The sequence below is a fragment of the Anaerocolumna chitinilytica genome (assembly GCF_014218355.1).
GTDB lineage: Bacteria > Bacillota > Clostridia > Lachnospirales > Lachnospiraceae > Anaerocolumna > Anaerocolumna chitinilytica.
In genome coordinates this window covers 4,426,543-5,349,288 of record NZ_AP023368.1, presented here as the reverse complement: position 1 = coordinate 5,349,288, position 922,746 = coordinate 4,426,543, and the positions used below count along the sequence as shown (strand labels likewise).

General features: G+C 38.1%; 857 protein-coding genes, 10 tRNA genes, 3 rRNA genes, 1 other RNA gene, 10 pseudogenes, 2 riboswitches and 4 other annotated features (2 of these 887 cut by a window edge). Of the genes and pseudogenes, 745 read left to right on the top strand and 136 right to left on the bottom strand.

What is annotated here, in order from left to right; all coding sequences use genetic code 11:
• Positions 1-571 carry the final stretch of a transcription-repair coupling factor gene (mfd, locus tag bsdcttw_RS23690; protein ID WP_185257219.1) on the top strand. Its footprint begins 2,969 nt before the window's first position, so only the last 571 of its 3,540 coding nucleotides appear in the window; its start codon lies beyond the left edge, outside the window; its stop codon occupies positions 569-571.
• A 113-nt stretch (positions 572-684) separates the two neighbouring features.
• The gene (locus bsdcttw_RS23685) at positions 685-1,800 is read left to right on the top strand and encodes a peptidylprolyl isomerase (protein ID WP_185257218.1); all 1,116 of its coding nucleotides are present in this window, start codon (positions 685-687) and stop codon (positions 1,798-1,800) included.
• Here bsdcttw_RS23685 and bsdcttw_RS23680 read toward each other — a convergent pair.
• Positions 1,790-2,332, bottom strand: coding sequence for a phosphatase PAP2 family protein (locus bsdcttw_RS23680; RefSeq protein ID WP_207726461.1), 543 nt, complete (start codon positions 2,330-2,332; stop codon positions 1,790-1,792). The genes bsdcttw_RS23685 and bsdcttw_RS23680 overlap by 11 nt on opposite strands.
• Before the next feature lie 118 nt (positions 2,333-2,450).
• Between bsdcttw_RS23680 and truA (bsdcttw_RS23675) the strand changes: the two genes are divergently transcribed.
• A complete protein-coding gene (gene truA / locus bsdcttw_RS23675; RefSeq protein WP_185257216.1) occupies positions 2,451-3,248 on the top strand; it encodes a tRNA pseudouridine(38-40) synthase TruA in 798 nt (265 codons plus the stop codon).
• Positions 3,249-3,337: 89 nt separating this feature from the next.
• Entirely contained in the window at positions 3,338-3,886 is a 549-nt protein-coding gene (gene spoVT / locus bsdcttw_RS23670; protein ID WP_185257215.1) for a stage V sporulation protein T, read from the top strand.
• Between the two features lie 180 nt (positions 3,887-4,066).
• Here spoVT and bsdcttw_RS23665 read toward each other — a convergent pair whose 3' ends face one another.
• Positions 4,067-4,522: a hypothetical protein gene (locus bsdcttw_RS23665; protein WP_185257214.1), complete on the bottom strand. Its 456-nt coding sequence runs from the start codon at positions 4,520-4,522 to the stop codon at positions 4,067-4,069.
• Between the two features lie 303 nt (positions 4,523-4,825).
• On the opposite strand from bsdcttw_RS23665, the gene mazG reads away from it, so the two are divergent.
• The 23 genes from mazG (at position 4,826) to bsdcttw_RS23550 (ending at position 26,078) form a co-directional block, all read left to right on the top strand.
• Positions 4,826-5,599: a nucleoside triphosphate pyrophosphohydrolase gene (gene mazG / locus bsdcttw_RS23660; RefSeq protein WP_185257213.1), complete on the top strand. Its 774-nt coding sequence runs from the start codon at positions 4,826-4,828 to the stop codon at positions 5,597-5,599.
• Positions 5,600-5,698: 99 nt separating this feature from the next.
• Positions 5,699-5,974, top strand: a complete 276-nt coding sequence (locus tag bsdcttw_RS23655) for an HU family DNA-binding protein (RefSeq protein ID WP_033164013.1) — start codon at positions 5,699-5,701, stop codon at positions 5,972-5,974.
• Positions 5,975-6,176: 202 nt separating this feature from the next.
• Complete coding sequence (locus bsdcttw_RS23650; protein WP_185259942.1) at positions 6,177-6,419, top strand: RNA-binding S4 domain-containing protein; 243 nt, start codon at positions 6,177-6,179, stop codon at positions 6,417-6,419.
• Between the two features lie 127 nt (positions 6,420-6,546).
• On the top strand, positions 6,547-6,834 hold the full coding sequence (gene yabP / locus bsdcttw_RS23645) for a sporulation protein YabP (protein ID WP_185257212.1): 288 nt from the start codon (positions 6,547-6,549) through the stop codon (positions 6,832-6,834).
• 52 nt (positions 6,835-6,886) lie between these two features.
• Positions 6,887-7,387 carry a spore cortex biosynthesis protein YabQ gene (yabQ, locus tag bsdcttw_RS23640; RefSeq protein ID WP_185257211.1) on the top strand — a complete coding sequence of 167 codons (501 nt, stop codon included), beginning with the start codon at positions 6,887-6,889 and terminating at the stop codon, positions 7,385-7,387.
• A gap of 1 nt (position 7,388) precedes the next feature.
• Positions 7,389-7,688 carry an FtsB family cell division protein gene (locus bsdcttw_RS23635; protein WP_225903740.1) on the top strand — a complete coding sequence of 100 codons (300 nt, stop codon included), beginning with the start codon at positions 7,389-7,391 and terminating at the stop codon, positions 7,686-7,688.
• 50 nt (positions 7,689-7,738) lie between these two features.
• A tRNA-Met gene (locus bsdcttw_RS23630) sits at positions 7,739-7,812 on the top strand.
• Positions 7,813-8,158: 346 nt separating this feature from the next.
• The gene (gene spoIIE, locus bsdcttw_RS23625) at positions 8,159-10,456 is read left to right on the top strand and encodes a stage II sporulation protein E (protein ID WP_185257210.1); all 2,298 of its coding nucleotides are present in this window, start codon (positions 8,159-8,161) and stop codon (positions 10,454-10,456) included.
• Positions 10,457-10,504: 48 nt separating this feature from the next.
• The gene (gene tilS / locus bsdcttw_RS23620) at positions 10,505-11,896 is read left to right on the top strand and encodes a tRNA lysidine(34) synthetase TilS (protein ID WP_185257209.1); all 1,392 of its coding nucleotides are present in this window, start codon (positions 10,505-10,507) and stop codon (positions 11,894-11,896) included.
• A complete protein-coding gene (gene hpt / locus bsdcttw_RS23615) occupies positions 11,889-12,407 on the top strand; it encodes a hypoxanthine phosphoribosyltransferase (RefSeq protein ID WP_185257208.1) in 519 nt (172 codons plus the stop codon). Before tilS ends, hpt begins: the two co-directional genes overlap by 8 nt.
• A 19-nt stretch (positions 12,408-12,426) precedes the next feature.
• Positions 12,427-14,313 carry an ATP-dependent zinc metalloprotease FtsH gene (gene ftsH, locus bsdcttw_RS23610; RefSeq protein ID WP_185257207.1) on the top strand — a complete coding sequence of 629 codons (1,887 nt, stop codon included), beginning with the start codon at positions 12,427-12,429 and terminating at the stop codon, positions 14,311-14,313.
• 420 nt (positions 14,314-14,733) lie between these two features.
• On the top strand, positions 14,734-16,806 hold the full coding sequence (locus bsdcttw_RS23605; RefSeq protein WP_185257206.1) for a glycoside hydrolase family 13 protein: 2,073 nt from the start codon (positions 14,734-14,736) through the stop codon (positions 16,804-16,806).
• Positions 16,807-16,900: 94 nt separating this feature from the next.
• Positions 16,901-16,986: transfer RNA gene (locus bsdcttw_RS23600), tRNA-Leu, on the top strand.
• Positions 16,987-17,030: 44 nt separating this feature from the next.
• Positions 17,031-17,101, top strand: a tRNA-Gly gene (locus bsdcttw_RS23595).
• 182 nt (positions 17,102-17,283) lie between these two features.
• Entirely contained in the window at positions 17,284-17,700 is a 417-nt protein-coding gene (locus bsdcttw_RS23590; RefSeq protein WP_185257205.1) for a putative ABC transporter permease, read from the top strand.
• A gap of 122 nt (positions 17,701-17,822) precedes the next feature.
• Positions 17,823-19,619 carry a B12-binding domain-containing radical SAM protein gene (locus bsdcttw_RS23585; RefSeq protein ID WP_330602330.1) on the top strand — a complete coding sequence of 599 codons (1,797 nt, stop codon included), beginning with the start codon at positions 17,823-17,825 and terminating at the stop codon, positions 19,617-19,619.
• Between the two features lies 1 nt (position 19,620).
• Positions 19,621-20,283, top strand: coding sequence for an endonuclease III (gene nth, locus bsdcttw_RS23580; RefSeq protein WP_185257203.1), 663 nt, complete (start codon positions 19,621-19,623; stop codon positions 20,281-20,283).
• Positions 20,276-21,010 (top strand): 3'-5' exonuclease, encoded by a 735-nt coding sequence (locus bsdcttw_RS23575; RefSeq protein WP_185257202.1) that lies wholly within the window; start codon positions 20,276-20,278, stop codon positions 21,008-21,010. The genes nth and bsdcttw_RS23575 overlap by 8 nt, the downstream gene beginning before the upstream one ends.
• Positions 21,011-21,240: 230 nt before the next feature.
• Positions 21,241-22,785 (top strand): VanW family protein, encoded by a 1,545-nt coding sequence (locus bsdcttw_RS23570; RefSeq protein WP_185257201.1) that lies wholly within the window; start codon positions 21,241-21,243, stop codon positions 22,783-22,785.
• Positions 22,786-22,887: 102 nt separating this feature from the next.
• A complete protein-coding gene (locus tag bsdcttw_RS23565) occupies positions 22,888-23,880 on the top strand; it encodes an AIR synthase family protein (RefSeq protein WP_185257200.1) in 993 nt (330 codons plus the stop codon).
• Between the two features lie 36 nt (positions 23,881-23,916).
• Positions 23,917-24,402: an Lrp/AsnC family transcriptional regulator gene (locus tag bsdcttw_RS23560; RefSeq protein ID WP_185257199.1), complete on the top strand. Its 486-nt coding sequence runs from the start codon at positions 23,917-23,919 to the stop codon at positions 24,400-24,402.
• On the top strand, positions 24,399-25,562 hold the full coding sequence (locus tag bsdcttw_RS23555; protein ID WP_185257198.1) for an aminotransferase class I/II-fold pyridoxal phosphate-dependent enzyme: 1,164 nt from the start codon (positions 24,399-24,401) through the stop codon (positions 25,560-25,562). Before bsdcttw_RS23560 ends, bsdcttw_RS23555 begins: the two co-directional genes overlap by 4 nt.
• An 18-nt stretch (positions 25,563-25,580) precedes the next feature.
• On the top strand, positions 25,581-26,078 hold the full coding sequence (locus bsdcttw_RS23550) for a tRNA (cytidine(34)-2'-O)-methyltransferase (protein ID WP_185257197.1): 498 nt from the start codon (positions 25,581-25,583) through the stop codon (positions 26,076-26,078).
• Between the two features lie 39 nt (positions 26,079-26,117).
• Here the strand turns inward: bsdcttw_RS23550 and bsdcttw_RS23545 are convergent, their stop codons facing one another.
• Genes bsdcttw_RS23545 through bsdcttw_RS23535 form a run of 3 tightly spaced genes read right to left on the bottom strand, consistent with a single transcriptional unit; the run spans position 26,118 to position 30,679 of the window.
• Positions 26,118-27,533, bottom strand: a complete 1,416-nt coding sequence (locus bsdcttw_RS23545) for a sensor histidine kinase (RefSeq protein ID WP_185257196.1) — start codon at positions 27,531-27,533, stop codon at positions 26,118-26,120.
• 16 nt (positions 27,534-27,549) lie between these two features.
• Complete coding sequence (locus bsdcttw_RS23540; protein WP_185257195.1) at positions 27,550-28,269, bottom strand: response regulator transcription factor; 720 nt, start codon at positions 28,267-28,269, stop codon at positions 27,550-27,552.
• Between the two features lie 13 nt (positions 28,270-28,282).
• Entirely contained in the window at positions 28,283-30,679 is a 2,397-nt protein-coding gene (locus tag bsdcttw_RS23535; protein ID WP_185257194.1) for an endonuclease MutS2, read from the bottom strand.
• 214 nt (positions 30,680-30,893) lie between these two features.
• On the opposite strand from bsdcttw_RS23535, the gene bsdcttw_RS23530 reads away from it, so the two are divergent.
• The 3 genes from bsdcttw_RS23530 (at position 30,894) to rlmD (ending at position 34,946) form a co-directional block, all read left to right on the top strand.
• Positions 30,894-32,339: a S1C family serine protease gene (locus bsdcttw_RS23530; RefSeq protein WP_185257193.1), complete on the top strand. Its 1,446-nt coding sequence runs from the start codon at positions 30,894-30,896 to the stop codon at positions 32,337-32,339.
• A gap of 226 nt (positions 32,340-32,565) precedes the next feature.
• The gene (locus bsdcttw_RS23525) at positions 32,566-33,507 is read left to right on the top strand and encodes a 3'-5' exoribonuclease YhaM family protein (protein ID WP_185257192.1); all 942 of its coding nucleotides are present in this window, start codon (positions 32,566-32,568) and stop codon (positions 33,505-33,507) included.
• Positions 33,508-33,620: 113 nt separating this feature from the next.
• Complete coding sequence (gene rlmD, locus bsdcttw_RS23520) at positions 33,621-34,946, top strand: 23S rRNA (uracil(1939)-C(5))-methyltransferase RlmD (protein ID WP_185259940.1); 1,326 nt, start codon at positions 33,621-33,623, stop codon at positions 34,944-34,946.
• A gap of 52 nt (positions 34,947-34,998) precedes the next feature.
• Here rlmD and bsdcttw_RS23515 read toward each other — a convergent pair whose 3' ends face one another.
• A complete protein-coding gene (locus tag bsdcttw_RS23515; RefSeq protein ID WP_185257191.1) occupies positions 34,999-36,222 on the bottom strand; it encodes a tyrosine-type recombinase/integrase in 1,224 nt (407 codons plus the stop codon).
• 10 nt (positions 36,223-36,232) lie between these two features.
• Positions 36,233-36,571, bottom strand: coding sequence for a helix-turn-helix domain-containing protein (locus bsdcttw_RS23510; protein WP_185257190.1), 339 nt, complete (start codon positions 36,569-36,571; stop codon positions 36,233-36,235).
• A gap of 166 nt (positions 36,572-36,737) precedes the next feature.
• On the opposite strand from bsdcttw_RS23510, the gene bsdcttw_RS23505 reads away from it, so the two are divergent.
• The 4 genes from bsdcttw_RS23505 (at position 36,738) to bsdcttw_RS23490 (ending at position 38,094) form a co-directional block, all read left to right on the top strand.
• Positions 36,738-36,944 carry a helix-turn-helix domain-containing protein gene (locus tag bsdcttw_RS23505; RefSeq protein ID WP_185257189.1) on the top strand — a complete coding sequence of 69 codons (207 nt, stop codon included), beginning with the start codon at positions 36,738-36,740 and terminating at the stop codon, positions 36,942-36,944.
• Between the two features lie 23 nt (positions 36,945-36,967).
• On the top strand, positions 36,968-37,180 hold the full coding sequence (locus bsdcttw_RS23500) for a helix-turn-helix domain-containing protein (RefSeq protein ID WP_185257188.1): 213 nt from the start codon (positions 36,968-36,970) through the stop codon (positions 37,178-37,180).
• A gap of 16 nt (positions 37,181-37,196) precedes the next feature.
• Positions 37,197-37,853 (top strand): Rha family transcriptional regulator, encoded by a 657-nt coding sequence (locus tag bsdcttw_RS23495; RefSeq protein WP_185257187.1) that lies wholly within the window; start codon positions 37,197-37,199, stop codon positions 37,851-37,853.
• Positions 37,854-37,935: 82 nt separating this feature from the next.
• A complete protein-coding gene (locus bsdcttw_RS23490; protein ID WP_185257186.1) occupies positions 37,936-38,094 on the top strand; it encodes a hypothetical protein in 159 nt (52 codons plus the stop codon).
• On the opposite strand, the gene bsdcttw_RS23485 is transcribed toward bsdcttw_RS23490, so the two are convergent.
• Positions 38,095-38,286, bottom strand: a complete 192-nt coding sequence (locus tag bsdcttw_RS23485) for a hypothetical protein (RefSeq protein ID WP_185257185.1) — start codon at positions 38,284-38,286, stop codon at positions 38,095-38,097. It lies immediately after the preceding gene.
• Between the two features lie 409 nt (positions 38,287-38,695).
• Between bsdcttw_RS23485 and bsdcttw_RS23480 the strand changes: the two genes are divergently transcribed.
• From bsdcttw_RS23480 to bsdcttw_RS23360, 25 genes are all read left to right on the top strand, one after another.
• On the top strand, positions 38,696-39,631 hold the full coding sequence (locus tag bsdcttw_RS23480) for a phage antirepressor KilAC domain-containing protein (protein WP_269140608.1): 936 nt from the start codon (positions 38,696-38,698) through the stop codon (positions 39,629-39,631).
• Positions 39,632-39,664: 33 nt separating this feature from the next.
• The gene (locus tag bsdcttw_RS23475; RefSeq protein WP_185257184.1) at positions 39,665-39,946 is read left to right on the top strand and encodes a hypothetical protein; all 282 of its coding nucleotides are present in this window, start codon (positions 39,665-39,667) and stop codon (positions 39,944-39,946) included.
• 75 nt (positions 39,947-40,021) lie between these two features.
• Positions 40,022-40,252, top strand: coding sequence for a hypothetical protein (locus bsdcttw_RS23470; protein ID WP_185257183.1), 231 nt, complete (start codon positions 40,022-40,024; stop codon positions 40,250-40,252).
• A 2-nt stretch (positions 40,253-40,254) separates the two neighbouring features.
• Complete coding sequence (locus bsdcttw_RS23465; RefSeq protein ID WP_185257182.1) at positions 40,255-40,473, top strand: hypothetical protein; 219 nt, start codon at positions 40,255-40,257, stop codon at positions 40,471-40,473.
• A gap of 238 nt (positions 40,474-40,711) precedes the next feature.
• Positions 40,712-41,206 (top strand): hypothetical protein, encoded by a 495-nt coding sequence (locus tag bsdcttw_RS23460; protein ID WP_185257181.1) that lies wholly within the window; start codon positions 40,712-40,714, stop codon positions 41,204-41,206.
• 17 nt (positions 41,207-41,223) lie between these two features.
• A complete protein-coding gene (locus tag bsdcttw_RS23455; protein ID WP_185257180.1) occupies positions 41,224-41,433 on the top strand; it encodes a hypothetical protein in 210 nt (69 codons plus the stop codon).
• The gene (locus tag bsdcttw_RS23450; protein ID WP_185257179.1) at positions 41,430-41,606 is read left to right on the top strand and encodes a hypothetical protein; all 177 of its coding nucleotides are present in this window, start codon (positions 41,430-41,432) and stop codon (positions 41,604-41,606) included. The genes bsdcttw_RS23455 and bsdcttw_RS23450 overlap by 4 nt, the downstream gene beginning before the upstream one ends.
• Entirely contained in the window at positions 41,591-42,166 is a 576-nt protein-coding gene (locus bsdcttw_RS23445; protein ID WP_185257178.1) for an HD domain-containing protein, read from the top strand. Before bsdcttw_RS23450 ends, bsdcttw_RS23445 begins: the two co-directional genes overlap by 16 nt.
• The gene (locus bsdcttw_RS23440) at positions 42,166-42,696 is read left to right on the top strand and encodes a hypothetical protein (protein WP_185257177.1); all 531 of its coding nucleotides are present in this window, start codon (positions 42,166-42,168) and stop codon (positions 42,694-42,696) included. Before bsdcttw_RS23445 ends, bsdcttw_RS23440 begins: the two co-directional genes overlap by 1 nt.
• Before the next feature lie 5 nt (positions 42,697-42,701).
• Positions 42,702-43,328, top strand: a complete 627-nt coding sequence (locus bsdcttw_RS23435) for a putative HNHc nuclease (protein WP_185257176.1) — start codon at positions 42,702-42,704, stop codon at positions 43,326-43,328.
• 143 nt (positions 43,329-43,471) lie between these two features.
• A complete protein-coding gene (locus bsdcttw_RS23430) occupies positions 43,472-43,891 on the top strand; it encodes a RusA family crossover junction endodeoxyribonuclease (RefSeq protein WP_185257175.1) in 420 nt (139 codons plus the stop codon).
• Positions 43,892-44,677, top strand: a complete 786-nt coding sequence (locus bsdcttw_RS23425; protein WP_185257174.1) for a phage replisome organizer N-terminal domain-containing protein — start codon at positions 43,892-43,894, stop codon at positions 44,675-44,677.
• Entirely contained in the window at positions 44,571-45,419 is an 849-nt protein-coding gene (locus bsdcttw_RS23420; protein ID WP_225903739.1) for a DnaA ATPase domain-containing protein, read from the top strand. Before bsdcttw_RS23425 ends, bsdcttw_RS23420 begins: the two co-directional genes overlap by 107 nt.
• A 1-nt stretch (position 45,420) precedes the next feature.
• Positions 45,421-45,741, top strand: coding sequence for a hypothetical protein (locus tag bsdcttw_RS23415; protein WP_185257173.1), 321 nt, complete (start codon positions 45,421-45,423; stop codon positions 45,739-45,741).
• Positions 45,738-46,019, top strand: a complete 282-nt coding sequence (locus bsdcttw_RS23410) for a hypothetical protein (protein ID WP_185257172.1) — start codon at positions 45,738-45,740, stop codon at positions 46,017-46,019. Before bsdcttw_RS23415 ends, bsdcttw_RS23410 begins: the two co-directional genes overlap by 4 nt.
• Positions 46,020-46,052: 33 nt before the next feature.
• Positions 46,053-46,214, top strand: a complete 162-nt coding sequence (locus bsdcttw_RS23405; protein ID WP_185257171.1) for a hypothetical protein — start codon at positions 46,053-46,055, stop codon at positions 46,212-46,214.
• A 17-nt stretch (positions 46,215-46,231) separates the two neighbouring features.
• Positions 46,232-46,732 carry a DNA N-6-adenine-methyltransferase gene (locus tag bsdcttw_RS23400; RefSeq protein WP_185257170.1) on the top strand — a complete coding sequence of 167 codons (501 nt, stop codon included), beginning with the start codon at positions 46,232-46,234 and terminating at the stop codon, positions 46,730-46,732.
• A 33-nt stretch (positions 46,733-46,765) separates the two neighbouring features.
• Positions 46,766-46,951, top strand: coding sequence for a hypothetical protein (locus bsdcttw_RS23395; protein WP_225903738.1), 186 nt, complete (start codon positions 46,766-46,768; stop codon positions 46,949-46,951).
• A gap of 17 nt (positions 46,952-46,968) precedes the next feature.
• Positions 46,969-47,310, top strand: a complete 342-nt coding sequence (locus bsdcttw_RS23390) for a hypothetical protein (protein WP_185257168.1) — start codon at positions 46,969-46,971, stop codon at positions 47,308-47,310.
• Positions 47,304-47,606: an ASCH domain-containing protein gene (locus tag bsdcttw_RS23385; RefSeq protein ID WP_185257167.1), complete on the top strand. Its 303-nt coding sequence runs from the start codon at positions 47,304-47,306 to the stop codon at positions 47,604-47,606. The genes bsdcttw_RS23390 and bsdcttw_RS23385 overlap by 7 nt, the downstream gene beginning before the upstream one ends.
• The gene (locus bsdcttw_RS23380) at positions 47,603-47,761 is read left to right on the top strand and encodes a hypothetical protein (RefSeq protein ID WP_185257166.1); all 159 of its coding nucleotides are present in this window, start codon (positions 47,603-47,605) and stop codon (positions 47,759-47,761) included. Before bsdcttw_RS23385 ends, bsdcttw_RS23380 begins: the two co-directional genes overlap by 4 nt.
• A complete protein-coding gene (locus bsdcttw_RS23375) occupies positions 47,748-48,191 on the top strand; it encodes a YopX family protein (RefSeq protein ID WP_185257165.1) in 444 nt (147 codons plus the stop codon). Before bsdcttw_RS23380 ends, bsdcttw_RS23375 begins: the two co-directional genes overlap by 14 nt.
• A complete protein-coding gene (locus bsdcttw_RS23370) occupies positions 48,188-48,367 on the top strand; it encodes a hypothetical protein (protein WP_185257164.1) in 180 nt (59 codons plus the stop codon). Before bsdcttw_RS23375 ends, bsdcttw_RS23370 begins: the two co-directional genes overlap by 4 nt.
• Positions 48,368-48,375: 8 nt before the next feature.
• On the top strand, positions 48,376-48,897 hold the full coding sequence (locus bsdcttw_RS23365; RefSeq protein ID WP_185257163.1) for a hypothetical protein: 522 nt from the start codon (positions 48,376-48,378) through the stop codon (positions 48,895-48,897).
• Between the two features lies 1 nt (position 48,898).
• Positions 48,899-49,258 carry a hypothetical protein gene (locus bsdcttw_RS23360; RefSeq protein ID WP_185257162.1) on the top strand — a complete coding sequence of 120 codons (360 nt, stop codon included), beginning with the start codon at positions 48,899-48,901 and terminating at the stop codon, positions 49,256-49,258.
• On the opposite strand, the gene bsdcttw_RS23355 is transcribed toward bsdcttw_RS23360, so the two are convergent.
• Complete coding sequence (locus bsdcttw_RS23355) at positions 49,215-49,499, bottom strand: hypothetical protein (RefSeq protein WP_185257161.1); 285 nt, start codon at positions 49,497-49,499, stop codon at positions 49,215-49,217. The genes bsdcttw_RS23360 and bsdcttw_RS23355 overlap by 44 nt on opposite strands.
• 126 nt (positions 49,500-49,625) lie before the next feature.
• On the opposite strand from bsdcttw_RS23355, the gene bsdcttw_RS23350 reads away from it, so the two are divergent.
• From bsdcttw_RS23350 to bsdcttw_RS23225, 26 genes are all read left to right on the top strand, one after another.
• Complete coding sequence (locus tag bsdcttw_RS23350; RefSeq protein ID WP_185257160.1) at positions 49,626-49,907, top strand: hypothetical protein; 282 nt, start codon at positions 49,626-49,628, stop codon at positions 49,905-49,907.
• Positions 49,908-49,947: 40 nt separating this feature from the next.
• A complete protein-coding gene (locus tag bsdcttw_RS23345) occupies positions 49,948-50,151 on the top strand; it encodes a hypothetical protein (protein ID WP_185257159.1) in 204 nt (67 codons plus the stop codon).
• Between the two features lie 219 nt (positions 50,152-50,370).
• Complete coding sequence (locus tag bsdcttw_RS23340) at positions 50,371-50,595, top strand: hypothetical protein (RefSeq protein WP_185257158.1); 225 nt, start codon at positions 50,371-50,373, stop codon at positions 50,593-50,595.
• 3 nt (positions 50,596-50,598) lie between these two features.
• Positions 50,599-51,006: a hypothetical protein gene (locus bsdcttw_RS23335; RefSeq protein WP_185257157.1), complete on the top strand. Its 408-nt coding sequence runs from the start codon at positions 50,599-50,601 to the stop codon at positions 51,004-51,006.
• 132 nt (positions 51,007-51,138) lie between these two features.
• Positions 51,139-51,828, top strand: coding sequence for an endonuclease domain-containing protein (locus bsdcttw_RS23330; protein ID WP_185257156.1), 690 nt, complete (start codon positions 51,139-51,141; stop codon positions 51,826-51,828).
• Positions 51,829-52,423: 595 nt separating this feature from the next.
• Positions 52,424-53,194: a metallophosphoesterase gene (locus tag bsdcttw_RS23325; RefSeq protein ID WP_185257155.1), complete on the top strand. Its 771-nt coding sequence runs from the start codon at positions 52,424-52,426 to the stop codon at positions 53,192-53,194.
• Between the two features lie 9 nt (positions 53,195-53,203).
• On the top strand, positions 53,204-53,533 hold the full coding sequence (locus bsdcttw_RS23320) for a hypothetical protein (RefSeq protein WP_185257154.1): 330 nt from the start codon (positions 53,204-53,206) through the stop codon (positions 53,531-53,533).
• Between the two features lie 137 nt (positions 53,534-53,670).
• Positions 53,671-55,671 carry a PBSX family phage terminase large subunit gene (locus tag bsdcttw_RS23315; protein ID WP_185257153.1) on the top strand — a complete coding sequence of 667 codons (2,001 nt, stop codon included), beginning with the start codon at positions 53,671-53,673 and terminating at the stop codon, positions 55,669-55,671.
• Between the two features lie 2 nt (positions 55,672-55,673).
• Entirely contained in the window at positions 55,674-57,038 is a 1,365-nt protein-coding gene (locus bsdcttw_RS23310) for a phage capsid protein (protein WP_185257152.1), read from the top strand.
• A 14-nt stretch (positions 57,039-57,052) separates the two neighbouring features.
• On the top strand, positions 57,053-58,210 hold the full coding sequence (locus tag bsdcttw_RS23305; protein ID WP_185257151.1) for a phage minor capsid protein: 1,158 nt from the start codon (positions 57,053-57,055) through the stop codon (positions 58,208-58,210).
• A 107-nt stretch (positions 58,211-58,317) separates the two neighbouring features.
• Positions 58,318-58,869: a phage scaffolding protein gene (locus bsdcttw_RS23300; protein ID WP_185257150.1), complete on the top strand. Its 552-nt coding sequence runs from the start codon at positions 58,318-58,320 to the stop codon at positions 58,867-58,869.
• 17 nt (positions 58,870-58,886) lie between these two features.
• The gene (locus tag bsdcttw_RS23295; RefSeq protein WP_185257149.1) at positions 58,887-59,981 is read left to right on the top strand and encodes a P22 phage major capsid protein family protein; all 1,095 of its coding nucleotides are present in this window, start codon (positions 58,887-58,889) and stop codon (positions 59,979-59,981) included.
• A gap of 19 nt (positions 59,982-60,000) precedes the next feature.
• The gene (locus bsdcttw_RS23290) at positions 60,001-60,357 is read left to right on the top strand and encodes a head-tail connector protein (protein ID WP_185257148.1); all 357 of its coding nucleotides are present in this window, start codon (positions 60,001-60,003) and stop codon (positions 60,355-60,357) included.
• Between the two features lie 2 nt (positions 60,358-60,359).
• A complete protein-coding gene (locus tag bsdcttw_RS23285; protein WP_185257147.1) occupies positions 60,360-60,752 on the top strand; it encodes a DUF6751 family protein in 393 nt (130 codons plus the stop codon).
• A 9-nt stretch (positions 60,753-60,761) separates the two neighbouring features.
• On the top strand, positions 60,762-61,208 hold the full coding sequence (locus bsdcttw_RS23280) for a minor capsid protein (protein ID WP_197979816.1): 447 nt from the start codon (positions 60,762-60,764) through the stop codon (positions 61,206-61,208).
• The gene (locus tag bsdcttw_RS23275; RefSeq protein ID WP_185257146.1) at positions 61,205-61,654 is read left to right on the top strand and encodes a hypothetical protein; all 450 of its coding nucleotides are present in this window, start codon (positions 61,205-61,207) and stop codon (positions 61,652-61,654) included. Before bsdcttw_RS23280 ends, bsdcttw_RS23275 begins: the two co-directional genes overlap by 4 nt.
• A complete protein-coding gene (locus bsdcttw_RS23270) occupies positions 61,654-62,412 on the top strand; it encodes a hypothetical protein (RefSeq protein WP_185257145.1) in 759 nt (252 codons plus the stop codon). The genes bsdcttw_RS23275 and bsdcttw_RS23270 overlap by 1 nt, the downstream gene beginning before the upstream one ends.
• A 61-nt stretch (positions 62,413-62,473) precedes the next feature.
• The gene (locus tag bsdcttw_RS23265; RefSeq protein WP_185257144.1) at positions 62,474-62,920 is read left to right on the top strand and encodes a hypothetical protein; all 447 of its coding nucleotides are present in this window, start codon (positions 62,474-62,476) and stop codon (positions 62,918-62,920) included.
• Positions 62,917-63,477 (top strand): Gp15 family bacteriophage protein, encoded by a 561-nt coding sequence (locus bsdcttw_RS23260; protein WP_185257143.1) that lies wholly within the window; start codon positions 62,917-62,919, stop codon positions 63,475-63,477. The genes bsdcttw_RS23265 and bsdcttw_RS23260 overlap by 4 nt, the downstream gene beginning before the upstream one ends.
• Positions 63,478-63,491: 14 nt before the next feature.
• Positions 63,492-66,089 (top strand): phage tail protein, encoded by a 2,598-nt coding sequence (locus bsdcttw_RS23255; RefSeq protein WP_185257142.1) that lies wholly within the window; start codon positions 63,492-63,494, stop codon positions 66,087-66,089.
• A gap of 10 nt (positions 66,090-66,099) precedes the next feature.
• Entirely contained in the window at positions 66,100-66,501 is a 402-nt protein-coding gene (locus tag bsdcttw_RS23250) for a DUF6711 family protein (RefSeq protein ID WP_185257141.1), read from the top strand.
• Positions 66,501-68,690, top strand: coding sequence for a tail fiber domain-containing protein (locus bsdcttw_RS23245; protein ID WP_185257140.1), 2,190 nt, complete (start codon positions 66,501-66,503; stop codon positions 68,688-68,690). Before bsdcttw_RS23250 ends, bsdcttw_RS23245 begins: the two co-directional genes overlap by 1 nt.
• Positions 68,680-68,865 (top strand): hypothetical protein, encoded by a 186-nt coding sequence (locus bsdcttw_RS23240; RefSeq protein WP_185257139.1) that lies wholly within the window; start codon positions 68,680-68,682, stop codon positions 68,863-68,865. Before bsdcttw_RS23245 ends, bsdcttw_RS23240 begins: the two co-directional genes overlap by 11 nt.
• Positions 68,858-72,385, top strand: a complete 3,528-nt coding sequence (locus bsdcttw_RS23235; protein ID WP_185257138.1) for an SGNH/GDSL hydrolase family protein — start codon at positions 68,858-68,860, stop codon at positions 72,383-72,385. The genes bsdcttw_RS23240 and bsdcttw_RS23235 overlap by 8 nt, the downstream gene beginning before the upstream one ends.
• A gap of 58 nt (positions 72,386-72,443) precedes the next feature.
• The gene (locus tag bsdcttw_RS23230) at positions 72,444-72,890 is read left to right on the top strand and encodes a phage holin family protein (RefSeq protein ID WP_185257137.1); all 447 of its coding nucleotides are present in this window, start codon (positions 72,444-72,446) and stop codon (positions 72,888-72,890) included.
• A 2-nt stretch (positions 72,891-72,892) separates the two neighbouring features.
• Complete coding sequence (locus bsdcttw_RS23225; protein ID WP_185257136.1) at positions 72,893-73,327, top strand: lysozyme; 435 nt, start codon at positions 72,893-72,895, stop codon at positions 73,325-73,327.
• Between the two features lie 34 nt (positions 73,328-73,361).
• Here the strand turns inward: bsdcttw_RS23225 and bsdcttw_RS23220 are convergent, their stop codons facing one another.
• Together bsdcttw_RS23220 and bsdcttw_RS23215 are read right to left on the bottom strand one after the other, a co-directional pair.
• A complete protein-coding gene (locus tag bsdcttw_RS23220; RefSeq protein WP_185257135.1) occupies positions 73,362-73,967 on the bottom strand; it encodes an Ig-like domain-containing protein in 606 nt (201 codons plus the stop codon).
• A 227-nt stretch (positions 73,968-74,194) separates the two neighbouring features.
• Complete coding sequence (locus tag bsdcttw_RS23215; RefSeq protein ID WP_185257134.1) at positions 74,195-74,488, bottom strand: helix-turn-helix domain-containing protein; 294 nt, start codon at positions 74,486-74,488, stop codon at positions 74,195-74,197.
• A gap of 335 nt (positions 74,489-74,823) precedes the next feature.
• On the opposite strand from bsdcttw_RS23215, the gene bsdcttw_RS23210 reads away from it, so the two are divergent.
• From bsdcttw_RS23210 to bsdcttw_RS23135, 15 genes are all read left to right on the top strand, one after another.
• Positions 74,824-75,018, top strand: coding sequence for a hypothetical protein (locus bsdcttw_RS23210; protein WP_185257133.1), 195 nt, complete (start codon positions 74,824-74,826; stop codon positions 75,016-75,018).
• Between the two features lie 841 nt (positions 75,019-75,859).
• Complete coding sequence (locus bsdcttw_RS23205) at positions 75,860-76,243, top strand: VOC family protein (protein ID WP_185257132.1); 384 nt, start codon at positions 75,860-75,862, stop codon at positions 76,241-76,243.
• 138 nt (positions 76,244-76,381) lie between these two features.
• Positions 76,382-76,777 carry a hypothetical protein gene (locus bsdcttw_RS23200; RefSeq protein WP_185257131.1) on the top strand — a complete coding sequence of 132 codons (396 nt, stop codon included), beginning with the start codon at positions 76,382-76,384 and terminating at the stop codon, positions 76,775-76,777.
• Between the two features lie 28 nt (positions 76,778-76,805).
• Positions 76,806-77,135, top strand: coding sequence for a DUF7677 family protein (locus bsdcttw_RS23195; protein WP_185257130.1), 330 nt, complete (start codon positions 76,806-76,808; stop codon positions 77,133-77,135).
• A gap of 191 nt (positions 77,136-77,326) precedes the next feature.
• Positions 77,327-78,007, top strand: a complete 681-nt coding sequence (locus tag bsdcttw_RS23190) for a hypothetical protein (RefSeq protein ID WP_185257129.1) — start codon at positions 77,327-77,329, stop codon at positions 78,005-78,007.
• A 349-nt stretch (positions 78,008-78,356) separates the two neighbouring features.
• Complete coding sequence (locus bsdcttw_RS23185; RefSeq protein ID WP_185257128.1) at positions 78,357-79,031, top strand: class I SAM-dependent methyltransferase; 675 nt, start codon at positions 78,357-78,359, stop codon at positions 79,029-79,031.
• Between the two features lie 147 nt (positions 79,032-79,178).
• Positions 79,179-79,784, top strand: coding sequence for an HD domain-containing protein (locus tag bsdcttw_RS23180; protein ID WP_185257127.1), 606 nt, complete (start codon positions 79,179-79,181; stop codon positions 79,782-79,784).
• Positions 79,785-80,742: 958 nt separating this feature from the next.
• Positions 80,743-81,396, top strand: a complete 654-nt coding sequence (locus bsdcttw_RS23170) for a nucleoside/nucleotide kinase family protein (protein WP_185257125.1) — start codon at positions 80,743-80,745, stop codon at positions 81,394-81,396.
• 89 nt (positions 81,397-81,485) lie between these two features.
• Positions 81,486-82,373 (top strand): helix-turn-helix domain-containing protein, encoded by an 888-nt coding sequence (locus bsdcttw_RS25615; RefSeq protein WP_185257124.1) that lies wholly within the window; start codon positions 81,486-81,488, stop codon positions 82,371-82,373.
• Positions 82,374-82,477: 104 nt separating this feature from the next.
• Positions 82,478-82,945 (top strand): hypothetical protein, encoded by a 468-nt coding sequence (locus tag bsdcttw_RS23160; RefSeq protein WP_185257123.1) that lies wholly within the window; start codon positions 82,478-82,480, stop codon positions 82,943-82,945.
• Between the two features lie 268 nt (positions 82,946-83,213).
• On the top strand, positions 83,214-83,867 hold the full coding sequence (locus bsdcttw_RS23155) for a class I SAM-dependent methyltransferase (RefSeq protein ID WP_185257122.1): 654 nt from the start codon (positions 83,214-83,216) through the stop codon (positions 83,865-83,867).
• Between the two features lie 7 nt (positions 83,868-83,874).
• On the top strand, positions 83,875-84,627 hold the full coding sequence (locus bsdcttw_RS23150; protein WP_185257121.1) for a class I SAM-dependent methyltransferase: 753 nt from the start codon (positions 83,875-83,877) through the stop codon (positions 84,625-84,627).
• Between the two features lie 10 nt (positions 84,628-84,637).
• Complete coding sequence (locus tag bsdcttw_RS23145; RefSeq protein ID WP_185257120.1) at positions 84,638-85,114, top strand: GNAT family N-acetyltransferase; 477 nt, start codon at positions 84,638-84,640, stop codon at positions 85,112-85,114.
• A gap of 278 nt (positions 85,115-85,392) precedes the next feature.
• Positions 85,393-85,998: a lactate utilization protein gene (locus bsdcttw_RS23140; protein ID WP_185257119.1), complete on the top strand. Its 606-nt coding sequence runs from the start codon at positions 85,393-85,395 to the stop codon at positions 85,996-85,998.
• 93 nt (positions 85,999-86,091) lie between these two features.
• Positions 86,092-86,865, top strand: coding sequence for a nucleotidyltransferase domain-containing protein (locus bsdcttw_RS23135; RefSeq protein WP_185257118.1), 774 nt, complete (start codon positions 86,092-86,094; stop codon positions 86,863-86,865).
• Between the two features lie 53 nt (positions 86,866-86,918).
• On the opposite strand, the gene bsdcttw_RS23130 is transcribed toward bsdcttw_RS23135, so the two are convergent.
• Together bsdcttw_RS23130 and bsdcttw_RS23125 are read right to left on the bottom strand one after the other, a co-directional pair.
• Positions 86,919-88,031 (bottom strand): GGDEF domain-containing protein, encoded by a 1,113-nt coding sequence (locus bsdcttw_RS23130; RefSeq protein ID WP_207726460.1) that lies wholly within the window; start codon positions 88,029-88,031, stop codon positions 86,919-86,921.
• Between the two features lie 242 nt (positions 88,032-88,273).
• Complete coding sequence (locus bsdcttw_RS23125; RefSeq protein WP_185257116.1) at positions 88,274-88,756, bottom strand: MarR family winged helix-turn-helix transcriptional regulator; 483 nt, start codon at positions 88,754-88,756, stop codon at positions 88,274-88,276.
• A 150-nt stretch (positions 88,757-88,906) separates the two neighbouring features.
• On the opposite strand from bsdcttw_RS23125, the gene bsdcttw_RS23120 reads away from it, so the two are divergent.
• On the top strand, positions 88,907-89,782 hold the full coding sequence (locus bsdcttw_RS23120) for an SDR family NAD(P)-dependent oxidoreductase (protein WP_185257115.1): 876 nt from the start codon (positions 88,907-88,909) through the stop codon (positions 89,780-89,782).
• Positions 89,783-89,922: 140 nt separating this feature from the next.
• Here bsdcttw_RS23120 and bsdcttw_RS23115 read toward each other — a convergent pair whose 3' ends face one another.
• The 3 genes from bsdcttw_RS23115 to bsdcttw_RS23105 form a co-directional block, all read right to left on the bottom strand.
• A complete protein-coding gene (locus tag bsdcttw_RS23115; protein ID WP_185257114.1) occupies positions 89,923-91,698 on the bottom strand; it encodes an oleate hydratase in 1,776 nt (591 codons plus the stop codon).
• A 127-nt stretch (positions 91,699-91,825) separates the two neighbouring features.
• A complete protein-coding gene (locus bsdcttw_RS23110; RefSeq protein ID WP_185257113.1) occupies positions 91,826-92,410 on the bottom strand; it encodes a TetR/AcrR family transcriptional regulator in 585 nt (194 codons plus the stop codon).
• A 95-nt stretch (positions 92,411-92,505) separates the two neighbouring features.
• Positions 92,506-93,378 (bottom strand): helix-turn-helix domain-containing protein, encoded by an 873-nt coding sequence (locus bsdcttw_RS23105; RefSeq protein WP_185257112.1) that lies wholly within the window; start codon positions 93,376-93,378, stop codon positions 92,506-92,508.
• 219 nt (positions 93,379-93,597) lie between these two features.
• On the opposite strand from bsdcttw_RS23105, the gene bsdcttw_RS23100 reads away from it, so the two are divergent.
• From bsdcttw_RS23100 to bsdcttw_RS23085, 4 genes are all read left to right on the top strand, one after another.
• A complete protein-coding gene (locus tag bsdcttw_RS23100) occupies positions 93,598-96,012 on the top strand; it encodes a WD40/YVTN/BNR-like repeat-containing protein (RefSeq protein WP_185257111.1) in 2,415 nt (804 codons plus the stop codon).
• A gap of 258 nt (positions 96,013-96,270) precedes the next feature.
• On the top strand, positions 96,271-96,969 hold the full coding sequence (locus bsdcttw_RS23095; RefSeq protein WP_185257110.1) for a response regulator transcription factor: 699 nt from the start codon (positions 96,271-96,273) through the stop codon (positions 96,967-96,969).
• Positions 96,966-98,375: a sensor histidine kinase gene (locus tag bsdcttw_RS23090; protein WP_197979815.1), complete on the top strand. Its 1,410-nt coding sequence runs from the start codon at positions 96,966-96,968 to the stop codon at positions 98,373-98,375. The genes bsdcttw_RS23095 and bsdcttw_RS23090 overlap by 4 nt, the downstream gene beginning before the upstream one ends.
• A 100-nt stretch (positions 98,376-98,475) precedes the next feature.
• Entirely contained in the window at positions 98,476-99,204 is a 729-nt protein-coding gene (locus tag bsdcttw_RS23085; protein WP_185257109.1) for a hypothetical protein, read from the top strand.
• Between the two features lie 128 nt (positions 99,205-99,332).
• Here bsdcttw_RS23085 and bsdcttw_RS23080 read toward each other — a convergent pair whose 3' ends face one another.
• A complete protein-coding gene (locus tag bsdcttw_RS23080) occupies positions 99,333-100,256 on the bottom strand; it encodes a DMT family transporter (RefSeq protein WP_185257108.1) in 924 nt (307 codons plus the stop codon).
• Between the two features lie 259 nt (positions 100,257-100,515).
• Between bsdcttw_RS23080 and bsdcttw_RS23075 the strand changes: the two genes are divergently transcribed.
• Entirely contained in the window at positions 100,516-101,025 is a 510-nt protein-coding gene (locus bsdcttw_RS23075) for a flavin reductase family protein (protein ID WP_225903737.1), read from the top strand.
• A 118-nt stretch (positions 101,026-101,143) separates the two neighbouring features.
• A complete protein-coding gene (locus bsdcttw_RS23070) occupies positions 101,144-102,178 on the top strand; it encodes a helix-turn-helix domain-containing protein (protein ID WP_185257107.1) in 1,035 nt (344 codons plus the stop codon).
• A 69-nt stretch (positions 102,179-102,247) separates the two neighbouring features.
• On the opposite strand, the gene bsdcttw_RS23065 is transcribed toward bsdcttw_RS23070, so the two are convergent.
• The 5 genes from bsdcttw_RS23065 to bsdcttw_RS23045 all read right to left on the bottom strand — a co-directional run bounded on the left by bsdcttw_RS23065 (position 102,248) and on the right by bsdcttw_RS23045 (position 105,616).
• Positions 102,248-103,321 carry an FAD-binding protein gene (locus bsdcttw_RS23065; protein WP_185257106.1) on the bottom strand — a complete coding sequence of 358 codons (1,074 nt, stop codon included), beginning with the start codon at positions 103,319-103,321 and terminating at the stop codon, positions 102,248-102,250.
• Positions 103,322-103,333: 12 nt separating this feature from the next.
• Positions 103,334-103,552: a helix-turn-helix domain-containing protein gene (locus tag bsdcttw_RS23060; RefSeq protein WP_185257105.1), complete on the bottom strand. Its 219-nt coding sequence runs from the start codon at positions 103,550-103,552 to the stop codon at positions 103,334-103,336.
• An 86-nt stretch (positions 103,553-103,638) separates the two neighbouring features.
• Positions 103,639-104,112, bottom strand: coding sequence for a DUF2975 domain-containing protein (locus tag bsdcttw_RS23055; protein ID WP_185257104.1), 474 nt, complete (start codon positions 104,110-104,112; stop codon positions 103,639-103,641).
• A gap of 681 nt (positions 104,113-104,793) precedes the next feature.
• A complete protein-coding gene (locus bsdcttw_RS23050; protein ID WP_185257103.1) occupies positions 104,794-105,006 on the bottom strand; it encodes a helix-turn-helix domain-containing protein in 213 nt (70 codons plus the stop codon).
• 10 nt (positions 105,007-105,016) lie between these two features.
• Complete coding sequence (locus tag bsdcttw_RS23045; protein WP_185257102.1) at positions 105,017-105,616, bottom strand: DUF2975 domain-containing protein; 600 nt, start codon at positions 105,614-105,616, stop codon at positions 105,017-105,019.
• Positions 105,617-105,914: 298 nt separating this feature from the next.
• On the opposite strand from bsdcttw_RS23045, the gene bsdcttw_RS23040 reads away from it, so the two are divergent.
• Positions 105,915-107,189 (top strand): MFS transporter, encoded by a 1,275-nt coding sequence (locus bsdcttw_RS23040; RefSeq protein WP_185257101.1) that lies wholly within the window; start codon positions 105,915-105,917, stop codon positions 107,187-107,189.
• Positions 107,190-107,296: 107 nt separating this feature from the next.
• On the opposite strand, the gene bsdcttw_RS23035 is transcribed toward bsdcttw_RS23040, so the two are convergent.
• The 7 genes from bsdcttw_RS23035 to bsdcttw_RS23005 form a co-directional block, all read right to left on the bottom strand.
• Positions 107,297-108,280, bottom strand: a complete 984-nt coding sequence (locus bsdcttw_RS23035) for a hypothetical protein (RefSeq protein ID WP_185257100.1) — start codon at positions 108,278-108,280, stop codon at positions 107,297-107,299.
• An 83-nt stretch (positions 108,281-108,363) separates the two neighbouring features.
• Positions 108,364-109,953 (bottom strand): MBOAT family O-acyltransferase, encoded by a 1,590-nt coding sequence (locus bsdcttw_RS23030; protein ID WP_185257099.1) that lies wholly within the window; start codon positions 109,951-109,953, stop codon positions 108,364-108,366.
• Positions 109,954-109,957: 4 nt separating this feature from the next.
• Positions 109,958-110,185 carry an acyl carrier protein gene (locus bsdcttw_RS23025; RefSeq protein ID WP_185257098.1) on the bottom strand — a complete coding sequence of 76 codons (228 nt, stop codon included), beginning with the start codon at positions 110,183-110,185 and terminating at the stop codon, positions 109,958-109,960.
• A gap of 121 nt (positions 110,186-110,306) precedes the next feature.
• Positions 110,307-111,497 (bottom strand): diaminopimelate decarboxylase family protein, encoded by a 1,191-nt coding sequence (locus tag bsdcttw_RS23020; RefSeq protein ID WP_185257097.1) that lies wholly within the window; start codon positions 111,495-111,497, stop codon positions 110,307-110,309.
• Between the two features lie 20 nt (positions 111,498-111,517).
• Complete coding sequence (locus bsdcttw_RS23015) at positions 111,518-113,041, bottom strand: amino acid adenylation domain-containing protein (protein ID WP_185257096.1); 1,524 nt, start codon at positions 113,039-113,041, stop codon at positions 111,518-111,520.
• 64 nt (positions 113,042-113,105) lie between these two features.
• Complete coding sequence (locus bsdcttw_RS23010; RefSeq protein ID WP_207726459.1) at positions 113,106-114,416, bottom strand: HAMP domain-containing sensor histidine kinase; 1,311 nt, start codon at positions 114,414-114,416, stop codon at positions 113,106-113,108.
• Positions 114,417-114,453: 37 nt separating this feature from the next.
• Entirely contained in the window at positions 114,454-115,167 is a 714-nt protein-coding gene (locus tag bsdcttw_RS23005) for a response regulator transcription factor (RefSeq protein WP_185257094.1), read from the bottom strand.
• A 547-nt stretch (positions 115,168-115,714) separates the two neighbouring features.
• Here bsdcttw_RS23005 and argS point away from each other — a divergent pair.
• The 5 genes from argS (at position 115,715) to bsdcttw_RS22980 (ending at position 122,475) form a co-directional block, all read left to right on the top strand.
• On the top strand, positions 115,715-117,466 hold the full coding sequence (gene argS / locus bsdcttw_RS23000; protein ID WP_185257093.1) for an arginine--tRNA ligase: 1,752 nt from the start codon (positions 115,715-115,717) through the stop codon (positions 117,464-117,466).
• A 118-nt stretch (positions 117,467-117,584) separates the two neighbouring features.
• Complete coding sequence (locus bsdcttw_RS22995) at positions 117,585-118,418, top strand: AraC family transcriptional regulator (protein ID WP_185257092.1); 834 nt, start codon at positions 117,585-117,587, stop codon at positions 118,416-118,418.
• A 93-nt stretch (positions 118,419-118,511) separates the two neighbouring features.
• The gene (locus bsdcttw_RS22990; RefSeq protein ID WP_185257091.1) at positions 118,512-119,711 is read left to right on the top strand and encodes a multidrug efflux MFS transporter; all 1,200 of its coding nucleotides are present in this window, start codon (positions 118,512-118,514) and stop codon (positions 119,709-119,711) included.
• Between the two features lie 16 nt (positions 119,712-119,727).
• Positions 119,728-120,372, top strand: a complete 645-nt coding sequence (locus bsdcttw_RS22985) for an MBL fold metallo-hydrolase (RefSeq protein WP_185257090.1) — start codon at positions 119,728-119,730, stop codon at positions 120,370-120,372.
• Positions 120,373-120,549: 177 nt separating this feature from the next.
• Positions 120,550-122,475, top strand: coding sequence for a sensor histidine kinase (locus bsdcttw_RS22980; RefSeq protein ID WP_225903736.1), 1,926 nt, complete (start codon positions 120,550-120,552; stop codon positions 122,473-122,475).
• A 60-nt stretch (positions 122,476-122,535) separates the two neighbouring features.
• Here the strand turns inward: bsdcttw_RS22980 and bsdcttw_RS22975 are convergent, their stop codons facing one another.
• Positions 122,536-123,558 carry a LacI family DNA-binding transcriptional regulator gene (locus bsdcttw_RS22975; protein WP_185257089.1) on the bottom strand — a complete coding sequence of 341 codons (1,023 nt, stop codon included), beginning with the start codon at positions 123,556-123,558 and terminating at the stop codon, positions 122,536-122,538.
• A gap of 432 nt (positions 123,559-123,990) precedes the next feature.
• On the opposite strand from bsdcttw_RS22975, the gene bsdcttw_RS22970 reads away from it, so the two are divergent.
• The 25 genes from bsdcttw_RS22970 (at position 123,991) to bsdcttw_RS22850 (ending at position 152,678) form a co-directional block, all read left to right on the top strand.
• Positions 123,991-124,203, top strand: coding sequence for a hypothetical protein (locus bsdcttw_RS22970; RefSeq protein WP_185257088.1), 213 nt, complete (start codon positions 123,991-123,993; stop codon positions 124,201-124,203).
• Positions 124,204-124,214: 11 nt separating this feature from the next.
• On the top strand, positions 124,215-125,537 hold the full coding sequence (locus bsdcttw_RS22965; RefSeq protein WP_185257087.1) for a DUF4832 domain-containing protein: 1,323 nt from the start codon (positions 124,215-124,217) through the stop codon (positions 125,535-125,537).
• 9 nt (positions 125,538-125,546) lie between these two features.
• Positions 125,547-126,833 (top strand): acyltransferase domain-containing protein, encoded by a 1,287-nt coding sequence (locus bsdcttw_RS22960; RefSeq protein ID WP_185257086.1) that lies wholly within the window; start codon positions 125,547-125,549, stop codon positions 126,831-126,833.
• 13 nt (positions 126,834-126,846) lie between these two features.
• Complete coding sequence (locus bsdcttw_RS22955; RefSeq protein WP_185257085.1) at positions 126,847-127,929, top strand: DUF4832 domain-containing protein; 1,083 nt, start codon at positions 126,847-126,849, stop codon at positions 127,927-127,929.
• A gap of 64 nt (positions 127,930-127,993) precedes the next feature.
• Positions 127,994-129,250 (top strand): Gfo/Idh/MocA family protein, encoded by a 1,257-nt coding sequence (locus bsdcttw_RS22950; protein WP_185257084.1) that lies wholly within the window; start codon positions 127,994-127,996, stop codon positions 129,248-129,250.
• Between the two features lie 27 nt (positions 129,251-129,277).
• Entirely contained in the window at positions 129,278-130,243 is a 966-nt protein-coding gene (locus bsdcttw_RS22945; RefSeq protein WP_185257083.1) for an ABC transporter permease, read from the top strand.
• Positions 130,243-131,136, top strand: a complete 894-nt coding sequence (locus bsdcttw_RS22940) for a carbohydrate ABC transporter permease (protein WP_185257082.1) — start codon at positions 130,243-130,245, stop codon at positions 131,134-131,136. The genes bsdcttw_RS22945 and bsdcttw_RS22940 overlap by 1 nt, the downstream gene beginning before the upstream one ends.
• Before the next feature lie 68 nt (positions 131,137-131,204).
• Entirely contained in the window at positions 131,205-132,668 is a 1,464-nt protein-coding gene (locus bsdcttw_RS22935) for an ABC transporter substrate-binding protein (protein ID WP_185257081.1), read from the top strand.
• A 256-nt stretch (positions 132,669-132,924) separates the two neighbouring features.
• Complete coding sequence (locus bsdcttw_RS22930) at positions 132,925-133,848, top strand: nucleotidyltransferase family protein (RefSeq protein WP_185259933.1); 924 nt, start codon at positions 132,925-132,927, stop codon at positions 133,846-133,848.
• Positions 133,849-133,876: 28 nt separating this feature from the next.
• On the top strand, positions 133,877-134,992 hold the full coding sequence (locus bsdcttw_RS22925) for a phosphotransferase enzyme family protein (RefSeq protein WP_185257080.1): 1,116 nt from the start codon (positions 133,877-133,879) through the stop codon (positions 134,990-134,992).
• 150 nt (positions 134,993-135,142) lie between these two features.
• The gene (gene galE / locus bsdcttw_RS22920; RefSeq protein WP_185257079.1) at positions 135,143-136,153 is read left to right on the top strand and encodes a UDP-glucose 4-epimerase GalE; all 1,011 of its coding nucleotides are present in this window, start codon (positions 135,143-135,145) and stop codon (positions 136,151-136,153) included.
• An 89-nt stretch (positions 136,154-136,242) separates the two neighbouring features.
• Positions 136,243-136,845: a carbohydrate-binding family 9-like protein gene (locus tag bsdcttw_RS22915; protein ID WP_185257078.1), complete on the top strand. Its 603-nt coding sequence runs from the start codon at positions 136,243-136,245 to the stop codon at positions 136,843-136,845.
• Positions 136,846-136,960: 115 nt separating this feature from the next.
• Positions 136,961-137,473, top strand: a complete 513-nt coding sequence (locus tag bsdcttw_RS22910) for a GNAT family N-acetyltransferase (RefSeq protein WP_185257077.1) — start codon at positions 136,961-136,963, stop codon at positions 137,471-137,473.
• A gap of 24 nt (positions 137,474-137,497) precedes the next feature.
• Positions 137,498-138,019 carry a dihydrofolate reductase family protein gene (locus bsdcttw_RS22905; RefSeq protein ID WP_185257076.1) on the top strand — a complete coding sequence of 174 codons (522 nt, stop codon included), beginning with the start codon at positions 137,498-137,500 and terminating at the stop codon, positions 138,017-138,019.
• 77 nt (positions 138,020-138,096) lie between these two features.
• Positions 138,097-138,966 (top strand): AraC family transcriptional regulator, encoded by an 870-nt coding sequence (locus bsdcttw_RS22900; RefSeq protein WP_185259932.1) that lies wholly within the window; start codon positions 138,097-138,099, stop codon positions 138,964-138,966.
• 89 nt (positions 138,967-139,055) lie between these two features.
• Positions 139,056-139,913 (top strand): 2-oxo acid dehydrogenase subunit E2, encoded by an 858-nt coding sequence (locus bsdcttw_RS22895; RefSeq protein WP_185257075.1) that lies wholly within the window; start codon positions 139,056-139,058, stop codon positions 139,911-139,913.
• Positions 139,914-140,080: 167 nt separating this feature from the next.
• Positions 140,081-141,028, top strand: a complete 948-nt coding sequence (locus bsdcttw_RS22890) for an ABC transporter ATP-binding protein (RefSeq protein ID WP_185257074.1) — start codon at positions 140,081-140,083, stop codon at positions 141,026-141,028.
• An 11-nt stretch (positions 141,029-141,039) separates the two neighbouring features.
• Complete coding sequence (locus tag bsdcttw_RS22885; protein WP_185257073.1) at positions 141,040-141,780, top strand: ABC transporter permease; 741 nt, start codon at positions 141,040-141,042, stop codon at positions 141,778-141,780.
• Positions 141,777-142,757, top strand: coding sequence for an ABC transporter permease (locus tag bsdcttw_RS22880; RefSeq protein WP_185257072.1), 981 nt, complete (start codon positions 141,777-141,779; stop codon positions 142,755-142,757). The genes bsdcttw_RS22885 and bsdcttw_RS22880 overlap by 4 nt, the downstream gene beginning before the upstream one ends.
• Positions 142,758-142,879: 122 nt before the next feature.
• Entirely contained in the window at positions 142,880-145,495 is a 2,616-nt protein-coding gene (locus bsdcttw_RS25360; RefSeq protein ID WP_330602327.1) for a helix-turn-helix transcriptional regulator, read from the top strand.
• Between the two features lie 47 nt (positions 145,496-145,542).
• Positions 145,543-147,390: a sulfatase gene (locus bsdcttw_RS22870; RefSeq protein WP_185257071.1), complete on the top strand. Its 1,848-nt coding sequence runs from the start codon at positions 145,543-145,545 to the stop codon at positions 147,388-147,390.
• Between the two features lie 343 nt (positions 147,391-147,733).
• Complete coding sequence (locus bsdcttw_RS22865) at positions 147,734-148,858, top strand: anaerobic sulfatase maturase (protein WP_185257070.1); 1,125 nt, start codon at positions 147,734-147,736, stop codon at positions 148,856-148,858.
• Positions 148,859-149,330: 472 nt separating this feature from the next.
• Positions 149,331-150,272: an ABC transporter ATP-binding protein gene (locus bsdcttw_RS22860; RefSeq protein WP_185257069.1), complete on the top strand. Its 942-nt coding sequence runs from the start codon at positions 149,331-149,333 to the stop codon at positions 150,270-150,272.
• 116 nt (positions 150,273-150,388) lie between these two features.
• Positions 150,389-151,540 (top strand): ABC transporter permease, encoded by a 1,152-nt coding sequence (locus tag bsdcttw_RS22855; RefSeq protein ID WP_185257068.1) that lies wholly within the window; start codon positions 150,389-150,391, stop codon positions 151,538-151,540.
• Complete coding sequence (locus bsdcttw_RS22850) at positions 151,515-152,678, top strand: ABC transporter permease (protein WP_185257067.1); 1,164 nt, start codon at positions 151,515-151,517, stop codon at positions 152,676-152,678. Before bsdcttw_RS22855 ends, bsdcttw_RS22850 begins: the two co-directional genes overlap by 26 nt.
• 67 nt (positions 152,679-152,745) lie before the next feature.
• Here the strand turns inward: bsdcttw_RS22850 and bsdcttw_RS22845 are convergent, their stop codons facing one another.
• On the bottom strand, positions 152,746-153,537 hold the full coding sequence (locus tag bsdcttw_RS22845; protein ID WP_185257066.1) for a helix-turn-helix transcriptional regulator: 792 nt from the start codon (positions 153,535-153,537) through the stop codon (positions 152,746-152,748).
• A 176-nt stretch (positions 153,538-153,713) separates the two neighbouring features.
• On the opposite strand from bsdcttw_RS22845, the gene bsdcttw_RS22840 reads away from it, so the two are divergent.
• Entirely contained in the window at positions 153,714-154,868 is a 1,155-nt protein-coding gene (locus bsdcttw_RS22840) for a glycoside hydrolase family 88 protein (protein WP_185257065.1), read from the top strand.
• A gap of 183 nt (positions 154,869-155,051) precedes the next feature.
• On the opposite strand, the gene bsdcttw_RS22835 is transcribed toward bsdcttw_RS22840, so the two are convergent.
• Positions 155,052-155,717, bottom strand: coding sequence for a hypothetical protein (locus bsdcttw_RS22835; RefSeq protein WP_185257064.1), 666 nt, complete (start codon positions 155,715-155,717; stop codon positions 155,052-155,054).
• A 41-nt stretch (positions 155,718-155,758) separates the two neighbouring features.
• Entirely contained in the window at positions 155,759-156,298 is a 540-nt protein-coding gene (locus tag bsdcttw_RS22830; protein WP_185257063.1) for a hypothetical protein, read from the bottom strand.
• Between the two features lie 177 nt (positions 156,299-156,475).
• Here bsdcttw_RS22830 and bsdcttw_RS22825 point away from each other — a divergent pair, with 177 nt between their 5' ends.
• Positions 156,476-156,802 (top strand): hypothetical protein, encoded by a 327-nt coding sequence (locus bsdcttw_RS22825; RefSeq protein WP_207726458.1) that lies wholly within the window; start codon positions 156,476-156,478, stop codon positions 156,800-156,802.
• 207 nt (positions 156,803-157,009) lie between these two features.
• Here bsdcttw_RS22825 and bsdcttw_RS22820 read toward each other — a convergent pair whose 3' ends face one another.
• Positions 157,010-160,036, bottom strand: coding sequence for a family 16 glycosylhydrolase (locus bsdcttw_RS22820; protein ID WP_197979813.1), 3,027 nt, complete (start codon positions 160,034-160,036; stop codon positions 157,010-157,012).
• Positions 160,037-160,367: 331 nt separating this feature from the next.
• Between bsdcttw_RS22820 and bsdcttw_RS22815 the strand changes: the two genes are divergently transcribed.
• From bsdcttw_RS22815 to bsdcttw_RS22800, 4 genes are all read left to right on the top strand, one after another.
• Positions 160,368-160,520 (top strand): hypothetical protein, encoded by a 153-nt coding sequence (locus bsdcttw_RS22815; protein ID WP_185257061.1) that lies wholly within the window; start codon positions 160,368-160,370, stop codon positions 160,518-160,520.
• 20 nt (positions 160,521-160,540) lie between these two features.
• Complete coding sequence (locus bsdcttw_RS22810; RefSeq protein ID WP_185257060.1) at positions 160,541-160,954, top strand: hypothetical protein; 414 nt, start codon at positions 160,541-160,543, stop codon at positions 160,952-160,954.
• A 20-nt stretch (positions 160,955-160,974) separates the two neighbouring features.
• A complete protein-coding gene (locus tag bsdcttw_RS22805) occupies positions 160,975-161,157 on the top strand; it encodes a hypothetical protein (protein ID WP_185257059.1) in 183 nt (60 codons plus the stop codon).
• A 547-nt stretch (positions 161,158-161,704) separates the two neighbouring features.
• Positions 161,705-162,655 carry an ROK family protein gene (locus bsdcttw_RS22800; protein WP_225903735.1) on the top strand — a complete coding sequence of 317 codons (951 nt, stop codon included), beginning with the start codon at positions 161,705-161,707 and terminating at the stop codon, positions 162,653-162,655.
• A gap of 10 nt (positions 162,656-162,665) precedes the next feature.
• On the opposite strand, the gene bsdcttw_RS22795 is transcribed toward bsdcttw_RS22800, so the two are convergent.
• Positions 162,666-163,499 carry a MurR/RpiR family transcriptional regulator gene (locus bsdcttw_RS22795; RefSeq protein ID WP_185257058.1) on the bottom strand — a complete coding sequence of 278 codons (834 nt, stop codon included), beginning with the start codon at positions 163,497-163,499 and terminating at the stop codon, positions 162,666-162,668.
• Between the two features lie 1,275 nt (positions 163,500-164,774).
• On the opposite strand from bsdcttw_RS22795, the gene bsdcttw_RS25140 reads away from it, so the two are divergent.
• A complete protein-coding gene (locus bsdcttw_RS25140; protein WP_225903734.1) occupies positions 164,775-165,173 on the top strand; it encodes an IS66 family transposase in 399 nt (132 codons plus the stop codon).
• A gap of 720 nt (positions 165,174-165,893) precedes the next feature.
• On the opposite strand, the pseudogene bsdcttw_RS22785 reads toward bsdcttw_RS25140, so the two are convergent.
• Positions 165,894-166,043, bottom strand: a pseudogene (locus bsdcttw_RS22785) (transposase); the annotation flags it as partial.
• A 663-nt stretch (positions 166,044-166,706) separates the two neighbouring features.
• Between bsdcttw_RS22785 and bsdcttw_RS22775 the strand changes: the two are divergent.
• Positions 166,707-167,120 (top strand): tyrosine-type recombinase/integrase, encoded by a 414-nt coding sequence (locus bsdcttw_RS22775; RefSeq protein ID WP_185257057.1) that lies wholly within the window; start codon positions 166,707-166,709, stop codon positions 167,118-167,120.
• Complete coding sequence (locus bsdcttw_RS22770) at positions 167,077-167,322, top strand: site-specific integrase (protein WP_185257056.1); 246 nt, start codon at positions 167,077-167,079, stop codon at positions 167,320-167,322. The genes bsdcttw_RS22775 and bsdcttw_RS22770 overlap by 44 nt, the downstream gene beginning before the upstream one ends.
• A 238-nt stretch (positions 167,323-167,560) precedes the next feature.
• Here the strand turns inward: bsdcttw_RS22770 and bsdcttw_RS22765 are convergent, their stop codons facing one another.
• A complete protein-coding gene (locus bsdcttw_RS22765) occupies positions 167,561-167,716 on the bottom strand; it encodes a hypothetical protein (RefSeq protein ID WP_185257055.1) in 156 nt (51 codons plus the stop codon).
• 56 nt (positions 167,717-167,772) lie between these two features.
• Between bsdcttw_RS22765 and bsdcttw_RS25595 the strand changes: the two genes are divergently transcribed.
• From bsdcttw_RS25595 to bsdcttw_RS22720, 9 genes are all read left to right on the top strand, one after another.
• Entirely contained in the window at positions 167,773-167,919 is a 147-nt protein-coding gene (locus bsdcttw_RS25595) for a hypothetical protein (RefSeq protein ID WP_185257054.1), read from the top strand.
• Between the two features lie 557 nt (positions 167,920-168,476).
• Positions 168,477-169,469: a phosphotransferase enzyme family protein gene (locus bsdcttw_RS22755; RefSeq protein ID WP_185257053.1), complete on the top strand. Its 993-nt coding sequence runs from the start codon at positions 168,477-168,479 to the stop codon at positions 169,467-169,469.
• A gap of 27 nt (positions 169,470-169,496) precedes the next feature.
• The gene (locus bsdcttw_RS22750) at positions 169,497-171,284 is read left to right on the top strand and encodes an NHL repeat-containing protein (protein ID WP_185257052.1); all 1,788 of its coding nucleotides are present in this window, start codon (positions 169,497-169,499) and stop codon (positions 171,282-171,284) included.
• Between the two features lie 31 nt (positions 171,285-171,315).
• A complete protein-coding gene (locus bsdcttw_RS22745; protein WP_185257051.1) occupies positions 171,316-172,575 on the top strand; it encodes a DegT/DnrJ/EryC1/StrS family aminotransferase in 1,260 nt (419 codons plus the stop codon).
• Between the two features lie 404 nt (positions 172,576-172,979).
• Positions 172,980-174,458 carry a hypothetical protein gene (locus bsdcttw_RS22740; RefSeq protein ID WP_185257050.1) on the top strand — a complete coding sequence of 493 codons (1,479 nt, stop codon included), beginning with the start codon at positions 172,980-172,982 and terminating at the stop codon, positions 174,456-174,458.
• 2 nt (positions 174,459-174,460) lie between these two features.
• Positions 174,461-175,687 (top strand): DegT/DnrJ/EryC1/StrS family aminotransferase, encoded by a 1,227-nt coding sequence (locus bsdcttw_RS22735; protein WP_185257049.1) that lies wholly within the window; start codon positions 174,461-174,463, stop codon positions 175,685-175,687.
• Between the two features lie 76 nt (positions 175,688-175,763).
• A complete protein-coding gene (locus bsdcttw_RS22730; protein WP_207726457.1) occupies positions 175,764-176,270 on the top strand; it encodes a hypothetical protein in 507 nt (168 codons plus the stop codon).
• Between the two features lie 23 nt (positions 176,271-176,293).
• Entirely contained in the window at positions 176,294-177,412 is a 1,119-nt protein-coding gene (locus bsdcttw_RS22725) for a hypothetical protein (RefSeq protein ID WP_185257047.1), read from the top strand.
• Positions 177,413-177,434: 22 nt separating this feature from the next.
• The gene (locus bsdcttw_RS22720; protein ID WP_207726456.1) at positions 177,435-178,250 is read left to right on the top strand and encodes a PHP domain-containing protein; all 816 of its coding nucleotides are present in this window, start codon (positions 177,435-177,437) and stop codon (positions 178,248-178,250) included.
• Positions 178,251-178,634: 384 nt separating this feature from the next.
• Here bsdcttw_RS22720 and bsdcttw_RS25590 read toward each other — a convergent pair whose 3' ends face one another.
• Both bsdcttw_RS25590 and bsdcttw_RS25585 read right to left on the bottom strand, forming a co-directional pair.
• A complete protein-coding gene (locus tag bsdcttw_RS25590; protein ID WP_225903884.1) occupies positions 178,635-178,793 on the bottom strand; it encodes an IS110 family transposase in 159 nt (52 codons plus the stop codon).
• Between the two features lie 336 nt (positions 178,794-179,129).
• Entirely contained in the window at positions 179,130-179,258 is a 129-nt protein-coding gene (locus bsdcttw_RS25585; protein WP_408626495.1) for a hypothetical protein, read from the bottom strand.
• A 602-nt stretch (positions 179,259-179,860) separates the two neighbouring features.
• Here bsdcttw_RS25585 and bsdcttw_RS22710 point away from each other — a divergent pair.
• Genes bsdcttw_RS22710 through bsdcttw_RS22695 form a run of 4 tightly spaced genes read left to right on the top strand, consistent with a single transcriptional unit; the run spans position 179,861 to position 185,546 of the window.
• The gene (locus tag bsdcttw_RS22710) at positions 179,861-181,672 is read left to right on the top strand and encodes an ABC transporter ATP-binding protein (RefSeq protein ID WP_185257045.1); all 1,812 of its coding nucleotides are present in this window, start codon (positions 179,861-179,863) and stop codon (positions 181,670-181,672) included.
• Positions 181,659-183,443 carry an ABC transporter ATP-binding protein gene (locus tag bsdcttw_RS22705; RefSeq protein WP_185257044.1) on the top strand — a complete coding sequence of 595 codons (1,785 nt, stop codon included), beginning with the start codon at positions 181,659-181,661 and terminating at the stop codon, positions 183,441-183,443. The genes bsdcttw_RS22710 and bsdcttw_RS22705 overlap by 14 nt, the downstream gene beginning before the upstream one ends.
• A 27-nt stretch (positions 183,444-183,470) precedes the next feature.
• A complete protein-coding gene (locus bsdcttw_RS22700; protein WP_185257043.1) occupies positions 183,471-184,490 on the top strand; it encodes a radical SAM protein in 1,020 nt (339 codons plus the stop codon).
• 24 nt (positions 184,491-184,514) lie between these two features.
• The gene (locus bsdcttw_RS22695) at positions 184,515-185,546 is read left to right on the top strand and encodes a nucleotidyltransferase family protein (protein ID WP_185257042.1); all 1,032 of its coding nucleotides are present in this window, start codon (positions 184,515-184,517) and stop codon (positions 185,544-185,546) included.
• Between the two features lie 643 nt (positions 185,547-186,189).
• On the opposite strand, the gene bsdcttw_RS22690 is transcribed toward bsdcttw_RS22695, so the two are convergent.
• Together bsdcttw_RS22690 and bsdcttw_RS22685 are read right to left on the bottom strand one after the other, a co-directional pair.
• The gene (locus bsdcttw_RS22690) at positions 186,190-186,342 is read right to left on the bottom strand and encodes a hypothetical protein (protein WP_185257041.1); all 153 of its coding nucleotides are present in this window, start codon (positions 186,340-186,342) and stop codon (positions 186,190-186,192) included.
• A 75-nt stretch (positions 186,343-186,417) separates the two neighbouring features.
• On the bottom strand, positions 186,418-186,582 hold the full coding sequence (locus bsdcttw_RS22685; RefSeq protein WP_185257040.1) for a hypothetical protein: 165 nt from the start codon (positions 186,580-186,582) through the stop codon (positions 186,418-186,420).
• Positions 186,583-186,691: 109 nt separating this feature from the next.
• On the opposite strand from bsdcttw_RS22685, the gene bsdcttw_RS24940 reads away from it, so the two are divergent.
• From bsdcttw_RS24940 to bsdcttw_RS22630, 12 genes and pseudogenes are all read left to right on the top strand, one after another.
• Complete coding sequence (locus bsdcttw_RS24940) at positions 186,692-186,835, top strand: hypothetical protein (RefSeq protein ID WP_207726455.1); 144 nt, start codon at positions 186,692-186,694, stop codon at positions 186,833-186,835.
• A 112-nt stretch (positions 186,836-186,947) separates the two neighbouring features.
• A complete protein-coding gene (locus tag bsdcttw_RS22680) occupies positions 186,948-188,048 on the top strand; it encodes a Gfo/Idh/MocA family protein (RefSeq protein WP_185257039.1) in 1,101 nt (366 codons plus the stop codon).
• Between the two features lie 51 nt (positions 188,049-188,099).
• Complete coding sequence (locus bsdcttw_RS22675) at positions 188,100-188,309, top strand: ABC-F family ATP-binding cassette domain-containing protein (protein ID WP_185257038.1); 210 nt, start codon at positions 188,100-188,102, stop codon at positions 188,307-188,309.
• Between the two features lie 141 nt (positions 188,310-188,450).
• The gene (locus tag bsdcttw_RS25270) at positions 188,451-188,768 is read left to right on the top strand and encodes an ATP-binding cassette domain-containing protein (RefSeq protein WP_185257037.1); all 318 of its coding nucleotides are present in this window, start codon (positions 188,451-188,453) and stop codon (positions 188,766-188,768) included.
• Positions 188,722-189,072, top strand: a complete 351-nt coding sequence (locus tag bsdcttw_RS25265) for an ATP-binding cassette domain-containing protein (protein WP_185257036.1) — start codon at positions 188,722-188,724, stop codon at positions 189,070-189,072. Before bsdcttw_RS25270 ends, bsdcttw_RS25265 begins: the two co-directional genes overlap by 47 nt.
• A 201-nt stretch (positions 189,073-189,273) precedes the next feature.
• Positions 189,274-190,530, top strand: coding sequence for a nucleotide sugar dehydrogenase (locus bsdcttw_RS22660; RefSeq protein ID WP_185257035.1), 1,257 nt, complete (start codon positions 189,274-189,276; stop codon positions 190,528-190,530).
• 132 nt (positions 190,531-190,662) lie between these two features.
• Complete coding sequence (locus bsdcttw_RS22655) at positions 190,663-191,787, top strand: cysteine peptidase family C39 domain-containing protein (protein WP_185257034.1); 1,125 nt, start codon at positions 190,663-190,665, stop codon at positions 191,785-191,787.
• Between the two features lie 929 nt (positions 191,788-192,716).
• Positions 192,717-192,869 carry a hypothetical protein gene (locus bsdcttw_RS22645; RefSeq protein WP_185257032.1) on the top strand — a complete coding sequence of 51 codons (153 nt, stop codon included), beginning with the start codon at positions 192,717-192,719 and terminating at the stop codon, positions 192,867-192,869.
• A 15-nt stretch (positions 192,870-192,884) separates the two neighbouring features.
• Positions 192,885-193,079 (top strand): Mu transposase domain-containing protein, encoded by a 195-nt coding sequence (locus tag bsdcttw_RS25580; RefSeq protein WP_408626494.1) that lies wholly within the window; start codon positions 192,885-192,887, stop codon positions 193,077-193,079.
• A 39-nt stretch (positions 193,080-193,118) separates the two neighbouring features.
• Positions 193,119-193,789, top strand: a pseudogene (locus bsdcttw_RS25575) (ATP-binding protein).
• 174 nt (positions 193,790-193,963) lie between these two features.
• Positions 193,964-194,209: a phosphopantetheine-binding protein gene (locus bsdcttw_RS22635; protein ID WP_185257031.1), complete on the top strand. Its 246-nt coding sequence runs from the start codon at positions 193,964-193,966 to the stop codon at positions 194,207-194,209.
• A 241-nt stretch (positions 194,210-194,450) separates the two neighbouring features.
• A complete protein-coding gene (locus bsdcttw_RS22630) occupies positions 194,451-196,058 on the top strand; it encodes an HAD-IIIC family phosphatase (RefSeq protein WP_185257030.1) in 1,608 nt (535 codons plus the stop codon).
• 362 nt (positions 196,059-196,420) lie between these two features.
• On the opposite strand, the pseudogene bsdcttw_RS22625 reads toward bsdcttw_RS22630, so the two are convergent.
• Positions 196,421-196,689: pseudogene (locus bsdcttw_RS22625) on the bottom strand (transposase domain-containing protein); the annotation flags it as partial.
• A gap of 422 nt (positions 196,690-197,111) precedes the next feature.
• On the opposite strand from bsdcttw_RS22625, the gene bsdcttw_RS22620 reads away from it, so the two are divergent.
• The 16 genes from bsdcttw_RS22620 to bsdcttw_RS22550 all read left to right on the top strand — a co-directional run bounded on the left by bsdcttw_RS22620 (position 197,112) and on the right by bsdcttw_RS22550 (position 214,969).
• Positions 197,112-198,959 carry a beta-N-acetylhexosaminidase gene (locus bsdcttw_RS22620; protein WP_185257029.1) on the top strand — a complete coding sequence of 616 codons (1,848 nt, stop codon included), beginning with the start codon at positions 197,112-197,114 and terminating at the stop codon, positions 198,957-198,959.
• A 62-nt stretch (positions 198,960-199,021) separates the two neighbouring features.
• A complete protein-coding gene (locus tag bsdcttw_RS22615) occupies positions 199,022-200,344 on the top strand; it encodes an ABC transporter substrate-binding protein (RefSeq protein WP_185257028.1) in 1,323 nt (440 codons plus the stop codon).
• An 87-nt stretch (positions 200,345-200,431) separates the two neighbouring features.
• Positions 200,432-201,316, top strand: coding sequence for a carbohydrate ABC transporter permease (locus bsdcttw_RS22610; RefSeq protein WP_185257027.1), 885 nt, complete (start codon positions 200,432-200,434; stop codon positions 201,314-201,316).
• Positions 201,306-202,133 (top strand): carbohydrate ABC transporter permease, encoded by an 828-nt coding sequence (locus tag bsdcttw_RS22605; RefSeq protein ID WP_185257026.1) that lies wholly within the window; start codon positions 201,306-201,308, stop codon positions 202,131-202,133. The genes bsdcttw_RS22610 and bsdcttw_RS22605 overlap by 11 nt, the downstream gene beginning before the upstream one ends.
• 288 nt (positions 202,134-202,421) lie before the next feature.
• Entirely contained in the window at positions 202,422-202,676 is a 255-nt protein-coding gene (locus bsdcttw_RS24910) for a hypothetical protein (RefSeq protein ID WP_197979812.1), read from the top strand.
• A gap of 59 nt (positions 202,677-202,735) precedes the next feature.
• Positions 202,736-203,641: an alpha amylase family protein gene (locus tag bsdcttw_RS22600; protein ID WP_207726454.1), complete on the top strand. Its 906-nt coding sequence runs from the start codon at positions 202,736-202,738 to the stop codon at positions 203,639-203,641.
• An 86-nt stretch (positions 203,642-203,727) separates the two neighbouring features.
• Positions 203,728-205,233, top strand: coding sequence for a DUF4127 family protein (locus tag bsdcttw_RS22595; protein WP_185257025.1), 1,506 nt, complete (start codon positions 203,728-203,730; stop codon positions 205,231-205,233).
• A gap of 20 nt (positions 205,234-205,253) precedes the next feature.
• Positions 205,254-206,240 carry a CehA/McbA family metallohydrolase gene (locus tag bsdcttw_RS22590; RefSeq protein WP_185257024.1) on the top strand — a complete coding sequence of 329 codons (987 nt, stop codon included), beginning with the start codon at positions 205,254-205,256 and terminating at the stop codon, positions 206,238-206,240.
• Positions 206,240-206,935, top strand: coding sequence for an N-acetylmannosamine-6-phosphate 2-epimerase (locus bsdcttw_RS22585; protein WP_225903882.1), 696 nt, complete (start codon positions 206,240-206,242; stop codon positions 206,933-206,935). Before bsdcttw_RS22590 ends, bsdcttw_RS22585 begins: the two co-directional genes overlap by 1 nt.
• Positions 206,936-207,109: 174 nt before the next feature.
• Positions 207,110-208,492 carry an FAD-dependent oxidoreductase gene (locus tag bsdcttw_RS22580; protein ID WP_185257022.1) on the top strand — a complete coding sequence of 461 codons (1,383 nt, stop codon included), beginning with the start codon at positions 207,110-207,112 and terminating at the stop codon, positions 208,490-208,492.
• Positions 208,493-208,544: 52 nt separating this feature from the next.
• Complete coding sequence (locus tag bsdcttw_RS22575) at positions 208,545-209,300, top strand: aminoglycoside N(3)-acetyltransferase (RefSeq protein ID WP_225903733.1); 756 nt, start codon at positions 208,545-208,547, stop codon at positions 209,298-209,300.
• A gap of 107 nt (positions 209,301-209,407) precedes the next feature.
• Positions 209,408-210,466 (top strand): Gfo/Idh/MocA family protein, encoded by a 1,059-nt coding sequence (locus tag bsdcttw_RS22570; RefSeq protein ID WP_185257021.1) that lies wholly within the window; start codon positions 209,408-209,410, stop codon positions 210,464-210,466.
• A 16-nt stretch (positions 210,467-210,482) separates the two neighbouring features.
• Positions 210,483-211,337 (top strand): sugar phosphate isomerase/epimerase family protein, encoded by an 855-nt coding sequence (locus bsdcttw_RS22565; RefSeq protein ID WP_185257020.1) that lies wholly within the window; start codon positions 210,483-210,485, stop codon positions 211,335-211,337.
• An 80-nt stretch (positions 211,338-211,417) separates the two neighbouring features.
• Positions 211,418-212,794, top strand: coding sequence for an ADP-ribosylglycohydrolase family protein (locus tag bsdcttw_RS22560; protein WP_185257019.1), 1,377 nt, complete (start codon positions 211,418-211,420; stop codon positions 212,792-212,794).
• A gap of 185 nt (positions 212,795-212,979) precedes the next feature.
• Positions 212,980-213,801, top strand: a complete 822-nt coding sequence (gene pdaA / locus bsdcttw_RS22555) for a delta-lactam-biosynthetic de-N-acetylase (protein WP_185257018.1) — start codon at positions 212,980-212,982, stop codon at positions 213,799-213,801.
• A gap of 322 nt (positions 213,802-214,123) precedes the next feature.
• A complete protein-coding gene (locus tag bsdcttw_RS22550) occupies positions 214,124-214,969 on the top strand; it encodes a TerC/Alx family metal homeostasis membrane protein (RefSeq protein ID WP_185257017.1) in 846 nt (281 codons plus the stop codon).
• Between the two features lie 302 nt (positions 214,970-215,271).
• Here bsdcttw_RS22550 and bsdcttw_RS22545 read toward each other — a convergent pair whose 3' ends face one another.
• The gene (locus tag bsdcttw_RS22545; protein ID WP_185257016.1) at positions 215,272-217,968 is read right to left on the bottom strand and encodes a cation-translocating P-type ATPase; all 2,697 of its coding nucleotides are present in this window, start codon (positions 217,966-217,968) and stop codon (positions 215,272-215,274) included.
• A gap of 385 nt (positions 217,969-218,353) precedes the next feature.
• On the opposite strand from bsdcttw_RS22545, the gene bsdcttw_RS22540 reads away from it, so the two are divergent.
• Both bsdcttw_RS22540 and bsdcttw_RS22535 read left to right on the top strand, forming a co-directional pair.
• Positions 218,354-219,046 (top strand): response regulator transcription factor, encoded by a 693-nt coding sequence (locus bsdcttw_RS22540; protein WP_185257015.1) that lies wholly within the window; start codon positions 218,354-218,356, stop codon positions 219,044-219,046.
• 1 nt (position 219,047) lies between these two features.
• Positions 219,048-220,442, top strand: a complete 1,395-nt coding sequence (locus bsdcttw_RS22535; RefSeq protein WP_185257014.1) for a sensor histidine kinase — start codon at positions 219,048-219,050, stop codon at positions 220,440-220,442.
• A gap of 36 nt (positions 220,443-220,478) precedes the next feature.
• Here bsdcttw_RS22535 and bsdcttw_RS22530 read toward each other — a convergent pair whose 3' ends face one another.
• Entirely contained in the window at positions 220,479-222,524 is a 2,046-nt protein-coding gene (locus bsdcttw_RS22530; protein ID WP_185257013.1) for an endonuclease MutS2, read from the bottom strand.
• Positions 222,525-223,033: 509 nt separating this feature from the next.
• On the opposite strand from bsdcttw_RS22530, the gene bsdcttw_RS22525 reads away from it, so the two are divergent.
• A complete protein-coding gene (locus tag bsdcttw_RS22525) occupies positions 223,034-223,348 on the top strand; it encodes a spore coat associated protein CotJA (RefSeq protein WP_225903732.1) in 315 nt (104 codons plus the stop codon).
• Positions 223,338-223,595, top strand: a complete 258-nt coding sequence (locus tag bsdcttw_RS22520; RefSeq protein ID WP_185257012.1) for a spore coat protein CotJB — start codon at positions 223,338-223,340, stop codon at positions 223,593-223,595. The genes bsdcttw_RS22525 and bsdcttw_RS22520 overlap by 11 nt, the downstream gene beginning before the upstream one ends.
• A gap of 124 nt (positions 223,596-223,719) precedes the next feature.
• Here bsdcttw_RS22520 and bsdcttw_RS22510 read toward each other — a convergent pair whose 3' ends face one another.
• Positions 223,720-225,165, bottom strand: a complete 1,446-nt coding sequence (locus bsdcttw_RS22510; RefSeq protein WP_185257010.1) for a recombinase family protein — start codon at positions 225,163-225,165, stop codon at positions 223,720-223,722.
• A gap of 305 nt (positions 225,166-225,470) precedes the next feature.
• Entirely contained in the window at positions 225,471-225,848 is a 378-nt protein-coding gene (locus bsdcttw_RS22505) for a helix-turn-helix transcriptional regulator (RefSeq protein ID WP_185257009.1), read from the bottom strand.
• 146 nt (positions 225,849-225,994) lie between these two features.
• On the opposite strand from bsdcttw_RS22505, the gene bsdcttw_RS22500 reads away from it, so the two are divergent.
• Together bsdcttw_RS22500 and bsdcttw_RS22495 are read left to right on the top strand one after the other, a co-directional pair.
• A complete protein-coding gene (locus bsdcttw_RS22500) occupies positions 225,995-226,141 on the top strand; it encodes a hypothetical protein (protein WP_185257008.1) in 147 nt (48 codons plus the stop codon).
• A 73-nt stretch (positions 226,142-226,214) separates the two neighbouring features.
• Positions 226,215-226,388, top strand: a complete 174-nt coding sequence (locus tag bsdcttw_RS22495; protein ID WP_185257007.1) for a hypothetical protein — start codon at positions 226,215-226,217, stop codon at positions 226,386-226,388.
• A 163-nt stretch (positions 226,389-226,551) separates the two neighbouring features.
• Here bsdcttw_RS22495 and bsdcttw_RS22490 read toward each other — a convergent pair whose 3' ends face one another.
• Positions 226,552-226,971 (bottom strand): hypothetical protein, encoded by a 420-nt coding sequence (locus bsdcttw_RS22490; protein ID WP_185257006.1) that lies wholly within the window; start codon positions 226,969-226,971, stop codon positions 226,552-226,554.
• A gap of 74 nt (positions 226,972-227,045) precedes the next feature.
• On the opposite strand from bsdcttw_RS22490, the gene bsdcttw_RS22485 reads away from it, so the two are divergent.
• From bsdcttw_RS22485 to bsdcttw_RS22425, 13 genes are all read left to right on the top strand, one after another.
• The gene (locus bsdcttw_RS22485) at positions 227,046-227,291 is read left to right on the top strand and encodes a hypothetical protein (RefSeq protein ID WP_185257005.1); all 246 of its coding nucleotides are present in this window, start codon (positions 227,046-227,048) and stop codon (positions 227,289-227,291) included.
• On the top strand, positions 227,288-227,539 hold the full coding sequence (locus tag bsdcttw_RS22480) for an AbrB/MazE/SpoVT family DNA-binding domain-containing protein (protein WP_185257004.1): 252 nt from the start codon (positions 227,288-227,290) through the stop codon (positions 227,537-227,539). The genes bsdcttw_RS22485 and bsdcttw_RS22480 overlap by 4 nt, the downstream gene beginning before the upstream one ends.
• The gene (locus bsdcttw_RS22475) at positions 227,500-227,727 is read left to right on the top strand and encodes a hypothetical protein (RefSeq protein ID WP_185257003.1); all 228 of its coding nucleotides are present in this window, start codon (positions 227,500-227,502) and stop codon (positions 227,725-227,727) included. Before bsdcttw_RS22480 ends, bsdcttw_RS22475 begins: the two co-directional genes overlap by 40 nt.
• 149 nt (positions 227,728-227,876) lie before the next feature.
• Positions 227,877-228,689 (top strand): rolling circle replication-associated protein, encoded by an 813-nt coding sequence (locus bsdcttw_RS22470; protein ID WP_185257002.1) that lies wholly within the window; start codon positions 227,877-227,879, stop codon positions 228,687-228,689.
• The gene (locus tag bsdcttw_RS22465; protein WP_185257001.1) at positions 228,680-229,138 is read left to right on the top strand and encodes an RNase H family protein; all 459 of its coding nucleotides are present in this window, start codon (positions 228,680-228,682) and stop codon (positions 229,136-229,138) included. Before bsdcttw_RS22470 ends, bsdcttw_RS22465 begins: the two co-directional genes overlap by 10 nt.
• On the top strand, positions 229,126-229,449 hold the full coding sequence (locus tag bsdcttw_RS22460) for a hypothetical protein (protein ID WP_185257000.1): 324 nt from the start codon (positions 229,126-229,128) through the stop codon (positions 229,447-229,449). The genes bsdcttw_RS22465 and bsdcttw_RS22460 overlap by 13 nt, the downstream gene beginning before the upstream one ends.
• Entirely contained in the window at positions 229,442-229,885 is a 444-nt protein-coding gene (locus bsdcttw_RS22455) for a Cas9 inhibitor AcrIIA9 family protein (protein ID WP_185256999.1), read from the top strand. The genes bsdcttw_RS22460 and bsdcttw_RS22455 overlap by 8 nt, the downstream gene beginning before the upstream one ends.
• Complete coding sequence (locus bsdcttw_RS22450; protein WP_185256998.1) at positions 229,882-231,885, top strand: PcfJ domain-containing protein; 2,004 nt, start codon at positions 229,882-229,884, stop codon at positions 231,883-231,885. Before bsdcttw_RS22455 ends, bsdcttw_RS22450 begins: the two co-directional genes overlap by 4 nt.
• Entirely contained in the window at positions 231,886-232,209 is a 324-nt protein-coding gene (locus bsdcttw_RS22445) for an HNH endonuclease (protein ID WP_185256997.1), read from the top strand. It begins immediately after the preceding gene.
• Positions 232,210-232,353: 144 nt separating this feature from the next.
• A complete protein-coding gene (locus bsdcttw_RS24905; RefSeq protein WP_197979810.1) occupies positions 232,354-233,727 on the top strand; it encodes a DUF3850 domain-containing protein in 1,374 nt (457 codons plus the stop codon).
• Positions 233,709-234,713 carry a nucleoid-associated protein gene (locus bsdcttw_RS22435; protein ID WP_185256996.1) on the top strand — a complete coding sequence of 335 codons (1,005 nt, stop codon included), beginning with the start codon at positions 233,709-233,711 and terminating at the stop codon, positions 234,711-234,713. The genes bsdcttw_RS24905 and bsdcttw_RS22435 overlap by 19 nt, the downstream gene beginning before the upstream one ends.
• A gap of 29 nt (positions 234,714-234,742) precedes the next feature.
• Positions 234,743-234,904, top strand: coding sequence for a hypothetical protein (locus tag bsdcttw_RS22430; RefSeq protein ID WP_185256995.1), 162 nt, complete (start codon positions 234,743-234,745; stop codon positions 234,902-234,904).
• Positions 234,897-235,250, top strand: coding sequence for a DNA-directed RNA polymerase subunit alpha C-terminal domain-containing protein (locus tag bsdcttw_RS22425; protein WP_185256994.1), 354 nt, complete (start codon positions 234,897-234,899; stop codon positions 235,248-235,250). The genes bsdcttw_RS22430 and bsdcttw_RS22425 overlap by 8 nt, the downstream gene beginning before the upstream one ends.
• On the opposite strand, the gene bsdcttw_RS22420 is transcribed toward bsdcttw_RS22425, so the two are convergent.
• Positions 235,243-235,518, bottom strand: coding sequence for a hypothetical protein (locus bsdcttw_RS22420; RefSeq protein WP_185256993.1), 276 nt, complete (start codon positions 235,516-235,518; stop codon positions 235,243-235,245). The genes bsdcttw_RS22425 and bsdcttw_RS22420 overlap by 8 nt on opposite strands.
• Positions 235,519-235,668: 150 nt before the next feature.
• On the opposite strand from bsdcttw_RS22420, the gene bsdcttw_RS22415 reads away from it, so the two are divergent.
• The 33 genes from bsdcttw_RS22415 (at position 235,669) to bsdcttw_RS22255 (ending at position 258,010) form a co-directional block, all read left to right on the top strand.
• Complete coding sequence (locus bsdcttw_RS22415; RefSeq protein ID WP_185256992.1) at positions 235,669-235,869, top strand: hypothetical protein; 201 nt, start codon at positions 235,669-235,671, stop codon at positions 235,867-235,869.
• 89 nt (positions 235,870-235,958) lie between these two features.
• Positions 235,959-236,204, top strand: coding sequence for a hypothetical protein (locus bsdcttw_RS22410; protein WP_185256991.1), 246 nt, complete (start codon positions 235,959-235,961; stop codon positions 236,202-236,204).
• A 22-nt stretch (positions 236,205-236,226) separates the two neighbouring features.
• On the top strand, positions 236,227-236,670 hold the full coding sequence (locus bsdcttw_RS22405) for a hypothetical protein (protein WP_207726453.1): 444 nt from the start codon (positions 236,227-236,229) through the stop codon (positions 236,668-236,670).
• Between the two features lie 176 nt (positions 236,671-236,846).
• Positions 236,847-237,848 (top strand): hypothetical protein, encoded by a 1,002-nt coding sequence (locus tag bsdcttw_RS22400; RefSeq protein WP_185256989.1) that lies wholly within the window; start codon positions 236,847-236,849, stop codon positions 237,846-237,848.
• A 60-nt stretch (positions 237,849-237,908) separates the two neighbouring features.
• Complete coding sequence (locus tag bsdcttw_RS22395) at positions 237,909-238,226, top strand: hypothetical protein (protein ID WP_185256988.1); 318 nt, start codon at positions 237,909-237,911, stop codon at positions 238,224-238,226.
• 97 nt (positions 238,227-238,323) lie between these two features.
• Complete coding sequence (locus bsdcttw_RS22390) at positions 238,324-238,755, top strand: hypothetical protein (RefSeq protein WP_185256987.1); 432 nt, start codon at positions 238,324-238,326, stop codon at positions 238,753-238,755.
• Positions 238,748-240,436 (top strand): terminase large subunit, encoded by a 1,689-nt coding sequence (locus bsdcttw_RS22385; protein ID WP_185256986.1) that lies wholly within the window; start codon positions 238,748-238,750, stop codon positions 240,434-240,436. Before bsdcttw_RS22390 ends, bsdcttw_RS22385 begins: the two co-directional genes overlap by 8 nt.
• Positions 240,437-240,585: 149 nt before the next feature.
• Positions 240,586-241,710 carry a phage portal protein gene (locus bsdcttw_RS22380; RefSeq protein WP_197979809.1) on the top strand — a complete coding sequence of 375 codons (1,125 nt, stop codon included), beginning with the start codon at positions 240,586-240,588 and terminating at the stop codon, positions 241,708-241,710.
• The gene (locus tag bsdcttw_RS22375; RefSeq protein WP_185256985.1) at positions 241,637-242,236 is read left to right on the top strand and encodes an HK97 family phage prohead protease; all 600 of its coding nucleotides are present in this window, start codon (positions 241,637-241,639) and stop codon (positions 242,234-242,236) included. Before bsdcttw_RS22380 ends, bsdcttw_RS22375 begins: the two co-directional genes overlap by 74 nt.
• A gap of 1 nt (position 242,237) precedes the next feature.
• Entirely contained in the window at positions 242,238-243,452 is a 1,215-nt protein-coding gene (locus tag bsdcttw_RS22370; RefSeq protein ID WP_185256984.1) for a phage major capsid protein, read from the top strand.
• A gap of 11 nt (positions 243,453-243,463) precedes the next feature.
• Positions 243,464-243,670 (top strand): hypothetical protein, encoded by a 207-nt coding sequence (locus bsdcttw_RS22365; RefSeq protein ID WP_185256983.1) that lies wholly within the window; start codon positions 243,464-243,466, stop codon positions 243,668-243,670.
• Complete coding sequence (locus bsdcttw_RS22360) at positions 243,670-243,951, top strand: head-tail connector protein (RefSeq protein ID WP_185256982.1); 282 nt, start codon at positions 243,670-243,672, stop codon at positions 243,949-243,951. Before bsdcttw_RS22365 ends, bsdcttw_RS22360 begins: the two co-directional genes overlap by 1 nt.
• 1 nt (position 243,952) lies before the next feature.
• Positions 243,953-244,309 (top strand): phage head closure protein, encoded by a 357-nt coding sequence (locus bsdcttw_RS22355; protein ID WP_185256981.1) that lies wholly within the window; start codon positions 243,953-243,955, stop codon positions 244,307-244,309.
• A complete protein-coding gene (locus tag bsdcttw_RS22350) occupies positions 244,302-244,745 on the top strand; it encodes a hypothetical protein (RefSeq protein ID WP_185256980.1) in 444 nt (147 codons plus the stop codon). The genes bsdcttw_RS22355 and bsdcttw_RS22350 overlap by 8 nt, the downstream gene beginning before the upstream one ends.
• Entirely contained in the window at positions 244,742-245,188 is a 447-nt protein-coding gene (locus tag bsdcttw_RS22345) for a phage tail terminator family protein (RefSeq protein WP_185256979.1), read from the top strand. The genes bsdcttw_RS22350 and bsdcttw_RS22345 overlap by 4 nt, the downstream gene beginning before the upstream one ends.
• 7 nt (positions 245,189-245,195) lie before the next feature.
• Complete coding sequence (locus bsdcttw_RS22340) at positions 245,196-246,269, top strand: phage tail sheath subtilisin-like domain-containing protein (protein WP_185256978.1); 1,074 nt, start codon at positions 245,196-245,198, stop codon at positions 246,267-246,269.
• 11 nt (positions 246,270-246,280) lie between these two features.
• Positions 246,281-246,709 carry a phage tail tube protein gene (locus tag bsdcttw_RS22335; RefSeq protein ID WP_185256977.1) on the top strand — a complete coding sequence of 143 codons (429 nt, stop codon included), beginning with the start codon at positions 246,281-246,283 and terminating at the stop codon, positions 246,707-246,709.
• 15 nt (positions 246,710-246,724) lie between these two features.
• Positions 246,725-247,147 (top strand): phage tail assembly chaperone, encoded by a 423-nt coding sequence (locus bsdcttw_RS22330; protein WP_185256976.1) that lies wholly within the window; start codon positions 246,725-246,727, stop codon positions 247,145-247,147.
• A gap of 165 nt (positions 247,148-247,312) precedes the next feature.
• The gene (locus bsdcttw_RS22325; protein WP_185256975.1) at positions 247,313-249,460 is read left to right on the top strand and encodes a phage tail tape measure protein; all 2,148 of its coding nucleotides are present in this window, start codon (positions 247,313-247,315) and stop codon (positions 249,458-249,460) included.
• Positions 249,460-250,092 carry a LysM peptidoglycan-binding domain-containing protein gene (locus bsdcttw_RS22320; protein WP_185256974.1) on the top strand — a complete coding sequence of 211 codons (633 nt, stop codon included), beginning with the start codon at positions 249,460-249,462 and terminating at the stop codon, positions 250,090-250,092. The genes bsdcttw_RS22325 and bsdcttw_RS22320 overlap by 1 nt, the downstream gene beginning before the upstream one ends.
• Complete coding sequence (locus bsdcttw_RS22315; RefSeq protein WP_185256973.1) at positions 250,089-251,066, top strand: XkdQ/YqbQ family protein; 978 nt, start codon at positions 250,089-250,091, stop codon at positions 251,064-251,066. Before bsdcttw_RS22320 ends, bsdcttw_RS22315 begins: the two co-directional genes overlap by 4 nt.
• The gene (locus tag bsdcttw_RS22310; protein ID WP_185256972.1) at positions 251,063-251,335 is read left to right on the top strand and encodes a hypothetical protein; all 273 of its coding nucleotides are present in this window, start codon (positions 251,063-251,065) and stop codon (positions 251,333-251,335) included. Before bsdcttw_RS22315 ends, bsdcttw_RS22310 begins: the two co-directional genes overlap by 4 nt.
• A complete protein-coding gene (locus tag bsdcttw_RS22305) occupies positions 251,332-251,721 on the top strand; it encodes a DUF2634 domain-containing protein (RefSeq protein WP_185256971.1) in 390 nt (129 codons plus the stop codon). The genes bsdcttw_RS22310 and bsdcttw_RS22305 overlap by 4 nt, the downstream gene beginning before the upstream one ends.
• Complete coding sequence (locus tag bsdcttw_RS22300; RefSeq protein WP_185256970.1) at positions 251,714-252,763, top strand: baseplate J/gp47 family protein; 1,050 nt, start codon at positions 251,714-251,716, stop codon at positions 252,761-252,763. Before bsdcttw_RS22305 ends, bsdcttw_RS22300 begins: the two co-directional genes overlap by 8 nt.
• Positions 252,760-253,551, top strand: a complete 792-nt coding sequence (locus bsdcttw_RS22295) for a putative phage tail protein (RefSeq protein WP_185256969.1) — start codon at positions 252,760-252,762, stop codon at positions 253,549-253,551. The genes bsdcttw_RS22300 and bsdcttw_RS22295 overlap by 4 nt, the downstream gene beginning before the upstream one ends.
• A 10-nt stretch (positions 253,552-253,561) precedes the next feature.
• Positions 253,562-253,810, top strand: a complete 249-nt coding sequence (locus tag bsdcttw_RS22290) for a hypothetical protein (RefSeq protein ID WP_185256968.1) — start codon at positions 253,562-253,564, stop codon at positions 253,808-253,810.
• Positions 253,811-253,828: 18 nt separating this feature from the next.
• On the top strand, positions 253,829-254,746 hold the full coding sequence (locus bsdcttw_RS22285) for an Ig-like domain-containing protein (RefSeq protein ID WP_185256967.1): 918 nt from the start codon (positions 253,829-253,831) through the stop codon (positions 254,744-254,746).
• Positions 254,747-254,756: 10 nt separating this feature from the next.
• Positions 254,757-256,268 (top strand): hypothetical protein, encoded by a 1,512-nt coding sequence (locus tag bsdcttw_RS22280; protein ID WP_185256966.1) that lies wholly within the window; start codon positions 254,757-254,759, stop codon positions 256,266-256,268.
• Between the two features lie 13 nt (positions 256,269-256,281).
• On the top strand, positions 256,282-256,530 hold the full coding sequence (locus bsdcttw_RS22275; RefSeq protein ID WP_185256965.1) for a hypothetical protein: 249 nt from the start codon (positions 256,282-256,284) through the stop codon (positions 256,528-256,530).
• Positions 256,531-256,533: 3 nt separating this feature from the next.
• Positions 256,534-256,677: a hypothetical protein gene (locus bsdcttw_RS22270; protein WP_185256964.1), complete on the top strand. Its 144-nt coding sequence runs from the start codon at positions 256,534-256,536 to the stop codon at positions 256,675-256,677.
• A 52-nt stretch (positions 256,678-256,729) separates the two neighbouring features.
• Positions 256,730-257,041, top strand: coding sequence for a hypothetical protein (locus tag bsdcttw_RS22265; RefSeq protein WP_185256963.1), 312 nt, complete (start codon positions 256,730-256,732; stop codon positions 257,039-257,041).
• A gap of 16 nt (positions 257,042-257,057) precedes the next feature.
• Positions 257,058-257,333 (top strand): phage holin family protein, encoded by a 276-nt coding sequence (locus bsdcttw_RS22260; protein ID WP_185256962.1) that lies wholly within the window; start codon positions 257,058-257,060, stop codon positions 257,331-257,333.
• A 2-nt stretch (positions 257,334-257,335) separates the two neighbouring features.
• Entirely contained in the window at positions 257,336-258,010 is a 675-nt protein-coding gene (locus bsdcttw_RS22255; protein ID WP_185256961.1) for a lysozyme, read from the top strand.
• A 14-nt stretch (positions 258,011-258,024) separates the two neighbouring features.
• On the opposite strand, the gene bsdcttw_RS22250 is transcribed toward bsdcttw_RS22255, so the two are convergent.
• Together bsdcttw_RS22250 and bsdcttw_RS22245 are read right to left on the bottom strand one after the other, a co-directional pair.
• Positions 258,025-258,216, bottom strand: coding sequence for a helix-turn-helix transcriptional regulator (locus bsdcttw_RS22250; RefSeq protein WP_185256960.1), 192 nt, complete (start codon positions 258,214-258,216; stop codon positions 258,025-258,027).
• Between the two features lie 459 nt (positions 258,217-258,675).
• Complete coding sequence (locus bsdcttw_RS22245; RefSeq protein WP_185259958.1) at positions 258,676-258,960, bottom strand: hypothetical protein; 285 nt, start codon at positions 258,958-258,960, stop codon at positions 258,676-258,678.
• A gap of 229 nt (positions 258,961-259,189) precedes the next feature.
• Between bsdcttw_RS22245 and bsdcttw_RS22240 the strand changes: the two are divergent.
• The 3 genes and pseudogenes from bsdcttw_RS22240 to bsdcttw_RS22230 form a co-directional block, all read left to right on the top strand.
• Positions 259,190-259,714 (top strand): annotated as a pseudogene (locus tag bsdcttw_RS22240) (manganese catalase family protein); the annotation flags it as partial.
• A gap of 245 nt (positions 259,715-259,959) precedes the next feature.
• Complete coding sequence (locus bsdcttw_RS22235; protein ID WP_185256959.1) at positions 259,960-260,325, top strand: zinc ribbon domain-containing protein; 366 nt, start codon at positions 259,960-259,962, stop codon at positions 260,323-260,325.
• A gap of 75 nt (positions 260,326-260,400) precedes the next feature.
• Positions 260,401-260,937 (top strand): NAD(+) diphosphatase, encoded by a 537-nt coding sequence (locus bsdcttw_RS22230; RefSeq protein ID WP_225903731.1) that lies wholly within the window; start codon positions 260,401-260,403, stop codon positions 260,935-260,937.
• 97 nt (positions 260,938-261,034) lie between these two features.
• Here bsdcttw_RS22230 and bsdcttw_RS22225 read toward each other — a convergent pair whose 3' ends face one another.
• Both bsdcttw_RS22225 and rpoD (bsdcttw_RS22220) read right to left on the bottom strand, forming a co-directional pair.
• Complete coding sequence (locus bsdcttw_RS22225; RefSeq protein ID WP_185256958.1) at positions 261,035-261,751, bottom strand: lysophospholipid acyltransferase family protein; 717 nt, start codon at positions 261,749-261,751, stop codon at positions 261,035-261,037.
• A gap of 133 nt (positions 261,752-261,884) precedes the next feature.
• Entirely contained in the window at positions 261,885-263,000 is a 1,116-nt protein-coding gene (gene rpoD / locus bsdcttw_RS22220; RefSeq protein ID WP_185256957.1) for an RNA polymerase sigma factor RpoD, read from the bottom strand.
• A 383-nt stretch (positions 263,001-263,383) separates the two neighbouring features.
• On the opposite strand from rpoD (bsdcttw_RS22220), the gene bsdcttw_RS22215 reads away from it, so the two are divergent.
• Entirely contained in the window at positions 263,384-263,728 is a 345-nt protein-coding gene (locus tag bsdcttw_RS22215; protein ID WP_185256956.1) for a phenylpyruvate tautomerase MIF-related protein, read from the top strand.
• Between the two features lie 128 nt (positions 263,729-263,856).
• Here the strand turns inward: bsdcttw_RS22215 and bsdcttw_RS22210 are convergent, their stop codons facing one another.
• Positions 263,857-264,432: an N-acetylmuramoyl-L-alanine amidase family protein gene (locus bsdcttw_RS22210; protein WP_185256955.1), complete on the bottom strand. Its 576-nt coding sequence runs from the start codon at positions 264,430-264,432 to the stop codon at positions 263,857-263,859.
• Between the two features lie 379 nt (positions 264,433-264,811).
• Here bsdcttw_RS22210 and bsdcttw_RS22205 point away from each other — a divergent pair, with 379 nt between their 5' ends.
• The 3 genes and pseudogenes from bsdcttw_RS22205 (at position 264,812) to bsdcttw_RS25430 (ending at position 266,414) form a co-directional block, all read left to right on the top strand.
• Positions 264,812-265,156, top strand: coding sequence for a DUF134 domain-containing protein (locus bsdcttw_RS22205; protein WP_207726452.1), 345 nt, complete (start codon positions 264,812-264,814; stop codon positions 265,154-265,156).
• Positions 265,149-265,994: pseudogene (locus bsdcttw_RS22200) on the top strand (P-loop NTPase); the annotation flags it as partial. The gene bsdcttw_RS22205 and the pseudogene bsdcttw_RS22200, both read left to right, overlap by 8 nt.
• Positions 265,974-266,414 (top strand): NifB/NifX family molybdenum-iron cluster-binding protein, encoded by a 441-nt coding sequence (locus bsdcttw_RS25430; protein WP_334297359.1) that lies wholly within the window; start codon positions 265,974-265,976, stop codon positions 266,412-266,414. The pseudogene bsdcttw_RS22200 and the gene bsdcttw_RS25430, both read left to right, overlap by 21 nt.
• Positions 266,415-266,444: 30 nt before the next feature.
• On the opposite strand, the gene bsdcttw_RS22195 is transcribed toward bsdcttw_RS25430, so the two are convergent.
• Positions 266,445-267,656, bottom strand: coding sequence for a DNA polymerase Y family protein (locus tag bsdcttw_RS22195; RefSeq protein ID WP_330602324.1), 1,212 nt, complete (start codon positions 267,654-267,656; stop codon positions 266,445-266,447).
• 209 nt (positions 267,657-267,865) lie between these two features.
• Here bsdcttw_RS22195 and fba point away from each other — a divergent pair, with 209 nt between their 5' ends.
• The 3 genes from fba to bsdcttw_RS22180 all read left to right on the top strand — a co-directional run bounded on the left by fba (position 267,866) and on the right by bsdcttw_RS22180 (position 272,332).
• Positions 267,866-268,729 (top strand): class II fructose-1,6-bisphosphate aldolase, encoded by an 864-nt coding sequence (fba, locus tag bsdcttw_RS22190; protein WP_185256952.1) that lies wholly within the window; start codon positions 267,866-267,868, stop codon positions 268,727-268,729.
• Positions 268,730-269,346: 617 nt separating this feature from the next.
• Entirely contained in the window at positions 269,347-270,369 is a 1,023-nt protein-coding gene (locus bsdcttw_RS22185) for a glycoside hydrolase family 130 protein (RefSeq protein WP_185256951.1), read from the top strand.
• Between the two features lie 247 nt (positions 270,370-270,616).
• Positions 270,617-272,332 (top strand): phospho-sugar mutase, encoded by a 1,716-nt coding sequence (locus bsdcttw_RS22180; protein WP_185256950.1) that lies wholly within the window; start codon positions 270,617-270,619, stop codon positions 272,330-272,332.
• 267 nt (positions 272,333-272,599) lie between these two features.
• On the opposite strand, the gene bsdcttw_RS22175 is transcribed toward bsdcttw_RS22180, so the two are convergent.
• The 4 genes from bsdcttw_RS22175 to bsdcttw_RS22160 form a co-directional block, all read right to left on the bottom strand.
• Entirely contained in the window at positions 272,600-273,586 is a 987-nt protein-coding gene (locus tag bsdcttw_RS22175; protein WP_185256949.1) for an SPFH domain-containing protein, read from the bottom strand.
• Positions 273,587-273,656: 70 nt separating this feature from the next.
• Entirely contained in the window at positions 273,657-274,571 is a 915-nt protein-coding gene (locus bsdcttw_RS22170) for a TPM domain-containing protein (protein WP_185256948.1), read from the bottom strand.
• Entirely contained in the window at positions 274,568-275,641 is a 1,074-nt protein-coding gene (locus bsdcttw_RS22165) for a TFIIB-type zinc ribbon-containing protein (RefSeq protein ID WP_185256947.1), read from the bottom strand. Before bsdcttw_RS22165 ends, bsdcttw_RS22170 begins: the two co-directional genes overlap by 4 nt.
• Before the next feature lie 208 nt (positions 275,642-275,849).
• Positions 275,850-276,524, bottom strand: coding sequence for a PspA/IM30 family protein (locus bsdcttw_RS22160; protein ID WP_185256946.1), 675 nt, complete (start codon positions 276,522-276,524; stop codon positions 275,850-275,852).
• Between the two features lie 255 nt (positions 276,525-276,779).
• On the opposite strand from bsdcttw_RS22160, the gene bsdcttw_RS22155 reads away from it, so the two are divergent.
• The 38 genes from bsdcttw_RS22155 (at position 276,780) to bsdcttw_RS21970 (ending at position 305,993) form a co-directional block, all read left to right on the top strand.
• Positions 276,780-277,907, top strand: coding sequence for an SGNH/GDSL hydrolase family protein (locus bsdcttw_RS22155; RefSeq protein ID WP_185256945.1), 1,128 nt, complete (start codon positions 276,780-276,782; stop codon positions 277,905-277,907).
• Positions 277,908-277,957: 50 nt separating this feature from the next.
• Complete coding sequence (locus tag bsdcttw_RS22150; protein WP_185256944.1) at positions 277,958-279,001, top strand: LacI family DNA-binding transcriptional regulator; 1,044 nt, start codon at positions 277,958-277,960, stop codon at positions 278,999-279,001.
• Positions 279,002-279,295: 294 nt separating this feature from the next.
• Positions 279,296-280,177 (top strand): class I SAM-dependent methyltransferase, encoded by an 882-nt coding sequence (locus tag bsdcttw_RS22145; RefSeq protein ID WP_185256943.1) that lies wholly within the window; start codon positions 279,296-279,298, stop codon positions 280,175-280,177.
• A 290-nt stretch (positions 280,178-280,467) separates the two neighbouring features.
• Entirely contained in the window at positions 280,468-281,592 is a 1,125-nt protein-coding gene (locus bsdcttw_RS22140; RefSeq protein WP_185256942.1) for a response regulator, read from the top strand.
• 186 nt (positions 281,593-281,778) lie between these two features.
• The gene (locus bsdcttw_RS22135; protein WP_207726451.1) at positions 281,779-287,247 is read left to right on the top strand and encodes a SpaA isopeptide-forming pilin-related protein; all 5,469 of its coding nucleotides are present in this window, start codon (positions 281,779-281,781) and stop codon (positions 287,245-287,247) included.
• Positions 287,248-287,548: 301 nt separating this feature from the next.
• A riboswitch (cyclic di-GMP riboswitch) is annotated at positions 287,549-287,635 on the top strand.
• A gap of 13 nt (positions 287,636-287,648) precedes the next feature.
• Positions 287,649-288,455: a transglutaminase-like domain-containing protein gene (locus tag bsdcttw_RS22130; RefSeq protein WP_225903730.1), complete on the top strand. Its 807-nt coding sequence runs from the start codon at positions 287,649-287,651 to the stop codon at positions 288,453-288,455.
• A gap of 496 nt (positions 288,456-288,951) precedes the next feature.
• The gene (gene rpsJ, locus bsdcttw_RS22125) at positions 288,952-289,269 is read left to right on the top strand and encodes a 30S ribosomal protein S10 (RefSeq protein ID WP_033168728.1); all 318 of its coding nucleotides are present in this window, start codon (positions 288,952-288,954) and stop codon (positions 289,267-289,269) included.
• 181 nt (positions 289,270-289,450) lie between these two features.
• Complete coding sequence (gene rplC, locus bsdcttw_RS22120; protein ID WP_185256940.1) at positions 289,451-290,083, top strand: 50S ribosomal protein L3; 633 nt, start codon at positions 289,451-289,453, stop codon at positions 290,081-290,083.
• Between the two features lie 27 nt (positions 290,084-290,110).
• Entirely contained in the window at positions 290,111-290,731 is a 621-nt protein-coding gene (gene rplD / locus bsdcttw_RS22115) for a 50S ribosomal protein L4 (protein WP_185256939.1), read from the top strand.
• The gene (rplW, locus tag bsdcttw_RS22110; RefSeq protein WP_185256938.1) at positions 290,731-291,030 is read left to right on the top strand and encodes a 50S ribosomal protein L23; all 300 of its coding nucleotides are present in this window, start codon (positions 290,731-290,733) and stop codon (positions 291,028-291,030) included. The genes rplD and rplW overlap by 1 nt, the downstream gene beginning before the upstream one ends.
• 75 nt (positions 291,031-291,105) lie before the next feature.
• Positions 291,106-291,948, top strand: a complete 843-nt coding sequence (rplB, locus tag bsdcttw_RS22105; RefSeq protein ID WP_185256937.1) for a 50S ribosomal protein L2 — start codon at positions 291,106-291,108, stop codon at positions 291,946-291,948.
• Positions 291,949-291,965: 17 nt separating this feature from the next.
• The gene (gene rpsS / locus bsdcttw_RS22100) at positions 291,966-292,244 is read left to right on the top strand and encodes a 30S ribosomal protein S19 (protein WP_073588588.1); all 279 of its coding nucleotides are present in this window, start codon (positions 291,966-291,968) and stop codon (positions 292,242-292,244) included.
• Between the two features lie 31 nt (positions 292,245-292,275).
• Positions 292,276-292,662: a 50S ribosomal protein L22 gene (gene rplV, locus bsdcttw_RS22095; protein WP_185256936.1), complete on the top strand. Its 387-nt coding sequence runs from the start codon at positions 292,276-292,278 to the stop codon at positions 292,660-292,662.
• Between the two features lie 11 nt (positions 292,663-292,673).
• Entirely contained in the window at positions 292,674-293,330 is a 657-nt protein-coding gene (rpsC, locus tag bsdcttw_RS22090; RefSeq protein WP_185256935.1) for a 30S ribosomal protein S3, read from the top strand.
• Complete coding sequence (gene rplP, locus bsdcttw_RS22085) at positions 293,330-293,767, top strand: 50S ribosomal protein L16 (RefSeq protein ID WP_185256934.1); 438 nt, start codon at positions 293,330-293,332, stop codon at positions 293,765-293,767. Before rpsC ends, rplP begins: the two co-directional genes overlap by 1 nt.
• Positions 293,757-293,966 (top strand): 50S ribosomal protein L29, encoded by a 210-nt coding sequence (gene rpmC / locus bsdcttw_RS22080; RefSeq protein ID WP_185256933.1) that lies wholly within the window; start codon positions 293,757-293,759, stop codon positions 293,964-293,966. Before rplP ends, rpmC begins: the two co-directional genes overlap by 11 nt.
• 19 nt (positions 293,967-293,985) lie before the next feature.
• Complete coding sequence (gene rpsQ / locus bsdcttw_RS22075) at positions 293,986-294,240, top strand: 30S ribosomal protein S17 (protein ID WP_033169004.1); 255 nt, start codon at positions 293,986-293,988, stop codon at positions 294,238-294,240.
• 24 nt (positions 294,241-294,264) lie between these two features.
• Positions 294,265-294,633, top strand: a complete 369-nt coding sequence (rplN, locus tag bsdcttw_RS22070; RefSeq protein ID WP_185256932.1) for a 50S ribosomal protein L14 — start codon at positions 294,265-294,267, stop codon at positions 294,631-294,633.
• A gap of 14 nt (positions 294,634-294,647) precedes the next feature.
• A complete protein-coding gene (gene rplX / locus bsdcttw_RS22065) occupies positions 294,648-294,965 on the top strand; it encodes a 50S ribosomal protein L24 (protein ID WP_225903729.1) in 318 nt (105 codons plus the stop codon).
• A gap of 24 nt (positions 294,966-294,989) precedes the next feature.
• Positions 294,990-295,529, top strand: coding sequence for a 50S ribosomal protein L5 (gene rplE / locus bsdcttw_RS22060; RefSeq protein ID WP_185256931.1), 540 nt, complete (start codon positions 294,990-294,992; stop codon positions 295,527-295,529).
• A 15-nt stretch (positions 295,530-295,544) separates the two neighbouring features.
• The gene (locus bsdcttw_RS22055; RefSeq protein ID WP_073278621.1) at positions 295,545-295,730 is read left to right on the top strand and encodes a type Z 30S ribosomal protein S14; all 186 of its coding nucleotides are present in this window, start codon (positions 295,545-295,547) and stop codon (positions 295,728-295,730) included.
• A 23-nt stretch (positions 295,731-295,753) separates the two neighbouring features.
• On the top strand, positions 295,754-296,155 hold the full coding sequence (rpsH, locus tag bsdcttw_RS22050; RefSeq protein WP_185256930.1) for a 30S ribosomal protein S8: 402 nt from the start codon (positions 295,754-295,756) through the stop codon (positions 296,153-296,155).
• Positions 296,156-296,413: 258 nt separating this feature from the next.
• Positions 296,414-296,956, top strand: a complete 543-nt coding sequence (rplF, locus tag bsdcttw_RS22045; RefSeq protein WP_185256929.1) for a 50S ribosomal protein L6 — start codon at positions 296,414-296,416, stop codon at positions 296,954-296,956.
• A 17-nt stretch (positions 296,957-296,973) separates the two neighbouring features.
• Positions 296,974-297,342: a 50S ribosomal protein L18 gene (gene rplR, locus bsdcttw_RS22040; RefSeq protein ID WP_185256928.1), complete on the top strand. Its 369-nt coding sequence runs from the start codon at positions 296,974-296,976 to the stop codon at positions 297,340-297,342.
• 16 nt (positions 297,343-297,358) lie between these two features.
• Entirely contained in the window at positions 297,359-297,868 is a 510-nt protein-coding gene (gene rpsE / locus bsdcttw_RS22035) for a 30S ribosomal protein S5 (protein WP_185256927.1), read from the top strand.
• A 12-nt stretch (positions 297,869-297,880) separates the two neighbouring features.
• The gene (gene rpmD, locus bsdcttw_RS22030; RefSeq protein ID WP_185256926.1) at positions 297,881-298,063 is read left to right on the top strand and encodes a 50S ribosomal protein L30; all 183 of its coding nucleotides are present in this window, start codon (positions 297,881-297,883) and stop codon (positions 298,061-298,063) included.
• A gap of 27 nt (positions 298,064-298,090) precedes the next feature.
• On the top strand, positions 298,091-298,531 hold the full coding sequence (gene rplO / locus bsdcttw_RS22025; RefSeq protein ID WP_185256925.1) for a 50S ribosomal protein L15: 441 nt from the start codon (positions 298,091-298,093) through the stop codon (positions 298,529-298,531).
• Positions 298,532-298,534: 3 nt separating this feature from the next.
• Positions 298,535-299,863 carry a preprotein translocase subunit SecY gene (gene secY / locus bsdcttw_RS22020; protein WP_185256924.1) on the top strand — a complete coding sequence of 443 codons (1,329 nt, stop codon included), beginning with the start codon at positions 298,535-298,537 and terminating at the stop codon, positions 299,861-299,863.
• Between the two features lie 72 nt (positions 299,864-299,935).
• On the top strand, positions 299,936-300,577 hold the full coding sequence (locus tag bsdcttw_RS22015; RefSeq protein ID WP_185256923.1) for an adenylate kinase: 642 nt from the start codon (positions 299,936-299,938) through the stop codon (positions 300,575-300,577).
• Between the two features lie 27 nt (positions 300,578-300,604).
• A complete protein-coding gene (map, locus tag bsdcttw_RS22010; protein WP_185256922.1) occupies positions 300,605-301,354 on the top strand; it encodes a type I methionyl aminopeptidase in 750 nt (249 codons plus the stop codon).
• A gap of 204 nt (positions 301,355-301,558) precedes the next feature.
• The gene (locus bsdcttw_RS22005) at positions 301,559-301,855 is read left to right on the top strand and encodes a KOW domain-containing RNA-binding protein (RefSeq protein ID WP_185256921.1); all 297 of its coding nucleotides are present in this window, start codon (positions 301,559-301,561) and stop codon (positions 301,853-301,855) included.
• 35 nt (positions 301,856-301,890) lie between these two features.
• Entirely contained in the window at positions 301,891-302,109 is a 219-nt protein-coding gene (gene infA, locus bsdcttw_RS22000) for a translation initiation factor IF-1 (RefSeq protein ID WP_033168705.1), read from the top strand.
• 79 nt (positions 302,110-302,188) lie between these two features.
• A complete protein-coding gene (gene rpmJ / locus bsdcttw_RS21995) occupies positions 302,189-302,302 on the top strand; it encodes a 50S ribosomal protein L36 (RefSeq protein ID WP_073285411.1) in 114 nt (37 codons plus the stop codon).
• Positions 302,303-302,896: 594 nt separating this feature from the next.
• Positions 302,897-303,265, top strand: coding sequence for a 30S ribosomal protein S13 (rpsM, locus tag bsdcttw_RS21990; RefSeq protein ID WP_185256920.1), 369 nt, complete (start codon positions 302,897-302,899; stop codon positions 303,263-303,265).
• Between the two features lie 155 nt (positions 303,266-303,420).
• Positions 303,421-303,816 carry a 30S ribosomal protein S11 gene (gene rpsK, locus bsdcttw_RS21985; protein WP_185256919.1) on the top strand — a complete coding sequence of 132 codons (396 nt, stop codon included), beginning with the start codon at positions 303,421-303,423 and terminating at the stop codon, positions 303,814-303,816.
• Positions 303,817-303,832: 16 nt separating this feature from the next.
• Complete coding sequence (gene rpsD, locus bsdcttw_RS21980) at positions 303,833-304,429, top strand: 30S ribosomal protein S4 (RefSeq protein ID WP_185256918.1); 597 nt, start codon at positions 303,833-303,835, stop codon at positions 304,427-304,429.
• A gap of 41 nt (positions 304,430-304,470) precedes the next feature.
• The gene (locus bsdcttw_RS21975; protein WP_073278637.1) at positions 304,471-305,430 is read left to right on the top strand and encodes a DNA-directed RNA polymerase subunit alpha; all 960 of its coding nucleotides are present in this window, start codon (positions 304,471-304,473) and stop codon (positions 305,428-305,430) included.
• 26 nt (positions 305,431-305,456) lie between these two features.
• On the top strand, positions 305,457-305,993 hold the full coding sequence (locus bsdcttw_RS21970) for a bL17 family ribosomal protein (protein ID WP_185256917.1): 537 nt from the start codon (positions 305,457-305,459) through the stop codon (positions 305,991-305,993).
• 58 nt (positions 305,994-306,051) lie between these two features.
• Here the strand turns inward: bsdcttw_RS21970 and lepB are convergent, their stop codons facing one another.
• Positions 306,052-306,627 (bottom strand): signal peptidase I, encoded by a 576-nt coding sequence (gene lepB / locus bsdcttw_RS21965; RefSeq protein ID WP_185256916.1) that lies wholly within the window; start codon positions 306,625-306,627, stop codon positions 306,052-306,054.
• A gap of 289 nt (positions 306,628-306,916) precedes the next feature.
• Here lepB and bsdcttw_RS21960 point away from each other — a divergent pair, with 289 nt between their 5' ends.
• From bsdcttw_RS21960 to bsdcttw_RS21880, 17 genes are all read left to right on the top strand, one after another.
• A complete protein-coding gene (locus bsdcttw_RS21960) occupies positions 306,917-307,786 on the top strand; it encodes an energy-coupling factor transporter ATPase (RefSeq protein ID WP_185256915.1) in 870 nt (289 codons plus the stop codon).
• A gap of 2 nt (positions 307,787-307,788) precedes the next feature.
• Positions 307,789-308,637 carry an energy-coupling factor transporter ATPase gene (locus tag bsdcttw_RS21955; RefSeq protein WP_185256914.1) on the top strand — a complete coding sequence of 283 codons (849 nt, stop codon included), beginning with the start codon at positions 307,789-307,791 and terminating at the stop codon, positions 308,635-308,637.
• A gap of 66 nt (positions 308,638-308,703) precedes the next feature.
• Positions 308,704-309,510 (top strand): energy-coupling factor transporter transmembrane component T family protein, encoded by an 807-nt coding sequence (locus bsdcttw_RS21950; RefSeq protein ID WP_185256913.1) that lies wholly within the window; start codon positions 308,704-308,706, stop codon positions 309,508-309,510.
• 134 nt (positions 309,511-309,644) lie between these two features.
• Positions 309,645-310,394 carry a tRNA pseudouridine(38-40) synthase TruA gene (gene truA / locus bsdcttw_RS21945; protein ID WP_185256912.1) on the top strand — a complete coding sequence of 250 codons (750 nt, stop codon included), beginning with the start codon at positions 309,645-309,647 and terminating at the stop codon, positions 310,392-310,394.
• 130 nt (positions 310,395-310,524) lie between these two features.
• Positions 310,525-310,959: a 50S ribosomal protein L13 gene (gene rplM, locus bsdcttw_RS21940; RefSeq protein WP_185256911.1), complete on the top strand. Its 435-nt coding sequence runs from the start codon at positions 310,525-310,527 to the stop codon at positions 310,957-310,959.
• A 25-nt stretch (positions 310,960-310,984) separates the two neighbouring features.
• Positions 310,985-311,377, top strand: coding sequence for a 30S ribosomal protein S9 (rpsI, locus tag bsdcttw_RS21935; protein ID WP_185256910.1), 393 nt, complete (start codon positions 310,985-310,987; stop codon positions 311,375-311,377).
• 305 nt (positions 311,378-311,682) lie between these two features.
• A complete protein-coding gene (locus tag bsdcttw_RS21930; RefSeq protein ID WP_225903728.1) occupies positions 311,683-311,976 on the top strand; it encodes a hypothetical protein in 294 nt (97 codons plus the stop codon).
• A gap of 42 nt (positions 311,977-312,018) precedes the next feature.
• On the top strand, positions 312,019-312,693 hold the full coding sequence (locus bsdcttw_RS25125) for an AAA family ATPase (RefSeq protein WP_330602451.1): 675 nt from the start codon (positions 312,019-312,021) through the stop codon (positions 312,691-312,693).
• A gap of 376 nt (positions 312,694-313,069) precedes the next feature.
• Complete coding sequence (locus bsdcttw_RS21920) at positions 313,070-313,780, top strand: hypothetical protein (protein ID WP_185256909.1); 711 nt, start codon at positions 313,070-313,072, stop codon at positions 313,778-313,780.
• Positions 313,781-313,789: 9 nt separating this feature from the next.
• The gene (locus bsdcttw_RS21915; RefSeq protein WP_185256908.1) at positions 313,790-314,077 is read left to right on the top strand and encodes a hypothetical protein; all 288 of its coding nucleotides are present in this window, start codon (positions 313,790-313,792) and stop codon (positions 314,075-314,077) included.
• Between the two features lie 161 nt (positions 314,078-314,238).
• Positions 314,239-315,288, top strand: a complete 1,050-nt coding sequence (locus tag bsdcttw_RS21910; protein WP_185256907.1) for a hypothetical protein — start codon at positions 314,239-314,241, stop codon at positions 315,286-315,288.
• A gap of 9 nt (positions 315,289-315,297) precedes the next feature.
• Positions 315,298-316,296, top strand: a complete 999-nt coding sequence (locus bsdcttw_RS21905) for a hypothetical protein (protein WP_185256906.1) — start codon at positions 315,298-315,300, stop codon at positions 316,294-316,296.
• Between the two features lie 4 nt (positions 316,297-316,300).
• Complete coding sequence (locus bsdcttw_RS21900; RefSeq protein WP_185256905.1) at positions 316,301-317,239, top strand: HD domain-containing protein; 939 nt, start codon at positions 316,301-316,303, stop codon at positions 317,237-317,239.
• 143 nt (positions 317,240-317,382) lie between these two features.
• The gene (locus bsdcttw_RS21895; protein ID WP_185256904.1) at positions 317,383-317,844 is read left to right on the top strand and encodes a phosphoribosyltransferase; all 462 of its coding nucleotides are present in this window, start codon (positions 317,383-317,385) and stop codon (positions 317,842-317,844) included.
• An 18-nt stretch (positions 317,845-317,862) separates the two neighbouring features.
• Complete coding sequence (thyX, locus tag bsdcttw_RS21890; protein ID WP_185256903.1) at positions 317,863-318,486, top strand: FAD-dependent thymidylate synthase; 624 nt, start codon at positions 317,863-317,865, stop codon at positions 318,484-318,486.
• Between the two features lie 784 nt (positions 318,487-319,270).
• A complete protein-coding gene (locus bsdcttw_RS21885) occupies positions 319,271-320,248 on the top strand; it encodes a DUF1796 family putative cysteine peptidase (RefSeq protein WP_185256902.1) in 978 nt (325 codons plus the stop codon).
• Positions 320,249-320,556: 308 nt separating this feature from the next.
• Positions 320,557-321,228: a hypothetical protein gene (locus bsdcttw_RS21880; protein WP_185256901.1), complete on the top strand. Its 672-nt coding sequence runs from the start codon at positions 320,557-320,559 to the stop codon at positions 321,226-321,228.
• Between the two features lie 288 nt (positions 321,229-321,516).
• On the opposite strand, the gene bsdcttw_RS21875 is transcribed toward bsdcttw_RS21880, so the two are convergent.
• The 3 genes from bsdcttw_RS21875 to bsdcttw_RS21865 all read right to left on the bottom strand — a co-directional run bounded on the left by bsdcttw_RS21875 (position 321,517) and on the right by bsdcttw_RS21865 (position 323,756).
• Positions 321,517-322,140: a hypothetical protein gene (locus tag bsdcttw_RS21875; RefSeq protein ID WP_185256900.1), complete on the bottom strand. Its 624-nt coding sequence runs from the start codon at positions 322,138-322,140 to the stop codon at positions 321,517-321,519.
• Positions 322,130-322,753, bottom strand: a complete 624-nt coding sequence (locus tag bsdcttw_RS21870) for an RNA polymerase sigma factor (RefSeq protein WP_225903727.1) — start codon at positions 322,751-322,753, stop codon at positions 322,130-322,132. The genes bsdcttw_RS21875 and bsdcttw_RS21870 overlap by 11 nt, the downstream gene beginning before the upstream one ends.
• A 76-nt stretch (positions 322,754-322,829) precedes the next feature.
• The gene (locus bsdcttw_RS21865; RefSeq protein ID WP_185256899.1) at positions 322,830-323,756 is read right to left on the bottom strand and encodes a DUF4367 domain-containing protein; all 927 of its coding nucleotides are present in this window, start codon (positions 323,754-323,756) and stop codon (positions 322,830-322,832) included.
• 417 nt (positions 323,757-324,173) lie between these two features.
• On the opposite strand from bsdcttw_RS21865, the gene bsdcttw_RS21860 reads away from it, so the two are divergent.
• From bsdcttw_RS21860 to bsdcttw_RS21800, 13 genes are all read left to right on the top strand, one after another.
• Positions 324,174-324,719: a hypothetical protein gene (locus bsdcttw_RS21860; protein ID WP_225903726.1), complete on the top strand. Its 546-nt coding sequence runs from the start codon at positions 324,174-324,176 to the stop codon at positions 324,717-324,719.
• Between the two features lie 397 nt (positions 324,720-325,116).
• Positions 325,117-326,139, top strand: coding sequence for a transglutaminase domain-containing protein (locus bsdcttw_RS21855; protein WP_185256898.1), 1,023 nt, complete (start codon positions 325,117-325,119; stop codon positions 326,137-326,139).
• A 366-nt stretch (positions 326,140-326,505) separates the two neighbouring features.
• On the top strand, positions 326,506-327,552 hold the full coding sequence (locus bsdcttw_RS21850) for a DUF4037 domain-containing protein (RefSeq protein WP_185256897.1): 1,047 nt from the start codon (positions 326,506-326,508) through the stop codon (positions 327,550-327,552).
• A gap of 318 nt (positions 327,553-327,870) precedes the next feature.
• Positions 327,871-328,629, top strand: a complete 759-nt coding sequence (locus bsdcttw_RS21845) for a class I SAM-dependent methyltransferase (RefSeq protein WP_185256896.1) — start codon at positions 327,871-327,873, stop codon at positions 328,627-328,629.
• Between the two features lie 185 nt (positions 328,630-328,814).
• On the top strand, positions 328,815-329,669 hold the full coding sequence (locus bsdcttw_RS21840; protein ID WP_185256895.1) for a helix-turn-helix domain-containing protein: 855 nt from the start codon (positions 328,815-328,817) through the stop codon (positions 329,667-329,669).
• 162 nt (positions 329,670-329,831) lie between these two features.
• Positions 329,832-330,758 (top strand): phosphotransferase, encoded by a 927-nt coding sequence (locus bsdcttw_RS21835; RefSeq protein ID WP_185256894.1) that lies wholly within the window; start codon positions 329,832-329,834, stop codon positions 330,756-330,758.
• 265 nt (positions 330,759-331,023) lie between these two features.
• Positions 331,024-331,950, top strand: a complete 927-nt coding sequence (locus bsdcttw_RS21830; RefSeq protein WP_185256893.1) for a helix-turn-helix transcriptional regulator — start codon at positions 331,024-331,026, stop codon at positions 331,948-331,950.
• Positions 331,943-332,818: an SPL family radical SAM protein gene (locus bsdcttw_RS21825; RefSeq protein WP_185256892.1), complete on the top strand. Its 876-nt coding sequence runs from the start codon at positions 331,943-331,945 to the stop codon at positions 332,816-332,818. The genes bsdcttw_RS21830 and bsdcttw_RS21825 overlap by 8 nt, the downstream gene beginning before the upstream one ends.
• Before the next feature lie 227 nt (positions 332,819-333,045).
• Positions 333,046-333,726: a DUF6198 family protein gene (locus tag bsdcttw_RS21820; RefSeq protein ID WP_185256891.1), complete on the top strand. Its 681-nt coding sequence runs from the start codon at positions 333,046-333,048 to the stop codon at positions 333,724-333,726.
• Between the two features lie 223 nt (positions 333,727-333,949).
• A complete protein-coding gene (locus bsdcttw_RS21815; RefSeq protein ID WP_185259919.1) occupies positions 333,950-334,369 on the top strand; it encodes an NUDIX hydrolase in 420 nt (139 codons plus the stop codon).
• Between the two features lie 101 nt (positions 334,370-334,470).
• A complete protein-coding gene (locus bsdcttw_RS21810; RefSeq protein ID WP_185256890.1) occupies positions 334,471-335,202 on the top strand; it encodes an HAD family hydrolase in 732 nt (243 codons plus the stop codon).
• A 68-nt stretch (positions 335,203-335,270) separates the two neighbouring features.
• A complete protein-coding gene (locus tag bsdcttw_RS21805) occupies positions 335,271-335,939 on the top strand; it encodes a YkgJ family cysteine cluster protein (RefSeq protein ID WP_185256889.1) in 669 nt (222 codons plus the stop codon).
• Between the two features lie 88 nt (positions 335,940-336,027).
• The gene (locus bsdcttw_RS21800) at positions 336,028-337,254 is read left to right on the top strand and encodes a UTP--glucose-1-phosphate uridylyltransferase (RefSeq protein WP_185256888.1); all 1,227 of its coding nucleotides are present in this window, start codon (positions 336,028-336,030) and stop codon (positions 337,252-337,254) included.
• Positions 337,255-337,372: 118 nt separating this feature from the next.
• On the opposite strand, the gene bsdcttw_RS21795 is transcribed toward bsdcttw_RS21800, so the two are convergent.
• Positions 337,373-338,605 carry a DUF6273 domain-containing protein gene (locus bsdcttw_RS21795; RefSeq protein ID WP_185256887.1) on the bottom strand — a complete coding sequence of 411 codons (1,233 nt, stop codon included), beginning with the start codon at positions 338,603-338,605 and terminating at the stop codon, positions 337,373-337,375.
• A gap of 283 nt (positions 338,606-338,888) precedes the next feature.
• On the opposite strand from bsdcttw_RS21795, the gene bsdcttw_RS21790 reads away from it, so the two are divergent.
• The 19 genes from bsdcttw_RS21790 to ptsP all read left to right on the top strand — a co-directional run bounded on the left by bsdcttw_RS21790 (position 338,889) and on the right by ptsP (position 360,424).
• Complete coding sequence (locus tag bsdcttw_RS21790) at positions 338,889-339,437, top strand: GNAT family N-acetyltransferase (RefSeq protein WP_185256886.1); 549 nt, start codon at positions 338,889-338,891, stop codon at positions 339,435-339,437.
• Positions 339,438-339,772: 335 nt separating this feature from the next.
• Positions 339,773-341,551 (top strand): threonine--tRNA ligase, encoded by a 1,779-nt coding sequence (thrS, locus tag bsdcttw_RS21785; protein ID WP_185256885.1) that lies wholly within the window; start codon positions 339,773-339,775, stop codon positions 341,549-341,551.
• Positions 341,548-342,117, top strand: a complete 570-nt coding sequence (locus tag bsdcttw_RS21780; RefSeq protein WP_185256884.1) for a 2'-5' RNA ligase family protein — start codon at positions 341,548-341,550, stop codon at positions 342,115-342,117. The genes thrS (bsdcttw_RS21785) and bsdcttw_RS21780 overlap by 4 nt, the downstream gene beginning before the upstream one ends.
• A gap of 255 nt (positions 342,118-342,372) precedes the next feature.
• Positions 342,373-342,639 carry a CD3324 family protein gene (locus bsdcttw_RS21775; RefSeq protein ID WP_185256883.1) on the top strand — a complete coding sequence of 89 codons (267 nt, stop codon included), beginning with the start codon at positions 342,373-342,375 and terminating at the stop codon, positions 342,637-342,639.
• 530 nt (positions 342,640-343,169) lie between these two features.
• Positions 343,170-344,693: a ribosomal protection-like ABC-F family protein gene (abc-f, locus tag bsdcttw_RS21770; RefSeq protein WP_185256882.1), complete on the top strand. Its 1,524-nt coding sequence runs from the start codon at positions 343,170-343,172 to the stop codon at positions 344,691-344,693.
• 125 nt (positions 344,694-344,818) lie between these two features.
• Complete coding sequence (locus tag bsdcttw_RS21765) at positions 344,819-345,586, top strand: tyrosine-protein phosphatase (protein WP_185256881.1); 768 nt, start codon at positions 344,819-344,821, stop codon at positions 345,584-345,586.
• A gap of 470 nt (positions 345,587-346,056) precedes the next feature.
• The gene (locus tag bsdcttw_RS21760) at positions 346,057-346,896 is read left to right on the top strand and encodes an AraC family transcriptional regulator (RefSeq protein WP_185256880.1); all 840 of its coding nucleotides are present in this window, start codon (positions 346,057-346,059) and stop codon (positions 346,894-346,896) included.
• Positions 346,897-346,976: 80 nt separating this feature from the next.
• Positions 346,977-347,255: a binding site (T-box leader), on the top strand.
• A gap of 189 nt (positions 347,256-347,444) precedes the next feature.
• Positions 347,445-349,301 carry a biosynthetic-type acetolactate synthase large subunit gene (gene ilvB, locus bsdcttw_RS21755; RefSeq protein WP_185256879.1) on the top strand — a complete coding sequence of 619 codons (1,857 nt, stop codon included), beginning with the start codon at positions 347,445-347,447 and terminating at the stop codon, positions 349,299-349,301.
• 20 nt (positions 349,302-349,321) lie between these two features.
• Positions 349,322-349,846 carry an acetolactate synthase small subunit gene (ilvN, locus tag bsdcttw_RS21750; protein ID WP_197979808.1) on the top strand — a complete coding sequence of 175 codons (525 nt, stop codon included), beginning with the start codon at positions 349,322-349,324 and terminating at the stop codon, positions 349,844-349,846.
• Positions 349,847-350,048: 202 nt separating this feature from the next.
• Complete coding sequence (locus tag bsdcttw_RS21745; protein WP_185256878.1) at positions 350,049-350,615, top strand: GNAT family N-acetyltransferase; 567 nt, start codon at positions 350,049-350,051, stop codon at positions 350,613-350,615.
• 521 nt (positions 350,616-351,136) lie between these two features.
• Positions 351,137-352,618, top strand: a complete 1,482-nt coding sequence (gene lysS / locus bsdcttw_RS21740) for a lysine--tRNA ligase (RefSeq protein ID WP_185259917.1) — start codon at positions 351,137-351,139, stop codon at positions 352,616-352,618.
• A 164-nt stretch (positions 352,619-352,782) separates the two neighbouring features.
• The gene (locus bsdcttw_RS21735) at positions 352,783-352,932 is read left to right on the top strand and encodes a hypothetical protein (RefSeq protein ID WP_185256877.1); all 150 of its coding nucleotides are present in this window, start codon (positions 352,783-352,785) and stop codon (positions 352,930-352,932) included.
• A gap of 156 nt (positions 352,933-353,088) precedes the next feature.
• On the top strand, positions 353,089-353,886 hold the full coding sequence (locus bsdcttw_RS21730; protein WP_330602323.1) for a class I SAM-dependent methyltransferase: 798 nt from the start codon (positions 353,089-353,091) through the stop codon (positions 353,884-353,886).
• Positions 353,887-353,925: 39 nt separating this feature from the next.
• On the top strand, positions 353,926-354,528 hold the full coding sequence (locus bsdcttw_RS21725) for a GNAT family N-acetyltransferase (protein ID WP_185256876.1): 603 nt from the start codon (positions 353,926-353,928) through the stop codon (positions 354,526-354,528).
• 56 nt (positions 354,529-354,584) lie between these two features.
• Positions 354,585-355,337 (top strand): DeoR/GlpR family DNA-binding transcription regulator, encoded by a 753-nt coding sequence (locus bsdcttw_RS21720; RefSeq protein ID WP_185256875.1) that lies wholly within the window; start codon positions 354,585-354,587, stop codon positions 355,335-355,337.
• 239 nt (positions 355,338-355,576) lie between these two features.
• Positions 355,577-356,476 carry a 1-phosphofructokinase gene (gene pfkB, locus bsdcttw_RS21715; protein ID WP_185256874.1) on the top strand — a complete coding sequence of 300 codons (900 nt, stop codon included), beginning with the start codon at positions 355,577-355,579 and terminating at the stop codon, positions 356,474-356,476.
• A gap of 42 nt (positions 356,477-356,518) precedes the next feature.
• A complete protein-coding gene (locus tag bsdcttw_RS21710; protein WP_185256873.1) occupies positions 356,519-358,444 on the top strand; it encodes a PTS fructose transporter subunit IIABC in 1,926 nt (641 codons plus the stop codon).
• Positions 358,445-358,478: 34 nt separating this feature from the next.
• Positions 358,479-358,736, top strand: a complete 258-nt coding sequence (locus tag bsdcttw_RS21705) for an HPr family phosphocarrier protein (protein ID WP_185256872.1) — start codon at positions 358,479-358,481, stop codon at positions 358,734-358,736.
• Positions 358,737-358,786: 50 nt separating this feature from the next.
• Positions 358,787-360,424, top strand: a complete 1,638-nt coding sequence (gene ptsP / locus bsdcttw_RS21700; protein WP_185256871.1) for a phosphoenolpyruvate--protein phosphotransferase — start codon at positions 358,787-358,789, stop codon at positions 360,422-360,424.
• Positions 360,425-360,498: 74 nt separating this feature from the next.
• On the opposite strand, the gene ymfI is transcribed toward ptsP, so the two are convergent.
• From ymfI to bsdcttw_RS21685, 3 genes are all read right to left on the bottom strand, one after another.
• Positions 360,499-361,230 (bottom strand): elongation factor P 5-aminopentanone reductase, encoded by a 732-nt coding sequence (gene ymfI / locus bsdcttw_RS21695; RefSeq protein ID WP_185256870.1) that lies wholly within the window; start codon positions 361,228-361,230, stop codon positions 360,499-360,501.
• A gap of 321 nt (positions 361,231-361,551) precedes the next feature.
• Positions 361,552-362,424 (bottom strand): IS3 family transposase, encoded by an 873-nt coding sequence (locus bsdcttw_RS21690; protein WP_230989144.1) that lies wholly within the window; start codon positions 362,422-362,424, stop codon positions 361,552-361,554.
• Positions 362,425-362,456: 32 nt separating this feature from the next.
• Entirely contained in the window at positions 362,457-363,143 is a 687-nt protein-coding gene (locus bsdcttw_RS21685; protein ID WP_185256365.1) for a helix-turn-helix domain-containing protein, read from the bottom strand.
• A 242-nt stretch (positions 363,144-363,385) separates the two neighbouring features.
• On the opposite strand from bsdcttw_RS21685, the gene bsdcttw_RS21675 reads away from it, so the two are divergent.
• Positions 363,386-364,456, top strand: coding sequence for a hypothetical protein (locus tag bsdcttw_RS21675; protein ID WP_207726450.1), 1,071 nt, complete (start codon positions 363,386-363,388; stop codon positions 364,454-364,456).
• A 15-nt stretch (positions 364,457-364,471) separates the two neighbouring features.
• Here the strand turns inward: bsdcttw_RS21675 and bsdcttw_RS21670 are convergent, their stop codons facing one another.
• Positions 364,472-364,639, bottom strand: coding sequence for a hypothetical protein (locus bsdcttw_RS21670; protein WP_185256867.1), 168 nt, complete (start codon positions 364,637-364,639; stop codon positions 364,472-364,474).
• A gap of 133 nt (positions 364,640-364,772) precedes the next feature.
• Between bsdcttw_RS21670 and bsdcttw_RS21665 the strand changes: the two genes are divergently transcribed.
• The 22 genes from bsdcttw_RS21665 (at position 364,773) to guaA (ending at position 398,866) form a co-directional block, all read left to right on the top strand.
• On the top strand, positions 364,773-365,297 hold the full coding sequence (locus bsdcttw_RS21665) for a MarR family transcriptional regulator (RefSeq protein ID WP_185256866.1): 525 nt from the start codon (positions 364,773-364,775) through the stop codon (positions 365,295-365,297).
• Between the two features lie 121 nt (positions 365,298-365,418).
• Positions 365,419-365,695: a binding site (T-box leader), on the top strand.
• Positions 365,696-365,864: 169 nt separating this feature from the next.
• Positions 365,865-367,244, top strand: coding sequence for a glycine--tRNA ligase (locus bsdcttw_RS21660; RefSeq protein WP_185256865.1), 1,380 nt, complete (start codon positions 365,865-365,867; stop codon positions 367,242-367,244).
• A gap of 175 nt (positions 367,245-367,419) precedes the next feature.
• Positions 367,420-370,563 (top strand): alpha-mannosidase, encoded by a 3,144-nt coding sequence (locus bsdcttw_RS21655; RefSeq protein WP_185256864.1) that lies wholly within the window; start codon positions 367,420-367,422, stop codon positions 370,561-370,563.
• A 201-nt stretch (positions 370,564-370,764) separates the two neighbouring features.
• A complete protein-coding gene (locus bsdcttw_RS21650) occupies positions 370,765-371,880 on the top strand; it encodes a GntR family transcriptional regulator (RefSeq protein WP_185256863.1) in 1,116 nt (371 codons plus the stop codon).
• Between the two features lie 496 nt (positions 371,881-372,376).
• Positions 372,377-373,273, top strand: a complete 897-nt coding sequence (locus bsdcttw_RS21645; RefSeq protein WP_185256862.1) for a carbohydrate ABC transporter permease — start codon at positions 372,377-372,379, stop codon at positions 373,271-373,273.
• Positions 373,274-373,288: 15 nt separating this feature from the next.
• Positions 373,289-374,137, top strand: coding sequence for a carbohydrate ABC transporter permease (locus bsdcttw_RS21640; RefSeq protein WP_185256861.1), 849 nt, complete (start codon positions 373,289-373,291; stop codon positions 374,135-374,137).
• A gap of 63 nt (positions 374,138-374,200) precedes the next feature.
• Entirely contained in the window at positions 374,201-375,526 is a 1,326-nt protein-coding gene (locus tag bsdcttw_RS21635) for an ABC transporter substrate-binding protein (RefSeq protein ID WP_185256860.1), read from the top strand.
• Between the two features lie 117 nt (positions 375,527-375,643).
• Complete coding sequence (locus tag bsdcttw_RS21630) at positions 375,644-378,121, top strand: glycoside hydrolase family 38 N-terminal domain-containing protein (RefSeq protein ID WP_185256859.1); 2,478 nt, start codon at positions 375,644-375,646, stop codon at positions 378,119-378,121.
• Between the two features lie 70 nt (positions 378,122-378,191).
• Positions 378,192-379,481 (top strand): glycoside hydrolase family 125 protein, encoded by a 1,290-nt coding sequence (locus bsdcttw_RS21625; protein WP_185256858.1) that lies wholly within the window; start codon positions 378,192-378,194, stop codon positions 379,479-379,481.
• Between the two features lie 36 nt (positions 379,482-379,517).
• On the top strand, positions 379,518-381,107 hold the full coding sequence (locus tag bsdcttw_RS21620) for an alpha-amylase family protein (protein ID WP_185256857.1): 1,590 nt from the start codon (positions 379,518-379,520) through the stop codon (positions 381,105-381,107).
• A 53-nt stretch (positions 381,108-381,160) separates the two neighbouring features.
• Positions 381,161-382,192, top strand: coding sequence for a glycoside hydrolase family protein (locus tag bsdcttw_RS21615; RefSeq protein WP_185256856.1), 1,032 nt, complete (start codon positions 381,161-381,163; stop codon positions 382,190-382,192).
• 288 nt (positions 382,193-382,480) lie between these two features.
• Positions 382,481-383,356, top strand: a complete 876-nt coding sequence (locus tag bsdcttw_RS21610) for a YitT family protein (protein ID WP_185256855.1) — start codon at positions 382,481-382,483, stop codon at positions 383,354-383,356.
• A gap of 198 nt (positions 383,357-383,554) precedes the next feature.
• Positions 383,555-384,667, top strand: coding sequence for an ABC transporter ATP-binding protein (locus bsdcttw_RS21605; RefSeq protein ID WP_185256854.1), 1,113 nt, complete (start codon positions 383,555-383,557; stop codon positions 384,665-384,667).
• A 280-nt stretch (positions 384,668-384,947) separates the two neighbouring features.
• A complete protein-coding gene (locus bsdcttw_RS21600; RefSeq protein ID WP_185256853.1) occupies positions 384,948-386,036 on the top strand; it encodes a PucR family transcriptional regulator in 1,089 nt (362 codons plus the stop codon).
• A gap of 157 nt (positions 386,037-386,193) precedes the next feature.
• On the top strand, positions 386,194-386,925 hold the full coding sequence (gene ftsE, locus bsdcttw_RS21595) for a cell division ATP-binding protein FtsE (RefSeq protein ID WP_185256852.1): 732 nt from the start codon (positions 386,194-386,196) through the stop codon (positions 386,923-386,925).
• Positions 386,915-387,829, top strand: a complete 915-nt coding sequence (gene ftsX / locus bsdcttw_RS21590; RefSeq protein WP_185256851.1) for a permease-like cell division protein FtsX — start codon at positions 386,915-386,917, stop codon at positions 387,827-387,829. The genes ftsE and ftsX overlap by 11 nt, the downstream gene beginning before the upstream one ends.
• A 43-nt stretch (positions 387,830-387,872) precedes the next feature.
• Positions 387,873-389,144, top strand: a complete 1,272-nt coding sequence (locus tag bsdcttw_RS21585) for a murein hydrolase activator EnvC family protein (RefSeq protein WP_185256850.1) — start codon at positions 387,873-387,875, stop codon at positions 389,142-389,144.
• A 19-nt stretch (positions 389,145-389,163) separates the two neighbouring features.
• Complete coding sequence (locus bsdcttw_RS21580) at positions 389,164-390,414, top strand: S41 family peptidase (protein ID WP_185256849.1); 1,251 nt, start codon at positions 389,164-389,166, stop codon at positions 390,412-390,414.
• Between the two features lie 278 nt (positions 390,415-390,692).
• Positions 390,693-392,684 carry an excinuclease ABC subunit UvrB gene (gene uvrB, locus bsdcttw_RS21575; protein WP_185256848.1) on the top strand — a complete coding sequence of 664 codons (1,992 nt, stop codon included), beginning with the start codon at positions 390,693-390,695 and terminating at the stop codon, positions 392,682-392,684.
• 608 nt (positions 392,685-393,292) lie between these two features.
• Positions 393,293-396,145 (top strand): excinuclease ABC subunit UvrA, encoded by a 2,853-nt coding sequence (gene uvrA / locus bsdcttw_RS21570; RefSeq protein WP_185256847.1) that lies wholly within the window; start codon positions 393,293-393,295, stop codon positions 396,143-396,145.
• 368 nt (positions 396,146-396,513) lie between these two features.
• Positions 396,514-397,101, top strand: coding sequence for a 5'-deoxynucleotidase (yfbR, locus tag bsdcttw_RS21565; RefSeq protein WP_185256846.1), 588 nt, complete (start codon positions 396,514-396,516; stop codon positions 397,099-397,101).
• A 229-nt stretch (positions 397,102-397,330) separates the two neighbouring features.
• Positions 397,331-398,866 (top strand): glutamine-hydrolyzing GMP synthase, encoded by a 1,536-nt coding sequence (gene guaA, locus bsdcttw_RS21560; protein WP_334297349.1) that lies wholly within the window; start codon positions 397,331-397,333, stop codon positions 398,864-398,866.
• A gap of 111 nt (positions 398,867-398,977) precedes the next feature.
• Here the strand turns inward: guaA and bsdcttw_RS21555 are convergent, their stop codons facing one another.
• Together bsdcttw_RS21555 and bsdcttw_RS25425 are read right to left on the bottom strand one after the other, a co-directional pair.
• The gene (locus bsdcttw_RS21555; protein WP_330602454.1) at positions 398,978-399,361 is read right to left on the bottom strand and encodes a hypothetical protein; all 384 of its coding nucleotides are present in this window, start codon (positions 399,359-399,361) and stop codon (positions 398,978-398,980) included.
• Positions 399,362-399,433: 72 nt separating this feature from the next.
• Positions 399,434-399,526 (bottom strand): annotated as a pseudogene (locus bsdcttw_RS25425) (helix-turn-helix transcriptional regulator); the annotation flags it as partial.
• A gap of 431 nt (positions 399,527-399,957) precedes the next feature.
• On the opposite strand from bsdcttw_RS25425, the gene bsdcttw_RS25120 reads away from it, so the two are divergent.
• From bsdcttw_RS25120 to bsdcttw_RS21535, 5 genes are all read left to right on the top strand, one after another.
• A complete protein-coding gene (locus bsdcttw_RS25120) occupies positions 399,958-400,053 on the top strand; it encodes a putative holin-like toxin (protein ID WP_225903725.1) in 96 nt (31 codons plus the stop codon).
• 363 nt (positions 400,054-400,416) lie between these two features.
• Entirely contained in the window at positions 400,417-400,875 is a 459-nt protein-coding gene (locus bsdcttw_RS21550) for a VOC family protein (protein ID WP_185256844.1), read from the top strand.
• Between the two features lie 138 nt (positions 400,876-401,013).
• Complete coding sequence (locus tag bsdcttw_RS21545) at positions 401,014-401,997, top strand: NAD(P)-dependent oxidoreductase (protein WP_185256843.1); 984 nt, start codon at positions 401,014-401,016, stop codon at positions 401,995-401,997.
• An 80-nt stretch (positions 401,998-402,077) separates the two neighbouring features.
• On the top strand, positions 402,078-403,511 hold the full coding sequence (locus bsdcttw_RS21540; protein WP_185256842.1) for a M20/M25/M40 family metallo-hydrolase: 1,434 nt from the start codon (positions 402,078-402,080) through the stop codon (positions 403,509-403,511).
• A 443-nt stretch (positions 403,512-403,954) separates the two neighbouring features.
• The gene (locus bsdcttw_RS21535; RefSeq protein ID WP_185256841.1) at positions 403,955-404,356 is read left to right on the top strand and encodes a hypothetical protein; all 402 of its coding nucleotides are present in this window, start codon (positions 403,955-403,957) and stop codon (positions 404,354-404,356) included.
• Between the two features lie 341 nt (positions 404,357-404,697).
• Here bsdcttw_RS21535 and bsdcttw_RS21530 read toward each other — a convergent pair whose 3' ends face one another.
• Entirely contained in the window at positions 404,698-405,519 is an 822-nt protein-coding gene (locus bsdcttw_RS21530) for a DeoR/GlpR family DNA-binding transcription regulator (protein WP_185256840.1), read from the bottom strand.
• Between the two features lie 556 nt (positions 405,520-406,075).
• On the opposite strand from bsdcttw_RS21530, the gene deoC reads away from it, so the two are divergent.
• The 6 genes from deoC to bsdcttw_RS21500 all read left to right on the top strand — a co-directional run bounded on the left by deoC (position 406,076) and on the right by bsdcttw_RS21500 (position 412,759).
• Positions 406,076-406,741 carry a deoxyribose-phosphate aldolase gene (gene deoC, locus bsdcttw_RS21525; RefSeq protein ID WP_185256839.1) on the top strand — a complete coding sequence of 222 codons (666 nt, stop codon included), beginning with the start codon at positions 406,076-406,078 and terminating at the stop codon, positions 406,739-406,741.
• A 177-nt stretch (positions 406,742-406,918) separates the two neighbouring features.
• A complete protein-coding gene (gene deoD, locus bsdcttw_RS21520) occupies positions 406,919-407,632 on the top strand; it encodes a purine-nucleoside phosphorylase (RefSeq protein ID WP_185256838.1) in 714 nt (237 codons plus the stop codon).
• Between the two features lie 150 nt (positions 407,633-407,782).
• Positions 407,783-408,970 (top strand): BMP family lipoprotein, encoded by a 1,188-nt coding sequence (locus bsdcttw_RS21515; RefSeq protein WP_185256837.1) that lies wholly within the window; start codon positions 407,783-407,785, stop codon positions 408,968-408,970.
• Positions 408,971-409,058: 88 nt separating this feature from the next.
• On the top strand, positions 409,059-410,585 hold the full coding sequence (locus tag bsdcttw_RS21510) for an ABC transporter ATP-binding protein (protein ID WP_185256836.1): 1,527 nt from the start codon (positions 409,059-409,061) through the stop codon (positions 410,583-410,585).
• Between the two features lie 117 nt (positions 410,586-410,702).
• Complete coding sequence (locus bsdcttw_RS21505; RefSeq protein WP_185256835.1) at positions 410,703-411,806, top strand: ABC transporter permease; 1,104 nt, start codon at positions 410,703-410,705, stop codon at positions 411,804-411,806.
• Complete coding sequence (locus tag bsdcttw_RS21500; protein WP_185256834.1) at positions 411,806-412,759, top strand: ABC transporter permease; 954 nt, start codon at positions 411,806-411,808, stop codon at positions 412,757-412,759. The genes bsdcttw_RS21505 and bsdcttw_RS21500 overlap by 1 nt, the downstream gene beginning before the upstream one ends.
• A gap of 72 nt (positions 412,760-412,831) precedes the next feature.
• Here bsdcttw_RS21500 and bsdcttw_RS21495 read toward each other — a convergent pair whose 3' ends face one another.
• The 3 genes from bsdcttw_RS21495 to bsdcttw_RS21485 all read right to left on the bottom strand — a co-directional run bounded on the left by bsdcttw_RS21495 (position 412,832) and on the right by bsdcttw_RS21485 (position 417,898).
• Positions 412,832-415,078, bottom strand: a complete 2,247-nt coding sequence (locus tag bsdcttw_RS21495) for a DNA gyrase/topoisomerase IV subunit A (RefSeq protein WP_185256833.1) — start codon at positions 415,076-415,078, stop codon at positions 412,832-412,834.
• 50 nt (positions 415,079-415,128) lie between these two features.
• Entirely contained in the window at positions 415,129-417,060 is a 1,932-nt protein-coding gene (locus tag bsdcttw_RS21490; RefSeq protein WP_185259914.1) for a DNA gyrase/topoisomerase IV subunit B, read from the bottom strand.
• A 133-nt stretch (positions 417,061-417,193) separates the two neighbouring features.
• The gene (locus bsdcttw_RS21485; RefSeq protein ID WP_185256832.1) at positions 417,194-417,898 is read right to left on the bottom strand and encodes a TrmB family transcriptional regulator; all 705 of its coding nucleotides are present in this window, start codon (positions 417,896-417,898) and stop codon (positions 417,194-417,196) included.
• A 197-nt stretch (positions 417,899-418,095) separates the two neighbouring features.
• On the opposite strand from bsdcttw_RS21485, the gene bsdcttw_RS21480 reads away from it, so the two are divergent.
• From bsdcttw_RS21480 to lspA, 37 genes are all read left to right on the top strand, one after another.
• Positions 418,096-418,776: a PHP-associated domain-containing protein gene (locus bsdcttw_RS21480; RefSeq protein ID WP_207726449.1), complete on the top strand. Its 681-nt coding sequence runs from the start codon at positions 418,096-418,098 to the stop codon at positions 418,774-418,776.
• A 141-nt stretch (positions 418,777-418,917) separates the two neighbouring features.
• Complete coding sequence (locus bsdcttw_RS21475) at positions 418,918-420,183, top strand: diaminopimelate decarboxylase (RefSeq protein ID WP_185256830.1); 1,266 nt, start codon at positions 418,918-418,920, stop codon at positions 420,181-420,183.
• A 338-nt stretch (positions 420,184-420,521) separates the two neighbouring features.
• Positions 420,522-420,800 carry a flagellar biosynthesis anti-sigma factor FlgM gene (flgM, locus tag bsdcttw_RS21470; RefSeq protein ID WP_185259913.1) on the top strand — a complete coding sequence of 93 codons (279 nt, stop codon included), beginning with the start codon at positions 420,522-420,524 and terminating at the stop codon, positions 420,798-420,800.
• Positions 420,801-420,830: 30 nt separating this feature from the next.
• Complete coding sequence (locus tag bsdcttw_RS21465; RefSeq protein ID WP_185256829.1) at positions 420,831-421,346, top strand: flagellar protein FlgN; 516 nt, start codon at positions 420,831-420,833, stop codon at positions 421,344-421,346.
• Positions 421,347-421,387: 41 nt separating this feature from the next.
• Positions 421,388-423,136, top strand: coding sequence for a flagellar hook-associated protein FlgK (flgK, locus tag bsdcttw_RS21460; protein WP_185256828.1), 1,749 nt, complete (start codon positions 421,388-421,390; stop codon positions 423,134-423,136).
• A 16-nt stretch (positions 423,137-423,152) separates the two neighbouring features.
• Positions 423,153-424,910: a flagellar hook-associated protein FlgK gene (gene flgK / locus bsdcttw_RS21455; RefSeq protein WP_185256827.1), complete on the top strand. Its 1,758-nt coding sequence runs from the start codon at positions 423,153-423,155 to the stop codon at positions 424,908-424,910.
• Between the two features lie 133 nt (positions 424,911-425,043).
• Positions 425,044-426,510, top strand: coding sequence for a flagellar hook-associated protein FlgL (flgL, locus tag bsdcttw_RS21450; RefSeq protein ID WP_207726448.1), 1,467 nt, complete (start codon positions 425,044-425,046; stop codon positions 426,508-426,510).
• A 74-nt stretch (positions 426,511-426,584) separates the two neighbouring features.
• A complete protein-coding gene (fliW, locus tag bsdcttw_RS21445) occupies positions 426,585-427,052 on the top strand; it encodes a flagellar assembly protein FliW (RefSeq protein ID WP_185256825.1) in 468 nt (155 codons plus the stop codon).
• 1 nt (position 427,053) lies between these two features.
• On the top strand, positions 427,054-427,278 hold the full coding sequence (gene csrA / locus bsdcttw_RS21440) for a carbon storage regulator CsrA (RefSeq protein ID WP_185256824.1): 225 nt from the start codon (positions 427,054-427,056) through the stop codon (positions 427,276-427,278).
• 170 nt (positions 427,279-427,448) lie between these two features.
• Positions 427,449-427,868 (top strand): flagellar protein FlaG, encoded by a 420-nt coding sequence (locus bsdcttw_RS21435; protein WP_185256823.1) that lies wholly within the window; start codon positions 427,449-427,451, stop codon positions 427,866-427,868.
• Positions 427,869-427,885: 17 nt separating this feature from the next.
• Positions 427,886-430,207, top strand: coding sequence for a flagellar filament capping protein FliD (gene fliD / locus bsdcttw_RS21430; protein ID WP_185256822.1), 2,322 nt, complete (start codon positions 427,886-427,888; stop codon positions 430,205-430,207).
• Positions 430,208-430,267: 60 nt separating this feature from the next.
• On the top strand, positions 430,268-430,642 hold the full coding sequence (gene fliS / locus bsdcttw_RS21425; protein ID WP_185256821.1) for a flagellar export chaperone FliS: 375 nt from the start codon (positions 430,268-430,270) through the stop codon (positions 430,640-430,642).
• A gap of 13 nt (positions 430,643-430,655) precedes the next feature.
• Complete coding sequence (flgN, locus tag bsdcttw_RS21420) at positions 430,656-431,144, top strand: flagellar export chaperone FlgN (RefSeq protein WP_207726447.1); 489 nt, start codon at positions 430,656-430,658, stop codon at positions 431,142-431,144.
• Positions 431,145-431,265: 121 nt separating this feature from the next.
• Entirely contained in the window at positions 431,266-432,096 is an 831-nt protein-coding gene (locus bsdcttw_RS21415; RefSeq protein WP_185256819.1) for a flagellin N-terminal helical domain-containing protein, read from the top strand.
• Positions 432,097-432,270: 174 nt separating this feature from the next.
• Positions 432,271-433,467, top strand: coding sequence for a CgeB family protein (locus bsdcttw_RS21410; protein WP_185256818.1), 1,197 nt, complete (start codon positions 432,271-432,273; stop codon positions 433,465-433,467).
• Positions 433,448-434,515 carry a glycosyltransferase family protein gene (locus bsdcttw_RS21405; protein WP_185256817.1) on the top strand — a complete coding sequence of 356 codons (1,068 nt, stop codon included), beginning with the start codon at positions 433,448-433,450 and terminating at the stop codon, positions 434,513-434,515. Before bsdcttw_RS21410 ends, bsdcttw_RS21405 begins: the two co-directional genes overlap by 20 nt.
• Before the next feature lie 37 nt (positions 434,516-434,552).
• Positions 434,553-435,905, top strand: a complete 1,353-nt coding sequence (locus bsdcttw_RS21400; protein ID WP_185256816.1) for a tetratricopeptide repeat protein — start codon at positions 434,553-434,555, stop codon at positions 435,903-435,905.
• Positions 435,906-435,943: 38 nt separating this feature from the next.
• Positions 435,944-437,104, top strand: a complete 1,161-nt coding sequence (locus tag bsdcttw_RS21395) for a radical SAM protein (protein ID WP_185256815.1) — start codon at positions 435,944-435,946, stop codon at positions 437,102-437,104.
• A gap of 79 nt (positions 437,105-437,183) precedes the next feature.
• A complete protein-coding gene (locus bsdcttw_RS21390) occupies positions 437,184-438,239 on the top strand; it encodes a glycosyltransferase (RefSeq protein WP_185256814.1) in 1,056 nt (351 codons plus the stop codon).
• A 162-nt stretch (positions 438,240-438,401) separates the two neighbouring features.
• Positions 438,402-440,960, top strand: a complete 2,559-nt coding sequence (locus bsdcttw_RS21385) for a CDP-glycerol glycerophosphotransferase family protein (RefSeq protein WP_185256813.1) — start codon at positions 438,402-438,404, stop codon at positions 440,958-440,960.
• Positions 440,957-441,616 carry an IspD/TarI family cytidylyltransferase gene (locus bsdcttw_RS21380; RefSeq protein ID WP_185256812.1) on the top strand — a complete coding sequence of 220 codons (660 nt, stop codon included), beginning with the start codon at positions 440,957-440,959 and terminating at the stop codon, positions 441,614-441,616. Before bsdcttw_RS21385 ends, bsdcttw_RS21380 begins: the two co-directional genes overlap by 4 nt.
• Positions 441,594-442,301, top strand: a complete 708-nt coding sequence (locus tag bsdcttw_RS21375; protein ID WP_185256811.1) for an HAD-IIB family hydrolase — start codon at positions 441,594-441,596, stop codon at positions 442,299-442,301. Before bsdcttw_RS21380 ends, bsdcttw_RS21375 begins: the two co-directional genes overlap by 23 nt.
• Entirely contained in the window at positions 442,298-443,014 is a 717-nt protein-coding gene (locus tag bsdcttw_RS21370) for a D-ribitol-5-phosphate cytidylyltransferase (protein WP_185256810.1), read from the top strand. Before bsdcttw_RS21375 ends, bsdcttw_RS21370 begins: the two co-directional genes overlap by 4 nt.
• A complete protein-coding gene (locus bsdcttw_RS21365) occupies positions 443,011-444,021 on the top strand; it encodes an alcohol dehydrogenase catalytic domain-containing protein (RefSeq protein WP_185256809.1) in 1,011 nt (336 codons plus the stop codon). Before bsdcttw_RS21370 ends, bsdcttw_RS21365 begins: the two co-directional genes overlap by 4 nt.
• Entirely contained in the window at positions 444,009-444,875 is an 867-nt protein-coding gene (locus bsdcttw_RS21360) for a LicD family protein (protein ID WP_185256808.1), read from the top strand. The genes bsdcttw_RS21365 and bsdcttw_RS21360 overlap by 13 nt, the downstream gene beginning before the upstream one ends.
• Position 444,876: 1 nt before the next feature.
• The gene (locus bsdcttw_RS21355; protein ID WP_185256807.1) at positions 444,877-446,214 is read left to right on the top strand and encodes a sugar phosphate nucleotidyltransferase; all 1,338 of its coding nucleotides are present in this window, start codon (positions 444,877-444,879) and stop codon (positions 446,212-446,214) included.
• Positions 446,214-447,227, top strand: coding sequence for a GDP-mannose 4,6-dehydratase (gene gmd, locus bsdcttw_RS21350; RefSeq protein WP_185256806.1), 1,014 nt, complete (start codon positions 446,214-446,216; stop codon positions 447,225-447,227). The genes bsdcttw_RS21355 and gmd overlap by 1 nt, the downstream gene beginning before the upstream one ends.
• 249 nt (positions 447,228-447,476) lie before the next feature.
• Positions 447,477-449,048, top strand: a complete 1,572-nt coding sequence (locus tag bsdcttw_RS21345) for an LbetaH domain-containing protein (RefSeq protein ID WP_185256805.1) — start codon at positions 447,477-447,479, stop codon at positions 449,046-449,048.
• Positions 449,045-450,124: an FkbM family methyltransferase gene (locus bsdcttw_RS21340; RefSeq protein WP_185256804.1), complete on the top strand. Its 1,080-nt coding sequence runs from the start codon at positions 449,045-449,047 to the stop codon at positions 450,122-450,124. Before bsdcttw_RS21345 ends, bsdcttw_RS21340 begins: the two co-directional genes overlap by 4 nt.
• A gap of 1 nt (position 450,125) precedes the next feature.
• On the top strand, positions 450,126-450,443 hold the full coding sequence (locus bsdcttw_RS21335; RefSeq protein ID WP_185256803.1) for a nucleoside-diphosphate sugar epimerase/dehydratase: 318 nt from the start codon (positions 450,126-450,128) through the stop codon (positions 450,441-450,443).
• Between the two features lie 41 nt (positions 450,444-450,484).
• The gene (locus tag bsdcttw_RS21330; protein ID WP_230989130.1) at positions 450,485-450,646 is read left to right on the top strand and encodes an SH3 domain-containing protein; all 162 of its coding nucleotides are present in this window, start codon (positions 450,485-450,487) and stop codon (positions 450,644-450,646) included.
• Between the two features lie 17 nt (positions 450,647-450,663).
• Positions 450,664-451,899, top strand: a complete 1,236-nt coding sequence (locus bsdcttw_RS21325; RefSeq protein ID WP_185256802.1) for a class I SAM-dependent methyltransferase — start codon at positions 450,664-450,666, stop codon at positions 451,897-451,899.
• Between the two features lie 63 nt (positions 451,900-451,962).
• Entirely contained in the window at positions 451,963-453,345 is a 1,383-nt protein-coding gene (locus bsdcttw_RS21320) for a radical SAM protein (protein ID WP_185256801.1), read from the top strand.
• A gap of 39 nt (positions 453,346-453,384) precedes the next feature.
• Positions 453,385-454,554 (top strand): glycosyltransferase family 4 protein, encoded by a 1,170-nt coding sequence (locus tag bsdcttw_RS21315; RefSeq protein ID WP_185256800.1) that lies wholly within the window; start codon positions 453,385-453,387, stop codon positions 454,552-454,554.
• Between the two features lie 66 nt (positions 454,555-454,620).
• Positions 454,621-455,769, top strand: a complete 1,149-nt coding sequence (locus bsdcttw_RS21310; protein ID WP_185256799.1) for a glycosyltransferase family 4 protein — start codon at positions 454,621-454,623, stop codon at positions 455,767-455,769.
• Between the two features lie 679 nt (positions 455,770-456,448).
• Positions 456,449-457,471: a glycosyltransferase family 2 protein gene (locus tag bsdcttw_RS21305; RefSeq protein WP_185256798.1), complete on the top strand. Its 1,023-nt coding sequence runs from the start codon at positions 456,449-456,451 to the stop codon at positions 457,469-457,471.
• A gap of 312 nt (positions 457,472-457,783) precedes the next feature.
• A complete protein-coding gene (lspA, locus tag bsdcttw_RS21300; protein ID WP_185256797.1) occupies positions 457,784-458,227 on the top strand; it encodes a signal peptidase II in 444 nt (147 codons plus the stop codon).
• Positions 458,228-458,702: 475 nt separating this feature from the next.
• On the opposite strand, the gene bsdcttw_RS21295 is transcribed toward lspA, so the two are convergent.
• Positions 458,703-460,313: a CTP synthase gene (locus tag bsdcttw_RS21295; protein ID WP_185256796.1), complete on the bottom strand. Its 1,611-nt coding sequence runs from the start codon at positions 460,311-460,313 to the stop codon at positions 458,703-458,705.
• Positions 460,314-461,086: 773 nt separating this feature from the next.
• Between bsdcttw_RS21295 and ftsH (bsdcttw_RS21290) the strand changes: the two genes are divergently transcribed.
• The 15 genes from ftsH (bsdcttw_RS21290) (at position 461,087) to bsdcttw_RS21220 (ending at position 481,757) form a co-directional block, all read left to right on the top strand.
• Entirely contained in the window at positions 461,087-463,111 is a 2,025-nt protein-coding gene (ftsH, locus tag bsdcttw_RS21290; RefSeq protein WP_185256795.1) for an ATP-dependent zinc metalloprotease FtsH, read from the top strand.
• 168 nt (positions 463,112-463,279) lie between these two features.
• Positions 463,280-465,166 carry an excinuclease ABC subunit UvrC gene (uvrC, locus tag bsdcttw_RS21285; protein WP_185256794.1) on the top strand — a complete coding sequence of 629 codons (1,887 nt, stop codon included), beginning with the start codon at positions 463,280-463,282 and terminating at the stop codon, positions 465,164-465,166.
• Positions 465,167-465,831: 665 nt separating this feature from the next.
• A complete protein-coding gene (gene hprK, locus bsdcttw_RS21280; RefSeq protein ID WP_185256793.1) occupies positions 465,832-466,776 on the top strand; it encodes an HPr(Ser) kinase/phosphatase in 945 nt (314 codons plus the stop codon).
• Between the two features lie 45 nt (positions 466,777-466,821).
• Positions 466,822-467,763: an ROK family glucokinase gene (locus bsdcttw_RS21275; RefSeq protein ID WP_185256792.1), complete on the top strand. Its 942-nt coding sequence runs from the start codon at positions 466,822-466,824 to the stop codon at positions 467,761-467,763.
• A gap of 137 nt (positions 467,764-467,900) precedes the next feature.
• On the top strand, positions 467,901-468,812 hold the full coding sequence (gene murB / locus bsdcttw_RS21270; RefSeq protein ID WP_185256791.1) for a UDP-N-acetylmuramate dehydrogenase: 912 nt from the start codon (positions 467,901-467,903) through the stop codon (positions 468,810-468,812).
• A gap of 23 nt (positions 468,813-468,835) precedes the next feature.
• Positions 468,836-469,702: an RNase adapter RapZ gene (gene rapZ / locus bsdcttw_RS21265; RefSeq protein WP_185256790.1), complete on the top strand. Its 867-nt coding sequence runs from the start codon at positions 468,836-468,838 to the stop codon at positions 469,700-469,702.
• A gap of 3 nt (positions 469,703-469,705) precedes the next feature.
• Positions 469,706-470,692: a DNA-binding protein WhiA gene (gene whiA / locus bsdcttw_RS21260; protein ID WP_185256789.1), complete on the top strand. Its 987-nt coding sequence runs from the start codon at positions 469,706-469,708 to the stop codon at positions 470,690-470,692.
• Positions 470,667-470,921 carry an HPr family phosphocarrier protein gene (locus bsdcttw_RS21255; RefSeq protein WP_185256788.1) on the top strand — a complete coding sequence of 85 codons (255 nt, stop codon included), beginning with the start codon at positions 470,667-470,669 and terminating at the stop codon, positions 470,919-470,921. The genes whiA and bsdcttw_RS21255 overlap by 26 nt, the downstream gene beginning before the upstream one ends.
• Positions 470,922-471,378: 457 nt before the next feature.
• The gene (locus bsdcttw_RS21250; protein ID WP_207726446.1) at positions 471,379-472,797 is read left to right on the top strand and encodes a polysaccharide deacetylase family protein; all 1,419 of its coding nucleotides are present in this window, start codon (positions 471,379-471,381) and stop codon (positions 472,795-472,797) included.
• A 250-nt stretch (positions 472,798-473,047) separates the two neighbouring features.
• Positions 473,048-476,536, top strand: a complete 3,489-nt coding sequence (locus bsdcttw_RS21245) for a DNA polymerase III subunit alpha (protein ID WP_185256786.1) — start codon at positions 473,048-473,050, stop codon at positions 476,534-476,536.
• A 36-nt stretch (positions 476,537-476,572) separates the two neighbouring features.
• Positions 476,573-477,547 (top strand): 6-phosphofructokinase, encoded by a 975-nt coding sequence (gene pfkA / locus bsdcttw_RS21240; protein WP_185256785.1) that lies wholly within the window; start codon positions 476,573-476,575, stop codon positions 477,545-477,547.
• Positions 477,548-477,668: 121 nt separating this feature from the next.
• Positions 477,669-479,423: an ABC transporter ATP-binding protein gene (locus tag bsdcttw_RS21235; protein ID WP_185256784.1), complete on the top strand. Its 1,755-nt coding sequence runs from the start codon at positions 477,669-477,671 to the stop codon at positions 479,421-479,423.
• A gap of 42 nt (positions 479,424-479,465) precedes the next feature.
• On the top strand, positions 479,466-480,251 hold the full coding sequence (locus bsdcttw_RS21230; protein WP_185256783.1) for a Cof-type HAD-IIB family hydrolase: 786 nt from the start codon (positions 479,466-479,468) through the stop codon (positions 480,249-480,251).
• 112 nt (positions 480,252-480,363) lie between these two features.
• Positions 480,364-480,879, top strand: coding sequence for a sigma-70 family RNA polymerase sigma factor (locus tag bsdcttw_RS21225; RefSeq protein WP_185256782.1), 516 nt, complete (start codon positions 480,364-480,366; stop codon positions 480,877-480,879).
• 2 nt (positions 480,880-480,881) lie between these two features.
• Complete coding sequence (locus bsdcttw_RS21220) at positions 480,882-481,757, top strand: hypothetical protein (RefSeq protein WP_185256781.1); 876 nt, start codon at positions 480,882-480,884, stop codon at positions 481,755-481,757.
• A 97-nt stretch (positions 481,758-481,854) separates the two neighbouring features.
• Here the strand turns inward: bsdcttw_RS21220 and bsdcttw_RS21215 are convergent, their stop codons facing one another.
• The gene (locus bsdcttw_RS21215) at positions 481,855-482,121 is read right to left on the bottom strand and encodes a hypothetical protein (RefSeq protein WP_185256780.1); all 267 of its coding nucleotides are present in this window, start codon (positions 482,119-482,121) and stop codon (positions 481,855-481,857) included.
• A 257-nt stretch (positions 482,122-482,378) separates the two neighbouring features.
• On the opposite strand from bsdcttw_RS21215, the gene sfsA reads away from it, so the two are divergent.
• The 7 genes from sfsA (at position 482,379) to bsdcttw_RS21180 (ending at position 490,441) form a co-directional block, all read left to right on the top strand.
• Positions 482,379-483,062, top strand: coding sequence for a DNA/RNA nuclease SfsA (sfsA, locus tag bsdcttw_RS21210; protein WP_185256779.1), 684 nt, complete (start codon positions 482,379-482,381; stop codon positions 483,060-483,062).
• Between the two features lie 67 nt (positions 483,063-483,129).
• Positions 483,130-483,522 carry a bacteriohemerythrin gene (locus tag bsdcttw_RS21205; RefSeq protein ID WP_185256778.1) on the top strand — a complete coding sequence of 131 codons (393 nt, stop codon included), beginning with the start codon at positions 483,130-483,132 and terminating at the stop codon, positions 483,520-483,522.
• A gap of 42 nt (positions 483,523-483,564) precedes the next feature.
• Positions 483,565-483,957, top strand: a complete 393-nt coding sequence (locus bsdcttw_RS21200) for a bacteriohemerythrin (RefSeq protein WP_185256777.1) — start codon at positions 483,565-483,567, stop codon at positions 483,955-483,957.
• A gap of 56 nt (positions 483,958-484,013) precedes the next feature.
• Positions 484,014-485,228: a glycosyltransferase family 4 protein gene (locus bsdcttw_RS21195; RefSeq protein WP_185256776.1), complete on the top strand. Its 1,215-nt coding sequence runs from the start codon at positions 484,014-484,016 to the stop codon at positions 485,226-485,228.
• A gap of 84 nt (positions 485,229-485,312) precedes the next feature.
• Positions 485,313-485,514, top strand: a binding site (T-box leader).
• Positions 485,515-485,629: 115 nt separating this feature from the next.
• Positions 485,630-487,591 carry a threonine--tRNA ligase gene (thrS, locus tag bsdcttw_RS21190; protein ID WP_185256775.1) on the top strand — a complete coding sequence of 654 codons (1,962 nt, stop codon included), beginning with the start codon at positions 485,630-485,632 and terminating at the stop codon, positions 487,589-487,591.
• 283 nt (positions 487,592-487,874) lie between these two features.
• Positions 487,875-488,714 (top strand): deoxyribonuclease IV, encoded by an 840-nt coding sequence (locus tag bsdcttw_RS21185; RefSeq protein WP_185256774.1) that lies wholly within the window; start codon positions 487,875-487,877, stop codon positions 488,712-488,714.
• 137 nt (positions 488,715-488,851) lie between these two features.
• On the top strand, positions 488,852-490,441 hold the full coding sequence (locus bsdcttw_RS21180) for a peptide chain release factor 3 (protein WP_185256773.1): 1,590 nt from the start codon (positions 488,852-488,854) through the stop codon (positions 490,439-490,441).
• A gap of 215 nt (positions 490,442-490,656) precedes the next feature.
• Here the strand turns inward: bsdcttw_RS21180 and bsdcttw_RS21175 are convergent, their stop codons facing one another.
• Genes bsdcttw_RS21175 through bsdcttw_RS21165 form a run of 3 tightly spaced genes read right to left on the bottom strand, consistent with a single transcriptional unit; the run spans position 490,657 to position 492,377 of the window.
• Positions 490,657-491,295, bottom strand: coding sequence for a hypothetical protein (locus bsdcttw_RS21175; RefSeq protein WP_185256772.1), 639 nt, complete (start codon positions 491,293-491,295; stop codon positions 490,657-490,659).
• Complete coding sequence (locus bsdcttw_RS21170; protein WP_185256771.1) at positions 491,292-491,795, bottom strand: flavodoxin family protein; 504 nt, start codon at positions 491,793-491,795, stop codon at positions 491,292-491,294. Before bsdcttw_RS21170 ends, bsdcttw_RS21175 begins: the two co-directional genes overlap by 4 nt.
• A gap of 15 nt (positions 491,796-491,810) precedes the next feature.
• Positions 491,811-492,377, bottom strand: coding sequence for a TetR/AcrR family transcriptional regulator (locus bsdcttw_RS21165; RefSeq protein WP_185256770.1), 567 nt, complete (start codon positions 492,375-492,377; stop codon positions 491,811-491,813).
• A 511-nt stretch (positions 492,378-492,888) separates the two neighbouring features.
• Between bsdcttw_RS21165 and infC the strand changes: the two genes are divergently transcribed.
• The 3 genes from infC (at position 492,889) to rplT (ending at position 494,135) form a co-directional block, all read left to right on the top strand.
• Complete coding sequence (gene infC / locus bsdcttw_RS21160) at positions 492,889-493,383, top strand: translation initiation factor IF-3 (RefSeq protein ID WP_185256769.1); 495 nt, start codon at positions 492,889-492,891, stop codon at positions 493,381-493,383.
• A 169-nt stretch (positions 493,384-493,552) separates the two neighbouring features.
• Complete coding sequence (gene rpmI, locus bsdcttw_RS21155) at positions 493,553-493,750, top strand: 50S ribosomal protein L35 (RefSeq protein WP_185256768.1); 198 nt, start codon at positions 493,553-493,555, stop codon at positions 493,748-493,750.
• Positions 493,751-493,778: 28 nt separating this feature from the next.
• The gene (gene rplT / locus bsdcttw_RS21150; protein ID WP_185256767.1) at positions 493,779-494,135 is read left to right on the top strand and encodes a 50S ribosomal protein L20; all 357 of its coding nucleotides are present in this window, start codon (positions 493,779-493,781) and stop codon (positions 494,133-494,135) included.
• A 153-nt stretch (positions 494,136-494,288) separates the two neighbouring features.
• Here rplT and bsdcttw_RS21145 read toward each other — a convergent pair whose 3' ends face one another.
• Positions 494,289-495,476: an Acg family FMN-binding oxidoreductase gene (locus bsdcttw_RS21145; protein WP_185256766.1), complete on the bottom strand. Its 1,188-nt coding sequence runs from the start codon at positions 495,474-495,476 to the stop codon at positions 494,289-494,291.
• A 24-nt stretch (positions 495,477-495,500) separates the two neighbouring features.
• A complete protein-coding gene (locus tag bsdcttw_RS21140) occupies positions 495,501-496,160 on the bottom strand; it encodes a TetR/AcrR family transcriptional regulator (protein WP_185256765.1) in 660 nt (219 codons plus the stop codon).
• A 165-nt stretch (positions 496,161-496,325) separates the two neighbouring features.
• Between bsdcttw_RS21140 and bsdcttw_RS21135 the strand changes: the two genes are divergently transcribed.
• From bsdcttw_RS21135 to bsdcttw_RS21030, 22 genes are all read left to right on the top strand, one after another.
• Positions 496,326-497,822: a response regulator transcription factor gene (locus bsdcttw_RS21135; RefSeq protein ID WP_185256764.1), complete on the top strand. Its 1,497-nt coding sequence runs from the start codon at positions 496,326-496,328 to the stop codon at positions 497,820-497,822.
• Positions 497,800-499,530: a sensor histidine kinase gene (locus bsdcttw_RS21130; protein WP_185256763.1), complete on the top strand. Its 1,731-nt coding sequence runs from the start codon at positions 497,800-497,802 to the stop codon at positions 499,528-499,530. The genes bsdcttw_RS21135 and bsdcttw_RS21130 overlap by 23 nt, the downstream gene beginning before the upstream one ends.
• A 323-nt stretch (positions 499,531-499,853) precedes the next feature.
• Complete coding sequence (locus bsdcttw_RS21125) at positions 499,854-500,810, top strand: ABC transporter permease (protein WP_185256762.1); 957 nt, start codon at positions 499,854-499,856, stop codon at positions 500,808-500,810.
• A gap of 13 nt (positions 500,811-500,823) precedes the next feature.
• Complete coding sequence (locus bsdcttw_RS21120) at positions 500,824-501,717, top strand: carbohydrate ABC transporter permease (RefSeq protein ID WP_225903724.1); 894 nt, start codon at positions 500,824-500,826, stop codon at positions 501,715-501,717.
• A gap of 83 nt (positions 501,718-501,800) precedes the next feature.
• A complete protein-coding gene (locus bsdcttw_RS21115; RefSeq protein ID WP_185256760.1) occupies positions 501,801-503,414 on the top strand; it encodes an extracellular solute-binding protein in 1,614 nt (537 codons plus the stop codon).
• Positions 503,415-503,569: 155 nt separating this feature from the next.
• Positions 503,570-505,615 (top strand): alpha-amylase family protein, encoded by a 2,046-nt coding sequence (locus tag bsdcttw_RS21110; RefSeq protein ID WP_207726445.1) that lies wholly within the window; start codon positions 503,570-503,572, stop codon positions 505,613-505,615.
• A 50-nt stretch (positions 505,616-505,665) separates the two neighbouring features.
• Positions 505,666-507,855 (top strand): alpha-galactosidase, encoded by a 2,190-nt coding sequence (locus bsdcttw_RS21105; protein WP_330602306.1) that lies wholly within the window; start codon positions 505,666-505,668, stop codon positions 507,853-507,855.
• Between the two features lie 290 nt (positions 507,856-508,145).
• Positions 508,146-508,230: transfer RNA gene (locus bsdcttw_RS21100), tRNA-Leu, on the top strand.
• A 135-nt stretch (positions 508,231-508,365) separates the two neighbouring features.
• Positions 508,366-509,031 carry a response regulator transcription factor gene (locus bsdcttw_RS21095; protein WP_185256758.1) on the top strand — a complete coding sequence of 222 codons (666 nt, stop codon included), beginning with the start codon at positions 508,366-508,368 and terminating at the stop codon, positions 509,029-509,031.
• A gap of 89 nt (positions 509,032-509,120) precedes the next feature.
• Positions 509,121-510,035: an ATP-binding cassette domain-containing protein gene (locus tag bsdcttw_RS21090; protein WP_185256757.1), complete on the top strand. Its 915-nt coding sequence runs from the start codon at positions 509,121-509,123 to the stop codon at positions 510,033-510,035.
• The gene (locus tag bsdcttw_RS21085) at positions 510,028-510,771 is read left to right on the top strand and encodes an ABC transporter permease subunit (protein WP_185256756.1); all 744 of its coding nucleotides are present in this window, start codon (positions 510,028-510,030) and stop codon (positions 510,769-510,771) included. The genes bsdcttw_RS21090 and bsdcttw_RS21085 overlap by 8 nt, the downstream gene beginning before the upstream one ends.
• A 15-nt stretch (positions 510,772-510,786) precedes the next feature.
• Positions 510,787-511,692, top strand: coding sequence for a sensor histidine kinase (locus tag bsdcttw_RS21080; RefSeq protein ID WP_185259910.1), 906 nt, complete (start codon positions 510,787-510,789; stop codon positions 511,690-511,692).
• A 37-nt stretch (positions 511,693-511,729) separates the two neighbouring features.
• Positions 511,730-513,034, top strand: coding sequence for a condensation domain-containing protein (locus bsdcttw_RS21075; protein ID WP_185256755.1), 1,305 nt, complete (start codon positions 511,730-511,732; stop codon positions 513,032-513,034).
• 117 nt (positions 513,035-513,151) lie between these two features.
• Positions 513,152-513,877 (top strand): CPBP family intramembrane glutamic endopeptidase, encoded by a 726-nt coding sequence (locus bsdcttw_RS21070; RefSeq protein WP_185256754.1) that lies wholly within the window; start codon positions 513,152-513,154, stop codon positions 513,875-513,877.
• 203 nt (positions 513,878-514,080) lie between these two features.
• The gene (locus bsdcttw_RS21065; RefSeq protein ID WP_185256753.1) at positions 514,081-514,296 is read left to right on the top strand and encodes a YdbC family protein; all 216 of its coding nucleotides are present in this window, start codon (positions 514,081-514,083) and stop codon (positions 514,294-514,296) included.
• A 262-nt stretch (positions 514,297-514,558) separates the two neighbouring features.
• Positions 514,559-515,233: a hypothetical protein gene (locus bsdcttw_RS21060; protein ID WP_185256752.1), complete on the top strand. Its 675-nt coding sequence runs from the start codon at positions 514,559-514,561 to the stop codon at positions 515,231-515,233.
• Positions 515,234-515,463: 230 nt separating this feature from the next.
• Positions 515,464-517,365, top strand: a complete 1,902-nt coding sequence (locus tag bsdcttw_RS21055; RefSeq protein WP_185256751.1) for an HD domain-containing protein — start codon at positions 515,464-515,466, stop codon at positions 517,363-517,365.
• Positions 517,366-517,552: 187 nt separating this feature from the next.
• Entirely contained in the window at positions 517,553-519,148 is a 1,596-nt protein-coding gene (locus bsdcttw_RS21050; protein WP_185256750.1) for a transglutaminase domain-containing protein, read from the top strand.
• 20 nt (positions 519,149-519,168) lie between these two features.
• On the top strand, positions 519,169-520,401 hold the full coding sequence (locus bsdcttw_RS21045; protein WP_185256749.1) for an Ig-like domain-containing protein: 1,233 nt from the start codon (positions 519,169-519,171) through the stop codon (positions 520,399-520,401).
• A gap of 218 nt (positions 520,402-520,619) precedes the next feature.
• On the top strand, positions 520,620-521,786 hold the full coding sequence (locus tag bsdcttw_RS21040; protein ID WP_330602305.1) for an SAM-dependent methyltransferase: 1,167 nt from the start codon (positions 520,620-520,622) through the stop codon (positions 521,784-521,786).
• Positions 521,787-522,037: 251 nt separating this feature from the next.
• Positions 522,038-522,904, top strand: coding sequence for a GNAT family N-acetyltransferase (locus bsdcttw_RS21035; protein ID WP_185256748.1), 867 nt, complete (start codon positions 522,038-522,040; stop codon positions 522,902-522,904).
• A gap of 117 nt (positions 522,905-523,021) precedes the next feature.
• Complete coding sequence (locus bsdcttw_RS21030; RefSeq protein ID WP_185256747.1) at positions 523,022-523,390, top strand: VOC family protein; 369 nt, start codon at positions 523,022-523,024, stop codon at positions 523,388-523,390.
• 34 nt (positions 523,391-523,424) lie between these two features.
• On the opposite strand, the gene bsdcttw_RS21025 is transcribed toward bsdcttw_RS21030, so the two are convergent.
• Positions 523,425-524,312, bottom strand: a complete 888-nt coding sequence (locus bsdcttw_RS21025; protein ID WP_185256746.1) for a LysR family transcriptional regulator — start codon at positions 524,310-524,312, stop codon at positions 523,425-523,427.
• 314 nt (positions 524,313-524,626) lie between these two features.
• On the opposite strand from bsdcttw_RS21025, the gene bsdcttw_RS21020 reads away from it, so the two are divergent.
• Positions 524,627-525,445 (top strand): sulfite exporter TauE/SafE family protein, encoded by an 819-nt coding sequence (locus tag bsdcttw_RS21020; protein WP_185256745.1) that lies wholly within the window; start codon positions 524,627-524,629, stop codon positions 525,443-525,445.
• A 1,155-nt stretch (positions 525,446-526,600) separates the two neighbouring features.
• Here the strand turns inward: bsdcttw_RS21020 and bsdcttw_RS21015 are convergent.
• On the bottom strand, positions 526,601-528,274 hold the full coding sequence (locus bsdcttw_RS21015) for an MFS transporter (RefSeq protein WP_185256744.1): 1,674 nt from the start codon (positions 528,272-528,274) through the stop codon (positions 526,601-526,603).
• A gap of 70 nt (positions 528,275-528,344) precedes the next feature.
• A complete protein-coding gene (locus bsdcttw_RS21010) occupies positions 528,345-528,905 on the bottom strand; it encodes a TetR/AcrR family transcriptional regulator (RefSeq protein WP_185256743.1) in 561 nt (186 codons plus the stop codon).
• Between the two features lie 268 nt (positions 528,906-529,173).
• Between bsdcttw_RS21010 and bsdcttw_RS21005 the strand changes: the two genes are divergently transcribed.
• Positions 529,174-531,282: a putative bifunctional diguanylate cyclase/phosphodiesterase gene (locus bsdcttw_RS21005; protein WP_185256742.1), complete on the top strand. Its 2,109-nt coding sequence runs from the start codon at positions 529,174-529,176 to the stop codon at positions 531,280-531,282.
• Positions 531,283-531,317: 35 nt separating this feature from the next.
• Here bsdcttw_RS21005 and bsdcttw_RS25570 read toward each other — a convergent pair whose 3' ends face one another.
• Positions 531,318-531,461 (bottom strand): hypothetical protein, encoded by a 144-nt coding sequence (locus bsdcttw_RS25570; RefSeq protein WP_225903881.1) that lies wholly within the window; start codon positions 531,459-531,461, stop codon positions 531,318-531,320.
• A 342-nt stretch (positions 531,462-531,803) separates the two neighbouring features.
• Between bsdcttw_RS25570 and bsdcttw_RS20995 the strand changes: the two genes are divergently transcribed.
• The 10 genes from bsdcttw_RS20995 to bsdcttw_RS20950 all read left to right on the top strand — a co-directional run bounded on the left by bsdcttw_RS20995 (position 531,804) and on the right by bsdcttw_RS20950 (position 541,842).
• Entirely contained in the window at positions 531,804-532,814 is a 1,011-nt protein-coding gene (locus tag bsdcttw_RS20995) for a LacI family DNA-binding transcriptional regulator (protein ID WP_185256741.1), read from the top strand.
• Positions 532,815-532,905: 91 nt separating this feature from the next.
• Positions 532,906-534,321 carry an extracellular solute-binding protein gene (locus tag bsdcttw_RS20990; protein ID WP_185256740.1) on the top strand — a complete coding sequence of 472 codons (1,416 nt, stop codon included), beginning with the start codon at positions 532,906-532,908 and terminating at the stop codon, positions 534,319-534,321.
• A gap of 116 nt (positions 534,322-534,437) precedes the next feature.
• Positions 534,438-535,334, top strand: a complete 897-nt coding sequence (locus bsdcttw_RS20985; protein WP_185256739.1) for a carbohydrate ABC transporter permease — start codon at positions 534,438-534,440, stop codon at positions 535,332-535,334.
• 2 nt (positions 535,335-535,336) lie between these two features.
• The gene (locus tag bsdcttw_RS20980; RefSeq protein WP_185256738.1) at positions 535,337-536,215 is read left to right on the top strand and encodes a carbohydrate ABC transporter permease; all 879 of its coding nucleotides are present in this window, start codon (positions 535,337-535,339) and stop codon (positions 536,213-536,215) included.
• 408 nt (positions 536,216-536,623) lie between these two features.
• A complete protein-coding gene (locus bsdcttw_RS20975; protein ID WP_185256737.1) occupies positions 536,624-536,887 on the top strand; it encodes a CD3324 family protein in 264 nt (87 codons plus the stop codon).
• 144 nt (positions 536,888-537,031) lie between these two features.
• Positions 537,032-537,922, top strand: coding sequence for a GNAT family N-acetyltransferase (locus bsdcttw_RS20970; protein WP_185256736.1), 891 nt, complete (start codon positions 537,032-537,034; stop codon positions 537,920-537,922).
• Between the two features lie 18 nt (positions 537,923-537,940).
• Positions 537,941-538,744 carry a class I SAM-dependent methyltransferase gene (locus bsdcttw_RS20965; protein WP_185256735.1) on the top strand — a complete coding sequence of 268 codons (804 nt, stop codon included), beginning with the start codon at positions 537,941-537,943 and terminating at the stop codon, positions 538,742-538,744.
• Positions 538,745-538,883: 139 nt separating this feature from the next.
• Entirely contained in the window at positions 538,884-539,888 is a 1,005-nt protein-coding gene (locus tag bsdcttw_RS20960) for an alpha/beta hydrolase family protein (protein WP_185256734.1), read from the top strand.
• Between the two features lie 170 nt (positions 539,889-540,058).
• Entirely contained in the window at positions 540,059-540,901 is an 843-nt protein-coding gene (locus tag bsdcttw_RS20955; RefSeq protein WP_185256733.1) for an AraC family transcriptional regulator, read from the top strand.
• 68 nt (positions 540,902-540,969) lie between these two features.
• The gene (locus bsdcttw_RS20950) at positions 540,970-541,842 is read left to right on the top strand and encodes an SPL family radical SAM protein (RefSeq protein ID WP_185256732.1); all 873 of its coding nucleotides are present in this window, start codon (positions 540,970-540,972) and stop codon (positions 541,840-541,842) included.
• Positions 541,843-542,092: 250 nt separating this feature from the next.
• Here the strand turns inward: bsdcttw_RS20950 and bsdcttw_RS20945 are convergent.
• Positions 542,093-542,177 (bottom strand) — tRNA-Leu (locus bsdcttw_RS20945).
• A 230-nt stretch (positions 542,178-542,407) separates the two neighbouring features.
• Here bsdcttw_RS20945 and bsdcttw_RS20940 point away from each other — a divergent pair.
• The 8 genes from bsdcttw_RS20940 to bsdcttw_RS20905 all read left to right on the top strand — a co-directional run bounded on the left by bsdcttw_RS20940 (position 542,408) and on the right by bsdcttw_RS20905 (position 552,460).
• Entirely contained in the window at positions 542,408-543,427 is a 1,020-nt protein-coding gene (locus bsdcttw_RS20940) for an SPFH domain-containing protein (protein ID WP_185256731.1), read from the top strand.
• Between the two features lie 129 nt (positions 543,428-543,556).
• The gene (locus bsdcttw_RS25420) at positions 543,557-543,715 is read left to right on the top strand and encodes an Arc family DNA-binding protein (RefSeq protein ID WP_185259907.1); all 159 of its coding nucleotides are present in this window, start codon (positions 543,557-543,559) and stop codon (positions 543,713-543,715) included.
• Between the two features lie 373 nt (positions 543,716-544,088).
• Positions 544,089-545,762 carry a glycoside hydrolase family 5 protein gene (locus bsdcttw_RS20930; protein WP_185256730.1) on the top strand — a complete coding sequence of 558 codons (1,674 nt, stop codon included), beginning with the start codon at positions 544,089-544,091 and terminating at the stop codon, positions 545,760-545,762.
• Positions 545,759-547,654 carry a cellulase family glycosylhydrolase gene (locus bsdcttw_RS20925; protein ID WP_185256729.1) on the top strand — a complete coding sequence of 632 codons (1,896 nt, stop codon included), beginning with the start codon at positions 545,759-545,761 and terminating at the stop codon, positions 547,652-547,654. The genes bsdcttw_RS20930 and bsdcttw_RS20925 overlap by 4 nt, the downstream gene beginning before the upstream one ends.
• 67 nt (positions 547,655-547,721) lie before the next feature.
• Positions 547,722-547,952, top strand: a complete 231-nt coding sequence (locus bsdcttw_RS20920; RefSeq protein ID WP_185256728.1) for a hypothetical protein — start codon at positions 547,722-547,724, stop codon at positions 547,950-547,952.
• Between the two features lie 191 nt (positions 547,953-548,143).
• Positions 548,144-549,559 (top strand): radical SAM protein, encoded by a 1,416-nt coding sequence (locus bsdcttw_RS20915; RefSeq protein WP_185256727.1) that lies wholly within the window; start codon positions 548,144-548,146, stop codon positions 549,557-549,559.
• Between the two features lie 145 nt (positions 549,560-549,704).
• Positions 549,705-551,384, top strand: coding sequence for a M3 family oligoendopeptidase (locus tag bsdcttw_RS20910; RefSeq protein ID WP_185256726.1), 1,680 nt, complete (start codon positions 549,705-549,707; stop codon positions 551,382-551,384).
• A gap of 134 nt (positions 551,385-551,518) precedes the next feature.
• Entirely contained in the window at positions 551,519-552,460 is a 942-nt protein-coding gene (locus bsdcttw_RS20905; protein ID WP_185256725.1) for a D-2-hydroxyacid dehydrogenase, read from the top strand.
• An 83-nt stretch (positions 552,461-552,543) separates the two neighbouring features.
• Here the strand turns inward: bsdcttw_RS20905 and bsdcttw_RS20900 are convergent, their stop codons facing one another.
• Positions 552,544-553,248 (bottom strand): response regulator, encoded by a 705-nt coding sequence (locus tag bsdcttw_RS20900; RefSeq protein ID WP_185256724.1) that lies wholly within the window; start codon positions 553,246-553,248, stop codon positions 552,544-552,546.
• Complete coding sequence (locus bsdcttw_RS20895; RefSeq protein WP_185256723.1) at positions 553,232-554,776, bottom strand: ATP-binding protein; 1,545 nt, start codon at positions 554,774-554,776, stop codon at positions 553,232-553,234. The genes bsdcttw_RS20900 and bsdcttw_RS20895 overlap by 17 nt, the downstream gene beginning before the upstream one ends.
• A 349-nt stretch (positions 554,777-555,125) precedes the next feature.
• On the opposite strand from bsdcttw_RS20895, the gene bsdcttw_RS20890 reads away from it, so the two are divergent.
• The 14 genes from bsdcttw_RS20890 (at position 555,126) to bsdcttw_RS20825 (ending at position 574,486) form a co-directional block, all read left to right on the top strand.
• Positions 555,126-556,178, top strand: coding sequence for an inorganic phosphate transporter (locus bsdcttw_RS20890; protein ID WP_185256722.1), 1,053 nt, complete (start codon positions 555,126-555,128; stop codon positions 556,176-556,178).
• 16 nt (positions 556,179-556,194) lie between these two features.
• Entirely contained in the window at positions 556,195-556,818 is a 624-nt protein-coding gene (locus tag bsdcttw_RS20885) for a DUF47 domain-containing protein (RefSeq protein ID WP_185256721.1), read from the top strand.
• Positions 556,819-557,033: 215 nt separating this feature from the next.
• Positions 557,034-557,972 carry an AAA family ATPase gene (locus bsdcttw_RS20880; RefSeq protein WP_185256720.1) on the top strand — a complete coding sequence of 313 codons (939 nt, stop codon included), beginning with the start codon at positions 557,034-557,036 and terminating at the stop codon, positions 557,970-557,972.
• Between the two features lie 175 nt (positions 557,973-558,147).
• Positions 558,148-559,362: a DUF58 domain-containing protein gene (locus bsdcttw_RS20875; protein ID WP_185256719.1), complete on the top strand. Its 1,215-nt coding sequence runs from the start codon at positions 558,148-558,150 to the stop codon at positions 559,360-559,362.
• A gap of 116 nt (positions 559,363-559,478) precedes the next feature.
• Positions 559,479-562,121 carry a transglutaminase-like domain-containing protein gene (locus tag bsdcttw_RS20870; protein ID WP_185256718.1) on the top strand — a complete coding sequence of 881 codons (2,643 nt, stop codon included), beginning with the start codon at positions 559,479-559,481 and terminating at the stop codon, positions 562,119-562,121.
• Between the two features lie 96 nt (positions 562,122-562,217).
• Positions 562,218-563,438, top strand: coding sequence for an AI-2E family transporter (locus bsdcttw_RS20865; protein ID WP_185256717.1), 1,221 nt, complete (start codon positions 562,218-562,220; stop codon positions 563,436-563,438).
• 228 nt (positions 563,439-563,666) lie between these two features.
• Positions 563,667-564,614: an ABC transporter ATP-binding protein gene (locus bsdcttw_RS20860; RefSeq protein WP_330602298.1), complete on the top strand. Its 948-nt coding sequence runs from the start codon at positions 563,667-563,669 to the stop codon at positions 564,612-564,614.
• A 3-nt stretch (positions 564,615-564,617) separates the two neighbouring features.
• Positions 564,618-567,092, top strand: a complete 2,475-nt coding sequence (locus bsdcttw_RS20855; RefSeq protein WP_185256716.1) for a COG1361 S-layer family protein — start codon at positions 564,618-564,620, stop codon at positions 567,090-567,092.
• A 15-nt stretch (positions 567,093-567,107) separates the two neighbouring features.
• Positions 567,108-567,407, top strand: a complete 300-nt coding sequence (locus bsdcttw_RS20850; RefSeq protein ID WP_185256715.1) for a hypothetical protein — start codon at positions 567,108-567,110, stop codon at positions 567,405-567,407.
• Complete coding sequence (locus tag bsdcttw_RS20845) at positions 567,397-568,734, top strand: ABC transporter permease (protein ID WP_185256714.1); 1,338 nt, start codon at positions 567,397-567,399, stop codon at positions 568,732-568,734. The genes bsdcttw_RS20850 and bsdcttw_RS20845 overlap by 11 nt, the downstream gene beginning before the upstream one ends.
• A gap of 763 nt (positions 568,735-569,497) precedes the next feature.
• Positions 569,498-571,030, top strand: a 16S ribosomal RNA gene (locus tag bsdcttw_RS20840).
• 49 nt (positions 571,031-571,079) lie between these two features.
• Positions 571,080-571,197: ribosomal RNA gene (gene rrf, locus bsdcttw_RS20835) — 5S ribosomal RNA — on the top strand.
• A 72-nt stretch (positions 571,198-571,269) separates the two neighbouring features.
• A tRNA-Val gene (locus tag bsdcttw_RS20830) sits at positions 571,270-571,339 on the top strand.
• A 232-nt stretch (positions 571,340-571,571) separates the two neighbouring features.
• Positions 571,572-574,486, top strand: a 23S ribosomal RNA gene (locus tag bsdcttw_RS20825).
• Together the 16S, 23S and 5S rRNA genes with 1 tRNA gene alongside form the textbook arrangement of a ribosomal RNA operon.
• Before the next feature lie 451 nt (positions 574,487-574,937).
• Here the strand turns inward: bsdcttw_RS20825 and bsdcttw_RS20820 are convergent.
• The 3 genes from bsdcttw_RS20820 to bsdcttw_RS20810 all read right to left on the bottom strand — a co-directional run bounded on the left by bsdcttw_RS20820 (position 574,938) and on the right by bsdcttw_RS20810 (position 578,375).
• Positions 574,938-576,203, bottom strand: a complete 1,266-nt coding sequence (locus bsdcttw_RS20820) for a hypothetical protein (protein WP_185256713.1) — start codon at positions 576,201-576,203, stop codon at positions 574,938-574,940.
• Between the two features lie 96 nt (positions 576,204-576,299).
• Complete coding sequence (locus tag bsdcttw_RS20815) at positions 576,300-577,421, bottom strand: DUF58 domain-containing protein (RefSeq protein WP_185256712.1); 1,122 nt, start codon at positions 577,419-577,421, stop codon at positions 576,300-576,302.
• Positions 577,422-577,424: 3 nt separating this feature from the next.
• Positions 577,425-578,375, bottom strand: coding sequence for an AAA family ATPase (locus tag bsdcttw_RS20810; RefSeq protein ID WP_185256711.1), 951 nt, complete (start codon positions 578,373-578,375; stop codon positions 577,425-577,427).
• 248 nt (positions 578,376-578,623) lie between these two features.
• Here bsdcttw_RS20810 and bsdcttw_RS20805 point away from each other — a divergent pair, with 248 nt between their 5' ends.
• Positions 578,624-579,034 (top strand): zinc ribbon domain-containing protein, encoded by a 411-nt coding sequence (locus bsdcttw_RS20805; RefSeq protein ID WP_185256710.1) that lies wholly within the window; start codon positions 578,624-578,626, stop codon positions 579,032-579,034.
• A 193-nt stretch (positions 579,035-579,227) separates the two neighbouring features.
• On the opposite strand, the gene mgrA is transcribed toward bsdcttw_RS20805, so the two are convergent.
• The gene (gene mgrA, locus bsdcttw_RS20800) at positions 579,228-580,220 is read right to left on the bottom strand and encodes an L-glyceraldehyde 3-phosphate reductase (RefSeq protein WP_330602297.1); all 993 of its coding nucleotides are present in this window, start codon (positions 580,218-580,220) and stop codon (positions 579,228-579,230) included.
• A gap of 554 nt (positions 580,221-580,774) precedes the next feature.
• Between mgrA and gltX the strand changes: the two genes are divergently transcribed.
• Together gltX and bsdcttw_RS20790 are read left to right on the top strand one after the other, a co-directional pair.
• The gene (gene gltX / locus bsdcttw_RS20795; protein ID WP_185256709.1) at positions 580,775-582,238 is read left to right on the top strand and encodes a glutamate--tRNA ligase; all 1,464 of its coding nucleotides are present in this window, start codon (positions 580,775-580,777) and stop codon (positions 582,236-582,238) included.
• A 4-nt stretch (positions 582,239-582,242) separates the two neighbouring features.
• The gene (locus tag bsdcttw_RS20790; RefSeq protein ID WP_185256708.1) at positions 582,243-584,246 is read left to right on the top strand and encodes an ATP-dependent helicase; all 2,004 of its coding nucleotides are present in this window, start codon (positions 582,243-582,245) and stop codon (positions 584,244-584,246) included.
• 162 nt (positions 584,247-584,408) lie between these two features.
• On the opposite strand, the gene bsdcttw_RS20785 is transcribed toward bsdcttw_RS20790, so the two are convergent.
• The gene (locus tag bsdcttw_RS20785; RefSeq protein WP_185256707.1) at positions 584,409-584,774 is read right to left on the bottom strand and encodes a DUF1292 domain-containing protein; all 366 of its coding nucleotides are present in this window, start codon (positions 584,772-584,774) and stop codon (positions 584,409-584,411) included.
• A 258-nt stretch (positions 584,775-585,032) separates the two neighbouring features.
• Between bsdcttw_RS20785 and bsdcttw_RS20780 the strand changes: the two genes are divergently transcribed.
• The gene (locus bsdcttw_RS20780) at positions 585,033-585,692 is read left to right on the top strand and encodes a hypothetical protein (protein WP_185256706.1); all 660 of its coding nucleotides are present in this window, start codon (positions 585,033-585,035) and stop codon (positions 585,690-585,692) included.
• Positions 585,693-585,821: 129 nt separating this feature from the next.
• Positions 585,822-588,185: an ATP-dependent DNA helicase gene (locus bsdcttw_RS20775; RefSeq protein WP_185256705.1), complete on the top strand. Its 2,364-nt coding sequence runs from the start codon at positions 585,822-585,824 to the stop codon at positions 588,183-588,185.
• On the opposite strand, the gene bsdcttw_RS20770 is transcribed toward bsdcttw_RS20775, so the two are convergent.
• Positions 588,182-589,057, bottom strand: a complete 876-nt coding sequence (locus bsdcttw_RS20770) for a VanZ family protein (RefSeq protein ID WP_185256704.1) — start codon at positions 589,055-589,057, stop codon at positions 588,182-588,184. The genes bsdcttw_RS20775 and bsdcttw_RS20770 overlap by 4 nt on opposite strands.
• Before the next feature lie 42 nt (positions 589,058-589,099).
• Positions 589,100-590,023: a diacylglycerol/lipid kinase family protein gene (locus tag bsdcttw_RS20765; protein ID WP_185256703.1), complete on the bottom strand. Its 924-nt coding sequence runs from the start codon at positions 590,021-590,023 to the stop codon at positions 589,100-589,102.
• Between the two features lie 216 nt (positions 590,024-590,239).
• Here bsdcttw_RS20765 and bsdcttw_RS20760 point away from each other — a divergent pair, with 216 nt between their 5' ends.
• The 9 genes from bsdcttw_RS20760 (at position 590,240) to ppdK (ending at position 602,117) form a co-directional block, all read left to right on the top strand.
• Positions 590,240-590,920: a LiaF transmembrane domain-containing protein gene (locus bsdcttw_RS20760; protein ID WP_185256702.1), complete on the top strand. Its 681-nt coding sequence runs from the start codon at positions 590,240-590,242 to the stop codon at positions 590,918-590,920.
• Positions 590,917-591,795, top strand: a complete 879-nt coding sequence (locus bsdcttw_RS20755; protein WP_185256701.1) for a DUF4097 family beta strand repeat-containing protein — start codon at positions 590,917-590,919, stop codon at positions 591,793-591,795. Before bsdcttw_RS20760 ends, bsdcttw_RS20755 begins: the two co-directional genes overlap by 4 nt.
• Before the next feature lie 327 nt (positions 591,796-592,122).
• Positions 592,123-595,071, top strand: a complete 2,949-nt coding sequence (locus bsdcttw_RS20750) for an insulinase family protein (protein ID WP_185256700.1) — start codon at positions 592,123-592,125, stop codon at positions 595,069-595,071.
• Between the two features lie 53 nt (positions 595,072-595,124).
• The gene (gene era / locus bsdcttw_RS20745; RefSeq protein ID WP_185256699.1) at positions 595,125-596,033 is read left to right on the top strand and encodes a GTPase Era; all 909 of its coding nucleotides are present in this window, start codon (positions 595,125-595,127) and stop codon (positions 596,031-596,033) included.
• Between the two features lie 124 nt (positions 596,034-596,157).
• Positions 596,158-596,343, top strand: coding sequence for a hypothetical protein (locus tag bsdcttw_RS20740; RefSeq protein WP_185256698.1), 186 nt, complete (start codon positions 596,158-596,160; stop codon positions 596,341-596,343).
• Positions 596,279-597,037: a DNA repair protein RecO gene (gene recO / locus bsdcttw_RS20735; protein ID WP_225903723.1), complete on the top strand. Its 759-nt coding sequence runs from the start codon at positions 596,279-596,281 to the stop codon at positions 597,035-597,037. The genes bsdcttw_RS20740 and recO overlap by 65 nt, the downstream gene beginning before the upstream one ends.
• A 174-nt stretch (positions 597,038-597,211) precedes the next feature.
• Positions 597,212-597,808 carry a hypothetical protein gene (locus tag bsdcttw_RS20730; protein ID WP_185256697.1) on the top strand — a complete coding sequence of 199 codons (597 nt, stop codon included), beginning with the start codon at positions 597,212-597,214 and terminating at the stop codon, positions 597,806-597,808.
• A gap of 135 nt (positions 597,809-597,943) precedes the next feature.
• Positions 597,944-599,332 (top strand): glycine--tRNA ligase, encoded by a 1,389-nt coding sequence (locus bsdcttw_RS20725; protein WP_185256696.1) that lies wholly within the window; start codon positions 597,944-597,946, stop codon positions 599,330-599,332.
• Positions 599,333-599,495: 163 nt separating this feature from the next.
• Positions 599,496-602,117: a pyruvate, phosphate dikinase gene (gene ppdK / locus bsdcttw_RS20720; RefSeq protein ID WP_185256695.1), complete on the top strand. Its 2,622-nt coding sequence runs from the start codon at positions 599,496-599,498 to the stop codon at positions 602,115-602,117.
• A 187-nt stretch (positions 602,118-602,304) separates the two neighbouring features.
• Here ppdK and bsdcttw_RS20715 read toward each other — a convergent pair whose 3' ends face one another.
• The gene (locus tag bsdcttw_RS20715; RefSeq protein ID WP_185255255.1) at positions 602,305-603,480 is read right to left on the bottom strand and encodes an ISL3 family transposase; all 1,176 of its coding nucleotides are present in this window, start codon (positions 603,478-603,480) and stop codon (positions 602,305-602,307) included.
• 236 nt (positions 603,481-603,716) lie between these two features.
• Here bsdcttw_RS20715 and bsdcttw_RS20710 point away from each other — a divergent pair, with 236 nt between their 5' ends.
• The 6 genes from bsdcttw_RS20710 (at position 603,717) to bsdcttw_RS20685 (ending at position 608,754) form a co-directional block, all read left to right on the top strand.
• Positions 603,717-604,589 carry a hypothetical protein gene (locus bsdcttw_RS20710; protein WP_185256694.1) on the top strand — a complete coding sequence of 291 codons (873 nt, stop codon included), beginning with the start codon at positions 603,717-603,719 and terminating at the stop codon, positions 604,587-604,589.
• Between the two features lie 97 nt (positions 604,590-604,686).
• On the top strand, positions 604,687-605,559 hold the full coding sequence (locus tag bsdcttw_RS20705) for an AraC family transcriptional regulator (RefSeq protein ID WP_185256693.1): 873 nt from the start codon (positions 604,687-604,689) through the stop codon (positions 605,557-605,559).
• 63 nt (positions 605,560-605,622) lie between these two features.
• Positions 605,623-606,057, top strand: a complete 435-nt coding sequence (locus bsdcttw_RS20700) for a hypothetical protein (protein ID WP_185256692.1) — start codon at positions 605,623-605,625, stop codon at positions 606,055-606,057.
• Positions 606,058-606,099: 42 nt separating this feature from the next.
• Complete coding sequence (locus tag bsdcttw_RS20695) at positions 606,100-606,576, top strand: GNAT family N-acetyltransferase (protein ID WP_185256691.1); 477 nt, start codon at positions 606,100-606,102, stop codon at positions 606,574-606,576.
• A gap of 347 nt (positions 606,577-606,923) precedes the next feature.
• Complete coding sequence (locus tag bsdcttw_RS20690; protein ID WP_185256690.1) at positions 606,924-607,880, top strand: linear amide C-N hydrolase; 957 nt, start codon at positions 606,924-606,926, stop codon at positions 607,878-607,880.
• Between the two features lie 175 nt (positions 607,881-608,055).
• The gene (locus tag bsdcttw_RS20685) at positions 608,056-608,754 is read left to right on the top strand and encodes a hypothetical protein (RefSeq protein WP_185256689.1); all 699 of its coding nucleotides are present in this window, start codon (positions 608,056-608,058) and stop codon (positions 608,752-608,754) included.
• Positions 608,755-608,950: 196 nt separating this feature from the next.
• On the opposite strand, the gene bsdcttw_RS20680 is transcribed toward bsdcttw_RS20685, so the two are convergent.
• Positions 608,951-609,847: an AraC family transcriptional regulator gene (locus bsdcttw_RS20680; RefSeq protein ID WP_185256688.1), complete on the bottom strand. Its 897-nt coding sequence runs from the start codon at positions 609,845-609,847 to the stop codon at positions 608,951-608,953.
• Between the two features lie 243 nt (positions 609,848-610,090).
• On the opposite strand from bsdcttw_RS20680, the gene bsdcttw_RS20675 reads away from it, so the two are divergent.
• The 4 genes from bsdcttw_RS20675 (at position 610,091) to bsdcttw_RS20660 (ending at position 615,504) form a co-directional block, all read left to right on the top strand.
• Positions 610,091-610,993 carry a glycyl-radical enzyme activating protein gene (locus tag bsdcttw_RS20675; RefSeq protein WP_225903722.1) on the top strand — a complete coding sequence of 301 codons (903 nt, stop codon included), beginning with the start codon at positions 610,091-610,093 and terminating at the stop codon, positions 610,991-610,993.
• Positions 610,994-611,013: 20 nt separating this feature from the next.
• Positions 611,014-613,194 (top strand): pyruvate formate lyase family protein, encoded by a 2,181-nt coding sequence (locus bsdcttw_RS20670; RefSeq protein WP_185256687.1) that lies wholly within the window; start codon positions 611,014-611,016, stop codon positions 613,192-613,194.
• 80 nt (positions 613,195-613,274) lie between these two features.
• On the top strand, positions 613,275-614,258 hold the full coding sequence (locus bsdcttw_RS20665) for a Gfo/Idh/MocA family protein (RefSeq protein WP_185256686.1): 984 nt from the start codon (positions 613,275-613,277) through the stop codon (positions 614,256-614,258).
• 148 nt (positions 614,259-614,406) lie between these two features.
• Positions 614,407-615,504 (top strand): Gfo/Idh/MocA family protein, encoded by a 1,098-nt coding sequence (locus bsdcttw_RS20660; RefSeq protein WP_185256685.1) that lies wholly within the window; start codon positions 614,407-614,409, stop codon positions 615,502-615,504.
• 282 nt (positions 615,505-615,786) lie between these two features.
• Here bsdcttw_RS20660 and bsdcttw_RS20655 read toward each other — a convergent pair whose 3' ends face one another.
• The gene (locus tag bsdcttw_RS20655; protein ID WP_185256684.1) at positions 615,787-616,215 is read right to left on the bottom strand and encodes a MerR family transcriptional regulator; all 429 of its coding nucleotides are present in this window, start codon (positions 616,213-616,215) and stop codon (positions 615,787-615,789) included.
• Positions 616,216-616,497: 282 nt separating this feature from the next.
• Here bsdcttw_RS20655 and bsdcttw_RS20650 point away from each other — a divergent pair, with 282 nt between their 5' ends.
• Both bsdcttw_RS20650 and bsdcttw_RS25565 read left to right on the top strand, forming a co-directional pair.
• Positions 616,498-617,427 (top strand): oxidoreductase, encoded by a 930-nt coding sequence (locus bsdcttw_RS20650; protein ID WP_185256683.1) that lies wholly within the window; start codon positions 616,498-616,500, stop codon positions 617,425-617,427.
• A gap of 166 nt (positions 617,428-617,593) precedes the next feature.
• On the top strand, positions 617,594-617,845 hold the full coding sequence (locus tag bsdcttw_RS25565; RefSeq protein WP_185259902.1) for an AraC family transcriptional regulator N-terminal domain-containing protein: 252 nt from the start codon (positions 617,594-617,596) through the stop codon (positions 617,843-617,845).
• A 223-nt stretch (positions 617,846-618,068) separates the two neighbouring features.
• On the opposite strand, the gene bsdcttw_RS20640 is transcribed toward bsdcttw_RS25565, so the two are convergent.
• Entirely contained in the window at positions 618,069-619,043 is a 975-nt protein-coding gene (locus bsdcttw_RS20640) for an SDR family NAD(P)-dependent oxidoreductase (protein ID WP_185256682.1), read from the bottom strand.
• 137 nt (positions 619,044-619,180) lie between these two features.
• Here bsdcttw_RS20640 and bsdcttw_RS20635 point away from each other — a divergent pair, with 137 nt between their 5' ends.
• The 11 genes from bsdcttw_RS20635 to bsdcttw_RS20585 all read left to right on the top strand — a co-directional run bounded on the left by bsdcttw_RS20635 (position 619,181) and on the right by bsdcttw_RS20585 (position 630,156).
• On the top strand, positions 619,181-619,762 hold the full coding sequence (locus tag bsdcttw_RS20635) for a TetR/AcrR family transcriptional regulator (protein WP_185256681.1): 582 nt from the start codon (positions 619,181-619,183) through the stop codon (positions 619,760-619,762).
• A gap of 323 nt (positions 619,763-620,085) precedes the next feature.
• A complete protein-coding gene (locus bsdcttw_RS20630; RefSeq protein WP_185256680.1) occupies positions 620,086-620,475 on the top strand; it encodes a VOC family protein in 390 nt (129 codons plus the stop codon).
• A gap of 241 nt (positions 620,476-620,716) precedes the next feature.
• Complete coding sequence (locus tag bsdcttw_RS20625) at positions 620,717-621,187, top strand: MerR family transcriptional regulator (RefSeq protein WP_185256679.1); 471 nt, start codon at positions 620,717-620,719, stop codon at positions 621,185-621,187.
• Between the two features lie 58 nt (positions 621,188-621,245).
• On the top strand, positions 621,246-622,262 hold the full coding sequence (locus tag bsdcttw_RS20620) for a S66 family peptidase (RefSeq protein ID WP_185256678.1): 1,017 nt from the start codon (positions 621,246-621,248) through the stop codon (positions 622,260-622,262).
• A gap of 238 nt (positions 622,263-622,500) precedes the next feature.
• Entirely contained in the window at positions 622,501-623,079 is a 579-nt protein-coding gene (locus bsdcttw_RS20615) for a hypothetical protein (protein WP_185256677.1), read from the top strand.
• Positions 623,080-623,153: 74 nt separating this feature from the next.
• Positions 623,154-624,491, top strand: a complete 1,338-nt coding sequence (locus bsdcttw_RS20610; protein WP_185256676.1) for an ABC transporter substrate-binding protein — start codon at positions 623,154-623,156, stop codon at positions 624,489-624,491.
• Between the two features lie 151 nt (positions 624,492-624,642).
• Positions 624,643-625,524 (top strand): carbohydrate ABC transporter permease, encoded by an 882-nt coding sequence (locus bsdcttw_RS20605; protein WP_185256675.1) that lies wholly within the window; start codon positions 624,643-624,645, stop codon positions 625,522-625,524.
• Positions 625,525-625,528: 4 nt separating this feature from the next.
• Positions 625,529-626,425: a carbohydrate ABC transporter permease gene (locus bsdcttw_RS20600; RefSeq protein ID WP_185256674.1), complete on the top strand. Its 897-nt coding sequence runs from the start codon at positions 625,529-625,531 to the stop codon at positions 626,423-626,425.
• Between the two features lie 267 nt (positions 626,426-626,692).
• Positions 626,693-628,447 (top strand): sensor histidine kinase, encoded by a 1,755-nt coding sequence (locus bsdcttw_RS20595; RefSeq protein ID WP_207726444.1) that lies wholly within the window; start codon positions 626,693-626,695, stop codon positions 628,445-628,447.
• A 68-nt stretch (positions 628,448-628,515) separates the two neighbouring features.
• Positions 628,516-629,256, top strand: coding sequence for a response regulator transcription factor (locus tag bsdcttw_RS20590; RefSeq protein ID WP_225903721.1), 741 nt, complete (start codon positions 628,516-628,518; stop codon positions 629,254-629,256).
• A 348-nt stretch (positions 629,257-629,604) separates the two neighbouring features.
• Positions 629,605-630,156, top strand: coding sequence for a DUF5104 domain-containing protein (locus bsdcttw_RS20585; RefSeq protein ID WP_185256672.1), 552 nt, complete (start codon positions 629,605-629,607; stop codon positions 630,154-630,156).
• 140 nt (positions 630,157-630,296) lie between these two features.
• Here the strand turns inward: bsdcttw_RS20585 and bsdcttw_RS20580 are convergent, their stop codons facing one another.
• Positions 630,297-631,112 (bottom strand): helix-turn-helix domain-containing protein, encoded by an 816-nt coding sequence (locus bsdcttw_RS20580; protein WP_185256671.1) that lies wholly within the window; start codon positions 631,110-631,112, stop codon positions 630,297-630,299.
• 315 nt (positions 631,113-631,427) lie between these two features.
• On the opposite strand from bsdcttw_RS20580, the gene bsdcttw_RS20575 reads away from it, so the two are divergent.
• From bsdcttw_RS20575 to bsdcttw_RS20545, 7 genes are all read left to right on the top strand, one after another.
• Entirely contained in the window at positions 631,428-633,494 is a 2,067-nt protein-coding gene (locus bsdcttw_RS20575) for a TIM-barrel domain-containing protein (RefSeq protein WP_207726443.1), read from the top strand.
• A 259-nt stretch (positions 633,495-633,753) separates the two neighbouring features.
• Positions 633,754-634,344 carry a hypothetical protein gene (locus tag bsdcttw_RS20570; protein WP_185256669.1) on the top strand — a complete coding sequence of 197 codons (591 nt, stop codon included), beginning with the start codon at positions 633,754-633,756 and terminating at the stop codon, positions 634,342-634,344.
• A 239-nt stretch (positions 634,345-634,583) separates the two neighbouring features.
• Positions 634,584-634,790 carry a helix-turn-helix transcriptional regulator gene (locus tag bsdcttw_RS20565; protein ID WP_185256668.1) on the top strand — a complete coding sequence of 69 codons (207 nt, stop codon included), beginning with the start codon at positions 634,584-634,586 and terminating at the stop codon, positions 634,788-634,790.
• The gene (locus bsdcttw_RS20560; protein ID WP_185256667.1) at positions 634,787-635,230 is read left to right on the top strand and encodes a hypothetical protein; all 444 of its coding nucleotides are present in this window, start codon (positions 634,787-634,789) and stop codon (positions 635,228-635,230) included. The genes bsdcttw_RS20565 and bsdcttw_RS20560 overlap by 4 nt, the downstream gene beginning before the upstream one ends.
• Positions 635,231-635,247: 17 nt before the next feature.
• Entirely contained in the window at positions 635,248-635,853 is a 606-nt protein-coding gene (locus bsdcttw_RS20555; RefSeq protein WP_185256666.1) for a GNAT family N-acetyltransferase, read from the top strand.
• 99 nt (positions 635,854-635,952) lie between these two features.
• A complete protein-coding gene (locus tag bsdcttw_RS20550) occupies positions 635,953-636,648 on the top strand; it encodes an MBL fold metallo-hydrolase (RefSeq protein ID WP_185256665.1) in 696 nt (231 codons plus the stop codon).
• A 42-nt stretch (positions 636,649-636,690) separates the two neighbouring features.
• Entirely contained in the window at positions 636,691-637,812 is a 1,122-nt protein-coding gene (locus bsdcttw_RS20545) for a serine hydrolase domain-containing protein (protein WP_185256664.1), read from the top strand.
• Positions 637,813-638,200: 388 nt separating this feature from the next.
• Here bsdcttw_RS20545 and bsdcttw_RS20535 read toward each other — a convergent pair whose 3' ends face one another.
• Positions 638,201-638,890 (bottom strand): class I SAM-dependent methyltransferase, encoded by a 690-nt coding sequence (locus bsdcttw_RS20535; protein ID WP_185256662.1) that lies wholly within the window; start codon positions 638,888-638,890, stop codon positions 638,201-638,203.
• Between the two features lie 122 nt (positions 638,891-639,012).
• Here bsdcttw_RS20535 and bsdcttw_RS20530 point away from each other — a divergent pair, with 122 nt between their 5' ends.
• The 16 genes from bsdcttw_RS20530 (at position 639,013) to bsdcttw_RS20455 (ending at position 652,671) form a co-directional block, all read left to right on the top strand.
• Positions 639,013-639,606 (top strand): TetR/AcrR family transcriptional regulator, encoded by a 594-nt coding sequence (locus tag bsdcttw_RS20530; RefSeq protein WP_185256661.1) that lies wholly within the window; start codon positions 639,013-639,015, stop codon positions 639,604-639,606.
• A 418-nt stretch (positions 639,607-640,024) separates the two neighbouring features.
• A complete protein-coding gene (locus tag bsdcttw_RS20525) occupies positions 640,025-640,729 on the top strand; it encodes a lantibiotic protection ABC transporter ATP-binding protein (RefSeq protein ID WP_185256660.1) in 705 nt (234 codons plus the stop codon).
• Positions 640,722-641,444, top strand: coding sequence for a lantibiotic immunity ABC transporter MutE/EpiE family permease subunit (locus bsdcttw_RS20520; protein WP_185256659.1), 723 nt, complete (start codon positions 640,722-640,724; stop codon positions 641,442-641,444). The genes bsdcttw_RS20525 and bsdcttw_RS20520 overlap by 8 nt, the downstream gene beginning before the upstream one ends.
• A gap of 44 nt (positions 641,445-641,488) precedes the next feature.
• Complete coding sequence (locus bsdcttw_RS20515) at positions 641,489-642,250, top strand: lantibiotic immunity ABC transporter MutG family permease subunit (RefSeq protein WP_185256658.1); 762 nt, start codon at positions 641,489-641,491, stop codon at positions 642,248-642,250.
• Between the two features lie 65 nt (positions 642,251-642,315).
• Complete coding sequence (locus bsdcttw_RS20510) at positions 642,316-642,975, top strand: response regulator transcription factor (RefSeq protein WP_185256657.1); 660 nt, start codon at positions 642,316-642,318, stop codon at positions 642,973-642,975.
• Between the two features lie 284 nt (positions 642,976-643,259).
• Complete coding sequence (locus bsdcttw_RS20505; protein WP_185256656.1) at positions 643,260-644,321, top strand: sensor histidine kinase; 1,062 nt, start codon at positions 643,260-643,262, stop codon at positions 644,319-644,321.
• A gap of 116 nt (positions 644,322-644,437) precedes the next feature.
• The gene (locus tag bsdcttw_RS20500; RefSeq protein ID WP_185256655.1) at positions 644,438-644,836 is read left to right on the top strand and encodes a hypothetical protein; all 399 of its coding nucleotides are present in this window, start codon (positions 644,438-644,440) and stop codon (positions 644,834-644,836) included.
• 229 nt (positions 644,837-645,065) lie between these two features.
• The gene (locus bsdcttw_RS20495) at positions 645,066-645,425 is read left to right on the top strand and encodes a hypothetical protein (RefSeq protein ID WP_185256654.1); all 360 of its coding nucleotides are present in this window, start codon (positions 645,066-645,068) and stop codon (positions 645,423-645,425) included.
• Positions 645,426-645,539: 114 nt separating this feature from the next.
• Entirely contained in the window at positions 645,540-645,725 is a 186-nt protein-coding gene (locus bsdcttw_RS20490) for an SHOCT domain-containing protein (RefSeq protein ID WP_185256653.1), read from the top strand.
• Between the two features lie 12 nt (positions 645,726-645,737).
• Entirely contained in the window at positions 645,738-645,992 is a 255-nt protein-coding gene (locus bsdcttw_RS20485) for an SHOCT domain-containing protein (RefSeq protein ID WP_185256652.1), read from the top strand.
• A 37-nt stretch (positions 645,993-646,029) separates the two neighbouring features.
• Complete coding sequence (locus bsdcttw_RS20480; protein ID WP_185256651.1) at positions 646,030-646,716, top strand: response regulator transcription factor; 687 nt, start codon at positions 646,030-646,032, stop codon at positions 646,714-646,716.
• Entirely contained in the window at positions 646,713-648,092 is a 1,380-nt protein-coding gene (locus bsdcttw_RS20475; protein ID WP_185256650.1) for a sensor histidine kinase, read from the top strand. Before bsdcttw_RS20480 ends, bsdcttw_RS20475 begins: the two co-directional genes overlap by 4 nt.
• 118 nt (positions 648,093-648,210) lie before the next feature.
• Complete coding sequence (locus bsdcttw_RS20470; protein WP_225903720.1) at positions 648,211-648,612, top strand: helix-turn-helix domain-containing protein; 402 nt, start codon at positions 648,211-648,213, stop codon at positions 648,610-648,612.
• 34 nt (positions 648,613-648,646) lie between these two features.
• Positions 648,647-649,762, top strand: a complete 1,116-nt coding sequence (locus bsdcttw_RS20465) for an RNA polymerase subunit sigma-24 (protein WP_185259899.1) — start codon at positions 648,647-648,649, stop codon at positions 649,760-649,762.
• A 466-nt stretch (positions 649,763-650,228) separates the two neighbouring features.
• Complete coding sequence (locus bsdcttw_RS20460) at positions 650,229-651,530, top strand: nitrilase-related carbon-nitrogen hydrolase (protein WP_330602286.1); 1,302 nt, start codon at positions 650,229-650,231, stop codon at positions 651,528-651,530.
• Between the two features lie 319 nt (positions 651,531-651,849).
• On the top strand, positions 651,850-652,671 hold the full coding sequence (locus tag bsdcttw_RS20455) for a CPBP family intramembrane glutamic endopeptidase (RefSeq protein WP_185256648.1): 822 nt from the start codon (positions 651,850-651,852) through the stop codon (positions 652,669-652,671).
• Positions 652,672-652,733: 62 nt separating this feature from the next.
• Here the strand turns inward: bsdcttw_RS20455 and bsdcttw_RS20450 are convergent, their stop codons facing one another.
• On the bottom strand, positions 652,734-653,525 hold the full coding sequence (locus bsdcttw_RS20450; RefSeq protein WP_185256647.1) for an AIM24 family protein: 792 nt from the start codon (positions 653,523-653,525) through the stop codon (positions 652,734-652,736).
• Between the two features lie 329 nt (positions 653,526-653,854).
• Here bsdcttw_RS20450 and bsdcttw_RS20445 point away from each other — a divergent pair, with 329 nt between their 5' ends.
• From bsdcttw_RS20445 to pcp, 33 genes are all read left to right on the top strand, one after another.
• Positions 653,855-654,382 carry a GNAT family N-acetyltransferase gene (locus bsdcttw_RS20445; RefSeq protein WP_185256646.1) on the top strand — a complete coding sequence of 176 codons (528 nt, stop codon included), beginning with the start codon at positions 653,855-653,857 and terminating at the stop codon, positions 654,380-654,382.
• Between the two features lie 200 nt (positions 654,383-654,582).
• Positions 654,583-655,443, top strand: a complete 861-nt coding sequence (locus tag bsdcttw_RS20440) for an AraC family transcriptional regulator (protein ID WP_207726442.1) — start codon at positions 654,583-654,585, stop codon at positions 655,441-655,443.
• Positions 655,444-655,478: 35 nt separating this feature from the next.
• Complete coding sequence (locus tag bsdcttw_RS20435) at positions 655,479-655,943, top strand: GyrI-like domain-containing protein (protein WP_185256644.1); 465 nt, start codon at positions 655,479-655,481, stop codon at positions 655,941-655,943.
• Positions 655,944-656,135: 192 nt separating this feature from the next.
• Entirely contained in the window at positions 656,136-656,999 is an 864-nt protein-coding gene (locus bsdcttw_RS20430) for a helix-turn-helix transcriptional regulator (RefSeq protein WP_207726441.1), read from the top strand.
• Positions 657,000-657,229: 230 nt separating this feature from the next.
• The gene (locus tag bsdcttw_RS20425; protein ID WP_185256642.1) at positions 657,230-657,805 is read left to right on the top strand and encodes a TetR/AcrR family transcriptional regulator; all 576 of its coding nucleotides are present in this window, start codon (positions 657,230-657,232) and stop codon (positions 657,803-657,805) included.
• A 4-nt stretch (positions 657,806-657,809) separates the two neighbouring features.
• Positions 657,810-658,577: a CPBP family intramembrane glutamic endopeptidase gene (locus bsdcttw_RS20420; RefSeq protein ID WP_185256641.1), complete on the top strand. Its 768-nt coding sequence runs from the start codon at positions 657,810-657,812 to the stop codon at positions 658,575-658,577.
• A gap of 325 nt (positions 658,578-658,902) precedes the next feature.
• The gene (locus bsdcttw_RS20415; protein WP_185256640.1) at positions 658,903-659,703 is read left to right on the top strand and encodes a hypothetical protein; all 801 of its coding nucleotides are present in this window, start codon (positions 658,903-658,905) and stop codon (positions 659,701-659,703) included.
• A gap of 125 nt (positions 659,704-659,828) precedes the next feature.
• Positions 659,829-660,671, top strand: a complete 843-nt coding sequence (locus bsdcttw_RS20410) for a creatininase family protein (protein WP_185256639.1) — start codon at positions 659,829-659,831, stop codon at positions 660,669-660,671.
• A 45-nt stretch (positions 660,672-660,716) separates the two neighbouring features.
• Entirely contained in the window at positions 660,717-661,523 is an 807-nt protein-coding gene (locus bsdcttw_RS20405) for a MerR family transcriptional regulator (protein ID WP_185256638.1), read from the top strand.
• A 115-nt stretch (positions 661,524-661,638) separates the two neighbouring features.
• Positions 661,639-662,532 (top strand): PQQ-binding-like beta-propeller repeat protein, encoded by an 894-nt coding sequence (locus tag bsdcttw_RS20400; RefSeq protein ID WP_185256637.1) that lies wholly within the window; start codon positions 661,639-661,641, stop codon positions 662,530-662,532.
• Between the two features lie 94 nt (positions 662,533-662,626).
• Positions 662,627-663,964: an MATE family efflux transporter gene (locus bsdcttw_RS20395; RefSeq protein ID WP_185256636.1), complete on the top strand. Its 1,338-nt coding sequence runs from the start codon at positions 662,627-662,629 to the stop codon at positions 663,962-663,964.
• A 115-nt stretch (positions 663,965-664,079) separates the two neighbouring features.
• Positions 664,080-664,730 (top strand): uracil-DNA glycosylase family protein, encoded by a 651-nt coding sequence (locus bsdcttw_RS20390; protein ID WP_225903719.1) that lies wholly within the window; start codon positions 664,080-664,082, stop codon positions 664,728-664,730.
• Between the two features lie 217 nt (positions 664,731-664,947).
• On the top strand, positions 664,948-665,892 hold the full coding sequence (locus bsdcttw_RS20385; protein ID WP_185256635.1) for a helix-turn-helix domain-containing protein: 945 nt from the start codon (positions 664,948-664,950) through the stop codon (positions 665,890-665,892).
• A gap of 242 nt (positions 665,893-666,134) precedes the next feature.
• Positions 666,135-667,286 carry a glutamyl-tRNA reductase gene (hemA, locus tag bsdcttw_RS20380; RefSeq protein ID WP_185256634.1) on the top strand — a complete coding sequence of 384 codons (1,152 nt, stop codon included), beginning with the start codon at positions 666,135-666,137 and terminating at the stop codon, positions 667,284-667,286.
• Positions 667,287-667,387: 101 nt separating this feature from the next.
• Complete coding sequence (locus bsdcttw_RS20375; RefSeq protein ID WP_185256633.1) at positions 667,388-668,020, top strand: precorrin-2 dehydrogenase/sirohydrochlorin ferrochelatase family protein; 633 nt, start codon at positions 667,388-667,390, stop codon at positions 668,018-668,020.
• Between the two features lies 1 nt (position 668,021).
• A complete protein-coding gene (gene hemC, locus bsdcttw_RS20370; protein WP_185256632.1) occupies positions 668,022-668,903 on the top strand; it encodes a hydroxymethylbilane synthase in 882 nt (293 codons plus the stop codon).
• 81 nt (positions 668,904-668,984) lie between these two features.
• Entirely contained in the window at positions 668,985-670,505 is a 1,521-nt protein-coding gene (gene cobA, locus bsdcttw_RS20365; RefSeq protein WP_185256631.1) for a uroporphyrinogen-III C-methyltransferase, read from the top strand.
• The gene (hemB, locus tag bsdcttw_RS20360) at positions 670,502-671,473 is read left to right on the top strand and encodes a porphobilinogen synthase (protein WP_185256630.1); all 972 of its coding nucleotides are present in this window, start codon (positions 670,502-670,504) and stop codon (positions 671,471-671,473) included. The genes cobA and hemB overlap by 4 nt, the downstream gene beginning before the upstream one ends.
• Positions 671,470-672,744, top strand: coding sequence for a glutamate-1-semialdehyde 2,1-aminomutase (gene hemL, locus bsdcttw_RS20355; RefSeq protein ID WP_185256629.1), 1,275 nt, complete (start codon positions 671,470-671,472; stop codon positions 672,742-672,744). Before hemB ends, hemL begins: the two co-directional genes overlap by 4 nt.
• Before the next feature lie 159 nt (positions 672,745-672,903).
• Positions 672,904-674,586 carry a bifunctional metallophosphatase/5'-nucleotidase gene (locus bsdcttw_RS20350; RefSeq protein ID WP_185256628.1) on the top strand — a complete coding sequence of 561 codons (1,683 nt, stop codon included), beginning with the start codon at positions 672,904-672,906 and terminating at the stop codon, positions 674,584-674,586.
• Positions 674,587-674,767: 181 nt separating this feature from the next.
• Positions 674,768-675,079 carry a thioredoxin gene (trxA, locus tag bsdcttw_RS20345; protein ID WP_185256627.1) on the top strand — a complete coding sequence of 104 codons (312 nt, stop codon included), beginning with the start codon at positions 674,768-674,770 and terminating at the stop codon, positions 675,077-675,079.
• Positions 675,080-675,380: 301 nt separating this feature from the next.
• Positions 675,381-675,974 (top strand): YitT family protein, encoded by a 594-nt coding sequence (locus tag bsdcttw_RS20340; RefSeq protein ID WP_185256626.1) that lies wholly within the window; start codon positions 675,381-675,383, stop codon positions 675,972-675,974.
• Positions 675,975-676,081: 107 nt separating this feature from the next.
• Positions 676,082-677,209: a GntR family transcriptional regulator gene (locus tag bsdcttw_RS20335; protein ID WP_185256625.1), complete on the top strand. Its 1,128-nt coding sequence runs from the start codon at positions 676,082-676,084 to the stop codon at positions 677,207-677,209.
• 203 nt (positions 677,210-677,412) lie between these two features.
• The gene (locus bsdcttw_RS20330; protein ID WP_185256624.1) at positions 677,413-679,263 is read left to right on the top strand and encodes a sensor histidine kinase; all 1,851 of its coding nucleotides are present in this window, start codon (positions 677,413-677,415) and stop codon (positions 679,261-679,263) included.
• Complete coding sequence (locus bsdcttw_RS20325; protein WP_185256623.1) at positions 679,224-680,843, top strand: response regulator transcription factor; 1,620 nt, start codon at positions 679,224-679,226, stop codon at positions 680,841-680,843. Before bsdcttw_RS20330 ends, bsdcttw_RS20325 begins: the two co-directional genes overlap by 40 nt.
• A 279-nt stretch (positions 680,844-681,122) precedes the next feature.
• Positions 681,123-682,004: an ABC transporter permease gene (locus tag bsdcttw_RS20320; RefSeq protein WP_185256622.1), complete on the top strand. Its 882-nt coding sequence runs from the start codon at positions 681,123-681,125 to the stop codon at positions 682,002-682,004.
• Between the two features lie 42 nt (positions 682,005-682,046).
• Entirely contained in the window at positions 682,047-682,958 is a 912-nt protein-coding gene (locus bsdcttw_RS20315; RefSeq protein ID WP_225903879.1) for a carbohydrate ABC transporter permease, read from the top strand.
• 95 nt (positions 682,959-683,053) lie between these two features.
• Positions 683,054-684,802: an extracellular solute-binding protein gene (locus tag bsdcttw_RS20310; protein ID WP_185256621.1), complete on the top strand. Its 1,749-nt coding sequence runs from the start codon at positions 683,054-683,056 to the stop codon at positions 684,800-684,802.
• A gap of 83 nt (positions 684,803-684,885) precedes the next feature.
• The gene (locus bsdcttw_RS20305; protein ID WP_185256620.1) at positions 684,886-687,207 is read left to right on the top strand and encodes a hypothetical protein; all 2,322 of its coding nucleotides are present in this window, start codon (positions 684,886-684,888) and stop codon (positions 687,205-687,207) included.
• Positions 687,208-687,255: 48 nt separating this feature from the next.
• Positions 687,256-690,201 (top strand): alpha-mannosidase, encoded by a 2,946-nt coding sequence (locus tag bsdcttw_RS20300; protein WP_185256619.1) that lies wholly within the window; start codon positions 687,256-687,258, stop codon positions 690,199-690,201.
• 289 nt (positions 690,202-690,490) lie between these two features.
• Positions 690,491-691,015, top strand: coding sequence for a GNAT family N-acetyltransferase (locus tag bsdcttw_RS20295; protein WP_185256618.1), 525 nt, complete (start codon positions 690,491-690,493; stop codon positions 691,013-691,015).
• Positions 691,016-691,052: 37 nt separating this feature from the next.
• A complete protein-coding gene (locus tag bsdcttw_RS20290; RefSeq protein ID WP_207726440.1) occupies positions 691,053-692,564 on the top strand; it encodes a glycosyl hydrolase family 8 in 1,512 nt (503 codons plus the stop codon).
• A 92-nt stretch (positions 692,565-692,656) separates the two neighbouring features.
• Positions 692,657-693,277 (top strand): pyroglutamyl-peptidase I, encoded by a 621-nt coding sequence (gene pcp, locus bsdcttw_RS20285; protein WP_185256616.1) that lies wholly within the window; start codon positions 692,657-692,659, stop codon positions 693,275-693,277.
• Here the strand turns inward: pcp and bsdcttw_RS20280 are convergent.
• Complete coding sequence (locus bsdcttw_RS20280; protein WP_185256615.1) at positions 693,265-694,140, bottom strand: LysR family transcriptional regulator; 876 nt, start codon at positions 694,138-694,140, stop codon at positions 693,265-693,267. The genes pcp and bsdcttw_RS20280 overlap by 13 nt on opposite strands.
• Before the next feature lie 197 nt (positions 694,141-694,337).
• Between bsdcttw_RS20280 and bsdcttw_RS20275 the strand changes: the two genes are divergently transcribed.
• The 16 genes from bsdcttw_RS20275 to bsdcttw_RS20200 all read left to right on the top strand — a co-directional run bounded on the left by bsdcttw_RS20275 (position 694,338) and on the right by bsdcttw_RS20200 (position 712,422).
• Positions 694,338-695,255 (top strand): AEC family transporter, encoded by a 918-nt coding sequence (locus tag bsdcttw_RS20275; RefSeq protein ID WP_185256614.1) that lies wholly within the window; start codon positions 694,338-694,340, stop codon positions 695,253-695,255.
• Between the two features lie 18 nt (positions 695,256-695,273).
• A complete protein-coding gene (locus bsdcttw_RS20270) occupies positions 695,274-695,933 on the top strand; it encodes a GDSL-type esterase/lipase family protein (RefSeq protein ID WP_185256613.1) in 660 nt (219 codons plus the stop codon).
• A 68-nt stretch (positions 695,934-696,001) separates the two neighbouring features.
• On the top strand, positions 696,002-696,799 hold the full coding sequence (locus tag bsdcttw_RS20265; protein WP_185256612.1) for a DeoR/GlpR family DNA-binding transcription regulator: 798 nt from the start codon (positions 696,002-696,004) through the stop codon (positions 696,797-696,799).
• Positions 696,800-697,024: 225 nt separating this feature from the next.
• A complete protein-coding gene (locus bsdcttw_RS20260; RefSeq protein WP_185256611.1) occupies positions 697,025-698,485 on the top strand; it encodes a CehA/McbA family metallohydrolase in 1,461 nt (486 codons plus the stop codon).
• Positions 698,463-699,173, top strand: a complete 711-nt coding sequence (locus bsdcttw_RS20255; RefSeq protein WP_225903878.1) for an HAD family hydrolase — start codon at positions 698,463-698,465, stop codon at positions 699,171-699,173. The genes bsdcttw_RS20260 and bsdcttw_RS20255 overlap by 23 nt, the downstream gene beginning before the upstream one ends.
• Before the next feature lie 214 nt (positions 699,174-699,387).
• Positions 699,388-700,551 carry an MFS transporter gene (locus bsdcttw_RS20250; protein WP_185256609.1) on the top strand — a complete coding sequence of 388 codons (1,164 nt, stop codon included), beginning with the start codon at positions 699,388-699,390 and terminating at the stop codon, positions 700,549-700,551.
• A gap of 134 nt (positions 700,552-700,685) precedes the next feature.
• Complete coding sequence (locus bsdcttw_RS20245; RefSeq protein WP_185256608.1) at positions 700,686-701,540, top strand: class II fructose-bisphosphate aldolase; 855 nt, start codon at positions 700,686-700,688, stop codon at positions 701,538-701,540.
• Between the two features lie 18 nt (positions 701,541-701,558).
• Entirely contained in the window at positions 701,559-702,518 is a 960-nt protein-coding gene (locus bsdcttw_RS20240) for a carbohydrate kinase family protein (protein WP_185256607.1), read from the top strand.
• The gene (locus tag bsdcttw_RS20235; protein ID WP_185256606.1) at positions 702,511-703,899 is read left to right on the top strand and encodes an L-fucose/L-arabinose isomerase family protein; all 1,389 of its coding nucleotides are present in this window, start codon (positions 702,511-702,513) and stop codon (positions 703,897-703,899) included. Before bsdcttw_RS20240 ends, bsdcttw_RS20235 begins: the two co-directional genes overlap by 8 nt.
• A 109-nt stretch (positions 703,900-704,008) precedes the next feature.
• Positions 704,009-704,506 carry a hypothetical protein gene (locus bsdcttw_RS20230; protein WP_185256605.1) on the top strand — a complete coding sequence of 166 codons (498 nt, stop codon included), beginning with the start codon at positions 704,009-704,011 and terminating at the stop codon, positions 704,504-704,506.
• Positions 704,507-704,606: 100 nt separating this feature from the next.
• On the top strand, positions 704,607-705,869 hold the full coding sequence (locus bsdcttw_RS20225; protein WP_185256604.1) for an ROK family transcriptional regulator: 1,263 nt from the start codon (positions 704,607-704,609) through the stop codon (positions 705,867-705,869).
• Positions 705,870-706,006: 137 nt separating this feature from the next.
• Complete coding sequence (locus tag bsdcttw_RS20220; RefSeq protein WP_185256603.1) at positions 706,007-706,957, top strand: aldo/keto reductase; 951 nt, start codon at positions 706,007-706,009, stop codon at positions 706,955-706,957.
• 388 nt (positions 706,958-707,345) lie between these two features.
• The gene (locus tag bsdcttw_RS25115; RefSeq protein ID WP_225903718.1) at positions 707,346-708,848 is read left to right on the top strand and encodes an ABC transporter permease; all 1,503 of its coding nucleotides are present in this window, start codon (positions 707,346-707,348) and stop codon (positions 708,846-708,848) included.
• A gap of 15 nt (positions 708,849-708,863) precedes the next feature.
• Complete coding sequence (locus bsdcttw_RS20210; RefSeq protein ID WP_197979807.1) at positions 708,864-709,754, top strand: carbohydrate ABC transporter permease; 891 nt, start codon at positions 708,864-708,866, stop codon at positions 709,752-709,754.
• A gap of 103 nt (positions 709,755-709,857) precedes the next feature.
• Entirely contained in the window at positions 709,858-711,468 is a 1,611-nt protein-coding gene (locus tag bsdcttw_RS20205; protein ID WP_185256601.1) for a DUF3502 domain-containing protein, read from the top strand.
• A gap of 147 nt (positions 711,469-711,615) precedes the next feature.
• Positions 711,616-712,422, top strand: coding sequence for a Nif3-like dinuclear metal center hexameric protein (locus tag bsdcttw_RS20200; protein WP_185256600.1), 807 nt, complete (start codon positions 711,616-711,618; stop codon positions 712,420-712,422).
• 163 nt (positions 712,423-712,585) lie between these two features.
• Here bsdcttw_RS20200 and bsdcttw_RS24935 read toward each other — a convergent pair whose 3' ends face one another.
• Positions 712,586-712,945, bottom strand: a complete 360-nt coding sequence (locus bsdcttw_RS24935; RefSeq protein WP_207726439.1) for a hypothetical protein — start codon at positions 712,943-712,945, stop codon at positions 712,586-712,588.
• Positions 712,946-713,210: 265 nt separating this feature from the next.
• On the opposite strand from bsdcttw_RS24935, the gene bsdcttw_RS20190 reads away from it, so the two are divergent.
• From bsdcttw_RS20190 to bsdcttw_RS20175, 4 genes are all read left to right on the top strand, one after another.
• Positions 713,211-714,215, top strand: coding sequence for a LacI family DNA-binding transcriptional regulator (locus tag bsdcttw_RS20190; RefSeq protein ID WP_185256598.1), 1,005 nt, complete (start codon positions 713,211-713,213; stop codon positions 714,213-714,215).
• A 148-nt stretch (positions 714,216-714,363) separates the two neighbouring features.
• Positions 714,364-716,691, top strand: a complete 2,328-nt coding sequence (locus bsdcttw_RS20185) for a helix-turn-helix domain-containing protein (RefSeq protein ID WP_185256597.1) — start codon at positions 714,364-714,366, stop codon at positions 716,689-716,691.
• A gap of 92 nt (positions 716,692-716,783) precedes the next feature.
• Positions 716,784-718,439 carry an extracellular solute-binding protein gene (locus tag bsdcttw_RS20180; RefSeq protein ID WP_185256596.1) on the top strand — a complete coding sequence of 552 codons (1,656 nt, stop codon included), beginning with the start codon at positions 716,784-716,786 and terminating at the stop codon, positions 718,437-718,439.
• Positions 718,440-718,453: 14 nt separating this feature from the next.
• A complete protein-coding gene (locus bsdcttw_RS20175) occupies positions 718,454-719,773 on the top strand; it encodes a glycoside hydrolase family 30 protein (protein WP_185256595.1) in 1,320 nt (439 codons plus the stop codon).
• A gap of 62 nt (positions 719,774-719,835) precedes the next feature.
• On the opposite strand, the gene bsdcttw_RS20170 is transcribed toward bsdcttw_RS20175, so the two are convergent.
• Positions 719,836-720,795 (bottom strand): helix-turn-helix transcriptional regulator, encoded by a 960-nt coding sequence (locus tag bsdcttw_RS20170; RefSeq protein WP_185256594.1) that lies wholly within the window; start codon positions 720,793-720,795, stop codon positions 719,836-719,838.
• Positions 720,796-720,934: 139 nt separating this feature from the next.
• On the opposite strand from bsdcttw_RS20170, the gene bsdcttw_RS20165 reads away from it, so the two are divergent.
• From bsdcttw_RS20165 to bsdcttw_RS20150, 4 genes are all read left to right on the top strand, one after another.
• Positions 720,935-722,896: a glycoside hydrolase family 127 protein gene (locus bsdcttw_RS20165; RefSeq protein WP_185256593.1), complete on the top strand. Its 1,962-nt coding sequence runs from the start codon at positions 720,935-720,937 to the stop codon at positions 722,894-722,896.
• A gap of 131 nt (positions 722,897-723,027) precedes the next feature.
• Positions 723,028-723,453, top strand: a complete 426-nt coding sequence (locus bsdcttw_RS20160; protein WP_185259895.1) for a MarR family transcriptional regulator — start codon at positions 723,028-723,030, stop codon at positions 723,451-723,453.
• Positions 723,454-723,541: 88 nt separating this feature from the next.
• Entirely contained in the window at positions 723,542-723,979 is a 438-nt protein-coding gene (locus bsdcttw_RS20155; protein WP_185256592.1) for a pyridoxamine 5'-phosphate oxidase family protein, read from the top strand.
• On the top strand, positions 723,979-724,734 hold the full coding sequence (locus bsdcttw_RS20150; protein WP_185256591.1) for an alpha/beta fold hydrolase: 756 nt from the start codon (positions 723,979-723,981) through the stop codon (positions 724,732-724,734). Before bsdcttw_RS20155 ends, bsdcttw_RS20150 begins: the two co-directional genes overlap by 1 nt.
• 120 nt (positions 724,735-724,854) lie before the next feature.
• On the opposite strand, the gene bsdcttw_RS20145 is transcribed toward bsdcttw_RS20150, so the two are convergent.
• The 4 genes from bsdcttw_RS20145 to bsdcttw_RS20130 all read right to left on the bottom strand — a co-directional run bounded on the left by bsdcttw_RS20145 (position 724,855) and on the right by bsdcttw_RS20130 (position 730,889).
• A complete protein-coding gene (locus bsdcttw_RS20145) occupies positions 724,855-726,024 on the bottom strand; it encodes an amidohydrolase (RefSeq protein WP_185256590.1) in 1,170 nt (389 codons plus the stop codon).
• Positions 726,025-726,122: 98 nt separating this feature from the next.
• A complete protein-coding gene (locus bsdcttw_RS20140) occupies positions 726,123-727,505 on the bottom strand; it encodes a glycoside hydrolase family 43 protein (protein ID WP_185256589.1) in 1,383 nt (460 codons plus the stop codon).
• Between the two features lie 137 nt (positions 727,506-727,642).
• Positions 727,643-729,457: a glycoside hydrolase family 2 protein gene (locus bsdcttw_RS20135; protein ID WP_185256588.1), complete on the bottom strand. Its 1,815-nt coding sequence runs from the start codon at positions 729,455-729,457 to the stop codon at positions 727,643-727,645.
• A 34-nt stretch (positions 729,458-729,491) separates the two neighbouring features.
• On the bottom strand, positions 729,492-730,889 hold the full coding sequence (locus bsdcttw_RS20130) for a glycoside hydrolase family 43 protein (RefSeq protein WP_185256587.1): 1,398 nt from the start codon (positions 730,887-730,889) through the stop codon (positions 729,492-729,494).
• Positions 730,890-731,427: 538 nt separating this feature from the next.
• Between bsdcttw_RS20130 and bsdcttw_RS20125 the strand changes: the two genes are divergently transcribed.
• The 4 genes from bsdcttw_RS20125 to bsdcttw_RS20110 all read left to right on the top strand — a co-directional run bounded on the left by bsdcttw_RS20125 (position 731,428) and on the right by bsdcttw_RS20110 (position 736,316).
• Positions 731,428-732,393, top strand: a complete 966-nt coding sequence (locus tag bsdcttw_RS20125; RefSeq protein WP_185256586.1) for an ArsR/SmtB family transcription factor — start codon at positions 731,428-731,430, stop codon at positions 732,391-732,393.
• 98 nt (positions 732,394-732,491) lie between these two features.
• The gene (locus bsdcttw_RS20120; RefSeq protein ID WP_185256585.1) at positions 732,492-734,249 is read left to right on the top strand and encodes an extracellular solute-binding protein; all 1,758 of its coding nucleotides are present in this window, start codon (positions 732,492-732,494) and stop codon (positions 734,247-734,249) included.
• Positions 734,250-734,364: 115 nt separating this feature from the next.
• A complete protein-coding gene (locus tag bsdcttw_RS20115; protein ID WP_185259894.1) occupies positions 734,365-735,312 on the top strand; it encodes an ABC transporter permease in 948 nt (315 codons plus the stop codon).
• A 65-nt stretch (positions 735,313-735,377) separates the two neighbouring features.
• Entirely contained in the window at positions 735,378-736,316 is a 939-nt protein-coding gene (locus bsdcttw_RS20110) for a carbohydrate ABC transporter permease (RefSeq protein ID WP_185256584.1), read from the top strand.
• A gap of 175 nt (positions 736,317-736,491) precedes the next feature.
• Here the strand turns inward: bsdcttw_RS20110 and bsdcttw_RS20105 are convergent, their stop codons facing one another.
• Positions 736,492-737,112: a nitroreductase family protein gene (locus bsdcttw_RS20105; protein WP_185256583.1), complete on the bottom strand. Its 621-nt coding sequence runs from the start codon at positions 737,110-737,112 to the stop codon at positions 736,492-736,494.
• 150 nt (positions 737,113-737,262) lie between these two features.
• Entirely contained in the window at positions 737,263-739,059 is a 1,797-nt protein-coding gene (locus bsdcttw_RS20100) for a methyl-accepting chemotaxis protein (RefSeq protein ID WP_185256582.1), read from the bottom strand.
• A gap of 248 nt (positions 739,060-739,307) precedes the next feature.
• On the opposite strand from bsdcttw_RS20100, the gene bsdcttw_RS20095 reads away from it, so the two are divergent.
• Together bsdcttw_RS20095 and bsdcttw_RS20090 are read left to right on the top strand one after the other, a co-directional pair.
• The gene (locus bsdcttw_RS20095) at positions 739,308-743,444 is read left to right on the top strand and encodes a DEAD/DEAH box helicase (RefSeq protein WP_185256581.1); all 4,137 of its coding nucleotides are present in this window, start codon (positions 739,308-739,310) and stop codon (positions 743,442-743,444) included.
• Between the two features lie 25 nt (positions 743,445-743,469).
• On the top strand, positions 743,470-744,009 hold the full coding sequence (locus bsdcttw_RS20090; RefSeq protein ID WP_330602274.1) for a GNAT family N-acetyltransferase: 540 nt from the start codon (positions 743,470-743,472) through the stop codon (positions 744,007-744,009).
• Here the strand turns inward: bsdcttw_RS20090 and bsdcttw_RS20085 are convergent.
• The 7 genes from bsdcttw_RS20085 to bsdcttw_RS20055 form a co-directional block, all read right to left on the bottom strand.
• Positions 744,006-745,079, bottom strand: coding sequence for an ABC transporter permease (locus bsdcttw_RS20085; RefSeq protein ID WP_185256580.1), 1,074 nt, complete (start codon positions 745,077-745,079; stop codon positions 744,006-744,008). The two genes, bsdcttw_RS20090 and bsdcttw_RS20085, sit on opposite strands and share 4 nt — an antisense overlap.
• Positions 745,066-747,111, bottom strand: a complete 2,046-nt coding sequence (locus bsdcttw_RS20080) for a biotin/lipoyl-binding protein (protein WP_185256579.1) — start codon at positions 747,109-747,111, stop codon at positions 745,066-745,068. Before bsdcttw_RS20080 ends, bsdcttw_RS20085 begins: the two co-directional genes overlap by 14 nt.
• A gap of 15 nt (positions 747,112-747,126) precedes the next feature.
• The gene (locus bsdcttw_RS20075; protein ID WP_185256578.1) at positions 747,127-747,978 is read right to left on the bottom strand and encodes a carbohydrate ABC transporter permease; all 852 of its coding nucleotides are present in this window, start codon (positions 747,976-747,978) and stop codon (positions 747,127-747,129) included.
• A 26-nt stretch (positions 747,979-748,004) separates the two neighbouring features.
• On the bottom strand, positions 748,005-748,880 hold the full coding sequence (locus tag bsdcttw_RS20070) for a carbohydrate ABC transporter permease (RefSeq protein ID WP_185256577.1): 876 nt from the start codon (positions 748,878-748,880) through the stop codon (positions 748,005-748,007).
• On the bottom strand, positions 748,880-751,096 hold the full coding sequence (locus tag bsdcttw_RS20065) for an ABC transporter substrate-binding protein (protein ID WP_185256576.1): 2,217 nt from the start codon (positions 751,094-751,096) through the stop codon (positions 748,880-748,882). Before bsdcttw_RS20065 ends, bsdcttw_RS20070 begins: the two co-directional genes overlap by 1 nt.
• A 244-nt stretch (positions 751,097-751,340) precedes the next feature.
• Entirely contained in the window at positions 751,341-752,636 is a 1,296-nt protein-coding gene (locus bsdcttw_RS20060) for a sensor histidine kinase (protein WP_207726438.1), read from the bottom strand.
• On the bottom strand, positions 752,629-753,312 hold the full coding sequence (locus bsdcttw_RS20055; RefSeq protein ID WP_185256574.1) for a response regulator transcription factor: 684 nt from the start codon (positions 753,310-753,312) through the stop codon (positions 752,629-752,631). The genes bsdcttw_RS20060 and bsdcttw_RS20055 overlap by 8 nt, the downstream gene beginning before the upstream one ends.
• Before the next feature lie 241 nt (positions 753,313-753,553).
• Here bsdcttw_RS20055 and bsdcttw_RS20050 point away from each other — a divergent pair, with 241 nt between their 5' ends.
• The 17 genes from bsdcttw_RS20050 (at position 753,554) to bsdcttw_RS19970 (ending at position 776,184) form a co-directional block, all read left to right on the top strand.
• Positions 753,554-755,281 carry a phospho-sugar mutase gene (locus bsdcttw_RS20050; RefSeq protein WP_185256573.1) on the top strand — a complete coding sequence of 576 codons (1,728 nt, stop codon included), beginning with the start codon at positions 753,554-753,556 and terminating at the stop codon, positions 755,279-755,281.
• A 114-nt stretch (positions 755,282-755,395) separates the two neighbouring features.
• Positions 755,396-755,797, top strand: coding sequence for an NUDIX hydrolase (locus bsdcttw_RS20045; protein WP_185256572.1), 402 nt, complete (start codon positions 755,396-755,398; stop codon positions 755,795-755,797).
• Positions 755,798-755,952: 155 nt separating this feature from the next.
• A riboswitch (cyclic di-GMP riboswitch) is annotated at positions 755,953-756,035 on the top strand.
• An 88-nt stretch (positions 756,036-756,123) separates the two neighbouring features.
• Positions 756,124-756,453: a hypothetical protein gene (locus bsdcttw_RS20040; RefSeq protein WP_185256571.1), complete on the top strand. Its 330-nt coding sequence runs from the start codon at positions 756,124-756,126 to the stop codon at positions 756,451-756,453.
• 26 nt (positions 756,454-756,479) lie between these two features.
• Complete coding sequence (locus bsdcttw_RS20035) at positions 756,480-757,469, top strand: 3-oxoacyl-[acyl-carrier-protein] synthase III C-terminal domain-containing protein (protein WP_185256570.1); 990 nt, start codon at positions 756,480-756,482, stop codon at positions 757,467-757,469.
• Positions 757,470-757,649: 180 nt separating this feature from the next.
• Entirely contained in the window at positions 757,650-759,308 is a 1,659-nt protein-coding gene (locus tag bsdcttw_RS20030) for an AMP-binding protein (protein WP_185256569.1), read from the top strand.
• A gap of 252 nt (positions 759,309-759,560) precedes the next feature.
• Positions 759,561-760,220: an amino acid ABC transporter permease gene (locus bsdcttw_RS20025; protein ID WP_185256568.1), complete on the top strand. Its 660-nt coding sequence runs from the start codon at positions 759,561-759,563 to the stop codon at positions 760,218-760,220.
• Positions 760,201-760,881, top strand: coding sequence for an amino acid ABC transporter permease (locus tag bsdcttw_RS20020; RefSeq protein ID WP_185256567.1), 681 nt, complete (start codon positions 760,201-760,203; stop codon positions 760,879-760,881). Before bsdcttw_RS20025 ends, bsdcttw_RS20020 begins: the two co-directional genes overlap by 20 nt.
• A 63-nt stretch (positions 760,882-760,944) precedes the next feature.
• A complete protein-coding gene (locus bsdcttw_RS20015; RefSeq protein ID WP_330602272.1) occupies positions 760,945-761,715 on the top strand; it encodes an amino acid ABC transporter ATP-binding protein in 771 nt (256 codons plus the stop codon).
• An 88-nt stretch (positions 761,716-761,803) separates the two neighbouring features.
• Positions 761,804-762,673 carry a cysteine ABC transporter substrate-binding protein gene (locus bsdcttw_RS20010; protein WP_185256566.1) on the top strand — a complete coding sequence of 290 codons (870 nt, stop codon included), beginning with the start codon at positions 761,804-761,806 and terminating at the stop codon, positions 762,671-762,673.
• A 252-nt stretch (positions 762,674-762,925) separates the two neighbouring features.
• On the top strand, positions 762,926-764,344 hold the full coding sequence (locus bsdcttw_RS20005) for a family 43 glycosylhydrolase (protein WP_185256565.1): 1,419 nt from the start codon (positions 762,926-762,928) through the stop codon (positions 764,342-764,344).
• 138 nt (positions 764,345-764,482) lie between these two features.
• Positions 764,483-765,526, top strand: coding sequence for a LacI family DNA-binding transcriptional regulator (locus bsdcttw_RS20000; RefSeq protein WP_185256564.1), 1,044 nt, complete (start codon positions 764,483-764,485; stop codon positions 765,524-765,526).
• 319 nt (positions 765,527-765,845) lie between these two features.
• On the top strand, positions 765,846-768,347 hold the full coding sequence (locus tag bsdcttw_RS19995) for an alpha-L-arabinofuranosidase C-terminal domain-containing protein (RefSeq protein ID WP_185256563.1): 2,502 nt from the start codon (positions 765,846-765,848) through the stop codon (positions 768,345-768,347).
• Entirely contained in the window at positions 768,331-769,251 is a 921-nt protein-coding gene (locus tag bsdcttw_RS19990; RefSeq protein ID WP_185256562.1) for an ABC transporter permease subunit, read from the top strand. The genes bsdcttw_RS19995 and bsdcttw_RS19990 overlap by 17 nt, the downstream gene beginning before the upstream one ends.
• Before the next feature lie 42 nt (positions 769,252-769,293).
• On the top strand, positions 769,294-770,226 hold the full coding sequence (locus tag bsdcttw_RS19985) for a carbohydrate ABC transporter permease (RefSeq protein WP_197979806.1): 933 nt from the start codon (positions 769,294-769,296) through the stop codon (positions 770,224-770,226).
• A gap of 138 nt (positions 770,227-770,364) precedes the next feature.
• Positions 770,365-772,137 carry a type 2 periplasmic-binding domain-containing protein gene (locus tag bsdcttw_RS19980; RefSeq protein WP_185256561.1) on the top strand — a complete coding sequence of 591 codons (1,773 nt, stop codon included), beginning with the start codon at positions 770,365-770,367 and terminating at the stop codon, positions 772,135-772,137.
• A gap of 95 nt (positions 772,138-772,232) precedes the next feature.
• Positions 772,233-774,269, top strand: coding sequence for a right-handed parallel beta-helix repeat-containing protein (locus bsdcttw_RS19975; protein WP_225903717.1), 2,037 nt, complete (start codon positions 772,233-772,235; stop codon positions 774,267-774,269).
• Positions 774,270-774,363: 94 nt separating this feature from the next.
• Positions 774,364-776,184 (top strand): family 43 glycosylhydrolase, encoded by a 1,821-nt coding sequence (locus bsdcttw_RS19970; RefSeq protein WP_207726437.1) that lies wholly within the window; start codon positions 774,364-774,366, stop codon positions 776,182-776,184.
• Positions 776,185-776,195: 11 nt separating this feature from the next.
• Here bsdcttw_RS19970 and bsdcttw_RS19965 read toward each other — a convergent pair whose 3' ends face one another.
• Entirely contained in the window at positions 776,196-777,089 is an 894-nt protein-coding gene (locus tag bsdcttw_RS19965; protein ID WP_185256559.1) for a cobalamin-dependent protein, read from the bottom strand.
• A 155-nt stretch (positions 777,090-777,244) separates the two neighbouring features.
• Between bsdcttw_RS19965 and bsdcttw_RS19960 the strand changes: the two genes are divergently transcribed.
• The 5 genes from bsdcttw_RS19960 (at position 777,245) to bsdcttw_RS19940 (ending at position 783,825) form a co-directional block, all read left to right on the top strand.
• A complete protein-coding gene (locus bsdcttw_RS19960) occupies positions 777,245-778,402 on the top strand; it encodes an ABC transporter permease (protein ID WP_185256558.1) in 1,158 nt (385 codons plus the stop codon).
• Entirely contained in the window at positions 778,395-779,075 is a 681-nt protein-coding gene (locus tag bsdcttw_RS19955) for an ABC transporter ATP-binding protein (RefSeq protein WP_185256557.1), read from the top strand. The genes bsdcttw_RS19960 and bsdcttw_RS19955 overlap by 8 nt, the downstream gene beginning before the upstream one ends.
• A gap of 87 nt (positions 779,076-779,162) precedes the next feature.
• On the top strand, positions 779,163-780,026 hold the full coding sequence (locus bsdcttw_RS19950) for an NAD-dependent epimerase/dehydratase family protein (protein WP_185256556.1): 864 nt from the start codon (positions 779,163-779,165) through the stop codon (positions 780,024-780,026).
• Positions 780,027-780,200: 174 nt separating this feature from the next.
• Positions 780,201-782,492, top strand: coding sequence for a ribonucleoside-diphosphate reductase subunit alpha (locus tag bsdcttw_RS19945; protein WP_185256555.1), 2,292 nt, complete (start codon positions 780,201-780,203; stop codon positions 782,490-782,492).
• 304 nt (positions 782,493-782,796) lie between these two features.
• A complete protein-coding gene (locus tag bsdcttw_RS19940) occupies positions 782,797-783,825 on the top strand; it encodes a ribonucleotide-diphosphate reductase subunit beta (RefSeq protein WP_185256554.1) in 1,029 nt (342 codons plus the stop codon).
• 6 nt (positions 783,826-783,831) lie between these two features.
• Here the strand turns inward: bsdcttw_RS19940 and bsdcttw_RS19935 are convergent, their stop codons facing one another.
• The gene (locus bsdcttw_RS19935; RefSeq protein ID WP_185256553.1) at positions 783,832-784,410 is read right to left on the bottom strand and encodes a DJ-1/PfpI family protein; all 579 of its coding nucleotides are present in this window, start codon (positions 784,408-784,410) and stop codon (positions 783,832-783,834) included.
• A gap of 391 nt (positions 784,411-784,801) precedes the next feature.
• Between bsdcttw_RS19935 and bsdcttw_RS19930 the strand changes: the two genes are divergently transcribed.
• The 3 genes from bsdcttw_RS19930 (at position 784,802) to bsdcttw_RS19915 (ending at position 788,640) form a co-directional block, all read left to right on the top strand.
• Positions 784,802-785,281 carry a low molecular weight protein-tyrosine-phosphatase gene (locus bsdcttw_RS19930; protein WP_185256552.1) on the top strand — a complete coding sequence of 160 codons (480 nt, stop codon included), beginning with the start codon at positions 784,802-784,804 and terminating at the stop codon, positions 785,279-785,281.
• 160 nt (positions 785,282-785,441) lie between these two features.
• The gene (locus bsdcttw_RS19920) at positions 785,442-786,884 is read left to right on the top strand and encodes a helix-turn-helix transcriptional regulator (RefSeq protein WP_225903716.1); all 1,443 of its coding nucleotides are present in this window, start codon (positions 785,442-785,444) and stop codon (positions 786,882-786,884) included.
• A 226-nt stretch (positions 786,885-787,110) separates the two neighbouring features.
• The gene (locus bsdcttw_RS19915; RefSeq protein WP_185256551.1) at positions 787,111-788,640 is read left to right on the top strand and encodes a L,D-transpeptidase family protein; all 1,530 of its coding nucleotides are present in this window, start codon (positions 787,111-787,113) and stop codon (positions 788,638-788,640) included.
• Between the two features lie 135 nt (positions 788,641-788,775).
• Here the strand turns inward: bsdcttw_RS19915 and bsdcttw_RS19910 are convergent, their stop codons facing one another.
• Complete coding sequence (locus bsdcttw_RS19910; RefSeq protein ID WP_185256550.1) at positions 788,776-790,131, bottom strand: APC family permease; 1,356 nt, start codon at positions 790,129-790,131, stop codon at positions 788,776-788,778.
• A gap of 355 nt (positions 790,132-790,486) precedes the next feature.
• On the opposite strand from bsdcttw_RS19910, the gene bsdcttw_RS19905 reads away from it, so the two are divergent.
• The 5 genes from bsdcttw_RS19905 (at position 790,487) to bsdcttw_RS19885 (ending at position 795,408) form a co-directional block, all read left to right on the top strand.
• Positions 790,487-791,425, top strand: coding sequence for an ABC transporter ATP-binding protein (locus tag bsdcttw_RS19905; protein WP_185256549.1), 939 nt, complete (start codon positions 790,487-790,489; stop codon positions 791,423-791,425).
• Entirely contained in the window at positions 791,412-792,758 is a 1,347-nt protein-coding gene (locus bsdcttw_RS19900) for an ABC transporter permease (protein WP_185256548.1), read from the top strand. The genes bsdcttw_RS19905 and bsdcttw_RS19900 overlap by 14 nt, the downstream gene beginning before the upstream one ends.
• Positions 792,755-794,113: an ABC transporter permease gene (locus bsdcttw_RS19895; protein WP_185256547.1), complete on the top strand. Its 1,359-nt coding sequence runs from the start codon at positions 792,755-792,757 to the stop codon at positions 794,111-794,113. The genes bsdcttw_RS19900 and bsdcttw_RS19895 overlap by 4 nt, the downstream gene beginning before the upstream one ends.
• Before the next feature lie 219 nt (positions 794,114-794,332).
• Entirely contained in the window at positions 794,333-794,650 is a 318-nt protein-coding gene (locus tag bsdcttw_RS19890) for a cyclic-di-AMP receptor (protein ID WP_185256546.1), read from the top strand.
• A gap of 134 nt (positions 794,651-794,784) precedes the next feature.
• A complete protein-coding gene (locus bsdcttw_RS19885; protein ID WP_185256545.1) occupies positions 794,785-795,408 on the top strand; it encodes an HD-GYP domain-containing protein in 624 nt (207 codons plus the stop codon).
• Between the two features lie 3 nt (positions 795,409-795,411).
• Here bsdcttw_RS19885 and bsdcttw_RS19880 read toward each other — a convergent pair whose 3' ends face one another.
• Entirely contained in the window at positions 795,412-795,876 is a 465-nt protein-coding gene (locus bsdcttw_RS19880; RefSeq protein ID WP_185256544.1) for an Lrp/AsnC family transcriptional regulator, read from the bottom strand.
• A 333-nt stretch (positions 795,877-796,209) separates the two neighbouring features.
• Between bsdcttw_RS19880 and bsdcttw_RS19875 the strand changes: the two genes are divergently transcribed.
• From bsdcttw_RS19875 to bsdcttw_RS19855, 5 genes are all read left to right on the top strand, one after another.
• A complete protein-coding gene (locus bsdcttw_RS19875; RefSeq protein WP_185256543.1) occupies positions 796,210-797,625 on the top strand; it encodes an aspartate ammonia-lyase in 1,416 nt (471 codons plus the stop codon).
• Between the two features lie 127 nt (positions 797,626-797,752).
• Positions 797,753-798,868 (top strand): M20/M25/M40 family metallo-hydrolase, encoded by a 1,116-nt coding sequence (locus bsdcttw_RS19870; RefSeq protein WP_185256542.1) that lies wholly within the window; start codon positions 797,753-797,755, stop codon positions 798,866-798,868.
• Positions 798,869-799,193: 325 nt separating this feature from the next.
• Positions 799,194-799,532 carry a PadR family transcriptional regulator gene (locus bsdcttw_RS19865; protein WP_185256541.1) on the top strand — a complete coding sequence of 113 codons (339 nt, stop codon included), beginning with the start codon at positions 799,194-799,196 and terminating at the stop codon, positions 799,530-799,532.
• A 20-nt stretch (positions 799,533-799,552) separates the two neighbouring features.
• Positions 799,553-800,359, top strand: coding sequence for a DUF1048 domain-containing protein (locus bsdcttw_RS19860; protein ID WP_185256540.1), 807 nt, complete (start codon positions 799,553-799,555; stop codon positions 800,357-800,359).
• A gap of 436 nt (positions 800,360-800,795) precedes the next feature.
• The gene (locus tag bsdcttw_RS19855) at positions 800,796-802,157 is read left to right on the top strand and encodes an MATE family efflux transporter (protein ID WP_185256539.1); all 1,362 of its coding nucleotides are present in this window, start codon (positions 800,796-800,798) and stop codon (positions 802,155-802,157) included.
• Between the two features lie 84 nt (positions 802,158-802,241).
• Here bsdcttw_RS19855 and bsdcttw_RS19850 read toward each other — a convergent pair whose 3' ends face one another.
• Complete coding sequence (locus bsdcttw_RS19850; protein WP_185256538.1) at positions 802,242-802,604, bottom strand: hypothetical protein; 363 nt, start codon at positions 802,602-802,604, stop codon at positions 802,242-802,244.
• Between the two features lie 450 nt (positions 802,605-803,054).
• Between bsdcttw_RS19850 and licT the strand changes: the two genes are divergently transcribed.
• The 8 genes from licT (at position 803,055) to acnA (ending at position 813,316) form a co-directional block, all read left to right on the top strand.
• A complete protein-coding gene (licT, locus tag bsdcttw_RS19845; RefSeq protein ID WP_185256537.1) occupies positions 803,055-803,900 on the top strand; it encodes a BglG family transcription antiterminator LicT in 846 nt (281 codons plus the stop codon).
• Between the two features lie 71 nt (positions 803,901-803,971).
• On the top strand, positions 803,972-804,466 hold the full coding sequence (locus bsdcttw_RS19840; RefSeq protein ID WP_185256536.1) for a PTS sugar transporter subunit IIA: 495 nt from the start codon (positions 803,972-803,974) through the stop codon (positions 804,464-804,466).
• 112 nt (positions 804,467-804,578) lie between these two features.
• Positions 804,579-806,006 carry an N-acetylglucosamine-specific PTS transporter subunit IIBC gene (gene nagE / locus bsdcttw_RS19835; RefSeq protein ID WP_185256535.1) on the top strand — a complete coding sequence of 476 codons (1,428 nt, stop codon included), beginning with the start codon at positions 804,579-804,581 and terminating at the stop codon, positions 806,004-806,006.
• Positions 806,007-806,778: 772 nt separating this feature from the next.
• A complete protein-coding gene (hydE, locus tag bsdcttw_RS19830; RefSeq protein ID WP_185256534.1) occupies positions 806,779-807,858 on the top strand; it encodes a [FeFe] hydrogenase H-cluster radical SAM maturase HydE in 1,080 nt (359 codons plus the stop codon).
• Positions 807,846-809,264: a [FeFe] hydrogenase H-cluster radical SAM maturase HydG gene (gene hydG / locus bsdcttw_RS19825; RefSeq protein WP_185256533.1), complete on the top strand. Its 1,419-nt coding sequence runs from the start codon at positions 807,846-807,848 to the stop codon at positions 809,262-809,264. The genes hydE and hydG overlap by 13 nt, the downstream gene beginning before the upstream one ends.
• Positions 809,265-809,709: 445 nt before the next feature.
• Positions 809,710-809,991 carry a DUF2325 domain-containing protein gene (locus bsdcttw_RS19820; protein ID WP_185256532.1) on the top strand — a complete coding sequence of 94 codons (282 nt, stop codon included), beginning with the start codon at positions 809,710-809,712 and terminating at the stop codon, positions 809,989-809,991.
• A 20-nt stretch (positions 809,992-810,011) separates the two neighbouring features.
• Positions 810,012-810,443 (top strand): flavodoxin, encoded by a 432-nt coding sequence (locus bsdcttw_RS19815; RefSeq protein WP_185256531.1) that lies wholly within the window; start codon positions 810,012-810,014, stop codon positions 810,441-810,443.
• Positions 810,444-810,583: 140 nt separating this feature from the next.
• Complete coding sequence (gene acnA, locus bsdcttw_RS19810) at positions 810,584-813,316, top strand: aconitate hydratase AcnA (RefSeq protein WP_185256530.1); 2,733 nt, start codon at positions 810,584-810,586, stop codon at positions 813,314-813,316.
• A gap of 49 nt (positions 813,317-813,365) precedes the next feature.
• Here acnA and bsdcttw_RS19805 read toward each other — a convergent pair whose 3' ends face one another.
• The gene (locus tag bsdcttw_RS19805) at positions 813,366-814,226 is read right to left on the bottom strand and encodes an AraC family transcriptional regulator (protein ID WP_185256529.1); all 861 of its coding nucleotides are present in this window, start codon (positions 814,224-814,226) and stop codon (positions 813,366-813,368) included.
• Between the two features lie 363 nt (positions 814,227-814,589).
• Between bsdcttw_RS19805 and kduI the strand changes: the two genes are divergently transcribed.
• The 12 genes from kduI to bsdcttw_RS19745 all read left to right on the top strand — a co-directional run bounded on the left by kduI (position 814,590) and on the right by bsdcttw_RS19745 (position 826,566).
• Positions 814,590-815,417 (top strand): 5-dehydro-4-deoxy-D-glucuronate isomerase, encoded by an 828-nt coding sequence (kduI, locus tag bsdcttw_RS19800; RefSeq protein WP_185256528.1) that lies wholly within the window; start codon positions 814,590-814,592, stop codon positions 815,415-815,417.
• A gap of 53 nt (positions 815,418-815,470) precedes the next feature.
• Positions 815,471-816,259 (top strand): gluconate 5-dehydrogenase, encoded by a 789-nt coding sequence (locus bsdcttw_RS19795; RefSeq protein ID WP_185256527.1) that lies wholly within the window; start codon positions 815,471-815,473, stop codon positions 816,257-816,259.
• A 108-nt stretch (positions 816,260-816,367) separates the two neighbouring features.
• Positions 816,368-817,156, top strand: a complete 789-nt coding sequence (locus tag bsdcttw_RS19790) for a carbohydrate-binding protein (RefSeq protein WP_185256526.1) — start codon at positions 816,368-816,370, stop codon at positions 817,154-817,156.
• A gap of 366 nt (positions 817,157-817,522) precedes the next feature.
• Positions 817,523-818,392 (top strand): glucose-1-phosphate thymidylyltransferase RfbA, encoded by an 870-nt coding sequence (gene rfbA / locus bsdcttw_RS19785; protein ID WP_185256525.1) that lies wholly within the window; start codon positions 817,523-817,525, stop codon positions 818,390-818,392.
• A gap of 22 nt (positions 818,393-818,414) precedes the next feature.
• Complete coding sequence (gene rfbC, locus bsdcttw_RS19780; RefSeq protein WP_185256524.1) at positions 818,415-818,969, top strand: dTDP-4-dehydrorhamnose 3,5-epimerase; 555 nt, start codon at positions 818,415-818,417, stop codon at positions 818,967-818,969.
• Positions 818,970-818,984: 15 nt separating this feature from the next.
• Positions 818,985-819,857: a dTDP-4-dehydrorhamnose reductase gene (gene rfbD / locus bsdcttw_RS19775; RefSeq protein WP_185256523.1), complete on the top strand. Its 873-nt coding sequence runs from the start codon at positions 818,985-818,987 to the stop codon at positions 819,855-819,857.
• 101 nt (positions 819,858-819,958) lie between these two features.
• Positions 819,959-821,032, top strand: coding sequence for a dTDP-glucose 4,6-dehydratase (gene rfbB / locus bsdcttw_RS19770; protein WP_185256522.1), 1,074 nt, complete (start codon positions 819,959-819,961; stop codon positions 821,030-821,032).
• A gap of 271 nt (positions 821,033-821,303) precedes the next feature.
• Complete coding sequence (locus bsdcttw_RS19765; RefSeq protein WP_185256521.1) at positions 821,304-822,068, top strand: cell wall hydrolase; 765 nt, start codon at positions 821,304-821,306, stop codon at positions 822,066-822,068.
• Between the two features lie 413 nt (positions 822,069-822,481).
• Positions 822,482-824,014: an ATP-binding cassette domain-containing protein gene (locus bsdcttw_RS19760; RefSeq protein WP_185256520.1), complete on the top strand. Its 1,533-nt coding sequence runs from the start codon at positions 822,482-822,484 to the stop codon at positions 824,012-824,014.
• Positions 824,015-824,040: 26 nt separating this feature from the next.
• A complete protein-coding gene (locus bsdcttw_RS19755) occupies positions 824,041-824,646 on the top strand; it encodes an HAD family hydrolase (protein WP_185256519.1) in 606 nt (201 codons plus the stop codon).
• A 2-nt stretch (positions 824,647-824,648) separates the two neighbouring features.
• The gene (locus bsdcttw_RS19750) at positions 824,649-825,659 is read left to right on the top strand and encodes a nucleoid-associated protein (protein ID WP_185256518.1); all 1,011 of its coding nucleotides are present in this window, start codon (positions 824,649-824,651) and stop codon (positions 825,657-825,659) included.
• A gap of 97 nt (positions 825,660-825,756) precedes the next feature.
• Positions 825,757-826,566: a hypothetical protein gene (locus bsdcttw_RS19745; RefSeq protein ID WP_185256517.1), complete on the top strand. Its 810-nt coding sequence runs from the start codon at positions 825,757-825,759 to the stop codon at positions 826,564-826,566.
• Between the two features lie 119 nt (positions 826,567-826,685).
• Here bsdcttw_RS19745 and bsdcttw_RS19740 read toward each other — a convergent pair whose 3' ends face one another.
• Together bsdcttw_RS19740 and bsdcttw_RS19735 are read right to left on the bottom strand one after the other, a co-directional pair.
• Positions 826,686-827,972, bottom strand: a complete 1,287-nt coding sequence (locus bsdcttw_RS19740) for an O-acetylhomoserine aminocarboxypropyltransferase/cysteine synthase family protein (protein ID WP_269140605.1) — start codon at positions 827,970-827,972, stop codon at positions 826,686-826,688.
• Positions 827,973-828,042: 70 nt separating this feature from the next.
• Positions 828,043-828,480, bottom strand: coding sequence for an RrF2 family transcriptional regulator (locus bsdcttw_RS19735; protein ID WP_185256516.1), 438 nt, complete (start codon positions 828,478-828,480; stop codon positions 828,043-828,045).
• A 147-nt stretch (positions 828,481-828,627) separates the two neighbouring features.
• Here bsdcttw_RS19735 and bsdcttw_RS19730 point away from each other — a divergent pair, with 147 nt between their 5' ends.
• The 16 genes and pseudogenes from bsdcttw_RS19730 to rlmB all read left to right on the top strand — a co-directional run bounded on the left by bsdcttw_RS19730 (position 828,628) and on the right by rlmB (position 845,831).
• On the top strand, positions 828,628-830,364 hold the full coding sequence (locus tag bsdcttw_RS19730; protein ID WP_185256515.1) for a sensor histidine kinase: 1,737 nt from the start codon (positions 828,628-828,630) through the stop codon (positions 830,362-830,364).
• Positions 830,342-831,937: a response regulator transcription factor gene (locus tag bsdcttw_RS19725; protein ID WP_185256514.1), complete on the top strand. Its 1,596-nt coding sequence runs from the start codon at positions 830,342-830,344 to the stop codon at positions 831,935-831,937. The genes bsdcttw_RS19730 and bsdcttw_RS19725 overlap by 23 nt, the downstream gene beginning before the upstream one ends.
• Positions 831,938-832,090: 153 nt before the next feature.
• Complete coding sequence (locus bsdcttw_RS19720) at positions 832,091-833,602, top strand: ABC transporter substrate-binding protein (RefSeq protein WP_185256513.1); 1,512 nt, start codon at positions 832,091-832,093, stop codon at positions 833,600-833,602.
• A gap of 68 nt (positions 833,603-833,670) precedes the next feature.
• The gene (locus bsdcttw_RS19715) at positions 833,671-834,609 is read left to right on the top strand and encodes an ABC transporter permease (RefSeq protein ID WP_185256512.1); all 939 of its coding nucleotides are present in this window, start codon (positions 833,671-833,673) and stop codon (positions 834,607-834,609) included.
• A gap of 12 nt (positions 834,610-834,621) precedes the next feature.
• The gene (locus tag bsdcttw_RS19710) at positions 834,622-835,500 is read left to right on the top strand and encodes a carbohydrate ABC transporter permease (protein ID WP_185256511.1); all 879 of its coding nucleotides are present in this window, start codon (positions 834,622-834,624) and stop codon (positions 835,498-835,500) included.
• Positions 835,501-835,592: 92 nt separating this feature from the next.
• Positions 835,593-836,981 carry a GH1 family beta-glucosidase gene (locus bsdcttw_RS19705; RefSeq protein ID WP_185256510.1) on the top strand — a complete coding sequence of 463 codons (1,389 nt, stop codon included), beginning with the start codon at positions 835,593-835,595 and terminating at the stop codon, positions 836,979-836,981.
• A gap of 63 nt (positions 836,982-837,044) precedes the next feature.
• Positions 837,045-837,563: a cytidine deaminase gene (locus bsdcttw_RS19700; RefSeq protein WP_225903715.1), complete on the top strand. Its 519-nt coding sequence runs from the start codon at positions 837,045-837,047 to the stop codon at positions 837,561-837,563.
• Between the two features lie 158 nt (positions 837,564-837,721).
• Entirely contained in the window at positions 837,722-839,746 is a 2,025-nt protein-coding gene (locus tag bsdcttw_RS19695; RefSeq protein ID WP_185256509.1) for a methyl-accepting chemotaxis protein, read from the top strand.
• A 69-nt stretch (positions 839,747-839,815) separates the two neighbouring features.
• A tRNA-Val gene (locus bsdcttw_RS19690) sits at positions 839,816-839,888 on the top strand.
• A 63-nt stretch (positions 839,889-839,951) separates the two neighbouring features.
• A tRNA-Met gene (locus bsdcttw_RS19685) sits at positions 839,952-840,025 on the top strand.
• Between the two features lie 98 nt (positions 840,026-840,123).
• A complete protein-coding gene (ispF, locus tag bsdcttw_RS19680) occupies positions 840,124-840,690 on the top strand; it encodes a 2-C-methyl-D-erythritol 2,4-cyclodiphosphate synthase (protein ID WP_185256508.1) in 567 nt (188 codons plus the stop codon).
• 45 nt (positions 840,691-840,735) lie between these two features.
• Positions 840,736-841,884, top strand: a complete 1,149-nt coding sequence (locus bsdcttw_RS19675) for a GNAT family N-acetyltransferase (protein ID WP_185256507.1) — start codon at positions 840,736-840,738, stop codon at positions 841,882-841,884.
• Positions 841,885-841,933: 49 nt separating this feature from the next.
• Positions 841,934-842,151 (top strand) — a binding site (T-box leader).
• 121 nt (positions 842,152-842,272) lie between these two features.
• Entirely contained in the window at positions 842,273-842,983 is a 711-nt protein-coding gene (cysE, locus tag bsdcttw_RS19670; protein WP_185256506.1) for a serine O-acetyltransferase, read from the top strand.
• Positions 842,984-843,055: 72 nt separating this feature from the next.
• Complete coding sequence (cysS, locus tag bsdcttw_RS19665; RefSeq protein WP_185256505.1) at positions 843,056-844,525, top strand: cysteine--tRNA ligase; 1,470 nt, start codon at positions 843,056-843,058, stop codon at positions 844,523-844,525.
• A pseudogene (locus bsdcttw_RS19660) lies at positions 844,510-844,935 on the top strand (Mini-ribonuclease 3); the annotation flags it as partial. The gene cysS and the pseudogene bsdcttw_RS19660, both read left to right, overlap by 16 nt.
• A gap of 155 nt (positions 844,936-845,090) precedes the next feature.
• Complete coding sequence (gene rlmB, locus bsdcttw_RS19655; protein ID WP_185256503.1) at positions 845,091-845,831, top strand: 23S rRNA (guanosine(2251)-2'-O)-methyltransferase RlmB; 741 nt, start codon at positions 845,091-845,093, stop codon at positions 845,829-845,831.
• Positions 845,832-845,891: 60 nt separating this feature from the next.
• Here the strand turns inward: rlmB and bsdcttw_RS19650 are convergent, their stop codons facing one another.
• Complete coding sequence (locus tag bsdcttw_RS19650) at positions 845,892-846,686, bottom strand: EcsC family protein (RefSeq protein ID WP_185256502.1); 795 nt, start codon at positions 846,684-846,686, stop codon at positions 845,892-845,894.
• Positions 846,687-846,997: 311 nt separating this feature from the next.
• Here bsdcttw_RS19650 and bsdcttw_RS19645 point away from each other — a divergent pair, with 311 nt between their 5' ends.
• The 3 genes from bsdcttw_RS19645 to bsdcttw_RS19635 all read left to right on the top strand — a co-directional run bounded on the left by bsdcttw_RS19645 (position 846,998) and on the right by bsdcttw_RS19635 (position 848,310).
• On the top strand, positions 846,998-847,267 hold the full coding sequence (locus tag bsdcttw_RS19645) for a CD3324 family protein (protein ID WP_185256501.1): 270 nt from the start codon (positions 846,998-847,000) through the stop codon (positions 847,265-847,267).
• 327 nt (positions 847,268-847,594) lie between these two features.
• Positions 847,595-848,227, top strand: coding sequence for an RNA polymerase sporulation sigma factor SigH (sigH, locus tag bsdcttw_RS19640; RefSeq protein WP_185256500.1), 633 nt, complete (start codon positions 847,595-847,597; stop codon positions 848,225-848,227).
• Positions 848,228-848,237: 10 nt separating this feature from the next.
• A tRNA-Thr gene (locus bsdcttw_RS19635) sits at positions 848,238-848,310 on the top strand.
• A gap of 72 nt (positions 848,311-848,382) precedes the next feature.
• Here the strand turns inward: bsdcttw_RS19635 and bsdcttw_RS19630 are convergent.
• Positions 848,383-848,853 carry an ImmA/IrrE family metallo-endopeptidase gene (locus bsdcttw_RS19630; RefSeq protein WP_185259886.1) on the bottom strand — a complete coding sequence of 157 codons (471 nt, stop codon included), beginning with the start codon at positions 848,851-848,853 and terminating at the stop codon, positions 848,383-848,385.
• A 14-nt stretch (positions 848,854-848,867) separates the two neighbouring features.
• Positions 848,868-849,182 carry a helix-turn-helix domain-containing protein gene (locus tag bsdcttw_RS19625; RefSeq protein ID WP_185256499.1) on the bottom strand — a complete coding sequence of 105 codons (315 nt, stop codon included), beginning with the start codon at positions 849,180-849,182 and terminating at the stop codon, positions 848,868-848,870.
• 376 nt (positions 849,183-849,558) lie between these two features.
• Between bsdcttw_RS19625 and bsdcttw_RS19620 the strand changes: the two genes are divergently transcribed.
• From bsdcttw_RS19620 to bsdcttw_RS19530, 19 genes are all read left to right on the top strand, one after another.
• On the top strand, positions 849,559-849,948 hold the full coding sequence (locus bsdcttw_RS19620; RefSeq protein WP_185256498.1) for a sigma-70 family RNA polymerase sigma factor: 390 nt from the start codon (positions 849,559-849,561) through the stop codon (positions 849,946-849,948).
• 138 nt (positions 849,949-850,086) lie between these two features.
• The gene (locus bsdcttw_RS19615; RefSeq protein ID WP_185256497.1) at positions 850,087-850,353 is read left to right on the top strand and encodes a head-tail connector protein; all 267 of its coding nucleotides are present in this window, start codon (positions 850,087-850,089) and stop codon (positions 850,351-850,353) included.
• Positions 850,354-850,377: 24 nt separating this feature from the next.
• Complete coding sequence (locus bsdcttw_RS19610; protein WP_185256496.1) at positions 850,378-850,971, top strand: head-tail adaptor protein; 594 nt, start codon at positions 850,378-850,380, stop codon at positions 850,969-850,971.
• 31 nt (positions 850,972-851,002) lie between these two features.
• Positions 851,003-851,452, top strand: coding sequence for a phage tail terminator family protein (locus bsdcttw_RS19605; RefSeq protein WP_185256495.1), 450 nt, complete (start codon positions 851,003-851,005; stop codon positions 851,450-851,452).
• 2 nt (positions 851,453-851,454) lie between these two features.
• On the top strand, positions 851,455-852,519 hold the full coding sequence (locus tag bsdcttw_RS19600) for a phage tail sheath subtilisin-like domain-containing protein (RefSeq protein WP_185256494.1): 1,065 nt from the start codon (positions 851,455-851,457) through the stop codon (positions 852,517-852,519).
• A 13-nt stretch (positions 852,520-852,532) separates the two neighbouring features.
• Entirely contained in the window at positions 852,533-852,958 is a 426-nt protein-coding gene (locus tag bsdcttw_RS19595; protein WP_185256493.1) for a phage tail tube protein, read from the top strand.
• Positions 852,959-852,961: 3 nt separating this feature from the next.
• Positions 852,962-853,327: a phage tail assembly chaperone gene (locus bsdcttw_RS19590; RefSeq protein WP_185256492.1), complete on the top strand. Its 366-nt coding sequence runs from the start codon at positions 852,962-852,964 to the stop codon at positions 853,325-853,327.
• A gap of 167 nt (positions 853,328-853,494) precedes the next feature.
• Complete coding sequence (locus bsdcttw_RS19585; RefSeq protein ID WP_185256491.1) at positions 853,495-855,663, top strand: tape measure protein; 2,169 nt, start codon at positions 853,495-853,497, stop codon at positions 855,661-855,663.
• A gap of 9 nt (positions 855,664-855,672) precedes the next feature.
• Entirely contained in the window at positions 855,673-856,329 is a 657-nt protein-coding gene (locus bsdcttw_RS19580; protein ID WP_185256490.1) for a LysM peptidoglycan-binding domain-containing protein, read from the top strand.
• Positions 856,330-856,391: 62 nt separating this feature from the next.
• Positions 856,392-857,477, top strand: a complete 1,086-nt coding sequence (locus bsdcttw_RS19575) for an XkdQ/YqbQ family protein (RefSeq protein WP_225903713.1) — start codon at positions 856,392-856,394, stop codon at positions 857,475-857,477.
• Positions 857,467-857,724 carry a hypothetical protein gene (locus bsdcttw_RS19570; RefSeq protein ID WP_185256489.1) on the top strand — a complete coding sequence of 86 codons (258 nt, stop codon included), beginning with the start codon at positions 857,467-857,469 and terminating at the stop codon, positions 857,722-857,724. The genes bsdcttw_RS19575 and bsdcttw_RS19570 overlap by 11 nt, the downstream gene beginning before the upstream one ends.
• Entirely contained in the window at positions 857,721-858,137 is a 417-nt protein-coding gene (locus tag bsdcttw_RS19565) for a DUF2634 domain-containing protein (RefSeq protein WP_185256488.1), read from the top strand. The genes bsdcttw_RS19570 and bsdcttw_RS19565 overlap by 4 nt, the downstream gene beginning before the upstream one ends.
• Complete coding sequence (locus tag bsdcttw_RS19560; protein WP_185256487.1) at positions 858,130-859,173, top strand: baseplate J/gp47 family protein; 1,044 nt, start codon at positions 858,130-858,132, stop codon at positions 859,171-859,173. The genes bsdcttw_RS19565 and bsdcttw_RS19560 overlap by 8 nt, the downstream gene beginning before the upstream one ends.
• Positions 859,173-859,712, top strand: a complete 540-nt coding sequence (locus bsdcttw_RS19555; protein WP_185256486.1) for a putative phage tail protein — start codon at positions 859,173-859,175, stop codon at positions 859,710-859,712. The genes bsdcttw_RS19560 and bsdcttw_RS19555 overlap by 1 nt, the downstream gene beginning before the upstream one ends.
• Positions 859,712-860,275 (top strand): hypothetical protein, encoded by a 564-nt coding sequence (locus tag bsdcttw_RS19550; protein ID WP_185256485.1) that lies wholly within the window; start codon positions 859,712-859,714, stop codon positions 860,273-860,275. Before bsdcttw_RS19555 ends, bsdcttw_RS19550 begins: the two co-directional genes overlap by 1 nt.
• Positions 860,276-860,284: 9 nt before the next feature.
• A complete protein-coding gene (locus tag bsdcttw_RS19545) occupies positions 860,285-861,208 on the top strand; it encodes a glycine-rich domain-containing protein (protein ID WP_185256484.1) in 924 nt (307 codons plus the stop codon).
• Positions 861,209-861,222: 14 nt separating this feature from the next.
• Entirely contained in the window at positions 861,223-861,522 is a 300-nt protein-coding gene (locus bsdcttw_RS19540; protein WP_185256483.1) for a hypothetical protein, read from the top strand.
• A 3-nt stretch (positions 861,523-861,525) separates the two neighbouring features.
• Positions 861,526-861,669 carry a hypothetical protein gene (locus tag bsdcttw_RS19535; RefSeq protein ID WP_185256482.1) on the top strand — a complete coding sequence of 48 codons (144 nt, stop codon included), beginning with the start codon at positions 861,526-861,528 and terminating at the stop codon, positions 861,667-861,669.
• Positions 861,670-862,132: 463 nt separating this feature from the next.
• Positions 862,133-862,783 carry a glycoside hydrolase family protein gene (locus bsdcttw_RS19530; protein ID WP_185256481.1) on the top strand — a complete coding sequence of 217 codons (651 nt, stop codon included), beginning with the start codon at positions 862,133-862,135 and terminating at the stop codon, positions 862,781-862,783.
• Between the two features lie 104 nt (positions 862,784-862,887).
• Here the strand turns inward: bsdcttw_RS19530 and bsdcttw_RS19525 are convergent, their stop codons facing one another.
• Positions 862,888-864,183, bottom strand: coding sequence for a diaminopimelate decarboxylase family protein (locus bsdcttw_RS19525; protein ID WP_185256480.1), 1,296 nt, complete (start codon positions 864,181-864,183; stop codon positions 862,888-862,890).
• 125 nt (positions 864,184-864,308) lie between these two features.
• Here bsdcttw_RS19525 and bsdcttw_RS19520 point away from each other — a divergent pair, with 125 nt between their 5' ends.
• Complete coding sequence (locus bsdcttw_RS19520) at positions 864,309-865,682, top strand: aminotransferase-like domain-containing protein (RefSeq protein ID WP_185256479.1); 1,374 nt, start codon at positions 864,309-864,311, stop codon at positions 865,680-865,682.
• Here the strand turns inward: bsdcttw_RS19520 and bsdcttw_RS19515 are convergent.
• Positions 865,679-866,302: an epoxyqueuosine reductase QueH gene (locus tag bsdcttw_RS19515; protein WP_185256478.1), complete on the bottom strand. Its 624-nt coding sequence runs from the start codon at positions 866,300-866,302 to the stop codon at positions 865,679-865,681. The two genes, bsdcttw_RS19520 and bsdcttw_RS19515, sit on opposite strands and share 4 nt — an antisense overlap.
• A 180-nt stretch (positions 866,303-866,482) precedes the next feature.
• Here bsdcttw_RS19515 and bsdcttw_RS19510 point away from each other — a divergent pair.
• The 13 genes from bsdcttw_RS19510 (at position 866,483) to bsdcttw_RS19450 (ending at position 881,448) form a co-directional block, all read left to right on the top strand.
• Positions 866,483-866,557 (top strand) — tRNA-Pro (locus bsdcttw_RS19510).
• A 108-nt stretch (positions 866,558-866,665) separates the two neighbouring features.
• Complete coding sequence (locus tag bsdcttw_RS19505; RefSeq protein WP_185256477.1) at positions 866,666-867,397, top strand: SDR family NAD(P)-dependent oxidoreductase; 732 nt, start codon at positions 866,666-866,668, stop codon at positions 867,395-867,397.
• Between the two features lie 214 nt (positions 867,398-867,611).
• On the top strand, positions 867,612-868,670 hold the full coding sequence (locus bsdcttw_RS19500) for a deoxyguanosinetriphosphate triphosphohydrolase (protein WP_185256476.1): 1,059 nt from the start codon (positions 867,612-867,614) through the stop codon (positions 868,668-868,670).
• A 116-nt stretch (positions 868,671-868,786) separates the two neighbouring features.
• Entirely contained in the window at positions 868,787-870,586 is a 1,800-nt protein-coding gene (gene dnaG / locus bsdcttw_RS19495; RefSeq protein WP_185256475.1) for a DNA primase, read from the top strand.
• Between the two features lie 111 nt (positions 870,587-870,697).
• Complete coding sequence (gene rpoD / locus bsdcttw_RS19490; protein ID WP_185256474.1) at positions 870,698-871,786, top strand: RNA polymerase sigma factor RpoD; 1,089 nt, start codon at positions 870,698-870,700, stop codon at positions 871,784-871,786.
• A 16-nt stretch (positions 871,787-871,802) separates the two neighbouring features.
• Entirely contained in the window at positions 871,803-872,504 is a 702-nt protein-coding gene (locus tag bsdcttw_RS19485; protein WP_185256473.1) for a tRNA (adenine(22)-N(1))-methyltransferase, read from the top strand.
• Between the two features lie 125 nt (positions 872,505-872,629).
• Positions 872,630-874,282, top strand: coding sequence for a nucleoside kinase (locus bsdcttw_RS19480; RefSeq protein WP_185259885.1), 1,653 nt, complete (start codon positions 872,630-872,632; stop codon positions 874,280-874,282).
• Between the two features lie 60 nt (positions 874,283-874,342).
• Positions 874,343-874,905, top strand: an RNA gene (gene rnpB / locus bsdcttw_RS19475) — RNase P RNA component class A.
• 128 nt (positions 874,906-875,033) lie between these two features.
• Positions 875,034-875,735, top strand: coding sequence for a response regulator transcription factor (locus bsdcttw_RS19470; protein ID WP_185256472.1), 702 nt, complete (start codon positions 875,034-875,036; stop codon positions 875,733-875,735).
• Positions 875,725-876,918, top strand: coding sequence for a sensor histidine kinase (locus bsdcttw_RS19465; protein WP_185256471.1), 1,194 nt, complete (start codon positions 875,725-875,727; stop codon positions 876,916-876,918). The genes bsdcttw_RS19470 and bsdcttw_RS19465 overlap by 11 nt, the downstream gene beginning before the upstream one ends.
• Positions 876,919-877,006: 88 nt before the next feature.
• Entirely contained in the window at positions 877,007-879,616 is a 2,610-nt protein-coding gene (locus tag bsdcttw_RS19460; RefSeq protein WP_207726436.1) for a hypothetical protein, read from the top strand.
• Complete coding sequence (locus bsdcttw_RS19455; RefSeq protein WP_185256469.1) at positions 879,617-880,543, top strand: ABC transporter ATP-binding protein; 927 nt, start codon at positions 879,617-879,619, stop codon at positions 880,541-880,543.
• The gene (locus bsdcttw_RS19450; RefSeq protein WP_185256468.1) at positions 880,543-881,448 is read left to right on the top strand and encodes an ABC transporter permease; all 906 of its coding nucleotides are present in this window, start codon (positions 880,543-880,545) and stop codon (positions 881,446-881,448) included. Before bsdcttw_RS19455 ends, bsdcttw_RS19450 begins: the two co-directional genes overlap by 1 nt.
• Before the next feature lie 106 nt (positions 881,449-881,554).
• Here the strand turns inward: bsdcttw_RS19450 and bsdcttw_RS19445 are convergent, their stop codons facing one another.
• Positions 881,555-882,379, bottom strand: a complete 825-nt coding sequence (locus bsdcttw_RS19445) for a hypothetical protein (protein WP_225903711.1) — start codon at positions 882,377-882,379, stop codon at positions 881,555-881,557.
• Positions 882,380-883,111: 732 nt separating this feature from the next.
• On the opposite strand from bsdcttw_RS19445, the gene bsdcttw_RS25110 reads away from it, so the two are divergent.
• The 7 genes from bsdcttw_RS25110 to bsdcttw_RS19410 all read left to right on the top strand — a co-directional run bounded on the left by bsdcttw_RS25110 (position 883,112) and on the right by bsdcttw_RS19410 (position 896,171).
• Positions 883,112-884,176, top strand: a complete 1,065-nt coding sequence (locus bsdcttw_RS25110; protein ID WP_225903710.1) for a cell wall hydrolase — start codon at positions 883,112-883,114, stop codon at positions 884,174-884,176.
• Between the two features lie 483 nt (positions 884,177-884,659).
• The gene (gene thrC, locus bsdcttw_RS19435; RefSeq protein WP_185256466.1) at positions 884,660-886,144 is read left to right on the top strand and encodes a threonine synthase; all 1,485 of its coding nucleotides are present in this window, start codon (positions 884,660-884,662) and stop codon (positions 886,142-886,144) included.
• Positions 886,145-886,736: 592 nt separating this feature from the next.
• Positions 886,737-889,094, top strand: coding sequence for an Ig-like domain-containing protein (locus bsdcttw_RS19430; protein ID WP_185256465.1), 2,358 nt, complete (start codon positions 886,737-886,739; stop codon positions 889,092-889,094).
• A gap of 167 nt (positions 889,095-889,261) precedes the next feature.
• Entirely contained in the window at positions 889,262-892,204 is a 2,943-nt protein-coding gene (locus bsdcttw_RS19425) for a bifunctional glycosyltransferase/CDP-glycerol:glycerophosphate glycerophosphotransferase (RefSeq protein ID WP_185256464.1), read from the top strand.
• On the top strand, positions 892,204-894,426 hold the full coding sequence (locus bsdcttw_RS19420; RefSeq protein WP_185256463.1) for a polysaccharide pyruvyl transferase family protein: 2,223 nt from the start codon (positions 892,204-892,206) through the stop codon (positions 894,424-894,426). The genes bsdcttw_RS19425 and bsdcttw_RS19420 overlap by 1 nt, the downstream gene beginning before the upstream one ends.
• Positions 894,427-894,573: 147 nt before the next feature.
• Positions 894,574-895,353, top strand: a complete 780-nt coding sequence (locus tag bsdcttw_RS19415; RefSeq protein WP_185256462.1) for an ABC transporter permease — start codon at positions 894,574-894,576, stop codon at positions 895,351-895,353.
• A gap of 83 nt (positions 895,354-895,436) precedes the next feature.
• On the top strand, positions 895,437-896,171 hold the full coding sequence (locus bsdcttw_RS19410; protein ID WP_185256461.1) for an ABC transporter ATP-binding protein: 735 nt from the start codon (positions 895,437-895,439) through the stop codon (positions 896,169-896,171).
• A gap of 372 nt (positions 896,172-896,543) precedes the next feature.
• On the opposite strand, the gene bsdcttw_RS19405 is transcribed toward bsdcttw_RS19410, so the two are convergent.
• On the bottom strand, positions 896,544-898,340 hold the full coding sequence (locus bsdcttw_RS19405) for an O-antigen ligase family protein (RefSeq protein WP_185256460.1): 1,797 nt from the start codon (positions 898,338-898,340) through the stop codon (positions 896,544-896,546).
• Between the two features lie 1,178 nt (positions 898,341-899,518).
• On the opposite strand from bsdcttw_RS19405, the gene bsdcttw_RS19400 reads away from it, so the two are divergent.
• The 16 genes and pseudogenes from bsdcttw_RS19400 to bsdcttw_RS19325 form a co-directional block, all read left to right on the top strand.
• Positions 899,519-899,782, top strand: coding sequence for a transposase (locus tag bsdcttw_RS19400; RefSeq protein WP_185256459.1), 264 nt, complete (start codon positions 899,519-899,521; stop codon positions 899,780-899,782).
• A 136-nt stretch (positions 899,783-899,918) separates the two neighbouring features.
• Positions 899,919-900,098: an IS3 family transposase gene (locus bsdcttw_RS25560; RefSeq protein ID WP_185259883.1), complete on the top strand. Its 180-nt coding sequence runs from the start codon at positions 899,919-899,921 to the stop codon at positions 900,096-900,098.
• Between the two features lie 135 nt (positions 900,099-900,233).
• Entirely contained in the window at positions 900,234-900,881 is a 648-nt protein-coding gene (locus bsdcttw_RS19390; RefSeq protein ID WP_185256458.1) for a sugar transferase, read from the top strand.
• A gap of 4 nt (positions 900,882-900,885) precedes the next feature.
• Positions 900,886-901,758 (top strand): NAD-dependent epimerase/dehydratase family protein, encoded by an 873-nt coding sequence (locus bsdcttw_RS19385; RefSeq protein WP_185256457.1) that lies wholly within the window; start codon positions 900,886-900,888, stop codon positions 901,756-901,758.
• 26 nt (positions 901,759-901,784) lie between these two features.
• Positions 901,785-902,933, top strand: a complete 1,149-nt coding sequence (locus bsdcttw_RS19380) for a glycosyltransferase family 4 protein (protein ID WP_185256456.1) — start codon at positions 901,785-901,787, stop codon at positions 902,931-902,933.
• Positions 902,934-903,015: 82 nt separating this feature from the next.
• Entirely contained in the window at positions 903,016-904,353 is a 1,338-nt protein-coding gene (locus bsdcttw_RS19375; protein WP_185256455.1) for a GumC family protein, read from the top strand.
• A gap of 73 nt (positions 904,354-904,426) precedes the next feature.
• Positions 904,427-905,563: a glycosyltransferase family 4 protein gene (locus tag bsdcttw_RS19370; RefSeq protein ID WP_185256454.1), complete on the top strand. Its 1,137-nt coding sequence runs from the start codon at positions 904,427-904,429 to the stop codon at positions 905,561-905,563.
• A 14-nt stretch (positions 905,564-905,577) separates the two neighbouring features.
• A complete protein-coding gene (locus bsdcttw_RS19365) occupies positions 905,578-906,498 on the top strand; it encodes a glycosyltransferase family 2 protein (protein WP_185259882.1) in 921 nt (306 codons plus the stop codon).
• Complete coding sequence (locus bsdcttw_RS19360; protein WP_185256453.1) at positions 906,495-907,607, top strand: glycosyltransferase; 1,113 nt, start codon at positions 906,495-906,497, stop codon at positions 907,605-907,607. Before bsdcttw_RS19365 ends, bsdcttw_RS19360 begins: the two co-directional genes overlap by 4 nt.
• A gap of 32 nt (positions 907,608-907,639) precedes the next feature.
• Complete coding sequence (gene wzy, locus bsdcttw_RS19355; protein WP_185256452.1) at positions 907,640-909,112, top strand: O-antigen polysaccharide polymerase Wzy; 1,473 nt, start codon at positions 907,640-907,642, stop codon at positions 909,110-909,112.
• The gene (locus bsdcttw_RS19350) at positions 909,109-909,990 is read left to right on the top strand and encodes a glycosyltransferase family 2 protein (protein WP_185256451.1); all 882 of its coding nucleotides are present in this window, start codon (positions 909,109-909,111) and stop codon (positions 909,988-909,990) included. Before wzy ends, bsdcttw_RS19350 begins: the two co-directional genes overlap by 4 nt.
• 42 nt (positions 909,991-910,032) lie before the next feature.
• Positions 910,033-911,442: a lipopolysaccharide biosynthesis protein gene (locus bsdcttw_RS19345; protein ID WP_185256450.1), complete on the top strand. Its 1,410-nt coding sequence runs from the start codon at positions 910,033-910,035 to the stop codon at positions 911,440-911,442.
• Between the two features lie 32 nt (positions 911,443-911,474).
• Positions 911,475-912,041: a CatB-related O-acetyltransferase gene (locus bsdcttw_RS25345; RefSeq protein ID WP_330602260.1), complete on the top strand. Its 567-nt coding sequence runs from the start codon at positions 911,475-911,477 to the stop codon at positions 912,039-912,041.
• A gap of 93 nt (positions 912,042-912,134) precedes the next feature.
• Positions 912,135-913,238 carry a non-hydrolyzing UDP-N-acetylglucosamine 2-epimerase gene (wecB, locus tag bsdcttw_RS19335; RefSeq protein ID WP_185256449.1) on the top strand — a complete coding sequence of 368 codons (1,104 nt, stop codon included), beginning with the start codon at positions 912,135-912,137 and terminating at the stop codon, positions 913,236-913,238.
• A gap of 207 nt (positions 913,239-913,445) precedes the next feature.
• A pseudogene (locus bsdcttw_RS19330) lies at positions 913,446-914,060 on the top strand (ISL3 family transposase); the annotation flags it as partial.
• A gap of 124 nt (positions 914,061-914,184) precedes the next feature.
• Positions 914,185-914,517, top strand: a pseudogene (locus tag bsdcttw_RS19325) (transposase); the annotation flags it as partial.
• Positions 914,518-914,815: 298 nt separating this feature from the next.
• Here the strand turns inward: bsdcttw_RS19325 and bsdcttw_RS19320 are convergent.
• Both bsdcttw_RS19320 and bsdcttw_RS19315 read right to left on the bottom strand, forming a co-directional pair.
• Positions 914,816-916,006: an IS256 family transposase gene (locus tag bsdcttw_RS19320; RefSeq protein ID WP_185259880.1), complete on the bottom strand. Its 1,191-nt coding sequence runs from the start codon at positions 916,004-916,006 to the stop codon at positions 914,816-914,818.
• A gap of 343 nt (positions 916,007-916,349) precedes the next feature.
• The gene (locus bsdcttw_RS19315) at positions 916,350-918,242 is read right to left on the bottom strand and encodes a polysaccharide biosynthesis protein (RefSeq protein WP_185259879.1); all 1,893 of its coding nucleotides are present in this window, start codon (positions 918,240-918,242) and stop codon (positions 916,350-916,352) included.
• 195 nt (positions 918,243-918,437) lie between these two features.
• Between bsdcttw_RS19315 and bsdcttw_RS25105 the strand changes: the two are divergent.
• Positions 918,438-919,017, top strand: a pseudogene (locus tag bsdcttw_RS25105) (transposase); the annotation flags it as partial.
• Between the two features lie 177 nt (positions 919,018-919,194).
• Here the strand turns inward: bsdcttw_RS25105 and bsdcttw_RS19305 are convergent.
• Positions 919,195-919,665: an NINE protein gene (locus bsdcttw_RS19305; RefSeq protein ID WP_185256447.1), complete on the bottom strand. Its 471-nt coding sequence runs from the start codon at positions 919,663-919,665 to the stop codon at positions 919,195-919,197.
• A 101-nt stretch (positions 919,666-919,766) separates the two neighbouring features.
• The gene (locus tag bsdcttw_RS19300) at positions 919,767-920,924 is read right to left on the bottom strand and encodes an SPFH domain-containing protein (protein ID WP_185256446.1); all 1,158 of its coding nucleotides are present in this window, start codon (positions 920,922-920,924) and stop codon (positions 919,767-919,769) included.
• 319 nt (positions 920,925-921,243) lie between these two features.
• Here bsdcttw_RS19300 and bsdcttw_RS19295 point away from each other — a divergent pair, with 319 nt between their 5' ends.
• Positions 921,244-921,684: a hypothetical protein gene (locus tag bsdcttw_RS19295; RefSeq protein ID WP_185256445.1), complete on the top strand. Its 441-nt coding sequence runs from the start codon at positions 921,244-921,246 to the stop codon at positions 921,682-921,684.
• Positions 921,685-922,110: 426 nt separating this feature from the next.
• Positions 922,111-922,746: the 5' portion of an ABC transporter permease gene (locus bsdcttw_RS19290; protein WP_185256444.1), read on the top strand. The gene runs 342 nt beyond the window's last position; the window shows 636 of its 978 coding nt (coding positions 1-636); it begins with the start codon at positions 922,111-922,113; its stop codon lies beyond the right edge, outside the window.

The window sequence follows — 922,746 nt, the reverse complement described above, 5'->3', positions numbered from 1 at the left end:
CGGTCACATGGAAGCAGTAGGTTATGATCTATACTGTAAGATGCTCAATGATGCCATAAAATCCATGAAAGGTGAGATTTCAGAGGAGGAGACTTTTGAAACAGCCGTAGACATGGATGTAGATGCTTATATCCCTGCTACCTATATTAAAAATGAATTTCAGAAACTGGATGTATATAAGAGAATTGCAGATATTAATACGGAAGAGGATTTCCTTGATATGCAGGAAGAGCTGGTAGACCGCTTTGGCGACATGCCTTCCAGTGTAAATAATCTTTTAAATATCGCCCACATCAGGTCCATCGCCCACAGTGTTTATGTAACTTCACTGGTTTATAAAGGGGAGGAAATCAAGTTTGTAATGTTTCCTAAGGCAAAGCTGGCAGTAGAAAGGATACCGGAACTAGTTAAGAGGAATGAACCTTTCTTCAAGCTGATACCTGAAACGAATCCATATTTTCTCTATTCCATTAAGAAACCACAGGGTAAGGGAAAGCTGGATGCATTAAGTGTATTTGAACTGATAAAGAAGATTTTAGAGGACTTGAAGCTGTTGCTTGAAACCGAATAATCGCGTATAATGAAGAGGTGCTATAAGGCCCATGATTGTTGTGGCAAAGGTCAGCTAACAGCTGCTGATAAATGAAGATACTATGTTGATGTGTTTGAAAGAATGGAGTTTTCATGAAGAAATTATTAAAAAGGTGTGGATGTTTATTAATAGCTTCCGCCCTGTTATTAAATCTTACCGGGTGTAAGGATAAAACAGAGGGACAAAAGTCAGCCGTGACGCCGACACCGTCCGTACAGGGAGCGAAAGATTACAGTGATGAGGATACGAAAGCAAATAGGGGAGACCTGGTAGTAACCATAGGAAATAATAAAGTATATTTCAATGAAGCTATGCTCTACATTCAGTTCATGAAGGCTCAATATGAATCCTACTTCGGAGATCAGATTTGGAGTTATAATCTTGGCGACAATACAACTTTTGAAGATAAAGCGAAGGAAGAGGTCTTAAATTTAATAACCCAGACAAAGATAATTCTGGACAAATCAAGTGGTTATAATGTAGCTCTTTCAGAGGAAGAAGAAGCAGCTGTTCAAGAAAAGGCAGCCAATTATTTTGACGGCATTACAGAGGAAGATAAGGAAAAGTACGGATTTACAGAAGACCTTGTCCGCAAGTTCTACAGAGAGAATGCCATTTATCAGAAGGTCTATGATGCTGTTACCATGGATGTGGATACGGATGTCTCTGATGAGGAAGCCAAACAGATTACCGTTGACCAGATACTTATAAAAACTACGGTCCAAAAGAATGGTGTGGACGAGCCGATGACAGAGGCAGAGAAAAAGACCGCTTATAACCGTGCTGCAGCGCTTCTTAAGGATGCAAAAAAGACTTTGGACTTTAAAAAGTTTGCCGAGGCAAACACAGAGGATACCGGTGTGGAATACACCTTTGGAAAAGGTGATATGGTAAAGGAATTTGAAAATGCCGCCTTTGACCTTAAAACCGGAGAGTTAAGTGCAGTTGTTGAGAGTAAATACGGCTATCATATCATTTACTGTGTCAATGACTTTGATAAAGATGCTACCCTTGAAAAGAAAGAAAAGATTATAGAAGACCGTCAGAATGAGCTCTTTAAGAAACTCTATGACCAGTGGTCGAACAATTATAAGGTAGAAGTAAAAGAGAAGGCATGGACGAAACTGATCCTTCGAAATGAAGAGTCAGATACCCAAGATGCTACCGTATCCCCTACGGTATCCAATGAACCTACAGCTACACCTTAGAAAGCAAACTCTGGTACTTTGATATTTTAACCAATAGATAAGCAAGAAGTATTCCAAGGACAATACCACCCAATACATCGGAAGGGTAATGAACGAAGAGATATATTCTTGAGAAACCGATAAGGGCAGCGACAGTATAAAAAAAGATACCGCTGCTCTTTTGTCTGTAATAAAGAATGGTTGCAGCTGTAAAGGAAGACATAGTGTGCCCTGATGGAAAAGAATAGGAAATAGGAGGGTTAATCAGGGGTTTATAGCCTGTAAACTCCATAAAAGGCCGCTCTCTTGCGATAAAAGGTTTTAGTATTCCGTCGCATAACAACGCTTCCAGAAAAAGTGCAAGGCATAGCAGGATGCCCCATCTGCGGTCCTTTCTTGTCAGAAGCAGAACGATAGCAAGAGTAAGCCAAAGTTGAGATGAATTCCCAAGTGTAGTAAAGAACACCATAAGTTTATCCAGAAATGGTGAATGCATCGTATGTGCAATAAATAGAAGAATGAAATTGTCTATATACTTAAGAGCTGATATCATACGCACCTCATATGGAACTGCCATCCTAACTATATGATAGCAGAAGTGAAATCATGCTGCAATTTCAAAATTGCTTTAGATAGTTTGCAGTTGTATGATTACCTAGAAAGCAGGATTTATGAGATTAAGAAATATAAAGTTAATATTAGCCTATGATGGAAACAGGTATGCAGGCTGGCAGAGACTAAAGGGAGAAAAAGGGAAAAGGTCGGTTCAGTCTGTGTTAGAGGAATCCCTTTCCCTGGTACTACAGGAAGATATTCGGATAACAGGCTCCGGAAGGACAGATAAAGGAGTTCATGCAATGGGGCAAGCTGCGAATTTTAAGTGTCATACAGAGCTTGCAACGCCCCAGCTTCAAGCACTGACCAATAAAGTACTGCCGGAAGATATCAGGATCTTGGATGCAAAAGAAGTCCCAATGGCTTTTCACAGCAGAAAAAGTGCAATAACAAAGACCTACGAATATCATGTCGAAATTGGGAAAATACCTTCTGTTTTTCATAGAGGGTATGTTTATGCAATTGAGAAAGAACTTGATATGAAGGCCATGAAAGAGGCAGCAGGGCTGCTTTTGGGAACACATGATTTCAGGGCCTTTTCTTCTGAAAAAAGAGAAGATTATAACACGATCAGAAGAATTGACAGTATTCTGGTTGAGCCTTTTATCTTATCAGAATACATTTGCTCAAAACAGGTAAGAATATCCGTCACAGGCAATGGATTTCTTTACAATATGGTGCGAATCATAGTCGGGACGCTGTTAGAGATAGGATTACAGGAGCGAAAGGCAGAAGATATTATCCATATTTTTGAGAGCGGAAAAAGGGAAAATGCCGGGGTAACACTTCCTCCGGAAGGGTTGTATTTAAAAGAAGTAACATTTCCTGTCGAAATCAATTTTAAGATAAAATAATCCAACAATGTATAATTTATTCCTTTTGACAAACAATAATAACCATAAGTACCACATTATGAATAGCATGCAAAATGGAGGATTAAACAATGAAAGCAACAGGAATCGTTAGAAGAATAGATGATTTGGGACGTGTTGTCGTGCCAAAGGAAATTCGCCGTACTTTAAGGATCAGAGAAGGAGATCCTCTTGAGATTTTCACAGACAGAGAAGGCGAAATTATTCTTAAAAAATATTCTCCCATCGGAGAGTTGGGCCAATTTGCCAAGCAGTATGCAGATTCCCTGGCCCAGACCACAGGGCATGTTATTGCCATATCCGATAAAGACCAGTTCGTAGCTGCATCCGGCAGTATGAAGAGAGAATTGCTTGCAAAAGCCATAACCCCTGAACTGGAGCGTGTTATTGAGGAAAGAGAAAATATATTGGCCTCAAAAGAAGATAAGAATTTTATACACATTGTTGCTGATGATGACACCGAGTATACTAGTCAGGTAATTTGGCCAATTATCAGTGAAGGGGATGCCATTGGGGCAGTAATCGTGCTTACAAAGGATCCGAAAGTAAAATTTGGAGATGTAGAAAATAAGCTTGCAAGTACCGCAGCTTACTTTTTGGGAAGGCAAATGGAACAATAATGGATGGGGCACTGCATTATACTCAGAACAACTACGGTTGTGAACAGGTAAACATGCAGGGCCCTTTTTGCTATCTTCCTACGCAATAATGATAAAACCCCTTCTCTTACAAAACTTGCGAGTTGTTAGGACTGGCCATAGAAAACTAATCATGCACGGAAGCGGTACTGGATGGTGATATTACTGCTTCTTTAGTATTTTAATGAAATCATTCGTTAGAGCCTTTCCTTTTGATTTACCCAGATAACCTATACGATATGGGATATCGTCGATTATTATCTTATCAGTTCCAGTCAGATCAATTGAATGGTCACTGGTTTTTATACTTATATAATCTCTTCCGCCTATAGTTGTATTATTTTTAGTGAAAGTACTTAATGATATATGATAGTAATATTTCTCAAACAATTTACAAAAGTCTTTGTATTCATCAGAGCTACTTGAAAAGTCATATGTGTAAATTTTCTGATGGGGCCCATTTCTGATGTCTCTTGTTCCTTCAATGTGAATTACCTGTAGTGGCATACTATTTTTATCAGAGATCAGCGGTTTTAGCGAGATTGGTCTAAGAAGGTACAATATGATTAATAGTATAATTAATAAGCTGATCCTAAAAAATAACGTTCTCTTTTTCATAAATTTACCCTCCCAGCCAATAGCTTTGTATTTTTTTCATAAGTTTTACCCTGATTCAACATTTTTTTAAAAGGCTTATGAGTTATAATATTAGAGAATTTACAGCATTCAACTGTATATGATTAAATATAAAGAAAATATAGTTATAAAAAGTATAACATATAAAAATTTATATGACTAGTAAAATAGTTGTATCGTTATTTTGTATAGAAACCGGCATTTAATTTTAATTTACAGATTTTTATGGTAAAGGTATAATAAAAATAACAATTTGACTAATACTTACAAAAAGGTGATAAAATTATGGATAAGAAGTATACCTTCGATGAATTTATGGATATTATTAGATACCTGCGCAGTGAGAACGGCTGCCCCTGGGACAGGAAGCAGACCCATGAAAGTCTGGACAAGTATATGTTGGAAGAAGCCTATGAAAGTGTTGAGGCTATTCGTAACGGTGATAAGGAAAATCTTTGTGAAGAGCTGGGAGATGTCCTTTTACAGATCGCTCTCCATGCCGTCATTGCAGAGGAGGAAAAGGAATTTACAATAGAGGATATTATCTCAGAAGAAAGTCTTAAGATGATAAGACGGCATCCCCACGTATTTAACGAAAAGGAAGACATTGATGCCGACCAGGTGGTTCAGAACTGGGATGAGATAAAAAAACAGGAAAAGGAACAAAAAAGTACAGCAGATACCCTAAATAGTATTCCGTTGGCACTGCCGGCCCTTATGAGAGCCGAAAAGGCAATTAAGAGAGCTGCAGTTGTAACAGATACGGCGAAAACAACCTCCGAAACAACAAAAACGATAGATTGGGAAAAGGAGAAGGAAGAGGAGGTTCGAGAGGCTTTTAACAGCCTTACAAACAGCCTTTTTGACATAAAAAATAAGTGGGAAGAGAAGGATGAGAGAGGATTGGAGGAGAATTTTGAAAATATGCTGTTCCAAATAGTAAATATGTCCGTATTTTTGCAGTTAAATGCAGAAAATTCCTTGACAAATGCCACTAATAAGTTTATAAATAGATTTGTAGATATCGAAGGACTTACAGAGAAAAAACCACAAGTTTAGCCGATATACCAATGCCTGAAAAAGACATTGAGGAACATGAAAATAATCCTAATGGTTATTTTACAAATATCAATTACTTTTAGAGGAGGAGTTAAATCCATGAACAAAGCTGAATTAGTTGCAGCAATTGCAGAAAAAACCGAATTATCCAAGAAAGATTCAGAGAAAGCATTAAAGGCTTTTATTGATGTAGTTACAGAAGAACTTACAAAAGGTGAGAAGGTACAGTTAGTTGGCTTCGGAACTTTTGAAGTTTCTGAAAGACCTGAAAGAACCGGAAGAAACCCTCAGACCAAAGAGGCTATAACAATTGCAGCATCTAAAGCTCCCAAGTTCAAAGCCGGAAAAGCTTTAAAAGATGTAATCAACGCATAGGAAGAGCTAACCAAAGAAGCTGTTGTTAAGAATCGTGTTCACCTTGAAGGTAATAAAATGCCAGTAAGCGGAGAAACAGATTTTTAAAAACAGCTTCTTTTTTTGACTTCTGACTTCTAAAGGTGTGGAAATATATTTGTTTTTACATGTAATTGTACCGGCAGCAAAAGCTACTGGTATCAGAAAGGATATGAAAGGTCTTATGAGATTAGATAAATTCTTAAAAGTATCAAGACTAATAAAGCGCAGAACCATTGCAAATGAAGCCTGTGATGCAGGACGTGTCTTAATTAACGGAAAAACAGCGAAGGCTTCTGCTTCTGTTAAAGAAGGCGATATCATAGAAATCGGCTTTGGCAGTAAGGCAGTAAAGGTAAAGGTGCTGGATGTACAGGAAACAGTGAGAAAAGATGATGCCAAGGAACTCTACGAATACATCGTATAGTATTATGATTATAAAAAACAATTTTCAAGTGCTGATTTCTGCAATGAAAGCTTGTATATTTTAGGCATGAAATGAATGGTTTTCTAATATACTTAAGAGAAGTAAGTATATTAGGAGGCCTTTTTTTATGGAAGAAAAGCAGGTAATTCAAAAGTCACATAAAGTTAGTTTAAATGCCAGAAGCCAGGCCATGATAACCGGCGTAAAGGATGTATTAAGCTTTGATGCAGGTGAAGTGCTCTTAGAGACAGAGCAGGGAATCTTAATGATAAGAGGGAATGAACTCCATGTGAATCGCCTTACCCTTGAAAAAGGAGAGGTGGACGTTGATGGAAAGATAGACAGTCTTACATATTCTGATTCCAACGGATACGGTAAATCCAGTGAATCTCTTATCAGCAGGTTATTTAAATAGGCAATCATTTATAAACGGGTTTGCAATATGCACGGGTGTAAGGAGAAATTGAATGAATAAGGAGATTTGGACAGAGCTGACGTTTTTTTCAAACTGTGTGCTCTGGGGGATGTATCTGCTGATATTTTATGATGTGCTCCGTATTATCAGAAGAGTCTTTCCCAGAGGAGCAATCTTGGTGGGGATAGAAGATATAATTTACTGGACAATCTCAGGTCTTCTGATATTTCGCATGATGTATCAGCAAAACAATGGCATTATCAGGGGCTTCGCCATTCTTGGCATGTTTCTTGGCATGCTGATATACCATAACTTAGTAAGTCAGCCCCTGGTCGAACTGATTTCAGGGTTCTTAAATAAGATAAAGGGAGCTATTCTCTATGTAATTCACCTGATATTAAAGCCATTTGTATTTCTGGGGCGGGGAACCGGTCACGGATTGGCTAAAGTATTCAAACTATTTAAAAAAATTTTAATAAATATACAAAAATTCTTGAAAAAGAGTAGAAAATCTAGTAAAATAAGTGCATCTGATAAGGAAAAAGGTGGTTAATTTGAAGGGGTATAGAAGGCGCAGAAGAAAAAGGCGGACAGGCCTGATTCTTACAGCATGTATGGTGTTATCCATATGCGGAATCGTTACATACAAGCAGCAGGAGCTTAACCTGGTAGAGGCAAAAGCCGATCAGAAAATCGAGCAGCTGAATACTCAGATTAAGGACGAGAATAAGAGAGCAGAAGATATTGAAGAAAAGAAGGCCTATGTTCAAACCAAGAAATACATTGAAGAAATGGCAAGGGAGAAGTTTGGACTGGTTTATAAGGATGAGATTATTTTCAAATCAGAAGAATAGCAGGCTTGACAAATAATCTGAAAGAAGCTATAATTGTCTTCGTTGCTTTTGGCGAAGTAGCTCAGTTGGCTAGAGCATGCGGTTCATACCCGCAGTGTCGGCGGTTCAAATCCGTCCTTCGCTATTGTTTTAAGACCTAAACCATTTGGTTTAGGTCTTTTTTTGTCTACGGTTAAAAGCTTGATATTAATTGAATTGAATGCTTGAAATGCTATTAGTTATATTAACTGCTTTTTGGGCAGGCTTATGCCTAATATTAATTTCCTAAATAAACTGAACTCTCTCTAATCGATTCTTTTATGCAATTGCAGAAGATTCTGTCATAAACTTTTTGAAGAAGCAGACTAAGGTTTGACAAAGATTTCAGTTGCATAACTCTATAATACAGGACTAAACGGATGAATTGGACAGGCAGAAGAGCCATGGCTGTCTGTATATATCCTGTAAGATTAAAGGGAGGAAGCAGCAGAATGAAAGAACAGAATATAAGGAGGATATTCACCGGCTTGCTTGGTGTGGTAGTAGCAAGGGCGGTGTTCATGGGGATAAATCCTTTTGCAATAGGTTATCTGGCAGTATTGTTTATGGAACCCAAAGGACGGATACTGGCAATGGTAATGGTGGCCCTTGGAGTAATAACTTCCATGGGCACAGAAGGAATGATAAAATACCTGATTGCAATTATCGTATTCTCCATCATAGTATCTATGATAGAATACCGCAGCAAAAAGATAACGATCTGGTCCATGAGCGGACTGGCAGCAGGAGTTACAATTGTACTAACCTGCTTTTACAGTACGTTGAGTGATAATTTTTTGAACAATGTAGTTATGGGTCTGGCAGAAGGGATAATCGTCTTTGTGTCGGCATTGGTATTTCATAAAGGGCTGGAGCCGGTTTTTCACACCAGAATGAAAGGGGAGGCCTTATCCAATGAAGAGATAATAGGACTTGCAACCATCGGCGGAGTTATTATCTATGGGATACCGGATATGAATGCTCTTGGCTTTTCCCTGCCGCTTACCTGTGCGATGTTTTGTGTCCTACTTATAGGCTTTCGCTATGGTGCCGGCTTTGGTGCCGTAATAGGAGCCGCCTGCGGAATTATTATGGCTCTGCGTACAGGGGAGCTGAATCAACTGGGGCTTATGTGCATGCTTGGCATCATCAGCGGAAGCTTTCGGGAAATGGGAAGAATTGTGGATTTCCTGGCGTATTCAGGAGGCTTTTTAATCTTAGGGGAACTTTATAAAAACAGCAGGTTTAACCTGGAGGGTTTTGGGGTGCTTATTTCCTGTGCTGTGCTTTTTTTTCTGCTCCCTAAAAACTTGGTATATGGAAAAAGCATGAAAGACACTGAACGGGAGGAGGATGTATATATCCATCAGAACCTGCAGAATATTGCAAGGGGAAAGCTACGGGATTTCTCTGAATCTTTTCATAACCTCTCTTCCACCTTCCATACCTTTTCCGAGCAAAAAGAAGAACTTGATAAGCTGGATAAACGTGTGCTCTTTGACCAGTTGTCGGAGAAACTTTGTAAGGACTGCGAGAATTGCAGCTATTGCTGGGAAGGACATTTTTATGAGACCTATGAAGGTGCCTACCGTATAATGGAACAGGTGAATGAGAACGGAACCATATCTTTAAATGAAATACCCGGTGAATTTGCCTCCCGGTGTATTTGTCTGAATAATTTTTTGGAAGAAGCAAAAAGAAGCATAGAATTGGCAAGAATAAATATGAGCTGGAGTAATAAACTGGCCCAAAGCAGAGCTGCCATTGCTGAGCAGCTGGGAGAAGTAGCGAATATCATTGATGATTTTTCTATGGATTTGTATAAGCCTTCCGATGACGAGGAGAAGAGCAAAAAAATAGCCACGGAATTAAGACGTAATCATATCCATGTGAAAAAAGTTGCTATCTTTGAGAAAAGGGACGGAAAAATTGAAATCTATCTTACTGCCAAGACGGATAAGGGCCGCTGCGTTACTTCCAAAGAAGCGGCAGGCATCATTGGAAAAGCTTACGGTAAGCAAATGCGGCCTTTTGACGGCTGTAAGAAGGTGATTGCAAAAGAAATGGAAACCTTTACTTTTGTGGAGGATACGGACTATACGGTATATACAGGCTTTGCCAGAATGAATAAGGAGAAGAATCCGGTATCGGGTGATAATTACTCCTTCTTAAATCCTGATACCGGTACCTTTATCATGAGCCTTGCAGATGGTATGGGAGCAGGACAGGGCGCTTATGAAGAAAGTGAGTCGGTGATTGAATTACTGGAGCAATTTATGGAGGCGGGATTTCGAAAGGAATCTGCCATTAAGCTCATTAATTCCATTATGGTGCTAAGAGACAAAGAGGAAGGTTTTTCTACCATTGACCTATCTATCCTAAACCTTTATACCGGCTACTGTGATTTTATAAAGATGGGGGCAGCGGCTACCTTTCTAAAAAAAGCAAATGAAGTGGAGGTTATTTATTCTACTTCGCTGCCGGCGGGAATCGTTCCAAAGGCAGATTATGAAATTGTAACGAGAAAGCTCTATAGCGGAGAATTCTTAGTGATGGCTACCGACGGAGTGGTGGACTGTATACCGGGTGAGAAAAAAGAGGAATTTATTGCAGAATTTCTGAACGATCTTAAGACCAATAATCCAAAGGAAATAGCGAATTCTATCTTAAATATGGCCCTGGAACAAAACGGATGGGAACCGATGGATGATATGACAGTCTTGGTGGCGGGCTTTTGGAGCAAGGCTTGATATTTCCCATTGTTCGAGGTAAAATGATAAAAAACTCTGGAGTCATAGATGATTAATAAAGTAAAACAATATATAGAGAACTACAAAATGCTTGAAAAGGGAGACCAAATTATTGTCGGTGTTTCCGGCGGAGCGGATTCGGTCTGCCTTTTTCATGTGCTTTTAGAGCTGCGCAAAGAGTATGAACTTACACTTCATGTAATCCATATTAACCATGGAATACGGGGTGAAGAAGCAAAAAGGGACGAGGAGTTCGTTCGTGAGCTTTGCAAAAAAGAAGAGGTATCTTTTCAGGTGGTGCACAAAGACATTCCCTTATTGGCAAAAGAAGGAAGGATGTCCGTTGAGGAAGCCGGAAGAAAAGCTAGATATGAGGTTTTTAATCAGTACTTTCTAGCATATAAGTGTAATAAAATTGCAATTGCACATAATAAAAATGATACGGCAGAAACGATTCTTTTTCATATGTTCCGGGGCAGCGGGTTATCCGGATTGACAGGCATCAGTCCTGTAAGGGACAGAATCATAAGACCTCTGCTGTGCCTTGAGCGGAAGGAAATCGAGAGTTATCTGTTTGAGAGGGGTATTTCCTACCTTGATGACTCCACGAATTTTACCCTGGATTATACCCGTAATAAAATACGCTTAAAAGTCCTGAAAGAAGCAGAAGGTATAAATAGTAAGGCAGTATCCCATATTGCCATGGCCGGTGAAACCTTCAGAGAGCTTCAGGAATATGTTGAAAAGTCAGTTATCAAAGCCGCCGAGAGGATTCTAGTAAAAGGAACAGAGAACGAGATATTGCTTCAAATCGAAGAGCTTAGTAAAGAGGATGTCGTGATCCAAAAAGAGATTGTCAGAAAAGCTTTTTTCATGCTCAGTGAAAGTTTAAAGGATATAGATGCGTATCATATAACCTCTGTGCTGCAGCTAATAAAGAAACAGCCAGGCAGACGGATAGATCTTCCCTACGGAATCACAGCAATGAGAGAATATAACCATATAGAGCTTAGAACCAAAGGAAAAGACCTGTCAAAGGACCTGGAACCTAGAGAACTTCTGATTCCCGGAGTCACACCTCTTTTTGAAGAGGGAAAAAGTATAAAAGCTTCGTTACTAAATTATAAAAAAAATATGATAATTCCTCAAAGCATCTGTACGAAATGGTTTGACTATGATAAAATTAAGGATACTGTGTTAATCCGCTGCCGAAAACAGGGGGATTACCTATGCATAGACAAAGGGGGCACCAAGAAATTAAAGGCCCTTTTGATAGATGAAAAGATTCCAAGACAAAAAAGAGATATCCTGCCTTTATTAGCAGATGGTTCCCATATTATGTGGGTAATCGGAAACCGCATAAGCGAAGCTTATAAGGTGGATGAGAATACCAGGAGGATACTTCAGATAACAATAACGGAGGAAGAAGAAAATGAATGAGAAAATCAATGTACTAATATCAGAGGAAGAGGTTAATAAAAAAATAAAAAGCCTTGGAGAACAGATAAGTAAGGACTATGAAGGAAAAGAACTGCATCTTATCTGCGTATTAAAGGGAGGTGTCTTTGCAACCTGTGAACTGGCAAAGCATATCAGTGTTCCTCTTTCCATCGACTTTATGTCAGTATCCAGCTATGGAGATGGTTTTGTAAGTTCTGGAAGAGTTAAGATAATCAAAGATTTGGATGATTCCATAGAGGATAAAGATGTACTTATTGTGGAAGATATCATTGATTCCGGTAATACATTAAAGTACCTTGTGGACCTTTTAAACACCAGAAAGCCGAATAGTGTTAAGATCTGCACCCTTTTGGATAAACCGGACAGAAGAACTACCGATGTAGCAGTAGATTATGTGGGCTTCCAAATACCCGATAAATTCGTGGTAGGCTATGGTCTGGATTACATGCAAAAATACCGCAATCTTCCCTATATCGGCGTAATCGAATAATAGAAAGGAGGGGTGTTGAGTGAAAAGACAACTTAAAGGATATGGGGCCTATCTCATAATCCTTGGTATTATTCTGGTCTTATCGCTTGTTCATCAAAATATAAAGAGCAACCCTAGCAGCAATTATGAGTACAGTAACTTTTTAGAGGATATTGCAAACAACAACGTTACAGAGGTCAAGATATATCAGAACCAGCAGACTCCGACAGGAAATGCGGTAGCTACCTTAAAAGACAAGAGCACAGAGAAATTTAATGTGGCAGATGTCGGTCAGCTGCAGCAGATACTGAATGATAAGATTGTGAAGGATGGGGGAAAAGACCTGTCTTATCACTTGTATAATGTCAGTAAACCCAGCTGGATTTTAACCCTTCTCCCTTATGTTCTGGGCTTTATTGTGATAATACTTTTATTCTCCTACCTGACCAACCAGGCGGCGGGAGGCAGCGGCGGCGGAAGCAAGGTTATGAACTTCGGAAAAAGCCGGGCTAAGATGACTACCGATGAGAATAAGAAAACCACCTTTAAGAATGTAGCAGGACTGGAAGAAGAAAAAGAGGAACTGCAGGAAATCGTGGATTTCTTAAAGACTCCTAAAAAGTATACCCAGGTTGGAGCAAGGATTCCTAAGGGAGTTCTCCTGGAAGGCCCTCCCGGAACCGGTAAGACACTTCTTGCCAAGGCAGTAGCCGGTGAGGCAGGCGTACCTTTCTTTAGCATATCCGGTTCAGACTTTGTTGAGATGTTTGTAGGTGTTGGTGCTTCCAGAGTAAGAGATTTGTTTGAGGATGCTAAGAAGCATTCGCCCTGTATTGTATTTATTGATGAAATTGATGCCGTAGCCAGAAGAAGAGGAACCGGTATGGGCGGCGGACATGATGAAAGAGAACAGACCTTAAACCAGTTATTAGTTGAGATGGATGGCTTTGGTGCCAATGAAGGAATTATTGTAATGGCAGCCACCAATCGTGTAGATATACTTGATCCTGCTATCTTAAGACCCGGACGTTTCGACCGTAAGGTTATGGTAGGAAGACCTGATGTTAAGGGAAGAGAAGAGATTCTGCAGGTACATTCCAAAGGAAAACCTTTGGGTGAGGATGTTGACTTAAAACAAATTGCCCAGACCACAGCAGGTTTTACCGGAGCAGACTTAGAGAATCTTCTGAATGAAGCAGCCATCAGTGCTGCCAAGGATAACCGTTCCTATATCATCCATGAAGATATTAATAAATCCTTTATCAAAGTTGGTATCGGTACGGAGAAAAAGAGCAGAGTCATTTCTGAAAAAGAAAAGAAAATCACCGCTTACCATGAAGCCGGTCACGCTATTTTATTCCATGTGCTTCCCGATGTGGGTCCTGTCTATACCGTATCCATTATTCCAACAGGAAACGGCGCTGCCGGTTATACCATGCCCTTACCGGAGAAAGATGAGATGTTTCATACAAAAGGCGGTATGAAACAGGATATTATCGTAGGTCTTGGCGGCAGAGCAGCAGAAGATTTAATTTTTGATGATATTACTACCGGAGCTTCTCAAGATATTAAAGTGGCAACCAAAACCGCCAGAGCCATGATTACCAAGTATGGTTTCTCTTCTTCGGTAGGTATGGTTAACTATGACAATGATGATGATGAAGTCTTTATCGGCAGAGATCTGGCACACACCAGAAGCTACAGCGAGAATGTTGCCAGAATTATTGATGATGAAGTAAAAGGCATGATTGATAATTGTTATTCTGAAGCAAAAAGGCTTCTTACAGAGTATATGGATGTTCTTCATAACTGCGCAAAACTCTTGATTGAAAAAGAGCGTATTAACAGGGAAGAATTTGAAGCATTATTCCTGCACAGAAGTGAAGGCCCAGAGAACAGTGAAAAATCCCCTTTATTGGAAGGATAATAGCTGCTCACAAAAAATGAAATGAAAAAAGCAGGTTTTTATATAATTTATTATGGGGAAATAAGCAAAAAGTAAATAACAAGAAAAAAACGAACAAAAAATATTTTAAATAAATTTGATGTTTGTGCACACTTTTGGAATATATGATGTTATACTAATACACGTAAACCCCAATACATTATATAGTTTTTGCTACACCCCATAAGTAACAAAATACCTTCTCCAGAAAAAGGACAGCACTCGGAAAGCTGTCCTTTTTCTTGCCCAAAAATAATATAAGTTGCTATTTTAAGCAAATTGCTATAAGATGTTTTAACAGAACATATGTGTAATTCTCGCAATTAATCAGGCAAGTAATCCATTTGATTAATTAGAATACGATGTACCAGACATATATAAAGGAAAGGTTTGACCAGAAATATGATAAATAGAAGTGCTCTCTATAGTGACGGAACGAAGGACTACAGAATCCCTGTGGAACCAAAGGAATTTGAGAGGGTAAAACTTCGCCTGCGGACAGGAAAAGAAAAAGTAACGATAAGACTTTGCATTATAACTGTTAAAGGTGAAACAGAAACAATTTCAATGGTTCAGGAGAAAAGTGATAACTATTTTAATTATTATGAAGCCAGTCTGGAATTGAAGGATGAGCCGATTCGATATTATTTTGAGGTAAATGACGAGGATAGTACCTGTTATTATAATAAGGCAGGAAGCGTTGACAGACTTCAGGATAAGTTTTATTTTAATATTACTCCCGGATTTACAACGCCGGAATGGGCCAAGGGAGCTGTATTTTATCAGATCTATGTGGACCGCTTTTATAATGGTGACACCTCCAATGATGTGGAAAACAGAGAATATTTCTATGTCGGGGATTATGTAAAGAAAGTAGAGGATTGGTATCAGTATCCATCCGCCGTTGGAATACGCGAGTTTTACGGCGGCGATCTGGCAGGAGTGATTCAAAAGCTTGATTATCTTCAGAATCTAGGAATTGAAGTGCTCTATTTGAATCCTATTTTTGTGTCCCCTTCCAACCATAAATATGATACACAGGATTATGATTATGTGGACCCTCATTTTGGCGTAATTGAGGAAGATTGTAACCATAGTATGCCTGATGGGATATATGACAATCGAGAGGCTTACCGTTATAAAAAAAGGGTGGCAAGTAAAGTAAATTTAGATAAAAGCAACGAACTCTTAAAAACCCTGACAGCCCTGGCACATGAAAGAGGCATGAAAGTAATATTAGACGGTGTGTTTAATCACTGCGGCTCCTTTCATAAATGGCTTGACAGAGAAGGAATCTATAAAGGGGAAGAGGGTTTTGATACTGGTGCTTACTGGCAGGAAGACAGTGTTTACCGGGATTATTTTAACTTCAAAGAGCAGACATGGCCGGAGAATAAGAATTATGATGGTTGGTGGGGATATGAAACCCTTCCGAAATTAAACTATGAAGGTTCTAAGAAATTATATGAGGAGATTCTAAAAATTGCAGCCAAATGGGTATCACCTCCCTTTAACTGTGACGGCTGGAGACTGGATGTGGCGGCAGATTTGGGTCTTTCCAGAGAATTCAACCATAGTTTTTGGAGAGATTTCCGAAAGACTGTAAAAGAAGCTAATCCGGAGGCGATTATCCTGGCCGAACATTATGGAGATTCCAGAGAATGGCTCTTAGGTGACCAATGGGATACTGTTATGAATTATGATGCTTTCATGGAACCCCTGACCTGGTTTTTGACAGGGATGGAAAAGCACAGCGATTCTTTCGAGGAGTCTTTGTATAACTCCGGCACAGCTTTTGAGGGATTAATGAAGAACGCTATGGCGAACTTTCAGACCTCCTCTCTTTTTACGGCAATGAATGAGCTATCCAATCATGACCACTCTAGATTCCTGACAAGAACGAATAGAATTGTTGGAAGAACCGCAACCCTAGGTCCTAAGGCAGCGGAAGCAGGTATTGATAAAGGAGTTTTCAGAGAAGCAGTAACTGTTCAGATGACCTGGCCCGGTGCGCCGACACTTTATTATGGGGATGAAGCAGGGCTATGCGGCTTTACAGACCCTGATAACCGCAGAAGCTATCCCTGGGGCAGGGAAGATGTGGATTTGATAAAGTTTCATAAGGATATTATCCAGATTCATAAATCCTATGAGGCACTTAAGACCGGTTCCCATCTTATGCTGCATTCAGGATATGGCTCTTTGTGCTATGGCAGATTTGACAGTCAGGATAAATTTATTATAGCCCTTAATAATACGGAAGAGCCAATTGATATAAGTATAGAAGCCTGGAGAATTGGTATTAAGGATACGGACACTCTTTCAAGACTGATAATAACATCCAGAGAAGGTCACTTGCTGGAGTCTGTCATGTATTATACCAATGGCGGAATCTTGCAATTGCAGCTGCCTCCTATATCCTCCGTTATTATAAAGAACTTTGTAGAGGCTCTGAACGTCGATAATAAAAGATAGCAATTATTTGAATTTTTTCAAAAGTTTGTACAAAAACCTCTTGAAATGAAGATATGACTGTGGTATAATCTAACCTTGTCAGAAAGTTTTAGATGCCGGCGTGGCGGAACTGGCAGACGCACAGGACTTAAAATCCTGCGGGCCTAATCGCCCGTACCGGTTCGATTCCGGTCGCCGGCATGACTTCAAAAAATTTGAAGATAAGCTTAGACTCCATATTATTTGCGGGTGTAGTTCAATGGTAGAACACTAGCCTTCCAAGCTAGATACGTGGGTTCGATTCCCATCACCCGCTTTTTTGATGCCCATTTTTCCCTTGAAATGGGCATTTTTGCTGTGGGAAGTGATGGAATGACATGAAATTTGGTTTTCTAAAAAAATATCAGAGTATACTAATTCTTAACTAAAAAAAATTAAAAGAATGGATAGTTGGAAACCAAAGGAAGTAGAACAACTATGTATTCTTGAAAGGATAGTATGCTCAAAATATATAATAACAGTTTAAAATATATACTTTTTTTCTTTATTGGCGGCTTTACCTATTGCGGAATTGAAACTCTTTTTCGCGGATATTCCCATATCTCCATGCTGATAGCCGGTGGTGTATGTTTTCTTCTTATTGACTATATAAATCAAAGATACAAATATGAAATTCCCTTGGCAGGGAGAATGTTTCTTTCTTCCTTAATCATCACGGCAGTGGAATTTTTAGCGGGTTTAATCGTAAATCTGTGGATGCATTTAAATGTTTGGGATTACTCGGCACTTCCCTTAAATGCCTGGGGGCAGATCTGCCCGCTCTTTAGTCTGATATGGTTTGTATTATCAGCACCTGCAATCTGGGTGGACAATTATTTGCAGAATAAAATAAGCAGTACCAAAATGACAGAATAAGACATATTTTCTTTTTATGGTACATGTGTTAGAATAAGCATAAGCCACTACTATGGTAGTGTGGGCTTATGCTTTTTTGATTCTTGGCGCTAAGGCGCAAGATAGCTAGCTAGAAAAATACGATGGCAGAATGGCGGTTGTTTGTGAAAATCTTATTGGTAGGAATTAATGCAAAATATATACACTCAAATTTAGCAATACGCAGTTTAAGAAACTATGCATCTCCCTATAAGGAGAGCATTTCCTTGGCAGAATATACGATAAATCAGTACACCAACGATATACTAACAGATATTTATAAGCAAAAACCGGACTTTATCGGGTTTTCCTGCTATATCTGGAATTTTGAGATGATTAAAAAGCTTGGCAGGGAAATGAAGAAGGTACTTCCCCATACCAGCCTATGGCTTGGAGGACCGGAGGTTTCTTACGACCCGCTGGAAGTGATGGAGGAACAGCCCTGGATAGATGGGATTATGTGCGGCGAAGGGGAGGAGACCTTTCTGGAGCTGATGTATCATTATATTGGCGGAAGAGGAGTTTTACAGGACATCAGAGGCATCTGTTATCGGAGAGAGGATGGCAGCAAAAAGCTGACATTCCCAAGAAAAGAGATGGATATGGATGCGATTCCCTTTCCCTATGAAGAGCTTGCAAGTCTTGAGAATAAGATAATCTATTATGAATCCGGCAGAGGCTGCCCATATTCCTGCAGCTATTGCCTTTCCTCAGAAAATAAAAAGGTGCGTTTTCGAGACCTTAGCAGAGTGAAAGAAGAACTTTCCTTTTTTCTTCAACATAAGGTACCTCAGGTAAAGTTTGTAGACAGGACTTTCAACTGTAATCATCACCATGCGATGGAAATCTGGAGGTTTTTAAAGGAAAATGACAATGGAGAGACTAATTTTCATTTTGAGATAGCGGGTGAATTATTAAAGGAAGAGGAACTGGCTTTATTAAATACTCTGAGAGAAGGACTGGTACAGTTAGAGATAGGAGTACAGTCAGCAAATGAAGTTACTCTGGATGCAATCAGACGTAAGATGAGCCTTGACAGAATCCGAGAAGTAGTTGATAGGATACAAAAGGGGAAGAACATTCATATTCACCTGGATTTGATTGCAGGTCTTCCTTATGAAGATTATAGCTCCTTTAAAGCCTCCTTTAATGAGGTATACTCCATGAAACCCGACCAGCTGCAGTTAGGGTTCCTTAAGGTACTGAAAGGTTCCTATCTCTACCAGGAAAAAGAGAAGTGGGGTATTGTATACCAGGAAGAACCTCCCTATGAAGTTCTATATACGGACTGGATTTCTTTTGATGAGATTCTCTTGTTAAAACAAGTAGAGAGTATGACAGAGATATATTACAACAGTGGACAGTTTGAGTACACACTTACTTACCTGATGCACTTTTTTGAGACGCCTTTTGATTTCTTTATGGAACTTGGGAACTTTTATGAACAAAAGGGATTATTCTCTCTCAATTCCTCCAGGATGGGGAGATATGAAGCTCTTCTGGAATTCTTTGAAGCTAATAGAAGGGAAAAGGCAGGAGAGGAATCGGAAAAGGACGTTGAGACATTAAAACAGCTTATGGTACATGACCTTTACTGCAGGGAGAAATTAAAGAGCAGACCTGCCTTTGCAGACCCCTGTGAACAGTATAAGAAGCTATATCAGGACTTTTACAGAGACAGAGATAAGCTTGAGAAGTATTTTGAAGGACAGATTTCAGATGCCCAGGAGATAAAGGGCAGCCTGCATATTGAGCATTATCCCGTGGACCTCTATCGCAGTGCAGAACATGGGATTACAGTATCCGAAGAGCAGTTTATATTATATGATTACAAACATCGTAATCCCCTTAACAAACAAGCCAGACAGATACAGCTGGATTGGAAAGGATGTGACTGTTAATATGGCAGCGAAAAGAATAACAAAGCAGGAGAAGGAGCGGATAACTAAGATACTTTCTCTGCTGGATGAACACTATACGACAGAATACAAGTGTTATTTGGATCATGAGACTCCCTGGCAGCTATTAATTGCCACAATTCTAAGTGCCCAATGTACGGATGCAAGGGTTAATATGGTTACAAAGGATTTGTATAAAAAGTACCGGAGTCTGGAGGATTTTGCAGCAGCGGACTTAAAGGAACTGGAGCAGGATATTCATAGCACAGGATTCTACCATAATAAGGCGAAGAATATTATAGAATGCGCAAAGACACTGGTAACAGAGTACGGGGGCATTGTTCCCAGTGATATCGATGCCCTTACAAAACTTGCGGGAGTAGGCAGAAAGACAGCCAACGTTATCAGGGGAAATGTATATCATGAACCTAGTATTGTAGTAGATACTCATGTGAAACGTATATCCGGTAAGCTTGGTTTCACAAAAGAAGAAGACCCGGTTAAAATTGAATTTGAGCTAATGAAGATACTGCCGAAAGATCATTGGATTTTATATAATCTCCAGATTATAGCACATGGCAGAAGCATCTGTACTGCCAGAAATCCAAAGTGCAGGGAATGCTTCCTGTTCAACCTTTGCAGATGGGAGGGTAAGAACGATGAGTAAAGAAGACAAGATAACCTCCTTCGTGTGTTTTGACATTGAGACAACCGGCCTTTCCCCGGAGGAGGACTACATAATTGAAATCGGTGCAGTCAAAGTAAGGGAAGGCAGAATAACGGAGTATTTCAACGAACTGATAAAACCGCCGGTGGAGCTGCCGGAAAAGATAACGCAGCTTACGGGAATTACAGAAGAGATGCTTTTAACGGCTGAGAACCAGGCTAAGGTAATACCCAGATTCCTGGAATTTGCCGGAGATGATATCTTAATGGGGCATAATATCATGTTTGACTACAGCTTTATAAAAGTGGGGGCGGAGCGCCTTGGTATACCCTTTGAAAAAAACGGTATTGATACACTTAAGATCAGCAGAGGTACCTTAAGCGAAGGAGAAAGTAAAAGCCTTTCGAATCTTTGTGCACGTTATAAGGTGGTTAATCCCAGTGCCCACAGAGCTTTTCATGATGCCAAGGCCACAGCTGTGGTCTATGCCCATCTGTGCAATGAATTCTTTGCTGATTACAGCAAGCTTTTTATGCCGGCAGCTTTAAATTATAAAGTGAAAAAAACACAGCCTATTACTTCCAAACAAAAAAATTACTTGAATGATTTGCTAAAATATCATAAGATAGAGTATATAGCTCAGATAGACGAGTTAACAAGAAGCGAAGCATCCAGGCTGATTGATAAAATTATCCTGAACAAAGGCAGAATAAACGAAGTGTTTTGAATAATACTATCATTAGAGAGTGTATGAAAGGAAGAAAACTATGAACTTTAACAGCAATAAAGTTAAGAAAACAATATCAACGATTATCGTAATTATTTTGGTGTTGGCAATGGTAGCACCTATGATTATTAATTTAGTATTTTAGTGGTATGTTTTTTTGAGATACATAAAAATCTCTAAAATATGAAGAATAAAGACCATGAAAAATTGCTAGCAGAGGAGGATAAGAGATGGTTAAAAGCAAAAATATGATAAGAATGATGTTTTTAGTTTCATTATTCCTATTATGGGCTGGCAGCTTTACAAAGGTTTTTGCTGCAGATGAGAATGAAGTAATAACGAATGGAGTTTTTATAGATTCCGTAGATATAAGCGGTATGACAAAAGAAGAGGCTGCGAAAGCAGTAGAAGATTATGTGAATACACTGAAGGGAAAAACAATAACCGTTGATATTAAAGGTGATAAAGAGCAAATCACAGCCGCAGATCTGGGTTTTTCCTATAAAGAGAACAATTATATTGAAGAAGCTTTAAAGATTGGTAAATTCGGAAATCTGATAGAGCAGTACAAGGAATTAAAGGATACCCAGGAAAATAAGCTCACATATAAGTTGGAGTTTTCCATAGATGAGGCTAAATTAAAGACATTTGCCAAGAAGAAGCTTTCCAGCCATAATGCAAAGGCAGTGAATGCAACGGTAACCAGAAAAAACGGAGAGTTTGTTTATACGGATGAAATAGTAGGGCAGAAGGTAGATACGAAGTCTACCATGACAGCGATTAAAGATGCTTTATTAAATAATTGGACAGGGGACAATATCGGTATCAGCGCTGATGTAAAGGAGCAGGATCCCAAATATACCAGAGAGATGGTTGAAAAGTGTGATACAGTACTTGGAAGCTTTCAGACAACTTATGCCACCTCCTCAGAAGACAGGGCAGCAAACCTTGCAAATGGTGCAAAACTTATTAATAATACCGTCTTATACCCGGGAGAAGTTTTCTCTGCTTATGAAAAGCTGGCACCTTTTACTACAGCAAACGGATATTATCAGGCCGGAGCCTACTCAAACGGTAAATTGGTCGATTCCATCGGAGGCGGTGCCTGCCAGGTAACTACTACACTTTACAACGCAGTATTATATTCAGAGTTGGAGGTTGTAGAACGCTCCTCCCATTCCATGACCATAAGCTATGTTGATTTATCCAGAGATGCTGCTATTGCAGGAACCTGGAAGAATTTAAGATTTAAGAATAATACGGATGCGCCGATAGTTATTGAAGCCTCCACTTATGGCAGAACCATCTATTTTAAAATCTGGGGTCATGAAACCAGGGATACAAAGAATAGAAAGATTAAGTTCGAAACGGTTATTTTAGGTCAGAAGCAGCCTGGTGCGGATGTAGTAACAAAAGACCCGAATCAGCCTACCACTTATGAATATACTACACAGTCAGCCCATATCGGATATACGGCAGCACTTTATAAAGTAGTATATGAAAATGGAAAGGAAGTAAGCCGTAAAAAAATAAATTCCAGTGTATATAATCCGTCACCCAGATATGTAACTGTCGGTACCAAAAAGGTAGAAGAACCGGATAAAAATGCCGGAGGCGATAACAAGGATAATGGAAAGACATCTTCTTCCGGAGAAGTAGAAGAAGTACCTACATGGTCCGGAGACAGCAATAACAACAGTACCACCAATGACAATACAGGAAGCGATTCCCGCGACAATAGCGATAGTACCGAGGAGGATGGTTCAGGCTTTTAATGAGTCCCAAACTTGGTGGGTTGCTGCATAACAGAAGCTTGTTATGCAACAACCCCTTTTCGCAATCAAGAGACAAAATTTATCGTCAGGAAAGAGGCTGCTATGCAGATTGGAAAAGTATCAGAACCGATATTAAAGCGTTCTGTGTTAAAACAATTAAATCATAGAAGAGATGAAGTGCTTTTAGGTCCTGGCATTGGTATAGACTGCAGTGCTGTTGGTATAGCGGAAGAAGAGGCTTTTTTACTTACCTCTAACCCTGTAACCTATTATCAGGAATTGCCTGCAATGATTGCTGTACATAGTGCTGCCAGTGACATTACGGCAGCAGGAGGTGAAATGATAGGAATCCTCCTTAACATTCTATTGCCTGAAGGTTCACCGGAAGCTTTACTGCAGAATATGATAAAAGAAACTGAAAAGCTCTGTGAACTATATCATGCTGAAATCATGGGAGGCCATAGTGAAATAACCTCCAGTGTTAATCAACCGGTAATAACTGTGACCGGAGTGGGTAAGATACGTCGCAGCAGGGTTACCGCATCCGCGGGCGTCCTGCCCGGAGATGAGATTGTAATGACAAAGTGGGCAGGTCTTTTAGGCACTGCTATCCTTGCCAAAACACATTTAAAGGAACTTACAACCAGATATAATAAAGATTTCATCGAGAATGCCGTTGAGTTCTTTCAGCTTTTGCCAACGGACAAAGAAGCACAGCTTTCTGAGAATTCAGAGGTAAAACTTATGCATAATGCATCGGGCGGAGGAATTTTTGGCTGTCTTTGGGAATTAGGTGCTCGGACTGGGTTAGGATTAACCGCAGATTTAAACAAGATTCCAATCAAACAGGAAACGATAGAAATCTGTGAGTTTTTTGATATTAATCCGTATCAGCTCCAAGGAGGCGGTTCTCTTTTACTGGTAACCGGGAAAGGAAATGAACTGGCAGAGAAATTATGCGATAATGGCATACCGGCGGCTGTTATCGGAAGATTTACACAGGATTTAAGCAGGACAGTACGGAACCAGGAGGAGAAACGATATCTGGAACCCCCGAAGAGTGATGAACTTTATAGAATTAAAGTTGTAAAATAATAAATCGGAAAAATATTGGAGAGGACGGGTAAACTCATGTTAAAAGAGAAGATATTACAAGCGATAGATAAGAATAGTAAACTTACACCACAGGATTTGGCAGCTATGTTAAATTCCACGGAGGAAGAAGTTGAAGTTGCCATAAAGGAATTGGAAGAACAGTCTATCATCTGCGGTTATCCAACCTTAATCAATTGGGACAATACAGAGAGTGAGAAAGTAACAGCTTTAATTGAGGTAAAGGTGACACCGCAGAGAGGTCAGGGTTTTGATAAAATTGCGGAAAGAATCTATAAGTTTGATGAAGTGGAATCTGTTTATCTCATGTCCGGTGGTTTCGATCTTACGGTAATCATCGAAGGAAAGAGTATGAGAGAAGTTGCTAATTTCGTATCCAGTAAATTGGCACCTATGGAAGCGGTTCTAAGTACTGCCACCCATTTTGTTCTGAAGAAATATAAGGAACATGGACTTCCCCTTGTTCATGAAACAAAGGATGAAAGGATGCTGATTACACCGTGAGAGACCCATTATCAAAGAAAGTTGTAACCATAGAGCCTTCGGGCATACGTAAGTATTTTGATATTGTCAGTGAAATGAAGGATGCTATATCCCTTGGTGTGGGAGAACCCGATTTTGATACTCCCTGGCACATCAGAGAAGAAGGAATTTATTCTCTCGAAAAGGGAAAGACCTTCTATACCTCCAATTCCGGTTTAAAAGAATTGAAAATGGAAATCTGCCGTTATTTAAGCCGTAGATTTGACCTTTATTATGATTATGAACGAGAGGCTGTCGTAACAGTAGGCGGCAGTGAAGCCATTGATATTGCTCTTAGGGCAATGTTAGATCCCGGAGATGAGGTATTAGTTCCTCAGCCTAGTTATGTATCTTATGTACCCTGTGTGGTATTAGCCGGCGGAACGCCTGTTATCATTGAGCTGCAGGAAAAAGATGAATTTAAGTTAACAAAGGAAAGCCTGATAGAGAGTATAACAGACAAGACAAAGGTATTGGTGCTGCCCTTTCCCAACAATCCAACCGGCTCCATTATGACAAGGGAGGATTTGGCGGAGATCGTACCGTTAATTATCGAAAAGGACTTACTTGTTGTATCCGATGAAATTTACTCAGAACTTACTTATGGCAGCAAGCATGTATCCATTGCCGAATTCCCCGGTATGAAGGAAAGAACCATTGTAATTAACGGTTTCTCCAAGTCTTATGCCATGACGGGCTGGAGACTTGGTTATGCGGTGGGACCTGCAGTTATTATTGAGCAGATGATAAAGATTCACCAGTTTGCCATTATGTGTGCACCGACCACCAGCCAGTATGCGGCAGTTGAGGCCCTTAAAAACGGGGATGGAGATGTGGAAGTAATGAGAGAGGCTTATGACCAGAGAAGAAATTATCTGGTAAAGACCTTTAATGAAATTGGTCTTACCTGTTTTGAACCTTATGGTGCCTTTTATGTTTTTCCCAGCATTAAAAGCCTTGGTATGACCTCCGATGAATTTGCCACAAAGCTGTTATTGGAAGAAAAGGTCGCTGTGGTTCCGGGTACAGCCTTTGGCGGCTGCGGAGAAGGGTTTCTTCGTATTTCCTATGCTTACTCCATTGACAATCTAAAGCATGCCATGGAAAGAATTGAACGGTTTGTAAAGAATCACCGCAGATAAGAAAAGAGGATTTAAAAGATGAATATTGTATTACTGGAACCGGAAATCCCTGCAAATACGGGAAATATCGGACGTACCTGTGTTGCAGCGGGAGCAAGGCTCCACTTGATAAAGCCCCTTGGCTTCTCCCTGGATGAAAAGGAGATAAAGAGGGCAGGACTGGATTACTGGAAGGACCTTGATGTGACCATATATGAGAACTATGAGGACTTTCTATCTAAAAATCCCGGAGCCAAGGTTTATATGGCGACAACAAAGGCTTTAAAAGTGTATACGGAAGCCGCCTATGAACCGGACTGCTACATTATGTTTGGTAAGGAGAGTGCCGGTATACCGGAAGAGATTCTCTTAGATAATAAGGAGAATGCTATCCGGATTCCCATGATGGGAGATATCCGCTCCTTAAACCTTGCAAATTCGGTAGCAATTGTTTTATATGAGGCATTAAGACAAAATGACTTCTCCGGTATGCGCCTTGCAGGGAAACTGCACCGCCATTCCTGGGATGAGGCATAATAAAAACAAGCTATCCTCTTTATAGGGGATAGCTTGTTTTTATAGAAACCCTCCGGTGCGGGGCAGTGTGAAGATAAACTCTGTTCCGACGCCTTGGGTACTGATTACATTAATATTCTCGTTGTGTGCAGTAATGATCTCCTTCGTTATAGATAACCCAAGACCTGTACCCTTCTTATCTTTTCCTCTGGACGCGTCGGTTTTATAGAAACGCTCCCATACCTTATTAATACTTTCTTTGGGTATGCCAATTCCATAATCCTTTACGGATACAAATACTTTATCACCCTTTTCCTGTGTGGAGATTTTAATCGTGGAACTCTGGTTGCTGAATTTGATTGCATTATCCAGGAGATTATAGAGTACCTGCTGTATCTTACCCATATCCGCATCCACCAGAGTTACCTTATTGGAGAAGATAAGATTAAGGGTTATTTTTTTGTTCTTGCAGATTCCTTCAAAAGTCTCAGCGGTCTTCTTAATGATAAGGTTAATATCAAAGGAGGTTACTTCAAGAAGGATACCCTTGTTCTCAAAACCATTTAAGGTTAGAAGACTGCCGGTTAACTTCGTAAGCCGTTCGGTTTCAAAGAGTATTATACCCAGATACTTGTCTTTCATCTCATAAGGAATTGTGCCGTCCTGTAAGGCTTCCGCATACCCCTTTATAGAAGTTAGAGGGGACCGGAAATCATGGGAGATATTAGCGACGAATTTCTTTTGATAATTGTCTAAGTTTCGGATTTCACCAGCCATAAAGGAAAGTGAAGTAGCCAGCGTACCGAATTCATCGGTGGTATTTACTGTGGTAGGGTAGGAATAATTGCCCTTTGTATACTCTAAGGCAGCTTTATTCAGCTTCTCCAACGGAAGTACGGTTATAAAATACAAGATAGAAAAGATAATGGCCTGTATGATACAAAATATCAGAAGGCACAGATTGAGAGTGTTTGTAAAGGATAAGCTGCTGTTATGTATTTTCTCCATACTATAATGGATGACTACATATCCTCTTACCTGATAATTAAATAACACCTTATAAACAATACTTACCATTGGCTCAGAGAGTACTTCCTGCAAACGGGAAGAGCTTGGAAAAGATTGAAATAAAAAATCAGAATCCAAGGAATAAATATCGATGGGGTTATTCCCAGTATCTGGAGCGGTATCAGAGATTACAATACCATTCTTATTGACGATCCAGATACGGGAATCCAGCATAATAGCCATAGCTTTTATCTTCGCAGTCAGATCCGTAAGGGATAGATTCTGATTATAAAAGTCAGCCATATAATCGTTGGAGATAGAAAGAGCCTGGGTATAAAGCTGCATCTTCTTTTCTTTCACCAGCATCTGCTCATAGTGCTTCAAACCATAGGTATTAAGCAGCAGAAACATAAATACTGCCGAAATAAGATATAAAATTACAAGTTTTACGAAAAGGGACCGCTTCATACTCTTTCTCCATCTGTTATTTCTTTACGTCAAATTTATATCCGATACCCCAAACAGTAGATAGGCTCCAGGAGGTATGGTCTTTAATCTTTTCACGCAATCTTTTTATATGCACATCCACCGTTCTGGTATCACCGATGTATTCATAGCCCCATATGTGATCAAGAAGCTGCTCTCTGGTAAAAACCTGATTAGGGTGGGAAGCTAAGAAGTAGAAGAGTTCCAGCTCCTTCGGAGGCATCTCTATGGTATTTCCATAATAAAGGACGGAGTAATTGCTTTGGTTAATAATAAGGTCGGGATAAGCCACGTAATCTCCGGTCTGCTCGGCAACCTCTGCCACAGGGGAAGTCTGTTGGGGAGCCTGGTGAAAACGTCTTAACACAGCCTTCACTCTTGCTACCAGCTCTTTTGAATCAAAGGGTTTAATAACATAATCATCAGCGCCTAATTCAAGACCCAATACCTTGTCAAAAATCTCTCCTTTTGCAGAGAGCATGATGATGGGAACGGATGAATTCTTTCTGATCTCACGGCATACTTCATAGCCGTCAATGCCAGGCAGCATCAGGTCAAGAAGAATCAGGTTAGGCTGATATTCTGCAAACTTTGTGATGGCTTCTTCTCCGTCATGGACCATAAGAGTATCGAAACACTCCTTGGTAAGATAAAGTGAGATAAGCTCTGCAATATTTACATCGTCATCTACGATAAGAATTTTTTGCTTGGCAACCATAGAAGACTCCTTTCTACTGTTTAAATTCAACTACGGTAACTCCCTGACCGCCTTCACCAAAAGCACCCTCTCTGTAAGACTTTACATATTTGGTCTTCTTAAGGTGGGAGTGTACGGCATTGCGAAGAGCACCGGTACCGCGGCCATGTATTACTGTTACCTGGGGCAGATGGGACAGGTAGGCGTCATCTAAATATTTATCTAATTCTGCCAATGCTTCATCCACTGTTTTTCCGATTAGATTAATCTCCGGGCGGATATTAAGGGTTTTGGAGAGTTTAATCTTGCCGCTGCCGGTTTTGGTGAGATTAGGACCGGTAACATCCGGTTCGTCAATTAATTCAATATCACTGATATTTACCTGAGAGCGAAGAATTCCCATCTGCACATACAAATCACCTTTGGCATTGGGAAGAGTGCTGACAGTGCCTCTTAAATCCAAGCTGATTACATGGACAGCATCACCGATTTTAAACTCACCGGGCTTCGGAGTTTTAGCAGATTTTCTTTTTCCTTTTATAGCAAGCTTACTTTCGGAGGCTGATAGTAAGTCTCTGATCTTACCGCGTTCATTCTCCATATCCTTGCCAAGACCGCCTTCCATACCCCACTTGTTAAAGTTCTTAATTGTGCGGTCGGCAACATCCTTTGCTTCCTGGAGTACCTTTCTGGCTTCTTCATTGGCTTCAGCCATTATACGGTCTTTTGCTTTTACGAGCTTTTCGTTCTGCTGCTCTAAGCGTAATTGGAGGTTTTTTGCCTGCTCTTTCAAGGAAGCGATTTCTTCCTTCTCTCTTTCGATCTCCAGACGGTTCTTTTCCAGGTCTGATATAACATCTTCAAAGCTCTTTTCCTGAACACCTATAAGGTTCTTCGCATCCTCTATGATATAATCCGGAAGACCTATCTTGGAGGAAATTGCAAAGGCATTGCTCTTGCCGGGAATTCCGATAAGAAGCTTATAAGTGGGGCGAAGTGTCTCAACATCAAATTCACAGGAGGCATTGCTTACTCCCTCCGTTGTAAGGGCATATACCTTTAGCTCGCTGTAGTGTGTAGTTGCCATGGTACGGACATTTTTTTTATGAAGGTAGTTTAAGATAGCCATTGCAAGAGCCGCACCTTCTGTCGGATCTGTTCCGGCACCTAATTCATCAAATAAAACAAGAGATTTATAATTTGCCTTCTCCAGAATAGATACGGTATTCGTCATATGGGAGGAGAAAGTACTTAAAGATTGCTCTATACTCTGTTCATCACCGATATCGGCATAAACTTCTTCAAAGACTGCAAGTTCCGAGCCGTCAAAGGCCGGGATATGAAGACCTGCCTGACCGAGGAGGGTAAAGAGGCCTACTGTCTTTAAGGATACCGTCTTACCGCCGGTATTAGGGCCGGTAATTACCAGCAGGTTAAAATCTTTTCCCAAAATAATATCGATTGGTACAACTTTCTTCGCATCTATCAATGGATGGCGGCCTTTTTTGATATTTACGATACCTCTGTCATTAAATACCGGCTCCGTTCCTTTTATCTGCTTGGAAAGGGTGGCTTTGGCAAAAATAAAATCAAGCTTTGGCAGTACTTGAATATTATTATAAAGTTTTTCACTGTGTGCACCTGCCTGCTCGCTTAGATCTGCCAATATGCGTTCGATTTCCTGTATTTCCTTGATTTCCAGTTCTCTTAAATCATTGTTTAGCTTTACAACTGCCATAGGCTCAACAAAAAGGGTGGAGCCGGAGGAAGACTGGTCATGAATCATACCGGGGAACTGGCTGCGGTATTCCTGCTTAATAGGAATACAGTATCTGCCATTGCGCATGGTAACGATATTCTCCTGAAGAATATTTTTCGAACCGGTAGAGTTCACAATGGAATTAAGCTGCTCGTGAATTTTATCATTGGTCTGCTTTAAAGACCTGCGGATGCTTTTTAATGCAGGACTGGCATCATCGGCAATCTCTTCCTCACTTATAATACAGCGTTTGATTTCGTTATTCAGCAGTGTTAAAGGTTCCAGGGAAACAAACATTTCTTCCAGGGAATCTGCCTCCGTAACAGCGGAACCTCCATCCACACCATCCTTCACGCCATAGGCCCTGATTCTTGCGGTGGCGTCCAGTACGGAGCTTAAGTGCAGTAATTCCTGAGCACTTAGGGCTGATCCTACTTCTAGTCTCTTTAAAGAGCCGCGGATATCGTGAACACCATAGAAGCCAAGGCTTCCCTTTCGTAAGATTCGGGAGAGGGCATCGGAAGTTTCCTTCTGTGTTTTTCTGATTACATCTATATCACTTACAGGTAAAAGGCTGTTACAAAGGGCTTTTCCAAGGCCTGAACCTGCAAAAGAGGATAACTTTTCTATCATTTTATAATATTCTAGGGTTTTTAGCGCTTTCTCGTTCATAGGAACCTCTTTCTTAACTCGAATTCATAAGGCTGCACAGAGATTGACTGTGCATAAAATACGCCACACTCCTCATTTTACCTTATTTCGGGTAAAAATAAAACCATAAATTTGAAAATAGAGGAGATGCTGGTGTTTGTTTACAATTCATTCATACAATGTTCATAAGTCCATGTTACAATATATTTACGGATTGTCCATAGGGAGAAAAAAATTGAGACGTTCTGATTTATTCAAAGTCAGTTATCGGATACAGCATCATAGATTGAATAACCGGAGAGAATTAAAGATGTCAGAAGATAAACCCAATAATGATTCCAATGAATATCTATTTATACAGGAACAGGTATCGTCCAGAAGAAGAAGCAGGAAGACACGTATGCTTATCTCACTTCTATGGACGATTATTTTAGCTTGTGTGTTCGCTGTAGTGGCAACATTAGTATTTTACCTAGCTAATCCTATTATTGTAAAGATTTTAGGAGAAGGGGGAGATAAGAAAACCGTAGAATTTCCTTCCATCACCCCGGGAGCAGGAGATAGTCCTGCCGTATCTCCTACGCCAACTCCATCAGCAACCCCTACGGAAGCAGCTAAGGGCGAAAATGGAAAAGATAACGGCAAGAATGGTACAAAACCTGGAATCACATATATTGAAACCCATGTGTCAGCTGATTTAAAGGACCTGAATAATATCTATTATGAAATCAGGGAAGTGGCTACAGGAGTGAACAGCTCAATTGTTGACATTACCAGTACAAGTAGTAAGGTTGACGGTTTGAATGAGAACGAGAATTATGATGTTACAAATAATACAACCGGACTTATATTAGCGAACAATTCAGTGGATTTATTAATTCTGGTAACCTATGATAAGATAAAGGATGCCAAGGATATCAAGCTTCAGATAAACGAAGATTTATCTGTTAAGGCCAGAATACAGGATTATGATAAGGATTTGAATCTGGCAGTTCTAGCGGCAAGCCTTGAAGATATACCGGATGCTTATGAGGAAGGCCTAAAACCAGCTGAGCTTGGTGAATCTTATTCTCTTATTGTGGGCTCACCTATTGTAGCACTTGGAAGTCCTAACGGATATGTGGGGTCAATGGAACTGGGCATTATATCGGGCATTAATTATGGTACCTACATAACGGATAATAAAGTTGATTTATTTACCACAGACATCACCGCCAATGAAAGCAGTGATGGAATTGTTATCAATTTAAGCGGTGACGTTATTGGAATCATTACCAATAAGCTAAAAGACCAGGGAAAAGAAAATGTAAGCACCGTGATTGGCATATCAAAAATAAAGAAAACCATCCAGGCTATGGTAAACCAGACAGAACGAAGTTATTTCGGTATAAAGTGTACGGATATGACAAAACAGGCTCTAGAGAAACAAGGCCTTGACAATGCTGTCTGTGTAACTGAGGTGGAGAGTAATTCCCCGGCACTGGATGCGGGTCTCCAAATAGGAGATATGATAACTCAGGTAGGTGCCAGTCCTATTAACAGTGTGGCAACTTTTAATAATGCCATTACAGAACTAAGTCCAAAGGATACCGTAGTAGTTACGGTACAGCGTATGACGAAGGATAAATTGAAAGAGGTCAAATTATCCGTTGTCCTTGGAAAAGTAAATGACAAAAAATAAATTTGCTGATTTAGGCAGCAGATGTATTATAAAGGCAACCGGATAGTTTGGGAAACTGTCCGGTTGCCTTTTGCGAAGGGGATTCCAGGTTCTGATAGGAAAGCGGTTGAAATGGCGGCACGCATGGGTTATAATGAGTCATACAATTGCCGGAAGTCACAAAATATAAGACTTAACGGTTAAAAAGGAATTGTATTCCTAAGTGTGATATTAGAAAGAGGTCAGGATGAGATATATAGGAGATTTAAGAGATGGGGATATGATATCAGAAACCTATCTTTGTAAAACGAAACAAGTACTGAAAACAAAAGCCGGAAAGAGTTATTACTCTCTTCTGCTGCAGGATAAATCCGGAACACTGGATGGTAAGGTATGGGAATTATCACAGGGGATAGACCATTTTGAGAGCATGGAATATATTCATGTAGATGGTCAGATGGTAAATTTTCAGGGAGCGCTCCAGCTTAATATTAAAAGAGTTCGCAGAAGCCATGAAGGCGAATATGATCCTTCGGACTTTGTTCCCACCACCGGAAAAAACATCAATGAAATGTATAGCGAACTGTTAAAATACATCAGTAAGGTAAAAGAACCTCATTTACGACAATTATTAGAGAGTTTCTTTGTGCAGGACACTTCCTTTGCAGAACGTTTTAAGAAGCATTCTGCTGCAAAAAGTGTTCACCATGGTTTTGTGGGAGGACTCTTAGAACATACACTAGGGGTAGCTAAATTGTGTGATTATTATGCAGATCATTATCCCTTGATTAACAGGGATTTACTTATTAGCGCTGCTATATTCCATGATATTGGCAAGATGGAGGAATTATCAGTATTTCCGGAGAATGATTATACCGATGATGGTCAGCTATTAGGGCATATCTATATCGGAACAGAAGTCATCGGAGCAAAGATTAGGACAATGCCTGGATTTCCTGTGGCATTAGCATCACAGCTAAAACATTGTATTCTGGCACATCATGGAGAACTGGAATACGGCTCCCCCAAGAAGCCTTCTATTATAGAAGCAATGGCTTTAAACTTCGCGGATAACACTGATGCGAAGCTTCAGACGATGACCGAATTCTTAAACAGCGGTGATGAGAAAGCAACCTGGCTTGGTATGAACAGACTCTTTGAAGCAAATATCAGAAGAACCATTTTCTAGTTGAGAGCTTAACGAAGAGACTACCAATAAATTGAGTTATTTGAAAGGGATTAACATTGAAAGAAGATACTATCTTAAAGAAAAATGAAGAATGTATCATACGCATAGAGGACATGGGCAATGACGGAGAAGGTATCGGCAAGTACCAGGGCTACACTTTATTTGTAAAGAATGCGCTGGTAGGAGATACCGTTCGGGTTCATGTTATGAAATGTAAGAAAAACTATGGCTATGCCAGGCTAGTGGAAGTAATAGAGCCCTCCCCTTACCGTGTGGAGCCAAAGTGCAAAATTGCTTTTCAGTGCGGAGGCTGTACTCTGCAGCATCTTGATTATGAAGAGCAGCTTCGAAGAAAGCAGAAAAAGGTAACGGACTGTATCGAAAGGTTGGGCGGCATTACAGAGGGATATGTAATGGAACCAATCATAGGAATGGAAACTCCCTACTATTACCGCAATAAAGCACAATTCCCCGTTGGAATAAAAAACGGTAAGCTTGCAATTGGTTTCTATGCTGGAGGCTCCCATACCATTATTGATACAGAGAACTGCTGTATTCAGGCAAAAGAAAATGAGGATATCATCAGATGTGTTCGGAGCTTTCTGGAAGAAGAGAGAATCAGCATTTATAATGAGGAGACTCATGAAGGGCTTATCAGGCACATATTAACCCGTGTCGGCTTTGTAACGGGAGAGATTATGGTATGCCTGATTATAAACGGAAATGATTTGCCGGGTAAAGAGAAGTTGGTTAACAAGTTAAAGGATATCAAGGGAATGACAAGTATTTCCCTGAATATTAACAAAGAGAAGACCAATGTTATCCTTGGGAATAAGATAAAGCCTCTATGGGGAGAACCTTATATCACGGATTATATCGGAGCAGTAAAGTTTCGCATCTCACCGCTTTCCTTTTATCAGGTCAATCCGGTTCAGACAAGAGTGCTATATGAGAAAGCACTGGAATTCGCTGGTCTGGAGGGCAATGAAACCGTATGGGATTTGTATTGCGGTATCGGTACGATTTCCCTCTTTCTCGCTGCAAAAGCAAAGAAAGTGTATGGGGTAGAGATTATTCCCCAGGCAATCGAGGATGCCAGAGAGAATGCACGGATTAACGGAATAGAAAATGCAGAATTCTTTATAGGAGCAGCAGAGGAAGTATTGCCTGAAAAATTCGGGCAGGAAAAGATCTATGCCGATGTAATTGTTGTGGATCCTCCAAGAAAAGGCTGTGCAGAGAGTCTTTTGGATACCATTGTCTTAATGGCACCTAAGAAAGTAGTTTATGTATCCTGTGACCCCGCAACTTTGGGAAGAGACCTGAAATATCTGTCAGCTAGAGGGTATGAGCTTAAGAGAGTGCAGGCGGTTGACCAGTTTGGGCATACAGGGCATGTGGAGACAGTCTGCCAACTTTGTAGTAAATACAGTAGCTAAAATAAAATATAGCAGCAATATTGTTTGATTTGCCAACCAAGTGCCAACATAATTATTTTTTGGTTGGCAAATCAAGATTGACTGCTTTTTCAAATATATCTACTGTTTCTAAAGACATTTTTTCGGTAGCTTTTACATAAGTATCCATTGTTGTTGCTAATCGAGAGTGCCCTAAACGTTGCTGTACATCTTTCATGTTTGCTCCACTTTCAATTAAAATTGTTGCATGGGTATGCCTAAGCGAATGAAAATTAAATTGTATTCCTAAATCGTAATTAATAACTCTTGAACAGTAACGAGATAAATCCGGATTTACCAATGTTCCGTTATCTTGAGTACATAAAAAGTCTACTATTTCATCAGTTGTTTTATATTCTATTGAATTATCATATCCATAAATCATATTACTTTTACTAAAATAATATTGTTTATAAAATTCTCCATATTTAATTCTATTTTCTAATTGCCATTTTCTATGCTTTTTTAAGGAATCTAGCAACTTATCTCCAATTGGAACAGTTCGATATGATGAATAAGTCTTAGGAGTTTCTAGATACCACTTCTTATCTGCATGCTTTACAATTATTCTATCAATAGTTATTTTTCTTCCTTCAAGGTCAATTCTATCCCATGATAAACCAGTGCATTCTGATATTCTAAGTCCTGTATAAAAACATATCATAAGAATAATATAGTATTGAGACCCATACGGAAATCTATCTATTATGCTATTGAATTCTTTCGCCGTAATAACCTTATGGTCGGTCTCAACTTTTTTAAATGCACATTTAGGCATTTTTACATAAACCATTGGATTTTCCTTAATAAATTGCCCTGGTTCTACAGCATAATGAAACGCTCCTGATAAAACTCCAAGTATATTGCTTAGATAATTTTTGCTTAAACCCTTAGCATATAGTTGATTCATGTGTTGCTGAAGCACTTGTGCTGTAATGGCGTTTAATTTAAATTGTCCTAAATAAGGGTCAATATGACGATTAATTATATCACCATATATACGCTGAGTATTGGGCTTACATTCTATTTTTACGTAATTATTCATCCAATATTCCATATAATCAGCTATAGATATTTGTTTTGGTTCAAAAAAAAGCCCTGCATTATTATATTCCTGCAGAGCAATTCTCAATGCGGCTTCTGCTTCCTTTTTAGTTCTACCGCCTACTCTTTCTATTCTTTTTCTTTTTCCGTCTACGCTTGCCGATTCAAAAGAATAATACCATTTTTCTCCTCTTTTCCTTACGTGACCTTCCATAGTTACCTCCTTATTTCTTATTTGATCTCATAAAATTAATAAAATTTACAATGTTAGATACTTCCTCTTCTGTTAATTCTTCTTCTTTTATATCTAATTTTTCTAATGCTTCATAAAGAGGCGATATTTTAACTTCTTCTTTTTGAGAAGTTGTCCATCCCATTAAAAAAGCAGGAGATACACTGAAAATCTCGGATAGTTTCTCTATTTTATCAGATGGAATATTAGTCACTATATTATTTTCATATTTGTGAATTGTCTGCTTAGTTGTATTAATATATTTGGCTAACTCCTCCTGAGTTATCTTTCTTTCCTCCCTTAGTTCTTTTATTCTGTCCCCGATTGTCATTTCTTTATCTCCTTCATAATTAATGTAAATTTATGTGTTTATTATATCATAAAATTCTTATAAGTCAACAAAAAAATCACTTGACAAGTTACTTTATGGTGATATAATAAAAGTAACCTCACAAGTTACTATATTGGTTAAATAAAATATGAAAGGAGGAAATTGTTTGATTAAAGTAAATGAACTCCGAGGAATCATTGCAAAGAACGGATTAACACAAAGTCAAGTAGCAAGAAAGCTTGATATTGTTCCACAAACATTTTATGAAAAAATGAAAAAAGGAATCTTCGGAAGTGACGAAATTAGTGTAATGATTAAAGAGTTGCACATTGAAAACCCTATGGATATTTTTTTTGCAGATGATGTAACTTAATAAGTTACTATAGAGGTGAAAATATGGATGATATGGTATTAACAGTAAAGGAAGTATCAAAGATACTTAAAACAAATCCGGCATACATATATGAACTTATTAAGTCCGGAAAACTTCCAGCATTAAAACTCGGAAGCATTAGAGTAAGAAAGCAAGCTCTTGAGCAGTTCTTGATTGATTATGAAGGGAAAGACTTGTCTGATATTAACGATATTACAGAACTTAAAAGAGCATAGGAGAAAGGAGCAAATATTGAATAATTTAGTTTCCATTAGCGGAAATGATGTATTCACAAATAGTAAAGTAATCTCAGAAGGTACAAATAATCAACACCATGCAATCAGAGAAATTATTAAAAAGTACAAAAATGACTTTGAAGAGTTCGGGACTTTGCTCATTTCAAATGAGGAAAGTACAGGTGGTAGACCTACTGAATTATTTCTTTTGAACGAGGAACAAGCCACATTACTTATGACTTACCTAAGAAACAGTGAAAAGGTCCGTAAGTTTAAAATTGAGTTAGTAAAGCAATTCTACGAAATGCGTCGCTTCATCCTAGAGCGACAATCCAGCGAATGGATAGCAACCCGGTACCACGGAAAGTTAACCAGAAAATCAGAGACTGATACTATTCAGAAACTGGTAGAGTATGCAAAGAGCCAGGGAAGTGAACATGCGGACATGCTGTATCTGACATATTCAAAGTTAGCGAATGGGATCGCAGGTATTAAGAAAAGGGATGATGCCACGATATCGCAGCTTAATAATTTGGAGCTGGTAGAAAATATCATATTACATGTTATTGAAGCTGGAATCATGAGAGACAAGCATTACAAAGAGATATACCAAGACTGCAAGGGCCGGCTGGAATCATTTAAGGATATTGCTTATATAGGACAAGCAGTATAGGAAAATATAAAATATTTAACATTCCACATAATAGAAATGACTACATATCAACTAACCCATTAAAGAGAAAGGAGGAAATCAGATGTTCATATCAAAGAAAAGATGGCAGGCATTAGTTTTTAGGGTAAATGAACTGGAGAAGAAATCAACCGCTACTACATTTTCGAATGGAGAAGTCGACTTACAGGGATTAGCAAAAATGGTTGAACGAAATGGAATCCGTAAGCCGACTGGAATGTAATTACTTTGATTCAAGGTATTTAATGATATTCTTTCTAAATTCATCCATTGTATAGAAAGTTTGTCTGGCTAATTCAACTATATCTCCTTCGTTAACAGGTTCTTTACCACCTTCTTTGTAGCAAGAACGAATCTCACTTGAATAAGCAATTAATGAATCATTAAGTAATTTATCTAGTTCTTTAGTAGTCATAGTGTCTCCTTTCATTTGTACTAGGCCCGGCAGCCTGTAAGGAGATTGTACCACAATATAACAAAATATTCCATAAGGAGGACAGGCAGTGAAAAAGAAAGCCAAAGAATATTTAGAAATTTTCCTACAAGCATTTGTACTTGGTGCTGGATTATTAACCGGATTGGTAGTTGTTAATTTAATACTAAAATTATTATAAGGAGGACAAGCATGTTTACAACACCAGTACTTGTAACATTGATAATATGCTTAACCATAGCGTATTTATCCACAATAAGCAAAAAGAAAGAAAAATAAGGAGGACAAATTATTGAATTTATCAGATGCATTAGTAATTTGTGTCTTAATCATTGTATCTGGAGCTGTAGTATGGAAGTTCCTATATTTATTCAAATAAGGAGGACAAGCATTGTATAACCATGAATTATATAAAATAGGAGACAAAGCTAGAATCACGGCTAATACAACTAATCATAAGTTTTTACTGGGTGAAATTGTAACAATTACATCCGTTAGCGAATTAGATGTGGATGCAGCACGTAATGAAAATGGAGAGTATTTTATTTCTCACCGTGACATTACTCTTATTAAAGATGAAAAGCAATTGAATGAACTCATATCAATTAATTACGACACAGATAATCCTACAGTATCTGCCAGAGAACTTTATGAAACTCTTGACTTAGAAGAGAGATTTTCAAAATGGTTCGAACGAATGACCGGATATGGATTTGAAGAAGGAAAAGATTATACCCCGTACCAAATGGTACACCCCCAAAACCATCAAGAATTACTTGATTATCACCTAACTATTGATGCTGCAAAAGAAATTTGCATGCTTCAGCGCACAGAAAAAGGTAAGCAGTGCCGTACATATTTTATTGAATTAGAAAAAGCATGGAATACACCAGAACAGATCATGGCCCGTGCAATGAAAATCGCAGACAGACAGATAGCATCATTAAGAGAGGTTAACACAAAACTTCTTATTAAGCAGGAAGAGGACAAGCCTAAAGTAGTTTTTGCAAACGCAGTTATGATATCTGACAAATCAATACTTATCGGAGAACTTGCAAAAATCATAAAGCAAAATGGCATTGATATTGGTGAAAAAAGATTATTTGCATGGATGCGTGAGAATGGTTACTTAATCAAGCGGCAAGGAACTGATTATAACATGCCTACTCAAAGAAGTATGGAATTAGAATTATTCGTTGTAAAAGAGACAGCTATAGTTCATTCGGATGGACATGTAACGGTAAGCAAGACTACAAAAGTAACCGGTAAAGGCCAGCAGTATTTTATTAATAAGTTTCTTAGTAACAGGAAACCAATAACCAAGTAAATATAAGCGATATCGCATAGAGAAGGAGAGAAAATGACTAAGGCAGATTTAAAAACAGGATACAGAGTACAGCTTAAAAATAATCGTACTTATATAGTTATCAAGGATTGCGATACAAATTTATATGAACATCAAGACATTGTCTTTGCTAATTCGAATGGTTTTGTTGTTGGTGATGGATATGATGATAGCCTTAAAAGTTATAATGATAGCAATTACGATATTTGTTTTGTGTATGATAAGCCAGGCATGCGAAATTTATTAATCCTTTCAGAAAAAGGTATGTTGTTATGGAAAAGAGAATCTATAAAATAAATGACAATTGAAGAAATACAAAAAGAGCTTGGATACAAAATAAAAGTTGTGGAGAACAAAAATTAAGGAGGAATCATGGGAGGTAATTTCAAAATCAGAGTAGTGGAGAATATCGGTGCAGAAAGTGAATCAACATTTGGTGTTCCAGGAACCATTCTTTATGTAGTAAATGGTACATTAAGAGATTTTGAAGGATACATTTGGGAAAGTAATTTTCAAAATCTTGATGAAATACATAAATTTTTTAACCATTCAGCTATAGATGATTGCTTTGCAACTAAATTTGAATTAGTAGAGGAGGAATAACAGTGAAATATACAATCAGCGTAGAAGAAACATTGGTATACAGGCATGAAATAATCTTAGATGTAGAAACCATGGAAGAGGGAGAAGAAATAGGAAATTCACTTTCCAGCGCTTCATATGATGGATTTGAAGAAGTCGCTCATATGGCAGAATCTATGTCGGCTAATGAAATTGAGGTGGTTATTGATGGTAGCCCATCGTCATTTATTGAAATTCTATAAGCTAATTCTTGCACTAATCCAAGTCATATTAGGAGCTGCAATGTATGGACAAGTTGATAGTTTGTATTTCGATAAAATCACAATTTCTCAGTTCTTTACATATGAAATCGTATTATTAATCACTATCTGCATCCTGCAACTAATTAAAGAGGCTGTAAGTACTCGCAATACTCACAGCCGGTCGAAAACTAATAAAAATAATCTATTGAAATAATAACAGAAAGAGAGGATTTGTCAAGTGGAAAAATTCTTTACAATTAAGAAAGAAAGTGAGTTGTATAAAGACTACTTTCAATATCTGGATGATTACAAGAGAAATGCAGAGATTTTTAACGAATTTGCGGATAAGCATAACATAGAAGCAAGCAGGTTCATCCCTTATAAAAAATATCTCCTTATTGTTCCTACAGAGAGGGATAAAGACAAGTTCCGCGAAGATTTTACACAAGAATACGGAGACGGAGGTCTGAGACAGTTCAAAGTACGTTCGGAAGTAGGCAAAGCTTGGACGGCAACAATGAGCGATATTAGGCCAGCGCATAAACCCACTTATTTCGGACTTGTACACGTATATGGTCATTTTACTGAACGATTATTTAATATCGGTGATGTATTGTACGGCTCCATAAGTGCTAATGGATCTTTTGAATTACATAGCTGTATGGAAGAGATTAAAGCTTCTGAGTTTTATAAAATCATAGAGGATTACAACTCCGAACATTCAAATAGTTAAGAAAGAGAGGTTTCAGTATGGAAAAATTATTATCAGTTTTTAACCTTTGCAAAGAAGCTCGTGAAAAAGGGTTTATTACATCCATAAGCTACAACGGTGATGTTGTTGACCTATACCATCAGGAACCCGTCACTTACAGAATTATTATACATATCTCCACTTATCCCAAGTTTGGTTATACTGGCCTTGACGAGATAGAGAGGTATTTAAAGGAGCTGATTGCATGATACCGGATAATTACAGCGACTTTGAATCCTACGAATCTGAAATTGACAGGCAGGAGCGCAGGCGGAAGAGATTGGAGCAAGAAGAAGATATAAACCCAAAGGATTTACCGTTTTATTATGACCCACAAACTTATATTGAATTAGGAGGAAAGAAACCGTGGAAGAAACAATAATTTCATTACTTAACAATACCAATATACCTGGAATTGAAAAACTAATTAACTGGATGAAAATTAACGGATACTTTACATCGCCATGCAGCGGACAGCACCATCTTTCAAAAGAAGGTGGACTTGCAGAACACAGCCTAAATGTATTTGAGTATATGTGCTGCTTTTGGAAGGCAACAAATAGCAAAATAGATTTTAATAGTATTGTCATTACTTCATTACTTCATGATTTAGGAAAGGCCGGACAATACGGTAAGCCTAATTATGTAGAAAATATGATATCTGATAGAAAGGGCGGATTTAAACAATCTGAAAATAAACCATATGTTACAAATCCTTTATTACTCAGCGTTCCGCACGAAGTCCGTAGCATACATATAGCATCACAATTTATTCAGCTAACAGAAGAAGAGAACTGGGCAATTCTAATGCACAATGGTATGTATGGAGAATTTAAATATACTCTTCAAGGAAAAGAAACTCCGCTTTATCTTTTACTGCATTTTGCTGATATGTGGTGCAGCCGCGTGGTTGAAAAATCAAATGAGGAGGTAGAGGAATAATGGGATTGGTTTTTAGAACATTAATGGCTAGTGAAATTGATGTAAGAATAGCTACAGTTACAGAAAAAGGTATATCATTACTGCTTTACAAAGATGCAAGATGCGACATGAATATTTTGGATGAAACCGTAGGTTCTTACAATTGGAAAAGAGATCATACCAGGGATAACGCAAATTGTATTGTATCTATATGGGACAATGAAAAATCTCAATGGATAAGCAAAGAAGACACCGGCACAGAAAGCTTTACAGAAAAAGAAAAAGGACTTGCATCTGATTCATTTAAGAGGGCTTGTTTTAATTGGGGTATTGGAAGAGAGTTGTACACGGCTCCATTTATATGGATATCTTCAGATAAATGTAATATAACATCATCGGAATTTCAAGGAAAAAAGAAATATACATGCAAGGATAATTTTTATGTATCCCAGATTTTTTACGATGATGCGAAAAACATTGAAGCTTTAGCAATAAATGATTCAAAAACAAAAAAGAATGTTTTTATGTTTGACTGCAGAAAGAAAGGCTGATGCGAATGTATGAGCTGGCAAATATTAAAGCTTATAAAGTATCACAGGACGGAACCTATTTTAACATCTTTATACCTAAACGAAATCTTCAAGAGACTATAGAATCAAAGAACATTCGACAGTGCGGTGTATGGCTTGATGATGGTAGACTTATCACCGCGGAACAGCGCAAAAAAGCATATGCAACTATGGCTGACATATCAATTCATACCGGTTATCTCCCTGAAGAATTAAAAGAATGGCTTAAGTACCTGCATATCTCGAGAACCGGTTGTGATTATTTTAGCCTATCAAATTGCAGCGTTGATAGAGCCAGAGAATTTATAAACACCATATTGGATTATGCAATTGAAAACGGTGTTATTTTAACCGACTTGGCAATCAACAGAACGGATGATATTAACCATATATTATATGCTTGCCTTAAGAATAGTAAATGCGCTGTATGCGGTTTAAAAGGCGAAATACACCACTGGGATGCGATAGGTATGGGACAGGACAGGAAAGTCTATGACGATACCGAAAATCGCAAGATATGCCTTTGCAGGACACATCACACCGAAGCACACACGATAGGCCGCGACAGGTTCGAAGAAAAATACAAAGTATACGGAATTAAGTATAATGCTTAACCCTATACATAGAAACTAATTAATCAGTGCCGTTTAATTAAGCACTTACTTGTAGGTCAATAATGTATAGCATGTCACGATCTTATATTGCTGACCTCTTTATCCGGTGGGCTGAGCCTGGCCCTCCGGGGAAAGGAGAATTAATGATATCTTTTGAAATACCTGGACCTCCACAAGGGAAAGCAAGAGCCAGGACATTTTTTAATAATAAATCAGGACGCATGGCAAGTATTACCCCAGAAAAAACTGTGTTATATGAAAATCTTATAAAATTATGTTACCAGAAAAATACTAATTACATATCTGATAAGCCTTTAAGAGTATATATCAAGGCTTGCTTTGAACCAGCAAAAAGCACATCAAAATCTAAAAGAATAGAGATGCTAACCGACAAAATAAGGCCGACTAAAAAGCCTGATATTGATAATATAGCAAAAGTTGTCCTTGATGCATTAAACGGAATTGCATATAAGGATGATACACAGGTTGTAACACTTGAAGTAAGAAAGTTTTATAAGCCTTTTGCCTGTGTGAATGTTGATATTGAAGAGGTTGGTGATTAGATGTTGGATGAAAAAGATAAAAAGTATTACTGGCTTCGTCTTAAGAAAGATTTTTTTAAACGGCATGATATACAGATAATTGAGAACATGCCTAACGGTAAGGATTACGTATTATTCTATCTCAAATTGCTTGTTGAGAGCGTAGACCATATAGGAGAACTAAGATTCTCGGATACGATTCCATACAACGAGCAGATGCTTTCTACTATCACTAACACTAATATTGATATTGTTCGTTCGGCCATGAAGGTATTTACAGAGCTAAAAATGATAGAAATACTTTCAGATCAGACAATATTTATGGCTGAGATAGAAAAATTGATAGGCAGTGAAACCTATTGGGCAGAGCAAAAAAGGAAAACTAGGTCAAAAATAGGACAATGTCCTAACAATGTCCTAGAAATGTCCGAAGCAAGTCCAACATGTCCAAGTAAGAGTATAGAGATAGATATAGAGAAAGATATATATATAGATAAAGATAATAAAAAGAATAGTAGTCGTTTCACTCCACCTACACCAGAAGAAATTAAATCATATTGCATTGAACGTAATAACAGGGTAGACCCGGAAAGATTCTTTGATTTTTATTCTTCTAAAGGCTGGATGGTAGGAAAAAACAAAATGAAAGACTGGAAAGCTGCTGTTCGTAATTGGGAGAAAGATAGTAAGGGGGTGCAGAATGTCGGATATAGAAAACCAGGTCCCGGTGACGGAGTTCGAACAACTACTCCAAGAGTTGGAGAAAAGTCACTTAACGAGCTTGCAGCCGAAGCCGGAATCGAATAAATGCCCTTACGGATGTGATGAAAACGGATTTATCTGGACAACGGCACAGAACGGAACTGATATGGCAAAAGAATGTGTATGCAGAAAGAAAAAGGTTGAAAGCAAAAGAATCACTTTTGCAAATATACCGGATGCATTCAAAGGAATGATGTTAGAAAACTTTCATAATGACATATACAGGCAAGATAATAGCCGTAGGGATATTAATATACTCTTAAAAGCTATTAGGCTGTATTTGGAGCAAATAGAGAGCCACAAGGCTACAGGAAAAGGGTTGTACATATACAGCGATGTAAAGGGAAGCGGCAAAACAAGAATGGCTGCCAGTATTGCGAATGAATTAATGAAAAATCATGATACCCGGGTAAAGTTTGCTACATCAAGTAAGATTGTGCAGGAGATAAAAAACACATTTGATAAAGAGACTAGGTCATGCACACAGTCAGAATTGATATCAGCCTTATGCACCGCGGAAGTATTGATAATTGATGATTTTGGAATAGAGAAGATATCTGATTTTGTCAATGAAAACTTCTACAACATCATTAACGAGAGATACAACAATAATAAAATCACAATATACACCAGTAATTATTCTCAACAGGATCTTCCGTATGAGGACAGAATAAAAAGCCGAGTAAAGGAAAAGACATTTATTCTTCATTTCCCGGAAGAATCAGTAAGGGATTACATAGCGGACAACGACAATGTGAATTTGATTAATGGATTAAGGAGGAATTGATATGAGATTATTTAATGTAACAGATACAGAAGAAAATAAATTAATAATGCAAGGCGCCACAATACCAATGTTAGCAAGAATGTGGGGACTGGAGCCAGGTTATTTAACATCCGCAGTCGGATTAGGAGAAAAAGTTAAAGGAAAATATCTCATTGAACCTATAGGACTTAGAGAAACACCATCTAATAGCATGCCTGTAACATTATGGCATGAATGGGACAAGATATATGAGATAGCCGGAATGATAAGAAATGGCAAGGCACGAATAGTAAGTGAACGTGTTAAGGGAGGTTGGAGGAGGCATACGGAGGTAATCGGATGAAATGTCAATACATAAACCCAACTCCGGTCCAGTGCTTTAATTGTCAATATTCTGATTGCATCCGGGACGAAGGACAAGATAACCGCGATAAATATAACAGGTATCGCTCTGAAAACTCAGAGAAGGAAAGAGAACGTGACAGAAATCGGTATCCGGATGAAAAAGAAATAAGAATAAAACGTAACAGTGAATGGCAAAAGAATCACAGAACGCAACGTAATGCTTATATGCGTGAAAGATATTGGAAGCAAAAAGCAGAAAAGGATAAGGTGAAGTAGTTCACCGGAAAATAAAAGAAAGGAGAATGAACGGTGAAGAAAAAACCAGAATTAAAAGAACCAGAAGTTAAAATATGTTCGTATTGTGGAATTGAAGTGATAGGATCCTATCAATATATCAAAACAAAAAGAGGCAGTGAATTATACATCTGTTCAAAATGTGTGAATGAGGTTATGAAGACAGCAAAACGTTGAACGGTTAGGAGGAAAGAATGAATACAGAATTAATGTTTAGCAGTAAGACAGATGATTGGGCAACTCCGCAATGGTTTTTTGATGAATTGAATAAAGAATTTCACTTTACCCTGGATCCTTGCGCAGATGACCAGAATCATAAATGTGATAAATATTACACCGTTGATCAAGATGGATTAAAACAAAATTGGAGTGGAGAAACAGTATTTTGCAACCCTCCTTATTCAAAACCAGAAAAACCATGTAAGCCTAATTGTAAAAAGAAAAAATGCCAACAAAGAGGACATCACATAACTGAGCATAAACCAGGTCAAGTTGATTGGATAAGAAAATGCTATATAGAAAGTCTTAAACAAAATACAAAAGTTGTGATGCTGATTCCAGTAAGAACTGATACAGAAGCTTTTCACAAATACATAAAGGATAATTCAGAAATCAGATTTGTAAAAGGACGGTTAAAATTTGGAGGATGCGATGATGCAGCACCATTTCCCAATATGGTAGTTATATTTCATTGAATGGTTAGGATAACCGGGAAGGAGTTATGTATTATGCTGTTTAGTAAAGAAACACAAGAATTTATGACAAAGGTATTTACAGAAGCAAAAGAACTTAAAAGAGGTGGTTCCAAGGAAACTGAATGTATATGCGGTGGAACATTACATATTGGTAAATCTGGATATAACGGACATATACATGCAGCTTGTGATAAATGCAAGAGAAGCATAATGCAATAGAAAGGCGGGATAGAGGAATGAATAAAGAGATAGAACATGCAATTGAGGATTTGAAGTGGGTAATGGAAGAACCAAATTACAGAATATTGGATAGGGAAGACATAAAGGAAATTTATCCATTAGCCATAACCGCCCTAGAAGCACAGCAAGCCGATAGGTGGGTGCCACTATGGAAGAAAATGCCTGATAATTATTCTGAAGTATATGTAACTACTCAAATCGGAGAAGTATATCATCTGTTTTACTCAAATAATCAATTCCGCTTTGGAAATTATAGTAGCGATTTAATATGCCACAGTACAATTGATTGGATGCCATTTTACATTCCAAAGCCCTGGAAGGAGGAACAGTCATGTTAACTCTACCAATCAAGAAGAAATGGTTTGATATGATTCTTTCAGGGGAAAAGAAAGAAGAGTATAGAGAGATAAAACCATACTATACAAATAGATTCAACAGCTTATTTAGAATGTATCCAATTGATAACCCGATAGGAAACGATACAAACCTTATAGCTTTTAGAAATGGGTATTCAAAACATTCTCCTTTATTTGTAGCAAAATGTTATTTAAGTAGAGGAACCGGTAATCCAGAATGGGGAGCTGAACCAGGAAAAGAATATTATGTTCTTAAGATATTAGAGGTACATCCATGAAGCGCAGTAATCCAGAATTAAGACAGCCCTCCGAACTAAAAGCCAATGTAAGAGGAGCCTACGGAGAATATATAAAGCATCCAAGTAAAGTTAGTAATGTGTTTACACAGAAGCCTTGGTTGGGCGGGAAGGAAGAGAAGAATGGAATTAAATAATAAATTTAGAGCACTCACAAAATACAATAAAGAGTGGGTATATGGATTACCAATGTATGATTACAGATGCGTGGCGGGAAAAAGTGAATCAGTGTTATGTATTCAGGAGTCTTCAGATACTGCAATTAAGTTGAAGTATGAAATAATACCAGAAACATTATGTGAATCCACCGGACTTAATGATAAGAACGGTAAAGAGATATACGTAGGAGATATTGTACAATGTCTAGAAGTAAGCGACCACCGAACAAATGAGTACATATCAGAAGTATATGAGGAAGAGTGCGAAATATTAGTACATGATTCAAAATACAGCGATACTCCACTTGCTATATTCTTCCCACATAAAAATCAGATACCATTAACTGAAATTGAGATAATCGGAAACATTTATGATAATCCAGAACTATTACAGGAGGTAGATAAGTGAATAAGGAATACAACGATAAAGCAATAAAAGCCAGAAACGAATTAGTAAAAGGGCCAAGATGGGATAGAGAATCAGAAAAATATATATGTCAGCATTGTGGTGGTGTAGTTCCGGTTGGGGTAATGATGCATGGATATGATTGTATTGATTGCGGACTTCCAATAAATGAAAGGTAGGGTATCCAATGAATAAGGATAAGCTTAATGCATACATCAATCAAAGAAAATATGAAATACATACAGGTATAAATGCGGCGGTTGGCTCAAAGTATGAGATTGAAAGAAGATTAATGGCCAATAGACTTGATGAGTTACTTGAATTAGAAAAATTTATCCAGTCAGAGCCGGAAGAAACCTGCATTACCCTTCCTTGCAAAGTAGGAGACACAGTTTACATTATTGAACAGTGTTGCAATATAGAAGGAAAGCTTGATGGAACTTTATGGGACGGTGGAGGAGGATATGGAACAGCGACTGGATATTATTGCCCATATGAAGATAGATGCCCACATGATACTGATGATTGCGATATGTCAAAACAAGATAAAGCGGTTTTTGAAGATGAAGCTAAGCAAATCATAATAGATGAAAACTACATAACAATTATATTTGAAAATTGTAACGGAAAATATGCAAGTGATTTTGGTAAAACAGTCTTTCTTTCCAGGGAAGAAGCACAAGAAGCAATTGAAAAGGCAGGTGAATGATATGGAGAGATTAACAGATAGAAGCCGCGGCGGATATGGAATTTTAAAGGACAAGGGTAAGTTAGAACTTGCATTGAGTAAATTAGCAACTTATGAGGATACAGGCTACGAACCACAGACTATTAAAAACCTTGATAAGATATGCAGGGACCAGTCAAATTCAATTATTAGACATGGATTAGAAATGGAAAAGAGATATAACGAGTGCGAATACTGGAAATCACAATCTATCACAGATAAATCAAAACTTGGTATTCTTCGTTATTATTTCGAAAAGCATGGAACTACACTGGAACAGGTACTGGAAGATTGCAAGACTATGTTTCAAGATACCACTTGCACAGAGAATAGTAAAATGTGACAGTACATTCATTTTGGATATTATCAACCATGTAACAGCACCGGAAGGAACGGCCCGTGTTTCGTATTAAATCCTTGGTATATTTGACACCGGTAATATCCATCTTAATGTAATTGTCACTTTCATCCTTTAAGCGGACAGTGACTGGCTTAATGTCTCCCAATGGATTAAATACAACAATAACATCAACAGGTTTACCAGTTGGACTTAATCTTATTTCGTTATCACGTTGAAAATACATGGTATCACCTCCTGGTTGATATTATACAAACAGATGTTTGGAAAAGCAACAAGAAAATAAAGTAAATTGCACATTGACAATCACATACTGGTTAGTGGATAATAGGTATAAAAGGAGCGTGATAGGGTGAAGCAAGAATGTATACTATCTACAGCACAAAAAGCCTTGATTGAAAATTACAATATGATTATTTGCTCATTTCAAAAAGAGTATTTGAAGAGAGCAGAAAAAAATCCGAGAGATGCAGAAATAATACTAAGAGATATGTGTCGTGATAAAAGCATATTGGAACTACAAAGTAAAATAGCAGAAGTATATTATATGTCAACGGGTACTAGAATTATCGCTGAAAATTTTGAAGAAACAAAATTATTAGAAGAGGTATTAAAACACACCACTAACCAATAATCGGTTGGTGGTTTTTTATTGCAAAGAAAGGAGTAGTAAATTGTTTAAATATTATGTTGCATATGCATATGAAAAAGGATTTGGGTTTTGTGAAATAACCAGAAATCAAGAAATAGATAACATTGAGGATTTAATGGATGTAAGAAATACAATCATGGAAAAAGGAGAAGTAAAAGGCGTAATAATATTAACCTGCATATTGTTGCCTAATAAAAGAGATAAGGCGGTAAATAAGGATGAATAATTGCGATGGATGTGAATGCAGATACTGTTATTACAATTCGGATTGCGGATATTGTGATAAGTGCGATGGAGTAAATTCTTATAGTGATTTATGCAGACAGCCATCAATGCAGCAACCGGAATGGTTGGTGAACCATGAAAAATTGTGAGCGCTGTCATTTAGAAGATACTAACGAATGTAAACACTGCCAAGATGAAGAGGAGGAACGGAGGATTAAGGATGAAGATTGATGAACTCAGAGCAAATATAAAGTCCCGGTATAAAGTCGGACAAGTAGTTAATATGCGTAGACGGGATCCAAATACAGATAAAATAACGAAGCGGTTTAAAGTTACGATAAAAGGCTTTTACACATATTTTATATTAACTGAAAAGAATGGTTTCCGTGAATGCTATACATACTCTGATTTTAAAGAGTTAACCAGGCTGGAGAAGGGAGAATGACTATTGCCAAATAGAAGAGAGTTGAAACTAGATGATTATGGTATATCCAGTAAGAGATATAAAGAACTTTGCGGATTCTGCGAACAATACAAAGAGTGGAAAGATGAACTTGAATTTAAAAAAGATACACTCAAGAGCAAAAACATAACAGATATGCCTTTAGCTACATCTGGAGAAGATGCCACGCAAGTTTTAGCAATCAGAAGAATTGACCTAGAAGAAAAATGTAAGATAATCGAAAAAACCGCAAAGCAAACAGATGAGTATTTAGCACCATACATAATCAAGTCTGTTACAGAAGAAGTTCCATGCTGGTATCTTGAGGAAATAATGGGTATGGCTACATGTAGAAAAGATTTTTATGCAGCTAGAAGATATTTCTTTTTTCTCCTTGATAAAAACAAAAGATGACCACCGCAAGGACGTGAAAATGTGAGATAATAAGTTCATGAAAGTATGCAGATAGGGTAGCTCCCGAAAGATACAAGCCTTAGTATCTTCTGCATACTTATAATTTAAAGGCGATTACGGAAGGCGGTAAACATGGGATACAAAGAAGCAAAAGAAGACAATATTAAAACCAAAATTAATCAACATACAAAAAATACACAGTATTACCCGCTATGTGATTGTTGTGGAAAAGAAGTAATGTCATTAAGCTATATAAGAGGAAAGAAATATCTTTGTAAAATATGTAAATTAGAAAATTATATGTCGGACAAGGAAGAAAGAACTGAAAATAACAGGGAAATAAAAGAAGCAAAGCTTGAAAAAGCAATTGAAAGAATAAAAAACCATACATATAATATTGACAAATATAGAAACTCTATTGACACTATCAGAAAATACTTACACAAAGATGGCTGGTTTGATAGTACAGAAGAAATTATGGTAGCTATAGAGTTATGCAAAAACAAAATAAAATTTAATCATCAGATACAATTTGGAAGATATCGCGTTGATTTTCTGCTGCCAGATGAAAAAATAATATTAGAGGTTGATGGAACTATTTTTCATACAAAAAATACAAGGGAAAAAGAACTGATAAGGGATAATCGTATAATTCTTAGCCTTGGAGCTGAATGGGAAATAATTAGGATAACAGATGAAGATATCAACAGAAATATTACAAGATTAACAAAAGCCATTCGAAAAGTAAAGTCAAAGCGCACCGAACTAAGAAAAGAATACAATGGATTATTACCGGAATGGTATTCAGACAAGTCAATATAACTTACAGTTTATTATAGATAGACACCTCCTTGACGTTGCGGAACATGCGAAAACCGATACTGTACCACGCAGGACAAGTCAATCTCTTTGCATAGCGGTTGCATCGAAAGGTTGATAGTGGATAATAAAAGCAACGTCCGGTTTCTGCCGGTTGCAATAGTGGAAGAGGTCTGAAAGAGCGACACCAGCCTGCGGGTATGGTGAATGACGGAGGCGACTATAGGAAGCAGACCATAGTATCGTGATTTGTGTGGGTCTATTCGATACTGACAGCCGGAAAGACGGTTATTCTTGCAAGAATATAAAATTGTTTGGTGGCGGAATAGGTAAACGCTTAATCGGAAGAGGTACTTCCTAAATACCAAAAAATAAACCAAGTTGGTAATATAGGGTGCAAATCCCTATCCAAACAATAATATGGGATATTAAATAAACTACAAAAGTGGTTTTTGTACGGGGCTAGAATAAAACTGGCTCCTATTTTTTACAACACAGCCTTTAACAGGCATTATATAAATCACAGCCCTATAACGGGCATATAAGCGCTTAGTACTTAAATGTATTAGGCGCTTTTCTAATGAAAGCAGGTGATAAATTGCAAAGTATAAAAGTAGAGCTATCCGAACAATTACAGTCAATTGAAATACATACACTGGCAGATTTACATATGGGTGATAAGCATTGTGATAATAAGCTCATACAAGAGCGTATAAGGCTCATACAGGACACAGAAAACGCTTATTGTATATTAAACGGTGACTTGATGAATAACGCTACTAAAACGTCAATTTCGGATAGTTATGCGGAGCAACTTACACCAATGCAACAGATAGGGCAGGCGGTTTATTTACTTACACCAATAAAGGATAAAATAATAGCAATACAATCCGGTAATCACGAAAGCAGGACATACAAAAAAGAGGGTATAGACCTTACAGAAATAATGGCCAGGGAATTGGGATTGGGAGATAAATACTCTAGCACCGGTTCCTTAATTTTTGTTCGCTTTGGATGGAACGAAAAGAGAAAGCGCAAGCAATGGTATACTCTGTATGCGATACATGGTTCCGGTGGAGGAAGAAAAGAAGGGGCAAAGGCTATAAGGCTGGCGGATATGGCAAGTATAGTTGATGCAGATATCTACATACATTCACATACACATTTACCAATGATTATGAAGCAGGGATTCTTCCGGGTAGATACAAGTAACAGCACCACGAACTTTGTAAATAAGTTATTCGTAAATACTTCCGCAATGCTTAACTATGGAGGGTACGGGGAAGCATACGAATTTAAACCATCTAGTAAAGATACACCGGTTATATATATGAGTGGAACGAATAAACACTTCACTGCTAAGTTGTAGGAGGTCATCATGACAAGAGAAGAGATATTAAAAACAGAATACTCACCGGAGTTTGATAAGTTGCGTCAGGATATGATGGAAACTTCTTTTTATAAATACGGATCAGTTAAAGAAAATGCAATGAATGGCACAACGGATTTTGTAAAGAGCCTTGATATCAGATATGAGAAGTTCAAGGCTACAAAGAATACAGAATTTCTCGCTGACATTGCAAACCTATGCATGATGATATTCATGTATCCGGAACAGTTTGGCTGCCACTACAAACCAACAGATAGTAATGAATCTCCTGGTATTGATGGTATGAGTACAAAGCAGCTAAGAGAATATTCGGAGTAGGCCTATGAAACATTGTATAGGATGCAAACATATAAGCAGTAAAGATTGTGGCTGCATTACAATAGTCAGAGGTAGTAGTGGAGCTATTGGGTATCGGAAGATAAGGGATAAAAGATGTATAGTGGGTAGGTGGTGATATGCCAAGGGTAAGAGACCCTAACAGAGATAAAGCAAAAGAAATATATGATAGAAACCCTGGTATTGAATTGACTGAGATTGCAAGTCAGTTAAACATACCGGTTACTACAATACGTAGTTGGAAATCAAGGGACGATTGGGACTGCAATGCAATGCAATGCAACGCAAATAATAAAACAATAACAAGAACTATTAAAGATGGGGTAAAGGAAACAATGCTAAACGAAAACCTTACCCACGAACAAAGGCTTTTTTGCATATATTATAGCAAGTCATTTAATGCAGCTCAAAGCTATCAAAAGGCATATGGATGTTCTTATGAATCTGCATTATCGGCAGGTCCAAGATTGTTCGGAAATGTTGAGATAAAAAAAGAAGTACAAAAGCTGTCGGTAATAAAGGCAGAGCAAGCCGCAATAAATGAAAATGATATGCTTGAATTACATATGAGAATTGCTTTTGCTGACATAGGAAATTATTTATCATTTGGAAAAGAACTCATTGAAACAAATAAGGGAGCTTTTGAAGTTAATTCTGTTAAGCTAAATGAATCATCAAATGTAGATACCCAGTTAATTAAAGAAATAAAAGAAGGTAAAGAGGGTATAAGTATCAAGCTGATTGATAGATGTAAGTCTATGGAGTGGCTAGACCGATTCTTCCTTATGAATCCTATGGATAGACATAAGATGGAATATGATAAGCTTAAGCTGGAATTAGAGCAAAAGAAAGCAGAACCAGAACCAAATAAAACATCAAATAAATATTATGGTATACCTGCTACAATGATAGCGCCTGCATTTAGCAAAGTGCTATTTGACATAGAAAATAGAGAACATACAGAATATGTATTCCCTGGTGGCCGTGGTTCCACTAAATCTTCATTTATAAGTTTAGAAGTAATTGACTTGATAATGAAGAATGAAAATACTCATGCATTGGTAATGCGACAGGTAGCCGACACGTTGCGTACATCGGTATATGCACAGGTTGTATGGGCTATTGGTATTTTAGGGCTAGAAGATGAATTTAACTGCACTGTAAGCCCTTTAGAGATTACCAGAAAGAGTACAGGTCAAAAGATATACTTCCGTGGAGCAGATGATCCCGGGAAGGTAAAATCAATTAAGGTACCTTTTGGATATATTGCAGTACTTTGGTTGGAAGAGTTAGATCAGTTCACCGGAGAAGAAGCAGTAAGAAAGATAGAACAGTCTGTTATCCGTGGTGGAGAGACAGCATATATATTCAAGTCATTTAATCCACCTAAATCAGCTAATAACTGGGCTAATAAATATATAAAGATACCTAAAGCCACAAGATTAATAACACACAGCACTTATCTTGATGTACCAAAGCAATGGCTAGGAAAACCATTCCTGGATGAAGCAGAATTTCTTAAAGAAGTCAATCCTACGGCTTACGAAAATGAGTACATGGGTATTGCAAACGGAACCGGGGGAAATGTATTTGACAATGTTAAGATTGAAGCTATTACAGATGAACAAATAAAGCAATTTGACAGGTTATACAATGGTATTGACTGGGGATGGTATCCGGATCCTTATCACTTTGGACGTATGCATTACGATGCTGCCAGAATGAAACTTTACATATTCATGGAATACAGGGCAAATAAACAGTCTAATAGGCAAACGGCAGATAAACTGATAGAAATGGGAATCACACCAAATGATATGATTATTGCTGATAGTGCAGAGGAAAAGTCAGTAGGTGATTATAAATCATATGGATTCTTAATCAGAGGAGCCGAGAAAGGCCCTGGAAGCGTTGACTACTCCATGAAGTGGTTGCAGTCTCTAAGAGAAATAATAATAGACAATGTAAGATGTCCCAATACAGCACGAGAATTTCTCGACTATGAGTATGAAAGAGATAAAGAAGGCAATGTAATAAGCGGATACCCTGACAAAGATAACCATGCAATTGATATGGTTAGATATGCACTTAACCCTATATGGAAGAAGAGGGGGCAATAAACATGTTTGAAGGAATAACTAATTTTGTAAAGGAAGTGATAAGAAGAATGTTTCCAATAAAAAATATTAAACAAGCCATGAACATGGATGTTGCAATCACTCCTGCTATGGTTGACAAAATAGAAGAGTGGTCCCAAATGCTAAAAGGTAAAGCTGAATGGGTTGATAATGATGCTGTATACTCTTTAAGATTGGAACAGGGAATCGTCAGAGAGTTTTCTAATATATCGTTAAATGAAATGACAAGTAAAGTTTCAGTTGAAAAGCTTGATAAAATATACCAGACAGCAATTAAAGACCTTAATGAGAATTTGCAAAGCGGAATAGCTCTTGGACAGATGGTTATTAAGGCTTTGGGAGAAGATAAAGTCGAGTATGTATTAGCAGACAGCTTTATCCCTATAGAATTTGATGAACGCGGCAGGCTTACAAAGGTTGTATTTGTGGAAATCAAAAGAATAAAGGATGATGATTATTACTTCCGTTTTGAATACCATGCGTTAGATCAGAATGGGCTTACTATTACAAACAAAGCTTATCACGGACACAGCAAGAATGATTTAGGCATGGAAGTACCGCTTGCAAATGTACCGGAATGGGCAGAGCTTGAACCATATATCAACTATCCGCTAATGACTAAGCCAGACTTTGGTTATTACAGGAATCCTATAAAAAATGAGATAGACGGGTCGTTTAATGGCGTGTCTATCTTTGATTCTGCAAAGTGGTTAATTAAACATGCAGATGAACAGTACGGCAGGCTGAATTGGGAGTTTGAAAGCGGTGAAAGAGCTGTGCATGTTGACATTACAGCATTGCAGCCTAATACATCGTGGAGTACAGAACAAAAGCAATCAGTGGCTAAGTTAAATAAAAGAATGTATCGAGGCTTAGACATTGAACAAGGTCAAGGAAAACAATTATTTGATGTATTTTCGCCAGAGTTCAGAGATCAGTCAATATTGAACGGGTTAGAAGAATACAAGCGTAATATTGAGTTTTCAGTCGGTTTATCCTACGGCGATATATCTAACCCTTCAGTGGTAGAAAAGACCGCCACGGAAATTATAAGCGCAAAGAAGCGTAAGTATAATACGGTATCAGCTATACAGGAAAACTTAAAAGATTGTCTTAGTGACCTGGTGGATGCATTGGCATTTTATAACGGAATGGCAACAACAGGGTATCAATTTATCTGTGACTTCAAAGACAGTATTCTTGTTGATGAAGAGACAGAAAGACAGCAAGACAGGCAGGATGTTTCTATGGGTGTAATGCCGTTATGGGAATATCGTGCTAAATGGTATGGAGAAGATGAAGCAAAGGCCAAGTCAATGATACCTCAGCAGCCAAATGTTGTTATATAAGGTGGTGATACAATATGCTGACACCGGCAGAACTTGAACAAATACCAATTGAGATACAAAAGCTTATGCTTGACTTGTCTATGAAACTTATGCTTGACGTTGTAGACAGAATTAACATGATTAACAGCATATCTCGTACAGCAGATTATGAGATATATAAACTAAGCCGACTAGGAATAAGCAGTGATACCATTCGTAAAGCCTTACAATCTTCATTACAGCGTTCAAACGAAGAGATTGATAAAATATACAACGAAATAATAAAGGAGGGTTATTCAAGGGATGAAAAGCTATATAAGGCAACCGGGAAGCCGTTCACCCGATATGAAGATAATGCTCAACTTCAACAATTCATTGAGGCAATTAAAATCCAGACCAAGGAAGAGTTAAGCAATATTACTCAAACTACGGCTATTCGAGTATCAGGAAGGACCGGATCCCAATATGTTGATGTATCAAATTATCTTAAAGGAAAGCTTGACCAGGCAGTCACAGAGATATCCACAGGAGCATTTGACTATAACACAACCATAAAAAATATTATAAATGAAATGACTGATTCCGGGATAAGAGTAGTTGAGTATGAAAGCGGATGGCATAACAGAATAGATGTTGCTGCCAGAAGGGCTATTATGACCGGAGTAACACAGGTAACTAACCGTATAAATGAAATGAACGCAGAAAAGCTAGAAACTAACTATTTTGAGGTTTCATGGCATTCTACAGCGCGGCCCACACACCAGGTATGGCAGGGTAGAGTATACAGCAAAGAAGAACTTATAACTGTATGCGGACTTGGAACCGGCCCCGGGCTTTGTGGGTGGAATTGTTATCATTCATATTATCCATTTATACCCGGAGTATCCAAAAGACTTTATACAGATTTAGAGTTAGAAGAAATGAATCGTAAAGAAAATGAAGTTAAAGAATATAAGGGACAGGGATATAACAAATACGAGGCAACACAACGGCAACGACAGCTTGAAACAATAATGCGAAAGTATAGAGAACGCATATACCTTGGTAAATCAGCCGGACTTCCAGAAGATAAAATAATGATGGACAGAATTAATTATCAAGGAGCCATGCAGGAATATGTTGACTTTTCTAAGAAGATGCAGCTTCCGCAGCAAAGAGAAAGAATATATCAAGATGGATTAAGACGTGTTTAAACAAACGTCTTATTTTTATACCGGTCAGCGTATTAGACCTAAAACAGTCGGTCACTGGTGGATAGTAAAACACCTTAAAAAACTTATAAGTGAAAGGAAATATAGATATGAAAACAGAATTTCTAACAGAATTAGGATTAACCGAAGATCAGATTAAGTCAATAATGGCTGAAAACGGAAAAGACATCAAAAGAGAGCAGGACAAGGCTGTTAAATTGGAATCCGAAAGAGATAACTATAAAGAGCAGCTTGAAACAGCTCAAACAGCTTTAAAAGACTTTGATGGAGTAGATGTCAAAGACCTGCAGTTAAAGATTACAAAGCTCAATGAAGATTTAAAGGCAAAAGACACTGAATACCAAGGAAAGATTGCTGATATTGAGTTTAATAAGCTGCTGGATTCAGCAATTGCAGAAACCGGGGCCAAGAGCGCAAAGGCTGTAAGAGCATTTCTTGATATTGATGTTCTAAAGACTAGTAAAAACCAGTCTGAAGATATTAAAAAGTCACTGGAATCAATCAAAACTGAAAATGATTATCTTTTTGAATCAAATGAACCAATCAAAAAACCGGTAAGGGCTACAGGTAGTGACCCGGTATTGAAACCAATAACAGAAATGTCATACGATGAATATAAGGCGTATAGACAAGGAAAATAAAGAAAGAGGTATAAAACATGGCAAATACATTATTAACACCGCAGATTATTGCACAGGAAGCGCTTATGGTGCTTGAAAGCCAGCTTACAATGGCTAATTTGGTACATAGAGATTATTCACCCGAGTTTGTACAGGTAGGAGATACAATTACAGTAAGAAAACCGGCTAAATTTGTAGCAAAGAACTTTACAGGAACTACATCCAGCCAGGATATTACAGAGGGAAGCGTACCGGTTGTTATGGACCGCTTTCGCGATGTTACTGTAAAAGTTACTTCCAAAGAAATGTCCTTGGATATTAAAGACTTTTCATCGCAGGTTGTTACACCAGCATTATCTGCAATTGCACAAGCTGTAGACATAGATTTGCTTGCGGTAGGAGTTGCAAAAGCAGCTAAAACAGCTACAGTATCTGCAACACCAGTAATCAATGATATTGCTGGCGTAGGAAAAGCATTAGATATGTCAAAAGCTCCAAAGCAGAACAGACGATTAATGCTTCCCGCTGATATCCAGTATAAGTATAATACACTCGATAATTTTGCAAAGGTTTCATATGCTGGAGATTCTCAAGCATTAAGAGATTCAGAAATCGGAAAAGTATATACTTGTGAAACATTTTCTTCTGAAAATTGTCCTCAGTCTTCCGCTGCAACACCCGGTACAGTAACAGCTTATAAAGTTGTCGGAACAGTAAATACAACACAGTTTACCGTATCTGCCGGTTCTCCTGCAACTGGAACTATTAAGACAGGAGATCAGCTTATTGTTAATGGATATCTTTATACTGTAACTGCTGACCTAACGTTAGTTTCTGGCGCAGGCACACTATCAGTAGATCAGAATATACCTGCAACTATTGCTTCACCGGTTGATGTTAAAGTTATTAGTAAGGCCCATGCTCTTGGATTCCATAGAAACGGCCTTGCATTAGTAACTCGTCAATTAGAGCTTCCGATGGGCGCTTCTAAGGCTTATATCGCAAGTGCTAACGGTTTAGCAGTGCGTGTTGTTATGGATTACGATACTACTACCAAGACTGATACAATTTCCTTTGATATCATCTATGGTATTAAGGAACTTGATACATCTTTACTTGTAGACTTTGCTTAATTGATTGGAGGCAGCGCTAGTGAATAATTATGCAAATTATGCATATTACCAGGATACATACAAAGGGGCGGTACTAGATGCTGCCTCTTTTGATGTTTATGCCAGGCAAGCAACGGTATATCTGAAGCTGCAAACATCAAACAGGGTGGATGATAACAGTATACCTGATGAAGTAAAAATGTGTTGCTGTGATATTTCAGAACTAACCTATAAAGCAGACAAAGCCAGACATTCTGGCGCTGCTTCTGAAAAAGTAGGTAGTTATTCTGTATCGTATGAAAGCAATGCTGATATTGATAAAAAATTGATGTCAGAATCCTATACTTCTCTTATTGCATGGCTGGGAACAACCGGACTATTGTATAGGGGGTTATGATTATGTTTACTAACACGGATATCACTCTTTATAAAATAGATTCCCAAGGACACTATACAAGAAAACCTATTATTGGTATAACGTCTGCTTATGGTTCCTTTTGGGATGATGTAAAGCAATCAAATGTTCTTAAGACTGGTATGTTAACTGTTGATTCAGTAAGCATATTTATTCCTATAGGTAATATACCAGCTGGAGTAAACGATTTTACAACAGGAAAGGATTTAATAGCCAAAGGAGCTATTAACTTTGAAGTTGATAACACATCACAGTCCACGATATCAAGTTCATTGAAAACATTACAGTTAACTAACCGGGTTGTTACTGTATCAGTAGCTGATGATAAAAGATATGGTAGTCCTGATATGCAGCACTGGGAACTGTCATGTAAGTGAGGTGGCAATATGGGATTTAACGGACATTTAGAGATAAAATCAACTGATATCATGCTTAAAGAAAGAGGACTTGAACCTGGCGGAAGGGTACAGCAATTTATTGACCAAACAACTATCCGATATATGGGACCATATACACCTAAACTAAACGGTGTATTAGAAGAAAGTATTACAGTTGGAACCGTTATTGGTAGTGGAGAACTTATACAAGATACTCGCTATGCAAGATATTTATATTATGGAGAAATATACGGGCCTAACATACCAATATATGAGAATGGTCAATTCATAGGTTTCAGGTCTCCAAAAGGCAAAAAGAAACTCCCTACAGGCAGACCATTAAAGTATAATACATCAAAGAACCCATTAGCCGGAAAGATGTGGTTTGAAAGAATGAAAGCAGACCATAAGGATGATATCTTAAGAGGTGCTAAAAAGACAGCAGGTGCAAAATGAATATAATAGAACTTGTTAAACAAGTACTGTCAACATTTCCAAAAATAGCTGAACTTAACCAAGGAATCGGTATAGATTTTACAGAATCTAAAACTGATAATTGTGGACTATACCCGAACGGTGACCAGATATTAAAAGAAGATATAGTCGGGAACCAAGATAGACAACATAATTTCGTGCTATATGCAAGATTTCAGTCGTTTGTAGACTATGACAGGCTTGCAAATAGCACTTTTTTGTTGGAATTGGCTTACTGGCTCGAAAGAGCTGCCAATGACCAAGAAATAGAAGTAACTATAAACGATAAAACTGTAACCGGCACATTAACAAAGCTGAGTAGTGCTAATGGGATGCTGTTTGGATATGACACAGAAAACCTCACAGGACCAGTCACATATCAGCTACAAATTTATGCACAATACCATTTAGAAAGTGAGGTTTTATAATGGCTACAATAAAAAGACATTTATTGGCTCATTATGTTGATGCGGATGCTACCCAGGTTTCCCCTATTTATGTAAGGATAGGAGACCTTGTAGAAGAGTTAAACATTGAAATGAATGCCAATGTAGAAACTGTAAAAGATATTACCGGACATACATCTACTAGCGTGGATGGTTATGAGCCGCAATTGTCAATTGAACCATATTATGCAAAAGCTGGTGATGTTCTATATAACCGACTTCAAAAAATATTTGACGAAAGGCAAACTCTTGATGATCTATTGACGCATACGCTTGAAGTACATACCTGGGAAGAGGTTACATCCGGAGTATTTGTTGCTTATAGAGAAGATGCAATAATTGAGATTGTTTCTTATGGCGGAGATACAAAGGGAGTTCAGATACCTTTTAATTTACATCTGGTAGGAAACAGAGTAAAAGGTACATTTACAGCAGCAACAAAGACATTTACACCGGATTCCGGCACACTTGGAAAACTGGTAATCGAAGTTATTAAAGGTGGCACCACTACTACAACTAAGGTAAGCGATGTTGTAGGAGAGCCGGCAGGATCTACATTATACTATAAGCTTGGAACCAATTTAACAGCACCTAATTACGGGGATGCCTCCACGGGATACACTGCATTGACTACTGGCTCCGCAATTACAACGGCTGCTGGACAGTCAATTGTTGTAGTAGCTGTTAATACCACTATTGTAGCAGCTTCAGACATTGTTCCAGTTGTTGTAGGTGCTTAATAAATAATAAATCATTAGGGCGGTGGATATATTCCATTGCCCTTTTTTAGGAGGATATAACATGCAAAACATTAGTTTTGATGATGGACATATAGACTTAAGCATTAATGGGGATGAAAGTAAAATCATAAGGATATATCCTTCTGATATTGCTTTGATTGAACGTTTTAATGATGCAATAAATAATATCGAAGAGAAAATAAAATCACTTCCTGATGATGTTGAAATCAACCAGGCAGGAGAAGCAATCGAACAGCTTGGAGAATCCGCACAGATTATAAGGGAAACACGGCAGTATGTGAATGAACAGATTGATTATATTTTTGACAGCCCAGTAAGCAAAACCGTATTTGGAAATCAATCTCCCCTTTCTAGCCCTGGCGGTGAATTTCTTGTGGAAAGATTTCTTAATGCTGTGGCGCCTGTAATTAATAAGACTATCCAGGCAGATGTTAAAGCCAGGGAAGCACGAATTAAGAAGTATACGGGACAGGTGAAGAAAAAATGATCGGGCAGCTGCCTAAAACATTAGATATAAACGGAATATCTAGAGCCATTCGGAGCGATTACCGGGTGGTTTTTGTTATATTTGAAGCTTATGCAGATTCAGAAATGAATGATAACGATAAGTGCCGCACGATGCTTGAATGTTTGTATGAAGATTTTGAAAATATACCACAAGATGATTACCCGGAAGCAGTAAGTAAGGCGGTATGGTTTATCGACGGTGGTAAGCAATACGAAGAATCCAAGGATACAAGAAAAGTTCTTGATTGGGAACAGGACGAACAATTAATATTCCCGGCAGTTAACAAAGTTGCTGGGCATGAAATAAGAGCAGTTGAGTATATGCATTGGTGGACTTTTCTTGGATTGTTCAACGAAATAGGCGAAGGGTTATTAAGTACAGTATTAAATATACGGCAGAAGAAAAATAAAGGTAAAAAGCTTGAAAAATACGAACAAGAATTTTACCGGGAAAACAAACAACTAATTGATATCAAAATAAAATACTCCGCAGAAGAGTTAGAAGAAATGGAACGCATTAACCAATTACTTGGATAGGAAGGAGGTGTAATATGTCAGATGGCACGCTAAGATTTGATACCAAAATTGATACAGAAGGCATTGATAAAGGAACTAAAAGCGTCAAAGGAGCCTTAAAATCATTTGTTAACTCTTTATCTGCAATGGGATCTGATGCAAATAAAGCATTTGATATATCAGGTGCTACATCCGAAGCCAATGTAAAGATACAGGAATTAGTCGGAGAAATTGACCGATATAGAGATTCTCTTTATTACCTTGAAAAACAGGGTAAATATTTTGGAGATAAAGAATATGACCAAGCGTATTCAAAGCTTTCAAGACTTGAAGGCGAACTTAATACATACAAAAAATCATTATCTTCGGTAGATACTGCACAAAAGTCTGTTTCTAAGTCGGCAAATAAGACCGGGAAGATTATTGATAGTATGAGCAAGAGTACAAATAACGGACACATGAGTATGCTAAAAATGCTTAAAATGTCTCTGTTATTCTCAGTTGTTTTCCGGGCTTTAAGTGCAGCTACACAGGCTGTAACAGAAGGTTTTCAGAATCTAGCGCAGTTTAGTAAGCAAACCAATAAAGACATATCTACCTTGTCAACATCCGGATTAACTTTAAAGAACTCATTTGCTACCGCATTAGCTCCTATATTAACTGCAATTACCCCGGCTTTACAAACTCTTATAAACTATCTTGCACAGGCAATAACTACGGCTGGCCAATTCTTTGCTGTTTTCTTCAATGGAGCTACAACATTTACAAAGGCAAAGGAAGCACAGGTTGATTATGCTGCATCTCTTAAAAAGACTGCAAAGGAAGCTGAAAAATCATTATCTCCTATAGATAAGTTAAATATGGTCAGTGATAGTTCCGGTGGTGGTAATGATACCCCTGGAGTTCCTAAACCGTCGCAAATGTTTGAAAATGTACCAATAGACAGTAAAATAACTAACTTTGTTAAAGACCTTAAGAAGCAATTAGAGCCTCTTATAAAAGCTTTTGACAGATTCAAAGTTGCTATAACCCCATTTGCTAAAAATGTAGGGGCCGGATTGAAATGGTTTCTTGACAATGTAATTATACCGCTTGGAAAGTGGACAGTTACTAGTCTTATTCCTGGGTTTCTGGATGCTTTGGGGTCCGGAATTGGTGTGCTTAACTCTGTTATAGAGGTATTCAAACCATACGGGTTATGGCTATGGGACAATTTCTTAGAACCAATCGCTAAGTGGACCGGCGGCTCGATAATAACAGGTTTAAAAATGCTAACAGATGGACTTAATTCTTTGTCTAAATGGATGATGGATAATAAAGAATTAGTTGCCACAACAGTTATTGCAATTGGAACTTTCTTTGCAGCTTTCAAAGTAGCAGAATTTCTAATAGCGATAGCTCCATTGATAACAGCACTAGGCGGATTTATTACATCTGGTGGAATATTAACAGCAATATTATCCGGATTAGCCACGGTACTGGCAGCCATAACAAGTCCAGTTGCTATTCTTGCAGCAATGATAGCTTTATTAGTATATGGATTTGTTGACTTGTATAATAGCAGTGAAAAATTCAGAAATTCAGTTGCAGATTTAGGAAAAACGTGGGGAACCGCCTTAAAACCTATAGCTGACTTTGTTGGAACTTTATTTACTGATGCATGGGATAAAGTTCTAAGACCGGTTATTGATTTCTTTGTAAATACACTATTTCCACAATTAATGAGTACGGTTGAAACATTCTGGCAGAGAATACTTGTTCCGCTTGCTAATTTTATCGGTATTGTATTGCAACCAGTATTCAAAATACTCGGAGATATCCTAACTCAGTTATGGAAAAACATTGTACTTCCCTTGGCCAACGCAGTCGGAGCAACTCTTAAGCAGGCATGGGATGCAATATATTCCATTTTAAATAAAACTGTTATGCCTATATTCAGCAATTTAATTGCGCTGTTAACCTTCCTATGGAAGAACCTGATTAACCCAATTATTGATGTGCTTTGGAAAAACTTTAAACCTGCATTTGATGGAGTATTTAAAGATATTGGAGATACAATCAATGGTTTAAAAGGAGTATTAACTGGAGTATTACAGTTTATTACCGGTGTTCTTACTGGTGACTGGAAAAAAGCATGGGAAGGATTAAAGGCAATTGTTAAAGGTGTATTTGATAGCCTAGAAGCCTTTGCAAACTCTCCATTAAGAGCAATATTAAATATGGTATATGGTTTTATATACAGCATTATAGACGGGGTAAATACTCTAATAAATGCTATTAATAAAATCAATATCAAGATTCCCAAGACCCCGTTTTCTGATGCTTACCAAATCGGATTTAACCTTAAGACGATTGATAAGCCTAAAGTACCGGCCCTGGCAACCGGTGCGGTAATTCCTCCAAATAGCCAATTTCTTGCTTTATTGGGAGATCAGAAGAAAGGTGTAAATATCGAAGCACCTCTTGATACCATAGTTGAAGCCTTCAAAAAGGTTGGAGGAAATTCTAACGGTGAAAATGTTATGTTTCATATAACACTTATGCTTCAAAGTGGAAAGATATTACTTGATACAATTGTTGAAGCAGAAAAAGAAGTAAGCAACCAGACCGGTAAGCCGGCATTTCAATATTAAGGAGGAAGCTATGACAGGAAACGGATATGTAATAAAACGTGATGGAATAGCTTTCCCCAATGCTTTGCTGGCCCCGGATGGATATAGCAATACTCCAAACAGGCGGCAGGATAAAGGCAGCTATACTGACGGACAAGGAAAAACAATTCGTAATATACTTCCAATCAAAAGAACAACATCAAAGCTTAAAACAATAGAGTCACTTACATATGGTCAAAAGCTGATAGTACAATCATTCTTCCCAAATCGTGATTATGTCACTTTAGAGCTTTGGAATGATGAAATAAACGGATATGAAACTGCTACATGTTATATCCCAGATGTAGAATACACAATTCATCATATTGATAAACATGGAAATTTTTATTATAACGCAGTTGAAATCGAATTTATTTCATACGGAGGAAGTTAATGTATACCATATCTGAACAACTAAAATTAATATATAAAAATGACTTTATCCCGGCAGTACCACAGAATTATTTTAAATACTTGCTGCTGTACTTCCCGGATATTAGTCTTACCATAGATACAAGAGATTCCGGCAGAGTAGATATTGATAGTTTTAGTCTAGATGAAAGCTTGTGCAGCGCCAGTGATTTAACTTTAGGATCCTGCGAAGCATCTATGCTAAAAATAAAGATTAATGGAATAGTACAGGACCTTACCGGGAAAAAAGTTATCGTAACCCAATATGTGCAGGACGGAGATATAAGCTATGAAATGCCATTCGGTACATTTTGGGTTAACAGTGCAGGTAAACAGTCAGACCTTGGATTCAAGGAAATTACAGCCTTTGACGGTATGAAGAATACGGATGTTGATGTGTCGGCCTGGTATAACGGATTAACCTGGCCGCAGACGGTCAAAAGTATGCGTGAATCACTTCTTACATACTTAGGGTTAGAATACGAAGTACAGACATTAACAAACGATACTGTACAGCTCTCTAAAACCGTTAATACAAGCTCATTAATCGGAAGAGATATATTAAGGCGTATAACAGAAATTAACGCTGGATTTGGGCATTTTACGCGTGACGGAAAATTCAAAGTAATCCAATTATCAGGACTTGGTTTATACCCGTCAGAGGAACTTTATCCAGCAGAAGATTTATTCCCTTCTGAATCTGGTGAATATATTACCGCAGGATATGAAAGTGCAGATTATGAAGAGTATATCGTTGAACCTATTACTTCCGTTACGGCCCGGGAAGATGATGAAGATACCGGAGCAACGGCAGGTACACCCGGGAACAACTATATAATAACCGGAAACTTCTTACTGTATGGTAAATCTGGCTCAGAATTGCAGACTATAGTAGATAATATCTTTCTCCAGGTCAAAAATAAGTATTACAGGCCGCATAACACTACAATGATAGGGCTGCCGTATATGGAAGTAGGAGACAGCGTTACAATCATCACCAGCAATGATGCAATTGAAAGTTTTATATTCAAGCGAACACTGACCGGTATCCAAGCGCTTAAAGATAATATCAGTGCTTCCGGGAATCAAGTAAGGGACCAGAAAGTATCACCTGCTACAGAGATGCAGCAAACTAAAAGCAAGGTTCTTAAAATACAGAAAAGTGTAGACGGATTATCTGCAACAGTTTCTGACTTAGACCAACAACTTAGTGGTGAAATAGATGTACTGGCTGGCAAAGTGGTATTAAAGGTTAATTCAAGCGGTAGAATTGCATTAGTAGAATTAGATGCTGACCCAAGCACCGGAACTACGCTTCAGTTAAGTGCTGACAATATTAACCTTTCTGGATATACAACATTCAGCAATTTGAATACTCCTGGGCAAGTAGTTATTGACGGCGGTAATTTAAAAGCTGGAACAGTTCTTGCTGACACTGTAAGAACGGATTGGGTATACTCCAACAATATAAGTGCAAATCAAATTACTAGTGGAATATTAAATGGAATTGTAATAAACAGTCCATATGAATGTAATTTTGCAAGTGTTAAAGTCAAGGGAACTTCCAGCGCAACTACTGAAATTACTCCACTTACGGTTGAAACTACATATATTACTTGCACAACATTAAATAATGGGACACCTATAACAACAGCAAATAGAACTAGTTATACATATCCTCCAAGTTCACACTCTCACACAACATCAGGGGATATCAGTGCAACAACTGATGGAAGCGGAGGCATATCATTTTCTAATGGATTATCTGCTGCTGGATATCATTGGGTAGATGACAATTTTCAAAGAAAAACTTCTTCTGATATACGTCTAAAGAAGAATTATCGAACATTATCGGAATTACCATTATCATTGTATATGGAACTCAAACCATATCTTTATGAGTTTAAGATAAAGGATTATGGAGAAGGTTCTGCTATTGGATTTATGGCGCAGCAAGTAGAACAGGCATTTGAAAAATATGGGCTGAATCCATTTGACTATAATTTAGTACAAAAAAGAGACCCAAGAGATGGAACCGACGAAGATCAATACGTTTTCTTGGATAAAAAAGTACATTACATTAATTATGAAAATATGCATGCCTGGACAGCTCATGTATTACAGCAGGTAGTTGAAAAAGTATTCCCGGAGGTGATAGCAAGTGAATCTTGAAATATATGAGTTTAAAGAAAATTTAGTTAAATACATTAATACATCATCTCTTCCTGTATCAGTAAAACAGATGGCAGTACAGGACATACTTAATCAGCTTAATACTGCTACAGCTAATGCAATAAATAATGAAAGAGCTGAAAAAGAAAAGGCAGGTGAACAGGCAAATGGATAATTGGCAAACCGTATATGTTAGAATAAACTGGGTAAATAATCCGAATACATCAACCGCACTAGGCGCCACCAATCTGAATAAGATGGATTTGGCGCTTAGTTTGTTAGATGGGAGAGTAATATCACTTAATACTACAAAGTTAGATATTGCAGATGCTAATTCTTTAGTGGCCGATGTTACTCTTAATAATGGAGTATTTACCATACTCAAAAAAGACGGATCCCAGACTACATACGATACTAAAATTGATAAAATAGCTGTTAACATGACTTTTGATGCACCAAACCAAAGATTAGTGCTTCACTTAGAAGATGGAACAGAAGAATATGTGGATATGTCTTCGCTGATTACAGAGTATGAATTTGAAGATAGCTCAACTATAGCTTTTACTAATAATTCCGGAAAAGTATCTGCAAATATCAAAAATGGTTCTGTTACAGCTGAAAAGCTTCAGCCGGATTATCTTGCTGATATCACAGTACAGGCCAATATTGCGACAGCACAGGCCGAAGTTTCCACGGATGCAGCCGAAGATTCGTTAACATATCGTGATGCAGCATTGGCAGCAAAAACAGCCGCAGAACTTGCTAGGGACCAGGCGGCAGATATATCTAATGTTGGAATAGCAGGACCTAATAAGCTTGGATTAGTAAGCGGTAATGGTAATGCTGTACCTGATTCTTTGGGAGCTGTATGGGTTGATTCAAGCAAAGACAAAGCCACTCTAACCGGTTCCTCTGTACAGTTTACTAATGCCGACGATGCTTTAATAGCTCTTTCGGTAAAATGCAAGAGTACTCAAACTGTAACCACACAAGGAAAGCAGTTATTTGATAAAGCTAAGGTAGGAACTGTAAAGTATATTAACCCTAACACTGGAGTTCTTACAACCAGCACATATAACAACAATGTATCACCTCTTATTGCAGTAACTGCCGGTCAATCGGTAACAATCAGTGGTCACACATTCGTACAGCCAAATACTCCAGTAGGCTTAGCATGGCACGGCCCCACGGGTGCATTTATAAGTGGAGTATCTTACCAGAACGCTACCGGAAACGGCACATACTTAGCTCCGGCAGGTACTGCTTACGTTAGAGATACAGTAAACAATGTAGACCTAAATACAAGCCAGATGGAAATAGGTACAGTGGCTACACCATATGCGGCATTTGTTCCTACTAGCCCTAGTTTGGATTATCCAGCACCGATAACAAGTACTGGAGATGGTGGAAGCTTTGTTGCTGTTTCAAATGCAAAGAACTGGCTTGATATTACTAAAATAGGCACGGCATCTTCATGCACTAGAACATTAATAACTGATGGTGCAAATTATGCAGATGGAACCGCTAGCACATGGAAAAGATATTCTCAACCGATTCAACTCAAACCTAATACCACCTATGTTTTTAAAGCTAACGTCACAATTGTATCAGGAAGGTTCTGGTTAAGTGTACATGATAGTTTAAACTCATCTTCTAATGTTTTGATTGATGGAACACAAATCACCACAAGCGGAACATATACAATTTCATTTACAACAAATTCAGCTTCTAGCTATTACCTTAGATTTAATTTAACTAATGGAACTGCAACAACAGCTGACGTTACACTTACAAATGCGCAGATTGAACCCGGCACCGCCACCCCATACGAAGCCTACAAAGGCAATACCATCACGGTAAATTCCGGAGGATACAGTACATCGGATGGAACAGCAGATGTAATTGATTTACCTACAAAAAAGAAAACTGCTAATTGTGCTAAGATTGTGTATAACGGAAGCGAATCGGGATGGAGTTTGCAAAGCATTAATAGTTACGGCATTGCTAACTTTTTAATATCATTAACACACAAAACACCAGCTGGAACAAATTCTGCTTTGAGTAATATTTTAGCTCAACAATTCACTGGTATTGCTACAACAACAACAGAAGGATTTTACTTGGTTGGAGGAACACAATTATTTCTTCGCATAAATCAAGTCAGAGCTTCTACAGTGACACAATTACAATCACTATTAGCTGCTACTCCAATGACACTTATATATCAGCCTACATCCCCAGTAACCACCGACATAACCGCAACCCCTTCCAATTACTTAACCAGCTACAAAGGTATCACCAATGTATTTACAACAGATGCTACACAGCCTACTCTTACAGCCATTGCAAAATCTGAGTTGTGGGCAAGGGATTATTTGCAGGATGTTGCATTGGCAGATATAAAAGACAGCAATGTAACATTCACGGATGCTGTAGCAGATGCAACTATAACAAGTGGTAGCAAGATATCTGTTATTATTGGATTAATAAAATTTAAGTTGACAAATTTATTAAATTCTATAGGGACATTATCAGGGCTTTTAACTACCGCAAAATCAAATCTTGTAGCTGCTATAAATGAAAATACAACTAAATTATCTAATCTAGATTATATAGTTCAAACAAATCCAGATGTAGTCTGCATTGGTGATAGCTTGATGAAGGGCGGTACCTATGGAAACAGCATGGCAGTTTGGATTAGCATGCTGTTAAAAAAGCCAATTATTAATAATGCTGTATGGGGAAGATGGACGGTTGATGTTAAGACAAATCTTAAAACAGATGTATTAGATTTACATCCCAAAAAATGCTTGATATTAATGGGAACAAATGATGTTCATGGAGGTGCAACTCGAACAACTACACTTGATAATTACGAGTATGTTATTGATACACTTATTGATAATCATATTGAACCTATAGTAATATCTATTCCTCCAAGAGGTGATTATCCATCCGATAACGCGGCAATAAGATATATCAACTCAGCGTTGCTGTTTATGTGCCAAAAGAAAATGATTACATTTGTTGATATTTATAATCCGTTAGCTAATTCAGATGGAACCGTGAAGTTATACATGCTTCACAATGCAGACAACTTGCACTTTTCTACGTATGGTGGAGTTATAGCCGCTAAAGAAGTCGTAAAATCATTTACAGTTCCAACACAAAATAATGATACCTACACTAATATATTCAAAGGCGAATACCCGTTAATTGAAAATGGTATATTTACCTTAGATTCTAACAGTGATGGTCTTGCAAACAATTGGACAGCAATGGATACCGCAAATACCGTATTTACATTGTCTCCTAATCCAAAGGGCGGAAATTATCAGACAATAACTAAAAGTATATCTACAGCACTATTGACAGGAATTGAACAGACAATAGGTGCTTTTTCATCAAGTAATCAATACCATTTTGAATGTGATATAGACTTGTCGTTATCAAATCAAACTGATACAGATGCAAATCTAACTATATACTTTACCTATTATAATTCATCGTCTGTAGTATTGAGAACTGATACAATTGATGAACAATGGTATGCTACGGGAATACCTAATATTACGGTATATAAAGACTTTACACCACCGGTAGGTACCGCAAGTACGAAGATAACAATTAGAGCAATCGCAACATCTCCTTTTGTATTAAAAATTGGAAGAGCATATGCAAACATATTGAGGTAATATTTATGAAGAGGGGCTTCGGCTCCTCTTATTATTTTACGAAAAGAGAGGATAAATCATGAACAAAGTAAAAGCTATGGCTACGCTAATTTTTGCAACATTATCTGGATGGTTAGGAATACTTGCCATACCTATGTTGTTATTAGTACTATCAAATCTAATCGATTACATAACCGGTATTATGGCAGGCCCTAAAAGAGGTCAAACAGTGAACAGTTATTCCAGCTTCAGAGGAATAGCAAAGAAAATATGCATGTGGTTGCTGGTAGCCGTAGGAGCCATGATAGACCAGCTTATTTTATATACAGGTAGTACAATAGGTATTACGCTTCCATTTACGTTCCTAGTGGCCTGTATCGTGGCTGTATGGCTTATTTGTAATGAGATAATCAGTATACTTGAAAACATGGTTGATATAGGGGTTAAGATACCGCCTTTTATGGCTCCTATCGTAAAGAATATTAAGAAGCAGGTTGAAGATAAAGCAGCAATAAAGGAGGAATAATTATGAATAAAACAACATCAACGGCCGGAATTGCTCTAATAAAAAGGTTTGAAGGATGTAGACTTGAAGCGTATAAATGCCCGGCAGATGTATGGACAATAGGTTATGGCCATACGGGAAGCGTAGACGGAAAAGCAATCGGTGCTGGGATGAAGATTACTCTTCAAAAAGCAGACGAATTATTAAAAGCGGATCTCGCTAAGTTCGAAGCCAAAGTGAATAAGTATGATAAGTACAAGTGGACACAGAATGAATTTGATGCTATGGTATCCTTTGCTTATAATATCGGTAATATAGACCAATTAACTGCTAAAGGAACCAGAACAAAAGATATGATTGCTGCCAAGCTACCGGCTTATAATAAGGCTGCTGGTAAAGTACTGGCAGGACTTACTAAACGAAGAAAGGCAGAACAGGAATTGTTTCTGCGTAAATAAAAACACCCGGAGGGTTATTCCTCCGGGGTTATAATTATTCAATGTCTATGCTATAATCAAATCCAAATACTTTTTTATTATCTTTAGTAAAATTAAAAGTACCCGATATATTCTTTATATCTGTTTTATCAATCTTAGCTTTATACATAAAATAATTATCTGTTTTTTTATAGAATGTAATTGCAGTATGATTTTTATAATATAAAGTTCCGTCTACATTAAAATCTGTAGTTTCCAAGAAATAAAAGTTATTTGTTTTGTTTATAAACTCAAAGCAAATATTTTCATTTGAAATCCCCTTATAAATAGCCTTTACTTTATCATCTTCATAAAATGTATAATCTTTTTTTGCGCTCGTAACAGTTACATCACATTCATATTTTACACCTTTTACTGTTCCTGTGATATTGGTAAATCCAACGCTAACCGGTGTTACAACTCCTTTTTTGGATATTGTTGCAATGCTTTCATCAGAACTTTTCCAAGTAACTTTACCCGATACTCCAGTAATTTTCAATGTATATGTCTCGGAAGAATTTAAAAAAAGAGTTTGCTTATTTATTCCTGAAGCGTATGCGTTTATTGGAAATGCAAGGATACATAATGCCATAATTAATAGTATAGATAAAAATCGTTTCATAATTAAACCTCCTGTGTAATATAATGGTATATTCACATTATTTATCAAATATTTACTATTGTCAAGGATAACCAATGTTTTTTAATCTTATTATAATAATTAAAAATCCCCCAGGCTCACGATACCTGGAGGAAAATTTGGGGATGTGTAGTGTCTAGTTTTTATTTCAGTTAATATTCTAATTAATTTTACATCATAATTACAATTAATAAAATGGTATTATATTACTACTTTAATCCTTTTCTGGCCTTTATCAATAAATTCTTATATTCAGATAGTTTAAACGATTCTGATTCAGTTAATCCACCATGCATATCTATTCCAAGCAACCATACAATATCTACTTCTAATACTTCAGATATAACAAATAATTGTTCTATGGATATTTTATGTTTTCCCAGCTCGATTGCAGAATATGCCGCTTGAGTTATTCCTAATGCGTTTCCTATTTCTTTTTGCTTTTTTCCTTTATTTAATCGTACTGACAGCAACTTATTTCCCAATTCAACGTAATCAAACATACTAATATACACCTCTGGAATATATTAGCTTATTACTTTTAGTTATACAATATAAGTTGAACTAATACTACTGAAAGTATTAGTATACTACTTAAAATTGTGTAATGTAAAAATATATACTATTAAATGTAAATAAAATAGATAATTTATATAAAAATGTTAAATTAATGTAAACATTCCCACATGACAAACTGGTGAATATTTGGTAATATGTAAATTAGAGGAATGAAAAAATGTTATGGGAGTTGATGAAAAAGACTTGAAAAAAGAGAACTAATGTTCTATAATTACTTACGTAGCAAGTAAGCCAGGAGACTAAAAGGGAGACTAAAGGGATGGAGAAAGTGCCAGATAATGAATATGAAATGTTTGTTAAGTGGAGGTGCAAGATTGCAAAAGAAGATTTTCAGATAAGGGCTGAAAGTCTAAAAATTGAAACTGAATCAACAGAATATGTTAATATGCTTATGATTGAAATGTACAAAAAGGGGTTTTCTGACAGAGATGTAATAAGCAAATTTATTTTGTAATTATAATTGAGGACTGCTAATTATGCAGCCCTCTTCTTTTATGTTGGCATTGCTTACTATATGCCAACCATGTTTAAATATCTATAAAATTCAAATAAAAAGTAAAAAAATTATAAAACAAAAATATCGCTATACTGTACAATTATAAAAATAATAAATATAATTAAAAATAATTATCTACATACAGGGCATGTTGAGACAGTTGTATTATTAACTCGAAAAAGTGTTGAAATTCAATAAATAACGAAATCATACAATAGATAGTGAAATGGAATAATACAACGTATCTTTTTCCTCTTATTTTTCTTACATTTAGTGTAAGTGAAAATGAGGGGATTTTTTATACCATGAGGACAGAATATTGTATGTTTTAATCTAGGCGAAAGTAATTTGTAGCCTCTTTCCAATGTATGATTAAATATGTAACTATGTATTTTATTTTGTCATTAAAAGTGGTAATATATGGATAACTGGATGAGCAATTTATGAGAAACTGAACTGTTGATTATAGCAATAATGGGAAACTGAGTGATGCGTTAAATAAGACAACAACCACAAAATCGTTCTTGAAAAGACAAACAAGAAACATAACAAAATGAATTTATAAGTAAAGAGCCAAAATTGTTCGTCCGCTCCATATTACATATTATAATAATTTAGAATTTGTGTTAGAAAATATTGGCGGACGGTAGATTGCTTTTGGAATGAAACAAAAATAACACTTTCGCAAATAAGCAAATCAAGTAGTCGATGATATTTCCCATTATATTTATAGGCAGTCATTAAAAAGATTATAATTGATACCCAGTATTTATATTGGGTCATAAAAGGGAGAAATAATATGGAAAAACTTATTCATTCAATACTTGCGGTGTTCCCAACGCCGAATATCGAAGAAACTGCAAAGTATTATAACGAGGTTATGGGATTTAGAATGGTTAAATATTTAGATGTAAAAGAACCCCACATATGCCTTTACCGTGATCGTGTGGAAATAATATTGACTAAAGCAAATAGTGAAAAAATCTATACAAATAGAGAACTCTATGGGTATGGGGAAGATTCGTATTTTATTACGGACAATCAAGAAGCATTACAAAATGAATTCATAAGTAAAGGAGCCAAAATTGTTCGTCCGCTCCATATTACAGATTATAATAATTTAGAATTTGTGTTAGAAGATATTGACGGACGGTGGATTGCTTTTGGAATGAAACAAAAATAACACTTTTGCAAATAAGCAAATCAAGTAGTCGGTGATATTTCCCATTATATTTAAACCCTAGTTTTTAGATTAAACATCGTGGTATGAGGACAGTAGTATCAGACTTGACACTACCGGAACAAACATAGAGGAATACATATGGCGAAGTATATCGTTATTATTATAGAATTCCATTCAAAAACGGAAACAGAACTTGAAATCTTTGCCGAGGAAGACTCTGATGATGTTGTTATGAAGACCAGTATAAACAATCGGGAGGTTTTTGTTTCCGATTACAATTATCTGCCAGCCTATCAGAAATTGAGAGATTGCTTGTTAGCTATGGGCTATGGGATAAAGTGCAATGGGTCACGTCGTAATGCTGTCCAATCTGGAATGATGGGATCGAATGCCAAAATCTATCTTGTTGAATTAGGTAGACAGGCATTGCTACAAGATATTGTATGTATTTATGATTATGCTGACATAAATGAATTTCCAAATACGCAAGAGCAAATGGCGTTTTTACAAAAGTGGATAACTTCTTTAGGCTAAAATAAAATGAGAAACGGAGGTTATAGATTTGAAAGTCAGTATGTATATTAGTGGTGCTGTTCGCCAATTTAGTTATTGGTTTGCACATGGAACATTAGGCTACCCTACTTTAGAGGGAATAGATTATATCGACTCCACAATGAAAGAGGAAAGCAGTTTCGTGGAGCAGGTTTTTGCGATATTTATGAATAATTTGGAATTAAACGAAGATGGAAGTGTTATAAATTTTAAATATTGTGAGCAACGAGCAGCGCAGTACATTAGAAAATACTTTGAACCTGGTTATATTGTTCAGCCACCATTGGAAGGTTGGGAAACAGAACTCTATCCTGTAAGTAAGGAATGCTACACAGAATAATATACAATGAGCATAATAGGATCGATAAATAAGTGAAATACATAAGCCATTTTAGCGAACCTCCCATTATATTTATTAAAGTTATAAAGTATAAACTAATCAGAATTTGTAGAACGAGTTAAAGAGTTCGCTTTTATTGAATGGTAATGGGAAGTGGAGGTTATTTATATATTGTAAGAAAGGTATAATGCATGAAAAATGAAGAGTATGACGGCCCTGGGTTGTATTATCAAGACTCTGCAGAAAAGCGTGATGATATTAGATGGATTGAAGGCAGGTCTTGGAAGTATACCCATTATGACAGAAAACTTACTTTGGATCAACTTCGGGCAGTTGTTGAGAAGAATGATGATTTCGGTAACTTCGTTTCCGTCATTGGTAAACCAAATTGTTCATGGACGGCTTACGCATATTATTATTTTGAAGTTGAAAATGGCTTATTTGCTGTATGTAAAGTGGAGGATGCGACCAATGACGTTCGACCACTAGATTCATCTGGATTTGTTAAAAAGCCTAACTCAATTGTAGCAATTTATATCTCAGACGAGAAAAAAAATCTAAACACTGTTTGGATGGCGCCTGACATTCATAAGGTAATGGGCGAGTATCGTTATTATAGGTTAGTTAAAAGAAAACTTTCGGAAGATTTTTTCAAAGAGTTTGCGAAGCGCAGCCACAGCCTGATACAATTGAAGAAGGAAGTTGGGTTACCCAATATTGATGAGCATATGGACTGGGATTGCTATTATGAAATATCTGATAACCGTTATGTTGATTGCCATCTTAATGGCGATAATATTGAGGAGTTTTCGGTTGTAGATTCAAAAGATAAGCTCTACACCATCTGGAAGGAAAATCCTTCAACTAATTGATTTTTTGGCAGTTATGGACAAATCTCAAGCTGATGAATATTCACTATTTTTCATAACTTTGTGCCAAAACGGTCCTACATTTTGAATTTATGGAGGAGACCATCCAGACATTAAGGAGTGGCAATTATCAACACCAGTATTTAGTGTAGGAAATCAGCATTTATACACTAAGTTTGGTTATATAGAAATTTCAAGAAATGATGATGAGATAGAATATGTGAAACTAACGTAAAATTGATTTAGTTCCGCATCTTCCATAACATCAAATTCCCATTATATTAACATGATGAACAAAATAATCTAATAGAATTTGGACATACAACTAGAGACTACTTGGAGGAGAAAGTAAATGAGTATAGAAAATTTTACTGGCAAGGCGGAAGACTATGCCAAAGGACGTCCGGGTTACCCCAAGGAGGCTATAGACACAATCGTCGGGCTTGCGCCAAAAGGTGCGGTATTCGCAGATGTTGGCGCAGGGACAGGAAAATTAACAGTAAAATTGGCAGAACACGAATACACTGTGTTTGCCGTTGAACCCAATGCAGATATGCGTAAGCAACTTGCCATTACGTTAACACCTTTTTCAAACGTAAAGATTATTGATGGTACTGCGGAAACCACAACACTCCCTGATCATAGTGTTGATATTCTCACTGTTGCTCATGCACTACACTGGTTTAGTCTGGATGCGTTCCGCGCAGAATGTTGCCGTGTCGTTAAACCTGGTGGATTAGTCATGGCAATTTACAATCTAACCCCCGGTGGAGGGATGATACACTTAAGTAAAAAGACTACTGATGCTTTCTTCACAAACCCGACGACTTGGGAATTTCCCAACCCTATGGAGTATACGAGGGAGAACTGGCTTGCCTACATCGCATCACAGGAAGAATATCCATTGGCTACCGACCCTATATATGACGCACATATAGCAGCAATAAACGCAGCATTTGACCGTGATAGTGTGGACGGGCTGCTAAGTTGTAATAGAGTAACGAAAATATATTGTGAAAGAATATAATTAAATTTTATCAAACGGTGTGAAGAGCATTCAAAAGTAATTTAACTTGCAATCGTCTACTGCGAATTAAATGAACTGCCCATTATATTTAAACAGGCCTAGCCTAGCTCATAAGCAAACTTGAATTTGTTGGAGGAAATTATAATAATGCTGACAATAATAGAAGCAGAAAACTATTTAAAAATTGGAGTTGAATTAACACCAGGTGCATGGGGGCAACATAGCATTTCAGTAGGAACAAATGCAAGGTTAATTGCCGAAAGAGTGCCTGAAATGGATAGTGACATGGCATATATAATGGGGCTAATGCATGATATTGGCCGTAGAGTAGGAATTAAAGGAATTCTTCATATTTTTGATGGATATGATTTTATGATGAGTCTCGGCCAAGAAGAACTTGCGCGTATTTGCCTAACACATTCATTCCCTATTAAAGATGCGAGTACATTTTTTGGAAAATATGATTGCACAGCATCCCAAATTGTTTTTTTAGAGAACTTTTTAGCAAATGTACAATATGACAATTATGATATATTAATTCAGCTATGCGATGCAATATCGCTACCTAATGGTGCATGTATTATGGAAAAGAGACTGATAGATGTTGCATTAAGACACGGATTGCCATCGTTTACTATTGATAAATGGAAGGCATTTATGCAAACTAAGAAATATTTTGATGAACTATGCAACTGCAATATATATGAATTGTTGCCAAATGTATTTGAAAATTCATTAAGTGATTTAATCTGACAAAGTAGAAAATTTATATTAGTGGAGGAATAAAATATGCTCATACCTCATTTACATTTTGACGGAAATTGCATGGAAGCGATTGACTTATATGAAAAGACCTTTAATACAAAAGTAGACACAGAATCAATTGAATATATGTCTGATGGTAAATAAATAGCCCACGCTATTATGAAAATTCATGGTATAGAGATATTTTTAAATGATGCACTGAAATTATTAAACGATACATTCGGTATAAATTGTGGTGCCCACTTAACAATTACATTTAATTCAGTAGATGAATTACTTGTTTGTTATGAAATTTTGAAATCAGATGATAAACGCTCTCCGTTTTATGAAACTCCATACAGTAAACTGGTAGGTAATTTCAAAGATAAATTCGGTGTTTTATGGGGCTTTATGGTGACTGCCTAATAAGCAAACTGAGAAGTTATGGGACTTCCCATTATATTTATAAAGTTACTATGCAATTAAAAGCAATAGTCAAATTCTAATTTGTTAGGTGGTTTTTAACAGCTGATAATTTATATTAGGCGAAGGGGATGAATATTTGAAAAATAAAAAATATATTATTCCAACTGTGGTTGGCACAATATTCATTGTCTTATTGGCAAGCTTTTTTTAATGCGGATTCGTCCCGACGGCTCTACGATCAAAAGCAGAGAACTTCAATTGAGCGAATTGAGTAAACTGGATGGTCGGAGAAACAGTAAAACTTGATGCAAAAAACAATGTAATTATATATACTGAAGCCCCAGTAAAAGATTTTTCGGTTAAATATTGTTTCGTCGATAAAAACGGTAATCGCTATAAATAGTTGGGCTTCTTTAAGAGCATAACGGGAAGTCGACAAATTTCAATTTACATGGGATCCTGAGCTACCCATTATATTTATTAGGCAGATGTACACTGTTAAAGATAAAGGCTTCATTTATATTAGTGGAGGTGTGGTGTGATGCCAGAAATATATTGTCCAATTTGTGGAAATATTAAACCTGAAAATATAGACTTATATAAACAAGTGTTAAGAAAACAAAATTTTGAGAGTTCTCCTATTTATCCAACTTGCAGAAAATGTAATTCTGCTTTAACTCTCAACAAAATCTGTAACGGTGGTGAAATTGTTGTACTAAGTGGAACATGTGGTAGCGGTAAGTCATCAGTTGCAATTGAGCTAATGAAAAATCATGGATTCATCGCTATTGATTCGGATTGCTCAATGCAATCTTTCAGATATAAATTTAATGTGAAGCAAGTAGATTACAGATCAGACGAAATGTTAGCCGAGATTGCCAACGAAATAGATTTTGTAAGATTGTTCAGCAATAAAATAGTTCTTGCACAGATTGTTCTTAAGGAAGATATTGATAGATATAAGAAGATTTTTAATGAAAGGAATCTTAAATATCGGTTCTACATACTAAAGCCATCATATGAAAAAGCTGTTGATAGATGTCAAACCAGAAGGTGCCACGCAAATATCACACCGGAGTATTGGATAAAATACTTCTACGAATTGCTTGGATTTAATGATAACGTAATAGTTATAGATAATTCAAAATTAACTATAGAAGAAACTGCCAATAGGATTTTACTTGACTTCACATAGTATACGTTTCACTGATTGCCAATTTCTAAATGACAAATCAGAATATGTAAATATGTATCTCTTGAATAATTAATTATGGGGTAAAGCATTTGAATAAATATCAAGAAATTGTTGAAACTGCGAAAAAATACATTCATAGCAAGGAGTGTCCGGTAACCCCCGATGATGCTGCAAAAGAAATTAATTATTCATTAAGGCAATTAAACCGTATGTTTTCTATGTCAACCGGAATAACTGCCTCTGAGTATATACGTTGGAGTAAACTTGCGAAATCCTTGTTTGATTTAAAATACAGCGATAATCCCGTTATCGACATTGCACTCAAATATGGTTATGAGTCACAGGAAAGCTACACAAGGGCATTTAAAGATAACTTTTCACTAAATCCTGGAGAATATAGGAAAGCAAAACAGCAAGTTAATGCTAAGAATTGGCATATTAATCAATTTATACACCAATCGGCTCATAATGCTTTGGATAAAGGCTTATTTCGGTGCGGAAACGTTAATAGCTGGATAATTGTGAAGCCTGATAGGATTTGGGTTTCTGCGAGAAGGAATACTGAGAACTTGCAGGCAGGTAAATTTTATGATATTTGTGAGCGAGAAGGAATTATGAGAAAAGTCGATGCATTATCTAATGTAATCAGTATAGGCGGAGCATATTTTCCATCGCATGATAATAGCGGGCTTTGCTTCGGCGCTGAGGTTGAGGAAGATTATCCTCTCGAATTTCTGAGTGAGTTTGAAGTTTTTCGTGTACCGCAATCCAAATATGTTGTTTTTAATTACCCCAAATACCCGATAGATAATCACGGAGACGCTATTTATAGCACGTGGCATGCCCAAAAGGATTACGATATTGCAGCTCAGGGCTTGAAATTGAATTTTAAAAAAATGCCTATCTTTGAAAATGATGATGACGATATGGGATATACTTTATTTTTTCCAGCTTCTGATGTGGCAGAAGGTATATGAGCTGTGTAAAAACTTGTCCTGAAATATCAAAAAAATGGAAAAACTTTGATGTATACTGAGATTACAGCGAGAACGCAAGTATTCATTAAAGGAGTGTTATCATTATGTTTAGACCGCGTATTAATGATTTACCACCATGTAAAGCAGTAGCATCAGGGTGGAAAGAAGAGTTTGGAGGAGTTTTGGATTTTATGGAGGCATGGATTTCGTGTGACGAGGTAGGTTCTCCATTTATAAGTCCTGATTTTCTTTGTTTTAATGAACCAATGAGCTTTTTATGGTTAAAATTATTACCGAATGAAAAGGTAGATACAAAAGGGTTTGAAATGTTTGACTTTTTAGGTGGGTTATATGTATCAGCCATAGCAATTGATGATAATATTGATGATTTGTTGAAAACAATTGATAATTTAATAAATTGGATTAATGGACAGAATAGCTTTGAACTGGATTTTCGTCCAGGACGATATCGAATGACACGCCGTTTTACATCAGATGAATCATCGGAAGTTATTGAAAAAGCTTTGGGATATGGTCAACTTGAGGTATTTATACCTATAAAGATAATTTAGAATTGATGATAAAATAATACGATTGATTGATGGAATTGTTTCTAATACTCATTAGATTAATGCAATAAAGATAATAATAAAAACTATTCATTAAAAGATTAAATAGATTATAGAATAAATAAAAGCTTCTTCGGTATTCGAAGAAGCTTTTTTAAGCATAGTACATTTTACATCATACCATAATCTGGAATTAAAGTCTAGTAATTTTTTTGATACGCAGTACAATGGAATTACCGGTATAAAGGATCCTAACTCAAGGAGATTATCAATGAATACAAATGTATTAAAGTGGTATGAAAAAAAGGAACATATAGACGAAATGAAAAGCTGGGATAAAGGGAAGTTAAAGATTTGGGAGCAGCAGGTTGCCAATAATTTTCCAGCTGGGGCAAAAATACTTGATATAGGCAGTGGTATGGGCAGGGAAGCATTTGCACTATGCAGTCAGGGATTTGAAGTCGTTGGACTGGATATTTCGAAAGAAGCTGTTGATAAAGCAAACGAAGAAGCGGTAGCGCATGGTAGTAAAGTGAAATTTTATTATTATGATGGAGAACATATCCCGTTCGGTGATGGGATGTTTGATGTTGTAATTATATGGAGTCAGACCTTTGGATTATTATATGGTAGAAGTTATAAGGAGAACTTTCTAAAGGAATGCAAACGGGTGATAAAACCGGAAGGATTGCTGAGCTACTCAGGGCATTCACTGCTATATCTTAGTGAGCATTATAATGATTGTCTTGATGGTGATAAATTCTATCCATATATTGAACGCGATATTTACTGGGAGACATTTTCACTGGAAGAACTCGAGAATTATTCAAAACAGGCAGGCTATGATATCGTGATAGGTGGGGAAGGCGAGATATATGTACCGGAAGATGGTATTGTATTATACTGCCTAAGCAGGGTGAGGTGAGAGTAAAATGAAAAATGATAGTTCAACAGAATGCTGGAATAAAGTAGAGCTGGAAGAATATATCGCGAAAGCACAGAATAATGATTTTCGTATGTATTACATTATGACATATACTTTGAAAGCAATTGGAGATGTAAGAGATAAGCACATTTTAGATTTAGGATGCGGAGAAGGAGGTTATGCAAGAGCACTTGCTGATATGGGGGCAGTTGTTACAGCTGTTGATTGTTCGGAAGCTTTATTGGATTATGTTGCTGATAGAGCTATGAAAGAGGGAGCTGATATTAAGACGTTGAGGCGGAATGCCAATGAGCTAACGGATATTCAGGATGGTGTGTTTGACATAGTTTTATGCTCTATGATGCTAATGGATGTGGAAGACCTTGACGGAACATTAAAAGAAATCCATAGGGTTTTAAAGCAGAATGGAAAGGTCTTTATTTCTATTCTCCATCCGTGCTATAAACCCAAAGAAAGTAAATGGAAATTAGAAGAAGATGGACTTAAGGTAGCTGTCAAGGATTATTTTAATCCGACAGAATGGACAGATAGGATTAATGGAGTAAATACCCCTCTTATATATAGACACAGAACACTTTCCAATTATATTAAGGCATTTAACGGAAATGATTTTATCTTGACTGATATGAATGAACCTATTCCCACAAAGGAACAGTTGAGAAGTTCTTCAAGAATTGAATGGCTATGCAAAATCCCTATGTATTTGTTTATGGAACTTAAAAAGAAAGGATGGGAGTGAAATAAATATTATGATAACTTTACGGAGAATTACACTGGATAATCGGAGGGAATTGTTTCGGCTGGAAGTTACAAAAGAACAACAACGATATGTGGCATCAAATTTATCAAGTGTCGCATCTTGTTATGTTCTAACAACAAATGGTAGTTGTCCGATGCCCTTTGCTATCTATGCTGACGAACAGATGGTAGGTTTTGTTATGATTGTTTATGGCGATACAGGGTATGATCAGCCTGATATGGCGAAGGATAATTATTGTATATTAAGGTTGATGATAGGGGAACAATATCAGAATCGCGGGTATGGGCGTGAGGCGATGGTAAAAATACTGGAGTACATACGCTCATTTCCGGCAGGAACTGCAAAGTATTGTTGGATACCATATGAACCAGATAATATAGTGGCTAAAAAATTATATGAAAGCTTTGGTTTTTGCGATAGCGGTGAAGTATATAATAATGAGCCGATAACAGTTTTAGAATTGTAAGTAAATTGAGTAATAGTTCTTGGACGATAAAGTAGTTAAACAGACAATACAAATTATTGCAGAAAAAGCAGGTATCTGATAACATAATTGATACCTGCTTATCTTTTATCTATAACTACTCAAAAGTTCAAGCTAACTAATTTTTCTTAAGGTGGAAATACATAAAGAATAATGATTTCAAGAAATTACGGATGAAGACAAAGAAATAGTTTGGGATTATACTGTCAACTATATTGCATTTTAATAAAAAAACTAGTACGAAAAGGAGTGCCACAATAATGGAATTTACAAAACTTAAAAATAGTCTGGAGTGCTTAGGATATACCGTAAGTGAATTTAATAATGCAGGGGATGCAACCATGTATTTAGCAAATCAACTGAGGGATAGTACTATTGGAATTGGAGGTTCAGTTACTGTAGAAGAAATGAAACTGTATGATGCATTGGTGTCTCAGAATGAAGTGTATTGGCATATGCGATTACCTGAAAACATGAGTGTCATGGAAGCAAGAAAGAGAGCAAATCGGTCAGATTTCTACATTTCTTCGGTAAATGGAATTGCTGAAACAGGAGAAATCATCAATATAGATAATACAGGAAATCGTGTTTCTGCAATCAGTTTTGGACATGATAAAGTTTATTTGATAATTGGTGAAAATAAAATAGCTCCAAGCTATGAAGAGGCCTTAGATAGAGCAAGAAATATCGCTGCACCCCTTAATGCCAAACGTTTGGGAGTAAAAACGCCATGTGCGATAAAGGGTGATAAATGTTATGATTGTAAAAGCCCGCAGAGAATATGCAGAAATATTTCTGTATTATGGGAGAAACCTACAGGGAGTGAATATGAAGTTATTTTAATTCATGAAAAGCTTGGATATTAGATTAATTTTATGGTCGTTATTAAAAAATATCACTGTATTAAAAATAATGCAATTTGCGTTATGAGTTCGATGCATTAAAAGGAGGTAAACGCCTTGTACAATATTATCAAAACGCAATTAAGCCAATTTTTTGCCAATGCCAATTTTACCTGGGGTGTTTGTGGCGGGATGGCTATTGATTTTTTTGTTGATCAACATACGCGAGATCATAAAGATATTGATTTATTCAGCTACACTGAAAAAAGAAAAGATATAATAGATTTCATGCTTAAAAAAGGTTGGAGGGTATTTGAAGCTTGTGGAGGTGGTATTCAACACGAACTCACTAAATCAAGCTTAGAGGAAATTGATCTAAGTTTGTATTGCATTCATTCATCAAATAATGATTATACATTTACTCCATATTCCACAAAAAACTTAGAAATATCTCGATTCAGAAAAAATGATGCAACTATTAAGTATCTAGAAGATTTATACAGGTCAGATGTAAAAATGGGTTATTTAGTTCATGACGAAAAGATTCAAACTAAATTAGATTATGTTGAGTTCCTTTTTAGTGACAACAACCAACCATTATTAAGCTATATAGATAATGTTGATGTAAAATTATCTTGGGACAATGTAATATTGAACAGAGATGGTATCTCATATATGTGTCCAGAAATGGTTTTGTTATATAAAATAGGTATTGCAGACAGGTTAAAAAAAAGTCAAGATAAAGCTTATCATATATATGAGGAAGAATGCAGAAGTGATTTTACGACAACCTACTGCTTGATGAATGAAGTACAACGTAAATGGTTAAAATCTGCACTTATATTAACTTACCCTGAAGCGGAAGAATATATAATTAAATTAGACAATTAAGCAACGATAAGCAAAACAACAGAAATCATATTCCAGAAAGAAATCTGTAATGCTCATCTCTTATATAATGAATCGAGTTGCCTGCTCTTTTTACAGGTGTACATTTTTTTATCGGCATCCTGAAACGATGATAATATGTCTCCATGTTCGCTATTGTTATAAATACTATATCCATATGAGATAAGAGGCATTATAGTGTCTGCTTCCCTGGCCTTTTTAAAAGATTGCAGCATCAGATTTATGCATTTGCGTATGGCAGCTTCGCTGGTATTTTTCGCAAGAACGCAGAACTCATCTCCCCCAATGCGATAACACTGACCTATTTCCTTAGAACAGTTTTTAATAATACTTGCTGCAGCTTTAAGATAATAATCACCTTTGGCATGACCGTATGTATCGTTTATTATTTTAAAACCATCCAAGTCAAATAAAATAATACCCGAATGGTCCGTCGCACTTATGGCTTGCAGTTTTTTCTCAAAGGCCTGTCTGTTTAGCACCTCGGTAACGATATCGTATTTAAATTGTAATTCCCGCTGAAATAGATAGTACATTACAAGAACTAAGCTGATGCAGTGCCATGACGAGTGTATGAAAGGAAATAAAACCTGAATCGTTGTTCCGATAAAAAAAATACCATATAGTATCAATAAAAAGGAACGTTCTGTATCTTGATATTTTAAAGATTGCTGGTGGTTGGAAACCATCAATACAACTAAACCATACAGGTATGTTATAATATAAACACCAAAAAGCGGGCCTCTTGTATATTGATTATCCACTGAAACATAAAAAATCCATCCAGTCCATGGGGATGAAATCAGAAGCAAAAAATTGAATGCTATAAGCATGAGAAGGTACTTACATTTTCTGTCTAGTTTTTCAGTAAATACCCTGACCAACAGAAAAGGAATACAGGTTGAAAGTGAAAAACCAACGATATTAGCAATTATGTTTGGAATACGGAATGCCGGCCCTAGCAGATCCAGCATACTAGTAGATAGTTCAGCAACTATCACAATAACCGTAAAAATAATCGCCGTAATATATGCTTTTGTTGTTCTGACAGGCATAATTGTGTTCTTTGAAATTAGAAATAATAGAACTAGAAGCATTATTATATTGATTGTACTGCTTGTAATTAACGATAGGATAGAATTTTGCACCTTACTTCCCCCCATGGTATCAAATATAATTAGCCCGATAGACACTTTTTTCATCGCTACCTAATTACCAGTATTTTACCATAGTTAAGAATCCGATTCAACCATCTTATTGTATCCGCTAAAGTAAGACAATTTAAAAACAAGGCATCGGGCTGTCATTCCCATTGCCTTGTTTTGCAAAACTTAAGTAATTACGGAGAAGTATAAGATAAATAGGGTCATGCAACTCTGAAATTTAATGATTAATCTGTAATATCATTATTACTCTCGTGACCATTAAAACATTGAAGTAAAGTAATAAATGTCTCGAGCTCTGAATTATCCAATTTCGATATGTGTTTATAAAATTCTTCTTCTTTGATCTTGATAGCATATAATGCTTTTTCACGGCCGGTTTCTGTCAACGATATTAATATACCTCGGCGGTCTTCCGGGTGAGTTTCACTTTTTACATAACCCAACTGTTTAAGTTGAGAAACAAGACGGCTGACGGAACTTCTATCCATGGCAGTTGATTCCGCCAAAAGTGTAGCAGCAGCCGGACCATAAGATAAAAGCCATCGTACTATCAGGAAAGCAGCCGGTTGCAATTGTGGATCGAAAAGGGCAGCCGTTCTAACATTAAGTGCATGGGATGCACTTATTAATGCATTCAGTTGTTCACCAAGAGCTAGTTCAAGCTGTGTTCTTAATGCAGTATCCTGTTTTTGCAATTTTTTTTCCATAGTCTACCTCATAAATTTACTTGACATATATCAAATATCTATATATACTTGACATATATCAAGTATATTTCATGCTTAAACATACGTCAAGTAAAAGATAGAGCATAAACCACAAATAGTAGGTTTATTAATCATCAAAGGAGAATCTATATGGAAAAATATCCGATTGCAGTAATAACTGGTGCTACTAGCGGTCTTGGTGAGCTGGCAGCAATTGAATTAGCCAAACGCGGAATGCATTTGGTATTAACAGCCAGGAATCAAAGCCGTGCAGAGGCTACAAGAAACAAGATAAAAGAGCTTGCTCCAAATGCAGTAGTCGAGTTTTTTTTCGGTGATTTGTCACTAATGGAGGAGGTTAAGAGAATTGGTAAGGAAATAATAGCACAATACCCTAAAATTGATATATTAGTGAACAATGCCGGTCTGCATGGTTTTGAACAGCGAGTAACCAAGGAGGGGCTGCCAGAAATGATAGCAGTGAATTATCTGGCTCCATGGCTGTTAACCAATACTTTGCTTCCTTCATTATTACAATCTTCAAAAGCGAGAATTGTTAATGTGGCTTCTGAAGCATCACGTAATCATGGAGAACTAAAATTGCCGGAGGATTTAACGGATATTTCGGATTTTACCTCCAGAGGTTCTTCCAAGCTTTATGGAAAGACGAAGCTTCTTAATATAATGTTTACAGGGGAACTTGGACGTCAGCTGACAGGGACAGGAGTTACCGTAAATGCACTAAATCCTGGGTTTAATGTTACAGGCCTCGGGCGTGAGCTGGGGTTTTCCTCTGTGTTGGCGAAGATATTAAATAAACTGCATATCGGAGATCCGGGAAAAGGCGCCGATATTATCGTACGATTAGCTACAGAAGATCAGTATCAAGGGGAGAACGGAGGATATTTTAATGTAGGCACCGGCAAACCTATTGTACCGGTATACCCAGGTGGTGACACTGGAATGCAGAATAAGTTATGGTCTGATACAGTAAATATCTTAGCACAAAAAGGTTATATTGAGTAGGAACAGTAATGTAAGCAGTAAGTGCTGATGAAGGGGCTGTTGCAAAATAGCAGTTTATTATGGCTATTTTTGCAACAGCCCCTTCGAATTCTTGCTTTCTTATTAAAAAGTATACATTAGTTTAATCTAGTATGTCTGTACTAAATTAATTGATATTCTTTAAGAAGTTTTTCAATGTCGGTGCCTGCAATTTTCTTGAGAGCTTCTGCTAGTACAGCTTTTACATTTGGTTCAAGGCTGATATCGGTAAGCTTTTTGCCATCACTCAAAGTTGAGGTAGCATTCAGTAAATCACGAATATCATAAGTACTGCCCCAAACTTCAGGTATTCCACGGTCAATATTCAAAAGAGTGTAGACACTTTCCATAGCGGTACGGACAGAGTACTCAATGGTAAATATGGTATCACGTTTTGTTTCGGCAAATTGGCCAAGGAAAGCAAAATTCACACTGCCTGACGGAATAACAGCAGGGCGGTCACCTGCTTCTCTAGGCATAAAGAATGCAGTAATGTAAGGCATCATACAAGGTACGGTATTAGCACTGTTCTCTGCCATATCCTCGATTTCATTTACCGGGACACCGATGTGATACAGCCATTCCATGCATATTTCCTTACCGGTGCATTCACGCATGGGTTTTTTGACAAAGTTACCGGGTTTGTCGGTAAATAAACCGTAAATCCATCCGACTAGCTGGTCCTTTGGCTGATTGCGGAAATGAGGCTGACGGTTAAAAGTCCAGCTGAGCAGCCAGTTTGAGTCCTTAGCGGTAACGATGCCGCCGGTAACTACCTTGCCGCTGAAGGGGTCACGTTTGCAGATCTTCTGAATATAGGGAGGGATGCGTTTGTCCAGCGTCGTAACAGTTGCAGACATCCAGTTGCTTTGCTCTGCATCATAGCAGAATTTATCCGGGTGACCAAAGGATGGATCCTGAGCTGCAATTTTACGCCACATATCCCAGCCGCCTCCCTGCTTGATCTCATGGTTAAAAGCTGCGGGGCTGTTTTGGCTGCCGATAGAAGAATTCTCTACACAGCCGCCGTTGGTGATAAATACCAGATCGTCTTCAGTCAGATCGATATGTTCCTTCTGCTCATTACGGATAATGTCAATGCGTGTGGCAACTTTCTTATCAGCTTTTGTATCAAATATTACGTTTTCCACCTTTGTACCGTAATGAAACTGTACGTTATGATCATCCAAATACTTCACCAGCGGCAGAATCATAGACTCGTATTGGTTGAGCTTTGTAAAGCGAACTGCTGTGAAATCAGGCATACCGCCAATATGATGAACGAATCTCTTGATATACAATTTCATCTCCAGAGCACTGTGCCAATTTTCAAAAGCAAACATAGTGCGCCAGTATAACCAGAAGTTTGAATTTAGAACCTCTTCGCTGAACACATCAGAAATACGTCTATTATAAAGAGCTTCATCAGGGGTAAAGAATAGTCTCATAATCTCTTGTGTGCCCTTGTCTGACAAGGTAAACTTGCCATCAGTGTGAGCATCTTCACCACAGTTCATGGTTGCACGGGTGAGAGAGCTGTTAGGGTCATGTTTGTTGAGCCAATAGAACTCATCCAGTACACTGGCGCCTTCGGTTTCCAGTGAGGGAATGGAATGGAATAAGTCCCAAAGGCATTCATAACGATTATCCACCTCACGTCCACCGCGGATTACAAATCCGGTATTATCATATTCATACCCGTCACAAGCACCCCCTGCCAGGGAATCCTTTTCCAGAATATGAATTCGTTTTCCGTCCATTTGTCCGTCACGAACAAGAAAGGCTGCGGCAGCAAGTGAAGCGAGGCCGGAGCCGATTAAATAAGCTGATTTACAATCAACATCTTTGGGTTTTTCCGGTCTGGCAAGTGATTCATAATTTCCTTTTGAATAATACATAGTGATTACCTCCGTGATTGTATATTTCTTACTACACGCACTATTGTACTATTTGCTGAAATTACTACAATAATCAATAAAAGGACTTTGATAAGATTTGCATCATCAATGGAATATTGTATAATTTTTAATCAATTTTAGGGATTTGATTAGATTTGTTAAGTTGATAGTTGTTAAGAGCTCTTGATACCTCTCCTTGAATTAAGGTGCTGAGCTGGTCGATTATTAGTTGAGGGTCTTCCCGCATATCCTTTTTAATCCAATCCATAAGCAGACCAACAAAAGCAAAATTGTAGAAGTTTGCGATAAACTTCTTGCTTTCCTCCGATACCTTCATGCCCGCTGCTTTTTCCTCTACGACACCGATCAGTAAGTCATAAGTTATAGCATAAAAGTAATCTTCTATTTTCTCTCTGCTGATAGAGTGATAAACATTGGAAATAAAAGGTTTGTTTTCAAGAACCATTTGAAAGGTTTGCAAAAAGCCCTGCTGCCAAGTCTCGTAGGTTTTTTTGCCGTTAATGGCACGTGCCGTTTCTTCCGTACATATCCATTCAATTAAATCATAAATATCTTTAAAGTGATAATAAAAGGTCATGCGGTTAATGCCGCAATCCTTAGCGATATCCGAAATAGTGATTTTACTAAGGGGCTTTCGGAGTAAAAGATTTTTGAGGGAATCTTCTAAGGCATGCTTTGTTATCTGTGACATTCAAAAAATCCTCCTTGGTTGTCCTCTTGTTTTTATACAATCAATCAATAAATAATTCTTAAATTCCTCATAGTATCAAACTATACAAGCTCTCATCAACCCTCATTTCTATACTCTTTTGGGGAGCATCCAATAGCCTTTTTAAATTCTCTGTTAAAGTAACTGACATTATTAAAGCCCGTATTTCTGGCAATCTCTGAAATCTTCCAGGTGGTCTGGGTCAATAAGCTGCAGCTTTGCAATATTCTATATCTTACCACATAGGCGATGGGCGACATCCCCATAACTTCTTTAAAGGTATGGCAGAATTGTCCTTCACTCATGGGAAGCAGTCCGGTTAAGAATTTTAAAGACATCTCTTCCTTGTAATTAGCATGAATGTAATCAATAATCGGCTGCAATCTTTCCAGTTTATAATTCTTATTCTCCCTTAGGTTTATGGAAAGTGCTGAATTCTGATAATACAAATGCCAGATTTCAAATATACGGCTCCTGATAAGGAGCTCATTTTCAATTAGATTTCCTCCGCTTAAGGTGTCCAGTTCGAATAGAAGTTGAATAATCTTTCTCTGCCAGGGCGAAGAGGAGATGATGCATAGGGTAAATTCCATTTCTCCTTGAAGAAATGGCTGGATATATCTACAATAGGTTGTATTATGCGTGCCTCCAAAAAGGCTTGGATGGAATAGCACTACGCAAGCTTCACAAGGAAGACCCATATACCCTCTGGCAGCGTGAAGCTTATTGGAATGAATGAATAATCCCTCTCCCGCAGTAACAGTATACTCCTTATCTTCTATGGTATAAACCATAGCACCTTCTATTACGGCAACAAACTCAAATTCAGCATGCCAGTGAAGATAAAAAAAATTGTCTGTGCCTTTCGGGTAACTTAAATGATGAATGGCTATTGGAAATAAGGCCGTTCCGTGTACTGCTTTTTCTTTTAAGAACATTCTGGATTTCATAATAACCTCTTTCCTGAATATCAAATCATGAGTTAGGTATTCTTTTATCTATCGTTTCATAAATGCATAAATGAGTAGTTTAACAATATCGTGTTATTAATTAGTAATTTAATTAAAGAAATGAGTTTAAATAATAAATATAATACAATTATAACACAAGTTAGAAAATAGCAAAAGGTTAGAGCGGAGTATTGAGATAGAATGCAGAAGGAGGATAGGATGGCTGAGTGTAATAGCAATAATAACCGGAGGGAGAACTATCGGTATAAACCGGTTAGTGTTCCCGGCGGGGGATTTGTTACAGGTTTTGTATTTCATCCTGCGGTACCGGATATCATGTACTGCAGGACAGATATTGGAGGTATCTACCGGTATGATTTTAGGAAAGAGTGCTGGATATCCTTAGTTGATTCGGCTACAGACCCGGAGGTCTGGAAGACCTATCCTCTTTCAATTGCCCTTGACCGCAATAATCCGGAATTTTTATATGCCATGGTTGGCCGTTTCCCAACCCACAAAATAGCCTTTTCACCGGATTACGGAAACCATTTCGAATACCTGGACACACCTGTTGATGAGAGGGGTAATTCTGTTTCAATCCATGGAAATGCTCCCGGCCGCTCTACGGGAGAAAGACTGGTGGTAGACCCTAATGATTCCGATATTTTGTATATGGGGACCATGGAGAACGGTTTATGGAAAACAAAAGACCGTTGTAAGACCTGGGAGCAGCTGACTATCTGTTACCCCGGAAGAAAACCAGAAAAGAATATTTCCTTTGTGGAAATTGATCCTGCAAGCGGAAGCAGCGGTGTACCATCAGGGAGAATTGTTGTAGCGGTAAGCGGTGAAGGTGGTTCTCCCGGCAATAACATAAGAGGGCAAAGTGTCTACATCAGTAATGACGGAGGAGAGAATTTTACCCCCCTTTCCTTAGAACCGGCGCCTCTTCTTAGCGGGTCTTCGGATTATCCGGGATATGTGGGGCAAAGGGCTGTCTTTTTAGAAAAGTACCTGTATATCACTTATGCTGCCTATAATATTGGTTGGTCTAACTGGAACAGCTACGGCTGTGATACGGGGCGGTGTTATGACGGTGGGCTATACCGTTATGAACTGGATAGTGAGGGCAATGTACTGGAAGCGCTGGATATAACCCCTCCCAATATTTTTGCTGCCGCCTTACAGGAGAATGAGGCGTCCGGCAGAAGATTGGGCTATGGGATGGGTGGAATATGCGGGGATAGAAGTAGACTCGGTACTATAATCTGTTCCACTATTCTATCAGAACAGGATACCATTTACAGTTCAATGGATTACGGTGTAACCTGGATACCGGTGCTCTCCGGCCTTACAATCGGGAATATTGATTTTAATGTATCTTATCAAAAGCCCGAATATAATGGGAATGAATCTCTGATACATTGGATGTCGGATGTCAAGATTAACCCCTTTGACAGTGATAGGGCATTCTTTAATACCGGAGCCGGAGTTTTTATGACAAAGAACCTAAGGAATGCAGAGTACGGCAAGGCGGTAAATTGGTCCTGCTGTGATGTAGGTATGGAAGAAACCGTGCACCTAAACATCTATTCACCTCCTTCCGGAAATGTAAAGCTAATTGATATTATCGGGGATTATGGCGGGTTTGTATTTACAGATCTGGATAAACCGGCGAGAAATACCTTTGAAGATTATAAAAAAGACAGATGGATAACTGCCATGAATGCAGATTACCCGGACAGTAACCCCAATCTTTTAGTAGTAACCCCAAGAGGTAATTGGAAAGGGAAAACCAAAGGAGGTCTGATTATATCCTATGACCAGGGTAATACCTGGGAACAGTTACCGGATCCCTTAGGGCTTAGTGAGGAGCTGGACAAACAGATTCAGGAGCTTAAGAACCCCAATGTCACCTCCGGTTGGGTGGCTGTTTCCGCAGACGGTAATAGGATTCTTTGGACAATTGGAATTCCTGTCTATGCTTCAAGGCTTGTTTATACCAAAGACCTGGGCAAGAGCTGGCATCAATCGACGATATATAATCTGGAGGGAAAGCCTTTCACAGATACTAATATTCCTTTTAAAGTAATGTCTGACCGTGTGAATCCCGATATTTTTTATGGCTTTGGGGAAGTAAGGAAGGGCGGAGGTTTCTATGTAAGCACAAATGGCGGCGAGACCTTTTATGAGGTGCAAGTTCCCCTTGGATTCCCGGAGGTGAACTTAGCCGGTATTGACAGCGAACAGCATTATGAGATTAGAGCGGAGTCAGGCAAAGAAGGGGTTATATGGCTGGCTATGAATCAATATGGATTGTGGAAAATTACTTATAATTATAAAGCCAATCAGCTTCAAGGAAAGCGGGTATCCAAAGCAGGAGACTACATAAAAAGGATAGGTCTTGGAAAAGAAGCCCCAGACAGTGACTTCAAAACATTGTATACCAGCGGTACCATAAATCAGGAATATGGATTCTATAAATCTCTGGATGAAGGTGTGAACTGGATTCGTATAAATGACGAGGAACATCAGTATGGTGATATCCGGTCCATCTCCGGTGACCCCAGAGTATATGGCAGAATCTATGTAGCTACCGGAACCAGAGGAGTGGTATATGGTGAGCCTCTCTGATATCTTGGAAAAAGAATGATGATTTTTCATATTAGTGTTTTAAACCGCTCATAAATCGGCAGCTGATTTGTGAGCGGTTTATTTGGTTTCATAATAAAGAAGTGCCTGCAAGGAACAGGGAAAGGTCTGTCAAAAGGTAACCAGCTTACAGGTTCCTTATACCAATAATTAACTTTAAAATTATTAGATATTGAGACGGTTTAAAAATGGTGATAATATAAAAGTACTATACTATTCGTTAAGGCAGGTGAAGTCAAAGTGAAAAAAATACTTGTGATCGATGATGAGGTTGCTATCAGAGATTTAATTGAATTAGTACTGAAAAAAGAAAATTATCAGGTGAAAACTGCTGAAAACGGTGCTGCAGGACTTCGGGAGATGGATACATTCCGCCCTGACCTGGTGCTGCTGGATTTGATGCTGCCTGACTTCTCCGGCTATGACCTATGCAGAGAGATTGTAAAAAAGTCCAGTATCCCGGTTATCATGATATCTGCGAAGAATGAAACCATTGATAAGGTGCTGGGACTTGAGCTTGGAGCGGAGGATTATGTGACAAAACCTTTTGATAATAGAGAACTGATTGCCAGGGTAAAAGTGGTTCTTAGAAGGTTTGAAAATACTGACCAGATGAAAAATGACAGTACGGAGCCAATTCTATATGGCGATTTGGAAATAGACCTGGAAGCGAAAAGGGTGTTAAAGGGTGGTGCTCAGATTGCCCTCACGGCAAAGGAATATCAAATCCTGGAGACTCTCTCTAAAAGACCCACGAAAATCTTTACCCGGGATGAACTTCTGGAAATTGTATGGGGTTACGACTACCTGGGAGACAGCCGGAGTGTTGATATGACGGTTATGCGGCTTAGAAAGAAGCTGGAGGAGGATTCGGAAAATCCCAGATATGTAAAAACTGTTTATGGGTTTGGCTATCAATTTGGAGGTGATTCCCTTTGAAATATGCTACCAGACTTCTTCTGAGCTTTTTGTTTTTCTCCATATTATCCTTTGCCATAATTATTGTCACAGTGGACCGGGCAATTGATTATTATAGCTTTATAACCATTGAAAAACAGATGATGGAAAAGGCTGATATATGTGAGCTCACCTTTCGGGAGGTGCTTACAAGACTTGATAAGTCCAATGATCTGAAGTCCTCAGAAGTAGCTAAAAATGTTCTTGAGGTCCTAAAAGCTTCCGGAAGGGAAATCAGAATTTATGATAACAAACTCAATCTTTTGGGGTCGGCCTTGAATGGAATCATTGTGACCGATGGCAGTCCCAAGATATTCAAAGATAATATCAGCAAAGCTCTGAAAGGAAATTACTCTTATACGGTAACAGAAAATGGCTTAATTTATTTTGCTATGCCAATTCAAGATAAATACTACCAGAATGTTTATGTGTTTGAGATGGTGGAAAATATCTCTTACTTTTATGAAATTATGAGTAAGATCCGTTATATCTTATTGATTGGTGCAGCCGGATTTACATTTCTGATAATCCTTTCCGGTTTGTATATCGCACGTAAGACTACAAAGCCGATTAAGTATCTCCTTGAGGCTACCGATAAATTTTCCAGGCAGCAATTTGATCAGGTGGAACTAAAACGGAAGGATGAGCTTGGGATGTTGGCTTCCGGGTTAAATCAAATGGGTATTAGACTAAACAATTACATTCAATACCAAAAGCAGTTCGTTTCCAATGTATCTCATGAGCTAAAGACACCTCTGACGGCCATTCAAGGGTTTTCTCAGTATTTATACGAAGATGAGAATGAAAATGAGGACCTAAAAAAAATCTATTCCCATCTGGTAAATGAGTCGGAGCGCCTGACAAAGCTTATTAATGAACTGCTGATTCTGTCAAAGTTCGATAAAGGAGCACAGCAGCTTACCATTGAAAAAGAAAACATATCCGACCTTACAAAGGCAGTTGTTGAGGAGATGAACTCCAAGGCAAAGAAAAGGGAGATTACCATTGAAACGGAGCTGGAAGACAGTATATATGCAGAGGTAAACAGTGTCTTGATGTCACATGCAATTGCAAATATCCTGGATAATGCCATAAAGTATTCCAATATAGGCGGCCAAATAAAAGTAGAGACATTAAGGCTAGAGACCCCAGCCGGTGTAAATATGGCAGCTATTAAAATAAAAGATCAGGGTATTGGGATTTCTAAGAGTGAGCTTACGTTAGTAGAAGAGAGATTCTATAGGGCAGAAAATGCTAATATTGCTACAGGTTCCGGCCTTGGACTTTCTCTTTGTAAAGAGATTCTGGAAAAATTCAATGGTGAGTTAATTCTGGAAAGCAAAATTGGTTTAGGCACTACGGTAACCCTTTTAGTTCCCTTGACGTAATGTTACAAGAATGTTATAAGTTTGTTATTACTCTGATAAAAGGTTATTTTATAATGACATTGTAACTTAGATGAAACAAATATTTTAAGGAGGAATAACAATGAAAGGTTTAAGAAAAATAGCAGTAATGTCTATGCTTTTAGTATTTTGTGCAGTAGTATCAGTGGGGTGTAAAAAGAACGAAGATAATACACCGGGTAATTCCGATAAGGCACCAACCGAAACGGTTAAGGATAATCAAAATGAAACGGAGCCTACACCGACCGTAGAGGTAATAACGACAGATACCCCTGCTGACAGCTCAAAGGACGATGGAGATGAGGTTGTAAAGGAAGGCACCGTAGAAAAGGGCGGAAATGTAGTTTTAAAGCAGCTCGCTTTTCTCTATAAGGAAAATACGATTGCTCTTTCTGATATTGTGGATGATAAAAAAATAGAAGACATTCTTGGAAAACCAAAGGAAATCAAAACTCATACTTATTCTGCAGATGACGGATTAAATATGGATCAGCTGAATGGAATGACAGAAAAGCAATATATCTTCCCGGGACTTGTTATAAAGACCATTGATGCTTCCGAAGATAAGAATTTCTTTATCCATAGCATTGAAATTACAGATGCCAAATATACAACTACAAGAAATATTAAGGTAGGAGACAGCTTTGATAAGCTGAAAGAAGCTTATCCGGAAGGGAATCTCCTTGGAGGCGAAATTAGTGACCAGGAAGATGATTTCCGATACGAACCGGTTAATTATGTGGATACAATGATCTTCCATATTAAAGATAAAAAGGTGGAGAGCATACAGATAGCTACCTTGTTAGATTAATCCGCTAGTGAAAATTGAAAGAACTGCCGCAAAATGAAGTGGTATGCAGTCCCTGTATAGGACAATGAAATAAAAATCCTATATAAGGGCTGTATATCCGTCCTCAGAGATCATTTTGCGGCAGTTTTTTATGAGTACTTTTCCTGGGACAGTTTAGAAGAGGTCTTTTTTACATTGACCGGAATCTGAGCCAAGATAATGGCAATAAAGAGCAGCAGACACCCGGATAATTCACGTTTTGTCAAGGATTCGCCCAGGATAATCCATCCCCCCAGAGCAGAAAATACGGATTCCATACTCATAAGCAGGGAAGCTATAATTGGATTCACTCTTTTCTGACCAAGTATCTGAAAGGTGTAGGCAACACCGCAGGACAAAACACCTGTATATAATAAAGGAATCCAAGCCTTAAGAATGGATGATATATCAGGCGTTTCAACCACAAACATAGCGATGGAAGAGAGAAAACCGCATACAAGGAATTGGATGCAGGATAATTGCACGCCATCCACCAGAGGTGAAAAATAATCAATTACCAGAATATGTACGGAAAAGACCAGAGCACACAGCATAAACAGCGTGTCTGCAGGTGCAATATTAAATCCGTCGGTGGCACACAATAAATAAATACCAAATAATGCGATCAATATGCTGATCCATAAAGTGATACCCGGACGTTTTTTGAGAAATATACCTATTATAGGAACGATTATAATATATAGCGCTGTGAGAAACCCTGCCTTAGAAGCTGTTGAATGAACTAACCCAAGCTGCTGAAGATTGCAGGCTACAAATAATAGACATCCGCAAAGAGTTCCGCCCAGTAATAATTGTTTTCGGTTTCTTTTTTCGGAATCCGGTTTTCTTTTATTTTTATCCCGGGTAAAAAATATAATGGGGAGCAGAGTAAGGCCTCCTATGAAGGAACGTACCGCATTAAAGGTAAAGGAACCGATTAAGTCTCCCCCGATACGCTGTGCTACAAAGGCAATTCCCCAGATAAATGCCGCAAGTAGCAGCATGGATTCTCCAAGTAACGAATTTTTTTTCATAAAAATACACCTCATTTTAAGCTAAAATTTTATGGACTCAAGTCAATTAGGTAATTCTAATACAATCCTATGTGAAATACAAGTAATAAATATTAATAGCGTTGTATAACCTAAGGAAATGATTTTAAGTTTCTTAAAATTAGCTTATACCAAGTTAATGGAAGATGTGATATTATGGAAGCAGATTATACTCAATGAAAGTAACCAAAAGGTGAAGTTGAATTGATATAAAATAAATAAAAATCAAAGGAGAAAACGAGTGAATACTTTTCAAACCATGGATTCAAAAGACTTTAAGGAAAGCCCTTTTCAGCTGATAGGAAATGAGTGGATGCTGATAACCGCTGAAAAAGACGGAGTAGTTAATACAATGACTGCCTCCTGGGGTGGCCTTGGTGTTATGTGGAATATGGATGTTGTCTTTACAGTAATCAGAAAGAGCCGCTTCACAAAGGAATTAATTGATGGTGCAGATAGTTTTTCGCTGTCTTTTCTGAACCACAAGGATTATCAGAAAGAATTAAGTTATTTGGGTACCGTTTCCGGAAGAACGGAAGATAAAATAAAGAAAGCGAATCTTAATGTAAATTATCAAGAGGGGGTTCCCTTCATCGATGAAGCAGATAAAGTATTAATATGCAAGAAGCTCTTTGTTCAGAAGATGGACACGGATAGCTTCGTACTTCCTGACTTTGGTGATAAGTTCTACGGAAATAAGGATTATCATGATCTGTATATTGGCGGAATTACAAGTATATTGACCAGATAACAGTTCATAAGACGAAATCTTATTAACTGTTTGGTGATATGAAGTCACCTGACCGGTTATTGAAGGTAAGAATAGAGAAAGTTATAATAAATGTGACCGGTCAGGAAGGAAACAAGAAATGAATATAGGGAAGAAGATTAAAAGCCTGAGGCTGCAAAAATCAGTAACCCAGGAAGAATTAGCAGGACATCTGTCAATTTCAGCGCAAGCCGTAAGTAAGTGGGAAAATGATATAACGACACCTGATATCCAATTGTTACCGGAGTTGTCTGCCTTTTTCGGCGTTACAATTGACGAATTGTTTGACGTTGCAGCAAAAACTCATTTGGAACGCATTGAAAATATGCTGCAGGTTAAGAAAACCTTGTCAAAAATGGAATATGATTACGCCCAGGATTTTCTGAAAGAAAACCTTACAGATAGTGAATGCAGAGGGAAATGTCTGAACCTGCTGGCAGAACTTCATATTCATGAAGCAGCGATGCACAGTGATCAAGCAGAGTACTTTGCGAAAGAAGCCTTAAAGGAAAATCCGTCCTTAAAGGATAATCATACAGCGCTGTTGTGGGCACAGCATGGCACCATACCGGACTGGAATTATTCAAATCATCATAAACGGATTGCTTTTTATCAGCAGTTTGTAAAAGAAAATCCGAAATATGCAAGAGGATATATGTACCTTTTGGATGAACTGATTGCAGATGGCAGATTGCAAGAGGCAGATGAAGTACTGCTTGAAATGAAGAGAGCAGAGGATGACTGCCGTGTCAGAATGTATGAAGGCCAGATTGCCTGGGCAAGAGGAAAACAGGAGGAAGCCTACTCTATCTGGGACAGTATGGTGAAACAGGAACCTGACAACTGGCTGGTATATGCCTATGCAGCAGACCGCTATGCGGCGGATGGCAGATATCAGGAGGCAATTGAGTTTAATAAACAGGCTTATCTCTTACAACCGTCTCCCAAATATATCGATGCTTATGAGTGTATTGCTCATATATATGAAATTATGGGGGATTATGAGGAGGCTGTAGATGCTTTGGAGGAAGTCATTCATATCTTGGAACAGGAATGGCAGGTGACGGAAGGTGAAGCAATTGACAGGCAGCACAGAGAGATACTCCGGTTAAAAGAGTTGGCAAAGAGCTTATAATATAGAACATTTAACAAGTAAAACAGGGGCTGCCACAAATGAATTTTGCGGTAGTCCCTGTCTTTTACGTTATTTTATACTTTGCAGACCGGATTTCATGGCCAGCTTTCTGAGAGAAGGATTGTACATAGCCGGTGATTTTAGATTTTTCAGCTGCAGATTTAACTTAATATGGTTCATTTTATGACTGTATCTATCTAGGAAACCATCGATTCCACCTTCAAGGCTCTGTGCCAGATAATAAGAGCTTTTTAGTGCATAGCTGATTCCTTCTGCTGAACTGGGGCTGATGGCACCGGCTGCCTCACCAATCAGAGCAGTGCTGTCTTTACCGGTAAAGAGCTGTGATGTTTTCGTAGGTCTTAGGATAAATGCACTTTCTGACTTTACTTTATTACCAAAATGATAATCCAATTGAGTTAATTTGGATTTTAACAGTTCATATTTTTCTCTGGTGTTTTCCCTGGGCTTTAAGGCAGCACCTAGTAACAGGGAGTTTCCCTTTGGTATAATCCAGGAGTAGAAGTCGCTGATTTCTTCGTCAAAAATTGCCGTATAGTAGGGGAGCTTATATGCGCATTCAAACCATTCCTGAATGGCAATATATTTATCGGGTACGGCTATGGAGCTCCTGGAACTTTTGGTGATTAAATGCCGTACTCTTGAGGAAGCACCATCCGCTCCTACAACTACTTTGGCCTTTTCAGATATCAATTGGTTGTTATAGATATATCTGACCTCATAGCCTCCCGGTATTTCGGAGTAATCCAGGAAAGAAGCGTTGAACTTTTTCTCCACGGTATCCGGAATAAGTGAGATGAACCATCTATCGAATTTTTCCCTGTCTATATTAAAATAAAAGCGTTGATATAATCGTTCCAGTTTAGCGGATAAGTCAATCGTCCTTACAGCAAAAAGCTGTGGATCCACCAAAATATCCCCGGGGATTCCAAGACCAAGGAAGGCAATCATTTTTTGGGCATCCGGTGCCAGTAATCCACCACAGCATTTATGAGACAGATTTGAAGGCTTCTCATTCTCCCTATCTCTTTTATCAATTAGTAAGACTTTATATTGATTACCGATTAACCGTGCAAGGTTAGCACCTGCCGGACCAGCTCCGACAATAATAATGTCATACATAATCATCACCTGTCATTCTTTCTTTTCATCGCTGCTAAATTCCAGAATATCTCCCGGCTGACAATCCAGAGCTTTACAGATCGCCTCCAGAGTAGATATACGGATGGCCTTAGCTTTGCCATTTTTTAGGATGGAGAGATTGGCCATCGTTATACCGACTTTTTCTGAAAGCTCGGTTACACTCATTTTTCTTTTTGCTAGCATAACATCTATATTAATTATAATTGACATACCATCCTCCATGCCTTTCCAACAACACGCGTATTTGCCGAGGCTTCCCGGACCCATATTCGTATAAATCTTCTGTTCTGTTATTCTTATACTGTTAAATCATTTTCTTCTTTCATATCAATAGCGTTCTCTAATAGCTTCTGAAGTACAGCAGCAAACACTGATATTATAAGAGGAGCAAAAGTGAGCGCCAGTCCGATAAGAATAATACCGGGTGCATCTTCCCTTTCAGCTATGATATAAAAGGAGAACATACTAATACCGTATAAAATACTGATAGCAGCTCCGCAGTATTTTATATACTTTAGAGAGGAAACAGAAACTTTGGAAAAGGCAGTATTTTTATCAATATAGCTTAATAACCGATAAGCCTGATATAAGGCAAAGTAAAAGGGAAGAGCTGATAAATAAGCGTTTATTATAACCGGCAGGTAAACAAGTTTGGGATATTCAGAGGCAGCTCCCTTTGCGATTAAAGGCAGGAAAAATATGCAAAGAGCAAGGATTGGAAGCCCAATGAGGAAAAGGGATATTTTTAAAAAGAGTGTTTTGGTTTTCATAAAAGCACCTCGCATTATTATATAATTAGGTAAAATCATTTAGCTAGATTATAAAGAATAATTTATCGAAAGTCAATAAATATATATCGAAATTAAGAATTATAGCTAGCAGAATATATACCTATGGAAATTGGAACCTCCCGGCAAAGGGTATTTAAAGGGATACGTGATGATAAAGATGGAAAAGAGTTTAAACAACTGATTTTTATCTAAGAAAAAATATGTTATAAAATGATATAAATCATGTTTAGAAGGAGTAAACTAAAGATGAATTTGAATTCTATAGTGAATTTTATAAAAGTTTTACGGCAGATGAAATAGTTGATTATATAGAGCAGCCTAGAAGATTTCTAAAATAAAAGAAAATAGAGAAAGAGATTTAGTATTTTTAAGGGATGTTATGAGAATCTACTTGAAAGTCGAACGGGATAAGGCCCAAAAAGGTAAATGATTTAAATACATATAACAGGACATAATAAAATGGTGGCAGTTACCTGCCACCACAAAACCACTTGCAAAGAAGCTTGAAGTGGTATATAATCAAGATAGAAACAATCAAAGACTCGTTAAAGTTATTTGATTTCCAATCAGTTAGTGAGAAAATAGCTATCCTACAACTTGCCGGTAGAGGATAGCTATTTTTTTGTTATTGATTTGATTATCGCAATAATCTAGTATTTTTCATTCATCCTCTTCAACATACTCAAACAAATCCCCCGGCTGGCATTTTAATGCTTTACAGATTGCATTCATGGTTTCAAAACGAATGCCTTTCATTTTATCGTTTTTTAGATTGGATAAATTTACATTGGTCATATCAACTTTACCGGCTAATTCATTTAATGACATTTTTCTATCCGCCATCATTCTATCCAATCGAATAATTATAGACATCTAGAACCCCCTATGCATACTGATTAATTTCATCCTGAAGGTCATATCCAAACTTAAATATTTCTGATATTACTCCGATTATAACACCTAAAAGACAAACCATAAAGTTTATATTTGAAAAGTGTAAGGTTGGATTTTGAAATACATATAATTTAATCAGATCGGTAACGGCAGCTGTTATCAGCGGCATCAAAAATGTAAGCAGTGCAATGAAGCGCAGGCGCTTAATATTTTTTACTGAAAAAGGTTCAAAGATATTATCCAGCATAAGAAATACCAAATGGATGATAAAAGCCATAAAGATATAGGTTACCAAAGACTTCACTTTGTCAATCAGGATACACAGCTTAAAATTTGTGTTGCTGTTTTTATCTACGTTTGACATATATTCATTATAGTCTATATTACTCCATTGATCGCCATCAATGTAAAGAGTATAGGCACCTGTTTCATTGCTTCTCACTTCAAAAGCATCCGCGCTTTTCTTAGATAGGTCATAAATATCAATTGCTGTTAAGATAATTAATGATAACATTAGAAAAGATAGAAAAGATATAAATTTACGGTATTTACTTGCAGTTTTTTTCATTTTAGTAATTTTCTCTTCCATATATGGCTCCAATCTGTGTTATGTATTTTCTATTCCTCTGTTATTGGTATTATATTCTATAAAAATATAAAATGCAATAATTATTTAAAGTAATACTTTAAATAATTATACTATTACTAGAATCGAAACTTAATTAAATAGCATTATGACATTAATAGATTGCTGGCGGCATAACAGGAAAGGATTTTACAAAGCATATTATTGTTTAGGCAGACAGAATTTTACTTGTAGATTCACTGGAATAATGTTATTAATAAAGATAGAAGTATTCAGTAAATATTCGGAGAAGGAGAAGTCAATGAAATTAAACTACAAGCGAACGCTCTTAATTAGTCTTGCATTTATGTCAATCTGTGCTTTTTGGCAGCTATATGACACCATCATTCCTTTAATCCTGCAAAACACTTTTAAATTTGGTGAGACCGTTACCGGAACAGTAATGGCTATGGATAACGTTCTTGCTATCTTTTTACTGCCTATTTTTGGGGCATATTCAGACAGAGTCAGTACCAGATTAGGAAAGAGAACGCCATTTATTCTAATCGGTACCATAACTGCGGTCATCCTAATGCTGGTCCTCCCAATGGCGGATTTAGCGGAAAACAGGATAGTCTTTATCGGAGCACTGCTGCTATTACTGATTGCAATGGGCTCCTATCGTTCCCCTGCAGTCGCGTTGATGCCGGATGTCACACCCAAACCCCTGCGAAGTAAAGCCAATGCAGTCATTAATCTGATGGGAGCAGTGGGAGGAGTATTTTCACTAGTCATGATTAAGGTCATGATCAAACAGGTGGATAAACCCAATTACTTTCCGGTATTCCTTGCAGTTGCTGCATTAATGGTAGTGGCAGTGGCAGTATTGGTGAGTACGGTAAGAGAAAATAAGATTGGCGTATATACGGAAGAGAAAGAGGAAGAAGAGGCTGAAAAAGGAAAAGAAACGAGAGGGAGTTCCTCAAAACTTCCCAAGGAAGTTATGAAAAGTCTTATTTTTATTCTGGCTTCCATCTTCTTATGGTTTATGGCTTATAATGCAGTCACCACTGCATTTTCCAGATATGCTGTTAAAGTATGGGGGTTAAAAGGCGGCAGCTTTGCCAACTGTCTGCTAATTGCTACCATAGCTGCAATTATAAGTTACATACCCATTGGAGCTATTTCCGGTAAGTTTGGACGTAAGAAAACGATTATAGGTGGTATCCTGCTGTTATCCGCATCTTACTTCGCCGGTATACTGTTTAAGGAGTATTCGGGAATGATTAACCTTGTTTTTGCGGTTACCGGCATTGGGTGGGCAGCCATTAATGTGAATTCCTATCCAATGGTAGTGGAGATGAGTAAAGGTTCGGATGTGGGGAAATATACCGGGCTCTATTATACTTTTTCCATGTCAGCACAGATTATAACCCCCATTCTGTCAGGGTTCCTAATGGAGCATGTTTCATACCATACTCTGTTTCCTTATGCGGTGATATTCACGCTTCTATCCTTGTGTACAATGCTGTTTGTAAAGCATGGAGATGCGATACCGGATAAGAAGGGAAGTATATTAGAGAACTTTGATTCGTAGAATACTTTCGTTAAATAAAGAGACATCTTGAAATGAATCCCGGTTTATATGTAAAAGCGGGTTCACTATAAGATGTCTCTTTTTGTGATGGAAGGTGTTTGGCGCTGCTAAATTCCAGCTTTCGGTTTATTGTACTTTATCAAAGTTAAGTATTTTTTCAAAGCTTTATGCCAGGACGCATAATCTGTCTGATGACGGTGATCGGGCAGGCTAGTGTGTTTGGATAGATAGGCCCCCATGAAATCAGTTACTTTTTTGGCACCATAAAAATTCAGATGATTTCCTTTGTCGCGGGTATCCAGTGACCAGTTTAAGCCTATGCTTTTCGTATGTAAATTCATATCAACATAGGGCAGTGAATTTTCTTTGGCAAATGCCGCAGCTGAATTATGTTTCTCATAAGTCCAACACAAAGGAGAAGGGGTACTGTATAGGATCAATTGAATGTTATTTTCTTTACATAGTTCTGTAATCTTATTCAGATAAATTAATGGCTGGTCACCGATTGGCTGCGCTTTTCTTGTTTTGTGTACATAAGGGCCGCCGATATAAGGCTTGGTGAGGGTTGTATAGTGAAAACCCTGGTATACTTTGGGGATTCCGGGACCCGGTTTTTTCTTTGCTTCTTCTAAGATACCAAGGCTGAAGTTTTTCCAGCTGTTGTGATATTTGTAAACAGGAAATAGGTTTTGTGTAGCTTTATCTACAGCATCAGAAAGTGCATTGCTGTATTTAAAATCCCGGTAAAAGGCATTTGTTTCAAGGAGTACCACCTTTGGAGTTTGTTTGGTTAGCAGCTGCTCCAGCAGATAGTAGGTATCCTGGAGCCTCTGCCCTGGAACACCGCAATTGAAGCCGGTATAGCCGTATTTTCTCCATAGTTCCATGGGTGATATGCTGGTACTGCATTCGCTGTCACCGAGAGTCACGTAATCAATGGTTCCTTTCGGGGCATTTAAAACACCGTTCATCTTTTTATAAGGGCCTTCATTGATACTGTTATAAGGCAGAAACAAGTTTGATAGTACAAATAATATCAGAAACAGACCGGCAGTAAATATAATTGGTTTTAACAAAATTTTTAGTTTCATAGTAATTCCTTTCGTGAATATGAAATCTTCGATTTGATATTCCTGAATCTATAGTTGAAAACTGCTATATTTGCAGACTGCAATTAAAAACCGGCATATATTAATTTAGCAGGGATATATCCGGCACCGTAAGCACCGAATATAATAACTATTACAATAGCGGCATACAGGAAACCCCAGCGGGCTGCAATATGCCAGCCGGCAATCCTTTCACGGATGGCAATTCCCTTTTCGTGTAATATTCCAACAATTAAAACAGCGATAAGGCCCAAAGTTACAACGGCAAAATCCTTAAGGGACAGGCCTAGTTTCAGTAAAGAACCATCTGTGAGCGTGGATAATTGAAATCCTGTGAATATGGAGCCGAACATCTTAAATCCCACGCCTAAGCCATTGGCCCGAAAGAACAATTCTCCAGTGAAGATAATCGGCAATATCTTAATGGTCTGCAGTGTTCTGTAATACCAAGCATTTCGATTAATCTTTAAAATCTCCGTAATCTTAAGTATCATTGGTTCACATAGATTGCCTAATAAAATCAGTGTAAAATAATACATACCAAAGAAAAGATAGTTCCAGCCGGTGCCATGCCATAAACCATTGCAGAACCATACTCCAAGTAATGCAATGGAGGAAGGGATTATCTGGCCTAAGTGTCTGCCGAATTTCGCCTTTGAACTTTTTCCAAGGTTCTTTACGAATTTAGTTAAGGAAATCGGATAGAAGATATAATCCTTTAACCAGGCACCAAGAGTAATATGCCAACGCCTCCAGAACTCAGATGCGGTTTTGGAAAAGAAAGGCTGTCTGAAATTCTCCGGAAGGGTGATACCAAACATCTCACCGGTACCAATCGTAATATCGATACAGCCGGAGAAATCAGCGTATAGCTGGAAGGTATAAAGTACAGCTGCCGCTATCACTGTAATTCCGCTGTAATGATTTGGACCTGGTTTGTCAAACACCGTTACGACAAGCATGTTTAACCGGTCAGCAATAATAAGTTTCTTAAAAAGCCCCCACAGGATTCGCTGCATACCAAAGGTGACATTCTTATACATCAACGGTTTACCAGCATATAGGGCTTCTGCTGTTTGGGAATAACGGCAGATAGGGCCTTCCATCAATCCCGGGAAAAAGGCCATATACAGTGCCAGCCTTCCTAAATTCTCGTCTGCTTCAATCTTTTGATAATAAATATCCATCAAATATGAGATGGCCTGCAGTGTATAAAAGGAAATACCTATAGGCAGGGCAAATCGGAAAACAGGCAGAAGAACCGGTGAAGAAAACAGTGTTAATAATCCGTTAAGGCTGCCCGTAAAAAATCCGGAATACTTTAATACCAGCAGCATTCCAAGCTGCATGGCTATGCCAAAGAAGAGAATACCGCGGCTTTTCTTAGCATAGACAGCTTTCAGGGCTTTTCGGTCCTCGGCAGTTTGTTCCTTCACCAAAAGGTCTTTCCTTGTAACAGAAAGCCATAATCCTATGTAATGCATCGACATGGTAGAGAGGAGCAAATACACCAGGAGCTTTCCGCTGATGGAAATAAAGAAAATATAACTGGCAAGTAAAAGTACCTTTGGGCGGTGTTTATCCGGGAAAATCTGATAAATGAGTAATACTGCCGGTAAAAACAATAACAAATAAAGTATGGAAGTGTAAGTCATAGGATTAATCCTCTTGTAATCTCGTTATCATGTTCCACATAGCTTGTGCTGAATTAAAATTAACCGGCACCAGATCAACGGGTGTAATTTCGATACCAAAGGCATCTTCTAATTCCGGTATAAGGGACAGGATGGAGAAGGAATCTAAAAGACCTCCGTCAATAAGTCTGGTTTCTGTTTCATAGTTAAGATTTGGGTTGATATCCTTTAAAATAGCCATTAATTTTTCCATATGTTTTAATCTCCTTTGATTATTGAATTTATTATATTGGTGAGTTTATTGAAAGCATTGCTTAACCGGGAAAACGCTGTGCTGTTCCGGGCATTTGAATGAGTGGAATGAAGGGTTAATCTTAGGGTTGAAGAAAATAATTTAAAACATCAGTAGGATAATTTCCTCTTGCCTGCCTTAGATTATCTTTCTCTGAGTACAAAAGTACCTGGGGCAGTTCACGGCTTAAGAAGAGGGATATTCCCTCTGTAACCGAATAAGCACCGGTCTTTTCAAAAATCAATTTGTCACCGGTTACAAGTCCGTGAAAGGGATATTGTTTTACCAGGACGTCATTAACCGTGCAAAGGGAGCCGCAGACCGTCCATTCTTTCAAGTCTCCATCTTCCTGATTCCAGTGAAGAATGGGAGGTTTCTTCATTGCTAACATTTGACCATAATAGTTTATATGGTGCATGCCACCGTCTACAATGCAGTAGTTCTGGCCCTTATTATTCTTGGTATCCACAATACTGGTTACAAAGAAACCGCAGGGAGCGGCGATAAAGCGGCCCATTTCCAGAGAAATCTTACCGTTATAGGTCATTACCCTTAAAGCCTCAGCCAGGGAGGAAAGCATAGCATCTTCTTCATTCTGTTCTTCTTCAAAGTAGCATATGGGAAGACCCGGCCCGTATTCTAACTTTTTAACGGTGAAACCATATTCCTCTTCCAGAGCCAGACATAGCTTGTCGAGCATGGCGAGTTCTTTTTTCAGCTTCTCTGATACCTTTTTTTGCGTGCCCGAGAAGAATTGGATGCCTTCGATGTCAATATAAGCACGACTCTCAGGTTTATCCATGGTCTCTTTTATTATTTGGCGAAGAAGAGTTTCATCCATACCGAATTGATTTCCGGAGGTTAAGCGTAGCAATACCTTTATCGGCAGTTGCTGGCTATTTGCATAAGCTTCTAAGATATTCCAGTGAGATAAAGATTCAACTGTATAGAGAATCTGATTCCCGTACTCTTTCAGCGCATAATGGAGGTCATCCTCGCTCTTATATACGCCGGACATCACAATTTTGTCCATTCGGATAGCTGCCCGCTCACAAATATGGAATTCACCGGGAGAGCAGACTTCAAAGCTGTCAATCAGTTCTTCCAGGTCCTTTATGAGGAAAGGGTTCGCCTTCATAGCGTAGCATAGTTCCACATCGGTTCCGATTGCAGCTCTTATCTTTTGAATTTGTTCCTTCAATATGTCTGTATCAAAAAAATAAAAGGGTGTTTTATATTGGCTTATGGCTTTTTCGAATTTTTTTTCTTTCATATTTGGCTCCCATCTGCGAATTATATCTTTCCAGAAGTTACACTGCATTGCGCTAAGAGTTTCTTTCGGTCAATTTTACCATTGGCGGTAATGGGAAGTTCAGGTAAAGAGTAAAATACCGTAGGAATCATATAAATCGGTAAAGACTCCTGCATTTTCTGCTGAATAGCTTTTCCTTCCAGTCCACCCACATAAAATGCTGCAATTCGGTTTTTTGCCGTATCAAAGACACAGCAGGCTCTTTGGATATCCGGGTAACTATTCATAATTAATTCTATTTCTTCCAGCTCTATCCGATGTCCCATATGTTTTATCTGAAAGTCCTTTCGCCCTGCAAAGCAAAAGTCTCCGTCTTCGTTGCAGTAAGCAAGATCTCCGGTACGGTAAATTGTCTCTAAAAATAGAGGGTTCAGAGGATTCTGTACAAAGGCCTTTCTGGTCTGTTCTGCATTGTTATAATAACCAAGAGCCAGAGCAGTACCGGAGACACAGAGCTCACCGATCTGACCGGGGGTGGTAACTTGCCTGTCTTCTTCGTCTAGCAGGAAGACCTTTTCGTTGGGGAAGGCTCTGCCGATGGGAAGGCTTTCCTCCAGTTCGAATTCCCTGGTAATACGGTAATAGGTACAATTACAGGTAATCTCCGTAGGACCATAGAGATTTACATAGGAAGCCTCCGGAAGATACTTTTGCCAGAGTTTTAAATGCTTTATAGGCATAGCCTCACCGCTGAAGAGAACCTTGTTGACTGCTTCAGGGACTTTATAAGTAAATCCTTTTAACTGTGTTATCATACAAAGAGCTGATACCGCCCAGATTAGGGTGGTCACCTTCTTCTCACAGAGATAATCCAGAAGCTGCATAGGGATGGAGAAATACTTTTTCGGAATAATGACCATAGTTGCTCCCACCTTAAGAGTGGAATAAATATCTTTTACGGAGACATCAAAATCAAAGGGTGCCTGATTGCCGATGATATCCTCCTTACTGATAGAAAAGAGGGAAGGAAAATACTCCATAAAATCAATAACCGAACGATGGCTTACTAAAACACCTTTTGGAACTCCGGTAGAACCGGAGGTAAAGTTACAGTAGAGTGGGTCAATATCCTGTGCCTGGTCTCTGATCTGCTGCAGGCGTTCTTCATTAATATCATTCTTCAACAGCTCCTGATAGCTATTAAGTGCTCCTGTAAATCCAGCCTTTAGAAGTATCTCTTCCGTATGATTGAGGGTAATGATACATTCTGCTCCGGACACCTGTAATATCTGCTGAATACGAAAAACAGGCTGTTCAGGGTTGATCAGAATATAAAAGCAGCCGGCATATACAATTCCCATAAAAGCTGTTAAGGCTTCCACACTTTTTTCCATAAAGACTGCTATCGGCTTTCCAGGGGTTTCTATTTTTGCCAGAGAAGTGCCGATGTGCTTGGCGTTTTCTAATAATTCTCTGTAGGAGCATAGGCGGTTTATATCTTCTGCAACTATTTTTTCGGGATATTCCCTGGCGGAATGCTCTAAATATTCCAAAACATTTCTCATACTGACTCCTTTGGTGAATATCAAATCATCGATTTTATATTCAGCTTTTTGTTTTCGGGTGGTTTTAATTTTTTTTACTCATACGCTTAATGGGAAAGGTAATAATAACTTTAAAAGTTGAGGGAGCCTTCTTTATACTAAAAGTTCCATTCATTTGCTCTACGATTTTTTTACAGGTTTTTAAGCCGATATTGGTACTTTCTAGGATAGCACTATCGACCCGTATTGTGTTTGCTATGCTGATTGTCAGCGTAGTTCCTTCTATATGACTGGCAATTGAAACATCTCCGTCTAAAGCCGCATATTTACGAATGTTGGAGAAAAGGTTATCAAACAACCGTTTTAAATATTGTATGTCGGTGAATATCGTGCAGGCTTCCTCCGGGAATTCCGTCTTCACTTGAAATCCGGAATTACTTAAATCAAATACATGCTCACTGATTAGCTGCTGAAACAAGATTCCCACATCAAAAGTACCCATCTGCATCGCTATCTTTTCCTTACCAAACACCAGGAAGTACTGAAAAAGTTTATCGGAAAGGTCTTTCAATTGAATAGATTTTGTCTTGCAGCTTTTAATATATTTATTAAACTGCTCATTGGAAGAGTAATTTCCGGAAGCTAAAATCTCCAGATATCCGATTAAAGAAGTAAGGGGAGTACGGATATCATGAGACATGGAGGTAATCAGCTCGCTGTTAGCTTCCCAGGCTTCCTTCTCGCTTTTATGCCTTGCAATAATGGAATGTCTCATATTATCAGCATTTATGGCAAGCAGGGATATCTCATCGTTGCCTTTGTGATAGATGGGTTGTTCCAGGTCACCCTTCTCTATCAGGGAGACTTCCTTTGACAGTTGCATAATCCGGGCAATTAGCCGGTGATTATAAAGGATTAATATCAAAAATAAAAAGAAGAAAAAAACGACCAATGAAACATAGGTAACAATACTAATCCACTTTAATTCCGAGGCATCCATAATTTCAGCAAGATATGTTCCATCGCTAAAGGCTATATTATTTACCGTCCGTTCCAGGGAAGGGGTGGTGCCGGTTACGGTATTTACACCATCGGCGGTTTCGGCTAGTTCGTAAGCTGAATATTTATCATCCCAATATCCGGATTCATACACGATTTCATCACCATCATAGATAACCAGGTACACATAATGCTGTTTTTTCACCCATTTTGAGATTGATCCGACATCTTTTACAGAAATGCGGTTATTTGTAATGTAATTTTCAAGAGAATCCTGGTACTGGGTCAAGCGTTTTGTCTCGGCATTTTCATTCAGATACTTTTTATCAACCAGAAGATTTCCAAAGCTCTGTACCAGAAAGTACATACCAAGACTTACCAAGGTACCTGCTATCAATATGAATATCTGCTTATATCTCAATGAAAAGATAGATTTATGCTTCATCGATTTGATAACCCTTTCCCCAGACTGTACGTATTATTGTCGGGTTGTTGAAGTCCAGCTCTAATTTCTTGCGGAGATTCAATATATGCACCATAATGGTGTTGGTGGAAGCCGGAAGAAAAGCCTCGTTCCAGACCCCTTCATAGATGGATTGAGCATCCTTGGCTTTACCCTTATTCCTTTGGAGGTACATTAATACCTGAAATTCCGTATCGGTAAGGTCTATCTTTTGATTTTCTCTATAAACAGAATGATTAATTGTATCAATTAGTATGTCCTGCAGCTGAATCTCTGTACTGTTGGATGCTGTTTCTGATTTACCTTTGTAAACAACATATCTTCTAAGAAGTGACTGGACTTTCATAAGGAGCTCTGCCTGGGAGAATGGTTTAACCAGGTAATCATCCCCGCCATTTTCATAGGCTGCTGCCTTGTCACTTTCTTTGGACTTAGCTGTCAGAAACAGAACCGGTGCAGAGGATTTTTTACGAATCTCTTCGCAGGCATCAATACCGGATAATTCGGGCATCATAATATCTAAAATGAAAAGGTCAATATCGGGATTCTTAGAGGCAGCTTCTACAGCTTCTTTTCCATTTACAGCTTCCGATACCAGATATCCTTTGTTCTCCAGCTGAATGCGAAGAACCTCTCTGATATCTGCATCGTCATCTACTACTAAAATCTGCTGTGCTGTACTCAATAATCATCAACCTCCTTGTTTTGTATATTTTTTGAAATATGAATGATTATAACATTTGTACCAGGAATAAAAAACTGGATTTCCGGGAATTAAGAAATATTAAGGAATAAGAAAGCTTTACGTTAAAAGGGTTAGAAAAAAGATAGAAACGCCTAAAGAAAAAACGTTTGTCTTTATAAGAAATTGGGACATCAGTCTGATAAAGTGCTAAGAAAAATATAAATTTCTTCATATTGCATTCTGTGTAAGTTTATGATAAAATGACCCAAAATAAAAAAGGAAGTAATTGTAATGAACAATATGACTATCAACAGCTTAAGACGCAGATACAGACGTAAATTCCTGTAGCCAGGCATAAATTATCGCATGGCTGCAAGGCTTATGTCTTGTTTCTGTGCGGTAGCTGAAGTCTATTGTAATTACAGTATGAGCAGAACCGTAACGGAAGGTATGTAATACCGGACTTTATGGTTCTTTTTTTATACGGTTAAAGTTGCATCTAATAATTGTGTTTATGCCGCCAGAGGCGGCGGAAGGTGAGGCAGAAATGAAAAAAGAAATTAGTGAAGAATTAGTAAAGGAAATACGTAACATCAGCAGTATGTCCTCTTCTGATATCGAGAAAATGATCGAGATTCCTGCTGACAGCAAGCTTGGCGACTACACACTGCCCTGTTTCCGGCTGGCGGGGCTGTTAAAGAAAAACCCTAAGACCATTGCGGAAGAAATAGCTGTTAGTTTAAATATTGGCGGGGAAACAGCAGTAATTGAAAGGGCAGAGGCAGTTAACGGTTACTTAAATATCTTTCTGAACAGGAGGCTGTATGTAACGAAGATCATAGAGAAAGCCTCCGTCAAAGATTATGGTTCCTCTGATATAGGGAAAGGAAAAACCATATGCATGGATTATTCTTCCCCTAACATTGCTAAGAATTTTCATGTAGGGCATCTACGTACGACTATTATTGGGAATAGCCTCTATAAACTCTATTCCAAGCTTGGGTACTCTGTAATACGGATTAATCATCTGGGTGATTGGGGAACTCAGTTTGGAAAGCAGATAGTTGCTTATAAAAACTGGAGTAGCAAGGAAGCAGTGGAAGCGGGTGGAATTGCAGAACTTCTTAGGGTTTATATTAAGTTTGAGGAGGAAAGTCTAAACAAAGCTTATATAACGGAGAAAGAGTCTTCCTTACAGGAAGAGGCAAGGGCCTGGTTTGTGAAGATGGAACAGGGGGATAAAGAAGCATTGACTCTTTGGAAATGGTTTAAGGAAATCAGTTTAAAGGAGTTTGAGCGGATATATAAACTGCTTAAGATAGAGTTTGACTCGTATCAAGGAGAAAGCTTTTACATGGATAAGGTTCCCGCCATTGTCGCTGAACTAAGAAGTAAACATCTGCTCGAGGAAAGTGACGGTGCAGGCATAATAAATTTGGACGAATATCATATGCCTCCCTGTCTTATTACAAAGAAGGATGGCAGTTCTATCTATCACTCAAGAGATATTGCCGCAGCTCTCTACCGGAAGCAGACTTATGATTTTACCCAGTGCCTGTACATTACGGGAGTAGAGCAGAAACTTCACTTCGCACAGGTTTTTAAGGCTCTTGAACTAATGGGTTATAGATGGGCCAAGGATATGCACCATATACCATATGGACTGGTAAGTTTAGGAGGAGAAAAATTGTCTACCAGGAAGGGAAATGTGATCTATGCTGAGGAAATTCTAAATGAAGCCGTTTCTCTTGCAATGACTGCCATAGAGGAAAAGAATCCGAATCTGGTAAACAAAGAAGAGACAGCTCAAAAAATCGGTATCGGTGCAGTTATATTTCAGACGTTAGCAAACCAGCTTATTAAAGATGTGAGTTTTCGTTGGGAAGATGTATTGAATTTTGATGGTATGACTGCACCCTATATTCAATATACCTGTGCAAGAGCAGGAAGTGTTTTAAGAAAAGCTGGTTTGAAAGCATGGGATAATAAAGAAGAAAATAGAAAGGATAAAATTATAGCAGAGGGATATTTAGAGGAGGACAGTAGTTACGAACTGGTCAAACTGGTAGGTAATTATCCGGATATCATCAAGGATGCGGCTGAAAAGTATGAACCTTCTATCTTGGCAAGGTATGCCTATAGCCTGGCAGTCCGGTTTAATAAATTCTATCAGGAATGCCGGATACTCTCAGCGGAAGAAGGGTACCGGGAAGCAAGAGTCTTTTTATGCCTCATTGTTCAAAAAACAATAAAGGATGCTCTATCCCTGCTTGGAATCGAATGTCCGGAGGAGATGTAGATAGAATCGCATTAATATCCTTCGTTGTCTATTACTTGTCTTTGCTGTAAAATAACAGCAGCACCATGGATAGGGAGTGGGAAGAAAAATCTTTTACTCACCAGAGGGGAGTTTAGGCATGAACAATTTTAAAGATATGTTTTTTCATATTCATTACTGTAATGGCAGAAAGTACAAGGAGCCCGGGCAATTTAGCCCAAAAGTGGCTAGAACCTTAAATCATTATGAACTGATATTTGTCTGCAATGGAAAGGGAAGCTATAAAACACAGAATAAACGGTATCTGTTAAAAAAAGGAATGCTGATAATGATAACTCCCGATGAGCCTTATTCGATAGAACTGGATAATAGTGTTCCTGCCGGAGTTTTAACAGTTCATTTTAGTTTTGCCGGAATAAGCTTTCAGGATGGCAAATGGAATATTCATGAAGCGGCAAAAGTACCGTTTGGGCAGCCGGTTTGGGAATTGAAAGAGTATTACTCGGTCGAAGAGCAATTTCAAAAGCTGGTCGATTGCTGGAATGAGAAACTGCCAGGCTATGAATTCATGGCCAGAACCCTGTTTCAGCAATTGATTATTGATATTATGAAGAGCAGAAGCAAACAACCAGAAAATTATGGAGCATCCTTAAAGGTTGAAAGAATCATCCTGTACATGCATCAAAATATCAATACCAGGATAACCCTGACAGAGCTGTCAAAGCTTGTACACATGACTCCTGCCTATATGTCAAGGACTTTCAAGGAGACTACAGGTTATACCATCATTGAGTATTTTAATAAGTTAAAGATTGATAAATCCAAGGAACTGCTGGTGGAGGGAGATAAAAAAGTGAAAGAAGTAGCCCAGGAGCTCGGGTTTGCGGATGAGTTCTATTTTAGCCGTATGTTTAAAAAGGCAGAGGGTATAACACCTTCACAATTTAACAGCAGAATTGTTCATGGAATTTAGAATTATACATGGAATTTAAAAGCCCTCATGGCTATACTATACACGTTAATCGTACATGCTTAATGTATAGAAGTTTGCTATGGAGGTTTTTTTATGCCACTTTGGAAAAGAAATATGTATGTCTGCTGGTTCGGCATGTTTGTCTCAGGAATTGGTATGAGCCAGATTGCACCGGTGCTTCCCCTCTTCATAAAACAGCTTGGAATCAGCAATTCAGGTGAGATTAATCGAATATCGGGTATTGCCTTTGGAATTACTTATATTGTCTCTGCAATTTTTTCCCCAATTTGGGGGTATGCCGCAGACAAAGTTGGCAGAAAGCCCATGCTGTTAAGAGCGAGCCTTGGAATGGGCGGGATTATATTCTGCATGGGCTTTGCACCTAATGTCTTTACGTTAATCTTTTTAAGAATCTTACAGGGAGCCATCACCGGTTACAGCACCGCCTGCACCACGCTGATTGCTACTCAGACAGATAAGGAACATGCCGGTTATGCTCTTGGAACACTCTCAACGGCAAGCGTTGCCGGATCTTTGTTAGGGCCAACCATCGGAGGATTTATTGAAGACAGAATCGGTCTACAGCCGGTATTTTTTATTACAGGTTCCTTGATGCTCCTTGCGTTTTTGACAACGCTGTTCTTTGTAAAAGAGAATTTTAAAAGGGATGAAAAGAAACAGCAGCTCAGTTTTAAAGAAATCTGGAACAGCATTCCTGAAAAAAGGCTGACTATCGTTCTATCTGTAACCTTTTTCATCATAACCTTCGGGTTATATACCATAGAACCTATTGTAACGGTATATGTGGGAAAGCTAAACGGAGGCGCCGGCCATGTAGCACTGATAGCCGGGCTTGTATTCTCAGCTTCAGGACTGGCCAATGTAATTGCAGCTCCGCAGCTTGGAAAGCTCTCTGATAAAATTGGGGTACATAAGGTTATACTGTTCGCTTTGATTGCTGCCGGAATTATTTATATCCCCCAGGCATTTGTATCAAATCCCTGGCAGCTTATGGGACTGCGGTTTTTACTGGGACTGACCTTAGGTGGGCTCAATCCTTCTGTCAATACACTTATTAAGAAAATAACACCGAGCCATCTGACGGGAAGAATCTTTGGAATCACTATCTCAGCCGGCTATCTGGGAGTGTTTTTAGGAGCTGTTCTGGGGGGACAGATTTCTGCTGCCTTTGGAATAAGGCATGTGTTCTACATTACCAGTGCTTTATTACTACTGAATGCTGTGTGGGTATATTTTAACGTATATAAAAGGCTTAAGAATAAAAATTTGTAGAAAGGCAGGAATTTAAATGAAAATTAAATGGTATGGACAGGCGTGCTTTAAGATTACTGCAGAAAATGGCACCGGAATTATTATGGACCCTTATCATGATATGCTGGGGTATAAACTGCCTCCATTAACAGCGGAGATTGTTACTACGAGTCATGAACACAAAGACCACAATAATGCAGAGGCAATCGGAGGAGAAGTTAAACACATAAAAGAAACCGGAGAGTTTTTTGAAGCCGGCATCGCGATAAAGGGAATAGAGACTTTTCATGATAAGCTGTCCGGGGCTCAAAAAGGAAAAAATACGGTCTATTGTTTCGGTATTGATGGGTTGAAGGTCTGTCATCTGGGTGATTTGGGACATTTGCTTACCCCCCAGCAGATGAAAGAAATCGGCAGGGTAGATATTCTTTTTTTACCGGTGGGCGGGACCTATACCTTAGATGCAGCAGATGCGGCAGAGGTTATGAAGCAGTTAAAGCCAAAGATTGTTATCCCTATGCATTACAGGACGAAGGCTTTGGGGGTGCCGGGAATGATATTTGGAAAGGTTGAGAGCTTTGTTAAGATTGCCAAGGTAGAAGCAAAAAAAGAGAAGGTACTGGAGGTAGATCTGAAAGATATTGAGAGGAAGGCAGGCATTGTCATTTTGGATTATAAATAAATGCTAACGTAAGAAGGGAATACAGCAGGAATATATTTCTACAGATTGAAATATACAGGTTTATAAAATATAATAAATTATATGAGTTTATTAATATAAATCAAAAAATTCAGAGCATTAGCACAAATACAGGCCAGGTATCTACTCTGTGTTAGTGTGGATTAATGGAGGTATATCTTGCTTAAAAGGTCCTTATCCGTTATTACGATTATTCTGATGTTTCTAATACTTTTAATATTTTCTCTTCCGGACCATTCAAAGGCTCATGACCAGGGTATAAAGGCTGTAAAAGGCAATATGGAGCTCTCTGATTGGGATATGAAGAGTAGAAATATCCTTCGTTTGGACGGAGAGTGGGAATTCTATTGGAAGCAGCTTCTGACACCTTCGGATTTTTCCGGGGAGAATCTGAGTAAACCGGAGCTTACCGGATATATGCAGGTACCATCACTTTGGAATGGAAAAGCTCCTGGCGGTGACAGGCTGCCTGCTTTCGGCAGTGCTACCTATCGTCTGGTATTGGAGAATATTCCTTATCATGGGGTGCTGGGACTAAAAAAAGGGAATGCCCGTTTTTCCAGCAAGGTCTATGTCAACGGAGAAGAACTGTTATCGGATGGTGTACCGGCATTGGATTCAAAAGAATATAAATCTGGTAATACTCCTCAGGTTGGATTCTTTCGTGTAAACGATAAAAAGATTGAAATTATTGTACAAGTCTCCAATTATGAATATCCGAATTCCGGAATACCGGTTTCTCTTGAACTTGGCAGTGAAAAAGCCATGTTATACCGGAACCAGATGGACTACGTATATTCCATGGCGGTTTTTGCAATTCTATTAACCATCGCTTTTTTATATTTTAATTTCTTTATAGTTGCCAGATTCCATGGCTTGAATGAGTATGTAATGCTCCTTTTTTCCGCCTTTTGTATTCTATTTGCCTTGGGGAATGCCTTGGCAGATCAAAGACCCTTATTATTACTTCTCCCTAATATTTCTTTTACTTTGGCATTCAAATTAAAGGACTTTTTTCTAACGGGAAACTTTATAGTAATGCTCTGGGTTTTCCACAAATTTAAAAGAGGTTTTATGCCGCCACGGCTGATTCGTATCTTATCTGTTGCCTATGGTTCTTTTATGATCATAATCTTAATTTTTCCTATATTTATCTATATTAAGATCTATATGTTCGTAATGGTCTGCAATACAATAATCTTATCCGTGTTGTTTATTCAGTCTATTCTGCTGTATATACGAAAAGCCGAGGGATTTCTGCTGTTTGTAGCCATACTGTCGGTGAATTTTTATTCCCTTGATGCAATCCTGTTTTCTTTTGGTTTTAAGACAAGTTCCGGCTATTTGCAGGTGTATATGATGATTTTTGCCGCCGTGATGACACTGCTATTGTCAATGCAATACTTTACTGCAATTAAGCAGCGGCAGGATTCAATAAAACAATCCCAGGAGGCAGAAATTGCATTTTTACGGGCCCAAATCAATCCGCATTTCTTATACAATGCCCTTAACTCAGTTGTGTCTCTGTGCAAATCTGCTCCGGATAAAGCAGAAGAAGTGGTTGTGGAGCTTTCACAATATTTACGCGGGAGCTTTGATTTTAAACAAATGGATGCTATGTCTACCCTGGATAAGGAACTTAAATTACTGGAAGCATATCTGTACATTGAAAAGACCCGATTCGGTGATCGTTTAAATGTAGAGTATGACCTTGACGAAACACTTAATTTTAGGATACCTCCGTTAATCCTGCAGCCTCTGGTGGAAAACGCGGTGATACATGGTCTGTTGAAGAGCATTGCCGGTGGAACTGTGAAGATTTCCATCTTTAGACAGGGAAATGAAGCTGTTTTTACTGTAACCGATAATGGGGTAGGGATGGAAAGAAAGCAATTGGATTGTTTGCTGGAGGAGAATCCTAAAACAGGCGGCATTGGCGTCTGGAATATCAATCAAAGGCTGAAAATGCTGTATAACAGAGGCCTTTCTATAAAAAGCGAAAAAGGGAAAGGTACCCAAGTAAGCTTTTCTTTGCCTTTAAGTAGAGAGGAAAAGCAGAAAAAGTGTTTTTTTAAAAGAATGTAAGAATAGAAAGGACTGCCGCAGAGCTTTATTTTGCGGCAGTTCTTTTGCATTGATTGAGTATCAGGTTGAATTACGCAGAATTAAATTCGTGGGGAGAATTACTTTTCTTGGAAGCAGCTGATAACCATTTATTCTTGCCAAGAGGAGATCAACGGCAACCATGCCGATTTCCTTTGTGGGAATTTCAATGGTAGTAAGCGGAGGGTTTGAGTATTTGGAAATCTCGATATTGGACAAACCTATTACCGCTACTTTGTCCGGTACGGCAATTCCTAAATTATATAAACTGCTTAAGGCAGCCATTGCCATTAAATCACTGGCTACAAAAAAGGCAGTTGGGGAATCTTTTTGCTGGCAGAGTTCACTCACTTTCTGCATACAAAGATTTTCATCCCAGGCACAATCTATAATCCAATCAATGTTTACCGGCAGCCCGGCTGCATGAAGGGAAGAGTAATATCCACGGTATCTCTGGCTGGATTTTATGTTGCCGCTCATTCCGCTGCCACCGATGTATCCTATCTTTTTGTGCCCTTTTTCAATAAGGTGCTGTACTGCCATATTGGCTACTCGGTAATGGTCATAACCAACATTATCAATATCTTCCCATTGCGTATCAATTCCTACAATATTCGGAACTTGATTACGAATGAACTGGTAGGTCTCTGCATTTAAGGATTCCATCAGGATAAGGCCCGAAACCGGGGTGGAAAAGGTGCTGTATAATGTTTTCTTATCTTCCAGCTCAGCTCCGGTTTTAATAAAGGTAAGTTCGTAGCCGCCCCTTTGCAGCTGTTCTTCAACGCCCGAAAGAATGGACATAAAATATGGATCGTTATATTTATTTTTTGTTACGCTTAGGATACAGCCTATTTTTACAGATTCATTACCGGAATAGGTTTTATTCTCGCCGGAGGGGGCTTTCGCGGGGGACTTTGCTGTATAATTCAAATCGGTAACAGCCTTCCAGACCCGGGACCGGGTTTCTTCGGTCATTTTATATTTGGTATCGTTATTTAATACCCGTGATACGGTAGCTACTGAGACATTTGCCAGATTAGCTACTTCTCTGATTGTACTCAAATTGGTTTACCCCCTTAACACGCAAATTCTTGCGGTGTTTTGTTACGTTGTTTTACGTAAATAAATACAAAATGTATCTAATTAAATTATACTGATTTGCGTATCGTTTTGTCAACACTTAATTTCTTTGATACAAAGAGGGTAATAACCTGGAAAATGCTGCAAGTCAAACTAAAACTTGAAAGATACCCAGTAGGAAATGCAGTCACACAGACAGATTACATGATTTTTAAAGGTACATAATTCTTATTCGTTAAAAATCCGCACTTCTAAAAATTCTTAAAATAAATTCAAAAATAGTATTTACACTTGAAAGTTCAAATGATATAATCCATGTATAAGGATTAGTAAACAAACGTAACAAAACATAAATCAAAAAAGAACATTCCTTTGTAAATAGATATACCAGCGTAACAGAAGGAGGAGGATGGAATGAAAAAGGTCCATTGCCATAAGTGTAAGACGGAATTAAGTAATGATGAGATTGCACTTAATCTTAAGCTGCTGGGAAAGCATATCGGTACATTGCACTGTTATCGGTGTTTATCCGTGAGCCTTCGCTGTGAAGCTGACAGGCTGGAGAAGTTGGCGGAGCAGTACAAAAGCAGCGGCTGCCTTTTGTTTCAAAAAAACTATACAGGCTGAGGAGGGAAGCAATGAGTGATACTTATGTAATTAATCCGAAGATAAGTGATGAATTACTGGAAAATCCGGGAATAGGTTTTATTGCAGCTCCCGGTTTAATGGAACCGGCAGAACAGATATGTGACAACAGGGGAAATGCGGTGGAAAAGTTCCGCTTCCGCGCTGACAGCAGAACCTGGAATCACCCGGACAGCAAAATTATGTACTGTGGTGTGCGCTGGAGAGACCTTGAACCGGAGATGGGGTTATATCAATGGGATATATTAGAGCAGAAACTGGAAGACGCTAAGCTTTTGGGGTGTACGGCAATTGTCCGTTGTTCTCCTTATGCCTTGTCCGAAGAGGAGGATATTCCGGACTGGTTTCGAAAAGAGTGTCCGGAGGAACCGGAGTTTCCTTTTTGGAGAGTTGACCCGCTGAATTCCTCCTATATATTATATTGGTCCCGGTTTATTAAGAGTTTTGCTGAGCACTTTGACGGACACCCGTTAATCAGCTCTGTGGATATGGCACTGGTGGGAGCCTGGGGAGAAGGCGGCGGAACGGAGTTTATGCCGGAAGACAAGATCAGGCAGATAGCAGATGCATACATAGACAATTTTAAGTTAACGCCACTACAGGCACTGCTCCATGATCCGAAGTCAATCGGAATAATAAGAGAGCGAAGAGAGAATATTGGCTTTCGAGTGGATTGCCTGGGGGATATGGGAGGTTTTCATCCTCAGGAATGGTCCCATATGCTGGATTTCTATCCGGAGAACATCTGCAATTTTGGTATGGCGGATGCCTGGAAAAAGGCTCCGGTGGTATTTGAAGCTTGCTGGCATATGAATGACTGGTTTCTTCAGGGCTGGGATATTGATTACATTATAGACGAATCACTAAAATGGCATATCTCTTCCTATAACAGTAAAGGAACTACCGTACCGGAAGTCTGGAAGGACAGCGTTACAAGATGGATAAAAAGAATGGGGTACCGGTTTGAATTAAGAAGGCTTTCTTATAATCCCGTAGTAAGTAACAATGAGACTCTTCATATAAAAGGCTTATGGGCGAATACCGGTGTAGCACCTATCTATCAAAGATATCCATTGGTAGTCCGATTAAGGAATGAAAAAGAAATACGGACCCTTACCAGCTGCACGGACATCAGAAACTGGCTGCCGGATATGGATATCCTATGGGAAGAAGACTTTATTCTGGAGGCAACGCCCGGTGAGTATACACTGGAGATTGGTATAGAGACCGGGATACCGGAGATTGGCAATATAGCCTTAGCCATTGAAGGATGGAAAGACGGCTATTACAGTATGGGCAAACTAATCATAGAATAGGGGAAAAGTATGGAACATTTATATGGATATGAAGACTGTGTAAGTTATTGTGGGTTTGACAACCTTCCGGAAGGCTTGGAGCAGTATTTTGCTCTGTATCAGGAGGATAATTGCAAGTATTTTCTTGAACGTAGCTTTTTAGAGGAAATAATGAATAAATTCAGCCTCCCGACAGAAACCCAGAAGCTGCTTAGGGAAGCGGTGGAAGCGGTAGAAGGGGATGATAAGCTTTTGTATTTCTCCAGGTTCCTGGTGTGGGATATGTGCTCTGCCAGAAACCGCTGCGACGTTGACAACTATAATAACATGACTCCGCTATGCCTAGAGAAGTTTGGAGAGCTCTATTCTTTTCTGCTTTTACTAGCCTGCGTGGTACCTTCCAGAAAGTTATTGGCGGAGCGTGGAGTACCGGAACACTATTATAAGGATATTCCTTTCCAACCCATGAAACCGCAGCTTGAAAAGCTCGTGAAGGGAGATTTTAAAGTAAGTGATTTTCCCTGGGATATGAATTTTTATACCTGTTCTATCTTTTTGATGGACCGTTTTCTGTTTATTCCCTGCCGTTTCGGTGATAACTTTACAATGTATAGAAACAGGACATCCGAAAAAGTTATTGCACTCTGGCATCAGGGAGAGGATTTTCGCAGAGATGGTCAGTTAAATGGCATAAACGGTGTGTTCGATAAAGAAGGGGTATTTATTACAAGCTGGCAGGAAAATCAGGATTATATTATTGCTAATCCGGTTAATCCCTTGGGGTTTGTGGAAAAAGATACGGTTACTTTATTGAAAGAAGATTGGGTGGAAGTGTTAAAGCCAGGAGATATGCTGCTGGCTCTGCATGTTCCCTCCGGTCCTGGTTATAATCCGGAGCGGCTTAAGAATTCTATGCTGCTGGCCCTTGAATTCTACCAGAAATATTTCCCAGAGCTGCCTGTTAAGGGATTTTGGAGTGAAAGCTGGTTATATGACTCAAGGCTGTCGTTAGTTCTTGATAGCGAAACCAGTAATATTATTAAGGTTCAGCGCCAGTTCTACCTGTATCCTGTCAGAGAGGGAGACGCTATGCTTCGGTATGAAGTCTTTGGTGACTGGAAAGCGGATTATAAGACAGCTGAACTTAAGACTTCTCTGCAAAAGGCAGCCGCTGCCTATATGGAGACAGGAGCACGTTTTAATAACCTTAGTATGATAGTGTTAAAGGAAGAGGCAGATAAAACAGACCGGATGCCTTATATCACAGAAGATGATATTATACGCTTCCGGCAGATTGCTGACAGTCATTTACGATAAGGAGGTGCTGCCCATGGGCAAATATGCACTGGAGCATTACAGTCCCTATGAGACTTACATCATAAGGCCGCTGCCGCTGCCAGAAGCACCGGCTAACCCCGGCAGGGGACAGTATCACCTGGTGGAGCTTAAGTGGTCTGAGCTGGAAGCGGACCGTGGCGAGTATGACCTTACCCGGTTAAAAGAAGCTATCCGGTCAGTACATAATCCGGTGTTACAGATAACACAGACTCCACCGTCCTGGGTCAAGGCAGAAGCAGAGGAAGGCTTTGCACATTTAGTACGGCGAGTGATAAGTGCACTAAAGAAAGAAGAGCTTATCGGCATTATAATTTCTTCGGAAAACAGCAGCAAAAGAGTGTGGGATGCCTACTTAGAAGCCGCTGGGGATATTACGTTGTTTGCGGAATTAAAAAAGGATGCTTTGCTTCGATATCTAAAAGAGAAGGATTGCTCCTTTGGTATTCTGATAACTTGCAGCGAAGCCAATTGGGTTGATTGCTGTGAGAAGATGGCTGAATACCGCCTTTCGGATACATGGGAAAAAACGCCGGTGCTGCTCTCCCTAGAAGATGAGCTTCCAGGGCCTAATATACGAAGAGAGAGCCTGCGCTGGCATGCCGGTCTCTCTAATTATCCCTTGGATATCGGCTATGATTTTACGATAAGAAGAGTGGTTTACCCCCAAAAGGTGGAATCAAAGGGCGGCCTTCCAATCCGTTTTTGGATTGTTAACAAAGGCAGTGCTCCTTGTTATCAGGATTATCAGGTTAAGCTTTGTCTGGAAAGCGAGTTGGAGCGGCAGGAATTTGTATTAAAGATTGACAAAAAGACCTGGAAGCTTGGTGATATAACCCACAATGAAATTATTTCCCTGCCGGTACTGCCGGAAGGAGAATATACAATATCAGCAGGTATTTTCTTTTCTGACGGAAGTCCTATGGGGTTGGACCTGGAAGAAGAGATGAAGGAAGGCTATTACAGACTGGGTAAGGTTACAATCTGCTCGAAAACAGCGATGGATCTGGCCCATGCCTGGGAGGACTTTTATCCGGAAGGATATTATCCTTTGGAAGACCCCAAAGTTCCTGATTAGTGTACCGGACAAAAATATAGTACACCGCAGGTAATGTATAATAACGATTATGGAGGAAGCAAAATTGAAAATCGCATTAGTAGGTGCAGGACAGCGTGGAATGATTTATTCCGAATATGTCTATGAAACAAAAAAAGCAGAGATTGTGGCGGTTGTAGAACCGGATGATAAAAAAAGGTCAGCAGCGGCACAGAAATTCGGAATTCCTTTGGGAATGCAGTTTAAAAGAATAGAGGATTTCTTTCAAATCGGCAGAATAGCGGATGCTGTTATTATTGCCAGTATGGATCAGGATCATTATGAACAGGTAATGATAGCCCTTGATCTTAACTATGATATTCTTCTGGAAAAACCCATATCACCGGACCCCAGGGAATGTCTTAAGATTCAGGATAAAGCGAATCAGAAAGGCTGCAAAGTTATTGTATGCCATGTTCTAAGATACACGAACTTTTTTGCGGCTATAAAAGAGATTATCGACAGCGGGGAATTAGGAAAGGTAATTACCATCCAGCATAATGAGAATGTGGGAAATTACCATATTGCCCATTCCTTTGTAAGGGGTAACTGGAGAAGAAGTGATTTATCCAGTCCGCTGATTATGCAAAAGTCCTGCCATGATATGGATATCCTGGCTTGGCTGGTAGGCAGTGAGGCCAGCAGGATTACATCTTTTGGAAGTCTTAAGTACTTTAAAGAAGAGAATGCACCTGCTGAAAGCTCAGACCGATGTTTAACCTGTAAGGCTGCAAAGAATTGCCGTTTTGATGCCAGGAAGGCGTATCTTCCTGTTGCAGGCAGCTGGCCTGCCACTGTGCTGACACAGGATCAGTCGGAAGAAGGTATTCTAAAAGCCCTAAAGGAAGGTCCTTACGGACGCTGCGTATACCGTTGTGATAATGATGTATGCGATAATCAGGTAGTATTAATAGAATTCAAAAATGATGTCACAGTCAGCTTTAACCTAAGCGGCTTTACCAATAAAATAAGCAGGACTATCAAGGTTATGTGTGAGAACGGGGAAATCAGAGGAGACGACAGCTTAAATCAGATTGAAGTCACTAAGTTTGCCTCCAATGCCATTGACGGCTTCGAACAGAGAGTCATTCATACCGGTCTGACCCAAGGAGGGCATGGCGGCGGCGATGTAGCGCTCATGAATGATTTTATATGTCAATTAGAATCAGACAGTAACAACAGCAGGTCTTCCATAACCCAGTCAGTTGAAAGTCATGTGATGGCCTATGCGGCGGAGCAGTCCAGAATTACCGGCGAAGTAGTTAACGTGGACGTATTAAAAGGCCTGCTGCGTAACTCTTAAAAATTTGGAAAAGAGTGGTGAAGAGCGATGAAATCAAAAAGAATTCAAAATGAGGCACCGGGGCCCCAAAAGAAAGGAAGTAATGCCTTTCTGCGGGAAATGAAAAAAAACAAAGGGCTCTATGTGATGTGCCTGCCTGCGCTGATTATACTGATTATGTTTTGCTATATACCTTTTGCAGGTACCTGGATGGCATTCACTGATTTCAATGTTGTGGATGGTATCTTTGGAAGTAAATTTGTGGGACTTGATAATTTTAAATATTTCTTTTCAACCAGCAGCATGGGGTGGCGGGTTACCTATAATACGCTGTTTATTAACTTTTTTGGAATTATCTTAGGATTGATTGTTCCTATTAGTATAGCGATTTTCTTTAATGAAGTAAGAAGTAAAGTCTTTAAGAAACTGACCCAGAGCTTTATGTTCTTCCCGTACTTCCTTTCCTGGGTAGTAGTAGGAGCAATTATCTACGGATTTTTCTCAACGGATGTCGGGGTTATTAATCATATGCTGCAATCGATTGGATTACAGCCGGTAAAGTGGTATGCAGAGCCGAAATACTGGAAGGGCATTATAATCATAGCCAGTATGTGGAAGTGGAGCGGATACAGCTCTATCATATACATGGCTGCTATGGCCAACTTTGACGGTTCTTTGTATGAAGCTGCAGAGGTTGACGGTGCAAGCAAGTTTCAGAGGATTGTTTATCTGACGGTTCCCATGCTAAAGCCTACGGCGGTGGTATTGACCTTAATGAGCATCGGACGTATTTTCTACGGCGATTTTGGTATGATCTACGGTATCGTAGGAAACAATCCGGTTCTAATCGATGCGGTAACCGTTATTGATACTTATGTTTATCAGACTATGAGAACTCTCGGATTTTCCTATGCAACTGCAATAGGTCTGTTCCAGTCAGTAATGGGGTTAATCCTGGTTACAGTCGCTAATAAAATGGCGAAAAAATACAACGATGGGGAGGGCTTATTTTAATGAGAAAAAACAAATCCTTCGGCGACCATATGGTAACGCTTATAGCGTACCTGTTCATCGGGTTATTTGGACTGCTTTGCCTGTATCCCCTTATTCTGACTCTGAGTGTGTCTCTTTCAGGAGAGCATGAGATTGTTATGCATGGATACTCGGCTATTCCTCAGAAGTTTACCTTTAATACTTATATTTATATTTTTGCAAATAGCGGTATGCGTATCTTAAAATCCTATGGAATTACGATTTTTGTAACAGTGGTTGGTACTCTTGGCGCTATGATAGTAACCAGCATGATTGCCTTTGCCTTATCGATTCAAAGTCTAAAATACAGAAATATTATCGCTTTCATATGTAATTTTACCATTGTATTTTCCGCAGGATTAATTCCCTGGTACGTGGTATGCGTTAATTATTACGGGCTGAAGAATAATATTTTGGCGCTGATTTTACCATCCATCTTCAGCGTCTGGAACATGTTTTTAATGAGAACTTATTTTTCAAGTATCTCACCGTCCTTATATGAAGCAGCTAAGATAGACGGAGCCAGTTATTTTCGAATCTATTGCAGAATTGCTATTCCGCTCAGTAAAACAGCAGTTTTGACAGTAGGTCTTATGTATGCTTTACAGTATTGGAATGACTGGTGGAATGCTTTGATTTTTATTAACAATAAGAATCTGTTCCCTCTTCAGTACTACTTATACACAATATTATCCAATGTAAATGCTATCAGTTCAGGACGGATTCCTTCCGGTGCAGCAGCAGGGATAACGCTGCCCTCTGAAACCGTGAAGATGGCAGTTACCGTAATTACCATTGGTCCAATTATCTTCTTATATCCCTTTGTACAAAAATATTTTGTGCAGGGTATTATGACAGGTGCAGTTAAGGAATAGGTTCCTTGAAACAATTGTTGTGAAGCCGGTATAAAGGCTTAACATAAAACCAAAAGGAGGATGCAGCAATGAAAAGACTATTTATACTAGCCGCTGCCGTTATTATGGCAATCGGCTTACTTGGGGGATGTAACAGTAAAAATGATGCAAAAGACTCTGGAAAGATGAAAACCGTAACAATTCTCTATCCCGGCGATGAAAGTGACAGAATGTCTGAATTTATGAGTAATGAATTCGCTCAGAAAATGAAAGAGGACCTGGGGATTAAGGTGGAGATGGTTTATACACCTTGGGATCAGTACTGGGAACAGAAGGATATCATGCTTGCTGCCCAGGAACCGATTGACTTGTATTGGGATGGACTTCCTGATCTTGCTACTATTGTAAATAAGAAGCAAGCAACGGTACTTAATGACTTAATTGACAAATACGGGCAGAATATGCTCAAGGTACTTCCGAAAGAACAGCTGGAAGGCTCAACCATTAACGGGAAGATTTATGGAATTCCTTCTGCTTATGCACCTTCCTCCGGTATGTACCAGATGGTATGTGTTCGCCAGGATATTCTGGAAGCCTGCGGCATGACTGAGATTAAGACAGCTGAAGACCTGAAGGCTTTTGCGGAGAAGGCAAAAGAGTTATTTCCTGAAATGAAAGGCCCGGCAGATCCAATCTTTAAACCTCTGACCAGATATTTCGGAGATGAGCAGCTTACCTGGTGTGCCAATGAAGACAGTGTAGTTTATGGAGAAAAAACAAACAAGGTATATGATTACTATGAAACAGATGCTTTTAAGAAAGTAGCCCAATACAACCGTCAGATGTACAATGAGGGCCTGTATACCGATGATCTGACCACCAAGTACAATGAAAGAGATTCCCGTATGCAGACCGGTTTGTATCTGTGGGTAGAAGGTTCTTTAGGCAAGGAAAATGAGATTATCGACAGCGTAAAGGCAAATGCTCCCGATGCCAGATTAAAGACCTATATTCTGAAGCCGGAGGAACCGCGTTACATTATTGCAACCGGCGGCGAAGTACTTTGCATACCGGAGACAGCACCGAATCCGGAAGGGGCAATGAAATTTGTAAACTGGCTGTACTCATCCCAGGATAATTATCTCATGGCTTTGTATGGTGTAAAGGACAAAGATTATCAAATCGTTGACGGTAGAATCAAGAAACTGGTAAATGATGAATTCTTCTATGAATGGATGTTCCGCAATAAGAACTATCAGTTATTTGCTCCTAGCATAGACCAGAGCTATATTGATACTTATGAAAAATGGGATAACGAGGCTATCACCTCTAATATGCTTGGCTTCCGTTTTAATAACGAAAAGGTAAAGGTACTGGAAGCAGCAATTAAAGAAGTGGCAGGAAAGCAGATGGCACCGATACTCTATGGATTCGTAGATTATGATACAGAGTACCCTAAGGCCCTGGATGCATTGAAAAAAGCCGGTATTGATGAATATGTGGCAGAAGTTCAAAAGCAGATGGATGAGTTCCAGGCTGCAAAGAATAAATAAATTACCATAACCCGCCGGATGACTAACTTCCATTCCGGCCGGGGAAATGCAGAATAGGCCACCCGTCAGCGAATATTAGTATTACTGGGGTGGCCTTTTTATTAAAACAAAAAGCAGTTTTTCAACTACAAATTCAGGAATAACAGATCAAAGATCTGATATTAACGAAAGGAGATAGGTTGAAAAACAAAAAGAAGTTTTTCAACTACAAATTCAGGAATAACAAATCAAAGATTTGTTATTCACGAAAGGAGATATTATGATAAAACCGGTTTTGGTAATTATGGCAGCAGGAATGGGGAGCAGATACGGCGGGCTAAAACAGATTGACCCTATTGACAGCCAGGGAAACCTGATTATTGATTTTTCAATTTATGATGCGGTAAGAGCGGGATTTGAGAAAATAATATTTATTATAAAGCCTGAGATTGAAGAGGATTTTAAGCAAAGAATCGGCAACCGTATTGCTGAAAAAGTGGAGGTGGAGTATGTCTACCAGAAGCTTGATGATCTGCCGGAAGGCTTTGTGGTACCGGAGGGCAGGAACAAACCCTGGGGCACCGGGCATGCAATACTTAGCTGCCGTAATGTGATTCAAGGCCCCTTTGCTGTAATCAATGCGGATGATTATTACGGAAAACAGGCATTTTCCATGATATATGAGACACTGGTTTCTACAGAAGATTCAGAGAAGTTCCAGTATTCCATGGTAGGATACTTATTAGAAAATACGTTAACGGAGCATGGACATGTTGCACGGGGTGTGTGCAGCGTGGACATGGAGGGCAGACTGAGAGAAATAGTAGAAAGAGTACATATTGAAAAACAGGGTAACAGTGCGATCTATACAGAAGACGATGGAAAGACCTGGGAAGAACTTCCGGCTTCCAGTATTGTATCCATGAATCTTTGGGGATTTCATAAAAGCATTCTTCCAGTTTTAGAGGAGAAATTCACGGAATTTTTGCAGAATGGTGCGGTGCTTAATCCTTTGAAGGCCGAATATTTTCTGCCCAGCGTTGTCGGAGAATTGATAAGGGAAGAGAAAGCGGAAGTAAAAGTGCTGGAGTCCAGGGATAAATGGTATGGTGTAACTTATAAGGAAGACAAGGAAGCAGTAATGAGAGCAATACAGAACCTGAAAGATACAGGAATATATCCGGAGAAGCTCTGGATTTAACGAAATAACCGGCATGGGAGGATTAACTATGACAAGGGAAGAATATTGCTCCAGAATACAGGAAGCTATTCAGGCAATCGGGTTCCAGGGAGAATTTCTGGATTACAGCCGTTATGGCAGCGGACACATTAATGATACCTTTTTAATTCGTTTTAAAGAATCGGACGGACACATTGAAAAGTATATCCTTCAGAGGATGAATCATGAAATATTTAAAAAACCGGAGGAATTAATGAAAAACATCTGTAACGTAACCTCCTTTCTTCGGGATAAAATAGAAAAAAATTCAGGGGATGTCAAAAGAGAAACCATGAATGTGGTTTATACAAAAGACGGCAGCCCTTATTTTAGAGATAGTATTGGTTCCTATTGGAGAGCATACCTCTTTATCGGGGATGCCGTCTCCTTTGACAGAGTGGAGAATGTGAAGGACTTCTATGAAAGTGCCGTATCCTTCGGGCATTTTCAGAACCTTTTGGCAGACTATGATGCCGGCAGCCTATATGAGACAATACCGGATTTTCACAATACTCCGGTCCGCTTTGAAACATTTAAGACAGCGGTTGCTGCAGACCTCCTCGGACGAGCGGCAGAAGTACAAACTGAAATACACTTCCTGCTTGAGCGGGCAGAAGAAATGAAAGTGTGTATGGACCTGCTGAAAGCAGGAGAACTGCCCCTCCGGGTTACTCATAATGACACTAAGCTGAATAATATATTAATTGATAACAGTACCGGAAAGGGTATCTGCGTCATTGATCTGGATACTGTCATGCCCGGGTTATCTATCTTTGACTATGGGGATTCCATCCGTTTCGGGGCAAATACTGCTGCCGAGGATGAGACAGATTTATCAAAAGTCTCTCTGGACCTGAATCTATTTGAGATTTACACCAAGGGGTTCTTAGAAGGCTGTAACGGCAGCCTAACTGAAAAAGAAGTAGAAATGCTGCCAATGGGAGCCAAGCTAATGACCTTGGAGTGCGGTATGCGTTTTCTGACAGATTACCTTCAGGGGGATACTTATTTTCGAATTCACCGGGAAGGACATAATCTGGACCGCTGCAGAACGCAGCTTAAACTAGTTGAAGATATGGAACAGAAATGGAATGAAATGAGCAGGATTACGGGTAAATATCGTTAGCTGTAAGCAATTGATTACAGTTAATTCAATAAATACAGTAGTTTATTACCTGACAAGCAGAAATTTATGGTATAATTACCGTGACTGGCGTTAAAATAAAAGTCGGGGATAATAAAAATAAGAAAATTTAAAGTTGTGAAAGGGGTCAATATGGCAATATTGGTGACCGGCGGTGCCGGATATATCGGAAGTCATACCTGCGTGGAATTGTTAAATGCCGGCTATGAAGTAGTCGTAGTTGATAATCTGTGCAATTCCAGTGAAGAGGCTTTAAGAAGAGTAAAAGAAATTACCGGAAAGAACATAAAATTTTACAAAACAGATCTGTTATGGGAGAGGGAATTAAGAGAAATCTTTCAGACAGAGAAGATAGATGCGGTTATTCATTTTGCCGGGTTAAAGGCGGTAGGCGAATCCGTACAAAAGCCGTTGGAATATTATCATAACAATATCACCGGAACGCTGGTACTGCTTGGTGTGATGAGAGAATTCGGAGTAAAGAACATCGTTTTTAGTTCTTCCGCTACGGTTTATGGTAAACCGGAAACCGTCCCTATAAAGGAGGATTTCCCCCTGTCAACCACTAACCCTTATGGAAGTACGAAATTAATGCTGGAAAACATCCTGAGAGACTTGCATCATGCAGATTCCTCCTGGAATATTATATTGCTTCGCTATTTTAATCCAATAGGTGCCCATAAAAGCGGCTTAATTGGGGAAGACCCTCAGGGAATTCCTAATAATCTGGTTCCCTATATTACCCAGACGGCAGTAGGAAAGCATGAAGCTGTCGGTGTATTTGGAAATGATTATGATACCCCTGACGGAAGCGGAGTCAGAGACTATATACATGTTGCTGACTTGGCAGACGGACATGTAAAGGCAGTTGAGAAGCTGGCGCAGCAGCCCGGTTTATGTACCTATAATCTTGGCACCGGCACCGGTTACAGTGTTTTTGATATGATAAAAGCTTTCTCCCGTGTATGCGGTAAAGACATTCCCTATGTATTAAAACCCCGCCGGCCAGGAGATATAGCAGTCTGCTATGCAGATGTTACTCTGGCAAGGGAAGAACTTGGGTGGAGTGCTAAAAGAGGACTGGATGAGATGTGCGAAGATGCTTGGCGCTGGCAACAGAATAATCCAAATGGCTACAAATAATTTGTCAGGTAAGACATTTTTCCTACATAGGTTTGAGCCTACGAAATCCTCGGCACAAACCTGAGGTGTATTGGCGTATGGAGGTTACTATGAATTATGAAGTGCATAGAATAACTAGTTTGGAACAGTTGGAGGAATGCGAGAAGTTCTGCATTGATCATTATCAGTGGGCAGATGGAGAGAAGCCGGAAGCTTATGGAAGAATGGGACTGTTAGAGGGTTATGGTTTGATTATTTCCATGACTGCGGTAGAGAGGAATCCTTTAAGAACCTTTACCAAGGAGAACGACCCTGTTTATGAGGATAGTGCCATGGAAGCATTTTTAAGCTTTTCAGCGGGAGGGTCAGATCAAACTTATCTAAATTTTGAGATGAATGCAAACGGTGCAATGTTAAGCCAGTTTGGTACTGCAAAAGCACGGGAGTTCATTTCCTATGACAAGGAACAGAAAGCGATATGTGAAGCTGGCATCAAGGAAGATTCCTGGAGCATCCTTCTAAAGATTCCTATGGGACTGATTGTACGGTTCTTTGGTGGCGGCCCCCTGCAATCCGGGGACAGTTTTACCTGCAATTTTTATAAGGTATGCCAGACACCAGGTCAGGAGCATTACGGAAGCTTTGCTCCTATTATCAGCGAAAAACCAAATTTTCATCTGCCGGAATTTTTTCAAAGGGCAGTGATTATATAAGTCTGTTACGAACTAAAATAAAACTGCCGATTTCTTTTGGAATTGACAGTTTTTTTCTACCCTTTGATTATGTTATAATATTGATAATACATGCAATCACATCGGAGGCCTGGCTATGGAAGAAAAGTTGCTGTTTCGTAAAGGAACAAAAGAAGATAGAGATGAGATTTGTGAGCTTATTTTTAACGGAGTGAGAGAAATGGTAGCAAACGGAATCTATCAATGGGATGAAATATATCCGAACCGAGAAGATGTGGAACAGGATATTGAAAAGGACGAGCTTTCTGTAGGATTATCAGATGGTGATATAGCTGTTACTTTCGTAATTAATAAGGATTGCGACGAGCAGTATGACGGGGGAAAGTGGGTGCTTGATACGGAGAATTACAAAGTAATTCACAGGCTTTGTGTGCATCCTAAGTTTCAGAATAGAGGATTTGGAAAACAGACTTTGGTGCACATTGAGAATAACTTAAGGGAGCAGGGGGTATCTTCTATAAGACTGGATGCATTTACCCAGAATCCTTATGCATTAAAGATGTATCAATCAATAGGTTATCATATCGCAGGAGAGGTTAACTTCCGTAAGGGCAGGTTTTACCTGATGGAAAAAGTGATTACTGTATAAAAAAATTAAGGAGGTACATGGCAGATGAGGAAAGTAGTGTTATACATTGCAACAAGTCTGGATGGGTATATCGCAACGAAAGAAGACTCATTGGAGTGGTTATTTTCTACGGAAGGCGAAGGAGACAACGGGTATTCAGAGTTTATCGAACATGTTGATACTGTTATTATGGGCAGAAGAACTTATGACTGGATTCTGAATGCAGAGGGGGATAATTTCCCTTATAAGGATAAGGAATGCTTTGTTTTTTCCGAAAGGAAACAGGGTAAGGATGAGTATGTCCGTTTTTTTAATGGGGATATTACCGAGTTCATTAAGAATCTAAGGCAGAAAGAGGGGAAGGATATCTGGGTAGTTGGCGGAGGTGAGCTGCTACAGCACTTTATAGCAAATCGGTTGATAGATGAATGGTTTATTACGATAGCTCCGACAATTATAGGAGATGGAATACCTCTGTTTAAGAAGAATGATTTTGAAACAAGGTTAAGATTATTAGGTGTAAGAAGAGTTAACCAATTTGCAGAGCTGCACTACGAGACAATATAACTATCCAGCAATATGCGGCAGAAGAAGCCGGGCAGAAGAATTTGATATTGTATATGATAAGGTCAGGAGGTGAGAGCGTGGATTGGATTGAGAAATTGAATAAGTCTATAAGATATATTGAGGATAATCTGGACAAGGAAATATCTTATGAGAAATTAGCCGGTTTTGCAGATTGTTCCGTCTACAATTATCAGCGGATGTTTTCCTATCTTGCAGACAAGCCGTTGGCTGAATATATCAGGAACAGACGCCTTACCGTGGCTGCTTTTGATCTGTTAAACGGCAGGGACAGGATTATCGATATTGGCTTAAAGTACGGCTATGAATCCCAGGATGCATTTTCCAGGGCGTTTAAGAATTTTCATGGAGTATCGCCGTCCAGAGTCAGGAATGAAACCGTACAACTGCGGTCCTGTCCAAAGCTCTCCTTTCAAATCACGATAAAGGGAGAACATCATATGAATTATCAAATTGAACAATGGCCTGCTTTTCGGGTGATGGGAATATCGTACCGAGTAAAAACCGAGAAAGCTTTTGAGGTTATTCCTGGGATATGGGAAGCTGCCTGGAAGAATGGTGTAATGGATTCATTTATGACAAACTATCCGGATTATAGACCGGCGGGGTTTCTTGGTATTGCAGAGGGAGGCAGATGGGGTAATGCAGAAGAGATGAGGTATATCCTTGCAGTCACGAATTGGGTAGATGGGGAAGAGTGTACACCTATTTCACCTCCGGAAGGAATGGAAGAAATCTCGTATCCCGCAGCTACCTGGGCAGTATTTGAAGCAAATGGGGAGTTACCGGAGGCAGTACAGCGAGTCTACAAGCAATTCTACACGGAATGGCTCCCCAATTCCGGTTATGCACTGGCTGACCTTCCTGTAATCGAATGCTATTTACAGGAGAACCGCCAGGAGGTATGGATAGCTGTGGAAAATAAATAGTTTCCGGAAAGAAATAATAGTAGCAGCACTTTTTCTGATACTGCATATGTTATCTATAATATGCGAAAGGCAAGGAAAGCTGGTCTTCTATGAAGGCAGAGAAAACAACCTATTTTAATATCAGAAAGAAAGTAATAGCCAGTGTAACACAGGAGGGGTGGAAGGATATTCCTCATGTGTCATATGTCTATGAAGCGGATGTTACAAAGTTCTATGAAGAATTTAAACAACTGGCAAACATATCTTTTAATACAATTCTGCTGAGGGTTATCGTGGAAGGAATCAAGTCGGCACCTCAGATGAATGCTGAAATACGTTATAATACCTTTCTTTTGTCAGGGCGGATTACCATAAAAGAAAAGATTAATATCAATATGCCGGTGCTGCTCCCAAGCGGAGAGATGATAACGGTTAATCTGCGCGACATAGGAACCAAACCCCTTGCAGCCATGGAGAAGCAGATAGCAGAGATGATGGAGCAGGTCAGAACATCGGATATGGAGCGTTCTCTATTAAGAGTCGGACTAAAGGACAGTTTAAGGAATCTGCGAAAGGGTAAGATAAGAAAAGTTATCGGTCGCAGTCTTGGGGCAGTTCTTTACAGTGATAACAGCCAAAGAAGTAAGGGAGTTATACTTAACAGGGAAATGCTAGATCAGGGGACCATAACGGTATCAAATCTTGGGGCGGCAATTAAGGGAACCCAGGGGAGAATTGGACTCCTGGATGTTATTCCGCCACAGGTTTGCGTCATCGGAATAGGAGTGCTCCAGGAGAAACCGGGAGTTTATCAGATGAAGGATAAGAAGTCCGCTATCGGTATCCGAAAGATACTTCCCATTACGATAGCCTTCGATCATCGTGCCTTGGACTTCGGAGAAGTGGCACCCTTTATAAACCGCTTGGAAGAAATTTTTCAGAATCCAAAGAGTATGCGTACCTGGTAACCGGTTTATTTTACTTCTATCAACCAAATACCCAATATAAAATCAACCCTTCAAATCAACCGAAGGGTTGATTTTTTTTATTCCCTTCTGAAGTATGATAAGTTGCATCAGTTAACAGATACAGTATCTGAGCCAAAGGCACAGGAAAGAAAGGGGAATAAGATTCGATGGAAGTAATGTTAAAGTGCAGTAAGCTGTCCAAAAGCTATAAAGAGAAGGTTGTTCTAAAGGGAATTGATTTTGAGGTGTATAAGGGTGAGATACTCTGCATTCTGGGTCCAAACGGAGCAGGTAAAAGTACCACTATAAATATATTGACAGCTTCTCTTAGCAGTAACGGCGGAGAAATTTCCTTTAAAGGGAGACAGATAAAACGCAGGAGGAAGGACTTAACAGATTATAAACAGGTATTAGGGATTGTTCCCCAGGACATTGCTCTTTATGAAGAGCTGAGTGCAGAGCGCAATTTAAGATTTTTTGCTTCTCTCTATGGCCTTCAGGGTGAAACTTTGAATACCGCGGTAGAAGAGGCGCTGGCATTTGCAGGGCTTACTGACAGGAGAAAGGATAAGGTCAAAACCTTCTCAGGAGGTATGAAGAGGCGCCTTAACATAGCCTGCGCTATCGCTCATAAACCGGAACTGGTAATAATGGATGAACCCACGGTAGGAATAGACCCTCAAAGCCGCAACCACATTCTTGACTCTATCAGAAGGCTGCAGGAAAACGGGATGACAGTAATTTATACTACCCATTACATGGAGGAGGTAGAAGCAATCTCCACCCGCATAATTATTATGGATTACGGCGCAATTATCGCGGAAGGTACGAAGGAAGACCTAAAGGAGAGCATCGGAAATGATAAACGCTATACCATAGAACTGGAGGAGAGAAAGAAAATACAGGCGGAAGACCTATTCTCCATTGAAGGTGTGAAAAACGTGAAAATAGAAGAAAACATACTGGAGCTTTCTTCCCTAAAAGGAATAGAAAACCTTGACCGCATAATCGCCTTGCTTAGCGACCAAGGGGAAAAAATAAAGAACATTACCAGCGAAGCCACAAGTCTTGAGACGGTATTTCTAAAGCTTACCGGCCGAAAGCTAAGGGATTAGGGAGGGATACTATGAGACGCTTTTTCACTATTTTTAAACTGGATTTTGCTAATTTGTTTAAAAACCCGGTACTAGTAAATGCAAATACTTGTTTTTCAGCCCTATTAATAGTAATCTTAGGCTTTCTTGGCAGTGGAAATTATGCAAACAGCAAAACCTCTTACCAGTATTACTTGATTTCCATGCTCGTTTTCGGGATATTAAACGGAGCAATGACAGCTTCCAACTGCTTTATGGAGAGAGATATTAAGAAAGCAAATCTGAGAATTATTTATTCTCCTGTCGGAAGCTTTCCTATTTATTTTTCCAAGATCTTAGCTTCATTCCTATTTGATTATCTGCTTCATATTCTGGTCATTGCCCTTTTGTGCCCGCTGCTCCACGTAAGTATCGGGGTTCATCCGGCGTATTTTATACTGTTGATGGCGCCAATGGAGTTTGCTGCTGCGGCTCTTGGAATCTTTTTTTGCTGTATATTTCACAGTGAGGAGGCCACCAGCACTTTACTTAGTACAACAGTCAGCCTTTTATGTGTGTTAGGCGGAACCTTCTTTTCTCTGGAGGGGCTGGGGCGTACCGTAGCATTCCTGTCGAGATTATCACCAGTGAAATGGGTGAATGAAGCCTTTTTTACACTTGCCTGTGATAACGATAGACATTATCTGTTACCAATGTTTAGCGCTGCTATCCTCCTTTCAGTATTGCTGGTTGCAGGCTGCAGTCTGACCTTTAAAACGGAGGATTACCTATGAAGACATTTATCACGGTACTAAAAAATAATTATCTGCGTACCCGTCCACGGATAATACTGCTTGTTGTTATGACGGCAATTGCCCTTTCTTCTACTATGCTGGCTGTTTATCTCTCGGGAGTACCCCATGTAAAGGGAAGGGTGGTGCTTATAACAAAAGATGAAAAGACAGTTTTAGGAGAACAATCTAAATATCTCAAATTTAGCGTTGCTCAAAAGGAACCTCCTTATTCCGCACTTGTGGAGCAGAAATATGATGCCTATGTAACCCTTAAAACCGATGGAAATTATACGATTAAAACTCTTAAAAATCAAAAGTACGAAGAAATGCTTTTATATCTGCTGACACATCCAAAGGCAAAACCGCCGAAGATAGGCTATGAAAGGGGGATAGGAGCTAATATTATTGGATTTATGATGATGTTTTTAATGATGCTTTCCTTTTCCAACCTGTTTGTCTTTGCAGATGATAAAGAACAGGGACAGATTAAAAAGGTCTTTGCAGCACCGGCGTCTTTCTGGGGTTATCTATTGGCTCATGTGACCTATTGCCTTTCTTTGCTGTTTCCGGAATATATTTTACTGGTAATTCTAAAATTAAGCGGCAGGAATATCGGGTTCTCACTCTCAGAATATGCAGGGCTTATCGTTGTTATCGGATTCTTTGGAGTCTCTCTGGCAATGCTCTTATATGTAATGATACAAAAATCAGATAATGCTACTATGCTTGGAAATTCTATCATGGTACTGGCAACTACCTTGTCCGGCAGCTTTTACAGCTTTAGTAAGAATAATGATATACTGGACCATATAATAAAAGTACTGCCTCAAAAAGCAATAATGGACTTTATAGAGTATCTGGAGCAGGGGAAAGGTGTAGCGTATTGCGGCTATATTATCTATGTTATCCTTTTTTCAGCAGTGCTTTTTGCAATATCCTGTATAAAACTTCAGAAAATGTATATCAAACGGGTCTGAGCAGATTTTGAGAGCTTGCTTGTAAAAGGGGTTAATGAGTAATATAATAATAAAATAACGTGATATTAGTACCTAGGACTAAAACCTTGGTTTGATGATTAGATGTTACGAAAGGGGTTAACATGAGCCTTCCAAACGATACACTGCTGCTTTCTACAAAATTGAAAATTCCAGCTCCAAGAAAGAATTATATTCTCCGAAAGTGCCTGTTTGATAAGCTTTCTGCCTGTGAGGATATGAGCGTAATTTTTATCAGCGGCGGAGCCGGTACCGGTAAGACAACTCTGTTAACCTCTTTTATTCGAGAGACTTCTTTAAAAAATGTCTGTTGGCTGACTTTGGATTCTTCCAATGTCAATGTCTATTCCTTTTGGACGTATTTTATTGCGGCAGTGAGCTCCTATTGGGAAGAAGAAAGTTTACTGGATAGGATCCGGGCCAATTCCGACGCAACTCAAATGGAGGGTCTACTGATTGCTCTTATTAACAGACTGTGTGGTGAAACGGATTATTACATGGTTCTGGATGATGTCCAGTATATAAAGGATGAAATGTTAGTTAAGACTCTGGAATTTTTTCTAAAATCCATGCCGTCTAATTTTCATCTTTTTCTTTTATCCAGAGAAGAGCCGCCGGTGTACTTAGGACCCCTAGCAATGTCTGCAAGACTGCTTTTCATCGATGGGAACCAGATGAGGCTGTCTCAGGAGGAAGGCATATCTTTTCTTAAAACTACCTTAAAACTTGCTGTTAGTGAGAGAGAGCTTACAGAGTTAAATAACTATGCGGAAGGTTGGATTGGAGGCCTTCAATTATCCGTAGCAGCAGGACAATTAACGGGTCAGTTGTTACGAAACAGCAGCGGTATAACCGCAGAATATCTGACTCGTGAAATATATGAGTCTCTAACGGAAGGTGAGAAGACTTTTCTTATAAAAACAGGAGTTCTGTCCTATTTTAATGCTGCCCTATGCAGCAGGTTAATGGAAGAATTTTCAGCAGCTGATTTTGAACATATGATAGAGGGGCTTATAAAAAAGAATTTATTTATTATTTGTATTGATGAAGCAAAGGGGATATATCGTTACCACAATATTCTTTCAGAGTATCTGATAGGACAATTTGAAAAATATCCGGATAAACTTAAGATTGAATTCCATAAAAAAGCCGGAGATATTTTTAGTGATCTTGGGGATCCGGAAGAGGCAATGAATGAGTATTATGGAGCAGAAGATTATGACGCTATCCTTTTGGTGGCTAAGAAGATGGAAGGCAGAATGGAATCCTGGAGTTATCTTGACAGAATACCTCTTGACAAGCTGATGACGGATGTGGACCTTGCTGCCCAGTGTTTTATGTATAATCTTGGGAATGTCAGAGTGGAACGCTGCATGATGCTCTATCACAAGTTCAAGGAGTATTATGGGGATTCGGATGTTATTCATATTGTTAAGTTTGCCGAAAGTTACGTTCTGCAAACAGAAGGGATTATTCCGGAATACTATTCTCTTCCTGCAAGGCAGATTGAGCTTCTTCCTTTTGGGAAGATTGCAAAGGCAATGATTCTGGTTGAGAATTCCGCGGCTATGATAGAACAAATGCAATACGAGGAAGCCCGTAACTGCAATTTGAAGGCAATTCAGATATGCAATGGTACAAATGTATTTGTGGAATTTTTTGCGTATAACCAACTGGCACAAGTAAATGAAGAAATAGGGAATCTGAATGAAAGCCTCTCCTGTTATGCCAGGTCAAAGGAGCTGTTTCAAAGCCTTTCTTTGATGGCAGGAATCGGAATCAATTATCACTTTGGCCTTTTAGGAGTCTATATGAAGAGAATGGAACTTCAAAAAGCAGAGGAAACCCTGAAAGAGGTCAAAGAGCTAATAGACGCCAGGTACATACAATCGGATATTGCAAGTATAACCCTAGATTATCATCTGGCAGAGATGATGTTCTTAACTGGGGATAATGACGGCGGTGCACTGGCGGTGGAAGATTTAATAATGAGGTATGCTGCCTTTAGTAAGCTTAGCTTCAGCAGACTGGTGCATGAACTATCCTGTGCAGGAAAACTGACAGAGACCTTAGCCAATGAGTATTTAAAGGAGCTTGATAGTGCAGCCAATTTTAAATCACAGCCTTTTATGAGACTTCTCAGGGCAAGAATCTTATATAACCAGGGAGAAGTGAAGGAAGCCTGTAAAGAGGCGGAGGAGATAATGACCTTCTCCAGGATGCATGGGAATAAGATTCGATTAGTTGAGGCAGATATCTTAAAGATAGTTATCCTGTCGGGGAGTAAAAATCAGGTTTTATGCGGCAGAGAGATTGACAACCTGCTAAAGGAAGCTATTCATTATGCCTGGGAAGACCGTATACTGATACCCTTCTACCTGGACAGAAAGATACTTCTTCCTCTGATAAAGGAACTATTACAAAGAGAAGCAATGAAAGATTCAATTCCAGGCAAAGAGACAGAGTTTCTGAAAGAAGTTCTGGAGGTCTGCGGGGAAAAGGCGGCACCACTAAAAGCAGCGGAACTCTTATCTGAGCGTGAGAGGGAGGTTTTAGCAGAGCTTGCCAAGGGTATCACCAATCGGGAGATTGCAGAGAATCTGTGTATTTCCCAGGCTACGGTCAAAACACATGTACTAAGCATTTTTAGTAAACTGCAGGTATCTTCCAGAATGCTGGCAGTAGAAGCAGGGAGAAAGAAAGGCTTGTTAAGAACATAGAGATACAAATTATTATATGGGTTTAGGTAATGTAGAGGAGGCAGTTTATGAAAGCAATCATGGTTATGTATGACAGTCTTAGTAAGGGGTTTTTATCACCATATGGCTGTGAGTTTGTCCATACACCGAACTTTGAACGTCTGGCGAAGAAAACAGTGCGTTTTGATAATTTTTTTGTAGGCAGTATGCCCTGTATGCCTGCCAGGCGGGAATTGCATACCGGACGGTATAACTTTTTACATAGAGGCTGGGGACCGGTGGAACCTTTCGATGATTCCATGCCTCAGATTCTAAGGGAGCACGGAACGTATACCCATCTGGTTACAGATCATTATCATTATCTGGAGGATGGCGGAGCAACTTACCATAACCGTTATTCTTCCTTTGAAATATTCCGAGGACAGGAGGGGGATTATTGGAAAGGAGAAGTAAAAGACCCGGTTATTCCACCCTGTGAGAACTACCAGAAGGCCCAGGATATGCCAAGGCTCTGGCGGCAGGACTGGATTAACCGCAAATATCTGACCAGTAACAAGGAAATGCCCCAGTCCAGAACCTTTGCAGCGGGCCTGGAATTTATAGAAACGAATAAAGACAGTGACAATTGGTTCTTACAGATAGAGGCCTTTGACCCTCATGAACCCTTCTTTGCCGGGCAGGAATACAGAGATTTATATCCCCACCCTTACAGCGGCAAGCATTTTGATTGGCCAAGTTATGGACCGGTAAGGGAAAGTGAAGAGATGGTAAACCATATAAAGGCTGAGTACAGTGCCTTAGTTACCATGTGTGATGATAAGCTGGGACTGGTGCTTGATGCCATGGACAAGTATAACCTGTGGGAAGATACCATGCTTATAGTTAATACCGACCATGGCTTCTTAATGGGAGAACATAAATGGTGGGCAAAAAATATCGCACCTTTATATAACGAGGTTGCTAACACTCCCTTCTTTATTTATGACCCTCGTTATAAAAATGGCCCATATCTTCAAAATCCAACTTATGATAACAATATTTCCCATAATAACTTGACAGGAGTCTGTGAGAAACTGGCTCAGACCATTGATATTCCGGCAACCCTTCTGGATTTCTTTGGTGTTGATATTCCAAAGGACATGCAGGGAAAACCCTTAAGGAAAGCCTACGCCGAAAATGAGGTTATTCACGAACAGGTACTATACGGTTATTTTGGCGGTACTTTAAATACCAGTGACGGGCGCTATACCTATCTCAGGGCACCGGAGAAATCCGTGGACTATTATGAATATACCTTAATGCCCACCAACATGAACTGTATGTTCTCCACTGAGAAGTTACAGACTGCCGAGCTTTCAGAAGGCTTTGGCTTTACAAAAGGAGCCAAACTCCTTCAGTTTAGAGTATCAAACCCCTTTAACCTTTGCCTTGCTAAAAACCTATTATTTGATACAAAAGAAGATCCTAGCCAACTTCAAAATATAGATGATTCTCAGATGGAAACAAAGCTAATAAACGGCATGCTCACATTGCTGAAAAGCAGCGAAGCGCCTGCCGAGCAGTACGAGAGATTTGGTCTGCCAAAAGACAGAGAATTCACCCTTACCATGCTGTTGGAACAAAGAGAAGAAAGAGCAAAAAGAATGTCAGCTGGTATCTACGAGCAATATCAATGGCAACCAGAAGCAAAAGAGCTGTTCTATACCATATCATCCCTATTCCGCAGAGAACAGGCAGAACAACTGGAAAAAAACCTTGAGGATTACCTGGCTTCTAACCGGATTGAAAATCAGAACGATAAAACCATAAGAATTGAAGACCTCAACCAATATATAGAGCAGCAAGCAGAAACCATGCAAGAGCTGAAGCCAGTTAAGAAAGTATTACCTACACTGAATGCCTATGCAAAGGCATAACATAATGAAAAAATATTTAGTTTTTAGATTCAGTTGGTCACTGTAAACTAATCTAATAAAAATTTTGACATAAACAGCTGACAGGAAGGTGGTACTTAAGTTTAATCTCGAGAGGTTCTTTATGACACTTAAGCCACAGAAAATGCAACTAGGAAAAACAACGCCATTGTTTGAGCACGACAAACAACCTCCTCCATATAGTTACAGCGAGTTTGGCGCTGTTTTGACTGTCAGTTGCATTTGCTGTGGTTTTAGTGGAGTAAAGGTTCTCGAGGATAAACTTAAGTACCACCTTCCTGTCAGCGTCCGTTCGCCAAAAATTCATTTATGATAGGAGATAATAATGCCCCCCCTAAGTATATTGCTAAAACCTTCTTCCGGACTCTGCAATATGAGCTGTGACTACTGTTTCTATTGCGATGAGATGGAGAAGAGAGACAAAAGCTCACTTGGCTTTATGACAGAAGAAACCTTAAAGAACATCCTACGAAGGACACTACCAAGAGCCGAGGGAGGAATAAGCTATGCCTACCAGGGAGGAGAGCCAACTCTAAGCGGTTTGGAATTCTTTGAAAAGGCAATCTATTACCAGAAGAAATACAACAAAAATAACCTCCCCATAAACAATGCTCTCCAGACCAATGGCTATTCCCTGAATGAAGACTGGTGCCGTTTCTTTAAGGAAAATAACTTTCTTCTTGGGGTATCAGTAGATGGAACCAGGGAAATCCATAATGCTTACAGGCACAATAAGCTTGGAGAGGGTACCTATGATAAGGTATTAGATGGCATTCGCCAACTGGAGCGGTATCAGGTCGATTATAATATCTTAACTGTTGTAAATAGAAAAACAGCTGCCAACATAGAAGAAATCTATATGAAATACAAAAAAAACAACTGGAATTACCAGCAGTACATCGCTTGCCTTGACCCACTGGAAGAAAAACATGGACAGAACGAATATGCCTTAAGTCCAGAAGAATACGGCAGTTTCTTAATACGTTTATTCGACCTGTGGTATGAGGACTGCTTAAAAGGGAGACAGCCCTATATCCGCCAGTTCGAGAACTACATCGGTATTCTGATGGGACTATATCCAGAAGCCTGTGACCAAAGCGGAGTCTGCGGTCTCCAATATGTAGCAGAAGCTGACGGAAGCGTATATCCTTGTGATTTTTATATGTTGGACAAGTACCGTATCGGTAACTTCAATCAAGACCAACTGGACATCATAGACCGAAACCGAGAAACCATCCGCTTTATAGAAACCTCGCAAAAAATCAGCAAAGCCTGCAAAGAGTGCCCTTATCATTTCTTATGCCGGGGCGGCTGCCAGAGAAACCGGGATTTTAACGAGCAAAGCGGAGCTTACGATAATTATTTTTGCAAAAGCTTCTTTCAATTTTTTGAAATAGAATATAAAAAATTAATACATGTTGCAAAAATTTATCAAGAAAGCCACATATAGCGCAAAAGGGACCCCAACAAGCTTCCATTTGCCTGATAAAATCAATCCACAACCTAAATGCAACCTCAAGTGTCTGGAAAGGGTCTGACAGTGACTGATTGAAGGTTGGGTAAATTCACTTAGAGAGTTCATATATGGTGATAGGTTAAAAAAGTGCTTGTCTGACGAGCAAAGCGAGGAGTTTGCACTTTTTTAACCTGTTAATCACCATAAGTGAACTCTCTTAGTGAATTCCAGCCTTAGAATCGGAGCTGTCAGACCCTTTCCAGACACTTGAGGTTTCACTACTTACCAATTGATTCTATCAGGCAAACCACAGCCTGTCTTTTACCCCCACATTTCCCAAAACCCCCCCCACCATATTTCATGACAATTGTCATATGAACTCTTTACATTATGCACTTTTCTTCCAGATTCATAGCTGTTAATATAAATACCAATGAGTACCAATAAATTCCGGGAGGAAAAAGTAATGAGCGAAACAGTCGTAAAGATTGAGAATTTGGTAAAGCAATATAAAAACCTGACTGCAGTTGACCATTTTAACCTGCAGATAAAAGAAGGAGAAGTGTTAGGACTTCTAGGGCCTAACGGCTCCGGTAAAACCACTACAATAAATTGTCTTCTGTCGTTGCTTAGTTTTGAAGAAGGAAAAATTGAAGTGTTTGGTGAGAAGATGAAGCCGGAGAGTTATTCTCTAAAGAAAAACATGGGAGTAATCTTTCAGAACGTTGCAGTATTTGACACGCTTACTGTCTATGAGAATATTGATTTTTTCTGCGGACTCTACATAGAGGATAAAGAAAAGAGAAAAAAATACGTAGAAGAAGCTATACAATTTGTAGAGCTTGGCGAGTTCAAAAAATATTATCCGAAAAAGCTTTCAGGAGGGCTTCTCAGAAGATTAAATATTGCCTGTGGTATAGCCCATAAGCCCAAACTTATCATCTTAGATGAACCTACGGTTGCAGTAGACCCCCAGAGCCGCAATAAGATTCTGGAAGGAATTATGGAGCTGAACAAGCAAGGTGCAACCATCATTTACACCTCCCACTACATGGAAGAAGTAGAGGAAATCTGCTCCCGTATAGTTATCATGGATAAAGGCAGGAACATAGCAGAAGGAACCGCAGATGAACTTAAACGCATGATTAAGAATAATGAAACTATCTATATTGATATCCGTGCTATTTCTGAAGAAGATGTGGAGAATATCAAGAATTTAAAACATGTATATTCCGCAGTTTATGCAGAGGAGCGTCTTACAGTAAAATGTGACGGGGGTAATCACAACCTGATTCATGTAATGAACTATTTGCAGGATAGGGGAATCTCCTTCGGACGCGTGAATTCCGAAATGCCCACATTAAATGATGTATTTCTTGAAATCACCGGCAAAGAGCTGAGAGATTAGTTTGAATTATGAAAAACATAATTCAAACACAGGATTATGCCTGTGAAATCCTCGGCATAATCTTGAGGAGAGTTGGAAGTAACGCGGTATAAATTAGAAAGGAAAGAGGGACTGCTATGTTTTTACACTTACTTAAATATAGATTGAAAAGTCTTATAAGGGGAAAGAGCCTGATATTCTGGATATATGCTTTTCCTATTGTTCTAGGTACTTTTTTTAACCTGTCTTTTGGCAATATGCTAAAGGAGGATGAATTCAGCTTCTCCCCGGTGCCGGTAGCCTTTGTAGCAGAGGGAAATACCGATACTTCTTTTGAACAGATATTAGACGGCTTAAGTAAAGAAGGAGAAGACCAATTGTTTAAGCTGACGAAGACGGAGGATGGTAATGCAAAGGAGCTCTTAAACGATGGTAAAGTAGACGGTATTCTATATGCGTCACCTAAACTTTCCCTTACAGTTACCGGTGAGGGAGTTAATCAGACAATTATCAAATCCTTTCTGGAGCAATACCTGAAGGATAAAACCATCTATGAGCAGATAGGAAGCACACATCCGGAGAAGATGGAAGCTGCTATCAGTGTCCTGTCAAAAAACATCCAATTTAACAACGAAATATCCTTTTCTAATACGAAGATGAACAATCTGTCCCAGTACTTTTATGCGTTGATTGCTATGACTTGTTTATACGGCTCTTTTATTGGTACCGTATGTGTGGAAGACATACAGGCTAATCTTTCGGTAATCGGTGCCAGAAGAGGCATTGCCCCCACTCATAAGTTCAAAGCTATCCTGGCGGATTATATCGGTGGTGTGCTTGTTAATTTTTCCTCCGTTCTGCTGCTGTTCTTTTATCTGATAGTGATCTTGGGAATAGATTTTGGCACACGGATTCCATACATCCTGGTAACCGGATTACTGGGTTCTGTTATCGGAGTATCCTTCGGAACTTTCGTAGGAGCAATCAGTAAGATTCCAAGTCATCTAAAGGATGCCATAATCAGTGTCCTTTCCCTGGCACTTTCCTTCTTCAGCGGTCTGATGTTTAACAATATGAAAGATATCGTTGAGCATCATTTCCCGCTATTTAACAGGATTAATCCTGCCGCACTGATTACGGACTGTCTGTATTCTCTCAATATGTACGAGAGCTTTGACAGATTTTACAGTGATATTGCTATAATGGGCGTCATAGCTGCACTGCTTTTAGTTGGAACCTATTTCATGTTAAGGAGGACCCGTTATGCAAATATTCCTGGCATTTTTTAAAACACTAAAGATGCGTTCTGTCAGTCTTATTATTTATTTTGGTATCTTTTTGGTATTGGCGCTTATGATGTCCGGCAATGGGAAGTCCCAGACCGAGGCTGCATATAAGGACACCAAAGTGGATATTGCCGTACTGGACAGAGATCATTCCACACTCAGTAAAGGTCTTTATGATTATCTAAGCAGTACCCAGAATATGGTGGAAATAAAAGATGATAAAGAAACCATATCTGATGAGCTGTTCTTTCGGAATGTGGAGTATGTATTGATAATTAAAGAGGGTTTTGCCAATGGTATCAAAACCGGAAATTATGAAGCTGTGGTAGAGAATGTCAAAGTACCTCAAAGCATTGCCGGAAGGCTTCTTGACAATAAGATAAGCCAGTATCTTTCGGAATTGAGTACCTATGTGGTAGCAGGCTTTTCCGATGAAGAAGCAGTGCAAAATACGTTAAAAGCTTCTCAGATTACCGCAGAGGTTAATATGGTAAAAGCCGCGGGAAGCAATGTTGAGAAAAGTAATGCTTATTATTTTTACTTATTTATCCCCTATGTACTTATTGGTATGTTAATGAGCGGAATGGGCGGTATTCTGATTACTTTTCGAAAGAAAGACTTAAACTGGAGAATCAAATGTTCCTCCATAACCGAGTTAAAAAAGAACAGTATCCTGCTGTTGGCATGCGGAGTATTAAGCCTTATCTGCTGGTCTCTTTTTATCCTGCTGTCATTGGTTTTATATCATGGAGATATCTTAACGGGAAGAGGTGCTCTGTTTATTATTAACAGTCTGGTATTCCTGCTTGTAGCCATGAGTCTTATCTATATGGTAAGTTTTCTGGTAAAGAATCTGAATGCGCTGAATATGGCGGCTAATGTTATCAGCCTTGGATTAAGCTTTCTTGGTGGTATCTTTGTACCTCTTGAATACATGAGCAAAAGTGTGGTGCGATTTTCAAAGGTACTGCCCACCTACTGGTATGTTATGAATAATTCGGCTATCGATACTTTTACCAATACGGCAAAAGAGTATCATCTTATACTTCGCAACCTAGGGATTGAACTTTCCTTTGCAATTATCTTTTTTATAGCTGCGATTTATTTATCAAAATCAAGAACCCTGGCACAAAATGGGTGATAGGTAATGTTGTTAAAAGGTTCTGCCTGCAGCAAAGCTGCGGCGGAACTTTTTTTGATTGGAGTGATTACTTTGAAGCTTTATAAAGCAGCCTGTATTGTGTTGGTGTAAGACCTTCCTTTTTCTTAAATTGCCTAATAAAGTGCAAGTCACTCTCATAACCGCAAAGGTCAGACAGTACTTTTACCGGGATATCGGTGGTGGAAAGATAGAACTTCGCCCGTTCAATCCGAGCCAGGATTACTTCCTGCATACAGGAAATATGAAAAAATTCCTTGTAAAGATGCTGGAAGTAGGAGGGGCTTATATGAACAGATTCCGCCATCATATCCACCGTCCAGTTTCTGTGGGGGGTATTGTGTATATTCATCCGCAGAGCATTTATAATTGGATAATAACGGTCGTTCTTACTGCCGGAAGGATGACTGATAATAAGGGAATCCAGATTATAGAGCAGAAGACGCATGAGGCAATCTTTCATCTGTTCTTGGTGGAAGGACTCGGAGTGGCACTCCTTTACCAATAGACGTACATAATTAGACAGGGAATTCATATGGGGCAGATAGATTGGCTGGTTAAAAGGGATATGCAGAGCATCAAGAAATAAGGGTTCATCAATGAAGTCAAAATGAATCCAGTCATCATTGTAGAAATCCCCTGCGCTTTCATAATGAGTATAAGTATTTCTATCAAAAAGAATTGCCATATTCGGAGCGGTGGGGATTAACTTTCCATCAAATTCAAAAAAAGCATCGGTCTTTACCAGGAGCAGGATATAATTTGGCACACCGCTCTTTCGAAGCATACAAAATTTTGTTTTATGTCTTGAATCATGTCCGCAGTTTGTTACAGTAATCAAGTGATATCCTCCTGTTAAAATAGCAGAAAAAGTATGTTGATAATATTATAAAGCATTGTTCGGATAATGAAAAGAGATTATGATAAATGATAGCAAGAAAGTGATTTTGTGAAGGACCGTATACATGAAAAATAAGCTTCTGAAAGAGCTGGAAAGACATATAACAGGAGGTTACAATGCTTACAGAGAAAGATAAGAAGTGGGTTGAGGAAGTAACAGAAAAAATTAGAGAAAAAATGGATTGGGTCAGTGAGAAGTCTAAGGATAAGATTCCCTATACCACAGTGAACGGGACTCATGACAGCTATGATGACAGCGACAAACCCTACCGTATATCAGAAGGTTTGAACTGGTGGACTAACGGTTTTTGGGGCGGAATGCTTTGGCTTATGTACCATGAGACAGGAGAGGAAAAATATGCAGAAATAGCGCGAATTTCAGAAAAGAAGTTAGACCAGTGCTTTGCTGATTTTTATGGACTGCATCATGATGTAGGTTTTATGTGGTTGTTAACATCCGTTGCCGATTATAGACTGACAAAGGAAGAGGAGGCTAAAAAGCGAGGATTATTTGCAGCAGGGCTTTTAGCAGGGCGCTTTAATCCGGTTGGTAATTTCATCCGTGCCTGGAATGATTGGGGCAACGGCGGAGATAATACCGGTTGGGCAATTATTGACTGCATGATGAATGTACCGCTTTTATATTGGGCGTCTGAAGAAACTGGAGACCCCAGATTCCGCCATGTTGCTATGCTTCATGCAGATACTGCCATGAAAAACTTTGTAAGACCGGACGGCTCTTGTGAGCATATTGTAGAGTTTAATTCTGAAACCGGTGAAAAGGTGAGAATCTATGGCGGACAGGGTTATGAAGACGGTTCCTCCTGGACCAGAGGGCAGGCTTGGGGACTCTATGGCTTTGCCTTAAGCTATCTGCACACCCAAAAAGAGGATTATCTGAATACTGCCAAGAGAATAGCACATTATTTTATTGCAAATATTCCGGAGAACGGTTTGATTCCTATTGATTTCAGACAGCCGGCAGATGATTCCTGGGAAGATTCCTGTGCAGCGGCAATTGCTGCCTGTGGCTTGATTGAGATATCAAAAGCAGTAGGAGAGAGAGAAAAAGACTTATACTTAAATGCTGCCTTAAAGATGTTAAAGGCACTGGATGAAAAGCGGTGTGATTGGACAAAGAGCTGCGATTGTATGATACAGAACTGCTCTGAGGCTTATCATACCAATAAGCATATGAATATTATCTATGCAGATTATTTCTTTATGGAAGCGATCTTTAAGCTAAAAGGAAATGATATCTTTCTTTGGTAAAGGGAAATGATATCTTCCATTGGTAAATGAAATTTAGAGACGAATGAGAAATAACCCTGGGGAGCATGACTTGCTTTTCACACTGATTAGGACAAACAAGAGGATTTGCCGTAAACTGTGTATTAGCGTAAGTTATGTCCCCCAGGTTTTTTATTAAAGCGCTTTTCTTAAGCGATAATTTGGTTATTTTTTGTAGTGAAGTTTTTCTTTTTTAATATATTCAGAAATCAAATCTGCTTTATAGTTCTTCCATTTATTCTGAAAGTCAGCGGTATCTTCACCGGTATAATGAGTTTTCTTCGCATATTCTGCTTTTAAGTCATCCAGGTATTTGTTTGTGACGGAACTGCTTTTCATTGTATCCCGTATATATACCCAATAATTATCCTCCGAGCCAAAGCCTTTCATAAAAGCTATCATATCGTCTGCATTGGCGGCGGTTTTCATGGAGTCTTTTAGCTCTTTTATAGTATCATTAATTTCTGAATCCGAAACCGAATAACCTTCTTTTACAGCATGATAATAAAGGACCTTTGATTCCAGCAAGTCCTGTAAAGCCTCCTTTTCCGGGTCCTTGGAATGTTTGAGCTCATAAACTTTCACATGCAGATTATATTCCTTCTCTGTTATCTGTATATGCTTTCCCTTAGCGTAAAGAGAATTAGCCCCTGAGGTGTCATTATTTCTGCTGTTATCCCCTAATAACTTACCAAAGGTGAAAAAGTCAAAGCTATTGGAAGAATCATCTGGTTTGGATTGTACAGTATAGACCCTGGTGCCCACTAGTATAATCAGGACAAGTAATGGAAGAAGTATAAAAAGTTTTTTCTTCAGGGAAATACGATTCATGTTTAATCTCCTATACTTATTAGTTCTAAAATAATTAAATGCTACTTTAAGGATATACCATCCACTTTCCATTGACCGGCATCTTTTATTAAGAGAATATTTCCGCTGAAAGTAAATACCTTGGGAGGGCTGCTTTTGGTCTCGGCTTTCAGGATATACTGATATCGTATGGTTCCTGCATCAGCATCTAGCGATTTCAGCTTCACAGAAGAAACCTTAAGGTCGGAAGCTTCTCCTTGAACTTCTCCCGCAATTCTGGTTGGTATCCGGTTATTCATCAATGCCTCGTAGCCATTACCGGTCAATTGGGTATTATACTTTGTATGCAAGTAATCTGGAAGCACGTTGTTACTATCTGAACTTTGGTTCAGAGCATCTTTTATACCCTCACAATCCTGTCTGGTCAGACCGAAAGTGATAGTAAGAACCTCCTTTGCTATTGCATCTTGAGTATTGTTGTTTCTATTCACTATGATGAGGGTAACTATCGTTATTGTGAGAATCAGAATAATGGATGTAAAGATAATTAGTTTTCGATAGAAAGGCAGTTGTCTCATGAGAATTTTTTCCTTTACTTTCATAGAATGACTCTGTTAATCAAAAATCTTTTATGAGTGTATTCTATCACTGACTATGATAATAGTAAATAGTAACTTACAGATATTGACTTAAAATTGACAGAAAATTCTTGCTATGCTATAAATGATAAGATAATTGTATAAATTATACAATACGATTAGAAAGGGTATGGCGGTTTTATGAAAAGAATTCTATCAATAATTATTATGTCAGTATTAATAGTTTCTCCGGTTTATCATGTGAATTTCACTCCGGCAGTACATAACCAAAGCAGCAATAGCAACACTATCAGTACTATCAGTTCAAACAACCATGCTTCCATAGTACTATCTAAGAAATCTATCAAGAAAAAAAGTTCCGCCACTTATGTATACATAACCAGAACAGGGAAGAAGTATCATATCTCATCATGCAGATATCTAAGACAGAGTAAGATTAAGATTACCCTTAAAGAAGCAAAAGCAGAAGGCTATGAGCCTTGTAAAGTCTGTGATCCTCCCAGATAAAACACATCTTTTTAATACCTGTAAGGCCCTGAGATAGAGATTAACCGCTGAGTTTATCTGGGAAGAAAGAAAATATAGGGACTGTCGCAAAGTAAGCTAAACGGAGTTTATTCTGCTGCAGTCCCTTTTGGTACCGTTAAATCAGGTATCACTAACAGTTAGTAAAATTTTATTGATAAAGCTACTTATTATAATCAGGCATGCAAATCAATTCACTGTACCCATAACCTGGAACTCCCATAGAGAGTAACCGTAAGGCAGGGCTCTTTCAATTCCTCTGAATTTCACATACCGGGCATTCACCGGAGTTACGTTGTAGGTTTCGATTCCGCCTGTACCATTTGACTGGTTTAACAGGCTGTTATAATTCACACCATCCGTAGAGGTAAGGATTTCATATCTTTTTCCATAAGAAGCCTCCCAGTTTAGTATTAACTGGCTTATTTTGCAGCTGCTTCCGAGGTCCAGTATGAACCAGGCATCATCTGCAAAGTTAGAAGCCCATCTGGTGGCGGTGTTATTGTCTGTAAGATAGGATACTGGGAAAGCATCGCTTTCTGACCCGGAGCAAAGGAGGGATTTACCCTGTGCAACATTGGAGGAAGCAGTACCACCATCTGTTCCCTGGGTTACTCCATGAATATAGGTAAGCCACTGGGTATCAAGGGCTCCGCCGCCGGGGTTGTAAGTAAAGAAATATTTAATCGTATCACCGTTAGCCAGAGAATTCAGAGGATAGGTAAAGTTACCTTTTCCGTCGGAAGTCATGGCAACATTTATCTGGCCTCCGTTGTTTTTGATATAATGCAGGTCTGCAAAGGTTGCACCGTTTACATAGAATACCAGATTGTCTCCGGTCTTCTTAAGGCCTTTGACGGCATCTCCGATTGTAACAGTAGTTGGCGGCGGATTTGTAACGGTAACCGTACAGGAAGCCTGGTAACTGCCGTCTGCTGTTTTGGCGGTTATAACCGTATTTCCGGGAGCTACTGCAGTAACAATACCGCCTGCTACTGTTGCAACAGATGCGTTGCCGGTGGACCAGGTAACAGCCTTGTTGGTAGCATTGTTAGGAGTAACGGTGGGGGTAAGAGTAAGTGTACTTCCGGGTAAGAGAGAAGCACTGCTCTTATCCAGTGATATTCCGGTTACAGGAACAGTACCGGGGTTTTCACCGTTTGCTTCTTTATATACACGTACATAGTCTACCTGCATAGTAGCAGGGATATCACCTGCACTTGGTGCCAGACCGCCGTCGAAATTACCGCCGATGGCAAGATTCATAATTACATAGAACGGCTGATCAAAAGGTGCGTCTGTATTATTAGGGGCACCTACTGAATACCATTGGTCTTTTGTAACCTTTAAGAAGCATTTTCCGTCCACATACCATTTAAAATTATCATTTTCCCATACAACACTATATACATGGAAGTCATTCTGAAAGGTCTGACCGCTTGGAAATGCATATTCACCACTAATGTAACGGTTGGCTGGCCATTGACCACCAAAGTGCAGAGCACCGCTGGTGACACCGGGGATTCTTCCCTTTGCTTCCATAACATCTACTTCACCGGAGGCAGCCCATGCACCGTAACGGTCTTCTAAAGGCAGCATCCAAAGGGCTGGCCAGATACCGTTTCCGGTAGGAAGTTTTGCTCTGAAATCAATTCTTCCGCCCTGGAAGGAGAAAGAGTTCTTTGTGGTAATCTTACCGGAGGAATAAGTTGCATAGCGGGCAGGGTCCTGTGGGAAGGACTTGGGTTCATTGTAAGCGGTGATATTTAATTTCCCATCTGAAAGGTAGATGTTCTTAGTACTGTCCGTATAATATTCCAACTCATTATTTCCCCAGCCCCAGCTGTTAGGGTCATCACTCATATAATAGCCGGTATTATAAGACCATTTACTGGTATCGAGAGAAGAACTGCTGAATTCATCATGCCAGATAAGGTTTAAACCACTGATAGCTGGATTGTCCGTAGTACCAAGGGGGATATTGCCAAGGTCTGATACATCGGGACGAGGTGCATTAGGGTTACCAATAAAAGTATAGTAAATATAGTTACTGCCGATGGCACCGCCCTTTTGGCCATTTAAAGGATAGCCGATACGAATGTCCATATTGACCTGAATTGGCTGAAACCACAGGCCGTAAATATGATCGGCAAAATATCCCCATTGGTTGGCATCGGATAGGCTGTTATAGCCATTTGACTGATAGCGGAAGCCGCTCTTGCTATAGTCCCCAAGGTCTACCCATACACCGTTCATTTTGATTTCATATACAAAGTTATCAAGCTCTGATTTTACCGGTGCACCACCGTCAATCTTAGGCAAGGGAACGCCAATGGCACCGGTCTCACCGGCCGTATACTGTGTAGCGTCATAAGCGGTAAGCTGATAAGTATTTCTTACAGGAGTATTGTAATTAATGGTATAGATAAGAGAAGCACCGGAGGAAGCGGAAACCAATTTCACATTTATGGATTGGTTTACGATAAACCAATACCCACCGCCGCCATCGGTAAACTGTCCAAAGTTACTGTCATAAATCCAGCCGCTGGCTGCATTGTTATCAATGCTTGTCCACTCACTGCTGTTGACCGGTTTTACAAAGAGTCTTAAATCCTCTGCGACGGCGGCATAAGGAACGGAAGCAGAACCATTAAAGATTGGATAGGTAAAGCCGCAGCCTCCCGTTGCATCGGCAGTGATAGCAGGCCCTTGGGTAAAGGCCATGGAAGTAATCGTAGCCTTTGGTATGCTGGTAAATTCCAAAGTATAATTCAGTGTTATACCATTCTGGCGGGAAGCAAGCTGAATATAGGTAGTCTTTGACACGGTGAACCAATAACCGTTAAAGCCCCCATCACTCCAGTTTCCCCAGTTCTGGTTGTAAACAAAATCCGTGCTGTCGATATCGACCCAGTTTCCGTTCACCTTTACATTGACCTTCAGGTCGGAAGCCACATCCTGCCAGGTTGCGGCACCACCGTTAAAAACAGGCATAACAAAACCATAACTTGCTTGTCCTACGCCGGAGTGTGAGATAACCGGACCGTCTGATGCTGAAAAATATGCCATAGATGTAATCACTGTCTGCGCTGCCTGAACTTTCCCCGTAGTCCCTATAACCGGCAGATATGACCCTAAGGCAATCATTGCCACTGCTAGAATAATACTTAGCAGTTTTTGTTTCAACCCCTTGTGTTTCCTTTGAAAATGCTGCATAAAATACCCTCCTTATTAATATTGATAGTGAATTGTAAACTCCAACCTAGTAAAAAGGTGCAGGCATGTTATTCTGCCTGCACCCTGTTGCTCTGTTACCAATATTATACAGTAGAAATTAAATAGAATAAAGTGCAAATTTTGGAAATAGTAAATAAAAACTGTTTTTATTAGAAATATTTTTTGGAAAGAATACAAAGTAATGGGAATTATCTGATAGTAAGCCGCCACCTATTCCGGTGGTCGATCCATCGGCATTATGTTTGAAAACAGAAAGAAAAATCCAGGTGGCTTATAAAATGGAAAGTAATTTCAGAAAGAGCTGAGAATATTGAAAAGGAAGACAACAGGAGATATAATAACTGCAACAAAACAACATACAATATCGAGGATAATAAATATGAATGGAAAAGATGTAATGCATATTGCTGATTCCCTGGAGAAACCAATAACAAATCTTGAATTCACCAACAGCGGACGGTAGAGACAATGACGGTCCTGCCTATGTGGTTTATTCAAAAATCGGATATAACAGAGAATGAAAAAATTGTTGATACAGCAGAATTTGAAGGAATGTATGCGAAGAAGGACAGCAGTAACCTTAGTATGTATCAGGACTATTCCATTGATTTTCCCGATGATATCAAAAAGGATAGAAGGGGTGAAGATTCCGCCGATAATTGGGAAGAAATCACGCTATATAATACCAATGGGGATATCTATTTAAACAATATTCTTATAGAGGATGCAAAACTGTACTCACCCGAAGGAGAATATACATGGACAAAGGAAGGGACCAATGACCGTTTTATGTGGCACCATACCCAGTATAAGAAAATTGATTATGCATGTACAAGAATACGGGAACAGAAAATGGACAGTGAGCTTCTTTTGGATTTGGATATGAATCACCGTTAGAGGAAGAGAGGAATCTGGCCATGAGTGAACGAATAAAAAAAGAGTATTTTCCGGAAGAATTAAGCATCCGATTATCAGGCCGTACACTATACCGTGACAATGCTCTTTATTTATTACATGGGGCAAGCTTTCTGGAATTTGAATTTGAAGGCAGGCTGCTTGAAGCGGAGTTGGAATCGGAAGGTGGAAATGAAGATTACTAGGCATGGGTTGGCGTTTATGCGGATGATATGAATAATCCCTGCCGGCGGGTTAATCTGAAAGGCGGAAGACTACGGTATCCCTTGTGGGAAAGTGATAAAACGAAGGCTTTTCAGACAACTTATCTGGAATTTTTAAGGTATTTATAAGAAGTACTCATAAAAACAAGCCGATTACCTGTACCTCCAATGCCTTAACGGACCTGTTGACCTGAAATTGAGGCAGCGGTTGAAACAATGCAAAAAGAAGAGCAGGACGAACTTATTTTTCATATGGCCTTTTCGCAGCAGGAGGCGGAAGACGGGGAAGGAGCAGTTGGTCACCCATCATTAATAAGACTGAAAAAATGGCGGAGCAATTAGCTGACTGGATCAGAAGGAAAGGAATTCTTTCTGATATTAGTTGAATTTTAGTTTTTTCTCTTTGAGATATAATAGAATCAGGTTTTCATGTAATTTGTACGTCTGATATAGGTCAAAACTTAATACAGTTGATTTTGAATACCAAATAAGCAGAGGCTGGAAGCTGAATTTAAAGGAGGTTACTATCATGAATTATATAGGAATAGATATCGGAGGAACACAGGTTAAAATAGGAATTGTGGATGAACATGGAGCAGTGGGTAAATCCTCAGCCTATGATGTGGCTTTTGATGGCTATGATACTCCTATCATTGATACGGTGATTACTAAATTATCTGAGTTCATGCAGGAAAATAGGCTGGATAACAATCGGATACGCGGAATCGGTGTGTCGGCAACCGGACAGATAGATACAAAGGAAGGAAAGGTAGCCGGAGCAGCCGGACATATCAAAAACTGGGAAGGCTGCAATATACGGGAATGCATCAAAAAGGTATATCCCGGGCCTGTCACTGTTATGAATGATGCTAACTGTGCAGCGTTGGCAGAACAGTGGATTGGTGGGGTAAAAGATGCCCAGGATGCTGTCGTTGTTACCATTGGGACAGGTGTTGGTGGCGGAATTATCGCAAATGCAGAAATTCTATGCGGAACTGCCGGAGGTGCCGGAGAAATAGGACATTTTACCATCCACAATAACGGAAAAAGATGCAGCTGCGGCAACAGAGGCTGCTATGAACAATATGCTTCTACAACTGCACTGGTAAGAATGGTGAATCAAGCGCAGAAAGCGGGAAGATTGAAAAGCGGCCTGATGAATAGCTGTGATATAAACGGCTATACAATTTTCGAAGTAGCGGGCAGAGACAGCTATCTGGATGAAATTCTTGATAAATGGATTGGCTATGTTGCGGACGGACTTGCCAGCATTATACATATATTCAGTCCCAAGGTAGTATTAATAGGCGGGGGTGTGAGCGCACAACAGGAAAAGTTTATAGAGCCTTTACGGATTAAGGTATTGAGCCGTATTATGCCCACCTATGCAAAAACAGTGGTAATTGAAGCTGCAACACTTGGGAATGCCGCGGGTATGATCGGAGCAGTTTATTATTGCATAAAGCATGGGAAAGCTTAAAGAATCGGTCCTATTTTTCATTTTGGGTCACGTTTAATGCGGATAGGGTCTCCTTGTGCTTTTGGGCTTTGAAAAAGGAGTCATTTTCAAAATAATAGGTATAGAAGACGTCTATCATAACCAATATAGGAAATTGAGGTGAAATCATTGTACCGCTGTCCAAATCCTTGGACATAGCAACATAGAGCACTTCGTCACAATATTCACTTTCTTTCACATTCTTATTGGCAGTTATCAGCACAACCTTTGCATTCCGTTTTTTTGCCAGACGGATGCTTGCAAGGATTTCCTTTGTTTTCCCGCTTAAAGATATGGCAATCACCAGGTTTTCTTCATCCACCAGGGCAGAATTCATTTGTATCATCTGAGAATCCGTAATGGCCTCCACATACAGCCCGGTCCGCATAAAGCGGAGTCTGAACTCATTGGCCACAAAGCCGGAGCTTCCCATTCCATACACACAGACTCTTTTACACTGGTTGACCAGGTTAGCAATGCGTTTCATCTGGGGTTCATCTAGCAGTTCATAGCTTTCATCGAATAATTTCAGGTAATTATCATGAACCCGCATTGCCAAAGCGCTGAAATCTTTTTCCTGCACACTGACAGACAGGTCTTTCTTATAATCAAAAATAAACTCCCGGAATCCTTTATAGCTGCATTTTTTGGCAAAACGGGATAAGGTTGCTTCCGAAACATATAAAAGCTTGGAGATATTTCTGGAATTGAAATCAATTACTTTTGAATTGCTCAGGAAAAAATCCGCTACGCTTTTTTCAACAGGTGTCAGTTCATCATAAATTTTTAGAATGTTCTGTTTTACTTTTTTGAGAGTATATTTCATAATTCTTTGGCATCCTTCTATTTGAAAGTAACTTTCTATCGTAAAATACCCGTGTATTTTGCAAGTTCACTTGCAAAACTGCCTAACTTATATCTGATTATATCCGAAATAATGCATCTCTACAAGACACCGACAATATGAATTATGCCTATTTCTGAAAATTGGTTACTGTTCACTCTCCACATTAATTCATTATGAAATGTGACGAAATTTAATTTTTTATATTTTGTGGATAACAAGCTTGAGGAAGATAATTGGGTTTATGGTTATCTTCCTCATTTCTTTTTGATGGAATTTATCCACATCCAAGGTTTAATCACTCGAATATTTGATGGATTCAGACACTTTTTTTCATTTTTTATTCATGTATAATGACATTATCCACCATCAAATTGCCAATACTGAAACAACCGCAAATTCGCATTTTACAAGGATTTATGATATACTTTTGTCAGAAAGCGAGGACGATTTACGACCCAAAAGTTTAATAATAATTTCGATATTCGAGATAAGGTGATTTTAGGCCTTGAAAAAGAGAATAAAATACAACAAGAACTTATCAAACAATAAAAAATCGGAAGATCAGGTGTCCGAATTAACAAGATTAATGGAAAAAATTTTAAAAGCGTGTCAGAAAAGCTAATCGAATGAAATACTTCCTTTGAATACATCACCACTCTTGAATATCGTCTAAAAACAGCCATCACAGTAGTGAGAGCCTTAAAGTCTGGCGATAAGTATATCAAAATGCAGGAAGAATACCTGAAAGAACTCCGTAATTTAGAACGTATCATCAAGAGATTAGAGGAAGAACTATCAATTGTCCATAGGGAGACTATCACGGTCCGCAATCAGTGGTTTGAAATTTTTGAAAAAATCCAGAAGGAATTCGAACACAAACTGAGCATTTCCAAAAAGTAAATAAACAGCTGGAAAAGAGAGCATTAAGCACAGAGCGACAGTTAGCTGATTTATGAAATAAAGTAACAGAAAGAGACATAAACTATATAACTTAGAAACAGAATTGGAAAAAGAAAAGGGGAAGAATTTGAAATTGAGAGAACAAAATAACCGAGACTATTCCCTGCCGGAGTTGTGGATGACGCGAATTATGAGGGAAGTATCTAAGCTTTTTTGTTCCTGTTTAATAATGAATGCTGTACTTCTATTGATATTTTTGTCTGACCTAACAGGCGGACAGCTTAACATATCAAAAGGCATGATAAATAAAATCAGTAAAGAGTTTACCCAAAATCAGAACAGGAATGAAAAACAATGTTTGCAGATATGCTGCTGTCGCAGGTCATGCATACCGACTGCACCAATGCAAAGGTGAATGGGAAAAGTGTATATGTATTTGCAACACCAGACGGGAAAGTCATGTACTTTGCCCGTGAGAAAAAAGGGCACGAAGGAGTAAAATCTGCTGTGGTTGAAGAATACCAAGGAACTCTGTTTTATGATCATGAAAGCACTTTTTTCAACTATGGCAGCGATCATCAGGAGTGTCTTGCACATGTCTTACGTTATCGCAAAGACAGCATGGGTAATGAGTCTGACCGCACATGGAATAAACAGATACATTCACTAATACGGAAAATGATTCATTATCGAAATAATCTTCCACCTGAAACAGATTGCAGTATGCGATTACAGAATTCCCACAACCAATAATGAAGCCGAAAGGCTTCTAAGAGGCTATAAACGAAAACAGGCGCAGGCCATGTCATTCCGGAGTCAAGCGAGTATTGATTATCTCTGTCAATGCATGAGCATGTTGGTTATGATTCGCAGAAATGAAGAGCAGAATGTATTAGATAGAGTATCCATAACCTTTGGATAAGATAAAACCGATGGCTTTGACTGAAATCAGTCTTCACCTTCGGCTTTTTTAGTTCAAGGTCACCTCTGAACAGTAACAGAAATAGAGAAGACTATACCATGCTAATGTGGATAACATTCCAAAAATCCAGCGAAAAAGTGGCTATTTATCAGCAAATAAAAATAGTTGTATGTTGTATGATCAAATAAAATTTATGAGAGCGTAAAAAATATTGTGTCCGAAGCTAAGATTAGATAACAAAAATCTGCTTCTTGGTAAGTATAAAATATGTATCCTATGTCCAACTATATGTTCATTTATAGGTTATCCATTTAATGGTTAATTATTCATGTTTATTTATTTTCAGGCACATCAAGTAAATATAGGCGCTGCCCACACCCGACCTCTGGAATAAATATGAGTTACACGTCAATAATTATAATACCGACGGAATTATGGTTACCGGTGCATAGGTTCAGATTATTGAACCTTACGCCGGTTACTTTTTCTGTTTATAGGTACTGAGCCAGTCGGTCATTAAACAGGAGTCCAAGTTGGCTTAATACCATATCTCAATTCCGGTAGCATTGTGTCCATTTTTTTATCACATTCATGGACGCAAAGTACAGCATTTTTTCAAGGGATGTGTCATTTGTAAAAGAACTTTTTGTCTTTGTAACTTTTCGAAACTGACGGTTCAGCCCCTCAATGATATTCGTAGTATTATACCGATTTCAGCGTAACACGATTTATGCCGATATTTTGGGGATATTCCGTATCTGTGCGGATTCCCAGAAAAATATCGGCATAGTTTTATCCTTCCATTACTTTTTTCTGCATAATCCTCCATGCTTAATTCAAAAAAGTAAAGAAACCAATGATAATGTATGATGAAATGAGACTTGTAGAGTTGATTTAGATAATTCTGGAGACGCTGGAACAAAAAAAATACAGCCAAAGAACCATCAAGAATTACCGTATCCGCTTCAAACATTTATTGCACATAGCGAAAGGAATGGGCACAGTCTACCCATCAGAGGAATTATTCAACAGCTTCCTGAATGAAGCCATAAATCCGGAATCCGGGAAATCAAATATCCTGAAGATGCGAACCTATAGCAGATGTATAAACTTGTTGACATCTGTTATGGAAAGTGGGGTTTAAGACTGTTCCCCAAAAAAGCAGGGAGATATTTCAGCGCCGGTAGATGAGCCAGAATTCTGTTTACTACTTGAAGATTTTTTACATCAGTTGACTAAAAAGGCCTGAATGATAACACTATCTGCAGATATAAACGCATAGTTTCTATTTTCTCATTTTCTGCCAGGAGAAAGGATACACTGACCTTGGCGATATCAAGACCAATGATGTCACTAAATTTATTATGTCTATCTATCGGAACGACTATTTCAAACCAACTACTATTACCAGTAAATTGTCTGGTTTCCGACAGTTTCTGTCTGCTCACGACCATACAAATCAGTTACTACTGGAACTGCCATCACGCCTCCCTAACGAGAGAAAGATCATTGAAGTTTATAATGAACAGGAACTCATAGCCATTAATAATACCCTATCCTCAGATTCCTTATCCGAAAGGGATATAGCCATATCTAAGCTGCTTATGGAGACCGGGCTGCGAGGTATCAATGTCTGTGAGCTGAAACTGACAGATATTTACTGGGACAAGGATATCATCAGTATTATTCAGGATAAAACGAAACAGCCACTGAATATCCCTCTTAGGAATTCATATGGTAATGCTATTGCAGATTCTGAACGAACGTCCCGACAATGATTCAGAGTACCTATTCTTAAGGAGCCTGGCACCATATGAAAAACTGGAAGGGACGGGTGCGGTATGGTATATTCCGATGCTGGTGGAAGCGAAGGCGGATATCCGTAAAGAAGGCAGAATGACCGGAAGTCTTTTTACCCGACACAACGCCGCTTCAACAGTGCTCCGGTCAGAAAGCGGGGTGTATGAGGATGGAGAATAAAAATCTAAGCCGGCAGGTGAAAGAGTTCCTAGCTTATAAACGGAGCAACGGTTGTATTTACACAGGAGGGGAATATCACCTAAAGTGGTATGTGGCATTTTCAGGATGCTTAAGCCCGCATGAATCTGTCCCTTCCAAAAGGACTGTAGAAGCTTTCATGGATATATAATAGATACGCAGGCTCACCCGGCAGCTTATATAATGCGGTCGCTGTTATACGTGAGTTTGGAAGGTATCTTTATGGTAGGGGATAATCTAACGTATACATAATCCCCGCAAAGAAGGTGCCGTTACCAACTCCTGTCCAGCCGTATTTTTCACGGCAGAGGAGGTATCTTCCTTCTTTGAAGCGTGTGATAACATAACTGAAGATATGCACTATAGGGGGAGGCATCTAGTCCTCCCCACCGTGTACAGGCCCTTTATTGCTGTGGACTGCGTTGTAAGGAAGTGCAGACCTTGAGCTGTAAAAATATCCACCTTAATAAAAGATATATAGATGTTATGCAATCGAAAGGCCCAAAGAGCCGCCGGATTTTTATATCAGAAGAGCTTGCGGATATTTTATGCAACATTCTTTCGATATGGGATATTTAAAACTTTTATAATGATTCTACTTTCTAAATTAGTATGATTAATAAGATAACATGAAAGTACATTCTGAATGTTTATTTATTATTGTAAAAGTAAAAAACAATTGCTATAATTTACCACTATAATTACATAATATACCAAAACGCATAAATTTATTGATTATTTCGCGTACCAGGCTCCACTGATACGCAGTTGAGGACCCACCTGTACGCACAATGAATCCATCTTCCTTTTGTGGTGGATTTTACAGAAGTTTGCTATATCCATAAAAAGGATGCTTCGTACCAATTCGTGGCCATGTCCTTGACTGATATAGCAAGCATCCGTGGGTAATCATTAAGAGGATAATGGAATAAAGTGTTACGCTCTGGTATCATTGGTGTAAATTGATGGTATCAAAATGTGTTGTAGATGGTATCCTTGGTGTGAAATAATCAATTTATTTATGGCTCGATACTATTTAGATTAAAACATTTCTACTTTCATAAATATTTTTATTTTTATTATTTACTTAGCTTAATAGCAATAATATCGATTATAATTTTAAGGAGTGAGAGAAGATGAGCCATATTAAAATTACATGGGATTTAAAAGATATTAGAAATGTTTTACTTGATTATTATGGAATTTCAGCTCAATACATTGAAACAGAAGAGTTAAGTGAAGGCGAGGATAATTTAAATATAAAAATAGTTTCAGATAAATATAGTTATGTACTTAGATGTTATAACTATACGACTGATAAAGAAATTGATTTTGAATTAGAATTAATAAATTATTTAATTAATAAAGGGTTTAATACAGCATCAATTATAAATAGTGTAAACAACGGTTTGTATTGCATATTCTGTGGTATAAAAGCTGCTCTATTTACATTTGAAGAAGGTAATCATATGAATAATGAATCATTAGAAGATGCTTTACTAGTTACTCAGCTTATAGCTAATTTACATAATACAGCTATAAATTTTTCTTCTGAAGTATATCGATCTCGAAATGATATGGATAGAATAAAAGCTATTTATAAGATTGATAAAACAAAAATAGTAGACTCGAAATATAATGAATTATTAATAAATATAGATAATTTTATTTATAGTTTTAAAAAAAGTTTAGAAAAAAATAATAAAAATTTAATTACAGGAGTAATTCATCATGATGCAAATAATACGAATGTACTATTCAATGAAATGACTAAAAACATAATATTATTAGATTTTGATGAATCACATATTACATATTTAATAAATGATATAGCGTCATTAATTCATAACTGGGCTATGGATGAGAATAACATGGAAATTAATTTAGATAGAGCTACGAAGATAATACAAACTTATAATTTATATCGTCCCCTTAGTAATACTGAAAAAAAAATGATTGGTGATTTTGTATTATTATTTCAACTTGCCGATGTTTGTGAATATGTCACTAGATCAATTATTCGGCATCCTGATAGGTTATATCCTGTAGAGAATTGTTATTCATATAAAGTTTATAAGAATTTGATAAAAGATCTGAAATGGCAGGAGATATTAAGTAATAGTATATAATTTTTTTGACGAAGGGTATAAAAATTAATGAAAGATGTAAAATGCTGCAGAATTATTAAGGAAATAGGTATCGAAAGAATTAAAAAAATGAAAATAAGTCCTATAGATAAGCCTGTATATATTGAAATATATAATAACAAGCTTATTATAATTGACGATGGTAAAAGTCAAAATTGGATTTTTGACATTCAAGAACAGAAACTAACAAGATTTCCTTTCATTAATATGAAATGTGATACAAACCGTATAAAATCAGCTCATAAAATGGGAAATAATGAGTTTCTAATTGTTTGTGGTAATCATCCTAGAGAAATTCTTTGTATTGATGACACAGGAAAAATAATAAAGAAATTGTTTGATTCTAATAAAATAAATGAGGTTCATTGGCCGAGCATGGCTATTACGTATAAAGACTATGTAATAATAGCTGATCAAGAATCCGTTATTGATGGTGAATATTTATCAGCGGGTATTGTAATTTTGCATAAGGACAAAGTTATATGGCAGTGGCGTCCTGGTAAAGAGATTTTAGGTGAAGCTACTTACATCGATGTACTACAGGGGAAAGAAATTATTATAACAGATACTATATTACATCAGGTATTATGTGTAGACATGGATAAAAATATTGTTTGGAGTTATGGAAATAGAGGAAGGCCTGGTTCGAACTTCGGATATTTGTCGGGTCCATTATGTGCAAGATGCTCATCAAGAAATACAGTATTAATATCTGATACAAGAAATAATAGAATATTAGAATTAAATCAAGAGGGACAGCTAATAGGAAGCATATTACCAATTTTAGATGAGGAAAGAGCTATGATAGGACCTTTTTGTTGTCCTGCTGTAATAGTAAGTCTTCCTAACGAAAATTTAATTGTAGCAGATACGGGTAATAATAGAGTGATTTGTGTTAGCAAAACAGGAGAGGTCATTTGGTATATAGGACAAAAAGAAGTTCCCCGAAGATTTCTATCCTTTCCTCGTTCAATTGAAAAGACAGATGATAACAAGTGGTTAGTGGCAGATACGAATAATAATAGAGTGATTGAAATTGATGCTAATAACAAAATTTATTGGTCATATGGTGATAAAGATGCTGTATTTAATGCTAAATTATACTGGCCTCGATGTGCTAGAATGGGAAACAATGAAGATATAATAATTGCAGATTCACTAAACAATAGAATTCTAGTTGTAGATAGATTAGGAAAAACTCTTTACGAGATAAGTAATATAATTAACCGCAATGGATGTACCATAAAATTGCTAGATGTTCACGATATTTATGTAACGAGTCATAATACATTGATAATAGTTGATAGTGAATCTGCATATGTAGCAGAAATTGATTATTCTGGGAGTATACATTGGTTAGTAAATCAAGATTCTAATGGAATAAAATTTAGAGATCCGCATCAGGTAAGTATGAATAAAGATAATACATTAACAGTGGTTGATAGTATTGGTATATGGATTCTTGAATTTAGAAGTGGAACAGTCCTAGGACGTATTACTGAACTTACTGATAAAGAGAATATGACAATAAAATTTTCATGTCCTAAAGCTATATGTGATACAGAAACAATTACTGTCTATTCAGATATATTTAGGATGGACTATAACCTTATAGTTTACGATAAAAATAAAAATTTGTTATTTCCAATTTATCAAGAATCATCTTCTAATGATGGTTATGTAAATCCAATATCTTCGTTTCATGATCCACGATTTATTGTTAAAAACAGTGAAAATAGTTATGTTATATCGGATTATTCAGCACATAGATTAGTTGTAATTGAGATAGTAATATAAATTTAATATAAATATTTAGGAGGATAATGATATGGACAAAAATGAAGTTTTAGCTTTTTATGGTGGAAATAAGAGTAGAGAACAACGTATAGTTCCTAGAACAGTAGCAAATGAGAAAACAAAAACAAAAATTATCGATATGTTAAATGCTGGTCAGTATTCAGATTGGTATGGTGGTAAAGCTACACATGAATTCGAGGAAAAGTTTGCAGAATGGAATAATGTGAAACATGCTATAGCAGTGAACTCTGGTACAGCAGCATTACATACAGCAGTAATTGCTGCTGGTATTGGACCAGGAGATGAAGTGATTTTACCAACAACAAGTTTTGTTACGGCAGCTTCAGCTATTTTATTGCAGAATGCAATACCTGTTGTATGTGATATTGAAAAAAATAGTTTAAACATTGATATAAATGATTTGAAAAAACGTATTGGTCCACGAACAAAAGCAATTATTGCTGTACATCTGTATGGTTATCCAACTGATATGGAGGCAATATGTCAAGTAGCGAAAGACCATAATCTTGTTGTTATTGAAGATTGTGGGCAGGCACATGGAGCTATGCTTAATGGAAACAAAGTAGGTACATTTGGATCAGTTGCATGTTTTAGTTTCGCAGCACCACGTAAAATACTTACTGTTGGAGAAGGAGGAATGGTAATTACCAATGATGATGTTATTGCTGATATTTGTCGCCAAGTTGTAAATAAAGGTAAAGAAAATGGCTGGTCAACACATAAGCGCATGGGATTTGGGTATATGATGTCAGAATTTGAATCTACTTTAGGTATACAAGGCATTGAAGATATTGAAAACGAAATTATGAGAAGAAGAAATGTTGCACATGTCTATGAAGAAGTATTGAGTGATTGTGGAATTGATGTTGGAATTGTTCCAGACAATATAAGACATATATATTTCAGAAAAGCATTGAAGTTACCATATGAACTTACTGCTTATAGAGACTGGTTTATCTATGCTGTTGAAGCAGAAAACATTAGTATTAAACCCCCACATGATTTATTACATCAAATAGAATGGCTGAAAAATAAAAATGCATATAATAATGAAATCTGCCCCTATAAGTGTAGTATGAGACAAGAGCTATTTACAGAATGGCCAGATAGTTTACCAGTAGCTGATGTAGAAATACCAAGAACTGTTGATTTGGAAACTGGCCCTTCGATGACAGTAGACGATGCTTATGTTTCTGCTAAAGGTATTTTAAAAGTATATAAATATTTAGAAAAAAATAATCAAAAGATTGAACCTCTAATTTTTAAATGATTTCATATTTACTGATAGTCAAAAAGTTTTGGTAATCTTCTGAAATATCAGGAATATCCTGTTTGTCTATTATAAATCGTATTATGCTTAACTTAGGCTTTTTTGCTATAATGCGAAAAAAATAAGCTACTTAAATAATATATTGCTGTTACCTCAGACACGATAGCTTTCAACGGTGTTCGTAGAAAGCGAATTGTTTTTGTCTTAATATCCTTGGGAAAAATGGATATCAAATGAAGCAGACCCATTGCAATGTGGAAATACATAACAAATACCTCAATGGATTTGACTATCATCTGGTTTTTCCCCTGTTACTGGGATTGCTTATATTTTTTTTAAAACTTTTGATTATGTAGTATTTAATTATATATATAAAGAAAGGATTGCAGAAGGAGGTGAATTATATGCCAGTCACACTAGAACAGCATTTAGATTTATTAAAAGTCAAAGAATTAAAATTTGAAAGTTATATCAATAATTGCAATGGAAAATTAGTCCAATTGGACAATATTCTTCCGGCTAGAAATATTAAGCGTGAAAAAGAGCGAATAACACAATATTTAGATAGCTTATGCGAAAATTATAAAAAAACTGTTGAAGAAATAGCTAAGCAACTACCTATTATGAATAGTGAGTGTAGATTATCAGTGTTAATTCCTGCTCGTTATGAGGTTAATACATTACCAATAATTTTAAATCTTTTATTGAATCAACACTTGAATAATTATCAACTATTATCACATGAAAAATATGAAGTGGTAATTATAAATAATTATTATGAAGATGAAATTATGGATGATTCAGAAGAGATTTTTAATTTATGGAAAAAAAGTAATTTTCCACGAAGCGAAAATTTTCATTTTATCACAAAGATATATACTAGAGATGAACAATATCCATTAACTATGACAAGACGATTTTTAGCCGACTCCACATTATTACGTGCAATACAACGGAAAGAATATAGTGAGCCTTTATATTTAGCACCAGAAGATGCTGATACTGTATGGATGGATTCATATCAAATAAAAATATGTATAGATACTTTGGATAGAAATCATGAGTTAGATGCAATTAGAGGACAGCAAGATAGATGCCCATGGGTATTGAGCCAGAATGATTTATTAATAACTATGCGTAGATCTTGGAATTTTACTGAAGCTTACTTAGCACGTCGTTCACTGTGGCCAGATCAAAATAGAAATTATAATTATAATTGGAATCGTATTGTAACTGGCGGTTGGAATACTGCATTCACTGCAGAAATCTATTCTCAAATTGGGGGATATACTCCTGAACGTTTTGTTGGTGAAGATGTTGATATTGGAGAAAAAATATCGTGTATTAGAGGAAGGTATGTAAATGATGAGTTTATACCGCAAGTGGCTACAATAGGCGCAATATGGACAAGATCTGAAGGATCTGCCCGTCGATGGACATTAAATGTCGCTCGGAATATTGACCCGTATAGTAGAAAAAATTCATATAATAATTTTTTCAATACTGAATATGAAAAGATTTATAAGAATGTAACGGAACAGGATATTTTAAAAGAAGCTGTATTTTGTTCAAGAATTAATAAAGAAAACGTAAATTTATTTGAAGAAGTTTTAGAAAAAGATTGGAAGTTCACAATGGAAATGCGAAAAATTGAAGAAGATGCATTAAAGCAATATAAAACAGTTCTTAGCTTTCTTGGATTTCAAGATGCAGATGTTAGTATAGACGGAGATAGATTAAAAATACATAATATTAATAATTATAAGCAGAAGTTGAATAGTTATCGATGTATGAATATGAGGGAGTTCCCTGGAGATGAGTTAGTAAATACGAAAAAAAGAGTTACATGGAAAAATTATAGTGAAAAGAGATTGGAGTTATAAATATGAGTAAACTAGCAGTACTTGGAGGAGAACCAAAACTGAACAAAAAAGAAATTAATTCTATGTGGCCGGTGTGGAATCAGTCTGATTTAAGTAACTTAAATCAGACATTGAACTCTGGAACTTGGTGCCGTTTGGGTTATGATAATTGGAATGATAGTACAACTGGAAGATTCGAACGAAAATTTGCTAATTTTACTGGTGGACATAATGTAATTACAGTATCTAATGGAACATTAGCTTTATTATTAGCGATGAAAGCGTTAGGGGTAAGACCAGGGGATGAAATTTTAGTATCATCAGCAACATTTATAGGAACAGTTACTCCAATTGCGACATTAGGTGCAGTTCCTGTTTTTGTGGATGTCAGCCCTAATTATATTAATATGGACCCAAAATGCTGTGAAGCGAGAGTAACTAGTAGAACCAAGGGTGTGGTTGTAGTACATTTAGCTGGTTTTCCAGCAGACATGGATGGGATTAATGAAGTATGTAAAAAGCATAATTTATTTCTTATTGAAGATTGTGCACAAGCAGTAGGAACTATGTGGAGAGGAAATCATGTAGGAACATTAGGAGATGTAGGTTGCTTCAGTTTTCAACAAGGTAAGATTTTGACTGCTGGTGAAGGTGGAGCGGTTATCGCTCAAAATGATGATATAGCAGGAGAATTATTTGCATTTCATAATTTTGAAAGTGTTGTTGGAGCACCAAATATAAAAAAACTCCAAATGAGTTTAAATATGAGGTTATCTGAGTGGCAAGGAAGTATTTTATTAGCACAGTTTGATCGACTTGAAGAACAACTTAAGCACAGAGAAGAAAATGTAAAAAAACTTCTTAGTTTATTAGATGAAGATGGTGCTATTATACCTATGAAATTGCCAGAACAGTGTAATAAACTTGGTTTTTTCTATTATCCATTCATTTATAATGATAAGAATATGTGTGGACTCTCAAGAGAAAATTTCTTTGATATAATTAATGCTGAAGGTATACATCTATGGGAAGGTCATACGGAACCCGTATACATGAGACCTACATTATTAAATAATCCTTGTGAGTACAAAAATGATGGATGCCCAGAGGCAGAATTATTATCTACTAAATCGGTTGTATTAGGTCATAAGTTTTTCTTAGGTCCGGAAGAGTGGATGGATAAATTTGCAGAAGCTTTGCGTGATATTAAGAAAAATATTACAACATTAAAATCAAAGTATGAGAATTAGTACTTTTGATTTTATTAACCGATTACAGTATAGATGCAAAATAGCGAAAGAGTGTTTTTGAAAGAATGATAATTTATTGAGAGGAGAAGTATGGTTAACTTTTGTTAATACATATGTATATAATATGAAAATTTTCTTGGCATACCCATTTACTGAATTAATTAATATCGAGTCAGGATTAGTAAATAAAAACGAAAAAGAATTTCTTATGAATTGTATAAAGATTCTTGGAGATAACAAATATTGTGTGTTTTCTGCACATAATCGTGAAGCTTATGGTGAGAATCTAATGAATGCGGATACAGCTACATCACTTGATTATAAAGAAATGTGCAATACAGATCTGGTAGTTGCATTTCCAGAAAAGTCTGGAGGCGTACATGTTGAATTAGGCTGGGCAGCTTCCAATAATAAACCAATTATACTTTTTATTAATAAGGAGTTTGACTATTCACCTATGATACAAGGATTACATAAAATTACAAAAATTAAATATGTAACATATGATCGAAAAAAAATGGAAAACGTACCTAATATTATGTTGGACGAAATAAAACAATTTGAAAGAGGTTTATTAACTTGAAAATCTATTTCTAGGAGGGCTAAATGAAAATTCTTTTAAATGCAGTACCATTTGGATATGGGCCAGTATCAAAAATTTTTAGTATTGCTCTAAAGTTAATTGAAGAAGGAAATAAATGTGTTTTTTGTGGCTGTGGTATTGCATATGAGTATATAAAAAGAGAAGAAATATGTGAAGTTGTTTATATTGATGTTAGAGAAGAAGAGGATAGAAATCATCTGAAAAATCTAGCAGATAATTTTGATTATATTTTAACTTCAATGAATCCAGATTTTGTTAAAGTAGTTCAAGGTAAAAAAATCGGTTATGTTGATTCTTTATTTTGGATGTGGGATGATTCTTATTTTGATGTAAATAAGGAATTAATAGATGTTGATAATTATTTTATTCAAAATACTTTTAATGCAAAAGAAAGATTATCTAAATTCAACATAAAAAATCCATATTTTGTAGGTAGCATTGTTAATACACTTGACCTAAAAAAACAATTTTCATCAAAAGTAGTCATCCACTATGGTGGAGTAGAAAATATTTATACACCCATAGAAAATATCACATATCCATTTAAAATGACAGAGTTCTTATATTCGTATAAACCATTATGGGAGGATTACGAATTAGTAGATGTTATCTGTAGTGAAAGGATATCAAATAAGTTATCAGAAAATATAAAAAACGAAGCGTGGAAATTTCATTCTAAAAGTCATAAAGAGTTTCTTAAATCAATTTGTGAGTGTGATATCTTAATAACTACACCAGGTTTGACTACTCTACTCGAAGCATATACATTGGGAATTCCAACAATATTTTTGCCTCCTCAAAATTATAGTCAATATTTAATTTTAAAGGGTCTTGAGAATTCTGGCTATCCATTTGAACTCCTAAACTTGCCTTATATTATAGAGGATTTTTATATTGCAAATAATATTACAGAAGAAGATGCAGTTAACTATATTTCAAAAAAATTAAAGGAATTTTTTCAAAATAAGCAAAGTATTTATATGTTATGCGATAAACTTTTCATACAAATCAAGAGAAAAGAAAATAGAGAATTAATACTAGAATTTGAAAAAAAATTTATAAATATGATTGGAACTGATGGGATAGAAAATATTTGTAATATAATTAATGAAAATAATTAATATCCAAGAATTGGGTGATCTTATGAAAGAATGTATAGATTTGCATATACATACAGATATTTCAGATGGTTTTCTTAAACCTAATGAGATTGTAAATTTAATGAAAGAGAATGATATAAAGATAGCCTCAATTACTGATCATGATTCAGTTGATGGATATCTGCAAGTAAAGGATATCATTGATGGCTCTTTTAGATTGATTCCAGGTATTGAGATAAGTACATTATGGGAAAATGATTTAGAATTGCATATTTTGGGCTATGGTATTGACGTTAAAAATAAGGATTTTAGACAATACTTAAATATTGTGAAAGAAAAAAAAATACAAGGAGTATGCAGTATATATAAAAAATTGCAGATATTAAATATTCCATTAGAAATACAAGAAATAAGCAAAAATATGTCATATGACAACATGGAAGCACTAATAAAACATAAATATCCAAATTCTAATCAAACATTTTATAATTTCTATTATGAAAATTATTATTGTTTTCATATAAAACCATTTATTAGTACGTATGAGGCTTTAAATATTATTAGAAATGCTTCAGGATATCCAATCATAGCTCATCTCGGTAGAGCAGATAAAACTGAAATAGAAAAAATAAAAATATTAGAACTGTTAATTGCAGCTGGCATCAAAGGCATAGAGTGCTATCATCCAAGTCATTCAGAACAATTCAAAAATATATTAATAGATATAGCACAAACTAATAAGTTATTTATAACTCAAGGTAGTGATTTTCATGGAAGAAAAAATGAGTATACTCAAATTGCTCAAAATTTATCTGAAGATATTAATAAGAATTCTTTATGTATATGTAATTATATATAACATGCTATATTTATAATCTAAGTTATGAAAGTCAGCAATCTGATGAAATGTCAAGATAGTAATTTAAAAGATTTTCATGGAATTGTTGAAAGAAGAGTTCACTTAATAAACCTTTATATTTTAGTAAAAAAGTAAATGTTAAAATGAGCTTATAAAGCAGGAGTACTTTCTACTCCCCGTGAAACAAAAAGTTGGTTTTAGCTAACAATCCAAAAACCAAACGGATAAATTTCCATGATGTAAGTACGAGTGCTCTTTTATGCTGATGAGATTTTTACTTCATCATATTTCTTCTGGTAGAAAGCTTTGTATGCAAGAAGATGATTATTACATTTCCTGTTGCTTCAACCAGATAGTAACGGAAAAATTTATTGCGTGCTTTACTCATCCTTGTATCTTCGGATTCAAAATACCTGACTGGTTTTCTATCCAGACAATGCCTGCATATTTAGTAAGAGCATCATGATTAGGAAAAGCTTTAATGCTTCCAATCTCAAACAGAATACTCGTAGCATATACAGGACCGATTCCAGGAGTGGACAATAAGCACGGGTATTCGCAAATATTTAATCCATTTACTGTTTTTTTCGATTGCTCTATCAATGGATTGGATTTCCTGCTCAAAAGCTTTTAAACAGTTAAAAAAGAGATGCTCCTGCAATGGTTTATGATTAATACAGGCATTTCTCTAATGGGTAAGAATTGCAGGCAGCTGCCTGAAGAAAAGAAATGACTTCTTCTCGGTATGAAAAACGATTTTACCTTTATTGCATATAAAATCATGGATAGTCAGCCTTTCTAAGCATTACAAACTCGCTGAACTTAAGAAATACAGTGGAGAGCATATAAGTCTTTCACGAGCCAGACACTCCACCAGATTCAGACGATGTCTTTTTTAAGTCTTTGCAAGGCCAGATACTGTGAGCCGCGCCATGGTTCGTGCGTAATGCACCTTACACGAGTAAAGTCAGCAATTACAAAAGCATCAATGGGATCTTTCTTTCCCAAGCCAATGAAAGATTTTCTGTAGTTGTCAACTCTCTTTAGATTTAGGCAATAAACATAAGTAATGTATGCAGCCCAAAAAACACTGGAAGAAAGTTAGCAATATATATATACCATAAAAGGAAGTAGATTCAATGGCAATTATAACACGGTTAAAAATGTTGTCAGACAGAAGATTGAAAAGTTTGTCGGCAATCTCCTCCACGCCGGACTGGGCATTTGGAACGGCAAATTAATGATGCTTCTTCTGTTCAAAGTAAAACACAGACAACATTTTCACGAGCAGATACATCGATACCCATAAATAAAGTAGATAAGTAATCTGATTTCTTCACGATATTACCGCCTTTGGAATAAGAAAATGAGGAAATTAGAATAGGGATATACTAATCAAAAGTACTGAATGAAACCTCGCATAATTAGCATTCATCCAGAGGCAATAGTATAATGCTTTGCATGGAAAATAAGAACTAACCTTTGCTAATTACCTATTAAGGGTATTTTAGCATTAGGATACTCCTATTAAAAGTAACTATTAACTGAGCAAAAATAAGTTTCATGGGCTAGCTGCTAGCTACGAAACTTATTATACGAGGAAAATCAATATGAAAAAGGCACCACTTAAGTATAATTTGTTTACTTTACTTGCCTATAAATGTAAGCTAAATTTTTTTGATTTTGTATTATGGGGGTTAATAATAATATTAAGTGGATTCATTAATCCACTGAGCCTATTATTTAAGCAAAATTTCATTGATGGTGCTATTAATTCATATAATACCAATTCAGGGTTTAAACAAATGGTATCATATATAATTCCTATTTTATGTATTTACTTCTATTATTTTATAAATACACCAATAAAAGAATTGCTAAATAATAAAATAGAAAGAAAATTACGTGAAAATCTAACATTTGATATGAATTCCAAAAAGTCAAGAATTAAATATGAATACATAGAAAATAGTAAAGCAAGTAATCTTATTGATAGAGTATTAAATGAACCTGAAAAAAGGATTTTAGAATATTACCAGAGTATTTTTACTCTTGTAGCTGGTTTTGTCAGTATTACAGGTACGATTATAATTATTAGTATGGTAGACTGGTGGATATGTATTTGTTTATTATTAGTAGCTTTACCGTCATATTATCTGGCTTATAATGGTGGAAAAAAAGAATATAGTTCAACAAAAGATATTTCTGAGATAAAACGTTATTGTGATTACTTAGCAGGCATTCCATTAGAACGTGAAAATGCTCATGAAAGGGAACTTTTTGGATTTGTTGATTATATAAATAAACAGTGGGAATATAATTTGAGATTTTATAAGAAGAAACTTTTGGATACTCAATTAAAAGTACAAACAATTATTACTACTAGTGGTGTAGCATCTAATATATTTATTGGTTTAGTATTCTTTTTACTTTTAATACCACTTAAACAAAAGGTTATAACAATTGGCTTTTATATATCAGCTTCCGCTACCTTATTATATATGAATAACTATATTAGTAAAGATATAATAGGTACTATTAAGCAGTTAACTAAAGATAAATTATTTTTTTCCGAGATAAATAGTTTTTATCAAATGGAAGAAACACCAGATGTATTTGAAAATAAAATAGAACCTAGGTCATTTGAAACTATTGAATTTAAAAATGTATATTTTAAATATCCTGGAAGTGAAGAATATATTTTAAAAGATTTCAATTTAACAATACATTCTGGATTACATTATGCAATAGTAGGATATAATGGTGCTGGAAAATCAACATTAATAAAAATATTATTGGGCTTGTATAAAGTTGATGCTGGAGATGTATTAATTAATAATATATCAATAAATAAAATGAAACAAAGTGAAATTAATGGTTTTTTTTCAGTAGTGTTTCAAGATTTTGCAAAATATTACGTATCTATACGAGATAACATTGCAATAGGGAATATGAATAAATTTAATAATGATATTAAAATTTTTGAAGCCTCCAATATGGGTGGAAGTAATGAATTCGTATCCAAATTAGATAACAAGTTTGATACTGTTTTAGGTAAGATATATGAAGGCGGTATTGATATAAGCGGTGGGCAATGGCAAAAAATAGCATATTCTAGGTCTTTTATGTCATCCGCACCTGTAAAAATATTAGACGAACCAACAGCATCATTAGATCCAATCTCTGAAAGTAAATTATATAGAGAATACGCAGCATTATCCAAAAAGCAAACTACGATATTTATAACCCATAGATTAGCTTCGACATCATTAGCAGATAAAATTGTTGTAATTAATAATTGTACCGTTGAAGAAATGGGGAATCATGAAGAATTAATAAAAATGGATAGACTTTATTCGAAAATGTTTGAGACTCAGAAAAAATGGTATAGCGAGGAGTATAATATGAATGAGTATTACTAAAAAGAAAAAGCAATATAATTTTTTTAACATTCTTATCAAAACTATAGGTATTTTCGTTAAGGTAAACCCAAGATATTTTTGCATATTTCTATTAATGAATATAATAGCAGGTTTAATTCAACCTTTTTTACTCATTATCCAACAAAATATTTTTGAGCAAGCTTATCAATATTCGTTAAATAATATTTCAATTCACATATTTATAATCTTTGTAATTACTTATATTTTGCTAAAAATAGTAATTCACTACTTAGATGGATTTGATGATCTATTAGTTTCATATGCTTATGTTGATTGTGAAGCAGCTATGACTAAAAATCTGAATAGTAAACTAGCTAATATTGCATTGGATAAATTTGAAGACGTAGAATTGTATAAAAACATATTAAAAGCAAGAAATGCTATTGATACAACAACAAAAACACAATTTTATATAATGAGTGGAATAATATACCAAATTTTTACATTAGCAGGGTATTTCAGTTATTTGCTTGTATTAAATCCGCAATTATTAATAATAGTTGCATTAATATGTATTCCAATAATTCTGTCTTTTATATTAAAAGGAAAACATTATTATAAACTTCAAAATGCCAATATTATTAATTTACGTAAAATGAAGTATTTTAGTTCATGCATGAATGGAAAAGAATATTTAAAAGAAACAAGAATATTAGGTGCTCTAGGATATTTTGCTAACCTTTTTAAAGAAAGTATCATTGAACTAAATAAAAATGAAAAAAAGACTTCAAAAAGAATTTTTAATATCGATGTTACGTTAGCTATATTTTCATTTTTTAGTATTGGTAGTTGTTTCATTTTAGCAGCATACTATTTATTTACTCAACAAATATCAGTTGGTGCTTTTGCATCTGTTTTAGTAGCTATTGATGATCTATACTTCTATATTTATGGTACATTTTATATTATAGGAAATGCAATAAAAAGTGCACCTCAATCAAGAAATTATTTTGAGTTCATTGATAATATTGATAATAAAATAGGTAATGATAATAAAATTACGCTAAATAAAGAAATTGAATTAAAAAATGTGTCTTATTCATACCCATCAAGTAACATTCCTGTTATTAACAATATAAACTTAAAGATTAAAAGAGGAGAAAAAATAGCTATTGTTGGAGTAAATGGAGCTGGTAAAACAACATTAGTTAAATTAATATGTGGACTTTATAGAGGATCGGGCGAAGTCTTATATGATGGTATTCCAATAAATGGCGTTAATAAACGTAATGTTTATAGTAACATATCAGCAGTATTTCAGGATTTTGGAAAGTATAAGTTAACTTTAAAAGAAAATGTTGCTATTAGTGATTGTAAAAATATAGACGATGATAAAAAGTTCAATGAAGCAATCATAAATTCACAATTTGAGGAAGAATTTATTATAGAAAACCAAGATAGAATTATTGGTAATGAATTTGGTGGTATTGAGTTAAGTGGTGGACAATGGCAAAAACTTGCTATAGCAAGAGGATTTTTCCGAAAATATGAATTAATAGTTTTGGATGAACCAACATCAGCAATTGATCCAATCCTTGAAAATGATTTGTATAAAAAGTTTAAAAATATTATGCAAAATAAAACCGGAATTATAGTGACTCATAGACTTGGATCAGCTAAAATAGCTGATCGAATCCTTGTATTAGATAAAGGAAGAATAATTGAGGATGGAACTCACGAAGAACTTATGGCAAATAATGGATTATATACTGAAATGTATAAATCACAGGCTGCTTGGTATAATAGGTGAGCATATTTCAAAGGAGGAAACCAAAGGATGGATAAATTAGCTCAATCACCAGTTTTAGCTTATATTAGAATATTGGAATCATGTAACGCTGGTTGTATGATGTGTAAATTTGCAAGAAGTAAAAATAAGAATGTAGTTACTTTTGATAACTTTAAAAAAATAGTAAATGATTTAGTACAAATCGGTGTAAAGGAAATTAGATTAACAGGGGGAGAACCAACAATTCATAAAGATATAATTCCAATGATTAAATATATTAAATCATTGGGCTTGAAAACAAGCTTAATTACAAATGGGTTAACTTTGCCTTTATTAGCAAAACAATACGAAGAAGCAGGATTGGATAAAATTATTTGTTCACTGGATTCTCCATATGTAGAGATACATAATGAACTTCGTGGTAAAGATAAAATGTTTGAAAATGCAACTTTAGGGCTAAATTTGATTAATCAATATAATAATGCCAGTATTTATAAAATAGATATATCTATTAATACAGTTATATCAAATAAAACTTTTAAAAGCTTATTGGATTTTATACCATTGTTAAAAAAATTAGGTGTAAATTCATGGTCACTAATTCAAATTAAAGATAATAAAGATCTGGAATTATCAGCAAAAGAAATTATAGAATATGAAGGAATTGCAAATACTTTACAAAAAAGATTAGCTGAAACAAAAATAAAATTAAGGACTAATTGTACGAATATTTTCTGTAAAAAAATTAATTATGATTTTGATAATATATGCTTTTACCCACTCTGTGTTATTTATATTGATGCTATAAATAACACAGCTATTCCCTGCAATTGTCTTATACATCGACAAAATGATTTGTTATTATCAAAAATAATTGAGAAGGGAATAGATAAGATTTGGAATGAACCTAAATATGTTGAAAAACGTATTGCTTTCACGAAAGTTGCAACTAAAACTTGTATAGGATGTGATCCTTCCAATTTATTTTCAAATCAAAATATCATTAATAAATTAAAAATAACTAATAATGAAGATTTAAGAGAGATGATTTTGAATGAAATTAGATAAACAAAATTAATGATGAGGTATAGTATGTTAGATAAGTTAATATTGCAATTAGTTAGCTGCACAGATATTAGTAATGAAGATTTTGAAAAATTAACAAACTTCGATTTACGAGATGATGAGTTAGCTTCATTAATGGAAAAGCATAAGGTTCAATATTTGCTGTTCCTACACTTATTAAAACATCATGGATTTTACAAAATTAAATATAAAGTAGGAGAAAAATGGGGAATTCAATTATGTTATTTGCAGAACAAGTATAATGAATATATAAACAACCTAAAAATTATAATTGAGTATTTAAACAATAATAATATACCTTATGTAATTTTAAAAGGATTTAGTATAATTGATAAATTGTATAAAAGGGAAAATATTATATATAGAGATTTCATTGACATAGACATCTTAATAGAAAGAAAAAATGTTAGTACAGTAAATGAAATATTATTAAAATGTGGTTTTATTCAAGGGTATGTTAATGAAGATAACGAAATCGAAGAAGCGGATCGAAAAAGTAAACTAAGTTGGAGCCTTTTTTCCCATCAAGAATATGAATATATAAAATTTTCTAATACAGGATACATATCCCCCTTTAACCGTATCTATATAGATATAAATACAACTATTTTTGAGGGTGGAGAATATAAGCCACAAATTAGTACTGAGGAATTAATTAATCATACAATTACACAAGAAATTGGTAATGGTCTATTTATAAAATGTTTAGAATATGAATATGAAATCATACAACTCTGCTATCATTTTTATAAAGATACAATATATGAAGTAAAAATAAAAGACCAAGAAAATTTTTGTATGCTTAAGTTGTGTGATATAAGAGAATATATTATAAAATATTTATTCGATATTAATTGGAATAAGTTTGTAGATATAATTAATAACGCAAAAATAGAAGTTCAAATCTTTAATACATTGTATACTGTGCGGAGTGTTTTCGGGGATCTCGGTATTGATTATGTAATGGATAAATTAAAACCTAGTGATAGTGAAATCATTACTAGTACCATTGATAATGAGTGGTATAAAAAATTATAAGTAAATGAGTATATTAAAACGAGATGGGGCATATTTGAACATGGAGCTTAACAGTAACAACCATAAATTTGCTTTATTGTTCCTTACTTAGATAGGGGATCGCTTTGCTAATGATAGCAGCTTTAACGGAGCCTTTACTAGCCATGATAAAATAATTTTACAAGAGATAAGACTAAAGTCAAACTAGTACATGAGTTTGCGAAGTAGATCTTGCTACTGGATCGGTGCTCCAATTACCATAGGGTATTCAAAGAATACAACAAACTAAAAATAGTTTGCTTACCAAGGCAATTCAACAATGTTTTAAGTAGAACAAAAAACGCATTAGTAAAATGAAGTGGATGATATCAAAAAAGTTTTTTATCATAATAAGGGATATTTTATGGAATATATGATATGTGAAATATATTATAACAGTGGAATTTCTCTATATATGGAAATCATGCTTCTGCAGATTCAAATAATCGTAGACAGCAAGGGCGGTAGTACTGAAGGTATCTGAAAATAACATCTCCTGTGTCATGGTTGAATACTTCTTGAACAACACATTCATAAACTGCTGCTTTTCTTTGATGAGGTTGCAGACGGCAAAGTATCGTGCTCTTGTAAGGTTCTGTAGAGCTTTGTAGTGATAATCTCCTATTTATACCTCTTTGCTGATTCTTCCAAAACGCAGGCAGTCAGCAATGTCATAAGAGTCCACATAATCATTCTTTGGCAGGTCATTATAAGCATCTTTAAACTTTTGGACCTGCTTGGGATTTGAGGACATGAATCTTTCTGTTAAAGAATGCAAGAGAAGCATCTTCCCTTAGAAAAACACGAGATTGTCACCATAGACAGATGCTGATTCGAGACCTATGAGGCGGTGTTAAGGGATTGAGAATTTAAAGCAGAGCAGTCTTTTTACCAACTGAACAGAACCATCCTGTGAGTTAGCAACTGAAAAGCTACTGTGTTTGTTACCATTAAGCAGCATAAGATAAACGACATTGGATTTGCTGCTTACATCAATTCCAACGTAAAGTGGGTTCATAAAATCACCTTCTTTTGTAATAAAATTTGAGTGTTCAATCGCTTGGTAAACCCCATGATCATGGAGTATCGACACCCTCGCATATAAGAATCCAGCTTAAGATGGACAGATGCGAAACCACACTGCCAGATGGTCGTCCATGTACTTAAGCAAACAACCAGCCGGTTTGAAGCTAACTTCCATGTCAGGGGAACAGACTTATTATGAAGCAATCATTACTGGTTCAACAGGAGAAAAAAGAACTATTACCTGATTGACACTAAAACAATTATATCATGGGCTTAACTAAGCATATTGAACAAAATTTATTAAGTTATAAAGATACATTATGTATCTTAAAAAATATTATACGAGGAGAGATAGAGATGTACAATTTAGTTAAAGTGGGCATTATTGGGATGGGTGGTATTGCCGAGTCATATATTAGGAATTTAATACAAATGGAAAATGTTGAAATTGTTTCAGCAGCGGATATTTGTTTTCAAAAAGCTAAAAACTTAGTTAATAAGTACAATCTTAATTATGTTAAACTTTATGAAGACTATAAGAAAATGATTGACGAAGTAAAGATCGATCTTGTTTGTATATGTACATATAATACCCAGCATGCTGAATGCGCAATTTATGCATTGAATAAAAAACTCAATGTATTACTTGAAAAACCTATGTGCGTTACTACAAACGAAGCAATAGATATTATAAAAGCAGAGAAAAAATCTGGAAAATTATTTGCTGTTGGAATGCAACCGCGTTTTGATGAAAACATGAAAATGATTAAGAAAGTAATAGAATCAGGCGAGTTGGGAAAAGTATATTACATTCAAACTGGTGGTGGTTGTCGTAGAGATATACCAAATGGTACATTCATTGATAAAAAAACAGCAGGTATAGGTGTGACGGGAGATCTTGGCTGTTATCCCTTGGATATGGTACTTCATGCCATTAATTATCCAAAACCTTTGACTGTTTCAGGGTTTAAATCTAGTTATTTTGGAACTAATAAGATATATAATAATCTCAATGATGCACTACGATTTAATGTTGAGGATTTCTCGGCAGCATTTATACGCTTAGAAGGTGATATTGTTATAGATTTTAGAATTTCTTGGGCAATGCATATGGATTCAATGGGAGATACAATAATTCTTGGTACAAAAGGCGGATTAAGAATTCCATCCACAAAATGCTGGAACGGTTCAATAAGTGGTCCATTAAAAATATATAAAGATAAAGAAGGACAACAAATCGAGGTTGAAGTACCAATGTGTGTGAAGGATAATGTTCGATTGAGTTATAAAAAAATTAAAGCAGTAGTAGAAGCAATACGAAACTCAGATTCCTCACCTATTCCTTCATATGAAATGTTATATAATCAAGTAATAATAGATAATATAATAAAATCCGCTGAACAAGGAAGTGAAGTGAAAATAGATTTTTCTGAAATTAATGAATTAGTAAATTCTTAAAATATGTATTGCAAATATATATTTTATAGAGAGGAAACTATATGGCCTTATTTGCCAAAAATCAAAAATACAATAAGCAAAATTATCGGTAAGAAAACCCATATATTGTTATTGGACGAGCCTACAAATCATTTAGATATAAATGATTTGGAATGGCTGGAAAACTTTTTGATTAATTATGATGGCACTATTTTGGTAATATCACATGAGAGTTATTTCTTAGATAAAGTAACTACCAGAACTCTTGAAATGGGATACTAAAAGTAAAAACAACAAAGAGAAGGGAGAAAAAATATTAGAATGGCTGAGAGTAAGACGAAAATGATTAAAAGATTGGAAAATGCTTTAGTTAAACCAGAGAAAAATTATTACCAAGTGAAAATTTAAGTAGTCGAGCACTTATTGGTAGCAGATTTATGTTTTTCTTTTAGTCAAGCTCCTATTACTAAAAATATTAATATAGAAATAAGAGGTGGAGAACATGTTTTTTTAATTGGACCAAATGGTTGTGGGAAGACAAGTTTCTTTAAAATATTAGTAAATGAGTTTACACCTAATAGTGGAGAGTTTCATTTTGGACCAGGTGTTAAACTAGGATATTATAGCCAGATTCTATCTGGTTTAAATTCAACAAAATTTATTGTAAATGAAATAAGAGATAGGATAGCCATTGATGTCTCAGACAGAAGTTCGAAAAGTATTAGCAAATATTCAATTTAGAGGAGATTCAGTTTACAAACAAATAAATAAACTAAGTGGTGGTGAAAAAACAAGAATTCAATTAATGCTATTAATGCTATCAAACGCTAATTTTTTACTTCTTGATGAACCTTCCAATCACTTAGATATAATTTCCAGAGAGGCTCTGGAAATTATTTTAAACAATTTTAAAGGAACATTATTTATTATATCTCATGACCGATATTTGATAAATAAGTTAGCAGATCATATTTTATATTTGAATGAAGGTGGGTTACAAGAGGTAAAGGGTAATTACAATACATTTTTGCAAACAATAAAATGAAAAGCATATAAAGAATATATTAGAAAATTATATTAATACTCATCAAAAGTAGAAAAAGTATCTAATATTAAAATCAAAATTTGTAATACCTGTAATTATAATATAAGTAGGTTACTATTTCTCATATTAATAAATAAGATAGAAAATAATTTCCACCGTTTTTAAGTATTAGTTTTTTCATAATTTTAGGAGTGTGAATAGATGAAAAATGAGTATAAAATTGCAGTTGCTGGAATTGGTTATGTAGGACTAGCAAATGCTATATTATTGGCACAATATCATAAAGTTATAGCTGTTGATATTAATGAATCTAAAGTAAATATGATTAATCAAAGAAAATCACCAATAGTTGATTACGAAATAGAGCAGTACCTTGAAAATCATACATTAAATCTTGTAGCTACTAAGGATTCTATAGTAGCTTATAAGGATGTAGATTATGTAATTATTGCTACCCCAACGAATTTTAGTTCAGAGCTGAATTGTTTTGATACAACTTCTATAGAAAAAGTGATTGATTTAGTTATAAAAACTAATCCAGAGGCTACCATTATAATTAAATCTACTGTTCCAATTGGGTATACTGAGTCTATATGTAAAAGATTTAACAGTAATAATATCATTTTTTCTCCGGAATTTTTAAGAGAAGGACATGCCCTTTATGATAATCTTTACCCAAGTCGTATTATAATGGGGGGGTGCTGGATAGATAGTAATTTAAAAGAGAATGCGTATAATTTTACTAAAATATATAAATATTGTACCATTAAAAAAAATATTCCTATACTTTATGTAAATCCATCTGAAGCCGAAGCTATTAAACTTTTTGCAAATACATATCTTGCACTTAGAGTGTCATTTTACAATGAACTAGATACATATGCCGAAATGAAAAATTTGAATACAAAACAGATTATTAGAGGAATGGGTCTGGATCCTAGAATTGGTGAACATTATAATAATCCAAGTTTTGGATATGGAGGATATTGCCTACCGAAAGATACGAAACAGCTTCTTGCAAATTACGATGGAGTCCCAGAGAATTTAATTAAAGCAATTGTACAATCAAATTATACCAGAAAAAAGTTTATTTCAGAAAAAATCCTTAAACTATCTCATTTTTCAATAAATAGTAAAGATAAAGATTTTGGGAATGCTAAACCAGTGATAGGTTTTTATAGATTGATTATGAAAGCAAATTCTGACAACTTTCGCGAAAGTAGTGTCATTGATATTATTGAGAGTATAGAGAGGCAAGTAGATATTGTAATTTATGAACCAGAATGTAAAGATAAAATGTTTCATGGAAATAAGGTAATAAATAATCTTGTCAAATTTAAATCAATGTCTAACTTGATTGTAGCTAATAGATATTCTAAAGAGTTAGAGGATGTTTGGGAAAAATTATATACCAGAGATATTTATATAAGTGATTTGGATGACGAGCAGATGGAATGATTCAATTGAAATAATTGTGAGAATTTTATAAATTCTTTCGTTTAAGGTTTATTATATAGGCTTGATATATAAACCTTTATCTTTAGTGCTCATTTTGTGTAATTAATATTAAATAGAAAATTGGGGGGGGATATGAAAAAAATACTTGAGATTAATGAAAATCCTATCTTAACTACTTATCCAGAATTTGGCGTTATGTTTTCGGTGATTGATTTAAATAATCCTAAAAGTTGGGATTGGATTTATAGCAGTTTCATACAGATTTATTCTATAGAATATTATAAATATATGACTCATAAAGGTGAAGTTTACGATTATATAGGAAGCATTAGTTCATATCGAGAACATTTGGAATTGGGGAGATATTCTAATAATATGCCGGCTCCTACGTTGAAATATTTACATATAGATCAAGAATTTTTAAAGAACAAAAATAATTATAATATAATAGAAACAATAATACAAGCTATAAATCAAGGATTATATATATCATTATATTTAGATTGGTATTACTTGCCCAAGTCACCTTGTTATCAATATAAGCATAACCCTCATCTGACATTAATATATGGATATGATTTAGAAAAAAGAATTTTTTATGCAAGGGATAATTTGGATAATGGAAGATATATATCGGAAGAAATTTTTTTTGAGGATTTTTTGAAATCATATAATATTCAAGTAACTTGTGTGTCTGTAAACAATGAAAATCAACAAAATATTACTTTTATAAAAAGAGTTGAAGCACCAAGTTATCAATTCAATATTCAATATACATTAGAAGAATTGTTATTTTATGTTAATAGTTATAATTCAAATAAAAAAAATATATCCAATAACTCAGAAAATATGGCTAAACATTTTTCTAAACATTTTAGTTTTTATTATAATTGTAAATTACAGTATTATAACATAGGGTTTTATGAGAATTTATTAAATAACTTATTATTTATTAAAGATGCTGATGAACTTGATATACGAACTTATCATTTGTTATATGAACACAAAAAGTTAATGCTTAATCGAGTTAAATATTTAATAGATAAAGAATTTATACCTTCTCATACAATTATCATTGATTTATTTGAAAATAACTTAAAGCTAGCAAGAATTATATTATCAGTTGCACTAAAATTAATTATCTCGAAAAATATAAATAAATCAAAAAAATCTCTTGAGGAATACATCAACATATTACAACAAAACGAGATCAAGAGCATGAATATACTAATTAATGAAATAAATAGCAATCTTTGAATAATGTATATTCTGATTGAATAGTGCGTGCTTTCTGATAAATCAGAGCACCCATTTCCAATAAATTAAAGCAGGTGTTTCTACTGCTCAGTGCAATGCCCATAATGAGTAAATACACATGATTTGTGTGTAAATTCATTATAGGAGGTCGATAACCATGGTTGATTATCAAGAAATCATCAGACTACATAGTCTGAATTTAGCAACGCAGGTATTGCTAACAGTATCAGTTGCTCACGTAACACAGTTTCTGACGTTTTAAAATTTACAGAAACGCATAACCTAGACTGGCCAATTCCAGAGGCACTGACAAACAGGGATATTGAAATACTATTTTATCCTGATCGTGCCACAAGAGAAAGAAGAAAACATCCTGATTATGAGTACGTGTATAAGGAACTTGCCAAAACAGGCGTAACGCTATCACTTCTTTGGGCAGAATACTGTACCAAATGTGAATTGGAGAACACGATTCCTTACCAGCATGCACAATTCAATGAGAAGTATCACGCATTTGCTGCAGCTAAGAAGGCTACTCTTCGTATCAATCGTAAGCCTGGAAAGATCATGGAGGTCGATTGGGTTGGAAATACTTTATCTGTTTTTGATGTTGCTGCTGGCTGCAATGTAAATGCCTATGTGTTTGTAGCTTGTCTTCCATGCAGTATGTATAGATATGCTGGAACATTTCCTGACATGAAATCCAACCATTGGATCACAGCACGTGTACATGCTTATACCCACTTTGGGGGTTGTTACGCGTATTTTAGTTCTTGATAACCTAAAAACCGGTGTAATCAAGAATACTCGAACGGAACTTATTTTGAACCGTTCTTATTATGAAATGGCTGAACATTATGGGGCAGCCATTATTCCAGCAAGGCCTATAAAACCGAAAGACAAGCCTACTGCTGAAGGAACAGTAAAAAGTGATAGAGACATGGATTCTTGCTGCTCTTCGTAACCGTAAATTCTTCTCATTAGAAGATCTTAAAAAAGCGATTATTGAAAAACTAGAAGAATTTAATACAAAACCATTTCAAAAAAGCAAAGGGAGCAGGCTTACCGCATTTGTTGAATAAGAAAAAGAATTCCTCATGCTGTTACCTGCTTCCCCAAATGAAACGGCCCTCTGGTCAACTGCCACCATACAACCTGATTATCTCACAACTGTCGGGGATTGTAAGTATTCTGGTTCTTATGAATTTATTGGTAAGAAAGTTGATATTCGTACTATAGATAATTGTATAGAAGTCTTCTTTCATAACAACCGTATCGCATCACATGTTTGAAAGATTTATTCTTTAGCTCCATGTTATCTACCGGAGCACATGCCTGAAAATCATAGGAAGTATCTTGAATACAGTACAGATTCTTTCCTTGAATGGGCAGAAAGTGTTGGAGGTACACACGATAAACGTAAAAGTACCAAACTTCAAAAAATAATCCATGATGCAGGATTTTGCTATCCCAATGCCTGTGTAGAAGACATTAAATATCACGCTGACAGAAATCTGGACAAACCCCAGATGCTTGAGTTTTCAACCTGCCGATATATCGCAGACAGCCATCACATCATTCTGAAAGGAGCCTCTGGAAATGGAAAACTTACATTGCTTGTGCCTTAGGTATTGCAGCATGTAAAAACTTTATAAAAGTAAGCTATGCGCGGTTGCCGGATACTCTAAACAAACTGACGGTTGCTCATGGAGAGGGTACTTTTGAGAAAGTCATTAAATCTTATTAGAAAGTGAATCTTCTGATCATAGATGAATTTCTCCTCACACCATTGGCAAGTGATCAGGAACGAGAACTACTGGAGATTATTGAATCCAGAAGTGTAAAGGACTCTATTATCTTCTGCACACAATTTGAACCAAGCGAATGGTATACACACAATGGCAACGAAAGCGATGCAACTGTATGTGAAGCCATCATTGACCGAATCATACACAATTCTTACGAAGTGATGATTGATGATCTCTTATCTATGCGAGAGTGACATGGGCTTAAAGATATCAAAGTACACTATTTCAAGATCAATCTGCCTACCGGAAGGGTGTACCTCAATTACTGGTCAGATGGATCAATTAGTACAGGAATATTCAAAAGCTAAGTAAAATTAGGTTAAAAAATTAATAATAAAGCAATGAAAATAAATTATTGGAGAATTAATATGAATGATATTATTATAAAAATTATTGACATAGTAAATGAGGTAACAGAAGATACTAAAATTACAGAAGAATCCTTAGAAATGTCATTTGAAGAACTTGGAATTGATTCAATAGCATTTATTTCTATTATTATATCATTAGAAGAAGAATTTTGTATAGAAATTCCAGATGAAAACTTGCTATTAAGTGAATTAAATACAGTACATAAAATTGCAGAGTTATTAGTAATGCTTAATAATAATTAAAAATTATACTGTTTTTATGTGTAAAAATTACAATAATGAAGTCTTTATGCTAATTTTATAAGATGGATGAAAATAATAAAAACATTAATTTCGAACACTCAAACTGTATTAATAAACAAAAGATAGTGGGGAAGTCTTTAAAGTTGGGTACCATATACACTTTTTTTGAGAATATATTTAGTAAAGACGCTCTAATCGAATGAATACTTATTTGAAATAATTAGCAGGGAAGGGTTAATATATGAAATTTAGAAATTTGTTAGACAGTTTAAAAACTTTAGATAAGAATAATTTAAAATGTGTAAGTATTACGGTAATTTCTAACATTACAGTCGCTCCCTATTTAAATGTTTATTTATTAAAGAAATTTAACGAAGAAGGATATTATTCAAAAGTAAATTATATTAAATTTCAAGATTATATGGAAGAAACAAATAAAACCCAAATAAATCAATCAAATATCTGCATAGTGTGGCTTAATTATGAAGAATTATTTTATTTTAGCTCGATTTATAAAAGTTTAAAGACTGGTGAATTATCTAGTAATATTTTGGAGTTAGTAGAAGTAACAAATATGAATCTTTGTAAATTAACAAATGCTCAAATAATTTGGGTTAGTTTTGAAAATTATTTTAATAAGCTTAACGTTTGTATAGGAAATGTCATTAGTAAATTATACAATGTAGATGAAATTGACGAAATTAATTCTAGAGTAAGGGATATTATTAGTAAGCAATCAATACTCATAGACCTAAAAAGATTAATAGCTATAGTTGGGATCGGTAATGCTTATAATTTTAGTGGTAAATATAGATGGTTATCTCCGTACAGTGAAATTCTTTTAGCTGAAGTAGCAAAAGAAATTAAAAAACAATATTGTATTTTTAAGGGGATAAATAAGAAATGCTTAGTTTTGGACTGTGATAATGTACTGTGGAAAGGAATTATAAGCGAAGATGGTATTGAAAATGTAAAACTAGGCGGTATCGAAGGAAAGTTTTATAAAGAATTTCAGAGCTTTTTATATACACTTTATGAATTAGGTGTAATCCTTACTGTTTGTAGTAAAAATGATTTACAAGACATAAAATATATATTTAATAATCATGAAGAAATGATTTTAAAAGAAAAACATATAGCTTGTTTTCAGGTAAACTGGGATAATAAAGTTGATAATATAAAAAAAATATCAAAAATTTTAAATATTGATTTTGATAGTATGGTATTTATTGATGATTCAAATTTTGAAATTGAAGCAGTTAAAAAAATTATACCAGAATTGAGAACTATCGTATTTGATATAAATAATATATATGATAACCTAAGTCTTTTTAATTTATCTATAACTGTAAATATTAGTGATGTTGAGAAACGCAATCAAACTTATAAAATGAATGAATTGCGTCAAGAAATGTTAAATAAATACACTTCATATACTGAGTATTTAGAAGAACTAAATATGCATATTTCATTTGATAAAATAACAAATAACTTTTTTCGAATAGCTGAGTTATCTCAACGGACAAATAAATTAACAAATGGTAAAAGATATAATGTATCAGAATTAAAGCAATTACTAGATGGAGATGGATATTATTTATATTGTGTTCGTGTTTCGGACAAATTCGGGGACCTAGGAGTTGTAGGTGCTATTGGAATTAAAGAATATGAATCAAAATATATACTAGATTTATATTGCTTATCATGTAGAGCACTAGGTAGAAATATTGAAAACAAAATGATAAATTTTATTGTTAGCAAATATCTTATAGATAATTTTTTCTTTAAAAATACAAGTAAAAATGCTGCCGTATTTGAATTATTAAATAATACTTTTAAATTTATTTAGACCGAATTATTTATGGTGATTCGAATGTACTATAAATGATTTTGTATAAAGCTACTTTTATATGTACTATAATAGTGCAAAAATACTACCATATTTGATAAAGTTCATCCATGTGAAGCAGAAGTTCTTTCATCATCCGTTTTAGCAAAGTGGTAAGAATACCATTTAGATCTTCAAGGATTTGTTCAGGTGAGGCTTATAAATTTTCAGAAATCTAATTGGGAAAATTTAGTAGGGATATTTTTGCTGTTGACCAGTTCATTGAGTATATTGCGAGTACTTTTTCCATTGATAGTAAGCTCTTAATAAGATAATGCCTTTTAAATCGAAACAGGATCAGTTATAATAACCGATCCTGAGAATTACCTTTTACATTCACATTCACTTTGTACATCCGATGACCACGGCATTAGACCATCAAGTAATTCTGGATGTTTTTCCCAATCAGTGTCTGACATGTAAAGTAATAAATACTCTAAGTAAGTATATTCATTGAGACCATTGGCTTTTGCGGTCTCAGCGATACTATATACAGCAGCGGATGCATTTGCTCCTTTGGGGGTATCTATAAACAGCCAGTTTTTCGCCCGACAGTAAATGGACGAATAGCGTTTTCCGCTGCATTGTTTGAGTTATGATAATAATTGCATAACTCAAATAATGAAGCCGAAAGGCTTCAAAGAGGCTATAAACGAAAACAGGTGTAGGCCATGTCATTCCGGAGTCAAGCGAGTATCGATTACCTCTGTCAATGCATGAGTATGCTGGTTATGATGCGCAGAAATGAAGAGCAGAATGTATTCGATAGAATATCCAGAACCTTTGGTTAAGATAAAACCGATGGCTTTGACTGAAATCAGTCTACACCATCGGTTTTTTTAGTTCGAGTCACCTCTGAACAGTAACGAAAATTGATTTTACTTTCATAAAATTATCCGATGAAAAAAATCATGTAACTACTTTCAATATGACCCGAAAGTATTGAAACTGATTGTTTTCTTGTTATAATGTAGACTAACAAAGGAGATGGAACAGGGAAAGAGGCGAAGAAGATTGATATTGAATTACAGTGGGTGCAGGAAAGAGATTCAGGATATACTAAAGGAAGTAAAGGACATCGTAAATGTCTGTTCAGATGAAAAGGGCATCAGCCTGACTGCCGAGGAATGGGAAGAAAAAGGTTGCTTAATCACAAAGAATGTTTCCGAAGTTGTAATTAAATATCATAAAAAGTCTGATTTTTGCAGAGCACTTTTGATACTCTGTAAAAAGGAAGGGGAAGATAACTGGCGGCATAGGGAAAAATCCTCTTTTGATGAATTTGGTATCATGCTGGACTTTTCAAGAAATGCGGTTATGAATCTGGAAAAGACGAAACTGTTCATCCGGGCGGTTGCTCTTATGGGCTATAATTTCGTAGGTCTGTATATGGAAGATACCATAGAGATACCGGAAGAGCCCTATTGGGGCTACATGCGCGGTCCTATGACTGCCGCGGAGCTGAAAGAAATCGATGAATATGCGGCAATTTTTGATATAGAAATCAGGGCATATATACAAACGCTGGCTCATGTGAACCAGATTACCAGGTATGAGGAGTACCAAAAGATTATCGATACAAATGATATTCTTCTGGCAGGAGAAGAAAGAACCTACCAGTTGATAGAGAATCTAGTCAAAGCTGTTTCAGAGAATTTAAACAGCCGGAAGATTAATATCGGTATGGATGAAGCTCACATGGTGGGACTTGGAAAGTATCTGGATAAGCATGGTTATTCCGACCGGTTTAAAATTATGGAAGAGCATTTGAACCGCGTTCTGGCTATTTGCAGAAAATACGGATTGCAGGTGCAGATGTGGAGCGATATGTTTTTCCGTTTGGCTTACGGCGGAGAATATTATGTGAAAGAAGATTCCATAGCAGCTCCCTTAAATATACCCCAGGATGTGGAGATTGTGTATTGGGACTATTACTCCTGTGACAGGGAACGCTATGACAGAATGCTAAAGAACCATCTAAAGATAGCGGACCGGGTTGGTTTTGCAGGAGGGGCCTGGAAATGGACGGGCTTTGCACCTCATAATGCTTACAGTCTTGAAATTGGAAAAGCCGCTATGAAGGCTTGTAAGGAGAACGGTATCAAATCTGTTGTTATTACCGCCTGGGGGGACAACGGAGGAGAAGCAAGCAGCTTTTCCATCCTTCCGGCTCTTTATGCGGATGCAGAATTTAATTATACGGGAAGCTTTGAACCATCTAAATTCAAATTACTTACGGGAATGACATTTGATGAATTTATGCAGATAGAAGCAGCGAATCTTTTTTCCGAAGATACAACTATACATAATAATGCCAGCAAGTATCTGCTTTACAATGATGTATTACTGGGTGCCTTCGATACGGTTATCTTTGAGGGTATATCGGAATTCTACCAAAATGCCGCATTACAGCTGAAAAAATTAAGCAGTAATAAAAATTATGGATACCTCTTTGATACCCAGTCAAAGCTTTGTTCGGTACTGCAATATAAAGCGGATTTGGGGTACCGTATTAAGACTTTCTATGATAAAGGAGATAGGCAGGAGCTATCCAGAATTGAAGGAGTAGAGCTTCCTGCGACTTTAAACGCACTAGAGGAGTTCTATCAGGCTTTTGAGGCGCAGTGGGAGAGAGAGAATAAACCCTTTGGGTTCGAGGTACAGTGTATTCGCATAGGAGGTTTACAGAAGCGTCTGGAATATGTTAAGAGGCAGTTGAAAGCTTATGTTTCCGGTGAAAAAGAAAGAATAGAAGAGCTGGAAGTAAAAAGAAAAGCATTCCATTACTATGAGGAAGATGATATCAACAAAATCAATTATAATTTGTGGAACAAAATTGTTTCACCCGGAGATATGGGTTAGAGGATAACGGAGCAGAGGAATTGCTTGTTATAAATATTTTAAAATTTAGGAGGATAATTATTATGAAAAAAGTAATTAGCTTATGTCTGGTATTTGTTCTATCACTTACTATGCTGTATGGCTGCGGAAGCAATAAGGCAAATAAGGAAGCTTCAGCAGGAAACCAGACAGGAAATCAGACCGAGGATCAGACAAAGGCTACAACAGAACCTACGGAAGCAGCAAAACCGGTCACAATCGAATTCTGGACGATTTCACTTCAGCCGACATTTACAGATTTCTTTAACGGCTTAATTAAAGAGTATGAAAAAGAAAATCCAAATGTAACTGTTAACTGGACTGATTTACCTTATGACGCCATTCAGGAGAAATTAGTAACAGCTGCTGCCGGCGGCACCTCCCCGGATGTGGTTAACTTAAATACACAGATGGCTTTAACCCTTGCAGGAAAAGGTGCTCTGACTGATCTGAACAAAGAAGCAACAGAGGATCAGAAGAGTATTTATGTTGAAAGCTTATATGACTCTGCTAAAATCGGTGATTCCGTATATGCATTCCCTTGGTATGCATCACCGAGTATCATGTTCTACAACAAAGAATTATTTAAAAAAGCCGGTATAACAGAAATACCTTCCAACTATCAGGCTTCCTTTGACATGGCAAAGAAGATGAAAGATGCTACCGGTGCTTACCTTTTTAATCCTTCCGAATTCTTCAACATGTTATTCCAGGAAGGCATCCCTATTTTAAGTGATGATAAGACCAAAGCCGCTTTTAATACACCTGATACTGTAACCCTGTTACAGAACTACAAAGCAATGACAGATGCCGACTATCTGCCTAAGACCAACTGGGGCAAGTGGGATAATGAATTAAAGTTATTTGAGACAGGTAAATTAGCAATCATCAGCTCTACCGGTTCCACTTTATCAAGAATCAAAGATGAAGCACCGGATGTTTATAAGAACATTGGGGTTGCAGGACCTCTCACAGGAAAAACCGGTTTAAGCCAGAACGCACTTATGAATCTTGTTGTACCGGAAGCAAGTAAAAACCACCAGGAAGCAATCAAATTTGCTGCCTATATTACAAATGATGCGAGCCAGCTGGCTTTTTGCAAGGAAGTTGCAATATTTCCTTCCACAACAACTGCCATAGCAAATGATTATTTCGTTTCTGATACCACCACATTGGAAGGTATTGCTAGAAAGATGTCAGTGGATGTAAGTAAGAAATCCATGGATTATTCTTTGGGAATAGAAGGTCAGGGAGATATTCAGGATGCTGTTAATAAGGTATATCAAGCGGTTATTACCAGCGACGGAGATATTCAGACTGCGCTGAATCAACAGGAAAAGGCTGTTAATGCAATTTTGCAGAAATAATGCAAAATTGAAGTATCTCGGGTTTAGGGGTGCAGGAGTATTCCCGGAATTGCTACGGGAATACTCCCAATATAAAGGGAGGTATTTATGAAAGTAAAGACCAGGCAAACTATAAAAGCATATTTATTTATGGCACCGGCACTTTTCATGATAGTTGTCTTTGTTTTCGTTCCGATTATCGGAAGTCTACCATTAATGTTTTATGACTATTCTGTATTGGGAAAAACCAAGTTTATTGGCTTGGATAATTTTAAACGTGCATTTAGTGATCCGGAATTCTGGATATCGATTAAAAACTCAATTGTATTTGTTGCAGTAGTGCCTGTTATACAAATTTTATCCATACTTTTAGCTTTACTTGTAAATAGAAAATTAAAGGGAATGGCAATATTCCGTACTTTGATATATATACCGGTAATTACTTCAATGGTTGCAGTATCTATTATCTGGGGATTTTTATTTGATCCTAACGGTGTGATTAATACTGTATTAGTAGATGCGGGTATCATAAAAAATCCTTTAGGCTTTCTAGCCGATGGAAAGACAGCGATGCTGTGTATTATGTTTATCACCATATGGCAGGGGCTTGGCTATTTTATGATGCTTTATTTGGCAGGTCTTCAGTCGGTACCGACGGAACTGGAGGAAGCAGCTATTGTCGACGGAGCAAATAAGTTTCAGACCTTGATTAGAATTAAAATGCCTATGTTAAAGCCATATATTTGGTTCTGTTCTCTTAACTCAGTGATATCGGCAGTCGGTGTTTTTGATGTTGTATATGTATTAACCAAAGGCGAACCTTACAATGCCACTTTGGTTATGAATTACTACTCCTACACGAAAGCATTTACTGACTTTGAATTCGGCTATTCCGCTGCTATTGGTGCTGTTCAGGCAGTTATCACTTCACTTCTAAGTATTATCGTTTTTGTATATGGTAAAAAAGGAGGAGGTATGACTTATGCCGACTAAGAAGAAAAAAAAACTAGTAGATAAGATATTTACATATATCGGACTTATAATAATATCCTGCATCTGTGCAGGCCCTTTCTTATGGATGCTTTCAACTTCCTTTAAAACCGGTCAGAACATATATGATTTGAATTTTTTTGTATCGAATCCAACTCTTTCTAATTATACCGGTGTATTTGAATTTCTCTCCGTACCAAAATACATAGGAAATACCTTGGTAATTACCATCAGCTCTATCGCAATGGACGTAATTTTTGCAGCGTTATGTGCTTATCCCTTGGCCTGTATGGAGTTTAAAGGGAAAAAATTCATTATGGGAGCATTGATTTCTTCCATGATTATCCCGGCTGCGGCAGGTATGATTATCAACTACTTAATAATCAGTAAAGTTCATTTGCTGAACACCCTGGTAGGAGTTATCTTACCTGGTTCTGTTAAAGTATTCAGTATTATCCTGCTAAGACAGTCCTATATGGGAATACCAAAGGAAATGATAGAGGCAGCCAGAATCGATGGGGCAAAAGAAACCAGGATTTGGTGGCAAATTATGATGCCCGGTATTATGCCATCCATTAGTACCATTGTAATCTTTGACTTTATCAGCAGATGGAATGAATTTTTGTGGCCGATTATTGTATTGCAGGATCCAAAGAAGTATCCCCTGGCAACAGCATTGCAGTATCTTAACGGCAGCTTTAACTACAAATTCGGGTATATCGCCGCAGGAACCGTCATATCAATCATCCCGATTATTATTGTCTTCCTGCTATGTCAGAAAAACTACATCGAAGCCATAAGTGGCGCGGTGAAGGGCTAAGTTTGAAAATTAGAAAGCAATTTTAAAACACAAGATTGAGCCTGCGTAATCCTTGGCTCAATCTTGCAGCGCGTTGGGAATACAGGTGGCTAAGTTTGAAAATTACAGTACAATTTTCAAACACAAGATTGTGCCTGCGTAATCCTCAGCCCAATCTTGAGGCGCGTTGGGAAGGCATGGGGCTAAGTTTGAAAATTAGAAAGCAATTTTCAAACACAAGATTGTGCCTGCGAAATCCTCGGCCCAATCTTGAGGCGTGTTGGGAATACAGGTGGCATGGAGGTAAATATGAACTCAAATTATTATATCTGGATAGAGATTGAAGCGAATAAAAGAACGATAACAGATGCCGGTATATTCCGCAAGACAATGGAAAAATGCAGGAATGCAGGCATCGGCGCTGTAATATTAAGCGTAAAGGATACCACAGGGTTTGCAATATATAAAAGTAAATTTGCACCGCATTACTCTGAATATGATAAAATCTTTAAAGAAAAGATTATCTTACGGAATGTCTTGAAACCGTTCATAGTTTGGGAATGAAGTGTTATGCATCCGTTGATGTCTTTGCTGAGGGAAGGAAGGAGAATCCCCATCCTAAGATGCCCGCCTACCAAAATACTTCCTGGCAAACCTGTGTATATGGCTTGAATGACTTAAATGAAATGGTGATACAGCCTATATCAGAGAATGCTGCCATAAGAACAGAAGGCAGTATCGATGACTTCCAGGAGCTGTTTGTTAATCCGGCAAATGATGACGTATGTGAATATGAGCTATCTCTGCTAAAGGAGATAATGACAAATTATGAAATTGACGGCATCACCCTGGACCGGGTACGTTTCGTAGGCCTAGGCTCAGATTTCAGCCCGGTTACAAAGAGGAAATGGGAACAGTATATCGGCAGAGAACATAACTGGCCCCAAGATATCTATTGTTTCAGGGAGAAGGACGGAAAGCAGGAGCTGCAGTATGGTGAATTATTCGGCGAATTCCTAACCTTTCGGGCAGGCCTTATAAGCAGCTTTATAGAAAGGGTAAGAAGACTTGTAGACGCACAGCAAAAAAAGATAGAATTCTGGGATTATACTGGCTCCTGGTATCCGCTCTATTATCAGGTTGGGGCAAACTGGGCATCAACTAATTATGAGGCCGTAGAATATCCGTGGGTGGATGCAAAAAAATACAGAAAGACCGGATATGCAGAGCAGCTGGATGGCTTAATGTCCGGGTTCTATTACCCTCAAGTGACAGAGCAGGAGGCAGAGGAAGCAAACCAGCTAGCTTACTGGTATAGTGTGGAGGGTTCGGGAAGAATGGCTAACCAGGTTACAATGAATGCTGTTCCCGTAGTGGGAAGCTTATTCTTAGCCCAGTTCCAAGACAAACTGGATGCAATGACGAAAGCGGTAAAAATGTGCTTTCAGACTTCATCCGGTTGTATGCTCTTTGACTTATCCTATCTGGTAGAAAACGATTGGTGGAGGTATATATCCTTAAATAACTAGAAGGATTTGGAATTATTGTTTTAATTCTAAACAGATGAATGTTATTATGGGAATGTGGCAAGAAATTTTAAACAGAGGTAAAAGGTATGAAAAAGAAAATTGTTTTACTCCCATTAGATGAGAGACCTTGTAATTATATTTTCCCTAATCGTTTGTTTGCACATGATGATATTGACATTGTGCTTCCGAAAAGCCTTGGAAATAAAAAACAGCCGGCAGATGTAGGAAAGATTGCGGAATTTTTAAGAAGTGAATGCAAAAATGCAGACGGACTGGTGCTTTCCGTAGATATGATGCTTTATGGCGGCCTGATCCCGTCAAGAATTCACTATTTGGAAGCCGATAAACTAAAAGAATTGGCTGCCCTTATAAAGACCTTAAAGAAAGAGAATCCCAGGCTTTTAATCTATGCATTTCAGGTAATAATGCGCTGCCCTGATTATTCCAGCGATGACGAAGAACCGGATTATTATGAAACCTATGGAAAAATGATACATATGGCAGGGGATGTAATTCACAGGAACCGTCTTGGTATTTGCGATGGGGAGGATTTAAAAAATATCCTAAGCCAAATTGATCGGGAGAAACTTAACGATTATGTATCAAGAAGAGAATGCAACAGAGAATGCAATTATTTAATGATAGAATATGTGAAGCAGGGCTGGATTGACTCCCTTGTGATACCTCAGGATGATTCCGCGGCTTATGGATATGCTGCAATGGACCAGGAGGCAGTTCGTATAAAGATTGCAGAAGAGGGCTTAATGGACCGGATTCTTATGTATCCGGGAGCAGATGAGGTGTCACTGACACTGCTCTCAAGAATGGTGAATCAGATTCACGAGAAAAAGCCCAAGGTTTATGTAAAATATGCAAGTGAGGCATCCAAGGCAATACTGCCGTTATATGAAGGAAATTCATTGGAAACTACAATTAAGTATCAGATACTTTCCGCAGGGTGCCAGTTGACGGATTCTTATGAAAATTCAGATATCATACTTGCTGTTACCGCTCCCTCTGATAAGATGGCGGAAGCAGAAGCCCAGCCTTTTATATCAAAAGGATACTGTGTGGAACGCAATATTCCGGAACTGATTGATTTTATAAAGCTAAGAATCGCAGAAGGGAGAATTGTAACAATTGCGGACAATGCCTATGCAAATGGCGGAGAACTTCAGTTCATTCAACTATTGAATCAGAACTGTCTTCTGGATAAAGTGTCCGGATATGCCGGCTGGAATACCTCCGCCAATACCCTTGGCACAGCCATCGCAGAAGGAGTGGACTGTTATCATTATGGAAAAACAGCCGGACATATGAGCTTTCTGATAGAAAGGTATATTGAAGATGTTGGATATTGTTCTGTTGTGAGAAAGAATATTACAAGTGATTTACATAGATACGGGATGAATTACTTTGATATTAAGGAAAAAGATGGCATCATCAGTAAAAGAGTGAAGGAAGAATTGCAATCGTTCATGGAAAGCTACCTGTCTTCCATTAATGCCGCCATTACCTTGGATAAGGTATGGATGCCCTGGAGCAGAATGTTTGAAGTCGGAATAGATGCCATTTATTCATACAACCAATAAACTGAAAAGAGGGGGAGATTATGGTGAACGTGGATGGCTTTTCAAAGGTTGGAAACTGGTATAAAGGTAACCTGCATAGCCATACAACAAACTCTGACGGAAATTTTACGCCGGAGGAAGCAGTAAAGGAATTCAAAAAACATGGATATGCTTTTTTATGTATCAGTGATCATAACCTGTATACCGATTACAGGGAGAAACTTGGAGAAGATGATTTTCTTATTCTTCCCGGAGTAGAAGCGGCAGCTGTACTTTTTGATGAAAACAATATCTGTAAGAAGGTCCATCATATGAATGGAATCTTAGGGAACAGGGCCATGCGTGAAAAAGCAGTAAAACTCTATCAACACAGGGAGGCAGTAGGGCCCTTTGTGTATTATGGAAAATGGGACGGAGCAAAGGCTGCTTCCCATATGGCAGCGGAATTACACAGCAGAGGCTGTTTTATTACTTACAATCATCCAATCTGGTCCAGAGTGGATGCAGAAGAATTTATTACAGAAGATTTTGAGATTCTGGAAATATTTAATTATAACACGCAAAACGAAAGTGAAACAGGGTATGATACTACTTATTGGGATATCATGCTCAGGAATGGAAAGCGTGTTCTGGCAGATGCTTCTGACGATAACCACAATGCAGGGAATTTTGATGATGCCTTCGGTGGGTATATTGTTGTAAATGCAAAAGCCTTGACTCATGATGATATCGTTGATGCCATCCTTTCGGGAAATTACTATTCCTCCTCCGGACCAGAAATTTACAGCTGGGGAATCAAGGATGGAAAAGCATATATTACATGCAGTGCATCGGAAAGAATCAATTTTATAGCAGATGGTTTTGTGGGAGCAGGAACTTCATTTGTAGCAAAGTCCGACAAGGATTTGCTGCAGGAAGCAGTTTTTACACTAACAGGAAATGAAAATTATATCAGAGCAGAATGCAGAGATTTATTTGGGAAAAAAGCTTGGACGAACCCAATCTATATAGAACACCAAGGAAGGTGATAACAGTGAACAGAAACGAACAAATATTACAACAAATTAAAGGTGGATTAATTGTATCCTGCCAGGCGTTGAAGACGGAACCCTTATATAGTTCTTATATTATGTCAAGAATGGCCTTTGCTGCAAAAGAAGGCGGGGCTGTAGGAATCCGTGCCAATACGCCGGAGGATATCAGGGAAATAAAGAAAGAGGTAGATTTACCTGTCATTGGTTTATATAAGGCAGACTATCCTGATTCCCCTATTTACATTACGCCGACAGAAAAGGAAGTGGAGGAATTAACCCAAGTTAATTCTGAAATTATTGCCTTGGATGCCACCAACAGAGTACGACCTGGCGGTATGTCCCTGGATGAATTTTTTGGGAAAATAAGAAATAAATATCCAAACCAATTATTTATGGCGGATTGTGCAACCTTTGAAGAAGGTATGCATGCTCAGGCAATTGGCTTTGACATCGTCGGAACTACACTGAGCGGGTATACGGAAGATACCAAGGGAATCAGCTTACCCAATCATACTATGATAAAACGCCTGGGGGATGCCCTGACAGTACCATTAATTGCAGAAGGCGGCATCTGGGAGATAGAGGATTTAAAAAAGGTAATGAAAGAAAAGGTTCATGCAGTAGTGATAGGCTCAGCCATTACCAGACCAAGAGAAATAACCGCAAGGTATGTAAATGCCATTTCATGATTTGGGGTGGCAAAGGGGGAGGCTTTCAATACCGGACGGCAAATTGTGCAAACCAGAAAGACTCAAGCTTCGATTCCAAGGTATAAGAAGTCCTAATTCTCTGAATATTTTGTGCTGGGGATAAAAAATGATATACACGGACGTATGGATAAAGGCTAAAGGAGATTTTTCAAGATGGAAAATAGTACTTATACTTATAACAAGCTGTGTAACATAATGGAAAAATCATATGACGTTATTGTGATTGGAGGCGGAATTGCGGGTTCAGCTGCTGCTATCGCTTCAGCCATGGCTGGTGTGAATACTCTTATTATCGAAAGAAACTCCTGCCTGGGCGGCTTAGCCTCGGGAGGTCAGGTAACCCCAATGATGCATAATGGGATAGACGGAAGACCCGGCCGCTCGTATATCAATGAAATCATTAAGAAAAAAATGGCTCTGGAAGGGTATGGAGCAGATGACCATTACGGAAATGACGGTTGGTTCAATACAGAAATGATAAAGTATACGCTGGAAGAAATTTTATCGGATTACAAGGGAGAAATACTATATAACACGGAGCTTCTTGATACGGTGGTGGAGAATAACAAGATCAAAGGTGTAATAGTCCATAATAAGTCCGGCCTTTCACTTATTCGCGGAAGGGTATTTATTGATTCCACCGGTGATGCTGATGCTGCTTTTGCTTCCGGAGTAACCTGCTTTAAAGGGGATGAGCTGTTACATAACAATCAGGCTATGTCCCTGCGTTTTATGGTTGGAAATATCGATATTATGAAACTGAAAGCTTTTCTAAAGGAAATAGGAGAGCCTGATATCTTAGAGTACCCTCTTGTTGAGATAGCTTCGGTCTGGGAAGCAACCACACCTTTAAACAAAGTGTTTCAAAGGGCACTAAAGGATAGGGTAATTGAATATCCTGACGGGAAGTATTTTCAGGCATTTTCAGTGCCTGGTATGCCGGGAGTTATGTCCTTTAACTGTCCGGAAATACCGGGTATTTATGATACCTTGGATACATCTGCTGTCAGCCGGGGATTGACTATCGGAAGAAAAATGATAAAAAGGCTCTATGGATTCCTAAAGGCTTATATTCCGGGGTTTGAAAAGAGCTGCATTATTTCTTCCGCAGAGCTGCCAGGCATTAGGGAATCCAGAAGAATACGGGGGAAATATATCCTAAGTGAGAAGGATTTCAGCGAAAGAGCAAAATTTGAAGATGGTGTAGCAAGGACAGCTTACCCTATAGATATTCATGGGCTTATTGATGAGAAAAAACTTGGTATTAAGCTGATGGAAAGAGGAGAGTATTTTGAAATCCCCTACCGTTGTATGGTAACCGATTCGATTGAAAATCTCCTTGTGGCCGGAAGATGCATATCATCGACATTTATTGCTCAGTCATCTGTCAGGATTCAGCCTACCTGCAGCGCTTTAGGCGAGGCAGCAGGTGTTGCTGCCGCTTATTGTGTCAGGAACAAAGAAAAGGCAAATGAACTGGATGGAAAAATTGTCCGTGATATTATGTCGGAGCAATTAAAAGAAGTCAGTTGTTAATTCAACAGCCTGTCAAAATTCAAAACTATTATAATGTAAGAGGGTGTTATTTTTGAGTATAAATGAAATCCAACTGATAGAACAATTAAAAACCATGGGCCTGGTACCCGGGGATACGGTGCTAATCCATAGTTCCTTAAAGAGCTTCGGGCATGTTGAAGGCGGTGCGAGTACGGTAGTAGGCGCTCTCCTACATGTGCTTGGGGACGAAGGAACTCTGATGGTTCCTACCTTAACTGGGAGAAGGGAAGATTCGCTGTCCTGTCCGCCGGTATTTCATGTACTGGAGACCAGATGCTGGACAGGTATTATACCGGAAACTGTAAGAAACATGGAAGGAGCTATACGTTCCCTTCATCCTACCCACTCGGTGTCCGCCATAGGCGGCAGAAAAGAATATATAACCACAGGTCATGAGAAATCCTCATCGCCCTGTGATGATAAAAGCCCATATTTTAAAAATGCTAATTTAGAGGGCTATATTATGCTGGCAGGTGTTGACCAGGAGAGTAATACATCAATACATTCCTGTGAAGAAATAGCAGGGGTACCTTACCATCTCCAGGATACTGCGATTGATATCACTATCACAGGATATGAAGGAAAAAGGCTTATTATCAGAAACCGGCTGCATAATTGGGAAAAGCCGGAGACTGATTTTAACAAATTAGATGAGGTTCTGGAACAGAAAGGTATTATGAAAAAAGGCAGAGCAGGCAATTCCCTGATCCGCCTGATAAAGGCCAGGGACATGTTTGAATTTACAATAGACTTATTAAGAAAAGACCCTTATTACCTGCTTATATAAGGGCTTATGCATTATGTTTTTATATTGTATGGATTACTTAATCACATTTGAACCGATTTTTACAGCTTTCCAGTGGAAAGTTGTCTGTAGACAGAACGGAGGTAGGTATGGAAAAAGTAAAAGTAGGGATAATTGGTACCGGAAGTATTAGCAATATGCATATGGCGGGATATACCCGCCTTCAGAATGTGGAGGTAGTCGCGGCCTGTGATATCTGTGAGGAGCGGGTGAAAGCCTTTGCAAAAACCTATAATATTCCTCATACTTTTACCGATTATAACGAGCTGTTAAAAATGGCAGAAATAGATGCGGTAAGTGTTACAGCGTGGAATAATATCCATGCTCCCGCAAGTATAGCGGCATTAAATGCAGGAAAGCATGTTTTATGTGAAAAACCTCTTGCACTAAATGCAGCTCAGGCAGCTGAAATGGTGGAAACTGCAAAAAAGACGGGGAAAATATTAATGGTAGGCTTTTGCAGGAGATTTGGAGATAATGCGGTTGCTCTAAAAAGCATAATTGATAGCGGTGATTTGGGAAATATCTATTATGCAAAGGCCGGCTGCCTGAGAAGGTGGGGCAATCCCGGGGGCTGGTTTTCCGATAAGCAAAGATCAGGGGGAGGCCCGGTGATTGACCTGGGGGTACATATGATAGACCTTATCCGCTATCTTTCCGGTAAGCCCAAAGTGATATCGGTTACGGCATCCGCCTTTTATCATATGGGCATGAAGCCGGAAGTGAAAGGAATACAAAAGTATAACTCAGCAGATTACAGCGAGTATAATGACGTGGAGGACTGTGCAACGGCTCTCATAAAGTTTGACAACAATATGACCTTATTCTTTGAAACGAGCTGGGTGCAAAATATAAAAGAAGACCGGCTTTATCTGGAGCTCTTTGGAGACAAAGCCGGAGCGAAAATGGAACCGGAATTGGAAGTATATGAAAACAAATATGATTATCTAAGAGATTCAAAACCTTTATTAGACCCCAATGGAAGCTCCTTTGAACATAATTTTATACAGGAGATGAAGCATTTTATAAGCTGCATCGCAGATGGTGAGGAATGCCTGAATCCAGCGGAGGATGGCCTGGAATTAATGAAAATAATAGATGCCATCTATAAATCGGCAAAGACCGGGCATGAAGTTATTATCAATTAAAGGAGGGTAAATACCCATGAAATTATCTGTAAGTGCATGGTCTCTTCAGAAAAAACTGTTCGGAAATGAGATTAGTAACCTGGATTTTATCAGGTTCTGCCATGAGAATGGTGTGCGATATGTAGAATTGCTGGATTGTTTCCTGAGCGGCCAAGGGGATATAAAGAAAGTAAAAGAACTTTTACAGGAGCTGGACATGGAGGTATCCGCTTATTCCATCAGCAATGACTTAGTCCTTTTAGACAGCAGTGGAAGAAAGGCACAGATAGAGTATATAAAGAAAAGCATGGATACTGCTTTAGAACTGGGTACCGGGATATTGAGAGTATTTGGCGGATATAAAAAAGACGGGATGTCTCTTAATATGGCAGAGGATTGGATTGTAGAGGGCTTTCAGGAGGCGGCACTTCTGGCTGAACAAAAAGGGATAACAATGGTATTGGAAAATCATGGCCTTCTTGCAGGAAAGTCCTATCAGGTAAAGAACATTATAGATAGGACCTGCTCAAAAGCGTTAAAAGCAAACACGGATGTCGGAAATTTTATGCTGGTAAATGAAAATCCTTTGGATGCAGTTAAACTATTAAAGGATCAAATTGGCTTTCTGCATTTAAAGGATTTAAAAAAGGTGGCTTTAACCGCGGCAGATTTAGCAAAGGCAGATTTGGAAGAGTGCTATGCAGCCATTGATGGTAGTGTTTATCAGGGGATTGTCCTTGGGAAAGGAGATGTACCCATTACGGCAATTATTACTTATATGAAAGAATCTGGATATGGAGGATTTCTTTCAATCGAATATGAAGGGGCCGGAGATCCTGTGAAAGGCACCTCAGAATGTATAGCATATGCAAGGAAGGCTATCGAAAGTTGAGGCCGATGTTTGCTTATGTTTTGAGAGGCATAACCGCGGCGATTGTAAAGTAATATTTGGATAAAGACAGGAGGGAGAATATGCTGACAGATTTACCATGGCTAAAATATTCGGAAGGACTGGATATCGAATTATTAGAATCAAAAGAGGAAGGAAAAGCCACCAAAGGATATCAGAAAAGGGTTGAAGAAATCAGAAAGATGGAAGAGGGAGCAGAAAAGGAACTACAGGCTGGAAATCTCCTGGATGAATTATTTGCTCTTCCTGTAAAAGAGGATTTCGCCTTTATAGAGCCGTCGGACCTGGCAGGCATTAAGGCGGAAAGGTCCAAGAACAAATTACAGCATCGCAAAAATACAGCTAATTTATCCGACGATATCCTTTATAATAAAATATATGGAGCCTGGCTGGGAAGATGTGCCGGATGTTTGCTGGGGCAGCCGGTTGAAGGCTGGCAAAGAGAAAGGATTGAAAGGCTTTTAAAAGCCACCGGAAATTATCCAATCAAACATTATATGTCTTCGGATATACCAATGGAAATAAAAGAGGAGTGCGGTGTTACGGATTATCCCGGTGTATACGGGAACCTTAAAAAAGGATGGATTAATAATGTAGAAACCATGCCGGAAGATGATGACACAAATTACACTATAATGGGATTAAGAATCCTGGAGATTTATGGAGCTCATTTTACACCGGAGGATGTGGCAGAATGCTGGCTGGATAAACTCCCTATACTGCATTTATGTACAGCCGAGAGAGTAGCCTACCGCAATTTGATAAATCTGAAGAGGCCTCCCAGCTCCGCTAACTTAAGGAATCCCTACCGAGAATGGATTGGTGCACAGATACGAGCAGATTTCTTTGGATATATAGCTCCCGGTAATGCAGAACTTAGCTCTGAAATGGCCTGGCGGGATGCCTCTATATCCCACACCAAAAACGGAATCTACGGGGAAATGCTTATTGCTGCCATGCTGTCAGCCGCAGCCGTATCAAGGGATATGCTATATATTATAAAGACCGGTTTATCCATGATACCGGAAAAATCAAGACTATATGCCCGTATTCATAGGGTGCTTGAATGGTATGATTCCGGTGTGGATTTGGAAAGTGCAATGAATAAGATTCATCAATTATATAACGAAAAGCTCCCCCATGATTGGTGCCATACCATACCAAATGCTATGATTGTATGTATGGGACTATTGTATGGAAGTCTTGATTTTGAAAAATCAATCGGTATAGCAGTAATGGCCGGATTTGATACGGATTGCAACGGTGCAACGGTTGGTTCCATTCTTGGAATGGTTCTTGGTGCAGATACTATTCCGGAGAAATGGGTTAAACCTCTGAATAATAAAGTAAAATCCGGGATTGATGGAATTGGGCTTGCAGAGATATCGGATTTGGCAGATAGGACGGTAAGGATTGCGAAATCTATAAGGAGTCATTAGATTCCAGAGCGTCTATACTCCCCCGAGCGAGGCAGAGTGTGCGGTACTAACAGCCTGCCACGGGTCTTTGCCTTCACATTTTTACAAAGAAGAGCGAACAAAAACCTCTTAAAAAAGGACAACGGATACAGGTATTAGAGGCTAATCCATGTAATATATTGTATAAAAAGGGCTAGGGAGTTTTTATGTTGAAAAAGATTCCGTACAAAAAGTGTATTATCATAGCGGCAATTCTAATCGGTTTTTATTTTCTGGGCGGCGGAATAGCTATGCTGGTACATGTTTATGCAAAAGATACAATACAGGCCGAAGAAAACTGGGGACTTGGTTTCTCCACGGAGGGTCAGCCGCCATCCGCCAAAGCTACCGCAGATGAACTAAAAAAATATGACACCTATTATATAGGTGATACCAGTAAAAAGGTCATCTATCTGACTTTTGATGCAGGTTATGAGAATGGGAATATGCCCGCAATTCTGGATGCTCTGAAAAAGCATAATGTTCATGCTACCTTCTTTGTAGTTGGTAACTTTATCAAGACCTGTCCGGACTTGGTAAAACGTATTGTAGCAGAAGGACATCAGGTAGGAAATCATACATACAACCACCCCAATATGTCAAGCATCTCATCGAAAGAAGCCTTCCAGAAAGAGTTAGGAGACCTGGAAAAATCCTATGAAGAGGTCACCGGACAAAAGATGACCAAGTATTACAGACCGCCTCAGGGAAAATACAGTACCCATAATCTTGAGATGGCAAAGGAAATGGGATACAAAACCTTCTTCTGGAGCCTTGCCTATGTAGACTGGTTACAAGATAAGCAACCCACAAAGGAAGCCGCCTTTAAAAAACTTCTCAGCAGAATCCATCCCGGTGCAATTGTACTTCTTCACAGCACCTCCAAAACCAATGCAGAAATCCTAGACGAACTTCTGACAAAGTGGGAAGAGATGGGCTATACCTTCGGCACCCTGGATGATCTGGTAAATGCAAGTAGCGGCCAATAAACCTTTAGTTGACAGGGACTTTTGACCCATGATATACTAGAAGCCATTAAGAGGGAGTAGCTTACAAGATATAAGGTCAACAACCGGCATATACTGATTGCCTGGCCTTATACTCCGTAAACGGATAGCAAGACTTTTAATATTACCTGACAATGCCAGATAATATTAGAAGTCTTTTTTTTACCCCTCATTAAAGGAGGAATCAAACCAGGGACAGACGCATATTTTCTTAGAGAAGTACAACAGAAAGGCTGTGTATATTATTGTAAATAACAATCAGCTACAGCAGATGAATTACAAAAAAACCGAGGAGGATATTTCATTGTCTACAAAAAAAGCACTATCATGGGTATTATTTTGGATTGGATTAGCGCTGTGTTTTAATCTGGGCATCTACATCTTTGCAGGAAGAGAAAAGGCTTTAGAATTCTTAGGGGGCTATGTTATTGAACAGTCTTTAAGTATAGATAACCTGTTTCTGTTCTTAATGGTGTTTTCCAGTTTCGGTATCAAGCAGCAGTATCAAAGGCGTGTACTGAATTATGGAATTTTTGGTGCCATTATCCTAAGGCTTATATTCATACTACTGGGAGTTACAATTGTCGATAAATTTGAATGGGTTCTTTATATATTTGGTGCAATATTGATTATCAGCGGAATTAAGATGATGATAAATCAAGAGGATGATAAGGATTTTAAGGATAGCAGGATTATAAAGCTTCTTAGTAAAATTATACCTGTTACCCATGAGCTGGAAGGAGACAGGTTCTTTATCAAAAAAGGAAGTATACTTTATGCCACTCCTTTATTTGCTATAATAATTGTAATTGAGTTTACTGATATCCTCTTTGCAATTGATTCCATTCCCGCTGTTTTTTCTATTTCCACAGATCCGTTCATAGTATATACCTCCAACATTTTTGCAATACTGGGACTTAGAAGTCTGTATTTTGTTCTTGGCAAGCTGCAGGAGAAATTCAAATATGTAAAGTATGGAGTTGCTCTAATACTTACCTTTACCGGTTTTAAACTGGTTTCCCTGTTATTTAATCTCCATATATCCATAGAAGTATCTTTGCTGGTAATATTTACGGTTTTAACCTTAAGCGTAATTTTGTCAGCTATGATTACAAAAAAAGAACAAGTAATTTTGACTAATAAGAAATAGATATTAAACTGATATGAATATTCAGACAATCCGTCTGGATAGCGCAGGTGAACTGGAAGTAATTTATCTATAGGATGCCCATGTACAAGCTGCGGATGAGGAATTTGTCAACTAATATGACACAAGTTCCTATAGCCTTTTTGGAACTTTGGGATCTTGATATTATTACCGGTTATCAGATATTATTTAGGAATTATAAAACCCTTAGTGAATTCTGAGCTGACATCCTAAATGTTAGAATTTTAGGTCTAACATATGGGGGTCAGTTCATTGTTCCCTAAGGGTTTTTCTATTTTGCTTTGTTATTTGGATTTTGCAACTCTAACGAAAAATTTAATCAGTTCATTTACAATAAGAGGTACAAGGGAGAAAAGGATTACAATGCCCCAATCTCTTAAGCTGATATTGTGAACGCCGAAGGCAGTTGCCAGGAAAGGGATAGAGATTACAATTTCCTGCAGCAGTAAGCCAACGATAATAGAACCGATCAGGAATTTGTTCTTAAATATACCAATCTGGAAAATGGACTTTTCATGACTTCTCATAGAGAGGGAGTAAAAGAGCTGGGAAGCTGCAAGTACTACAAAGGCCATAGTTCTGGCATAAATTAATGCAGTCTGGTAATCAGAGGATTTTGTAACCTCTTTTGCCAAGCTGGTAAAGATATTAAAGCCGTGCTCATACATACCAAAGAAGAAGGCGGTCAGAGTCAGGAGACCTATTAGGAAGCCGCCAATTACAGCACGGGCACCGGAACCTTCTGCAAAAAAGCTTTGCTTGGGATCTCTTGGTTTACGTTTCATAACATCCTTGTCACCAGGGTCAACACCGAGGGCAATAGCCGGCAGTGAGTCTGTAATCAGGTTAATCCATAAAAGCTGTGTGGCAGCTAAAGGCACCGGCCAGAAGAACAGAATGGAGAAAAGGATGGATATAACCTCTCCCAGGTTACAGGATAAGAGGAAAATAACGGATTTCTTAATGTTGTTATAGATATTTCTTCCTTCTTCAATCGCATTTACAATGGTTGTAAAGTTATCATCCGTAAGAATCATATCACTGGCACCCTTTGCCACATCCGTTCCGGTAATACCCATGGCAACACCAATGTCTGCATATTTCAGGGAAGGAGCATCATTTACACCGTCGCCGGTCATGGATACGATGTTTCCGTGGGATTTAAAGGCTCGCACAATTTTAACTTTATGTTCGGGTGAAACTCTGGCAAATACTCTGTAGTTGTTTATCTTATCAGAGAATTCTTCATCAGACATTTCATCGATTTCTGCTCCGGTAAGACTCTGGCTAATGGATTCTGCAATACCTAGCTCCTTGGCAATGGCAACGGCAGTGTTCTTATGATCACCTGTAATCATAATCGGTGTAATACCGGCAGCTTTTGCTTCCTGAATGGAATCCTTAACTTCCAGTCTGGGAGGATCTATCATACCCACTATACCAATAATAGTCAGGTCTTTTTCCATCTCTTCGGCATCAATGATTGAACCGGTATCCTTATAGGCTACACCTAATACACGAAGAGCTGAATCAGACATTTCCTCAGCTGCTTTTAGAATGTTTTTCTTAATCTCATCAGTCAAAGGAACAAGTTTACCATCTTGCAGAGCAGTACCTGAGATTCGAAGCAGATTATCGATAGCACCTTTGGTATGAACGCGATAACCACTATTCTCTTTATTCAGAGTTGACATCAGCTTTCTGTCAGAATCAAAGGGTTTTTCTCCGACGCGGTTATGGGCAGAATTCAAAGAGTTCTTTGTAAGGTTGAAGCGCTCACCCATAACAACCAGTGCAATTTCTGTAGGGTCACCGGTTCCGGAGCCATTTTCATAAGTGGCGTCAGAGCATAATACAAAAGATCTCACCAATTCTTTTTCATCGGGAGTAGGTTCTAATATATCTTTTTCTCCAAGAGATTTTATCGCAGCAATATCCCTTTGGTGGCTAAGGGTGTAGGTTTTTACTACAGTCATTTTGTTCTGTGTCAGGGTACCAGTCTTATCAGAACAGATGATATTTACGGATCCTAGAGTTTCTACCGCAGGAAGTTTTTTAACAATAGCATTAATCTTTGACATTCTGGTAACGCCAAGAGCTAAAACAATGGCTACGATGGCTGCGAGGCCCTCTGGGATGGCAGCAACAGCGAGGCTGATAGCGGTGAGGAACATTTCGAATAAATCACGTTTTTGAATAAGTGCTATGGCAAATATTAAGACACAGATACCAATAGCAAGATAGCCAAGAGTCTTACCAAGCTCTTCGAGGCGTCTCTGCAGGGGAGTTAGTTCATCATTGTCTTCATCCAGGATTTTTGCAATCTTACCGATCTCAGTATCCATAGCTGTAGCTACAACAACACCTTCCCCGCGCCCGTAAGTAACAAGGGTAGACATGAAAGCCATATTAGTTTTGTCACCAATGGGAGTTTTGGGATCTTCCAGAAGATCATTGAAATCCTTTGTTACGGGTACAGATTCACCTGTTAACGCGGATTCTTCGATTTGGAGATTGGCACTTTCTATTAATCTGATATCAGCAGGTATAAATCTTCCGGCATCCAGAATAATAATATCACCGGGGACTACCTCTTCCGAATTAATTTCCATTACTTCACCGTCGCGGCGTACTAAGGATTTCGGGGTTGTCATCTTTTGCAGGGCTTCCACTGCCTTTTCTGCTTTGGATTCCTGTATGACACCAATAACTGCATTCAGGATAACCACTAGAAGGATAATGATGGCATCGGCATATTCCTTAATGAATACTGTGATAACGGCGGCACCTAAAAGAACATAGATAAGCATATCCTTTAATTGGGAGAAAAACAGCGTTAACAGGCTTTTCTTTGGCTTCCCTTTCAGTTTGTTCGGACCGTACTTTTCTAATCGGGTCCTAGCTTCAGTTGTGCTAAGCCCTTTTGATGGGTCCACAGAAAGCTCCTCCAGGGCTTCCTTCGCAGGTTTTGAAAACCACATATAAACACCTCTCTCATAATTTTTATCCGGCAGGCTTCTCTATGAGTGCTACTGACGGATTTTCGATGGTTTGAAACTAGTTTTTTCTATTCTGTAAAAGAATATACTTGTGAATATAATTGTACAATGTAAATCTATATTAGTACAATTAAAATTTCATTAAAAATTCCTGTTTTAAGAAATTTTGTCATCATAGGGCTAATAGTGTTGGATAATATACTTTCTAATGTGAATATCCATGATAAATCCATAAATTCATGCTATGGTAAAGAGGAACGAAATAGATTAAAAAATAATTTGTATTTATGGATAGAGTGTGGTTAGATTTTATTAGAAAGAATGAAAGTAAATAAAATCCTGACTATAAAAAATACGAGGTAATTTTGTGAGCGAAAATAAAAAATGTATATTAGTTGTTGAAGATGAAGTCAAAATAATGGAGTTTATAGAATCATATCTTAAAAATAGTGGATATGAAGTACTAATGGCTGGTTCCGGAAGAGAAGCAGAAGAAAAGCTAAGAGAAGGAAAACCGGACATGCTTTTACTGGATTTGATGCTTCCGGATAAAAGCGGTGAAGAAATATTAATAAACCTCAGAAAAACTTCGCGTATACCTGTTATTATCCTGACTGCGAAAAGCAGTGAGGAGAGCGTAATACACGGATTGGATATCGGAGCGGACGATTACATTACGAAGCCTTTCAGTCCCAGGCAAATGGTAGCCAGGGTAAATGCGCTTTTTCGGAGAACGGAAAAAGAAGAGGGAGGCGAAACCTTAACTTTTGGCGGTGGAAAGCTGATTATTAATACCGTCAATTACCGGGTAATAAAAGAGGGAGAAGATATCCTCTTAACACCCAGCGAGTTTAAACTGTTAACAACTCTTGCAAAGAGGACAACCAAGGTTTTTACCAGAGAAGAGTTAATTATGGTTGCTTTTGACGGAGATTATGCAGGGTTTGACCGGACGATAGATTCCCATATCAAGAATCTTAGGGCAAAATTAGAGGACAATCCCAAAGAACCGGAATACATCCTGACAATAAGAGGTGTGGGGTATAAATTTGGAGCTTAATTTGAAGTACTCATTAAAACAAAAACTGACCTTCTCCTATGTGGTGATTGTTATTGCCAGCATTGGTTTTGCCGTTCTTTTTGCAAATGTGGGCATTAAGAATCAGTTTAAGCACTATGCGATACAGAAACAGGAGAAGGAAACAGAAGAGACGATAAATCTTATAAAGATGAAATACGATGAAGAAGGTGGATTTCGCAGCAGTTACCTTGATATCATCGGAATGAATTCCCTGCAAAATGGTATGATTCTTGTAATTAAAGATACAAAGGGCGGAACCATCTGGTCAGCCTATGAACATAATAACGGGCTTTGCCAGGCTATGATAAAAAATATGGCGATTAATATGTCCAGTTATTCCAATAAGTGGGATGGCAGATATGAGGAAAAAACGTATCCTATAATGGATCATAATGCTGTTGTAGCAGAACTTACAACAGGGTTTATGGGGCCTTATTATTTTAATGATGAAGAATTGATTTTTATCAAGGCTTTAAATTCTATTCTGCTCTTCACCGGAGCAGCATCTATTCTTTTGGCGTTCTTTCTTGGTATCTTTATGTCTGCCAGATTGAGCAGTCCTTTAAAGAAGATTTCGGATAAAGCTCTCTTCTTAGCTAGGGGAGAGTATAAAGAGAGGATTGCCTCAGATTATAATACCAGAGAAATAAAGATTTTAGCGGATACTATAAATCAACTGTCGGATGCACTGATGGAGAAGGACAGGCTTCGAAAGCAATTGACACAGGATGTGGCCCATGAGCTTCGAACCCCACTTACCTCTGTTCAGGGGCATATGGAGGCAATGCTCGACGGAGTTTGGGAACTAAGCAATGAAAGGTTATCAAGCTGTTATGAAGAAATTATGCGTCTTAAGAAGCTGGTAGGAAGCATTGAAGACTTGTCTGCCCTGGAGGATAGAAATATCCTGCTTCATAAGGAAGAGTTTGAATTTTCTCTCCTTTTGGAACGGCTTCTTAATAATTATGAAAAAGAATTAAGAGATAATAGGATACAGGTCGGAGTTGAAGGGGATGGAATTATTTATGCCGATAAGGATAAGATGAGTCAGGTATTTAATAACCTCCTCTCCAACGCCGTAAAATACTCAGGCGAGGGAGCAGAAGTTATCATTACTTTTAAACAGGCTGCAGATTCAGTGGAGATTCAGGTATCCGATAACGGAAGCGGGATACCGAAAGAAGATATACCTCATATCTTTGAGCGTTTTTACCGGGCGGATAAATCCAGAAACAGAAATACCGGAGGAGCCGGAATTGGGCTTTCTATTACCAAATCTATTGTAGAAGCCCACGGAGGAAGTATCACGGTAAACAGTGAAACAGACAAAGGTACTGTATTTACGATAATACTTCCTGGGAAAGCAGAGGGCTGACTATAATTTTTGGCTCGGCAATTATGGCTCTGTAGGTTATGGGTTCATAGGATCATAACGAATTTCCAGGTCAGGCTGGTGCCCTTTCTCCATCTTATGTCTGGCTTTTCTGTTAGCAACAGTATCAAAGACAATGGAGAAGTCATAATCCGGTGGGTATAGATTATCTGCCTTAGAGATTAATTTTAACCTTTTATGGTTTACAAATTCCTTTTTCTTTTGCATCTGAACTCCTATCAGCCCCTTTTCAGCTGATATCTGAAATACAATACCGATTTTCTTCTGGGGATAGACCATTACGCTATCCCCGATTGTATATTTTAAGCTCAGATTGCTTTTGTTTGAAGAGAGCTCTTTTTTCTCCCCTTCTACTCTTGGGAGAATTGTTGTAGGAAAGGAGGAATTATTGCTATCTATGGCAGGACTGTCAGCATTTTTATAACTGTTCTCTGGTAAGTTCCGGGAAGCAGCAGGTGCAGAAACAGTTGGTAATGAAGCCTGGTTGGAATCTTCAGCGGAAGTCTTTTTGGAGGAGGACCTTAAGCCTGCAGAAAGGTTTCTCTCATAAGCTTCTTGATGTGCCCGTCTTAGCATAGCTTCCGGAAATCCTAAACGCTTTGCAATATAAAGAGCACAGCTTTCGCCGGCCTCGCCGATTTCCAGACGGTAGAGTGGTTTTAAGCTTTCCTTATCAAAAGCCATTCTTGCATTGATAAGTCCGGCAGTTTTAGCGGCATAATCTTTCACCTCCGGATAGTGGGTAGTAGCGACAAAGAGGCAGTTTTTCATCCGTAACTCCTCTAAGATAGCAATAGCGATTCCCATACCCTCTGCCGGGTCTGTTCCGGAACCAAGTTCATCCATGAGCACCAGGCTTTCTTCATTGGAGTTCTTCAGGATCTCAATGATATTTGTTATATGAGAGGAGAAGGTTGAGAGATTCTCTGTGATGCTCTGTCCGTCACCAATATCGCAGAAAACACCGTTATTCATTGCCAGTTCTGCTTCCGTGCAGGGGACATGAAGACCGCATTGCGCCATAAGGCTAAGGATTCCAACTGTTTTTAGTGCTACTGTTTTACCACCGGTGTTAGGACCGGTGATTACGACTCCTTGTATGCCCTCTCCCAGCTTAAAGTCAAGAGGGACACATTCTTTTGCATTTAAGAGGGGATGACGCCCTTCTTTTATAACAATTCTTCTCTCGTGATTCATAAGAGCCGGAATTGCTTTCATATCCATGCTTAATTTTGCTTTGGCAAAAAGAATATCAAGGGTTTCCATGGCCTGCATATTAAGGTGGATGTCAGAAGAAGCATCTGCTATCATACCTGTTAAGAGATACAAAATCCGCCTTACTTCATTTTCTTCTTCGATTTTTAAAAGGGAGAGTTCATCTTCTAACTTTAATACGGAGTTAGGAACCATAAAGCAGGTTGACCCGGTGGAGGAGATGTCAACGGTAGAACCGCTGACCTGATTTTTGTGCTCCTTCTTTACCGGAAGGACATAATGGCCGTTACGGGTAGAGATAAAACTCTCTGAAAACCATTCTTTTTTATTCTTTAGCAGATTTTCCAATTTACTTCGAATTTCCGTCTGTATTTGTTCCATTCTTCTTCGAAGACCTTTTAATTCCTTGGAAGCTTCATCGTCAACCTGATTATTTCGCAGGCAGCGGTTGACTTCCTCTGCCAGTGAAGTGAGGTCCGCAAAGGAATTACCGTAATAAGCAATTTCTGTCTGCAGAAATTCAGCCTTTAGCAGATAGGTTTTAACACGTCTGGTAGCCGTAAGGAAGCTGGCAACAAAAAGCAGCTGTTCCGGTGTAAGCATACTGCCTATGGAAGCTAATTCAAGATATTTATCCATATCCTTCATAGAAGGAAGAGGAGGTGTGCCAAGAGAACTAAGAATAGCTTTTGCCTCAGTAGTTTCTTGAATCTTAAGTTTAACCTCGGAGAGTGAAAGAAAAGGGGCCAGCATCATAAGCTTTGCTTTTGCAGTATCTGATACTGCTCTTTCACAAAGCATGGTTTTTATTGTATCAAATTCTAAAATATGAGAAGTTTTATTAAACATTGTTTTTCCCTCAGGAATCTTAAATCAGAGATTTGAGATTCCTGAATCTAACCTTTCTTAATATTAATTTATATAAAAAGTACCCACAGGAAATAAACAGAAAAACTCCCTGTGGGTACAAAAAGAAGCATAGCAATAAAGCAATTGCTATGCCTGCCAATATTAAAAGATGGCAGATGGAGTATATTCTGTAGTTCAGGAAAAGTGTACAACAAATAAATGTATCAAACAAAGCTCATCTTAACGAAGACTTTGCCTGTTACATAGTAATATACTTTTCCAAAACAGCAGCAAAAAGCTACTGCTTTAGTTATTAATAACCTCACTAACAGATAATACCGACATCAAAACCATCCTTTCAAATTCATTTATAATGCTGTCATCATAGCATAGAACAGGTATTTTGTAAAGGGATTTCATTTTAATTCATAGTAATTTACAGGTTAAGATGTCACCAATACCGGCAGAATTCATAAGATAATATGTATATTTTATAAAGGAGCTACCAAATGGATAACTACAGACGTCCGATGTATCCCCAAAATGGCAGAATGGGCTATAACCAGAATCAGCAGTATGGTTGTGGTTGTGGTGTTACACCGGTTTTAGAAGCTGTAAAAAGCGGATGCGAAACAGTGAGCAGCGCTGATAAATGTCTTGACAAATTGCCCCTGGCAATGGCTTATGTTCCTATGCAAAAATGGAGAAATATTTATGATGCCGGAACAGCATTGAAACAAGGTACTATATTTGAGGAACTGGATTTACCATTTCTTGGAGCCGGTAATATGTGCGGAGGAAGAGGTGGCAGATATGACAAGTAAAAGCAGAGATCAGTTAATGTGTATCATTACAGAAGCCAGCTTTGCCCTCGATGATGCTAGGCTTTTTCTGGATACTCATCCCTATGATAAAGAAGCCTTAGAGTATTTCCAGACGTATAGACAGATTCGAAATGAAGCCATGGAGGAATACAGGGACTGTTTCGGTCCTATATCAGCTTATGATGTGGCTCCCTCCAATATGTGGACTTGGATTAATGACCCCTGGCCATGGGAAGGAGCGTGCTGATTATGTGGACCTATGAAAAGAGACTTCAACATCCTGTAAATATTAAAACCCCTAATGCTGCAACCGCAAAATTTATTATTACGCAATTTGGCGGACTGAATTGTAATAGAATATGATAATTGAATCAAAAAAAATAAAAGTATATATCTATAGCAGATTCATCTTTATTGTAAGTTATATACTCAACAACAGACTTCATAGCTTTATTCTTTGTCAGCATATCGATGGAGTCATCTGTAATGATGTTATAAACTTCTTGAATGCGGCTTAGCATTTCGGGCTTATGATCTTGCAGAGAAACTTGTTGTAATTCATCTAATTGATTCTGAATTGATTCACGCTCTATAGATATGAGCTCTTTGCTCTTTTTATACTCTTCTATAGTATCTATACCATTAATATATGCCGTTCTGATTCTCTCTTCTTTCGAATCCAGCTTAGAAAGTTGTTGTTTTAAAAGAGATAAGTCGATATCGTTGTTATTGCTTTTAACGGAGTATTCGACATGGCCAGAGGCAAGAACCTTTTCAAAATACCCAATCACACCAGGAACAATCTTTTTGCTAGTAACACAGTTTGACTTACACAACCCCTTAGAATAACTACTGCATTGAAAATTAAATATTTCAGGGTTACGAGATGAAGAAGCAACTAATGCCTTACCACAATAAGCACAACGCATTATACCTGATAGCCAGTGCTTATACTCTGTTACAGGTCTTGCTTTTCTAGGAGCGTATTCAGTTTTCATACGATCTTGAGCTAAAGAAAATAATTCATCAGAAATCAAAGATTCATGAGTACCCTTAGTAATAATCCATTCATCCTCTGATTTGATGCTGTTACTAGAATGATTCTGTCTATTCCACCTAACAAAACCATGATAAAAAGGATTATCTAGTATGTATTGAATGGTTCGACGCTGAAATTTACTACCTTGTCTAGTTTTAATACCTAAAGCATTTAATTGTATTGCAATCTGAAACATAGACATACCTTCGTAAACATATTGATTATAAATCTTACGTACAATATCAGCTTCAACGGGATTAATAACAGGAGGTTGACCGGTAGAAGTCGAATTATAACCAAGAGGACAAGCAGATTGATAACCACCTCTTAAGGCTTTTTCGGACATGCCTCTTATAACTTCGCCAGAAAGACGAATCGAATAATATTCATCCATCCATTCGATTATACGTTCAATAAGAGTTCCGAATGGACCTTCAATTAAAGGTTCAGTAATGCTTATCACATCAATGCCGTTTCTCTTTAACAAAGATTTATATAAAACACTTTCTTCTTGATTCCTGGCGAATCTGGAGTATTTCCATACAAGTATAACATCAAATGGGTGATCTTTGGATTTAGCAAGACCTATCATATGTTGAAATTTTGGACGCTTGTCAGCTTTTTTACCTGATATACCACCTTCTATATATATAAATTCTTCAGAAGTAATCATATTATTCTTTTCTGCATATTCCAGTAATAATCTTTTTTGAGCATCGGGAGAAAGCTCCTCCTGCTTATCGGTACTAACTCTTATATAGAGTGCTGCGGTTTGCATGATATCAACTCCTTATAAAATAATATGGGATTTTGTGTATAAAAATACCCTAATTGTAAAACCAGAGCCGGTTTTGTGATTTAAAGTTACGTAATACGTAAGTATTGTTAATAATAGTATTGAAAACAACAAACAAATGTTCTATAATGTAATCAACTACTAGATAAATACATAATGTGGAGGACTTACGTGTGGAGAAAGATTATCATAAACTTATAATTGATTTGATTGAAAAAATAACAAATGAAAGAGTTTTAAGAAGAATCTATATGTTTATTCAATCAATATCTGGCTAGGCCTTGTGTCTAGCCTTCTTTATTTTCTTCTGACATTAACAAAGCCATTTTTTCTAACACTTTCCAATCATCTTCTTTTAGCTTGCTAAGCATATGTACGAACTTCTTCATGAATTCATTATCGTTATTGGGGTTTAATATAGAACCTGCCCAAGCGGATAATTCGTCTTCTCTATCCATATGTATAAACATTTCGCCATTTCCAGTACGAAGCCATTCTTCGTTAACGTTAAATTCTCGGCATATTGAAAATATAACTGCATCTGAAGGATTTCTTAATCCTACTTCATAATTACCTATTGTATTACCCTTAACACCTATTTTTGCACCAAATTCAATCTGATTAAGCCCTACGGTTTTTCTTATTTCCTTAATTCTATTTTTCATGTGTTACCTCCATTAAATTTCTGAACATATTTTACAACAAAAATCCCACATAGTCAATAAACAGATTTAAAAAGTTATTGACAATCACCACATCGTGGTGTATTATAACCACATAGCAGTGTTAATTCAACGAAAGGAGCAATATTATGAGCGAAACAGAAAAGAAAATACTCGAAACGTTCCAGAGAGTTATTCCGAATCTAAATGAAATACAAAAAGCCAGACTGCTCGGAATTGGAGAGGGAATGGAAATTAAGGCAGAGCAACAAGAAAGAGAAAGACAATCCGCCTAGCCAATAGGTTAGGCGGATTAGGAAAGTAGTACAAACGATAGCACATAAAATAATTAAGAAAGGAGAGGCAGATATGGCGAAAGAATTAATAGTGCGCGGACATTTTAAAACTGAGAGCGGAGAATATAAGTCATGGGATTCTTTCACGCCAGAAGAAAAAGAACAAATCGGAATAAAAATGAATGACAGGATGTTAAGGGCTATTGGATATGTTCCGGTTAATGAATTAAAGAAAGATACCGCTTAATAGCGGTATATGAGGACAAGCAGTATAACCCATTAAATAGAAAGGAGGATAAGAGGTTTGACAGACATTGGATGGTTTCTCGTAATTCTGGTACTTTCCGCACTAAGCATTATAATACACAAAAAGTACCAGATTAGATTCAAGTTTTGGCTGATATATATTATTATTGTGGACTTGATTTCTCTTGCTTTTCTAATATATCGGCTAATTCTCTAACTAGTAATAAAAATTCATCTTTGGCATGTACATTGTCAGTGTAAATAACATGATTCATATATTCTAATTTGTCCCATAGTTCTTTAGGAACATAAAAATAAAGCTCATGATAACTTTTTAAATAAGATGCAGTTTGAACTAGATCGCTACGATAGGTTAATTCTTTAGAAGTCCAATTTATATAATCTTCAAACACAGTTCTCATTTTTAAATTGTAATCATTATAAGCAGATTGCAACATATCGATTTTTTTAACTTCTAATTGGTGCTTGTTATTAATAATAGCGGTAACTAATGGAACTAAAAGAGAAATAACCAGTGTAACAACTAAAGCAATCCATGCAGCTGTAGCATTCCAATCAATCATAATTATACCTCGCATACGTTTTTATTAATTGTACCACAATATAACAAAATATTACATAAGGAGGATAAGCTAAAATGACATTGAAAGAATTTGCAAAGGGGAAAGACCTATTATCTTCTTACATTAGAGACTTGGAAGAAGCCTCTATCAAAGTAAAGAAAAGAGAAGACTTTATTGACAGCCTTGTAAAGCAAGGTGATAGAAACGAAGCCATTTCTAATTATCTCTGGGGAGCAATGGAAACCGGAGCAATAACTAAAGAAGAAATGGACACTATGCATGAGGAATTAATGCAAATAGAGAAAGGAACCAATGTATGAAAAACACAGGAATAGTAAGAAAGTTAGACAGTTTAGGAAGAATTACACTTCCAATCGAAACCAGAAGGACATTAGGTTTAAAAGAAAGAGAACCCTTAGAAATGTACACAGAAGGGGACACAATCTGCTTAAGGGCTTACAAACCCGAAAAAGCGTGTGCTCATTGCGGCTCAATTGATGAAGTCGTAACCGTAGGAGAGGGTCATATATGCAAACAATGCCTGGACAAGTTCAACAAATCTCTATAAGTGATATCCCGGCAGAATGGGCCGAAGCCCAAAGCTTTACAGAGAGGGACAAGCCAGAAGGACTTAGAAATATTGGGGTATACTCCAGAACCTTCCCACAAGGTGAACGAATGTTTATTATTTACAGAGATTTACATAACGAATTGTGGTATGAAAGCAAATGGAAAGACAAAAAATCACCGGTTTAGCAGCGAACTAAACCGGTGACCTGTAAAATGCTTCTTTAAATAATGTAATTAAAGTATAGCACATTTGCAGGACTTTGTCAAAAACTTGGAGGTTTTAAATAACTTTCGTAACAATCTAAGTATATTAAAGTTAGACACAGGAGAAGCAAATGGCATACTGGAAAGACGTATGGGAGTTTACAAACTCTAAGGAGTATGAATACAAGTACGCTGGTAAGTATGGAGCTAAAGGGGAAAAAAGAGGTAAAAGGAAAAAGGCAACCCCAGAACAAATTAAGAGACAGAATCAAAGTAACAGAGAAAAGAAAATGAGACGTCTCATAAAAGCTAATTTCATACCAGACGATCTTTGGAACACTCTGAAATATCCAAAAGGAACTAGGATTCCTTTAGAAGGGGTAAGAGAACATTTAAAAGATTTCCTTATAGCCTTAAGGAAGGAATATAAAAAACGTGGAGAACCACTTAAATTCATAAAGCGTATGGAAATAGGGGAGCAAGGAGGAATCCATATACACATTCTTGTTAACCGACTAAAGAACGCTCAGACAGACTTGATTATACAGCAATGTTGGCAGCAAGGAAGTGTGAATCACGAGAGTATATACGAACATGGTGGTTACAAGAAACTAGCCAACTACATAGTGAAGCTACCGGATGAAGAAATGGAAGGACAGCTAAGCTTCTTCCCAGAAGAAGAAAGAAAAGAGTTAGTAAGTTACTCCACTTCCAGAAATTTAATTCGACCGGAACCGGAACGAACAGAATACAGAAGATGGACCGTAAGGGACTTAATAGAGAATGGTCCAAAACCAACCCCAGGATATTACATAGATAAAGACTCTATCCACTACGGTGTAAATCCATACACCGGAATGAGTTACTATCACTACACTGAATACAGAATAGAAGAAATCAATAGTAGAAGCAGCCCGCCTTGGAAGGAGGGAACATGGAAGTAAACATTTATATCAATGCTGAACATACCGGACACCTTTCTAAAGGTAATGGGAAATATGCAGTCACAATAGAAAGCGAAACCTCAAAGGGACTAGCAACCCTCCAGCTCTACAAAGGAGTATTAAAAACCTCCAGGAACCGCACAGCTCTTATAGCTTGCCTTGATGCATTTTCACACCTAAAGAAGCCTTGCTTCGTGAATCTCTACATAGACAACACCCATGTAACGGAAACCATCAATCAAGAGTGGTACAAGTCCTGGAATTTAGATACCTGGACCAACAAAGGGAAAGCGGTAGGAAATGCAGACCTTTGGAAAGAGTTCTTAGAGCATTATAAGAAGCACAAAATCAAAGTGATCTGTGAAGGGGATACACCCTATACAAGTTACATGAAAACACAAATAGCTCATGTAAACATTGAGTATAAGGAGGACATATGTCAAAGGTAACCATATACGACACGATAGAGAAGAAAAACATTCTGGAAAATGTCACACAGGTAGCAGCTTCTTTACATCTTGGTGTATCAAATGACTGTCTTTCGAGAGCAAAGCGCAGGAAAAGGCTTGTAAAGAGAAGATATAGAATCCTTGACCTGGCCTGTGAAAAAGGAGATAAAGAGTATTTAAAAACTGCTTACGCTTTAGAATTTGAATTTAGAAATTTATGCTTATGGGTAAGAAATCATTCGAACGAAGAGCAACTTAAGAAAATAAAAATCGTACCTAAAATAGAGGAGCAGGAGGCAAATTATGTTTGATACATTCGGAGAGTTTGACACAGTAGAAGAATTAAACCAGGCAGCAGCAGGACTGCTGGAAGAAGGAGATACAGAAAACATTATTCTTTTAGCAAAGGAAAACGGAATTGAAGAAGAATATGCCAAGGCATATATTGCCGGAGACATTCCCTTCCTGACGGATACTATGAGTGCCGCCATCGGAAAGCTAACCATTGAAAAAGAAAACATCAAATCTCAAATGCCGGTAAGACCTATCACAGACTATCTTTGCACACTGTGTACAGAGGATTCTTTCGCTACAATTGTTAGAAGCAAAGATAAAAAGCTGAAGGATTGCATAGATACGGTTGAGAAAAAATGTCGGGAAGAGTGCCAGAGAACAAAAGAGCAGTATATAGCAGATGCCACCGTGTTTAAATGGGCCAAGGCTTACTATACGGAGGTAGCCAAGTGAAAAAAGCAGAGCTTTTAAAAACGGAACCTCTTAATGCTAATGAGGAAATGTTTGAGATCGCAAAGAGGGAACCTGAGTTAATAAAGAGTTACAACAGGACTGAAAAACACTATGAATACTATTGGTTCATGAAAGCAAAAGTAGTCAAGGTGAACAGCGGAGAAATTTTGAAAATTGCACTTTTTGCCAGAAAGGACCTGCAAGAGGACGATACAGAAGCAAGATATCAAATATTCCTATCAAAAGCAGAAAATAAGTTTATGACTTATGACACTTATGAAGAAAAGTGGAAAACAGCAAGAATTTATAATTTGACTAATCCAGAATATTCATACGTCTATCGGGTTGGTAAGTGGTATGACCGTGGAGCAGATAGGACAGTTATAAACTACCTTGACAATGCTAAAAAGACTCCGTTTGAGGCTGTTAAATATTTTCAAGATGGAATATCAGGCGAAAACCTTCGTAGGCAGCACAAGAAAATAACAGATAAGATTGACGCAGCTATGGAGCTAATACCGGAACTGCCAAAAGATTTCAGTGCCTGGATGGACAATACAGCAATGATGCATAGCAGGTACATTTATTACAACTATTCCAGAAACGTAAAAGTAGGTTACTGCACTCATTGTGGGAAAATGGTTAGCATAAAAAATCCAAAACACAACAAGCAAGGAGTATGCAGCTCCTGTAAAAGTAAAATAACTTTCAAAGCTATTAAAAAAACAGCAGTTGTAAGAGACAAAGGATATGCATCAATATTCCAGAAAACGAAAGAAGGTTATTGCTTAAGATACTTTGAAGTTTACAAAAGTTACGATGATTACATGAAGCCAGAAACAAGGGTTTATGAGACCGTTAGAGCAATGTATGATAAAAACTTCAATAACGATGAAACATACGATTATAAAGAGTTTAAAAATACCGGAGTAGTAAGGTGGTGTGTATGGGAAAACGGATATTACAATTATTACGGCTGGCAAGGAAAGAGCGTCTGCATACATAGGACAACCCTATATGATAAAAACCTTCAGACTATATTTAAAGGCACAAAGTATCAATATTCCTGTATAGATAAGTTTGCACGAGGTTTAAAAGGTGACAGATTCTATCCTGGTGAATACTTAACCCAATATATTGAAAGACCGTATATAGAATATCTTGTGAAGCTTAAACTTTTCCGGTTAGTACAAGACATAATTAGAAACTATTCTGACACTAAATTTAACCGAAACGGGAAAAGAATACATGAAGTTTTAGAAGTTACAAAAGAACAGGTCAAAGACTTGATTAGGATGAATGCAACACTTGAAGAATTAAGAACGATTCAAGAAGCCAATAAAGCCGGAGTAAAGCTCACAACAGATCAGGTAAAGTGGATTACTGAAAATAGGGCAAAGGTACTTATAAAGTACATGACTACATTTACTCCACACAAGATTATTAAGTATATAAAATCGCAGGATGAAAAGGCAAGCAAAATTTTGTCCGAGTACGACGATTACCTTGATTACTCAATAAAACTTGGAACTATTATGAATGATTTCGCCTTCTTCCCGAAGCATCTGAAGGAAGCCCATGATAAGGTGGCAGCTGAGTGGCAGCAGGAGCTTGAAAGAATTAGGAATATGAAAGATGAAGCAAGAAACGAGCTAATGAATACATTGGCAGAATCCCATGTAAAAGAATATGCCATGAAAGACAAGCATTTTACCATTAGAATACCGTGGACATGTAAAGAAATTAGAGACGAAGGAACGAAGCTACATCACTGCGTTGGTACCTACATAGATAAGGTCCTACGGAAGGAATGCGTAATATTATTCATCCGAAAACTGGATGATATTGATACACCTTTCTACACGATGGAAGTACAAGAAAATAAAATCATCCAAGTAAAAGGAAAAAATAATTGTTCAATGACTCCGGAAGTAGAAAAGTTCGTAGAAAAATTTAAGCAAAAGAAGTTATATCAGTGCATGGAAAAGGAGGCAGTATAGTTGCACAGCCATCACATAGTATTCCGTTCGCATGGAGGACTTGATTTTGACTTAAATCTAATAGACCTAACTCTTGAAGAACACGAAGGAGATCAAGGACCTCATAGAAACAGAGAAAGGGACTTAGAACTTAAATTAAACCTTCAGAGCAGACTACAGGAGATCTTTCATGAAGAAACCTATACAATTGAGCAAATATCACGTTTATTAGGAAAATCGAAGAGATATTTTGAAAAGAATTTTAAACGCGTCCCATCAGCAGCAGGAGCCTATAAGAGAGAGGACATTATAAGAAAGTTGATGGGAGGAAAGATTTATCCATAATAACCATACGCAAAGCGTTGGCTATAGAAACCAATAACCAGTCCTACATAAGGCTATTTGTAAGGCACCGGAAAATAATAAACATATCACAGTGTCATGACCGGGCCATATCCGGGCCGCAGCGCCCGGAGGAAAGGAAGATATATGGATTTAACATTATCATATAAAGAACTGAAAGAAAGTATCAGAAATGACTTGAACAGTGTTGCTGAAAGGTTTGTAGCCATTGGATATCAGCTAAAACAAGTAAGGGACGGAGAGTTATTCAAGGAAGATGGCTATAAAGACATTTGTGAATTTGCCAAGAAGGAATATAACATTGGGAAAAGCAACACCTACTATTTCATGAAAATAAATGACCGCTTCTCTGTTGACGGGAATAGCCGGCAGCTGATTCCAGAATATGAGGGATACGGCAGCAGCAAGTTAACAGAAATGTTAAACCTGGATGAAGAAGAGCTTAAATTGGTATCCGAAAGGACAACCAGGGACGAAATAAGGGTAATAAATCAAGTGAAAAAAGAAGCCGAAAACGAACCATTCCAGCCCGCTGGAAAAATAGACGAAAGCCTTGATTTTACTCAATCAAAATCAGATTTCGTTGATACAAAAAAAGAAGATTTAGAAGTCCTTAAAAATGTAGTTTTTGAGTATTTCAATGACAAGAACAAAAGAGAGCAGCTAAGAGAAATAAGTAGAATTTTCAGAAAAGAAATATTTGACCTTGGAAGAGAAGTTGCAATCGTTATAAACCCAAGCGGTCACTCAATGTTCCGCAAAGGAACTACTGTAACCTTCCTTGAAGAAAAAGTTATTAAAGTAAAGCCATTAGGAAAAGGAACAATGGAATTTACCTATATAGATTTCCTCCATGCGACAGAAGAGATATTCGACCTTGCAGCAGAAGATCCCTGGAGAGAAAAGTTCGGAGAACCAGAACCAGAGATAAAGGAGCCAGAGAAAAAAGAAACTATAAAAAAGGAACCAGAGAAGAAAGAACCAGTTAAAAAAGAACAGCCTAAAAAGGTTGAAACTAAAACAGAAGAAAAAGCAGAAATTGAGAAGTCTCCAGAAAGCAATAATATACCTGGGCAGATAGAAGTTGAAGACTTTCCGGAATACATGCCAGATACTCCGGAGAAAGTAGAAGGAGAAGTCATTCTTGAAGAGTCTCAAGAAGATATCATCAATGAGGACAAAGAGGAATCGGAAGAATCTGATAGCACAGAGGAAGAAGCAGAAGAGAACAACCCCAAAGCTCACGATTTAAAAACAGACCACATCTATTTTTCGGATGTGCTTACAAATAAAAAGCGTTTTGAACTACGTTTAAATGATAGAGATTATAAAGTGGGCGATATCCTCCGCTTACACGAACAAATCAACGGACAGGAAACCGGAAGAACTGCTGTCAGGTTAATAACTTATATGTTAGAAAATTACACTGGATTAGTAGACAAGTACTGCATACTTGGAATCGAGCCGGTAGGGGAGGAAATATGGAAAGAGACGAAATAATAATCCGGAATGCGGTTATGCATATCCTGAATTCGAACAATTGCCAGTTAGAATTTTCGGATACTCTTCTGGAACTTAGTCCAGACATAAACGATTTCCTTCGAAATCACATATACAGAATCATGGACAGTGATGATACGAAGAAATGTACCTTCACAGATGATTCAGAAGTCCTTCAGTTGGTAGAAGCATTTCAGGAAGAAACTCTACTCATGGATAGTCAAATGTTGGCCTACAAGCTCTATGAAATCATGAACCAGAATATAGACATACCGGCAGCAGACCTCTTTGTAGTCACTTTCCAGGTAGCAGGGAGCATATATCTGGCAATCCTGAAAATGAACTACAAAGAAACTTACATACATAGGATTGAGAAATATGGTACCGAAGTCAGAAACACAGTTACAAAGCAAAAAGCTGCACTCCCTTCAATATCTGCCAAACTTACAGAGGCAGCAGTCATAAATATGAATACATTAGAAATCGGATTGATTGAGAAAAAATACGACATTAACGGAATAAAAGTAAATTACTTTTCGAACATATTCCTACAATGTATTCCACAGCTCTCCAACAAAACAAAACTTAATATCGTTAACAAAGCAGTGGACCAGATAAATGCAAAATACTATGAGGATGATTTTAGAAAAGCTATGGAATATAAAAGCCTCGTATATGAAAGTAACCTAGACAGTGGATACATTAACACCGATGAAATAGCGGAAGAATTATTCCAGGAACCGGAAATCAGGCAAGAGTTTACGGAAAAGCTGAAAAAGTACAATTTAAACTCTACACCTATTCAGGCTAAGAAAGCCGCCACGGTAAAGAAGTTTGAAAGGCAACAACTCATAACAGATCAAGGGATAGAAATTATTATCCCGATGGAGGAGTATAACAGCCGGCCAAATGTATTTATTACAAACAATCCTGATGGAACTCAGGAAATAACTATAAAAAACATTAGCTGTATATCTGCCCGGTAACCTCCGGGCAGCAGAAGGGAGGAAACACTATGTCATGTAGATGTGCAATAGAAACAGACGAATACCACGGGTGGGAATGCACAATATCAGGAGGAGCATGTATGTACTTAACTCCAAATGAAAAGCAGTGTGCTATAGACTATGGAGAAGGACCATGTGCAGATGATCGTGAGGAAGATGTAGATGATTGAGAAAAACCCTATATTAAAGTCATTTGATTATTCAAAAATCAAGAAATGTTGCGAATGTGATTTCTCAAATGAAAAAGGAATATGCAAATTCTTTCATCTTTACGCAGGTTTACACAATGGCTGCATTAAGGAACCGAGCCAAGAGGCAGAAAGGACGGATATGGAATTACAATCTTTAGATTTAAGCGTAAGAACTTATAACGGACTTAGAAGACAGGGAATCGATACAATAGAAAAACTCCAAAGCCTAACAGATGAAGAATTAAAGAGAGTTAGAAACATTGGAGAAAAGGGATTTAACGAGGTCAAGGAAAAGCTAAGCAAATTAGCAGCAGAGCCTAAGTAATTACCCATAAATGAGATTCCAAATAATAGGTCAATACAATCTCTTTTAAACAGTCTACACATTTATACATACAACAATAGGAGATACCGCCTCTTACATCTTTTTTATACCTTACATACTCTATTTTTGTTTTGAGGATATTTCCATACAAATCCTCTATGCAAAATTGTAAAGGCTTCATATCTCCTATTGTATTAAACACAACAGCCACTTGTACAGGTTGACCGCTAATAACAATATCTTGACCTTGTAATTGAGCGTAATACATAACAGACACCTCCAATAAAATATAATTATATTATACAAACAAGTGTTCGAAAAATCAACAGTAAATAAAAGGGAGTGATAAAAATAGATAACCCACTTAAGAACAGCGATCATTGCAGAAACTGCAAATATAAGAAAGCAGGTAAATAATATGCCAATAGTAATGACTGACTATAAAATGGTTTATAAAGACCAGGTATTTAATGCATTATCAATTCGTCCTATAGTTGACAGTAATTTGAAAAACGGTAAACGCATAGTTAATTTCATTGAGGCTATGTACATAAATGAAGACGGAGAAGTAGAGATTATTGAAGATGAAGCCTGGTGCTTCAAGTTTGTTCGGAGGTGATTTGAACGGCATATGAAGCAATCATAAAAACAGAATCCTTTAACAACCTTCGGGCAGTAGTAGAAAAAGAGATTATAGGAAGCGGATACATGCTCTGTTACATCCATCCAGAAGACCAAGAACAAGCCAAAGAAGGCTATTACCTGCGTGAGCAATCTCCTTTCTTTGGCTCCTACATAAACAATCGGCAGAAATTTGACATTGACTGGGCAGCCGGAGCCTATGAGCCTACATACTGTATCAGATTGAAAAGGGATGAAGTACAAATAACCGGTCAAATAGGTAGCACATGGACCAGAAGAGAAGAGACAGAAGAGGAATATATAGAATTATAATTATTAAGGGGTGAAAGGAAAATTGACAACAAATTTAACCAAGGAAATTTTAATACAATATGCTGAACTGCAGGAAGAAGTAAAAGACACCAGAAAAAAGATTGAATCCTTGGAAAATCAAATAACGAGGATGGAAGAGGAGGGAGCTGTCATTGATTGTGTAAAAGGAGGAGCAGGAGGCATACAGAATTTTAAAGTAACTGGATTCCCATATCCAAAGTACAGTAGAACAAAGAGCCTCCTTTATTCTAGAAAATCCATCCTGGAAACATTAGAGCTTGAGTCATTGGAAACAATAAATGCAGCAGAAGAATTTATTGCAAGTCTGGCAGATGCCAGAATGAGACGGCTGTTGAATTTAAAATATATAGAAGATTTATCATGGATACAGGTTGCTAGGAGAATGGGAGGAAAGGCAACACCAGATAGTGTAAGGATGGAGGTAAAAAGGTATTTTGATAAATAAAAAGTCTGTTCGTTTTGTTCGGTTAACATGTGGTATCATAATAACATGAAATAAATTGTATAATAAAAATTAATTCATAACACATTTTCAAAAGACATGTCTGAAATATAGGACATGTCTTTTATATTGCTAGGTATGGTGATATATGGTAATATAAAATAAAAAGGAGATAAAGTATGTATACGTTTTGGAATACAATAGAAATGTTCTTACAGTCTCAAACTGAAGATTCTGCAAAAGAGTATAAGCCCAAGATTGAATCATTTTATCAATTTCTTACAGAGGAAAGAAAGATTAATGATAATACATATAACAATTATCTGTCATCTGTAAAAGTTGATGATATAATTGATGCTCTTGATTATTTTATTAATCAAAACAAAGTGACAAGAGAAACGGTAGCAAGATATTACTGTTCAGTAATAAAGAACTACATAAAGTATTTAAAATCGGTTGACATTACAAATAATAAAATAATAGAGTCTTTTGGATTAGACTCTGACGATCCTCAATCCTTTATGCATTTAATAAATAAAACAATTAGTAAAGATAAGAGATTAAGTAAACCGGATAAGAAATTACCATATGAGTTATCAGAGCTTGAAATTGTTATTGAAGAATGTGACAGTAACATAGATGATTTATGTAATATTAAAACGGATAAAATAAACGAAAATACGTTTGATAAACTTGTATATTTGCTATGTATTAAAATAATGATTTTTACTGGTGCAAAGCCTAGCGTGGTTTATAATTTAGGATTAAACAGTGAAAATATAAAAGAGAACAAGCTGGATATAAATGGGTTTATTTTACATACTCCTAACGTTCTATCGAGACAATTAAAAAAATATTTAAACATTCGAGAGAGCATTGTATCAAAAAGCAGTAATCTATTTATTATGCATGATGGAAGTAATTTAGATAGGTCAACTTATACAATCAATAGTTTTGTAAAAAATATAGTTGGCAGAGGGGATACCTGGGGAATAGTTAAATATACAGTAATTCAAATGATCAAAGAAGGCATTAACTATAGCGTTATAATTAAGCTAACGGGCATCGGAAACGATATATATGATTTTTGCCAGGAAATTGTAAATGAACAAAAGAAGATAACAGTAAATAGTTATATTGATAGTGGATTAATTAAACTTCATTTTTACGATAAATTATAATTTTAGTAAAATGAAAGCATCCCTCGGGGTGCTTTTTTGTTGCATGAGAATAGGAGCTTAATGGCGCAGGAGTTTGCAAAATCGTTTTATAATTCAAAAGACTGGAAGGATTGCAGGGCTTCCTACATTGATAAGAGAATTGCAATAGACGGAGGTATGTGTGAGACATGCCACCAAGAACTTGGTAAGATTGTACATCACAATAAAGTATGGCTGACACCAGAGAACATAAACAATCCTAATGTTACATTGAATCATGACAACCTTAAGTATGATTGTCAAACATGTCACAACCAAGAGAAAGAAGGAGAGGAACCAGAGCCACCAAGATATTACTTTGAGGGAGGGAGAGTTGTTCTGATTCCTCCAGAGGAATAAGGGACCGCCCCCATACGAGCAAAATGAGCGGAATTGATAAGACCGACGCCAACCATCAATTTAACACACAGGTTCACATATAGGGGGTGTAGTCAAAATGAGCCAATGGGACAAGGAAGATATCGAAGAAGAAATTGATAGAGAAGAGAAAGTTGACAGTATTTCCAACTATTTAGAGAAAAATAACCGTATTAAAAAAGAGGTCTCCAGGCTAAAAAGATTATTCTCGAAAATAGATAAAAATAAAAAATCCTTGGTGTTTACCACGATAGATGATGTAGCTTTTATGACAATAACAATGCAAGATTTAAGGGATAAAATCATAAGAGAAGGAACAAAAGTTACATACAAAAACGGCGAAAACCAGTATGGAGTAAAACAAAGCCCAGATGCACAACTTTACTTACAGCTTTCACAAAAGCAGACACAAGCAATGAAAATACTGCTTGATTGTATGCCAAAATCCGAAAAGTCAGTAAATGAAAAAGACGACGGATTTAATCAGTTTGTAGGTGATAGGGATGATTAGATATCCCCTTGCTTACAATCCGATTCTTGAATACTGGAATCTTATTGAATCTGGTCAAGAAGTTGTATGTAAGAAGATTTATTATACTTATCAAAAGCTTGCTGCCGATGTTATAAACAATGACAGCGAGTTTTTTTATTCTCCGAAAAGAGCAAACCATGCTATTGAGTTTGTAGAAAATTACTGCAAACATTCAAAAGGGGAGCTAGGAGGAAAGCCGGTAAAACTTGAGCTTTGGCAAAAGGCCCTTGTGGCTGCCACGTTTGGGTTTATAGATATAGAGGGAAACAGGAAATATCACAGGTCCATACTAATCATTGCAAAGAAAAATGGTAAATCACTTCTTGCCTCCGCTATTGGGTTGTATCTACAAATTGCAGATAATGAACCAGGTGCCGAAGTTTACGCAGTGGCCACTAAGAAGGACCAAAGTAAAATTATCTGGCTAGAAGCCAAGAGAATGGTCAAAAAGTCACCGGCGCTTAGAAAGAGAATTAAGACCCTGGTAGCAGAGCTGAACAGTGATTTTAATGATAGCGTGTTCAAACCCCTATCAAGCGATTCTGACAGCCTTGACGGATTAAACGTTCATGGAGTTCTAATGGATGAAATCCACCAATGGAAAAATGGTAAGTCCTTATACGACATTATGGTTGATGGAACGATTGCAAGACGGCAGCCTCTCATCTTTATAACCAGTACAGCCGGAACCATACGCCAGGATATCTACGATACTATTTACACCGAAGCTGAAAGAATTATCAATGGCTACATTGGCCTGGACACTTACAAGGACGATAGAACAATCTGCTTTATTTATGAACTTGATAACCGAAAAGAATGGAAAGACCCTTCTTGTTGGAAAAAGCCAAATCCTAATATTGGGGTATCGTTTAAGTATTCATATTTAGCAGAAAAAGTGGAACTTGCAAAACAGAATGAAAAACTTGTTAAGAACCTTCTTTGCAAACACTTTGATATGCCGGAAACGGGTTCCGAAGCGTGGCTGACATATGAACAACTTAACAATAAATTGATCTATGACATGTTAAAGTTAAGACCAAAGTATGGTATTGCTGGGATAGACCTCTCCAGCACAACAGACCTAACATGCGCCACAGTTATATTTAGAGTACCTAACGACCCTGTATTATATGTGAGACAAATGTATTGGCTACCGGCTGACCGATTGGAATCAAAGATTATACAAGATAAGGTCCCTTATGATGAATGGGTCAAGGAAGGTTTACTAAGGCTCAGTGAAGGAAATAAGATAAAATACAGTGATGTTACTCAATGGCTTACGGAAATAAGAGACAATGAGGGGATTTATCTTTACAAGATAGGTTATGACCGTTACAGCGCAACCTATCTTATTGATGAAATAGAAAGTCATTTTGGAAAAATTACAGTTCCAATCGCTCAAGGGGCGAAAACATTTAACATTCCAATGCGTAACTTTGCAGCAGACCTTGAAAAATGCCTGGTAAATTATAATGACAACCCAATTACTCTATGGAACCTTGCTAACGCCTCTGTAACGATAGATAACAATCAAAATATGTATCTGTGTAAAATGCAGGATACTACTAAACGAATTGATGGAGTTGCAGCCTTACTTGATGCATATATAGTGTACTTGGATGAGTTAGCAAACTACATGGCAATGGTAAATTATTAAAGGGGGTGATAAAGATAGGATTATTAGAAAAAGTATTTTCTAAACAGGAGCAGACTCAAAAACAAGTCCAGAAATCTATGGAGGGATATTTCAAGATGCTTAATGCTTATTCCCCTTCTTTTACTACGTATGAAGGTGGAATTTACGAAATGGAACTTACAAGAGCTGCAATTGATAGGTATGCCACATTCTGCAGTAAGCTTAAACCTGAGATACAAGGAAGTGCATATAAAAATCTTGAAAAGGTATTGCAATTTAAACCAAATCCCTGGATGAATACAAGCCAATATCTGTATAGATTGGCAACAATCTTAAAAGTAAATACAACAGCTTTTATCGTTCCGCTTTACGCAGAAGACTATGAAACTATTATCGGGTTTTATCCTCTACTACCGCAAAGAACAGAGGTCATACAGGTTGCCGGTGAACCTTGGTTAAGATATTACTTCCAAAATGGGCAAAAAGCAGCGATTGAATATAGTAGAGTAGGCGTACTAACGAAATATCAATATAAGAGTGATTTTTTCGGTGATGGAAACAAGGCACTATCTCCTACAATGAATCTTTTGGATATACAGAAGCAAGGCATTACAGAAGGTATAAAACAGTCAGCAACATTGCGATTCATGGCAAGACTGTCACAAGTCCTAAATCCTACAGATTTGAATAAAGAAAGGGAAGCTTTTTCAAAAGATAACTTAAGTGCGGATAATCAAAGCGGTGTATTGCTATTTGATATGAAATATGCAGATGTTAAGCAAATAGACTCGAAGCCGTTTATTGTTGATGCAGAGCAGATGAAGATAATTCAAAATAATGTATTTAATTACTTTGGTACCAACGAAGATATTCTTCAAAATAAATATGATGAGAATAAATGGAATGCATATTATGAAGGCGAGATTGAACCTTTCGCCCTACAGGCAAGTTTAGTACATACCAATATGATGTATACGCAAAAAGAACTTGCACATGATAACGCAGTCATTTTCACTGCAAATCGTTTACAGTATGCTTCTAATAGTACAAAATTACAGGTATCCAGCCAATTATTTGATAGGGGGATACTCTCCACTAACCAGGTTATGGATATCTGGAACATGTCACATGTACCGGATGGAGACAAACGGTATATTCGAAAAGAATACGCTGACATTAATAATCTGGATAGCAATCCAGACATGAAAGGAGTTGATGATATTGCCACTGGTCAAGGGGAGGGAATACCGAAATCTGCTACCACTAGCACCACAAACGCAGCAGAAGAGAATTGACAGCGATTATTATGTCGAAGGATATGCCACGACATTTAATCAGCCATATCTATTATACGAAGTAGATGGCATTAAGTATTATGAAATGGTCGACAGCAATGCCTTTAACGGGGCCGATATGTCAGATATTATATTGCAGTATGACCATGAAGGTAAGGTATTTGCAAGAAAATCGAATAAAACATTAATAGCAGAGCCGAATAATATCGGCTTATTTATTTGCGCTGATTTGAGCAAATCCGCAGCAGCAAAGGAACTTTATGAAGAAATAGACAACGAACTGGTAACAAGGATGTCGTTTTCGTTCACAGTTGCTGATGAAGAGTACAACCGGGAGACAAGAACCCGGACAATTAAAAAATTTAAAAAAATATATGACGTGTCTGCCGTTAGTATACCGGCTAATGATGGCACTGAAATATCCGCTCGATCTTACTTAAACGGAGTGATTGAAGGCGAGAAACGGGAGTCGTTAGAGCGAAGAAGAAAACTATTACAACTTATGATTGAATTGGAGGATTTTTAGTATGAGAACATTAGAAGAGATTAACAGAAGATTGGCAGCCATTAAAGTGGAGCTGGGACAGGAAGGTTCCGATATTGATGCACTTGAAAAAGAAATAAAAGAATTAACAGAGGAAAGGAAAGGAATTCTAGAAAAGGCCGAAAAAAGGAAAAAGCTGCTTGATGGAATAGCCGGTATGGATGGGGCAAATGTAATTATCCCTATGGGAGAATTGGGAGACGAACAGAGAAAAAGCGAGCTTACAGGAGAAAATGTTTTGAAAAGTAAGGAATACAGGAACGCCTGGGCAAAAACCCTTATGTGCCTTCCGCTGAATGAGTCTGAAAAAAGAGCATTGGGGACAGCACTGACAACTACAGCAACTAGCTACACCGCAGCTGCTTCTGGCGCCGATGGAGTGAACAATGGTGGGTTATTCATTCCGGAGGATGTAAGCTTGGAATTGATGAATGAGCTCTCTCTGGCGTCACCATTTTTCAATGACATAGCTAAGACTGGCGTATCTGGCTACATTAAATTCCCTTACCGTGAATCTGGTTCAGGAGCTGAGAAGCAAACGGAAGGGACAGCAAATAAAGACGGGCAGGTAAAATGGGCAGAATTAACACTTACATTACTGGAAGTAAGCGAAACAATCAGAGTAACCTGGAAGCTGGAAGCTATGAGCGTCGATGGATTCATTGATTATATTACGAAAGAACTTGCAGACCAGGTAACAGAAAAAATGCTTACAGAAGTGTTTTATGGGAATGGAAGTAATACGTTAACCGGTGTCACAGAAAATGCTATTGATGGCACTTATACGATTGGTACCTTGGAAGGAAATGTACCTGACGTTTTAGGAGGATTAGAAGCAGGATTAAAGAAGCTTCCAAAGAAAAAAAAGATCGGTGCAAAGATTTATGTAGCACAGGATATCATAGAAACTATTTCCTTCATGCGTGACAAAAATAATAACTTTATCTATAACCCCCTTAATGCTGGCGGTATAAATTCGGTTGCAACCTACAAGGTTGAAGTTGACCCTTATTTAAATGCGGGTGAGTTCATTATTGGTAATCCGAGATTTTATCGATTCAACACCAATGAAGCATTTTCTATCACAAAAGATATCAGCGGAAAGAGTAGAATCAATGATTATACGGCCTATGCCGTTGTCAGTGGAGCTGCACAGCCTAATTCGTTTGTTCACGGTAAAAATTCCGCTTCCGTATAAGGAGGTAGACCATGAAGGTTAGAGCATTAGAACAGTTTAATGACCTGACTGAAAACGTCATGAGAAAAAAAGGTGATATATTTACAACCACAGAAAAGAGGTTCGAGGAGATTAACTCGACCTCTTTCGGCGTTTTAGTTGAGCACATAGAAACCGAAGAAACGGAGCAGCCGCCCAAAAGGAGACAGAGAAACAGCTCAGATAAGGCGGTGAATTAGTGTTAGAGAAAATCAGAAACGCTTTACGCATTGATGATGATTCTTTAGACGAAGATTTACAGGATACAATAGACGCCTGTATAGCTGATCTTGTTTTGAGCGGTGTATCAAAGGAAAAAGCACAGCCTGAGAGTGAGGACACTTTGATTTTAAGAGCTGTGAAAAGCTTCTGTAAATCAGAGTTTAGCTCAGATGATAAAGAATCACAAAGATACAGAGAAGCCTATGAAACACTCAAAATACATTTATGCCTATCACAAGATTATACGGCGGTGATCTAATATGGTTATAAACAGACTAAATAAAAAAGTTATTTTCATGCAGTTAAGGGACAGAGATGAAAATGGTATGCCATATGAAAATGAGCTAGGGAATAATATACAAAAGCTAATGCCTTATAAAACAGCATGGGCAAGCGTTGAACCGACTAAGCCAGATGAAATAATCGAAGCAGAAAAGAAAAGCAACATGCTTTATTATACTGTTTTTGTAAGATATGACAGTAATATTACCAGTAGTATGTTAATTAACTACAAAGGGGAAAAGCTCGAAATCATTGGTCCACCTATGAATAACAGGGAAGAAAACGAAATGTTAAAGATTTACTGCAAGTATAAGGCAGGTGATAAATTTGAGTGATATGGATTTCTCTTTAGAGGGATTAACCGATTTATCGGCCGATTTGACAAAAGCTATACGCCTATATCCTAATATGGCAGAAGAGAGAATAAGAAAAATAGCCAATAACCTAAAAAAAGATGTCATTGACGAAGAGAAAAAAGCAATTAAAAATGATGATACCAGAACAAAGAATAAACTTACTTCTTCTTCCGGGTTTTCGGTTGGTAAGGTACGAGGCTATAATGAAAACATGGAAGTTGATTTCTCAGCAAAGTCAAAGATTTTTCACTTGGTAGAGAATGGGCATGAACAGACAACTAAAGACGGGAAAAGGATAGGCTGGGTACAAGGAAATTACGTGGTAAAAAAGATGCGTATAAAGTATGCAGAATATGTAATGCCGTTTGAAATGGACCAGCTCTTAAAGGATATTACGAAAGCGTGTGATCTATGATAAAAATTACAGAGCTATACAATGCAGTAAATGCAAAACTTAAGAGTAAATATCCTTATAAAAGATATGGGAATGAAGTATCGGAAGGTTATGATAAACCTTCCTTTTTTGTTTCGTTGATAACAAAAACTATATCCAATGAAAGCATCTTTTATAAAAGATTTGCCTACACAGTTTCTATTACCTATTTTTCAGATAAAACCGGAGCCGATAAGACAGTAGATAACCTTAGAATCATAGATGAAATTCAGGAATTGTTTGGATATAACCTTGTTATCAAAGAGGGGGTAAGCATTAATCTTTCTGACTATGATTATGAGTTTACGGGAAGCGGTGCAGATATCCTTCAGATCAGTATCGAAACAGAGTTTTATGACAAAGTACCTGTAATAGATGAAAACGATATTGCAGGGCAGATAAATATAAACAATCAGAAAGGATGATAAACACATGGGAATGCCAAGCATTAATATTTCCTTTAAGGAAACAGCGATAGCAAGTATGGAAAGAGCCGAACGGGGAATTGTAGCACTTATTCTTAAAGAAGAGACAGTTCCGGCCAGTAATCCAATTGCAGTCCTATCACCTGCAGACATACCGACCGGAATATCTGATTTTAACAAAAAACAGATCAATCTTACTTTAATGGGATATGTAAAGTCTCCCAAAAAAGTAATATGTTTTTTTGTTGACGATGATGAAGCAGACGGAGTCAATTATACCGAAGCATACAACTATTTTGCTCATACAAGTTTTGACTACATGGCAATACCGACCGTGGCAACGGACGGAAAAACACAGGAAGTAGCAACCTGGATTAAAGGACAGCGGACCGGAGGAAAAATGTGTAAGGCTGTATTGCCAAATACAGCAGCAGATAACGAAGGTATCGTAAATTTTGCCACTGCAAGTATGACAGATGGAGAAGAAACCTTCACAACGGAGGAATATTGTTCCCGAATAGCTGGATTAATTGCAGGAACGCCGCTTACAATTAGCTGTACATACGCACCGTTAAATGAACTTGTAGACTGCAGCCATTTGACTAACGCAGATATGGATACAGCGATCAACGCAGGAAAATTTATTATATATTTTGATGGCGAAAAAGTAAAAGTTGGCAGAGGGGTTAACAGCCTTGTCACAACGAACGAAGACAAAGGAGCAGATTTCAAGAAAATTAAGCTTGTTGATGCAATGGACATGATTTACACCGACATCAAAATGACTGCTCAGGATAATTATCTTGGTAAGTATTCAAATAGTTATGATAATAAGTGCTTGTTAATGTCCGCTATCAGCGGCTATTTCGACCAGCTTATGCTGGACGGTGTTCTTGGTGGGTACTCAGTAGGAATTGATATTGCAGCACAGAGAGCCTATTTAAAGGGAACTGGAGTTAACACGGATACCATGAACGATGACGAAATCAAGGCATATAACACTGGAAGCCAGGTATTTCTTAAATCGACAATTAGTATCCTGGACGCAATAGAGGATATTACCTTAAGCATTAATATCTAAGGAGGGATAGCATGGCTTACGATGAAAGTAAAGTAATTAATGGTACACATGGATACCTTTGGCTGGATGGTGACTTAATTCAGGAGGTACAGAGCGTAAAGGCAACTATTACACCAAAAACAGAAACGGTAAGTCAATCAGGAGAAATGGTTGACGGAACTAAAGTAACTGGATTGGAGTGTAAAGGAGAGCTAAAAACCAATAAGATTAATTCTAGATGGATTAAGCTCATGAGTGACAGCTTAAAAGCAGGAAAACAGCGCAGCTTCACAATTATAAGCAAGCTAGCAGACCCAAGTAATGGGGGAACTGAAAGAGTTAAGCTAACAGGATGTGTTTTCACGGAGCTTCCTCTTATTGATTGGGAGCTTAAAAAGCTGGCAGAAGAAAGTTTAAATTTCAACTTCAAGAATTGGGAAGTTCTTGATTCAATCGAATAACAGGGGGTAACAAATATGAATTTAGTTGATAAATTACTGGCGGCAGACGCCAAAAAGTTTCATGAGAAAAGGACAGCAAAATTTGAGATTAAAAGAATATCAGAAATTCTTGGAGAAAAATTCGAAGTAACATTGCAGGAGATTAATACAAAGGACTATCAAACAATGCAGTTAGAAATATTAGACCGCAAAGGAAGGCCAGATTTTGATAAGCAGTACGACATTAACTGCAAAGTACTATTAAAAGGTGTCATTGACCCGGATTTAAAAGACGAACGCCTACAGAAACATTTTGGCGCTGCAGATCCTTTGGATATGGTGAAACTACTATTCAAAGGTGATGATATGACAAATGCAGTGGAGGCCATTGCAGAATTAAGCGGATTTTCTCTTAATGAAGAGGATGAAGAGGAACAGGACGAAGAAATAAAAAACTAATAAGTGGAGACGGGGAAGTGCGGTTAATGTACTTCCTTTTTCGTCTCCATAATAAGTTTCCACATGAATATTACGAGCTTCCAATCGGAGAAAAAAAGATAATACGTCAGCTCATGATTCAGGAACTAAAAGACCTAAAAGAAGAAAGTGAAACGGGGTGAGTAAATGGGCAATAGGGTAATAGATGCAACTCTACGTTTTGTAGATAAATTTACAGCACCTATGGCCAACACCGTAAACCGGATTGAAAAAAGTTCAAAATCCATTCAAAGAGCCGGAAAAGAAATTCAAAAGACCGGGGAACATATATCCAAAACCGGCGCTAATATGACAGCCAAAATTACCACACCAATAGTAGCGGCTGGAGTGGCTGCTTTTGAAATGGCATCCGACTTAAACGAAAACATGAATAAAGTAGACGTTGCTTTCGGAAAAAGTGCAGCAAGCGTAAAAAAGTGGAGTAAATCAACACTTGATAACTTCGGATTAAGCCAGAATACAGCATTGGAAACAGCCTCTCTATATGGAGACATGGCTACCGGAATGGGCATTAATGCGAAGAAAGCGGCTGAAATGTCTAAGAAGCTTACAGGACTATCCGCCGACCTTTCATCCTTTAAAAACGTGTCACAGGGCGTCTCAAAGGATGCACTTAAAGGGATTTTTACAGGTGAGGGAGAAAGCCTTAAATCATTAGGGGTTATCATGAATGATACTACCTTACAAGCTTATGCTGTTTCTCATGGATTCTTAAAAAGCACCGTCTCAGCAGTCAAAATGAAAGAAATGAGTATTAAGGTTGCGCTTGCTCAAAGCGACTTAGCGAAGAAGATAAAAAAATACGGCGTAAACAGTGATGAAGCAAAGAAATCACAGTTAAGCCTTAATAAAGCTCTGGAGAATCAGGCAAAGAGTGCAAAAGGTTCCTATGCAAACTTATCCCAGGCTGAAAAGGTACAATTACGTTATAAATTTGTACTGGATGCAACGAAAAACAGTCAAGGTGATTTTGCCCGTACCAGCTCCGGAGCTGCCAACCAACAAAGAATTTTTACAGAAGGAGTGAAGGAATTGGCCACAAATTTCGGTCAAAAACTTTACCCGGCTGGTACAAAAATAATTACTACTGTCAATGGATTAGTAAAGAAATTTAGTAGCCTTTCAGATAAACAGCAGGACAGTGTATTAAAATTTCTTGGGCTTGCTGCAGCTATTGGACCAGGAATCTTTCTTTTTGGAAAATTAACAACAGGTGTCGGAGCTGCAACTGTAAAAATGGGTAACTTCGGGGTAAAAGTATTAAGCAGTGCCAGGGCTTTTGATAAAATGAAAAACGTGGGAGCAATTGGCACAGGATTCTCAAAGTTTGGAAATATTGGAAAAGCTGCTTTTATGGCCATATCAAGCCCTGCAGGTATTGCGGTTATAGCAATAGCAGCCATTGCCCTGGCGGCTTTTCTGATAATAAAAAACTGGTCAAAAGTGAAGGCATTCCTGGGCAAGCTAGGAAATTATATAAAATCTATTTTCAAGGCTTGCGGAGGAGATACGGAGAAACTAGGCGCTGCATTTAAAAAGGTTAAGAATGTTATTTCCATAGCTGTTAAAGCAATACCACCTATTATCAATACAATCTTAAAAGTATTAAAAGTAGTAGGCAGATATATGGCTGTTAACTTTGTTAACCAGATGAAAATTGGTCTAGCCATAGCAGTAGGCATATTTGCAGGAGTGTTTCATAGCTTTTCGGGAATCATGACCGGTATACAGAAAATTTTCACCGGGATAGTAACTTTTATCAAAGGAGTCTTTACAGGTAATTGGAAACAAGCCTGGGAAGGTGTTAAGACTATTTTCGGAGGAGTGTTCCAGAGTTTCAAATCCCTTGCTACACTTCCTTTAAATGCAGTAATTGGACTGCTAAACGGTGCCATTGCAGGTATTAATAAATTGGATATAAAGATTCCTAAGTGGGTGCCAGTCTTAGGAGGAAAGAATTTCAGTATTAATGTACCTAAGATACCTTTCTTAGCGAAAGGAACTAATAACTGGCAGGGAGGTCTTGCAGTAACACAAGATAAAGGCGGAGAGATCATGGACCTACCAAAGACTACAAGAGTTTATCCTCACGATAAATCTATTGCTATGGCCAGAGCAGAAGGTAAAAGAAGGGGAACAAAGAGTGTTATTCTTAATAAGATAGCAGATACCATAATAGTAAGGAATGATAGTGATATCGAAGCTATTACCGATGCAGTAATTAATAAAATTATAAAAGTAATCGATAACGGAGGAGGGGAGGTATTTGCTTAATGGAAATCTGGTTAAAACAAGGAAAAGAAAAATTACGTCTTCCGGTCCTTCCCTCTGATTTCGAAATTACAGAAGCATTTAAAAATACTTCCGTTGATATAACTAATTATGGAGAGGTTAACTTGATTGGAAAGAAAGCTCTTGCTACAACAAATATATCCTCCTTCTTTCCAAAGCAGAAATACAATTTTGTAGCATATAAAGACTTTCCGACTCCAAAGGAATGTGTAGACCTGATTAAATCATGGATGGATAGTCCGGTACGATTGATAATAACAGGCACAACCAATATGTTGGTAACCATTGAGAGTTTTAACTACTCTAGGAAGGACGGAACAGGCGATATTTATTATTCGATGGAGTTGAAGCAGTACAGGATACCTAAGTTGAAAACTAAAAAGGTAAGTTCTATTGATAAGCACACCACGCAGATCATTAAACCGGTGAGCAGCAGAGAGACGAAGAGTGTTAAGACCACTACTGTAACGGTAAAACAAGGTGACACCTTGGCAAGCATAGCAAAACGGACCACAGGCAGTTCATCCAATGCCAAAGCGATTGCAAATCAGAATAATTTGAGTTATCCAAGCCGCCTCACTGCAGGCCAACATATAAGGGTGATGATATCATGATAGTGAAATGGTTAAAACAGAGCAATAGTGAAGAATATGATATAAGCGATTTTGTATCTACAATAACTTGGAGTGGGTCAGTAGGCCAGGCAAGTAGGCAATTAGAAATCACAGTCATATACAGTCCAATTGAAAAGAATATCCAAGAAATAAATATTTCCATAGGGGATAGGCTAAAGCTTTTAACGGATGGTGGAGCATTGCTCATTGACACAATGGTCTATTCCAGAGAAAGAAAGAGCGAACAGGGGACAGTCCAATATTCTTCCTATGATGACCTAAACAGGCTCTTAAAAAGCTCTGGTACATATATCTTTAAAAATACTACCCCGGAAGCAATCGTAAGGACTGTATGCAATGACCTGCAGGTAGGAATAGGAAGGCTAGTTGAAACCAAAGTACCGGTTAAAAAAATGCTTGTTGATAGTGAAAACATTTATAATATCATCATGAAGGCATATACCAAAGCTTACCAGAGCACCGGAAAGAAATATATGCCTTTAATGATAGGCAGAAAGCTAAATGTCATTGAAAAAGGTGATATAGTGACTGGTTTCTTACTGCAGGATGATTACAATATTACGTCAAGTTCTTATTCGGAATCCCTTGATAGCATGATTAATAAAGTCAGGATATACAACGATAAGGGAAACCAAATAGGAGAGGTTAAAACTGACGAATGGATAAATAAATACGGAATCTTCCAAGGAGCGTATACAAAAGAGGACGGAGTCAACCAGACAACGGCGGCCAAGAATATGCTCACTGGAATAAACCAGGAGGCAAGTATTGAAGCTCTGGGAAACACAGCCTGTATAAGCGGTTACGGCGTTCAGATCAGAGATTCTTTAACGGGACTATGGGGTAAGTTTTGGATTGATACAGATACACATACATGGCAGAACGGAGTATACACCATGTCACTTGACCTGACTTTCAAAAATCTAATGGATATACAGGAGGTGGAAGCTTGAGTGATAGAACAGCAGAAAAACTTGTAGAGAAAATTAAGGGCTTACACAAATCTGATAGTAATATCTTTATCGGAGTTATGAAAGCAGGAAATGGATGCAATGTAAATGGATTCAATTTAGATGCAGAAGACCTTCTTTTAAGCGAACATCTAAAAACTGGCTATCAAGGGGCTTCTGAATATATTGAGCCTTTAAAAAGCGGAGATACAGTGCTGGTACTTAAAATAGACAACCTGTTTATAGTTACAGAAAGGCTGGTGACAGGATGAGTTTTCCATTTGAAATAGACAGCGAAATAGAAGCTGTAAAAGAACCTGTTGAATACGAGATAGACTCTGCAACCGGTCAGCTCACAGGGAAAAAAGTAACAGGAATTGAAGCAATTAAAGCCTGGGCATATATGGCCTTACATACACCACGATATCGACATATCATATATTCGTGGGACTATGGTAGCGAAATAGAGGAATTAATAGGTCAAACGGTAACACAGGAATATCTTGATACTGAAATTCCGAGGATTATATCAGATTGCCTGACTGCAAACCCACATATTAAGAGCATATCCAACATTGATTTAAGTTTTAAAAATGATAAATTATCTGGGAACTTTTCCATAAATACAGATTACGGGGAGGTGACAATGAGTGTTTGAGAACTTTACTTTTGATTTCTTAATGCAAAGGATGCTACAAAGAGTACAATCCTTTGATTCTGCTATTGATACCAGTGAAGGAAGCGTTATTTACAACTCGCTCGCCGCTTGTGCATGGGAACTGGCTGAAAACTATATTGATATGGACACAATATTAAATATGGCATTCGCTGACACGGCCCCACGGGATGAACTTATCCGGATAGTCCAGGAATATGGATTAGAACCAAAACCGGCAACAAAAGCAATTTTGAAAGGTGAATTTAACATAGATATTCCTTTGATGTCCCGTTTTTCTTTAGGAGCCTTAAGCTACATTTCAATTGAAAAGATTAGCACAGGAACCTATAAAATGGAATGCGAAATAGCAGGAGCAGAAGCCAATACAAACCTTGGCCCGCTTACATCAATTGAGTTCATAGAGGGATTAGAAACAGCATCTTTGACAGAGCTTCTTATACCAGGATTAGATGAAGAAGGTACCGAAGCATTTAGAGAAAGATTTAGAAATTACATGAAAAACCCTTCCCAGGATGGCAATTTGACACAGTATGAACAATGGGCGAATGAATATCCAGGCGTTGGAAGGTCTAAAATATTTCCGCTCTGGAATGGCGGAAATACTGTAAAAGTGGCCATAACAAATACAGACTATCTACCGGCAGGTAGTACACTTATTAGTGAATTTCAGGAATACATTGACCCTGGAATAGAAGGAAAAGGCAACGGGGCAGCTCCTATCGGCAGTAAGGTTACTGTAACCGGAGGAACACAGAAAAATATATCTGTATCAGGTAATGTAATTCTGGCAGAGGGCTATACATCCACGGAAGGAGTGTACGAAGCTATAAAGGAATACCTTGCTTCAATAACCTTTCTTAAAAACAGTGTTAGTTATATGAGACTTGGTAGTACCATCTTAGACTGTCCAAGTATCGCAGATACCAATAATCTTGTAATCAATGGAGGGGTTGTTGATATAGTCTTAAATGGGGACGAAATACCGGTATTAACTAGCCTTAATCTGGTGGTGACAGGATGATAAACTATATTAAGTACACGGTGGACGGTAAAACCTATAGCCTGATTGATAATGGGAATGGCACTTGGTCAAAAGATGCATTAGCACCAAGCGTAGCAGGTAATTACAGTCTTGTAATTGAGATTAATGAAAATGGGCAAAGCACCTTTATTAATGCAGATGATTCGAGATACAACCTATATTTAGAGGTAATCGCTTCTGCAGATAGGGTAACAAACCTAAAAAAGTATATGCCCGACTTTCTGTATCAGATAAAGGAAATTAAAACTACTATTGATGCCCAGAACTTAGAATTGGATATTATTTATGCTGTAAAAGAAGGTGTAAAATCTGACCTTTTCATAAAAACTGCTTCGAATGATGCCATAACACGAGAAGAAAACTTTCTTGGTATAAAAGGACAAGGGACCCTGGAGCAAAGAAAAAACTATATTCTATCCTTAAAACATAAAGGAAATAAACTTAATGAATCTACAATAAAGAACGTGGCTAGTGCAATCTCAGGGTCTGATTGTCTGGTGACGTTCTTTGCATCTGCAGAAATTGGGAATCCTTATCCAGGATATGGCGTACTAAGAGTAAGAGTTTTGAGTCCTGATAATTCGAAGGATTATCGTTATGAAGATATTGAAAGAGCGCTTAAGCCTTTAGTGCCGGCTCATTTGCGACTAATAGTAATTAAGTACTTTGCACTATGGCAGGATGCGAAGAACAATTTCGCAGACTGGAGGGCAGTCAAGACATTTACAAATTGGGAAGCAGTAAAGAACTATATCCCTCCTATGTAAAGGGGGAAGAATGTTAAAAATAACAGAAGTCAATATAAACTCTGCTTCATGGAGCAATGTAGCACAAGTAAAAGACTGGAACACTGTAAGACTGTGTAACCCGGATTGGAACACTATAAAAATGACCGCTTTAACCTCTTCTCAACTTCGGATTGAAGTGGCAGTCATAGAAAATACATGGGAGCTATTAAGAGATGCTTACTCCGATTGGGAATCAATTTCAGAACTATCTACATGGGCAGATATAAGAATATTCTAAGAAAGGAGGATAAGTTATATGGCAGTAAGTCAAGTTAGAGTAAAGATAAACGGTGTATGGACTACGTTGACCTACAATTCAACTTCTGGGAAGTATGAAGGAACAATCGCTGCACCCTCTATCACGAGCTATAATGTCAATGCCAGTCATTATTATCCGGTTACGGTTGAAGCCACAGATCAGGCCGGTAATGTAACCTCCAAGGATGATACTGACAGCACTCTTGGAAACAGCCTTAAGCTTACAGTAAAGGAGCTTACAAAGCCGGTTATTTCTTTCACTGCACCGACTGCCGGGGCATATCTGGCAACAAATACACCAAGTATTACTTTCACGGTTATCGATGAAACAAACGGCTCTGGTATAAAAATTAGTTCACTGTCCATTCAGGTGGATGGAGGGACAGCACTTACAAATACCAGCACAGGGGTGACAGTATCCGGTATAACTAACGGGTATCAGGTCACGTATGTACCACAAACAGCATTGACAGATGGTAGCCACACGGTAGCTGTAAACATCCAGGATAATGACGGAAATGCAGCCACGGCAGTAAGCCGGTCCTTTACTGTTGATACGGTACCGCCTACACTTTCTGTCAGCACCCCTGCAAATACTACTACTTACACAAATGTAGCATCAATAACCGTCGCTGGAGTGACGAATGATGCAACAAGCAGTCCTGTCACCCTCACAGTAAATGGGACAGCTGTTACAGTGGATGCAGGAGGGAACTTTAACAAATCTGTTAGTCTTTCCCTTGGAACTAATACTATTACGGTTATTGCGACAGATGCAGCTGGAAAGACAACAACCGTTACCCGTACAGTGGTATTAGACCAAACAGCGCCTACTATTTCAGCGATTGTAATTAACCCTAATCCGGTTAACGCTGGAAATAGCTATACAATATCTGTTACAGTTTCAGATACTTAAAGGAGGATATATGAAGACCACAACGAATTTAGGATTAAGGAAAATAGAGCTTACGGACAGCCCCCCGGATATTACCGTCCAGGATACAAACTGGGACACTATTGATAAGCATCTTTTTACAGCTGCGAAGTATCAGAAAGCCGGGGGGTCAGGTACGGCAATTACTCTTACAGAGGTCACTTTAACGGATGGATTTATCAAGAATTTTATCGCCATTGCAAATAACACTGGAGCAGCTACTACAATAAACGGAGTGAATGTTTATAAACCGGGAACGACATCTGCACCCAATATAATAGCAAATAGACCTTATACGATATGGTACGATGCAACCGGTAGCTGTTTTTTCTTGCGAGCTAGTGCGGAGGGAGACGTCACTGCTTCGAACGTACTAGCTGGAAAAAAATACAGCAGTGATACCGAGATCGGTGGCACCGGGACTATGGCCAATATCGGTCCTACGGCCGCAGAAACTATCAATCTAACTTCCGAAGGAGCAGAGTATACAATATCCCAAGGGTACCATTCCGGATTAAGAAAGATTAAAGCAGCTATAACAAACATTGCTGCAGCTGTTATAAAGGCAGGTGTTACGGTTGGAGGAATTGCAGGAACATTTACTGCGGATGCCACAGCTTTAGCCTCACAGATGTTAGCAGGCGTTACCGCTTATGTCAACGGGAATAAAATAACCGGTACCATAGTAAGCAAAGCAGCTGCAACATACACACCTGGAACAACAGACCAGACCATAGCAGCTGGTCAATATCTTTCCGGAGCACAGACTGTCAAAGGGGACGCTAATCTTGTTACGGGTAACATTAAATCAGGCGTAAGTATATTCGGTGTAGCTGGTAATGTGAATGTTGTAGATACAAGTGCCGGAGATGCAGTTGCAAACGATATTCTTTCTGGAAAGAAAGCTTATGTTGATGGGGCATTGGTAACCGGAAACATACCGGTTAATCCTGGTCTTATTAGCGGCTCTGCTCATATCGCCTCAGCTGGAGTAGTTGTTGGAAATTATAGCCCTGATGGCATAAATAGAATATATATTCGCCCAGGCCTTGCAAATACAAGACAGTGTATTGATGGGGATATGTATATAACTGCTCAAGCACCAGATTTACTACCTCAAAATATTTTGAGTGGGAAAAATATTTTAGGGATTGCTGGGGCGGCTATATCTGGTAAAAGGTTTGCAAGCGGACAAATAAATCTTAGCAGTGCTACGTTGGTACAATGCCGCTCATTTCATTATAATTATAACACTTATTACATGATACCCATTACTAACCTCGGATTAACTTTTGTCCCTAAAATCGTAATGTTTAGAAATTCTGGTAGTTCTAGTGTTTATGTCGGTGTATATTTCAGTGAAGGTATATTTACTGACGCTGGTAATGGAATTGTTTATCAAACAGCCTTTAACAACGATTATTGCAGAGGTACAGGGGATTATTACAATGGATATATACCTGCATGGAATAACTCATTATTTGATTGGTTTGCATGGGAGTAAGGAAGGAGAAAACATGAAAACATTAGTAATTTATGATACAACAGGTAGGATAATTTATCAGGGTAGCGGGGATGTATTGGAACCTGTTGGGATTCCATTTCTTTGGCTAGAAATCCCAACAGGAAAGATTCTTAAGAGCATTGATACATCAAAGCCCATTCACACACCGTTATACGAAGATGTGCCAAAAACAGAGATTGACGATGTAAAAGAACAACTTGCAGCAGTACAGATTGCGCTTGCTGAAATGATGGGGGTGTAAGCTATGCCAGCATGGAAAAAATCTATTTTTGTAAATGCTTTAAAAGCAAGAATGATACAGGAAAACAGGACAGCAGAGGGTATTATCGCAGAGTATACTAAATTGACAGAAACAGAGAAAACAGAAATATTAGCAGATTTATCATAGGAGGGCGCAAGCTCTCCTTTCTTTATTATTAATCACATGAGAGGTAGCATAAATGCAGTTAGAAGAAAAGGTTAATGAGCTGGAAAAGACTCTGATAAAAATAGATGAACGTTCCAAATCAAACAAGATTCGCCTAGATGAAGTAGAAGCAGAAATGAAGGAAACCAATTCCCTTGTTACTGCTATAAAGGAGTTGGCGGTAGAAACAAAGTACATGAGAACTGATCTGAATGAAACAATCCAACGCTTAACAAAGTTGGAAGGAAAAGACGCTGATAAGTGGGAAAAGTTCAAGTGGCTTCTGGTAACTGGAGTTGTAACTATTATTTTAGGTTTCATTGCCCTAAAGATAGGGCTGAAATAGAAAGAGAGGATTTTATATGGATATCAGTTTTTTAATGCAATATGTAAATCTTGTAACCCTTGGAATATGCTTATGTCTGGGATATGCCCTCAAAAATGCATTTAAGGGATTCAACAACCAGTACATACCTATCACTATGCTGGCAGTCGGCACCTTAATTAATGTACTTACCAACATCCCCAATATAAATGCTGCAGTAGTTTTAGGTGGTATGATAAGCGGCCTGGCAAGTACCGGTTTATATGAAGCTATGCGGAACTTGATAGAAAAAGACGGGAAAAAGGAGGATTAACCATGTTTAAAACAACATCTGCGTCTGGGATTGCTCTCTTAAAGCAGTTTGAGAGCTGCCGGTTAAAAGCATACAAAGCTCTTCCAACAGAGAAGTATTACACTATCGGTTATGGCCATTATGGGCCAGACGTAAAACCCGGAATGACAATAACGCAGGCGGAAGCTGAAGCTATGCTACAAGAAGATTTAAAGAAATACGAGAAGCCTGTAAATGATAACGTGACAGCGGAAATCACACAAAATATGTTTGATGCCTTAGTAAGCTTTACTTATAATTGTGGAGCCGATGCATTAAAAAAGAGCACACTCTTAAAAAAAATAAATATAAAAGATTACACCGGAGCTGCAGCAGAATTTCTAGAATGGAATAGATCAGGTGGAAAAGTAATTAATGGACTGACTGACAGAAGGCAGGTTGAAGCCTCACTTTTCTTAAAAGAGTATTCCGAATACATCCCAACCGGTCCAATAACCAGAAATTCAGACATTAAGGCTGTTAAATGGCTCCAGGAACAGCTTAACAAGGCCAACCCTACCTATGTTATACCTATTGATGGTAAATACACTGCAAAGACCAGAATAGCTGCTCTTATGTACGCAGAAATGCAGGGATGGAATTGGGAGAATAATTCTGGCTGGCAGATAGGAGCAGGAACAATTAAAGCGTTATCTTAAGAAAAACCCGGGGGCTACTCCTCCGGGTTATCTCTACATAGCTCATCAAGGGTAACCTTCAGAGCGTCGGCCAGCAGAATGGCTGTGTCTACTTTACAATTACCGCTTTTCTCAATGTCTTGTATCGTTCGCCTAGGAACCCCGCTTAATTCAACGAGGCTAGGGACCGATAATCCTTTACTTATTCTTATTTCTTTTAATCGCATAATACCTCCAGAGTTTCGGAATCACTTCTAGTAACATTAGTAAAGATGCGCAGATAACAAAAATACAAGCATATACTGCCCAGTTTGTTGTTATTGCTAAAATAAGCGAAAAGATAAAAAACAGTGTATTAAATGACATCATTTTCATTTTACAATTTAAATCCAATGTGGTAAGATTATTTTAGGTAGGGGAGATTTCTCTCCCCGTCTAGTTATTTGAAAGCTTTTACTAACTCTGCTATGGCAGTAATTAAAGCGGCGGTGGCGACCATTGCTTTAATGATTAAGTTGTAAAGGCTTTCTTTTCGTTTTTTCTTATGTTTCTTACCCACTGGACTTCCTCCTTTCCTTGATTATGTATATATTATAGCACGTATAAACGTGCTTGTCAATGGTTTTATGGAAATATTTATATAAAAACACCCAGGAATTAGACCCCTGGGCTTATTAACAATTATATTATTTACTTAGTTTCTTAGATATTTCGTCAAGCTGGCGAATGATAATCCAGTTCTGCTCTATCAATGTATTAAGATAAGTAATTTTAATGCTTTCCTCTCCCTTCATGCCAGCAAGAAAAGCGCCGTTTTCCATCACATTTGCTGCAGCTAGAGTTTGCTGTATATATCTAACCGACTGTGCATATTTCATGTCAAGGTCATTTAGTTCGTATGTATCAAGTGCATCCTGTAATTTCTGTTGTTCCTTTGATTCCTTTTCTTCTTTTGATGAAAATAATCCCATGATATAACCCTCCTATGTAAAATAATAACTTAATTATCCTACCGGAAGAAATATTTGTCAATAAAAATCCCCTAAGCTCAAACACTTAGGGGGACAGGTTGGGGACGAAACCTGCTAAAAACACTTATTCTAGATATATTCAGTACATAGATTGTATAACATTTATTTACATGTTACAATGGGTTAATGGTACTACAAGTATTATAAATACTGGTATTTTGTAAATCATATTCTATTGCACTTTGGCGGCCCTGATGGAGAATTAGCTGCATCTCAGCGCTATCTCTCTCAGAGATATGTAATGCCTTATAATGAGGTAAAAGGTATCTTAACCGATATCGGAACAGAAGAATTGGCTCATATGGAAATTATCTGTGCCATTGTTCATCAGCTTACCAGAAATCTCTCTATTGAAGAAATCAAAGCATCCGGCTTCGACACGTATTTTGTTGACCATACACTTGGGCTCTGGCCTCAGGCAGCCAGCGGAACACCCTTTAGTGCAACGGTATTTCAGTCAAAAGGCGACCCCATTACGGATCTTCATGAAGATATGGCAGCAGAGCAGAAAGCAAGAACGACCTATGATAATATCCTTCGCATGATTAAAGACCCTGATGTTATTGATCCTATCCGTTTCTTAAGAGAGAGAGAAGTTGTTCACTATCAGAGATTCGGTGAATCCTTAAGAATTGTTCAGGATAATCTTGATTCCAAGAACTTCTATGCCTTTAACCCTGCATATGATAAGTAGGATATGATAGCATAGCCAGAAGGTGTTTCAAGAGCTTACGGCGCTTGAAACACCTTCTATCGAAAAAATGTGAATTAGAGCTCCCTTATAACACTCGAAAGGGGAGAACTTCCCTTTTATTAAAAAACAATTAACATACTTGCAATTATTGCAAATTATGATACTATAATGACATATACTAATGGAGAAAGAAAATACAGCTTATAATGAAGAAAGATAAAGAATGCTATAAGGAGGTAGATAGAATGGATTTTTTTGAGAAGGTTGGAGACACCATAACCGTTAAAAGTAAAGAGATTGCCAAAAAGGCAAAGGAAGTGGCTGATGTTGCAAAATTAAGCAGCCAGGTAAGCAATGAAAAGGATAAAATCAATAAAAATTATATCGAGATTGGCCGAGCTTATTACAATGCTCATCTCCAGGATGAGAACTACGAATATGAAGGACTGTGCGGTGAGATAACGGCTTCAATGGATAAAATCACAGAATTAAAAAAGGAAATACAAACCTTGAAAGGTACCAAATTATGTGAGAGCTGTGGTGCAGAGCTGTCAAAGGATGCCCTGTATTGCTCAAGCTGTGGTACGAGAGTGGAAGAGGAAGATAACTAATCAGTTTCTAGAAAGCTGTTACCGATTGGGAGCAGCTTTTTTTCATAAGAAGGATTATCAATGCAGGAGGATAGGATGGCAGGTCTTCATATGAACTATTGTGTGGAATGTGGCAGCAGGCTGGAGTTAAAGATGTGCAAGGAAGATGGACTTGTTCCCTATTGTAAAAGCTGTGAAGCCTTTCGCTTTCCTATATATAATGCTGCAATCAGCACAGTGGTGATAAATCGGGAAAGAAATAAAATATTATTGATTCAACAATATGGAAAAACAGATAATATACTAGTGGCAGGCTATATTAACAAAGGGGAATCGGCAGAACATGCACTGGCAAGAGAAGTAATGGAAGAGATGGGTATGACGGTTGTTGCCTGTCAATTTATGAAAAGTGAATATTATCCCGGTTCCAATACTTTGATATTCAACTATGTAAGCATGGTGGATTCAGAGGACTTAAGCGGGATGACCCCGGAAGTGGACAGGGCAGGCTGGTACTCTTTCGAGGAGGCAAAGAGGATAATTAAACCGAATAGTCTGGCAGAGAGATTCTATCATTACTTTCTGGAAAGAACGGAAAATGGGAAAATTATTCACCTAATTCCAATAGATTAGCCTTGAAATAAGAATATTCACTATTTTTAATGGTTGGCATGAAATTTATAAAAAGCCCAGAATACAATAACAATTTGTATTCTGGGCTTTCTCTGTATTAATTTGAATCCGTCTCCGCAATTTTTTGTTTAATAGCTTCTTCAACATAGTGGGCGATATCATTTGACTTCATATCTTTATAATCTTCATAGTACAGAGGCTTTAAATAATGTATCTGCACATTGACTTCTTTGATGGAATGAGTGTCAAATACTTTATAGGAATTAAGGATTGCCAAGGGAACGATAGGGCATTTGGCGTTCATGGCACATTTAAAGCTGCCTCCCTTAAATTCTTGTATCTGATTCCCTTTCTTTGAACGAGTTCCCTCTGGGAATATCAAATAATTCTTACCCTGCTTTACTTCTTCTGTAACTTCATTTAACACCTTTAAGGACTGGCGTACATCTTCTCTTACAATGAACTTGGAGCCCAGAAGGGTAAATACATCCCGAAGAAAAGGGATATTCTCAATCTCTATCTTAGATACCGTTGCAAATGGCTTATCGTGGGTTTCCAGAAGAATCAGGGCATCAAAGAGACCCTGATGGTTGCCATATAACACATAGCCGTTCTCCTCAGGAAGGTTCTCTGTTCCTGTACAGGTTATATGGACCTTTCCGCGCTTATTTGCCAATACCGTAACGTGATGAAGAAATGCGTATTTTTTCTGCTCGCTGTATTTTTCCGGATGCTTCTTGTATTTATTTAATAAAAAGAGCCAATATGGCAATTGAAAGATACTTTTAAGTACCATCACCAGGATTCTTTCCATTCAAACCTCTTTCCCTAATACCGGATACGGGTCCGATATTCGTACGTAGTTGAAAAGGCTTTTTAATATGCCTATATTCTTATGCTATTGTACCAGAAAGGTTAACATAATGAAATAGGTTGTATCAAGAAATTTACATAATATCATAGCCTTTTAACATGCGGGCTCTGCTGGGATGTCTTAGTTTTCTTAAAGCTTTGGCTTCTATCTGGCGAATACGCTCACGGGTTACGTTGAATTCTTTCCCTACTTCCTCCAGAGTTCTGGTTCTTCCGTCTTTTAGGCCGAAACGAAGAATCAGCACCCGTTGCTCTCTTTCAGTGAGAGTCTCAAGAAGCTTTGAGATCTGATCCTGCAGTACAGAGTAAGATGCGGCATCTTCCGGTCCCATAATGGAATCATCCTTAATAAAATCACCCAAGTGGCTGTCATCCTCTTCACCGATTGGAGTATCCAGGGAAATAGGATCGGCGGATACCTTTAGAATCTCCCTTACCTTTTCAATGGGAAGCTTCATAGCATCTGCGATTTCCTGCTCGCTGGGTTCTCTGCCCAGACTTTGCAGCAGGCTTCTGGATACACGATATGTCTTGTTAATAACCTCAGACATATGTACCGGAATACGTATGGTTCTGGACTGGTCGGCAATGGATCTGGTAATTGCCTGACGAATCCACCAGGTAGCATAGGTACTGAATTTGTAACCTTTGCTGTAATCGAATTTATCTACCGCTTTGATTAAACCTAAATTACCCTCCTGAATCAAGTCCAGGAAAGAAAGACCTCTGCCCACATAACGTTTAGCAATACTTACAACCAGCCTGAGGTTTGATTCTGCCAATACTTTCTTGGAATATTCGTCACCCTCTTCAATCTTTTTCGCTAATTCAATTTCTTCCGCTACAGAAAGTAAGGGGTAGCTTCCGATTTCCTTCAGATAAAGCTTTACCGGGTCATCGGACATAGTACCAATCATGGAAAAATCGTCAATGTCTAAAAGGGCAGCTTCATCGCTGTCTTCTAGTTCTAAGATGATTTCATCATCGGGTTCATCCTCTTCAATGGGATTTAAGACAACAATATTATGTGCCTCAAGATATTCATATATTTTATCGATTTGCCTTACTTCAAGGTTCATCTCTTTAAAAAAATCATTTACTTTGCCTACATCTACAACGCCTTTGTTATCATTGGCATAGGAGAGTAGTTCTTTTAATCTTTCTTCAAAATTATGTGTTGCTTCGCTCATCATATTCCTCCATGGGTCTCATTGAATTAGCATAAGACAATAAAAAAAGAAACCCTTTACAAAATTAAGTGCCCTGAGTCTAGTATGATTATTCCCGGGACATTTCATGCATAAATATTTAGTAAATAAGTTTCATGGGACAAAATTACCACCAAATATCATTATAGCACAGGCTGTCCGATAAGAAAAGATAAATTTTATCATGAAAACCGATTTATCTCGAAAAAATTCGCTTCAAATGCAGCAAATTTTTCAGACAACTCTCTCTAGAATAAAATATGTGGCAAGCAGTAAAAATATCCATGAATTTAAAAAGAAGAACAGTATTGACAAATGGCAGGAAAATCCTCTATCCTAAAGGCAGAAAACGAAGGAGGTTTCATATGCCCTATATCAGTACAAAAACCAATATCACCATCCCAAAAGAAAAGGAAGTAAAGATAAAGGAAAGGCTTGGGAAGGCCATCAGTATTTTACCCGGTAAAAGCGAGAACTGGTTAATGCTGTCTTTTGAAGGAGATTCAAGTCTTTATTTTCAGGGAAAATCAGATAAACCAATTGCTTTCGTAGAGGTTAAGCTTTTTGGAAAGTCCAGTGCAGAGGCCTATAGTAAGCTCACTTCCGAGATTTCTGTAATTCTAAAAGAAGAGCTATCTATTGACCCCGGCCAGATATATGTAAAATATGAAGAAGTAAGTAACTGGGGATATAACGGTAATAACTTTTAAGTTAGTATGGGGTTGCTGCATAAATGTAACTGCTAAAAGTCATAATATTTTGGCGGTTATGTGAATGCAGCAGCCCTGTATTTTTGCCAGGAAATGCTTTTAAAACTACCCCAAAAAGATTGCAACCATCAGGGATTTGGTGAAAAACCAAAGTAATTTAATAAGCCCTGATAGATGGCATAAGCAAAATCATATTGCCTGTTTTTCAGTTTCTGAGAATCTTCATAGTTTGTAATATATCCTAGTTCTACAAGAACGGCAGGCATATTTGTTCTTCTTAATACATAAAGGGAAGGATTGATACGGACACCGTTGTTATAGGTTCCAAGCCTTTCAACGATTGCTGTCAGAATGCGTTCAGCCAGGTAATAGGACTGGGTGTAATTTTCATAAACATAACACTCGGTACCGTTTAAGGCAGGATTGTCGCTTGCGTTGCAGTGTATACTGATAAAGTAATCTGCCGGCCAGGTATTAGCAAGACGTACACGTTCTGCAAGGCTTGAGGTATTGCTGTAACCTAAAGATTGTTCCGGAGAGGTTCGCGAGGTACGGGCCTCGAACCTTGGGTCTGCGTTTAAAATGTTTGCCAGGTAGATTCCAACCTGATAGGTAATATCTTGTTCTCTAAGTCCAAAGCCCTCTGCACCGGCGTTGGTGCCTTGGGGATTATGCCCCTGATCTATAAAAATTCGTATAGCCAAGATAATACTCCTTTTCGTTCTATTATTACATCATATTCAAATATTGCATATTTGCTACTGTAAAGAAGCGTAAAATTTTATATGCCTCTCCTCTTTAAACGATTAACGCTGGAGGCGCTGGAATAACGGCATGTAACTTAAGTATGACAGCAGAATTTCATATCTTATCTGTGCTGGAATGGTTGACAGGAAGAATTCGGGGTGTATAATGTATTCTATGTGCATATGCACGGATAAAACATGGAAACAAAGTAAAAATTGCAAGCAAACATGCTGTGCAAAATGCTTCAACTACATAAGTTTCTATGCACCGTGCTGAATGGCACGAATATACAAAATGGCTGATTCAAGGATGGTTTTCAGCGGAGAGGAGATTTTTTTGCCGGGAAATGAAAAATGCAGATTTATCTGTGCAGAATATAAACAGAAAAACCTGAAGCCTGCAATCAAAGACAAGGATTTTACCGAGATACAGATGGATGAGCTGGAAGCCTTAAGGTTATGTGACTTTGAGGAGATGGACCAGGAAATGGCAGCCCATAGCATGAATATTTCCAGAGGAACTCTCCAGCGAATTTTGTATACGGCAAGGCACAAGGTTACCGAGGCACTTTTGGAGGGTAAGAATATTACCATTGCCGGAGGGAATTATCAGGTATCACCGGTTTGCCGGTGCAGTATGAAATGTAAAAAATGCAGAAAAGAGGTTATAGAACATGAGTGAAACATATGAAACTCAAAGCAGCTGTGGTGACAGCTGTTCCAGCTGTCAGGCTACCTGCTCTTCCAGAAAACAGGAGAAGGAGGACTTTAGAGAGCCGCTGAATCCTTACAGCAAAGTGAAGAAGGTTATAGGTATTGTCAGTGGAAAAGGAGGCGTTGGAAAATCCTTTTTAACTTCCTATTTAAGTGTACTGATAAACAGAGAAGGTTATCACACTGCTATTTTGGATGCAGATATTACAGGACCATCCATTCCGAAGGCCTTTGGCATTCATGAAAAAGCAAAAGGGAATGAACTTGGTATTTTTCCGGCTGTCAGCAAAAGCGGCATTAAAATCATGTCCGTCAATCTGCTCTTAGAAACAGAGGATACCCCTGTAATCTGGAGGGGACCGGTAATAGCAGGAACAGTAAAACAATTCTGGTCTGATGTGCTTTGGGACGATGTGGACTATATGTTTGTAGATATGCCTCCCGGAACCGGAGATGTTCCTCTTACGGTGTTTCAGTCCCTTCCTGTCGATGGTGTAATTATCGTAACCTCACCTCAGGAACTGGTATCCATGATTGTTGCAAAGGCTGTAAATATGGCAGAAGCCATGAATGTGCCGATTCTTGGTATTGTAGAGAATTACAGTTACTTAGAGTGCGGTAACTGCGGAGAAAAGATAAGTGTTTTTGGTACCAGCCATGTAGAGGAAACCGCAGAGAAGTATAAGCTGCCGGTTTTGGGAAGAATACCGATTACACCTGCTATAGCAGAAGCAGTAGATGCAGAAAATATCGAGGGTCTTAATGGTCCATGGCTTACAGAAGCAGTGGATGCACTAAAGTCTTTACTTGGTGAAGAAAGACAAGAAAAAGAGGACAATGGATTTTGCCGCATAGCAGTACCAACAGACGGAAATAATAATGTGTTTGCTCATTTTGGAAAAGCAGCAGAGTTTACTCTTTATGAATTCCAGGAAAATGAATTAGTCGGTAAAACAATTCTGGATTCCAAAGGCGAGGGACATGGCGCAACCATAGAAATGATGAAAAGAGAGAAGATTAATGTCGTAATCTGTGGTGGAATAGGAATGGAAGCCATGGAGGGATTAATGAACAGCGGCATCCTGGTAGTACCGGGTGCGGCAGGAGATGCCGATGTGTCCGTTGCTGCTTATCTGGACGGCGGTTTGAATGAAAGTTCAAAAGCTACCTGTGGATGTCAGGGTGGGAACTCTGAACATAACGAAGGGGCCTGTAATTGTAAATAATAGATAGAAAAACAAAGTGAAAATGATTTATTAATTTTCACTTTGTTTTTTGGGAAGCAGGGTAGCACGCTGTACAGCATCTGAACCATACTTTTCTCTTATGCTGTCAAGAGCCTTATCAAGCTTTTCCTTTTTCTCATCTTCTTTCATGGAAAAGAGGGAGAGCTGCGTATATTCTGTTTTTTCTTCCAGCTTTCCGGCCCTTACGCCAAGAAGCCTTAACGGAGCCCCTTTCCAGGATTCCTGTAAAAGATTACAGGCAGTATGATAGATAACGTCCGTTGTATTAGTGGGCAAGGGAAGAGTTATCTGATGGGATTGGTTGATAAAATCACAGTCCCGCATTTCCACGGTAATGCACGAAGCCTTTATATTATCTTTTCTGAGCCTGGAACCCACTGATTCACTAAGGAGGAGCAATATCTCTTTGGCATCGTTAAAGTCGGTAATATCCTGTGATAGGGTAAGGCTGTTGCCATAACCCTTAGCAGCGGAAGGGGAGTCTTCTACAGGACTATTATCAATCCCATGGGAGAAGGCATAGATACTTTCACCGTGTTTATTTCCTAAGTGGGACTTTAAAAAGGCAAGATTAGTATTCGCTATATCGCCTATAGTACGAAGTCCCAGATTTCTTAAAATTCTGGCAGAAGAGCGTCCCACAAAGAAGAGTTCAGTAAGAGGAAGGGGCCACATTTTCTTTTCAATTTCAGAGGGAAACAATGTGTGGATTTTATCGGGTTTCTCAAAGTCAGAGGCCATCTTTGCAAGAAGCTTATTTGATGAAATGCCGATATTCACGGTAAATTTCAGTTCTGTTCGTACCCGTTTGGCTATTGTTTCGGCTATTTTAAGGGGTGTGGAACCAAGGGGTATTGCACCTGTCATATCCAGATAGGCTTCATCGATGGAAAAGGGTTCCATTGTGGGGGTGTACTGATACAAGAGTTCCCGAAGAGATTTGGAATAATTCTCGTATAAGTTATGGTTTGGAGGAACCAGATAAAGACTAGGACATTTTTTTAAGGCTGCCACCACCGGCTCCCCGGTATTTATTCCAAAGGCCTTTGTAGGATGGGATTTGGCAAGGATTACTCCGTGTCTGGTCTTTAGATCACCGCCAACAGCAGAAGGAATTGTCCGTAAATCCAATGCATCCTTATCGGTTTCCAACCTGTGAACAGCTTCCCAGCTAAGAAATGCAGAATTAACATCAATATGGAATATCAGCCTGTCTTTCATAGGAACAATCCCTTTCCGGTCATAATGATAACACCATTATAGCACAAACAAACATTCGGAAAAAGAGGAAAACATAAACAACTTTGATAATAAAATAACAAATAAAAAGGAACAAAAGAAAATTATATTTTCTTTTTCCTATAAATGAGGTATAATAACAAAAGGCTATAATGAAACAAACAATATTCACACAAAATGGAGGTATGAATATGCTAGTATCAGCAAAAGATATGCTTAATAAAGCAAAGGCTGGACATTACGCAGTAGGCCAGTTCAATATTAATAACCTTGAGTGGACAAAGGCAGTTCTTTTAACAGCTCAGGAATTAAATTCACCGGTTATCTTAGGAGTATCAGAAGGTGCCGGTAAATATATGTGCGGTTACAAGACCGTTGCAAGTATGGTAACAGCCATGATAGATGAATTAAAGATTACCGTTCCTGTTGCACTTCACTTAGATCACGGCAGCTATGAAGGTGCTTTCAAATGCATCGAAGCTGGATTTTCTTCCATCATGTTTGATGGTTCCCACTATCCTATTGCAGAAAATATTGAGAAGACAAGAGAATTAGTTAAGGTTTGCGCAGAGAAAGGTCTCTCTCTGGAAGCAGAAGTTGGTTCAATCGGCGGAGAAGAAGACGGCGTTATCGGTGCCGGTGAAGTAGCTGATCCTAACGAGTGCAAATCCATCGCTGATCTTGGAGTAACAATGCTTGCTGCAGGTATCGGTAATATCCATGGAAAATATCCTGAGAATTGGCAGGGTCTTCGCTTTGATGCACTGGATGCTATACAGGCATTAACCGGAGATATGCCTTTAGTTCTTCACGGCGGTACAGGAATCCCCGAAGATATGATTAAGAAAGCTATCTCTCTTGGTGTAGCTAAGATCAATGTTAATACTGAATGCCAGCTTACTTTCGCAGCTGCAACCCGTAAGTACATTGAAGATGGAAAAGATCTTTCCGGTAAAGGATTTGACCCTCGTAAGCTTTTAGCACCTGGTTTCGAAGCAATCAAAGGAACTGTAAAGGAAAAGATGGAACTTTTCGGTTCTGTTGGAAAAGCTTAATTAGTCAATACAATTGAGTAATACTTATTTATTATAGAAAATAAGCTTGCAGGAAGTGGTAATCAACCTCTTCTGGCAAGCTTATTTTTTTAGGGAGATGAACTCAGGCTTTCCGATTTTTTCATTGAATCGTATTGAGACATAAAGGAAGTCCGTTACAGACAACAAGAAATATAATATAGTGTAATGGTTATAATAGAAGTTAGTAAGTAGAAAAATAATTCTTTGTATTAAACAGCAAAAGTTTTGTTGATAGATAATATTGTGCATAATTGTGCATTAAAAGCAAATAAAAGTAGCATATATATGAAAAAATAAAGGCATCACAATATATATTATTTCACTATAGCACTTAAATTATATTTGCGAAATACTCTGATACTAGCTAATAGAAGAGAAAAAGTAAAATTATGGTGAGATATAATCTAAATATGCAATAATAATGATATATAAAAGCACAATTAATAAATTAAAATGCACATATTATTGACAGAAGAAGGAGAATAAATTATAATGGCCTTAGTAAGTACATAGTAAAATTTATTCACATATATCTTGCGTTGAATTTAATGCATAATAGTGCGTTATTTTACAAAACATGAAAAAGGAGACATAAAATGGGAGAAATTAAGATGCTGGCAGACAATCTGCCTAATATCCCCTGGCAGGAGAAGCCTGCTAATGCAGCAGGACCTGTTTGGAGATATTCTGAGAATCCAATAATCGGAAGAAACCCTTTAAAAGGAGTAGCCAGAATATTCAATAGTGCCGTTGTTCCTTATGAAGGAAAGTTTATCGGTGTTTTCCGTGGGGAACAGACCAACGGTGTTCCTCAGCTTTATTTAGGACATAGTGAAGATGCTATTCATTGGACTTATGATGAAGAGAAGATTCCCTTTGTAAACGAAAAGGGTGAGCCATATATGCCAAGATATGCTTATGACCCCAGACTAATTAAGGTAGAAGATATCTATTATATAATTTGGTGTACAGATTTTTACGGTGCAGCTCTTGGACTTGCAAAAACAACAGATTTCAAGTCTTTTGTCAGACTGGATAACCCATTCCTTCCTTTTAACAGAAATGGTGTGTTCTTCCCAAGAAAAATAAATGGTAACTTTATGCTTCTTTCCCGTCCCAGCGACAGCGGACATACACCTTTTGGTGACATTTTCTTAAGTGAGAGCCCTGACCTGGTATATTGGGGAAAGCATAAGCACGTTATGACAAAGGGCAATAACCAATGGTGGCAGACTCTTAAGATAGGAGGAGGAGCAGCACCTATTGAAACAAGTGAAGGCTGGCTTTTGTTCTATCACGGAGTAACCGGTACCTGCAACGGCTATGTATATAGTATGGGTGCAGCTATATTAGACCGTGAGAATCCTTCCATTGTAAAATACCGTTCCGACAGTTTCGTACTTACACCGGAAGAATGGTATGAAGAGAGAGGCTTTGTAGGAAATGTAGTCTTCCCCTGTGCCACACTCCATGATGCCCAAACCGGAAGAATTGCTATTTATTATGGCGCAGCAGACAGCTACGTTGGGCTTGCTTTTACAACTCTTGATGAGATCGTTGGCTTTGTAAAGGAACATAACGTTAATATTGGTGATGATAATACGATTGGTATTATCTGATACTATTAAATTGCTGCACTTGTATGAAATGTTATTGTTGCAGTTAAGAGAAAGCGGGAGGTTCCTTTTGGAACTGACCGCTTTCTTTGTTTATAAGGAAAATACTTTAGACTTACTTGCATTATACCCATTTTCCTGATACGGAGAAATAGGAAAAATGCATTGCAAGTTAATGGCAAATTCAGTACAATAGGGTGTGACAATTTGCAAAGCCTATTTAAAGCAATGATGAAAGGAGACACAGACAGTGGACTACTTAGAGAAATATAACCAATGGATATCAGATGACTATTTTGACGCCGATACGAAGAAAGAACTCTTGGAACTTAAGGGTAATGACAGTGAAATCAAAGATCGCTTTTATAAAGATTTGGAATTCGGTACGGGAGGGCTTAGAGGTGTTCTGGGTGCCGGAAATAACCGTATGAATCTGTATACAGTAAGAAAAGCAACTCAGGGTCTTGCCAATTATATCTTAAAGCAGGCCGGCGAAGAAAAAGGAGTAGCTATCGCATACGATTCCAGGAGGATGTCTCCTGAATTTGCGGCAGATGCAGCTCTTTGCCTTAATGCAAACGGAATCAAAGCCTATGTATTTGAGTCCTTAAGACCTACCCCCGAGCTTTCTTTTGCAGTAAGAGAACTGCATTGTATTGCCGGTATTGTAATCACTGCAAGTCATAACCCTCCGGAATATAACGGTTATAAGGTATACTGGGAAGATGGCGCACAGATAACCTATCCCAAGGACGTGGAAATCATCGGTGAGGTTAATGCTATCACAGAATATGCTGCGGTCAAAACAATGAAGAAAGATGAAGCGGTAAAAAAAGGACTGTATCAGGTCATCGGAAAAGAAATTGATGACAGATATATGGAAGAACTTAAGAAGCTTGTAGTTAATCCTATAACAGATGAATGTAAGGATATGAAAATTGTTTATACACCTCTTCATGGAACCGGTAACCTTCCTGTCAGAAGGATTTTAAAGGAATTAGGATTCACCAATGTCTATGTGGTAAAAGAGCAGGAGCTTCCTGATGGAAATTTTCCTACGGTAGGATATCCTAACCCGGAAGATCCAAAAGTATTTACCCTTGCTAAGAAGTTAGCAGATGAAGTTGGAGCGGACTTGATTCTTGCCACAGACCCCGATGCAGATAGGCTGGGCGTGCAGGTAAGGGGAGAAGATGGTGAATTCAGACTTCTGACCGGAAATATGTCCGGTGCACTTATAGCAGAATATGTATTTTCTCAGAAAGCAGCCCATAATACACTGCCAAAGAATGCTGCCTTGATTAAAACAATCGTAACAGGAAATATTTCGGATAGAATCGCAGAATATTATCATGCCGACTTGATCGAAGTATTGACCGGCTTTAAGTATATCGGAGAGCAGATTAAATTATTTGAAGAAACCGGCTCCCACGAGTACGTATTTGGATTTGAGGAAAGCTATGGCTGTCTCGTAGGAACTCATTCCAGAGATAAGGATGCGGTAGTTGCAGTTATGGCTCTATGTGAAGCGGCAGCTTACTATAAGACCCAGGGAATTTCTCTCTATGAACAGATGAACCGGGTATTTGAAAAATACGGCTACTTTAAAGAGGATTTGGTTTCTGTTACCTTAAAGGGAATTGAAGGAATGGAAAAGATTAAGGAAATCATGGGAAATTACCGCAAAAATCCTCCTCTTACAGCCGGTGGACTTAAAGTACTAAAATTCAGAGATTATGAGGCAGATACGATTACGGATCTAGTGACAAAAGAAGTTGTTCCTACAGGTCTTCCGAAATCAGATGTACTCTATTTTGATTTGGAAGAAGATGCGTGGTGTGCGGTAAGGCCTTCCGGTACAGAACCTAAGATAAAATTCTATTTTGGCGTGAAAGGCAGCAGCTTAACTGATGCCTCTGAAAAGTTGGATAAATTAGTGCATGACCCTGTATTTGTCGTAGCTTAACCTGTCTCGCTACAGGTTAAAGGGAATAAGCCGAACAGTAATGTGATTAATCTCAACTGCAAATAAGAGGTAACAAGGCTTGGAATAAGTAGGGTGCGTCAGCGAGCAAGCATGGAACTGTTTAATTCAAACATCGGGTTATAGATTTTAGCCGAATCTATCTGTATTGTGATATAAAAAAAGCAAGGGAATCTTCTGCTGTGAAGACATGCCCTTGCTTTTTGAATTCTTAAATTATGTTAACATGGATGTTTAATGTAATATTTATTATAATTTTTGTCCGCAGTTAGGGCAAAAGTTGGCATCAGTGGTTTTCTGACCGCAGTTAGGGCAGAAGTTAGGCTTCGTGCCGGGGTTTGCCGTTGGATTTGCACCGGGGTTTGTTTGAAAACCTTGGCCGTTCCCGGAATTATTCATCCGGTTTAGCATCTGGTTAGCCATATTTGCACCCATCATCATACCTGCCATGTCGCTGGCAGCACTTCCGCCACCATGAGCATTGTTTCCAAAAAGACCGTCTGTCATAGCAACCTGTTGGTAACGGTTTAAGTCACCTACCATGCCATAGGAAGCATTTTTATTAATCATTGCCTGAATTTCTTCGGGGTAATTAAAGCTCATAATCTGAAAACCGGTTACGCTTAAACCAGTATCAAAAAGCTGCATATCCAGGTCAGTTTTGATTCCGGAGGAAATGTCATAGGAATTGGCTTGCAGATTAAACATATCCTTACCCTCTTTTACTATCCACTTCATTAAGAGCTGGTCTAGCAAAGCTGTGATACGGAGTTTTACATCCTCAACCAGATAACTTTCCTTAATACCTGCTATCTTGTCAATGAGCTTAACATAATCTTTAACCTTAAATTGAAAAGTTCCGTTAGCGCGGATTGGAAGGCCTCCGGGAAGGGTAGGAGCAGGGATATTGATAGCATTCTTTGTTCCCCACTTTACTGTAAATTCCTTTGTATTGACAAATAAAACCTCGGCACGCATTCCGCTGTTAAAGCCGAATCGAAAGCCGCTTAAGGTTGAAAGAAAAGGTATGATTTGAGACTCAATATCGTAATCGCCCTCATCCTGAAAGATTCCCTCTACTTTACCGTTAAATAAGAAGACGGCATCCTGACCGGGACGAATGATAAGCCTGCTTCCCTTTTTTATCTCCTTATTGCTCCATTTCCAAAATATCATATCTTCTCTAAATTCTTCCCACTCCACTACATTGGAGAATTGGTCTTTAAAGAAACCCATTGTTCAATTTCCTTTCTGTGCATTATTATATTGAAGTTATATGTGCCAGGCTAGGTCTTGCAGAGTGTACTTAGAAGCCTCTGCTACCGCCGCTGTGAGAATGACCGCCGCTTGAAATTCCGCCGCCGCCGCTGCTTCTCGGACCGCCGTCATTTGTTTGGGGAGTAGGCTTTTTCACTCTTGTTGTAGTAGTACGAAGATACTCATCTCTGTTGGCGGTAATACCGGAAGTGCTTCCATCCATATAATCTCTTCCGGTGGTAGTCATTCTGCCGCCGGAATTAGCAGCCATTATCCCTACGGTAACAGCACCTATGGCTAGAGCGATTCCTAGCTGGACAAAGGTGTTATACAGGGGATTTTTCTCCTTTTGCCCATAATAGTTACTAGGGCCGTCATAGGAGGATTCACCATAGTAATTACCGGAATTCGGATCACTTGAGGCAGGAGTTTCCTTTACCCCTTTCTCTTCATTCATATAGTAAGCAGATTCCTTAGCGAATTGAATAAATGCTTTTTTATATTCCCCATCCTTTAGTAAAGGCTGAATATCATCCAGCATATATTCTGTACGGTCATTGTTAACATAGTATTCCGACTTTCCGTAACCTTGAATTGTTACGCTGCGGTTTCCTTCTTCCATATTGACTAACATTATTACAGCACTGCCAAACTCTTCTTCGTAACCAAAAGCTTTCTCGTCATAGAAATCTTCAAGATATGTTTTGGGATCTTTCCCTGCAAGGTCATCGGTAACCATTATGATGTCAGCCTTTGCTTTGTCACTGTATTCGATACAGGTATCGGTCAGATCCGTAACTTCCGCTTCTGTTAAAAGGCCATAATTATCGTATACGTATTGCTTGGTGCTCTCCTCTTTGGCGGCAGCTGCCTGAGGGGCTTTTAGAAAAACCGCAGTGCAGGCAATCAGGATGAAGACAAGAAAGAAAACAGGCAGTGTGGATTTTCGGCTGATTAAATTCATAAAATTGGCCCTCCTGTTAGAACTGCAATAAGCTTAATAATAAGAAAAGCAGCTGCACTGACTGCAGAAAACCAAGCAGCAATTTTTCCGGCACTTAAGGGAGGTTTACCTACTATCTTACCGGTCTGACCATTCATTGCAAAGGTATGCTCTGCCTGTTTGTAATCATAACACACCATCCATACAGGGAAAAGAGCATACCAGGCATTTTTCTTCCTGATATTAATGTCCTTCGAATTATACGAGGTGGTGGCATAACCACTTATTGTCTGATCGATGTAATTATCCACATAGCGCTGTACTCTTTCTTCTATTCGAGGAAATAAATCCTTGTCGTCATAATTATATTTTTCTGCCAGATAACCTGCCAGATATGGCATCTGGAATTCCTTTAAATCCTGATAATGATAGGGCTCTAATTTATCCATCATACCATCATTCATCTTCTCGGAAGCGTCGGTGGGAACTTTCATATAATTCAAGCTGACCTGCCGATACACATGAAAATAATCGGTTTCTGTATAAATATAATCCCCACGGGTATAGGTACGGACCTTGGTACAGGTAGCATCAGCGCTGCCGAGCCCATTTAAATCATAAAGCCAGAAAGGAACATAAATGCCGGTGATGCTCTTAATCCTATCTGCAGACATAAAGCCTCTTGGAGTCAGCAGACCTTTTTTACACCATTTCTTAAAGGCAGCTTGTGCCTGTTCTTTGTTAATTGAAAAAGGTATTACCAAAGAGGGAGCAAAATTACCTGAAAGCCTGTCGGAGAGAACAACAGCTGCGCCGCAGAAGCTGCAGGTAGTAGCAGTGGTATCCTTATCTGTTATCAAAGTAGCACCGCAATTCTTGCAGTGGTATTCATTAACCTCTTCTTGGTGCTGATGTGCTTCTTCGTCTTTATAATTGGTATTGTTATAAGTGCGGCTATCCTTATTTTCTTTGCTTTTTGTCATTTCGTCAATATTCATCTCGTTGCCGCAGCTATCGCAATGCAGCTTTCCCGAGGTACTGTCGAACACCATATCAGCGCCGCAGTCCGGGCATTTGTATTGCACTACCATATGTTACCTCCAAGCATTTATTTCTGCTATATCATCAAATTGCTATACCCTATTATAATCGTGCATCTGTAAAAACACAATAACATCCCATACCCTTTCAAGGGTATCTTTCGTTTGCAAAAAGAATTCTGTTGGGATAAAGGTCCGCATACGAAAACAGCGGCATAAAGCCGCTATTTCGACGGATATTTTTACAATCCAGTTTATCTTATTTATTAAGGCTTGCTTTTAGAGCTGCCAGTTCATCTTCTACATTTGCATTCTGGCTGTATTTCTTTGTCAGATCTTTAATAGAAGCATCTGAGCCTGAATGATTCAGCTCTGCCATAGCATTGGCCTTATCAAGGGCTTTATCTGCCATTTCCTCGTATTTTGAAAAGCTTGCGATGGAATCATTGGCACTTGCAAAGGAGGAAGTCATCTTATTCATACGTTCCTGTGTCTTGGCCACAGCCAGCTTACCTTTAATCATATCCTTTCTGGATTCCAATTCGTTAATATCGGATACCAGCTTATCATGCATTTCTCTCATACGGACAGCGTTGCTATGAGAAAGGTCATAGGCTTCCTGCAGGCCGGAAAGCTTATTGCTTAAGGATGCCTTTTGCTCCAGGAATTTTCTTGCATCCTCATCGCTTCCTGCCTCAATAGCCTTTACGGCATAGGACTGCATCTTAGTAATTTCTTCGTTACAATCATCCAGTACTCGTTTGGCACGTTGTTCTTCAGCCATAATAGCTGCTGTTTCTGCCTTTACTTTACCTAAGTCACTTGTAAGATTCCTCAAACACTGATCGATCATCTTCTCAGGATCCTCAGCCTTATCCAAAAGAGCGTTTATGTTACTGGACATAATATCTTTAAATCTAGTCAATATACCCATGAAAAAACCTCCGTTCACGTAATTTCCATTTATTGTTTTCATCATCAGTTTAGCTTTTTTCAGCTTTATAGTCAAGTTAAAATCAGGTTAGAATTCTGATTAGGAAATTAGAAGGATTAAAGTAGTTAATCTATCAAATTCAGATTGACAGTCTTCTTGCACTGTTGTAAATTATTTATGTAAGATAGATGCAAATTAGATGATAAACAATTTGCTAACCAATAGTGCATTTTATGAAGAATAAAAGAGGTTCTTATGCAATCGGAAAATATATCAGATAACGGAATAGTGGATTTAGGAAACTTGTATCGTATTGGCAGAACAATCAGAAAAGCAATGGCAGGAGACGGAATCACTGTCGGAATGATAGGAGGTTCAATTACCCAAGGCTCCCGCTCAAGCTCTCCTAAAACCTGCTACGCATATCTGGTATACATGTGGTGGGTCAACCGGTTTCCCAATTGCAAAATACAGTATATAAATGCAGGCATAGGAGGAACTACTTCCCAATTTGGAACTGCCAGAGCGGAGGAGGATCTGCTTGCCTTTCAGCCGGATTTTATTATTACAGAATTTAGTGTAAATGATCAGAATACACCATTTTTCAGAGAGACTTATGAAGGACTTATAAGACAGTGCCTTACCTGTACTTCAGAACCTGGAATCCTTATTTTGAATAATGTATGTTATAATGACGGAACGAACACCCAGGAGATGCATAATGAAGTGGGAGCTTACTATAAACTTCCGATGGTAAGTATAAAGGATAGCATATACCAACTGGTAAAATCAGGAGCTGTAGATAAAGCCGCCATAACGCCGGATGACCTGCACCCCAATGACGCAGGGCATAAGCTGGTAGCAGAGAAAGTAACCAATCTTCTGGATATAATATATGAAAAGGTTGAAAAGGAAGAAATAGAGAAGGAGTATATATTCCCGGAGAAAACCTTAACAGATAATAGATTTGAAGATTCGTTAAGACTGAATAATAACAATATAAAACCCTCAGCAAAAGGATTTCAGGCTGATAAAACACCAAAAGCGGGTATAACCGATATTTTTCGGGATGGTTTTTTCGCAAGAAAAGTTGGAGATACTATTTCCTTTGAGGTAGAAGCCGGTAATATTGCGGTACAGTATAAAAAGACGATTCAAAGAAAAGCACCTGTTGCGGCGGCAGTTATCGATGGGGATAGTGAGAATCCCGTTATACTGGATGCCAACTTTGAAGAAGATTGGGGTGACTGCCTATATCTTCAGAATCTGCTGGTTGGAGGAAGTAAGGGCAGGCATAGAATTGATATTACTATTACAGAGGCGGACGAAGAGAGCAATCTTGATTTTTATCTTGTTTCCATGATAATTTCAGACCGAGGTTAATATAGAAAAATCAGTACTGCAAGTACTGCTAATAGCAGGGAGGTAACAAATTGAAGAAGATTACAATACAGGATGTGGCAAAGGAACTGAATCTCTCACGCAATACTGTAGCTAAGGCGTTAAATAACAGTGAAACGGTGGCATATGAGACAAGGTATGTAGTTATCAAGAAAGCTTATGAAATGGGTTACTCAAAGTTGTCACCTCTTGTACTGAATGAATACAAAATAAAGGACAAGCTGGAAAAGGTAAGAACGGTTGTAGTCTTTGCCAGAAGAGAGCTGTCAACCTTTTGGAACAGGATTATTATGGGGATTTCTGATGAGCTGAATAAGAACAACTGCAAACTTCAGCTTAATTTTATCAGTGAAGAGGATGAAGCGAAACATATTGCTCCCTTAGATGTGGATACGGATATGAGCGGAATTATTATACTGAATGTATTTCATAAAGAATTCCTGGAACTGATACTAAAAAAAGATGTACCGGTAGTATTTCTGGATGGTCCGAGCGATGTATTTGAAATCTCTACAATGGGCGATATTGTTATCTTTGAAGGGTTTCACTCTACGAGAAAAATAACAGAGCATCTATTAAGTCAGGGGAATAGAAAGCTTGCATTTATAGGTGATACCAGCTACTGCAGGACAATCAGAGATCGACATGACGGCTTCCGGTCCGCACTTATGGATTATGGTATAGAACCGGAAGAGCGTTATATGATTACCCGTCATGTGGAGCACAAGTACTACAAACAGGAAGAAGTCCATGGGGAACTTGAGAAATTAAAAGACCTTCCGGAGGCTATAGTGTGCGCCAATGATGATATAGCCAAAGATGTGATGCTCTGGCTTAAGAGAAAGGGAATCAAGGTACCGGAAGAGGTAGCTCTTACCGGCTTTGATGATAAGGAAGAAGTTGAGTTACTTTCCCCTGCGCTGACAACAGTTCATATTGGTAATCAGAGGATGGGGCGCAGACTAGTGCAGCAGCTTATCTGGAGAATAGATAATCTGGATTTGCCGAAAGAAATTGTTGTAATAAATACAGAGACTATTATCAGGGAATCCTCTATACGAAAGGGAAATGATTAAATTTTGAGGAAAAAAGCAACTTTTACCTAAAAATATAAGATCTGATTAGAAAAGATTCCGGAAGGCCAGCTTGTGATTACAGCGACAGGTTACTCACCGGAATCTTTTTTATTGATTGGTATTGTTTGAATAGAATAAAAATTGGTGTTTTTTTGATTAAATTCCGTATATTGCTTGAAAAACCGCAGGAACTATAGTAGATTTGTTGTGATACGTAATGAAAAGAATAATTATTATTCCGAATATAGAAGATAAAGAGTACTGATTAAGAATATAAAAGAAAGTGAGAATGATATGTGGCTTGCAGATAAATGGAAAGATTACGAAGTAATCGATACTTCTAATGGTGAAAAATTAGAGCGTTGGGGAGAATATATTCTTGTCAGGCCCGACCCTCAAGTGCTATGGGATACGGAAAAGACAGATGCCAGGTGGAAGAAGCCTAACGGACATTATCACCGCAGCAGCAAAGGCGGCGGTGAATGGGAATTTTTTGACTTGCCGAAGGAATGGAATATTACCTATAGAGACATGGTATTTCATCTACAGCCTTTTAGTTTTAAGCATACTGGAATATTTCCGGAACAGGCAGCAAACTGGGATTGGTTTTATGAACTTATTAAACAGGAGAAAGAGAAGAATCCAGGGAAAGAGATAAAAGTATTAAACCTGTTTGCCTATACCGGCGGAGCAACAATAGCTGCTGCAAAGGCTGGCGCCAGTGTGACCCATGTGGATGCTTCTAAGGGAATGGTTACATGGGCAAAAGAGAATGCTGCTCTTTCTGGTTTATCCGAAGCTCCCATTCGCTATATCGTAGATGACTGTATAAAGTTCGTAGAACGGGAAATTCGCAGAGGAAATTTTTATGATGCAATTATCATGGACCCTCCGTCTTATGGCAGAGGTCCAAAGGGTGAGACTTGGAAAATTGAAGAGAATATTCATTCGTTTGTGAAATTATGTGCAGGGGTTCTAAGAGAAGAACCGTTATTTTTCCTGATAAATTCCTATACTACAGGCCTTCAGCCGGCAGTTCTCTCTTATCTGCTGGGGCTTGAAATCCAAAGCAGATTCGGAGGAGTGGTGAAAGCTGATGAAATAGGTATACCGGTGACTTTAAGTAAGCTTACTCTTCCCTGCGGTGCATCGGGACGTTGGTCTAACATCCGATAACCGTAAGGGCAAGCAGGATTTCATGATTAAAATTAGAAGAGGAAATGAAAGGTGATGTTAATCTTTCTTTTGTCTTCTAATTTTAGCTCTTCGTCAACTTATAACGACTCTATAAAGTAAATGTTGCTATTACTGAGCTTTTTTACTTCTGTTGGGACTGTATTTTAAGATATGATTATTTAACAGATATCAGACTGGTATAATGAAAGAATATATTTACACCTGCATTACAATAAATATCAAAGCCTGTAACTTTCATAAGGATAAATTTAACGGTTGTGAGGGATTTCATGAGAGTGTTTTTGGTAGATGATGAAGAGTTGGCATTGGATGTTTTGGAAAGAATGTTAAACCGAATAGAGAATGTTCAGATTGTAGGAAAATACATGGATTCCCAGAAAGCATTTGACGACCTAAGAACAGAAAGCATAGATGTTGTATTTCTGGATTTAGAAATGGGAGGACTAAATGGCCTTGAGTTTGCCAGAAGGCTGTTACATAAGGAAGAAGCACCGGAGGTTATTTTTGTAACGGCTTATGCTCAGTATGCAGTGGAAGCCTTTGAGGTTGATGCACTGGATTATTTATTAAAACCTATAACGATAAGCCGTCTCGAAAAATCCATTCAAAAGGTTGAGGAAAAACTAAAAATTAAGAAGATTGCGAGGACACAGATAGCAGAAGGAAAGACAAATATATATATTCATTCCTTGAAGGAATTTCAAGTGTTTAAGGGAGATAAAATGTCTGCGCCTCCTATGCGGTGGCGTACGAAGAAAGTAAAAGAGATGTTCTGCTATTTGTGGCTGAATAACGAAAAACCGGTAAATAAATATCGTATTCTGGAAGAATTATGGGCAGATGCACCTTTGGATAAAAGCACGGTTTTACTGCATACTACGGTGTATCAATTAAGGAAAGCCATCAAAGAGCTGGGATATGAAGAGGGTTTGCAATATATGAACGACCAGTATATTTTAACCTTACCAATGAAAAGTGACCTGGAAGAATTAAGAACACTGCTCCGAGAACCTGAGCCTACACCCGAGCAAATGAGCAGGCTTCTTACAATATACGAAGGGGACTTATTGGAACACGACGAGTATGACTGGTGTATTTATGATAGACAGCATCTTAGGAATGCTTATTTGAACTATCTGGAAAAATATATTGATAAGAATCTGAACACCTTAAAAAGTGAAATAATGGAAAGCTGCCTTCAAAAGCTGCTTCGATTGGATGTTTATAATGAAAAATATGTCTTTCTGCTGATGGAATATTATGCTGATAATGGAAATGGGAAAGGGGTTATAAAGGTATACCAGTATTACAGTAAGGTTCTCCGAGAGGAATTAGGACTCAAACCATCGAGTAAGGTAATTGAAATATACAACAGATTTCTAAAAAGAGAGTAAGCTCTCTTTTTTTTATGTAATATTCAGTAACGATAACTAATATTATTGTTCAGAATATGTTCAGTATCTATAAGTATAATAAAAAGACAAACCTTGAAAATATTGGTTAATCTTTTTGGCTCTTATTGTTACATAAAACGGAAATAGCATTTTAAGAATTTAAAGAAAGGAAGAAGGAGTATGAAAATGTTTATTAAAAAAGGTAGAACAACCTTAATTTTAATACTAATCTTAAGCATGATAATGAACTTACCATTACCTGCATTGGGATTGGGGACACATGTGAAAGCAGATACCGGACAGGATTTGGGCAATATTTTTGACAAAGTTGAGCTGACTACAGGATCAGAGCCTTATACGGTGCTGCCGCTGGATCAACCCTTGCAAATCACACAGGATATGAGCGTAGGCCTTTTATTCTATTGGAGCATCCCGGAAGGGCAAGATGTACAAGCAGGCGATTATGCAGAGATCAATGTACCGGCAGCATTTTTGCCTATTGCTAATGCAAGCGGAAACCTTCTGATGTCTAACGGAGAATCGGCAGGTACTTTTAACTTTGATAAGGATACTCGTATTCTGAAATTGGTATTTAATGATGCTCTGAGCTTGAACGGAAGTTATTCGGAGAATAGGGATGGTACTGTTGGTATAATCCTTAAATTTGATCTTACGAAGTTTGAAGATGATACCAGTCAAACCGTGCACTTTGAGTATATGGAAAAACTTGATTTTACTGTTACTGTCAAGCCTGGCAGCGGCGGAACAGTAATTACAAAGAACGAAATTCATGAAGCACAGAATGCCAAAGAGGTAACCTGGACAGTGGATGTAAATACCTCTCTAGATAATATTACAGATGCTGTTTTTAAGGATATCATACCGGCAGGATTGGAATTGGTATCTGGCAGTGTTAAGAAATATCCTCTTACGGTAGGTTATAATGGAAAGATTACCCAAGGAGCAGAAGAATCCATAACACCAGTTATGGAGGCTGGCGGGTTTTCTGTTCCCATGGGGCATATTCAATCAGCTTACCGTTTTATCTATAAAACAAAGATAGTTAGTTATACATCAGGTCCTTATACCAACAATGCGACCTTATCAGACGGTGGGAGCCTTTTGGGGACCGCCAGCAGTACAATTCCGAATTTTCCACGCAGTGCCATGATTGAAAAGAACGGCTCTGCTGCTTATAATAACGATGGGAATGCAAGTGTGATTCACTGGACTATTGATGTTAATAAGGCAGAATCCATCGTTACCGGAGCAGCAATATCGGAAACAATATCCGATAACCAGACAATTAAGAACAATACAATAAAAGTATATAAACTGATCAAGAGCGGAAGCAGTTGGAGTCAGGGAGCTGATGTAACGGATGCGATTAAGGCTATTAATTCTCTTGATATGGATGGTAACCTTCAGTTTCCTATTAACATGGGTGATTTAAAGGAAGGCGCATACCGTATTGTTTATGATGCAGGTATTATCTATGGAGATAATTACTATTATGAAGACAATAAGTCTTCTCTTACCTGTACCAATAAGGCTACTTTAACTGATGGCGGTGTTTATGTTGCAGATGCGGAAAAATCAATTAATGTAACCAGAGGTGCTATACTTTCAAAATCAGCAATTAATTCTATTAGTTACAGTGCTAAAACTATAACCTGGACCATAGTAGCAAATACAGGTAATCAGTCTATTAACGGAGCAGTGGTACATGACCAGCTTCCGGATGGACTGACCTTAAAAGCCAACAGCGTTAAGGTAATGAACGAGAATGGAAGTTTAATAGACACCCCTAGTATTACTCCTGATGGGAGCGGGAATTTTACCATTACACTGGGAAATATTAATGCGAAGCGCACAATTACCTATGTAACAGATATTCAACCAAATTTTTATGGCAGTGAATTCAAAAATAAAGCGTGGCTATCAGGTACCGGAACCGGTGTGGGACCCGGAACTACAGCGGAGCAGGCCTTGGAAAAGTCAATTACGCCTACTATTGTAAACTCTTATACAAAAGGTACTTTAACTACCACCACGACGGTACCCGGAAGTGATTCGATTACTTATAAGGGAATTGATTATGATGCTAAAACAATGAGTTGGCAACTGACGGTTAAACCGATTAAGAGAGCGGTGGAAGAACTTACGATAACAGATTCTTTCCCTAACAACGGCATGGTATTTCTTCCTGAGACCTTACGGGTACTGGCAGGTAACACGGTTTTAACACTTGGTACGGACTATACCATTGAAGCTCCTGCCGGAGGAAGTACGGATTATCAGAATGGCTTTGTACTAAAGCTTATCGGGAACCCCTGGCAGGGTTCAGATTACCATATTTATTACAAAACCAGTTTTGATTTGAACACACCGGGAATTGTACCGGTAACGCAAAACAAATATTTAAATCATGTGGTCTTTACCGGAAAAACATCCGATGGTCCTTTTACCGTCACACCAACGGATGCATATTACCAGCTGGATAGTACCGCTTATAATAACGGTAAAAAAGACGGAAGCTTAGATTTGCAGACCAGACAGATAAGCTGGCAGATTTACACCAATTATTTGTCGGTAAATAAAGGAGCAGATATTACGGTTGCAGATACATACGAAGCTGGCCAGCACCTTCTTCCGGAAACCTTTACGGTTACGAAATATAAGCTGAATGCCTCCGGAACGCCTATACTGGATAGTACACCATTAATTCCGGGCACGGATTATATCCTTACAGCAGCCGGTGATGGCTTTAATCTCACAATTACAAAAGAGCCGGATAAAGCCTATGTTATTCAGTATAAGACACAGATTGATGGTCTTTCAAAGGCTAGTTATAAAAACAGTGCGACAGTAACGAAGGACGGAGACTCTGTTCTGTATGAAAAGACAGTGACCTATCCGGACTGGGATAATTTTATCGCTAAGACGGCCGTTGATGTTGACTCCAACATGAAGGTTTATCCGGACGATGAAATTAATTGGAAGGTAGTACTGAATAAGAGTTTATCAGAAATAACAAACGGGGTATTTACAGATGTTATCAGCAGCGGTCATGTATATGTAAACGGAAGCCTGAAGGTCTACCAGATAACAAATGTCAATACCAATGACAGGATAGAAATCAGCCCTTCCGACACAACCTTTGAATTAAAGAGCGAGGCCGGTGTGAATCCTGGGGAATGGAATCTTACAGTAAGTTTTAAGAATAACATTACCAGCCGATATGAAATTGAGTATAAAACAGTTGTAACTGCAAAAGAGGGCACTATAAAGAATAATGCCAAATTCACCGGTACCGGTGTTAACAAATCCAGCAATGCGAATAACGGCGCAGGGTTTACGGTTACACAGACTGCTTTTGGCACGGGAGGCGGAACCACTAATAAAGGAAAGATAACCATTAATAAGGTAGATAAAGATACCGGTAACCTTATTAATACGTCACCGGCGGTCTTCGAGCTGTATTATATGCTCAATGATACGAAAATGGTAATAAGCGGTTCCGGCCAGTCTACGGCTAACGGAGTACTTACCTATTCCGGGCTTTCCTTTAGAACATATTATCTGAAGGAACTGTCAGCACCTAATGGATATTACCTTAATGATACCGTTTATCCCATAACATTAAATTCAAGCAATAAGAATATTACTCAAGTAGTAGAAAATGAAGCAAAGAAAGCAATACAGATAGTAAAGACAGATAAATATGACCCAAGTAAAAAACTGGAAGGCGCTAAATACAGGCTTCTAAAGATTGCTGATGACGGCACCGTTACAACTGTTGAAGAAAAGGCTACAGATGCAAATGGCCAGTTACTCTTTAGCGGACTGGAGTTCGGTAAGTACAAGGTATTAGAAATTGAAGCACCGAATAAGTATCAGCTTCCCACAGAGGGAGAGAGTGATCTGCTGGAGATTAAAACCGGTACAAATAGTCCTCTTGTAGTTCCGATGACCAATGAAAGTAAAAGAACATTAAAGGTCATAAAAGAAGATAAGGAAGATTCCGGAAAGAAACTGGAGGGAGCAGTCTTTAAATTGTTTGATGCTTCTAATATACAAATTGGTGATACCTATACCAGTGACAGCCACGGAGAGATAAAAATACCGGATTTAGATAACGGAACTTATACCTTAAAAGAGATCTCTGCACCGGAAAATTATCAACTGCCTCAGATTACAGAAACGGTGATAAATATCAATAGAGCAACTGACCTGTCCTCTGATGGAACCGGTGACAATATCGTTACACAAATTATCAAGAATGCATCTTTAAAGACCATTAAGATTATAAAGGTAGACTCGGAGGATACCAGCAAGACCCTGCCCGGTGCTGAGTTTAAATTATATGATTCCAATCATATTCTAATAGGAACATATACTACAGACAGCAATGGAGAAATTATTATATCAGGGCTTAAAGTAGGCAGTTATAAACTGGAGGAGACAAAAGCACCTGCTGGCTATAAACTACCGGATAATCCTGTGACGCCTGTAGAGATCACTTATGATACGGATTATGATACGATATTACCTTCTATTGGAAATGAAGTATACCGTTCAATAAAGATTATTAAGGTCGATAAGGATGATACCTCTGTTGTATTAAAGGATGCGGAATTTCAGTTATGGAAGGATGGAATAAAGGTAGCAGATAAGATTATGACAGATGAATCCGGAGTTGCTGTTATCCCAAATCTATTGTTAGGTAAGTATAAACTGATTGAAACAAAAGCACCGGAAGGATATATCACACTTTCTGACAGTCAGATTGGAATAGAAATTAAAGTGGGATCACCCATCCAGATTCCGATTACAGTAGAAAATGACCTTTTAAGAACCTTAGTAATTAAAAAGGTAGATGCAGGAAATACAACTAAATTACTGGAAGGAGCAGAATTCACAGTAAAGGCTCCTGATGGAACGACCAAAACACTTAAGACGGGAGCTGATGGTACTGCAGTTTTATCAGGATTAACTTTCGGCAGTTATGTGATAACTGAAACAAAGGCACCTACAGGGTACCTAATAATGAGTTTGCCGAAAACAGTTATTACTGATAACTCTCAAAAAATATTTACTGTTGAAATAGGGAATGCTCTATACATTCCGTCACCGAATCCATCACCGGAACCCAGTGTAACGCCCAGTCCTACACCAACACCAACTGCAGAGCCAACACCGACTCCGTCTAAGGGACCGGAACCAACGAATAAGCCTACGCCTACACCAGAGCCAATCACTGAGGCCACGAAAGAGGATACACCAAAAGGCGGTACGGTGCCTGTTCCAGATGGAAGTAAAACCGAGGTGGGAGAAAAACCAAGTAACGGAACGGTTAAAGTAGATGATAAGGGCAAATGGACGTACACACCGGATAGCGGCTATACCGGTAAAGATAAATTCTCTATCATTGTAAAACATCCCGATGGAAGCAAGGAAGAAGTTGTGGTTGAAATTGATGTGGATAAAATCCCTCTCGGAAATGTGAAACCGAAGCCGAATGACACGGCAGAGGATGTAAAGATACCAAAGACTGGTGAAACTGTTCCGTTAGGTTTACTGCCAGCTATGATAGGTGGTATAACCGGTGGTATTATAATGATATTCAGCAGAAAGAAAAAAACCAGAAGTTAGTGCCGGATAGTTAAGGAAGATTATTATTTAAATAAGTAACAGAGACTGCAAGTTCATTATTAGGGTGGATAAAATCCATTAATAACTGGACTTGCAGTTTTTTAATATTATCTGAATGTCTATTATTCAGACAAATATATAAAAAACATCGCAGTTGAAAGACAATATATAACATTGAACAAAATTACACCAAAATAAAAGCGAGAATTTTGTAGAAATAACTGTATTCAAGAAGTAAAGGCTATGATATAATAATGGCATAAATATTAGGAAATAGTCTACATATAAATCCGGTGCTTTCCACCGATAAAGGCAAAATCAGCGAAAGCTGATGACGCAAAGCTATAGGGCCTTATTTATTTTTATAAATTGGCAGCCAGTTACCGAAAGGGGAGTTTTTTGTGTATAATTTTTTAAAGAAAGGCCTGCTATTTATAGTAGCAGTGATTTTGCTATCCGAAAGTGTATATATACCTGAAATGACTTATGCAGCGGATGCAGCAGTCATAGACAAGAGCGAAATAAAGAACGGCATTATTATTGTTGATTATAACAATGAAACAACATCACTGGTGAGAATCACGAAAGACAGTTCTAAGTATATATATGATTTGTCAGGGGAAGTCAGAGTACCTCTTCAGTTGGGAAATGGTGACTATAAGATTGAAGTTCTGGAAAATATTGAAGGAAACAAATATCGTCAGGTTGCAGCAGAAACTATAAATTACAACGATGACAACGGTAAAACAGTATTTTTACAAAGCAATGAAATCGTTAATTGGAATTCAGATATGGCATCCATAAAGAAAGCGAAAGCTTTGACACAAAACGCTGTTACGGATACTGAAAAAGTTGCTGCAATTTATTCCTATATTGTAAAGAATATAAAGTATGACTACGAAAAGGCAGAGACAGTGCAAAACGGTTATGTACCGGCTATTGACGATGTATATACAGCGAAAGAAGGAATCTGCTACGATTACGCGGTACTTTTTGCAGCAATGCTCAGAAGTGTTGGAATACCGACGAAAGTACTGATGGGAACATCAACGGATGTGACTGAATATCATGCATGGAATCAGGTTTATATGAAAGATACAAAAAAATGGATTACGATTGACACTACAATCGATGCGGCTTTGAAAACGGTTAATATGGATAAAATGGCGAAGAAAGTATCACACTATAGTATAGAAAAGCAATATTAAACAAAATGAATAATCTGCCTTCCTTTTTTTATATTTTATTATAGAAAGAAGAAATATCAGTATACGAGGATATAATCCCTATGCTGATATTTTTTTGCTATAAAATATATTTATTACACATAATGATAAAAATTTATTGTAAAAAAATGATGTAATTAAAAATAAAAAAAAGATAAAAAACTGCTTGCATTATTGATTTTACTATAGTATAATTAGTACTGCTGTGACATTGATAGCGTAGAAGCGAGAGGTTGCTACATATAATGTAGGTTTTCCGTGGAGCGAATGTCAAGTTATGAAACTGGCGACAAGTCACTGTACAAATAAAGATTCTGCAAAAGATTATTTCGAGCAGATAAGTGTGGGTAACCCTATGTTTTCTTATGTGGAAAACGGAGAGTCTTAATTAGGCTTTAAAGACGGGACACACACGGCCCAGTGTACAGTCACCGCTTGTCGTACTGCTATTAAGTGCGAAAAGGAGGCGACTTTTTTTATGGCAAGTCAAGTAATGAGGATTACATTGAAAGCGTATGACCATCAGTTAATCGATCAGTCAGCTGCAAAAATCATCGAGACTGTAAAAAAGACAGGATCAAAGGTGAGCGGACCTGTACCCCTACCTACTAAGAAGGAAGTAGTTACAATTCTTAGAGCGGTACACAAATACAAGGATTCCAGAGAGCAGTTCGAGCAGAGAACTCACAAGAGATTAATCGATATCATCACACCTACACAAAAAACGGTAGATTCATTATCCAGATTAGAAATGCCTGCCGGTGTGTACATCGACATCAAGATGAAGACAAAGTAATCATCGAAAACAAGCAAAGACAAAATCCTTTAGGGTTTATATATAGGGTAAGGTTCACAAGGAACCTGCACCAAGGTAGACCATCTAGGATGATTACGCGTAGTGTTGAAGTGCGAAGTGTAACGGAGTACTGCAAAGCACATGGCGCAATCCGCTGTAGATTAAACAGGAGGTGCAAGTAATGAAAAGAGCAATTTTAACGACAAAAGTCGGAATGACTCAGATTTTCAACGAGAACGGAAGCTTGATTCCGGTAACTGTATTACAGGCAGGACCTTGCGTTGTAACACAGGTTAAAACAGTTGAAAACGACGGATACGCTGCCGTTCAGGTAGGTTTCGGAGATATCCGTGAAGTATTGGTTAACAAACCAAGAAAAGGACACTTTGCAAAAGCAGGTGTTGCAAACAAAAAATATCTTAAAGAGTTCAAGTTTGATAATGCTGCTGATTACACAGTAGGACAAGAAATCAAAGCTGACATCTTTACAGAAGGTGAAAGAGTTGATGCTACTGCTAAATCAAAGGGTAAGGGATTCCAAGGTGCAATCAAGAGATACGGACAGTCCAGAGGACCTATGGCTCATGGTTCCAAATTCCACAGACATGCAGGTTCCAATGGTGCTGCTACAACACCCGGACGTGTATTCAAGGGAAAACACATGCCTGGACATATGGGACATGTAAAAGTAACAGTTCAGAATCTGGAAGTTGTAAGAGTTGATGCAGAAAAGAACATTATTTTAGTAAAAGGTGCCGTTCCCGGACCTAAGAAATCTTTAGTAATGTTAAAGAATACCGTAAAGGCAAACTAGAAGCTTTGAGAAAGGAGGACGACACAGATGGCAAACGTATCTGTTTTTAATATGGAAGGCAAGGAAGTTGGTTCTATCGAACTTAACGACGCTGTTTTCGGAGTAGAAGTTAACGATCATTTAGTTCACATGGCAGTTGTTTTACAGCTTGCCAATAAACGTCAGGGTACACAGAGTGCCAAGACCCGTGCTGAAGTAAGCGGCGGCGGAAGAAAACCCTGGAGACAGAAGGGAACCGGTCATGCAAGACAGGGTTCAACAAGATCTCCTCAGTGGAAGGGCGGCGGAATTGTATTTGCTCCCAAGCCAAGAGATTATTCATTTAAGATGAACAAGAAAGAAAAACAGCTTGCTCTGAAATCTGCTTTGACTTCCAGAGTGGAAGAAAAGAAGATTTTCGTTTTAGATGAGTTAAAATTAAGTGAAGTTAAAACAAAGAACTTCGTAAAAGTTCTTGACAATTTAAAGGTTAACAAAGCACTTGTGGTTACAGGTGAGAAGGATGAGAATGTAATTCTTTCTGCAAGAAACATCCCTACTGTAATTACCGCAATTCCTGGAACTATCAATGTGTTTGATATCTTAAAGTATGATACACTGATACTCACCAAGGATGCAGTAGCAAAAATTGAGGAGGTGTACGCATAATGGCTGATTTAAAATTTTATGATGTAATTTTAAAACCAATCGTAACAGAAAAAAGCATGAATTCTATGTCTGAAAAGAAGTACACTTTTTCTGTTCATCCTGATGCTACAAAGAATCAGATTAAAGAAGCTGTTGAGAAGATGTTTGCCGGAACAAAGGTTGTAAGTGTTAATACAATGAACCTTGACGGAAAGAACCGCAGACGTGGAAATACAGCAGGAAAGACTTCCAAGGTTAAGAAAGCAATTGTTCAGTTGACTGCTGATAGTCCTGAAATTGAGATCTTCTCCGGATTATAAGATATACGATCAATAAATTATGGTGTTTATTCGCCGATAACAGAATAAAATAATTGCTCGAAAGGAGTGCAAAAGATGGGAATTAAGAAGTTTAACCCATATACACCTTCCAGAAGAAATATGACCTCATCCGATTTCGCAGAGATTACAACATCTACACCTGAGAAATCCTTAGTTGTTTCTATTAACAAGAATGCAGGCCGTAACAATCAAGGAAAAATTACAGTAAGACATCAGGGCGGCGGCTCTAGAAGAAAATATAGATTAGTAGATTTTAAGAGAAGAAAAGACGGAGTACCTGCAAAGGTCCTGACTATCGAATATGATCCTAACAGAACTGCAAACATCGCATTAATCTGCTATGCAGATGGTGAGAAGTCCTACATCCTGGCTCCTAACGGATTACAGGTAGGCGCTACCTTAATGAATGGTGAGACTGCAGAAGTTAGAGTAGGAAACTGCTTACCTCTTCAGAACATCCCTGTTGGTACACAGATTCACAATATCGAATTATATCCTGGAAAAGGCGGCCAGTTAGTACGTTCAGCAGGTAACTCTGCACAGTTAATGGCTAAAGAAGGCAAATATGCAACTCTTCGTCTTCCTTCCGGCGAAATGAGATTAGTGCCTATTATCTGCCGTGCTACTATTGGACAGGTGGGCAATATTGATCATGAATTAGTAAACATCGGTAAAGCTGGACGTAAGCGTCATATGGGTATCAGACCTACAGTCCGCGGTTCCGTTATGAATCCTAACGACCATCCTCACGGTGGTGGTGAAGGTAAGACTGGTATCGGCCGCTCAGGTCCTGTTACACCTTGGGGTAAACCTGCTCTTGGTTTAAAGACCAGAAAAACCAACAAAGCGTCTAACAAGATGATTGTAAGAAGAAGAGACGGTAAAACTGTTAAATAATTAAGGAGGTTAAACCTATGGCTCGTTCATTAAAAAAAGGACCGTTCGCTGATGAGCATCTGCTTAAAAAGATAGATGCTATGAATAAAGCAGGTGACAAATCTGTAATCAAGACATGGTCACGTCGTTCTACGATTTTCCCTCAGATGGTTATGCACACCATTGCTGTACATGATGGCAGAAGACATGTACCTGTATATGTTACAGAAGACATGGTTGGCCACAAGTTAGGTGAATTTGTTGCAACTAGAACCTATAGAGGACATGGAAAAGACGAAAAGAAGACGAAGAGATAAAGTAACTTGGAATTGAAAGGAGGTTTCATCCATGGCGAAAGGACATAGATCCCAGATAAAGAGAGAAAGAAATGAGAATAGAGATACAAGACCCAGTGCAAAGGTTTCCTATGCAAGAGTGTCTGTACAGAAAGCTTGTTTCGTTTTAGACGCCATTAGAGGTAAAGACGTTGAAACAGCTCTTGGTATTTTAGCTTATAATCCCAGATATGCTTCAACTGTAATAGACAAAGTGTTAAAATCAGCAATTGCAAATGCTGAAAATAACAACCACATGGACGTAAGTAAGTTATATATTCAGGAGTGCTACGCAAATCAGGCTCCTACAATGAAAAGAATCAGACCTAGGGCACAGGGAAGGGCATACAGAATCTTAAAGAGATTAAGCCACATCACTGTTGTACTAAATGAAAGATAAGGAGGGCAATAATGGGACAGAAAGTTAATCCTCATGGTTTAAGAGTCGGAGTTATCAAAGACTGGGATTCAAGATGGTATGCAGAAGCTGATTTTGCAGACAATTTAGTAGAAGACTACAATATCAGAACATACCTGAAAAAGAAATTATACAGTGCAGGTATTGCAAAAATCGAAATCGAACGTGCTTCTGACCGTTTAAAGGTTATCATCTTTACTGCAAAACCGGGTGTGGTTATCGGTAAAGGCGGACAGGAAATCGAGAAATTAAAGGTTGAAATCCAGAAGTTTACTGCTAAGAAATTAATGGTAGACATCAAGGAAATCAAAAAACCGGACTTAAATGCCCAGTTAGTAGCAGAGAATATTGCAGCTCAGCTCGAGAACCGTATATCTTTCAGAAGAGCTATGAAATCTACTATGTCAAGAACAATGAAGTCAGGAGCTAAGGGTATCAAAGCTGCTGTTGCAGGACGTCTTGGCGGAGCAGATATGGCTCGTACAGAATTCTACAGTGAAGGAACTATTCCGTTACAGACATTACGTGCGGATATTGACTATGGATTTGCAGAAGCAGACACCACTTTTGGTAAATTAGGCGTTAAAGTTTGGATTTATCAAGGTGAAGTACTTCCCACAAAGGCAAAAAAGGAAGGGAGCGATAAATAATGTTAATGCCAAAAAGAGTAAAACGTCGTAAGCAGTTCCGTGGCTCCATGGCAGGAAAAGCTACAAGAGGTAATACTATCTCTAACGGCGAATTTGGTCTGGTATCATTAGAGCCAGCTTGGATTAAATCAAACCAAATCGAAGCTGCCCGTGTTGCGATGACTCGTTACATCAAACGTGGTGGTAAAGTTTGGATTAAAATATTCCCCGATAAGCCAGTAACAACTAAACCGGCTGAAACTCGAATGGGTTCCGGTAAAGGCTCCTTAGAGTACTGGGTAGCTGTTGTTAAACCGGGACGCGTTATGTTTGAAATCGCAGGTGTTCCGGAAGAAACCGCAAGAGAAGCTTTAAGACTTGCAATGCATAAACTTCCTGTTAAGTGCAAAATTGTTTCTCGCGCAGAATTAGAAGGAGGTGCGGGCAGTGAAAACTAGTAAATTATTAGAAGATTTAAAAGTAAAATCAGTTAGTGAACTGAACGACGAATTAGTAGCTGCTAAAAAGGAACTTTTCAACTTAAGGTTCCAGAACGCAACAAATCAGCTGGATAATACCAGCCGTATCAAAGAAGTCAGAAAGAACATTGCCAGAATCCAGACGGTTATTTCTGAAAAAGCAAAAGCTTCTAACTAATTGAGAAAGGAGAATTGTTGTGGAAAGAAATCTGAGAAAAGTTCGTACCGGTAAGGTAGTAAGCGATAAAATGGATAAAACAATTACGGTTGCTGTTATTGACCATGTTAAGCATCCTTTATACAATAAAATCGTAAAGAGAACTTATAAATTGAAGGCTCACGATGAGAACAACGAGTGTGGTATCGGCGATAGAGTAAAAGTTATGGAGACCAGACCTTTATCCAAAGATAAGAGATGGAGACTTGTTGAAATTATCGAGAAAGCAAAATAATGAGATTCTGAAAGGAGTAAGGTCATGATACAACAGGAATCAAGACTTAGAGTTGCTGATAATACCGGTGCAAAAGAATTACTCTGCATCAGGGTACTTGGCGGATCTACAAGAAGATACGCTAATATCGGTGATATTATTGTTGCCAGCGTTAAAGATGCAACACCAGGCGGTGTTGTAAAAAAAGGTGACGTTGTAAAAGCTGTTGTTGTTCGTACTGTTAAAGGTGCTCGTCGTAAAGACGGTTCCTACATTAAATTTGATGAGAACGCAGCTGTTATTATAAAAGAAGACAAAAATCCCAAAGGAACACGTATTTTCGGACCTGTTGCAAGGGAATTAAGAGAAAAGCAGTTCATGAAAATTGTTTCATTAGCACCAGAAGTATTATAAGGAGGTGGAAACCTGTGTCAATGTTAAAAATCAAAAAGGGAGATAACGTGAAAGTTATCACCGGTAAAGATAAAGGCAAAGAAGGCAAAGTAATCGGCGTTACAGATGGTAAAGTACTTGTTGAAGGCGTTAACATGGTAACAAAGCATTCCAAAGCCAGCCAGTCCAATCCTAAGGGCGGCATCATGCACCAGGAAGCACCTATTGATGCTTCTAATGTTATGTATGTTCACAAGGGAAAGACTACAAGAATCGGTTTTACTACTGTTGAAGGTAAAAAAGGTTCCAAGAAAGTACGTGTCGCTAAAGTAAACGGCGACGTAATTGACTAATTCTAAGAGAGGAGGTCCCAAAAGTTGACTAGATTAAAAGAACTTTATTTGAATGAGATTGTAGCTGGAATGGAAAAGAAATTCAGTTACAAAAACACACTGGAAGTACCCAAGTTAGACAAAATCGTTATTAATATGGGTGTCGGCGAAGCAAAGGAAAACTCCAAGCTTTTAGATGCTGCTATTAAAGATATGGAAACAATCGCTGGACAGAAAGCTGTTGTTACCAAGGCTAAGAAATCCGTAGCTAACTTTAAAATCAGGGAAGGCATGCCCATCGGATGCAAAGTTACCTTAAGAGGAGATAAGATGTATGAGTTCGCTGATCGTCTGATTAACCTTGCACTCCCTCGAGTACGTGACTTTAGAGGTGTAAGTGCCAATTCATTTGACGGAAGAGGAAACTATGCTCTTGGAATTAAGGAACAGGTTATTTTCCCTGAAATCGAATATGATAAAATTGACAAAGTCAGAGGTATGGATGTAATATTCGTTACTACTGCTAAATCTGATGAAGAAGCTCGTGAATTATTGACATTATTCGGTATGCCATTCAAAAAATAGTTAGGAGGGAATTTCATGGCTAAAACGTCTATGAAAATAAAGCAGCAACGTCCCCAGAAGTTTTCCACCAGGGAGTATAACCGCTGCAGAATCTGTGGCCGTCCACATGGTTATTTAAGAAAATACGGAATTTGCAGAATCTGCTTCCGTGAATTAGCATATAAAGGACAAATACCAGGCGTTAAGAAAGCTAGCTGGTAATTAAAAGGAAGGAGGCAAACGACATGACAATGAGCGATCCTATTGCAGATATGCTTACAAGAATCCGCAATGCCAACACTGCAAAACATGATACAGTAGATGTACCGGCTTCAAAAATGAAAGTAGCTATTGCTGATATCCTTTTAAAAGAGGGTTATATCAGAAAGTATGACATTGAAGAAGTTGACGGTTTTAAGAATATCCATATTACTTTAAAGTATGGTAAAGATAAAAATGTTAAGATCATCACCGGTCTTAAGAGAATTTCTAAACCCGGACTCCGCGTTTATGCCAACAAGGAAGAGCTTCCGAAGGTTCTCGGAGGACTTGGTGTAGCTATCATCTCCACTAATATGGGTGTGGTTACAGACAAGGAAGCTAGAAAATTAAATGTAGGCGGAGAAGTTCTTGCCTTCATCTGGTAAGATGAATTATCTGGTAAGATGAATTATCTGGTAAGATGAATTATCTGGTAAGATAAAAATATCAGCTGAGTCGAATTACTATACAGAAAGAAATATCTGGTAATAAATTGATTTATCTGGTAAAATAGAGACAAACATTTTTCCTGCATTTATTGCAGGAGAAATGAGGCTGAGTTTGTATAAACTAATCAAATACACCAAATCATTTTTCTTTGAAAGGTGGATTGGAGTATATAGAAAACCATAGGAGGTGCGGGCATGTCACGTATAGGAAGAATGCCTATCGCTGTACCAGCAGGTGTAACCGTTGATATAGCAGAAAATAATAAAGTGACTGTAAAAGGTCCTAAGGGAACATTAGAGAGAGTGTTACCCTCAGAAATGGATATTAAACTTGAAGGTGCAGAAATCGTTGTTACAAGACCTAATGAATTAAAGAAAATGAAGTCTTTACACGGTCTTACAAGAACATTGGTTGCTAACATGGTAACCGGTGTAACCGCTGGATATGAGAAAGTTCTTGAAATCAACGGTGTTGGTTACAGAGCTGCAAAATCCGGTAAAGAGTTAACTTTAACATTAGGATATTCACATCCGGTTGTTATGGTTGATCCTGAAGGTGTTGAATCTGTATTAGAAGGACAGAATAAAATTACAGTTAAAGGTATCGATAAAGAAAAAGTCGGACAATACGCTGCTGAAATCAGAGATAAGAGAAGACCTGAACCTTATAAGGGCAAGGGTATTAAATATGCTGATGAAGTTATCAGACGTAAAGTTGGTAAGACTGGTAAGAAATAATTGGAGGTGAAATAAAAATGGTTAGTAAAGAAGCAAGATCCAAAGTTCGTGTAAATAAACATAGAAAATTACGTAATCGTTTTTCCGGAACTCCTGAAAGACCGCGTCTTGCTGTGTTTAGAAGTAATACTCATATGTACGCTCAGATCATCGACGATACAATTGGTAATACTTTAGTATCAGCTTCCACCGTACAAAAAGACGTAAAGGCTGAGCTTGATAAGACAAATGACGTAGCTGCAGCAGCATATTTAGGAACTGTTATTGCAAAGAAAGCACTTGAAAAAGGTATCAAGGCTGTTGTCTTTGACAGAGGCGGTTTCATATATCAGGGTAAAGTTAAAGCATTAGCAGAAGCAGCTAGAGAAGCTGGTCTGGAATTCTAAGCGAGGAGGGAAACACATGAAACGTACAATCGTTGATGCTGATCAACTGGAGTTAGAAGAAAAGGTAGTATCCATTAAACGTGTTACGAAAGTAGTAAAAGGTGGACGTAACTTCCGCTTTACAGCTTTAGTAGTAGTTGGTGACAAGAACGGCCATGTTGGAGCAGGCCTTGGAAAAGCGACTGAAATTCCGGAAGCTATTCGTAAAGGAATTGAAGATGCTAAGAAAAAGCTTATTTCATTTCCTATTGATGAAAATGGAAGTGTTCCTCATGACTATACAGGAAAGTTCGGCAGTGCAACTGTTCTTTTAAAACGTTCCGCAGAAGGTACCGGTATCATTGCTGGTGGTCCTGCACGTAACGTATTAGAGCTTGCCGGATTCAAGAACATCCGTACAAAATCACTTGGCTCCAATAACAAGCAGAACGTAGTTCTGGCAACTATTGATGGATTAAGCCAGTTAAAGACACCCGAGGAAGTTGCTAAACTCCGCGGTATCACTGTAGAAGAGCTGTTAGGCTAAGGAGGTCTTAAGATGGCAGATAAATTAAAAATTACTTTAGTAAAGTCTACAATCAGCTCAATTCCTAAGCACAAGAAAACAGTGGAAGCATTAGGACTTAAGAAGCTCCACAAAACGGTAGAATTACCCGATAATGCATGTGTAAGAGGAATGGTTGATCAGGTAAGACATTTAGTAAAAGTGGAAGAAATATAATCCAAAAATAGTAAGGAGGTGTACTAGATGAATTTATCAGAATTAAGACCGGCAGAAGGTTCCAAACAAAGCGGAAACTTCAGAAGAGGCCGTGGACATGGTTCAGGTAATGGTAAGACTGCAGGTAAAGGACATAAAGGACAGAAGGCACGTTCCGGCGCACCCAGAGTAGGTTTCGAAGGTGGTCAGACACCTTTTATCAGAACCTTACCAAAGAGAGGTTTTACTAATAGAAACACAAAAGAAATCGTAGCAATCAACGTAGACAGACTGAATGTTTTTGAAGATGGTTCTGTAGTTACAATAGATTCCTTAATGGAATACGGCATTGTAAGGAACCCAAGAGATGGTGTTAAGATCCTAGGAAATGGAGAACTTACTAAGAAGCTTGACGTAAAAGTATCTGCATTCAGCGAATCTGCTGCAGAGAAAATAAAAGCTCTTGGTGGAAATGCTGAGGTGATTTAGGAGATGTTTAAAACAATCCGAAATGCTTTTAAGATTAAAGATATAAGAAATAAGTTAGTGTTCACTTTAATTGCATTAATTATAGTAAGAATTGGCTGTCAGCTCCCTGTACCTGAAATAAACAGGGAGTATTTCTCCCAATGGGTTGGCAGTCAGACTTCATTAGGTTTCTTTGATACTTTAACTGGTGGCTCTTTCACTCGGATGTCAATACTTGCTCTGAATATTACACCTTACATTACAGCATCCATCATTATGCAGCTTCTTACTATTGCTATTCCTAAATTGGAAGAGCTGCAAAAAGACGGTGAAGACGGAAGAAAGAAAATCGCCGAGTTTACACGTTACCTGAATGTTGCTTTATCCTTAATTGAATCCATCGCTATGGCAATTGGATTTGGTAGATCAGGATTACTTATCGGCGGTATTACTTTCTCTAACGTAGTAATTATTGTAGCTACTTTAACAGCAGGTTCTACCTTCCTGATGTGGTTAGGTGAAAGAATTACAGAAAAAGGCGTTGGAAATGGTATCTCAATTGTCCTTTTAATTAATATCATTGCAAAGTTGCCAAGCGACTTCACAAACCTTTTCAGAACCTTTGTTACCGGTGCTGCCAGTGTAATTAACGGTATTATAGGTGCAGTTATAATCATCTTAGTAACTGTATTTGTAATTGCATTTGTAGTTTTACTGCAGAGTGCTCAGAGAAAAATCCCTGTTCAATATGCAAAAAAAGTACAAGGTAGAAAAATGGTTGGTGGACAATCCTCCCATATTCCTTTAAAAGTAAATACCGCAGGTGTTATCCCGGTAATTTTTGCCGGTTCTATCATGCAGTTCCCTATCGTTGTATCTTCCTTCTTTGGAGTACAGCCTGCAAGAGCTCATGTATGGCCTAAGATATTATACTTATTAAACCAGAATAACTGGTGCGATTTCACAAGTTTTGGTGAGTTTAAGTATACCCTAGGATTACTAATGTATATTGTTTTAATCATCTTCTTTGCTTATTTCTATACTTCAATTACTTTTAATCCACTTGAAGTATCTAATAATATGAAGAAACAGGGAGGCTTTGTACCTGGCATTCGTCCTGGTAAGCCTACGACAGAATATCTTACAAAAGTTGTGAATAACGTAATTTTAATCGGTGCAATCGGCTTAACCATTGTTTCTGTAGTTCCCATTTTCTTCTCAGGAGCATTTAATGCAACGGTATCTTTTGGTGGTACATCCATCATCATTATCGTTGGTGTTGTTCTGGATACTATGAAGCAGATTGAATCTCAGATGTTAGTACGTCATTACAAAGGATTCTTAAATGATTAATAAAATATAGAACAGCTGCAGGCGGGGCACAGCCCCGCCATTTGCAGATTTCTTGTAGAAGGGAGTAACACAATGAAGATCATTATGTTAGGCGCACCAGGCGCTGGTAAAGGAACACAGGCTAAAAAAATAGCAGAAAAGTTCAAGGTCCCTCATATTTCAACAGGTGATATTTTTAGAGCTAATATCAAGAATGGCACAGAACTAGGTAATAAGGCAAAGGTTTATATGGACCAGGGCCTTTTAGTACCCGATGAACTTGTAGTTGACCTTGTAGTTGACAGAGTAAAACAGGCAGACTGTGAAAAAGGTTATATACTGGATGGATTCCCTAGAACAATTCCTCAGGCAGAGTCATTAGATAAGGCTCTTCTTGCTATTGGCGAGAAAGTAGACTATGCCATTAATGTTGAAGTGCCCGATGGTGATATCGTAGAGAGAATGGCTGGAAGAAGAGCTTGCTTAAATTGCGGAGCTACTTACCATCTTGTAAATATTCCTACCAAAGTTGAAGGAATCTGCGATGTTTGCGGTAGTGAAATCGTATTAAGAGAGGATGATAAGCCGGAGACAGTTTTAAAACGTCTTGAGGTATATCATAATCAGACTCAGCCGTTAATCGATTATTATAACAAGCAGGGAATTTTAAAAGAAGTAGACGGAAGAAAGACCATGTCTGATACTTTTGAAGATATCCTGGAAATACTCAAATAATGAAAGAAACAGATGCAGGGAGAGCTTATGTCAGTAACAATTAAGTCAGAAAGAGAAATTGGTTTAATGCGGGAGGCCGGGAAAATACTTTCAGCCGTCCATGAAGAACTAAGAGCAATTATAGTACCGGGGATAACTACCATTGATATTGATAAAAAGGCACGGGAGTTAATAAAGGGATATAATTGTATACCCTCCTTTCTTAATTACAACGGCTATCCTGCATCTGTCTGTGTTTCCGTAAATAATCAGGTGGTTCATGGAATCCCCTCCAAGGGAAGAGTATTAGTAGATGGAGATATTGTAAGCTTGGATGCTGGTGTGATATACAAAGGATATCATTCAGACGCCGCAAGAACCTGGGCAGTAGGGGAGATTACGGAAGAAGCAGAGAAACTGATACAGGTTACGAAGCAAAGTTTTTTTGAAGGTATTAAATATGCAAAATCTGGCAATCATCTAAATGATATATCTGCAGCTATCCAAACATATATTGAATCCTACGGGTTTTCCGTTGTTAGGGATTTGGTAGGGCATGGTATTGGAACAAAGCTTCATGAAGATCCTCAAATTCCGAATTTCTCTCAAAGAAGAAGAGGAATAAAACTGGAAGCAGGGATGACATTTGCTATAGAGCCTATGGTAAATGCAGGGCGACCTGAAGTATATTGGGAAAATGATGACTGGACTGTAGTAACGGAGGATAGGTCTTTATCCGCACATTACGAAAACACCATCTTGATAACGGACGGGGATCCTGAAATTCTTTCCTTATAAAAGTAAAATAACAACGAAGCTTGTGTGAAGTGATAAGCATTCACATTATGATTGGTAACAGTAAGGTACAATTTGCCGGCATACTGCAAATTAATAGAAGTTGTTTGCAAAGGAGCTGGTATGAACTTATTAAAAAAGCAAAGTTCATAAGAGACTTGTACCTGCAAAATCCTCAGTCCAATCTTACAGCAAGTTGGGAAGGACATGACTGACAGAGTGGAATATCAAATAGGAAGAGGCATCGTATCTACCGCAGGTCATGATATAGGAAAATGCTATGTCATATGCGGAGTAGATTCAGAATATGTATATTTAGTGGATGGTGTACTAAAAACCTTAAATAATCCTAAGAAAAAAAATAAAAAGCATGTAAGACTCATAGAAGGCGTTGAAAATCTCCTTCCATGTATGAATGATGATACAAAAGCAACCAGGAATGAAGATATCAAAAAGGCAATAAAAACTTACAATAAGATAAGAAAAGGGGAAGGAACCCTTTAGTCTGTTGTATTTCTTCAAATTGTGGAGGTGACTTAATGTCAAAATCTGATGTAGTTGAAATCGAAGGAACCGTTATTGAAAAACTCCCGAATGCCATGTTTCAGGTAGAACTGGAAAATGGTCATAGAGTTTTAGCACATATTAGCGGAAAACTACGTATGAACTTTATTAAAATTGTACCCGGTGACAAAGTAACATTAGAACTATCCCCTTATGATTTGACCAAAGGAAGAATTATTTGGAGAGATAAATAAAGTGTTAAATTTTACTTGATTTTCTATCTATCAGATGTTATAATGATAGACGGACTTTTTTTGAAAGGAGTGAATTACTGTGAAAGTAAGGTCATCAGTAAAACCCATCTGCGAAAAGTGTAAGATTATTAAAAGAAAGGGAAGCATCAGAGTAATCTGTGAGAATCCCAGACACAAACAAAGACAAGGCTAATAGTCAGTTAAGGCTGTCCTGTCGGAAGCTTAACTGTTTTATATAATACGTTTATTTTATAAACGATATAAATAGTTCTTGCTTTCTGTGTTACAATCTGCATTTTGCAATTGTGATATTGTGGGTGAATCAAAAGATTCATCTTGAAATCTATGGGGTTTCAGCAGATTAACCCTAGGGGTAGTCTGTCACAATTTAAAGCGGCTGCGCAATGAAACACCAGGAAGAGTTGTTCATTGCGAAAACATTATTCTGATTGAAAATGTTTGAAAGAAGTATCAAATAGAATGCTGCTGCAAAGAAAATAATTGCCGCATCATTCGTGAAAAGTAATAAGAGGTATGCATTTCACCATATGGCCTGGTTAAACGCTAAGAGCGCAGTAAGATGGCTGTATGATACCTAACTATAACTTTTCATTGTAATCTTTTGGCGAATATCGAGCTTTGCTCTGGTATTCCCAAGTATGTAGTTGAAAATAGAAGTTTTGTTTTCAGCCTGACGTACTATTTGGCCGCAAGGCCGCTCAATGTCGGATGTGAAATGTTCTTATTTCACGCTAACCTTAAAAATTAACGGAGGTGTAATACGCACATGGCTCGTATCAGTGGTGTAGATTTACCAAGAGAGAAACGTGTTGAAATCGGTCTTACTTATGTATATGGTATCGGCAGAGTAAGTTCTAACCGTATTTTAAAAGAAGCAAATGTTAATCCTGACACACGCGTTAGAGATTTAACAGACGAAGAAGTTGCCAGAATTCGTGATATTATTGATGCAACACAGATGGTAGAAGGTGATTTGCGTAGAGAAGTAGCTCTTAACATCAAGAGACTTCAGGAAATCGGCTGCTACAGAGGAATCCGTCATAGGAAGGGTCTTCCTGTTCGCGGACAGAAGACTAAGACAAACGCAAGAACCAGAAAAGGTCCTAAGCGTACAGTTGCTAATAAGAAGAAATAATTAGGCTTCAGTTACTCCGGAATTTCGAGAGGTCTTGAATTCTCCGGTGCCAAATGACGCATTTTTGTGTTGTTTGGAAACAACAGTTCGTATGGACTGCGTGGCTGAACAGTCACGAAATAAGGTAATTAAAATCCAATAGGAGGGTTTGTTAAATGGCTAAGAAAATAGCAAAAAAAGTGACTAAGAAACGTGTTAAGAAAAACGTTGATCGTGGACAGGCACATATCCAGTCATCTTTTAACAATACAATTGTTACTCTGACAGATGCAGAAGGCAACGCCCTTTCCTGGGCTAGCGCTGGCGGCTTAGGTTTTAGAGGTTCCAGAAAGTCAACTCCCTATGCAGCACAGATGGCAGCTGAAACAGCAGCTAAGGCAGCTTTAGTTCATGGTTTAAGATCAGTTGATGTTATGGTTAAAGGTCCCGGATCAGGAAGAGAAGCAGCAATCCGTGCACTTCAGGCTTGCGGCATTGAAGTAACAAGTATCAAGGATGTCACACCGGTTCCTCATAACGGATGTAGACCACCTAAACGCAGAAGAGTCTAATAGGAGGTAAGTAACAATGGCAAGAGACATGGGTCCTGTATTAAAGAAATGTAGAACACTTGGACTGGAACCGGCTTATTTAGGAATTGATAAGAAGTCCAACAGAACTTCTTCCAGAGCAGGTAAAAAAGTAAGTGAATATGGTACACAGTTAAGAGAAAAACAGAAAGCTAAGTTTATCTATGGCGTTCTGGAAAAACCTTTCAGAAATAACTTTGAAAAAGCAAAGAAAATGAAAATCGGTACAACCGGTGAAAACCTTATGATTCTTCTTGAGCTTAGACTGGATAACGTAGTTTTCCGTTTAGGATTCGGCAGAACCAGAAGTGAAGCAAGACAGATTGTTGACCACAAGCATGTTTTAGTTAACGGCAAGTGCATCAACATTCCTTCCTACACAGTAAAAGCTGGAGACGTTATTGAAATCAAAGAAAAATTCAAGAGCGCACAGAGATATAAAGATGTATTAGAAGTAACAGCTGGAAGAACTGTTCCGGCTTGGCTTGAAGTAGATCACGAATCCTTAAAAGGATCTGTAAAAGAGATTCCTTCAAGAGATCAAATTGATGTTCCGGTAAATGAAGTGCTTATCGTCGAGTTGTATTCTAAGTAATCATTAATCGTATCATAATAACCCAAAAGGAGGGTCCTATTGTGTTTGATTTTGAGAAACCAAAAATTGAAATTGCAGAAATTTCTGAAGATAAAAAATTTGGACGTTTTGTAGTAGAACCTTTGGAAAGAGGATACGGTACAACCTTGGGCAATTCTTTACGCAGAATTATGCTTTCATCCTTACCCGGAGCTGCAGTCAGCCAAGTTAAGATTGAAGGCGTGGTTCATGAATTTAGCGCGATTCCCGGAGTAAAAGAAGACGTTACTGAAATTATAATGAACTTAAAGAGCCTTGCAATTAAAAATACCAGTGAGACAAATGAGCCTAAAACGGCTTATATCGAATTCGAAGGAGAAGGTGTCGTAACAGCAGGAGATATCCAGGCTGATCCTGACATTGAGGTTTTAAATCCGGAACTGGTTCTTGCAACTCTGAACGGTGGAAGTGACAGTAAATTATATATGGAAATCACTATCACAAAAGGCAGAGGCTATATTAGTGCAGATAAAAACAAGAACGACGACCTGCCTATAGGTGTAATTCCCATTGATTCTATCTATACTCCTGTTGAACGTGTTAATTTAAGCGTTGAGAATACTCGTGTTGGACAGATTACTGACTTTGATAAGCTTACACTTGATGTATTTACTAACGGAACTTTAGCTCCCGATGAAGCTGTCAGCCTTGCTGCCAAGGTTCTGAGCGAGCATCTGAATTCCTTTATCGATTTATCTGAAAATGCCAAGACAGCAGAAATCATGGTAGAAAAAGAAGATAACGAGAAAGAAAAAGTTCTGGAAATGAATATTGACGAACTGGAGTTATCCGTTCGCTCTTATAATTGTCTTAAGAGAGCCGGCATTAATACGGTTGAAGAATTAACAAATAAAACTTCTGAAGATATGATGAAGGTAAGAAACCTTGGTCGTAAGTCCTTAGAGGAAGTACTTGCAAAACTGAAAGAACTTGGTTTATCACTGAATGTAAGTGATGACTAAGCTGATACGTCAAAGGAGGGAATGTAATGGCAGCCTATAGAAAACTTGGAAGAACATCCAGTCAGAGAAAGGCATTGCTGAGAAATCAGGTTACCAGCCTGTTATATCACGGCAAGATCAGGACAACTGAAGCCAAAGCAAAAGAAATTCGTAAAATTGCTGAAAGCTTAATCGCTTTAGCTGTTAAAGAAAAAGATAATTTCGAAACAGTTACTGTTAAAGCAAAAGTTGCCCGTAAAGATAAAGAAGGTAAGAATGTTAAAGAAGTTGTAAACGGAAAGAAAGTTAACGTTTATGATGAAGTAGAAAAGACAGTTACAAAAGACAGTGCATCCCGTCTTCACGCTAGAAGACAGATGTTAAAGCAGCTCTACACTGTAACAGAAGTTCCTACAGAAGCAGCTGGAAGAAAGAGAAATACAAAGACTGTTGATGTAACAGATAAGCTTTTTGAAGAAATCGCTCCTAAGTATGTAAACCGTAACGGTGGTTATACAAGAATCGTAAAGATTGGCCAGCGTAAAGGTGATGCTGCAATGGAAGTACTCATCGAATTAGTTTAATCCTATATATAGAAAAGACAGAAGAAACTTAACTAAGTTCTTCTGTCTTTTTTTGCTGTTACTTAAGCAGTTTAGGATAGGGAAAGTAACGAAATTCTGCTTTTCCTATTATCTCATCTTTTGTAGCATAGGTATGTTCCCAAAATCTTGAATCAAAGGAGTCGTTTCGATTATCGCCCATCATAAAATAAGAATCTTTGGGAACGGTGTAAGGACCGTAATCGCCCACAGGAGTTTCTCTAAGGTAATCTTCCTTTAAGGGTTCAGTACTTCCGTTAATGTACACTTTTCCATCCTTTATCTCAATGGTATCCCCAGGAAGTCCGATGATGCGCTTTAAATATCTCTGAGTTTCATCATCCGGAAAATAAAAGACAACGATATCTCCGCGTTTGGGTTCATGGAAATGGTAGCTTAGTCTCGAAGCTATAATCCGGTCACCGATCATAACGGTATTCTCCATGGAGCCTGTAGGAACCTCGGCACTGACAATTACATAATGATTTAAAAGAAATGAAAGTACAAGAGCAGCCAGGATAACTTTTACCCAGCTTAATATCTCTTTTTTAGCAGAGAAAGGCTGTTTTTCTTCCTCTGTGTGTTTCTCAGGTTCATTCGGCATATTTTCTGACATATGTTATCTCCCTTTTTGCATTTATTAAAACCTATTTATGACAATTCCCTATTATTTTAACACACATAGAGAAACGTAACAAGGAGTATGGGAAATATATAGTACGAATTAAGATATGGCTTTCATTGTTTGAAATACAGATAAATGAATAAGCACCTATGAAAAATACATTGCATTTATGGAGATAATAATTTAAAATGTAAAAAGTATTTACAATAGTATTGACAGCTAATATCAATTTCTATTTGGCGGTTTCAAACCGCATGCTTTGGCAGTATGGAGGTTTCGTATGGAAATGGTAAAAACAGAAGGTTTAGTGTTTGAATATATAAGGCGCAACGATGAAGGTGAAGTCGAGTCTATCAACCGTGCAATTGACAATGTGGATTTAGGGATAAAAAAAGGTGATTTTATAGCGATTCTGGGGCATAATGGTTCCGGTAAATCAACACTTGCCAAACACATTAATGCCATACTAACTCCGACAGAAGGTTCTATCTGGGTAGATGGCATAAATACCAAAGAAGAAGAGCACCTTTGGGATATCAGACAAAATGCAGGCATGGTCTTTCAGAATCCGGACAATCAGATAATAGGAACTGTAGTAGAAGAAGACGTGGGATTTGGTGCGGAAAATTTGGGAGTTCCTACGGATGAAATATGGGAAAGAGTTGAAAAAAGCTTAAAGGCAGTTGGTATGCTTGATTATCGAAAACATTCACCGAATAAACTTTCAGGCGGTCAAAAACAAAGAGTAGCGATAGCTGGAGTTATGGCTATGAAGCCCCAATGCATTGTACTGGATGAGCCGACGGCTATGCTTGATCCTATGGGCCGTAAAGAAGTTATTGAGACGGTTAGAGAGCTAAATAAAAAGGAAAAAGTTACGGTTGTTCTCATTACACATTATATGGAAGAGGTTATCAATGCAGATAAAGTCTTCGTTATGGACAAGGGTAAAGTTGTTATGGAAGGTACACCGAGAGAAATCTTTAAAGAGGTGGAAAAACTGAAACGATACCGCCTTGATGTTCCTCAGGTAACGGAATTAAGCTATGAATTGCGTCAAAGGGGGCTTAATATACCCGAAGGAATATTAACAGTTGAGGAACTGGTAAAGGCGCTTTGTGCACTAAAGGGAGAAAAAGAAAAGAGGTAATCATGCCAATTATAATAGATAAGCTGCAGTATGTATACAGTCCTCAAACGGCATACGAAAAGCATGCATTGAAGGATATAAATCTAGTTATTAATGATGGAGAATTTGTTGGCTTAATCGGACATACAGGCTCTGGAAAGTCGACTCTTATACAGCATCTGAATGGCTTGCTTCGGTCTACAGGTGGGAAAATCTACTTTAACGGCCAAGATATATATGAGAAAGACTTCAATATGAAATATCTAAGAAGTAAAGTTGGACTTGTCTTTCAATATCCCGAGCACCAATTATTTGAGACAACGGTTTATAAAGATGTTAGCTTTGGCCCAAAAAATCTCGGTCTAGATCAGCTTGAAGTGGATATGCGTACTTATGAAGCGATAAAAATGGTCGGGTTGGGAGAAGATATGATTGATGCTTCACCTTTCGAGCTTTCCGGCGGTCAGAAGAGAAGGGTTGCCATAGCGGGTGTATTAGCAATGAAACCGGAAGTTTTAATCCTTGATGAACCTACTGCCGGACTTGATCCAAAGGGACGGGATGAAATCTTAGAGCAGATTAATAAACTTCATAAGGAAAGCAATATAACCATCGTACTGGTTTCCCATAGCATGGAAGACGTAGCGAAATACGCTGATAAACTGATAGTTATGAATAAAGGAAGCGTTGTATTTCAAGATACACCTCATAAGGTATTCGAGCATTATAAGGAATTGGAAATGATGGGTCTAGCAGCACCCCAGGTAACTTATGTGATGCATGAGTTAAAAGACAGAGGAATACCGGTAAAAACCGATGCGACTACGATTGAAGAGGCGAGAGAAGAAATATTGAAGTGTTTATTGCGGTAAATGCAAAGGTACTATATACACAAAAGAAAACTATCGTAACAATCTAATTTTAAGAAAGAGGTTAACATGATTCGTGACATAACAATCGGACAATATTATCCTGCCGATTCCCTGCTTCATAAATTGGACCCAAGGGTGAAATTAGTCGGAACTATTTGTTACATCGTCGCCCTGTTTATTATAAAACCTTACACAGGATATTTGCTAGCGGCATTGGCCTTATTTGCTGTCATAAAGATGTCAAAAGTACCGCTGAAATTCATATTAAGAGGTTTGAGGCCTATTATAGCAATCCTTCTATTTACAGTTGTATTTAATTTGTTTTTTACCCAAGGCGACCCGGTAATAACATTTGGAATTATCACAATTACCAAACAGGGAATCAAGCTGTGTATTACTATGGCAATACGCTTAATTCTGCTCATAATCGGCTCATCCCTAATGACTTTTACTACGACTCCTAATAATCTGACAGATGGGTTAGAGAGTCTTCTAGGGCCTTTAAAGAAGATAAAGGTTCCGGTACATGAGATATCTATGATGATGTCAATTGCTTTAAGATTCATCCCCATCCTTATGGAAGAGACAGATAAAATTATGAAGGCACAGATGGCCAGAGGTGCTGACTTTGAAAGCGGTAACCTGGTCAAGAAAGCCAAAGGTCTTATTCCTTTATTGGTACCTCTGTTTGTATCGGCATTTCGCCGGGCAAATGATCTTGCCATGGCAATGGAGGCCAGGTGTTACCGTGGCGGTGATGGCAGAACAAAGATGAAGCCTCTTAAATATAAGGGAAGAGATATCATATCTTATTTTGTTTTAGTGGTATTTTTAGCAGCAATTATTTTGATGAATCATGTTGGTCTGGTGTAAACCTTACTTGAGATTTATTATATCAATACAACAGAGAAACTAACGTTCAATATAATATGAAGAGTAGACAAAGCTAGTAAATAGTATAGTTTAGATTTCAATTTACAAGGCTATTAATGCAAGAAAGAGGCAAGATGAAGAGAATTATGTTGGTGGTAGCCTACGACGGTACAAAATACTGTGGGTGGCAGGTGCAGCCAAACGGAATAACAATAGAAGAAGTTTTAAATAAAGTGCTGAGTGAACTGCTGCAGGAACCCATAACCATCATTGGAGCCAGCAGGACGGATTCCGGAGTACATGCATTGGGAAATGTAGCGGTCTTTGATACGAATAGCAGAATACCCGGAGAGAAGATTTCTTTCGCCTTAAATCAGAGGCTTCCCGAAGATATTGTAATTAGGGAATCAAAAGAAGTAGAGGAGGACTTTCATCCCAGACGCTGCGTAAGCCAAAAAACATATTGCTACAGAATATTAAATTCCAGGTTTCCTGTACCTACAGAAAGACTCTATTCCTACTTTGTATACTATCCTTTGAAGGAAGAATTGATGGCAGAAGCAGCGAGTTATTTGATTGGCACTCATGATTTTAAGAGTTTTTGCTCCTCCGGTTCCCAAGTAGCAGATACTACCCGGACCATATATGACATTAAAGTTGAAAGATCCGGAGATGCTATTACTATCAGGATAACGGGAAATGGATTCCTCTATAATATGATAAGGATTATTGCCGGAACTTTGATAAAAGTCGGTCTTGGTGCCAGGCCTCCTGTTAACGTGAAAGAAGCGTTGGAAAAGAAGGATCGTGCTGCGGCAGGTCCAAAAGCTCCTGCACAGGGATTAACCTTGGAAAAAATTGAATACAGCAATAAAAGCTATTGACACTGTATGTACATTATTGTATAATATGGAGATGTGACGTGAGAATACCAGAGCCAAGCCCCGGTAAGGTATTTTAACATATATTACTTTGAAAATGATTATTGATTGAATGAAATAAGGAGGGTATCCAATGAAAAGCTATATGGCAAGCGCATCAACCATTGAAAGAAAATGGTATGTGATAGATGCAACAGGACATACTTTAGGACGTCTTTCATCCGAAATTGCTAAAATATTAAGAGGCAAGAACAAGCCTACTTATACACCTTTCATTGACACCGGTGACTATGTTATCGTTGTAAATGCTGAAAAAATTAAAGTGACCGGTAAAAAGCTGGATCAAAAAATATACTACAATCATTCCGACTATGTTGGCGGTATGAGAGAGACAACCTTAAGGGAATTAATGGCTAAGAAACCTACTGATGCTATCAGCATTGCAGTTAAGGGTATGTTACCTAAGGGACCTTTAGGAAGACAGATGATCACAAAATTACACGTATACGCTGGTCCTGAGCATGAGAATGCAGCTCAGAAACCGGAAGTATTAGAGATTAAATATTAATCCAGACTGAAAGGAGGAAAAAACATTGGCTAAAGCAAAATACTACGGAACCGGAAGAAGAAAAAGCAGTATTGCCAGAGTATATTTAGTACCTGGAACTGGTAAAGTTACAATCAATAAAAGAGATATGGATGAGTATTTCGGACTTGAGACATTAAAGTTAATCGTTCGTCAGCCTCTTACCATTACTGATACAGTAGATAAGTTTGATGTACTTGTTAACGTTCACGGAGGTGGTTTCACCGGCCAGGCTGGCGCAATCCGTCACGGAATCTCCAGAGCTTTATTACAGGCTGATCAGGAATATCGTCCTGCATTAAAGAAAGCTGGTTTCTTAACAAGAGATCCTAGAATGAAAGAAAGAAAGAAGTACGGCTTAAAAGCAGCTCGTCGTGCTCCTCAGTTCTCAAAGAGATAGTCTGTGCCGTTTGTGGAATCGTGCAAAACCGCATATTTACTGGCTTCTTGAAGTTCTGGAATGTCGTAAAATGGTGTGGATTTAATACGGTAACTAACAAGTAACTAACAAAAATATAGGATGTTTTAAGTGCTAATCAGTGCTTAGAACATCCTTTTTTGATATCGTTTTTTAGGCAAACTTCTAGGAATAAATATATTCTTCATTTTGCTCTCCTTCATTTTTCAAGTTCCTTATGATTTGGAACTTGTATTGTGGGATTAAATTTGGTTGATTGCTTATAGAGTATTGGGAGGTGAAGTTTAATGGGAGAAGTAAATTACCAGATTGAGCTTCCGTCATTTACAGGGCGAATGTTCCGATTGCTAAAATACAAAAGCCATCGGAAAAGATGCCCAATATATAAGAGTCGGATTGCAAAAAGGGATTCTCAAATTTGGATATGCATTCAAGATGGAGAATTCCTCAGAATACAACTACTTTTGCCCTGGCAAGAAGGCATAGGAAGAAATTGGATATTTCAAAGAAGTATCAAGGGCAGTGTAGCAACAAAGAAAGAAGGGAGTGGTTTTATTGGGATTCCAATAAAAAAGTCCTAACCCAAAGGGAAAGGACTTAAAGACAACCAGCAGAGCTGATATATCTTATCTCGCAAATATAATTATATCAAAAGCTTCTTAATAGAAGGAGATCCAGGAGAAGGTAAGACAACACTTGCACTAACATTAGCGGCACTACTTAGCAGAGGGCAACCTCTTCCATGTGATGAAGATATACCATATGAGCCAATTAACATTATCTACCAAATTGCGGAGGATGGGATTGACGATACGATAAAGCCAAGACTTGAAAAGGCGAATGCAGACTGTAGCAAAATCCATGTGATTGATGAAACAGAGAAAGAACTGGGTATGACGGATGAAAGACTAGAGCAGGCAATCGCTGAAACAAAAGCAAAGCTTGTAATTCTAGATCCGATTCAAACCTATATCGGTTCTGATGTAGATATGCACCGAGCCAATGAGATACGATTCGTATTAAAGCGCTTAGGGATAATTGCTGAAAAGTATGGATGTGCCATTGTTCTAATCGGTCACATGAATAAAGCTTCTGGCTCAAAGTCAACATATCGAGGACTTGGCTCTATTGATATTCAGGCAACGGTTAGAAGTGTATTACTAGTAGCAAAAATACCAGATAAACCCAACATTCGTATTATGGCACAAGATAAATCAGTCTTGCGGCGGCAGGAGATTCCATTGGATTTGAAATATCAGAAGACAGAGGATTTGAGTGTATCGGTCCATATGACATAACAGTAAATGAACTGCTTGCAGGGAAAGAAGGCAGAGGTCGAAAGAAGTTAGATGTAGCTATTGCCTTTATCAAGGAATACTTCGGAGTAGAAAGCGAAGTTTCTTCTAAGGATATTGAAGAGGAAGCATCTAGAAAAGGTATAAAGAGAAATGCAACGCATGATAGAGAAGATAGAAATGTCTATTATGTTAATGGTACAAGAGATTTTACCATTGAGCAAGCATATGACAAGTTGTTTGAGGCTTCTTATCAGGAGTGGAGACAAAAGGAGATTAAGAAAAGTCGTGGGGATTGGTGTCCTGATACTTATTATGAGAAAATCAAGCAGGATAAACAGAGCATGAGCAGTATGAAATTATCTGGCAGATAGGAGATATGGGAGATACGGGATATGATAATAATTTCTATGATTCGCTATTTGCGGAACGGGCATTGCTGGACTTTGCAGAACATATGCTGACCGAAGTCCCGAATGTAACTTTTCTAACGAAAGATAGAATTGCTGATCCAGATTGGAAGCCAGCATTTGAGGAAGGAATTGTAATCAATAATATGGCTTTTAATGGAGATGAATCAGCACCACATCTTCATATGACTTTTATCCTTTATGTGAAGAATTGTAGTAGAGGGCAAAGTGTTCAGAATGCATTTTCACAGACATTTAAACGAATGGGATATGCAACCACCATGAAGCAAGCTGTTGATGAATCTGATAATCTGGTCTGGCAAGATACACCACAGGGGAAAGTTCCACAGATGAAAAAAGTGGAGTATGGAGCCGTGACTTGGATTGAGGAGCAGAGTGAGTGGATTGCTGACTATATGCAAAAGGAACTTGGCTGGGAGCGATTCTTTAAGGGTAAGAATGAACGTGGCGATTTGTTATTATCGGATTATAGACGAGAGCGAGCTGCTGAACGAGCCAAAGAAGCTGAAAAGATAGTTTTCTTGGTGGAAACAGATTTGAAAGCGAAAGAAAAAGCAGTTACGGAGAAAGCTTCTACTATATTTAAGCTAGATGAAATGCTGACAGATAAAAAGATGAATCTGGAGCAAGTTGATGGTACGGTTCGGTATTATGATTGAAAGTTAGATTTGGCAAAGAAGGAACTTACAGTTGTGGAAGACGATTACAAGGTAGTTTCTGCTAAACTGGAAGAGAAAAGTCGAAAAGCAGAAATAGCGGAAGAAGTCTTTTTCATGTATAGCGGTGCTGGCTCTGACAAGGAGCATGATTTGTTTGAAGAAGTGGTTCAGCTTCGGTACGAGAATGAGAAGAAAGACGGAGAAATTCGAAGTTTGAAGCAGAAGTTGAATGACGCATATGAGTTTGTTAAGCGATTTATGATTGGGGAAATGACGCTATTTGAGAAATTTATGTAGGGAGTGAAGAAAAAGGTAAGGGACTTTGTGGGAATCTAATTTTATGAGAGCCATCGGCTCTCATATTTTTGAATATATATAAAATAAGTATTTTGATACTTGTGATAATTATTTGTATAAAAACTTGAAAAATGTGGCAATAATCTAGAGAGTTTGTTATAATGAAAAAGATTCTACGTGAATTTATTATGATAGGAATGAGGGTTGTAATGGAATATTACATTGTTAGGTTTCCACAAAAAATATCGACATTTAATTTATATTTTGAGATTCTACCTCAAATAAATAAGTTTATTAATTGTAGTATTTATGAAAGTAAAAGACTTTTTTTGGATTGGGGAATTGTTGATATTGTAAATCCATTAGTTATACCGGATTTATTAGTCATGGGCAAATGGATCAAAAAAGTATGTGGAAAAAGTGCTGTTTTATATATACCAACAAAAGAAACGTTATTGTCATATTTAGACAATGTTAAGTTTTTACAATATAACAGTGATGATGAAATTTATGAGGTTTTAGAAGAATATATAGGCGGATATTTGCCCAAAAAAGATCCCAATAAAAAGACATATCACATTGAAAACAATTATACTGAAGACATGATATGGAATGTTATGGGCACTGTGCAAGACAGTTTTTCGGCTATTTATGATAAATGGGATAACAATAATAGTATTATAGTGATGAATATGATATGGAATTTTTGTGTTAATTCTACTAGGCATGGTAAAACAGATTGTTATGTAACTTTTCAAAATCTTAAATCAATACAAAAATTTATGGTGTCTGTTTCTGATTGGGGGACGGGAATTTATACTTCAATGTATGAAAGAGCTTGTAAAGATGAAATAATGAATTTACATTTTATGACTCCAAAGAGATTGGTTGAATTAAAAAATGATAAGTATAAAGAACTACATGCAATAATGGAAGCCATTTTTTATAGAAGTGATACACCTGATTTTGGTATATATGATGCTGTTTCAGAAACGGTAAAGAGAAAAGGAATAATTAGAATAAGTTCAAACGATACTAGAGTAGTTATAACTGATAATTTTTATAATAATTTTGTTTCAATACTCCACGAAAATAAAGAAAAATATTTTTCCGAAATAGACAAGGCAATTAAAGATGAAAAAAATATTTTTGTTGATGAGGGTATTTATATGCCAGGAGTTCAATGTGAGCTTGAAATAGGTTTTCAGTAGGGGTGTGTGATGATAATAAAATTAAAAAACTATGATTACGGGTATATTTCAATAAAATATGAGTTATTTTGGCAAAGCAACGTAATTGATTATTTTCAAATGGAAGCTAATGAAGGGGAGGCTCAACCAACTAGAGAATTTGTTACAAATGGTGCGGTGAGTTCCATTGTTGATGAAATAAAGAATTTTGAGTCAGATATTATCATTCTTGATTTAGAAGAAATTGCTAGCGCAGATAAAGTTTTTCACCAATTTGTTGAAATGGAAAAAACTGTTTTATTAATAAATGTATCAGAAAAATTGTGTTCAATAATAAAAAGCGAATTTGGTAGTAATATCGTGTGGGAAAAATGGTATGGAGAGAATTCGTTGGTAATGAGTACCAAAGCTCATATGTTACAAAGCATAAGTAAGGAATCTCTCATAGCTGAGTGTAGCGATATATATACAACTAAATTAGTTGAAACTTTGTTATCTGAAGATATTTATTTAGATTTAAATAAGTACAATGAATCTTCTAATGTGTATTTGTCAAAGTACATTAATGTTAAAAAAATTTATGCAAAACCTGATATGTTAAATTTTTGTTTGTATGGATTGTATAGACATATTTTAAAACATAACAATGAATTTGATAGTTTTGTTTGCACAAGTAATAATGGCGCTGTATTAGCAACGGTACTAGGTGCTATATTTAGAAAAAAAGTATTGTATTTACTAAATCTTGGACCAAAAGTTATAATAAAAGAAAAGGATTTATGGAAGAAGATAAATAAGCATAGTAAATATTTCTATGTGTATGATGTATTATGTCTTGGTACAGAATTAAAAATATTAAATGTAATTTTAAACATGCATAGAGCTGAACTTGTTGGTGGAATTGGAATAGGACGAGTATTGCCGTTAGTGAGATATAGTGGAGATATAAATTATGAAGCATTAGTAGATATTACTAAGTATAAAAGTGAATTTAAGTATAGTATAAATTTATATGATGAAAAGGGGTAAACTAATGACTTATGAAGAAGATGAATATGATTGCATAAAATATTTAGAAAATTCAATTTACATAGAAAATTTTAATACTCTTCGGGGAATTTTCAGAAAAAGATTAGACCAAGGAGCAGCAAGTTCAGAAATAAAATTTACGACACATGACTATTCAACTCATTGTAAAAATATTTATAAGATTATAAGTGAAACGGTTGTTGATTTTAGTAAAAAACCATCTAAAAAAACTATATTTTTATTAGATGTTGCTGTTTTATTACATGATATTGTTATGGCTGATAATACTGAGTTGAGGGAAACACATGCAAAAGATGGACAAATGTTTGTTTTGGATGCAATTTATTCGAATGATCGAAATGAGATTAATAGTGTTTTAGATGCTAGTAGTGCTAAAATTATCGCATCAGCTATTTATGGACATGGAAATATTAAAAATAATGTTGGAGTAAAGGTAAATACATTAGAAGAACTATATAAAAAATATGAACATACGAAAACTGATGATGATAAATTAGCTTGTCAAATAGGAGCTGCTTTACGCTTAGCTGACGAATTAGATTCAACAGTTGATCGAATTAATAGACCACAAAATGAATACCACTTTAATGAAAACTTAGAGAAAGATAGACTGTCAAAAAGTCATCATATGAAATTGGTATTAGTTGATAAGATTTATAAAGATCCCGAAAAAAATGATCAACTTAAGATTGCTACAAATGATTACTATTTTGAAAAAAATGGTTTTAATGATGATTTGGGAGAAATGATATTAGAAGTAAAAAATAAAATTATTAAAGAATTAGAATGTATAAATAGTTACATATCGCATAAAATAGATGGTTGTTTTTATCGAATATTTCATAGTGTTGAAATTGAAACTTACAACTCAGATATGCAGATATATTTAGACCATCCTAAAAAAAAAATAAAAAAGTATTAATATCCGATCAAGAAATAAGTGTATATCTTGAGGAAGAGATAAGGAAAAAAAAGCTATTACGAACAGGAAATTATAAAATAAATAGCAAAATATGTACGCATGAATGGATAGATATTGCTGAATTATTAGATGATGAATCAGTATTGAAGAAGATCGTTTCAAAATTTTTTGAACTATCAAAGAATGTAGTTAGCCAGTATGGAAAAGAAAATGTGATTATTGTTGCTGCAGGCACAGAAGGGTTGAAAATTGGAACATTATTGGCTTATGCTTTGGGATGTTTATATACATATTATATTCCGGAATATTTGGAAAAATCTGAACAGGATATATCCATAGAATGTGAGAACAAGCATATTATAATTGTAACTGATGCTATAGCTACAGGTGATACTGTTGACGAAATAATAAATAAATGTAAAATTCAAGTTTCAATGATAAAAAATATATTATCAATATTTGGTAGAGAAATAAAAGATAATGAATCATGGAAATATGAAAAAATTGCAGTATATCTTAATACGAGTTTTCAGTTAGATGTAATAAAGCAAGAAGAATGTCAAATAAAGCAAGCATATGGAAAGTGTATTTGTATCGATATGTAAATATGGAAAGGAGATTTTATGAGAATTATTGAACCGTCATTTGAAATTTTAGATGAGATAAAGGGAGACGAGATACTTAGGAAGATCGAAATTATTGGAAGGGTTTGCTATAAAAGCGAGGATCGTATTACGGAAGATTCATCAAAAAAATTCATATCTAGCATACTTAAAAATGGACATGAGTCAGTAATTGAACATGAAAAAATCTCAGTTAGAATAATATGTGATAGGGGAGTCACGCATGAAATTGTTCGACATAGAATAGCAAGCTATAGTCAAGAAAGTACTCGTTATTGCAATTATAGTAATGAAAAATTCGGAAAAGAATTAACTTTAATTAAACCAATATTTTGGGATGAAAATAGTGAACAATATAAGTTGTGGCTTGAGTCAATGGATCAGATTGAAAAAGCATATAATAAAATGATAGAAATGGGAGTAACACCTCAAGAAGCTAGGAGTATTTTGCCAAATAGTTTAAAGACTGAAATAGTTGTAACGATGAATTTACGTGAGTGGAGACATTTTTTTAAGCTGAGAACATCTACAAAAGCACATCCGCAGATGAGAGAAGTGGCTTGTAAAATGCTTGATAAATTCAAAGGCATAATACCAATAATATTTGATGATATAAATTATTAGATTGAAGCACATAGTTATGGGTAACAAACACGTAACTAACACTCCATTCAAAGAATCCACCATTTATGCGGTTCTACACTTATCAAACATCTATCAAAGAGATAATTATCAAGAACTTACAAACTCTTGGAAATCAACCTTTCCGAGGGTTTTTCTTTATCCGATTTTAATCAGTTGATGTTTATTTGGTGTTTGTTCTGATAAAATCTGTTCCATAAGTTCAGCAGTTTTAATACGTGAACTATCTAAGACAGCAGTATAAGTACCTGCTGTAATCTGAATATCAGCATGACCTTAATGTTCTGAAACAATCTTCAAGTCAATTCCATTATTTAGAAATAAAGTAAGCGTTTGTATGTCTAAGTTTGTGTAAAGTCAGATATTCAAAGTCTGTACCTTTAAGAAACGCTTTAATGAGGTATTAAGACAACTACGGTCTTTATAATTGCCTGTAGAGGAAGTAAACACAATTTCGGGATGCTTGAAGTCTGAACCCATAGCCAACTGTAACTTGCGTTGCTCGTGCTTGTGCTTTTTATGTAAAGCCATAAAATTATCATTCATATATAAGACAGAAATTACATGGGTGTGATTTGCATACGGTAGTATCAGAATTTGAAGATTTACAACCTGCTCAACTACTAAAATAATGTATGTATTTGACAAATTAGATTTTCGACTGGTATATTAGAAGAGAAAATAGTGTTAAATTACCGTTAAATGTCTTATAATCAAGGAAAAATATCCCTAAGAACATTTCGCTAGTATAGCTAAGGAGGTTGAAATGTATTATTATGATTTATATATATCAGTCGGAGGTGCATGTCGTCCTGCATATCATTTGCAGGCAAATGATTTAAGAAATGAAGCATATCCTTTAGACTGGCAGATGGAGTATTCTTTGGATACCGTTATTCATTTATTTAAAACCCAATTTGTTGATTTTTTTGTTGATATTGAAGAAGATAATAATAGGGGGGATAGTAAATATAGATGGATTAATGATACTATAAATAATATTGTTTCTATTCATCATTTTCCAAGGAATATAGAAGTTGAAAAAGCACAAAAAAAGTTCCTTGAAAAAATGAGTAAAAGATTTAAAAATATGGATGATAAATTAGAGAAAGCAAAGCGAGTGGTTTTGATTTGCAATAGAACAGATACTATAGAAAAATTACAGCTTTTTTTAAAGGAATTTTCATCATTATATCCACATTTAGAAATTAAATTGATAAACATACGAAATAATGAAGAAATGGACATAAATTCATATAATATGAAGCGATATGTGCTAAGTGATTGTTTATCTATTGAGGAATATAGTTTTAATGATACATTTAACGGCTTTACACAAGAAAGAGCCGATTGGCGTGGAAATATGGAAATATGGGGGAATATTTTAAATAATTATTATAATAAGCATAGGTTTGAATGTTTTAGAATTATGCAAAAAATAAAAGATGAAAATAAAGCACTAGTTATATATGGGGCAGGAAAAAGGTGTTTGGATTTATTGTATAGATTTGATAAGTATGATATTCAAATAAAAGGTATTGCAGTTACGGATACTCACAATAACTCACAATCAATTAGGCAATATGGTGTAAATGCTATAGAAAAATATGATAAAGATGATACAATTGTAATTTCTTTAAAAGATAGATATGAAGCTGAAATAATTAAGAATACTCTATTATCAAAGGGATATTATAATTTATATTTTGTAAATGATAAATTAAATTTAGAAAAAGCCTTTTAACGTCATGCTTAGGACATAAAAAAAGAACCTCATACAATGACGGTGGGGTTCGTAACTTATCTGATATATAATTATTATAATAATCTAATCGCTAGAGAATAGGTACCAAGGATGATTACCAATGAAAGCTAAGTATTGATAATTATCGATATTATGATAATATTCTAATTCGGAGGAATAAATTATGTGGTGTCACTTCTTATTTAACAACAATAGATTTCATTAATTCTATTAAAGTTATTAATATGTTAAATGTGCTTATGCAAACAGCATAGGTTTATTTGTTGTAGAATATAGGAGATAATACAATGAAAATAGATAATAATATTATAAAGCATTATTTGAAAAATGTGATGTTTATTACAGGTACGGCATATGCAGGTAAGTCAACAATGGTAGCAATGTTAGCAGATACATATGGACTGGTTCAATGTGGTGAAAATTATCACTCCAGAATTGCGGATGAAGTTATAATACCAGAACGTCAACCTAATTTGTGTTACTTTAAGACAATGAAAGATTGGCAGGAATTTGTGAATCGGACGCCAGAAGAATATGAAAAATGGATACTTGGAGGTGCGCAGGAAGCTGCTGAGTTTGAAGTGGCAGAACTAATTCGTATATCTCAAAACCAAAAGGTTATTGTGGATACCAATATACCTCTTGATATATTGCATGAGATTGCAGATTATAATCAAGTGGCAGTAATGCTGTCACCACAGGCTATGTCGGTTGAGAAGTTTTTTGACCGTGATGATCCTGATAAGGTTTTTATAAAGGAACAGATAATGAAAGCGAAAGATCCGGAGAAAACAATGGAGAATTATAAAGCGTGCATAGCAATAGTGAATAGTAAGGAGCATTATGATGAATATGCCAAGAGTGGATTTTTTACGATTGTAAGAACTGACGCTAATATAGATACCAAGGCTGAAACTTTAGAAATTCTGGCTAATCATTTTAATCTTAATCGTATGTAAAAATTAATTTAGACAACTATGAGAAGCTACAGGTAATTAACGTAAAGTACAAAGTAGGTTACAAAAACGTTAGAAAGCCTTTAAAAAGCAAGGGTAAAAGCTATCAAAGGAGATAATAAGACTAATAACAAAAGCCTTGAAATCATTGTATTTCAAGGCTTTTTGGATGTACTGTTTAGTTTTTTACTGAAAATGAATCATTGTCATAATGATAGGTTTTTGGGGGTAATACACTTCACTAGTATCAGTCCTGATTTCTTAAGCTGTTCTTATTATCTTTGAAACTATTTATTTCACACTCTGTACAGTGGTCAGCATTTCCTTTTCGGAAATCGCATTGGTAAACTGAATAGAGTAAGAATACCCTGCGGTTTTCCAGACGGCAAGCATATATTTTCCATCGTTTCCTTTGAATGTTACATTGTCATCCTTTATTTTAATACTTTTTATACTGGTATACTCTGTATAATCTCCACTTACATCCTCATCGGTGGGTTCCATTCTTAACACAGCTGTATTATCCTGACCTGCGTATTGTATTTGCCCAAGTTTTTTCCAGTATGCAGTATATTTTATCGTTTCCACCGTAAATGGGACACTCTGTATTTCTTTTACAGTAAATCCAATGGCTTTCGACAGTTCCTTTGCTGAACTATATTCAACGATAACCGGTACTACCTGCTGCGGTGGGGCCCCATTTCTTGAGCTTATTAGGTTGTGAAGGAAGAAAGAACTTGCAAGTAAAATTACAAAACAAGCTGCGATGGAAAGGTATTTCTTGTAATTGTGAAAGGGAATAACTTTATTCGGAGTTTTCTCCAAATCAAGCGTATTAATATTATTAAGAATTCTATCGCGCATTTCTGGGGTAACTTCAATGTTCTCCATAATTTTATCATACCTATTCTTCAAAATCATACACCTCCTTCAGCACATCTTTCAGTTTGATTCTGGCTCTTTGCAGTAATGAACGAACAGTTGCTTCTTTCTTTGATAATAGGGAAGCTATTTTGGCGGTAGAGTAACCCTCATGATAAAAAAGATGAATGACTTCGCTGTATTTTTCTGGTAGTTGTTTCACGGCATCCCACACAAAAGATAAATCCTCGGTTTCGTTTGCTGCCAAGGTTTCGCTTAGTTCATCGGTTTTTCGGATGTTATTATAGGTTATCTTATTTTTGCTGAGATTAATCGCAACCCGCAGTAACCATGCTTTTTCATGTTCAGTTGTTTCAAATTGTGGCTGTGTTTTAATAAATTGTATTAATGCATCCTGTAATACCTCTTCTGCATCGCTCATATTGTGAAGGTAGGAGTAAGCAAGGCGTAGAACATTATTTCCATAGGTTGTCATCAATCGGCCAGCTTGCTCATTGATCTGAGCAGAAGACAAAGTGCCCTGTATGGGTATTACCTTCGTGCTGTTTCCTGCAGAATGTAGCAAGCAGAACAGGGAAAAGATACACTCCTTTAAGAAGTTTATAAAGCTCCATAATCCATTTGGTAGCTTGTATGTTTCTACCATAGGTCACCTCCTTGGATTGAAGTATGGCGAAACTGCAACTCACAGTATCGCCATACTTCAATCGGCTGCTTTTATTTTAGTGGATATCGCTTACCATTTCGTTGATAGTGGTCGCATCCAAACCTGTTTCTCCAAGATTGGCAGTAATAGAATAGGTATACTCCCCGTCAACCCATGTGGCTGTGTTGATTTTACCATCATTTCCTTTGGTAGATACCTTGAGGCTGCCAACAGTGATTGTGTTATTTTCTTTATATTCATTATAGTCACCGCTGATGTCCTCGGTGCCTTTCGTCTTGCGGATGAGAATTTCCTTTTCACCATTTTTATAGAAAACCTGCACCATATCATTTTCAGTGGCCTGAATGAGCTCCTGTACATAACCTTTCGGCATTTTTGAGGGAACAGTAAGGGTAAAACCGGCTGTTTTTTTTGCATCCGCCATTGTAGCGCAATCAATAAAAGGATTGGGTATTTGAACATTGTCATCAGCGTCAGACTTCATACTGGTTATCATATCGCTAATTGTATTATTGTCAAGACCTTCTGACGAAATTGCATAGGCATAATCTCCATCAGTCCATACAGCAAGGTTAACTTTTCCGTTGTCTCCCTTAATCGTTACTTGCAGACTTCCGATGGTCAGGGTATTACTTTCTTTATATTCGTTGTAGTCGCCGCTGATATCTTTACTGTCTTTGCCTTGACGGAAACTGATTTTGTTTTCGCCCTTCACATAAATGATTTCTACAAGGTCATCTTTAATAGCACGTATTGTATCCTGTGAATAACCAGTCGGTAGGGTTTTAGGGGTAACTACAGTAAACCCGGCTATTTTATTGGCGTCCGCTATGGTTTTACAATCAACAAAGGGATTTGGAATTTGTGCGTTATCCCCGGTGGTTTGTTTTTGGGTACTATCTTTTGAGGGAGAATTGTTGGAGCAAGCGGTAAAGGATAATGTTATAACTGCGCAAAGAATAAAAACTATAATTTTTTTCATGATTGTTCTTCCTTTCTCATTTTTGGCTTGATTTTTAGTAACCATATATTTTCGGTTCTAACCTGTATACAAATGAGAAATGGATAATGTTGCAAAAAATAAAAAAATTTATTATTGCCTCTGATGTTGGTAGTCCTCTTTGCAGAGAATGGATTTCTAAAATGCTTACACCTGTGGTTCAGAGTTCCTCTTCAAACCCATAACGAGGTAATCTACCGGCAAATGCCGTTTTATCTTAAACATTGATAATTACCGGTGGTATGATATAATAAAACCTGGAGGAGCAAATTATGTGGTGTCACTTCTTATTTAACAACAATAAATTACGTTAATAAATTTAATATTCTTAATTATTAATTGCGCTTATGCTGACTAACGGTATAAGTTTATTTGTTGTAGAATAAGGGAGATACTGGTATGAATATAAATAGCAATATTGTGAAGCACTATTTAAAGAATGCGATGTTTATTACAGGGACTGCATATTCAGGGAAATCAACAATGGTAGCAATGCTGGCGGATAGATATGGATTGGTTCCATGCGGAGAAAATTATCACTCCAGGGTTGCGAATCAGGTTATAGTGCCAGAACGTCAACCCAATCTGTGCTATTTTCAGACAATGAAAGACTGGCAGGAATTTGTGAATAGAACACCGGAAGAATATGAAAAGTGGATACTTGGATGCTCCCAGGAAGCCGCTGAATTTGAAGTAGCGGAATTAATTCGTTTATCTCAAAACCAAAAAGTAATTGTGGACACCAATATACCTCTTACTATATTACATGAGATTGCTGATTATCACCAAGTAGCAGTAATGCTGTCCCCACAAGCTATGTCGGTTGAGAAGTTTTTTGACCGTGATGATCCGGATAAAGCTTTTTTAAAGGAACAGATAATGCAATCGGAAGATCCGGAAAGTACAATGGAGAATTTTAAAGCAGTGTATAGCCAAGGTAAATAGCAAAGAGCATTATGATGAATATGCCAAGAGTGGATTTTATACACTGGTAAGAACAGATGCTGACAAAGATACCAAGGCCGAAACTTTAGGAAATCTGGTGACTCATTTTAAGCTTAACTGAATCAATTGTAAAAAAGAAACAGAATTTTAAATATAGGAAAACCAAAAATAAGGGATAACAATGCTATATCTCAAACCTCGAAGCCCAAGTGTATTCGAGGTTTTATTTGGGCCAATAAAAAATATAGAAAGAAATGCAGAGAGAACAAAGAGAGAATAACAGGGAGAACCAAAAGAGAATACAAGACAGAACAACAGAGAAAATAGCAGAGAAATAACAGAGAGATTAATAAACAACTAGCAATATTTATGAAAAAAGAAAGTGCAGATGTGATAAATGGAACTATATTATTATAGCCAGATGAACAAACAACAGCAAAGAATTTATCAGGTCATCAAAAGCGGCCTGGAATCCCTTTCACTAAGTTTTGATGTTCAAAGAATTGATGGAAGAGAACTAAGCGATATCTTTTACAAGCTAAGACTGGACTGTCCTGAGATATTTTATGCTCCGACATTTCGTTATTCTTTTTACGAGGATTCCACACTTGTAAGGATTAAGCCTGAATATTTGTTTGAAAAGAATAAAATCATAGAGCATCAGAAGGCGATGAGTGCCAGGGTGGAGAAGCTTACCCGGGTTGTTAAGGATAAAAGTGACCTGGAAAAGGAGCAATATATTCATGATTTTATCTGTGAAAATGTGACTTATGATAAGCTGAAGAAACAGTATTCCCATGAAATACTAGGGCCCTTGGGGCAGGGAGTCGGTGTCTGTGAAGGAATTGCAAAAGCAGTAAAGATTCTTTGCGATCGACTGTCTATTCCTTGTATTGTCGTTATTTCTGAGAATAATCCGGAAAAGAACATCAAATATCGTCATGCATGGAATGTGATACGAATCAATGGAGTTTGGTATCATTTAGATGCTACGTTTGATAATTCATTAGGTAAAAAAGAAGTGAGATATGATTATTTTAATTTGGATGATAAAAGCATTTTCAAGGATCACGAGCCTGTAATATACAATGTTCCTGGGTGTAATGACGGTGATCATTTTTATTATAAGGAGAAGAAGCTTTCTTTTACCAAGCAGGAGGATGTAGCAAAACGCTGTCAGCAAGCTATCAAAAAGGGAAATGTTCTTACATTTCATTGGAGAGGCGGCTATCTCACAAGAGCAGTTCTAGAGGATCTAGTACATACCATAGCTGAGAGAGCCACGGAAAAGAACATGCACAGTCAGGTTTCTATAAACTGGGCACAAGCAGTCATCCGCGTGAAATTCATTCAGGAATGTATAGAAGATACGGTTAAGATGGAAGATGCTTATGAAGAGGAAAACGATATGTTACCCTAGTAGAGAAAGAAAGCCTACTTTAATTGACAATAGTATAAAGCCTATGTTATGATTCAAGTGTGATAACATAAAATAAAAAATTATGAGGTGACACATCCGGTATACTTGATATTGCACAATCAGTAATATAAGTATCACGTGGAAAGGAAGATAAAATCATAATGGAATAGAAAGGATTGAGACTGTTTTGTGACAGTTTTCTTTTCTATACTCAAAAATGATTTCATCATATATTCCACGCATATAATAGTAAGATTATTAGCTGTGGAGATTTCCACAGCTTTTTTTATGTTATCACTAAATTATGTTATCACAAATTTTATGTATCACAAATCTTAAATAAAAAGCCAAAGACAGGAGCCTTATATGAAAACAAACAGACCTTATGTAACAATTAATAAAGAGAGTAAGTTAAAGGAATTGATGGAAGCACTTCATAAAAATATGGATAATATTAAAAAATTTGACGGCATTGCCGGTATTATGCTGGATGGAGGTATGTCAAGAGGTTATGCCGATTACCTGTCAGAAATAGATGTGGTGATCTTTTTACATGATAAAGAATTCCAGAGTTATAAAGAGGAGAAAACGCCAATAGCACTTGGTATAACTAAGATGGAGGGATACTTATATGATATAAAAGTTCTGAATTATGAGGAAGAATGGAGGAAGGAATATGACAGTATCGCATTATGGGATATGTCTTATGCTAAGATCTTATATGATACCAACGGAGAATTAAAGAGTCTGTTTGACAGGAAGCTTAAAACGGTAAGGGATGTTTCAGCTGCGGAAGGATTGATGTTTGAAGCTTGGTGGAATTATAAGCTTGCAGGAGATATATGGCTTCACAGAGAAGATATTCTCCAGGGACATTATTGCCTTAATAATGCCGTTAAACCCTTACTGTCTGCCCTATTTATAGCAAACAGTGAATATATACCTCATGATAAGTGGCTGATTCATATGAGCAGAACCTTGGAATGGAAGCCGCTTCCTTATGATGAATTATTGCAGGGAATTCTTTATACCGGCGATATGAATCTGGAGAGCTTATATAAAAGACAGAAAAGTCTGGAATGTTTCTGGAATGCCATTAATGACAAGCTGTGCGGTATGCTTGATTTTAACAATGGCCTTAAGTTAATGCATAGAGGAGTATTTCAGAATCTGGAGAGGATTATAGAAAAAGATAGTTTTACACTGAGTGAATGGAAGGAGTTCAGCAGTATATCGAGTTTAAATTATGAGCCTCTTTTTAGTTTTACTGAAATAAAAGATGGGATGGTTATGATAGATAGAAATAAATTGAATACATTGGGTGAGAAAGAATTATACGATTGGTTTTACGATGTAGTAAAAGCGGTAAGACAGGAGAGTGTGATGAATAACAGAGAAGTTATCAAAGAATAATACGGGGGATAACAGTTATTGATATAATTGATATTTTTATCCGCACCTTAGTATCTAGGATAACATATCGAAAAATATAAGTCTATAAGTTTTATGAAATACTTGCTATGATTAATTTGCCGGCAGAAAAAATAATATGTTTATATACTAGAACATTGAAAGTGCAGTAGGAAGTCATTACTTCGTTAGATAATTATAACCTAAGGAAGAGGGGTGTTGCAAAAGGCAGATATACAGTGTATGAATTGCTATAAGTCTCATCTTGTAACATCACCTCTCTGATCGTATGTGTGTTAATCACGCAGAAAGGAGCTATTTATGAAAGCGAAAGGCTCAGACTGGTATAAGAGTATATGGACACTGGAAGCAAAGAATCAATCATGGGTTGAGGAGACAGAGAATCAAGTGGAATTTATAATAAAAACCCTTAATCTTACAGGCAAGGAACATATACTTGATCTAGCTTGCGGTTTTGGCAGGCATTCCCTTGCTTTTGCAAGAAGAGGATTTTCGGTGGTTGGAGTTGATATTACGAAGGAGTTTATCAATGATGCAATAAAAAGCAGTGAAGAGGAATCCCTGCAGGTACAATTTATCCATTCTGATATTCGCGACATTCGGTTCAATAATGAATTTGATGTTGTACTAAATCTGGCGGATGGTGCAATCGGGTATCTTGAGAGTGACGAAGAGAACCTAAAGATCTTTGATGTGATATCCACGGCGTTAAAGTCAGGAGGCAAGCATTTTATGGATGTCTGTAATGCAGAACATGCAGAGTATTACTTCCCGAAACACGCATGGGAAATAGGTGCAAGCGCATTGTCCTTATCCTTATTTGAATGGGATAGGAAGAATAGGAGAATGCTTTATGGAGGATGTGACATTCCATATGGAGAACCTGCAAAAAGACCTGAGATACCTTATGGAGACCCTATCCGGTTATATACATTGGAAGAACTGCAAAGCATCTTTTATAAAAGGAACATGAAAATAGTTAGCGCCTTTTCAAACTACAATGGGAAGGAAGCATCCTATAAAGAATTGCAACTTATGGTGTACTCATTGAAATTGTAGTACACCATGTTCTTTCCGGTACTTACAAGATTTGAATGCAGATACATAAAGTTAAATTTGGAACATGCAGTCTCTATCACTAGCTGCATGTTCCTGTTTCTCATATAGCTATTGTATCCATAAAGATTTTTCGTTACAATAATATAAATGAGAATTCATGTGACTAACTGGAAAAGGAGATAATCATGCCCCAATATGACCGCCATAAAGACAGAAATGTATATATTGAATTTATTGCTACGGAAGATTTTAAAGATTTTCCCTATTCGGAGCGATTAACCCTGACCTTTGTTACGACAGGAAGTATACATGGTGTATTAAACAATCGTCCTTTTCAAATTTTAGCCCCGGGTATATTGTGCTTATCCGAGAAAGACGAAATACAAATTATGCAGAAGGAGAAGGTATCTGCCCAATCCTTCTGCTTTCATCCGGATTTTTTTAATACGGTACGAAACTCTGATACCCAGGATGGTATTGCCACTAATTTGAGAATTCAAACAGGTCTTTCACTCTTTTTTAGGGAGGGCAGGCATACAGGAATACCCATTGTTTCGGAGAAAGCATATCCTCATTTATTTGAATGGTTTTTTGTACTTGGAACAGAAGTTTATGCTCAAAGTGATGGGCTCTGGGTATGCAGAATTAAAAGGTATCTTATACAGATATTAGGGATGCTTGAGGAGCTGAACCGTCAAAGTGAGCAATCACCGGTTGATGAGGTTCTGGATTATATCTACACGAATTATCCGGATAAGGTAACATTGAAGGAGTTAACAGACTGCGCACACTTAAACCGTGTTTCACTGAATAAATTATTTCAGGAGAGATGCGGCTGTACAGCTATGAACTTTTTACTGATGTATCGTCTAAAAATAGCAGGCTACCTTCTGATTCACACAGATATGAGTTTGAATGAAATAGCTCGTTCTACCGGCTTTGAATATGATACTTACTTTATAAAGCAATTTACTCTAAAAAGAGGTATTTCTCCAACCGTATACCGGAATGCTTCCAGAGAGCATGCGTTACTCCTATAATGGTGACCCTAATGTTTTTTCTGAAATAAGTTTGAGGATGTGAAGCTTACGACCCTATGATAAAATTAACTGACACGAAATAGAAGAATCAAAGGCACTAAAGGAAGACGGATAGATATGGGGCAGAATTTGATTTTTCCGTCAAATTGAAAGGGGTTCGTAATGAATAAGGCAAAAGAACTTACCAAGGAAGAAATAAAAGAAGTACTAAAAAAATGGAGTATAGATGCTATTCCTGTATCAATTCACCCCAGGGCATGGGATATTAATCAATCTTATATTTTAAAAGCCTATGACGAGCCGGATGTCTTGGAGAGAAATGTAATATCAATGAGAACACTGCTTGCTGCTGGAGTTCCGGTACCGGAAATAATTTCATTGCCGGACGGAAAAGATTATGCAGAAAAAGACGGTGGCTATTATATGTTAATGACGAAACTGCATGGACATGCAGTGAAACCATATGAATGCATGGATAACTGGTTCTTTCATTTCGGGACGATATTAGCAGAGCTTCATATCGCCTTTTTAAAGTGTGAGAATAACCTTCATTCTTGGGATAACAGCTTGCTTGAGGAAATGAATGGCTGGGTAAAGAAGAATATCGCCAAGTATAACATCGACTATCTGAACGATAAGGATGTACAGGCAGCAGTGGAGGAGCTGGCTTCATTCTACGAGGATTTACCAAGACAATTGATACACAGAGATGTCCATTTGGGAAATTTCTTATTCGAGAATGGAGAATTCACAGGGTATATTGATTTTGATTTAAGTCAGAAGAATATCCGAATATTTGATTTATGCTACTTCCTTTTGGGACTTCTTTTAGAGGAAAATGGTTTTAAGGAAGACGATAGATGGTATGAAATTATACGGCAGGTAGTTAGCGGCTATGATAGGGTAAGCCCCCTTAATTTAACTGAAAAAAGGGCCTTTGCCAGTGTAATGAAGAATATAGAACTATTATTTGCTGCTTATTTTATAGATATAGGAGAAGCAGAATTGGCTAGAAATGCAGTGGATTTATTTTACTTTGTTAAAAGGAATGAAAGGAAGATTTTAACCGGTTGTAATGCACAGAATTAAATAGGTCCTTTCATACGTAGAAGATAGTAAGCATTAAATCAATGAAGTAATATAACACTTCTAGAAAATCTTAAATATGACATACAGTTGTCCTATATTTCTGCTATAATAGAATCAGTAAAGTCATAGCTATAATGCATTATGGAGCTTTTATATCAGTGATTTGATTAAAGCGAAGGGTGCATTGTTGTTTTGAAGCAAATAGCCATTTCAATTACCGATGAGGGAGTATCCATAAGAACTTGTTTGTAAGAAAAGAGGGTATATGAAAATTGACCGGTTAATAGGAATTCTAGCCATACTGTTGCAGCAGGATAAGGTAACTTCTCCCGTTTTGGCGGAGAAATTCGAAGTTTCCAGAAGAACTATCCACAGAGACATCGAAGACCTTTGCAAGGCCGGTATCCCAATTGTTACAAAACAAGGGATTGACGGTGGAATTTCCATAATGGATGGATACAAGATAGACAAAACTCTTTTAACAACTTCTGAAATGCAGGCAGTCCTAAAGGGGCTGCAAAGCCTTGATAGTATCTCCGGGGGAAATAAGTATCAGACCCTCATGGACAAACTGTCTATCAACAACTCATCCATTCTTGCGAATAATAATCATATTTTGCTGGACCTTTCCCATTGGAATACCAAGACCCTAGCGCCGAAGATAGAACAGTTTCAAAGTGCCATTGAAAATCATAACCTGGTATCCATTCGGTATTATTCTCCGAGCGGAGACAGTGTGAGGACCTTGGAACCTTATCTGTTATTATATCGGTGGCATTCCTGGTATGTCTGGGCATATTGCGGATTAAGAGAAGAGTTCCGGTTATTTAAGTTAGGTCGAATGGATGAACTAAAGATATTAAAAGAAAGATTTGACCCAAGGAAGGTAGAGGAACCAATCGATTCGGGAATGGGAACCTTTAATCAGGAAAATCTTCGCATTACGGCAGCCTTTGAAGAAAAGGTAAAATGGCGTTTGATGGAAGAGTTTGATTTTGAGAAAATGAAAAAAGGGGAAGACGGCAGGCTTTATCTGGAGTTTGTCTGGTGGGATAAAGAAGCATTATTCGGATATCTGCTAGGGTTTATGGAGAATGTCGAGATTATCAGTCCGAAGTGGCTCCAGGAAGAATTCCTTTCCCTATTAGACCGAATTGCCGGGAAATATAGAAAAGGACACGAATATGCATGAAAAAGAAGTAAAAGCTATCTTATCTGCTCAAAATGGCATGAATATATACAGAGGTTGCACTCATGGCTGTATTTACTGTGATGCAAGGAGTACTTGTTATCAAATGCACCATGATTTTGAAGATATTGAGATAAAATCCAATGCGGTCGAATTGTTAGAAAAGGCATTAAGAAGTAAAAGAAAAAAATGTATGATAGGTACGGGAGCGATGAGTGATCCCTATCTGCATATTGAGAACAAGTTAAAGCTAACCAGAAGCTGCCTGGAATTAATTGATGCTTATGGATATGGATTGGCTATTCAGACAAAGTCTGATTTGATCTTAAGAGATTTGGACCTCCTTAAAAGTATAAACCGGAAGGCAAAGTGTGTTGTTCAGATTACCATGACAACCTATGATGAAAACTTATGCCAAATCCTAGAGCCGAATGTTTCTACAACAAAACGGCGGGCAGAGGTCTTAAATATTATGAGAGAGGAAGGCATACCGACGATCTGCTGGATGACACCTATATTGCCGTATATCAATGATACAGAGGAAAATATACGGGGAATTCTTGATTACTGCTTCAGTGCCAAGGTATACGGAATTCTGTTCTGGAACGTAGGGGTAACCCTAAGGGACGGTGACAGGCAGTACTTCTATCAGCAGTTAGATAAACATTTCCCAGGATTAAAGGAAAAGTATATAAAGACCTATGGGGAGGCTTACGAAGTAATCTCCCCTAATAATAAATACTTGTCTGGGTTAGTGAGGACGGAATGTCTAAAGCGGGGAATTGTCTGTGATCCCAATCAATTATTTGAGTATATGCACCTGTATGAGGATAAACAGGCAGGGATACAGCTAAGCTTATTTGATATGTAGTAAATGAGAGCAAGAATTGTTTATATTGAAAGGGAAATAGTGTCAGATACATTTCAGAATAAAGGTATTGACATTGAGATAAAAATCGAATAGAATCATGAAGGAAGCTTTGCCTGTTTCTGTATCAAACAGGCAAGGCTATTTTTTTTGTTTGTACAGTGAAGTAAGCCCCATCCCATCTCGTACAGAACGGAATCAATAAATTTGCACAAGGAATGAGGTAGATTATGAAAAGAATTTTTTATACGGAAATTGCTTATCTGTTGGGAATTTTCGGATTGGCACTGGGAACAGTTTTTATGGTGAAAGCCGACTTTGGAATGTCAATGGTAGTTGCTCCGGCCTATTTAATATACCGTAAGCTTTCTTTAAGCTATAGTTTTATTACCTTTGGTATTGCAGAATACATCATGCAGGCACTTCTACTATGTCTGTTGATTCTGATACTGCGTAAGTTCAGGATATATTATTTATTCTCCTTTGTTACCGCTCTCTATTACGGTTTTCTGCTGGATCTTTGTATGGGGATTTTAAAGAATTTTGCTGTTGCTTCACTGATTGGCAGAGTGGCTTGCTTTGTTTTTGGAGTTTCCTTATGCGCCAACGGCATTGCATTTATTTTTCGTACTTATGTGGCACCGGAGGTCTATGAACTCTTTGTAAAAGAGGTTTCGAAGAAAATGAAGATCTCCATAACAAAGTTTAAAACAGGTTATGATATAACAAGCTGTCTTATCAGTATCCTGTTATCTTTCTTATTCTTTGGTTTTATGAAGTTTGTAGGTGTAAATATCGGTACGATTATCTGTGCCCTTACCTTTGGAAAGCTAATAAGCATATTCGGTAATATTTTGGATAAGCACCTTCAGTTTAATGACGCCCTTCCCCTAAGAAAGTATTTTGAATAGTAATGCCGGGGTAAAATGTTATATCTGTATAAGACATAAAGGGAATGAGTTCTTTAAGGAATAAAGTATCATTTTAAATCCCTGAAAACGGAGAGATTTGTTTTCAGGGATTTTCTTTTTATCCTGACTATTAGTAGCCTTAGGAATTTGGAAGGAAAGTTTGCAGAAAAAATTGGATGTGTTATAATTGGAAGTATTAGCATGTGAAAGAAAGGGGTACATAATGCTGGAGGTTAAATTCTATGAAACAATCCAGGACGAAAAATTGGGATTTGCAGTAATTCTGGCAAAAACACAAGGCAAATGGGTTTTTTGCAGGCACAGGGAACGTAATACCTATGAATTCCCAGGGGGACACAGGGAAGAGGGTGAAGCTATCCTTAATACGGCTAAACGGGAATTATACGAAGAGACCGGTGCACTGATTTTTAACATTCAGCCTATCGGAGTATATTCTGTAGTTCGTGAGGGAGAAGAGGAATCCTTTGGTATGTTTTACTATGCGGAGATTGAGGAGTTTGAGAAAGAACTCCACAGTGAAATAGAGGAGATTATAATCACGGAGGAATTGCCGGAGAGCTGGACCTATCCTCTGATACAGCCAAAACTGTTGGAATATGCCATAGACAAAGGTTTCCTCTAGGACTTTAAGAATTCAGTGAATAACACCAATGCATGCATACCAATGTATGCATACATTGGTATGCTGAGACCGCAGTTTATACGGATGAAAGGAGTTTCTGAATGGAGAAAAAGCCTGAGATGATTCTTTTTGATTATGGAGAGACTTTAATTACAGAAGATAAATTTAATCCTGAAAGAGGGAACCAGGCACTTTTAGAGATAGCAGTGAGAAATCCATATAAAGTGACCCCACGGCAAGTTCAGGAATTGGCAGATTCTTTGGGAAAAGACCTGGGAGATGCCATGTTGGGGAAGGATCGGAATCACAAACCTCTGGATGTAACCCACCAAGCATTCAACCGTTATTTATACGAATATTTTGAAGTTGAATTTAATGAGAGCGCTGATTATCTGGAATGGATGTTCTGGAATAATGCCGCGCCAGGACACCCGACGAAGAACATTGGGAAGCTGCTTTCCTTTCTTCAGGATAGTGGTATACGAACCGCGGTTGTAAGCAATATGATGAATACCAGCAAATCTCTTTCAAGGAGACTGGAGGAACTGCTGCCAGAGCATCACTTTGAATTTATTATAGCTTCCAGTGACTATATGTTTCGAAAGCCCCACCCAAGAATATTTGAAATGGCATTAGCGAAAGCAAAACTTTCTCCGGATAAGGTGTGGTTCTGCGGAGATAATCCGGTTTGTGATATAGAAGGTGCTTATCGGGCCGGTATGACACCTGTATGGTATACGGCTTATTTGAAAGATAAATCTGAGGTTCCAGCGGTTACATATCTTCCCGCGGTGGATTGGGAAGACGTGATTGCCATGATTACACAATCATGAGGGAGTTGTTAAAAGTGGAAAGTTGTGCTATATATTTATAGAGGAATAAGAAGAAAGAGAGAATTATAATGAAAAGGCAAATTAGTCTAGATGAAATATCTGACGGCAGCTTATATGGCAGTGAAGATCTTGTAGAAGTCAGCTGCAATGGCTGTAAAGGAAGAGCATCCTGCTGTCACGGAATGGGGAACTCTATCGTTTTGGACCCTTATGACGTATACCGGCTTACAACAACTTTGAAGCTTTCCTTTGAAGAATTATTAAAGGACAAGCTTGAGCTGAATCTGGTGGATGGAATTATACTTCCCAACCTAAAGATGATTGGGGCCAAGGAACAATGTGCCTTTTTAAATACCGACGGAAAATGCAGTATTCACGGACAGCGTCCGGGTATATGCAGAATATTTCCTTTGGGAAGAGTATATGATAACCATGGATTTCATTATTTTCTTCAAATTAATGAATGTGTAAATACCAGTAAAACCAAAGTAAAGGTCAGCAATTGGATTGATACGAAGGGCATAAAAGAAAATGAGAAGTTTCTCATTGACTGGCATTATTTCTTAAATGATGCAGAAGAAAAAGTGAAAAATGCAGCAGAGGAAGTAACGGTAAAGAATATAAATCTTTGTATTTTAAATCTTTTTTACCTAAGACCCTATGAAATAGAGAAGGATTTTTACAAACAATTTCATGAAAGATTGGAAAATGGGAAAGAATTATTAGGGATCTCTTAAAGCATGGCTGTTAGCGGGGGATATTTAACATAAAAAGAACCGTGTAGAAGGAGCTATGCATAATAATTTTGATAGAAGGAGAAAAGTTATGAACAGGGAAAAACTGGAGGAAAAATTAAGAGAATATCATCAGGAACATTTATTATTATATTACGATAAGCTTGATGATAAGGGAAAAGAAGCACTGTCAGCACAGATTGAAAAAGTTGACTTAAATATTGCAGCCCTTATTCACAAAGACAATGGACTTGCAGGTAAGGGAATTGTAGAACCTCTTTCCGGAATGGAAAGAAAAGAGATTAATGCCAGAAGAGACGAATTTGAAGCAGCCGGTATCCAGGCAATACAGGAGAAAAAAGTAGGAGCTGTTTTACTGGCCGGCGGTCAGGGATCAAGACTTGGCTGTGAGGGACCAAAGGGTAAGGTAAATATCGGTATTACCAGAACTCTCTATATCTTTGAACAATTGTTTCAAAATGCACTGCAAGTAGTTGAAAAGACTGGTGCCTGGGTTCCGTTTTACATTATGACCAGTGATAAGACCCATGAAGAAACTATTGAATTCTTAAAAGAAAATCAATACTTTGGCTATCAGGAAGACTACATTACTTTCTTTATGCAGGAAATGACACCTTCCGTAGATTACGAAGGAAAACTTTTAATGGAAGCACCGGATAGGCTGTCCCTGTCTCCCAATGGTAATGGCGGCTGGTTCTCTTCCATGGTAAAAGCAGGACTTTTAGAGGATGTACAGTCCAGAGGAATTGAATGGCTGAATGTTTTCGCAGTAGATAATGTTTTACAAAGAATAGCAGACCCTGTCTTTGTTGGTGCTACTATTCTGACAGGGAAGGACAGCGGAGCGAAAGTGGTTAAAAAAGCAGAACCAGGGGAACGCGTTGGTGTCTTATGCAAGAAAGACGGAAAGCCATCTATCGTAGAATACTATGAGATGACACCCGAGATGCTTCATGAAAAAACACCGGAGGGAGAACTTAGTTATTCCTATGGTGTAATATTAAATTATCTTTTCAAATTGGATAAATTAATTCATATATTGAATACCAATCTTCCCATTCATGTTGCTGAGAAGAAGATTCCTTATGTTACACCGGACGGTGAATACATTCAGCCAAGTGAGCCTAATGGGTACAAGTTTGAAGAATTGGTTCTGGATATGATTCCTCTCTTTGAAGACTGTCTGCCCTTTGAGGTTGTCAGAGAAGAAGAATTTGCTCCCATTAAGAATGCTACAGGGGCAGATTCACCGGATACAGCAAGAGCCTTGTTAAAGCTGAACGGTGTTATTCTCTAGATTGTGAGGGAATTGTTCGAGTAGTTTAGAAAAAATAGCCGTATATATTTAGCATTTTGCTAAACATATACGGCTTTCTTTATTTGAGTAACCTAAATCCTGTTCTGATTTCGTTGAGTTATTGGATATTAAACCACATAGCCGGAATGGCTGTAAATTCATCACTTGTTACATCATAGCCAAAATCCATAACCAACCCTTTATCGGTGATAAAGGCAGCGCTGCCAGAAGAACTGCCGGGGGAGCGCAGCCAGCTTCTTCCCTTTAATGCTTTGAAGAAGGTATTATAAGTATGTGCCTCGTCTATATCTAATAAGAATAGATAATCGGAAGTATCATTACCGCCTGCTGTGCCATATTTGGCATTGGCATTATTGCTTACGGTTGTCTGAAGTATATTTTTAAGTTCTTCTTTTGAAAAAGTATCGTTTAAGAAATTATTATTTAAATACTTGCGAAGGTCAGAATTTTCCCAGGCTGCATTGCTAGCATTACTGCTGTAAGCTCTTTTGGATAGAGCAGCTTTCTTTAGCAGTAAGACTTTTGTATCTTCTACCTTTAAAACTTTCCAGTTATATTTACCGATTTTAACTACACTGATGCCTGGTCTGGCATTTTTAAGAACCTGTTTTAAGGCAGTTACTTTTTTTACATCACTTTCTTTGTAATTACCTGATGCGTAAAAAGATTTCTTTGCCATCTTATAATTGCCCTTTGCTTCATAATCCAATCCTAACATATACTGGCACTTCATAGCTTTATCCTTGGTGTCTTTATAGTCACCGGAGTGATGATAGAATTTTAAGGCATATTTATAAGCATTCACGTTATAAAGGGCATTTCCGATATTGTACTTGGCAACGGGAGAAATGCCGATGAATACGAGAACAAGAATGCCAAACAATACCACACCGACGGTTCCAAAAAATTTCCTGGCACCTTTGTTATCAATGCGGTCACTTAGTTTATCGCATTCCAAGGCCTGTTTATCTGAATCAGAGTATCCTTCCGTTTTACGGAATTCTGCAGCTGCCAATTTATAATCATCAGCATTTTTGGCATTGTTCTTCTTAAGGGTGGCATAATCATATATTTTTTTTATTAACTCATCATTTGTCTGCTTTGCTGACTGCTTGCATAGCTTGACGTATTCTTCACTGTCTTTATAGCCTTCCAGTTCGGCAAATTTATTAGCAGCACTTAGATATATTTCAGCCTTTGATGGTGTGGTGTTCATGCACTCCAGGCTTGAAAGCAAGGCAATCAGTTTCTGATAGCTTTCTTCTTTTTGCAGCTCTTCCTCGTTTATTTCGGGGGTTTCTAAGTTATCCGTGTTCTCCATATTTTCCATATAAGAATCCTGTTCCATCCTTTATAATTTTACTTTTGTAGCCAGATGTTATAATCATGATAGTATAAACGAAAGAGTACTATTTTATCGTATCTGATTTTTACAACATATATTATCCCATTGACAGCCAGAAGTAAATACAAAAAACTCTGTTATTTCTTAATTATTTTTAAGAAATTACGGGCTAAAGGAATTAATAGCTATAACTGTTTTGGGATTTGGATTACTTTAGAAACTATGGTATAATTATCATGTTAATTCAGAGAAGAGAGAGGCATTTATAATGGAAAATATAATCACAGAGAGATTGATTATTAGAAGATTTGATGAAAATGATTGGATGGATTTATATGAATATTTATCAGACGAAGAGGTTGTTCGGTTTGAGCCATATAATGTTTATACAAAAGAGCAGGCGATGGAAGAAGCAATTTACAGAGCAGGTGCGAAGTCTTTCTATGCCGTCTGCTTAAAGGAGAATGGAAAGTTAATTGGAAACCTGTATTTGGGTAAAGGAGAATTTGATACCTGGGAATTGGGATATGTTTTTAACAGGAGTTTTCAAGGACAAGGTTATGCCACAGAGAGTGCCAGAGCATTACTTGACTATGCCTTTACCAGTTTAGGGGCCAGGCGTATTATAGCCATGTGCAATCCAAAGAATGAGCAATCCTGGAAGCTGCTGGAACGCTTACCTATGAGGCGTGAAGGTATGCTTTTACAAAATATTTATTTTAAAACCGGAGCCCAAGGGGAACCTTTATGGGTTGATACCTATGAATATGCCATATTAAAAAATGAATGGAAATTAGATATTGACAGAAACAAATAGAATGCTATAATGATACCAATAACATAAGAAAAGCTATGACGGAAACGAGTAAGCTGAGAGAAATATACAGAGAGAAGAACATAAGGTGGAAGTTCTTTATATGGAAGACAGCCCAAAACCATTCCCAAGCTGCAATGCTGAAAGATTGTTCTTACAATTACTAAGTGTCGCCGTATGTCTGCGTTAAAGAATAGGATTTGATGGAATCCGAAGTGAAAAGTTAAGGTGGAACCGTGCATTTGATATGATGCACCCTTATATAAGCGGCTGTATGCCGTTTATACAAGGGTGCTTTTCTTATGTTAAATAAAACCCATAGAAGGAGATCATAAGAAATGAAAGCAGCAGAGAAAGACGGTTCTATCAGGGACTACGACTTTACAGAGAAAGAAGGGAGGGAAGCATACTGGCGTACTACGGCACAGGTTCTGGCTCAGGCAGTAAAAAGGTTATATCCGGAAGCAAAATGTGCCGGCTTTCAGACAGAAGAGGAAGGCTTTTATTACGATTTTGCTCTTAACACAGCTTTTACAACGGAAGACTTAAACATTCTGGAAGCAGAGATGCAAAATATTATTAATCAAGACCTATCACTAAAGAGCTTTACCTTGGATAAAAAAGAGGCAATGGATTATATGGCAGAAAGGCAGGAATCCTATAAGGTAGAGCTTATCAGAGAAAGCCAGGAAAAAGAAGCTGTACTCATAATACAAGGGGAATATAGTGAGCTGTTCGCAGGCACTTATGTAATCAGCACAGGATCGATAAAAGCCTTTAAGCTGACGCTGGTAGCAGGTGCTTACTGGAAGGGAAAAGAAGAGAATGAAATGCTGACCAGAATATACGGTACAGCATATCCAAGTACCGCTGAGTTAGAAGAATATCTTGCGAAGATAGAAGAAGCCAGAAAACGTGATCATAGAAGACTTGGTAAGGAACTGGGGCTCTTTGCAATAATGGACGAAGGGCCGGGTTTTCCCTTCTTCCTGCCAAAGGGCCTGATAGTGAAAAATCTTTTGATAGATTACTGGAGAAAAGTGCACAGCAGGGAAGGCTATGTGGAGATTTCCACACCGATTATGCTTGAGAAAAGCTTATGGGAGACTTCCGGCCATTGGGAACACTTTAATGAAAAAATGTATCTTTCCACTATCGATAAGTCTGAATATGCAATCAAACCTATGAATTGTCCGGGAGGAATGCTGGTGTATAAACTGCAGCCTCACTCCTACAGAGACCTTCCAATTAGGATGGGAGAATTGGGAATTGTCCACCGGCACGAGAAGTCAGGAACGCTCCATGGACTTATGCGGGTTCGGATGTTTACCCAGGATGATGCCCATATCTTTATGACGGAAGAACAGGTAAGAGAAGAAATAAAAGGAGTAATTGGTCTGATAGATGAGGTATACACTAAGTTTGGATTTTCCTATCATGTAGAATTATCTACACGACCGGAGGATAGTATCGGCAGTGAGGAAGACTGGGAAATGGCTACGAATGGCTTAATAAATGCCCTGGAGGAGCTTAAGATGCCATACCTTGTTAATGAAGGGGACGGAGCTTTCTATGGCCCTAAGATTGATTTTCATCTGGTGGATTCCATGGGCAGAACCTGGCAATGCGGAACAATACAGCTGGACTTTCAGCTTCCCTTGCGTTTTCAGGCAGAGTATACTGGGGCAGATGGGTTAAAGCATCGCCCGATTATGCTGCACCGGGTGGTATTTGGTTCCTTAGAGCGTTTCATGGGGATTCTTATAGAGCATTATGCCGGCAAGTTCCCTTTATGGCTGGCTCCGGTTCAGGTGAAACTGCTGCCTATATCAGAACATTTTCTACCCTATGCAAATGATATAAAAAAGAAATTATCCAGAGCTTTAATACGCTGTGAAGTGGATGACAGGGCAGAAAAGATCGGCTATAAGATTAGGGAAGCTCAGCTTGACAGGGTTCCTTATATGCTGATTGTTGGCCAGAAGGAAGAAGAAAGCCATGAGGTATCTGTTCGTAAGAGAGACAGCGGTGATTTAGGACGAATGAATCTGGAAGCTTTTATCAATATGCTTCAGGAGGAACTTCATGAGGATAACAGTGAGGGGGAGAAGGAATGAAAGCAACAATCGCTTATCTGGCAGATACCAATACAGAGAATTATGGAAAAGGATTAATGCTTGCCGCCCACAGAATCGGCGGGATGGGCTTTGAAGCAGCGAGGCTGCCAATGCATGTATCCTTAAAACAGCCATTTTCTATACCCGATTTAAATAAGATAGAATCCTTTTTTGATGATTATGCTAAAAAGCTTTCACCTATAAGTCTCCGCTTTGATGCTTTGGACCTCTATGAAAGCAAAGTATTCGGATACGAGTCCGGTTGTCTGGTTATGAAAATCAAACCCAATGACACACTTAAAAATCAGCAGAAGGAACTGTTTAAGGCTTTAGAGGAAGGCTTTGGGCATTGCCCGGCAGAGCATGACGAAGACTATTGTTTTCATATGACTGTTGCCATTGGAGGGAGTCCCTTTGGAGCTTATAAAATGGCATATGAGAAAATAAAAGTTCTGGAATATGCAGGGGAAGCTCTATTTGACAAACTGGGATTATTTTATTACGATGATGATAAAATAAAACCGGGGTCATATTTTTGTTATAAGTCAGTAAAGCTTTCTCTCTGAGAATAAACAAATTAATAGTATTACATCTGCTGATAGTTCTTGCAAAGATTTGGAATATGGTTTAAAATGACATTAGAATTACATGTATATTTTATCCTGCATTCCGAAGTTTGCAGGTCTTGAAAGGGGTTTGGCTGTTTTATGAGACGAAGGCATGTTATAAATGCGTAGCACCGGCTATCGCATTTTTATAAATTAAAATAAAATTGTTATAGCCGCTGCTGTTCCTAATAGCAAATATTTTAGGAGGGCGCAATGAGCTATAGAAGAGCAGAGCAGATTCTGCCAAATGAAATTATTGAATTGATTCAAAACTATGTGGATGGGGAATGTATCTATATCCCGAGAAAAGAGAATTCCAGAAAGAACTGGGGTGAGAACACCAGTATCAGAGAAGAATTAAAGGAACGGAATCGAAACATCTACCTTGATTATCAAAAAGGAATGAAGGGAACAGAGATAGCGGGAAAATACTACCTCTCCCTAAAAAGTATACAACGTATAATAAATCAGATGAAATAAAGGAAAAGAGTATAGCCCCGGTATGGTTGTACTCTTTTTTATGTCCGTATATCCAAAAGTCGTAAGAACATTTGATAAGAACATTTAATATGGAATAAGAGCTCCAGGGATGGAAATATCGCTTATCATATCAGATAATGAAATAAATGTAAAAATAAGTTGCTCTAAGATGAATTTTATGTTATGGTAAAAATATCTTCTGAAAGCAGAGGTTGAAATAAGAACTATGTTAATTTACCTACTTTTTAACAACAGCAGACTGCGTTAATCTTATGTTAGGATAATAGCCTATTTAAAGGATATTATTACTATTTTGATGCGCTCTGCTGTGTTACCTTATACGGATAGCAACCGTCTAAGGGTAATCTGTTAAAGGTAGGTTTTTTTATGCCCAAATTGGGTAATAGAAGGAGGCCTGCATATTATGTGGATTCGTTTACGTTTGGTAATAGAGTCAGTATAGGTCCGGCAAAAGCGTCATATCCGGGCCTAATCTGACAAGAAATAAAGTCAGGAAAGGAAGGAACATTATGTCGCAAATTATGATAACTGAGATGAGCTTTAGCTATAAAACTTTTTATGAACCAATATTTGAAAAAGTAACCCTTAATCTTGATACCGACTGGAGACTTGGTCTAATCGGAAGGAACGGAAGAGGAAAGACAACCTTTTTAAAACTTCTTCATAAGGAGTTCCTGCCAGATAAGGGTACAATAAAGATGGAAGTAAATACAGAATTGTTTCCTTATGAAAATAAAGTAAGGTATTCTCTGACGATGGATGTAATAAAAGAAAACATTGGAGGTTTAAGAACCTTAGAGGATAATCTGGAAGATATGGAAGCTCTCGGACGGTATCTGGAACTTGACGGCTTCTCAATGGAGAGCCTCATTAAAAAAGAGATGTATAGAATGAAACTGGCGGAAGAACTGCTTTATCGGGACTTTTCCCTATTATCTGAAGGAGAGAAAACCAAAGTGCTCCTAATTGCTTTGTTTCTGCGTAAAGATACCTATCTTTTATTGGATGAGCCGACAAATCATCTGGATATTCGAGGGAAAAAGGATGTAGCGGAATATCTAAAACGGAAAAAGGGCTTTCTGGTAGTATCCCATGACAGGAGTTTCTTGGATGAGGTGGCAGATCATATCCTGGCAATTAATAAATCGGATATTACTCTGGAACAAGGAAATTTTACTACCTGGAAACGGAATAAAGATTTAAAGGATGAATTTGAAGCCAGAGCAGGGGAGCGGTTAAATAGGGAAGTCAGGCAGTTGGAGCGGCACGCAAAGGAGAGCAGACTATGGGGAGGAACTGCCAATACCCAGAAATATGCCTTTGCCAGCCATGCAAGAACCAATGGAGCTAAGGCTTTTATGGGGCAGGCAAAACGCTCGGAGCAGCAGATAATGAATAAGATAGAAGAAAAGAAAACCCTGCTCCTGAATTACGAAACAGCAGCGAAGCTGGAATTCGAACAGTTGGAAACAGAGGGAACCTTATTGCTTAAGGGAAAGGATATTATGTATTCCTATGACGGCAGGGAACTCTTCTATGGTTTGTCCTTTGATATTAAAAAGGGGGACCGCATCTGGGTAAGAGGAGAAAATGGGTCAGGGAAATCCACCTTGTTAAAACTGATTTCCGGAAAGCTTTCCACCAGGGGATTTATACGGACGGAAGACCTTAAAATAACAGAAGCCCTCCAGGAGCCCCTTTGGAGAGAAGGATATTTAAAAGGGTTTATAAAAGATGGGAATGGTGATGATTTTGAGAAACTATGCCGTCTCTTTGACCTGCCGGACTCTTTGTTTGAACGTCCATTAGAGACCTTTAGCAGAGGAGAACTAAAAAAGATTGAAATAGCAAGGGCACTTTCCATGGAAAACCATCTGATACTATTGGATGAGCCCCTTAATTATATGGATCTCTATTTCAGAGAACAATTAGAAAGCGCAGTACTTGCTATCAATCCGACTCTTGTGTTCGTAGAACATGATGAGTGGTTTGGAGAAAAAGTTGCTACAAAGGTTATTACTATCGGTAACTAAGCTGGGTTTGACTTTAGTGGGGAATTTTGTTAGACTAAAAGACGGTGATACCATGACAAGGCTAAATGTGGTATGATGCAGTTGCTGCAATATGTTAGCCGATAGGAAGAAAGGTGGAACAGGTTATGAAAAACCTTGCCAAACCGGTAAATTTCAGAGATTTAGGCGGAATAACAGGAAAAGACGGAAAAAAAGTCCGCCCCCTTCGTATACTTCGCTCGGGAGAACTGGTAAAACTTACAAAAGAAGATATAGAGATATTATCCAATGAATTTCAATTAAGAACCATTATAGACCTGCGCGGGGAAAAGGAATATGGAGAGAAACCCGACGATGAAGTTCCGGGTGCCAGCTATTACAATGTTGATATCCTAAAGAAAATTCATGAAACCGGAGCAGATTTGGGAAGCCTTGAATCGGTTCAGGATGTTCACGGTGCTCATTATCATATGAATCTCTTATATGAACAGATGATTAACAATGAGGGTGCAGCAAGAGGTTTTAGAGAAGTTCTTGACCTTCTTTTGGAACAGGAAGAGGGAGCATTTCTTTTCCATTGTTTTGCCGGTAAAGACAGAACGGGATTGACGGCAGCTATTATCTTAACAATTCTTGGTGTAAGCAAAGAAGATATCATTTATGATTACTTAAAAACCAATGAACAGAGAAAAGAAGAAAATGAGGAACTGCTTGGTAAGCTGACAGAGCAGGGATTTAGCAAAGAACAATGCGATATTGTGGAGATTGCACTTACTGTGAATGCTGAATATCTTGAAACAGCTTATCATACCGCAGAAAAGATATTTGGTTCTTTTCATAATTATATATACCAGGCATTAAAGGTAACAAAAGAGGAAGAAATGGAATTACAAAGAAAATATCTGGTAAATTGATTGGATAAAGAATAACTTAAAGGGTAAAGGATATCCCTATAAAAGAGGAGGGGCCGGCAGAAATTCTGCCGGCCATTTATGAAAAAAAGTTTATGTCAACAAGGTTGGGGATCCTTGATTTACGCTTAATTTGTATTACCATTTATTTTGTGTTTGTTTCTTTGTTTAACTTATGAATTCATTATAACGTTCACATGTGTATAGAGTTTGAAGGAAAATTGAAGAGTTTGTGAACAATTAAGAAAGATACTATAAACTTTCGGAAGAAAGAATAAAGGAAAGAATAAAGAATAAGGAATAAAGCGGACACATAAGAGCACTTGCGGACAGGAGAAATAAGGGCGCTTCTGTTATGATAAATGCATAAGGCGAGGGCAGGTTATCCTTCACACAGGTTGAAAAAGGCAGTACTGCTGGTGTGAAGAATGCAGGAGTATAATTGATGTACACAGAAAGGGCAGGTTGTTAGTATGGACTGGATTCAAACGCTGGAAAAGGCAATAGATTACATGGAGGAAAACCTTCTTAGTGATCTGGAATGTGAAGAGGTTGCGGAGGGGGTATATATTTCAAATCATCATTTTCAAAGAACCTTTACCCTGCTTACCGGACTGACAATGGGTGAATACATCAGAAACAGGCGTCTTTCTCTGGCCGGCGGAGAACTTCTTCGGAAGGAGACTAAAGTAATCGATGTGGCATTAAAATATGGCTACGATTCACCGGAGAGCTTCACAAAAGCCTTTAAGAGATTCCACGGAATTACTCCGGTACAAGTAAAAAAACAGGGAGCCAGCCTAAAATCCTTTAATCGTCTTATCATTAAAATTATTATGGAAGGTGGAAGCAGTATGGATTACAGAATTGAGAAAAAAGAAGCATTTGAGGTTGTTCTTATGACGAGGACATTTAATTACCAGAACAATATGACAGATATTCCAAAGTTCTGGTCAGAGTATCTGGAAAGCGGCCTGGACGAGAAAGTATGCGGAGCTCTCGGGATATGCTTGCCCATGGATGATGAAACAAAAGAATTTGAGTATGGAATTGGCTGCTGTAAGGAATTTTTATCAGAAGTGCCGGAGGGATTTCAGGTTTATACTATTCCTGCCTACACTTGGGCAATCTTTCGCTGTGTAGGCCCTATGCCAGGGGCAATTCAGGATATGTGGAAGAGAGTATATAGTGAGTGGCTCCCTCAGGCAAATTATGAACTGGTGCAGGGCTACGATATTGAAAATTATACGGAAGGGGATGCTTCCAGTCCTGATTATGTCAGTGAAATCTGGCTTCCGGTAAAAGAAAAATAGGATAGCAACTGTATGAAACGTAAATTACTGTTGACAAGAATTTGTGTATATGATAAAGTCTTGAGTAATAAATATACAGTTTAAATGCAGTGACAAGGAGGAGTACATACTCAACCCGGATTTCAGAGAGAAGATATTTGGTGGAAGTCTTCATTCAGGAGGTATGGAAGTAGCCTTTGAGCAGTGAACCGAAAAGGAATGAGAATTATTCCTTAGTAGACTTCAACGGAAGTTTCCGCCGTTACCCGGGAAACAGTATCGATCTCTTTGTTTTATCTTATCAAAGAATCCGTATTGGTGTGAGTGCAGAGATTATCTCTGAATTTAGGTGGTAACACGGATAATAATTCGCCCTAAGCTAAAACTTTAGCTTAGGGCTTTTTTTATTTCTTTCCGGAGGTTAGGAAAGATATAAAATCGGCAAAAGAATCAGCAGATAAACATCTATCAATATTTTTGCAGATGAAAGAAAGTCTGCAGGAAACGGATATATGTATAAATATAAAAAATAAGGGAAATGTTCCCGGCAGTCAAGAAGGAGGAAGACCATGGAAATAAGAGGAACAGAGCTTTTTGTTAAGGCATTGAGAGAAGAAGGTGTTAATACACTATTTGCTTATCCGGGAGGGCAGGTAATCGACTTATTTGATGCCCTATATGATGCAGAGGGAATTGAGGTCATTCTGCCAAGGCATGAGCAGGGATTAATTCATGCGGCGGACGGCTATGCCCGTTCTACCGGAAAGGTCGGAGTATGTCTTGTTACCAGCGGCCCGGGAGCCACCAATCTGGTAACCGGTATAGCTACTGCTAATTATGATAGCGTACCCTTGGTATGTTTTACCGGGCAGGTGCCGACTCATCTTATTGGAAATGATGCTTTCCAGGAGGTGGACATTGTGGGAATTACCCGAAATATCTGTAAGCACGCCATCACTGTAAGAGACCGCAAGGACCTTGCCAAAGTTATAAAAGAAGCCTTCTTTATTGCAAAGTCCGGAAAACCAGGTCCTGTTGTCGTAGATTTGCCTAAAGATATCCAGCAGGCAATGGGAAGTGACGATTATCCCAAGGAAGTCTCCATTCGTGGCTATAAACCCAGCACCGGAGTTCATATTGGGCAGGTTAGAAGGGCACTTAGTATATTAAACCAGGCTAAGAAACCGGTATTCTTAGTCGGAGGCGGTGTAAATATAGCCGGTGCCGGGGAAGAGTTTACAAAGCTGGCGGAACTTACCGGAATGCCTGTCATCACTACTATCATGGGGAAAGGAGCGATTCCTACAAACCATCCCCTCTATATCGGCAATATCGGAATTCACGGTAATTATGCCGCTAACAGGGCTATCAGTGAGTGCGACGTGCTATTTTCTATCGGAACCAGATTCAATGACCGAATAACCGGTAAAATAACGGAATTTGCCAAGCTGGCAGCTATCATCCATATTGATATAGATGCAGCCTCCATCTCAAGAAATATCCAGGTTGACGTTCCTATTGTAGCAGATGCCAAAACAGCAATTATAAAAATATTGGAAGAAGCAAAGGGGCTGCCTGTGTCAGAGTGGACAAAAGAGGTTAGGGGTTGGAAGGAAGAGAATCCTCTAGGAATGAAAAAATATGAAGGAATGACACCTGAGATTATCATCAATAAGATTAATGAAAAATTCGATGATCTTATTGTTGTCACCGATGTAGGGCAGAATCAGATGTGGACTACCCAATATCTTGAGCTGGACCACAGCAGAAAACTCCTTACTTCCGGAGGTCTTGGAACGATGGGATATGGTCTTCCGGCAGCCATAGGAGCAAAGCTTGGAAACCCTGATATCCCGGTTCTTTGTATCTCCGGCGATGGAGGTATGCAGATGAATATTCAGGAGATGGCAACGGCAGTATGCCTGGAACTTCCCCTGATATTATGTGTATTCAATAACTCCTATCTGGGAAATGTACGGCAGTGGCAGGAGATGTTTTATGGCGGCCGCTACGCTTTTACTAGCCTGGCGACTCGCAGAAGCCATGCAGGCAGAGGTGGAGCAGGTACGGAAAATGCAGGCATAGAAAATGCAGATATAGAAAATGTAGGCATAGAAAATGAAGGTATAGAATGTGCGGACACAAATAGTGCCAGAACTAGCGGTGGTAGCAGCAGCTGTACCAGTGACAGTAAGGAGGCTATAAAAGGCTCTCCTAAATATTCTCCGGACTTTGTAAAGCTGGCAGAAAGCTATGATGCCATCGGAATACGTGTGGAAACAGCAGAAGAGATTGATGAAGCCTTAGACATTGCCAGTAAGAGTAAGAATACGCCTGTTCTGATTGAGTTTATCATAGAACCGGAAGCTAACGTATATCCGATTGTACCTACAGGCAAGCCTCTTAACGAAATGGTTATAGACTAATATTCAGAAAGGATAAATACATGGGCAAAGTGATTGAAAATATAATCAAAAAAAGATGGATTTCTCTTTATGTGGAGAATGAAATCGGTGTGTTGGCGAAGATATCAGGCCTTTTTTCCGGAAAATCCTATAACATGGACAGTCTTACGGTTGGTGAAACAGAGGATGAGACCATATCCCGCATGACTATTAGTGTTACCAGTGATGAGAGTACTTTTGAGCAGATAAAAAAACAGCTGAACCGCTGCGTGGAAGTAATAAAAGTGGTAGATTTCACCGATATTCCAATTCATATGAAGGAAATATTATTTGTGAAGATAAACAGCCTGAAAGACAGCGAAAAAGAAGAAGTTTTTAGTATTTCCAAGATTTATGGGTTAGCGGTAATTGACTGTGACAGAAGCACTCTCTTACTGGAGTGCGTACAGACGGAGAGTAAGAATAATGCTATTATAAAACTCTTTCAGAATTCCTTTCCGAACCGTATAGAAGTAGTAAAAGGAGGCAGTGTGGCAATAGAGGCCATCAGTGTAGCTGACAGGTGATACTGTCTGCATTCCGATAGATTAGAATAAGCTGGCATTCGTGTTGAAACATTGCTTTATGATAGTCTCTTGACGGTGGATTGCAGTATTTGGTAAAATACTGACAATACGTATGTATATTCGAAAAGAATTAGTATTTTACTAAAAGAGATATGCCACCTGCAGCCTATAGCTTGCAGGTATTAGAAAGGCAGGTACGATTATGAGCTATGTGGTGAAACCGTTAGATGCAAGCAATGCGGAAATATTTACAGAATATTTGGGTAATCTGGATTTTAGCCTTACGCCTCATTGGGCGACTTGCTTTTGCAGATTTTACTACTGTAACTGCAGTGGTGAGGAATGGATGGGAAGAAGCGGAGAGGTCAATAAAGCGGAAGCTCTGGAGGATATCAGGAGAGGAAATATGAAAGGTTATCTTGCCTTTGACGGTAATAAATGCATTGGTTGGTGCAGTGCTAATGATATTAACCGATTTCCCCGTCTGACAGAAGATGTGGGACATCTGGTGGAAGGAAAAAAGACCGGATGTACTATTTGTTATGTGATTCATCCGGAATACCGCAGACAGGGTCTTGCAAGGCAGCTGTTAAAATATGCGGTAGAAGATTTCAGAAAAGAGGGATTTGAACAGGTGATTGCATTCCCGGTGTTAACGGACACTCCTGCTGAAACTCATTACCGCGGAAGTATGAATATGTATCTGGAGAACGGCTTCCGGGAAATCGATAGTTTTGAAAATGTCAGAGTAATGTTAATGAATTTATAATACGAGAAAGGGTACCTTTGTATAACTAGACGAGGTATCCTTCTGTGTTTTGGGTTTCTATTTTAACTTGACAGTCAGAAAAAATTATGCTACCATTTGAAAAATTAGAAAAACAAAGGCTATGAAGAGAAAAGTATATTACGGCATATGCCACAGAGAGCCTCAAAATGCTGAGAAGAGGTGCAGAAACCATAATAGAAAAAAAGACTTGGAGCCGCGTACCGACTGGTTAATACCTGAGGCTACGATGGGAGCGCCCATTACAGCGTCAGAGTATCAACAGCAGATATTGTAATTTGCCGTTCGTACTTGTAGAGGTTCTTATTGCGAAATAGGAATGAAACAGGGTGGTAACACGAAGCAGCAGCTCTCGTCCTTGAATTAACAAGGAAGGGGGCTTTTTTTGTGGGGAAAAAAAATTTATAGAGATAATGATGAAATAGAAACTAAGATCTAAATGTATTAATACAACATTATGAATGTATAAAAATATCAGGGAAACACCCAGAAAAGAGGAGACTATGTTAACAGAGCAGGAAATTATACGAAGAGAAAAGCTGGTACAGATAAGAGAATTAACCAATCCTTATCCGGAACGCTTTGAGACCACCCATACACCGAAGGAAGGGAGTACATTAAAGGATGGCAGCAGTAATATCTGTCTGGCGGGAAGACTTCTGTCAATAAGAAGGATGGGAAAGCTCTCCTTTGGAGTAATCGGAGATGTTGCGGGAAAAGTCCAGATTGCATTTAAGAAGGATATCCTAGGTGAAGATGCCTATGAGTTTCTAAAAAAGCAGGTGGACATCGGTGATTATTTAGGAGTAAAAGGTGAAATCTTTACGACACAGGCGGGAGAGAAGACACTGCGAGCTGACAGTTTTACTTTTTTAGGAAAGGCTTTAAAGCCTCTGCCGGAGAAGTTTCATGGACTAAATGACAAGGACAGCTGCTATAGAAAGCGTTATCTGGATTTGATAATGAATGAGAAGACCAGGGAGAAATTCCTGTTAAAGAGTAATTTTATAAAGGCAATCAGACGTTATTTAGAGGAAGGCGGCTATACTGAAATCGAAACACCGGTATTTATAAATAAGCCTTCTGGTGCATTAGCGAAGCCTTTTATATCTCATCATAATGCATTGGATATAGATGTTTACCTCCGTATTGCGCCGGAGACATACCTTAAGAGAGCGGTAGTAGGCGGATTTACGAAGGTATTTGAATTCGCCAGATGCTTCCGAAACGAAGGAATTGATTCTACTCACCTACAGGATTTCACCATGCTGGAATGCTATCTGGCATATGCGAATTACAAAGATAACATGAAATTTACGAAGGAATTGCTAGCGGAGGCGGTAGAAGCCGTGTTCGGCAGTAAGACCATTGAGGTGGGAGACCGCACCCTGCATTTTGATGGAGAGTGGCCGGTTATTACTTTTCGGGAATTGCTTCAAAAGGATTGTGGTATCGACATTGATAACTATCCTACGGCAGGAGAACTCTTAAAAGAGATTACAAAGAGGGATATTAGACTGGAAACAGCAGAAGAGGTCAGCAGCCTTAGCAGAGGGAATTTAATTGATCAGCTTTATAAGAAGGTAAGCAGACCTAAGCTTGTTGGCCCTGTTTTTTTAACGGAACATCCAATCGTACTTTCACCTTTGGCTAGAGCAAATGATGATAATCCGGATATTACTGACCGTTTTCAACTGATTATAAACGGAGCAGAGGTCATTAATGGATATTCGGAGCTGGTTGACCCAATAGAGCAGTATAACCGCTTGCTGGAGCAGGCGGCCAGCCATGGTAAAGGGGATGAAGAAGCTATGGTAATGGATAAAGATTATATTACGGCCATGGAATACGGTATGCCGCCGATTTCCGGATGGGGAATGGGAGTTGACCGGATATTACAGGTATTAACAGGAGAAGAAAACTTAAGAGATCTGATACTTTTCCCTCTTATGAGACCTTTGGAAGAAGATAAATTCGAGAATTGAAGTACAATTCGAAAAAGTATTTGACATTTTCTGAAAAAAGCATATAATAGCACAAAAGCATCTAAGATATCTCGTATTGGTAAGCATGGAGTTAGTGTGAAAATCAAAGAGAAATTTTCACTTTGATTTAGATATGCGCTAAAACGCATCACATGGAGGTTAATATGATAAAAGTATTGCTAAGCACAATGGAAGCCACATATGCCATGAGCTGGGGTTATAAATATAACGCCGGATACTTTTTTATGCCTTCTTTCGGCAAAAGCTGGAGCTTTTCTGCAAAACCATATACAGATACCGGGATAGGTTCTTAGGAGCTTTCTTTAAAAAACAAATTCTATCGTTATAAGCCGGTATTTGTATAGATAATATACAGATGCCGGCTTTTTGTATGTAATAGAAAATATATCCTATTACTTACAGGCCAAAATTGAGTATTTTATAAGTTCTATCGGAAGGGAGAGACACATATGGATACAATGAATTATCCGGAACAGTATTATAATAATTATGACGAGGAGGGAAGACTGCTTAAGCGGTATGGAAGGATTGAATATATCACAACGATGAAATACATCCACAAATTTCTACCGGAGAGAGAGAAGGTCTCCTGCAGGATTTTGGAAGCAGGAGCCGGAACCGGCAGATATTCCATAGCACTGGCGCAAGAGGGTTATACCGTTGATTCTGTTGAGCTGGTGGAGCATAACCTAAATATATTGAAGTCAAAGATAAAAGAAGAGTATCATATTACCGCAAGACAGGGGAATGTACTGGATTTGTCTGCCTTTGAAGATGATACCTTTGATATGACCCTGGTCCTTGGACCGATGTACCACCTCTATTCCGAAGAGGAGAAGAGAAGGGCACTGACAGAAGCTATTCGGGTCACAAAGCCTAAAGGGTATATTATGGTAGCTTATTGTATGAATGAAGCAACAATCCTTCAGTATTGCTTTATTGAAAATCATTTACAGGAATGTATGAATAAAAATATGCTGACAGAAGATTTTCATTGTATATCAAAACCGGAGGATCTGTTTGAAATTGTACGAATAGAAGATATTAACCGCTTTACGAAAGGGCTTAATGTAGAGAGAATCCACTTAGTTGCCACGGATGGAGCAACGAATTATATGAGGGATATCATAGAGAATATGGGGGAAGACCTCTATGAACAATACATAAGGTATCACCTGTCTATATGTGAAAGGCAGGATTTAATTGGTGCTACGAATCATAGTCTGGATATATTAAGAAAAGAGTAGAAGAGGGATATGCTGTGAATTGCGGTGAAAGGAGGGTATATGAGAACACCGGTATTGGAAACTGACAGACTCATTTTAAGACCTTTAAGAGCAGCAGATGCAGAGGAGGTATACCACAACTGGGGAAGTGACCCTGAGGTATCCAGATTCATGAGCTGGAGCACCCATGAGAATGTTGAAGTCACCAGACAATGGCTGATAGCGGCAGAGGCTAATATTGATATAGACGGTGTCTATGAATGGGGCTTTGAAAGAAAATCCGATCATAAGATAATTGGCTGCGGAGGGATATTCTTTAAAGATTACAAAAGAATGTACGAGCTTGGCTATAATATTATGAAGGACTGCTGGCATCAGGGATATACCACAGAAGCAGCCAGAAGAATCCTAAAGTTTGCTATTACAGAGTTAAATCAAAGGTATATCTACGCCTATCACGCAAAGGGGAACCCCAATTCCGGCAAGGTTATGGAGAAGGTGGGATTTTATTATATCGGAGACAGGGAATATGACAGTATGGACGGCACGAAGCACTTTGAGGCAAGAGAATACTTGTTTGAAGCAAAAACGAATAGATATTTGAATAATGACAAATCCTATTTGAGTCAAAAGCATGGAATTGTGAAGTCTGACAGTATATGATAAAATAAATTTTAAGATTCTATTATTTGCTATTTTACTAAGAATGAGGTGCTGTCATGCTGACAAAGAAAAGGTTTGAGGAAATTTTGAGACTATTGGACGAAAAGGGAACAGTAACACTGCAGGAATTAAAGGAAAGTCTGGGGACATCCGAATCAACTATTCGAAGGGATCTGACGACTCTTCATAACAGCGGGAAGTTGGTGAAAGTATTTGGGGGTGCTATATCTGCAAATGCGCATTATCGTACCAGAGATATTGAAGTAATTGACCGTAAGGAATTGAACAAGGAGGAGAAGCTGAAGATAGCTAGGTATAGTGCCAACCTGATAAGACAGGATGATTTTGTGTATTTGGATGCAGGTACTACTACCGGATATATGATAGATTTTATACAGACCAAAGAGGCTACCTTTGTTACAAATGGAGTTATCCATGCACAACGCCTGGCAGCGGCTGGTTTTCATGTGATTTTAATTGGGGGAGAGCTGAAGTCATCAACGGAGGCAGTAGTGGGAAGTGAGGCGCTGCTGCATTTGCAACGCTATCATTTTACCGTTGGGTTTTGGGGTACCAATGGGGTGAACCATACCAGCGGTTTTTCTACTCCGGATAATAATGAAGCTATGATAAAGCAAATTGCAATGGAACAGACCCGCCGGGCATACGTTCTATGTGATCATTCCAAATTCGGTCAGATTAGCACTGTTACCTTTGGAGATCTTCGACGAGCAGCAATTATTACGGACAGGGTTGATATTCAAGAGTACAAGAACCTGGAAAATCTTATTATATTGGATAAACAGTAATTCACCTCTACAAGAAAGATATAATATTCTTCTGCCTCTCGTAAAATTGCCCATGGCCGATATAAAATGATGTATTATGACCGTTTTTGACTGAAATTTGTTGGATATGCACAAGTTTATGATGAAAACACTAGGAATAACGCCTATTGAAAAGGGTCTAAATTGAATTTATAATAGCTTTATCAATAAAATCAGTCATAATCAATCAAAATCGGTAATAATACTTCAGGAGGTGAATAATGATTTATACAATTACCTTTAATCCAGCTTTGGATTATATCGTGTCAGTAGATGACTTTCAGTTGGGGAAAACGAATCGCACCACAGAGGAGACGATTTTGGCAGGCGGGAAGGGCATCAATGTATCTATAGTTCTTAGGAATTTAGGCTTTGACAGTACTATGCTGGGCTTTATAGCAGGTTTTACAGGTGAAGAAATCCGCCGCAGGTTAGTGGAAACAGGTTATCATACGGAATTAATACCTATCAAAGGTACAAGCCGTATTAACATAAAATTAAAATCTTATGATGGGACTGAAATTAATGGTCTGGGGCCGGAGATTGACTCAGAGAACCTTCAAATGCTTCTGCATCGCCTTGATAAACTGCAACCGGAAGATATTCTGGTACTTGGCGGAAGCATTCCCGAAAGTATTCCCGATTCTATTTATAAGGACATCATGGTAAGGCTATCAGATAAAAATATTCTGATTGTAGTAGATGCTACTAAAGATCTGCTTCTGAATGTTCTGGAGAACAGACCTTTTCTTATCAAGCCGAATAATCATGAACTGGGTGAAATGTTTGGTGTAACCTTAAATAAACGAAGTGAGGTCATTCCTTATGCACGGAAATTGCAAGAACGAGGGGCACGAAATGTGCTGGTATCGCTGGCAGGGAATGGTGCCATCCTGATTTCGGAGAAAGGTGAGGTTTTTGAAAGCCCGGCACCAAAGGGCAGGTTAGTCAATGCAGTAGGAGCAGGAGATTCTATGGTGGCAGGTTTTCTGGCAGGATGGCTGGAGTCAGGAGACTATGGGAAGGCTTTTCGTATGGGTGTTGCAGCAGGAAGCGCCAGTGCATTTTCAGAGTTGTTTGCAACCAGGGAGCAAGTCGATGAATTGTTAAATCAGATATAAGTTGTTTTTGATTCGGACGTAAAGATGCACAGGAGGTAAAGAATGAGAATCTCAGAGTTATTAAGCAAAGAGAGCATAGCACTGAAAGCAATGCCAGCTGATAAGACGGAAGCGCTGGAACAGGCAGTCACATTGATGGTGAAAAGCGGAAAAATAAGTGACAGAGAGCAGTATATCAAACAGGTATTTGAACGTGAAAAAGAAGGCACCACCGGAATCGGAGAAGGTATTGCCATTCCCCATGGTAAATGCCAGGGAGTGAAAACCCCGGGACTGGCGGCTATGGTTATCCCTGAGGGTGTGGATTTTGATTCCCTGGATGGAGAACCGGTACATCTGCTGTTTCTTATAGCGGCACCTAATTCCAGTGATAATGTACATCTGGATGTACTGAGTAAGTTATCGGTACTGCTGATGAATGAGGAATTTGTAGAGAGACTAAAGAAGGCGGAATCAACAGAAGAATTTTTACAGGTAATTGATGATGCAGATGAGGAGGCTCCTGCTAGTAATGAAGTCCCACAGGAGCTGAAGGATACTAGTGACAGTAAAAGTTATACCTTTAATATTCTAGCTGTTACCTCCTGTCCTACGGGAATTGCTCATACCTATATGGCTGCAGAAGGGTTAGAAAAGGCAGCCAGGGCTAATCAGTGCTTTATCAAGGTGGAGACCAGAGGCTCAGGCGGGGCTAAAAATGTTCTGACAGAAGCAGAGATTGCAAAAGCAGACTGCATTATTGTAGCAGCAGATGCCAAGGTACCCATGGAGCGTTTTGACGGACATAAAGTCATTGAATGCCAGGTGTCTGATGGTATCAGTAAAGCGGATCAACTGATAAAGCGTGCTATGAAGGGGGACGTCCCTGTATATCACGCTGATAATAAAGGCTCACAGGAAGCAAGGACTTCATCTGGAGGAAATTCATTGACACATCAAATCTATAAGCATCTTATGAACGGTGTATCCCATATGCTCCCCTTTGTAGTTGGCGGTGGTATATTGATTGCTATTGCTTTTTTGATTGATTCCATGTCCATTGATATGACAACAGTATCCGGTGAAGTCAGAGCAAATTTTGGATCTATAACACCTGCTGCTGCGTTGTTTAAGTCCATCGGCGGAGCCGCCTTTGGTTTTATGCTGCCGATACTGGCAGGCTATATTGCCATGAGTATTGGAGACAGGCCAGGTCTTGCTGTAGGTATTATTGGCGGGTATATTGCAGCACACGGTAAGTCCGGATTTCTAGGTGCTTTGGTGGCCGGGTTTTTGGCAGGTTATATTATAGTACTTTTACGCAAGCTTTTTGACAAGCTGCCGGAAACCATAGAAAAGCTGGCGCCGGTTTTACTTTATCCGCTTATCGGTATTCTCTTAATCGGTTTAATTATGACCTTTGTAGTGGAACCGCCTATTGGTTTCCTTAATACCGCCTTAAATAATGCCCTGACGGGTATGGGGACAAGCAGTAAGATTCTGCTTGGAGCTATTGTGGCTGGTATGATGGCTATTGATATGGGTGGACCTTTTAATAAGGCGGCTTATGTATTTGGAACAGCATCTATCGTAGCAGGCAATTATGATATAATGGCGGCTGTTATGATTGGTGGTATGGTACCGCCTTGTGCCATTGCTTTGGCATCGCTGATATTCCGAAGTAAATTTACCAAAGCAGAGAGAGAAACTGCTCCTGCCAACTTTATTATGGGATTGGCTTTTATAACAGAAGGAGCGATTCCCTTTGCTGCTGCTGATCCCTTAAAAGTATTGCCCTCCTGCATACTTGGTTCAGCATTTGCCGGAGCTCTCTCAATGGGATTTGGCTCGACTCTTATGGCACCTCATGGGGGAATCTTTGTATTTCCTGTAGTTGGACATCCCTTTCTGTATCTGATGGCATTAGTTCTTGGCACACTTGTGGCAGCCGGTATGCTGGGGCTATTAAAGAAAAGGATAACTGATTAAATTACGGAAACAACATTAAAAGGAGAAAATATAGATGAAAGAATTTAATCATATCATTGCGGATCCGGAAGGTATTCATGCAAGACCTGCCGGAGAATTGGTAAAATTATTAAAGGAATATAAATCCGTTGTTACTATTAACATGAATGGGAAAAGTGCGGATGCCAGAAGAATTTTCGCGGTTATGGGACTTGGTGTAAAACAGGGACAGGAAATACTGATAACAGCTGAAGGTGAGGATGAGGCAGAAGCCGTTGTTGCATTGGAGAGTTTCTTTCAGAATAAATTGTAAGTTAGGTTATCTTCTGTTGAATGAAATAAAGTCTGGAAAGGGGAAAATAAATGCAGACATTTCATGGAAAAAGTGTATTTGGCGGTATTGCTATTGGCAGAATACTTATTTATAAAAAGCAGGAACAGCAGGTAAAAAGAAGTAAAATTACTGATTGCGATGCGGAAATACGCCGTTTCAGAGAATCCAGGGATAAAGTAATTGAACAGTTGAAAGGACTTTACGAAGTAGCGTTGAAGAAAATCGGAGAATCAGAAGCGGCTATATTTGAAATACACCAGATGATGCTGGAAGATATGGATTATAACGAATCCATCGAGAGTATTATCATAAGCCAGGAGGTAAATGCAGAATATGCCGTAGCAGCTACGGGAGACAATTTTGCACAGATGTTCTCGAATATGGACGATGACTACATGCGTGGAAGAGCTGCAGATGTTAAGGATGTATCTGAACGGCTGTTAGGCAATCTTACCGGGAATGAGAATGGTTGTTTTTCACTGGAAGGACCCTCAATTCTTGTGGCGGAGGATTTGGTTCCCAGTGAGACCGTGCAGCTCGATAAGGAAAAAGTTCTTGCTTTTGTTACTGTCAAAGGCTCTGTCAACTCACATACGGCCATATTAGCCAGAACAATGAATATCCCCGCCTTGATTGGTGTTGAATTATCAGAGGAAGTAATGGGCCAGATGGATGGAAAGATCGGTATTGTAGATGGCTTTTCGGGCAGTTTCCACCTGGATCCGGAGGAATCTCTGAGCATTGAATTGCAAAAGAGAATGAATGCGGAAGATGAGAAAAAAAGACTTTTGAAAGACTTGCGCGGCAAGGCAAATATAACCCTTGACGGTAAGGAGATTAAACTCTATGCCAACATAGGCAACAGTAAGGATTTGGCGATGGTGCTGCAAAATGATGCCGCGGGAATTGGGCTGTTCCGCAGTGAATTTATATATCTGGAGAAAAAGGAATATCCTACGGAGGAAGAGCAGTTTACCATCTACAAGACTGTAGCGCAGACAATGGCAGGCAAGAAGGTCATTATCCGCACATTGGATATTGGTGCAGATAAACAGGCAGATTATTTTAAGTTAGATAAGGAAGAAAATCCAGCTATGGGCTGCCGAGCTATCCGTATATGTCTTACCAGACCGGAAATCTTTAAAACACAGCTGCGTGCTCTGTTCCGCGCAAGCGCTTTTGGAAATATTGCCATAATGTATCCTATGATTATTTCCGTCGAGGAAGTACGAAGGATTCGTGAGATAACAAAGCAGGTAGAGGAAGAACTAAATGAGCAGGGTATCGCTTATGGACTGGTGGAACAGGGGATTATGATTGAAACTCCTGCAGCTGTTATGGTGAGTGAAGAACTGGCAAAAGAGGTGGATTTCTTTAGTATTGGCACCAATGATCTTACTCAGTATACTTTGGCAATTGACAGACAGAATCCGCAATTGGATGAGTTCTATGATGCCCACCATCCTGCCGTGCTCAGGATGATTCAGATGGTAATTGAGAATGCTCATAAAGCGGGGATATGGGTAGGAATCTGTGGCGAACTGGGAGCAGATGCAGAACTTACTAGCACATTTCTTAAAATGGGAGTGGATGAGTTGTCTGTATCTCCCGGATACATTCTGCCTTTGCGAAAAATTATAAGAGAGACGGATGTAAGTAAACTATAATGGAATTAATGATTAAGAGGGTTCATATTATCACAAAGTTTTAGTGATAATTGGACCCTCTTTTTGATAGTTTATTAGATCCATGCTCCATCCAGTGCAATCACTTGTCCGTTCAGATAATCATTTCCGGCGGCTAACTGCCAGGTAAGTTCCGCCACTTCTTCAGCCTTTCCCAGCCGGTTTGCAGGTATTTCTTCTGTCAGAGACTCTTTGTCTGCTTTTGAAAGAAAAGAATTCATAGAGGTATCTATTGCACCGCAGGCTATGGCATTTACCTGTATATTACTTGGTGCAAGTTCCTTTGCAAGCGCTTTGGTAAAGGCATTCATGCCGCCCTTGGAAGCGGAATAGGCTACTTCACAGGATGCACCGCAGACGCCCCAGACGGAGGAAATATTAATGATTTTGCCTGACTTGGCTCTTACCATATCCGGTACGGTCTGATGGCAGCAGTTATAGACCGAAGTTAAATTGGAGTTGATAATAGTATTCCAGACAGTGGGATCTGTTTCTGTAAATAAGCCTATATGGGAGATGCCGGCATTGTTCACTAATATGTGCACCGAGCCAAAAGTCTTAGTGATTAACGAAAAGAGTTCCTTCACTGCAGGATAGCTGCCCATATCACCAACGTAAGCCAAGCAGGGGGAACCCATGCTTTCGATTTCTGCTTTTGTGCGGAGCAGTTCGCTTTTGCTGTTTTTACAGGTGATGGCAATACGAAAGCCTTCCTTTGCAAAGCGTAAGGCAATAGCTTTTCCGATACCTCTGGAGGCACCGGTTATCAATACAGTTTTGGAATTCATAAACCCTCCCGGAACAGTTAGTTTTAATCCGGTACAACAGATGATTTATATCTGTTGTACTACTCCCTTGCATTATATCGGAAAAATTCATGGAATGCAATGGCGTCGCTTTATCGTATGTTTAAAAGGTTAGTCTTTCACAATGGGACGGCAATTTATACAAAGCAGAAAGACTCCTTCGCTGGTTCCAAGGCTCAGGAGTTCTTTCTGCTTTGTATAAATTGCCTGTGAACGTATTAAATGGTGTGCTTCCCGTCAAGTAGACAATTGAAAAAACAAAAAATTTTTTTGATATGCTGCCCAATGAAAGGGCAGCATTTTTCATGCAGCTAATAATAGTTTTTGGTGATATTCCATTGGCGTTAATACCCCTAACTTTCTTTGAGGTCGTTTATTTGTGTAATAATCCATATATTCAGTGATTGCATTAACAAGTGCTTCTCTGGTATGGAATTTCTTACCGTAATACATCTCTCGTTTGAGGATTCCCCAGAATCCTTCCATTGGACCATTATCTATACAGTGTGCGACACGGGACATACTTTGTGTCATGCCAGCATCGACCAGCTTTTGATGAAATACTTTAGAGGTATACTGATACCCACGATCGCTATGAAGCAGAGGATGTGCTCCGGGATTAGCAACGAGAGCATCGTCAAACGTGTCAAATACAAGTTTATTATCATTATGATCATTAATAATATAGGCAACAGGACGACGGTCGCAAAGATCAAGTATTACACTTAAATATAGTTTACGTATGTGATCAATGCTTGTCCCATACTTAAATTCAGTGACATCAGTTACCCATTTTTCATTGGAGCTGCCAGCGTTAAATTCACGGTTCAGGATATTTTCAGCCGTATAAGCAGGATCAGCCGCTGATTTTGTGCAACCATTGTTCCGATATTTTAAGTTTGATCGGATCTTTTTCTTCCTGCATATACGAAGTACTCTTTTATCATTGACATTGATATTATCATCATGCTCAAGTGAATCACGGATTCTGCGATAACCCATATCGGGATGTTTGTCATGAATTGCCTCAATGCGTTCTGCCAGCTCTTTGTTTAGCTTATCATTTGGGTTATCTTCGTGGTTCAACCATTTATAATAAGCAGAACGGCTTATTTTCCCTAACTGACATAGTGAAGAAAGAGAATATCCTTTTCCTTCTGCCAAGAGTTCTTGGATTGCATAATAAGTTGCTATGTGCTGTTTTTTTTCTAAAATCGCCTCCTCTCGACTTCTTCGAGTTTTTTTAAGAAATCTATCTCCATCTGCTGATTTATCGCTTGAGCCTTCAGCATTCGGTTCTCTAGTCGCAGTTTATCAAGTTCCGTCATTTCTTCTTCTGGCTTCTTTTTTCCTCGTCGGTCAGCTAAGCCACTTAATCCCTTTTCCTTATAGCGATGTACCCAGGAATAAACCTGTTGATAAGAAACATCATATTTCTTAGCAGTCTCTGCATAATTATATTGATTCTGAGTGCAATCCTCTACGATTTTAGTTTTTTCTTCCAGTGTTGTTTTGCGGCCATTGCCATTAACCATGTGAAACACTCCTTCTAATCGAGAATCGGTAAGTTCTACATGATTATTATACTGCTTAACCCATTTAAGTACAGTAGTTGGTGCATAAATTCCGTATTTCAATGCCACCTCTTTATAAGATGTGCCGCCTGCTAAATATTCATTAACCACCTGCTTCTTAAAGTCTGCAGAATAATTCGGACTGTGATGAGTTCCTTCAAAAGCTTCTTCTCCAAACTTCTGATAATTATCATACCATCTCTGAACAGTCTTAAAACCTGAACCATACTTTTGGGCAAGCTTATATAATGATATTCCTCCTGAAACATACTCCTTTATTGCTTCAAGTTTTAATTCTTTACTGAATTTTTCCCTAGACATGAAAATGCTCCTCCTATGATAACAGTTTTATTATTTTAACTGTCTACCATAAGGGGAGCATATCAAAAGAAAAGCTTTTGATACTTATAGCATGGATTATATCATTGCATGAAAGTGCGAGGGATATCATATGTTGAAGAAAGAAGATATACTGTTTTGTGTATAGGGAATCCTTAACATGAAACATAAAGTGTATTGGAAAGAACATGGTTGTTTTGATGAGAAGACCAGCGGAAGGAATCTTGAAAAAGTTAATATTAATGATACCGTTATTTACAATTGCGGTGCTTATTGTATGCTTTGGGTTTATAGGAATATCACGGAGTGATAGGAGGATTCCGGAATTGGTTATGGGAGGAGCCTTTTATACGGCGGACAGGACAGCGGATTCCCTTACGATTACGGATGAGAGCGTTAAAGATACCGGGAGTGCAGATGCGGTGGATAGCTGGAGTACCGATATTGTGAGAAAAGCAGGGGAGGAAGCTAAGGAAGAGGTGGATACCGAGACGTATTTCAGGCCCTCAAAGCTGCCGGCGCTGAATAATCGCTATCATTATCAACAGATAGAACAATATTATTCAGAAAAACCATCGAAGGTTGAACTTCCGGCCTCCTTTTTTCAAAGCCCGGAGGATACTATTTTGAATTATTTCAGTATCCTGCGTGAGGCGGCATATCTGGAGAAAGGAAAAGCTGCGGGCTGCGGAACCCTTGGAGAGAGCCAGATACCCTATCCGATAGCTTATAACTTTCTTACCAAAGCTTATCAGGATAGATTATCTTACAAGAAGTATCTTAAGACCTTTAAAAACATCCTGCATACCAGCTTGTTGAAGTATCACAGTGTACCGGTTTATGACAGGAAAGACGACACACTGCGTTATTTTGTAGAGCTGGAAACCATAGAGGGAACGGAGAAAAGCCAAGGGGTCTTCGCGTATTATTATGGATTTATAGACCTTCAGAAAGAAGATGGCCTATATAAAATCTCCAATCTGGAATTTCATGGTGAGGATTATTTATGTGCACCTTATCACGGCTGGGCTTACGATGGAGAAATTTACGTAAAAGTAAAATATGGGGACTGGTGCGATATGATAGATAAGATGTACCCCATAAAACAGGAAGGCTACATAAAAAACATCTCCTTTCACGGCAAGGACGGAAAGGATTATCTTATAGTATTTTACCAGCTCACCAATGGTACAGACATTGAAATTGCCCAGTATCAAAGGGAAGGAGACGGTGAATGGAAGTTGATTAAGCTTAATCCGGAAGACTGTGTTAAGGATAAAAATAATAAAAAATAGGCAATGTGCTATGTTCTACTTCGTCTTTGAGCTGTTAAATAGTAAGTCGGCTATCCTTTTCTTAAGCCCTGTTGAGGAACAGAAGGGTTTGCCATTGTGCTGCTTCCTGCATTCCATGCAGTGTCCGTGGTATTTGCATTTTGTTTTAGGGCAGGGGCAATTGGGGTTGACTTTATCGTTCATATAATCTTCCTTTCATATGTATTATTGTTTCCTGGAAACTATAATATCATGATAAATAATAAGCGTCAATAGTTTCCTTGAAACAAAAATCTGGTATACTAAAAGCAAAGATCTTGGGGCAGGAGAGTAAACCATGAAAAACATTACAGACAATGATACGAAATTAGAAAATCTCATGAAAGAGATTGAACAGCTCCTTTATGACGCTGTAACCAGGCATCAGTCGGATATGGATGCGGAAAAGCAATGGATGCTTTTGAACTGTTCAAATACTTTATTATCAAAGACTGCAAAAGAGTTATCGATGATAACCCTTCATATCTTAGATGCAATCGGGCGGTTTCAGCCGGTTAACAGTATTACGATTACAAAGAAAACGGATATTCCCAAAGGCACTGTTTCAAAAAATATCAGAAAACTTCTTTCGTCAGAATTAATTGTAAAAGTTCCTTTGCCGGACAATAAAAAAGAAGCAGTGTTTTATCTTACTTCCTCCGGAAAGGAATTATATGAACTGCATAGGTCCCTGCACCAAAAATTTGATGGTGAATTCTATGAATTCTTAAAGCGGTATAATACTCAGGAACTGCAATTTCTGGTACGATTTCTAAAGGATTTTCAGGGCCTGACCTGGACTGGTGCACCCTCCGGCAATTAGTGGACGGTTTCTTTTCTGAATATACGGAAGCAGACTATAAAAAATCTAGATTCAAATTAATAATCTGAGACCAATTATTTCTTGCTTTAACCAATGGAATATGCTAATATAATCGCAATACGAAAAGGCTATGACAGGGAATAGTAACTGTTACTTTGCTTCCAGAGAGAAGATGGAGATGAATTCAGAAAACGAGTTCACAGGTGCGAATCTTTAAGGAAAGTACAGGGAAGGCACCTTTAAGCTGTGGCTTGAACAGGAATCCTAAGTAGAGACCAACGGAAACTTCCACCGTTATCATGGAAAGCAGCATAAAGTATATACTACTCGTGCTGTCAATAAGTGCAGGTTATCCTGAATTTAGGTGGTACCGCGGATAGATTACATTCGCCCTAAGCAATCAATGATTGCTTAGGGCTTTTTTTATCCAAAATTCAAGGGTTTGCAGCTTCCGGTTTCGTAAAATTTGAGTTGCTGATAGTGTGAATAGCAAATTTATAATTCACACATAAGATTAAACCTGTAAAATACTGGGCCAATCTTGAAACACATTTGAAAGGAGACACTATGAAGAATTTAACTATGGAAGATTTATCAGCTTTTTGTAATCAGTATGGATTTATTTTTAAAGGCAGCGAGATTTACGGAGGTCTCGCTAATACCTGGGACTATGGTCCTTACGGAACAAGACTTAAGAATAATATAAAGGATGCCTGGCGTTATTACTTTATTCAGAACAGAGATAACAGCTATGAATTGGATTCGGATATCCTCATGAACCCTACGGTATGGGAAGCAAGCGGTCATCTGGCAGGTTTTTCAGATCCGCTGCTGGATTGCAAGAGCTGCAAGACCAGACATAGGGCAGATAATCTTATCAATGAATTTACCACGGAAGTAAATGCCGATTCCATGACGCAGGAGGAAATGATTCATTATATAAGAGAAAAGCAGATTCCCTGTCCTAAATGCGGTAAGTCGGACTTTACGGACATCAGGCAATTTAATCTTATGTTTGCTACCAACAGAGGTGTTACAAAAGAAAGTGCCTCTACGATATATCTCAGACCTGAAAATGCTCAGGGAGAATATGTGAATTTTCTGAATGTACTGCGTTCCATGCGTACCAGACTGCCCTTTGGTATCGGACAGATCGGAAAGGCTTTCCGAAATGAAATTACACCTGGGAATTTTACCTTCCGGACCATCGAGTTTGAACAGATGGAGTATCAGACTTTTTGCAAAAAGGGAGAGGATGAAGGCTTATACGAGTATTTTAAAGACTATGGTATTGGCTTCTTTGAATTCTTAGGCATTCAGAGAGAACATTTAAGGCATCATGACCATGAAAAGCTTGCACACTATGCCAAGGCGGCTTGCGATATTGAATCTCTCTTTCCTTTTGGCTGGGGTGAAATAAACGGAACTCATAACCGGACGGATTTTGACCTTAAAAGGCATGAGGAGTACTCCGGAAAAGTTTTAGAGTACTTTGATGAAGAAACCAAGGAAAGATATATTCCGTTTATTATAGAATCCACCTATGGACTGGATAGAATTGTCCTTGCCTTATTGTTTGAAACATTGGAAGAGGAAGAGCTTGAGAAAGGGGATACAAGGCAGGTGTTAAAGCTGCCGGCTTTTCTGGCACCGATTAAGATTAATATACTTCCCCTCATAAAAAAACGTCATGGTGAGAAAGCCCTTGAATTATATAATTGTTTAAAAAGAAAATATATGGTTTCTTATGATGATGCCGGAACCATCGGGAAACGATACCGGAGAGGAGATGTAATCGGAACACCCTATGCGGTAACTATTGATGATGATACATTGGAAAATGGGACAGTAACAATAAGGCAGAGGGACACAATGGAACAGGTCAAACTGCCCGTTTTAGAACTGGAGCATTATTTTAGTGACAAATTTACTATTCATATGAGCTAGGACGGCAAAGCTAAACCGCCAGGTTATTACTATTCCTAGGTATATACACACCGAAATAAAATAATAGTTGTTTATTTGAAATATAATGATATAATAATATATAAATAGCATATAAATGATATATTTGGTGTATACTGTATGGTTTGTTTATATGCAACTTTTATGGAGGGCTGTTATGGTTATGGTAAAAGAGAGGATAGGAAGCCTGGTAAGGCACCTGTCAGCTTTACGTGAGAAGAATGTTGAGAAAATAAGCGGTGCCGAATATTTAGTTCTAAAAGAACAGATAAAAGATTTGGCAGAGCTAAGCAAGAAAGAATGGAGTGCGTTTCCGGGCTCCATGGATTTAGGCGGTAAGGATGAGTATTACTACTATAGGCTGCAGGTAAAATTACCTCAGAGCTATGAAGGACAAAGCGTTATTTTTGGACTCAATAACTTTGGAGGGGTAAGATGGGATACTGTAAATCCCCAATTCCGATTATATGTTAACGGACAGCTCCGTCAGGGTCTTGATGAGAATCATGAGACCGTTATTCTGGAAGAGTGTGCAAGAGCAGGTGAGGAATATAACATTATTCTGTGTGTATATACGGGTAAAATGCATTTCCATTCTATTCTGGATGCCAGAATTGCAGTAAGAGACAGAGAAATTGAGAAATATTATTACGATGTAAAAGTTCCTTATGACGTAGCCGGGCTAATGAAAGAAGACGAAAAGGAAAGCTATGAAATCTTACTGACCCTTAATGAATCCTTAAATCTATTGGATTTTCGGAAGGCTTATTCCCCAGAGTTTTATGAATCCCTGGCTGCGGCACAGGCTTTTCTTGAGAAAGAATTTTACGAAAAGAGATGTAACCGGGAAAAGGAAGAAGTCTGGTGTGTGGGGCATACCCATATTGATATAGCATGGCTATGGACTCTGGAGACAGCGAAGGATAAGGCGGTGCGCAGCTTCTCTACGGTGCTTCGCTTGATGGAGGAATATCCGGAATACCGCTTTATGTCCAGTCAGCCCCATTTGTACAAGGCGGTAAAGGAACGTGAGCCGGCTGTATATGAAGAAATAAAGAACCGGGTAGAGGAAGGCAGATGGGAAACAGAAGGCGGAATGTTTGTTGAAGCCGACTGTAACCTGACAGGAGGAGAATCTCTGGTCAGACAGTTTGTAAAAGGAAAAAGCTTCTTTCAAAAAGAGTTTCAGAAAGATAATGAAGTATTATGGCTGCCGGATGTATTCGGTTATTCTGCTGCACTGCCTCAGATTATGTTAAAATGCGGTGTACGCTTTTTTATGACCACAAAAATCAGCTGGAATGAATTCAACAAAATGCCATACGATACCTTTAATTGGATTGGTATTGACGGAAGCAAGGTTCTGACCCATTTTGTTCCGGCAAGTGATTATGATAAGAGCCTGGTATCAAAGAATTTCTTTACTACCTATAACGGAATGCTAGAACCTTCTCAGGTTAAAGGCTCCTGGCAGCGTTATCAGCAGAAATACCTGAATTCCGAGGTACTGATGGCTTATGGCTACGGAGACGGCGGCGGCGGACCGACCAGAGAAATGTTAGAGGCCGGACGGCGAATGGAAAAGGGAATACCGGGCTGTCCTGTAACAAAACAGGCTACCTCCAATGAATTCTTTCATAAGCTGGAGAAAGAGGTTGAGGGAAAGAAGTATCTTCCGGAATGGAACGGCGAGCTGTATCTGGAATATCATAGAGGAACTTATACCTCAATGGCAAGAAATAAGAAATATAACAGAAAGGCAGAATTTCTGCTGCACAATATCGAATTATTCGGTGCTATGGATAACAAGCTTAACAGAACTGCTTATCCAAAAGAGCAGCTGGATGATTTGTGGGAGATACTGCTTCGAAATCAGTTCCATGATATTTTACCGGGCTCAAGCATCGAAGAGGTTTATGAGGTTTCAAAGGCAGAATATGAGGATTTATTCTCAAGAGGCAGCATCCTTTTAAAAGGAGCCGTGGATTCTCTGACAGACAGTATTAAGGCTGAAAAAGGCGCTATTGTTGTATATAATCCCAATGGATTTTTGGGAACCGGATATGTACTTGCAGATACGCCAAATGCAGCTGACAAGGGATTGGTTACAGACGGGGAGAATTACCTCCCCTATGAAAAACTGGCAGACGGAAGAATCTTATTCAGAGCGATTAAAGTACCGGCGGCAGGGTATAAGACCTTTGCCTTGGCTGATGGCAGTACTACAGAAACGGACTTAAGAATCACAAATGACAGTATGGAGAACTCATTAATACGCATCACCTTTAATGAAAAAGGCCAGTTCCTTTCTGTTTATGATAAGGAAAATGACCGTGAGGTATTAAAACCCGGTGAATGCGGCAATGTCATTATGTCATATGAAGACCGCCCTCACAACTGGGATGCATGGGATGTAAATAATTATTATACGGAAAAAAGTTGGGAAATAGATAATGTCACAGAAATGAAAGTAGTGGAAAGAGGCAGCCTAAGAGCCTGCATGAAGGTGGAAAGAAAATATTTGGATTCAACCATCACACAGTACATCTATTTGTGCCATGACAGTAAGAGAATAGACATTAAGACAGAAATTGACTGGAAACAGGATCATGTTTTCCTGAAGGCTTTATTCCCGGTGGATATACACAGTAATGAAGCGGATTATGAAATACAATACGGCAATGTAACCCGTCCGACTCATCATAACACCTCCTGGGATGCCGCACGTTTCGAAGTATGCCATCATAAATGGCTGGATGTTCATGAAAATAATTATGGTGTGAGTCTCCTAAATGATTGCAAATATGGCTGCCATGTCCATGAAGGCGTTATAGGACTCTCTCTGTTAAAGTCCGCAACTAGTCCTAATCCGTCTGCGGATAAAGAAAAACACGAATTTACCTATTCATTGTACCCTCACAAAGGTGATTTTCGAACCGGCGGTACGGTTAAAGAGGCCTATGAATTAAATAATCCTCTGTTTGCGGATGTAAAATCCAAAACGGAAGGGAATAAGCCCTCTGTTTACAGCGCTGCTGAGATTGACAATGAAAATGTTATGCTTGAAGTTGTAAAAGCATCTGAGGAAATGGAAGAAAATGTGCAGATACTGCGCTTGTATGAATATTATAACCAGCGTAATGAAGTGAATATGACTCTGCCGGAAGAAGCGGAAAAAGTTGCGATTTGTTCTATGCTGGAAGAGGAAGAAAAAGTAATCGCAGTTAATACAAAACATATCTCCTTTTGCATTAAGCCTTATGAAATCGTAACCTTGAAAATTGTTTACAAACAGCTGTAATAAAGGATTGCACATAAGTATCTGCATGCAGAAAAACAGCACAGAAAGCTTCTAAAGGAAATGGATAGGTAAGGAAAATAATTGTAAGAAATGGCTTCCTGTGCTAAAATAAAGGATATACGCTAGGCTGGCTAACACGGTATTACATTCCTCAAAGCGTGTGATGAGAAAAGGGATTAAGAAAGGATTTCGAAACAAGAAATGAAACAGTCGCCACTTTATGAACAGATTTACATGGACATAGCCGGCGCAATTGCTGGAGGAAGGTATAAGCCGGGGGATAGGATCCCTTCTGAAAAGGAACTGGCTGAGCAATATGATGTCAGCAGGATAACAAGTAAAAAGGCCTTGGAGATGCTGGCAAAAGAAAGCAAAATTGTGCGGATGGCCGGAAAAGGTTCCTTTGTAAACGGACCTGAAGAATTAGAAACAGTGAATGAGAAACAGAATATGGCAGATGGAGCCTCCGGAAAATTACGTCTGATAGGGGTGATTTTAGAGGGCTTCGGGAATGGTTTTGGTACTGTGCTTTTAAACAGCATTGAACGGGAATGCCGCAGTAAGGGTCTCACCATGGTGTTACGCTGCAGTGATGGCTCCATTGATAATGAATCCCGGGCAATTGATGATTTTTTGAAGCTGGGAGTGGAAGGCATGATTATTATGTGCTCCCAGGATGAGAATTATAATCCTAAAATTTTGCAGATGGTGGTGGAGCATTTCCCGGTTGTTACAGTGGATCGTCAGATGAAAGGAATTCCGGTTCCTCATGTCGGTACGGATAATATAGCAGCAGCTAAGGACTTGACAAAATACCTTTTAGATAACAACTACCGCGGAATTTGCTTTGTGAAGCCGGATGCGGATGAAACCTCTACTCTGCAGGAACGGCAAAAGGGTTTTGTTTCGGCTATGAATGAATATGGTATTATCACGGATGCCAGTAACTGGATTACAGATTTAAGAGCTACATTGCCAAGTAAGCATTATGATGAAATGATTGAGGGAGATATGGAAAAGATATTCCGGCATTTGGAGAATCATCCAAATGTGGAAGCTTTTCTGGCAGCAGAATACGGAATTGCACTTATCCTGCATAAATGTCTTTTGGATAAAGGCTTGGATAAGAAATACCCAATAGTATGTTTTGACTGTAATGACAATATAATCGGTCAATATCCATTCACCCATGTGAAACAGGGAGAATCTAAAATTGGTCAGGTTGCAGTAGAGACATTATTGGATGTGATAAATGGCAATGGAAGTACCAAGACTATTATGGTGCCCTACCAAATTGTAGAACAGGAAACGATATAGGTGGAATAGTTTTTTGTTAAAATGAATATATGTGTCAGGCTCTTTCAGAAAGCCCTGTGTAAAAGGTGATGCTTTTCCTTTTATACAGGGCTTTTATTTGTTCTGATATATACCTGCCCATTAGTGAGAGCTCCTTTTGGTAAAGAGCCTTAACTTGTGTGTTTCAATGCAGAAGATGTTTTGTTAATTGTGTTAAATGTTATAAGCAGTAATTGGAAAATAAATGATATATAAATATAGTTAAATGATATATTACATTAAAATAACCATATATTGAGGCGGAGTATAGTCATAATTTAAAGCAGAAATCTGGGGTTTTATGTATTTTACATAAAATAATGTTAATTAACATTAAAAATAGAATAAAATATAAATATTATTTGTGCAATATGTATTGACATAATATTAAATAGTATATATAATATACCCATGCTAATTAAGAAATGACATAAAGCATTTTGAAAGGAGCCAGTTGATATTGGAGGAGGAAAAAAGAATGAAAAGAAAAGGGAAACCTTTTTGGAGGAAAGAGGGATTTCAGGCGTATATGTTTATGATACCGACCTTAATTGGGTTTCCTGTATTATGTGCATATCCAATGCTCTATTCCCTGTACGCAGCCTTTTGTGACTGGGACGGTATCAATTCACCCGTTTGGAAAGGGCTGAAGAATTTTAAATATCTGCTGACCGTAGATCCGGTGTTTTGGAAATCTGTCAGAGTGACTTTCTTATATGCCTTGATTAATGTACCGATTACATTAATACTGGGGCTTGCCCTTGCAGTACTGCTAAATAAGAAGATACCGGGCATTCGATTATTTCGTGTAATTTACTATTTGCCTACGATAGTGCCTGGAATTGCAGCTATCATATTATGGCAGTTTATTTTTAAGTCTGATGTCGGATTGTTGAATGGTCTGTTAGGACAGCTTGGCCTTGCACCGGTGGGCTGGCTTACCAGTGAAAAAGTTGTATTATTTTCCCTAAGTATTATTAAGTGGTGGGGAGTAGGCGGTATGATGATTATTTTCTTAAGCGGCCTGCAATCTGTACCGGCGGATGTCTTTGAAGCTGCCTCCTTGGATGGGGCGACGGGCTGGGCACAATTCAAATATGTTACCCTTCCTATGATTACACCGGTTATTTTCTTACAGCTGATTACAGGCTTGATTGGCTGCATGCAATCCTTTGCGGAAGCGCAGATTATGACTGGCGGCGGACCAAATTTCTCATCACAATTTATTAATTTTGATATTTATGTAAATGCATTTACGAATCAGAAGTATGGGCGTGCCTGTGCGGAATCATGGATACTCTTTTTAATTATTCTGGCATTTACAGCTTTAATATTTAAAAAGTCAGAGTCTTTTGTATATTATGAAAATGATTAGCGGAGGTAACCGGAAATGGGAAAGAAACAAAGGCAGAAAATGAATGTGACTGCCCGCTATGTATTGATACTGGTATTCTGCATACCTATGCTGTTTCCTTTGCTATGGATGCTTACTACCGCGCTAAAGGATAATGCGGCTGTATTTAAAGTGCCGCCCCAGTTTATACCTTCTAAGTTCCATTGGGAGAACTTTACGGATGGTTTGGCAAAGATTAAATTCGGAAGAGAATTTCTAAATTCCTTATTTATCTCAGTGATTGTCAGCATTGGTCAGATCTGCAGCTGTATGAGCGTAGGTTATGCCCTGGCCAGATTAAAGTTTAAGGGTAAGAAACTCTGGTTCTATCTGATTGTGGGATCAATGATGATTCCGGGAATGGTTACGGTAATGCCGGTATTCCGTTTATGGGCTTCCCTTGGTGCCTATGGAACCTGGTGGCCGATGATTATTCCGAGCTTTTTAGGAGCTCCTTTTCAGACCTTCCTGGCAAGACAGTTTATGACTACCATACCAAAATCTTATGATGATGCGGCAAGAATTGACGGTGCAAACAGACTTCAGATATTAACCCGTATTATAGCGCCTATGTCAAAACCGTTAATCACTGTAATTGCAATACAGTCCTTCCAGGGAGCCTGGAATGATTACCTTACTCCCCTCTTATATATCATCAGTAAACCGGAGAAGTGGACACTGGCACTTGGAGTTGGGCGTATGACCAGCAGTACATATGGAACACAGTGGAATCTATTTATGGCCGCAGATATCATGTATATGCTGCCGATACTCATTATTTTCTTTATTTGTCAGAATTACTTCATGGAAGGCCTTGGCTCTATGAATAATTCCGGCGTGAAGTAAAGTTTTTAGGGACGTAATTAGCATTTTTGCTAGTCAAAATAAAAGTATATTGGAGGTTTCATTATGAAAAAAGGAATGAAAAAAGCAATGGCTCTCGGTCTATGTGCAATTATGACCACAGCTATGCTGGCAGGCTGCAAAAGCAATGGGGCAAACAGCAGCAAGACTTCTGGCGATTCGTCAGAGCCCAAACAGGTAACATTAAAGGTAGTGGACTGGGAAAGCGATGAAATGAATGCTGCAATTCAGGATGCATTTGACAACGTATTTACCAAAGCACATCCGAATATTAAAGTAGAAATCGTAAAAGGTTCCTATTCCGATTACGGCCAGCAGCTGGCAGGAATGATTACTGCAGGCGAAGCTCCGGATGTATTCCAGGGCGGATATGATATGGCAGCTTCTTTTTACCAGAAAAAACTCCTCACAGACTGGACAGATAAAGTGGCAGCAGAGCCTGACTTTGTAAAATCTCTTTATGAAGGAACGATGAATGGATGGCAGCTTGACGGAAAGACTTATGGTTTCCCCAGCCTTGTAAATGTATATGGTGTTTTCTACAACAAGGATTTACTGGCAGCAGCAGGCGTTAGTGAACCTACTGCAGACTGGACTTGGGATGATCTGTGGGCTATGGCTGAAAAACTGAAAGACCCTGCAAAAGAGAAGTATGGTATTTATGGCTTGGATACCTCCGGTTTTGGAGTTGCCAACATCAGTACTTCTTACGGCGGAGCTCCTTTAATGGATAAGGTTATGGGAACAACGAAAGTAACAGTAGATGATAAATTTATTGAACAGGCTACAAAAATTCAGAGCTTGATAGCAGATGGTACTTTACCGAAAAGAACTTATGAGGTTACAAACCAGAACTCTATGTTTGAAGCAGGTGAAATGGCTTTAATGTACTACGGTCAGTGGGAAGTGGATTCTCTGTTAAAGAACTGTCCTGACCTGAAATGGGGCTATGCACCTACTCCTCAGGGACCTAACGGAAGAACAACTACTTATGATACAGTAGGTTGGATGTCTCCTAAAAATCTTGCTCATCCGGAAGAAACCTGGGAGCTGATCAAGTTTATGTCCAGTGATTTATACCAGACAGTATTAAAGGTTACTCCTGTAGCACCTTGTGCACATTCTGCATCTGCATCCGTATTCTATGATGTAATGAATGAAAAAGGACATCCGGAAGTAGCAGAAGCTGTTAAAACCATGATGGAAACAAAGACCAAAAACGGTGTGCGTTATGCAGCTGACTGGTCATCTGATGCCGGAAAGCTTTGGGATCCTGTATACAATAACATACTGGATGGCGAAAGCAAAGATCCGCTTACCAAGCTTCAGGATGTGGCTAATCAGATTAATGGGATTATTGCAGGTAATTAAGAAATAACCGGGTAAATAGAAGTCTTAAGACAATTCTTAAGAACAATAAGAGACACCCGGCAGCAAGTTAAACCGGCTGCCGGATGTCTCTTCTAAATTTCAGGGGGTGAAAACAACATGAAAAACATACATTTAATCGCAAATGCCCACCTTGATCCTGTATGGCTGTGGAGGTGGCAGGAGGGATGCTCGGAAGCACTTTCTACTTTTAGAACGGCAGAAGAACTGACAAGAGAATTTGAAGGTTTTGTATTCAATCATAATGAAGCTATTCTATACGAATGGGTGAAAGAGAACAGTATAGGTCTGTTTCAGAAGCTGCAAACTGCAGTGCAGGAAGGTAGATGGAACATTATGGGAGGGTGGTATCTGCAGCCCGACTGTAATATGCCTTCGGGAGAATCCATTGTCCGGAATATTGAAAGAGGAAGAAGATTCTTTCAGGAATACTTTAACGCCCGTCCCACTACGGCAATTAACTTTGATTCCTTCGGACATTCCCGCGGGTTGGTGCAGATATTAACAAAGGCTGGCTACGACTCCTATATCGTGTGCCGGCCTGCGAAGAATGGATTCCCTTTTGAAGAACAGGATTTTGAATGGGTAGGCCTGGAAGGCTCCAAGATTATTGTGCATCGGTCTGATGAAAATTACAATTCCGTATGGGGCCAGGCAGCAAAAGAACTGACGGAATTTCTGCCAGATAAGGAAGCGGAAGAAGTTACATTATATCTTTGGGGAGTAGGAGATCATGGAGGCGGTCCCTCCAGAAAAGATCTGCAGGATCTGAAAGAACTGGCAAAGGATAATAGCAGCTATAATTTGATTCATTCCACACCGGAAGCTTATTTTAAGGAAAGAACGGCAAGGCCCATGGAGCTTCCAAGGGTAGCAGACGGTTTGAATCCGGTAGCAGAAGGCTGCTATACTTCTCAGATCAGGGTAAAACAAAAACACCGTGAACTAGAGAATGAATTGTATACTGCCGAAAAAATGGCAGCAGCAGCTTCTCTCCAGTTCGGCAGAAGTTATCCGGATAAGGAACTAAAGGAGGCGGAACATGCACTGATATTTAGCGAATTTCATGATGCATTGCCGGGTTCCGGCAGCCCATTCGTTGAAACTGACACCTTGCGCCTGTTGGATTACGGACTGGAACTAATGAGCCGGGTGAAGCACTCTGCGGCTCTTGCATTGGCTAGCGGAGAAGAACGGGTAAAAGAGGGCAGTTCTGTTATTCTGTTTTATAACCCTCATCCCTTTGATATAACCGGTGTCTTTACTTGTGAAACGGGACTGCCAAAGCAGAACTGGACCACTGATTTTATGTATCCGAAAGTAGTCTTTGATGGCGAAGAAATACCGGCGCAGGCAGAAAAGGAATCCAGTAATTTCAACCTGGACTGGAGAAAGAAAATAGCAGTGCAGGCCACTCTCAAGGCAGGGCAAATGAACCGTATGGATGTTTATTTCAAACCGCTGCCAAAACGTCCGGTATTTTCCGAAATCGTATCCAGCGAAGAGTATGTGTTTGATAACGGAGAAATGAAAGTTGTAATTGATACCACCACCGGTCTTTTAAAGGAGTATTCAAAGAATGGTATTTGTTATCTGACGAAAGAGAGCTTTCAGCTGGCTTGCTATGATGACACCCATAATCCCTGGGGACTTGGGAAAAAAGAGTCCCATAGCAGAAGGAACTTTCAGCTTCTGACATCTCACGAAGCGGCTGAGTATTGCGGACTAAGTGAAAAGGTTATTCCGGCGGTCAGAGTCATTGAAGACGGAGATGTTCGTACGACCGTGGAAGCAGTGTTTGGTTTGCATGACAGCAAGGCATATATCAGATATCAGCTGCCGAAAAAAGGCAGCGGCTTTGATGTTGAAATAGGTGTTAATTTTCAGGAAAAAGAGAAGTACCTAAAGGCAGTTCTTAAAACACCCGAAGAGAATGAAAGCTTTTCCGGACAGATTATGTTTGGCCGGGAAGAATTGAAAAAAGGAAAAGAAACAGTATCCCAGAAATGGATTATGGCAAAAGATAAGAACATAGATAAAGCTCTGGCAGTTATAAATAACGGTACCTACGGAGCCAGTTATACAGGATGTGAGCTGGGTGTAACCCTGCTTCGCAGTGCAGGTTATACTTCTTCTGACTTTATAATGGGAAAGGCCCTTCAGGAAGAGCAATGGGCGCCGAGAATGGAGCAGGGAGAACGCTTTTACCGTTTCCGTATACAGGGTGGTTCCGTAGAGGAAACAGAGCAAAGAATAGACGGGGAAGCAGCTGCATTTAATGAGGAGCCCTATGGCTTTTCTTACTGTCCTCCGGAAGAGGGTGAGAGGGCAGCGCAGTTTATTACGATAGATAACCCTCAGGTGATAATTTCTGCCATAAAAAGAGCCCATAATTTTAAGGGGTATATTCTAAGGATTTATGAAAGCACGGGAAAGGATACAGAAGCCAAGATTCGCCTTTTGGATGGAAGAATAGACCAGAATGTATTTTTAAAGGGCTTTGAAGTGAAGACGTACAAGATAGACCTGGAAGAATCCTGTCTTACGGAAATTGGATTGATTGAAGAATATCAATAACAGATTTGGATGAAGCCAAGACAATATAATTAGAAGAAACTGAAATATTTGATGCGAGGAGTTAAAAAATATGCTGAAATCAATTCCAAAGATACTGATTGACAGAGCAAAGGAACTGGAACAATATTATGAAAAGACTTATCCGAAGATGGCACCACTGGTCAGTCAGTGTTTTTTGAATACCATTGAAACCACAGTAAAGCAACTGGAGGATGGGAGCTATTTTGTTATTACCGGTGATATTCCCGCTATGTGGCTGAGGGATTCCGGGGCACAGGTAAGGCATTACATAAAGTATGCAAAAGAAGATAGTGAACTAGATACGGTAATAAGAGGGGTTCTTGAAAAACAGATTGAATTCGTACTGCTGGACCCTTATGCAAATGCTTTTAATGAAGCCTTTAATGGCAGAGGGCATAAGGATGAGACCCTGTGTAATGACGGAGTATGGGAAAGAAAATATGAAGTGGACTCTTTGTGTGCACCGCTTTATTTAGCTTATAGATATTGGAAGGAAACAGGAACAACGGATATCTTTCAGGAGAATTTTCTGAAAATGGTAAAGAAGATTATAGAGGTATTCCGCACAGAGCAGGACCACTGTGCCAATTCCCCTTATTACTTTCAGCGGTTCAACTGTGTTGAAACAGATACGCTGCCCAGGGAGGGAAAAGGAAATGTAGTGGCTCCCTGCGGAATGACCTGGTCCGGTTTCAGACCTTCCGATGACCGCTGTATTTATGGGTACCTGGTTCCTTCCAATATGATGGCTGTCCAAGCCTTAAGATATGCGGCAGAAATTATGGAGGCCTTTTACAGTGCAGAGAATACTGGAGCTGAGTGTAACAGGCTGGCAGAAGAAATTCAAAAAGGTATTGAAGAATATGCAATTGTAGATTATCCTGAAGTTGGGAAGATCTATGCATATGAAACGGACGGAATGGGTAATCATGTGCTGATGGATGATGCCAATTCCCCCAGTCTTTTGGCAATTCCTTATCTGGGATATGCAGATGCAGAAGATGAGATGTATAAACGCACCAGAGCTTTTGTCCTTTCAAAAGAAAATCCTTATTATTTTGAAGGTACTATGGCAAAAGGTGTGGGAAGCCCTCATACCCCTGATGGATATGTATGGTGTATCGGGATTACGATGCAGGCATTAACCTCTACAAATAGGGAGGAAATTATGCAGTGTCTTGAAATGTTAGCAAAAACACATGGGGATACGAACTTTATGCATGAATCCTTTAATCCTAATAAGGCGGAGGAATATACCAGACCTTGGTTTGCCTGGGCCAACTCTTTGCTGGGAGAATTGCTGGATAAACTCATGGAGGAAGGCTTTTTTAAAGAGTAATAAAATCAAGCAAGGGATTATCGGAAAGGAGTTGCAATGGGGATTCATATTAATAGGTTACCGGATTACATTCGCCTGGTCACAGAAACAGAAAAAAGATTGCTGTCTCAGGAAGGGGATTGCTATTCTTATGGTGATGTACAGGTTAAAACCGAGTTGGCAAACAAGGAACTGAGGATTTCATTGACTGCAGAGGATACACCCGTTCGCTTTGTGGTTTGCAGGTTTAACGGCAGCTGGGATGAAAATTATTATTTTCTGGGAGATGCCATTGAACGAGGCTATGGGAACCTAAAATGGGAAGGGATGGATCCCCAGCGCATTATGCCTTGGTACTTTATGGCTGCCTGTGAGAAAGAAACCTTAGGCTATGGTGTTAAAGTAAGACCCTCTGCACTTGCTTTTTGGATGTGTGACCCGGAAGGTATCACACTGTGGCTGGATACCCGCAGCGGTGCTAAGGGAGTTATTTTGGGAGGAAGAGAATTAGTACTTGCCTGCTTGATAGAAAGAAAGAGTGCAGTGAGCCAAAAATCCTTCTCTTTTATGAAAGATTTTTGTCAGGCACTTAGCGATCAGCCTGTTTTTCCCGAGGAACCTGTTTATGGCAGTAATAACTGGTATTATGCCTATGGAAACAGTTCTGAAGAGAGGGTATTAAAGGACACCGCTTTATTGGCAGAACTGACAGAAGGGCTAATAAACAGACCTTATATGGTAATTGATGATTGCTGGCAGGAACTGGCCCTCACGAAAGGGGCGGCAGGAAGACCTTATGAAAGAGGCAATGTCAGATTCCCGGATATGAAGGGGTTAGCGGATAAGATGCGGGGCATGGGTGTGCGCCCCGGTATCTGGATAAGGCCGCTGGAAACAAATGAGATGTTTTTAAAGGAATCACTTCGCTCAGAAAGAAACCGGAATGCTCTGGATATTTCTCAGGCAGAAGCCCTCCAATTGATTGGGGAGGATGTAAGAAGAGTTGCAGACTGGGGTTATGAACTGATTAAGTATGATTTTGCAACCTATGATTTTTATGGCGACTTCTATAGCCAGCCTCTACCCTGGTTAAAACAGGAGGGATGGGGGCTGAAGGACCGCAGTAAGACCTCTGCGGAAGCAATAAAGGATTTGTACCGGGTAATTTATGAAAATGCCGGAAATGCAGTGATTATAGGCTGTAATGTAATCGGACATCTGGCAAGCGGTTATATACATCTGCACAGAAGCGGAGATGATACCAGCGGACATTCCTATGACCGCAGTATCATGATGGGAGTAAATACTCTGTGCTTTCGAATGGGGCAGCACAAGAATTTCTTCCATATAGATGCGGACTGTGTGGGAATAACTTCGGATATTGAATGGAAAGATAATAAAAAGTTTCTTGATTTATTGTCCTTAAGCGGCACACCTTTATTTGTATCGGTGGACCCCGAGGAGGTAACCGCAGAAATGAAAGAAGACTTAAAGGCAGCTTTTGGCCGGGCCAGTGAACAAAAGGATGACTTGGAAGCCCTGGACTGGATGCATACCACTATACCTGAGAATTATAATATTAACGGTGAGCCAAAGTCTTATAACTGGATACGCCCCTTTGGTCTTGAGGATTTTTCTTCTTTATAACCAGGTGAACGGATTTTATTTTCTATATATTATGAAATTGGAGGTTGGTCTTAATGCAGAATCCTTTTACCGGCAGGTTACAGCCGGCTCCGAAAAACGGCGGCTTTTATATGGAGAATTACTGGATATGGTGCGGTTCTGTAATAAAAGGTGAAGATAACCGGTATCATATGTTTGCCTCGCGCTGGCCGAAAGAAATGGGATTTGGCGCAAATTGGCTGTTCAATTGTGAAATTGTCAGAGCCTCCAGTGATTTACCTCAAGGGCCTTATCAATTTGAAGAAGTTGTCTTATCCAGAAGAGGCAGAGAATTCTTTGACGGAATGAATGTACATAATCCTTCCATCAGGAAATGGAACAACAAATATTTTCTATATTATATGGGGACAACTTATGGCGGACCGATTCCGGGAGGGGAAAAAGAAATCTCAAGTGAGAGATTTACGGAAGTTTGGAATAATAAACGTATTGGTCTGGCAATCTCTGATTCGGTTTTTGGACCCTGGAAAAGATTTGATAAGCCTATTCTGGAACCAAGAGATTATAACCATTGGGATTGCACCGCCACCACGAATCCTTCCGCTGTGATTCTAGATGACGGCACCACTTATATGCTGTACAAATCGAGAACCTATGCCGCCTCAACATTGCAAATCGGTGTAGCAATAGCGGATAAGCCCTGGGGAGAATACAAGCGGTTATCGGATAAACCGATTTTTCATTTTGATAACCCTGACATTCATTTGGAAGACCCTTTTATGTGGTACGAGGACGAGATGTTCCACTTATTAATAAAAGATGATTATAAAAATGACTGCGGTGGAATCAGCGGAAAATGGGGGTCCGGTATTTATGCCTCCAGCAAAGACTGTATCCATTGGAATATAGCAGAAGACCCATTGGTATACAGCAGAGAGGTTTTGTGGGAGGATGGGAGTGTAACCACACAATGTAATCTGGAACGCCCCAGCTTGCTGTTTGAGAACGGAAAACCCACCCATTTGTTTCTGGCTACCGGAAACGGTGATTCCCCTTATCAGTTCTCGCATACCTGGAATATGGTTATCCCGATTAGAAATGATTAACTGTCAATTCTTTTGTCAGTCTACCTAGCTGTAGATTAAATGTCATTTTCATCCCCGGGGAATTGTATGCTAGTACTACAATAACCATTAGGATGCTGCTTAAGATACAATCGCCTTGTTTTTGCTTATTGATTCTGTTATACTATATTTTGGCCTCTTGGATGATTTATCCATATAAACCTTTCAGAAGGTTTTGGAAAAGCTTGTATAAAGAAGTAGCAAAGAGCCAAAATAAAAGAAATAGTATTATAATAGAAACAGAATACCCATAGAAAAGGTGGATGTATCATGGAAGCACATCTTTATAAACATAAATTTGCACACTATATCCTCATTATTGTAGGAACTATCCTTATGGCAGTGTCCGTTAATGTGGTATATGAACCATTGGAGATGGTAACAGGAGGTCTCTCCGGTCTGGCAATTGTTATTAAGAAAGTAACAGGAGTCTTTATTGAAGGAGGTATTCCTCTCTGGATTACCAACTTATTATTAAACATTCCCTTGTTTATAACCGCTGTTATCGTTCGGGGCAAAACCTTTGTAAAACATGCACTGTTTGCGGAAGTGAGCTTTACAATAGCACTTGCGTTGGTTCCGACTACCTTTCATTTTGTGGGACAGGATTATCTGCTGGCAGCAGTTTTCGGAGGAGTAATCGGTGGTACCGGAATCGGGCTTGTGTTTGCTGCGAATGCATCTACCGGAGGCACGGATTTACTGGCTATGATCATTCATAAGTTTAAGCCTTATTATACAGTTCCAAGGATTCTTACGGTAATCGATGGTTTGGTAGTTATCATCGGTATTATCAGTTTTGGTATTACCAAGGCCCTTTATGCTATCATTGCGGTATATATATCCGCTAAAATATCCGATAGTATCCTGGAAGGACTTAAGTTTGCGAAGATGGCTTATATTATATCGGATGAATATGATCGTATTGCACAGAAGATAATGGAGCAATTGGACAGAGGGGTAACCGGTATATCTGCCACCGGTATGTATTCCAACAAGGACAAAAAAATGCTTTTTTGCGTGGTTTCAAAAAAAGAAATTGTGGAACTGAAAGAACTGGTAGCAGAAGTTGATCCCAAAGCTTTCATTATTGTGAGCGACGCAAGAGAGGTCATGGGTGAGGGCTTTAGAGAATATAGACAGTAATTTTAATGCGAAAACAACTAAAAATCGGTAAAAGTACTTATTTTTGCGATGAATATACAAAGTATACAAAATGGCAAAAATTAATTTGTGGAATTGGGATATGGCTTTAGCAGTGCTAATAGTGTATAGTAAAACATATAGTAATAGTACAAGACAGGACACATGATGACATAAAAATTTAGGGAGGAAATTATAAAAATGGCAAGTTTATCTTTAAAAAACATCAATAAAACATATCCTAACGGTTTCGTAGCTGTTAAAGATTTTAATCTTGAAATTGCAGATAAAGAATTCATCATCTTCGTAGGACCTTCAGGATGCGGTAAATCTACAACTTTACGTATGATCGCTGGACTTGAAGAAATCACTGGTGGGGAATTATGGATTTCTGATAAGTTAGTAAATGACGTAGAACCTAAGGATAGAGATATTGCGATGGTTTTCCAGAACTATGCTTTGTATCCTCACATGTCTGTTTATGATAATATGGCATTCGGTCTTAAATTAAGAAAGACACCGAAGGACCAGATTGATAAATTAGTTCGTGAAGCAGCTAAAACTCTGGATATCGAACATTTATTAGACCGTAAACCCAAGGCTTTATCCGGTGGTCAGAGACAGCGTGTTGCTATGGGTCGTGCTATCGTTCGTAATCCTAAAGTATTCCTTATGGATGAGCCTTTATCCAACTTGGATGCTAAGCTAAGAGTACAGATGCGTATCGAGATTTCTAAATTACATCAGAGATTACAGACAACCATTATCTACGTAACACATGATCAGACAGAAGCTATGACATTAGGAACAAGAATCGTTGTTATGAAGGATGGTATCGTTCAGCAGGTAGATTCTCCTCAGAATCTTTACAATATGCCTAACAACTTATTCGTTGCTACATTCATCGGATCTCCTCAGATGAACATCATCGAGTCCACAGTTGTAAAGACCGGAAATACCGTTTCCTTACAGTTTGGTTCCCACTCCATCAAATTACCTGAAGCAAAGGGTAAGAAGATTCTTGATGGCGGATATGAGAACAAGACAGTTATGTTAGGAATTCGTCCTGAAGATGTAAAAGATGAAGAAATGTTCATCAGCAGCTCACCTGACAGCGTTGTTAGTGCAACTGTAAGAGTATACGAATTATTAGGTGCTGAAGTTTACCTGTATTTCTCAGTAGATCAGTTCGATGTAACTGCAAGAGTAAATCCTCGTACAACTGCAAGACCTGGCGATACAATTAAGGTTGCTTTTGACTTAACAAAGATTCATGTATTTGATAAGGAAACAGAGCAGGTTATTACACACTAATAATATTGAAATTATGAAATATCATATATAGAAAGCAGGGAGCACCTTATGGATTCTCCCTGCTTTTGTTATCTTGCTATATAACCTCTTATGATAGGCCAGAGTTTATCTTCCATATAGTTTAATATATAAACAATATAGAAAATAGTTGGAATTAATATTATTGTACGAAAAATATTATTAAAATTATATAAATTTAGTTTACTTCTTACGAAAGGAATGCTAAAATAGGGGTTATAAAAATGAAACAATGAGAACGTAAAGAAAAAGGAGTGACAATATGATATCAAACCAGATCCTGCAAAGCACCATTGAGGGATTAAAAGGCATAACCAGGATTGATCTTTGTGTAATGGATACAGAAGGAAAGACACTGGCAACTACGATAAATAATGCAGATGATTATGAGAATGCTGTTCTCAACTTTGTGGATTCTCCCGCCGACAGCCAGGTGCTTCAGGGTTACCAGTTCTTTAAGGTGTTCGATGAACATCAGTTAGAATATGTAATCTTGGCAAAGGGTGACAGTGATGACGTATATATGGTTGGAAAGATTGCTTCCTTCCAGATACAGAATCTGCTTGTAGCTTACAAAGAGAGATATGATAAGGATAACTTTATTAAGAACCTTCTCTTAGACAACCTGTTATTAGTGGATATCTATAACAGAGCAAAGAAGCTGCACATTGAAACAGATGTAAGAAGAGTAGTATTTATCATAGAAACAAAGAATGAGAAGGACATCAATGCCCTAGAGACTGTCAGAGGTCTTTTCTCCGGTAAGACAAAAGACTTTATTACCGCAGTTGATGAGAAGAACATCATTCTTGTAAAAGAACTTAAGCCCACTGAGAATTATGACGATATGAATAAGACAGCAAAGATTATCCTGGACATGCTCAATACAGAAGCTATGACCAAGGTACATGTTGCTTTTGGTACTATCGTAAATGAAATTAAGGATGTTTCCAGGTCATACAAAGAAGCTAAGATGGCATTGGATGTCGGAAAGATTTTTTATAGTGACAGAAATGTTATGGCTTATAGCAATCTCGGTATCGGTCGTCTTATTTACCAGCTTCCCATGCCTTTATGCAAGATGTTTATCAAGGAAATATTTGATGGAAAGTCTCCCGATGAATTTGACGAAGAGACGCTGACTACCATAAACAAATTCTTTGAGAATAATCTGAATGTATCTGAAACCTCCAGACAGCTGTATATTCACAGAAATACACTTGTTTACCGTCTGGATAAACTTCAAAAGAGTACTAACCTGGATTTAAGAGTATTTGAAGATGCAATTACCTTTAAGATTGCTCTGATGGTTGTAAAATACATGAAGTATATGGAAACACTGGAATACTAGAGATAAGCTTAAGAAATCATATTGCTGGATAAGAGGGATGGGCTTTCTTTAGCCTTTCCCTCTTTTTATTTTAATATTAGATTAATGCCCTATATTCCGGACTTTTTATATCCAATAAAGGAATAGCTTATTCGACTTATAGAAAGGTAAAGGTAAAATGGCTTATAATAGAAACAAAGAATTGGAAGATGCAGATGCACAAGTTATTGTGTTTGAACGGGTGTCAAAGTCTTACCAAAAAGGAATCCCTGCTATTAATAACATCAGCTTTCAGATAAAAAAAGGTGAATTTGTATTTATTGTTGGCAGCAGCGGTTCAGGAAAATCAACGTTAATCCGGTTAATCCTAAAGGAAATTGAGCCCACAGCCGGAAAAATATATGTGAATTTTAAAGATCTGACCAGAATGAAACACCGGCAGGTTGCAAAATACAGAAGAGGAATCGGTGTGGTATTTCAGAACTTCCGTTTATTAAAGGACCGTAATGTTTTTGAAAATGTAGCCTTTGCCCAGAGGGTAATTGAAGTACCGGGGAGCACTATAAGAAGACAGGTGCCTTTTATGCTTTCTCTAATGGGTCTTATGGATAAACAGAATTCTCTGCCTACGGAATTATCCGGCGGAGAGCAGCAAAGGGTGGCACTAGCCAGAGCGTTGGTGAATAATCCGGTAATTTTACTGGCAGATGAGCCCACCGGTAATCTGGACCCCAAGAACTCCTGGGAGATCATGAAGCTGTTAGAAGATATCAATAAGAGAGGCACTACTGTTGTTGTGGTAACACATAATAAGGAAATCGTTGACAAAATGCAGAAGAGGGTGATTACCATGAATAAGGGTATATTAATCAGTGACGAGCAAAGAGGTGGATATTCCCATGCGTATTAGTACAATTGCCTACAGTATGAAGCAAGGCTTTAAAAATATTCGAAGAAACAGAATGTTTTCAGCTGCTTCTATAGGAACAATCGCTGCCTGCCTTTTTCTTTTTGGTATCTTTTATTTTGTAGTGGCGAATTTTCAGTATATGGTAAAGACAGCCGAGACATCTGTTGGTGTAACTGTGTTCTTTCAAGAAGGAATCAGCCAGGAGCAGATTGATAAAATCGGAGATGAAATTAAAGCGAGAGCAGAGGTTGCCTCTGTTACCTTTATTTCAGCCGAGGAGACCTGGGAAAATTATAAAAAGAAATATTTAAACAAGGAACTGGCAGAAAGCTTCGGAGATGATAATCCTTTAAAGGATTCGGCATCCTACGCCGTTAAGCTTAATGATGTTTCTATGCAGAAATCCTTGGTATCGTACATAGAAGGGCTTGATGGGGTCAGACAGGTAAATCATTCTGACAGCATTGCAAATACCTTTAAAACATTTAATGCATTGGTAGGATATGTTTCGGGAGCAATCATTATTATACTCTTTGCGGTGGCAATATTTTTAATTAATACTACTGTAACGATGGGTATAGCAGTAAGAAAAGAAGAAATTGCAATTATGAAATTAATCGGAGCTAAGGATTCTTTTATCCGGGCACCGTTTATTGTCGAAGGAGTTATAATCGGTATTTTAGGTTCGATTATTCCTCTGGGATTTTTATACTTTATGTATAACAGGCTGATAGATTATATAGCAGGAAAATATAATAATATTTTCCGGAGCTTTCATTTTATTGAAGTTAATGGTATATTTAAGACATTGGTTCCTCTCTGCCTTGCATTAGGAGTTGGAATCGGCTTTTTTGGCAGCTATTTGACGGTAAGAAGGCAGCTTCATTTAAAAGAAGGAAAGTAAATGGTTTGAGGGCACGTATGGTGTTGTAAGGGAAGAGGTGCGAATGAAAAAGAGAAGTACGCTTTTAATTGTGTTTTTTCTTGTTTTTATTTTTGCTACACAGAGCATTTTAAGTTATGCAGGTGAGATTGAGAAGGCAAAAGATAATAAAACAGCATTACAGAAAAAAAAGGAAGAAACAGAAATAAAAATAAAGGAATTAGAAAAAGAAAAAAATGATATACTTAACTATATCGAAAAGTTGGATATGGAGTTAAATAATCTGACAGATGAAGTAGATAAGCTGGAAGGAAAAATAAAGAAAGCAAACAGTAATTTAAAAGTTACAGAAAAAAATCTGGCAGAAGCAAAAGCAAAAGAGAAAGACCAGTATTCTATCATGAAAAGCCGTATTAAGTATATGTATGAGAATGGAGATACCGGAGTATTAGATATCATCTTACAGTCGGATAGTTTCTCTGATATGCTTAACCAGATGGAATACAAGGAAAAAATTACGGAGTACGATAACGGTCTGCTGAATGAGTATGAGAGAACAAAAGAAGAGGTGGCTAAGAAAGAAAAGAAACAGAAGGCCCAGATTGAGGAACTTAATAGTCTGAAAGATGAGAAGACTTTTGAGCAGGGCACCATTACAAAGCTGGTACAGGACAAAGGTGCTGAGGTTGCCAAGTATGAAGGCAGTATAGCAAAGAGCCAGGCGCTGTCTGCAGAATACACCCAGAAGATTGAGGACCAGGAAGCTGAGATTGAACAGCTTTTAGCGGCGGAGAGAAAAAGAATAGAGGAAGAGGAACGAAGGAAGAAAGAAGAGGAAGAAAGACGCAGGAAGGAAGAAGAGGAAAAGAATAAGCAAAATCAATCCCAGAATTCCGGTACAGATAATTCTTCAGAGAACGGCGGCTCCTCAGGTGTTTCCGCACAGGGCTTTATCTGGCCTGTTCCAGGTAGCAGCAGAATAACCTCTGGCTTTGGTTACCGTGATCAGCCGACAGAAGGAGCAAGTACATACCACAAGGGAATTGATATCGGAGCACCTACCGGTACGAAGATTATAGCTGCCGCCGGTGGTAGTGTGGTAACTGCAACGTATAGTGTTTCTGCTGGAAATTATATTATGATCTATCATGGAAACAGCACGTATACTGTTTATATGCACTGCTCTAAGCTTTTGGTATCAGTAGGGGATGAAGTGAGCCAGGGTCAGGAGATTGGTCTGGTAGGCTCAACGGGAGTTTCGACAGGATCACATCTTCATTTTGGCGTTGTGGTAAACGGAGAGTATCAGAATCCTCAGAATTATGTAAGTTATTAAAGAAAAGAGGTTAGAGACGATGAGAAATAAATTTCTGAACGGATTTTTAGCCGGATTAGCAGCAACCTTCGTTGTCATGGCGATTGTTGTTACAGTCTTTGCAAACAAAATCAATGAGAATCTTACCAGAGAAAATGCTTCTGTTAAGACCGAGAATACTGCAAATGCAAAAACGGAAGTCACAGATCAGCAGGTGATGCAAAAGATTGATACGCTGGAAGGTTTGATAAATAAGTATTACATGGATAAAGTGGATAAGAATACCATGGCAGAAGGAATTTATAAAGGCCTTCTCTCAAGCTTAAAAGACCCTTATTCCGTCTATTATACAAAGGATGAGTATACCGCACTTATGGAATCCTCCAGTGGCGTATATTATGGTATCGGTGCCACTGTAACTTCTGATGTAAAAACAGGTGTCTTATCCATCGTGAAGCCTTTTGTAGGCGGACCTGCCTACGAAGCAGGTGTTTTGCCCGGAGATGTATTATATAAGGTAAATGGTGAAGAAGTAACCGGTAAAGACATCACAGAGGTAGTAGGTAAGATTAAAGGAGAAGAAGGAACCAAGGTAACAGTTTCCATCATAAGAGAAGGTAAGAGCAAACCCATTGATTTTACCATAACCAGAAAAAAGGTGGAAGTTCCGACCATTGAATATCAGATGTTAGATAATAAGATCGGCTATATAGCAGTTTCTGAATTTGATGAGGTTACAGCCGAGCAGTTCCGCGCTGCTATAGATGATCTTGAAAAGCAGGGAGAAAAAGGCCTTGTAGTAGATATCAGAAATAATCCCGGCGGTCTTTTGGATACGGTAGTAGATATGTTAAGACGTATGCTTCCGAAGGGAATGATTGTTTATACCGAAGATAAGTATGGTAAGCGTGATGAATATAAGAGCGATGGAAAAGAAGAATTCAACAAGCCACTTGCTGTTCTTATTAATGGAAACAGCGCCAGTGCATCAGAAATCTTTGCAGGAGCAATTCAGGACTATAAAAAAGGAACTCTGGTTGGTACTACAAGCTTTGGAAAAGGGATTGTTCAATCTATTCTGCCTTTAAATGACGGTACGGCTATTAAAGTAACTGTTTCCAAGTACTATACGCCAAAGGGCAGAAACATCCATAAGATAGGAATTACACCGGATGTAACTATTGAATTAAAAGAATCCCTTCGTCAGAAAGTAGTAATTGATAAGAAGGAAGATAATCAGCTTCAAAAAGCATTACAGATTCTGAATAAGCAGATAAAAGAAGCAAAATAAATGAATGAATTAAAACACTGCTTTGATGTTAAGCGGTGAGGTATAGATACTGAAAATTTTGTGGAAAAGAAGACACTAGCTGCGGTGAGAGTTACAGTAAATTGTAACAAGAAAACCGTTGTCTGTTGTCTTCTTTTTTACATGAAAGAGCAGAACAGACATTCGAAAAAATATTGCATTCAAATTTTAGATATGATATAATGACTTGAAATTATTCGATATTTGGAAAAAATATATATTTAACATAGAAAAAGCGGCCAGTCAGAAAGGATGGGAATATGAGTGATTTTAAGCTAGTGTCGGAATTTGCACCGACAGGAGACCAGCCGGAAGCCATACAGCAGCTTGTGAAAGGGTTTCAGGAAGGAAATCAATTTGAGACCTTGCTTGGAGTTACAGGGTCCGGTAAGACCTTTACCATGGCAAATGTAATACAGGCCTTAAACCGCCCTACTCTTATCATTGCCCATAATAAGACTCTGGCGGCACAGCTTTATGGAGAATTTAAAGAGTTCTTTCCTCAAAATGCAGTGGAGTACTTTGTAAGTTATTATGATTATTACCAGCCGGAGGCATATGTTCCTTCTTCGGACACTTATATTGAGAAGGATTCCGCCATTAACGATGAGATTGATAAGCTGCGCCACTCCGCAACAGCGGCACTCTCTGAAAGAAGAGATGTTATTATTGTAGCCAGTGTTTCCTGTATTTATGGATTAGGTGATCCCATTGATTATCAGGAGATGGTTATTTCTTTGCGCCCGGGTATGACAAGAGAACGTGACGATGTATTAAGAAAGCTGGTAGATCTGCAGTATACAAGAAATAATATGGATTTTAAGCGCGGTAGTTTCCGGGTAAATGGAGATGTAGTAGAGATATTTCCCGTTACCTCCGATGACAGGGCAATCCGTGTCGAGTTTTTTGGAGACGAGATAGACCGTATTTCAGAAATTGATGTGCTTACAGGCGAGATTAAGTGTACATTGGAGCACATCGCAATCTTTCCGGCCTCCCATTATGTTGTATCCCAGGAAAAATTAGAAGAGGCTATCAAGACCATTCAGGAAGAACTGGAAGAAAGAGTTCGCTATTTTAAGAGTGAGGATAAGCTGTTAGAAGCCCAAAGAATCTCAGAGAGAACAAATTTTGATATTGAAATGCTTCGAGAAACCGGTTTTTGCTCCGGAATTGAGAATTACTCCAGACATTTGTCAGGACAGGCTCCCGGCAGTACACCTCATACCCTGATAGACTATTTCCCGGATGATTTCTTAATTATAGTGGACGAGTCTCATATTACAGTACCCCAGGTTAGAGGGATGTATGCAGGAGACCAGGCAAGAAAAAGTACTCTGGTGGATTATGGTTTTCGTTTACCATCAGCCAAAGATAACAGGCCTCTGAACTTCCAGGAATTTGAGAGTAAGATTAATCAGATGCTTTTTGTGTCAGCGACTCCTTCTGTCTATGAACAGACCCATGAGCTCTTACGTACAGAACAGATTATAAGACCTACCGGGCTTTTGGATCCGGAAGTATTCGTGAGACCTGTTAACGGACAGATTGATGACCTGGTAAGTGAGATAAAGAAGGAAGTAGCGAAGAAGAATAAGATATTGGTAACGACTTTGACGAAGAGAATGGCAGAGGATCTGACTGACTACATGAGAGAAGTAGGTATCAGAGTAAAATATCTTCATTCAGATATTGATACGTTGGAGCGCTCCGAAATCATCAGAGACATGCGCCTTGATGTCTTTGATGTTCTTGTCGGTATCAACCTGTTACGAGAAGGACTTGATATACCGGAGATTACACTGGTGGCAATTTTGGATGCCGATAAAGAAGGCTTCCTGCGTTCTGAAACTTCTTTGATTCAGACAATTGGCCGTGCCGCCCGTAACTCAGAGGGACGGGTAATCATGTACGCCGATAATATGACGGAGTCCATGCACAAGGCTATATCCGAGACCAACCGAAGAAGGGCTATCCAGCAGCAGTACAATGAAGAACATGGAATTACCCCTACCACCATTCAGAAAAAGGTAAGAGAATTAATCAGCATCTCCAAGAAAGCCAGCAAAGATCTCTATAAGATGGATAAAGATCCGGAATCCATGACACGTAAAGAATTAGAAGCGGTTGTTAAGAAGATCAGCAAAGACATGCAGACAGCTGCAGCTGAACTGAACTTTGAATTGGCAGCCCAGTTAAGAGATCAATTACTGGAATTAAAGAAACAGCTTAATGAGATGGAGAAAGACTAGAAAGAGACTAGAAGAATACTAGAATAAGGCTCAGGAATATATGGGATTGACTTCTTTGATAGAGGGACATAAGTGATTTGTTCTGCCAGTTTTTGGACCAAGATGAACTTATTTAGAATTGGGACAATTTGGAGTATTATGAAATGGGTCATTCACTGGTATAATTAAGAATTGCAGGCTTGGTATCTTTTTATATCATATGAAGAATAGGTAACTGGCGGGTTAGACTTAGTTTATATTTTTTAGATTGTAATTGCATATACGAGATTGAAAATATATAGTAATTGCATATATGAGGATGGAAAATATATAATAACTGTATATATGAGATTTGAAAATATATTGTAATTGTATATATGAGATTTGAAAATATATTATTAAGTGTTTAATTAGATGTTTGATGTTGAAATTACAAATTTGATGTTAAATAATATGTTCGTAATTGAACTTATGTATCTGAGAGTGTAATTAAATCTCTGAGAACAAACTATATATATTCCTGGTTTAAATAAGAAAAATATAATTAAGATAGTCCAATAAATTAAGAAGTTAAAAATTGATGATAAGTCGATCGAAAGAAAAGGCAAGGATAAGGAAGAGAGGCAACAATGGCTGATAAAAAGCATTATATCAAAATCAGAGGAGCGAAGGAACATAATTTAAAAAACATCAGTGTCAATATTCCAAGAGATGAGTTTGTCGTATTAACAGGACTTAGTGGTTCAGGTAAGTCCTCTCTGGCTTTTGATACCATATACGCAGAGGGACAGAGAAGATACATGGAGTCCCTCTCCTCATATGCGAGACAGTTCCTGGGGCAGATGGAGAAACCCAATGTAGAGAGCATTGAGGGTCTTTCCCCTGCTATCTCCATTGATCAGAAATCAACCAACCGGAATCCACGTTCTACGGTGGGAACAGTTACGGAGATTTATGATTATTTCCGTCTGCTTTATGCCAGAGTGGGTATACCGCACTGTCCGAAGTGTGGCAAGGAGATTAAGAAGCAGACTGTAGATCAGATGGTTGATGAAATCATGCGCTTAAAGGAAGGCAGCAGGATTCAGCTTTTAGCACCTGTTGTCAGGGGAAGAAAAGGAGAGCATGTAAAGCTTCTGGAACAAGCGAAAAAGAGCGGCTATATCCGTGTAATGGTAGACGGTAACCTTTATGAGCTGACAGAAGATATTAAGCTGGATAAGAATATTAAACATAATATTGAGATTATTATAGACCGTCTGATTGTAAAATCCGGAATAGAAAAGAGATTATCAGACTCCATCGAAAGTGTATTAAAATTGTCAGAAGGGCTTTTAATTGTAGATGTAGGCGGAGAAGAAACACTAAGCTTCAGCCAGAATTTTGCCTGCCCTGATTGCAATATCAGTATCGAAGAGATTGAACCCAGAAGTTTTTCCTTCAATAACCCCTTTGGTGCCTGCCCGGAATGCCATGGACTTGGAAACAAAATGGAATTCGCAGAAGAGCTTATTATACCCGACGGCTCCTTAAGCCTTGCAGAAGGCGCCATTGCAGTACTTGGCTGGCAGTCTGCAACGGATAAGTCAAGTTATACAAGGTGTACGCTGGAAGCCCTTGCAAAGGAATACAAATTCAGCCTGGAGACACCTTATGATGACTTGCCGGAGAACATCAAACACATGATTATGCATGGAACCGGCGGAAAAGTAGTAAAGGTAAAGTATAAGGGACAAAGAGGCGAAGGTGTATACGATGTAGCCTTTGAAGGTCTGATTCGTAATGTAGAAAGACGTTACAGAGAGACCGGTTCTGAGAGCACAAGACAGGAATATGAAACCTTTATGAAGACCACACCTTGTAAAGAATGTGGTGGCAGAAGGTTAAAGAGAGGCTCTCTTGCAGTAACCATAGGGAATAAGAATATCTCAGAAGTAACTGATTATTCAATCAGAGATTTAAGTTCCTTTATGAATAACCTGGAATTAAGCCCGACACAGTTAAAGATCGGTGAACTTGTCCTGAAAGAAATAAGAGCAAGAGTAGGATTCCTAATGGATGTAGGACTTGATTATCTGTCCTTATCTAGAGCTACGGGAAGCTTGTCTGGCGGCGAGGCCCAAAGAATCCGTCTTGCCACTCAGATTGGTTCGGGACTTGTAGGAGTTGCCTATATCCTGGATGAGCCCAGCATCGGTCTTCACCAGAGGGACAACGATAAGTTATTAAAGACATTAAAGAACCTGAAGGAATTGGGAAATACCCTGATTGTAGTAGAGCATGACGAAGATACGATGTTTGCTGCCGATTATATTATCGATATCGGACCTGGTGCAGGAGAGCATGGTGGAGAAGTGATTGCCGAAGGTACTGCTGAAGAGATTATGAAAGTAGAGGAATCCATCACAGGAGCTTATCTTAGCGGCAGAATTAAGATACCCGTACCCGATGAAAGAAGACAACCCACAGGTTATCTGACCATAAAGGGAGCCAGTGAGAATAACCTTAAGAATGTTACGGTAGATATTCCCCTGGGAGTAATGACTTGTGTAACCGGAGTATCCGGTTCCGGTAAGAGTTCCCTGGTAACGGAAATCCTTCATAAACGCTTATCCAGAGACTTGAACAGGGCACGCTGTATCCCAGGTAAACACCAGGAGATGATAGGAATAGACAGATTGGATAAAGTAATTAATATAGACCAGTCACCGATCGGCAGGACACCAAGATCCAATCCGGCTACTTATACAGGTGTGTTTGACCAGATAAGAGATTTATTCTCCGCAACGGCAGATGCAAAGATGAAGGGATACAGCAAGGGAAGATTCAGCTTCAACGTAAAGGGCGGACGCTGTGAAGCCTGCTCAGGTGATGGTATCATTAAGATAGAGATGAACTTCCTGCCGGATGTTTATGTACCTTGTGAAGTCTGCGGCGGTAAACGTTATAACCGTGAAACTCTTGAAGTACGTTATAAGGGTAAGAACATTTATGATGTCCTTGATATGACAGTAGAAGAGGCTATGAAGTTCTTTGAGAATATGCCTTCTATCCGCAGAAAGATTGAAACTTTGTATGATGTAGGACTATCCTATATTCGCCTTGGACAACCTTCCACCACCTTATCCGGCGGAGAAGCACAAAGAATTAAGCTGGCAGCGGAGCTTAGTAAACGAAGCACCGGTAAGACCATCTACATCCTAGATGAACCGACCACCGGACTTCATTTTGCCGATGTTCATAAATTGATAGAGATATTAAGAAGACTTTCTGAGGGCGGCAATTCCGTTGTAGTCATTGAGCATAATCTGGATGTTATAAAGACAGCGGACTATATTATTGATATGGGGCCTGAAGGCGGCGACAAGGGCGGTACGGTTATCGCTAAGGGAACACCGGAAGAGGTTGCAGAGAACCCTGCTTCTTATACCGGATACTATATTAAGAAAATGCTTGAGGACCATAAGGAAGCAGCAGTGTAAAGAGCTTCTATATTCTTATATAGGTATGCTTAAGATTTAATTTGGATGTTAATTGTTTGTTTTACAGGATTTATTTAATAATATTGCAGTACCGGATTACACATGCGGTACTGCAATATTGGTTTTACAATATAAATGAAGGTATCTGTTTTGGGTTTTTGATAATTGTATTTGTATTTATTCTTTTTATTGTAGCTTTAATTCATTAACAGTAAGCAATAATTCATTAACAGTAAGCAATCTTATCCGTAAGATTTCAGAATAGATATAGTAGGTAGAGAGTGGAGAGTAGGTTCTAATATTAACAGATACAATTCATGAACAGGGATCATCTTCATTATATATACATTAAGAAAAGGAGGATTACTATGGAAGGTAACTTTTATGCCATGTTATCCAGAATGAAATACATTGAGCGCTGGGCTCTGATGCGTAATTCCAGGCCTGAGAATGTTTCAGAACATACTCTTGAAGTAAGTATTCTCTCCCATGCCCTTGCAGTAATCGGAAACAAACGGCTAGAGAAAAACTTGAATGGGGAGAGGGCCGCTTTAATTGCACTCTTTCATGATTCTACTGAAATAATCACTGGTGATATGCCAACACCTATTAAATATCATAATGGAAATATACAAGGTGCGTTCAAAGAAATAGAGAAAGAAGCAGCAAATAGACTTCTTCATATGCTTCCCGGAGACTTTTTCGAGGAATATGAATCACTATATTTTCAAAAAGAAGAAGATACATATCTCTGGAAGCTGGTGAAAGCTGCTGATAAGCTTTCTGCACTTATCAAATGTATTCAGGAAGAAAAAGCAGGCAATACTGAATTTGTAAATGCAAAAGAGAGTATTATAGTATCCTTAGAGGAGCTTGATTTAGAAGAAGCAAAGATTTTCATGGTTGATTTTCTGCCTTCCTATTATAGAAATCTGGATGAGCTTACACAGTCTTGAGGGCTACAGATAAATTAATAACTCTTAGACAAATGCATGGCGGAATATGATAATTCCGTCTTTTAGCATATTTGGGGACATTTGTAATGAGATTATGGGATTGTCAGTTATACGAAAGTCTGTTATAATTATAAAATATTTTGGGCTGGCAAAAAGTAAAAAAGCAGAGCCTGTTATTATGTCACTGTTGAGTAGATAAATTGAGAAACAACAATAGGAGGAAGAACCAGTGGATAAGGAAATGGTAATAGTCCTTGATTTTGGCGGACAGTATAATCAGCTCATTGCAAGAAGAGTAAGAGAATGTAATGTTTACTGCGAAGTACTGCCTTACAATACAAGTATTGAAAAAATTAAGGAAATAGCACCCAAAGGTATCATCTTTACAGGAGGTCCTGCCAGTGTATATGCAGAGGAAGCTCCTCACTGCGAGAAGGAAATCTTTGAACTTGGGATACCGGTACTTGGTATCTGTTATGGCTGCCAGTTAATGACACATTTGCTTGGCGGAAAAGTAACCAGTGCAACGGTAAGAGAATACGGAAAGACAGAAGTAACTGTCAATGCAAAGTCCCTGCTATTTAAAGGAGTTACCGAAACCTCAGTCTGCTGGATGAGCCATACCGATTATGTAGAAAAACTTCCGGAAGGCTTTGAAATAACCGCAACTTCCGCTTCCTGTCCTGCGGCAGGTCTGGAGCTGGCAGAGAAAAAGCTCTATGGAGTACAGTTCCATCCTGAGGTAGTTCACACCCAGGAAGGTACCAAAATGCTTCACAACTTCCTCTATGAAGTATGTGGCTGTTCAGGGGATTGGAAGATGGATTCCTTCACAGAACAGTCCATTAAGAAACTGAAAGAAAAAATCGGTGATAAGAAAGTGCTCTGTGCCCTGTCCGGCGGTGTAGATTCCTCCGTAGCTGCCGTAATGATCAGCAAAGCAGTAGGGAAGCAATTAACCTGTATCTTTGTAGACCATGGCTTACTTCGTAAAAACGAAGGTGACGAAGTTGAGAAAATCTTTACAGAGCAATTTGATGTGAACTTCGTAAGAGTAAATGCTCAGCAGAGATTTTATGATAAATTAGCCGGAGTATCCGAACCGGAAGCAAAGAGAAAAATTATCGGAGAAGAGTTCATTCGTGTATTTGAGGAAGAGGCTAAGAAAATCGGAACGGTAGATTTCCTGGTACAGGGAACCATCTATCCCGATGTTATTGAAAGCGGACTTGGCAAATCAGCCGTTATCAAAAGCCACCACAATGTAGGGGGCCTTCCTGACTATGTAGATTTTAAGGAAATTATTGAGCCTTTAAGAGATTTATTTAAAGATGAAGTACGCAGAGCCGGACTTGAACTTGGAATTCCCGAAAAGCTTGTATTCAGACAACCTTTCCCCGGACCCGGACTTGCTATCCGTATTATCGGAGATATCACAGAAGAAAAAGTTAAAATCATTCAGGAAGCCGATGCCATCTACCGTGAAGAGATTGCCAATGCCGGTCTTGACAGAAGTATCGGCCAATACTTTGCAGCTCTTACCAATATGCGTTCTGTTGGTGTTATGGGAGATGAAAGAACCTATGATTATGCAGTAGCTTTAAGAGCTGTTACCACTACAGACTTTATGACTGCAGAAGCGGCAGAATTACCTTGGGAAGTGATTGGTAAAGTATCTTCCAGGATTGTAAATGAAGTAAAACATGTAAATAGAGTACTCTATGATTGTACGGGGAAACCACCGGCTACGATAGAGTTTGAATAACAAACCAAAAGCCTCCAAACCCAATTTATATTGGTTTTGGAGGCTTCTTTATACCATTCGATCCCAATTTAACTCAAAGAGTAGCAAAATAAATTAATTTGCTTACTCTAATCATACAATAAACGGTTTTAGTACCCATAACAGTAAACAACATACAATTAAAGTAATCACCGCACTTCCAATCACAAGTAAAACTTTCTGGTAAGGGCGTTTTCCGGCTTCTTGATATTTTTCAATTTCATCAAGTCGCTTACCTTCTGCAAAAGCTACAATCTCTTTAAAAGTTTGCACATCATTGTCCTTTTTGCATCTTTCAACCTTGAAAGCAAAATACATTGTAAATGCAAATAAGACACCAAAAATAATCATACCATAGAAATGTAGGAATACTGCCAGTGGCACCACTGAGACCATTGTTATCAGTAATAGTAATGTGAAAATGTTTCCATAATGGTTGAGCTTTTCAATTTCTGATTTTTTGATTTCTTCTTTCATAATAGCGATATCTCCTTTGATTAATTGATCAAGAGATATGTTAAATAATGTGCTTAGGAGAAGTAGACTATGGATATCCGGGTAATTTTTATTATTTTCCCAGTTGGATATGGTCTGCCTGGTGACATATACTTTTTCAGCCAGCTCTTCCTGTGATAAATTCATATTATTGCGATATTTCTTTATTTGAGTGCTTAATTCCAAGAAGTAAGTCCCCTTTCGTAAATATTTCCTCTTGATCTGTGTTCATAATATTGTATTTCGGAGAAAGATGCTATCAAAGAGCTTTTACATTCATAGAAAAAGCTATGTAAAATGTATTTTACATCATAAATAAGCCAGTGTTTAAGCCAATTGAGTAAATATAGTACATAACCAGTATTGAAATCCTGTTCCTCAACCTCTCGTTTCGCTATTTTTATAGTTGTAATACAATTCTTATACCCTACAAGTATTCTACAGGTCATAATTGGATATTGTTGTAATTTGGTAATATATATGTTAGAATTTTCTATAGAAAGTACCCATGACAGGGTGGCAGCCTCCCGAGCTTACGATTCTGATTTGCGGAAGATATGGGAAGGGAGGTGGAGCATATGGATACATACGAAGTATTAACATTGTTGATTCTTTTCGGATCGTTTCTGATTGCTTTGCTTACCTATACTGATAGGAACAATAAGCGTAAATAAAAATGCCTATCCTGTCTGAGCCACAGGATAGGCAGTGTCCGTAAGGACATAGGTCTTATTCGGGAGCATCCACCTTTGGAGTGGGTGCTTTCTTTACATATAATGTAACACAGAAAATAAGAACTTTCAAGTTCTTTCTTAGGTACCTCTTAATTGCTGATACGTTTATTGCTCATACTACAATGCTTTCTTTATTGAATGATAACAGAGACTGTATCATTCCAATACTATCTATAGATTATATTGTTGGTTAAATGTATAAATACAGTATAATTTCTCGAATATTATATGGAAATACGATAAAATATAAATCCTATGAACAAAACAAAATTAATGATATGAATACCGGAGAGGATAGTACCTATGAAACTTAAAAATGTATTACTGGTGGTGAATGATATAGAGAAGTCAAAGAATTTCTATAAGGATTTATTTGGGCTTCTTATTGTTGCTGACTTTGGTGAAAACGTAATATTGACAGAAGGGCTTGTATTGCAGGAGAGGAAATTATGGGAAACTTCCATTAATAAACCTGTTGTTGCAGGCGGTAATAATGCAGAACTTTATTTTGAAGAGAATCATGTGGATAAATTTCTTGAGAAGTTGGAGAAGTGTGGACAAACAATTGACTACCTTAGTAAGTGCAGTGAACGTGACAGAGGACAGCGAATAATTCGTATCTATGACCCGGATAAACATATCATTGAGGTTGGGGAGTCGATGGATTATGTGGCTAGACGATTATTAAAAGCAGGGATGTCTGTTGAACAGGTGGCCAAGAAAACACTGCTGCCCTTATCACAGATAGAAATGTTAGTATAAACTAAAAATTGTTGCTTGTTCTTCCGGAAGGAAGCAGCCTAAGCAACTGTTTGTTAGTAAATGAACAGATATTAATGCATGATGTGAAGTACTTGTTGTATAATAGTAAAAAAGTGAAATGACAGAGTGAGGTAAAGAATGAAGATATACGTGTATGATGTTGCCGATTTTGAAAGAGACATTCTGGAAGCCATAAGGCAGGAAGCAGAAGATGAAATTATTCTGACTGACAAGCACCTGACTCTTGATACCCTGGAAGCTGCTGTAGGATTTGATGGTATATCGGTACTAGGTTATAGCCATGCAGATAGAGAGTTATTGACCAAGATGAAAGAATACGGAATCCTTCATCTTTCCACCAGAACAATCGGATATGATCATTTTGATATGGCAGCTGCCAGAGAGCTTGGTATTCATGCCTATAATGCTTATTACAGTCCGAATAATGTGGCGGACTTTGCAGTTATGATGATGCTTATTATGCTGCGCAAGGCTAAGATCTCTATTTGCCGTGCCCTTGTAAATGATTTTTCGCTGGAAGGTATGATGGGACGGGAGATGCGAAGTTTCACTGTCGGTGTTGTAGGAACCGGAAAGATTGGTTCCACGGTTATAAAGAATTTAAGCGGCTTCGGATGCCGGATTTTAGCCTGTGATAAATATAAAAACTCAGCGGTGGAAGAGCTTGCTGAATATGTAGATTTAGATACCTTATATGCAGAGAGTGATATTATTACACTTCATACCCCACTTAACGATGATAATTATCACATGATTAATGATGAGACTATTAGAAAAATGAAGAAAGGAGTTATTCTGATTAACACCGCCAGGGGGCAGCTTATCGATACGGAAAGCCTAATAAAAGCATTGGAAGAAGAACATGTGGGAGGCGCCGGCATTGATACACTGGAGGAAGAAGCCGGTATCATGCATGTCCATGTTGGCACTAAAATAGTGGATAAGAGATCCCTTTTATATCTAAAACAGTTTCCCAATGTCTTGTATACCCAACATTATGCTTTTTTTACGAAGGAAGCAACAGAATCTATGATAAGATGCGGCATCACTTCTATTCAGAGCGGTGTCAGAGGTGAAGCAACCCCTTGTGAAATTCATTAAAGTTAAATCTAGTAATTAACTTAGAGAACCCTAAAAACGAATCATAAGAACAAATCCTCAATTATGAAAGGACAAATTAAATGCTTGGAATCTTGATCGGTATTTTTATTCTTGCTTTTCTTCTAATTGTTTTAATCAGAGCACTAAGATTTAAACCCGAGGAAAGAGAAATACTTGGGGAAGATAGAATTGAGGTTAATCGTACTAAGATAATCGACGATATGTCTGCCATGATAAGATGCAAGACGGTGTCCTATCGGGAGGAATCGTTAATTGACAGGCAGGAATTCGAGAAATTTAATACGCTTTTAAAGGAACGGTTCCCTCTTATACATGAAAAATGTACACTTTCAAGGGTTGGAAAAACAGGACTTATTTATCATCTAAAAGGAAAAGCAGCAACAAAACCTTCTGTGTGCATGGCTCATTATGATGTGGTTCCCGTTGAGGAAGCACAATGGACGAAACCGCCTTTTGAGGGACTGGTAGAGGAAGATTACATATGGGGAAGAGGAACTCTGGATACAAAAGGGACCCTATGCGGAGTAATGGAAGCACTGGAGCAGCTGTTGTCAGAAAATTATATTCCAGCCAATGATTTATATCTGGCCTTTTCCGGAGAAGAAGAGATAGCTGGGGACAGCTGCCCTGAGATGGTAAGTAATCTGCAAAGCAAAGGAATCAAGCCGGCGCTTGTACTGGACGAGGGTGGTGCGGTTGTAGAAAATGTATTCCCGGGAGTTTCTGGAGAGTGTGCCTTAATAGGAATCGGAGAAAAAGGCATGGCTGATTTGGATTTTGAGATGGTAAGTCAGGGCGGCCATGCCTCAACTCCTCCCATACATACGATTCTTGGGCAGCTTAGTAAAGCGGTAACCAGAATAGAAGCCAATCCATTCAAGCGCCAGCTGACCAAACCGGTACTTGAGATGTTTGATACACTGGGGAGGAATTCCTCCTTTGCCTATCGGCTTATCTTTGCAAATCTCTGGTGCTTTGCACCGGTGTTGGACCTCATTTGTAAAAAATCCGGCGGAGAGCTTAATGCTATGCTGCGAACCACTGTAGCGGTTACCAGAATGGAAGGCAGTAAGGCTTATAATGTGCTCCCGTCAAAAGCAAGTTTTGGAATTAATATGAGATTACTTGGAAAAGATAATATTGATTCTGCTTCCGAGTATTTAAAGAAGATTGTTCGGAATGAGAAAATCAAGGTTTCTCTGGTGGACGGTATGAACCCATCTATTTATTCGGATACTTCCTGCGAGGAGTGGCATAAGCTGAAGAAAGTAATTCGGCAGACTTGGCCGAAGGCACTGGTTTCACCATATCTGATGATGGCGTGCAGTGATTCCAGGCATTATTGCCGTATTACTGACAGAGTGTACCGTTTCTCTGCCATGAAACTCTCAGGAGAGGAACGCGCACTGATCCATGGTCATGATGAAAGAATTCCGATAGATACGATGCTTAAGACGGTGGAGTTCTATATAAGATTGCTAAAGGAACTGTAGATGCTTTTATATTGTGAAATAAAACCGAAGCGATTTATTATAGAAGCACCTGTTATATATAAATGAGACTATTCATATTTAAAATTTGGGAATTTTTAAGTTCTAATTATTTTTTAAATCCATGAACTGCAGTAAAAACTAATATCTTTACTGTGGTTCATGGATTTTGTATATTATGATTAAGTTAAGAATTGTCTATTTTTACAGACACCGGCATTAATATATTCGTATTATTTCATATACTCTTTAATTTTAGCTAAAGCGATTTTGAATTATATAAATAAAAAATTGATTAATAAGAAATTTTCGACTTATGGAGGCGATACTTAGATTAATATATGCTGGAAATTATTACATAGTAAATGTTCACAAATTCTTCACATCTGCCGGAAACACTAAATCAGAAGGTAACACTTTGCCATTCAGGAAAGTGAGGAAGCTGAATGAACAAAATAAAGTTATGCGGTCTTGTACTGGCCGGTTTTATCTATTTGGCCGGTTTTGGATCAATTACAGTAAATGCAGCGGAGACAAATACTGAATCGGCAACACTGTCAGAGGGGAAAAAAGATAGAAACAGCAAAGATGCTGCCTTTGAACAAAAAATTCAAAAAGCGGAATCTGCCTGGCAGACCCTGACCAAAGCCCAGAAGGAAGAAATCTATGGGCTTCTGGAAACAGAGATGAATGATGAAGCAAAACTTCTTGATAAAATGGTAGAACTTAAAGTATTAGAGAAATCGGATGCAGACAGATTCAAAGCCTTTAAAGTTCAGAAACTAAAAAATCTAAGAGAGAGCGGAGAATTCCCTCTTATGAAGAAGAAACGGGGAAAAGAGCAGTAATATTTGCTTGCAGCAGTTGATAACGATTGTGATGGCAAAGTGTTAACCTTCTTTTATAAAAAGCAGACTTTAAGATTGTAGCGAATCAAAGTGAAGAATTAAAGTAAAGAATCAAAGTATGGTGTTAAAGTAAGAAATTAAGTCAAGAAATTAAAGTAAGGAATTAGAGTAAGAAATTAAATCAAGGAATCAAAGTAAGAAATTAAATCAAGGAATCAAAGTAAGAAATTAAAATAAGAAATTAAATCAAGGAATTAAAGTTAGAAATTAAATCAAGAATCAAATTAAGTATTATATATAGGAAACGCTGTGAAGATATAATTAATTCTTCACAGCGCTTTTTATTTATTACCCGGTACGGTATAGAGTTTAATATTTTTTGATAAAATCAATTCTCTCCAGTCGTCACTGATATCGTCATCTGTTATTATGACATCAAAATCAGCTAAGCTTCCAAAGAAAGCCGGTTTAACCTGATTAAATTTACTGGAGTCAAAGAGCAGAATTTTTTCTACGGAGGATTGCATAATGGCAAGTTTGGTAGGCACTTCATAGTCGTATACACAGGTTATACCAAGATTTGCATGAACTCCCGCAGCTGAGATAAAGGCTTTTGTGAACCTCATACTCTTTATAAGCTCTACACCCTGTAAACTTTCAACCATCTGTGTCTGAGGATGGTATTTACCACCTGAGAATATCAGTGTCAGATTATCTTTTGGACGAAGGGAATTTAGGATGTTGGCATTATAGCATAGAACAGTAGCTTTTATATCATCCGGTATATGCTCTGCGAGCATTTCTGTGGTAGAACCGGTATCAATTACAATAATATCACCGGAATTAATCAACGAGGCAGCAAGTGCGCCGATGTTTTTTTTCTCCGTATCTCTTGCGCCTTTGGCATTTGAGAGTTCATAGGGATTACCAAGGTCATAATCAGAGCCTTCTTTATTTTTAAAGGTAGGATTGTCGGAAGCGGGGTTATAGATAGCTGCTCCATAAACGTTATTAACAATGCTGTGCTGTTCCAGTACATCCAGATCTCTTCGTATAGTCATCTCAGATACCCCCAATACTGCTGCAAGCTCTTTGACGGAGGCTCCGTTTTTAGTTTTGATAATGTCTATAAGCCGGTTAAGCCGGTCCGTCTTCTTGCTCATTCTGAACTCCTCATTCACAATATAGTAAAGATATAGCGGAAAATGACATCCGGTAGAAAAGTGATTTATTTTAGTCTCATAATTTATGTTAGCATTATAACATTTTGTGGATATATATTCAAGATAATTCTGAATATAGTACAATATGCTACAAGTTGAACAAAGAAAAGATAAAAAATGTGAAAAGTGAAACAAAAATTTATTGACCGGCACCTATAAAAGTGGTAGTATAGAACTAAGAAATGAAAAGCATACTACAATACTAATCCAAATGTTGCCTGAAGCTGCAAACGCTATTATTCTATAGTATATATTTTGTATCCTGGTTCATACATTCCATGATAAAAAAGGTGGAATACAGAGCTTGGAATTATACAGGCAGCTGTTTTTGTATGTTTTCGTATAATATTAACCATTTGCAGCCAAGGAATTGTTCGTGTATTTGGTTTTATATTTATGCATAAAACAGAGGGGTATTCTGGAATATTAATATTAATTGAAACAACGTATTCTAGAATATCATATCGCAAAACTGATATTCACGAAAGGAGTTAACATGATAGAAACTGAAATGCTGCATTATGTAGATCATACTTTATTAAAAGCAGTGTCTGAATGGGAGGATATCAAGAAACTGTGTGAAGAAGCGATTGAGTTTCAGACAGCATCTGTTTGTGTACCGCCCTGCTATGTGAAGCGAATTCATAAAGAATACGGGGATAAGCTGGCAATCTGTACGGTTATAGGCTTCCCGCTTGGATATAATACAAAAGAAACAAAGGCCTTTGAAACCAAGCAGGCTTTAGAAGATGGAGCAGCTGAAATTGATATGGTTATTAATCTAACGGATGTCAAGAACGGCGACTACAAGAAGGTAGAAGAAGAAATTGCACTTTTAAAGCAGCTAACCGGTGATAAGATCTTAAAGGTTATTATTGAAACCTGTTATCTTACCAAAGAAGAGAAGATTGCTATGTGCCATGCGGTTACCAATGCCGGAGCTGATTTCATTAAGACATCTACCGGATTTGGAACAGACGGAGCAACTCTTGAGGATATTGCATTATTTAAAGAGCATATTGGTTCTGAAGTCAAGATAAAGGCAGCCGGTGGTATTCGCTCACTGGAGGATTTAAGTGCCTTTATTCATGCCGGATGTTCCAGAATTGGAACCAGTTCAGCAGTTAATCTGGTGAAGGGCCTGAAAGCAGAAAGCTATTAAACAAAATATGGAAAATGGTGAAAACACCTTAATATTTGAAAGTAATTCTAAAAAGGAGTTTAGATTATTAAGAAAAAGACCGAGTTTTCGTTACTTAACTCTTTATCGCATCGATAGTATGTTTGCGATAGACAGATTTTACACAATGATTTAAAATATGCAATGAGGAGGAATACTATGAGTACACCTACACCGCATATAGCGGCTGGGAAGGGCGACTTTGCAAAAACTGTATTAATGCCCGGAGATCCCTTGAGAGCTAAATTTGTAGCAGACAACTATCTTGAAAATGCTGTATTAGTTAATCCTGTCAGAGGAGTTAATGGATATACCGGAACCTACAAGAATAAGAAGGTTTCAGTAATGGCAAGCGGAATGGGAATGCCTTCTATCGGTATTTATTCTTATGAGCTGTACCGTTATTATGATGTGGACAACATTATCCGCATCGGAACTGCCGGTTCCATGCATAAGGATCTAAAGATCAGAGACATCGCCTTTGCAATGGGAGCTTGCACCAATTCAGCATATGCAACCCAGTTTGAACTTCCCGGAACATTTGCACCAATCGCTTCCTATGATCTTTTACGTAAAGCGATACAGGTGACAGAAGAAATGGGAATCCACTATATGGCAGGTAATTTCTTATCATCAGATACCTTCTATGACGATTCTCAGGGTACCATGAAGTGGACGAAGATGGGAGTTCTCTGCGTAGAGATGGAAGCTGCAGCTCTTTATATGAATGCAGCCAGAACCGGTAAGAATGCACTTGCTATCTGCACCATTTCTGATTCTCTGGTAACAGGAGAAGCTACCACAGCAGAGGAACGTCAGGAAAGTTTCCATGACATGATGAAAGTGGCTTTGGAAGTTGCTATCAGCCAGTAAAGTATTTTAGTCCGTCTGCTATATCTTGATGGGCAGAGTGAATTACAGTAATATAATTCACACCCTTATTAGGGCATTAAATCATTGCAAGATGATTTTTGCATTGGATTGGTTTATAAAAAGAATATTATTTAGGGAGGAAATGAAAAAATGAAGTTATTCAAAAAGGCATTAAGCATTGCTTTAACCTTGACATTAGTATTTTCATTAGCAGCATGCGGTAGTAAGAACAACAATTCCGGAAACAACGGAAATTCAACAACCGGTAATGCAACTGACACAGCTACACCTACTGCAACAGCAGAAGCATCCGGCTCCGATCAATATGAAGTTGCATTAATCACTGATATCGGTACTATCGATGACAAATCCTTTAACCAGGGTGCCTGGGAAGGTGTTGAAGCTTATGCAAAAGAGAACAGCAAAACTTACAAATACTACAAACCCACTGAGAAATCCGATGAAGCTTATATAACAAGTATTGAACTTGCTATTAAGGGTGGTGCTAAAATCGTAGTTTGCCCTGGATATATGTTTGAAGTTCCTGTTCATACCGAGCAGGCTAAATATCCTGATGTTAAATTCGTTATCTTAGATGGTGTTCCTCACGAAGATGGCGGTACAGCTGATGTAGCAGCTAACTCTTATTCAATCTTCTACGCTGAGCAGGAAGCAGGTTTCCTTGCAGGTTATGCTATCGTTAAAGAAGGTTACACCAAGTTAGGTTTTATGGGTGGTATTGCAGTTCCTGCCGTTATCCGTTATGGTTACGGATTTGCTCAGGGTGCTGAATACGCTGCAAAAGAATTAGGACTTGCTGATGGCAGTGTTGACTTAAAATACACTTATGTTGGTAACTTTGATGCTACTCCTGATAATCAGGCAAAAGCAGCTTCCTGGTATAACGAAGGAACAGAAGTTATCTTCGCTTGCGGCGGTGCTGTAGGTAACTCAGTAATGAAAGCTGCAGAAGCAGCAGGAAAGAAAGTAATCGGTGTTGACGTTGATCAGTCTTCTGAATCCGATACAGTAATTACTTCTTCCATGAAGAACTTAAAGAAATCCGTATATGATGCTTTAGCTGCTTTTTATGGCAACACATTCCCTGGTGGAAAGTCTGTAACTTTGGATGCAACATCTGAAGGTGTTGAACTTCCTATGGATACCTCTAAATTTACAAAGTTCACAAAGGACGATTATACAGCAATTTACAACAAGATTGTTAGCAAAGAAATCACTATCTTAAATGATACAACAGCAGTGGATAAAGACGGAAAAGCAGTTGCAGATGCAAGCGGACTTCCTCTTCAATTCGTAAAAGTTGAAATGATTAAGTAATAGCAGATTTAGAAGATTGTGTAAAAGCGATGAGGGTGCCTATATTTTATAAGTACCCTCATTTTTAAAGAATGCTTAGGAGGACTGTATGGAATATGTCATTGAAATGAATCATATTACGAAAGAGTTTGGTAATTTTAAAGCTCTTGATGACGTAACGCTTTGTGTGAAAAAAGGAGAAGTCCATGCTCTGTTAGGAGAGAACGGTGCTGGAAAATCCACACTGATGAGCGTATTATTCGGCTTATATCAGGCGGAAAAGGGTGAAATTAAGATTAACGGGAAAGCCGTTAAGATTAACAACCCCAATGACGCTAATAATTTGAATATCGGCATGGTACATCAGCATTTTAAACTTGTGCATAATTTCACAGTCCTTGAAAGCATCGTTTTAGGCCGGGAAACTGTAAAAGGCGGTTTCCTTAAAATGGACGAAGCCAGAAAAAAGGTTGTAGAATTAAGTGAGCATTACAAGTTAAAGATAGATCCTGACTCCTATATATCCGATATTACAGTAGGTATGCAGCAAAGAGTTGAAATATTAAAGATGCTTTACTGCGATAATGAGATTTTGATATTTGATGAGCCTACGGCTGTTCTAACTCCGCAGGAAATCGATGAATTGATGAAGATAATGAAGAATCTGGTAGATGAAGGCAAGTCTATCATATTCATTTCACATAAATTAAATGAAATCAAAGCGGTAGCAAACCGCTGTACTGTTCTTAGAAAGGGCAAGTACATCGGCACGATCGATGTTGAGTCTGCCACCAGGGAAACCATGTCAGAAATGATGGTAGGCCGCAAGGTGAATTTTAACCTGGACAAGGCAGAAGAAAAACTGGGTGATGTAACATTAAAGGTAGAGAATCTATCTGTTGCTTCAGCTAACTCCCACAAAAAAGTGGTTAATGATGTGTCATTTGAAGTTCGAAGAGGCGAGATTGTCTGTATTGCAGGTATTGACGGCAATGGTCAGTCTGAACTGGTATATGGAATTTCAGGGTTGATGCCTGTACAGTCCGGAAAAGTATCCATAAACGGAAAAGACATTACGAAGGATTCTATCCGAAGGAGATATCTTGCCGGTATGGCACATATACCGGAGGACAGACACAAGCATGGACTGGTACTGGATTATACCTTACAGCAGAATGCGGTGCTTCAGACTTACTTTGAACCTAGATTCCAGCGCAACGGATTTATCCGTTTTGATGCGATAAGAGAGTATGCCAAGAAATTAATCGGGCAGTATGACATTCGAAGCTCCCAGGAAGAGAACTCCGTTACCAGAGGAATGTCAGGCGGTAATCAGCAGAAGGTTATTATTGCCAGAGAGCTTGACAGAGATCCGGATATCGTATTAGCCGTACAGCCAACCAGAGGACTTGATGTCGGAGCTACAGAATATATTCATAAACAGTTAATCAAGCAGAGGGATAACGGTAAAGCAGTGCTCTTAGTATCCTTGGAGCTGGATGAGGTTATGGAAGTGAGTGACCGCATTCTGGTTATGTATGAAGGTGAAATTGTAGCAGATCTTGACCCTAAGGCAGTTACTGTACAGGAATTGGGACTTTATATGTCCGGCTCCAAAAGAAATATTGCGCAATAATGCCAGTAGACAGTGTGAATTTAAAAGGTTTAATTCACACAAGAACATTATTCATACACAAATTTGAGCTGGCGCCTGAATTTGCAGTGCGTCTGCAGCATGGAGGATAGTTATAGTATGAAGAAGCGGAAATTTGAGTTAAGCAAAGGCGGTAAGGATTTTGCTGCATCAATCGTTGCCATTGCCGCCGGACTTCTTTTCGGATTAATTATATTACTTTTTAGTAATGCACATCAGGCTCTTCCGGCCTTTGGAATGATACTAAAAGGCGGTTTTACGGATGGTTTATCCGGTTTAGCACAGGTATTCTACCTGGCAACTCCCATTATCTTAACCGGCTTATCGGTTGGTTTTGCCTTTAAAACCGGTTTGTTTAACATTGGTTCCTCCGGTCAATTTACTAGCGGAGCATTTGCAGCAGTTTATATTGGTGTAAAATGGACTTTCCTGCCTGGTGGTGTTCACTGGATCGTGGCCCTTCTGGGAGCTTTTATAGCAGGAGCAATCTGGGGTATGGTACCTGGTATCTTAAAAGCAGTTGCCAATGTGAATGAGGTTATTACTTCCATTATGATGAATTATATTGGAATGTACCTTGTAAATATCCTTATTGTAAAGTACGTTTATGACCCTATTAAGAGCCAGTCCGTACCTGTTGCTAAAACAGCGTTAATTCCGAAGGCAGGATTGGACAAGTTATTTCATTCCAATAATATTAATATCAGCATCTTTATTGCCATTGTGGCTGTTATTATTGTTTATATTGTTTTAAATAAAACAACTTTTGGTTATGAGTTAAAAGCCTGCGGACTAAGCCCGGAAGCGAGCCGTTATGCAGGTATTAATTCCAAGAGAAATATTATACTTTCTATGACCATAGCAGGAGCTCTTTCCGGTCTTGGCGGCGGTCTGCTCTATCTTGCCGGCTCCGGTAAATACCTGCAGGTTCTTGATGTTTTAGCACCTCAGGGCTTTAACGGTATATCCGTTGCACTCCTTGGTATGTCTAATCCTATCGGTATTTTATTTGCCGGTTTATTTATTGGACACATTACTGTCGGCGGTAATAATATTCAGCTGTTTAACTTTGTTCCGGAAATTGTTGATATTATTATCTCCACCATCATTTACTTTGGAGCTTTTGCTCTGTTAATCAAACACTTATTTGACAGGTTCCGCAGAAAATCTTCTGAAAGCGGCGCAGCAAAGGAGGCAAAATAATGGGAATATTATATTTTATTGTACAGCAGACCATGTTTTTTGCTATTCCTCTTCTAATCGTTGCTTTAGGAGGAATGTTCTCAGAGCGAAGCGGTGTTGTTAATATCGCCTTAGAAGGTATCATGGTTATGGGTGGATTCTTCGGAATCGGCTTTATGCATATTTTTGAAGGGAAGATGAGCGGGCAGCCCTTGCTGTTACTTGCACTTGTAATCTCCGGTGTCAGCGGTGCAATATTCTCCCTGCTTCATGCCTTTGCTTCCATTAATTTAAAAGCTGACCAGACAATCAGTGGTACTGCTCTTAACATGTTTGCTCCTGCCTTTGTAGTATTCGTAGCAAGAATGGTTCAGGGCGTGCAGCAGATTCAGTTTAAAGATACATTTCATATCAATAAAGTTCCGGTTCTTGGAAGTATACCTGTTATCGGACCCTTACTGTTCCAGAATTGCTATATTACGACCTACGTGGGCCTCGGAATAGCGATTTTATCCGGCATTGTAATCAGCAAGACTAGATTTGGTTTAAGACTTAGAGCCTGCGGTGAACATCCTCAGGCTGCGGATTCCGTTGGTATTAACGTGTACAAGATACGTTATGCCGGTGTTATGATATCCGGTGCATTAGCCGGTATCGGTGGTCTGGTATTTATCGTACCTACCTCTACCAATTTCAATGCAACCGTTGCCGGTTATGGTTTCCTTGCCTTAGCTGTTTTAATCTTCGGTCAATGGAGAACCAATAAGATTATTGCTGCAGCATTCTTCTTTGGTATTATGAAGACCTTTGCCTCTGCTTACTCGGTAGTGCCGGTGTTAAGAGATCTTCCTATATCAAATGAAATATATAAGATGATACCCTATATCGCAACTCTTATCATTCTTGCATTTTCCTCCAAGCATTCTCAGGCTCCCAAAGCTGAAGGTATTCCTTATGATAAGGGAAGCAGATAATTATTAAAAGCAGATAATTGAATCAAAAAAATCACCGCTTAAGTTGTAAGGTTAAGCGGTGATTTTTCATTTCTACAACTGAGCTTTTTGACCCTTTTGTCCTCTTTTTCTTAGGCGGACTTTTTTTATACTCAATTCTTTCTCTTTGAGTATAAAGAATTCGTCGGTTGCTTTCGGGATAGTAGTTAATACTACGGAGTCGCCCTTATCCAGTTCTATGGATTTAACGCCGCGACCGGTCTTTTTCATTTCAGGAATTTCATCTAACAGGAAGCCAAGAGAGGTTCCCTTTTCTGTTAGAATAATTACCTTTGAGTTCTTGTCGAGAGCTTCTGAGGCTGATAACATAATCACATTAACGACCTCGTCCTCTGCCTCTAATTTTGTGGCAGATATGGCAGTTCGGTTTGTCTCAAATTCAATACCGGATACAAGCTTAATATAACCGGACTTGGTGGAGAATACAAGCTGGGACTCAAATAACTGTTCGAAGGAAGTGTAAACCAATATATTTTCTTTATCTACCTTGCATAGGGTATGGATCAGAACGCCCTTATCCTTAATTTTGCATTTCGGAATCTGGGATACTTTTACCTGATACATATTTCCCTCAGCCGTGAACAGGCAGAGCTTATCAGTGTTTTTGCACAGTATAATATGGGGATATTCCTTTAAGGTATCCTCAGAGATTCTGGAATAGGAAACGTTATCGATGGATTTGGTATATCCGAATCTGTCAATCAGGATATAAATATCCTCGATTTTTACTTCTTCCACGTAGTCTACGTTGGCAATAGAGGTAAGCTTTGTTCTTCTGGGTATGTTAAAGGTCTTTTTGTATTCTTTCAAAGTGTTCTTAATAACTCTGTAGAGTTCCTTGGTATCACTAAGTATTAATTTATATTCTTCAATACTTTTTAATAAAGAATCATTTTCTTCATGGAGTCTCAGAATCTCCAGGCCAATCAATCGGCTTAGGGGCATAGCAAGAATTGCCTCTGCCTGCCGTTCGGTAAAGTCAAGGGTCGTTGCCTGCTTTTCAGAGGCTTTTGACTTAAACTTGATGTCGGTAATATCACCCGATGTCAAACAACTCTTGGCTTGTCCGATAGAAGAACTGCCTCTTAATATTTCAATAATTAAATCAATGACATCTGTTGCACGGATTAAACCGCCTACAATCTCCAGCCTGTTTTCAGCTTTTCCCAGAAGATGCTCATATTCTTTGGTATAAAGCTCTTCCTGAAAGGTGACGAATTCTTTTAACAGGGCTTTCAGTGAGAAAGTTACCGGTTGCTGGTCTTTAATTGCAAGGATATTTACACCATAAGTATCTTCCATTAATGTCTTTTTATAAAGACCGTTTAACAGATTCTCCGTATCTCTATCCTTTTTGACTTCAATCACAATACGGATTCCTTCTTTTGAAGACTCATCCCTTACATCATAGATTTCATCGAATACTTTATCCTTCATCAGATTGACAAGATTCTCTACCAGCTTTGTTTTATTACCGGCTACGGTATAGGGAATCTCAGTGATAATAATATTTTTACGTCCGTTTTCACCGTTTTCTATTTCGGTTAAAGCACGAAGACGAAGTTTACCTTCACCGGTTTCGTAGATGTTCCTGATATCCTCCTGGTTGATAATCATACCGCCGGTAGGAAAATCAGGACCGGGAATGTATTTCATAAGCTTGTCCAAGGTTATTTCGGGATTATCCAGATAAGCAATGGCACCGTCTATGACTTCGGCCGGATTGTGGGAAGGTATATTAGTTGCCATTCCTACGGCAATTCCGGTTGAGCCGTTAATTAAAAGATTGGGAATCATGGCAGGGAGTACTACCGGTTCCTTTTCGCTGTCATCAAAGTTCGGAATAAAAGGTACTAATCCCTTTTCCAGATGGTCCAGCATGGTCATGGCACCTTCTGAAAGTCTGGCTTCCGTATAACGCATGGCAGCACTCCCGTCGCCGTCGATAGAACCGAAATTTCCATGACCGTCTACCAGCGGGATGGACATGGAGAATTCTTCTGTCATACGTACCAGTGCGTCATAGATGGAGCTGTCCCCATGGGGATGATATTTACCCATAGTATCACCTACTATACGGGCACTTTTACGGTGGGGTTTCGCAGGTTCAAGACCAAGTTCTCTCATGGCATAAAGTATACGTCGTTGCACCGGTTTTAATCCGTCCCTTACATCTGGGATGGCTCTTGAGACAATAACGCTCATGGCATAATCCCGGAAGGAATTTTTCATTTCTTCCGAAAAATCCAATTGGATAATGTTTTCTGTATTTGGTTTCATGGTTTCTCCCATTTCTTTTCAAGGTTTTTGTATAGGAAGCTGAATGCCGGTTAAATATCCAGCTTGGCGTATTTGGCTTCCTCTATAATAAAACTCCTTCTGGGCGGAACATTATTGCTCATCAGGATAGAAGTAATCTCGTCAGCTTCTACCGTATCACTGATAGTGACCTGGGCGAGGATTCTGGTTTCAGGATTCAGGGTGGTTTCCCAGAGCTGGGAGGCATCCATTTCACCAAGACCTTTGTAACGCTGGAGGTTTAGTATTTTATTCTCTTTTATTTTACGGAACTTCTCCAGTTCAAAATCATTAAATAAATATTCCGATTGTTTCTTTTTTTTGCTCTTTCCGGAAGTTTCGTATTCTACTTTATATAAAGGAGGAAGCCCTCTGTAAACCTTTCCTTCCAAAATCAGCTCAGGCATAAAACGATAGAAAAAGGTAAGAAGAAGAGTACTGATATGGGCCCCGTCTACATCGGCATCGGTTAAGATAATAATCTTGTTGTAACGGAGTTTATTAATGTCAAAGTCATCACCAATTCCGCAGCCAAAGGAAGCAATCATGGACTTGATTTCATTATTGACAAGTATTTTCTCAAGGGAAGATTTCTCTACATTCAGAATCTTTCCGCGCAGGGGAAGCACAGCCTGGGTACGGCGGTCTCTGGCGGTCTTTACCGTTCCGCCGGCAGAATCACCTTCGACAATATAAACTTCACATTCCTCTGCTTTTTTGGAAGAGCAGGATGCAAGCTTTATTTTAGCGTCAGAATCAGAGATCTGCTTCAGTACGGCTAGTCTTGCTTTATCACCGGCTTTTCTGGCGTTGTAGGACTTCATGGAATTATCGATAATTCGTTTTAGAACTTCTATATTCTTATCAAAGTAGCGCTGTACTTCGGAGGAAAAGACTTCATCCACCGCACTCTTGGCATCGGTATTGCCAAGCTTCGTTTTGGTCTGTCCTTCAAATTGGGGATCAGGGTGTTTGATGGAGATGATAACTACCAGACCGTTTCTGATATCTTTTCCATCCAGATTTTCATCCTTTTCTTTTAGGGTGCCAAGCTCTCTGGCATATTGGTTGATTACACGGGTAAGGGCAGTTTTAAAGCCGGTTACAAGGGTACCGCCGTCTACAACATTGATTCGGTTGCAATAAGCATTTATCTGCTCAGTATAGGAATCTGTATATTGAAATGCAACTTCAACTTCTACCTCACCGCTCTGACCGCAGATATAGATAGGCTCATCATGAAGTACAGTTGACTCGCGATTTAAGTAAGATACAAAGCTTTTTATTCCGAATTCTTCCTGGTAGACTTTTTCTTCACCGGTGGTTTCATCCAGAAAATGAATAGCAAGATTTTTATTGAGGTAAGCAACCTCTTTTAATTTCTTTTTAATGGTATCGGATTTGAATTCTATTGTCTCAAAAATGGTATCGTCGGGGTAGAAGGTAACCTGTGTTCCGGTATCGCCTTTATTGCATTTACCGATCACCGGCAACAGACCATCCACAAGCTCTGTAATAGGATGGCCGCCGTTAATATATTCGTCCTGATATATTTTACCGTCTTTACGAATCTCGACTATCATACGTTTTGATAGAGCATTCACAACAGAGGCACCAACACCGTGAAGACCTCCGGATACTTTATAGGCGGTTCCGCCAAACTTTCCCCCGGCATGTAAAATGGTATAAACCACTCTGGCGGTGGGAATCTTTTTCGTAGGGTGTATGTCAACAGGAACGCCTCTTCCGTTATCTCTCAGAGTTATTCCGCCGTCTTTTCTAAGTATTACATTGATTTTTGTGCAAAAGCCTGCCAGATGCTCATCTATTCCGTTATCAAGAATTTCCCATATAAGGTGGTGCAGACCTCTTGAGCCGGTGCTTCCGATGTACATGCCGGGACGCTTCCTGACAGCCTCCAAACCTTCTAAAACTACAATCTGACTGCCGGTATATTGTTCCATACATTTATTTCCTTTCATAAAATCGTCAATAGGCTTATTCTAACATATTTAAAGTTTAAAATCCAGCAATTTGGACTATCTTCCCACTGATGAGCACTTGAAAAAGAGAGTGAAAAGGAATCCGGACTGAGTGTTATCGGTCGGATTCCTTTTCTTTTAATTGCAGGAGAGTAATCTCATTTTGCAGCATTTCTTTAAAGACATCTACCAGGTTCTGATTCTTGGAATAGAGGCAGGTAGAGAAATCTTTATCCGTTATTTCGCCGGTCAGCACTTTGCTGGAATCTACGATAAGGCGAACCTGGCGCTTTACCTGTTCCTTTCTGTGAATTACGGCACCGTCAAAGCCTGACGGACTATCAGTCAGAATAACAACTTTCTTCTTATCGTCTATCAATTTCAGAATATCCTGACGTATAATATCCAGGATATCGGAGGACACACTGATATAGATTCGGCTTTCGGTTTCATTTAAAAGGTTACGGAGCTTATTTATAATGTGTTCTTCGCCTTTAATGGTGATGTACCCATCAGTTTCCTTCTTCCTTTCAGGAAGATTTGGGATAATCCGGCTTCGGATAGCACTTAATTTATATATCACATTATTGCTGAATTCTTCAAAAGCAACTGCTGTATATCTGGTTACACTGCCCTCCATTACAAAGGCGGCTCCTTTTTCTACTAATCCAGCTAATGCGTTATAAGTGTTGGAACGGGAAATTCCTGTAAGCTTGGCAACTTCATAGCCCGTAAGCTCACCATTAATCTGCAAGGTCATGTAAATAGTTGATTCCTGTCTGGTAAGTCCAAAGGACATAAACTGATCGATTAATTCCATAATAATATCCTTCCTGTATGGTATCAGGTATAAGTTTATACTTAATATACATAAAAGTAAATAGAGTATTGAAGCTGGTTACATATTGTAATTAAGTTTCAGGTATGCTATAGTTGGGCTGCTTTATTTCAACAGTGAAAAATTGAAACGCTCAAAGGGATCTATTATAGCATAGGATACACCATATGGAGAAAAACATGATGAAAACATATAAATATGATACGCATGTACACACGAAGGAAGGAAGTGCCTGCGCAGATATAAGCGGCAGCAGGCAGGCAAGACTTTACAAAGAACTGGGATATGACGGCATTATCATAACCGATCATTTTTACAATGGGAATACGGCAGTATCCCGTAAGCTGCCCTGGGAACAGTGGGTAAATGGCTTTATAAAAGGTTATGAGGAGGCATATGAAGAAGGGAAAAAAATTGGGTTATCTGTCTTTTTTGGCTGGGAAGAAAGTATTAAAGGAATGGATTTTCTGATATATGGCCTGAATAAAGACTGGCTTCTTAAAAACAGGGATATTCTTGGAATGGATATTGCCGAGCACTACAATAAGATAAAGAATGACGGCGGTTTTATCGTACATGCCCATCCCTTCCGTAAACGGTATCTGCTGGAAGATGTAAGACCAACCCCTGAGTTTGAAGATGCGGTAGAGATTATAAACGGTGGTAATAGAGAAGCAATTTATAACAAACTGGCAGGCGAATATGCAATGCAGTGGCACAAGCCTGTAACGGGAGGGTCCGATGCACATCACAAAAAGGACAAGCATATAGGGATTGTATTGGATTCGCCTATCAATAATATTAAAGAATACTGTGATGTAGTAAGAGAAGGGAAAATAACAAAGATACTGGACTGTTGATAAAAATTGTATATTAAATATTATTGACAAGAGTAGAACATTGTACTATAGTGTTCCTTAAAAGAAACAATAATAAATTACGACGTTAATTATAAATTATACGAAAGCAAAAGTTAAGATGCAGAAAGGAAGAGTGCTAAAATGAAGACACCATTTGTTACAAAAGAACAGCTTGAAGCCATTGTAAAAGAATATCCCACCCCTTTTCATTTATATGATGAGAAAGGAATCAGAGAGAATGCCAGAAAATTAAAGCAGGCATTTTCCTGGAATAAAGGCTTTAAAGAATACTTTGCTGTGAAAGCCACTCCCAATCCTTTTATTCTTCAGATATTAAAAGAAGAAGGCTGCGGGGCAGATTGCTCTTCTTTGACAGAATTAATGATGTCAGATGCTCTTGGTTTTAGGGAAAGCGATATTATGTTTTCTTCTAATACAACTCCCTCGGAAGAATTTATAAAAGCGAGCGAGCTGAATGCAATTATAAATTTGGATGATTATACCCATATAGATATATTAAACGAACTGACAGGCATTCCAAAGACAATCTGCTGCCGTTATAATCCTGGCGGAGTGTTTACTATAAGCAATGGAATTATGGATAATCCCGGAGATGCTAAATATGGCTTTACCAAAGAACAGCTGATAGATGGCTACAAGAAGCTTATGAGTCTTGGAGCAGAGGAGTTCGGAATTCACTCGTTTCTTGCCAGCAATACGGTAACCAATGAATATTATCCGGTGCTGGCTAAGATTCTCTTTGAACTTGCCGTAGAATTAAATGAGAAAACAGGTGCTAAGATCAAATTCATCAATCTGTCCGGCGGCGTGGGAATTCCCTACAAACCGGATCAGGAGCCCAATGACATCCTGGCCATCGGTGAAGGGGTCAGAAAGGCTTTTGAAGAGGTGCTGGTACCGGCAGGTATGGGAGATGTAGAAATTTATACAGAATTAGGGCGATTTATGCTTGCACCTTATGGACATCTGGTAGCAACAGCAATTCATGAAAAGCACATTTACAAAGAGTATATTGGCCTGGATGCCTGCGCGGTAGATCTTATGAGGCCGGCTATGTACGGAGCCTACCATCATATTACTGTCATGGGGAAAGAGAATGAGCCTTTGGATCATATGTATGATGTGACCGGTTCCCTTTGTGAAAATAATGATAAGTTCGCAATTGACCGCATGTTACCGGAGATTGATAAGGGAGACCTTATTGTTATCCATGATACAGGTGCCCATGGTTATGCTATGGGGTATAACTATAACGGCAAATTAAGATCTGCAGAGCTTTTGCTACAGGAAGACGGTTCGGTAAAGCTAATCAGAAGAAAAGAAAGTCCTAAGGATTATTTTAGTACCTTTGATTTTTGTGATGTTTTAAAGGATATAAAATACTAATTAAAACTTAATTGCTAAATTATATATGTTTATAAAAAAAGCAGAGTCTGCAGCATTAGATATAATGTGCAGGCTCTCTTTTTGATCCGGGAGTTCTTAATAGTTTTTATATGACATTAGAATCGTATGAAAAGTGGAGAACTTGGAGAAATTAACACAGAGGTTTTAATAGTTTTTGTTCAAAAAATACAACTGGCTGTAGAAGTAAAAAGATAAAGAATTTTACATATAATGGAATTGCGGATAAAAAATATTGTATTTACTCTTAATTTAATAGGTCTAGTGGCCGATAAATATTACATAGCAAGTAGAAAGAAAGCAGTTAGGTGGTGAAAAGAATGCGAATCGATGCATATAACAAAATTTCACAAGTATATCAAGCCAGTAATATTCAAAAGGTATCCAAGGTTACAGGCGGTTCAGAAAAAGATAAGTTAGAGATTTCCAATACGGCAAAGGATTACCAGATTGCAAAACAAGCGATTAGTCAGATTCCCGATGTACGTGAGGATAAAGTCAATGCAATTAAGAAACAGATACAGTCAGGCACTTATAATGTCAACATGGAAGAAGTAGCTTCCCATATTGTTGAGAAATATTTTGAGAAAACCATATAACCAGATGTATTTATAGAAAGAGGTTTGGCTGTGGCTAGTTTAATTGAAGAATTAATCATAACATTAGAGCAGGAATGCGAGATTTATAAAGAGCTTCTTCCGGCTGCCAGGGAAAAAACACAGATAATCGTAAAGAATGATATTAAAACTCTTCAGGAAATAACAAACAAAGAACAACTCCTGGCAGACAGGATAAATGCCCTTGAAAAGAAAAGGGAAGAAGTCATAAAGAATATAGGTGTAGTGGTCAGCAAAGACCCGAAATCAATCAATATCCGCACTGTCATACAAATGATGGAAAAACAGCCGGCTGAGAAAGATAAACTGATCCAAATTCATGATGCTCTGAAGCGAACGATACAAAATCTCGCAGAAATTAACAATCACAATAAATCCTTAATACAACAATCCCTGGAGATGATAGAATTCAATATGAATTTTATACAAAGCGCCAGAGTCTTGCCGGGCAATAATGGGTACAACAAGGGTGCCAATCAGGTGGACGCTTATCCCGACCAGGCGGGGATGTTTGATGCGAAGCAATAAATGATACAAATGAAGAATAATACAAAAGCAGGTGAAATATTATGAGCTTATCAAGCAGTTTACAGGTAGGGGTTTCCGGACTTACTACAAGCCAAAGCGCACTTAATACAACGGCACACAACCTTGCAAATGTGGGAACTAAAGGTTATACCAGACAGCAGGTAGTAATGTCTGACTTCGCATACCAAAAATGGGGAGTAAACCACATATCGACCCTCCAGACAGGTCTGGGCGTGGACATCGAAACTGTAAGACAGGTTCGTAGTATGTTCTATGATAAATCATACCGTACAGAGGCCGGAAGACAAGGTTTTTATCAGACCCAGTATGAGACGGTACAAGAAGTGGAGAGTATGTTCGGAGAGACAGAAGGAGTCGCTTTTCAGGATTCCTTAAATGATTTGTGGACTTCCTTACAAGAACTTGCCAAGGAACCCGCTGCTATTGAGGTTCGTGCTTCTCTTCTTGAAGATGCAAAAAGTTTTTTAGAAAGAGCAGATAATATATCCAAGCAGTTAAGTGACTATCAGGTAAACTTAAACCAGCAGATTTTAGATAAAGTAAATACCGTAAATGATATTGCAAATCAGATTAATAATTTGAACAAAAAGATATCCTTATATGAGAGCAATGGGAAAGAACATGCCAATGACTTGAGGGATGAAAGAAATAACCTTTTGGATGAACTGGGAGGTATCGTTAATATATCCTATAAAGAGAATTCTGATGGAGTTGTAACAGTTATGGCAGAGGATATGCCACTGGTTACAGAAACCGAGACCTACAAGATGGGCGTGGCGAAAGTCAATGAATCTTCCGACCTGCTTAAACCTGTATGGACCGCCTTTAACAGAGACGTATACCGTATGGACTTACCTATATCAACTGAGAATAATACGGATATAGGATCTCTGAAGGGATTATTGGTTTCCAGAGGTGCTGCGAAAGCGAATTATACAGATATGCCTGTAAAACCAGTCAAAACAGCCAGTATGAGCGATACGGATTATCAGGCAGCCCTAAATGCTTATGATGACGATGTAAAGGAATACAATAGTACTGTCAATGTCTCTGTTATTATGACAGTCCAGGCTCAGTTTGACCAGCTTATTCATGGGATTGTTACTTCTATTAATGATGTTTTTTCACCTAATAAAGAAGTGACGGCCGGTGGCAAGACGTTTAAGGTCCTTGATACCGATAACGCACCTTATGGTATGGACAAGCCGAATTATACCCAGGGAGAAGCCTTATTTAACCGCAAATCCGTACCCAGGTATAGAGATCCTGATATGTCAGATCCTGCTGAGAGCTTACTGCCTGCCGGAACAAAAATTTATGTGGAGGAAGATCCGGATAATATCTATTCCTTATTTACATTGGGAGAGATAGAAATCAATTCGGAGATATCCAATAATTATTCGAAACTTCCTTTGAATTCAGGAAAAGGAACAGCAGGTGTCGATCAGAAATCAGCAGATAAATTACTAGCATTATGGAAACAGCCTTTTGCAGCAATTTCACCTAACAGTCTTGCAGTATCGACCTTCAAGGACTATTATACCAATTTCACCGGAGAGCTGGCAAACAGGGGAAATGAACTTAACAATACGAGTCAGAATCAGGCGACTATGGTTAAGAATATTGATGATCAGAGACAGGCAATTGCCGGAGTATCCTCGGATGAGGAATTGACCAACCTTATAAAATATCAGCATGCATACAATGCTTCCTCCAGGTTTATAACTGTGATTGACCAGATGATGGAACATATTGTAACAAGACTATAAGAGAAGGAGAAGAAAGATGCCGTCAACATTTTTTGGACTAAACATCGGAACATCCGGATTATATACATATCAGGCAGCTATTAATACCACCTCCCATAACATATCCAATACGGAAACAGATGGTTACACGAGACAGGTCTTAAATCAAAAAGCAGCCGCAGCAATAAGAACAAATAACTCTTACGGTATGATGGGAGCGGGTGTAACAGCAACCAGTATTACACAATCAAGAGATGCATACTATGATTTGAAATATCGTAAAACCAATACAGCAAACGGAGAATATGCAGCCAAGCAGTATTATATGACGGAAATAGAGAACTATTTTAATGAAGTAAGTCTCAAAGGATTTACAACTTCTTATAATTCCATGTTTGACAGTCTCCAGGAATTATCTAAAAATCCTTCCAGCGGAACAACAAGAAACCAATTGGTAAACTATGCACAGAATTTAACGGAATACTTCAATGGAATGGCTAATAGTCTCACGAACATACAGCAGGAATGCAATTTTGAAATTAAGACACAAGTGGACAAGGTTAATTCCCTGGGGCAGCAGATAGCTTCCGTAACCCAGCAGATTAATACCTTAGAAGCCGGAGGCGGTACGGCAAATGATTTAAGAGACCAGAGAAACAATCTAATAGACGAATTATCCGGTATCGTAAATGTTTCCGTCACTGAAAATGTAGTAGGGCAGAATGTAGGTGTCACAAGCTATGTTGTTAAAATCGAAGGGCAGACCCTTGTTAATACCGGTGATTACAATACCCTTAAAGTAGTACCCCGGGATGAAAAGGTAAATCAGAATGATGCGGACGGACTATACGAAATAAAATGGGATAACGGTAATAATTTTGCTTTCCAAAACAACACTTCTCAAGGCTATTTAAGTGCACTTTTTCAAGTTAGGGACGGAAATAACCAGGAATATTTAAACGGAGGAGTAACCGCAATAAGTGCGGATAAAAAGACGGTAACACTCGGAGCTACCAGCATTAACGACATTGAAAAATTGAATATACCCTCCGAGGGATATATCACAATAGATAATCTGCAGTATAAATATAATAGTTTTAACGTTACTACCAATGCCAGTGGGAATCTGGAATATAAATTCAACCTGGAGAATCCCACTAATGACACAGTGGGCAGCTCCGCATCCATTGGAGAGAGTATTGATTACAAGGGAATTCCTTATTATATGAGTCAGCTGAATGAACTGGCAAGGACATTTTCAGAGAGCTTTAACAGCATTCATAAAACTGGTTATGATTTAAACAATAACAAAGGAAAGAATTTCTTTACCGGTAAGATTCCGGCTACCGGAGCTGATTATGACCTTGATGCAGTAGGTTACTATAATCTTACGGCGGCTAATTTCTCTGTATCATCGGAAATCTTTAAGAACCCGTCCATGATAGCAACCTCTGGTAAAGAAATCACAAATGGCGTAGAGGATAAGACGGTTGTCGATGCTTTAATCGCATTAAAAGATAAAGCTTCCATGTTTAAACAGGGAACACCGGCATCATTTTTCCAGACAATGGTCGCAGAAGTTGGAATTGATTCTAAAAAGGCTACGAATAATGCGAAGAACCAGGCAGATATCCTATCTGTTATCAGTAATCAAAGATTATCTGTATCGGGAGTCGATGTCGATGAAGAGGCAATGAATCTGGTAATGTATCAGAACGCCTATAATATGTCAGCTAAGGTCATCTCTGTTATGAATGAAATATACGACAAATTAATCAATGGTACTGGAGTATAAAAGAACAGCCTGACAGAGTTTTAGCATTACCTTACGGTACTTATCTTAATAAACGGTTGATAGAAAATTTCATAAAAGAAAGGATGCCAGACAGGATTCCTTCAACTGGGCTTTAGGCACAAAGGGTATACAGATGAGAATAACCAATAAAATGATGACGAACAATCTAATGTCAAATATCAATAAAAATAAAAACCTCATGAATAAACTGGACGAACAGTATTCTACGGGTAAAAAAATACAACGGCCTTCCGAAGACCCGATTGTTGCAGTCAGAGCTCTAAAATTACGAACCAATTTATCTGAATTAAACCAGTATTACGAGAAGAATATTCCGGATGCCAAGTCCTGGATGGATGTAACAGAAGAAGCTCTAAAGAATATGAATGATATAGTATCTAAGATAAACAGCAGCTGTGTTCAAGGGGCATCGGACTCCCTGACCGCTTCCGACAGAAGCAGTATTGAGGAAACCTTATCTGAGATGAAGAAGCAGATATATCAGGAAGGTAATGCAAATTATGCCGGACGATATGTCTTTACAGGATATAAGACCAATTCAACATTGAGTTTTGAACAGGATACATCTATAAGTTATACCATTACCGAGAATTTAACCGGTGAAAATCTGGATGCAATAACAAAAGTATCTTATGGAGTAGGAGGAAGCCCTGATACCAATGCGCCTTCCACCATAAATACACATAGATTGCGGCTTTCTTATGAGAACCTGGATTCAGCAGTAGATGCCAGCGGTAATCCCAATGTTACAATAAGCTATGTAGATAAAAACGGGACCCCGGGAACCATCGCCGCAGGGAACATACAACTGGCCTCCTTATCAAATACCAGTATTGACCCATATAGTCCTGCTGCCGGAAAAGTAAACTACATTCCTGAAACAGGTGAGTTAATATTATCCGATACCGTATATGCAAGCTTGCAAGGTGCAAAAGAAATCAATGTAACCTATGGAAAAAATCAATTCGAAACCGGAGATTTAAAACCGGAGAATTATTTTAACTGCAAGGACAATACCAACAACATAACCTATACAGTATCCGATCAGCAGATACAATATGAGATTAATTTTAACCAGAGCCTCACTGTAAACACCCAGGCAAGGAATGCTTTTGACCAGGGAATAGGCAGAGATATCGATGAGATAATGTATGCTGTAAATGATGTGGAATCTGTTGAAAACAAAATCGCAGAAGTCAAGAAGAATCTGGAAGATAAAAGCCTGACACAGACACAGATTGACCAGCTGAATAAAACGTTAACCAATCTTCAGACCGAATTCAAACTTAAGACAGATGTCATGCAGGACAAGTTCAACAAAGGAATACTTGGAAGTAAAAATGCACAAGATAAATTAAATACAGCGGTGGCAGACTTAGGTACACGTTCTGTAAGGCTTGACATGACGGAAGACAGACTATCCAGCCAGCAGACGGATTTTGAAGATTTGATGTCCAACAATGAAGATGCGGATATCGCAGAGACATATATTAAGCTGAATTCAGCGCAGATGATATATAATGCATCTTTAAATGCAACAGGAAAGACAGTAAAGACGAATTTACTGGATTTCTTGTAAAAACACTTTGAAATAGAAGGTTTTGGATTAAGGGATGATAGTTCAGGTGTTTAAGGAAGGAAGGACAAGCATAAATGCTTATAAGGACGAAACATTTTGGTGAAATTGATTTAGAAGAAAATAAGATCATAGAATTTCCACAGGGAATTATGGGTCTCGAAGGATATAATAAATATACTATTCTTTATGATATTGAAGAAGGTGAGAAACCAACTATTTCATGGCTCCAATGCATCGAAGAACCTGGGCTTGCAATTCCGGTTATGAATCCTTTGATTGTGAAATCGGATTATAATCCAACGATAGAAGATGCATTGTTAACCCCTTTAGGAGAAATGAGCAATGAGAATGTACTGGTGTTTGTATCAGTCACAGTTCCTGAAGATATGACGAAGGTCACAGTTAATTTGAAAGCACCTTTTATCATTAACTCAGATACTCGAAAAGGGTGTCAGATCATGGTTGAGAATAATGATTATCCTGTGAAGTATAACATCTATGAAGCCATCCGCAAAATGAAAGAGGCAAGGAAGGAGGATTAGCATGTTAGCGCTATCCAGAAAAATCGGTGAATCAATCATAATCGGTAATGACATAGAACTGACTATTCTTGAAGTAAAGGGTGATCAGGTGAAGATAGGGATAAATGCTCCTAAGTCAATTCCTGTTTATCGCAAAGAAATTTATTTGCAGATTACGGATTCGAATAAAGAAGCGGCGAGCAGTGAGGCTACGGTTGATATCTTAATGAATCTGTTCCAAAAGTAATCTCACAAAATCTAAACGTGGATTAAGAAGAGGATATAAACAATATAGGATAAAATGCCGATAAAAAGAGAAGCAGAACAATATAGGGCTAAAGTCAATTATCAATAAAGAACTATAGGTAATATAAGCAAGGACGCTTAAGAGTAATAATAACATGGAGGTGGATTGATATGGCAATTGAAAGTGTAACAACAGGTGTTTATAACGACACGGTCAATAGGAAGGAACCCGTTTATACTTCAGGGTCTCCTGTAAAACAGAATCAAGCAAGTACAGTGAATGTTTCAGCTAACCCGGCTCCTGCAGTAATTTATAAGGATAATGAATCCGATGGCTCTCAGAGCAATACGGCAGGAAAAAATAATGATGATGCAGCAAGACAAATTCGTGCAACAATAGCGGAAGCTAATTTTAAGGCAACAAGAACGAGATGTGAATATTCTGTAGATGAAAAGACTAATAGGATCTCCATCAAAATGATCGATGAAGAAACCGATGAAGTTATCAAAGAAATACCACCGGAAAAAAGCCTTGAAATGTTAGCAAAGGTCTGGGAACTGGCGGGAATATTGGTAGATGAAAAACGCTAGGAAGGATGTGAATAAATATGGCAATAAGAATGTCAGGATTGATATCAAACTTAGATACTGATTCTATTATCAAAGAGCTTATGACGGCAAAGTCAGCCAAAAAGACGAAGCTTGAACAGCAGAAGACAAAACTGGAATGGAAACAGGAAAAATGGGCTGATCTGAATACAAAAATCTATAAGCTATATACAGACCAGCTTTCTAAAGTTCGTTTGTCAGGTAATTATAGTACGAAGAAAGTAATTTCAGGAAATGAAAATTTAGTTACAGCAACTGCAACAACAGCTGCAGGAAGCGGAACCCATACCATTGAAATAAAAAGCCTTGCTTCTGCCCAATATATAACAGGAGCACAGGTTGAGAACTTAAAAAGCAGTGATACTCTGGCATCCAAAGGAATAGCAGCAGGTACTATTATACGTGTTACAGTGGGAACGGGTGATAGTGCTGTTGTGAAGGAACTGGAGGTTAAAGATGGCACGAGTATTACCGATTTTGTAAATACTATGAAAGATGCTGGTCTGAATGCAAGTTTTGATGAAAGTCAAGGAAGATTTTTTATCAGCAGTAAAAAGACCGGACAAGCAGGAGTATTTTCTATAGCAACTTATTCAGCTGACCCTGGGAAAGCAGCCGCCCTTACAACAGCAGCAGATAAGCTGAAACAAGAAGCGGGACTTACAGATGACCAGGTAACTGCTTACCGTACTTTATTGGTGGATTTGAATAATAAACAGAAGACTTACGACTCGGTCAAAGATGTCACTTCATGGTCAAAGCTCCAGGATGCTAAGCAAAAGGTAGCCGATATGGAGGAGGGTTTCTATAAGCAAAAGGCTGGACAGGAGATAATCTCAGAACGTTTAGCAGAACTAAAACTTGCAGCTACGGATGAAAATGCTGCTGCTTATAAGGACTACAAAGATGTTGAGACTGCTGTACAGAGGAGCTATTATAAACTTGATGTTGATGGTAAAGTAATGGTTCCGTTAGAATTTACACCGGCAGCTTTAAGTAACGCAAAAAGTGCTCTGAGACAGCAAGCAACTGCCACTATCGATCAAAAAATGAAAGATGGAACACTTGTCTATAATGATCCGGATCCGGCTAAGAATGTGGCTGCAAGAAACGCTGATATTGATGCAGAATACAAAAGGCTTTATGAAACATATGGAGCCACAGAGGAGGAAGGGTTAAATAATAAGGCGAAAGAATCCTATCAGAAGTCTTTGGATTCAGCACTTTCAAATGCAGCCAAAGCTTATATAGCAACGGATGCAGGAGCGGCTAAGGTAACGGCCAGGGCGGCTGATTTGAAAGCGGAAACAGGAGCGGACTCTATATCCGGTGCCGTAGGTGCATATAAGACGGCCCTAACCGACTATATAGGGACTCCGGTGACATCAGCACCGGCGCTTCTCTCTAATCTTGGCTTAGCAGATATGAAGGTTGATGTATCCGCAGATGGTAAGACTACTACAGTGTCTCCGGTAGCCGGAGGTCCAACTGGGTTTATATTAAAGGGTTCCACGGATGCCAAGGTGAGTCTTGATGGAGCGGATATGACAGTCACAGGCAATACTCTTACAGCTGCAGGTGTTACATATAACCTGAAGGGCGCCCAGGTTGGTACAACGGTAAGTATTAACGTGACAAATGATTCTCAGTCGGTTTATGATATGATCAAAGGGTTTATAAAGGGCTATAATGATGTACTAAAAGAAATGAACACCCTGTATAATGCAGATTCCGCTAAGGGTTATGAACCTCTGACAGATGATCAGAAGCAGGCTATGTCTGATAAGCAGATTGAATTGTGGGAGGATAAGATTAAGGATTCGCTGCTTCGTAGAGACGATAGCCTGGACAGTGTAATAAATACCTTTAGAACCAGTCTGCAGGGAGGAATTACCATTGGCGGCAAGAATTATACTCTGGCATCACTTGGTATTGTAACGGGTTCTTATACGGAAAAGGGTCTATTACATATTGAAGGAGATTCGGAGGACGCTGCGTATTCTTCCAAAACTAATAAGTTAATGGACGCGCTCTCATCAAATCCGGAGGCTGTTGCAAATGCATTGTCAGGTATCTTCGGACAGTTGTCCTCTGGTTTGCAGGATAAGATGAAGTCTACTTCACTCAACAGTGCGCTTACCTTTTACAATGACAAGGAAATGAAAAGCCAGGTTACACAATATACCAAGGACATAAAGGATTGGACAACAAAATTGAAGGATATTGAGGACAGGTATTATAAGCAGTTCTCAGCTATGGAAACAGCTCTTGCTAAAATTCAATCCAGCACCAAATCTTTAACGAACCTAATCGGTGGTTAAATAATTCGTTTTTGAGAAGTAACAAATTAAAGAAAAAGTGAAACAATTGGAGGGTTTAGAATGGCAATCAATGCAGCATCTACTTATCAGAACAACGCAATCAAGACAGCTTCCCCGGCTGAGCTTACTTTAAGCCTTTATGAAGGAGCAATTAAATTCTCCAATATGGCTTTGATGGCTATTGAGAGTAGTGATACAGAAAAGTGTCATATTAATATTGTAAAAGCAGAAAATATTATTATGGAGCTGCGTTATACTCTGGATCATAAGTATCCGGTAGCAAAGGAATTTGAAAAAGTATATGATTATATTTATCGATGCCTTGTGGATGCTAATGTAAAGAAGGAGAAGGAAATCCTGGAGGAAGCCCTTAGCTATATCAGAGAAATGCGTGACACTTGGAAAGAAGTTATGAAAGTGGCAAAAGCACAGTAAGAAAGTGAGCAAAATGTCAGAAAATCAGAATGAAGTTTATATCCGTATTATGTTAGATACCTTATATAAAAAAGACAAACTTCTTACCTCTTTAATAGATATTACCAGGGAGCAGGAAAGGCTGTTAGAGGAGAAGGAGTTTTCTATGGACAGTTTTGAGAGCTTGATGGAGGATAAAGAGAAGTTTATCGTTGAGTTAAACCAGTTGGAGGATGGCTTTGAGGCTTTGTACCAACGGTTGGTTAAGGTACTTCCGGAGGCTTCAGGTCTGTGGGAGAATATTCAAAAAGCGCAGCAGTTAATACGCAGCATAATGGATAAAAGCATGACTCTTCAGGCCTTAGAGGCTAGGAATAAGGAGAGGCTGCTCCTCTATCTGGCAGGTAAACGTCAAGAAATAAAAAGTTTTAAGTCTGGCAGCAAAGCTGCGGAATTATATCAGCATAACATGGTCAATCAGCATCAGGATGGACAGTCTTACTTTTTAGACAAAAAAAAATAAAAAAAATCATTTTAGATATAAAGTATTGCTAAATGATGTCGATATATATACTAAGTAAAGAAAATTTACTTAAAAACAACGGCAGCACGGATGCTGCTGAACATTCAAGGAGGAAATTATTATGGTAATTCAACACAATATGGCTGCAGCCAACACAAACAGACAGTTAGGTATTACAGGATCAGCTCAGGCTAAATCTACAGAAAAGTTATCATCCGGTTACAGAATCAATCGTGCAGGTGATGATGCAGCAGGACTTTCTATTTCTGAAAAAATGCGTGGACAGATCAAAGGTTTAGAGCAAGCATCTACAAATGCACAGGATGGTATTTCACTTATTCAGACAGCAGAAGGTGCTTTAAATGAAACACATTCTATTCTGCAAAGAATGAGAGAACTCACAGTACAGGCATCTAATGATACAAATACCAGCGTAGACCGTACTGCTATCACAGAAGAATTAGGACAGCTTACAAACGAAGTTACAAGAATCGCAACACAGACAGAGTTCAATAAAAAAGTGTTGATGAGCGGTGACTATTCTGCAACAGGCTCTATGATAACACTTCAGGTTGGTGCAAATGGCGCACAGAGTATCGGATTCAATATCAGTGATATGCAGGCTAGTGCATTAAGCATTGATAGCGTAAGCAGCAATGTAAGTGCATACAGCGCAGCTACCAATCAGATTTCTGTAATTGATGCAGCTATTGCAAAAGTATCTTCCCAGCGTTCTACTATGGGTGCTATGCAGAACCGTTTAGAGCATACCATTGCTAATGCAGATAATACTGCTGAGAATCTTACTGCAGCAGAATCCCGTATCCGTGATGTTGATATGGCTAAAGAGATGGTTACATACTCTAAAAATAATATCTTACAGCAGGCTGCTCAATCAATGCTTGCACAGGCTAACCAGTCAACACAGGGCGTACTTTCTCTGTTAAGATAATTACCTAAAATAAGATACAATAATAAAACAAAAGAGCCTAAAATAGGCTCTTTTGTTTTATTATTGAAAGAATTAAGGAGAAAGGTAAAATAGCCGATATATTCTTATATGTGTCTTAGACATAAAAAATCTATAGTATTTATAGGATTAGTGGAGTTTGAAAGAGGTGGCAGAATGAGGATACTATTTATTGAATGGCAATGCTTTGGTGCTCTTCATGTGGTAAAGGCTTTGGAGGATTTGGGACATGAAGTAGAACGTGTTGAATTTGATATAAAAAAAGATAGAGATAACAAAGTTTACTTGGAACAGGCGATTAAGGTATTATCCTATAATTATTTTGACAGAGTACTTAGCTATAATTTCATGGGAAGCATTGCTGAAGCCTGTCATGCAAATGGTGTTATATATATGGCTTGGCTTTACGACAGCCCTCTGTTTCAGGTTTGGAATACCACTGCATATTATCCGGAATGTTATATTTTTTCTTTTGACCAGAATTTATGTGACAGTTTGCGTAAGGAAGGAATACGTAAAGTGTTCTATATGCCCTTAGCAGCAGAAGCAGAATATCTCGAAGCCATCCCAGAAACGGAAGAGCAAATTGAACGGTTCACTTCCGATGTTTCATTTGTTGGAAAGTTATATGATAAGAAGGCAGACCTTCAGAGAGATTTGTATAAAAATAGTCCTGCTTATCTCCAGGGATTCAGTGATGCGGTAGCACGGGCACAGGCACAGATTCAGGGTATTAATATTCTGGAAGATGTGTTAGAACCGGAGGATATTAGCAGAAGCATAGACCAAGGGTTAGTTTTAAATCGGGATGATGGTACAATTGCTCATAAAAATCGACTATATTCGGATTATTATCTTGCTCCCAAGGTAACTTCTTTGGTTCGACACAACATGATAAAACAGATATCTGAGAGATTTCAGCTAAAAATATATACCCCTGGCAGCACCAAACGGTATAAAAAGGCAATTAACCAGGGAACGGTTCATTATTACTATGAGATGCCTATCGTATTTCGTCATAGCAAAATAAACCTGAATATAACGCTTTGCTCAATTCGAACAGGAATTCCGCTTCGGTGCTGGGATATTATGGCCTCCGGCGGCTTTTTGCTTACAAACTACCAAGAAGATATGCTAAAACATTTCGAGCCGGGAGTAGATTTTGATTATTTTCTGAATGAAGAGAGTATGCTAGAGAAGATTCAATATTATCTTGAACATGAGGAAGAAAGAAAACAGATAGCGCAAAATGGCTATGAGAAGGTCAAAGCATTCCATGGTTATAAAAAAAGACTGGCTGAAATGCTAAGTATTGTAGAGGGGGATATTCATAATGAGGGTACTTCTATGTAAAACAGGGCACCGAATGGAGCAGATGGTGAAAGAAGGACTCCTGAATGTGGAGATTGAAGTAATAGAGTTGTGCAAAAGCCCAGCGGAGAAGGATTATGAGGTGGAATTTGTACAAGAATTGACAGAATATATACGGGAGCAGAAGATAGATATGTTGTGGAGCATAGGTTATTTTCCTGCTTTATCCAGGGGTTGTGCGATTAGCCGAGTTCCTTATATTGCGTGGGAAATGGGGGAGTCATGGAATACTTTGTACTCTGAAACCATAAAAAGCCCATGGAATTATATTTTCATTGCAGAGGAAAGAATCGCCGAAAGATTTTGGAAGAAGAATCCTGGACATATATTCAGCCTTCAACCTGGGGTAAATCTAAGGGACAGAAGTTTACAGTCTGATACAGTATGTTTGTGCAATACCGACAGTTATCCTGTTTATTATCTGAAAAATAATTATTCGTGGTATGCCAAAGGTTATACAAGAGGATTGATTGAAGCACAGCAAAGAGTATATGGATATCACTTTCTTCCGAAACTGATAAATGGAAAATACAGAACTGAAATGGGAAAAGTATTATATGAGCCATATAGAGCTGGGGATTATAGTAAGAAGAAGATATCTGTGATGCTTGATGATTTTTTATGTGATACTATTACCCAGAATGAAAGGGAAGAGGTTACAAACAGAATAAAAGCACTTGGTCTATATAGTGAGTCAGAAGTGCCAGCTGTGAATGTCTGTATCCCTTCCAGAAAATGCAGAACTGGAATTCCATACGAAATGCTTCTAACAATGGCTGCTGGAGGATTTATTCTGACAGGGTATCAAGAAGGAATTGCTGCTGGATTTAACCTGGGAGAAGAACTTATCGTTTACGAGGATATGAAGGATATGGAGGAGAAAGTAAAATATTATCTGGAACATGAGGAAGAGCGTGAAGCAATAGCTGAAAAGGGGAGAATCAGAGTGGAGAATGATTTTCGTCTGGAAGACCGTCTGGAAGAAATATTTTACGCAGTAACAGAAGGAATGAAACATATTAATAAATAAAAAGTCAGCTAGGCTTGGAAACTGGGAGGAAACATTAATGGATACATCTATCCGCGATGCATTAAAGGTGAATATAAAATGGATGACAGATAACGGATTGCTGGAAGAAGCAAAAAGAATGTTATCTCATTATGAAGAAGAAGTGTCAGAGGACTGGGAAATATACTCCTTGAAGTCAAATATTGCAAAGTGTGAAGAAAATTATGATAGAGCACTTGAAATTTTGCTGGAGGGGTGTGCCTGGTATGATGAAAATCCATGCCTATTATATGAATTAGGATGTGCTTATACAAGAATAGAAGAATATGCTCTGGCACAAAACAGTTATAGACAAGCTTTAAAAAATATGAGCGATCCGGAGATGCAGATTGTATTAAGGGAAGCGCTGAAAGAAGCTGAGAGTAAAAATACAAAGAATTACAATTCAAAAAAACCTGAAGGAAAGATATATATTGTATGTCTAACTCCTGTAGCTACAGGCGGTACAGAATTATTGCATCAGCTATGCGACAAATTGAGCCAATTAGGCTGTGATGCCTACATGTTTTACGGTAAAGTGAAAGAGCCTGTTCCGGAGAGATTTAAAAAATACCGTACAAGATATATAATGGATGTTTATGACACGGAAGGAAATATTTTTATAGTACCAGAGGTAATGCCGCAATTAGCACTTAAAATAATGAATGCAAAATCGATTCTCTGGTGGTTAAGTGTTGATAATTTTTTCCGGGCTTTAGAATGTTCTGGGGAAACGGAAGAAAATATAATTGATTTAATAAAAAGGAAAGAAAATAATAGACTTCTCCATTTTGTGCAATCACAGTATGCAAAAGAGTATTTGCTTGGAAAGGGAATCAGTCCCAATGAGGTGGAGTATCTATCCGATTATTTAAATAAAGAGTTTATGGTTGAGGCTATGAAGGGAAATCCTGGACATCAACGTTATGCAAATGTGCTTTATAATCCTGCGAAAGGGTATGAGTTCACACAAAAGCTGATAAAAGCATCGCCAGAACTGAATTGGATACCTTTACACTATTATTCACCAGAGGAAATGCGAATAATAATGTGCCGCAGTATGGTGTATGTTGATTTTGGTAATCATCCGGGAAAAGACAGAATACCAAGGGAAGCAGCCATTTGCGGTTGCTGCATTATAGTAGGATTGAGAGGAGCTGCTGCGAATCCTTGTGATATACCGATTCCATCTGAATATAAAATAGAAGACAAAGAAGAAAATATTTCAGCTATTATTGGGAAAATAAAAGAAGTGGTACAGAATTATGATGAAATCAGCCGCGATTATGACGATTATAGAAAAAAGATAAAAGAAGAAGAAATAGTCTTCGAGAAAGATATTAAGAATATGATACAGTTACTATATGAGTAAGAAGAGAAACAATATAAAGGGATGTTAAGGTAAAACATATGATAAATGTGGCAGTATATGGTGTAAACGGTGCCAGTACTTTTTTATATAAATTAATTACAGATGTATATAACAAATACATTGAATTATGTGGTGGGGAACAACTGCAGGTTGCATGTTTTGTGAATTTTATGGGTGCTTCTTCTGAATGCACCTCTGAGTTGGATGCTGTAGTGGTTAGCTGTGAGGAATTTTCCAGACTATATAAAATGAATGCGGTAGAAGCTATTATGATACCAACAATTAATCATGCCGGGTTTCACTTTATAGGTTCAGAGCTTATTAAGTTAGGAATTCGAATAGAAGATATTTATTATGTGCCAAGAGAGTATTTTCTCAAAGATAGTTTTACTTTACCAGAAGCTGAAAATATGTTTACTCCCTATTTGGATTGTGGGTATCTGCCATATTTGGAATATCATGTTGCAGATCATTGCAATTTAAACTGTAGGGGTTGTGAGCATTATTCACCATTGGTTAAAGAACCTCGTTTTACTGATTATGAAAAATTCGCTAAGGACTTGAGTAAGTTATCAGAATTTATTACAGACATTGGTGTAATTAGAATACTAGGTGGTGAACCGTTACTAAATAATGAATTACATAAGTACGTGACATTAACCAGAAAATTATACCCCTATTCCTGTATTACAATTGTTACGAATGGAATACTGATAAAGCAAATGACCAGCGAATTAATTGATGCTATTAAAGAGAATGATGTCTTTGTTCATATATCCTGGTATCCGCCATTAAGAAATAGCCAGGAAAGTATACTTGAGTTCCTTGATTTAAATGAGATTATGTATACTAATAACACGGCCTTTACTGAAGAATTTACTATGAAGCAGTCTTTAAAAGGCGATACGGATAAGGAAAGTGTCTTTTTAAATTGTTTTCAGGCACATTGTAATAATTTATATGATGGAAAACTGGGAGCGTGCTTTTTCCCTTTTGTGACAAAATATTTCAATGATACCTTTAATCAAAGTTTACCCATTAATGAGAATATAAGCCTTTATGATGAGAATTTAACAACTAAAAAATTGAAATCATTTCTCCTAACACCACTGGAACGTTGCAAATATTGCGGAGAATCCAAGAACATTAAATGGGAACAAGCATCAGTGAATCCAACTTTAAGTGATTGGATATTATAATCAGTTAAGGAAGAATGAGAATAAAAATGATGAAGGTTTAATACTAAGATATTTATTTTAGAATAATGCAGGTGAAATAATGAAGCTAATAAGTCTTTGCATGATAGTAAGAAATGAAGAAAAGTATTTGGAGCAGTGCTTGAAGAGTGTGGCTGGACTCGTAGATGAAATAGTAATAGTGGATACCGGTTCAACGGACTCTACGAAGGCCATAGCCTTAAAGTATACGGATAAGGTATATGACTTCCCTTGGTGTAATGATTTTTCAGCTGCAAGAAATTATTCCGTCAGTAAAGCAAACTGTGAGTATATTCTGGTGCTGGATGGAGATGAAAAGTTGGAGGAAATTGATCGAAACCAATTAGAAATGCTGCTTAGCAATCATTCGAATGAGGTTGGAAGGGTACTTTTAATCAATCGTTATACCAGAAATAACCATGAGTATAAAAGCCATGAACGGATAGGAAGATTATTTTCGAAGAAATATTATAGATATGAAGGAAAAATTCATGAGCAAATAACATGGTGCCAGAAAATAATGGAAAATATTATATATTATAATTTACCTTTAGTTGTTGAGCATCTTGGCTATGAGGGGGACCTTGCAAAACGTAAGGAAAAAACCCGAAGGAATATTCAATTACTTGAATCAGAGAACAGGCAGCAACCTGGTGATCCTTACTTGCTGTACCAATTGGGAAAGAGCTTCTATATGGAAGAGGATTATAAGACAGCTTGTGAATACTTTGAAAAAGTGTTGAGTATTGACTTGAAACTTGATTTGGGGTATGTATGGGATTTAGTTGAGAGTTATGGCTATTCCTTATTAAATACAGAACAGTATGAAAAGGCACTGCAGATATGGAATATATATGATGAGTTCAGTTCTTCGGCGGATTTTGTGTTTTTGATGGGTTTAATATTTATGAATAACGGAAAATTTCAGGAAGCAATCGGAGAATTTGAAAAAGCAGCAGGAATGCCTGAATGTAAGGTAGAAGGTGTGAATGGATACCTTGCTCATTATAATATAGCTGTAATATATGAATGTTTGGGTTATCAAGAGGAAGCCTTTCTATATTATAAAAAATGCGGAGATTACCCGCCTGCAATTCAAAAACTGCAACAGCATTAAACGACACTGTTTATTTGTGTTTACTCTTTACTCATAAGTTTTTTTTGTCGATATATAGAATGTAATCAAAGAATATGATATTATATGACAATAGTATCTTTGGAAAATTCAGACTGGTTTATAGCGAAAAGTATATTGGCATAAGGAAGGAAATATGATACCATGCGAAAACAGCAAAAGAAACAGGTTTCTGAACAGATATCCACGTTATATGAAGCTTGCTGTGAACTGCCTAAGCACTCAGAACAAACCTTTATAGATCTCTGTGCTGAGATTCAAGAGTTTGTTTCAGGTATCTTTAATTTTGTCGAAAGCACAGCCGGTGAGGGGACAGTGACTGCTGATCTTCTTGGACAACTCTACGAAATGTTGTTCAAAGCGACGCAATATGAAGCAACAACCGAACAGCTTATTGATCTTGTTAAAAAAATTGATGAATCACTTTATGACCTAAAAATTGATAAAATTGAAATAGCTTTTTTTTGCTACAAAGCGAGTATGTCAGACTGTCTTGCAAGTATATATTTTGCTGCGAAAGAAGACCAGCACTGCGAAGCTTACTTTATACCCATTCCTTACTTTGACAGAACAGGGGATGGCAGCATCGGAGACATGCACCTTGAAGCTGAGGGTTGCTATTCTGATAAATTTGATCTGACAGACTGGCGAACTTATAATATTGAGGAGCATCTGCCGGATGTGGTATTCTTTATGGCACCGTATGACCAGCATAACTTTGTCACGAGTGTCCATCCGGATTTCTATTCAAAACGGTTGAAGCAATATTGTGGACTACTCTGTTATTCTCCTTATTTCGTATCAAATGAAAATGCAGATTTCGTCAAAAGTGGTAACGAATCACTGTGTGCTACTACTGGTGCGTTATATGCGGATTATATCTTTGTGCAGTCCGAAAAGGTGAAAAAAGCATGGATTAATGCTATTAATAAGGTCGAGTATGAGAATAATAGCAAAGGAGCATTCGGTGATTTGAAGAATAAAATCCTGGCATTGGGATCACCAAAATTCGATGCTGTCCTAGACACTAGGAATGAGATTTACCCGAGAGTTGAGGAATGGGTGAAATTAATAAACGGCAGAAAAGTGGTTTTTTATAACACTACTGTTTCAGAATTTCTCAGAGGCGGTGAGCAGTATGTAAAGAAAATCCACTCTGTGATTGAGACATTCAAGAATCAAAATGATGTGGTGCTTTTGTGGCGTCCGCATCCGTTGATGGAACAAACTTGTGATTCTATGCGACCAGATTTGGCAGCAGAGTGGCGTGAAATTGTAGCAGAGTACAAACACGAGGCAGATGTATCTAATAACGAGAAATTAGAGAAAAAAAGTAACTTTATTTTTGATGACACAAGTTTATTTCATCAAGCTATTGCGATGTCCGATATATATTTCGGAGACTTAAGCAGCAGTCTTGTTACATTATATCAAGCCACTGGAAAACCGATAATGATACAAAACATAGGTGATGCAACATTACCAATTGCTACAGAAAGCATATATGCTGATGAGAAGTCTTTTTGGTTTTCAGCGTACCATTACAATTCGTTATTTCGGGTAAATAGAGAAACGTGGAAAGTAGAATGGCTAGGTACATTTCCTGACGAAGATTTCTATAAAAATAGGTTATACCCTTCTGTTGCTGAATGTAATGGAAAACTATATTTTGCACCACTTTCTGCTAAAGAAATTGCAGAGTACGACTTGGAAAAGAAAATTTTCAGAAAAATTAAATTTGATCTATCGGATGATAGTATCCATGCAGCTTACGATGCTGCAAAGTTTCTTAGGGTGGTAAGTATTAACCAATATGTTTTTTTTATTCCCTACTTTCATCCTGCTATACTTATCTATAATACTGAAACTGATTTGCTATCTGCTTGTACGGATTGGGTTGATTTGATTGAACGTAAACGTACAGACAAAGATATAGGATATTTTATAGATTATGAAATTCATGGGACGAAACTTGTTCTGCCCTGTGCATGTGCGAGCGTTGTTTTGGTTTTTGATTCTGAAACACACACAACAGAAGCTTATGAAATGCCCGGTAACAAAACGGGAATACAACTGTCTTCTGTATGTACAAATGGTGAGACATTCTATTTTACAATGGCTGATGGCACTATACTTATACGAGAATTATTGTCACAGACAGAAGAAATCAAGAAAATTGATAAATTGCCTATCAATCACGGAAACATTGCGTTTTATCCTATCAAGTATTATGATAATAAAGTTTGGATTTTTCCATTATTTGCAGAAAAAGCACTAATACTTGACATTAAAACAGACACAGTATCAGTTTTAGAAGAATTTAGTGATGAAATAAAATATGATAGTGAGAATTTCATTCTATTTGCTTCATTAATTAATGACTGTTTTTATATAATAACCGGTGGAAGTTATCAGTTTCTTGAGTATAATCCAAAAACAAATCAAAAACATGAAAAGGTTTTGACAATTTCAAAAGAAGATGAAAATAAAATACGTAAACTGGCGTCAAAAGAACTTTTACAACGCATGGAATCAAGAGAAGCAGATGATCGTATTTACGAAGATGGTATGTTCTCTTTGCCGGTTGTTCTTGATTGTATATACAATACTGACAGTTATAAAATAAACAAACAAATTACTGCTGCAAACACAAATGCAGGGGAATCAATATACTATTATGTTAAAAAGCTGGTGCTGCCATGAATATTGCTCTTATACTTTCTGGTGGAATATCCACCCGTTTTGAAAGCGGTTTACCAAAGCAATATAATGAGCTTAATTGTAAAGAAGTAATTGCATATACGATTGAAGCTCTTAAACAATCAAGTAAAATAGATGGAATAATAATATCTGCTAATGCAGCTTATGTTGAACAATTGAGCAAGCGGTATAGTGTTGAAGTAATAACCGGCGGTACAACTCGCAATCAATCGTTACGTAATGGACTTGAATATATTAAGTTAATATATCCGGAGTGCGAAAATGTATTTATCCATGAAGCTGCTCGTCCGTTCATTACTCCTGATCTGGTAGACAACTATTTTACTAAACTTGATGAATATGATGCGGTAATAACCACACAACACATTACAGACAGTTTGGGGAGTCACAATGAAGCAGTGACTGACCGTTCATTGTATTATTTAGTACAAGCTCCGGAAGCGTTTAAATTTGATTTACTTTATAAGTATTTCGATGCTGATTCTCTTATAACGGCAACAGCACAGCAATTGCCGCCTGATAGTAAAATATATAAGAACTTTGATTTTCGACACAACTTGAAAATAACTTATCCTGAAGATTTAACGATTGCTGAGGCATTGATGAGGTATTTGAATGATAAAAATAGTCGCACTTGATTTAGACGGAACATTGACGCAACACAAAAGCAGACTCGAATCCGAATGCCGGAATGTTTTAAGTGAATTATCCGAGAAGTATAAGCTTGTAATGGTCTGTGCAGGAGGTTGCGAACGTGTTTTTAAACAAATGAACGGGTTTAAAATTGATATTATCGGGTTTTATGGTATGGAGTACTCGGAAATAAAGAATGGCAAAATTGAGATTATTAAGAAAATTAAAATTGAAAATGATAGAATAAAAGTGGCGGAAAAAGTTGAACAGCTGCGTCAGGAGCTTGGTTTCACAGAATATTATGGTGACAGTGTAGAATTTCACGAATCTGGAATGATTACATTTCCCATAATCGGAACAACGGCATCACTTGATAAAAAACTTGCCTTTGACCCAGATAGAACTATTAGACGTAAATATTATAACAGAGTTTGTAAATTATTTGAGGAGTATAACGTATTTATCGGTGGCTCGTCGTCGTTTGATATTGCACCTAAACCATACTGCAAATTATATGCGCTTGAGCAATATTTGAACACATATGGAATTGACAAAAGTGAAATAATATTCTTTGGCGATGATTATGGCGTAGGAGGCAATGACAGTGACGTTTACAATTCAGACATAAGGTTTATACCGATAGACGATTACCGCGAGTTTTCACGAATTGCAAAGGAAGAACTTTTATGATTTATGCAGGGATATTGGCGGCAGGCGTCGGTGCGAGAATGCACCGACAGGATTTGCCGAAACAGTTTTTGAATCTCGGCTCGAAGCCGATAATAATTCAGACGCTTGAACAATTTTATATAAATGCGAAGGTTGGCAAAGTAATAGTCGTTGCACCTGAAGATTGGACGCAGTACGCTGAAGACTTAATCAATCAGTACGATAATATGGGTACAGAAATTTCGGTAATTGTTGGTGGGATTAATAAGACGATCTCTGTTAAAGCAGTCGTAGAGTATATTACACAAAATTACGGAATTAACGATGATGATATCTTAATAACCCATGATGCTGTTCGCCCGTTTATTACCCAACGAATGATTGATGATAATATTGAAACTGCTAAGAAATACGGTGCGGCAAGTACGGTAGTAGCTACCAACGACACGATTGTTGTATCGAATGATGGAAAAACACTGTCGGAAGTACCATTAAAAGCAAAGATGCTAGCGGAGCAAACACCTTCAACGTTCAATTTAAAAATGCTCTCAGAAATGTTTCATAAAGTTGTTGACAACAGAGCATCTATTGAAAGTGAAACAGAATTGGCTAGATTGTACATTTCACAAGGTTACTCAATGAGACTTGTGGATGGTGAATATTCAAATATGAAGATAATCAATCCGTATGATTTAGAAGTCGCCGAAGCATTACTTCGGGAGCGAAAAGTATGATTGGGCGCATTTATCGGCTTATGGACACTAAGCGAATTGAGATGAAACAACGTGAAATTGTGATTGCTCCTGACACTGTTCTTGTACGTCCTGAGTATTTATCAATTTGCGCCGCTGATCAGCGTTACTATTTAGGACAACGCCGAAAAGAAATACTGCGTTCAAAACTTCCGATGGCTTTAATCCATGAAGCAACAGGGACGGTTATAAAGGATTTTAGCGGCACGTTTCAAAGCGGTGCTAAAGTTGTTCTTCTACCGCTAGATGAAGGGAAAGAGCCGGATGTAAAAGCAAATTACAGGCAGGACAGCAAGTTTGCCTCAAGCAGTGTAGATGGTTTTATGCGCGACATCGTTGCGATTTCGAGTGACAGGTTATTAACCATTGATGATTCAAGTTTATATGTGTTTACGGAGGTTTTAAGTGTTGCACTTGGTGCCATTAAAGCGTTTGAAACTGTGAAAATATCTTCGGCAGACTCAATCGGTGTATGGGGCGATGGCAGTATGGGTTTTATTACCGCTCTTGCACTACGTTGTAAATATCCGCAATCAAAAATATATGTATTCGGTAAGTTTACACGTAAATTATCTAAGTTTTCATTTGCAACTCGAAAGTACTATATTGATGACATACCAAGTAATTTAACAGTCAACCATGCTTTTGAATGTGTCGGTGGCAAGAAAAGTGAGGAAGCCATTAAACAGATTATCGACTGCATAATACCACAAGGGGTAATAAATCTTATGGGTGTCAGTGAAAATGTGGTTTGTATAGATACTCGGAAAGTGCTTGATAAAGGGCTTAAACTTGTAGGTAATAGTAGAAGTGACAGGAGTGATTTTGAGGACGCGATAAAGATGATTCGCGAAAACGAAATATGCAGAAAGTACATTGGGCTTTTAACATCTGATTCAATTGATATAAAGAATGAAAATGATATTGTCCGGTGGTTTGAACAAGATACTTTAAACGATTTTAAGACGGTGGGACGATGGCTGATATAAGATTTGCAGTGGAGAGAGAAAAAAAAGAGATTAAGATAACACCTGAGATATTAAAGGAACTGCAAGCAATTCAACTTGAAATATTGATAGAATTTGATCGTATTTGCAATGAAAATCACATTGATTATTCTCTTGACGGAGGAACTTTGCTCGGTGCAGTTCGCCATAAAGGCTTTATTCCTTGGGATGATGATATCGATATAATCATGCTCAGGAGAGATTATGAAAAGTTTTTTAAGTTATATACATCAGGATTAATTAACGAAAAATTTTTCTTACAAGAACATCGAACAGATAAGTTTTATATGGTTGGTTACCCGAGGATTCAGCGTAATAATACGATTTATCGTCGGGCCGGTCATGAGCATATGAAGTATCACCAAGGTGTTTTTATTGATTTATTTGTGCTTGATAATGTACCGGATAGTAAATTCTTCAGGTCGTTACACAGATTATTGTGCTTCTGCTGCCGTAAAATATTATGGTCAAAGAGCGGGAAAAAGCTTGCAAAAAATATAGTTTTAAGAATGTGGTGGACAATAGTGGCATTAATACCTGCCAAATTTGCGTTTGGCCTCAATAACACTCTTGCTCATCTTGCCAACAGGCGTGAAACTGTTTTAGTTCGACATAACACGCACCCATATCCAAATCCGAAAGTATGCGGTTATGGCATACCGCGAGTGTTACTTGATAGTTTTACCACACTTGAATTTGAGGGAATAAAATTTAAAGCAGTTACGGAGTATGATAAATACCTTACTATGCTATATGGTGATTATATGAAGTTGCCATCGAGGGACAAACAAGTGCCGCATATTCATTTATCGGCGTTTGAGGGGGTGAAAAAGTAGTATGAAAATAGTATTATTGTCGGGAGGTTCCGGTAAAAGACTTTGGCCTTTGTCAAATGATGCAAGATCTAAGCAATTTTTGAAAGTCCTTACTGATAAAAATGGAAATAAGCAATCAATGGCACAAAGGGTGTTTAGTCAGATAAAGGAAGTATTTCCAAGCATTGATATAACAGTTGCCACGAACATATCTCAGGTTGATAGTATTCATTCTCAAATGGGTGATGATATTGATGTCGTGATTGAGCCACAGCGTAGAGATACATTTCCCGCAATTGCGCTTTCCTGCGCATATCTTGCCTATGAAAAGAATGTTGATTTGAATGAAACTATAATAGTGTTGCCAGTTGATCCATTTACCGAAGTCGATTTTTTTAGAGAATTATTAAAATTAAATAAATTGATTGAAAGTGAAGCTGCTGATATTGCATTAATCGGAATAAAGCCCACTATTCCTACGTCGAAATATGGATACATCGTTCCTGATGAAGCAATCGGCGAAACCGCTTTTACAGTCAGCTGCTTTGTGGAGAAACCTGATGAAGTTAAGGCTTCGGAGCTTATAGAACAAGGTGCGTATTGGAATGGCGGTGTGTTTGCGTTTAAGTTAAAATATATGATGAAAATAGCCAAGAACAATGTAAAATTTGATAGTTTTTCTGAACTACAGAATAAATACGGTGAGCTCGAAAAAGTCAGTTTTGATTATAAGGTTGTTGAAAAGGCAGATAAAACTGCAATTGTACCTTTTAAGGGGAAGTGGTCGGATATAGGAACTTGGCGGACACTGACGGATGAAATGCCAGTTGCTGTTTCAGGAAACGTGGTATCAGAGCGTTCGAAAAACACTTTTGTTACAAACGAGCTTGATATTCCTATTATTACACTTGGCACGAAAGATTTAATTATAGCTGCGAGTCCTGACGGTATACTCGTGTCAGACTTAGTCGAAAGTTCACATCTGAAGACAATTGTAGAAAAGTTAGAATATGTCCGTCCAATGTATGAAGAGCGGCGTTGGGGAGAATACACAGTTATTTCAAGAAATGAAAATAGTTTAGTTAAGCGCTTGAATCTTGCAAAAGGTAAGTCGATAAGTTATCAGGCACACAGATTTCGCGATGTAGTATGGGTAATAACCGCCGGCAAAGGCAAATTTGTACTTAACGGTGAAACAAAAATAGTTACTGTAGGCGATAATGTGACAATTAAATGTGGTCAAAAGCATAGCATATTGGCAATTGAGGACTTGTCAATTACGGAAGTACAGATTGGTGAAATATTGTCGGAAGCTGATACTGTACAGTTTTCGTCGGAAAATAATGAGGTGATTGGATAATGAAAAAAGCGTTGATAACTGGAATAACCGGGCAAGATGGTTCATACCTTGCAGAACTATTGCTTGAAAAGGGATATACAGTTTATGGATTGTATCGTCGTAAAAGCAGGCTGGATTACGGAAATGTTACGCATTTAATAAATAAAATTAAATTTGTTGAGGGTGATTTGACTGATTATCCATCACTTGTCAGTGCGATTAAAGAGAGCCAACCAGACGAAGTTTATAATCTTGCTGCGCAAAGCTTTGTGGCTGCAAGTTTTCATCAACCCATTGCAACGACGGAAATTGACGCACTTGGTGTCGTTCACTTACTTGAAGCTATTCGTAACGTAAAACCTGACACAAAATTTTATCAGGCATCAACAAGCGAATTATTCGGCGGAGTATATAACGAGGCTTGTGATGAAAACACTCCCTTCTATCCGCGCAGCCCTTACGGTGTTGCAAAATTATATGCTCATTGGATAACAAAAAATTATCGCGAGAGTTATGGTTTATTTGCTTGTGCCGGAATATTATTCAACCACGAATCCGAACGGCGCGGCAAAGAATTTGTTACCCGAAAGATAACAAGTACCATAGCAGCTATTAAGAAAGGTCATATGGATTGTCTAGAACTAGGAAATCTTTCAGCAAAACGGGATTGGGGACACGCAGAAGATTATGTTCGGGCGATGTGGTTGATGCTGCAACAGGATAGGCCGGATGAATATATAATAGCAACAGGGGAAACCCGTACTGTTCGAGAGTTTGCAAGTGTAGCATTTAAAGCAGCAGGGTTAGATGTACGTTTTGAAGGCGAAGGAGTGAACGAGGTTGCGATAGATAATAATACAGGTAAAACTGTATTAAGAGTCAATCAACAGTTTTTCCGTCCAGCGGAGGTTGATGTGCTTCTTGGGAATCCAGCTAAGGCTGAAAAAAAGCTCGGGTGGGTTCGCGAAGTCGGGTTTAATGCTTTGGTAGAGAGAATGGTAGTAAGTGATGAGCAACTTTGGAGGATGAACTGATTTTATTTGGTTTCTATTAATAAACTAATCGGAGGGTTGAAACTTATTTACAATGAGAGTAACCATTTTATCTACGTAATCTGTAGGTATACCGAAATTATATGTAAATTAGATGACGAAAGATTATTACAGAAGCTAGGACATATTATACTATCATATGATTTACCTTCCGATTTGAGAAGTGCAATATGAAGCTGGTAACATGTAATAATACAGAAACCATGGTGAACTGTTGGGAGGACAAAGTAAGTGAAAAGAAAAACTATAGCTGTTGTTAGCAATGATATTGATTGGTCGATGTTAACAGGATACTCTTTTGCTAACGGGTTATATCATAAATTATCAGAAAAATACTTCATAAAAATAATTATACCAAGTATAGGTGACGATTATTTTCTTGGTGAAACAGAACGACACATAAACAGTAATATGGTAATAAAACGAATATTTCCAAGTGGCAGTTACTGGCGCAGTACATTTAACAAGAAAGAATTGCAGGATTATCCAATCTATGAATGGCTTATGTTTTATGAAGATGATGTTTTGGTAGCTAATTTAAGAGCAGAGGTTGATGATGAAGATATTATTATTTGCAACTCACTGTTCCCATTCAATTTAGTATATCAAGCTTTTCCTGACAGAGATATAATATATCGCAGCCTCGATGTTATGTATTCTGCTTTTTGTGGATTACACGAGTGGATTCTTTCAAAAAATACAGATATAACAAATGAGGAAAAGCAGAAAATGAAAGGTGTTGAAAAAACGCTTTTTGAATTTGAAAAACAGGCATGTGATAAATCCCGGTTTATATTGTCTCTTACCGAAAATGATGAGAACGCAATGAGCAGATTGTTCAATGTAAATTCTGGTAAATTTATAAGAATGCCTTTGTGTTTTGATAAAGCTGATTTTTATGATGGGTTTATTCCGCAAAGTGACAATACCTTGACTGTAGTAAACTGCGTTTTGATTTCATCGAATTATTATTGTGCATATGAATTAATAAAGCAAATAGTAAATTTATCCTCCGAATTGCAAATGTACACATTTCATTTCATCGGTTCTTGCTGTGATGCCTTCAAGGATGACATATTTCCTTCGAATTGTATAAAACATGGTATAGTAAGCGATGATAAGAAAAAAGAACTATTAAGAATGGCCGATTGTGCTCTTACTATTCCTCTCCAGATACACGGAATGAATGCTAAAAACTGGGACTATATTTTATATGGCTGTGTAATGCTTTCTGATGAACAAGGAGTTCGGGGATATGGTCTCAAAAAAGGGAAGGATTATCTCTTTACGGATCCTAAGAGACTGCGTGAAAGCCTTATTGAGTTTAAGGAAATGCCAAAAAACATACGACTTAATATTGCTCAGAGTGCATATAAATGTGCATTGTCAGAGTTGCGATATGAAAATTATATTCCGACTTTTGAAACATTATTCAAGCCTTATATTAACGATGTTAAAACAGAATGTTATATTTTTGGTGCAGGGGTTGAGGGAAAGAAATGCTATGAATTTATCAAAGAATCAAAGTTCAAATGCATTGGCTTTATTGACAACAATGAAAAAATAAGAAATACAAAAATTTATGATGAGACCGTATTCTCACCTGTCGATATACTTGGTAGCATTTCAAGCGAGAAAAAGATATATGTAATAATTGCTATTAGAAAAATTGAGATTTTTACAGAGATTTATAAGCAATTACGTACAATGATTTGCTCTGATAAAATTCTATTGTTTTACAATTCTGTTTTGTATACGGAAAATTTCAACCTTGAAAAACTGATTGAAGGAGAAACGAAATGAGCGAAAATGGACAGATGTATGCTAGCATACAGAATGATATAAACACTATTAATGTGAAAAGTTCCATAGTTCATCAGGATACAAATTATTATGAAACATATTATCACTTTAATAAAAGTAAGAATAAAATTCTCCTGGTCGTTGATGATAATAATTCATTAGTTGGAATTATCGGTGTAAAAGAGATGACAAATGTTGATTCGTTTCAATCGACAGCAATTAAAATGGCTAATCCTAAATTCACTTTTTTATACAATGATAGCGACTATAAGGAAAAAGCGCTAAGCTTATTCTATGAAAATAACTTTAATAATATACCAATTATTGATAAAAATGGACATGTAATTGAATTGCTAAACAGATCAGATTTTTACGAATTGAGAGCCACAACTTGGGCACTTGGATCAGGTGAAGATTTAATTTTTGCTTTTGTTCTAAGAAATATGAAGGAGATTTTTTATATTGATGTCGGTGCTTTTGATCCACAATTTGGATCTGTAACAAAATGTTTTTATGATTGTGGTTCACACGGTATCAACATTGAACCACTTACAAAGCAATATCATATGTTAGTGAAAGACAGACCTCGTGATATTAATATTAACGCTTTATGCTCCAACATAGATAAAAATGAGTTTGACTTTTATATTAATGAGAGCTCATCAACAGCAGTTGCAAGTTATGCATCCGACAAGAATAAAATAAAAAAAATAAAGAGTGTTACATTAAAGAACATTATTGAAAAGTATTTACCTGAAAATCAGGTTGTTCATTTTTTGAAAATAGATGTAGAGGGTTTTGAAAAAGAAGTCCTTGAGGGTATGGATTTTCAATGTTGTCGCCCATGGATTGTTATGCTTGAGTCTACATTACCAGGAACTGATATACCTACTTGGCAAAATTGGGAATCAATTATTGTTTCAAATGGGTATTCATTTGCAGGGCAATATGGAGTAAATAGATTTTATGTAGAATCGAGTGTTGCTGAATTACTGATCCCAAGGTTTCTTTCATTAGATACTATTTGTAAACGATTATTAGTAACAGAAGTAAATACAACATATAGAGTTGTTTGATGTGATATATAATAGAGTACTGATTTTTGGCGCAGGTAATCAATTCAGGAAGTATATTAGCCAGATATCTTCCGATTTTGAAGTAATCGGCGTTACCGATAATAATAAAACAATACAAAATAGTAAAATACAGCAATATATAATACTTTCACCTCTCGTGGCCTTGAAACTTCCGTATGATTTGATTATTGTCACACCATATGTTGGCAGAGAACAAATTGTTAATCAGTTGATTTCGCTTGGTGTAGACACACTGAAGATTTTTTGTAACAGATTCATAGTGATTCGCCAGACAAAGCATATATTATCGGAGATATAAATAAAGAGAGTATATTTGACATATGGAGTGGGGAGAGATATATGTCTCTTCGAAAGAAAGTGATTATGGATGTAAACGCTGATCCTTATACAGGGTGTAGTTTCGAAGAAGGCAATATAATCTATATTCCTGAAAGCGGACCCTATATTCCGCGTCCCCGAGATAAGAAAGGAAGAATTAATTATCTTGAAAAATTAGTATAAAAATACGGAGGTTCATTATGAGCGTTTCAGCAATCAAGTGTTGCAGAGTGTGCGATAATCACAATATGGAATTGGTCTTGGATTTAGGTATTCAGGAATTAACTGGGGTTTTCCCAAAAAATAAAGACGAAAAGATTACTGAAGGCCCTTTGCAGTTGCTGTTTTGCCCAAAATGTGGTCTGTTGCAACTCGCGCACAGCTATGAATTAGGTGAAATGTATGGCGAAAATTATGGATATCGGTCGGGTCTGAATCAGAGTATGGTTGCTCATTTATCGTCAAAAGCTAAGCGTCTTTCTTCACAATATGGGCTTATTGCAGGCGATATTGTGTTAGATATTGGCTCAAACGACGGAACAACGTTAAATGCGTATTCGGTACAGGGTCTAACTAAAATCGGTATGGATCCGACGGGTGTTAAATTTAATCAGTATTATAAACCTGATGTCAGATTGATTTCAGACTTCTTTTCAGCAGATAAATTTTTGGAAGAAAGTGAGAATAAACGAGCAAAAGTAGTTACATCGATTTCGATGTTTTATGACTTGGAGAGCCCGATTGCTTTCGCTGAAGAGGTTGAACGTGTTCTCGCAGATGACGGTGTGTGGCATTTAGAACAAAGCTATATGCCAACGATGTTGCGTCAAAATGCTTATGATACTGTTTGTCATGAGCATCTCGAATATTATTCTCTAACAGTAATCAAGTATATTGTAGAAAGAGTCGGGATGAGAATTATAGACGTTAGTATGAATGACATTAATGGTGGGAGCTTTGCTGTAACCGTTTCAAAGACAGGTTCAATGCATAAATCCAATGATGTGCTTATCAATTGGGTTCTTAACCAAGAAGCAAATTTAAAATTGAATATGGTGGTTTCATACTTGAAATTTGCCGAAAGGGTAAAATCGCATAAGGACGCATTCAGCTATATGCTTAACGATTTCGTGAGAAAAGGTGCGTCTATATATGGTTATGGAGCATCAACAAAAGGAAATGTCATATTACAATACTGCGGTATAACAGAAAATGAAATAACAGCGATAGCGGAGATAAACCCAGATAAGTATGGTGCATTTACCCCTAAAACACTTATACCCATACAATCGGAAGTTGAAGTCAAAAAATTGAAGCCGGACTTTCTCGTAGTATTTCCTTGGCATTTTAGAAATAACATATTAGCCAAGGAAAGCGAATATATCAACAATGGCGGCAAGTTCATATTCCCGCTACCATTTATTGAAGTGGTATAAATACTATGAGAAATACCAAGCTTGAAGTGTTGAAGTTAATGATCACTAAAGGAGGATATCATTATGAATGCTAATTTTAATCCTAAATTACCACTGGTTTTATATGGAGCAGGTCGAAACGCGAGTAACGCATACGCTCAAGTACTTTCGCTTGGTATTAAACCTGTTTGCTTTACAGATAAAGATTCTAAAAAATGGGGTAAACCAGCATATTTAGGAGGTAACCTTACGGTTCTGGCGCTTGATGAAGTGCGTAAAAAGTATTGCGATTTCAACATTTATATTACTGTTGCACAAAGCGGATCTTTCGCAAAATTAGCGGTGGAGGCTTATTTGGTTGAAGAAGAAGGTATTTCTTCCGATAAGATTCTTAACTTTGAACCCTATATAAAACGTATTAGCTGCGGACTTTTTGAAGATACAATTGCGCCACTCGGGGAACGCGACATCGGTTTATGCAGAGGAGGACGTTTAATAAACGTGACGCAAATGCCAACTACTGAGTGGGTGGACGACCCTGCTAAAGCTTTAGATGATTTTCTTGCGATGCGCCAAAAATTAATTAATGATAATCAGGAAAATCTAGTAAATTCACCATGCAATAACTGCATCGTTTTAAGAAATGCAGCTTGGCCGAGTGAATACCATGTTAGAAATTATGTGTTATCTACTGAGCCTAAATCCCCTTGCCAGTTCAAATGTATTTATTGTTACGCGGGGCATTATGGGAATAACGATTTTGAAACTAAAAAATCCAGTGATAAAGCAATTGATAAACGTGTTGATTTGCTACTTGAATTAGAGAAGCGTGGGCTTGCAGATCCTGCATTTACCGTTATTTCACTTTCTGATGGGGAAATTGCAGTTGATCCTAAAAGAGCAAATTTATATAAGCTTATTGAACGATACAAATCGTGGATATATACTAACGCTGGAATTTATAGCGAAGAAATTGCAGTGCTTTTAAAAAAAGGTCTTACACATATAGTTGTAAGTATAGATGCGGGTACACGTGAGACTTTTACAAAAATCAAAGGTATAGACGCATATATAAAGGTATGTGAAAACTTAAAAAAATACTCTGCTATTGCCCCGCGATTAGTAAGATTGCAATATATATACTTACCTAACAGGAACGATGACATCAAGGATATTGACGGATTTGTAGAGCTTTGTGATAATATTAATCCAGAGATGGTTTCGGTATTGCTTGATGTTTTGTCAGATAAAAATACCCTTGACATGAAAGTACTTTTGGGGTTCTTTGATTTACTCGATAAATTACTCTTACATGGACATAGTCTTTTTATTGGTGCTAATGTTTTTCTTTCTAATGAGGAGCGAGACATAATTTTGGATTTCGCAAAAAACAAAGATGACGGTCTTATTCGAGACGAGCAGTATTATCATCGGCTAAAGCTTGCACTAAACGAAAAGGTGTATTAATTAATCACCTACCCATGTAATACCATTAAGGAGAATTGTATGAAAGTAATAACAGAGGTTCAGACTGTCTGTACACCGATTCCGACCGGCATTCCTTGGTATACGATAAATTTGGTTCAGAGCCTTTTAGCCCGCAGGAAAAATGAATATGCTCTTACATTTTTTGATAAGGATAAGGAGCGTAAAAACTATGAAAAATATATTGAAAAATATTTTGGAATATATTCGCCCCAACTTTTTGAAACTAACATATACAGTTATAAGGATATAATGATGTCAAATGCAAAAACAGTATTTGAAACTAAAAGCTACAATGATTATACTGGAGCTTATGGCGATATTTTTCATTTTATGTTACCTTTGTGGTTACCTGAAAGGTTAAATGGTAATATGGTGGTTACAGTTCACGATTTAATTGCAGTGCTTCACCCCGAGCTGTCATTATCTGCGAATAATGCTGTAAACTGTAAAATAGGATTTGAACTTATAAAAAGAAAGAAACCAGTTTGTATTGCTGACTCGCAAGCAACAAAGAATGATTTATGTAGAAACTCAAATATAACAGAAGATAGTGTTTTTGTCGTTCCATTAGCTTGTGATCCCAATATATTCTTTCAAGAAAAAGATGAAGAAACATTAAAAGCGTTAAATATTAGAAATCCATTTATTCTTTATGCTGGCACTGTCGATGACCCACGAAAAGGAGTCATCAACTTAATAAGTGCATTTGAAAACATAGCCGATAAGGCATCAGATGTTTTATTAGTTTTAGCCGGTAGTCATTGTCAAAGACGCGGTTGGGAAGATATCAAAGAGAAATTAGTTAAATCGAAATACCGCGAGCGCATTATTCTTACTGACTTTGTTACTCCTAAACAAATGCGTAATCTAATGTCGATGGCGAGTATTTTTGTTTTTCCCTCGGAATTTGAGGGTTTCGGTCTTCCTGTTCTAGAAGCCATGACATGCGGTGCGCCAGTGATAACAACAAATGTGTCGAGCTTGCCGGAAGTCGGTGGCGATGCCTGTGTTTATGTTTCGCCTAATAATCCGGAGCAACTTGCATTTGAGATTGAGCGATTGCTTAATTCAGAAATGCTACGAAACGAATATATTAATATGGGATTTATACAGGCTAAGAAATTCTCATGGGATAAGACTGCACAAATGACAGAGGAAGTCTATAAATATGCTTATGATAGCAGATAAATATGAGAAAATAACTCCAATATTATATCAAAAAGCAGAAAAAATATTGTGTCGAGGTGATTAGATGTGAATATAGTTCTTGAAGCCCAGCATGCAGTAGGGCACCCTCAACCACGTGGTGTCGGTCACTATGCAACAAGCCTTATACAGACATTACTTAAACGTAAAAAATTTAATTACGAGTTGACATATTTTGATTTCAAGCGTGAAGTTGGAAATTTTGAGCGAGCTGAAAAGCTTTTTGGTAAATATAATGTACCTATGCATGAGTGTAATGAACTGGACTATCGGATTGCCTCCCGTGATGACAGTGTATTTGCCGATAAAAGTTATAATGAATGGACGAATACACTCGGTGATGTGTATCATTTTATGGTGCCAGTATCAATACCAACAAAACTAAACGGTAAGATGATAGTTACATTTCACGATGTAAGCTGGAGGGCATTTCCGGGATTTGTTTCGCCCAATGCAACACTTTTACATGATATAGCTTTAGAACGAGTACAACGGCAAAATCCATATATTATTGCTGATTCTGAGTCTGCGAAAAAAGAAATTTTATTGTATTCGAGCATACCTGAAGAAAGAATCAAAGTTATATATCTATCATACGATGAAGAACAGATATTTAAAGACAAGTCAAGTGTCAATGATATTGTAGATGGTGACTACATACTGTTCGTTGGAACATTTGAGAATAAGAAAAACGTTGTACGAATAATAGAAGCCTATAATATGGTTGCTGAAAAAAATAAAAGTATAAAACTTGTTCTTGCAGGTAAACCAACTTGGGATAATCCTACTGATATATACGAAACAATAAATAACTCGCCATATAAAGATCGTATTATAACTCCTGGCTATATTACAGTTGAACAAAAGCGCAAACTCTATTCCAATGCGTTATGCTTTGTGTTTCCTTCAATATGTGAAGGGTTTGGCATACCTGTTCTCGAAGCAATGGCTTGTGGCTGCCCAGTTATTACAGCTGATAATACATCACTTCCTGAAGTCGGTGGGGATGCGGTAATTTATGTTAACGCTTATGACACAGAACAACTTGGATACGAAATGGAACATGTAATCAACTCATCAAATTTACGAGAAGAGTTGATAAGTAAAGGATATATTCAAAAATCAAAGTTTTCTTGGGATAAAACCGCTGAACATGTAGAAGATTTGTATAGTATGGTCATGGAGCAAAATTATTAATGATTACTAGAATACTGTAATAGATAATGTACATGAACGGAGTTGAACTGAAAGGGGATATTCACCTTTTTCTATTAGTTATCAGTCAGGGCTTTAGTTTTGACAAATCAATGTTAAATTAGTATACAAGAACAGGGGTTTTTAGAGCATCCCCGCTCTAAAAACCCCTGTTCCGAAGAATATTAACTGAATTCAGAAATACTAGACAACCATGCTCATGCCATAACAGAAATGTATGTCATATAGAGCTCTGGTTAAAAGAAGTGTATTTAGCAAGTCTTGCTTGCTATGTCTTTATTATAGCACGACTATAATAATAGTACAATATTGGTAAATCGACGATATTTTACAAAATACTTGTGCAAAATGTTAACCATAAATTTACATTTATTTTTTGAAATAGGTCGTAGGAACTAGTATATTTTACCAAATATTTAATTGGATTATAGGTATTTATCACAAAAGCATAACGAGCTTTAAAAAAACTCCAGTATTTCTAAGGAAATGGTAACATAAAAATTCCTTAACGGAGTCAGAAACAATGTTTAAGGATAATGTTATTAATGTGATAAAATTAGTATGAAATACCTGTTTTTGTATGAAATGTACAGGAATAGGAAAAACCATAGGACAATATGACGAATAAACTTATATTATGTCATCTGAAGTGGAGAACAATATGATAACTATAAGTGCATGTATGATTGTGAAAAACGAAGAAAGAGTTTTACAGCGTTGTCTTGACAGCCTTGCTGGATTAGTGGATGAGATAATACTTGTGGATACAGGCTCAACCGATCGAACGAAGGAAATAGCAGAAGAATATTCCTGTAAGATATATGATTTTGAATGGGTGGATGATTTTGCAGCCGCCAGAAATTTCTCTTTTTCGAAAGCTGGAATGGATTATATTTATGTTGCTGATGCAGATGAGGTTATTGATGAAACGAACAGAGAAAGATTTCGAAGTCTTAAACAGTGCCTGCTGCCGGAAATAGATATCGTACAGATGCTCTATACAAATCAACTGCAATATAACACGACCTATAATTTTAATGAGGAGTACAGGCCCAAGTTATTTAAGAGACTTCGTCCGTTTTACTGGGTGGATCCCATTCATGAAACAGTGATATTGCAGCCGGTTATATATGACAGTGAGATTGAGATATTGCATATGCCGGAGAGCAATCATGCATCCAGAGATTTTAAGGTATTCCAAAGACTGATAAAAAAGGGGATTACCATTTCTGATAAATTAATTGGAATGTATGCAAGAGAACTTTATATAGCAGGAGATGACCAGGATTTCCTGGATGCTGAACCTTTTTTTACAAGTCTTTTAGAGCAGGAAGTATCTTCTGATTTGTTAAAGTTGATTCAATGTATCTTAGTTCGTTGCGGACGTATAAAAAAGGATTCCGAACTTATACTAAAGTATGCCTTAAAAAATGTGGCAATGGGAAAAGCAAGTGCAGAAGTTTGCTATGAAGTTGGTGAATATTTTTATCAGAAGGAAGATATAGCAGAAGCGGTTATATGGTTTATGAATGCTGCTTACGAAACAGAAGCTGAGCTTAATATACATTATTCGAAAGACCTGCCTTTGGAAAGGCTAGCCCTTTGTTATGAAAAATCCGGAAATACGGAAGGTGCAGAGGAGTTCAGAAAACAAGCGGTAATTCGAAGCAATAATTTGACCTGACCTCTTTCTTGTTTTCATTAAACTTTAGACAGCGTGGATAACCTGTAAACGAAAGTGCAAATATACTACAAGAAATTTATAATGATGAGAAACAAATTAAAGTGAATCTATGCTAAACATTCAAACTGTTCTCATTAATTAAATAACTACGAATATCTTTGTAATGAAGCTACCAATATCATAAAATTCGGAATACTTAAGTTTTTCTTAAATCAAATCTTATTTCTTGATGTACATGTAAAAATTTACTATAATGAAGTAGTACAAAAGATTACAGAGCAATGGTCTAGATAGGGATACAGGAGGCGAGGTATGTTTTATTTCATCTTAATTGCAGGAATATTTTTGACAGAATGGAAGATAAAGAACTACATTGAAAAAAACAAAGAAATGCATAAGAAGGAAGAAATTTTAGGCGGCAATATTGTGATAGAACGATATCATAATAAGGGAGCTATGCTGAACTTTCTTGAGAATGATGTTAAAGTTGTAAAGACCATTTCCTGCACATTGTTGGGTGTTGCACTGCTTATGTTTCTCTTGCTGCTTCCCAAAAAGGGAGACAAGCTTCTGAAATTTGCAATGGCTCTAATACTTGGCGGAGCCTTAAGTAATGTAGCAGACCGTTTTACCCGTGGATATGTGGTTGATTATTTCAGCTTCAAATTCTTAAAGAAGATTGTTTTTAATATCTCAGATATTTGTATATTTATTGGTTCCGGATTGGTAGTGATACGTTCACTTTTTAAGAAATAAAAATTTAGGCTGTTATTAAATGTTAATTCGATAATGTATGGTTCCTGGCATCACGAATTGATTGATTCTTATGGCGGAAAGCGGATATAGAATTGAAATGAGTTAGCATCTCATGAAAAAAGTAATATTAAAACGCGAAATCAGAAGTGACAGAAGAAGACGCGGAACATGTGATGAGTTTTTATCACATTGTAGCTGGGCTTTACTCTTGAGGAGATGTAAATAATGAAACTGAACAAAAAGAAATGCCAAGGGGTAATGAAGTTTCAGCAGATAAATCTGGAGGCATGAAGCCTAAATTACGCTGATTAGTTCTTGCAGGAACGATAATATATGCAGCTTTATCATACTCCTAAGTCTTTAAATTTAATAATTAACAGGAAATAAAAATAGGGTTCTATAATAATTATATGGTGCAGGTAACACCACTAATTTATTATAGAACCCTAATTAATCCTAAGAAAGTGAGCTTGTATTATTGTGCTTCCTTATATTTAATGGCAGCTCCTACAAAGCCGTTAAACAAGGGGTGAGGTCTGTTTGGTCTTGATTTAAATTCCGGATGAGCCTGGGTAGCTATAAACCAAGGATGATTTGCTAATTCCATCATTTCAACAATACGTCCATCAGGGGATAAACCGGATAATTTAATACCATTTCGTATAAAATCTTCACGGTAATAGTTATTAACTTCATAACGATGTCTATGGCGTTCCTGAATAATCTTATTGCCATAAAGCTCTAAGGCTTTGCTGTTATCTTCCAGTACACAAGGGTATGAACCGAGTCTTAAAGTACCGCCGATGTCTTCTATACCATCCTGCTCAGGCATCAGATGGATAACCGGGTGGGTGGTAGCAGGATCTAGTTCTACGCTGTGAGCATCGGCAAAACCGATTACATGACGAGATATTTCCACAATTGCAAGCTGCATACCAAGGCAGAGACCTAAGAAAGGAATATTATTTTCACGGGCATAGCGGATAGCGGAAATCTTTCCTTCAATTCCTCTGTCACCGAAACCTCCGGGAACTAAGATACCATCTACTCCGTCAAGAATACCGGCAGCATTTTCGTCCGTCACTGTCTCAGAAGGTATCCATTTGATATTTACGGAGGCTTTATGAGGAACAGCTCCATGCTTTAGGGATTCCACTACACTGATATAAGCATCATGAAGCTGAGTATATTTACCAACCAAAGCGATAGTAACTTCCTTTTCGGGATGTTTTAATGCATCCACCATGTTCTCCCAGGCAGTCAGATCAGGAGTGGGACATGGAAGATTCAAACATTCGCAGGCAATATTCGCAAGATGCTCTTTCTCCATAGCAAGAGGAGCCTCGTACAGTGTCTCTACATCAAGATTCTGGATAACATGGTTACTGGGAACATTACAGAATAATGCTATTTTTTCTTTGATTCCGGGTTCTAAGGGGTGCTCGGTGCGGCATACAATAATATCCGGGCGGATACCCATACCCTGAAGCTCTTTTACACTGGATTGAGTTGGCTTGGTTTTCATTTCACCGGAAGCTTTTAAGTAAGGAATTAAAGTTACGTGGATTAAGATAGAATTTTCATGACCGACATCATGCTGAAATTGTCGAATAGCTTCTAAAAAGGGTTGACTTTCAATATCTCCGACGGTGCCACCGACCTCAATAATAGCAATCTGGGTATCTTGGCATTCATCATCGTGATAGAAACGGTTTTTAATTTCGTTTGTGATATGTGGTATAACCTGAACGGTTCCTCCGCCAAAATCGCCTCGGCGTTCTTTTGATAGTACGGACCAGTAGATTTTACCGGTTGTGACATTGGATTTTTTAGTAAGGCTTTCGTCGATAAAACGCTCATAATGACCTAAATCCAAGTCTGTTTCGGCACCGTCATCTGTTACAAAGACTTCACCATGCTGAATGGGGTTCATGGTACCTGGGTCGATATTAATATAAGGATCAAACTTTTGCATGGTAACCTTGTAGCCCCGTTCCTTTAATAACCTACCTAATGACGCAGCTGTTATACCCTTGCCTAGCCCTGAAACAACACCACCGGTAACAAAAACATACTTGACTCCCATTACATGATTCCTCCTTTGATTTTAAGTATAGTAACTATTTTACGTCATTACGGCTTTTAGTAATGACTATGCAGCTTGTTTATAATGAAAAACGCCTTAAATAATCGATGTTTGATTAACTTCATCGGTTTAAGGCATTGTGTGAATTTTAAACAATCAACAGCTATTATACTATCTTTATTTCAAGAAATCCAGTACAAATTTTAAAAAAGTAAAAAAACTTCATAGATTTTTAATTTATACAAGAAAAATTTCATGACATACATATTGATTTATCCAGTAAGTCACATTATAATGAAGTGTAGCTTTTAAGAGAATTCCTATATATTTTGCCGGTGCTGATCATAAGGTTTTAGAAATAACAACAAGATTTGCATCCGATAACTATAAATCTTATATGAAATATTTTACATTAATATAAAGCAAAGTAGTGAAAGAGTTAAACAACAGTAAAGAATAAATATACCTGTTAAGGATATAAACCGTTCTGAATGTAAGCAATATGGGATAATATGAAAGCAATGGTACCACTATCTACCCAGGAAGACTGGCGTTTAAATCTAGTATATTCAGTATATTCAAATCAAGAAGATACAAGTTTGGAACATTCATATAAGGAAGTTACCGGCAATAGAATGTAAACATTTATACAGATGATATCCATATACATATGGATAACCCGAAAGAGTCGGCCGTATCAAAGGGGCCGGCAGTATTGACAGAAGTATAAAGAAAATCCCTTTGATAATAATAGGATACGAAGGAGGTTGAGTATGGATAATAAAAACAGGAACAATAACAAACCCGGAGCAAACAATAACAATAACAGTAAGAAACCATTGCTGTATATCCTGTTAGCGGCTGTTATAACCTTGATTTTATTCTCATTCCTGGCAAAGCAGCTCCAGGAAGGAAGTAATATAGAAATAACCTATAATAAATTTTACAGTATGTTGGACGAGGGTAAGATTAAATCTGTTAAAATTGAGTCTGACAGATTAGTAATCGAACCAAAAGAACAACCAAGTGATGTGTATAATATAAAATATTACACAGGTCTTATCAATGATGATCAATTAGTTACAAAGCTTGAAAAAGCAGGTGTTGATTATAAGAGGGATACTTCAAGTACGAAAAGTTCCATTTTAGATGTCATACTGGCCTGGGTTCTTCCCTTTGTACTCATTTATGTAGTTTGGTATTTTCTCTTCAGAATGATTTCCAAGAGTAGCGGTGGTATGATGGGCGGCGTTGGAAAGAGTAATGCTAAGATCTATGTAGAAAAAGAGACAGGGGTTACCTTTAAAGATGTTGCAGGTCAGGAAGAGGCCAAGGAATCCTTAAAGGAATTAGTGGATTTCCTTCATAATCCCGGTAAATATACACGTATTGGCGCTAAGCTTCCAAAAGGAGCTCTTTTAGTTGGACCTCCCGGAACCGGTAAGACCTTGCTGGCCAAAGCAGTAGCCGGTGAAGCCAAAGTTCCTTTCTTTTCCCTATCCGGTTCTGATTTTGTGGAAATGTTCGTAGGTGTAGGTGCCTCCAGAGTTCGAGACCTCTTTAAACAGGCTCAGCAGATGGCACCCTGTATTATATTTATTGATGAGGTAGATGCAATTGGTAAGAGCAGGGATAGCCATTATGGCGGCGGTAATGATGAAAGAGAGCAGACCCTGAACCAATTATTATCAGAAATGGATGGTTTTGATTCCTCCAAAGGACTCGTGATTTTAGCTGCTACCAATCGTCCGGAAGTACTTGATAAAGCGCTGCTTCGCCCGGGACGTTTTGATAGAAGAATTATTGTAGATAAGCCTGATTTAAAGGGAAGGGTGGATATTCTTAAGGTTCATGCCAAAGATGTGTTAATGCATGACTCCGTTGATTTAGAAGCAATCGCACTGGCAACTTCCGGAGCAGTTGGTTCTGACCTTGCCAATATGATAAATGAAGCTGCCATACTTGCTGTAAAGCAGGGCAGAAATGTAGTAACCCAGGAAGATCTGTTTGAATCGGTGGAAGTAGTTATCGCCGGTAAAGAAAAGAAAGACCGTATCCTTAGTAAGGAAGAAAAGAGAATAGTTGCTTATCACGAGGTTGGGCATGCACTGGTTACAGCTCTTGAAAAAGACGCGGAGCCGGTTCAAAAGATTACAATTGTACCAAGGACAATGGGTTCCTTAGGCTATGTAATGCAGGTTCCGGAAGAAGAGAAATACTTAATGAGTAAGGATGAGCTTCTTACCAGAATCATTACTCTATACGGCGGTCGTGCTGCGGAAGAGTTGATCTTTCATTCCATTACAACAGGAGCTTCCAATGATATTGAGAAAGCCACACAGCTTGCAAGAGCTATGGTTACTCAGTACGGTATGAGTGAGAAATTTGGTCTCATGGGATTAGAGTCCATTGAAAATCGCTACCTTGATGGTCGTGCGGTATTAAATTGCGGTGATGCCACAGCTGCGGAGATCGATCATGAGGTAATGAAGATTCTAAAAGAATGCTACGCGAAAGCCCAGGAATTATTAGCCGGAAACCGAGAAGTTCTGGATGAAATTGCAGATTATCTCATAGAAAAAGAAACAATCTCCGGCAAAGAATTTATGGAAATCCTGAACCGCGTCAGAGAAGAAAAAGGACTTTCTTCCATTGGAAAGAAAGAAAATGATAACAACAAAGATATCTATGTGTTTTCAGATGCCTCAAAGACACCGGAGGTCAGGAATGAACAACAGGATGATCCTTTTAACAATCATGTAATAAACCTGGATTTGAATAAAGAAACAACCGACTAATAGCAGTAATCAGCGGTTAAATATAATTATAATTAATAATCTGGAGCGTGTTTGAAAAATACTTGTATCTGAGAGTGCAATGTTTTTTCAGACACGCTTCGATGCAGTATAGAGATACCATAGTATTTGAGTTCTGCTTTTAATAATGGGAGGCAGAAAGGAGCAAAGATGTATTTTAATATAGAAGAAGAATTAAAGAAACTTCCTGCCAAGCCTGGCGTATATATTATGCATGATAAGCATGACACGATTATTTATGTAGGCAAGGCAATCAGTCTTAAGAATAGGGTAAGGCAGTATTTCCAAAGCAGCAGGAATCTAACACCTAAGATTCAGCAAATGGTGGCAAGAATTCAGTACTTTGAATACATCATAACAGATTCCGAGCTGGAAGCTCTGGTTCTGGAATGTAATCTGATTAAAGAGCATCGTCCGAAATACAATACAATGTTAAAGGATGATAAGAGTTATCCTTATATTAAAGTTACCATTCAGGAGGATTTCCCACGAGTCCTTTTTGCCAGACAAAGAGGTAAGGATAAAGCCAAATACTTTGGCCCCTACACCAGTTCCAAGGCTGTAAAGGATACCATAGAATTAATCCAAAAGCTCTACTTAACCAGGACCTGTAATCGGAATTTGCCCAAGGATATCGGAAAGGAAAGGCCCTGTCTGTATTACCATATCAAGCAATGCAAGGCTCCTTGTCAGGGCTATATCTCCAAGGAAGAATACAAAGAGTCCGTAAACCAGGCCCTTGAATTCTTGAATGGTAACTTTGCACCGGTTCTGAAGGGATTAGAAGCTAAAATGCAGGAAGCTTCCGAAAAAATGGAATTTGAAGAAGCAGCCGGGTATAGGGACTTGCTAAACAGTGTAAAGCAGATCTCTGAAAAGCAGAAAATCACAGGTTCTGAGCAAGAAGACAGAGATGTATTGGCAGTAGCTAGTACCGGTGAAGAAGCAGTAGTCCAGATATTTTTTATACGAAATGGAAAGCTCATCGGCAGAGAACACCATTATCTTACCAACATAGGGGGAGAGACTAAGAACAGCTTAATCACCACCTTTATCAAACAATTCTATGCCGGTACGCCCTATGTGCCAAGAGAGCTTTATGTCAGCGACAGTGTAGATGAGCAGGATATACTGGAAGAATGGCTCACAGCGAAAAGAGGGCAGAAGGTTCATATCAAGATGCCGGTAAAAGGGGAGAAAGAAAGACTGGTAGAGTTAGCCAGAAAGAATGCATCCATGGTACTCCAGCAGGATGCGGAAAAGATAAAGAGAGAAGAAGCCAAGACCACCGGAGCTCTGGCTACCTTGGGTGAAATGCTAGATATACCCGGACTGCGCAGAATTGAAGCCTTTGATATCTCCAATATCAGCGGATTTGATTCCGTTGGTTCCATGGTTGTATATGAAAATGGCAAGCCAAAACGCAGTGACTATAGAAAATTCAAGATAAAATCGGTAGTCGGACCAGATGACTATGCATCTATGAATGAAGTATTAACCAGAAGGTTCACCCATGGAATGCGAGAGCAGGAAGAATTAAAAGAGAAGAATCTGGGAGAAGAATATGGAAGTTTTAACCGTTATCCTGACCTTATTCTGATGGATGGTGGAAAGGGACAAGTACATATTGCCTTAAAAGTCCTGGAAGATCTAAAACTAAACATCCCGGTATGCGGTATGGTAAAAGATGATAATCATAGAACAAGAGGACTTTTATACTGTGACCAGGAACTCCCTTTATCCGCTTCCTCGGAAACCTTTAAGCTAATCACCCGGATACAGGATGAAACCCACCGTTTTGCTATCGAATTCCACAGAAGCCTGAGAGGGAAGACCCAGGTTCATTCCATATTAGATGATATAGAAGGGGTAGGAACAGCCAGAAGAAGAGCCCTAATGAAACATTATCAGTCCCTAGCAGACGTAAAAGCCGCTACCATAGAAGAACTAGCAGCCATCGAAACAATGAATATGAGAGCAGCAAAGCAGGTATATGACTTCTTTCATAAAGAAGAAGAAAACACGATTACTGAATAAAACAGTTAGAAGTACAGTTTAATAAGTTTTGTTACAGTTCAGTCATTATTTTATAAGATAAAATTAATAGCTAAATAAAATCGTTATAGTACAGCCATAGCTTTATAAGAAAATTAATAGCTAAATAAAATCGTTACAGTTCAGCTATAGCTTTATAAGAAAAATTAATAGCTAAATAAAATCGTTACAGTTCAGTCATTGTTCTATAAGACAAATTAACCGCTAAATTCAGTTAAGCCATTATCTTCTAAGATAGAATATTTAATTGCCAAGTACAGATGATTTCTGATTCCATTCAGGCATTTTATATTGAAGGGGTACGCATGACACTTAAATGCCAGCAGTTATGACTAGGTAAAATTACGCCATGTTTGAGCGCACAGTGTTAATCCAGTCAATAACGTTAAAGCGAGTTTGGCGCAATTTTACCTTCAAGGAATAACTGTTGGTATTTTAGTGGAATTCGAACCCCTGAACGAGAAAATGAATGAATGGAATCAGAAATCATCGTCCGTTTCCCAATAATTTAATTCAATGTAACACCAACTGCTACAAGTTTTCTTCTAGCAATAATGTGTTTATATTTGCATGCAGCCTTTGGCTGTGATAAAATAACAAGGATGAAACTGCCCCGGTTGAAGGGTAGTTTGCAGGAAGGGAGAGCCATGTATACGGTACAGTTATCAAAATTAATTGAAAAAATGAACCTTGAAAATCTCACCCCTGAATTAGATATCAGGCATATAAAGCTGTCACAGCCCGATGTAAACAGACCGGCGCTGCAGTTGGCAGGTTTCTTTGATTATTTTGATTCGGAAAGAGTTCAGGTAATCGGGCATGTGGAAAATGCCTATTTACAGAAAATATCAGAAGATGAATTGGGAATACTCTCCAAACTTATGGATTGCAAAGTGCCTTGTATCGTATTTTGCAGGAATATTGAAGTAAAAGAAGAGATTATTAAGCTTGCTTATGAAAAGGGAATTCCTCTTTTGAGAACGGCAAAGACCACATCTTCCTTTATGGCAGAGGTAATCCGTTGGCTGAATGTAGAGCTTGCACCCCGCATCTCCATCCACGGTGTATTAGTAGATGTATATGGTGAAGGCATCTTAATTACCGGTGAGAGCGGAATCGGTAAGAGTGAGGCAGCTCTGGAACTTATAAAAAGAGGCCACCGTCTGGTAACAGATGATGTGGTAGAGATAAAGAAAGTCAGTGATGATACCCTCATTGGTACTGCACCGGATATTACAAGGCATTTTATTGAGCTTCGCGGTATTGGTATTATTGATGTAAAGACCCTCTTTGGTGTAGAAAGTGTAAAGAATACACAGTCCATTGATTTGGTTATCAAACTGGAGGAATGGAATAAGGATCAGGAGTATGACAGACTTGGATTGGAAGAGCAATACACCGAATTCCTGGGAAATAAAGTCGTATGCCATTCTATTCCTATCAGGCCCGGCAGAAACCTTGCAATTATTGTAGAATCAGCGGCTGTTAACTACAGACAGAAGAAGATGGGATACAATGCGGCTCAAGAGCTCTATAACCGTGTAACAAATAATTTAATGAAAAAATCAAAACAAGAAGACGATGAGAATTAATAAAAACGTTTCAGAATAGAACGGACAGAAAGGTAAAAGAATATTATGGCTAACTTATGCTTTGGAATTGACATCGGAGGAACCTCTGTAAAACTTGGACTGTTTACAATTACAGGAGAACTTCTGGATAACTGGGAGATTCCCACCAGAAAAGAGGACAAGGGAAGTTTTATCTTGCAGGATGTAGCAGCTTCACTGGAGAAGAAGATTATAGAGAAAGCTTTAAACAAAGAAGATATCATCGGTATCGGTATCGGTGTGCCAGGACCTGTAAAGGAAGACGGAACCGTTCTTCAATGTGTAAATTTAGGCTGGGGAATTATTAATGTTGCAAAAGAAATGAAAACTCTTACCGGTTTTGATACCAGAGTCGGAAATGATGCCAATGTAGCTGCCTTAGGAGAAATGTGGCAGGGCGGTGGTAAAGGCTATAATGATCTGATAATGGTAACCCTTGGAACCGGAGTAGGCGGCGGTGTTATTCTTGGCGGAAAGATTGTAACCGGAAGCAATGGTGCGGCAGGAGAGATCGGACATATTACAGTAAGCTATGATGAGACAGAAAGCTGCAACTGTACGAAACATGGCTGTCTGGAGCAGTTTGCTTCTGCTACAGGTATTGTAAAGGAAACCAGAAGACTGCTTGAGAAGAGTGACGAAGCTTCTTCATTAAGAAATGTTGGAGTCCTTTCTGCAAAAGCAATTTTTGATGCTGCAAAAGAAGGGGATTCATTGGCACTTCAATCTGTTGAGCAATTAGGCAGATATTTAGGAATAGCCCTCTCCCATGTGGCAGCAGTAGTGGATCCAGAAGCCTTTGTAATCGGCGGCGGTGTTTCAAAAGCTGGTGAAATGCTGACTGAGGTGATAAAGAAACATTATGAGCAGAATGTTATGCTTGCTTTAAAAGGAAAAGAGTTTAAATTGGCAACACTTGGAAATGACGCGGGCATTTATGGCAGTGCAAAACTGATCCTGGAGAAATAACAGCGGATTGGTCTTGCGAAAGCACTCTGCTTATTGTATGATAAAGACGAATTAATCTTTTGGTATATCAGTTCAAAAAAAACATATATTATTTGAGATAGAGACACAGGGGAGAATAATCCCTTACAGGAGCATATATGAGCGAGGTATTTTATCAGAAATTTCAAAGCCTGTTTCAGAGGGAACAAATCAGGATAAAAGAACCTCTTTCGAAACATACAACCTTTCAGATAGGCGGGCCTGCAGATTTGTTTTTGCTCCCGGAGGATGAAAAACAGATTGCAGGTGCTATCAAGCTCTGCAAAGAAGAAAATGTGCCCTTTTTTATTTTGGGAAAGGGCAGTAATCTTTTGGTCAGTGACAAGGGTTACCAAGGAGTAATCATAAAACTTGCTGAGAATTTTTCAAGAATAGAGATAGAAGGAAATAAGGTAACAGCACAGTCAGGCGCTTCCCTTTCCGATATGGCTGCATGTATTGCAGACAGCAGTCTTGCAGGCTTTGAATTTGCAAGCGGGATTCCAGGTACTTTGGGTGGGGCGGTTACTATGAATGCAGGTGCTTATGGCGGAGAGATGAAGGACATCGTAACCGACGCAACAGTACTTGACGTGAATGGAAATATACGTTTCCTTGAAAAAGATGAACTTCGTCTTGGTTACCGTAAGAGTATTATTCAGGAAGAGCATATGGTGGTTCTTTCAGCTTCTCTGCATTTAGAAAAGGGTAATAAAGAAGAAATAAAAGCAGCAATCGCAGAGCTTACCAGAAAAAGGGAAGAAAAGCAGCCCCTTGAGAACCCCAGTGCAGGCAGTACCTTTAAGCGGCCGGAGGGTTATTTTGCAGGCAAATTAATTATGGACTCCGATCTTCGCGGATATAAGGTCGGTAATGCACAGGTTTCGATAAAACACTGTGGTTTTGTAGTGAACAACGGAGGTGCAACAGCCTTAGAGGTATATACATTGATTCAGGATGTTATCCGTATCGTTTACGAAAAACAGGGTGTCAGACTGGAACCGGAGGTACGGCTTTTAGGAGAATTCTAAGAAGAGAAAGGCCAGGTTAACTTATGAGACTAGTTATAGTAACAGGCATGTCAGGTGCAGGCAAAAGTTCCGCACTAAAAATGTTGGAGGATGCCGGATACTTTTGTGTAGATAACCTGCCGATACAACTTATCTTTAAGTTTGTACAGCTTACTTTTCACGGTAATGAGAAATTCGACAAGGTAGCATTAGGCGTTGATATTCGAAGCGGACAAGCCTTGGAGGAGCTGGATGATATCCTGGAGGAGGTAACAAAAGGAGGTTATCCTTATGAGATTCTTTATTTGGATGCCAGTGATGAAGTTCTGGTAAAACGTTACAAGGAAACCAGAAGGATTCACCCCTTATCAGGAGGCGGCAGGGTAGAACAGGGCATTGAAAGCGAGAGAAAAAAACTTGAGTTTATTAAGAAAAAAGCCGATGTCATAATAGATACCAGTCAATTGCTTACCAGAGAATTAAAGAGCCAGATAGATAAGATATATATTCTAAACGAGAAATACAATAATTTTTATATTACGATATTATCCTTTGGGTTTAAGTATGGAATACCAATGGATTCAGACCTGGTATTTGATGTCAGGTTCCTGCCGAATCCTTTTTATGACCCTGTATTAAAACCGTTAACCGGAAATGACAAGCCTGTCAGAGATTACGTAATGGACTCACCGCAGGCTTTAGAATTTCTAAATAAGATGTATGATATGTTAAGCTTTTTGATTCCAAACTATATCATTGAAGGAAAGAATCAACTAGTTATCAGCATTGGTTGTACCGGTGGTAAACACCGCTCCGTAACTCTTGCAAATGAGCTTTTTATGATGCTTAAAAGTCTGAAATACGGATTAAAGGTCGAACACCGGGACATTGAGAAAGATGCAAGGAGATAAGCCATGTCATTTTCCAAGGAAGTTAAGGATGAGTTGTCCAGACAGCTAAATCCTGCCAGACATTGTATGATAGCTGAAATCGCGGCGGTAATCAGCCTTTGCGGACGGGTACTTATCAATGATAAAGATTGCATTACTTTGAAAATTCATACAGAAAATATAACTGTTGCAAGAAAGTACTTTACATTAATAAAGAAAACATTTAATATAAATACAGAAATTTCAATCAGACAAAACTCTTATCTTAAGATGAGTAAGATGTATACCTTAAGTATTGGAAGCCATGAGGATGCTGTCCGTATATTAAAAGCGACGAAACTTATAGATGATTCCATGGAAATCGGTGAAAATCTTTCTTCTATTAACAATCTTGTTATTCAGAATGTCTGCTGTAAGAGAGCTTTTATCAGAGGCGCATTCTTAGCTTCCGGTTCCATCAGCGATCCGGAAAAAACATATCATTTTGAAATTGTTGCTCCTAATGAGGACAAGGCAATTCAATTAAGGGACATTATTCACAGCTTTTCGGTGGATGCGAAGATAGTTATTAGAAAGAAGTACTATGTTGTATATGTCAAAGATGGTTCTCAGATAGTTGATTTGCTAAATATTATGGAGGCACATGTGGCACTCATGAATTTAGAAAATGTACGCATACTAAAAGAGATGAGAAATTCTATTAACCGTCAGGTGAATTGTGAAGCAGCCAATATTAACAAAACAGTTATGGCAGCCTCCAAGCAGTTAGATGATATCAGATATTTAAAAAACACTGTGGGACTTTCTGAGCTGGCAGAAGGACTGGAGGAAATTGCAGAACTCCGGTTAGAATATCCGGAAAGTTCTTTGAAGGAATTAGGTGCATTGCTTAATCCGCCTATAGGTAAATCAGGTGTTAACCATAGATTGAGGAAACTTAGTATATTAGCTGATAACTTAAGGGAACAAAAGGAGGAAGGAAATTATGGTAACAAAGAAAATATTGATTAATATTCCAACAGGGTTGGAGGCAAGACCGGTTGCATTACTTGTGCAGGTTGCCAGTCAATATGAAAGCAGTATCTATGTTGAATGCGAGGAGAAAAAGGTAAACGCTAAGAGCATCATGGGGATGATGAGTCTTGGACTTGCTGCGGGGGAAGAAGTTACTGTTATTGCAGAAGGCGCAGACGAAGAAGTAGCAATGGAGAATATCGAAAAATACTTAAGCAGTAAATAATCCGTATTCTTATGAAGAGAGAAAACAGACAGCAAAAACTGTTGATGATATGGTGAATCTACGAAGAGAGATATTATACCGAGAGCGTTATTTGGTATAATATCTCTCTTCGTAGTTAAACGGATACCGGAATTTTTTATTTCGAATAAGCTCATTTGGCTCATATATCTGAGGTATTAGAAGTTGGATATTCTATATACTAGAATCATAGATGGTAAACCATAACAAAATTTCTTAATTTTGTAATAATTTATAGAAAATTGTGAGAAAAACATCATATTAATGTAATAAAAGCTTAAACATTATTAACCAAACCTATGCTATAATAAGTTTAAATGTATAAATAACAGGAAAAAATATCTATTATAACTAATACATAAAATGGGATACTAACTATAAGGTTTAATTATTACCACTGTCTTAAAGGAAAATTATATTCCAGAAAGGAAGTCATAAGATGAAGGGGCAAAAAGGCTCATATTTGAACAATAAACCAAAGAGAAGATACAGTAAGCTGATATTATTAGCAGTAGAAGCTGTATTAATATGTGCCGTTGTTGCAGGGTACTTTATTTTTATGAGAGACTTTGTTCATAAAAAGGATGGAAATTCTGTAAAACAGGAACAGAATGCCTCCGGGGGCAAGAACACTTCAGGGAAAGGCGATACCAAAGTTTCCACTACTCCTACCCCTACTGAATTGACGGAAGAAGAAAAACGGGAAAAGGAAGCAGCAGAGCTTTTAAAACAAGCAGATGCCTATGCTGTGCAATATGATTACGATAAAGCGATTTCATTGGTTAAAGGATTTGAAAATTACACACAGGTCAAGGTATTAAATGATGCCCTAAGCGGTTATGAAGAAAAGAAAAGCACCTTGAAACGCTTTGGAGCTTATGATTCTGCTGACCAGATAAACCATTTATTTTTTCATATATTAGTTGCCGATGACAGTAAAGCCTTCGACGGAGATTACAGGCAGAAAGGCTATAATTATTATATGACCACCATACCGGAGTTCAATGCCATGCTCGAACAGCTTTATGACCAGGGGTATGTATTGGTGCAGCTCCATGATGTGGCGAAGAAAGTAAAGAACAAGGATGGCAGTGAGAGTTTTGAACCGGGGGATATTATGTTGCCGCCGGATAAGAAGCCGCTAGTGATATCTCAGGATGATGTCAATTACTATGAATATATGAAGGAAGACGGTTTTGCCAGGAGAATTATACTGGATAAGGATAATAACCCCACTACCGAGATGCTGATGGATGATGGTTCTGTAAGTGTCGGGGATTATGATATGGTACCTCTTTTGGAGAAGTTTGTTAAAGAACATCCCGATTTCTCCTATAAGGGAGCAAAGGGAATTCTTGCTCTAACCGGATACGAGGGGGCACTGGGCTATCGAACCAATGATGCAAACTCTCCCTCCTATAAACAGGATCAGAAAACTGTGAAAAAGATTGTAAAAGTCATGAAGGAAAAAGGCTGGGAATTCGCCTCCCATAGTTACGGTCACAGAGATATGGGGAAAGCAACTTACGCCTTTACCATAAAGGATACCGACCGCTGGGAGAAAGAGGTGGGAAGTCTGATTGGTCCAACGGATATCTACATCTTCCCTTTTGGTATAGATATTGAGACTACTATGGGGCATTACAGCAGCAAGAAATTCGAATACCTGAAAAAATCAGGCTTTGATTACTTCTGTGGTGTTTACAAAGCTCCCTGGATGCAGATAAAGAGTGATTATGTAAGGATGACAAGAAGACCTATGGACGGAGAAGCTATGCTGAAATTCCCGGAAAGGTTAAAGGACCTATTCGATTTAAGCAAGGTAATTGATCCTAACAGGCCAAAGTGGGAAGATTAAAAATATAATAGCTTATATAATTCCGGCAAAGAGCAAAGTTTGGCTCTTTGCCGGTTCTTTTTCAAGGTAAAATTGCTTAAATCCATTTTTAAATGGTATCTGTTGGCATCCTCCCTTTCCAAAGATTACAGTAGGCAGTAGAAGTAAGATGTGGTATGATAATAACTGAATTATTGCTTGATAAATTTTATATTAAACAATCAAAAGGAACAACGTTTACAGAGAAGTGGTTTTAGAAGGGAATGGTAATATGAGTTTTACCCATTTGCATTTACATACAGAATACAGTCTGCTGGATGGTTCCGGCAAGATAAAAGAGATGGTGGCAAGAATCAAGGAACTTGGCATGGACAGTATGGCCATAACCGATCATGGTGTTATGTACGGCGTCATTGATTTTTATAAAGCCTGTAAGGCCGAGGGAATTAAGCCTATCATTGGCTGCGAGGTTTATGTGGCTCCCGGTTCCCGTTTTGATAGGGAAGCAGGTGCTTCTGATGAGAGATACTACCATCTTATATTGTTGGCAGAGAATAACATAGGTTATCAAAATCTGATGAAAATTGTATCAGCAGGTTTTTTAGAGGGCTTTTACTATAAGCCCCGTGTTGACTATGAAATACTGGAGAAATACAGTGAGGGACTGATTGCCCTTAGTGCCTGTCTTGCAGGTGAAGTGGCAAATTATCTTCGAAAAGGCTTTTATGAGGAAGCCAAGAGGGCAGCATACCATTATCAACAGATCTTCGGCGAAGGTAACTTCTTTTTAGAGCTGCAGGATCATGGCATATCTGAGCAGGCAGATGTTAACCAGGGACTTCTTCGGTTAAGCAGTGAAACCGGTATTGGGTTAGTTGCTACCAATGATGTGCATTATACCATGGAAAGTGATGCCCAGGCTCATGATATTCTTTTATGCATTCAAACCCAGAAGAAGGTCTCCGATGAGAACCGAATGAGGTATGAAGGGGGGCAGTATTTTATTAAGTCCGAGGAAGAGATGAAAAAGCTCTTTCCCTATGCTCTTAATGCTTTGGAAAATACCCATAAAATTGCAGAAAGATGTAATGTAACCATAGAATTCGGCGATTATAAGCTGCCGAAATTTGACGTGCCCGCAGGGTTTGGAGCCTTAGAGTATCTTAAGAAGTTATGCTATGAAGGCCTTAAGGAGAGATATCCGGAATCCTTTGAGGAACTCCTAGACAGATTGAACTACGAAATAGATACGATCTCAAATATGGGTTTTGTAGATTACTTTTTAATCGTAGGGGATTTTATAAAGTATGCCAGGGACAATGACATCAGCGTAGGACCGGGACGAGGCAGTGCTGCCGGAAGCCTTGTTTCTTACTCTCTTGGGATAACCAATATTGATCCTATCAAATATAATCTGCTCTTTGAAAGATTTTTAAATCCGGAACGACTTACCATGCCCGATATTGATATTGACTTCTGTTATGAAAGAAGACAGGAAGTTATCGATTATGTTGTTCGAAAGTATGGTAAAGACCGTGTGGTACAGATTGTAACCTTTGGAACTATGGCCGCCAGAGCGGTAATCCGTGATGTGGGAAGAGCTATGGATTTAGGCTATGCCAGAGTAGATACCGTAGCTAAGATGATACCGATGGAACTTGGTATTACCATTGGACGAGCGCTGGAAATCAACAGAGAATTAAAAGACCTATACGATTCCGATGAGGAAATTCGTTATTTAATTGATATGTCTTTGCGTCTCGAAGGACTGCCTAGGCATACCTCCATGCATGCAGCTGGAGTAGTAATCAGTAAAGCGCCGGTTGTAGAATATGTGCCGGTATCCAGAGCATCCGATGAATCCGTTACTACCCAATTTACAATGACTACGCTGGAAGAGCTGGGACTCTTAAAGATGGACTTTCTGGGACTTCGTACCCTGACAGTCATCCAAAATGCAGTCCGCCTCCTCAATAAAAAACGTAGTAAAGAAGACTTACTGGATATTGATAAGATAGATTATGATGATGCAGCCGTATACGCAATGATAGCTTCCGGAAAAACAGAAGGTGTATTCCAGCTTGAAAGCTCCGGAATGAAGAGCTTCATGAAGGAACTAAAACCCAGAAACATGGAGGATATTATAGCGGGTATCTCCCTTTACAGACCGGGTCCTATGGATTTCATACCGAAATACATTAAGGGAAAGAACAGTGAAGGCAATATATTGTATGAATGCCCTCAGCTGGAGCCGATTCTTGCACCGACTTATGGCTGTATCGTATACCAGGAGCAGGTTATGCAGATTGTAAGGGATCTGGCAGGCTACAGCTATGGAAGAAGTGATTTGGTGCGTCGTGCCATGTCAAAGAAAAAAGCATCGGTAATGGAAAAGGAAAGGTATAACTTTGTCTACGGCAATGAAGAAGAAGGAGTACCGGGCTGTATGAAGAATGGAATATCGGAAACGGTGGCAAACCATATCTTCGATGAAATGACAGACTTTGCAAAGTATGCCTTTAATAAGTCCCATGCAGCGGCTTATGCAGTGGTTTCCTACCAAACCGCCTATTTGAAATGTTATTACCCCGTAGAGTTTATGGCAGCCTTGTTAACTTCTGTTATTGATAGCGCAGGCAAAGTGGCAGAATATATTTTTACCTGCCGCCAGATGGGAATTAAGATATTACCTCCTGATATTAACGAAGGAGACGCGACATTCTCGGTATCCGATGGTGCAATTCGTTATGGGCTTTCTGCTATTAAAGGCCTTGGAAGGCCAGTTATTGAAAGTGTGGTAAGAGAGAGGGAAGCAGCAGGTCCCTTCACCTCCCTGAAGGATTTTGCTGAGAGACTCTCCGGTAAAGAGGTTAACAAACGAACAGTAGAAAGCTTTATCAAATCCGGTGCCTTTGACAGTCTTCCCGGAACCAGAAAGCAAAAGATGATGGTATATGTTCAGGTATTGGATGAAGTAGCACAGAATAAAAAGAGAAATCTGACCGGACAACTTTCCTTTTTTGATTTTGCGGAGGAAGAAGATAAACAGGAACTGGAGATTAATTATCCTGATATAGGAGAATACTTAAAAGAGCAGCTACTGGCTCTGGAAAAAGAGGTTATGGGTATATACGTCAGCGGACATCCTCTTGAAAGCTACGAAGAACTATTAAAAAAGAATGTCACCCATTCTACCCTTGACTTTGCACTAGACGAAGAAACCGGAGAAGCTAAGGTAGAGGATGGCGGAACCGCTGTGGTTGGTGGTATCATAACCGGTAAGACTATAAAAACTACGCGAAATAATTCCATGATGGCCTTTATCACCTTGGAGGACATGGCTGGAGCAGTTGAGATAATCCTTTTCCCGAAGGATTATGAGAAGTATAAAATGGATATATACGAGGATAATAAAATACTGGTTAAAGGAAAGATTGCTGTAGAAGAAGAAAAAGCAGCCAAACTTATCTGCCAGGAAATTGTACCTTTTGCGGACAACCCAAGGGAAGTATGGATTAAGTATAAAGATAAAGACAGTTTTGTACAAGATGAACAAAGACTTTATGGGATTTTAAGCCAATTTGATGGCAAGGATCAGGTGTGTATTTATCTGGAATGTGAAAAAGCCATAAAACAGCTTCCCAAATCGAAAAGTATTAAGGCAGAAGATGTATTACTTACGAAGCTATGCGAAACTTATGGACAGGATAATATTAAAGTAGTAGAAAAGAGTATTGAAAAAGCCAGAAAAAAGGGGTAAAATAAAAAAGATTGAAGTTTCTTGGAGGTGAACGATATGGCTAATGGAATAAAAACAATAGGAGTACTTACAAGCGGTGGAGATGCCCCTGGTATGAACGCAGCCATCAGAGCAGTTGTTAGAACGGCCCTGGCGAGCGGATTAAATGTAAAAGGTATACGCAGAGGCTTCAGCGGTTTATTAGAAGAAGATATCGTAGAAATGGATGCTAAGAGTGTATCCGATATTATACAGCGCGGTGGTACTGTACTCTATACTGCAAGAAGTAAGGAATTTATGACTTCAGAGGGTCAGGATAAAGGCGCAGCTATCTGCAGAAAGCATGGCATTGACGGAGTAGTAGTAATTGGTGGAGACGGTTCTTTTCAGGGAGCAGAAAAACTTGCTGCCAGAGGAATTAATACCATCGGACTTCCCGGAACCATTGACCTTGATATTGCCTGCACCGATTATACCATCGGTTTTGATACAGCGGTTAATACAGCTATGGAGGCAATCGATAAGGTCAGAGATACCTCAACTTCTCACGAAAGATGCAGTATCATAGAAGTTATGGGTAGAAATGCCGGTTACATTGCTTTATGGTGCGGTATTGCCAACGGAGCAGAGGATATTCTGATTCCTGAAAGATATGACCACAATGAACAGAGAATTATAGATAGTATCGTACAAAGAAAGAAGTTAGGAAAGAAACACCATATCATAGTAAATGCAGAAGGTATTGGTGATTCCTACGGAATGGCAAAGAGAATCGAAGCCGCTACCGGAATTGAAACAAGAGCAACGATTATCGGACATATTCAGCGTGGTGGAAGCCCTACCTGTATGGACAGAATGTATGCATCTGCTATGGGCTCTATAGCGGTTGACTTACTTTGCAAAGGTGCCAGCAACCGTGTAGTAGGTTACAGAGACGGCAAATTTGTAGATTACGATATTGAAGAAGCACTGGCAATGAAGAAAGATGTTGACCAGTATCTGTATGATATGGCTAAGAAATTATCTCAATAATACATTAAATAGCGGATGAAAGCCCGACCAATTAGCACTTTCTAAAATTAGGTGTTGCCAATGGGTCGGGCTTTTATTATGATTATAATAGTTTAATAAATGGAAAGGCAAAGGTAATAAAATGAGTTCCAGAGCAAAAAAATTTATATCCTACTATAAACCTTATAAATTACTGTTTTTTTCCGATATGTTTTTTGCACTTACGGCAGCGGCTTTATCTCTTATCTATCCTCTGATTGTAAGATACATAACCAATGACCTGCTGGGAAAATATGATATTTCACAGGTGTTTGCAACTGTTATAAAGCTTGCCTTTGTGATGATAGGATTAGCAATACTTGAATTTGTATCAAACTTCTATATTGCTTATCAGGGGCATGTGATGGGAGCCAAGATGGAGTATGATATGCGAAATGATATCTTTGAGCATTATCAGAAGCTCTCCTTTAATTTTTATGACAATCAGAAGACGGGACAGCTGATGTCCAGAATAACCAACGATTTATTTGATATAACAGAGCTGTGCCATCACGGTCCGGAGGATATCGTCATCTCCATCATCAAGTTTGTAGGTGCATTTGTTATTTTAATCCGAATTAATCTTCCGATTACATTAATCGTATTTGCTTTTATTCCGATAATGTTCACTTTTGCTTACCATATGCAGCATAAGATGAACAGGGCCTTCCGCCGTAATAGGGATAGAATTTCAGAAATAAATGCACAGATAGAAGATAACCTGTCGGGTATCCGTGTGGTAAAATCCTTTGCCAATGAAAAACGTGAAATTGACAAGTTCCACGACGGAAACAGGAGGTTTGTTGAAAGTAAAAGAGACAGTTATTGGCAGATGGCAACTTTTCATTCCGGTCTTGGAATGTGCACTACCTTTATCAATATCGCTGTAATTGTGGGAGGAGCGGTCTTCATTGCAAAAGATATTATTGCCCTATCCGACCTTCTGACTTTCCTGCTCTATATTAATAATATAATTGAACCGGTAAGAAAACTTATTAACTTTACTGAGCAGTTCCAGAACGGCATTACGGGTTTTGACAGGTTCATGGAGATTATGGATATACAGCCGGATATTGTGGATAAGAAAGATGCCATTGGCCTAAAGGATGTAAAAGGGGATATAGAATTTAAAAATGTATCCTTCCGTTATAATGAAACAAAATCAGAGGTATTTAAAAACATTGATTTAAAGGTGAATGCCGGTGAGTATGTAGCACTGGTTGGACCTTCCGGAGCAGGAAAGACCACCCTTTGCAGCCTTATTCCAAGGTTCTATGAGGTGGCGGAAGGAGAAATCCTGCTGGATGGAAAAGATATTAGAGATATCAAACTTCGGTCCCTGCGTAAAAATATTGGTATTGTACAGCAGGAGGTCTATCTGTTTGCCGGTAATGTAATGGATAATATTCGTTACGGTAACCTGGAAGCAACGGATGAAGAAATCATTGAAGCTGCGAAAAATGCCAATGCTCATGAGTTTATTATGGAACTGCCGGATGGTTACAATACTTATATTGGACAGAGAGGTGTTAAATTGTCCGGCGGTCAGAAACAGCGTATCAGCATTGCCAGAGTATTTCTTAAGAACCCTCCGGTGCTTATCTTTGATGAAGCAACTTCGGCTCTGGACAACGAAAGTGAGAAGATTGTACAGGAGTCCTTAGAAAAGCTTGCAAAGAACAGAACCACCTTTGTAATAGCTCACAGGCTTTCTACTATTCGAAATGCGGGTAATATTATAGTTCTTACAGAAGAAGGAATTGCAGAACGCGGCACTCATGCACAGTTGTTAGAACAAGACGGTGTATATGCCGGACTTTATCGATTAACGCAGAATGCGGCGCAGATATTAGGATAATGACAGCCAGGAGTTGAAGATAATGACAAGGAGAAAGACAAAATGAATCAGAAGATAATATTTTTTGATATAGACGGTACTCTCCATGATTCGGAATTAGGGGTTACAGAGCTTACGAAACAGGCAATAAAAGAACTGCTTAAGAACGGTCATATTCCCGTAATCTGTACAGGAAGAGCCAGAATCATGGTCCCTGATTATCTGATGGAGATGGGTTTCTCCGGAATCGTAGCTGGAGCCGGTACTTTTGTGGAGTATCAGGGAAATGTAATCCACAATAAAGTGATGGGGCCAAAAGAGGGAGATGAGATTATTGCAACCCTCAAAGAATGTGGTATACGATATATCCTTGAAGGACCGGAAAATATCTATATCGAAGCTGAGGATACCTCGGAAGAGTATCAGCATATTATTGAATTTTCGAAAAGATATACCAAGGGTGGTTTGAAAGCCATAAGTAACGGCAATTATATCATAAATAAACTTACTTGCTTTCCAAACGCTGACAGTCGCTTAGATTTAGTTGCAGGCAGACTGGGCGATAAATTTCATATGATCCACCATATAGACGGTAATTTTGAAATGACACCAAAAGGTTATGACAAATCAACGGGAATACAGATACTCCTAGAGAATTTAAAGCTTAAGAAAGAAGATACCTATGCTTTTGGAGACAGCACCAACGATATGGAGATGCTATCCTATGTCCAATACGGGATTGCTATGGGAAATAGTTATCCCCAAGTACTAGAGGCTGCTAAATACAAGACATTATCCATCAGAGAAGATGGGATTTACCACGGACTAAAAAGTTTTGGATTAATATAAATAAATCGGGGAACTATAATACGATTTATTTCGTCTAATCTGTGATAGTATACGAAGACTGTCTGGATTGGGCAGAGAAATTCTATCATCGTATATTAGGGGGATACTTAAAATGTACCAGGAAAACCAAGAGGTTTACGATATCGAAGCCTTGATGAGAAAATATGGTAACGATGTTTTGCGGACCGCATACATGTATGTAAAGGATGATCATCTGGCAGAAGATATTTTTCAGGAGGTATTCATAAAAGTAAACCAAAAGCTTCACACCTTCCAGGGGGAAAGCAGTATAAAGACCTGGATTATACGCATAACCATCAATGCCTGCAAAGACTATCTAAAAAGTGCCTGGAATCAGAAAGTAACAGGATTCACGGAGGTACATGAAAATACCCTGGCAGGAAAAGATGAGTATACTGCCGTAGAGCAGGAAGATGAAAATCGAATGGTTAGAGAGGCAGTGACAAAGCTGCCGCAGAAATATAAGGATGTACTATTGTGTGTGTATTTTCAGGACATGACGGTTACGGAAACAGCCAGGCTTTTAGGAATTGCGGAAGGGACGGCAAAAAGCCGGCTCTCCAGAGCAAAAGAGAAGTTAAAGCTTAGCCTTGAAGGGAGGATATGACAATGGAAAAAAATATAACTGGCACAAATCCTTCACCTGACAGGGATGATATGGAATTAAAGAGACGTTTGGATGCAGCTTTTGAACTGGATACTCTTACGGTATCAGAAGATTTGATCCAAAGAACACTTCTAAAGATAAAAGAAATGGATAATACGGTAACAGAACTACAAGAAGCTACACAAAAGCACAGAAGAAGATATCCTGCAAGACGATTTGTAGGTGCTGCAGCAGCAGTACTTTTACTGGTAACGGCAGTATGGGCATATCAGAATAATCTGAACTTAGATAAGCGGGATACCGGAACTGCTCTCAATGAAAAGATGAATTTAAATATGCAGGAAGTCCCGAATCCAGAGTCTTCTCTTGCCAGTGATTCCGCTGCACAGGATAAAAAAGAAGCGAAGGTTGCAGCAGCTGATGAAAGCAGCAATGCAGGGGGTAGTGATACCGCCAATGACACCAGCAAAAGCATAACCTTTAGCGCCGCCGCGGCAGATACCGAACAGAGCCTGCTTGGGACGAAAGCATTAACTCTTACACAAAGCTATGCTATTAATGCAGAAGACATTAAGTCCTTTACCGCAGAAAACTCTGACAACGGAAAAGTAATAGAAAAGAGCACAGACAGTGTTTCAAAGCTCTACGCATTAATCGATAATTATACTTCAACCATTTCTGATACCCAAGCTACCGGCAATGTCGATTACCGTTTTGTGATAACTGATAAGGCTGGAAAGACCATTACCTTTGAATTTTATGAAGATAACTTTATAAGTGTAACCGATAAGCGGTCACAGGAGGGTATACTTACTACGTATACCATTGATAACGGGGATGGGCTGCTGAAGGATATTGGAAACTTCCTGAAGGAATAAGATAAAACGTAAAGATAAGAAGTTATAAAAGTAAATTATGTAAGTGAAATAAAAAAGAAAAGGAATTAACCTAAGTTTAAATTCCTTTTCTTTTTTTTTATTTTTCTGTTGCAGTTTCTTCTTTTTCTGGTTCGGTGCTTTCGGATTCCCCGGAAGTAATATTGATTGAGACATATTCTCTGGTCTCTTTTTTATCAGCGGCAGGTTCATCATCCTGGAGTTCGAAGTCCTCGAAATCATCTTCAAAATCATCGAAGTCATCTGCGGAATCCTTATTTAGAACATTTTTGTAAAGATAATAAGCACCACAGGCCAATGTAGCGATGGAGACAGTACCGAATAAAAATTTACCGAATTTCTTCATATTGACATACTTCCTTTCATTTAACAGTATATGCATAATCTTATAAAATTTATACACATAGTGAGAGAAATCTGACATTTTCAATCACCATTATAAGCCATGTTCGTATAAAAGAAAAGTAAAATTTGCTAATTAAAATAGATATTGCCGAGAAATTACAGAAATGCTATAATAAAGAACGCAAAGTGTGAATTATTGGAATACCGTATTTCATTAGTATTATGGTAATTTGAGATATATGGGAAATTGAGGTGGCAATGAAATATAGAAATATCAAAGAAGGAATTTTTGTTTCACGTCCCAATCGTTTTATTGCGTTTGTGATTGTCGATGGTATTACACAAAAGTGCCATGTTAAAAATACAGGGCGATGTAAAGAACTTTTGGTTCCGGGCGTTACAGTTTATCTGGAGGAAGCTCTTAATCAGAACCGTAGCACCAGATACTCTCTGATAGCTGTACAAAAAGGAGCACATCTCATAAATATGGATTCCCAGGCACCCAATAAAGTAGTTCACGAGTGGCTGTTAGAAGGAAATCTGTCTGAAGAGTATGCAAGAATAAAGCCAGAGCAGGTATATGGGAATTCCAGATTTGATTTTTATATGGAATCACATGAAAGAAAAGCATATATGGAAGTAAAAGGAGTAACGTTGGAAGAAGAAGGAAGTGTTTTTTTTCCTGATGCTCCAACGGAAAGAGGCGTTAAACATATTCATGAACTATGTAAATGTTTAAAGGATGGGTATGATGCTTACATAATGTTTGTTATACAGATGGAGAATGTAAAGTGCTTTAAGCCAAATGACAGAACTCACAAAGAATTCGGAGATGCATTAAGAGAAGCTGAAAAGCAAGGCGTTAAGATAATGGCTATGAATTGTATGGTCACAGCTGACAGTTTGAAATTAAAAGAATCCGTTCCGGTAATCCTTAATTGATTTGAAAATGACATCGAAGGGAAAGCCCTAGTAAAGCAGAATACTAAAGAGAAAAGGAGAGCATGATATGTATGAGATGAAACCGGAGTATTACATTGGCATTGAAGCAATCGATAATCAGCATACAGAATTGTTCCGTATAGCTGATGAGGCTTATGAATTGTTAAGACAGGAATTCGTAGCAGATAAGTTTGATAACATTGTTGCAATCATTGTACAGTTAAAAGAATATGCCATACAGCATTTCTCTGACGAAGAAGCTTATATGGTAAGCATCGGACATAAAAAATTCTTGTCCCATAAGATGGAACATGAAGATTTTCTGGAAAAAGTAAATAATATAGATTTTGACAGTATGGATCATAATCAGACAGAAACATTAGTAGATATTATGGCATTTCTAAGTGACTGGCTGGTGCATCATATACTTGAAAAAGATAAATTGATTGGAACACTGTAGATTTTGTCACTGTATGTATGGTTTATTTAGGGAGGTACGGATATGTATGAGATGAAGCCTGAATATTATATTGGAGTAGATACAATAGATAATGAACATGCAGAGTTATTCCGCATTGCAAATGATGCTTACGAACTAGTAAAAAATGATTTTGTACCGGATAAATTTGATGATATTGTAGCGATTATTCTTAAGCTAAAAGAATATACCAAGCAGCATTTTGCAGACGAAGAAGCTTACATGTTAAGCATCGGTTATAAAAGATATCTTTCTCAAAAAGCTGCTCATGACGAATTTATTGAAAAAATCAACGGTATTGACTTTGAAAGCATAGATCATAATCAAACAAAAGTACTGTTAGACATTCTGGATTTCCTGAATGACTGGCTGGTTCATCACATAGTGGAGAAAGATAAATTGATCGGAACCTTGTAAGGGTTCAAGTAGTTCACCCCTTTAGAGGGAACTTAGTAAAAAGGAGAGTGGCACGTGTGAACATTGGATTATTTACAGAAACTTATTACCCTGAAATCAATGGGGTTGCCAACTCAGTATATATATTAAAAAAAGAACTGGAAGCGTTAGGACACACGGTCTATGTATTTACAACTACGACGCCCGGAGCTCCGGAATATGAGTACAATGTTTTTCGTGTACCAAGCCTTCCTTTTATTCTGATAACTGAAAGGCGTATCGGAATGTTCTATCAGCCGAAATTGGCCGGAACGATTAAGAAACTGAATCTGGATATCATTCATACCCATACAGAGTTTTCGTTAGGGATATTCGGGCGTATTATGGCAAAGGAACTTAGAATTCCGATGATCCACACATATCATACGATATATGAAGATTATACCCATTATCTGACTCATATAAAGCCTCTTGATGGCAGAGCGAAAGCATTTGTAAGAATCTTTACAAAAGTATGCTGCAATACAGTGGCACATGTTATTGTACCAACGGAAAAGGTGAAGGAACTGCTTCAGAAGTACTCCGTACACCGGGACATTACGGTTATACCCACCGGCGTGGATTTGAAGAAATTTGATCCTGCCCTTTACAGCAAAGAGGATATTAACCGCATTAAAGAAGAGTATGGTATTAAGAAAGACGAAAAAGTTATTCTTTATTTAGGCAGGGTTTCCAGAGAGAAGAACATTGTAGAAATCATGAATGCCATGAGCACATACATGAAAGAAAGAAAAAATGTAAAGTTTTTGATAGTAGGAAGCGGTCCGGAGATGGAAGAACTAAGGAACAGATCGAAAGTACTGAAATTAGAGGATAAGATAATTTTTGCAGGCTCGAAACCTTGGGATCAGATAGGGCTTTATTATCAATTAGGAGATGTGTTTGTAAGTGCTTCTAATAGTGAAACACAGGGGTTGACATATATTGAAGCTATGGCAGCAGGGCTTCCTGTGGTAGCAAAAGAAGATGATTGTTTAAATGACATCTTAATAACCGGTGTGAATGGTTATAAGTTCAACAGGGAAGAAGAAGTCATAAGCGGACTGGATAAAGTGCTCTTTACTGACACGGATACACCTTATGGGGAGAATGCCAGAAAGCTTATGCAAAAATTCTCTACGGAAGCCTTCGGAAAGAGTGTGGAAGCCGTGTATATGGAAGTATTGGATTGCAAGATTCATTCCGAGCAGACGGATTCGCCAGAGAACAAAAAAATCAATTATCTGTTTTAATTTTAACCTCTGAGCGCCTAAAAATTCCACTTGACAAAATAGTCTGGAATGCTATAATGAGGTTTATCAAAAAGAAATTATTTAGAAAAAACAGTGAAGAGACGAGTAAAATGTGAAATGATACAGAGAAGGATATGATATGCTGAGAATATCCTACCAGGAAACATTTGAAGACTACCTCGGAGTGGCTCCAATCCAGCCCGGCCGATACCGTTATCAATCAAATGAAGTGGGAATTTTTTAATCCAATGAGGGTGGAACCGCGAGATATATGCTCGTCCCTTTCGTACTGTATAAAGCAGTCGAAAGTGATGAGCTTTTTTGATGCTTTTATACACAACATTCCGTTGTTCACTTTTTCAAATAAGTATGCGCTAAAGCGCATCACAGGGAGGGTTAATATGAAGATTACATTAAAAGATGGTTCAGTAAAAGATTACGAAGGCCAGATGGCAATCATAGACATTGCAAAGGATATTAGCGAAGGTCTGGCAAGAGTAGCCTGTGCCGCAGAGCTTGACGGCAAGGTAGTAGACCTTAGAACAGTAGTAGACAAAGACAGCCACTTAAGTATCCTGACCTTTGAGGATGAAGGCGGCAAGGCAGCCTACAGACATACTACTTCCCATGTACTGGCAGAAGCAGTAAAGCGTCTTTATCCCAATGCGAAACTTGCAATTGGACCGTCCATTGATACCGGATTTTATTATGACTTTGATGTAGAGCCTTTTGACAGAGCAGCACTTGATGCACTGGAGAAGGAAATGAAGAAAATAATCAAGGAAGGTGCAGAGATTAAACGCTTTACACTTCCAAGAGAAGAAGCAATACGTTTCATGGAAGAAAAGGGAGAGCCCTATAAGGTTGAATTAATAAACGATTTGCCGGAAGGTGAAGAACTTTCCTTTTATAGCCAGGGAGAATTTACGGACCTTTGTGCCGGACCTCATTTAATGAGCACCAAGGGGATTAAAGCAATTAAGTTGATTTCTTCCTCAGGAGCTTATTGGAGAGGTTCAGAGAAAAACAAGATGTTAACCCGTGTATACGGAACTGCTTATTCTAAGAATGCTGATTTAGATGCGTATCTGGAGCATCTGGAAGATGTTAAGAGACGTGATCATAATAAGCTTGGCCGTGAGATGGAACTTTTCACCACAGTTGACGTAATCGGACAGGGACTTCCTCTTATCATGCCAAATGGTGTAAAGATAATGCAGACACTGCAAAGATGGATTGAGGACGAAGAAGAGAAGAGGGGTTATGTAAGAACAAAGACTCCTTTTATGGCAAAGAGTGATTTATACAAGATATCCGGACACTGGGATCACTATAAAGAAGGCATGTTTGTATTAGGCGATGAAGAAAAAGATAAAGAAGTATATGCGCTTCGTCCTATGACCTGCCCTTTCCAATACTATGTATATAAATCTGCACAGAGATCTTATCGTGACCTTCCTCTGCGTTATGGTGAAACTTCTACGTTATTCCGTAATGAGGATTCCGGTGAAATGCACGGACTTACTCGTGTCCGCCAGTTTACTATTTCCGAAGGGCATTTAATAGTAAGACCGGACCAGATGGATGAAGAATTCAAAGGCTGTCTTGATCTTGCCAGATATTGCTTAAAGACGCTTGGTTTAGAGGAAGATGTAACTTACCGTCTCTCCAAATGGGATCCCAATAATAAAGAGAAATATATTGGAACGGAAGCAATATGGGAAGAGACTCAGGGCAGAATCCGCAAGGTATTAACGGAGTTAGAGATTCCTTTTACCGAAGCAGAAGGTGAAGCTGCCTTCTATGGCCCTAAGGTTGATATTCAGGCAAAGAATGTATATGGTAAAGAAGATACCATGATCACCATACAATGGGATGCCATCATCGCAGAGCAGTTTGATATGTACTATATTGATCAGAACGGTGAGAAGAAACGCCCGTATATTATTCACAGAACCAGCTTGGGATGCTATGAGAGAACCCTTGCCTGGCTGATTGAAAAGTATGCAGGACAATTCCCTACCTGGTTGTGCTCCGAACAGGTAAGAGTGCTTCCGATCTCTGAGAAATATCATGACTATGCTAAAAAAGTAGAAGCAGAGTTAAAAGAGAACGGAGTACGCAGCAGTGTGGATGAACGTGCAGAAAAAATCGGTTATAAGATTCGTGAGGCCAGACTTGACCGCGTTCCTTATCTGTTAGTTGTCGGTCAGAAGGAAGAAGAAGAAGGTCTTGTATCCGTAAGAAGCCGTTACCTTGGAGATGAAGGACAGAAGAAACTGGATACTTTTGTAAATGATATCTGCAAAGAAATCAGAACCAAAGAAATCAGAAAGATTGAAGTAGCAGAGCAGCAGGCGTAAAGGTAAAACTATCATTGCCTGATATGCTTCCAATATAGCAGAAAAGGAAGCTTCATATTCCACTTTAACAACAGGTAAAGATTGTTTCTAATCTTTACTGGTTGTAAAAAGAGGGGATGTGAAGCTTCTTCTGATATAATTGGTGAAAATCGTATTGTGCCGGTTATAAATCAAAATGTCTAGAGCTTAATAAAAATGCAGATACTTTAGTGGATGAGACAAATTAAACCAATAAAAAGCTCAGAAAACAGGAATAAAAATTTAATAGAAGGCAGATAAGAGAATGTTAAAAATAGGAGCACATTTATCAGTAGCAAAAGGTTATGAAAGAATGGGAAAAGATGCCCTTTACATAGGAGCAAATACCCTGCAGTTTTTCGCACGTAATCCAAGAGGTTCTAAAGCAAAGGCAGCAGACTACAATGATATGTCTAAATTCAAGGAGCTGATGAGAGAAAATCATTTTGCGGAAATTATGGCACATGCACCCTATACCTTAAATGCCTGCTCTCCGGACAGTAATCTTAGAGCGTTAGCAGCTAGAATGTTTGCAGAAGACCTTTTAAGAATGGAGTATTTCCCTGGCAGTTTCTACAATTTCCACCCCGGAAGCCGTTCAAACCAGGAAGAAGGGGTAGCGGTTGACCAGATTGCAGAGATGTTAAATCAAGTGTTATTTGAGGAGATGCATACCACGGTACTGCTTGAAACCATGGCCGGAAAAGGGACTGAGATGGGGCGGCGTTTTGAAGAGATACAGGCGGTAATTAAGAAAGTACGCTTAAAAGATAAACTTGGAGTCTGTATGGATGCCTGTCATTTATGGAATGCCGGTTATGATGTGGTTGGAAAACTTGATAAAACCCTGGAGGAATTTGATAAGGTAATAGGTCTGCAGAGATTAAAAGCCTTCCATCTTAATGACAGTCTGGATGGACTGGGACTTCATAAAGACAGACATGCGGGCATTGGTATGGGAAATATGGGAGCTGAGGCAACAAAAGGAATTATAAACCACCCTGCGTTAAAGGAGCTGGTATTTATATTAGAAACCCCTAAGGACCTAGACGGACATCGGGAAGAAATTGATTTCCTGAAAAGAGCTTATAAGTGGCAGGAATAGCCTTTATCATGTTTCATCTGAATAATCACCTTGACAAGGAATCGAAATGTATTATATGATTAAATAGTTTTGAGATAGTATAAAAATTGGAAATCAATTTTCGCATAGATATGTGCTGGAATGCTGGAGGAAATATTTTGGAAGACTACACCAAGGAAATAAATAAAAGACGAACCTTTGCTATAATATCCCACCCCGATGCGGGTAAAACCACTCTGACAGAAAAACTTCTGTTATACGGAGGAGCTATTAATCTTGCCGGGTCTGTGAAGGGAAAGAAAACAGACCGACATGCAGTATCCGATTGGATGGAAATAGAGAAGCAGCGTGGTATCTCTGTAACCTCATCGGTTATGCAGTTTAACTATGGAGATTATTGTATTAATATATTGGATACTCCGGGACATCAGGACTTCTCGGAGGATACTTATCGTACCCTGATGGCAGCAGATTCCGCGGTCATGGTAATTGATGCTTCAAAGGGTGTTGAGAATCAGACAAAGAAGCTATTTAAAGTATGTGTTATGAGAGGAATTCCTATCTTTACTTTCATTAATAAGATGGACCGTGAAGCCAAGGATACCTTTGAGTTGCTGGATGATATCGAAACCGTGCTTGGAATTAAGACTTGTCCCGTTAACTGGCCTATCGGTTCCGGTAAGAACTTTAAAGGTGTTTATGACAGAGAGACCAAGCATATCCTGCGTTTTTTTGCTGCAAACAGCGGACAAAAGGAAGTAGATACCATAGAAGTGAATTTAGGAGATGAAAGTCTCGATTCCCTTATCGGAAAAGAAAACCACAATATTTTAAATGATGAAATTGAACTTTTAGAAGGTGCCGGAAGCGAATTTAATATAGAGGAAGTAAGGCAGGGAAGATTAACACCTGTTTTCTTTGGTTCAGCCTTGACGAACTTTGGTGTGCAGACATTTTTGGAACATTTCTTGAATATGACCACTACCCCTCTTTCCAGAAAATCAACGGAAGGAAATATTGACCCTGTAGAAAATGATTTTTCAGCTTTTGTATTTAAGATTCAGGCTAATATGAATAAAGCCCATAGAGACAGAATTGCCTTTATGAGAATCTGCTCCGGCAAGTTTGAAGCCGGTATGGAAGTAAATCATGTACAGGGTGGCAAGAAGATTAGATTATCCCAGCCTCAGCAGTTAATGGCCCAGGAGAGAAAGATAATTGAAGAAGCCTATGCAGGGGATATTATCGGTGTATTCGACCCGGGTATCTTCTCTATTGGTGACACCCTTTGCCTATCAGATAAGAAGTTCCAATATGAAGGAATTCCTACCTTCTCCCCGGAGCATTTTGCAAAGGTTAGACAGGTGGATACCATGAAGAGAAAGCAGTTCCTAAAAGGTGTTACCCAGATCGCTCAGGAAGGAGCTATTCAGATCTTCCAGGAGTATAATACCGGAATGGAAGAAATCATTGTGGGAGTTGTTGGTGTACTTCAGTTTGATGTATTAAAATTCCGCTTGGAATCCGAGTATGGAGTTGAGATTCGTCTGGAACCCCTGGCTTACGAGTATATCCGCTGGATTGAGAACAAGGGATTGGATGCCAGTAAATTAAATGTAACCTCCGATACCAAGAAGGTTAAGGATTTAAAAGGAAATCCGCTGCTTCTTTTTGTACACAACTGGAGTATTCAGACTGTGCTTGACCGTAACAAAGAGCTGAGGCTCTCTGAATTCGGCAGAGAATAAGAATAGCAGGAAGAACAATCATGAAGGACAAATAACATCTATCTCAATATATTAGAATTATTTGCAGGATTAGAATAGATAACTATAAGAATACCCTGTATCAGACAGCAGATTCAGCCGACTGATACAGGGTTTCTTATTTTCTGGGCTCTTTGTCAAAAGTTGGGATAAAATGATTTTCTCATCCATTAGCTGGTATCTTAATTCATTCATTTCTATAATTGCTTTAAGATATCCTTTTTCTTTAAGCCGTTTTTTCTGGCGTTTGCATTCCAAACGAAGTTGATTGCACTGAACCTCCATGCAAACCTTGGGAAGTTGGGACTTAAATAGACTGGTTTACCGGAAGTGAGTGTCTTCATAGAATCTGTAAGTCCTTGAAATGCTGTGCCAAGGTTCTTTAGAGGACCATGACCCAGGGGAATATTACTGATAAAATCCAGCATTTCACCGGCACCTGTTCCGATTCCCTGACCGAAGGTAATTCCGCATTTTAAGCACCAATTTTCAAGAATCCGAATAGCAATATGGTTTTGTTTTCCTTCATAAAAGCCGTTGTTAACAATTGCATAAACAGTAACCGGTTTCTGACGGTTAGTTTTCATAAAGTCCTCTAGCTTTAAGAGCATACGTAAAAGGTGTGAGGGAATACTGTCTACGTACAAAGGGAAAGAAAAAACAAGGACATCCATTCCGCAAAGTTCCAGATACTGCTCCTCTGTAAAGGGCTTAGTGGCAAGGTGATAATGCACTATTTCATTATTATCGCGAATCATCGGTTCCAGTTTTCCAAGAAGCCTTGAGGAATTACTTATAGTATATTTGGGACTTCCATCAATCATTGCAATCTTCATTGTAAGCCCTCCTTTAGTGAAAGCGTATTATCGTAGAATGAAACATTATATTTAATGCGGCTATAATTTGTACTGTTAGCTGCTACTAAATCTTTTGCAGTTTCTTTCTCGGCCTCGGTTACATCATTTCCATAAAAAAGTACGGATAGGGAAAATCGGTTATCATACCTTTTCTTATGATGGGTTTCACCATCTATATTATTAAAATACGGAAGAAAATAGGATATGCTACGGTCAAATATATTCTTTACAAAGGGACTGTAGCTGCCATAGCAGCATTTACTGATAATAATATATTCACTACACTTTGAGAGTAATTGTCCCATGTTCTGATATTTATCATTTAGTACACATACCCCGGGAGTTTTAACCCAACAGCCGAAGCAGCCGATGCAAGGCTTAATGGTACCGTCATCAGAAATGACGGTTGTTTCCGGACTTAGCTCCAGCCCGAGAGCTTCAAATTCCTGCGGTGTTAAATCATGAACCAGCAATCTCATAAAAATTCTCCTTTTCTATTTGATAATATTTTGGAAGACCTTCTGCCAGTCTCCGGAATACTTGATATTAGGATTGGTCAGTAAAGCAACGATGCCGTGTACAACTGACCAGAGGGAAGCCAGTCTTTCAGGAAAGGACTCCCTTTTATAACCCTTTTTTTCAAACATATCAAAAGCAGTCTTTTGGAATATAGCAAAGGGCGGATAGTCTTGCGAATCCTCCTTATCCAGATTAATATTGATTCCTGAATGGTAGAAGAGAAATTGAAAATACGGGGGATGCTCTTTAAAGAAATTGATATATGCCTTGCCTATGATGAGAACGGCATCCTCCTCGTTCGCTTTTCCGGTTTCAAAAAGGCTTAGAGACTCTACAAACTGATTGGTTACATGCTCACTCATAGCCATTATAAGAGCATCGATATCTCTAAAATGGCTGTAAGGTGCGGTATGACTGACACCGCACTTAGCTGCTACCTTGCGCAGAGAAAATCCTTTTAGTCCCTCTGTATTTAAAATATCAATACCGGCTTCAATCAGTTCCGTACGTAGATTTCCATGATGATAGGGTTTATCGGTCAATTCTTTTAGCTCCTTTCATTGAACTTGACACTGTAAAGATTCTATCAGATAATCTTTACAGTGTCAAGTTTGAAATTTAAATAATATAAAATGTATCGGAAGATAGGAATTTACATTTCTGTTTGATTATGATACTATGACATAGGAAAGTGTTTAGAAGAACGTTCAATTTATGAAATTGCAAATAAATAATTGACAAAGTGTAGAAACTATGTTAATATAATAAAGCTTGTGAATTATCTTTACGGTAATTCGACGATAACAACAAAGCAGAGTATCCACTCTCACCTTAGCACCGGTTCGTGACTTGGGTTTATACTTCGTAAATGCAATGAGTTGCAGAAAGTGACAGCCTACAAAGACTCGCTGAGTCCCGGCTTCATATGACGAATAGTTTGGTGGATAGTCTTTGCTATCCACTTTTTATATGCCCGTGTGTCCGGCGAAACTGACCACACGCAAACCTAAAAAATCAACTAACCTATGGAGGTGCAGTACTATTAGTGAATTAATGATTAACGAGCAGATTAGAGACAAAGAAATCCGTTTAATCGGAGAAGAAGGCGAGCAGTTAGGAATTATGTCTTCCAAAGATGCCATGAAGTTAGCCAAGGATGCCAATCTGGATTTAGTAAAGATCGCTCCCACCGCAAAGCCGCCTGTATGTAAGATTATCGACTACGGTAAATATAAGTATGAGCTGGCAAGAAAAGAAAAAGAAGCGAAGAAAAAGCAGAAAGTTACCGAAGTTAAGGAAATCCGTTTATCACCCAACATTGATGACAACGACTTAAATACCAAAGCGGGTCAAGCAAGAAAGTTCCTGACAAAAGGGGATAAAGTAAAGGTTGCTCTTCGTTTCCGCGGCAGAGAGATGGCACATATGACTTCCAGCAAACAGATTTTAGATAGTTTCTTCTCGAAGCTTGAAGATATTGCAGTCGTTGAAAAGCCGGCAAAGTTAGAAGGCAGGAATATGATTATGTTCCTTACTGAAAAACGTTAATTACACTTGGGAAATTGCAGTGATTGAAGAAGACAGGGTAACTAAAGTTACCCGACTTCTTTACTCTTAAATAAGAGCATGATGGATTTTGCAGGTGTCATAAAATAAAATAAAACAATAGGACAACCATTTGGTGACCTTATTGAACCATAATGAAGGAGGAAATATCATGCCTAAGATTAAAACCAACAGATCCGCAGCAAAGCGCTTTAAAAAGACAGGTACAGGAAAGTTAAAGAGAATGAAGGCATACAAGAGCCACATCTTAACAAAAAAGAGCACTAAGAGAAAGAGAAATCTTAGAAAAGCAACTTTGACAGATGCAACGAAAGTTAAAAATATGAAGAAGATTATGCCTTATCTTTAAGATTAGGTGCGAAGGAGGGAAATAGAACATGGCTAGAATTAAAGGCGGCTTAAATGCTAAAAAGAAACATAAGAGAGTATTAAAACTGGCAAAAGGTTACAGAGGAGCCAGATCAAAACAGTATAGAGTAGCAAAGCAATCCGTAATGAGAGCATTAACATCATCTTTTGCCGGAAGAAAGCAAAAGAAGAGACAGTTCAGACAGTTATGGATCGCAAGAATTAACGCAGCTGCAAGAATGAATGGACTTTCTTACAGTAAATTAATGCATGGCTTAAAGGTTGCCGGTGTAGAGATTAACAGAAAGATGTTATCTGACATGGCTATTAACGATCCTACCGGCTTCACAGCTTTAACAGAGCTTGCAAAGTCTAAGATCGCTTAAGATAAACATATAGAAAATATTATTTTCAATAGTTTATGCATTTGATGCAAAACAAAATAATAGCATAAGAAATAATGCAAAAGCAGCAGTAGTATTTAAGAATACGATTGCTGCTTTTTTAATTGCATTTTCTGGGTTTTCTCATTGCTTCATTTATTTCATCAAAAGACTGGTGACATCCTCCCGCATACTTTTAGGGGCTGACTTTTCAGGGAATCCTAATCTCATAAGCATCTGGAGGGTACCTCCATTACCATACTGGGCGTTTATGTCGTTGTATACCGTAGCCATTTCATCATATTCCTCTAACGCCTGGCTTAAAGGCTGCATTACCATTCCCATATTATGAGCTTTCAGAATACAGTAACTATAGGCCATACCACTTTGTACCTGGCTGGTGCGGCTATTGTCTTTCGAAACAAGCAGCAGGTAGGAAGAGGTATGTTCAATGGATTTTTGGGTTGATGTTATAAAATTATCCCGCCCGGCTTTTCCGCTGTTCATGGAAGGAAATAAAGTTACAATACCCTGCAGAATATGTACCATAAGTCCTGAGGTTCCCTGACCTTCTACAGAAAATCCATAGCGGTATTTATTTTTCTGGTACTCATTGGGGCGAAAGATTACTTCGGTTTCTTTCATCACCCGACTGGTGTCAGCCTCTATTTTGGCAGCATGGAGTGCCATATCACCAATAGCTTTCTTATCGGAATCTGAATAAAGTATAGATGCAGTTAATCCATCAAACTCTTCCAGATAGGATAAAGACCTTCTTTCTTCTGTAGAGGGAATGCGCTCTTTATATTCCCCTCTATTGGTATCAGGAAGAAAAATCATATTGTATAACTTCGTATCTACAGGTGTTCCTTGTTCTAATGTAATCTTAGCTACCGGATAGATATCCATACTTTCGTATAAATTGTCTTCCTTATAAGTGCCCATGGGAAATAAATCAATCGTTACGGGAGTACCTAGTTCATCTCCGGCAACCTTCACATATTCAAGAAAGGTTCCCTGGCTTATCATCATTTGTCTTGCAAAAGGGTCCACCTCTTTCGTGACACGGGAGCTGTCTGCATATAGGTAGAACACGGAAGAATTCTTATCATCCAGCTTGATTTTCCAGGGCTGCATATTATGACCGTTGGCCGCTAAGAGACCGCAGGCTGCCAGTTTTAACCTTGGATCTTCAAAGCGGTCTTGATAAGTCTTGCTCCAGGGAGCTAGATAATCGGAGGGCAGGAAGACACCGCTGATTGCAAACAGAGCAATTAAGATAGCGGTAAACAATATGAATGGAGACAGTATTAATATTAATAATTTCTTTTTTCCTTTTTTCATAGACGCCTCTTTTCTGTTATCGAATTATGAATGCTTCGGATCTAAGATGGAATGTAACAAAATCGTGTAAGATTCCTGAAGCAGTTCATCGCCTGTCAGATGATAATAATTCTTTAGATAGTATTCTTTTTTGTCAGCTGTATTAAATAATCCAAGGGTGCAGGACCAGAGTATCAATGCAGTTCTTTCAGCGTTCAGTCCAGGAAGGAAGGTGCCATCGGATATACCGGCTTTAATGATCTTTATTAGGTATTGAAGTACCTCCTCTCCCAATCGGTAACATTCTTCAATCGAACTTGAAGTAAGGGATGCCGTAAAATCAATTTCCCTGTTCTGATACTCCATGATAGCCTGAAAATGATGCGGATACTGTTTGCGAAAGGTCGAAAATTTATAGAATAATTCTTTTAAGCTTTTTGCCGGGTCTTTTAAATCAATACCGTTATCGTCCTGCTCCAGCAGCCGAAGAAAGAGACGGTAGCCTCTTGCCATGATCTCAAAGTATATCTGTTCCTTGCTGCTAAAGTATATATAGAGCGTTCTTTTGCTGAATTGCGCTTCCTTTGCCACATCGTCCATAGTAGAAGATTGATAACCTTTTGTAAAGAAGACTCTTTCTGCGGAGGATATAATGTCTTCTTTACGAATTTCTTTTTCTCTTGCCTTTCTCTCGGCATTTCCCATTGGGCTTTTACTCCTTTGCACATAGATGAATTTAAGTAAACTGACAGTTTACTTTATGGTAAATCGAAAAGTTATTCTTGTCAAGTTAATTTATCAACCACTGTTCTTTTAAAAATTACTTTGTTATAATAGAGCCATATGGTATTTTCCAGAGGAGGTAATGCTATGTATAGTGTATTGTTGGTGGAGGATGAGAAAATAGAGCTGGATACCCTAAGGGATTATATCAATTGGGACAGGGTATTGGTAGATAAGGTCTATACGGCACGCAATGGCCGCAGTGCTCTTGAATATATTGTTCAGAACGAACCGGATATTATGATAACCGATATTCAGATGCCCATAATGACCGGAATTGAACTGGCGAAAAGAGTACGCGAGGAAGGGTATAAAACAAAAATCATATTTCTTACGGGTTATGATGACTTTGAATATATAAAAGAAGCATTTCGGGTACAGGCAACAGATTATATCTTAAAGCCGTTTATGACGGAGGAAGTGGAAAAACTGCTGCTAAAGATAGAAAAACAGATAGACAGTGAGCAGACAGCAGAGGTATCCGTAGGTGTGGCAGCAAAGCAATTTTTAGAGCAGCTGTGCAGAGGTGATATTAAGGAAGAAGAGGCGCAGAGAAGCTCCAGACATTATTTTGAGCATTCCTTAAATGAAGTGACTTATGGAATACTGGCAGTATATGGCGTATTAGAAGAAGAGCTGATTCAAAAGACTGGTGAGAATCTGAAGGAAATCTATCATTCCTTTTTGATAGGAGATGTTCTGGTGGTGATTTTACAAAATCATCTATATTTTTGGGATGGAGCTAAGAGAATACGGTCGTTATTGCAAGGAAACTACAGCATAGCTTGTTTTAAGGAGAAGATATCTTTAAACCAACTTAGGGAGTGCACAGAGCAGCTGATAGAGTTAAAGGAAAAAATATTCTTTAAAGCAAAGGGAGAAATCCTGGATGCCAATATAAATGTAGGTAACAGCCCTTATTCCCAGGTATTTGATACTGCAAAAAGTCAACTAAATAAGGGAGAAGTTTACCGGGCACTAAAGAGCGGTGAGAAAAGTTTTGCGGAAGGTAAGCTGCAGGAGTTACTTCAAGATTTTACAAAACAGAAAATAGAAGGATGTATCAGAGAAGCCTATGGTTTCTATTATGAACTTAAAAGCAATTTAGTAGCAGGAGATCCGGCTTTAAGTGCCTGGATGGCAGAAAGGGAAGAAGACTGGGAGCAGGGAATCCTAAAGGGCAGGTATTGGGAGGATATTTTAAAGGCACTGTTATCTTATTGCGGTTATATCATTGCATTCTATGCAAGGCAGCAAGAGGACCCCAATTATCATATAATAGCTCGTATTAAGGATTATCTGGAGCAGCATTATTTTGGAGTATGCAGTGTAGAGGAAATGGCAGAAGCAGTTCATCTTTCACCGAATTATCTTCGAAGCCTATTTAAGGAAAGTATGGGGCAGACAATACTGGAATATGTAACAGATTACAGACTAATAAAAGCCTGTGAACTTCTAAAGGACAAAACATTACGGGTAAAAGAAGTCGGCCGAATGGTAGGATATGAAAATGAATCTTATTTTGGCACTGTCTTTTCCAAGAAATATGGAGTAACACCAAATGAATATCGGAAGATGGTTTAAAAATATAAAATTCATATATAAACTAATAATTGGGTATGTTATCTTCGCTATTTTACCTATGATAATTGTAACGGGATATAACAGTCAGAAAACAAAAGGCATTCTCTTGGAAGAGAGCTACCGCAATATGCGTCAGTCCTTGGTGCAGATTGGTCAGAATCTGGATTCTTCCCTGGAGGCCTATGGAACAGTAATGGATATACTCTATACAAACCAGATGTTTAATGGTTATCTGGTAAAGGATTATACCGAATCGGATTATTGGGAGATGTTCAGTTATATTGATAATCTGTTGAGCAGCATTATGCTGGTCGAATCTAATATAGCAGGTATCTGTATTTATAGTAATAATGATACATTGCCTAGTGATAACTATTACTTTTACCGAGAAGAGGCTCTTGATCAAGATTGGCTTAAAAGAGCCATATCTTCCAATGAAAATCCTCAGGTAGCCGGTGTTATCTCCAAAGGGAAGAAAAAATATATAGGGCTGGAACGGCTTTTAAATTACTACCATTACAGTGAAGTAAGAAATACGCTTCTTTTAAAGGTGGACGTAAATTTTTTTAATGAACAGATGAAAATAACGAATAACAATCAAGAAGTTTACTGGGTCAATAGTCAGGGACAGGTGATGGCCTCTTCTGACAAGGAGTCTATTGGAAACGGGATGGAGACAATAACGGCGGACTGGAAAGATATACCTGTAAACGGAGATGGCAGTTCTATAAACGTTAATGGGGTTACCAAGGTATGTACTGCCCATGACAGTCTCTACGGAACCAAAATATTGATGATGGTTAATCAGGAATCCTTAGTGGAAGCTACAAGGAAAGTTGCACAGGATATTATCTTTATTTTCTTTCTTAGCTCTCTTGTGATGTTTTTGGCAATTTATCTTTATAGTAAATGGATATCCGGCAGGGTAAATAAAGTAGTTTATGCAGCCAAGAAACTGGGAGATGGTGAATTTGACTATCTTTTAAACGACATGGGCAAGGATGAAATGGGGATTATAGCCTCGGCTATTAATACTTTGAATAGTGAGATACAATTACTCATTGCTGAAAACTACGAAAAGAAATTAAAAATCAAGTCCAGTGAGATGAATCTCTTACAGGAACAGATCAATCCTCATTTTCTTTATAATGCTTTGTCTGTTATTTCTTCTGTGGCAATGCAGGAGGGAGGAAAGAAGACGGTTATAAGTGTCAGGTACCTGGCGAATTTTTACCGGATTTCTTTGAATAAGGGCAAACAGGTAGTTTCGGTTCAGGAGGAAGTAGAGCTGCTGCAAAATTATATGAAAATCCAAATGCTCCGATTTGAGGATACCGTTGAAATCAATTACGAGGTTGACAGAAGGGCACTGGCCTTTCGAACCATTAAGCTTCTATTGCAGCCTTTAGTGGAAAATGCCATTCATCATGGCAGAAAGGATGAAGAACAAGTGCTTCATATATGGGTAACGGTTTCTGTGAGTCAGGACCGGGTTGTATATGAAGTAAAGGATGACGGGCTTGGAATTGGAGCAGATAAATTAGAACGGTTGCGCAAGGAACTAAAGAATTCAGAAGAAGGCTATGGACTTAAAAATGTGGACATCCGTGTAAAGCTGAATTATGGAGAGCAGTATGGGGTCAGTATAAGCAGTAACCATGGGGAGGGAACTTGTGTCAGAGTAGAAATACCTCAGGTATTTTCTTAAGGAGCGGTACTAACAGGGATATATGTCAGAGGATCAAAGGAAGCAGTTAAACAGACTGCTTCTTTTGATCTTTTCTTTTGAAAGTGTGTTTATATGTAATATATGTTGTTGCACATTAGAGATAGAGGGTATCAATCGTTAAATAATGATATGAATTGTTAAATATTGAAGTTCTATCAACTTATTACTGAAAAGAACTTTAAAAATCAACAGGATTCATAAAATCCTTCGATTGTTCCGAGGTATAAAATCAGTTAGAATACATTCAGAAAGAAGAAACACACTTTTAGAGGTGTTAACGAACACACGGATGGGAGCCAATTATGAAAAAAACAGTTACAGTTACTGTAAAGCCTGTAAAAAGTGTAAGAAAAAGAATGTGGGAACAAAGATATCTGTTTTTATTGCTTCTGCCGGCATTGGTTTGGGTTATACTGATATGTTATGCTCCCATGAGCGGACTTTACATGGCATTTGTGAATTATACACCAAAGGGGAAAGGGTATTTTGCCGACCTTGCACAATCCAAGTTCGTCGGGATGAACTGGTTTAAGTTTTTCTTTCAGACAGATTTTCTTACCATCATGAGAAATACACTGGCGACCAGCTTTTTAACTCTTCTATTTTCCTTCCCTTTTCCAATCTTTTTAGCAGTTTGCCTAAATGAGATAAAGAGTGCCAGAGTTAAGAAATTTATACAGACCTCTTCCTATCTTCCCTATTTTATATCCTGGGTAATTGCAGCAAATATTTTTATAACCTTTCTTTCTTCTGATGGTGTTATCAATAAGATATTGCTGGGACTTGGTCTAACAAACAAGGAAATTCTTTTCTTCCAGCATGGCCCCTATTTCTGGTGGATTATCGCGGTAGCGAATGGCTGGAAAGTACTTGGTTATAATGCCATTATATATCTGGCAGCTATATCGGGAATCGGTCAGGATATGTATGAAGCAGCGGATGTGGACGGAGCTACAAGGGTGCAGAAGATATTTAATATTACCCTGCCTTCCCTAAAACCAACTATTATTATTATGCTGATTCTGGCAATTGGAGGAATCTTAAATACAGGCTTTGAACAACAGCTCTTAATGGGAAATGATTCTATTTTGAATTATTCCGATGTTCTGGATACTTATGCATACCGTTACGGGTTGAAAAATGGCATGTATTCCTATGGTACGGCAGTTGGTCTGTTTAAATCAGTAGTATCCTTTATATTGGTAATGGGCGCTAATAGGATATCAAAGCGCTTTAATGATAACAACGCATTATTCTAAGGAGGGATTAGACGTGAGAGATATTAAAATTAAAAAGCAATATGCACCTTCCGACAGAATATTTGATATTATAGCCTTCATCTTTCTTGCACTTGTTGTAATTATGTGTGTATATCCTTTTTGGAATATTTTCATAATATCCATCAACGATGCTACCGATGCTATTCGGGGAGGAATCTATTTTCTTCCAAGAAAATTAAGCATAGCAAGTTATGAAGATATCTTAACCAGGTCAACTTTTCTGCATTCCATTCTGGTTACCGTTTTAAGAACCGGATTAGGTACTCCCCTGGCAGTGCTTGCAACAACAGCGTTAGCTTATGTATTATCCAGGCAGGAATTATTATGTAAAAAGCCTATAACACTCCTGTTTATATTCACCATGTATTTTGGCGGGGGTCTGGTGCCTTACTATATGGTGCTTAAGAACTTAAATATGCTGGACCACTTTATCGTATTTATATTTCCAAACCTTATCAGTGTTTACAATATGATACTGGTAAGAAATTATATCGAGGGAATGCCCCAGGAGCTGTTCGAGTCCTCTAAGATTGACGGAGCCAACGATTTGATAATCTTTACAAAGATTATCCTGCCCTTATGCAAGCCCATTATTATGACAATTGCTCTGTTTGTGGCAATTATGCACTGGAACTCCTGGTTTGATGCCTATCTATATACGAATTCACAAAGTTTAAAGGTAATGCAGTCTGTCCTGGTAGAGATTCTAAACCAGTATCAGACGACTGCAGCTAATCAGGCTGCCAACAGAGCCGGTCAGAGCGTAACTCCTGACAGTATCCGAATGGCGGCTACCATGGTTGCGACCATACCAATTATCATGGTATATCCCTTTATTCAAAAGTATTTTGTAAAAGGTATTATGTTAGGAGCGGTAAAAAGCTGATAATGCCAATACACACAAATATGTGTCAGCACCAATGTGTGGCTCGTTAACAGCAAGTTTGCTTCGTTTGAAAGGAGAAGATTATGAAAAAGAAAAGAATAGCAGCTGCCTTTATGGCAGTGGTATTAGCGGCTACAACCTTTGCAGGATGTGCCAAGAGCGGCAATACCGATACCAAAGAAACAAAAGGTAACACAGATGGGGAAAAGGTTACCGTTACATTCTTTGATAAAAATTCCGGCAGCAAGACCTTTGATGATGAGGTTGCCAAGACAATTATGGAAAAGACAGGTGTGAATATCCAGGTTGAGAACCCTTCCGGAGATCCCCTGGAAAAGTTAAATCTTATGTTAACCGGGCAGAATTATCCTGATATTGTACTGATGGACAGAGGAAATGAAATCGTTAACCGCTATATTGATGCGGGTGCTTTGATACCTTTAAATGACCTGATTGATAAATACGGCCCGAACATAAAGAAAATGTATGGTGATGTTTTAACGAAGAGCCGCTATACAGATGGTAAGAACTATTATCTGAATAACTGGTATGGTGTTGACCCGGATGCTTCTGCCGGTGTCTTAATGAGAAAGGATTTGCTTGCAGAAATCGTAGGCAAAGACCGGGCAGAGAGTCCGGAACCCTTTAAGTTATCAGAGTTTATCGATATCTTAAAGAAATTCAAGGAAAAATACCCTACTATCGACGGAAAAGAGAGCATAGCTGTTACTCTTGACGGAGATGACAAGAATTACGAATCAACTATTTACGGTATGTTTGGCATGAAGACTTATTATCTCACATCGGATGGTGCCCTGCAGCACAAATCTCAGGATCCGAAATACCAGGATGTGATTAAGTTTATGAATGGTCTTTATACAGCAGGCCTTTTAGACAAAGAATGGGTAGTAAATAAAAAAGAACAATGGGTTCAGAAGATGTCTAACGGAAATGTATTCTGTACCTTTGCATCTTACTGGGATACCGATGCTGCAAATACCAGTCTTGCAAGTACGGTTGGACCTGACGCACAATTCTATTCCTATAAAGTAGTTCCTGATGACATGGATGCTTCTCAGACCACCTATAACGGCAGATCCACCCTTGGTTGGGATGCTATCGGCATTACCAATAACTGCAAGAACCCGGAAGCTGCGATAAAGCTGATTGACTTCCTTGTAAGTGAAGAAGGACAGTACCTGATGATGTGGGGTCTTGAAGGCAAGGATTGGGAGTTAAAAGACGGTAAACATGTTCCGAAAGATGAGATTGTGAACGGCTTCCAGAAGGATTTTGACAATGAAAGCTTAACAACCGGTATCAGAAAATGGACTTGGTTTATCAAGAACGGATTTGGCAGTGATGGTACCCCTTATGATATGGCTACCAAGTATAAGCTTCAGCCTACTGCTGAATTTGCTAATAAGAGCTTTGGTGAATCCGATGCCTGGGATTCCGCCGATTTCGCGGGACTGGAACCTGCCGGAAGTACGACGGAAGGACTGAAATGGCAGAAAATAAAGGATGTTTATGATCAGGCTTTCCCTAAGATGGTAGATGCTACCAGTGAAGACGAAGCACTTTCTATTTATAGTACTATGATTCAGGATATGCAGGCTTCCGGCTTAAAGGATGTTGAGAGCTATCTGACCAAAGCTTACCAGGATCGTTTAAAGCTCTGGGGAGTAAGCAAATAATTATCGGATAATACGGGAGAAGATTGTAAAGCCGGTCTGCAAGAAGTTATATGACTTCCCAGCAGACCGGCTTTTGCTTTTATAGATAGACAAATGGGAACTTATAGCAAGGCAGCAGAGATTTTCACACAATTGGAAAGGGCATGGTTGTTTTTATGGGAAAATACACAGTTGGAAGGCATTCTATACTTTGGGAGGATAAAGGTACTTTTAGCTATTATAAGAATGATAAAAAACTTCTTCACTTTTATGGTCAGGCAATCCTAGAAACGGGAGTAGAGCTGGATACCAGGTACAGTAAGCTAATAAGGGCAGAAGTAAAAGATGATAAGTTAACGGACAGTGGAGCTGGAATGGGTGACAGGTTAGAAGTCTGCTTTCAGTCAGAACAGGGAATACAGTTTACCGAAATCATAAGAATAACAGAGGAAACCCTTACGGTACAATGTGTGCTGATGGGAGAAGAGAACGAAGAGATACATGCAAAACGTTTGGTACCCATGGTAATGGAAGCTCCGGACAAGGATTGCCCCGATTTCTTAAGAAGCCTTTGGACGAAAATGCTCTTAGTGCCTTATGACAATACTATGTGGGTAAGATATGAAGCGGTTCCGTTAAGACCCGGAAGGACTAGTTATGATGTAACAGTCGTATTTGAGGAAGAAAGCCGGGAAGGCATTGTTATAGGAGCAATTGATTTTGATGTCTGGAAAAATGGAATTATTTGCTCCGGCAATGACGCGAGAGTATTAAAAGCCTGCTCCGGTATAGCTGACCTGGAAACTCATGATAAGATGGAACACGGAATTGTCAGAGGAAATAAAGTGGCCTCCTCTCGATTTGTACTACTGCATGGTATGGATTACAGAGACCTGCTGGAGCAATACGGGGACATAGTAAACCGAAAGAACCCGATACTTTCCTGGAAAGAAGGAGTTCCCTTTGGCTGGAATAGCTGGTCCGGTCTGGCTTTTCGCCTTAATGAAAGAAATTACAGGGAAGCCGGTCGCTTCCTGCGGGAAGAACTGATGAGAGGCGGTTATCACAATGGTCAGACAACCTATGTAAATCTGGATGCCGGCTGGCACAGGATTCCGAAGAAGAAGTTGATAGAGCTTGCAGCGGAATTGCACGCTAAGGGACAAAAGGCCGGAATTTATGCTGCTCCTTTTGCCTGGTTTGGGCAGGAAGAAGAGGAGGAGATACCGGGAACAGAGGGACATTGCTACAAGGAGATTCTCTTAAAGGATAACAATGGAGAGCTGCTGCCTAGAGTGGATGGTGCAATCCCCATGGATATTACCCATCCAATATGGAAGCAGCATATGGCATGGCAGGCAGAAAAGTTTCTGGAATGGGGATTTGACTATGTAAAACTGGATTTCTTAAGCCATGGGGCGATGGAGGGAGTGCATTATAACAAGGCAGTAATGACCGGAAGACAGGCAATAACAGAAGGATATGAGTTCTTAAAGGAGCATTTTTCGGAGGAAAAGGCAGGCCGCCCATTCTTCATCAGCCTTTCCATAGCACCTTTGTTCCCCTGCGGCTACGGCCATGCCAGACGTTTCTCCTGTGATGCCTTCGGACTGGCAGAGGATACGGAATATGTATTAAATGCCCTTACCTATGCCTGGTGGCAGTCCGGCAGATTATACTCTTTTAATGATCCGGACCATATCTCCTTATATCAGAGCTTTTGTGCGGATAGAAGCAGTCTCTTTGGAGAAGCGAGAGCCAGATACACGGCGGCAGTCATAGCAGGTACAGTAATGATGCTAAGCGATGATTACGGCATGGGAGAGGCTAACTGCCCAGTCGGAGAAAATAACGAGGATACAGAAAATAACAAGGACACAGAGGAGAAGCTTGTTTTAGAGTCTAGAAAGAGGGCTAAATTATTAGCTCAAACAGAGAAGATAAACCATATCGCAGCAGCCGGTAAGAGCTTTCGGCCGGTAGAAACAGCTGGTACCACTGCCAGTAACTTCTTTACACTGGAATTGGAGGGTAAGCATTATATGGCATTGTTTCACTGGAAAAAAGAGAAAGATGAGGTGGAATTTGATATGAAACGTGCCGGGCTTCCTATTGACTGCAGTGTCAGGGAGCTGTGGACAGAGAAGGAATATAGAATTACAGGTGGAAGGTTTATATTTGAGTTTGACGGCTGTGACGGTGCCTTGTTTGAAATTATATAAAAAGAATTAAGATCAGCTTAATAGTCAAAATTGGAAGGAGATATAAATAGTTGGCAATTTTATTTCAGAAAGAAACTAACATTTTTCATCTACAGACCAAGAATACAGCTTACCAGATGAAGGTCGCAGAGTATGGAGTGTTGTTACATAATTATTACGGTCAAAAGCTTGGAGAAGGGGATTTATCCTATCTAATTATGCGTGCTGACAGAGGCTTCTCAGGGAATCCTTATGAGGCAGGGGCTGACAGAACCTTCTCTCTGGACAGCTTGCCTCTTGAATATCCATGCTTTGGAATCGGAGATTACCGTACAGATTGTATACAGGTGATTCATGAAGATGGCAGTAATGCTATAGATTTTCGCTATAAGTCCCATGAGATACAGAATGGTAAATATTCATTAGAAGGACTGCCCACCATGCATTGGGAAAACGGAGAGGGTGAAACTTTAGTAATTAATATGGAGGATGCGGCAACCGGGATAAAGTTAAAGCTCTATTATGGAGTTTTATATGAGAAAGATGTTATTACAAGAGCAGCAGAAATTATTAATTCCAAGGGAAATATTATAATAAACCGAGGACTTTCCCTGTGTTTGGATTTCGCCAATGAAAGAATGGATATGATTCATTTCTATGGAAAACACGCCATGGAGAGAGAATTCGAGCGTACACCTTTGCATCATGGAAAACACTCTATTGGAAGTACAAGAGGAACTTCAAGTCATCAGCATAATCCTTTTGTAATTCTCTGCACAAAAGATGCCACAGAAGATTACGGAGACTGCTATGGAATATCCTTCTTATACAGCGGCTCTTTTCTGGCAGAAGCAGAGGTGGATCAGATAGGACAAACCAGGTTCGTAATGGGAATACAGCCAGATACCTTCACCTGGAGATTGGAGGAAGAAGAAAGTCTCTTCCTTCCGGAAACAGCACTTATCTATAGCCATGAAGGCTTTAGCGGGCTGTCTCTTCGGCTTCATGATGCTATACGGGAGAATATTATACGAGGTGAGTGGAAACATAAAAGACGCCCGGTCTTAATAAATAACTGGGAGGCCACTTATTTTGATTTTGACGGAGATAAGCTTCTTGCTATTGCAAAGGATGCAAAAGACCTGGGAATTGAGATGCTGGTGCTGGATGACGGCTGGTTTGGCAAGAGAGATAATGACATCAGCGGCTTGGGTGATTGGTATGTTAACGAGAAGAAGCTAAAGGGAAGTCTAAAGGACCTGTCACAGAGAGTCCATGAGATGGGATTGAAATTCGGACTCTGGTTTGAGCCGGAGATGGTATCAGAAGATAGTGACTTATACCGAATGCATCCGGATTGGACCATAAAGATACCGGGGAGAAATCCTAACCGCTCCAGATTTCAGTTGGTACTTGACTTCTCCAGAGAAGAAGTATATCAGACGATAAGGGATATGGTATTTGGGATATTGGACGAAGTACCGCTGGAATATATCAAATGGGACATGAACCGCAGTATCACCAATCTATATTCAACGGCTTTACCGGCAGAGCGCCAGGGAGAATTAAGTCATCGCTATATTCTTAACCTGTACCGTTTTCTGGAGGAGCTCACAGCAAGATATCCTCATATATTATTGGAGGGCTGCAGCGGCGGAGGAGGAAGATTTGATGCAGGGATGCTATATTATTGTCCTCAGATTTGGTGCAGTGATAATACCGATGCCATTGAACGTTTAAAGATACAGTACGGAACTTCCTTTGGCTACCCTATCGGTTCAGTTGGCTCCCATGTATCGGCAAGCCCCAATCATCAGACCGGCAGAAAAACCCCATGGGAAACAAGAGGAACCGTAGCGATGTCCGGCAGTTTCGGCTACGAATTAGACCTTAATAAACTGACAACAGAAGAAAAAGCGGTTATAAAAGGACAAGTAAGAGAGTACCATTCCTATTATAATCTGATTCATGAAGGAGACTATTACAGGCTTACAAGCCCTTATGAGGACACAAGAGCCACCGCCTGGCAATTTGTCTCAAAGGACAAAAGAGAGGGCTTATTCTTTGCGGTGGTTACTGGATTACAGGCGAATCCAGCTCCCGTAATAATGAAACTAAAGGGACTTACAGCAAAGGCAATCTATGAAGTTGAAGGATTGAGGCACACGGGAGAAATGCTCATGCTTGGGGGAATACTGCTGCCCGTACCTACGGAAGAATATCAGTCTTACCGATACTCCATTAAGATGATATCAAATTAATAATATAAAAGTTATTATGAAAGGTACTTACAGATAGAAAGAGTGAGGCATGAACAAAGATACTGGGAAAGCGGGCTGTATAGGTGGAAGCAAACCCGCTTCCCCAGATATTAAATAACCCAGCGGTATTATGAACGAAGTCTGATAATATACTACCTAATATTTAAAAGAAAATAATCTAAAATATTGAAAGAAAAAGAAAAATAATTGTTGCATTATAGTAAAATGTTTGTTATAATATAATTCGTTCGCTGGTGAAAAAATCGTGAACATTCTGCATTTATAGTTATGCAGTCGTGGCGGAATTGGCATACGCGCTAGACTAAGGATCTAGTGGTCATTGCGACCGTACGGGTTCAAGTCCCGTCGACTGCAGTATTAAATCAAGGGCTTCAGAGTTTGAATAAAACTTTGGAGCCCTTGATTTTTAGTATTTACTTCAATTGCTTCAGTAAGGAAAATGAAACTGATTAAATTCACTATGTTAAAAAGGAATGGAGATGAGTGATTTTGAAAAGCATATTGATTATTGACGATGATATACATATAGGAAATTTACTTGAAGAAATATTAGCTAAAGAGGAATATAGGATTTCTCGTGCATACTCAGGGACAGAAGCAATACTGGTTCTCGCCCACTCAAAACCAGATCTTATTCTGCTTGATTTAATGCTTCCGGGACTAAGCGGAGAGGATGTGCTTCTTAAGATAAAAGGTATACCGGTTATCGTTGTTAGCGCTAAGTTTGATGTTGACAGCAAGGTTACGCTATTACTGGGTGGCGCTGTTGATTATATTACAAAGCCATTCAATACGAAAGAGTTATTAGCTAGAATTGCTGTTCAGTTTCGCAATAAAACAATTCCCGAGGCAGCCTCCGTATTGACATTTGACGAATTAAAGGTTGATACTAATACTCATATTACAACAATAAATGGCTGTGAACTAAAGCTGACGAGGACGGAATACGCTATCTTAAAGTTATTGATGCAAAACCCATCACAGGTAATTACCAAATCGCTTCTGTTAGAACATATTAGCTGCGATACGCCTGATTGCACTGAAAGCTCACTAAAAATGCATATAAGCAATTTGCGGAAAAAGCTTCGGGAAGTAAACGATAAGGATTATATAGAAGCGGTTTGGGGAATTGGCTTTAAACTTAGGACAGAATAAATATTTACTATTTCTTTATCGTTTTCTTTACCGCTTTCTTTACGATTACTTGATAGACTACCGGTATCAAACAAAGGAGGCTAAACCGTATGGATTATGTTCTTAAAACAAATTCTTTGAGCAAGAACTATGGACGTTTCAAAGCATTAAATGAACTGACAATGAATGTTCCAAAAGGCGCGATATACGGCTTCGTTGGAAAAAATGGTGCCGGCAAAACCACACTGATCCGAATGATATGTGGACTTCAGCAACCTTCATCCGGGGATTATACGCTATATGGCAGAAAAAGTACTGAAAAAGAAATCGTAAAAGCAAGAAGAAGGATGGGAGCAGTCGTAGAAACCCCGTCTATCTATCTGGATATGACAGCAGAAGAAAACCTGAAACAGCAATATTTAATTTTAGGACTTCCATCATTTGATGGTCTTAATGAAATCCTAAAGTTAGTAGGTCTTGAAAAGACAGGGAAAAAGAAAGCAAAAAACTTTTCACTTGGTATGCGGCAAAGATTAGGAATTGCCATAGCCCTTGTAGGCGACCCGGACTTTCTGCTGCTGGATGAGCCTACAAATGGACTTGACCCCCAAGGCATCATTGAAATGCGGGAATTGATTTTGAAGCTGAACCGGGAGCAGCAGATTACAGTTTTGATTTCGAGCCATATTCTAGACGAACTATCTAAACTTGCAACACATTATGGATTTCTTGACAATGGTCATATTGTAAAAGAAATGAGCGCTGCAGAATTACAATCTGCTTGCAGGAAATGTGTACGTATGGAAGTAAGTGACACAAAAGCTCTTGCCCTTGTTCTTGATGAAATGAAAATTGAATACAAAATCCTTTCTGACATACAAGCTGACGTGTTTGCGAAAATTAAAGTATCTCAGCTGACATCAGTATTGGAAAAGGTAAATTGCGAAGTGATTACTATGCAAGAGCGTGATGAAAGTTTGGAAAGTTATTATATAAGTCTAGTTGGAGGTGGCAGCTATGCATAAATTATTATCTGCTGATTTAAGACGGCTTTGGATCAATAAAACGTTTTGGCTGACTGTAATTTTTATGGCCTGCATAGAAGGCGCTTTTTACTTGCTTTTGTCTGAGCAGGGTCCCATGCCGATGGATCTTATTTTGTTTATCTCACTTCAAGGAATCGGTGTATTGACTTCAATCTTCTTTAGCTTGTTTCTCGGTACTGAATATAGTGATGGAACGTTACGAAACAAGCTCATTGTCGGGCATAAAAGAAGCCGTATCTATCTGGCAAGTTTCATAACAGGGATTATTGCAGTAACTATTATTTACTTAGCCGGGGTTTTGGCTGGAGGCGTTATTGGTATCCTCTCATATGCTCCGCCGAATCATAGTATAGGTCAAATTACACTTGCAGGAATAATTGGCTGGCTTGCTTGTATTTCTTATATTGCAATTTTCAATCTGGTTGGTATGCTTTCATCAAGCAAGGCAAGAACCTCAATAATCTGTATATTGACCGCTTTTATTTTGATATTTGCCTGGCTTATATTTTATTCAATTGTTGGTCAAGGTTTGCTGACCGGCTCTCCAAAAGTTATATGTCAGTTTCTTTATGAATTCAATCCATTCGGTCAGACAGTTCAGACCTTACCGATTGACATAGCCTCACCATGGAAGCTGGCGGTATACTCGCTGCTTCTTACCTTTGTTCTTACAGGGTTGGGAGTGTATGTCTTTGGTAAAAAAGATTTGAAGTAAAGGTTGGTGAAAAAGATGTTCTTCCCTTGGTTTATGTGCGGTGTTCTTTTTATTATAGTTATCGTACTTTTTTTGAAAGTCTTAATATTAAAAAGAGGTATGGATGAAATCTGTGGGGAATTTATAGAACATCTGTCAAATAAATCCAATACACTGATTTCAATATCCACCGGCGATAAACAGATACGGCATTTTGCTGCTGAATTGAATAAACAGCTCCGCTTACTTCGCAAGCAGCGTCAGCAATACTTGAGTGGAGACAGGGAGTTGAATGAAGCTGTTACCAATATCTCACACGACCTGCGAACACCCCTAACCGCCATTTGCGGGTATATGGAATTGTTGGAAGGGGAAGAAAAATCTGATTCGGTTGAAAGGTATCTTAACATTATCAGCAACCGGGTTGAAACGCTGAAACAGTTAACGGAGGAGCTTTTTCGATATTCTGTAATCATTACATCAGAAAACGATACAGTCAAGGAAAAGGTTATCCTAGGTGAAGCGCTGGAAGAAAGCATTGCAGGATTTTATGCTGTATTAAAAGAGCATGGCATTGAACCGAATATTCAATTGCCTCAAAATAAAGTGGTTCGTTATCTGAATCCCTCGGCCTTATCTCGTGTGCTCTCGAATCTTTTGAATAACGCAATTAAATATAGCGATGGTGATTTAGATATTACGCTAACTAAAGCAGGGGAAATAGTTTTTACAAATACGGCTTCAAGGTTAAATGAAGTACAGGTGGGAAAACTGTTTGACCGCTTTTATACGGTTGAAGCTGCGAGAGAATCAACAGGTTTAGGTTTAGCAATTACACGTACACTAATTGAACAGATGAATGGAACCATATCAGCAGAATACAACAACAAAAAATTGAGTATCTGTATTCTGCTATCGGATAGTAATAACGAAACATACTGAAAGCTTTATCATTAACCATTCAGAAAGGTGATGATCAATGCAATTGATTTCAAAAGGGGTGAAACGATTTAAGCACCCAGAACGAATTCCGCTGGATAACGCCGCCCATTTCTTTCCGGGAACAAGCTCCTGCAATGACACTTGGGTGTTCAGACTCACCTGTGAGCTGACGGAGGCTGTTGACCCATGGACTTTACAATATGCAACAGAGGATACACTGAAGCAATATCCGCTTTATCGGAGTGTTTTACATAAGGGCTTATTCTGGTATTCACTAGAGGAAAGCAAAAGGCAGCCAATCGTACGAGAGGAAAGAACTTCACCCTGTCGCATTCTTTATGAAAGGAGTTATCAATGTCTGCAATTTTCCATTACCTATTCCAGTAAACGAATTAATTTGGAGGTATACCATGCATTATCCGATGGTGTAGGTGCGTTGAGTTTTTTCAAGATGCTGATTTCAAGCTATCTCATGCGCAAACATCCTGAGTGTGGTTTGGATTTGTCGGCTATGAAGGATGAGCTTTCATTGGAAGGTGCAAATGAGGATGGGTTTAAAACCTATTACAGCGGTATTTCCATACGAGAGGCCCTTAAGGAACAGAATAACGCACAGCGTGGCCGTACATGGAAAAAGCGAGGCTATCAGCTTAACGGTGCGCGGGAGCGTGGCTGCAAAATCAAGCTAACAGTAGGTGTTGCCGATGCTGATGAGGTAGTTGCAAAGGCACATGAATATGGAGAGACCGTGACAGTATTGCTTACAGCGGTTTTAATGCTAGCCATACAGAGAACAAAGCCTATGTCTAAAAAAAGTAAGCCTATTGTAGTTGCAATTCCGGTCAATCTGCGAAAATATTTCCCAAGTAAATCAGCACGGAACTTTTTTAGGGTTATTAATGTAGGACACTGCTTTCATAGAGGTACGGACTCCCTGTTGGAGGTAGTCCGACATGTAGGCGAGCAGCTTGCAAGAGAATTAACTCCGGAGGGGCTGACGACACGGATGAATGCACTGTGCTCACTGGAACACAGCCCACTCCTTCGGTTGATTCCCCGCCAAGGCAAGGATGCTGCTCTGCGAATGGCAGGTATCTTGGGAGCAATCAACACCACCAGTGTTTCAAATCTTGGTCGGATTTCAATCCCGCTGGAGATAAAGCCTTATATCCGCCTAATTGATTTTACTACCAGTACGAGGCGAATGCAGCTCAATGTCTGCACATACGAAAATCAAATGGTGATGGATATTGCCTCACGACTAAAGAGTACCAAGATACAGGAGGAGTTTTTTGCTATACTATCAGAGCTTGGGATAACGTTGAGGGGACGAAAAATGTAAGGCATCAAGGAAAAGCAGACGTTCGCTATCAAGTAAATTTATCTGACAACATATAATCGTTTCTCTTTATCGTGGAAACCATACAGAAAAATTATGAGCATACATAGGAGGGGTATAATGCTGCTATTATATATTTTGGGGACTATATTATTAACTATGATGATTACGAAATACATTCCGTTTCAGTCACAGGATTACCAATTTAAGAATGTTAAGAAATCTGCAATATTTAGTTTGTTTATTATTATTGCAGAAATAATAATAGGTTTGGTATACATTTTAGCAATCAAGAATGTAATAATAAATATTCCTGAGTATGGTTTTATCTTATTACAATCATGTTTATATGTTTTACTTACGGCAATAGTAATAATGGCAGCACGGTATGAGGGAGAAAGCTTACTAAGTTTGGGAATAACGAAATCTAACTGGTTAAAGTCTATTATTTTAGGAACATTTCTTGGGGGTTTATTTTTTATTGTTTATCAGTTATCATCGAAGGCAACTGAAGCTGTTAATATTTTGACTGTTGCAAGCCTAGTATCTCTCATTAAGTTCTCCTTTGTTGGATTTGCTGAAGAAATTATTTATAGAGGTTATTTTCAGACGAGATTAATTGCTTGGCTTGGTACAACCAAAGGATGTTTAATAACTGTAATCATTTTTTCGTTTTATCATTTACCTCTTAATGTATTTATTAATGGAATGAATTTTCAAAGTGCTTTTTTTAGTTGTGTAAATTTAATTCCTTTAAGCTTGATGTTTGGATATATCAAGTTAAGAACAAAAAATATAATTACGGTAGCTGTATTACATACCTTTATTGATTGGACTATAAGATAGAATAATTGAAGCTATATTTAGTGAATTCTTTGATATCTCTGTTAGGGAATATGCTGAGATTTTAGATAATTTAAGGCAACAGACGGATTATTGATGAATCAAGAGTGGCTAAGTAATAGTTGGTTTGAATTTTATAACTTAATATAATATAATAGTAGTAAAATACGAAGTCAATAATTCATTAGATTAGAGGGAGGTTAGTTATGGCAGACATTAAATATGAAATCGTAAAAACAATTGGGGTTCTTTCAGAGGGAGCTAAAGGCTGGACGAAGGAATTAAATCTTATAAGCTGGAATGACAGAGAGCCTAAGTATGACATTAGGGAATGGGCACCGGATCATGAGAAGATGGGAAAAGGTGTGACTCTTTCCAATGAAGAGGTTTTAAAACTAAAAGAACTGCTAGAGCTGCAATAATAGTAAATAATGAGGAGTCTTCGGACTCTTTTTTATTGGTGAAAAAAAGAGTCTCGATTATTTTATATAATACAGTAAGATTAAGTTTAAACTTCGAGAAGGTTGATTCTTTGTCAAATAATTAAAATACTATTTAAATAGTCATTTTGCATTTACATAAGTATTGATCAATGGTAAAATAAGTTAACTGTCTACATCAACGGTACCTGGAGAAATCTAAATCTAATTTTCTTCGGTTTTGGTTACATCTAAGGAGGGTTTAATGCATCGAATTAGAATTATCTCTTTGCTGTTATTCTGCCTTACTTTTTTAACATCTTGTAATAACCATGATGATAAAGATGCTCTCTGGCTCCCAATACATGGAATTAGCTGGGGTATGGAAAAGGGTAAGGTCGAATCGTTGCTGAAAGACAGCGGAGTAGTAATCCAGCAAGAAAATGGGACTGTTCCAAACAGATATATATTAAGTGAAGCGCAAACCTGCTGGGGTTTTATCGGTATTGTAAAACTTGACTTTAAGAGCTTTACAAAAGATGGCGATGCTTATTTGACCGCATTTAGCTTTTATCCTAAAGAGGCTGATGAAGATGCTCTTTTAAAGGAATTATCAGATGCCTTTGGGGTAAAGAGTTCTAACTCGCCAGGCAATAAGGCAGAGAGCCTACAATGGGAAAGTAAAACAGCGATTACAGATATTTCAGATAAAGATGTAAGGCAGCGGGCTAAAGATCTTACCGAAATGATTTGGGGAAATACTCCTTTTAAGGAAACAGTGACAGAAATATCCCGCCCACTAGTTACGGCTCAATATACGCCTATGGAACAAGGTAACAGCAAAAGCAGCATCTTTCTAGGTGGAGAACATGCAGCACTGGCTGCTATAGCAAAAGATAAGCAGCTAAGCAGTATAATCATTGAAAGCTCTGACAATTAGAAGCTTAAAACAATTTATTAAGTATCTATGATTATTAAGAACATTAACAGGGAAAAGGAATTAAACTTAAAAGTTTGGTTCCTTTTTTACCGAGAGAAACGAATGATAGGTAAACATTATGATTAAGAACCCCTTTAAGTTACCCTTACTTTCCGGGAAATGTGATTGAATCGGTAGAATTATCAATGGAGATACTTTATAATAGACAAAAAAGCAGTAGGAGGCTTGACTTGAAAAAAGGTATTTATTTAAACGATTCCATTCATGGATTGATTGCATTGACAGAATATGAAAGAAGAATTGTTTCAACCATTGGTTTTAATCGTCTCCATGACGTATATCAAAATTCTACGGTATATCTAACCTTTCCCACCAATCGCACCAAACGATATGAACACTCTATCGGAACAATGAAACTTTGTTCTGATATGTTTTTTCAATCGTTATTAAATACAACGGATTCTATGTTGAAGGAATTCTTTGATATCTTTGCGAAAGAATATGCTGCGATTTTAGATAGATTAGGACAGCAGGCGGATGTTTGTACAGAGAAATTAGGTGCCAGACCGGAGGAGTTACCAAGGCTTGAACTGGATAAGCTGAGGCATTCACTTATACCGAATAATATTCCGGAGCAATACAAAGTCCTGCATCTTATACTCATTCAATCAATCCGGGCAGCCGCCTTGCTGCATGACATTGGACATCCCCCCTTTAGTCATATCGTGGAGTATGCATTAAAAGATGTCTACCTGGAATATAAAGAAAGAGGAATGAGTAAAGGGGATAATACAAAAGAATTTATTGATATCATGTCAAAATATTTTGAGGATAACAGGAAATTACACGAGCAAATGGGGGATGAAATCAGCGAAGGTATTTTAAGTAAGATAATTCCACCTATTTCAGAAGATGATGGGAAATATCAAGAGAATTTATATGACCTCCTTGTATTAGAAAGCGTAAAGAAAATATTTGCTGAAGACGGAGCCTTCAAGTATCTTCATAGGCTTATCGATTCCAGTCTGGACGGAGACCGATTGGATTATGCCACAAGGGATGTTATCAATTCTGGTATAGATTCTGGTAAGATAGAATACAGCAGAATTATTAACGATATGCAGATGCTTGTGGAGAAGGGAGTGATTTATTTTTGTGTACCCTTAAAGGCAGTAAGCTCCGTAGAAGATTTTGTGAAGCGCAGATATAATAGTTATAAGGATATTATCTATCATCACAGAGTCATCCAATCTGATTATATTCTGGAGGGGATTGTAAAAGATCTGGTGAGAAAATATTTGGATGAAACTCCATTAGATAGTAAACGTGATAACGAAGTTTTGATACCCTTTGACATCTCAGGGCTTTGGTTTCCCTTGGGAGATAAAAAATCAGCAATCAAGGCAAATGCACTTTCTCAATGGAATGATTCCTGGTTAACGACTGTTTTGAGGCAGATTTACTATACGGAATATTATCATAATAAAGAGATTGAAGAAGGTACCAGGGACTATGTGTTAGCACAGCGATTAGCCGAACTGCTGCGTAATAGCAAGCGGTACCATTCTCTGATTAAGCGGAGCGAGAATTTTAAGATTATTGATGATGCTGTGAAATTAGAGATAATAAAGCGTAAGGACGATATGGAAGCCTGCCTAATGGCGGACAATGAATCCGTTAGCAGGGATAGGGCTACGGAATTGATTCAACAAATGTTTGACATTACGATGAAAAACTCTTCCGGTTTTGTTTTGTCTTATATTACAAGACACAGTAAGGAAATGAAAATCGATGGATTTCAACAGATGGTAAGTGAAATTGTAAAGGAAGAAACAAAGAATATCGTTACCAACCTTAAAACCTTTGATACTGTTACCTTGTTTAAACGGATTTCAATCGGATTAGATTCCCCGATTTACTTTTATAACCACAAAGGAGCAATTTGCACCCTGAAAGACATCAGCGGGATAGCTGACATCTTACAGCTTGATTCCGATTATCTGCCGGTCTTTTATATTTATATTTTAGCAAAGGATGAGGACGGAATCCTCAAGGAAAAGAGAGAAGAACTCTTAGGCGCGTTTGGGAAACGAATCGGGGCGGAGCTTATGAAACGAATTTTGAAAGATTAATATTGAAATCTTGCCTAAAACTGTAATATAAATTTAGAGCTTTAAAGTTGGAAGAAGACTTTAAAGCTCTTTTTTTAACAATTGTTAAAACAAACATTTCCAAAAATGTTTGAATATGTAAAATATTAATGTTATAATGAAAAAGTTGTAGAAAATAGGTATAAAATAGGGAAGGGAATTAGAAGTTATGAAGATGAGACTTAAACTGTTGTATCTGGGCTGTTTATTTATGATGCTCTGTATGTTATGCCCGCAGCAAAAGATATTTGCAGCCGCAACACAAAAAATGAATGTTACCTTAGATCTTTCAGAATTTGATGATCCTGATTTTCCGATAGAAGCCTTTTTAGCGAATCATATTGCTGAAGCAATAGGTACGAATAATCCAGAGTATATCAAGATTGTCAGCAGCCAAATAATAGAAAGAAAAATAAATGTTAGTTATACAGCTAAATTCACCTATTTACCGGATATATATATACTTGAAACTCTGGTAACATTACCCGGATATAAAAAGGGTGATGAGTTAAAGCAGCAGATGGTGGAAGCAATAAAGGCAAGTAACGATAGATACGAAAAAGTATATGACTTGAAGGACGCAGAAGCCAGGGAGATTACTTATGATGTATCCTACCAATATACAGGCCCGTCACTAACGAAGGACACAGAGCCTACACCGAAGCCATCGAAATCCAAAATGGATCTGAATGTTCCTTCCGCTTATCTCTGTAAAGGGGAAACCCTGCAGCTAAAGCTCAATAATCCTCCTAAGAAAATTCAAAAAGTCACATGGAAAAGCCATGATTCAAAAGTAGCTAAGGTATCCGCTCAGGGAAAAGTAACAGCTGTAAATTATGGTTCAACCTGGATTGATCTGGAAGTATATGCAGGAGGTAAAGAATATTATTTCTTAACATATATTACTGTTTATAAGTTGAATGGATTCCAGGACGGAGAAACCAAGAGAATCTTATCCAGGGGTCAGGGAGATATTTCACTTAGTGATGTTCTGGCATGGTTGGATATTAAAGGTGCCGAGGACAGTTTAGCCCCATATGCAATACCATATAACCGGGTAAAAGTAGAGATTAAATCAACGGGGGATAATCTTGCAAAAATAGTAGAGGAAAAAGAAGTAGGGCAGGATGGTTTAACATATCTGAGCGGCTTCAATATTGAGACTTACAGGGACGGTATTGTAACGATTATCGTTTCTGATAAAAAGAGTACATGTAAAATGGAGCTTGTAATTGGTACCGGTGTCAGCAGGCTTGATCCGGTTGATGCAATAAAGAAAAATGATTTTACCGGTTATGAAGGAGACGAGCTGAAATCCATGCAGACGGTCAGAGCATTTTTTGATAAATTTGATATGTTTTCAGAAAGCATGTCTCAGGAAGAGAAAATCAGTCATATAGTGGACTATTTTATTGCAACTTATAAGGATGAAAGTTATATTCCCTATAAGCATGGAACAGTTTACAGGACAATGATAGACGGACATGGAGTATGCGCAGATTATTCGGAAACATTTTGCTTCCTTTGTGATTGCCTAGGGATTAAAAATGTTGAAGAAACTGGCCTGGCAGGAGGCGATGCACATGCATGGAATAAAGTAGAGGTTGACGGGAAATGGTATCACATTGATTCTTACTGGTGTGCAAATTTAAGGAATAAAGGTACCTATTATTTGAGCAGCGAAATTTGGCTCGATCACGTAAAAACCAACGAAAGCGATTACTATCATGATGGTGACATTCCATACATCGGTGATTTTAGATAATTCAGGAAGGGGCCATTTATATGTCTAAGATTCAAAATATTCAGAATAAGATAATAGCTGCCATACTTCTTATTTGCCTTATTGCAAGCGGACTTCTATATGACAATGTAAGAGTGCAGGCTGCGGCAAAAATACAATTAAGCAGGAACTATGTATTAACCACCAAGGGCGGAATGGTTCAGTTAGATATAATAGGAACCGCTAAAAAACCTGTTTGGACATCATCAAATCCTAAGATTGCAAAAGTAACGAATTCCGGAAAAGTGACTGCTATTAAAAGTGGAGCGGTTACAATAATGGCGACTATTGAAAAGAAAACCTATAATTGTAAAGTTTATATCGGAGACTATTGGATTGATAATTTTAACTTTGATGATTATAAGTCAAATATTATTAATATGAACAAGGGAAATGACTGCGGTGTAGATTTTGCGTTCGAGGCCGATGGAGAGTACCTGGATGTTCCTTTTGATGATATAAAAATAACAGCGGAGAAGAAAGATGTCATTGAGCTGGATTACAAAACCAGTGTAAAAAATGGGACCAAGATACTTGATGAGGTACATATTACCGGGGTTAATGACGGGAAAACGAATCTTTCCTTTACCATTGGAAAAATCACAAAAACCATGAAGGTTACCATAGGAACAGGCACCGGTAAGCTTGATCCGGCAGATGCCATAAAGCAAAGAAACTATATTGGATACGAGGAGAATGAGATTGTAACTTTAAAGAAAGTTGCTGAGATTATAGACCAGAATAATTTAAATTCAAGCTCGCTCTCGGTTGAAGAGAAGATTAGCGCCATACAAAAGTATTTCAATGATACAAGAAAATCCAATTTGGACAGTGAGAAGGAAGGAGCGATTGCTGATCTTCTGTTTAACGGTCATGGAAAGAATGGTATAGAAGATTATGCTTATACACAGACTTTCGGCTTCTTTTGCGAATGCTTGGATATTCCGTACAAATTTTGTCATGGGGGAGCCTATTTGCCGGGAAATAAAGGGTTTGATATTATTTATTGGAATCGTGTTGAGATTAATGGTACATGGTATTATATTGATACCTATTTGAATACCTGCTATAACGTAACAGATTATGGGTTATCCGATAAGTTATGGGCGGATCATGATTTGTGGGACGAGAAGAATTTCGAAGATTATTTCTTTACAGGTAATGCAGATATACGTTATCATCTCTTATTAAGCAGTAGTGAATATGAAGACACCGGTTATTGGAATGTGGATTAATAAGGCGAATACAATCAAACATGGCATATTATTTTTTTGTAATAGCTTTAGTGTATAAAATGACGAGCGTTATCCTATTTTGGATAACGCTTTTTTTTCTCATTTATTAGCAACTTACAGAAAAATGCATATGATTATCAAAATAGTCCCTTTCATTATGAATAAGAAAAAAATGGAAACAATATAACTAGTTATAAAAATTGACAGGAGGCAGCAGGATGCCAATAAGCAGTAATTTAATGATAGATTTTATGAAAAAATTTGATGAGAATCCCTATGTTCTTGAATTAAATGGTAAAGAATATAGCATTGGGGAAGGTGACCCTAAATTCAGGGTGATATTTAAAAGGGAATTACCTCTTACAGACTTGATGACAAGTACTTCCATAGCTTTAGGTGAGGCATATATGAAGGGCGATCTTGAGATTGAAGGCGATTTGTATCATGCACTCAACTTCTTTCTGGGACAGATGGGAAAATTCCATACAGATAAAAAGGCATTAAAGAACCTGATTTTTACATCTAGCTCCAAACGGAATCAGAAAAAAGAGGTATCGTCCCACTATGATATTGGAAATGAATTTTATAAACTATGGCTCGACGAGTCGCTGAGCTATTCCTGTGCTTACTTTATGAATGAACAGGATTCCTTGCTGGAGGCCCAGAACAATAAGATAGACAGAATCCTGAAAAAATTATATCTAAAGCCTGGAATGGAACTGCTTGATATCGGATGCGGCTGGGGAAGTTTGCTGCTTCGTGCGGTTAAGGAATATGGGGTTACCGGTAAAGGGATTACTCTTAGCCAGGAACAATATAATAGTTTTAAGGAGAGAATTGAAGAGGAAGGGCTGGCTGATAAGCTGGCAGTGGAGTTATTGGATTACCGCGAGCTCCCTAAGCAGGAATGGGCTTTTGACCGGGTTGTCAGTGTCGGAATGCTTGAACATGTAGGCAGGGACAATTACGATAAATTTTTAGAATGTGTGGATTCCGTCTTAAAGCCTCAGGGACTGTTTCTGCTGCATTATATCAGTGCATTAAAAGAGTACCCCGGGGATGCCTGGATTAAGAAATATATTTTCCCCGGCGGTATGGTACCGAGCCTCAGAGAGATTATTAATTTATGCTCCGACTATAAGTTCTACACAATTGATGTTGAAAGTTTACGGCGGCATTATAACAGGACGCTGTTGTGCTGGGATAAAAATTTCAATGAACATCGTGAAGAAATTGAGAAAATGATGGGAACAGAATTCACCCGGATGTGGGATTTATATCTATGTGCCTGTGCGGCAACCTTTAATAACGGCATCATTGATTTGCATCAGATCCTTATTAGTAAAGGCATAAATAATGAGCTGCCTATGACAAGGTGGTATTAAATCCATTTTCACCTTGTCAGGTAAACACTGCAGGTGATTTTATATAGTGCTTAAAAGCCTATAAGCAGATGTGCAGGGGACTATAATTATGAGCTGTAAGGATTATTTTCTTACGGCTCTCTTTTCTGCTGTAAAGCTTCATAATTGGTTCGGTGGTGATAGTGGAATTGATTTTTAAGGACAAAAAAAGTATAATGATTTGGAAGAACGTTACTGGTTGAGCCGTTGAAATACAGGGGAGAGAAGATAATATGACTGACAGCATGGCAATAAGAAAGTGTGAGATGAAAGAGCTGGAGACATTATCTGAATTTGTTTTCAGGATAAATAATAGGAAGGAACATTCTTCGACCTTTTGCTCTAAGAATCCAGAAACAATCCGTAAGGAAATTGAGGAAAGCATCACTTCTGACAGTGCAATCAGCTGCTGGCAGGGAGAGCGATTAATTGGGATTTTATCCTGTTACATTGATGAAGAGAAGAATAATGGTGACTGTAATCTGTTGATAGAGCCTGCTGTGCTTTATGATGTAGTGGCAAAAAATCTGTTTGATGCTTTACATGGCCAGTTTCCTTCTTCAATAAGGTATACCTTCTTTTTTCCGAAGGAAAACAAGCAATGCGCAGAATTTCTGCAAAGACTTGGAGCCCGCAAAGAGGTGAACGAATATGCCCTCATATTAAAGCGTAAAAATAGAAAAGACATCTTTAATTTGGAGAATATTAAGGAGTTGGCACCTGAAAGATATCCACAGTTTGTGGAACTGCATGACAGTATTTTTCCTGGGGTTTACATCTCAGGGAAAGACATTATAGAGGACATTGGTAAGAGGCATTTCATTTATTCCCTTGTAGAGAAAGAGCAGCTTCTTGCCTATAGCGTTCTCAGGGTAGATAATCAGAAGCATGTTACGGCTGAAATTGTGGCAGTTAGAAGTGGTTTTCGGAATAAAGGTTACGGCCGTGCTGTTTTAGCATATCTGATTGATAAAGCCTTTACAGATTTTGAAGCAGAGTATGTTGAATTGATAGTTGACGGTGATAATGAGAATGCAATCCATCTGTATCTTGATATGGGCTTTGATATTAAATCCGAAAATTGCTGCTATATCTATTAAGAGGAAGCATTGGCACTTCTATCATAAGAAGTTTAAAAGGAAATACATAACCAAACGGATTCTACTTTAGGATAAGCTTATTAGATAACAGGTTTGAAAAGGATAAGGAGGTACAAAATGAAACAGGAAGTAGTGCTTGGTAATGTAATGGTTGATTGTGTAAATGAAAGAGAATTACAGAAATTCTATGGTGAATTATTAGGATGGGAGATGTGCGAACTATTTGGCCGTCCGGCGGTAAGAAGTTCGGGCGGGGTTGTTTTTTTATTTATCGAAGAACCGGATTATATAAGACCGACTTGGCCGGAAGAAAGCAGAAAGCAGCAAAAGCAAATGCATTTTGATTTTCAGGTTGAGGATGTAACAGAAATGGTAGAAAAAGCCAAAATGTTAGGTGCTACAGCGGCTACGGAGCAATATGGGGACGAGGATTTTGTTACAATGCTTGACCCATCCGGGCATCCCTTCTGCCTGTGTAAAAAATAATCCAATACAAACCGGTTCTCAATTAAAGGTTCGGTTAATCCTGCAGCTTAACTGAACCTTTGCATAAATCAATAAAATCCCTTGCACTGTCTGAAAGGAATTTGTTGCAGTGATAGATGACATAAAAAGGCCTGATAAGTACGGCATCATTTATCTTTATTTCTTTCACACGGCCCTCTTCTAGATAAGGTTTGGCCATTAAGTGGGATAAGACCGTTAAACCTAAGCCACAGCTGACGGCATTAAGTATAGCGTGGGTACTGACGCTTTCCCAGATAGGTTTGACATTTAGATTATGGACCATGAGAGTACTGTCAAAGAATTCTCTGGTCCCGCTTCCTTTTTCTCGTAGTATAAAATCATAGTCTGAAAGCTGATGGATATCAACAGAGTTAACCTTTGCTAACGGGTGGTTAGCTCCGCAAATTAAAGTCAGATTATCTTCCATAATCTTTTCGTTCTTAATCTGATTATTATGAACCTCTCCTTCAATCAGGGCAAAATCCAGTTCATTTAATAGAATAAGCCTTTCTAATTCTACTGAATTTTTTATAATCGCCTGTACTTTTATCTGGGGATGAGTTTTATAGAATTCAGATACAAGTCCTGGCAGCAGGTAAGTACCGGTGGTAATACTCGCACCTATGCGCAAGGTTCCGAGTGAATCCCAATTCTTGATTTTAGCTTCCAATTCATCAAAGAGGGTAGTAATATGGGTGGCATAGCTTAAAAAAAGCTTACCGGTTTCAGACAGATATAACTTATGGGAAATACGGTTAAATAAACTTACACCATAATATTCTTCCATTTCCTTAATAGCCAGACTGACGGTGGGCTGTGCAAGAAATAAACTGTCAGCTGCCTTAGTGATACTGTTATAGGTACAGACTGCAACAAAAATCCTCATATGTCTTAAAGTCATTTTAACCTCCAAATCAAAAGTAAAAATTATTTTATGTTTTCACATTAACCTCCATGTGATGCGAAAGGTGTTTTTCATCTTCACTTAATCTCACAAAAAGCTTAAATTTTATTTACTTTATAATCAAAATACAATGAACTCTATAGAATTATACTATTTTACTAATGTTTCAACAAGGTATAAACTGATAATAACTTCGTGTATAGAATCAGGCATTACAGGAACATCCTAATAGAACATCTTTGTATTTACAGAGCCGCCGCAGAGCATGCACAGCTTCAAGAAATGAAATTTATAAATAAGGAGAGAGTGAGATGATAATATTTCTATTTGTGCTTTTAGGAATTGCAGTAGGAGGGTTTGGAACATTAATTGGAGCAGGAGGAGGGTTTTTATTAACACCTATTCTGCTTATGTGTTTTCCCACCATGCCTGCTGAATCTGTAACGGCAATCTCCATGACATCTGTCTTTTTTAATTCTGCCTCCGGCTCATCAGCATATGCCTATATGAAGCGAATTGATTATAAAACCGGAATAATCTTTGCAATAGCAACCATTCCCGGGTCTGTCATAGGGACTATGTTAACCGGGCAGGTCAGCCGCCAGTTATTTAACTGTATCTTCGGGGCTTTTATGATATTATTTGCCATTGTAATTATTTTAAAAAGCCGAATGGGCAATAGCAGTGCACCAATTGATAAAGAAGGACATTTTCGGGCAAGAAGGCATCTGACAGACCGGGATGGACACGAATTTTCCTTTTCTTTTAATATGCTGGCAGGTATTCTTATTAGTATGTTTGTAGGACTGGTATCGGGTTTCTTAGGCATAGGCGGCGGAATTGTTCACGTTCCTGCGCTGGTGCTCTTAGGCTTTCCCACCCATTTTGCAACGGCTACCTCTCATTTTGTGCTGGTATTTTCTGCGGCTATAAGTGTTATAGTGCATTTAAGTGAAGGAACGCTTAACAATAATACAACGATGGCTCTTAGTATTGCATTCGGTACTGTTGTAGGAGCCCAGATAGGAGCCCGTATATCCAAACACATAAAGGGCTCGGTTATTATGCTCTGTCTTGCAATAGCTTTGATTTTCGCAGGAGTACGTATATTGTATATGGGACTAGTATGAATTATTGAAAAGCATAATTCATACGCAAGTTTTGCGCCTGCGAAATCCTCGGCGCAGAACTTGCGGCGCGTTGGAGATTATGGTTGAAGGCATGAATTATTGAAAAGCATAATTCATACGCAAGTTTTGCACCTGGGAAATCCTCGGCGCAGAACTTGTGGCGCGTTGGAGAGTATATGGCTGAAAGTATGAATTATTGAAAAGCATAATTCATACGCAAGTTCAGCGCCTGCGAAATCCTCGGCGCAGAACTTGCAGCGCGTTGGAGATTATGGTTGAAGGCATGAATTATTGAAAAGCATAATTCATACGCAAGTTTTGCACCTGGGAAATCCTCGGCGCAGAACTTGTGGCGCGTTGGAGAGTATATGGCTGAAAGTATGAATTATTGAAAAGCATAATTCATACGCAAGTTCAGCGCCTGCGAAATCCTCGGCGCAGAACTTGCAGCGCGTTGGAGATAGCATGGCATAAAGTATGAATTATAGAAAAGCATAATTCATACACAAGTTCAGCGCCTGCGGAATCCTCGGCGCAGAACTTGCGGCGCGTTGGAGATAGCATGGTAGAAAGTATGAATTATTGAAAAGAATAATTCATACGCAAGTTCAGTGCCTGCGAAATCCTCGGCGCAGAACTTGCGGCGCGTTGGAGAGTATATGGCTGAAAGTATGAATTATTGAAAAGCATAATTCATACGCAAGTTCAGCGCCTGCGAAATCCTCGGCGCAGAACTTGCAGCGCGTTGGAGATAGCATGGCATAAAGTATGAATTATTGAAAAGAATAATTCATACGCAAGTTCAGTGCCTGCGAAATCCTCGGCGCAGAACTTGCGGCGCGTTGGAGATAGCATGGCATAAAGTATGAATTATAGAAAAGCATAATTCATACACAAGTTCAGCGCTTGCGGTACGTTGGAGATTACGGATAAAAATCACTCATGGGGTGATAATTATGAGGCAAAACGGATAAGGTGAAAAGGGATATCCATAAATTTACTTTTCTACTTAAGTGGTCCAGACTACAACGAGATGATAATTGATCACTGCTGCTAAATGGAGAAGCATAAGAATCCGATAAAAGAGCCGCATAGTAAGGGGGCACCCTTCTATGCGGCTCTTTAAGGCTTTAGAGCTCCAATTAATTAAATTATTTATAAAGGATCATTTTCCAGACTGTTTTCTACGAGTTTTTTCTTGCTCTTTAAAGTCAAAGACACGGCTATCCCAAGGGCTGCTATTATTGCAGAAGCTATAAACATATGTGTATATCCCAGGTTTAGTGCATGCTGAAAAGTTTTTTCGATTTCTGCGGACATATCAGAAAGGGCCGGAAGCACCAAAGGCTGAACCTTCTCGGGAAGTATTTTCTTGAAGATATCGGTTAGCTGGCTCACGATGGTGGTTACATCAGCATTTTGCAAAGAAGCGAACAGATTCTCACTGCCCTTTGAGCCGTTTGAACCCATAGCAGCAAGCATATCTCCACCAACAGCCTTTGAAAAACCGACCTGTAAGGTTTGCATCAAATCGGACTGAATATTCTTACTGGCATCTACGATAAATCCAATCATGAAACTTGGTGAAATTGTTACACCAATTGAGCGTACCAAAGACATAGTGGCAAGGGCGGTAGCACCTTCTTCCTCTTTTACAGCTCCAAGGATCAGATAGTTTAGGGGAGGACCCATAGTAAATCCAACTCCGAAGCCCATGAAAGCAATTCCGATTAAGACGGAGATAAAGGTAAGGCTCTTTGCTGCAATTAAACCTAAGACTAAAGTTCCTGCTACGGTGCAGAAAAATCCAATCATAAGAACAAGTTTCGCTCCTTTTTTATCAAGAAGTTTTCCGCTAAGCGGTGAGGCTACTCCTGAAAATACCGCCAGCAAGGTAACCAGATAACCACCAGAGCCACTCCTTAATTTTAAGGTATTTTCTGCAAACTGCGGCATATATACCATTCCCATCATGCCGATTCCCACAATAAAGGCAATAATAAAGATTGTTAAGATTTCGCGGTTTTTAAAGTACCTGATGGAAAGAACCGGGTCGGCAGCTCTTTTCTCTGCCAGAATAAAGACCGGAATCAAAACGATGAAAGCAATGAGAAAAGGATAGACTTTTATTTTCTGCAGACTGCTTACTACATCAAAGAAATTCATATTGGTAAGAGCATATAATAAACTTGCTATCATAGCAGCCAGAATCACAGCTCCCACAATATCCAGCTTGTTCTTTATGCTTATCCTCGATTCCTCCATTACTCTGGAGAGACAAAGGGTAACAATACAGATGGGCACATTGATAAAGAAAATAAATCCCCAGTGATTTTGTCCTGCTAGGTCAATAATAGTACTTCCAAGAGTTGGCCCTACAATAGTAGCTACCCCGTATACCGCACCAACCAAACCAAGAGCGGTTCCCCTTTTTTCAGGAGGAAAAGATTGGCCTATTACAGTAGTAGCAATGGGGAGAATACCACCTGCACCGATTGCCTGAATAACTCTCGCGGTAAGTAAAAAGGCAAAGTTTCCGTAAAAATTACTGAAGCCGCAAAGAGCAGAGCCGATACCAAAGACAGCTATTCCGAAGATATACATCCTCTTTCTGCCGATAGTGTCGGATAATTTAGAGCTGATAGGCATTGAGACAGCATAGACTAAAGTATAAATGGTAATCATCCAAGCGCCGGTGCCTTTCGACACAGAAAAACTATTCTGTATAATCTCTCTGGCAGGAGAAACAATTCCATTATCGATCGCACCCATAAAAATACCCAGAAGAAACAATACCAAAATCAATGTTGTATGTTTTTTTTGTACCATAAAACCCCTTTCTGAACAATGTTCATTTAAAAATTAAAAATGAAATAAGCTTCCTATAGCGAATTTTTTACTATAGGAAATAGCTTTTTAAAATCATCTCAAAGGTGTCGTATTCGAATTGCTTCATCTGTGCTATCAGCATAAAATTCTGCACAATAAAACTTGCCAGCTCACGGTCATTAATCTCCGGTTTTGCGATACTGGTAGTTTCAGACTTGTGTTTTCTGATAGCGGCTTCCAAAGTATCTACAAATAAATCAACTACTTCCTGCTTTTGCCTGTGATGCTCTTTTGTCATTCCTTTCTCGGTACCGTTGAGTTTTAGCCAGGTATCCTTAAAGGTATCCAAAAAAGACTCTAAAAGCTGATAAATATTACGAAACTTTACAAATAAATCGTGATTTTCCTGCTGTTCCTGTTTGATTGCTTCAATAAATTCCAGCCAGTACTGGTACATCAGCTCAGACATCAGACTGTCTTTCGTCGGAAAATAATTATAGATAGTGCCGACTGCAATTCCGCAAGTTTTTGCAACCTCCCGCATATTTAGTTTACTGTAGCCCTTTGAGACAATAATCTTTTTTGCCTTTTGTACAATGGTTTCTCTTAAATCGTCGTATATCTTTGGCATAGAACCTTCCTTTTGTGAACTACGTTCATAATAACGCGGATTTTCTTATTTAGCAAGAGAAATTTGTGAAATCTCAATAAGGAGTTTATGAATTATTTAAAAGCTGTATGTAAAGAAAATACTTCATGCAAGATTAGGTTGAAATTATCAGATAAACAGAATAGAATATAGCTTAGGAGTTCTCTTTTGTATTGCAGCATCTATTTGCATTGGAATGAAAACACCATAGCACAGTACATAACTAGTTTATACTATACGGGGGAGTTATATGAAAAAACACAAAAGAGAAGATAAAAAGAATTACAATCCCTTTTTTACGGATAAATTATTAAATATCAGTAAAGAATTTGAGCCATTTAAGGTAGCTCTGCGGGTTACTGGAATATATGCAGTATTTGGCATATTATGGATATACCTATCAGATAGATTACTAGATGTATTGGTACAGGATAAAAAGATTATCACCCTAATTAGTACCTTCAAGGGGTGGATTTTTGTTGTATTAACCGGAATGCTGATATTCGGATTAGTGTATTTTTCACTTAATCGTATTAAAAATGATAAAATAAAGCTTGAGGATAGTTATCAGGAACTGGCTTCTACCTATGAAGAGCTGGAGGCTACTTATGCAGAATTGACTGCTTCGGAAGAGGAACTGCGGCAGCAGTATGATACCATTGTAGATAATCAATCAAAGATTATGGAAAATGAGGAAAAATACAGATTGATTTCGGAAGCTAGTAATGACGGTATTTGGGATGAGCTTGATAATGTGAGACATTTTTCAGAACGTTGGCTGGAGATTACAGGATACTCCAGGCAAGAAGTTGAGAATATGGCAGATTGGATGGAGCTGATCCATCCGGAAGACTTTCCGGCTGCAAAGGCTCTTTATGATGACCACCTGGCAGGAAAGACTTCCTTCTACAGCAGTGAGTACAGAATTAAACGGAAAGACGGAAAATACATATGGATACAGTCCAGAGGAAAAGCCGCTTTTGATGGCTTAGGGAAAGTAGGCCGGATAGCCGGCTCCCATACGGATATCTCGAAGCTAAAAGATTATCAGAACGAGCTTCAATACCTGGCATTTCATGACGCACTTACAGGTCTTCCTAATCGCTTAGCCTTGTTTAATGATGTAAATAACCTCTTGGTGTCAGAGAGTGAAAGTAAATTTTCTTTTTTATTTCTTGATGTTGATGATTTTAAATTCATTAATGATACCCATGGGCACGATTTTGGAGATCAGATTATAATTTTAATCGGTGAAAGAATCACGAAACAATTGGATAATAGCAGCACTTTTTACAGGCTTGGCGGAGATGAGTTCATAATTATAAATAAAGGGATAGGAAGCCGTAAAGAAGCGGAATTATTTGCAGAACAGATTATGCTGGCATTTAAGGAGCCGGTCATTATAGCAAGCAGCAATTTGCGTATTAATATTAGCATTGGTATCTGTTTATATCCGGAGCATGGAAGGAATTCTAATGAACTGCTTAGATGTGCAGACATTGCAATGTATAAGGCTAAGGATATTGGCGGCAATTACTATATAACCTTTGCTCAGTCCATGAATGATGTTATCATTGAACGGATGCAGATTGAAGAACAATTGCATAACGCCATGGAGAATAAGGAATTTGTGCTATTTTACCAGCCCCAGTATGATATTATGGAGAATAAGATTACCGGAATGGAAGCATTGATACGATGGAACAACCCGGTACTCGGACATGTACCTCCTTTAAAATTCATTGAAATCGCAGAAGAAACACACTATATCATACCTTTAGGAAAATGGGTGCTAGAAGAAGCCTGTGCTTTTATGAAAAAAATTCAGCCTATTAATAATAGCGGTTTGACAATATCTATTAACATATCAATTCTTCAATTACTGCAGAATGATTTTGTGGATATGGTTCTTGCTATTATAGAGCAAAACAATCTGGAACCTTCTCTTGTGGAACTGGAGATAACAGAATCAATTTTGATGGAATCCTACGACATTATAAAGGAAAAACTTAACAAACTCTGTGAAAAAGGCATAAAAATAGCACTGGATGATTTTGGGAAAGGGTATTCATCCTTAAGCTACTTAAAGGTTTTACCTATATCTACTCTAAAGATTGATAAATCTTTTGTAGACAGCATCTATGATGATTCCGGCAGCAATTCATTGACGGAACACATCGTGATTATGGGTAGAAGTTTAGGATTAAAACTTGTAGCAGAAGGTGTTGAGACGAAAGAGCAGTTAGACTATCTTATTAATCATAAATGCCATAAAATTCAGGGATATTTATACAGCAAGCCGTTGCCTGAACAGACAATTATAGAATTTCTGGAAAAGGAAACCGTTTTAGACATATAAACAAATATTTCAAGAAAGATATAGAATAATCAGTATCAGAGAAAATAAAAATTATTAATATTTAATAAAAAGCAAGAGTTTCGTAAATAATAATTATTACGAAACTCTTGTTTTTTATAGGTTATTGATTGGTTAATACACGATGTATAAAATAAATGAAAATTATGGTTATGGCTAATCTGTATACAGTATAGAAGAATACCAAGTCATTTTTATCTTAAACATGCAAGTATAGAAAATTTTCGAAAACGATTAAGTAAAAATATCTTAAAAAAATGAAATAAAGCTTGCATATTTTTGCGAAAAGGTTTAAGATAAAACATACAAAGAAACGCAGTTGCAACTTAAGACCTACTTTGTATGAGTAACAATTTAAAATAGTATCTATAAAATGCTAATTGTTAATGAGATAATTATACAGTATAGACAACTTAATCCAGTTGGACTTTTGAAAAAATCAAATATTACAACAGAAAACGATTAAGTAAAAAGTGCCTGAATAATGATAAAGGAGCATAAAAGTGGTTTCTATTAAAGATGTGTCAAAAATGTGTGGAGTATCAGTGGCTACTGTTAGTAAGGCTTTGAATGACCACAGTGATATTGCAGAAGCAACAAAGGCTAATATTAGAAAAGTTGCAAAGGAGTTGGGGTATTTTCCGAACTCATCGGCAAGAGCATTAAAAACAAACCGTACATTTAATATTGGTGTGCTGTTTGTAGATGAAGCGCAGAGCGGTTTAACTCATGAATATTTTGCAAACGTTTTAGACAGCTTTAAGGTAGAGGCAGAAGCTTACGGTTATGATATAACCTTTATCAGCAAACATACAGGACATAAGAATATGTCTTATTATGAGCACAGTAAGTACCGTGGAGTTGACGGAGTGGTTATTGCCTGTATTGATTTTTCAGATCCGGGAGTATTGGAGCTGATTAACGGTGAACTGCCGGTGGTGACAATTGACCATGTATTTGATAACAGAACAGCCATTCTTTCGGATAATGCCAATGGCATGAAGAGTCTGATTACATACTTGTATGAGATGGGACATAGAAAAATTGCTTATATACACGGAGCAGATTCCTCCGTTACCAGAAACCGTGTGGGAAGTTTTTATAAGACACTGGGAGAGTTGGGAATTGAAGTTCCCGATGAATACGTGAAAGAGGGTATTTATCATGATCCTGATACCACAGCTAAGTTAACCCGTGAACTCCTGCAAATGGAGGATCGCCCCACCTGCATAATTGTCCCAGATGATTTTTCCAGCATTGGCGGAATGAATGAAATAAATGAGCAGGGGCTGCGGATTCCGGAAGATATTTCTATTGCCGGCTATGATGGTATTTTATTGTCACAGGTATTGAGCCCTAAACTAACTACCTTACAACAGGATACAAAAGCATTGGGAAGAATTGCAGCAGAAAAATTAATTGCATTAATAGAAAATCCAAAAGCGTCAATAATAGAAAGAGTAGTTATTGAAGGAAAGGTATTACAAGGAAAATCAGTGAGCAAACTAAACTAATAGTTCAGCCACAATAATTAAGGCGTTTCTATCATACTTCAATGATATGTAGATAAATGCAAATATTTTAATTTAAGAGGGAGGAATTTTTGTGAAAAAGAAACTATTAAGTGTACTTCTTACAGTAGCAGTTACAGCTTCATTATTAGGCGGCTGCGGATCAAAGAAAGATGACACAACAACTACAACACCTACACCTACTGAAGCAGCAGCAACGGATGAAGCTACAGCAACTCCTACAGCAGATGCTACCGGACTTGCATATAAGGGAGATCTTTCTCTTATGCATTTCTCCACATCGGAGGAATCACAGGGTAACGGTGGTTCCGATGGCTTCCGTACTATGATTTCTGAATGGGAAAAAGCTAATCCTGATGTAAAGTTAAATCAGAACGTTCTTGCAAACGCTGATTATAAGACACAGATTGCTACACTTGCAGCAGCAAACAATCTTCCTGATGTATTCTTATTACAGGGTATGAATACAAAACAGTGGGCAAAAGACGGTCTTATCCTTGATATGACTCAGATTATCAAAGACTCACCGGATTATGCTCAATATAACCAAAATGCATTCTATCCTTTCACTACTGATGGAAAAGAATATGGTCTTCCTGCTTTAACAGGCGGTACTTGTACAGTTGTGGTTTACGATGCTGCAAAGTGGAAAGAAGCTGGATATGATACTTTCCCTGCAACTTGGGATGAAGTTCTCAAAGCAAAAGATTATTTCTCAAAGCAGAAAATTGACACCATTGCATTTGGTAACGGCGGTCAGTGGCAGGCAAACTCCACTTTCCTTGATACAATCGGCGACAGATTCACAGGTGCTGACTGGACTCACTCCTTAATTGAGAAAAAAGGTGCTAAGTTCACAGACAAAGCTTTCGTAGATGCTCTTAAGTTCACAAAAGATATCTTTGCTTCCGGTATATTTAATGCAGACTTTAATGCAGTAACAAATGAAGATGCAAGAGAATACTACATCAACGGCAGTGCAGCAGCCTATATCGGCGGTAACTGGGATGTATCCTATATCGGAGCTACTTTAAAGGATTCCAATCCTGATTTATATGGTAACACCAAATTCGCAGTTCTTCCTCAGCCTGCTGGTGCTACAGCTTCTGAAGGAACCAACTCAACAGGTATGGGTTATGCTGTTGCAATCAATGCAAAGCTTGCTGATCAGCCTGACAAATTAGCTGCAGCTGTTAATTTAGCTTATAAGCTTACAGGTGCTGACTTCTCTAACTATGTTGCTTCTAACTACGCTTTAGGCGGTTTAACAAAAGTTGAAAATGTTGACTTAAGCAAATTCGATCAATTCACACAGGATTTCTACAAATATTCTTATGTAGACAGCAAACCTTGTGAAATTTATGACTCCTTTATTACAGGTGCTGTATGGAGTACTTTAAATGCAGATTTACAGACAATGTTAAACGGTCAGATGTCTCCTGAGGATGTTGCTAAAAATGCTCAGAAGTCCTATGATGACAATTACTAAAATTTAATTGGGGTTTATACAACCTAATAAAAACTAAAGTATCTTGAAATTGGCCTTATCTGAGCTGTTTCTCAGATAAGGCCTAAACAAATGTAAAACTTAAAGGAGGCGATGAAATGCAAAATTCAATTCGGCCTAAGAACAGAGTAATATTTGCATATCTATTATTTCCGCTCTTATTATATGTATTTGCAGTATTTATTCCATTAATAACAGCAGCATTTTATAGCTTTTTTGAATGGAAGGGCGGCCCTACAAAAAGCTTTATTGGATTCGAAAATTATCTGACTCTAATAAAGGATGATATTTTCTGGTCATCCTTTGGTCATAATATATATTTAGTAGCAGCATGTATTATCGGACAGATTGGTATCGCATTTGTCATTGTACTAATGATTAATTCCCGTTATTCAAAACTGAAGGGGATGCACAGAACCTTTGGTTTCTTCCCTAGTACGATTTCAGCGGTATACATCGGTTTTATCTGGGTTATGGTTTATGATTATAAAAGAGGTATTATCAACTGGTTTTTAGATGCAATCGGAAAACACGATGCCACAAAGGTATGGTTAAATGATCCCAAATTGGTTATGCTTTTGATCGCTATTCCTTTAATCTGGCAGTATATCGGATATTACATGGTTATTTTACTGTCCGCAATATCTTCCGTTGACCAGGAGATATTCGAAGTAGCAGAAATCGATGGAGCAAATGCTTTCCAGAGAGCAGTCTACATTGTTTTACCTTTGATTAAAAATACCTTGCTGGTATGTGTGACATTATGTGTTGCAGGTAATATGAAAGCCTTCGATCATATCTTTGTTATGACAAAGGGCGGTCCGGGATATTCGTCCATGGTTATGGCTCTTTATGGATATAATGTTTCCTTCCAACAGTCTAACATGGGATACGGCAGCGCTATCTCTATCGGAATATTTGTAACAAGCTTAGTTGTTATCGGAGGTGTACAGCTTCTGATTAATTCTTTAACAAAAGGAAAGGGGGTTGACTAATCATGGACAATGCGAATAAGGTACATTCTCAAAAAACTTTTGGTGAAAGATTGAAAGCCGGTACATTATCTGTGTTTTTAAATGGCTTTTTAATACTATTCTCCCTTAGCTGCATCTTTCCTTTGGTTTGGTTATTCTATTCTTCCTTAAAGGAAAAGAGAATATTCAATGCAGATATCGTAGGCTTACCGAAATCTCCTACTTTAATTAACTACATCAATATATTGACCAATAAAGATTATCATATTTTTCAATCCATGATAAACAGTTTTCGAACAACGATTCTGTCAGTATTGATAATAGTTATATGCGGCTTTATTGTTGGATATATACTGTCCAGAATTAACTTCCCCGGTAACAGGCTTTTATATATTGTATTCCTGATGGGTATGTTAATTCCGATTCACTCTTTGCTGGTACCTATTTATGTGGTATTTCAGAAAACAAACTTATTAAATCATTGGTATACGCTATTGATTCCATATATAGCTTTCGGTCTGCCAATAGCTATATTCCTGGTAGAGGGATTTGTGAAGGGGATTCCTTCAGCACTGGAAGAGGCAGCAGCCATTGACGGAAGTTCTTTCTCCAGAACATTGTTTCAGATAATTTTCCCTATTTGTAAGCCGATTCTGGTTACAATTGGAATTATCCAGACCTTTGCTTGCTGGAATGAATTCTCCTTTGCGTTAGTACTTATGAGTGATGTAAAACTTCAGACCGTACCATTGGCGATGAAGCAGTTTACCGGACAGTTCGCCTCCGATTATCCTAAGATCATGGCAGCTATGTTATTAACCATGTCTCCTATTATCATTTTCTACTTTGTATTTAGTAAGCAGATTATTAAGGGTATGGTTGCCGGCGCAGTAAAAGGTTAATAGACATTATGAGGGTTTAGGCAGGTTGAAAGGCCTGTCTTTTGGGGGGTTATAAGTTTATATAGATTTAGTTGCTATTACAGAAGAATATTTAAGAAGTGTATAGAGAAGTAATCTGATAATCAGATTACTTCTTTTTATGTTTACTGTATTTTCCATGGGCTTGATAGCATGGGTATTCTGTGATATGATTTAATCAAATATTCAGCATTTTAAGAAGATACAGGAGGTGAAGAACATGAAATCAATAGGTGTAGGATATGTAAAAGTTCTACTCCATGCAAAGTCGGTAATGAAAAGAGAATGCTTTGCATGGAGTAAAGGTAAGGAAGCATTTTAAGCAATAACTCTTTTTATGATAGGCTTTGCACCTTATTAAAGAATTTTAATAATAAGGAGCAGGTGTATATGAGTTATTTAAGAGCAGATTTAATATTTCCGGATGAACTTTTAGCCGAAATTCAAAAATACGTACAGGATGGCCTGGTATATATTCCAAAGCCGAAAAAACTCCATAAAAAATGGGGTGAAAATAGTGGATGCCGAGAGGTTATAGAACAAAGAAACCTCCAAATTAAGATGAAATTTCAAAATAGGCATTGCATGGAAGAGCTGGCAGATGAATATGGATTGTCCGTTGATACGGTGAAAAGAATTGTGTATAAAAAATAAATCTAATCCTCTGGGTAAAGGTATCTTTCTTCTTTTTCCAGAGGATTTTATGTTATAGTCATTTTAAACTGTTTTTGCTATATTCTATTAGAAAGACATTAGGTATACTGGCTTTATCAACTTTGGTAAAGGATGGTGAGCTACATGGCTGTTAAATTCAGAAATAAATGTTCAGTGCTTGATTTTGGAGAAGATTATTACAAAATCAGAGCTTTTTTGATGGAATTAAAGAATCCAAACTATCTATTTGGCAGATGGGACTGGATGATAACTCATAGTCATCTCGATAAAACGGGACTGCCGGCTATAGGCCTATGGGAAGAGGACGGAGAAATCGTTGCCTTAGCTACCTATGATTGCGGACTGGGTAGCAGTTATTTTTGCATAAAGGACAACTATAGCTATCTGAAACAGGAAATGCTTCTATATGCAAAGAAAAGTTTTGGTAAAAATGGCGAATATCAAGCCTTGATAAGGGATTCGGATACCAGTTTTCAGGAGATAGCGGCAGGCTTAGGGTTTATTGCTACAGATAACAGAGAACATGATGCTGTTTATCCAATTGATTTAGAGGCCATAACCTATACACTTCCAGTGGGATTTACGATAACAAGTATGGCGGAGAACTATGATTACTATAAGTATAAACAAGTTCTTTGGAGAGGTTTTAACCATGAACTTAACGGTGAAGGTCCCTTTAACCCGACGAAAGCACAATTGGCAGAAGAAGAAATTGAAATGCATCGGCCAAATGTCAACCTGGATTTAAAAATCGCAGTTGTTGCGCCGAATGGGGACTTTGTTTCCTATTGCGGCATGTGGTATGAACCGGCTTCCGAATATGCGCTGGTCGAACCGGTCGCTACTGACCCTGCTTATCGTAAACTCGGGCTTGGCAGAGCAGCAGTATTAGAAGGTATTAAGCGCTGCGGGTTACTAGGGGCGAAAGAAGCATTTGTCGGTTCCAGCCAGCAGTTCTATTATAATATCGGTTTTCGTCCCTTTAGTACTTCAACCTGGTGGAAAGAAAAGTAGATATTAAGGAGGGATTAAATGTCAGAGAAGAACAAAAACAGTTGGAATGAAGGTGCTGCTGCATATTCAGCCTTTCTTCATTCTGAAAATTTTATGAAGAATATCATACAAGAGCCTGCAAAGGCCTTTCATTCTACAACTTGGGAGATGATTCACAAGTTTGTGCCTGACATGAAGGGAAAGAAAATCTGTGTGCCCTCAAGCGGTGATAATCACGCAGTATTTGCTTTTGCCATGTTAGGTGCAGAGGTTACTTCTTGTGATATTTCAGAGAACCAGCTTGCCAATGCTGAGAGAGTGGCAAAGAAATACGGTTGGGAGAAATCAATTACATTTATCTGTCAAGATACCATGAAACTAGATGGTCTCCCGGAGAATTCATTTGACTTTGTCTATACCTCAAACGGTGTGCATGTGTGGATAGATGACCTGCCTGGCATGTACCGCAATATTTATCGTATAATGAAGCATGGCGGAACTTACATAATGTATGAAATCCATCCCTTTCACCGCCCTTTTGATGAGGCCTTAAAGGTGGTTAAACCATATGATATGACGGGACCTTTTGAGAGTGAGTCAGAAATTACCTTTGCATGGCGGGTTATGGATCTTATGAATGCAATATTGGATGCAGGACTCTCAATTAAGCATATGGAGGAAATGTTCGCAGAGAAAGACTACAACTGGCCATTTTGGATTTCTTATGCAGATATTGCAAAAGGGGTTACAGCTACCAAGGAAGAAGTTGACCATATGCATGACTGGCGAAATAATCCTATGGCTGCTTTGCCGAATTGGATTAGTGTGGCTGCGAAAAAATAATAGTTTATTATCCATCATTATCTCAGTATTAGCATCCGGTAAAACCTTTACTTTATTCTTATAATAATTTGATGTAAAATACTACCAGGAAAGATATTTACACTTTATAGCAGGAATTGCCGAATGAACGGAGAGAAGTATGGAGAAAAAATATAATAGCCGAGTGCTTCAGGCCTTGCTTGTGTTAGCATTGTGCTCGGTATTTATCAGTGTTATCAGAATAAATGAAAAAAAACATTCATTGGAAGAAATCATGCAGGACTGGAAATCGGGAGTCAGTATGGAGGCCATTAATACCGACACAGACTATTTGAAGAAATTGGAAGGTTACAGCAGGGATTTAAAAAAGCAATATAAGGATTATGTTGTATACCAAAAAGAGGATTCGGTATTGCTTCCACCGGAGCAGATATTGAGTTACCGGATTCATTATAAGAGTGGTAATGAAACTATCGAGGGCTATGTGGCAGCGCCAAAAAATTACATGGAAAATAAATACCCGATATTGATATTTAATCGTGGAGGAAACAGAGATTATGGAGAATTGGAACCTACAACGATTGAACATTTTGCAAGATATGGTTTTATCGCCATGGGATCCCAGTATCGCGGAGGCGGAGACAGTACTGGAGAAGATGAATTTGGTGGTGCCGATGTAGACGATGTGATTGAATTAATTAACTATGCTAAGAAGTTGGATTGCACAGACAACAAATTGTATATGCTCGGTTGGTCCAGAGGTGCAATGGAAACTTATATTGTCTTGAGCCGTGATAAACGGATTAATGCGGCAGTTGCAGGTGCGGGAATTACAGATTTAAAGAAGTACTATGTAGAAATGAATCAAGCGGGGAATGTAGAAATGACAAGCATTTTACGAGGGTTAGTCGGAAATCTAAAGACTGATAGTGCAGAGTATGAGAAGCGTTCAGCAATCAATTGGCCTGATAAGATAAATACACCATTATATATAGCTCAGGGGATGGCAGATGAAAGGGTAGCGTATCATCATTCAGAAGATTTATATAATGCAATGTCTTCTCTCGGGAAGGATGTTAAATTGTCACTGTATCCCGGAATGAATCATATGGATACACCTTGGGCATTCTTTGATGATTATTTCTATTGGTTGAAGCAGCATTAATGCTAGGTTGGCGGATTCTATTAACTAATACAACAACGATAAAATGGTTTGTTATGCTTAATTTATAAATATACCAAACTAGTTATAAACATATAGCCTACAAATACTTGCAAATATTGTCGGGTATCTGTTTCTAACCTGTATTATACTTAACGCGAAAGGAGAAGTATATGGATACACTAGAAAACATGAAAAAAGCAATTGATTATATCGAAAGTAATCTTGATGGTGAAATAGAATATGAAAGGATTGCAAAAATCGCATTATGCTCTCAATATCATTTTCAGCGCATGTTTGGTTTCCTTATCGGTGTACCACTATCCGAGTATATTAGGCGACGTCGCTTAACCCTTGCCGCTTTTGACTTGCAGAATGGTAATGAAAAGATAATTGATATTGCTTTGAAGTATGGATATAATTCACCTGATTCGTTTTCTCGTGCTTTTATGGCAATGCATGAGGTTACACCATCAAAAGCAAGAGAAAAAGGCATATCGTTAAAAGCCTATCCTCGTGTAACGTTTACATTATCAATAAAAGGAGTTGTTGAGATGAACTACAGAATAGAGCAAAAAAAATCATTTACCGTTGTGGGTATAAAAGAAAGGTTTTCAAATATTGATGGTTTGGGGGAAAACGTTGGGAAAATGTGGAGTGAAACACCTCAAGAAACTATTTCTCAAATTGCCGGACTTGGGAATGGGTTAGTAGGCGTATACAGTGGAATGTATGAAGACAACACAACTGATTACTACATAGCCTCCATAACGGAAAAAGATGGTTCAGAAACAATGTGTAAGCTTGAAATACCATCACATACATGGGCAATATTTGATATAACAGGACCCATGCCTACCGCAATGGCAGAAATATGGGGACGCATTTTTTCCGAGTGGTTCCCTACATCTGGTTATGAGCATGCCGAAGCACCGGAAGTGGAGTGGTATTCAAATGGTGACTTGGGGTCGTCTGATTACAAAAGTGAAATATGGATACCAGTTATTAAAAAGTAATGTTTCTAATACGCAATTATATGGTAATCAATAGATAATATCTTTATATTAGTAAATTGAGGTAATTTATGGAGTATATAAATGCTAAGACGATTGTAAGGAAATGCATACCTAATTGGAATTATCTGTCGTTTGAATATGCTATGGATATATATCGGGGCTGTAGCCACGGATGCATATATTGTTATGCTCGAAGTAGTTATTACGAAAAAAGTGATAATTTTGACTGCGTAAGAGCGAAAAGAGACGCATTGCAGATAATTCGCGACGAACTTAGACGGAAAACAACAACAGGTGTCGTGTTAATGGGAGGCGTGTCAGACTCATACAATCCGAAAGAAAAAGAACTAAAATTATCAAGAAATGCTTTAGAATTAATCAACGCATTTGATTTTGGTGTATGTATCATTACGAAAAGCAATTTGGTTACCAGAGATACAGATATTTTATTAGACATAAAAGAACATTCCCCTGCCAGTGTGAACTTTTCTATTACCTGTTCGGATGATGAAACATGTAAAAAGATTGAACCAAATGTATCAACAACAAAAGAAAGATTCGAAGCAATTGAATATTTGACTAAAAATGGAATAACTACAGGTGTATTAATGGATCCCGTAATTCCGTATATAACAGATACAAAAGAAAACGTACAAGAAATGGTTAAAAAAGCCAAGAATTACGGCGCTAGCTATATATACCTTTCAACTCAAGTAACGATGGCCGATGTTCAGCGTGATTATTTTCTTCATGAAGCAGAAAAACATTATCCCGGAATTTCTGAAAAATTTTTGCAACGATATAAGAATTACTACCGTTGCAGATCGTTCAACAGTAAAAAAATGTGGCATACATTTGTAGAAACATGTGAAAAAGAGGGTATGAATTATGATATAAGGAAAGTTAATCAAATGTTGAGATCCGGATATAGTTCTCTTTAAATATACTTAAGTAATATTAACATAACAGAAAATAAGCATAATAGGTGGTAGCGGCTAGCGTAAGCGCACTAAGAGATTCTCAAACAAACATAAATATTTGATAGCGAACAAAAGCGACTAAGTTTTCATACTTAATCGCTTTTTCTTAGCCCAAATAATATATTAAGTTCTTATGAGTACGACACCCAAAACATCAAAAAAACAAGGGTTCCGGAAGTTTAATAACTTCCGGAACCCTTGTTTTACAATATGCAGTTGAGGGGACTTGAACCCCTACCCACGTTAAGCGGACTAGAACCTGAATCTAGCGCGTATGCCAATTCCGCCACAACTGCATGCGAAACACTAACGTATATATTCTACTACATTTTGTCCAAAAGTCAAGCTTAAATTTGTTTTTTATTCATATTTTTTTAGTTGACAAAATAATGCAATTGAGATAATATGATATCATATTGATATCACAATAATATACTTCATCAAGATGAATAAAGGCATAAATTCAATGGTAATTCCTGATTCAGCTTGATGATAAGAAAGCCGGTAATGGCAGATGGAGGATAATATGGACAATGAAAATGAACAGAAATTAAATAACGTAGAAGAAAAAGAAATCAAACCTTTGAACGGAGGAATGATGCTCTTATTGGTACTCATAGGATTCGGAGTGTCAATCTGGGCAATCATTTATGGTTCAATCGAGATAAGCAAGGAAAACTACAATATCGGAGTATTTTTATTGGTTGCGGGTATTATCTTAGTAATTGTACTTTGTATTCTGTTAGGCGGATTTCATATTTTAAATCCCAACGAAGCAATTGTAATGACGCTGTTTGGTAAGTATTATGGAACAATTAAAAAGGAAGGGTTTTATTATACCAATCCTTTTGCTGGAGCAATTCACCCGGCCAGAACAGCACCGGCAGCTGCTAATACCAACGCTGCTAATTTCGGTACAACTGCAGCACCTGCAACTACCGCTGATGTAAGCAGCAAGAAGATTTCAACCAAGACACTTACCTTAAGCAATGAAAAGCAAAAGGTGAATGATGTATTAGGTAATCCTATTATTATAGGGGCAGTAGTTATATGGAGAGTAGCAGATCCTACCAAAGCTGTTTTTAACGTGGATAATTACAAGACTTTTCTTTCCATTCAATGTGATTCAACTATACGAAATGTTGCAAGACTTTATCCCTATGACACGATGGAGAACGATGCCGATGAGAAGACTTTAAGAGGAAGCAGCCAGGAAATTGCAGATAGTATGAGAGTGGAACTGCAGCAAAGAGTCAGTGAAGCTGGCCTTGAAATTAAGGAAGTTAGAATTACCCACCTCTCTTATGCGGAAGAAATCGCAGCAGCAATGCTTCAGAGGCAGCAGGCAGTGGCTGTAATTGCAGCCAGACAAAAGATCGTGGAAGGTGCTGTCAGTATGGTTAAGATGGCAATCGATCAGTTGGGACAGGAAGAAATTGTTGTATTGGATGATGAAAGAAAGGCAGCTATGGTAAGTAATCTTCTAGTAGTGCTCTGCGGTAACAAGGATGCCCAGCCTATTGTAAACAGCGGTTCTATTTATTAGATTCCATAGAAAGGCAGTATAATGACAGCAAACAATGAAGGTAATATCGATAAAAGGGAAGAAGAACTTCAAAAACGCCTTGAAAGAATCAAAGAAATTGAACTGGAGCTCTTACAAAAAGAGAAGCAGATAAAAGAAAAAGAGAAATCCAAAAAACAGATTCTTTTAAGACTGTCGCCGACATTATGGAATGACCTGGCCGCATGGGCAGAGGATGATTACCGCTCCATTAATGGTCAGATTGAATTCCTGCTGTCAGAGTGCGTACGAAAGCGAAAAGGAAATTAAACAATATCTATTGTTACGCCTTTGAAATAATCTAAATCCAATGATACGAAACAAAAATCTATAATTAGGAACCGTCCGGGTTTAAGAGTACACAGTTATGGCTAATGTACTCCTGAAAACAAGACGGTTCTTTTTTTTTATTATTAATAGGATGGAAATTGTTGGATTTTAAAACGATTTTTAAGAAAGCATCGGAATCATTGTTAGAAAGTAATGAAAAAGCACTAACTTCATGTTGAAAATAAGTGCAAAATATGTTATTATAATAAAAACGTTTTTATTTAAATTAGCATGAAACAAAACAATAGAAACCTAAGAATAAGCTTTGTATTTTAACCGGCAGACAGATTAGAGTTGCAGAAAGGAAATTTTTATGCAGGAGAATGTGGTAAAGGGATTTTTAGATGTAGATGGTACAAGAATTATTAACGAAGAGGGAAAGACGGTTCTCTTAAAAGGCTGGGGACTTGGCAACTGGCTTTTGTGTGAGGGATATATGTGGAAGTCCATGGGAGGTGAGCGCTTCGACAGGCCAAGAAGAATTGAAGAAGTAATTGAAGAGCTTACTGGTGCAGAGTATTCGAAGGAATTTTGGATGAGGTTTCGTGAGAATTATATTAACGAAGCTGATATTAGGAGGATGAAGGAGCTGGGGTATAATTCGGTTCGTATCCCTATTAACTCCAGACTATTTTTAAAGGAAGCTCCAGGGCTTAACTGGGTGGAGGAAGGTTTTTTACTTCTTGACAGGGTAATTGACTGGTGTGAGAAATACGGCCTGTATGCCTTTATCGACCTCCACGGTGCACCGGGCGGTCAGACCGGGGCAAATATCGATGATTGTATCGATGATATGCCGAGACTTTTTATTGATGAGGACTGTTTTCAGAAAGGGATACAGTTGTGGAAGCGCCTGGCTGAAAGGTATTCAGACCGATATATTGTCGGCGGCTATGATTTGTTGAATGAACCGCTAAGACCTAAGAGACATGCGAAGGATAAAGAAGTGGAGTATCTTGTTCCGCGCCTTTGTGAGTTTTATGAGAAAGCAACCGCAGAGATCAGAAAAGTAGATAAAAAGCACCTTCTAAGCATCGAGGGGCATCACTGGGCTACTGCCAATGATGTTTTTTATAAAAAATATGATGATAAGATGGTTATTCATTTCCATCGATATGCTTGCATTCCGGATAAATCCTGTTATAGAGACTACCTTGAGCTGAGAGAGAAATGGAATGTTCCTCTTTGGCTCGGAGAAACCGGAGAGAATACCATAGAGTGGTTTACGGCCATGTATCCCCTGGCTGAAAGTCTGGGTATTGGTTACAATATCTGGCCCTGGAAGAAGATGGACTGTACCAATTCACCCTGCTCTGTGCCTATGCCTAAAGATTGGAACCTGATAATTGATTACACCAATGGCGGTATGCATCCGGGCTATGACAAAGCAAAGGAAATATTAGAGGAATACCTGCACAATATGCTCCTTGATAACTGTGATTTCAAAGAAGAAGTATCAGCAGCAGTTCTTAGAGAACCCGGAAGTGTTATCAGAGGAACGGACTTTGATGAGTTTGCAGTAAAGGGGAACTCACTTTTCCCGGAGGAAAATCTTATTTCTGGCAAAGGGATAACCTATTCTGGGTTACATATGGAAGATAATATATACCGTTATCGTCTCGGTACCGGTATGACAATAAAAGAGAAGCATAAGGATTATCAGAAGAAATTCGGCTTTGATTGCGGATTCCTTAAGTATGTAGTGGAACTTGCACAGGAGGAGTATGCCGGGTACAGCCTGAATAATATCGGAGAAAAATCAGAGATTTCTGTAAGTTATTATTGTAAGGAAGCTGCTGTTTTTGAAATATTACAGGATGAAAGAGTCCTTTCTGTCATAGAGTGTAAGCCGGGAGAGGAACAAAAAAGCACCGGCAGACTTGGCTTAAGTCAAAGCAGACATTCTATACTTACCGTAAAAGTGATAAGAGGAAGTATCGAACTGGAAGCTATTCATACATATAGGGGAGAGGAAATCAAGGAATGATTCAGAGTATGAATAAAAGCTATGAAGTTAATAACAGAGAGCTTAAAGGTAGAAAAAATACAGAAAAGGCAGTGAAGAAGTGTCTGTTTGTACTGGGAGTCTTGTTCCTGCTAGGGAGCCTTACAGCCTGCCAGAAGAAAGCAGATGCCCCTGATCCGACTCCCACACCGACAGCAAAAGTTGAAGAGCCTGCTGGTACAGCGAAAGCGGAGGACAATGCGAACTCTGAAAATAAACAGAGTAAGAATACGGAGGTAATTACAGTTACAAAGAGAGAGCCAATCAGTGAAGATGATTTTTTAAAAGCGAAGGATAAGAACCTGCGTAACAAGTCCGGTGAAGGAGAGGTGGTAAATCTTAGAGGCACCAATATTGGTGGCTGGCTTTTTCAGGAATTCTGGATGACACCTACTAATCCCGGAACAGAGGTAAAAGACGAGACAGGTATCTATACTTATCTGGAGAAAAAGTTCGGAAAAGATGGCATGTATGATTTGGTAAAGCTTTACCAGGATAATTATTTTACCGAAAAAGATCTTGATAACTGCCAGAATCTTGGAATAAACTGCTTAAGACTTCCTTTTTGGTACCGGAATATCGTAGACGAAAAGGGTGAGTTCTATGCAGATTGGTATAAGACCTTTGACTGGTTTATAAAAGAAGCGGGAGAGAGAGGAATGTATGTAATCCTTGACTTCCATGGAGCTCCGGGGTCTCAAAACGGCAGTGACCATTCTGGTCTTGACGGTGGAGAGGATAAGATGGGAGCCTCCAGGTTCTTCTTTGGTGAGAAAGCCGAAGTTAAGAAAAATCAGGAACTTTTCTATAAAATTTGGGATGAAATTGCTAAACGATATGCGGGAAATCCGGTAGTGGCAGGTTACGATCTGCTCAATGAGCCTTATTGTACCTACCGCTATAACTCAGGCAAAAGTGATGAGGAACTTCACCGTATTCTTTGGAAGGTATATGATACTGCTTATGACCGTATTCGTGCACTGGATAAGGACCACGTAATTGTAATGGAAGCAACCTGGGATCCTGTTGACTTGCCTGACCCCACTGAATACCAATGGGAAAACGTTATGTATGAATATCATAACTATCTTTATGATGATTATGATAATGCAGCAGGCAAACAGATAACCAACATGGAAACCAAGGTAAATGCAATTGCAACGGCTGATTATAATGTTCCCAGCTATTTAGGCGAATTCAGTTATTTTAATAGTACCGAGGCTTGGGATGAAGGTCTTATGTTACTGACAGCGGCTGGACTTAACTGGACTACCTGGACATATAAATGTGTTTCGGAATACGGTAATTGGGGACTGTATAACCAGTCGGTAGGAGATGTTACCCTGGAGAATACTTCAAAAGAGGCTATCGAAAATGTCTGGGGGGCCAGCGGCAAATCCGTAGAAAATAAAGATTTAAGCCATGTATTCACAAAGTACTGCGTAATGCCTGCGGCAGAGAATTCTCTTGGGTTAAAACCGGTTGATTTCTCAGAAGGGCAATACAGCATAAAAGCACTGCATAAGAATCTATATGTTTCTATTCAGGGAGATGGCAGTTTGCTGGCAGCAGATGGTGAAATAAAGAATTATTTTCACCTTATCAAGGGGGAAAAAGGAACCATACTTTTGCAAGCGGAGGATAAAAGCTATATAACGGTGGATAAAACTACAAAGAAATTAAAAGCCGGTGGAAAAACAGTAAAGGATGCCGATAGTTTCACCTTAGTTGAAATATCCGATGCGCTTTATGCTCTTAAGTCTTCCATAACAGGCAAATATGTCTGCTCTGATGAAAATCTCAGCGGAACTCCTTTAATTGCAGACCGAGACAGTCCAAGCAGCTGGGAGAGTTTTTTTATTACAGCAAAGTAATGGGTTGATTTTTCTCTCCCGAAGATTTAATGTATGTATAATGGATATAACCAAAGGAGATAAAAACATGATAAACCCTATGAAAATGATGAAATTAAAGAAAACCTGGGATACCTTTACTACAAATCACCCTAAGTTTCCTAAATTCATGGAAGCGGTTAAGAATAAAGGCTTACAGGAGGGAAGTATCATTGAGATTACGGTAACCACAGCATCCGGTGAGACTCTTAGTTCTAATATAAAAATTAATGCCTCCGATATGGAATTAATATCTGATTTAAAAGATGTTGCACAATAATGAAAATATGATAGAGGAATCCGCTAATAGCTTAATCGTTTATTATGCAAAAACTGCCGCCCAGAGTTCTAGCTTGAACCTTGGCGGCAGTTTTTACAGGAAGCATATGACGGTATTTATTCTGTGAGGTAATCGTAAATTTTAACTTAGTTTGTGCATATAATAGCTAAAACGTATAGATTCGGTGGAGTATGAAAAAAAATATTAAGGAGGCACTACAAGGTTTTGGCATTCGGAAAGCGCTTCAATATCTGGATTCCAATCCTGAAAAAAACATCCCGCAAGTTTTAAACTGGCTGATAAAGATTGACAAAAAGGGGAGATATGTTGGGAATCAGGCGAGGCTAATTCTGTCATATATGAATAATAAGGACAACAATTGGTACCGCCTTATTCAAAGTCTTTATACAGATATTGATAGTGAAGTAAGAAAGAAACTCTTTGAAAATTTTATTGTAAACGGAGTATTTTTAGGCGGGAAAAGACAGCATAAAGCCCGTGCAAAACATCAATGCAATGTACCCTGGGCGATCCTTCTCGACCCAACCTCAGGCTGTAATCTGCACTGTATAGGCTGTTGGTCGGCAGAATACGGAAATCATCTGAATATGAGCTTTGATACACTGGATAGCATTATAACCCAGGGAAAAGAATTGGGGATATACTTCTATATCTACTCCGGCGGCGAACCGCTGGTCCGAAAAAAGGACATTATAGCCCTATGCAAAAAGCATAATGACTGTTCCTTTCTTGCCTTCACCAACGGTACTTTAATTGACGAAAAATTTGCTGATGCGATGCTTCAGGTAAAGAACTTCGTCCCAGCTATCAGCGTGGAAGGTTTCAGGGAGGAGACAGATTTTAGAAGGGGAGAAGGAACCTTTCGGGCAGTGGAGAAGGCGATGGAAACTTTAAGAGCTAAGCGGCTTCCTTTTGGAATTTCCTGCTGTTATACCAGTAAAAATACGGAAGTGATTGCAAGTGAAAAGTATTTTGATTACATGATTGAAAAAGGAGCTAAATTTGCATGGTTCTTTACGTATATGCCGGTAGGAGCAGATGCTAAGCCGGAGCTTTTGGCAACAGCGGAGCAAAGAGAGCTTATGTATCATCGTATCAGGGAATATCGTGAAAGTAAGGCAATCTTTACGATGGACTTCTGGAATGACGGTGAATATGTAAAGGGGTGTATTGCAGGTGGCAGAAGATATCTTCATATTAATGCCAATGGTGATGTAGAGCCTTGTGCCTTTATTCATTATTCTGACAGCAATGTTTATCAAAAGACCATTCTGGAAGCTCTAAAGTCTCCTTTGTTCATGGAATACCATAAAAACCAGCCCTTTAACAAAAATATGCTAAGACCCTGCCCGCTTTTGGATAATCAAGGAAGACTTGCAGAAATGGTGGAGAAGTCTGGAGCAAAATCCACAGATCTAAAGAATCCGGAAAATGTGAGAGACCTAACAGAAAAATGTATACCCGCTGCTGACAGATGGGAAGTCGTTGCAGACAAACTCTGGGAAAACAGTCATAGCTGCACCTATTGCGACGGTTGTGCGGCAAGATTCCATGGTCTGCACAAAGAACTGGATGAGAAAGAATAGTATTTAAACTAAATTTTTATATACAGATTATATTGCATTATTGAAGTTATTTATAAAAATTATCATATTCAACATTGCAGAATACAGATATTTCTATTAAGATATAATAAGACAGGATTATATAGGAAGAACGGAGGATTAAAATATGAAGTTTAAAGAGATACCTTATGAACGCATTGATATGGAAGAGGTAAAGAAAGGCTTTGAGGCCTTAATTAAAGAGCAGAAGGAAGCAAAGAGCGGACAGGAGCAGTTTGAAATCCATAAAAAAGCCTACGCGTTGCGTGATAAGGTACTTACACAGATGACAATCTGTGAAATCAGGCATACAGGAAATACAGTTGATGAATTTTATGAGAATGAAAATAATTACTATGACGAGAAAAAGCCGGAGTTTGATGACCTTACGCTTCAATACTCCAAGACCCTCTTAGAGTCACCTTTCAGAGATTATCTGGAAGAGAAAATCGGAAAAGTAGCATTTAAGAATATCGAATTAATGGCCAAATCCCTGGATGAGAAGTTGATTCCCCTTATGCAGGAAGAAAACAATCTGGTATCCACCTATCATAAGCTGATTGCCAGTGCCAAGATTATGTTTAATGGGGAAGAACTTAACATCTCTATGTTAAGAAAATATCTGACGGATTCTGACCGTAATATCCGTAAAGAGGCTTGGAGTAAATTATCCGGCTTCTTCCAGGAAAAGAGCGGAGAACTGGATGATATTTATGATAAGATGGTAAAGAACCGTACAGCACAGGCTAAGCTGATGGGCTATTCTAATTATGTTGAACTGGGTTATTGCCGTATGAATCGTAACAGTTATGATAAAGTCATGGTTAAGAATTTTAGAGATCAGGTAAAGAAAGTTTTTGTTCCTTTGGCTACAAAGGTACATGAAGCAAGGAGAGAAGCTCTGGGATTGGATTCTTTAAAGTTTTATGATAATGAAATGTACTTTAACAATGGCAATCCGGCACCGATTGGAACTCCTGAAGAGATTCTAAGATGGGGCAAGGAGATGTATGATGATTTATCTCCTGAAACCAAAGAATTTTTTGATTATATGTATGAAAATGAATTATTTGACGTTTTAGGCAGAAAGAATAAACAGGCAGGTGGTTATATGACATTCCTGCCGGATTATAAAATGCCCTTTATCTTTGCTAATTTTAACGGAACCAGCTCCGATGTAGATGTTATAACACATGAGTGCGGTCATGCTTTCCAGGGATATGTGGTGAGAGACTATGAGGTAGAAGAACATAGGGATATCACTATGGAAACCGCAGAAATACATTCTATGTCCATGGAATTCTTTACAGATCGTTATATGGAAAAATTCTTTGGTGACAGAGCAGAGGATTACAGGAAGATGCACCTTGCGGAATCCGTCACTTTTATTCCCTATGGTTGTATGGTAGACGAATTCCAACATATTGTTTATGAAAATCCGGATATGACCCCAGATGAGAGAAAAGCTGTTTGGATGAAGCTTGAGAGTGAATACAGGCCCCATATGGATTATGCTGATGACCCCTTCTTTTCTAAGGGTGGATTCTGGCAGAGACAGCTTCATATTTACGCCAGTCCTTTCTACTATATTGATTATTGCCTTGCCCAGACTTGTGCACTACAATACCGCATAAAGATGGATAAGGATTATAAAAAGGCATGGGAGAGCTATCTTGCTCTTTGCAAACTCTCTGCGAAAGAATTCTATGAACCGATGTTAAAAGAAGTCGGACTTGATTCTCCTTTCCAGGATGGTTGTATGAAGAATATTGTTGAGGAACTTACAAAGACATACTATAATAACTAAATAAGCGAGCTGTTACAGTAACAGCAGCTCAAAAGCCGCCGTTAAGGGCGGCTTTTGCCATTGATACCTAGAATAAGTATTTGCAATATAAACATAGAGATATGGCATAAGAAATTGCCGGAATGGAGATATGTATGATATTATCATTATTATATAACAAAAATCCTTATGTAACAGCCATAGAAGAAGTTACCGGTGAGAAGGTACAAGTCTGCCCGACCAAAGAAGAAGCCTTAAGGTATCTGCCTGAAACAGAACTTATTATAACCATCGGAGGAGGCAATTTGTCTGTTCCCATAGATGAAGAAATGTTAAATGCCGCACCCTTATTAAAATGGGTATTTAGTATAAGTGCCGGCGTGGAAAAGCTTCCCCTAGAGGAATTAAAGACAAGAGGAATCCTTACCACCAATACCAGCGGAGTGCATGCAGTTACCATTGCAGAATATGTTATGGGTGGACTTCTTGCCATGAGCCATCATTATGACAGGTATATCCCTCTTAAAAAGGAAAAGAAGTGGGGGAATCTGATATCAGAAGAAGACATGGAAGGAAAAACACTTCTGGTTATAGGAGCAGGACATATTGGCTCTGAAATTGGGAGAAAGGCTAAGGCCTTTGATATAAAAGTACTGGGTCTTAAGAGAAAGGTATGCAGTCTGGAAGGCTTTGATGAAGTATATAGGATGGATAGGTTAAGAGAAGTTCTGCCTCAGGCAGACTATGTGGTCATGGCAGCACCCCTTACCGCTGAGACCTATCATCTAATGGGGGCAGAAGAATTCGCACTCATGAAGAATGAGGCTGTTTTTGTTAATATTGCAAGGGGAGATACAGTCAACGAACAGGATTTGATAGAAGCCCTGACAGAAAAAAAGATTAAGGGTGCGCTTTTGGATGTTTTTCATGAAGAGCCACTCCCGACTGAAAGTCCCCTATGGGAGCTTGATAATGTTCTCATAACGCCTCATAGCTCCGCAATCTCTAAGAATGTAATTAATAAAGTCATAAAAATGTTTGAGGAAAATTATATAAAATACAAAAATGGTGAGAAGTTAATCAATGAATTGTATTAATGAAGTGGGTGCCGCAAAGGAGTTTCTGTCAATCCGCAGAGATAAGTTTGCGACACCCATTTTATTCAAGAATCTGCTATTCCTTAATAGTCTTCTACCATCCGGTACCCTACACCGATTTCTGTCAGGATGTATTCCGGTTCCACAGGATTCTTTTCAATCTTTCTGCGTATATTAGCCATATTTACTCTTAGAATCTGATTATCTTTTTCTGCATAGGGACCCCATATTTTTGTGATGATGGAATCATATGTCAGTACTTTTCCAGGGTTATTGGCAAGAAGGGAGACCAGCTTATATTCTATTTGAGTCAGATGTACCTCTTCCCCTCTGACAGTAACCAGATGTTTATCAAAATCTATTAGAAAATCCTTGGTCTGATAGCTGTTTTTTACATTGCCTTTTTTGCTGTCAGCTTTGGTATAGTGTCTGAGTGCGGTTCTGATACGTGCCAGTAATTCACTGGTGCCAAAGGGCTTAGTAATGTAGTCATCACCGCCTGCGTCCAGAGCTTCTACCTTCGATTGTTCATCAACCCTTGCAGATACCACCAATATAGGGAGGGAGGACCACTCCTTGACTTCCTTAATGACTTGAAGTCCGTCCATATCCGGAAGCCCCAGGTCCAATAAGACCAAATCCGGACAATGAGAAGAGATAAGTTCAATTCCTTCTCTACCGGTACGGCAAATGATTACCTTATAATGATTTGCAGAAAGCGTAGCATCGATAAATTTACTGATGGTAGGTTCATCTTCTATTACGAGTATTTTAATCTTTTTGCTCAAATGTATTGCCTCCTTCAAGGGGAAGTGTAAATGTAAACAGGGCTCCGCCGCTTAACTGGTTTTGGGCATTAATGGTTCCGCCATGGGCCATAATAATAGTTTTGCAGATAGAAAGACCAATGCCGATACCTTTTACAGAATCACTATTATGGGCTGTAGTCGGGGATATGCCTTCAAATACGGTATCATTATCATGGAAAGTAAGGCCTTTTCCATTATCTGATACCTTGAAGACCACTTCATTCTCTCTCTTTGTTACAATCAAGGATATCATGGCACTTTTCCCGGCATATTTAACTCCATTTTCTAACAGATTAAATAAAACTTGCATGATTAAAGTGGCATCCATGGGTACCATAAGAAACTCTTCCGGTATACGTACCTGCAGATTTGCTTTGGGATAGCGTTTCCTTAATCGCCCGATGGCAGCGGTCACAACCTCTTCTAATGGCTCAGGTGATTTGTTTACACAGGATTCTCCATCTTTGATTCGGGTTACGGATAATAGATTCTCTACCATGTGCAAGAGCCAGTTGGAATCTTCGTAGATGTATTTAATAAGTTTATCCTGTTCTTTTGCACTTAGCTGTTCTTTATTATTCATGATTGTCTCACTGGCGCCAATCATGCCGGTAAGAGGTGTACGAAGATCATGGGAGATTGCCCTCAGAAGATTTCCGCGCATTTTCTCCTTCTCAGTTTCTACCAGCATATTCTGTGCCGAATCAGCCAGATACTGGCGTTCTAATGCGATGGCAGCCTGGGAGATAATTAACTTTAAATAATCTAAGGTGTTTTTATCCAAGGGCTTTTGACCAAGCTGAAATATTCCGATTACACCAAGTATTCTTTCATGAGATATCAAGGGAAGGTAAGTACAGCTGGACTCATTTCCAAAGTCTGTATGAAAACCGGCAGCTTTTTTATTTTCAAAGACCCAATGGGCAACGAAACGTTCATGACTTGAACACATAATGGTTTCATGTTTGGGTGCCAGGCTATATATCATGCCCTGTTCTCCGGACTGAGGAGACCTGATATAGAAGATACAGGAGCAGCCGGTAAGGGAAGAGACATATTCCAGAGCAAGTTTTTCAATGTCTTGTATTCCATTTAAAGAAAGGAGTTTCCTGCCGATTTCATTTAATTTGACAGTTTTTTCTTCCCGTTCCTCTGTTTCTTTTATATGTTTCTTCAAACTTGCAGTTATCGCACTTATTATGATACATATGAAGAACATGCCGTTCAGAGTCACGTGATAACCATGCTTGTAGGGCAAAGAAAGGAGCGAGGAAAAAAAAATATAGTAATAAACAACAGCTATTCCTAAAAAAGAAGCAACAAAGCCGCTGAAATAACTTTCTGTAATTTTAGAAATAACAATAATAGAAAGGATATAAAAAATATAAACATTACTATACTCTCCTGTTTGACGAGTCACGACAACAGAAAGGATAGCAGAAACAAGCAGTGTGAGAATGATTTTTAAAATGTCGGAGATAATAATTGATATCTTTGTCTTGGACATAGTACTCCTCGTACAATACAATATTTTTTCAAATTATTTTTATTATAATATATTTTTTTATGTTGTACCATAGTAATTTCTAGCGAATAAATGGAGTATATGTAAAGATTGATGGTTGGAAGTCTGTAAAAAGAGCTTAAAAGAAAGTTATACATGATTAAAATATCAGTAAATAACAAGGAATTCAAGTAATCATATATGAATGTTCCATTGTTAAGAAAACGTTAAGAAAATGTAAAGACATTAAGAACAGATTGATATTTTGTAAAGTTCATGTTAAGATTTTTAAGGTTTGAAAAGACGAACACCACCATAAAAAAAAGCGAATATTCGCAGATGGGAGAACAATATGACGATTTTGCTTGGTGATTTTATACATCAGATTATACATAATCCAGCGTTGTTAATTACGGTTATTCTGACGCTGGGAGTTATCCTGGTGAATGGCTGGACAGATGCACCTAACGCTATAGCTACCTGTGTATCGACTCGTTCCATGGAACCTGGGAAAGCCATTATTATGGCGGCCATTTTTAATTTCTTTGGTGTATTTGTAATGACGGCAGTGAATGCAACAGTAGCCCAGACCATTTACAATATGGTTGATTTTAGGGGAGATTCCCATAATTCTTTGATTGCACTATGTGCAGCGCTGGTAGCGATTGTAGCCTGGGCAACAGGTGCATGGGTTTTTGGTATTCCAACCAGTGAGAGCCACGCATTAATAGCTGGTCTGTCCGGTGCAGCGATTGCTTTGCAAAGAGGCATTTCCGGTATTAACTGGCATGAATGGATAAAGGTAATCTATGGCTTGGTAATATCTACAGTATTAGGTTTTATATTAGGCTTTTTGGCAGTTAGAGCAATAGAAGCTATTTTTCATAAGAAGGACAGAGGAAAGTCAAAATCTGCTTTCCAGAAAGCACAGATATTTGGCGGTGCGGCTATGGCATTCATGCATGGAGCCCAGGATGGACAAAAGTTTATGGGCGTATTTATGTTAGGAATGTTTCTGGCAAACGGACAAAGTAATGTTACGAACTTTACAATCCCTGTGTGGCTAATGATTCTTTGCTCGGCAGTTATGGCCTTAGGAACTTCTATCGGCGGATATCGTATCATAAAAACAGTTGGTATGGGGATGGTTAAGCTGGATACACATCAGGGCTTTGCCGCCGACTTAGCAGCAGCAATAAGTCTTTTAATCTCCTCCCTTACTAGTATTCCTGTAAGTACTACCCACACTAAGACAACGGCGATTATGGGTGTTGGAGCATCCAAGAGAATTTCTTCCGTAAACTGGGGAGTAGTAAAGGAAATGATTTTAGCATGGGTTTTAACATTCCCGGGCTGTGGTGTAGTAGGTTACTTAATGGCATATATATTTATGAGAATCTTCTAATTAGAAAGGAAATAATATGGCTGGTAAAAAATCATACGATTATTTTGAAGCACTTCTTGGTTTATCTAAATTTTCATTAAATGCAACAGAACTGTTAAAGAAAACACTCTCTAATTTTCAAGTATCCAATCTGGATGAGAAAATCAGAGAAATGCATAATATTGAGCATTCTGCCGATATTGCAAAGCATGATATGATTGAACATCTTGTTAAGGAATTTCTTCCTCCTATTGAAAGAGAAGATATTATCAGCGTTGCACAGCAGATTGATGATGTTACGGATGCAGTAGAAGATGTACTTTTATATATCGATATGTTCAATGTCAAGAAAATACGTCCTGAGATTTTAAAATTCACAGAAACAATCGAAGCTTGCTGCAAATCAATGTATGTAAGTGTAGAAGAATTGCGTAATTTTAGAAGATCCAAAAAACTTCACGCAGAAGTTGTAGAAGTAAACCGCCTGGAAGAAGAAGGAGACACTTTATACATCAATGGTGTTAAAAATATGTATAAAACCTCCACGGATCCTGTAGAGTTAATGGTTTGGACAGAAATTTACCGTAAGCTTGAAAAATGTTGTGATGCCTGTGAAGATGTAGCTAATGAAATTGAAAGCATCGTAATGAAAAATTCCTAATGAAGGAATGGATTAGATAAAGGCGTTAATAATTATATAAGTAAAGTAACATATACAATTAAGATAAAACGATAAGGAATACCTGTATTTTGCTTCTGGCAGATACTTGTATTCCTTTTTATTATATTTGCTGCTAATTTATGTCAAAGGAGCTATTGCAAATATATGGGGATTAGGTTATAGTAAGGAAGAAGTTTAATATAAAGGGGTATGAAATGTTGAATTTTGAGCTAACAAAGGATATTATGCAGGAAGTTAACAAAACTGTCATTGGTAAGGAAAGTATTGTTCGTAAAGTCCTTACAGCCATTATTGCAAGAGGACATATCCTGATCGAGGATATTCCTGGTGTTGGTAAGACGACGCTGGCTTTAGCCTTTTCAAAAGTAATGAATTTGGAATATAACCGTTTGCAGTTTACACCGGATGTGCTTTCTACGGATGTAATCGGTTATCATGTTATAACAAAAGACGGAGAGCTGGGAGATTATAAACGGGGACCCGTTGTATGTAACCTATTCCTGGCTGATGAAATTAATAGAACTTCATCAAAAACTCAGTCTGCTCTCTTAGAGGTTATGGAAGAGGGAAGTGTAACGGTTGATGGTATTACCATGCAGGTACCAAAGCCCTTTACTGTAATTGCAACCCAAAATCCGGTAGGCTCCATTGGCACCCATATGCTGCCGGAATCTCAGCTGGACCGGTTTATGATAAGATTATCTATGGGATATCCGGATGTAGCCGGAGAGATTCGGATGCTAAAGGACAGAAACGGAGAAAATCCTTTATCCAAGATGAATTCAATCGTCAGCAGAGAAGATATATTAACCATGCAGCAGCAGGCAGAGAAAGTTTTTGTGAATGAAAGCATCTATGAATATCTTGTAAAATTGATACTGATGACAAGAAGAGACCCTTATGTTGAGCTTGGAGTAAGCCCCAGAGGTTCAATTGCTTTACTAAATATGGCCAAGGCCAATGCTTATATAAATGGAAGAGAATTTTTGGTGCCGGATGATATCAGAAGTGTATTTTATGATATAGTATCCCACCGTATCATATTAAAGCCGGAAACAAAAGTGAATAATATTGATACCAATCAGGTCTGTCTTGGAATCTTAAAACAGGTGCAGGCCCCTAAAGTCGGTTAATATAATTTTCACACACATAGTCTCACCTGGAAATTCTGGGGAAATATGAGATGTGTTAGAAAGGACATGATTGTTAGGTTGAGAGAAAATAGAAAGAGAAAGGATGCCACCAGTGATTCTTTCAACCGCAAATGCAGTGGCAGGCACAGAATAACTGTGGTACCGTGTGCATCCTATGATCGGGAAAAGAGTTGTATATCTTATATTTATTCTATTGGCAGGTCTCTTTGCTATCTTCTATAATGTTTACTTTACCATGATCTTTTTCTTTGCTGTCCTTATCCTGCCGTTTTTATTGCTGTTTACAGCCTGGCTTTCATTAAGGAAGCTGGAAGTAAAGGTTTCTGCCCTTCCGCCCTTAACCAAGAAGGGAAATGATATCGAAGTTAAGTTCGAGGCATTGAATTCATCTGGCCTTCCAATCACACATCTTGAAATTTGTTATACCTATTGCAATGAGATATCCGGCCGGAAAAAGAAGGACAAGGTTATTTTGAGCGTGGACAAACACAGTTTGGCATACGCAGTCTTAAGATTAAAATCAGAACATTGCGGGAATATAAAAATCGCAGTTTATCGTATTAAATGCTATGATTTACTATCCTTAGGGTATATCTCTAGGAAATGGCCTTCTTGGCAGATTATATCCGTAATGCCGACACTGCATCCCATGGCAGGAGATTTGATTCGCAGGACTGCTGATATGGAGATGGATGATGAAAGTGTGCATTATCTCGAACATAAGCCGGGAAATGATCCTTCTGAAATCTTCGGAGTAAGAGATTACAAAGAAGGGGACAGGCCTAACCAGATACATTGGAAGCTTAGCAGAAAAAATCAGAAGCTGATTATGAAAGAATACAGTCAGCCTTTAAGAGACCGCTCTCTTTTCTTTCTGGATTTTAAAGTGGAAGGAGAAGGAGAGAAGAAGTTATACCAGCTGGATTGCTATATAGAAGCTGCTATGTCCGTATCAGAGGGGATACTTAAGAATGGGCATCAGCATAGGATTATATGGTATGACTGGAAAGAAAAAAAATATGTGGAAAAGGATATTATTGATAGCGACAGCAGTAATGAAGCGCAGACAGCTCTTTTAAGTGCAGCATTCTATAATACTGCAGAAGAAGAGAAAAAGCAGTACGAAGGAAAAGAAGAAGACGGCAGCAACATTATTTATCTTACGAACGAGCTGTCGGAAGATAAAATTATAAGACTGCAAAAACCGGGCATGCTGCAGCTTCATGTCATTTATATCAATGACCTTCAGAAGATGCCCTTGAAAGCAAGAACCGAAGATTTCTTAAGAAAATCCATGATTTCCTGTTATCGCATAGATATTAAAAATATGAAGGAATCAATCTTTAAACTCGGAGTTGTGAACTATTGAAGATATAATTTATATATGCCTGCCAAGTCAAGGACACAAACTGGAGACGCTAAACAATGGCAGTTTATGAATTATAGATTACATTTGGACATAATTAGATACAGAAAGAGGGCTGCATGAGAGCTAAAAAAGTGAAATCTTTTGATGGTATATCAATCAGGGGAAAAGAAATTGTAATGGGAAAAGGTAACAGTAAATTTTCCTTATTTCATTCAATCATACAGATTGTTCTGATAGATGCCGTACTGTTTAGTATCATATTTGGTTTTGCAACAGGACTTAAACTGCCGGTGGACCGAATTCCTCTTCTAGGGGCAATTATATTCTTTGGCTTAATATGCTGGGGGATTTTTCGCTATTTTAAGGCAGGGGTTGTAATTTTTCTGCCTATACTAGCTACTTATATATATGCGGGCTATAAACTCTTTAAAGAGCTTGAAAATGGTTTCTGGCAGATAGAGAACTATTTTATCATCTTAATGAACAAATACTATGGAACTCATGCATATACCTTTTTAGTGGATGACTACACACCGGCTAAGGTAATTACCCTCCTTTTGATTTTTGCTGCGCTGCCGCTGGCGATGGTGCTTAGTTTAATAATCTTAAATAAAGCTTCCCATTTTTTGTATTATCCAATAACATTACCTTTTGTCATTTTTCCTTTTGTAGTGGGACATATTCCTTCAACTGCTTCTTTCGCTACATATATAGCAGCTACCTTTGGAATATTTGTTTTGGGAAACCGGGTAAAGGTTACAGGAGCCAGAACAAAAGAAGAAAAAGCCGCAATGAGAGAGCAAAATAAGGAAATTGATGTCAACCATTATTATGTTAATATAATGGGAAGCTTTCTGCTCTTTTGTGGTGTTCTGCTGTTATTTGGAATGATCTCCATATTCTTAACAGAGCCTACCTATAATCATAAGATGAATGTTCCCAAGGTTAAGAAACAACTACAGGTGAAAATAGAGAATTTTGATATAAAGGATATTGCTGATCACTTTGGTTTTCTGAATAATGGTAAGATTGTCATATTCCACTATTATACAGCTTCTGGCGGTTTGAATGAAGGAAAGCTGGGAGGAGTGGGAAAGCTTGCTTATGATAATAAAACAGATATTATTATAGATGCTTTAGAAAATAGTCCGACAATTTATTTAAAGGGATTCATCGGAAGTACTTATAGCAGAAATGCCTGGACTGGACTTAGTGATGAAGGACTGGGAGAATATGAGAGATATAAGGACTTATGGAAAAGTATCGATATGGAGGCAGGGGATCAGACAGGGGGTCTTGTAAAGCTCCTAGCTAATATAGATAAAAATATTAATATAAACAGGTTTCATGAGGATGTAATGGATATCCAGAATATAGGAGCAAATGATAAATATATTTATGTTCCTTATTATTCTTCTCTCATGGACAATATGAATATGATTGTAGAAAATTCTGCATACGTGAAAAGTAAAGTGAAAAGCAAAAATTATTCCTTAAGCTTTTATGCTGATTTACTGAATAAGAATCTGTTAACAGAGGAGTTTGAGAAAGAGTTTATCGAATATAAGCAGAACTTAATGTATAAAGCGGCAGACCCTAACCTCGGAGAGAAATTAAGTGAACGTTTGGATGAATATTCAGAAGTTGAAAATGAATATCGAAATTTCATTCAGCGATTCTATACCCAGGTTCCTGATGCCGGGCTGTACCAGCTTAAAGCAGATATGACCGGGAAATATGCGGAGATGATAAAAAAATATGGTGAGGAAAAGGCTCTTGGTGCTTTAACAATCTATATCCGCAGTTACGTTCAGAAGAATACGGTATATTCTCTATCACCAGGTACCCTGCCTAATGGAAAAGACTTTGTAGAATATTTTCTATATGAAAAAAAACAGGGCTTTTGTACGCATTATGCCAGTGCAGCTGCTTTAGCATTTCGGTTTGCAGGAGTACCTGCAAGATATGTGGAAGGTTACGTGGCAAAACCCACGAGTATCAGGAACGGGAAAAGTATAGGAACCGAGACTATAATTGTTCCCAATGAGGATGGTTCCGAAAAGAAACAGGATATTGCTGTACGTGAAGTTCGAATCAGTGATGCGGGTGCCCATTCATGGGTAGAAGTTTATAAAGAAGGCTGGGGATGGGTTCCTGTTGAAATGACACCTGGTTATGATACGGAAGATGACAGTGAGTTCACCGGAAAGGATAATATAACACCCTCTGCTACACCGACACCGCAGGTATCTGTAACGCCAACCGTTCCCATTGATAAAGATCTCGATAGAGATAAAAACGTTGATACAACAGCAAATAACACCGCGAAAAAGACAGTTGGTTATCGTGATATCGTACGATTTATGATGGGTGCCTTGTTATCTACTATTGTACTTCTTCTGGCAATCGGAATTATTATGAAAATATACCGCTATATTATTTTTAAACAGGCTGAATCTGGGAAAAGGACATTAATTCTTTACCGAAAGGTAAAATATCTTCTAAGAATGGCAGGGATACCTTTACAGGAAGATAATTATAAATTGTCAGCACTGATAGTAGAAGATACCTTTCCACAGTTGGGAGAAAGAGAGTTTATACAGTTTATAGAGACTGCTCTTAAGGCAAGATTTGGGTATGCTCCCGTGACACCGAAAGAAGAAAAGGATGCTTACCAATACTACCATCTCCTTAAGATTACAGTGTATGGAAAGATTTCTGTAGTCAAGAAAATCCTTTGCAGTTTATATTATATATAATTTCATTGGTGTTAAATGGTATACACGATGTGACAGCTGTGCTATAATACTCTAAAAGATAAGTGCATTATACGGACAGAAAGGTATGGAAATCGAATGAAGATCAGCAATAAGATGAATAAGCAGTACACATTAATAGCCATTTATGTAATCATTACGTGCAGTATCATATATATACTGAGTCTTGTAGCAAAAAATGCATCGGGAATTATAGCGGAACTGATGCAAATGCTGAAGTGGCTCTTAAGGGTTGCAAAGCCTGTGGCAATAGCGTTTATTTTAGCATATCTTCTTGATCCTGTAGTGAATTTCTTTGAGAACCTTTATGAGAAGATACGGATAAAAAAATGGCAGTTAAAATCAGGAAGAACCCTGGCGGTACTTACCACAGTGATACTATTTTTGGCGGTTATTGTATTAGCAATTTCACTTTTGGTGTACAATGTTACAAATCAGCTAAGATTAGCTAAAGTGGATGATATCGTAATTTTAGCAACAAATTATATCAATAATATTTCGGATTTTTATAATTCTGTTCTCGATAAACTGGAGAAGGTAAATATTCACTCGGATCAGATTAATGCATATGTCAGAGATAATTTAACAAATGTAATCAGTGCACTGAGAAATGGCGGTTACTCATTTGTTAATTCTCTCTCCAATATCTCATCCTATATTACAACACTGATTTTTGCTCTGGTTATTTCTATCTATTTTATGATTGATGGCAAGATGATAAAGAATTATATCAGAAAAGTTGGCAAAGCATTTCTAAGTGTAAAGTGGAATACCAGAATCAGTATATTTTTAAAAGATGCAGATTATATATTTTCCGGCTATATCAGAGGTCAGCTCATCGATGTTTTTGTAATGATGTGTATGCTCACAGTGGTCTTATCACTGATTGGGGTGAAATATGCTATATTGATTGGAATTTTTGCCGGTTTGGGGAATCTGATTCCTTATCTGGGACCAATCATTGCTTATGTTACCACAGCTTTAAGCTGTTTGGCGTTCGGGGAGTATAAAAAGCTGATAATCGCTGTGATTGTATTGGTTATTGTGCAGGCTCTGGACGGAAATGTTATAGCACCGAAACTATTAAGTCAAAGCATTAAGATACATCCAGTTTTAGTAATCATATCCCTTATCTTCGGTAATGCTATCGGCGGACTTTTTGGAATGCTTTTTGCTGTTCCAGTCGGAGCTCTTATCAAACTTTTGTTCTCCAGGTACGTTGACACCAGACTGAAGGAGAAACAGGAAGCGCAGGAAGATATGATAAAAAAGAAAGATTATGAAAGTACGATAGTTTAAAGACATCAGGTTGCATCAGTCTCATATATTATGGATTTATGCAGCCTGTTTTTTTATTAAGAGGAATCTGTAGTAATGTTTAGAATTCTGTCGTAAGTAAGTATAAGAAGTATAAGAAAATTGTGGAAGAAAACGTAAGAAAAATGTAAGAAATCATCTAGAATTTATTTAATATATATGCTGTAATATGGTAGTGAGACAGGCGATAGCGAGGAGGAGATATTTTAGGTGATAAACCAGGCTGAAAAAATCATAGAAGTTAAAAATGTAAAGAAGATCTATCGCATGGGCCAGGAAAAAATATACGCGGTTGACGATGTGAGTTTTGACATCTATAAAGGAGAATTCTGCTGTCTGCTTGGAACTTCCGGCTCAGGTAAATCAACACTTTTAAATCTTATGGCAGGAATTGAAAAAATATCCGGCGGACAAATTATCATAAAGGGCAAGAAGATTCATAAAATGAATGAAAATAATCTGGCTAAATTCAGACAGCGCTATCTTGGATTTGTATTTCAGTCATATAATCTCATAGGCTCTATGACCGCTTTGGAAAATGTAGAGTTTCCATTAATATTTAAAAGAGTAAAAGCAAAACAGCGACGTAAAATGGCCAGAGATATGTTAAAACAAGTCGGACTTGAGGCCAGATTAAATCATAAGCCCAAGGAAATGAGTGGTGGACAGCAGCAGAGGGTAGGAATTGCAAGAGCTTTTGTGGCTAGTCCTGAAATTGTATTTGCTGATGAGCCTACGGGTAATCTAGATACCAAGACAACGATGGATGTTATGAAGCTTATTAGGACGATGGCAAAGCAGCACAGCCAGACGATTGTAATGGTAACTCATGACAGGCGTTTAGCAGATTTTGCAGATCGCATTATACATATATTGGATGGTAAGATTCAGGAAATTGAAGTAAGAGAAGTTGCAGATTCACAAGAAGAGCCAGTTTCTTCAGATGTTATTAGTATATCTGACAATGTGGAAATATCAGATATCACCGGTATACCGGACATCGCGGCAGCCGAGGAAGAAGGAAAACAGACTAAGAAACAGGAAACATCTGAACAGGAAATATCTGAAAGAGCAGAAGCAGATGAGGCCATCCCTCAAAGGAATACAGAGATAAAAACGAATAATAAAAATCAGAATAATAGAGGAAAAGAGGGTTAAAGGATGAAAAAGTTTAAGCAGATTTTCACTGCCATATTAATTATGACAATGATAGCAGCTAATTTAGCCGGAGGGGTTACTGTTAAGGCTGCGGGAGATGGTGGAAATACTACTAGCATTGTTTTCGCAGATACAATAAATGATGTTTATGGTGTTCCGGGTGAAACAATACATGTAAAAGTGCCTATTAAAGCGGTAGGTGGTTACTTATCAGAACCTAGAATTACCGTTGTAACAGAAGGAAAACCATATAAGGTAAGTAATATTACATTAACAGGAGAAGGATATACTGCAAGTAATCCTCCTATTGGTATAGGTGCTTCAAAGGTTTATATTGAGTTTGATTTAGCGGTTAAAGAAACTGCCAAAATTGGTATATCAAAATTAGAAGTAAAGATTGACGTATCATATGATAGCAATACAGGCACCAGTGGTTCATTTACACTTCCTCCCCTTAATTTTGTTATCTCTGATGAGATTGAACCAGCTCAGTTAACAGTTGATGATGTAGATTATGGAAGTGCTATAATAGGTAAAAAAATGGATCTGACCTTCACTATTAAGAATGAAGGAAAGATATCCGCTAGAAATGCTTATTTTAGTATTGATGACAAAAGTTTTGATGAAGCTAAGATTGCTCCTAATTACACAAAACTGGAGCAGAAGATTGGAAGCGCAGGAGTATTAAAGGGTGGTGAAAGCTATGCAGTAAAATTGCCGCTTAAAGTACAGAATGATGCTACAGCCGGATCAAAGAAGCTTACAGTCACCATGAAATATAAAGATGAAGATGGCACAGCCTATACGGATACCAGTCAGGTTTATATAACTTTAAGCGCGAATGAAGATGCGCCGGTTATTCAGATAGTAAGTACGAAGTATGCAAGTGAACTGGTTGCCGGGGATAAGTTTAATATGGTTATATCGATACTTAATGCCGGTAAAAGCGCTGCTAGAAATATTCAAGTAAGTGTTGAAGGATTAGGCTCGGACGGATTCTTGCCGGGTTACACCGGAAAGTCAATATCTGCCAACAATTTGGCGGTAAAGGGAAAGACAGATGTGAAAATACCGCTTATAGTGTCAGAGATGGCAAAGGTCGGTTTAAAAGAAATACCTATTACATTCTCTTATACGGATGCAAGCGGGGCCACTTTTAGCACAAAATCATCAGTATACCTTGCTGTTGAAGCAACAGAGGGAGTTGATGAAAGCGGTAAACCAAATGTTGTCATAACGAATGTAACCCAAAGCCCCAATGCACCGAATGCAGGAGCAAAAGTAGATGTAACCTTTGATATTGAGAATAAAAGTAAAATAAATATCAGTGACATAAAAGTTGCATTAGCCAGTGCTGCAGGAGATGCTTTTACTCCTTTAAGTTCTGAACCTTATTATTACATAGACGGTATAAATGCAGGTAAAAAGGCCAGAGTCAGCATGTCCTTTAAAGCACTGGACACTATAACAGAGGGAACCAATAGTCTGTCATTAAAATATTCCTATGTGGCAGGCGGAAAGACTTTTGCAGATGATACTGCTACTATCTATATTTTAAATGTGCAAAATGGTGCTGGTTCCAGCAAACCTAAACTAATTATCAGTAATTTCTCAACAGGGGAAGAAAAGCTTGTAGCCGGAAGTACTTTCGACTTTACTTTTGATATCAAAAACACTCATCCCAGTATTGATGCAAGAAATATTAAAGTAACCTTAAACCAGACAGACAATATGTTCACGGTGGAAAATGGGAGCAATACTTTTTATATCAGCAAAATACCGGCAGGAAAAAGTGTTAAAAATACATTGAAGCTAAGAGTGAAATCCGATGCTGTAACAAAATCATATCCGCTTGATATTACAATGGATTATGATTATGAAGGAGCGAAGGCAAATCCTACTACCGGACAAATCGGAGAGACCGCAAAGGAAACTATAAATCTCCAAGCAGTAGAAAATGCAAGACCGGTTGTGGATAATATAGTTGTAGGTTCTTGGGAGGCTCCTGTTGTAAACCAGCCAGGAACAATGACATTTGATTTTTATAACATGGGAAAATCCACTCTTAACAATGTAAAAGCAACGGTATCCGGTGATTTTACCTTAAGTACAGGTGATATGTACTTCATTGGTAATGTTGAAGCGGGAAGCCAGCAGTCTGCTGAGATGGAAGTAATACCTGCTGTGGAAGGCCAGGCAAAAGGTGTATTAACAGTAACTTTTGAAGATAGTACAGGGCAGGAAGTTTCGATTACAAAGGATTTTGAAGGAACTATTCAGGGGGCTTTTGTTCCGACACCCGATGACGGCACTAATCCTGGCGGTGTTGTAATAGATGCAGGCAAGAAAGCAATTCTTCCCATATGGATGTTTGTAATAATACAAATTGTTATATTGTTAGTTGGAACGCTAGTTACAAGAAAGATAAGAATTAATCTTTATAAAAAGAAATTAAGAAAAATGGAAGAGGCAGAATAAGAGAGGAGATAAGCCATGACAATTGAAATGAATCAGGATTTAGGTGTGCAGGTATATCTTCATGAAGGGAATACCTTACTGTCATCCACAAGTGTTGCTAAGGCTGCCGGTGATGGAATATCTACAGGAGATATGGGCGGTACAACAGGAGAAGTGCCTGCTGCAGGTATGGGTGGTACAGGAAAAGATCCGCTGCTATCCAGCTGGCCTTTTGTTGTCGGTATTACCTTTTTAACCTTAGCAATTAGTGTAGCATTTGGTATCTTGCTGGCAAAGCGCAAAATTAAAAAAGGGATAGAGCTTTATGAAGATTAGTGATTTAATCAAGATAGGTCTTCGGAACTTAAAACGGAGAAAAGCCAGGACGACTTTGACCGTCATGGGTGTAGTAATCGGTACCATATCAATTGTCGTAATGATATCGATTGGTATTGGTATGAAGAAGAACTATACCCAACAGGTTATGGAATACGGAAGTCTGACATCTATTAATGTCAGCAGCACAGGCGGGTATGTAGACGATAAAGGTAATTATGTCTCTGTAAAAGCAGATCCCATGAATGATGCGCTGGTGGAACAGATAAGAGCCTTACCCCATGTGAAATCTGTAGTTCCTATTATATTGACTAATATTTTTCTCTACAGCGGCAAATATGAGAATAATATTCAGTTATATGTAATAGACAGCAGTTATATAACCGGCATGGATTTTCCTGGCCTTACTGCAGGAAGTCTGCCTTCACCTACAGATTACAGAGTAATTGTTTTTGGAAGTGACTCCTTGAGTAATTTCTATAATCCAAATTCCAGAAACTATTCAGCGAAACAGGTTGATATAACAAAGGAAAAAATAAGCGTTGGCTTTAATCCTTATCAATATCAAATGGATGAGAAGAAAAAACCTTTGAGAGTGAAAGTCGAGCAATATGGATTTTTACAAAAATCCAATAACTTCGAGTTTGATTATAATGCCTATATGGATATCAATTACTTTAGATATCTGTATAATAAGTATGTGAATACCTTAAAGACAACAGAGAGAAAGAAAGCATTAACTGCCGTAGCAAACTATACGAATTTAAAAGTAACTGTCGATAATTTTAAAAATGTAGAGGATGTTCAATCGGCTATTGATAAAATGGGCTATCAGACGGACAGCTTGGCAAAATTAATGAAGCCTATGTTAAGCACAGCCAATATGCTGCAGATAGTACTTGGGGCAATTGGAGCCATATCTATGCTGGTATCGGCAATTAATATAGCAAATACTATGATAATGTCTATCTATGAAAGAACGAAAGAGATAGGTATTATGAAAGTACTTGGGTGTTTGGTAAGAGATGTTAAGAAACTATTCTTATTTGAAGCCGCAATGATAGGCTTAATCGGAGGTATTATAGGAATTATCTTAAGCTATATAACATCCTGGGCGATTAATAAATTTGGAGGACCCTTGTTTCAGGCACTAATGTCTGCAAACTACATGTATAATCCGGAAAATAGTAAATTTTCCATAATACCTTTGTGGCTTCCATTAATCGCTGCAGGACTTGCAATAATGGTGGGCGTAGTGTCAGGTTATTACCCTGCCAGCAGAGCAACGAAAATCAGTGCAATCGAAGCAATGAAAACAGAGGGCTAAGAATAGCTGAATACAAAATTATAAACCGTCACTTCTATGTTGATGTAAGCTGCATGGAAGTGACGGTTTATTTCGTTTATTTCGATATATTGATATATCAGCCCTTATAAGCGACTCTTATTTTAAAATATTACCCATACTTATAGACTGAGAGTGGAATTTCGAAGAAATTTGTCCTTAATATGCGAAAATTATATATAATTGCCTTGACACAAAGTTATATAAGTGGTATTATTTAGTTCGCTGTTTCATTACAGCAATGTTTGTTTTCTTATATGAATAAATAATCAGATTATATTGTGATTTGTATTAAAAATTCAAGTTATATATTTAAAACACATAATTGAAAAATATGTTAAAAAAATCTGATAAAAAAAGTTTTAAATAAATGTTGACAAACAATTATCTCTGTGTTATAGTAATAAAGCACTGACGAGCTGCTGAAAACAAAACAAAAGAAACCGCTTAAATGGTTGCTGAATTTGTTTGATAAGTTCGAAAGAGCATACAGAACCTTGATAACTGAACAGTGAAACAACCCTGAAATTTTCTTTAAAATTTCATTGAGAGATAGAAGAGAATGTTGCTTCTTATTTATAAGAAATGACAGCATCGGAAATTGATCATAAAGAACCGTATCAGAAATGATACAACCTTAAAACAGTAAAGTAGTAGGTAGCTTCGGCTACAGACTATCGGAAATAACAATTGTTCGAATCTTAGATTTGAATAGCCAATGTTAATTCTGAAAATGATTAAACTTTAATTTGAGAGTTTGATCCTGGCTCAGGATGAACGCTGGCGGCGTGCTTAACACATGCAAGTCGAACGGAACTTGTAAGTGGAAGTCTTCGGATGGAAACTTACTTGTTTAGTGGCGGACGGGTGAGTAACGCGTGGGTAACCTGCCTTACACAGGGGGATAACAGCCGGAAACGGCTGCTAATACCGCATAAGCGCACAGTGCTGCATGGCACAGTGTGAAAAGATTTATCGGTGTAAGATGGACCCGCGTCTGATTAGCTAGTTGGTGGGGTAACGGCCTACCAAGGCAACGATCAGTAGCCGGCTTGAGAGAGTGAACGGCCACATTGGGACTGAGACACGGCCCAAACTCCTACGGGAGGCAGCAGTGGGGAATATTGCACAATGGGGGAAACCCTGATGCAGCGACGCCGCGTGAGTGAAGAAGTATTTCGGTATGTAAAGCTCTATCAGCAGGGACGAATAAATGACGGTACCTGACTAAGAAGCCCCGGCTAACTACGTGCCAGCAGCCGCGGTAATACGTAGGGGGCAAGCGTTATCCGGATTTACTGGGTGTAAAGGGAGCGTAGACGGTGATGTAAGTCAGATGTGAAAGCCCGGGGCTCAACCCCGGGACTGCATTTGAAACTATGTTGCTAGAGTGCAGGAGAGGTAAGTGGAATTCCTAGTGTAGCGGTGAAATGCGTAGATATTAGGAGGAACACCAGTGGCGAAGGCGGCTTACTGGACTGTAACTGACGTTGAGGCTCGAAAGCGTGGGGAGCAAACAGGATTAGATACCCTGGTAGTCCACGCCGTAAACGATGAATACTAGGTGTTGGGGGTCAAAAGACCTTCGGTGCCGTCGCAAACGCATTAAGTATTCCACCTGGGGAGTACGTTCGCAAGAATGAAACTCAAAGGAATTGACGGGGACCCGCACAAGCGGTGGAGCATGTGGTTTAATTCGAAGCAACGCGAAGAACCTTACCAGGTCTTGACATCCCCCTGACCGGTCCGTAACGGGACCTTTCCTTCGGGACAGGGGAGACAGGTGGTGCATGGTTGTCGTCAGCTCGTGTCGTGAGATGTTGGGTTAAGTCCCGCAACGAGCGCAACCCTTATTCTTAGTAGCCAGCGGTTCGGCCGGGCACTCTAGGGAGACTGCCAGGGATAACCTGGAGGAAGGCGGGGATGACGTCAAATCATCATGCCCCTTATGATCTGGGCTACACACGTGCTACAATGGTGACTACAAAGGGAAGCGAAGCTGTGAAGTGGAGCAAATCCCAAAAAGGTCATCTCAGTTCGGATTGTAGTCTGCAACTCGACTACATGAAGCTGGAATCGCTAGTAATCGCGAATCAGAATGTCGCGGTGAATACGTTCCCGGGTCTTGTACACACCGCCCGTCACACCATGGGAGTTGGAAATGCCCGAAGTCTGTGACCCAACCGTAAGGAGGGAGCAGCCGAAGGCAGGTTCAATAACTGGGGTGAAGTCGTAACAAGGTAGCCGTATCGGAAGGTGCGGCTGGATCACCTCCTTTCTAAGGAAGTAAGTAAGGGTTGTTTTACTGTTGAGTTATCAAAAAAATTTCCGGTGGCGATGCGCTTATGGGACACACCCGTTCCCATCCCGAACACGATGGTTAAGACATAAGCGGCCGATGGTACTATACTGGAAACGGTATGGGAGAGCAGGTGGCTGCCGGATTATAAAAAATAATAAGCAATTGTTATAATAGAAAAGCTTGTAGAAATCAGAACAAGCCATAAAGTTTCAAATAGGGTTATAGCTTAATTGGAAAAGCAGCTGATACACAGCAGACATGAGTTCAATTCTCATTAGACCACTGTTTCAGGACATAAGAAAGTATGAAAAGTATTCAGTAGAATATAATTCTGCAAGAGAATCTTATCGAATGGAACAAAGATTGTACCTTGAAAACTACACATTGATTTGAAGACATCTAATAAACGCGATTATTTCCCTGTCACGCTAGGCAGGAGATAAGAGCAAGCAAAAGAAGGAAAGAATTGACGAAGTTTTTTCCGGAAGTTGCAGACTGACAGTCGAAAGACTGAGAAGGTCAAGCTAATAAGAGCGCAGGGTGGATGCCTTGGCACTAAGAGCCGATGAAAGACGTGATAAGCTGCGATAAGCTGCGGTGAGGAGCAAATATCCTTTGACCCGCAGATTTCTGAATGGGGAAACCTGACGGAGAAGACCTCCGTTACTATTAAGTGAATACATAGCTTAATAGAGGGAACCCGGGGAACTGAAACATCTAAGTACCCGGAGGAAGAGAAAGAAAACTCGATTTCCAAAGTAGTGGCGAGCGAAATGGAAAGAGCCTAAACCAGGGGATTTATCCTCTGGGGTAATGGACCGCAATAAGTGAGATGAAAGGTAGCAGAATGGTTTTGGGAAAGCCAGCCAAAGAGAGTGAAAGCCTCGTATGCGAAACCGGAAGTCAGCGAGCGGGATCCGAAGTACCACGAGACACGAGAAACCTTGTGGGAAGTCGGGGGGACCACCCCCCAAGGCTAAATACTACTTAGTGACCGATAGTGCATAGTACTGTGAAGGAAAGGTGAAAAGAACCCCGGGAGGGGAGTGAAAGAGAACCTGAAACCCTGTGTTTACAAGCTGTGGAACCACCATACGAGTGGAACCGCGTACTTTTTGTAGAACGGTCCGGCGAGTTACATTCATTGGCGAGGTTAAGAACTAAAGGTTCGGAGCCGAAGGGAAACCAAGTCTGAATAGGGCGTGTAATCTTTGATTACGTAGTCAATGTATGTAGACCCGAAACCGGGTGATCTACCCATGTCCAGGTTGAAGCTGCCGTAAAAGGCGGTGGAGGACCGAACACACATCCGTTGAAAAGGGTGGTGATGAGGTGTGGGTAGGGGAGAAATTCCAATCGAACCCGGAGATAGCTGGTTCTCCTCGAAATAGCTTTAGGGCTAGCCTTAATTTAGTCTGATGGAGGTAGAGCACTGAATATCCTAGGGGGCGTCAAAGCTTACCGAAGATTATCAAACTCCGAATGCCATACAGATGATGATTAGGAGTCAGACTACACGAGATAAGTTGGGTAGTCAAAAGGGAAAAAGCCCAGACCACCAGCTAAGGTCCCAAAGTGCGTGTTAAGTGGAAAAGGATGTGGGATTTCGAAAACAACTAGGATGTTGGCTTAGAAGCAGCCACACATTAAAAGAGTGCGTAATAGCTCACTAGTCGAGAGGTCCTGCGCCGAAAATGTCCGGGGCTAAAACACGACACCGAAGCTGTGGATTGCAGTTGAACTGCAGTGGTAGAGGAGCATTCTTAAGACTGATGAAGCGGTACCGTAAGGAGCCGTGGAGGGATAAGAAGAGAGAATGCCGGAATGAGTAGCGAGATGAAAGTGAGAATCTTTCAGGCCGAATATCCAAGGTTTCCAGAGTAAAGCTGATCTGCTCTGGGTAAGTCGGGACCTAAGGCGAGGTCGAAAGACGTAGTCGATGGACAACAGGTTGAAATTCCTGTACCTTATAAAAACAGAACTGTGGGGACGCAGAGACGAAGTCAGAGCCGGGAGAGGAAGACCCGGTACAAGCGAGGTACCAGTGGAGCAGGAAAATCCGTTCCATAATGGGAAGATGTGATGTGGACCGAAATTTAAAGTAGGGAAGCTGATGAAGGCACTGCCAAGAAAAGCCGCTATTGCTTTTTATAAGCCCGTACCGTAAACCGACACAGGTGGATGAGGAGAGAATCCTAAGGCCGACGGGAGAAGCATTGTTAAGGAACTCGGCAAAATAACCCCGTAACTTCGGGAGAAGGGGTGCCTGTAGAAATACAGGCCGCAGAGAATTGGCCCAAGCAACTGTTTAGCAAAAACACAGGTCTATGCAAAACCGTAAGGTGAAGTATATGGGCTGACGCCTGCCCGGTGCTGGAAGGTTAAGGGGAGATGTTAGGAGCAATCCGAAGCGTTGAACTTAAGCCCCAGTAAACGGCGGCCGTAACTATAACGGTCCTAAGGTAGCGAAATTCCTTGTCGGGTAAGTTCCGACCCGCACGAAAGGCGTAATGATTTGGGCACTGTCTCGACAATGCACCCGGTGAAATTGAAGTACCAGTGAAGATGCTGGTTACCTGCGCCAGGACGGAAAGACCCCATGGAGCTTTACTCTAGCTTGATACTGGGATTCGGTATTGCATGCACAGGATAGGTGGGAGGCTATGAAACGGTAACTCCGGTTGCCGTGGAGCCGATGTTGGGATACCACCCTTGCAGTATTGGGTTTCTAACATGCAGCCATTAGCTGGCTGGTGGACAATGTCAGGTGGGGAGTTTGACTGGGGCGGTCGCCTCCGAAAGGGTATCGGAGGCGCTCAAAGGTCCTCTCAGGATGGACGGAAACCATCCGAAGAGTGCAAAGGCATAAGAGGGCTTGACTGCGACACCGACGGGTGGAGCAGGTACGAAAGTAGGACTTAGTGATCCGGTGGTATAAAGTGGGATTGCCATCGCTCAACGGATAAAAGCTACCCTGGGGATAACAGGCTTATCACTCCCAAGAGTTCACATCGACGGAGTGGTTTGGCACCTCGATGTCGGCTCATCGCATCCTGGGGCTGTATTAGGTCCCAAGGGTTGGGCTGTTCGCCCATTAAAGCGGTACGCGAGCTGGGTTCAGAACGTCGTGAGACAGTTCGGTCCCTATCCGGCGCGGGCGTAGGATATTTGAGAGGAGCTGACCTTAGTACGAGAGGACCGGGTTGGACTGACCTCTGGTGTATCGGTTGCACTGCCAAGTGCACGGCCGAGTAGCCAAGTCGGGAAGGGATAAACGCTGAAGGCATCTAAGCGTGAAGCCCCCCTCAAGATGAGATATCCCATAGCGTAAGCTAGTAAGACCCCTGGAAGACTACCAGGTGGATAGGTTAGAGGTGGAAGTGCAGTAATGCATGTAGCTGACTAATACTAATAGGTCGAGGGCTTGACCTAGAAATTAGATGAAATCAAAAAAGTGTGTAGTTTTGAAGATATAAGATAGATAAAAAGAAGCTGGATGACAGCTTCTTTTTTTGTTGTATAAGTTCATTCATGATAGTTTTTGATATCATTTGGTATTAATATCGGAATGTCTAAGTTAGTGAAAGCAGTTAGCATTAATAGAAGTTTGGTTAATTATCAGGGAGCTTGGGTTTTTAAAACTTAAGAGTTTATAGCCTACTGCAGAGGACTCTAAACTCTTAAGGCCACAACTTTAATTGGCAATCTATATTCTCTTCCACATTTAATTATTGAGTCTCTAGGGATTATTGAGTCTCTAGGGATTATTGAGTCTCTAGGGATTATTGAGTATCTAGGATTATTGAGTATCTCGAAGGATAAACTGGTATGATTTCCTGCCTTGAACCTGCCTGTATTTCTCTTTAAATAAAAACAAGTATCCTTAACGCAGTAAATGTTTGAACATATCCACATCCTCCTTGCGGCAGTCTTCATTATAATATCTTGCTTTTTCATAGTAATAGGCCAAAGCTTTAGATCTTTCATCCTTCTCTTTCTCATCAGAGGAGTGATTAGATAGAATATATTGAGATAATTCTACCGGAGTAGATGAGGATGGAGGAAGCTTTTCCCTTTTTGATAGAATAGCCTTGTAGAATAATTTACGGATTTTGTCGTTGTTTGTTTGCTTCCAAAGAGTCATAAAACCTCTTTTCTCTATTGTAGATGATTCCTTTATTCTATTTTCCTTTTTCTCGAAAGGAGATATAAACTCGGCATTGTCTTTAAAAAAGCTCCTCTTTTCTTTGTAGAAAGCCTGATAAAATTTATAAATGGAATAACAGAGAAGTGCTATAGCAGCAACAATAAGAGCAACTATAAGGATATTCGTTATAAGATTCTGAATAAAATTCCATACAGGCGAAGGGTCAGCAGCTTCCGGTAGTTGAAATGGTTGTGATACAGGGGATTCTGTTACTTTTTCAGGTGCTTTTGTTATCTTGTCCGAGTGATTAGGAAATAGCGAAAAGAATGCTCTTAACACCATCAACGCCCCTTGCCTTAGAAAAAGAAGAAACTCTTTTAGAGGAAGTCTGGTAAAGATAAGCATACTGGTTAGAGACATTCCCAGGAAAAAAACAATAATTGTATGGTTTACGGTCTTTATCTGCTTAAGAGGTATATTACTGGTTTCCTGCTGGAGGCTGAAATAGTGCTCAAAATTAATAAGATAACTATTGATTAGAAAGAGCAGTATAAACACAACAGCTAACTTAAAAAGAACAGGGGTTAAACCGTCAAGATGGAGCTGCAGATTGATTATATAGAGTAACAGCAGAACTAATAACAGAGAAGAATTGGTGTTTCTTCGTCTTAGTTCTTCCTCGTTTAATCGTTTTACCAGGTGAAATATCGTAATACAAGCCATATAAAAAACACATAAAATCTTCCCGGGATATGACGGAACCAAAACAAAAAGGGCAGCAAGGAGCAACACATGTAAAAGTAAGAAGCTCCATATATGTTTTAAGAATTGCAGCATAGAATAGGACAGTAAGATACCGGAAAAGGACAGAATTAAGAGTAAAAGGGATGAATCTTTATTATGAGTTAGCAGCATTACAGTAAACATGACGGCATATACTGCTAAAAAACCAAGCATTAAGTTTATAAGGTCAATTGCTATTCGATAGAGTCTATAGTCCATATTTTCCTCTCATTTTAGAGCCAAAGCAGTACAACAATGTAAATAGGAATATTACTGCTTTAGTATTAATGTTTATTTTTATTATTACATAAAAGATTAATTTAAACTATTGTCCCAGACGATAGTTCTGGCTTTTAATTCTTCTCTGACAGTGGCTGTGATATCTTTATTAACAGGGATAATCCAGAAGAATTCTGCTTTGTTATTCTGCATATTGCAAAGGAGTTCCTGAAAATCATCTTTTTGGTAAGTTGAAAGAAAGATAAGATATTCATTCGTTTCTGCCTTGTATTCTCTCTCCAGGTAGGGTACAAAGGGAGGAGAGGGATGTGTTGTGTCCAGAAGGCTTAAGGTTTTATTAATGGAGTCCAGATGACGGATACCGGAACCTGCCTGTATAGCTTCCTTTAGTTCTCCGTTGATATTCCTGCAATTTGTCTGAAAGGAAACAGGGATACCCTGGGCGAGAAAGCTCTCTGTTAAAGTACTGGCGATACGTATGCTTTCTTCTTCCAAGTCTTCCTGCCTTAACGCAGTTTCTCTTTCCATATTCAACAGTAGTTTTACCTGAAAAGAGGAGGTGTAGTTGTAAGAATTAACTTTTAATTCACCAGTCTTAGAAGAGGCTTTCCAGTTAATAGATTTTAAGGCATCATAGGGCTGGTACTCTCTGATACTTCTAAATTCAAAAGGATCTTCGTTGGTAAAGCGTTTTGTAAGAACTGCACCGGATAAAGTTTTAAACACTTGCTGGAAGGCCGGTGTATTCACTGTTTTTGGATAAACATAAAAGGAAATATTCTGAGAAAAGTCCATAACCATTTCGGAAGAGAGAAATAGGTCAGAGCAGACAATATCTGCCCGGTCTACAGTAAAATACCCTCTGTGCCCGCATCGAAAAGGAAGCGACCTTGTAACTTTTTGATACATCATAAGTGAAAGGATATCGTTGCGGTAGTAATTGTCTGTTACAGCAGCATTTTCCATTCCGGGAAACTCCAGATATTTTGAGGTTCGGAATTTAACCTTTAATATAGGAAGAGGCAGTAACTTACGATTCGTAATGGTTTCCTGGAGAAGAAGATTATTTCCTTCAACTGCAGTATTTTTATTGATTTTTAATTCGACAGTAAGGTTTTTGTTCCACCAATGCCGATACAAGAATTTCTGAAGGAAGTATAAAAAATATGCCCCCAGAACAGCAGCAATAAGGCCCATGAATTACCTCCCTGTAAAGTTTTCAGTAGGGACAGGAATTTCCTCTAAAATTCGGGACAGGACTTCTCGTGAGGCTTCAATTTTTTGAAAAGAAGTCTTTAAAACCAGGCGATGTGAAAGTACATAAGGAGCAATATAACGAATATGCTCCGGAATGACATACTGATATCCTTTTATGGCACTATAAGCCTGGACAGCTCTTAGGAAGGAAAGACTTCCTCTGGGGCTTACACCAAGGATGATATCTTCATGATTCCTTGTTTTTTGAACGATGGCGGCCATATATTCCATAAGGGAAGGATGGACAAAGATCTCCTTAATCTCTTCCTGCATCTTAAGCAATTCTTCCTTGCTGCAAACAGACGCAAGGCTCTCAAGGGGAGAGGCTTTGATAAAACGATTCATTAAAAATACTTCTTCTGACAAGGAGGGAAAACCCATGGAGAGTTGCATTAAAAACCTGTCAAGCTGTGCTTCCGGAAGAGGGAAGGTACCGGCTGTTTCAACCGGATTCTGGGTAGCAATAACTAAAAAGGGTTTCTTTAATATATAGGTTTTTCCGTCTATGGTGAGCTGCCTTTCCTCCATACATTCCAAAAGACTGGACTGGGTTCTGGGAGTTGCTCTGTTAATCTCATCGGCTAATAGAATATTAGTAAGAACCGGACCCTCTCGGAACACAAATTCACCTTCTTTTTGATTATAGTAATTAATACCTGTAATGTCAGAGGGAAGGAGATCCGGTGTAAATTGGATGCGTTTAAAATCTGCTTCCAGAGATTTCGCCAAAGACTTGGCAAGTACAGTTTTCCCGGTGCCTGGAACGTCTTCAAGAAGTACATGCCCGTTTGCCAGAAGGGATGTCATTAAAAGATCTATGACCGCTGATTTTCCTACTAAAACTTTTTCTACATTTTCTTTTATCTCATTTACTGTTTGTTGTAAATCCCGCATTTTTTTGCTCCTTTTATGTATTTGAGAAGGGGGAGATTTATATTTTGGTGCTCTCACCAACTCGGCTGAACTTAATACTAATAGTAACATATTGGAATTAAAATTCAATGGTCAAGATTGTTCTTTTGTTTTAAGATTTGTTATGCTATAATGGCGAAAGAGTATTTATGTTGGAAATTGTACATATAAGGACTTTACAGGGCTTATTACCATGTAAATGAAGAGTAGTCCGAGAGGAAGGTAGAAATATGATTTGCAAATCCTGTGGGAGAACGATAGAAAATGCCAACGCAAATTTTTGTGATTATTGCGGCGCATCCTTAAGAGAACAGGGATTTCAGGAGTTTCATACAGCAGAGATTCATCAGAATAATGAAGTGAAAGAAAATGATAAACCGGTATCCTTTGGAAATTGGTTTGGCAGTATGATTCTTCCATTTATACCGATTGTAGGAAGTGTTTTGTATCTTGTTATGCTTTTATACTGGTCATTTTCAGGTAAAGTTCCTGCAAGTAAGAAGAATTGGGCAAGAGCATCATTTATTGTATTAATAATGTCAATTATTCTTGTGGTATTTTATCTGGAATGGTTTATGCAACAAGCTGGAGTTAATGGGGTTGATATCAATAGTTACATACAGCAGCTCTACGGAAAATAATACAGCACAAGGAATGTCTGGCCTTATTTATATGTTTACAGGCTATTTATACAAAGCAGAAAGAACAAATGCCTCTTTGAACATTGAACCAGCGTTTATCATTCTGCTTTGTGTAATTGCCGTCCCAATAAGAAAGACAGAACTTTTGAGGCTCTGATCATTCTATTGTTTTAAAGTAGTCTTCTTAATCATGTTATCCTATTAATATCTGATCAATTCTTCTTAATTCCTCTTCTGAAAAAGCAAGATTCTTAAGTGTCTCTACATTCTCTGTAATCTGTGATGCCTTACTTGCTCCTATGAGTGCGGTGGTAACAGTATCTTTTCGTAATGCCCAAGCAAGAGCCATTTGAGCCATGCTCTGTCCACGTTCTTTTGCCAGAATATCTAATTGCTGTACTTTTCTTACAGTATCCTCTGTAACAGAATCCGGGCGAAGGAAAGGGCTATTAGGATCAGCAGCTCTGGAATCCTCCGGAATTCCGCCTAAATATTTATTAGTCAAAAGACCTTGTGCTAAAGGACAAAAGGCAATACTTCCGACTTTATAGGAATCTAGTACGGGGAAGAGGTCTGTTTCAGCAGCACGGTTAAACATGTTGTAACTAGGCTGATGGATGAGAAGCGGAGTACCAAGCTCCTTTAATATCTTGATGGCTTTTTCTGCCTGCTCGCCCTTATAATTGGAGATTCCGACATAGAGTGCCTTACCGGAGCGTACAATCTGATCAAGAGCTCCCATGGTTTCTTCCAAAGGGGTATCAGGATCTGGTCTATGATGGTAGAATATATCCACATAGTCCACTCCGAGACGCTTTAAACTCTGGTCCAGGCTGGACATCAGGTACTTTTTACTGCCCCAGTCTCCATAAGGGCCGGGCCACATATAGTAGCCTGCTTTTGAGGAGATAATTATTTCATCACGGTAAGGTTTTAATTCCTTTTTTAGAATCATACCGAAGTTTTCTTCTGCGGAACCTGGAACCGGACCATAGTTATTAGCCAGATCAAAGTGCGTAATTCCGTGGTCAAAAGCAGTAGTAACCAGTTTAATCATATTGTCATAATTATTTACGGAACCAAAATTGTGCCATAATCCCAATGAAAGAGCTGGAAGTCTCAGGCCGCTGTTTCCGCAGCGTTTGTATACCATGGTTTCATAACGTTTCTCATTCGCTTGATACATAATCTTAGAACACCTCGATTCAATTTAGTATAGATGGAGTTTTTCAGCTCTTTATTTTTTAGTAAGGGCTAACCTCCTTCAGATTTTTATGCTATAATAAAGCGTCATGCCTTCTATTCATGATATAATGTACAGGCAGGAAAAACAAGGTATTATATTATATACAAGCTGTAATTTATTATGTGTTATGTAGGAAGCAGCAGTAACTTTTTAAACAAAAGCCTATATTAATGAATTTATCTAAAGTAACCAAACAGAAAAGCTTAATTTAGGGGATTCATATTGACAGGAAAAGTATCATGTTTTATATTTAACAGTACAATATACTTTAATAGCGACCAACCTGGTATCGGGAAAGATAAAAATAGAACTTTGATATGAGGTTTGGAATACGGGTGGAAGAAAATTTTGATATGAAAGGATTGCCACATACAGATTCTTTCACTCCTTATTACTTGTGGCAGCATAGCTACCAATATCTACTATTAAGCTATTTTAATTAGGATTTCTTAGACAAGCTTGTAGATATTCTGCTATATGCAATGGAAAAGATGATGAAAAAAGTAAGAACCAGATTTGCACCAAGTCCTACAGGAAGAATGCACGTAGGTAATTTAAGAACTGCTCTCTATGAGTATCTGATAGCAAAGCATGAAGGAGGAGATTTCCTTCTGCGTATTGAAGATACAGATCAGGAACGGTTTGTGGAAGGTGCAACGGAGATTATATATAACACGTTAAAAAAGACCGGACTGGTACATGATGAGGGACCAGATAAAGACGGAGGCTATGGCCCTTATGTTCAGAGTGAGCGGCAAGCAAGCGGAATTTACCTTCAATATGCAAAAGAGCTTATTGAAAAAGGAGAGGCATACTACTGCTTCTGTACCAAAGAACGTTTAGCTACCTTAAAAAGTGTAGTGTCTGAGGAAGAGGAGAAGGAGATTATTAAGTATGATAAGCATTGCCTTCACCTAAGCAAAGAAGAAATCGAAGCCAATCTGGCAGCAGGAATTCCCTATGTTATCCGTCAGAATATTCCTATGGAAGGAACCACAACATTTACGGATGCCATATATGGTGAGATAACTGTAGATAACGCAGAACTTGATGACATGATTCTCATTAAGTCCGATGGCTATCCTACTTACAACTTTGCTAACGTAGTAGACGACCACCTGATGGATATTACACATGTAGTAAGAGGAAATGAGTATTTATCTTCCACGCCGAAATACACCAGACTTTATCATGCTTTTGGCTGGGAGGAGCCAATCTATGTACATTGCCCTCTGATTACCAACGAAGAGCACAAGAAACTTTCAAAAAGAAGCGGTCATTCCTCTTTTGAAGATTTATTAGAGCAGGGCTTTGTGACAGAAGCAATCGTGAACTTTATTGCTCTTCTTGGATGGAGCTCAGGGACGAATGAAGAGCTCTTTACACTGGAAGAATTAATTAAAGAATTTGATTACACTCATATTAATAAGTCTCCGGCAGTCTTTGACATGGCGAAATTAAGATGGATGAACGGTGAATACATTAAAAACATGGATAGTGAAAAGTACTATGAACTTATTCTTCCCCATGTTAAAGAAGTTGTTCACAAGGACTATGATTTAAAGAAAATAGCTGACCTGATTAAGAGCCGCATGGAAACTTTACTGGATGCTAAGGATATGATAGATTTCTTTGAAGAACTTCCGGATTATGATACCGCTATGTATACCCACAAGAAGATGAAGACGGATTCCGAAATCTCTCTGCAGGTTTTGATTGAGCAGCTTCCGCTTTTAGAGGCTCTTGAGGATTACTCTGTAGAGGGCATTGAAAAAGTAATTATGGGATACATTACAGAAAAAGGCATCAAGAATGGTACAGGACTCTGGCCCCTTCGTACGGCAGTATCCGGTAAGCAGTCAACTCCCGGAGGTGCTTATGAGATTATGAACATCATCGGTAAAGAGGAGAGCCTTCGAAGAATTAAGGTTGGTATTGAGAAATTAAGGCAGGGATAAGCCTATGGAAATAAACCAGTCGCAGCTTGCGGCAATCAGACATCACACCGGGCCCATGATGGTGCTTGCAGGGCCCGGTTCCGGAAAAACACTTGTAATTACCAGAAGGGTACAGCACTTGATTGAGGAATACGGTGCTGCCCCTTCTAATGTCCTGGTTATTACCTTTACCAAAGCCGCGGCAGAGGAGATGAAGGAGCGTTTTCATAGATTAACCGGATCGAAGCATCATGGAATATCCTTTGGAACTTTTCATTCGGTGTTCTTTACCATATTGAAATATGCATATGGGTATAATGCATCTAATATTATCAGAGACGATCAGCGTTACGCTTTTATAAAAGAAATTATTCACAAGCTTTCCCTGGAGGTAGAAGATGAGAAGGAATATTCAGAGGAAATCCTATCAGAAATCAGCCTTGTCAAAGGAGAAAGACTTGATTTGGAGCATTATTACTCTATAAATTGTTCCGATGATAATTTTAAGAAGATATACCGTGCTTATGAAAATAAGCTTGCAGATTCTAATCTCATAGACTTCGATGACATGCTGGTGCTGTGCTTCGAGCTCTTAAGCGCAAGACCGGACATTCTTTCTTTGTGGCAGAATAAATTCCAATACATCTTAATCGATGAATTCCAGGATATTAACAAAATTCAATATGATGTTATCAGACTTTTAGCGAAACCTCTTAATAATCTTTTTATTGTAGGTGATGACGATCAAGCCATCTATCGCTTTAGAGGGGCAAGACCTGAAATCATGCTGCACTTTGGAGACGATTATCCGGACAGTAAAAGGATTGAGCTGACCAATAACTATCGTTGTGCAGGAAAAATCGTGCAATGTGCTTCTGCACTGATTAAGAACAATGCCAAACGTTATGGTAAAGAGATAAGATCCGCTGTAGCATTAAGCGGGGAAGTCGCAATCCGCTCCTTTGAGAATTTAAAAGCCCAGAATCTGTCTGTGGTTGGAGAAATCTTAAAGTATAATAAAAGCGGAATTGATTTTTCACAAATAGCCGTATTATTTCGAACCAATATCCAGCCAAGAGCACTAGTGGAAAAAATGATGGAATATAATATCCCCTTTCAAATGAGAGACCGTATTCCAAATCTTTATGAGCATTGGATATCCCAGGATATTATTGCATATATCAGATTGGCAATGGGAGAACGTGAAAGAAGATATTTTCTGCAGATAGCCAACAGGCCGAATCGCTATATAAACAGGGAAGCTTTAAAAGAGTCACAGATAGACTTCCTGAATTTAAGAAAATTCTACGGTGATAAGGACTGGATGTTAGACCGCATTGATAGGCTGGAATATGATTTAAACCTGATTAAAACAATGAATCCCTATGGGGCACTCACTTATATTCGAAAAGGTGTTGGCTATGAAGGATTCATTGAGGAGTATGCCAGAGTCAGAAACTTGAAATCAGAGGAGTTAATAGAGGTGCTGGATGAATTATCGGAAAGTGCCAAAGGATATGATACTTTCACTGCCTGGTTCTTACATATGGATGAGTACAAAGAGGAATTAAAGGTGAAGGCAAAAGAGGCCAGAGAAATGGGCGGGAGCAGAGTAACCTTAGCAACAATGCATAGTTCTAAAGGTTTGGAATATCAGGTTGTTTTCATTGTAGACGCGAACGAAGGAATTACACCTTACCGTAAAGCAATCCTGGAAGCTGATATGGAAGAAGAGCGGAGGCTTTTTTATGTGGCGGTAACCAGAGCAAAAGAGTATCTTCATATATATGCTTCAAAAGAAAGATATGGGAAGGAACTTACCTTATCCAGATTCGTAGGTGAGATGCTCGTAGACCGGGATACCTTAACACCGGGGACGCTTGTAGAGCATAAAACTTATGGAAAGGGTTCCATTAAAACCAATCAGGATGGTAAGATTACTATTTACTTTGAAGAAAAAGCTGTCTATAAAACAATGAATCTGGACTATTGTATTCAAAACAGACTTTTAACATTGTTAGCTAATTGACCAACTTGTCGTCTTACTTGCATCGATTATTATACCGATACTAAGCATTACAGGTGACAGGGCGGCTCTAATTATTGATAAAAAAACATACAAAAACCGCCGGGGAGTGTTCTTTTGAACAGCAGCCCGGCGGTTATTCTGTTTTATAGAGGGGAAGATATATTATTCTTCGTCTTCGCCTTCTTCTTCATCATCACCAAACATTTCGTCAAATTCTTCGCTATCCATTAATTCATCAAAAGCATCGGATACAGCTTCAAATTCTTCGTCATCTTCAATGTTAAGCAATTCGATTTCGTCATTGTCATGCTCTATGAACTGATATAAGAAGATCTCGCCTTCTTCGTCTTCTTCGCTGTCAGCAGGTACGAGTGCGATATAATCTTTCTCGCCTACAGGGAATATGCAAAGAACTTCACATTCTAAGTCACTGCCATCATCCAGTGTTAAAGTTACATTCATATGCTCATGCTCATGGTCATGATCATGTCCGCAGCCGCAATCATGGCCGTGTACGTGTTCGCTCATTTAAAATACCTCTCTTTCAGTATGCCTGTTATGCTTGTAGGCATAAATATTTATACTGGGATTTTAAGAAAAATCTTTCTCAATTTGTTCCCTTTGTATCACAATTTGACTTTACCAGATTAAGCATTAAAATGCAAGGTAAACTTAAGGTAAATACTGAGATATTTTTCTTAAAACATATTGACAAGAAACAAAAATTGAATAAAATAGACAATAGATTTGACTCGGAATTTTTTGCTTAGGGAGAGGAGAACTTACGTGTCTACAATCAATGCGAAGGACGGCAGCAGGCCGACAGATAACCGTGGATTGAACAGGTATAATCACAGCACATCAGACACATACAGCAAATCAGATAACAAAAGAAGCAATGATTCGAAAACCACAGGATACCAGAGTAGGAGTAATAGTGATAATAGAAATAATACCTACTCTAAGAATGTAAGCCAGGGCAAGAGTAAAGATAATAAGCCAGTCAGTTATGGCGGTAAAGACAGCAACAGAACCAATGGCGCCAAAGCTTTTACGGACGGAACCAGAGAGAATAAGTATAAGAGCTCATATGGAAGTTCTGGCAGGGATAATTATGGCGGTGGATACGGTTTTCGTAAAGAGGATGATTACGAGAGTGACAAAAACTATGGTAAAGGCAAAGCCACAGGTCAGCGCAATGATTTAAAGGCAAGAAACAGCCAGAGCAAAGAGAAAGAGCCTCAGACGGATAAGATGGAAACGATTAAACGTCTGGAAAAGGAAAAAAAGGTTCTGAAACGTAAGAGTCAGGTACTGGAAAAGGATAATATAAAGCAGACAAGACCTCAGAACAGGAAGAGAATGGGCAATAAGGATTGGACAAAGGGCTATGAAAAAGGTATGTATGGTGATGATGATGAGGAAGACTATACAGACTATTACTAGCCTTAGAATACAGATACTATAAGGCAAAAGCATCTTTGGCGGATAACAAAAAGGATGCTTTTCATTTTTGTCAGCCACCTGAATCATAATATATTGTGTGAGATAAAGAATTGGTGAGAAGAGGAATAAATGGGAGATACGGCAGAAGTAGTAAAAATATCAGTTAGGAACCTTGTTGAATTCATCTTTCGCTCAGGAGATCTGGATAACAGGCATGGGGGAAGGAAAGAAGCAGAGGCTATGCAGGAGGGCAGCCGGATTCACCGGAAAATTCAGAAGCAGATGGGGACTAGTTATACTGCAGAGGTACCGCTTAGTATAAGCCTTCCGATCAGTGCAGGGGATATTGAATTCCTTTTTGTTGTGGAAGGACGAGCTGATGGCATTATAAAAGAAGAGATAGTAACCATTGATGAGATCAAGGGTATGTATATGGATCTTGAATATCTTACAGAGCCTGTGCCGGTGCATAAGGCGCAGGCTATGTGCTATGCTTATATTTATGCGCTGCAGAATGAACTTGATACTATCGGAATACGTATGACCTACTGTAATCTTGACACAGAAGACAAGAAGTACTTTGAGGAAACTCTGGAGTTCAAAACATTAAGTATATGGTTTGATAATTTAATAAAAGAATATGCTAAGTGGGCTGTATGGCAGATTAGGTGGAGCAGAACACGTAACACCAGTATCAAGGAAATCGAATTTCCCTTTAACTACAGGGAAGGGCAAAAGAAGCTGGTTTCGGATGTCTATGTAACCATTCTTCGTAATAAAAGGCTCTTTATAGAAGCTCCTACCGGAGTTGGAAAAACGATTTCAACGGTTTTCCCGGCCATAAAGGCTATGGGAGAAGGACTGACCGGGAAGCTTTTTTATCTGACCGCTAAGACTATTACAAGAACGGTGGCAGAGGAGACCAAGCAGCTGTTAACGGAGAAAGGACTCCTTCTAAAAGCAGTAACTATTACAGCAAAAGATAAAATATGTATTTTAGATAAGGCTGACTGTAATCCCGATAGCTGTCCCCGGGCGAGGGGGCATTTTGACAGAGTAAATGAGGCTGTTTATGACTTACTGGTTTCAGAAGATGATATTTCCAGAGAAAAGCTTCTTGATTTTGCAGAAAAACACAATGTCTGTCCTTTCGAAATGTGTCTGGATACAGCGACCTGGGCAGATTTGATAATTTGTGATTATAACTATGTATTTGACCCCAATGTCTATTTAAAACGCTTCTTCCAGAATGAAAAGAAGAATGATTATGTCTTCTTAATAGACGAAGCTCATAACCTGGTAGATCGAGCAAGGGAGATGTACAGCGCAGTACTGTTTAAAGAAGAAATCCTTCAGGTCAAACGACTGGTAAAAGGGAAAGACAAGGCTTTCGAGAAAGCGTTGGATACAATCAACAATGATTTGTTAAAATTAAAGAGGGAATGCGATGAGACGAAGGAACAGGAAAACGTCTCTGACCTGGTACTTCATCTGATGCACCTTATGACCAAGTATGAGGATTTTCTGACGGATCACAAGGATTTTGACGGAAAAGAGGAAGTGCTTACAACCTACATGAATATAAGGCATTTCCTTGGAATATATGATGTTTACAATGATAAATATATTACTTATACGGATTATACGGATAGGGGGGAGTTCTTTATCAAACTGTTATGCATGGACCCCTCAGATAACTTAAAAGGCCGTCTGGATAAAGGAAGAAGTGCGGTGTTTTTCTCTGCGACGCTGTTACCCATACAGTATTATAAAGAACAGCTTGGAGGAAGAGAAGATGATTATGCGGTATATGCGCCTTCACCCTTTGAGAAAGAGAACCGTTTTATTGCTGTGGGCAGAGATGTCAGTACCAAGTACTCAAAAAGAAATGAGAAAGAATACAGGAAAATCATTGAGTATATAAAGACTTTTACGGAATGCAAACAGGGTAATTATATGGTGTTTTTTCCTTCTTATCAGATGTTAAATAAAATTGAGGAGCTTTCCAGAGGAATACTTGCTAATGTAGTGGTTCAGGGCAATTCTATGACAGAAGAAGAAAAAGAGAACTTTTTAAATGATTTTACCATTAATCCCGATAGTACAAGAATCGCCTTTTGTGTTATGGGAGGGGTGTTTGGTGAAGGAATTGATCTAAAACATGACCGTTTGATCGGAGCGGTTATTGTTGGAGCAGGACTTCCCATGGTAAACGGGGAAAAAGAATTATATCGAAAATATTATCAGGAAACAAAGAGCAGCGGTTTTGAATATGCCTACCTGTATCAGGGAATGAATAAGGTGCTTCAGTCTGCCGGAAGAGTAATCAGAACCACACAGGATAAGGGGGCAATTCTCCTTTTGGAAGAGCGATTTTTAGATAGTCGATATCAGGAGCTCTTTCCAAGGGAATGGTTCCCCTATCAGGTGGTCGATAAGAATGAATTAAAAGGATTGATAAAAGAATTCTGGTTAAGCCATGAATCACATTAAAAATGAAGAGAGCTTCGGTTTGAGTAAAAGCGGCGGGAGGTGGCAAGAAACTCCATACCCTTTCTATTCCGGTAAATGCGGTTAAGAAGATGATACAATAACCCGCCCAAAAAGCCACCCAACAGACCATAGAAAACATCTTCAATGTCGCTGCTGCCAATAGCTAATAATCCCTGTAATACTTCAAGCAAGATAGGAAATAGCAGAAGTAAAAGGAAACGAATCAGGCGTGACTGCCTTTTAGCCAGTAATATACAAAAGAATCCATAAGGAAGATATATCAGCGCCCTGTCTCCCAGAAAGGCAAATATGTGGGACAGGGTTATATTTTTGTCTATAAGGTCTGTTATCAGACTTGCTAAGGTTAAAAAGGGAACAAAATTAATGGAAAAGGATTCTGCATGGAAGCGGCTGTCCGTATTGGCAAGAAAGAGCCAATATGTAAGAAAAACAGCATAAACCAGCAGAAATAGAATGGAACTGTTCCTAAAATAATTTTTGAAACCCGTTAAACGCCCGCCTTCGTCCCAAAGATTTCTGAGAATACTGTATAATATGCAGCATGCCCAATGGATGAAAGGAAACAAAAGGAGCACTAAGGAGAAGGAAATAAAGTCAGAATCATTTCCGATGTACAGCAGAAAGAGTATGATTCCCCACATCAGTAGATGTAAGAGCTGATAAGTAAAACAAGATTCAAAGTGCTGGCTGATGACCAGAGTCAAATGGGAGAAAAGAAGTGCCAAAAAAGCAGTAATCAAAAAAGTAAAAATAGAAACAGTTAGAAAATAATATGCACCAAGCTCAAGAACAAGGGTTAAAATACTGAACAGGATAGTGGCTGTTGTGGTATAGGATGTACTTTTTGGCATAACTGATACCTTCTTTCTGCATTTGTATGTATTACTTTATTATTATTGTAACAATTGAATCTTATTAGGAAGGCATGTAACTGTAACTTCATTATATCGTCCGGGGCATTCTCCGTCTAAGTGAATAGCGTGAGGGGTTGTAAGTTTTACTCTTAATTCCTCGCAGTCAAAAGTCTCTACACCATTAAATCCCGTATGTTTACCAAATAACAGGAAAGGCAGCAAAGTCAGAATCCGAAGTTTAGAAAGTCCATGGACAAAACAAATTGAAAGCTTTCCGTCATTAGGGTCTGCACTCGGTGACATTTTCATACCACCGCCTTCGTATTTTTGTATCATGGAAGTGATTAAGAGAAGTTTTTTATAGTGTTTAAATTCACTGCCATCAGCTGATATCATCCCTTCCATAAAGGGTCTTGCAAAAAGCTGCATAATTGCAATGATGATATAAGTCAGTTTGCCTAATCTAAGATGATTTAGAAAAGTTTTTAGAGGGGATCGTAAAGCCTCCACACATACATAAGCATCATACCCAAGGCCGCTGCTTACTAAAAACCTGTTCTGCAGTTTCCCATCCTGAGTAGAAGCCAACCCAATGTCCATTAAATGAAGGGAACTGCTGTTTAGTATACGCGTAAGATTTGCAATTGGATTCTTAGAAAGACCGAGGCTTCTTCCCAAATCATTACTGGAGCCTGCGGGGATATAACCTATATGAGCTCTTTCCATATCAGGAATACCGTTAATTATCTCATTGAGTGTTCCGTCACCGCCTACGATGACTACCTTTAGTATACCGGCATGTTGTGTAAACAAGTGTTCAGCCAGTTCCTTTCCATGTCCGGGATGTGTGGTCAGATAACTTTCGTAAGGAACAGAGAGTCTATCTAACTCCGCCTTAATCTGATGCCAGGTGTGCAGTCCTTTGCCGGTGCAGGAATGCGGATTTATTATAAAATGATACATGTATTCCCCTATTCCAGCGCGTTTCGCGCAGATGGATTTTCTTTTTTCACAAAGCAGTTTTTAATTGTGAAACCTATGTAAATTCTATCGAAAATTAGGTGTAAAGTCAACAGTGAACATATTACAGATGCCATGCAAAACATATGACAAATGTAACTTGTGAAAACACCTTTGTTTTTGTATCATAAGAGTATCAAAGCAAGGAGGTAATTCATTATGAAATTAACAGCATCTAATCTAATATGGGGGATTATTTTTATTATACTTGGCGTCGGGTTCGGCGGAGACGCAATGAACTTGTGGGATTTTAATCTTTTCTTCACCGGTTGGTGGACATTATTAATCATTATACCAAGTGTTGTGAGTATCTTTCAGAACGGCCCCAGAACAGGCAATCTTATATGGCTTTTGGTAGGGGTAATGCTCTTTTTAGGCCAGTTGAATATTCTGGATTTTCATGTAGTTGGTAAATTAATTGTTCCTTTAGTTTTTGTTTTAATCGGAGTTAGTATCATCTTTCGCAATTCTTTCCAGGGAAGAAGAGATGAATTTAAGAATGTGAAGTTCCAAGGCGGCATGAACCAGCACTCAGCTATCTTTGCCGGAAACGAATATCATATACGTGGTGAAAGATTTATGGGAACGAATATGAACGCAATCTTTGGCGGAGTAGAGTTGGACTTAAGAGAAGCTATTATTGAAGAAGATATTGTTATCAATGCAACTGTTGCCTTTGGCGGAATCGACATTTCAGTGCCCGGCAATGTTAATGTTAAAGTGTCCAATATACCCATCTTTGGCGGAGTAAGCAATAAAGCCGGTAAAACCTTTGATGAATCACAGCCGACGGTTTATGTGAACTCCACCTGTATGTTTGGAGGGATTGATATAAAATGAGTGAATTTCAAAAAATAGTAAAGTATGCAGCTATGGCATTTGCAATATTTCTGGCAGTCGTTATCATAACAGCTATCATAACAGGAATAACCACAGGTATCATGACGGTTACAAACATAACATCCAAGGTATCAGAGAGGGATAGTAAGACCGAGAATTCTTCAGGAGGAGATATTATGGATTTTGATAAGGAATTCGAAGGAGTTGCAAATCTTAATATCAAGAATGGAATCGGAGAACTTTCTATCGTTAAGGGTGACAGTGATAAGGTAAGGGTAACAGCTACAGATGTTTCAAAAGACTTTAGGACCGTTGTCTCAGGAAATGAACTTAAGATTACTACGAAATCAGATTTCTGGAACATCTTCAATTGGGGCATAAAAGTACACACAAAGCCGAATATAACCGTTTATCTTCCGGACGGCTTTGAAGCCAGAGATACTGTTATTGATGCCGGTGCCGGCAATATAAGAATTGAAGATCTGAACTCCGAGAAGCTTGATATTAATGCCGGAGTTGGGAATATTAAAGGAAATAGCATAAAGACCGAAGAGCTTGAGATTGATGGCGGAGTTGGTGAGATCACTCTGGATGATGTAATGTCAGAGGAAACGGATATTGATGCGGGAGTTGGCTCTATTGATATTCAAGGTACACTAAACGGAAGAAATACAGTCAATGCAGGTGTTGGTGACATCAAATTGAAGTTAAATGGTTCAACGGATGATTATAATATCAAAGTCAATCCTGGTGTTGGCAATATCTATATTGATGGAAATAAATACGGAAAGATGTCCTGGAATAATGTAACAGCAGAAAATTCAATTGACATCGACGGTGGTGTTGGCAGTATCTCTGTTGATTTCCAGAATTAATATTCCTGCAGAAGGATATAAGGTATTTTTTACTGAATAATTTAGAATTGAATATGATAAATATTAAATGCATAAAAAGCTGGTTAATTACCGGCTTTTTATGCATTTACGTATATGAAAGGACCTATATGGAAATAAATATAAGAATATAAGCAATTCTTTCCCTAAAGAAAGTATTTGACCTGATCATATTTCCGAAAAGCAGGTTATACATGACATTATTGATAAAATATGGTATACTATCCAATAGTTTATAAGGGGATACTATAATAAAAAGCATGATAAAAGGGGAAGTAAAGAAAATCCATTAATATAAGGAGGTACTATATGGCCAGAAATATAAAAAGCAGCAAGGAATTAGGCAGCTTAGAAGAGTATGAGCTCCTTTATGAAGAGGAGTTAAAAGACATAAATAGTTTCGGTGTACTGTTAAAACATAAGAAAACAGGTGCCAGAATCGCCCTTGTCTCAAATGATGATAACAATAAGGTATTTTCTGTAGGCTTTCGGACACCTCCCTTTGACAGCACAGGGGTTGCCCATATTATCGAACACTCCGTTTTATGTGGTTCCAGGGACTTTCCGGCTAAAGATCCTTTTATTGAACTTGCCAAGGGTTCACTTAATACATTTTTAAATGCCATGACTTATCCGGATAAGACAATATATCCCGTTGCCAGTTGTAATGAACAGGATTTTCAGAATCTGATGCATGTATATATGGATGCAGTGTTCTATCCGAATATCTATAACAAGGAAGAAATCTTCCGGCAGGAAGGCTGGCATTATGAGCTTGAAAGCATGGAGAGCGATTTAATCTATAATGGAGTTGTTTATAATGAAATGAAGGGAGCCTTCTCCTCTCCGGAACAATTTTTATTCCGTACGATACAGAATGCTTTGTTTCCGGATACAGCCTATGGAGTGGAGTCAGGCGGGGACCCGGATTATATTCCGGACTTGACTTATGAGGCGTTTTTGGATTTTCACAATAGATATTACCATCCCTCCAACAGTTATATCTATTTGTATGGGGATATGGATGTCAATGAGAAGCTTTCCTGGCTCCACGAGAAATATTTAAGTCAATTTGAATACCATTTTGTGGACTCAGAAATTAAGTTCCAGGAACCCTTTAAAACCCACAGAGATATTACTGCCTTCTATCCTTTGAGCGAGCAGGAGGAGCTTTCTAATAATACCTATTACAGTTATAATCTGTCAATTGGCACCAGCCTTGACAGTGAATTGTGCATGGCATTTCAGGTACTGGAATATGTATTACTGTCCTCACCGGGCTCACCCTTAAAGCAGGCTTTATTAGATGCGGGAATCGGAAAGGACATTATCAGCAGTTATGATAGCGACACTTACCAGCCGATATTTTCAATTGTAGCAAAGAATGCAGATATCAACCAAAAAGAAGAGTTTATTAAGATTGTTCGAGAAACGCTGGAGAAAATAGTGCGGGAAGGTGTGGATGAGAAGTCCCTTCGTGCTGCTATTAATTACTATGAGTTCAAATACAGAGAAGCAGACTTTGGACAATTTCCCAAAGGCCTTATGTATGGCATACAGATGCTTGGCAGCTGGCTATATGATGATTCCAAGCCCTTTATTAAATTGAATTCCAATGCCATCTTTGATAATCTAAAAGCTAAAATTCAGACAGATTATTATGTCAGACTAATTGAGAATTATTTATTAAACAGCTCTCATATAGCGTTGGTAACCCTTGTTCCTAAAAAAGGACTTACCTCAGAAAAAGAAGCAAATTTAAAAGAAAAGCTGAAGAACTATAAAAACAGCCTTTCAGTTTCAGAACTGGAGAAGCTGATAGAAGATACCAGGAGCTTAAAAGAGTACCAGGATACACCTTCCACCAGAGAAGAACTGGAGAGCATTCCTTTACTCAACGTAGAGGATATCGATACAAAATCACAGCCTTTCTATAACAGTGAGAAAGACATAGATGGTATTACCATTGTTCATCATAATGTTTTCACCAACGGAATCGCTTATATGCGCCTGATCTTTGACCTGGAGGATATTCCGAAAGAACTGACGCCTTATATCGGACTTCTTTCCTCTGTTTTGGGGCTAGTGGATACAGAGCACTACAAATATTTGGAGCTGTCCAATGAAATCAACATCCATACCGGTGGCATCAGCACGGATTTAAGCTGCTACGGCAAGAAGAATACCCAGAATGAATACCTGCCGGCTTTGATTATGGATGTAAAGGCTTTGTATGAAGAAATGGATGATGCCTTTGATTTATTAAAAGAGATCATAAGCTTTACCAAACTTGATGATAAGAAACGTCTGCTTGAGATTATATCAGAAATAAAATCAAGATTACTGATGCATTTAACCTCAGCAGGACATTCTGCAGCTGTGGACAGAGCTATGTCATATTTTTCTGAAAGCTCAAGGTTCAGCGAAGAGGTAAAGGGTATTTCATTCTATAAATTTATTGAAAGACTGGAAGGAAACTTCGCAGCAGAAGCTGATGAGACCATCAGCAAGCTGAAACTTCTGATGAATTATATTTTCAGAAGAGATAATCTGATTATCAGCTTTACCTCTAATGAGGAAGGATTGGACACCTTAAAGGATAAGCTTCTGCCCTTTGTAGAACAGTTAAAGGATGAGCCGATTGAAAAAGTAAATGAGCACTTTGATCTTATACAAGCAAACGAAGGTTTTAAAACCTCCGGGCAGGTTCAGTATGTAGCAAGAACGGGTAACTTTATGAAGGCAGGTTTTGAATACACCGGCGCATTGGAAGTACTGAAAGTTATCTTAAGTTATGAATACCTTTGGACCAATATCCGTGTAAAAGGCGGAGCCTATGGCTGCATGTGCGGTTTCTCCAGTATCAGCGGAAACGGATATTTTACCTCATACCGTGACCCTAATCTGAAGGAAACCAACGAAATCTATGAGAAGACAGCGGATTATATCAGAAGCTTCACAGCGGATGAACGGGATATGACAAAGTATATCATCGGTACTATCAGCGGTATAGATACTCCCCGTACACCTCGTATGAAGGGGGATGCTTCCATGGGAGCTTATATTACAGGCCTTACCGAAGCCGATGTTCAAAAGCAAAGAGATGAAATTCTTCATGTTACAAAGGAAGATATCAGGAAGCTCTCTGACATTGTAAAAGCCATTATGGACTGCGGTAATCTCTGTGTAATCGGCAGTGAGAGCAAGATCGAGCAAAACAGGGATTTATTCCTCGAAGTAAAGAATCTATCAAAATAATACGGATACTATTTCTATCAATACAAGACAAAAGAAAGTGTGAAGAATAATAAATGAAAAAACAAGAATATAAATCGGGGTTTGTTACGTTAATCGGACGGCCAAACGTCGGCAAATCAACCTTAATGAACCATTTAATCGGGCAGAAGATAGCAATAACCTCTGATAAACCTCAAACCACAAGAAACCGTATACAGACTGTTTATACGGAGGAAAACGGTCAGATTATCTTCTTAGATACCCCCGGTATCCATAAAGCTAAAAACAAGCTGGGAGAATATATGGTTTCCATAGCAGAGCGCACCATGAAGGAAGTAGATGTGGTGTTGTGGCTGGTAGAGCCGTCCACCTTTATCGGAGCCGGTGAAAGGCATATTGCAGAACAGCTGCTTGCCGTAAAGACCCCGGTTATTCTTGTTATCAATAAAGTTGACACTGTTAAGAAAGAGGAGATATTAAAGTTCATAGAGGCTTATAAGGATTTATATGCCTTTGCGGATATCGTACCGGTGTCTGCCTTGAAAGGTGAGAATACCAAAGAGCTTCTTCATACGATATTTAAGTATTTGCCTCAAGGACCGATGTATTATGATGAAGATACCATCACGGACCAGCCAGAGAAGCAGATTACGGCAGAACTCATAAGAGAGAAAGCCCTAAGGCTTCTAAGTGATGAGATTCCACACGGAATAGCTGTAGCAATAGACCGTATGAAAGAGAGAAAAGACGGCAGCATGATAGATATTGATGCTACCATTGTATGTGAAAGAGACAGTCATAAAGGCATTATAATAGGTAAGAATGGAGAAAAGCTCAAAAAAATCGGCATGCAGGCAAGAAAAGAAATTGAAAACCTGCTTGATATGCAGGTCAATTTAAAGCTTTGGGTAAAGGTTAAAAAGGACTGGCGTGACAGTGATTTTCTTATTAAAAATTATGGCTACGATAAGCGTGAGATGTAAGAAAATTTAGAAATAGTCTTCAAGCTGGATAGGATTCCCGGTTTAAAACAGCTCTAAGGTGGGCATGCTTATAATGTAAACATTAGATGTTAAAATTAGAACTGTTTTGAAGGGGGAAATAAAAATGCAGAACAAAGAACATTGGGAAAGATTTGCAAAAAGCGGAAACATATACGATTATTTAAGTTACATTGCTTGTACCGTTGAAAGAGGAATGGAAATGAATAGCGGTAACAAGAGAGAGGATGGCAGCCTGGATGATGGCATTGGCTGTGACGGGAATGGTTCTTTCAGCCATGCCCGTGGGTGAGTATGATAAAAGATTGGTCATACTTACGAAGGAAAAAGGAAAAATAACAGCATTTGCAAAAGGCGCTAGAAAACCCGGTAGTGCCTTTTTAGCATGCAGCAATCCGTTTTCTTTTGGAACCTTTGAATTATATGAGGGCAGAAGTGCTTATTCGGTACTGTCCGTTAATATAACAAATTACTTTGAAGAATTAAGGCTCGATGCAGAGGCGGCTTATTTTGGGATGTATTTTTGTGAGCTTGCTGACTACTATTGCCATGAATTTGAAGATGGAGAAGAGACCCTTAAGTTATTGTACCAGTCCTTAAGAGCCTTAAGTCATTCGAATATCGGTAAAGTACTGGTGAGAAGGATATATGAACTTCGCCTCTTTCAGATAAATGGAGTGGCACCGCAGGTATTTTCCTGCTTAAAATGTACGGGAGCAGAAGACTTAATCTATTATAGTTTCAGTCTTTCTGGGGTTCTTTGCAAGAAATGTCATACGGGTAATAATGATACGATAAAAATTTCCGGTGCGGCCCTTTATACTCTGCAGTACATATTAAGTGCTCCATTAACCAAGCTCTATACCTTTAAGGTATCCGATGAGGTTTTAACTGAGTTGGAGGTATTGGTGGACAACCATGCAAAGCTTCAAATTGATAAGGAAATGAAATCCTTAAAAATCCTGAATATCATGTTATTACCATAATTTTAGGTTGAAATTAACAGTTTTTAAGGTTACAATGATAAAGACTTTAACAACAGACGGAAAACAGGATGAAAGAAAATTTTAATCGAAAGGATTGCCACAGACAGCTTCTTTCACTCCTATTATAATGTGGCACTATCACAGACTGTTCTGGGATATGCAACGGGTACAATTATGAAGAAACTGATTTTTAGTACAGCCCTTATATTATGTCTTGTCATGCTTGCCGGCTGTAGTAAAAATAAAGAAATTGATACGAATAATATACAAAAGAATACTTTATTGATAACAAAAGAAGGCACCCTGGAAGCCGGTACCGTTGAAAGCTTTGATAAAGCCTACTATAATCTTACGGAACTAGATAAATATGTCACAGATAAGATTAATCAGTATAATACGGCAAAAGGAAATGAAGTAATAACCAAAAAGAATCTGGAGTTAAAAGGCTCCAATGCAGTGTTAGTAATTACCTATGCTACCATTGATGACTATAATAGCTTTAATCAAACAGATGTTAAACTTCTTAACACCGGGGACGTTAATAATGCGGGGATTGATCTGCCTCAGAATTTCTCTGCGGCAAAAAAGAACAAAACCGTTACCTTAAGCAAAGCTTTTGAAAATAACAAATATAAAGTACTGGTTCTAAAAGAGAAGCTTGACGTATTACTGCAAGGTACTATAAAATATTATTCTGGCGGAACGCTGGTGGATAAGCACCATATAGAGTCTGCTGATAATGCAACGACGATTATCATATATAAACCGTGATTCGTTAAGAATTACGATTACTTTATGCAATTTCGCAAGTTATCTTTCGGAATTGCATTTTAAAAGTGAAAATGTTTTTGCTTTTTAAGCTAATTTATAAGCATTAAGCCCAAAGAGGCAGAGGGAGATTTTACGATGGAAAAGACGATGGAGAAAATAGTAGCCTTAGCCAAGGCAAGAGGATTTGTGTATCCCGGTTCTGAAATCTATGGAGGACTTGCAAATACCTGGGATTACGGAAACCTTGGAGTAGAACTAAAAAACAATGTGAAAAAGGCCTGGTGGTCAAAATTCATACAGCAAAACCCTTACAATGTAGGTGTTGACTGTGCCATCCTGATGAACCCTCAGACTTGGGTGGCTTCCGGACATTTAGGCGGCTTTTCTGATCCTTTGATGGACTGCAAAGAATGCCATGAAAGATTCCGTGCCGATAAGTTAATTGAGGATTATGCCTCAGAGCATGGCATCGAATTTGAGAATGCGGTTGATGCCTGGTCACAGGAAGAAATGAAATCCTATATTGATGAACATAGTATAAATTGCCCTACATGCGGTAAACATAATTTCACGGATATCCGCCAGTTCAACCTGATGTTTAAGACCTTCCAGGGTGTAACGGAGGATGCTAAAAATGTCGTATACTTAAGACCTGAGACAGCACAGGGTATATTCGTAAACTTTAAAAATGTACAGAGAACCTCCAGAAAGAAGATTCCTTTTGGTATCGGACAGGTGGGTAAATCCTTCCGTAACGAAATCACTCCGGGAAACTTTACGTTCCGTACAAGAGAGTTTGAACAAATGGAACTTGAATTCTTCTGTGAACCGGATACAGACCTTGAATGGTTTGCTTATTGGAAACAGTTCTGCATCGACTGGCTGCTTTCCCTTGGTATGAAGAAGGAAGAAATGCGTGTCAGAGACCATGAAGCAGCAGAGCTTTCTTTCTATAGTAAAGCAACCACGGATATTGAATTCTTATTCCCCTTTGGCTGGGGTGAATTATGGGGTATTGCTGACAGAACAGACTATGACTTAACCCAGCATCAAAATGTATCCAAGGAAGATTTGGGCTACTTTGATGATGAAAAGAAGATTAAGTATGTGCCTTATGTAATTGAACCTTCTCTTGGAGCAGACAGAGTAACCTTAGCTTTCCTTTGCGGTGCTTATGATGAAGAGGATTTGGGAGAAGGAGATATCCGTACTGTACTTCGCTTCCATCCAGCCCTTGCACCGGTTAAGATCGGTGTGCTTCCTCTTTCCAAGAAGCTTTCAGAAGGTGCTGAGAAAGTCTTTACCGATTTATGCAAGCTTTATAACTGTGAATTTGATGACAGAGGTAACATTGGTAAGAGATACAGAAGACAGGATGAAATCGGAACACCTTTCTGCATCACCTATGATTTTGAATCAGAAACAGATGGCTGTGTAACCGTGCGTGACAGAGATACCATGGAGCAGGAAAGAATTCGCATCGAAGATTTAAAGACTTACTTTGAAAAGAAATTTGAGTTTTAGAAGTGACAAATGGCAGAAGGAAAGATTTAACTGATAATTTATATCATTTTTATAAAATTTTAAAGGAAAAAAATCTTTCCTTATCTACCAATGTTATGATATAATGTTAAGTGGTGACTAGAAAGTCAAAATATTGAAATTTTATTAGGAGGTAATTACCAAAATGGCAAAATGGGTATATTTGTTCAAAGAAGGTAAAGCAGATATGAAAAACCTGCTTGGTGGTAAAGGTGCTAACTTAGCAGAAATGACTAATTTAGGACTTCCCATTCCCCAGGGCTTTACTGTAACAACAGAAGCTTGTACCGACTATTATAACAGCGGAAAGAAAATTACTGATGAAATCAAAGGACAGATCTTTGATGCACTCAAAATCTTAGAAGATCAGCAGGGAAAGAAATTTGGCGATACAGAGAATCCTTTATTAGTATCAGTACGTTCCGGAGCTAGAGCTTCCATGCCTGGTATGATGGATACAATCCTTAACTTAGGTTTAACTGACGTTGCTGTTGAAGGCTTCGCTAAGAAAACAGGAAATCCCAGATTTGCATATGATTCCTACAGAAGATTTATCCAGATGTTCTCTGACGTAGTTATGGAAATCAGCAAAGCAAAATTCGAAAGAGTTTTAGATGAAATCAAAGAGAAGAAAGGTGTTAAATTCGACACTGAACTTACTGCTGATGATTTAAAAGATGTTATTGTTCAGTTCAAAGCTTTATACAAAGCTGAAAAAGGCACAGAATTCCCTCAGGAGCCTACAGAGCAGTTAATCGAAGCTGTTACTGCAGTATTCCGTTCATGGGACAACCCTCGTGCTATTTACTATAGAAGAATGAATGATATCCCTGGAGATTGGGGAACAGCTGTAAACGTACAGGCCATGGTATTTGGTAACATGGGCGATACATCCGGTACAGGTGTTGCTTTCACACGTAACCCTTCTACTGGTGAAGCTAAGATTTACGGTGAATATTTAATCAATGCTCAGGGTGAAGACGTAGTTGCCGGTATCAGAACTCCTCAGCCTATTACTAAGCTGGAAGAGGACATGCCTGAAGCTTTCGCTGAATTCATGAGAATTGCAACTTTGTTAGAGAATCACTACAAAGATATGCAGGATATGGAGTTCACAATCGAAGATAAGAAACTTTTCTTCTTACAGACACGTAACGGTAAGAGAACAGCTCCCGCTGCTCTTCAGATCGCTTGTGATTTAGTAGACGAAGGAAAGATTACAAAGGAACAGGCTATCGCAAGAATCGAAGCTAAATCCTTAGATCAGTTATTACATCCCGGATTTGACGTTGCAGCTTTAAAGGCAGCTAAGCCTGTTGGTAAAGCTCTTCCTGCTTCTCCTGGTGCAGCAGCTGGTAAGGTATACTTCACAGCAGAAGATGCTAAGAAGAACCATGAAAAAGGTGAAAGAGTAGTTCTTGTTCGTCTTGAGACATCTCCTGAGGATATCGAAGGTATGCACGCAGCAGAAGGTATCTTAACTGTTCGTGGTGGTATGACCTCTCACGCAGCCGTTGTTGCTCGTGGTATGGGAACAGCTTGCGTATCCGGTTGTGGTGAAATCGTAATTGATGAAGAAGCTAAATACTTTACAATCGCTGGACAGACCGTAAAAGAAGGAGATTACATCTCTCTTGACGGTTCTACAGGAAATATCTACATTGGAGATATCCCTACTGTAGAAGCAGCTATCAGCGGTAACTTTGATAGAATTATGACATGGGCTGATGAAATCAGAACATTAAAGGTAAGAACAAATGCAGATACACCTGCTGATGCAGCTAACGCTGTTAAGTTCGGTGCTGAAGGTATCGGTCTTTGCCGTACAGAGCATATGTTCTTTGATGCAGAGAGAATTCCTAAGATCAGAAAGATGATTCTTTCTAAGACTGTAGAAGCAAGAGAAGAAGCTCTTAACGAGTTAATACCTTTCCAGAAAGGTGACTTCAAAGGCTTATACGAAGTTATGGAAGGAAGACCTGTTACTATCCGTTTCTTAGATCCCCCGTTACATGAATTCGTTCCTACAGAAGAAGAAGATATCGTTGCATTAGCAAAAGATATGGGTCTTTCCGTAGAAGAAGTAAAAGCTACTTGCGATTCCTTACACGAGTTCAACCCTATGATGGGTCACAGAGGATGCCGTCTTGCCGTAACATATCCTGAGATTGCTAAGATGCAGACAAGAGCCGTTATGGAAGCTGCTATCGAAGTAAAAGCAGAAAAAGGCTTTGACATCATTCCTGAAATCATGATTCCTTTAGTAGGCGAGAAGAGAGAGTTAAAATTCGTTAAAGATGTTGTAGTTGAAACAGCAGAAGCTGTTAAGAAGGAAAAAGGATCTGACATCGAATATCATATCGGTACCATGATCGAAATTCCTCGTGCTGCATTACTTGCTAACGAGATTGCAGAAGAAGCTGAATTCTTCTCCTTCGGTACAAACGATTTAACACAGATGACATTCGGTTTCTCCCGTGATGATGCTGGTAAGTTCTTAGACGCTTACTACACCAACAAGATTTATGAGTCCGATCCATTCGCAAGACTTGATCAGGACGGCGTTGGTCAGTTAGTTAAGATGGCATCTGAAAAAGGACGTGCTACAAGACCTAACATCAAGCTTGGTATCTGTGGAGAGCACGGTGGAGATCCTTCAACCGTTGAATTCTGCCACAAAGTAGGATTAAACTATGTATCCTGCTCACCTTTCCGTGTGCCGATCGCTAGACTTGCAGCAGCTCAGGCAGTTCTCAATAATAAATAATTTATATAAACTGAAAAGCAGTCCTTTATGGGCTGCTTTTCTTTAGGATTTGGGCTCTTTGTCAATGATGGGGGTGGGATTCATTTGAATCCCACTCCATCACTGAGTTTAGAGCTATTTTAATGTACTGGTCTATAATCCATGTTTTAGGGCATGAGAAATAAACCTCCTGCCGTCTTCTTTTTATTTAGATAGAACTATGTATAATCCTTGTACGGAACCTCTCGAAATTCTTCATGCCAAAAGATACCCTTTTTAATACTTTTATCTTGTTATTATACCCTTCTGTAGGTCCGTTGGTATATTTGTACTTAAAGGCATTCAAAATACCTTGTGACCAATTCCGATAAGTCTTCGCACAGGCTTCAAATTCGGGAATACCTGATTTTTCAGCTGTCTTCACCCATTCCCAGAATCCTTCCCGTTGATACTTATACTTCTCGCTCTGGCAGATTTCATAAAACCATTCCTTAAGTCGGTGGGCAGTCCTCAGATCATCATTATAAAGTAGCATCAGATCGCAAGCCTTCTTGTTCTCCTCTTTTAGTTTATTATATCTTGTAAGTATCAGCTTCCGGCTTCTCTTGTAGTACCTGCGCAAATTCGAAGGCATCTTCTTTTGAAGGCGTTTTCTTACATTTTCAATCGCCCAAGTAACATATCGAATGAAGTGATATTTGTCAATTATAATAGTTGCATTAGGAAAATAGGCTTTCGCCAAGTCTACATACGGTTCCCACATATCACAGATAAAGAACTTCACTCGATACCTTTGGGTGCGGTTCCATGTACGGAAATAGGCGGATAAATGCTTCTGAGTTCTGTCAGGTAGAATATCAAGAATACGATGTTTCTTTGCATCTACCAGAATACACTGGAACTTTCCAGCATCCGTATTACCTTTAAACTCATCAATTGAGATGCACTCAGGAACAGAAGGGGAGGAGTAGTTGATGGTATCCAATAACCGGGAAACGGTACTAACGGAAACATTCGTATCAACAGCAACGGACTTCATGCTGCGTAGATTCCTGAGTAGGTCGATGATTTTATAAGACAATCTAAGGGTACGCCTTTTGTAAGGAGCGAGAAAAGTATATTTCTCGAGGAACCTTTTCCCGCAACTACAGGAATAACGTCTCTTTCTCAACACCAAATAAGTGTGCTTAAGCTGAAATGGGAGGTCCTTAATTGTCTGAGAGCGGTAATCATGAATGCGTTTTGTCTGTTTGCCACAATGAGGACAGATCTGTGTCGATGGCTTTGTTTCGATATAAATACGGACAAAAGAGTCAGCTTGAATTACATTTTTAATTAAAATATCTTCTAATCCTAAAAGTTTTCTGGTACAATTAGAATGCATTGAGAGATCCTCCTTTGAAAGTGGTTGTTTGGTAGACGGCATTTTCGAGGGAGGTTTCTTTTATTATAAAACATAAAAATAAAAGTTGGAATGTGTTTTATTTACACACCCCAACATTTATTATAGAACCAGGATTTGTGTCAATACTAGGGGTAGGATTCTTTGAATCCTACCCTATATCTAAATTGCAAACAAATACCAGTTTATTTAAAGAGAGGAATGAAAGCAGGATGTTAATGAATAATGTAATCAATTGGCTTCTTAAAGATGACACACCCGAAGTTAAATACCGTACAATGACCGAGCTTCTAGGTATGCCAAAAGACGAAGTTGAAGTGAAAAATGCTTATGAAAATTTATTAAGTTCAAAAAGGCTTAGTTTAGTCATGGAGAAATTAAAACTTAATAAAAAGTGGGAGGATATCAACGCTTTCTTGGCACTCACGGAATTTGGTTTAACACGCATTGATGTATCTATTGATGATTATATTGAACGTATCATTAAAAATATGAATATGAGTACGAAGTGTGCGAAAATTTTAGTGCTGAGAAATCTGGTATCGCTTGGATATTACGAGCATCCTTGGGTGCAAGAACAAATACCTTTGGTTTTCTCAACTATACGGCAAGACGGCACCGTTCGATGCCTGGACAAATCCAAAAAAACAAACGACTCTAAGTTGCTGGATATGGGGTGCTATAGACAAACTACCACCTATCTTTTACTCGCGGCAGAGCTGAAAAAGATAGGTATTATTCTGCCACAATTTGAACTATTATTAAAATTTTATTTGAACAACTATGTTGTATTCCATTCTAACGATTCCGGAAAGGTAATTATCAAAGATATGGTGGAGACGTTTTATCCGATAGATCATGTACACATAGGTTTACATATGATTATGTATGGGCTTTCGGTTCTTGGTGTGGCGAATCATCCTAATTGCGAAAAGGCATGGGTATTATTAGACAGCAAAAAAGACTTCGAAAGTAAATATATTCTTAGCGAATCTTTCGCTGAGCCTTATTTCGATGTGGGTATGGTGGGTCAACCCAATAAATGGGTAACGCTATATGTTCTACTCTCAGAAAAGTATCGAACAAAATAAGATTTACTGTTTTGCAGTACACTGTTAATGTAAATTAATTTGTTAATCGAGTTAAATGATACTGGATATATAGTAAAGATAAGGATTGCGGTAATTTATGAATTATAGAAAAGATATTGAAAAATGTATGGATTACATTGAAATTAATCTAAAAAATGAAATATCTACAAAAAGTCTTGCAGATTTTTTGGGATATTCCTTATTTCATTTCTGTAGAGTTTTTCAGCTTTATAAGGATATGACACCCATGGAATATATTTTAAGGCGAAGACTTCAACTATCTATTTTGGATATAAAAAAGGGTAAAAAAATTATAGATATAGCAATGGAATACCATTTTGAAACTGCAAGTGGTTATTCAAAAGCATTTAAGAAATATTTTCATAATACACCGTCTCATTTTAGAAGAGAAAATAAAAAAGTATGTGAATTTACTTCAGGCAAAGAGCAGCTGAAAGAACCTGTAAGAATTGAAATTCGCACAATAGATTCATTTACGATTTGTGGTATAAATATGAATATGGATTTTGATAGTACAGAATTTTCTTGGAATATGGCTGCATTTTGGGATAAATATGATGGAGAGAATATTGAAGAAAGACTGTATGCGGATATAAATCCTTTAAAACATGGTGAGATTGGTATTTGTATTAAACAAGATAATAACAACAGCCGAGTCAATTATTTGTTGGGGGTTATCGCTCCAGCTATAGATACAAAGCTTGATTGGACTTACTATACTATATCTGGCGGGAAATATGCAATCTTTACTACACCTCCTGTCAATATGCAAGAAGATGATAAAGGGCTGGCATTAACAGTTAGAAATGTATGGAGGTATATTTTTGATGATTGGTTTACATCTAGTGAGTATTTATATGATGAAACAAGGTTAGATTTTGAATTTTACGATGAGAGATGTCATTACTTAAGAGACTCTGTGATGGAAATTTACATACCGATAAAATAATAGCAATGCAGGAACAGAAATATGTAATGGATGTGGTATTCTGAATAAACGAGGAGGGATATCATGAATATAGTAAAAATAACAGAGGACCATTTAGGTTCTTGTATGGTAATAGCAAAAAAGCAATATCTAAAGGAATGTGAAAGTGTGGATGCGCTCTATGAAGAGCAGTATGAGCAAGAATTATATCAGAGATTGAAGCAACCTTGTATAAAGGGAAATGGAATAGTATGTTTAGATGAAAATCAAGTATGTGGTTATCTATTAAGCGATTGTGATATAGAAAAAAATGAAAATAACTATATTTTAATACCAGTATGGGGATATGGAGCCGAGTATAAGAATAGAAATAAGGTAATTTCCTTTATGTTTCAATCTTTTGCAAATATGGTAATGGTGCTAAGGCATGTAGCTTATTTTAATGTGAAAATTTATGCGCATGATTTAGAAATTATATCATACTTTACGTTTTGCCAATTTGGGATTATGTGCACGTAGGCGGTAAGAAATACTTCTAGATTTATACTTTCAAAGAATGAGGTGCTCTGTAAAGAATTATCAAATGCAGAAATACTTGATAGAAAGTTGGAAATTCTTAAATTATATCACCTTTTAGTTAAGCATTTGCAGCAAAGTCCTGTATTTTATCCTGGGAAAGAGTTTACAGATGAGATGTATATGAACTATATTTTATCGGACACTACCAGAATGTTTGTGGCATGTAGTGGGGATGAAATTATTGGCATAATAGATGCAGCTATGGATAATGAGTGCTTTTTGCTGAATCATAAAAGAGTTTATAATGTTGGCGACATTTATGTAGAGGAAAGATTTAGAGGGAAATTAATTTCACAAGCACTTCTAAGGTTTGTAAATAATACTTTAAAAGAAGAAAAGGTAGAGAAATTATGGGTAGAACATGGTACTGCCAACCCCAATGCAACGGGATTTTGGGACAAGTACTTTGAAAATTACACTTATACATTGGTTAGAGAAATTAATAACACAGGGTTTTAATTATCATATCAGAAGGATAAAATGTTTTAAAATAGGAAGCTTAAAAGTTGATTTTGCTTAGAATAGATAACTGTATTTTCATTTAGGGCGGCACAAGCAGTACTCAACAATAAATAATTTAAATAAACAGAAAAGTAGTCCTTTATGGGCTGCTTTTCGTTATAACGACTTGTGCTGCAGAGCACTAGGCTGTAAATAGTAGGACGCTTTTCAATATACCATCATTTATTATAAATTATTTGGGTTGAATTTAGTTAAAATTAGAATTATTTGGATGGTTTTGATTGTAATAAATAAATTATTATGATAGGATAAAAAATTGGAAAATATAAGTAGGGGGATATAAAATGAAGGTTGTATATAGTATGGATAAAAGTATTAGAGTAGAAATTGAGAAAGTAAGTGATAGGCCTTATTTTTCAATGCAATACTATGGTGATTATTGCATTGAAAAATATTTAGAGGAGGGTGCCAGTAAGATTGAAGATTTTTGCAACTTTGTTGATAAGAATCTAGTAAATAAAAAGATGAATCTTAATAATAAAGAGCAAGGATGTGCTGCATTTACTGCTAGAAACTTGGAAGGAAACATTCTTTTCGGTAGAAATATGGATTGCGAGTGTGCAATTCCAATGCGCATTCAAATAAATGATAATAATAACTATAAATCATTAGCTTTTTTAAATATGGCAGAATTGGACTGGGATGAAAACACTTATGATACCCTTGAAACAGATGTAAAATTAACTGTAGCATCCCCATACAGCCCGAAAGACGGAATTAATGAGCATGGATTAGCAGTTGCATGTCTTACTGATGCTAAAGCAAAATATCCTCAACACAATAAGGTCACATTATTTGATGAAACATTACCAAGGTTGATTTTAAACAAATCTAAAACAGTCGATGAAGCAATTCAACTTGTGGATAAATATAATTTGTTTTATATAATTGCTCCACTACATTTTCTAGTTGCGGATTCGAAAGGAGATTCCGCTGTAATTGAATTCGAAGATGGTAAGATGGCTATTACCAAGAAAAATAAGAATTATCAGGTGGTAACCAATTTTACATTATATAACAATCCAAATCATGAGGGCTTTGGAAAGGATAGATATGAAAACATTGAAAGTGAACTGGAAAAACGACAAGGAATTATTTCAGAAAATGACGCGTTGGAGTTACTTAAGAAAAATGTAATACCAGGTGATGAGCAGTGGTCAGTTGTTTATAATCTGACAAAGAGGAGTGTACTGATTACCTTTTCTGGTGAATATAACAATGTATATAGATATGAATTATAAGCTAATTCTATCTATTCTGGGAAGCTCCCTACGGAATGAAAACTCACAGTACTATCGTTCCCTGTAAAAGAATTGCTTTTTTCCGAGTATTCTTTATTATAGACTCTGCAACATGACTGATGAAAAAATTAGATGGTCTTCATAGTGGCTACTGATATTGGGGAGGTTTTTAAATATGAATAAAAAAATATTCATATTTCTGGTTATCTTATGCATTATAAGTGTTTTTGTAATAGGTTGCAATAATAAAAACAATGTTACTTCAACAAGGGAATATGGATTTCAACCACCTATTGATAAATTATATTGGGGAATGCCACTGGATAAAATTGAAAAGTTACTTAAAATTAAGAGTGGTGTTGATGGTGTTGTTTATAATTATGATAAGCCTGTTACAACTATAATATTAAAAGAAAAAATAGAAGTATTTGGTTATAATGCTACTGTTTCATTAAAAGTATATGATAAACCAAATGAAGAATGGTACCCTTATAAATCAAGTTATCTTGATTCCATAATACTTACCTATGAAGATATAGATGGTCAAAAGATAAAAGATAATATCATTGAAAAGTATAACAATACCGGAAACGACTGGGTTGATACTTTAAAAAATAAGTGTACTACTTGGTTAAGTGACGATAAAATAAAAGATATTAAGCCGAGTATAAAAGAAGAATTACAGAATTATTGGTCTATTATTGATGAACACGAGCATTCAAACACCAAGAATTATAATTCTTTACATTCTATAAAAAAAGATGAAGATGAAAGCATTAATAATATTGTTTTGGTATATTCTGATAAAGGTGCTGTAGTAACATTTAATGGCGACACTGCTTATCAAATTAATCAGATAATAACAAATAAGTAGAAATGTAAAGTTATAATTTTATCGAAATCATAGTTAATTTGATTTAAAGTCTATAGGTATTCTTCTTATACTAAATTAGAAAAGTATTCTTTATAATGAATTGAGTATGAGATAATGTAAGAGCTCCATATCAGCTATTGAGAAATAGTTGGTATGGAGCTTTAGTTATACTTGGGTATTGGAGAATAAAAAGGCTTTACGGATTCTTCTCCTTGATGACTATTAGTTCTTCAGGTCGGTTTCCCTTAATCTGTTGCCTGTAATTTGCTGGACTCACTCCCTTACGGCTATTGAATACTCGAACAAAGGTACTATAGGAGGAATAACCAACTTCGTATGCGATATCGGTAATGGACATTTTTGAAGAGGATAATAAACTGCAAGCATTTTGTATGCGCAAATCCGTGAGAAAAGTATGAAAGCTGATACCCAGACATTGTTTGAATATAGTACTGATGTAAGGCTCACTTAAATAAAAGAGGGTTGATAGACTCTTTAAGGTAATATTAGTATTCCAATTTTTATAAACATAATGGATAATGGACCAGGTGTTGTTTCCCATAGTAGTTTGAAGGCTTTCACTGGCTTTCGTAACAAGTGATCTTCTATACCTGTCAAATAATATAAAGAATTCAATTATTTTAGCCTTCAGCATAAAATTTTTCCATACTTTTGCTTCTTTATATTCTGCATTCATCTCACTTAAAAGGGTATAAAATTTCTCAGAGGTACTAGGATCAATATCATAAATTGTTCTGGCATTTAAATCAATATCAAATAGAAGATTGTTCATGATAAGTCCGTATTCATCCTGGTCAAATAAGGTTTTGGCTGACAGACACAGATTGTAAAGGAGAACTTTTGAACCCTCCTTTATATGCATTTCGTGAATCTGATACGGAAATATGACCGCAAAGGTACCGGGTTTCATCTCATATTCAATCCCGTTGATTTTTTCTATACCCTGCCCTTCAAAAACATAGTGGAGTTCTAAAAAACTATGTCCATGGGGAGATACATCATTTCTTATATTATGAATTGAAATATCAAAGAAAAAATTACTATCTTTTTCCGTGAGATATTGCGGGTGCATAGAATAACCTCTCTTTTCCTATAAGTTAATGAATAAATTATTAATCAGCTTTGGAAAGTTTATTTGTTATGTAAAAATCCTGGATTCTTTTCTCGTTAATTTTAGCATAAATGAATAATTAATTCTATCATAAGACTGCATGTAATTGTAACATAGTTAAAAAAATGAGAGATTTCATGTAAAAATTGCTATGATTTTTATTTTTTAAATGATTATAATTCAGTTAACAGGAAAAGAAAGGTAATGGAGTGCATGGAAGGTAAACTGTTTAATATTCAAAGATTTTCAATACATGACGGACCTGGCGTGAGAACGACAGTTTTCTTCAAGGGATGTAATCTGAAATGCAAGTGGTGCCATAATCCGGAATCAATTCATAAGGACAATCAGATTGAGTTTTATTCTGAAAAATGTATCGGATGCGGTGCTTGTTATCAGGTATGTCCACACGGGGTTCATTACCTTGATGAGAACAATATACATCAAATGGAGCGTAAGGAATGCACCGGCTGTTTTTTATGCGTCGATACCTGTTATGCAAATGCGTTGACGGGAGTAGGTTTAAATGTGGATGTCCCCTACCTGTTAAAATCTGTGTCGGAAGATAAATTATATTATAAAAATTCTTCCGGCGGAGTAACTTTTTCCGGAGGAGAGGCTATGCTGCAGATTGACTTTCTGGAAGAAATTCTACGAAGCTGTAAAGAGGAGGGCATTCATACAGCGGTTGATACGGCAGGCTGTGTGCCCTGGAGTTATTTTGAGAGGATTATACCGGTGACGGATTTGTTTTTGTATGATGTGAAAGCAGCAGATTCTAAAATACATAAACAACTAACGGGTGTAGAGAATCAGTTGATTCTTCATAATTTAAGAAGGCTTTCAGAGGCAGGAAAAGAGATAATTGTAAGAATTCCTTTTATACCGGGACAAAATGATGACCAGATTGAAAAAATAGGGGAAATATTACAACCTTTAAAGCTTGTTAAGGTGGAAGTAATGCCTTACCACAAGCTTGGCAACGGCAAATATGCTGCACTTGGCATGAAAAATGAATTATCCCAAATGGAAATACCGACAGACGAACAGGTGGATAAAGCAATTACAATTCTAAAGAATTTTGGATTAAATACATATAGAACATAAAAATCGTAGGGGGATCAATTATGCTAAACACGGACAAAGTTTTACTTTCACCATTATATGAGCAGAGAATCAAGAAACTTCACGAAGATAAGTTAGAGATTAACGAGGTTAAGATGAAAGAACTTGGGTCCCTCGATTTTGATGATTGGGGATTTGTACATTATCCAGATTTTAAGTTTGAGGCAAGACCCAATCATGAATCCGGAATTGTTTATGGACCCCTTGCAATCGGAGAGCACCTAAGAAGGTTTTTTAATGAAATTCCAAAGTATATCAATAAAAACAGTGCGTTGGCAGGTGCCTGGGTAGGACCCTTGAGCAATTATGTAAAGATTGAAATTGCTCCAGAAGACCAGCCGGTTGAACTAAGAGAAATATGGGATAAGTATGATACCAGACCGGGTTTTGGAGGAATGAACCACTGTGCGGGAGATATATCCATCGGTTTGCAACTTGGCTGGGGCGGATTGTTAAATAAAATAAGATATTATAAAAAAATAAATGCACCGGATAATACGGACTTTTATGACGGAGAAGAACAGGTAGTCTTAGGAATGCAGGAATGGATTTCGGCATTGGCTTTAGAGGCACGCACACTGGCTGATACTGAAGCAAATCTAAAAACCAGAGAGAACCTTTTGGATATGGCAAAGGTAAATGAATGGCTGGTTAATAATCCGCCCAGAACCTTAAGAGAGGCTTGCCAGTTTATAGCACATTTTCAAACACTGGACCGCACGTATTTTGTCGGAGGAGCTCTTGATCAGTTGGATGAGGCTTTAAGACCATTTTACGAAAAGGATATACAAGACGGCAGGCTAACCGATGAACAGGCGGTATGGTATATAGCAAGTTTATTCTTCAATGATACCCACTATTCCCAGATAGCAGGACTTACACCGGATGGAAGCAAAGATATGACAAGCCGGATGTCTTTTATCATTTTGGATGCCATGCATGCCTTACATATTCCAATCAATATTGCCCTGAGGGTGCATGATAAGGTAAATCCCGTCCTGTTAAAGCGTTCCCTGGAATACACCATGGAAGAAGGAACAGGAGTTGATTATTCCTGCAATGTGGGATGTGAAGAAGGATACGTAAAGAATGGTTTTCCGATGCAGCTCGCAAGAAAAAGAGCGAAAGTCGGATGTAACTGGACCTGCATTCCCGGAGAGGAATATCCGTTACAGGACGTTACAAGGTGTAATCTTGGATTTGCCCTGTATTATGCACTCCAGGATATCAGGGGAGGGAACCCTTCCTTAGAAGCTCTTTTTGAACGATTTTGTTTCCATACGAAAACAATCATAGACAGCATCAAGGCAGGATATGATAAGCATTACGAAGTAATGGGAAGAAATAAACCTGAACTGGTGTATAACCTTTTCATGCACGGTCCGATAGAACGGGGACTCAATTGTTCGGAAGGCGGAGTGGATATTTTAAACTTTAATATAGATGGAGTTGCCTTAGCTACTGTCTCCGATTCCTTTGCGGCAATTGAACAGCGTGTTGTCATGGAAAAACGGATTACCTGGGAGCAGTTATTTTTAACTCTGGATAATAATTATGAAGGGGCTGAAAATATCCGGCTAATGATGAAAAATATTAAACGCCTGGGATCACCGGACTCCTTAGCCAAGGCCTGGGCGGTAAAAATTAGGGATTACTTTGTTTGGTGCTGTAAAAATGAAGGAACACCAAAATACCATCTGCCGATTATTCCGGGTATGTTTTCACATGGTACGATTTTGGAATTGGGTTCCAAATTACCTGCAACACCCAACGGAAGAAGAAGCGGAGAGGCAATATCTCATTCCAATGAACCGGATCCGGGCTTTGCAGCAGGAATACATACCTTTTCCCCGACATTAAAAGCAAATGCCGTAGCATTGTTACAGCCAGGTTACGGAAACTCAGCCCCCCTTCATCTGGATATCGATTTAGACTTATTAAAGCACGAAGGTGGTGCAGATGCTCTTGCTGCTCTGATACATGCGCATAATCAAATGGGAGGTACTTTAATTAACTTAAATTGTCTGACCAAGGAGAAACTTCTAGAGGCCCATGAAAATCCACAGAAATATCCGGATCTGATTGTCCGGGTAACCGGGTATTCCGCATTTTTCGCATCCTTATCTAAGGAATACAGGCAACAGATAGTTGACAGGTTTTTATCCGCTGAAGCCAACAGCTAGGGCAGTAGCAAGAGCAGTAGCTAAAGCTACAGCGTTTGAAAAGTATTTGGGTTTACTAAAAAAAGAATGGAGGAGTTATTATGTTAAGAGTGGCTTTAATGAGTAAATGGCATGTTCATGCAGAGGGTTATGCTGAACTTTTAAGATCCTTTTCAGATGCCGAAATAACCTGTGTCTGGGATGAAGAACCGGAAAGAGGAAGAGAATGGGCAAAATCCTTAAATGTAGATTTTGAAGAGGATATGGATAAGATTCTTGCAAGAGAGGATGTAGATGGAATTCTGGTTTGCTCTCCTACAAGTATGCATGCTGAAATCATGAAGAAAGCTGCAAAGGCAGGAAAGCATATATTTACGGAAAAGGCCATGGCACTTACGAAAAAAGAATGTGAAGAAATCACTGCTGAAGTAAAGAAGGCCGGGGTTAAATTTGGAATCTCCCATCCGGCACGTACCACATCGTCCAATCTATATGTGAAAAGTGTAATAGACGCCGGATTAATCGGAAAAGTAACACTTTTAAGAATAAGAAACGGTCATGATGGGGCACTTAATAACTGGCTGCCGGAATACTGGTATGATGAGAGTAAAGCGGGCGGAGGAGCAATGATGGACCTTGGTTGTCACCCAATGTACCTTGCCAGCTGGATCTTAGGAAAACCGGTTAGAATATCCTCCATGTTTAGTTATGTTACGAACCGTACCGTTGAAGATAATTCTGTCTGCACCATAGAATTTGAAAATAATGCCGTAGCAATCGTTGAAACAAGTCTTGTCACCTACAAAACTCCTTCCATGGTTGAGGTATATGGAACGGAAGGAACCATAGTCATTTGCGATAATGATATAAGGATGACTTCTAAAAAGATGGATGAGGAATTTAAAGGCTGGGTAACACCGGCGAAACTTCCCGAAGCTCTGCCACATTCCTTAAGACAATGGGTGGATGGAGTTTTATATAATAAGCCAATCCTTTTTGACACGGAAGCCGGCACAAAACTGACAGAACTCTTAGAAGCCGCCTATATTGCACATAAGGAAAAGAGAGAGGTATCATTTAATTAAAAGATAGAAAAGGGTATAAAGTTTGAAGAAAATCGCTTTCAAACTTCTTATTAAGGCAGTTTGATGCAGACAGCAGACAGTAGACAGCAAACAGCTAACAGTCTGCAAACAGTCTGCGGCAAGCTTGTGATATGCAGGAGGAATAACAATGAGTAAAAAATTAAGGATAGGAATCATCGGAACTGGCGGAATTGCAAATGCCCATATGAAAGCTTATAAAAGCTTCGAGGATGTAGAAATCGTTGGCGGAGCAGATATCGTACCCGGTAAAGCAAAAGAATTCCTGGAAAAATGGAATTTACCTAATGCACAGGCTTTTAACAGTGCAGAGGAATTGATTAAAAATGTGGAAATGGACGGAGTAAGTGTATGTACCTATAATAAAACCCATGCGGAGTGTACCATTGCGGCACTTGAGGCAAGTATACATGTACTATGTGAAAAACCCATGTCTTTTACATTGCAGGAAGCTGTGGATATGGTAAAAGCTTCCCGTAAGGCGAATAAAATTCTGACCATAGGTTTCCAACCCCGTTATGATACCAGCCGCCGTAAAGTGGATGATATTATCCGTTCAGGAGCTCTTGGCAAGATTTACTTTATTCAAAGCGGCGGAGGAAGAAGAAGAGGAATACCGGAGGGTACTTTCGTAGACGGAGATAAAGCGGGCTTTGGCTGTTTAGGTGATATCGGCTGCTATTCCATCGATCAGTGTCTCCATGCGGTAAGTTATCCCAAACCACTGACCGTATCAGCCATGGCAACAGATTATTTCGGAAAAAATCCAAAGTATTTTTCAGGTGCGGACACCTTCAATGTAGATGATTTTTCAGTAGCTTTTGTTCGTATGGAGAACGATATGACTTTTCTTTTCAAACAATCCTGGGCTATGCATGCAGATACATTGGGTGATACCATGTGGCTTGGAACCGAAGGCGGAATAAAAATCAAAAATGAGTTTGATTATTTCAATAAGCCGTCCCGTACGATGTATTTTACAGATGTTAACGGTCAGAATATTGACAGCTATGTACTGCCTTCCTTACCTTTTAATGCTTATGAATCCCCAAAGGAAGTAGACATATTTGAAGCAAAAGTACGTGATTTCTGCGATGCAATTATAGAAGGACGTCCGGCCCCTATTCCGGGTGAAGAAATCATCTACAACCAGGCAATTTGCGATGGTATTTACCGTTCCAGTAAATTACATAGAGAAGTTGAAATAATTATACCTAATTTAGATTAATTATTGAAATGTTTTACTTCTTTATTCGTTCTGTAAACGAAAAGGGTAAGAACTAAGTTTTTCGTGAGATAGACTCTTATATTGACTGAATAAGTTCATATGAGAGTCTAATTTTATATCCTTAAATTTTTATAGAACCCTTGATTACTGGTGGTACCAGTGGAACTGGACGGGCACTTGCAGGATTTTTTAGCATCAGGGAAACCAAGTTCATATCACAGGAAGATGGTAATCACTTAGACCATACTCTAAGTGATTACTATTTTCTGGGGCTATTATATTTTATTCATGGGTGGTATTGTTCATCTGTTTATTCTCCATCATATATTTTAGCGGATCGTACCCAGCCTGAGGATTAGCGATATAAGAATCATAAAAACCGATTTTTAAATCAACAATGGTTAGATTCTTTTTCAGATCTTCTATCTGTCTGAGAATGGCCTTACGGTGGTTAGCCATGATCTGTCTTCGTGCTGTGGCGGTTCCTTCGCCCTGCATGCATAAATCGATATATTGCTTGATTTCCTTGACTTGCATTCCGGTATTTTTAAGGCAGCAAATCAGTTTTACCAAATCAAGGTCTCCGTCACTAAACTGCCGGTTCCCGGTGCTGTTTCGGGTAACAAAGGGAAGAAGTCCTTCTTTATCATAAAAGCGAATTGTATAAACAGAAATATCACAGATTTTTGCAATTTCATTAATGGTATACATAATCAAAATCTCCTTTAAAAATATTTAAATATTTAAAATGTGCTTGACTTCGATAGAACTCGAACCATTAGTATTAGTGTATAGCATAAGACAAGAACTTTCAAGATTTTAATCTCTTCAGAGAGGTGTAGATTTAAAGGAAGGAGATGAACTTTACATTTTAAGAGATGTATATGGTTCACTGATTCGGTGTATCGATGACATATATGTTCGGAACGCTGAAGGAACACTATCTAATAAATCATGATTTTTAGAAGACAATAAAATAAAGGAGTGTTTATAATGGCAGAAAATAGGAAGAGTAATTGGACATCAGCAGATATCCCCTCACAAAAAGGTCGCTCGGTTGTTATTACAGGAACCGGTGGAATCGGCTACGAAACAGCATTGGCGTTGACTGGGTCGGGAGCAGAAGTTATTATGGCAGGCCGAAATAGAGATAAGGGTGACGAAGCCATAAAAAAAATTAAGCAATTGGTTCCAGACGGAAATATACGATTTGAGATACTCGACCTTGCTGATCTTGTATCGATAGAAACATTTGGCGAAAGATTAAGGGTACAACGCACAAGTCTGGATATATTAATCAATAATGCGGCAGTAATGAATCCACCTCAGCGTAAGATTACAAAAGATGGATTCGAGCTTCAAATGGGTACAAATTATCTTGGACATTTTGCATTAACGGCACAGTTGCTCCCACTTTTAAAGAAAGGAATTAAGCCTCGAGTGGTCACCTTGAGTAGTATAGCTCATCTTCAGGGAGCTATAAACTTCGATGATTTACAATCAGAAAACAACTATAAACCAATGGTAAGTTATTCCCAGTCAAAGCTTGCATGTTTAATGTTTGCATTTGAACTACAACGGCGTAGTGATGTATACAGCTGGGGGATAAGCAGCATGGGAGCACATCCGGGGATATCAAGAACAGAATTGATTCCGAATGGAGCCGGAAAAAATAGTCTAGCTACAATAGTCAGGCGTTTATTGCCGATACTCTTTCAGCCTGCATCTCATGGAGCATGGCCATCACTTTATGCGGCAACTGCGATAGAAGCAAAAGGAGGTTCATATTACGGGCCTTCCAGAATGAAAGAGATGAGAGGGTATCCAACAGTAGCTAAAGTTGCATCTCAGGCAAAGGATGTTGAAGCAGCTTCAAAACTTTGGGAGGTATCTGAGAATCTTACAAACGTAAAGTTTGGGTAACACGTACCATAAATATAAAATTTAACAGCGGCAAATACAAAAAAATTCTGGAAAGAACTTATTGATCTATTGATCGCTTTCTATATTCGTGTGTTATAATTGGATAAGTTAGTATATAATCAATTATCTAAATGCTAGAGGAGTTTATGAGTGATAATATTCAACAATTACAAGAAGAATTGGCAGAACTATAGTTGTACAAGGTATAAAGGAAATCACAGTTGGTGAAGAACATTTTAGATATGGTTCACCCTATCATATGGTAGCATCAATGGATTTACCAATCATTGCAGAAGTTCTTGAAGAATCTACATTAAAACCAAACTTATCTATTAAAATTGAATTTTCGCATAGTAGTATTTTGGAGCTTTTAAGTGGTGATGAACTTATGATGAATGTAAAAAAGTCGAAATTCTGATCCGAAAGCAATAGCTCAAATGGCTGCTACGGTGGGAATCAAAATTGCTTTACCTACAGAATCAAAATAATAATTGCATTTGTTCAAACAAGACGATGGATCGATGTTCAAGAGACCATTATTGACTGAAAAAGTTGATGTAATGGTCTCTTTTTGTGGCCTTTGTATATGATTTTGAGTAAGCTATATTAATTCTGATGAGGATATGCATAAGCGTACATTTTTAGTCCAAACCTAGTATTGTTTCTGCTTTGTTCAGTTTTGTCAATTCTACACTTGTCCTCCATAAATCTTTTCTGTTTTCTTTATTATAGGATAGCTCCGAAGATCTAATTTCCTTTGTACCGTCAAAATATTTACCTGTAGTTTCATTTAGTTCAGGATTTAAAAGCAATGATGCCAATGCTTTACCTGATGTTTTGGCAGTGGTTGCATTTTTATGAAACAATGTTAGTACAGGAAGGATATGTTTGAGCATAAGTTTCATTAATGGCGGAAAGGTACGGGAAAATCCTGTTCCAGGCATCTGTCCCGGATTAAAAGCATTTACTGTTATGTTTTTATTCGTTTCTTTCGTTATTCTTTCAGCAAGCTCATAAGTGCAATATATATTACATAATTTTGAAGTAGAATATCGACGTTGACCGACCGTAATCATACTTTCATTTTGACTCATTTCCTTAGGATAGGCAAGCAATCTGGCACTCTCATATACTGGTGGAGCGACGATTGTCTTTTGTTCGGGGTCATGAGTTCCACTGCTGACAAAGATAATTCGGCTGGAATTAATCATTTTTTCGAGCAGCATATTGACTAATAAAAAGTGTCCAAGATGATTAATTCCAAAAGTGCTTTCAAATCCATCTTTAGTGTAATATGTTTTATCAACCATAATTAATCCTGCGTTGCACACCAAACCATATAGTGGGGGATAGTTAGAATTTGAATACTGGCTGACAAAATTTCTAACCGATTCTAAGGAAGCAAGGTCAAGTTCCATAGTAAATATGTTGTTATTACTTGTTTCTTTTATGAGTGAATCTACTGCTGCCTTTGCTTTCATTGCATTACGGCAAGCCAGTATCACATAATTATTTTTATTGTCTTTTGCAACATTCTTAGCACATTCATAACCTAATCCTGAGTTTCCACCTGTAATAATAATTGTTTTTTTACTTGAATTTATTTCTGTTGTCATAATTACACTCCTTATTAAATGATTTGATTATATCTAACATTGACAGTGTCAACTTAAATGAATTGTAATCCATTACATTGACAGTGTCAATATAATACTGTAGAATTAATTATTGATATACCAGGAAAGAGGTTAATATGAAAAACAGCAATGACACAAAACAGAGGCTGATAGATGTTACAAGAAAAATGATAGATGCCAATGGTGTTGATTCGGTTAGTATGCGTGATCTTGGAAAAGAAATGAATTTATCTAGAGGTGCAGTTTATGTATATTTTAAAAATAAAGAAGAATTACTTGCAGCTATAGTCACAGAGAATTTTGAAATGTTAAACAGTCGTATTTACAAATTAAGTAGTGAAATAGACGAACCCAGAAAACTTGTTTATGAAATATTATTTACTTTTTATAGTTTTGGTATAAAAAATCAAGAGCATTATAAATTGATGTTCCTCAAACAATGGGACAAAGAGCAATATGGTAACCTGCATATTGCAGCTACTGAGGTATTTGGGGTTTTCTACAAATGTTTTGAAAAATCCCATGAACAAAAATATACAGGCAATAAATCACCGATACAATTAACAGCAATGGTATCTGCATTCATAATAGGACTTGTTGAACTTAATTCTACTGGGCATATAGAGCCTGAAAAAGGATTTGATGATCCAACTGCTTTGATTAATTCCTTTGTAGATTTGATTTTTGAGAAAAATTGAACGGTCTGGATATTACGATTACCAAGGATGTAATACACTCAGAGAACGTTAAGCTTGGTGTAAATTAATACTTTGGATAATATGCCACAGTGGTAAACTACTGATAATATTTTAATCAACAATAATAAAAGTTCTAAATGGTTTGTATTGGGAGGAACATTTTTATTCATAAAAATGTTTGCGGTTGATGCCAAAACATTAGAAGGTTATTATATAACAGAGTTGTTTTCACATATAGCTATAATATTAAAGGAACAGCTCTAAGCCCTGAATTACTTTTGGAAGTAAGAAATGTTAAACATCAATAAAAGGAGGAGTAAAATATGAAACCGTTCATAAAATTACAGAGTGTGGTTTTAGACTGCAGGCAACCGGCAGAGCTTGCAAAATTTTATATGGCTCTACTAGATGGAGAGATTGTTTATGAAATAGATAATTTTGTGTCTATTTCTATTCCAGGTGTGGCAATCAGTATTTCTTGCCAATTTGATGAAGATTATATCCCGCCTGTATGGCCGGATTCAAGAAAAGAACAAATGAAAATGGTACATCTGGATTTTACAGTCAAAGATATGGATAGTGCCGTGCAATTTGCCTTATCATTAGGAGCGAAGAAACCGCTTATTCAATACTGGCAGCCTGACTGGGGTCCTCAGTGGATTACTCTTCTTGACCCAGCAGGACATCCGTTTTGTTTATGCTCCCATGAATGAATCATAGATTACATAAAATAAATAATGATTAAGTGTTATACTAATCAAAAATTGATTCTGTACAGTATAAGTAAAGGATAAACAAAGGACCCCGTATCACCTATTGAAAAATAGTTGTTATGGGGTTTTTTAGATTTATCACTGGCTTACAAAAATTGTTTGCGTTGGAACCTTTTGTGTTTTACAATATTTTTATCAATACAGCTTAAAGCATTCAAAAATTCTGTGGTGGGGGATGTATATGAAAGATGAGGAGTACTATTTTAAGATAGGTGAAATGGCTGAAATATTTGATATAAGTGTTAAAACATTACGACTATATGATAAAATGAAACTGTACCAGCCGGAATATACAGATAATGCAACAGGATATAGATATTATGCCACTAAACAAGTGAATAAGCTTAATACAATATTAAGTTTAAAAAGTGTTGGTTTTAGCTTAAAAGAAATAGCAGATATGTTAAATAGACAAATTGATGCAACTGAATTATCTAGGATTTTACAGCTTAAAAAAGCAGAAACACAAAAGAAAGTGGACACTTTACTATATAATATCGAGGCTTTAGAAGGTATGATTCAAGTATCGGAACAGGAAAAGGAATACAAAGACAGACTTACCGACAAAGAAAAAGCAAGCGTAATGTCAAAAATAGCTTGTTTGGAAAATATAAAATTTGAAAATTTCATAACACAAATATTTTGGTTATAGAACTATTGACTCTACCCCAGGGACATAGTCTATCTTTATAAATAAAGGAGGTATGTCTATGGAGAGATTAATAAAGCCAAGAAAACTACAAAAGGGTGATACGGTAGCGACAATATCGATTTCCGGGGGAAGAGCCGGAGATGTGGATATGCTGGAAAGATATGAGATCGGAAAAACAAGATTGAAGGAGATATTTGAACTCAATGTAGTTGAAACACCGAATGCAATGAAAGGGAGCGACTTTCTATATAAGAACCCTAAAGCACGCGTTGATGATTTAATGTGGGCCTTATGCAATACGAAAGTAAAAGGGATAATTACTAACATGGGAGGCGATGATAGTTATCGGCTTCTCCCGTACATAAACTATGAAATTATTAGAAATAATCCTAAGGTTATGATGGGCTTTTCTGACATATCAACATTACATAATGTTTTTACATACGCAGGTGTCTCATCCTTCTATGGACCCAGTCTATTAACCCCAATAGCGCAACCGGGTAAGCTGGATGAATATACAAAACACTGGATGGATAGGGTTTTATTTTCAAGTAATGTAATCGGCGAAGCAGAGCCATGTAAAGCTTGGACATGTATTAACTGGGGAAATAATAAGGAGCAAGTTCATTGGACGAATAATACTGGTTATAAAGTTATTAACGGCAAAGGAAAGGTTCAAGGACGATTACTCGGAGGATGCTGCGGACCCCTGCAGCAAATTATGGGAACGAGTATATTCCCATCAGTTGAGCAATGGAAAGACAGTATAATTTTTATGGAAATCGGAATACCGTACAGTGACGAGATTTCAGGTTTGCATCAAGTGAGAGCATTTGCAGCTACAGGTATGTTTAGGCAAGCGAAAGGATTAATTTGTACAAATTTACGGAATGAAGAAGAAGCTCAATTATTAAAAGTGATATGTGAAGAAGAGGGATTAATAGATTTTCCGATTCTTGCGAATGTGGATTTTGGTCATAGAACACCTATGATGGTGATTCCTATTGGAACGCTTGCTGAATTAGATTGTGATAACGCAAGATTTACTATACTGGAATCTGCAGTAATAGATTAACATACCAGAGAAAAGCAGTCCTTTGGGGCTGCTTTTCGTTATATGGCCTGTGAAAGCGAGAGCCTATAAAGTTGCTCTTGCTTACTCCCTCCCAGTTGAATAGAAACAACTCTATACACAAAACGAATAAATTATGCATATTGGTAAAAATGGTAAAAATAGTGCTTACTGAAGTAAATATATTACATTTAAGTTCCAGAAAGATAATTATATAATGGTACCAGAGAGAGGGAAATGCATGAAAAAAATTAAATATATACCAACTTTTTTGGTGATTGTGCTCATAGTGCTGTTGGTGGCAGCATGTGATAAGAATGCCGACGTTAAATCCAACGAAGCAAAGAGGATTTACGGCAGTTGGGCTTATTCACATGATAAAGAGAAGGCTATCGCAGTATTTCATAAAGATGGTACCGCACAGTACGAAGGAAAGGATTATTCCTTCGAATGTGACAGTCAATTTATTGATTTAAAGGATAAAGACGGTAATACAATAAAGCTTCGCTATTTAATGAATGACGAGGGGATGTACTTATATAGCAATAATACATATAGCTTTACTGGTAAGGGGGAACCTCAAGGGCTGGTAGGCGAATGGGCTTGCGCAGAAAAAAACTGGTCTTACTCTTTTACAGAGGCAGGAACATTCTTGGAGGATGGTTTTTTTTCCGGCAATTATACGGTTGATGATAAGAATTCGACCTTTAAGCTTGTTTACAAGGATCAATTTGAAGATACAGTGTGCTATTATCACTTAGCTGATAGTAACCTGCAGATAGAATATCCGTGGCCTATGGTTAAAACAAGCAGTAAATAAAAAAGATGGAAATGTGATTTGGACTTCATATCACATTAACATAAATAAAATTATTATTTTATAGGAGGAGTATAATGAAAAAAGTCATTGCGTTACTTATGACTATGATGTTGCTTGTATCTCTCGCAGCATGCGGAAAAAAAGATTCCAGCACATCTACTAACAATGCTACACCTACAGCAACCGAAGCTGCAGCAACAGATACACCTGCAGCAACAGACACACCGGCTGTAACCAAGAGTGAACCTACCAATCTTACTATGTGGTGTATAGCAGTAGAGAGCGATTCAAATCGTCATGCTTATGAAACTGCCATCGCTGATTTCCAGAAAGCACATCCGGAAATCAACCTCAAATGGGAAGCTACCCAAAACCAGGATTACAAGACAAAGATTAAAGCTGCCGCTGCAGCAAATGAACTGCCGGATATCTTCTTCACATGGGGAGGCGGTTTCCTTAGAGAATTTGTTGATGCTGGTCGTGTTTATAGCTTAGATGAAGCTTATGCTAAGTATGCATCTGAATTACCTGATAAAGTGTTAGTAAACCACAAATATGACGGCAAGCTCTATGCTGCACCAACAAATTACAATGTTGTTGCTATGTTTGCTAATAAGGAACTTCTCAAACAAGCAGGTTTCGATACAGTTCCCAGTACATATGAAGAATTGTTGAAGTGCTGTGACGCTCTTGTTGCAAAGGGAATTATTCCTTTTGGCTGTTCAGGGAAAGAGACCTGGTGTGTTACCGAGTATCTTGAGTCCATTATCGAGAAGAGTGTTGGTGCTTCCGCACTTACCGATATGTACCTTGGCAAAACACCATGGAATAATGATGGAGTTATTAGCGCAGTTAATAATTTCCAGGAAATGATTAAAAAGAATTATTTTGATCCGGAAGGAATTGCACTTAGTAATGACGAAGTAAAAGCAAACTTCATAGCAGGAAAGTACGCTTTCTATATTAATGGTACATGGAACTGTGCAAGTTTTGTTGATATAGCTGATAAGATTCAGGTAGCTGAGTTCCCGGTTATTGATTCTACCAAGTCTCAGTTGGGCGAGCTCATTGGAGGACCTAGTGATTCACTTGCTGTTTCAGCTAGTTCTAAGAATCCTGAGGTTGCTGCAGAGGCTGCATTGGAACTTGCTAAGGGTGTTTGCCACTATGGTTACCTTGATGGAAATGGTCTTCCGGCATGGAAACCCGATTATGATACAAGTAAACTCAACCCTCTGACACTGGCAGTTGCTGACATTATGAATAATTCAAAGCAAAGTGTTCTGTTTGGAGATGGTATTCAGTCTGCTGATAATGCAAATATTTATCTTGACTATGTTAATCAGATTTATGCTTCTGCTATTGATGGCAAGGCATTTGCTGAAGGTCTTGATAAAGACCTTAAAAAATAATTCTGGGAAGTATTTATTAATATAAGAAACATGAATGAGAGCCGTTAAGCCATTAGGTTCTGATTTGATAAAGAAAGAAGCGGTTTCCCAACGATTGTCTGGATCAAAATCATCAGGGAGCCGCTTCTTATCTATTAGGGAAGGAATCAAGATGAAAAAACTATACAGTAATAAACTAACAATTATTCTTTTTATACTCCCTGCGCTGATTCTTTTTCTTTTTATTCTTGTTGCACCGATATTTATATCGGGTTATTACAGCTTATTTGATTGGAACGGCTTTGGAAAAAAGACTTTCATTGGATTAGAAAATTATAGTGAACTGTTTACCAGTAATTCTATAGGCTTTGTGAAGGCTCTGGGTAATGCGTTGCTTTTAGCACTGCTTTCAGTAGTAATTCAATTACCTCTTGCGTTGGGGCTTGCACTTCTTCTCGGCAAGGGAAGAAAGGGGGAACGAGGTTTCCTCTCAATTTATTTTATGCCCGTTCTTATATCGACTGTGGTTATCGGTCAGCTCTGGCTAAAGATTTACAATCCATCCTACGGTCTGCTTAATGTAACGCTAAGAGCTCTCGGTCTGGATAGTTTGGCAAAGATTTGGCTTGGTAATAGATCTACCGCACTTGGTGCAACTTTCGTACCTGTTTTATGGCAGTATGTCGGTTATCATATGCTGCTAATGTTTGCGGGTGTAAAGAGTGTTCCCACCGAGTACCGTGAGGCAGCAATGATTGATGGAGCAAGAGAAGGACAGATAAACCGTTATATTATTTTGCCATACATAAAGCCAATACTAAAGATAAGCACTATTTTCGCTGTTACTGGCTCCCTTAAGTCTTTTGACTTAATATATGTTTTAACAAATGGCGGACCGTTACACTCAACGGAGGTGCCTAGTACGCTGATGATAAGTATGTTATTCCTGCGTAATAGATATGGCATGGGCAGTACGATTGCTTTCCTTCTCATTGTGTTATGCTTCGCATTTGCTTTGATTATTGGCCGCATATTTAAGGATAAGGAGGATTAACAACATGAAATTCGGTGATAATTTTCTGGATCAAAATAAAAAATCCAGACCTCAGAGTGAATCCTTCCAGAAGAATGGAATTAAGGGAAAAGAGATTTGGGTATATATAGTATTTGGCATCTGGGCACTTATTAACTTGTTCCCCGTCTATTGGATGTTTACCTTCTCCCTCAAGAGTAATGAAGAAATATTTGGTAAAAACGTTGCCGGTCTTCCGAAAGAGTGGCTGTGGTCTAATTATGAAAAAGCAATGAGCGTTGGACACATTGGTAAATATTTTCTAAATAGTACTATTATTGCTGTTGTGACCATTGCAATCGTTATGCTGTTTTCACTTATGGCGACTTTTGCCCTGACAAGATTTATTTGGAAGGGAAGGAAGCAAATGAACGCATTTTTTATGCTTGGCTTAACGATTCCTATTCATGCGGCAATCGTACCTATCTATGTCACTCTTTCAAAGCTGCATTTGCTCAATACTTACTTAGCGCTTATTATTCCCTACGCTGCCTTTTCATTAGCGATGGGAATCCTTATTTGCACAGGCTTCATGCAAGAATTACCGATAGATCTCGATGAGGCAGCTTGTATCGATGGCTGCAATACCTGGGGTATTTTCTTTCGAATCATAGTACCGTTAATGAAGCCGGCAGTAGCGACGGTATCAATTTACACTTTCCTGCAGTGCTGGAACGAGCTGATGTTTGCAAATATTTTTATTAGTGATTCTGTGCACAAAACACTGCCTGTGGGTGTGCAGGCTCTTTCCGGACAGTATACAACAGATTGGGGACCTATTGGTGCAGCGTTGGTTTTAGCAACCTTCCCAACACTCATATTCTACATATTCTTTAGCAAGAAGATACAGGATAGCTTCATTGCAGGAGCAATCAAGGGCTAATGCGGCGGGCTGAATTTCATTCTGCGTAATTAGTGCAGGTATCAAGCAGATTGTATATAAGTGATAAGTTAATATTTTTTCAGATGGGTTTCGGACTATGCTTAAGTAGCTTATACATAACAGAGTCGGAGACCCGTTGTAATGTAAGAGTTATGGATAACATTGGATGTGCCGTGTTGAAAATAAGGGACAGGTGTGATACGATAACAGATGGAAAGTATGGTTATAATTAACTTTTACATAAATATATGTGATTGAGGTGTAAAAATGAGGCATGGAGGCAATGGATTTAAACGTGATTTTAGAATGTCGTTGCAGCAAAAAGCCCTGTTAATGCTTATTATTCTGTTGCTTTTTTTCAGTGTGATGTTTATGATAACAACCTCTATCATAATTAAGAAAACGGAAGATGATTTTAAAGCAAGAACATCGGAAACGGCAGTTAACAATGTGGTATCCACCATCAGAGCAAGCTTGGTGAATTACAATTATCTGACACGTCTGATTATGCTCAATGACAGAGTCGTGAGCTATTTAAAAGCGGAAGAAACAGATAAAGAAAAGATATATGATGTACGAGAGGGTATAAATGAAATACAAAGTTTATACAGCTATATTGATTCGGTATATATCTTCCGCAACGATGGTGAGCATGTAAGTACAGGAATAGGCCAATATTCCATCAATATAAACGACGTAGAGCGTTCTAATATTTTGGGTGCACGTGGTGCTATAGTAATTTCTATTAATGGCAATGGTACGATTAGTAAAAAAGGAAGTAAACCGTTACTTACCATGTCACGTGCAATCTATGATATTAATTCACAAAAGCTTTTGGGGATACTAATGATGAACATATCAGGCGATGTGTTTAATGATGCGCTTGCATTACAGAATCCCAGCGGTATGTGTATACTTGATCGCAATGGTACACTTCTCTGTGGGAACCAAGAAATCGGTTTATTGTATGACAGTGACTATAATAGTAACAGTATCGTTTATAAGAGTATACGCTTAGGAGGTGAGAGGAAGACTCTGACCGGTAAACTGGCGGTAAAGCCGCTGGTAGTTTTGTGTGCCAGCGGTAAGGGGGCAGAGCCGCTGCCGCGGGATACTTTACATGCGTTGATGATTACTCTGATAGCATTTATCCTGTCTGCGTTTGTTTGTGCCTGGTTTATTACAATTAATATTGCACGACCTATTAAAAATCTAAGTGAAGCAATGGAACGCACAAGATCCTCCGGGTGGCTTAAGAAGATTGATACCCATATGCCAAATAATGAAATTGGCCGGTTGGCTGAAAGCTATAATAGCATGATAGAGTATCTTAACGAGCTGTTCAATCGCCTGCTTGAGAATCAAAAGAATGTGCAGAAGGCAGAGATACGTGTGCTCCAAGAACAGATAAAACCGCATTTCCTTTATAATACCTTAGAAACTATCAGCTATATGGCCGTGCAGGAGAATGCAAGCAAAGCCCATGATGCACTGGAAACACTGGGCAGCTTTTACCGCAATTTTCTTAGCAAAGGTGATCGCGATATACCGCTAAAGCGTGAGTTGCGTATTACACAGGATTACCTCGCACTGCAGAAACTTCGTTATGGGGATGTATTTGAGGATGAATATATTCTTGACGAGAGTACACTCGATTACATGATTCCTAAGCTGATTCTTCAACCTCTTGTGGAAAACTGTATTTACCACGGAGTTCGCCTTAAGGGAGAAAAGTGCGTTATTCGTATCACTACCTCCATGGAAGAAGGAGGTTTACATATAATTGTTTACGACTCAGGCGTTGGCATGAGTGCTGAGCAGATAAAGAGCGTGCTGGAAGCAAACGAGAAGGATGATAACAAGGAACTCTCAGGCTTCGGCCTGCGCGGCACCATCAATCGAATAAGTTATTACTATGACAGCGATAATGTAGTACAGATATCCAGTGAACCTGGAGAGTATACTCAAATTGATATATACATTCCCAAGATGAGGAAAACAAAAGTAGAGGGGGATGCTTGAAAGTTCCTTTCAAACTACTTATTAAAGCAGTAACGCAGACAGGTCTACGTTATGCAGGAGGGGGAAGAATGATGTACCGAGTTATGATCATAGATGACGAGATGTCTGCCCGTAGGCTGCTACAGGTATCCATAGATTGGAAATCACTCGATATGGAATTGGTAGGTGAGGCGGAAAGCGGTATAGAAGCGATTAACATCATTGATGACTTACGGCCAGACATTGTTTTTGTTGATATTTCCATGCCCTTTATGAATGGGATAGAGTTCATTGAGGTGGCAACGAAGCGATATACAGATTTGATGATTATCGTATTGACAGGATTTGATGATTTTGAGTATGCACGCCAGTGTGTTCGTCTGCCGGTAATAGAGTATTTGCTTAAACCCATTGTACGGCAAGAGGTGACTGAGGTGTTAACCAAGATAAAAGAAAAACTTGATAAACACAACTCTCGTACACAGGAGATTGGACATGAAATTACGCCGTCTGATATTGAGAAGATAATGCAGTATTTACGTGATAATTTTACCGACTCTAACATCAACCTTACTTCTGTGGCCCAGAATTTTGGATTTAATCCGAGCTATCTTAGCCGCAAATTTAAGCAGGAAACTGGAAAGAGCTTTGTCGAGTTCCTGATTAAGTGCCGGATGGAACGTGCAATTGTGCTGGCAGGAACAAGCAAGAAGATGTTCTGTACAGCCAATGATGTCGGCATTCCTGACCCGAACTACTTTGGTCGCTGCTTCAAAAAATATACAGGCAGCAGCTATTCGGATTATGTCAGCGCACATACCCAACGGTAAACTTTTTCGTATTACTGTTATTTCATTGATGGTTGGAGGTATAATAAATTAGCAGGTTATTTATAGAACTTTCTTTATGACAGTTTGTACTGTTAAGCACCAGACCATGTTGAATAAGAAGTAAGATGAGAAATTCTGCTTAAGGAGAGTAATAAATTAGCTTAGAATGACTTCTATATCAAAATGAAAATGTTGATATAGGAGTTATTCTTTATTTATAATATATTTAGTATGGGCAGAATGATTGGGGCTTAGTTTCAGTGTCATTGTTTATACATAAGGAACAAACCTTTAGGGGATATCAATATTTACTAACTTTTACATTTAAGTAGGAGGAATTCATAGCATATGCATAAGTTTTTAATTATCTGTATACTTATATTCAGTATGTTCTTCTTAAGTTCATGCTCAATCGGAGGTTCAAGAATAGAAATGCTAAATAAAGATAATGATGAAATAGAAGCTGAAAATGTATTGACGCATGTGATTGATGCTATTAAATATCAAGACAAAGATGCTTTGAAGACAGTTTTTTCAAAGCAAGCTGTAGGTGATGCAGACGATTTTGATGACGGTGTTGATGGTCTATTTAAATTTATCCAAGGAAAAATAAATTCATTCGAAAAAACAAGTGGCCCCACAGTATTTGAATCGAACGATCATGGTCGTAAAAAGAAAGAAGTCAGTTCGTATTATTATGTAAAAACTGATAGCCAAAAATATTTCTTTTTACTAAAAAATTACCCAGTCGACACAGATCACCCAGATAATGTTGGTCTTTATCTACTGTTGGTTGTAAAAGCAGAAGATAAAAATGATATATATGATGGAGACAAGAAGATACTATATGATGGAGACAAAAAGATATCGCATGCAGGTATCTATATACCAATAAAATAGTAAGGATTACCAGTTGACTCTAATAACTGGGTCAAGTTTTTGCCTTTATTAAGTGAGCGACACTACTCATCGTGACCACTCTAGGTTATTCCCTTTCCGAAGGAGAAGGCGTAAATATTAACGAAAGAGCAGAGCTCCTTTCATATCTTTGATTTTTTTCTATAACATTGCGGTGACATATGAAATATTTTAGTGAACTGCTGTGAAAAATTTGATGCTGAATCGAATCCCGTTATTTCAGCTATTTCTCCTATTGTATAATCCATATGTGTTAGATAGTATTTCGCTTCGTCAATCCTATGATTAATAATGTACTGATAGGGTGAATAACCTATTTCCTTCTTAAATTTTTTAATGAAATGATATTTGTTGATATGTGCTAAGTCAGCAAGTTGGTCAATCGTTATTTTACTTTTATAATTATTATATATAAAATCGATTACCGGCTGTATCCAAAGTGGAGTTTCACTTCGCATTAATTCTGATAATAATTGCACTAATAATGACGAGATTTCAACTTCGCCAAAGACGCCTTTTTCTTCAACAATCTTTTTTATTCGATAAAATAATCTGTGAAAGGTGTAGTTCTTTTCTACATTTATAATAACGCCTTTCATGAGATGGACAGCTTCTACAAATTGCTTTGAGGATGCGCCATTAAAATGGATATAATTATATACCCATGGGCCCTTTAGTGTAACATACTCATGATATTCATCACAATCAATTACAAAGCAATCACCTGGTCTAACATGATACAATGTATCTTTATAATAAAGGGTTCCCTCACCTTCTATTGTATAGATTAGCTGAAAGCTTCCAAAATTAGACCTTTTTAAATGATATTCTTCATCGTACATATGTTGTGCGATGGTAATCAAGTAAAATAAGTGTGTCTTTGTTATTAGAGTAGGGCTTAAATTTAGATCAAAGTTCATTCCGATATAACCTTTCATATTACCCCCATGCGATGAGTTTTAACACAAATTAATTAATAAGAGAAAGTTAATATTTCATTTTCATACTATTCCTGTCTCGATTAGATGACAACATATTAAATTATATGCCAATTTTTCATATTTACTGTTTATTCAAATAATAATAAAATATATTTATACCTATGTAGATTTAAGAGTTTATACAGCTTAAAATCCATTCTATTTGTTAATAAGCAAAAAATCAATATATTTATTAAGCATAGGTAGCTTAAGTTAGCTGATAACGAATAAACTCTAAAAATCAATTAATAACATTTAAGGAAATGTGAAACTATGATTAATATATTAAATGGTATATATAAGCTTACATTAGGAGAACCTGAGGTCTTAACCCCCATAAAATTGAGAAGAACATCAGAAAATCTGGAAGCATTTAATCATTTGATAAAGATATCCTCACCTTTTACTGATGAAGATTTTAAGATTTCCGTATCTCAAAGAGGCTGTACAGTTACTCTGCCAATATATGAAGAGGAAAGAATCTATGGATTTGGTTTACAGCTTAAATCATTTATGCAGAATGGGAAAAAAAAGATTATCAGAACAAATGCTGATCCATCATCGGATTCAGGAGATAGCCATGCACCCGTTCCTTTCTATGTATCAACTTTGGGATATGGAATATTAGTTGATACCGCAAGATATGTTTCTTTTTATTGTGGCAGCAGTGCTGCAAAGGAGCAAAAATCAAGAGAGTCTGAACTTGGTCCCAAAGGTACAACAGAAGCATTGTATAAAACAGTACAATCATCTTCATCTATGGTTATTGATATCCCTGTAGCACAAGGCATTGATATCTACATTTTTGCGGGAACAGATATGAAAGATGCAATATGCCGATATAACCTATTCTCCGGCGGAGGATGTTTACCGCCATTAAAAGGGTTAGGAGTTCTATACCGAGGTTATGTTGATGCAGACCAGAATGGAATACTCGATATTTCGAAAGCTTTAAGAGATGACCACATTCCATGTGATATCATTGGCTTAGAACCCGGGTGGCATTCAAAAGCTTATTCATGTTCCTATTTGTGGAATGATAAAAAATTCCCAGTACCTGAAGATATGGTCAAAGCACTTAAAGACAGCAATTTCGATATAAATCTGTGGGAACAAGCTTTTGTTAATCCTTCGGCTCCTTTTTATGATGAGATTAAGGACCATTCTGGCGATTACTTGGTTTGGGAAGGCTTGGTACCTGATTTTTCCATCCTACAAGCACGAGAAGCCTTTGGGAAGCATCATGAAAAACTTGTTGATTTGGGTATTGCCGGTTTTAAGTTAGATGAATGTGACAGCTCTGATTATACCGGTGGTTGGTCTTTTCCAAATTGTACACAATTTCCATCGGGTCTTGACGGAGAGCAAATGCATAATCAAATCGGCATTTTCTTTCAGGATACTCAGTATGAGCTTTACAAGAAGAAAAACAAGAGAACATATAGCCAAGTTCGAGCATCACATGCTTTAGCATCTTCATATCCCTTTGTATTATATAGTGATCTTTATAATCATAGGGACTTTTTCAGAGCATTACTAAATGCAGGCTTTTCTGGTTTACTATGGACACCGGAGGTTAGGCAGACTGACAGTGCAATAGAGTTAATCAGACGAATACAAATAGTTTGCTTATCTGCTCAGGTCTGTATAAATTCATGGATGATTCCAAATCTACCCTGGCGTCAGTTTCACTATGAGGAGAATTTACGGGGAGAGCTTCTACCAGAAAGTGAAAGAATAGCTCTGACTTTAGCTTGTAAAAAAGCACTTGAATTTCGAATGAGTCTGATACCATATTTATATAGTGCCTTTTGGAAATATAAAACAACCGGAACACCGGTTTTTCGTGCCTTGGTAATGGATTATCCAAACGATATATATGCTCAGGAAGTAGAAGATCAGGTTTGGATCGGAGACTCATTGATGGCAGCGCCTATATTTGCAGATGAAGGCAATAAGAGAAATATTTACTTACCGGAAGGTGTTTGGTTTGATTTCGAGACCGGAGCAAGATTGATTGGCGACCAGTGGCTCAATGAAGTTGAAGTACCGATTGACCATATTCCGATATTTGTGAAGGGAAATTCCATAATCCCTATTGCAAATCCTGTCGAGTGGATTAATGAAAATACGCAATTCAATTTAACAATTAATATTTATGGCAGTGATATATCTTCTTTCGCTCTTTATGAAGATGATGGATATTCATTCAACTTTGAAAAAGGTATGTATAATATTACGGAGTTACAGTACAATCATAATCGCTTAAATTTAGATGAAGGATTCATTTCACCAATGAAAAAATATATCATTGATCAAATAATTTTAAAAGGAGAATAAAATTTATCTAGCTCGAAATGGTAAGGAATCACAGGCTATTTTAAGCTATAATGTAATAAAAGTTCCATATCAACTTTTTTATAGGTTGTTATGGAACTTTTTATATCTAATAATTAATAGGTTATAAAAATAGCTATTGTGATAATAGAGATCGTTATGATATATATATTGTAGGGGATATTTATGCTTTAGAAAGCTTTTAGAAAAAATAGTTTTAGAGTTCATATTAGACTGTTTTATCTATATGAGGGGGGGCAATATGAAAAAATTAATTTTGATATGTGCAGTTATCATTTACGTAATAACACTAACTTCTTGTATAAATACTAACGACAAAATAAAACCCGAAAAAACAGAAGAGCTTAATTTTGATATGCAGTTGGCTAAACAAATGATTGAAAAGGGTGATAAAATTATTGTAGATATCACTGCCAAGGATGAAGTTTCGAGGGATGAATATAATAAATTTTTGCGTGATATTACAGATGCATATGATGGATACGAAGATGTAGAATGGAAATATATATTTTTTTATAATAAGGAAATTGATGATAATAAGATAAGTACACTTCATTTGCAAAAAAATGTATTTTATCCCACTATATATCACCAAAATATTGAGTTAGTTTCTGCTATAATCACGAATACCTATTATAAAAACAAATTCTTTAACAATAGTTTATTGACTATAACAGAAGAATATTTAGGAGCAGATAGCAAATTAAAGAATTGGTATCGAAAGTATGTTTATAGAAAAGATGATGATGATAACTGGGTATTCTATGGATTCGGTGGTGAAATGAACCTAGCAGATGATAATTTTAGACCAAACTATCTTGAACTTAAGTAAACATCGTTTATACTCATTTCCACTCAAATAAAGAACTATAATAACACCTTATCATTACAAAATGGTAGGGTGTTTTATAATGCCTATAATTGGTTTCCATACTATGTTTTGATACCTGGCAACCTTAATTTAAGAAGATAAAAATTGTAAAAATGTAAAAGAACCTTGACAAAAATGGATTAATAAGTATATAATAAAAAATGTAAAGGAACCTTGTCATAACTTCAGGAGGTGTTTTTGTGGAAAACAAAGTCGAACAGTTAAGAAAGGAGTACGGATTAAATCAAGAGGATTTTGCAAAGGCAATTCGTGTTTCCAGACAAACGATCAGTTCAATAGAGAATGGAAAATACAATCCATCTTTGGAGCTGGCGTTTATCATAGCAGACTACTTTGAAAAAACAATAGAGGAAATATTTATATTTGAAAGGGGTGTAAAAAAATGAAGAAAAGCAATTTATACACAGGAATTAGCTATCTAATAATTGGTCTTTTATTTGGAATCATTGCAGGGTTTAGTAACACGAAACTTGAGAGTCTGCTCTGGGGGTTAGCCGGTGCAGGAGTTGCCGGAGGGTGTGTAGGATTATGGAAGTATTTCTATTGGTCACACCCCAACAATAAAATCAGATATATGGAACGTATAGAAAACGAAACCATTGAACTACATGATGAACGAAAAGAAAAATTTAGAAATCAATCAGGGAGATATGCTTATATATTGGGTCTAGTCACTATTAGTATATCAATAGTTATTTTTTCAGCCCTAGAATCCTTAGAAATTATACGCTATTCTAAAATTTTGATTTTGTATTTATTCGGATACCTTGTTTTTCAGTATGTAGCAGGAATCATTATATTTAGATATCTCAATAAAAAGTATTAAAATCAGGAGGAGAAACAGTGGAGCTTAGACATGAACTAGAAGGAGATTATAAAGAAACCGAAAACGTTACACGAGAGGCGTTTTGGAATGTATATCGACCTGGATGCAATGAACATCTGGTTCTTCATAATCTTCGAAAATCATCAACGTTTATAAAAGAATTAGATTATGTTGCGGTGGAAAAAGGCAGAGTTATTGGGAATATTATATATTCAAGAATGATGAAAGAAGGAATGATTTGCAACGAAATTATCGCATTTGGACCGATATCAATTCTTCCGGAGTTTCAAGGTCAAGGAATTGGTTCACTTCTAATAACAGAAACCATGAAAAGAGCCAAAGAACTCGGATATAAAGCTGTTCTTATCACGGGTAATCCTGATTATTATAGAAGATTTGGTTTTATTTCTGCATCTAAGTACCATATACATCTTCCAGATAGTTCGTTAGACGAGGAAGCTTCCTTTTTTATGGCGAAAGAACTTGAAGAAGATTATTTAATAAAGCATCCAGGTATCTATAATTTTGATACAGTATTTGATCCCTCTGATATTGAATTGGAAAGGTTTGAAACATTATTTTCATATAAAGAAAAACGTGAGTCTCGTGCAGGAGATTTATAAGTTGTTATCTATTGAAGCACAGTTTGCATGTAATAATAAATAGTAGAAAATTTTAAAAGAGTTTCAAGCATTAATTTTAAGAGCTTGGGGGAGTAAAATTTGATTATAAAGTGGTTTCCACGTTCATGGATTCAAATAAAAGTGCCTGAGTACGTTATTTACATTGACCCATCCTATATGAGTACTTATTTTAAAAAATCGAACAAAAAAGTTATCTTTTCAGAGTTAGAGGATGATGTTTTACCAGAAAAACTGGAAACAGGAAATGTGATTTTAATATCACATATTCATAAAGACCATTGCAAAGAAGTTACTATTAAACGATTAAGTGATAAAAACACAATAATATTAACCCCAAAGAGCTATAAAAAAGAAGCGGATGATAACATAAGAATCATTACTTCAAAAAATGAGTACCAATTTGATAAGATTTCAATTGAAATTGTAAATGCTTATAATACCAGTGAGGGAGCTTCAACTAGGAAAGTACATAAACTTGGAGAGGGTGTAGGCTATATAATTAATGTAGAAAACAAAAGAATTTATTTTTCAGGAGATACAGACCTTATCCCTGATATGAAGAAGATTAGTAATATTGATATCGCTATTGTTCCTATTGGTGGAGTATTTACAATGAATATTAACGAAGCAATAGAAGCAATGCTTTCTATAAAACCGAAGCTGGTAATACCAGTACATCATTTAAAAGAGAACCCTCTAGAATTTAAGATGAAATTAGAACAAATGGGAATTGATGTATTGGTATTGGATATAGGAGAAGAAAAAGAATTATAAAAGAATAGTATTAGAAAATCAACAAGGGAATAGACAGGATAAATGAAAAAGAAAACAAAAACTACAGTGTTTATCAGCTTCTTTATAATATTAGTTCTATTAGCTATGTTATGGAAGGAACTTAATATTTTATTTATACCAAGTGACTACAATAATGTGGATAGTATGGCGGAAGTCATGATGAAAAAAACATCTACACCCGGTGTAGCGATGGTAATCTCAAGGCAAGGAAAATTAGAATATAAATGTTATGGATATGCTGATGTAAAACATAAAAAAAAGATTAACGAAGAATCCCTGTTTGAGATAGGCTCAACAACTAAGGCATTTACGGCATTAGCAATCATTTTATTGGAGGAAGAGGGGTATTTATACGGATCAGATTGTGTGACGGATTACATTTCCTGGTTTACACCTACTTATAATGGTAAACATGAGAAAATAACTATTAACCAGTTATTAGCCCATACCAGCGGTATTCCGCCCTGGAGCATACGGTTAATTCCTGAGGGAACCAAGGCTAACATGCTTGAGAGAACCATACGTAATATCTCAACTATCAATTTGGAATCTTACCCTGGTACCAAACATAATTATGCTACCGTGAATTATGATATTTTAGCCCTTATTATTGAAAAAATTACAGGAGAAAGGTTCCAGGATTTTGTAACAGATAATATACTGCTTCCGTTAGGAATGACAGAAAGCTATTTTTCAACCGGGCACGAAAAGATATCGAATAACCTTCCCAAAGGCTATAAGGCATTCTTAGGAAATAGCGTAGAGTATAGGGCACCTAGATATAACGGTAATATCGCAGCCGGATATTTGGTAACCAATGTGAAAGAGTTAGGGTTTTGGATGAATGCTCAATTGGGGCTTGGTGATATTCCGGTTAAGCTTAAAAGAGCAATTAATAAATCACATGAAGTGGATAAAGAATCCGCAGGATATGAAGAGTTGAATAAATATTATTCTTATGGATGGAACCATGATACCAAGAACGGAGTAATCAGTCATAGTGGAAGTAATCCGAATTATTCTTCACAAGTTATAATGAATTTGGAAAAACAGGAAGGAATATTTGTACTGGCAAATCTGGATTCAAGTGCACCTACACAAATTGCTTATAATACGTATAAAAATATGATGGTAAGCAGATGAGTAAATTTAGTTATAATGATACTTACTTGTTATTGGATATGATATTTTCAGTGTTAAGTACAATAGTATTAGTAAGCTTATGTTTTAAGCTTAAAAACTGCGTCTTGGGAAGAAAGAAGCTTGCTAAGGTTGAAAAGGTGAAAACTGGAACTATGGAAAGAAGTATAATTCTACTTTTCCTAAAAATAATACTATTGATAATTATCATAATCTGGCCATACTTTATGAACTACAGCTATTATGTAATTAAGGTATGGATGTCCAATGCAATACTAGTCTGGGAGGGTCTTACTGTCATTGATTGTATATTATCTATAATTATTGAGCTTAGAACGATAAAGTAGAAGCTTATAATCTGGTGTTTGATTGAATCTTGCCTTGTCAACTATTAAGATTTCCTGGCATAAATCACTTTACTTGGTGGGAAAATATGGACAGAACGTTCGATATATTCTATGTCAAATCCATTATTTGAAAGAATGTTCCGATAAAAGTTAATATGCGCTATATCTAATATGGCTAGTTTACATCCTTTTTTTGCCACTCTAGCAATTTCAAGAAGAGCTTTTTCTCTTTGATCATTATTTTTTAGATTATGAATTGCGAGACTTGAAACAATAATATCAAAATAGCTATCTGTAAATGGTAAATTTCTCATATCTGAGTTTATTACTTCTACTTTTGATTCGGTGCCTTCAATTCGTGCATTTTGCATAGTAGTATTATAATTATTACCGGATTCATCTCTAACACTCCATATATCAACGCCATATACTTTCCCAGTATTAAGCTTTGATGCAACACCATTTAGCAATAAGCCCCGGCCGCAGCCCACATCCAAAGATATTTCATCTCCGGTGATACAGAGCTTTTGAATTATTCGTTCTCTCATTTTGTACTTACCAATCCTACTACTATAAATCATATAAGAACCAATGACTAAACACAGGCAACCAAAATATAAAATCCAGCTCTCACTGGAGAAGTAAATAACCTCCATTAAAGTTAATAGAACTCCGGATGTTATATATCCTATAACTATTGCTGGTGCGTCTAAACCGTACTTTCCTTTCTTCATTCTGCTTCCTCCATTTTTTGACCGATGGTCAACTTTCCTATAATTTAACATATATTTGACCGCTAGTCAAGTGCCTTTTAACGTGATATAATATATAAAAGAATGGTTAAATGGAGAGTCCTATGAATAAAAAAGACATAATTTTAGATGCAATGTTGGAGTTACTGAAAGAAAAATCAACAGTATCCATAAGCGAGATTGCTAATAAAGCAGGAATAGCAAAAGGTGGAATTTACTATTATTATTCATCAAAAGAGGAAATAACTGACTCACTTATTGAGCGTTCTTACGGTGAAATAATTGAAAATTGCAAAAAAAAACTTCATGAGAATGATGTAGATGCCTTATCTAAATTTCGTTTGTTATTTACCACATATTTTAACCAACATGTTACCTCAGAAATTGATACTTATTTACACTTACCTCAAAATGCTGAGCTTCACCAAAAGTCACTTGCTAAAATTCTAACAGAATTATCCCCCATCCTTACAGATATACTGAAACAGGGTATGGAAGAAGGGACTTTTTCTTGTAATTATCCTGAAGTTTATTCAGAAATAATACTTTCAGTATTCACATTTTTATTAGATCCTGGTATATTCCATTGGACTGTAGAGCAAGTTCGTAATAAATTAAAAGGCTTAGCTGATTTATTGGAGCGAGGACTTCTGCTTCCAACAGGAAGTATGTCTATCTTATATGAACAAATAAAATAAAGATATGATAAAAATTTAAAACGTTTATTGCTGATATTAGGGAGGTGCCGCTTATTACGAAAAGCAGGATACTAAAAAATATGAAAGAACTTATGAAAATTTTATTCCTTTATTTTGGAGTAACTATTATTTGGTGCCTGATATTTCATAAAGCAATCATTACATCTACGACTTGGGTTTTTGTTGGTACTCTAATTATCTCAAAAATTATTTTTACAATTTACGATTGCAAAAAAAATAGTAAATAGACTAATACGGCTAATCATGTTATTTATCGCATTTCCGACATCGTAATTTGGTTTAAAGAGTAATCATTATAAAATATGAATAGTGCATAATTATATAAATTACATTTCCTTATAAAATCCTTATATTTATCCTCTATATTTAAAACAGTTTAAATAGGGAGGATATTTTTATGAATTACATATTAGAGACAAAAGAACTTTGTAAAAGTTTTAAGACGCAAAAAGCCAATGATCGGATATCGATTAAGGTAGAAGAAAATACGATTTATGGTCTGCTTGGACCAAATGGGGCAGGCAAATCTACCTTTTTAAAGATGATAACAGGTATGATGGAACCCACTTCTGGTGAAATATTGCTGGATGGAAAAGTGCTTGTAAGAAAAGATCTGGGGAAGATAGGCTCTTTGATTGAAAATGCACCAATCTATGAAAATTTATCTGCAAGAGAGAATCTAAAAGTCAGAACCTTAATTTATGGATTGCCGGATAAGCGAATAAATGAGGTCTTAGAAATAGTAAACCTTACAAATACAGGTAAAAAACGTGCCGGAAGCTTTTCGATGGGGATGAAACAACGCCTAGGGATTGCTATGGCACTCTTAAACAATCCAAAATTTCTGATTTTAGATGAACCAACCAATGGTCTTGACCCCATTGGAATCAATGATTTGAGGGAACTTATCAGAACATTTCCTAGACAAGGCATTACCGTTATCATATCAAGTCATAATTTATCAGAAATCCAGCAAATAGCCGATCACATTGGAATTATCGTGAATGGAAAACTTTTGTATCAAGAAGAACTTTCCCAGTCAGAAAATCTTGAAGCGCTCTTTATGGAGATTGTGAGAAAGGAAGGCTCTTTCAATGATTAATTACTTAAAAGCAGAAATTCTGAAACAAAAACACAGTTTTAATAACACAATAATATGGCTTATACCAATAGTAAATATTATTATAGCCTTGGTTTTAATGGGAACAAAATATATTCAGACAGCATCCTATAATTGGTGGTATATGATTTTTCTGCCTTTTACAGTTACCTATATTTCAGCATCCATAATCAAGAAAGATAAGAAAAATAATTTTCATGGGATGTTAGGACTTGTACAAGATAAAAAGCATTTGTGGTATGCAAAGATTGGCATGGCTACATTATATTTATTTCTTACCTGTTTTATTTTTTCAAGTTTTACGATATTATGCGGTTTCCTTTTTAATAAGCAAATTCCTGATATCAATAACGTATTTGCAAGTATTACTTTGTGCATTACTTTCGCCTGGCAAATCCCATTCTTTATGTTCATAACTCTTCATATGAATATGTTTATCTCTGTAATTCTAAGTATTGTTAGTAATTTATTGTTTGCGAGCATATGTGCTGTAGGGAAGTTTTGGTGGATACCTTTTTCAATTCCGGCTAGAATTATGTGCCCCATTATAAAGGTTTTACCAAATGGGTTACTTTTGCCATCGGGGAGTATTTTAAACCGCAGCAATGTTATATTTCCTGGTATTGCAATAACTGTTGTTTTATATCTTATAGGTTCTCTGTTTACAGCAAATATCTTCAAACATCAGGAGGTATAGTGTGAAAATTGAGTATGCACTAAAGCGCATTATATGGAGGTATTATGAAAAATTTAATGAATAGCGTTAAAGCAGGTAGCTATAAAATACTGCATTCCAAGCTATTGTTCCTATATATTACTGTACCTGTAATCGGTATATTTGTTTTCTGTGCTTATTATTCCTATTCACCTTGGAATGAGGCAGATAAAGTGTTAGTTTTTATTCAGGCAATTGCTATGGCATTTCCTCTTATAATCTCTATTGCAACAACAATGTTGTATGACCAGGAATTAAAAGCGGGTAATTTTCAGAATATGTTATCTGTTCCGTACCAAAAGCTTGTTTCACATTTGGGTAACTTAATAACACTGCTGCTATTTGGATTATTTGCAAGTGCATTTACCATACTAGGGTTTGGCATAATTTTTAGAATAATGGGTTTTTCATTATTTTCAGTTTTGGTTTATTTTAAATTATCACTCGTAATGTTTCTATCCAATGTCACCTTGTATATATTACAATACATGATATGTTTTACCTTTGGTAATGGTATATCACTTAGCACCGGTATCATTGGAACATTGTTAAGTCCGCTTTTATACTTAGGGTTAGGTGATATTATCTGGAGATATATACCCTGGGGATATGCTATTAGAATCGCAACTTATTATTTAAAACAATATACAGACAGGAATTTATATGACACTATTGCTCATGATATGAAAGCTGGTACTTTGACGGTTAGCATTATTACAATAGTTTTAATCAGTATCTTTGTGCTTTGGGGTAATCGTTGGCAAGGGATAAATACCAAATATGAATAATGGATTAGTTGCTTTAGACAAAATTCAATTTTCAAGGTATACTAGGAAGGAAAGCAGGTGGAATTATGTCGAGAATCCTTGCGATTGATGATGATATTCAAATCTTATCTATCATTAAAAAGGCCCTTGAGAATGAGCAGCATTCAGTTGATATACTGGATCGAGCTGAAAAAGTGAAGAAAGATTACCTAACAAAGTACGATTTGATTTTACTTGATGTTATGATGCCGGAGAAAGACGGTTTTACAATTTGTAAAGAAATTCGTGATAGTGTGGATTGTCCGATTATTTTTTTAACTGCTAAGACAATGGACACAGATCTAATTGAAGGATTTGCAGCAGGTGCGGATGATTACATAAAGAAACCATTCAGCTTATCTGAAATCAGAGCTAGAGTAAATGCTCATTTGAGACGAGAAAAAAGAGAATATCATACTCGAATCATAAGTGATAATTTTAAATTTGATGTATCCGAGAAAATACTATATTTAAATGATGAGCAAATTAAGCTAACAAAAAGTGAGTATGAAATATGCGAATTTTTAACAAGAAACAAAGGACAGGTCTTTTCTCTTGAGCAAATAATAGAAAAGGTATTTGGGTTTGATTTCGAAAGCGATGTTAGTGCGGTGAGAGAACATGTAAAAAATATACGTGCAAAACTGAAACAAGGCGGTGAAAATCCAATTGAAACAGTTTGGGGGATAGGTTACAAATGGAACTAAAAAAAATAAGATCCAATACACTGTTTTCAATGTTTTTTAAGCAATTGCTATGGCTGTCTGCCGGGGTTTTTATAGAAATTATTATATTTGTATTATTATTTTATTTGGGTCTAAGTATAGGATTTATACTACCGGCAGATTATTCCCAGAATTACCTTGTTCAAAATAAGGCATTAATATCTGAAAGTGAGCCATTTGATAAAACACTGATACCTCATACCTGCAAGTATGGTTTATTTGATTTTAGTGGCAATTACCTCTCCGGTGATCTTAGTAAGGCTGCGGTGGAGGATGCGAAAGCATTTATTAAAGATTCGCATTCTGGTGACCGCAGATTCTTTTTAATTAATACGGTAAATGGATATTGCATTGTTAATTATGATATGTTAGCACATTTTTCATCCTATACCCTGGACAAGTTTTTTCCTAAGCTAGAAGTGATAATATTGGTATTGTTTGCTATTATTTTTATGCTAATCGTTACAGACTGTGCCTTTCGCTTTGAAAGAAAGTTAAAGAAAGAACTGGAACCTGTTCTCTATGAAATAAGCCAAATACAAAATAGAGAGATTAATTTAGTACATAATAATTCTAGAATTAAAGAATTTAATGACATATTATTATCTCTTTATGATATGAAAACAGCATTATCCCAATCCTTAAAAAAAGAGTGGGAGACAGAACAAAAAAGGAAAAGCAATATTTCTGCAATTGCACACGATATCAAAACACCACTTACTATAATTAAAGGCAATTCGGAACTTATATTAGAAGAAGAGAAGATAGCAGATATCTATCAGTTTGCGGAGATCATTAATAGTAATTCTGATAAAATAGAAAGATATATAAAATTACTTATTGATGAAACGAAAAATGATTTAAAAGAGGACAGTGCAGAAAAAACTAATATCAATACAATTATAACTGATATTCTTAATGAAAGTAAGGAGCTTTGTAAAACAAAAGGGATAGAGATAATAATATCCAATATGGAATTGGATGCTGAAGCTGATGTAAATAAAGATCTTATAGAAAGAGCAGTAATAAATTTGGTAAGAAACGCAATAGAGCATACTACATTTGAAAAGAAAATAAAGATAAATCTTAAAGGGGTCGAGAAGTGTTTTATCGTAGAAGTTGAGGATTATGGTAAAGGCTTTTCGGATGAAGCTTTAAAATATGCTAAAAATCAGTTTTACACAGAAAGAACTGAGCGGAATGAGGAGCATTACGGAATAGGTATGTATTTCGCCAATATGGTTGCTGAAAAATATAATGGAAGATTAAGTTATTATAATAAGCCGAATCAAACCGGTTCTGTTGTTGTTTTTGAAATAAAATTTTAGAAGTAAGGCGCCTATCTAATAAAAATAGTTTTTCTTTAATGGGACTTCGTAAAGAACTTTAAAATTGGTATGATCCTATGTTATAATGAATAAAAAGTCTATATGGAGGTTGTACTATGGAAGAACTAGGAGGATTATTTGGATATCTGATTATTTTTTTCTATGCATTAGCAGTATTGAACTTCTGTTTTAAGTTTTTAAATCGAAACTATCGAGAAAAATTAAAGAAAAACGATAAGTTTTATAAGGCTTTTATGAAAATTCTGAAATTTCTAGTTAAGTACCATCGTTACTTTGGCGGAGCTGCCATTATTATGATTCTTATCCATTTTTATTTGCAATTTACACATTTTGGACTCAGTATCACCGGATGTATTGCAGCAGGTTTTATGATACTTCAGTTTCTATTGGGCATCTATGGGCAAGTGAAAAAGCCCAAAACAAAAGGATGGCTCAGGTTACATAGAGGGATTGCGGCTTTATTGCTAGTTACTATTTTGATTCATGTAATTTAGGTATATAATTTCAATATGCTCCAGGGTACTGACAAGTTCAATTAGTTTTAATTATTTCTACCGCCAGTTGTTTTGACTGGCGGTATTCTTTTTGCTCCTAAGATATACTCCTCTAGGGGATGTAATAAATATCTTCCAGGATAATTTTCTGTCCATAATTCAACCATAATTGCCTTTTACAATAAAAGCATAAAAACAAAACAACTTAATCAAAAGGAGATTGATAATTATGATAATAAAAAAATTAGTAGTCGGAGCCGCATTATTTCTTGCGCTTGGAACAACAACAATTGCCTTTGCTAAGGAAAATAGCAAAGATAGACAGTTAAGCGCGGTCACAACGAATACTATGTATTCTATGATGGAGCAAAATGGATATGATGAATTGGCTCAGGATATTAAGGATGGTGATTATGCTGCCATGAATGACTTTATGAACAATCTTTCAGATAAGGATTATCAGAAAATGATTGATTTAATGAAGAAATATGGTTACAGCAATATGGCGGCAATGATGAAACGAATTGACAAAGCAGATATGATTTCTATGCACCATGCTATGGGAGGAACGGCAGCTTGCTTTCGATAGTGTGATTGATGCAAGTAATAGATTTTCATTAGTGGCAGACGTCTAACTTATCTATCATATAACACATGGCAAATTTGAGATGAGCTCATGTGTATTTGCAGAAAGGAGAATTCTATGATGATATTCTTTTGGATTATAGTAATCATAGCGCTATTTTATCTTTTGGGTGATCATAAAAAATATGATGGAAATGATACAAAGAAGCTGGGGATACCGGCTGAGGAAGTATTAAAAATGCGTTATGTTAATGGTGAGATCGATGAAAAAACTTATACAAAGATGAAAAAAACAATAGTTTAAGGAGGTATTTCTATGATGTACAGATATTTCAATCAAGGACTAAATCGTAACGGTATATGTCCAGCCTTTGGATATGTTAATAATGGGTGGAGCATTATTATCGGTATAAGCTTAATCATAACAATAGCTTTACTTTTTTATCTTTTTGTTCATAATAAAAAGAAAAGGGCATCTTCTGAAGCTTTCGAAATATTAAAGCTGCAATTTGTAAAAGGTGAGATTTCAGAAGAAGAGTATATTAGAGGAAAAAGCTTATTAGACCGTTAATAAATGAATGAAAGATTAGCAGAGGGAGGTGAAATAAATGGTTTATCAGATTCTAGTAGTAGAAGACCAGAAAGAAATAAGCGATATACTGATGAAGTACATCGCGAAGGAGGGATACGGGGTAGCTGTAGCCGGTAATGGGTTTGAAGCACTGGAACTGTTTGGCAGCCAGGAATTTCATCTCGTTCTTTTGGATATTATGATGCCGGGTATCAGTGGTTTTGAAGTATTAAAGGAAATCAGAAAAATATCGGATGTACCGATAATCATGTTAACAGCAAAACAGGAAGAAGTCGACCGTCTAAAAGGCTTCGAAACAGGTGCAGATGATTATGTCATTAAGCCTTTTAGTCCAAGAGAATTAATGAAGCGGATTCAGGTTTTTATTAAACGTATCTATAAGGAAACAGATGAAATCATATATAGCTTCAGGGATTTGAAACTTTATACAAAAGGGATGAAGCTTGTAAAAAACAACAATGAAATCGTGCTGACAGCAGCGGAATATAAATTGCTGTTTGTTTTATTTAAAAATAAAGGACAGATTCTTACCAGAGAACAATTAATTAAATTAGCATATGGCAGCGATTACGAAGGTTATGACAGGAACATTGACAGTTTTATTAAAAGAATCCGGCAGAAGATAGAAGATGATCCTAAGAACCCCCAAATACTAATTACGAAATACGGAGCAGGTTATATCTTCGGAGGTGATGAGGGATGACGGTAAAAAGGCAATGGCTGTTCGTATTAATTATAATCGCTGTTATTTCAGTTGTAATAAATACGTTTGTTCTCAGTAATCTTACGAACCAGTACTTTAAAGATTACATGAAGAATAATTACGACCAACATTTTAATCAAGTGGTTGAATACTTAACAGAAACATTAAAGGATAAAAACTACTCTTCAAGTCAAATTTCAATTGATTTGGAGACACATCTGGTTGATCCGATTACAAGAATAAAAGTATATGATTTGGACGGCAATCTGATTTCCGATGTTAGCACGGATGCCCAGTCCTATGTTGGCAACTCTTCTATGAACGGAATGATGAGCGGGATGATGGGAAATAGAATTAATTCACAGTCTGAAGAGGTGGACCATGCACAAATCACCGATAATGGCAAAGTAATTGGCCAGGTTAATATAACAAAATACAGCTCTGCTGAAAATTCGGCTACCATATGGGCTTTCCAATACTCACTATTAGAAAATAGTATTATTTCAATCGTAATTGTTCTTATTGTTGCAATAGGGATTGGGATTCTTGTAAGTAGGAGAATGAGCAGAGATTTAATCCATACCTCTGAAATGGCACAGAATCTTGATATCGGAAAAGATACTCCGGTATTGGAGTCTAGAGTAAAGGAAATTCAGGTTATACAACAGAGCTTAGAATCCTTGAAGACTAGGCTGAATCTGAAACAAAAAAGCAGAAAAACTTTGATTGATGAATTGGTTCATCAAACACGAACACCACTTACCATATTAAGGACGCATCTGGAAGGAATGGAAGATGGTATCCTTGAGTTCGGACCGGAAGAAATACAGGTATGCGAAAATCAGATTGATAATATTACCGCAATTATAACAAATATGAGCAATATGATTGATGCCGAAGGGCCTGAAAACGCATTAAAGATAGAGGAATTTGAATTAAATCAGTTAATCAGACAGATTATGAATGGTCTCAAAGCACAGTTTGAGAAGAAAAATATTGATGTTAGCTTCGTACCTCAGGACAAAGTGATAATAAAGACTGATAAATATCGATTGAGCCAGACGGTATACAATCTTCTGACCAATGCCTACAAATTCACAAAACAATACGGATCGGTAAGGATAGCTTACCACATTAACCAAGAGGTTATTGTTTTATCCATTGAGGATAACGGAGCAGGAATTGAAAAAAAGGATTTAGATAAAATATTTCAGGCTTATTATAAAAGTGATAAATCCCCCGGTTTGTCAGGAGACGGGTTAGGACTTTATATAGCGAAAGAGAATATGACAAGTATTCATGGAACAATAGAAGTTGAATCGGAACTAGATAAAGGAAGTAAATTTATTTTAACCTTTCCCCAAAAAATAAAATAGTATACAAAAGCGAAGACCGGGAGTTAGCTTGCCTGGCCTTCGCTTTTTTTATCCTTAAAAAGGTCGAGTAAGTTTATGGAAGATATGTTATACTGAGTTTACTTCATGAAGGGAATAAATGGTATTAAGGATGAACTGCTTTTTAACCATAAGCTCTATTATCATATACATCGAGAATAGAGTAGAAGAAAAAATCAATTATAGGGAACTGGAAAGGGTTACCGGTTTTTCCATAGCATACATTCGAGAGATTTTTGTACAAAAAACCGGCACATCACTTTCGCGGTATATACTTATTCGGAAAATATCCAATGCTGCTTATGAAATTCTCTATAGTAAACAAAGTATTATGGATATAGCTTTTAAGTATAATTTTACAAGTTATGATACCTTTACCCGTGCATTTAAGCGAATAACAGGGTTAACACCTTCAGTATTCAGGACAAAGCGGCCGCCTGTCGGCAGAATTAAGCTTTGCTCCAGTGCATTTGGTATAGGAATACTAAAAGAAGGGAAGTAAGGTCAAAGTCTACTTGGCAGGGAGAATGGACAACATGAAAAATGAAAAGGAAATAAAGGACGAAAACAGTACAGTATTATATGGAATATCCAAGGTTGAATATGGCGAGAATGGCTGTACTCCTTATCCGATGTGTGTGAAAAGCTGTGCGAATTACCTTGGGCAGGATATCGGAATCGATTATACCATGGTAGCAACAGGGGCTGCCTTCCGATTAACATGGGATACAACCTCTTGGAATGGTGGAAATGTTGATGTTATTCACACGTTTGATGATCCTGAGACCATCTACAGACTGGGAGTCGAAGCATTAGGCCGCAGGTTTCAGATGATAACCAGAGGGGATACATCCAGTGATGTGAAGTTTAATAATCAAAGTTCCGATAACAAAGAGGATTTTGTTTGTTTTATCAGACAGCAGATAGATAAAGGATTTCCCTGCATTGCCCTTGGCATTATCGGTCCCTCGGAAGCCTGTATCATTACTGGTTATCGGGAAAATGGTAAAACACTTCTTGGCTGGAACTTCTTCCAGGACGCAATAGAATTTGCTGGGGACATTAAGATTGACGAATCCGGTTACTTCATTACTGATAAATGGTGGGAAAACCGCAGTACGATAGCAGTGATTACCATAGGAGAAACGGAGAGACCTTTGATTTCCCCAAAAGAGATTATTGAAAATGCTGTAAAGGCTATGACAGGAAGGGATGATAACAAATCTGGAAAGATATTTGCAAAGGGTATCAATGCTTACGACGCATGGAAGAAATCCATACTAAATGAAAATGAATTTCCACAGAATGCAATTATGCCTTTTATAGCAGAACGTTTAATGTGCCATGGCGATGCCATGGATTGCCTGATCGACGGCAGGAATAATGCCGCTATCTTTATGAGAAAATTATCGGAAGAATTGCCTGACTATGTGCAGGAACTTAAGGAAATCAGTGACCAGTTCGCAACTGTAACAGCGAATGTTTGGAGGATGGCAGATATCCTGGGAGGATATGAAAGAAATGAAAAACAGATGAATAATTTCTTGAAGCCGGAAGTCAGACAGCAGCTGGCAGTGTTGATTGAGGATTGCAAACTGGCAGACAGTAAAGCGCTGGAAGGGCTAACCAGGTTGTCGAAAAAATTACCATAAGCTTTCAGTATATAGGTTTTACCATAGGAAGTTCTGGGTTGTGTTTGTATTGTGATTATGTACTGAATACCAGACATATGATATGTTTTATATTGTATTATATAAATTTTAAATGTACCTACAAATCATCCAGATTACGAGTAATCGGTGTGTGGTATGTCATATGACTCAGAGCTTTATTTTGTAAAACCCTTCTGTATGGGTAAACATATTTGATATGACAACATATTTGTTATATAATGGAATCGTGTAAAATAGAAGGTGCTGGAGAACGTAAATGAAGAATAAAAATATTTCATGGATTATATTAATTCTGCTATGCTTTAGTACATATATTTTTTCTAACGGGTCATGGGCGATTCCTTTATTAGCCTGGATATATCCGATTCTATTTCTGCAACTACTAAATAAGAAGAATTCTTTAAAAATATGTTTTCTTATTTTGGGTATATTTACAGCAGGTTTTATGGTTCAGTTTACTGAAGTAATCGGAAATGGTATCATTATCTGTGCCTTAGCTGCTATTATAATATCAGTCCTAAAAACGATTCCCTATCTTATATATTGTAAGTCAAAGAAAGATTTTAAAGGAACACTGCTATTTGCTGCAGGGGCAGTAGCTGCTGAATATGGTATTTATCTTATCTATCCAATTGTTGCAGGGCTGTCGGATGCGTATACCCAATATCAAAACCTATTACTTATACAAATCACAACTATACTAGGCATATATGGTATTGTTTTTATTATTAATTGGACCGCTTCTATGGTAGTTCTTATTTGGAATAGGCGAGGTATATGGAATAACCTCTGTAAAGCTATCGCTATATATTGCACGGTTATGGCTTGTATATTTACTTACAATGCATTTATGCTGTATTTTAATAATGCTCATAGTGAAAGCGTAAGAGTAGCGGCAGTAACGGTTCCGGTATCACATCTGTTAAACGAAGATAGTGATGTTAAGGCGGTCATATATTCAAATGACTTTACAGACCTAAACTTAATCAACACAAAAAGGAAACTAGCTGCCGTACAGGATGAATTATTTCAAAAATCCTATAACGAAGCTGTTTCAGGTGCTAAGATAATATTTTGGTCCGAATTAAATGGAGTGGTAATGAAAGAGGATGAGAAAGCATTATTAAGCAGAGCAGCAAAATTTGCGGTGGATAATGATGTGTATTTTATGATATCGCTATTGGTTAAAACTCCTTATAAAAACTTAAAGGAAAACAAAACAGTAGCATTTAATCCCCAAGGGAAGGTTGTTTCGGAGTACTTCAAATTTGGCAGATCCTTTGGAGAGTTGTGCATAAAGGGCGATGGGAAAATAAAACTCTTTGATACGAAATACGGAAAAATAGCTCCGTTTATTTGTTCGGATATGGCATTTACAACAGTTATTACCCAAGCCGGCAGAAATGGTGTTGATATTTTATTGGATCCTGCTTCAGATTGGAAGGAGATGTCTCCGATTGCCATAAAAACTGCCGTAATTAGAGGAGTTGAAAACGGGTGTGCAATCCTTCGGCATACGAATGAGGGGATATCGGTTGCAACAGATTCTAGCGGTAAATTACTTGCGTATGCAGATTATTTTAACTCAGATACAAAGACTGTTACAGCACAAATTCCAACGGGCGGCCGTTTCACAGTATACCCGTATATTAGAAATTTATTTGCGAATTTATGTGTTCTATATGTTCTGGGCTGTTTGGTTTTGTATATTAGAATAAGAAGAAGACTTCATATGGAAGTGAAGTAAATGAAAAAATAGTAATTAAAATAAGTATAAAAAATAGAGGTGAGAACTTCTGTTTATATGAGTTCCATATCAACTATGAGCTTAGTTGATATGGAACTTTTTATAATTAGACCACTTTTTGTTAAGCACCTATTCAGTTGCTTTGTTACTGCTATCAGGGAAATTTAATTATATATTGGAACTGCTAGCAGTCTGTTAATCTTTATACTTTCTTTAAACAATATTAAATACTTATTTAGATAAAAACATTACTATGAAATCAAAGCTTAAATATAAAATTAACATAGCGGTATATGTGAATTCAGAGGAGGAAAATAGTATGAACCCGGAAAGCAATAAAAAATATACGGAGTTATTTATCCTATTTACGTTTACATTTGGATGGATATCCTCCATTCTTCTAGTATTATCAGGGGCTGGGGGCGGTTTAATTGTTACAATGTCAATGCCTTTTCTTTTTGCAGCAATCTTTAACTTAATAGAATATAAATCAATGAAAGCGCTATTCCTGCCTTTTAGAAAGAGAGTTAATCTAAAGAGTATACTATTTATGTTTTTATACCCTATCATCATTATTGCTTTATGCTCTGTTCTAGCATTGGTTACAAAACAAGGAGCATTATCAGCGAATTGGTCTGACCTGCTAATAAAAACTATAGGGCTAATTCCTTTATCAGTTATCCTATTTGTTATAGGGTTAACAGAAGAATATGGATGGAGAGGATATCTATTGCCGCGCTGGTGTGAGAGATATGGATTAAAAAAAGCAAATATTATGGTAGGTATCATATGGGCGATGTATCATTTTCCATATCTTTTTATTCTAAATTTGAATTGTGGCATTTGGTCCGCCATTGAATTTACAATACTTCAAATGTTAATGATTTTCATGTTTAATTTTGGATTTTCTTACCTTTATCTACTGTCACAAAATGTTATACTGGCAAGTATTATGCACATACTATGGAACAATGTAAATGTTCAGGTGCTTGGAGATACCTATAGAAATACGCAAAACAGTATTATTTTAGGCAATATAAAAGTAATAAATGGTGAATGTTTCTATGGACTAATATTTACATCAATATTTGCGATAATTGCATATCGCAAATTTCAAAATATAAAGAGCACCTTTTCATGAAAATGATAGGTGCTCTTAAAGTTCAAAGAATTCTTAAATTATATTGTCCTAGTCAATGAATACTATTTTCCGTTTGTGCCGACTGCTGCCATAGGGTTGATACCAATTGGTGCCATAAGGATCTTACCACTGCCTTGGAATACATTTACTAATCCTTCTCCGGAGACAGCGGAGCCTAGGAGGCTCTTTCCGGATTTTTCAACTGTAAATTTTAAAGTGTTTGACCAGGCTATCGCCATATTTCCATCAACTTTTAATACATCATTATCAAGCTCAAATTCAATTAATTCTTCTCTGGGGACAGGACTTTCTAATATGGCAATACCCTGGCCCTCCAGGCATAAATTAAAAAGACCTTCATTACCTAAAACAGCAGAGGATAGATTTGTTCTTGCAACAATTTTTTGTTTGATACGTGAGTCACAAGCCAGGAACAGGCCGTCATCCAGCACCAAGCCATTCCATTTCTCTACATTTTCCAGCAGGATGTAATGGTATGTAGGTTCGAGCATAACCATACCGTTTCCACTGTATTCCGGTTTAATAGTGGATTCTTTCGAAATCTTGGCGGATATGGTTTTACCTAAGAAATCACCGATGCCTTTTACACCCGAACCCATTTTAACATCTCCGGCCATCCATTGCATAGCTCCGGCGCTTAATGTAAAGGTTCTGCCGTTTAATTCAATTAGGACCTGACGTTTTCTAATATTCATTTGGGAAGAATAGTAAGCTACAATCGAGTTCGCAGGAGATACACTTAGGTCTTTTTGAAATTCAAATACATGAATTCCATCTCTTGCATCAATTTCTTTCATATTTGCATTATTAAATAAATTATTGCTTCTTATCACAAGGTACCTTCTTTCTAAGGTTATTTTGTTTTATTATAGCGCATTTTGTAATATATTACAAAGTAAAAATGAGAGAACTTTCCAATTGGATTATAATCCAGCTTTTGACATGTTAGAATGCCTATGATATAGTATAAAAAACGGAAAGGATATTTTATGTATACGAGAATCTTCAAGGTGAAAAAGTTTAGTCTTAAGCTCCATGCAGTTCTTTTTTAAAATTATTTAAAATGTATGGAGCGGTATCTTAGATACAAGAAGAATAGTTAAAAAAGGATTGCATTTAATATAAGACTAAAAATATTCTTAATATTAAGGAGCAGTTCAAAATGAAAATAGATATAAAGTTAGCAGATAATACAAACGGTTTTATTATCAAAAATATTTACCCGCTATATCTACACGATCTTGCTGGAATACATGGCACGCTTCCCAACGAATATGGAATCTTTGAGGAAGAACCAATCAGAACCCTCGCAGAAGAGTATGACATTCAGCAGATATGGTTTGATAACCCTAATCTATTATATCCATATTTAATCATGGCGGATAATATACCGGCAGGATTCTGCCTTATAGGAAGTGGTAAATATGTGCCGGCGGAAGTGGATTATTTCATATATGAAACATTTATTTTGTCACCATTTAGGGGAAAGTCCATATCAAACCAAGCCATAACTGAGATCTTTCAAAAGCACCATGGTAAGTGGATGTTTTATACCCATTCTACTGAGAATAACATTCGGGCAAAGACCTTCTGGCATAAAACAATCGGAGGTTATACGGGAAATAAATACAAAACGATTGAAAAGATTATCGACGGAATGCCAAAGTTAGTGTTTATGTTTGAGAACTAATTTATACCTTAGATATGTAGGGGGCTGCTGTAAAGGGAAGCAGCCCCCTTTTTGCATTTATCTTATTTGATAAGGTAAATTAATTGTTATATAATGGAATTTACTTATAGGAATAAATCTGTATTTTTTCTCTCTTTTTTGTACATGAAATGAGAGGAATTCTACCGACAGAAATTGTATCATTTGAAAGGAAAGAGAAAATGGAATGGTTAGACCGCTTAAATAATTCCTTAGAGTACATAGAAAAGAATTTAGATAACGAGTTAAGTTTTGAAAATGCTGCAAAAATAGCCTGTTGCTCGGTTAATCATTATCAAAGAATGTTTTCTTTTATTTCTGATACAACTTTAGGGGAGTATATCAGACGAAGACGGCTTACGAAGGCAGCGTTTGACCTGCAAAACACTAATATGAGTGTATTAGATATTTCATTAAAGTTTGGATATAATTCACCCACAGCATTTACACGAGCATTTACAGCAATGCATGGTGTAACACCGACGAAGGCAAGAAGATTCGGTACAAGCTTGAAATCATATCCAAGAATCTCTTTTCAGATATCGGTAAAGGGGGAAAAAGAACTTGTATATAAGATAGAAGAGAAAGAAGAATTTAAAATTATAGGGATAAAAGAGAGTATTATTAATGATGGAGTTTATAATACTGGCAGAATTCCGCAAATGTGGTCAGAGGCAATACAGAATGGAGTAATCTATCAGATTGCTTCTTATAGTAATAATTTATATTCCGGAATGATGGGATTGTGTTCGAATTTTCGGGATAATCTGTTTGATTACTATATCGGGGTAGTAAGTGACCAGCAGGCAGGAGTCTTAGAAGAATTAAGAATAAAAAAAGGAATTTGGGCAGTTTTCGAATGTATTGGACTTAGTTCAATTCAGCCAACCTGGACACGTGTATTTACGGAATGGTTTCCTTCCTCCGGATATGAGTTAGCGGATGCCCCGGAAATAGAGTGGTATCCCCATAGTAATATTAGTAATTCTGAGGAATATAGAACAGAAATTTGGATTCCTATTAAAAAGCGATGTAATAGTTAAATTTATGCTGAAAAGAAAAAGGAGGAGGAGAAATTATGGAGATTCAAAAATGTATAAAAGCCTCATTTTCAGTTATCGGTAAAGAAGGTTCTACCAATGACGGTGACGGCTTTATCCAAAGATTATGGGAAGATGCCAATTCCCATTTTAATGAAGTAGCAGATTTGGCTAAAAAGGATGAAACGGGAAGTTTAGCAGGAATATGGGGTGCTATGTCAGACTTATCCCATTCCTTTAAACCCTGGGAAGATAATTTTTCAAAAGGACTCTACTTAGCAGGAGTTGAAGTTGCGGATGATGCCATTGCTCCTCAAGGTTGGGTTAAGTGGACTATTCCATCTTATGAATATATATATGTAAAAAATGAAAGCGAATCAACTTTTATGGAAGGTGTGAAATACCTAAAAGATAATAATATAGCTCTTGCTGGAGCTGTTCTCGACTTTATTTGTCCAGATACGAATCAGGGTTATCAATTTTTCCCGATACGCAGACTATAAGTTGATTATAAGTTAACATGTAATTCGTTCACTTATTTATAGGTACCTCCTAAAATAGCTACATATTGAGCAGAATCGGAAAAGAAATATGGAATCGTTGGATGTATCATATGATTACCACATAGAAAGAAGGTGCTAATCATAAGGAATTATGAGGTTGTTCTGGAGAGCCTTAAATATATTGAAAGCCACTTGGAAGAAAAGATACTGGTTGGTGATATAGCCGGTAAATTTGGATATTCTGAGTATTATTTTTCAAGAATGTTTTCGAAGTATATAGATATATCTGTTATGGAATATGTTAAAAGAAGAAGATTAATAAGCGCAGCGAAAGAAATTATGCATGGAAAGAAAGTAATAGATGCGGCGCTGAAGTATTCTTACGATAGCCACAGCGGATTTACAAAGGCTTTTAAGAAAGAATATGGATACACACCTTCCTTATTAAGTGCGATGAAAATGCAAATAGATGACTTAACAGGAGGTAGCTATATGAGTGAATTATTTATCAAACAGACGGATGAGCAGGAGGATAAGGACAAATTATTTGCGACTTTACTGAATTGTATTAGTTGTAATCAAAATAATGCCAACCTAGCTAATATTTGTAAAGCTTATGAAGTTTCAAAAAAAGCTTATGAAGGTATGCGAAGATATTCAGGAGATGAGTATATCACACATCCATTAAATGTAGCTATTATCCTCGCTGATATAGGAGCCGGCGAAAATGCTATTGTTGTAGGTCTTATGTGTGATATATTAGAAAAAACAAATGTCAGTAGGAAAGAACTGGAGAGTAATCTAACGGAGAAAATAGTTAATATAATAGTTGGCTTATCTGATTTTGATATTTCATGTGAATTTGAGAATGATGATATAGTATTGGTTAAGCTTGCCGAACGTCTCCATAATATGAGGACTCTTCGGTTCATGAATGAGGATAAATGGAAGTGCAAAGCAAAGGAGACAATAGAAATCTACCTGCCCTTAGCAAAAAAGCTTGGAAATAATGCTTTGACGGATGAATTAAATAATCTTGCTGTTGAATATGCTTAAAGAGGAGAGATGCTGCTTATATACTCGATTGAGCACTTGGGAAAAATGTTACAACTAGATGTGGATGTCCATAAAAAATATCTGGTAATAGTATCGTGAAAGGTATCTTGTCTAAAAAGACAAGGTATCTTTCTTTTTATGAATCAGCAGTTGACAGCAGGGAAATAATGGTGTAGAATAAGTAACAAGTGTTACGTAACGTATGATATATTATGAAAGGAAGTATTAACTTGCCACCCAAAATAAAGATTACAGATGAGGATATTCTTAATGCTGCAATTAATATGGTCAGGGAAAAGGGATTAGAAAGCCTGAATGCCCGTGACTTGGCAAAGGAAATCGGCTGCTCTGTACACCCTATATTTCGAGTGTTTCATTCAATGGAAAGACTGAAAGGGAATATCTATAAAGAAGTCGAACATATCTATAATGAACGAATGCTAAGAGCGGTGGAACATCAGGAAGATGGTTTTATCAGTGTTGGCCTTGCCTATATTGATTTTGCAAAAAACGAAAAAAATCTCTTTAAGTTATTATTTATGTCGGATGCATTTCAAGGACAGAGTTTAATGGATATTGTAGGTTCAACGGAAGGAGACGACGAAGTTATAGAAATGCTATGTCAAATGACCGGATTAGATATAAAACGGGCAAAGGAATTATATGCGGGAATTTGGCTTGTAACTCATGGAATTGCATCTATGTATGCCACGAATAACTGTCGTTTTAGTGATGAAGAAATCAAAAGGTTATTAAACAATTCATTTATGGGATTAATACTAAAATTAAAAAATGAGGAGAATTAAGCATATGAAAACATCTTATACACAGAGGCATCCATATATAACAGTCATCCTGCTGGGACTGCTGTGCACATTTATGACCGCCCTTGGTTCAGCAGTGTCACAGGCTTTTAGTTCGAATGCCGATATTCAATATCTTTTTATTACCGGGGCTTTGGTTGTTTCTGTAATGATAGGTCTTATAATTATGAAAAAATCCCGGTTTACACTTTCAAATTTCGGATTCCGTGCAAATGAAAAGGGTTCCTTTCGAAAAGTATGGTGGTATATTCCGTTAATTGTGGTAGAGATACTCCCGCTTGCCATTGTAGGTTTTAGTTCGGAAGTGACCGGACTTCAATATATTATATTATTGTTTTTTACCATTGCCGTCGGTTTTAATGAAGAAATTTATTTTAGAGGTCTGGCCTTTAAGTTTATGGAGGAAAAAGGAAGAAAACAGGCAGTTATCTGGACTTCTGTTGTCTTTGGAGTACTTCACCTTGTAAATGCTTTTAATAGTAAAACTGCATTATATGTTATACTACAGATGTTTTTTGCCTTCCTTGTAGGAATCGTACTGGCTGAAATTGTTAGTATTACGAAAAGTCTTTGGGCACTAATTATCTGGCATGCATCACATGATTACATATCTGGCATCACAGGTGACGCTCTTGACAAAACAGCTCTCGTTATTTTAGCTATCCAGGTTGCAATATTGCTGGTATTTGCTATAGCTATGTGGCAGAGAAAAAAAGAAGACAATGTAAAGGAAGCATTAGAACCAGCAGTGTGATTTTTATGATGAATAAACTATAATGACCAGGCAAAAGATGCAATTGATAGTACATATAATATTGCATAAATCTGGAAGAACTGATATAATGATTGAAACTGTAAATGGAAGGGAGTGTGTGTTTGTTAATTGCAATTTTTATGGGACTTAAATAATTTAAGCCTAACAGGTAGAACGGCTGCAACAGCCTTTATTTTAGTGCCTGTTTAAGACCATAAAGATGTGTAAAACAAACAGATTGCTCCTTATTATAACCTGTAAGACACTATTTTTGTGGTCTTACAGGTTTTTTTATTTCTAAAAACAATAATAAGGAGATATCATCGTGGAAAATAAATTAAATTTCGAGCTTTCCCGGATTAGAGACAATATGGATATGGTAGACAAATACATTGAATCATTGACAGGTGTTGTGGATGAATTCTGGGAAGAGCATATTTTAAATGGAGATTACTATTTGGTAATGACTAGTGAAGTAGCAGTTGGATTCTTTACGATATATGAAGAATGGGATAAGAAAAAGTATATCACCTCCTACTACCTGGATGATGCTTATATGAATTCCAGCAAAGAAATTCTGTTTAGAATAATTTCAGAGTTTCATATTGAGAAAGCCTATGTTGCTACCTGTGATGAAAGCTTTTTGTCAGTATGCCTGGATTTGAACAAAGGTTTTGAACTTCAGGCTTATTTCTTTGATGGAACAATAAAACGTGATGTCAGGGAAGCTGAATATGGAATGGAGTATATGAAAATAGTAACCGTGGAGGAAATGCCGGAAATCCGCCTTCTTACCGGAGATTTTTATGATAACGTAACCGATGACGATATTCTTTCAAAAAAATGCGAGCTATACCGGATTCTGCAGAATGAAGAAACCCTTGGCGTGGGTATAATGGTTCCTGGCAAGCTGCAGAAAGGCTACACTTCCTGTGGAGAGTTTGTACTGGAACAGCACAGACGAAAAGGAGTAGCAAGAAGCCTGCAGCTTAACATGGCTGATATTTGCCGGGATAGAGAAGATATACCTATTGGAGGCTGCTGGTATAAAAATATAAATAGCTATAAAACCTTCTATAGCTGCGGAAGGTATAGTAAGACCAGATTATTAAATATATCCTTCTGATATAAAGCTGCGTTTCTAGGATTATTTCTTAAATTCTACTTGACCTGGCCCAAAGGGCAAGGCTTATCCTTGGGTTAGAGATTAAAAAATCTTAAAACTGGTTAGTCGTGGAATGTGAGGTTGAAATGTTGAATTTAAGTGATTGTACCTGGAAACAAATAGCAGAGCTTGACAAAGCACGAAGTATATTATTTATAACTATGGCACCGATTGAAGAACACAGTCTTCATCTGCCTCTTGGAACAGATGTGTATGAAGGGGAATATTGGATTGCAGAAGCAGAAGGTATAATAAATCAAAAGAATCCAGAAGCTGTCTGCTGCAAACTTCCGGCATATCCCATTGCTGCCGCTGGAGTGAGAGGTTTTTATGGGTGTATTCACTTTGAACCTAAAACAGTTTATAAGGTTGCAGTGGAATTGCTGGAAAATATTGTTCAAATGGGATTTCAAAATATTATCATTGTAGCATCCCATGGAGACCCCATACATTTGATTGCTACAGAAAAAGCCTGCAAGAGGATAAACAGTAAATATAAGATATGTGCCATTTCACCTATGGGAGCTTTCTTTTCGGCAAAAGAACTTGGCATTGACTTGGGATTGCCCGATGAAATAAAAGAGATGGAAAGGTGTGCAGCAAATGATTTCCATGCCGGATGGATTGAGACTTCCTGTATGTTAGATATCAATAAAGCATCAGTGTCAGAGAGTTATAAAACCATACCCCCGATAGAAATCCATGAGAAAGACATGATGTTTTCAGGAAAACAATTAAGAGCCATGGGAGAGTATGGGCACTTGGGATATCCGGCTTTAGGGGATGAAAAAATCGGAAGGATGCTGAATTGTAACACCGCACAGTATTTGGCAACAGTTGCATCGAAGTTAATAAAAGGGGAAGATTGTTCAGGGTACATGTTTCATTCATTATATAAGATTCCCTTTATGCACACACCTTTCCTATGAGCTGGAATTTAAGGCAGCAGAATATGTTATCAGGAGAGAATACTTATGAATCAGGCAATCCAAATAGAAGGAGTATGGTATAAAATGTATTCAAGAGGTCAATTTGCGGTTATCGGAAAAGTAGGAAGAAAAGCACTTAGATTATATGAAGAAGCAGGCTTGTTAATACCGACATCAAAAAGGGAAGATAATGGATATAGCTATTATACAGCGGAGCAATTCGAAGAACTGCTCCGTATCAAGGAATATAGAAAGTTCGGATTTTCTCTCAAGGAGATAAAGCAGATAATAAACGGAGAAGTGAATGAAAAGACAGCGCTGACTGAAAGGGAAGTTCAATTGGAGCATGAAATACAGAATAGTATAAGTGTGAAGCTGCAGTTGGAGAAGTATGCCTCAGGGCAGCGAATGAATGCTCAGGAGGAATATGAGATTGGCAGAAAATTGTTTACTGAAAAAACCATATTGTTTCGTAAAGAGAATATAGAAGCAGAAGATCTTGGGGTCAGCGTAGGTAAACTATATGAAATTGCTGCTCAGAACGGTTTGATTGCAGTGGACTCTCATTATGTTAGATATGATAAGGTATTCGAAGGAAACGGAGAATTTTTTATGGAGACATGTCTACCGGTTGCGGATACACATATTCTGCAAGAGGAGTTTTTAAAGAAAGAAGAGCCGGCCTTTTGCATATATACAGTTCATAGAACAGGTTTCTCCACAATATGTAAGGCTCATCAGAAATTAAAGGAATATGCAGAAATGAATAACATTGAGCTTACAGGTAAAGTCTTTGAGGTATACAACCGTGATATGAGTGCGGAGATTTATTATGAGATTTGCACAGTGTAAGATTCTTCATTTTTAAAAAGATAAAATAAACCTGTCATAGGAGATAGTTTTATGGTAGAATTTTACTGATACCAATATAAACTAGTATACTATACCACTTAAAAGGGAGGAGTTCATGATGAAAAGAAGATTCGTAATATTTATGGCAGTTTTACTTATGCTCACCGGAATTGGCGCAAGTTTCAAAGAAGTGGAGGCAGCTGCCGCTTTAGAGGCTGATAGTACCATGACGACTATGAGTAAGCCGTCTTTTGACTATTATAAGTCAGGCAAAGTACAAAATAAAAAGAGCACACCGCTTAAACTAAAACTGGTAACGAGTAAAACCAATCAAATTACAGACGAAGATGAGTGGTTTCAGAAGAATAAACTTTCACTGGGAACCTATCAGGTGCCAAATTCTTTCAGTACTATTTCCGGGAATCTACCGGAAGGGATAGACGACACTTGGAATAGGTTAATGGCAACTTCTGCTTTTTATGATACCAAGTATATTTATTGCACCTATGGTTCGGATTTTTCGGAAGGATATATTTTAAACATTTATGATAAGAAAACATTAGAGCTGGTATACTCCTTGGATTTTTCCAATTATAAATATTCGCCGAAATATGTAAAAGCTGATTATGAGTTTATACAGCAAAAAATTAATTGGGCAACCATTAAGGACAATATTTTATATATTTCTCATAGCCACAATACCTATGCCAAAAGCTCGAATAATATGAATGCCTATATAACGGCAATTGATTTAAAAGATATGAGTATTATCTGGAGGACCAAAGCCCTGGTAAGCAATTGCAATAATTTTGTTATTGTTGATGGTGTTATCATCTCAGGTTATGGTTTTACGGATGAATCGGATTATCTGTATCAGGTTGATATCAACACCGGCAAGATCTTGAACAAGACATTGTTAAAATCTGCACCCTCTTATATTATCAAAAAGGGAAAATTCTTGTATGTACGTACTTATAATACAGATTATAAGTTCAGTATAAGCCGGTAAAGTTGTAAGTTAGACTCACTGGTAATTTTATGATAGACACTCTTCCAAATACTCTGTATAATAATTGATTGCTAGTATAAAGGAGGGTGAGTTCATGAAGAATGATTTAACAACCGGTAACCCGATGAAATTAATAATTGGTTTTACAATCCCAATTCTGATAGGAAATATTGTTCAGCAGCTCTATTATGTTATTGATTCCATTATTGTTGGAAATCTCCTGGGGGTGAATGCTCTGGCCGCTGTAGGGTCTACCGGTTCTCTGACCTTCTTAGTTATAGGCTGGATTATGGGAATGACAGGTGGATTTGCTATTATAGTTGCCCAGCGTTTCGGAGCGGAAGATATAAAAGGTGTAAAGCATTATGTAGCCATGTCATTCTACTTGTGTATCATTATGGCTTTTTTAATGACCATAGGACTTCTTTTGGCTAACCGATGGATTTTGACAATAATGAATACACCAAAGGAAATATTTCAGGATACCTATCATTTTATCAGGATTATCTACATAGGTATTACTGCAACAATTGCCTATAACATATTGGCCTCCGTACTTAGAGCTTTAGGGGACAGCAAAACTCCGCTTTACTTTTTATTGCTTTCTTCTGTTTTGAATGTGGCTCTGGATTATCTCTTTATCGCAGGGCTTTCTATGGGAGTAGAAGGCGCCGGAATCGCTACGGTTATTTCTCAGGCTTTTGCTTCTATCCTCTGTTTAATATATATGCTTAAAAAACACCCAATCCTTCGCCTGAAAAGGCAGGATGCTCATTTCTCTGGAAAAAGTGCCTTTAAGTTAACCGGAATGGGTCTACCCATGGGACTTCAGTTTTCTATAACAGCTATCGGCACAATGATGGTACAGGTAGCTTTAAATCACCTTGGAACAGTTTACATAGCAGCATTTACGGCTGCCAGCCGAATACAGAATATAATTACACAGCCTCTTCCGTCATTTGGTGCAAGTCTGGCTACCTATGTAGGCCAGAATACCGGAGCCAGGAAAATGGATAGGGTAAGGGCGGGAGTTCGCGCTACCTTTATAATATCTATCGTTTGCAGTGTTTTATCAATGGCGGCTGTACTCATCTTTGGAGATATACTGGTGAAGTTATTTGTGAATGGGGACAGTGCAGAGGTAGTTGAGAAAGCCAAGATATATTTTTATGCGGTAGCAGGCTTTTATATCCCTCTGGGACTAATCTTTGTTTACCGTAATTCACTGCAAGGCCTGGGGGATGGAATGCTTCCTATGCTTGGAGGAATCTTCGAGTTATTCGCAAGAGGCTTGGTAGTTATTCTCCTTGCAAAGCCCCTTGGGTATTTTGGAATCTGCCTTGCCAATCCGGTTGCCTGGGTATCAGCGTTAATACCGATTATTCCGGCATACTATTACAGAGTGAGGAAACTTAGCAGTAATATGCCTTAGAGTTTTTGAAATTTTGGCAAGCTTTGTTAATAGAACATCTGATTTCTCCAATTATTTATAACATGACATACAGTTGTCCAAACTATATGTTATAATATGGAAAAGGAGGGTAAACATGTTACTGGATATGAATAAATGTTTATTAGAATTTTCAGAGGAAAATGGAATTTCGCTGCAAGGTGTTCAATTTCCTCAGGTTTCTTTAGCTGCCGAGAATGTAGAGGTAATTATGATAAATGAAGTACCCCCGGAAAATCCATCGGATTATTTTTACAGCAAATCTGAGAATCCGGGTTATATGAAGACAGTACAGGCACTTTTTGCAGATGCGGGTATTACTGTTGGGAGTATTGAGGATATAATAGGCCGTGGAATTTATCTTACAACAGCAGTGAAATCCTCTAAATCCGGATATGCGGTGGATACTGCCAAAATTATAGAGCATCTGCCTATATTGGAATATGAGATAGGCCTGTTTCCCAATCTAAAGGTTATTATGCTTATGGGAGATGTGGCAAAGAAAGCTTTAAATTACATCGCAAAGAAAAATACGAAGAAGAACGTAATCCCATCTGAAAGCACCTATAAAATCCGCAGTAACGAATTTTTCTATCAAAATAAGCGTGTTTTTCCGTCCTATATTATGACTGGTGGAAACATACTTATTGAAAAGTCCAAGTGTCGTATGATCAGCGAAGATATAATTAGAATGGAAGAGTATCTGAAACAAAGCAGAGACAATAGGATTTTAAATATTAATAAATAAAGAAAAATTGAGATTATAAGTAAAACCTTCATCCTTCTATAAAAGAGATGGAGGTTTTACTTTTGCAGAAACAGCCTTTTTCTGCAAAGCATATTTGGAAATTATATGGTATACTTGATTTGAGGTGAAAGGGCTATTTTGCAACAGCCCCCCTGATTATACATGTGCAGCTTTCGTACACCTATGGGAATAGTTAGTGCGCAGATGGGAGAAGAAGATGGAATGGCTTGATAAAATAAATAGTGCTATTGATTATATGGAAGCACACATGGAGAAGAAAATGGATTACCAAAAGGCGGCTAAGATTGCCTGCTGCTCACTGTCCGGATTTCAGAGAATGTTTACCTTTGCCACAGATATAACATTATCTGAATATGTACGCTGCAGAAGAATGGCATTATCGGCCTATGATTTAATTCACGGAGATGAAAAGGTAGTTGAGGTGGCCTTAAAATACGGCTATGAGTCAGCAGCGGCATTTACCAGGGCTTTTCAGACTTTTCATGGTGTACCTCCGACTGCGGTAAGAAAGCTGGGAATCTACACGGAATATCCGCGTATAACATTAGAAATAAAGGTGAATGGAGGGAGTTTATGTATGAGTACGAAACCAATTGTACGCATTGAAGAACATGGCAATGAACGGCTTGCAGGCTTCTTTGTGAATTGTAAGGCACCGGAAGAAGCTGCCTGGAATATGCTCAGAAAATGGAGTACTAACCAGCTAAAGGACTATCCTGCCCGCAGATATATCGGTTGTGCGCCGAAAGGGCATCATCCCGAGGGAGAAGAGCATCAGACTGAGGAGGCGGACATCGTTCACGAATATTTGGCTTATGTATTTTTGTTCGAGGAGGAAGGAAGGGAGAATACTTTTAAAGGAGCAGAAGTCTGTGATGGTCCCAAAGGTCTGTTTCTGGTGGGAGATGTTGCTCTAAACGAATTCCGGGATGACGGCACCATTGATATTGGTGAGTCTATGATGAAGGCTTACGGAGTGATGTCGGAATTTTTAAAGGAGACCTCAGCCTATGAGTTTGATATGGGGACAAGGCCGTATTACGAGGAACATGTCTTTACAAAGGAATGGTTTGAAACAGGTGGAGAGATGGCAGGCTTTAAATTATGGCTCCCGATAAAAAAGCTTTCAGAATGCTGTTGAGCCTGAGATTTAATGAAATTAAGAGCATTCTGTTGACATTTGACAGCAAGAATATAATAATCTAATAGGTGATTACTTTCTGATATTCAGAAAGCACATCTGCCTTTTCGAAGGTTGGCCAATCCATAGGATATGGCCACTTTTGATGTAAGAGGCAGGAGGATTCCAGGGATTTGTTACATTCAAGCTCATACATGGGCTATAGGAATTATCCCATAAATTGTTTAGAAAAGAGAAGAAAAATGTATGTAATCAGTATAAGCCATAAAATCGCAACCGTTGAAATCAGAGAAAGATTCTCTTTTTCCAAAGAGGAACAGGAAGAATTCTTGCGGCTGGTCATGGACCAGGGACATTATGAAGAATGTGTGATACTTTCCACCTGTAATCGCTGCGAGGTATATTTTACACCTTCACCAGCTAATGCAGGCTTTGAGGCTGTTCAGGAGATGGAGAAGCTGCTGACGGAGTTCAAAAAGACAGAGCTTTCGCTGTTGCTTAAGTACTTTTTAGTATATAATGAAGAGAAAGCAATACAGCATTTGTTCTCCGTTACCTGTGGTATGGATTCTATGGTAATCGGCGAAGATGAGATTTTAGGACAGGTTAAGGATGCTTATACCAGGGCACTGAACTTAAAGGCTACAAAATATATGTTAAATACATTGTTCCAGGCTGCTATTACCTGTGCAAAGAGGATAAAAACAGATACCAGATTATCTAAGACCCCGGTATCCATTGGAACACTGGCGGCAAATGAAGTGTTTCGTTTTGGGGGAGATATAAAACGTGTACTAATTATCGGTATGACCGGAAAAATGGGGACAATCATTATGAAGAACCTGTATGGAAAAGAGAACATACAGATTACCGGAACATCACGCAATCATAATTCCATTGAGATTATTAACCGAGAGTATAGGAATCTCAGGATGATTGATTTTAAAGAAAGATATGAATACATAGACGAAGCTGACATCGTTATTAGCGCAACTACAAGTCCCCATTATACCATTACCTGTAAGGAACTCTCAGAAAGTATCAGGACCGGAAAAGAACGTCTTTTCCTTGACCTGTCCGTGCCCTTGGATATAGACCGGGAAATTACGAAGATAAATGGTGTCAACCTGCATGATATTGACTTCTATCAACAGATTTCCCGCCAAAATTTCGAACTAAAAGAACAGGAAACAATTCGCGCCGCTCAGATGATAGAAGAACATTTGGATAATGCGAAAAAAGAAGTAATATTTCATTCCTTTCTGCCTGACCTGCCGGATATAGGTAATGCAATGGAGAAGATACGGCCTGCTAATCTCATCTATGAGTTAAAAGACAGAGCCAATAGTGAGGAGTTATCTGTAATGCTGCAGCTGGTTAGAAAGTTATTATAATTTATACCCTTCAGGTTTTATGGAGTTTAACAATGAAAGACTGCCATTACCAATGAAAGCTGAGCTGCAATTAAAGTGATGGTAAAAAGACGGAGGTATCTATGGGTTATTTTCCATTGTTTGTTGATCTTAAAAATAAGAAATGCCTTATTGTGGGAGGCGGCAGAATAGCCTACCGTAAAATCCTGGCACTGCTTGATTTTGAAGCGGATATAACAGTAGTTGCTCCGTCAGTCATCAACGATATAGCAATACTCAAAGACCGTATTTACATTCAAATGGAGGAGTATAAAGAAAAAGACCTTGAAGGTGCCTTTTTAACCATAGCGGCAACCAATAATTCGGACCTGAATGGGAAGATAGCATCTGATTGCAGAACCAGAAATATATTGGTCAATACAGTAGATGAGATAGATCGATGCGATTTCTTATTTCCTGCTTATATAAAAAAAGGGAATATATCAATTGGGATAACTACCTCGGGACACAGCCCGCTAATGGCAGGATATCTAAAAAAGGAGATAAGTGAGAATCTGCCGGATTATTATGAACCTCTGATCGATACCCTTGGCAGCTGCCGGGAATATGTGAAGAATACCGTTCCAGAGGAAGATAAACGGGCGGATATTATGAAGGAACTAGTAAGAATAGGTCTGGAAAACAAAGGGTGTCTGACGGAGACAGATGTACAAGGGGTCATCTTGAAGATAGTTGAGGAAGGAAGTGGTAAGTAGGGTGAAGGAAACGATTCGTATAGGAACAAGAAAAAGCAAATTGGCAATGGTTCAGACAAATACAATTATCAATATGCTCTCAGAGATTGCACCGAATACAAAGTTTGAGATAATACCAATCAGTACCATAGGAGACGAGATCCTTGATAAACCTTTGGTTCAGTTTGGCGGAAAAGGAGTCTTTGTAGATGTCTTTGAAGAAGCATTGTTAAATGGAAAGATTGACTTGGCGGTGCATAGTGCAAAAGACATGACAATGGAACTTCCGAAAGGTCTTGGAATCCTTGGTATACCCAAACGTGAAGATCCAAGGGATGTCCTGGTGACTTATAACCGGCAGCTATCCAAGGAAAGCAGGGCAGTTATCGGAACCAGCAGCCTTAGGAGGCAATTTCAGATACAGCAGCATTACCAGGCAGAATGCTTTAGCCTAAGAGGAAATGTCCCTACCAGGCTGGAAAAATTAAAAAAAGGGGAGTACGATGGAATTATTCTGGCTGTGGCAGGGTTAAAACGGCTGGGGCTTATGGCAGAAGAGGACTTTAAGTACCGGATATTTTCCACGGAGGAATTTGTCCCGGCTGCCGGTCAGGGCATTCTCGCGGTAGAAGGCCGTCTTGAAGAGGAGTTGTCAGAACTTGTTTCAGGTATTAACGATAAGGAGACCGCAATCAGCTTAATGACCGAAAGAAGAGTACTAGAGAAGCTGAATGCAGGATGTCATGAAGCTATTGGTGTTTATTCGGAGATTAGTACCGGTATTCTTAAGATAGATGCCATATATAAAAGGGAAGATGGAATAATCAGGGTAAAGGAAGAGGCTCCCATAGAAGATTATTTGTCTGCTGCCGACAGGATAGCTGATAAGCTGCTTGAAAAGTAGCCGGGTAATAGTCAGACAATCAGATACTAAATTAAAAGCAGAATAACATTGCCTGAAGTATGGCAAAGGATGAGGTCTAGAATGGAGAAATACGGTAGAGTATACCTGGTAGGTGCAGGTCCTGGTGATGCAGAACTTCTTACCCTGAAAGGTAAAAGGCTTTTACAGTCTTGCGATGCAGTAATCTATGACCGTCTGGCATCAGAGAAGCTTTTAGAATATGTAAAAGCTGACTGTGATCGTATCTACGCCGGGAAGGTTGTCGGCAATCATGCATTAGGACAGGAAGAGATAAATCAGCTTATAATCGATAAAGCGCGTACCTGCGAAGTGGTGGTGCGTTTAAAAGGTGGTGATCCTTTTGTTTTTGGAAGAGGCGGGGAAGAAGTGCTGGCCCTACAGGAAGAAGGGATACCGTATGAAATAGTTCCGGGAGTGACCTCTGCTATAGCAGCAGCTGCCTACGCAGGGATTCCGGTTACCCATAGAGGAAGCAGTCAGAGCTTTACTGTAATCACAGGTCATACCGCAGAAGAAGAGGAAAACGTTCCGGATTCAATGGCAGATATGGCGAAGATTCCCGGAACTCTTATAATTCTAATGGGTATGGGTAATCTGGAGGGTATTACAGAGAAATTGATAAAAGGCGGAAAGCATCCGGATACGCCGGTTGCTGTAGTTTCCAATGGTACCACCCCCTGGCAAAGAGAGGTAAGAGGAAGTCTTGCCGATATCTGCAATAAGGTCAAAGAAGAAGGAATGAAGGCGCCTGCTATTATCATTATCGGCAGTGTGGCAGGACTTAATATGAAAGCTTCTATTTGTTATCCTTTATCAGGAGTCAGAATCGGTATAACAGGTACAAAAGACCTCAGAGAAAAACTGACGAAACAGCTGGAAGAACTGGGAGCAGAAACGATAACTGTTGGCGCTCTGGAATTGGCAGATTATTCGGAAAGCTCTGAATTTGACCAGGCCTTACAGTCTCTGGAACAGTATCACTGGATTGTTTTTACGAGCTCTAATGCAGTCAGACTATTCTTTCAGCGATTGAAGGAACTCACTATTGATCATAGAAAACTATCACATATACGTTTTGCTGCAGTTGGCAGCGGGACAGCCAAAGTCCTGCTGGAATACGGCTTTTACGCTGATTTGGTACCAGGAGAATACTCAGCCATTAAACTGGCACAGGAACTTGTGAATGCAGTAACACCAATGGAAAAACTTTTGATTCCCAGAGCAGTACAAGGTTCAGAAGAGTTAATAAAAACATTACAGGAAAAGAATATCTCTTACGATGATATTAAAATATATGATGTGTTAAACAATCCGAATTTAACAGAGCTGTCACAATCACAAGTGAAACAATTGGATTATCTGGTGTTTACCAGTTCTTCAGGGGTTCATGGCTTCTTTCAAAGCAGCGATAAAAGGGAACTCCTGAAAGATACAAAAATTGTCTCTATAGGTGACGCTACCAAAAAGACATTAAACGAGTATGGCTATAACATAATTCTTACTGCCAGAGAAGCAAGTGTAAATGGAATAGTAGAATGCATTACAGAAGACGACAGGAATTTCAGAGGGGGAAACAGATGAAGCGTTTAAGAAAACTTAGAACAAATGAAACCATGAGAAAGCTGGTCAGGGAGACGAAGCTCCAGATTTCAGAGCTGGTTTATCCTATATTTGTTATAGAAGGTGAAAATATTAAGAATCCCATACCATCCATGCCGGGTATCCATCAATACTCTATTGACCGATTAGAGGAAGAGCTGGAGAGAATTACGGAAAGAGGAATAGGAAGTATCCTCATTTTTGGCATACCGGAACATAAAGATGAGGTGGGAAGCGGTGCCTATCAGGAGGATGGCATTACACAGAGAGCCATCCGATTTATAAAGGAAAATTACCCAAAGCTCCTGGTAATAGCAGATGTATGCCTCTGTGAGTACACTTCTCATGGGCATTGCGGCCTTGTGAGAAACGGTAAGATCTTAAATGACGAGACCTTGCCCTTATTAGCACAGGCATCCGTTAGTTTAGCAAGGGCCGGCGCTGATATTATTGCTCCTTCTGATATGATGGATGGAAGAATACAAGCAATTCGGGAAGCGTTGGATGCTAATGGCTTTATTGATATTGTAATTATGGCATATAGTGCAAAGTATTCCTCTGCTTATTACTCACCTTTTCGAGAAGCTGCTCATTCTGCACCCGGTTTTGGAGACCGGAAGACATACCAGATGGATTATGCCAATGGCAGAGAAGCTATTCTTGAGGTTGAGGCTGATTTAGAAGAAGGGGCAGATATGGTTATGGTAAAGCCTGCTCTGGCTTATTTGGATGTCATTAAAGAAGTATCGCAAACCTTTGACAGTCCGGTAGCAGCTTATAATGTCAGCGGAGAGTATTCCATGGTGAAGGCAGCTGCGGCGAATGGTTGGATTGATGAAAAGAAAATCGTCCTGGAAAATCTTACTGCGATCAAAAGAGCCGGAGCCAGAATTATTATAACTTACCATGCTCTGGATGTTGCCGGGTGGCTAAAGGAGGAAGAACTATGAATACAGGGAGGTCGGAGGAGCTTTATAGGAGAGCTGTAGAACATATACCAGGGGGAGTAAATAGCCCGGTTAGGGCTTTTCGGTCAGTAGGAAGAACCCCTTTATTTATTGACAGGGCAAAAGGCTCCAGAATCTATGATGCCGATGGAAATGAATTCATAGATTATGTCAGTTCCTGGGGACCGGCAATTCTTGGTCATGCAAGGGAAGAAGTAACGGAAGCAGTAATCAAAGCCTGTGAAAAAGGACTTACCTACGGAGCTCCTACAGAAAAGGAAATCATCCTGGCAGAAATCATTTCTGAGATGATGCCTTCCATGGAAATGACCCGTCTGTTAAGTTCCGGAACGGAAGCGGTTATGAGTGCTATCCGGGTCGCAAGGGGATTTACCGGAAGGGATATGATTATAAAGTTTCGAGGTTGTTATCATGGACACAGTGATGGTCTGTTAGTAAAGGCCGGCTCTGCGGCCCTTACAACAGCCGTTCCGGATAGTGCCGGAGTACCTGCTGGATTTACTCAGACTACATTAGTAGCAGAATACAATGATGCGACATCTGTAGAAAATCTCTTTGCCCAATATGGAGCGCAGATTGCCGCCGTTATTGTGGAACCCGTAGCTGCCAATATGGGGGTAGTCCTTCCAAAGGATGGCTTTCTGCCATTTCTTCGAAAGATTACAAGAGACAACGGAGCATTATTGATTTTTGATGAGGTCATTACCGGTTTTCGGCTTCTACCGGGAGGAGCCTCGGAATATTTTCAGATTAGCCCGGATCTTATAACCCTGGGTAAGATTATAGGCGGTGGAATGCCGATCGGAGCTTACGGGGGAAGACGGGATATTATGGAGAAGGTATCTCCTTTGGGTAATGTCTATCAGGCAGGTACTTTATCAGGTAACCCTGTTGCCACCACCGCCGGAATCACTACCCTGAATATATTAAGAAACAGCCCCGGGATTTATGAAGAATTAGAACAAAAAGCGAAGCAACTGGCCAACACGCTTCGCCAGGTATCAAAGGGAAGGGTGTGGGTAAACCAGATAGGCTCTCTTTTAAGTCCTTTCTTTACCGGTATACCGGTGACCACCTATGATGATGTAATGACCTCTGATACTAGAGAGTATGCCTCCTACTTTAATTATCTTCTGGAACGCGGCATTTATATTGCCCCGGCACAGTTTGAGGCAATGTTTATTTCGGATGCCCATAGTGAAGAAGATATATCCATGACCTGTAAGGTTATAGAAGAATATTTCAACAGGTAAAAATAAAATAAATCGCCATAAAAAATATGAGATATTTTCTGATAAAACTTTTCAAAAAAATTACATAAAATTGGTAAATATTTTTGAAGAAATGATATAATAGGGTTGTATTAATAAATCATAAAATTCAAAGATTTTACATTCACGGAAGGAGTTATTATGAAATTATCAAAAAGACTAAAAAATGTAGTGGTTTCTTTCCTTGCTGTTGCCTTGCTGGTGGTTACGCCAGTTATTCCGGCAGACAGGGCACTGGCGGCTGAATCATCTTCACCGGCAGATAGTGTAACAAGCAGTGATATTGTTATTTTATATGATAATGACGTTCACTGTGCCGTAGATGGATATGCAAGTCTTGCGGCTTTGAAAGGTGATTTACAAGAAAAAACAAAATATGTTTCTCTAGTTTCTGATGGAGACTTTATTCAGGGTGGAACTATCGGAGCGATATCAAAAGGTCAGAACATTATTGATATCATGAATAAGGTTGGTTATGATGTGGTTACACTTGGAAATCACGAGTTCGACTATCAGCTAGACCAGTTAAAGGTGCTGACAGATGAGTTAAAGAGTGATGTAGTAAGCTGTAATTTCAAGAATATGAAAACAGGAAAGAGCGTTTATAAGAATTATGTCATCAAGCAATATGGTAAAACGAAAGTTGCCTATGTAGGAATTACGACGCCCGAATCTATAACCAAATCCACTCCCGCATATTTTCAGGATGCAAATGGAAATTATGTCTATGGTTTTTGCAGTGATCAAACCGGTAAGGCCCTTTACAATCGTGTTCAAAAGGCGGTTAATGACGCAAGAAAAGCCGGTGCTGACTATGTGGTAGCCCTTGCTCACCTTGGTACAGATGGTATTACAGATCGTTGGACTTCTACAAGTGTTATTAAGAATACCACAGGAATTGATGTAATGCTAGATGGCCATTCTCATAGTACTTTTGCAGAGAATACAGTAAAAAATAAGAGTGGAAAAAATGTCCTGGTTTCATCAACAGGAACGAAGTTTGAAAATATTGGTAAGCTGGTTATCAATAAAAATGGAAAAATTGCAACGAATCTGGTATCTCTGAAAGATTATACCAAGACAGATTCCGGAGTAAGCGAATACATAGCATCTATAAAAAAGAGTTACGAGGCAGAGCTTTCCAAGGTTATTGGTAAGACTGCAGTGAATCTGACTACTTTAAATGCTTCTACCGGTAAACGTGCTGTCCGTAATGCGGAGACTAATCTCGGAGATTTCTGCGCTGATGCCCTTCGTACTGTTTTGGATGCTGACGCAGCTATTATGAATGGCGGTGGAATCCGCGCTGATATTGCTATGGGGGATATAACTTATAACAGTCTCCTCTCCGTATTCCCTTGGGGAAATATGGGCTGTGTTCTCCAGGTAACCGGCCAGCAGATTAAAGACGCCCTTGAACTAGGCGCTAAGAATTACCCTGAAGAAAGCGGCGGCTTTTTACAGGTATCAGGTATTACATATGAAATCAATACTTCTGTTCCTTCTTCCGTTGTATTGGATGCCAGCGGAATGTTCCAAAGTGTAGGAGGAGCATATCGGGTAGAGAATATAAAGATTTTAAACAGTAAAACAGGAAATTACGAAGCCTTGGATCTTACAAAGGAGTATAAACTGGCTGGTATTAACTACACCTTAAAGAGCAGTGGTGACGGATATACCATGTTTAAAAATGCAAAAGTTCTTAAGGACGATATCGCAGTGGACTACGACATTCTTTCAAACTATCTTACAAATAATCTCAAAGGAACAGTGGGTTCAGAATATGCGAATCCTCAAGGACAGGGAAGAATTGTAATAAAATAATGAATTCAATAAGAACTTGCAGGTAAAATACCAGTAGAAGAGGCGATCCCCCGGCTGTCATGGCCAGGGATAGCCTCTTTTTTCGAAATGTGACTTTGTCACAGAGAGAAATATGAAAAAAGCTATAATAAAACTATCAATTACATTGCATACAATTAAAAGCAGTAAAGGAGATAAAAATATGAGCGTATTAAAAATAACAAAAGACAATTTTAATCAAGAAGTAATAGAATCGGACAAGCCTGTTTTATTAGATTTCTGGGCATCCTGGTGTGGGCCATGTAAGATGGTTGGGCCTATTGTAGAGCAGGTGGCTGAAGAAACAGTTGATTCCGTTAAAGTAGGAAAAGTAAACGTAGATGAAGAACCGGAACTTGCACAGCAATTCCGTGTAATGAGTATACCTACTCTGGTGGTATTAAAGGATGGAAAAGTGGTTCAATCCAGCGTTGGCGTAAGGCCGAAGCAGGAAATTCTGGCTATGATTCCTTAATTGTAAACTTAATTATAAGCCTCCCTCTTGCCCGTAGTCACAAGCCTTCAAGGAATGTGGACTTAAAAGGGCAAGAAGAGGCTTTATTTTTTTGACAAAAATTCCGGTGCAGTGTTTCTAAATGAAAGGAAAAAGTTTATAATAGGGAAATGCTAAAAGAAACTTTTACATAGAATAATTGCCGTTCACAAGGAAGGTCAGAAAAGTTTTATGCTGCTATAGGAAGCAATAATGACTGACTACTAGTTAGGTGTCTGTAAAATGTACATAACAGCGGTAATAGGAAAGGAACATAAGAAAAATGAATTTTAGAAAATATGCAGATATACTGGCTGGCAATTTGCTTATTACCTTTTGTTATGCCTGCATCACTGTACCAAATCATATTATCAATGGAGGGGTAACGAGCTTCTCCATGGTAACGGCAAAACTTATAAATGTTCCAACTGTATATCTGGTGAATGGAATAACCCTTTTGCTCCTTGGCCTTTGTTACATAGGACTGGGGAAAGAATATTTTCTGGGAACCATATTCAGTTGTTTTAGTTATCTTGTTTTATTTAATGTGTTCAGTAAGACCGGGTTTACAGTTCAACTTCCTAAAATAGCTTCGGTACTTATAAGCGCCTTGGGAGTCGGGACAGGGTATTTTCTGTGCTTGCATGCAAAAGCGACAACAGTGGGTTTTGATGTCCTTGCTCTGATTTTCCATAAAAAGAAGGAAAAATTAAATGTGGCCTATACCATGGGAGCAATTAATCTGGCAGTTATGCTGTATGGTGGGTTTACGTTTGGTGTGCTGGCAATTGCCTACGGAGCAATTTTTGTAGGAATACAGTCCATAGTATTAAATAAGCTTCAAACCATAGAAAGTAAAACAGAGATGGGAAAGTAATACTTTAAAGTAAAAAACACATTATTTTCCTTTATCTATCATTTTGTGTCTGATATAATATATATCAAATACATCAGATAATATCAAAAGGGTGAGGTAAAGAGTTAGTGCAAGGGAAAATCAACGACACAAAGACAGACCGAGTGAAGCGTGAGCTACTAAGAATGTTCTTAGAAAAGAAATACCATCCCCATGAATTACTTCCCAGTGAAGGGATGATCGCAGAGCTCTTTGGAGTCAGCAGAATGACAAGTAAGCTGGCATTAAATGCTTTGGCGGAAGAGGGGATAATATACCGGGTTCCAAGACAAGGCAGTTTCTTAAAAGACATTGATACTAGTGTTATAAGGGCAATGATGGAGGAAGAACTGCCGGATAAGACAGAGCTTGGAGGGGTGAAATTAATTGCTCTGGTATTACCGAGAATTGATTTTTATATCGGGCAGATTATTACAGAACTGCTTCATATTGCGGAGGAAGCGGAATATGAAGTTATTGTGAAGGTATCCGGAGGCAACCTTGAAGACGAGGAGAAAGTACTTCGTGAAATTGCTGGAATACCAAGCATTAAAGGAGTAATATTCTTTCCCGGCGACAAAAATGTATGCGGCAACGAACTGCTGCATTATAAGCTGCGAGGATATCCGATTGTTATGGTAGACCGAGTCTATAAGGAAATTGAGTTTGACAGCGTATATCACGATCATTACCAGGGAGCCAAAAAGCTATTGAATTATCTGGTAGAAAAGGGACATCAAAATATCGGTTTCGTTTCCGATGCGATATCGGAAGTATCCAGCAGGGATGAAAGATATAAAGGATATGTCAGTGCCATGGCGGAGAATAACCTGCATATTAAAAAGGATTATGTCATGATAAAGAATCCTGCTGCATCGAATATGAATTTTGTGGAGTATCTTAAAAGAAATAAAGACCTGACAGCAGTTTTCTGCGGCGATGACTATCTGGCTATCCAGATCTATTCCGCTGCAAAAGAACTGGGAATTTCCATTCCGGATAAGCTCTCCGTAACAGGATTTACAGACAATGCAATTCTAGATTATCTTGATATTAAGCTTACCACGATGCGGCAGCCGGTGAGGCCGTTGATGGAAGAAGCTTTTCGCATAATAACGGAAAAAATCAATACAAGGGGAGAACCGGTAAAACATATAAAAATACCCACTGAGCTGATTGAAAGAAAAAGTGTTCGTGACTTGCATCAAAATAAATAAAGTACTTAGAAAAGACCTTCGGGTCTTTTTTTTGTTGGATATGCATGAAGGTATCTTTTAATTTTAATATTTTATTGACAACATGGATATATTTATATAATATAAATATATCACATGACATTAAATATATCAGAAAGAATAAAATATATCAAAAAGTGATATATTTCGAACTCTAATTTAATTAATCGAAAAGAGGTCCGTTTATGGAGGAGATCAGCAGGAGCAAGATTAAAATAATTGGTAAGCAGAGAATTCAGAAGTTCGTACTGATTACCTCTATACATTCCATGTTAATGCTAACGGTGCTGATTATGCTGGTATCCTCCATGGGAATATGGTATTTGGTTCAGAATTATCTGGCAAAGGTCAACAACGAATTATATGGAATACAGAAAGATTCTGCGGATATTTATATTTCCGGTGTTACGGATAAGCTGTCAAACTACATTACTGCCATGGGAGTGGTTTCCATGAGTAATGATTTGCGGGACAATATCTTCAAAAAAGACGTCAGTCGTTCAGAAATGGTCATACTTAGCAAGGATTTAGGTCAGAGGATAAGTGAAATGACCTTTTTTCTATACCAGTCCCAGGAAGTCATCGGACAAAGGTTGTATACCTATCTGCCGGCAGACGGATATTATTTCTGGGACGTAGGTAAAGTAAAGGAGAAAAGCTGGTTTAAGGAGTTAAAGGAGAAAAACCCTCAGTGGTGGTATACCTATTCTGATGTGACCCATACATATCATCTGACACTGGCAGGAATCATTAATAATTATAATTCGAAGTCCAGTGCCTGGGGACAGGATTACTGCTGTCAGACTATTACCGTTGATACCGGTACATTATTTGCACCTTATAAGGGGTCCTATCACAGCATCTATTTATTTGATAATAAAAGCGGCAGAATTATTTATAGCTATATAGCTGCGAAAAAAAATGATGGTGCCTTGCCACAGGAGAAGATTGAGAAACTATATAATAACATCAGAGCAGGGCAGGAATTCTCCCAAAAAATCAAAGTAAAAAACGGGGAAGGAAACAAAGAAAACTTTAATATCTTAACAAGAAATATCGGTGTAATTGATGCCACTGCCGTTATTTTATTTAACCCAAAGCAAATGGAAAAGTCCGACGGGCTTGGAGCAATTTATTCAACTGTTACCCTGCTGATTTTTATGATGCTGCTCTTAATTATATCAAATCGGATTTATAACAAAAAATTAAATGTCCTTATTGGGAAAATGGATCAATTTAATGAAAAGGAGGTGCAACCCTTTAAACCGGTGGGAGGTTCAGATGAGCTTACACGAATAGAGAGACATCTGTTTCGAATGCAGAAACGAATACAAACACTGATTCAGGAAGAATACACGGCGAAAATGCAGGTTATGACTGCCAGAGAACAGGCATTGATGTCTTGTATCAATCCTCATTTTCTCTATAATACATTAAATACCATATCAGCTATGGCCAATCTGGAAGGTGCAGACAGTACCACTGAAATGATAGCAGCCCTATCAGCTATGTTTCGATATTCTTCTGAAGTAACCAGGCACAATGTGACGTTGAAGGATGAGTTATCGAATATTTCAGATTATCTGTATATACAAAGCATCCGATACCAAAATAATTTTACATACAGCGTTGATATAAAGGAAGAGTTATATGAATACAAGGTACCAAAACTCATTCTGCAGCCGTTAATTGAAAATGCTTTTAAACATGGTTTTAAAAATCAAATGGCAAAAGACGGAGACAGCAGAGAGATTCGGATATGGGCCAGTAAGGATAAAGACGATCTGGTGGTATCCATTACGGATAACGGAGAAGGAATTACTGCTGAAAGACTAACAATGATACAAGAGAGGATGGCAGAACCTGTCGTTCAGATAACAGCTTTAGCAGCCAATAACAACAGTATCGGGCTCTTAAATGTACATCAGAGAATTCTCCTGCAGTATGGTGTGAATTACGGCTTGAAGATAACAAGCGAAGGAGAAGGGAGAGGTGTGTGTGTTTCAGTAAGGGTGCCTTGCAGCAAAGTGTTGTAGAAGGGAGATTAAGAATGCTTGGTGTATTAATTGTGGACGATGAGAAACTGGCTTGCGCGGATATATTATATAAAGTGAGCCGGAGTGGTTTCAGTTTTAAGTGGATAATGGAGGCTTCCTCCGGGGAGGAAGCTCTTGAAAAGATTAAAGAGTATAAGCCGGATATCCTGTTTACAGATATTATGATGGGTAAAATGAGCGGCATTGACTTGGTGAAAGCTGCTGAAACATACGTGCCGGACATTGCATCTGTCTTAATTTCAGGCTATTCGGAATTTCAATATGCCAGAGAAGCAATAACCTTGGGGGTAGTGGATTACTTACTTAAACCTGCCAGACAGGAGGAATTAACAGCTACCTTGGCGAAAGTAACTGCAAAGGAAATGCACCGGAGAAGTCTGCTTCAAGGGCCGTATTATAATGCAAGACTAAAAGACGGCAGATTAAATGAGAATCAACGGGAACAGCTGACAGCCTTTTTTCATGGGGTCAAACCTAATCTGGAGATTTCCTTAGAAGATATCTTTCCGAGTGTACCAAAATATTATCAAATTGGCGTTTTTCGTATGTCGGTGAAACTCCAGTCCGAAAAATTGCGGCAGGCATTGCAGGAGATTGTGCAAGAGGCGGCAGGGCCGTGGTTTCTTACCTTTTTTGACCTTAACCCGGGGCAGCAGATTACAGTAATAGCAGCTTCTCCGGAGGAGGATATAAAAAAGGCGGAAGAAATATTTCTAAAAAACTTCAAGGAGATACGATGTAAGATACGCAAGAAGCTTGATATTGTGATGGTTATGGGGATATCCGGCATTGAAGAATCTGTCTCCGGTGTTTTATTGACACAAGCCAGACAGGCCCTTGACTTGCGTTTTACTCTGGCCGGTGAGAATGACAGCCGATTGTTTTACTGGAGCGAATGGGAGAAATCCGCTGCTACAAATTTACCGGAGGAGGATTTTAAGCTATATCAAAGGTTTTTAGCGACTGGTGATTTGAAAGAAGCACTTGCTGTTGTCAGAAGGATATTTTCGGTAGATATACCGGGGACGGCAATGCATATCCGTATACTTTATGTGGAACTCATCTGTATACTGGCCCGTACCTGTATAAAAAAAGCAGGCGGAAGTATTGTGTCAATGCTTGGTACAGAATACCTTTCCGGCAGAATTATCGATGAATTTTCCTCAAGAGAAGAGTTGATAGAAAGCCTGTGCAGAACCATAACAACAGTACTTGGCCAATGGATGGCAGTTACTGCTGATTCACGCTCTGTTCTGATGATTATAAAGAATTATATTGAGGATAACTATACCAGCAGTGAAATATCCACGAACTTTCTGGCTCAGAGGTTCTCTATATCACTGGGTTATCTTTCAACGTCCTTTAATAAAGAATTTGGTATTAATATTACAAAATATATTAATAACTTAAGAATGGATTATGCAAAGAAGCTTCTGAAAGAAACAAAGCTTTGTATTTGCGATATTGCTGAAAATTGCGGTTTTTGTAATACAAGTTATTTTATGAGGACCTTTAAAAAGCATGTTGGTTGCACCTCAAATGACTTCCGTGAAAAATAACAAGTAAAAATGGAAATGGAATCTGATAAGTTGTGAAAAAGCCTAAAAAAGAATGATTAAATAGAAGCATTATAGACTAAATAACTATAAAAATGAAAGAAGTGCATAAGAGTCATGAAAAAAGTTGATATTCTTTTAACATGACGGGAAGTAAAATAAGAAAGAAAGGAGCGAACATAAAGCTCCACAGAATACGAAAGGAGTGAAAGGCTTTTGAAATCTACCATATCAGGTTCGATAACCAGACAAGTAAGGACAAGAAGATTATGGCAGCAAATTATGAGACACAAGGTGTTATATCTGTTTATCCTTCCCTGTGTGGTCTGGCTGTTGGTGTTTTGTTACTACCCCATGTATGGAGCTCTTCTGGCTTTTAAAGCTTACAATTATAATCTGGGAATTTTGGGAAGTCCCTTTGTGGGATTACAGAATTTTGAGGAGTTTATAAAATCACCGGATTTTTGGATTGTAATGAAAAATACCATTATTATAAGCGGCTTCAAAATTATTTTCGGCTTTCCGGCACCTATTCTTTTAGCATTATTATTAAACGAGGTAAGAGGTTTAAAATTTAAAAAAGCGGTTCAGACAATGAGCTATCTTCCTTACTTTGTATCGTGGGTAGTGGCAGTCAGTCTGATGACAGTTATTTTTACACCCTACGGTGGAATTATAAATGATATAAGAAAACACTTTGGATTGGAATCTATATTCTTTATGGGTGAGAAGAAATATTTCTACCCTATGGTAATTCTTTCTGATATCTGGAAGAATGCCGGCTGGGGTTCTATTATCTATCTTTCTGCCCTTTCAGGAGTAAGTCAGGAGCTTTATGAGGCCGCCACTGTAGATGGTGCGGGACATTTAAAATGTACCTGGCACATTACCCTTCCATCCATTAAGGGAACCATTGGCATTATGTTTATCTTTGCTGTGGGCGGTATCTTAAATGCAGGCTTTGACCAGGTTCTTTTATTACAGCAGCCGGCCAATACACAGATTTCAGAAATTCTTGATACCTTTGTTTTAAAAACTGGTCTGAATTATGGCAGGTTTGAATACGCAACAGCCATTGGCTTGTTTAAATCGGCTTTTGCCTTTGCTTTGATGGCTCTGACAAATTCCGTATCTAAAAAATTTATGGATGTGGGTATATGGTAATATCTCAAATTAATATCTGCAGCCTGAAGGTTACAGGCTTTGATGAAAGGCAAGGTTATTAGCATGAAAATAAAAGAATCAAAATCCCGTAAAGTATTCGTGTTTTTTAATTACATATTTTTAGCAGCTTTTGGCTTCATTTCCTTATATCCCTTCTGGTATGTAATGGTAGCTTCCTTTAATACCGGAAGAGATTTTGCCAAAGGCGGTGTATATTTTTGGCCGAGAGAATTTACCCTGGAGAATTTTTCTCATGCCTTTAAGGATTCCCGTATATTCGATTCCCTGTCCATATCCGTCGAAAGAACTTTAATTGGTGTAGTATTGGGATTGTTTTTTACAGCCTTGATAGCATACGCCCTAAGTATTAAGACATTACCCGGCAAGACCTTTTTTACTTTCTTTTTTTACTTCACGACCATATTCGGAGGCGGAATGATTCCTTACTATATGCTGCTTCGTGATATGGGTTTAACAAAAAGCTTTTTATTATATGTTATTCCGGCAGTTTACAGCTTCTTTAATTTCCTTCTGCTTAGGACCTATTTTGATAGTATTCCCGCTGAGCTCAGAGAATCTGCCCAGATTGACGGGGCAGGAGAAGCAAAAATACTGTTTCGTATATTTATTCCGCTAGCTAAACCTATTCTGGCCACCCTTGCACTGTTTATCGGTGTAGGGCACTGGAATGACTGGTTTACCGGAGCTTATTATCAGAGCCGGCCAGCACTTTATCCTGCCGCTACGCTGCTGCAAAAGCTCCTTGGTGAGGCAACAGCCTCTTCTACGATCAAACTTGGGCAGGAGTCCAACTTATCGACCATGACCAGTTATACCAGCCAGTCCTTGCAGATGGCATTTGTCATGATTCTGACCATGCCTATTGTAGTGGTTTATCCCTTTCTTCAAAAGTATTACGTGAAAGGGGTTATGATCGGTTCAGTAAAGGGATGACGGTATGAAGGCGCTGCCTGGTAAAAACCTGTGTATTCAACAGAGGTAAAAGGCAGTCCATAATAACCATACAAAAAAATAAAAGGAGAATGTATATGAAAAAAAAGTTACTTAGTATCTTCTTATGTCTAATGATGGTAGCAACACTGGTTTCCGGCTGCTCAAAAACAGATGGCAATAAGAAGGCAGAATCACAACCGGCTGATTCTAAAGGGGCAAGTACGACGGATGCTGCAACAGATACAAAAGGGCCTAAAAAATTCGATGATGTAAAATTAAAAATGCTGATATGCTGGAACGGAGGATTTAAAACAGCATCGGATCAGTACAACAATGAAGTGGCAAAAGCTATCAGAGAAAAGACAGGGGTTACTGTTGAATTTGAAGGCATTATGATGAGCGAGACAGAGAAATTGAATCTGATGTTTGCTTCCGGTGATATGCCTGACATCATTAATGCTCCTTATTGGGGCGGCAGTGCAGGTGAGACTGCGGTAATTAAAAAAGCAGCGTCAGAAGGAAGATTACTTGCTATTGAGGATCTTCTTCCCAATTACCCGAACCTTGCTAATTCCTATGACGTTGGTATCGTTTCACAGTCTTATCTGGAGAATGACCTAAATTACAAGGGCTTTAACGGACATAAATACATTTTGCCTCAGGAAACTCCCGGAGATACTGCTGACGTGACAAACTGGGCTTACGGCGTATTCGTTCGCGGTGATGTACCCGGAGCATTAGGAATTGATCCTACTACCATTAAGACAGCTGACCAGTTATATGATTTCATGGAAAAAGCAAAGGAACATGGATTTAAGGATGTAAATGGAAATGACTGTATTGTAGCTACAACCTATCACGATGGCTGGGATAGTACAGGTTACTCTATTAATTTCTCCGAGAAGAAATTCAGCAATTATGTAAAACAGGCAGATGGTACTTATAACTATATTCCTTTAACAGAAGACTATATTAAGAGACAGTTGTTCATCTGGAAGCTTGTGAATCAGGGCTTATTGGATGTAGAGTGTTTTAAACAGTCCGATGCGCAAGCTGATGAAAAAGTAGGTAACGGTACAGCATTATTTGCATCTGCACAGTACAGTTCTGTTATCAATTCAACAAAACTTACAGGGTTATACAGTGCACATCCGGAAATGAAGTATGTTCCCGTAGGACCGATGACATATAAGGATGGCCAGCCTATTGTACAGTTGGAACAGAATGGCCGTGCCGGTTCTCCTGCTATTATCTTCCCAAGCACCTGCTCTAACATAGAAGCAGCATTGACCTATCTTGATTATGTAAACAGCGAAGAAGGAGCACGTCTGTGCCAGTATGGTATTGAAGGGGATACATATACTTTAAATGCAGATGGTCAGCCTCGTCTTAACAAAGATATACTTACCAGAAAAGCAGCAGGTGATTCTTCTGCTGACGACGAGCTTCGTGAAAAAGGCATCGGTTATATATTAGGCCGTACACTCCAAGCTGATAAACGTTTTACCTGGTGGGGTGAAATCGGAGCAGGTGATGCCGATGCAGCACCGGCAGAAATGGTAGCTTATAAGATCGAACGTCCTGTTGAAAGAGCAGACGGCTATCCGTTAGAAGGTCTTGTACAGAATTATAAGGATTATGACAAAGTTAAGAAATTCGCTTTTGAGGGAACTACCCAAAAAGATTATGAGCAGCGTGCTTACTTTGCAAAATCTGAGGCTGAAGCCCGTTCTATCTTAGAGGATTATCAGAAGTATCTTCTGACCCAGGACAATGGAATCTTCAAAGATTACTTAAAATATGTAACAGAATGTGCTAACTCCAGAGATGATATTCTGGACTAAGATGTGAAAGCATAAGGCGTCAGCGTTGGCTGACGTCTTATGTCAGTGTTAAAATTAATCATATTGAAAGGGGAGAAAATCATATGGCATATATCAGAGAAAGATCGCAGGAATTAACAGGTTTTCAGGAAAGTGCCCCCTGGCAGCCAAATATTGATGTACAATGTGATTTTGTCATGGTTTACGGAATTGATGAAACAATGCCGGAAAGAGTACGTAAGTTTAAGGAGAAAGGATATGTAGTCCATCTAATGACGGGTATCTCCTGGGGAGAATACCAAGATTACCTGTACGGAGAATATGACGGTAAAAATCATTGGGACGAGAGTCAAATGGACCGTTACGGTAAACATATAAAACATGGGAAAGATGTTCCTTATATGTCGCCGACAGTGGCATTTGCAGAATATCTGATTAAAAAGCTTAAACGTGCGGTGGATTCGGGAGTAGAAGCAATTCATATGGAGGAACCGGAGTTTTGGGATCGGGGAGGATATTCGGAGAGCTTTAAGAGAGAATACCTTATCTATTACAGAGAACCCTGGCAGCCGCCCCATAGCAGTCTGGATACAAGGTATAAAGTCTCAAAGCTGAAGGCATACCTCTATGCAAGAACCATAAGCCAGATCGGAAATGCCCTGAAGGAATATGCCCTTACAGAATACGGCAGGGTGCTGCGTTTTTATGTTCCAACACATAGCCTTCTAAATTATACCCAATGGAAAATCATGAGTCCGGAGGGGGCACTTATCGGACTGCCTGCGGTAGACGGCTATATTGCCCAGGTATGGACCGGTACCAGCCGTCCGGCAAATGTCTATGAAGGTGTGGTAAAGGAAAGAACCTTTGAGACCGCATTTTTAGAATACGGCATCATGCAGGAACTGGTAAAGGGTACAGGCAGAAGAATGTGGTTTCTTCATGATCCCATTGAAGACAATCCGGAATATACCTGGGAGGATTACCGATATAATTATGTGAAGACCGCAGTGGCATCCCTCCTACATCCGGCTGTTCATCATTATGAAATCTGTCCGTGGCCAAGAAGAGTGTATGACGGAGTATTTCCCCGTAAGGCAGGCCTTGCCGGAGGCACAATCCCTACGGATAATATGCCCGGAGCAAAAGCAATACCGCCGGAATACGCAACACTTCTTAACAGCATGGTTCAGATGTTCGGTGATATGGACCAGAAGGAATACTGCTTTGACGGAGTGAAGGAAGGTGTTGGCATTCTTATGTCAGATTCAGGCCTCTTTCAGAGAAGCTATCCGGATGGAATCATAACGGCAGAAAACGATGTTATGCTGGAAAAGGCAATGGATGAGTTTAAGGACAAGATGCATGATGGTGAGGATTGCCGGAAGGAAAGCCAGATATTTATGGAAAAGGTGGAAAAAGACAGGGATTTGTATCAGACCTTTATCCAAAGCAGTACCTTTCCGAATTTCTTTGGCATGGCAATGCCGCTGTTAAAATACGGTCTTCCGGTCCGACCTGTGCTCCTTGATAATATCAGACGCTTTACAGGATATTTTGATGATTATAAGACCCTTATCTTAAGTTATGAGTATATGAAACCGGAATCTCCGGATGTTAATAACGCTCTTGCAGCCTGGGTTAAGAGCGGCGGCACCCTGGTTTATATAGGAGATGGTACGGACCCTTACCACGAAGTGGAAGGCTGGTGGAACCGTACCGGTAAAGCAGACGGAGGGAAGGAAGGATACCGAAACGCTTCCGAGCATTTATTTGAGATGTTAGGACTCCAAAAGAAAATGGAAGATGGAACTTTCACAGTAGGTGAGGGCCGTTTAATGGTTTGGAATATATCACCGGCAAAGCTTTGTCTGACAACAGAGCTTGCGGATATATATCGTTTAAAGATGAAAGAGCTGCTGGCTCTTGGCGGTACGAGATGGATATTCACCAATCAGTTGACTTTACGCAGAGGACCTTATATTATTTCTTCTATAATGAATGAAAACCGGGAAGAGATAACAGAAGAAGAACATTCTTTTAAAGGGCTTTTTGCCGATATGCTGACAAGCAATTATGCAATTGTCAAAGAAAAGACCATAGGGCCGGATGAAAATACCATACTTTTTGATTTTTCAAAATTGGAGGAAATCCAATGGAGAGTAATTGGCTGTTCTGCCAGAATATTTTCTCTGGAGGAAGAGAGTGATGGTACCGGATTTACTATGAAGGTAAAAGCAGCAGATAATATCAAAGCCTATATAAGAATAAGGATTCCCAAGCCGGTAGTTTTTGTTTCGGCTAAGGATGAGAAAGGTAATGAAGTACCCATTGAGTATACGTGGGATGAAGAATCGAAAACAGAATTATTCTCTTATGACAGTCATAATGATACCTTGTTCATAAAAGGATATTTTTGGAGATAAAGAAGTATCAATCATAAATATTATTTCATAAAAAAGCAGGAGACGAATATGCCATATCTTAAAGAAAAACAAGTACGAACTATTGAACAGACAGCAAGAGCTTTAAAGGACAGAATTTATACAAAAACAGGAGAACTGAATATTACCTGCTATAAGACCAAGGAACCGGTAAGCTTTCTTGAGAGAGAAACCGGTGAAAAGCGAACACTGAGCAAAGGAGAAAAGTGGGGAGGTTTATTTGATTGTGCTTGGTTTCATTTTACCGGAATCGTACCGGAAATCTGCAAAGGTGAAAAAACAGTACTGTTAATTGATATCAGTGGTGAAGGACTTATTGTAGATAAGGAGGGGAACCCTGTCAGAGGCATTACCAATGTGGCTACAGAATTTAGCTTTGCAGGAGGCGGAAAGAGAGTCTATTATCTGGAAGATTCAGCAAAAGGCGGAGAAGTCATTGATATTTGGATGGATGCCGGCTGTAACGATTTGTTTGGCAGCCTGAAAAATGATGGTAAAGTACTGGAAGCGGATATTGCAATTCAGGATACAAAGATCAGAAAGCTTTTTTATGATTATTCTGTTTTATATGAACTTCTTCTGTGCCTGCAAAAGGAAAGTGCGAGATATAATCAGATTCTTTTTAAATTATATGATGTATCCTTGCAGTTGTGTAAATATGATGAGGCTGAAATAGATGCAGCCCTTTTAGTAACCGGAAAATTACTGGAGAAATCAGGTGGTGACTGTGGCCTTTCCTTTACCGCTATCGGGCACTCCCATCTTGACCTTGCCTGGTTATGGCCAATTAGAGAAACCATAAGAAAAGGTGCCAGAACCTTTTCCAATACCCTTCACTATATGGAGCAGTACCCGGATTATAAATTCGGAGCAAGCCAGGCACAACTTTATGCCTGGATGAAAGAATTCTATCCGGCCCTTTATGAAAGGGTAAAGGAAAAGATAAAAGAGGGCAGATGGGAAGTACAGGGCTGTATGTGGGTGGAAGCCGATACCAATCTAAGCGGTGGTGAAGCCCTTGTCCGCCAGATTTTATACGGAAAGCGTTTTTTCAAAGAAGAATTTGGTGTTGAAGTAAAGAATCTGTGGCTGCCGGATGTATTCGGTTATACCGGTTCTCTGCCTCAGCTATTAAGAAGAAGCGGCTGCGATTATTTCATGACGCAAAAGCTTTCCTGGAGTGAGCACAATAAATTTCCTCATCAGACTTTCCTATGGGAAGGAATTGACGGGACGGAAATCTTTACACACATGCTGCCGGAGGATACTTATAACAGCAGCTTAACCCCAAGACAGATGAAATATGCGGAGAATAATTATATAGACAGCGGCATCTGCGAGGAAGCTCTCATATTATTTGGAGTAGGAGATGGCGGTGGCGGTCCCGGTTCTCTTCATTTGGAACAGGCCAGCCGTATGAAAAACTTAAACGGAATTTGTCCGGTGAATATTGATTTTGCTCAGCCTCTGTTTGAACGTCTGGAAGAAAGTACAAGAGGTAAGCTGCCCAAATGGGTGGGAGAACTGTATCTGGAAAGACATCAGGGAACCTATACCACCCAGGCGAAGAATAAATGGTTTAACAGAAAGATGGAGCTTGCATTAAGAGAACTGGAATTCGCTTTGCTATTAACAAATCACCTGGAAGATTATCCGAAACAGCAGTTAGATGAAATCTGGAAGGAAATATTATTGTATCAATTCCATGATATTATACCGGGCTCTTCCATAAAGCGTGTATATGATGAGTCCGTAGCCCGTTATGAAATCCTTCTGAGTAAAGTGCAAGGGATGACAGAAGATTGTTACAAAGAGATAGCTGCAGATGCAGCCCTGACTGCCTTTAACTCCTTGTCTTGGGAACGGACAGAGATTGTAGAACAGGACGGAAGTATTTATGAGATGAAGGTTCCGGCTTTAGGTTATACAAAGCAAAAAGCACCTGTTACAAATGTACAGGCAGAGGTAGGCAGAGATTACTTGGAAAATGAGTACCTGCGTGCAGTTTTTGGTGAAGATGGAGCATTGGTTTCATTATTTGATAAATCAGCTAAAAGAGAGAGCTTAAGCGGCCCATCAAATCTTTTTGCAGTTTATGATGATCTTAATGCAGACTGCTGGGATATAGCAATTGAATATACGGACAGAAAACCGGAATATTTCACATTGGAAGGTCAAAAGTTCTATGTGAAGGGAGCTTATGCAATCTGCGAGCAATGCTATGCCTATGGTCAGTCGCAGATAGTAGTGAGAATACAATTGGGACATGAAAGCAAACGTCTGGAATTTGATATAAAAGTAGAATGGAAAGAGAATCTGAAAATGCTTCGTACTTTCTTTGAGACAGATATCCTTGCCAAAGAAGCCAGCTATGAAATCCAGTTCGGACAGATTAAGCGTCCTAATAATGATAATACTCTCTGGCAAAAAGCACAGTTTGAAGTATGCGGACACAAGTGGGTGGATTTATCGGAAGCAGATTATGGTGTAGCACTTCTCAATGACTGCAAATACGGATACAGGGTAATAGGAAAGGTCATAGATATGAATTTGCTCCGCAGTCAGAATTATCCGGGTGAAAGCGCTGACAGAGGCAATCATCAGATTCGTTATGCCCTATATCCTCATACCGGAGACGAAAGAACCGGTCAGGTCCATAAACAGGCTTATGAATTCAATGTACCTGTTATCCTGCAAAAAGGAGAAGGAAGCAATACGGTTACAAGCCAGATGGTAAGCGGTGCAGAAAATGTGGTTATCGAAACAATTAAAAAAGCAGAGGATGAGAACAGCTGTATTCTTAGACTTTATGAGCCTTATGGTGCAACAGTCAATACCTCCCTGCAATTCGATAAACAATATACTTCCATTTATAAATGCAATCTTATGGAAGAAGAGGAAGAGGTTATAGGAAGCGGAGACTCCCTGTCCTTAAAAGTTAAACCGTTTGAAATCGTAACATTAAAATTAAAATAAACACTACTTCAAAATCTGGAACAATAAATATCAATAGAAAAATTAAGAGACAGTTTCATGTGAGTTTAAATGAGAGAGAGGCAGCTTGTATACAATCAGGCTGCCTCTCTTTACGGGTTAAAACGTTAGTGAATACCCTCTTTTTTATATGGAAAACAAATTATGGGAATTGAAGTTCCAAAATTATCATAGTATTTTGGAGGTTTTAAGATATAATGAAAGGAAGAACAAAAATGATTTAAATGACAGCAAGTTGTTTGGAAGTAAGGTCACAGGGAGGGAGTTAGAGATGCAGATACCAGTTATTGAAACAGACAGGTTGATTCTCAGGCCATTAACAGCAGAAGATGCCGGCGCAGCCTTTGTCTGGCTAAGCGATGAAAGGGTAACGAAATTCATGCCTTATCTGACCTATACGAATACGGGGGATGTAACAAAGTGGATAGAGAGTTTGAAAGAGGAGGAAAGCTACCATTTTGGGTTTGTGCTGAAAGATAATAATCTGCTTATTGGCAGCGGGGATATCGGGTACAGCTCTGTGACGAAAACATGGGAGTTCGGTTATAATATTCGTTATGATTATTGGAACAAAGGTCTGTCAACAGAAGCCGCAAGAGCTATGATAAGATTTGCCTTTGAGAAGCTGGGAGCAAGGGATTTTGGTGCCAACCATGCAATAGAGAATGGTGCCTCCGGGAGAGTAATTGAAAAGTGCGGGCTGCAATTTACAAGATACGGTGAGTACAGTAAATTTGATCATAGCATAACTTTTCCGGCTAAGTTCTATGAGGTGCATCTGGAGGAATTGGAATAATAGTTGTAAAACACTTTTAGGATAGAAAGGACCATATATGAAATGTTTTTGGAAATGTAGAAAATTTATACCTCTTTTTTTCTTATTGGCAGTATTCCTACTAACAGGGTGCAGCGCGGAAAAGCCATCTGAGAATCAAAAATCACCTGAGAAAGTGCCGCAGGAATCAAGTTCCTCAGACATAACTACAGATAATTTGTCTTCTGATAAGATTACCCAGGCTTTACCCCAGAAAGACAGTGATACATCTTTGGGGAAAGGTGAAAAAGACAAACGGCTGGAAGAAAAGGTGGTTGAAAAGGTGGATGTAAAACACCCGTTTCCCCAGCATGTCTCCTACATAAAAGGAACACTAAAGCCCGGTTTATCACAAGAAGAGATGGACCGGACGGTAGGAAAGTTCTATAAAATATGGAAAGATACTTATGTAACCAAAAATCCCTATGAGGATGAAGCACAATATTATGTTTGGTACAGCGGAAATAAATATACAAAGGCAGTACCAGATAAATCGGTAGCAGTAACAGTATCAGAAGCACATGGCTATGGTATGTTGACGACAGTACTAATGGCTGGGTATGATAACGAAACGAAAGAAATATTTGATGGAATGTATTCTTATTATAAAGAACACCTAAGTTCCATAGGACCTCATCTGATGGCATGGCAGCAGTCAGATAACGGGAGCGCGCTGATCGACGGAGCACAGAATGGTTCTATGGCGGACAGTGATTCAGATTCTGCCACAGATGGAGATCTGGATATTGCCTATGCCCTTTTACTGGCAGATAAGCAGTGGGGAAGTGATAAAGGCATAGACTATAAGCAGGCTGCACTTGATATTATAACAGATATTATGAAGTATGAGGTGGACCAAAAGGATTGGACTCTTCAGCTTGGAGACTGGGCAAGCCTGTCCCCTTCCGACAGTGATTACTATACCGGAACCAGAAGCTCTGATTTTTTATTAGGGCATCTGAAAGTATTTTATAAAGTAACGAAGAAGAAGGAATGGAAGCAGGTAACGGATAAAACCTATGGTATCATGGAGCAGATATTTACGAAGTATTCCAGCCATACAGGCTTGTTACCGGACTTCATAATAAAAAACAAAAAGGGAAAGTACGAACCGGCTTATAAGAACTTCCTTGAAAGTGAAAATGACGGGAACTGCGGTTATAATGCCTGCAGGGATCCCTGGAGAATCGGTACGGATTATCTGGTAACCGGTGATAAAAGGGAAAAGGAACTGCTAATAAAATTAAATCAATGGATAAGGGAAGCTGCCGAAAATAATCCAGATAAGATAATGGCCGGGTATACCTTAAAGGGAGAGCCTACGGGAAGCTATAGTGATCTTTGTTTTACGGTACCTTATTTGGTCGCTGCTATGTGCCAGGATAAGAATACACCGGGAGCACAGGAATGGCTGGATTCCTTATGGAGTAAATGCTCTGTATTAAACAGAGAATGCTACTATAATGACAGTATTAAGATGCTTTGCCTGCTTGTAGCAAGCGGAAATTGGTGGACGCCCTTAATATTTTAATTAAGCATTTAAGCATCTGTAAGGTACTAAAGTCACACAGATATTAAGAAGAGCGGATGATAATATAAGAAATACTCAGATAGGAGAACAGAATGAAGATTTTAGTAACAGGCTTTGAAGCCTTTCACGGAGAAGAGATAAATCCTTCTGAAGAAATAATAAAAGCACTGGCAGAAAGTGCGAATGAGAAGCTGCATACCCTGGTACTTCCGGTAGAGTTCAAAGAGGCAGAGAAAAAGTTAGAAGAGGCGGTTATACGTATTCAGCCGGAGGCTATTATTTCTCTTGGGCAGGCAGCAGGCAGAGAGGGTATCACCCTGGAGAGAGTAGCAATTAATGTAGATGACGCAAAATTCCCGGACAATATAGGATATCAGCCCATAGATACCCCTATCAGAGAGGAAGGTCAGGCTGCTTATTTTACTACCCTTCCGGTGAAGAAGATGTTGGATTATCTTAGAGCTAACCAGATAGAGGCACGGATATCCAATACCGCCGGTACTTATGTATGTAATCATGTGATGTATCACGCCTTATTTCTGGCAGAAACCAGATATCACTCTATGAAGGCCGGATTTGTTCATGTGCCTTATATAAAAGCTCAGGTAATGGAGAAAGAAAATGCCCCTTATATGGAGCTAAGTGACATGATCAGAGCTGTTGAATTCTTAATCCGGTACTTGGAAGAGAATGACAGCGCTCATAGTTTCTGAAAGTACTCCTTCACATGTGCTGTAAAAGCTCTGGCTGCTAATACGGCATATTCTTTTTTCAGATAGGAGAGATAAATCTCCCGGCTGCAGGTAAAATCATCGACTTCCCTTAAAAGTAACTGAGGGAAGTCATTTTTTATGTTCCATGTCTTCTCTGGTACAAAAGAATAGGTGAGTTGAAGAGCTAAAAAGTCCCGGATCATATGGGGGTTGTCACTCTCAAAAATAATATTTGGTGTAAAACGGAGTTCATCCATCTTAGTATGCAGTAATTTACCGAGAGAGTAGCTTTCATTCAGTAATGAACAGGGATAACCGGTAAGGTCAGATAGCAGAATATGTTCTTTGTATGCCAATGGGTGAGAGGGAGGCAGGGCTAATAGAATCTTTTCCTCCAATAATTTTACACTGTTGAATGACAGAGAAGAACTTCTTGGTGCAGAATCTATAATAACATCAAAAGGAGGAAGAGATGAAGGATTATTGCCAAGCTGATATACTTTTAAGTTGTAATCCGGATATTTGGTGTAGAAAGTCCTTAGAATATCCGGCAGGAGTTTGGAAGCCACGCGGATAGAAATAGCCGCGGTATGAGACCCCGGAGTATTTGCATTTATAAGTTCCTGCTCCAACTGCAGCAGGTTGTTTTGTACCAGCTGAACATGTTTATAGAGAATTCGGCCGTTTTGGTTAAGGGATATCTTTTTACCGTTTCGGTCAAATAGAGGATACTTTAACTCCGCTTCCAGGTCCTTGATGGATTTACTCAAGGCCGGTTGTGCTACGAAAAGCTCCTTCGCCGCTCGGGAGATATTCTCAAGCTCTGCCGTTTTCCGAAAAAATTGAAGCTGCTTAAAAGTCATAACAATGTATTCCTTTCTTTCTCTATAACTAAATAATAACTAAAATATATAACTAAAAATATATAACATATATATTATTTATATTATATTATTTTTTGGAAATTTGCTATACTTAAATACAGTGAATACGGGTAAGTATTTATATAGAAGAAGGTTTGGGAGATATTATTCCCTGCGTTTTACAACAGGAGGGTATTATGTCAATAGGCTTGATATTACTCAGGCAGATTATTATTATGTTTTTATTTATGGCAGTTGGATTTCTTTTGTACAAAAATAATAAAATAAGCCTGCAGGGAAACCGGGAGCTTGGAACATTACTTTTGTATATAATTCTTCCGGCATCTATCATCAAGTCCTATCTCACGGAATTTACCAGAGAGAAGCTGATAGGATTGCTGCTGTCTTTATGTATGGCGGTGCTGGCTCTGGCAGTGGCAATACTGGTTTCCAGGATAGCCTTCGGGAATAGGCATAAAGTGGAGCATTTTAGTGCAGCCTTCTCCAATGCCGGATTCATTGGCATTCCTCTGGTGAAGGCGGTAGTAGGAGAAGAGGGTATCTTTTATCTGGCAGCTTTTGTAGCACTGCTAAATATCTTGCAATGGACCTATGGAGTGGCGGTTATGAGCGGGAAAAGAGAAGCAATTTCGAAAGAAAAACTTCTTAAAAATCCAATCGTAATAGCTCTTGGAGTCGGATTGATATTCTTTTTTCTGCCTTTGCAGGTGCCTGCAATTCTGTCTGACAGCCTGACCATGGTGGCAAATATGACAGCACCGGTGGCAATGATAATCCTTGGGGTTTACTTAGGTCAGATGGAGGGAAAAGAACTGCTTCATGGAAAAGAAGCATTCTTGTGTACCTTTCTCCGTTTGGTTATCATTCCGTTGTTAACCTTTGGGGTCTTAAGCCTGTTTCCGGAGGAATATTTCTCGATTAAGCTGGCGGTTCTGACCGCGGCAGCAGCACCGGTGGGCTCCAACGTTGCTATCTTTGCCCAGTTAAACGGATTAAGATATACAGAAGCCGTAAAGAATGTAACAGTAAGTACAATAGTTAGCATTGTAACCATGCCGGCAATTTTAAGTATAGCTGCAATATGTTGGAAATAAAGAATAGGAGAGAGAAAGATGGTATTGACAGAAACAAAATTAAACGATGAAAAAGCAGATAAGGTAAAGCATTACAGTATACTGAATAAGTATGTTAAGAAAGGAAAAGTAGTATTCACCGGTTCTTCCTTAATGGAACAATTTCCAATCTATGAATTCCTGCTGGACTACGATATAAAGGAAACGATTTATAACAGAGGGGTCAGTGGCTTTACTTCCTCGGAAATGATATTGGCATTGGATACCTTAATTTTTGAACTGGAGCCTAGAAAGATATTTATTAATATTGGTACAAATGATCTTAGTTCACCGGATTATAAAGTAGAGGAATTAATTGGCCGCTATGAATATATTCTGGACCAGATTAAGTCAAGGCTTCCTGAAACGAGAGTGTATGTAATGGCTTATTATCCCTGCAACTGTGATTATGATTTCGGTAATGAAGCAGCCAGAGAATGGGTCAGACAAAGACCGAATGCAAAGGTCATTGAGGCGAATGAAGCCCTGGAAGCTATGGCAAAGCTTTATCAGGTAAGATATATTGATATAAACAAAAATTTATATGATAAAGATAACAATCTTAAAAGTGAGTATTCCATAGAAGGTGTACATATGTATGCGAATGGATACCGTGCGGTTCTCGATGATCTAATGGAGTATGTAAAAGAAGATATGTAGTAATAATGTGTAAATTGTGATAAGATGGACTCTGGACAACAGTAAGATTCCCGGAGGTTGATGGAGAGATGAACAATAAGGTTGAGATTAGGAGAAGAGAAATCAGCCGGCTTATCAGAAAGGAAGGCGAGGTTACCGTAACAGATATGGCAAGACATTTTGGCGTAACAATGGAGACCATTCGAAGCGACTTTGATTACCTGGCTGAACAGGAAGGCTTTGTGAGAGGGCATGGTAACCTGTCCAGAGAGGAAAAAAAGACGTTTAATGACCATTATCTGTTTCATGAACGTCAGCTTCTGCAAAGAGAAGAAAAGCAGGATATCTGTAAAAGGGCTGCCAATCTGATAATGGATGGAGACTGTATCTATCTGGATTCCGGTTCTACTGTAACCTATCTTCTACCGGAGCTGATAGAAAAAAAGGGACTTACAATAGTTACAAATTCCATAGCATGTCTTTTGGGCTTTATCATGGGAAAATATCAGGAAGCTTATAAGGAACAGGGACACCGCTTTCTTTTTCTGGGGGGAGAGGTAGAACCTAATATTCGTATGACCTATGGTATTTTCTTTGAGCAATCTGTTGCGGAAATATCCTATGATAAATTGTTTTTTTCTGTGGATGCCCTGGATATGGAATTTGGCTGCAGCAATGTGGACTATCAAGCCTATTCAACAATAAAACCTCTATTCAGACAAGCAAAGGAAAGGATTCTTCTGGCAGATAGCAGTAAATTTAACCGAAAAGCAGCTTACCGGGTTGCTGGCTGGAAGGAGATCGACTCCTTTATCACCGGAAGAGAGTTAACTGAGAATTGGAGACTCTTTTTCGAAAACCAGCATATAACTTATTATCTGACATAAAATTTGGTATTGATTATTAAAACAAAATAATATAGAATGAAAACAAATAAAAAGAAAGAAATATGTTCTTTTTTATATTGTTTTCATTCTATTTTTTTGTTATTGGGATAAATGCAAAAAAATAATAAGAGAATGATTAGATAAATTATAAATCAATATAACTCTGTAAGTGAATGGGAACTACTCAAGCTTTAATTATATTATTAGAAAGGGATGGTTATTCATATGACTAGAGAAATCCATATTACCGGGAATGTTACACCGGTTTTCTTTGAAATTGATAAGCCAAAAGATAGTCTTTGGGTTAAGATAGAAACAGAGGAAAAGCAGCCTATGACTATAGCTTTATTTAATCCGGCAGGAATATTTTGCGGAAATGTTACACCTGGAATAGGAAGCTTTATCCGTGAAATCTACATATCAAGGAACATATGCACCTTGACGGGTTTAAAACATGAACTGCAGGGAGGAAGGTATAGTCTTTTTATCCTTTTTGGTGAAAGTCTTGAAGAAGAGAGCTATTCAGTCATATTATCTGTGGAAACGGATGTGACAAAACACTATGCTTCCCATTATTGTCAACAGGAAAAAGATAACGAGAATATGTCATTTGAAACCCTTAATAATAGGGAAGAGCGATATTATAAAGGAGATTTCCATGGACATACCATATTTTCCGATGGACATAACAATATGGAAGAAGCGGCAGAGATCCTGTCGAGTCAGAAGATGGATTTTATGGCTTTTACAGAGCACAATGGGATAGCTTTTGGAGAAAGTCCTTCTACCTGCCTGCTGATACCCTCTATGGAACTGACGCTTCCCATTGGTCATATGAATATCCACGGGATAAAATCGGATAAGGCGCTCTACGAGCTGCTTTGTGCGTTAACCGCAGAGGCTGGGCTGATGGAAGAGCAAACGAATGTAAGTTATGATGATATTTGGAGGGGAGCTCTTGCTTTCTTCCGGGATAAGTCGAACTTATCCTTAAACCATATGTTTCTTACTCCCTGGGAGTTTTGCAAAGAGGACTGTGACCTGACAGGATTGAATACAATCGAAGTAATATGTGACCCTACCTACCCGGATTCACCTTCAGCCAATGATAAAGCTGTAGCATTTATGGACTTTTTATGGAATAAGGGACAGCGTTTGTATGGTATTGGAGGCAGCGACAGTCATAACCGCAAGGAGGAACTTTATGAGAATTCCAAAGAGCCCTCTATTTACGGAGATCCGGCGACTTACGTTTTCTGCAGAGGATTATCGGTTGATAATCTGATAAATGGTATGAAAAGAGGTAACTGCTATACGGCAAGGTATGTGGAGTTAGATATTTCTATCGGCCAAGGCAGATATCTGCCGGGAGATGAGATAACAGGGACTGAGGAAATTGAATACAGGGTAACAGTTCATAATGTGATAAAGCCTATGTATGGAGTATTTCTGCTAAATGGCGGGATAGTAAAGAAAGAGGCTTTAGAGGAAGGTTCTGAAATGATATACTGTATAAATCCGAAGGAGGATTGGTGGCTTCGGTTTGGAATTTATGATATAGAAGGACACGCCATCTGTTATGTGAATCCTGTTTATAGAGGCTGTATACAACAAAACCTGAAGACAGATTATAAATTACTAATGGAGGAATTTTGTGAGCAGTATGATAAAAGGAATTTTGTTTGATAAGGACGGAACCTTGATTGAATTCAGGGATTACTGGCACATGGTAGTATCCAGGTTATTTGCCCTTTTGGAAAAGGAATATCAGGTTAAGCCAGAAACGGTGCTTTTATTAAAGAAGATTTCCGGTTATCTGGCAGAAGGCTTTCAGAAGGAGAGTATGATACAATACGCTTCTACTTCCCAAATTATAGACAGTTGGTATAATATTATTAAGGAAGCCGAGGGGGGAATCCTGGAAAGAGAGAAGCTCTTTTTCTTATTTGAAGAAGTCGCTCTTTCGGAAGATATCATTATTCACAGCCTGCCGGGTGTAGACAGACTGTTGTCCTATCTGAAAAAGAAAGGCTACCTGCTAGGAGTAGCAACGTCAGACAGCAGAAGATCCACTGTTCATTCTCTTAAATGTACCGGACTGTTGGATTACTTTGACTATATTGGCTGCAACGAAGGCGATACCCAGACCAAGCCATCTCCTCAGATGGCATTTACTTTTTGTGGCCTGGCTGAGATAAAGACAGAAGAATTGCTTATAGTAGGGGATAGTATAACGGATTTAGAATTTGCTGAAAATGCCGGAGCTGCTTTTGCGGGTTTACTGACGGAATATAATGACAGAGCAAGGATGGAAATGTTAGCCCCTGTGACGGTGACGGTTATTGATGAAATTATAGAAAAATATCATTTATAAGAACCATGAAGGAGTTTATACAGAGCGGAAGGAACCCATGGGCCGTAAATCAGCGCAGGAGTCTTTTCGCTTTGTTTTTTCTGTGTAATATTGCACAAAAAAATATCAAAACTTAGTTTATAAAGTAAGTTTACAAACAAGATTGATTATTATATACTTGTGATAATAAAATAATGTACGGAAGAATAATAGACAGCCAGGAGAAACAGCATTTATGTCAAATCGAAAAGAAATTCTTAAATTACTAGCAGTTAATACAGTTCTGTGGTCGGTTATGGCTCTATATTCACCCTTTATGGGAGCCTTTTACACAAAGCAGGGCATTAGTAACACCCAAATAGGAATGCTTTCTGCTATCGGACCGCTGGCAGCACTTTTTATTCAACCCTTTTGGGGAATCATGAGCGATAAGATTGGTAAGAGGAGAAATGTTCTGATATTTATCGTATTTGGCAGCAGTCTTGCCATATTAAGCTACCGGATACACTCTGGCTTTTTGTATTTTTTGGTATGCACAGTGCTTTTAACTTCTTTTAGTACTGCAATCATACCCCTTTGCGATGCCATTGTTACGAATCTTACCAGAAAGAATAAGGTTAATTTTGCATTTATAAGGATAGGAGGAACTGTAGGGTATGCTATTACGGTTCTTATAATTGGTAATCTGGTGAAACAGGATATAAAGCGTATCTTTCTGTTTGGCTGTGCAGGTTTTCTGCTGTTGATTTTTTTTCTCCTGTTACTGCCAAATGAACAGGCTGTAAAGAAAGAAAAAACAAAGCTTCCGGTAAAGGAGAAGATATTCACAAATTACCAAATTCGATTTGTTCTATTATTTGCCTTTTTATTACAGCTTGGTCTTACCTTCTGCGGTACATATTACGGTGTTTATGTAATTAAGCTAGGGTTTAGTGCTTCCATCTTAGGAGTCTCAAGCAGTATTTCAGCTCTTAGTGAGATACCGATTTTATTATTGATTAATAAACTTATCAAAAGATTTGGTCCTGTAAATATTTTGGCTTTTTCCGTTGCCATGGTCGCTTTAAGGCTTGTCTTTGCAGCCAGCGGCTTACTTCCTCTTATGCTAATGTCGCAGTTATTGCAAAGTGTGACTTATATGACCTGCTATTACAGCTGTGTAATGTTTATCAGTGAAAATGTGGCGGAGGGAAAGCTTTCCCAGGGACAGAGTATCTTAGCAATGGTACAGACAGGTCTTGGTTCTACCCTGGGAAGCCTTCTGGGAGGAGCAATGACCGAGGAATTTGGCATCAAACATTCCTTCTATGTACTGGCAGGAGCAATTGCTGTGATATCAGTAATGAATTTTTTACTGCTTCGTATGGATGGTAAACGGAGAAAAGTACAAGAGGTGTAAATAAGAAAAGAGACTTAATGTATATGGTACGAAGAAAAATTAGAAAGCACTCAAAAGAAGGAATATAGGACTTATTAAGTTGTTGTGAGCCAAAAATTAAAATAAATCATAATAGTCAAAAGGAGAGGTAGTTTATGTCAAGTATTAGGGTAAGAGAATTATTGGAGCATGCAACGAAGCACAAATACGGTGTTCCGGCAATCAATGTATTTCATTATGAGTCAGTAAAATGGGCTATAGAAGCAGCAGAAAGTGAGAAGCTTCCTATTATCATTCAGGTGTATCCGGGATTTCGAGACCATATCGATCTCAAATATATTGCTGATTTTGCCAAGGATATGGCGGCAAAAGCCGCTGTCCCGGTAGCAGTTCACCTGGATCATTCAAATACCTTTGAAGTTGCGGTTGCCGGAATCCGTGACGGATTTCCTTCTATTATGTTAGATGGTTCTTCTCTTCCTTTTGAAGAAAATGTTCGTTTAACAAGTGATGTAATCAGAGTGGCCAAGGTCTTTGATATTGATGTGGAAGCCGAGCTGGGGCATGTAGGAAGCGGCTCGAAGTTAGAGGATATTGTAGACTCCAGTAATTATACTTCTGTCCGTCAGGCAGTGGAATTTGTGGAAAGAACAGGCTGTGATTCCCTGGCGGTTGCTGTTGGGAATGCTCATGGCGTTTATATTAAGGAACCAAAGCTGGATTTTGAGAGAATGAATGAGATTCGCTGCAGCCTATCTATTCCCCTTGTACTTCATGGATGTTCGGATATTCCCAATGACCAGATTCAAAAAAGTGTAAATCTTGGTTTCAGCAAATTCAATATTGCAACAGAATATGACAGGGCAATCTATCAGGCTATCTGCAGCAATGTAAATCCTGAAGAAAACAGGGGTTCCTTCTTCAGACTTCAAAGCATGGCTTCAGAGGAGATTAAGGCCTTTGTAGTGGGTAAACTAAGATTGTTAAATCCTAACAATTATTCTCTCTAGAGCAGGGGGTGGAACCATTTGAGATTTGATCTGATAGGAATGGACAGTCCTTGTGTAGACCTTGCAGTCAATGTGGAGCAAATCCCTCAGCCAAACCATGGTGAGCCTATAAGAAATGTAAGCTGGCAGGGAGGCGGAAAGGTAGCAACGGGACTAATTGCTGCTGCAAGACTTGGTGTGAAGGCCGCGGTAATCGGCAACACCGGCACGGATATCTACGGAGCTTTTATTGAAGCGGATTTTACCCGCCATGGGGTAGATACGAAGTATCTGTTAAAACGAGAGGGAAAAACCAGTCATTTTGATATTGTAATCAGTGATAAGAAAACCGGCGGAAGAAATATTCTTTATTACCCGGGAAGTGCGCAGCCTATGTCTGAAGAAGAGCTGCCCCTTCATTACTTACAGAATATAAAGTATTTTTATATAGCCAGATTAGATGAAATTACAAGAAAAGCTGCTAGATTTGCGAAGGCGTCAGGAGCAAAGATCTTAATAGATGCAGACTCCGGACTGAATAACTTAATAGAACATATAGGATTAATTGATATACTTATTGGCTCTGAATTCATATACAACAGTTTATTTTCAGACTCCGATTATGAAAGGAACTGCCGAGCATTAAGGGAGAAAGGTCCCGAGACTGTAATCTTTACCTTTGGAGAAAAGGGACTTGTAGGTGTTTCAGAAGAAGGATACTTTGAAATACCGGCCTATCAGGTAGAGACAGTTGATACAGTAGGGGCAGGAGATGTTTTTCATGGGGCATTTGCCGCAGGGCTTTTAGAAAATCTCAATGCAAAGGAAGCCGCTAGATTCGCCGCAGCTGTATCAGCAATCAAATGTACACGGATCGGTGGAAGAGCCGGAATACCGGATAAGGTTACGGTAAGAAGCTTTATGGAGACAGGTATAATTGATTATACGGAAATAGATACAAGAGTTGAATTCTATCAAAGGGGGATTGAGCATGTATAAACAAACGGTTGTATTGGGAGTGGTTCCGGTTAAAAGAGGTTTCCTAAGCATGGAGGAAGCACGAAGGCAAAAGGATAAATTCATGAAAGTAATACGGGGAGTGAAACCGGAGGCTGTAAAAATCATAGACGTGGATGACTTATCTGAGAATGGAATCATGTGGGAACTGGATAAGGTGCCTGCTGTTATTGACAAATTAAAGGCTAATAGTATAGACGCCTTGTTCATTCCCTTCTGTGATTTCGGAGAAGAGCAGGTGGTTGCTGAAATAGCAAGAGCATTTGACATACCTGTGCTGATCTGGGGTGCCAGAGATGAAAGACCGAATACGTTAGAGTCAAGAGGAAGGGATACCCAGTGCGGCATGTTTGCCGCTACCAAGGTGCTTAGCCGTTATGGTGTAAAATACAGTTATATCTATAACTGTGAGACCGAAAGCCCGGAATTTGAAAAAGGATATGAGAACTTCATCCGGGTTGCAGCGGTTATCAAAGCCCTGAAGGGCTTAAGGGTTGCCAAGATTGGAGAACGTCCGGGGCCTTTTATGAGCGTCATGACAAACGATGCCAATCTGATGAAACATTTTGGAATAACGGTAGTGCCGATTTCACCCTTTAGGATTGCAGAGACTGCGACGAAATTAATCAAAGAACAGACGGAAGATTTTGTAACCTATTATGAGGAATTGACCGGACGAATGGATTGCAGCACCATGAAGACAGATGAAATAGAAAAGGCAGCCGGAGTAAAATTAGCAGTAAAAAAGCACATGGAAGAAAATCGCTGCAGTGTAGGTGCCTTTGAATGCTGGTCTGCTTTTCCCGGATTAATCGGAATCTGTCCCTGTGTAGCCTTAGGTGAACTGGCGGACGAAGGTATGCCCTTAGCTTGTGAAACCGATGTAAATGGTGCTATCACTATGGCGATATTAAGAGCCTGTGACCTTTATGAGAATGCTGAATTCTTAGCGGACCTTACAATACGTCATCCAGAAAATGAAAATGGAGAGCTCTTATGGCATTGCGGACCATTTCCGTATTCATTAAAAGCAAAGAACAGCTCGGCTGCTTTGGTTAATGCACAGGAACAGTTTGAGTTAAAGCAGGGTGACCTTACAATCTGCCGATTTGATGAGCTTGACGGCAAGTATTCCTTATTCGCCGGTGAGGCGAAGACAACAACAGGTCCAAAGACCAGCGGGACCTATGTATGGATGGAGGTAGATAACTGGAAGCGTTGGGAAGAGAAGCTTATGTTTGGTCCTTACATTCATCATGTAGGCGGAGTATACGGAAAATATCTTCCTATATTAAGAGAAGCCGCCCGCTATCTTGGAATCGAGTTTGACGATGCTCACAAAGAAGGTATTCATAGTTTGTAGAATTAGATAATCAGCTTAAAAGGAATAAACCTGTTAAGAACACTGCAGTAATTACATACAGCAAGGTAAGATTATTAATTGCATAATCCCAAAAGAGGAGATTTATCCCATGCGTACTATAAAAGTAAAAGAATTATCAACAAAAGAATTTCGTAAATACGGTGTATATCAGAATTTACTGGACGAAGAATCCATGAGAGAGGGAGCTGTATTCCCAGCCAACTTTTTTGCAGACCTGATAACTCTGGATTTTGGAGGGACTACACTGCCCACAGTATCCGTCTGTCATGTAAAAAAACAGGAAAGGAATATCATATCCTTCCTGGAAGCGCATCAATATACCTGTGAAGGCCTATTGCCGATTGATAAAGATGTCATCATATTTGTAGGACTGCCAGAAAAAACGCTATCAACGAATAATCTGGAAGCCTTCCTTATCCCGAAGGGAACTTTCGTAAAGCTGAATCCTCTTATTGTCCATGGAACTCAGTACCTTATGGAAGAAGGTGAAGGGCATATACTTTGTCTGCTTCCCGGCAGAACTTTTAGAAACGATTGTATCTCATTGGTGGTAGAGGGAGATGACAGGGCAGAAATAATTATATAAGACAGTACCTTGCAAAAGCCGAAGAAGCATTTGTTATTATTGACACTTCATTTAAAATCAAGGATAATGAGAAAAAACAAATAGGTATGGTGTGAATTCAATGAGTATTGATAATAGAAAATCTTCTTCTCCTTTAAGCAGAAAACCTAAAAATATAAAATATTATAATCAGAAGCTTGTGTTGTCTCTTTTGAGAACCTGTGATACCATGACTGCCAGTGAGATTTCAGAGCGTATTAGTCTAAGTGTAACCTCCGTAACAAAGATTCTGGCGGCACTGCAGAAATATAAGCTTGTGAAATCCATGGGTAAAGGGAGTTCTACAGAGGAAGGCGGAAAGAAGCCGGAGCTTTATGCCCTGAACGATACACATAAATATATTATTGCTATACATTCTGGAATCGGATATATCGACTGTGTTTTATATAATCTAAAATGTGATCTGGTGAATAAACTATCCGTAAAATACAGAGAACAGGCTAATTATGATACCTGCATGGAGGATATTGCACATTCTGCAGAGGAACTGCTAGCTTTAAGTGACCTCTTAAAAGAAGATATCTATGGTGTAATTGTAGGATTTGACGGAATTGTGGATGCTGATAATGGAGTACTTCTTTTTCCCATTCATAATACGACTTGGGGAAGAAACTTAAAAATCATAGATAAATTAAAGGAACTTATGCCGGGTTTTGAGAATCTCCATATAAATAATGGAAGCAGGCTTTCCGGATATGCAGAACTCCTTAAGCATCCGGAATACGCAGATGAGAGCGTAACAGTATTAATCTCCGGTTCCTACACCGGAGGGTGCGTACTGGACCATGGGAAGTTAATACAGGGAGCTAATGGATTTGTAGGAGAATTCGGGCATATTACAGTAGCATCAGCAGAGGAAACCGAGAAATGTGCCTGTGGGAATTCCGGCTGCTTTGAGACTTTGGTATCCCCAAAAGCGATACAAAGGTATGCAAAGGACACAAAAAAGGACTATCCGAATTCGCCTCTGCTGAAAGAGGAGGGGAAGCTTCAATATTTAAGTATATTTAAAGCTTCCAACGAAGGAGATGCCTTTGCCTGCAGGATAATGGACAAGATAATATCTTATTTTGTTTTACTTATCCGAAATATGATATTAATTCATAATCCCAGAGTAATCGTGCTTCAGGGAATCTATACTCAGGCAGGAGATTACTTCTTAAACAAGCTTCAAAGTGAGATACACTCACTTCCATTTTTTAAGATAGAAAAGGAGTTCAACCTTGTTTACTCTGATATTGGCCTGAGTCAGGGCTGTTTTACAGGCGGGGCACTGATTTTAGCAGACCAGTACTTTAATGAAACGGAGATATATGAATTGTAATAGCATAATTCATATATAAGCTGAAAAAGATATGGGGTTTTGTGCAAATTAATAGCATAATTTATACACAAACTCATTACTATGTGATTTAACCATCAGCAGCAGATTGCGTTATGATGGCAGAATGGAGCGAATATATGAGATATAAACATTTTAAAAATGCAGATGTTTCAGTTTCCTCACTTGCTGTGGGAACTTGGGCTATCGGTGTTGAGAATTATGGACAGGTAGACAGGCAGGAAGCTATCAAAGGAATCCGTGCCATGATTGATAACGGGGTAAATCTGGTAGATACGGCACCCTGCTATGGCAATGGTGCTTCCGAGATGATTGTAGGAGAGGCTATCAGAGAAGTTCCCAGAGACAAGATATTGGTGTCAACGAAATTTGGTTTGGTACCAGATATCTATAAGGGTGGTTATACCCGTAATGCCAGCTATAAGAATGTTATGAGAGAGATAGAAAGTTCCTTATTAAACCTTAAGCTGGATTATGTGGACTTTTATTTTGTGCACTGGCCCGATCTTGATACTCCAATAGATGAAACAATGGCGGCTTTACATACATTAAAGCAGCAGGGAAAGATTCGATTTGCAGGAGTGTCCAATTTTTCAGAAGAACAAATTCTGGAAGCTGAAAAGTATCTGCAAATTGATGTGCAGCAGCCTCCTTTCTCCATGGTAAATCAGAAATTTACAGAGCTCTTAAAATGGGGAGAAGAAAGAAATATTGATTCTTTAACCTATGGCTCCTTAGGTGCCGGTATTCTGTCAGGAGCTATTAGAGAGCTTCCAAAATATGAAAAAGGTGATTTAAGAATGACCTTCTATGATTTTTATAAAGAACCGAAATTCTCTATCATTATGGAACTCTTAAAAACAATGGACAAAATTGCGAATGCTCATGGAAAACCGGTAGCACAGGTTGCAATTAACTGGAGCACACAAAAGAGTTTTGTTGGTACCGCATTAATTGGGGTAAGAAATGAAAAAGAAGCAAAAGAAAACTGTGCTGCTTTTGACTGGTGCTTATTAGAAGAAGAGATGAAATTGTTAGACAGCGAATTGAATCGGCTGCAGCTTGGTTAATGGATATATAACATAATATACAAAATAAAGGCTATAACATAAGCAGAGATAGGATTATATGTTGTAATTATAGAAAACATATGCTTCCTCTCTCTGCTTTTTTATGTGAAAAAATCAAATATTGATACTTGAAATATAAATTTGCGAATCACAAATTGGTATTTTTTCAACTCAAAGTACGAATTTGCCCATATTTTTTTAGTGATTTTACTAATATAATGACTTTGTTGTATACGACATCATTGCTTTTACAAAATTTTTAGTACATTTTAATAACTTGTCAATTCATTTACTTGGCGCATTTATTACATATGTTAGACTGCATTTGTTAACCGGCGTTCCAGTAAATGAAGCAAATATGAATATTAGTTAAAGGCGGGAATATCACATGAAAAGTAAAGAAAATCAAAAACCGGAACCTGGTCTGACGGCGATATTTGAAAAAGAATACCTTGGTAAAAAGCTTGGACTACTAGCCGGTATAGTGGCATCAGTGATTACATTGCTTTTATCAATTCCTTTTGTGCAATGGATTTATATTAACAATCCAAATTCGCTCTTTAAGAGTATGGGACTTAAAGAAGATGTAATCAGTAAATTAATGTCCAGTTATAATTTGTATGATATCTTGACATTTGTAAAACTTACAAAACAAGGTAACATAGGACTTTTTACCATGATTCTGGTGCTGCTTTTTATAGCATCCATTTACTTTAATATTGTACTTCTTGTTAGAGTATTTGTAAAAAAGAAGGAATCAAAAGGCAATCTGCATTTATATTTCACAGTGAAATCAGCAATGGTATTTAATGTGATACTTTCAGTTGCAGCGATTATATTTATGCCCTTTGCCAATAAGAAAATCGGTGCAGATGCAATTTTTGTTTCTCCCATTGTTTATGTAATATTATTAATTTCTATACTGGCCTATATCTCAGTAATGACAATTGAGAAAAGGGAGAGAGAGATTTACAGGGAGCATGGTTTATTTCATGAATTAAGAAAAAATTGGGTTCTTTTTGCTATGTTAATTCCTGCCGCAGTTTATCTTTTAATAAACAATTACCTTCCTATGGTGGGTGTGTATTATGCATTTACCTCCTTTAATTTCCGTGACGGATTATGGGCAAGCCCTTTTGTAGGAATGAAGAATTTCGAATATCTGTTAAAAGCGGATTTATTTAAACTAACGAAAAACACAATACTTTATAACTTTGTATTTATTTCCTTAGGTAACATTTTACAGATTGTATTTGCAATCTTTGTTAGCCAGGTTGGTGTCAGATGGTTTAAAAAGACCTCCCAGACTTTGATGTTTATGCCTTACTTCGTATCATTCGTTATTCTTAAGGTTTTGGTTTATAACTTATTTGAATATGACTCCGGTGTTGTAAACACTATGGTGGTTGCGATGGGAGGTCAAAAAATAGACTTCTATAACACACCTCACTATTGGCCATTCCTGATTACAATCTTTTATATCTGGAAAAATATCGGCTACGGTATGGTTGTTTATCTTGCAACTATAATGGGCATCAGCGATGAATATTATGATGCGGCAAAAGTAGATGGTGCGAACATCATACAGCAGATACGTTATATCACATTACCGCTAATTAAACCTACTTTTATCATCCTGTTCTTATTCTCATTAGGAAGCATTATGAAAGGACAGTTCGAATTGTTCTATCAGATGGTTGGAACAAATGGTGTATTATACAATGCGACGGATATTTTTGATACCTATGTATACCGTATCACTACGACTCAACCGTTAAGCATCGGTATTGGTACAGCAGCAGGTCTTTATCAGTCCTTATTCGGATTCATCTTAATATTAGTAACAAACTATGTCGTAAAGAAAAAGAATTCGGATTATGCATTATTCTAAAGGAGAGTGAATGGAATGAAGATAAAGCAATCAAGCTCAACAATTGTTTTTAAAGTAGTTATATATGTTTTACTGGCTATTATGGCTGTGGTATGTGTGTTCCCGTTTATTATTATCGTTTCCGGTTCCTTTACGGATAACTATACTATTTTGACCGAAGGTTATGGGATATTACCAAGAAACTTTACTATTTCAGCTTACAAGACGATATTTAAAGCTCCTCAGGATATTCTGCAGGCTTATAAGATGAACTTCTACTATACCATTGTTGGTACAGGCATCGGTCTCTTCATTATTACTATGACTGCTTATGTTATCTCAAGACCTGAGTTTAAGTATCGCAATAACATATCATTTATGATTTATTTTACAAGTATATTTGGCGGCGGTATGATTCCCTGGTATTTAATGTACACCAGTGTACTTGGTTTAAAGGGTTCCACCTTTGCTATTTGGTTCCCGGCTTTAATGAGCCCATTCCTGGTAATTTTAATGAGAACCTTCATTAAAGAATCTGTACCGGATGCTATTGCAGAATCAGCAAAAATTGACGGTGCAGGACATGTAACTATTTTTCTTAAGATAGTAATGCCGGTACTTGGACCCGGATTAGCAACAATCGGGTTATTCCTTGCAATCGGTTATTGGAACGACTGGTACCGTTCCTCTATGTTTAGTACCAGCAGTAAGACCTGGGAATTACAGTTTTATCTGTATGATTTGCTTAACACGACTCAGGCATTAAAACAAATGGCTCAGAATACCAGCGTATCCACAGCAGATCTGCCTTCCGAATCCATTAAGCTTGCGATGGCGGTTGTTGCTACTGGCCCGGTATTGTTATTCTATCCCTTTGTACAGAAGTATTTTGTCTCCGGTATTACAGTAGGAGCTGTAAAGGGCTGATATTAATACGCTTGGTGTACTGGCTATCAGTTAAAGATAATTCATGATATTTAAGTACACCAGGACGGTTTAATATAAAAACAATTTATTTAGGAGGATGTATATGAGAAAAATTAAAAAGCTTTGCAGTTTACTTCTTGTAGCTTCTTTAGTGGTTTCTATGGCCGCTTGCGGTAAGAAAGAAAACACTTCAGGAAATAACACAGGAAACACAGCGACTCCCACAGAGAGCACTGAAGCAACACCCACCGAGACAGCAGCAGCTACCCCGGACATTTCCAAAAAAGCAGATTTAGTATTTTATGTAATGGGTGATGCTCCCAAGGATGAACAAGTTGTAGAAGATGCAATTAACAAGGTTTTATTAGAGAAAGCAAATGCTACTGTTGATTTCCAGTTTTCCACATGGACTGACTGGAGCCAGAAATATAACTTAGAGCTTACATCCGGATCTGCAGATCTTATCTATACTGCAAACTGGGTTAACTATGCAACATTAGCTAATTCAGGTGCTTTCGCAGATCTTACAGACATGATTGCAACCGATGCTCCTAATATTGCAAAATCTATGGATCCCAGCTTATTAGACCAGTGTAAGGTTGGCGGAAAGCTTTATGCTATTCCTAATACATGGCCTGAATATACAGTAAGTGGTGTTTCCTACAGAGATGATTTAAGAACAAAGTACAATCTTCCTGTTCCTAACTCCGTAGAGAACTTAGAAGCTTATCTTCTTGGAATTAAGCAGAATGATCCGAAACAAGGTTTATTATCTGTAACAACAGGTGAAAGCTCAGGCTTACAGGTTGCTTTTGATGCTGCTAATATTCTTAACTTCAAGTATCCTTGGGTAACTCCTAATGGTTTACCTTATGGTCTTGCAGCTAACTATGATACTCCTTCTGACGTATATGATTACTGGAATTCCGATGATTTTGTAACAGACATGAAACTTCTGAAGAAATTTGCTGATGAAGGCTTCTGGTCAAGAAGTGCCTTATCTGATACAAATGATTCTGAAGCATATAACAATGGTATCTGTGCAGCAGTTGTTGCAGGACAGAATCCTAACAAGAACATTGCAGCTATTACAAACTTTGCAGAGAAACATCCTGATTGGAAATCCGAATATGTAGCATACGGTGAAACAACAGGCGTTATCTTCCCTGCACATGCTACACAGAATGCAACAGCAGTTTTAGCAAGCTCTAAGAATCAGGACAGAGCATTAATGGTACTTGATTTATTCCTGTATGATAAAGAATTAAACGATCTTGTTGAATATGGTATCAAGGGAACTCACTATGATGTAGATGCTAATGGTAACTATAAGAATCTTTCTGAAAATTACAAGTATGAAAACATGAATACTTGGGATTTAAGAAACGGTGATTTCAAACTTCCTCAGGAAAGTGATACAATCTTAAATCAGATGTTCTCCAAATACAGTGAAATTGCAGCTAAAACAAAATTCCCTAATGTAAATGTTTTTGGTGGTTTTGCTGAAGATTACAGCCAGTATGAAGTTGAAAGAAGTGCCGTATCTGATGTTATGAGACAGTATTTAGCACCTCTGCAGGCTGGTCTTGTAGCTGATGTTGATAAAGCGGTTGCTGAATTCAGAACGAAAGTTAAAGATGCTGGTATTGAAACATGCCAGGAGCAGTTTAAGACACAGTGGGCTGCTTACTGCGAAGAGCACGGATATAAATAGGATATAAAGTTGTAACTTATATAATAACTTAAAAACTGCCGGGCAGGAGATAACTCTTGTCCGGCAGTTTTACTTGTATTAGTTGAAGCCTTAGAAAAACAGCATACTTTAGTTAAAAGTTACATTCATAAAAAAAGGAGAAGGGCTATGACAATTGGTGAAGTGATTGCAGCAATAGAAGCTAATTACCCGACGGTTGGTTTGGATACGGTTGATACCATTAAGTTCGGCAATGCTGACAGTGAGGTAACGGGTATTGTAACGACCTGCTGTGCTACGGTAGAGGTTATCAGAAAAGCAGCAGAATTAGGTTATAATTTTATCATAACGCATGAACCTACTTTTTATACCCATGAAGATAAAACCGGTTATCTGGAAGGTGATTCAGTATATGAGGAAAAATGCAGACTTTTAAAGGAGAATGGGATTACAATATGGAGAGATCATGACCACATACATGAAAATGATCCGGATTTGATTTTCAGTGGTGTTATGCAGGACCTTGGCTGGGAAGATTATTGTGTGGAATATTTTGAAGATTGGAAAGCTCCGTTGGTATATGAGATTCCCACTGTAACGGTGAAGGAGTTATGCGGGCATTTAAAGGAGAAGCTTGGTATTCAGACAACAAGGGTTATTGGAGATGTGAATGCAGTTGTTTCCAGAGTACTTTTTATCGGCGGAGGACATGTGACTTTTGATGAAACCCTTACCTCCCTTTTTATTAAACATAAGGCAGATGTGTTAATTGCAGGAGAGTTATTAGACTGGACAGTGGCATCTTATATTCGAGATGCTGCATTTTTAGGAAAGAATAAAGCAGCCATTCATCTTGGGCATTTTAATAGTGAGGAACCGGGAATGAAATACTATCCTGTATGGCTTTCAAAGCTGCTTGAAGAAAGGATACCGGTGACATTTATTGCATCAGGAGACCCTTATCATTATGAATAACTGTTATATAGACTATCCAAATTAAAAGAATCCATGATAAATAAAATATGTTTAATATAAAATATACAGCATCCCGGAAAATTCTTGGATGCTGTATATATTAAAATCTATAGTATGTCTTACATCTAGATAACCACCGGCTGCTAAGCCCTTTATAAATTGATTATACTCTCATATTTTTTATCAAAGCTTTCATCAATTCTTGTATCTCATCATCTTCTTCAAGACTTTCCATTACAAAAGAGTCACTATGAAAACACATAGAAAGAGGGGTATCCTTGGTATAAGGAGTCCAGGACTTTAAATAATCGGCTTTGGGAACACCATATTTTGCATACCTAAGTTTGGCAGAATGAAAGGCAACTTCTTCCTCATCGGGCAATGCATGCGTAAAGTTATAGTGAAAAAAGGGTTTTCTCTTTAAAATACCTCGCTTATTCTTAGAATATGTTACATTATATATAAAAACGTTTGTAACAATATATAAAACACTATATATTTTAAATACTATAAAATTGGCCAAAACCTATGTTTATCTGAAAATAAAAGAGAATATGCAATATTGACCGACTTATACGATAATTATACATGGGATTTTCTCGTATTACAAACATTTTTACTTATTGCAGAAAGTAATAATGTAATAATATTCATAAAAAATATGGTAGAAATAAACAATTACAAAAATTTGATTGTTAAATATATGTTTTTTACACAAAATACTTGTAGCGTAATTGTACATATGTTATAATACTAAAAACGTTTTATGAAAAGAGTGGGTGTAAAAAGTGAAAAAAGCAACTATAAAAGATGTAGCGAAAGAAGCAGGAGTGTCTATTTCCACAGTGTCTAATGCTTTGAATAACTCGCCTCTTGTAAGCGAAGATACAAAAAACAGAATCATTCAAATAGCAGAGAACATCAAATATGTACCAAATATGAACGGAAAAATGCTAAAGGCCAGAAAGAGCATGACTGTAGGGGTTTTTTCCTCCAGTGTGAGCGGACATTATTTCTATATTCTGGTGGATTCCGTATTTAAGGAATTAAGACGAAGAGGTTTCGGACTTAATATTGTTATTAATAAAGACAAGCGTGCTCTCTTAAGCAATGTTTTAAGCAAGAATTTTGATGGAATTATCGTGTTTGATAATGAACGTGTGGGAGAACATGAAGTTGAATTAATCGTGCAGAATCAGATAAAGACAGTATTTTTAGACAGAGATCTTAACGGAGCGGATGTTTCAAGTGTTTTATTTGATTCCTATAAATCAGGTTATGACCTGACAAAATACCTGATTCATCTGGGGCATAAGCGTATCTACTTTATCGAAGGAGAAGAAAATACATATGATAATCTGGAACGAAAAAGAGGTTATACAACAGCTCTGAAAGAAATTGGTGTTGAAATAAAAGAGGAGTATTTTTTCAAGGGAATGTTTGAAGAAAGCTATGCTTACAATGATGTTATCTCTCGATTCCGCCTGGGTAATTCTCAGATTCCGGATGCGATTGTTGCCGCCAACGATTATAGCGCGATCGGTTGTATTAAGGCATTCAGCAGGTTAGGCTACAGGGTGCCTGAGGATATCAGTGTGGTTGGATTTGATGATATTGAAGTAGCAAGATACTTTACACCTACCCTTACTACCGTGAGAAATCCTATTGCAAGACAGGGTATACGTGCGGTAGAGATATTAATGGACATGATGAATAATGATATGCCAGGAGTTTCAGAACATTTAGCCGGTGAGATTATTTATAGAGATTCAGCGAAGGCAAAGGTACTCTGAAACAAATAGGTTCGATTAAGTTACTGCGGTTCTGGCGGATAAGTTTCCTGCGTATTTATTAGAAACGTTTCTATAAATCTTTAAATAAAACTAATACAGTTATTGTTGTTTACGAGCAATACACAACATGTCTTGAAGGGAGAAAAGGATGAAGAAATTATTTCATTTCAAAACAAGAGATAAGATATTTTACTCTTACTTAATTTCATATTTGGTAATAGGAATACTCCCTATTTTAATTTCCTTGTTTGTATACTTTAATTACGGCAGGGTTGTTCTGGATGATATCCACACATCCCAGTCCTCCACGTTGTCCCAGCTGAAAAATGGATTTGACGATAATCTGGAGACAGTAGTCAAGACAGGCAATATGCTGGCAGAGAATGATAAATTAAAAGAGTTAATTACGATAAAAGGCTTTTCCGCCGGCAGTTTGCTGGAGGCCGCAAAGTTCAAAGATGAAATGAACACCATAAAGAGCAGTATCAATTTTTGCAGCGAGATATTTGTGTATCTTTATTCCAGTGACAGTATTATAACTAATACAAAGCTGTATCCATCTGAGATAAATTATATTTTTGCGAACAATTACCAACTAACCAAAGGTGAGATGCTAACAGCTATTGATACACCTGACTATAAGGGTTATAAAATTATTAAAGATAAAGACGGAAACAGCAGTATTCTCTTTCTGCAGAATGTCTACAGTTATAATTATAAAGATAAACTGGCCACCATCGTAACAGTAGTGCCCTGGAAGAACATTGCCGCAGGCATTGCTACCATGAAGGAAGGAAAGATTTACTGGATCAATAAAGGGAATCAGATACTAGGTGACAATAAAGCAAGCGTCTCAGAAGATGCCATATCCTATAATGATTACAGCAATGAAAGTAAGCTGATCGAAAAGCGTATTGGAAGCACTAAATATGTTAATTCCTATGTAGCATCTGATTATTATGACTTTAAATACTGTATTACTATACCTAAAAGTCATTATATGAAAGAAATGAACAACCTGATATTTGGTATTGTTCTTCAGATTATGGTAATGATAGGATTAGCCTTTATTCTTGCCTGGTATTATTCCGTGAAGAATTATAAACCTATTTCCAGATTGTTTACTGCCCTGAAAAAGAACAAAAAAGCAGCAAGGGATATTAATTTTGATAATATAGAGAATTACATCGAGAATCTATATCTGGAGAATCAGACTTTAAGCAATTCCTGCAACCAGGCAAAAGATGCATTGTTTAACCAGGTAGTTAACGGCTATATCAAGGGTTGGAACAATGATGAATCCATCCTGGAAGAAACCATCCTATCCAATACGGGAGTCAGTCTTAAAAAGCCATATATTACAATGGCAATAACCTATGCCGACATTATGGAATGTAATCTGTTTTCAGGGATAAGTGAATCAGAAAAAGAGAATACCTTTAAATTATTAAAATTCGTGGTAAAGAATATATTTGAGGAAAATATTCTCTCAAAGTATGCGGGATTCTTTAGTGACATTGATGGAATGCATCTTTGCGTACTAAACATCACCGATGAAATTCTTGCAAATGGCTCACTTTCCTTTGATATCAGAAAATGCCTTTCAATTTATAAAAAGCTGCTGAATTTAAAGGTTAACATTGGTGCAAGTAAGATTCATAAGGAATGCGAGGCTTTTTCAAAGGCTTATAACGAAGCCGCACAGGTATTGTCCTTCCAGTCATTCTGGGGAAAAGATTATGATGCCTTTGCATTTTATGAAGAAACCAATATGGAATATGATACGGTATATAATTATGACAGTCAGCTGATGGAAAAGCAGAAGAAGCTCTACAATATGATCGTATCCAAAGAGTATGAACAGGCTACTGAATTTTTAAATCAGATATTGGATGAAATGTTTATCAAAGATATCCATTGCATGGATATCAATAAATGCAGGATGTTTGCGCTGATTAATACGGTATACAGCTGTCTGAGTGATATCGTTGGAAGAAGTGACGGTGAATACTTTAAGAAGCTGAATCCCATGGAGAGAATGTTAAAAGCCAATTCCATCGAATCCGCCAGACATATCATGAACGATATCTTCAGAGAGATTACAGATCATCTGAAAAAGTGTCTGACCAATGAGTATCCTAATTGGGTACAGGAAATTATAGACTTTGTAGATGATAATTATTCTGACCCTAATTTAAATGTATCCATTCTGGCAGATAAACTTAATATGAACTTATCCTATGTGGGACGAACTTTTAAGAGCTATACCGGATATGGTATTACAGATATGATACATATCAGGCGTATTGAAGAATGTAAGAGAAGACTTTTGCTTGGCGAAAGTGTAAGAGAAGCAGCCGAATCAATCGGTTATCTGGATTCCAAATCACTGATTCGTATCTTTAAAAAATATGAAGGAATCACACCGGGCCAGTATAAAAGCAATTTTGAAAAGCAAATTGTGGAGTTAGCATAAGATAAGTATAATTTTAAAAACGAATAACAAATGTTGCCCCTTTCTAATTACGGGGGAAGTTAACTATAATAATACATGTCAGGGAAGCTAGTGTGCAAAAACATTTCGCAGATGCTAAATGGGTAGCACACTTGGAGGATACCATGAAAGAAGTGAAAAGGGTTATCAGTATATTGTTAATCCTGATGTTAACCGCATCTGTACTTTTTGGCTGTGCTGCAAAGGAGAAAACGGGAGGCAGGGAAGTAACCGGTAATGAAAGCGGCGCTGGCAGCAACACTGTGATGCCGCTTACGGATAAACCGATTACATTAACAGTATTTGTGGGACTCGACAGCAATCTAAAAGGAATTCTTAATGATTATAATAGCAATATGTTCTTTCAGGAGCTGGAGAAACGGACTGGAGTTCATCTGGAATTTGTAATTCCTGAAATCGGAGAGGAAAGCGATGCTTATTATTCCATGATTGCCTCGGATAATTTTACCGACATCATCTCCCACTACAACTATGCTTATCCGGAGGGATTGGATGCTGCTGTGGATGATGGCTGTTACCTGGATCTGACACCTTATCTGGACACTTATCTGAAGGATTACAATACTTTGCGAAATCGGGATACTTATACGATAAAAAGTACCACTACCGGTTCTGGAAGAGTAGTTGCCTGTTACGGTCTCTATACAGAAAAACAGGGACCCTGGATGGGCTTGCAGGTAAGAAAGGACTGGTTGGATGAACTGGGTCTTAACGAGCCGGTAACCTATGATGACTGGGAGAAGATGCTGACTTTGTTTAAGAGCAAGAAGGGAGCTTATGCGCCTATCAGCATTGGGAATAATGGATATCTTGAATATTCCCATGCATTGAGTGCAGGGTTTGGTGTCTATGAAGATTTTATGCAGGTTAATGGAAAAGTGGTCTATGGTCCTGCCGAGGAAGGTTGGAAGGATTATTTAACTTTACTTAACAGTTGGTATAAAAAAGGATTAATTGATCATGATTTCATGATAAACGGCGAGTGGCAGGTTGATAAGTCCATGGTAGAGAATGGACAGACAGGGGCTTGGAATGCCATGTATATTATGATGTCCCAGTATGAACAGGCAGTTCCCGGCATGGATGTGATACCTGTTGCATCTCCTGTAGTGAAACCTGGCGATAAACTGCATATACGAAGAGAGGACTGCAGTATCGGAAATCCTGTCACCATTTCTGCAAAGTGCAAATATCCCGAGATAGCAATGAAATTACTGAATTACCTTTATACACAGGATGGTTCACTTCTGGCTAATTACGGTACCAAAAATGATACCTTTACCTATGATTCCGCAGGAAAACCACAGGTTACGGATAAGATAGCAAGAAATCCAAAGTATAGCATGGGGCAGGCTCAGGCCCTGTATCTACTGCCGCCTAACAGGCTGGGAGGATTATATGATTGGACACGAGAGCTCAGTGCAGTACCAAAGCAGGATCTGAAAGCTTATGATGTCTGGAGCAAAGGGGATGATTCCTACATATTGCCCAGCAGCCTTACGTACACAGGAGAGGAATCAAAAGAGCGCAGCAAGATAGTAACAGATCTTACAAAGTATATGAACAGTATGAACATAAACTTTATTATCGGTGCCTCGAATATAAATACTGAATGGGACAGCTATATCAACGAGTTAAAAAAGATGAATTTAGACCGAGCCGTTGAGATAACACAGCAGGCTCTGGACCGCTTTAATAGTGAGCATTAGAAAGGGGATTTGGCATGAAGATTTTTACAACCAATGCTGAGGTTAGGTTTGAAGAAAAAGAAGGGGAATTTATATATTCACCATCCAAAGAATTTAAACTTCTAAAGGTATATCCAAAGGAAAAAAGACAGGAAATCCTGGGATTTGGAGGGGCTTTCACGGAAGCTTCCGCATATACCTGGAGCAAGATGAGCGAAGAGAATAAAACCAAACTTTTAGATCTATATTTTGGAAAAAATGGAAATGGATATAATTTTTGCAGAACGCATATCCAAAGCTGTGATTTTTCCTTGGGTAACCGTTCTTATGTAGAAGAAAATGATACAGAACTTGCAACCTTTACAATTGAAGGGGATTTTAAGTATCAAATACCTTTTATCAAGGAAGCTTTAAAGTTAAACAAAGATATAGAATTCCTGGCTTCTCCCTGGAGTCCACCGCCCTTTATGAAGACAAACAAGGAAATGAATCATGGCGGTAAATTAATAGAAGAATATTATGATGCATGGGCAGGCATCTTTGTAAAATACATACAGGCTTATGCAAATGAAGGTATTGTTATTAAACGTGTAACCATACAGAATGAACCTAATGCAGTACAGACATGGGATTCCTGTCAGTTTACAGGTGAGGAGGAAAGAAAATTCGCCTGTGACCATTTAAGGAAAAAGCTTGATGGTGCAGGACTTACCGATGTCAGAATTAACTGCTGGGATCATAATAAGGATCTGATTGTTGAACGCTGCGAAGAGACTTTTTCTGATGAGCAGGCGTTAAAAGATATTTCTGGTATAGCCTTTCATTGGTATACCGGAGACCATTTTGAAGCACTCCAATGCATTCGTGATAAGTATCCGGATAAAGAGCTCATCTTTACAGAAGGCTGTGTGGAGTACTCCAGGTTCGCCGCTGCCGGACAGTCCCAGAATGCTGAGATGTATGCCCATGACATCATCGGAAACTTAAACGCAGGAATGAACGGATACATTGATTGGAATCTTATTCTCGATGAAAACGGTGGACCGAATCATGTAGGTAATTTCTGTGATGCACCTGTTATGTGCGATACAACAAAGGATACAGTTGATGTTAAGCTATCTTTTTACTATATTGGGCATTTCAGCAGATTTGTAAAACCCGGTGCCAAGAGAATTCTGGTTTCCAGATATACGGACAAATTAGATTGCTGTGGCTTTGTAAATCCGGATGGAGAAGTTGTTGTCGTTGTTTTGAATAAGACAGATGAAGCACAAAGTTTTGAAATTATGGTGGAAGGAAAAACTTGTGCCATTGAAACCAGTGCACATTCCATCGTAACAGCTTGTTGGAAATAAAAAAAGCAGAGAAGTTATTATCCTGTTGGGTAATAACTTCTCTTTTATTTGTATACTTAAGTTTAATTCGTATTCATATGAGTCCGGTTGTAAGCATTTCTATACTGCTTAGGGGTAGTGTCCTCCATTTTTTTAAATAGCTTCATGAAGTATTTTTCATCTAAAAAACCAAGAGTTTCTGCAATTTCGCCGATTGTTTTATCAGATTCGCATAGAAGTTCTTTGGCTTTTGAGAGCTTTAAATTATAGATGTACTGCTGCATGCTCATACCCATATGCTTCTTAAAATACCTTGCCAGATATTCCTTTGAATAATTAAATTCATGGGCGACATCAGAGAGGGAGATTCTTTTCATAGAATGAATTCTTATCCATTCCAGGATTTTGGGTAGTTTATCAAGGGAATGTTCAGAGTCGTGCTTGGATTTAAATTGAAGGATATTCTGCTGTGCCAACTCTATCAGAAGGGAGGTCAGCAAATATCTGGTTGCCTGCTCCGTATAATAATGAGAAGACTGCAGGTGAAGCAGCTGGTGAAATAAGATACTTACCCGGTCAAGGTTCACACTTCTCATAAGGGTTGGCAGCAGACAATAGGAAGAGAAATCGTCAAGGAAATTATTATTATTAATAAGAGATATCACATTCTCAGCTTCCCCAGATTGGATTACTTCCCAGGTACAGTCAGTATTCTCTAAGTTATAATCTTGTCTGATAGCAGCTTCCTGTTTACAGGGCATAACCTGTCTGCCGGCAGTAAAGTGAAACCAATAAAAGGAGGCTCCTTTATCAGAATAGTCAAATCCTTTGTGGGTTAAGCCTGGCAGGAGCAGCAGGGAATCACCGGAGTTAAGGGTGTATTGAACCTCCTCCTGCTGGATAAAGATAGGATTCTTTAAGTTGATAATAATCTCATAATCTTCAATGATTCTTTCAGAATGTATCCAGCGGGATTCTGCTGTAAAATGTCCTGCCGAGATAAAGCAGACAGGGGATGTAATGTTTGCTTTTAAGTAATACATAGGTCAATATCTTCCACCTTTTGTTTGATTAGGCTACCGACAAATTAGAATAAATGTGGCATACTCATATTATAGCTTAAGCGTAGCTGCAAAGCAAATTGTTTGATTTAAAAAGATTAAACTTGGAGGAGGTCAATATATGGATAATATGAATCAATACCGTACTGTGGGATTGGAGAAGGTTGAGTTAAAGGAAGGATTTTTCAGAGAATACCAGGAACTTGTGCAAAGGGTAGTTATCCCTTACCAATGGGAAGCCTTGAATGACAGAATACCGGAAGCAGAAAAGAGTTATGCCATTCACAACTTTAAAGTAGCAGCTGGGCTTGAAGAAGGAGAATTCGGTGGACTGGTATTTCAAGACAGTGATGTTGCCAAATGGCTGGAAGCAGTTGGATACAGCTTGTCTGCTGCTCCCGACCCGGAGCTTGAGAAACAGGCAGATGAAGTTATTGAATATATCGAAAAGGCTCAGCAGGAAGATGGCTATTTGAATACTTTCTTTACCTTAAAGCGTCCAAAGGAAAAATGGACAAATCTGATGGATTGCCATGAATTATATTGTGCCGGCCATATGATGGAAGCAGCGGTGGCATATTATAATGCTACGGGAAAAAGAAAGCTTTTAGATGTCATGTGCCGCTTTGCGGATCACATCAACAGTGTGTTTGGAACAGAAGAAGGAAAGATTCACGGTTACGACGGGCATGAAGAAATTGAGCTCGCTTTGGTAAAGTTGTATAAAGCAACGGGAGAGGAAAAATACCTGAATTTGTCCAAGTACTTTATCGATGAGAGAGGGAAAGAACCTAATTTCTTTTTACTCGAATGGGAGAAGAGAGGAAAGTCCTCTTTCTGGAATCCCTCCGATCATAGACAGCCGGAGGTTTCATATAATCAGGCTCATATACCTGTAAGAGAGCAGACAGAGGCCATAGGCCATGCGGTCAGGGCAGTCTACTTATACTCGGGAATGGCTGATATTGCGGCACTGACGAAAGATGAAAGCCTTAAGAAGGCCTGTAAAGCTCTGTGGAACAATATTGTTACAAAGCAAATGTATATAACCGGTGGAATTGGTTCGACTCATTCTGGCGAAGCCTTTACTTTTGATTATGATCTGCCCAATGACACTGTTTATCAGGAGACCTGTGCCTCAATCGGATTATTTTTGTTTGCACATAGGATGACTCTGTTAGAAGAGAATGGAAGTTACGGAGACATCATGGAAAGAGCCCTGTACAATTCTATTATCAGTGGGATGGGATTTGACGGTAAGAGCTTCTTTTATGTAAATCCTATGGAAGTATGGCCGAAAGCCAGCGAAAAGAATCCGGAGAGAAAGCATGTTGCACCGGTAAGGCAGAAATGGTATGGCTGTGCCTGCTGCCCCCCTAATCTGGCCAGACTCTTAATGTCATTAAGGCAATATATCTATACCTATAGCGAGGATACCATATATGCACATTTGTATATACCCAGTAAGGCAGAGATAGAGGCAGGAGGAAGTAAGATAATTCTTGAACAGAACACTGGATATCCTTGGGATGGGGGTGTAAGGATAAAGCTTGGCCTAAACAAAGAGATGGAATACACTCTTAAATTAAGAATTCCAAGTTGGTGCAGAAAATATCAAGTCTCGGTAAATGGAGAAGCTATGACAGCAGAAGCAGGACAACTAGAGAACGGTTTTCTTTCTATCCACAGAAACTGGTGCGACGGAGATGAGGTAGTGCTTCAAATGGAAATGCCGGTTGAAATCATACAGTCACACCCAGAAGTGCGTGCCAATGCCGGAAAGGTCTCGATTATGCGTGGACCACTGGTCTATTGTCTGGAAGAGACAGATAATGGTCCGAATCTATCAGCTTTATCCCTTGAGATCGGTACAGGTTTTGAACTTAAAGAGGAAGCGGGGCTAATGAAAGGTGCATTATCCATAACCGGACAGGGCTTCCGAATAAGCGATAAAGAGTGGAACCACTCACTCTATCGGCCATTTAAGGCAGAAGAAGAGAAAACAGAGATTAAGGCAATACCATATTTCCTATGGGGTAACAGAGATAAAGGGGAAATGCTGGTATGGATGAATCATAAATAATCGATAATAAGCTGGTGGAGGCAATATAAAATGCTAAATCACCAGCTTTTTTCAGGCAGTTTAGTTGGAAAAATATTCTTGACAATTAGTACTATATAGGACTATACTACATGGTATGGAGGTGATTGGTAATAAAAACCTATGGAGGATTTCTTATTTCACAAATCAAACAGCTGCAAGGCAGAGTGTTTGAAAGAATGCTAAAGGAGAGCGGTATTGATGCCTTTAATGGGGCACAGGGAAGAATCCTTTATGTATTATGGGAAAAAGAAAAGCTTACGATTTCTGAAATCGGGCATCTTACATCCCTGGCCAAGACATCTCTTACCAGTATGCTTGACAGAATGGAAGAGAGCGGATTAGTAGAGCGAAGAGCAGATCAAAATAACCGCAGGCAGATAATAATATCTATTACGGACAAGGCAAGGAATTACAAGGAAGAGTATGACCGTGTGTCCCTTGAAATGAATGAATTGTTTTATAAAAGGTTTTCGGAGGAAGAGATAGAACAGTTTGAGGAAATGTTAAGGCGTCTTATTCAAAACCTGGAAGAATGAAAGAGGCATAAATTTAGTGGTTAATTGATTCGCTGCATAACTATTAATGAAGTAATGGTAAAAAAGAAAAGAATCGGAGGAAGTACAAATGGAGAGAGAAGTGGCAGAAAGTGTAATTAAATTAGTAGAAAGCAGCAGGGACGCAATATGCTGTTCCGTGGATGAAGAGGGATATCCCAATGCAAAAACAATGTTTCGATTAAAAAATGAAGGATTGGATACTTTCTGGTTCTCAACCAATACTTCTTCCATCCGAGTAGGGCAATGGGAGAAGAATCCCAAGGCTTCTATTTATTTTCTGGATGCGGTAGGATTTCATGGAGTAATGTTTATTGGTGAAATGATTGTTCATGGAGAGGAAGAACTCAAAAAAGCCTTTTGGAAAGCAGGGGATGAAGTATACTACCCCCTTGGACCAACTGATCCGGATTACACTATTCTGGAATTTAGGGCAGTGAAAGGAAACTACTATCATGGCTTAAAGAAGCATCTCTTCTTAACGGAAGAAGTAAAGGAGTATAGGTAATGCCATACTGTAATGCCAGAGATTGTAATGTATTTTATGAAGATATCGGAATAGGAGAAACAATCCTTTTTTTACACAGTGGTTACAGCAGGGGAATTATTGCTTTTTCCGGGCAGATTCAGCCATTTTGTAATAAATACAGGCTTCTTCTGCCGGATTTTAGAGGCCATGGCAGAACGACAGCAGAAAACAAAGACTGGGATACAGCGGTGATTGCAGATGATATGGCAGCTTTTATTAGAAACATGGGGCTTCATCAGGTGCATTTAATCGGTTACAGCCTGGGCGGAGGTGTAGCTCTCCATCTTGCTTCAAAATACCCGGAGCTGGTTAAAAGTATGATAACTATAGGGTGCGGTGGAGTACCTGATGGTACTGGGTCAGAAGCTTATGAACCAGAGGAACTGCTTCGAAGAAATGAGACTGATTTTATTGAGAGAATCAGAGTCAGGAATTGGGAGGCTACCGAAGGAGACTGGAGACATCATATGGAACAGAGTGTCAGAGACTGGAGGATGTATCCATGTCTGTCAGAGGAAGATTTTGAAAAGCTAAAAATGCCGAGTTTCTTCCTTGCAGGAGAACTTGATACCTATGCAACAAAAGAAAGACTCCTTAACCTGCAAAGAAAAGTAGAAAATAGTGAAGTATGGATTGTCCCTGAATGCGGTCACAGACCTCATATGCCCACAGAAAAAGTAAAGGAAGTTAATGAACGGATTGGTAGTTTTTTGGATAAAGTGATGATGGGATAACAGGAACGGTTTAGCATAAGACATTATAAGAGTACAGGAAGCTAATACAGCCTTACATAAAGCTACCGAATAGCAGGTGCTGCTATTCGGTAGCTTTATTAAGCTTATTCAGGAATGAGATTACAGACCGCAGTTATCGGTTTTTATTATCTTTCCGTCTATAAAAACTTTCACTACATTGGTCAGGGAATCCATAATATTGCCATTTGTAAGTACAATATCTGCATCTTTACCGGACTCAAGAGAACCTACTCTATCCTCGATACCTATGTGCTTAGCAGGATTGATGGTAATAGATTTTAAGGCATCAAAAGGTTCCATGCCTGATTTCACTGCCAACCCGGCACAAAGGGAGAGATATTGCTGAGGAGTTACAGGGCTATCGGTAATAATGGATACTGATAGTCCTGCTTTTGCCAGAATACCAGGGGTAGTAAAAGTCTTATTCTTCAATTCGAACTTAGTGGCATGTCCAAAGGAGGGGCCAACAGCAACAGGATAATCCTCCTTTGCCAATTCCTCTACAATCAGGTGTCCTTCCGTGCAGTGCTCCAAAGTAAGTTTCAGGTTGAATTCCTTTGCGATGCGGATTGCAGTAAAGATATCATCTGCTCTGTGCGCATGAGCTTTTAATGGGATTTCGCGGTTAAGTACCGGAATAAGAGCTTCCAGTTTCATATTAAAAGCCGGCCTTTTACTTAGGTCATCGCCGGCGGAATTTAACTTCTCCAGATATTCCTTTGCCTGATAAAGAGTTTCTCTAAGCTTTGCGGCAGTAGACATACGGGAATAGTTGTTTTTGTCTTTGTATACCCTTTTAGGATTCTCACCGAAAGCACATTTCATAGCTATCTTTTCTTTGATCACCATCTTGTCGACTCTGGAGCCATGCAGCTTGATGGCTGTAAAGGTCCCTCCTAATACATTAGAACTTCCAGGGCCTGTTGCTGCAGTTGTTACACCCCCTAAAACCGCTTGCATAAAGGTCGGATCCATAGGATTGATACCATCAATGGCCCTCAGATGGGGTGTTAAGATATCATTCATCTCATTGTAATCTTGTCCTTCAAAGCCGATTCCGTAGCCATCCAGGCCGATATGGGAATGGGCATCTACCAGACCCGGGTATACCCATAAGCCTGTGGCATCAATTACCTCCATGCCTTCTTCAGGAAGTATATCCGGTTGTATTAATTTAATTTTCCCATCTATGGCTAAGATGTCTGCTATGTAGGGAATTTCGTGAACGGCATCATGTACCAGACCGCCTTTAACTAACAAAGCTTCCATAATGTTTTTCCTCCAGGTTTATTCTTCTGTAGTATAGTAATCCTTTTTGGCGGAGAAGTCAAATTCTGGACGAATTAGAGGTTATTTTGTTACTGATACTAATTAATAGGAAAAGGATAAGGCTGAGGTGTGACGGTGGGACCATATACCTCTAATCTGTCTTCTTTTCCTTCCTCCGGAACAAAACGGATACGGTCGATACAGATATTTCGCGGTTGGACGGCTTCGGTGTTATGATGGGTATGGTATATAATGAAGATATCTTCGCTAAGGGGTGCCTTCACGAGGCAATGGTGTCCGGGGCCGTGAGCCAGGTAATGGTGGGAGAGGATTGGGTTGCCCTCATATTTTACAAAGGGGCCGAGAGGACTATCCGAAACGGCATAACCAACAGCATAGCCTTTACTTTCAAAATGACTGCCGGAATAGGTTAGGTAATATTTACCCCTGTGTTTTATGACATAAGGGGCTTCTGCCACCGGAGCTTGCTGCTGTTCCCATTCTTCATCAGCTTTTATAACCAGTGTTTCTGTCCTCAGAATGGGGGTTACACAATCATCTTCCATTTTCATGGCATATATGGCGTAGGTCTTGCCCTCCCTCCAGGAAACGTAGTAAATATAAAGAGAGCCATCCTCGTCCAGGAAAAAATGACCATCAATACTTTTATCAAAAAGGTAATCCGGTTCCGGTATAAAGGGCCCCACCGGGGAAGTGCTGACGGCGATGCCAAGGTGCTCGTTAACGGAGGCCAGCAGATAAAATTTACCGCCTTTTTCAATAATTCCGGGGGCCCAATACCACCGTTTCTGACCCCAGGCTTCTTCCATAATTCTGCCGCTGTATTCCCAGTTCACTAAATCTTTTGATTGGTAGGCTTCGAATCCCACGGGCATAGTGGATGAAGTTGCATACAGGTAGTAAGTTCCCTGGTAGAATAGAATATCGGGGTCTGCATAACCGTTTAATATTGGATTCTGGTATTGGGGAACCGATGGCATAGCAGGCTCAGAGCAAGGAAGAGAACAAATATGAAAATTATGGCACAATGGTTTCTCGTTCTTTCCCGGAGCTTCTGTATGTGGAGCAATAACCAGCGCAGCAAGGTTGCCGGATACAGCTGGCAGCGGGAGTTCGAATAAAGGCCAAAGAGAAGCAGAGGAAGCTCTTAAAGCATCCTCAAGAAAACCAGTGAAAATATTGTCCTTTTTCTCAATGGTAATTCGGTAAGGATGGTCCGGTATAATCGAACCGGTTTTTCTCCTTTGAAGGATATGTGCTTCTGTTTTTTCGGATAGCAGAAGAAGTTCGCTACAGCCTTCTCCTGTTAAACGAAAGAGATAGCCCGATGTATCTGGTGAAGCAGAATCTGCTAAAAACTGAATACCCCACCAATCTTCTAAGGCAGAAACTTCTCCTTCTGCCTGAAGTGTGAAGTTTGTTCCATCAATATTTTCTTCCTTTATAACTATCCAGTTCATAGACAAGCCTCCTGATTTCTGTTTTATAATAGATTCCATATAAGCAAATGATTCTAGAAGAATACTTATGATTATTCTAGAATCATATTATGATTTCTTACCTGAAAAATCTTGATTTTTCAGGTAAGAATAATTGTTTACTTTTCTGGTATAATAGCAATATTGTGACGGTATTGGTTGTTAATCGCTTTTATTTTCTCGGGAGCACACTTGGGCTCTCTTTTATAGGTAAGGAGACCGTTGGTTTCCTGTTCTACATCCGATAACTGGGTATAACAAAATCCGTATATATAATCCGACTGCATGATATTATCAATAACAAAGCCATATTGCTGTAAGAAATCTTCTTCGCTGTCTGCATTGGTATAACCCCAGCTGCCTTGTTCGGAATTGTTATAATGAATTCCGCCGCATTCAGTTATAAGAATTGGCTGACCCTCATACTTGTATGGAGGAGCAAAGATATTTCTTCCTGCTGAGTAGGGAGAGAGTAAAAGGTTAAGATCTGATGTAAATCTCTTAAAGGTATCTTGTTTACCGGGCTCCCTTGGTGTTCCATGGGAATAGTTATGAATGGCACAGATATCCGTTTTGGTCTGTTCCCAGCCGTCATTATTGACTACCAGCCTTGTAGGGTCCAATGCCTTTAGCATATGGTACAGAGAAACGGTGTAATCCTGCTGAAGGGTGTTGCGGCCGATACCTGGGACTGCCCAGCTTTCATTAAAGGGTACCCAGGCAACGATAGAAGGATGGTTATAATCTCTTTCCACAACTTCCATCCATTCTCTGATATAGCGCATAACGGATTTATCAGTAAAAAGGCAGGCAGCAGCAATTTCTTCCCACACCAGATATCCTAATTTGTCAGACCAGTATAAAAATCTTGGATCCTCTGTTTTCTGATGCTTTCTGCAGCCGTTAAAGCCCATTTCTTTCATGATTTTAATATCATATTGGAAAGCTTCGTCATTGGGAGCTGTCAGAATACCTTCGGGCCAGTAACCCTGATCAAGTACCAGCTTAAGATAATAGGGATAGTTATTTAAGTACACCATTCCGTTCTCGATATGTATCTTACGCATACCGAAATAGCTGCTAACACAGTCGTGAATTCCTTTATCAGAGACTAAGGTTAAACGGATGTCATAAAGAGCAGGATTTTCCGGGGTCCAGGAGCGGCTGGCACTATGGCTGTTGGTGTGAAATATTTTATCTCCGGCCAGATGGATGCTCCTTTTAAATATGGTATTACTGCTAACGGAATAGGTATCCTTGCAAATAAGCTCTTCTTTAAAGAAAATTGTTACCTCTAAGGACATATTGGGAACGAGCTTACTAAAAGTGCATTCAAGGTTAAGGATATCCTGGTCAAAATCAGGGGTCATCTTAAGTCTGGTTATATTTACGGGGTCGACAGGTTCTAGCCATACTGTCTGCCAGATGCCGGAGGTCCTGGTATACCAGATGCCGGCGCTTTTTTCTTCCCAGAACTGCTTTCCTCTAGGGATGGTCTCATCAGTGGCAGGGTCCTCTGCGAAGACAGAAAGACTATGCTCCGTAACGGATTTCTTCAGGCAGTGGGTTATATCAAAAGAAAAGGCAGAACTGCCTCCTTCATGTTCACCGCATAAAGCTTCATCAATATAAACCTTACAGCGGTAGTCCACCGCACCAAAGTGCAGCAGTATATTCTTCCCCTCCCATTCAGACGGCAGGGTAAAAGTGCGCTTATAAAAGCATTTGTTGTGGATGGAAGTATCCTTAATTCCGCTAAGCTCACTTTCAAAGCAGAAGGGAACCTCTATTCGTCTGGATAAGGAATGGTTATCTTTCTCCCAATGACAGCTATCTGCTTCATCGCCGTCATCAAAATCAAAATCCCAGGTTCCGTTCAGGCATTGCCATTCCTCCCGGACAAATTGGGGACGTGGGTATTCGGTACGCAGCATAAATAAAACCTCCTAAGGTATAAATGATTGTCAATTAATTCTGTCTTAAGAGCATGATTTCCGACAGAGAAAGGTTCTTTGTTGGATTTTTTGGTGTAAGTATCAACTGAACCTTTTTGACGGTTTGTTCCTTAAAGCTTAAGATAGCGGCACGCTCATCCGTATCTTCAGCCATAGTATATTCTTCTGTCTGATAATGGTCATCAAGGATTGCTTTGACCTTCTGGAATTCCTGACCTTTTGTAACTCCTTTGTAGACAAGGATATCGGATACTTTTACCGGTTCCTTAAATTCCAGGGTAATTGTTGCAGTTGCTTCTTCACCTGATATCGGTATGGTACTGTCATAGATGGAATTCTTTTGATGCAGGGTGAAGATACCATCTGTCAGCAGATGGGGGGTGCTTACATTGGAGCTGATATGAGCTTCCTTTGCAAGATTGGTATAGGAACCGTCCGAAGGGATGGGTAAATAACAAAGGGTGGGTCCGTTAACATAGAGCTCACCCTTATCTGTAAAGAGAACTCTGTCGATATTTAACTTGCGATTACCTCCGCCGGTCTTTGGATCGGTATGTGTATGATATGCCATCCAAATCTCTGTACCATCAGGAGAAACGGTAAAGCTGTGGTGTCCTGGACCTGATATGGTTGTGGAGGTACCGGAGGTCAGAATTGGATTTTTTTCTGATTTTTCAAAAGGCCCTAATGGAGAAGAGCTGGTGGCATAGCCTACAGAGTAGGAGGAACTGGCATAACAATTGGCTGAATAGGACAGATAATAGATATTGTTATGCTTAATGACTTCAGGTCCTTCGTTCCATAGGGGATTTACGGAGGATTTTTCCCATTTTTGAGTAGGAGTAAGCAGAAGTTCAGGCTCACCTTTTAAGGATAGCATATCTTCATTAAGACGAACTCCATAAATTTCACTCTTGTTAATACCGCCAATGTCATTTTCAGAACAGTCTCTAGAGAAATAGAGATACTTCGAACCGTCATCATCTATCAGAACATTGGCATCAATAGCAGCATAGCCGAAATCAAAAAGCGGCTTGTTTTTAACATCCTCAAAGGGACCCTCCGGCTTGTCGGATGTAGCTATACCAATACGCAGGCTTCCTTCGGTACTTCTGGCAGAATAATACATATAGTATTTATTCTTATATTCTACTACTTCAGGAGCCCAAAAGCTATCAACACACCAGGCATCTGATTTTTTGATATAGCACATTTTTTTACCGGACCAATTGACAAGGTCTTTGGATTTCCAGCAATAATACCCGTTGGCAGCTGAAGTACAGTATAAATAATATGTATTGTCGGAAGCTTTTAAGATAAATGGATCGCCGATTTGGGTAATTCCCAGGTCATTTTTATAAAAATGATTATTTGTTTCCTGGCTTAGATCCAATGTCGTGTAAGATTTCATATGATTGCATCCTCCTAATAAAAAGGTTATTGCACAAAGAGTCAGAAAGCGGACAGGCTTTCTGCATAGTTTCTTCATATTGCAGTACTTACCTCATTTCTACGCTGCTGTTTACCTCTAGTTTGTGGTTGCAGCGCAGACACAAACTTAAATTATCTTGGCAATTTTACAAGCTCCAACAGAATTGTAGGTTTATCTTATGAGAAAGACGTAAATTACAACAAAAAAACTGTAATAAAGCTAATACAGTATTTTCTGTGGAGCTTGTCATAAATAAACTTACAATAAAATCAACTAGATTACCATACAAAATATTACCAAATAAATAGAAAATAATTTGTGCAGTATTACCTTTTAATAATAAAAACATGAAAACATAGAAAAACAATCCAATTATATAAGTGATAATGAATAATATAAATGTAACATAAAAATTGTAATAAATGCATTGACTATATGATATAAGAGTGTTATATTAAAAACATGAGAGACGTTAAATTACATGAATAATGTAATAATCAAGAAAGGAGGAGTTTATTTGAAGATCAAGAAGAAAAGGATTGCTCTTGACTTTGATAACAAAGAAAAGATTGTACTGGTGGGAAAGGCACTTTCATCTGATATAAGACTTGATATCTTACAGCTTCTAATAGACAAGTCAGTAAATATCAGTGAAATTGCTAGTACTTTTCAAATTCCGTTATCATCTGCAGCATTACATGTGAAGGTGTTAGAAGAAGCCGGTATGATAACGGCAACAGAGCAACCGGGAGTAAGAGGGGCGCAGAAGGTATGCGGAATCGCATTTGAAGATATATACTTTAATGCGTTCCGTCATAAGATGGACAGGGATAACATTAAAGTATATCACTTTCCCATGGGAATCGGTAATTATTATAATTGTATGATCAATGAGAACTGCGGTATTATCAGCGAACGTTCTTATCTTGGGGTGGAAGACTCCCCATATGGTTTCTATGCTCAGAACAGACATGAAGCTCAGCTCATCTGGTTTATGTCAGGATATCTGGAATACCGTTTTCCGAACTATATGTTGAAGAAGAGCAAGGTAAAAGAATTGTCCTTTTCTTTTGAAGTCTGCTCGGAAGCACCAGGATATCAGAATGACTGGCCTTCCGATATAACCGTGTGGGTTAATGAGAGGGAGATTGCGACGATTTATTCCAAAGGAGATTTTGGAGGCAGAAGAGGGCATTTAAATCCGGAATGGTGGAGTGATACCATGACACAATATGGGATTTTAAAGACTGTTACGATTAATGGCCAGGGCTGTTTTGATGATCTGTTAAAGACGTCTGACGAGACCATAGATACTCTTGGTATCTGCGATGACTTTTTTATCAGCTTTAAAATCGGTGTAAAGCCTGATGCTAAAAATCTTGGGGGAATGAATTTGTTCGGAGAAAAATTTGGGGATTTTGCCCAGGGTATCGTTATGAGTGTCCAGATGGACAGCAGTGAAGACGAGGAAGTGGAACCCTAAGGCAAGACAAGGCCTATAAGACAGAAAGCTTCTGTCCTAGGTGATTTGGATTTTAACGAAGAGTAAGTTCATTGAAAATCAGAGGAGGTAATTTTATTATGAAGGTAAGGCATAAGAAACTGCTTAGCTGTTTATTAGTTGTTATATTCCTATTTACAATGCTTTCAGGATGCAGCAGCAAGAATACTGCTGTAAATAAAAATACAAGCAATAATTCCGGTGCAGAAGCAACAAAAGAGGCAGAACCTACGGCTACAGCTGAGGCAAACCCATTGGCTGCCGGTATCGCCGGGAATACTGCTCCCACCGACGAAGAAAAAGCCATGGTAAATGATACACTGGAGGACAGTTATCTGGGAGATGTTTTTGATACAAAGATACCAAATGATTATTCAGCCTATCCGATGGATGCAACTCTGGATGTCTGGATGCCTTCCAATTCTATTCTGGCTTCCGTATGCGATGACCTGAATAACCAGAAGACATTTGCGCAGGTGGAGAAGTTAACCGGCATTAAGATTAATTTTATCGTACCGCCCCTTGGAGAAGAGACAACGAATTTTAATCTTATGATAGCCTCAGGAGAACTTCCTGATATTATCGTAGATGCCGGAAGATATACCGGCGGTATTGCAGCAGGTGTTGCAGATGGTGCTTATATGAAATTAAACGATATTATTGAAAAAGACATGCCTAACTACAATGCTTGGCGTAATTCAGATGAGGAAAGACGTGTTACTTCCGTACTGGATGATGGAACCATAGGTGCTGTATATGGCTTGGCTCCTTATAATGAATGGTGCTGGTTTGGTATGTTAATTAAACAGGAAGCATTAGATAAAACCGGACTTGCAGTGCCTGAAACAATTGACGAATGGCATAACTTCCTGTTAGCTTGTAAAAAGGCAGGCTATGATCAGCCTTTAAACTATGGTTCTACATATGGACAGATTTTTACCGGAATTTTAAACGGTGCATATAATGTTTGGGATTGGATGTATGTTGACAAAGATGGTAAGGCAGCCTGGGGACCTGCAGCAGCTGGAGCCAAAGATTATCTGACAATGATGCAGCAGTGGAATAAGGAAGGACTCTTTAATAAAGACTGGGCTACTGCTGACTTTAATCAGAGAATGGCAGAAGCGGCTTCTCCTGACTGTGCGGTTATGATGGATTCACCTGATACTATGTGGGGATACTGGAAACAGGACAATAACATTGATTTCGTAGGAGCGTTAAATCCCGTATTAAATAAAGGGGATAAACCTCAGCAGACCTATAAAAACTTTAAATCCACCGGTACTATTGCAGCTATTACTACTCAGTGTGACAACGTAGAAGCAGCCACTGCATTCCTTGATTTTGCATTTACAAAGAAAGGCTGGGAAATCTACAATTATGGTTCTTACGGAGATGTTCATTTAATTAACGATAAGGGATTGCCTTATTTCCCGGAGGACGGTCTTATGTATAATGACCCGGATGGACAGCCGTTATCCAACTTGATTTGGAAATATCGTATACACTCTTTTGCTAATATCCGTGACGAGCATAACTCCAATCCTTTAATTACAGCAAAGGGAAGTTATTCAGGTAAGATTCGTGAATACTGGACTTCGAATACCGATGATTCCATGACCATGCCTCCTGTAAGTTTTACCGCTGATGAGAGTTCAAGAGAAGGCGAGCTTGGTACGATTCTTTCAACTTTAAGAAATGAGTATTTTGCTAAAATTGTAATGGGTCAGTTACCTGTAAGTGCATATGATGAATTCCTCCAAAAAGCAAAGACACAGGGGCTTGATGAATTTGTTCAGTTATGGCAGACAGCCCTGGATCGCTATAATGCAAGATAAGACGAAAAGATTTTAGGACATAAAAGAGATATGCCGGGCGGTGAGGCTTGTCTAGACAGCCCGGCAGTTTCTTTGAGGAATTCAGGCAAAAACAGGGGGTGCCTCTTTGGATAAGATGAATGGAAGAAATGATAGGAAAAGGAAAAACAGTTTGACCTTAGACCTGATACGCAAGGACTTCAAAAAGAATTATTTTGCATATCTGCTGATCATACCTGTTTTAGCCTGGTACATAATATTTTGCTATGGACCAATGTGGGGAATAACCATAGCTTTTAAGAATTACAAACCGCTTCTTGGCTTTGCAGCCAGTAAGTGGGTGGGACTTAAGTATTTTGAGGAGTTTTTTACCGGGCCCTATTTCTTTCGCACGATAAAGAATACTCTTATGTTAAATGTATGGGGACTGGCTTTCGGATTTACTTCCCCTATTCTCTTAGCGCTGCTGCTAAATGAAGTACGCGGCAAGGTTTTTAAGAAAACCGTTCAGACGATTACATATATGCCGCATTTCATATCATTAGTAGTTATAGCTGGTATGATTCATATCTTTACCCAGTCCGGCGGAATTATAACTCAGGTGGTAGACTTTATCACAGGGACGGAACACTCCTCGCTGCTTGGTTATTCGAAGATGTTCAGGCCGATTTATACCTTCTCCGGAATCTGGCAGAATGTGGGTTGGGACAGTATTATCTATCTGTCTGCCATGAGCTCTATTGATCCGGGATTATATGAGGCAGCTGAGATAGATGGTGCCGGAAGACTAAGAAAAATGTGGCATATCACGCTGCCGCAGATACGGCCTACCATTATTATTCTATTTATATTTGCTGTGGGCGGCTTAATGGGCTCCAGCCATGAAAAGATTATTTTACTGTATAATTCATTGACCTATGATACTGCAGATGTAATTGCTTCTTATGTATACAGAAGAGGCTTACAGGAAGCAAGCTACAGTTTTGCAACAGCTGTCGGCCTTGTAAGTGCGGTAATAAACTTCATATTACTCTGGGCTACCAATAAGATTGCAAAAAAATACTCGGAAATCAGTATATGGTAGTGTGAAGATTGTACTTTAATTTTCATTAAAAGATTTATTTCATACACACTATGGAGGTTTATAATATGAAGGATACAGATTCAGGATATAGGGAAAAACAGACCATCGGTAAATGGAAGTGGAGTAATGTTGGCTTTCATACATTTAATTACGGATTCTTAGCGGTGTTTACAATTATATGTTTATACCCGATTCTGCATATAGTATTTGCGTCGGTGAGTAATCCCAATGAACTGATGGTACACCAGGGGCTGCTGCTTAAGCCTCTTGGATTTACTTTAAACGGATATAAACTCATATTTAAGGACAACAGTATTTTCACTGGGTTTCGTAATACGGCAGTGTATGTTTTTTTGGGGACTTTTATTAATATGATGATTACCATAATGGGAGCTTATGCCCTTTCGAGAAAAGAGCTGTTATGGAAAACACCTATTATGATTCTTATTACCATCACCATGTTCTTTGGAGGTGGCTTAATCCCCTGGTTCCTGCTGATGAAACAGATAGGACTCTATAATAATGTACTTGCAATGCTGGTTCCTACAGCCCTGAATACCTGGAATATGATAATACTTCGTACCGGTTTTCAAGCAATACCACAGGAGTTAGAAGAAGCGGCAGTAATGGATGGTGCAGCCCAAGCCAAAATATTGCTTAAGGTCATCCTGCCTCTTTCAAAGCCGGTACTTGCAGTAATTCTTTTGTATTATCTGGTAGGTAACTGGAATTCCTGGTTCAATGCCATGGTATTATTAAAAGACCGAAGTCTGTTTCCGTTACAGCTTTTATTAAAAGAAATATTAGTAACGAATGATTCCTCAACAGCAACGGTAGGAAGCGCAGGAGGAATCTCCATCAATAGTGTCCAGGGAGCCACCGCCTATAGAGAACTGGTAAAATACTGTGTAATTGTAGTTGCTACGGCACCCATATTAGTTATCTATCCTTTCCTGCAGAGATACTTTGTAAAAGGTGTCTATGTAGGTTCAATAAAAGGGTAGGATATAGACAAAAAAAGCTCCATGCTATCTTCTCATAAGCCTAAAAAGAAATTCTTACTGAATTGGTAATAGGCACGGGAAATAGCATGGAGTTTTAGGTGAAGATATGATATTTTAAACACAGCTTTGCGCCTGTTGCCTAAATTTGCAGTCTTTGGCAGAATGGCCATATGTACTATTTATAAGTTACATATTCTCTGGGAGGCTTTCGATAGCCTCTTACACGAAAGCTTGTCTTATCCATTTCTCCCATGGTAATCATAAGTACAGGAATCTCATTCTCCGGCATATCAAAGATTTCCTTTACTTTATCACTGTCAAAATAAATCATCGGACAGGTATCCCATTGCTGGTCCTTTGCAAGCAGCATAAACAACATCGCTGAAAGAGAAGCATTGCGGATAGCCTCATCTCTTTGGAACGCTTCTCCTCCGTTTTCATACAGGGAAAAGATAGATGAGAGCATATTCTCATATTCTTCTTCATCAATAATATTCAAAGCTTTGGAACTCTCATAAATATCGGAAGCTTTTTTATAAGCGTCTAAATCTCCGGTTACGATAATAACTGCGGAAGCAGTAGTTACTTTGTATTGTCTGTAAGCTGCCTGATACAGCTTTTCTATAATATCTTTGCTTTCCCCAACATAATAGTGTGCATGCTGCAAGTTAAAACAAGAAGGAGCCTGGGATAGATTCTCAAAGATTGCTTCGAAAACCTCTCTCGGTATCTTAACGCCCTTTATAAATTTATTGGCAGATCTTCTTTCAGTTACTACCTTTAAAAATTCATTCATCTTTTGTTTTCCTTTCTAGTTCTAATGAGGCACTATTTTGTCTGTCAGTTCTATTTTCCGGAGCTTTAGTGGAATAGGCCCCTGAGTAACCAAATTCAAAACAAACCGTCTGTTTATCGTCCGTTCCCCAATCTTTAATTACCGCCACTTCTAAACAGTAAACACAGAAACCATCTTTGCAAGGCTCTCAGACATATCATGCAGCATAGCAACACTGTCAGAGATATTCTCCATAACCTGTGTGTGCTGATCGGAAGAAGAGGTGATTTCCTCAATAGAGCTTGATACTTCTTCTGTCTCTTTAGAGAAATCTTTTAATAAAGCAGCCATACTGTCTTTTTTCTGATTGATTAAATTATTTGATGAAGCAATATATTTAATATCTGAACCCAATTTCTGCAATTCTTCTGCAATCTGGTGGAAAGCATTCTCTGTGTGAGAAACAGTATTGCTTATGTTTTCTGCACTTAGAGCATTTTTCTTTACATAAGACTCTGCATTTTCTGAAAGATGCTGCACTTCGAAAACCATTTTACTGATATTATCCACTGCCTCAGCTGTTCCTGTAGCCAGGCTTCGAATTTCACTGGCAACCACGGCAAATCCTTTGCCCTGTTCACCTACTCTGGCAGCTTCAATGCTGGCATTAAGTGCAAGTAAGTTTGTTTGTTCCGCTATCTGGGCGATTACAGTTACGATAGTGCCGATTTCCTGTGCCTGCCTATTCATACTGCCTATCACAGTTTCCAGTTCTCTTGAAGACTCATTGTTTTCAAGGCTTGCTGCTTTTAAAGCATTGACAGAAGCTAGACCGCTATCCTTTAACAGCAGTGTCTGATCTGCGGTTGATAAGGCATTTCTGCTTCTATCTGCCGTTTGGTGGATGTGGTCACCGAGAGCGTCCATTTCAGATACCCCGTTATATATTTCCTTAACCTGTACGTCGCTGGCACTGGCTATCTGCCCGATAGAAGCAGTAATAGCGCTATTTGCTTCGGCGGCTAGATTATAGGAAGAACGCAGTTCTGCTGCAAAACTGCTTAGACTGCCAACGGACTGGGTAATGGACATAACCATGTCATGAAAACGGTCTATTAAGTGATTGACGGACTCGCTCAGAAGTTTGGTCTCATCATTGGCTTTGACATAAATCTTATCAACAGTTAAATCACCTTCTGAAACACGTCCCAGAGAAGCAGCTATTTTTATGATAGGAGAAGTAATTCTTCTTGCAAAGATAACAATAATAGATAGTGAAATAACAAGAATAATACCTAAGGAAATGGCATTGGTATAAAGTATACGGGAAGGACCTCTAAGAAGGTCGGAATCGTAAATAACAGCAGTTACGACCCAATCCCATTCAGGGAAATATTCTGTATATACGGTTCTGCTCTCAGATACTGAACTATCCTTGTTTGTAAGAGAATAATGCAGGCTGCCGCCGCCGCTTTGAGCTAATTTGATAACATCCTGAATGATATTACGTCCGTCCTTGGATTTTAAATTATAGATATTGTCTTTCAAAAATGGATGATATACAATGTTGCCCTTGGAATCAGTAATAAAGAAGTATCCGTTATTTCCCAGGCTTATAACCGAACTCTCTCCGCCTGCCTTGAGTGTGGCGCTGGAGGTTCCATCGGTGTCGGAATTGTCGGCATCGGCTGCTACACCTGTAACAAATTCATTTATGGTGGAGAGGGATGCCTGCTTTGCCTGCTCCTCGTTCATTAAGGCAGCGTCTCCCTTGGCATAGCTATAATTCTTTTTGATTTCATACATGGATGTTTCAATAGAATTTTTTAATATAATATCATTGGAGCGGTCAATCTCATGAAGTGAGATTGCATAATCAATAACAGAAATTACTAAAAGAGATAAAATCAGTATACTCGATACGCCCAGTATCAATTTTTTGGTTATATTCATCTTATAGGTTTTCATATGTACTTCCTCTTTTGTTTTTATTTAAAATACGTTACCTATATTATAAATTGGCAGAATGATTTTGTCAGCAAGTTTTTTACTAATTGGCTAAAATTATCCCAATATCCATATTAATCGACATAATGTCTGAAAACTCATTCGGTCACTGAAAGGTTTTTGTCATAATAAAATTTGGTATTATCAAACAGATGTTTCTGGTATAATAAGGTTATTATCTGAAATACAACGAAAGGAGGTATAGGGCATTGAGCTTTGATTCCCTGTCTGTTTTTCATCCGCTTACCGCTAAATGGTTTTCCGAAAATCTTGGAGCACCCACCAAGGTTCAAGAGGGAGCCTGGCCCGCGATTGCTGCGGGAAACAATACTCTTGTTTCGGCACCTACCGGTACCGGCAAGACATTGTCAGCCTTCCTGGTATTTTTAGACAGACTAAAGGCTCAGGCACGGGAAGGAACCTTAAAGCAGGAGCTGCAGCTTATCTACATTTCACCTTTAAAGTCCCTTGCAGGAGATATCAGGGAGAACTTAAAGAAACCTTTAAATGGTATTCTCACAGAGGAAATTAAGGCAGGCAGTAAGAATAACAGGCCTTATGACTTAAATATAGCCATACGTACGGGAGATACTACCCCTAATGAGCGCAGAACTATGATAAAGACGCCGCCCCATGTCCTGATTACAACACCGGAATCCCTTTATCTGCTGCTGACAAGTAAATCTGGTCAGACAATGCTAAAAACTGCTAAGGCGGTTATTATAGATGAACTTCACGCTCTTATTGATACCAAGCGAGGTGCTCATATGATGCTCTCCCTTGCAAGATTAGATAAGCTTTGTGAAAAACCACTGCAGCGAATCGGACTTTCTGCTACCATAGAACCCCTGGAACTGGCAGCTTCGTACCTTTCGCCGGAACCGGTCTCAATTGTGGCACCGAGGATGGAAAAAGCTGTACGAATCGAAGTTACGAATCCGCTTCCCTATGGAAAGAAAGGGAGTAAAGATCCAATATGGGAGGAAATTGCTGCGTCGCTATTTGATTATTGCTCCGGGACCAGGAGTGTGATAGCCTTCGTGGAAGGACGAAGGTATGCAGAAAAGCTGGCTTATTATATGAATCGTCTTGGCGGAGACGGATTTGCCAGAACCCATCACGGTAGTCTGTCAAAAGAACAGCGGCAGGAAGTGGAAGAATCCTTAAGAAGTGGAAACCTCAGATTATTATGTGCTACCTCATCTATGGAACTTGGCATTGATGTAGGAGATATTGATGAGGTATTTCAGATTGGATGCCCCCGTTCTATTTCCAGTACACTTCAAAGGTTGGGCAGAGCCGGACATAATCCCGGGCGTGTCAGTGTAATGCATATATTCCCCAGAGCTGCCTCCGAAGGGCTTTACTGCGGACTGACAGCAGAAGTGGCAAGGCAGGGCGGGGTGGAATATGCGAATCCGCCCAGGCTATGCTTTGATGTTTTGGCTCAGCACTTGGTATCCATGGCAACGGGGGAGGGCTACAAAGTAGATGAGGTAATGGAAATCTTAAAAAGGGCATATCCTTTTGTTCAAGTGAGTAAGGAAGATGTTAAGGATATTCTTTCTATGTTAGCAGGTGATTACGAACATGAAAGAGAACTCCCTGTCCGCCCGAGGCTGCTCTATGACAGAATCCATGAAAAGGTGGAAGGGGATGCTTACAGCCGGATGCTTGCCGTATCGGCGGGCGGAACGATACCCGACAGAGGTCTTTACACCGTCCGGACAGAAAGTGGTGTAAAACTGGGAGAACTGGATGAAGAATTCATCTTTGAGTCCCGGGTTGGAGAACGTTTTCTTCTTGGCACCTTTGCCTGGAAGATTGAAAGAATTGACAAAGACAGCGTAATTGTTTCAGAAGCAAGCACCGCAAGTGCCAGGCTGCCTTTCTGGAAAGGAGAAATCAAGGGAAGAGGTCTTAGAACCGGAATTGCTTTTGGCAAGTTATTGAAAGAACTGATGGAAAGTTACGAGGATGGAAAACTATATGACAGGCTTTTAAAGCTTGGGTTAAATGGTCCTGCGGCAAAAGGAGCAGAGGACTTCTTAAAGCATCAGATTGAAGTAACGGGAGTGCTGCCGGATGATACCACTATTCTTGTGGAGCATTTCAGAGATTATAACGGAAGCAGTCAGCTTATGGTTCACTCAGTATTCGGGCGAAAGATAAATGCACCTTTCGCAATCCTGGCTCAGCATGCTGCTGTTAAGATGACCGGGATGAATATGGGGTATTGTGACGATGAAGACGGTTTTCTTTTGTTCCCGTTTGGTACCGAAGATATACCGGAGAGGGTATTGCAAGGGATTGATGTTTCATCTGCAAGAGCAGTATTAGAAGCTGCCCTGATGGCAACACCTTTGTTTAACATAAATTTTCGTTATAATTGCAGCAGAGCACTTATGATGGGAGTGAAGAAAAAGGGCAGGACCCCCCTTTGGCTGCAGAGAATCAGAAGTGCCGATATGCTGGACTCTCTTGTAAGAAAGGAAAATCATCCCCTTATCAGGGAAACGAAGCGGGAGTGTCTGGAAGATTACTGGGATATGGAAGGGTTAGTGCATATCCTTTCAGGTATTCGTTCCGGACAAATTAAAGTGATCGAAATGCATCTTGATATGCCTTCTCCCATGTCCCTTCCCTTCAGACAGCAAACGGAAGCTGCCATGATGTATGATTATGCACCAACCACGAAGGGAGTTTACTCGGCTGTAGAAGATGCGCTTAAACAGGCAGAGATGATTTCTCCTGCCAAGGAAGAATTAGAAAAAGTATCCTTAAGAACAAAGCTACCGGAAGATTATAAACAGCTTCATACTCTGCTCATGATTGAAGGTGACCTTATTGCCGGTGAGTTGGATATCCCCATAGAATGGCTGGAAATTCTGGTAGAAAGGGAGCAAGCTCTCTATATAGAACCTGGGCTTTGGATAGCGAAAGAACAGGAAGAAGAATATAAGAAGGTCCTGGAAGAAGGGTTAGATGAAGAAAGACTTGCAGTTATTAGAAGGCTCCTTCGCTACAAAGGGCCTCAGACCATGGAAGAAGTGGCAGAAAGATATCTTTTTGAATTAGAGAAAACAGCTTATTTACTGGGAGAGCTTGTCAGAAAAGAGGAAGCAGTAGAAGATGATAGCTTGTATTATCATGCAACACTTTATGACAAAGCCAGGAAGGAGACCATAAAGAAGCGCAGAGAGCAGATAAAGACCCTGCCGGAGAATCGTTATGCAGCCCTTGTGTCAGAGAAGGCGTTTACTTCCGGCAGCAAGGAGGCACAGCTTGAAGAGGCTGTCAGGCAGTTAAGGAATATGAGCTTTGCTCCTGCATTATGGGAATCACATCTTCTTCCTGGGAGGGTGTCAGATTACAGGGAAGAACTTTTAGATAAATTTCTATCCCAAGGTAATTGCTTTTGGCGACTGAAGGAAAAAGAGGGACTTTCCTTTCATTCCTTTGAGGATATCGATTGGGATGCACATCCCGATATAGATATATCTTTGCTTTCAGAAAAAGAAAAATTAATTTATGAGACTCTCTTAACGAGAGGGGCCAGCTTTATGCAGCGTTTTCGGGATCTTTTGGGGGGAGAATCTCCTTTTGAAGTGCTGCTGAACATGGCTGGCAAGGGAATTGTATGCACTGACAGTTTTTTTCCGGTACGCTGGTGGCTGAATCAGGAGAAATTGCAAAAGGCAACAGTAAGACAGAGGGTGGGCATACATGCCAAGGCAATGACCACGGGGCGCTGGGAGCTTGTAAGGCCGCTAAAGAAGCTTTCAAAAGAAGATGAGTTGGAGCGGCTCTTTGACCGTAATATTATTCTTAGCCGGGAAACCGTATCGGGAATCACCTGGAAAGATGCCCTGGAGAAATTAAGAATAGGTGAATATACAGGAGAGTACAGACGGGGGTATTTTGTAAAGGGCTTATCCGGAGTTCAGTTTATTCGAAAGGAAGACTTTGAAGGAACCATGTATAATATGGAACATCCTAAAGATGAGATTCTATGGCTACCGGCCATTGACCCGGCAAATCCCTACGGGAAGAGCCTGGCTCATGAAAAGGAAAAGGTTTTCATGAATATTCCGGGAACCTATGTCGCACTAAAGGCTGGACAAGTTATTGCGGTAATGGAGCGGCAGGGGAGAAGTCTTAGAATTTTTGATAAAGACGAAGGGCTGGCACTTATGGAAATCTTCGTGAAGGGATTTCATAAGAAGCGATATTTACCGGCCATCAAAAGACTTATCGTCAAAGAGTATCAGGAAGAGTATGCAGAAGTGCTAAGGAGCTGCGGTTTTATCAAAGAAATGCAGGATTATGTATTATACAGGGAATAATAAATAATAAGAAAGATGGACACAGATGATGAAACAAGAGAATGTCTTAATAGAAAAAGGAAATATAAATGACCTGGATGAGCTTGAGACACTATATAATGAATTAAATGATGCGCTGGCTGCCGGAATAAATTATCCGGGATGGTTAAGAGGCGTCTACCCGGTGAGAGAAAATGCAGAAGAAGGATTAAAAGAAGACTGCCTCTATGTGGCAAGATGTAATGGTAAAATTGCCGGTACAATCAAATTAAGCCACAAGCCGGAAGAAGCCTATCATACTGTCTCCTGGAAGAGTGAGGATGATTACGAAAGGATTGTCGTGGTGCATACTTTGGCGGTTCATCCTAAGTTCAGGGGGTGTGGGATAGGAAAAGCGTTAATGGATTTTTCTATTGACCATTGCAAAAAAGCCGGATTAAGATCAATCAGGCTCGATGTTTATGAGAAGAACATGCCGGCAATAAAACTGTATGAGAGCAGCGGCTTTGAGTATATCGCTACAGTTGACTTAGGTTATGGAGAGTATGGACTGGATTGGTTCAAACTGTACGAAAGGCTGCTTTAGCTGCAGCCCTTCGTATTCTTTAGGCAGCTGGTCAGGGCATTCAATAGGTGCAGGTAGATTAACACTGAAACAAGGCAGTGAAGCCATAGATTTGAAAGCCCTTTTTTTAGCAGAATATCTTTGGGGTTTGGTGTCAGATAATCCATTTGGAAGATCTGCTGTTTGATTGTTTTTCCCAGCCGTACCCAGTAATCAAAGTCGGACCATTTTGTTGGTATTATTTTTTCAGGCAGATAAAAGGGGCTTCCTCCATACTGAAAGAGAAGGTGCCCAAAACCTAATACCGTAAGAATAAGAATACCGGTTAATCCCAGAAAGACTGCAGGTTTAAACTCCCTGCGGCTTCTCATGAACAACCTGAAGAAATAAAAGGCGATAAAGGCATAGAAAAGCCAGATAGGAAGTACCAGAAGTGCAGAGACAGCCCGGGCGTAGAAGCTTTCGTCAATACTGGTATATTTTACTGCAAGACCATATTTCTGAAGGAAGGCGGAGGCTAATGCTTCCGCCCTGTCATTGTTTTTATAGTTAAATTCCAGATTATTATAGACTTGTGATTTCTGAAAACCCTGTATCATAATCAAAGGAAGATTGGATTTTACAATACCCCGGATGTAATAACTTCTATTGTTATAGGATAGTTGATTTCCAATAACATTAAGAGATCCAAAGAGAGAATATGCGGTCCTTGTATCAATAATACAGCCGTTATAATCATCCTGGTAAACGTACCCCCCTTCTATTAAGGAAGAAGGTATCGTGTGTCTCATATCTCCCGCCGTAATAACTGCCGTTACCTTTGCTTTTCTGTTTAGAAAAGTATTTTGAATCTTCGCCTCCTTTGTCACCCAGGCAGTAACAGAGGGAATCTGCCCTGCATTTTCTGTTTCTTCCTGTTGAAGAGCTTTTAACAGGTCATCTTCCGTTATACCGGCACCGGGTTTAATCCGGATACCAATGCCAGCATAAGCATCTCTGTAAAAAGAGGCTTTTTTCAAGGTATACCACGTGAAAAAGAGTGATATAAGCAGAAAGACAGATAGAATGATAAAGCATTTATTCCGTTTCATTCAATCTCACCCGATCCCCTTCCTCAACGAATTTATTGCTATCTGTTATAATAGAGTCCTTTTCAGAGATAGAAGCGTCTATGGCGGCTGTATTCTTATCCTTATCCAGGACTGTGACATTTATCTTAAAGGCTTCGGTTTCTTTTCCAAGAACACTGTCCCTTTCTTTAACCAGCAGTACATAAGTGCTGTTATCAGAACCCTGCCGGATAGCACTAATGGGAATGCATTTGTTATACTCCTCCGAAGTCTTAGTAAGCTGAAAACCCAGGCTTTCACCCTCCTTATAGTTCCCTTCCGGAAGAAGGGCTGTAAATGTGACCCGGCCGTTATTATCAGGGAGTCCGATTGATTCAAGGGTTGAGGTTAGAGGGGTATTGCTGTTATATTTCCTGATTTTTACCTCGTCTCCTGAAACAAAATATTTCATTTCTTTTTCATTTGCCGTCATGGAAAGCTCATATCCTCCGGTGGAGATGATAAAGCTTACATTTTCTGATACCAGCATTCCATATTTTAAGCCTGATTGGCTGACAACTCCGTTCACAGGAGAGGTTATGTAACCTTTTTTATTTATAATTGCGGTTATGCTATGGATTTCTGCTTCCTTTTTATCAATATCCAGCTTAAGACCTGCCAGGTCTATCGCTTCACCTTTTTCTTCCTGTTCTTTATTTTCCTGCTTAATACCATTCTCGGTTCTCACTTTTTCCAGGGAAAGCTCGGCTGTCTTCAGAGCTCTTTTCGCTGCCTCTACCGCATTTTCTCCCTCTCTTTGTTCGTTGCCGTAATCATATAATCCCATTTCCATTGCTTTTAGATCACCGGATAGGAGGTCTGCTTTCTTTTGGGCTTTTGCTATTTTTTCATTCCATTCATTTTCCTGATCTTCTAGATCTTCTTTTGCTCTTTCAATTTTCGTCTTTGCAGAGAGAAGGGTCTCGTCTTTGATATCCAGTTTTTCAAGGATAAGCTGGTAAAGCAATTGATAGGAACCATCTGCTTTTTGGGTGTTATTCGTCTGCAGATCGTTCCGGTAGTTTTGCAGGGCATTATTAAGTTTTGTATCCTCGTCTGTCAGTTCGTTCAATTTGCTCTGGGCATCTTCTACGGCACGATTTCCATTTTGAACTTCTGAATTTCTGGAAGCAATTTGTATTACATAGTTCTTTTTCGTAGCGGGGTCATCGGAGTATTGATCCCAATAATTGATCGCCGCATCCCATTTGCGGATAATATCCGCCAGATCCTCTTTCGCTCGTTTAAGATTGGTTTGGGCACTTTCTACTTCCTTTTTGTGTTCTTTGTATTTTTTTTGATAGTAAAAATCAAAAATATTGTTAATACGAACAGTAATGGTTTCCTCCTGGCGGCTTATAATAGCTTCTTTATAGTCGCTTAAGAGTCCGTTTAATGTCATCTGGGGCTCCTCAAGGGCTGCCAGAGAGTCGGCAGAGTCCTTTAAAGCTCTCTGAAAGGACTTCAAAGCCGTATCTTTTTCGGCTTTCATATCTGCCAGTTCATCTTTACTGGCATTGTATTCTTCCAGCTTTTTCTTTTTGGAAGTTTTCTTGATGTCACTTAGAGCAACTTCTGCTTCTTTTAAATCTTCTTTCGCATTACTTTGTTGTAATAGTGCAGTTTGTAAGTCGAGGTTACCATTGTCGGTTACTGTACTTAGACTGCTCTTTTCATATTGGAGTTTAAGTTTTTGCAATTCCCCATTTAAAGTTTCTAGTTGGGCTTTTAGATTTGGAAGGTCATAACGAAATAATACATCACCCTTTTTTACTGTGTCTCCGACATTTTTTTCAACCTTTGCTATGCGGCAGTTATTTTGAAGAAGTATATATTTACCGGAACTTCCCTTTACAGTTCCTGTTCCGGATACATCATAGGATAAGCGGCTATCACTTACAGAGGCAACACTTACTTTAGCAACCATAACAGATGCGGCAGCTCTTGATACGATTGTGAAGGTGAGCATTGCTATAAAAAATCCAATTATCAATCTTTTTAATTGTTTTTCCATAATAATGGTCCTTTCTCAGCCTTTTAAGCCGGAGGCGGCAATTCCCTGCTCCAGATATCTCTGCCCATAAAGAAATAAAAGCAATGACAGCGCCATGGTAACCACCGATGCCGTAAAGGCAATTCCGGCATTTTCAGCGGATATAGCAGGCAGGTATAATGACAGGGGCCATAAATTTTTCTTCTGGGATAAAAAGGTAAGGGGCTGTTCCACGGCATTCCAGTATTCCAAAAAATCCAGCAGCAGCGCTGAGAAAATCCCAGAGGAACCAAGGGGGATTCCTATTTTAAAGAAGATGTATCCTTCCCCTGCGCCGTCCAGTTTAGCAGCTTCAATGAGGGATTTTGGGATATCCCGGAAAAATTTCACCATAATAAAAACAGGAAAGGCAGAAAAAAGATTGGGCAGTATAATGGCAAGGGGGGTACCTGTTAAATGAAGCTTGAACAGTACCAGATAGCTTGAAACCATAGTAACCTGAAAAGGCAGTATCATTAATAAAATATACATAGTAAAAAGCAGTTTCTTTCCCTTAAAATCAAATCGGGCAAAGGCCCAGGCTGCAGGGAGGGCAGTCAGCAGCTGGCCTAAAAGGGAGGGAATCACCTGGAGACAGGAGTTCCAAAACATTACAAAGAACCCGGGAGAGTCAAATAACAGTTCTACATAAGACTTTAAGGTAGGGTAGAGGGGAAGGAAGGACCAGTCAGCCATTGCGGCAGTATCTCTTAAAATCGGACCGGTATTTCTCGAAAGTTCGTCACTGCCCATAAAGGAGCCGTTTACTATCATTATAATAGGAATCCAGACAACAAGGGCAAGCAGGAATAAACCTGTTGTTTTTACAGTAAGTCTTAGTGTTTTCATGCAAACCTCATATAGGAATAGTTAATTCATTCAGTATCCCGGTCAAATAGCTGTAATACGGACAACAGTCCGACAAAGAAAAGCACGTAGAGGACGGCAGCTGCGGACATTTTCTGTATATCCAGGGAAGTAAACCAGTTATTGAACAAATGCTGCAGGAGATATATGCTTTCATGGGGGTAGTTTCCCGATATCAGATAAGCCTCCCGGTATACTTTAAAGGAGTTGATAAAAGATAAAATACCAATCATGAAAAGGGAAGGGGTGAGAAGGGGAAAGGTGATATAACGGAATTTCTGCCAGGCTCCCGCACCGTCCGCATCTGCTGCTTCGTAAAGAGAAGGATTAATCCCATTTAGACCGGATAGCCATAATACCATATCATAACCGGTGTTTTTCCAGAGATAGCTGAACACCAGTACATAAAAGGCCTTATCGGTATTCATATAGTCACTGCCTGTTATACCAAAGTGCAGGAGCAGCACATTCAGCAAGCCCTTTTCATGGAACAGCAATTTCCAAATAAGTACCATAGAAGCCGCTGGTATCGCCAAGGGAATCATAAATGTGGTCTTAAAAAAACCGGCATACTTTTGCTGGGAGTACAAAAGCAGAGCCAGTATAAGAGAAAGGCTCAAAAGCAGAGGAATACAGAGCAGCTCAAACCTTGCAGTATTTTTAACAGCCAGCAAAAAAGCCTTATTGGCAAGTACGGTTCTATAATTGGATAAACCGGTGAAGCTCTGGCTCATCGCTTCGCAAAAAGACCTGCGAATGACGTCAGAAAAGGGAAGCAGTACAAAAACAGTAATCCCAAGCAGGCTTGGAAGCAGGAAAAGCCAGGCTTTTCTTGCTTCCTTTTGCTGCAGGAGGTGTTTTTTGCTGCTTTTTTTATCACCCATTACTCTGATAAATAGGTGGTGACTTTCGTTTTAACGGCAGATACTGCCTGACTTAAGTCAATATCACCTTTTAAGTAGGGAATTATTTGCTCTGTCAGCATATTGTCCAATTCTTCGTCTATATTAAGAGGTTTGTTAAGACTCTGTAACGTTTTATATAAACGGAGCCGGTCTGTTTTATCAGGCCAATTAGCAGCAATTTGATTACCCTCTTTATCGCCCATTGCCGCAGTGATATCTTTGTTTTCTTCCTCCGACCACTTATCAAGAGAAGCTTTATTAACAGGAAAACCTTCATAAAGATCGGCATCCTGAACTTCTTTGGAATACAGGAATTTAAGAAATGCCTTTGCAGCCTCCTGATGTTTGCCGGATTTATTTAATCCTGCTATGCCGGAGGGCATGTAAGCGCTGTTAAGAGAGCCGTAGTCCAGGGAAGTATCCTTTAAAAGGGCAAAGAGCATCATGGAACCGGTGATATCCATAATATTTGTCATACCAGTCTGGATTGTACCTTTTTTAACTCCAAAAAAGGTGTTACTGGAATCCCAGAAAAGTTGATTCTCATCGCTGTCTTTCAGAGTTTCCACCGAGCCGGTATTCTCTGCGATTTCCTTTAGATTTTTAAGAAAGGAAGTAAAATTATCTTCGGACAGCTGGTTAGCCGTTAAGAATTCCTCCCGATAAAGGGCAAGATAGTTACGTGTCAGCTGACGGTAGGTAAGGGGGCCTGTATAAGGAACACCGGAAGAAGCCTTTATATATTCCGAGATGTCCTTCATATGAGATAGATGAGTGATAGCATCCTTTTTGCCGTAAATAACCGGAACGGAAAAACGGAGGGGCATTTGATATATTTTTCCATCGACTTCATAACCTTTTACGATATTGGGAAGAATCTCTCCGCTCTCCGATAAGGGTTTAATGACATCGGAGATATCTGCTAACACTCCTTTTTCAATATAGGAATCCGCCGGCAATCCGTCCAGCAGGATGATGTCCGCTCCATTACCTGCCAAAAGCTCCGTATTAAGAGCTTTGATATAGTCTGATTTATTTCCGCCTTCATCTCCCATGGCAGCTACATAATTTATCTGCGTATCGGGATTTTCTCCCTGGTACAGGGAGATAGCCTGGCGCAGGGTTTTATTCTCCGTTAAGGAATATACGGTAAGCTGATTGGAAGGGACGGCAGGAACATTCTTATCATAGCTAAAGTGAAGAAGTTTATAGCTGCTTCCTGAATCGGAGAAAACTCCGTAATAGTCTTCCGGGGATTCGTCGCCCACATATAAGCCTTGGATATAGATACTGGGCATACTCATAGAAGTCAAAGCACCGTCCACGGTTTTTTCCCACATGGTTCCGTCCTTTATCATTCGCTGAATACCGCCGGAATCGCCTACCAGTAAGGTACCATCTTCTAAAAGAACATAAGCGGCACCATTATCGTTGTATGTATAATCATAGGTCTTTGTTTTATTCTTTGTTTGGGTATCGTAAAGGAAGATACCGGAACCGGATGCCTCTATTGCAATAATAGTATTGTCTTTTACTGTAAAGTTTTTCAAGGTGTCGGCAGATATATTATCCAGCTCTTTCCCATCTGGGGAAAATACCTGCAGCTTGTTGTTCTGCCACATGTCATGAATTACCAGATTGCCGTCTACCAGTACCTGAAGCTTATCAATACTGGGATAATAGGTTACTTTTTTGATTTTTTTAGACGGTTTTATAAGATAGGGAAGGTCAACCTTTTTAGAGCGGCTGCCATTTTCCTCTGACTTAATCAGAAAACTTTTACCGCCTGCATCGTAATCAGAAAAAGCGGCATAGTAATTGCCATCCTGACCCAGGCACATACAGGTGATGGTTGCCTTATCTGACCCGTTTTTATTTAACCATCCGGGCTCGCTATGACTCCAGGTTAAGTCATCTCCCAGAGTGTAGCAGCTATAGAGGAATTTGGTACTGTCATAGGTGTAAACTTCAAATTTTTTCTCCTTATTTCGTATAATATCCAGGATTCTTTCTGATTGCTTAAGTTCCGGTAAATCTATCTTTTTTTCAAGATATCTACCTTTTTCCTGAACAGAAGTATCCTTATCTGTTGCTATCTCATTGTCTGTACGGATATTATCTTTCTGACTGCATCCTAAAAGACTCGTTATAATGAGAGTCAGTATGAGAAAATAAGCCGCTGTTCTTTTTTTCATTCTTTTTACCTGTTGCTATAAGCTTCCTTTCTGACATTTTGAAGTGGTTGACGGATACATAAAGTATGTAAAATGCCTCACCACTTTTCAGGTAATAGAATAGCAGTCAAATCTCTAAAAAATCTCACGAAATTATAGATTATGATATAAGTGTCAAAAGGTCAGCCTTTCTCAAATTGCCTGTATACAGATTGAAACATTGCTTTTGACATTCATATCATAGATTATAAATTACACGGATAAATCAGGAATTATCAATAGGAATACTAAAATAAAAGGTAGCACCGCCGCCTAAGGTATCCCGAAGGCCAATAGTACCTTTATGAAGCTCTGCCAATTCTTTTGCTATACTAAGGCCAAGACCATAATGATTTTTATCTTTTCTTCCTTTATCCTCCCGGTAGAATCTTCTGAAAACATCTTTTTTTCTTTCATCCGCAATACCGGGACCGTGATCCTCGACTTCAATTACCAGCTGCTTCTTATAACAGCCTGCCTTAAGAAATATGGTATCATCAGCGACAGTATAGGCGGCTGCATTGTCGATTAATATTGCTAGAAGCTGCTTGATGCGTACACTGTCGCCTTTTACCCTGGGCAGTATATTCGCAGGCAGCATTAGTTTTAGCTCTTTACTCTTTTCTTTGCAGTAAGGATAATAGGTATCATAGAGTTCAATTAATAAGGTATCCATATCGATATATTCCATTTTGGCCTGCCACCGGTTGGTATCTGCGGAAGCGAGAAGAAGCATATCCTCGATAAGCAGTGCCATACGGCTGCACTCCCTGTCAATTCCCTCAAGGTAGCGGGAGGAAGAGGCTGGTTCGAGTTTAACGGCCGACGCATTGGCACGGATAACGGCTAAAGGAGACTTTAGTTCGTGGGAAGCGGCAGCAATGAATTCTGTCTGCTGCTGCCTGCTTTCTTCCACTGGTAATAGTGATTTTTCCACAATCCACCGGCTTACAAAGAAAAGTCCGGTAATACCAAGAAGGTCAATTGAAATTGCAAAAAGCAACTGTGCATAACGGCTTCTGGGATTACTGTTTAAATATTGTAAAAGGAGCAGGCTTCGAAAGCCGTTTCCGGAAGGAACAATAAATACCGCTCCAAGATAACGGTCTTTATGAAGTCCTTCTATCTGATAAGTCCTGCTTTGCAGTTCCTGTAAGGAGACAGGACGCACAAGTGTATTGATATTATCTAAAAGGGCAGCTTCTTTTAATCTCTGTAACAGAAGCTCACGTTTGGTAGGAGTGTTTGTTACACCCTGATATAACAAGGGAGTCCCGTTATCTTCAATATGTATCAGCAGCAGATTTTCCGTTTCCATCTGGGACAGCCACAAATGGCTGATTTCCTTATTAAGCTGCAGAGTTCTGGAAATTGCGGAAAAACTGGAAAGAAAGCTGTTCTCTTTCTCCTGGAGCAGTTGGTTATTGGAATTAAACATTACAATTACCAGTACAGAGGTCAGAATAAATCCGGTTGAGATTGTATATAGTAGAATGAACTTTCTCTTTAAGGCATTAAGCATGGCTGGAATACTCCAATCTATAACCGATGCCATGTACGGTCTTAATGCAGACATGGGTATCAAGAGCTTTTAACCGTCTTCGCAGGAAGCTGATGTAGTTATCAATGTTTCCATCTTCTACAAAAGTATTAAGACCCCATACGCGGTTAAGAATTTGTTCTCTGGTTACAATGTTTTCTTGATTCAGCATAAGGTATTCCAGGAATGCGCCTTCTCGTTTAGATAAAGAGATTTGCTTTTCACCTTTTGACACCATATAAATGCTGGTATCAAGAGAAATATCCTTATAGGATAAAAGAGGTGTGTTCTTCATGTTTCGGGGTCTTCGAAGCAAAGCTCTTATTCTAGCCAGAAACTCGTCCATAGCAAAGGGTTTTACCAGATAATCATCAGCACCACCGTCCAAGCCGTCTATACGGTCATTGATTCCATTCATTGCGGTGACCATAATAACCGGGGTAGTAATTCCCTGGTCTCTGATATCATTCAAGATGGATAAACCATCTTTTCCGGGCAGCATCCGGTCAAGAACTATAACATCCTGTGTGTGTTTTTCAATATAATAGACGGCATCTTCCCCATTACCACAGATATCCGTCTGATAACCTTCTTTTTTCAGGTGCAGGGTGATTGCTTCGCAAAGAGCGGTATCATCTTCAATCAATAAAACTCTCATAATAATTTCCCCTTTGTTCCAAATAATAATAGCATTATCTTAGCACAATAAAAGCGGAAATGAAATAAATTATGTTGTCCAAATAGTTCTTATAGAGTAAAATAGAAAGAGAGAAGTAAAGAAAGAAGTGTGAAAAGGAAAGAATAATATTCACACAGAATATTGTGGCTGGGAAATCCGGAATTACAAAGCTTAGTTAGAAAAAGGAAGGAGACGAATCCGTTTAGGATTTAGTGAGAATATGAACGATTACAAAAAAGAATATGAAAAATGGCTGACTGTACCCACATTGGATGCTGACTTAAAAAAAGAATTAGAAGAGATAGGAAATAAAGAAGAGGATATCAAGGATAGGTTTTACTGTGATTTATCCTTTGGTACTGCCGGGCTTAGAGGAATTCTTGGAGCAGGCACTAACCGAATGAACCGATATGTAGTAGGAAGAGCTACCAAGGCCCTGGGATTGGTAATTCAAAAACAGGGGAAGGAGTTTGCGGCAAAAGGTGTGGCAATTGCCCATGACTGCCGTATTATGTCCCCGGAATTTGCTAAGATGTGTGCATTGATTTTAAACAGCATGGGTATACCGGTTTATTTATTTGATTCTTTAAGGCCTACACCGGAATTATCCTATGCTGTCCGTTACTATCACTGCGCAGCCGGAATCAACATTACAGCCAGCCATAATCCTAAAATCTATAATGGTTATAAGGTATATTGGGAGGAAGGTTCTCAGATAAAATCAGATATTGCAAATCAAGTGTTGGAGGAAATTGGTAACCTTGACCTTTTTGAGGAGAATATATCTTTAAAAGAAGAGGAAGCAGTTGCCAAAGGACTTCTTCATATTGTAAATAAAGAGGTTGATGAAAGCTTCTATGAGAAGACCATGTCCATCTCTCTTAGAGACAGTGAAGTTGATAAGAATATCGGCATTGTATACACGCCTTTAAATGGTGCCGGAAATATTCCTGTTCGTACCGTATTAGAAAGAATGGGCTATACTAATGTTCATATCGTAAAGGAACAGGAAATGCCCGATGGAACCTTCCCTACCATAGCTTATCCCAATCCGGAAGACCATGCAGCTTTTGCTTTAAGTGAGGAACTGGCACTTAAGGTGGGTGCGGATGTGCTTATTGCTACCGACCCGGATTGTGACAGACTTGCTGTTGAAGTGGTACAGAATGGTAAAATCGAAGCTTTAAACGGCAATCAGGTAGGGGTTCTGATTATCAACTACCTGTTAACTTCTATGACAGAAAAGGGAACCCTTCCTAATAATGCAGCCATGGTAAAATCCATTGTAACCGGTGAGATGGGAAGTGCTATTGCAAAAGAGTACGGAGTTAAGATGTTTAATGTACTTACAGGCTTTAAGAACATCTGCGCACTTTCGAATGAATGGGATAATACCAAGGAATATACTTATATCTTTGGTTATGAAGAAAGTATCGGCTACAATGTCGGCAGTTACCTCAGAGACAAAGACGGAGTCGGTGCAACACTTATCTTAGCAGAAATGGCTGGGTACTATAAAAAACAAGGCAAGACTTTAATTGATGTCCTGAATGAGCTCTATGAGAAATACGGTTACTACCGTGAAGACACCATCTCCATCGTACTGGAAGGCATCGAAGGCCAGGAGAGAATTAAGCGGATGATGGTAGAATATCGTAAGAACAATGCAGGCTCAATTGGAAGTTCCAATCTAATCAAAGTTACAGATTATCTGACCTCGGAGTCTACGAACGTGCTGACCGGTGAGAAGAGTGCTGTTGAGATTGAAAAGACAGATGCGGTAGAGTTCGCTTTTGATGACGGCTGCTGGTATTCCTTGAGGCCCTCCGGAACCGAGCCTAAAATCAAGCTTTATATTTATACCAAAGCAGATACTGCTGAGAAAGCAGAGGATAAATTAACAGAAATCAAGACAAAGGTACTGGAAGTACTGCACAGTATCAAGTAATATAATAGATAGTCATTAATACTCATTGCCAGGTTTGTAAGTACAGGCGTACATGAATTCGCTTGTACTAGGAACTTGGCAATATTTTTAATATCAGAGAAAGAAGGAATAAGAATGCAAGGGTTTAATTGTATCTTGGTATATAGTGAAGATAGAAGTAAGATTCTTTTCTGTAAAAGAAGGAAAGAACCTTATTTAGGACTTTATAATCTTGTCGGCGGAAAAATCGAAAAGGAAGAAGACGGCCTTCATGCAGCCTACAGGGAATTATATGAAGAAACCGGTATTCAGGGCAGTGATATTACCCTCTATCATTTTATGGATTTTACTTATTATAAAGATAAATGTTGTGTGGAAGTCTATGGGGGATATCTTAAACATGCGGTAGAGTTAGCGGAAGAAACCAACCCTCTGGTTTGGCTGGACAGCAGTGAGAACTTTTTCGATTCCGGACGGTTTGCCGGAGAAGGGAATATAGGGCATATGGTAGAATATGTAAGAAAGTACGGACTGTAACATAGTTTTATAACGAATATTAATAAAATATATGTAAATATTATGAATTAATTTAGGAAATACTTGAAAAAATGTAAAATAAAACCTATAATAGTAGAGTATGGTAGAAAAGTAGAAAATGTCATACAATATATTATAAATGAAATGAAAAGACTGAATGAAAAAGGCAAACCTGCCGAAAGACAGGGACGCAAAGCTTCGGGCCTAAGACAGAAGTTATGGCAGCCGGGTTACCATGAAGGTATTAATCCATGGCTTTGCCATGGATTTTTTTATTTCACTGGGATAAGGGTCTTTTCATACACGGAAAGAGAAGGAGAGCGAGTATGGAGAAATTCAGTATTACCGTATCAGGAGATGTTTTAAAGATCGTTCTAGATGGGAAATTCGGAGATGAGGATATAGCAAGCTTTGGTGAGGCCTATGGACAGGCTGTAAGAAAAATCAACCCTTCCCAGGTAAGCCTGGAACTGGATGCCAGAAATATGGGAGTAATTACACCGGATAAACAGGAGAAGTTAAAAGGATTTTTTGTTCTGTATAAGCAGACAGGCTTTAAAAAAGTAGTTTTTCGTATGCAGGATAGTGCAATTCTTGCAATGCAGGTTAAAAGACTCGCCAAAGAAGCCGGTATTGAAGACTTTGATATAAAATAAAAAATACATCAGAGGGAGACGGTTATATGGTGCAGGTTAAAATAAGGGATATCGCGGTAAGTCATGGAAATAAGGTGGTGGATAATGAACCCTATCTGGAGCATTTTCGTAAGAGAGGTAAGGAGGTTGAGCATTTTTTAAGGGATGTTATCGGGAGAGAGAAGCGGTTTTTATTTGAAAATGAAAATGAAAATACTCTGACGATTTCTCTTCAGGCAGTTAACAAGCTTATGGAAAAGACTGGTCTTACAGGTGCTGATATGGACATGATTATCTTATCCAGCCAGCTTCCGGAATATACGGCACCGCCTACTTCCATCAAGATACATAACGCGATCGGAGGAAAGAATGAGTGCATCTGCTATGATGTCAATTCCAATTGCTGCGGTATGGCGCTGGCTTTTGAGCAGACTGCAAAATATATGGCTCTAACGCCTCATGTCTCGAAAGCCTTACTGATAGGCTGTGACTATATTAATATGATGATTAATGAAGAAGAAGAGAATCTATATGGACATTACGGTGATGCTGCCTGTGCTGTGATCTTGGAAAAGACAGCAGAAGATGCCGGTGTCCTGGATTCTGTATGTACAGTCAAATCAGAAGGGGTTGATGTGGCATTATTTCCCGGCTGCGGTTTTTCCAATATCTTTCGAACGGACAATAAGAAAGATATGTTAATCAAATTTGTTCCGCCTACAGAAGATGTTCCTGCTTCCGCAGGAGAAAGTATAAGTAAGCTTTTAACTCGAAACGGACTTAGCAAAGATGATATCCGTATGTTTTGTTTTTCTCAGTATGCACTTATAAACATTCGCAAGATAAGGGAGAATTTTGGTATAGATGAGGACCATAGCCTTTATATTGGGGATGAATATGGCTACACCGGAACCAGCAGTCCCTTTATTACCTTGTATGAAGCAATTGAACGGGGACAGGTTAAGCGGGGGGATTATATCGTAATATGGACGATTGGCTGCGGCTCTCAGAATATTGGGCTGCTATGTAAATACTAACAGATACATAGAAGGGGGAGAATGAGTGAAAGAAAAATCTTTCACTCCCCTTGATTTTAAGCATGCTTGGCACCTACAGGGTACTAATGGACACTTTAGCTGGGAGTTAATTAAGAACTTCGGCATAGTGATAATAGTATCCCTTGAGGGTGATAATAGGCACGCAGAAGGGAGCTAAATATGTTCAGTACAATGACTTTATCAGAGATAATGGACGAAACATGCTTAAGATATGGGGACAGAGAGGCATTGGTATTTCCGAAAAGACAGGAAACATTTACTTTTCTTCAAATTATGGAGGAGAGCAAAGCCTTAGCCAAGGGTTTGCTTACCTTAGGTGTTAAGAAAGGGGATCATCTTGCAATTCTTGCCCTTAATTCCCCGGAGTGGGTTATCCTTGAATTAGCAGCAGCCAGAATAGGCGCTGTTCTGGTATGCATCAATACAGCCAGTACAAAAAGTGAACTATCCTATGTGTTAAAGCAGTCGGAGAGTTCACTTTTATTTCTTATGGAAGGTTTTAAAGGAGTTAGCTTTCTTGATAACCTGACACAGCTTATCCCTGAGCTTTTATCCTGTGAGCGGGGAAAGCTTAGGAGTGAGGAATTCCCAGACTTAAGAACAGTAGTTACCTTAGATGATTCGAAGTTAAAAGGTGCGTATAATATCAGAGAACTAAAGAGCTTTGGGGCAGCAGTTGGCAGTACACTTTTAACGGAAGCCGGGAAGAAACTTACAGCAGAAGATCCCTTGAATATCTTTTATACCTCCGGCACTACTGGCAATCCCAAAGGTGTTGTACTTAGCCATTTTGCAAATGTAAATAATGCCCTGGTCTCAGGAGAACGGATGGAGTATGATGAGGATGACAGAATATTGCTCTGCCTGCCTTTGTTTCATGTCATCGGTTTTGTACTTAGTACCTTCGCCGGTCTTTTGTACGGAGCCTCCATCGTAATTGCAGAGAGGTTCGAAACAAAAAAGGCGTTGTCCCTTATTGAGGAGGAGAGCTGTACCGTATTTAACGGCGTGCCCTCTATGTTTCAGTTTATGTTAAATAGTGACTTGGATGAGTATAATCTATCCAGTCTCTCCAAAGGTTTTATTGCAGGTGCTTGCTGCAGCAATGAATTAATGTATAGAATAATGGGAGACCTTGGGATTGAGACTATAGCAAATCTCTACGGGCAGACGGAAGCTATTGGAATTACTCAGATTGCTTCTTTTGATGACAGGATTCATCGAATACACAGCATAGGGAGACCTCTGCCCGGGGTAGAAATCAAGGTGATAGATATAGCAACCGGTGAAGAAGCTGCCCTTGGAGAAAAAGGAGAGCTTCTTGTGAAATCGGCTTATATCATGAAGGGTTACTATCGTAATCAGGAGGCTACAGACAGTGCCCTTGATACAGAGGGCTGGCTCCATACAGGGGACTTGGTAAGTGTCAATGAGGAAGGCTTTATACATATTGAAGGACGAATCAAAGATATAATAATCCGCGGAGGGGAGAATATCTCTCCGGCGGAGATTGAAAATGTACTGAAACACCATGATGGAGTCTTTGATGCAGCTGTAATTGCAGTTCCGGATGAGCTGTTAGGAGAAGAAATCTGTGCCTTTATCATTCCTACTAAAGGGTATCTGTTCAATGCAGAGGAAATCCGGGAATTTGCTGCAAAGCATCTTGCAAAGTTTAAGGTACCAAAATATATAAAGACCGTGAAGGAATTCCCGGTTACTTCAAGCGGAAAAGTAAAGAAAGCAGTTCTAAGGGAACAGGTGAAAAATGAATTTATGCCGGTTTCCCATAGAGAGACTGTTATAATGAAACTATGAGAGATAAGTGCATCAAAAGTTCGGCCTTTCTCAACTATGTATAAATACAAATAATAAAGTACCTTGGGGGATTAATACTTTTCTAAGTGTTTCCCCAAGGTATTTTTTTGTTTTTGAAACAAAAATAAAAAAGCATTGACAAATAGATAATCATTTTATAAAATAATGTCATCGTTAATTCATATAATTCATATAATATTAATAGGAATTAGAAAATGTTAACATCCCACAAATGGAAGAAAGGTTTAGACCATGAACATAGATGTGCTGAAAGAATATGCCCCCATGTACCTGACAGCAGCAGGACTTACCGTAAGGATAGCTTTGATAGGAATAGCTGGTTCTATCCTTTTAGGATTGATATGCAGCCTTATAAGGTACTTAAAGATACCGGTGCTAAAACAGATAACCGGGATTTATATTGAACTTTCCAGAAATACTCCATTGCTCATACAGTTATTTTTCTTATATTTCGGATTACCAAAGGCGGGTATCTTACTTAGTTCAGAGACCTGTGCCATTACAGGCCTTATTTTTTTGGGAGGAAGCTATATGGCGGAAGCTTTTCGCAGCGGTTTGGAAGCTGTGCCTGCTATACAGATGGAATCCGCTTTAAGCTTAGGTCTTACAAAAGGTCAGGTTATCGGATATATACTGCTGCCTCAGGCAATATCGGTATCTATACCGGCTTTTACAGCTAATATTATTTTCTTGATAAAAGAAACCTCAGTATTTAGTGCTGTTGCCCTGGCGGATTTAATGTATACGGCTAAGTCTCTCATCGGAATGTCCTATAATACGGATGAAGCGCTCTTTATGCTGGTATTATCTTATCTTGGTATACTGCTTCCGATTTCCGTAATATTTACCATGATAGAAAGGAAGTTAAGATATGCAGGATTTGGGAATTAAAGTATTATTCGAGGGAAGAAACCTCATAAGGCTCTTAGAAGGATTATGGGTTACTGTTGAGATTTCACTTTTGTCAGTTATTATTTCTATGTTTCTGGGGATTTTTCTCGGGATGATAATGACCTTAAAAAACCCCGCCGTGAAAGCCATAACGCGGTTGTATCTGGAGTTTGTCCGCATAATGCCCCAGCTGGTACTTCTATTTTTGGTTTATTTTGGTTTAACAAGAGCCTTTCATATCAATCTCTCTGGTGAAGTATCGGCAGTCCTTGTCTTCTCCCTATGGGGAACGGCAGAGATGGGGGATTTGGTGAGAAGCGCACTTATATCCATACCGGTACATCAATATGAAAGCGGAAGAGCTTTAGGATTAACCCAAAGGCAGATATACCGGCACATTATCATTCCGCAGACAATTAGAAGACTGGTTCCCCTGGCTATTAACCTGGCTACCAGAATGATAAAAACAACCTCACTGATTGCATTGATCGGAGTAGTGGAGGTGGTAAAGGTAGGACAGCAGATCATTGAAGCTTCCAGATTAACCGTTCCTACAGCAGCCCTTTGGATATATGGAGTGATTTTTTTCTTGTATTTTCTTATCTGTTATCCGGTATCAAAGCTTGCCGCCAGGTTGGAGCGAACCTGGAATACAGTATAGAAAAAAGTATTGTTATTACACCTGCAGTCAGAGACAGGAGACAGAAAGGGTAAGGTTACTCGTATGAGTGTAGAAGAAATTTTGACCATAAATCATGTAAAGAAAAGCTATGATACCTTGGAAGTGTTAAAAGATATCTCACTGACGGTAAGAAAAGGTGAAGTCGTTGTTGTAGTGGGGCCCTCCGGCTGCGGTAAGAGTACCCTGCTGCGATGTATCAATGGACTTGAATCCATACAACAGGGAGAGATTTCTCTTAGAGGAGAGGTTATAAGCGGAAGAAGCAAGGAGATGCACCTGGTAAGGCAAAAGATAGGAATGGTTTTTCAGAGTTATGAACTATTTCCTCATATGAACATTCTGGATAACATTACCCTTGGACCGATAAAGGCACAGCATAGAAGCAGGGCGGAGGCAGAAGAAGAGGCAAAAAAACTCTTGGAAAGAGTAGGGCTTCTGGAGAAAAAAGATGCCTACCCAAGGCAGCTCTCCGGAGGGCAAAAACAAAGAGTTGCTATTGTAAGAGCTCTTTGCATGCATCCCGAAGTAATGCTCTTTGATGAAGTTACCGCTGCATTAGACCCTGAGATGGTAAGAGAAGTTTTAGATGTTATGTTAGAGCTTGCCAGGGAAGGAAGCACCATGATTATTGTTACCCATGAAATGCAGTTTGCCAGAGCGATTGCGGATAGGGTTCTGTTTTTGGATAAAGGTGAGGTAGTAGAAGAGAGCACACCGGAAGAATTCTTCGTAAATCCCAGGACAGAAAGAGCACAAAAGTTTTTAAATGTATTTGAATTTGACACTGTAAAAGGTGCCAGAGATAGAGAGTAGGGTATATAAACAATATTATCCTGCACCAACACCATCCAATGAAGTTTAATTTTAGTACCGCGAAAAGCGGCAGAAGGAGAGAAATTTTATGAGAAAAATAGCATCGTTAGTACTTTTACTTGTTTTGATGACAACGTTACTGGCAGGCTGCAGTAGCAAGACAGATAATAAGGAGACAGGAGCATCTGCTTCTTCCACCACAGGTACTGCCAGAACCTTAGATGAAATTAAGAAAAGCGGAAAGATTGTAATTGGCGTATTCAGTGATAAGAAGCCTTTCGGATATGTGGATGAGAATGGAATATATCAGGGTTATGATGTATATTTTGGTAACCGTATTGCGAAAGATTTAGGCGTTGATGTGGAATATGTGTCTGTTGAAGCCGCAAGCCGTGTAGAGTACCTGGTAACAGCCAAAGTTGATATTATCCTTGCCAATTTTACCGTAACTCCTGACCGTGCTGAAAAAGTAGACTTTGCCCTGCCTTATATGAAGGTCGCTCTTGGTGTGGTATCACCTGATAGTGCACTGATAACATCAGCTGACCAGTTAAAGGGCAAAACACTTATTGTAAATAAGGGAACGACTGCAGAAACTTACTTTACAGAGAATTATCCCGATGTAAAATTATTAAAATTTGACCAGTACAGCGAAGCCTACAGTGCCTTGCTTGACGGCAGAGGAGATGCTTTCTCTACCGATAATACAGAAGTTCTTGCCTGGGCTATTGAAAACAAAGGTTATACAGTTGGTATCGAATCTCTCGGAAACCTGGATACCATAGCACCGGCTGTTCAAAAAGGAAATACAGAATTATTAAATTGGATTAATGATGAAATAAAAACTCTTGGTAAAGAGAATTTCTTCCACAAGGATTATGACGAGACTCTGGCAACAGTATACGGAGATGCTGCAAACCCGGATAACCTGGTAGTTGAAGGCGGAGAAGTAAAATAAGAGATAAAATATAGAAAAAGAGATTAAACTGACTCCCATAGTTAGAATTTTTGCCTGACTTATGGGAGTCAGTTTAATATTCTCCTTCTTACATTTAGATTGTTCAAAGAGTATGCAGACAGTAAAATAATATTAGTGAATGATTTAATAATGCTGGAATTATAAAAAGAATAATAATATAATGCAAATAGAATCAAGCATCCTGTGCATACTCAAAAGCCTGTATATCTTAGTGGAAAGAAGGAGAATATTATGAAGTTTCAGGGTTTCAATCCTTATCTCCCGTCCTGGGAATATATACCCGACGGTGAGCCTTATGTATGGGGAGACAGAGTTTACGTCTATGGCTCCCATGATCGTTTTAACGGCTATGCCTATTGTTTGAATGATTATGTAACCTGGTCTGCACCGGTAGATGATTTAAGTGACTGGCGGTACGAAGGTGTGATTCTTGAATCCACATCCGTACAGGATAATGCGGATCGTGACAGCTGTTTATATGCACCGGATGTTGCGATGGGACCGGACGGCAGGTATTATCTATACTATGTTGACAGTAAGCGCTCTATTGTATCAGTTGCAGTCTGTGATACACCTGCCGGGAAGTTTGAATTCTACGGATATGTACATTATGCGGATGGTACTGTACTGGGAGAAAGGGAAGGTGACGAACCACAGTTTGACCCGGGCGTTTTAAGAGAAGGGGACAGAACATATCTGTATACAGGGTTTTGTGCAGTTGGTGACAGATCCAGATCCGGTGCTATGGCAACAGTCTTGGGGGCAGATATGCTGACGATACTGGAAGAACCTGTAATTATTGCACCAAGTGAGCCTTACAGTAAGGGCAGTGGTTATGAAGGTCACGAGTTTTTTGAGGCGCCTTCTATCAGAAAGCGCGGAGATACCTATTATTTTATCTATTCCTCTGTCGTGATGCACGAGCTGTGCTATGCGGTCAGTAAAAATCCTACCGGAGGATTTAGATACGGCGGAGTAATCATAAGCAATAATGATTTACACATTGATACTTATAAACCAGCGGGAAAGCCTATGTTTTATGGTGGTAACAACCATGGCAGTATTATAGAAATTGAGGGAACCTGGTACATATTCTATCACCGCCATACCAATGGAACTAATTTTAGCAGACAAGGCTGCATGGAAGTTATCCGGTTCCTGGAGGATGGCTCCATACCACAGGTAGAAATGACATCCTGCGGCCCCAATAAGGGACCTTTACGGGGAGAAGGTGAATATCCGGCTTATTTGGCATGCAACCTGTTCTGCGAGGAGGAATCCATTTATACGGATTGTACATCAGCCTGGATGGGAGGGCAGTTCCCTAAAATAACTCAGGATGGCAAAGACGGGGACGAGGAAATCGGTTATATTGCAAATATGAAAGCATCCGCCACAGCAGGTTTTAAATATTTTAACTGCACAGGTATTAAAAAGGTGAAAATAAAAGTACGTGGTTATTGCAAAGGTGAATTCCAGATAAAAACCAGTTGGGACGGTATATCCCTTGGTGAAATTCCGGTAGTATATTCAAATGTCTGGAAGGAATATGAAGCGGATATAGCTGTACCGGACGGGGTACAAGCTTTCTATCTTACATACACCGGGCATGGTAGTGCACAGCTTGCATCCTTTACTCTAGTGAAATAGAAATTAACTTTTTCTTTTCCCTATAAATGATTTTATAAAATATATTGCCAAAACTGATTTTATGAGCAATAATTGTATGTAAAACGTTTTATATTGCATAAAGTATTAAATTGTAAAATGCAATAGAAAGGAAAAGGCTTGATTACGGTAAAAGAAATAGCCCAATTATGCGGGGTTTCTATCACAACGGTATCCAACATATTGAACAATAAACCTAAGGTTAGTGAAGAAACAAGGCAAAAGGTACTGGAAGTTGTTAAACAGACTGGTTATAAACCCAACTACTTTGCACAGGGCATGAGAAAGCAAAAGACCAGGACGATTGGAATAGTGGTGGAGGATTTAAACATATTCAGTACCCCTCCTATCGTAGAGGCAATTATGGCCTATTGTGAGGAGCATAATTTTCGGACAGTGCTTTTGAATATGCGCTTGTATGACAAATGGCAGGACACCTGGTATGATGATACCCAGAAACTCCATTCTGTGCTGGAACCTTCTATACAGGAACTGCTGTCCATAAAAGTGGATGGTATCATGTATATTGCCGGTCACTGCAGAATTGTTGATTGTTTCCCGGATGATTTTGATATACCTGCCGTGGTCGTTTATGCCCTTTCAAAAAATTCTTTGTATCCGTCCGTTGTTATAGATGATGAAAAGGGCGGCTACGATATGACAAAATATCTTATTTCCATGGGACACAAGAAAATAGGAGTCATAGCAGGAACAATTGATAATCTACATACAAGAAATAGAAATCTGGGATATCAAAAGGCTTTGTTTGAGGAAGGTATATTGTTCAATCCGGATTATTTAAGGTATGGAGATTGGATGAGGGAATCCGGATACCGGGAGATGAGAAGTCTTGTAAAGCAGGGAGTGACTGCGGTTTTTTGTATGAATGATATCATGGCTTCAGGGGCATATGATTACCTCTATGAACAGGGTATTAACATCGGACAGGACATATCCCTTGCCGGTTTTGATAACAATGAGTTATCCCAGTATATAAGGCCAAATCTTACAACCTGTGATATTCAGCTTAAGGAAATTGGTTTAAAATCAGCTGAAATTCTGGTGGATACCTTGGAAAAAGAAGAGGCAGACGGAAGCTATGAAGAGATTTATAGGATACCTTGTCAGCTGGTCGTACGTAATTCTATAAGAAAAATTGAATAAGGTTAATGTTTATTCTATAACAGAAAGGCTCTTTGGCAGAAACAACAGTTGTATACTGTTCCCTGTCAAAGAGCTTTTTTATTATGAACAAAACAAGAGTATTTGTAGAAAAACGATAAACAAACATAGAAATATGCGAATGTATGAAAGGTGTATTGTAAATATGCATTAAAAAAACATATAAATAAATAAAATATATACTATATAAACAAGAAAAAATTAGAAATACAAAAATATATTTGACATGTATATAATTAATGATTTATAATCATAACATAAAGGTAAAACGATTTTCCTACAACAAGATGGAGGCGGTTGCATGAGTAGAGTTTCAATTCATATAAAAGATAAAAAAATCCCGGTCACCAGCCATTTATATGGAATATTTCTGGAAGATATTAACCGGGCGGTTGATGGCGGTCTCTATCCGGAGATGATAAGGAACAGAACCTTTGAAGATTCTTTGCTGCCAGATGATTGTTCCACGCCGGATGAGGGTTATGCATTAGTAACTTCTTCAGGCTGGAGAGATGAGTTCAACCATGGTGAAGGGTTAAGCAGGTGGGTTCGGCAGAACGAAACTCCCTATACACCTATACCGGCCTGGTATCAGGACAGTGCTCTGATGGAATTGGATACCGTCAATACTCTGGGGAAGAACAGAAAAGCTGCCTTGACAGTAGTGTTTCGGGAGGAAGGGAAGATCTATAACACAGGATTTTGCGGAGTTCCTCAGCAGGCAGGACATTCCTATAAACTTTCCATGTTCGCGAAGTCAGAAGAGACAACTGTTCTTACTATCTGTGTAAAAGAAGGAAAAACGATTTACAGTCAAGGCCAAATTAAGGTTGATAAGAATGAATACACCTTTTATGAAACTATCTTGATTGCTTCGGGTGATACCGGAGCAGGAGTTCTGGAAATAAGTTGTTCAAAAGGCGGAAAGGTTACATTTGGATACCTTTCGCTGATGCCTCTTACTACCTTTAAGGGACATGGATTAAGAATTGATATCGCAGAGAAACTTCGGGATTTGAAACCTTCGTTTTTTAGGTTTCCGGGAGGTTGCATTGTTGAAGGTATAAGTCCTTCAACGGCTATGCGTTTTTGTAATACTGTAGGGCCGGTATGGGAGCGTCCGGGGCAGCAGCTTATGTGGCATTATCGTGCCAGCAATGGTTTAGGATTTCATGAGTATCTTCAGTTTTGCGAAGATCTGGAGATGGAACCGGTGTATGTATTCAATTGCGGTATGACCTGTCAGGCTAGAAATGAAGTGCTTATGGAAGGAACAGAGCTGGAGGATATGATACAGGACACTCTGGATGCTATTGAATATGCGGTGGGCGAAGAGAATACCCACTGGGGAGCATTAAGAGCTAAGATGGGTCATCCTGCTCCTTTCCGTCTTAATTATGTGGAGATAGGCAATGAAAATCATGGAGCTGCCTATGAGGAGCGCTATCTGAAGTGTTATAAAGCGATTAAAGAACGCTATCCTCATATAAAATGTATCGGCAATACCCATTTGGAACAAAAGGGCCTGCCCGTTGATATTGTCGACGAGCATTATTATAATACGGCAGAATATTTTGCCGAACAATACAGAATGTTTGATAGCTATGACAGAAAGGGACCGGAGATATTTCTCGGTGAGGTTGCAGTTGTCAGAGGGTATGTGGGTCAGCTCTACGGCGCGCTTGCAGAAGCAGCCTTCTTTACAGGAGTGGAAAGAAATCAGGATATTATAACGATGGTATCCTATGCACCTCTTTTGGAAAATGTAAACTATCAGGCATGGTTTCCCAATCTGATCCGATTTAACAATTTAAAAAGTTTTGGTATTCCCAGCTATTATGTGTGGAAGCTATTCGGCAATCATAGAGGTGAATATGTTCTTGGTACGAAAGAAGAGGTATCAGTCATCTACCGCCCCGTAAAAGGAATGGCTTCATTACTTGGCAAGGCAGGACTTGTATTCCGTGGCGCCACTTGGAATGGTAAAAAAACAGAAATCAGCCGTGAGCTTTCAGGGAGAGTAACAGCGGCAGATGAGGTCTATACCATCCTTGGGCCGGATGAGGAACAGAGAAAGGAAAATCTGAAAGTACATAACAGTAATTCTGAAGATATATTTGTCATCTTTGGTGAAGAAAAAGATACAGTAGGCACCTTTCAGATTGAGATTAAAGCAGATAGCGACAGGGAGATAATACTTGGAATCTTCAGTTCCCGTATGCCAAAGGAAGTATATGTCAGTGATGAAACCAATCCTCCGAAAGAATGGAATACCGGAAATGTAAAGCCATTTCTTTGGAAGCTGTCCGGAGGCAAGAGCAGTCTGGTGGAGAAAGAATATCCTGCGGATGTCTTGCTGGATGAGGAGAAGGATGTGGAATTAATAAAAGATCGGTTCAACACTTTTTCTTATACGACGGATGGAAAAGAACTTGTGCTTTGTGTGAACGGAATGGAAATACATAGAATTACCCTGCCGAATTTTCCGGCGCTCCATATGGTGGCAACGGATACGGAGGAGGAAGTTATACTTAAAATGGTGAATATGTCAGAGGAAGAGGATGAGGTACTCCTGGAACTGGACTGTGAGGTAGAAGAGAAGTATAAGGCGTATATACTGGAAGGCAAAAAAGAAGAGGTAAACAGTTTTACTGAGACAGAAAATGTCTGCGACAGGGAATACCTCCTCTCCGGTGCCTCCTCAAGGTTTTTATACAAGGCACCAGCACTTTCCCTAAGTATATTAAGACTAGTAAAAAGAAAAGCAGAAAGAGAGGACAGAAGCAATGAAGCTATTATCTGACAGAAAAAAGCTGCGATCCTTAAAGGAGTTTTTGTATATTGTTCCGTTTCTGGTTTTAGTTGCTGTTTTTTCCTATTACCCGTTGTACGGTTGGGTTTATGCTTTTTTTGATTATAAACCTCCCTTTCCGTTAAGTATGGATCAGTTCGTAGGTTTTAAATGGTTTAAATCCATGCTTGGAAACAGTGTAAAAGTTGAGCAGCTTATAAAAGTTATGCGGAATACCTTTGCTATCAGTGGTTTAAGTCTTTTGTTTTCATGGTTTCCCATGATTTTTGCCGTATTTCTGAATGAGATAAAATTTAAACCTTTTAAGAAATTTGTGCAGACAGCTACGACGCTTCCGAATTTTATCAGCTGGGTCCTGGTATATTCCATTGCTTATTGTGTGCTGAATAGTAATGGTGTTGTGAACTCTGTTTTAACAGGGTTGGGTATTATTGATAAGCCGGAGCTTTTCTTACAATCCTCCAGCCATGTATGGCTTAAAATGTGGCTATGGCTGACTTGGAAGAATGCGGGATGGGCCGCTATTATGTATATTGCAGCCATCAGCGGTATTGATGAGCAGATGAATGAAGCAGCCAAAGTGGATGGAGCGTCCAGACTCCAGGTTATCTGGCATATTACTATCCCCAGTATTCTTCCCACCTATTTTGTACTGGTAATGCTGAACCTGGCTAATTTCCTATCCAATGGTATGGAACAGTTTTTTGTCTTCCAAAATGCCTTCAACAAGGAATATATACAGGTACTGGATTTATATGTATACAATCTGGCTCTGGGGGGCGGAGGGTATTCCCTTTCAACTGCTATCAGTATCCTGAAAAGTGTAGTCAGCATACTGCTGCTTGGTGTAACAAACCGTGTATCAAAGCTTGTCAGGGGCGAAGGCTTTATCTAACAATATGACAGGGATTGCTTAAAGCATCAGGAGGAAATAGTGATGGATGAAAAACAACCTAAATATAAGAAAAAGAAAATGAAAACCAGTTTAGGAGATAAGATCCTGAGTACGGTTACCTATATAATTTACACATTCTTTGCTTTTGTTTGTGTCTACCCTTTTTACTATATTTTTATTAATACCATCAGTGCCAATAATCTAAGTGAGAGGGGAAAGATTCTGTTCTGGCCTCAAGGCCTGCATTTTACGAATTACGTAAATGTACTTAAGATTCCGGGTCTCTTCCAGGCTTTGAAGGTATCTGTTGCCAGAACGGTATTAGGTACGGCTCTGACAGTAATTATTGCAGCCTTTTTGGGATATATGTTCACAAGAGATACATTATGGAAAAGGAAGTTTTGGTACCGTTTTGTGGTGGCTACCATGTACTTTAATGCAGGAATTATTCCCTGGTTCATTACTATGAAAAATCTTGGACTTACCAATAATTTTTGGGCCTATATTTTTCCCGTGGCGGTTTCACCTTTTTACATAGTGCTGTGTAAAACCTTTGTAGAATCCATACCCAAGGAGCTGCAGGATGCCGCGGAAATAGATGGTGCCGGGACTTTAAGAATATTCAGGAGTATAATACTGCCGGTTATTAAACCGATTCTGGCCACTGTAGCTATATTTACAGCAGTCAGTCAATGGAATTCTTTTCAGGATACCCTGTTGTTAGTAACCGACAGCAAATTATATACCCTGCAGTTTACCCTGTACCAGTATATTAATCAGGCCAGTTCTCTAAAGGCTTTAGTTAATAGCAGCACCTCATCTGCAAATATGGCGGCAAGCCTTGCCAGTGCACAGACAGCCACCTCTATACGTATGACGGTAACCATCATCGTAGTAACACCTATCATCCTCGTCTATCCCTTCTTTCAGAGATTTTTTGTAAAAGGGATTATGATAGGTGCCGTAAAGGGATGATAAGCTGTTTATTTGTTAAGAAAGGAAATTACCCCTTGCTGAAGTTATCGTGGAAGAACTGTGCCATAGATTTCAGTACTGAAAAGGCAAAGGGGAGATTTTATAAAAAGCAATATTAATGTAAAGGAGGATTATGAAATGAAGGGTAACAAAATTATGGCATTGCTGCTGATATTGGCACTGGTAACAACCCTGGCAGGTTGTTCCGGTTCCTCCGGCAAGAAAGAAACAAATGCAGGTAAAAATACGGCAACACCAACTGCGGACGGCGCTGCATCCGGAGGAGATACAGCAAAGGGGGAAAGTCCTTATGCTGATCCTATGACCATTGATATTTATGATGTGGCAGCAAATTACCAGGGAACCCAGACCGGCTGGTTCCAAAAGGTAGTAAAGGACAGATTTAATATTGACCTTAATATTATTGCACCGCAGGTAGCTGGTGAATCCATCTACCAGGCAAGAGCCAGTGCGGGAAATCTGGGTGATATTATACTGTTAGACAGCACGGATTTTGCAGATTGTGTAAAGAGCGGACTGATAAAGGATATCGGAGAGGGTATTAAGGATTGTACCAATATTATGGGCTATAAGGATCAGATTGATGTCTTTAATAAAGGGCTGCCCGGTAATGATAAAGGCATTACCTATGGTATACCGGCACAGATGACAAATACTTCACCCACTTCCTATTCTCAGGATGTCATTTATTCCAGTCCTATGCTTCGCTGGGATTTATATAAAGACATCGGTAGTCCTGACATTGCTGATCTGGATGGACTTTTGGATGCTCTGGAGGCGATGGTGAAGGCACATCCTACCAATCCTGATGGCGATCCTGCCTATGCGATGTCACTCTGGCCTGATTGGGACGGAGGCGATGGCATGATGGGTATTGCCAATGTAGTACAGCTGACAACCTGGTATGGCGAAAAAATCAAAGGCTCTGTAATTCTAAAGCCCGATGGAAGTTTTACCCCCCTGACGGATAAAAGTGCATCCTATTATAAAATGCTTCAGTTCTTAAACAAGGCTTATCAGAGAGGAATTGTTGACCCTGATTCCGGTACTCAGGATTGGAATGCAGCACAGGCTAAGATGTCTGCAGGGCAAGTATATCTGATGTGGTATAGCTGGCAGACAGGTTTTTGGAATACCCAGGACAGATTAAAGGGTGGTAATGCATTTATTTATGTACCGGTAAAAGATCAGAAATATTATGCAGACTCTGATACTTATTATGGCAGCGGACGCGTATTTGGTATCGGTTCCAAAGTTGATGATGCCAAATACAAGAGAATTCTTGCATTCCTTGACTGGTATGCCAGTCCGGAAGGCCTTACCTTTGAACATGATGGAATAAAAGATTTTAATTACACAGTTGGTGCTGACGGAAAGCACACACTGATTAACGATAATGCTTTAATGGATAATCTTCCTGTTCCTGCTGAATGGGGCGGCGGCGGTTATCAGGATGGTAACAATGCAATTAATCAATGGATTGTAGACTCTATCAGCACCGATCCTTCTACCGGTGAGCCATATAACACGAATTATTGGAGCACTTACAAGGCGGCTACAATGACAGAGATGAAGAAAGAGTGGCAGACAAAATTCAATGCTACCGAACCTGTTGATTATATGAAGAAGAATAATGTTTTATTGGTAAGCCCCAATGTCAGTGTATCACTTCCCAGTGACAGCAATGATATAGCGGTAGTACGCAGCCAATGCAACACAACACTGAATGACTATTCCTGGAAGATGATTTTTGCCGGAAGCCAGAAAGAGTTTGATTCTATGTGGGATGAGATGTCTAAACAGATGGACGGCTTTGGTTTCCAAGATCTGGTGACCTTTGATAAAGATAAATATCAGACAGAATTGAACGCTAAGAATGCAGTAAAATAATAGTAGGGTATGAAACAGGAGGAGAGTTTGCCGTTAAGAGGTTATTTTACGGGAGACTCTTCTCCTGTTTGTTAGAGATGAGAGATACTTATTGATTGAATAAAGCAGGAAAAGTCCTTGCTTCTTATGATTATAAATGTGTTCAAATAACACAGATTGGAGCCAGTATGGATATAACGGCATTATTACCTGATGGTAAAGAATTCATTTCCTGGGAAGTATCTCAGGAATATGAGAAAGAGTTACATGTAAATTGCAGGCATTCCAATGCATCGGATGAAAATGATGGAAGTTTGGAATATCCTTTTAAAACGATAAATGAAGCAGCAAGAAAAGCAGTTCCCGGGACTCGCATCTGGATTCATGGCGGAGAATATAGGGAATGTGTACGACCTCTCAGAGGAGGAACCGGTACAGAACATATGATTAGTTATGAAGCCTTTGGAGACGGTGAGGTGATTATAAAAGCCTCCGAAAGAGCCACTCATTTTGAAAAGAGCACCGGCTGGCGGGTAAGTGTTTCCTTTACCGAGAAAATAAAGGAAGAGGTACAGATATGGCAGACCAGGTTAAACCCAGAGGATTTTAAAGGCTATAATCCCTTTTGTGCAGTTAATATTCTTCATGACAGACTATTTATAGAATATGATAAAACCGATATGACACCTTATTTGAACCGGAGGGGAATGATCTTTTGTGATGGAAAGCCATTAAAGCAAGTTGCGCTCTATCATCAGATGTCAGACCAGGAGGGGTCTTACTGGGTGGAAGCGAACGGGCAAACAGTGCATTTTCGTCTGCCAGGTGATGAGGAACCCTTCGGGCACCTGATAGAAGTAACCTGCAGAGAGCAATGTTTTGCACCGGAGGTGCCATTTCTTTCTTATATCAAGGTAAAAGGGCTGGTGTGTGCCCATGCCGCCATGGGAGCACCTGTTCCTCAGCGAGGTGCTATTTCCTGTTACCGGGGACATCACTGGTTAATTGAAGATTGTGAAATCCGGTGGTCTAATGCGGTAGGTATTGACATTGGAAATGAATGCTGGCATCATGACAGAATAGAGGGTCAGCTTATCGGATACAGCATTATACGAGGTTGCAGAATCTTTGACGTGGGAGTATGCGGTATTGCCGGACTTTTTGCAGAGAATTATTTAATTGAAGACAACCTGATTGAGGGAACCGGCTGGCAGAAGATGGAGCTCTCCTGGGAAGCAGGGGCAATAAAAGCTCATAACAGCGTTGGAAGCCTGATTCGGAGAAATATATTTAAGAGAACATATCGTGCTGATCATTTATGGCTGGATTGTGGAAATGAAAACAACAGAATTACACAGAATCTCTTTTTAGATGGGATAGAACAAAGAGAAGCAATCTTTATTGAATGCACCAGAGATGGAGTAAATCTGATAGATAATAATATATTCTGGAATATAGAAGGACGGTTTGATGCAGGAAAGATACAAAAAAAACCTGGTTCTTCCGGATGGTATAATATGGTAGAGGATGATACAGTCAATGGTTATGCCATCTATGGGGAAGGGACGGATCATCTTTATATTGCGAATAACCTGATAGGAAAATGCAGAGGTGCCGGGTACTTTGCCAAAACAGTATCCTTTCGCATGGGTGGACTTCTTCGGGGAGGCACCTCTAGAGATACCAGGCTTTTTCAGAATATTTTTTACGATTGCAGGGAAGCCGCCATTACCCTCCCCACTGAAAAAAATGAGGTGGAAGGCAATCTCTATGTGAAGCAGACAGGAGGGTATTTACGGGTTATGTATCCTGCACCTGAGTCATGCCTGGATCTTCCTGCCTGGAAAGAATTCTATGGTTTTGACCTGAAAGGGCAGGAAGGATGGTTTGAGATTCAGGTGGATACAGATAATTATACCCTTGAGTTTCTGGAAGCAGAGACCATACCTGTAAGCTTTGGAAATCAAATGGAAAAGCACCGCTTTCTATATGATCCATCCGGTGTGGAAAAGAATATAAAGGACAGACTGGTTGCAGGAGATTTTTATGGATATGAAACGGAACCGGAAAGGGTACCGGGTCCTTTTAGAGAACTGGTAATCGGAAAGAAATATGGTATTGATCCAAGAAGATTTTCTGATAGTACAGATTAAGCTGGGATAAGTCTGGTAACATGGCGGCAGAAGAAATATAATAGACTAAACAGGCATGGGAATTGCATCAAAAATCATGAAAGAAGGAAAAAACATGCAGAGCGATATACTTCAAAGTAAAATACTTATATATACCAGACAACCCTATCTGGATTATACCACTTCCTTAAGTAACAGCATTCATTTCGCATATTGTGAAGATAATGGCGGATTTAAACCATTAAACGGCAATTACGGTATATTATTTGCAGATGCTGATATTAATGAGAAGAATGTAATTCAGGAAAAAGGACTCATAAATCCCTGTCTGTTTGCAACCCCTGACGGAACTTTTGGTATCACAGCCATCAGGGTTGCTTCGGAAGGAAGGGAGGATGCAGAGAGTAAAGGTCAAATTCTCTTATGGACTTCCAAGGATCTGATAAGCTTTCAGTGCCATGGACTGATAACGCTGAAGGAGAAAATATTTGTCAGGGAGCAGCAGTGCCGGTATAACCATGTAAAAGAAGCTTATGAAATACGATGGAGGGGAGAGGATGGGACCTGTTACAGAAATTATCTCACCAATCTAAGTGATACTTCCAGCATATCAGCGGCTGCATTAACAGAACCTTTCGTTATAGAATATCCCAAAACCTCCCTTGAACGTATTATTCCGGGGAATGTGCTGGAAGTGGAACTTTCGGTGGGAAGGGCCTTTTACAACAGGTGGGAACTCTTACATAATGTTGAGATGAAAGTTCCGGAAAGGGTACTTGTTTCTTCAAAGGAGCAGCTGGAGAGTATAACAGCAACGGCTGTATATTCAGATGGTTCGGCAGCAGAAAAAAAGGTGAATTGGAACTGCGGTACAGTAGATTTTTCAGTACCCGGTACTTACTGTGTGTCAGGGGAGGTAGTACAGGAAACCTATCCCTTTCCCATAGCTTCCGGCTATGCGGATCCAGTAATTTTAAACTGGAATGAAAAATATTATTACCTTGCAACGAATGATAACAGAGATGACATAGGTATGTTTGTCAGAGAGGGAAACAGCATCGCTGAGTTGTTTGCGCCTGGGTTTACGGAAGCAGTGATTCTGGATGTGGACGAAGAAAAAGATTTCATTCAGACCTTCTGGGCTCCTGAGTTTCATTTGATTGGGGGCGAGCTGTATATTCTATTTGCTGTAGGAGGGAAGGTTTGGGCACCTCAATGTCATATGATGAAGCTAAAAAAAGGTGGTAACATTATGAGGCGAGAGGATTGGGAAGAACCAATAAGGGTAAGAAGAGGGGATGGTTCCTTTCTTGCAGAAGATGGAATCACTCTGGATATGACTTATTTTAAAGCAGACGGAGTGTCCTGTCTTGTATGGTCTTACCGTCACGGAATCGGTACTCCGCTGGATACGGGTTCTATGCTTTATATTGCCGTAGTAGATGAGAAAAACCCGTCGGTCTTAATCAGCGAACCGGTCCTGTTGACCAGACCTCTTTACGGCTGGGAAAACATACAGGGAACGATTAACAATGAAGGACCCTATTCACTGGTAACAGAAGATACTGTCTATATCACCTACTCCGCTGGTTCCGCCAGCAGGTATACCTATGCTCTTGGGCTGCTTTCTATACCCAGAGGAAGCAATTATCTGGATGCAGGTGCATGGCTGAAAGCAACCACACCGGTACTTTCTTATTATACCGCCGGTGGCGTATACGGCCCCGGGCATAACTCCTTTTACAAAAATGCCAATAGTAATCTTATGATATTGTACCACGGCGTATCAGGAGTAGATAATCCAGGACCCAGAAGTACCGCAATGCATAGAGTGCATTGGAATAAGTCAGGGATTCCGGTGTTTAATCTGTCAGAAGAAAGGGATGTAGCCCCAGGACTTAAGAGGGTTGAGACAGAGATAATTGTAAGTTTATAAAACAGTTTTTATTATAATGCTTTCATTTCTGCTATCTTTTCAATATCTTCAAGACTTACGCCATAATAGTCAGCGCCGGTTTCAGCGCAGACATCACTGGAATTTATGAAGGCAGTACCGCCGACGATTATTTTAGGTGCATGATTGCCGAAATAATTTTTTATTGCCAGTATAGTATTTCTAGCAGAATCTATATGACTAGGCATTGTGACAGAAAATGCAATGATATGGGGATTCTTTTCTTCAACAGCTTTTATTATGCTTTGAGCAGGTACATTAGTGCCAATATAGGTTATATCCCAGCCCTCCAGTTCCAGAATATCTGTTATCATTCTAAGTCCTATACTGTGAAGTTCAGGACCAGGTGTCAGAGCAAGTAAACGGTGAGGGCTGGTATTGTTTTTTTTCTCTCTGTCTTTAAGCTCCCGCATCAAATCCATAACAGTCTCTGAGATATAATGTTCTTTCCATATATCCAGACTGCCTTTCTCCCAAAGTGCTCCAACTTCCTTCATCGCCTCTCCAAGAATCTGAAAATAAAGCTCTCTAATAGTAACTCCACTTTTTTGGAGATTTCTTAACAGTTCTTTTGCACTTTTTTGGTCTCCCTCTAGAAAGAGTTTCATCAGTAAACGGAGACTATCCGCTTGAGAGGAAAAGCCACTTCTAACGGAATCATCGCCTGTATTATGAGTGATTATTTCATTTCTGCCTAAAAGGTAATCTATTGTAACACCGAACAAGCTTGCAATTTTGGACAGTTTATCTGTATCGGGGAGCCGGATTCCTCGTTCATAATTTGCAACGGTTGTCTGTCCCACCCCAAGAAGAACTGCTAAATCTTTTTGTGTAATTCCCTTTGCTGAACGAATGGATTTTAATCGGGCAGAAAAATCGGTATTCATATCACACCTCTTTTCTTAATGGAATATTTATGAACATAAATATATCACATAATGTGGTGATTATCAAATATTTCTCTTGCAATATTTCGAAATGTGATATATTATAAAATTAATAATAATAACGGTTACTAAAATGAGAAAGAGAAGGTGATACTATGAAGTTGGCATTTAAAATTGCAATCCGCTTCTTGAAATCAGGGAAGGGTCAAACCTTGTTAATCATACTTGGGATTGCAGTAGGCGTTTCCGTACAGATTTTTATAGGCTCCTTAATTCAGGGACTTCAAAAGAGTCTGATTGATAAAACAATCGGAAATTCGCCTCAGATAACGGTTACCTCAAATACAGACGACCAGACAATCAAAGATTACAGCACAATTATCAAAGAACTGTCAGAACTTAAGAAAGAGATTACAGGAATTTCGGCAGCGGTTGACGGACCTGCTCTTATCAGCGAAAACAATAAAAACTACTCAGTACTTATAAGAGGACTGGATCTTGAGAATGCAGATAAAATTTACCGGGTGAATGAGAAAATATACGAAGGAAGCAAGCCCACAGGAGATAATGAAATTCTCTTAGGCCGTGAACTTAAGGAGGAGCTTGGTGTGAGTCTGGGTGATACTGTGAAGGTACTTACGGATTCGGGTCAGATAAATGAACTTACGATAACAGGGTTTTATGACCTTAAGGTGTCATCTATTAACAAATCATGGATGATTACGACTCTTAAGACAGCTCAGAACATATTTTCACTAAATAGTAAGGTAACCGGAATTGAAATGCAGGTAAAAGATGTTTTTAAAGCAGACACGATTGCTAAGGAGATAGATTCCAAGCTTGGCAGTAACTTTAAGACAGAAAATTGGAAGGAACAAAACGCTGAGCTTTTAAGCGGACTTAACGGACAGAGCATTTCCAGCATTATGATTCAGGTCTTTGTAATGATTGCGGTGTTACTTGGTATTGCAAGTGTGCTTGCGATTACTGTGATTCAAAAATCCAGACAGCTTGGAATCTTAAAGGCAATGGGTATTAAAGACAGAACAGCAAGCCTTATATTTCTTTTTGAAGGCCTTCTACTTGGAGCAGCAGGAGCAATTCTTGGAATTACTTTCGGATTTTTACTGGGCTATCTGTTTACCAAATTCGCGCTGAACCCAGATGGAACCCCTGTGGTGGAACTTTATATTAATGCTGGTTTCATAGGGATTTCCGCTGTTGTTGCAGTTCTTGCCTCGACCCTTGCTTCTCTTGTTCCTGCAAGACGTTCCTCAAAACTTAATCCAATCGAGGTGATCAAAAATGGCTGATATCATTACTTTAAGAAATATTAACAAGATATATGGTACTTTAGTAAAGACCCAGGTACTCTATGATGTTAACCTTTCCTTTGAAAAAGGTACCTTCAACTCCATTATCGGTGCATCAGGAAGCGGAAAGAGTACACTATTAAATATCATGGGAACTCTTGACAGACCGACGGAAGGGGAGGTAATTCTAGACGGAAGAAAAACCTGCAACATGAAGAAAAATGAGCTTGCAGAGTTAAGAAATCAAACCATCGGGTTTATCTTTCAATTCCATTATCTGCTACCGGAATTTACAGCTCTTGAAAATGTATTAATGCCAAGCCGGATACTGAATACAAACCCTTCCAGGGAAGAGAAGGAAAGGGCTCAGAATCTTATGGAGCTTATGGGGCTTTCAAAGGTAAGAGATAATCTTGCTGTAAACATGTCTGGCGGACAACAGCAGCGGACTGCTATAGCCAGAGCTCTTATGAATAATCCCGGAATAATCCTTGCAGATGAACCAACAGGAAATCTTGATTCTGAGTCTGCGGAAAATATTTATCAGCTTATGAGAAAAATAAATGAAGACTTTAGAACAACCTTTGTAGTTATAACCCATGACAGGAAAATAGCAGAAAAGGCCGACAGAATTGTGGAGATAAGGGATGGAAGAATCAGCGATGCAGGATAAACTGTATCGCTGATTTTGTTAGATAGGTATAGATATTATTTCAGATATCGGGTAAAATTACCATTATAAAAATAGGAGGATTTAACGATGAAGGTACTGGTATTAGGCGGAACCAGATATTTTGGCAGGCATCTGGTTGATGAACTTCTCTTAAAGCAGTATGATGTCACAATAGCAACCAGAGGAATAACAGCGGACCCTTTTGGAAATGAAGTGCAGCGCATAAAAGTAGACCGCACGAAGGAAGAGGATATGAAGAAGGCTTTTCTGGGTAAGGAATATGATATTGTTTATGACGATATCGCTTACAGCTCCAATGATATCAAGTATGCCCTTGATAATATAAGCTGCAAACGTTACGTTTTTGTTTCCACCATCTCTGTATACGATGAACTGCATATGGATACCAGAGAGGAGGATTTTGACCCGATGAAAGGAAAGCTTATATGGTGTGACAGGGAGGACTTTACCTATAACATTATTAAGCAGCACGCAGAACGGGCACTTTTTCAGGAATATGCAGGAAGGCAGTCTTCCGTTGCAGTTCGTTTTCCCTTCGTAATCGGAAAAGATGACTATACCCAGAGATTATTCTTTTATGTAGACCACATTAAGAAAGGTATCCCTATGAATGTCGATAATAAAAAGGAGATGCTAGGATTCATTGATTCCAGGGAAGCAGGCAGATTTCTTTCTTTTATCGGAGATAATGATTTTAGGGGAATTATAAATGCCGCCAGCAAAGGGGCAGTATCCGTTGAAGAAATAATTAACTATACCGAAGAAAAGACAGGAAAGGCGGCAATTCTTTCGGAGGAAGGTGATAGAGCTCCTTATAACGGAGCAGATAGTTTTTCAATTGATGTTAGCCGCGGGGAAAGCACTGGGTTCACCTTCTCTGAGGTTAGAGATTGGATTTGGGGACTGTTGGATTATTACATTTCTTTGTAAGGGCTGTTATAGGCATTTAGATAATTGTTGCAATCAAAATATTATTTCAGGGATTGATATAGGTCAAAATTCTTCTAGCCAAATGAAATAAAATAGTATACAATACATATAGTTATAATAATTATTACTATTACTATATATTGTGAAATAGCGAAATTGGAGGAGAGCTGATCTATGGATATAATGATAAAAAAGCGCAACGGCAATTACGAGCCCTTATATGTTGAAAAAACCAAGAAAATGGTTGCCTATGCCTGCAATGGCCTTGCAGGATGTGACCCGGCAGAGCTTGAGATGGATTCCAATATTCAGTTTCGGGATGGTATGAGCACCAAGGAAATTCAAAAGATTCTTATTCAGACAGCTATAGAGAAGACAATACAGACTACAAGAGATCCTTACGGCAATGAAGTAAAAAAAACAAATATTGACTGGCAGTATGCTGCTGCAAGATTGTTAATGTCTGATTTGTATAAAGAGGCCGCTATTAATAGAAGTTATGATCATTTTGGATACGGGGATTTTTACGAACTGGTTCTTAAGCTGACAAATCTTCATTATTATGGTGATTATCTTTTAAAAGAGTACACAGAGGCAGACATCCGTGAACTTGGGACCTACATAAAGGAAGAAAGAGATTTATTATTCAATTATGAAGGGCTGAAGCTGTTGGCGGACCGGTATCTTATTCAAGGTTTTGATAAGGAAGTATATGAGCTGCCTCAGGAACGCTTTATGGTAATTGCCATGCACCTTGCTATTCCGGAGGGTAATAAAAAAATTGAATATGCTAAGAAATTTTATGATATCTTAAGTGAGCTGAAGATGACTGTTGCCACGCCTACTTTGGCTGCCGCAGGCACCCCTTTTCATCAGCTGAGCAGCTGTTTTATTTCTGTGGTAGGAGACAACCTTTGGTCCATCTATGATGTCAATTCCAAGTTCGCCAGTGTATCAAAGCATGGCGGAGCTTTGGGTATCTATATGGGAAAGGTCAGAGCTTTAAACAGCGAGATAAGAGGCTACAAGAACACCTCCGGCGGTGTGGTACCCTGGATAAGGCTATATAATGATACAGCAGTGGCGGTGGATCAGCTGGGAAGAAGAAAGGGCGGTGCTTCCGTAACCCTGGATATCTGGCATCAGGACCTTTATGAGTTCCTGGATTTAAAGACCAACAATGGGGATGACAGAAGAAAGGCACATGATATATTCCCTGCATTGAGCATTCCGGACCTTTTTATGAAGAGATTATCCGAAAGAGGGGATTGGTCCTTATTTGATCCTTATGACGTGAAGAAGCAAATGGGCTTTTACCTGGAAGATTGCTATGACGAGGAAGAGGATGGAGAATTTACAAAACGTTATCTTGCCTGCGAAAGCAATGGGAATTTAAAAAGGATAGTGGTATCCACTTTAGATATTATGAAGAAAGTCATGAAATCGGCTGTGGAAACCGGAACACCTTTTATTTTTTACCGTGATACGGTAAACAGGGCAAATCCCAACAAACATGCAGGTATGATCTATGCATCGAACCTTTGCCATGAGATCGCTCAGAATATGAGTGAATCCATTCTTTTAGAAGAGAGAATTGAGAGCAGAGAGGGAGAAAGTCAGGTTCTTACAAGGGTAAAATCAGGCGATATGGTTACCTGTAATTTGAATTCCATTAATCTGGGCAGAGTAAATAAAGAAGACCTAAAAGATGTTATTCCATTACAAATACGAATGTTGGATAATGTTATTACACTGAATCAGTCTCCGGTACAAGAAGCCAGAGTCACCAGTGATAAATACCGCGCAATAGGACTTGGTACAAGCGGTTATCATCATTACCTGGTGAATCATGGCATAGCCTGGGAGAGTGAAGAACACCTAAAGGAAGCCGATGCCTTATTTGAAGAGATTGGGTATCAGGCTATAAAAGCTTCCTGCGAATTGGCAAAAGAAAAGGGAGCCTATCCGGTTTTCACCGGGTCCCAGTGGCAGACCGGAGAATATTTTGAAAGCCGGGGATATACCTCAAAGAGATGGGAAATGTTAAAAGCTGAGGTGAAAGAGCATGGCCTTAGAAATGGCTATCTGACGGCGGTAGCACCTACGGGAAGCACTTCCAATATTGCTGGTACGACAGCAGGGATAGACCCAATCTTTCGTAAGTTCTTTATCGAAGAGAAGAAGGGAAGCTTTACGCCGAAGGCTGCGCCAGACCTGTCAGAGGAGAATTTCTGGCTGTATAAGGAAGCTCATCACATTGATCAACTCTATAGCATTAAAGCCTGCGGTATCAGGCAAAGACATATCGACCAGTCCCAGTCCTTTAACCTGTATATAACACCGGAGGTGAAGGCAAAGGATATTCTTAATCTCTATGTAGAGGCCTGGAAGAATGGCGTAAAGACCATATATTATGTACGGAACCAGTCATTGGAGATGGATGAGTGCACAAGCTGTTCCAGTTAGATAAAGCTTTGGGTCAAGGGAGCCTCTGTAGACAAATCCCTGGAGCACTTATAGTCATCTGTGTATCTTTCGTAACAAGTTTCATACTTTGATATGCTGGTTGAGAAAGAAATAGTTTCGGATTAGTGTAAGATGTTTTATAATATATAGTAAGTCAACAGCTACTTAAATGAAATTATTTCATAGCATTTGGAATCAATTTTTTCTAAGTTTGATTCGCAAGAAGACACTTATAGTGGTTAGATTGATAAAAAAATATATTAGCTGTAAGTATTTAGGATAAGGACATTAGGGAGAGATTACCATGGATAAGAAAAAGATATTTAATGAAAACGGTGTGAGAGGAACAGAAAACCTGATTGAGGGAAATACAACAAATCTGCGTGAATGGAACCGTATCAAGTACAGTTGGGCAAAGACTTTTTACAGGACAATGCTAAATAACTTCTGGATACCCGAGGAGATTTCCTTAAATGAGGATATTAAGCAATTTCCTCTATTAACAAACGGAGAAAGGAATGCTTTTGACAAAATTATATCCTTCCTTAACTTCCTGGATTCTATCCAGAGCGAAAATTTACCCAATTTATCCCGTTATGTGACGGCTCCGGAGATTTCCTCGTTATTAAATATACAGGCATTTCAAGAAGAAATCCACGCTCAAAGTTACTCTTATATTTTGGATACAGTGACCAATCCGGTAACCAGGGACAAGATTTATGACGAGTGGAGAGAGGATAAACATCTGTTGGAGAGAAACCGTTACATTGCCAATATCTATCAGGAATTCAATGAAAATCCGACTTTGGAGAATTTCATTCGTACGGTTACTGCCAATTATATCTTGGAGGGAATCTATTTCTACTCCGGCTTTAGTTTTTTCTATACTCTGGCAAGACAGGGGAAAATGACTGCAACCAGTACCATTTTTAAGTATATTAATAGGGATGAGATAACCCATCTGGTACTCTTTCAGAATATCATAAAGGAATTAAAGAATGAAAGACCGGAAATCTTTGCGGGAGAAACAACAGAACAGATACGCGAGATGATGAGAACCGGTGTAGAACATGAGATAAGTTGGGGACAATATGTCACGAACAATGAAATTTTGGGGATAAATAATAATCTCATAGAAAAATATATTAAATATCTGGGTAATCAGAGGTTAAAGGCCATCGGGATAGAAGAGCTGTATCCCGAAATTACGGAGAATCCCATGGCCTGGATTGAAGGCTTTTCAAGCCTTAACCAGACCAAAACAGACTTTTTTGAAGCAAAGGTTACGAATTATACTAAAGCAGCAGCCTTTGACTTTGATGACCTTGAATAAACAACTCTAAAATCCCATGGCAATTCTTACTGTATCAGCCAGTTCCTTTCCCGCCAGCTGTTCAAGCAATTGGAAGGCGACAAAGGGAGCTGTCTGAGGGCAGTAGGAAGTTGTTATCTTTTCATCAGTTACTACAGGCTCGTCTACCACAATTGCCCCAAATTCTCGCAGCTGGTTCTGGCGTCTGCCATTTCCCAGATGGTAGGTTGTGGCTCTTTTGCCTGTCAGAATGCCGCTTTTACCGAGAGCCAAAGCAGCTACACAGACAGAGGCAATCGGTTTATTCTGTTCATGGAACTCACGAATTATCTGTAAGAATCTTTCATCGTAAGCTTCTTCATAGAAGCCGAATTCTTCAAAACCTCCCGGTATGGCAAGGGCATCGTAATCTTCGGTATGTATCTCCTCCAATAGCTTATCCACAGTTACCGGAACCAAAAAAGTACTGATAACCTGTTTGGTGAAGCCACAGGTGTGGACAGTGATATTGCAGTTAAAATCATTTCGTGCCCATCCTATAATATCAATAAAGACAGAAAACTCCATGGTCTCAAAGCCCTTTGCCAACAATAATAATACTTTCATAATACCTCCCATCTGCCGTCTTGTGCGGCGTAAAGAGGGGCTGTTGCAAAATAGCCAATTTACTCTTTTGAAAGGATTGGGTGTATAACAATACATTTGGCTGCTTTTCCCTCGCTCGTTCAAAACGCTCCGCTTCACAAGAAGAGCTCGGCCAGACGACGCAAATGTTTTGTTATACACCCAGTCCTGTTTTTGAGTTTATTATGGCTATTTTGCAACAGCCCCTTCTTAGACTAAAAATGTCTTAACGATTATCTGTATCTCTGGCTTCGTGCCACAGGTTTAAATGGCGTGTACTCTTCTCATGTTTATGGTAAAATAGAAAAGTATAGAGATATTTTAATAATATCATATATTAATGTTCATTTGTGACTAATTTTAGGAGGACTTCATGATAAAAGTATTGTTTGTATGTTTGGGAAATATCTGCCGGTCTCCAATGGCGGAGTTTGTATTTCGTGATATGGTAAAGAAGAATGGAATTTCGGATAAGTTCTTTATCGCTTCAGCCGGAACCAGTGATGAAGAAGAGGGAAATCCGGTTCATAGAGGAACCAGAGCAAAATTAAAAGAATTTGGCATAGATACTTCCGGAAAAACTGCTGTTCCATTAAAGAAAGAAGATTATAGCCGATTTGATTATATTATTGGCATGGAGAGCCGAAATCTATCTTCTATGGAGCGTATTTTTAAAGGTGATCCGGATAAGAAAATCAGCAGATTGTTGGATCTGTCACCACGCCCCAGGGATATAGCAGATCCATGGTATACGGGGAATTTTGATGTGACATACGAAGACGTATACGAAGGCTGTAAACTTCTTCTGGAACACATTTGCAACAAAGAGGGAATCAGCCGGGAAAGAAGTTAAGACGGCGTATGTTAAGACAGTGTTAAGATAGCTTAAGTTAAGACAGTGTATTCAATTTAGGTAAGAGCTAAAATAAAGTATCATCAAAAAAGTCGAGAAGGGGGAAGAAGGCTATGCTATACTGGAATCACTTCATGAAGAATAAAAACGAGGTGATGGTATGGATTACTTTCTGACGGTAAGTGCTGTTATTGTCTTTGTAGAAAGCAGGGTGGGGACAGAAATCAGATATGAGGAACTGGAAGAGGCCACAGGCTTTTCATTGTCTCATTTAAGAGCTCTGTTTGCTAATATAACCGGAAAATCCCTGTCCCGGTACATTGTAAGCCGAAGAGTTGCCAATGCAGCCTTTGACATTGTTCATAGCCATATGAGTATTCTTGACATTGCCGAAAGATATCAATTTTCAAATCCGGATACGTTTACAAGAGCATTTAACCGTGTTACCGGCTATACTCCATCGGATTTTCGAAAAAGGAGAGTAGAGGTAGGACGTATGAAATTATGCGCCGGTGTCTACGGTGTGTCAGAAAGGATCGAGAATAAGAATATGAATTCAGAGCAGTTAAAGACTACAGATAACAGTGTGGTTCTATATGGTGTACCTAAGGTAGGTTATGGTGTTTATCAGGGATGTACTCCTTATCCCATATGTTTAAAAGCCTGTGCCAATTATTTGGGTGAGGATATTGATTATGATTATGCCATGGTGGTTTGCGGGGCTGCATTTCGGTTGGTATGGGATGTTACCTGCTGGAATGCCGGTAATGTGGATGTATGCTTTACCTTTGAAGAATGGGAAAAGGTATACCGTCTTGGAATCGAAGGGCTGGGGTACCGTTATGAGGCTATACACCGTGAAAATAATACCAGGAAAGAAGACTTTATAAGCTTTATTAAAGAGCGAATCGACAAGGGTATTCCCTGTATTGCAAGAGGAATTATTGGGCCGCCTGAAACCTGTATTATAACCGGCTACAGAGATGGCGGAAATACTCTTCTTGGCTGGAATTTCTTTCAGGATAATCCGGAATTTGCAGGAAACGTACAATTTGATGAATCTGGCTACTTTATCTCCAAGGATTGGTGGGAGAATACAGATACTCTTTCAGTCATGTGCATGGGAGAGAGAACCGGTGATAAGAAGACAGCAGAGGATATTGTAAAAACGGCAGTTGAGGTCCTTACCGGAAGGCAGGAAGGGAATTATTCAAAGGGGCTTCTGGCTTACGATGCCTGGAAGAAGGCAATTATGGACGAGGAGCAATTTAGTGATAATGCGATACTGCCTATAATGGCTGAGAGAATGATGTGTCATGGAGATGCCATGGACTGTCTGATTGACGGAAGATGGCGCGGAGCAGAATTCTTCGGCAAACTTTCCAAGGAACAGCCAGGTGGAATATATGCAGAAGTGGCGGATAAATTCAAGCAAGTGGCAGAAAACATTGGAAAGATGGCTGAAGTTTTAGGTGGCTTTGACCGTACCCAAGTGCAGATGACCAACCTATATAAGCCCGAAAACAGAAAGAAAATCGGAGAATTAATCGATAATTGTAAATCTGCGGACGAAGAAGCTCTGTCTCTTTTGATGAAATTATAGGGGCTTTCTGGATAAGCTGGAAGAATTTAAGATAAAATCACCTTCTGTAATAGACATTTAATGAAAACGTAATTAAAATGCCAAGTATTTAACACCATTCTATGTTATTATAGGGATGTATGAATGAGTAGTATGCTTATTAAATAGAATATATAAACTATAATCATACACTTAAATAAAAATTTGAAAAATGGTATTCCATTTTCAAACTGGAAGGTGTGAAAATATGAACGAGCTGACAAATAAAAACTCAAGTAATAAGGAGAAAGGCAGTCTTGCGAAAAAGGCACTGCTTTACGGGGGAGTTGCCGTGGCAGTACCGCTCCTTATAATTTACTTATTTCTGGCATTTTATTACAAGAGCCATTTTTATCATAACACTACGATTAATGGTGTAAACGTCTCTGGTATGACAGAAGCACAGGCGGAAGCGGCCATTAATGAGGAAGTAGAGTCTTATGTACTCACTATAAAAGAGCGTAATGACCTGACGGAAAAACTCCATGGTGAGGATATCGGGCTGAATACTGTATATGATGAGAAGCTATCAGACTTATTATTAACACAGAATTCTTATACCTGGCCAGCTGCTTTATTAAAAGCTCATAAGATTACGTTGAAAGCAGCGCTTTTGTATAGTGATGAGCTGCTTACGGAATATTTTGATGGTTTAAAGAGCTTTGCATCAGATTATGATATAGCACCAGTGAATGCTCATATTTCTGATTATGGAGATAAGGGCTATGAGATAGTACCGGAGAATCAAGGAGCAAAGGTTAATCGTGATAAGATGTTTGAGGCAGTTAAAGCGGCTATTCTTTCTTTGAAGACAGAATTAAGCCTGGAAGAAGCCGGAGTCTATGAGAAACCTACCATCTTCTCGGACAATGCGGATCTTAAGAAAGCTTTGGATAAGATGAATAAAATGGCAGGCAGCGTTATCACCTATCATTTTGGGGACGTAACGGAAGTCTTAGACGGTAAGAAAATCAGTAAGTGGCTGGCTGTTGATGATAATATGAAGGTTACGTTAGATGAAAATGGGGTAAAAGAGTATGTGGATTATATCGGGAAGAACTATAATTCCTTTGGCAGAGTCCGTACTTTTAAGACCTCCTATGGAGATGTTTTAAAGATAAAAGGCGGCGATTACGGCTGGTGGCTTGACAGAGTAACAGAAAAATCAGACCTGCTTAAACTGATAAAGAATGGTCAGCAGATAGAGAGAAAACCTGCTTATTTTCAAACTGCCCAGCAATATGGTACCGATGACATCGGTAATACATATGTAGAAGTAAATCTCACTGCCCAGCACTTATTCTTTTACAAAGAAGGAAAACTGATTCTGGAATCGGATTTTGTATCCGGTAATCTTTCAAAAAACAATGGCACACCGGTAGGTACCTATCCCGTTCAATATAAGGAAAATGATGCTACTTTAGTAGGAGAGGATTATGCGACACCGGTAAAATACTGGATGCCCTTTAACCGTAATATCGGATTCCACGATGCTCCCTGGCGTTACAGTTTTGGCGGAAAGATCTATATGACTAATGGCTCCCATGGCTGTATCAATATGCCGCCGAGCAATGCCAAAAAGATGTTTGAGAATATCAAGCGAGGAGTAGCTGTAGTAGTGTATGAGCTGCCGGGAACGGAGAGTTATAATAAGAAGGACGATGACAGTCTGGTGAACAAAACACCTGCAGATAAGAATAACGGAACGGAGGATACGGGCAGCAGTCAGGGAGAATAATGGCTGCACAGCTTGAGATCCTATCAATAAAAGCCCTGTACTTTTCCTTAACGTAATATACGATGAAGAAAAGGTACAGGGCTTATTATTACTTATAATTATATTATTAATTATTATATCCGATAAATTTCAGTACTATTTAGAAGCTTTTCCTTTAAAATACAGAAATCCTAATAAGCAAACCAGTCCGCAGAAAAGGATAAAGCAGATTACATGAAGAGGATTGGAAATGAGCCCTCCAATTAAGATAATAAGCGATCCGAATAATCCTAATACCGGGCAAAGGATTCCTTTGAAGAAACTTTTGATTTCACCATTTTTCCGTAAAGAAATAACCTTCATATAAAGCAGCATATAGCAGATATAACTGAATACAATCGCTATTTCGCTGATATCGCTTCCCTTTAGGAAATCAGTCTTCATAGTGATGTAATGGAGCAGCATCCAGACCGCTGCTGTAATATAAGCTATAAGAGCGGAAGGGAGTGAAATCTCATATTTTGGGTGAAGCCTTGCAACCTTTTCGGCACCAGGAATCATGTTTCTGGCGGCTAGGCTTTGAGGCATACGTATGCTTCCTAAGGTCATTCCGTTTACAACCCCCAGAACGGATATAACAATAAAGAATAACAGCAATTTTGTACCGCTGCTTCCTAAAATAATCGCACCGGCCTTATTAACAGCATCATTCCCCAAAGACATAATATATTCAGAGCCCAGCATGTTGTTTAAACCTAAAAAGTATAGGATATATACAGATAATACGGTCAAAGGTCCTATTATAAGTGCCAGAGGCATATTTCGTTTGGGGTTTCTTACTTCATTTGTAATATTAACAGATACAACCCAACCGTCAAAGGAGAAGGCAATAGGGGCCAGAGCTGCCAGCCAGGCAAGTCCCACGTGGGTTTTCTTGATGACCTCTATACCGGTGGGTATTGCAGCAGGCTGACCATGATAAAAAATTCCGGCCACTGCAATAACAACCAATGGAATAAGTTTTATGATTGCGGCAATATTTTGAATATAGCCGCCTAATTTATATGATAAGATATTAACACCATAAAAAAATGTGAAAATAACATAGCCTAAAGCAATCTGTGCTTCTAAAGAAGCATTTATTCCTAAAAAGGAGAAAATATAAAGTGCTGCTACCCATGATATTACTGCATTAATAGTCGGAAAATAGATAAAAGTCTGAAACCATCCAAAACCACTTGCGGATTTTGGTGAGATAAACCGCTCAAAATAGCTGATGATACCCCCGGATCCTTCCGTACGGATGGAAAGTTCGGTTAGGGTAAGACTTCCGAAGATAATACTTAGGGCACCTATAACAAATACAAGAATACCTAGTCCGACACTGCCTCCTGTAAATTTTAGTACATCGTCCACTTTAAAAAAGATACCGGAACCGATTACAATGCCAATAATCATGGCAGTAGCTGTAAACAGACCATAATGTTCAATCTGCTTGTTTTTGTTCTCCATAAGAACTCCTTTCCTTTGTTATATACGCTGTATAAGCAATTATTGTGTGAAATTTGCTTTTGTTTTGTAGAATTCGAATACAGCATACCGGAATATTTTAATATTAATTGTATAAATTGTCAAAAGAATCTTTTAAATATAATGAATTAGAAATATTATTTACAATAGGTTACAATTCATTCTACGAAAATTTTTAACGAAAATTTAATCTATTTATAAATAAAATGTAATTGCATATTACGGGGCTTATTGATATCATTAACAAGAAATATTATCCAGCTGCTGGGTAAAGTAAGGTTAATTGCAGGTTTAGTTTGAACAGAGCTGGTACAAAAAGGGTAAGGAGAGAAAGAGTATGTCGTTAATTGTCAAAAACATAACAAAAAAATATGGTGACAAAGTAGTAGTTGAGGATTTAAGCTTTTCCATTGAAAATCCCGGAGTATATGCGTTACTTGGAACGAATGGTGCCGGAAAGACTACATCTTTGAGAATTATTTTAGGAATGCTTTCAAAAGACGGGGGAGATGTATTGTGGAAAGGAAAAACCCTTGATACGGTTAATGCTAATGTCGGCTATCTGGCAGAAGAAAGAGGGCTGTATCCGAAATATTCTTTATTAGACCAGCTTTTATATTTTGCCAAGCTTCGGAATGTTCCTAAAAAAACTGCTATGAGCCGTATTGAGTATTGGTCTGATCGTCTATCGGTTAATGAATATATATTTCCTCCCAAGGTAAAGGGAAAGACAGTAAAAGCCAACAAAGCGGACCAGCTCTCAAAAGGTAACCAGCAAAAAATTCAGCTGATGGCAGCTCTTATCTCAGATCCGGAATTAATTATTCTGGATGAACCTTTGAGTGGTCTTGATCCTGTAAATACAGAACTTTTTAAAGGAATCATCCGAGAAGAGATTGCGAAAGATAAGTTCCTTATTATGTCCAGCCATCAGATGCCTGTAATTGAAGAATTTTGTTCTGATATTACGATAATGAACAGAGGAAAGGCAGTGCTGCAAGGTAACTTAAATGAGATTAAAAAGAGTTATGGCAGGGTAAACCTGTTTGTTAAGAGTGATGTAGAAATTGCCTCCTATATTGAGAACTTTGGTATTCAGATAACCAATAAGACTCCCGGCGAATATCAGCTTAAGGTATTGGGAGAAGAGCAGGCAATGGCATTTTTAACAAAGTTGATTCAGGATAAGATACCGATTGTCAAATTTGAACTTAGAGAGCCCTCACTTCATGAAATATTTATAGAAAAGGTCGGTGATACCCATGACGAAAAGTAGTATTAGCGGCTGGAAGGACGTATTTTCTTTTACGCTGACTGAAACCATTAAGAATAAAGCCTATAGGATTACCTTCATTTTAATGGCATTAATTGCAGTAGTATCCATGCCTTTAATCCAGTATCTTACAAAAGGTGGAGTTGCAACCGGTGCACAGGGAGATAGTTCCGTAACGAAGGTATACATACAAAATGAAACCTCGCTTATAGACCTTGATTTCTCTTCACTGAAACAGGAAAAAGCTTTTCAGAACACGGAATTTACCAATCTGACCGAAGACTATAAAACAGTTGCGGACAGAATCGAAGCTTCAGAGAAGAGTTCTGTGATACTTACAATAAAAGAACAGGATGGTGCCTACAAGCTGGAATTTGCCAAAGCCTCCAAAGGACCGGTAAAGGACTTAAATATTATTTCTTTGGCAGATGAGGTTAGCAACAAATTCAATCTACTTAGGCTGACAGCCCAGGGTGTTTCTGAGGACCAAAGTGCACTTATTCTTGCTAAGGTCGATACTGCCACAGTAAAGCTGGATGCACAGGGAAACACAGTAAAGGATGAAAACAATGCAATTACCATGAATGAATACTGGTTCATCTATGGTATCCTCTTCTTTTTAATGATGGTGAATATTATGGCTAGTTCTCAGGTGGCCTCTTCTGTTGTTATGGAGAAATCCAGCCGTATTGTTGAATATCTTCTGATATCCGTGAAACCTCTTGCATTGATGGTAGGTAAGATTCTTGCTATGCTCTGCGCTGTATTATTACAGATTATATCTTTAATAATACTGGTTTTTATCTCCAACAAGGCTTCAGCTTCTATCTTTGGGAGTGGAAAGCAAACAGATATCATGAGTCAATATTTACCTCATAACATCTTTCAGAATCTAAATATTGAAAATATCTTGCTGTGCCTTATTTTGATTGCACTGGGACTTATATTTTATGCAGTTCTAGCCGGTATGGCCGGAGCAACTGTAAGTAAAATGGAAGAGTTGAATGAAGGTATGACTCTAATAACCCTTGCAACTTTGGTTGGTGTCTATATCGGAGTCGGAGCAGCCAGTGTTTTGATGGGAAGCGGAAACAATGCATTTGTTTACTTTGCTTATCTCTTTCCGTTATCGTCACCCTTTATTCTGCCAGGGGCTATACTGATAGGTAAAGCAAGTTTATTAATTGGATTAGGAGCTATTATTATTCAGATTGTACTAAACATCCTTTTATTCCGTTTTGTAGCAAGTATCTATGAAGTTTTAATACTTCATAATGGAAACCGTATAAAGTTAAAGGATTTATTCAAACTGAATAAAGGAGGTATAAAGGCATGAAGGAAAGATTAAGAGGCTTTCGTGCGGTATACAGCTTTACCTTTAAGCAGTTGTCCGGCACTAAGAGCTTTAAGATAATAACAGTTTTGATTGCGCTGCTTATAGCGGGCGGTTTAATTGTAGGCAGCGTTGTAGGAGCTGGACGTGGTAAAGATCATGGCAATGGAACTGGTGCTAATGGCGAAACAACCGAAGTATCCCAGGTTGAAAATGTCCTGGTGATGGATGAGAGCGGATTAAGTCCCATTGATTTTTCAGCATACCTGAAAGGTAATAAGGTATTTGAAAATATACAATTTAAGGATTTTGAGGGAACTGATTTTTCGGAAGCAATAAAAGATTCAGGCGTAACTCAAAAAACAGTTATCTTGCAGATAGTAAAGCAAGGGACGGATTATCAATTAAAGGGAGCTTTACCGGAGAACAGCCTTTTAAAAGAAAAGGATGTTAAAAAGCTGGTCTCTGCTCTTTCTCAGGCTTTCCAGTTAGTTAAGTTAAACAAAGCCGGCCTTACGCCTGAGCAGATAACTGCAGCAATGCAGTCGGTGGATTATTCCTATTCCAATATCGGCGATAAGAGCAATAATGTTGCTACCGTTATTGTTAAGATGGTAGCCCCAATGTTATTTAGTTTTATGCTGTATATGATGCTGATACTCTATGGTCAATCCGTCAGCAAATCAGTGTCAGGTGAGAAGACCTCCAAACTAGTTGAAACTCTTTTGGTATCTGTGCGCCCGGATGCATTGATAGCAGGTAAGGTCGTAGCGGTTGCAGTGCAGGGAGTGCTGCAGTTTATAATCTGGATAGCAGCTTTGTTTATCGGTCTTTATGGCGGAGATATGGTTGCCAAAATGGTGCACCCAGGTTACACCAATCCTGTAATAGCAGTATTAAATGCCGTTAAAAATAATATCGGAGAGTCAGCTCTTTCCCCGGCGGCTGTTCTGTTAGCTGTAGCATTTTTCTTTGTAGGATTTTTATTCTACAGTGTATTGGCAGCGCTTGCAGGCAGTATGGTTTCAAAACCAGAGGATGCTGCATCAACCCAGAGTATTTTACAGCTTCCGATTGTAATCAGCTGGCTTCTCTGCTATTTTGTACCACTTAACGGCAATGAAACCTTTATTCCTGTTGCCAGGTATATCCCGTTTACAGCACCCTTTTGCGTTCCGGTAGATACCTTGACCGGAGCTGTTAATCTTTGGGAAAGTACTCTAATGCTGATGGTTATGATTGTATTTACTCTTCTTTTAGTTGCATTGTCATCGAGAATATTTAAGGGATTAATCTTATATAATGGACAGAAGGTCAACCTAAAGACCATTCAGGGAATCTTAAAGGGTAAACAATAAAGATAAAACAAAGGCTAATCTTTACTTTGATTATAAAATGTACTATAATAGAAATATAAAATACAAGTTATTAGAAAGTAGTAGTTTTTAGCCTTTGTTATGTGAATATTAGTTTATTAACTCCACACTACGTTTACAGTAACAAGATAAGTCAATAATATGATTGTAATGATGCAAATCCTGGAGACAGAATTTATAGATAGAAAGGAAGGGATTACAATGAAACTGATTTATGTAATAGTACGGAATGTAGATAGCACGAGAGTAACGGAAGGTTTAAATACCAAGGGATTTTACGTTACAAAGCTTGCGTCAACGGGAGGTTTCCTGAGAGAAGGCAATACCACTTTGCTGATTGGTACGGAAGAAGAAAAAGTGGATGAAGTAATAGAACTGGTGAAGAAGGAGTGCGGACCAAGACAGCAGATAATTTCCAATCCCGTAGGTTCTGCTGAGTTTTATTCTACCCAGGTTATGGTAAATGTAGGCGGTGCTATCATTTTTGTTACAGATGTTGACAGATTTGAAAGAATTTAAGCTGTCTTTCCTGAAATTAGTTGCCTGAACACAGATAATTTAGTAAAATAGTACATTGTAGATAATGAATTATAGGGACAGAGAAACGTTCCTATAATCGGATAAGCTATACCATCCGAAGAAAGGTACTTAAGATGAGCAAGGCAGACAGCAAAGCAGAAGACTACATAGATTATCACGAAATTATAGAGTGCATAACAGGTGCATTAGATGCCAAGGATAAATACACTGCCAATCACTCCTGGCGTGTGAGCGAATTGGCGATGAGAATTTGTGAAATCATTGGATTAAGTAACAATGATTCCAATGAAATTCATATTGCAGCACATCTTCACGATATCGGAAAGATTGGGATACCAGACTCTATCTTAAACAAAGAAGGAGAACTGACGCCTTACGAATGGGAGATGATGAAAAAGCATCCGGTGATAGGATATGAGATACTAAACAAATCCAGTCGGATGAAGCAAATCAGCGGTATAGTCCTGCATCACCATGAGCGTTATGACGGAAGAGGTTATCCGAATGGAATCAAAGGAAATGATATCCCTTTAGGTTCAAGAATTATTGCCATTTGTGATTCCATTGATGCTATGACTACTCATAGAAGCTACCGCAGCATCTTATCCCTGGAAGAGTGTTACATAGAAATCGAAAAGAACTTAGGATTTATGTACGATCCCTTTATTGGCAAATACATTCTTGAACATTGGGATAATGTAATTAAACCGCTTATTAATTTAGAAAAAGATACATAATAGTTATTCTGACAAGGGGGATTCATCCGGTACCATACCGCATTGAATCCCCCTGTGTTCTACCGCAGTGGAGAACACAATCTGGGTGCTGGTACGTCCGAATTTCTGAATCTGCCCGATAAAGGAATCCAGTTCCATTGTACTGGGAAAGCCTACCTTTATTAACATGGCATAATGACCGGTGACACAATTGCATTCTATAACATTGGGGCAGGACTTAATAAAGGGATAGAATTCCACTTTCTGAAATGGCTCTACCTCCAGATTGATAAAAGCTGTTATATGATAACCTAATTTTAGCCAGTTTACTTCAGCATGGTATCCTTTAATAATACCATCCTTTTCTAACTTGGCAATTCTGGCTGCCACAGCAGGTGAGGAGAGAAATACCTGGTCTGCGATTACTTTAAGTGGTGTTCTTGCATTTTTCTGTAGAATTTCTAGTATATGTTCATCAACGTGGTCCATATGTATACCTGCTCTCATGATTTTTTACAAATCCCTTATTTGCTTAATATTATAAATTAGAATTAAGGTGATTGCAAGAGAGATTCCTTTTTACACATAAGAATATTAAGATTGGTAAAGGGTACATGGTAAATAATCGAAATTATTCCTTGAGAAAATTTAATTTTATTATGTCTATAGATGGTATTTTTTTTCGAAATTCAATCCTTTCTCCAATCTATTTACGAAGAAATAAAAAGGTGCTATTCTCATTTGCATAAAGAAACCAGCAGTCTAAACTGCCGGTGACTGTAATGAAATTGTGGGAATAGGAAAGGATAGGTCGAAGGAATTATGAGAATAGAAGCCGATTCAATGGGGAGTATGGCATTACCGGAAGAGGTATATTATGGAATACAGAGTCTGAGAGCAAAAAATAATTTCAATATGACGGGAAGGCCGCTGCATCCCCTTTTTATTACCAATCTGGCCAGAATAAAGAAGGCGGCGGCACAAACCAATTATGAAGCAGGTTTATTAACAAAGGAGCAGGCTGACAGTATTATGAAGGCCTGTGATGAAATTATAGAGGGCAGTTTACGAGATCAGTTTATTGTAGATGCTATCCAGGGCGGAGCCGGAACCTCAGCCAACATGAACGCCAATGAAGTTATTGCCAATCGTGCCATAGAACTTTTAGGTGGTAAGAAAGGTGACTATTCGCTCATACATCCAAACGACCATGTTAATATGGCCCAGTCTACCAATGATGTTATACCAAGTGCCGGAAAGATGACAGCTGCAGAGCTGTTAAAGGCGGCAGTAGCAGAGCTTAAGAGGCTTTCCAAGGCACTGAATCAAAAATCCGCTCAATTTGATAAGATTTTAAAAATGGGTAGGACCCAGCTTCAGGATGCAGTTCCTATGCGCCTTGGTCAAAGCTTTTCAGCCTATGAAAGTGCTATCAAGCGGGACATCAGGAGACTCACCCTGGCAGGAGAAGAATTACTTTCACTAAATCTTGGTGGAACGGCAATCGGAAGCGGGATTAACGTAAGTCCTTATTATTATGCTGCTATAGTTTCGAATCTCAATAAGTTATTTGATTGTGAATATCGGCAGGCAGCAGATTTATTCGATGCCACACAGAATCTTGATGGCTTTGTTCAGGTATCAGGCTGTTTAAAATCCTGCGCTGTCAATCTGACTAAGATAAGCAATGATTTAAGACTTCTATCATCTGGCCCCAGAACGGGATTCGGAGAGATTAACCTTCCGGCTCTTCAGAACGGTTCATCCATCATGCCGGGAAAGGTCAATCCGGTTATACCGGAGGTAGTGAACCAGGCAGCGTTTCAGATTATCGGAAATGATGCTGCTATCACCTGGGCAGCATCAGGCGGACAGCTGGAATTGAACGCATTTGAACCGGTGCTTTTTCATAACCTGTTTGAGTCACTGGACTTACTGCGGCAGGCAGCGCAGACCTTTACAAATCTCTGTATTACCGGTATTACCTCCAATGGGGATAAATGCTTAAAGCACCTGGAGAGCAGCGTGGGTATTGCAACAGCGTTATGCCCTGTCTTAGGTTACGAGGAGTCTGCAAGAGTTGCTAAAAAAGCCCTAAAAGAGGGCTGTTCTGTAAAAGATGTGATTCGGAAAGAGAATATAGTTTCGGAAAAAGAGATGGAAAGAATGTTTAACCTATTTCCCATGACCATGCCTCCAAGACAAGTATTTTGTATTGAAGAAGTGGCAAAGCTGTGATACAGTAATAAAAAAGCAAATGAGGCTATGGAATAAAATTAATTCATAGGATTAACATTCTAAAAAGAATGTCTTGTATTAATTAAGAAACAGCCGGTTTGCCACGATAGATGGGAGAATGAGGAAAATGGCTGATAGAGAGCGCATTATAAAAGAATTTACAGAGCTGGTAGCAATAGATTCCCCTTCCTTTGGGGAAAGAGAAATGGCAGATGTGTTGACAAAGAAGCTTATTAATATGGGCTTTGAGGTAAAAGAAGATGGTGCAGGAGAAATTTATGGGGGAAATGCAGGGAATCTCTATGCATTTCTTCCCGGCGAATTGGAAGGACCGCCTATTCTTTTTTCTTCCCATATGGATACGGTAGAACCCTCCGGGAATAAACACGCAATTGTCCATGAAGATGGAACCATAACCAGTGATGGTACGACGGTATTGGGAGCGGATGATTTGTCCGGAGTAACGGCTATTTTGGAGGCAGTTCGCTGTATACAGGAGAAAAAGCTGCCTCATAGAAGTATTGAAATACTCTTTGCCATGGCAGAAGAAGTATATATCAGAGGAAGCGAAGTATTCGATTACTCCCAGGTGAAGGCAGAAGAAGCCTATGTATTAGACTTAAGCGGTGAGATTGGGACGGCTGCTTTAAAAGCTCCCACTTTGGTATCCTTTGAAGCAGTATTTACCGGAAAGGCAGCTCACGCAGGATTTGCTCCGGAAGAGGGTATTCATGCCATTGGAACTGCTGCAAGAGCCATAACCGCCATTCAAATGGGTCGTATTGATAAAGAAACTACTGTAAATGTAGGTCTTATAGATGGCGGTCTGGCAAGAAACATAGTACCGGAAAAATGCGTGCTAAAAGGAGAAGTAAGAAGTATCAGCCATGAGAAATCCCTGGCAGAGACTGAAAAGATAAAGAAAGCATTTGAGAAGGCAGCAGCAGAAGCAGGCGCTGAACTTGATTTTACAACTTCTTTTGGATGTTTAGCGTACGAGATAGCAGAAGATGCTCCGGTAGTTCAGCGCTTTAAAAGAGCCTGCCGTGAGCTATCCATACCCACTCATTATGTAGAGACCTTTGGCGGCAGTGATAACAATAACTTTGTGCGAAATGGTATATCCGGGATTGTTATGGCATGTGGTATGCATGAGGTACATTCCACGAAAGAACATACTCATATCGATGATCTGGAGAAATGCTCAGAAATCGTATATAAACTCCTGACAATGGAAGCTTAATGAAGTAAGAATGGTATTTAGCTATGAAAATTAAAATTAATTTATAGTTACATTTAAGCACGTCAAGGTGCACATCGGCTAAAAACAATAAATATATCGATAAAGCAGAAGAGAATTAGTACTTCTGCTTTTTTTGATGCCAATAAAATAATCCGCAAAGCTACTTGACATTGCATAGTAGGCATTTTATACTGAAAAGAGTGACTATTATGTATAACAATGTAGCATGGAAAAAGGTTGAGCTATCCGTAGTAGTGGTACCGAAGCAGAGGAATTGCATTTATCCTGGGGTACAAAGAATTTCTCAATGGTTGAAAGGAAAAAAATGGACGAAGCACAGTTACGAAAAGGTATATTGGAAGGATGTATACTCTCTGTTATTGCAAGAGGTGAAACTTATGGTTACGATATTCTATCAGTTCTGGAAAGCCAGGGTTTTACGGAAATCCTAGAGGGAACCCTATATCCGGTGCTGGTCCGTCTTGAAAAAAAGAAAGATATACAGTGCAGAATCGGTGAGTCTCCCCATGGACCTAAGAGAAAGTACTATTCCATAACACAGACAGGGAAAGAGCATCTAAAGCAATTTGTTGACTCCTATGAGAATCTAGTAAGGATAACGAACGCAATTCTATATAAAAAAGACACGGATACAGACCGGTGAGTAAGAAGGGGAAGGAAGAGATGGAGCAATACTACCAAACAAAAGAATATAAAACAGCAAAAGGACAGTTAAGAGATGAATATGCCGTAGCATATCAAAAGGCTGCAACCTATATCCATACAAAGAACATATACGGAATCGAAAGTGAGGAAGGGTGTCTGCAGCAGATAATGGATGATTTTCTAACAGCCCAGGCGGAAGGGAAACCTCTTTCTAAAATAACCGGTCCAAATTTAAGAAGCTTCTGTGATAAGATGTTAAAAGCCGAATCAAAGCGTTCCTCCCAGGGAATAGCTTACCTCATCTATCTCTTATCCTTTAGTATGCTTGTTATTGCAATATTTTGCGGCTGGAAAGCCTATGTGATATCGGAAGAAAGACTGTCCTGGGATATATTTAATCACATCAGAGCTGAAGGTGATATCATTACCTTTCTTGTGATAATTCTATTGGGTTATGTTCTAAAAAGACTGTTATCCATTTTCTTTTTTCATCATGCCCCATTATTAAAAACAGCTAATTATATAATCTATTTCTTGACAATATTGTCCGCAATTAAAGTACTGGAAGAAGATATCTCCATTATAAAAATAGCATTGCCCATTCCTGCTCCCTTATATTTTATATTAACTACCGTCTCCCTAATAGCAATAATACTATCCTCCGTTCACTTATACAAATACAAATCAAAATGGAAGAAGATGACGTCTGAAGAACCAGAGGATGAAATTGAAAAGCGTAACTGCCCTGCCTGTAACAGACCCCATGACTGGGATTACCCCGTATGTCCCTACTGCAAACACAGATATAAAGAAGCCTCTGAATAAACTAATCAGTAAAATGTAATTAACACATCTATCTTTAAATATGTTATTAAACAAGTAAATAGAGATAAAACTAACTAATTTATCTCTATACACAGATGACCAGGCGTTTGGCTTACCCCTCTGGCATTGAGAGGTTCTTTATGACACTTAAGCTGCAGAAAACATAACTAGGAAAAACAATGCCATTGTTTGAGCGCAGCGAGTTTGGCATTGTTTTGACTGTCAGTTATGTTTTTTACAGCTTTTAGTGGAATAAAGGTTCTCGAACAGCCAGAGGGGTAAGCCCAAGCACCCGGTCATCGTACACCCCCATAAACTAACTATTTCCAACATTTCCAGACACCCAATACCCATTTACATCTTGACTTTTATGCCAAAAAATGTTACGTTGTCCATTGACTGGCAGAGACCGATTATATATAGTTAGGAGACAGAAATGAACGCTATACAGAACAAACAAGAAAAAAAGGCCTTTTATATGCTGGTGTTTTCATTGGTTTTTCCCATGGCACTGCAGAACCTTATTAATGTAGGTGTAACCTCTACCGATGTAATCCTGCTTGGAAAAGTTGGAGAGACCTCCCTGTCTGCTGCATCACTTGCAGGGCAGGTACAGTTTATCATGACTCTTATCTTTTTTGGTCTTACTTCCGGAGCGGCTGTTCTAACCGCACAGTACTGGGGGAAGAAAGATACTCTGACCATTGAAAAGATAATGGCGATAACTATGCGTTTTGCATTAGTTGTAGGAGTTTTATTCACGCTGGCGGTGCTTTTGTTTCCCAGTCAGATTATGCGTATATTTTCCTCTGAACAAAATGTAATAGACCAGGGAGTAAAATATCTTAAAATAATAGCATTTTCCTACATCATGGTATCCTTTACCATGATATACCTCAATATTATGAGGAGTGTGGAAAGGGTAATCGTATCCACTGTGGTGTATCTGATATCCTTCCTAATTAACCTTGTCTTAAATGTAATTTTTATCTTTGGACTTTTCGGGCTGGAACCTATGGGTATCAGAGGTGCAGCACTTGGTACTTTAATTGCCAGAGCATGTGAAGTTATAATGGTTGCATTCTATGCTATAAAGGTGAATAAGACCATTTGTTTTCATCCTAAAATGTTGTTTATAAGGGATAAGTTACTTAGCAGGGATTTCCTGCATTATTCAATCCCGGTAATGTTAAATGAGCTGTTATGGGGTGCCGGTGTAGCAGCCAATGCGGCTATTATCGGACATTTAGGACAATCTGTAGTTGCAGCTAATTCCGTGACTCAGGTAGTCCGGCAGTTTGCTATGGTTATTACTTTTGGTGTATCCAACGCTACGGCTATTATTCTTGGAAAGGCAATCGGAGAAGGAAAAGAAGAAGAGGCGAAAATATATTCCAAAAGATTTATACGGATCACGATTGTATTGGGAGTGATTGGAAGTGTTATAGTATTACTGGTTGGAAATGTAGTGGGCTATTATATGAATCTTAGTGACGAAGCCCATTCCTATCTGAAATTTATGATGTTTGTTATGTCTTACTTTGTAATTGCCCAGGCATTTAATACCACTATGATAGTTGGAGTGTTTCGAGCAGGCGGAGATACCAGATTCGGATTAATACTCGATGCTTCCACACTTTGGGGAGTAGCAATCCTTTTTGGAGCTTTGGCAGCCTTTGTATTCAAGTTGCCGATTCCGGTGGTATACGTTATTATCATGAGTGATGAACTTATAAAGATACCATTGTCTTACTGGCGGTACCGTTCAATGAAGTGGGTAAAGAATGTAACCAGGTAAACAGGATAAAAGAAGTGAAGGTGCAGGTTACTCCTGCACCTTTTTTTGAAGAAATGAACAGACGGAAAGCGTTAAGTCTCCCAATTAGAAACATTGAAATGTGATAATATTGTTAAGAGAAATCCTTTGATAAATCCATCCAAAGCCTCTCCAGCGAAAGCCAATGGCTGTCTGACGGCCTATATAGGTCGGAAAATACCAATAACCGGTTCCGTTTGCCAGCCAGACATAGGTGTTTCTATTAAGACAACCGCGCATACCCATCGCGCCGTTCTGAAAGGCCGGCATGGGTGGGATAAAGGGAGGCGGTGTAATCAAGGGTACAGGGGGAGGTGGTTGGTAACCCTGACCATTGGTACGCTGCATGGCTGTAAGTTTTTTCTGGCAGTAAGGTTTTTGCATACTGCATTTATCAAAAAGGCTGTTTTTGTTCTGCTCCAGCTGCAAGTGTATTCCCCTTTCTGATTTATAATATAATTTATGCTATCCTAACTATTTGGTGTTAGGTTTTCCTATTAAATAGCTAAAAATATAGAAGATTGCCAGAATTTACATAGACTAGTCATCTAAAAACCTGCAAATTGTTAGACAGCAGAAGTAAGTTTTTTTGGAGATAATGAATGAATCTGGTACAATATTACAAGGGATATTAGCAATTATTTGTACACTATAGAATATTAATTAACTGATGTAGCCATTGGATTAGTAAAATTATATATTTCTTTTAAAAACATATTGACATATTTGAGCTTTCTTGATAAACTACAAACATCAAGCGAATATTTAATGGATTGTTACTGGGACGCAGGCAAGACCAAATTTTGTGGAATACTATATTTCATAAGGTTTGGTCTTTTTTTATTCAGTTTGTTAAAGTTTATTTTCGGGGTGATGAAGGTGCAAGTAGAGAGAGTTATTAATAACAACGTGGTCAGTGCATTTGACCCCAAGGGCAAAGAAGTCCTGGTCATGGGAAAAGGGATTGGGTTTCAGGCGAAAAAAGGCAAGGAAATTGACAAAAACCTGGTTGAAAAGGTATTTTACCTTGAAACACAGACAGAAGTTGATAAATTCAAAGAACTGCTTGCGAATCTTCCTCTGGAGCATATACAGGTATCCAATGAAATTATTATGTATGCTGACAAAACTCTAAATCGTAAGCTAAATCCGAATATTTATATAACTCTTACGGACCATATCAATTTTGCGATTGAAAGATTCAGGCAGGGGATGTTGTTTGATAATCCGCTGTTATGGGATGTTCAAAGACTGTACCGCAGAGAATACCTTATCGGAGAGTACGCGGTGGCATTAATCGGTAAGCAGTTAGGGATTAAGCTGCCGGTAGACGAAGCGGCATCCATTGCTCTTCACATTGTGAATGCTGAGTTCAGCAATGTTATGTCTGAAACGATGAGTATTACAAAAATTATCCCTCAATTGGTGGAGATAGTAAGGAAAGAATTTCAGATTGTAGTTGATGAGCAGTCGATAGGGTATGAACGGTTTGTTACAAATCTGAAGACATTGATGCAGAGGATAGTAAACAAGGAACAGTTGGACCGTATAGATCAGGAATTCAATGATATGGTGCAAAAGCTGTATCCGAGAGAATACCAATGCAGCGAGAAGATTGCTAAGTTTCTGGAGGGTTATTATCCGGATGTTGTCCTGGCTGAGGAGGTGGCTATGCTGTCAACACATATAAGACGGTTAATATTAGGAAGTCAAAGCAATGAATAAGGGTAATCCTAAGAGGACGATGGCTTGAGGAATAACGAGTAACACAGTGTACTGGCTGTATGGAGGTTAATATGTTAGGTAATTTAATGGAAAAGTTAGGTTTTCAAAATAAAGATATAGTAATTGGTTCCCCGATTGAAGGAGAGGTTTGCTCCTTAAATGAGGTAAATGATCCAGTATTCAGCGATAAAATACTGGGAGATGGGGTTGCGATAAAGCCTGCAGCAGGAAGAGTAGTTGCACCGGTGGATGGAACTGTTGGGGTACTTTTTGAAACAAAGCATGCAATTAGTCTTACCTCCGATCAAGGAGCAGAAATTCTGATCCATGTCGGCTTGGATACAGTGAATTTAAAAGGCCAGTTCTATCAATCCTTTGTTGCAGCCGGAGATAAGATAAAGGCCGGTCAGCTGCTGTTAGAATTCGATATCAATCAGATAAAGGCAGCAGGTTATGATGTGATTACTCCGGTGCTTATCTGTAACAGGACGGATTATTCTGCGATAATTCCCGTTACCGGTAAGAAAGTAGAGGAATTGGAAAAAATTCTGACAGTCAGAAAATAAGGATAATCTGTTTGTGAAACGGAAGCAGTTATGCGAAGAGGAGATGTCAGACATAGAATCAGGCTTTTTTATATTAATTATAAAAAGTAAAAATTGAAGGAGGAGTTTTTTTATGATGAAGTTTTTTCAAAGACTTGGTAAGTCATTAATGCTTCCAGTAGCATGTTTACCGGTAGCTGGTATTCTGCTAGGAATCGGTTATATGATTGACCACAATGGTTGGGGTGCTAATAACATTATAGCAGCGTTTTTAATTAAGGGAGGCGGTGCAATCCTGGATCACCTTGCACTGTTATTTGCAATTGGTGTTTCAATTGGTATGTCCGATGATAATGATGGAACAGCAGCTCTTTCCGGTCTTGTTTCCTGGTTACTCTTTACAACACTTTTATCCAGTGCCGCAGTTGCTATGTATACCGGAGCCGATGCGAATGCTGCATTCGGAAGTATTGAAAATGTTTTAGTCGGTATACTTGCCGGTCTTATCGGTGCTTACAGTTATAACAAGTTTAAGAACACAAAACTGCCGGAATATCTTGCATTCTTTAGCGGCAAGAGATGTGTGGCAATTATAAGTGCAGGTATTACAATCGTAGCCAGTATCGCATTATTCTTTATTTGGCCATTCTTATATGGTGCTCTTGTTGCCTTTGGTAAAGCTATCGTTGGTACCGGAGCAGTAGGTGCAGGTTTATATGGTTTCTTTAACAGATTATTAATCCCTACAGGTCTACATCATGCATTAAACAATGTATTCTGGTTTAACCTTGCTAATATTAACGATTTAGCTAATTTCTGGAGCGGTAAGGGAACATACGGAACTACCGGTATGTATATGGCAGGATTCTTCCCTGTAATGATGTTTGGTTTACCAGGTGCTGCCCTTGCTATGTATCATACAGCAAAGACAACGAAGAAAAAGATAGCAGCTTCTTTACTTGGTGCAGCAGCTCTTTGTGCCTTCTTAACCGGTGTTACAGAACCCCTTGAATTCTCATTCATGTTCTTAGCTCCTGGCTTATACTTAGTTCATGCAGTTTTAACAGGTATTTCCTGTGCAATAGTAGCATTATTACCTTTAAGAATAGGATTTAACTTTAGTGCGGGTCTATTTGACTACATACTAAGCTTCAATGCACCTATGGCTCAGAATCCCTGGTTGTTAATTCCTATTGGTCTTGCCTTCTTCGTGATTTATTATGTATTATTCCGTTTCATCATCACAAAGTTTAACTTAAAAACACCTGGCAGGGAAGATGATGATACTGAAGCAGAAATGAAAGTTTCTTTAGCCAACAATAATTTTACAGAAGTAGCTGCTATTATTCTGGAAGGCCTTGGCGGAAAGAAGAATATTACGAATATCGATAATTGTATTACAAGACTTCGTGTAGAAATCAAAGATTATACAGCTGTTGATGAAAAGAAAATCAAATCCGCAGGAATTGCAGGAGTAATAAGACCCAGCAAGACCAGCGTACAGGTTATCGTTGGAACACAAGTACAATTCGTGGCTGACGAAATCAAAAAAATGGTTTAATAAATTGAGTGGGGAGTTATAAAATAAAAGTATGCTGCAGTACAGAGTGAAGTACTGCAGCATACTTTTTTATTTATAACTCTATATCAAGAGGGCTCAATATTAAGTGGTAGAACATGCTTTCACATACCCTAACATATAGGAAAGAACCTTATAATGATAAAAGGTAAAAGAGGAAAGAAAATACAACAGCCAGATGAGGAGGGGGAGTGTCTTGGTGCTTTGTCTTGAGAGGTTCCTTATGACACTTAAGCCGCAGGAAACGTAGCTAAGAACACCAGTGCCACTGTTTGAGCACTGAAAGCTTACACAGCCAAAGATGTACAGCGAGTTTGGCACTAGTGTGACTGTCAGCTACGTTTTTTGCGGTTTTAGTGGAATAAGGGTTCACGAATAACAAAGCACCAAGACACTCCCCCTCCTCATCGTCCGTTCCCACAAATTTCATTCTAGTATAATCCACTTTATTGATAAAAATTGTTTACTATTTAACAAAGTGGTAGTATAATAAAGAAAGATACAAAAAGATAAGTATGTACTGATTAAAAGGGTCCGCCCCGATTGAGAAGGCAGAAGCATCATGATAGTCTCTAGAACCGGCATTTTCGGCAATACTGTCGTTATATGCGGTGATAGCTGCAAATTATGAATCCTTATGCCAGGGGATACCTTAGGATCCTTTGACATAAGGATTTTTTATTAGAGTATTTGAATCCCCTAGAAAATGATTTTTAAATATAATAAGTGCACCTCGATGCGCTGGAGGATTAAGATGAAGGAATTAATTGATAGCTTAAAAAGGAATAGGAACTTATCACCGGAGGAATTTGCAATACTAATAAAGGAAATGACAGAGGAAGATGCTCTTTATCTGAAAGAACAAGCCTTTGAGGTAAAACAGCAGTTTTATGGTAATAAGGTATTTACAAGAGGATTGATTGAGTTTACAAATTACTGTAAGAATGACTGTTATTATTGCGGAATCAGAAAAAGTAATCTAAATGCAGAAAGATACCGCCTGTCCTTAGAAGATATTATGTCTTGTTGTGAGGAAGGATACCGTTTAGGTTTTCGCACCTATGTATTGCAAGGAGGCGAAGACTTACGCTTCTCCGATGATGACATCGTAAAAATCTGTCAGAGTATAAAGGAAAAGTTTCCGGACTGTGCCATTACTCTTTCTATCGGAGAGAAAAGTTATGAGTCCTATAAGCGTTTCAAAGAAGCAGGAGCTGACAGGTATCTTCTGAGGCATGAAACAGCGGATGAGGAACATTATAAAAGCCTTCATCCCGAAAGCTTAAGCCTTAGTGCGAGAAAGCAGTGTCTCTATAATCTAAAGGAATTAGGTTATCAGGTAGGGACGGGTTTCATGGTAGGCTCTCCTTTTCAGACAGCGGAGTGTATTGCAAAGGATTTGGCATTTATTAAAGAATTAGAACCCGCTATGGTGGGAATCGGTCCGTTCCTTCCTCATCATGATACTCCTTTTAAAGACTATTCAAAGGGTTCTTACGAACTAACCCTAAAACTGATAGCAATCATCAGACTTATGATACCCAATGGATTGATTCCGGCAACGACAGCTCTTGGTACTATTCATCCAAAGGGCAGAGAAGAAGGCATATCCTGGGGGGCTAATGTAGTAATGCCCAATTTATCACCGGTTAGGGTAAGAAAGCAGTATGAGCTCTATGATAATAAAATATGTACCGGAGATGAAGCAGCCGAATGCAGGGCCTGTCTCCAGCGAAGGATGTTAAGTGTTGGTCATGAGATAGTAACCGCCAGAGGAGATTTTATCCCCTATATTTTTGAAGCAGAAGGGAAGGATAACGTATGTACGATGTAAAATCCAAAAAAGCAGAAGAATTTATTGATGATGGAGAAATTAATGATACCCTGGAGTATGCCAAGGCAAATAAAAGCAATAAGGAATTAATTAACAGCATTATTGAAAAAGCAAAGGATATGAAGGGCATCAGCCATAGAGAGGCAGCGGTTCTTTTAGAATGTGATTTACAGGAAGAAAATGAAAGAATGTATCAGCTTGCCAAAGAAATCAAAGATAAATTCTATGGTAACCGCATTGTTATGTTCGCACCTCTCTATCTGTCAAATTATTGTGTAAATGGCTGTGTGTACTGTCCTTACCATCATCAGAACAAGCATATTGCAAGAAAGAAGCTGACCCAGGAAGAGATTAAGCGGGAAGTTATTGCCTTACAGGATATGGGACATAAGCGTCTGGCCCTAGAAGCCGGTGAAGACCCGGTTAATAATCCAATTGAATATATTCTGGAATGTATCAATACGATTTATTCTATTAAGCATAAGAATGGAGCAATTCGCAGGGTAAATGTCAATATTGCAGCCACTACTCATGAAAATTATCGGAAGTTAAAGGAAGCCGGAATCGGAACCTATATTCTTTTCCAGGAGACCTATAATAAGGAAAGTTACGAAAAACTTCATCCTACCGGACCGAAGCATAATTATGCTTATCATACAGAAGCCATGGATAGGGCTATGGAAGCAGGCATTGATGATGTTGGACTGGGAGTATTATTCGGTCTCAATCTTTACCGTTATGATTTTGTAGGAATGCTGATGCATGCAGAACACCTGGAAGCAGCTCTTGGAGTAGGACCTCATACTATCAGTGTTCCAAGAATCCGCCCGGCAGAGGACATTAATCCGGGAGATTTTGATAATTCCATCTCAGATGAAATGTTTGAAAAAATTGTTGCAATTCTTCGTATTGCTGTACCATATACCGGAATGATTGTATCCACCAGAGAATCCAAAAAGACCAGGGAGAAAGTTCTGCAGCTTGGAATCAGCCAGTTAAGCGGAGGTTCCAGGACCAGCGTAGGCGGCTATGCGGAGGAAGAAGAGGAAGACGACAACTCCAAGCAATTCGATGTTGAAGATAAGAGAACTCTGGATCAGGTTGTTAACTGGCTGTTGGATATGGGCTTTATCCCAAGCTTTTGTACCGCCTGCTACAGGGAAGGCAGAACCGGTGACCGTTTTATGAAGCTTGTGAAGTCCGGACAGATAGCAAATTGCTGTCAGCCAAATGCCCTGATGACTTTAAAGGAGTATTTGGAAGACTATGCATCAGAGGATACCAAGCATAAAGGTGAAGCCTTGATTGAAAAAGAAATCGAGAGAGTGACCAATGAAAAGGTGAAGACCATAGCAAAGGATTATTTGGTTCAGGTACATGAAGGTAAAAGAGATTTCAGGTTCTAAAAAAGTATTGTATACACTGTGTACGCACAGTCAGATATAGATTAATAAACTATTATATATAAAAATGGCCTCAAGGTTTAAATGCTGTTTATTTAGCATTTAAACCTTGAGGTTTCTTTTTACGTTATCATTATTATGTTTAATTAACAAAGAAAGGGCTGTTTGAAATACTTCTTATTTGACTTCCAGTTTTCATAATAAGGGTTCTGCCAGTTGTTACCGTCAAAATCGGTGTATTTCAGAACAATTGCTTATATAGTGAAGTGTTCTTTAAATATTCTTTTAGGATGTTAAGAAAAATTATCAAAATAAAAAATAATACTTGCCTAATAGGTATAAAGTATGGTAATCTTTTTACATACAAAACGATAATGAATATCAGTCGCAAAATAAGAACATAATGAATACATATTCTATCATAAAAGATTATAAGAGAGGTGACCATATGAGCGTAGTTATAGTAGGTGGCCATGACAGAATGGTCTGTACCTATAAAGAGATATGCAAGCAGCATCATTGTAAGGCAAAGGTTTTTACACAGATGCCTGCTAATTTTAGAACTCAGGTTGGAAGTCCTGATTTGTTGATACTTTTCACCAATACTGTGTCCCATAAGATGGTGGTATCAGCTTTAAAGGCAGTGGATGAGGACTCTACAATCGTGGAGAGATGCCATAGCAGCAGTGCTTGTGCTTTAAAGGACATTTTAGGTGAACATTGCAAATAATACTTTAAGGGGGATTGTTTATGAGCAAAATCAATGTTGTGTACTGGAGTGGTACAGGTAATACGAAAGCAATGGCTGAAAAGCTGGGAGAAGGTATTGAAGCTGGCGGGAAAGAAGCAAATGTATCAGAGGTGTACAGTGTAAAAGCTGAAAGTCTAAAAGAGGATGCGGTTCTTGCACTTGGCTGCCCTTCCATGGGAGCTGAAGTTTTGGAGGAAGAGGCAATGGAGCCTTTTGTGGCAGAACTTGAACAATATGTTCAGGGCAAGAAGATAGCATTGTTTGGTTCCTATGGTTGGGGCAATTGTGAATGGATGCGTGACTGGGAACAGAGGCTGAAAGATTCCGGGGCTGAAATAGTAGGCGGCGAAGGCGTTACCTGCTTAAATGAAGCAGATGAGGATACCTTAGATGTCTTGTTTGAATTAGGAAAGAAACTGGCTAAGGCATAAGCTACAAAGACCTATCAGTATAGCACTTGCTAATATTGAAGGTCTTTTTTTATTTTACACTTCATACATATTTTCTTGTAGAATGGGAAATATCGTGTTAACATAATGAAAAATGAAGCATATGCGTGAAAGGAGACACTATGAGGAAAAATATAAAAGAAAGAGCATTGAGATACTTTACTCATGGGGGAAAATCCTATGCTTATTATAGCATCAACTCGCTAAAAGAAGAAGGTTACTCTATAGAAAAGTTGCCCATTACAATCCGGATTTTATTAGAAGGAGCTATCAGACAGTTTGATGGCAGCAGAATTACAGAAGAACATATTTACCGGCTTGCAGGCTGGAAAAAAGAAAATATAGAAAAAAATGAAGTCCCCTTTATGCCTTCCAGAGTACTGCTTCAGGATTTTACGGGAGTACCGGTACTGGTGGATTTGGCTTCTATGGGCCTTGCAATAAAGAATATAGTAAAAGAGGCACCTAAGGGAGATAAAAATAGCATTAATATAGAGCCTGAAATACCGGTAGAGCTGGTAATAGATCATTCTGTACAGGTGGATTCATATGGACAGGAAACTTCTCTTGCTGAGAATGTGAAGTTAGAGTTTGAACGGAACCAGGAACGATATGAGTTCTTGAAGTGGGCCAAGAGTTCCTTTAAGAAGCTTCGTGTAGTGCCGCCTGGAATGGGAATTATACATCAGGTCAATCTTGAGTACCTGGCACGGGTGGTAACAATGAAAGAAGAAAAGGGAGAGGTATTTTTGTTTCCCGATACCTTGGTGGGAACAGATTCCCATACCACGATGATTAATGGCCTTGGTGTCTTGGGCTGGGGTGTCGGAGGAATTGAAGCAGAAGCAATTATGCTTGGAGAGCCTTCCTTTATGATGCTGCCTAAAGTAGTTGGGGTGAAACTCGTAGGAAAATTACAGGAAGGAGCTACTGCAACTGACCTTGCGCTGACAGTTACCGCATTATTAAGAAAGGTTGGTGTAGTAGGGCAGTTTGTAGAATTCTATGGTGAAGGACTTAAGCACCTGACTCTTTCGGATCGTGCTACAATTGCTAATATGGCACCGGAATATGGAGCCACCTGCGGATATTTCCCTTTTGATGAAGAAAGTTACCGCTATCTTTTATTAACCGGAAGGCCGACGGAAGAAGCAGACCGGATAAAGGCTTACTTAAGTCAAAACGGATTTGTAAGGGATGATAATCAGGAAATTGAATATACAAAGGAAATTGAAATTGACTTAAGTTCTGTAACAGCTTCTCTGGCAGGACCGAAACGTCCGCAGGATATTGTGCCATTACAGCAGGTAAAAAACTATTTTAAAGAATGTATAACGAACAATTCGGGAAACTTGGGCTACGGACTTACGGAGAAGGAAATTGAAAAGAAAGCAAAGCTCACTATCAATGGAAAAGCAGCTGCTATCGGCACAGCGGATATCGTTTTGGCTGCAATTACTTCTTGTACGAATACTTCGAATCCCAATGTAATGCTTGGCGCCGGATTAATGGCAAAAAAAGCAGTCGGGCTGGGACTTCAGGTTCCGCCATATGTCAAGACTTCTCTGACACCGGGATCACAGGTTGTTAGTGATTATCTGACTAGAGCAGGGCTTACACCATATTTAGAACAGCTTGGATTTCATGTTGTAGGTTATGGCTGCGCTACCTGCATTGGAAACTCAGGTAAATTACTGCCAGAGATAGAGGAAGTAATCACAAAAGAGAATCTGCTTACCGTGTCGGTTCTCTCCGGTAACAGGAATTTTGAAGGAAGAATTCATCCTTTGATAAAAGCAAACTTTTTGGCATCTCCCATACTGGTAATAGCCTATGCCCTTGCAGGAACTATATTAATTGATTTTTCGAAAGAGCCTGTAGGCATAAACACAGAAGGCCGTAAGATATTCTTAGCAGATATATGGCCAACCTCAGAAGAAATTGAAGCAGTAAAAGCTTCTGCAATAAAAGAAGAGATGTTTCAGGATAGATATGAGAAAGTATGGCAGGGAGATAAAAATTGGCAGGCATTAAAGAGCGAAGGGACAGACACTTTTTCTTTTATAGAAGAATCGACTTATATTCGTAATCCGCCTTATTTTGAATCACTGGCTCATACCAGAAATACAGAGAAGGAGTTAAAGGACCTTCGTGTTCTGGCTAAGTTTAAAGATTCTGTTACAACAGATCATATATCCCCGGCGGGTAACATTGGGAAAGATACGCCGGCAGGCAGATATCTGCAGGAAAAAGGGATTGCAATAAAAGATTTTAATACCTATGGTTCCAGAAGAGGAAATCATGAAGTAATGATGCGGGGAACCTTTGCGAATATACGTATTAAAAACCAATTGGCAGAAGGTGTAGAAGGCGGTTTTACAAAATATTATAAAACAGGTGAGATTCTGTCTATCTACGAAGCTGCGTTGTTATACAAACAGGAGAAGAGAGGATTACTAGTTATAGCCGGCAAGGATTATGGAATGGGCTCTTCCAGGGACTGGGCAGCCAAAGGAACTGCTCTTTTGGGTGTTAAAGCAGTTCTTGCTGAGAGCTTTGAGAGGATACATCGCTCCAATCTGGTTATGATGGGAGTGCTTCCCTATGAATTCATAGAAGGTGAATCAGCAGATAGTCTTGGTCTTACCGGAGAGGAAGTTTATTCCTTCCAAGTAGAGGAAGATAAGAATATCCCGCTTTTTGCCACTGCCTTAAAGGAGGATGGCAATAGTATTACTTTTCAAGTGAATCTTCGAATAGACTCCCCTGTAGAGTGGGAATATTACCGTAATGGCGGTATACTGCCAATGATTGCAAGGCAAAGATTATCCCATCATCCTGAGCATAGGGCCTAGTCACTTACAGACTTGTAAATGGCAACAATAAGCCTGAATCAACAGAATATTATTTTGTACTGTACTGGGAATATTTCTTCGGAGATATTCCCACTGCTTTTGTAAAGGATTTTAAGAAATTACTGTAATCATGAAAGCCGCTTTCTTCACAGACTTCATTTACAGTCTTTCCTTCGGATAAAAGTGCTTTGGCAATAGTAATTCTTCTGGCAGTAATGTATTTATTAATAGTAGTGCCGGTTGCTGCTTTAAATATCCGGCAGATATAGGACTCACTTAAGAAGAATTGCCTGGATAAATGCTCAATGGTAATAGGTTCACTGATATTATGATTAATATATACCAGGATTTGATCTACCTGCACATTGTATTTATAGTCCTCATCTCCGACGATTTGGCTGCAATTCGCATAGAAAGCCTTATTCAGGAATAGCAGCAGTTCCATAAATGCGCTTCTTTCCAGAACATCCGTGCCAAAACCTCCAGGACTTGTAATTTTATGAATAAAGTAAAGAAAACGCTGCTGCTGTTCCTTATCAAGAGAGATTCGGTGGGAAAATCCGGTTTCTCTGTAGGAAAAGCAATAGTTCAGATCTGTTGACGGGGTAGATATTTCTTTAACATAATCAGGATGAATGGAGAGAACAATCCTTTCATGAACCATACTGTCTATTTGTGAGAGGTAATGACTTTCATAGTTATTGATGAGAAAGACATCACCCGGCTGTATCTGATAGAAGCGGTCATCAATCAGGAACTGCCTTCCGCCGGAGATCGAGTAATACACTTCATAGCAGTCGTGAATATGCATATTCATGGGCTTTTCTTCCTGGTACAGGTGTGCCACGGCAAAGTATTTTTGGCTTATGCAGGATTCTACTGCTTCTTTGCAGGAGGTGACTTCTTTCATGGATGAACTTTCCTTTCTGGTTAAATAATAGATGTAAGAACAAAAGTGCATATCAGCTCCTTTCAATTATAACAAGGCAGTTCAATATAATCAAGTTTTGAAGCGGGAAATGACAGGAATTCGTATAAATAGTATGATATACTCTTGTTATAAAGCTTGTGTGAAAACTATGTTTCACATGCAAGTTCATGCCTGCACACTTCAATTCACAAACTTCTACTCACAAACTTAGAGTAGCCACAAGGACAGTTTCAATAAGAGCAGTTTGTAAGTAAGTTTGAGAGATTTACAGAAATAACTATTAATACAATATTTGGTAATATAGGTTATGATTTTCATAGAAAAGAAAGCGAGGGTAAATAAATGGAGATTCGAACAGCTTCATCACCAAAGGATGTTAAGTACTACACAACGGAAAGGTTAAGGGAAGAATTTCTCGTAGAGAATCTGTTTAAGGTGGGAGAAATCACAAGTGTATACAGTCATATTGACAGAATCATTATAGGTGCTGCCATGCCCATTACTTCTTTAATGCTTACGCCGGGAGAAGAAATCCGGGCTGAATATTTTTTGCAGCGCCGGGAGATGGGAGTAATCAATGTAGGCGGAGAAGGCACTATCAGAGTGGATGGTACAGAATATACCTTAAAGAGCAGGGATGGAATGTATATCGGAATGGGTGCCAAGGAGGTTATCTTTAGCAGCAAAGAGAAGGATGAGCCTGCTAAGTTCTATTATAACAGTGCTCCCGCACATAAAGCATATCCTACCGTGCATATAAAACCTGAAAATTGTGTACGTGTTGAACTTGGTTCTCTGGAACAGTCGAATCACAGAACGATAACGAAGTATATTCTTCCGGGACAAATTGAAAGCTGCCAGTTAGTGATGGGATTAACCAGCTTAAAGCCCGGCAGTGTATGGAATACTATGCCCTGTCATACCCATGACAGAAGAATGGAGGCCTATCTGTATCTGGACCTTTCAGAAGATTCACTGGTTTTCCACTATATGGGAGAACCGATTGAAACAAGACACATTGTGGTTCGCAATGAACAAGCGGTTATTTCTCCCAGCTGGTCCATACACTCAGGCTGCGGCACCAAAGCCTATTCTTTTATCTGGGGAATGCTTGGAGAAAATCAGGATTTCGATGATATGGACGGTGTGAGCCTTGGTACATTAAGGTAATACCGGATATAAACAGTATATCGAAGTTTATGAACATTGAAGGAGGTTTTGAAATGAATATTCTAGATACTTTTTCATTAAAAGGTAAGGTTGCATTGATAACCGGAGCTTCTTACGGTATTGGTTTTGCTATAGCAAAAAGTTATGCCGATGCGGGAGCAACAATCTGTTTTAATGATATTAAACAGGAATTTGTAGATAAAGGTCTTGCGGCATATGAAGCAGAAGGAATTAAAGCCCATGGCTATGTTTGTGATGTTACCAAAGAGAATGAAGTAAACGAGATGGTGGCACAGATCGAAGCGCAGGTGGGAGTAGTGGATATTTTGGTTAATAATGCCGGAATAATCAAAAGAATACCTATGGTAGAAATGTCTGCAGAAGATTTCCGTGCGGTAATTGATGTAGATTTAAATGCCCCTTTTATTGTTTCAAAGGCAGTGATACCTTCCATGATAAAAAAAGGGCATGGTAAAATTATTAATATCTGTTCAATGATGAGTGAGCTGGGAAGAGAAACTGTCTCTGCTTATGCGGCGGCTAAGGGCGGACTTAAGATGTTAACTAAGAATATTGCTTCTGAATATGGAGAATTCAATATCCAGTGTAATGGCATAGGACCAGGTTATATAGAGACACCCCAGACAGCTCCGTTAAGAGTTAAGGGTAATCCCTTTAATGATTTCATCATTTCTAAGACGCCTGCCGCCAGGTGGGGCAAGACAGAGGATTTAATGGGACCGGCGGTATTTCTTGCTTCCGATGCTTCTGACTTTGTAAATGGACATATATTATATGTAGACGGCGGTATTTTAGCGTACATTGGCAAGCAGCCCGGTTGAGACAGCCGCTTTAAGAATCCATGTGTATAACGGGTACATTTTTTTAAAAATAAAATTATTATAAGTGTATTTATAAAGAAAATCTGGTAGGAATGGTAGGAAGCATATATGCAGCTGGAGCTTAAAGTATTAGATAAGGATGGGAGTTTACTTGCCTGCAGCAGTGGAGAAAGTGAAGTCAATCTTGTGTACAAGGAAGAATACAACGAGGGAGATAAAATAGTTATCAATTCAGATATGAAGAATTGCAATCTCCATGTCAGTATTGATGATGCTATTGGAGCTTCCACGGTATACATCACAAGAAATGAAATTATTTATCAGATACCATTTGGAGACGCAAGACTATCAATCTCTCCCAAAGCTTTTACTGGAAATATTCATCTTATTACAGTTAAAGAAGCTTTTGAAGAAGAGAAGAGGAACTACCGTAACCTTGCGTTAAATAAGATGGACCAGCATGGAGATACCGGTTGTTATCCTCATGGAACAGCCAATGTGGAGACAAGAGGAGAAGCGGTTTTTGCAGCAAAAAATGCAATAGACGGTATTACAGAGAACCGCTCCCATGGAGAATGGCCCTATTCTTCCTGGGGGATTAATAGAAGAGATGATGCGGAGTTCAAACTGGAATTTGGAAGAAGCATTATAGCCGAGAAAATATACCTATACACAAGAGCAGACTTTCCGCATGATAACTGGTGGCAGAGGGTTACGCTGACCTTTTCCGATGGCAGTTCAATGGACTGGGAACTGGAAAAGAGTGAGAAGGCACATGTGTTAGTGTTAAAAGAGAAGAAAATAGAGTGGCTGGTATTACATCACCTTATAAAGGCAGATGACCCCTCTCCCTTTCCCGCTCTGACACAGATGGAAGTGTACGGAAGAGAAGCATAAATTTTTGTAAAATGGGCTGTCGTAAAAGGAAGTCCAGCGGTTGTGAGACAAATCATACTCCGCTGGGCTTTATTTTGTGACAGCCTCTTTTCTGTTAATATGCTGATTTTATTGAAGAACTGTAGCATTTTGCTGAAATATGTGATGTAAATCCCGGCTTTTCCGTAAAAAAAGGGTACAAAATTAGGTCAAAGTATATTATAATACTATAGAGACTAGCTTATGGGAATTTATTACAAATAAAAAAACGAGAACCGTTAAGGTAAAAAAATATAAAATGCAAAAGATTTAAGTAATGCTCCTCTTCCGGGAGGGTTGCAAGCAAGCCCGTATACCATAAGCAGCGGGGAGAAAGGAAAGCGGAAAATGAAGGGAATAATTTTGGCTGGGGGATCCGGAACCAGATTGTATCCGGTAACAAAGGCAGTATCAAAGCAGATACTTCCAATCTATGATAAACCGATGATTTATTATCCGTTATCTGTGTTAATGTTAGCAGGTATCAGAGAGGTCCTTATTATATCAACACCAAGAGATCTGCCGGTATTTGAAGAATTATTAGGTGATGGAGCAGAGCTTGGGATGTCCTTCTCCTATGCTATACAGGAAGAGCCAAGAGGATTAGCCGAAGCTTTTATCATTGGTGAGGAATTTATCGGGGAGGATAATGTAGCTCTGGTATTAGGGGATAACGTCTTCTATGGAAGAAGTTTCAGCAATACCTTGCATAAAGCAGCTTCAAGAAAAGAAGGAGCGACAATTTTCGGATATTATGTAAGAGATCCCAAAGCATATGGTGTTGTGGAATTCGATGATAAAGGACAGGCTATCTCTATTGAAGAGAAACCGGAGAATCCGAAGTCTAATTACGCTGTTCCGGGACTATATTTTTATGATAATGAGGTAGTTCAAATCGCTAAATCCATTAAGCCCTCTGCCAGAGGAGAACTTGAAATCACCGCTGTCAATAATGCATATCTTGAAAAAGGCAGATTAAACGTAGAAACTATGGGCAGAGGAATGGCGTGGCTTGATACAGGCGGACATGATTCCCTGTTAGAGGCTTCTAATTTTGTGGCTTCTATTCAAAAAAGACAGGGCCTTTATATATCCTGTATTGAAGAGATTGCTTATAAACAAGGGTTTATTGACAAAGAGCAGCTGCTCAAATTAGCTCAGCCTTTACTTAAGACGGATTATGGGAAATATCTGATAGATGTGGCAGACGGGTTGTAGGAGCAGCAAGAAAGGGGATAGAATGGGACAGTTTCAATTTACACCATTAAGTATAGAAGGGTTGATTCTTATCGAGCCGAATGTATTAGGTGATAGCAGGGGATATTTTATGGAAACCTACAATTACGAAGACTTTAAAAATGCAGGAATTACAGATGATTTTGTACAGGATAATCAATCTGCTTCCCGAAGAGGAGTATTAAGAGGGTTACATTATCAAATTAATTACCCTCAGGCAAAGCTTGTAAGAGTGATAAAGGGAGAGGTGTTTGACGTAGCTGTGGATATCAGAAAAGGCTCACCCACCTTTGGGAAATGGCATGGTGAACTCTTAAGTGCTGAGAATAAGAAGCAATTCTTTGTTCCCAAAGGGTTTGCCCATGGCTTTTTAGTACTCTCAGAAGAAGCGGAGTTTGTTTATAAATGTTCGGATTTTTATCATCCGGAAGACCAGGATGGAATCTATTATAAGGATCCTTCTATTGGAATCGATTGGCCCATAGAAGAAGGTATGGAGATAATCCTGTCAGAAAAGGACAAAGCGGCAGGTGGATTAGAGAGTATTGAAAAACAATAAAGAAAGGTTAAAAATATGGAACGCAGAATACTGATAACTGGTGCTAACGGACAGCTGGGAATTGCAATCAATGATTTATTAAAGAACAGAGAAGATATTACATTGATTAATACCTGTGTTTTGGAATCTTCTGCTTATTGCCCGATAAAGTTAGATATCACCAATCCAATGGGGGTAATGAATCTGATTCAGGAGCTGAATCCACAGATAATCATAAACTGTGCGGCTCATACCCAGGTAGATTTGTGTGAGAGTGACCAGGATAGAGCTTACGCCATTAATGCCCTTGGCCCCAAGCACTTAGCAGAGGCAGCGCAGGCAGTAGAGGCCAGGCTTATACATATCTCTACGGACTATGTATTTAACGGAGAGAAAACAGAAGCTTATAAGGAAGAGGATGAAACAGACCCGAAGAGCGTGTACGGAAGTACAAAACTTGCGGGAGAAGAATTTGTTAAGAACATATGTGATAATTACCAGATAGTGAGGACTGCCTGGCTTTATGGTGAAGGAAAGAATTTTGTAAGGACCATGCTCCGTTTGGCGGAGGAAGGGAAAGACATCAAAGTGGTGGCAGACCAGTATGGCTGTCCGACAAGTGCCTTAGAACTGGCAAGAACTTTGGGATTTTTAATTGATACGGATGAAGTCGGTACTTTTCACGCAGTATGTGAGGGAGTAACTACCTGGTATGAATTTGCTGCCGAAATCTTTAAACAGACAGGCAAAGAGGTCAATCTTTCTCCTATATCCACGGAGGAATACCGTGTTGCTGCGAAACGTCCTCCTTATTCTGTTCTAAGCACAAAGAAACTAAATGATATGGGTTACCATATGAAGAATTGGAAAGATGCCTTAAAAGAATATTTAGATACTCAGGCTCAGTAGGAGCGAAAGCACTTGGATTAGAAACTTGCAAGCAAGCAGTAAAACAGTAGAAAGGATGCCGCCGTCTTACGGGAAACTGCGGCAGAATGGGAGCATAAACCATGAGAACATATCTGGTTACAGGAGGAGCAGGTTTTATCGGCTCTAATTATATACACTATATGTTTGAAAAGTACGGACAGGATATACATATTATCAATGTGGATGATTTGACTTATGCAGGAAATCTTGAGAACTTAAAAGCAATCGAAAATAATGAAGGTTATACTTTTATTAAAGCAGATATCAGAAATAAAGATGCCATACTGGAAATTTTTCAGAAATATGAAATTGACCGCGTTGTACATTTTGCTGCGGAGAGCCATGTGGATAGAAGCATTCGTAATCCGGAAGTTTTTGTCAGTACCAATGTCCTTGGAACTCTGAATCTATTAACAGCAGCCAAGACCGCATGGGAGATAGAAGACGGATATAAAGCAGATAAGAGATATCTGCAGGTTTCCACAGATGAAGTATATGGTTCCTTGGAAGAAGGAGACACCTATTTCTATGAAACTACCCCTCTGGATCCTCATAGCCCTTATTCGGCAAGTAAAGCCTCAGCAGATATGCTGGTAAAGGCTTATATGGATACCTTTCAGTTCCCGGCTAATATTACAAGATGCAGCAATAATTACGGACCCTACCAATTTCCTGAGAAGCTTATTCCTCTTATGATTAATAACTGCTTAAAGGGAGAGAAGCTGCCTGTATACGGTGACGGCAAGAATGTAAGGGACTGGCTTTATGTAGCGGATCATGCCAAGGCAATTGATATGGTAATGGAACAAGGAAGACTTTTCGAAGTATATAACATAGGCGGACATAATGAAAAACAGAATCTTGAGATTATTTCATTGATTCTTGAAACCCTGCAGGAACTCTTGCCAGAAGATGATATCAGAAAAGCACATATAAACGAAGGATTGATTCACTATGTGGCTGACAGAAAAGGTCATGACCGCCGTTACGCCATAGCACCGGATAAGATTAAAAGTGAAATTGGCTGGGAGCCGGAAACTTGCTTTAAGGATGGTATCCGCCTGACAATTAAGTGGTATCTGGAGAATTCTGAATGGATGGAACGAGTTACAAACGGGGATTATCAAAGTTATTACAAAGAAATGTATCGTTAACACCTATTTGTGTCAGAGGATAAAACACAGGAAAACAGCGGGTTTACAGACTTTTTTTAAGGGATGTCCTCCGGATAATGTCAAGTTTACGTCAAAAAGATTACAGAATTATTACAAAATGTTAGATAAAGGCTTGCAATCCTAAAAATGGTATGTTATAATTGTTACATAATTATTAATTGATTATTACTGGTCATTAACACTTGTTCAAAACCCGTAATAATTTGCAAGAAAAAATTATGTGGCGGATGCCAACAACAAGGAGCCTTTTATGAAATTCAGAAAGTTACTATTGTGTATGTTAGCGGGAATATTTTTAGCTGGTTTTGCTAATATATACACATATGCAGCAGAAGAAGATCAGATTACAACATCAAATACAGAGACTATAGATAAAACAGCCGATGCACAAACTACTTTGGCTGATACGAATATAACAACCGTAGCCGACAGTACAACAACTTCCACAGAACAAAGTAATGTAACAGATGCAGATGCTGCTACTGTAAAGGATGATAAGGCAACTGTCAGCACAACAACAAAAGAACAGACAACAAAGAAAACAACCAAAGCTACTGTAAAAACAACAAAGAAAACAACTACAAAAAAGACTACAGCAAAAGCTACTGTAAAAGCTACCGTAAATTACAGTAAAGCTGAATTAAGATTACTCTCCGCATTAATCTATTGTGAAGCCGGCGGAGAAGCATACAACGGAAAATTAGCAGTTGGTATTGTTGTAATGAATCGTGTTAGATCCGCAGCTTTTCCTGATAGCGTAAAATCAGTTATTTATCAGAGATATCAGTTCGGACCTGTAACAAATGGTGCTTTAAACAAAGCTCTTTCAGAATATGATTCCGGTAAATTTACTTCCCAGAACGAAAAAGCCTGTGTAAAAGCTGCAAAAGAAGCTTTAAGCGGACAGAAAAGCATTACTGTTGGCGGCAAGACCAAGAAGTTTGGAAGTTATTTATTCTTCAGTGGCAGATTACATGGTTATACCTACAGATTGGGACATCATCAATTTAAGTAATTTAATCCTAGGATAAAGCTGTTATGATTGCTGGTTATTGGCGGTTGTAGCAGTTTTTTTAATTCCAATTTTTATTGACTTGTGTTTTTTTGTGTGTTAAACTAAAAAAAGTTCATGAAATAATAATTTTGAAAGGATAAGAGAAATGATAAGAACATTCGCAAATGGCAAATTGAATAACAGCTTTTTATGCGGAATGTTTGTACTTTCATAAATTAAATCCTTCGAATTTGAACTGCACTACAGCAATACTGTAGGGCAGAGGAGCTATATTGGGTTAATTCATAAGCAGGTTAGACGTACAGGACATTTTCCGTAAAGGAAGATGTTTTTTTATTGCCTCAAATTCGAAAGAAAATTATGGTAGTACAAAGCATAAAAGCCAATACTATAACAAGAAGGAGTGCATGTGTATGTTGGATATTAGAAATGTGATAATTATAAACAGAGAGGATAACAGAGACCTCATAAAAGATTTTAGTTTCACTTTGAATAAAGGCGATAAAGCTGTAATAATCGGTGAAGAGGGAAACGGTAAAAGTACCCTGCTCAAATTTATTTATAACAAAAAATTAATTGAGGATTATTGTGATTTTTCCGGAACAGTAACAGGAAATGTTAAATGCGGGTATTTAAAGCAGGAAGCAGATCAGGAATGGCTTCAGATGAGTCCGGTAGAATATTTGGGAGAGTGTGACATTTACAGTATTCGGGATGAAAACATCTGGTCCCTGAATCCCGATCCTATGATTCTAAGTTCGGAGGCCCCGATTAAGAATTTATCGGGAGGAGAGCGAGTGAAACTGCAGCTTCTAAAGCTGCTCTGTGAGGAGCCTGAAATACTGCTCTTAGATGAACCCACCAATGATTTGGATATTTCCTCTTTAACTTGGTTGGAAGACTTTATTAATCGTTCTGATAAACCTATTCTTTATGTATCCCATGATGAAACCTTGATAGAACATACTGCAAATGTTATAATTCATTTAGAGCAACGAAAAAGAAAGACAGAACCCTACGTAACAGTCAGCTATATGTCCTATGAGGAATACAAAGATAAGAGAACTTCTTCCCTTAATAAACAGGAGATGACAGCCAGAAAACAGCGAGAAGAATATGATGATAAAATGGAACGTTTCCGACAAATATATGAAAAGGTAGAGTACCAACAGAATACCATATCAAGGCAGAATCCGGCCGGGGGCAGATTGCTTAAGAAAAAAATGAAAAATTTGAAATCCCAGGAGAAAAGGCTTGATAAGGAGCAGCAGGAATTTCTTGAGATTCCTGATACGGAAGATGCAATTCTTTATGATTTTCCTGATACTATCCATATCCCAAATGGAAAAAGAATACTGGAATTCTCTCTGGACAGATTAGAAGTAGGAGAAGGAGAACAGAAAAAGCTTCTTTCTGAAAATATCTTCCTACGCATTATGGGACCGGAGCATATTGCTATTATCGGTGATAACGGTACAGGAAAGACCACTTTACTTCGTATAATCGCCAAGGAATTGCTGGCAAGAAATGATATTAAGGCAGCCTATATGCCGCAAAACTATGAGGAGCTATTAGACTTTAAGCAAAGACCTATTGACTTTTTAAATACCAGCGGCAGGAAAGAAGATATTACCAAAGCTTATACCTATATGGGAGGTATGAAATTTACAAGAGATGAAATGGAGCATGCCATTGGGAGTTTAAGCGGTGGTCAAAAAGCGAAATTAATACTTCTTAAGATGATTCTGGAGGGAGTAGAGGTATTAATTCTGGATGAGCCTACAAGAAATTTAAGCCCTCTTTCCAATCCGGTAATAAGAGGCGTACTTTCAGCTTTCAAAGGTGTTATTATAAGTGTTACTCACGATAGAAAGTATATGGATGAGGTGGCAAATAAGCTTTACCGTCTTACCAAAGACGGACTAACCGAAGTAGCGAAGAGTTAAATAGCAGACAACGAGAGGAGAACTTAATGATTACAACTGTTGTATTAGATATCGGGCAGGTATTGGCAGCGTTTCGATGGGAGGATTATCTTAAGGAATGCGGCTATGATAAAGAGCTAAGAGAGAAGGTGGCGAAAGCCACCGTCCTCTCAAAATATTGGGGAGAACAGGATAGAGGAGCTATACCGGAAGAGGAGATTATAAATTGCTGCTGTGAATTAGATACTACAGTAGAAAAAGAAATCAGACAGCTTTTCCATGACATTACAAAGACCGTAATAGAATACCCCTATGCCAGGGACTTTATCAGGACATTAAAGAAAAATGGCTATAAGGTTTACCTGTTATCTAATTACGGAGAGAGAAACTTTGCTTATGCGAGAGAGAATTTTACTTTTATCCCAGAAGCAGATGGTCAGGTAATATCATATGAGGTAAAATATATAAAACCGGAGAAAGAGATTTATGAAGCACTGCTTTCAAAGTTCGGTTTCTCTGCTAATGAGGCAGTATTTCTGGATGATTCCGCTGCTAATATTGCTGGGGCTGGAGAATTTGGCTTTCACACCATATTATTTACGGAATATGAGAAAGCACTTAGGGAATTAAGAGCACTTGGAGTGAGGATATAAGTATGGAACGTGATGATATAATTGTAAGATGTGCCATTGTACATATACTGGATTCTGCAATTGGAATGCCGGTGTTTTCAGACCAGCTGCTGGAACTTGGGCCGGACCTGAATGATTTTTTAAGAGGACATATTTATAAGATTGCTGTCAGTGATGACAAGAAGGAATGCCGTTTCAACGAGGAAGAGAGTTCTTTATTTCAGTGTATAAAAAACTTTTCAGAGGACAATATGATAGCCGCAAGTCAAGAGATGGCAGGTATGCTCTATACTATTATGAATCAAAATATCGCCATACCCTCCGGTGATTTCTTTGTGGTAACCTATCAGACCGGCAGCACCCCTTATCTGGCACTTCTAAAAATGAACTATAAAGAAACCTATATTCATTACGCTTATTCACAGGAAGGGATGAATTATAACGATATTATTAAGCAGAAAGTGACTCTGCCTTCAGAAGGAGCCAGGCTGTCGGAGGCAGTATTAATAAATCTGAAAGATTATACTTTGCAGCTGGTTGAACGAAAAGTGGATGTAAACGGTGTAAAGACCAATTATCTTTCCACAATATATTTACAGTGTGCCACGGAGCTTTCCCAAAAGAGTAAGCTTGGTATTATTACGAAAGCAGTGGAACAGGTACAGGAGAAATATTTCGGAAATGACTTTGATAAAGCCATGGAGGTAAAAGCAGTCATTCATGAGGAATATACCAATCAAGGCGCAATCAGTGTTGAGTCTGTTGGTGAAAAGTTATTTGGAGAGCAGGCAGAAATTAAACAGGAGTTTTGTGATAAACTTAAAAAATACAATCTGGAAACAGAAGAAGTAAGACCGGTCAATAAACAGACAACGAAAAAATTTGAAAAACAATATCTGACAACGGATACCGGTATAGAGATCAACATTCCTATGGATCAGTATAATGATAAGAATAATGTAGAATTTATTAATAATCCGGATGGCTCCATATCTGTTTTAATTAAGAATATAAGTTCCATCACCAGTAAGTAAAGTGAAACTTTGCAAGTAAACTTTTATTAGGATGTTATCACAACTACAGATTCAAGAATATCCAATCTAAAATCGGATATTCACGGAAGGAGTTAATATGAGACTCAGAAGAATTACACTATTATTTGGTATTGTAATGATGATTGCCTTTATTTCGGCTTGCCATAAAAAAGATAAGAATGAGCCTGCAGACATAGAATTAACACCAAGCCCAACCATTACAGTAACTCCGGAAGTAACAACGCCGGTAGAGCCTACTGGGAACCCTTCACCTACCGTGACAGAAGAAGATGGCAAAGAACCTGATTCCGAGGTGGAGAACGAAGAGGAACTGGAGAATGAAGAAGCCGATGGGGTTGAGCTAACGGAAGAGGAAGCTGCTGACAGTATCAGAAAAGCTCTGGTAGATGATAGTTATACATATGAATTGCTGGATGACCATCTGAATGTAAATGATAAACTATATTACATTTTCCAAATCAGCAATGAAGGTAAGGTTGCATTACCAAATATAATAGTAGATAAAGTTTCAGGTAAAGTTATGTGTTACGGCAGTGATGGCAAGACATCTTCCATAACCGAACACTCGCTGTATCACAAATCAGAAGCCTCTCAGTCCGAAGAGAAGTCGGTAAAAAAGAATGAGATAACAAAAGAAGAAGCCCTTAAGTTACTTGAAAAAATTCCGGCTAAAACCTTGGGATTGCCAAAAGCTCTGACGGAATATACTGTGATTTATGACGATTGGATAACAAACGTTAAAGGTGTGGACTGTTATGGAATTAATGTTTATGAAAAGGGAGATCTAAAAGATACCTTTGCAGGAGCTTATTATGTTGCCACTGACGGAAGTAAGATATACCAGTATGATGTTGTAAAGGATAAGACGATTAACATAACCAAATAGTATTATTCTCTCTGCATGAAGCGGTATGGGCAGCCAAAATGAAAATAAGCGAAGGTTGAAGGTTATATCTGTCTAAAATAACCTTTAAGCCTTCGCTGATAAATATCTATGAATAAGAACTATTCGCCGAGTGCCTGGTTCAGGTCGTAGATTAAGTCCTCTACATGTTCTGTACCAACGGAAAGACGTATTGTATTGGGTTTGATACCGGAAGCTAAGAGTTCTTCTTCATTCATCTGTGAATGAGTCGTGCTTGCCGGATGGATAACCAGAGATTTTACATCTGCCACATTAGCAAGCAATGAGAATAATTCCAGTTTATCAATAAATTCCATAGCTTCTGCGGCACCGCCTTTGATCTCAAAGGTGAAGATGGAACTGCCGCCGTTGGGAAAATACTTCGTATAAAGCTCATGGTATGGATTATCTGCCAGAGAAGGATGGTTTACACTTTCTATCTTAGGATGCTTTGCTAAAAATTCTACGATTTTTAAGGTGTTTTCCACATGTCGTTCCACACGAAGGGAGAGTGTTTCTAAACCCTGGAGAAAGAGGAAGGAGTGGAAGGGGCTAAGGCAAGCGCCGGTATCCCTCATCAGAGTTACACGAATTTTTGTAACATAAGCAGCAGCACCTAAGGCTTTTGAGAAGGTTACGCCGTGATAGCTTGGATTGGGTTCTGTAAGCCCGGGGAATTTGCCGGAAGCTTCCCAGTCGAATTTACCAGAATCAACAATGACACCACCGATAGAGGTTCCATGTCCGCCAATGAATTTCGTAGCGGAATGTACAACAACATCTGCTCCGTATTCAATAGGACGAAGAAGATACGGGGTAGCAAAGGTATTGTCAACAATAAGCGGAAGCTTGTGTTTATGTGCCACTTCGGCAATAGCAGCAATATCAATAATATTTGAGTTAGGATTTCCAAGACTTTCAATAAAGATGGCTTTGGTATTCGGCTTGATAGCTTTCTCAAAACCGTCCTCCTCATCGGGATCTACAAAAGTTGTAGTGATGCCGTATTCCACTAATGTATGTGCAAATAGATTATAGGTACCGCCATAGATAGTTACAGCAGATACAATGTGGTCACCCGCATGGGCGATATTGGTCACCGCATAATGAACGGCAGCAGAACCGGATGCAGTGGCAAGAGCAGCAACTCCGCCTTCTAGTGCAGCAATTCTCTGTTCGAAAACATCTGATGTAGGGTTTCCAAGTCTGGAATAGATATTACCGGCTTCGGTTAGGCCAAATCTGGCAGCAGCCTGCTTGGCACTTGGAAACACATAAGAAGATGTCTGATAAATGGGAACGCAGCGGGCATCAGTTGCGGAATCCGGCTGCTCCTGACCTACGTGAAGCTGCAGTGTTTCAAAATGATATTTGCGTTTCTCTGACATAATAACTCCTTTCTTTCATACAGAATAATGATTTGAAGAATAAGGTCCTGCTATATTAGGTGATTTATTCTTAGATAACATAGTCATTCCCGGTAAGGCTGTTCTGTTTATCCACCAGGTCTGCCAAGGTTATATTATCTACTACATTATTGATAGCGTCATACATCTGCTTCCAGACGTCGAGAGTCGCACACTGGCCGCTCCTTGTACAGGGATCAGCACCATCTTCCAGACAGCTGACCGGTGCCAGACTGCCTTCTATTAATCTAAGAATTGCGCCAACAGTATATTCCTCCGGAGCTTTGGCAAGACGGTAACCACCCTGTGCTCCGCGGATACTCTTAACGAAACCAGCACGGCTAAGTTGAGTTATAATTTGTTCTAAATATTTATCGGATATTTCCTGCCTGGCAGAAATACTTTTGATTGTCACGTATTCACCTGTGTTGTGAAGAGCCAGGTCCAGCATAAGACGCAATGCATAACGGCCTTTCGTTGATATTTTCATTGGTTCCTCCTTCTAAAAATGCTTATTACCTTATAATAGCATTGGAATAGTAGGATTTCAAGGGGGAAAAAAGCTATTCTATCGTTTAGGCGATAAAATAAGGTATAATAAGAGTAATTATAATACAGATCAAAGGGATGAGAGAGTATGAAGAGATTGACCAAGAGGACAACAAAGGGACAGATAATGCTGATAATGTTTCTATTAGTGGTGCCTTTGCTGGCAATGCTGCTTCTTTACAATGTATATATGCTTCAGGTGGTTAATAAAAAGATTACCCAGAATAACGAGAATACGATATATTTATACGAAACCCTTTTGGAGCAGGACATTGACAGCGCCCAATACTATTTGTCCAATTCCTTAGCCAATGACAGGAGCTTTTTAAGGTGGAATTACCAGCTAAATACACTGGAAGTATACATGTGCGGTCAGGATATCCTGGAGAAATACGACGATTATTTTACTACCCATAAAAATACAATCGGTATTTTATTTGCTTATTCCCAGAGGTATAATAAGTTCCGGATAAGCTATAATGGAGTTGATACTTATAAATATAAGCAAAAGACTGCTATAAAGGATTATATCTATAAAATAATCAAAGAGAATAAGATAAGCTCCGGCTGGTCTATATATGATATAGACGGCAGCAGATATGTGATGCTGATACTTAAGAATGGGACGACCTATGCCGGTGCTGTAATGAATTTTGACCTGGTGATAAAGCCTCAGGACAAGTTGGGTTATAAGGGGATGGATTTGCTTGCCTACACTTCCATGGACGGAAGACCTCTTATCTATGAGGATTATTTAAAGAAAAACGGGATAGAGATAAAACAGTCAAAGAGAAACTATTATATATCCGGCAATAACCATGATTTTATGATTGTGCAGAGGCCGTTTTTGGATGGGGGAATCAATCAGCTCTATATTACTCATTACCAGGGGCTCCTCAACTATATGGATATCAGTCAGTTGATTCTGCTGGCAATGTCGGTCCTTATTACTCTGGCCCTGCCCTTTATTTATCTGATACTTCGAAGAACTTATTTTTTGCCAATGAACCGGTTAATCTCAACTATGGAATCCATTAAGGAAGGCAATATGGAAGCTAAAATGAGTGAGAATTATACAATCGATGAATTCTTACAGGTAAGCAAGACCTTCAATGAAATGATTGAACAAATTAAATGGATGAGAATAGCCGCTTATGAAAAAGAAATGGAAATGAAAAACACGCAGATGCAGTATCTGCAGATTCAGATAAGACCACATTTCTTTTTGAATTGTCTGAAGAATTTTTACGCACTTGCAGAACAGAAAAAATATCAGGAAATCCAGAACATGATACTGGTGCTCTCCGATTATCTTAGGAGGATGTTCCGCAATAATTCTGTACGGATTTCAGTATCCAGCGAGATGGAGAACGTAAGGAATTATATTCTTTTACAGCAGATGAGCCTTTCCAATCCGCCCAGCTGCAATATTGATATTGACACAAGTCTTATGGATTTTCAGATACCACCTCTGTCTATCCTGACCTTTGTGGAGAATTCTGTGAAACATGGAGGACAGCTGGACAGGAACCTGATAATATCCGTAAGAATCTCATTAATAAAAGATGAATCGGAATCCTTTGTATGCATTACTATCTTAGATAACGGTATGGGTTTTTCCGATGAAGTATTGGGAAAGATTAACGGAACAAACGGGGAACTGGACAGAGAAAATATCGGTATAAGCAATGTAAAGAAAAGAATAGAATTAATATACGGAGAGCGGGGAACTATTCTGTTCAGCCGGTCCAATGGCTCCTGTATAGAAATCTATCTACCCTATGAGAATAAAGAGGCAGAAAATGACAGTACTAATCGTAGATGACCAGACCGTTGTAGTCAGTGGAATACTATTTGGAATTGATTGGAGCAGATTAAAGATTGATCGTACGCTGAAGGCTTATAATGCCTACGAGGCAAAAAAAATTCTGCAGGAATATCAGGTTGATATTATGCTTTGTGATATCGAGATGCCGGTGGAAAACGGCTTAAGCCTTTATGCCTGGACCAAGGAGCAAAATATGGATCTGGAATGTATATTCCTGACAGCCCATGCTGATTTTATGTATGCGAAAGAAGCAATACGTCTTGGAAGCTTTGAGTATATCCTGCAGCCCGCCCGCTATGAAGAAGTTGAAAATGCTATCCTTCGCGCTATGGAAAAACTCCATGTAAAAAGGAAGAAGACAGAATATTCTTCTTATGGAAAGGCACTCTTTGAGAAAAAAGATGTGCTTATGGAAGGACTATTAAAGGAAGTATTTTTGGGGAAAGGTCAGGATGTTAATGCTTCCTGTCAGACCCTGGAGACTTTGGGAGTACATCTTAAGACCGGCAGATTGGGATATTCCTGCCTGGTTCATATCCAAAGATGGAGTATGGCAATTGATACCTGGGAATCACAGCTGTTGCGCTATACTATGAATAATGTGGTTTCGGAGCTGTTTTCCTATTATGGACAGAAGATTCTGCTGTTACAAATTGACAGGGAAAATTATGTATTTGCTGTATATACGGAAGAAGTCCATGAAATGGATGAGGAATCGGTTTACCGGCAGTTAGGGCAGCTTCTTGAGGTATATGAGAAGTATTTTCTCTGTAGAATTGCCTGTTATTTCAAAAGCTGCAAGGAGGTAACGGAATTGCCTCAAAGCATTGAAAAGCTGATAAAACAAAAGGAAGATAATGTAGCGCTTTTAAGCAAGGTGTTCTTGCCGGAGCAGGCTGGAAAGATAATAGAAAAAGAAGAAAGAAATCAGAATTTATGTGAGGGCTTGGAAGAACTTCTGCTAAACGGAGCGGCGGAGGGACTTCAGAAGGAAGCTTTTTTGATTCTAGACCGCATGTACCAGGAAGAAGGGCTTGGAGCGGACTTTCTCAGAAGGTTCTATCATGAATTTATGCAGTTGGTTTACTCTGTTTCAGACCGGCTTGGTATAAAACCCAGTCAGATCTTTGAGAGCCAGGAGGTCTTAAAAAAATCCCTGACGGCATATACCTCCGTAGAGGAAATGAAATGGCTGGTAAAATATATTGCTGCTTTCTTTAATGAAACCCAGACCTCCGATGAAAAACAAAAGAATCAGATAGATACCATATTGCAGTATATCAGGAGTAATCTGGATAAGGATATAAGGCGCGGGGATATTGCCGGGCTGGTATTTTTAAACCAGAATTATGTTTCAAGGCTGTTTAAAAATGAAATGGGGATTTCGTTGAAAGAGTATATTATACAAGAGAAGATGAAATCTGCCCAGATTTTATTAAAAGGCACTCATATGTCCATCAGCATGATTGCCACTAAGGTAGGCTATTCGAATTTCTCTCATTTTTCTCAGACTTATAAAAAAATTATGGGTGTGGCACCTGTGGATGACCGGATGAGGGAGGATAACTAAAAAAAGTTACATTTCTGATAAGAAATGTAACTTTTTTATTGGTGAAATAGAAAGAGGTTATTTTATTAATGATGAAAAGTAACAGAACTGGTAGAGTATAAAAAGAAAGAAGGGTAAAATAAAAGCATAAAAAGGAAGGAGCAATGAGGAGTAATGAAAACTATAGTTGGTAAAAAAATAGCAGCGTTGTTCATAACAGTGGCAATGCTTACCGCAGCCCTTGCAGGCTGCAGCAAATCGGGAGATTCATCCGGTGCTTCAGGAGATAAGAAAGAGGAAGCACAGGGAAAAGAGGATATGTACACAGTAACAGTTTATGCACCTTACGCGGCTACCACGGAGGATTGTGATGCAATTGCTGCTAAGATCAGCGAAATAACGGAAAAAGAGATTGGCTGTAAAGTTGAATTGGTACGAAATGTAACGAAGGAACAGTTAAATCTTGCTCTTACTTCCGGAGAAAAACTGGATTTATTCTATGCATTTCCCTGGGAAGTATCACTTTCTTCCATGGCTTCCAGTAATCAGATAGTCGCTATGGATGATCTGCTGAAACAATACGGAAGTGATATGCAAAACTCCATATCGGCTGATGATTTTAAATGTGTGACGGTGGGTGGCAAAGTATATGGTATCCCTATGAACAAAGACAAAGCCCAGGCTAGAGGCTTTTTAATGGATAAAGCCATTGCAGATGAAGTAGGAATCGATTACACCGTAAAGAAAACCTATGCTGAATTGGAAGCTGACCTGCAAAAGGTCAAAGATGCTCATCCTGATATCTGGCCGGTTGTAGCAAATGCCGGTACAATGATGAGACCTCTTCCGGTGGATACCCTGGGTGACAATCTTGGAGTTCTTGAGAACGCCTTGGGAGATAGCACACAGGTTGTGAATCTTTATGATTCTAATTCCTATAAAGAGTATGTAGGTTATATGTATAAATGGGCTCAGAATGGACTTATGATGCCGGATGCGGCAAATACGACGGAATCCTATGATGCGCTTATTCGTTCCGGTGTAGGTTTTGGTACCTTTACCCCAATCAAGGCCGGATTTGAAGCGGAAGAAACAAGAAAATGCGGTAAGGATATTGTTGCTGTAACCATGTATGATGCACATTCTATCACAACAATGGTGAATGCTGCCTGGTGTATTGCAAACAACAGCAAGAACCCGGATAAGGCAATGCAGATGCTCAATCTGATGTACACCAATCCGGAAGTAGCCAATCTATTTGTTAATGGCATTGAAGGAAAGAATTACAAATATGTAGATAAAGAGAAAAATATTATAACATATGCAGATGGCATTGACGCCTCCAATACAGGCTATTCCGTTGTTGGCTGGGCTTGGCCAAACGAACAGATAACCTCCGTATGGCAGGGAGATGATGCGGATGTTTGGACAAAGCTTGGTGAATTTAACAAAGCTGCCAAATCCTCACCGGCAAAGGGCTTTGTTTGGGATAATTCCAAGGTGTTAAATGAAGTGACTGCCTCTCAAAATGTAATCAGTAAATATGAAGCCAGTCTGGACTGCGGTTCTGTCAATCCTGACGAAGCACTTCCGAAAATGAATGAAGAGTTAAAATCAGCAGGACTTGATAAGATAATTAAAGAAAAGCAACAGCAGTTAGATGCCTGGCTGGCAGCTAATAAATAATTAAGTGATGATATCCGGCAGAGCGTGAAGCTTGCCGGATATCTGGTTTAAAAGATAAAGGAGCCCACATGAAAAACCCCCACAGCAAAACAACATATAATCTCAGACAAATGAAAAAATTCCTGCCCTTTTATCTGATGATGCTCCCAGGAATTTTATATCTGGTAATCAATAATTATATTCCTATGTTTGGAATTGTGATGGCATTTAAAAAATTTGACTTTAAATTAGGAATGTTTAAAAGTCCTTCCATCGGCCTAAAGAACTTCGAATTCCTATTTGCTACGAAAGCAGCCTTTACAATAACCCGTAATACCTTAGCTTATAATGCCGTATTTATTCTACTTGGTACGATAGTATCCATAGCAGTGGCAATTCTGTTAAATGAAATCAGGTCGGACAAAGCGAAAAAGCTGTACCAGACGGTGATTCTGACCCCCTTTCTGATTTCAATTGTTGTAGTTAGCTATATTGTCTACGGATTTTTAAATACTCAGACAGGTTACATCAACCATGCCATACTGCCTCTTCTTGGAATGAAATCAATTTCCTGGTATTCGGAACCGAAATATTGGCCTTTTATTCTGGTCATTGTTCAACTCTGGAAAAGCTTCGGTTATAACTGCATTATCTATTATGCCACTATCGTGGGAATAGATAAAGGTTACTATGAAGCGGCTGTCATTGACGGGGCTGGACGTTTTCAGCAGATACGCTATATTACACTGCCGGGCTTAAAAGTTACCATAATAACATTGACCCTAATGGCAATTGGGCGTATTTTCTATTCGGATTTTGGTTTATTCTATCAGGTTCCTATGAACAGCGGGGTTTTGGTGGATGTTACGAATACTATTGATACTTATGTTTATAGAGGACTGACACAGTTAAACAATCTGGGTATGGCTGCTGCGGCAGGCTTTTACCAGTCTATAATAGGTTTTCTTCTGGTCCTTGGCGCCAATGGTATCGTGCGAAGACTCAGCAAGGAAAATGCATTGTTTTAAAGGAGATTACCAATGGTAGAAAAAAGCAAAACATTTCAAATAGTTTCTAACATAATAATGATATTATTATGCCTGTTCTGTGTTATTCCGATTGTACTGCTTATCAGCTCCTCCATTACGGCAGAGGATGTGCTGATGAAGGGCGGTTATCGTTTCCTTCCGGGAAAAATTGATCTGACCGCTTACAAATATCTTTTATTTGATACGGATTCCATTATCAGAGGATATGGAGTCTCTATCCTTGTCACCGTGGTAGGTACACTAGTAAACTTAAGTCTTACTACCTTATTGGCATACCCCTTATCAAAGAAGAATTTGCCGGGTCGGAATTTTATATCATTCTTTGTGTTCTTTACCATGCTCTTTAATGGAGGCCTGGTTCCTTCTTATATGATGTGGACTCAGACATTTCATATAAAGAACACCATATGGGCTTTAATTGTACCGAATCTGATGCTTGGTGCTTTTAATATTATCATGATGAGAGCTTATTTTACCACTAACATACCGGAGGAGGTTTTGGAAGCCGCGAAAGTGGATGGAGCAGGTGAGACCCGTATACTGCTGCGAATTGTACTTCCTATGTCACTTCCTATTCTTGCGACGCTTGTACTTTTGGTTGGCCTTGGTTATTGGAATGACTGGGTAAATGGTTTATACTATGTGAATAAAGATGAATTCTACAGCATTCAGGTTTTTCTAAATAAGATGCTTCAAAATATTGAAATGCTGAAAAAAGCCGCTGCAGCAGGTGCTGCCGCAGCACCCATGCCCTCTACCTCAATCCGTATGGCAGTAGCAGTTATTGGTGCTGTTCCGGTTCTTATTGTATATCCATTCTTCCAACGGTATTTTGTTAAGGGAATTGTTGTAGGTGCTGTGAAAGGCTGAGGATACCAAATGATGAGCTGCGGCTTAAGATTAAAAAGCCTTATTAGAAAGAACATCTGAATAGTTAATGAAATAGAAGGAGAGGCATAGATATGAGTTTTCCAAAGAATTTTCTCTGGGGTGCAGCTGCGGCAGCCTATCAGATTGAAGGTGGTGCATCAGAGGATGGCAGAGGACCCTCAATATGGGATGTTTACTGTCATGATAAGACCATTGACCCCAAAACAGGACGCAGCAATATTGATAACGGCGATACAGGGGATATAGCCTGCGACCACTATCACCGATACAAAGAAGATGTCGCCTTGATGAAGGAAATCGGATTAAAGGCTTACCGTTTATCGATCAGCTGGACACGTATATTGCCGGAGGGTAAGGGAAAAATCAACGAAAAAGGTCTGGAATTTTATGATAATCTGGTAGATGAACTTCTAGAAGCGGGTATTGAGCCTTATATTACCTTGTTTCATTGGGATTATCCTCAGGCACTCATGAAGTTAGGGGGGTGGTCCAATCCTGAAAGCGTTGATTGGTTTGTGGAATATGTAAAGATTGTGATTAATCGTCTTTCCGACCGTGTCACCCACTGGATAACCTTTAATGAACCCCAGTGCCATATAATAATCGGACATCTTTTAGGGGAATGTGCCCCGAAGTTAAAGCTTACCTACGAGGAAGTATTCCAGGCAATGCATCATTTGTTTTTAGCTCATGGAAAAGCAGTGCAGACCATACGAAAGTATACAAGAAAACCTTGTAAAGTAGGATATGCCCCTTGTGCCAGCGATGTATACCCGGTGACGGACAGCGAGGAAGATGTGGAGGCAGCAAGGAAAGCGGCTTTTGACGCTTCCGAAAGACATTTATGGAATACCAGCTGGTGGATAGATCCTGTAATTCTGGGAAAATATCCGGAAGAAGGGGTTAAGGCATTTGCAGAGCATTTTCCGAAAGCACTTTTAAAAAAGGAAGACCTAGAACAAATCTGTCAGCCTCTGGACTTTTTGGGGATTAACCTATATCGGGGAATTGGTATTCGGAGTTCAGAGGAAGGCTATGTGCGTGCAGATAATAAAATTGGCTATGACCGTACTGCCTTTAAATGGCCGGTTACTCCAAAGATTCTCCGTTATATGCCCAAATTTCTTTATGAAAGATATAAGATGCCAATCATTATAACCGAAAATGGACTCTCCATGGCTGACTGGGTAAGCCTTGATGGTAAGGTGCATGACCCGCAGCGGATAGATTTTATGAACCGCTACCTTTTGGAATTATCCAAAACCATAGAGGAAGGTATACCTGTAAACGGATATTTTGCCTGGTCTATTATGGATAACTTTGAGTGGTCACAGGGGTATGGAGAACGATTTGGTTTAATTCATGTTGATTTTGAAACACAACTCCGTACATTAAAAGATTCTGCTTATTGGTATCATAATATAATTACAACAAATGGAGAGTGCCTGCAAGGATTGTAAGATTTATGCTTTTGTGGTATAATATACGGTACACTATAAAAATATGTACTGGGAGATGATTTCATGGATGAGCATAATGATCGAAAAGAAATGAATGAACTTGCATGCAGGCATGAAGGAGCACTAATCCCATCCGGTAAAAGGGAAATAACAGGCAGTATTAATCCGGACACCTGCAGAGCACTGATAAGAGAGGCAATTGACAGCCTGAATTATTCTTATACGCCTTATTCAGGATTTAAAGTAGGAGCTGCCTTATTAAGCAAAAGTCATAAAATTTATAAGGGCTGCAATATTGAAAATGCTTCTTTTACACCTACTAATTGTGCGGAGAGAACAGCCTTCTTTAAGGCAGTCAGTGAGGGTGAGAAAGAATTTTTAGCGATAGCAATTGTAGGCGGCAAGGATGGTATCCTGTCAGATTATTGTTCTCCCTGTGGAGTATGCAGGCAGGTGATGATGGAATTTTGCAATCCGAAGAATTTTCTAATTATCCTTGCGAAATCAGAGTTTGATTATTGGATTTATACACTGGAGGAACTTCTGCCTTTGGGATTTGGACCTTCTAATTTAAATGCATAGTACAAGAACCTAAGTACCTTGGCAATGGTTGAAATTGCCAGGGTATTTTTTTAATTTATTATAAAAAATATGTCGATAAATGATGAAAATAAACTTGACTATTTATTTTCATATCACTACAATAATTAAAAAATGTTTTAGCGGAGGGGCAGGAAATTATGAGAGGTAAAAGCAAAAAGAAGAGTTTGGGAACAAAAGGCCGAATGATATTTATTCTTATTCCAGTAGTGGCATTATCCATAGCAGGCCTATTGATAATTACCTTTATGACGGCCAGAAATATTATTCTGGACTATGGTAGCAATATTGTTAAATATCAGGCGGAAGCCAATGTAAAAGAGGTTGAACTCTGGTCAGGACAGATTGTCAGCAGCTTAACAGAAATAAAGAATACACTTGATTTTAAGCAAATGGATGATGCGGAAACGGTAAGTTATCTGGCTACAACAAAGGACAGGAATCCAAATGTGCCTTTAGGGGTATATATAGGGTCAAGTGATAATAAATTGCTGAACTCATTTGATTTTACCCCCGGTGCTGATTATGTGGTAGCAGACAGGGATTGGTATAAGGAAGGGGAACAAAGGGATAATTTTGCTTTTGGAGCACCTTACACAGATGCCAATACCGGAGAGTACTGTATTACGGCTTCGGCAAAATTGGCCTCTAAAGACGGAATTACAAGAGTAGCAGCTGCAGATGTATACTTAAGCGAAATTACAAAGGAAGTAGCAGGAATGAAGGTGCTTCATTCCGGAGCTTCCATGTTGATCGATAAAACAGAAGGTGTAATACTTGGGTATAAGGACAAGGATTTGATCTCAAAGAAACTGGATGCCGGTTCAGATAACGCGCTGGTAGCCGGAATAGCGAAGGAACTGGCAAAAAGCAGTAAGAGTGTCTTTACCTTAAAGGATAAGAATGAATCCTATCTTGGCAATATCACAGCGATAGAAGGAACCAGTTGGGTTCTGGCTTCTTATGTACCAAGAAGCGAAGTGCTCTCAGCCATTAACCAACTTATCATAATAGTGGTAATCGGCTCAATTATGGCAATTTTACTGATAGCGTTCATAATAGAAAGAGTACTCCATTTTGTTATTGTACCAATTAAGAAGGTTACCGGTACCCTCGAAGAGATTACCAAAGGTAATTTTGGAATACAGGTAGAAGTAAAGGGAACGAATGAAGTTGCGGTAATGACGGAAGGACTGCAGAAATTTATCGGTACTATGGTGCTTATCATACAGCAATTTAATGAACTGATAAATAAGTTGAATGACCAGGCGGAAAGCAGCAGTGAAGCCGCCGAGAACCTGACAAATACAGCAAAGGTTCAATCCAGCTCCATGAAGGAGCTGAATCTGACGGTGGATGAACTGGCAAAGTCCATTGGAGAAGTGGCAGAAAGTGCATCCTCTCTGGCACTGGTAGTATCAAAAGCAGATTCCATCAGCAGTGATGCCGGAAGAAAGATGAAACAGACTGTAACATTATCAGAAGAAGGCAAGCAAAAGATTGATAAAGTCAATCTGTATGTACAGGATGTTGAAAAAGTTATATATAATCTGGAAGAAGCCGTAGGTGATGTTGGGAAGTCTACAAAGGAAATTAACGAAATTGTGCATCTGATTGGTGAAATAGCAACCCAGACCAACCTTTTATCTTTAAATGCTGCTATTGAAGCTGCAAGAGCCGGTGAAGCAGGAAGAGGTTTTGCCGTGGTAGCCGAGGAAATCAGAAAGTTAGCAGAGACAAGCTCTGAAGCAGTAAACAGGATATCCGGTAATATCGGAAGGATTAATGTACTTGTAGATGGAACCATCCAAAAAACCCAGGAAAGTGTAGTAAGTATTAAAAACAGCTCCGATTTGATCAAAGAGACCAGTTCGGCCTTTGAAGATATCTATAAAGCAGTTAGTGAAACAGATACCCTTGTAATGGAGTTAGGGGAAAGTGTAAAAGAGGTGGATCAGGTAGCGGTATCTGTTGCAGCAATTACCCAGGAGCAATCCGCAGGAGCGGAAGAGATACTGGCAACTTCTGCAGAACTTTTGTCAGCTGCCAATGAAGTGGCTGCTGTCAGTGAAACAGTGGGTGAAGATGCTTCGAATCTTGCGCTTACTGCCGCTGATTTGGAGAATAAGCTGCAATTTTTCAAACTTTCGGAACAAAACCAATAAAAAACACTTGACAAAAAAGCATTTCATAAATATAATATAAAAGTACCTGTTGAGAGACAAGTACTTAATGGGATCTTAGCTCAGCTGGGAGAGCATCTGCCTTACAAGCAGAGGGTCATAGGTTCGAGCCCTATAGGTCCCATTTTTATGAAATAGCAAAGAAAAGTTTTATTTGTTTTAAAACCCAATGTATTTGCTTATATATGGCGAAGTAGCTCAGTTGGCTAGAGCATGCGGTTCATACCCGCAGTGTCGGCGGTTCAAATCCGTCCTTCGCTATTAGAAAGATTGTCTTACCGACAGTCTTTTTTTGTAATATAAATTTTTATAAAAGGAGTGGTGGCGGTTCTGCAATAGGAGTACCGCCGGTGATATAGATGAGAATAGGTTCAGGATATGACGTGCATAAGCTGGTAGAAGGCCGGGAATTAATTATCGGAGGAGTTACAATTCCTTATGAGAAAGGGTTGCTTGGGCATTCTGACGCAGATGTGTTAACCCATGCCATCATGGACAGTCTGCTCGGTGCGGCAGCTCTGGGAGACATTGGGCAACATTTCCCGGATACGGATGAGAAATACAAGGGAGCCTCCAGCCTGGTCTTGCTGGAAAGAGTAAAGCAACTTTTAGAAGAGAATTTTTATCTGGTTGAGAATATCGATGCTACTATAATAGCCCAGAAGCCCAAAATGGCGCCTTTTATACCGACTATGAGAGAGAATATCGCACGAGTGCTAGGAATAGAATTGAATCAGATTAATATAAAGGCAACCACGGAAGAAGGGCTTGGATTTACAGGAGAAGGACTTGGAATATCTGCTAATTCCGTTTGCCTTTTAACAAGTGCTGCCGATTACCGATATGATGACCGCAGCTATTCTTATCCGGAAAAGGCAGGCGGCTGCTCCGGCTGCAGCGGCTGTTCTATCAAAAATAACGGATAAAAGACCGGCTTTTTACAGTAGAAAAGGAAGGTGACAAGATACAGTATGGAATATGTGATATATACTTCTCTGGAGGAAGCTAAGGAAAATGGAAAAGAAAATGTCAGAGAGGATGTGTACCAGCTCTGGCAGGATTGTTTTGGAGATACGGAGGCTTATACGGATTTTTACTTTCAGTGGGTAGTTCCCTACAACCGTATTTTTACATTATACAAGGAAGATAAACTGTGTTCCATGCTGCATCTTAACCCTTATACTCTGGTTCTTAAGGGAAGAGAAGTTAAGGCGGATTATATTGTAGGCGTTGCTACCAGACAGGATGAGAGAAAAAAAGGGTACATGGGGTTATTGTTAGACAGAGCTTTTCAGTGTATGTACGAAGAAGAGAAGCCTCTTTCGTATCTTATGCCGGCTGCGGATGCTATCTATTATCCATACGATTTTCGTAAAGTATACCTTATCAGGAAATGGGTAGCAGAGATGAAAGAAACTGCCCAGGCACTAAATTCATGGGATACCGGCAGTAAGATATTAGAACTTACTGCTTCAGACAGTAATAACCGTAAGCTGCTGGCGGAATTTACAGAACGTATACTAAAAGAAAATTATGATATCTATGCGATAAGAAGCCGTAAGTATTATGAGAAGCTTCTAGAAGAGATGCGAAGTACAGGCGGAGGCATTTCTCTGGTATTTAAGGGAGATACTATAATAGGGTATGCAGCATACATGTTAGATGATGGCTTTAATTTGGAAGAATGCATTTATGAGCCTGCTTACAAAAAGGAAGTGCTCACAGAGCTGTACCGAAAATTCTCATCTTATCTGAAAGAAAAGAATACTGGCTTTGAACCTTCTATTATGGTAAGAATTATTAATCTGAAAGCCTTTTTAAATTGCTTAAATGCCAATAAGGATATCCATTTGGTAATAGAAGCTGTGGATGAGAGAATTGCAGACAATAACGGTGTATTCTGTATTGTGGTTGAGAAAGATAAGACTTGGGTTACAAAGACAACAACTGAGCTTCCTATGATTAAGGGGGATATTGCTGCACTTGCTATGTTGTTTTTCGGAAAGCTGAAGAAAGAAGAAATAATAGAATTGATTCTTTCAGAGGATAAAGAAAATATATTGGCTGTACTTACAGAGCTTCGGCTTGGCGAGCAGATATTTATCAATGAGATTGTATGATTATAATTGACATTTTCACAATCTTTGCATAGAATAAAGAAAAGAATAGATAAAAGCTATGAACAGAAAAGTAATCCATAAGAGGGCAGCAGAGAGAGGATGTCACCGGCTGCAAGCATCCTTTACCCGAATATTGATGAAGTGCATCTGGGAGCTGATTAAGTGAGACGAAGAGTTTAGCTTAATCCGGTCAGGGCCGTTAGCCTTTAAGTGTGCAGGTGATTTCTGCATAGTAGAGTGGAACCGCGGAGTAACTTCGTCTCTAATTGAGACGGAGTTTTTTTATTGCTTTCAGGACGGATATTATTTGCGCGATTACTTATTATACAAATTATAGTGGTGTGCCTGGGTTTTAAAACGCAGGTATCGGAAAGGGCTTAGGTATATTATGGGAATCATAAAATATATAAAAGGGGAAATTGAAATCATAAGAGAGCGGGATCCGGCTATTAAATCTGCTTGGGAAATATTTTTATACCCAAGCTTTAAGGCAATCCTTAGATACCGGGTGGCACACAAACTCTATCTGAAAAAACATTATTTTCTTGCCAGGTGGCTCTCACAAAGGACAGTCAGAAAGACCGGGATTGAGATTCATCCGGGAGCAACTATCGGTAAGGGCCTGTTTATCGATCATGGTCACGGAGTTGTAATCGGTGAAACAGCAATTGTAGGTGATAATGTAACACTCTATCAGGGGGTAACTCTTGGAGGAACCGGTAAAGAAAGCGGTAAAAGGCATCCGACAGTCGGCAATAATGTGATGATCAGTGCCGGTGCTAAGATTCTTGGTTCCTTTACAGTAGGGGAAAATTCTAAGATTGGAGCCGGTTCGGTGGTACTATCGGAGGTTCCGCCTAATTCTACAGTGGTTGGAGTTCCAGGCCATGTGGTAAAGCGGGATAATATGAAAATACCCAGAGAGGACATGGACCAGGTACATTTTCCTGATCCTGTATTTACAGAACTTTTAAGCCTGAGAGCTGAAAATAACCGTTTGACAGAGGAAATTAAAAAGCTTCAATACGAGTTTAAGCTGAAAGAAGCATTAAGTAACAGGCCGTCTGAAGAAATTTCTTTCGACAACAGCATGCTTTAATAGTAAAATAAGATAAATAATAACTATACAGTAAGGAATACCCTTAGACAGGTATTCAGGAAAGAGGTTACAATGAAGATTTATAATACCCTTACAAAGAAAAAAGAAGAATTTATTCCTTTGGAAGAGGGCAAGGTAAAGATGTATGTCTGCGGACCTACAGTATATAATTACATTCATATTGGTAATGCAAGGCCAATCATTGTGTTTGATACGGTAAGGCGTTATTTGGAATATAAGGGTTATGACGTAAATTTTGTTTCCAACTTTACGGACGTAGATGATAAGATTATCAAGAAAGCTATTGAAGAAGGAGTAAGCGCATCAGATATATCTGAGCGCTATATAGGTGAGTATAAAAAAGACGTGGAAGGGTTAAATGTAGAACCCGCTACTTTTAATCCGAAGGCTACGGAAGAAATAGAGGGAATGATTGAGATGATTTCCACTCTGATTCAGAAAGGCCATGCCTATGAGAAGAATGGTACGGTTTATTTCCGTACCAGAAGTTTTACTGAGTACGGAAAGCTCTCCAAGAAAAACATTGATGATCTGGAGGCAGGAATCCGTATTGCCGTGAGTGAAGAAAAAGAAGACCCCATGGATTTCGTATTATGGAAACCTAAGAAAGACGGCGAGCCTTTCTGGGAATCACCCTGGAGTGAAGGAAGACCCGGCTGGCATATTGAATGCTCTGTCATGAGCAAGAAATACTTAGGCGAAGCAATTGATATACATGCCGGCGGAGAAGACCTGATCTTCCCTCACCATGAGAATGAAATCGCACAGAGCGAAGCCTGCAACGGAAAAGAATTCGCAAAATATTGGATGCATAACGGCTTCTTAAACATTGATAATAAGAAGATGTCTAAATCCACCGGGAATTTCTTTACCGTAAGAGAAATCAGTGAGAGCTATGACCTTTCCGTATTGCGCTTCTTCATGCTGAGCGCCCATTACAGAAGCCCTATTAATTTCAGCAGAGATTTGATGGAAGCCTCTAAGAATGCCTTGGATAGAATTCAGACGGCAGCCGGACACCTGACCAGTCTTCTAGAAGCGAAAAGCCAGGCTAGCGGTCAGGCAATCCTGTCTGCTGAAGCTGAATGTGAGATGGTAAGCGGTCTTGAGGTGGATAAGAAGCATTCTATCTCCAAGGACGAAGAAGAAATATTAAAAGAGGCAGCTAAGTTCCAGGAGAAATTTGAAGCTGCCATGGATGATGATTTTAATACGGCGGATGCTATTTCTGCAATTTTTGAATTAGTAAAGCTCTCAAATACAAATGGAACAGCCGAATCTTCTCCTGCTTTATTACAGGAATTATTAAAACTTATGACATCCCTTTGTGAGGTTCTCGGCATTAAAGCAATTAAGAAAGATGAACTGTTAGACGAAGAGATTGAAGGGCTTATCAAAGAGCGTCAGGAAGCGAGAAAGCAAAAAGACTTTAAGAAATCTGATGAAATCAGAGATTTATTACTTGAGAAGGGCATTGTATTAGAGGATACAAGAGAAGGTGTTCGATGGAAAAGGGCTTAGAAGAGGGGTTAATCCGCTTAATAAAAGATGCATTTGCTCTGCCGGATACGGATTTAAAGACGTATTCTCCCTTGACGCTTGCATATATAGGAGATGTAGTGTACGATTTGATTATCCGTACACTGGTGGTAGAGCAGGGAAATGCACCGGTTAACAAGCTTCATAAAAGGGTAAGCAGTATGGTAAAGGCATCTGCCCAGATGGAGCTTTATCATGGCATTGAGGACATGCTTACAGAGGAGGAGCTTTCTATCTATAAAAGAGGACGTAATGCGAAGTCTTTTACCACAGCTAAGAATGCAACTATTACGGAATACCGTTCTGCAACGGGCTTAGAAGCCTTAATGGGATATCTGTATCTGGATAATCGGCTGGATAGAGTCCTTGAACTTATGAAAGCCGGCCTTGAAAGAAGAAGTGCGGCAGCAAGTGTTACTCCAAAGGAAAATGCTACAAAGTCAAATGAAATGAAAAAAGAGCAAGAAGAAAAGAAGTGCGATTTATCTGAGACACTTCAAGAAGAGGATGATACTGAAATATTAATAGAATCGGAAAAGGAGTTAGAATGAGATACGAAGAACTTACTATAGAGGGCCGTAATGCGGTATTGGAAGCATTCCGTTCAGGAAAGACGATAGACAGGCTTTTTGTTCTGGACGGTTGTCAGGATGGACCTATAAAATCAATCTTAAGAGAAGCAAAGAAGGGTGATACTATCATCAACTTTGTAAAGAAAGAAAGACTTGACCAGCTTTCAGAAACCGGAAAACACCAGGGAGTCATGGCATATGCGGCTGCTTATGAATATGCAGAGGTAGAAGATATCTTAAAAGCGGCAGAAGAAAAAGGAGAACCTCCTTTTATTATTCTGCTGGATGGGATTGAAGACCCCCATAATCTGGGAGCAATTCTTCGTACTGCCAATCAGGCCGGTGCTCATGGAATCATCATTCCTAAGCGAAGAGCAGTAGGTCTGACGGCTACCGTGGCTAAAACCTCTGCCGGTGCCATTAATTATACCCCGGTGGCAAAGGTTACTAATCTGGTGGCTACCATTGAGGAATTAAAAGAAAAGGGACTTTGGTTTGTGTGTGCTGATATGGAAGGTGAAATCATGTACAAACAAAACTTGAAAGGTCCGATCGGACTGGTAATTGGCAGTGAGGGAGAAGGCGTCGGAAGGCTGATTAAGGAAAAATGTGATTATATGGCTAAGATACCGATGTTTGGAAATATCGATTCCCTGAATGCATCCGTTGCTATGGGAATACTTTCCTACGAGATTGTAAGACAAAGATTAGGATAAGGACATAAAGTGATAAAAAGAGGGCATATGGTTACCGATACCATATGCCCTCTTTTATTGTTATTCATTTATTTTCTTTAGTAAATAGCGCTTTTTATATTTCACTCTTGCATAGGCTGTAATTTTCCGAATATAACTGTGATTTACAAGCCCTCCGACAACACCGATAAGCGGCATGCCTTGAATGAATTTGGCGGTAAGAAGAGCCTCAGAAAAGCAGGAGGAGGCGTTTTTCATTTCTTCCTTCACATCCAGAGAAGGATGAATACCAGAATCAATCTGAGCTGCTATTTCATCTAATTTACTATTAAGCTCTACTTTCTTTGCGCCTGATGTAAGGGCAGCCTGCAGCAGTATACAGATAAACGCTTTCTCTTCCTCCTTCTCATAAGAGAAGCCGTAACTTAAAGCAACTTCATTCATAGACTTTATAATTAAAGCCAGAAAGAGAGGAATATCCGGAAGACCGATACCAAGAACACCTAATACACTGCCCTCAACTGCTGAAAAAGTTGAATTGAACCGGCTGGACAGGGCAGCAGGTTTATCCAGATCTTTTAAATGCTTTTTAGTAGTTTTTCTTTTTACAGCCAAGTTATTGATATCGTAGTCTACTAAAATCCTGTCTTTGTTGTAGGTCTTCTCAATGACATCGATGCCTTTGTCATAGATCAACTCAAATGCTTTAAAAAAAGCTTTATCCAGAGTACCTTTTAAAGTTGTGGGAATTTTATCTCTTACTTTATCCAGCAAAGGATTGATAGTTGTATTAAAATAAGAATTATCTTTTGCCAGAAGGAGATTACTTTCTTTCGTTTCTATTTCCTTTAGTTGTTCTTCCAAGATTTTTTTCATATTGAAATCCTTTCTATTATTAGAGTTGAAGGAGCTTTTGCTTATCTATTGTAAATATATGATGATAAATCATTTGTACTGACAGAAATATTGATGTGTTAGGATATGTTTTCTGATAGTTATTATGAATTATATAATATTTGAGTAAAAGCTTCAATGAAAAACACAAAAAACTGGAAATCTGTTTTTAACTGTGTTATACTGGTCATGGTAAAAATTTATTTTATTAATATTCATAAGGAGGTGGCTATACATGAGAAGCTTTGTAAATCGTAATGTTAATAGTGTTAATGTAATGGAGGGAATGCTGTTTGACGTACAAAAAAGGAGCAGATGTATTGCCGGACCAACTATTAAAGGAAGTTCAGCAATATGCTGAAGGATGCCTTGTATACATTCCGAAAAAGGGTGACAAGGTAGGATGGGGACACATAAGTGGTTCCCGGGATTGGATTGACAGAAGAAATGAAGAGATTGCCTGCTTATTTATGCAGGGAGAACCGGTTAAGAATTTATCGGAGGAATATCATTTAAGTGAGGATACCATTAGAAAAATTATATATAAGAAAAATCAGATATAATCATTCTTACCCTGGTATTGAGATGGAGGCTATGAGATAATACAGTTGACCGGTCGATTCCAAGAGGAAAGGGGATGGTTGTATTGTATCAAAAATTAGAGGTGTTTAAACTCTAAGGAGTAAGAAGGCATTGCTTGAGTAATCAGGCAGTGCCTTTTTCACGGAGGTTGATTTTAGAAGTTTTGTATCCGGCAATAAGAGCAGACCTCTATTTCCTTCGGTTAGCTATTCCGGCAGGTTGCTAATTCCTGAATCCTGTGCTACACTGGTGTAAAGTTGCTTCATAAACGAATTTAGACATTTTAAAAACCAGGGGGTTAAAAATAAATGCCTGATATAAAATTGGATCGAAAGAGTGATGATGAAATCATAGCTTTGATCCGCGGAGGGGATTCCTATGCAATGGATTATATGCTTACCAAATATAAAAACCTTGTTAAAAATAAAGCCAAGGCTCTATTTTTAATTGGAGGGGATAAGGAAGATTTAATCCAGGAAGGCATGATTGGCTTATACAAAGCAATAAGGGACTACGGTACAGAAAAGGACAGTAGTTTTTACAGCTTTGCTGACCTTTGCATCTCCAGACAGATGTACTCAGCCATAAAAGCATCCAATCGAAAGAAGAATATTCCATTAAATACATATGTGTCTCTCTATACACCGGCATACAGTGAAAATGCTGATTTTGAGGAAAAAGAGACTTTAGCTGATGTCGTAATTCAGAATAAAATTTCAAATCCTGAAGAATTAGTTATTGACAAAGAGAGTACAAGTATGTTAGAATATGAACTCGTAAGGCATTTAAGTCAGTTTGAAAAAACAGTTTTGGATTTATATCTGCATGATTATTCTTATCTTCAAATAGCAGACAAATTAAAGAAAGAACCAAAGTCAATCGATAATGCATTGCAACGAATTCGTTTGAAATTGAATACAGTTTTAAAGGAATTATATTAAAAAAGTAAATGCCCCCGTAGCTCAGTCGGTAGAGCGTTACCTTGGTAAGGTAAAGGTCTCGAGTTCAAGTCTCGTCGGGAGCTTAGAAAAAAGTTCCAACCAAATGGTTGGAACTTTTTTATGTATTAATATACCATTTATTTGGAGTACAGAAGTCATATCATTTTAAACAAAGTCAGAAATGGCTCAAAGAAAATTACATAATGATCGATCTCTATATACTCCCCATATTTATGCTTATAACATATTAAAGCTTCACATAGGAAGTCTTCTGTTACATTCAGATATTCCGCCATTTCGTATAAGCTTGTACAACCATTTTCATAAGCTTTCACTATACCGATTAACCCAATTCTTTTATTATAAGCCAGTAAGCGGGCCTTATATTCCTGTTTACGGTTCATGATATCTGCTTGATTTGTTATATCACCATAGGTTAGGTGATAATGTCCCAGCTCCTCCGCCAGTATACAGGATTTCTCTTTCAATGACAAGATTGATTTACTTAAAGCAATAACGTTATCACTATATAAACCTTTAATACGAGGGCTTTTAAAATAGTATCTTTCAATAATTTCAACGCCGCAATCATATACCTCTTGTTCTAATTCCTCATCGTATGTCAAAATTCTCATTCCCCTTATTTACGTCTGTTTTTAACGAATTCAGCGAATTGCTTAATCTCTTCCAGTTCATCCTCTGTGAATTTATCTCCCTCAAAGTGAGCTGCAATTGTAAGCGGTTTTTCAGCCGCATCTTCCCAACTATAAATTTGATTAGGAGATATATTAAAAATGAGGCAAATCTCTTCAATCGTATCCGCGTCCGGTTTATTATCTCCACGTTCCCAGTTGGAAATCACATTCTTGGATTTACCTAAACGGGTCGCAAGTTCTTCTTGTGTAAACTTAGCTTGGATTCGAAACCTTTTAATATTTTCTCCAATTGTATTCATAAGTACCCTCCAAATTCATTATACCATAATTGTACAGCTATTCTGTGCTTTTGTAAAGATAAAAGTACAGAAATAATGAACTTAAACATTGACAGTACAGATTAACTGTGATATATTCAAAGAGTACAGAATATCTGTATATTATATTTCAAAGCTCATAAACTCTGGCAACTGTTTAAAAAGATTTGAATTTAACAAGCTAGAGTGAGTTTTGTTTAATACCAAAAACGAATAGAAGTAAGCTTTGTGATAGCTTTTTAGAGGCAGCAGAGAAGAAACTACGAAAAGATTGCCAGAACTATAAAATGAAGTAGATAGACCTTGGCAGGATAATGAATTTTATAAAAAGTTAAAGAAATTATAAGGAGGTGATTATTTGACAGAGAGGGAATTAGGCCAGTATAAGGCTATTAGGAGTGAGATTGCAGACTTAAAGCGCCGTATTGAGGAAACAAAGAGGTTAGATAAGACTTTTCAGATTGCAGGCACAGATCCTGCAGAGGCAGCACAGAGACAGGAGAAGGTGTTAGACCTGTTACGGCAACGTGAAACACAAAAGGACGAACTAGTTGAAATGCAAAGAGAAATGGAAGATTACATCAATAAGATACCGGATAGTTTGACGCGGGTAATATTTAGAATGTATTTCTTTGACGGGTTAAATCAACTGGAGATTGGACGAAAGACAGGCTATGACCAAGGTACTGTTTCACGTAAGATCAAAAGTTATTTCAAGTTGCATAGCATGCATACCGTAACCTGTTAAAATCAGAACATGGAACTCTGTACAGAGAGACTTCCGGCAGCAGAAGCAAAAGCTGTAGCTGATGAAGGAAAAACCATACAAATTAATAGTGTTATTTTTTGCCGAGGTCTGGAACCTTGGTGATTTAAGGGGGAATCTATGGAGAAAGAAGAACTGAAACTGTATTTGAGGGTAGATGGTTCTGAGGAGGACAGTTTAATCACAGCATTACAAATGTCAGCGGAAGAATACCTTACAAAGGAAGGTATTAACAAGGACTATACCAAAGAGTTATATAAACTTGCTATCAAGCTTTTAGTTGTTCAATGGTACGAATATAGGGCAGTAGTGCTATTTGAAAATAATTGTATGCATCAGCTTCCATATAACTTAGATGCAATCATTACACAACTAAAGAAAGTGTAATGAACAAAGAATCGAGGCGATTAAATGAATCCAGGTGAGCTAAAGGAAAAAATTTCTATCCTGTCACTTAATCAGACAGCCACGGCCTACTCATGGGAATTAACCTCTGATAGCTGGGGAAAGGTTGAGCAGTTAAGAAGTTGTAACAGATTTAAAAAATCAGGGTCGGACGTAAAGTTACTAAGGTTTACTTTACGAAAGAGAGATGATTTAACCCTGCATAAAGCTTTTTTATGGAGGGGAATGCACTGCCATCTATTAGATATCCAGGAAGAGGGATGGAGTTATTATAAGGTATATGCTGCACTGAGAGAGCCTTTATCTTGCAGTGTGGAACAAAGGGGAGAACCAAAGCTAAATATGCTTAACAGACCGGTTTATGATAACGGTACAAAGATAACTTTTCCTGGATACCTTATGGAAGAATCTCTTGAAATTACGCAGGCTATTCCAATGAGTTACAGGGAATCAAAATATAGATTGATTACACCCAAATCTATCATATTACAGCCGGGGGACTTAGTAACTGTAAATGATATTACTTATAGAATGATTCTTCCTCATACCTTGCATGAATACAAAAATGAGTATGAAATCATGGTAAAGGAGGAGCTCTAACGAAAGTAAAGGTAAAATCGGAGGAACTTAAATGGTCAGACAAGCAGATATTGTAACTGCTATAAATACTCTCTTAATAAAGGCATATCCGGCTTTTGCCGTTTACCTTCAGCCCTGCCCGAAAGATTTCCTGAGGCCGTCCTTCTTAATAGAACTAATAAAAAGCAGTCAGGTTGATTTATGTCGGACGAGTATTGAAAAGACGGTAAATTATAAAATTACATGTTATACAGGGATAGACCAATATAATCGTTCAGATCCCGAAGAACTTGCTATCATACAGCAGCAGGTTCTGGAGATTTTTGGTCAGGGTTATGTTACTGTCGGTGAAAGAGCATTAAAAGTGAAGGAATGCACAGGCACAATGGAGACGGATAAGTCCTTCATTGAACTGCAATTAGAATATGTTGATAACAGAACCGATGAGGTGGAACAGATACCTATGGCAGCATCGGTTACCACAAAAATACAGGAGGTATAATTATGAAATTACCAAATATTAATATTGTTTTCACAACCCAGGCATCCAGTGCAATTGCACGTTCTGAAAAAGGAATTGTAGCACTGATACTAAGAGATGCCAAAGAAAACGGAGGTCATGTGCTAACTGGCATCACACAGATTCCGGAAGGACTTGGACTTGCAAACCAGAACTACATAAAAAGGGCTTTTCTCGGTTATGTGAATCCGCCTAAAAAAATAATTCTGTATGTTTTACCAGCAGGAGCTGCAGATCTTTCAGAAGCACTTACCTATCTGGAAACACAGACTTTTGATTACCTTGCAGGTCCAGCTGATATTTCAGCAGCTGAAAGTGGTGAGATTGTAACTTGGATTAAAGCCCAGAATAATCTTGGATTTACACCAAAGGCAGTACTTCCAAATACTGCAGGGGACAATGAAATGATTATTAATTTTACAACAGAGAATATATCAGCAGGAGGGGTAACCTATACGGCAGCAGAATATTGTTCCAGAATTGCGGGACTATTAGCAGGTACACCTATGACTATATCCTGTACCTATGCCCAACTTCCGGAGGTTACAGATGTTGAAGGATTAACAAAAGATGAGATGGATGAAGCAATTGACAAAGGTAAATTCATTCTTCTTTATGACGGGGAAAAAGTGAAAGTCGGCCGCGGCGTAAACTCTCTTCAGACCCAGACACCCAGTAAAGGGGAAGCTTTCAAGAAAATTAAGATAGTTGAAATTGTAAACACTATTCATAATGACATTAGAAAAACAGTTGATGATAATTACATCGGTAAATATGCAAACAGCTATGATAATAAATGCTTGCTTATAACTGCTATTAAAGGCTATTTTGTTGAGCTGGAGAACAGCGGTATTCTGGAGGCCGGAACAAGTCTTGTTGATATCGATCTTGATGCGCAGAAGGAATATTTACAGAGTATTGGTAAAGATATTTCTCTTATGAAAGAGCAGGATATTAAGATGGCTGCAACCGGTGACAAAGTATTTTTAAAAGCAACTATTTCAATTCTTGATGCAATCGAAGACATCAATCTTACTATTACAATTTAAGGAGGAGACAAGTATGACTGGAAATAAATTAATGAGTGGTACATGGGGTGAAGTTTGGCTTGACAGTGAGTATGTAGCAGAATGCTTTGGAGCTCAGGCAAAAGCCACATTTACAAAGGAAGATGTAAATATATGCGGGAAGATGGCCGTGGATAAGAAGATTACAGCAATAGCTTATACCGGATCGCTGAAGATGCATAAGGTAAACAGCAGAATGGCAATGGCTATCGGCGAGAAAATTAAAAATGGAACAGATGTACGTTTTAAGGTAATAACAAAACTGGCAGATCCGGATGCTTATGGAGCTGAACGTATTGTACTAAACAATGTATCCTTTGATGACCTGACACTTGCTGATTGGGAAGTTGCAAAGATGGGAAGCATCGAAGCGCCATTTACATTCACAGATTATGAATTTCTTGATTCAGTGGAGGCTTAGTTTATGGACACAATGGAGTTATTACTTAAGACAGATATCCCTAACATGCCGGAAAAAGAATATAAGTTAAAAAGGCTTTCCTCTGTCTGCGGCGGACCGGTTATTTTTAAGCTAAGAGGCTTACCCTATAGCAGAGCTACTGAATTGACTAAGAGCCAAAAAGATGACTTAAATGTACATATCCTGTTGGCAGGGACAATAGAACCTAATTTAAAGGACCCGGAACTTTTAGCGAAATTTAACGCTGTTACACCTGCAGAACTTGTAAAAAAGCTGCTTCTTCCCGGTGAGATTGAAGACCTTTCAAGATGTGTTGAAAAATTAAGCGGTTATCGTGATGTAACGATAGAAGAAATTAAAAAAAAATAGACACTGATCCGGATGTGCAGCTTATGTATTATCTCTTTACGAAGAATGGGATATTACCAGGAACTTATTACAACCTTACCATGGGGGAAAAGGTTGTAATAAGGGCCTTTTTTGAAAAGGATATGGATCTGAAGTATGGCAGGTAAACTGTAGAAAGGAGGAATACAATGGCTCAGGATGATAATGGTATTAAGATAGGTTCAGAAGATGATTATTCCAAAGCTCTGACTACAATGAAAGATTCAAATAAGCGTTTTGGGAACGATATTGCAGGTTTGCAAAATAAACTTACTGAGCTTAACAAAACAAAGGCGACTCTAAAAGTTGATACAGATAAGGCGAAGAACGCATTAGATGCAGCAGAAAAGAATTTTAAAAAGACAAGAAACAGTGCGAACCAATTAAATCTTGAGCTGGCAAGTGCTAAATATGAAACTGCACGACGTAATTTGTCATTGGTATCGGATAGTGCAAATGAAACAGAAAAATCCATGGCACATCTCACTAATACTCTAAGTAAGTCTGAAAGCAGAGTGAAATCTGCAAAATCACTTCTGAATGGAGCAGTGGAAAGTTACGCATCTGCTGGTGTAGAAGCCTTTGTTGGAGGCACCATAAATATGGCTACGACATATGCAGGTAGTGCTTTCGGATCTGAAGGTGGTACGATAACGAACAATGTCCTGTCAATGGGAGCGATGGGTGCAGCAATAGGTACGTCTATAGCCCCTGGTATTGGTACTGCAATTGGAGCCCTTGGCGGAGCACTTTTCGGATATTTTCAGGCAAAGACTCAGATTTTTGAAAGCGAGGACAAAGCATTTAAAAGTTATTATGAAGATTTGTATAATAACGTCCTCAAATCTCAAGAAAAATCATTAGCGAATGGTTCAGCCACAGCAGCATCAAGAGAAACGGATGAATTACCTTTTTCAACCATTTTAGGAGGAGAGGATAAGGCTGATAATTTTCTGGGCTCCTTAACGGATTTTGCTAAAAAAACACCATATAACTACGATGAATTAACTAGTATCAGTAGAAACTTGTTATCCAATGGTTATAAACAAGAAGATATACTGCCATTATTGCAGAATATCGGTGATGCCGGCGCAGCACTTGGTATGAGCAAAAAGGATATTTCAGATGTTACAATGGCAATAGCTCAGCTGCAGACTGCCGGTGCAGTTACTACCGAAGAACTGGATTCCCTTTCCGATAGAGGAATAGACGTGTGGTCTTATATGGCAGAGGCTTTTGGTAGTACAAAAGATAACATAGAAAAGTCAAAAGAAGAAGTAAAAAAGATGGTAAGTGAAGGGCTTATTCCAGGGCAAGAAGCAGCTGAAAAGATTGCCGATGCTTTGGGAACTGAATTTTCAGGAAATATGGATAAGCAAGCACATACCTATTCCGGGCTTTCTGAAAACCTGAAAGAGAGCCAGGATGATCTTGATAGTGCTATGGGTGAGGGTTACAACTCCACCAGAGAAGGCGGGATGCAAAAGCAAATTGACTGGCTCAGTGGTGACAGTGGAGCAGAGATGAAAGAGGCTTATAATCAAATTGGCCAATGGAAAGCATCTCTGGAAAATTTATCAGAACAATATCAAAGAGATGCTATAAATTCTGTCATGACTGGAACAATAGCGAATAGTTATGAGGGATCCGACCAAAGTGGAGCCCTTGCAAGACTGGCAGAGGAGTATAAGAACGCTAAAGCGGATTATGATAAATATACGAAACTGGGCGACAAGGAAAATGCTCAAAAATCAGGCGCTACTATGGGAAGAGTAATTTCAGAAGCCCAGGCAATAGGAACAAATGAATATAACGCAAGCGACGATGCACAGATTGCATTAGATTCTAATATGGATTTGGCTGAAAATATTAAAAACGACAGTGCAAGCCAAGAGGAATACTGGAAAGCTGGCTATGATATGGGAGAGCAGTTTACGCTGGGTCTGAAATCCAGAGTTGATGAAGGAATTGCATTTAACACACCGCAGGTGGTTAACGGTTCGGCTATTACTTATTTAAATGGTAACAGTACATCATCAAGTCCTAAATTTGAAAAATATGCCGGTCCTGTTAGTGTAAATGGTACATCTTATAGTAGTAATGCATACGGTCTAAGTTATGTCCCATATAACAATTACCCGGCTCTTCTGCACGAAGGTGAAAGAGTACTTACAGCAAGTGAAAATCGAAGTTTGAAAACAACTAATCCAATCACAATAACCGGTAATAATTTTAATATTCGTAAAGAAAGCGACATCACAAAAACAGCGCAGGAAATAGCAAAACTAATTAATCAGGCATATGCGTTAGCGCCATAAGGAGGGACAATGCGAAAGTTCATCTTATTTGATTCAAAAGAAAAAAAAGAGATGGTATTGCCGGTTACTCCACCGAGTTTTGAAGTGTCTCATGGAATTAATATAGAAACAATCAATATACATACGCTTGGAGAAGTAATATTACCGGGATATAAAACACTGGCAACAATTACAATTGATTGTATGCTTCCTGCACATAAGTACTCCTTTAATCAGTCAAAAGCCAAAACCCAACCATATATTTACATTGATCAGTTAGTCAAATGGTGTGATAAACATATGGTTTTACAATTTTCTGTATCAGAGGACTTATCAAAGGGTAAATCAAAGGATATTGTCAAAATAGAAGTAATCATAACAGATATATCCTATGGGGAGAAAGATGGTACCAATGATGTTTATGCTACAATTAGCTTGCGTGAATACAGAAGAGTAGCTGCAGTGCAGCCAGATAAAACCGGAAACAGTGCAAGGGGAAGCGATAAAGACTCAGCTGGAACGGAGAGTTATGTCATTAAGGCCGGTGATACATTGAGTGCTATTTGCCGTAAACAATACGGTGATGCATCTCTATATCAGAAATTAGCAGTTTATAACGGAATTAAAAATCCCAACCTGATTTATGCCGGCAATAAAATAAAGCTGCCCGGTAAAGCATTACTTTAAACTCATCCTTTGATGAACTGGCATCTATATCTATTTATACAATATTTAAACGGAGATAACATATGGCAATCAAAATACTTTTAACAAATAATTCAAAAACCTTAGATATAACCGAATTAGTTCAAACAATTACATGGTCCGGAGATTACCAGCAATGCGCCAGAACACTTGAATTTGAGTTAACAGCATCCTCATTTGCAGATAAGAATGTACCGGTAATCAAGTGTGAACTTGGGAGTGCAGTAACACTTAAGCAGAACAGTACTATACTTTTTGAGGGATATATCTTTGAAAGACAGAAAAACACAGATAGCAATGTAATAAATATTACCTGTTACGACAGAGGAATTTATTTAAAACGAAATGAGGCCTATTATACCTTTGGCGGAGAAACGACGGAGGTCATAACAAGAAGGATATGCGCAGAATATGACATTAAGATCGGCTCTATTGCAACAACAGGTGTAAAGATTAATCGGAATTTCATGGGGGTAAGTCTTTATAACATTATAATGACCTGTTATACCATTGCTTCAGAGAAAACAGGAAAGCAATATATTGTACGTTTTAAGAATTCAGAATTAAATGTTCTTGAAAAAAAGGTAACAGATGAAACTCTGGTAATAGAAGGCGGAAGTAATCTAATATCTGCTTCTACAACAGAGAGCATTGCAAATGTGATTAATCAAGTCGTTATTTACAATTCGGACGATGTTCTTATCAAAACACAGAAAAATGCTGATTCCGTGAAACTGTATGGACTTATGCAGAGCTATCTAAAACAGTCAGAAGGTGAGGATGTTACAGATAAAGCCAAAAAGATGCTTCTGGACAATGATGTGAGCCAAACAATAGAGATAAACAATCTGGGGAATATAGCGAATATAACCGGAGGCACAGTTGTTGTAAGGGAACCGTATACCGGACTTTATGGACTATTTTACATAGATGCTGATACACATACCTGGAAACAGGGACAGTATTATAACAAACTAATAGTTAATTTTAAGAATATTATGGACGAGCAGGAAGCTGGCAGCCTACCAAATAAAAGCGGAAGTGTTACAAAAGATTCAAAGGAAAGTATGGACCCTGTTAAAACAAGAAATAGCAGGTATAGTGTCGGAGGTGCGGTATATGAACAGTAATCCATTTGCATCAATGGTACAAACCATAAGGAACGATAATAAATCCAATAGCTCGGTGGTTTACCGATTGGGCAGAGTCATCACTACAATGCCGCTTACAGTGGAAGTAGCAGGAACCAGACAAGCAGGTAATCGGCTTTTAAAGAATGATGCACTTATTTCTTTTGAAATAGGCGACCGGCTATTTCTTGTACCGATAGAACAGGAACAACGATATGTAATAATATGTAAGGTGGTGGATACATGAGCCTTTTTCCAATCATTGAGCCCCAAAGTACCGAAGCAGTACCGAAATTAGGGCTATATAAAGAAATAAAATGGGATTTTATAAACGATGTACCGGTATTTGCAAACGGTGCTCCGGTTATCGTAACCGGTAAAGAAGCTGTTTCAGTCTGGGCCTGGAAAACACTGCATACTCCGAGATACCGATATGAAATTTATACCTGGGATTATGGATGTGAGATGGAATCTCTGATAGGGCAGCCCTATACAGATGAATTGAAACAATCAGAAGCGACCCGTTATATAAAAGAATGCTTATTGACCAATCCCTATATTGTAGGGGTGAATAACGTAACAGTAATCTTTACGGAGGATGTGCTTACTATCAGCTGTTCAATCGAAACTATATATGGGGAGGTGGAGATAAATGTATGAGAATTTAACCGTTGAGAATGTAAAAAGCGAAATAATAGGACGGATGACATCGGATATAGATACAAGAGAGGGCAGTGTCGTAAACGATATGATAAGTGCAACAGCTTATGAAATATGGAAGTCCTATCAGGCCTTGGATGCAATCATCCCGATTGCATATGTAGATGAGACCTCAGGGGAATACATTGATAAGCGTTGTGCGGAATATGGAATAGTCCGTAAGGCCGGGAAAAAAGCGGCAGTGATTCTGACGCTTGGCGGAACCGCCGGAACAGTAATACCCAAAGCAAAAATTTTCTTAACTGCAGACGGTCTTGCTTTTATAACAAATGAGCAGGTGGTACTCAAAGAGGGTATCACAACAGTCATAGCTACAGCGGAGGAAATAGGGGAGAAATATAATGTGGAAGCCGGCACCATTACAAAGCAGTTTGTTAATCTAAGCGGATTAGCTTCTGTTACGAATGAAGCTGCGTCAGGCGGGACAGACGCTGAAACAGATGAAGCTTTGGTTGCAAGACTGTATGAGTATCTGCAAAGACCTGCAACCTCGGGGAATGCTCATCATTATAAGCAGTGGGCTCTTGAAGTTGACGGTGTTGGAAATGCGAAAGTAACCCCCTTATGGGATGGACCGGGTACGATCAGAGTACTTATAGTTGGTAACAATTATGAACCGGTTGATTCCGTAATTGTTAATAACTGCACTGATCATATAGAAGAAAACAGACCCATAGGAGCTACCGTTACCGTAGTGAGTGCAAAAGGACTTGAAATCAATGTGAAAGCTAATATTACAATAGAAAGTAAAGTTACAATGGAGGCAGTCCAAAAGGCATTTAAAGAAGCATTGGAAAGTTACCTTAGCAGTATAGCTTTCGAAGCTTATACCGTAGTTTATAACCGTGTTGCATACATGCTTCTTGATATCGATGGTGTGGTAGACTATACGTTACTTACTATAAACGGAGGGGCTTCGAATGTTGTAATAGGGGAAGAGCAAGTACCAATCCTTGGAACGGTGGTGATAGCATAATGGCTCTGCTGGATTTATTACCGGAATACTATTCAAAAAGCCCCCAGATGGCTGTTATACAAGGAGGATTAAATTACTCTGTTGAAGCGCTGGAAGAGGCTAGAATAGATTTATATAATCAGGTTTTTGTCGACACGGCAACCTGGGGACTAAGTGCATGGGAAGAAGCATTAAAGATTAATACGGATATTTCAAAGTCATACGAGTTCCGAAGAGAGAGAATAAAAGCAAAGTTAAGAGGTGCAGGTTCCACCACTAAATCTATGATGAAACAGATGGCAGCAGCCTATTCAAATGGTGAGGTGGAAGTAATTGAAGATAATGCAAATTATGGGTTTGTAATAAAATTCGTAGGAACTCTAGGTATACCGGCTAATATGGCAGACTTGATTCAAGCAATTGAAGAAATTAAGCCGGCGCATTTAAGTTATACTTTTGAGTACATATTTAATACGCTGACTAAGCTTACCGGATTTACACATGCCAGGTTAAGTTATTATACCCATGCACAAATAAGAGAGGAGGTATTAAGCCTGTAATGAAACAAACAACAAATTTTCATCTTAATAAACCAGATACCACAGATTATTACAATATCCAGGATTCCAATAATAATATGGATATTATCGATGCTGAAATAAAGGAAGCACAGGAGAAAGCTGACCAGGCTTTAAGACAAGCAGAAAATCCGACAAAGGTAAATGGGCATACAGTAGAAAGTAATGTCCCAGTAGATGCGAAATTTACAGATACCACATATGGCAATGCGACCACCACAGCGGCGGGATTAATGAGCTCGACGGACAAGGTAAAATTAAATGGAGTCGCTGAAGGTGCAAATAATTACACTCATCCCTCAAGCCATTCACCATCTATTATAACTCAGGATGCAAGTAATCGATTTGTAACAGATACTGAAAAGGCAGCATGGAACGCAAAAGCTCCCCTTGTAAGCCCTGTTTTTACTGGGACTCCTAAAGCTCCATCTGGCGCTGTGGACTATACCACTCTAAGGATGCGCAACATATATGCAACAACTACGGATTTAACCGCAGGTACAACCACTCTGACAAGTGGAGACATATGTCTAGTGTACGAATAGGGGGTACAGATGGCAAAAGGAATGTATATAGGCATATCAGGAGTAGCTAGAAAAGTAAAGAAGGCATATATCGGAGTAGATGGAATAGCTCGAAAAATTAAAAAGGTCTATGTAGGAGTTGGTGGTGTTGCTAGGTTAGCATGGAGTGGAGCTGTACCAGCAGGCCAAGTTATTTTCACCTCATCCCAGGTATGGACAGTTCCTGAAGGTGTAAGTAAAATTGATATCTTCTGTGTTGGAGGAGGAGGCGGTGGTTACCCTGGAGGGTCTTCTGATGGAAACACTGCTGGTGGTTCAGGAGGAGGGGGTGGTTATACAAACACAGTATTAAATGCAGGTGTTACCCCTAATTCTTCAATTGCGGTTACTGTTGGTGCAGGTAGTGCTGCAAATGCTATATCAGATGCTGGAACTTCATCATTTGGAGGCTTATGTACTGCAGCTGGAGCAGTGCATCCAAACCAACACCTTACTGTTTTTTGGGCACCATATGGTGGTAATGGTGGTTCTGGTGGAGCAGAATGTTTATATGGAAATGGTGGCGGTAATGGTGGTAGTAATGGTTCTAACGGTGCAAATTCAGATGGTACCCATGGAGCTGGTCAAGGGCATACTACTAGAGCTTTTTTAGAGGCGGGCAATACTCTATATAGTGGTGGTGGAGGTTCTGGTGAAGCATATTATGAATGGAATGGCTCATTAGATTATGGATATGGAGCAGGAGTTGGAGGAGCAGGAGGAGGGACAAGCGGTGGCTCTGCAAGTTACAGTATAACTCCTGCAGCAAATGCAACTCCTAATACTGGCGGTGGTGCTGGTGGTGGAGGAATTTATAACTACAGGTATACAGGTGGGTCAGGTAATGGAACAAAATCTTCTTCCGCAGGAGCTGGAGGTTCCGGAATTGTAATAGTACGTTGGGCAGAACAATAGAGAGGAGAAAACATATGTGGTGCAATCAAATTTTTAGTCTTATTAATGAAGGCACAGTACAAAACATTATCGTGTGCGATAATTATGAAGTAGCAAACCAAATAGCCAGGATACAGTATGGTGAAGATTCAATTGCCTTAGACACTACTCAGTATCCATTAAGTGTGGGCTGTAAGTATATAGCTGGTGTTTTTTACGAAAATGATGGAACAACTATTATCAGCAGAAACCAAACTGCAGACGAAGAAGTGGAACAAATAAATAAACAAGTTGAAGCTCTTAATATTGCTTTGGCAGAAATGATGGGGGTATAAAATATGCCAGCATGGAAGAAATCTATATTTATTAATGCAATTAAAGCCCGGATGCAGTTAGAAGACAGCACAGCAGAGGAAATAATTCTGGAGTACACAAAGCTGACTGAAACGGATAAATCTGAAATATTAAGCGAATTACAATAGGAGAGACATATGTACAAATTAGAACTAAACGTAAATAAGCTCTTTCAATGTAAGTTGCACTTGTAAAGGTTGAAGAGCGGGCAAAATCCAATACAAAAGGCTAAATGAATTCGAGGTGTAATAATGAAAAACAAATCCCTTGAATCATCTATTTAGGAATTATCGGTCAAGACAAAATATATACGCTCAAAGCTGAATCAAACCATTCAGCAACTTTTCAAATTAGAGTTTCGTGATGCTGAGAAAGGGATAAGTTTAAGTGGCTCTAAGTGGCTGAAACAATAATAATTTTCATGGGTTTTATATAAGTATCCTTTGAGGCGCTTACTATATACTTATATTACAGCAGATGGCAGAAACAACTGCCTATGCATATATTATTGATGGAGGGTTGGTGAATCATCCGGCAAATAACTGAGCCGGATAATACACTAGTTGATAAGGTAGCAAAGGTGGTGGCAAAATGACAAAAAAAACATCAGCAGCCGGTATCGAATTATTAAAAAACTTCGAAGGATGTCGGCTAAAAGCATACAAAGCCCTGCCGACTGAAAAATATTACACAATTGGTTATGGACACTCTGGGTCAGACGTAAAACAAGGTATGACGATATCTCTTTTACAGGCGGAAGCCTTGCTGAAATCTGATTTAAAGGGTTATGAAAATTTTATAAATAACTATGTAATGGTTCATATTACTCAAAATATGTTTGATGCTTTGATAAGTCTTTCTTATAATTGTGGTGTGTCGGCAGTAAAAAGCAGCACTCTGTTGAAGAAGCTGAATAAGAAAAAATATATAGGAGCTGCTAATCAGTTTATGAACTGGACTAAGTCAGGAGGAAAAGTAATTCCTGGCTTAACGGAACGTAGAACGAAGGAAAGAATTCTCTTTCTGAAAGGATATTGTGATAAACCCAAAAAACAGGTTTCAAAGACCACGGCTAAGACATCAGAAATACGATGGATACAGTGGAAGCTTGAAGTGAAGATTGACGGAATCTGGGGTGATAAGACAGCAGCAGCTGTTCGGGCTAAAAGAAAGTCCTTGGGGTGGTCTGTAACCTCAGGTTATACTTGTACAATTAACCTTATAACGGCATTGGATAAATAAAATAATAGGGCTGTTGTATAATCAAGCACTGCAGAGTATGGCTTACCTCAAACATCGCAGGACTTAATTTGCAACAACCCTTTTAAATTGGTCAGACCTTTTAATTACAGATATTCAGTCTTTAAGGGATAATTCAACGTAGAAAAATAATCCCTTGGGGTTTCAGCACGCCTTATCTGCTCTATAGTACCATCACTGCGTAAAAGCAGCTCTGTGGGACGCAGCTTTCCATTAAAGTTATTGGCATGGGAATAAGCATAAGCTCCAGCATCATGAAATACCAATATATCACCAGGATTGACAGCAGGTAAGTATCTGTCAGATGCAAAACGGTCTCTGTTTTCACATAAGGAGCCAGTAACTGTATATAGCTGGTCACAGGGTTCTTTCTCCTTACCAGGCACTGTAATGTGATGATAATTGGAATATCTGGAGGGACTCATAAAGCTATTGGTGGAGCTATCCAGACCTAAAAAAGACTTAGTGGTTTCTTTCTTATGAAGTACGGTAGATACAAAGTAACCATATGGACCTGTCATAAATATCCCTAATTCAAAATACAAAGGAACAGGGGATATACTGTCTGGATCCAACACATCTTCGTAAGCAGTCTTAATTGCCTGACTTACTGCCTTAATATCCGCCCCAGCCTCCTCCTCATGATAAGGAATTCCCAACCCTCCTGCCAGGTTAATGAATTCAAATTGGATTCCTAGCTCTTTCGCTATGATAGCTGCCTTTTCAAATAAAACCCGTGCATTCTCTCCGAAATAGTCCGCCTCCCGCCTGTGACAGCCAAATTGGCTATGCAGCCCGAATCGTGTTATTCCACAACTCTTTAATATTCTTATACCTTCTATAAGCTGCTCTACAGATAAGCCAAACTTATAATCATCATAGTCTAATATATTCTTATTCTCATAAGTAATAACTCCTCCGGGATTTAAACGAAGGCAGACAATATCTGGAAGCTTTCCTGACAAACCACTTTTTGCATCAGCCGAATAATCTGCACTTACCATTAATGTCTCAATATGTGAAATATCATCTAAGTTTATTATCGCATTAAGTTTTAATGCACGCTTAAATTCAGCAACCGAAGTCACATTGGAAGTAAACATAATATCCTTTCCGGCAAAAGAACAGGAATCAGCCAGAATAAGTTCTGTTTCAGAAGCGCAGTCCACACCGCAGCCTTCCTCCTTAAATATCTCTAAAATATAAGGATTGGATGTAGATTTTACAGCAAAGTATTCTTTGAAGCCTTTGTTCCAGGAAAAAGCTTCTTTCAGGCTCCGGATATTGCTGCGTATGGCTTTCTCGTCATAAAGATAAAAGGGAGTAGGATAAATGTCAGTAAGCTGTTTTAGTCCTTGTAGAGTAAGAGGAAATTCTTTCATATATGATGTTCTCCTTTTATGAAGTATGTTATATTAGATTTAAGTTAAAGCCAAAGGGATTAGAAAGCAAGCTACAATGTATTTAACTGTACCGGTGCAGATTGAGAGGGAAAGTGGTGAGGTAAATGTACAAATACCAGATAATTGCAGAATCCATCCGGGAGAAAATTCATAATAATACCTTAAAACCTGGTGAAAAACTGCCGTCTATAAAAGAGCTTGTAAAAAGCAGCGGGTATAATTCGGATACAGTAATTAAAGCTTACCAGCTTTTAGAGCAGGAGCATTTGATTTACTCCGCACAACGGAGCGGCTATTATGTTGTAAAGTCCAGGTATGAGAGAAAGAATAGTGCAGCAAAGATTGACTTGATTACAGTTTCACCGCCGGAGAGTATACATCCTTACAAGGACTTTTATCATTGCATGGAAAAGTCTATCAATATCTATAAGAATAAACTTTTAGAATATGATAAACCCCAGGGGATGGATGAGCTGCGAACTGTCTTGGTTAAATATCTGATGAATTCGCATATCTTTACCAGACAGCAGGACATTTTTATTACCAACGGAGCACAGCAGGCGCTGTATATTCTGGCAGCAATGCCGTTTCCTTCCGGAAACAGGAGAATTGTTGTTGAACAGCCTACTTATTCGGTTATGCTGAAAGTGCTTCAATGTAACAATATACCGGTTACAGGAGTAAGAAGAAAGGAAGAAGGGATTGATTTACAAGGGCTAGAAGCAGCTTTTCAAGCCGGGGATGTTAAGTTCTTCTATATTATGCCAAGATTTCAGAATCCTACAGGGTTTCGATATAGCAAGAAAGAAAGACAGGAAATACTCGAGCTGACAGGCCGATATGGAGTGTATATAGTAGAAGATGATTACCTAGCTGATCTTGAGATAGATGAAAAGCAGGATTCACTCTATGCCATGGGAGAAAAGGAAAAGATTATCTATATCAGAAGCTTTTCAAAGACCTTACTGCCTGGGTTGCGGCTTGGGATGATTATTCTGCCGGAAGTTCTTCAAGAGAGTTTTACATTATTTAAGCAAAGTATGGATTTGAATACTCCTACTCTAACCCAGGGAGCCCTTGAAATATACCTGAAAAGCAGTATGTATAGATCCCACATAACAAGGACAAAACGCTTTTATCAGAAGAAGATGCAGGCTTTAAGAACAGCCTGTCAGGAGATATTTTCAGAGAAGGTGAGGTATCACATTCCCCCCACAGGTATTTACGCTCTGATAGAAACAGAGAAAAATACCTCGGAGATCATAGTGAATTGTTTAAAAAAGAAGAATATTCTTGTAAGCAGTATTAAGAACTGCTATCTGAATGATTTTACAGAATCAGAAGGAATACGATTCTGCATTTGTACCTGTAAGGAGGAGGACTTCTGTACGGTCCTTCAGTTAATAAATAATGAAATGATGAAATTAGAAAAGATAAAAATCAAGAAAGACAGGTTAAAAAATGAAAATAAGTTCTAGGAATGACTATTTACCATAGAATACACGCAGCCGCAATAGTCCTGGCGATATAAATCGTATTCTTTGGAAAGCTCGATAGAGCGCTTATATCCATTCCTCTTTTTAAAATCCGAATTCAAGTAGGAAACACCGTACACAGAACCGGTCTTTTCTCCGATTTCATTGAGCTTGGCAGCATTCTTATGAGGGCTGATGGAAAGAGTAGTAGTAAAGTAATCAAACCCATTTTCTTTTGCACATTTGGCAGCCTCAAGAAGCCGCAGTTCATAGCAGGCAAAGCACCTCTCACCACCCTCAGGCTGATCTTCCAGACCTTTTGCTATCTGGTAGAAAACTTCCGGTTCATATGTTCCTTCCAGAAAAGAGATGGGATATTTCACCGGCATCGTCTTAATTAGGCGTATCTGCTCCTGTACTCTGCGGTCATATTCTTCCTTGTAAGAGATGTTTGGATTATAATAATATATGGTAACATGAAAGTAATTCGTCAGGTATTCCAGGCAATAACTGCTGCATGGTGCACAGCAGCTGTGCAGCAGGAGGCTCGGTACAATCCCTTTTGTCTCAAAGTCCGACAGGGTTTTCTCCAGCTCCTTTTGGTAATTTCGTATAATATCCATTGATGTCCCTCCCAAACTGCCTAAAATTGTAGGATTATGGCAGTTTTTATAGCGTTTTTTTCTACTTAATAATACTTTTTAAATTTTTTTAAAAAATATGAAAATTCCTCTTGATTTTTTTCAAATAATATTATATTATATTATTGCTGTGAGACGCAAGACATAATTCACAGAAACAATCGAGGCGTGGCTCAGCTTGGCTAGAGCGCTGTGTTAGGGACGCAGAGGTCGCAAGTTCAAATCTTGTCGCCTCGATTCTTTATTTAAAACGTGTTATAATAAGAAGCAGTAGGATTAAGATAGGAATCCTGCTGCTTTGTTTTTGTATTTTAGTATATAAAATAGGAAGGCGGAGAAGAGTATATGGATTTTACGGGTAAGGTTGCCGTAATTACCGGTGGTGCACAAGGCATTGGAAAAAATATAGTTGAAGGTTTTTTAAAAGCAGGGGCATATGTTGCAGTAATAGATAAGGCGGCAGTAAATATTGAAGCATCCTATACCTATCAAGGGGATTTGGCAGAAGAAGAGCATATCAGAATTTTTGCGAAAGAAGTAAAGCAAAGATTTGGTAAGATTGATTATCTCATTAATAATGCCTGCTTTAGTAATAAGGGATTGCTGTCTGGCTGCAGTTATGAGGCTTTTGATGAGGTATTAAAGGTAGGAGTTATAGCACCTTATTATTTGACCCAGTTATTTATGGATTCCTTTCACCAAGGAGGTGCTATTGTAAATATTTCCTCCACCCGTGCGGCTATGTCTCAGGAAGATACGGAGAGTTATTCCGCAGCAAAGGGAGGGATTCTCTCACTTACTCATGCTTTGGCGGTAAGTCTTGCAGGTAAGGTGAGAGTGAATGCCATATCTCCCGGCTGGATCGATACGACCGGAGGAGAATTTACGGAAGCGGATAAGCTGCAGCATCCGGTGAAGCGAATTGGCATACCAGAGGATATTACGAAGCTGGTAATGTTTCTGTGCAGTGAGGACAGCAGCTTTATAAATGGTGAAAATATTACTGTCGACGGCGGTATGAGCAGGCTTATGATTTATCATAACGAGGAAGGCTGGGAGTACGGAAGAAATTGTTGAGAAGCAATTAGTACAACCGTTTAGAGAATTTAACCATTTTTTTGAAAGCTGAAAGTAGTATTAGAATATGCACAGGTGATTTGGCTCTAAAATGTGAGAATTAACCATAAATAATTGAAATATTTCTATAAAATTTGAAAATAAAAAAAGGATTCAGGAAGTTTTGGTGGAATATTAATAATATAAGCATTAATCTGAAAGAAAGGAGTAGTATATGTTCGATGAACTTAGTGATAAAAACAATGATAAACCAGGTAAACCTCTTAGTATGCGTGAGAAGTTAGAGCGGCGGGAACATGATTTTTTATGTCCCTATGCCTCTTTTAGTGACAGTTCTTTGGGAAGGGATGTCTATGAGGAACCCTGTGATATCAGGCCCATTTACCAAAGAGATAGAGACCGTATTCTTCACTCCAAATCTTTTCGCAGGTTAAAACACAAGACCCAGGTGTTTTTGGCACCGGAGGGAGATCATTACCGTACAAGACTTACCCATACTCTGGAGGTATCCCAGAATGCCAGGACCATAGCCAGAGCGTTAAGACTCAATGAGGATTTGACGGAAGCGATTGCCCTGGGACATGATTTGGGGCATACTCCTTTTGGTCACGCCGGAGAGCGAGCCCTAAATTCCATTTGTCCGGAAGGGTTTGAGCATCATCTTCAAAGTATTCGTGTGGTGGAACTTCTTGAAAACCATGGAAAGGGTTTAAATCTGACTAAGGAAGTCAGAGACGGTATCGTAAATCACCAGACCAAGGGGATACCTATGACCCTGGAAGGAAAGATTGTAAGACTTTCCGATAAGATTGCTTACATTAACCATGATATTGATGATGCAATCAGGGGACATATAATGGAAGAAGAGGATATTCCTAAGGAATATACCGATATATTAGGACATAGTTCCAGAGAACGTTTAAACACTCTAATACATGATATTGTAAGCTGCAGCGAGGAGAAGGAAGATATCTTTATGTCCCCTGCCATTGAAGCAGCAATGTTTGGTATGAGAAAATATATGTTTTATAATGTTTATACCAATCCCAAAGCAAAAGGAGAAGAACAAAAGGCAGAATCTATGCTGAAGTTTCTTTTTGAATATTATAGTAAGAACCTCGAATTGCTTCCGGAAGAGTATCTGAACATGGTAAAGGAAAAGGGACAAAAGGAAGCAAGAGTTGTGTGTGACTACATTGCGGGCATGACAGACCGCTTTGCAGTAGCCAAGTTCAAAGAGATTGCTATTCCAAGGTCCTGGAGTGTATATTAATCTTAGAATCTGAAGTCTCAAGAATGAAATGTATTTCTTAGTATATGGGAGTAAATAGTTAATAATAGAGAGTAATAGATATTGCAGTAAATTAACAGGAAGGAAAAGGAGCACCCATGTTTTATCCGGATGAACTGGTAGAAGAAATCAGACAGAAGAACGACATAGTAGACGTAATCAGTTCCTATGTGAAATTACAGCGAAAGGGCAGCAGCCATATGGGACTTTGCCCCTTTCACAATGAGAAATCCCCTTCCTTTAGCGTAAGTGCCTCAAAGCAGATGTACCATTGCTTTGGCTGCGGCGTGGGAGGTAATGTATTTACCTTTCTGATGGAGTATGAGAATTACTCCTTTGTAGAAGCTCTAAAACATCTGGCGGGCAGAGCAGGGGTAACCTTGCCGGAAGCAGAAATCAGTGAAGAAGCAAAGCGTCAAGCCGGCATTAAGGCGAGACTTTTAGAAATTAATAAAGAAGCAGCAAAGTATTACTATTTCCAATTAAAATCAGCAAGAGGACAAGCTGCTGTGGATTATCTGACCAAGCGCCAGCTTTCAGAAGAAACCATTAAGAAATTCGGACTTGGTTATTCCAATCAGACGGGGGACGATATCTATCGTTATTTAAAGCATATAGGCTATGAAGATGATATCTTAAGGGAATCCGGTTTGATTAGTTTTGATGAAAGGCACAAAGTTTATGATAAGTTTTGGAACCGTGTAATGTTTCCGATTATGGATACCAACAATCGGGTTATCGGTTTTGGGGGCAGAGTTATGGGAGATGGGCTGCCCAAATACCTAAACTCGCCTGAAACAAAGCTCTTTGATAAGAGCAGAAACCTCTACGGACTTAACTTTGCCAGAACCTCCAGAAAACCGAACTTTCTTATCTGTGAAGGCTATATGGATGTTATTGCGCTGCATCAGGCGGGCTTTACCAATGCTGTTGCATCTCTTGGAACAGCTTTTACCGGGCTCCAGGCCAATCTGATTAAGCGTTATACCACAGAGGTGCTTTTAACCTATGACAGTGATGAAGCAGGTACGAAAGCTGCCCTTCGTGCGATTCCTATCCTAAAGGAAGCAGGACTTACGGTTAAGGTCATTAATATGAAGCCCTACAAAGACCCGGATGAATTCATCAAAGCGTTAGGAGCAGAGGAATTTCAGAAGAGAATTGACGGGGCCAGGAATTCCTTCCTCTTTGAGGTGGAAGTCATGGAAAATGACTATGATATGAATGACCCGGAGCAGAAAACAAAGTTTTTCAATGAAATTGCAAAGAAGATGCTGCAATTTACAGAGGAAATCGAGAGAAATATTTATATAGAAGCAGTATCTAAAAAATATGAAACCGGTTTTGAAAACTTAAGAAAGTTAGTTAATAGTTATGGAGCCAGACTTGGGACGGGGGAAAGCTACAGGCCAAAGGAATATACAGGAAGAGGAAAGGACAAGGAAATGTCCGGTAAGAATTCACCTGCCCAAGGAATGCGGCAGTCCCAAAGGATACTTTTAACCTGGTTGATTGAAGATTTAAGACTTTTTGAAAAGATTAAGGGGATTATTACACCGGCTGATTTTACAGAGGATTTATATAAACAGGCAGCAGAGCTCCTCTTCTCGCAATACAACAAGGAAGGAAAGGTAACGCCGGCTAAGATATTAAATCATTTTGAAAGCAAGGAAGAACAAAAGGAAGCTGCGGCTTTGTTTAGTTTAGAGCTAAGCAATGAGATGAGTGCGAAAGAGAAGGAAAAGGCTTTGAATGAGACGGTTATGAGAATTAAAAAGAACAGTCTTGATATACAAAGTAAAGAAGCAATCGAAAAAAATGATGCTCAAAACCTTCAAATTATCATCAAAGCACAGATGGATTTACAAAAATTGCATATTTCCCTTGCTGATGGTTAAAATACTACTAAGATTTTTGCATCAGGTTTGCTTGCGAGGTGCATGAATACAGTGTGAAATGTAAGAAGGTTAATTCACACAATTATTGCAAAACAGGAGGATGGATAAATAATGGATGAGAATATGGTTAAATTCACGGAAAAGTTAAAAGAGCTTCTGGTATTTGCTAAAAAGAAAAAAAACGTTCTGGAATTTCAGGAAATTAATGATTTTTTTGCGGATTTTGAACTGGACTCCGTTATGATTGAAAGAATCTATGAATTCCTGGAATTAAATAATGTTGATGTTCTTCGTATCACGGAAGAAGAGGACATTCTTCTGGAGGATGACGAGGAACTGGAAGAAATCGATTTTTCCATACCGGAAGGCATTGCCATTGACGATCCGGTAAGAATGTATTTAAAAGAAATCGGTAAGGTTCCGCTGCTTAGTGCCGATGAAGAGATTGAACTTGCAAGAAGAATGAAGGTTGGAGACACGGATGCTAAAAAGAGGCTTGCAGAGGCAAACTTAAGGCTGGTAGTAAGTATTGCCAAGCGTTATGTAGGCAGAGGTATGATGTTTCTTGACCTGATTCAGGAAGGAAATCTTGGCTTAATTAAAGCTGTTGAGAAATTCGACTATACGAAAGGCTTTAAGTTCAGTACCTACGCTACCTGGTGGATAAGACAAGCTATAACCAGAGCCATAGCGGATCAGGCAAGAACTATAAGAATACCTGTTCATATGGTGGAAACAATCAATAAGCTTATTCGTGTCCAGAGACAGTTACTCCAGGAATTAGGGAGAGAACCAACTCCGGAAGAAATCTCAGCAGAAATGAATGTACCGGTTGAGCGTGTAAGAGAAATTCAAAAGATATCCCAGGAACCGGTATCTTTAGAGACACCAATTGGCGAGGAAGAAGACAGCCATCTGGGAGATTTCATTCAGGACGATAATGTGCCGGTACCTGCCGATGCAGCAGCTTTTACCCTGCTTAAGGAGCAGCTCTTAGATGTACTTGGAACCCTGACAGACAGGGAGCAGAAGGTGCTAAGACTGCGCTTTGGACTGGATGACGGAAGGGCGAGAACCCTGGAAGAGGTAGGTAAGGAATTTAATGTTACCAGAGAGAGAATACGTCAGATAGAAGCGAAAGCTCTGAGAAAATTAAGGCATCCAAGCCGCAGCCGTAAACTAAAAGACTACTTGGAATGATGAGGAAAAGTTTTAAATGCAATTATCAAATAGACTAAAGACTGTAGCAGATACTGTTACAACGGGTAACAGGGTTGCAGATGTAGGATGCGACCATGCCTACATAGCCATATATCTGGCGGAGAACGACATAGCACCGGGTGTAATTGCCATGGATATAAACAAAGGTCCCTTAAGCAAAGCAAAGGAAAACATCCAGGTCAGAGGACTTTCTGATAAAATAGAGACCAGACTTTCTGATGGGCTTTCAAAGCTTAATACAGGAGAAGCAGAAACGATTGTAATAGCCGGGATGGGTGGAAGCTTGATGGTCCGAATCTTAAAAGAAGGAGAGAAAGCCCTTGAAGGAGTAAGTGAACTGATACTACAGCCCCAGTCAGAGATTTTCCTGTTACGACGGTATCTTCATGAAGTAGGTTTTGCAATTCAGTCTGAAAAAATGGTCAAAGAGGATGAGAAATTCTATGTCATTATAAAGGCTGTAAAGACAAACGCATCAGAAATATATGAGGATGACCTGCATTATCTTTACGGAAAGCTTCTCTTAGTGAGCGGAGAACCTGTCGTAAAAGAATATCTGGAAAGAGAAAAGCGCTTGAAGCTTCAAGTGAAAGAAGCATTAGCGTTACCTTCCACAACAGGAAGTGTTAAAAGATTGGAAGAAATAGAAGCTGAGCTTTCTGAAGTTGAGAAAGCTCTGGGTTATTTCACAAAATAAAGTGTTTTATCTGAAAAAAAAGAATATACTGTTTAACAAAGATTTTCCATCTGATTATAATATTTATGAATAATCAGGTGGAGCTTTCGGTATAGGGTATTACGAAAGGGGTTAAGATGGAAGATATCGTAAAGGTTGAAATAGATGGTATAATAAAAGAATATCCAAAAGGCAAAAGTTTTCTTGAAATAAGCCGGGAATATACGCCAAAAGACGGCGGGGATTTTATATTGGCACTGGTTAATAATAAACTTCGGGAACTTACCAAAAAAGTTGAAAAGGACTGCAAGATACGCTTTGTCACTACTTCAGAAGATGCCGGTCATAAAACATACACCAGAGGCATGATTCTGGTATTTATGAAAGCAATCTACAGTATTGTAGGAAGAGAGAATATTACCAAGGTATCCGTTGAATATTCCCTGAAGGAAGGTATCTATTGTCAGCCTAATATGAAGGTGCCGGTTACAAAGGAACTGACAGATAAGATAAAAGCCAAGATGCAGGAATATGTGACAAAGGACCTTACTTTTGCTAAGAAAACCATAGGAACCGATGATGCTATTGAACTTTTTAAATCTTATGGTATGTACGATAAAGAGAAGCTTTTTCGCTACCGCCGCGTCTCTAAAACAAATATCTACAGCCTGGAGGGCTTTGAGGATTATTATTATGGCTATATGCCACCAAGCACCGGTATGCTGGCATGGTTTGACGTAATACCCAAAGAAGATGGGATCGTTCTTCTCTTGCCAGACGGAAAAACACCAAAAGAAATAAAGCCCTTTGAAGTGCCGGAGAAATTATATCATACTTTAAAGGAATCCAACATATGGGCTGAGACCATGGAGATCGATACGGTCGGAGCCTTGAATGAAGCAATTGTTGCAGGCAGAATGAATGAACTGATTCTGACCCAGGAAATGTTCCAGGAAATGAAAATCGGTGAAATTGCTGCTATGATAAAGGAATCCGGAAAGAAGCTTGTCATGATTGCAGGTCCCTCCTCTTCGGGTAAGACTACCTTTTCTCACCGGTTATCCATACAGCTTAAGACCCATGGTCTGACCCCCCATCCCATCGGAGTGGATAATTATTTCGTTGAGAGGGATTTGACCCCTCTGGATGAATATGGAAAGCCTAATTTTGAAGCGTTGGAAGCAATTGATACGGAAAGCTTTAATCGGGATATGACTGCCCTTTTAGCAGGAAAGACAGTAGAACTTCCGGTATTTAACTTTGTAACCGGACACCGGGAATATAAGGGGGATTTTCTGACCCTTGGGCCTAACGACATCCTTGTAATAGAAGGAATTCATGGCTTAAATGATAAACTTTCTTATAGTCTGCCAAAGGAAAGCAAGTTTAAAATCTATATCAGTGCCCTTACAGCGCTTAATATTGATGAGCATAATCGTATACCTACCACGGACTTAAGACTCTTACGGAGACTTGTGCGGGATGCCAGAACCAGAGGAGCAGATGGAGCAAAGACCATCGGCATGTGGCCTTCTGTCAGAAGAGGGGAGGAGGAGAACATATTCCCTTATCAGGAGGAAGCGGATGTGATGTTTAATTCAGCTTTGATTTATGAACTTTCTATCCTGAAATCCTATGCGGAGCCGGTTTTGTTTGGCGTCAGACGTGACCAGGAGGAATATATAGAAGCTAAGAGAATGCTCAAATTCCTGGATTATTTCCTGGGAGTAAACAGTGATGTAGTGCCAAAACATTCAATTTTAAAAGAATTTATCGGCGGCAGCTGTTTTAATGTGTAGGAAAATCTTTATTTGATAGCTCTTTACATTGTCTGCCTTTCGTGTTAGAATATCAATTCGTGAGTAGCACAGATGGTCGCGCCTATAAGCTGCCGAAAGGCCATAGGTGAGGAAAGTCCGAGCTTCATAGGGCAGAGTGCCGGATAACGTCCGGTGGAGGCGACTCTAAGGATAGTGCAATAGAAATATACCGCCAGGATTCTGGTAAGGGTGGAATGGTGGAGTAAGAGCCCACCGCCTGGATGGTAACATACAGGGCATATGTAAACCCCACTCGAAGCAAGACCGAATATTAAAGCTATACGGCGGCCCGTCGTGCTTTAGGGTAGGTCGCGGTTTATAGAGATGGGATTGTTACTGATGAGCTTACAAAGAAAAGGATATAGCTTTTTATTATTATAATACAATTTGGCGTCGTCTGGCTGAGCCTTGTATGTGAAGCGCAGCGTTATGAATAGGCGAAGGGAAAGCAGCCGAATGTATTATAATAATGAAAAGCTAACTGAATAATGGTGATAAGCTCATGAGTAACAATCCCATCTTTTAAACGAGCCACATGGTAACATGGGGCAAAGATAGATGACCATTTGATACAGAACTCGGCTTATAGTGCTGCTCATTTAGCTGGTGTAGAATAGTATAACTATTTTACACCGGCTTCTTTTACATTTAAGAAAAAAGTAAAGACTTTATGGTAAGAATTATGATAGAGTGAAGTAGGATAACATCTTTAGCGGAAAGGAATAATAAGATGGAGCAGACAAGTATATTAGTAGTAGACGATGACAGAGAAATTGCCGAATTGGTAGAAATACATTTAATCGGAGACGGTTATCAGGTTTTTAAAGCTTTTAATGCAAAGGAAGGCTTTGAGATCCTAAAGAGAGAAGATATCAAACTTATTATACTGGATATTATGATGCCCGGAACAGACGGGCTTAGTATGTGTAAAACCATTAGGGAAACCAGTACGATCCCTATTATTATGCTAAGTGCTAAATCTGCGGATTTGGATAAGATTATCGGTCTTGGCACCGGCGCAGATGATTATGTTATCAAGCCCTTTAATCCTCTAGAACTGACAGCCAGGGTTAAATCCCAGCTCAGAAGGTTTACAAAGTTTAATCCCAGCTCTCATGAGGACAGGCAGGATAAGGAAATAGCAGTTAACCACCTGGTAATCAATAAAGAAGATCACCGGGTCATAGCCTATGACAGAGAAGTAAAATTAACTCCCATTGAATTTGATATCTTGTACCTTCTTGCCAGCAATACGGGCAGAGTTTTCTCTACGGATGAGATTTTTGAAAGAGTCTGGAATGAGAAAATGTATGAGGCTAATAACACCGTAATGGTTCATATAAGAAGATTACGGGAAAAGATAGAGATGGATTCCAGAAATGCACAGATTATAAAAACAGTATGGGGAGTCGGATATAAAATTGAAAAATAGTATATTTAAAAGTTTTCGTTTTGAAATAGTCCTTTACAGCCTGCTTAGCCTTGTATATGCATTGCTTACGGAAGCAGTGATAACCTTTGGAATATATATCATCTACCATGTGGTAAATGGCAGCCCGAAGGTAAATAATACCCTTCCCCAGAATAGCAATCTGTTAAACCGGTTTCAGGAAAGCGGAAATGTACCTCCTAGCGGAAATGTCCATCTTCCAAGGCTGGAAGGTGGTCCAACCAGAGGAATGATAGTAATGGGTACTTTAATTGCTTTGGTTATAGGTATTATTTTATTTATGCTATACTTTCTTTTGCTTTCCAGAAAATTTGCTATTTATATTGAAAGAATCGCCAGCGGTATAACAGACATTTCCTCCGGAAACTTAAACACAAGGATTACCATTCATAATGATGATGAATTTGCTTTGATAGCGGACAAGATAAATCAGATGTGCGGGGATATTAAGCGGATTATTGAGAATGAGAGAAAGAGTGAGAATACAAAGAATCAGCTGATTACCAGTGTGGCTCATGACCTTAGAACTCCGTTAACCTCCATTATCGGCTACCTTGATCTGGTACAGGGGGAGAATAAGATTACATCCGAAGTAAAAAAGCATTATGTGGAAATAGCTTATGCCAAATCCAAGAGATTGGAAAAGCTGATTGAAGATTTATTTGCATACACGAAGTTTAGTTCCGGTGAGGTGGCTCTGGAATGCAGTGATATTGATATGGTAAAGTTTATAGAACAGCTTGCCGAAGAATTCTACCCAAGTTTTCAGGAAAACGGACTCCAATATGAGTTCACCACCAATAAGTCTTCCGCCTTAGCTTATGGTGACGGTAATTTACTGGCCAGAGCCTTTGCTAATCTGATAGATAATGCTATCAAGTATGGCAGAGATGGAAAAAGTGTTCAGATTGATATTCGAACAGATATAACTACTATTACCATAGCTGTTATTAATTATGGGAAGCTGATACCGGAAAAAGACCTGGATGCGATTTTTGAAAGGTTTTACCGTCTGGAGGAATCCCGTTCCAGTGAAACCGGAGGAACCGGTTTAGGTCTGGCAATTGTAAAAAATATCATTGAAATGCACGGAGGAAGTATCAAGGCCAGCAGCGATCATAATGGGACGGTATTTTCGGTCCAGCTGCCAAGGCGTGATGTATGATTCATGAAAAGCATAATTCACGCACAAGATTGTGTCGAAGTACTTTAAGGCAATATCTTGAAGAGTGTTGGAAAGGGCATTTGGTTGTATGAAGAAAATAACCATTCTTATATCAGTACTGTTACTTTGTATGGCATTTAGCTGGATATTTCCTGCCACTGTAAGAGCTGGGAACGATACACAGGGTAAAGTACTCACGGACAGAGAAGATAATCTTACACTTCAAGTAACTTATGGATATGATAATACTGTAAAATATGGGAGATACACAGAAGTTACAGGCATAATACAGAATAATGGGAAGAAAACATTTACTGGAACATTCCAATGTCTGATACCTAAGTCAAAGGATAATACCTTATACAAGGAAAGTATTCGTGTAAAGACAGGAGAAAGTATAAAAGTTTCTCTTGTTATACCAATCATCGATGATACCGGATTTCTTCAGGTGAAATTATTTAATAAGAATCAGAAAGAAGTAATAGAGCATAAGTTTCAATTGATTTTTGGAAATTATGACAAATCGGTTTATGCCGGGGTGTTAACGGATAAAAAAGAAGACCTTGAATACTTAAACAATCTGAATTTACGTCCAATATATCTTAATTCAGATACTCTTACAGATAATTTTCTTGGTATGGATTTACTGGATGTACTTATTATTAATAATTTTGATACCTCAAAGCTAAAGAAAGAGCAGCTTGAGGCAATTAAAGAGTGGGTTTATCAGGGGGGGACCCTGGTACTTACAGCCGGGAAATATGATACTGCTATCATGGCTGCCTTTGGAGAAGAATTTGGGGTATCCATTGGTAACAGCAGAAAAAGCGATAATATAAGCTTTCAGACAGAATTTAGTAATTTAAAAACATTAAAACAATATATTAATGACTATCAGAAAGCAAAAAAAATATTCTACCAGGACCTTTCGGAGAAAAATCAGAAAACTCTGACCAATAGTAATATTACGAATATCAACACAAATACAGGAAAACTCTACGGCTCCTATATTACGAAGGAATGGTCGGAAGAAGAAATAAATGCCCTAAAGACGGAAGTTATAAACAAAGAAGTGTCGGATATTGCATTGGAGAACGGAATCAGTCTGGTAAGGGAAAATCAGAAGGAGCTTATGCTTTGTGCCAAAGAAGGCAATGGAAAGGTAGAACTGGTCGCATTTGATATTGCCTTGGAAAAAGATCACAAATCGATAGCTGTTTCCCTGATTAAGCAGATTGCGGATAATATCAGCGAGGGAAAGAAAAACCAACTGAATAATGAATATTACGGCTGGTATTTATCAGATGGCATGATGAACAATATTGCTTCGAAAGAAGCTAAGAAAGTACCGGCTACCTATAAATACGTTATTATCATTGGAATATATCTTTTGGCTTCCGGCCCGGTGACCTACCTGTGCCTGAAAAGAAAGAAGAAACAAGGCTATGGCCTGCTGTCAGTAACTGTTCTCTCAGTATTGTTTACAATGATAATGATTCTAACCGGGATGGATACAAGGATTACAAAACCCTATGCTGAGTACTTGCGGATTAAGGATTATACACAAACCGGAATGGATCGGGTAGATTTATCTTTTACGATGCCAAGTAATTACGACTATACCTTAAATCTTACGAAAAGATTTCCTCTTGTGGAGATGAGTGATGCCAATCCCTTTACGAAAGATATAACAACAGCACATAGTTATATTAATTATGGTAATTCAAATAAAACAATAGCATATAATAGCTCCGGAGTAACCTTACAAGTTACGGATAATACTGCCTTCTCTCCTGTTTACTTTCAGGGTAATTTTAAAACAGAGAAGCAGGAGGGAAACTTTTCCGGCAGTCTTAGTCATACCGGAAGCAGTGTAAGCGGTACGATACGGAATGAATTTAACTTTGATATTACTCATGCAATTTTACTCTGTGATGAACATCTTATAGATATCGGTGAGATTAAAAGCGGTCAGGTAATAACTTTAAATAATACCAATGACAATTATATAAATTCCATTGATGATCTTTATAATGATAAATTGATCAAAGAGCTGACAGCATTACCGGAAGAGGGAAAAGACCGTAATGAGAATGCAAGGCTGAATCAACTTTTTATTACGATGATAGAAAATAACTATTCACAAGGAGAGTTTGATAATTGTATTATCGGCTTTCAGAATAATGATACTTTCTCAAGTACCGGTGATGGAGATGAGTTTATCTCACAGGTTGCATCTCTAATGCAGACAAAGGGTATTGAAATAGTTAAGATCCCGGTTAAAGTGGATAATAAGCTGGATAATGAAGAATTTGTATCCAGTATAGACCCTTATATTCAATTGGATGGCAGTAATATGGGAACTTACTATACCAGCCGTTACATGTCTAACGATAGTGTGCTATTGACCTATCAGTTTCCTGCAGGGGATAAAATTAAGAATTTTACCGTCCTAAAGGATCAGAATTCAAAGAGTAATAATAAATATGTCCAGAATTTTAATGGGACGGTATACTTCCTGAATGTCGATACAGGTAAATATGAAGAGGTCTTTACGGATAATTATGATATGAAAATAAATGCAGCCAAGTATTTAACAGAGAATAACTCCTTGACTGTGCGCTATCGCCAGGATTCTGCCATTCAGAATTATCAGGTGATTCTCCCTCATATATCCTATTGGAAGGAGGCTAATTAAGTGCTGACCATCAATAAACTGACAAAGAAGTTTGGTAAGTTTCTAGCTCTTGATAATCTTGACCTTACCATTCGTGAACAAGAAATATATGGATTTGTAGGACCAAACGGAGCAGGAAAGACTACAACTATGAAAATCTGTGCCGGGCTTATCAAAGCAGACTCCGGAGAGGTTTTCATTGACGGTATTGATGCCCTTAAGAATAACAAGGAGCTTAAGAAGAAGATAGGATACATGCCGGATTTCTTTGGGGTATATGATAATTTGAAGGCAATAGAATATATGGAATTCTATGCTTCCATCTATGGATTAAACGGAAAAGAAGCCAAAACGATGTGTATGGAGCTATTAGAGTTAGTACAGCTGGCAGAGCATTATGATGATTATGTAGATAGCATGTCAAGAGGAATGAAACAAAGGTTATGTCTTGCCAGGTGTCTGGTACATAATCCAAAGCTCTTAATTCTTGACGAACCGGCCTCCGGTCTTGATCCAAGAGCGAGAGTTGTTATGAAGGATATATTAAAAAGACTTAGCAGTGAAGGAAAGACCATACTGATAAGTTCACATATTCTGCCGGAGCTGGCGCAGGTCTGCACCCATGCGGGTATTATTGAAAGCGGCAGACTGGTTATGTCAGGCTCCATAGAGGAGATTACCTCCGCCAGAGGAAATGCCAGACCCATCGTACTTAAGATGGTGGATAATCAGGAAATCACGATACAGGTTATCAAAGAAAATCCCTATACCAGAAAAATCACAATACTGGATAATACAGTTACTCTTTTATTTTCCGGTAATGAAGAACAAGAGGCAACTCTTTTAAGCTCAATTATACAAGGCGGCGGAGTTATATCCTCCTTCTCAAGAGAAGAGAGCAGCCTGGAGAGCCTATTTTTACAAATTACCCATGAGGAGGAAAAGTAATGCTTCGATTGAACCCTGTATATCAGAAAGACCTTCGGACAACGGCCAGAAGCTTAAGGACATATATCATTATATTTGCCTTTAACAGCCTTCTCTCTCTCTTTGGATTATTTGCCCTATATTTTACCTTTGAATACCAGCAGAGTCTCGGAAACAGCGTGCAGTATTCTGCTATCCTGGAGATATATTCTGTTATAACCGGTGTTGAATTCTTTCTTCTGCTTTTGGTGGTACCGGCAGTTACGGCAGGTGCCATCTCTGGAGAAAAAGAAAGACAGACCCTTGAAATTCTTCTAACTACAAAAATGAGTCCGGGTTCAATTATTAGAGGAAAATTATTAGCGTCTATCAGCACGATGCTTCTCTTAGCCTTTTCAAGTCTTCCAGTGATTGCACTGGTATTTTCTATTGGTGGTATTACGCTGAGAGATCTGGGCGGTTTTTTGTTGTTGATTCTGGAAACAGCTGTTTATCTTGGAAGCATCGGAATTTTCTTTTCGGCTTTATTAAAGAAATCAACCTCAGCAACAGTAGCTGTTTATGGAATCGTATTGTTGCTATGCCTTGGAACATTTGGTGCGGTATTTGGCATCCATTTTTTAACCCAGATACATTTAAATCATTTAGTCACAGATGGGACGACACCTATGCAGGCGGATATCGGAAACTGGATGCTGCTTTTATTAGGGAATCCTATTGCAACTTATCTGTCCGTACTAAAAGGGCAGACAGGCACCGGAAGGTCTCTGGCAGAAATATATGGAAAGTATGGTAATCTCTCTGCTGTATGGAATGATAATTGGTTTCTGATAAGCATGATTCTTCAGATTGTAATTGCAGTACTATTGCTATTTTGGTCAGCAGCTCTTTTGAATCCCTTAAAAAAACAGCCATCGGTTTCGTAAGGTGCAAAACCGGTGGCAATTTTTTGGAATATGAAAATGGAAGAAGAATAATATGGATTTATTATAACATATAAAATGAAAAAAAGTAATATTTTTTTGAATTTTTTTAGAATTCTTTATTTAAGCCATTAATATTTAAATTATCAGCAAATTTTCTTAAATTCTTTGAAATTCTCAGATTATGATAAAGCTTGGCATATTCGATTTCATCCATGTCACTAATGTAATTAACGGGGAAATTCTTTTTGCAGCCGTTTCTTTTTAGCATGTCAGCAGCTTTGTTATAAGCGATGGCAGCTTCCTTCTCGCTGGAATAGCGTCCAATCAGATATTCCCCTTCGATATGAATCTTGGCAGTATAGCAAAGAAGGGATTTATGCTTGCTGTAAAATACCCCATGATAATGGTTTATCACTTCTATGTTACTGTAACGTAAATCATGTTCATTTCCATTAATGAAACAGTAGTCTTTACCGGCAACGGCATAGTTCTTAATACCATAACGGGAGAGGATATTTACCTGCATGCCGTAATCGGAGACAAACAGGTGCCCGCCTCTCATCATAATTTTGTGATGCCCATAATAAAATAAGTCATCCGTATCGAATAGAAAAAAGGTATCTCTACTTATATAATATAAGAAGTAATTCGTTCTTAAATAGATAGGATTCTTAATATATATCCCATTATCTCTGAAATTCATCAAAATAACCCACTTTTCAAAATCAAGGCCGAAATTTTCCGAATAATCTATCAGATTATATTTATTCTCTCTGATTACCAACAAAGCGGTTTCATAAGCCTGGTTTCCCTGCTTTGCGCTATTGAAGCTGCCGAGACTGATATGCTTATTGCGGTAAGTGATACCGGCACGGTAATAACATTCACCATTTTTCTTGTATGCTATTGTAACACCCGGATACTGCGGCAAACTCCTCACCTCTTTCGTTTTCGTCATACTTCTCGGATTCTATTTTATATCGTCATACTTCTCGAATTCTATTTTATATCGTCATACTTCTCGGATTCTATTTTATATCGTCCTATTTCTTGGATTCTATTTTATAGGAAATTACATAAAAATTGCAAGGTATTTTTAAAAGGACATGTTCTATTTACATAGAAAGTGAATTAAAGTATTATGCTGAAGGGAATCTCAGAAAAGTGGTTGTTTAAAGGAAAGTAAGCAGATAACTTTATGTTTTACAATATTACATAAATGTTAAGCGAATTAATAGAAATGTAACAATATTTATCTAGCTAAAGCGCTAAAATACTATGCTTTTCTAATGATATTGGTAAAAAAATATAGCAAGTATGTATAAATCTCCAAAAATGGTTCAAAATATTTAATAACTCCTTAACATTTAGTTAAAAATTGTTTGTTTGTTATGAACAAAAAATGGAAGTTAAAAGCAGTCAGTAATTATGCATAAAGCTATGAGCTGGGAAAAAAAGTTAAAATTATTTATCGTTTCTTCCAAAGTTTGCATTGAGTTATTGACAGCAAAAAGCGAAATGATATAATGCATGAGAAGCTTTTAAGAGAGACGATGCCTGTGATTCTTTTAAAAGTTTTCTAGTCTACAGACAATTATAGCAATAGAATAACAAAGGCGATATTTTATTGCGGTAATATCTAGAAAGAAAAGAGGATGTATATATGCTAAAAATACACTCGTTTCTTCAAAGGGCTTTAAAGCCGGTAAAAGCTGTTATACCAGTTGCCGGTAAGAATATGTCAGGAATTACAGCAGCTGTTTTATTTGCGACAGCAGCTATCTTCCTAATCTTAAGCCCGGATGCTATTTATAATCAAACCTCCTTACAGGAAGCTCCTGTTTATACCTCAGGAAATACGGAGACGTATGAGAATAAGATAGCGGAAGAAACAGCGATAGAAGCGATTGTGAGATGGAATCCGGAGAATAGTCAGGGTAAAATCACACAGGTTGCTTTAACAGCTCCTTATATTCCCTTCAAACTAAGTAATGGAACGGTAACCGCTACGAACGATTGGATAGTAACAGCAGATGAAATGTTTATAACAGAGGCAAAGTCAATATTTGAAAATAGTCTGACATTAAAAAAGATACAAGCAGAAAAACAAACAGCAATGAGCTTGACAGCAAGCGAACTCAAAACAGACAGCGAGACAAAAGCAGTACAGGCAACTGCAGATAGTAAGGTTGATAGTAGTTCAACCAAAGAAAAAAGTAAAATCACAGTACAAGAGAAAGTTTCGAAAGAAGTCGCCACAAAAAAGACAGCCTCAAATGAAGTAAAAAAGACAGTAAAAAAAGTAGCGAAAAATACCGTAAAAAAGACAGTGAACAAAGTAAAGCTTAGTAGTGAGGACATAGAAGTTCTTCAAAGAATCGTAGAAGCTGAAGCAACCGGAGAAAACGTGAAGGGTAAGATACTGGTTGCAAATGTCATTCTTAACAGAGTGAAGAATAAGGATTTTCCTGATTCGGTAAAAGCGGTTGTATTCCAGAAAGATGGAAGTACTTATCAATTTTCTCCGATAAAGGATGGAAGATATTATTCCGTCAGAGTATCGAAGAGTACCAAAGACGCAATCAAGCGAGTGCTTGAAGGAGAAGATTACTCCAATGGCGCGTTATATTTTTCAGCAAGAATAAGAGCAGACAAAAGCAGCATGAGCTGGTTTGACCGTCATCTTAAGTTCTTGTTCAAATATGGCGGACACGAGTTCTTTAAGTAAGACCAGGAGTGAAAAGGATGCAGAAGGATATGTGATACATTATCCTTCTGCATCTTTTTTATTGCATTTCACTTTAGTAAGGTATTGTGGAAAGGTAAGAAACATGTTATAATACAACGCAAATCAGTAAGACTGATTATCATATGTGTTAATAGAAGACTATTTAACACGAAGGTATATATCAGAGCTGATTATGTAATGTGCAAAAGATGATGGGAATAGAATTAGCAAAAGAATAGTAACGAAAAAATAGTAATAACAAAAGAATAGTAATGAAAAAAATAGTAATAACAAAAGAATAGTAATGACGAAAGAATACTAATGCTAAAGAATACTAGGTATATATCATTCAAAAGATATCATAGAGACCTTTAAATTTTCGATATATAGCGATTTAGATTCAAGTTAATTGAAAATAAATTTATCATAAACATAATTAAAAAATATCAAATTACAAGTTTGATACTTACGGAAGGAGTTATTATGAATCTTTTATATCAAAGCACCCGCAGTAAAGCAGCACCTATAACAGCATCCCAGGCGATATTAAAAGGACTGGCTGAAGACGGAGGACTTTATGTTCCGGAAAGTATACCAAGTCTCACCACTAGCTTAAAGGAGTTAAGTTCGCTTACTTACCAGCAGACGGCATATGAGGTAATGAAGCTGTATTTTACAGATTTTACGGAGGCAGAACTAAAGAACTGCATCAACAATGCTTACGACGGGAAATTTGATAATGAAGAAATCGCTCCTCTAAAAGAAGCTGATGGGCTCTATTACCTTGAATTGTTTCATGGGTCGACTATAGCCTTTAAGGATATGGCTTTATCCATTCTGCCACACCTGTTGACTACGGCAGCTAGAAAAAATAATGTCACCGATGAGATCGTCATTCTTACCGCAACCTCCGGTGATACCGGAAAAGCTGCTCTTGCAGGCTTTGCGGAGGTAGAAGGAACTAAGATTATCGTATTCTACCCAAAGGATGGTGTCAGCCCTATCCAGGAAAAGCAGATGGTGACTCAAAAAGGCGACAACACCTATGTAATTGGAATTGATGGCAACTTTGATGATGCACAAAATGGTGTCAAAGCAATGTTTAATAATAGAAAACTGGCAGAGGACTTAAAAGCGAAAGGCTATGTGTTTTCCTCAGCAAACTCCATCAATATCGGCCGTTTGGTGCCGCAGATTGCTTATTATGTCTATGCATATGGTAAAATGCTTCGTACAGGTGTCATTTCTGATGGAGAGAAGATTAATGTAGCTGTCCCTACCGGCAACTTCGGAAATATCCTGGCAGCTTATTATGCCAAGCAGATGGGAATACCAATTGATAAACTTATCTGTGCTTCTAATGAGAATAAAGTACTCTTTGATTTCCTAGAGACAGGTATCTACAATAGAAAGAGGGATTTTATCCTGACCTCTTCCCCTTCCATGGACATCCTAATCTCCAGTAACCTGGAGAGACTACTGTACTTAACCTCCGGAAAAGACAGTGATAAGACCCTTTCACTGATGAATTCTCTCAGCGAGGAAGGGGAATATGAGATTACAAAAGAAATGAAAGAAAATATGTCCGGAGTCTTAGGCGGTTATGCAAGCGAAAGCCAGACGGCTGAAACGATAAAAGAAGTCTACGAGAAGACAGGCTATGTAATAGATACTCATACAGCAGTTGGTGTATCCGTTTACAACCGATATAGACAAATAAATCAGGATAATAATAAAACTGTGATAGCTTCTACAGCAAGCCCCTACAAATTCACCCGAAGTGTGATGGAAGCCATCGATCCTAAGTATGGCAGCCTGGAAGACTTTGAACTGGTAGATGAATTAAGCAGAATATCAAAGGTAGCTGTTCCGGCTGCCATTGAAGAAATTCGAAGTGCGAAAGTTCTTCATGAGAGAGTTTGCAAAAAGGATGAAATGCAGAAAGTAGTAGAAGAGATACTAAAATAAATATAATAACTTAAAGCGGAAACGAATTTACTTAGGTTTCATACCAGGTGTGTTCAGGGAATGTAAAATTGGTTCTAACATGTGACAATGTTAATAAGATATCAGAGGAAAGCTGCAATTAACCTAACAGTATTGCAGCTTTTTCTTTGCAATTGTGTCTAAAAGTAATTGAAATGCCTTTAAAAAAAGCTGATTGTGACAAAAGCATGACATAAAAATGACATAAAGAAAGTGCATTATATACCTAGAGTTCAGGAACAGCAAAGCTTTGAAAAAAGTTTTCTCTCCTCAACCAAATGTAATCATCCATAAAGGTATAACAAGAAATGGTAAGTAGTAAAAAGTTTGAATTGGGAGAAAAATCCATATTATTGACGGGTCAGCTTAGCTGATAAAGCTCTCTGAATATGTCAAAAATAAGGCAAAACCTCAGTTTTTATGCTTATTTTACAGTACTGCCAAGCAGTAAAATTATAGATAAAAGGACTTGACCTTTTAACTGATTATTGCTATAATCTACTTGTTATTGGAATGATTATATTGAAAAATATAATACCAAACCAAACCTATATTTTAAGGAGGAAGAAAGAATATGAAGAAAAATTTCTTTAAAAAGAAATTAGCTTCTGCTCTTGCTCTTGCGTTAGTAGTAGCAAGCGTTAGCCCTGTAAGTGCTTCCGCTGCAACAGCTGCTAAAATCGTAGACAAGGGTACAAGCACAGCAACAGCGGTTCTTTATGTTGATAAGGTTTCTTATGGCAAGAGTGCTGTAAACTTTGACCTTAGCAAGACATACGCTGGAACAACATACACCTGGACAGTAAGCGATAGCAAAAAAGCTACTATCGGTGCTAAGACAGGATACGTGGTAGCTAAAGCTCCCGGCGTTGTAAAAGTAACAGTTACAGCAAAGAAGGGCAAAACAACCACTAAATTTACACAGAGCGTTACAATCAGAAAACGTGCAACAGCTGTTGCAGCTGGTGATGATTTCACTCTGAATGCAGGTGAGACAAAGAGCTTAAAGGCTACTTTAACACCTTCAACTTCTACCGATGCTGTAAAATATGTTTCTGATAAAGAAGCAGTTGCTACAGTAGATGCTAAGACTGGTGTAGTTACAGCGGTTGGAGCTGGTGAAGCAACAATTACTGTTTATGCAAAAGCTACATCTTCAGCACCTGATACAAGCAAATGGAACGTAACAGATACTGTTAAAGTTAAGGTTGCTCTTGGAGTTAAAGAAGCTAAGCAGACAGCATCTAACAAGATGTTATTAACTTTCAATGGTAATGCAAAAGATGCAGTTAAAGCTACAGATTTTGCTATTGAAAGCACAACCACTCATCAGGTTCAGGCAGTTAAAGGCTTAACATTTTCTGAGGATGGAACAACAGCTACATTAGAAACATACTTAAACTTTGCTGATGCTACTGAATATGTATTAACATTTGCAAAAAAAGAAATCAAGTTTGTTGCTAGCGTTGGCGCTGTAGATAAAATTGCAATTAAGACAACTACAGTAGCTCCTGGTAAAGAAACCGCTGTTGAATATACTGTTTTAGATAAAAACGGTATTGACATCACAAACACTGTAGATGCAAGCAGAATTTCTTATGCATTTGAAACTACTAATGGTTATGCAGTAGCTGGCACTAACAAGATTACATTATTCAATGCTGGCGATACAGCAACTGTTACAATCACATATCATACCTACAAGTATGAGAATGGTGCAGAAGTAACTGTATTTGCTAAAGGTGTTGTAACCGCTGTTGATCCTGCTGCAGTTACAATCGGCAACTACGAGAAGTATACTATTGCTGCAAGTGCACCTAGCGATTGGACTAAAGTTACAGCTGATACAAAGGTTGCTATTGGCGATAATAAGAAGATCTTCTTAAGAGTTAAAGATTCTACTAACAATTATATTGCGCAGAGCAATATCACATATACATCTTCTAACAAAGATGTGCTCTTAGTAGATACTGATGGAACATTATACCCTGTTAAAGAAGGAACTGTATATATTATTGCTACAACTGGAAAATCCAGCTGGACACTTCCTGTAACTGTTGTTGCTGCTAGAAAAGCTTCTACAATTGCTGTAGATAAGCCTACTGCAACTGTATCCAACACACTTAATGTAGTTGACAAAGCAACATTTACTGTTACAGTAAAAGATCAGTATGGAGATAGCTTTAACTCAAATGTTTCTGATGCTAAAGTTATTCCTTTAACAGTTGTTAGCGGACCTGCTGTAACATTCAGCGGCGATAAGGTTTATGTAACTGCTCAGCATGCTACTAAAGGTTCTTACTCTGTATTAATTACTGCACAGGGATTAAGCTTAACAGTTGGTACAACTGTAATTGAACCTTCTGGTGCAGCAGCTGTTAGTCAGTTATTATTATCAACAAACAAAATTGATAATGTAATTAAAGATGGAACTTCTTTAGCTGATAAAAATGTTGAAGTTAAGATTGGTCAGTTCAGTGGTGGAGTACTTGATGGATATGCTACTCCTTCATCAGTAAGCATCTATGATACAAACAATACTTTATACACAGCTACTATAAGTGGCGGTTCCTATGTATTCAATACAGCATATGTATCTGGTGGTGCAATTGAAAAAGTTGCTAAGGGTACTTACAAAGTAGTTGCTGTTTATGGTGGAGCAACATTTACATCATTCTTCACCGTTGATGACACTCAGGTAGCTCCTTCTTTAGCTATCAACACATTATCTGTTTCTACTCTTGATCTTGCTGGTGTTGCAGCAGCTGTTACAATCAAGGATGCTAATGGAAATCCTGTTGTTATCGAGAGCGGACATTATACAGTAGTTGGTAATTCAATAAATGTTAAAGATATAGTAGTAAAAGAAACTGTTACAGCTGGAACTGTAATTCGTGTAGTAGTTCCTGTTGATAGAACTTTTTCTAAGTAATAATTACTAAAAAAAGAAACCCTTGAAATATAGGGTTTCTTTTTTTGCATTTGAATTAATATGTCTTATTATCTTCCTTAAGAATCCTTAATAATTATTGCATTCCAGTATTATCTATGATAAAATCCAATCTAGTGGTAATTAGACCCTTTAGGAGGAGTTTTGAAATGAATGAGGTTAAGGTAAGTATCATTGTACCTGTTTACAATGTAGAGAAATACCTTACAGTCTGTATGGAAAGTCTGATTCATCAGACCTTAGAAGATATCGAAATAATCGTCGTAAATGATGGCAGCCCGGATAACAGTATAAAAATATTAGAAGAATATGAAAGAAAATACCCCGTAAAGGTAAAGGTGTTTACAACTGAGAACAGGGGGGTTAGTCATGCCCGTAATTATGGATTGGACAGAGCTGTAGGCGAATTCATATTATTCGTAGACAGTGATGATTTTATAGAATTAGATATGGCTGAGAAGTTATATACCAAGGCTGTAACTGATAACAACGATTTGGTTATGTGTGCTAGGTACAATGTTTATGAAGTACCGGGAAAAGAAGAACTTCAAAAGAAAGAGATGAAGATCTTCTATATGAATCAGAATTATAAGATGTCTGAACGAAAGTTCGAATTAGTACATGCTTCTCCATTTCCTTGGGACAAGCTATTTAAAAGAACACTATTAAAGGATATTCGTTTTCCGGAAGGAATACGTTTTGAGGATTTGGTACTGGCATTTGAAGTTATGGCTATCGCAGAAAGTATTGGTGTAGTACCGGAACCTTTGTATAATTATAGAAAGACTACACAGGTCGGATTCCTAAACAGTTTTTCAGAAGCTACGAAAGATATTGTAAAGGCATTCAGCTTATTGTTCCAATTTATGAAAGAGCATAAGCTATATGATACTTTCAGAGAAGAGCTTGAATATATCTGTGTAAGACATTTTTTCTACCGTTATGAATCCTTTTATTCGGATGAAAAGAAGGGGCAGTTGCCTTTAAAAATAGATATTATAAATGCCACCCAGGACTTTTTAGAAAATCAGGCACCGGAGTGGCCAGCTAATCATTACTTGAAATATACAGCCTCCCAGTCTCTAAAGAAGCATTTAAAGCATTATGTGAGCCGTACAAAGACTATTCGCTATGTTACCCTTAGAGACCGTTTACCGGGAAAGCTTTTAAGACTTCTTATGCGTGTCAAGGACAAGTGGAATAGTTTACGTTCAAAGTGGACAAAATTTAAGAAAAGCCGTAAGAAGATTAAACTTATCAAGAATAAGTTCAAAAAAATGAAACTATATAAACTGTTTCATGCTCCTGCTGATATGCGCTATACAAAATATTATGAGAAGCTGGCAGTTAAGGATAAGGATATACTCTTTGAATCCAAGCATGGTGAAGACTTGGCAGGTAATATCTTTAATATCATTTATGAATGTAAGAGAGGAACTTATCGAGGTTATCATATATATCTGGCACTTAAAAGGGAGCTTTTTGAAACCTATGAAGAGCTGCTTTATAACTATGGTATTAATTATGTCATATTTATTGAGATTCATTCGGATGAATATTTAAAAGCCCTTGCTACTGCGAAATATCTGGTAACTGATACCAGCTTTCCTCCTTTCTATATAAAGAAGCCGGATCAGGTATATCTAAATACATGGCATGGAACTCCATTAAAAGCAATGGGTAGAATTGTTCAAGATCGTGAATATGGTCTGGGTAATGTACAGAGAAACTTTTATATAGCAGATTATCTTTTATATCAGAATGAATTTTCTAAGAATGTATTTTTCGAGGATTACATGCTTGAGGAGGCTTATAAGGGTAAGGTATTGTTATCGGGTTATCCTAGAAACTCAAGCTTTTACCGTACAGACAGACGTGATCAGATACGAAAAGAATGCTTTCTAACAGATAAACAGGTTATTGTGTATATGCCAACCTGGAGAGGTCTATTACACAAGAAGCAAAATAAAGAACAGGTAGCTAAAATATTTGGGTACCTGGCTTATCTTGACCGAAAATTAAAGCCTAACCAGGTTTTATATGTAAAATTGCATCCTTTTGTAAAAAATGAGATAAATTATAGGGATTTACTTCATGTAAGAGAGTTCCCTGCGGCCTATGAGTCTTATGATTTCCTAAATGCCAGTGATATGCTGATTACGGATTACTCCAGTATTATGTTCGATTATGCTGTATCCGGTAAGAAGATTATTCTTTTTACTTATGATAGAGAAGAATATCTTGGAGATAGAGGAATTTATATTGGTCTTGATGAGATGGACCTTCCTAAAGTCGATACCGTGAAAGAATTAGTGAAGGAGATTAACAAGGAAGAGTACTCTTATCCAAAGTTTTATGAAAGATTCTGCAGCTTAGATTCTGCTGAGTGTGCAAAAAAAGTCTGTGATACTTTAATTTTAGGGGAAGAAACAGGACTTTTAACACAAAATTATAATGATAACAAGAAATCAAACACTCTTATTTATATAAAGAATTTACGTGATACCAAAGAAGATACAAGACTAATTAAAGAACTGAACAAGCATAAAGAAAAAAACAGTCATATATATCTGAATTTTAAAGCTGGTGCATTAAAGAAGACTTCCAGGAATTTAAGCTTACTAAATAAGAATATAGGCTATATTCCGCTGTCAACAGGAAAAAATAATACTTTTCTTGAGTATATAGCATTTGCTTTGACTTTCCGCTTTGGTATAGAGACAAAATTCACAAGAACTAAGATTAATTCTCTTGCCAAAAGAGAGGTCATTAAGAATTATGGGAATATCAGCTTTGATACTGTAATTAATTATTCCGGTATGGATTTATTCCTATTACATCAATTCGAGCATCTTGCTGATAAGAAGATATATTGCTTTTCTGATTATGATGATATGAAGTATAAGAGAAACAAAAAATACCGTAAAAATGTAGATTACGCACTGGCTCATTTGAAGAACTATACAACCGTTGTTGTTCCCAAGGTAATGAGTCAGCTTAAAGGCGTAGAAGAGCTTAAAAATAAAGTGCATGTTATTATAACAGAGGAATCACCAATTCATCTTGAAGTGCTGTTAAAGGAGGCAAAGTAGTGAAGGCTGGTGTCATTACATTTCATAGTGCCCATAATTTTGGAGCAAGTCTTCAGACCTGGGCTTTACAAAGGGTGCTTAAGAAAAATCACATTGAAGCATATGTGATTAATTATCATCCTCCTATTATTGATGATTTATACAATCCTTTAAAAGGGAAGGAAGGCATTCGTAAGAAGCTTGCTGAGCTTAAATTAAAATATGATAACCCACGAAGCCTTCAAAGATATAAGAACTATAGCCATTTTATTCGTAAACAATTCGATTTATTAGGGGATTATACGGATTATCAGGAACTTGCTGAAGCTTCCTTTGACTTGGATGCTTATATTGTTGGAAGTGACCAGGTGTGGAACAGTGAGCATATAGGCGGGTTTGACCCAGCCTATTTCCTGGATTTTGCGAACCCGGAAAAAATTAAGATATCTTATGCTGCCAGTATCGGAAAAGATTATCTATTACCTATATATCATGAAAGAATAAAAAATAGCTTAAAAAGCTTTACCGCATTATCAGTAAGAGAAAAGAGCGCAGTTAAGGCAGTCAAGGAATTAGCCGGGAAACCGGTAGATGTCGTACTGGACCCCACTCTTCTCTTACCGAAGGAAGATTATGAAGTTATTAAGACGGTTCCTTCCATTAAAGGAAAGTATATTTTCGTCTATATGATGGAGCATAATCCAGAGGTAATAGCTTTCGCCAATAGAGTATCTACTGCAACAGGGCTTCCCATTGTACAGAGAAGGCCTGGAAAGTTGTTTAAAAATGAAATTAGCAGTTGTTATACAAGTGCACCCGGTGATTTTCTTGGACTTATTGAGAATGCGGAATATGTAATCACAAATTCCTTCCATGGTACGGTGTTTTCTATCATATATGAAACACCTTTTGTTTCCATGCTTCATTCCAATACGGGTAGTAGAACGGTAGACTTACTTACTTCACTGGAATTGGAGTCACATCTGCTGCACAGTCCGGAAGAGTTTAAGGATTTTGAACAGTTCAAGATTCATGAACCGGAAAAGTTAAGAAAGAGAATACTGGAGTTAAGAGAGTTCTCTGTTTCATTTTTATTTGACGCTTTGAATAATAATAACATCCAAACTAAGGTTGAATGTCCTACGGATATCAGCAAAATGGATTGTTATGGCTGCAGGGCTTGCCAGGAAGTATGTCCTGTAGATGCTATTTCTATGGTACCTGATAAAGAAGGGTTCCTGTATCCAGTAGCAGATGAGAAATGCATTAATTGTGGTGCTTGCAGTAGAGCTTGTATCCGTAAGCATGAGCATACGGTAACTTATGAGAAGCCCTATCCTAAGATTTATTGTGCAATGAACAAAGAAGAGGCAATACGCCTTAACTCCTCCTCTGGTGCTATCTTCCCGGCAGCTGCCAGATATGTAATAGAAGAAAAGCAAGGTGCTGTTGTCGGTGTAAGATATGACAATGACATGAATGCGGTTTCGGACATTGCATATACCATGGAAGAGGTAAAGGCTTTCTATGGTTCCAAATATGTTAAGAGTGATTTTGCAGGTATGTTTCCTAAAGTAAAAAAACTTTTGGAAGAAGGAAGAACAGTTCTTTATTCCGGATTACCCTGTGAATGTGCAGGGCTGCGCTCTTATCTTAAGAAGAACTACGATAATTTAATCATAAGTGAGATTTTATGCCATGCATCGCCGTCTCCGAAGGTATTCCGTCAATATATAGATTACCTGAATAAAAAGCACGGTTCAAAGGTTACGAATCTGCAGTTTCGTAATAAGAGTAAAGGCTGGCTGAGTACAGATGCCAGCATGGTTATCGACTTTGCAAATGGTAAATCAATAACCATGAATACAAGAAAAAATGATTACTACAGATCATTTTCAAAGGATTATATTTCAAGACCCTGCTGCAGCAAGTGCGGTTTTACACATAAGAACCGTGTTGGAGATTTCACAATGGGAGATTTCTGGGGAATAAAAGATATTGATCCATCAATGTTTGATAACAAAGGTGCAAGTCTTCTCATGGTAAACAATGAGAAGGGAGAAGCTTTTTGGAATGGAATAAAGGATAACTTTACATGGAAAGAAAGCAATGTGAAAGATGCTTTTCGCAAGAACCACAAGAAACCTAATCCTTATAAGCCGGAACGCATGAACTTCTTTGGAAGGCTGGATAAAGAGCCTATTGATCATTTGTTAGAAAGCTATAATGACTTGAAAAAGTAATATTACTTTTTTCAGCCTTATTTATTATTATAAGTACTTTCGCTGCGGTATTTTTAATACTGTTTGTCAGTTGCTGCTTTATAGTGCGATTTAGCATGAAAGCCAAGGGATTGAAAAGTACGAAAATTGAAAGGCCAAGGTGTTAAATTGATTAAGCATATTAATAATTTCAAAAAATATCGTTTCTTACTAGGTGAATTAGTAAAAAAGGGAGTAACCCTTAAATACAGGCATTCCTATTTGGGAATTTTATGGACATTAATCGAACCATTGTTAACTATGATAGTACTAACCATTGTATTCGGAAGCTTATTGCATCGAAGCAGTGACCCGACTTTTCCTATTTATATACTTTCAGGAAGATTAATGTATTCCTTCTTCTCAAATAGTACAAAGGTTTCCATGAAGTCAATCAGATCTCATAGCAGTATGATAAAGAAAGTGTATGTTCCGAAATACATGTATCCACTATCCAGTGTTTTAAGCGACTATATCACCTTCCTGATTTCACTGATTGTATTAGTAGGTGTTTCTATCGTACTTCATGTCAGACCGACTCTTTATTTAGTTGAGGCAGTTATTCCCTTATTAATGTTGCCGGTAATGTGCTATGGTATTGGATTGATTCTTGCTACCTTTTCAGTGTTCTTTAGAGATTTGGAGTATATCTGGTCTGTTGCACTAATGCTAGTTATGTATACCTCAGCTATCTTTTATCCCGTTGAAAGAATTATTGACAATGGATATGGCTGGCTGCTTGAGATAAATCCTCTCTATAATGTAATTGTTAATTTTAGAAATGCTATATTTGGTCAGCCTTTAGATATGCGGGCATTAAAATTATCTGCAATGTTCAGTATTGGATTCCTGATCTTCGGATTAATTATCTTTTACAAGAAGCAGGATGAATTTATATTGCACGTATAATATTCGGTAGGAGGCAGGTATGAATTAATATAAATACCTAATTCATACACAACGCGCTAAAGTGTATCACATGGAGGATTATCATGAAAGTAGCAGTAGAAGTAAAAAATGTAAGCATGCGGTTTAATCTGGCTTCTCAGAAGGTGGATAACCTAAAAGAATATTTTATAAAATTTGTAAAGCGTCAATTAAAGTATACAGAGTTTTGGGCACTGCGTGATGTAAATCTAACGATTGAAAAAGGTGACCGCCTTGGAATACTAGGCTTAAATGGAGCAGGAAAGAGTACACTCCTAAAGATCATTGCAGGTGTATTAAAGCCTACAGAAGGCAGTATCTCTGTAAAGGGAAAGATAGCCCCTTTGCTGGAATTAGGAGCCGGTTTTGAACCGGAATATACCGGTGCTGAGAACATCTATCTCTATGGAGCGGTATTAGGGTATCCAAGAGAATTTATATCAGAGAAATATGATGAAATCATAGCATTTTCCGAGCTTGGTAAATTCATCGATGTACCGCTGAAGAATTATTCCTCCGGTATGAAATCAAGATTAGGATTTGCGATTGCAACTATTGTTGAACCGGATGTGTTGATTCTTGACGAGGTTTTAGCAGTTGGTGATGCTAAGTTTAAGAAGAAATGTGAAGCAAAGATTCAGTCTATGTTTGACAAAGGTGTTACAGTGCTCTTTGTATCTCATTCATTGGCTCAGGTACAAAAGATCTGTAATAAGGCGATTCTTTTGGAAAAGGGTGAGATTATCGCTTCTGGAGAAATTGCGGATGTGAGCAGGATTTATGAGGAGAAGACGAGTTAGATTTATTTCGTCATAATATATATCATATTTTGTTATCTTATTAAATATTATACTATACCCCTATATAGGAAATTGTATTACGACAATTACTATATGGGGGTATTTATATATATGACTTTATATGTAAACAGTTGTGAGGCTATTAATAATACTACTAAAACTCAGATGACGTATAATTAATTTCGCAAATTTAAATTCATAAAAATAGACATGTTCTATGGCCGTTTTGTAAAATTAAGTCACCACAACCAAATCTATCAAAAGAGTTTATCAAAAACCGCCAGTTAAATGACGGTTTTTGAGATGTTGCTGTTCAAGGTTTTAAGCACAAATTATTTATACTGTCAGCAAGCAAGTTAATTTTTATCCTAATTAAGGATGTATGGTTTGTGAATTTTTATGATTGATAGCTAGTCCTAATCCTGTTAAAACCCAAAAGACAGGAGAAACTCCTATGCTTGAATCATTGCTTATCCCTGAAATTAAAAAACCTATAACTGCAAGAAAAATCGCTATACCAGTTCGTGTATAGATATCATTAAAAGAAGATTTCCAATATAGTTTAAAACTCCATATAATATATAGAATAAAATAAGTAATAAAAGCTAGTAAAGCTAAAACACCTGACTGCACAGCAATTTGAAGGAATAGGCTATGAGGCTTTGTAAGCAATTGTCCATCAAATCCAGCATTTTTTAAACCAAGATAATCTTGTTGAGGAAATGCAAAGGTATAGTAATTGGCACCTGCTCCTAAAAGAATGTATTTTTTTAGTATAGGTAAAGTTCTAGACCAGATGTAACCTCGTCCAGAAGCGAAACCTTCATAATTGGTAAAGATTGCAGAGTCAGCTTTTTTGATGATATCATATTTACCATAATTATTAATAATGTGAAAGTTACCATCAGGAAGTTGATTTGTAAAATACCAAGTCTTATCATTCATATTTATTTGTAAGCATAATTTATCATCGTACTTTATCATTTGAAGCTGAACTCCTGAAAATCGTTCATCTGTTATATTTAATATATTAGAAGGGTCAGCTGTATATGAAATAGGGTTATTATTATTATCAGTAATACTAATATTATAATTGGTATCAGTAACTGTATAATTTATTTTTAATAAAGAACCATTATATAATATTTCTAAATCTTTATCAGTCTTTATATCTGAAACAATATAACTACTTTTCTGTACTTGGATTATATTTTTTATTGTTTGCCAATGTGATATTGTAATAAAACATACAAAAAGTAATATAATTCCTAAGACAGGAAACATATATTTCTTTTTACTAAATATATGTTTCCTAAAAAATATTATAATTAAAAAAACATTTATCGCAATTGATATTATTGCAGTTTTGGAACCGGATCCTATGAAACATAAAATCATACCTATCAAAGCCACAATATAAAAAAATATATATTTTAAGGTTTTCTCAGTAATAAGTAGACATAATATTAATGGTATTATCAACGATACATATACACCAACGTAATTTGGATTAAATAAAGTAAGAAAAACACGATTCTTTTCAAATACCATCGTGAAAGCATCTAGATTATTCCATTCACTGGATGGCAGAAATAGTTTCTTACCAAAATCAGTTGAAAACAAATCGTGACTACTAATTTGTAAAAGTCCTAGTAAATTTAAAATCATTACACTAATAAAAAAATACTTGAGAATAAATTTTAGATCGTCTTGTGTTTTAACAAACATGTAACAATAACATAGGCATATAATATAACCAATTATTGTAAATACTGATTCGTGTTGATCAAAGATACTAAATAATCCAGCTGATTTATAGGGAGAAAATATAGTAGATAAGATTGTTAAAAAACAATAAATTGATATAGGAATCAATATTTTAGGTAAGGCAAAAATCTTATAACCTTTAATGATTTTACTTATAATAATGAGTAACATAACGAAAACACAAAAAGTAAAAAAAACTTGCTTGTAATACAAAAAAATATCAATATCCCCATTTGAGATTGGAGCCCAATTATACATTGATAAGTCTGGAACTTTTGTATTATGTAATCTCATAATGAGAGGTAATATAGATAATATTATGACTAAAGGTAATAAATAAAATTTACTGTTATCTTGTATAGTACTTTGATGATTTTTATTATATTTCTTATTTGCTGCCATTTGTTTCTCCTTTATCGTTTACAGTATAAATATTTTAATACTTAGTTCTATTATTTACAAGTGAAAAGTCAAATTAATAAAGTCCATAATCAGAAGAAAATCTTTAAATACTACAAGCTTATTTAATGCCTATAATTGCCGTTGATACTTAAGTGCCCATACTTAAATACTAACATAGTTATGTTATTAAGATGTTATAGTTCAAGAAGTCCTTTATTTATAGTCCGAAGGAAAAAAGAATAAGACTCTATAAAGAAGACAGGGATTTTGCCTGTTTGTTGTACCAAAGCTATATATCCATTAGACAGTAGTATACTATATCGAGAACAGACATGTGGAATGCTGTGTATATCTGATGTGTTATTTAAAGAAGAATACAGAATGAATCTGAAATAATTGAAGTGGATAAATGAACGTCATATTCTCTAACAAAAATGGAGAACACTAGAAAAGATAAGTGCAGGAAACTTTTTATGATGTAGAAGTATCAGACTATGAAACAGTACAGGCAAATACCTCTAAAAAAGCATTTAGACTAAATCTCAAAGAATATTCAAAAAGGTAGAAAAATCATCCTGAACCGGTTGATGAAATATAAAGAGGAACTACCTACTGTTATTAAATGATTTCTATGGTGGATTTAAAACAATGTGAGTTAGAGGGGTGCTGGTAGGCTGAACTCTAACAAATTAATTAATGATTTTTCAATAAAGGTTTACATTCTATTCCAGACATAGTATAATTAATTCGTTATTAATAAAACATAAGAATATGCTTATCAAGTATTCTATAAATATCTTCTTAAGTGCTATTTATAGCAATGAGATTAACAATAAAAATATGTATTATTTTTTCAGCGATGAGAAGATATCTTATATAATATAGCACTCTTATTTATATGTAATAGTAATATGTAATAGTAATATAAGAGAGATAAATAAAATAAGTATGCTAGCATTTTGACAATTGAGCTTTGTGGTAATAGCATATAATATATCATATTATAAGATAAAAAGAGCCTTTTTATGAGCTCCTAAACTCATATGACAAGGTTTTTTTTGTATGTACTATATGGTTAAACAAACAAGCTTATTATTGAAAAAATGGCGGTAGTAAAAAGTATGGACACGAAAAGTTTAACACGCTAAAATGTTTCATAGAAAGATGTGTGTTAAACAATGTCCAAGAACAGTACCCGTTATTCCGAAGAATTCAAACAACAGATTGTTGATCTGTATAATTCTGGTAGTTCAGTAACCTACTTGAGCAGTGAATATGGCGTCTCAAATATAACGATTTATAGTTGGATCAAGCAGCTATCTCCAGTGAAAGTATCAGAAAAAGATGAACTCAACTTAAAGGACTACGGGAAAATGAAAAAACGTATTGCTGAACTTGAAATGGAGAATAAAATCTTAAAAAAACTACTGCTATATTCGTAAGAAAACGATAGAAGAAATCGTTACCTTCATCGAAAAATACAAATTAAAATATACCGTAAAACTTATATGAAAAGCTTTAAAATTCCGGCGTAGTACCTATTATAAGTCTCTCGTTCGTGTACCTTCAAATCGTCAGCTGGAAGCCGATAAACTTAGAGCAGAAATCAAGAAAATCTGGACTGATAGCAAAGCTAGATATGGTGCACTTAAAATTCAAAAGATACTAACCAGCCAGGGTAAATCCATTAGCCTAAAGCGAGTGCAACGTTATATAACTGATTTAGGAATTCGATCCATCGTTATTAAGAAGTTCTGATATCACTCAGAAAAAATCACTTCAGACCCAAAAAAGAACATCTTAAATCGAGACTTCAATACAACTGGAATTAATCAAAAATTCCCCAAATATAAACATCGCGAAAATAATATTGGAAACCATTAGGAGGATTTTATGTATTTATACATTAAACGAATTTTAGATTTTTTATTAGCACTTATTGGAGGGGTTTTACTTTCGCCAATGTTTATGGTGTTGATATTGGCAATTAAATTAGATTCAAGTGGTCCAGTTCTATTTACACAAAAGCGTGTTGGGAAGAACAAGAAATATTTTAATATATTAAAATTTCGAACAATGCGAATTGATACACCACAAGATAGACCTACTCATTTACTTGAAAATCCTGAGAAGTATATTACTAAAATTGGCTATATACTAAGAAAAACCAGTTTAGATGAATTACCTCAGATATGGAATATCCTAATTGGGGATATGAGTATTATTGGACCTAGACCTGCACTATGGAATCAATATGATTTAATTGAGGAACGTGATAAATACGGAGCTAATAATATCCGCCCAGGTCTTACTGGTTGGGCTCAGATTAACGGCAGAGATGAACTTTTAATACCAAATAAAGCTAAATTAGATGGAGTGTATATAAAAAAAATAAGTTTTTTATTTGATTGTAAGTGCTTTTTTGGAACGTTCTTAAGTGTTGTAAAGCACAAGGGTGTTATCGAAGGTGGTACTGGTAAGTTGAAACTTATAGAAACTGAAATGGCAGCTACGAAAGAAATTACAATGACGAAGGAATAGGAAGATGAAAAAAGTATTAATTACAGGTGCAAATAGCTATATAGGGACATCTTTTGAGAAATGGATGCAGCAATGGCTTAATCAATACATAATTGACACTGTTGACATGATTGATGGTAAATGGCGTGAAAAAGACTTTTCTATGTATGATATAGTGGTTCATGTAGCAGGAATAGCCCATGTTGATATAAAAAAAGCAACAAATGAAATTAAAGAACTATATTTTAGAGTTAATCGGGACCTGGCAATAGAAACTGCTGTAAAAGCAAAAAAAGATGGAGTTAAACAATTCATTTTTATAAGTAGTATAATTGTGTATGGAGATAGTAGTCAATTTAATAAGTGTAGAATAATTGATCAAGATACAATACCTCATCCTTCCAATTTTTATGGTGAGAGTAAACTACAAGCTGAAAACGTAATTAATGAAATGCAATGTGAAACCTTTAGAGTTGCAATTATTAGACCACCTATAATCTATGGGAAAGGTTCAAAAGGTAATTATACTATTCTAGCAAAATATGCGTGCAAATTTCCGATATTCCCCAATGTTGAGAATCAAAGAAGTATGCTTTATATTGATAATCTTTGTGAACTTATCCATATGATTATAGATAATGAAGATTGTGGATTATTCTTTCCACAAAATGAAGAATATATCAAAACTAGTGAATTAGTTAAAAGGATAGCAGAGGTGCATGGTAATAAAATAATATTAACCAAATTGTTTAATCCATTCCTATACTTTTTTAGTTTTAAAATTCAGATTATTAATAAAGTATTCGGAAGTTTGGTTTATGATAAAGGTATGAGTAATTATTCAAGAAAATATCAAGTGTATAATTTGGATGAGTCAATTATAAAAACGGAAAAATAGTTTTAGTATTTTTTAAAGGAGATAGAATGAAAAAAGTTTTAATGACAGCATCAGTTGCTTCTATGATTGATTTATTTAATAAGAATAATATAGATATTCTCCAAAATGATTTAGGATATAAAGTAGATGTAGCCTGTAATTTTCATCATGGAAGTATTACGAGCCAAGAGCGTGTAAATGAATATCGTAATGAGCTGGAAACTATTGGAGTAAAGACGTATCATGTTCCAATTCCGCGAAGTTTAATGGGAATTAAAGATATAATTAAGTCCTATCACTTATTAAAAGAAATATCTCAAGTAAATAAGTATGATATCATACATTGCCATTCACCAATTGGTGGTGTTATAGCTAGACTAGCATGCAGAAAGCAGAGAAAAAATGGAACAAAAATTGTATATACAGCCCATGGCTTTCATTTTTTTAATGGTTCATCAATTAAAAGCTGGATGCTCTATTACCCTATAGAAAGATTTTGTGCTAGATATACAGATTGCCTTATTACGATTAATAAAGAAGATTATTTGAGAGCATGCAAATTTAGAGCAAAAAAAGTTGAGTATGTACCAGGAATAGGGATAAAAACAAATGAATATCATTCTAAATTTGATAGGGTGACTAAAAGACAAGAATTTGGAATAGAAATTGATGATTTTTTGTTAATTAATGTAGGGCAGCTATCAAAAAGAAAAAATCAAGAAATATTAATAAAAGCATTGGCCAATATTTCGAATTTACGAGTAAAATTATTGATTTGTGGACTTGGTGAACTTGAAAAATATTATAAGGAGTTAATTGAGAAACTTCATCTTGAAAATAGAGTAATCTTAACAGGATACAGGGGTGATGTTAAAAATTTATTACAAATATCTGACTGTTTTTTATTTCCATCTTTACAGGAAGGACTACCAGTAGCTCTTATGGAAGCAATGGCAGTAGGGTTACCAGTTGTTTGTTCTAGTATTCGAGGTAATATCGATTTAATTGATGAAAATGGAGGTTATCTAATAAAAACCTTTGATATTAAGGAATATACAGAAGCAATTATTAAAATAACTGAAGACGAAAATCTATGTAAAAAGATGGGGAAATATAATGAAAATATAATTAAAGAGTTTGATATGAATATAGTAAATAATAAAATGAAATATATTTATAATGATTTAGCAAAATAATAATATAAAGAAAATACAAGATTTAGTATGTTATAAAGTTATAGAACTTAAGATAAATTTTAGCTATTACAGGAGGACTTTTATGTACAAAGAGTTTAGTTTAAGGCATTTTATAGAAATATTTTTGAAGGGAAAATGGATTATTTCTGTTATTACGATTATTTCAATTGTTATTTGTGGAATGTACAGTTTCATTTTTGTAAAGCCAGCATATAATGCAACTACAGTATTATCGACAAATCCAATCCAAAAAGTGCAGAATAATAATTCGTCTGATGAAATTTCAGAAATGATAGGTTCTCTTGGTCAATATCCAGATATGACTGTTGAAACTTATAAGGAACAATTTTTAAATCCTACTGTTTTAGGAGAAACTATAAATGAATTAAATCTAACTGATAAAAATGGTAAGCATATATCGCTGAGTAATTTAGCGAGTAAGGTTACAGTGAGCATTGTGAATGGGACTAATCTTATAAAAGTTATTGTAAACTATAATAATTATGAAACAGCTGCTAATATTGCTAATAAACTTTCAGAAAAATTTATTACATATATCTCAAATAATTCAAAAAAGTTGGGTGAGCAAGCCTCTAACGTTATTGAAGCACAGATGGAAGATGAGGAAAAAAAGCTTGAAGAACAAGCCGAGATAGTCCAGAAATACCTTGCTTCTGCTCCTGATGTTGACCAAATGAAACTTGAAATAGAAGCATTGAATAAACAAATAACAGATTATAAGGGACAATTAAATAATGTTGAAAAGCAAATAGTAGCTGATAATAATACGCTGCAAACAATAAAGAAACAGACAAATTTGGATGTAAAAATTGATTTAAGCGATACTATTAATTTTAATATACCTTTAGATAAAGATATTACTGAGGATAGTAAAAATTCTTCTGAAGACAGTAAAGATACGTCTGATGTTAGCAATAATTCTGACCAAGACGAAGAGAAATCCAATACTGAATTGCAATTAGGTATTGAGGATGCAAATAAGCTTCAAGAAGCTATAATTACAGTAAAAATAACTGAAATTGAAACTAGATTATTACAAAATATATCTCAAAGGGCTGCTTTGAAAGAAAAAACAACTGGAATGGCAAAGGATTTGGAAGAACTTCAGTCTACATTAGCAAAAGAGCAATATAAATACAATGCTATAAAAAGAAATTATGATTTGGCTGAACAAACTTATAATGCATATCTAGAACGTCATAAAGAATCAATAATTACAGCTGCTTCAAATATTGGAGAATCTGCAATTATTATATCGTCACCAGCTGTATCATCAGATATACCAGTGGGTAAAAGTAAGTTATTTTATATTGCACTTGGAGGAGTGTTTGGGATAATTTTGGGAGTATTAATTGTTTTATTTGATGATTATTGGAAAATGAGTAAATTGAAAATATAATATAATTATATTTTTTATTATATTAGGAAATAAACCTTTGAATGATTATTATTCAAATGAGAAAGGTTAAGATATGCAAGATAAAAGTGTAATTTTTTTAAGATCTAATCCAGTGGATCCTGATTCAAGAGTTGAAAAAGAAGTGAATACACTTATAAAAGCAGGCTTTAGTGTCACTATTTTAGCATGGGATAGAAGCAACAAATATAAGATTAAAAAGTTTGAACTTCAACTAAGAGACGGACTAGCAACAATATATCGTTTTGGTATACCTTCAATTTATGGGAGTGGATTTAAAGATAATTTATTCCCTCTGTTTAATTTTCAATTAGAGCTTTTTAGCTGGCTTTTTAAAAACAAAAATGAATATAAAATAATACATGCATGTGATTTTGATACAGCATTTGTATCTTACATTTGTGCTAAAATTTTTAATAAGAAATTTATCTATGATATATTTGATTATTATGTAGATGCTTTTCATGTTCCAGGTAAAATTAAAAAAATTATTGAGAAATTAGATCATAAAATTATTAATTCTTCTGACGGAGTAATAATATGTTCTGAAAAAAGAAAAGAACAAATTTTAGGAACTAAGCCCAATAATTTGACTATTATACATAATTCTCCTGATCTTTTACAAAATAATTGTAACTCACTGAATCTTGATATTAGTAAAATAAAAGTAGTTTATGTAGGAATATTAAGTGAAAATAGATTTCTAAAGGAATTATCAGATGTTATAATTGAAAAATCAAATTGTGAGTTACATATTGGAGGTTTTGGTTTATTAGAGGACTATTTTGAGGAAAAATCAAAAAAATTTAAAAATATAAAGTATTATGGTAAATTATCTTATGATAAAACTTTAGAGTTAGAGTATAATTGCGATATAATTACGGCCATCTATGACCCCTCCATAAAAAATCACAAATATGCAGCACCAAATAAATTTTATGAGGCATTAATGCTGGGGAAACCAATTATTATGGTAAAAAACACAGGGATGGATGATATAGTATTAGAAAATGGAATTGGAGAAGTAATTGATTATAATATTGATAGTCTTAAATATCACCTTGATAAATTAATAAGTTATAATAAAGAATGGGCGAATATTTCAAAAAAAATGACTGACATATATAATAATCAATATAGCTGGAATAAAATGGAAATGAGATTAGATGACCTATATAGTAAAATAATATAAGAATGAGAGATAATATGACTCCATATATTACAGTATTTACGCCTACATATAATAGATTTAATTTATTGCATTATTGTTATAACAGCTTAAAAAGGCAAACAATAAAAAATTTTGAATGGTTAATAATTGATGATGGTTCAACAGATAATACAAAAGAATTAGTAGAAAAATGGATGAATGAAGAAAAAGATTTTCATATTAATTATAGATATAAAAATAATGGCGGATTACACACAGCTTATAACATGGCAATTGAGAATATGAATACTGAATTATGTATATGTATTGATTCTGATGATTTTTTGCCTGATAATGCAATTGAAATTATATTAAAACTTTGGGAAGAAAAAAAGGATAATCAGTATGCAGGAATAATTGGTTTAGATTATGATATTAATGATAATATAATCGGTGATAAATTACCAGAAGTTAATAGTATTAATCTTAATTATATGCTTGTTAATAAAATTGGATGTGGTGACAAAAAAATAGTTATGAGAACCGAACTATACAAAAAAGTTGCGCCAATGAAAACGTTTAATAATGAAAAAAACTTTAATCCAAATTATTTAAATACACTTATAAGTGAAGATTATGACTTTTTAGTTCTAAACAAAAATTTATGTTATGTTGAATATCAACAAGATGGAATGAGCAGCAACATATATAAACAATATATAAATAGTCCAAATAGTTTTGCTGAATTAAGAAGATTGTATATGACAATTCATCATGCTGATATTAAATTTATATTAAAGAATGCTATACATTATGATTCAAGTTGTATAATTTCTAAAAATTATAATGATATATTAAGCAAATCACCTCGAAAATTATTAACATTATTAGTTTTTCCTATAGGAATAATATTATCTATATATATTAAGTATAAATACAAAAAAGTTATTAAACAAAAACATGGAGGAAAAAATTGAAAAAAATTTTATTTTGTATTCCTAATTTAATGGATGGAGGAGCAGAAAAGGTTCTTGTAAATTTGGTTAATAATCTTGATACTGAAAAATATCAAATTTCTATTTTTACTATAATTGATTTTGGAGTTAATAAAAAGTTTTTAAATAGTAATATACGATATCAATATTTGTTTAGCAGGTATTTTAGAGGAAATTCTATTGTTTTAAAACTTTTTTCTCCGTCATTCATTTATAAGAAGTTTATTAAAGAAGAATATGATATTGTGATAGCATATTTAGAAGGTTCTGCTGCCAGAGTAATTAGTGGTTGTTCATTTATTAATAGTAAGAAAATAGCTTGGATACATACTGAACTAACAAGTGTAAAAGCATTAATTAGTGGCTTTAGAACTTTAACTGAATCATTATCATGTTATAATAAATATGATATGATAGTATGTGTATCGCAATCAGTAAAATCTGCTTTCTTAAATATTACAAAATTAAGTGTTCCGACTCAAGTACTCTATAATACAAATGAAACTGAAATAATTAAGCAAAAAAGTGTTGAACAAGTAGATGATTTGGAATTTGATTCGAATATTTTTAAAATATGTACAGTTGGAAAAATAATAGAATCAAAAGGAATAGATAGATTAGCAAGAATACATAAAAAACTTATTGATGAAGGTATAGAAAATCGTATATATGTTTTAGGAAAAGGAAAAGAACAAAAGAAAATAGAATTATTCTTGAAAGATAATGGATTATCTAAAACATTTATATTTGTCGGGTATAAAGATAATCCTTATAAGTATGTTTCAAAATGTGATTTATATGTTTGTGCTTCAAAAAAAGAAGGATTTAGTACCGCAGTAACAGAGGCTATGATTATAGGAATTCCTGTTATTACAACAAATTGTGCAGGTATGAAAGAGATACTTGGTGAAAAAAATGAATACGGATTAATTGTTCCTAATGATGAAAGCAGCCTTTATTATGGTATGAAAGAGTTGATCAAGAATCACGATATATTAGAACATTATAAATTTCAAGCTAATATAAGAGGTTGCCAATTTAGCAAAGATAAAACAATAGCTGAAGTAGAAAACTTGCTAGATAATATTTAAAGATCTAAAAAATCTAATTAGGGTGTATGATTATGCAATTTGATAATATTAAAAATAGAGCTAATTATTATTTAATATTTTATTTTTTATTAAATATAAGTATTTTATTAATAGGAATAATATACTTGAATTTTTGTAAGGGTTACCAAAGAATAGACGTAAAGATATGGGAACTCATAGGTCTGTTTATTTTTGTAACTGGATCCATAATATGGATTAGAATTGAAAATAATATTCTAAGTGCGTGGATGATTTTTTTATTATTATCTTATATGTATTGGTTTGGACAGCCTTTTTTGGATTTGTTTGGAATACTTCCAAAATTAGCAGAGTTAAATTCATACAGTAATGAAAGCTTAGTTGCAGCTTTAGTATATCAATGTTGTGGCATGGGTTTTATGCACCTTGGAGCAATATTTTACAAAACTCGAAACATTAATAAAGCCGTTAAAACAGTAGAAATTTTTAGGTTTGAAGACATATCTTTAAGAAAGGCAGTGAATAAAATAGCACTCGGAATGTTTATCTCTTCAGCTCCTTATATTTTTGTAAATTTAGGTCAAAGAGTATATACATCTGTGACATATGGATATTTAGCGTTATACCAGACCCAAAAACAACCAAATGGAGTTTTAGGATCATTATATAATATAATATCTTCTTTATCCATTCTTTTTATACCATCTTTATTCTTTTTATTAGCAGCAAATAAAGATAATAAAAAGTTTAAGCTATTTTTATATATCATATTCGGAATATTTATTTTGGGATCTTTGTATATTGGCGACAGAAGTGTCTCAATGGGATTGAGTTTATGTTTATTACTATTCTATCATTGTTCCATTAAGCCGTTTAAACAAAAAAGGTTTATATTATTAGTTTTTATTGGATTAATGTTTGTGATTATAGTTCCATCAGCTGGTAAATTAAGAGGAATGGAAGCCAGAACATTTTCAGATGTTTTTGTTGTGATTGGGAAAACGATTACACAAGATAACTTTATTATATCAACTTTAACATCAATGGGATTTTCTTTATTTCCTATGGTCAAGACAATAGAACTAATTCCTAAAGTTCAAGATTATAGTTATGGGGTAGAATATATTGCAACAGTACTTGCGATTATTCCTAGTATCATACTGTTTGGATATAGTTTTACGTCAATTGCCGCATTACCAGACTGGTTAAAGAGTAATTTGCATATGGACTATGGACCGGGTTATTCTATCATTGCTGAATCTTATTACAACTTTGGATGGCTCGGATTGCCAATAATGAGTATATTTGGCTATATAATACAAAAATATTTTACAAATAAAAAACATTATAGCGAAAAAGTATTATATGATGCGCAGATCTGTATTATTCTATATTTTTTGACACTTGTAATAAGAAATTCTTTAACATTATTTTTTAGAAATGTTTTTTATGGAATTATTATTCCTATTATATTAATTAAATTATTATATAATTGGGAAAAGAGAAATGGAGAAATATACGAATGATAACAGTACTTACTGCTACTTATAACAGAGGGAATATATTACATTACTTATATAATTCTTTATTAGAGCAAACATCCAAAGATTTTGAGTGGATTGTTATTGATGATGGATCAGAAGATAATACTGAAATAATTGTAAATAAATGGATATCCGAAACACCAAATTTTAATATTTCATATTATAAAATGAAAAATGGTGGAAAGCACAGAGCGGTTAATTTAGGAGTAACTTATGCCAAATATTCATATATTTTCATTGTTGATAGCGATGATTACCTATTGAATAATACTATTGGAAAGATTCATGAATGGATTAAAACAATAAGTCATGATAATACTTTTGCTGGAGTTTCTGGAGTAAAGGGGTATGATAAGGATAGTATTGTTGGAGAATATCCAAAATTAAAAAATAAAAATTATATTGATGCCACTAATTTACAACGAAATAAATTTCATCTTAATGGGGATAAAGCGGAAATTTATCGTACAGATTTATTAAAAAAATATCCTTTTCCAGAATTTGAAAATGAAAAATTCGTAACTGAAGCCACAGTATGGAATGCTATAGCATATGATGGATATAAAATAAGGTGGTTCAGAGATATAATTTATATTTGTAAATATAATGAAGACGGATTAACTCAAATGGGTATAGATAAAGAAATTAATAGTTATAATGGATTCGTTCATTTCATTAAACAGAGAATGAAAACAGAAAAGGGAATTAATTATATAAAAGCAATATGCACTTTTACAAATGTATCTAGAAAGAAAGGCTATAATACTTTACAAATGTCAAATATATTAGGAATCAATTTATTATTTATAAAACTAATTAATATTATTGATAGTTTGTACAGAGTTATAAAAAGTAGTTAATATAAATAGGAGAAATACATATAATATGTATAGATTGCCTTCATGAATAAATTAACAAGATTTATTAAGACTTCTGGAGTGTATTTTATTGGTAATGTATTATCTAAATTAATTTCATTTATCCTATTGCCATTATATACATATAAGATCTCTCCAGAACAGTATGGTGAGTTTGACGTAATTATAACAATCATGAACTTTTTAATTCCAATTTTATTCTTTCAGATATGGGATGGAATGTTTAGGTTTACATTTGATAAGAAAAAAGAGAAAGATAAATATGTAATTGTATCAAATTCTTTGTTTATATCTTTCATAGGGATTTTATTGTGTTCCGTTTCTATCGTTATTTTTTATCATGTTTTTCCTTTTAAAAATGTATGGTTGGTGTTTTTTTATGGGATTTCATTCGCACTACAATATCACTACTCGTATATTGCTAGAGCTTTTTTAAAAAATAATCTCTTTGTTTTTACTGGTTTTATAAATAGTTTATTAAGTGCATTTTTTAATATTATACTAATATTATATTTTCATATGGGTATTGAATCTCTGTATATTTCTCCGATTATAGGTTGTTTTGTACAAATATTTATAATTGAAATATCTCTGAATCCACTTAAAAACCTAAATATTAAAGTCTTGGATTTTAAACTTATTAAAGAAATGTTAAGGTTTTCTATTCCTTTATGTATTGCTACAATATCATATTGGTTATTAAGTGGGTACACAAAAGTTGTAATTTCGAAACAGCTAGGTACTTATGAAAATGGACTATATGCAGTTGCTAATAAGTTTTCTGTAATGATTTCATTGATAATAAGTGTATTCCAATATGCATGGAATGAGATGGCTTATAGTATGGCTGCAGATGATAACAGGATAGATAGTTATAGAAAGAGTATTCAATACATTTTACAAATTGTTTTATTAGGTAGCGGAATATTTATGTTGTTTACAAAGATTGTATTCCCGTATTTTGTTAATGCATCTTATAAGGACGCATTATTAATAGTTCCATTATCTATAATTGGAGTAGCAATTAATTCTTTTGCCGGTTTTCTGGGAACAATATTTATGACGGAGAAACAAACTCGATATATATTATGGACTACTATTATAAGTGCAATTGTGAATTTGATTGGATCATTCTTTATTGTTGCAGCTTGGGGACTACAGGGGGCGATTGGAACTTTATGTTTTGCTTTTATTGTTTTAGCATTCATGCGACTTCGAGCCTTAGAAGCACTATTTCACTTTAAATTATCCAAAAAAAACATAATATATATCCTTTTATTAATCGTATCAGTATACTTATACTATTCATTTACTAATCCTTTTGCATTAATAATTTGTATAGTTGTATATAGTATTATTTTATTATATAGTTTAAAAGATATAATACATCCATTCTTGTATAATTATTGGAGAAAAGTAGGTATAAAGAAGTGAGAAGTACGTTCAATAGCTTAAAGAGGATATTGTTGATTCTTTACAATAGGAAACATAATACTAAAATCTATAGTATTCTTGCAAGTAAAAAGGCCAGGTATGGTTATCAAGTTTTAATTTCAGAAAATACAACTATTTCAGATAATGTTGAAATTGGGGATTATAGTTATGTAAATAAAGGTTCATATATTGAAAATTGCCAGGTTGGTAAATTTTGCTCTATATCATCAGGGGTGTATATTTGTCCATTTGAGCACAATTACACAATGGTGACAACGCATCCAATAGTCCGTAATGGTGAAGTCGCTGCATCTAGAGCTAAAGTGATAATTGGAAATGATGTACTAATCAGTCTCAATGCTATCATATTGGAGGGAGTTACAATAGGAAGCGGGGCTGTTATAGGAGCAGGAGCAGTAGTGACAAAGGATGTGAAACCTTATGAAATTGTAGGGGGGGTTCCCGCAAAGCATATTAAATATCGTTTTTCAGAACATGAGATTAATCGATTATTAGAATTAAAATGGTGGGATTGGGATATTTTGAAAATTAAAAGGAATATAGGTTTTTTAAAGAGGGAAAGTGATATAATTATATAGTGCTACTTAATTCTAGTTAGTTTACATTAATATGATTTTGGATTATCATAAAATAAAATATAAATAATTGTATGAAATACATAGAGGTTCTATATGAAAAAAATTATGTTAGTTTTTGGTACAAGACCAGAGGCAATTAAGATGTGTCCGTTAGTAAAAGAGTTGAATATGCGAAAGAATATAAAAACAGTTGTATGTGTTACTGGTCAACATCGTCAAATGTTAGATCAAGTACTAAAGGTATTTGAAATTATACCTGATTATGATTTATCTATTATGAAAGATAAACAAACTCTTTTTGACTTAACAACAAATATATTAATACGTATAAAAGATATTCTTGAAGTGGATAGACCAGATATTGTTTTGGTTCATGGAGATACTTCAACTGCTTTTGCAACTGCCTTAGCTTGCTTCTATTTTCAGATACCAGTAGGGCATGTTGAAGCTGGTTTACGTACATATAATATATACTCGCCATATCCGGAAGAATTTAATCGACAGGCAGTTAGTATAATTGCAAAATATAATTTTGCTCCAACAGAGCAAGCTAAAAAAAATTTGCTCAAAGAAGGAAAAGAGTCATCAAAGATTTTTGTTACAGGGAATACAGCCATTGATGCACTTAAAACAACAGTCAAAGAAAATTATAATCATAAAGACTTAGATTGGGCTTTAGGTAGTAGACTAATTATGTTGACTGCACATAGAAGAGAAAATATTGGTGAACCAATGAAGAATATGTTTAGAGCTATAAAGAGAATTATTAATGAATATTCAGACATTAAGGTTATTTATCCAATTCATATGAACCCTATTGTTCGAAATATTGCAAAGGAAATATTAAGTGAATGTGACAGGATACGCATAATAGAACCTTTGGAGGTAATAGATTTTCATAATTTCCTTTCGAATTCTTACTTAATTCTTACTGATAGTGGTGGTATTCAAGAGGAGGCTCCAAGTTTAGGTAAACCTGTATTAGTAATGCGAGACAATACAGAGAGACCAGAAGGTATTGCTGCTGGAACTTTGAAGTTGGTAGGAACGAATGAGGATATAATTTACGAAAATTTTAAATTGTTGTTAGACAATGAAAAAGAGTATATAAAGATGAGTCAATCAAGTAATCCATATGGGGATGGGTTTGCCTGCAAAAGAATTGCTAATATATTAGAAAGTGATTTGTGCGATTGAAAATTGAACATGTCAACAACTGAAGAGTAAGCGTCAAATAAAGCGCTTACGAGGCCGTTTCAAAATCCGTGTAAACTCAAAAAACTGATATAAAATTTAAGTTGTTATTTATGGGCAAGGCCATTTTAAGTGGATCTTGCCCATGCTTGTATTATAAATCTGTTTTTGGGTTGTCAAGTAAAACTCCCCTTTGGCAGTTTTATTACCTTGGTTATATACTTTAGGAACCGCACCCAAAGACATCGAGTGAAGTTCTTTATCTGTGATATGTGGGAACCGTATGTAGACTTGGCGAAAGCCTATTTTCCTAATGCAACTATTATAATTGACAAATATCACTTCATTCGATATGTTACTTGGGCGATTGAAAACGTAAGAAAACGCCTTCAAAAGAAGATGCCTTCGAATTTGCTCAGGTACTACAAGAGAAGCCGGAAGCTGATACTTACAAGATATAATAAACTAAAAGAGGAGAACAAGAAGGCTTGCGATCTGATGCTACTTTATAATGATGATCTGAGGACTGCCCACCGACTTAAGGAATGGTTTTATGAAATCTGCCAGAGCGAGAAGTATAAGTATCAACGGGAAGGATTCTGGGAATGGGTGAAGACAGCTGAAAAATCAGGTATTCCCGAATTTGAAGCCTGTGCGAAGACTTATCGGAATTGGTCACAAGGTATTTTGAATGCCTTTAAGTACAAATATACCAACGGACCTACAGAAGGGTATAATAACAAGATAAAAGTATTAAAAAGGGTATCTTTTGGCATGAAGAATTTCGAGAGGTTCCGTACAAGGATTATACATAGTTCTATCTAAATAAAAAGAAGACGGCAGGAGGTTTATTTCTCATGCCCTAAAACATGGATTATAGACCAGTACATTAAAATAGCTCTAAACTCAGTGATGGAGTGGGATTCAAATGAATCCCACCCCATCATTGACAAAGAGCCGTAAATACAGGCGAACATTTCATTCAGATCAAGGTTGGGCTTACCAAATGAAGGTTTATGGTAATAAGCTAAAAGAAAATAAAATCTTCCAAAGTATATCCCGGAAAGGAAACTACCATGATAATTCAGTAATGGAAAACTTCTTTGGAATTATGAAACAAGAGATGTATTATGGTGCGGTTTATTATAGCTATGAGGAACTGAAAGAGACAATAGACAAATACATAAAGTATTATAATGAAAAACGAATTAAAGAGAAACTAGGATGGATGAGTCCCGTGGAATACAGGCTCAGCCTCGAGGCCGTTTCAAAGTCCGTGTAAACGCAAAAAACTGATATAAAATTTAGGTTGTTATTTATGGGCAAGGCCATTTTTAAGTGGATCTTGCCCATTCTTGTATTATAAATCTGTTTTTGGGGTTGTCAAGTAAAACTCCCCTTTGGCAGGAGGCCGTTTCAAAGTCCGTGTAAACGCAAAAAACTGATATAAAATTTAGGTTGTTATTTATGGGCAAGGCCATTTTTAAGTGGATCTTGCCCATTCTTGTATTATAAATCTGTTTTTGGGGTTGTCAAGTAAAACTCCCCTTTGGCAGTTTTATTACCTTGGTTTATATACTTTAGGATAGCCTTTCTTCAAAGAATATCTCCAACTGGGAGTGAATCTGTCCCCAGTCCTGACGGTGTCCGGTCCATTTTTTCGTTATGTCCATCGTGGCTAGATATAGCATTTTCAGAAGACTATCATCTGTGGGAAATACCGTTTTGCTTTTGGTAACTTTCCGAAGCTGCCGGTTAAAACCCTCTATGGCATTTGTGGTATAAATTAGTCTGCGAACGGCTTCGGGATATTTGAAATATGTTGAAAGGTTAACCCAGCTGTCCCTCCAAGACTTTGCTATTTTAGGGTATTTTCCTCCCCATTTTTCATCAAACGAATCCAGTTCGTTTAATGCGATATCTTCTGTAGGTGCGGCATATACACGTTTTAAATCAACCATGAGTGTCTTGATATCTTTGTAAGATACAAACTTTGTTGTATTTCGGATTTGATGAATAATACACTGTTGAATTTCTGTTTTCGAAAAAACCGCATCAATGGCCTGAGGAAATCCTGTCAGACCGTCTACGCATGCAATCAGTATATCTCTCACGCCACGATTCTTTAAACCATTCATAATAGAAAGCCAGAATTTCGCACTTTCATTTTCTCCGACATACATACCAAGCACATCTTTGTGTCCGCTCATATCAATACCGATGGCAATATAAACTGCTTTTTTGACAATTCGTCCTTCACTTCTTACATGAAAATGTATAGCATCCATGAATACCACTGCATAGATTTCTTCCAGTGGTCGTTCCTGCCATTCTTTCACGATAGGGAGTATTTTATCTGTGATTCGGCTGATAGTACTGTCTGAAATATCTACACCATAAAGTTCCTGCATATGGCTCTCAATATCTCCAGTTGTCATTCCTTTGGCATACATGGAAATGATTTTTTCCTCCATGTCCTGGGTCAGAGTATTTTGATATTTCTTAACGATTTTAGGCTCAAACTCCCCAATTCGGTCACGGGGAACGTCCAGTTCCATGTCGCCATAACTGGTATGTAATGTTTTTGAGTTATAGCCATTTCTGCTGTTATCTGTTTCTTTGTTCCGGAAATCATACTTAGAGTAACCCAGTTCCTCATCCATTTCGCCATCTAGGCTTCCTTCTAGGATAACAGACATCATTTCTCTCATGAGAGCATTGACGTCTGTTCCATTCTTGACCGGATTTTCTTTCAGATACCCATTAACCATTTCTCGTAGTGCTTGTCTTTCGGGAGATTCGTCCCTTCTTCTCTTTGCCATAAAATAAAACCTCCAAACTGAGTAATTTTATTTTACATCAGTTTGGAGGTTTACACAAACTTTGGGATACTCCCTCAGCCTCCTGGCTGCATAAAATTATTGCGTAGCAGTTAAAACTACTACGCAGTAAAGTCTAACTTATTGGGTCACATCAATTATATTTTACATCAGATTGAAGGTTTACACAGTCTTTACGCCGTCTAGTTTATTGTTGAAAATTCAAAAAAGTATTAAGTAAATATAAGAAGGTAAATAATAGCTTTATGCAAACATCTTACTTGCCTTTACAGTATTAAATTTCTTTACTTATTGCCACATATTGTATGGAATTAAAGGAATCAGGATGATAGGTAGGCACTAATTCAATAATATGTTCTCTAATGTCATCTACCTCCTCTTTAGCTGCTTTTTCTAATTCTAAGACTTTCTTTAAAAATTCATCTGGGTCAATATCTATTTGCTTACCAACGAATATTAGTTTATTATTAGTAGAAGATAGGCCTTCCTCCTCCATTAGAAGCTCTTCAAATAATTTTTCTCCTGGACGTAGTCCCGTGTATTCAATTTCTATATCTCGGCCTGGTTCATATCCAGATAGGCGAATTAGATTTTTTGCCAATTCTGCAATCTTTACTGGTTCGCCCATATCTAGTATGAATATTTCTCCGCCTTTTGCATAAGCACCAGCCTGAAGGACTAAGGATACGGCTTCGGGAATAGTCATAAAGTAACGTATAATATCAGGATGTGTTACTGTAACAGGACCACCTCTTTGTATTTGGGCTTTAAATAAGGGTATAACACTACCATTGCTACCCAGTACATTTCCAAAACGAACTGCTACAAATTCAGTAGGTGATATCTTATGAAAGGATTGGATTATTAACTCGCATATTCTCTTGGAAGCACCCATTACATTGGTTGGATTAACGGCCTTGTCAGAAGATATAAGAATAAATTTCTTAACTCCATACATATGGGCAGCCATAGCCATTTTATATGTGCCACCTACATTATTCTTAATTGCTTCATTCGGACTATTCTCCATTAATGGAACATGTTTATGGGCGGCTGCGTGATAAATCACATCAGGATGGTATTGTTCCATTATCTTATGTATGCGCTTAGTATTTCGAACAGAAGCTATTAAGACAGTTAAATTAAGGGATGGATATTTAATTTTAAGTTCTTGCTCAATAGCATATGCGTTATTTTCATATATGTCTAAAATTATTAACTGTTTGGGGTTATGGCTAGCTAATTGTCTGCATAATTCACTCCCAATTGAGCCCCCACCACCAGTGACAAGAATAATCTTACCACTTATGTAATTTATAATTTCATCTGAGTTAATCCTTATAGGCTCCCTGCCTAATAAATCATCAATCTCAACATCTCTTAGTTCTGTAACGCTGACCTCACCATTAATTAATTGATACATACCAGGAAGTATTTTGAGAGTACAGTCTGTTTGTTTACATATATCAAGAAATTCACGTATTACCTTTTTACTAACAGAAGGCATAGCAATTATTATATTGGTTATTTCATATTTTTTAACTGCTTTTAATATATAATTTCTATCACCAACTACTTTAATCCCTTGAATATAGTTACCGAGTTTATTTTTATTGTCGTCAATAGCGCATATGACACTACCATTTATAAATACACTACTAGAAATTTCTCTAATAATGGAACTTCCTGCTTCTCCAGCACCAATAATCATTATACGTTCCTCTATCTCTTCAAAATTTCTACGTGAGAGTCTCCTTAAAGAGCGGTAGAAAAAACGTATCATACTAATGAAGAAAATCATAAATAAGGTGCTTAATGGATAGTAGCTTCTTGGTACACTTATTTCTAATATGTAATTCATAACTATAAGCTGGATAACACCGGCACTTATGCAAGCAAATAGAATATTTGTAAGTTCATCAATACCTGCATATTTCCATAAACTGTTGTAAAGTCTAAACAATGCAAAAATTATTATTGTTATAATAGTATTAACAAGGGTGTAAGATAATACTGCTTCAGAATAATTTGTTGGAACCTGACTTATTCGAAAGTCAAAGCGAATAACGAGTGCTAAAAAGGATGCAATATTAATAAAAATGGTGTCAAGTATTATTAGGAATAGTCTTCTGATAAATAGCTTTTTGTCCTTCATTATTTGTTTCATAAGTCTCCTCAAAGCTATAGAATATTCATTTTTTATTTTACTCATTTATATATAGCTAATTGAATATTCTTTAGTTCTTTATTTTAATTTCTATTTAAATAACCTCTGATTTTATATCTTATCACAATTACTTATTTCTTACAATAATTTTGATCAATTAACAGTAATATCTATAATATATATTTTATATTCTATTTCGCCTATACAGTAGAAAACGCATGTGATAGGAACGGCTGGATATTAGGCTATTCCATAGACTCAATCAAAGAGATAGGAATGAAAACCCTTATTGCAGATATAGGTTATAAAACACCAGCTATTACAACGTGCTGATTGATGATGGGATAAATCTGCTATTCGTATAAATGATGAAAGAAGGATTTTTCAAAAATATGAGTATGCTTATGATGAATATTATAATTGCAATGTTTGTCCAAACAACCAGGTACTTCGTTATAGCACAACAAACCGAGATGGATATTGAGGATACAAAAGGCTGTAGGATGATCTGTGAAAGCTGTCCTTATTTATCTAAATGTACAGAGAACAGAAATTATGTAAAAGTAATTACAAGATATAATGGGAACCCTATGGGGAAGGTTGTGAAGATATACGCCAAATACTTAGAATGAAGGATTTTTATGCCAGGAGAAAGGAAACAATCGATAGATTATTCGGAACGGCAAAGGAGAATCAGAGGTTCGGATATACATAAGTGTCTGGGAAAGCTCGAATAGAAATGAAAGTCGAGCTGAATTTTATATGTATGAATTTATAGAAGCTAGCAAAGATGAGACAGTGAAACAAGTCTTTTAAGGCAAGCTTTAAGAGTTTTTAAAAGAAATACGAAAAATAAGAAATAAACATAGACAAATTGACCTAAGATTCACATCCTAGAGTCGATTTGTCTACAGTCCGAGCACCTACCCCTAAAGGCGCATGATATCTCCACTTACATAATCCTTACAAGATACTTCCTCTGAAAGCTCTCATCACTAGAGCACAGATAAACAATACCTTCTATTACCCCAATAAATACCGGTATGCCGGTCCAGGCAAAGAGCAGACACAAGATACCCATACCGATTTTCCCTAAATAGAATTTATGTATACCAATACCGCCAAATAAGATAGCCAGAATTCCTGCAGCTATTTTACTCTTTATTGGCCAGTTAGGATCAATACCACTAGTATAACTTCTTTCATAATATGGTTGGTTAATAACCTGGGATTGAAACTGTGGCTGAGATTGAAATGGAGAGCGGACTTGAGACACAGATTCAGCCATATTCTCATTGTTTTCAGAAGATTGATAGTAATGCTGTTGATTGGTCTGTTGCTGCTTGATTTTCTCACCACAATATTTGCATTGAGCACTTGTATCTATGGGAGCACCACATTGGGGACATGTATTTTGGCTCATAATTTCCTCCTGTTTGAATGTATAAATGATAAATTAGAACTAACTTTAAAATAGTATGAACATTAGAATATACTAAAGTGGATGCTCGCCTATAAATTCACTTATCCTTGTGGATTAATCATTACCTTCTTTCCACATTCCGGGCAGAATTTGGATCCAACAGGCAGTTTATTACCGCATTCACATTGCAGGTTTCCAAGCGCAAAACCACATTCCGGACAGAACTTGGACTTACTATTTATCAGCTTGCCGCAGGCTGGACAGGGTATTTCATTTTCTTGCGGCTTCTCCTTTAATAATGTACCGCATTCACTGCAGAATTTCGTAGTTGCACTATTCGTGGTATGACAGGAAGGACATATGACAGAGCTGCTCTGAGTTGTGGTATTAGGAATGGTTTGAGTAGGAATGTTTCCCATATTCATTGCAGCATTTAATCCGATACCACCGGCAACAAAAGCTCCTGCAATCCCCGTCGGGTTATTGGCAGCACCTTCATAAACATCAAAAGTTCGTTTGGTTGTATAACGGTTATCACCGATTATCTCAAAGGCTGCTTTGTCCTCAAGGAGCTCATTTATTTTTTCAAAATCCTCATCGGGAAAATTAATGGATTGAATATAAAAGTTCACAACTGTAAATCCATACTGGGCAAATTCCGTTGAAATCTGTTCTTTGGTATATTGCGATAATTCTTCCAGCTTTGTGGAGATTTCAAGGGCGGATATCTTTTCTGATATGATAGTGGAAGAGATAATGGATTTTACTTTTAGGACTATCAAACCACGGTAGAATTCCTTTATTTTATCATATCTTACGAGATCAGCCTGATCCATTCCACCAAGTAATTCATGAAAGAAACCGGTATAATCCTGGAGCTTTAAGCCCATTTGTCCAAAGGCTCGGACTCTTAATTTAACAAAGTATTTTGGATCGATGAGTTGGATGGGATCAGTGGTACCCCAATTAATATCAAGTTTCGCGGCAGTGTTTATAAAGTAAACCTCTGCGCTGAAGGGTGTTTTTCCTCCAAAGGGAAGATTTACGAAATTTTTTAATAAGGGAAGATTCTGTGTACTCAGCATATGTGTTCCTGGATAAAAAACATCACAAACACTTCCGTTCTTTACAAATATAGCAGCTTGTCCTTCTTGGACAATTAATTGTGTTCCATAAACCAATTGATCGGATGGGTGTTTGTAGATGATCCAATCACGGTTTCTAAGTCCGTCAAATCTTACGACATCTATTAAAGCCATAGTTATATTCCTTCCCTGACATGTTCTTATATGAAGTGGAATTTTCTAGTATATTTAAAAGAATATTACCATAAAAGGTAGAAAATATCAATATTCTAGGTAAGGAACTGTAAAAATCAGCCATATAGAAAGCAGGGTGAAAATTAACTTTTTCGTTTAGTTGAAATTATTCTCAGTATATTTCAGTGATATATGGGTTGACTATCTTGGTAGTAAATGGTAATATATGTATATATTAATTTACTTGAATCCGGATAGAGCAAATAATATACAACTTATACATGACCAGCACATTAACAGAAGAAAGGTGGTTTATCGAATGAAAAAAGTTTTATCTCGTATTTTAGCAATAGCCATTGCTATTGTATTATTTTCTGCACCGTCAACAGCACAGGCAGCCAGCAGCAGTCTAACTTTAGTTCGAAATGACAGTGGGGTAAAAATCTATCAGTGGTTACCGGAGCCATTTCATATTACACAAGGTAATTATAATACCCTTGCCGATTTCACAACCAGTGATTGGAAATGGCATGTCCCTGCCAATAAATCTTTTAACTTCTGGTTTAATTTTACTCAGGCTTGCAATTATACATATATAGTTAATGTAAACGGGGATACTTACATATATAAAAGTGTAGTTGGCAGTAATGGTACACAATTTACGATACCTGCATCGTCTACTGATTCTATTGTGAATGTTTTAGTAATTGCTGATTCAGGTAATGTTTATCAGGATGCATACTATGGAATAATTAATTAGTCACATATTTAATAGAAGTAAAATAATTAGATGAAATAAATTTTTATATCTCCAATCCTGATTTGGGTTGGAGATATTTTTTATACCTTGATCAAGTATTCGTCCAGGCATTCTAAAAGTGCTGTATAATCTTCATCTCCATACCATAGTGGTTCATTCTATGCCTTCTATTATATTAATTTAAAGATCCCTTGTATTTCATAATTGACGTTCAACGTCTGGTCTGTAAAACTACCTTGTCTATGTTGAAAAAGCACAAAAAAACACATACTTAGCAAGAAAAACTATAACGAATAACATATATAAACAAATAATAACAATTCTATTTCATTACTATTGCGTTAAAATCATGTAAAATTAATATAAACAAAGACGATAATAAATAATTTTTACATAGACACAGAAAGAAGACAGGAGGATAAATTTATGGCTAAGGTTATGACTGAGGCAAAAAGAAAGGAGAGAAGCTGGGGACGGACGAAAAAGACTTTATTATTACTTAGCATGGTTGCACCCGGCGCCATCTGGCTGCTTTTGCTGCGTTATTTGCCCATGTTTGGTATTGTTATAGCTTTCAAACATTACACTATCTATAAGCCACCGGGTAATAAAACACCTAATATTTTTGGAAATGTATTACATAGCAAGTGGGTAGGGTTTGATAATTTTAAGTTCATGTTTAAGACTACAGATTCTTGGACAATGATACGTAATACCCTTGGGTATAATGCTCTTTGGATTGTTCTTGGTATTATTATTGCAGTCAGCTTTGCTATCATGCTGGATCAGATAACTAATAAGTTTGTAGCTAAGAGCTACCAGACATTAATGTTTTTTCCATATTTTCTAAGTTGGGTGGTTGCTAGTTACTTTGTACTTGCATTTCTTGATCCTACAAGAGGACTCATTGTTCATTTTCAACAATCCCACGGGATGAGTGTTACTAATTGGTATAATGAATCGAAGTATTGGCCTTTTATCCTTACAATTGCAAATATGTGGAAGTATATAGGATATTCAACAATTCTTTACCTTGCTGCAATTACCGGTATTGACAACACT

Coding starts and splice junctions, on each gene's coding strand:
- rplW (WP_185256938.1), top strand. CDS start 290,731: ATGGCTGATTTAAAATTTTATGATGTAATTTTAAAACCAATCGTAACA.
- bsdcttw_RS22560 (WP_185257019.1), top strand. CDS start 211,418: ATGCTGACAGATTTACCATGGCTAAAATATTCGGAAGGACTGGATATC.
- bsdcttw_RS21730 (WP_330602323.1), top strand. CDS start 353,089: ATGGATACAATGAATTATCCGGAACAGTATTATAATAATTATGACGAG.
- bsdcttw_RS22775 (WP_185257057.1), top strand. CDS start 166,707: ATGTCTATCTATCGGAACGACTATTTCAAACCAACTACTATTACCAGT.
- bsdcttw_RS20100 (WP_185256582.1), bottom strand. CDS start 739,059: ATGAAAACCTATAAGATGAATATAACCAAAAAATTGATACTGGGCGTA.
- bsdcttw_RS21760 (WP_185256880.1), top strand. CDS start 346,057: ATGGACTGGATTCAAACGCTGGAAAAGGCAATAGATTACATGGAGGAA.
- bsdcttw_RS20280 (WP_185256615.1), bottom strand. CDS start 694,140: ATGACTTTTAAGCAGCTTCAATTTTTTCGGAAAACGGCAGAGCTTGAG.
- bsdcttw_RS22230 (WP_225903731.1), top strand. CDS start 260,401: ATGGCAGGTCTTCATATGAACTATTGTGTGGAATGTGGCAGCAGGCTG.
- bsdcttw_RS23560 (WP_185257199.1), top strand. CDS start 23,917: ATGTTAAAAGAGAAGATATTACAAGCGATAGATAAGAATAGTAAACTT.
- bsdcttw_RS20910 (WP_185256726.1), top strand. CDS start 549,705: ATGAAGTTTAAAGAGATACCTTATGAACGCATTGATATGGAAGAGGTA.
- bsdcttw_RS22325 (WP_185256975.1), top strand. CDS start 247,313: ATGGGCAATAGGGTAATAGATGCAACTCTACGTTTTGTAGATAAATTT.
- bsdcttw_RS23570 (WP_185257201.1), top strand. CDS start 21,241: ATGGTTAAAAGCAAAAATATGATAAGAATGATGTTTTTAGTTTCATTA.
- bsdcttw_RS20385 (WP_185256635.1), top strand. CDS start 664,948: ATGGAATGGCTTGATAAAATAAATAGTGCTATTGATTATATGGAAGCA.
- lysS (WP_185259917.1), top strand. CDS start 351,137: ATGTTAACAGAGCAGGAAATTATACGAAGAGAAAAGCTGGTACAGATA.
- bsdcttw_RS22290 (WP_185256968.1), top strand. CDS start 253,562: ATGTTAAAAATAACAGAAGTCAATATAAACTCTGCTTCATGGAGCAAT.
- bsdcttw_RS21535 (WP_185256841.1), top strand. CDS start 403,955: ATGAACAAAATAAAGTTATGCGGTCTTGTACTGGCCGGTTTTATCTAT.
- bsdcttw_RS20235 (WP_185256606.1), top strand. CDS start 702,511: ATGTATAAACAAACGGTTGTATTGGGAGTGGTTCCGGTTAAAAGAGGT.
- ymfI (WP_185256870.1), bottom strand. CDS start 361,230: ATGAATTCCAAAACTGTATTGATAACCGGTGCCTCCAGAGGTATCGGA.
- bsdcttw_RS23180 (WP_185257127.1), top strand. CDS start 79,179: ATGCTGACAATAATAGAAGCAGAAAACTATTTAAAAATTGGAGTTGAA.
- bsdcttw_RS21610 (WP_185256855.1), top strand. CDS start 382,481: ATGGAAGCACATCTTTATAAACATAAATTTGCACACTATATCCTCATT.
- bsdcttw_RS21370 (WP_185256810.1), top strand. CDS start 442,298: ATGATTTATGCAGGGATATTGGCGGCAGGCGTCGGTGCGAGAATGCAC.
- thrC (WP_185256466.1), top strand. CDS start 884,660: ATGAATCTTTTATATCAAAGCACCCGCAGTAAAGCAGCACCTATAACA.
- bsdcttw_RS20595 (WP_207726444.1), top strand. CDS start 626,693: ATGAGGCATGGAGGCAATGGATTTAAACGTGATTTTAGAATGTCGTTG.
- ppdK (WP_185256695.1), top strand. CDS start 599,496: ATGGCAAAATGGGTATATTTGTTCAAAGAAGGTAAAGCAGATATGAAA.
- hemB (WP_185256630.1), top strand. CDS start 670,502: ATGAAGCGTTTAAGAAAACTTAGAACAAATGAAACCATGAGAAAGCTG.
- bsdcttw_RS20630 (WP_185256680.1), top strand. CDS start 620,086: ATGAAACCGTTCATAAAATTACAGAGTGTGGTTTTAGACTGCAGGCAA.
- bsdcttw_RS23415 (WP_185257173.1), top strand. CDS start 45,421: ATGAGATTATTTAATGTAACAGATACAGAAGAAAATAAATTAATAATG.
- bsdcttw_RS19470 (WP_185256472.1), top strand. CDS start 875,034: ATGGAGCAGACAAGTATATTAGTAGTAGACGATGACAGAGAAATTGCC.
- bsdcttw_RS21080 (WP_185259910.1), top strand. CDS start 510,787: ATGTTCTTCCCTTGGTTTATGTGCGGTGTTCTTTTTATTATAGTTATC.
- bsdcttw_RS22680 (WP_185257039.1), top strand. CDS start 186,948: ATGTACAATTTAGTTAAAGTGGGCATTATTGGGATGGGTGGTATTGCC.
- bsdcttw_RS22265 (WP_185256963.1), top strand. CDS start 256,730: ATGCAGTTAGAAGAAAAGGTTAATGAGCTGGAAAAGACTCTGATAAAA.
- bsdcttw_RS19600 (WP_185256494.1), top strand. CDS start 851,455: ATGAAATTACCAAATATTAATATTGTTTTCACAACCCAGGCATCCAGT.
- bsdcttw_RS22990 (WP_185257091.1), top strand. CDS start 118,512: ATGCCACTTTGGAAAAGAAATATGTATGTCTGCTGGTTCGGCATGTTT.
- bsdcttw_RS22330 (WP_185256976.1), top strand. CDS start 246,725: ATGAATTTAGTTGATAAATTACTGGCGGCAGACGCCAAAAAGTTTCAT.
- bsdcttw_RS21245 (WP_185256786.1), top strand. CDS start 473,048: ATGAGTTTTACCCATTTGCATTTACATACAGAATACAGTCTGCTGGAT.
- bsdcttw_RS19730 (WP_185256515.1), top strand. CDS start 828,628: ATGAAGAGATTGACCAAGAGGACAACAAAGGGACAGATAATGCTGATA.
- bsdcttw_RS19760 (WP_185256520.1), top strand. CDS start 822,482: ATGTTGGATATTAGAAATGTGATAATTATAAACAGAGAGGATAACAGA.
- bsdcttw_RS22830 (WP_185257063.1), bottom strand. CDS start 156,298: ATGAAAGTAAAGGAAAAAATTCTCATGAGACAACTGCCTTTCTATCGA.
- bsdcttw_RS22400 (WP_185256989.1), top strand. CDS start 236,847: ATGTATACGTTTTGGAATACAATAGAAATGTTCTTACAGTCTCAAACT.
- bsdcttw_RS19485 (WP_185256473.1), top strand. CDS start 871,803: ATGCAATTATCAAATAGACTAAAGACTGTAGCAGATACTGTTACAACG.
- bsdcttw_RS21085 (WP_185256756.1), top strand. CDS start 510,028: ATGCATAAATTATTATCTGCTGATTTAAGACGGCTTTGGATCAATAAA.
- bsdcttw_RS22425 (WP_185256994.1), top strand. CDS start 234,897: ATGATTGAGAAAAACCCTATATTAAAGTCATTTGATTATTCAAAAATC.
- bsdcttw_RS23360 (WP_185257162.1), top strand. CDS start 48,899: ATGGAGAGATTAACAGATAGAAGCCGCGGCGGATATGGAATTTTAAAG.
- bsdcttw_RS23085 (WP_185257109.1), top strand. CDS start 98,476: ATGAAAGGTTTAAGAAAAATAGCAGTAATGTCTATGCTTTTAGTATTT.
- bsdcttw_RS20690 (WP_185256690.1), top strand. CDS start 606,924: ATGAAGGTTGTATATAGTATGGATAAAAGTATTAGAGTAGAAATTGAG.
- bsdcttw_RS20750 (WP_185256700.1), top strand. CDS start 592,123: ATGGCCAGAAATATAAAAAGCAGCAAGGAATTAGGCAGCTTAGAAGAG.
- bsdcttw_RS22015 (WP_185256923.1), top strand. CDS start 299,936: ATGAAGATCATTATGTTAGGCGCACCAGGCGCTGGTAAAGGAACACAG.
- bsdcttw_RS21435 (WP_185256823.1), top strand. CDS start 427,449: ATGGCAATTGAAAGTGTAACAACAGGTGTTTATAACGACACGGTCAAT.
- thyX (WP_185256903.1), top strand. CDS start 317,863: ATGAGAATTATTGAACCGTCATTTGAAATTTTAGATGAGATAAAGGGA.
- bsdcttw_RS21685 (WP_185256365.1), bottom strand. CDS start 363,143: ATGTCTAGGGAAAAATTCAGTAAAGAATTAAAACTTGAAGCAATAAAG.
- bsdcttw_RS20650 (WP_185256683.1), top strand. CDS start 616,498: ATGGCAGAAAATAGGAAGAGTAATTGGACATCAGCAGATATCCCCTCA.
- bsdcttw_RS21510 (WP_185256836.1), top strand. CDS start 409,059: ATGGAATATGTCATTGAAATGAATCATATTACGAAAGAGTTTGGTAAT.
- whiA (WP_185256789.1), top strand. CDS start 469,706: ATGTCATTTTCCAAGGAAGTTAAGGATGAGTTGTCCAGACAGCTAAAT.
- bsdcttw_RS22245 (WP_185259958.1), bottom strand. CDS start 258,960: ATGGGATTATTTTCATCAAAAGAAGAAAAGGAATCAAAGGAACAACAG.
- bsdcttw_RS23140 (WP_185257119.1), top strand. CDS start 85,393: ATGGAATTTACAAAACTTAAAAATAGTCTGGAGTGCTTAGGATATACC.
- bsdcttw_RS21170 (WP_185256771.1), bottom strand. CDS start 491,795: ATGAGATTGCTGGTTCATGATTTAACACCGCAGGAATTTGAAGCTCTC.
- rplD (WP_185256939.1), top strand. CDS start 290,111: ATGGCAAACGTATCTGTTTTTAATATGGAAGGCAAGGAAGTTGGTTCT.
- bsdcttw_RS20200 (WP_185256600.1), top strand. CDS start 711,616: ATGACAATTGGTGAAGTGATTGCAGCAATAGAAGCTAATTACCCGACG.
- bsdcttw_RS23425 (WP_185257174.1), top strand. CDS start 43,892: ATGTTGGATGAAAAAGATAAAAAGTATTACTGGCTTCGTCTTAAGAAA.
- bsdcttw_RS22970 (WP_185257088.1), top strand. CDS start 123,991: ATGAAAAAGGTCCATTGCCATAAGTGTAAGACGGAATTAAGTAATGAT.
- bsdcttw_RS21235 (WP_185256784.1), top strand. CDS start 477,669: ATGAGTTCCAGAGCAAAAAAATTTATATCCTACTATAAACCTTATAAA.
- bsdcttw_RS20395 (WP_185256636.1), top strand. CDS start 662,627: ATGAAGAATGATTTAACAACCGGTAACCCGATGAAATTAATAATTGGT.
- rplO (WP_185256925.1), top strand. CDS start 298,091: ATGAATTTATCAGAATTAAGACCGGCAGAAGGTTCCAAACAAAGCGGA.
- bsdcttw_RS20130 (WP_185256587.1), bottom strand. CDS start 730,889: ATGAAATCTTACACGACATTGGATCTAAGCCAGGAAACAAATAATCAT.
- bsdcttw_RS25265 (WP_185257036.1), top strand. CDS start 188,722: ATGTCTCAGACAGAAGTTCGAAAAGTATTAGCAAATATTCAATTTAGA.
- bsdcttw_RS21215 (WP_185256780.1), bottom strand. CDS start 482,121: ATGAAGAAATTCGGTAAATTTTTATTCGGTACTGTCTCCATCGCTACA.
- bsdcttw_RS23225 (WP_185257136.1), top strand. CDS start 72,893: ATGAATAAAACAACATCAACGGCCGGAATTGCTCTAATAAAAAGGTTT.
- bsdcttw_RS19570 (WP_185256489.1), top strand. CDS start 857,467: ATGAACAGTAATCCATTTGCATCAATGGTACAAACCATAAGGAACGAT.
- bsdcttw_RS20685 (WP_185256689.1), top strand. CDS start 608,056: ATGAATAAAAAAATATTCATATTTCTGGTTATCTTATGCATTATAAGT.
- bsdcttw_RS20300 (WP_185256619.1), top strand. CDS start 687,256: ATGCCATATCTTAAAGAAAAACAAGTACGAACTATTGAACAGACAGCA.
- bsdcttw_RS19365 (WP_185259882.1), top strand. CDS start 905,578: ATGACTCCATATATTACAGTATTTACGCCTACATATAATAGATTTAAT.
- ilvB (WP_185256879.1), top strand. CDS start 347,445: ATGGAAATAAGAGGAACAGAGCTTTTTGTTAAGGCATTGAGAGAAGAA.
- bsdcttw_RS21205 (WP_185256778.1), top strand. CDS start 483,130: ATGTATGAGATGAAACCGGAGTATTACATTGGCATTGAAGCAATCGAT.
- bsdcttw_RS22420 (WP_185256993.1), bottom strand. CDS start 235,518: ATGTATTACGCTCAATTACAAGGTCAAGATATTGTTATTAGCGGTCAA.
- bsdcttw_RS20255 (WP_225903878.1), top strand. CDS start 698,463: ATGATAAAAGGAATTTTGTTTGATAAGGACGGAACCTTGATTGAATTC.
- bsdcttw_RS22905 (WP_185257076.1), top strand. CDS start 137,498: ATGAGGAAAGTAGTGTTATACATTGCAACAAGTCTGGATGGGTATATC.
- mgrA (WP_330602297.1), bottom strand. CDS start 580,220: ATGTATCAAGCGAATGAGAAACGTTATGAAACCATGGTATACAAACGC.
- bsdcttw_RS22740 (WP_185257050.1), top strand. CDS start 172,980: ATGCCAGTCACACTAGAACAGCATTTAGATTTATTAAAAGTCAAAGAA.
- trxA (WP_185256627.1), top strand. CDS start 674,768: ATGAGCGTATTAAAAATAACAAAAGACAATTTTAATCAAGAAGTAATA.
- bsdcttw_RS22355 (WP_185256981.1), top strand. CDS start 243,953: ATGGTTATAAACAGACTAAATAAAAAAGTTATTTTCATGCAGTTAAGG.
- bsdcttw_RS22700 (WP_185257043.1), top strand. CDS start 183,471: ATGGATAAATTAGCTCAATCACCAGTTTTAGCTTATATTAGAATATTG.
- bsdcttw_RS21790 (WP_185256886.1), top strand. CDS start 338,889: ATGGAAAATATAATCACAGAGAGATTGATTATTAGAAGATTTGATGAA.
- bsdcttw_RS19955 (WP_185256557.1), top strand. CDS start 778,395: ATGGCTGATATCATTACTTTAAGAAATATTAACAAGATATATGGTACT.
- bsdcttw_RS19410 (WP_185256461.1), top strand. CDS start 895,437: ATGAAAGTAGCAGTAGAAGTAAAAAATGTAAGCATGCGGTTTAATCTG.
- bsdcttw_RS20680 (WP_185256688.1), bottom strand. CDS start 609,847: ATGCACCCGCAATATCTCACGGAAAAAGATAGTAATTTTTTCTTTGAT.
- bsdcttw_RS20320 (WP_185256622.1), top strand. CDS start 681,123: ATGAGACACAAGGTGTTATATCTGTTTATCCTTCCCTGTGTGGTCTGG.
- bsdcttw_RS21030 (WP_185256747.1), top strand. CDS start 523,022: ATGAAACAGGAAGTAGTGCTTGGTAATGTAATGGTTGATTGTGTAAAT.
- bsdcttw_RS19995 (WP_185256563.1), top strand. CDS start 765,846: ATGAGTAGAGTTTCAATTCATATAAAAGATAAAAAAATCCCGGTCACC.
- pfkA (WP_185256785.1), top strand. CDS start 476,573: ATGGCTAATGGAATAAAAACAATAGGAGTACTTACAAGCGGTGGAGAT.
- bsdcttw_RS20885 (WP_185256721.1), top strand. CDS start 556,195: ATGGCTGGTAAAAAATCATACGATTATTTTGAAGCACTTCTTGGTTTA.
- bsdcttw_RS20760 (WP_185256702.1), top strand. CDS start 590,240: ATGAAATTAACAGCATCTAATCTAATATGGGGGATTATTTTTATTATA.
- hpt (WP_185257208.1), top strand. CDS start 11,889: ATGAATGAGAAAATCAATGTACTAATATCAGAGGAAGAGGTTAATAAA.
- bsdcttw_RS23215 (WP_185257134.1), bottom strand. CDS start 74,488: ATGTTTGATTACGTTGAATTGGGAAATAAGTTGCTGTCAGTACGATTA.
- flgL (WP_207726448.1), top strand. CDS start 425,044: ATGAGAATAACCAATAAAATGATGACGAACAATCTAATGTCAAATATC.
- bsdcttw_RS19765 (WP_185256521.1), top strand. CDS start 821,304: ATGAAATTCAGAAAGTTACTATTGTGTATGTTAGCGGGAATATTTTTA.
- rplB (WP_185256937.1), top strand. CDS start 291,106: ATGGGAATTAAGAAGTTTAACCCATATACACCTTCCAGAAGAAATATG.
- bsdcttw_RS20890 (WP_185256722.1), top strand. CDS start 555,126: ATGACGATTTTGCTTGGTGATTTTATACATCAGATTATACATAATCCA.
- rplR (WP_185256928.1), top strand. CDS start 296,974: ATGGTTAGTAAAGAAGCAAGATCCAAAGTTCGTGTAAATAAACATAGA.
- csrA (WP_185256824.1), top strand. CDS start 427,054: ATGTTAGCGCTATCCAGAAAAATCGGTGAATCAATCATAATCGGTAAT.
- bsdcttw_RS23295 (WP_185257149.1), top strand. CDS start 58,887: ATGGCAAATACATTATTAACACCGCAGATTATTGCACAGGAAGCGCTT.
- bsdcttw_RS23065 (WP_185257106.1), bottom strand. CDS start 103,321: ATGTATGACATTATTATTGTCGGAGCTGGTCCGGCAGGTGCTAACCTT.
- bsdcttw_RS20580 (WP_185256671.1), bottom strand. CDS start 631,112: ATGAAAGGTTATATCGGAATGAACTTTGATCTAAATTTAAGCCCTACT.
- bsdcttw_RS22225 (WP_185256958.1), bottom strand. CDS start 261,751: ATGGAAAGAATCCTGGTGATGGTACTTAAAAGTATCTTTCAATTGCCA.
- rpsH (WP_185256930.1), top strand. CDS start 295,754: ATGACAATGAGCGATCCTATTGCAGATATGCTTACAAGAATCCGCAAT.
- bsdcttw_RS20605 (WP_185256675.1), top strand. CDS start 624,643: ATGAAAAAACTATACAGTAATAAACTAACAATTATTCTTTTTATACTC.
- wzy (WP_185256452.1), top strand. CDS start 907,640: ATGCAATTTGATAATATTAAAAATAGAGCTAATTATTATTTAATATTT.
- yabP (WP_185257212.1), top strand. CDS start 6,547: ATGGAAGAAAAGCAGGTAATTCAAAAGTCACATAAAGTTAGTTTAAAT.
- tilS (WP_185257209.1), top strand. CDS start 10,505: ATGATTAATAAAGTAAAACAATATATAGAGAACTACAAAATGCTTGAA.
- bsdcttw_RS20710 (WP_185256694.1), top strand. CDS start 603,717: ATGAATAATGTAATCAATTGGCTTCTTAAAGATGACACACCCGAAGTT.
- era (WP_185256699.1), top strand. CDS start 595,125: ATGAAAAAACAAGAATATAAATCGGGGTTTGTTACGTTAATCGGACGG.
- bsdcttw_RS23650 (WP_185259942.1), top strand. CDS start 6,177: ATGAGATTAGATAAATTCTTAAAAGTATCAAGACTAATAAAGCGCAGA.
- bsdcttw_RS20220 (WP_185256603.1), top strand. CDS start 706,007: ATGAGATATAAACATTTTAAAAATGCAGATGTTTCAGTTTCCTCACTT.
- bsdcttw_RS21020 (WP_185256745.1), top strand. CDS start 524,627: ATGATAATATTTCTATTTGTGCTTTTAGGAATTGCAGTAGGAGGGTTT.
- bsdcttw_RS21315 (WP_185256800.1), top strand. CDS start 453,385: ATGAAAGTAATAACAGAGGTTCAGACTGTCTGTACACCGATTCCGACC.
- thrS (WP_185256885.1), top strand. CDS start 339,773: ATGAAAGCAGCAGAGAAAGACGGTTCTATCAGGGACTACGACTTTACA.
- bsdcttw_RS21950 (WP_185256913.1), top strand. CDS start 308,704: ATGATTCGTGACATAACAATCGGACAATATTATCCTGCCGATTCCCTG.
- bsdcttw_RS20030 (WP_185256569.1), top strand. CDS start 757,650: ATGTTCAGTACAATGACTTTATCAGAGATAATGGACGAAACATGCTTA.
- bsdcttw_RS21545 (WP_185256843.1), top strand. CDS start 401,014: ATGAAGATATACGTGTATGATGTTGCCGATTTTGAAAGAGACATTCTG.
- bsdcttw_RS21865 (WP_185256899.1), bottom strand. CDS start 323,756: ATGAAAAAAATTATAGTTTTTATTCTTTGCGCAGTTATAACATTATCC.
- bsdcttw_RS20570 (WP_185256669.1), top strand. CDS start 633,754: ATGAAAAAATTAATTTTGATATGTGCAGTTATCATTTACGTAATAACA.
- bsdcttw_RS22520 (WP_185257012.1), top strand. CDS start 223,338: ATGACAAGTAAAAGCAGAGATCAGTTAATGTGTATCATTACAGAAGCC.
- bsdcttw_RS22910 (WP_185257077.1), top strand. CDS start 136,961: ATGGAAGAAAAGTTGCTGTTTCGTAAAGGAACAAAAGAAGATAGAGAT.
- bsdcttw_RS19920 (WP_225903716.1), top strand. CDS start 785,442: ATGGATTACTTTCTGACGGTAAGTGCTGTTATTGTCTTTGTAGAAAGC.
- bsdcttw_RS21550 (WP_185256844.1), top strand. CDS start 400,417: ATGAAACTTAAAAATGTATTACTGGTGGTGAATGATATAGAGAAGTCA.
- bsdcttw_RS19425 (WP_185256464.1), top strand. CDS start 889,262: ATGAATGAGGTTAAGGTAAGTATCATTGTACCTGTTTACAATGTAGAG.
- bsdcttw_RS23055 (WP_185257104.1), bottom strand. CDS start 104,112: ATGAAAACCAAAACACTCTTTTTAAAAATATCCCTTTTCCTCATTGGG.
- recO (WP_225903723.1), top strand. CDS start 596,279: ATGGCAGCCTGGATGATGGCATTGGCTGTGACGGGAATGGTTCTTTCA.
- bsdcttw_RS19555 (WP_185256486.1), top strand. CDS start 859,173: ATGGCTCTGCTGGATTTATTACCGGAATACTATTCAAAAAGCCCCCAG.
- bsdcttw_RS21620 (WP_185256857.1), top strand. CDS start 379,518: ATGGGGATTCATATTAATAGGTTACCGGATTACATTCGCCTGGTCACA.
- bsdcttw_RS20155 (WP_185256592.1), top strand. CDS start 723,542: ATGGAGAGAGAAGTGGCAGAAAGTGTAATTAAATTAGTAGAAAGCAGC.
- bsdcttw_RS21145 (WP_185256766.1), bottom strand. CDS start 495,476: ATGAAAAAAGGAAAAAAGAAATTATTAATATTAATACTGTCTCCATTC.
- bsdcttw_RS19380 (WP_185256456.1), top strand. CDS start 901,785: ATGAAAAAAGTTTTAATGACAGCATCAGTTGCTTCTATGATTGATTTA.
- bsdcttw_RS21230 (WP_185256783.1), top strand. CDS start 479,466: ATGAATCAGAAGATAATATTTTTTGATATAGACGGTACTCTCCATGAT.
- bsdcttw_RS22505 (WP_185257009.1), bottom strand. CDS start 225,848: ATGAAAAATAGAATTAAGGAAATAAGAAAAACCGTAGGGCTTAATCAG.
- yabQ (WP_185257211.1), top strand. CDS start 6,887: ATGAATAAGGAGATTTGGACAGAGCTGACGTTTTTTTCAAACTGTGTG.
- bsdcttw_RS20015 (WP_330602272.1), top strand. CDS start 760,945: ATGAGTGTAGAAGAAATTTTGACCATAAATCATGTAAAGAAAAGCTAT.
- bsdcttw_RS21325 (WP_185256802.1), top strand. CDS start 450,664: ATGAGCGTTTCAGCAATCAAGTGTTGCAGAGTGTGCGATAATCACAAT.
- bsdcttw_RS19990 (WP_185256562.1), top strand. CDS start 768,331: ATGAAGCTATTATCTGACAGAAAAAAGCTGCGATCCTTAAAGGAGTTT.
- bsdcttw_RS22995 (WP_185257092.1), top strand. CDS start 117,585: ATGAACAATTTTAAAGATATGTTTTTTCATATTCATTACTGTAATGGC.
- bsdcttw_RS23385 (WP_185257167.1), top strand. CDS start 47,304: ATGTTAACTCTACCAATCAAGAAGAAATGGTTTGATATGATTCTTTCA.
- map (WP_185256922.1), top strand. CDS start 300,605: ATGTCAGTAACAATTAAGTCAGAAAGAGAAATTGGTTTAATGCGGGAG.
- bsdcttw_RS21910 (WP_185256907.1), top strand. CDS start 314,239: ATGAAAAAGATTCTACGTGAATTTATTATGATAGGAATGAGGGTTGTA.
- bsdcttw_RS22850 (WP_185257067.1), top strand. CDS start 151,515: ATGCAAATATTCCTGGCATTTTTTAAAACACTAAAGATGCGTTCTGTC.
- bsdcttw_RS22280 (WP_185256966.1), top strand. CDS start 254,757: ATGAAGACCACAACGAATTTAGGATTAAGGAAAATAGAGCTTACGGAC.
- bsdcttw_RS19905 (WP_185256549.1), top strand. CDS start 790,487: ATGTCGTTAATTGTCAAAAACATAACAAAAAAATATGGTGACAAAGTA.
- bsdcttw_RS19875 (WP_185256543.1), top strand. CDS start 796,210: ATGAGAATAGAAGCCGATTCAATGGGGAGTATGGCATTACCGGAAGAG.
- bsdcttw_RS22255 (WP_185256961.1), top strand. CDS start 257,336: ATGTTTAAAACAACATCTGCGTCTGGGATTGCTCTCTTAAAGCAGTTT.
- bsdcttw_RS20085 (WP_185256580.1), bottom strand. CDS start 745,079: ATGAAACGGAATAAATGCTTTATCATTCTATCTGTCTTTCTGCTTATA.
- sfsA (WP_185256779.1), top strand. CDS start 482,379: ATGAAATATAGAAATATCAAAGAAGGAATTTTTGTTTCACGTCCCAAT.
- bsdcttw_RS21500 (WP_185256834.1), top strand. CDS start 411,806: ATGGGAATATTATATTTTATTGTACAGCAGACCATGTTTTTTGCTATT.
- nagE (WP_185256535.1), top strand. CDS start 804,579: ATGATGAAGTTTTTTCAAAGACTTGGTAAGTCATTAATGCTTCCAGTA.
- bsdcttw_RS19705 (WP_185256510.1), top strand. CDS start 835,593: ATGAGTTTTCCAAAGAATTTTCTCTGGGGTGCAGCTGCGGCAGCCTAT.
- bsdcttw_RS21655 (WP_185256864.1), top strand. CDS start 367,420: ATGGTTATGGTAAAAGAGAGGATAGGAAGCCTGGTAAGGCACCTGTCA.
- bsdcttw_RS21780 (WP_185256884.1), top strand. CDS start 341,548: ATGAAAGCAACAATCGCTTATCTGGCAGATACCAATACAGAGAATTAT.
- bsdcttw_RS22805 (WP_185257059.1), top strand. CDS start 160,975: ATGAGTGAACGAATAAAAAAAGAGTATTTTCCGGAAGAATTAAGCATC.
- bsdcttw_RS20250 (WP_185256609.1), top strand. CDS start 699,388: ATGTCAAATCGAAAAGAAATTCTTAAATTACTAGCAGTTAATACAGTT.
- bsdcttw_RS23430 (WP_185257175.1), top strand. CDS start 43,472: ATGATATCTTTTGAAATACCTGGACCTCCACAAGGGAAAGCAAGAGCC.
- bsdcttw_RS21130 (WP_185256763.1), top strand. CDS start 497,800: ATGAATATCGGAAGATGGTTTAAAAATATAAAATTCATATATAAACTA.
- bsdcttw_RS23190 (WP_185257129.1), top strand. CDS start 77,327: ATGAAAAATGAAGAGTATGACGGCCCTGGGTTGTATTATCAAGACTCT.
- bsdcttw_RS21355 (WP_185256807.1), top strand. CDS start 444,877: ATGAAAATAGTATTATTGTCGGGAGGTTCCGGTAAAAGACTTTGGCCT.
- bsdcttw_RS19590 (WP_185256492.1), top strand. CDS start 852,962: ATGGACACAATGGAGTTATTACTTAAGACAGATATCCCTAACATGCCG.
- bsdcttw_RS19500 (WP_185256476.1), top strand. CDS start 867,612: ATGTTCGATGAACTTAGTGATAAAAACAATGATAAACCAGGTAAACCT.
- bsdcttw_RS21415 (WP_185256819.1), top strand. CDS start 431,266: ATGGTAATTCAACACAATATGGCTGCAGCCAACACAAACAGACAGTTA.
- bsdcttw_RS20065 (WP_185256576.1), bottom strand. CDS start 751,096: ATGAAAAAAAGAACAGCGGCTTATTTTCTCATACTGACTCTCATTATA.
- bsdcttw_RS20620 (WP_185256678.1), top strand. CDS start 621,246: ATGGAGAGATTAATAAAGCCAAGAAAACTACAAAAGGGTGATACGGTA.
- bsdcttw_RS22430 (WP_185256995.1), top strand. CDS start 234,743: ATGTCATGTAGATGTGCAATAGAAACAGACGAATACCACGGGTGGGAA.
- bsdcttw_RS23550 (WP_185257197.1), top strand. CDS start 25,581: ATGAATATTGTATTACTGGAACCGGAAATCCCTGCAAATACGGGAAAT.
- hydE (WP_185256534.1), top strand. CDS start 806,779: ATGAAGGAATTAATTGATAGCTTAAAAAGGAATAGGAACTTATCACCG.
- bsdcttw_RS21070 (WP_185256754.1), top strand. CDS start 513,152: ATGCTGCTATTATATATTTTGGGGACTATATTATTAACTATGATGATT.
- bsdcttw_RS22865 (WP_185257070.1), top strand. CDS start 147,734: ATGCCCCCCCTAAGTATATTGCTAAAACCTTCTTCCGGACTCTGCAAT.
- bsdcttw_RS19515 (WP_185256478.1), bottom strand. CDS start 866,302: ATGGATATTATACGAAATTACCAAAAGGAGCTGGAGAAAACCCTGTCG.
- bsdcttw_RS19650 (WP_185256502.1), bottom strand. CDS start 846,686: ATGAAAAAAATCTTGGAAGAACAACTAAAGGAAATAGAAACGAAAGAA.
- bsdcttw_RS19820 (WP_185256532.1), top strand. CDS start 809,710: ATGAGCGTAGTTATAGTAGGTGGCCATGACAGAATGGTCTGTACCTAT.
- bsdcttw_RS21040 (WP_330602305.1), top strand. CDS start 520,620: ATGCCAATAAGCAGTAATTTAATGATAGATTTTATGAAAAAATTTGAT.
- bsdcttw_RS23145 (WP_185257120.1), top strand. CDS start 84,638: ATGATAACTTTACGGAGAATTACACTGGATAATCGGAGGGAATTGTTT.
- bsdcttw_RS19910 (WP_185256550.1), bottom strand. CDS start 790,131: ATGGAGAACAAAAACAAGCAGATTGAACATTATGGTCTGTTTACAGCT.
- ftsX (WP_185256851.1), top strand. CDS start 386,915: ATGCGTATTAGTACAATTGCCTACAGTATGAAGCAAGGCTTTAAAAAT.
- bsdcttw_RS21810 (WP_185256890.1), top strand. CDS start 334,471: ATGGAGAAAAAGCCTGAGATGATTCTTTTTGATTATGGAGAGACTTTA.
- bsdcttw_RS22800 (WP_225903735.1), top strand. CDS start 161,705: ATGAATTATATAGGAATAGATATCGGAGGAACACAGGTTAAAATAGGA.
- bsdcttw_RS20810 (WP_185256711.1), bottom strand. CDS start 578,375: ATGCGGGATTTACAACAAACAGTAAATGAGATAAAAGAAAATGTAGAA.
- cysE (WP_185256506.1), top strand. CDS start 842,273: ATGGGAATCATAAAATATATAAAAGGGGAAATTGAAATCATAAGAGAG.
- bsdcttw_RS23280 (WP_197979816.1), top strand. CDS start 60,762: ATGGGATTTAACGGACATTTAGAGATAAAATCAACTGATATCATGCTT.
- bsdcttw_RS19860 (WP_185256540.1), top strand. CDS start 799,553: ATGGAGCAATACTACCAAACAAAAGAATATAAAACAGCAAAAGGACAG.
- bsdcttw_RS22160 (WP_185256946.1), bottom strand. CDS start 276,524: ATGGGTATATTGACTAGATTTAAAGATATTATGTCCAGTAACATAAAC.
- bsdcttw_RS21390 (WP_185256814.1), top strand. CDS start 437,184: ATGAAGCTAATAAGTCTTTGCATGATAGTAAGAAATGAAGAAAAGTAT.
- bsdcttw_RS20905 (WP_185256725.1), top strand. CDS start 551,519: ATGATATTATCATTATTATATAACAAAAATCCTTATGTAACAGCCATA.
- bsdcttw_RS22530 (WP_185257013.1), bottom strand. CDS start 222,524: ATGTTTAATAAAACTTCTCATATTTTAGAATTTGATACAATAAAAACC.
- bsdcttw_RS20035 (WP_185256570.1), top strand. CDS start 756,480: ATGGTGCAGGTTAAAATAAGGGATATCGCGGTAAGTCATGGAAATAAG.
- rpsK (WP_185256919.1), top strand. CDS start 303,421: ATGGCTAAGAAAATAGCAAAAAAAGTGACTAAGAAACGTGTTAAGAAA.
- bsdcttw_RS19935 (WP_185256553.1), bottom strand. CDS start 784,410: ATGAAAGTATTATTATTGTTGGCAAAGGGCTTTGAGACCATGGAGTTT.
- bsdcttw_RS23605 (WP_185257206.1), top strand. CDS start 14,734: ATGATAAATAGAAGTGCTCTCTATAGTGACGGAACGAAGGACTACAGA.
- bsdcttw_RS20175 (WP_185256595.1), top strand. CDS start 718,454: ATGAAGATTTTTACAACCAATGCTGAGGTTAGGTTTGAAGAAAAAGAA.
- bsdcttw_RS19840 (WP_185256536.1), top strand. CDS start 803,972: ATGTTAGGTAATTTAATGGAAAAGTTAGGTTTTCAAAATAAAGATATA.
- bsdcttw_RS22615 (WP_185257028.1), top strand. CDS start 199,022: ATGAAAAAAGTAATTAGCTTATGTCTGGTATTTGTTCTATCACTTACT.
- bsdcttw_RS22750 (WP_185257052.1), top strand. CDS start 169,497: ATGAAAGATGTAAAATGCTGCAGAATTATTAAGGAAATAGGTATCGAA.
- bsdcttw_RS23035 (WP_185257100.1), bottom strand. CDS start 108,280: ATGAAACTAAAAATTTTGTTAAAACCAATTATATTTACTGCCGGTCTG.
- bsdcttw_RS22475 (WP_185257003.1), top strand. CDS start 227,500: ATGCAAACAATGCCTGGACAAGTTCAACAAATCTCTATAAGTGATATC.
- bsdcttw_RS19585 (WP_185256491.1), top strand. CDS start 853,495: ATGGCTCAGGATGATAATGGTATTAAGATAGGTTCAGAAGATGATTAT.
- bsdcttw_RS22365 (WP_185256983.1), top strand. CDS start 243,464: ATGAAGGTTAGAGCATTAGAACAGTTTAATGACCTGACTGAAAACGTC.
- rplT (WP_185256767.1), top strand. CDS start 493,779: ATGGCTAGAATTAAAGGCGGCTTAAATGCTAAAAAGAAACATAAGAGA.
- bsdcttw_RS23515 (WP_185257191.1), bottom strand. CDS start 36,222: ATGGAAGGTCACGTAAGGAAAAGAGGAGAAAAATGGTATTATTCTTTT.
- bsdcttw_RS21605 (WP_185256854.1), top strand. CDS start 383,555: ATGGCAAGTTTATCTTTAAAAAACATCAATAAAACATATCCTAACGGT.
- bsdcttw_RS22415 (WP_185256992.1), top strand. CDS start 235,669: ATGCCAATAGTAATGACTGACTATAAAATGGTTTATAAAGACCAGGTA.
- hemL (WP_185256629.1), top strand. CDS start 671,470: ATGAATACAGGGAGGTCGGAGGAGCTTTATAGGAGAGCTGTAGAACAT.
- bsdcttw_RS25580 (WP_408626494.1), top strand. CDS start 192,885: ATGCTGTTACCTGCTTCCCCAAATGAAACGGCCCTCTGGTCAACTGCC.
- rlmB (WP_185256503.1), top strand. CDS start 845,091: ATGAGATACGAAGAACTTACTATAGAGGGCCGTAATGCGGTATTGGAA.
- bsdcttw_RS20980 (WP_185256738.1), top strand. CDS start 535,337: ATGGACAATGCGAATAAGGTACATTCTCAAAAAACTTTTGGTGAAAGA.
- bsdcttw_RS20330 (WP_185256624.1), top strand. CDS start 677,413: ATGGAGGAGATCAGCAGGAGCAAGATTAAAATAATTGGTAAGCAGAGA.
- bsdcttw_RS20075 (WP_185256578.1), bottom strand. CDS start 747,978: ATGAAAACACTAAGACTTACTGTAAAAACAACAGGTTTATTCCTGCTT.
- bsdcttw_RS21960 (WP_185256915.1), top strand. CDS start 306,917: ATGGAAATGGTAAAAACAGAAGGTTTAGTGTTTGAATATATAAGGCGC.
- bsdcttw_RS25115 (WP_225903718.1), top strand. CDS start 707,346: ATGAAAAGTAAAGAAAATCAAAAACCGGAACCTGGTCTGACGGCGATA.
- bsdcttw_RS22470 (WP_185257002.1), top strand. CDS start 227,877: ATGGCATACTGGAAAGACGTATGGGAGTTTACAAACTCTAAGGAGTAT.
- bsdcttw_RS22495 (WP_185257007.1), top strand. CDS start 226,215: ATGGCGAAAGAATTAATAGTGCGCGGACATTTTAAAACTGAGAGCGGA.
- bsdcttw_RS24905 (WP_197979810.1), top strand. CDS start 232,354: ATGGATTTAACATTATCATATAAAGAACTGAAAGAAAGTATCAGAAAT.
- bsdcttw_RS20500 (WP_185256655.1), top strand. CDS start 644,438: ATGGAAGAACTAGGAGGATTATTTGGATATCTGATTATTTTTTTCTAT.
- bsdcttw_RS21480 (WP_207726449.1), top strand. CDS start 418,096: ATGATGAAAACATATAAATATGATACGCATGTACACACGAAGGAAGGA.
- bsdcttw_RS23255 (WP_185257142.1), top strand. CDS start 63,492: ATGTCAGATGGCACGCTAAGATTTGATACCAAAATTGATACAGAAGGC.
- bsdcttw_RS22745 (WP_185257051.1), top strand. CDS start 171,316: ATGGACAAAAATGAAGTTTTAGCTTTTTATGGTGGAAATAAGAGTAGA.
- bsdcttw_RS23685 (WP_185257218.1), top strand. CDS start 685: ATGAAGAAATTATTAAAAAGGTGTGGATGTTTATTAATAGCTTCCGCC.
- bsdcttw_RS23285 (WP_185257147.1), top strand. CDS start 60,360: ATGTTTACTAACACGGATATCACTCTTTATAAAATAGATTCCCAAGGA.
- bsdcttw_RS23440 (WP_185257177.1), top strand. CDS start 42,166: ATGGGATTGGTTTTTAGAACATTAATGGCTAGTGAAATTGATGTAAGA.
- bsdcttw_RS20435 (WP_185256644.1), top strand. CDS start 655,479: ATGGAGATTCAAAAATGTATAAAAGCCTCATTTTCAGTTATCGGTAAA.
- bsdcttw_RS25110 (WP_225903710.1), top strand. CDS start 883,112: ATGCTAAAAATACACTCGTTTCTTCAAAGGGCTTTAAAGCCGGTAAAA.
- bsdcttw_RS22710 (WP_185257045.1), top strand. CDS start 179,861: ATGAAAAAGGCACCACTTAAGTATAATTTGTTTACTTTACTTGCCTAT.
- bsdcttw_RS19970 (WP_207726437.1), top strand. CDS start 774,364: ATGCAGAGCGATATACTTCAAAGTAAAATACTTATATATACCAGACAA.
- bsdcttw_RS19610 (WP_185256496.1), top strand. CDS start 850,378: ATGAATCCAGGTGAGCTAAAGGAAAAAATTTCTATCCTGTCACTTAAT.
- bsdcttw_RS20350 (WP_185256628.1), top strand. CDS start 672,904: ATGAAATTATCAAAAAGACTAAAAAATGTAGTGGTTTCTTTCCTTGCT.
- bsdcttw_RS22525 (WP_225903732.1), top strand. CDS start 223,034: ATGGATAACTACAGACGTCCGATGTATCCCCAAAATGGCAGAATGGGC.
- bsdcttw_RS22890 (WP_185257074.1), top strand. CDS start 140,081: ATGGAAGTAATGTTAAAGTGCAGTAAGCTGTCCAAAAGCTATAAAGAG.
- gmd (WP_185256806.1), top strand. CDS start 446,214: ATGAAAAAAGCGTTGATAACTGGAATAACCGGGCAAGATGGTTCATAC.
- bsdcttw_RS23050 (WP_185257103.1), bottom strand. CDS start 105,006: ATGTCTATAATTATTCGATTGGATAGAATGATGGCGGATAGAAAAATG.
- bsdcttw_RS22795 (WP_185257058.1), bottom strand. CDS start 163,499: ATGAAATATACTCTCAAAAAAGTAAAACAGAACATTCTAAAAATTTAT.
- bsdcttw_RS21075 (WP_185256755.1), top strand. CDS start 511,730: ATGCAATTGATTTCAAAAGGGGTGAAACGATTTAAGCACCCAGAACGA.
- bsdcttw_RS24910 (WP_197979812.1), top strand. CDS start 202,422: ATGAACTCAAATTATTATATCTGGATAGAGATTGAAGCGAATAAAAGA.
- bsdcttw_RS21060 (WP_185256752.1), top strand. CDS start 514,559: ATGCATCGAATTAGAATTATCTCTTTGCTGTTATTCTGCCTTACTTTT.
- bsdcttw_RS20600 (WP_185256674.1), top strand. CDS start 625,529: ATGAAATTCGGTGATAATTTTCTGGATCAAAATAAAAAATCCAGACCT.
- bsdcttw_RS20770 (WP_185256704.1), bottom strand. CDS start 589,057: ATGCCAAAAAGTACATCCTATACCACAACAGCCACTATCCTGTTCAGT.
- bsdcttw_RS20880 (WP_185256720.1), top strand. CDS start 557,034: ATGTTGAATTTTGAGCTAACAAAGGATATTATGCAGGAAGTTAACAAA.
- bsdcttw_RS21600 (WP_185256853.1), top strand. CDS start 384,948: ATGATATCAAACCAGATCCTGCAAAGCACCATTGAGGGATTAAAAGGC.
- bsdcttw_RS20925 (WP_185256729.1), top strand. CDS start 545,759: ATGATTCAGAGTATGAATAAAAGCTATGAAGTTAATAACAGAGAGCTT.
- bsdcttw_RS22500 (WP_185257008.1), top strand. CDS start 225,995: ATGAGCGAAACAGAAAAGAAAATACTCGAAACGTTCCAGAGAGTTATT.
- bsdcttw_RS22605 (WP_185257026.1), top strand. CDS start 201,306: ATGCCGACTAAGAAGAAAAAAAAACTAGTAGATAAGATATTTACATAT.
- lspA (WP_185256797.1), top strand. CDS start 457,784: ATGTTTTATTTCATCTTAATTGCAGGAATATTTTTGACAGAATGGAAG.
- bsdcttw_RS19565 (WP_185256488.1), top strand. CDS start 857,721: ATGAGCCTTTTTCCAATCATTGAGCCCCAAAGTACCGAAGCAGTACCG.
- bsdcttw_RS21835 (WP_185256894.1), top strand. CDS start 329,832: ATGAATAAGGCAAAAGAACTTACCAAGGAAGAAATAAAAGAAGTACTA.
- bsdcttw_RS23380 (WP_185257166.1), top strand. CDS start 47,603: ATGAAGCGCAGTAATCCAGAATTAAGACAGCCCTCCGAACTAAAAGCC.
- thrS (WP_185256775.1), top strand. CDS start 485,630: ATGAAGATTACATTAAAAGATGGTTCAGTAAAAGATTACGAAGGCCAG.
- bsdcttw_RS21720 (WP_185256875.1), top strand. CDS start 354,585: ATGCTGACAAAGAAAAGGTTTGAGGAAATTTTGAGACTATTGGACGAA.
- rlmD (WP_185259940.1), top strand. CDS start 33,621: ATGGGCAATGACGGAGAAGGTATCGGCAAGTACCAGGGCTACACTTTA.
- bsdcttw_RS20070 (WP_185256577.1), bottom strand. CDS start 748,880: ATGGGTGATAAAAAAAGCAGCAAAAAACACCTCCTGCAGCAAAAGGAA.
- bsdcttw_RS19520 (WP_185256479.1), top strand. CDS start 864,309: ATGTACAAATACCAGATAATTGCAGAATCCATCCGGGAGAAAATTCAT.
- bsdcttw_RS20340 (WP_185256626.1), top strand. CDS start 675,381: ATGAATTTTAGAAAATATGCAGATATACTGGCTGGCAATTTGCTTATT.
- bsdcttw_RS20210 (WP_197979807.1), top strand. CDS start 708,864: ATGAAGATAAAGCAATCAAGCTCAACAATTGTTTTTAAAGTAGTTATA.
- bsdcttw_RS23395 (WP_225903738.1), top strand. CDS start 46,766: ATGCTGTTTAGTAAAGAAACACAAGAATTTATGACAAAGGTATTTACA.
- bsdcttw_RS20660 (WP_185256685.1), top strand. CDS start 614,407: ATGAGTAAAAAATTAAGGATAGGAATCATCGGAACTGGCGGAATTGCA.
- bsdcttw_RS22545 (WP_185257016.1), bottom strand. CDS start 217,968: ATGTGGTTTTCAAAACCTGCGAAGGAAGCCCTGGAGGAGCTTTCTGTG.
- bsdcttw_RS20245 (WP_185256608.1), top strand. CDS start 700,686: ATGTCAAGTATTAGGGTAAGAGAATTATTGGAGCATGCAACGAAGCAC.
- bsdcttw_RS20390 (WP_225903719.1), top strand. CDS start 664,080: ATGTTACTGGATATGAATAAATGTTTATTAGAATTTTCAGAGGAAAAT.
- bsdcttw_RS22145 (WP_185256943.1), top strand. CDS start 279,296: ATGTGGCTTGCAGATAAATGGAAAGATTACGAAGTAATCGATACTTCT.
- bsdcttw_RS22315 (WP_185256973.1), top strand. CDS start 250,089: ATGATAGTGAAATGGTTAAAACAGAGCAATAGTGAAGAATATGATATA.
- bsdcttw_RS20635 (WP_185256681.1), top strand. CDS start 619,181: ATGAAAAACAGCAATGACACAAAACAGAGGCTGATAGATGTTACAAGA.
- bsdcttw_RS19940 (WP_185256554.1), top strand. CDS start 782,797: ATGGATAAGAAAAAGATATTTAATGAAAACGGTGTGAGAGGAACAGAA.
- bsdcttw_RS22385 (WP_185256986.1), top strand. CDS start 238,748: ATGATTAGATATCCCCTTGCTTACAATCCGATTCTTGAATACTGGAAT.
- bsdcttw_RS23070 (WP_185257107.1), top strand. CDS start 101,144: ATGAATATAGGGAAGAAGATTAAAAGCCTGAGGCTGCAAAAATCAGTA.
- bsdcttw_RS20270 (WP_185256613.1), top strand. CDS start 695,274: ATGGTATTGACAGAAACAAAATTAAACGATGAAAAAGCAGATAAGGTA.
- bsdcttw_RS21090 (WP_185256757.1), top strand. CDS start 509,121: ATGGATTATGTTCTTAAAACAAATTCTTTGAGCAAGAACTATGGACGT.
- bsdcttw_RS20290 (WP_207726440.1), top strand. CDS start 691,053: ATGAAATGTTTTTGGAAATGTAGAAAATTTATACCTCTTTTTTTCTTA.
- bsdcttw_RS25120 (WP_225903725.1), top strand. CDS start 399,958: ATGGATACATACGAAGTATTAACATTGTTGATTCTTTTCGGATCGTTT.
- bsdcttw_RS20755 (WP_185256701.1), top strand. CDS start 590,917: ATGAGTGAATTTCAAAAAATAGTAAAGTATGCAGCTATGGCATTTGCA.
- bsdcttw_RS22235 (WP_185256959.1), top strand. CDS start 259,960: ATGGATTTTTTTGAGAAGGTTGGAGACACCATAACCGTTAAAAGTAAA.
- rfbD (WP_185256523.1), top strand. CDS start 818,985: ATGGAACGCAGAATACTGATAACTGGTGCTAACGGACAGCTGGGAATT.
- bsdcttw_RS23245 (WP_185257140.1), top strand. CDS start 66,501: ATGTATACCATATCTGAACAACTAAAATTAATATATAAAAATGACTTT.
- bsdcttw_RS21050 (WP_185256750.1), top strand. CDS start 517,553: ATGAAGATGAGACTTAAACTGTTGTATCTGGGCTGTTTATTTATGATG.
- rpsC (WP_185256935.1), top strand. CDS start 292,674: ATGGGACAGAAAGTTAATCCTCATGGTTTAAGAGTCGGAGTTATCAAA.
- bsdcttw_RS22260 (WP_185256962.1), top strand. CDS start 257,058: ATGGATATCAGTTTTTTAATGCAATATGTAAATCTTGTAACCCTTGGA.
- bsdcttw_RS19580 (WP_185256490.1), top strand. CDS start 855,673: ATGCGAAAGTTCATCTTATTTGATTCAAAAGAAAAAAAAGAGATGGTA.
- bsdcttw_RS21825 (WP_185256892.1), top strand. CDS start 331,943: ATGCATGAAAAAGAAGTAAAAGCTATCTTATCTGCTCAAAATGGCATG.
- bsdcttw_RS20855 (WP_185256716.1), top strand. CDS start 564,618: ATGAAAAAGTTTAAGCAGATTTTCACTGCCATATTAATTATGACAATG.
- hydG (WP_185256533.1), top strand. CDS start 807,846: ATGTACGATGTAAAATCCAAAAAAGCAGAAGAATTTATTGATGATGGA.
- rpoD (WP_185256474.1), top strand. CDS start 870,698: ATGGATGAGAATATGGTTAAATTCACGGAAAAGTTAAAAGAGCTTCTG.
- bsdcttw_RS19695 (WP_185256509.1), top strand. CDS start 837,722: ATGAGAGGTAAAAGCAAAAAGAAGAGTTTGGGAACAAAAGGCCGAATG.
- bsdcttw_RS23435 (WP_185257176.1), top strand. CDS start 42,702: ATGTATGAGCTGGCAAATATTAAAGCTTATAAAGTATCACAGGACGGA.
- bsdcttw_RS21125 (WP_185256762.1), top strand. CDS start 499,854: ATGAAAAAAACAGTTACAGTTACTGTAAAGCCTGTAAAAAGTGTAAGA.
- bsdcttw_RS22725 (WP_185257047.1), top strand. CDS start 176,294: ATGAAAATTCTTTTAAATGCAGTACCATTTGGATATGGGCCAGTATCA.
- bsdcttw_RS23025 (WP_185257098.1), bottom strand. CDS start 110,185: ATGGAAAAATTAATGGCTATTTTAAAGGATATCAACCCAAATCTTAAC.
- bsdcttw_RS23160 (WP_185257123.1), top strand. CDS start 82,478: ATGTTTAGACCGCGTATTAATGATTTACCACCATGTAAAGCAGTAGCA.
- bsdcttw_RS21710 (WP_185256873.1), top strand. CDS start 356,519: ATGAGAATCTCAGAGTTATTAAGCAAAGAGAGCATAGCACTGAAAGCA.
- bsdcttw_RS20850 (WP_185256715.1), top strand. CDS start 567,108: ATGACAATTGAAATGAATCAGGATTTAGGTGTGCAGGTATATCTTCAT.
- bsdcttw_RS20420 (WP_185256641.1), top strand. CDS start 657,810: ATGAAAACATCTTATACACAGAGGCATCCATATATAACAGTCATCCTG.
- bsdcttw_RS21375 (WP_185256811.1), top strand. CDS start 441,594: ATGATAAAAATAGTCGCACTTGATTTAGACGGAACATTGACGCAACAC.
- bsdcttw_RS19575 (WP_225903713.1), top strand. CDS start 856,392: ATGGCAATCAAAATACTTTTAACAAATAATTCAAAAACCTTAGATATA.
- bsdcttw_RS21855 (WP_185256898.1), top strand. CDS start 325,117: ATGGAACTATATTATTATAGCCAGATGAACAAACAACAGCAAAGAATT.
- bsdcttw_RS22395 (WP_185256988.1), top strand. CDS start 237,909: ATGGCGCAGGAGTTTGCAAAATCGTTTTATAATTCAAAAGACTGGAAG.
- bsdcttw_RS20965 (WP_185256735.1), top strand. CDS start 537,941: ATGTCAGAGAAGAACAAAAACAGTTGGAATGAAGGTGCTGCTGCATAT.
- bsdcttw_RS22480 (WP_185257004.1), top strand. CDS start 227,288: ATGAAAAACACAGGAATAGTAAGAAAGTTAGACAGTTTAGGAAGAATT.
- bsdcttw_RS22170 (WP_185256948.1), bottom strand. CDS start 274,571: ATGAATTTAATCAGCCGAAAATCCACACTGCCTGTTTTCTTTCTTGTC.
- bsdcttw_RS20670 (WP_185256687.1), top strand. CDS start 611,014: ATGCTAAACACGGACAAAGTTTTACTTTCACCATTATATGAGCAGAGA.
- bsdcttw_RS20725 (WP_185256696.1), top strand. CDS start 597,944: ATGGAAAAGACGATGGAGAAAATAGTAGCCTTAGCCAAGGCAAGAGGA.
- infA (WP_033168705.1), top strand. CDS start 301,891: ATGTCAAAATCTGATGTAGTTGAAATCGAAGGAACCGTTATTGAAAAA.
- bsdcttw_RS20560 (WP_185256667.1), top strand. CDS start 634,787: ATGAAGAAAAGCAATTTATACACAGGAATTAGCTATCTAATAATTGGT.
- bsdcttw_RS20775 (WP_185256705.1), top strand. CDS start 585,822: ATGGGAGATACGGCAGAAGTAGTAAAAATATCAGTTAGGAACCTTGTT.
- bsdcttw_RS19895 (WP_185256547.1), top strand. CDS start 792,755: ATGAAGGAAAGATTAAGAGGCTTTCGTGCGGTATACAGCTTTACCTTT.
- bsdcttw_RS19540 (WP_185256483.1), top strand. CDS start 861,223: ATGTGGTGCAATCAAATTTTTAGTCTTATTAATGAAGGCACAGTACAA.
- bsdcttw_RS21795 (WP_185256887.1), bottom strand. CDS start 338,605: ATGGAAAATATGGAGAACACGGATAACTTAGAAACCCCCGAAATAAAC.
- bsdcttw_RS22275 (WP_185256965.1), top strand. CDS start 256,282: ATGAAAACATTAGTAATTTATGATACAACAGGTAGGATAATTTATCAG.
- bsdcttw_RS19855 (WP_185256539.1), top strand. CDS start 800,796: ATGAACGCTATACAGAACAAACAAGAAAAAAAGGCCTTTTATATGCTG.
- bsdcttw_RS20950 (WP_185256732.1), top strand. CDS start 540,970: ATGGAGTATATAAATGCTAAGACGATTGTAAGGAAATGCATACCTAAT.
- bsdcttw_RS25140 (WP_225903734.1), top strand. CDS start 164,775: ATGTTTGCAGATATGCTGCTGTCGCAGGTCATGCATACCGACTGCACC.
- bsdcttw_RS21920 (WP_185256909.1), top strand. CDS start 313,070: ATGGGAGATACGGGATATGATAATAATTTCTATGATTCGCTATTTGCG.
- bsdcttw_RS20150 (WP_185256591.1), top strand. CDS start 723,979: ATGCCATACTGTAATGCCAGAGATTGTAATGTATTTTATGAAGATATC.
- bsdcttw_RS20460 (WP_330602286.1), top strand. CDS start 650,229: ATGGTTCAGTTTACTGAAGTAATCGGAAATGGTATCATTATCTGTGCC.
- bsdcttw_RS19950 (WP_185256556.1), top strand. CDS start 779,163: ATGAAGGTACTGGTATTAGGCGGAACCAGATATTTTGGCAGGCATCTG.
- bsdcttw_RS22810 (WP_185257060.1), top strand. CDS start 160,541: ATGTGGTTTATTCAAAAATCGGATATAACAGAGAATGAAAAAATTGTT.
- bsdcttw_RS22940 (WP_185257082.1), top strand. CDS start 130,243: ATGAGAAAAAACAAATCCTTCGGCGACCATATGGTAACGCTTATAGCG.
- bsdcttw_RS22895 (WP_185257075.1), top strand. CDS start 139,056: ATGAAGGCAGAGAAAACAACCTATTTTAATATCAGAAAGAAAGTAATA.
- bsdcttw_RS23365 (WP_185257163.1), top strand. CDS start 48,376: ATGAATAAGGATAAGCTTAATGCATACATCAATCAAAGAAAATATGAA.
- bsdcttw_RS19295 (WP_185256445.1), top strand. CDS start 921,244: ATGAAAAAAGTTTTATCTCGTATTTTAGCAATAGCCATTGCTATTGTA.
- bsdcttw_RS21745 (WP_185256878.1), top strand. CDS start 350,049: ATGAGCTATGTGGTGAAACCGTTAGATGCAAGCAATGCGGAAATATTT.
- bsdcttw_RS19965 (WP_185256559.1), bottom strand. CDS start 777,089: ATGAATACCGATTTTTCTGCCCGATTAAAATCCATTCGTTCAGCAAAG.
- rpmI (WP_185256768.1), top strand. CDS start 493,553: ATGCCTAAGATTAAAACCAACAGATCCGCAGCAAAGCGCTTTAAAAAG.
- bsdcttw_RS22985 (WP_185257090.1), top strand. CDS start 119,728: ATGAAAATTAAATGGTATGGACAGGCGTGCTTTAAGATTACTGCAGAA.
- bsdcttw_RS19750 (WP_185256518.1), top strand. CDS start 824,649: ATGGAACGTGATGATATAATTGTAAGATGTGCCATTGTACATATACTG.
- bsdcttw_RS19605 (WP_185256495.1), top strand. CDS start 851,003: ATGGTCAGACAAGCAGATATTGTAACTGCTATAAATACTCTCTTAATA.
- bsdcttw_RS23455 (WP_185257180.1), top strand. CDS start 41,224: ATGGAAAAATTATTATCAGTTTTTAACCTTTGCAAAGAAGCTCGTGAA.
- bsdcttw_RS22490 (WP_185257006.1), bottom strand. CDS start 226,971: ATGATTGATTGGAATGCTACAGCTGCATGGATTGCTTTAGTTGTTACA.
- bsdcttw_RS20090 (WP_330602274.1), top strand. CDS start 743,470: ATGATGAAACAAGAGAATGTCTTAATAGAAAAAGGAAATATAAATGAC.
- bsdcttw_RS19560 (WP_185256487.1), top strand. CDS start 858,130: ATGTATGAGAATTTAACCGTTGAGAATGTAAAAAGCGAAATAATAGGA.
- bsdcttw_RS20530 (WP_185256661.1), top strand. CDS start 639,013: ATGAATAAAAAAGACATAATTTTAGATGCAATGTTGGAGTTACTGAAA.
- bsdcttw_RS22965 (WP_185257087.1), top strand. CDS start 124,215: ATGAGTGATACTTATGTAATTAATCCGAAGATAAGTGATGAATTACTG.
- bsdcttw_RS20970 (WP_185256736.1), top strand. CDS start 537,032: ATGGCTGTTAAATTCAGAAATAAATGTTCAGTGCTTGATTTTGGAGAA.
- bsdcttw_RS23200 (WP_185257131.1), top strand. CDS start 76,382: ATGGCGAAGTATATCGTTATTATTATAGAATTCCATTCAAAAACGGAA.
- bsdcttw_RS21275 (WP_185256792.1), top strand. CDS start 466,822: ATGGCTAACTTATGCTTTGGAATTGACATCGGAGGAACCTCTGTAAAA.
- bsdcttw_RS20310 (WP_185256621.1), top strand. CDS start 683,054: ATGAAAAAAAAGTTACTTAGTATCTTCTTATGTCTAATGATGGTAGCA.
- bsdcttw_RS20405 (WP_185256638.1), top strand. CDS start 660,717: ATGAATCAGGCAATCCAAATAGAAGGAGTATGGTATAAAATGTATTCA.
- bsdcttw_RS19550 (WP_185256485.1), top strand. CDS start 859,712: ATGAAACAAACAACAAATTTTCATCTTAATAAACCAGATACCACAGAT.
- yfbR (WP_185256846.1), top strand. CDS start 396,514: ATGGAAGGTAACTTTTATGCCATGTTATCCAGAATGAAATACATTGAG.
- flgK (WP_185256827.1), top strand. CDS start 423,153: ATGCCGTCAACATTTTTTGGACTAAACATCGGAACATCCGGATTATAT.
- bsdcttw_RS21815 (WP_185259919.1), top strand. CDS start 333,950: ATGCTGGAGGTTAAATTCTATGAAACAATCCAGGACGAAAAATTGGGA.
- bsdcttw_RS21380 (WP_185256812.1), top strand. CDS start 440,957: ATGAATATTGCTCTTATACTTTCTGGTGGAATATCCACCCGTTTTGAA.
- bsdcttw_RS21250 (WP_207726446.1), top strand. CDS start 471,379: ATGAAGGGGCAAAAAGGCTCATATTTGAACAATAAACCAAAGAGAAGA.
- bsdcttw_RS21360 (WP_185256808.1), top strand. CDS start 444,009: ATGGCTGATATAAGATTTGCAGTGGAGAGAGAAAAAAAAGAGATTAAG.
- kduI (WP_185256528.1), top strand. CDS start 814,590: ATGGAGATTCGAACAGCTTCATCACCAAAGGATGTTAAGTACTACACA.
- bsdcttw_RS19755 (WP_185256519.1), top strand. CDS start 824,041: ATGATTACAACTGTTGTATTAGATATCGGGCAGGTATTGGCAGCGTTT.
- bsdcttw_RS21395 (WP_185256815.1), top strand. CDS start 435,944: ATGATAAATGTGGCAGTATATGGTGTAAACGGTGCCAGTACTTTTTTA.
- bsdcttw_RS21860 (WP_225903726.1), top strand. CDS start 324,174: ATGAATATAAATAGCAATATTGTGAAGCACTATTTAAAGAATGCGATG.
- bsdcttw_RS20110 (WP_185256584.1), top strand. CDS start 735,378: ATGAAGGATACAGATTCAGGATATAGGGAAAAACAGACCATCGGTAAA.
- bsdcttw_RS23185 (WP_185257128.1), top strand. CDS start 78,357: ATGAGTATAGAAAATTTTACTGGCAAGGCGGAAGACTATGCCAAAGGA.
- bsdcttw_RS19985 (WP_197979806.1), top strand. CDS start 769,294: ATGGATGAAAAACAACCTAAATATAAGAAAAAGAAAATGAAAACCAGT.
- bsdcttw_RS22195 (WP_330602324.1), bottom strand. CDS start 267,656: ATGAAAGACAGGCTGATATTCCATATTGATGTTAATTCTGCATTTCTT.
- bsdcttw_RS21475 (WP_185256830.1), top strand. CDS start 418,918: ATGAAGACACCATTTGTTACAAAAGAACAGCTTGAAGCCATTGTAAAA.
- bsdcttw_RS23420 (WP_225903739.1), top strand. CDS start 44,571: ATGTCGGATATAGAAAACCAGGTCCCGGTGACGGAGTTCGAACAACTA.
- bsdcttw_RS20025 (WP_185256568.1), top strand. CDS start 759,561: ATGAACATAGATGTGCTGAAAGAATATGCCCCCATGTACCTGACAGCA.
- bsdcttw_RS20535 (WP_185256662.1), bottom strand. CDS start 638,890: ATGAAGAAAGGAAAGTACGGTTTAGACGCACCAGCAATAGTTATAGGA.
- bsdcttw_RS22390 (WP_185256987.1), top strand. CDS start 238,324: ATGAGCCAATGGGACAAGGAAGATATCGAAGAAGAAATTGATAGAGAA.
- bsdcttw_RS22250 (WP_185256960.1), bottom strand. CDS start 258,216: ATGCGATTAAAAGAAATAAGAATAAGTAAAGGATTATCGGTCCCTAGC.
- bsdcttw_RS23300 (WP_185257150.1), top strand. CDS start 58,318: ATGAAAACAGAATTTCTAACAGAATTAGGATTAACCGAAGATCAGATT.
- bsdcttw_RS19505 (WP_185256477.1), top strand. CDS start 866,666: ATGGATTTTACGGGTAAGGTTGCCGTAATTACCGGTGGTGCACAAGGC.
- bsdcttw_RS20765 (WP_185256703.1), bottom strand. CDS start 590,023: ATGTATCATTTTATAATAAATCCGCATTCCTGCACCGGCAAAGGACTG.
- bsdcttw_RS23125 (WP_185257116.1), bottom strand. CDS start 88,756: ATGGAAAAAAAATTGCAAAAACAGGATACTGCATTAAGAACACAGCTT.
- bsdcttw_RS24940 (WP_207726455.1), top strand. CDS start 186,692: ATGCGAAACCACACTGCCAGATGGTCGTCCATGTACTTAAGCAAACAA.
- fliD (WP_185256822.1), top strand. CDS start 427,886: ATGGCAATAAGAATGTCAGGATTGATATCAAACTTAGATACTGATTCT.
- bsdcttw_RS23170 (WP_185257125.1), top strand. CDS start 80,743: ATGCCAGAAATATATTGTCCAATTTGTGGAAATATTAAACCTGAAAAT.
- bsdcttw_RS19675 (WP_185256507.1), top strand. CDS start 840,736: ATGGAATATGTGATATATACTTCTCTGGAGGAAGCTAAGGAAAATGGA.
- bsdcttw_RS19375 (WP_185256455.1), top strand. CDS start 903,016: ATGTACAAAGAGTTTAGTTTAAGGCATTTTATAGAAATATTTTTGAAG.
- bsdcttw_RS20060 (WP_207726438.1), bottom strand. CDS start 752,636: ATGCTTAATGCCTTAAAGAGAAAGTTCATTCTACTATATACAATCTCA.
- bsdcttw_RS21880 (WP_185256901.1), top strand. CDS start 320,557: ATGAAAATAGATAATAATATTATAAAGCATTATTTGAAAAATGTGATG.
- bsdcttw_RS21660 (WP_185256865.1), top strand. CDS start 365,865: ATGAAGAATTTAACTATGGAAGATTTATCAGCTTTTTGTAATCAGTAT.
- bsdcttw_RS20705 (WP_185256693.1), top strand. CDS start 604,687: ATGAATTATAGAAAAGATATTGAAAAATGTATGGATTACATTGAAATT.
- bsdcttw_RS22285 (WP_185256967.1), top strand. CDS start 253,829: ATGGCAGTAAGTCAAGTTAGAGTAAAGATAAACGGTGTATGGACTACG.
- bsdcttw_RS23250 (WP_185257141.1), top strand. CDS start 66,100: ATGACAGGAAACGGATATGTAATAAAACGTGATGGAATAGCTTTCCCC.
- bsdcttw_RS20170 (WP_185256594.1), bottom strand. CDS start 720,795: ATGTATTACTTAAAAGCAAACATTACATCCCCTGTCTGCTTTATCTCG.
- bsdcttw_RS23275 (WP_185257146.1), top strand. CDS start 61,205: ATGAATATAATAGAACTTGTTAAACAAGTACTGTCAACATTTCCAAAA.
- bsdcttw_RS23015 (WP_185257096.1), bottom strand. CDS start 113,041: ATGAGAAATGTTTTGGAATATTTAGAGCATTCCGCCAGGGAATATCCC.
- bsdcttw_RS20020 (WP_185256567.1), top strand. CDS start 760,201: ATGCAGGATTTGGGAATTAAAGTATTATTCGAGGGAAGAAACCTCATA.
- bsdcttw_RS20520 (WP_185256659.1), top strand. CDS start 640,722: ATGATTAATTACTTAAAAGCAGAAATTCTGAAACAAAAACACAGTTTT.
- bsdcttw_RS23060 (WP_185257105.1), bottom strand. CDS start 103,552: ATGTCAATTATAATTAATATAGATGTTATGCTAGCAAAAAGAAAAATG.
- bsdcttw_RS22340 (WP_185256978.1), top strand. CDS start 245,196: ATGGGAATGCCAAGCATTAATATTTCCTTTAAGGAAACAGCGATAGCA.
- bsdcttw_RS23510 (WP_185257190.1), bottom strand. CDS start 36,571: ATGACAATCGGGGACAGAATAAAAGAACTAAGGGAGGAAAGAAAGATA.
- bsdcttw_RS19805 (WP_185256529.1), bottom strand. CDS start 814,226: ATGAAAGAAGTCACCTCCTGCAAAGAAGCAGTAGAATCCTGCATAAGC.
- bsdcttw_RS19815 (WP_185256531.1), top strand. CDS start 810,012: ATGAGCAAAATCAATGTTGTGTACTGGAGTGGTACAGGTAATACGAAA.
- argS (WP_185257093.1), top strand. CDS start 115,715: ATGAAAAAAGAAATTAGTGAAGAATTAGTAAAGGAAATACGTAACATC.
- bsdcttw_RS19390 (WP_185256458.1), top strand. CDS start 900,234: ATGTATTTATACATTAAACGAATTTTAGATTTTTTATTAGCACTTATT.
- uvrA (WP_185256847.1), top strand. CDS start 393,293: ATGGCTGATAAAAAGCATTATATCAAAATCAGAGGAGCGAAGGAACAT.
- bsdcttw_RS23565 (WP_185257200.1), top strand. CDS start 22,888: ATGCAGATTGGAAAAGTATCAGAACCGATATTAAAGCGTTCTGTGTTA.
- bsdcttw_RS20230 (WP_185256605.1), top strand. CDS start 704,009: ATGCGTACTATAAAAGTAAAAGAATTATCAACAAAAGAATTTCGTAAA.
- bsdcttw_RS20010 (WP_185256566.1), top strand. CDS start 761,804: ATGAGAAAAATAGCATCGTTAGTACTTTTACTTGTTTTGATGACAACG.
- rplN (WP_185256932.1), top strand. CDS start 294,265: ATGATACAACAGGAATCAAGACTTAGAGTTGCTGATAATACCGGTGCA.
- ftsH (WP_185256795.1), top strand. CDS start 461,087: ATGGATAATAAAAACAGGAACAATAACAAACCCGGAGCAAACAATAAC.
- bsdcttw_RS23080 (WP_185257108.1), bottom strand. CDS start 100,256: ATGAAAAAAAATTCGTTACTTGGAGAATCCATGCTGCTACTTGCGGCA.
- bsdcttw_RS21765 (WP_185256881.1), top strand. CDS start 344,819: ATGAAAAACCTTGCCAAACCGGTAAATTTCAGAGATTTAGGCGGAATA.
- bsdcttw_RS23305 (WP_185257151.1), top strand. CDS start 57,053: ATGCTGACACCGGCAGAACTTGAACAAATACCAATTGAGATACAAAAG.
- ptsP (WP_185256871.1), top strand. CDS start 358,787: ATGCAGACATTTCATGGAAAAAGTGTATTTGGCGGTATTGCTATTGGC.
- bsdcttw_RS19745 (WP_185256517.1), top strand. CDS start 825,757: ATGAGACTCAGAAGAATTACACTATTATTTGGTATTGTAATGATGATT.
- bsdcttw_RS19320 (WP_185259880.1), bottom strand. CDS start 916,006: ATGGTTAATGGGTATCTGAAAGAAAATCCGGTCAAGAATGGAACAGAC.
- bsdcttw_RS22945 (WP_185257083.1), top strand. CDS start 129,278: ATGAAATCAAAAAGAATTCAAAATGAGGCACCGGGGCCCCAAAAGAAA.
- rfbA (WP_185256525.1), top strand. CDS start 817,523: ATGAAGGGAATAATTTTGGCTGGGGGATCCGGAACCAGATTGTATCCG.
- bsdcttw_RS23575 (WP_185257202.1), top strand. CDS start 20,276: ATGAGTAAAGAAGACAAGATAACCTCCTTCGTGTGTTTTGACATTGAG.
- bsdcttw_RS23150 (WP_185257121.1), top strand. CDS start 83,875: ATGAAAAATGATAGTTCAACAGAATGCTGGAATAAAGTAGAGCTGGAA.
- bsdcttw_RS19300 (WP_185256446.1), bottom strand. CDS start 920,924: ATGGCTTTAATAGATGTCGTAAGATTTGACGGACTTAGAAACCGTGAT.
- bsdcttw_RS20510 (WP_185256657.1), top strand. CDS start 642,316: ATGTCGAGAATCCTTGCGATTGATGATGATATTCAAATCTTATCTATC.
- bsdcttw_RS22345 (WP_185256979.1), top strand. CDS start 244,742: ATGATAAAAATTACAGAGCTATACAATGCAGTAAATGCAAAACTTAAG.
- bsdcttw_RS23100 (WP_185257111.1), top strand. CDS start 93,598: ATGGCTGAGTGTAATAGCAATAATAACCGGAGGGAGAACTATCGGTAT.
- bsdcttw_RS22720 (WP_207726456.1), top strand. CDS start 177,435: ATGAAAGAATGTATAGATTTGCATATACATACAGATATTTCAGATGGT.
- bsdcttw_RS19350 (WP_185256451.1), top strand. CDS start 909,109: ATGATAACAGTACTTACTGCTACTTATAACAGAGGGAATATATTACAT.
- bsdcttw_RS23045 (WP_185257102.1), bottom strand. CDS start 105,616: ATGGAAGAGAAAATTACTAAAATGAAAAAAACTGCAAGTAAATACCGT.
- bsdcttw_RS21115 (WP_185256760.1), top strand. CDS start 501,801: ATGAAAAAGAAAAGAATAGCAGCTGCCTTTATGGCAGTGGTATTAGCG.
- bsdcttw_RS20715 (WP_185255255.1), bottom strand. CDS start 603,480: ATGCATTCTAATTGTACCAGAAAACTTTTAGGATTAGAAGATATTTTA.
- bsdcttw_RS22155 (WP_185256945.1), top strand. CDS start 276,780: ATGCAATCGGAAAATATATCAGATAACGGAATAGTGGATTTAGGAAAC.
- bsdcttw_RS19945 (WP_185256555.1), top strand. CDS start 780,201: ATGGATATAATGATAAAAAAGCGCAACGGCAATTACGAGCCCTTATAT.
- bsdcttw_RS20265 (WP_185256612.1), top strand. CDS start 696,002: ATGAACAATAAGGTTGAGATTAGGAGAAGAGAAATCAGCCGGCTTATC.
- bsdcttw_RS22185 (WP_185256951.1), top strand. CDS start 269,347: ATGGGAGAAATTAAGATGCTGGCAGACAATCTGCCTAATATCCCCTGG.
- pcp (WP_185256616.1), top strand. CDS start 692,657: ATGAAGATTTTAGTAACAGGCTTTGAAGCCTTTCACGGAGAAGAGATA.
- bsdcttw_RS22770 (WP_185257056.1), top strand. CDS start 167,077: ATGGTAATGCTATTGCAGATTCTGAACGAACGTCCCGACAATGATTCA.
- rpsS (WP_073588588.1), top strand. CDS start 291,966: ATGGCTCGTTCATTAAAAAAAGGACCGTTCGCTGATGAGCATCTGCTT.
- bsdcttw_RS19460 (WP_207726436.1), top strand. CDS start 877,007: ATGAAGAAAATAACCATTCTTATATCAGTACTGTTACTTTGTATGGCA.
- rpsD (WP_185256918.1), top strand. CDS start 303,833: ATGGCAAGAGACATGGGTCCTGTATTAAAGAAATGTAGAACACTTGGA.
- bsdcttw_RS21010 (WP_185256743.1), bottom strand. CDS start 528,905: ATGCCAAAGATATACGACGATTTAAGAGAAACCATTGTACAAAAGGCA.
- bsdcttw_RS20375 (WP_185256633.1), top strand. CDS start 667,388: ATGGGTTATTTTCCATTGTTTGTTGATCTTAAAAATAAGAAATGCCTT.
- bsdcttw_RS22825 (WP_207726458.1), top strand. CDS start 156,476: ATGAAAAGAATTCTATCAATAATTATTATGTCAGTATTAATAGTTTCT.
- rpsM (WP_185256920.1), top strand. CDS start 302,897: ATGGCTCGTATCAGTGGTGTAGATTTACCAAGAGAGAAACGTGTTGAA.
- bsdcttw_RS20475 (WP_185256650.1), top strand. CDS start 646,713: ATGACGGTAAAAAGGCAATGGCTGTTCGTATTAATTATAATCGCTGTT.
- bsdcttw_RS23525 (WP_185257192.1), top strand. CDS start 32,566: ATGAGATATATAGGAGATTTAAGAGATGGGGATATGATATCAGAAACC.
- bsdcttw_RS21830 (WP_185256893.1), top strand. CDS start 331,024: ATGAAAATTGACCGGTTAATAGGAATTCTAGCCATACTGTTGCAGCAG.
- bsdcttw_RS21515 (WP_185256837.1), top strand. CDS start 407,783: ATGAAGTTATTCAAAAAGGCATTAAGCATTGCTTTAACCTTGACATTA.
- bsdcttw_RS21805 (WP_185256889.1), top strand. CDS start 335,271: ATGAAAAGGCAAATTAGTCTAGATGAAATATCTGACGGCAGCTTATAT.
- bsdcttw_RS21110 (WP_207726445.1), top strand. CDS start 503,570: ATGGGAAAATACACAGTTGGAAGGCATTCTATACTTTGGGAGGATAAA.
- bsdcttw_RS20790 (WP_185256708.1), top strand. CDS start 582,243: ATGGAAATAAACCAGTCGCAGCTTGCGGCAATCAGACATCACACCGGG.
- bsdcttw_RS19885 (WP_185256545.1), top strand. CDS start 794,785: ATGAGCAAGGCAGACAGCAAAGCAGAAGACTACATAGATTATCACGAA.
- bsdcttw_RS21485 (WP_185256832.1), bottom strand. CDS start 417,898: ATGGAATTAATCGATCAGTTTATGTCCTTTGGACTTACCAGACAGGAA.
- bsdcttw_RS22935 (WP_185257081.1), top strand. CDS start 131,205: ATGAAAAGACTATTTATACTAGCCGCTGCCGTTATTATGGCAATCGGC.
- bsdcttw_RS19720 (WP_185256513.1), top strand. CDS start 832,091: ATGAAAACTATAGTTGGTAAAAAAATAGCAGCGTTGTTCATAACAGTG.
- bsdcttw_RS22570 (WP_185257021.1), top strand. CDS start 209,408: ATGGAAAAAGTAAAAGTAGGGATAATTGGTACCGGAAGTATTAGCAAT.
- bsdcttw_RS21330 (WP_230989130.1), top strand. CDS start 450,485: ATGTCTCTTCGAAAGAAAGTGATTATGGATGTAAACGCTGATCCTTAT.
- bsdcttw_RS22055 (WP_073278621.1), top strand. CDS start 295,545: ATGGCTAAAACGTCTATGAAAATAAAGCAGCAACGTCCCCAGAAGTTT.
- bsdcttw_RS22165 (WP_185256947.1), bottom strand. CDS start 275,641: ATGGTAGTGCAATACAAATGCCCGGACTGCGGCGCTGATATGGTGTTC.
- deoD (WP_185256838.1), top strand. CDS start 406,919: ATGAGTACACCTACACCGCATATAGCGGCTGGGAAGGGCGACTTTGCA.
- bsdcttw_RS23105 (WP_185257112.1), bottom strand. CDS start 93,378: ATGAAATCCAGAATGTTCTTAAAAGAAAAAGCAGTACACGGAACGGCC.
- bsdcttw_RS19345 (WP_185256450.1), top strand. CDS start 910,033: ATGAATAAATTAACAAGATTTATTAAGACTTCTGGAGTGTATTTTATT.
- ispF (WP_185256508.1), top strand. CDS start 840,124: ATGAGAATAGGTTCAGGATATGACGTGCATAAGCTGGTAGAAGGCCGG.
- bsdcttw_RS21630 (WP_185256859.1), top strand. CDS start 375,644: ATGAAAAACATACATTTAATCGCAAATGCCCACCTTGATCCTGTATGG.
- bsdcttw_RS23540 (WP_185257195.1), bottom strand. CDS start 28,269: ATGGTTGCCAAGCAAAAAATTCTTATCGTAGATGACGATGTAAATATT.
- bsdcttw_RS22835 (WP_185257064.1), bottom strand. CDS start 155,717: ATGAATCGTATTTCCCTGAAGAAAAAACTTTTTATACTTCTTCCATTA.
- bsdcttw_RS21670 (WP_185256867.1), bottom strand. CDS start 364,639: ATGAACGATAAAGTCAACCCCAATTGCCCCTGCCCTAAAACAAAATGC.
- bsdcttw_RS25360 (WP_330602327.1), top strand. CDS start 142,880: ATGAGCCTTCCAAACGATACACTGCTGCTTTCTACAAAATTGAAAATT.
- bsdcttw_RS20040 (WP_185256571.1), top strand. CDS start 756,124: ATGGAGAAATTCAGTATTACCGTATCAGGAGATGTTTTAAAGATCGTT.
- bsdcttw_RS21015 (WP_185256744.1), bottom strand. CDS start 528,274: ATGGTACAAAAAAAACATACAACATTGATTTTGGTATTGTTTCTTCTG.
- bsdcttw_RS21305 (WP_185256798.1), top strand. CDS start 456,449: ATGATAACTATAAGTGCATGTATGATTGTGAAAAACGAAGAAAGAGTT.
- bsdcttw_RS22465 (WP_185257001.1), top strand. CDS start 228,680: ATGGAAGTAAACATTTATATCAATGCTGAACATACCGGACACCTTTCT.
- bsdcttw_RS20875 (WP_185256719.1), top strand. CDS start 558,148: ATGATCGGGAAAAGAGTTGTATATCTTATATTTATTCTATTGGCAGGT.
- lepB (WP_185256916.1), bottom strand. CDS start 306,627: ATGTCAGAAAATATGCCGAATGAACCTGAGAAACACACAGAGGAAGAA.
- bsdcttw_RS23340 (WP_185257158.1), top strand. CDS start 50,371: ATGAAGATTGATGAACTCAGAGCAAATATAAAGTCCCGGTATAAAGTC.
- bsdcttw_RS23260 (WP_185257143.1), top strand. CDS start 62,917: ATGATCGGGCAGCTGCCTAAAACATTAGATATAAACGGAATATCTAGA.
- bsdcttw_RS22380 (WP_197979809.1), top strand. CDS start 240,586: ATGGAACTTACAAGAGCTGCAATTGATAGGTATGCCACATTCTGCAGT.
- murB (WP_185256791.1), top strand. CDS start 467,901: ATGAGCGAGGTATTTTATCAGAAATTTCAAAGCCTGTTTCAGAGGGAA.
- bsdcttw_RS22410 (WP_185256991.1), top strand. CDS start 235,959: ATGCTCTGTTACATCCATCCAGAAGACCAAGAACAAGCCAAAGAAGGC.
- bsdcttw_RS20315 (WP_225903879.1), top strand. CDS start 682,047: ATGAAAGGCAAGGTTATTAGCATGAAAATAAAAGAATCAAAATCCCGT.
- bsdcttw_RS19790 (WP_185256526.1), top strand. CDS start 816,368: ATGCAGCTGGAGCTTAAAGTATTAGATAAGGATGGGAGTTTACTTGCC.
- bsdcttw_RS20260 (WP_185256611.1), top strand. CDS start 697,025: ATGACTAGAGAAATCCATATTACCGGGAATGTTACACCGGTTTTCTTT.
- bsdcttw_RS19715 (WP_185256512.1), top strand. CDS start 833,671: ATGAAAAACCCCCACAGCAAAACAACATATAATCTCAGACAAATGAAA.
- bsdcttw_RS19315 (WP_185259879.1), bottom strand. CDS start 918,242: ATGAAACAAATAATGAAGGACAAAAAGCTATTTATCAGAAGACTATTC.
- bsdcttw_RS21840 (WP_185256895.1), top strand. CDS start 328,815: ATGCCCCAATATGACCGCCATAAAGACAGAAATGTATATATTGAATTT.
- gltX (WP_185256709.1), top strand. CDS start 580,775: ATGAAAAAAGTAAGAACCAGATTTGCACCAAGTCCTACAGGAAGAATG.
- rplC (WP_185256940.1), top strand. CDS start 289,451: ATGAAAAGAGCAATTTTAACGACAAAAGTCGGAATGACTCAGATTTTC.
- bsdcttw_RS21885 (WP_185256902.1), top strand. CDS start 319,271: ATGTATTATTATGATTTATATATATCAGTCGGAGGTGCATGTCGTCCT.
- bsdcttw_RS20135 (WP_185256588.1), bottom strand. CDS start 729,457: ATGCTGCGTACCGAATACCCACGTCCCCAATTTGTCCGGGAGGAATGG.
- bsdcttw_RS20740 (WP_185256698.1), top strand. CDS start 596,158: ATGCAGAACAAAGAACATTGGGAAAGATTTGCAAAAAGCGGAAACATA.
- bsdcttw_RS20675 (WP_225903722.1), top strand. CDS start 610,091: ATGGAGTGCATGGAAGGTAAACTGTTTAATATTCAAAGATTTTCAATA.
- bsdcttw_RS21005 (WP_185256742.1), top strand. CDS start 529,174: ATGAAAAAACACAAAAGAGAAGATAAAAAGAATTACAATCCCTTTTTT.
- bsdcttw_RS23220 (WP_185257135.1), bottom strand. CDS start 73,967: ATGAAACGATTTTTATCTATACTATTAATTATGGCATTATGTATCCTT.
- bsdcttw_RS22140 (WP_185256942.1), top strand. CDS start 280,468: ATGAGAGTGTTTTTGGTAGATGATGAAGAGTTGGCATTGGATGTTTTG.
- bsdcttw_RS20055 (WP_185256574.1), bottom strand. CDS start 753,312: ATGAGAGTTTTATTGATTGAAGATGATACCGCTCTTTGCGAAGCAATC.
- bsdcttw_RS20525 (WP_185256660.1), top strand. CDS start 640,025: ATGAATTACATATTAGAGACAAAAGAACTTTGTAAAAGTTTTAAGACG.
- bsdcttw_RS20490 (WP_185256653.1), top strand. CDS start 645,540: ATGATGATATTCTTTTGGATTATAGTAATCATAGCGCTATTTTATCTT.
- bsdcttw_RS21505 (WP_185256835.1), top strand. CDS start 410,703: ATGAAGAAGCGGAAATTTGAGTTAAGCAAAGGCGGTAAGGATTTTGCT.
- bsdcttw_RS20145 (WP_185256590.1), bottom strand. CDS start 726,024: ATGGAAGCTTTGTTAGTTAAAGGCGGTCTGGTACATGATGCCGTTCAC.
- abc-f (WP_185256882.1), top strand. CDS start 343,170: ATGTCGCAAATTATGATAACTGAGATGAGCTTTAGCTATAAAACTTTT.
- bsdcttw_RS20440 (WP_207726442.1), top strand. CDS start 654,583: ATGGAATGGTTAGACCGCTTAAATAATTCCTTAGAGTACATAGAAAAG.
- bsdcttw_RS21540 (WP_185256842.1), top strand. CDS start 402,078: ATGCTTGGAATCTTGATCGGTATTTTTATTCTTGCTTTTCTTCTAATT.
- truA (WP_185256912.1), top strand. CDS start 309,645: ATGAAGAGAATTATGTTGGTGGTAGCCTACGACGGTACAAAATACTGT.
- bsdcttw_RS20615 (WP_185256677.1), top strand. CDS start 622,501: ATGAAAAAAATTAAATATATACCAACTTTTTTGGTGATTGTGCTCATA.
- bsdcttw_RS19710 (WP_185256511.1), top strand. CDS start 834,622: ATGGTAGAAAAAAGCAAAACATTTCAAATAGTTTCTAACATAATAATG.
- bsdcttw_RS23490 (WP_185257186.1), top strand. CDS start 37,936: ATGTTCATATCAAAGAAAAGATGGCAGGCATTAGTTTTTAGGGTAAAT.
- bsdcttw_RS21900 (WP_185256905.1), top strand. CDS start 316,301: ATGACTTATGAAGAAGATGAATATGATTGCATAAAATATTTAGAAAAT.
- bsdcttw_RS22685 (WP_185257040.1), bottom strand. CDS start 186,582: ATGAACCCACTTTACGTTGGAATTGATGTAAGCAGCAAATCCAATGTC.
- bsdcttw_RS23390 (WP_185257168.1), top strand. CDS start 46,969: ATGAATAAAGAGATAGAACATGCAATTGAGGATTTGAAGTGGGTAATG.
- bsdcttw_RS21905 (WP_185256906.1), top strand. CDS start 315,298: ATGATAATAAAATTAAAAAACTATGATTACGGGTATATTTCAATAAAA.
- bsdcttw_RS23230 (WP_185257137.1), top strand. CDS start 72,444: ATGAACAAAGTAAAAGCTATGGCTACGCTAATTTTTGCAACATTATCT.
- bsdcttw_RS22610 (WP_185257027.1), top strand. CDS start 200,432: ATGAAAGTAAAGACCAGGCAAACTATAAAAGCATATTTATTTATGGCA.
- bsdcttw_RS20295 (WP_185256618.1), top strand. CDS start 690,491: ATGCAGATACCAGTTATTGAAACAGACAGGTTGATTCTCAGGCCATTA.
- bsdcttw_RS21530 (WP_185256840.1), bottom strand. CDS start 405,519: ATGAGCAAGAAGACGGACCGGCTTAACCGGCTTATAGACATTATCAAA.
- bsdcttw_RS21870 (WP_225903727.1), bottom strand. CDS start 322,753: ATGGTAGAAACATACAAGCTACCAAATGGATTATGGAGCTTTATAAAC.
- pfkB (WP_185256874.1), top strand. CDS start 355,577: ATGATTTATACAATTACCTTTAATCCAGCTTTGGATTATATCGTGTCA.
- bsdcttw_RS21635 (WP_185256860.1), top strand. CDS start 374,201: ATGAAAAAAGGAATGAAAAAAGCAATGGCTCTCGGTCTATGTGCAATT.
- bsdcttw_RS22855 (WP_185257068.1), top strand. CDS start 150,389: ATGTTTTTACACTTACTTAAATATAGATTGAAAAGTCTTATAAGGGGA.
- cobA (WP_185256631.1), top strand. CDS start 668,985: ATGGAGAAATACGGTAGAGTATACCTGGTAGGTGCAGGTCCTGGTGAT.
- rpmD (WP_185256926.1), top strand. CDS start 297,881: ATGGCAGATAAATTAAAAATTACTTTAGTAAAGTCTACAATCAGCTCA.
- bsdcttw_RS23410 (WP_185257172.1), top strand. CDS start 45,738: ATGAAATGTCAATACATAAACCCAACTCCGGTCCAGTGCTTTAATTGT.
- bsdcttw_RS21255 (WP_185256788.1), top strand. CDS start 470,667: ATGGTAACAAAGAAAATATTGATTAATATTCCAACAGGGTTGGAGGCA.
- bsdcttw_RS22705 (WP_185257044.1), top strand. CDS start 181,659: ATGAGTATTACTAAAAAGAAAAAGCAATATAATTTTTTTAACATTCTT.
- bsdcttw_RS23655 (WP_033164013.1), top strand. CDS start 5,699: ATGAACAAAGCTGAATTAGTTGCAGCAATTGCAGAAAAAACCGAATTA.
- bsdcttw_RS20485 (WP_185256652.1), top strand. CDS start 645,738: ATGATGTACAGATATTTCAATCAAGGACTAAATCGTAACGGTATATGT.
- bsdcttw_RS22370 (WP_185256984.1), top strand. CDS start 242,238: ATGAGAACATTAGAAGAGATTAACAGAAGATTGGCAGCCATTAAAGTG.
- bsdcttw_RS22175 (WP_185256949.1), bottom strand. CDS start 273,586: ATGGGTTTCTTTAAAGACCAATTCTCCAATGTAGTGGAGTGGGAAGAA.
- bsdcttw_RS23110 (WP_185257113.1), bottom strand. CDS start 92,410: ATGTCACAGATAACAAAGCATGCCTTAGAAGATTCCCTCAAAAATCTT.
- bsdcttw_RS19305 (WP_185256447.1), bottom strand. CDS start 919,665: ATGAGCCAAAATACATGTCCCCAATGTGGTGCTCCCATAGATACAAGT.
- bsdcttw_RS21930 (WP_225903728.1), top strand. CDS start 311,683: ATGGGAGAAGTAAATTACCAGATTGAGCTTCCGTCATTTACAGGGCGA.
- bsdcttw_RS21555 (WP_330602454.1), bottom strand. CDS start 399,361: ATGAAAGAAGAAATCAAAAAATCAGAAATTGAAAAGCTCAACCATTAT.
- rplF (WP_185256929.1), top strand. CDS start 296,414: ATGTCACGTATAGGAAGAATGCCTATCGCTGTACCAGCAGGTGTAACC.
- ilvN (WP_197979808.1), top strand. CDS start 349,322: ATGGGCAAAGTGATTGAAAATATAATCAAAAAAAGATGGATTTCTCTT.
- bsdcttw_RS21585 (WP_185256850.1), top strand. CDS start 387,873: ATGAAAAAGAGAAGTACGCTTTTAATTGTGTTTTTTCTTGTTTTTATT.
- bsdcttw_RS21035 (WP_185256748.1), top strand. CDS start 522,038: ATGACTGACAGCATGGCAATAAGAAAGTGTGAGATGAAAGAGCTGGAG.
- galE (WP_185257079.1), top strand. CDS start 135,143: ATGGCAATATTGGTGACCGGCGGTGCCGGATATATCGGAAGTCATACC.
- rapZ (WP_185256790.1), top strand. CDS start 468,836: ATGAGACTAGTTATAGTAACAGGCATGTCAGGTGCAGGCAAAAGTTCC.
- bsdcttw_RS22335 (WP_185256977.1), top strand. CDS start 246,281: ATGGCTTACGATGAAAGTAAAGTAATTAATGGTACACATGGATACCTT.
- bsdcttw_RS20545 (WP_185256664.1), top strand. CDS start 636,691: ATGAAAAAGAAAACAAAAACTACAGTGTTTATCAGCTTCTTTATAATA.
- bsdcttw_RS22660 (WP_185257035.1), top strand. CDS start 189,274: ATGAAAAATGAGTATAAAATTGCAGTTGCTGGAATTGGTTATGTAGGA.
- bsdcttw_RS19740 (WP_269140605.1), bottom strand. CDS start 827,972: ATGTCAGAGAAACGCAAATATCATTTTGAAACACTGCAGCTTCACGTA.
- bsdcttw_RS20225 (WP_185256604.1), top strand. CDS start 704,607: ATGAGTATTGATAATAGAAAATCTTCTTCTCCTTTAAGCAGAAAACCT.
- bsdcttw_RS21135 (WP_185256764.1), top strand. CDS start 496,326: ATGTATAGTGTATTGTTGGTGGAGGATGAGAAAATAGAGCTGGATACC.
- bsdcttw_RS22960 (WP_185257086.1), top strand. CDS start 125,547: ATGGAACATTTATATGGATATGAAGACTGTGTAAGTTATTGTGGGTTT.
- bsdcttw_RS21955 (WP_185256914.1), top strand. CDS start 307,789: ATGCCAATTATAATAGATAAGCTGCAGTATGTATACAGTCCTCAAACG.
- bsdcttw_RS20915 (WP_185256727.1), top strand. CDS start 548,144: ATGAAAAAAAATATTAAGGAGGCACTACAAGGTTTTGGCATTCGGAAA.
- bsdcttw_RS20585 (WP_185256672.1), top strand. CDS start 629,605: ATGCATAAGTTTTTAATTATCTGTATACTTATATTCAGTATGTTCTTC.
- bsdcttw_RS21220 (WP_185256781.1), top strand. CDS start 480,882: ATGGAAAAAAATATAACTGGCACAAATCCTTCACCTGACAGGGATGAT.
- bsdcttw_RS19930 (WP_185256552.1), top strand. CDS start 784,802: ATGATAAAAGTATTGTTTGTATGTTTGGGAAATATCTGCCGGTCTCCA.
- bsdcttw_RS21385 (WP_185256813.1), top strand. CDS start 438,402: ATGCGAAAACAGCAAAAGAAACAGGTTTCTGAACAGATATCCACGTTA.
- bsdcttw_RS20985 (WP_185256739.1), top strand. CDS start 534,438: ATGCAAAATTCAATTCGGCCTAAGAACAGAGTAATATTTGCATATCTA.
- bsdcttw_RS20805 (WP_185256710.1), top strand. CDS start 578,624: ATGATTTGCAAATCCTGTGGGAGAACGATAGAAAATGCCAACGCAAAT.
- bsdcttw_RS22630 (WP_185257030.1), top strand. CDS start 194,451: ATGAAATTTAGAAATTTGTTAGACAGTTTAAAAACTTTAGATAAGAAT.
- bsdcttw_RS22915 (WP_185257078.1), top strand. CDS start 136,243: ATGAATTATGAAGTGCATAGAATAACTAGTTTGGAACAGTTGGAGGAA.
- bsdcttw_RS21800 (WP_185256888.1), top strand. CDS start 336,028: ATGAACAGGGAAAAACTGGAGGAAAAATTAAGAGAATATCATCAGGAA.
- bsdcttw_RS21970 (WP_185256917.1), top strand. CDS start 305,457: ATGGCAGCCTATAGAAAACTTGGAAGAACATCCAGTCAGAGAAAGGCA.
- bsdcttw_RS23485 (WP_185257185.1), bottom strand. CDS start 38,286: ATGACTACTAAAGAACTAGATAAATTACTTAATGATTCATTAATTGCT.
- bsdcttw_RS23470 (WP_185257183.1), top strand. CDS start 40,022: ATGGGAGGTAATTTCAAAATCAGAGTAGTGGAGAATATCGGTGCAGAA.
- bsdcttw_RS20140 (WP_185256589.1), bottom strand. CDS start 727,505: ATGAACTGGATAGTTATAAAGGAAGAAAATATTGATGGAACAAACTTC.
- bsdcttw_RS21200 (WP_185256777.1), top strand. CDS start 483,565: ATGTATGAGATGAAGCCTGAATATTATATTGGAGTAGATACAATAGAT.
- fba (WP_185256952.1), top strand. CDS start 267,866: ATGCTAGTATCAGCAAAAGATATGCTTAATAAAGCAAAGGCTGGACAT.
- bsdcttw_RS19545 (WP_185256484.1), top strand. CDS start 860,285: ATGGCAAAAGGAATGTATATAGGCATATCAGGAGTAGCTAGAAAAGTA.
- bsdcttw_RS23210 (WP_185257133.1), top strand. CDS start 74,824: ATGGAGAAAGTGCCAGATAATGAATATGAAATGTTTGTTAAGTGGAGG.
- spoVT (WP_185257215.1), top strand. CDS start 3,338: ATGAAAGCAACAGGAATCGTTAGAAGAATAGATGATTTGGGACGTGTT.
- bsdcttw_RS19625 (WP_185256499.1), bottom strand. CDS start 849,182: ATGAATACAATTGGAGAAAATATTAAAAGGTTTCGAATCCAAGCTAAG.
- bsdcttw_RS23040 (WP_185257101.1), top strand. CDS start 105,915: ATGAAATTAAACTACAAGCGAACGCTCTTAATTAGTCTTGCATTTATG.
- bsdcttw_RS20930 (WP_185256730.1), top strand. CDS start 544,089: ATGCAGGAGAATGTGGTAAAGGGATTTTTAGATGTAGATGGTACAAGA.
- bsdcttw_RS22215 (WP_185256956.1), top strand. CDS start 263,384: ATGCCCTATATCAGTACAAAAACCAATATCACCATCCCAAAAGAAAAG.
- bsdcttw_RS23680 (WP_207726461.1), bottom strand. CDS start 2,332: ATGATATCAGCTCTTAAGTATATAGACAATTTCATTCTTCTATTTATT.
- bsdcttw_RS20975 (WP_185256737.1), top strand. CDS start 536,624: ATGAGTTATTTAAGAGCAGATTTAATATTTCCGGATGAACTTTTAGCC.
- bsdcttw_RS20640 (WP_185256682.1), bottom strand. CDS start 619,043: ATGACAACAGAAATAAATTCAAGTAAAAAAACAATTATTATTACAGGT.
- pdaA (WP_185257018.1), top strand. CDS start 212,980: ATGTTGAAAAAGATTCCGTACAAAAAGTGTATTATCATAGCGGCAATT.
- bsdcttw_RS22295 (WP_185256969.1), top strand. CDS start 252,760: ATGATAAACTATATTAAGTACACGGTGGACGGTAAAACCTATAGCCTG.
- bsdcttw_RS21365 (WP_185256809.1), top strand. CDS start 443,011: ATGATTGGGCGCATTTATCGGCTTATGGACACTAAGCGAATTGAGATG.
- bsdcttw_RS20275 (WP_185256614.1), top strand. CDS start 694,338: ATGTCAATAGGCTTGATATTACTCAGGCAGATTATTATTATGTTTTTA.
- bsdcttw_RS23020 (WP_185257097.1), bottom strand. CDS start 111,497: ATGAAAGAAAAAAAATTCGAAAAAGCCATAAGCCAATATAAAACACCC.
- bsdcttw_RS19615 (WP_185256497.1), top strand. CDS start 850,087: ATGGAGAAAGAAGAACTGAAACTGTATTTGAGGGTAGATGGTTCTGAG.
- bsdcttw_RS19700 (WP_225903715.1), top strand. CDS start 837,045: ATGGATGAGCATAATGATCGAAAAGAAATGAATGAACTTGCATGCAGG.
- bsdcttw_RS21065 (WP_185256753.1), top strand. CDS start 514,081: ATGGCAGACATTAAATATGAAATCGTAAAAACAATTGGGGTTCTTTCA.
- rplP (WP_185256934.1), top strand. CDS start 293,330: ATGTTAATGCCAAAAAGAGTAAAACGTCGTAAGCAGTTCCGTGGCTCC.
- fliW (WP_185256825.1), top strand. CDS start 426,585: ATGCTTATAAGGACGAAACATTTTGGTGAAATTGATTTAGAAGAAAAT.
- bsdcttw_RS23315 (WP_185257153.1), top strand. CDS start 53,671: ATGCCAAGGGTAAGAGACCCTAACAGAGATAAAGCAAAAGAAATATAT.
- bsdcttw_RS20165 (WP_185256593.1), top strand. CDS start 720,935: ATGGATAATATGAATCAATACCGTACTGTGGGATTGGAGAAGGTTGAG.
- bsdcttw_RS20045 (WP_185256572.1), top strand. CDS start 755,396: ATGCAAGGGTTTAATTGTATCTTGGTATATAGTGAAGATAGAAGTAAG.
- bsdcttw_RS19530 (WP_185256481.1), top strand. CDS start 862,133: ATGACAAAAAAAACATCAGCAGCCGGTATCGAATTATTAAAAAACTTC.
- flgN (WP_207726447.1), top strand. CDS start 430,656: ATGTCAGAAAATCAGAATGAAGTTTATATCCGTATTATGTTAGATACC.
- bsdcttw_RS20185 (WP_185256597.1), top strand. CDS start 714,364: ATGAAGAAATTATTTCATTTCAAAACAAGAGATAAGATATTTTACTCT.
- bsdcttw_RS21340 (WP_185256804.1), top strand. CDS start 449,045: ATGAGCGAAAATGGACAGATGTATGCTAGCATACAGAATGATATAAAC.
- rpsJ (WP_033168728.1), top strand. CDS start 288,952: ATGGCAAGTCAAGTAATGAGGATTACATTGAAAGCGTATGACCATCAG.
- bsdcttw_RS22135 (WP_207726451.1), top strand. CDS start 281,779: ATGTTTATTAAAAAAGGTAGAACAACCTTAATTTTAATACTAATCTTA.
- bsdcttw_RS22435 (WP_185256996.1), top strand. CDS start 233,709: ATGGAAAGAGACGAAATAATAATCCGGAATGCGGTTATGCATATCCTG.
- bsdcttw_RS21400 (WP_185256816.1), top strand. CDS start 434,553: ATGGATACATCTATCCGCGATGCATTAAAGGTGAATATAAAATGGATG.
- bsdcttw_RS21645 (WP_185256862.1), top strand. CDS start 372,377: ATGAAAAGAAAAGGGAAACCTTTTTGGAGGAAAGAGGGATTTCAGGCG.
- bsdcttw_RS20820 (WP_185256713.1), bottom strand. CDS start 576,203: ATGGACTATAGACTCTATCGAATAGCAATTGACCTTATAAACTTAATG.
- bsdcttw_RS20470 (WP_225903720.1), top strand. CDS start 648,211: ATGGTATTAAGGATGAACTGCTTTTTAACCATAAGCTCTATTATCATA.
- bsdcttw_RS20730 (WP_185256697.1), top strand. CDS start 597,212: ATGAAGAAACTGATTTTTAGTACAGCCCTTATATTATGTCTTGTCATG.
- bsdcttw_RS19890 (WP_185256546.1), top strand. CDS start 794,333: ATGAAACTGATTTATGTAATAGTACGGAATGTAGATAGCACGAGAGTA.
- secY (WP_185256924.1), top strand. CDS start 298,535: ATGTTTAAAACAATCCGAAATGCTTTTAAGATTAAAGATATAAGAAAT.
- bsdcttw_RS20005 (WP_185256565.1), top strand. CDS start 762,926: ATGAAGTTTCAGGGTTTCAATCCTTATCTCCCGTCCTGGGAATATATA.
- bsdcttw_RS21175 (WP_185256772.1), bottom strand. CDS start 491,295: ATGAAGATTGCAATGATTGATGGAAGTCCCAAATATACTATAAGTAAT.
- bsdcttw_RS19735 (WP_185256516.1), bottom strand. CDS start 828,480: ATGAAAATATCAACGAAAGGCCGTTATGCATTGCGTCTTATGCTGGAC.
- bsdcttw_RS22695 (WP_185257042.1), top strand. CDS start 184,515: ATGTTAGATAAGTTAATATTGCAATTAGTTAGCTGCACAGATATTAGT.
- bsdcttw_RS23310 (WP_185257152.1), top strand. CDS start 55,674: ATGTTTGAAGGAATAACTAATTTTGTAAAGGAAGTGATAAGAAGAATG.
- bsdcttw_RS19535 (WP_185256482.1), top strand. CDS start 861,526: ATGCCAGCATGGAAGAAATCTATATTTATTAATGCAATTAAAGCCCGG.
- bsdcttw_RS20120 (WP_185256585.1), top strand. CDS start 732,492: ATGAAGGTAAGGCATAAGAAACTGCTTAGCTGTTTATTAGTTGTTATA.
- bsdcttw_RS22925 (WP_185257080.1), top strand. CDS start 133,877: ATGACAAGGGAAGAATATTGCTCCAGAATACAGGAAGCTATTCAGGCA.
- bsdcttw_RS19725 (WP_185256514.1), top strand. CDS start 830,342: ATGACAGTACTAATCGTAGATGACCAGACCGTTGTAGTCAGTGGAATA.
- fliS (WP_185256821.1), top strand. CDS start 430,268: ATGGCAATCAATGCAGCATCTACTTATCAGAACAACGCAATCAAGACA.
- bsdcttw_RS20400 (WP_185256637.1), top strand. CDS start 661,639: ATGATGAAAAGAAGATTCGTAATATTTATGGCAGTTTTACTTATGCTC.
- bsdcttw_RS22590 (WP_185257024.1), top strand. CDS start 205,254: ATGGTGAACGTGGATGGCTTTTCAAAGGTTGGAAACTGGTATAAAGGT.
- bsdcttw_RS23320 (WP_185257154.1), top strand. CDS start 53,204: ATGACAAGAGAAGAGATATTAAAAACAGAATACTCACCGGAGTTTGAT.
- bsdcttw_RS22455 (WP_185256999.1), top strand. CDS start 229,442: ATGTTTGATACATTCGGAGAGTTTGACACAGTAGAAGAATTAAACCAG.
- mazG (WP_185257213.1), top strand. CDS start 4,826: ATGGATAAGAAGTATACCTTCGATGAATTTATGGATATTATTAGATAC.
- bsdcttw_RS22870 (WP_185257071.1), top strand. CDS start 145,543: ATGAAAGCAATCATGGTTATGTATGACAGTCTTAGTAAGGGGTTTTTA.
- hprK (WP_185256793.1), top strand. CDS start 465,832: ATGTATACGGTACAGTTATCAAAATTAATTGAAAAAATGAACCTTGAA.
- bsdcttw_RS22485 (WP_185257005.1), top strand. CDS start 227,046: ATGACATTGAAAGAATTTGCAAAGGGGAAAGACCTATTATCTTCTTAC.
- bsdcttw_RS20655 (WP_185256684.1), bottom strand. CDS start 616,215: ATGTATACCATTAATGAAATTGCAAAAATCTGTGATATTTCTGTTTAT.
- bsdcttw_RS20205 (WP_185256601.1), top strand. CDS start 709,858: ATGAGAAAAATTAAAAAGCTTTGCAGTTTACTTCTTGTAGCTTCTTTA.
- bsdcttw_RS22305 (WP_185256971.1), top strand. CDS start 251,332: ATGAGTTTTCCATTTGAAATAGACAGCGAAATAGAAGCTGTAAAAGAA.
- bsdcttw_RS23400 (WP_185257170.1), top strand. CDS start 46,232: ATGAATACAGAATTAATGTTTAGCAGTAAGACAGATGATTGGGCAACT.
- bsdcttw_RS20895 (WP_185256723.1), bottom strand. CDS start 554,776: ATGTCCAAGACAAAGATATCAATTATTATCTCCGACATTTTAAAAATC.
- bsdcttw_RS22840 (WP_185257065.1), top strand. CDS start 153,714: ATGCTTACAGAGAAAGATAAGAAGTGGGTTGAGGAAGTAACAGAAAAA.
- bsdcttw_RS20960 (WP_185256734.1), top strand. CDS start 538,884: ATGGAGAAAAAATATAATAGCCGAGTGCTTCAGGCCTTGCTTGTGTTA.
- bsdcttw_RS23330 (WP_185257156.1), top strand. CDS start 51,139: ATGGGATACAAAGAAGCAAAAGAAGACAATATTAAAACCAAAATTAAT.
- bsdcttw_RS19880 (WP_185256544.1), bottom strand. CDS start 795,876: ATGGACCACGTTGATGAACATATACTAGAAATTCTACAGAAAAATGCA.
- bsdcttw_RS21615 (WP_185256856.1), top strand. CDS start 381,161: ATGCAGAATCCTTTTACCGGCAGGTTACAGCCGGCTCCGAAAAACGGC.
- bsdcttw_RS20920 (WP_185256728.1), top strand. CDS start 547,722: ATGATAAACCCTATGAAAATGATGAAATTAAAGAAAACCTGGGATACC.
- rplM (WP_185256911.1), top strand. CDS start 310,525: ATGAAAAGCTATATGGCAAGCGCATCAACCATTGAAAGAAAATGGTAT.
- bsdcttw_RS20575 (WP_207726443.1), top strand. CDS start 631,428: ATGATTAATATATTAAATGGTATATATAAGCTTACATTAGGAGAACCT.
- bsdcttw_RS22580 (WP_185257022.1), top strand. CDS start 207,110: ATGGAAAATAGTACTTATACTTATAACAAGCTGTGTAACATAATGGAA.
- bsdcttw_RS21705 (WP_185256872.1), top strand. CDS start 358,479: ATGAAAGAATTTAATCATATCATTGCGGATCCGGAAGGTATTCATGCA.
- bsdcttw_RS22005 (WP_185256921.1), top strand. CDS start 301,559: ATGACTGACAGAGTGGAATATCAAATAGGAAGAGGCATCGTATCTACC.
- rpsE (WP_185256927.1), top strand. CDS start 297,359: ATGAAACGTACAATCGTTGATGCTGATCAACTGGAGTTAGAAGAAAAG.
- bsdcttw_RS20815 (WP_185256712.1), bottom strand. CDS start 577,421: ATGGGCCTTATTGCTGCTGTTCTGGGGGCATATTTTTTATACTTCCTT.
- bsdcttw_RS21410 (WP_185256818.1), top strand. CDS start 432,271: ATGAGGATACTATTTATTGAATGGCAATGCTTTGGTGCTCTTCATGTG.
- bsdcttw_RS22270 (WP_185256964.1), top strand. CDS start 256,534: ATGCCAGCATGGAAAAAATCTATTTTTGTAAATGCTTTAAAAGCAAGA.
- bsdcttw_RS19405 (WP_185256460.1), bottom strand. CDS start 898,340: ATGGCAGCAAATAAGAAATATAATAAAAATCATCAAAGTACTATACAA.
- bsdcttw_RS19370 (WP_185256454.1), top strand. CDS start 904,427: ATGCAAGATAAAAGTGTAATTTTTTTAAGATCTAATCCAGTGGATCCT.
- rfbB (WP_185256522.1), top strand. CDS start 819,959: ATGAGAACATATCTGGTTACAGGAGGAGCAGGTTTTATCGGCTCTAAT.
- flgK (WP_185256828.1), top strand. CDS start 421,388: ATGAGCTTATCAAGCAGTTTACAGGTAGGGGTTTCCGGACTTACTACA.
- rplV (WP_185256936.1), top strand. CDS start 292,276: ATGGCGAAAGGACATAGATCCCAGATAAAGAGAGAAAGAAATGAGAAT.
- bsdcttw_RS20445 (WP_185256646.1), top strand. CDS start 653,855: ATGAAAATAGATATAAAGTTAGCAGATAATACAAACGGTTTTATTATC.
- spoIIE (WP_185257210.1), top strand. CDS start 8,159: ATGAAAGAACAGAATATAAGGAGGATATTCACCGGCTTGCTTGGTGTG.
- bsdcttw_RS19400 (WP_185256459.1), top strand. CDS start 899,519: ATGTCCAAGAACAGTACCCGTTATTCCGAAGAATTCAAACAACAGATT.
- sigH (WP_185256500.1), top strand. CDS start 847,595: ATGCCTGATATAAAATTGGATCGAAAGAGTGATGATGAAATCATAGCT.
- bsdcttw_RS20665 (WP_185256686.1), top strand. CDS start 613,275: ATGTTAAGAGTGGCTTTAATGAGTAAATGGCATGTTCATGCAGAGGGT.
- bsdcttw_RS21025 (WP_185256746.1), bottom strand. CDS start 524,312: ATGACTTTAAGACATATGAGGATTTTTGTTGCAGTCTGTACCTATAAC.
- bsdcttw_RS20845 (WP_185256714.1), top strand. CDS start 567,397: ATGAAGATTAGTGATTTAATCAAGATAGGTCTTCGGAACTTAAAACGG.
- uvrB (WP_185256848.1), top strand. CDS start 390,693: ATGAGTGATTTTAAGCTAGTGTCGGAATTTGCACCGACAGGAGACCAG.
- bsdcttw_RS22755 (WP_185257053.1), top strand. CDS start 168,477: ATGAGCCATATTAAAATTACATGGGATTTAAAAGATATTAGAAATGTT.
- bsdcttw_RS19795 (WP_185256527.1), top strand. CDS start 815,471: ATGAATATTCTAGATACTTTTTCATTAAAAGGTAAGGTTGCATTGATA.
- bsdcttw_RS20495 (WP_185256654.1), top strand. CDS start 645,066: ATGATAATAAAAAAATTAGTAGTCGGAGCCGCATTATTTCTTGCGCTT.
- bsdcttw_RS20105 (WP_185256583.1), bottom strand. CDS start 737,112: ATGAATGAATTTTTAAAGGTAGTAACTGAAAGAAGATCTGCCAATAAA.
- bsdcttw_RS21490 (WP_185259914.1), bottom strand. CDS start 417,060: ATGGAACAATATACCGGCAGTCAGATTGTAGTTTTAGAAGGTTTGGAG.
- bsdcttw_RS19870 (WP_185256542.1), top strand. CDS start 797,753: ATGGCTGATAGAGAGCGCATTATAAAAGAATTTACAGAGCTGGTAGCA.
- bsdcttw_RS23590 (WP_185257205.1), top strand. CDS start 17,284: ATGCTCAAAATATATAATAACAGTTTAAAATATATACTTTTTTTCTTT.
- bsdcttw_RS19915 (WP_185256551.1), top strand. CDS start 787,111: ATGAACGAGCTGACAAATAAAAACTCAAGTAATAAGGAGAAAGGCAGT.
- uvrC (WP_185256794.1), top strand. CDS start 463,280: ATGTATTTTAATATAGAAGAAGAATTAAAGAAACTTCCTGCCAAGCCT.
- bsdcttw_RS21045 (WP_185256749.1), top strand. CDS start 519,169: ATGTCTAAGATTCAAAATATTCAGAATAAGATAATAGCTGCCATACTT.
- bsdcttw_RS21735 (WP_185256877.1), top strand. CDS start 352,783: ATGATAAAAGTATTGCTAAGCACAATGGAAGCCACATATGCCATGAGC.
- ftsE (WP_185256852.1), top strand. CDS start 386,194: ATGGCTTATAATAGAAACAAAGAATTGGAAGATGCAGATGCACAAGTT.
- bsdcttw_RS22860 (WP_185257069.1), top strand. CDS start 149,331: ATGAGCGAAACAGTCGTAAAGATTGAGAATTTGGTAAAGCAATATAAA.
- bsdcttw_RS23115 (WP_185257114.1), bottom strand. CDS start 91,698: ATGTATTATTCAAAAGGAAATTATGAATCACTTGCCAGACCGGAAAAA.
- bsdcttw_RS20870 (WP_185256718.1), top strand. CDS start 559,479: ATGAGAGCTAAAAAAGTGAAATCTTTTGATGGTATATCAATCAGGGGA.
- bsdcttw_RS23375 (WP_185257165.1), top strand. CDS start 47,748: ATGGAATTAAATAATAAATTTAGAGCACTCACAAAATACAATAAAGAG.
- bsdcttw_RS22595 (WP_185257025.1), top strand. CDS start 203,728: ATGAAAAAGAAAATTGTTTTACTCCCATTAGATGAGAGACCTTGTAAT.
- bsdcttw_RS22820 (WP_197979813.1), bottom strand. CDS start 160,036: ATGCAGCATTTTCAAAGGAAACACAAGGGGTTGAAACAAAAACTGCTA.
- bsdcttw_RS21405 (WP_185256817.1), top strand. CDS start 433,448: ATGAGGGTACTTCTATGTAAAACAGGGCACCGAATGGAGCAGATGGTG.
- hemA (WP_185256634.1), top strand. CDS start 666,135: ATGTATGTAATCAGTATAAGCCATAAAATCGCAACCGTTGAAATCAGA.
- bsdcttw_RS21820 (WP_185256891.1), top strand. CDS start 333,046: ATGAAAAGAATTTTTTATACGGAAATTGCTTATCTGTTGGGAATTTTC.
- bsdcttw_RS20865 (WP_185256717.1), top strand. CDS start 562,218: ATGAAGATCAGCAATAAGATGAATAAGCAGTACACATTAATAGCCATT.
- bsdcttw_RS23120 (WP_185257115.1), top strand. CDS start 88,907: ATGGAAAAATATCCGATTGCAGTAATAACTGGTGCTACTAGCGGTCTT.
- bsdcttw_RS20515 (WP_185256658.1), top strand. CDS start 641,489: ATGAAAAATTTAATGAATAGCGTTAAAGCAGGTAGCTATAAAATACTG.
- bsdcttw_RS20785 (WP_185256707.1), bottom strand. CDS start 584,774: ATGAGCGAACACGTACACGGCCATGATTGCGGCTGCGGACATGATCAT.
- nth (WP_185257203.1), top strand. CDS start 19,621: ATGGCAGCGAAAAGAATAACAAAGCAGGAGAAGGAGCGGATAACTAAG.
- bsdcttw_RS23535 (WP_185257194.1), bottom strand. CDS start 30,679: ATGAACGAGAAAGCGCTAAAAACCCTAGAATATTATAAAATGATAGAA.
- bsdcttw_RS23450 (WP_185257179.1), top strand. CDS start 41,430: ATGATACCGGATAATTACAGCGACTTTGAATCCTACGAATCTGAAATT.
- bsdcttw_RS19525 (WP_185256480.1), bottom strand. CDS start 864,183: ATGAAAGAATTTCCTCTTACTCTACAAGGACTAAAACAGCTTACTGAC.
- bsdcttw_RS23665 (WP_185257214.1), bottom strand. CDS start 4,522: ATGAAAAAGAGAACGTTATTTTTTAGGATCAGCTTATTAATTATACTA.
- bsdcttw_RS21725 (WP_185256876.1), top strand. CDS start 353,926: ATGAGAACACCGGTATTGGAAACTGACAGACTCATTTTAAGACCTTTA.
- bsdcttw_RS20080 (WP_185256579.1), bottom strand. CDS start 747,111: ATGGAAAAACAATTAAAAAGATTGATAATTGGATTTTTTATAGCAATG.
- bsdcttw_RS22655 (WP_185257034.1), top strand. CDS start 190,663: ATGAAAAAAATACTTGAGATTAATGAAAATCCTATCTTAACTACTTAT.
- acnA (WP_185256530.1), top strand. CDS start 810,584: ATGAGGAAAAATATAAAAGAAAGAGCATTGAGATACTTTACTCATGGG.
- bsdcttw_RS21775 (WP_185256883.1), top strand. CDS start 342,373: ATGAGCTATAGAAGAGCAGAGCAGATTCTGCCAAATGAAATTATTGAA.
- bsdcttw_RS21665 (WP_185256866.1), top strand. CDS start 364,773: ATGAAAAACATTACAGACAATGATACGAAATTAGAAAATCTCATGAAA.
- bsdcttw_RS21225 (WP_185256782.1), top strand. CDS start 480,364: ATGTACCAGGAAAACCAAGAGGTTTACGATATCGAAGCCTTGATGAGA.
- bsdcttw_RS21320 (WP_185256801.1), top strand. CDS start 451,963: ATGAATGCTAATTTTAATCCTAAATTACCACTGGTTTTATATGGAGCA.
- bsdcttw_RS23500 (WP_185257188.1), top strand. CDS start 36,968: ATGGATGATATGGTATTAACAGTAAAGGAAGTATCAAAGATACTTAAA.
- rpoD (WP_185256957.1), bottom strand. CDS start 263,000: ATGAGCGAAGCAACACATAATTTTGAAGAAAGATTAAAAGAACTACTC.
- bsdcttw_RS22885 (WP_185257073.1), top strand. CDS start 141,040: ATGAGACGCTTTTTCACTATTTTTAAACTGGATTTTGCTAATTTGTTT.
- bsdcttw_RS20610 (WP_185256676.1), top strand. CDS start 623,154: ATGAAAAAAGTCATTGCGTTACTTATGACTATGATGTTGCTTGTATCT.
- bsdcttw_RS19900 (WP_185256548.1), top strand. CDS start 791,412: ATGACGAAAAGTAGTATTAGCGGCTGGAAGGACGTATTTTCTTTTACG.
- bsdcttw_RS22765 (WP_185257055.1), bottom strand. CDS start 167,716: ATGCCTCCCCCTATAGTGCATATCTTCAGTTATGTTATCACACGCTTC.
- cysS (WP_185256505.1), top strand. CDS start 843,056: ATGAAGATTTATAATACCCTTACAAAGAAAAAAGAAGAATTTATTCCT.
- bsdcttw_RS20050 (WP_185256573.1), top strand. CDS start 753,554: ATGAACGATTACAAAAAAGAATATGAAAAATGGCTGACTGTACCCACA.
- bsdcttw_RS22955 (WP_185257085.1), top strand. CDS start 126,847: ATGGGCAAATATGCACTGGAGCATTACAGTCCCTATGAGACTTACATC.
- rfbC (WP_185256524.1), top strand. CDS start 818,415: ATGGGACAGTTTCAATTTACACCATTAAGTATAGAAGGGTTGATTCTT.
- bsdcttw_RS23585 (WP_330602330.1), top strand. CDS start 17,823: ATGGCAGAATGGCGGTTGTTTGTGAAAATCTTATTGGTAGGAATTAAT.
- bsdcttw_RS21140 (WP_185256765.1), bottom strand. CDS start 496,160: ATGGGAAATGCCGAGAGAAAGGCAAGAGAAAAAGAAATTCGTAAAGAA.
- bsdcttw_RS20625 (WP_185256679.1), top strand. CDS start 620,717: ATGAAAGATGAGGAGTACTATTTTAAGATAGGTGAAATGGCTGAAATA.
- bsdcttw_RS22735 (WP_185257049.1), top strand. CDS start 174,461: ATGAGTAAACTAGCAGTACTTGGAGGAGAACCAAAACTGAACAAAAAA.
- wecB (WP_185256449.1), top strand. CDS start 912,135: ATGAAAAAAATTATGTTAGTTTTTGGTACAAGACCAGAGGCAATTAAG.
- bsdcttw_RS21580 (WP_185256849.1), top strand. CDS start 389,164: ATGAGAAATAAATTTCTGAACGGATTTTTAGCCGGATTAGCAGCAACC.
- bsdcttw_RS21650 (WP_185256863.1), top strand. CDS start 370,765: ATGAAACAGTCGCCACTTTATGAACAGATTTACATGGACATAGCCGGC.
- infC (WP_185256769.1), top strand. CDS start 492,889: ATGATTAACGAGCAGATTAGAGACAAAGAAATCCGTTTAATCGGAGAA.
- truA (WP_185257216.1), top strand. CDS start 2,451: ATGAGATTAAGAAATATAAAGTTAATATTAGCCTATGATGGAAACAGG.
- bsdcttw_RS21295 (WP_185256796.1), bottom strand. CDS start 460,313: ATGGGAGTCAAGTATGTTTTTGTTACCGGTGGTGTTGTTTCAGGGCTA.
- flgM (WP_185259913.1), top strand. CDS start 420,522: ATGCGAATCGATGCATATAACAAAATTTCACAAGTATATCAAGCCAGT.
- bsdcttw_RS21495 (WP_185256833.1), bottom strand. CDS start 415,078: ATGAAACCAAATACAGAAAACATTATCCAATTGGATTTTTCGGAAGAA.
- bsdcttw_RS20590 (WP_225903721.1), top strand. CDS start 628,516: ATGATGTACCGAGTTATGATCATAGATGACGAGATGTCTGCCCGTAGG.
- bsdcttw_RS20455 (WP_185256648.1), top strand. CDS start 651,850: ATGAACCCGGAAAGCAATAAAAAATATACGGAGTTATTTATCCTATTT.
- bsdcttw_RS19980 (WP_185256561.1), top strand. CDS start 770,365: ATGAAGGGTAACAAAATTATGGCATTGCTGCTGATATTGGCACTGGTA.
- bsdcttw_RS23030 (WP_185257099.1), bottom strand. CDS start 109,953: ATGACTTACACTTCCATACTTTATTTGTTATTGTTTTTACCGGCAGTA.
- bsdcttw_RS23155 (WP_185257122.1), top strand. CDS start 83,214: ATGAATACAAATGTATTAAAGTGGTATGAAAAAAAGGAACATATAGAC.
- bsdcttw_RS23235 (WP_185257138.1), top strand. CDS start 68,858: ATGGATAATTGGCAAACCGTATATGTTAGAATAAACTGGGTAAATAAT.
- bsdcttw_RS20465 (WP_185259899.1), top strand. CDS start 648,647: ATGAAAAATGAAAAGGAAATAAAGGACGAAAACAGTACAGTATTATAT.
- bsdcttw_RS21625 (WP_185256858.1), top strand. CDS start 378,192: ATGCTGAAATCAATTCCAAAGATACTGATTGACAGAGCAAAGGAACTG.
- bsdcttw_RS20305 (WP_185256620.1), top strand. CDS start 684,886: ATGGCATATATCAGAGAAAGATCGCAGGAATTAACAGGTTTTCAGGAA.
- bsdcttw_RS22880 (WP_185257072.1), top strand. CDS start 141,777: ATGAAGACATTTATCACGGTACTAAAAAATAATTATCTGCGTACCCGT.
- bsdcttw_RS23205 (WP_185257132.1), top strand. CDS start 75,860: ATGGAAAAACTTATTCATTCAATACTTGCGGTGTTCCCAACGCCGAAT.
- bsdcttw_RS19450 (WP_185256468.1), top strand. CDS start 880,543: ATGCTTCGATTGAACCCTGTATATCAGAAAGACCTTCGGACAACGGCC.
- bsdcttw_RS19865 (WP_185256541.1), top strand. CDS start 799,194: ATGGACGAAGCACAGTTACGAAAAGGTATATTGGAAGGATGTATACTC.
- bsdcttw_RS21185 (WP_185256774.1), top strand. CDS start 487,875: ATGTTAAAAATAGGAGCACATTTATCAGTAGCAAAAGGTTATGAAAGA.
- bsdcttw_RS23475 (WP_185257184.1), top strand. CDS start 39,665: ATGACTAAGGCAGATTTAAAAACAGGATACAGAGTACAGCTTAAAAAT.
- bsdcttw_RS19430 (WP_185256465.1), top strand. CDS start 886,737: ATGAAGAAAAATTTCTTTAAAAAGAAATTAGCTTCTGCTCTTGCTCTT.
- bsdcttw_RS23270 (WP_185257145.1), top strand. CDS start 61,654: ATGGCTACAATAAAAAGACATTTATTGGCTCATTATGTTGATGCGGAT.
- bsdcttw_RS20955 (WP_185256733.1), top strand. CDS start 540,059: ATGGATACACTAGAAAACATGAAAAAAGCAATTGATTATATCGAAAGT.
- bsdcttw_RS19595 (WP_185256493.1), top strand. CDS start 852,533: ATGACTGGAAATAAATTAATGAGTGGTACATGGGGTGAAGTTTGGCTT.
- bsdcttw_RS22565 (WP_185257020.1), top strand. CDS start 210,483: ATGAAATTATCTGTAAGTGCATGGTCTCTTCAGAAAAAACTGTTCGGA.
- deoC (WP_185256839.1), top strand. CDS start 406,076: ATGATAGAAACTGAAATGCTGCATTATGTAGATCATACTTTATTAAAA.
- bsdcttw_RS23265 (WP_185257144.1), top strand. CDS start 62,474: ATGCAAAACATTAGTTTTGATGATGGACATATAGACTTAAGCATTAAT.
- bsdcttw_RS19385 (WP_185256457.1), top strand. CDS start 900,886: ATGAAAAAAGTATTAATTACAGGTGCAAATAGCTATATAGGGACATCT.
- bsdcttw_RS20410 (WP_185256639.1), top strand. CDS start 659,829: ATGTTGAATTTAAGTGATTGTACCTGGAAACAAATAGCAGAGCTTGAC.
- bsdcttw_RS22460 (WP_185257000.1), top strand. CDS start 229,126: ATGTCAAAGGTAACCATATACGACACGATAGAGAAGAAAAACATTCTG.
- bsdcttw_RS22635 (WP_185257031.1), top strand. CDS start 193,964: ATGAATGATATTATTATAAAAATTATTGACATAGTAAATGAGGTAACA.
- bsdcttw_RS22510 (WP_185257010.1), bottom strand. CDS start 225,165: ATGCAAACCGCAGCACTCTATATAAGAGTTAGTACCGATAAGCAGGAG.
- bsdcttw_RS22600 (WP_207726454.1), top strand. CDS start 202,736: ATGCCCGCCTACCAAAATACTTCCTGGCAAACCTGTGTATATGGCTTG.
- bsdcttw_RS20115 (WP_185259894.1), top strand. CDS start 734,365: ATGAATGGAAGAAATGATAGGAAAAGGAAAAACAGTTTGACCTTAGAC.
- bsdcttw_RS21845 (WP_185256896.1), top strand. CDS start 327,871: ATGAAAGCGAAAGGCTCAGACTGGTATAAGAGTATATGGACACTGGAA.
- bsdcttw_RS20480 (WP_185256651.1), top strand. CDS start 646,030: ATGGTTTATCAGATTCTAGTAGTAGAAGACCAGAAAGAAATAAGCGAT.
- bsdcttw_RS20940 (WP_185256731.1), top strand. CDS start 542,408: ATGGACAATGAAAATGAACAGAAATTAAATAACGTAGAAGAAAAAGAA.
- bsdcttw_RS21640 (WP_185256861.1), top strand. CDS start 373,289: ATGGGAAAGAAACAAAGGCAGAAAATGAATGTGACTGCCCGCTATGTA.
- dnaG (WP_185256475.1), top strand. CDS start 868,787: ATGTTTTATCCGGATGAACTGGTAGAAGAAATCAGACAGAAGAACGAC.
- bsdcttw_RS20700 (WP_185256692.1), top strand. CDS start 605,623: ATGAATATAGTAAAAATAACAGAGGACCATTTAGGTTCTTGTATGGTA.
- bsdcttw_RS23545 (WP_185257196.1), bottom strand. CDS start 27,533: ATGAAGCGGTCCCTTTTCGTAAAACTTGTAATTTTATATCTTATTTCG.
- bsdcttw_RS23355 (WP_185257161.1), bottom strand. CDS start 49,499: ATGTATTTTCAACGTGATAACGAAATAAGATTAAGTCCAACTGGTAAA.
- bsdcttw_RS21850 (WP_185256897.1), top strand. CDS start 326,506: ATGAAAACAAACAGACCTTATGTAACAATTAATAAAGAGAGTAAGTTA.
- bsdcttw_RS19960 (WP_185256558.1), top strand. CDS start 777,245: ATGAAGTTGGCATTTAAAATTGCAATCCGCTTCTTGAAATCAGGGAAG.
- bsdcttw_RS22320 (WP_185256974.1), top strand. CDS start 249,460: ATGGAAATCTGGTTAAAACAAGGAAAAGAAAAATTACGTCTTCCGGTC.